This is a genomic window from Glutamicibacter sp. BS14 (assembly GCF_056934375.1).
In genome coordinates this window covers 1,706,637-2,619,047 of record NZ_CM167801.1, presented here as the reverse complement: position 1 = coordinate 2,619,047, position 912,411 = coordinate 1,706,637, and the positions used below count along the sequence as shown (strand labels likewise).

Genomic DNA, 912,411 nt, shown 5'->3' with positions numbered 1-912,411 from the left:
TGGTGCTGGTTCCTTCGTGGTCCCAGGAAACGGTCACAGGGGCGGTGGCGGAATGGGAAGCGATGGGATAGCCCTGTCGATCAGCGTTGCTCAAGCGCATGGCAACCGCGCATGAGCTGTTCTGTTGCGAGGGGCTGGAGTTCCAATTCTACCGGTCCCGGCCAGGCTAGCTGGGCCGGTGCCTGGCGCCCAGCTGTTCGAGGATCCTTATCACTGGAATCGAGCTGTCCGTTTCGGCTGCCAGCTGCCGGGCAATTCGCCGGGCGCCATCGGCCAAGTCCTCATTGGCCAGGACTCCGGTAATCGAGGACGCGAGCCGCTGCGCAGTCAAGTGCTTGTAGGCAATGGGCTCGGCAGCCGCGCCGAGCCGGTGGATGCGCTGGGCCCAGAACGGCTGGTCGGTGAAGACCGGAACCGGAACTGCGGGGACGCCTGCCCGCAGGCCAGCGGCCGTGGTGCCGGCCCCTGCATGGTGCACGACGGCCGCCATCTGCGGAAACAGCCAGTGGTGGGGTACCGCGCCGATGCCCAGGATGCCGGGTTCGTCGATTTCCGGTTCCCCTTGCACGATAGTCCGTCTTCCGGTGCGCCGGGCAACATCCGTGATGAAGTCCGGTTCCAGCGCCTGCGTGCTGCCGAAGCCAATGAAGACTGGCGCCGGCCCCTCGTCGATGAAGTCGAGCAGCCTCTGCGGCGGTGTCCATGCCGGATCGGCTGGCGGCCACCAGTACCCGCAATTGACGATCCCCTCATGCCAATCAGCGGACCGTGGAACGATAACTGAACTGAAGCCGTGGAGAATGGGGCTCCGGTGCTGGCGGCGAAGGCGTTCGGAGGCGGCACGGCTGCGTGCGGGCAATCCCAGGGATTCGCGTACCCGCTTTGCTGGGAGGTCGTAGGGCGCCTTGGAAGCGGCGAAGAGCTGGCCGAGCAGCTTGTTGCCCAGAGGCCCGAAGCTGCGCGATGCACCCAAAGCCATGGGCGAGTACGCTGCACTGGGTTCAATGGGTTGCAGGTGCGCGCCGATCGCGGGGATGCCCATGGCCTCGGCCACGTCGTAGGCATAGGGTGCTACCGCATTGGTCATGATGATATCGGCACCTCGCTCGGCTGCGGCCATCGTTCCGGTAGCTGCCAGTTCGAAATAGTCCCGGAGCTCCCGGAGGTACCGGCGCAGATCCTTGGGGCTGGCCTTAGCGCCCGGAGCTGCCGGCTTGACCAAGGCGCCCATGTCGCCGGGGAGCTCCCGGAATCGGCAGCCTGCGGAAACGGCAAGGTCCTTGTATGCCGGGTTTGCCGCAATGGATACATCGAAACCATGGAGCGCCAGCTTCTGGCCGAGGCCGGCCATCGGCGCGACATCGCCTCGTGTTCCCGGTGCGATCATCAGCAAGCGCATGGTTCCTCCTGTAGAGTTAAATGCGAACAGTGTTCGCGGTTAACTATACAGCCAGAGCACGGCGCGTGACGCGCCCTGCGGGAAAGGACGGGCGATGACCGGCAACCAGCCTCGCACCGGGCCCAGGCCCCGGCACTCCCGGGCCAAGATCGCCCAGGCGGCGATCGCGCTGGCCGATGAAGAAGGCATGGGAGCGGTATCCATCAGAGCCGTAGCTGCAAAGATCGGAGCAGGAGCCGCCTCCCTGTACCGTTACGTTGAGTCCCATGAGGAGCTCACCGGCCTTATGGTTGAGCAGATCAGCGCCGAATATGAACTGGAATCGCTGGCCGGTTCGGCTGCCCAGCAGCTGCTCGGCCTGGCCACCCAGGGCCTGCAGATCATGCGCAGGCATCCCTGGGTGCCCTCGCTGGCCATGGGCAAGGCGTCCATGGGGCCGAACGCCTTGGCCTACCTGGAACGTGGATTAGCGGCCCTGGAAGGCAGCGGGCTGGAGGCAGGGGCCAAGCTGCATTGCCTGGCGATGCTCAACGCCATCACCGCAGCATTCGCGCTCAATGAGCAAAGCCAGCAGCGGCCCGAAGACCCGGCGGCGCTGTTCGCCCAGCTGGAAACAGGCCGCTACCCCCACCTGTCGGCCGCGCTGGGCCAAGCGGCAAGGCCCGTGGACCAGCAAGAGGCCTTCGTGAACGCGATCATGCACTATCTGCGTGGTGCCGGTGTTATTCCCAACTAGCCAGAGGCCATTCTTTGACATCTTCTAGGTGGTGCGGGAGCAATATGGAAACATGAATCCATAGCATCATCGCCTAGAACCAGGAGCTGAAATGCCCGCGCCCAGCGAAGCAAGCATGAAAGAAATCCACGAGCTCATCGCCGTGGACACCACTAGCCGCGACAGCAACCTTGCGCTGATCGGGAATGTCGTGAAGAAGCTGGACGCCTATGGCATCAGCTCCCAGCTGATCCACAACGAAGAGGGCACCAAGGCCAACCTGCTGGCCACCATCCCCGCCGCCGATGGAACCCGCACCGGCGGCATTGTGCTTTCCGGGCACACCGACGTGGTGCCAGTGGACGGGCAGAAATGGAGCAGCGATCCATTCGACGCCCAGGTGCGCGCAGACAAGCTCTATGGCCGCGGCACCTGCGACATGAAGGGCTTCCTCGGGGTGATCCTGGCCAAGCTGGACCAGTTCACCGGCGCAGAACTTGCCGAACCAATCCATCTGGCGCTGTCCTATGACGAAGAAGTCGGCTGCGTCGGCGCGGTGTCGCTGGTGCAGAGAATTGTTGACGAGAAGCTGGCGCCTCGCGGATGCTTCGTGGGGGAGCCATCGAGCATGCGGGCGATCCGCGGCCACAAGTCGATGAACGTTTTCCGCGCCGAATTCAACGGCGTCGCAGCGCACTCCTCGCTGCCTTCCGAGGGGGTCAACGCAATTTCCTATGCGCTGCGCTTCGCGAATTTCGTCGAGGAGGTTTCGGCCGAGCTGCGCAACCATGGCCCGCGCGATGAAGCATTCATCGAACCGACCACCACCATGAACGTGAACAAGTTCGACGGCGGTATCGCGGTGAACACCATTCCCTCGCAGGCGGTGGTGTTCTTCGAGTACCGCTCGCTCGCGGTGGTGGACCGCGAGGCGCTGACCGCGCGCTTGCGCGAAGAAGCGGCCAAGCTGGAAGCCCAGATGCGCGAGCAGAACCCGAGCTGCTCCGTGGAGTTCTCCCAGCAGGCGGGCGCTCCGGGACTGGATACCGCTGCGGAGGAAGGGATTGTGTCCTTCGCGGCCGCCTGCGGCGCCATTGCCACCGATGAAAAGGTCACCTATGGCACGGAGGCCGGGCTGTTCGCCGCGGCCGGCATCCCCACCGTGGTGTGCGGTCCTGGCGATATCGCCCAGGCCCACGCTCCGGACGAATACATCGAGCTGGAGCAGATCGTGGCGTGCGAGAACTTCATCGATTCGCTGATTGCGCAGGTCAGCTCGTGAGCGCAGAGGTGAAGGCGACACCCGAGCAGATCGTCAAAGCCCGCAAGGCGGTCATTTCCAGTTCCATTGGCGCGGCGCTGGAATGGTTCGACATCATTGTCTATGCCACCTTCGCGACCACCATTGCAAAGGTGTTCTATCCAGAATCGGACGGCACGTTCGCGCTGATTCTCACCTTCGCCACCTTCGCGATTTCCTACCTGATACGCCCCCTGGGCGGCATGGTGCTGGGCAGCTACGCCGACCGCAAGGGACGCAAGAACGCGCTGACGCTCACGCTGGGCCTGATGATGCTCGGTACGCTGATCATGGCCGTGGCGCCGCCCTACGAGGTGGCGGGCGTAGCCGGTGCCTTGATCATCCTGCTCTCGCGCATGATCCAGGGCTTCTCTGCCGGTGGCGAGTTCGGCACGGCCACTGCATTCCTGATCGAAACCGCACCGCACAAGAAGGCGTTCTACTCTTCGTGGCAGGTCGCCAGCCAGGGTGCATCCATGCTGCTGGCTTCTGCCTTCGGCTACTTCCTGACCACCGGCCTGAGCCAGGAAGCCCTGGAGAGCTGGGGCTGGCGCGTGCCGTTCTTCGTTGGCCTGCTGATCGGGCCGGTAGGCCTGTATATCCGCGCCAAGCTGGATGAGACCGACGAGTTCGTTTCCGCCGCCAAGGAGAAATCGCCACTGGGCACGCTGTTCACCCAGCACTACGGCCGCCTGCTGGCCGCGGCGGCTACCATTGGCGTGGCCACGATTTCGGTGTACATGATCCTGTACATGCCGACCTTCGCCGTCACGAACCTGAAGATCCCTGCCGACGCGGCCTTCCTGGGCGGCATCTCGGCGGGCATCATCACGTTGTGCGGCGTCCCGCTGGTGGGCCATCTGGCCGACCGCATTGGCCCGGCCCGGGTGATGACCTACGCCGCGGTCGCGGCGTTCGTGCTGGCCTATCCGCTGTTCAAGCTGATGACGTCGAACCCGAGCGTGATCGTGATGGTGATCGTGATCGCGGTTCTCGGCGTGATCATGTCCTTCTACTTCGGTCCGCTGCCGGCGTTGCTCTCCAACCTCTTCCCGGCTGCCATCCGTGGTTCGGGCCTGTCGGTGGCCTACAACGTGGGCGTGACCCTTTTGGGCGGAATTGCCCCGCTGGTACTGACTTGGTTGCTGGACCTGACCGGGTCGCTGGATGCACCGAGCCTGTACTACATGGCAATCGCCGTGATTTCGCTGATCGGCCTTGTGGTCGTGCGAAAGCGCTACGGCCAGCGCTAGTCCAGCCTGGGATTCAGCCAAAGATCGCCGCAAGCTTCCTCGTGGAGCTTGCGGCGATCGCTTTTTCCAGCGGGTGCGCCCTTACAGAGCCACCAGAAGCACAGCCGTCCAGTGGCACAGGAAGGCCATGACGGTGCAGGCATGGAAGAGCTCGTGGAATCCGAAAATGCTCGGCAGCGGATTTGGCCGCTTCGTGGCGTAGAAAACCGCGCCGATCGTGTAGGCCAAGCCGCCAGCGAGAATCAGGATCATCACCGCGGGGTTCGCGGCCCAGAACGCTGGCAACTGCATCAATGCGCCCCACCCGAGCAGGATGTAGAGGCTGACTCCAACCCAGCGGGGTGCCGCGGGCCAGAATGACTTGATGGCAATGCCGGCCAGTGCACCGGCCCAGATGACGGACAGCACGATGATCGCCTGCGGACCGGGCAAGGTCAATGCTGCTACCGGAGTGTAGGTGCCGGCAATGAGCAGGAAGATGTTCGCATGGTCGGCCCGGCGGAAGAGCCCCATGACCTTGTCGGTCCAGTTGCCACGATGGTAAAGCGCCGAGGTGCCAAAGAGCAGGATCGAGCAGAGCGCGAAGACCGCGGTGGTCCATTCCGCCAAGCGTCCGTTGGCCAGTACGACCAGCACCAGGCTCATGATGATAATGCCCGGGGTGGACCAGGCATGGATCAGCCCGCGCCAGCGAGTACGCTCGGTGCCGATGTGCGCGAAGGTTCGCCCGGCTCGGCCTTTGCCTGCAGATGGTAGCGGTGCGGTAGCCATGGGTCTCCTTAACGTCGTGCGCGGGCACTGGGCCCATCATCGAACTATACGATAATCGGCTGTCAGCGTGCTGTGGGGTCATCGCGATTAATCCCGATTAGGATTCGAATATGGCAGATGACCAAGAAATTACCGACCACCTGAAGACTATTGCTCAACTCAATGAGCCCGGAGAAGTGCTGGCCAATGATTCACCGTTCATCTCCGTGCGCAACCCTGACTGGTTCGAAGAAGTGGCCCCGGGCTCGTGGAAGGCGATCGGGGAACGCGACCAGTTGCATCGGCGGTTGATCGACCAGGAACTGCGGGCAGCGGGCGGCGCCCAAGCGCAGCGCCAAGCTGTTGTGCTTGCCGGAGCTCCGGGAGCCGGCAAGAGCAGCCTGCTGCGCGAACTGCTTGGCGGTCATGAAGATGACTATGTGGTGATCGATGCCGATGAATTCAAGGCGAATCTGATGCGCGAAGCGCAAGAAGACGGAACTTACGAAGGATTCTTCAAGCCTCGGGAAGTCAAAGAGCGCGAGCAGCGCGGTGAGCAGTTCTTCCCGATGGACATGGCGAGCCTGGTGCATGAGGAATCTTCCATGCTCAGCGAGAACCTGCGTGCCGCATGCTTCGAGCAAGGGCTGAATGTCGTCATTGACAAGGTCCTTGCGTCCGAGGATTCAGCGCAGAAGCTGGCAGCTCAGCTGCAGGAGGCCGGATACGAGATTCAGATCGTGGAGGCGTACGCGCCGCAAGATGTCTCGGAAGAACGGATCGTTGAACGCTGGGAAAAGCAGCAGGAAGCTTCCCTGGATGGCGACGACAACCTTGGTGCACGCTGGGTTCCCGAAGGATTTACCGATATGGTCTTCGACGCCCCGGGCCAGCGGTCCCGGCCTGCTGCCGTGGCCCAGATGTTCGCACGCAACTGCCCAGCGGTACTGAGCTTCAAGGTATTCCATACCGCACTTGGGGAAGCCTCGGACACGGAGGGGAGCCTTCTGCTTTTCGAATTGCGCAGGGAAGCCGTGGGCTCTGAGCTGCTGCGGGTGAAGTAGCCAAGACAAGAGAAAAACCCGCCGAGCAGCAGTTGGTACTGCTGCTCGGCGGGAATTCAAGATCCGCAGGACAATGGTCCCTCGGGAGGTGCCTTAGGCCCGTCGTTTGGTGATGAAGCCCCAAATGACCAAGACGATCAGGGCGCCGCCGATGGCAAGAAGCCAACTTGAGATCGAGAAGAACTCATCCACGCCCTCACCGAAGATAGCACTTCCGATCCAGCCTCCGAGTAGGGCGCCAACGACGCCGAGAATCAGGGTAGCGATCCAGCCGCCACCTTGCTTGCCGGGCAGAATGGCCTTTGCGATCGCTCCGGCAATCAAGCCCAAAACTATCCATCCAATGAATCCCATGATTCGCTCCAATGGTCAGACTGTGCAGTGGTCGGGTTCGATCCACTTAAAAACCGAGAGTACATGGCATTGAGCTGGGGTTCTACAACGACCTCGAAGAAATTCAGCATTTTCAAAGGCTAGGTTCAAGCCATGCTTGAACCTCGGGCCAATTGATCCGGAAATTCCCCTTCTGGCCACATGTTTTGCAGAATCTTCCCGGTGGACCAGGTGCAACCTGTTGACAGCGTCCGCTGCCGCTCCTACTCTAGTTAAATCATACTTTATGACTTTGGCTACAGCATAAGTCATATATTAGGTTCACGTACGACGGAGTAAATGGATGAGTGAACAGGTCCCGCCCCTTGTTGTAATGGGTGTCTCGGGCAGCGGCAAGACCACCATCGGAAAGATGCTGGCTGATCGGCTGCATCATGAATTCATTGATGGCGACAACCTGCACCCCAAGGCCAACAAGGAAAAAATGGCCGGCGGACAGTCTCTGGATGACGCTGACCGTGAGCCGTGGCTGCAGCTGATCGGCGCCAAACTGGCCGAAAGCAATCGGCACCAAGCGCCGCTGGTTATTGCCTGTTCTGCACTCAAGCGAAGCTACCGGGATCTCATCCTCAGCTTGGAGCCAGCAACGATCTTCATCCACCTCACCGGTGTCCCGACGCTCATACGGGACCGGATGAACGCGCGTTCGCATGAGTACATGCCCACCAGCCTGCTTGACAGCCAGCTGGCCACGCTTGAGGCTCCCGATGCGGACGAGCCGGTGCTCAGCGCCGATATTGCCGATAGCCCCGAGGACATCGTTCGACAGCTGATCGCCAAACTGTCCTAGTGCAGTGCGCCGACAGCAATCCACAGACCACCTATGGCATAAGCCTCCCATTGATCAAGGATGACAATGACAACTGAGCTTGAACTGAACTGGACGTTAAGTACGCCCGGGCTCCTGACGCTAGCGGTCGCGGCGGTAGCGCTGCTGCTGGTGCTGATTATCCGCTTCCGCGTCCACGCGTTCCTCGCACTGGTGCTCACCAGCTTGCTGACCGCGGTCGCTTCCGGCATCCCGGCTGAATCGGTCATCACGACGCTGACCGGCGGCTTCGGATCCACCTTGGCCAGTGTGGCCCTGCTGGTCGGCCTTGGCGCAATGCTCGGACGCATGCTGGAAACCAGTGGCGGCGCCGATGTGATGACCAACTGGCTGATCTCCAAGTTCGGCGAGAAGCGCGCGCCGCTGGCACTGTCAGTTGCCTCGCTGCTCTTCGGCTTCCCGATCTTCTTCGATGCCGGGCTGGTAGTCATGCTGCCGATCATCTTCACCGTGGCCCGCCGCTTGGGCGGCTCGCTGCTGCTCTACGCCATCCCATCGGCCACCGCATTCTCGGTGATGCACGTCTTCGTTCCGCCGCACCCGGGCCCTGTGGCCGCATCCGGCCTGCTGGAAGCCAATGTCGGGCTCGTGCTGGTGCTCGGCCTGGTCGTCGCGATTCCAACCTGGTTCGTTGCCGGCCATCTCTTTGGAAAGTTCGTTGGCAAGAAGTTCAACATCCCGGTACCGAATATCCTGGATGCGGCACTGGGCAACGGTGCAACGAAGGACGAGTTCAAGTCCTCTCCTTCCGTGGGCACGGTGTTCAGCTTGCTGCTGCTCCCGCTGCTGCTGATCTTCATGAACACCGGACTGAATATGCTCGGTTCCGCCGGCATTGTGGAACCGGAAGCCTCCTGGGTGCGCTGGCTTCGCCTGCTGGGTGAAACTCCGGTGGCCCTGCTCATCACCGTGCTGCTGGGCATTTTCCTGCTGGGCTTCCGCAAGGGCAAGGACAAGACCCTTACCGAGACCATCGTGGACTCCGCGCTGGGCCCGGTCTGCTCGATCATCCTGATCACCGGCGCTGGTGGCATGTTCGGCGGAGTGCTGCGTGCCAGCGGCATCGGCAACGCCATTGCCACCTCGCTTGAATCGGTGGGCATGCCGCTGATCGTCGCCGGCTTCCTGATCGCGGCCATCGTCCGGCTGGCTCAGGGCTCGGCAACAGTGGCGCTGACCACTGCGGCGGCCATTGTCCAGCCGGCGGTGCTGGCGGATGCCTCGCTGACCGCATTCCAGGTCGCCGCCATGGTGCTCGCGCTGGCAGCAGGCTCGGTCTTCGCCGGCCACGTCAACGACTCGGGCTTCTGGCTGATCTCGCGCTTCCTGGACATCGATGTGCCAACCACCTTGAAGGTCTGGACCGTTGGCCAGGCGCTGGTATCGGTGGTCGGCTTCGCCTGCGTCATGGTGCTCTACGGCCTGGCGACCGCGCTGGCCTAAAAAGGGGCAGCGAGCAGGACAAAAAATCCGCCGGGGCAGCGATGCATTCGCTGCCCCGGCGGATTCGCTTTTAAGAAGGAAATGCCGGGTTACTGGGCGCTCTTGGCCGGGTCCACGAACAAGCGCGGCGCGCCGTCCCAGAGGCTGCAGATCTCGTTGTGCGTCCGGCGCATGATGCTTTCCATGTTCTTCCGCGCGCTGGCGGAGTCCGAATTGGAGATGGCATCGGCGACCGACTGGTGCCAGAGCAACGCTTCCTCGTGCGGGCGTTCAGGCATCAGGCCCAATTCGGTGCGGCCGCGCAAAATCGCTCCGATCGGGGTGGAGAGGTTCGCGAACATCTCATTGCCGGAGGCGGCCAGCACCACAGCGTGGAATCGGATATCCAGTTCCAGGAAACGTCGCAAATCGCCTTGGCGCCCGTAATGGTTCATCTGCGCCGAGAGCATCATCAGCTCCTTGCGCATCGCTTCGGGGGCGAACTCGGCCGCCAGTTCCGCGGCCATCGGCTCTACGGAAATGCGCAGCTCGGTCAGCGAGCGCAGCTGTGCGCCCTTCTGGTCGCTGGCCAGCCGCCAACGGATGACATGATCGTCGTAGGGGTTCCAGCGCTCCGCTCCCAGCACGCGGATGCCCACGCGCTTAGTGCTGGTGACTAGGCCGCATTGGGCCAGAACGCGGATGGCTTCACGGATCACCGAACGCGAGACCTGGAGCTTCTGCTCGAGGTCGGCGGCGAGGATGATGGAGCCGCGCGGAATTTGCCCGCTGATAATGCGAGAGCCGAGGTGCTCAACCACATGAGCGTGCAGACTAGTTGCCATGGGGTCAGTTTAGCCAATGACTTGCGCCAAATCGGACTATGGCGAGTCGATCCGCGAAATAAATATGCTTTAATTTACGCGATCCTCTGTAAAACACGGGCGTCGCCCTTGTAGGATGGAAAGGTCACGTGGCCGTGAACAGGGATCGTGACTCATCCGGTCTCTGCTTGGCGGTTCAACTCCCCGTAATCGATGGAGACTTATTTTTATGCCTGCACAGATTGGTGTCACAGGTCTGGCCGTCATGGGCGCAAACCTTGCCCGTAACTTCGCTCGCAACGGATACACCGTCGCCCTGCACAACCGCTCGGTCGGCAAGACCGACGCGCTGCTGGAAGCTCATGGCGATGAGGGCGATTTCATTCGCACCGAAAGCCTGGAAGAGCTGGTAGCAAACCTCGAAACCCCGCGCCGCGTGCTGATCATGGTCAAGGCCGGCGGTCCAGTGGACTCGGTCATCGACCAGCTGGTGCCGCTGCTCGAAGAGGGCGACGTGGTCATCGACGCCGGCAACTCGCACTACACCGACACCCGCCGCCGCGAAGCTGCCCTGGCTGAAAAGGGCCTGCACTTCGTGGGCATCGGCGTTTCCGGTGGCGAAGAGGGCGCACTGCTCGGCCCATCGATCATGCCCGGCGGTTCCGCTGAATCCTACAAGTCGCTGGGCCCGATGCTGGAGAAGATCTCCGCCAAGGCCGACGACGGCGCACCGTGCTGCGCTTGGATCTCCACCGACGGTGCAGGCCACTTCGTGAAGATGGTCCACAACGGCATCGAATACGCCGACATGCAGGTCATCGGCGAAGCCTACGATCTGATGCGCAGCGCCGCCGGCATCGAGCCAGCCAAGCAGTCGGAGATCTTCAACGAATGGAACCAGGGCGAACTGTCCAGCTTCCTGATCGAGATCACCGCTGAAGTGCTCGGCCACGTCGATGCCTCCACCGGCAAGCCGCTGGTCGACGTCATCCAGGACTCCGCAGGCCAGAAGGGCACCGGCCGCTGGACCGTGCAGTCCGGCCTGGATATGGGCTCGCCTGTTTCGGCCATCGCCGAGTCGGTCTTCGCCCGTTCCCTTTCCTCGCAGCGCGATATCCGCGCCGTGGGCCAGAAGGTGCTGACCGGCGAAACTGCCGAGGTCACCTTGCCGGAGAACTTCGTCGAGGATGTGCGCCAGGCACTGTTCGCTTCGAAGCTCGTCTCCTACGCGCAGGGCCTCGACATGCTCACTTCGGCTGCCGGCGAATACAACTGGGACCTGAAGCTCGACGAGATCGCTGGCCTGTGGCGTGAAGGCTGCATCATCCGCGCAGCCCTGCTCAAGGACATCACCGCTGCCTACTCGGCAGGCGAGAAGCCTTCGAACCTGCTGTTCGCTCCGGCATTCGCTGAAGCCATCAACAAGGCAGTTCCAGCATGGCGCCGCGTGGTTTCCGTTGCTGTCCAGCTGGGCATCCCTGCACCAGTGTTCTCCTCGTCGCTGGCTTACTACGATGGCCTGCGCCGCGACCGTCTGCCAGCAGCCCTGACCCAGGGCCTGCGCGACTACTTCGGTGCGCACACCTACCGCCGCACCGACAAGGAAGGCACCTTCCACACGCAGTGGAGCGGTGACCGTACCGAAATCGCTGCCGAGGACACCCACTAAGCGGAGTGATTCGACGCTAGCAGCTGCTGGCTGATCCGAAGCCCACCAGTTCAATTCGATTGAACTGGTGGGCTTCTGCCATTTGAGCCCTTCTGCGCGCTGTCCCGCTTCGCTGGAACTGGCAGCCGTGGGGCATGCTCAGCCGAATGCTGGGTGGGACAGAGGCAGGTCCCGGCCAGTGCCATGCGCTCAGGGGAGTACGGATCCCAGCGGTGCGGAAAATCGGCGCAGCAGCCAAAAGCAGTTGGATTTTCTGCGGCAAGCGTGACGATTAATGCCTGCTGCGTGCGAACTGATCTGCCACGCATGCGCCGGTGATTGGCTGCGGCCGTCGAAGCGCAGGAGCCGGACTATTTAATCGGATGAAAAGCAGGGGTTCCCGTATCCAGCACGCGGCAGAAAACTCGCTGAATGCAGAACGAACTGCCGCTGGCAGTAGGCGGCAGGGCACCCGCGCAGCGAGCCGGCAGCCCTCTGCGGTGCAATCACTGAATTGATCCGTGGATCAGTGCCTGGCTAGAAGCAATCCGGGAAAAGGTGCCCCGGGCTTGCGGCATAAGCCCGGAAAGGAATAGGGGCAGCAAACCGGTCCTAGTCATCTAGCAAATTCTCGGCGCATTGCAACAAGCGAACAGCTTCGCTGGGGGAGATGCGCACCAGAGTGAAAGCCGCTACTACCAGACCGGTGATGGTGTCGCTCAGCAGGGCATGGCGTTCAACTGAAAGATCCGGGCGAATGGCACGCAAGCCGCGGCCCATGGCTTCATCAAGTTCTTCCCGGTACGCGGAAATGATGGCGGCGATTTCGTTCTCTGCTGCGATCGGTGCGCTGGCGGTGTTGATCAGCAGGCACCCATGGGCTGCAGGCAGGGACTCTGGCTTCGCGAAAACGGCAGCAAGCCCACGCAGATAGTCTCTCAATGCCTGTGAAGGTACTGGGTCCTGGAGCAGCGGACGCAACCGTGGGCGCACAATTTCGTTCAAGTAGCTGTCTACCACTGCGTCGAACAGGCCGCGCTTGGAGCCGAAGGAGTTGTAGATGCTTGAACGGCTCAGGCCGGTGGCATTTTCAAGTTCGGGAATGGACGTGGCCTCGAAGCCCTTGGACCAGAACGCCGAGCGGGCGTTCTGGATAGCCGTTTCCTTGTCGAATGCAGATGTACGCGCCATCACACCCACCTCCTCTTTTCGTAACGACCATTCCAGTATATATTGAAATGGTCGTTACAGAATAGTTGCCTTCCCAACACCAAGGACAAGCCATGATCATCGCCGCGCAGATCTTCGCAACCGCCGCTGCCCTGCTCCACATCTACATCTTCTCGATGGAGTCCATCACCTGGACCACTGGAAAAACCCGCGCCTTGTTCAAGACCAGCGAGGCTGAAGCAGAAGCAACGCGCGAAATGGCCTTCAATCAGGGGTTCTACAACCTCTTCTTGGCAGTTGCCGCACTTGCCGGGGTGATTGCCCTGGGCATGGGCCACTTGGCTGCGGGTGCCACGTTGGTCTTCGCCGGAGCCGGCTCCATGCTGGCCGCTGCGTTGGTGCTGGCACTGGGAAGCCCGGGCAAAGCCAAGCTGGCCGTCAAGCAGGGGATGTTCCCGCTGCTGTCAGTTGTGCTGCTGGTCCTCGGCCTGGCGCTGGGCAACTAGAACGACACCGAGAGTTTCCAATATCACCGAGAATTGAAAGAACTGGTAACCATGACTGAAGCAACCAGCACGCAGATCCTGCTCGCCTCCCGTCCGTCCGGTTGGCCAACGCAGGAGAACTTCACCGTCCAGACCGTTGAGCTGCCGGAGCTGAAGACCGGTGAAATCCGGGTGCGCAACGAGTTCATTTCCGTGGACCCGTACATGCGCGGACGCATGAATGACACCCGTTCCTACATCCCGCCATTCAAGATTGGCGAGCAGATCCTCGGAGGCGCAATTGGCCGTGTCATCGAGACCGCGGACGAAGCGTTCCCGGCAGGTACCCTGGTCCAGCATCAGCTGGGCTGGTCTGACACCGTGCAGGCTGACTCTGCGAACTTCAAGCAGGCACCTGATCTGCCCGGCGTTTCCTCGTCGCTGCGCCTGCACATCTTGGGAATGACCGGCTTGACCGCCTATGTAGGCCTGAGCGCAGTCGCCAATCTTGCCGAGGGCGAGACCGTCTTCGTCTCCGGCGCTGCAGGTGCCGTGGGCACGGCTGCCGGGCAGATCGCCAAGCTCATGGGTGCCAAGCGCGTCATCGGCTCGGCCGGCAGTGCAGAGAAGGTTGAACTGCTGACCAGCAAGTACGGCTACGATGCCGCCTTCAACTACAAGGATGGCGATGTCCGTGGGCAGCTGGCCGCCGCAGCCCCGGAAGGCATCGATGTCTTCTTCGACAACGTGGGCGGGGACCACCTCGAAGCCGCCCTGGCAGCGTTCAACGATGGCGGTCGTGCTGCCCTGTGCGGCGCTATCGCCAGCTACAACACCACCGAGTCGACTCCTGGCCCGCAGAACATGGCCAACTTGATCACCCGCGGCCTGAAACTTCAGGGATTCACCCTCTCCAGCTACCTTGACCTCGCCCCGGAGTTCGGCGAGCGCATGGGCAAGTGGTTCTCCGAAGGCAAGATCGCCTACGACGAGACGATCGTTGATGGCATCGAGAATACCGTGGATGCCTTCCTTGGCATGATGCGCGGTGCGAACACCGGCAAGATGCTGGTGCGCATCTAGTTCTGCCAACCCGAGGATTGCTCCGGTCCGACCCCCGATTCAAGGGCTAGGATCGGAGCATGAACGGTTATGGTGGTAGCTGGGGCGCGGGGCTGGGGATCCTGCTCTCGCTCGTCCCGCTTTTGACAGTACTCATCGCGGCCGTAGGCGTTGTTCTGGCCTTGCGGACACTGCGGCTGCGCTCGAAACTGGATACCGCCGGGCAATGGTGGCTGCGTGTCCAATACGCCATCGACCGGTGCCTGTCCCAAGACATCACCGAGCGGAACGTCGGTACCTCGATGCTCGACCACCTGCAAGGCGTCGGCGAGCTGCCCGAAGGCTTGGAGGGGGCGCGGCGCAAATCCTGGCTTCGTGGCCATAGGGATAGCTGGGCGGTGCAGCCAGAGGATTTGGCCTTGATCCGTGATGTGCTCAAGGAGCTGGCCATGGACAAATCGCGCCAACTCAGCGCCACGGGAATCCGCGCGACCCCCGATCCTGGCCCCGAATACGGCACACTGATTCGCCAGGCTCAGCTGGTGCTGAAAATCGACGCGAAACTGGGTCGTGGGAGCGACCCGGACATCGTCGGGATTCTGTCCGCTTGCTAGCTACCTGATCATTCTTGCGTCGGTAATTTTCGGAGCAGCCGGGTCGTCCTCGCTCACGCCGTCGAAGGCGAATCCGTTGCGTTCGTAGAATCGGATGGCACGCGGATTCTGGGCCGCCACCCACAGCACGGCCGGCTCATCGCCAAGGACTGCATCCAGCAGCGCCTGCCCTGTTTCGTCGCCATGGAAGTCTTCCAGCACATACAGGTTCTACAGCTGGCGAGAGACGTTCTCCGGTATCCCGTCGGTATTCCCCATGGGTGATGCAGAGAACGCGAATCCGACAAGCTTCCCGTCCTCATTTTCCGCCACCGAAATCCTGAAGAGCGGATTCGGGTCCTCCAGAACCCTGTCCGACATGCGCAGCCGCTGCTCACTGTGGGCAGGGTCGAAGAAACCATCTGGCAGCAGCTGCGTGTAGGTTTCTTTCCAGCATTCGACATGCAACCTGGCAAGCTCCTGCGCGTCGGCAGGCAGCGGTTTCCTGAGCTTCTGTGCCATTCCTATCCCTTGATGTAGTCGGACAGATGAACTCCGGTCAGCGTGCCGGAGACGGCAAGGTCGGCCGGGGTCCCTTCGAAGACAATGCTTCCTCCCTCGTGCCCTGCCCCGGGACCCAAGTCAATGACCCAGTCGCAGTGGGCTACCACCGCCAGATGATGCTCGATGACCACGACGGTATTGCCTTCATCGACCATCTCGTCGAGCAGGCGCAGCAGGTTCTGCACGTCAGCCATGTGCAATCCTGTGGTTGGCTCGTCCAGGATGTAGGTACCGGCGCCCTGGCCCAAATGGATAGCCAGCTTGATTCGCTGCCGTTCGCCGCCAGAAAGCGTGTTCAGCCGCTGTCCCAGTTTCAGGTATCCCAGACCCACCTGGTTCAGGCGTTCGAGCGCGGCCTTCGCCTTGGGTACTTTGAGCTGCTCAAGCGCTTCTTCCATGCTCAAGTCCAGGACTTCGGCAATGTTCAACCCATCCAGGGTGTATTCCAGCACATCAGCGGTGAATCGCTTGCCGCCGCACTGCTCGCAAGGCAAGGCCACTCCGGCCATGGATGCCAAGTCCGTATAGGTGTATCCGACACCGCTGCACCCCGGGCATGCTCCGGCCGAATTGGCGCTGAACAGGGCAGGCTTCACGCCGTTGGCTTTAGCAAACGCCGCACGGATCGGATCCATGATCCCGGTATAGGTGGCCGGGTTCGAACGCCGGGAGCCTCGGATGGCGGTTTGGTCCACCACCGCCACGTCATCACGTTTGGCGATTGTCGAATGGATCAGCGTGGATTTGCCGGAACCGGCGACACCGGTGATTGCGCACATCACGCCGGTAGGGATATCCACGGAAACATTCTTCAGGTTGTGCAGGGAGGCACTGCGCACTTGCATGGACCCCTGTGCCTCGCGCGGGTTCGCATTGAGCGCAGCACGCGTGGTGAAGTGCTTTCCGGTCAGCGTATCGCTGGACAGCAGGCCGTCCACTGGACCGCTGTAGCAAATGGTGCCGCCATGGGTACCAGCGCCCGGGCCCAAGTCGATCACGTGGTCTGCGATGCCGATGACCTCGGGTTTGTGCTCCACCACCAGCACGGTATTGCCCTTGTCCCGAAGGCCAGCCAGCAGCCCGTTCATCCGCTGGATGTCATGGGGATGCAATCCAACGGTGGGCTCGTCGAAGACATACGTGACATCACTGAGTGCTGATCCAAGATGCCGGATCATCTTCACGCGCTGGGCTTCGCCGCCCGAAAGGGTCCCCGCCGGACGGTCGAGGGACAGGTATCCCAACCCCAAATCCACCATGGATTTGAGCACTGCCTTCAAATTGGTGGTCAATGGCGCTGCATCCGGGATCTGGATCTTCTCGAGGATTTCGAGCAGTTCGGAAACCTGCAGTGCAGTCATGTCCGCGATTCCCAAGGAATTGATCTTCGAATCACGAGCGGCCTGGCCGAGCCGTGATCCGGCGCAGGCAGAGCACGGTGCGGTCGTGGAGATGCGTTCGATCCAGGCACGAATATGGGCTTGCTTGATCTCCCTGCCCGAATGGATGTAGTTGGACTTGATGCGCGTGACCAAACCGGAGTAGCTCATGTTGGCCCCATTGAGCTTGACCTTGCCTGCTTCTTCGTAGAGCAAGCGGTCAAGCATGGCACTGGGCATGACCCTGAGCTTCATGTCCAGATCTGCTTGCGTGCCGGCAGTCAGCGTCTGCCACAGCCATGAATCCGGGGCAAAGTTCGGCGCCTTGATGGCCCCCTCGTTCAGCGACTTGTCCCAATCCAGCAGCTCATCAAGGTCGATGCTCGCCTCGGTGCCGAAACCCTCGCAGACAGGGCACGCGCCCTGGCCGAGATTAAACGAGTACGCGCCAGCGCCGCCGGCGCTCGGAGTGGAATAACGCGAAAACAGAACGCGCAAGAGCGAGTAGGCGTCGGTCGCCGTGCCCACGGTAGAACGCGAATTAGCGCCCATGCGTTCCTGGTCGACCACGATGGCCGTGGAGAGATTTTCCAGCACTTCTACATCAGGCCGGGGCATCGAGGGCATGAAGCTCTGGATGAAGGTCGTATACGTTTCATTGATCAGGCGCTGGGACTCTGCAGCAATCGTGCCGAACACCAGGGAGGACTTGCCCGAACCGGAAACACCGGTAAACGCGGTAATGCGCCGTTTTGGAATATCGACGTCAACACCTCGCAAGTTGTTTTCCCGGGCTTGGCGTACTCGAATGGTGTCATGGCTATCGGCAGGGTGCTGGCTCATGCCCCAAGCCTACTGAGAAATGCTCCAACCGACACCTGCCGTAGGATAGCGGACTTGCAAACGCTGCCGATTCCGGTGGAGTATCGAACCCACAAGGAATCAGCGACCCCCTGCGAGAGCGGAGAAATCCATGCCGGACGCACCTAGGAAACTACTCAAGCTCAGTTCGGTGGCGGCGCTGGCCGGGTGCCTTGCGCTCGCCGGTTGCGGCGGCACTGCAGGTGGCACCGCAAGCCAGGAGCCGTCAACTCCTGAAGCCACCCCAACGCAGTCCGCATCGCCAACGGCATCCTCTCCCGGGGATGCCGGGGAGTCGGAGCAATCCGGAACTGTCGGAGGCCAAGAGCTGGGCAAGCTCCCATCGAGCGCTACCGAGTACGCAGATGCCCTGGTCGTCGCTTGGGGCAATGGAAATGAAGCGCAGATGAAACAGCTGGCCACCGATCAGGTGGTCGCCTTGCTCACCGGGCATTCGGCGGCGGGCGGACCGAACTGGTCGCAAACTGGCAGCGATGCCGGAGCCGGTTCGGTCTTCGTGAGCTATGAAAATGCCGATGACGGATCCGTGCTCAACCTGCGCGTGCAAAGCCAGGTGGTTGGCCAGGGCCACGAACAAGGCGTGGTTGAAGCGAACTTCGAATAATCAATGAATCCAAGGTGGGGCGGGACTGCTTAATGGGGCAGATCCGCCCTGCTGCCGTTTAATCGACGAATATTCAGCTCCCGAACCCCCTCCGCACCAGGGATCGAACCTGATTGAGCGTGTTGCGATTTACGGTAGAGATTATTCGGCAGAAGGGCGTATTCTCGTAACACTCAATCCATTCACAGGATTTCGGTGTAACAAAAATTACGTCTATCATGATTGAGGCGTGCGCCACGACACACTTGTGGCCCGTCCAACAGTGCGCTCCGAGCCCGAACCGTTTAAAGGACATTCATGAAGCTGCTGAAATCTATCCCACTGCTTGGCTGGGTGGTCGTCGCCATTCTGCTGGGTATTCTGCTTGGCCCGGTCATGCCGGTCTGGTTGGGAAGCGTATTCCTGACCTACAACTCGATCTTCTCCGGATTCCTTGGCTTCGTCGTGCCTTTGATCATCTTCGGTTTGGTGGCACCCGCTATCGCTGAGCTCGGCAAAGGCGCCGGCAAGTGGTTGGGCATCACCGCAGCCATCGCCTACGCCTCCACCCTGTGCGCGGGCCTGCTCGCATACTTCGTGAGCCGTTGGCTATTCACCAAGTCGCTTTCCGGCGGTGGCGTCGAGGAAGTTGGCGGAGGCGAAGGATCCGGCTTTGAGCCGTACTTCTCCCTGGTCGGCAGCGCAGGCGAATCGGCAACAGAGATCGTGCTGGAACCGCTGATGGGCGTCATGACCGCGCTGGTCCTGGCATTCATGCTGGGCTTGGGCCTGACCGCCTTCCGTTCCACCGTCCTCTTCCGCGGGGCAGTGGAGTTCCGCAACATCATCGAGATGGTTATCCGCCGTGTGGTTGTTCCCGCATTGCCGCTGTTCATCTTCGGCATCTTCCTGGATCTGTCCGCTGCCGGTGACGCCGTCACCGTAGTGCAGAAGTTCCTCTTCGTTGCCGTGGTCTCCTTCGTGCTCACCCTGGTTGTCCTGCTGGTGCAGTACTCCATCGCTGGCGCGATGAACAAGCGCAACCCGCTGGCCGCCCTGTGGGGCATGCGCAATGCCTACTTCACCGCATTGGGTACCTCCTCCTCGGCCGCAACCATTCCAGTGACCTTGGAATCTGCGAAGAAGAACGGTGTTTCCGATGCGGTCGCCGGTTTCGTCATCCCGCTGTGCGCCACCATCCACCTGTCGGGCTCGATGGTCAAGATCACCTGCTTCTCCATCGCCGTGCTCCTGCTGACCGGTGGCGACGTTTCCTTCGGCGCCTACTTCCCGTTCATCCTGATGCTCGGCGTCATGATGGTTGCAGCTCCCGGCGTGCCTGGTGGCGCTATTGCGGCCGCTGCTGGCCTGCTCGCCCAGATGCTGGGCTTCGGCGAGGTCGAAGTCGGCCTGATGTTCGCAGCCTACATTGCCCTGGATAGCTTCGGCACCGCAACCAACGTGACCGGTGACGGCGCGCTGGCCATGATCATGCACAAGCTGACCCGTGGCAAGCTCGGCGCCCAGCCCCAGGATCCTGAGGACGAGGTCGTAGAGCTGGCCGATGGCACCGAAGCTGCGGACCACAAGCTGGCCTAAACGGCTTCCATCACTCGCATAGGCATCGATGCCCGGTACCAGACTCGCAGTGGTACCGGGCATCGATGTTTTGCTTTGCCCGCAAGGATCGGGGCGAAAGCGAAAACCCGCCCAGCAGGCGGACCGTGGCCGGTCCGTGTGCTGGGCGGGTTTGCTTTGCCGCAGTGGCAGCAGCGGTAGTACTAGATCCACATGGCCGGGTCGATGTACTCGGCCGGGTCTACAGCAGGCTTGCGTTCTTCAGGCCTGCGCGGACGGTTCTGTGCGGGGATTCCGGTGACGATCGAGCCTTCCGGAGCATCCTTGACGACCACGGCGTTCGCACCGATGGCGGAATCCGCGCCGATGACGATCGGGCCGAGCACCTTGGCTCCGGCACCGATGACCACGCGGTCACCGATGGTCGGGTGGCGCTTGACCTTGGCCAGTGAACGGCCGCCGAGGGTCACCCCGTGGTACAGCATGACGTCATCGCCGATTTCGGCAGTCTCGCCAATGACGATGCCCATGCCGTGGTCGATGAAGAAGCGGCGCCCAATGGTCGCGCCGGGATGGATCTCGATCCCGGTCAGGGCGCGGTTCGCCTGGGATAGCAAACGCGCTGGCCACTTCAGCGAGGGGTTCTGCCACATCTTGTGGGCCAACCGGTGCAGCCAGATCGCGTGCAGTCCGGAATACACGAAGAAGTTTTCCGGATCGCTTCGCGCTGCCGGATCGTGCTGGCGTGCGTTGGCCAAATCCTCACGCAGGCGGGAGAAAAAACTCATGAATACTACCTTAGGGGTTGCGGTTCGCTCGGGGACAATCCGCAGATGTCACACAGCAAATCGGCGCGAGTTGCACCGATACAGGTCTCTCTATAGACCCAACAGTGGCTCGCGCCGATTTATTCTGCTTCTGCAAATTGACTTAGCCGCGGATGTCGTCGAAGAGCAGGGTGGAGATGTAGCGCTCACCGAAGTCCGGGATGATCGCAACGATCTGCTTGCCGGCGTTCTCTTCACGCGCGGCGATCTGTACCGCACCCCAAACGGCTGCGCCAGCGGAGATGCCGCCGAGGATGCCTTCCTTGACGCCCAGCGCGCGAGCGGTCGATACCGAATCCTCGATGCTGGCATCCAGGACTTCGTCGTACAGCTCGGTGTCGAGCACCTCGGGGATGAAGTTCGCTCCCAGTCCCTGGATCTTGTGCGGGCCGGGCTTTCCGCCGTTGAGGATCGGGGAATCCTTGGGCTCAACGGCCACGATCTTCAGGTTTGGGTTCTTTTCCTTCAGGTAGCGGCCTGCACCGGTGATAGTGCCACCGGTACCGATGCCGGCAACCAGGATATCGATCTTGCCTTCGGTATCGGACCAGATCTCCGGACCGGTGGTCTCTGCGTGGACCTGCGGGTTGGCGGTGTTGGCGAACTGCTGCGCCCAGATAGCGTTCTCGGAAGTCGCAACAATCTCCTTGGCCTTTTCCACAGCCCCGCGCATGCCGTCGGCGCCCGGGGTCAGCACGATCTCGGCGCCGAAAGCGCGCAGCATCACACGGCGCTCGGTGGACATGGTTTCAGGCATGGTCAAGATGACCTTGTAGCCGCGGGCTGCACCGACCATCGCCAGTGCAATGCCGGTGTTGCCCGAAGTGCCCTCAACGATGGTGCCGCCTGGCTTCAATGCACCAGAGGCTTCGGCTGCATCAACGATGGCCACGCCGATGCGGTCCTTGACGGAGTTCGCCGGGTTGTAGAATTCCAGCTTCACAGCGATGTTCCCTGGCAGGCCCTCGCCGACGCGGTTCAGCTTCACCAGCGGGGTGTTGCCGACGACTTCGGTGACGTTGTTGTAGATCTTGCCCATCTTGTATGCAATCCTTACGTGACTCTATGCAGCCGCAGTTAGTTGCGGCGAAATAATTGCCGGAATCTGGCGTAACCGCCGGACACCTATGAGGTTCACAACTAACCCTAGTAGGCCAAAAGCGCGACTAGGCTTCGTTTAGCCATTGAGCGTAATATTTCCTGACTTTCGCGATCTTTGGATCGATAATCACGCGGCAATAGCCGACTTCCTGGTTTTCGGAGTAATAATCCTGATGGATTTGCTCGGCAGGATAGAAATCTTTGGACTCTTCGAGCGTAGTGACGATCGGATTGGGGTATACGCGCGAGAACTTCTCGATGGCGTCCTGGAAGAGATCGCGCTGCCGGTCATCGAGCGGGAACATCGCCGAGCGGTACTGCGTGCCCACATCGTAGCCCTGGCGGTTCAGCGTCGTCGGGTCGTGCACGGTAAAGAACATGTCCAAGATGACTTCGGCCGGAACCACTTGCGGGTCAAAGATCACGGCGACACCTTCGGCATGGCCAGTGGTGCCGCTGCAGACTTCGCGGTAGGCCGGATCCTTGGTGTGGCCACCGATGTATCCGGAAATCACGGCGTGGACGCCACGCGTTCGCTGGTACACGGCATCCAAGCACCAGAAGCAACCGCCGGCTAGTACGAAGGTGCTCAACTTGGTGTCCTGGACTTCCAGGAACGGGCTGAATTGATGAGGGGACTGAAGGCTGGGAATACTCACACAGTTCACAACGTTGCGGCGTTGCATTCTGTTCCATCCCCATACCCACCGCGTAGGGTGGTGGGTATGCAGAGCAAGGCAGATAACTCGCAAGACCTGGGGAAGAGCAGCGATTCCCTGGATGCCTCGACGCTCAAGCCCGTTACCGGAGAAACGCCTGAGCAACCGGTGGAAGACACCTCGGTTCCGCAGACCACCTTGGGTAACGTCCTTGAAGCAGCTGAGGAACTTTGGCCAAAATCATTGGCCGAAGATTGGGATGCCGTTGGCTTGGTGACCGGACGTACCAGCCAGCAGATTTCCAAGATCGTGATGGCTGTTGATCCAACGCTGGAGGTGATCGAGGATGCAATCGAGCGTGGGGCCGATCTGCTGATCACTCACCACCCATTGCTCCTGCGCGGAGTCACCCAGGTTGCCGCCACCAATTTCAAGGGCGAAGCCATTCACCGCCTGATCGAATCCGGAACCGCATTGCTTACGGCGCACACCAATGCCGACAGCGCCATCGGGGGAGTCAACGACGCCCTCGCCGATGCCTTCGGGCTGAAGGACTGCGTGCCGTTGATCGAGTCCAAGGATGGACTGCCAGAAGAAGGCTTGGGGCGGGTGGGCTTCTTGGAGAAGCCGATGAAGCTCGAGGATTTCGCTGAACGCGTTTACACCGTGCTCCCAGCGGTGGCTGGCGGTGTTCGTGTCGCCGGAGACCGTACAGGCATCATCCGGAAGGTCGCCCTTTGCGGCGGTGCCGGCGATTCCCTGTTTGACGCGGTGCGCTCGCACCAGGCCGATGTCTACGTGACTGCTGATCTGCGTCACCACCCGGCAAGCGAAGCACGCGAAGCTGCCAACGGCGGGTTCCCTTACCTGATCGATGTCTCCCACTTCGCTTCGGAATGGGTCTGGCTGTCGGCTGGTGCCCGCGCCCTGGGCAATGTGCTCAACGATCTTGGCCACACCGTGGAGATCGAGGTTTCCCAAGTGAATTCCGATCCATGGGACTTCGTGCTGACTCCGTAGTCAGTGAGTTCCATGCTGCATCATCTGGAAATATGGGTTGAGGATTTGGCAGCCAGTACAGCTTCCCTGGGCTGGCTGCTCACTCGCCTTGGCTATGTGGTGGATTCCCAATGGGCTGATGGCATCAGCTATGCCCGCGATGGATTCTATATAGTCCTGGAATCCGGACCGGATGCCAAAAGGCAGCGGCATGACCGCCTGGCTCCCGGGCTGAACCATTTGGCTTTCCATGCTGGAACCAGGCAGGCGGTGGAAACGTTGGCTGCCCAGGCGCTGGATCACGGGTTCACCCTGATGTTCCCGGAGCTGCACCCGTACGCCGGGGGACCAAAGCACTACGCGGCGTATTTGGAAGATGCTGCCGGATTCGAGATTGAACTAGTCGCAGCGCTTTGACGAAGCCGCATTAGCCATGCCAGCACGCTTCATCGGCAGGGCACCAGCCGCCTTCGGCGACTTGCCCAAGGACGCTAATTCACTGTGGTGAACTGGTGGTCCTCCGGCAGCAGGATGTTCAGCGCCAAGCCCTTCTTGTCTTCGACGAGGGACGCTTCCCACTTGGTCTGGACCAGCTCGAGCAATTCTCCAGGGTTTTCCGGTGCGACCGGTTGCTGGACCAGGAAACCGGCGACCTCGCCACGGGTGTGCTTGGCAAAGTGCGAGACCACCTTCGGGATCCCATTGCGCATCTGGAAGACGTTGACCGCAACGGTGTTGCCATTGGCCGGCTTGTAGGCGGCCGCATAGGTGCTCGATCGCGCGTCAACGATCAGCTGGTCGCCGGCCACCGCATCCAGCACCGGAGCCAGGCGTTTCTTCCACCAGGTGGCCAGCTTGCCCAGCGGCTCGAGCTTGACCGACATGGATAAGCGGTAGGGCGGAATGCGATCGCCGAAACGCACGGCACCCCACAGGGCGGAGACCACGATGATGGATTCATCGGCGCGCCGCTGCGCTGCTTCATCCAGGCTTGCGTAGTCCAGGGCCTCGAAGAGCACGCCCGAGTAGATATCGTGCGCCTTGGCTGCGGGCTCGGTGTGCAGATTGATATTCCGCGCTACTTCCTTGGCCAGCGAGGCTCCGACTCCCAGCAGGTCCATGGCATCTTCGCGTGCTGAGACTTCAGCAAGGGCGTCAAGCACCAGGCGGCGTTCCCCGGAAAGCTCCGGAAAAGACAGGTCCTCGATTTCGAACGGAGAACCTTCGGCGTGGGCGGTCTTGCCTTCGGAAGGCGGCAACAGAATAAGCACGCGTTCCAGCTTATCGGAGTTCATCTGATCTTCTGCCCAGGGCATGTACCCGCAGAGCAGATCTGGCTAGGCTGAACCCACTACCCAGCAGCGCTTCACGCAGAGTAAGGACAGAGCATGCCCCAGCAGAACTCAAGAGCTAGCCAAACTGCCTCCGGGCAGCACTGCGACTTCGATGTGATCGTGATCGGCGCCGGGCCGGCCGGGGAGAACGCCGCCGACTATGCCACCCGGCAGGGCCTGAAGGCGGCCATCGTCGAATCCGAGCTGGTGGGCGGGGAATGCTCGTATTGGGCATGCATGCCTTCCAAGGCCCTGTTGCGCAGCGGCGATGCGCTGCGCGCGGCACGCCGGGTTCCTGGGGCCCGCGAAGCGGTGACTGGTGCGCTGGATCCCGAGGCGGTGCTCGCGCGGAGGGACGCCTTCACCAGCAACTGGGATGATGCCGGGCAGGAACGGTGGCTGCGCTCGGCGGGCATCGAGTTGATCCGCGGCCGGGCGCGGCTTTCCGGGCGCGGCCTGGTGCAGGTGGCGGATCGCGAGTACTCGGCCCGGGCCGTAGTCCTGGCCACCGGATCCACTCCAGTTCTGCCTGGGATCGAGGGATTGGCTGAAGCCAGGCCGTGGGGCACCCGGGAGGCCACTGCGGCCAAGGCGATCCCGCCAAGGCTGGCCATCATCGGTGGCGGAGTTGCCGGGGTGGAGCTGGCATTCGCCTTCGCCTCCCTCGATTCCAAGGTCACCATCCTTGCCCGCGGGTCGCTGCTGGGCCGCGAAGAGCCGTTCGCCGGCGAGCTGGTGGCCCAGTCGCTGGCCGAGGCCGGGGTAGTGGTGCACCAGGACACCACTCCGTTGCAGGTCCACCGCGATGAGCACGGGATAGCCGGCCTCCAGCTGCCCGGAGGATCCCTCGTGGAAGCCGAGGAAGTGCTCGTCTCCACCGGGCGGCGGCCGGACATCGGGAACCTGGGACTCGAAGCACTCGGGGTGGACCCGTCCCGGCGGTTGCAGGTCGATGACACGATGCTCGTGGCGGGCACCGACTGGCTCTACGCCGTGGGAGATGCCAGCGGGCGCAGCCCGCTGACCCACCAGGGCAAGTACCAGGCCCGGGCCGCGGGCGAGGCCATTGCCGCGAGGATCAATGGAACCGGGGTTCTCGATGCGCCCTGGGGCAGGCATGCGGCCACGGCGGACCACCATGCGGTGCCGCGCGTGGTCTTCAGCGATCCGCAGATCGCCGCGGTCGGACTCACCGAACGCCAGGCCCGCGACGCCGGTCTGCAGATTTCGGTTATCGAGCACGATCTGGGTGCGGTGGCCGGGGCGAGCCTGCACGCCGACGGGTATTCCGGGCGGGCCAAGCTGGTGATAGACCAGGCGCGTTCGGTGATCGTCGGCGCCACTTTCGCTGGCCAGGATGCCGCGGAACTGCTGCATGCGGCCACCATTGCGATCGTCGGCGAGGTCAGCCTGGACCGGCTGTGGCATGCGGTCCCCGCCTATCCGACGATCAGCGAAATCTGGTTGCGGTTGCTTGAGGCGCTGCGGTTCGGGTGAACCTGGCTGTGACCGAATCAGCGTTCGGAAGTGGTCTGCAGGCCGCGCCCAACGCATTAGACTGGTAGTGAATGGGATGGCCAGACGGTCGCGTGGCAAGCAATTGCCCCGAGGAACGTCCGGGCTCCGCAGAACAGGGTGGTGGGTAACGCCCACTCGGGGTAACCCGCAGGCTAGTGCCACAGAAAATAGACCGCCAGGTTTTCCTGGTAAGGGTGAAACGGTGGTGTAAGAGACCACCAGCACCCCAAGCGATTGGGGTGGCTAGGTAAACCCCACTCGGAGCAAGGTCAGACAGACTGCGTCATGAGGGCTGTTCGCCCCATGCAGTCGGGTGGACCGCTAGAGGCTGCCGGCAACGGCAGTCGTAGATAGATGACCGTCCCGCTTCGGCGCGACAAAACCCGGCGTATCGGCCATCCCATTCACACTCTTCCTCCCTGCGATTGCGCCGGCATCAGCCTTTAGTGCGCTGGTGAGATGATTCACAGTCCCCGATCCTCAGTTTTTCTGCGCACGGTCTAGAATGGATCATGTACTTACGAGGATGATCCTGTTACCTCGTGCCACCGCAAAAGCAATGGTGCTTCCCACGGTGCCAACCGACTTTATGGATCTGCGAGTCGGCTGAATTGGAAGGATTTTCTGTGACCCAGCAGTCTGTCGTTGCCCAGCAAGAATGGAGCGGGCGCGAAGAGCTCGCCGAGGCCATGATCCCACTGATCGGACGTCTGTACCGCAAGAACAATGTGGTGACCTCCGTCTACGGCCGCAAGCTGATCAACCAGTCCGCCATCGACATCATCAAGGCCCACCGCGTAGTGCGCCGCATCGATGGCGAAGAGCTCGACCTGAACGACACCAAGGCCATCCTGGATGCCATCGAGGCCCTGAACGTCGGTTCGGTAGCAGTTGACCTCGGCCGCGTGAACAAGAAGTTCAAGGAATCCGGTTCCGCTGATTTGAACGCTTTCCTGGCTGATGAATTGGGCGAGAAGGTTGGCCAGGCCGGCGCAACCGACGCTGAACCCCAGGACGTTGTCCTCTACGGCTTCGGCCGCATCGGACGCCTGCTGGCCCGCATCCTGATCGAGCGTGGCGGCTACGGCCTGCGCCTGCGCGCCATCGTGGTCCGCAAGGGCTCGGATGACGACATCGTCAAGCGCGCTTCGCTGCTGCGCCGCGACTCGGTGCACGGCCGCTTCGAAGGCTCGATCACGGTCGACGAGGAAAACAGCACGATCCTCGCCAACGGCACCCTGATCAAGGTCATCTACTCGAATGACCCGACCACCGTCGACTACACCGAACACGGCATCGACAACGCCATCGTGGTGGACAACACCGGCCGCTGGCGCGATGAGGCCGGACTGTCCCAGCACCTGGCCGCCAAGGGCGTTTCCCGCGTGCTGCTGACCGCACCGGGCAAGGGCGATCTGAAGAACATCGTCCACGGCATCAACGATTCGTGGATCACCGCAGAAGACAAGATCGTCACCGCTGCCTCGTGCACCACCAATGCCATCACCCCAGTGCTCAAGGCCCTGAACGACAAGTTCGGTGTCACCCACGGGCACGTCGAGACCGTTCACTCGTTCACCAACGACCAGAACCTGATCGACAACTTCCACAAGGGCGAGCGCCGCGGCCGTTCGGCAGCGCTGAACATGGTGATCACCGAAACCGGTGCCGCCAAGGCAGTGGCCAAGGCCCTGCCGGAGTTCGAAGGCAAGCTGACCGGCAACGCGATCCGTGTACCGACCCCGGATGTCTCCATGGCGATCTTGAACTTGAACCTGGAGAACGGGACCACCAAGGAAGAGCTCAATGCCTACCTGCGTGAAACCTCGCTGACCTCCAGCCTGCACAAGCAGATCGACTACATCGATTCGCCTGAGGTTGTCTCCACCGACTTCGTCGGCTCGCGCCGCGCCGGCATCGTTGACGGCCTGGCCACTATCGTGTCCGGCAAGAACGCTGTCGTCTACGTTTGGTACGACAACGAGTTCGGCTACTCCTGCCAGGTTGTGCGCGTCATCGAATCGATGGCCGGCACCCACCCGGCTGCAGTGCCTGCAGTGAAGGCTGAAGCCGTCACCGCCTAGGACCTCGCTGCTTGCAGCTGAAGGGACCATCCCAACGCATTGCGCGCTGGGATGGTCCCTTTTGCTATTCCATCCGGGTGGCACGAAGCCCTCCAAAGGACCTTCCGGGTCCAGGGGGCCAACGAGAACCAGTACCTGGCCAGCACCTCTCCAGCAAAGTCCAGGCAGGTCTCGACCTTTGCGCGCATCCGGGCGTGGAGGTCCGCTTGAGCCTGCGCCGTCCCTGCGTCAACGGCGGCTGCAGGTGCGCCGCTTCGCGGGCATCTCTGGACCCCCGCACTGCTAGGCTTTAGGCCATCAACCATTGGATCGAGGTTGGTTAATGGACAGTACCCGGACGCTGGCGGCGCGCATGGCGAGCCAGCTGCTACTGGAGCCGGCAGAATCCGTACTGCAGGCCGCAGAACACATGCTCGCGTTCCAGTCCCAGGACTTCGCTGCAGGACGCTACGCGCTGGCTCAGCGCTCCGCAGCGCAAGAATCCCGCCAGCAAGTCGATGCGCTCTTCAGCGAAGGCCGGCTCGTGCGGTCATGGACCATGCGGGGCACGCTGCATATCTGCTTGGCCGAAGATGCGCGCTGGATGACTCGCGCAACACGTGAACGCACCTTGCGCTCCTCGGCCACACGGATGCGGGGACTGCAGATCGGCACCCAGGACATTGACCAGGCAGCTGGCATCATCAGCGCGCATCTGCAGGAGCACGGGCAAGCCAGCCGCTCCGCGCTCTTCAAGGCACTGAACCAGAATGGAATGGAGACCGGCCAGCAGCGAGGACTGGTTATCCTGCAGGTCCTCGTCCTGGACGGGTTGATCTGCCAGGGGCCCATTCCACAAGACGCGAAACTCATCGCGCAGGACTTCGTGCTCGTGGATGAATGGATTGCAAGTCACCGGGAACCAGGAGATCCGTTGGCGCAACTCTTGCGCCGGTACCTGCACTCGCATGGGCCAGCTACCCTTCGCGACGCAGCCTGGTACACGGGACAGACGCTGACCACCATGAGAACCGCCGCAGAAGCACTCGGCGGCTTGCTGTCCAGCGCAGGAAGCGATGAGCGCGGGGAGGGCTACTGGGTCATCGCCGGCAGCCGCGCCCACCGGGAGCTTGAAGCGATGGAGCCCACCGGGCTGCCACTGCGCCTGCTCGGTCCCTTTGACGAGTACTACCTGGGCTACGCGAATCGCACGCTGGTAGCCGACGAGCAGATGGCTGCGCAGATCCTGCCCGGCAAGAACGGCATGTTCCTGCCCTTCTGGCTAGAACAAGGCAGGGCTTCGAAGCTCTGGAACGCAGAAACAGCGCCCACCGGCAAAATCGGTGCGGCGCTGCATCAGCGGTATCTGGACTTCAAGACTGCCCGGTAGGCGGCGGGAGGCCTAGTGGCCGAATGGATCCTCATCGGTACCCGGCAACCAGGTGTTGCCAGGCACGCCCCAACCCAGAGCCTTCTTGGCCTTCTTCCACTTCTTCTCCCAGCGTGGCTGCAACTTGTCCACGTAGAGGTAGCCATCAAGGTGGTCGTACTCGTGCTGCATGATGCGCGCGAACCAGCCGTGCGCTTCGAAAGAGATCGGATTGCCGAACTCGTCGAAACCCTCCACCTTCGCATAGTCGGCACGCTGCAGCGGGTAGTTCAACCCGGGCACGGACAAGCAGCCCTCGGAGTCGTCATCAGCATCTGCGGGAGCCTGCGACACCTTTGAAAGCGTCAGCTTGGGGTTGATCACTACGCCCCGCTCGGGAGCATCGTCCTGGTCCGCGAAGACGTAGGTGAACATGCGCAGGCCCAAACCGATCTGCGGAGCCGCCAGGCCCACGCCATGCGCTTCATCCATGGTGAGGTGCATATCGGCAACGAGCTCGCGCAAGGCGCCATCAAACTCGGTGACCTCCACCGCACGCTTGTGAAGTACAGGTTCTCCGTAAACAGTGATCTGCCGAATAGGCACGTGATCGGTTCCTTTCAAAAGTGCTTAGAGTGCTCGTCCAATAGTTTCACGCATGATCTCGCTTGTGCCACCAAAGATGGTCAGCAAGCGGGAGGCAGTGAAGGACTGGGCAATCGGGTACTCCATGATGTAGCCATAGCCGCCATGCAGCTGCAATGCCTGATCGGAAAGCTTTTTAGCGCTCTCACTAGCCCAAAGCTTGACCTCGGCAGCCTCGGAAGGATCCAGCTCGCCGTCGTTGAATGCCAGGACGGCCCGGTCCACGAAGCTCTGGGTGACATGCGCCTCAGTCTTCAGGTTAGCCAGTTCGAAACGGGTGTTCTGGTACTCGGTCAGCGCCTGGCCAAAGGTCGAGCGGTTCTTCGCATGCTCCAGCGCCTGCTCGAAGGACGCGGTGCAGATCGCCGAGGCAGCCACGGCAATAGCCAGACGGGCCTGGGGAAGCTGCGCCTTGACATAGGACAGGCCCTGTCCAGCCTCGCCAACAAGATCCGCAGACGAGACGCGGACATCGTCGAAGAACAGCTCAGCGGTATCAGAAGCCCGCAGCCCAATCTTGTCGAAGGGGCTGCCGTTGGTGTACCCCTCGGAACGCTCGACCATGAACAGCGAGAATGACTGCTCGCCCGCACGTCCGCTCTCGCCATCGGTGCGCGCAAGCACCAGAGCGGCATCGCCAAACGCAGCATTGCCGATGAAAGTCTTCTGGCCGCTAATCAGCCAGTCATCCCCATCGCGGACCGCCTTGGTGCGCACCGCGCGCAGGTCAGATCCAGCGCCAGGCTCGGTAAACGCGCAGGAGGTAATGGTGGAGCCATCGACCATGCGTGGAAGCCACTTGGCCTTGAGCTCGGCAGAGCCGTAGGAGAGCAGGTACGGCAGCACCAGGTCGTCGTGCAGGTGGAAGGCCAAGGCTACGGACAGATGCCCCGAACGCACGAGCTGCTCATCAAGCACTACACGGAAGCGGTAATCATCGATGCCCATGCCACCGAACTGCTCAGGCACTGCAAGACCCAGCAGGCCGTTTTCACCGGCAGACTGCCACACCTCGCGGGGGATCTGATGATCCTTTTCCCACTGAGCGTATTTACCGGAAATCTCCCGGGCGTTGAATTCCGTAGCCAGTTCACGGAACTGCTCGTGGTCCTCTTCAAAGAGCGCGCGTTTCACAGGGGGAGTACCTTTCGGTGGATGGAACGAAGGCATAAAGCTCACTGGCTTGCCGAAGTACATCATCCATTATGGTCGCTCAGGCCAATGCGTGCCTATTCGCCAGGGCAAACAACGATTCAAGTCACTAGATAACGCAAAAAGTCTCGAAAAACACGGGGGTAGACCCCAAAACACAACGCATTCGAACATAGTTTCGAATCCGTGTTCCTAGCCACCGAAATATGACTTAACACCGCATCCGGGCAGCACTGCGCTCGCCGGCAGGTTCGAACTGCCTGTTCAATCGGTCCTGTCGGCGACGAATCTGCAACCGGCATCCGTGCGTGATGGCGTTGGCTTCACCGGAGACAGTGATACTTCGAATAGGGGCCTAGGGGAGGCAAGTGGCTCGTTATGCAGGGGCGGGCAGTGCCAATAATGCAACCCTGGACTGTCCCGCGGGTTGCGGATCACTCCACGCGAAATCGACCCGGTTGCCGCTTGATGGAATCCGCTTGTTTCGAGACTGCTGGCAGGGTTGCGTGCGATCGCGTCGAGGCGCCCGACCTGTGCCATGGAAGCGATCTTTTCGGCGTCGGCAGGGTGCCTGGGCATCTGGTGGTTCCATGCGGTGGCAATTGCCGGCGGTGAAGGCGGGTTGGCGGCTAGCGGCGCGATGCTGAACGCCGTGTCGGATTCGCTGGCGGGGACTGGTGGCGAGTGCCTCTGGATTCCAGATGTTCGGTCTGGAATCAACGAGGCCCGGTGCCTTGCTGATTGCGCTTCAAGGCGTCGGAAACGAGAAAAGACCTGGTTCGGAATTTCCATTCCGAACCAGGTCTTTCGATCTGGGGTGAGTAACGGGGTTTGAACCCGCGACCTTCTGGACCACAACCAGACGCTCTACCGACTGAGCTATACCCACCATGTCTACTTCGTTACTAGTCAGAAGCTGTAGTGCTCATGATCTCGTACCGGGCAACGAGAAATACTATACACGTATCCAGGCCGGAAATACCAATTCGCATGGAGCCATTTCCGGGATTGTGACGGGATGCTCATTATTCATGGCCGTGGGGCTGTTGCTCGCCGCTGAACTGCCTCATGAGATGGATCCCCGTGCCGTGATCATCCCTTTGCTTGCAGTACCTTAGGGAATGGCTTTGCCGCGGGTCCGGGGCACAGCTGCGCTAGGCATCGACGGTGGAAGCCGATATAGTTCGAGCCACCGTGAAGAATTGATGATGGGGGGAATTCTTGGGCATTGACGATCTTCTGGAAGCCTTGAATGCTGGCCAGAGAATTACCGCCGGTTCGCCGCTGCATGCGCTCATGCATAGCACAAGCCAGGACGCGCTGCGCATTTGCGCGGAGCTGAACGACGGCTACCGCAGCCCAGGGCAAGTGCGGGATTTGCTGCGGCAGCTGACCGGAACGAACGTTGACGACTCGGTGGTGCTATTCCCGCCGTTCAACTCGGAGTTTGGCCGCAATATCGAACTGGGGAAAAACGTCTTCATCAATGCTGGCTGCAAATTCCAGGACCAAGGCGGCATCAGTATCGGGGATGAGTGCTTGATTGGGCACAACGTCGTTGTGGCAACACTTAATCACGATCTTGAACCTGCTCGGCGGGCGGATATGATTCCGGCTCCAGTGATCATTGGGCGCAACGTCTGGATTGGCGCGAACGCGACCATACTTTCCGGTGTCACGATCGGCGAGAACGCAGTTGTCGCTGCCGCCGCGGTCGTAACGAAAGACGTACCTGCCGGCGCTGTTGTGGTTGGCTCGCCAGCCAGGGTGGTGCGCACGGTCTAATTCTGCGGCTCGTCAGCTGAGCGGCGGCGTTGCCAGGCGTGCGGGTAAAGCAAAAGACTCGATCCGGAACTTTCGTTCTGGATCGAGTCTTTGTCTCTGGGGTGAGTAACGGGGTTTGAACCCGCGACCTTCTGGACCACAACCAGACGCTCTACCGACTGAGCTATACCCACCATGTTTGCTTCGTTACTAGTCAGAACGCTTTTGCGAACCAATTCCGTATCTGGCAACGAGAAATACTATACACACAATTCCGCGCTTGGTGCCAATCGGAAGGCCCCTGGGGCACTGTGCAGTGCATCACCAATGCGCCGGGGCCTTCGTTTAGCGGTTAGCCGGCGCTTTGGGTGATCCCGGCGGCGATCTTCCTGGCCTCATCGGAGGTTGGCCCCGGCGCCGGCACCATGATGGCGTCGCGGTAGTAGCGAAGCTCGTTGATCGAATCCTGGATGTCGCCCAGTGCGCGATGGTTGCCGGTCTTGGCTGGAGCGCCGTAGTGCGCCTTCGGGAACCAGCGGCGGCTCAGCTCCTTCAAGGTCGACACGTCGATAATGCGGTAGTGCAGGTGCTCAATGACCTCAGGCATATCGCGTGCCAAGAAGTTCTTGTCGGTGCCCACCGAGTTGCCGCCCAGCAACGCCTTGTTCGGCTCCGGAACGTGCTTCTTGATGTAGTCGACCACCAGGCGCTGGGCTTCCTCCATGGAAATGCCGTTCTCCAGCTCGGGCAGCAGGCCGCTAACCACATGCATATTGCGAACGAAATCATCCATCTGCGCCAGAGCTGCCGGCTCGGGCTTGATGACTACCTGGATGCCCTCGTCGACGATCTCCAGATCGGAGTCGGTAATGAGCACTGCTACTTCGATCAATGCGTCGTTAACCAGATCCAAGCCGGTCATTTCGCAATCGATCCATACAATTTTTTCTGAGTTACTAGCCACGTAACCAATCTACACTTCAAGCAGCGCTGTGGGGGAGCGCACCCTCGTCGCACGGCGGAAGGACAGTGTTTCAACCGGCCTGGACGCGTGCTCGATGCTAAAATCGTCTGAGATTTCCGGCTGTTGAATTGCCTGCTTGCAAGGGCGCGGCACATGCGACGCTGGCTTAATTACTCTCGAACTCATGTCCGTTACAGCCCGAGGTGTCAGTGTGTCAGCCAGCAAGCCAGCAGCAGTGAGCTCCCCGCCCTACGCTGGAGTGAATAGGACCCTTCTCAGCGGCGTCATCGGTTCCTCCCTGATCCTTTTCGGATCCTTCGGTACCGGGTGGCTGGCCAGCGTATCCCCGCTGAACCGCGACCCGTTCTTCATCATGCTGCGCACCGAACCCGCCGGCGTGATCACCTGCGTGATCCTGCTGGCCCTGGGTTGCTGGGTCCTCTTCCGTTCCTGGTGGCGCCTGGGCCAGAAGCTCAAGGGCTGGGGCGAGGGTTCGCTGAAGGTGGTCCGCCGTGCGGTCTGGCTGTGGAGCATCCCGATGTTCGTCACGTTGCCGATCATGAGCCGGGACGTGTTCGCCTACATCGGCCAAGGCCGGCTGGTGGATGCCGGGCAGGATCCTTATGTTGACGGAATATCCTCGCTGAATAACTGGTTCCAGCTCGGTGCCGACACCATGTGGGCGCAGGACGGCACCCCTTACGGCCCGCTCTACCTGAGCATCGAATTCCTCGTGGTCAAGCTGACTGGCCCTTCGACCGACGCGGCGGTCCTGGCCTTCCGCGCCATTGCATTCATCGGCGTGCTGCTCTGCCTGCGCTACGTGCCCAAGCTTGCCGAACTGCACGGTGTCTCCGGGGCCAAAGCCGCCTGGATGACCGTGGCGAACCCGCTGTTCCTGGTGAACTTCGTGGCCAGTGCGCACAACGATGCCCTGATGACCGGCCTGTCGGTCTGGGCTGTCTACCTGGCATGCAAGCGCTACGGCTTCTGGGCCATCGTGGTGCTGGCGGCCTCGGTGGGGGTCAAACCGATTACCCTGGTACTGCTGCCGTTTATCGGCCTGCTCTGGGCAGGGCCTAATGCTGCCTGGCCGCGCCGCATCCTCTACTGGTTCTACACCGGCATGATCTTCCTGGCCCTGATGACCGTGGTTGGGTGGCTCAATGGCTACTGGTTCGGTTGGCTGAAGGTCATGCTCTTCACCGGTACCGGATACTCCATCTTCTCCCCGGTAGGCATTGCGGTCATCGCGCTGAGCGGGCTGGTCTCCGCCATCGGGCTGTCCACCGAGTGGATCCTGCCCGCGGCCAAGCTCTTCGGCCGCCTGGTCGGCGTAGCCATCGCCTTTGTCTTGATCTTCCGAGGAAAGCACTCGCACCTGGTGCAGCGCATGGCCATCGCCTTCGCGGCGATTGTCGTGCTCTCCCCGGTGATCCAGCCGTGGTACCTCCTGTGGCTGCTGCCGTTCTTCGCCGCGACCGGCCTGCGCGATGACTGGCAGATGCTCTGGCTGCACCTGACCACCATCTTCTTCCTGGCCTACCAGGCCGCTGACCAGATCTTCGTTTGGCAGTTCCTGCAGGATTCCCTGGTTCCACGCGTCCAATTGATTTCCTGGGGCATCTCCATCGCCTGCGCCCTGTACCTTGTCTTCTTCGATCCGAAGACCAAGAACATCTGCGCTGATCTGCTCAGCTCGACCAACTGGCTGAAGAAGAGCAAGAAAGCCTAGTGGCAGTGGAGCAGCCGAAGCTGGCACCGCAGCGCGCAAGCCTGCGGTCACTATCATGGCAAGGGTTCACCGCCTCGGCCATGATTACCGTCGCCTCCTGGGGGATCGGCTGGTTCCCGCGCAACCAGCTGTCCCCGCTGGCACGCAGCGGCTTCTTCATAGAATTCCGAACCGAAGTGCCAGGTGTCATCAGCTGCATCGTGCTGATGGCCGTGGGAATTGTCTGGTTGACCCGAACCTGGATCCTGGCCCGGCCATGGGTCCAGGCTGCCGGTGAGATTACCGGGCGGGAACTGGCCCGCGTGCTGGCCATGTGGTCTGCTCCGCTGATGCTCAGCTTCCCGATCCTCAGCCGCGACGTCTACTCCTACCTGGCCCAGGGCCGCATGCTGCACGCCGGCAAATCCCCGTACGCCGAAGGCGTGTCCGCGCTTCCGGGCTGGTTCGATGGCGGATCCGACAGCCTGTGGGCGCAATCGCCCTCGCCCTATGGTCCGTTCTTCCTCGTGCTCGCCCGCATCATCTACTTCGCCTCCAACGGCATTCCCGAAATCGGCGTGGGCCTGCTGCGCGTCATTGCCGTGCTCGGTGTCTGGGGCTGCTATCACTTCACTGCGAAGCTGGCGCAGAAAATGGGGCAGAGCGCGAACTGGGCCAACTGGGCCATCGTGGGCAATCCGCTGTTCCTGCTGACCATGATCGGCGGCGTCCACAACGACGCGCTGATGATCGCCGGTGTCTTCAGCGCCTTCGCCTATGCCTACGACCGCCGTCCCATGGCCGCCACGATGGCGCTGGCCATAGCCGTGTCGGTCAAGCCGATCGTGCTGCTGGCGCTGCCTTTTATCGGCTTGGTCCTGCTGGGCAGGAGCCCGTCGATGCGCGAGAGGTGGAAAATCTGGGCCAAGGTCGCGGCCCTCTCCCTGACCTGGCTGCTTTTGATCGGTGCGGTCACCAACCTCTGGTTCGGCTGGCTGCTTGCCATGTTCACCGCGGGCGATGCGGCGTTCCCGTACGCTCCCGTGGGACTGATCGGCTGGTCCCTGAGCAATCTCGCTGGCATATTCGGCGCCGATATCTCCTTGGTGAATGCCATCGTGGTGGGCGTCTTCCAGGTCATCGCGCTGGCCATTGTGGCGCGCCTGGCGCTGGCCAAGGACACCTCCAGCCCGGTGCGCCTAGCGGCGTGGGCGCTCTCGGCGGTGGTGCTGCTGGCTCCGATTATCCAGCCGTGGTACATCCTGTGGCTGATGGCGCTGTTCGCCATTTCGCACAAGGTGTCCTGGGGATCGGAAAAGCTGATGATCTATGTATCCAGCCTGATCCTGGTGGCGGTTTTCGTCGACCAGCTCTCCATCGAGCAGTGGCACTCGGCCTGGCTGATGAAGACCCTGGCTGGCGTGCTCGTAGCGGGCTTGTTCATCGGCCTCTTCACTGCCGATGCCAGAACCAGGAAAGTGCTGCGCGGGCCGAAAGCATAGCCAAGGTCACATTCTGCAGCCCAGCTTTCTCCCGGAATATTCCGCTTAGATAGAAATATGCAAACAATGTTCTGGCCAGCGGCAATCGCCATTCTCGGCGGCGCCCTCTTCTTGGCGTCCGCCGGCGTTTTCCTGCTGGCCGTGCAATACCGCCGGCATGGACGGTTGTCCTGGCGCCGCACCATTACCACCGCAACCGCAGCGGTCTACGGATTCGGCCTCTTCAGCTACACCATGCTTCCGCTGCCGGCCACGCGCGACGAATTCTGCCGTCCCGGGGTGGCCATCCCGCAACTGGTGCCCGGCCGTTTCGTCGACGACTTCAGGGTGGCCATCGTGGAGCGCGGGCTGAGCGGCTTCGCCACCAGCTTCACGCTGTGGCAGGTGCTGTTCAACATCATCTTGTTCATGCCCCTGGGCATCTTGGCCGTGCGCTGGCTGCGCGGCAACATTTTCACCGGCGTCTTGCTGGGCTTCGCGGCCTCGTTGGCCATCGAGCTGACCCAGTACACCGCTATTTGGGGGTTGTACACCTGCGCCTACCGCGTGGCCGACGTCGATGACCTGATCACTAACACTGCCGGCGCGCTGCTGGGCGCGATGATCGCCTACCTTCCGATGTTCCGCTTCCTGTCCGGTCCGGTGGAAGCGGACGCGGCCAACGCGCCGGCGCGGCCGGTCACCCGCGCCCGCCGCGCACTGGCCAACATCTTCGATGCAGGCTTCACCTCGGCCGTGCTCTTCGTCATCGGCGCTGCACTGGAACTCCTGGAGCGCTTGGGTGCCCCGGAGTTCGGCCAACAGTGGATGAACTTCTGGCTTCCGCTGCTCGTGGTCTTCTGCGTCTTCTGGCTGCCGAGCCTGGCGCCGGGACGGGCTACCCTCGGCCAGCGCTGTGCCTGGCTGATGCTCACCGACGGGCAGGGGCAACCGGCTCCGGCCGGCCGGGCCTTGCTGCGCAGCCTGCTCGGATTTGGCGGGATTAACTTCCTCTTCCAGATTTCCACCAGCATGGTCGACTTCACGCCCTACCCGCTGCTGAACATGCTCGTTGTGATCTATATCGCGATCAGCGCCTTCTACTTCATCTTCGAGGCCAATCACCGGGGGCTGGCCGGAAAAATCAGCGGTACCGGTTTCATCGACCGTCGCGCCCTTTGAGCCAAGGCGCCCCAGCAACGCAAGGCGCACGCTAAAATGGAACGCGGTGGTCTGCGCCTGGGGTGCGGTCCAGCAAACTCGCGTTTGAAGACATACCGATAATTCCCAAAAGTTAGGTCTGCTCAGCAGCATGGAAGATAACAAACCAGAGGTCCCGGCCGAACCGCACCGCGCCGTCCTAGGCACGGCCGTAGGCGCGACGGTCCTCATTGCCATCGGCGCATTCGTGCTCTCGTTCGCTGCATTGACCGACCTGGCCGAACGCTCGGGCATCAGCCCGCGCCTGGCCTGGATCTGGCCAATCATCATCGACGGCATGATCGTGGCCGCCACCGTGGCCATCGTGGCCCTGAACGGCTTCCATCGCAAGGCCATGATCTACCCGTGGTCGCTGCTGTTCTTCGGTGCGATCGTTTCCACCGCGGCGAACTCCACCCACGCAATCCTGACCGTGGACTCGATCGAAAACGGAGTGCCGCCGCTGGTTTCCGCGCTGGTTGCCGCCATGCCGCCAATCGTCTTGCTGGCCATCACCCACCTGACCGTGCACATGTACCAGAAGAAGTCCGAAGCCGCGAAGCTGCGCGCTGAGCTGGAATACAACGAAGAGCAGGAAAACGCCGAGAAGTACGGCGTCGCTTATGATGATGGCTACAACGCTGCGCTGACCGACACCAAGACCGCCGAGGAAGAACGCCTATCGGTCCTGGAACAGGATCACCAGGACGCGCTGGCCCGAGCCCGCGCCGAAGGCATCGCGGCCGGCCGATCGGACTCGAAGGTCACCCCGATCAAGCAGAACGCGCAGCCAGCCAAGGAAACCAAGCCTGCAGCGCAGAAGAAGACCGAGGACAAGGCGCCATTGTTCGACGACATGGCTAAGCGCCTTTCCCGCCCATAAGGGCCGTCGCCGCACCCGGCTGGCGCCAGGGCATGAGCATGAGGACAGCATTTTCAGGAACGCTTTAGCATCCAGGAGGCATCAATGATGGATCCGGCGCAGGGCCAGGCGAACGACGAGTTCTCCGAACAGATTGCGGCCGCCGTTGAGCAGTACAAGTCTGTGACCGGCGAACTCAATACCGTCATGTCGGCCATGAAGGCGAAGATCCGCCGGTTGTTCGCGAATTCCGAGGTGCAACCGCTGTTCATTACCGGCCGGGTGAAATCGCCGCAGTCCTTCGCGGCCAAGGCCTCGCGCCGGCTGCAGGAAAGTTCCGAGACCGCCCCGGTGCTGGAATTCCCCAACCCGCTGCGCGAAATCCACGACATGGTGGGCATCCGCATCATCGTGATGCTGCCCCATGAAATCCAGCAGGTGGCCAGCCTGATCAAGTCGCACCGCGACTCCTTCGACTGCCGCAGCGACCGGGAGAAGGACATCGGCTCGGTGGAGTCCGGCACCTACGGCTACTCCTCGCGCCACCTGCTGCTCAAGACCCGCAGCGAGCCGATCGTGCGCAAATTCCAGGAGGCCTTGGGCAAGCCGGTGGTAGCCAGCGGCAACTTCGTCTTCGAAGTGCAGATCCGCACCGTGCTGCAGCATGCCTGGTCCGAAATGGAGCACGACATCCGCTTCAAGCATCCCGGCGAGGCCGCCTGGAATCCGCAGATCGACCGCCACTTCACCGCCACCGCGGCGATGCTGGAAACCGTGGAGGACTACTTCACGGACATCGACGAGCTGTACCACCGCCTGAACGGCTACCACGACCAGCAGGGCGCCGGATCCGAGCCGTTGACCGGCGAGAAGATCGGCGAAATATGGCAGACGCTGTTGCCGCACGTGGACCGCAAGCGCGATGACGATTGGTCCTGGGCCGCCGAGCTGCTCGGCTCCCACGGCATCGACCAGACCTGGCAGCTGGCGCAGCTGCTGGATGCGAATGTGGTCACCGATGTGCGTGCGGCGCTGGACCACCGGTACTCGCCGGGTCCGGACCGCTTGCTGGACGACGTGCTGCTCTGGCGCTTCGGCAAGGACCACATCGACAAGACCAGCGGCGGGGACCTGCGCCGCGAAGCCTCCTTGCGCCGCCGCCTGATCCAGATGATGGATTACCGATCGCAACCCAGCGACAAGGAATAATTTCGATTCGAAGCCCGGATTTCCACTGCGGTGGAAGTGCGGGCTTCGATTCTTTAGCCAGCTCAACCCCAAACTGTTAGTTTGTGCACGTTCCGCAGGCCACGGCGTGGTTGGCCGGTAGAATAGTCAAGTTGCCCAATTTGTGGGCCGCACAATTCTTGTACCCGCATGAAAGGGCCACACCATATGATTTCCGTAGCCAACCTTGAGCTACGCGTCGGCGCCCGCTTGCTGATGGACGAAGTGAACTTCCGCATCGACAAGGGCGACAAGATCGGACTGGTGGGACGCAACGGTGCCGGCAAGACGACGATGACCAAGGTCCTCGCCGGCGAGACCCAGCCAGCCTCGGGTGAGGTCACCTTCAAGGGCTCCATCGGCTACCTGCCGCAGGACCCCAAGACCCCTGACATGGAGCAGCTGGCGCGCAATCGCATCCTTGGCGCCCGCGGCCTGGACGTGGTGGTCACCAAGCTGGCCCAGAACCGCGAGGACATGGCCAGCGAGGACGCTGCCGTCTCCGCCAAGGCCATGCGCCAGTACGACCGGTTGGAAGCAGAATTCATCGCTGCCGGTGGCTACGCTGCCGAATCCGAAGCGGCCGCCATCTGCGCCAACCTGGATTTGCCGGACCGCATCCTGGACCAGCCGCTGCGCACCCTGTCCGGTGGACAGCGCCGCCGCGTCGAGCTGGCACGCATCCTCTACTCGGACGCCGAGACCCTGCTGCTCGATGAGCCGACCAACCACCTGGACGTCGACTCGATCATGTGGCTGCGCGACTTCATCAAGAACTACCCCGGCGGCGTGCTGATGATCAGCCACGATACCGGCCTGATGGAATCCACCGTGAACAAGGTGCTGAACCTCGACGCGAACCGCGGCGTGGTGGATGTCTACAACATGAACTGGAAGCGCTACAAGATCCAGCGCGAAACCGATGAGCGTGCCCGCAAGCGCGAGCGCGCCAACATCGAGAAGAAGGCTTCGGTCCTGCTGACCCAGGCGAACAAGATGAAGGCCCGCGCCTCCGGCGCCTCGGCGGCGCAGTCCATGCTCAAGCGCGTGGATCGCATGCTTTCCGGGCTGCAGGAGGAGCGTGCCTCCGACAAGGTTGCAGCCCTGCGCTTCCCGGATCCGGCTCCCTGCGGCAAGACCCCGCTCATGGCCGAAGGCCTGTCCAAGGCCTATGGCTCGCTGGAGATCTTCAACGATGTCTCGCTGGCCATCGACCGCGGCTCGAAGGTTGTCATCCTGGGCCTGAACGGTGCCGGCAAGACCACCTTGCTGCGCATGCTCGCCGGTGTCTCCGAACCCGATACCGGAAAGATCATTCCGGGCCACGGCCTGAAGATCGGCTACTTCGCCCAGGAGCATGACACCTTGGATCCGGAAGCCAGCGTGCTGGAGAACATGCGCCGCAACGCGCCTGACCACCTGAACGATGCCGACGTCCGCTCGATCCTCGGCTCGTTCCTGTTCGTCGGAGACGACGTGACCAAGCCGGCCGGCGTGCTCTCCGGCGGCGAGAAGACCCGTCTGGCCCTGGCCACCATCGTGGCTTCCAGCGCCAATGTGCTGCTGCTTGATGAGCCGACCAACAACCTCGACCCTGCCTCGCGCGCCGAGGTGCTGGGCGCGCTGTCCACCTTCCCGGGTGCCGTGGTCATGGTGTCCCACGATGAGGGCGCAGTGATGTCGTTGCAGCCTGAGCGCGTGGTCATCCTGCCTGATGGCGATGAGGACCTCTTCAACGAGGATTACCTGGAATTGGTTTCGCTGACTTAAATCCTGACAACGCGCAATAGCTCTCGTAGGCTTGGCAGATCACCATCTTCAAAGGGAGCTGCCAAGCCATGAGTGTTTTTGGACGCAAATTACCGCGGATCGCAGGCGCTGGGCTGCTGCTTGCCAGCGCGCTGGCCGGCTGCGCCGCACAGGTTTCCGATGAGATCAACGCCCAGTGGACGCTGCTGGACCCTGCCGGGGTGAATGCGTCGAGCACCAGCCTCGACCTCGGGGTCATGCGGCTTGCCTGTTCCTCCGGGTGACCGGCGACGTGACCGCCACCCAGGTGGAGCCGTCCAATGACCAGATCGCCATCGGGATCGTGGTTGAACCGCTGGAAGGCGAAGCGCATGCCTGCCAGGGCAACGAGACCGCGCCCTACACGCTGGAACTGCAGGAGCCGGTGGGGGACCGCACCCTCATCGATGCCTACTGCCTCGAAGGCGAGTGGCACAAGACTCCTGGGTGCAGCGACAGCGGGATCCGCTGGACGCCGCCGGCCAACGGCAGCTGAAAGAAAACTGCATTAAGCAGAGAACCGCGCGGCAACTGGAATATTCCAGCTGCCGCGCGGTTCCCTTGTTTCCCGCAGCTACTTCGGGAGGCCCCCTGGCGTGTGGTCGGCCTGGTCGAGCAGCGCATCCTCGATGGCTTCATCGGTCGGCGTGCCGTCACGGCGGAACTTCTTATCCGGCTTGGCGCGAATCTTGCGCACCTTGTGCAGCGGCTCGTCCAGGCCCAGCGCCTCGGCTTCGGCTTGCTCGGCGGCATCCTCGGCGTTCAGCTTCTTCTGCTGGCGAGCGGCATACCAGAAGCCGATGAAAGCCAGCACGCCAAAGATGTACCACTGGATCTCGTAGGAAAGATGCGGACCTTCATCCATATCCGGAGCGTCCAGCTGCAGTGGCGCAGTGGCCGGGGCCGGATCCTCTTCATACATCAGGCCGTAGGCGCCCTGGGCGATCTCGTAGTCCAGGAGCTTGGCGTAGTCTTCGAGCTGGATCGAAGCCAATTGGCCCTCCGGGGCGCCGCGGTCCAAGCGGATTTCCGATGGTTTCAAGCGCACATCCACAGTGACTTCTCCGGCAGGTGGCGCTGGAACAGCATCCGGGTGGCCGTCTTCCTGGTTGCCGATCGGCAGGTAGCCGCGGTTCACGACGACAGTTCCGCCCTCGTTGGTCCTGAACGGCACCAGCACCTCGTAGCCGGGGCTGCCGGCCTTGATGCGGTTGCGCACGATCATGGTATCCGCGGGCAGATATTGGCCTCTGAGCTGCGCGGTCATCCAGGTCTTGTCCTCGTCCAGGTCCTGGAAATTCTCCAGGGCCTGCGTGCCGGTGACCGGCTCTGCGAAGTAGTTGCGGTTGACCCGTTCGATGCCCTCGAGGACTTCGGCACGGCGGTCGGCTTGCCAATTGCCCAAGCCAATGCAGGCGGCGGCGAAGATCGCCACCAGAATGAGCCAGCCGACCCACCGGGTACTGGCCAGAAAACGATACATCTACTTGCTTTCTCCTTCATTGCCCGGCATCGGCAGCGTTTCCTTGTAGAGCAGGCGTTCCTTCAGATACGTTTCGAGCCAGTCGCGGTGCTCTTCGCAGGCCAGCCAGATTTTGCGCCGGTCCGGGGTGTGGATCTTCGGGTTATTCCACAGCAGCTGGTGGCTGGCGGCGTTGCGGCAGCCCTTTCGCGAGCACTGGATTTCGGCGGCGGCAGGGGAGCCGCCGAGCGAACCTAGCAGATCCACTAGTCCTCCTTGGGAGCAGTTGTTGGCTGTTGCACCGGTTCAGCTTCTTCGGCGAAGCTTCCGTCGATCAATTCTGGTTCCGGTGCCTGCTGCGCGGCCGGCGCGGTTTCGTCCGGTGCGGCGATAGCCTGGGCGCCGGGAGCCTTGTAGAACTCGGCGGGCGGTTCGCGTTTGGTCAGATCCGCACCGCCGTTGGCGATCACCACTGCGATATAGGGAAGGATAATTGCGCCCGCGAGCAAGACCCAGCGCAGCCAGCCATCGAAGAAGAAAGCGAGAACGAAGCAGATCAGGCGCACGGTCATGGAAATCGTGTATTTGCGCACACGTGAATCGCGCTCGGTGGTATGGGACTCGCGCGCTTCGGTAATGCGGTGAACTTCCGGTTGGCTGGAACCGTGATTCGTGGGCTGTGGGGACATGTAAAAGACTTCGCTTCGCAGTACGGGATCTGCTCCCATTGTCTCACCTGCGGCACGAAGAGTGTAATTTCTACGCGCTGTCGAAGCGGTAAAACTGGGTAGTAACTAATAGGATTGTTCACGGAGTAGCTACTTAACTAGGCAAAGTGCGCTTTTCGGCTGGCCCTTGGAGAGATTTACCATGCCAGGACAGCGAGCGCATGAACGGAGAAATACATTGACTACGGAACCAACCACTGGCCGCAGTGTCCTCGTGACCGGCGGCAACCGCGGCATCGGACTTGCTATTGCGCGCGCATTCGAAGCCAACGGCGACAAAGTGGCCATTACCTACCGCAGCGGCGAGGTTCCCGCCGGACTGCTCGGCGTCAAGGCCGATGTCACCGACGGCGAATCGATCGACGCGGCCTTCAAGGAAGTTGAAGCGGCCCACGGTCCGGTAGAAGTCCTCGTCGCCAATGCGGGGGTCACCAAGGACACCCTGCTGCTGCGCATGAGCGAAGACGACTTCACCTCGGTGATCGACACCAACCTCACCGGCGCCTTCCGCGTGATCAAGCGCGCGTCCAAGGGCATGATCCGGCTCAAGCGCGGCCGTGTCGTGCTGATTTCCTCGGTCGTCGGCCTTTACGGCTCGCCAGGGCAGATCAACTACGCGGCGTCCAAGGCCGGCCTGGTGGGCATCGCCCGCTCGCTGACCCGTGAACTGGGCTCACGCGGCATCACCGCCAACGTTGTGGCTCCGGGCTTCATCAACACCGAGATGACCGCTGTGCTGCCAGAGGACACCCAGAAGGAATACCTCTCCAGCATCCCGGCCAACCGCTTTGCTGAGCCTGAAGAGGTTGCCAACGTGGTCCGCTGGATCGCCAGCGACGAAGCAGGCTACATCTCCGGTGCCGTGATCCCGGTTGATGGCGGCCTGGGCATGGGCCACTAGAAGATTTAAGCAAGAAATCCAAAGGAGTACCACCATGAGTGAATTCAAAGGTGCCGTTGTAACCGGTTCCTCGCGCGGCATCGGTGCGGTGACCGCGCAGCTGCTGGCCGAGCAGGGCGTTGGCGTAGTGGTCAACTACCGCGCCAAGGCCCCGCGCGCCAACAAGATTGTTGCCGCTATTGAAGAAAAGGGCGGCAAGGCCGTTGCCGTGGGCGCCGACCTGACCACCGTTGAGGGTCCGCAGGCTCTGGTTGACGCGGCTGTTGAGAACTTCGGCTCGCTGGATGTCGTCGTGCTCAACGCTTCGGGCGGCATGGAAACCTCCATGGGCGAAAACTATGCGCTGCGCCTGAACCGCGACGCGCAGGTGGCCATGCTGGAAGCCGCGCTGCCCCAGCTGAGCGAGGGCGGCCGCGTGGTCTTCGTTACCAGCCACCAGGCGCACTTCATCAACGAAGTAACCACCATGGATGCCTACGACGCTGTGGCCAAGTCCAAGCGCGCCGGCGAAGATGCACTGCGTGAAATGATCCCGAAGCTGGCCGAGAAGAACATCACCTTCGTGGTGGTCTCCGGTGACATGATCGAAGGCACCATCACCGCAACCCTGCTCAACCGCATGGAGCCAGGTGCTATCGACGCCCGCCGCGAAGCTGCCGGCAAGCTGTACTCCGTCGAGGAGTTCGGCGCCGAGGTAGCCAAGATGGTCTTCGCCGACGTCGAGACCGGCCACACCGAGCTGGTTGGCGGCGCAGGCGACTTCCTGGAGCAGTCGGGCAAGTAAGCCCCCGCAGCAGCGCGCATCAGCTGGCGGCAGTTACCCCATGCAGGGGTTCCGACCGCCAGCTTTTCCGTGCCTGGGGCAAAATGCGCAGGGTTAAGCGAAATCGCCGGGCACCTCCGAAAGGGAGGCGCCCGGCGATTTCGCTTGGATCAGTCCTTGGGCTTGTCGCCGCAGACGATCTTGTGCCATGGGCTGTAGGTCCAGCTCTTGGTTTCAGCTGGCAGCTTCTTGGATCCATCGAAGGCTTCCCGGTAGCGGGTGATATCGATGCTGAAGCCCTTCTTGCCACCAGATTCCGAGACGCACTTTTCGGCCGGGTTGTACTTGGTCTCGGGGTTGGTCTGGTTGTACTTGCCCGAGCTCTTCTGCGATACATCCCAGTACTTGGTGGACCACAGGCGGGTATTGACCTTGTCGCCCGAAACCCAGGCCTGGATCATCACGCCGTAGGGGGTGTTGTTCTCCCAGATCATGTCGATCTGGCCTTCCCACAAGGTGGCTTCGCGTCCCGCGGGGTAGCGCTCGAACCAGCGCGAATGCGGCTTGTGGGTGATGTCGTCGTATCCGGCCAGGAAGCCGACGTTGTACATCTGGGTGGAGATCTGCGAGAGTCCGCCGCCTACGGCTTCGGTGCTGAAGCCGCTTTCCACGACCCCGGAGCTGTAGTAGCCGTTGGCCACGGTGATCGGGCCCAAGGCCTGCAGCAGCGAGAAGCGTTCGCCGGGCTTGATGATATCGCCATTGACGCGCGCCGAACCGGCATGCAGGTTCTTGGTGCGTACGGTATCGGAAGCCGGGTAGGGGGTGGAGAAGGTGACGATCGGTTCCTTGATGCCGAGCTTCTTCGCATCTGCGGTGGTGAAGTCGGCTTCCTTCTCGGTCATCTCAACTTCGGCAGTGCGGTTCTTGGCAGCGGTGGCGGCCAGGACCTTGGCGCCCAGGCCCTTGGTCTCCAGCGAGATGCCCTTGGAGGACTTGATGATGGACGGCTTGCCGTCCGTCAAGACGATCTGCGCATCCTTGGCAGTGCTGGAAAGATCGGAATTCTTAGTCGCAGCCTTGTAGAGCTTCTCGTCATCCAATGCGATCGCTGGGGCGCCATCCTTGGGCGCGTACTTTGCCGCCGCGGCAATAGACGCGGCCGAGATGGACGCCTTCTTGTCATCCGATGCCAGGATGACCTCGTCCTTCAGCAGCGCCTTGACGTCCTTGTCGTAGAACGCCTGCAGGGCGTCGGCAGAGATCGCCGGCTTGCTGACTTCGGCAGGAAGGTCGATCGCCGCGCCGGCAATTTCCCATTCCTCGCTGATCAGTGTGGCGGCTTCTTCGGTCTTCAGCGCTACGCCGTCAACGGGCTTGGTCAGCTTCGAGGTGCCATCCTTGAAATCGATGGTTCCTTCGGCGACCTCGGCATTGGCCTTCTTGGCCAGCGCTTCAAGCTGCGCGCCCAGTTTTTCCTGATCTACGTCGACCGCTGGGGTGACGTGGAATTCGCCGGTGAGCCGCTCGTAGAGCTTGGCGGGGTTGATTTCGTAGGAAGTCAGTTCGTTGATGGTTTCATCAACGTTCAGTTCCAGGCCGGCCTTGGCCGGATCCAGGGTGTACTTTTCACCGTTGACGGTGACATCCATTGGCTTTTCAGCCAGGGGGAGTACCTCGCGTTCCAATTCGGCGCGAGCCTGGTCCTTGTTCATGGATCCGATGTTCACGCCCGCAATTGACGCGTTGGCTGGAACCTGGGAACTGACATAGGCGGCTCCGCCGAAATATGCTGCGGCTACGGCTGCAACACAAGAACCGGTAATGATCCAAGGCTTGGCCTTGCTCTTCGGCTTCTTCTTGTCTTGTGCGGAGTGCGTAGGCGTAGTTGAGGAACTGTCCGGGGAGGGGGTCTGCACTGGTCTGGTAGCTCTTTCGAAAGCGATAGGGGCTACGCGCGCGGCTAGGACTTATGCCGCCAGCCGTTAAACGCGTCAATAGAAATACTAACCGCTGGAACAACCGATCAAGTTACCGAAAGCCGCTATCGGCAGAATTGTTATGCAGTTGTTGGATTCCGCTAAGCCAAATCATTGAGTACTAGGTCGGCGATGACGTCCAGGCGCGAGAAGTCCAGGCGCACGTCCGCCTCATCGCGCAGGGCAGGCTTCGCATTGAAAGCCACGCCCAAACCCGCGGCAGCAACCATGGCCAGATCATTGGCGCCATCACCGGCGGCGACGGTTGCCGTCATCGGGATGTGATGTTCCTCGGCCCAGGCGCGCAGCATCGTTTCCTTCATGCCGCGATCGACGATCTGGCCGTGAACGGTTCCGTCAAGAATTCCCTCGGAAATGCCCAAGGTGTTAGCCAGCGCATGGTCCAGGCCCAGATGGGCAGCCAACGGATCCAGGATCTGCTGGAACCCGCCGGAAACTACGCCGACCTTGTGCCCAGCAGCGTGGAACCGCTTGACCAGGGCTTCGGCGCCGTCCGAGAGGACAATGCGCTGGCCTACCTCGGCAAGGACAGTATCTGGCAGATCCTTCAAGGTAGCTACGCGCTGGATCAAGGACTGGGCGAAATCCAGTTCACCGCGCATCGCTGCTTCGGTCACCGCAGCCACTTCTTCTTCCCGTCCAGCGTGAGCGGCGAGCAGTTCGATGACTTCCTGCTTGATCAAGGTGGAATCGACATCCATCAGCAAGAGCAGCTGCGGAGCATCGACGAGTTCGGCCGGTACCACCGCTACGCACATGTCCGCGTATTCCAGTGCGCCGTCGGCGACCTGCGCATCGACGAATGCCGCAGCAGCCTGCTGCAGCTTCGCCTGATCGGCCTGTTCAAGGCGGAACTTGGCGACCAGCCGCTCTTCGCTGGCTTTGATCTGGCTCTCGTCCGCGGCGGGAATGAGCCCGGCGGCGGCCGCTTGCTGCAATACAGCGTTGAAGTCTGTGCGGGAGAAAGCGGGGCGGGATGCGAAAACCAATGATGAAGCCATGCAACCATTTTTCATTGCTTCGGTGTTTACGACCAAACATGACGTGTTGGCGCAAAGCTGCTGACCAGGCCCAGGGGAGCGAACTAGTATTGCCGTTGGACGCAATACAGGTCAATCCGGCGATCTCAGGCCCCGTTCGGCATTTCCAATTAGTGAAACAGGGGCGAAAAGTCTAATCTTGAATACCATGAGCGAAGTGCTAACTTTCAAAGATGTCAGCGTTGTACGCGGGCGAAAAGACCTGCTCAAGGACGTGTCCTGGGAAGTCAAAGAAGGACAGCGGTGGATTGTGATCGGCCCCAATGGCGCCGGCAAGTCGACCTTGATGAACATTGCGGCCACCCGGCTGCACCCAACCCGCGGTACCGCGGATATCCTTGGCGAACGTTTGGGCAAGGTGTCGGTCTTCGATCTGCGTCCGTTGATCGGCCTGAGCTCAGCCCTGGTTGCCAACTCCATTCCAGCCAACGAAACCGCGCTGAACGTAGTACTCACCGCGGCTTACGGCATGACCGGTCGCTGGCGCGAGAAGTACGAGAAGCTCGATGAGCGCCGTGCTTTCCATCTGCTGCACAACTGGGGCATGTCCACCTTCATGAACCAACCTTTCGGCAAGCTTTCCGAAGGCGAGCGCAAGCGCGTGCTGATCGCCCGTGCCTTGATGACCGATCCCGAACTGCTGATCCTCGATGAGCCTGCAGCAGGCTTGGACCTTGCCGGGCGCGAAGACCTGGTTGGCAAGCTGGCGGAACTGGCAGCCGACGAGGATGCCCCGGCGCTGGTTCTGGTGACCCACCACCTTGAAGAGGTGCCAGCGGGATTCACCCACATCTTGATGATGCGCGACGGCGAAGTTGTCGCTGCCGGCGAGATCGAATCCACGCTGAACGAAGCGAACCTGGAAGCAACCTATGGCATGCCGCTGAGCCTGCGCCGTGAAGGTGGACGCTACTCTGCTTTTGCACGCAGCTAACAGCAATAACTAAAGGGGAAAATTCCACGTGATCGAATTTTGGCGCGAAGCCCTGGTCTTCATTGGCGGACTGTGGGCCGGAACTATCAACACCGTCGTCGGTTCGGGCACGTTGGTCACTTTCCCCATTCTCGTGGCGTTGGGCATGGCTCCGGTGAATGCCGTCGTCTCCAACGCCATGGGTCTGGTTGCTGGTGGCTTCTCCGGTGCCTGGGGGTACCGTCGAGAAGCTGCCAGCGTCAAGAAGACGCTGCTCAAACTCGTGCCGGTTTCATTGGTCGGCGGGTTGATCGGTTCCTTGCTCCTCCTGAACCTGCCGGAGTCCGTCTTCGGCATCGTTGCGCCGGTGCTGCTGGTTTGCGCGCTGGTGCTGGTGATCTTCCAGCCCCGTCTTGCCAAGTGGGCGAAGACCCGGCAGGCCGCTTCCGGCGGCACCGACCCGGATGATGCCGATCGCGCCCAGATTCCAATGGTCCTCTACATCCTGGTGTTCATCATCGGTGTCTACGGCGGCTACTTCACCGCCGCGCAGGGAGTCCTGCTGATGGCGGTATTCGGCGTGTTCTTGCAAGCATCCCTGCAGCAGTCCAATGCAATCAAGGTCATCCTCTCCCTGATCGTGAATCTCGTGGCGGCCGCGATGTACCTGATCATTGCGCCGGAACGCATCAATTGGCTCGTCGTCCTGCTTATCGCTGTCGGCTCGCTGATCGGCGGATTTGCCGGCGCCAAGATTGGCCGCAAGCTCTCGCCTGGGCTGCTGCGCCTGGTCATCGTCATCCTGGGCCTGGTCGCCCTGGGCAACATGCTCTACAAGTTGGTGTAGCTTCGTGGCTGAAATTCTCAACCCTGAACGGATCCTGCCGGTCGCGGATCTGGCCGATTCCCGCCTCGACGAGTACCTCCGGCTCTCCGAAGCGAACCTGCGTATGCGCACTGACGTGGAAAACGGGCTCTACATTGCCGAGAGCACCAAAGTGGTGCAGCGTGCGATCAACGCGGGCCACGTGCCGCGCAGCTTCTTGCTCGCCGAAAAGCATCTGGACCAGCTAACCGAGGAGTTCAACCGTTTCCCAGACGCGCCGATTTTCATTGGGGATGATCGGCAGCTCCAGGATCTGGTCGGCTTCCACTTGCACCGCGGCGCCATGGCAGCGATGAATCGTCCCGAACCGCTGGATCTGGACGAAGTGCTTGAAGCCAGTTCGCGCGTCGCCATCTTGGAAGACATCGCCGACCATACTAACCTCGGCGCAATTATCCGTTCGGCTTCAGGGCTCGGCGTTGACGCCGTGCTGCTCACCCCCAAATGCGTGGACCCCTGGTACCGTCGCAGCGCCCGCGTCTCAATGGGGACGGTCTTCGACCTTCCATGGGTACGCATGCTGTCGTGGCCAGAGGACATCCAGATCTTGAAGAAGCATGGCTACGAGATGCTCGCCATGGAACTGACCGAGGACGCGATCCCGCTAAACGAAGTAGAGATCAAGTCTGGCCAGAAGGTCGCCATGATCTTGGGCAACGAAGGCAGGGGAGTTACCGATGAAGCTCTGGCCGCCGTTGACCGGACCGTGATCATCCCTATGTACCGCGAAGTGGATTCCCTGAATGTTGGTGCCGCTAGCGCAATTGCATTCTGGCATTTGTGCTCCGCGCCACGCTAAGAAGGTTTCTGCCGCCGCCGCTTTTGCGATAGGATGGACTGTCTGTGCATTGAGGTCTCTTCATGGAGCCCTGAATGCGGGACACAATTTCCGAGTACGTAGCTACTGGCAAAATCCAGTGGCCATAACCAAAAAGGTGTATAGCTATGAAGGCTGATATCCATCCACAGTACGGCCCAGTTGTCTTCAACGACCTGGCATCCGGCGAGAAGATCCTGACCCGTTCGACCGCTAAGTCGGACAAGACCATCGAATGGGAAGATGGCAACACCTACCCAGTAATCGACGTCGAAATCTCGGCAGCTTCGCACCCGTTCTACACCGGCAAGCAGCGCATCATGGACACCGCTGGTCGTGTCGAGCGCTTCAACGCCCGCTTCAAGGGCTTCGGCGGCAAGAAGTAATACTTCGCCCCTAGCAAGCTTTCGCGGCGTGTTTCCAGTATTTGGAAACACGCCGCTGCTGCTTTAACAGCACACCTGTCCATCAGTGACTGAAAAATGTTTTCACGGAACCGTCTAAGAGGATTCGTTTTTCGCGCCACGATACGCATCGCGGCATCTTGGCAGTTTCCTGGATGCGCCAGTGACTGAAAAATATTGTCAGCAGCGTCCGCCCCAGCGTCTTCCTGCTCAATAGCCGTCGGGGCGGCAGGAGATGACTGAAAAATGCTCTCACTTAACTGACTAGGAGGATTCCTTTTTCGCGCCGCGATGCGCTAGTGGCATTTTGGTAGTCGTCTCGATGCGCCAGTGACTGAAAAATATTGTCAGCAGCGTTCGCCCCAGCGTCGTTCGGCGCAATAGCCGTCGGGGCAGCCGGGGATGACTGAAAAATGTTTTCACGGAACTGTCGTAGAGGTCCCGTTTTTGGCACAGCGGTGCGCATCGGGCATTTTGGCAGTTGCCTGGAGGCGCCATTGACTGAAAAATATTGTCAGGAGCGTTTGCCCAGAGCTTTTCGGTGCTATAGCCGTCGGGGTTTCCAGTGGCGGCTGAATAAGGATTCGCTGACTCGTCGAAGCAGACGTCTTGGCCGCACTGCTCCGAGCAACTGGCTCCATCGCCGTTGCGTGAATGGTGTTATTGGTGGTGTGGAGGTGCTGGTGACTGAAAAAGTCTGTCACCCAAAAACCGGTCAATCGGGATAGCGTCCTCAGCCTGTTTCCTTCTGGCCGTCATCTGGCGGCGATTCAGGACCGGGATCCTCGTCTGGAATGTCGACGCGAGGCTTGAGCCCAAGTACCCTGCGTACTTCTGCCGTGAGTCGAATATGCGGCAAAGGAATGACCTTAGGGCGCTCTGGGCAATGATCATTTACATGATCGAATTGGTCCACACGCTTGACGCTATCCGGAATAACGAGTGCGCTCAGCCCGTGTGGAGTCACCCACATCTTGGATCCGTCAGGACGCGGAACGACTTTCCAACCCAATGCATGCTTGAACATTTGATGCTGCTTGCACAGCAGATGCGTATTGTCCCTGGTCGTATGCCCTCCGTGAGCCCAGCCATTTATATGGTCAATCTCGGAGCGGTCAGCTGGACGGCGACAGCCGGGGAAGCAGCAATGCTCATCGCGGTGCCGTAACAGATCCTTGAGGCTCTGCGAGGGCCGGTAGCGCCTTCGCTCGACATCTATCGCGGCGCCAGTCCATGGGTCGGTCAGCACGCGCTGGAACGAAGGCGCATCCTTTGCCAACACCAATGCGACCCCCAGTGGGATGGGGCCGTAGCCTTCCAGGTCAGCCACGGTCCTTGTAGGATCCGCCAGCATTTCCACCGCGGGAATCGTGATGGATACCCGTGGCTTGAGGGGCGTGCCTTCCCGGTCCGGCCAGCCGTTGAGGATGATGTCTGCAAAGGCGTCCGCTTCTATTTGCTCCCGGGTGCGGGGATCCTGCGGATCGTTATGCTGATCAGCTAGCCATTTCACGGAGTTCTTGATGGAATGAATCACTGCGGCACTGTTGTAGTACTTGAGGGTGGACATGCCATTTTCGTTATCCCATAGCGTGAGCTTGCGATTCTTTTCAGACTTCTTGTGCCTTTGTTCGGCGGCCTCCGGGCACATCCTGTCATGGAACCGGCGTGCGCGTTGGTATATCGCGTCATCAGACGCAGTCTTCGCCATGGGCAACAGCACGCGTTGCATCTGCATGATTTGTTCGGGGAGCAAGTCCTGCGAATACTTCACGATGTCATGCGCTGCCTTGGGCGTGATCTCTCCTGCAGCCAGAGCCGTGAGGGTTTCCTTGCAGGCGTAGCGAAGACCCTTGGCATAGAACATCCGCTTGCCTACCATGCGAGGGGTCTCACGCAGCGCGACAGCCGCTTCTGCGATGAAGTTGGAGTTGATGACCTGGTCACTGCCGCGGTCAACGCCATAGTATTGAGCACTTTTCCGAGCCTCGCGTTCCTCCTCCTCGGTAGTGGTCCCCGCGGTGGCGATCATATCGGCAAATGATTCACTGACTTGTTCTACTGAATCGGCCAGCAGCACAGATGTCATTGCATCGAGGGTGCTCTGGATGCGTTGGATCTTCTTCAGCCGTTCGAGGGCGTCGCCGGGGCCATTGAGCGGGCCCGCGTCGTAGAGCTCATCTGCCAATTGCTTCAGCGGACCATGGAACAGGTGATGCTCGAGATGGTCGCTGAATAACGAATCCTTGTGGGATTCTGTGCGAGTGCCAGATGGGGGCAACGGTAGACGATGTTCATCATCGTCGTCATGGATGAAATCGGGTATAGCCATAGTTAATTATCCTGCTGGCAACAGACAGTTTGGCCCGGAAATCCGCGGAATGTGGAAGTATTCTCGAATATTTATTCGATTGTTATCCGGGGTCGAATGTTGCCACTGCGAACCACCGAATCCGGGGGCGCGTGGATTCGACTAGTGGGCAGCCGGGGATAGAATGAAACCATGAAGCATCATGGTGAATACAAGGTAGTCGGTGGCAAATTAGTCGTTGTAGATCTGGATACTTCCGATGGCGTGATCACCGAAGTGTCATTGAATGGCGACTTCTTCCTGGAACCAGATGATGCACTCGATGACTTGAATGATGCGCTACGCGGTTTGCCAGCGGACGCCAGCCACAGCACCATACGCAATGCGGTAACCGACAATCTGCGTGAAGGCGCAGTGATGTTCGGTTTTGACGAAGACGCCATCGCGCGCGTCGTCCGCCGCGCGCTGGGACACGCCACCAAGTGGGAAGACCACGAGTGGGAAGTCCTGGGCCCGGAGATCATTCCAATCACCGAGCAAGTGGCGCTGGATGAGGTGCTGACCCGGCAAATCGCCAAGGGGACCCGCAAGCCGACCATCCGCTTCTGGGACTGGAGCGAAGGTGCCGTCGTGATCGGCTCCTTCCAGTCGCTGAAGAACGAAGTGGACATGGAGCAAGCCGAAAAGCACGGCATCCAGGTGGTTCGCCGCATTTCCGGAGGCGGCGCGATGTTCATGGAAGCTGGCAACTGCATTACCTACTCGCTCTACGCTCCTGAATCCCTGGTGGACGGCATGAGCTTTGCCGATTCCTACCCGTACCTGGACGCCTGGGTGATGGAAGCGCTGGAAAGCATCGGCCTGGAAGCGTACTACAAGCCGCTGAACGACATCGCGACCCCTGCCGGCAAGATCGGCGGCGCAGCGCAAAAGCGCCTGGCCAACGGTGCGATGCTGCACCACGTCACGATGAGCTACGACATCGACGCGGAGAAGATGACCCAGGTGCTGCGCATTGGCCGGGAGAAGATCTCCGACAAGGGCATCACCTCAGCGGTCAAGCGTGTGGATCCGCTGAAGTCGCAGACAAAGCTGGATCGCATGGAGATCATCAACGTCATGATGGACACCTTCGCCAAGCGCACCGGGGCCAAGCCGGCGCAGCTGGATGCCGAATCCCGTCTGGCGGCGAAGGAATTGGCCGAGGCCAAATTCGCTACCGCGCAGTGGACCGCGCGGGTTCCGTAGCGAGCCAAGATCCAAGGGGCTGTTCTCGATCAAGTTCGAGGCCAGGCCCTTGTTTTGCTTGAGGCCATGGTTGCTGTGGCCCTGCCATCTCCGCTGGGCCGGCCGGGTTCGGCCGCAGGGCAGACCCGCACTGGAACCAGTTGCGCCACCGGCAACGGCCTGCGGCTCTTGGCCGGCCCGCTGCGTGGATGAGCAGCGGGCCGGCTTCGGAGGGCCAGCGCCTAGCGGCTGGTGCGGCTGTAGGCCTGGGCCTTCAGCGAGCGTTCCAGTTCTGCGCGTTCCTCAAGCAGGATGCGCTTGAGGGCGGCCGGTGCGCTCTCATGGCGTTCCAGCCAGCTGGTCGCGGTAGCCAGTGCATGGTTCTGCTCGATGGCGCCCTGGAGATCCTGGTGCCCTGGATACAGCCCCTCGATCACGCGCGTGGCGAATTCCATGCCCATGGTCTCGAAGACCGGCAGGATCGCGGCCCAGTAGCGTTCCTCGAACGGTGCCAGCAGGGCGGAGGAACCCATGGTGAAGCCAAGTGCGGTGGCCGAGAGGGCATCGTTGGACAGCTCTCCGTGTTCATCGCGCGCCATCAGCACGGTGTCGAAAGCGGTGTCCTTGGCCTGCGGGTCCGGGCGCGCCGCCAGCGCGGTGCGAACCGAATTCTGCGCCACGCTGGTGGGGTTGGCCTTGGCCGCTTCGTGCATGGACGCCTCGGCGGCCTCGTCGAGCCGGCCGGAAGCGGCCAGCGCGATGTAGGAACCCCACAGCAGCTGCTCATCGACGGTGACCTGGTAGGCATTGGGCTGCTCGCCCAGGAAGGCGTCGAGCACCTCCGGAGCCACGCCGGCACGGGCCAGGCGAACCAGGGTGCGCGCGGTGGTGGTCTGCTGGTCTCCGCCGGCCTCGAACCGGGTGAGCCACCCGGTGAGGGTTGCGGCGGCCTTCTGGCGCAGCTCCGCGCGCAGCTCGGGGGCAACGTACTTGGAAATCGAGGTGGCCAACTGGTCGGTAAGCACCCCGAAGACGCCCGCGTCGGTGACGGCGTGCGCGTGATCGAGGATCGCCTGCACGTAGCTTTGCGCATCCAAGGTGGCCGAACGCACCGCATCCCACAGCGACGCCCAGCAGGTGGCGCGGGGCAGCGAGTCGCCCAGGCCCGAGAGGTGGCCGAGCAAGGTGGCACGCGAAACCGGGTCGAATTCGATCAGCGCATAGGTCTCATCGCCGTCGTTGGGCAGCAGCAGATCCGGGATCCGGCGTCCGACCAGGAAGTCCAGGGCCGCAGATTCGCCGGAGAGCTCCACGTCCACCGAGTCGGTGCGCACCAGCTGGCTCCCGTCCAGCTGGTAGGCGCCGACCGAAAGCACATGCGGGCGGGCGATCTTCTGCCCGGTGACCGGATCGGTGCCCGACTGGATCAGCGATGCCGCGGTGATGGTGCCGCCGGCATCGGTGGTGTACTCGACGTGCAGCTTCGGCACGCCGCTGGTCTTCAGCCAGGCATCCGCCCACTGGCCCATATCGCGGCCGCTGGCCGCTTCGAGCGCTTCGAGGAAGTCATCCAGCGAGGTATTGCCGTAGGCGTGCTTGCGGAAGTAGGCGCGGGCGGCGTCGCGGAAGGCCTCGGCGCCGACAAAGGCGGCCAGCTGCTTGAGCACGCTGGCGCCCTTGGCATAGGTGATGCCATCGAAATTCTGGTCCGCGGCCAGCAGGTCCGGGATGTCGGCCACGATGGGGTGGGTGGTGGGCATCTGGTCGGCCACGTAGGCCCAGGCCTTGCGGCGCGCCGCGAAGGTGGTCCACGCGGTGGTGAAATCGGTGGCTTCGTCGTTGGCCAGGGTGCCGATGTAGTCGGCGAAGGATTCCTTGAGCCACAGGTCATCCCACCACTTCATGGTGACCAGGTCGCCGAACCACATGTGCGCCATTTCGTGCATCAGGGTGTTGCCGCGCTGCTCGTACTGCCCTTCGGTGGCATGCGAGGTGAAGACGTAGCGTTCGGTGAAGGTAACCAGGCCCGGGTTTTCCATGGCGCCGAGGTTGTACTCCGGCACGAACGCCGAGTCGTACTTGCCCCACGGGTAGGGGTAGTCGAACAGCTGGTGGTAGTAGTCCAGGCCCTGGCTGGTCAGCTTGATGATCTCGTCGCCGTCGAAGTGCCCGGCCAGCGAGGCGCGGCAGGTGGCGGCCATCTCGATGCTCAGCTCTTCGCCGTCCTCCAGCCGCTGGAGGTGCTCGCCGCGCACCACGTGGTACGGTCCGGCCAGCACCGCGGTGATGTAGCTGGAAATCGGGGGAGTCGGGGCGCAGGCCACGGTCTTGGTGCCGTCATCGTGCAGTACCTCATCGACGATCGGCTGGTTGCTGGCCAGATGCCAGGCTGCCGGGCCGGTGAGGGTGAAGCGGTAGCTGGTCTTCAGGTCGGGCTGCTCGAAGCAGGCGAAGACCCGGCGCGCCTCGGAAGGCTCGAACTGGGTGTAGAGGTAGGTTTGCCCATCCTGCGGATCCACGAAGCGGTGCAGCCCCTCGCCGGAGCGCGAGTAGATCGCCCGCCCGGTGATCTTCACGGTGTTCGGCACGTCGGTGCGCAGCTGATCGAGGTAGATGCGTGCATCGAGCACTGCTGATTCCAGGTCGATCGCGGTGCCGTTGACCAGTACCTCGTCCACGGATTCGTGGATGAAGTCGATGAAGGCCGCCGGATCCTTGGAGCTGAAGTTCAGCGTGGTGATCGAGCTGAAGCTGGTGGCTGTGCGATCGGTGGCATTGGAAAGATCGAGCTGGACCTCGGCGAAGTGCCATTCGATATTCCGTGCGCGCCAGGCCGCTTCGTCGCGCCTGAGGTTTTCATTGGGTGCATAGCGTTGAAGTGTGTCCACCACCCCAGCTTAGCTGTGAAAGGAATGCTTTAGGGTTCTTTTTGCTAAACTTCCCGGCTCGCCAGCAGGGCGCGAATGCCGTGGAAGTGCTCGGAGATCAGCTGCCGGGCGGTTTCCACGTCCTTGGCGCGTACCGCGTCGAGGATATCGCGGTGGTCCTGGGCGGTCTTGGCCGGCTGGGTGATTTCCAGATCGGAGTCGATTGCATCGTAGATGGTGCGGTAGACATCCCAGAACACTCCGAGCAGGTTGGTCAGCAGCTGGTTGCCCAGCGGCTCGAAGAGGATGCGGTGGAAGGCCTTGTCCTGCTCGACGAAGGTCTCCTCGCGCGCCGCGTGCTGCTCCATCTGGCTTACGCACTGCTCCAAGGCCTCCAGGTGCTCGTCGGTGACCGCGCGGATGGCCAGGCCGATCAGGCCGGTTTCCAGTGCCTGGCGGACATCGACCAGCTCACTGGCCTCATGACCATGGTGGCGCAGCGACATCTGCCCGCGGAAGGCGAGGGAGTCATGCAGGGCGTTGAGGTTTTCCTGGGCCACGAACATGCCGAAACCGTGGCGGGTGTCGATGATGCCCAGGGCCTGGAGCACCTTGATCGCCTCGCGCAGGGAGTTGCGCCCCACACCCAGCTCGGCCATGAGTTCCTGCTCGGTGGGCAGCGGGTCCCCGGGCAGCAATCCGCGTTCCAGGATCAGCGCGGTGATGTCATTGGTCAGCGCGCGCAGGCGGGCACGGGCATCTGATCGGCGGGCTGGCATCGTGCTCAACGGATCCTGCTTTCCTCGGCGGGCGGAGAAGTTCATGTGACGCAGTTGACCATGCGGCGTGACGTCCACTACAGTCTAGACCATAGATCGGACATCCTACGTCCTACAACACTCACTCATTTTCCTGGAGGTGGCAAGAATGGCTTTGAACGAAGTAGCCAACAAGCCCTTTGCACGACGAGATTTCCTGAAGATCACCGGCATGGTTGGCGCTGCTGCGGCATTCTCGGCCAGCCTGGCCGCCTGCTCCCCAGGAGCCAGCGGCGGCGCGGGCAGCACCGCAGCTGCCGGCACGGGCACCATCGAGGCAGGCATTTCCTACGCCCTGTCCACCGGTTTCGACCCGATGACCTCCTCCGGCGCGACCCCGTTCGCCGCCAACATGCACATCTTCGAAGGCCTGGTGGACCTGCACCCGGCCACCCGTGAACCGTACCTGGCGCTGGCAGCGGCGGAGCCGAAGCAGATTGACGACACCAGCTGGGAAATCACCCTGCGCGACGGGGCCACCTTCCACAACGGGGAAGCGGTCACCATCCAGGACGTCGTCTACTCCTTCGAGCGGGTGCTGGACACCGGCAACGCCTCGTTGTTCGCCCAGTTCATCCCCTTCATCAAGTCGGTGAAGGCCAAGGACGAGAAGACCGTGGCGTTCACGCTGAACTACGCCTTCCCGCTGTTCCCGACCCGCATCTCGGTGGTCAAGATCGTGCCGAAGGCCGTGGCTTCCAAGGACCAGGCCGCCTTCGACGCCGCACCGATCGGCACCGGCCCGTACAAGCTGGTCTCGGCCACCAAGGACGACAAGATCGTCTTCGAGAAGTTCGAGGACTACAACGGCAAGTACCCGGCGACCGCCAGCGGCATGACCTGGTTCCTGCTCTCCGATGCGGCGGCCCGCGTGACCGCCATGGAATCGGGCCGCGTGCAGGCCATCGAGGACGTGCCGTACCTCGATATGGACCGCCTGGCCTCGAAGGCCACGGTGAAGAGCGCCGATTCCTTCGGCCTGCTGTTCCTGATGTTCAACTGCGCCAAGAAGCCATTCGACAACGCCCTGGTCCGCCAGGCATTGCACTACGGCCTGGACACCGAGTCGATCATCAGCACCGCGCTGCTGGGCAACGCCAAGGCGGCCAGCTCCTATGTGCAAGAAAGCCACCCGCAGTACATCAAGGCGGATACGGTCTACGGCTACGACGCGGCGAAGGCCGCGGCGCTGCTGGCCGAAGCCGGCGTGGACAAGCTGGAATTCGAGCTGCTGACCACCGACACCTCGTGGGTCAAGGACATCGCCCCGCTGATCCTCGAATCCTGGAACAAGATCCCGGGCGTGAAGGTCACCATGAAGAACCTGCAGTCCGGCGCGCTGTACACCGACAACGTGGACAGCGGCACCTTCTCGGTGGTGGCCGCCCCGGGCGACCCATCGGTCTTCGGCAACGACCTGGACCTGCTGATGAGCTGGTTCTACCGAGGCGATGTCTGGCCGAAGAACCGCTTCCGCTGGAACGATACACCCGAATACAAGGAGCTGCAGAAGCAGCTGGACGCGGCCATCCAGACCGATGATTCGAACAAGGCCATGGCGGCGTGGGGCAAGGCGATCAACATCGTCGCCGACCAGGCCCCGCTCTACCCGGTGCTGCACCGCCAGCTGCCATCGGCCTGGGACGAAAACGCGCTGGAAGGCTTCGCACCGCTGCCAACCACCGGCATCTCCTTTGTCGGCGTGAACCGCAAGGCCTAGCTGGCCCCGGCCCCGCGCAGCAGGCCGGGAGGCACGGCACCCACGCCGTGCCGCCCGGCCCGCACAGCGCAATGACCTGCACACTTCGATACTCGACGGAGCTACTCCATGGGGAATTTCCTCAACCTGCTCTTACGCCGCCTGGCCGCGCTGCCGGTGATGGTCCTTGGCATCTCCGCCATGGTCTTCATCATCATGAAGCTGGCCCCGGGCGATGAAGCCACCTCCGCGCTGGGCGAGGGCGCCTCCGAGGCCGCCAAAGAGGCCTACCGCGAGGAACGCGGCCTGAACGACGCGCTGGTGGTCCAGTACATCAGCTTCATCGGCCGGTTCATCCGCCTGGACTTCGGCCTGACCACCCCGCCGGCCCAATCGGTCTCCCAGATGATCGCCGGCGCGTTCCCGCTGACCTTGCAGCTGACCTTCCTGGGCGTGGTCATCGCCGTGGTCATCTCGCTGGCCTTCGGCCTGCTCGGTGCGCTGTACCGCGATGGCTGGCCAGACCAGCTGGTCCGCATCTTCTCCATCGCGGCGATCGCCACCCCGTCCTTCTGGCTGGGCATCCTGCTCATCCAGTGGTTCGCCCTGGGTTCCAGCCCGCTGTTCCCCTCCGGGGGAGCTGCCCCCGAAGGATCGGGCCCGGGCACCTGGCTGCTGCATATGGCGCTGCCGGCCCTGGCCCTGGCCATCCCGGTGTCCGCCTCGCTCACCCGCGTGGTGCGCACCTCGATGGTCGAGGAACTGGACCGCGACTACGTGCGCACCGCCATCGGCAACGGCGTGCCGCGCGGCGAAGTGATCTCCAAGAACGTGCTGCGCAACGCCCTGGTCACCCCGGTGACCGTGCTCGGGCTGCGCATCGGCTACCTGCTGGGCGGTGCGGTGGTCATCGAGATGATCTTCTCCCTGCCCGGCATGGGACAGCTGATCATGAACGGCATTACCAACAAGGACACCAACCTGGTCCAGGGCGTCACGCTGACCATCGCGATCACCTTCGTGCTCGTGAACATCATCGTCGACTTGCTCTACCTGCTGATCAACCCACGAATTAGGACGGTGTAGGGATGAGCATCATGGCCCCACGCAACAGCCTCGTGAACCGCCTTTCCGATTCCGGCGCCCGCTTCAAGGCGCTGCCGGCAGGCTCCAAAATCGCCTTGGCCTTCCTGCTGGCCATTGCCGCGGTGGCCCTCTTCGCCCCGCTGATCGCCCCGCACGACCCGCTGGCCACCGGAATCCCGGCGCAGAAGCCGAGCGCCGAGCACTTCTTCGGCACCGACCGGCTGGGCCGCGACATCTACTCGCGCCTGCTCTTCGGCGCCCAAGCCTCGCTGCTGGTCGGCCTGGGGTCGGTGGCGCTGGCACTGGTCATGGGCGGGCTGCTCGGTGCGTTGGCCGCCACCAGCGCCAAATGGGCCAATGAGACGATCATGCGCATCATGGACATGGTGATGGCCTTCCCGGGCATCGCCCTGGCCGCCGCGCTGCTGGCTTCGCTGGGCAACACCTTGCCGGTGATCATCTTGTCCATCGCGATCATCTACACCCCGCAGATCGCCCGGGTGGTCCGTGCCAACGTGCTGGCCCAATGGGGCGAGGACTATGTGCGCGCCGAACGCGTGATCGGCGCCGGGCGCTTCTACATCCTGGGCACCCACGTGCTGCGCAACTGCGCGGCCCCGGTGATGGTCTTCGCCACCGTGATGGTGGCCGACGCCATCATCCTCGAAGCATCCCTTTCCTTCCTCGGCGCAGGCATCCAGGATCCGGCCCCGAGCTGGGGCAACGTGATCTCCTACGGCCGCACCCTGGTGCTCAACGGCGCGTGGTGGGCGACCACCTTCGCCGGCCTGGTGATCCTGCTGACCGTGCTGGCGCTGAACATGCTGGCCGAAGGCATGACCGATGCGCTGGTGAACACCAAGGGCTCGGCCAGGAAGCAGGCGAAGAAGAACGGCGAACCTGCGCTGGCCAAGGCCAAGGCGGCCGCGGACCCGCAGGCCGCCGAGCGGCTGCGCGGGGAACTGGACCTGCTGGCAGCGGCCGAGGCCCAGCGCACCGACCGCCTGGTGCTCGATACCTCCCAGGGCGCGCCGCGCACCATCCTGGAGGTCAAGAACCTGTCCATCCGCTTCCCGGAGCGCTACGGGGACACCCCGATCGTGCAGGATGTCTCCTTCGCGGTGCGCGAGGGCGAAACCATGGCGCTGGTGGGCGAATCCGGCTGCGGCAAGTCCATCACCTCGCTGGCCATCATGGGCCTGCTGCCGGGCAGCGCCCAGCTCTCCGGTTCCATCACCTTCGAGGGCAGGGAACTGCTGCCGGCTACCTCCGATGGCGGCACCCGGGCCGGGGACGACAAGGTCTACAAGGGCCTGCGCGGCGAGCAGATCGCGATGGTCTACCAGGACGCGCTGTCCAGCCTGAACCCCTCGATGCTCGTCGGCGACCAGCTGCGCCAGCTCACCCGCCGCGGCGGGCGCAAGACCCCCGAGGAACTGCTCGCCCTGGTCAAGCTGGACGCCAAGCGCACCCTGCGCTCCTACCCGCATGAGCTCTCCGGCGGCCAGCGCCAGCGCGTGCTGATCGCCATGGCCCTCTCGCGCAGCCCCAAGCTGGTGGTCTGCGACGAGCCGACCACCGCGCTGGATGTCACCGTGCAGAAGCAAGTGGTCGACCTGCTCAACGAGCTGCGCGAGCAGCTGGGCTTCGCGATGGTCTTCGTCTCCCACGACCTGGCACTGGTGGCCTCGCTGGCCCACCGGGTCACCGTGATGTACGCCGGCCAGGTGGTGGAGTCCGGTCCGATCAGCGAGGTGCTCTCGGACCCGCATCACGAATACACCCAGGGCCTGCTCGGCGCGGTGCTCTCCATCGAGTCGAAGGCCGAACGCCTGCACCAGATCCCGGGCACCGTCCCCAGCCCGTACGATTTCGCCGCCGGCGACCGCTTCGCCGAGCGTTCGCAGCGTGCCGGCGCCGACCCGGACCAGCACCTGTCCTTCGTCCCGGTGGGCGCCGGCAGCGAGCACCGCTGGGCCAGCCACCAGGGCAATGGCAGCCACCTTCAAGGAGCCAGCAAATGAGCAACGCGATCATCGAGCTGCAGGATATCCACGTGCACCACAAGATCCGCGGCGGCAAGCTGTTCTCCCCGCGCCTGATCAAGGCCGTCAACGGGGTGGACTTCGCGGTGCGCCGCGGGCAGACCGTGGGCATCGTGGGCGAATCCGGTTGCGGCAAGTCCACCCTGGCCTCGGTGCTGGTGGGACTGCAGGAACCCACCAGCGGGCAGGTGCTGTTCAACGGCAAGCCGGTGGGCAAGCGCAACGCCGCAGGCCGCAAGGAGTTCGGGCGCAGCGTGGGCGTGGTCTGCCAGGACCCGGCCACCGCGCTGAATCCGCGCATGTCGATCATGGACACGCTCACCGACCCGCTGCGCGTGCATGGCATCGGCAGCGATGCTTCGCGCAAGGCCAAGGCGCTGGAACTGCTTGAGGTGGTGGGCCTGCCGGCTTCGGCGGCCTCGGCCCTGCCCAGCCAGGTCTCCGGCGGCCAGCGCCAGCGCGTGGCCATCGCCAGGGCGCTGGCCCTGGAACCTGCGGTGATCGTGGCCGATGAGCCCACCAGCGCGCTGGATGTCTCGGTGCGGGCGCAGGTGCTGAACCTGCTCACCGACCTGAAATCCGAGCTGAACCTGGGCATGGTGTTCATCTCCCACGATATCCAGACCGTGCGCTATGTTTCGGACACCATCTGCGTGATGAACTCCGGGCAAATCGTCGAGCGAGGCGATGCCGCACAGGTATTCGACGTGCCCACCAATGACTACACCCGCACCCTGTTGGGTGCTGCCCCGGCACTGCTGGAGCACTAACCAATCGCCGCAATTGCGGCACCTAGAGAAAGACCGAATCCCCGTGGCTTACACGAACAACCCGAAGTACTCCGGCGTCATCCCGCCGGTCATCACCCCGCGCACCGCCGATGGCGCCATTGACGCCGCCGGCCTGGATGCCGTGGTGGAACACCTGATCGACGGGGGAGTGGCCGGCCTGTTCGTGCTCGGTTCCTCCGGCGAGGTGCCCTACCTGGCCAATGCCGAACGCGACGCGGTACTCGCCCGGATCGTGGCCGCCAACGCCGGCCGCGTGCCGGTGCTGGTCGGTGCCAGCGAGCAGACCACCGCCCGCGTCATCGACGAGGGCCAGCGCCTGATCGCCCTGGGCGCCGACGCGCTGGTGGTCACCACCCCGTTCTATGCCATCTCCAACGGCCCGGAGATCGAAGCGCACTTCACCGCCATCCACGACGCCCTGCAGGTCGACATCTTCGCCTACGACGTGCCGGTGCGCACCCACCACAAGCTGCCGCTGGATGTGGCCATCCGGCTGGCGCAGTCCGGCGCCATCGTGGGCGTGAAGGACTCCTCGGGCGACGACGTGGCCTTCCGCCAGCTGCTGCTGGCCACCCAGGACATCGAGGGCTTTTCGGTGTTCACCGGCCATGAGGTCGTCGTCGACGGGGCACTGCTGGGCGGAGCCCACGGCGTGGTGCCGGGCCTGGGCAACGTGGACCCAGCTGGCTACCGCCGCCTGTTCGAGAAGGCAGTGGCCGGCGACTGGGCCAGCGCCGCAGCCGAGCAGGACCGCCTGGCCCGCGTCTTCGACATCGTCTACACCCCGGATGCTTCCCGGGTGTCGCCAGGGGCTGCGGGCCTGGGCGCCTTCAAGACCGCCCTGGTGGAACTGGGCATCATCGCCAATAACGCCATGAGCGCCCCGATGGCGTCGCTGGATGCCTCCGAGGCCGCCGCGATCCGCGGGATCCTGGCCGAAACCGGCCTGTTGCCGGTGGCCGCCAAGTAGGCCCTGGCCCAGTGCAAGAACAACTAGCAGGCGCCGGCGAGGTGCTCGCCCTGGATCTGGGCGGCACCAAGATCGCCGGCGCCGTAGTGCGCCGCGATGGCACCATCACCGCGCGCAGCCAAGCACCCACACCGGCCCGCGAAGGCGCCGCCGCAATCATCGCGGCCATGGCCGGCGTGGTGCAGCAGCTGCGCGGTGCATGCTCGGCGCAGCCGGCCGGATTGGGTATCGGCGCCGCCGGGGTCATCGACCCGGAAACCGCGAAGGTGGTATCGGCCACCGATACCTTGGCGGGCTGGGCCGGCACCGACATGGCGGCCGAACTGGGACGGCTCACCGGACTGGGAGTCCGCGCGGTCAATGACGTGCACGCCCACGGTTTGGGCGAGGCCCGCTTCGGCGCAGGCCGGGGAACCGGCCAGATGATGCTGTTGGCCATCGGCACCGGAATCGGCGGAGCCTACCTGCACGGCGGCCAGCTGGTCACCGGCTTCCACCACGTGGCCGGGCATATGGGGCACATCGATTCGGCTTACGCCACCGGGCTGGAATGCTCCTGCGGACGCACCGGGCATGTGGAGGCGATCGCCGCCGGGCCGGCGATCCACCGGCACTACCAGCGATTGGCCGGCAACCCGAAGGTGCGCGACACCCAGGCGGTCACCGCGCTGGCCGGAGCCGGCGACGCCTTGGCCTATCGGGCAGTGCATACCGGAGGCCTGGCCGCAGGCGCCGCCGCCGGATCGCTGGCCAACGTGCTGGACCCGCAGAAAATCGTCATTGCCGGCGGGATGGCCGGGGCGGGGAGAATCTGGTGGGAGGGTGTGCGCGAGGGCTTCGCCTCCAGCGCCATCGACCTGGTGCGCGGCACCGCGCTGGAACCTGCCCGTTTGGGAACCGATGCCGCCCTGATCGGGGCGGCCAGCCTATTCTGGCCACAAGACTAAGAGGAGAAAGACATGTTGCTTTCGGCAGCAGCACTTCAAGCCCTGCGCGGACGGCTGATCGTTTCGGCGCAAGCCTATCCGGGGGAGCCGATGCGCCACCCGCAGACCATGGCGCAGGTGGCGGCCTCGGCGGTGATCGGCGGCGCCGGCGCCGTGCGCGTGCAGGGCATCGCGGATATCCAATTCACCCGTTCGGCCGTCGAGGTGCCGGTCATCGGGCTGTTCAAGGACGGCCATGAGGGCGTGTTCATCACCCCCACCATCCACCACGCCTTGGCGGTGGCCAACGCCGGGGCGCACATCGTGGCCCTGGACGGCACCCGCCGCGAACGGCCCGACGGCAAGAGCCTGAAACAAACCATTAACGCGGTCCACGAACGGTCTGCCGCCTTGGTGATGGCCGACTGCGGGTCGCTGGACGACGCGCTGGCTGCCGCGCAGGCCGGGGCCGATCTGATCGGCACCACGCTGGCCGGCTACACCGGGGAACGGGACAAGACCGAGGGACCTGACCTGGAGCTGCTGGAGCAGATCGCAGCAGCGGGCCTGGAGCCGCCATTGATTGCCGAGGGCCGGATCCACACCCCGGCGCAGGCCAAAGCCGCGCTGGATGCCGGCGCGTTCGCCGTGGTGGTGGGCACCGCGATCACCCATCCGGCGAGCATTACCGGATGGTTCGACGCCGCCCTGCGAGGCTAGGCGTTTTCTTCGTGGCTGGTAACTGGCCTACGCTTAAGCGCAGAACCTAATTCCTGCAGAATCGGAGAATCACCCCGTGGACGTCTTTATCAAGGGCCCTTCCAAGCGCGATGTAGCCGGCATGAAAGCGGCCTTCGGCGAGGTGGAAGCCGGAGACGTGATCTCGGTGCTCTACAAGACCGCCCGCTTCGGCAACTTCCTGATCACCGGCGCCGCGCACGCCACGGTGCTCGACGACGTCATGGTCGGCGGGCTGAACGCGGCCGCTGCCAAGAAGAAAGCCAAAGACGCCGACGGCGGCGAAACCATGGCCCGCCAGCCTGATAAGGACGTGCGCGCCTTCCCCGCAGTCTTCGAAGGCGAGTTCGCCCCGGAAGACGTCGAAGTTTCCGAGCTGTCCCACGGCGATTTGGTTGCCGCATCCTTCAGCCAGGAACCCTACGGTGATTTCGTGATTACCGGCGTGGTCACCGAAGCCGAAAATGATCGCGGCTACCTGATGGTCGGTCCGTGGATCCTGCAAACCGCCGACGGGGCGCCGCCGCGGTTGCTGTCGGTTCAGCGCGTGGCGGCCAACGGCACGCACGTGGCCCCGGTGCCTACGCGCCGCGGCCTGGTCGAGGTAGACGGACTGTAGCCAGCAAAGAGTTCAACAGGCCCCGGTGGATGAAATTATTTTTCATTCACCGGGGCCTTCTTTCTACTTCCGGAAAGGAGGCGGGTTCTCACGGTCGTTGCAACACCTTGATCAAACAGGAGTTGCAACGACCGTCAGAACCCGCCTTGTACGACTTGGTCCGGCATTTATCACTCCACGCGTGCACGACTAGGAGAAGGGCAGCACTATCGATGGTGTTTCAGGTCGTATCTGTGGCTCCCATGGTACTGGGGTCAATTTGCCTTGGCGGCGGTATGCCGTCTCAAGCGGGATTCTTATAGACCCAGGCACCGCTAGAACTTACTATGGTAGATAACATCTTCCGGAAGATATAACCGACACAGGTGGGTTGAGATATGAGTACATCTCCCCACCTGCCAAATGTGAAAGTGTACCTTGCGATCAAAACCCATAATTCTGGTGCTCGCGTTTGCCGGATTGTTGCTGTTGTTGGATCTAGCGATGCTGTCTTATCGCGCCATACAGGCTGCCACCCTACAGGAGGCAAACTCACTATATACGAACAGAGCTATCGAGTTGAGCGGTGATCCATCGACAGCAATCGATTACGCTCGGGGCGATGGGTTGGATGTAACCATCTTCCAACCGCTCGCTGACGATGATCATATTCGTGCCGTATTTTCGACAACGGACGTGTCTGGATCTTTACCACTGCACGATATCCGTTGGAATGTATCCGATAGTCGTCCGGGGGCATTAGTAGGGGCCAACCTCCAAGCTGTGGGCGCCGAGATCGTAATACTGGGAAAAGAATATGAAGTTGCTGGTTTATTAGGGGCACGGGACAAGAGCCTGTTAGCCGACGAAATCGTTATTTACGATCCACAGTTGTTTGAGGAGCCAGGTGAGCGTCGATTCGTCGTTGACGGACCAGACGCCGATCGGATTACTGAACGTTTCGAGAATACGCGTGCGATTGAATCAGGTCTCTCCAGGCGAACTAATATTGATTTCATTTCTCCCATCATGAATATGCTTACTGTGGTTTTGCTAATCACTGGGACAGGTATTTTAGGGTATCTAACGCATACCTGGGGTGCAGCGCGTGATTCGGTAGATCGGCTGTGGGGACGCACCCGCGCATTTTTGTTGTCACGACATATTCTCTCGTACACGACAGTCTGGATCGCGGCGGCAATAGTACCGACGCTAATTCTATTTAGTGCGGGTCGAGCTAGCTTATTGTTTCAAGATTTTCTCTACTCGCATGTGCTTCTGACATCTATGTTCATTCTCTCTTTCACGACGTCGTTTGTGGTTAGGAACGGAGGAATGAAATGAACGAGTTCATTTTTGATCTACGTCGAAACTGGCTTGCTATTGCAACAAAAGCTGTTATCGTAGTGCTGTTTTTAACGGGTTTATACAGCACTATCAGTTTCTCAGCGTCAACGCAGAACGCGATTATCAAAAGCTTTAGTGATGGAAACAATCAAGATCTCTACCGTGTGACAGATACTTTTATCGATGCCAATGAGTTCACAGAAATTCGTCAAAGCCCAGAAAAACTAGATCAAATTGGAGAGTTTTACGAGAAACTCAATGAGAGCAAGCTCGTGAACTTATTGTCGTCTTTTAATCAACCTATACCGATTGCTGATTTTAAAGGCAGTGAGTCTTTCGATGCTTGGGCTGGGGGAGACTATGTTAATGGCGGCGTTTACGTCGATCAGCTGACAGGGCGCGAGACACTGGAGGTTCGGTCAATGCAGATGAGTAAGGAAGCGTTTGAATTTTCGCATTTGACGGTCGACGAGGGGCAACTTCCTGATTGGGAGAATATTGACTACAGTTCTGGCCAGATCCCAGTGTTGCTTGGTGCGGACTACAGGGGTATTTACAGTGTCAATGACACACTTGACGGCATGTTCTACATGGAACCGTTCTCACTCAAAGTTGTTGGATTCCTTGAGCCGCACTCTTCGATGTTCTACCAAGACGATATAGACCACTTCCTTGATGACACCATTGTCATCCCGTATCCAAAAACACTACGTGGGATAGCGAAGACGAATCTAGATTTTGGTGGGATATTGTCCTTCGCAATGATCAACAGCGATTTTACTGCGTCGAAAGAAATGTCCAGTAACGATATCCTCAAGCATCTTGACCAGATCGGGCGGGAAACTGGATTCACGAACTATGCACTTATAGGTGTGCCTCAATATTTAACTCAATATTCCCTGATGCGAACAATGCTATTTGATAATGTATGGCTAGTCGCCTTCCTTCAAGTTGCTTTAGGAATAGTTGGCGGACTCGTGTTGTGCGCGCTGAGTTCATTCAATTTCCGTCGTCGGCGTACTGTCCTCAATTTACGGTGGATAATTGGAACTTCTTGTTTGGAGTTGCAGAAGTGGATGGGGATGATTGTGCTCATCGAATGGGCCGCAATCGGACTGTTGTTCCTCACTGTTTATCAAGTTTTACCCAATGAGGGTTCATCAGCCGTCGGCTGGATTATTCTAATTTTTGCCGTTGCTGCTTGTGTTGATATTGCTGCTGCTACCAGGTCGACCAAACTGTACTTTCAAAGAAAGATTGCATAGAGACATGACAAGAATCGAACTTCGAGGCCTATCCAAAGGGTTTCGTGAGGCTAACGGCACACCCCATACACTGTTCCAGAACACGAACTTTGAAGCAGATGAGAACGATGCTTCAATTGCCGTCCTCGGACGCAGTGGTTCGGGAAAAAGTACCTTACTTAAAATTTTGGCCGGTCTTGATACTCATTATATGGGGGAATTTCGCTTTAACGAAGAAATTCTCCAGCATAAGGAATCGAGGATGGCGGCCTTTCGCAAGGCGAATGTCGGCGTAATTACGCAACGCTATGATCTGCTACCTGAGCGGACCGCCTTGCAAAATGTCATGTTGGGACTAGGCGGGAATAAGAACGCCTTCCGCGACCCGGCAGCAGACGCACTCGGTCATGTAGGTCTTAGTAAGTACGAAAATCATAGAGTCGGCAGACTCTCAGGTGGCGAAGCTCAGCGTGTGGCGATTGCCCGCGCAATCGTTAAATCTCCAGCAATTCTAATTGCGGATGAGCCAACCGGGGCGCTCGATGAGCAGACGGAAAATGAAGTGTTGGATCTATTCGACATTCTTCGCGCTCGTGGAAGTTTGCTCGTTATTGCAACCCATAGTGAACGAGTAGCTCAACGTTGCGCCAGGCAGGTAGTTATCACAGGTAAGAAATTAGTTGAAGTCTAGTGTCGATTCTAATCGATAATCCTAGGCTAAAGAACTATTCTGATTAAAAAATTCCTAAAACATCACGGCATTATTCCGATGCATAAAACTAGATTGGTTTATTTGAGATTTCCGTACCTGATTTCTCGCGGTTGAGTCTCTTCTCTGGGCTTATTTCTTGTCAGAGAATTTATCTTCTTGCATCGAAACAAATGCTTTCAGTTCATATTGTGTTATTTTCAAGCTAATTGACGGCTGGAATATTCATATATAACCAGAAATGCAACACTTATGTATCAATCTGAATGCTGCAACGGTGGCGAATGCCTTGCAGGACTTGTCGCTTTGATGATCGCTGGAGCCCTATAGGCACCCCACGGCCCTCGCACAGCCCTACGAAGACCAGGTATGTTGGTTAGCCCTTCGCATTGGACCTAGGCGCGCAGCACCTGGCCGATGATCTCGACGCCCTGGTTGAAGGCTCCAGGGTTCGGGCCGGCAAAGTTCAACCGCAGAAAGCGTCCGGTCGGTTCCGCGGGGAACCAGCTGTCTCCGGCCGAGATGGCCACGCCGCGCATTTCGCAGTCGCGGACCAGCTGCACCAGATTAGTGGCATCCGGCAACCTTGCCCAGAGGTTCAGCCCGCCCAGCGGGACCTGCTCGACATGTGCTTCGGGCAGATGCTGCGCCAGGGCGTCGAGCACCAGATCCCTGCGCGTTGCCAGCTGCTGGCGCACCGAGCGCAAGTGGGTGCGCCACCCGGGCTGGGTGACCACGTCAAGCGCGACGGATTGCAGCGCACCACTGACATACATGGATTGGGCCTGGTTATCGGCCAAGATCCGTTCCCGTGCTGGCCCTCTGGCAATGACGCCGGCAACACGGACCGCCGGGGACACGCTTTTGGTCAGGGAGCGCAGATACACCACATGGCCGCTGTCATCTCTGGCGGCCATCGGTGAAGACTCGGCATTGATCCCCAAATCCTTCGCCCAGTCATCTTCCACCAGGAAAGCGCCACGATTCTTCAGGATTTCCAGCACCCGCTGGGAAACTTCGGGCGACCACTGGGCCCCGGAAGGGTTGGCAAAATTCGGGTGGGCGTAGAAGGCGCGGGCCCCGGTTTGCTCGAAAGCGCGATCCAACTGCCCGGTGTCCGGGCCGTGGGGACCGGCGGGAACGGGGACGAGCTGCACGCCGACTTGCGCGGCCGCGAGGATAGCACCCCAGTAGGTGGGCGATTCGATGAGCATCGGCTTGCCGGCCCCAACCAGTGAGCGGAAGATCGAGCCCAGCCCGCTTTGGCTGCCGGGCAGGACGACGACGTCGCTGGCCGCCGGCGCGCTCAGCCCAGGGGCGGTGATGGCGCCGAGCTCGGATGCGAACCAGCTCTGCAGATCAGGCAGCCCCGCGGCCGGGGTGCGCTGGAGCACCGCATCGCTGCGCGCGACCCGCGAGAAGGCGCTGCGCACCAGTCGTTCTGGCAGCAAGTCTCGATCCGGATAGCCCGACTGCAGGGATATGACGTCATTGGGCGTAGCGCGCTGGGCGGAGGCGAGTTCAGGCAGGGGCCGTTGCACAACGCCCAAGGCCGCGGTTTGCCAGGCATGGTCGTGCGCCCTGGCCACCGGGTGGCTGCGAACGAAGGTGCCGATACCCGGACGCGATTCAATGATGCCCTGGCCGGTGAGGATCCGCAGCGCTTTCTGCACGGTGACCGGGCTGACTTCATAATCCGCCACCAGAGTACGGGTGGAGGGCAGCTGGCTCCCGGCGGGGGCTGTCGCAATCCATTCGCGCAGTACCGCAACCAGGCGCTCACTGCTACTGTTAAACATGAAACTAGATAGTACCGCTACTCTCATTTCGCGGCAACCGCTATCCTCGGGCGTTACCGGGCTGATCTGGGGCTTGCTGGGAGTGCTCGCCTTCTCCTTCACCGTGCCCTTCACCCGCATCGCCGTGGAAAGCGGCCATCTGCAACCGCTGTTCGTCGGCGCCGGGCGATCCGTTATCGCCGCAATGCTGGCTGTTGCCGTGCTATGGAGCACCGGCCAGAAACTTCCGACACGGTCGCAATGGTGGCGTCTGCTGGTCGTCGCCGGGGGAGTCATCGCAGGTTTCCCCCTGCTGACATCCTTTGCGATGACCACGGCTCCGGCCAGCCATGGCGCGGTAGTGATCGCCATCCTGCCTGCAGTGACGGCCGCAGCCGCTGTTCTGCGAACCAGGGAACGACCCAGTGCCAGATTCTGGATCGCGGCTGGTTCTGGGGCATTGGCAGCCTTGGCGTTTGCCGCTTTGCAAGGAGGCGGGCTGGGCAGCTTGCACGGGGCCGACTGGTTGCTCTTCGGGGCGGTGCTCGCTTGCGCTATCGGCTACGCCGAAGGCGGACTGCTCTCGCGGGAGCTCGGTTCATGGCAAACGATCTCATGGGCGCTGGTCCTGGCCTCACCGGTAATGATCACCCTCACGACCGTCTCGGCGCTCCAGCAACCGCCCACGGCAACATTCAGCGAGTGGGCGGCATTCGCCTATCTTGGCGTCGTGAGCATGTTCCTCGGCTTCATTGCGTGGTATCGCGGATTGGCCATCGGCCCGATGGCGCAAGTGAGCCAGGTGCAGCTGGCGCAGCCGGTGATGACGATCTGCTGGGCCGGGATGCTGCTGCACGAACAAATCGGTTGGCCCACCGTGGTTGGCGGCTGCGCGGTCATCGCCTGCGCGCTGCTGGCCGTAAGATCGAGGAACCAGCACATGAGACAGGATGGCGCATCATGAAATCATCAACGAAAACTGGCGCAGTGCCAGTCACCGCTTTGACCGGGCTCAGCGCCTTCCCGCTGACCCCAATGAATGATGACCAACTCGATGAACCTGCATTCATCGGATTGGTGCAGCGACTGGTTGCGGCCGGGGTGGATTCAATTACCGTCCTGGGCTCGACCGGTTCGTACATGTACCTGGACCGCGCGGAGCGCGAACGCGTCATCGGGTTGGCGGTGCAGCATGCAACGGGGATCCCGGTGCTGGCTGGAGTCGGCGCCATGCGCACGGCCCACGTCCTGGCGCATATTGACGACGCCAAGGCCGCCGGTGCGGCCGGCGTTCTGCTCGCCCCGGTGGGCTACCAGCGGCTGGACGATGATGAAGTCTTCGCACTGTTCAGGGCGGCGACCGAACGCAGCGACTTACCGGTCGTTGTCTATGACAACCCTGGGACAACGCATTTCACCTTCAGCAACGGGCTTTATGCGCGCATCGCGCAGTTGCCGGGGATCATTTCCATCAAGATTCCGGGGGTTCCGGCCGATCCGGTGGATGCGCTGGCGCATGTCGCGGCGATTCGGGCGGTGCTTCCCGATCACGTAGGCATCGGGGTATCGGGCGATGCGTTCGGGGCAGCCGGACTCATCGCAGGATGCGACGCGTGGTTTACCGCGGTGGGCGGAACGATCCCGGCCCCGATGCTTGGAATTACGCGTGCGGTGCAGGCCGGAGACCATCAGAAGGCGCTAGCGGTTTCCGAGGATCTGCGGCCGTTGTGGGACCTGATGGCGCAATGCGGCGGCAGCTTGCGCGTCAGTGCCGCCATTGCCGAGCACCTGGGCCTGGCAGCACCCAATTGCCTGCCCTTGCCGGTCCAGGGACTTAACCGGGAGCAGCGGGCAAGGGTGGCGCTGGTGCTCGATGGACTGGGGCAGGCAAGTCTCTAGCTGGGTGGCCAGCGGCCCTGTTCGGCCAGTGCGAGGCTTCGATTTCGATTCATGATCGTGAAGCCGGCAGATTCGAAACTGGCCAAGATGCCGGAAAATAGGCCCTCTCTGCCCTTGTAGGTGATTCCGGTATCGGTGGGGCGGGCATGCTCGACCGCGGCAGCAGGCAACTGCCCTGAAATGATCCGCCCGCGGAATGCGGGGCGGATCACGAGACAAATCAGCACCCAGGCGGATTCCGCCCCGCGGTTCCATTCTTCATCCTTGAAGTACTGGCATTGGCACCACTAGGGATCGCACTGCTGGCCGGATTCCAAGTTCCATGGAGTCTTCTTCGCGGGCTGGTTCCGGGCGCGCGGTGGGCGTACCCTGTGGCTAACCAGCGAACTTGGCCATCTTTGCCTGGCCATCTAGGAGCGAAAGGGTGCCTACCACCATGCCGCGAATCATCCGTTTTGACCATATCGGCGTCACCGTTGCAGACCTTGAGCTGGTGACTGGCTTCTTCATCGGCTTGGGCTTGAGTGTCGAGGGCAGGGTCGACGGGATGGAAGGGGAGTTCCTGGAAACCGTGTGCGGGGTCAAGGGCTCGCGCACGAATGTCGTCATGCTCAAGTCCGCGGATTCGGAGGTCGGCATCGAGCTGGTCAGCTTCGAGAAGCCTGCCCATGAACCGGGCAACCCGCACGCCATGGCCAACGAACTGGGACTGCGCTCGATCGCCTTCGAGGTAGATGACCTCCAGGGGATGGTCGCCGGCCTTGAAACCCGGGGCTATGGACTGATCGGCGGCGTCGGGGAATACGAAGGCGCCTGGAAAATGGCTTATGTGCGGGGCCCCGAAGGGCTGACGGTAGCCCTGGCCCAGCGGCTGGGAAACTAGGCGAAGCAGTCGTTAACCAGCAGGTGCCCGGGCCCGGGGGAAATCCCCCTGGTCCGGGCACCTGCTCGTTGGCTCTAGCGCTTGGCCTTCTGCAAGGACTTCTCGCTGATTGGCGCATTGTCGCTGGCGCGCAGCTTGCGGAAGTACTCCATGGCCTCATCCTGGCGCTCGGCTTCGCCGCCCGAGGAGATATCGGCACGCAGGTGGTCCTGGGTGTAGCCGAAGGCTTCCACCAAGTCCTGGGCATGCGGGCGCAGGCGGGCAAGCAGGCGGTTGATGTAGCCGGACAGGGTGCGGGCACGCTGCATCGAGAGCAGGCCGTTGGCCAGGTACCAGCCCAGGTCATCCTCGATCAGGGTTAGCGCGAAGACATCGCGCAACCAGGTCAGCACCTCCTTGGTGGTCGGATCCCCGGTCTTCTCCAATGCCGCGGTGAATGCTTCCCAGCGCAGCAGCTGGCCGTGGTCGCGTGCCGCGGAGATCAGCAGGTCCTGGTTCTCGTTGAATGCGGCGGCAGCCTTGGCCTTGTTCTTCCCGGCACCGCGCAGGGCGTTGGCCACCTCGGCGACCTTGGCGTTGATGCGGTCGGTGAACAGAGCGCGCTGGTTCTCCGGGTCCTTGAAGAAATTGGCGCTCTTGCGCTCATCGGAGATATCCGCGAACGCCTGGCCGACGCTGCGCAGGCCCGAGCGGTGCAGGGCAGTGGTGCCCACCTGCTTGGCCACGTACAGGGCCATGGCCCCGGTATCGAGCTTGCGGAATTCGGCGGCATAGTCGGTGAGCAGGCGCTTGCCCACCAGCTGCAGCAGCACATTGTTGTCTCCCTCGAAGGTCACGTAGACATCGAGGTCTGCATAGAGCTGGGTGAAGCGGTTCTTGGCGATGAACCCGGCTCCGCCGCAGGCTTCGCGGCATTCCTGCAGGGTGTCCAGCGCGTCCCAGGTGCTCAGCGGCTTGAGCGCCGCGGCGAGGGTTTCCAGATCCTGGCGGTCCGTGTCGCTGTCCTCGCGCCCGGAGAAGACCGCGTCGAACTTCTCCAGCAGCCCATCGTGGGCGAAGGAGGCAGCGTAGGTGCGGGCCAGGCGGGTGATCAACCGGCGCTGGTGGCGCTGGTAGTCCAGCAAGGTGGTTTCCTCGGTGTCCGAGGTGGAGTTGAACTGGCGGCGCTGGTTGCCGTAGGTGATCGCGATCTGCAGGGCGATCTTCGAGGCGTTGGTGGCGGCGCCATCAAGCGATACGCGGCCCTGGACCAGGGTGCCGAGCATGGTGAAGAAGCGGCGTCCCGGGGAGGGAATCGGCGAGGAATAGGTGCCGGTTTCATCCACGTTGCCGTAGCGGTTGAGCAGGTTGGTGCGCGGCACGCGGACGTTGGTGAAGTGCAGACGGCCGTTATCGATGCCGTTCAGCCCGCCCTTGAGCCCGTCGTCCTCTCCGCCGATGCCCTCCAGGAAGTTGCCCTGCTCATCGCGGATCGGCACGTAGAAGCAGTGCACGCCGTGGTTGACGCCCTTGGTGACCAGCTGCGCGAAGACGGTGGCGGCCTTGCCGTGCAGGGCGGCGTTGCCCAGGAATTCCTTCCAGGCGGCCTTGAACGGAGTATGGATGACGAACTCATCGGTGGCTTCGTCGTAGGTAGCGGTGGTGGCAACTGCGGCCACATCGGAGCCGTGGCCGATTTCGGTCATGGCGAAGGCGCCGGGGGTGTCCAGGTTCATCGCCCCGGGCAGCCATGCCTTGTGGTGCTCTTCGGTGCCCAGGTGCAGGATCGCCCCGGCAAACAGGCCCCACTGCACGCCGGCCTTGATCTGCAGCGACGGGTCCGCGGCGACCAGTTCCTCGAAGGCGGCGATGGATCCGCCGTGGTCGTTCTTGCCGCCGAATTCGGTGGGGAAGGCGCGCTGGACGGCTTCCTGCTGCACCAGGATGCCCAGCTGGCCCAGAACGCGTTCGCGGTGCTCATCCATGCCCAGCAGCGGGTCGCGCTGCAGCTGCGGGTCCGCGGCGCGGGCGCGAGAGGCCTTGCGGATTTCGGCATAGGGGCCGAAGAGCTGTTCGGACAGGGCGTTGACGTTGATGCGGTTCTCGCTCATGACGTGTCTTTCTATTCGGTGGTGAGTCGGGTTGGGAGTGCACCTGGGTGCTTCAGTTGGTTTTCGGGGTCCGGGTGGAGGCGATGCCATAGGCCAGCCAATTGGTCAGTTCCGCGGCCAGCGACGGCAATGCCGGCTTGTTGGCGGAATCCGGTTGGCGCAGCCACTGTTCGCCGGCCGCGCGGACCATGCCCAGCGCCGCGCGCGGCCACAACTCCAGGGTCGCGGAAGTGGCGCGCTGGTCATAGAGCTTGAGCAGGCGTTCGCTCATCAAGCTGGATGCCTCTTCGAAGAAGGTGCTCAGGGCGCCAGCGGATTCATCGTCGGCGCAGCGCGGGGCCGATGTCACGAAGAAGTACAGGTTCGGGCTGTTGGCTGCCAGCTCCAGGTAGGAGGAAACCATGGCGTGCAGGGCGCTGATTTCGTCTTCCTTGGCCAGGCCTGCGGCGATGACGCGTTCGCGGAAGTCGTTGATGACCATGGCGCTCAGTGCCTGGCGCAGGCCCTCCTTGTCGCCGAAGTACCGGTAGTACACCGGTTTGGAAGTTTTCGCGTGATTGGCGATGTCTTCCATGGAGACCTGCGGGCCGAGCTTGTGCACGGCCTTGCGCGCCAGCTTGAGCAGTTCTTCGTGGCGCGCGGTGCGATGCGCTTGCCAGCGAGCTGCCCGGCCGTCGGTCTCGCGGTCGATTTCCCCAGTGATCTTGTTCACGTAACTCACAGTATCATGTACTCTTGGTTGCAGTAATACTTGTCACACCAGAATATTTGTAGGAGTTCAACGAACATGAGCCAGCCCTCTGTGCGCAATGCCGTGATCATCGGTGGCAACCGCATTCCCTTCGCCCGTTCCAATACCGCCTACGTCAATGCGTCCAACCAGGACATGTTCACTGCAGCACTCGAGGGCCTGGTCGCCCGCTTCGGCCTGCAGGGACAGCGCATCGGCGCCGTCGCCGGCGGCGCGGTGCTCAAGCATTCCAAGAACTTCAACCTGATCCGCGAATCGGTGCTCGGCTCCTCGCTGGATCACGCCACCCCGGCCTATGACGTGCAGATGGCTTGCGCCACCGGCATGGAAGCCATCGGCTCGCTGGCCAACAAGATCAAGCTGGGCCAGCTCGATTCCGCCATCGGCGGCGGCGTGGACACCACCTCCGACGCGCCGATCGCCGTCTCGGATGCGCTGCGCGGCATCCTGATGGAGCTTTCCCGCGCCCGCAGCACCAAGGCCAAGCTCGCCGCGCTGGCCAAGCTGCGCCCAGGCCATCTGGCCCCCGCAGCCCCCGGCACCGGCGAACCGCGCACCGGCCTGTCCATGGGCGACCACCAGGCAATCACCACCAAGAAGTGGGGCATCACCCGCGAGGCCCAGGATGAACTGGCCCTGGCCAGCCACCAGAACTTGGCGGCCGCCTACGACCGCGGCTTCTTCAATGACCTGGTCACCCCGTTCAACGGCCTGTCCAAGGACAACAACCTGCGCGCCGATTCCACCATGGAAAAGCTGGGCAAGCTCAAGCCCGCCTTCGGCAGGAACCTGGGCGATGCGGCGACCATGACCGCCGGAAACTCCACCCCGCTGACCGACGGCGCCTCGGCCGTGCTGCTGGGCAGCGAAGAGTACGCGCAAGCCAACGACCTGCCGATGCTGGCCAATTTCGTGGACTTCGAAGCGGCAGCAGTGGACTTCGTGCACGGTGCCGAGGGCCTGCTGATGGCTCCGGCCTACGCCACCGCCCGGATGCTGGAGCGCAACAACCTCACCTTGCAGGACTTCGATTTCTACGAGATCCACGAGGCCTTCGCAGGCACCGTGCTCTCGACGCTCAAGGCGTGGGAGGACGAGGAATTCTGCCGCGAGAAGCTGGGGCTGGATGCCCCGCTGGGCGCCATCGACCGGTCGAAGCTGAACGTGAACGGCTCCTCGCTGGCCGCAGGGCACCCCTTCGCCGCCACCGGCGGGCGCATCATCGCCAGTACCGCGAAAATGCTGCATGAAAAGGGCTCGGGTCGCGCGCTGATTTCGGTCTGCGCCGCAGGTGGCCAGGGCGTCGTCGCAATTCTGGAGGCTCGCAGCTAATGGCGGACAAGTACATGGAACTGGTTAATTCCGGGATCACCAAGAAGCTGGCCACCCTGCTGGGCTTGCCGCGTCCTCCGCGCTTGCGCCGCTACAGCCCCGATGCGCCACTGCTGCCCGGCCCGGTGCTGGTGCTCGGTGCCTCGTCCAAGGCCCAGGACCTGAGCGACACCCTGGTCGCCTGGGGGCTGGATGTGCGCCGGCACGACGCCGGCGATGCCAAGCTCGGCGGCCTGGTGCTGCTGCTCGATGAACTCGAGCACCCCACCGAGCTGTCGCCGCTGATGCTGGCGGCCGGCCAGGCGTTGCGCAAGCTGCTGCCAGGTGGCCGCGTGGTGGCCTTCTCCCGTCCCGCCAGCGATGACGATGCGCCGGAGCTTTCCGCCGTGTGCCAGGGCATCGACGGCATCGTGCGCTCGATGGGCCGCGAAATGCGCGGTGGAGCCACCGCCAACGGCATCGTGCTTGCCCAAGGCACCAGCGTTGCCAGCCCTAGTGCGCTGGCCGCGCTGCGCTTCTTCTTCTCCGGGCGCAGCGCCTACGTGGACGGCCAGTTCCTTTCTGTGCGCACCAATGATGGCGTGCTGCCTGCCGACTTCGCCAAGCCGCTGGCCGGCAAGGTCGCGGTGGTGACCGGTGCCGCTCGCGGCATCGGCGCGGCCATCGCCAAGACGCTGTCCCGCGACGGCGCGCAGGTGGTTGTGGTGGATATGCCTGCTGCCGGCGAATCGCTAGCCAAGGTCGCCAACTCCATCGGCGCCACCGCCTTGCAGCTGGATGTCACCGCCCAGGATGCCGCCCAGCAGATCATGGACCATGCGATCGGCCGCCATGGCTCGCTGGATCTGGTGATCCACAATGCCGGTATCACCCGGGACAAGCTGCTGGCCAATATGGATGCCGGCCGCTGGGACTCGGTGATTGCCGTGAACATCGCTTCGCAGCTGCGCATGAATGAGGCCTTCCTGGCAGCCAAGCTGCCCGGTTTGCGCATCGTTTCGCTGGCTTCCACCTCCGGCATTGCCGGGAACCGCGGCCAGACCAACTATGCAGCCTCCAAGGGCGGGGTGATCGGCATGGTGCACGCCAGCGCCAAGCTGTTTGCAGAAAATGGCGGCTCCATCGCCGCTGTGGCTCCGGGGTTCATCGAGACCGAGATGACCGCGAAGATCCCGCTGGGTACCCGCACCGTTGCCCGCATGGTTCTGCCTTCGCTGATGCAAGGCGGTCTGCCGGTAGACGTTGCCGAGGCGATTAGCTTCCTCGGGTCCGATGCCGCAGCCGGGTTGAACGGCCAGGTGCTGCGGGTCTGCGGCCAATCGCTGGTAGGTGCCTAGATGGGTGCGCAGATCGTCACCTCGATTCCCTCGATGGCCTCGGTCTATGCCAAGGCCGTGAAGACCCTGAAGCGGAAGCCGAAGAACCCGGTGCTGCCAGAAACCGTCCTGGTCTTCCAGGGTGCCAAGGCCGATCCGGTGAAACTCGCCGAGTTCCGCCAGGCCGTAGGCGCGCCGATGAACGGCGTGCTGCCCAGCCTCTACTTGCACTCGCTGGCTTTCCCGCTGGCTATGTCCTTGATGGTGCAAGATGATTTCCCCTTGCCGCTGCTGGGCATGATCCACCTGTCCAACCAGGTCGATGTGGTTGCGCCGCTGGCTGAGGATGAGGCTTTTGACATCGAGGTGCACAGCGAGAACCTATCGGCCCATCCCCATGGGGCGACCTCCGACTTGGTGATGCGCCTCGTCGTGGACGGGCAGGACCGGGTGCTGCTGCGCAGCACGTTCTTGGCCAAAGGCGTGCGGCTCGAGGGCCGTACACCGGAGAAGAGCGCGCATCCGGCCTTTGCTGCACCGCAGCGTACCGCGAGCTGGAAACTGGATCAGGGAACGGGACGTCGTTGGGCCGCAGTAGCCGGCGACTACAACCCGATTCACCTGTCCGCGCTCAGCGCCAAGGCGTTGGGCATGCCAGCGGCTATTGCCCACGGCATCTACCTGGCAGCCCGGGCATTGGCGGGGATCGAACCAGCCAACGGAACGTACCACTGGAGCATCGAGTTCAAGTCCCCGGTAGTGCTTCCGGCATCGGTTGACCTGGCCTTCCAGCCGCAAGCCGATGGGTACAAGGTCCACGCGTGGAATGCACGCAAGTCCAAGCCCCACTTCGAGCTGGATCTGGTGCGCAGCTAGGCTCCACCGCTAGTGCCTTGGCCTTCAATGGAATTGCCTTGAAGGCCAAGGCACTATTGCGTTCAACGTACTTGGCGCTCGGACTGGGCGACACGGTAGCTGGCCAGGGTGGCCACGGCCGCGCGTTCCCAGGTGAAGAGGGCCGAATGTTCCAGCGCCCCATGTCCGGCAGCGGTAATCTGTTCAGGATCCCGGGCCAGTTCAAGCAGCTTGGCGGCCCAAAGCTGGGCATCAGGCTCGGTCATGAGCCAACCGGATTCGCCGTCATTGACGGCGTAGGCCAACCCTCCCACCGCATTGGCCAACACCGGCGTGCCACAGGCCTGCGCTTCGGCGGCCACCAATCCGAAAGTCTCGGAGAGCGAGGGCACCGCGACGACATCGGCATTGGCGAAGACGAGCGCCAGCTTCTCGGGGGAGAGCGGATCGAAGAACCGGACGACGTCCTCCAAGCCGTGGTGTTGGACTTGCGCTGGCAGGTCGTAGTCCGTTGCCCCGGACAGCGCACCGAACAGCGATGCGGTAATGCGCAGGGCTGGATCCTCGCGACGCGCGATGCCCATGGCTTCGAGCAGAAGATGGGCTCCCTTCAGCGGTTGCATGCGCCCGGCGTAGACCAGGTGCAGGTCATCGTCTCCCAGAGGCCGGCGCAGCTTGTCCTGATCCGGGTGGAAGATGCGGTGGTTGACGCCCGGCAGGACGATGTCGAGCTTGTTCGAGTCCACGGCGTAGAAGCGCTGCAGCTGTTTCGCCTCGACGGGCGTGTTCGCGATGATGCGCGCGCAGTCGGCGAGCAGCTGCTTCTCTGCTTCCTTTCGCTTCCCAGGCTCGGGGAGACCTGATTCGTGTTCCTTGGCCGCGGCCGAGGTGTGCATCGAGACCAGCAAGGGAGCGGACCAGCGCTGCGCCAGTTGCAGCCCCACCATTCCGGAGAGCCAATAGTGCCCGTGGACGACATCGAACTTCATGCCGTGCAAGTGCGTTGCGATTTCCTCCGCGGCCTCGTCGATGATCGCCGGGAGCTGTTCCTTGGCAAGGTTCCGATGGGCAGCGATCTGCACCTGATGCATCCACACGCCCTCGCTGACCTGGAGCGACTCGGATTCGTTGGCGGTGCGCGTGAGCATGTGGACTTCGTGGCCCAGGGCACCCAGCGCATAGGAAAGGTTCTGGATGTACACGTTCATGCCACCTGCATCGCCGGAGCCCGGCTGCTGCATCGGTGAGGTATGCAGGGAAAGCATGGCTATGCGCATGTTCAGTACTCCAGTAGTGCTGTGCTAGTGACGGAATTTTTCGTTCAAAACTCCGCCTCTGATGCTATCAAGAAGCCAGGTCCAGCATGTTCGCGTTCGCCGACGTCCAGTGATCGACCATCTCCGCTCCGCCGTGGCCATCGGTCTCGCAGATAACCAGTGAGGAAGCTGGCCAGAGCTGGTGAAGTTTCCATGCCGTCATTGACGGTCCGGAAACATCGGCTCGTCCGTGGATCAAAACGGCCGGCAGGTGCCGGATCCCAGCCATATTCTCGATGATCGGCGGCTGGCAGAAACCATCATGGGCCCAGAAATGAGTGGTCAGCCGTGCCATCGAATGCCGGAAGCGGCGGTCATGCCAGCGCGGATCGCGGATTACCTGCTCCGATCCGAGGGAAATGTGGGTATCCTCCCATAGCGCCCATTCGCGGGACGCCGCATCGCGAAGTTCCAGATCGGTGGAGCCGAGCAGTTGCGCGTAGGCCTCGACCAGTCGCAGTTCACCCGCCGCGTAGGCCGGAATGTGGCTGCTGGCGAATCGCGAGAAGCGGTCCCATGCTTCCGGGAAGAGCGCTCCAACAGTTTCGGTGATCCATTGGACTTCTTCACGGCTCGTTGTCGTGACGGCGAAAAGCACCATGCCGACGACGCGTTCGGGATGGGCCTGTGCGTAGGCGAGAGCCAAGGTCGAGCCCCAGGACACGCCATTGATAATCCATTTCTCGATACCCAGCCCGACACGCAGCGTTTCGATATCGGCTATCAGCCGCTGGGTAGTGAATTCTCCGATGTCCGTATCCGCAGCGGCTGCCGAGGGGAGAGAACGTCCGCAACCGCGCTGTTCAAAACCAATGAGGCGAGTACGGGACAGATCCCAGCGGTTCCGGTAGCCGCTCGCGCCGAGTGTTCCTCCTGGTCCACCGTGCAGGTGCAGTGCCGGGATTCCCCCGGGACTGCCGAACTCTTCCCAGTACAGCTGGTGGCCGTCATCAGTTGGCATGAGCCCCTGCTGGGCGGGGACGTTGCCCGGGGAAGAATCAGTCATATAAGCACTTTACGACAGCGCACGTGCAAGCGCGGCGGAGGCATGCGCCGCATCCTCAATCGAGGGCGGGGAGTCGTTCGGATTAAATAAAGAAATCCCCGGTTGACCGAAGTCAACCGGGGATTCTACCTGTGCGCGAAAGGGGACTTGAACCCCTACCCTCTTGCGAGGACTAGCACCTCAAGCTAGCGCGTCTACCTATTCCGCCACCCGCGCAGGTTGTCTGTTGTTCGCGTTGTTATCGCTGGCAACGAAGTAAAACTTTACCACCCCCAGCAGGGGATTTCCAATCGGGAAACTCCTCGCAACTGGAGGGTGAAATCCCCGGAATTCCGCGGGAAAACCGGGATTGAGTAGAGGTTTAAGGCAAAAAATCAGAAAATCAGTGTCGAGCGTCACAGGAATATGATGCGATTTGCCTAGTGAAACGCGGGTTTAGCGGCTCTACTGCGAAGATGGGCCGAGCCTGGCGGACAGCGTTGCCGCATCGAGAACTTCGTTGAAGATCGCGCCACCGGGTTCCAAGCCGCGGCCCGCGGCCAAGTTGGGCAGGAGGACCGGAGAGAAACCCAGGGCGACGGTAAGTTCCGAAACCGTCTGGGCATCCTGCTTGTTATCCGAGGCGACGCCCAAGGCGCGTTGCGCGGATTGCTTGGTTGCCTGATCCGCGTCCATGTCCCAATGGCTGATGTGATTGAGGGCTTTGACCACGCGAGAGCTCTTGAAATGGGTTGCAATGCCTTCGGAGCTGGACAAGCCAGCGTCAAGTGATGTTTCCAGCCAGTCGGGAAGCGGCTCGTCTTCCCAGCGATTGGTCGCATCCACCAGCAAGATGCCAGCCAGGGATGGGACATCAATGTCGTCGAGTTCCTCTTGGGGCACCATGAGCACCACCAAATCGGCATCCTCGGCAATGTCTTCGGCCAGTACGGCGGTGGCATGCGATGCGTACTGTGCCAGGTGGTACTTCATCATCCGTGGCGGCCTGGAACCTGCGATGCGTACGTCGATTCTGGCCGATGCTGCTGCGCGGGCGAGGGCTGTACCGGCTCGTCCCGCTCCGAGGATTCCAATCCGCTTGATGCTCATAACCTCCAGCCTAAACGCGAAAGCCATGGTGGCATGCAATTCATTGCATGCCACCATGGCTTCTGGACCTAGTGAAAGGCCATCAGCTCCAGAGCGGAGCCAGGGACTTGTACAGCTGCTGTACACCCAAGATGATGAACAGTACTGCGGTAATCGCCAACGCGGTGTTGGTATGCCAGCGGTTGGCCCATTCCTTGGGGATGCGCTTGCCATTGAGCAGGCCCAGGAGGGTGACCGCCAGGAATGGCATGAACAGCGCACCGAGGACGCCATAGGCCAGGATCAGGGCAATTGGCTTGTCCAGCAAGAAGAGCACCATTGGCGGGAAGGTCAGCCACAGCACATAGAACTTGAAGTACTTGCCACCGGTCAGCGTATCCGGGTGGTTTGCCGGCTTCTTGCGCATATGGCCCCAGAAGTCGGCGAACATCAGCGAAACGCCATTCCATACGCCGATGATCGACGAGAAGGACGCGGCCCAGAAGCCAATGAGGAAGCCGTTGCCTACGACATCGCCGTATTCGGCTTTCAGCACGTCGCCCAGTTCCAGCAGGCCCTTGTCGCCACCGGAGATGGTCACGCCGGCGGCGCGAACAACTTCCGCGCCAACGATCAGCATGGCCAACACGAAGATGCCGGTCATGACGTAAGCCATGGAGTTGTCGATGCGCATGACCCGCATCCACTTAGGGGTGTACCAGCCTTTCTCGCGCAGCCAGTAGCCGTAAGCGGCCAAGGTGATGGTACCGCCGACGCCGCCAGCCAACGCCAGGGTGTAGACCACGCCGCCTTCCGGGATCATCGGGATCAGGCCCTTGAGCATTTCCGGAATATTTGGCACAGCGATGAAAGCCAAGCCCACCACGGTCACGAACATGATGCCCACCAGTACAGCGGTGATCTTCTCGAAGAAGCTGTACTTTCCGAACCAGACCATCACGAAGCCCAGCAGGCCCATGAGCACTGCCCAGATCTTCAGATCCACTGCCGGCATCAAGGCGGCCAGCGGCAATGCAGCGGAACTCATCGCTGTAGCGCCGTAAACGAAGCCCCAGATGATGATGTAGGGACCGAAGTACCAGGTGGTCCACTTGCCCAGGGTCTTCCAGCCCTCGAAAATGGTTTTGCCAGTTGCCAGGGTGTAGCGGCCGGCGCCTTCAACCAGAACAATCTTCAGGATCACGCCGACAATCACTGCCCAGAGCAGCGCATAGCCGTACTGGCTGCCTGCTACTAGTGTGGCAACCATGTCAGCTGCGCCAACGCCGGTCGCCGCAACGACCAGTCCCGGGCCAATGACTTTCCAGCGCGGCGGGCCGCCACCGTCTAGGTCGGCGCGTTGCGCCTGGATGTTCTCGCTCATTTGATTTTCCTTTTGACACAGTGCGATGCCGCCGCAGAGTCGCATCGGCAGTGACGCGGACCACGGGGGTGTGAGATCGTATTCAATCTTGGTAGTGATCTTTCTTACTGGCAAACTCTCAGTCAAGTACTAACACTTTCTTAGGAATGCAGTGATGTGGAGAACACTGCGTGTTCCGAATTGCTAGAATTGATCAGTTACCCATGGGCGCCGAGCCCGGATCTGAACGTCGAGGATGATGCCGTGCAGCTGTTGATCGCCGAAGACGACCACGCCGTCGCCCGCGCCCTGATCGATGCCGTGAGCGCCGCAGGCCATCAGGCCGAGCATGTCAGCCGCGGTGCTGACGCGCTGTTGAAGCACCACAATGCACAGATGATCCTGCTGGATCTGGGCCTGCCGGATATGGATGGACTGGAAGTCCTGCGCAAACTGCGCCAAATCAGTGAAGTCCCCGTGGTCATCCTCTCGGCGCGCAATGACGAGCGGAGCGTTGTCCGGGGACTGCGCCAGGGCGCCGACGATTTCCTGGTCAAGCCCATCGGGCTGGCGGTCCTTCTGGCCCGCATCGATGCGGTGGCCCGCCGCGCCAAGGTCCAATCCAATGACAATGGCGGTGTGCTCATCGCCGGCGGACTGCGTGTGGACACCGGGAAGCACGAAGCAATTCTGAATGGACGGCACCTCCAGCTGACCGCCAAGGAATTCGAGCTGCTGGCATTGCTGGCCCAGCATGACGGAGCGGTGGTAACCCGGGAGCAGATTCTTGATCGCTTGTGGGGCGACGCGTTCGTGGCGGTGTCGCGCTCCTTGGATGTGCACCTCACCGGTTTGCGCTCCAAGCTTGCTGCGCCCGGGATGATCGTGAACGTTCGCGGAGTCGGCTACCGGCTAGAGACGCCAAGCCCGTGAGGCTGCGCGTACTGGGGATCCTGGGCACGCTGCTGCTTGCAATCGTCGCCATCGTCAGCGCGATGCTGTTGCAGAGCGTCAGCCGTGATGCCACCGCTGAAGTCCAGTTGAACCGGTTATCGGCATTGAACCGCTTTGTCCAGCTTGCCGCCCATGCTGATCTGGCAAATGACATGTCGCTGCTCCAGCTGGAGATGGACACCTATAGCGACCTCTATGGCGAAGGGCTGCTGATCAATCTGGGCCAGCGGCAACTGGTCTCGGGCAGTATCGATCCTGCGGATCCCGAGGTCGCTGGCACCGTGCGCAATTCAGAGCTGAATCTGGGACTGGTCCAGATCCCGCCGATCGATCCTCTCTCGGATGCCACCGCCTTCCTCTCGCAGCCGTTCGGCAATTCTGCTCAAGTGCTCGGCTCTGTCACGATGCAAGTGAACTTGGAAACTGCACGCGCGAAGGTGCTGGAAAAGTCCAGCCTGCTGTGGCTTGTTGTCATTTCCATTGGCGCTGGACTCCTGCTCTTGGCCGACCGCCTGACCTTCTGGGTGCTCCGTCCGGTGCACCGGCTCAATGATGCCGTCAATGACATTGCGCGGCATCAGGCACCAGTTCTCCTCGAAGAGCAAGGCCCACCGGAACTGCGCCGACTATCGCGGTCGCTGGGCAGCATGGCCCGAACTATGGCCGAGAGCCTGAAGCAGCAGCAGGAGCTCATTGCTGAAACATCCCATCAGCTTCGGAACCCCGTTGCCGCCTTGCGGTTGCGCGTGGATCTTTTGAAGATGCGCATGGGCGACCAAGCGGATCCCGTCGGAGTGCACGCGGTGGAAAACGAACTGCATCGGGTGGAAACCCTGCTGGACGGCGTCATGCGCTTGGCCAGCGCCGAGCATCGGCTAGCCGAGCAAAATGCGGGGGAGTCCTTGCCCGAGACAGCCGTGCACGGCCAACAAGTCGACGTCGGGCAGATGCTCGCCGAGGAAGTCGAACGCCAATCCGAGGTTGCCCGGCAACGGGGAAACCAGCTGGTGCTCGATGGCAGCGCCACCTCGGGGCAGACCGCCATGGTGTGGTGCAACGGATTCGATTTGCAGCAGATGCTCGCGGAACTACTGGAAAACGCCTTCAAGTACGCCCCTGGCAGCAAGATCGTCCTGGGCCTGCGGCTCAACCCGGGAACTGCCAGCATCCAAATACAGGATCACGGAGCCGGCATGAACGCTGCTGAACTCGCGAATGCAGGCGAGCGGTTCTGGCGTGCAGAACGTGTGCGGCACAGTCCGGGAACAGGTTTGGGACTGGCTATCGTGGATCGCTTGGCGCGCGCGAATGCCGGTGAGCTCACGCTTGAATCGGCTCCGGGCGAAGGGCTCAAAGCAACGATCAGCCTGCCCCTGCATGGCAGCAAGCCCGAGGTGCCCGATGAATCCTGAGCCCATGCCGTCCCGGCGGAACTTGCTTCGATATCTCCTGGCAGCCCCAGTCGCCGCCGGACTGCCAGCACTGAATTCCTGCAGCTCGTTGCCCACTGCGCATCGATTGGATATCGCCTCCGGTGAAGACGGGGGCATGTACTTCCAATTTGCCTCCTTGCTCTCCAACGCCTTGGTGGACCACGGCGTCGCCGAGCATTCAGCAGCCCTCAATACCCAGGCCAGCGCCCAGAATCTGGCGATGCTCGCAGAAAACAAGGCCGGGCTGGCTCTTGCCCTGGCCGATACGGTGGACCAGTACCGGAAGGACAGCGCTCCACAAGCGCAGCCGCTGGCCCTGGGCCGCGTGTACCAGAACTATTTCCATTGCATCATCCGCACAGCAGCCGGGATTAGCTCGCTGCAGGATCTGGCAGGACGCACCATCGGCACCGGTGCGCCAGGGTCAGGTACGTGGGTGACCGGCCAGCGCATATTGCGGGCAGCGAAGCTGAAGAATCGCGGGATCGCGCCCAAGGAGCTGCAGTACGGGTACGCGGCAGGGCTGGAGGCGCTGGGCAAGGGAAGCATTGACGCGCTATTCCTTTTCGGCGGCCTGCCTGTTGCTTCGCTGAGCCGGCTCGCTTCAACCATGGACTTGGGCCTGCTCGATGTATCAGCGGTGCTGCCGCAGCTGCGCGAGCGGTACCCGGATCTCTACGACGGGGTAGTCATCCCGGAGGGAACCTACCGCGGAATCAAGGCCGTGGAGACGATCGGGGTTGGCAACCTGTTGATGGCGCGCGCGGACATGCCCGAGGAGCTGGCCGGAGCCGTCGTCAAGCTCCTGGTCGCCCACGCTGATCGGCTGGTGCCAGAATCCAGCGCCGGCATCCAGTTCTTGACCCCCGAAACCTTGGTCAGCACCGGAGGCCAGCCCCTGCACCCGGGCGCGAGGAAGGCCTACCAGGAACTTCACGGCTAGAAATTGCGCACGTGCGCACACGACGGTGAGGGCTTTGCCCACTAGTGTGTATTGCAAAGCACTGCTACGAGAGGATCATTGGCGATGTCCACTGCTGGCGACATTCCACTCATGGAAAATGAAGCCGTAGAGATCTGCAGGAAACTGATTCAGATCGACACGACGAACTATGGAGGCAACAAGGGCGCGGGGGAGCTTGACGCCGCCCGCTATGTCGCTGGGCTGCTCGAGGACGTCGGCCTGGAAGCCACGATCTATGAATCCGCTCCCGGGCGGGCCAACGTGGTCACCCGCATCCCGGGGGCCGATCCGTCATTGCCGGCCCTGGTCGTGCACGGCCACCTGGATGTCGTGCCGGCCATCGCCGAAGACTGGAGCGTGGATCCTTTCGGGGCCCAGATCATCGATGGGATGATCTGGGGACGCGGAGCGGTGGACATGAAGAACATGGACGCGATGATTATCGCCGCCATCCGCCACCTGCAACGCGAGAACATCACCCCGCGGCGCGATCTGGTCATCGCCTTCTTCGCCGATGAGGAAGCTGGCGGGGACTATGGTTCCGGCTGGATGGTGCAGAACCATCCCGAACTCTTCGCCGGGGCGGCCGAGGCCATTAGCGAAGTCGGCGGGTTCTCGGTCGAAATCAACGGCCGCCGGGCCTACATGCTGCAGACTGCGGAAAAGGGCATCGCCTGGCTGAAGCTGGAATCCAAGGGCATGGCCGGCCACGGCTCGCAGCTCAACACCGATAATGCGGTCACACATCTGGCAGGAGCCGTCCATCGCATCGGTGAGCATCAATGGCCGCTGTCCTACACCAAAACCACTCGCGCATTGCTTGAGCAGGTGGCCGAGCTGTCCGGACTGGACTTCGATGAAGCCGATCCGGCCCCGCTGCTCTCGGCCATGGGCAATGTCTCGCGCTTCGTCGGGGCTACCTTGCAGAACACCGCGAATCCCTCCGCCCTGGAGGCAGGCTACAAGCACAACGTCATTCCCGGGCAGGCCCAAGCGCTGATCGACTGCCGCACCCTGCCCGAGCAGCACGAAGCCACCTTGGAGACCCTGCGTGAACTGGCCGGGGAACACGTTGAGCTGTCCATGGTGCATGAGCAGGAATCCCTGGAGGTGCCCTTCGCCGGTGCGCTGGTGGATTCCATGATCGCGTCGTTGCTGGCTGAAGACCCGGATGCCGTGGTTCTGCCCTATATGCTTTCTGGCGGAACCGATAACAAATGGCTGGCCAAACTGGGGATCACCGGCTACGGATTCGCGCCGCTGCAACTTCCTGCCGAGCTGGATTTCACCGGAATGTTCCATGGCGTCGACGAACGCGTGCCGGTGGACTCCATCAAGTTCGGCGTGCGGGTGCTGCAAAACCTCTTGCAGGAATACTAGAACCAGCGTTGGCCCAGCCAGCACAACAGAATCCAGGAGCAGAATCCTTGACCATCGAATCCATACTGAGCGACGAGCTGCTTGAGCGTTTCCGGGACCGGGCCGCCGGCTATGACGAGTCGAACTCGTTCGCCATCGAAGACTTCAACGAACTGGTGGAACTGGGCTACCTCAAGGCGCTGGTGCCGGCAGAGCGCGGGGGACTGGGGTGGAACTTCGAGACCCTGGCCCTGGCCCAGCGCCGCCTGGCCACCGCGGCACCCGGCACGGCCCTGGCGATCAACATGCACCAGGTATGGGCGGGCGTCGCGTATTTGCTGCAGGCCCGCGGGGACCGGCGCCTGGATATGGTGGCCGATTGGATTGCCGAGGGCGAAGTGATGGCGTTCGGGATTTCGGAGCCCGGCAACGACGCGGTGCTCTTCGACTCGAAGACCAGGGCGAGAACTGCTGCCGATGGCTCGGTGGAGTTCAATGGCGTGAAGATCTTCACCTCGCTGGCGCCGGCGTTCACCCGATTGGGGGTGTTCGGCAAGGATGAGGAATCCGGGGAACTGGTTCACGGCTTCGTCGCCAGGGGCGAGGGCGTGCATTCCATGAACGACTGGAACACCCTGGGCATGCGGGCCAGCCAGTCGCACACCACGAAGCTGGAAAATGCGGTGGCCCCGCGCGAATGGGTGCATAGCCGGCTGCCGGCCGGTCCTAACCAGGACCCGCTGGTCTTCGGCATCTTCGCATCCTTCCTGACCCTGACCGCAAGCGTCTACGTGGGCATCGCAGATCGTGCGGTGACCCTGGCTCAGGAGGCCCTGGGCCAGCGGGTGCACCAGGACGGGACCCGGTATGCGCAGGATGTGCGTGCCCGCGGGCTCTTGGCCGAAGCGGCGATGCGCCTGCTGGCCCTGGATGCCCTGCAACGCTCGGTGGCCGGTGACCTGGAGGCCAAGGCGGATCACCAGAGCGCGTGGTTCCCCAAGCTGGTGACGCTGCGCACCTTGGCCGGGGGCACTGCACGGGAGAACATCCAGGTTGCCGGACAGCTGCTGGGCGGTGGCGGATATTTCCGGGGATCGGAGTTCGAACGGCTCTACCGCGACGTGCAGGCCAGCTGGTACCACCCGTCCAATGCCGCCTCGGCAGCCAATACGGTGGCCTCGTGGCTGGTAGGCCCGCTCGACAGCTGAGGCAAGGACCCGCGATTGCCGTGAGGGCCAATGGCGGGCATGGTGCCATGTGCCCTGTTGCCGGTTCAGGGAGCCAGGGTGCTGCGAATGCGCATCACCCGGCGGCGCAGCCAGTACTTTTGGGCGCCGCCTTCATAGCGGCAGGTGCGCATAAGCTCCCATTTGCCGTTATCGGCGTGCTCCCGCAGGGCGGCGCGGGCGACATGCTTTGGTTCGCCCGGGAAAGAAGTTATGACCAGGTATTCAAAGCGCTGGTCATCGGGATGATGCAGCGGTGGCTTAATTCTTTCTTCGAGCATCCTGCCCCCTATCTAAAGAACGCCGTGCGTTGTAGCCTCATGCTATGAGTACTGAACCGAGTTTTGCACTGCAAGCATTTATTGCACGCCTGGAGCAGCACCTGGCAATTGTGTCGCAGAGCCGCGGTGCTGGCGAGGCATCCGTCGACGCGGCTTTTGGCGCGCTGGCCGATGCCTTCGAAGACTATGAAGACGCCCTCTACGATCAGTATTCCGAGTTATTGCCCTTCACCATACCCTCGGATGATGCGTGAGTACGACCACGGAGTGAATTTTTCCTATTCCGTGTTTCTGAGTCCGGATAGTCGCAATCGGTGAAGTAATGTCGAGGGGTGAATTGGTTTGAAGCAGCTTTCCTAGGATTGATCCAGGGCCTGACCGAGTTCCTCCCGATCTCGTCCTCAGCCCACTTGCGTATCGTTGGCGAACTCCTGCCCAACGCCCAAGACCCCGGAGCGGCATTTACCGCCATTACCCAGCTGGGTACCGAAACCGCAGTGATCGTCTTCTTCTGGCGTGACATCGTGCGGATCATCGGCGCCTGGTGCAAGGCACTGGCCGGCAAGATCCCGCATTCGGATCCGGACGCCAAGATGGGCTGGCTGATCATTATCGGCTCCCTACCGATCGCGATCCTGGGCCTGCTGCTGGAAGACTACATCGATACGAACTTCCGTTCGCTGTGGATTGTTGCGACCACACTGGTGGTCTTCGGCCTGATCCTGGCCATCGCCGACCACTACGGCAAGCAGCAGCGCACCTTGGACAAGCTGACCGTCAAGCACGGCATCTTCTACGGTTTCGCCCAGGCCATGGCCTTGATTCCGGGCGTCTCGCGTTCGGGCGGCACCATCACCGCGGGTTTGCTCATGGGGTACACCCGTGAAGCCGCAGCCCGCTACTCGTTCCTGCTGGCGATCCCGGCGGTGTTCGCCTCGGGCCTGTACAAGCTGGTCAAGTCCTTCGACGAACCAGGTGTCTACACCCTGGCGCAGACCGGTGTCGCTACCGTCGTGGCCTTCGTCGTCGGCTTCCTGATTGTGGGCTGGTTCCTGAAGTTCGTTTCCACCCATTCCTACCGCTTCTTCGTCTGGTACCGCATCCTGCTGGGCCTGGCGCTGTTCGTCGCTCTGGGATTGGGCTGGATGGCCGCCTGATCCAGGTTTTCCAAGATGTCCGTGGACTGCTTCACGGGCATCTTGCAGTTAACGGGAATAAACCTCGCCTTGCTTCACTTGGAGTTAAAGGAAGAAATACGTCGCATCTGCGAAAGGATGTCCATAAGTGCACGCGTGGAATAACCCTGAGGTACCTCAGGTGGCTGGTTCAGCACCAACACTGGAACTTTTCAATACCGCCACCGGAGCCCGACAGGCCACTGCGCCAGCGGATGAAGCTATTGCGCCGGCCAGCATGTACGTTTGCGGTATCACCCCCTATGACGCCACCCATATGGGCCACGCCGCCACATATGTCACCTTCGACCTGGTGCAGCGCACCTGGCGCGATGCCGGTCGCACCGTGGCCTACACCCAGAACATCACCGACGTGGACGACCCGCTGCTCGAGCGCGCCGCAGCAACCAACGTCGATTGGCGCGAACTGGCCGAGTCGCAGATCCAGCTCTTCCGCGACGACATGGAAGCCCTGAACGTCATTCCGCCGCAGAACTACATCGGCGCGGTGGAATCCATCCACTGGCTGGTCCCGGTCGTCGAGCAGCTGCTCGATGCGGATCTGGCCTACCGTGTGCCGGCTGGTGCCGATGGGGTGGAAGGCGACGTGTACTTCGACACCCTGGCCGCCCAGAACGATGCCTGGAAACTGGGCGCCGTTTCGAACTACGACCGCGAGACCATGCTCGGCTTCTTCGCCGAACGCGGCGGGGATCCGGATCGTGCCGGCAAGCGCGATGCGCTGGACCCGCTGCTGTGGCGTGCCGCCCGCGAGGGCGAGCCGTCATGGGATGGCGGCAAGCTCGGTGCCGGCCGCCCGGGCTGGCACATCGAATGCTCGGTGATTGCCCGCAAGACCCTGCCGGCCCCCTTCACTGTCCAGGGTGGCGGCTCGGACCTGATCTTCCCGCACCACGAATTCTCTGCGGCCCACGCAGCTGCTGGCGATAACGCGGAACTCGCGCAGACCTACGTGCACACCGGCATGGTGGGCCTGGACGGCGAAAAGATGAGCAAGTCCCTGGGCAACCTGGTGCTGGTTTCCAAACTGCGCGAAGCCGGCGTCGAGCCGGTAGCGATCCGCGCCGTACTGCTCTCCCAGCACTACCGCAGCGACTGGTTCTGGACCGAGCAATTGCTGGCCGCAGCCCAGCAGCGGGTGGCTGCCTGGCGCCAGGCCTTGGCCACCACCAGCAACGAGGACGCAGCCAAGGTAGTGGAAAGCATCCGCAAGCACATGGCCGATGACATCGATGCGCCCTCCGCGCTGGAGGCACTCGACCGGTGGGCGGCGCAGCCGGCCGGGTCGAATGGCGACGGCGCCGAAGCGTTGCGCCACGGCATCGACGCGCTGCTGGGGCTCAAGCTCTAGGCAGCACCGCGCCAAGCATCCCGGGGTCCGGCTTCAGATATCGAAGTCGGACCCCGGGCTGTCTTTGCGGTACTTTCCCCGGCGGCGCAGATAGCGCTCGAATTCCCGGGCAATGGACTCGCCGCTGGCCTCGGGAAGCTCGCTGGTGTCCGTTGCCTGCTCCAGCTGTTCAACGTACTTGGCCACATCCGGATCCGCTGCCGCGAGCTCATCGACCCCGTGCTTCCAGGCCAGCGCATCCTCGCGCAGTTTCTGGTCCGGCACGGAGACCGGGATGACTTCCTCCAGCAGCTCGATGATGGCCAGTTGCACCCGCGGGCTGGGGGACTGCGCAACATAGTGGGAGAGCTGAGCCCAAAGCGACAGGCTCGGGATCCCGTACCGTTCGAACTCCACGCCGAGCACCGAGGGGATTCCGGTGGGCCCCTCGTAGGTGGAGGCGCTGATCCTCAAGTGCTCCTGGAACCGCGGATCGTCGCTGGCCAGCGAGGTCGGCACCGGCCGGGTATGCGGCACATCAGCCAGCAAGGCGCCCAGGGCGAGCACGGCATGGGCATTGTGGGATTGGGCCACCTTGATGATCCGCGAGCAGAAGGTCTGCCATTTGAACGTCGGCTCGACACCCAGCACCACCAGCAGGTCGGCGGCCGCCTGGGGCAAATGGATCTTGAAGATCTCGGTGCACGGCCAGTCCACTACGCGCCCGCTCCCGGTGCGCCGGGTCTTGGGCCGGGTGAACTGGTAGTCGTAGAAATCGTCCTCGCCCACGGTGGCCACATGCTCATGGGCGTTGGACTCGAGCAGCAGGCGGACGGCGTCCGTGGCCGCCGAACCGGCGTCGTTCCACCCCTCGAAGGCAGCCAAGACGATGGTGGGGCGAATCTCATGCTGGGTCTTGGCAATATAGCTATTCAGCGTCGGGGCGTGGTATTCCTCGTTCATTGAAGACTCCTTGGCAGCACTCGATGCTCTCGGCGTGGCTCGCCGAAGCGGCTTAGCCCCACTCTTCCATCTAGAATGGACTCATGCCAAGCACCAGTTTTGACTTTGCCGCCGGAACCGAGCCCGCAACCCCGCAAGCTGTCCTGTGGGATATGGACGGTACGCTGATCGACACCGAACCCTATTGGCTGGCTGCCGAAGCTGAGCTGGTGGCTTCCCATGGCGGCTCATGGAGCCATGAACAAGGCCTGGCCCTGGTCGGCAACGCCTTGCCAGATGGCGCCCGGGCCCTGCAGCAGGCCGGGGTCAAGCTGGAGATCCGCGAGATCATCGACTGGCTCTCTGCCCGGGTGGTTGCCGGCATCCGCCGCGAGATCCCTTGGCGGCCAGGAGCCCGCGAATTGCTCGCGGCGTGCAAGCAGGCAGGCATCCCGCAGGCCCTGGTGACCATGTCCGAGCGCAGCATCGTCGATGAACTGATGCTCAGCATCCCCGAAGGCACCTTCCAGGCCAGCGTTACCGGTGAAGAGGTCGCCAACGGCAAGCCGCACCCGGAACCTTATCTGGCTGGACTGCAGCTGCTTGGCCAGTGCACCGGGAAAGAACTGGAAGCAGCCAGGTGCATTGGTTTCGAGGATTCCGTGCCGGGCATCGCCTCGGCGTCCGCGGCCGGGCTGCATGCGGTGCTGGTCCCCAACGCCACCGACCCGGGCGAAGGCAATTGGCGCCGGATCGACAGCTTGGCATCCGTGGACGTACATGAAATGACTCGATGGTTGGTGCAGGTTAGCGCGTGAGCGACACTCAGGAAAAGTCCCCTGGAATCAAGCTGGGGCGTATCGGCGGCGTCCCGGTCTACCTCTCCAGCTCGTGGTTCATCATCACCGCGGTCATCACCTTCAGCGTTGGCATCCAGCTTTCGCGCGGCGGAATCATCCCGCCGCTGAACGCCTACCTGATGGGCCTGGCCTGCGCGGTGGCTATTGCCGTGGCCGTGCTGATCCATGAGGTCGCGCACGCGATGACCGCGCGCGCCTTCAAGTGGCCCGATGCGCACATCGTGTTGACGCTGATGGGCGGGCACACCCAGTTCGGTTCCTTCAAGGCCAAGCCCGGCGCCTCGCTCTGGGTGGCACTCTCCGGACCGCTGTCGAATTTCCTGCTGGCCGGAATCGGCTGGCTGGTGATCGAGAACGCGGCCATGGGCGTGTACCCGAACCTGCTACTGGACTTCTTCGTCTATGCCAACCTGCTGCTCGGCGCCTTCAACGCGCTGCCCGGGCTTCCGCTCGATGGCGGGCGGCTGGTCGAATCGATCGTCTGGAAGGCCACCGGATCCCAGTTCAAGGGCACCATCGCCTCGAGCTGGGTGGGCCGGGCAATCGCCGTGGGCCTGGTCTTCTACTTCGTGATCTATCCTCTGGTACGCGGCGAGCAGCCCCAGATCATCACGGTGGTGGTCGGCATCATGGTGGCGATGTTCATGTGGCAAGCCACCACGCAGCTGATTGCGCACTCCAAGATGATGCTGAACCTGCCCACCGTGATCGCCACCGACTTGATGCGCCCGGCTTCGGCCATGGTTTCGCACGCAACCGTAGCCGACGTGCTCTCCCGCCAGAACGCTCGCGGGGGAGAGATCATCCTAGTCGACCCGAAAGGGATGCCGGTCGGGGTCATCGATGCGCAGGCACTGTCCCGGGTGGGCCCGAACCAGGCGGCCCAGGTTCCGGCCTTGGCCGTGTCCCGTGCCCTGGGCCAGGGCGCGATCGTGGCCGAGGATTCCGATGGCCGCGCACTGATCGACTACCTGGCCAGCGTGGACAGCGCCGAATACGCGGTGATCAGCGCCACCGGGCAGGTGGTGGGCCTGCTGCACCAGCGGCAGATCGTCAACGCCGTCACCGGACGCCGCAAGTAAACTCTATACAGACTGAAAAGCACCAAGAAAAGGATCACATCAGTGAGCGAAGCTAAGAGCCAGGCGCCGCACGGCGCGGCAGCCCGTCGCGGCCCCTTCCGTGTCGGCGACCGCGTGCAGCTGACCGACGAGAAACGCCGGATCAACACCATCACCCTGCAGCACGGTGGAGAGTTCCACACGCACAAGGGCGTGCTGCCGCACGAGGCCATCATCGGCCTGCCCGAAGGCTCGGTCATCGAGAATATCGACGGCTTCCGCTACCAGGCCCTGCGCCCGCTGGCCAAGGATTTCGTGCTCTCCATGCCGCGCGGCGCCACCGTGGTCTACCCGAAGGATGCCGCGCAGATCGTGCAGTTCGGCGACATCTTCCCGGGCGCACGCGTCGTCGAAGCCGGCGTCGGTTCCGGCGCGCTGTCCATCTCGCTGCTGCGCGCGGTCGGCGATGAGGGCTTCCTGCACTCCTTCGAGCGACGCGAGGAATTCGCCGATATCGCCCGCGGCAACATCTCCACCGTCTTCGGTGGCGAGCACCCCTCGTGGCAGATCTCCATCGGCGACTTCCAGGACAGGGTCGTCGAGCTGGAAGCACCGGGCAGCATCGACCGCGTGGTCCTGGACATGCTCAGCCCCTGGGAATGCCTGGATGCGGTAGCTACCGTGCTGGCGCCGGGCGGCGTGTGGACCAACTACGTGTCCTCGGTGACCCAGATGTCCCGCGTGGTCGAGGCAATCCGTGCTTCGGGCCAGTTCACCGAGCCAGAGTGCTTCGAAACCCTGGTGCGCGGCTGGCACGTCGACGGCCTGGCTGTCCGCCCGGATCACCGGATGGTGGCGCACACCGCATTCCTGATCACCTGCCGCCGTCTGGCCGATTCCGCCGATGGCATCCCGAAGGCCAAGCGCATCAAGGAGCACTCGTACTCCGATGAGGACCTGAGCGCATGGACGCGCGATCACGCCGAGGGCGAGTGGACCGCTGAAGCACTGGGCGAGCGCGGCTTGTCTGATAAGAAGCTGCGCCGGGCCGCCCGCGATGCCAACCAGTCCGTGCGCGTGCGTGCCGCTGAAGAAGGCGCCGAAGGCGCTGGCGGCGAAGCCTGAGCTGCAACCATATATTGAGACATTGCGTCTCATTATGTGACATTGGGCCCCGAGTGTTCTGCACTCGGGGCCTTCAGTTCCTAGGATGGAAGCAAGACGGTGCGCCAAGCACCGGAAAAAACCTCATCAGGGCGCACGAACCGCCCCGGTGACGTTGGATGTTGGAGGTTGGAACGTGAACGATAATCGCGAGGCAGAACAATTGGCCGAGCGGCTGCAGATGACCGAACGCCAGGTCAACGTGCTGCGCGACAAGAATCGCAACCTCGACAAGCAACTCGCCGGGATCAGCGGCAATAACAAGCGCCTGGTGGCCCTGCTGGAAACCACCCGCGAGCAGATCATCAACCTGAAGTCGGCGCTGGAAAAGGACGGGGACACTCCCTTCAGCCACGGCACCATCGTGGCCAAGCACCCGCGCAAGCACCCCGAACCCGGGCTCGGCATCGAATCCACCGGCGCCCAGTCCGCAGATGTCATCTACTCCGGGCGCAAGATGCGCGTGGCCGTCAGCCCGCTGATGGATTTCGACAAGCTGGTCATCGGCCAGCAGGTGCTGCTCAATGAAGCACTGGTGATCGTCGCGGCCCTGGGATTCGAGGAGACCGGTGAACTGGTCACGGTCAAGGAACTGCTGGAAAATCACCACGCCGTAGTCATGGCCCGTGCCGATGACCAGCGCGTCGTTGAACTCGCTGGCCCGCTGCGCGAGATGCACCTGCGCGTGGGCGACCAGCTGGCCATCGATTCGCGTTCGGGCATGGCGGTATCCCGCGTCCAGCTCACCGACATGCAGTCCCTGGTGCTCGAGGAAGTCCCGGACATTGCCTACTCGGACATTGGCGGGCTGAACTCGCAGATCGAAGCCATCAAGGACTCGGTGGAGCTGCCCTTCACCCACCCTGAGCTGTACCGCGAACACGGGTTGAGCGCGCCAAAGGGGATCCTGCTCTACGGTCCTCCGGGCTGCGGCAAGACCCTGATCGCCAAGGCGGTGGCGCACTCCCTGGCCCAGCGCGTCGTCGAGCGCAAGGAAGGGGCCAGCAACCGCAGCTACTTCCTGAACATCAAGGGTCCGGAGCTGCTGGACAAGTACGTGGGCGAAACCGAGCGGCACATCCGCCTGATCTTCGCCCGCGCCCGGGAGAAGGCGCTGCATGGAGATCCGGTGGTGGTGTTCTTCGACGAGATGGAAGCGCTGTTCCGTACCCGCGGCACCGGTGTCTCCTCGGATGTGGAAACCACCATCGTGCCGCAGCTGCTGGCCGAAATTGACGGCGTCGAGCGCCTGGATAACGTGATTGTCATCGGCGCGTCCAACCGCGAGGACATGATCGACCCGGCGATCCTGCGTCCGGGACGCCTGGATGTCAAGATCAAGATCCGCCGTCCCGATGCCGAGGGCGCCACAGAAATCTTCAGCAAGTACCTGACGACCGAACTGCCGCTGCATGCCGATGAGCTCGATGCCGATGCCGGGGATGCCGGCGCCACCATAGCGCGCATGATCCGCGGAGCCGTCCAGGCAATGTACTCCACCGAGCGGATCAACGAATTCCTCGAAGTCACCTATGTTACCGGTGCCACCGAAGTGCTCTACTTCAAGGACTTCGCCTCGGGCGCGGTCATCCACAACATCGTGGACCGCGCCAAGAAGCATGCCATCAAGGCGCTGATTACGCAGAACGAACGCGGACTGAAAATGGAGTACCTGCTGCGTGCGGTGCGCGAGGAGTTCGCCGAGCACGAAGACATGCCCAACACCACCAACCCCGATGATTGGGCCCGAATTTCCGGCCGCAAGGGCGAGCGGATCAGCAACATCCGTTCCCTGGTCCAGCAGCAGGCCGGCAAATGAGCGCACGTCGGCTGGTCGGCCTGGAAACCGAATACGGAATTATCCGCCCGAACATGCCCAAGGCCAACGCCACGGTGCTTTCGGCGCAGATCGTTGACGCCTACGCGCAATTGGTCGCCGAGCAGGATTCGGCGGCCAAGGCAGCACGCTGGGACTACAGCGACGAATCCCCGCTGCAAGATGCGCGCGGATTCGCCATGGACCGGGCCCAAGCGCATCCGAGCCAGCTGACCGACCTGGGGCCGGGGCTGGACGACGAGGGCATCTGGACCGCCGAATCCATTGCGCTGGATGGCAACGACGCGCATCTGGGTTCAACGCTCTACCAGGAGAAGGAATCCACGGATGTCGTGATGAACATGGTCCTGGGCAACGGCGCACGCCTGTACGTCGACCACGCCCACCCGGAATACTCCAGCCCCGAATCGATGACCCCGCGTGATGCGGTGCTCTGGGACCAAGCCGGCGATGAAGTGATGCGCCGCGCCGCGGCCGCCGCCCAGCGCCTGGGCAGCGGGGAACTGCTGCTGTACAAGAACAACACCGATAACAAGTCGGTCTCCTACGGCTCGCATGAGAACTACCTGATGCCGCGCGGCATCGAGTTCTCTTCGATTGTCCGCGGGCTCACCCCGTTCTTTGCCAGCAGGCAGATCTTCTGCGGTGCCGGCCGGGTGGGCCAGGGCATGCTCAACGAGCGCGCCGCCTTCCAGGTCTCCCAGCGTGCCGACTTCTTCGAGGCGGAAGTGGGCCTGGAAACCACGATCAACCGCCCGATCATCAACACCCGCGATGAACCGCACGCGAACTGGGACAAGTACCGCCGCCTGCACGTGATCATCGGGGATGCGAACCTCGGGCAGATCTCCACCCTGCTGCGCGTGGGCACTACCAACTTGGTGCTCTCGCTGATCGAAGCGGGGATGGCCCCGCAGCTGGAACTGGTCGAACCGGTCCTGGCCTTGCAGCAAATCAGCCACGACCCCACCCTGAAGGCCAAGGTGCGGTTGCGCGGCGGGGTCCAGCTCACCGCCATTGAAATCCAGCGCCATTACCTGCATGCGGCAGAAAACTACTGCGCGGTACGCGGCATTGATGATCCGGACACCACCGAGATCCTCAGCCGTTGGGCGCAGATCCTGGAGTTGCTCGAGCGCGACCCGATGGACGCGGCAGACCAGATTGACTGGATCGCCAAATACCAGCTGGTCAACGGCTTCGCCCAGCGCCACCAGCTTGAGCTGTCCGATCCACGCGTGGCGATGCTGGACCTGCAATGGGCTGATTTGCGGACCGACAAGGGCTTGTACTACCGCATGGCCGAACGCGGGGCCATCCAGAGGATCTTCAGCCAGCAGGAGATCAACCAAGCCGTGGCCAGCCCGCCGGAAGATACCCGGGCCTACCTGCGCGGCATGACCCTGCAGCGCTATGCGCCCTACGTGGTCGCAGCGAACTGGGATGCGTTGTCCTTCGCCGTCCCCGGGGCGCGCAAGATCAGCCGCTTCCACATGCCCGAACCGCTGGGCGGAACCCGTGCGCAGGTTGGCGAGCTGTTCGACACGCAGCTGGAGATTGCGGAATTTATCGACGAATTGGCCAGGCGTCGCTAATCGGCGCAGAATAGGTATGAGTCTCGGCGCGTAATTCCGGGATTCACGACGACTTAGGAGAAAACGATGACTCAGGAAAGCTTCTCGGCCCGCCGCAGCATCCAGAACCAGCAGGCCGAAACGGAACAGGTCCAGGTGAACACCACCGGCCAGTCCGCCGGCGTGGATGACCTGCTGGACGAGATCGACTCGGTGCTGGAATCCAACGCTGAAGAGTTCGTCCGCGGATTCGTGCAAAAGGGCGGCCAGTAAGCCCCAACGGGCACACAGCTTTGGAAGTCGTGTTCTGGCCAATGTGGCGGAACCGCAGTTGAGGGGAAGTAGCTTCGCGTGGATCGCAGAATCTTTGGTCTGGAAACCGAATTCGGGCTGAATTATGTCCCGTCGGATGGGCGCCGGCTCACCCCGGAGGATGCCGCACGGCACCTGTTCAAGCCGGTAGTCAGCTGGGGGCGCAGTTCGAATGTGTTCCTGGAGAACGGCTCGCGCCTCTACCTGGATGTGGGCTCGCACCCGGAGTACGCCACCGCGGAATGCGACCAGCTCAAGCAGCTGATCGCCCACGACCGCGCAGGGGAGGCGTTCATGCTGGACCTCGTTGACCAGGCAGAGGACCAGCTGGCCGAGGAAGGCCACGAAGGCCGGATCTACATGTTCAAGAACAATGTGGACTCCGCCGGGAACTCCTATGGCTGCCACGAGAACTACCTGATTCCACGCAAAATCGAGTTCAAGCGCCTCGCTGACATGCTCATCCCTTTCCTCGTCACCCGCCAGCTATTGTGCGGTGCCGGGCATCTGATCACCGATGAAGAGCAGACCAAGTACGTCTTCTCCCAGCGCGCCGATCACATGTGGGAGGGGGTCTCCTCGGCCACAACGCGCTCGCGTCCGATCATCAATACCCGCGATGAGCCGCACGCCGATGCCGAGTACCACCGCCGGCTGCATGTCATAGTGGGCGACTCGTCGATGAGCGAAACCACCCAGCTGCTGAAGATCGGCGCCACCGACTTGGTGCTGCGCCTGATCGAATCCGGCGAAATCTACCACGATCTGCGACTGGAAAACCCGATTCGCTCCATCCGCCAGATCTCCCACGATTTCACTGGCCAGACCGTAGTGCGGCTCATGGGCGGCGACGAACCGACCGCACTGCAGATCCAGTGGATCCTCTTCGAATCCGTCAAGGAATTCATCGCCCGCCACGGCGCGCACCACGACCAGGTGGATACCGTCCTGGAATTGTGGGAACGCACGCTGAACGCAGTGGAAAGCCAGGACTTCTCGCTGATCGACCGGGACATCGACTGGGCGATCAAGCACAAGCTGCTCACGGGCTATGCCCAGAAGAACTCCCTGGAGCTCTCGGCGCCACGGATCGCGCAGCTGAACCTGACCTACCATGACATCGACCCGCAGCGCGGCCTGTTCCACCTGCTCAAGCGCCGCGGCCTGGCCAGCGCAGTCGTCTCCGACGCTGAAATCAATCAGGCTGTGAACAACCCGCCAGCCACGACACGCGCGGCACTGCGAAGCAAATTCATTCGCGCCGCCCGCGCCAATGGGCGACGCTATAGCGCCGATTGGGTCCACATGAAGTATGAGGATGGCCCGGGCGGAATTGTGCTGTGCAAGGACCCGTTCGCAACCACCAATTCACAGATTGACGAGCTCATTGAGCTGATGGGCCAGCAGCTTTAGCTAGCTGGAAACAAGTATTTACACAGCAAAAACCTCTAAGCTGGACGCAGATCATTACGGGCCTTGCCCTGTGCAAGCCCGCAATGCATGACCAGCTAGTCCAACCGGAAAGAAGATTCGTGCGAAAAGTTTTGGCAGTATGCGCCACCGCGTCCATCCTTGCCCTGGCGTCCTGCGGTTCGGGTTCGTCATCCCTGAGCGGCATCGACGTCAAGCCAGCAGAAGATAGCAAGACCGCACCTGAGGTCAAATTCGATGCGCCGCTCCTGACCGAAAAGTCAGAAGCAGTCACCGTGGTGGAGGGCGAGGGTTCCGACATCAAGGAAGGCGACACCATCCAGATCCAGTCGGGCCTGTACAAGACCATCGACGGCCTGCTGACCAATGAGAACTTCACTGCTGATCCGGCTCCCATGAAGGTTGACGAGACGCTCAAGGAGCAGATGCCCGAGCTCTACGAAACCCTGCTGAAGTCCCAGATTGGCGACTGGATCGCCTACGCAGCCATCGAAGGCGTTCAGCAGCCGGACGGGTCCATCGCCGAACCGGCCGAAGGCTCGCGTGCCGAACGGCTGATCGTGATCAAGATTGCGGACTCCAAGAGCCCTAGCCAGACGATGGGCAAGGAAGAAGTCCAGCAGCTCAAGGACGACGGCAAGCTCCCCACCGTGAAGACCGGCAAGGGCGATCCGCAGATCACCATCCCCAAGGACACCGAAGCCCCGGCAGGCCTGGCAGTGGACGTCCTTGAAGAAGGCGACGGCCCAGCCGTTGGCCAAACGTCCAAGGTCACTGCCCACTACCACGGCGTGCGCTGGGAAGACGGCAAGAAGTTCGACGGCAACTTCGGCAACGAAGAAGGCTTCGAAGCCGATATGGCCGGCGGAGTCATCCAGGGCTGGCTGCAGGGCTTCCAGGGCCTGAAGGAAGGCAGCAAGGTCTTGCTGACTGTCCCAACGGACTTGGCCTACGGCGAAACAGCTGAAGCCCAGGGGCGTCCTGCAGGACCACTGGTCTTCTACGTAGAATTAGACAAGGTAAGCGAAAGCAAGTAACAGAAAGGCCGTGACTATGTCGTTCGGAGAACGCAACTACGACCGCACCAAGCCTGAGATCGATTTCCCGGGCACCGACGCTCCTGAAGAACTGGTCATCACCGACCTGGTCGAGGGAACCGGCGCCGAGGTCACCCCAGGCACCACCGTTGAAGCGCACTATGTAGGCGTTGCCTGGTCCACCGGCGAAGAGTTCGACTCTTCCTGGGGCCGCGGGCAGACCCTCGACTTCCCAGTGGGTGTCGGAATGGTTATCCAGGGCTGGGACCAGGGCCTGCTGGGCATGAAGGTCGGCGGCCGTCGCCGACTGGATATCCCATCGCACCTGGCCTACGGTGAGCGTGGCGCCCCAGGCGCCATTGCGCCTAACGAAGCACTGATTTTCGTTGTGGATCTGATGGGCACCAAGTAATTCCAAGTGCTGGCAATGGCCTCGATTAAATAATCGGGGCCATTGCTGTCCCAGAAGTCATCCTTATCGGCGAAAGTTGGTTAGTCTAGGCACGTGAGCACAAAGCAATCCCCGGGACCCAGCAAGGCAGAACGCCTGACCAGCCTCATCTATGCGCTGGCAACTAAATCACGGAAGTTCAACGCCGACCGCATTGGATCCTATTTGGTGCCAGGCGGTACCAAGGAGACCCGAGAGAAGGCGCTGGATCGCCTCAAGGACGATATCCGCAATGACTTCGGGTTGCAGCTGGACAAAGAAGTAATCGACGATGTTACGTACTACAGCATCGACACGACCGAGTGGTTCTTGCCGCCGGTGGAATTCAGCTCCGCAGAAGCCGGCCTGGTCGCATTGGCCGCGAGCCTTTGGAAAGACACCAAGCTCCAGTCATTGGGGCTCAATGCCGCGGCCCGAGTCACCGGCCATGATGGCGTGGCCTCGCCGGTCGCTCCGTTGGCCGGCTCATTGGTCCCACGCCTTTCCATGGATGAACCGAACTTCCGCGAATGCGCCCTGGCGGTCTTCAACCGCAACACGCTCAAGTTCGCCTATACGTCCTCTGGCGGCGCACAGAGCGAACGAATTGTTGATGTGTGGGGGATCGGGCAGCGCTACGGCAACTGGTACTTCACCGGCTATGACCACACGCGGAAAGATACCCGTGTCTTCCGCCTCTCGCGGGTTCAGGGCAAGTTCACGAATTACCGGCATGGCGGCGCTAACGCCGACGGGCAGTACCACGCCCGCCCCCAGGATTTCGACATGACCCAGGTCTTGCAGGATTTCGACCTGCAGAATCCGGGACTGGTGGCAACGGTGCGGCTCTTGGGCGATGAAGCAATCCCGCTGCGCGCCCAGGCAGTAAATGGCCGCAGCGATCAGGATGAGCTGCAGATCGGCTATGCGGATCCGCATTCATTTGCCCAGCAGCTGGCAGCTTATGGTCCGGCCGTGAAAGTCCTGGGACCCTCCGAACTGGTGGCCCAGGTGCGCCGGATTCTGCGCGACGCGCGCAGCTCCCAGACTAGCCAGGGCAACCAGGATGCCTACGCAGAGGTGAAGTTCCGTCCGCATCGCGCCACCGGCCGTGGCACCACCACAACTCAGGTCATGCGAAATATCGACATGATCCAGTATGTGCACGCCCATGGTGCCGTAGAAATCGAAGCGCTGGCAGAACGCTACTCCATGAGCGTTGCCAAGGTTCGTGAAGAGCTGGCCATGATCATGATGTGCGGTGTCCCGTACGGCCAGCATGACGAACTGATCAACGTCAATGACGGCGACGTTGAATCCGATACCGTTACGATCTCCAATGCAGCCCTGCTGGCCGAGCCGCAGAAGCTGGCGCCGCTGGAAGCAGTAGCCGTGCTCGGCGGGCTCAACGCCCTGGCAAGCATTCCCGAGTTCGAGCACCAGCAGGTGCTCGACGCGGCACTGGCCAAGGTGAATTCCGCGGTGGCCCGTTTTGACGGCTGGAGCGGGGCGCTGGGCTTCGCACTGTCCAAGGCGCGCGAGAACGATATTCCGCAGCAGCTGATTCAGGCGATTCGTTCCCAAGACGTCGTGCGCATCGATTACTACTCGGCCCGTTCGCGAACTCACCAGGTTCGCGATGTGGAACCGATCCGGCTCATTGAAGACGGAGCGGTGCAGTACCTGCGGGCTTGGTGCCGAAAGCGCCAGAGCCTATTAACTTTCCGGGTGGACCGGATGTTAAGTGTGGAAACTGCCGGTGAACAATTCGAGCTGGCGGCTCGGCATGAAGACCAGCAAGATGTCCAGATCCGGTATGCCTCCAACGACGATGACTTAGAGGTCATGGTCTATGTAGACGCCGAGATCTTACCGGTTATCGAAGCTTTCCATCCTCTTTCCTGGTCCACGGGAAAGGTCGGTACGGGGTATCTGGCCAACGTCCGGTTCTCGGATCACCAGGTAGCTGCGCCGCTCGTGGCTCGCCATAGCGGTAAACTGACTGTGGTCTCTCCTGACGCTACGCGCGAACAGGTAGTGAACTGGTTGGACGAGGCTATCGCAATGTATGAGGATTAATAGATGCTTCCTTGGTGGTTTTGGGTACTTTTGTGGACTGTGCTCGTTTTGGCGACAATACTTGTTGCGGCACTTGCCGGCTTCCGTTTGTTCAAACGGGGAATGGCGGTCGTCGAGGGCCTGGGCGACGCTGCGGATCACATCAGCGCCGGTTTAAGCCAGGAGGGCACCGTCGTGGAGTACGCTGCGAACCCTCGTCGCTACCCGCACGGAACCGATGCCACGCACGCGGATCCGGAGAAGATCAAAAAGCTTCGCGATAAGGGCAAAGCTGAAAGAATCGAGGCGCGTCGAGTTCGCCGCGTCGCACGTCGCGCACAGCGCGGCCAAGCTCAGAACATGCGCGATCTTGGCTTGTTCTGACGTAGACTTTAGATAGAGAGAAGGGAATCCACATGGGTGGCTTACAGGGATGGCATTTGGTCATCATTATCGTGCTTGCACTGCTGCTTTTCGGCGCTCCAAAGCTTCCAGGCTTGGCTCGCTCGATGGGCCAGTCGCTGCGCATTTTCAAGTCCGAGGTTCGCCAGATGAAGGATGATGATCCTAAATCTGAAACCGTTGATGGCACCATCAATGATCCGAACCCCAACGAAAAGAACAACTCGTAGACCTCTTCAGTGGCAACAAATAAAGACAAGAACCCGCGCAGCAAGAAGAAGCGGGCCAAGGACGCAGAAGGTCGGATGGCTCTCAAAGAGCATCTGATTGAAGCACGGAACCGGTTATTCAAGTCGCTCATCGCGCTGACCTTGGGCACGGTAGCCGGTTTCTTCGTATACGACTGGCTGCTTGCCTTGCTGATCGCGCCTGTGAAAGCTGCCGGCGGCTCGGTAGTGTTCACCGCGGTGATGTCACCCTTCGACATCATGATCAAGGTGGCGCTGTTCGTCGGCCTGATCGTTTCCTCGCCGGTGTGGCTCTACCAGCTGTGGGCATTCATCGTGCCGGGACTGAAAAAGAACGAGCGCCGTTTGAGCTACAGCTTCGTAGCAGCCGCGGTTCCGCTGTTCCTTGGCGGCGTGGCGATGGCCTACTTCGTTCTTCCGTTTGCGCTGGAATTCTTCATTAGCCTGTCGCCGGAGAACTCGGATAACCTGCTGAACATTTCCGAGTACCTGCCGTTTATCTTCCGCCTGCTCCTGGCATTCGGCTTGGCCATGCTGGTACCGGTACTGATGGTTGGCCTGAACATGGTTGGCGTCCTGCCAGCCAAGCTCATCTTGAAGAACTGGCGTATCACCGTCTTCCTCATCGCCCTGGTTGCCGCTATGGCAGCACCAGGCGGCGATGCAATCACCATGTTCGCGTTGGCTGGACCGTTGTTCCTCACCTTCGCCGTTGCCACCTTGATCTGCCACTTCAACGACAAGAAGCGCGCAAAGAAGCTGGCGGCACGGGAAGCCGAGAATGAACGCCTAGCAGCTGGTGAAACTTCTGGCATTGAAACCCCTAGCTCGATTGACGAACCTAAATCCCAGCTCTGAACCAGGGCAAGAAAGTGAACGACCACAAGTGACTTCACCCGCGGAACGCTACGCGAATTCCAAGGCACGGCAGGTCGAAAACGGCACTGCACTTCCTGGATTCCGGGCAAGCATCTCCTTCGACCTGGATCCATTCCAGACCGAAGCTTGCCAGAAGGTCGCAGAAGGGCACAGCGTACTGGTCGCTGCGCCCACCGGCGCCGGAAAAACTGTTGTTGGCGAATACGCCATCTACCAGGCTCTAGGCGAGAACCGCAAGGCTTTCTACACCACGCCCATCAAGGCGCTGAGCAACCAGAAGTATTCGGAACTGGTCAACCGCTATGGAGCGCAGAAGGTCGGGTTGCTGACCGGCGACACCTCCATCAATTCCGAAGCGCAGATCGTCGTCATGACCACCGAAGTGCTGCGCAATATGCTGTACGCGGATTCCCAAACCCTCGACGGCTTGGGCTACGTGATCATGGATGAGGTCCACTACCTCGCCGATAAATTCCGTGGTGCCGTATGGGAAGAAGTCATCATCCATCTGCCGTCCAACGTGCAGATCATTTCACTCTCGGCAACCGTGTCCAACGCCGAGGAATTCGGTGGCTGGCTGGATACCGTCCGGGGCCAGACCGACGTCATTGTCTCCGAGCATCGCCCGGTGCCGCTCTTCCAGCACGTCATGGTCGGCCCTAACGTGGTCGACCTGTTTGCCGAAGACGTAGCCTTCGACAAGGTGGCTGAAGACGATTCAAAGGCCTCGGTCAACCCCGAACTGCGAAAACTCGTACGCTCCCACAGCCCTGGCGGCCGAGTGCAGCGCGGCCGAGTGCAGCGCGGCCGGGGTCGCGGCGGCCGCGGCCCCCAGCGCAGTTCAGGCATGGGGCACCGCATCAACCGTCCAGCGGTTATCGGGAAGCTTGACCGGGCTGCTCTGCTGCCAGCTATCTTCTTCATTTTCTCCCGCAAGGGCTGCGATATGGCCGTGCAGCAGTGCGCCATGGCTGACCTGCGCCTGACGACCAATGAAGAAGCCGCCGAGATCGCGCAAGCGCTGGATGAAGTCGCCTACCGGATCCCCAGCGAAGACCTGGACGTTCTGGAATTCTGGTCCTGGCGCGATGGTCTGGTTCGCGGCTTCGCTTCCCACCACGCCGGCCTGCTCCCGATCTTCAAGGAAATCGTTGAAGACCTCTTTGCACGCAACCTGATCAAGGTGGTGTTCGCAACCGAGACCCTGGCACTGGGCGTGAACATGCCAGCACGCTCGGTCGTGCTGGAAAAACTGGTCAAATTCAACGGCGAATCCCACGTGCAGATCTCTTCGGGGGAGTACACCCAGCTCACCGGCCGTGCCGGGCGCCGCGGCATTGACGTCGAAGGCCATTCAATTGTTGTCTGGAACCCCGACCTGGAACCGGAATCCTTGGCAGGACTCGCTTCGAAGCGAACCTATCCGCTGAATTCCTCGTTCCGTCCGACCTACAACATGTCCACCAACTTGCTGGCGCAGTTTGGCCGTGAACAGACTCGTCAAATCCTCGAAACCTCCTTTGCCCAGTACCAGGCGGACCGTTCCGTGGTGGGCATGGCGCGCCAGGTGCGTTCCAAGGAAGAATCCCTGGCCGGCTACGCCAAATCGATGGAATGCCATCTCGGAGATTTCACCGAGTACCTGAAACTCCAACGAAACCTGGCCCAGGTCGAGAAGAACGCTGCGAAGGACCGCCGCCACGAGCGCCGTTCGGCAGCTGAGCAGTCCCTGCAGGCCGTGATCCGCGGCGACGTGGTGGACCTGCCAGGTGGCCGACGCTTCGGCCGCGCCGTGGTCGTCGAGCTTGATAAGGCCATGTACAACCCGCGACACACCGTGCTGACCGAAGAAGCGCAGCTTCGCCGGCTCTCGGTGGAAGACCTCAACGGACCAGTGCAGATTATTTCGCGGATCAAGATTCCCAAGGGGTTCAACGGGCGCACACCGAAGGAGCGCCGGGACCTTGCTTCATCCTTGCGCAACGCGATCTACGAGTCGCGTCCTCCACGCCAGGACGCCCAGAGCTTTGATTTCGAAGGCTCGGATTCCTTCGAGCGTGAAATCAACGCACTGCGCCTGGAGCTCAAGGACCATCCTTGCCACGCCTGCTCGGAGAAGGACCAGCACATGCGCTGGGCCGACAGGTACTGGAAGCTGAAGAAGGACACGGACAAGGCCCGTCGCGCCATCCGCGGGCGAACCAATACCATTGCCACGCAGTTCGACAAGGTCTGCAAAGTGCTCGAGCAGTTCGAATACCTCGTGCCTTCCGAGGGCGGCGAAGATTTCGCGCTGACCGACTCGGGCCGCCGCCTGCGCCGCATCTATGGCGACCGCGATCTGCTCACCAGCCAAATCCTGGAGACCGGCAAGCTCACGCAGCTCAATGCGGAAGAACTCTGCGCGGTTGTCGCCAGCCTGGTCTACCAGGCACGCCGCGACGGGGACCGTGCCGATCCGAAAATGCCAACGGGCAAGATCGATGACATCTGGAATAGCACTATCAGGATTTGGGGCGAGCTATCGGACGCTGAAGAGGCCTTGGGCCTTGACCCGACCGCTCCACCGGAATCCGGTTTGATCTGGCCAATGTACAAGTGGGCCCGCGGTTCGAGCCTGAACAGCGCGCTGCGCGGTACCGATCTGGCACCGGGTGACTTCGTGCGCTGGGCCAAGCAGGTCATCGACACATTGGACCAGTTCGCAAAGAATAGCGACCTTCCGCCATTGCTGGTTCGCAATGCCTACAAGGCAGTAGACCAGATCAAGCGCGGTGTAGTGGCCTACTCGAACGTGCTGGACTAGCCAGCAGGTCCAGCCGAAAAACTTATTAGCCAGTGCACGAGAAAAGGGAGACGCTGATGGCAAAAACACTCTACCGAAACGGGTCCATCTACTCAGCGGCCGATCCATTTGCTACCGCAATGGTGGTGGACGGCGACACCATTTCATGGTTGGGCGGCGAGGACGCAGCCGAGCGCCACGCGTCTGCCGTCGACGAAGTGGTCGACCTCAATGGTGGTTTGATTACCCCGGCGTTCGTCGAATCCCACACGCACCTTGCCGCCTTGGGCCGCACCCTTTCGGGAGCCGATTTGGGTGCAGCAACCTCGGCTTCTTCGCTGCTTTCCCTCGTCGCCGAGCAGGCGCAGAAGTCGACCAAGCTGGTCCTGGCTCAGGGGTGGGACAACTCGAACTGGGCTGACCAGCAGCTGCCCGCGGAAACCGACCTGACCAGTGCCGCGGAAGGCCGCGGCTATTACCTGGCGCGTCGCGATGTGCACAGTGCCCTGGTCAATCGGGAACTGCTGGATCTGCTGGACCTGGGCCACCTCGCCGCTGGCATCATTTCTGGTGCGGATCACGACGCCGTGCGTGAAGCACTCACCAATACGCAGAAGGCCGAACAGGAATACCAGCGCCTGGCACTGGAGCACTACGCCTCGCGTGGTTTCGCCAGCGTTGTGGAGATGGCGGCCCCGCATATTGAGGGCCGAGAGGCGCTGGAGCAGTTGCTGGCCATCGACAACCCTGAACTGCCGCAAGTCCATGCCTACTGGGGCGAACTGGTTAGCGATGCAGACATCGCCCAGGAGCTGGCCGCATCCTTCCCAACGGGAAAGGTGCTGGGCTTGGGTGGCGATCTTCGCGTGGATGGTTCGCTAGGCAGCCACACGGCGTACCTGCGCGAAGACTACAGCGATCAGCCGGGCGAACGCGGCACCCTGTATCTGAAGCGTGACGAAATTGCGGCCCACCTGGTCGCTTGCAGTTCCCGGGAGATCCAGGCCTCGTTCCATGTGATCGGAGACGGCGCCCTGGACGAGGTGTTGGCAGGTTTTGACCTGGCTGCTGAGCAGATTGGGGCAGCTAAGCTGCAGATGTGCCGGCACCGTCTGGAGCATGTCGAGATGGTTGATGAAGACTCGCGGGCCCGTTTGCTGCAGTACGCCATCATGGTTTCGATGCAGCCGGTCTTCGACCAGGCGTGGGGCGGCTCGAACGGCATGTACGCGCAGCGCCTGGGGGAGCGCGCAGCATCGATGAACAACCTCTCCGCTATGCTTTCGGCTGGTGTGCCAATGGTGCTTGGCTCTGATGCTCCGGTAACGGAGGTTGATGGCTGGCAGGTTGTTCGCGCCGGCATGAACATGACGAATGCTGAGGCTCGCATTTCGGCTCGTGCGGCCTTCTTGGCTCAAACCCGATCCACCTACCGCGCCATGGGCGAGATGAACCCGTTCGCCGGGCAGCTCGTGATCGGCGCGCCGGCGACTTTTGCAGTGTGGACTGCCTCTGAACTTGCTGTGCAAACTCCGGACGTCCGAATCAGTTCTTGGAGTACCGATGCACGAGCTGGAACTCCGATGCTTCCGGTCGTTGATGAGGAAATTCCGCAGTGCCTGCGTACAGTACGCGCTGGAATCACGCTTTTCAATACCCTTGAGCCAAGCGAATCGGCTTAAAGCGAAACAGATGCTCAATAAGCAGAATGAATTCGCAAAATTTGCCCTGACTAGTGGTGTCTAGGTAAAGAGTGAAGTCATTTGATGGTTGACAGCCTAGGTGGGGTACCCACTAGGCTGGTCTAAGCGCCTCTTCGAGATGCACATGCATTGCGTTGGAAACTACGCAATTTAAACAACGATCCTCAGTGACCTTAGATAACATTCTCTGTGCCTTTCGGCGTGGAGAATAGGGCCGAAGTCACTGAGGATCGTTCGTTAATGCGGTGTCTCCAGCGCGCTGATTGGCAAATGATGACTATACTTTGAATTTGGATTAACTCTTTTCGACCCGGTGTCCTGCATAAGCCATGCAGTCGACGCCGAGCAGGCAAGAGGCTTTGTGTTATATACCCAGAAAGGTGCCGCCGCGTGCGCGTCATTACAATCATTCCGACTTACAACGAACTGGAGTCGCTCCCGCTGACCGTAGGACGCTTGCGTACCGCAGTTCCTGACTCGGATGTATTGATCGTTGATGATAACTCGCCTGACGGCACCGGAGAACTTGCAGACAAGATGGCTGCTGAGGACTCGAATATCCACGTATTGCACCGTACCGGCAAGGATGGCCTGGGAGCCGCCTACATTGCAGGTTTCGAATGGGCGTTGGCTCGCGACTACGACGTACTGGTAGAGATGGATGCCGATGGCTCGCATATGCCAGAGCAGCTTCCACGCCTTTTGGAAGCCAGTGCCGCGGGCGCAGATCTCGTAATCGGTTCGCGTTGGGTCAAGGGCGGCGAAGTCGTGAACTGGCCAATGCTGCGCAAGATCATCTCGCGCGGCGGCAGCTTCTACTCGCGCACCATGCTGGGCTTGCCTCTGCGCGACATCACCGCAGGCTACCGCGCCTTCAAGCGCGAAACCCTGGAAGCAATCGATTTTGACGCCGTTGAGTCGCGCGGCTACGGCTTCCAGGTGGACATGACCTTCCGCGTGGCCATGCTGCGCAAGACGATCGTTGAAGTTCCCGTGACCTTCGTAGAGCGCGAACTGGGCGCCTCGAAGATGAGCGGCAACATTGTGTTCGAAGCAATGTGGAATGTCACCCGCTGGGGCTTGGGCGCCCGGTGGAAGAAGCTGACTTCCAAGAAGTAATACCCGTGGTTAAGCGAACTGGCGTGCAACGATGGATCGTTGCACGCCAGTTCGTTTAACCAGGAATCATCATCAGGTCTCGGGCAGGCAGTGAAATACAAACCAGCCCACCGCCCCAAAGGCGGACTGTGCAGGATGAAGATAGCTTCTACGAAGCTGCTTAGGCCGGCGGCGCTGGCCGCGCAATTTCATGCAGGCTCTTTGACGCAGTTGAAAATACTGGGCGTGGTCTTTGAGCCCCATAGCAGACAGGCAAAAGAGTGAGGGCTGGGTTTGATAACCATTGGTCATCAAACCCAGCCCTCAACCAAGCCCCTACGGCCATGCTAAGGCAGCATGGAACCGTGCGTGGGGGAGATTAGGCAGTTTCCCCGCGAGCAGCGCGCAGCTGCTGGAGGCGGTCTGCCAGAGTCTTTTCCAGTTCTTCTTCGGAACGGCGCTCAAGAAGCATGTCCCAGTGGGTACGGACAGGCTTTTCATTGCCCGGTTCTTCGGCCTTGGCTTCGCCGTGGACGAGCTTGGCTTCCTTACCGGTCTTGGTGTGCCAGGTTGCTGGAATTTCAGCTTCGGCAGCAAAGACGACGAAGACGGTCTCGCCCTCTTCGGTACGGTATTCCACACGCTGACGGGCAGCCGGCTCCACACCTGCCTCAGATTCCATGCTCTGTGCACCCAGGCGCATGCCTCGTAGGCTGCGATCGCTCATGTTTTCCCTCCGCGATGATTGAAGAATTCGCTACACGTACCAACGTTTGGCACTCGGAAATAATTCCCTCCGACTAGAGGTGAAGATAATTCTTGGTGCCAAAACATCCATTATACGCGTCTGCGGCGAGGTGCATTGTATGCACCTCGCCGCAGACGGCTAATCGGTTCTAAACCAGCTGTTGCTACAGGTTGCTACCTGGGGCCGATGGCGATTCCGGAGTGGCAGGCTTGCTGCCCGATCCGTTGCCGCCCAGCGCTCCGCCGATGCCCTTGAGTGCTTCGGTCAGTTCGCTTGGAATCACCCACAGGGTATTCGAAGTGCCTTCGGCAAGCTTCGGCAGAGTCTGCAGGTACTGGTAGGCGAGCAACTCATGGTCCGGCTTGCCGGCGTGAATTGCATCGAAGACCTTCTGGATGGCCTGGGACTCGCCGTCAGCGCGCAAGATTGCGGCCTGTGCATCGCCCTCGGCTTCGAGGATGGAAGCCTGGCGTGCGCCTTCGGCAGTAAGGATGGAGGACTGCTTGGTGCCCTCAGCGGTCAGGATGGCAGCACGGCGGTCACGCTCGGCGCGCATCTGCTTCTCCATCGAGTCCTGGATGGACAGCGGTGGATCGATAGCCTTCAGCTCGACACGGGAAACACGGATGCCCCACTTGCCGGTTGCCTCGTCAAGGACACCACGCAGCTGGCCGTTGATCTGGTCGCGGCTAGTCAGGGCCTCTTCCAGATTCAGGCCACCGACGACATTACGAAGCGTAGTGGTGGTCAGCTGTTCTACGGCCTGGATGTAGTTAGCGATTTCATACGTCGCGGCACGCGGCTCGGTGATCTGGAAGTAGACCACGGTATCAATCGAAACTACCAAGTTGTCCTCGGTAATAACTGGCTGCGGCGGGAAGGAAACAACTTGTTCACGCAGGTCCAGCAGCGGCAGCAAGCGATCCACAAAGGGGATCAGGATTGTCAGACCGGGATTTAGGGTTCGGTTGTACTTGCCGAGGCGCTCAACGATGCCAGCACGTGCCTGCGGCACGATGCGCACGCTGCGCAGTAGGACGACAATCACGAAGATTGCCAGAACGACAAGCACAATAGTCAAGCCAAAGCCATCTGAATTCATGGTTCGTACTCTCTTTCCTTGTGCAGTAGTGATGAATTTGGGGGCGTCAGGCTAGCTAGCCGTTAGCAGGGTCAGGGGACTTCGCGGTGAGGTATGCAGTTGCCCCGTCGATACGTGAAACCACGGCATAGGTGCCGGGATTCATGGTCGGAACGCTGGATTCAGCACGGGCGGTCCAGATCTCTCCACGGATCTTGGCCGAACCCGACATGCGCGAGGTCGGCTCGAGAATAAGTGCATCCGCACCGATTAATCGCTCGATATTGGTGCGGAAGCCCTCGGGTGATTTCCGTAAATGTTTGACGGCAATAGGTCGAACCAGGAAGATCATCAACAATGAAATGACGCAGAATACAAGGACCTGCAACCACATGGGTCCACTGAGCAGTGCGACCGCTACACCACCAAGGGCACCTACGCCGAGCATGATGAAGTAGAGATCAAGAGAAAGCATCTCGATGATCGCCAGCAGCAAGAACAGTGCCAGCCAGATCACCCAAGCGTTGCTGATGATCCATTCGGCTGTTGTCATGGCATTCACCTAAATTCTGTTAGGACATTGACCAGTCGTAACTGGTCTTTCCTACATTCTGCCGTAGAAGGCAGATAAAAGGTGTAGTCATTTTGGGGTATCTTCTAGCCCTGCGTGACGAATGCGTGTACTCCAAAGGAAGCTGTTACAGGCTGGGAACCCAACGCCAGCGTCTGCTGATGAAGAATTTCAGGGGAGAGGTGGTGCCCGGACGGACCCATGAATGCAAGGTTATAGAGATCGTCCGCATTCAGGTTCATCCGATATGTCAGATTCTTGGATCCGCGATGATTAAGGCCTTCAGCCGCAAATTTTTCCACCAAGGCGGCTTGCTTGCCCTGTCCTACGGTGAGCATGCCCAGCGGGTCGACGACTTCGTTGAGATGATCTGGTTCGCCGGTCACGACAATGCATAATCCACCAGTACGCAGTACACGTTGGAACTCTGCCGGGTTATGCGGTGCGAAGCAGTTGATCACCACATCGCGTGATCGGTCGGCAGTAGGCAATTTGCGCCAGACATCCCAGACCACAGCGAGCGTGCTTGGAACCTTCGCGGCACGACGCATGGCAAAGCGGGAGATGTCCAGAGCCAAAGCATCAAGTTCAGCAGCAGGAGAGTTCTCTAGAATCTTCCCCAGGTAGTAGCCGGTACCTGCGCCCGCATCCAGCACGTCAAGCGAATGTCCGTCGTGATGATCATTGATCAGCTCGGACAGCGCGCGCGCCAGAGGCTCATAATGTCCCTTTGACTGGAAAGCATCGCGGGCTTGGACCATGGCCGAGGTGTCTTCGAGGAGGTTCGTTCCTTTGCCAGTAAGGAAGTTGAAGTAACCCTGTTTGGCAGCATCAAAACGATGCCCGGCTTCGCAACTCAGGGTTCTATCCCGAGATTCCTCGAAGCCAAGGGGTTGCTCGCAGACCGGGCAAGTAACGTTCGTGGTGCCGGAGAACATTAGAATTTCAGAACCTCTTGTGCCGTTGCAACGTCCATGCTTTCATGGCGCCACAGTTCGGATTCGTTAATCAAGGAGCGGGTAAGTGCTTTGTCGATATAGACAGTGCCCGACAGATGATCAGTTTCGTGCTGGACAATGCGGGCCTGCCAACCGGAGAAGCTTCGAGTTATTTCCTGGCCGTCCCGATCTTTATAAGTGGCGGTGATATCGGCGGCCCGGCTCACTACGCCTTGGAATCCTTCGAAAGACAGGCAACCTTCGTAGAAGACTGCCGCGCGCTCTGTTGATGCCGTATATACGGGGTTGAAGATCTCGAAGTACTCCAGCGGCTCACGCTCTCTGTGCGAGGCAGCTTCCTCCGGAATGGGATAGAGATCTTCGAGCACGGCAATCTGCAGGGGGATACCCACCTGAGGAGCGGCGAGTCCTACGCCAGGGGCGTCGTACATGGTCTGGCGCATTGCTTCAAGGAGTTCTTCGAGCAGTTCCTGCGGAAGCTGCTGCTCGTAGGCCACCGCCTGCTGGCGGAGAACGGGATGTCCCAGCTGGACAATAGGCAGTATGAGGTTCTCATCTGCAGTCTCCAGGACTTCTCGAACGATATTCTCGATGTCCTGTGCGGTGTACTCGGTGTTCATCGGCAAGCGCTAGTCCGTTCGTATTCGTTGAGCTGAAGTTGAGCCAGGCGCGAGGTGAGTCGGGCCTTTTCAGTGTCATGCAGCATGTGTCCAAGATTGCCCAGATTGTCTGCGGCGTACAGATGGACTTCCACGTTCTTGTCGTAGAAGATATCGATAAGATTCGCCAGTCGGCGTTCCTCATCCATTGGCATGGTGGCACTAGCTGGGATGCAGGTTACATGCCAGCGCGAATACCGGCTTGCCAAATCCAGATAGTCGGCAGTGTTGCGGCGAGTTCGGCAGATCTGATCGAAGCTGATCCAGATCTCATCCGCATTCACGTGGACTGGCCCGATTTCGTCGTAGCCGATCTGGATCATCGTATCGTGGACCGGCAGTTCTCCTGGTGCTTCGAAGAGATTTAGCGTGCCTCTCCGATACCCGTCCAAGACCTGCTCGGGATCGGCGGCGAGCTGTCGGTAGTCCACCGAATGATCCAGTGAGAATACAGTGAAGTCCCGTTGGATCCGGTCAATAATTGGCTGAACCAGGTGATGGAAAGTGTCATCGTCAAGCAGCTTCTCCGGCCCGTAGTTCGACGTAGTGACCAGCTGGATCTCGTGTTCCGTGCAATGCCGAATGAGCTTGGCCATGAACATCGCGTCGCCAGGTTCGGTGCAATGGAACTCATCGAAGACCAGCAACTGCAGTCCAGCGAGCTCGCGCTCAAGCCCTTGCGAGAAAATCGCGCCCAGCGGCTGGCCCGGGACACGGTTGACCGGGGAATTTACGCGCTGGAAGAACTCGTGGAAATGGAAGCGCGCTGTCGTGGTTTCAGGCAGCACCGAGACCAAGGTATTGATGATGAGGGTTTTGCCTCGACCAGGAGGGCCATAAATGTAGACGCCAGGGTGCTTTGCCGTCATCGTCGTACGCAAAGTACGTCCTAGAAGGTCGATCAGATCACTCTGAACCGGGTCAACTTCGATACCTTGCAGCTTGAGAGCTTCGCGGATCTGAAGAGCGTACTTATTCCCGTGGGGAATGCGTAGCAACGGATTAGCCATATCTAAATTTTGCCACTGAGCGCAGACGCGGCCAATCTTCTGTGATGCAATCGCCACCATTCCAGCTTGCAGGGATGCCTTGCGGTGCCGAGGCGACGTTAAAGTGCCTAGTCAAGAAGCCTTCGATTTATTTCGAAACGGATGATTTAAATAGGGGAGTGCTCCCAAAGATGGCTACGAGCCTGTTTAGTCTTGTGAATTTTGAGCATACCTATCGCTTTATCTTGATCCGTGGCCATAATGGACACACCCACAGAGCTGGGTTGAAGCAGTTGAATCGAAGCAGGGCGGGCGAAATGCGGAGAGGGAGCGCGTGAGATGACCAGCGAATTCATTGTCCCAACGGCTGAAGACGAGATCGTCTCCAGCGATCTTTTGGACATGTCGGCAACGGTACTCAAAACCTTGTCGGATCCGGCAAGGCTCCAGATGCTCTGGGCGCTGTCCATGGACGATCTTTCCCTGTCCGATTTGGCTCAGTTGATCGGCGTTAGTCCAACGGTTGCCGGCCAATTGCTATCCAAGCTGCGAGCAGCCGGTGTATTGCAAACGAGGAAGTCCGGCCGCCATGTCATCTACTCGATGCATGATGAGCGATCGCGCGAGTTCATTCGGCAGACCCTGGACTTCGCGAGGCACCGGCTGGATTTGCAGGATCAGCGTCAACAAGCTGAGCAGTAAGCGGCCTTCGAAATCCGAGGCGTAAATGGACGAATAAGGCTACTTCCAGCGACATTGCGAATAAGCCGATAATCTACATTATGTAAAGTAATGGAAATCCACGACTCCCCACGCAGGGTCTCACTGCAGCCATTTGTGCTGGCTGCCCCGTCTATCGAAGCAGGCTCCTTTCATGCCCATCATTCGAAAGTTCGCGGACGCTTCGGCGGGATCTGTGGATCTCAGGTGGTCCTTCGGCGTATCGACCGACAGGCTTTGGCACGCAATGATTGATCGTCAGGCATTGCCACTCTGGCTGGGAACTCACGTCGCTGGAAGCCTTGGCGTGGGTTCTACTGTGCAGATCGAGCATGCGGAAAACTACATCTGCGAAAGCCGGATTGAACAGGTCGAGCCAGCATCCGCCCTCGTGATGTCCTGGAAGTTTCCGGAAGAATCTGTGTCGGAGGTTAGTTTGACTCTGCAGTCGAGCCTCTTCGGAGCTGAACTTGCGCTGAGCCACTCCAAACTCAGCGTTGGCGTCTCGAATTACTTGGCGGGATGGGAAACGCATCTCATGTATCTGGAGGCCGTCCTGCTTGGGGCTCCGCGCTCGATGGATCAATTCTGGGACGTTTATCAGGAGGTATTCGAGAACTAGGGCGCTTTCCTCTTGCCACTCCCCTCGATGTTATTCCAAACGATGATCGATCCGGCTAGAGTACACCGCGCCGGGTCAATGCCGACCTCAAATCCGCAGCGGAAGCAAAGTGATGTGTGTGTGGATCCCGAGATCGGTCGCCCCGACAAGTTTCCCGGCGGAATCGTCGGTAAAGAGGATCTGGTTTGCACACAGGTGCAGAGCATTGATTACGTGCAGAAATGCTCGTCGGTCTGGCTTCGGATAACCGATTTTTGCTGAATTGAATACTCGGGCGACGTGGGTGGCGATTCCTTGCCGCTTAAGTTCGATGTCAATGGTGTCGCTGCCGTTCGTGAGAATGGCGGTGGTGATACCTGCACGTTGTAGATCGTCGAGTAGCTGCAGCACATCGCGATCTACAACGGGCTCTATGCGACCCCATGCGTTGGCGGCTTCCGTGGATCCAATGCTCTTCCCAATCTCCTTGATCCATGTCAAACGAGATATTTTACCTGTAGTGAGTCCTTCCAGGCGAGCAGGGTCGAAAGCCGCCGCGTTCAAAGTGCCCGATGGCAACCCATATTCCATTTCAACGTCAGCAGTGGCGGCCTCGGGAAAGTTGCGGATCACTCCGTCCAAATCGAAAACTACTGCGTGGATCATGGGGCAATCCTGCCAGATGCAGGCGCATTGGGGCATCTGGGGCCAAGTGCATGCGGTGCCTTTCCTGCAGCGAGGGCCTGCCTAGAAATCTAGCAGGTGCTGCGTCAACCGGGAACTCCATGTTCCAGGGCAGGATGTCGGCGGTATCCCGGGAGCCAGATAGGCTAGTACTTGACCGAGTTCCCGGACTACTCCCCTATCTACCTTCAAGGACAGAAAACACCCTATGTCTCCAAGCGCCCTGTACCGTCTAGTTGCCCGCGCTGAAGCTGTCACATGGACGATGCTGATCATCGCATTGATTTTGAAGTACGTCGTCAAGGTTGGTGATTGGCCTGTATCCATTGCCGGCTTCATCCACGGCTTTGTCTTCCTGACTTATGCAACGATGGCTGTGCTCATTGGCATGAATCAGCGCTGGAGGAAGTCGCTGATCATTGGAGCTGCCGCGACCGCCGTCGTCCCATATCTGACCATTCCTTACGACAAGTGGCTGGAACGCAAGGGAAAGCTGGAAGGTACCTGGCGTACCGAAGCAACCGATCATCCAGATGATCGCAAGTGGACCGACGCGACGATGCGTTGGCTTGTTGCCCGCCCGGCGCTGACCACGGTCCTGCTATTCGTCGTTATTGCCGGTATCTTCTCGGCCATGCTTTTCATTGGCCCTCCAGGTGGCGAGCACTAATCATGGATTCTATGAGGAGCAGGCTGCTTTCGCCTGGGCATCACTGAATGCACTGACTCCTCAATCCAATTTGCCTGGCCCGGTCACTTCCATGTGTTCTTGGCCAGGCAAATTCTGTTTAATCCGGACATAGCAGGGTAAGGCTCGAACTACTTGGTGGTGCGTTGCTTCGGTGCGTAGTGAACCATCACCAACATTCCAATTAGCTCTACCAAGGTCTGGCTAACGACCACGGCAGAAGCTAATTCCAGCTCCGCGGGCAAAGCCAGGGCCAGGGGAAGCACCACCAGAGAATTGCGTGTGACGCCGCTGAAAGTAACTGCCCGCCGCGAGGCGGTGGGCAGCTTGAAGAGTTTCCCCGCGGAGTATCCAAGGACATTCATGATGCAGATAAACAGGGCGAAAACCATAATGGCCAGCCCTAATTGACCCAGGCTTGCGCTCACCGTGAAGATCTGCGAGCCCACCACGCTAAATAGCGTTCCCATCATCAACGGAACCATTAGATAGTCGGCCCAATCCCCGATGGGCTCTGCCCAGGTAAATCGTTTGGCGAGTGCCTGGGTGAGTGCTGCTGCCAGCAGTGGGAGCACGATCAGTCCCAGCAGTGCCCCCAGGAAAGGAGCTGGCACGATCACGTCGATCGCCGAGGGTCCAGCAAATATATAGAGGTATGCCGGCACGAGCAGCATCTGCAAGATCAACAAGAGCGGTGTGGCCGCCAGCAACCGTTGGCTGTCTCCCCCGGCTAAGCCGGTAAAGACGATAACGTAGTCGATGCAGGGCGCTAGCAAGACCAGCAGCACGCCGAAGAGCAGTGCCTGGTCCCCCGCCACTATTCGCGATAGCCCGAAGGCCACGAGCGGCACCACGGCAAAGTTGACCGCGCACAGTGCACCCATGAAGCGAGTGTCCCGGAAGGCCTCCGGAAAACGGGTCAGCGGCATGCCCAGGAAAGTAGCGTAGAGCAGCAATCCAAGGAACGGGTTAACCGAGTTCTCGAGACCCTTGCTTGCGGCAGGCAAGGCCAGGCCGAGAACGCAACCGGCAGTGATCGCGGATAAATAGAGGGCGATCTGGTGCGTTTGCATCCATGCATTGCCAGGCCAGATCTTCATAGGACTAATGCTAGAACAATAGCTGCGGCCACCATGGCCGTGAGCTCATTCGGGCGAGCCTCGACGGCGACCTTCTGTGTCTGAACTGACAACGATCCAGCCAACGCCGAATTACTCACGGACACCGGGGTAAACCTATGATGAGTACATGAAGGATTCTATTCGTAAGTGGCCGCTGTGGATGGCTGTCGACGTTGTTCTCATTGTTCTATTCGCCCTGCTCGGTCGACGTGAACACGAGCATGCCTTGAGCATTGGCGGCATCCTGATGACCGCCCTGCCGTTCTTGGTTGCCTACGTCGTCGTGACCTTGCTGTCCAAGCCTTGGACCACGATCAACAAGCTCTTCCCTGTTGGCGTACTGGTCTGGGTGGTGACCGTAGCAGCGGGCCTTGCGCTTCGCGTTGGCATGGATTCCACTGCGGCACTCCCCTTCATCATCGTCGCGACACTGGTTCTGGGCGCATTCTTGATGGGGCGTCGGCTGGTTACCTCGATGGTGGCTAAGCGGCTAGGTAAATAGCAGGCCGCACCCGTAGGAACCGGCAGCGACGAGACCGCTGGCGAAAGTCCCCAGAATAAACTGTTCGGCGGCGCGATGGTTTTTCAGTTCAGAGAACCGGCCAAGACCCTTGACCGCCAAGACGACGGCAATGCCTTCTGGCCAACCGGCCCAGAGGCTTCCAACGATGGCCGTGCGCTCCAGGAGTCCGATCCACAGCCCGCCTCGAAGCGGTGAAGGGTCGGACTCCTCCTTTTGGAGCTCGAGATCATTCTTCGCAGCAAGCCGGAAAACAAGTTCCGTAAACGGACCGCCGAAACTAATGGCAAAGATGGAACTCAGGACGATCGCGTACACCGGCGAAAGCCCGTTCTGCTCTAACGAAGTTTGAGAAGCAACTGCCAGCAGGGCCGAGAGAATGGCGAACAGGGCAGAGCCCACAACTAGCCAGTCGCGGACACGAGCTCGTTTGCCCATGGCATAGCCAAGGTAGGCAGCTATGCAAGAGACAAACGCCGCCAGGCTCAGACTCCCCCAAGCGATCCAAAGCATTTACTGCTCCTTTAGCATCTTCAGCTGTCGGTTCAGCGATTTGGCAGCTTCATCCATCATTCGGTTCGCCTCAAACCATAGCGCGGCCGACAGACGAGAAGAGACAGCCTGCTGGGTGATTCCTAATTCTTGGGCAATCTGCTGCTGGGTCAGGCCTTCATCGGCCAGAGTGCCAGCTTCCCATGCCGTGGCCCGTCGCTTTGAAACTATGCAGGCAGTCAGCTGGAGCTCGGCTTCCAGGCGGGTGGCTTCATGCGACGGTCCATGAACAGCTAGATGCGCATTGGTGTTCTTTGCCCGCTCAACTGCGACACGAGCATATTCAAAGGCAGGCCCCCGTCCGGCACGGGTTTCTTCGGGCAGTGGCGTTTCAACTTGCCCGAAGCCAATGCCGACACTCCAGTCCCCTGAAGCTGCCATCATCACTGCCAAGCGAATTGCTTCGTTGGCGTTATCCAAGACAGCTTGGACTTCATCGCCGGCGGTTCGCTGGAAGGGGCGAACCACTGGAACGGTAGCATTAGCTTGCTTGACTAGAGCCTCCACCTTGTCTTCGGTGGAACGTGAACGCCGCTGGTCAATGGTCAACACAATCATGGAACAATTGTAAAACTTTGTATCCGAATCTACAAATTAAAATCATTGTACTATGCGAAGCGGGGCGATGCGCCCATGCCTCTCATTCGCTGCTTTTCGACTAGAGTTAATTCCAGATCAGTCGCCTCCTGGCAGGCGACAAGTTAGAACCGAAAGGCACAGTGATGGTCACCGCATTCGTCATGATCCAGACTGCAACGGACAGTATCCCTGAATGCGCTAAGCAGATCTCCGCAATCTCGGGCATCAGCGAAGTCTATTCCGTAGCAGGCGACTGGGACTTGATTGCAATTGCACGAGTCAACAAGCACGAGGACCTCGCCGAAGTCATTGCCAATAAGCTTTCCAAGATTCCAGGCATCCGCGGCACCCAGACCCACATTGCATTCCGCGCATATTCGGAACATGATCTTGAAGCAGCCTTTTCCCTTGGCCTAGGCGACTAAGGACTTTTCAAGAACAAAGCCGGCCTTCGGTTCAGCGATTGTAAAATCGCGAACCAAAGACCGGCTTTGTTGGCATCTGACGGTGCTACGCGCCTACGATCGCCTGGGTCGTTGAGGACCAGGCTTCCAAGGTCGCCTCCGCCGCACCGGAATCGATGGAATGCGCCGCTTTCCCAATCGCCGCCCGCATGCGATCTTCGAAACTGCCTTCAGCAGTATCGCTGTAAGCCACCATTCCGGCAGCCGCGTTCAGGAGGACCGCATCTCGAACGGGTCCGGGAGTCCCGGAGATGACATCTCGTACAACCCCTGCGTTATGTAGTGCATCTCCACCGCGCAGATCATTAAGCGTCGCACGGGCAAATCCCACGTCCTGGGCATCGAACGTGAACTCGGTGACCGTGCCGTTGCGCACTTCCCAGACGCGGTTAGCTGCAGTGGTGGTTAGTTCATCCAGTCCGTCATCCCCGCGGAAGACCAGGCCACGCACGCCACGGCTTGCAAGAACGCCCGCCATGATTGGTGCCATGACCATGTCGGAGCAGCCGATGGCGGATGCGCTGGGCAATGCGGGATTGGTCAAGGGGCCCATGAAGTTGAAAGCGGTTGGTATGCGCAATTGACGGCGTGCTCCGGCAACGTGGCGCATCGAGGGATGGAAGACGTTGGCGAAGCAGAACGCAATCCCAACCTTGTCGTACACCTCTACAAGGCGCTCGATTGGTACCTCCAGGCGGACGCCCAATGCTTCAAGCACGTCGGCGGAACCCGAGGACGAAGAGGATGCGCGGTTGCCGTGTTTAACTATGCTCACGCCGGCGCCAGCGCACACCAGTGTGGCCATCGTTGAGATGTTGACCGTGTTCTGGCGATCGCCACCGGTCCCAACAATGTCCAAAGTTTGTGCATCGATGGTCAAAGGGCGCGCATTGGCGACCATGGAGTCCACCAAGCCGGTCAATTCGGCCACGGTCTCACCCTTGGATCGCAGTGCAACCAGGAACCCGGCAATCTGAACGTCGCTCGCCTCGCCGGACATGATCTCATTCATTGCCCAAGCGGCCTGTTCGCGGCTGAGATCGCCACCGTTGATCAGGGTGGCCAATAGATCTGGCCACGTCGGGAACTTTTCGTTTACAAGGCTCGTTGACACATGGGAAAGCCTATCCAGACACCGGGGCGCTACCCAATTCATGTCGTTAGATGATGTGGCTCAGGTCGCTAAAAATGCCTAGTTTCTGGGGTTAAATACGAAACACTTTCGTTGCATAAATGATTGTTTCGTGAGACTCGCCGGACGAAGCTCTACGAATTGTAGAAAGAGTTTTCTCTGTACTTCCGCATGTTTCCGCGGATGTTGCCAAGATGTGGCGCAACAAACCTCTGCCAACCCGCTTTTGCATTGGTATCTGAGGGGCATTTAGAGACATAATGTCAGTGTGACAACTGCGACTCATGCCCCAAATACGACGGCGCCACATGCGCCGAACCGCCCAAACATGGTGTCGGTGGGAACGATGGTGTGGCTCTCCAGCGAGCTCATGTTCTTCGCCGCCCTCTTCGCCATGTACTTCAGCCTCCGGGCTGCCGCGCCCGAACTATGGGCGACTGAAACTGCCAAGCTCAACGTGCCGTTCGCGCTGGTTAACACCATCATCCTGGTGTCCAGCTCGTTCTCGTGCCAGCTAGGCGTGTTCCGTGCCGAAGAATTCAAGCCTCGCCGTTCCGGTGGGCTTTTCAACTTCAAGGAATGGGGAATGATTGAATGGTTCATTCTTACCTTCATCCTTGGCGCGATCTTCGTTTCGGTTCAGGCCTACGAATACGCTGTCCTCGTTAGCGAGGGCGTGGCATTCGACTCGAACTCCTACGCTTCGGCCTTCTACATTACGACCGGCTTCCACGGCATTCACGTCGCTGGTGGTCTGATTGCATTCTTGCTGATCATTGGTCGTGCGATGCTGGCTAAGAAGTTTGGTCACTTCGAAGCAACCGGCTCCATCGTCGTGTCCTACTACTGGCACTTCGTTGACGTTGTTTGGATCGCCCTGTTCGCGATCATCTACTTCTTGAAGTAGCAACTTAAATTCATTAGTTGCCTCAACAAGAAGTACGGCAACACCACACCAAAGAAACTAAGTGAGGAACCAGCAAGTGAAGGCTCTTTCGAAAAAGCGCCGCCACCCGCTCGCCGCTGTGGCCCTGCTTCTGTTCGGATTGCTGATTACCGGCAGTCTTTACACTGCAGCCGGTAACATCAGCGAAGCGAAGGCAGCTGAGACCACTTCTGCATCGCAGGCCGATGTAGAAGAAGGTCAGAAGCTTTTCGTCGCCAACTGCGCTACTTGCCACGGCATGAATGCCGAAGGCTCTGACTCCGGTCCATCGCTGATCGGCGTTGGCGCGGCTTCTGTTGACTTCCAGGTCGGCACCGGCCGTATGCCGATGCAGATGCAGGGCCCGCAGGCCCAGGTCAAGCCAGTACAGTTCGACGACGAGCAGATCTCCCAGCTGGCAGCGTATGTTGCAAGCCTGGGTGCAGGCCCAGCGATCCCTGATGAGGAATACTTGGATACCACCCAGGGCGACGCCGCCCACGGTGGCACCGTCTTCCGTGTGAACTGCGCAATGTGCCACAACGCGGCTGCTGCCGGTGGCGCGTTGACCCGCGGCAAGTTCGCACCAACCCTGACCGGTGTATCCGAGAAGCACATCTACGAAGCGATGGCTACCGGCCCACAGAACATGCCAGTGTTCAACGACTCGAACATCACCCCAGAAGAGAAGCGTGACGTTATCACCTTCCTGAAGACCATTGAAGCAAATGGTTCCGCTGGCGGTGCAGCCCTGGGCTCCCTGGGTCCAGTTGCTGAAGGCCTGTTCACCTGGACCGCAGGTCTGGGTATCATCATTGCCTTCACCATTTGGTTGACCTCGCGTCCTTCCTAAGGCAAACACGCGGCCTCGGCCGTAACCATCACTACGTACATAAATTCCTAACAGAAGGATGAGAGAGAAACATGGGCGACCATAGTCACGGCAGTCCCGAAAACTCGGGCACCGTTGCTAAGGCTGACGATGTAGCTCAGGATCGATTCCCAGATCCGGGCTTACCACCCCATCGTCCGCGTCTCGCAGACCGCGATCCGCGCGCAGCCAAGCGACATGAGCGTCAAGTAGCGCTCCTATTTACCATCTCCATCATCGGCACGCTCTTCTTCTTCGTGGCCTACTTCGTCCTGGGCCACCTGGGCGAGATGACCTTCGCTGAACTGCGTGTGCAGAACGCTGCACTGGGACTGGGCACCGCTTTCGCGATGCTCGGTATCGGTGTGGGTATTGTTCACTGGGCCAAGACCCTGATGCCGGATCACGAGCTCATGGAAATGCGCCACGAGATCCGCTCGGAAGAAGATCGCCAGGATGCCGTCGAAATCATCGATACCGTGCTCGAAGAGTCCGGCATCAAGCGTCGTCCGCTGATCCGCAATACCCTGATCGGTGCCATCGCCTTGGCGCCAATCCCAGCAATCTTCATGTTCCGCGACCTGGATCGCACCGGTAACACCGCGAACGAGATGATCGATTCCCTGCGCCACACCATGTGGGACAAGGGCATCCGTCTGACCCGCGACCCATCTGGTACCCCGATCAAGGCTTCGGATGTGCAGATCGGTTCCGCATTCCACGTGATCCCAGAAGGCCTCAACGAGACCGAGCACCCGCTGAACGAAAAGGCCAAGGCCGTCGTTCTGCTGATGCGCATGGATCCAGCAGAAATGCAGATCTCCGAGGGACGCGAAACCTGGAACGTCGACGGCATCGTCGCATACTCCAAGATTTGCACCCACGTGGGTTGCCCGATTGCTCTGTACGAGCAGCACACCCACCACTTGCTGTGCCCTTGCCACCAGTCGACCTTCGACCTGACGCAGGAATGCAAGGTCATCTTCGGCCCAGCTGGCCACGCACTGCCACAGCTGCCAATTACCGTGGACTCCGAGGGCTACCTGGTAGCTCAGAGTGACTTCCACGAACCAGTTGGCCCGTCCTACTGGGAGCGTGGTTAATCATGACGACGACTAACGAATACCAGGCATCGACCGCTACCGGTCGCATCGCCAACTTCGTGGATTCCCGCGTCGGCGCTTCGGGCATGGTCAAGGAATTCGGTCGCAAGATCTTCCCGGACCACTGGTCGTTCATGTTCGGCGAAGTGGCAATGTACACCTTCGTACTGCTGCTGCTCTCGGGCACCTTCCTGACCTTCTTCTTCGATCCGTCCATGGCTCACGTCGTCTACGACGGCTCGTACGTACCGATGAAGGGTATCGGCATGTCGACGGCTATGGCCTCGACCATGGATATCTCCTTCGACGTGCGCGGCGGCCTGTTCATGCGACAGGTACACCACTGGTCGGCACTGCTGTTCGTCGCTTCCCTGTCCGTGCACATGCTGCGCGTATTCTTCACCGGCGCATTCCGTCGCCCACGTGAACTGAACTGGGTTGTCGGCGGCGTGCTGCTGATCATGGGTCTTGCTGCCGGCTTCACCGGCTACTCCCTGCCAGATGATCTGCTGTCCGGTAACGGCCTGCGCATTATCGATGGCGTCATGAAGGCACTGCCGATCGTCGGCACCTACCTGTCGATGTTCTTCTTCGGCGGCGAGTTCCCTGGCGATACCGTGATTCCGCGACTGTACTCGTTGCACATCATGATTGTTCCTGCGGTCATCATCTTGCTGATCGTTGTGCACCTGTTCATGGTCGTGACCCACAAGCACACCCAGTACCCTGGCCCAGGCCGCACCAACGACAACGTTGTTGGCTTCCCTGTTGGTCCGGTATACGCAGCCAAGGCCGGTGGATTCTTCTTCATCGTCTTCGGCATCGTGGCATTCATTGCTGGCCTGTTCCAGATCAACCCGGTATGGAACTACGGTCCATATGACCCATCTCCTGTTTCGGCTGGTACCCAGCCGGACTGGTACATCGGTTTCGTCGATGGCGCGCTGCGCTTGATGCCAGGTTACCTGGGCAACTTCAGCTTCGAATGGATCATTCCATTCCCATGGGGCGATAACACCCTGGTGATGTCGGTACTGCTGCCAGCACTGGTTCCTGCAGGCGCACTGTTCGCAGTGATGTTCGCATGGCCGTGGATCGAACGCTGGATCACCAAGGACAACCGCGAGCACCACCTGCTCGACCGTCCACGCAACGCTCCATTCCGAACCGCAGTGGGCGCTGCCGGCGTAGTCTTCTACTGCGTCATGTGGGCTGCTGCTTCCTCGGACTTGATCGCGACCCACTTCCACGTGTCGCTGAACGATGTCACCTACTGGCTGCGTACGCTGTTCTTCCTGGGCCCAATCTTCGCCTTCTGGTTGACTCGCCGTATCTGCCTGTCGCTGCAGCGCAAGGATCGCGAGATCGTCCTGCACGGCCGCGAAGCTGGCATCATCCAGATGTCGCCTGAGGGCGGCTTCTCGGAGAAGCACGAGGAAGTTGACGTCTACAAGCGTTACCTGCTGACCAACTACGTTGATCGCCAGTACATCCCGGCTCAGCCTGACGCAGCAGGACACGTCTCCGGTTCGGAGAAGCGTCGTGCAGCAATCTCGAAGTTCTTCTTCGAAGATCGCGTCGCCCCGGTAACCCCATCGGAGCTGGAAGCTGCTCGTGCAGCCCACGGCCACCATGAGGTTGAGGGTGACACGCAGGACTCGATCGCCAAGTAATAGCGACCTGAGTTAGTCACAAAAGGAGGGACACACCTTGCGGTGTGTCCCTCCTTTCGTTAACCCGGCTTTCCCAGGGGTCCCAGTGAGCCTAGCGCCGGTGAGCGCTCCGAAGACGCATGGTGGACGCCCATCGAAATTCCAGTAGCTTAGAACGCCATCTGGCACTGCCGGGTGCTCAGGGTGGAAAGTCCGTTCCTGCTCCCCTAGCCGCGTATCGAGCTGCGCTCCCCAGTGCGGAGAAGAATTGGCCATCCTGTTTGGCACTTCAGTCAGAAATGCCGTTCGGGGCTGAGTGCTACTGCCGGCCTGCAGTGCAGCCATTCTGGATCGGCTGGAATCGAATGCTGCACGCCAATGCCAGTTGCGACTGGCGCAGCTGCCCGGTGTCGTCCCGGGCCGAACCGGAGCGGAGAGCTGCTCAGTGCATTCGTCTTTCCAGCGAAGGCCCTCCAGACTGGGGACGAGCTCAGTTCCGCAATCACGTTCGCCAAGACTTCGAATGCAGCAGTTCAGACTCCCGTTTTGGCGCTCGGCATGGCCGAGCCGATATCCAGAGCGCTCTTCCAAAGGCTGCTCCCCTGCCAGAAAGAATGCCCGGCAGGCACCATGACCTCCAGTCCTGCTTCAGAATCGTTTGAATTGGATGACGGAATAACTCTGGACGCATCGACCGGATGGCAGAATCACGCTGCAAACAAGACTGTGTGATCTAGGGATATATTGGATCTTCGCTACGGCCTATCGCACCAGTGTGGCTGGTTTCCCACTGGACAGGGCGGTTGGAGTGTCCACTTTTCAACTTCCGTCGACATTCCATGTCCTGCTGCCTTGAAGCGGCTTTGAGCTTGCGCCGCGATCTTCTTCCGTGTGCGGGAAACCTGCTTGCTCCTGCTATAGCTCCAAACCGGCGGACCAGGCTGCGGGAGTGCTTATTCAGTAGTTGATGCCCGGAACCATTTTGAACGGCAGATATGGCATCCTTGGGCATGGTTGACGGGTTTGCCTGGTACTTGCCCGTTGAAATCGAAGCAGCCGGCCGCCTGGCCAGGCCAGGCCTAGAAAGTATCGGTGTAGCGAGGCGTGCGTGTGCCCACTCGCTGCAACGGCACGAAGAGCTTGTAGCGGTCTGAGCGGTAGAGCGAAACCGAGTAGTCGGCTAGCCGATCGCCGATGTAGGCATACCGGGTGATCTGCAGGAGCGGGAAGCCTGGTTCTACGCCCAGGAGCACGGCTTGCCGCTTGCTCGCCGCAGTGCTTTCCACCTGGTCCTCACCCCATTCGAGCAAGATGCCATAGCGCTCGTGCAATGCCTGATAGAGCTTTGACGGCGGCTCGCCATCCACAAAGCCAGGCACGAGATCGGCAGGCATATAGTTCTCGTCCAGGCTCATGGGGGTGCCATCGGCCAGCAGCAGGCGCTTGAACTGGACTACGGCAGTACCCTCCTCCACCATCAGCTGCGAAGCCAAGGTGGCGCTGGCTTTGATCTCCGCGAATTCGAGTACATGGGCATCGGGAACCATGCCGCGGCGCATCATATCTTCGGAGTAGGAATGCAGGCGGACACGAAGGTCCAATTTTTCGGGCACGACGAACGTGCCGATTCCCACTACGCGTTTGAGCACTTGTTCATCCACCAAGGCATCGATGGCTTGGCGGATGGTCTTGCGGGCCACGCCGAAGTGCTCTGCCAGCACGCGTTCGGGCGGAAGCTTGTAGCCGGGTTTGCAGGCCTCGCGCGCATGGGTCTTGAGAATCTCTCGGATTTGCCGGTATTTGCTTTGCCGGCTGGCCGGATCAAGGTGCGCCTGGACATGTGGCTGCGGTGCGTGGCGCATGCTGCTTCTCCTTGATCCAAATATCCTGACGGCCTATCGCCATCGAGGAACCCCTATTAAAAGACTAACGGGACGACAAGCAAAATTGCTTGTCGTCCCGTTAGGGTTACTGCCTAGTGAGCGTGATCGCCACGGCTGTATTCGTAAACCCAGCCGGTCACGCCAACGACGGCCAAACCGGCGCCGATGAAGAAGACCCACCAGCCCACAGCGAGGCCAAGGAAGCCAATCGCTGCAGCCGAAGCCAGGACCAGTGGCCACCAGCTCCATGGGGAGAACATTCCGATATCGCCGGCGTTCTCGTGGATTTCGCCATCCACGCGGTCCTCGGGCCTGTTGCCAACGCGCTTAGCGGTGAATAGCAAGTAGCCACCTACCATCGCGGACAATGCGACCAGCATCAGCAATGCCAGGAATCCGACCCATTCGCTCCAGTTGGTCATGTAACCGTAGACAATCGCTACTGGGGTGAAGAAGAAGACGCCACCCAGGAAAATCCAGGATTCAACTTTCATCGTTACACGTCCTTCTGGTCAGCCGAGCCGAAGATCTTCGCAACCGGAGTTTCGGGGGTTACCCGTCCACTCAGTTCCGGGTGGTGCAGATCCAGTGCCGGACGCTCGGAACGGATGCGAGGGATCGAGTGGAAGTTGTGGCGTGGTGGAGGGCAAGAAGTTGCCCATTCCAGCGATGCGCCGAAGCCCCATGGATCATCTACTTCGACCTTCTTGGCGTTTCGGTGGGTTACCCACACGTTCCAGAAGAATGGAATCATCGACGCACCCAGAATGAATGCGAAGACGGTCGAAACCTGGTTCATGGTGGTGAAGCCATCTTCAGGCATGTAGTCGGCGTAGCGACGTGGCATGCCCATAACGCCCAGCCAGTGCTGGATCAGGAAGGTGCCGTGGAAGCCGATGAACAGCAACCAGAAGTGAATCTTGCCAAGACGCTCGTTGAGCATCTTGCCGGTCCACTTCGGCCACCAGAAGTAGAAGCCAGCGAACATCGCGAACACAACGGTACCGAAGACTACGTAGTGGAAGTGAGCCACAACGAAGTAGGTATCCGATACGTGGAAGTCCAGCGACGGAGCCGACAGGATAATACCGGTCAGACCGCCGAACAGGAAGGTGATCATGAAGCCCATGCTCCAGAGCATTGGGGTTTCGAAGGTGATCGAGCCGCGCCACAGGGTTCCGATCCAGTTGAAGAACTTCACACCGGTTGGAACTGCGATCAGCATGGTCATGAAGCCGAAGAACGGCAGCATTACCGAGCCAGTGACGTACATGTGGTGTGCCCACACGGAAACCGACAGTGCAGCAATCGAGATGGTCGCGAAGACCAGGCCCTTGTAGCCGAAGATCGGCTTGCGGGAGAACACTGGGAAGATCTCGGAGACGATGCCGAAGAACGGCAAAGCAATGATGTAGACCTCAGGGTGCCCGAAGAACCAGAACAGGTGCTGCCATAGTACGGCACCGCCATTCTCTGGGTCGAAGATGTGGGCACCGAAGCGGCGGTCTGCACCCAGTGCGAACAGCGCAGCTGCCAGTGGCGGGAAAGCCATCAGGACCAGCAACGAGGTGATCAAGGTGTTCCACGAGAAGATCGACATGCGCCACATGGTCATGCCAGGTGCACGCAGGCAGATGATCGTGGTGATGAAGTTGACGGCGCCAAGGATGGTACCGAAGCCCGACAGTGCAAGGCCGAAGACCCAGAGGTCTCCGCCGATTCCTGGCGAGAAGGTGGTGTTCGACAGCGGAGCGTAAGCGAACCAACCGAAGCTAGCTGCACCCTGGGGGGTGAGGTAGCCGGACAGAGCGATCAGCGAGCCCAGCGAGAAGAACCAGAAAGCCAATGCATTCAGACGTGGGAAGGCCACATCCGGGGAACCGATCTGCAGGGGCATCATGACGTTGGCGAAACCTGCGAACAGCGGGGTTGCGAACATCAAGAGCATGACAGTGCCGTGCATGGTGAACAGCTGGTTGTACTGTTCCTTGGTCTGCAGGATCTGCATGCCTGGTTCGAACAGCTCTGCACGAATCAGCAGCGCCATAACGCCACCGACACAGAACAGGATGAACGAGCTGATCAGGTACATGTACCCGATCTTCTTGTGGTCGGTCGAAGTAATGTAGTCGACGAACAGACGACCCTTGGACTTCGGCACTACGGCTGGAGCAATCGACTTCACGTCGTCAGTTGCATATTCAAACGTTGTCATGATTACTCTCCTTCCCCGTGCTCTACTACGACGCCGTTAACAACATCTGGCTTACGGTCGTACTCTTCACCAATGTGTCCATCTTCCATCTTTGCCAGCTGAGCCTTGAACTCGGACTCATTGACAACCTCGACGTTGAAGAGCATCTCGGAGTGGTACTCGCCGCAAAGCTCGGCGCACTTTCCGTCGTAGCTGCCTTCAACCTGTGGAGTCAGGTAGATGTAGTTGGTCTTGCCTGGGATCATGTCCAGCTTCTGCAAGAAGGCTGGTACCCAGAAGGAGTGGATGACATCGCGGCTATTCAGCTCAAGGGTTACCGACTTGCCCGCTGGCAGGTACAAGGTTGGCAGTTCTTCGCGAACGCCTTCCGAGCCATCGGTGTTCAGGTGAGCCTGTTCGCCGGCGTAATACTTCTCGGTGCCCTGGTAGCTGTAGTTGAAGTCCCACGACCATTGCTTGGCTCGGACGTCGACTACGACCTCAGAATCAACAGGGGCGTTGATCTGCTTTTCCAGGGTGTTGTTGAAGCTAAAGAAGACTAGAACAAGGACCAAAGGAATGGCCGTGTAGAAGATCTCCAATGGCAGGTTGTAGCTCAGCTGACGCGGGTAACCCGTATCGTTCTTGCGGCGGCGGTAGGCGATGACGCACCAGAGCATCAATCCCCAGGTCAATACGCCGACGACAATAACAGCGATCCACGAGTTAACCCAGAAATCCTGGATTGCCCCGGTGTGGTTGGTGGTGTCGCGCTCCACGTTTGGGAGCCAACCGCGTTTTGCCTCCGCTGTACATCCCGTCAACAGCAATGCGCCAGTGCCGACTAAAGCCAGTACTTTGGCTTTAGCGGACCCGCGACTGCCGGTTCGGTCTTGCGAACTCACAGACGGCCCTTCCTCTTTGTTGGTGCAGAATGTGGTCTTCATAAGTCACCTCGTGGTTTAAACGAGTTGCACGGTGAGGTGGCTCACGAAGGGAAACATAGTTTTACTACTTAATGTAGAGCTTACCCTCTTTGGGGTCAGAATGCCGAAAAACGCCGCTGTGCTAACGAGAAATTTCTTCAACGTTTGAACAGCGGCGTTTGTTCCCTACGGCCTAGTGGAAGGAATCTCCACAGGCGCAGGAACCCGATGCGGCCGGGTTGTCGATGGTGAAGCCCTGCTTCGAGATGGTGTCCTCGAAATCAATGGACGCGCCAGCGAGGTACGGGACGCTCATCTTGTCAACGATGACCTCAACGCCATCGAAGTTGCGTACCGCGTCGCCGTCGAGCATGCGCTCATCGAAGTAAAGCTGGTAGATAAGGCCCGAGCAGCCACCTGGCTGCACGGCGATGCGGAGACGAAGATCATCCCGGCCTTCCTGTTCCAGAAGCGAGCGAACCTTGTCCGCCGCCACGTCGGAAATCTCTACCTCATGGGTTGGCACCTCAGTTGGATCGCCCTTGGTCTGGTCAACAGATGCAGTCATGATTTTCCTCCCATACTGCTCGATGCGGCACCAAGCTCCAGATTTGTTACTGGAACCGGCACCTCTGTTCTTGCTTCTATCCTACGTCGCTACGCTGAAGAATTCTTCCCCTGCGTCTCTCCGTATGACACGGTTCATAGTCCCTTGGCGTTGATCCTCGCCAGCATGAGGGCTTCAGCCTCAATTGCGTGCTGGAAGTCGCCTAGATGCAGCGACTCGTTGGCCGAGTGCGCACGCGAATCGGGATCCTCGACACCGGTCACCAGGATCTGCGCCTTCGGGAAAACTTCCAGCAAATCTGCGATGAATGGAATTGATCCACCCAGGCCCATATTCACTGGTACAACGCCCCAAGCTTGTTCAAGCGCCCAGCGCGCAGTGTCATTTGCCGAAGCGTCCAGGTTCGCCTTGTAGGCGTTGCCTGCTTCGGTGACGACAAATTCAACCTCGGCACCGCGAAGGTCAACGCTTTTGACGTGTGCCTCAAGGGCCTTGAGCGCATCTGCAGGATTCTGCCCTGGGGCCAGGCGCATCGATACCTTGAAACGCGTTGCCGGCAGCAAGGTATTCGACGAGTGGTCGACACTCGGGATATCCATTCCAATCACGCTCAGTGCTGGTTTATTCCACAAGCGGTCGGTGATCTTGCCGGTGCCGGCAAGCTGGAAGGATTCCAGAACGCCGGAGTCCCTGCGGAATTCGGCTTCGTCGAAGTCGACTTCAGCGATGTCGTTGGCAACCAGGCCGGCAACGGCAACAGAACCGTCTTCGTTGTGGAAGCTGGAGATCAACTTGGCGGCGAGAATCGGGCCATCGAGAACTGGTCCGCCAAACATGCCCGAGTGAACTGCATGGTTCAACGAGCGAACGGTGATCTCCGCTGCGCACATGCCGCGCAGCGAGCTGGTCAGTGCTGGGGTTCCAACCGACCAGTTGGACGAGTCGGCAACTACGATCACATCTGCTGCCAACTTGTCCTGATGGGCTTCGAGGAAGTTGCGGAATGATGGGGATCCTGCTTCTTCCTCCCCCTCGAAGAAGTAGGTTACGCCGACGCCGAAATCGCCAATGAGGTCCAGCACGGCGCGCATCGCCGCGATGTGGACCATGATGCCGGCCTTGTCGTCAGCGGCACCGCGGCCGAACAGCCGGTCCCCTACTTTCGTGGCTTCGAATACCGGGGTGTTCCAGTCCGCCTCGTTGCCAGGAGGCTGGACGTCGTGGTGTGCGTACAGGAGCACGGTTGGCTTTCCGGGTGCCGCCTTGCGCTGGGCTACCACGGCAGGCGCGCCCATAGCGCCGTTCTGCGCAGGCTCGCGCAGGATTTCCACGGTCTCCATCCCGGCCGACTTGGCCAATTCGGCCACTGCCGCAGCCGATTTTTCCAGGTTCTGCGGGTCGAAGGATTCCCATGCGATGCTCGGGATCGCGACCAGGGAAGTGAGCTCTTCGAGGATCTTCTCGAAGTTCGTGTCGATGTGGCTTTTTAGCGCGGCAATATCGACGCCGCTTGCAACAGCGTCGAAGGTAGTATTTTCGGTCATGCCTTCAGCCTAGCAATTCCTCGCGTATCGAATGTCACGCCGCTAACTATTTCCGGCTAGAATAGAGGGGTGTTTGGACGTAAGAAGGATGAACCTCAATCCCCCGTAAATGTGGAGTCTGCCCAGCAGGCCCCGGAAACAACCGACGGCCGCAAGACTGGTCCAACGCCCAAGCGCAATGCGCAGCAGGCGAACCGTCAGCGCCCGTTGGTTCCTACCGATCGCAAGGCCGCTAAGGAAGCCCAGCGTCAACAGCGTGTTGAAGCGCAGAATCGTTTGCGCTTAGCCAACGAAACTGGCGATGAACGCTACCTGATGCCACGCGACAAGGGTGAGCAGAAGCGCTACACCCGTAACTTCATTGACTCTCGCTGGATGTTCGGCGAGTTCATGATGTTCATCATCCTGGCCTTCTTGGTTGTCTCGCTGGTGTTCCAGCGCAACCTGCAGATCCAGATGTTTGTGCAGGCAGCCCTCTGGGTTGTTATCGCACTGATCATCATCGAAGCAATTGTGACGACCATCCTCTTGAAGAAGCGCCTGGTCGCCAAGTTCGGCCACATGGAAAAGGGCGTACGCATGTACGCGGCAATGCGTGGAATGCAGTTCCGCAAATTGCGCCTGCCAAAGCCACAGGTCAAGCGCGGCGCAAATATCGACTAGTCGATACCGCTAGACCGCAAAGGGGCAAGCTCGCTGAGCTTGCCCCTTTCTAGTTAATTGCTTGGTTGAATAACAATGTTCAAAATTTGTGGAGCCAACTACAAGGTGATGCAAATTCTGCGATAGGAATATCGTTGCCGCGACGCATTTCTGCCAATCCTGTCCGTGCTCGCAGCATGCGGCCTTGTTGGCTCCGATACAAGGATTCATCCCGGTCGGCAACCGTTATTGCCACCTTCTCCCCTAGCGCGGCTGCCCTTGCCTAGTCTCCTGATCCAAGTTGCGTTCAAAGCTGTTGCAGGCAGGACGTACGCAGAAGATGGGCCCGGTTAACGCGGAATGGCTCCGATTCTTCGAGAATCGGAGCCATTCCGGAGCATTTGGGAAATTCCACTCCAAAGAACTAGAGCATGTGCTCCAGGTCCTTATTGATCGAACGTGCCCAGAACGGACCCTCGTAGAGGAATGCGGTGTAACCCTGTACCAGGTCCGCGCCTGCGTCCAGGCGTTCCTTCACATCCGCGGCATTTTCCACGCCGCCGACGGCGATCAGAGCCATCTCGGCCGGAACAAGTGCACGCAACTGGCGAAGAACTTCAAGCGATCGCTGCTTGAGCGGAGCGCCAGATAGCCCGCCGGCGCCAATCTCTTCAACCTTGGACGCATCGCTGGTCAAGTTCTCGCGACCGATGGTCGTATTGGTGGCAATAATGCCGTCGAGTTCAAGTTCCATGGCCAAGCGTGCAACGTCAGCGACATCCTCATCGCTAAGATCGGGAGCAATCTTGACCAGCAAGGGAATATGGCGGCCGGCAACCTTGTCAGCCAACTGGCCGACTTCCGAAAGCAGCGGACGAAGAGAGTCAACGCTCTGGAGCAGGCGCAGACCCGGGGTGTTGGGGCTCGAAACATTGACGACCAGGTAATCTGCGTGGATCGCCAGCTGGCAGGTGGACGCCAGGTAATCCCCTACCGCGTCTTCCAGCTCTACAACCTTGGTCTTGCCGATATTCACGCCGATGACCGGGCGGGTTCCAGCGTAACCAGTCTTGAGCTCTTGGCGAGAACTGGCGACACGGGCAGCGACAGTTTCGGCGCCTTCGTTGTTGAAGCCCATCCGGTTGACTACCGCGCGGTCCTCAACCAAGCGGAAGAGCCGCGGTTGCGGGTTGCCGGACTGGGCCTGTCCGGTGACGGTTCCGATTTCAACATGGCCGAAACCGATATCGCTCAACGCCAGGATTCCGGTGGCGCCCTTGTCGAAGCCAGCAGCCAATCCGAATGGGGATGGGAAGTCGATGCCCATAACGGTGCGCTTCAGCTTGGGTGCCGGAGCGAAGAACTTGCGAGCTGCCTTAGTGAGCCCTGCGCGTTGCGCAATCTTGATCGCGTTGAATGCAAAATGGTGAGCCTGTTCAGGATCCATCTTGGTGAACACGTGCTTGAAGACCAGTGGGTATATGCGCATGGAACCATTTTCCCGTGAAGAACCCGAAACAGACAACTTGAGATGGGTAGTATTCAAGATATGAAGCACTTCGTTGTTCCAGAAAGCAGCAGTTGGCCAGACTTTATGTCTTCAACTAGGCCGGGGCAATGGGTCGAAGATCCCCTCGGGCCTGATTTTGAGCACCAAACCTTGGATTTCGGCGTCGATGCGGAAGGACCGGCCGTCGCGACCTTGGTCCGCTATTGCCCGGCTGGATTCAGGAATCGGCTCGGACGACGAGCCCAGGGAATTGTTCTGAGCGTGCATGGCTGGAGCGATTATTTTTACAACCGCGAACTGGCAGCTTTCTGGCATCACCATGGATACCACTTCTACGCACTTGATCTACGCAGGCATGGACGCAGTCTGAGAGCCGAACATGCTTTGCCTGGTTATGTCGATGACTTGGCGGACTTCGATGAGGAGCTCAATGCGAGCTTGGAACTGCTGCGTAATGAGCATCCTCAATTACCGGTGGTTGCCCAAGGGCACTCGACGGGCGGCTTGATCCTCAGCTTGTGGCTTGCGCGCCAAGCGCCGGGCATTAAAGCTCTGGTCCTGAATGCTCCATGGCTTGAGTTTCAGGGAACGGCCTTCCTGCGCATTCCTTTTCACGGCCTAATGGAAGCGATCACTCGCACGAATCCGCGCAGGAAGCTCAACGGACCAGAATTCGATCATTACTGGCAATCGCTAAGTACTGATAGCCATGGCCAGTGGGACGTTCATCGGCTATGGCGACCACGGATCGCTTTTCCGAACACCGCGGGATGGCTGAAAACGATATTCGATGGCCATGCCCTAGTTGCGAAGGGGCTGAAACTTCAACAGCCGATCTTCGTCCTCACCTCGGATCGCACCCATATCGGCACGAGCTACTCCCCTGACATGCAGCACTGCGATTCGGTACTCGACGTTCAGCAAACGCGCCTGCGGGCGTTGAAACTAGGCAGTTTCGTTACTTTGTCCGAAATTCCGGGCGCAATGCACGATGTGTTCACCTCCGCTGAGCCCGCCAGATCCGCAGCATATCGAGACCTAAGCCTCTGGTTGCGATTGGTGGGAACAGCGCTGAAAACGTCCTAGGCCTGTGGCTTGTCGATAGCTCCGCCGTAACGGCGATCGCGTTTGGCATATTCTTCTACGGCGGTAAAGAGCGTTCGCCGGTCGACATCCGGCCAAAGCTGGTCGAGGAAGACCATCTCTGCGTATGCCGACTGCCACAGCAGGAAGTTGCTTGTGCGTTGCTCGCCACTGGTTCGGAGGAAAAGATCCACATCAGGCAGTTCCGGAGCATGCAGGTATTTGGCGATAGTCTTTTCGCCAACCGAGCTAGCGCGAAGCCTGCCGGCTGCAACATCCTGGGCAATCGCGCTGACAGCGTCGCCTAGTTCTGCGCGCCCGCCGTAGTTCACGCACATGGTCAGCTGGCAACCCAAGTTGTCTTTGGTGAGTTCTTCGGCTTCCTTGAGTTCATTGATAACCGATTTCCAGAGCTTGGGTTCTCGACCCGACCAGCGTATGCGGACGCCCCATGAGTTCAACGTATCGCGTTGGCGGCGCAGAACATCACGTGAGAAGCCCATCAGGAAGCGCACTTCCTCAGGGCTGCGCTTCCAGTTCTCGGTTGAGAACGCGTAGACAGAGACGTACTTGACGCCCAGCTCCACGGCTCCGGCCACCACATCAAGCAAAGCTGCTTCGCCTGCACGGTGCCCCTCGGTACGAGGCAATCCCCGCTGGTTCGCCCAACGTCCATTGCCATCCATGACGATAGCTACGTGTTCAGGGATGAGTTCCTGCGGAATGGCGGGCATCTGCGGATGATCCGGATGCGCATAAGGAGCAACTGGGCCTCGGCGGCCGGTGATCTTAGGAAGCTTCTTCAATTTCTCTCCACAAGACGTAGGGAATTCACGGCACGCTCAAGGTGCCACTGCAAGTAGTTGGCCACGATATCTGCAGCTTGCTTGCGCGCTCGAGGTCCTGCTTCTGCCACGGTGGACCAGTCCCCTTCCAGCAGCGCCTGCAGATATTCAATGGTGACGGGATGCGGCGATAACGATCCAGAGGGACGGCATTCGGGGCAGACGACGCCGCCAAGCTGGACGTGGAGCGCTTGATGCGGGCCAGGCTTGCCGCAGCGCACGCAGTCGGTAAAGGACGGCGCCCAACCAGCAACCGAGAGGGCCCGCAAGATGTAGGAGTCCAGCACGGCTCCGGAATCGACTCGCTGCTTGGATAACAGGGCGATCGCACCGTGGAAGAGCTGATATTGCTGGAGGGCCGAATCGCTTTCTGTTTCCAGCAGTTTTTCAGCGATCTCCGACATGGCGTTGGCCACCGTGTAGCTCGGGTAATCCATGACCAGCAATTGGCCGTATGGATTTCGAAGCTGTGCCTGCGAGACGATATCGAGATTGCGGCCCATCACCAGAAGCGCGTCGACTTCCATGAACGGTTCCAGCGTGGCGCCCATCCGCGACGACGTCCGGCGTACGCCCTTAGCCACCGCACGGACAATCCCATTGGGTGTCAGCAGGGTGATGATGCGATCGGCTTCTCCCAGCTTGTGGGTACGCAAAACCAAACCACGGGTGTGGTAGCTCTTGGAAGCGAAACCTGATCTGGACACGGACAATATTCTCCCACTTCAACTCCCAAAGTTCTGAATCCAACGATTCCTATGGGTGTCGATTCGTCCCTGGGCGCGGTAGCTGCAGGAGCAACCCGGCATCTACCGGGCCCGAGGAAAAGGGGTTCAAGGTGTCTCTCGACTTGAATTGAGCGGGAACACCGACAGCGACGCAGTTATCAGGCAGGTCAGTAGCGACCACGGCATTCGCTCCTATATTGCACCGGCTACCTACTTGCACGCCACGCAATACCGTGGCACCGGATCCAATCATGCAGTCGCTGCCGATGACGGTTGTAGCTGGACCGGCAGACCCGGCTGCCGCGATAGTGGCCCCCTGGTAAATCAATGTTTCTGGATCCAATTACCGTATTAGGCCCGATAACGACACCAGTGCCGTGATCGATGAGAACGGGACTGCCAATAACAGCAGAGGGATGGATGTCGATTTGCGTCAATGATCGGGCAATGAGCCTGATGATTTTCGACAGACCCCTGGTTGTCTTGCGCTGCCACAGCTGGTGAGTAACCCGATGCATCCAGATCGCGTGCAAGCCCGTTGAAGTAGTTGCCGTGGCCAATAGTCCTTGTGCTGCCGGATCGCCCGCAATGACCGCGCGGATTTCATCCATGAAACGGGGCAAAGCTCTTCCCTTTCCTCGTCGGCGCTTGCTTGCCAGCCGCCCTGGCAGTATATGGAAGGCAAAACGCCACGGCCAGCGTGGTGAGGCTGGCCGTGGCGTTGAGCTGGCAACAAGGTGGTGCCGCAGACCTACTTGCTGTCGCGGATCGCGCGGTTGACGGCCGAAACTACGGCTTTCAGTGCTGCAATGTTGGTATTGGTGTCCAGGCCAATGCCCCACAGGATGCGATCGCCCACGGCGCATTCGACGAATGCGGCTGCGCGGGCGTTGCCGCCTTCGCTCATGGCGTGCTCGGAGTAGTCCAGCACGCGCAGATCCACGCCATCATCGTTGAGCAGCTTGACCAGCGCGGAGACCGGACCGTTGCCCTGGGCGCTGCGCTCATGGGCCACGCCGTCGATGATCAGCTTGGTATCCAGGCGGAAGCTTCCGTCCTCCGCCGAAGCCGCGGTCGCCGAAGCAATCTGGTAGTAGCCCCAGGGGTTCATGCCCGAATCTTCGCTGACCGGCAGGTACTCATCCTGGAAAACGTCCCAGATGCGCTGCGAGGAGATCTCGCCGCCCTCGGTATCGGTCTTGCGCTGGATGACGCCGGAGAACTCGATCTGCGCGCGGCGCGGCAGGTCCAAGTTGTAGTCGTTCTTCAGCAGGTAAGCAACCCCGCCCTTGCCGGACTGCGAGTTCACGCGGATCACGGCCTCGTAGGAACGGCCGATGTCCTTCGGGTCGATCGGCAGGTACGGAACAGCCCAGACCAGGTCGTTGATGTCCTTGCCTTCAGCCGAAGCCTTGGCTTCCATCGCTTCCAGGCCCTTCTTGATCGCGTCCTGGTGCGAACCGGAGAAGGCGGTGAAGACCAGATCTCCGCCGTACGGGCTGCGTTCAGCCACTGGCAGCTGGTTGCAGTACTCGACGGTGCGGCGGATGTGGTCCATGTCCGAGAAATCGATCTGCGGGTCGATGCCCTGGCCGAACATGTTCATGCCCAAGGTCACCAGGTCGACGTTGCCGGTGCGTTCGCCGTTGCCGAACAGGCAGCCTTCGATGCGGTCGGCGCCGGCCAGGTAGCCCAGTTCTGCCGCGGCCACTCCGGTGCCGCGGTCGTTGTGCGGGTGCAGCGAGAGGATGATCGAGTCGCGGTTGGCCAGGTTGCGGTGCATCCACTCGATGGAGTCGGCGTACACGTTCGGGGTAGCCATTTCCACCGTGGCCGGCAGGTTCAGGATCATCTTGTTTTCCGGGGTCGCTTCCAGGACCTCGGCTACGGCCTCGGAAATGCGCTTGGCGAAGGCCAGCTCGGTCCCGGTGTAGGACTCTGGCGAGTACTCGTAGGTGATCTTGGTGCCGGTCAGCTGCTCTTCGTACTTCTTGCACAACCGGGCGCCCTGGACGGCGATGTCCACGATGCCGTCTTCGTCCTGGCGGAAGACGACTTCGCGCTGCAGGATCGAGGTGGAGTTGTACAGGTGGACGATGGCCTGCTTGGCGCCTTCCAGCGCTTCGTAGGTGCGCTCGATCAGGTGCTCGCGGGACTGGGTGAGCACCTGGATGGTCACGTCATCGGGAATGCCGCGCTCGATCAGCTGGCGGACAAAGTCGAAGTCGGTCTGCGAAGCCGACGGGAAGCCGACCTCGATTTCCTTGAAGCCCATTTCGACCAGCAGGTCGAACATCTTGTGCTTGCGCTCCGGGCTCATCGGATCGATCAGCGCCTGGTTGCCATCTCGCAGGTCGACCGCGCACCAGCGCGGGGCCTTGGTGATGTACTTGTCGGGCCAGGTGCGATCGGGCAGATTGACCTCGATCTGATCCTGGAATGGAACATACTTGTGGATTGGCATGTTCGAAGATTTCTGCATGTTCTGCATTTCTGTGGGTCCCCTAGACAAAATTAGTGCTTAGTTTGTGGGGCCAGACAAGAGCTACTCCGCGACGAGGGGTCGGCCTGTAGACCACTAGCGGTCCTTTGGATCCTCGCAGCGGCTAAGTAGTAGTAGAAGCTCGAAATGCACGAAATGAGCATAGCACCGCGCTTTGGAGGCAAGTGAAACTTATGTCACTTGCGTGTCACATAGTGGACGTCCGCCTTGCGCAAGGCGGCGGACAGGATGCCCAAGCAGGCGAACAATGGGGCTCATGGAGCTAAGCACCAGGGAGGTCCATGGATGGAGACGATCAGCATCGGCGCTGGAATCCATGGGCTGCGTACCGGTGCTTCTCCCGCGGAAAGGCTGGCCCGGGAGATCCAGAGTGCGGGCCAAGCAGCCGGTTAACCAGCTCGTCCCCCAAAACCGGTCTGGTCTTGAGGGACGAACAGCGCATTTTCCAGCGCTGAGGTGCGCAGCCTAGAAGCCGAGACGTCCAAGCTGCTTCGGGTCGCGCTGCCAATCCTTGGCAACCTTCACATGCAGGTCCAGGTAGACCTTGGTGCCCAGCAGCTTCTCGATGCCCTGGCGGGCGTTGGTGCCGACCTCGCGCAGGCGCGAACCGCCACGGCCAATGATGATGGCCTTCTGGCTGGAGCGCTCAACGAAGAGCGAGACGTGGATGTCGATCAGCGGATTGCTTTCGCTGCGTCCTTCGCGGGGAACCATCTCTTCGACGACGACGGCCAGCGAGTGCGGCAGTTCGTCGCGCACGCCTTCAAGGGCGGCTTCGCGAATCAGCTCGGAAACCATCTTGGCTTCCGGCTCGTCGGTCAGCTCGCCGTCCGGGTACAGCGGCGGGCCCACTGGCAGGTGCTCTGCCAGCACGTTGGCCACCTCTTCGACCTGGAATTCCTTGACAGCCGAGACCGGAACGATTGCGGCGAAGCCGTTCTCGCCGAAGTTCTGGGTACCCATCTCGGCCACCGCAACCAGCTGCTGCGCGAGCTGTTCGCGGTCCACCAGGTCAGCCTTGGTGACCAGGGCGATGATCGGCTTGCGCTGCAGCTGAGCCAGCTGCGTGGCGATGTAGCGGTCGCCCGGGCCGATCTTCTCATTGGCCGGGATGCAGAAGCCGATCGCGTCCACCTCGGAGAGGGTGTCGGCGACCAGGTCATTCAGGCGCTGGCCGAGCAAGGTGCGCGGACGGTGCAGGCCCGGGGTATCGACCAGGATCAACTGCGCATCCTCGCGGTGCACGATACCGCGGATGGTGTGGCGGGTAGTCTGCGGCTTGGCCGAGGTGATGGCCACCTTCTGGCCCACCAGCGCATTGGTCAGGGTGGACTTGCCGGCATTCGGGCGGCCTACGAAAGAGGTGAAGCCGGAGCGGAAGCCCTCAGGCCATCCGCTGGATGCAAGCAGGTTGTGGTTTTCACTCATGTGAGGAATCCTCGTCGTTCTCAATATGGTCGGATGCATCTGTTTCCAGACGCTCTACATGGATTTTGCCGATACGGTTGCGGCGGCCCGCGAGGGCTACCACGGTCAGGCGCAGGCCGTGCACTTCAGCGGTGGAACCGAGTACCGGCACCGATTCCAAGGCCTTGGAGAGCAGGCCGCCGACGGTGTCGACGTCCTCTTCCTCGATGTGCATGTCGAAGTGGTCGGCAATATCGTCAATGGATGCCGCCGCCACGGCGAAAATCGACCCGTCAGGGTTCTGGATCAATTCGGCCCTCGAACGATCATACTCGTCATCGATTTCGCCAACGATTTCCTCGAGCAGGTCTTCCAGGGTCACCAGGCCCGCGGTGCCGCCGTACTCGTCGATGACGATGGCCAGGTGGATGGATTCCTGCTGCAGTTCCTGCATCAGCTCTGCTGCCGACTTCGATTCGGGAACAAAGCGGACCTTTCGCGCCAATTCGGCCAGGGTCCGGGCCTGCTGCAGACCGTGGATCTCGCGGATCAGGTCCTTGAGGTAGATGATGCCCTGGATATCATCGGTGTCCTCGCCGATCAGCGGGATGCGGGAGAAGCCCGAGGCGATGAACAGGTCCATGGCGCTGTGGAAGGAATGATCCGCATCCAGCACCATCATGTCGGTGCGCGGCACCATCACCGAACGAACGCTGGTCTCCTCCAAGTCGATCACCGAGGAAATCAGTTCGGCCGATTCCTCATCCAGGTCCTCGCCTTCGGAGGCGCGATCCACCAGATCACGCAGTCGTTCCTTGCCCAGGTAGCCGTCGCCATCCACGCCGCCGGGGCTCAGCGCCTTGGCGATGGATGCCAACCACGTGGTGATGGGTCCGAGCACCAGGCGCAGGAAGCGGACCAGGGTGGCGGTGGACTGCACGACGTTCTGGGCGTTGGAACGCCCGTAGCGACGTGGCGACACGCTGACCAGGACGAATCCCAAGGCGGCCATCGCAATAGTGGAGATCATGCCGATCAGCCACACATTCTCGATCCACTGCGAAACGAGCAGGGCTACAGCGACAGCGGAAGCGGTCTCGAACCAGATCCGCCAGAACTTCACTGCCTGGGCGTGGGTTTCTGTTTCATCCAGAATTGCGGACAGCGATTTGGAATTGGACTCGGCGCGCAGGCGTTCAGCAGCGTGCCGGGATAATGCGTAGAAGGCTGAGTCTGCGGCAGTCAGCACGGCCGAGAAGGCCATGAAAACAAGGGCGAGAATCAGCAAAATTATTTCCACGGGGTTATTCCACCGTTTCCTTTGGCGCGGGGCGGCCGGTGTAGCTCTCTAGCAGCTGGCGCTGCAGCGCAAACATCTCTTCCTTTTCTGCTGGCTCCATGTGGTCGAAACCCATGAGGTGCAGCAGGCCGTGGGTGGTCAGCAACAGGATTTCATCGTGGGTGCTGTGGCCCCCGGCCTTGGCCTGCGCTTCGGCGACGGCAGGGCAGATGACGATGTCGCCAAGGATGCCGCTCTCCCCCGGCGCACCGGCAGTTCCTGGGCGCAGCTCATCCATCGGGAAGCTCATCACATCGGTGGGGCCTTCGAGGTCCATCCACTCGACGTGCAGGGCGCTCATGGCATCCTCGTCGATGAAAACGATCGATACTTCGGTTTCCGGATGCAGGAACATTGCCCGCATCACCGATTCTGCCAAGGCGTTGACATCCTTGAGATCGACGTCGTATTCGGTTTCGTTATTTACTTCAATGCTCATTTGCTGCGGCGTCCCCGGTTGTGGTCTTTGCGTCGGGTGTCATCCCAACGGTCGTAAGCAGTAACGATGTCGGCAATCAGACGGTGGCGAACCACATCCGAAGAGTCGAGTCGGCAGATGCTGATGTCGTCGATGCCGTCAAGGACATCGCTGGCCAGGCGCAACCCGGAGGTCGCATTGTTGGGCAGATCCACCTGGGTGACATCCCCCGTCACTACCATCTTGGAACCGAATCCCAGGCGGGTCAGGAACATCTTCATCTGTTCACTGGTGGTGTTCTGCGCTTCATCCAGGATCACGAAGGCGTCATTGAGGGTGCGTCCACGCATATAGGCCAGCGGAGCGACCTCAATGGTTCCGGCTTCGAGCAATTGCGGAATGGTTTCCGGATTGATCATGTCGTGCAAGGCATCGTAGAGCGGGCGCAGGTACGGGTCGATCTTCTCGGTCAACGAGCCCGGCAGGAAGCCCAGCTTCTCCCCTGCCTCAACGGCAGGCCGGGTCAGGATGATGCGGTTGACCTGCTTGTCCTGCAAGGCGGCGACGGCCATGGCCATGGCCAGGAAGGTCTTGCCGGTACCGGCTGGGCCAATGCCGAAAGTAATTGTCGAATCCTCTATGGCGTCGACATAGCTCTTCTGGTTCACGGTCTTGGGGCGGATGGAACGTCCGCGCCCCGAGAGGATCTTCAGGCCCAGGACGTCGGTGGGTGCATCCGGATTGCCGGCGCTGAGCATCTTGATGATCTGCTCGATCGTTTCGGCGCTCATGCGCGAGCCGCGAGTGGCCAGCGAACGGGCTTCTTCGGTGACGCGCTGGGCCTTGCGGACTTGCTGCGGTTCACCTACCAGAGCCAGGGATTGGCCGTTGGGGCGGAAGCTCACCTGCGGGTAGGCGCCGGAGAGAATACGCAAGAGCTCGTCATTGGGACCGAGGGTGGCAATCATGAGCTCAGCTGTATCGAAACTGATGGTGAGCGATGCGGATCCGTTCTCCGCTGTCGCCTTATTCTGTTCAACCTGCATGCAGTGCGCGGCGCCCCTTTGCGAGCTTGGTGGTAATCGTGATTTGTCCTGCTTGCCATTCTATCGAGTCGCAGGCCAATCCGGAGAAAATTCAGGTCTCAGCGTAAGCAGTAGAACCTGAAAGTAGTCTTGAATGATGCTAATCGGGGCAAGTGGCGAACATATAGATTTGGTTACGGATTAGTAAGTTGGGCCATTTTTCTGCAGTTAGCCGCTTCTGATATGGCAAGCTTGAGAGCGGTTCCAATACGGCCAGGAGCCACAACAGCTAAAATCACCACGGATTGGTACGCAGTGCAATCAAGGATCTTGCGGAAGATTCCACGCCGATTCGGCGTTTTGGGAATCACTGCCGCTCTCGTCGTCGCCGCAGGATGCGGTCTGACGAATCGCGAGAGCTCCTATGAGATGCCATCGACCGCCGTGGCTGAATCGCTGAACCTGCCGAACGCCACCGACGCTGGCGAGGATGTCGGCATCGCGGCTAGCCTGCCCATCTACTGGCTGGAAAACACCGATACCGGCGTGTTCCTGTACCGCGAGTACATCGAGGACACCCGCCATCAGGAACCCATCGGCGATGCGATCTGGACGCTGCTCTCAGCCGACCCGATGAAGCCGAAACGCTATACCCATTTGAAGCCCACCGATGAAATCGGGGTTTCAATCAATAATGCGAATGTCATCACCTTGGATCTGCCGGCCAAGGTCTTCAGCGCCAATCTCGACCAGGGCCTGTCGGAGCGCGCCATCCAGCAATTGGTCTTCACCGCTACGGCAGCTGCCGCCAGCGCTGGACTGGTCGTGGGCGAGCTTCCCGCAACGGTCCGCATCCTGGTTGACGGCCAGGCAAATGCCACAGTCTTCGACGGTTTCCGGCTCAAGGATGTCTACGAGCGCGATGCGGCGTTCATTGCACCGATCTGGATCATCGATCCGCAGTTCAACAAGACCTTGGCGGATGGCTCGATCAAGATTAACGGCCGAACCACCCAGTTCGACATCGGCACCTTCTACTCCTTGCAGCGCAAGGACGCCGACGGCAAGCTCACGGTGATGACCGCTCAGAAGCAGGTCAACCCCGGGCAGATCAATGCCGACGGTTCATTCACCCTGACCACCGATCTGCGTGCCGGCTCATACCGCCTGACTTTCTGGGGCGTTGAGACCGAATCGGACCATCTGGTCGGCAAGGTCACCAGCGACTTCCGCGTCGAGTAACGCAGCATCCAGCGCTGCAGCCCCCGCCGGAAGCCCTGGACATGAACCTGGGCGCCCGTTGTCCGGGCCAGCTCCTGAACTGGTGGCGGCTGAGCATTCTTGGCCTGCTGGCAGGATTTCCAGTGCCGTTGCCTTGGACAGCGTCGTGATCCGATCGGCTGCCGGATTCGCGTATCCGGCCCGCAGCGACTTCGCGTTCCCCGTCCCGAGGCCTTTTCTCGGCTCGAACCCGTTGCGCCGGCCGGAGACGAAATTGCTCCGCAGATCCCGGCAGGCACATGCCTGCCGGGATCTGCGGAGCAATTCACCTGCTAACCGGAATTCTGGAACCTAGATTTCGCCGATCAAATGGCGAATCAAGACCAGGGCCGCGGGGCCCGCGGTCGAGGCACGCAGCACATGCTGGCCCAGCAGGGCTGGTTGGGCGCCGGCATCGACGAAGGACCGCAGCTCCGTTTCGGAGATGCCTCCTTCTGGCCCGACGATCATGATGACCTCCTGGCCGGCCCGCGCATCGGCGAGCCACGACTGCACATGCCGGGCCACCGATTCCGCGGCCTGCTCGTGCAGAACCAGAACCAGTGCGCCATTTGCGGTATCGGCCGCGATGGCCTTGGCCAGTTCCTTGGAACCCAGCGGGTCCAGCACCTCCGGCTCATAGGCGCGGCGCGACTGCTTCTGCGCCGAGCGCACCTGGGCGCGCCACTTGGCCATGGCCTTGTCGACCTTGGCCGCGTTCCAGCGCACGATCGAGCGGTCGGCCTGCCAGGGGCGTACCGACAGCACGCCCAGTTCCACGCCGGACTCGACAGCTTGCAGGTCGCGATCCCCCTTGGACAGCGCCTGGACCAGGGTGACCGGGTGATCGCTGACCGCTTCCTCGGCACGGCGCAGGACCTTCACGCTCAGCAGGTCCTTGGCGGTGCCGATGACCTCCACAGTCAGGCGCAGCCCCTTGCCATCCAGCAGGTCCAGGTGCTCGCCCGCGGAGACCCGTTTAACGGTGACCGCGTGGTGCGCTTCGGAGCCATCCAGTTCAAGAATGTCCCCGACCGTTGCGTCCCGGCCCTGCTGGGCGTCGATGACGAAGCTGTGGTTGCTCATGCCTAGCGCTGGTTCAGCTTGTCGCGCAGGCGGGAGAACATGCCGCCGCTGTGCTCCACGCGGCCGGCCGAGAGTTCTTCGCCACGCAGCTTGGCCAGTTGCTCGAGCAGATCGCGCTGGGCAGCGTCGAGCTTGGTCGGCGTCTCCACCTGCAGGTGCACGATGATGTCCCCGCGCTTGCCTCCGCGCAGGCGCGGCACACCGAGGCCCGGCAGGGTGACGGTGTCGCCATCCTGGGCGCCTGGCTCCACATTGATGGACTGGCCGCCGTCGAAGGTTTCCAGCTTCAGCTCGCAACCCAGTGCGGCGGCGGTCATTGGCAGGCTCATCTTGGCGTGCAGGTCGGTGCCGGCGCGCTCGAAGACCTTATGGCGGCGCACGTCGATCTCGACGAACAGGTTGCCGTTAGGCCCGCCGCCCGGGCCGGCTTCGCCCTGTCCGCGCAGCTGGATGCGGGTGCCGGAGTCGACACCTGCAGGAACGTTCAGCGACTTGGACACATGCTCGCGCACCCGGCCTTCGCCGTTGCACTCCAGGCAGGGGTCCGGGATGGTGGTGCCGAAACCGCGGCAGGCCGCACAGGTTTCCACGGTCATCATCTGGCCCAGGAATGAACGCACTGGACGCTGCACCTGGCCTGCGCCATGGCAGATGTCGCAGGTGACCGGGCTGGTGCCTTCGCGCGTGCACGAACCGTTGCACGTCTTGCAGGTGACAGCGGTTTCCATCTCCAGCGGGTAGACCGTGCCCTTGACCGCGTCTTCCAGGTCGATGGTGATGGTGATCAGCGCGTCGCGGCCCGGCTGGGTGCGTGATGCCGGGCCCTGGGCCTGGCCGCCACCGAAGAACTGCTCGAAGATGTCGCCGAAGCCGCCAAAGCCCTGGCCGCCACCGCCGAAGCCCGGGTGGCCGTTGCCGTTCTCATCGCCGGTGGCGTCGTAGTTGGAGCGCTTGGTCTGGTCGGAAAGGACTTCGTAGGCTCGGGTGACCAGCTTGAACTGTTCTGCAGCGTCATCGCTAGGGTTTACATCCGGGTGCAGCTTACGCGCCAACTTGCGGTAGGCACTCTTGATTTCCTGCGGGGTCGCGTCCTTGGCGACGCCTAGGGTCTCGTAATGCGAGCTCACGTTATTCGCCGTGTCCTTTCCTGAGAATCTTGAAATTCGGTAGTGCCGGGCGGTGCCCAGCGAGGCTAGTTAGCCAAAATCTTCGACAGGTACCGTGCCACCGCACGAACCGAGGCCATGGAGGTTGGATAGTTCATCCGGGTGGGGCCCAGGACCCCGAGCTTGTTGCGCACATCGGTGCCGTAGGTGGTGGCGACCACGGCGGCTTCCGACAGCTGCCCGTAGTGGTGCTCGGTGCCGATGGCCACGGCCACGCCGCGCGAATCGGCTTCCAGCTCGGAGAAGAGCTTGAGCAGCACTACCTGCTCCTCGAGCGCCTCGAGCACCGGGGTTATGCTCAGCGGGAAGTCCCCTTCCACGCGGGCGAGGTTCGCGGTGCCTGCCATGATGATGCGTTGCGCGTTGGCCGCCTGGGCCATTTCTTCCAGCGCACCGATCACCTGGTCCACCAGGGGGTCGGCCTGCTGCGTCGAACTGCGCTCGATGCGGGTGAGCCGGCCGGCAAGTTCGGCAAGCTTCACTCCCCCGAAATTGTTGAGCAGCCACAGCTTCAAGTCATCCAGCTCATCATCGCTGTAGGAACGCTGGACCGGCATCATGCGCTGATCCACCGTGCCATTGGAAGCGATCATCACCATCAGCACCTGGGCCGAGCCCAGTCCGACCAGATCGAGGTTCTTCAACGAAGCGGTGTCGTAGTGCGGCACCTGGATCATTGCTACCTGGTTGGTCAACCGCGCCAGGAGGCGAACGGTGCTCTTGAGCATCTCGTCCAGGTCCGTGGAGCTGTCCAGGATCTTGTTGATGGCGTCGCGTTCAGCCCGCGACAGCGGCTTGAGCTCGCCGATCTCATCGACGAAGCGGCGGTATCCCTTTTCGGTGGGGATCCGTCCGGAGGAAGTATGCGGAGCGACTATGAGCCCCTCTTCTTCCAGCATAGCCATGTCATTGCGGATCGTTGCGGCGCTGACACCGAGGTTGTGCCGGTCCAGGAGCGCTTTGGAACCCACTGGCTCACGGGATTGGACGTAGTCCTCCACGATGGCCCGCAGAACGTCTAGGCGTCGCGGCTCTGTCACAACAGCACCTCCTTGGATTCCCTGTGCCCGGCTTTGGCACTCTAACCTGTCAAGTGCCAAGTCTAATACGTTCAGCAGTTGCTAGCATTGGATTTCGAGCGTATTCGATCACAGCGAAAGGCAGTACGTGACTAATTACTCCTGGGGACCACGGGATCTGAGTGCACCGGCACCGAAAAAACTCCGCCAGGTCCCTGTTGAACGTGGCATGATTCTGGAAGATGCCACCTCAGGATGGGTAGGAGAAGTCATCCGTACCGAGAAATCCGGTGGCATGCGCGTGATCGTGCTCGAGGACCGCCACGGCAAGACCCGCTCCCTCCAGGCGGGCTTCGGGTTCTTCCTCGAAGGCGAAGCGGTGCAGATCATTGATCCCGTTGCCAAGGCCGCACCGCCCCAGAAGCTGGTCTCGGCTTCGGGTTCGCGTGCCGTTGCCGGACTGAAGGCCCGGGAAGCCAGGGCAAGCCGCATCTGGGTAGAAGGCAAGCACGACGCTGAGCTGGTTGAAAAAGTTTGGGGCCACGACCTGCGTGTTGAAGGCATCGTCGTTGAACCGCTGCATGGCGTGGACGATCTTGCCGGGGCTATCCGCGACTTCGCCCCCTCCGCGCAGCGCCGCCTGGGAATCCTGGTTGACCACCTGGTTGCCGGAAGCAAGGAATCGCGCATCGTTGCCGAGGCGATGAAGGTCCCCGGTGCAGCGCAAAACGTGCTGATCCTCGGCCACCCGTACGTGGATGTATGGCAGGCGATCAAGCCTGCGACACTGGGCATCAAGGCTTGGCCGGTGATCCCCAAGGGCACCGATTGGAAAACCGGTGTGCTCCGGGCCTTTGGCTGGCCGCACTCCACCGCGGAAGACATCGGCATCGGATGGCAGCGGCTCTTGTCCACGGTGCAGCATTACGGGCAGCTTGAACCGCAGCTCTTGGGCCGGATTGAAGAATTGATCGATTTTCTCACGACCGAAGATTACGGTTTCCTAACGATTGACTAATAGTTGGAGATTAGTCTGCGAATCTCCCCGTGCGCCCAGCCGCGGTCGCTATGATAAGAGGAACCACACTTAGCAAGACAAGGAAAAATAGTGACATCACGCCAGACGAAGCCATCGGAGAATTCCCGCTTCGAAGGTTCCAGGACCTCTGCGCTGCCGCTGACTCCTTCAGAAGATCGCCAGTGGGCAATGATGGCCCACTTCGGTGCCATCTTGGGTTGCGTTCCTTCGGCAATCGTCTTTGCCGTATTCCGGGACCGTGGCCCGTTCACTGCACAGGAATCGAAGGAAGCGTTCAATTTCACGTTCCCGCTGACCATTCTCGCCATCGTATTCAATGTGCTCATGGTCTTGCCGGTGATCGGCTGGCTTTTCGCAGTACTCGCCGTGGCCCTCTGGGTCTTCATGACGGTCTCGGGCGCCCTTGCTGCCATCCAGGCCAACAAGGGACGCCCTTACCGCTACCAATTCAATCTGCGGCTGATGAAGTAGCAGCGGTTTCCCAGTCTTAGAAATCGAGCAGTTCACGCACCACGAGGTCGGCCAGGAGCCGGCCTCGCTGCGTTAACACCAATGTGCCGGCGAACGCGGCCTTGGCATCAATCAGCTCGTCGGCGATCAAGCCGGCGACTTTCTTGCGTCCGGTTTCATCGAGCTCGCTAATCTTCATGCCCGAACCCAGCCGGGTCAACAGCATCGTGCGCTCAAGCTGCACGGCCTCGGCATCCGGGTATTCGCGGCCGTGGCCCGGGGAGATTCCAGCATCGATCCGTTGCTGATACGCGGCTGGATGCTTCACATTCCACCAGCGCAGCCCGCCAACATGGGAATGCGCGCCGGGGCCTGCGCCCCACCAGTCGCCGCCCTGCCAGTAAGCGATGTTGTGCTGGCAGGCATTCGCCGGGGTCTTCGCCCAGTTGCTGACCTCGTACCAGGAGAAACCGGCCGTGGCAAACATGTCGTCGGCCAACTGGTACTTTTCGGCATGGTCGTCATCATCGATGTTCGGTACCTCGCCACGGCGAATCTGGGCCGCCAGCTTGGTGCCTTCCTCGATGATCAGCGCATACGCCGAAATGTGATCAGGTTCGTAGCTCAACGCGGCTTCGATGCTGGTGCGCCAGTCTGCCAGGCTCTCCCCCGGAGTGCCATAAATCAGATCGACACTGACATCCAGGCCGGCCTCGCGCGCCCACGCAACGGCTTGCGGAACGCGCTTCGGATCATGGGTGCGCTCAAGCACCTTGAGCACGTGGGGCACCGCGGACTGCATGCCGAAGGACACGCGGGTGAACCCGCCGTCGGCCAGCTCCTGCAGGCTTTCGCGGGTCACCGAATCCGGGTTGGCCTCCGTGGTGATTTCCGCACCCGGCTTCAGGCCGAAGTCGTCGCGGATCCGGCCGAGCACCGAGACCAGGTCTCCGGCGGACAGCAGCGTGGGAGTTCCGCCGCCGAAGAAGACAGTTTCAATTTCGCGGTGCGGTTGGCCCGAACGGTCCATCACCTCGCGGGCGAAGCTGATTTCCTTGCTGACGGTGGCAGCGTAGGTTGCTTGGCTGGAACCGGAGCCCAGCTCCGTGGCGGTGTACGTGTTGAAATCGCAGTAGCCGCAACGGACGGTGCAGAACGGAATATGCACATAAAAGGACATGGTCCGCCCCTGTGCCTCATGCGCGCATGAGGCAGGGAGCAGACCATCGGCCGGAGCCGGATCGCCGTCAGGCAGTACTGAAGGCATTTACTTCTTTTTCGGCTCGTCGGTGGACAGTGCGGCAATGAAGGCTTCCTGCGGAACCTCCACGCGGCCGACCATCTTCATGCGCTTCTTGCCTTCCTTCTGCTTTTCCAGCAGCTTGCGCTTGCGGCTGATATCGCCGCCGTAGCACTTGGCAAGAACGTCCTTGCGGATTGCGCGGATGTTCTCGCGGGCAATGATGCGCGAACCGATCGCGGCCTGGATTGGAACTTCGAACTGCTGGCGAGGAATCAGCTCACGCAGCTTCGAGGTCATCATGGTCCCGTAATTGTAGGCCTTGTCGCGGTGCGTAATGGCGCTGAAGGCATCCACTTGCTCGCCCTGGAGCAGGATGTCGACCTTGACCAGATCTGCAACCTGCTCGCCGTCGGCCTTCCAGTCCAGCGAAGCATAGCCGCGGGTCTTGGACTTGAGGTGGTCGAAGAAGTCGAACACGATCTCAGCCAGCGGAAGGTGGTAGCGCATTTCGACACGGTCCTCGGAGAGGTAGTCCATGCCGCGCATGGTGCCGCGGCGGGTCTGGCACAGTTCCATGACCGAGCCGATGAATTCGCTGGGCGCCAGGATGGTGGCGGCAACCATTGGCTCGTGGACTTCCAGGATCTTGCCATCCGGGAATTCCGAGGGGTTGGTGACCGTAATCATTTGCTTGTCTTCGCCCATGACCTCGTACACCACGTTCGGCGCCGTGGAAATCAGGTCCAGATTGAATTCGGATTCCAGTCGCTGGCGGGTGATTTCCAGGTGCAGCAGGCCCAGGAAGCCCACGCGGAAGCCGAAGCCCAGGGCCACGGAGGTTTCCGGTTCGTAGGTCAGCGCAGCATCGTTGAGCTGCAGCTTATCCAGCGCATCACGCAGTACCGGGTAGTCGGTGCCGTCCATCGGGTACAGGCCGGAGAAGACCATTGGCTTGGCCTCTTCGTACCCGCCCAGGGACTCGGTGGCCGGCTTGTGGAAGTTGGTGACGGTATCGCCGACCTTGGACTGGCGCACGTCCTTGACACCGGTGATCAGGTAGCCCACTTCGCCAACGCCCAGGCCCTTGGTGGGCTCGGGGTTCGGCGAGGATACGCCGATTTCCAGCAGTTCGTGGGTGGTGCCGGTGGACATCATCTGGATCTTCTCGCGAGGAGACAGATTGCCATCGACAACTCGAACGTAGGTCACCACGCCACGGTAGGTGTCGTATACGGAGTCGAAGATCATTGCGCGAGCCGGAGCCTTGGCATCGCCGACAGGCGGCGGGAGCTGCTTGATGACCTCATCTAGCAGTGCTTCAACGCCTTCACCGGTCTTGCCCGAAACCTTCAGCACGTCTTCTGGCTCGCAACCGATCAGGTTGGCCAGCTCGGCAGCGTACTTTTCCGGCTGCGCGTTGGGCAGGTCGATCTTATTGAGCACAGGGATGATCGTCAGATCGCCCTCGATAGCCAAATAGAGGTTGGCCAGGGTCTGCGCCTCGATGCCCTGGGCGGCGTCAACTAGCAGGATCGCGCCTTCGCAGGCGGCCAGCGAACGCGAGACTTCGTAGGTGAAGTCGACGTGCCCGGGGGTATCGATCATGTTCAGTGCATAGGGGGTGCCATCTTCGGCTCCCCACGGCATGCGCACAGCCTGGGACTTGATGGTGATGCCGCGTTCGCGCTCGATGTCCATGCGGTCGAGGTACTGTGCCTTCATGTCGCGGGCAGCGACAACGCCGGTCAGTTGCAACATCCGGTCGGCCAGGGTCGACTTACCGTGGTCGATATGGGCAATGATGCAGAAGTTACGGATGAGCGACGGATCGGTCGCGGCAGGCACCGGAGCGGTGCGGGCCAATGGAGACACCTAAACAGACCTCACTAGCTGACTAAAAGACATAGTTGGATTAGCTTCCATTCTGTCATGATTTCCGCGTCTTCTTATATTTCGACAGCCTGAAACTGATAGTTTGTCGTCCATGGCACTGAATCCAGAGAAGATATTTAGCATCGTCATGCGCGCGCTGAAGGAAATCAGCAAGGTCCGCGCAAATTCGGCAAGCAAGCGCCCGGCCAGCAACCGCGGGGCCAGCGGGTCCCCGAGCACTGCCGGAAGCCGCTCTCGTGCCAACTCCATGCAGGATTCTCCAGCGGGTGCCGGCTACCCGGGTGATTACCGTGGCAAGATTCACTACGAGTACAACCCGGCGAAGGACGGCAACGCCGATCCGGGCGAAATTGTCTGGACTTGGGTTCCCTATGAAGAGGATTATTCGCAGGGCAAGGATCGCCCGGTGCTGATCGTCGGCCGTGATAGTGGCTGGCTGCTGGGGTTGATGCTCACCAGCAAGGACAAGAACAACTCGGATCACCGCGACCGCAACTACATGGACATCGGTACCGGGGACTGGGACCGCGAGCGGCGTCCGAGCGAGGTCAAGCTCGATCGCATTATCCGAGTCGGCGAGCAAGCCGTCCGCCGCGAAGGCGCCATCCTGGATCGCGAACGCTTCTCAAATGTGGTGAACGCCCTAAACGAACGCGCATAAGCACTCGTTGTCAGGCTCCCTATCTGATAAAGTTAATCTTTGTGTGTTGCGCAGGTTGGGCAACACGCCCCCTTCGGGTCGCCATAGGTGCCCCACACCGCTCAGTCGATGGCCTGAAGGATGAACCCTCTACCGACCGTATAAAACGATAAACGAGAGAGTTTATTAAAGTGGCTAACATCAAGTCCCAGAAGAAGCGTATCCTGACCAACGAGAAGGCACGTCTGCGTAACGTAGCTGTCCGTTCCGAGGTCAAGACCGTGATCCGTAACGTCAACGAGGCAGTAGTCTCCGGTGACAAGGAAAAGGCAACCGAGGCACTGCGCCTGGCTGGCAAGAAGATCGACAAGGCTGTAAGCAAGGGTGTTCTGCACAAGAACAACGCTGCTAACCGCAAGTCGGCTATCGCCAAGAAGGTTAACGCCCTCTAAGCCGAGCTTAGACTTCATCAACTCCCCCGCACTCATCGAGTGCGGGGGTTTTGTTTTGCCCGGAACTGCTCATCGAAGCTTCCAGGCAGACACGCGCTGATGGCTAGCCTTCATTAAAGAGCAGTGGGAGCGCGCAGGAGTGCATCGTGCCCGCCCCCACCTGGAACCTCAGCGACTAGCGTCCCGGAGCCTTGCCTGCAATGAACATGATGGCGTGTTCCAGCGCGTAGCCCGGTGAACGGCTGCCGCCCTTGACCATGCGGTCGGTATTCGCTATTTCTTCGACGCACAGGGCAAGATCGCTGCGTTTCCAGCCGCGAGCCTGCTGCTGCGCCTGCTGAACTTGCCACGGCGCCATCCCCAACTCGGATGCCAATGAAGCTGCGGGTTCATTCACGCCGGCGACCTTGGCGATCTGGCGGACCTTCATCGCCAAGGTGGCCACAATGGGAATCGGGTCGGTTCCAGTACCCAGCGCATGGCGCAAAGTGCGAAGCGCCATCTGGGCGTTGCCGGAAATTGCGGCATCGGCCACCTTGAACGCAGTTGCTTCAACCCGGCCGCCGTAGTACCTGTCGACCGTATCCTGGTCAATGGTTCCCGTGGTGTCGGCAATCAGCTGGGAGCAGCTCGATCCAAGCTCTGCCAGCGAGTTGCCTACCGCCGCTACGAGGGCTTTGACCGCGTCATTGGTAATCCGGCGCTTAGCGGCCTTGAATTCGGACTGGACGAAGTCGATCTTCTCGGAGTCCTTTTTCACCGGTTGGCAATTGACGATCAGGGCACCGGCAGCTTTGATTGCGTCAATCAGCTTCTTGCCGCGCGTACCACCCGAGTAATGCATGATGAGCACATTCTCGGGAGCCTGGTCTTTCAGGTAGGCCAGGGCGTCCTTGAGGAAGTACTCGTTCATGTGGGCCAGTTCGTGGACCTCGACCAGATTGGCGCTGGAAAACAGCGAAGAGCTGGTGGCCATGAGCAGCTCTCCAGGCTCGTACTTTGCCGCGTCAAGACGCGTGTGCTGGATATCGTCCCGCTGGGATGCCTGGGAACGCAGCAATTCGAAGGCGCGCGAAGCGAGGTAATCCTCTGAACCGGTCAACAGGATCAGTGGTTGCGGGCGCAGTTCCCGCCATGAGATACCCGGATTTGCTTGGGCGCGTGCCATCGAACTCCTTAGTGCATCGGTCGATATAACGATCCTACCGAACTGGCGTACCCAGGGCGGTACCCAGAACGCCCTGGCTGGTAAATGTGAGCAGTACGGTACCCGATTGGTCGGTGCGAATCACCGTCGCGCCGACCTGCTGCGCCATCTCCAGGGTTTCGGGGTGCGGATGGCCATAGGAATTATCCTTCCCCGCGGAGACCAGCAGGATCTGCGGACGGATCTGCTCGATGATTTCGGTACCGCCGTTGCGTGCCCCATGGTGCGAGGCTTTCAGGATCGCTGCATGCTCTTGCGGATGCAGGCGCAGCAGGCGATCCATGGCTTCGGTTTCCATGTCCCCGGCTGTGAAGAGATCGATGGTTCCGGCCCCGGTGGAAAAGCTGAACCGGATGACCAGCGACGTATCGTTGGGTTCGGCGTATTTCGCGAAGCGCGCCTCGGGGCCCACGACTTCGAAGCCCACCTCCCCTGCAGCCTGTCGCGTACCGGGCTCCAAGGCGCGTGCACCGGGCCATAGTTCAAGGTCGAACCCGGTCGAGACCAGGCGTTCACCAATCTTTACGTGCGAATTCTCCAGCTCGCCCACGGCCCCGAAATGGTCGCTGTGGGTGTGCGTGATGAAGACCTTGCTCAAGGTGCTGATGCCCAGCCGCTCCAGGCACAGCAACAACCCGCTCTCCGGTGGTCCGGTATCGATCAGCCAGCCCTCTGAATCCCCCAGATTGATGACGAAGGCGTCGCCCTGGCCCACATCGCACATGGCAATGCTCCAATGCGGCGCGATATCTTCCCGGTAGAACAGCGTCGCAGGCAGAACGAGCGCAACGGCGAATACCAGGATCGCTCCCAGCACGCTTAGGGACACCTGCCTGACCCGGAGCCTCTCGGTTTCCCGGCCCAGCACCAGCAGGGTGCAAAGCACCAGGGAGAGCATCACTGCCAAGACGATTCCGGGTAGGCCTTCGGGCCACGGCCGGGCGGCACCGGGGAGCCCGGAAACGAAATGGGCCACCTGGCCAATGGCTTCTGCCGGCAGCCCCGGAACCCAGATCAGCACCGATTCCAGCGCTGGCCACGGCGTGCACAGCAGCAGGCAGGCCATGCCGAGCGCAGTAATCAAGGGCAGCAACGGCGCGACCACGAGGTTCGCGGGCAGCGAGTACAGGCTGAAATCCGAATTCAACGCGATGACCACCGGCAGGCAGGTGAACTGTGCCGCGCAGCAAATGGCCGTCAGCTGCGCGAACCAGGCCGGGAATATGTGGAGAAGAATTTCGGTCAGGGCCGGGGCGAGCATGATGATTCCCAGGGTCGCCAGCATCGACAGGGCGAAGGCCGGTTCGGCACCCAGCGAGCGATCGATAGCCAGCAAGGCGGTTCCGCTCAGGCACAGTATTCCCAGAGAGCCTTGGCCACGACCCAGCAGCACCGAGATGACCGCAATGCTGCCCATCAGGCTGGCGCGCAGGACACTGGGATCCGGCCCGGCAAACCAGGCGAAGAGCCCGACCACGCCAATCATCAAGATCGCGCTGGGTGCCCGTGGCACCGAAAACAGCCGGAGCAGCACCAGCACAATGGCCCCGATCAGGGCAATGTTCGATCCGCTCACCGCGGTCAGGTGGCTCAACCCGCTGGATCTCATCGCCTCGCTCAACGCTTCGTCCTGTCCGGAACGATCGCCATAGAGCATGCCAGGCAGCAGCGCCTGGGCATTGTCCGGCAGGCCGCGCAGGCCCTGGGTGAACCGTTCCTTGAGGTAATCCGCGGCGGTAGGCTCAACCCAGGAGCTCACCTGCGGTTCACTGGCGGCATGCGCCCACCAATCGAAGGCGCCGGCAGCTGCTGCTTCCAAGTCGAGGATGGTCTCGAACTCGCCCGCAGTGGCAGGCACCCCGAAATCAATGGTGAGGAAGACCGGCACCCGGCATGGCACCCATTGGCCGTTGGCCCAGTACCGCTGGATTTCCGCCCGGCCGGCGGCAGCCCCCTGGCCCTGCGCGGTGGCCGGGTCCTCGAAGCGGACCACGGCACGGCGCTGTTGCTCGCCGGCGCCCGGCAGCTGGCACTGGGGGTCGGTGAAGGCCAGGCTGCTGACGGCCACCACCCCCAGGAGCAGGATAATGGGACCGGTAAACCATGGCGCCGCGTAGGCGCGGTCGTGCCGGGGCCGCAATAGCAGGAACAGCAGGATAGCCATCAGCGCGGAAAGTACCCAGAGCAACCAGACTGGGAGGGTGAAGTAGGCGGCGGTCCACGCGCCGCCCAGCAGCCACAGGCCGCGGAAATCGGTGTTCACGGGATCACCAGTTCGCTCAGCTGGCCCAGCAGCGCCGGACCGATGCCCGGTACCGCATCCAGCTCTTCCACGGAGCTGAACGGGCCGTTCTCGGTGCGGAAGTCGATGATCCGGGCTGCCAATGCCGGACCGATCCCCGGAAGCTCCTGCAGGGTCTGGGAATCGGCACTGTTGAGCGAAATCTTCCCGCCCGCCGTCGCGCTCGGTGCCGCGGCTGGTTCCGTGGCCGTCTCGGCGCCCGGAAGGACCACCTGCTGGCCGTCGACCAGCTTGGCCGCCAGGTTCACCATCTGCGCACGTGCGCCCTTGGCCAGCCCGCCGGCGGCGTCCACCGCGTCGGCAATCCGCGAATCCACGGGCAGCTGGTAGACGCCGGGCTTCTTCACCGCGCCGACCACGTGGACCGTGACCTCGGGTGCGGCCGGGCTCGGGGACTGGCGGTCCGCCGGCGCCGTAGCGGACGGGTCGGATACCAGCGGAACTGTTTCAAGCTCCTGGGCGACCGGCGGTGGCGCGAGCAGGATGGAGATCGCAATCCAGGCGAGCACCACGATAACCAGCACCAGCACGGCCACGCGCGAGATCGCGAATCTCAGGCGACCGGGACGTGGCGCGTACTTGCTGAAGAAGTCGTGGCGGCCCATGGGCCACAGTCTGGGCTATGGTGCCGGCGGCCGATCCAGGATGGACGCCGACTGTGGATAGCTGGGGGCGACGCACACGGCGATCACGCCCAGGCCGGTATGCGCGGCCAGCACCGCCGGAAGGGACTCGACCACGACCGGCATGGCGCTGAACGGTGCCAGTTCGGTGGCGATTTCCTCGGCCAGTTCCTCGGCACCGAAATGCATCACCCCCAGCCGCACCTCGCCATTGGCGTCGCGGGCGTCGCGCAGGGCCAGGGCGACCAGCCGTGCGGTGGCGCGCGCGAAGGAGCGGGGCTTTTCCAGGGCGACGATCGAGCCCTCGGCGATCCCGAGGATCGGCTTGAAATTCAGCAAGCTGCCGACCACGGAGGACAGCGCGCTGATCCGGCCGCCGCGGCGCAGCTGCTCAAGGCTCGGCACCGCGAAGTACACGGTGTTGGCGGTGGCCGTGCCGGCGATCTGCTCGAGCATCTCCAGCGGGGCGCCGGCGGCGCGGGCAGCCAGCACATCGGCCACGGCAAATCCCTGGGGCAGGCACACGGTGCGCGAATCGACCACGGTGATTGGTGCGTCAAAGCTGCGGGCCGCCAAGCGGGCCGCCTCCACGGTGCCCGACAGCGCCCCGGACATGTGGATCGAGATGATCGACTCGCAGCCGGCGTCGAGCAGCTGCCGGTAGGCGCGTTCGAACTCGCCTGGCGCCGGGCGCGAGGTTTTCACCGCCTTGCCCATGGCCAGGCCCATCATCAGCGCCTGCAGGTCTTCGCCGTGCACATGGTTGTCCACGATGATCGGGATCGGCACTTCGATGAAGTCCGGATGCGGCCCGAAATGCCCGGGCAGGCAGGACGCCGAATCGGAGACGACCCCGATGCGGGTACGCGAAAGCCCGCGCGGGGCCAGCCACTTGGGCAGCCAGCCCGCGCGCGAGCTTTTCTGGCGTTCAGTCATGAGCCGAGCTTACGGGGCGGGAACCACGTTCACGAGCTTCGGCGCACGCACGATGACCTTCAGCGGCTCCTTGCCATCGAGCATGCGGATCACCGACTCGTGGGCCAGGGCCTGGGCGCGCAGCTGCTCCTCGGTGATGTCCACCGGAACCTCCAGGCGGGCACGGACCTTGCCCTTGATCTGCACGACCGCGGTGATGGTGTCATCGACCAGCAGCGACTCGTCCACTTCAGGCCAGGCGCTGGTGACCACGGAGGGCGCATAGCCCAGCGCTTCCCACATGTCCTCTGCGGTGTACGGGGCGAACATGCTCAGCAGCTGGGCGGTCACCGTGGCGGCCTCGCGCACTGCCGGGTCCGCTGCCCCGGCACCGGAGTCGATGGTCTTGCGGGTCGCGTTGACCAGCTCCATGGTCTTGGCGATGACCACGTTGAACTTGCCCGAATCCAGCAGCGCGGCGGATTCATGCACGGTGCGGTGGGTGACCTGGCGCAGCGCCTTGTCCCCTGCCGCGTAGTCCACGCCGGCCTCGCTGGTGGTGTCCTGGGCGATGCGCCAGGCGCGGGCCAGGAACTTCTGCGAGCCCGATGGGGAGACATCGGCCCAGTCCACGTCGTCCTCCGGCGGGGAGGCGAAGACCATGGTCAGGCGTACCGCGTCGACGCCGAACTTGTCCAGCTGCTCGCCCAAATCCACGCCGTTGCCCAGCGACTTGCTCATCGCCTTGCCGCCGTTCAGGACCTGGCCCTGGTTCAGCAGCGCGGAGAACGGCTCGGTCGCGTCGATCAGGCCCAGGTCGTGGATGACCTTGGTGAAGAAGCGCGAGTACAGCAGGTGCAGGATCGCATGCTCGACCCCGCCGACGTACTGGCCTACCGGCATCCAGTCGCGCACGGCCTTCGGGTCGAAAGGGCCCTGCGTGTACTGCGGGGAGACGAAGCGCAGGAAGTACCAGGAGGAATCCACGAAGGTGTCCATGGTGTCGGTGTCGCGCTTGGCGGCGCCGCCGCACTGCGGGCAGGCCACGTTGACCCATTCCTCGGCGGCGGCCAGCGGGGAGGTGCCCTTCGGGGCCAGCTGCTCGCCGCGCAGGTTATCGGGCAGGCGCACCGGCAGCTGGTCGTCGGGAACCGGGACCTCGCCGCAATCGGCGCAGTGGATGATCGGGATCGGGGTGCCCCAGAAGCGCTGGCGGGACAGCAGCCAGTCGCGCAGGCGGAAGTTGATGGTGTGCTTGCCGGTGCCGGCAGCTTCCACGATCTCAATGGCCTTGGCGATCGCCTCGGTCTTCTCCAAACCGGACAGCTGCCCCGAATTGACCAGCTGGCCTTCGCCCGCGGTGGCGGTGCCGGTTTCGTTCGGGTCTTCCAGACCGGTTTCGACGACCACGCGTACTGGCAGGTCAAAGGCCTTGGCGAAGTCCAGGTCGCGCTGGTCGTGTGCAGGCACGGCCATGATGGCTCCGGTGCCGTAGTCGGCCAGCACGTAGTCCGCCGCCCAGACCGGCACCTTCTCCCCGGAGAGCGGGTTGATCGCGTAGCGGCCGGTGAATACGCCGGTCTTCTCGCGTTCGCTGGACTGGCGCTCGATCTCGGACAGGGCCTTGACCTGCTCCTGGTATTCCTCCAAGGCGGCGCGGTGCTCATCGGTGACCAGTTCGCCAGCCAGCTGCGCGTCGGCGGCGACCACCATGAAGGTAGCACCGTACAAGGTGTCCGGGCGGGTGGTGAAGACCGGGATCTGCAGCGCAGGCTTGTCCTCGTGCGCTTCGATCCCGAAGGTGACCTCGGCCCCTTCGGAACGGCCGATCCAGTTCTTCTGCATCAGCAGCACGCGCTCAGGCCAATGGCCCTTGAGCTGCTCCATGTCCTCAAGCAGGCGGTCAGCGTATTCGGTGATCTTGAAGTACCACTGGTTCAGCGACTTCTTGGTCACCGCAGTGCCGCAACGCTCGCAAGCGCCATTGACGACCTGCTCGTTGGCCAGCACGGTCTGGTCCTTCGGGCACCAGTTCACCGGGTGGTCCTTGCGGTAGGCCAGGCCCTTCTCGTAGAACTTGTTGAACAGCCACTGGGTCCAGCGGTAGTACTCCGGATCCGAGGTGTGCAAGCGGCGATCCCAATCGGCGGAGATCGCGTAGCGCTTGAAGCTGGCGGCCTGGGTATCGATGTTCTTGTAAGTCCACTCGGCAGGGTGGGCATTGCGCTTGATCGCGGCATTCTCTGCGGGCAGGCCGAAGGAGTCCCAGCCGATCGGGTGCATCACGTCATAGCCGCGCAAGCGCCAGTAGCGCGCGACCACATCGCCCATGGCGAAGGCCTCGGCGTGGCCCATGTGCAGATCGCCCGATGGGTAGGGGAACATGTCCAGCACATAGCGGCGTTCGCGGCTGCCATCATCGGCGGGCTTGAACACCTGTAGTTCGTCCCACACCGGAAGCCACTTGGACTCGATGTCCTTGAAGTCGTAGGTCCTGGGTTCGTTCGTCGATGATGTCACGCTGCTCTTCTCACACGCTTTGCGGAAAATTTCCGATAGGAAAAACTTGTTCTTGGTTCCAGACACAACAAAAGCCCCCAAATTTCCACTCGGGGGTACGGCCAACGGGCCGTGCTCAGGCTAGGTTGCGCTTCGGATTCATATCGCGATTCTATCGCATATCCCCTGCCCACGCGCGCATCGATGAAGCGCAAGATTGCACACAGCGGCAAACGCGGCGCCACCGCAGTTATCCACATCCCGCAGCTGCCCGCAGGGGCAGGAGCTTCCAGCGCCCGATCATGGAGCCATGAACGCGCCAGCCCTGATCGCCGCATTGCGCACCGCATGCCAGGCCCCGATGCACCTCGGACCGGCCTTGTCCGGTGCCATGGTGCTGCGCCTTGGCTACCTGTGCCTGGCCCTGTATGCCGCGCTGGGCAAGCTGGTGCGCGATGCGGGCGACCCGCGCCTGGTCCTGGCGCATCTGCAGCTCACCGAAAGGTTCGCCCAGCAAGTCCATTGCGAGCAACACGCCGGCGCACTGCATGCCGAGGCCACCGGCGCCCGGGCGCTGGCACTGGACAGCTACGCGGCCCTGCGTTTGCCCGCGGATGACCCCGACGCCATCACCGACGGGCTCTTTGCCGGGGAACCGGACCTTGCCCCGGGGCGCTGCTGCTACAAGGACACCGCCCAGCTGCTGGCCGCATGGCTGGGCATCAGCTACTTCGAAGCCCAACGGCGCATTGCCGACGCGCACCTGCTCATTGGCCGGCGCACCCCCGATGGCGGCATCTGCGCGCCGCGTTTCAAGCATCTGGCCGAACTCTACGGGCAGGGCGCAGCCAACCGCCGGGCCATCGCTTCCGCCGCGCGGCGCCTTGAACGGCTCGAACCGCAGGACACCATCTTTGACGGCGTGCCCGTGCCGCTGCTGGCGCATGGCACCGATGGCCGCAGCCTGGACCAAGCCGCGGCCCACTCCCTGCGGGAGCTGGGCCCCGCCGCCGCGCAGAAGCAGATCAGCACCTCAATCAGGACCTACAAAGAACTGCACGGCAAGCAGCTGCCTCCCAAGCTCGGCATGTTCATCGGCCCGGTGAAAAACGGCGTGCATTTCTTCTCGCTGCGCACCGATGCCACCGACGCGCAACTGGTTCATTCGGTACTCACGCAGGCCGGCAACCCACGAACCAAGGCCGGCCGGGCCGATCGCGATCCCCAGCAGCAGCGCCCGGCGGGTTCGGGATCCAGCGCCAGCGGCGGCCCGCGAGAGGGCCAGGACTCCCAAGCGGACCAGGAGTCCACGGCAGGCCAGAACGCTGGCAACGGAAGTGGAGCCGCACCCGAGCCGCCGTCGTGGCTGCGCAGCGATCAGCCCATGCCGCCGTGGGCCGAAGAGGAACCAGAAGCTCACGATGGCCAGAACCCGGACGGCGGCCGCACCGCAAAGCAGGCAGAGGCCCAAGGCGAACCGCAAGACGGGGCGCAAGACGAGCCGCACCTGCAGGACTCCCCCGCCGGGCAGCCCGATGTGCATCGTCGCCGGCTCAACGCGTTCATGGCGCTGTTGCGCGCACCATTTGCTGGCGGCGAGCGAAAAGTCGTCATCCCGAAGTTCGTGGTCTACCTGTGGCTCGCGGATCTGCAGAACCTGGCGGACGCGCACGGCATGACCGCAAATGGCATCGACATCCCGCCCGGAGAACTCCGGCAGCTGCTCGCCAGGGCGAACATCATCCCGATGGTCCTTGGAGGCAACAGCCAAGTACTGGATATGGGGCGCAAGATGCGCTACCACAAAGGCCGGATCCGCGAAGCGATCATGGCCCGGGATCGCGGCTGCATCGTGCCCGACTGCACCGCGCCGCCGGATCATGTCGAAACCGACCACTACCAGAAGCCCTGGTCCGAAGGCGGCGAAACCAGTGTCTGGTCCGGGGCGGGAATGTGCACGTCCGATCACCACAAGCGCCATGCCGGACAGCTCGAGGTCATCGATGTCGATGGGCTGCCGCACGTGGTCATGCCTGCACATGTCGATCCGGAGCAAAAGCCCCGCCGCAATACCTATTGGGACGCCCGGCAAGCCGGCGAGTCCCCCGCGCGCCGCAGACCCGCCGCGCAGGAAACCGCGCGTCCAGGCCAGGAAGACACCCCTGAGGCCGCATCGGGCGATTGAGGCGATTGAGCTGCCCCGCGGGTTAAACCGGCAACGCCCGAACCACCCATCCGGGTGATTCGGGCGTTGCCGGTTGCGGCCGGCTCGGAACCGGCCAAGCCACGGTTGCGCTTAGGCCTTGGTATCTTCGTCGACCCAGTCGAAGGTGCGGGTGACAGCCTTTTTCCACAGGCGCAAGCTGCGCTCACGCGTAGCCTCATCCATGGTTGGCTCCCAGCGCTTGTCCTCGGCCCAATTGTCTTCCAGTTCGCCCAGGTCCTTCCAGAAGCCAACGGCCAGGCCAGCAGCGTAGGCTGCACCCAGTGCGGTGGTCTCGGTGACCTTCGGGCGAACCACTGGCACGCCGAGGATGTCAGCCTGGAACTGCATCAGGGCTTCGTTGGCCACCATGCCGCCGTCGACCTTCAGTTCGGTGAGCGGAACCTCTGCGTCGGCGTTGACTGCATCCAGGACTTCGCGAGTCTGGAATGCGGTGGACTCCAGGGCCGCACGGGCGATGTGGTTCTTGTTCGCATAGCGGGTCAAGCCCACGATCGCGCCACGGGCATCCGAGCGCCAATATGGTGCGAACAACCCGGAGAAGGCCGGAACGATGTACACGCCGCCGTTGTCCTCCACCTTGGCTGCCAGTTCCTCGATCTCCGGAGCGGTAGCGATCATGCCGATATTGTCGCGCAGCCACTGGATCAGCGACCCGGCCACGGCAATGGAACCTTCCAAGGCGTACACCGGTGCGTTCTCGCCCAGCTTGTAGGCCATGGTGGTCAGCAGGCCGTTGGTCGAATTCACGATCTCTGTGCCGGTGTTGAAGATCAGGAAGCAACCGGTGCCGTAGGTGTTCTTCGCGGTACCTGCGGTGAAGGCCGCCTGGCCGAAGGTCGCCGCCTGCTGGTCGCCCAGGATGCCTGCAACGGGCACCTCGCGCAGCAGCTGGTTGGTGTGCACGGAGCCGTAGACCTCCGAAGAAGAGCGGATCTGCGGCATCATCGAGCGCGGCACGCCGAAGTCAGCCAGGATCTTCTCGTCCCAGTCCAGGGTCTTGAGGTCCATGAACAGGGTACGTGATGCGTTGGTCACGTCGGTGACGTGCACGCCGCCGTCCACGCCGCCGGTCAGGTTCCACAGCACCCAGCTGTCGGTGGTGCCGAAGAGCAGGTCGCCTGCTTCGGCACGCTCCCGGGCACCTTCGACATTGTCCAGGATCCACTTGATCTTGGTGCCGGAGAAGTAGGTCGCCAGGGGCAGGCCAACGGTCTGCTTGTAGCGTTCCAGGCCGCCATCGGCTGCCAGTTCGTCGACGATGTCCTGGGTACGGGTGTCCTGCCAGACGATCGCGTTGTAGACGGCTTCGCCGGTGTTCTTATCCCACACCACCGCGGTTTCACGCTGGTTGGTGATGCCGACGACCTCGATGTCGTGGCGGGTCAGGTTGGCCTTGGACAGGGCCTGGCCAATCACTTCGCGCACGTTGCTCCAGATTTCGGCTGGATCGTGCTCGACCCATCCGGCAGCCGGGAAGATCTGCTCGTGTTCCTTCTGGCCTACCGAATGCACCTCACCGGCGTGCGTGAAGACAATTGCGCGGGAGCTGGTCGTGCCTTGGTCAATGGCGATGACGAATTTTTCACTCATGATTCACTGCTCTCTTTCTAGAACATTGGCGCGGCGGCAAGTCCGCCAAGGATACCGCCGATGGCTGGACCAGCCAACGGAACCCACGAGTAAGACCAGTCGGAGGAGCCCTTGCCCTTGATCGGCAGGATTGCGTGGGCAATTCGTGGACCGAGGTCGCGGAACGGGTTGATGGCGTAGCCGGTGGCTCCACCCAGGGACAGACCGATGGCAACAACCAGCAGGCCGACAGCCAGAGGGCCAAGCTCGTGAGGAGTGTGCCCCAGTCCGGCGATCACGAACACCAGGACGAAGGTGCCGAAGATTTCCGAGACCAGGTTCCAGCCGTAGGAGCGGATGGCCGGTCCGGTGGCGAAGACGCCCAGCTGCGTGCCCGCGTTCTGCGGATCATCCAGGTGCTTCTTGTAGGACAGCCAGGTGCCCACGGCACCCAGGAAGGCGCCAATGAACTGCGCCGCGAAGTAGAGCAGCGTATTGGCCATGGTCTTGGCGACGCCGGGGGCGTACTCGGCAACGTCCGGGTTGACCAGCAGGCCCAGGGTGACTGCCGGGTTCAGGTGGGCTCCGGAGATCCCAGCTATCCAGACGCCGCAATAGACGCCCAGGCCCCAGCCGAAGCTGATGGCTACCCAGCCCGCGGCGCTGCCGAGAGTGCCTTTCAGGGCGACGTTCGCGCAGACGCCGCCGCCCATCAGCAGGAGAATGAAAGTGCCGGCTAATTCGGCGAGAAACACGTGAGTGGACAACGTTGACCTCTTAGTGGTTTCGAGTGCCAGCGGCGCCTTGCCGCCGGCTTGGATGCAGGTTAGACCAGGGTGACTCCGTGGGCTTCTGCGAGTACCGAGAGCGAATGGTCGATCTCGGCTTGGGTCTGGGACTGGTCCCAACCCATCGGCTCTGCAAGGCAATTAGCTGCCTCGATTACCAAATCCTTCGTGACCAGGCCGCGGAAGGCCAGGTTGGTGCGGCGGATGAAGACATCGATCAACCGGCCCACCTGCTCTTGGTTCGCCATGTAGGCCAACTCCTGGCAGGACAGCTCGTTGGTGTGCTCCAGCATGGTTTCGTTGCCGCCGATGATTTCCAGCAGGGCATCGGCTCCGGTGCCATAGCGCTCGAGCAGCACGCGCAAGCGTTCGCGGCCGGCCTTGGACTCGCGCGCGGCATACCAAGCGGCGAGTTCGCCCTCGTTGGCCGGGAAGTTCTTTCCGCCACCGATGGCTACGCCGGCGGTGGACTTCACTTCACGGGCGCCGAGGAATTCCAGGGCCTTGCCGCCGAGGTTCTCGCTCAGTGCGCGGAAGGTGGTCCACTTGCCGCCGATCAGCGAGAGCATGGTGGTCGCGTCGGTCAGGCGGGTTTCCTTGATCTGGTAATCGCGGGATACGAAGCCTGGCGCGGTGTCGTCATGGCTGGGCAGGGGGCGCACGCCGGAGAACTTGTAGACGATCTGTTCCCTGGTGGCCTTGATGCCCGGGAAGACATGGTGGACCAGCTCGAAGAAGTAGTCGACTTCCTCGTCGGTGCATACCGCTGGCTCGTTCATGTCGTGCTCGAGGTCGGTGGTGCCGACCAGCACGCGGCCGAGCATCGGGTAGATGAGCACGATTCGGCCGTCTTCATGCTCGAAGAAGATTTCGCGGCCTCCGGTAGCGGCGAGCAGTTCCGGGTGATCCAGCACGATGTGCGAACCCTTGGTGCCGCCGGTCCACTTGGTATCGCGGCCCAGGTCCTTGTTGGTCAGATCCACCCACGCGCCGGTGGCGTTGATGATGACATCGGCGTCGAAGTCGAATTCTTCGCCGGAGAGCATATCGCGCAGCTTCGCGGTGCCGCCGTCGACGCCGGCCAGCTCAACGTAGTTGCTGGCGCGGGCCTCGTCGTTGGCGTTCAGGCCTTCACGCAGCACATCCAGGGTCAGCCGCTCGGGGTTGTGCACCGAGGCGTCGAAATAGGTGGCGGTGTACTTGACGTCATCGCGCAGTGCTGGCAGATCCTGGCGGGCAGCCTTGCCGGCCTTGAAGTTATGCCAAGGGGTGTTGCGTCCGCCGATCCCTGCGAACACGTCGTACATGATCAACCCGGCCTTGATCAGCGCCGCCCCGCGTTCGGTTGGCTTGCCCGACTTGTGGGACAGGAAGCGCATCGGTGCGCTGAGGATGCCGGAGAAGGTGGAGAAGATGGGAATGGTGGTCTGCAGCGGCTTCACGTAGTGCGGAGCGATCTCCAGCAGCGAGTTGCGCTCCTGCACCGACTCGTGAACCAGGCGGAACTCGCCGTTCTCCAGATAGCGGATTCCGCCATGGATCATGTGCGAGCTGGCACCCGAAGCGCCCTGGCAGTAATCGCCGCGCTCGATCAGGGCTACATCAATCCCCTGCATGGCCAGGTAGCGGAAGGTCGCTACGCCGTTGATGCCACCGCCAACAACCAGAACCTGCGCCTGCGGACGTTCGCGCAGTTTGGCTAGCTGTTCCCGAATCACGATTTGTGCCCCTTATGTAAATATTGAATGAGTCTGAAGCTAGTCTTGTTACTGAACGGCAAAGCGGTCAAACAAAATGCACAAACGTGCAGAAGTGGTCTGAATCATGATGAAATCCTCGTCCGGGGGCACCTACAAGCGGGCAACGACTGGCACATCTGTGCACAGCACCCCCAAGGCGAAGGATGCGCTGCGCGCCGCCCAGCTGTATTACCTTCAGGATATGAAGATGGAAGTGATCGCCAAGGAGCTGGGCACCTCGCGGTCCACGGTCTCCCGGTTACTCACCCACGCCAAGCGCACCGGCATGGTTTCGATCAGCATCTCCCCCAGCGCCAACATGTCGGCGCTGCTGGGAAACCAGCTCTCCGAGCACTACGGGATCAGCTTCAACGTCGTACCCACCGATGGCAACATGGATGACTCCGAGCTGCTGGCCCGGGTCTCTGCGCACGCGGCCTACCTGCTCGGCGGCATGGTTTCCTCCTCGATGACGGTGGGTGTTGCCTGGGGATCGACCATGCAGTCGGTGTCCACGGCGCTGGGCTCCCACCCGACCCATGACACGAAGATCGTGCAGCTCAATGGAGCGGCTAATCCGGTGACCAGCGGCGTGCGCTATGCCAGCGACATCCTCACGCGTTTCGGCCAAGCCTTCACCGCCCGCACCGAGCAGTTCCCGGTCCCGGCCTTCTTCGACCGGGCCTCCACCCGCGACGCAATGTGGAAGGAAACATCGATCCGCCGGGTACTGCAGGTGCAGAAGGAGATGAGTCTCGCGGTATTCTCCCTGGGCTCGGCCGGCTCCGCCGTGGCTTCGCAGGTCTACCGCGGCGGCTACCTGACCAAGGCGGAAACCCAAGAGCTCAACGAGATCGGCGTGGTCGGCGACGTGGCCACGGTGTTCTTCGACAAGGACGGGAACAGCTCGAACATTTCGCTTAATGCCCGCTCCACCGGCCCGAACCTCGATGCCCTTCGCAAGGTGCCGACCCGTTTCTGCGTGGTCGCCGGCCGCGGCAAGCTCCAGGCCGTGCGCGGTGCGCTCAAAGGCGGGCTGATCACCGATCTGGTGATCGACGAAGGCACCGCCCTGGCGCTGCTGGACGGGTAGGGTTAAAGCCATGGCCCCACGACAGCAGCTAGTGACCACCCATCATTTGAACGGTGCAGAAATCCGGGTCTACACCCACCCGGCCCAGCAGCCCTCCCGCGGGGTGATCTACGCCGTGCATGGTTTCCGCGGAGACCACCACGGGCTGGCGCGCATCGTCTCGCACCTGGAGCACTACACGGTGATCGTTCCCGATCTTCCCGGCTTTGGCACTTCGACCTCGATGGCGGATCTGCCCCATGACGTCGAGGGGTACGCTGCGGTGCTCAATCAGCTGGCCGAAGAGCTGCAGCTGGAATCCTCCGTGCACCTGCTGGGGCATTCCTTCGGCTCGATCGTGGCCGCCAAGCTGGCCACCGTCCGCGGCTTTGCCTCGCTGGTATTGCTCAACCCGATCTCCGAGCCGGCGTTGGAGTCCGACCAGGCGCTGCTGGCCAAGCTCACCAGCGGCTACTACGAGGTGTGCGCCAAGCTTCCGGCCCGCATCGGCGAACCGCTGCTGCGTTCCAAGCTGTTCAGCGATGCCATGAGCCTGGTGATGACCAAGAGCAGGGACCCGGAAATCCGCCGCTACGTGCGCGAGCAGCACCGCGCCTACTTCGGCGGCTTCCACTCGCGGGCCACCTTGGCCCAGTCGTACCGCGCCTCGGTCAGCGCAACGGTCGGGGACTACTCCCCTGCGCTGAGCTTGCCGACGCTGATGGTCGGCGGCCTGCAAGACGAACTGGGCACCGCGCAGACGCAGGAGGCGCTGCGGGCCAGCTTCGCCAACGCCCAACTGGTCATGCTCGAGAACGTCGGGCATCTGATCCACTACGAGAAGGCTCCCGAAACCGCCGCCGCCATCGATGGCTTCCTGCAGCTGCTGGCAACCGGCCAGGCCGAGGATCCCGCGGCGGGCTCCTAGAGCGCGTCGTCCGGGTCGATAGCGATATTCACGACCGGGTCCTTGGCCGCGGACATGCTCGCGCGCAGCTGGCGCAGGGCCATGGTCACCGCCGGCCCGTCGGAGTAGGAGAAGAAGAGCACGTAGCGGTGCTGGGCCGGGGGCCCGTCTATCACCGTCGGGCCGTGGATTTGCACGCACTGCCGGGTCTGCGGATCCAGGTTCGCGACCAGCCGTTCGGCGCCCAGGCCCGAAATCACTGCGCTGCGCACTGCCGGAGGCAACCCCACCTCGCGGCGCTCGGCCAATTCGCGTTCGGCAAAGCTCGCCGGGTCATAGCGCACCAGCGCGGCCCCGGCGGGGCTCGGATTGCCGGTGAGCACCACTACCCCGTCGGCACGCGCCATGGAAGCAGCGGTGAACCAGCGGGAGATGACTTCTTCGGGGTTGCGCAGCGAATCGTGGGTCATCATCTTGTCGGCATCGAGCAGCAGCACCGCGGCGTAGCCGGATTCGGCAAATGGTTCGACCCCTGGCGTAGCGACCACCAGCGCCGGTTTGCCGGGAATCTTGTCCACGGGTTTTGCTCCGGTGGAAGAAATAACGCTGACCTTAGGGAAGGCCAGCCCGAGTTCTTCGGCGGTGCGGTCGGCGCCGATGCTGGCGGCCCGGATCCTCGGTGAGGCGCAGTGCACGCACCGGTAGTCGTGGTACTGCTCGCCGCACCAGCGGCAAGCCACATGCGAGCCTTTGCCGGCGATGTGCAGCGGGCCTTGGCAGGCAGTGCAGCGCGCCGGGGTCCGGCAGTCCTGGCAGGCCAGCGCCGGCATAAACCCGGTGCGCGCCACTTGCACCAGCACCGGGCCGGATTCCAGCGCCCTGGTAGCTTCCCGCCAGGCCAGCGAAGGGATGCGGGCCCGGGCGAGCACCGGGTCGCGCTCGAGCTCGAAATCGTTTGTGGTGGCCACAATGCGGGCGGTTTGCGCACGCAACAGGTCGCGGGGAACCTTCAGTTCGGTGGCCCAGCCGGTCGCCACCAGGCGCTGGGCTTCGACCGAGCGCGATGGCGATGCGATCAGCAGGGAGATGCCTGCTTGCTGGCTGCGCAGCAACGCCACCTCGCGGCTGTGCTGGTAGGGTGCGCGCTGTTCGCGGTGCGATTGGTCCGCGTCCTGCCACACGATCATCAGTTCCAGCCCGGGCACGTGGCATAGCGCCGCCGAACGGGTGCCGATGACGATCTGCACATGCCCTCCGATGGCACGCAGGAAGTTGCGGTAGCGCGGAGTCGGCCCGTCGTCGGCCTGCAGCCGCGCATAGGATTCGGCGCCGAAGTGCTCATCGAGATAGCCACCCAGCAGCCGCAGGTCGCGCGCGTCGGGCACGATCAGCAGCACGCGCTTGCCGCGCTCAAGCACCGGACGGGCCGCATCCATCAAGAACCCTGGCCAGGCACCGTGGAAATTCGGCACCCAGGTGGCAACGGCGCGCAGGGTTTCGCCGCTTCCCCAGGCGTCAAGCGCTTGGGCGCCGTGCTCGTAGCGGGAGAGCTGGTTCGGGGCGTCGGGCAGCAACGGCGCGACGGTGGCCAATTCCTCTTTTTCGACCTTGGCCGCGCGGGCGGGCACCGCAAGACGCACCACATCCCACAGGGTTCCGGCATAGCGGGTCGCGATCTCCTGCGCGGCGGCCACGATTTCCGGGTACAGCGCCACCTGGGTGCTGACCAGCTTGGCCAGCGGCCGCAGTTTCATCTCCGGGGCGTGGTCCTCGAGCACCGCGACGATGAATCCGGAGAGCAGCTGCGGCCCGAAGGGCACCTTCACGCGCACCCCCGCCACGGCATCCTGGGCCATCGAGGGAGGAATCTCGTAATCGAAGAAGCGGTCCAGGTGCGGGACGGAAGAATCAATCAGCACCCGGGCAACCCGCTTGAGGCGGGCCGGCTCGGGTGCTGAGATGAGGGCGTCTTGCTGCACGCTCAGGTCCTAGGCGTTGAACCAGCTGCGCAGGGCCTCGACGCGGTCCAGCTTCTCCCAGGTGAAGTCGTTGTCCTCGCGGCCGAAGTGGCCGTGGGCAGCGGTCTTGCGGTAGATCGGGCGCTTCAAGTCCAGGTCTTCGATGATGCCCAGCGGGCGCAGGTCGAATACCTCGTTGATGGCCTTGGTGATCTTGGCCGGATCAACGGTTTCGGTGCCGAAGGTCTCCACATACAGGCCCACCGGACGGGCCACGCCGATCGCGTAGGCCACCTGGACCTCGGCACGGCGTGCCAGGCCGGCGGCGACCACGTTCTTGGCCACCCAGCGCATCGCGTAGGCAGCCGAGCGGTCGACCTTCGAAGGGTCCTTGCCCGAGAAGGCGCCTCCGCCGTGGCGGGCGAAGCCGCCGTAGGTGTCCACGATGATCTTGCGGCCGGTCAGCCCGGCATCGCCGACCGGGCCGCCGATGATGAACGGGCCCGATGGGTTCAGGATGATCTTGGTGTTCGAGATGTCCAGGCCCGAACGCTCCAGGATCGGGGTCACAACCTCTTCATGCAGGTCGGCCTTCAGGGTCGCCAGCTCGTATTCGGCGGCGTGCTGGCTGGAGACAACCACGGTGTCCACGGAGACCGGCTTGTCGCCGTCGTAGCCAATGGTGACCTGGGTCTTGCCATCCGGGCGCAGCAGCGGCATGCGGCCGTTCTTGCGGACCTGGGTCAGGCGCTCGGACAGGCGGTGCGCCAGGAAAATCGGGGTCGGCATCAGCGAGTCGGTCTCATCCGAGGCGTAGCCGAACATCAGGCCCTGGTCGCCGGCACCCTGCATGTCGCGGGGATCCTTGGCCGTGCCTTCGCGCGACTCCAGCGAGTTGAAGACGCCGTCGTGGATCTCCTGGGACTGCTGGCCGATCGACACGGACACGCCGCAGCGCGCACCGTCGAAGCCGTTGGCCGAGGAGTCGTAGCCGATATCCAGGATGGTCTTGCGGACGATCTCCGGGATCTCCACGTAGCCATTGGTGGTCACCTCGCCGGCAACGTGCACCAGCCCGGTGGTGGTCAGGGTCTCGACGGCGACCTTCGAGTCCGGATCCTGCGCCAGCATGGCGTCGAGGATCGCGTCGGAAATCTGGTCGCAAATCTTGTCCGGGTGGCCCTCGGTCACGGATTCCGAGGTGAAAAGACGAAGTTCAGGGGTTGTTGAAGTCACCGTATAACTCTATCTGGTCTCTGGGACCGGTAAGCAGATCTGGTACGTTTCGTGAACAAGCACCGTATGGCGCCACTCACTTTGTTACAGCTGCATGACTTTTTGTTGCATTCGAAATCTGTTCGATGACCACGCGGGCCACCTCGAGCTTGCTGCCCGAAGCCTGCACCGAGTCGGCGCCATCGGCGAAAAGAACCTGGATGCTATTGGTTTCCTGCCCGAAGGTCAGGGATGCGCCCACCTCGTTGACCACGAGCATTTCGCAGCCCTTGCGGTTCAGCTTGGCCTGGCCGTACTCCAGCACGGTCCCCTGCTCATCGCCGGTCTCGGCGGCAAAACCGACAATGAACGGCGGCAGTTGCGGATTCTGTCCGCGCGCGGCGACCAGCTCGGCGAGGATGTCCGGGTTGCGCACCAGTTCGATGACCGGAGCCGAATGCTCATCGCGCTTCTTGATCTTCGAGTTCTCGATTCTTGCCGGGCGGAAATCGGCGACCGCGGCATTCATGATCAGCACGTCTTGGCCCTCGGCGCAGTCGAAGACCGCCTCGCGCAGCTCCAGTGCGCTGGAGGCGTGCACCAGCCGTACGCCATGCGGCGCGGGCACTTCCAGATGGGTGGCGATCAGCGTGACCTCGGCCCCGGCATCTCGGGCGGCCTGTGCCAGCGCGACACCCTGGCGGCCCGAGGAGCGGTTACCCAGGAAGCGCACCGGGTCCAGCGGTTCACGGGTGCCGCCGGCGGTGATCAGTACCTTGGCTCCGGCCAGCACCGGTTCGGCGAGCAGGTCCTGGATTGCGGCGAAAATTTCATCGGGTTCTGGAAGCCGGCCCGGCCCCGAGTCCTTGCCGGTCAGCCGCCCGGAGGCGGGTTCGATCACCCGCACGCCGCGATCCCGCAGGGTTTGCACATTCGCGGCAGTGGCCGGATGCTGCCACATTTCGGTGTGCATGGCCGGGGCCATCACTACCGGCGCCCGCGTGGCCAGCAGGGTTCCGGTGAGCAGGTCGTCAGCCAATCCCGCAGCGGCCTTGGCTAAGACGTCCGCGGTGGCCGGCACGACCATCACCAGATCGGCCTGCTGGCCCAGGCGCACGTGATTGACCGAATCCACCGCGTCGAACACGTTCGAGGTGACAGGATTTCCGGACAAGGCCTCCCAGGTGGCGTTGCCCACGAAGTTGGCGACGTTCCGGGTGGGGATCACGTCGACGTGGTGCCCGGCTTCGCGCAGCAAGCGCAGCAGGAGTACGGACTTGTAGGCGGCGATACCAGCGGAAACGCCTAGGACAATTCGCTTCACGAAGTACTTCCTCGAGGATTCGGTGCGGCAATGAGGTGGGTGCGGGAGAAAAAGGAGCTTAACGAAAAAGAAGGCGCCCGCTCAGGGGCGCCGACTTTTCGATTAGTCTTCGATGACCTCGGCTGCGGTTACCTTCAGCAGGTTATCGTCCAGCTCGCGCAAGGCGATGGTCAGCGGCTTCTCGTTCAGCTTGGTTTCCACCAGTGGGCCTACGTACTCGAACAGGCCTTCGTTCAGCTGCGCGTAGTAGGCGTTGATCTGGCGTGCACGCTTGGCCGAGTTCAGCACAATGGCGTACTTCGAGTCGTTGGTCTCAAGCAACGAGTCGATCGATGGGTTAATGATTCCCTCTGGGTTGGACACAGGACTCCCTATTTGTCGTTCTTTAGCCCCATGAGGGCTACAAGCTCTTCGGCGGCACGTGCGACATCGTCGTTGACGATGGTCACGTCGAATTCAGATTCCGCTGCAAGTTCTAGTTTAGCGGTTTCTAGGCGGCGCTGCTGTTCCTCGGCCGTTTCAGTGCCGCGTCCCACAAGGCGGCGCACCAATTCCTCCCATGATGGCGGTGCCAAGAAGACGAATTTTGCCTCGGGCATCGACTCCTTGACCTGCCTCGCACCTTGCAGATCGATTTCCAGCAGAACCTTCTTGCCATCTGCCACTGCATCTTCAACCGTCGATCGAATCGTGCCGTAGCTGTTCTGGCCATGGACAACAGCCCATTCCAGCATCTGGCCTTCCTCGACCAGGGATTGGAAACGTTCGGGGCCCACGAAGAAGTAGTGGACTCCATCCTGCTCCCCTGGCCGGGCGTTGCGGGTCGTTGCGGACACCGAAAGCCAGACATCTGGATAGTTATCGCGGATGTAGGTAGAGACGGTGCCCTTGCCTACTGCCGTGGGGCCGGCTAGAACAGTTACCGACGCAGCGGTCATTGACTACACTTTCGTTTTTGGCGGGCTTTGCTTGAAGTGCTCGGTGATTGCGGTGCGCTGCTTGCGTCCCAGTCCGCGCAGACGGCGGGAAGGGGAAATGCCAAGTCGCTCCAGCAAATTTGCCGCGCGTACTTCACCTACGCCCGGTACCGATTCCAGAAGGTCCATGACACGCATGCGTCCCACGGCTTCATCTTCGTATACCAAGTCTAGTACCTCGGTGATGGAAATTTTGCCGGCACTGAACTCGGCCTTGATTTCTGCACGACGAGTGCGTGCGGCGAGTGCCTTGGCGCGGGCGCGGATACGATCTTCGTCAGAGAGTTCTCGCAGTACCATCGTTCAGCCATCCTTCAGTTGTAGTGGACTAAGGCTTATGTTGAGAAACATAGCGAGCTAACGCTGCTTTTGCAAGACTAAACGCGTTGTGGCTACTAGAAACTCTAATAGCCACAACGCGCCTATGTCACTTATTCGAATTTTTTGCTAGCGAGCTGCCAGCAATTCGTCCCTAACCCGCAGGGCTTTTTCCCTGAGAGCGGCCTTACTCGGCCCCTCTTTGAGGATGTCCCTGCTGCTCGTGCCCAGTACCTGGCCGTAGCTTGAGGCGAATGACTTGGCAATATCCGCTGCCGTGGCACCCTGGGCGCCGAGCCCTGGTGTGAGCAGCGGAGCCTTGGAAGCTGCCAGATCGATTCCGAGCTTGGACGGTGCATCCCCGATGGTCGCACCGACAACCAGCCCGACATGTCCTAAATCTCCTGCGTATGCATTATCCGCAGTGACTTGGTCAATAATTGATTTAGCAACCGAGTTTTCCCCGCCTACGTGCTGTACCGATGGCCCCTCGGGGTTGGAAGTCAGTCCGAGAACGAACACTCCCCTGCCGGTTCCAGCAGCCAAATCCAATGCCGGACGCAGCGATTCATAACCCAGGTACGGGCTCAAAGTCACAGCATCTGCAGCCAGCGGAGAAGCATCATCGAGCCATGCGGTCGCATACGCTGCCATGGTCGAACCGATATCCCCGCGCTTGGCGTCGGCCAGCGTGAGCAGTCCAGCGGACTTCGCAGCACTCAAGGTTTCTTCCAACGCGGCAAATCCCTTGGACCCGAAACGCTCGTACAGAGCCACCTGGGGCTTGAGGATTGCCGCCGCACCGGCCATCGCTTCCACGACGGTCAGTGAGAAAGATCGCACGCCCTCGGCCGTATTCTCCAGCCCCCAGGCTTCCAGCAGCACCGGGTGGGGATCGATCCCCACGCACAGCGGGCCGGAAGCCTGCATAGCTGAACGAAGCCGCTGACCGAATGGGATCGGCTCAGGCATTGCGCGCTGCGTTCAGGTTGGCGTCGTGCACCTGCAAGCTGGTGACATCCCACTCGTACTCGCGCAGGGCATCGATCGCCTGGACCGAAGCGTTGAACTCCGCCACGGTGGTGATGACCGGGGTGCCGACAGACGTCGCGGCGGCGCGGATTTCGTAGCCATCGCCACGTGCATCCGAGCCCGACGGGGTGTTCAGGATCAGGCCGATCTGGCCGGCTACGATCAAATCGACAATGGACTCCCCGCCTTCGTGCAGCTTGCCGACCACCTGGGTCGGGATGCCGTTGCGGCGCAGCACTTCCGCGGTGCCGCCGGTGGAGATGATCTCGAAGCCCTGGTCAGCAAGGTGCTTGACCGGCAGGACGATCGAGCGCTTGTCGCGGTTGGTGACCGAGACGAAGACCTTGCCGCCGGTTGGCAGCGGGTTGTTCGCTGCGGCCTGCGACTTGGCGAAAGCGGTGTCGAAGTACTTGTCGATGCCCATGACTTCGCCGGTGGAACGCATTTCTGGGCCGAGCAGCGAGTCGACGACCTTGCCCTCCGGGGTGCGGAAGCGGGCGAACGGCATGACTGCTTCCTTGACGGCGATCGCCGCCGATTCAGGCAGGTGCGCGCCATCGCCGGATGCTGGCAGGTAGCTGCCGCGCATTTCGGCCAGGGTACGGCCCACGCCGATCAATGCGGCGACCTTGGACAGCTGCACGCCGGTAGCCTTCGAGGTGAATGGCACGGTGCGCGATGCACGCGGATTCGCTTCGATCACGTACAGGATGTCGCTGGCCAGGGCGAACTGGATGTTGATCAGGCCACGCACGCCCACGCCTTCGGCGATCGCACGGGTTGCCGCGGCAACGCGGTCGCGCACGTCGGCGCCCAGGGTGATCGGAGGCAGGGTGCAGGCCGAGTCCCCGGAGTGGATGCCGGCTTCCTCGATGTGCTCCATGATGCCGCCGACGTACAGGTCGGTGCCGTCGAACAGGGCGTCGACATCGATCTCGATGGCGTCTTCCAGGAAGCGGTCCACCAGTACCGGGTGGTCCACGGTGATTTCGGTCGCGTTGGTGATGTAGCGCTCGAGGTTGGCCTCGTCGTACACGATCTCCATGCCGCGTCCGCCCAGCACGTAGGAAGGGCGAACCAGTACCGGGTAGCCGATGGAGTCGGCGATGGTCTTGGCATCGGCGAAGGACACCGCGGTGCCGTTCTTCGGCGCTACCAGCCCGGCGTTATCCAGTACCTGCTGGAAGGCGCCGCGGTGCTCGGCCAGGTCGATGGCCTCGGGCGAGGTGCCCAGGATCGGCACGCCGGCAGCCTTCAGCTCGGCGGCGAGCTTCAGCGGAGTCTGGCCGCCAAGCTGGACGAACACGCCCAGCACGCCGCCGGTTTCCTCTTCAGCGTGGATGACCTCCAGGACATCTTCCAAGGTCAGCGGCTCGAAGTAGAGGCGGTCGGAGATGTCGTAATCGGTGGAGACGGTCTCGGGGTTGCAGTTGACCATGACGGTCTCGTAGCCCTCGGCGCGCAGCGCCATCACCGCGTGGACGCAGGAGTAGTCGAACTCGATGCCCTGGCCGATGCGGTTCGGGCCCGAGCCCAGGATGATGACCGACTTCTTCTCGTGGCGCGCCAGCTCGGTCTCTTCGTCGTACGAGGAGTACATGTACGGGGTGAAGGCCTCGAATTCGGCGGCGCAGGTGTCCACGGTCTTGTAGACCGGGCGCACGCCCAGGGCATGGCGGATGCCGCGGATGACCGATTCGGCCTTGCCGGTGAGCTGGGCGAGCTGGACATCGGAGAAGCCGTGGCGCTTGGCTTCGCGCAGCACGTGCTCCGGCAGGTGCTTGTTCGCGGCCACCAGCTGCGCGACCTCGTTGATCAGCTGCAGCTGGTCCAGGTACCAAGGGTCGATCGCAGTGGTCTCGAACAGCTTCTCGAGGGACACGCCGGAGAACAGCAGGCGCTGGACCAGCGACAGGCGCTCGGTCGAACCCTTGACGATCGAGGCCAGCACGGCCTCGTGCTCGGATTCCGGGATCGGCTCGAAGGACAGCTCGGAGCCCTTCTGCTCCAGGGAGCGCAGCGCCTTTTGCAGCGCTTCGGTGAAGTTGCGGCCCAGGGCCATCGCTTCGCCGACCGACTTCATGGTGGTGGTCAGGGTCTTGTCCGCTGCCGGGAACTTCTCGAAGGCGAAGCGCGGGACCTTCACGACCACGTAGTCCAGGGCCGGTTCGAAGGAAGCCGGGGTCTTCTGGGTGATGTCGTTCGGGATCTCATCCAGGGTGTAGCCCACGGCCAGCTTGGTGGCGATCTTCGCGATCGCGAAGCCGGTGGCCTTGGAAGCCAGTGCCGAGGAGCGCGAGACGCGCGGGTTCATCTCGATGACCACGACGCGGCCGGTGTCAGGCTCGATGGCGAACTGGATGTTGCAGCCGCCGGTGTCCACGCCGACTTCGCGGATGACCGCGATCGAGATGTCGCGCAGCTTCTGGTATTCGCGGTCGGTCAGGGTCATGGCCGGGGCGACGGTGATCGAGTCGCCGGTGTGCACGCCGACCGGATCGAAGTTCTCGATGGAGCAAACGACCACGACGTTGTCGTTCTTGTCGCGCATCATCTCCAGCTCGTATTCCTTCCAGCCCAGGATGGACTCCTCAAGGAGCACCTCGGTGGTTGGCGAGTACTGCAGGCCGGCGCCCGCGATGCGGCGCAGGTCCTCCGGGTTGTAGGCCATGCCCGAACCCAAGCCGCCCATGGTGAACGACGGGCGCACGACTACCGGGTAGTTCAGCTCCTCGACGGCGGCAAAGGCCTCGTCCAGGGTGTGCACGATGACCGAGCGGGCCGATTCGGCGCCGCAGCGCTCCACGACGCCCTTGAACTTCTCGCGGTCCTCGCCCAGCTCGATGGCTTCGATGTTCGCGCCGATCAGCTCGACGTCGTACTTCTCCAAGGCACCGGACTTGTCCAGGGCGATGGCGGTGTTCAGCGCGGTCTGGCCGCCCAGGGTCGGCAGGATCGCATCCGGGCGTTCCTTGGCGATGATTTTCTCGACGACCTCGGGGGTGATCGGCTCCACGTAGGTGGCGTCGGCGAATTCCGGGTCGGTCATGATGGTGGCCGGGTTGGAGTTGACCAGGATGACCCGCAGGCCTTCCTCCTTGAGCACACGCAGTGCCTGGGTGCCGGAGTAGTCGAACTCAGCGGCCTGGCCGATGACGATCGGACCCGAACCGATAACGAGAACTGATTTCAGATCGGTGCGCTTAGGCATTACTTGCTGTCCTTTTCTGCGGCGGAATCCAACGCGGTCATGAAGCGGTCAAAGAGGTAGGCGGCATCGTGGGGGCCGGATGCTGCCTCTGGGTGGTACTGCACGGAGAAGGCCGGGATGTCCAGGCAGCTCAGGCCTTCGACCACGTGGTCGTTCAGCGAATAGTGCGAGACTTCGACCTTGCCGAAGCGTTCGACCGGAGCGGTGACGGCGCCCTCGATGGGCGCGTCGACGGCGAAGCCGTGGTTCTGGCTGGTGATTTCCACGCGGCCGGTGGCCTTGTCCATCACCGGCTGGTTGATTCCGCGGTGGCCGAAGCGCAGCTTGTAGGTGTCGAAGCCCAGCGCGCGGCCCAGGATCTGGTTGCCGAAGCAGATGCCGAAGTACGGGATGCCGGCATCGAGCACCGAACGGACTAGTTCCACCTGGGCGGTGGCGGTGGCAGGGTCGCCGGGGCCGTTGGAGAAGAACACGCCGTTAGCGCCGGTGGCCTTGATATCTTCCAGGGTGGCGTTGTACGGCAGCACGTGCACGCGCAGGCCGCGCTCGGCCAGGCGGTGCGGGGTCATCGACTTCATGCCCAGGTCGATCGCGGCCACGGTGTGCTTGGCCTCGCCATCGTAGCCGTGGTCCGCTGGCTCGACGATGTAGGCGGCGTCCACCGAAACCTCGGCGGAGATGTTGCGGCCGGCCATCGACGGCTGCGCCTTGACCAGGGCCACCAGCTCGGCGTCGGTCTTCGCGGCGTCATCGCCGGAGAAGATGCCGGACTTCATCGCGCCGGCGTCGCGCAGGTGGCGGGTCAGCGCGCGGGTGTCCACGCCCTGGATGCCCACGATGCCGTACTCGACCAGATCTGCATCAAGGGTGCGCTCGCTGCGCCAGTTGCTTGGCCGGCGGGCGGCGTCGCGCACCACGTAGCCGGCAGCCCACATGCGGGTGGATTCCGGATCTTGCGAGTTCACGCCGGTGTTGCCGATGTGCGGGAAGGTCTGCACGATGATCTGGTGCGCGTAGGACGGGTCAGTCAGGGTTTCCTGGTAGCCGGTCATGCCGGTGGTGAACACTGCTTCACCCAGGGTGGTGCCCACGGCGCCATAGCTGCGCCCGCGGAAGATGCGGCCATCTTCAAGTACCAACACGGCTGGTAGGTTGCTCAGGGAATTCACTTATTTGTCTCCTGCTCGGCTTACGTCGTTGTGCGACGCCAGCAACTGATAGATCTTTGGGGTGTCCTCGTGGTAGCGGGGACGGAATCCGGTGTCGAAGGTGAAGCCGTCCTTGTTCCAGGTGATGACGATCAGGCCGTTCTTCTCCACGACCTTGCCGATCATCCCGTTGCTGCGCTTCACGTCCTCGTAGTGCTCCCACGGGATGTGCACGTCGCGCGCTCCGGAACGGATCAGGTGCAGCCCTTCGCGTCCCAGTTCCAAGGTGGCGTTGGTGCGCACCCCGAGCTCATGGACCGCGATGCGGGCCAGCCAGTCGTCGAACCGGGTGGTGACCACGTACATGCCTGCGAAATGGTGCTCCACCTCATCGGCGAAGTCCTCGAAGGGCTCGGGAATCGCTGACTGCCGGGCCTTGAGGTTCCGCCAGCCGAAAAGGATCAGGCCCACGCCTGCGACGATCGCGACAATCGTCCAGATCAACGGGGTCAGGGCTCCCTCAGGCATTGGCCGTCCTCGGGGTAGCCAGCTGGCCATCGAGCACGGTGGCATGGCCGTGGAAGAAGGTGGCGCGCACCGATCCTGGCAGCTCCATGCCGGCGAACGGCGAGTTGCGCCCCTTGGTGGCCATGGCGGCCGGGTCGACGATCCAGCGGGCTGCCGGATCGACCAGCACCAGGTTGGCAGGCTCGCCGATGGCGATCGGTCGGCCCTGGTCGGCAACGCGGCCGATCTGCGCGGGCACCTGCGAGGTAATGCGGGCCACGCCCGCCCAGCCCATCAGCCCGGTGTCCACCAGCGTGTGCTGCACGATGGACAGCGCGGTCTCCAGGCCGGTCATGCCCATGGCGGCCGCGCCCCACTCGCAGTCCTTGGCCTCGGAGGGGTGCGGGGCGTGGTCGGTGCCGATCACGTCGATGGTGCCGTCGGCAACGCCCGCGCGCAGCGCCATCACGTCTTCTTCGCGGCGCAGCGGCGGGTTGACCTTGAAGACCGGGTCGTAGGTGCGGACCTTCTCATCGGTGAGCAGCAGGTGGTGCGGGGTGACCTCCGCGGTGACCTGGATGCCGCGGGCCTTGGCCCAGCGGATGATCTCCACCGAGCCGGCCGTGGACACGTGGCACACGTGCAGGCGGGCGCCGACGTGCTCGGCCAAGAGCACATCGCGGGCGATGATCGATTCCTCGGCGACCGCTGGCCAGCCGGGCATGCCCAGGATGGCGGAGACTTCGCCCTCGTTCATCTGGGCGCCTTCGGTCAGGCGCGGTTCCTGGGCGTGCTGGGCGATGACCCCGTCAAAGGCTTTCACGTATTCCAGGGCGCGGCGCATCAGCAGCGGGTCCCAGACGCAGATGCCGTCATCGGAGAACATCTTCACCTGGGCACGGGAGTCGGCCATTGCGCCGATTTCGCTCAGCTGCTTGCCGGCCAACCCGACGGTCACCGCGCCGACCGGGCGGACATCCACCCAGCCTGCCTTGCGGCCCAATTCGTAGACCTGCTCGACGACGCCGGCGGTATCGGCTACCGGGGTGGAGTTGGCCATGGCGTGCACGGCGGTGTAGCCGCCGCGGGCCGCTGCCTGCGAACCGGTTTCCACGGTTTCGGCGTCTTCGCGGCCTGGTTCGCGCAGGTGCGTGTGGGTGTCGACGAGCCCGGGCAGGAGCACGAGATTCCGCGCGTCGATGACCTGGGCATCACCGGCGGCAGCAATGCTGCCCAGCTGGGCGATCTTGCCGTCGGCAATCAGCACGTCGACCGGTTCGCCGCCGAGGATGGAGGCCTGCTGGATCAAGTAGTTCATGGGTTCTTCCTTCAGATCAGGTCGCCGGAGAGGAGCATGTAGAGGCTGGCCATGCGCACGGCCACGCCATTGGTGACCTGGTCGAGCACGGTGGAGCGCGGCGAATCCGCGGCAGCCGAGGAGATTTCCAGGCCGCGGTTCATCGGGCCCGGGTGCATGATCAGGGTTTCGGCGCCCGAGGCGTCCAATTGCGCCAGGCGCGCATCGTCCAGTCCCCAGTAGCGCGAGTATTCGCGGGGGTTCGGGAAGTAGGCGGCGTTCATCCGCTCGCCCTGCACGCGCAGCATCATCAGCGCGTCAACGCCCGAGGCGATCACTGCGTCCAGGTCGTAGCTGATGGCGCAGGGCCAGGAGCCGGCGCCGAAAGGCAGCAGGGTCGGAGGGGCCACCATCGTCACTTCGGCACCGAGGGTGTTCAGCAGCCACAGGTTGGAGCGGGCCACGCGCGAATGCAGGATATCCCCGACGATCGCGACCTTCAGTCCGTCCAGGCCGCGGCCTGCCGGGCTGGTGCCATCGCGCAATGCCACCTGGCGGCGCAGGGTGAATGCGTCCAGCAGCGCCTGGGTGGGATGCTCGTGCGTGCCGTCGCCTGCATTGACGATGGGCAGGCCAATCCAGTCCGTGGCCGCTAGCCGGGCCGGGGCGCCGGAATCCGGGTGGCGGATGACCACTGCGTCGGCGCCAATGGCCAACAGGGTCTGGGCGGTATCCTTCAGGGACTCGCCCTTGGAAACGCTCGAGCCCTTGGCCGAGAAATTGATGACGTCCGCGCTCAATCGCTTGGCGGCGGCCTCGAAGGAAATCCGGGTGCGGGTGGAGTCCTCGAAGAAGAGGTTCACCACGGTGCGACCGCGCAGGGCCGGAAGCTTCTTGATGGCACGGGTCGAGGACTCGCGCATCTCTTCGGCAATATCAAGGATGGCGATGGCTTCTTCGCGGGTCAGGTCCGCGGTGGATAGCAGGTGTTTCACGCGGCGCCCTCGATCACGACTTCGTTTTTCCCATCGATTTCCGCCAGGTGCACGCGCACCTTTTCGCTTTTCGCTGTCGGCAGGTTCTTGCCCACATGATCGGCGCGGATCGGCAGTTCCCGATGCCCGCGGTCAACCAGGACGGCCAGCCGCACGATGCGGGGGCGGCCCCAGTCTGCCAGGGCATCCAGGGCGGCGCGGATGGTGCGTCCGGAGTACAGGACGTCGTCAACCAGGACCACGACCTTGCCTTCGATGCCGCCTGCTGGCAGGCGCGTCGGCGACGGGGTGCGGGTAGTGGAGTGGCGCAGATCATCACGGTACATGGTGATGTCGAGCTGGCCTACCAGGGATGCCGGGTCCAGGTTGCCCGGGGCGGTAGCCGCGATTCGCGCTGCCAGCCGCTGTGCCAGCGGGAAACCCCGGCTGGGAATGCCCAGGAGCACCAGGTCGTCGGTGCCCTTATTGGCCTCGATGATCTCGAAGGCTACGCGAGTGAGTACACGTTCGATGTCGTCGCCGGTTAATACCGTGCGGGCAGCATCTGGCACTGAATTTTCATTCATGCTGTGCACCTCTCCCTTCTCCGCCTCACGGGACGGGATTTAAAGGAATATTGCTAACTCAAATTATCACGAGCGGGAGCTGATTCCCTAGCGGAAACCTATGCATGACACTGAATAGGGCATGGGATCGGTCACAGCGATCGGCCGGCGGCTTCGTGCGTCCGGCAGAACCACGCAGATCCCTGCGCTTGGCCTTGGCCCCGCGCGCAGATGTGTTGCGATCGACACACCCGCGAAGTGGCGTGGGCCCGGGATTCCTCGTGCATGATCGGCCCGCACGCCCGGGCAAGGCATTCGCGCAGCAGATCTGCAGGCCCGCTATGCCGCGCGTACTGCTCGTGCAGGATTTGCGCCGCTCCGTCGAACTCGGATCCCGGCGGACCCGAGTTCCAGCCCGCCGGATCAGCCCGGGAGATCCAGGTACGCCAGACCCGCTCCCTTCACCCGGATGGTGCGGCAGGACAAGCAGTCCGAGCGTGGATGGCAGGACCGAGCGCCTGGACAGCAGCAAAGCATCCAGCCCCCGGCATTCGAGCCCGTGGCCAGCAGGTCGCCGTGCAGGTAGCCCGCTCCGCCTGCTTCGCCGTGATCCTGCCCGGGGCCGAGCCGCGACAGGCAACGGCTTAACGCAAAAAAGCCCGGGCCGGAACCCCATGAAAGGGGTTCCGGCCCGGGCTCGGAATGATGAGGATCGAATTAGTCGACCAGGGTGTCCTTGACGCTCTGGATGCGACCCAAAACGCCATTGACGAACTCCGGCGATTCATCGGTGGACAATTCCCGGACGTTCACCACGGCTTCAGCCACGGCTACTGCATCGGGAACGTCATCGTTGTAAAGCAGCTCCCACACGCCGATGCGCAGTGCGCTGCGGTCAACCGCTGGCATGCGCTCGATGGTCCAGTCCTTGACGTAGCTCTCGAGAACTTCGTCAATGCGGTCCAGGTGTGCGGTAACGCCTTCGATGATCGTCAGCGAGTACTCGTTGAGTACGATATCCGAGTTTTCCCGTCGTGCGATGGCTACGGCCAGCGGATTGACATCGCGGGCTTCGGCTTCGAACAGGAACTCAAGAGCTCGGCGACGGGCTTTGGCGCGGGCTCTCACTAGTTGACACGACCCAGGTAGTCGCCGGTGCGGGTGTCGACCTTGACCTTGGTGTTCTGCTCAACGAACAGCGGAACCTGGATTTCCTTGCCGGTTTCCAGGGTTGCCGGCTTGGTGCCAGCCGACGAGCGGTCGCCCTGCAGGCCTGGCTCGGTGTAGGTGATTTCCAGGATGACCGAAGCTGGCAGTTCCAGGTACAGCGGGCTGCCATCGTACATGGCGATGGTCAGTTCCTGGTTCTCCAGCAGGAAGCCTGCTGCATCGCCAACGGTGGTGCCGGACACGGTGATCTGGTCGTAATCTTCCAGGTTCATGAAGACGTAGTCTTCACCATCCTGGTAGAGGTACTGGTAGTCGCGGCGGTCAACGGTGGCCAGCTCGATCTTGGTGCCAGCGTTGTAGGTCTTGTCCAAGACCTTCCCGGACATGACGTTGCGCATCTTGGTGCGAACGAATGCGCCGCCCTTGCCTGGCTTGACGTGCTGGAAGTCAATGATGGTCCAAAGCTGGCCATCGATCTTGATGACCTGTCCATTCTTGATGTCAGTTGTATCCGCCACGGTTCCTCAATCCTCTATTTTCGCCAGCTAGCGCCGGCATTATCAAAAATCCATCTCCAAGTTTACCCTACGCACCATGCGGTACAAAGGGTTTCACACGGTGGCGCGCATTACTGCGCGGCGCGCTCCTCGGCAATTTGCATGCAGGTGCTTGCGGCGTTGACCAGGTACGCGTCGTCGTCCAGCGCGATGCGCAGATCCAGGGCCTTGCGGAAACGGGTTGCCGCCGCCTTGAAATCGCCCTTCGCGAAGAAGGACAGGCCAGCGTGGTGGTGGATCAGCGGCTCGTATGCGGTGCCGGCGAATTCCTCGGCCAGCTTGCGCAGTCGGTTGATCGCGCGATCGAAGTCGCCCTGCATGCGGGTCAGCTCGGTGTCCAGCACGCGCAGGTGGGCGTTGGTTGGATCCACGAAACGCGATTCAGCGATCAGCTCGCCGGCTTTCACCAGCTCGCCACGCGCCAGCAGCACCATGACCTGGTCGGTAGGGGAACCGACCAGCAGCTGCTGCTCGGCCGCGGCCTCGTCGGCGATGTAGGGCTTCAGCGTTTGGGGGTCGATCAGCACGCCCTCTACGGCGGTGCCGACACCTTCGCGGTTTACCGATGCGACGTCAATGGCGTATGCGGTGTAGTCGACCATGTAGTTACTCCCCGATTTCCTGGTAGGCGGCGAAGAGCAGCGAGTTATCGGGGACTTCGTAGATGCGCGGCTTGCCGATTTCTTCCAGCACGACGAAGCGCAGCTGGCTGCCGCGGGCCTTCTTGTCGCGCTTCATGCCATCGAGCAGTGCAGCCCAGCGGTCATTGCGGTAGGTGGTCGGCAGGCCAAGGGACTTGAGGATCGCGACGTGGCGATCGGCCACCGCGTCGGAGGTGTACCCTACCGAGCGGCCCAATTCGGCGGCGAAGGCCAGCCCGATGGACACGGCGGCACCATGGCGCATCTGGTAGCGTTCGGACAGCTCGATGGCGTGGGCCAGGGTGTGGCCGTAGTTCAGGAATTCGCGGTCGCCGGCTTCCTTCATGTCGCGGGAAACCACGTCGACCTTCACGGCGATGGTGCGCTCGACCAGTTCGCGCAAGCGGTCGCTGGCCGGATCGATGGCATCGGCCGGATCTTCTTCGATCAGTTCCAGGATGCGCTCGTCGGCGATGAATCCGCACTTGACGATCTCGGCCATGCCGGTCACCAGCTCGTTCTTCGGCAAAGTGGCCAGCGCGTCCAGATCGGCGAGCACGCCTGCTGGCGGATGGAATGCGCCAACCAGGTTCTTGCCTTCGGCGGTGTTGATCCCGGTCTTGCCGCCCACGGCAGCGTCGACCATGGCCAGCAGCGAGGTAGGGATATGGATGACCTTCACGCCGCGTAGCCAGGTGGCTGCGACGAAACCTGCGACGTCGGTGACGGCGCCGCCGCCCACGGAGATCACGGCATCGGAACGGGTGAAATCGTTCTTGCCCAGCACTTCCCAGCAGAAGGAGGCGACTTGGATGTGCTTGCCCTCTTCGGCGTCCGGAATCTCTGCGGTCAATGCTTCCAGGCCGGACTTCGCCAGCTCGTCGCGCACGACGTCGCCGGTGGCGCGCAGGGCCCGCGGGTGGATGACCAGGACCTTCTTGACCGCGGGGCCAAGCAGTTCGGGCAAGTGGCCCAGCAGGCCGTTGCCGACCATGACAGGGTATGACTCCCCTGGGGTGCTTCCGGTGACCTTCAGAGTGGTCGGTGCGATAGGCATCAGTCTAGTTCCTCCTGATGGTGGTGATTTTTCCAGCGTACGCGTGCGTTCGGCCAGAAGTTGCATCTCGTGAGGCTAATCACAGCGCTTCCAGCTGCGGCAAAAGCTCGTCGATAATTTGCGGAACGGACTTTCCATCCACCAGAACGTGCACGTCAGCGAGCATTTCGTAGATGGGGCGGCGTTTTTCGTAAACGGAGATCCAGCTGTTGAGGGCTTGGTCACCAGCCAGCAGCGGGCGGTGCCCGTCGCCCTTGATGCGCTCGGCGGCGGCCTGTTCACCCAGCTCCAGGTAGATCACCGTCCCGCGCGAAAGCAGCTGCTGGTTCTCTTCGCGCAGCACTGCGCCTCCCCCGGTGGCGACCACGCCGGTGCGCAGCCGGCACAGCGCCTGGACTTCCAAGTCGCGGAAATGCGCCTCGCCGTGCTCGGCGAAGATCTGCGCGATGGTTCCGTGGTGGGCGACGATGGCCGCGTCCGAATCCGCAAAGCTCGTAGAAAGGGCCGTGGCCAGTGACTTGCCCACGGTGGACTTGCCACTGGCCATCGGACCAATGAGGTAGATCATTGAAGCGCGCTTCCTAGACGCCGGTCGAACCCAGGTTGCCCGGGATGTTCGCCAGGTAGGACTCGATATTGCGCTTGGTTTCGGCCACCGAGTCGCCGCCGAACTTCTCCAGCAGGGACTGGGCGAGCACCAGGGCGACCATTGCTTCTGCCACGACGCCGGCTGCCGGCACCGCACAGACATCCGAACGCTGGTGGTGCGCGGTGGTGTCCTCGCCGGTGGCGGTGTCCACGGTGCGAAGGGCGCGGGGCACGGTGGCGATCGGCTTCATGCCGGCGCGCACGCGCAGCACCTCGCCGATGCTCATGCCGCCCTCGATGCCGCCGGCGCGGTTCGAGTCGCGCTTGATGCTGCCGTCTTCGGCGTGCACGATCTCGTCGTGGGCGGCCGAGCCGCGGCGGGCGGCCGTGGCGAAGCCGTCGCCGACCTCCACGCCCTTGATTGCCTGGATGCCCATCAGGGCCGCGGCCAGGCGCGCGTCCAGGCGACGGTCCCAGTGCACGTAGGAGCCGATGCCCGGAGGCAGGTTGTAGGCCAGGACCTCGACGACGCCGCCCAGGGTCTCCCCTGCCTTGTGCGCGTCATCGACTTCGGCGACCATCGCCTCGCTGGTTTCCTGGTGGAAGCAGCGCAGCGGGTCGTTATCCAGCGCCGCAACGTCGGTGGCCGTGGGAAGCGGCGCATCGGCTGGGGCAGCCACGGAGCCGACGGCGGTGGTGTGCGAAACGAGCTGGATGCCCAAGTCGTTCAGGAAACGGGAAGCCACGGTGCCCAAGGCGACACGGGCCGCGGTCTCGCGGGCGCTGGCGCGCTCCAGGATCGGGCGGGCGTCCTCGAAGCCGTACTTCTGCATGCCGGTGAAATCGGCGTGCCCCGGACGCGGCCGGGTCAGTGGCGCATTGCGCGCCATCGAGGCCAGTTCATCCAGGTCCACCGGATCCGCGTTCATCACGCGTTCCCACTTGGGCCATTCGGTGTTGCCGATTTCAATGGCTACCGGGCCGCCCTGGGTCTTGCCATGGCGGACACCGCCAAGGAAGGTGACCTGGTCCTTTTCAAACTTCATGCGCGCGCCGCGGCCATAGCCGAGGCGTCGGCGCGCCAGTGCCTCTCGCACTGCTTCGCTATCCACCGATACTCCGGCGGGTAGTCCTTCGAGAATTCCAACAAGTGCCGGGCCATGCGATTCGCCCGCGGTCAACCAACGCAACATGTCATCTATTTTGCCATGGCACGAACTGATTACTGGTGTCGGGCCAGACCCAAAGAGTCATACATCGCATTTGTGACGTCCATGCGACGCGATTCCTCCCATGCACCGGCGCTGAAGAGCCGCACTTGTTCCACCGCCTGGTGCACCAGCATATGCAGCCCGCTGATCACGGTTCCCTGCCAGGCCTGGGCCAAGGCCGAAGGCCACGGATCGTAGGCGACATCCAGCAGGATTCCGGTGCCTGCGCCGATCGCCGGCACCCAGTCATCGGCCGCGTGCGGCGGCAGGGTGGAGAAGACCAGCGGAATCTCGTTGAGCGTGGCGGCCAGCTCCTGGCCGATGCCCGAAATCTCGTGGACGGACGTTTCCATCCCGAGCTCGCGGGCCAATTCGACAGCGCGGGTGGCACGGGAGGCTGCGCGCACCACCAGCGTCAGCTGCCGGGCGCCGACTTCTGCGGCGGCCTCGATGGCGGCCAGCGCGGTGTTGCCCGAACCCAGGACCATCGCTTGCGCGCTGCGGGCGAGCCCGAAATCCGCCAGGGCCTGGACCAGGCCGTCGATGTCGGTGTTTTCCCCGTAGAGGGTGCCGTCTTCGCGGACCACCACGGTGTTCAGCGCACCAAGGCGTTGCACGCGGGCGGACAGATCATCCATCTGCGGCACGAACGCATCCTTCAGCGGCATGGTGACCGAGCAGCCCGCCCAGTTTCCTGCGCGCAGCTCGGCCGCGTGCCCGGCAGCATCCCCCGGTTCCAGATCGATCGCGCTGTAGCTGATCGGCACGCCGAGCAGCTGGTAGGCGGCGCGGTGCAGCACCGGCGACTTGGAGTGGCTGATGGGGTGGCCGAGAACGGCTGCCTGCTTCATGGCTTCATGGACTTTCTGCTTGTGGCTGCCCGCACAGCGGCAACAGCGCGACTGGCAAGCACGGGAATCCGCGCTAGCAGACTCCTGGATTCTGGTTGCACCAGGCGCGGAATTCCGCCTGGTTCTGCCGGTGCTCAGCGTAGGTCGAGGCGAACTTGGTTTCACCGGTTTCGATGTTGACCGTCACCCAGTAGTAGTAGCCGTTGCTTTCCGGATGGGCAGCAGCCTCAATCGCAGAATTCGCCGGCGAGCCCAAGGGGGTTGGCGGCAGGCCAGTGTGCACATAAGTGTTGTACTTGTTCGACGCGTCCTGCTTCTCCTGGGCGCTGAACTGCAGTGAGTAGCGGTCCAGCCCGTAGATCACCGAGGAGTCGACCTGCAGCAGCCCGTGGGTTTCGCGGTTGCCCGGGTCCAGGCGGTTCTCGATCGCGCCGGCGACCGTGGCGTAGTCCGGGGTGCGTGCCTCGGCCTGCAGGATCGAGGCGACCTTCAGGGTGCGGTAGCCCTCTTCGAGGTCGGTGATGCCGGCCTGCTCCAGGGAAGCCTTGGTGGCCTTGACCAGTTCGCCCAGGACTTCTTCGGCGTCGGCGTTCAGCGGGAAGCGGTACTCCCCCGGGTGCAGCCAGCCTTCGAGGCTCGGCACCGAGGCAGGCAGGCCGAATTGCTGCGGCTTCTTGGCCAGCTCCTGCAGATCCTTTTCCGCCAGGCCCGAGCCCTTGGCAATCTCCTTGATCGCCGCGTCCAGGCGCATATTGGCCTTCAGCCCGATGTAGAAGACCTTGTCCGGACGCTGGTTCACGAGGATATCTGCCGCGTCGGCCGCTGGCATCTGCTTCTTGAGCAGGTAGGTGCCGGGGTGGATCAGCTTGCTCTGCGCTTCGGAGTCCGCGACGGCGTCGGTGAACAGGCCGTCGCTGGAGACGACATCGAGCTCCTCGAGCTTGCGCGAAATGATCTTCAAGCCCCAGCCATCTTCCACGGTGAATTCCACCGCGGCGCCGCCTGGGCCTGGATAGTCGTCCGGGTTGAACTGCTTGAGCACGGACTTGACGAAGTAGACCGAGCCGGTGACCACCAGTGCGAAGATCAGCACGGTGGCCAGCATGACCAGGTTGCGCTTGCGCTTGGTGCGCTTGCGCCGCTGGGCCTTGCCGGCGGCGGCCTGGGCAACTTGGTCATCGTGGGGATCGCCGCTGAGCACCGCGGCCTGCTGCGCGGCTTCGGGCTCGTGCGAGTAGTGCTGGGCGGCATCTTCGTGCCCGGCAAATGCTGGCGCATCGGAGGCGGCGGCTGCCTGGGCGGGGAGGAACCTGGTGTCGGTTCCTTCCCCGTCCGGGGCTTCGTGGTCTGCGGGCTCCTGCCAGCTGTCCTCGGCCGCCGCCAGCGATGGGCGGTAATGCCCGGTGCCGGTCAGTTCCGGTTCTGAGGGTTGTTCGATCGGCAAGCCAGTGCCGGCGGCAAAGCGTTCGTATAGCGCGCGATGCGTTTCGCGTTGCCGTTCATGGCGGGCTTCTTCTCGCATCAACTCTCATCTCTCGGGTCTTTGTGGTGCCCTAGCGGTTGTGGGCTAGCGCAGCACAATCCGGCTGGCTTGTACGCGCACATTGTTGCGTCGCATTTCCAGCACTTGCTGCAAGATCTCAGTGGCCGCGACCTGGTCGACCACCTTGCGGTGATCTTCCATCTTCTTGCCCGAGGCGTGCAACGAGCGATGCGCGTTCACGGTGCTCAGGCGTTCGTCGACCATGAAAACCTCAAGCTCGATATTAGCGCTTGCAGCTTCCTGGGCCAAGGCAATCGCGTAGTCACGTGCCATTTTAGTGGATTCGGTCGCGTTGCCAGCCAGTGATTTCGGCTCCCCGATGAATACCTCGGTGACGCCGCGATCGGCAATGATGCGCAGAAGCATCCGCAGATCCGAGTTCTTCTTCGCATCCCGGCGCAGAGTCATCACCGGAGTGGCGAGGATTCCGGAGGGATCAGATGCGGCGACGCCGACGCGGGCCAGGCCCACGTCGACCCCGAGAGCGGCATTAGCCATTGGCCAGTGCCGCCTGGATTGCAGCCAGTGCGTCATCGATCTTCGATGCGTCCTGGCCACCGCCCTGTGCCATATCGTCCTTGCCGCCGCCTCCGCCGCCGAGCACACCGGTAGCGGTGCGCACCAGCGCGCCGGCCTTGAAGCCGTTGGCGCGGGCCTCGTCGTTGGTCACAGCCAGCACCAGCGGGCGGCCGTTGGCCACGCCGATCAGCACGATGACTGCGGCTTCGGAACCCAGCTTGGCGCGCAGGTCCAGTGCCATGGTGCGCAGGGCGTCAGCCGAGTCGATCTGCCCGGCGTTGTGGGCCAGCAGTCGGGTGTTGCCGATGGTGGCGACCTTCTGCAGCAGCGCTGCGGACTGGGCCAGCATTGCCTGGCTCTTGAGCTCGGCGATCTGCTTCTCGGCGGCCTTCAGCTTGGCAACGGTGTCGTTGACGCGCTCGGACACCTGGCTGGATGGAACGCGGAACAGGCCCGAGAGCTCGGATACCAGGGCGCGCTCGGCAGCTCCGTGGCGGAAGGCTTCCATGCCGACCAGGGCCTCGACGCGGCGATTGCCCGAACCGACCGAAGCCTCCGAGAGCAAGGTCAGCTGGCCGATGCGCGCGGTGGTGTCCACGTGGGTACCGCCGCACAGCTCGCGCGACCAGTCGCCGTTCATCTCGACCACGCGCACGTCGTTGGAGTACTTCTCCCCGAACAGGCTCATGGCGCCCAGCTTCTTCGCCTCGGACAGCGCCATCTCATTGGTGACGACCTGGTAGTTCGAGGCGATGGCCAGGTTCACTACCTCCTCGACTTCGCTGCGTGCCGCGGCGGAGAGCGCCTCGGCCCAGGAGAAGTCGAAGCGCAGGTAGCCGGCCTTGTTGAAGGAACCGGCCTGGGTGGCCGTTGGGCCAAGCAGCTCGCGCAGCGCGGCGTGCACCAGGTGGGTGGCGGAGTGCGCCTGCTCGCCGGAGCGGCGGCGCACCGCGTCGACCTGGGTGCGAACCAGTGCTTCGGCTGGCAATTCGCCTTCGCGCACGATGACCTTGTGCACGTTCAGGCCCTTGACCGGGGCCTGCACGTCGGTGACTTCCAGCACGAAGCCGTCGCCGGTGATCAGGCCGCTGTCGCCTGCCTGGCCGCCGGACTCGGCATAGAACGGGGTTTCGTTGAGCACCAGGTCGATTTCCTGGCCCTGCTCGGCGAATGGCACAACCTGGCCATCGCGGATGATGCCGCGGATGGAGGATTCGCCTTCGAGGGTGTCATAGCCGGTGAAGTGCACGTTGCCGGCCTCGGCCAGCTGGGTGTACACCGACAGGTCGGCGTGGCCGGCCTTCTTGGCCTTGGCGTCCTTCTGGGCGCGGGTGCGCTGCTCGTTCATCAGTTCGCGGAAACGCGACTCGTCTACGGACAGGCCTGCTTCGGCGGCGATCTCCAAGGTGAGGTCGATCGGGAAGCCGAAGGTGTCGTGCAGGGTGAAGGCGTCATCGCCGGAGAGGTTCTTGCCTTCCTCCTTGGCGTGGCCCAGTGCCTCGTCCAGGCGGGTGGTGCCCGAAGCGATGGTGCGGCGGAAAGCGCGCTCTTCGGCGTAGGCGATGCGGGCAATGCGCTCGAAATCGGCCTCCACCTCGGGGTAGACGCCCTTCATGGCGTCGCGCGATACCGGGAGCAGCTCAGGGAGCACCTCGGTGTCCACGCCCATCAGGCGCATTGCGCGCACGGCGCGGCGGATCAGCCGGCGCAGCACATAGCCGCGACCTTCATTGCCCGGGGTGACCTGGTCGGAGATCAGCATCAGCGAGGAGCGGATGTGGTCCGCGATCATGCGCAGGCGCACGTCGGTGGCGTGGTTCGGGTCGGCTGGATCCTCTGTGGAGGTGTAGGTGACGCCGGCAAGCTCGGCGGCCTTGTCGAGCACCGGACGGACCTGGTCGGTCTCGTACATGTTCTCGACGCCCTGCAGGATCATGGCTAGTCGTTCCAGGCCCAGGCCGGTATCGATGTTGCGCTTGGGCAGTTCGCCGGCCACATCGAAGTCGGTCTTGGAACGTACCGCGGAGAGTCGGTACTGCATGAACACGAGGTTCCAGATTTCCACGTAGCGGGTCTCGTCGACCGCTGGGCCGCCCTCGACACCGTAGGCGGGGCCGCGGTCGTAGTAGATCTCGGAGCATGGACCGCCGGGGCCGGGCTGGCCGGTATTCCAGTAGTTGTCTTCCTTGCCGGTGCCTACAACGCGCTCGGTAGGCATGCCGATCTCTTCTTCCCAGATGCGGCGGGCTTCAAGGTCCTTCTCGTCTCCGTCTTCGTAGACGGTGACCCACAGGCGTTCCTTGTCCAGGCCGTAGCCGCCGTCTTCGACGGAGCTGGTCAGCAGCTCCCAGGCGAAGTGGATGGCTTCGTTCTTGAAGTAGTCGCCGAAGGAGAAGTTGCCGCACATCTGGAAGAAGGTGCCGTGACGCGCGGTCTTGCCCACTTCTTCGATATCGCCGGTGCGGATGCACTTCTGCACGGAGGTCGCACGGGAGTACGGGGGCTCTTCGCGCGCGGTGAGGTAAGGGATGAACGGGACCATGCCGGCCACCGTGAACAACAGCGAAGGGTCGGCCGAGACCAGCGAGGCACTAGGTACCGCCGTATGGCCCTTCGAGACGAAAAAGTCGACCCAACGACGGGCAATTTCCTGCGTTTTCATCGTGTTACGGATGATCCCTTCACTTAGCGGCGTCCACGCCCAAGGCGGAACGTAATTCTTCTTCGCGGGAGCTCATTCCTTGGCGGAAGGCTTCCCAATATTCCGAGACGCGGTCGGTGTACTTGCCGACCTGGCGGTTTAGCGCCGCCCCGGATGAAACTTCAGCGTATTTCTTGGACGCGAGCACGCCAACGCCCACTCCAATCGAAACCCACAAGAGCTTTTTCATTCTAGTCTCCTTGGCGGCCACCAGTTGGCCGTATCCTATTCAGCGCGCCGATACGTGTTCGATCAAACAGCGTTGCTTGCTTAGCGGCTGCGGCGAGCCTTGCCGCTTGGCTTGGTGTTCATCGCGACCTTCACGCCTTCGGTGAACGCGGCAACCTTGATCAGCGGTTTGCCAACGGTGGCTGCTACCAGCGAGGACAGCGCGGACACATTGGCGGTGGTGTCAGAAACGTTGCTGGTGATGGCATCGACCTTCTTGAGCTGGTCGTTGGTGGTCGCCACGGTGTTGGCGACTTCGCCGATCAGCGGAGTGGTGCCGTCGGCCAGGTCCTTGATCGATTTGCGCAGCTCGTCGAACACCTTGCCCAACTTCATGATCGGCACTGCCAGCAGCACAACTAGTACAACAAACGCGCCGGCGGCGATGAGCCCTGCAATATCCGAACCCGACATGTGCTTCCTCTTCTGCTTTGGGTTTTTGGTGCCAGTCCACCTTATCGAAGTCAGAGCCCAGATAGGTAGTTAAGCGACAAGCCCGCAACCGTTTCCGGTTGCGGGCTTGGAACTAGCGCACGGATTTAGCGTGCGTAGTACTCGACCACGAGGTTCTCTTCGCAGGTCACTGGGATTTCGGTGCGCTCTGGGGTGCGCACGAAGGTAGCCTGGAGGGCTTCCAGCTTTACGTCCAGGTAAGCAGGAGCGGCTGGCAGCACCTTCGAGTGCTCACCTGCTGCAGCCATCTGGAATGGAACCATCTTCTCGCTCTTCTCGTGTACGTGGATCAGCTGACCCGGCTGTACCTTGAAGGACGGACGGTCTACACGCTGGCCGTTGACCAGGATGTGGCGGTGAACAACCATCTGGCGGGCCTGCTGGATGGTGCGGGCGAAGCCTGCACGCAGAACCAGGGCATCCAGACGGGACTCGAGCAGAGCCAGCAGGTTACCGCCGGTTTCGCCGCCGAGGCGCTTAGCTTCCTTGAAGGCGCTCAGCATCTGAGCTTCGCGGATGCCGTACTGGGCACGCAAACGCTGCTTTTCGCGCAGACGTACTGCGTAGTCGCTGTCCTGCTTCTTACGGGCGCGGCCGTGCTGGCCTGGACCGTATGGACGGCGCTCCATGTACTTTTCAGCTTTTGGAGTCAATGCAAGGCCGAGCGCACGCGAAAGGCGTACGGTGCGGCGGGCACGGGCGTTAGCCATAATGTGTCCCTTTCGATTAGCGACGGTATCTACTGGCCTCCAGGTGGGAGAGTGTGTGGGCGTCGCGTCCCTGCTTCACTTCAACCCTGCCTCCACGCTCGATGACTCGAATGCGGGACAAGGCTTGCCAGCCAAAGATCAAGTTTACACGAAACGGCAGCAGCTTTCGCTGAGGCTTAGCGCACAATCAGCGCTTGCCCTTGGAGCGCTGCGGATCCTTGCCCCGGATGATTTCACGCAAACGGGACAGGCGGGACCCTATGGTTTTTTCCGCACCGTTATTGGTCGGCGTGTAGTAGTCGGTGCCCACCAGATCATCGGGCAGGTACTGCTGGGTTGCGATGGAGTGCGGAGCATCATGGGCGTAGATGTAGCCCACGCCATGGCCCAGCTGCTTGGCGCCGGGATAGTGCGCGTCACGCAGGTGGTCGGGAACCAGCGAACCCTTGCCTTCGGATACGTCGGCCAGGGCGGCGTTGATCGCATTGTATGAAGCGTTGGACTTCGGGGCCGTAGCCAGATGAACCGTTGCCTGCCCGAGCATGATCCGTGCTTCCGGCATGCCGGTGAGCTGCACCGATTGAGCGGCTGCTACGGCAACGGGAAGTGCGGTGGGATCGGCCATGCCGATATCCTCCGAGGCCGAGATCATCAGGCGGCGGGCAATGAAGCGGGGGTCCTCCCCCGCAGAGAGCATGCGCGCCAGGTAATGCAGGGCCGCGTCCACATCAGAGCCACGAATGGACTTGATGAACGCGGAGATGATGTCGTAGTGCTGGTCGCCATCCTTGTCGTAGCGCTGGACCGCCTGGTCCATGGCCAGCTGCACATGGTCGTCCGTAATCAGCACCGGCGGATCGATGCCGGCGCCCGCGGCGTTCCAAGCCACCGCGCCGGCTGCTTCCAGCACGGTCAGCGAGCGTCGGGCATCGCCCTGGGCCAGGCGGACAATGGCGTCGCGCTGCTCCTCCTTGAGGAGCACCTGGCCGTCGAAACCCCGCTCGTCGGCCACAGCGCGCTCGAGCAAGGTGGACAGGTCGCCGTCGGTCAGCGGACGCAAGGTCAGCAGCAAAGAGCGCGAAAGCAGCGGCGAGATCACCGAGAAGGAGGGATTCTCCGTCGTCGCAGCTACCAGGACGACGACACGGTTTTCCACGCCGGGCAGCAGTGCGTCCTGCTGGGCCTTGTTGAAGCGGTGGATCTCGTCGAGGAAGAGCACGGTGGTAATCCCGCGCAGATCGCGGTCATCCTTGGCCTGTTCGATGACTCGCCGGACATCTTTGACACCGGCGGTGATGGCCGAAAGTTCCACGAATTTACGGTCGGTGGCGCGGGCGATCACGTGCGCGATGGTGGTTTTGCCAATTCCCGGAGGGCCATAGAGGATCACACTGGCAGGTCCAGCCAACCCGGTTTCAGGGTTTTCGGCCAGCTGTCGCAAGGGTGAACCCGGGCCTAGCAGGTGTTGTTGGCCGACGAGCTCATCCAAGGTCTTCGGGCGCATGCGCACCGCCAGTGGCGGACGGGGCCGGTTGACTTGGGGCTCACGCGCATCGCGTGGCTCATCGGACAGGGAATCGAACAAATCGCTCACCCCCTAAGCCTACCGATATTCTGGAAGCCCCACCGTCTTTTGAAAGGTCCGCCATATGCGCGCTGTCGTCCAGGTCGCTTCCACCGCCCATGTTGAGGTTGAAGGGCAGATTACCGGCCAGCTCGACTCCCCCGGTTTGGTGATCCTACTTGGGGTGACCCATGAGGATGATCAGGCGATCGCACGCAAGGTGGCCGAAAAGATCTGGCAGCTGCGGATCATGGAGGATGAAACCTCCGCAGCCGGGGTGAATGCACCACTGCTAGTGATCAGCCAGTTCACCCTGTACGGTTCGGTGCGCAAGGGCCGCCGCCCATCCTGGTCCAATGCGGCGCCCGGTCCTATCAGCGAACCGTTGTACGACTACTTCGTGGAGCACCTGCGCGAATTGGGTGCGAGCGTTCAGACCGGTGTATTTGGCGCGATGATGAATGTCTCGCTAACGAATACCGGACCGTTCACGATGATCGTAGACTCGGCAGACCTCCCCTAGCGGCCGGTGCTCTGTACCAGTTGGGTCAGTTGGTCGAAGCTGGCTCGTTGCTCGGCTAGTTCCACCCGTCCGGTGGCGGAGAGTTCGTAGACCTTTCGCCCCGGGCCACCTTGGCCTTCTTCCCAGCGGGTTTCAACAAAACCCGAGGCCTCGAGTTTGGCCAATGCGGGGTAGAGCGTGGCTCCCTTGATCGGCCCGAAACCGCGTTCCTGCAGGGATTTCGCCAGTGCATAACCGTGGGCCTGGCCAGCCGAGAGTTCGGCGAGTAAGAGCATCGGCAACATGGCGCGTTGCCAGCTACCCGGAAAGCCTTCGGGCTTAGTCATCGTCGCGCTCCTGCAGTGCCCGGGCATTGGCTGCTCGTTCCTTGAGCTTCTCTTGGACGTAGGCCTTGCGGTCAGCCGGACGCAGCTCGTAAACGCTCACCGCGGCAAACACCAGCACTGCGACCCCAAAGAAAATATCCCCGCCATTTCGCGCTGGATCCATCAGGCCAGCGACCGCGCCGACCGCGAATAAAGCGACTACGGTCAAGGTGGCCATGCGGCGTAGAAGCCAACGACGCTTGAGCGCCTTTTCGGTGTTCACTGCCAGCCCAATCACGAATTCATTGGGCGTTCCGAATTCAAGGTTTGGGTCAGCTTTTTCGCCTCGGGTCGCCGCATCATCGAGATGTTCTCGCGCAGTACTCAGCGACTCATTGGCTTCCTTGTGACTCATGCCGTAGCGTCCGCGCAGCAGTCTGGTGGTTTCCGCGAACCACTCGTCGGTGCCGAGAAGGATTTGTTGCCCGCCAGCGGCTTTCTGCGCTTTATAGGCAGGCATCAGATAGAAGCAAGCAACCACCAGCCCTGCGCCAAGAATTGGAGCTAACCAATTTGGCAGGGGCAGCAGATTATTGCTTCCTCCTATCTGCACGATTAGAGCGGCAGCTCCAACCGACACGAGGATACCTACCGGTCCCAGTATCCAGGACAGGCCGAATTTCCCCTTCAATCGGTTAAACCACCACAGGTATCCCGATAGTGCGATCCCTGCCCCGGCAGTTAGAGCAGAAAGCTGCCAGTAGTGCCACGAACTCGAGGTCCACCCATCGCGGAACCCGATCCAGATTCCAAATCCAGTGCACAGCAGGCCAACAAGCATCCCAACAACCGCCAATAGCGCAGTACTTGATTCGACGGGAAGTTCCGCGTCCGCGCGCTGCTCTGGCGTCAATAGACATTGAGCCCGCGTCGCACCATATTCGCCCGAATGGCCAAAGAGTTCCTCGGCCCGCTGCCCGCTATCGCGAACCATGCTCAGGGTGCGGTCCAGTTCGAGCGCCACCTGCGCATTGGTGAGGTCGTTCCACACCATTGAAGCGAAAAAGGTTTTAGCCCATTCCTGGTCCGCTTCTGGGTAACGTTCGATGATATCGTGTGGTTCTTCTGCTGGCACGTATCGCTCCAAAGTGGTCGTGAGAACTGGTTCTGCAAACTAAGTCAAAAACAAACCTAGTATTAAAAATACTCATAGTCCACCAAAAGAGCTAATTCCAGGTTAAAAAGAAGCCGGATGGAACGCATTCAAGCGTTCCATCCGGCGTTACGAAGCTGCGTGAACCTACTTGGCTTCGGCCTTGGCTTCGGTCTCTTCGGCCTTCTTCTTCTCAGGCTTGAAGTCGATGCCGGCTTCCTTGCGCTGCTGCGGGGTGATTGGCGCAGGAGCCGCGGTCAGCGGATCGAAACCGCCACCGGTCTTCGGGAAGGCGATCACGTCGCGGATGGACTCCGAGTTGGTCAGCAGCTGCAGCACGCGGTCCCAACCCAGGGCGATGCCGCCATGCGGTGGGGCGCCGTATTTGAAGCCCTCGAGCAGGAAGCCGAACTGGGTGTCAGCCTGCTCCTGGGTTACGCCCATGAGCTTGAAGACGCGTTCCTGGACGTCGCGCTGGTGGATACGGATCGAACCGCCGCCGATTTCGTTGCCGTTGCAGACAATGTCGTAGGCGTAGGACAGGGCCGATGCAGGATCAGTGTCGAAGGTGTCCATGAACTCCGGCTTGGGGCTGGTGAACGCGTGGTGCACAGCGGTCCAAGCGCCAGCGCCCACGGCCACGTCACCCGAGGCGACAGCGTCGGAGGCAGCTTCGAACATCGGTGCGTCGACGATCCAGACGAAGGCCCAGTCGCCTTCCTTGATCAGGCCGGTGCGGTGGCCGATCTCGACACGGACCGAACCGAGCAGTGCACGGGATTCGTTCTTCTTGCCGGCGGAGAAGAAGATGCAGTCTCCGGCGGCTGCGCCGGTAGCTGCGGCCAGTCCGGCCTTCTCTTCCTCGGACAGGTTCTTGGCCACTGGGCCAGCCAGCTCGCCATCTTCCTTGATCAGCACGTAGGCAAGTCCCTTGGCACCGCGCTGCTTGGCGAATTCCTGCCAGGCATCCAGGGTGCGGCGCGGTTGCGATGCGCCGCCAGGCATGACCACGGCGCCGACGTACTCGGACTGGAAGACCTTGAAGGAGGTGTTCGCGAAGTACTCGGTCATTTCGGTCAGTTCCAGGCCGAAGCGCAGATCCGGCTTGTCCGAACCGTACTTGGCCATGGCCTCCGAGTACGCCATGCGGCGGATCGGGGTCGGGACCTGCACGTCGATCAGGTTCCACAGTTCGGTGACCAACTTTTCGCCGAGCTCGATGATGTCATCTTCCTCGACGAACGATGCTTCGATGTCCAGCTGGGTGAACTCCGGCTGGCGGTCCGCGCGGAAGTCCTCATCGCGGTAGCAGCGGGCGATCTGGTAGTACTTCTCGAAGCCGCCGACCTGCAGCAGCTGCTTGAACAGCTGCGGGGACTGGGGCAAGGCGTACCAGCTGCCCGGGGTCAGTCGGGCCGGCACGACGAAGTCGCGGGCGCCTTCCGGGGTGGAGCGGGTCAGCGTCGGGGTTTCGATCTCGATGTAGCCCTGGTCGTGCAGCAGGTTGCGTGCCACGCGGTTGGCCTCGGAGCGCAGGCGGATGTTGCGGGCCGGGGTCGGGCGGCGCAGGTCCAGGTAGCGGTGGCGCAGGCGCGCTTCCTCGCCGACCTCGACGTGCTCGTCGACCTGGAATGGCAGCGGGGCCGCGGTGTTCAGCACGGTCACGGTCTCAGCGATGACCTCGATCTGCCCGGTAGGCAGATTCGGGTTCTCGTTGCCCTCCGGGCGGCGCTCGACGGTGCCGAGAATCTGCAGCACGAACTCATTGCGCAGCGGATGGAAGTCCTCTTCATCGCGCACGACGACCTGGGCCACGCCCGAAGCATCACGCAAATCCAGGAAGGCGACACCACCGTGGTCGCGGCGACGCGCGACCCAACCGGTGAGTGTGACCTGCTGTCCAATGTGCTCGGCGTTCAAGACGCCCAGCTGATGAGTGCGTAGCACTACGATCCTTTCGGTCGGTTGGGAAAGTTTCTTCCCATGAAGTTTAGTGCACCGTGATTGGTGCGCGGGCGGGCGATGGAGCCCGAGAACTAGCTGACGGCGATCTTCAGGTCCGCTTCGGCCGGCATCCAGGTGGACGGATCCGCGGCGACCTGCTCGCCGGAACGGATGTCCTTGACCTCGTGGGCGCCATCGGCATGGGTGAACCAGACGAACGGAATCCCGCGTCGATCAGCGAATTTGATCTGCTTGCCGAACTTCTCCGCGCTGGCTGCTACCTCGCAGGCGATGCCGCGCTCGCGCAGCTGCGAGGCTACATCCTGCGCTTCGTGCCAGGACTCGTCGTTGGCCAAGGTGACATATACCACCGAAGGCACCGAACGGCTTGCGGACACGGACTCTTCTGCAAGGATGCGCGAGACCAGGCGGGTGACGCCGATGGACAAGCCCACACCCGGGTAGTTCTTCTTGCCCTTGGAAGCCAGCGATTCGTAGCGCCCGCCCGAGCAGATCGAACCCAGGGATTCGTGGCCCACCAGCACGGTTTCGTACACGGTGCCGGTGTAGTAGTCCAGCCCGCGGGCGATGGACAAATCGGCCATGACCTTGCCCGGTGCGCGCTTGGATGCGGCATCGATGACCTGCGAGAGCTCATCCAAGCCGGTATCCAGCAGTTCGTGGCTGACGCCCAGTGCGCGGACCTGCTCCACGAAGGACGTGTCCATGGTGCGGATCTTGGCCAGGGCCAGGGCGGCGGCGGCCTGCTGCGCGGTGGCGCCGACTTCTTCGACCAGGATCTTGGCGACGGCATCATCGCCGATCTTTTCCAGCTTGTCGATGGCGCGCAGGACTGCATCCGGATCTTCCAGGCCCAGGCCGCGGTAGAAGCCCTCGGCCAGCTTGCGGTTATTCACCCGCAGGCGGAAATCACCGATCGGCAGGGCGGAGAGCGCGTCGGCAATGGTCAGCGCCAGCTCCACGTCGTAGCTGAAGGGCAAGGTGCCATCGCCCACGACATCGATGTCGGCCTGGGTGAATTCGCGGAAGCGGCCATCCTGCGGGCGTTCGCCACGCCAGACCTTCTGCATCTGGTAGCGGCGGAAGGGGAAGGCCAGGTGGCCTGCGTTCTCCACCACGTAGCGTGCGAAAGGCACGGTGAGGTCGAAGTGCAGGGCCAACGCGTTGGGATCGTTCTTCTCATCCTCCGCGGCCAGCCGTGACAGTCCGTAGACTTCCTTGTCGATTTCGCCCTTGCGCAGAAGTTGCGCTCGGGTTTCCACCGCACGGGTCTCGATGTTGGCGAATCCATGCAGTTCGAAGACGTGGCGCAAGGTATCGAGCACATGCTGTTCAACTGCCCGTTCGGCGGGAAGCCATTCCGGGAAACCTGATAGTGAGGCCTTGCGTGCCATGAAACTCCTTAGTGCAAATTGGGCTACCTACCCATCTTATAGCCCGAAACCCGAGAAACCTGTGCACGTCGGCTTACTAAGAAGCGGAGGTCACAGGTAGAGTTGGCTAAAGCAAGTGCTCGTAAAGTGAAAGAGTTTCAGCGGTGACCACCAGTCAGCAATCCGACGACAGCCAGAAGACCCCATTGCCACAGGCCCAGAAGCCTGCCGCAAAGCCGGTTGTAGCGCCAAGCGTCGCACATACCACTCCCCTCGACGAAGCGGCAAAGTTCGCCCGTGTGACCGAGGACGGCCACGTCTTCGTGATCATTGACGGCGCCGAATTCCCAGTGGGCCAATACCCCGACGCAACCCAGGACGAAGCCCTGGGCTACTTCGTGCGCAAATACGACGACGCGCTCTCGCAGCTGATGCTCCTGGAGCAGCGCGTCGTTGCCAAGGCCCCGGCCGGCGAGCTCAGCAAGGCTGTGCAGGCGCTCTCGGCCACCGTTGCCGAACGCCATATGGTCGGCGACATCCCGGCGCTGGAAACGCGCCTCGAGAATGCCCGCGTAGCCGTCGAGGCATTGACCAGCGAACAGCGCAAGGCCAACGACGAAGCTCGCGCGGAACAGCTCGCTGCCCGCGAAGCCATCGTCGAACAGGCTGAAGAGCTGGCCGGCAAGCGCCCGGAGCAGATCCAGTGGAAGACCGCTTCGGCGGCGATGAACGAGCTGTTCGACGCCTGGAAGGGTTCGCAGCGTTCCTCGGTGCGCCTGCCACGGTCCACCGAAGATGCGCTGTGGAAGCGATTCCGCTCCGCCCGCACCACCTTCGACCGCCATCGCCGGGCCTACTTCTCGCAGCTGGATTCGACCAACGCGGCCGCCAAGGAAGTGAAGGAAGAGCTGATCGCTCGCGCCGAGGTGCTGCAGGGGTCCACCGACTGGACCGCTACCGCCGCCGAGTACCGCAAGCTCATGGACGAGTGGAAGAAGTCGCGCCGTGCCTCGCGCAAGGACGACGACCAGCTCTGGAGCCGCTTCCGCGCCGCCCAGGATGTCTTCTTCCAGGCCCGCGCCGCGGCCAACGCCAAGATCGATGAAGAGTACTCCCAGAACCTCGTGGTGAAGGAAGCCCTGCTGGAAGAAGCGCGCGCGCTGCTTCCCATCAAGGATCTGGCTGTTGCCAAGAACAAGCTGGATTCGATCCGCACCCGTTGGGAAGCTGCCGGCAAGGTGCCGCGCAACGACCTGCAGCGCATTGAATCGGCCCTGCGCCAGGTCGAGGACGCGGTCAAGGGTGCCGAGGACGAGCAGTGGCGCCGTTCCAACCCGGAGACCAAGGCCCGCTCCAACTCGATGCTCTCGCAGCTGCAGGACACCATCTCCGCCTTGGAAGATGATCTGGCAGCAGCACAGGCCAAGGGCAACGCCAAGCAGATCGCGACAGCCCAGGAAGCCCTGGATGCACGCCGCATGTGGCTGAGCACCTTGGAGAAGTCGGCTGCCGACTTCCAGTAAGTAATCCACAGATCGCTTGCACACCGCCAACGCGGCGGCGCGAACTGGTTCAGTAGCTCTATGGAAACGAGAAATTCCCCAGCTACCGGACCTCGCGCCGCCGCGTTGCGCATTCCCGGGGACCTGTGGATCGCTGGTGAGATGTTCACCCGCAACGAGCTGCACGCCATGGCCCACAACGGCCTGCTGATCGAGGTCCTCGGTGATTATTTTTTGCCCAGCAGCATCCGAGTCAACGCGTCGGTGCGGGCACGGATTGCAGGTTTCGCCTGTGGCCGCGAGCTGGCCCGCGATGCGGTGCTAGCTCGCCAAACTGCAGCCTGGATCCATGGGCTCTTGCCGTCAGTGTCCACATTGTGCATCTACACCAAGAGCTACCATCGGCCGTTCTACCCCGGGCACGGGCTGAGGGCGGAATTCGCCCAAATGCAGGTGCCGGATACGGACATGGTGTTCCGCAGCCGCATCAGGGTGACCACCGCATTGCGCAGCGCCTGCGACTGCGCGAAATACGATCCATTGCCCATTGCCAGCCGCGTTCTGGGCACAGTCGCGGCGCTGGCAGATCCCTACCTGACTTTGGACGCCATCAAACAAGCCCTGGCATCTGAGGTTCCCTCACCCGAGCGCTCCCGAGCCCTGCGCCTGGTCCAGTCCTTCTCCGATACGGCGCAAGCGGCCTAGGTTGCCGCCGCGGGGTGCACCGCGCTATTAGCGGCGGGACCCTGCGGTGGTGCGGTAGACATCGTAGACGCCATCGATGCGGCGTACTTGGTTCAGCACGTGGCTCAGGAACTTGGGATCGCCCATTTCGAAGGAGAAACGGGAGATTGCCACACGGTCCTTGCTTGTCTGCACACTGGCCGAAAGGATGTTCAAGTGGCTTTCGGAGAGTATCCGGGTGACGTCGGAGAGCAGCGACTTGCGGTCCAATGCTTCGACCTGGATCTCCACCAGGAACACGCCATGGTGCTTGGTGGCCCACGTGACATTGACCAGTCGATCCGGCTGCTCGGCGAGCTGCGTCAGATTCAGGCAGTCGGTGCGGTGCACCGAGACTCCGGCGCCACGGGTTACGAAACCCTGGATTTCATCTGGCGGCACCGGGGTGCAGCAACGCGCCAGCTTCACCAGCACATCCCCCAGGCCCTCGACGATCACGCCGGCGTCGTTGCCCGTAGCCGGGCTGGGAGCCGTTGGGCGGACTACCGCTTCCTCATCGACCTGTTCGGCTTCTGGAGGGCCAATCAGGGCCGTTAAATGCTCAATGACGTTCTGTGCACTGGTATGGCCGTCGCCCACGGACTGGTACAGGGCCGAAATGTCCGTGTGGTGCAGTTCGTTGGCTACCGCCGTGAGCAGGTCGTGAGTCATCAATTTCTGCAATGGCAGCTGGTTGCGACGCAGTTCCTTGGTCAGCAGCTCCTTGCCCTTTTCGATGGCCTCCTCGCGGCGTTCCTTGGAGAAGTAACCGCGGATCTTTGCCTTGGCACGAGGCGAGCGGACAAAGTTCTGCCAATCCTGGGATGGGCCAGCGCCTTCGGCCTTCGAGGTGAAGACCTCCACCACATCGCCCTGCTTGAGCTCGGTATGCAGTGGGACGAGCTTGCCATTGACGCGGGAGCCGATGGTGCGGTGGCCGACGTCGGTGTGGATCGAGTAGGCGAAATCCACCGGTGTGGCACCAACCGGCAAAGACATGATGTCGCCCTTGGGGGTGAACACATAGACTTCAGCGGAGCTGATCGTGTAGCGAAGGCCGTCCAGGAACTCTTCGGAGTCGGCGGTATCCGCCTGCCACTCCATCAAGGAACGCAGCCAATCCATATTCTGTTCCGGCGAAAGCATGGAGTTATCGGTCTGCCCATGCTTGTACTGGAAGTGCGCTGCTACACCGTATTCGGCGCGTACGTGCATATCGTGGGTGCGGATCTGGATCTCTACCGGCTTGCCTTCAGGACCCATCACCGTGGTGTGCAGCGACTGGTAGAGGTTCAGCTTCGGGATCGCAATATAGTCCTTGAAGCGGTTAGGCAGTGGATTCCACTCCGCATGCACGACGCCCAGGGCGCCGTAGCAGTCCTTGACGGTATCCACCAGGATGCGCACGCCCATGAGGTCATGGATATCGTCGAAGTCCTTGCCGCGCACGATCATCTTCTGGTAGATCGAGTAGTAGTGCTTGGGCCGGCCGGACACCGAGGCATGGATGGCGACATCGCCGAGATCGCCCGAAAGGGTCTGGCGGATCGAGGAGAGGTACTTTTCACGTTCCGGAGTGCGATCGCCCACCATGCGGACGATCTCCTGGTAGACCTTCGGGTGCAAGGCAGCGAAGGACAGGTCCTCCAGCTCCCACTTGACGGTGTTCATGCCCAGACGGTGTGCCAACGGTGCGAAGATCTCCAGGGTTTCCTTCGCCTTGCGCGAGGAAGATTCCGGGGATACGTAGCGCCAGGTACGGGCATTGTGCAGGCGGTCGGCCAGCTTGATCAGCAGCACGCGGATGTCGCGGGACATGGCCACGACCATTTTGCGCACGGTCTCTGCCGGGGCCGCATCGCCATAGGTGACCTTGTCCAGCTTGGTCACGCCATCGACCAGCATGGCGATTTCCTCGGAGAATTCCTTCTTAACCGACTCCAGAGAGTAATCGGTGTCTTCAACGGTGTCGTGCAGCAAGGCGGCGGCAAGAATCGAGCCGGTCATCCCCATCTCCGCCAGGATCGTGGCGACGGCGACCGGGTGCGTTATGTACGGGTCGCCGCTCTTGCGCTTCTGGCCTTCATGGTACTTTTCGGCGACCTCGTAGGCGTGGACCAGCAGGTCCAGATCCGCCTTCGGATGCTTGGACTTGACCGTGCGCAATAGCGGTTCAAGGGTCGGCGATGTGCTCGGGGTGCTCCCCCGGCCAGCAAAGCGCACCAAACGAGAGATAGAGCGTCGTTTCGAATTGTTCAGGTTAGGCGTATTCGCCATGCCCCGCTCCTTCCCGTTGCCGTTGGATTCTTTCCCGAGCCTGCGTGAAGCCCGACGGAATCCAACGGTAGTTCCGGGCCACCAGATCACTGGTAGCCGGGCACTGAAAAAACACCTTCTTTAGTTCAAACGTTATAGCACGTTCGGGCGGTGACAACTAATTACGCATCTTCCCGCTTAAGCGAATTGGTGCCCCCAGCAAATGCTGGGAGCACCAAATTCAGATCTTCGGATCGGTTTAGGCAGCAGCCATCTTCTTATCGTGCGCTACCACGTCGTCGTCCTTGTGGCGGAGCCAATGGAACATTGGCGCCTGCACGAACAAGGTCGACAGGGCCGAGACGATGATACCGACGAACAGCGCCAAGGACAGGTCCTTGAGCGTACCGGCACCCAGCAGGTAGGAACCGATGAATAGGATCGCGGCCACTGGAAGCACGGCAACGACCGAGGTGTTGATCGAGCGAACCAGGGTCTGGTTCACAGCGAGGTTCACCAGCTGCTCGAAGGTGCGCTTGGACTGCTGGGTGTAGTCCTTGGTGTTTTCGCGGACCTTGTCGAAAACCACCACGGTGTCATACAGCGAGTAGCTCAGAATGGTCAGGAAGCCGATGATCGCGCTGGGCGTGATTTCGAAACCGGACAGCGAGTAGATGCCCGCAGTCACGATCACCACGGTAATCAGTCCGACGATCGCTGCCAGCGACATCTTCCAGGTTCGGAAGTAGGCAGCCATCAGCAAGCCAACCAGGACCACGAAGACTACCAAGCCAACCAGTGCCTGGCGCGAAACGTCTTCACCCCAGGTTGGGCCGATGAAGTTACTGGTAACTTCATCGCTGGAGACGCCGTAGTTCTCGGCGAGCTGGCCGGCGATGGCCAAGGTCTGGTCATCGCTCAAACGCTCAGTCTGCACGCGCATGGTGCCCGGAGCAATGTTAGTGACCGTTGCCTCGGAACCCGAAGCCACCGAGCTAACAGTTTTTTCACCAATCGAGATATCAGTGTTCTGCACATCCGAAACGGTGAATTCAGAACCACCGCGGAAGTCGATGCCCAGGTTGAAGCCGCCCTTGACCACTGGAAGCAGGATCGACAGCATCACCAGAATACCGGCGATCAGGAACCACAACCGGTACTTGGAGGTGAACGGGTAGGAACGCTTGCCGGTGTAGAGCTCGTTGCCCCAAGTGACTAGCTTATTCATTGTTCTCCTCCTGGGCCTTGGCCTGCGTGCTGGCTGGCTGTTCGGCCTGTGCACGGCGACGCTCGGCAATCGTCATGCGCTTGGCGGCCTCAGCCGAGGCCTTCGCATTCTTCTTGCCGCGGTTTGCCACAACGTTTTCATCGAAGCGGCGAACCTTGCCTGCACCTTGGTACAGCGGCTTGACGCCAAGCAACGATGGATCCATGCCCGAGAGCGGGTGGCCGTTGGCGAAGAACTTGGTGCGTGCCAGCAGGACCAAGGTTGGATGGGTCAGTCCGTACACGACCACGAGGTCAACGATTGCGGTCAGGCCCAAGGTGAAGGCGAAGCCTCGCACGTTGCCCACGGCAACGATGTAGAGCACTACTGCAGCCAACACGTTCACGGCCTTGGAGGCCAGAATGGTGCGCTTGGCACGCTTCCAGCCGATATCCACGGCGCTTGCCAATGGCCGGCCTTCGCGCAGCTCATCTCGAACACGCTCGAAGTACACGATGAACGAGTCCGCGATCAGGCCGATCGCCACGATCAAGCCAGCCACGCCCGCCAGCGACAGGCGGTAGTTCATGCCCCAGCCAAGCAGGACCAGGCAGAGGTAGGTCAGCACACCGGCGACGAGCAGCGAAGCGATGGTCACCAAGCCCAGGGCGCGGTACTGGAACAGCGAGTAGACGAATACCAGGACCAGGCCGATAACACCGGCAATGAGGCCCGCGGTCAGCTGGTCAGCACCCAGCGTTGCAGAAACCTGGCGCTCTGACTGGATGTCGAAGCTGATTGGCAGTGCGCCGTACTTCAGCTGCTCGGCCAGCGCCTGCGAGGTGTCCTGGGTGAAGCCACCGGAAATCTGCGGACGGCCATCGGAGATCACCGCATTGGTGGTTGGCGCCGAAATGGTTTCGCCATCAAGCACGATGGAGAACTGGTTCTGCGAACCCTGCAGGGCAATCAGACGCTGCGTGGTATCGGCGAAGATCTTGGTGCCTTCGGCATCGAATTCGATGACGACGACCCATTCGCCGGTGACCGAACCATTGACGCCGCGAGCGAGCTGCGCATATGCGTCCTTGATCTTGTCGCCGGAGATTTCCTGTGGGCCAAGGATGTACTTGACGCCCATGTCCGTATCGCAGGAGATCATTGGCTTGGCCGGGTCCGCAGCGTCCCCGCCACGGTCCTTGAGCTCGGTTTCGCAGTCGTAGCCTTCAAACTCCTGGAAGAGCTCTGCGGTGATCCAGTTGGTGTCCGATGGGTTCTCTGGCTTGCCCTCGGGCTTTGGCAGGTCTTCCTTGGGAGTGCGATCTTCCTCAGGAGTGGCTGCGTAGCTGCCGGTGATCAGCACCGGGCGGAACTCCATGTTGGCCGAGGCCTGGATCAAATCGCGAGTGGTCTGGTCCGGGGTGCCGGGCATCGATACCACAACGTTGCGACCGGACTGGGTGGTGATTTCCGATTCGGTAACACCGGAACCGTCCACACGCTGGCGGATGATCTCCACAGCTTGGTCCAGTTGTTCTTGGTTGATTGCTTCGTCGCCCTGGACCCGAGGGGCCAGGATCATCTCGGTACCGCCTTCGAGGTCGAGGGCGAGCTTCGGTCCCCATCCGGTTTTACCGTTCGCTGCACCGGCTACCAACACGCCGGTTGCGATGATGAAGACGATCAGCAACCATAGCAACGCTTTGCGCGCCTGCTTAACAGGTCTGATTGATGACATCTATTGTGCTTTCTGGTTTGGGTGGCTTAGCCTTCGGGCCACCGCTATGCTGCCCGGGACTTAGGCGTTGCGCTCGTCCTTGCCCTCATCGTTCAGGCGACGCAGGGACTCTTCCGGGGTTTCGGTGGTGCTGGTGGATTCTGCAGCGCCGTCGGCCACGGCCGGGGTTGCTGCATCCTTGTCCAGGAAGGTGGCAATGGCCTGGCGGTGCAGGTTCAGCACTACGCCCGGTGCGACCTCGACCTGGACGCGATCCTCTGCGTCAACGCCGACGACGGTGCCGAAGATACCCGAGTTGGTCATCACCTTGGCGCCTGGCACGGTGTTGTTCTTCAGCTTCTCCTGCTGGGCGGACTGCTTCTTGCGGCCACGGAACATCATGAAGATCAGCACTGCGAACAGCGCGACCATCAGGATCAGCGAAGGGTTGAAGCCGCCACCAGCGGCCTGAGCGATTACGAGGGGATTCACGTATTTACCTGCTAACGAATTGTTGCGATTTGATCTGAAGTTCTGGGATGCTGTTGCGGCTATTTCTGGCGTAATACAGCAAAGACGCCCCACCTCGCCCCGAAACGGGCATAGGTCGGGCGTCTTTAGTCTAATGCGTCACGGTGAACCGGCAGACCATTTACGCGGGCAGTGAAGTAATGCTTGCCTAATCCTCATCGTTTTCATAGCTTTGCGCACTGGCGAAGATGGCATCCTTTGGCATCGCCAAGCCCAAATGCGCCCAGGCTCCGGGCATGGCAATACGACCGCGCGGGGTCCGGCCCATCAGCCCTTCACGCACCAGGTATGGCTCTGCGACAGTTTCGACGGTTTCGGTTTCTTCACCCACGGCGATGGCCAGGGTCGATAGCCCCACCGGTCCCCCGCCGAATTTGGTGCACAAGGCTTCGAGCACACCCCGGTCCAGGCGATCAAGGCCACGTGCATCGACCTCGTACATGTCCAAGGCGGCCTCGGCCGCTTGGGCATCGATCTCTTCGAGCTTATGCACCAGCGCCCAGTCACGCACGCGGCGCAGCAGGCGGTTGGCGATACGGGGCGTACCGCGGGAGCGTCCGGCGATCTCGGTGAACGCGGCCGAAGTGACGCTCAGATCAAGCATCATGGCCGAACGGCGCAAAACCAGTTCAAGCTCCTTGACCGCGTAGAACTCCAGATGGCCAGTGAAGCCGAAGCGGTCACGCAACGGGCCGGGCAATAGTCCGGCGCGCGTGGTTGCGCCAACGAGGGTGAAGGGTGGAAGCTCCAGCGGAATGGCCGTGGCGCCGGCGCCCTTTCCGACGATGATATCTACGCGGAAGTCTTCCATGGCCATGTAGAGCATTTCCTCGGCCGGCCGGGACATGCGGTGGATTTCATCGAGGAACAGCACCTCGCCTTCGGTCAGCGACGAGAGGATCGCGGCCAAGTCACCGGCGTGCTGGATCGCTGGGCCGGAGGAAATGCGCAATGGCGCGTTCATCTCGGCGGCGATAATCATCGACAAGGTGGTCTTGCCCAGGCCCGGCGGGCCAGAAAGCAGAACGTGGTCCGCGGTGCGTTCGCGGATTTTCGCTGCTTCAAGCACCAGCGAGAGCTGCTGGCGCACTCGGGACTGGCCCACGAAGTCGTCGAGGTTCCGCGGGCGCAGGGCCGCTTCGATTACCCGTTCCTCGGGTTCGCTGCCGGCGTTCGTGAGCCCGGTGGAGTCATTCATGATCAGTTGATCCTCTCGCAGACCGCTTAGGCGCGGGTTCCGCTGGACATGCTGCGCAGTGCAGCACGCAAGATTTCTGCGACGTTGCCGGTGGCAACGACATCTGGATCAGCCTTGGACAGCGATTTCAGGGTGCTGGTTGCATCCTTTTCGCTCCAGCCCAGGCCGGTCAGCGCCTCGATCACCTGCGGTTCCCAGACGCTCGCGTTGCCGCCGCCGGAAACCGGAGCCACTGGCGCGCCAGTCGGGATCAGCTTGCCGTTCAGTTCCAGCACGATGCGGCTCGCGCCCTTGGGGCCAATGCCCGATACCTTGGTGAAAGCGGCGGTGTCCTTGGTGTTCGCCGCGATGCGGACTTCCTCCGGAGAGTGCACCGCCAAGATGGCCAAGCCGGTGCGCGGCCCGATGCCCGATACGGAAACCAGGACCTCGAAGACATCGCGTTCCTCAGCGGTGGCGAAGCCGAAGAGGGTCATCGAATCCTCGCGGACCACCATGGAGGTGAATACCGTAGCCTCGCGTCCTGCCTGCAGGGTGGACAGCGTCCCGGGGGTGGCATTGACCAGCATCCCGAAGCCGTTAACGTCAATTACCGCGGTATTCAGGGCTACCGCCTGCACGGTGCCGGTCAATGAGCTGATCATGCCACTCCTTGGGATATATGTTCGATCGAACCCAGTTTATCGAAGATACCTACGAATATCGATCCGCCGCGTTCCCCGGTGGGTCGAGGCCGCTGCCGTGCTGGCCGGCTAGCGGCGCACTGCACGGCGCTTGGCCGACGCCTCAGCGGCAATCCACGCCTGCTGCGCACCGGTCAGCTGCGACGAACCACCGGCATTAGCCGCGGAGGCCGAGGCATTCGAGCCGGTGGCCGCACCGCGCCAACCGTGGGTAATCGCCAAGGCCACCGCATCAGCGGCGTCGGCAGGCTTAGGCGGTTCATCGAGCCGGCAGATCTTGGCAACCATCTTGCCGATCGCCGCCTTGGTGGCCTGTCCCGAACCGGTAACCGCCGCCTTGACCTCGGTCGGCGTGTGCAGGGCCACGGGTATTCCGCGTCGCGCTGCCGCGGTGATGACAACACCGGTGACCTGCGCGGTGCCGATGACCGTGGAGACGTTCGCCGAAGCGAACACGCGTTCCAAGGCGAGCACATCGGGCTGATGCAGATCCAACCATTCGTCGATGGCGTTGGCGATCTTCAAGAGCCGGGCATCGAGCGGAGTGCCCGGAGGGGTGCCGGCGACGGTGACGTCGACCAGCGAAACTTGCCTGTTTGCGGCGACGTCGACCACGGCAAGACCGCAACGGGTCAGGCCGGGATCGACGCCAACAACACGTAAGGCCAAGCCTTACTGCTCTTCGTCCAGCGCGGCGCGAACCTCGTCGGACAGATCAGCGTTGGTGTAGATGCCCTGGACATCATCCAGTTCTTCCAGCGCGTCGTAGAGCTTGAGGAACTTGCGAGCTCCTTCAACGTCCAGGTCGACCTTCATCGATGGAATGAATTCCATTTCGTCGGACTCGTAGGCGATGTCCGCTTCATCCAGCGCAGCGGCCACAGCGCGCAGGTCCGAAGGGTCGCAGACGATGGCGAAGTTCTCGTCCTCGTCCATGATCTCGTCGGCACCGGCGTCCAGCACGACCATCAGCAGGTCGTCTTCGGTCAGCTCGCCCTTGGGCAGGCGGACAACGCCCTGGCGGTTGAACAGGTAGGCGACCGAACCCGGGTCGGCGATGGTGCCGCCGTTGCGGGTGATGCCCACGCGCACCTCGGAGGCTGCACGGTTCTTGTTGTCGGTCAGGCACTCGATCAGCAGGGCCGAGCCCTGCGGGCCGCGTGCTTCATAGATGATCTCGGTGTAGTCGACGACCTCGCCGGTCAGGCCTGCGCCGCGCTTGACGGCGCGGTCGATGTTGTTGATCGGCACGGAGTTCTTCTTGGCCTTGCTGACAGCAAGTTCCAGTGCCGGGTTGCCGGCCATGTCGGCGCCGCCGGCACGGGCGGCAACTTCAATGCCCTTGATGAATTTTGCGAAGGCCTTGGCGCGCTTGGCGTCGATCGCGGCCTTCTTGTGCTTGGTAGTTGCCCATTTGGAGTGGCCTGACATGCTTTAAGCGTCTCCTCGCGTGAGATTGATGAAAAATTGGTGGATAGCGGTGCTGCCGGTGACTTCCGGGTGAAAGCTGGTTGCCAACAATTTTCCCTGGCGTACTGCAACAATTCTACCCTGTTCGTGATCCGTCCCCGCTTGAACGGTGCTGATCACTTGCACGTCCGGGCCAATTTGCACGGCTTCCGGTGCGCGGATGAACACCGCTTCGAGATTTTGCCCGTTGAAGTCCAGCTGGTGCTCGAATGAGTCGATCTGGCGCCCGAACGCGTTGCGCTTGACCGTCATGTCGATGCCGCCGAAGCTTTGCTGTACCGCGCCATCTCGCGAGATTGCAGGGTTCTCGATGCGATCGGCCAGCATGATCATTCCGGCGCAGGAGCCGTAGGCTGGCATGCCTGCTGCGATGCGCTCCTTGATGGGACCAGCTAGCCCGTAGTTGCGGGACAGCCGGTCAATCACCGAGGACTCGCCGCCGGGAATCACCAGCGCGTCAACCTGCTCCAAATCGACGACGGTGCGCACCATGTGCGTGCGCTGCCCGAGCCGTTCCAAAGAGGCCAGATGTTCGCGGAAATCCCCTTGCAGAGCGAGGACGCCTATTTTCGGCATGGTTCTAACCTTCATGGTGTTCAGTGGTTGGCAGCACGAAAAATGCGCCGAAATAACGTTAAACCCAGAGAGGCCGTGGTCCTGTTTTGTTTCCCGGTGTGTCGCGGATTCTTCGACGCCGCCTCCCGGCAAGTGGTGGAACTTGGTAGGTTCAAGGACATGATTGCTGATATTTCTTCCCTCGAACTTGCCGGCGGCGTGAGCATGCCCTCGATCGGTTTGGGCACGTGGCCCATGCGTGGACACGAGGCGGCCGCAGCGGTGCTGTCCGCCCTCGACGTGGGCTACCGCCGCATTGATACAGCGGAGAACTACGAGAATGAGGACGCCGTGGGCAAGGCCCTGGCACAGAGCCGGCTTCATCGCGATGAAATTTTCGTAACCACCAAATTCAACAAGCAATGGCATTCGGCCCAAGGCGTGCGCCAGGCGTTGGAGAACTCCCTGGACCGCTTGGGTCTTGAGTATGTGGATCTGTTCTTGATCCACTGGCCCAGCCCCCAGCAGAACACCTATGTCGAAGCCTTCACTGAGCTGGGCAAACTAGTAGACGAGGGCAAGATCCGGGCTGCGGGAGTCTCGAACTTCAAGCCCTACCAGCTGCAGAACGTCCTGGATTCGGGGCTCGTGCCGGCGCTGAACCAGATCCAGGTTGATCCTGAACGGCAAAGCGTCGATTGGCAAGGTTTCAACACCGAGCATGGCGTTCGGACCGAAGCCTATTCCCCGCTGGGACGCAAGAAATCTGGACTCCTTTCACATCCTGCCCTGGTCCGGATCGCCCAAGCGCATGGGAAGAGCAGCGCGCAGGTGACCCTGCGCTGGCATGTCCAGTCCGGGCGGGCAGCAGCACCGAAATCGGCAGACCAGCGGCGGCAGAGCGAGAACCTGGACATTTTCGACTTCCAGCTCACCCAGGCGGAAATGGCCGCCATCAATGCCATGGATACTGGTGCTGGCCCCTTCACCGATTCGGATGAGTTCGGGCACTGAATTCCCGCAATTCCTGCATGCGGCAGAAACGGAGAACCCGAACATGCTTCACGGCTACCAGCGCCCAGATATCGAAGTGGCGGATTACTTCGACGAGCACGGTGCGATGATCCCCTATGGCCAGCGCTGGGATGAGCAGCCTCCAGCGGAGAGCTATTCGCTGACCTCCCATGTGCAACGCTTTGCCCCGGTGCCGCAGGTAGCCCAGGCGTTGCTGGATTGCCTGCGCGAGCAGTTCGAGGTGCGTTGCTTCGAAGATCCCGGGCTGGCCAGGCACATGCGGATTCAACCGGGCCATGTGGTGCGCTCTGTTCGCGTATTTCCGATGGATTCGCGCTGCGCGCCACTGGGCATGGTCTTCACCACGTTTCCCGCGGTGCACCTGGAGCTCGGCGCGTTGTACCGCGCGACATTTCCGCCGTGCGGCTGCGATGGATGCGACGAAGTTGTCCCAGAAATCCTTGAGGAACTCGAGATCCAGGTGAGTGCCGCCGCGTCCGGAGGATTCGGCGAGTTCCTGGATCGAGGCATGGACCGCCTCGTGCACTGTTTCGACGTTGACGGGACAGGATTCGGCGAGCAGTCCCGCGGCCTCGAAGACATATCGCCGGCACGGCTAGCCAGAGCACGCGCAATTCTTCCCTCAAGCCGCGTGTGGGCACCTTGGCCATTGCGCTAGGTCAGTCCAGCGTCCACTCTCGAAGTCCGTCGTCGAATGCGCCATAGGCATTCACTGTGGCCTCGCTGCGCTTCAAGGAGGCTTTTGCTTCATCTTCCCGTATGCATCCAGCAGCATCGAAGACTTGGCACCAGGCCACAGGTTCATTTGAGAGCTGGTGCGGTACCCACCGCAATTCGCTGACATCCCATTCGCCGGGCGCTCCCTGGGTAAACGTTGCCTTTACGCTGATGCCTTCGCGGTTGAGAATGGTTGGTGTGGCGTGTTTTGCCACGGAATTGCCCAAACCGTAGACGATCCAGGTTCCGTCGTGCTTCTCAATGGGCAATACCGAGTGGGTGTGGTGCATGTAGATGAAATCGAAGACACCGGACTCTGCCAAGGCTCGACCGAGCCTTTTCTGGGACGCTGTCGGTTCGGTGCTGTATTCAGCCCCATCGTGCACGGCAGCCACGACGATGTCCGCTCCCGCCTTGCGCGTTGCCTTGCCCCTGGCGATCAGTTGCTGCGCATCCACCCCGGTATCGACTTGCCAGTCAGCTTCTTCCGGCAAGCCATTGAGCGAATAGGTGCTGGTTACTACACCGAGCTTCACGCCTTCCATGTCCAGGATCGATGGCTTCTCGGATTCTTTTTCACTGCGGTAGGAGCCGGTCGCGAAAAGCCCATTCGCTTCCAGAGCGTCCAGCGTTCGCTCTACTCCGGCCGTCCCGGCATCTACCGTGTGATTGGTGGCGGTGGTGCATCCGTCGTAGCCAATTGCGCCGAGGTCGGCCAGGATTCGATCTGGGACCGTGAACCGCGGATACCCCGAATACGGAGGGATGCCAATCGGTGTTTCCAGATTGCATAGCGCCACATCTGCGTCCTGGACATAGGGTGCCAGGCCCGCAAGCAAGGGGCTGAAATCGTAGTCCCCGCCGTTGCCCGTTTCCGCTCCAGCCGCTTGCTTCGCTTCATCCAATAGCTGCGGATGCAGCAGTACATCGCCGGTAACCATCAGCGATAGCTCTTCGGGCGCCGAAGGTGCGGCCGGGGCATCCGCTATGGCTGAACTCGGAGCCGGTTCCGGCGAGGCAGGAACGCTGGCCTGGACGGAAGGCTGCGGGGTTGCTGGTTCTGCGTGATCGCTTGGGACTGCAGAGCAACCGCCAATCAGCAATGCGGCCAGCAGCGTTGAGCTCAGCGGAAGAAATGCAGGCAGTGCACGTTGGGGCATGCATCGAGCCTAGCTCAGCTGGGCACCTGGGGTGTAAATGCAAGCTAAATCACGTTTTCCATGAAAACCTAGGCCTATGCAAAACCCGCTTCTGACTCCCAGTACCAGGCCCTACCAATGGCCAGCCTTCGACCAGCTCACCGCTGAGCATTACCTGGAGGCAGTCCGGCTCGGCGCAGCCGAACAGCGTGAGGAGCTGCAGCGCATCATCGACGATGCCCAGGCTCCCACTTTTGAGAACACTTTCTTGGCGCTGGAAGCCAGCGGGCAGACCCTGCGCCGTGCGCTCATGACGTATTTCGCGGTGATTTCCGCCCACGGCACCGAAGATCTGCGGGCGATTCAGTCGGAGATTTCTTCGATCTGGACTAGGCAAGAAGATGAGATTTACCTAAACCAAACCTTGTACTTGCGTCTACAAGCTTTGAATTATGAGGGTCTCCAGGGGGAAGATGCCCGTCTAGTGGAGCAAACGCTGAAGAATTTCCAATTGGCCGGCGCAGGCTTGGGCGACGCCGAAAAGGACCAGTTGAAGGCACTGAACGCCAAACTCGCTGAGCTTTCCACGCAGTTCGCTGACCTCGTCCTGGAAAATCAGAATGCCCACGCTGTGCACTTCGACGATGCTGAGGAACTCGCAGGTCTTTCCAGCCAAGCGATCGAGTCCGCTGCGCAAGCCGCCAAGCAAGCAGGCCACGCATCGGGATACTTGCTGACGCTGGTTTCGCCTACCCAGCAACCGGTCCTGGAGTCGCTCGCGTCAAGCCAGTCCCGCCGCAAGGTGTTCAATGCCTCGATCAGCCGTGGCACCGAGGAAAACGCGACCATTCATGTGGCTGCCGAAATGGCACAGCTTCGCGCTGAGCGCGCCGCTCTGCTCGGATTCGCCAACCATGCAGAAACCGTGCTCGCCCAGGCCACTGCACCTTCCACCGCTGCGGTGGAAGAACGGCTGGCCGAGCTAACCAAGGCCGCCACCGCAAATGCCCGCCAGGAAGCCCAGGTGCTGGGCAAGATCGCCGGTGCCGAAATCAACGCGTGGGATTGGAAATACTTCTCCAACCAGGTCTTGCGTGAGGAGTACTCGGTGGATTCCGAGGCACTGCGCAACTACTTCGAATTAGACCGGGTCCTGGTCGATGGCGTCTTCGCGACCGCTACCAAGCTGTTTGGCATTACCTTCAGCGAGCGGTTCGACCTTCCCGCCTACCACCAGGATGTTCGGGTCTTCGAAGTTTTCGACGCCGATGGCAAGCCGCTGGCGCTCTACACCGGCGACTACCTGACCAGGGATACCAAGAAGGGTGGTGCATGGATGACCAGCCTGCGCGATGCCGCTTCGTTCCTGGATGAGCGGCCGATCGTCACGAATACCTTGAACATCACCCCGCCTGCGCCGGGTGATCCGGTTCTGCTGTCCATGGATGAGGCAAATACGCTGTTCCACGAGTTCGGCCATGCGCTGCACGGGATGTTCTCCCGCGGAAAGTACGCTTCGCTTTCTGGCACCTCGGTCCCCCGCGATTTCGTGGAGTTCCCATCGCAGGTCAACGAGATGTGGATGCTCCACGAGGATGTCGTATCCGGTTATGCTATCCACCACCAAAGCGGCGAAGTATTGGACGACGCGCTGATCGAGAAGATCCGCGCGGCTTCACTATGGGGCCAGGGTTTTGCAACCACTGAGTACCTTGCCGCCAGTGTCCTTGATTGGGCCTGGCACACCATCAGCGCCGGGACTGTTATCGAGGATCCACTGCAGTTCGAACAGGACGTGCTTCAGGGCGCCGGCTTCGACTCCGCAATGATTCCGCCTCGCTACCGCACCGGTTATTTCCAGCACATTTTCGCCAATGGATACTCCGCTGGCTACTACTCCTACATCTGGAGTGAGGTGCTCGATGCCGACACTGTGCAGTGGTTCGAGGAAAATGGGGGCTTAATGCGCGAAAATGGTAATCGGTTCCGTGAGGAACTGCTTTCGCGCGGCAATACGCGCGATCCCCTTGAGTCCTACGAATTATTCCGCGGCCGCACCGCATTGGTTGAACCGTTGTTGCGCCGTCGAGGATTGGTGAACGCAGAATAATGACCACTATTGCCTCCGCACAGGAAGCACTAAGCCACTGGCATCAGGCACTTGCAGTCGCCACCGGCGGCAAGATCTTTACCACCCACGGATGCTCATGGGCATGGCAGCCAGTACGCAAGCGGCTGATCCTGCTGTTCCCCGAACAGCCAGAACAGGCGGGCCTGCGTCCGGCGCTAGCCGAAGGCCATCGGCTCGGCGCCCGGCGCGTGGAAGCTTGGGTTAACTCAGGCGCCCACGCGGATGAGCTGAGGGCGACCGGCTTCTCCGATAATGCCCAGGTTTCCTGGCATGCCGGCCCATTGGCCATTCCAATGGATCGTTGGACCGGCAAGATCCGCTTGGGCAATAACGTGCCTGAGGCCACGGGAGCTGATGCGGCCGAGCTGAATGTGACGAACCTTTGGCGCGAGACCAGCACCCAGCTCTCCAGCGGGCATCCGGCATTGCGCCGCGTCGAGCATGCCTTGGCCCGTACCGACGAGGGAGAGATCGTGGGCCGGGGCTTTGCCCAGCAGGGCCTGAACGGCCAGCTCATGGTGCATTCCTTGGCCGTAGGCAAGGAACATCGCCGCCATGGCGTTGGCACTGCCTTGCTCCATGGCCTGTCGCGATCAATGATCAATCCGCTGTCGCCGCCAGACGATGAGGTACCTCAGGAGCTATTGGCAGCAGCGACTCCGTCAAGTGCCGATTTCTTCAGTGCGAACGGCCTGAAGCTGCTGGGACGTGGACGCCATATGGTTCTGCGCTCCTGGAACCAGTAGCCAGCCAGTGATAACGAGAAAGCTCAGCCGGTCACGGGACGTTCCGTGACCGGCTGGGCTTTCTCGAATGGCCTTACCGCGATTTGTTGACTCGATAGACAAGCCGGGCGAAAGGTCCGGCTTGCCGCGCTTCAACCAGTTCGAGGCTCTCGCTGGAAATAGTTCGTGGCAATACGGGCGCACCCGACGATAGCGCGGCCGGGGCGATAGTCAATGCCAAGACATCGAGGGCATCGACATCCAGGAATTGCCCCAGCAGTTCACCGCCGCCAAGTACCCAAACATTCTTCTCCCCTGCGCTGTCGCGAATTACCGGCAAGAACTGCGCAACTGGCCCGTTCAGCAGCTGCACATCAGCCCCTTCTGGAATGGGCAGCTCCCTCGAAGTGAAGACATAGGTCTTGACCCCCGGATAGTATTCATGCCACTTTTGCGGATTTTCCATGAGCTGTTCATTCTCGATCATCCACATATAGGTGTTCGCGCCTTCGACATGCACACCAACGTTTTCAGGCAATAGTTCCGGATCAGGCTCTTGGGACCCCGGAACGTCAAAGAGCCATTGCAGGCTATGGTTCTCGTCGGCCAAGTATCCATTGAGAGTGACCGCGGCATCGAAGATAATCTCGCTCATGGCACATAGTCTGCCACAGGAAAATTGCTCACGGCTCCGGGTGCACTTCGCTACCGGCATGCCTGCTCCAGGGCTGCACCACCAGCAGGTCGCCATCGATGTCCCACCGGCTCCGGTCGAGCAGTAAGTGATCTGGTTGCGCCAAGATACTCGCGATTCCAGGCAGCGAATCTGGTTGGGCGGGGCCGGAGACGGATTGCTGCTCGTAAACGCACCACCTGGAATCAGTTGATTCATGCTGGCTGGGAAGAACACTTGGAGGCAAAGGCTAGATCGCAGTCTCGTGCCGTATCGGGCCCCTGCATCACTACCGGCAGCACAGAAGCAGCGAGGCCGAAGAAATGGACTGATCTGTCCACTTCTTCGGCCTCGTCATCAGCTACTCAGCGCAGTTCCTACCTGCCGCGCTCCGAAAGGCGGTGAGGCACTGGCACGTCGGCGATGTTGATGCCGTGGTGCAAGATTGAGCGGTGTCCAGCCTAGTCTGGAATCCTGATCCACTGGCTACTTTGTATGTGAGCTATGTGCGACGCAAGGATATTTTTCTTGGATACGACTCACTAGTACCCTTGCTCAGATCTCTTTTATGCCCAAAGTACCGACGAGCCTGTCGATGGCAAGCCGATTGTCGACAGGAGCGTCGACGGCTGGCCACTGGGATCCGAGTACTGCGGCGCTGAGGTCGGGTTGATTGAAATTTGTCTGCCATGGCTCTCGTACACGAGAACTTATAGGCGTTCGAGTGTGCACAGGGTGTCCCCGGTCGGTGGTTGAGTCGCTCTTTGCACCCATGCTGGCATCACCAACGACCGCAGCGAGGGTTCACATGGGCCCATTCTGCAATGATTGGACTGCTCCGGTCGAACCTTGGAACGAGTCGACACAGCATCCCGCTCGGAACCGTCAGTCAATTCAACTTAGTTCGCTACCTGCGTCAGAAGGTCCATCAAGCCAGAATACGTAGAGTTCTCCGCTAGGACGCGCTCATAGTCTTTACGGGCCAAGGCCTTCTTCCCATCCGCGGCGTAGCTCATCCCTCGCCCCACCAGCGCCAGATGCCGCAGCTCCGCTGGGCGCGACCTCATACGAAGTGCCTCTTTAAAAGCAGTACGCGCGGCCTCGTAGAAGCCTTGTTCCCGCAGCGCGGTGCCTCGTTGGATCAACAGGTAAGTGGACGGCTCATCATCGTTCGTGAGCCCGTCCGTCATGTTAATGATCTCTTCCCACCGGTCAGTCTCAGCGTAGAGTTCCGCGAGTGACACCGCCGCCACGGTAGTGGGTTCAAGGCCTTCGACGATGCTGATGGCTCGGTCTGCATTGCCTGCGTCCTGTTCCAACTCTGCCAGAATGAGGCCAAGCGTTTGGCGCTCCAACGGCAATGTGACGGTGACGCCCGTCGCAATCGGGACTGTGACCTCGCCGTCGGCCACATAGGAGATGAAGAACTTATCCGTTGCTGGGTCATAGCCTTCAGTCCACAGCCAGTCAAGAATCGCTCGCGATCGCTCGGCATCGCTGGCTGGTAGGCAGACTCGGTATAGTTCAACCATTGCTACCGACGGAGCTGCTTCTGGATGGTCCTTGCCAATTTGCTGGAGCATCGCAGAGTTCGCAGCGCCCTCGACTTGCTTGTACAGCTTCTTCTCCCATGCCGGAGCAAAGAGCCCAGGCTTGGGCTTCTTCGGTTTAGCCAGGGCCTGTGTGGTACGAGCGGCGGCGGTGGTACTGGAGGAGGCCTTGCTGGCACGTGAGCGCCCGCCGGCTTGGACGGTTTTCACATGAGAGATCCCCGTTCCGGGGATTCCGACCGTCCTGGTGACCCGACCAGAACTATTGGCGCTGATCCGAGCGCCTTTCACACCGGCGGAGAGCCCGAGGCTCTTCGTCGAAACGTTCATCCGCACGCCGGGCGCGATCTTGAAAGACTTCCGCATTCTGAAACCCAAGGGTCCCCCATCAACTAGGTCGGAGTTGCTGCCCGTATTGCAATCAGCCACACTGAACTGTAATTGCTCGTAAGTAGCGCGACGGGCAGTGACTTCAATTCGATGGTAATACGCCTAAACAGGCTTACCTCCCTGCTGAGCAGAATATTTCAGGCGGTCTTTTTTGCTCGAGGCTGTTCAATCAAGCTGGGGATAGTGCGGGGCATCATCAAGACCTCGAAGTACATGCCGGTCCTTTGCTCGATCGCGAAAGAGAATTTTGGCGATCTGTCTATGAGCTTCATCCGACAATTCCGCACGTGTCGCTAGGAACTGAGCGATTGACTCTTCAAGACTTCTTTGGATGTTCTTTCGGCGCTTTTTGATTTTCTTCGGGGCCGGGGTCTGGTGCGGACACTAGTCGATGAGCATTTCAACAAACGATTCCAACTACGCCAGGCCTGGAAGAGTAGTTACATCCATTAACATGCGAGGTGTCAAGGCCATCCGCGCCGCGCTCAATCTTGCCCAACGTCATGACCTCTATCGTATGGTTGTGGTCTCCAACTCTGGCCGTGACGGAGCACTTCTCAATCTTAGTCCACGGCACCAGCCCCAAATCGACCTCTAAAAACAAAGACCCACGCCACCAAATTCTCGGTGACGTGGGCCCGAATTGTCTGATACTTCAAGGCTTACCAGCCACGCTCCGAAAGGCGGTGAGGCACTGGCACGTCGGCGACGTTGATGCCGACCATTGCTTCACCCAGACCGCGGGAGATCTTGGCCAGCTCGTCCGGGTTGTCGAAGAAGGTGGTTGCCTTCACGATGGCCTCGGCGCGCTGCACCGGGTTGCCGGACTTGAAGATGCCCGAGCCGACGAACACGCCGTCGGCGCCCAGCTGCATCATCATCGCAGCGTCGGCCGGGGTGGCGATGCCGCCAGCGGTGAACAGCACTACCGGCAGCTTGCCGGTCTGCGCGATTTCCTTGACCAGCTCATACGGTGCCTGCAGCTCCTTAGCGGCCACGTACAGCTCATCTTCCGGCAATGCGGCCAGCTTGGCGATCTCTGCACGGATCTTGCGCATGTGCCCGGTGGCGTTCGAAACATCGCCGGTGCCGGCTTCGCCCTTCGAGCGGATCATTGCGGCACCTTCGTTGATTCGGCGCAATGCCTCACCGAGGTTGGTGGCACCGCAAACGAATGGAACGGTAAAAGGCCACTTATCGATGTGGTTCTCGTAGTCTGCTGGCGAAAGGACCTCGGACTCGTCGATGTAGTCGACGCCGAGGGACTGCAGGATCTGCGCCTCGACAAAGTGGCCGATGCGCGCCTTGGCCATTACCGGGATGGAGACCTCGGCGATGATGCCGTCGATCATGTCCGGGTCGCTCATGCGCGAGACGCCGCCCTGGGCACGGATGTCCGCAGGAACGCGCTCCAGAGCCATGACGGCCACGGCACCTGCATCTTCAGCGATGCGTGCCTGCTCTGGGGTGACTACGTCCATGATGACGCCGCCCTTGAGCATTTCGGCCATGCCGCGCTTGACGCGGTCCGAACCGACGACGGAGTTCTGGTTGTTCGTAGACATGGTGAGGAGGGGTTCCTTTCGACACTGCGGTGACTCGTTTTTGCCCCAGAATTTCGGGGATATAAGCGAGGTGGTACGCCAGTAATCGTAGGATCGCTTTGCTTTATTACCTCGCGTGTTGCGTCATAATTGGCAGATAGTAGATTTATCCACCAGTTACGAGTTAGTGCGTAACATTGGCAATCTCTACTAAACAACTAGTCAGAGTGCTTTTTGCCGGTGAATATTTGGCGTGACGCTATTGCATCCGACACTTGATATTTTGCTGGCTGACCGTAGCCTTCAGGATTAGCTGCTTCAATGCGCGCCACTTCCTCAGACATAAATTGCACCAGCGGAACGTCGCCGTTGATATCTTCGGCTACGGAGCGCAATTGCTGCGCATATGCCAGCAATCGCGGAGTGAAGTGTTTGGTGTAGGAGGGGTCCGGGTCGCTGGCACGCTGATGGACGGATTCAAAATTTTTGGCAAGGTCCTCGATTGCCGGTTTAACTGACTCCATCACCTGCACCAATGCCCGGTCCGCCGCTTGCGAGATCGCAACTAGGCTCAATTGGTAGTGGTGCTCGGTGGCCACAGCCGCCGCGAGCCGTTCCAGCGGATCCAGGGTATCGAGCCAACCGCGCAGGAACCTGTCGCAGTTGGCATCATGCTCGTAGCTCAGGTCTTCGAGCAGCTGATCAATCTTGCCGATTGAGTAGCGGGCTGCACCTTGGATGGCGAAACGCATTTCATGCTCGGATCCACTAATAATCCAGTCGCGGATTTCTTCGATGGTGCCGATTGGTTCAGGGGACCTGGGAAAATTCAACGATGCTCATTTCAGGAAGAAGTTGCTCCAACATGCCGCAACAGTCTATTTGGTCTTGCATTGCAGCAGGCCAACATCGTGGCTTTTGCATTAAATGACGTTGGGCCCGACAGAACATTTTCATGTTCTCTCGGGCCCAAGTACCAGCTATTGCCTAGTTCGGGGTTTCGCTGTCCCACGCTTCGGCAATGGCACTGCGAACCTCGGACAAGGTCTGCGGGATCGCCTTGGTCTGCGCGATGATAGGGAAGAAGTTCCCATCCCCGTTCCAGCGCGGCACGATGTGCTGATGCAGGTGCGCGGCGATGCCTGCTCCCCCGGCTTCGCCCTGGTTCATGCCCAGGTTGAAACCGGCGGGGTTGGAGACCTTGCGCAGCACGCGCATTGACTGCTGCGCCAGCGCTGCCATTTCTGCCGTTTCCTCCACCGTGATATCGGTGTAGTTGGGCACATGGCGGTACGGGCACACGAGCAGGTGGCCCGGGTTGTACGGGAACAGATTCAGGATCACGTAGCAGGTTTTGCCACGGTGCACGATCAGCGCTTCTTCGTCGGTACGCCCAGGACCGGCGCAGAATGGGCAACTGGCCTCATCCTTGACCTGGTCCTGCCCGCCCTTGATATAAGCCATCCGGTAGGGAGTCCACAGGCGCTGGAACGAATCCGGCACTCCGGCGAGTTCAAAGTCGTCGGTGACGGACCGGTCTGCTTGTTCCTGCATGCTTGGTGGACTCCCTATCAGAACTAGTTGTTGTTGTCGCGGCTCTTGATGGCTTCAACGATGCGGGCTACCGCATCGTCGACTGGAACCTGGTTCTCCTGGCTGCCATCGCGGAAGCGGAAGGACACGGCGTTTGCATCGGCATCTTCGCCGCCGGCGATGAGCACGAATGGAACCTTGTCCTTGGACGCGTTGCGGATCTTCTTCGGGAAGCGATCCGTCGAGTCATCCAGTTCCACGCGGACACCCTGCGCCTTGAGCTTGGCAACAACTTCACCGAGGTAGTCGTTGAAAGCCTCGGCCACTGGGATCGCGCGAACCTGTACCGGCGAGAGCCATGCGGGGAAGGCACCTGCATAGTGCTCGGTGAGCACGCCCAGGAAGCGCTCGATGGAACCGAACTTCGCAGCGTGGATCATCACTGGTTCCTGGCGGGAACCGTCGGCAGCCTGGTACTCCAAACCGAAGCGCGCTGGCTGGTTGAAGTCGTACTGCACGGTGCCCATCTGCCAGGTACGGCCGATGGCATCCTTGGCCTGGACCGAGATCTTCGGACCGTAGAATGCGGCTCCGCCTGGGTCGGCAACCAGTTCGACGCCGGATTCGGTGGCGACGCGCTCCAGCACGGCCGTAGCTTCATCCCACTGCTCATCCGAGCCGATGAACTTGTCCGACTCCGGATCACGGGTGGACAGCTCCAGGTAGAAGTCGTCCATGCCGAAGTCGCGCAACAGCGAGAGCATGAAGTTCAGCAGGTGCTCAACCTCGGCCGGTGCCTGCTCCTTGGTGACGTAGGAGTGGCTGTCGTCCTGGGAGAAACCGCGCACGCGGGTCAGGCCGTGGACCACGCCGGACTTCTCGTAGCGGTAGACGTGGCCGAATTCGAATAGGCGCAGCGGCAATTCACGGTATGAACGTCCGCGGCCGCGGAAGATCAGGTTGTGCATCGGGCAGTTCATGGCCTTCAGGCGGTATTCCTGGCCCTGCTTGGTGATGTTGCCATCTTCATCGCGCTCTTCATCGATGTGCAGCGCAGGGAACATGGTGTCCGCGTAGTACGGCAGGTGGCCCGAGGTGTGGAACAGCCCATCCTTGGAGATGTGCGGGGTGCCCACGTACTGGAAGCCTTCTTCGACGTGGCGGTCGCGCACGTAGTCTTCCATCTCGCGCTTGATGATGCCGCCCTTGGGGTGGAACACCGGCAGGCCCGAGCCCAGCTCATCGGGGAACGAGAACAGGTCCAGTTCGGCACCGAGCTTGCGGTGGTCGCGGCGCTCAGCTTCGGCCAGGCGCTCCTGGTAGGCCTTCAGGTCGTCCTTGGTTGGCCATGCGGTGCCGTAGATGCGCTGCAGCTGCTTGTTCTTCTCGCTGCCCAGCCAGTAGGCGGCAGCCGAGCGAGTCAGCGCGTAGGCGTTCTTGATCAGCTTGGTGTTCGGCAGGTGCGGTCCGCGGCACAGGTCCTTCCAGACAGTGTCGCCGGACTTGCGGTCCACGTTGTCGTAGATGGTGGTTTCGCCAGCGGCCACCTCAACGGTGACGCCTTCGCCGGAAGTGTCGGCGGAGTCGGCCTTGGCCAACAGCTCGCACTTGTATGGCTCGTTGGCCATTTCAGCCTTGGCTTCCTCCGGGGAAACTTCGCGGCGGACAAAGAGCTGGTTCTGGTTGATGATCTTCTGCATCATCTTTTCCAGCTGCTTCAAGTCTTCTGGGGTGAATGGGTCCTCGACATCGAAGTCGAAGTAGAAACCGTCGGTGATGTAGGGGCCGATTCCCAGCTTGGAGTCCGGGCGCAGCTGCTGCACAGCCTGGGCCATCACGTGGGCGGTCGAGTGGCGCAGCACCTCCAATCCTTCTGGATCATTGATGGTTACGCGGGTGACAGTGGTTCCGGCTTCCAGTTCGCGGGCCAGGTCGCGCAATACGCCATCGACGTGCATGACAACCACGTCTTTATCGTTGGCAAAATGCTGCAGACCGGTCGTTCCCGCGTCCACCTGTACCTGCTCGCCGTCAATGGTGAGAGTCAGCTGCTCGCTCATGAGATCGGGTTCTACCTTTCAATCTGTGATGGCTTCATAGCTTGTGGCATACCTTGGCCACAGCCAGCCAGAATCCAGTTTAGTTCAGGACCCCACCTCAGCGTGCGTTTACCTCGGGTTTTACGAAGATTGATCGCCCTCTTGTGACTCGTTCAACAGCGAATCTGCGTTGAACAGGCTCATGACATGCCAGATTTCACGATCGCCCGCGGGCTGCGAACTGGTGACTTTGCCGTTTTTCAGATCCTCGCGGAAAGCCGGAATCACTTCTTCCATGCGGCGCATGAGTTCGTCGCATTCATCTTGGGTAAGCATCAGGTTGCTCGTTTGCATCTGCGCTTTAATCTCCCCGGGCTCTTCGCCGCGATAGTGCCTTTCTGCATGCCGAAGCGTCGCTTGCAGGCGGCGTTGCTCGTCATGGACCACTTGGCTGAGGTAGGCATCCATGGCCGTCCCGGTCTGGTCCTCCGGGCGCTCTCCCACTTTGCCGGTCGTATAGCCGCGAGCCGCAGGTTTCCATACGCGGTCACGCCTATCGCGCGCCAGTTCCGGAACTTCAACGATCATGTCGGCTTTGGCCAGCTCACGCAGATGGAAACTGACCTTGTTCGCGGGTACGCCAAGAGCCTGCGCGAGGTCTGCCGCGCGTGCGGTTTCCATTGCCGAAAGCGCGTCAAGGATTTGCCGACGCAAGGGGTTTGCGATGGCCTTGAGCATGGGGGTGGTGAATGTGACCGGTGGCTCATGGTTGCTCATAAGCACAGCATAGCAATCCCACAAATAAAGTTGCGCAAATTCTATTGCGCAACTTTATTTGCGAATCTATAGTTGGTGCCATGACCAGCATCCAGGCCAACGATCCATCAGGCACCACAGCGATTATCACGGAGCCTTTGCCGCCTTTGCGCGTGCAGCGCAACTACCGGATGTGGCTGCTGGCGGACTCAACGGCTTTGCTGTCGGGCAGTATTTACGGGTTCATCTTTCCTTTGATCTTGCTGTCCGCTACGGGGTCCCCGGTTTTGGCCGGAACCCTGGCCGCAGTGGGAATGGCAGCACGGGCGAGCGTAATTTTGGCCGGCGGAGCCATGGCGGATCGTACCGACAAGGCTCGGATGATTCTCATAGGAAGTTTCGCCGGTGCTGCAATCACGGCAGCCATGGCCCTGGGCAGCAGCGTCGGTTCACTGCCGGTTGCCTCCTTATGCCTTGCCCACATCCTTATGGAACTGCGCGGCGGGTACTTTGGGTCGACAACTAATGCCGCCCTAAAGGATCTTGTACACCCCAAACAGCTCGGCCGCGCGATGGCGGCGAATCAAGGCCGCGACTCGGTGCTGATGCTCGGCTCCGCTCCCCTGGGCGGCGTGCTTCTGGGATTAGGCGGTGGCATTGCCCTGCTCATCGTCAGTGTCCTGAATCTGATCGCTGCGGCCAGTGGATTTGCACTGCGTCGTCCATTGCGGGCAGCCAAGCTATCTGGGCAAGATTCCAATGGCACCAGCAATGATTCCGAAGAGGAAGTGGCCCACGGAATTCTGGCAGGCATGCACTGGTGCTTTTCCCGGCCACAGCTGCGCGCTCTGCTGATTTTGATTACGGTCGTCAACATCGGCGTCAACGGGCTGATGACAACGCTGATCTACGGACTTCAACAGCGTTCCGAAGAACCCTGGGTTATCGGGTTAACTTCTACCTTCATGGGCGCTGGAATGCTGCTCGGATCGTTGGTCGCAACGAAGCTCATCGATAAATTCCGCAGTGGTTTACTGACCTGCACCTGTCTCACCATTTTGGGTGTAGCCATGCTGCTCATCGGGTTTAATACGAACCTGCTCTGGATGGGGACCATGCTGATGATCAGCTTCCTCAGCGTTCCAGCTCTCAACGCTGCGGTGGGTGGATACTTCATGGCCTCCATTCCGAAGCAAATGTCTGGGCGCGCTAATTCCCTAATCACCTTTATGGCACTGGCCGCTTTGCCCTTATCTCCGCTGCTTACCGGATTTGGTCTGGAATCGGTCGGCATGGGACCAACGCTGATATTTTTCGGGGCATTCGTTTCCTTAGCAGCAGTCTTGGCCTGGCTCTCACCGCAGGTACGGCGCATACCCCGTCCTGAGCATTGGATGGCGGCATCGCCCGAACTCACCAGCGCATCCGCCCCTCAACAATCCCCCGCCCCAGCGGCCTCCACCGAATAGGAGTATCCAAAGTGAATTCCGATCCCACGTCGCCCAGCGATTTCCGGCTCAAGCGATCAGCCCGGAAGCGAATCTTCAGCAGCGAAAAAAGATACCGCCATGCTTCTGCATTGACGCACCAAGCCGACGATGCAATTGCCCAGGCGAGGTATCAAGCGCTGCGCAACGAGCAATGGATCTATCTATAAGGAGGCAGGAAAAGTCTTGGAAGATCCGCAAACCCATGGCTTTCATTTTCAACCCCTCCTACCCTAGTAATATGAACAAACCGGCCCCACCTGTCATCAGTGCCATTACCCTCGGAGTGCGCGATGTCGGTGCTTCCACGAAGTTCTACACCGAGGGCCTGGGGTTTGAGCTGGTCCAGCCAGCTCACCCGGAAATCGCTTTTGTCCGTGCCGGCTATGGCTTGATGCTCGCCCTCTGGGATGTGAAGCAGATGCCCAGCGAGTACGGCGACGTCGGGCACAGCCAGCTGGCGCCACCGATCTCACTGGGACACAACGTGCACTCTGACGCAGAAGTGGACCGACACTACCGGCGAGCGCTGGATGCGGGAGCGACTTCTGTCACCGAACCGACGGTGCAGCCGTGGGGCGGCAAGAGTGCCTGTGTGGCTGATCCGGATGGCTTCCGCTGGGATTTTGTGCACAACCCGTCATTTGTCGTCGACGCCGATGGGCATGTTTCCTCGGTTTGAGAATTATCAGTTTTCAGTGATCTTCCTTGATGGTTCCCGTTCAGGCCAGGGTTCATAGGTACTAATTTGCCCAGGCTCATCACTAGTGCCTGCAAAGCAGCAGGTCTTCGCTGCGAAATGGTCGATGGCGTCCTTAACGCTGAGGAATGGAATAGCCGGCGCCCCAAAGGGCTCTTCGTACCAAAGTTGGACGCATGCTCCGTTGCGTACTTCGATTTCTGCGTCCATGCCCTTGAAGAGGACTTTGGCTCCACGAATGAGCGCATCTTCGGCCTCCCAGGACGTATCTTCATCGAAGTAGATGAAGTCGTAGTCACGAATTCCTCTTTGCGGATCTTTGCCTTCGAGCACGTTCCAAACTGTTTGGGATAGTGCACCTGCAGTGAGCCACCAATCATCTGCGCTTACGCCCGTTCTCCCCTCACATCAGGTATCTCTCCTATTGGACCCGATGTATCTGTTAGGTAAACCCTGTCAGCGAACTAGCTCATCAGGCCCCTCTCTGGTCCAGGCCTTCAGCTTCCATCCGTTTGGCAAGTTCCCCGACACTTTCGATCTTGCGTGCTCCCTCGCCGAGGTTTGGCCGATAGCTTGGTTGCGGCCGGGTGAGCTCCGCGAGGTAGCCTGCAGCAGGCAGGGTCTCCGGCTGATGCAGGTCCCAGGCGTTCAGCGCTTGGAGGGAGATGCCGCGCGGTCCGGTACGGCGTGTGACCCCGTGGATGAGCAGCATGCGTGTGGAGAAGAGCAAGGGCGCTGTGCGCTGCTGCGTGTCATCGAAGAAGGTGGCGTCGATGCAGCCAGTCCCATCATCCACGGAAATGAAGACCACACGCTTGCCTCCGCGCATGGGAGGAGTCTGAGTGGCCACCCGTACCCCGGCGACCAGAACTTCGGTTCCGTTGCGCAGGTGCAGCAGCTCGGCTGCCTGCGTAATGGGCAGGTGCGCCAGCCGTTGGCGGTACGAGGTGATCAGATGCTCGCTGGCGTCCAGATGCATGAGGTCCAATTCGGTACGTACTACTTCCGCGGGATCCAGTGCTTTGCCGGTCTGGTCGATATATTCGATCTGCCCCAGATCCAGGGCAAGTTGTCCGGGTCCCGGCCGGTATTTGGCCGGAAGGGAGCTGTGCGCCATGGATTGCGTGTGGGCGATCGTGTCGGCACGGGAGGTCCCGGACAATAGGGAATCGAACACTCCGAGCGCTGCAAGGTTCTGGTAGGTGCGTCGCGAGAGTCCTGCGCGGGCGCGGACATCGGCGAGGTGCTCATAGGGCTGGCCTGCGACCAGGCGTTGCACTTCGCGTTCGCTCATCTGGTGGATGTCGCGGAAGGCCAGGCGGATTCCATAGCGCCCAGGGCGCAGCGAGCTGGGTGCGCGGGGCACCACAGGAACCTTCGCTGGAGCGGATTCGAATATTCGTTCGACTCGGTAGTGCCCGGTGGATCGGTTGATATCCAGCGGGAGGATGGGAACGCCCATTCTGCGTGCTTCGGAGACCAGCAGCCGCTTGGGGTACATGCCCGGGTCGTGCTCCCAGATCCCGGCAAGGAAAGCTTCGGGGTGGTGCGCCTTGAGCCAGGCCGAGTGGTAGGTAGGTACGGCAAAGGCAGCCCCGTGGGCCTTGCAGAAGCCGAAGGAGCCGAAGCCGGAGAGCACCTCCCAGACTTGGTCAATGGTTTCCTGGCTATAACCGCGTTTGGCCGCCTCGGCGCGCACATACTTCTCTACGGCTGGTTCCTTCTCCGGGTTGCCCAGCAGGCGCCGGTAGACATCGGCCATGCCCAATCCGCATCCGGTGAGCACATCAAGCATGCGCAGCACCTGTTCATGGAAGACGGTCACCCCGTGGGTTTCGGCGAGCGCCGGAATCAGATCCTCGTGCAGGTATTGGGCAGGGGCGAATCCGTGGCGGTGCTCCAGGTAGGGCTTGACCATATTCGACTGCATGGGACCCGGGCGGAACAGGGAAATATCGATGATCAGGTCGTTGAATTCGCGGGGCGCGAGCTTGCCGATCAGTTCGCGCTGCCCCGGGGATTCGATCTGGAAGCAGCCCAGCGTATGGGTGGAGCGGATCAATTCGAAAGTGGGTTCGTCATCCAGTGGCACCCTGGACAGGTCTATCGCTCCGGTAGCGGAGATATAGCTGTCGTCGGCGTGCCCTCCGGCGCGGGCGGCCGCTTGCTTATCCGGGTGCATGCGGGCGATCTCCTCGAGCGTGTAGGCGATGGCCGATTGCATGCGCACACCGAGCACGTCGAGCTTGATCAAGCCCATCAGGTCCATGTCGTGCTTGTCGAACTGGCTCATCTGCAGTCCGATGCCCGAGGGCTGGACCGGGGTGCGGTCCAGCAGGCTCGCGTCGGAGAGGATCACCCCGCAGGGGTGCATGGAGATATGGCGAGGCAGCCGGTCGAGGCGCTCGGTAGCGTCGATGAGGATATCGAGCTGGGTGTCATCGGTAATGCGTTCTGCCAATGCGGCCAGCTCCGGCTTCTCGGTGAGCGCTTCGCGGAAAGAGGATGCGGAGAAGCGCCAGAGTTGCTTCGCGATCTCATCTACCTGTTCCTGCTCTACCCCGAGGGCGGCTCCTGCATCACGGACCGCGCCGCGCGCACGGTAGGCGTTCTGCATGCTCATCAGGCTGACGCGCTCTTCCCCGAAGCTGGAGAAGATCTCGCGGTAGATCTCGTGGCGGCGTGCGGATTCCACGTCGATGTCGATATCCGGCAGGGTGGTGCGGGTATCGGAGAGGAAGCGTTCGAACACCAGGTCGTGGGCCAGCGGGTTCACCTGGCTGATGCCCAGCAGGTAGTTCACCAGCGAGGAAGCACCGGAGCCGCGGGCTGCCACGCGGATTCCCATGCCGGTGATCAGCTTGACGGTTTCGGCGACGGTCAGGAAATACCCGGCGAAGTCCAGCCGGTCGATCACCCCGAGTTCCAGAGCCAGCTGTCTTTCAATGAGGCTGGGATTGGCGTGCGGCAAGAGCCCAGGCACCGCTGCATGGACTCGCTCGGTGAGTTCTTGCATGGCCGGACGGTGCAGGCCGATGATCTTCGCTTCGGGGATCACCGGCTTCTTCCATCCGAGATCGGCTACCGGGTCTGCCGCCGCCCATTCGGCGAGCGCTTCAGTTTCCCGCAAAAGCTGTTGCGCCCAGCTTTTTTCGGTGGCTTGGCCGATCTCTTTGGCCAGCTGGCGCATCTCTTGCGGGGTTTTCAGCCACCCTTGGCCATTGGGTTGGCAGGAGTCCAGGTTCTTCAGGCTATGCAGGGCGCGCGCTGAGTCCAGGATGTCTGCGGTGACCGCCCCGTCGGGGTCTACGTAGCGTACGGCATTGGTGAGCACGGCCTTGATCCCCCGCTCTTGGGCGTACCGCAGCAAGCGGGCTGCTTCACCGAGGCTGTAGCGCGATCCAGGACTGGACAGGTGCGTGGTGATTTCCACTCGCAGCATCTTTCCCACCCGGTTTTTCCAGTCGCCCATGAGGGTGCGCGCTTGGGTGTATTTTCCCTTGAGGATCGCTCTGGCCACATCGGATTCGCCGCCGAGCAGGATTATCAGGTTGCTGCTTCGGCCTAGTTCCGCAATCTGCCGGGCGCTCAGTCCGGGAACGCCATGAGCCGTGCCGTGCGCGAGGGTAATTGCCCGGCATAATGCCGCGTAGCCAGCTCCTGCGCAGCCTCCGCGGGCCAGCAGGGTGATTCTTCCAAGGGTTTCCCCGGAGGCATCGAGCACCGCGAGGTTGACTCCGAGGATCGGCGCCAGCCCTTCAGCCATGCAGGCCGCCACGTGCTTGACCGCGCCATATAGCCCGTCCCGGTCGGTCAGCGCCAGCATCTGCGCGCCGTGCGCTTTGGCTGCTTGCGCCAGGGCGCGCGGGTGTGACACCCCGTAGTGGGCGCTATAGGAAGAACTGACGTTCAAATGGGTGAAGCTCATTGCAGCCCTTCGAAGATATGTTCCCCTGCCGTCAGCCTAGGCGCTGCGGGCCAGGGAGTCATACACACGCACCAGCCGCCAGCGTTCGGTTTGCGGATCAAAGCTCACGTCGACGCTGTGCACCTGCTGGGGTCCGCGCACCGCAACCAGCTGCAGCAGCCACATCTCATAGTCAGCCATTCCTGCGCCGATTCCACGCGGAATCCGCAGGTTTTCGTCCCACCATTTGCGGCGCTCGAACCAGCGTTGAGGCTCGGCAACCAGGCGATAGTCCTGCCCCTGCCACCTCACGCGCAACGGCATTCCGTTCGCCGCACGGGCAACCTCGATTGACTCGGTGAACATCCCCACGTGTGCACTCCTTACCTAGTAGAACCATTCTATTCGAACACGTATTCGAATGACAGTTACACTAGTCAGGCGCACCGACAGTTTGGGCTAATCACTTTCACGGTTGGAGCAAGGGCAAGCCCGACATCGGAACACTTTCCCAATCGCGTTTGGACCTATATGCACGCATGGACAGCTAAACCAAAGACTGCATCCTGAAACATGCCTTGCCCTCCCCAATTTCAAAGATAGTGCTCTCGATGAACGTCCTAACACTCCTTGGCAGGCGGAGATGGATTCACGGTGGGGTACCCCACGAATAGATCGGGTGGTGGAGCGCTGAAGCGCACCTTCACTACATGTGCTCTAAAGTATGGAAGCGAGAATCTATCCGGCAGAAATCTACAGGTCTGGCATTACGCTTCGCATTCCCGGTAGCCGGTAGCGTCGTTGCTCTTTGCTAAGCTAAGGGCACTACCAGAAGAACCAACGCATGCCTCCCAAGTGCGAAGGAGTGCACGAAGCGATGGTTGAAATAGCCAAGGACAGGCAGCGCATGGGTCCGTCTAAGTTGACCTGACACGATTCGAATAACATGCACGGAAGTGTCGTAACTAACCAGGACTTTTTCGGGCTACACAATGGAGACCGCGGATAGTGGCAAATGAAGCCAAGCTGGATGACCGTCAAACGCATGTGGTTGACGCGCTGCAGAACCGTAACGAAAAATTGGCAGGTTTATATGGCACTGCCTTGGACATTCTCGCCGCGAAAGCGATTCCACCTCGGGAGGCTGCGAGGATTTCGATCATTTGCCACTGCATGCGCGAGCTAATGATCGGGCTCCCTGCAGTCATGTCTGAATTCTCAATCCCGCGTCCTGTTCCCTCCTCGGCGACTCTGCTGAGACAACTCCCAGAGCTATTGGCGGCGCACCCTGACGCTGACCTCGCGCTCGATCAAGATCTTGTGCCCGTTCCCCGAGCGGTTGCGCTGGTTCTTACCTCATTGATGAACACAGCATCGAAAGAGGAAGCACGCAACCGCGCCAACGCAGCGGCGCTGGTGACGGGAGTGCCTCACACCAAGCACCCAGTAATCGAACAGTGGACAAAGGCGTATGAATTCTTTGTGGGCTGGACCCATTTGGACCGTAACCATGACCGGCAGAGGCCACTACCGAATGACGAAACCCTGCTGGCGCACATGCGGGTGGTGGAGGACGTAATCGAAGTGCGGAGTTCCTTGTTTTTCGAGAACCTGCATGCGTTGGAGGACCTCCTCGCTGAGATCAATGCCGTCGACGATGGGGACTCGTAATGCCAAACTTCAAACCACCAACTGACACGCAAGTAAAAGAGGCCTTGCGCCGAATTCTCACGCCTCAACTTCGTCAGGCCTTCTTTGATGGGCTGAAGAATCCTCTGTGGGTGGAGCCTCTGGCTAAAGCGGGGATGTTTGATAACCCGCCGGAGCCAGAGATGACAGACGATGGTCTTATCCGAGATTTTTACTGGCCTGAGATTGATTACTTAAAGCGGGTGGCACCAAAGACACCAAAGACCGTGGTGGATATTCTCGTTAAACTTAATGGCAGCAACAATGCGTGGGTGCATAGAGCTGTATTCTCAATCGGTGCCTCAATCCCGTCCGATGAGGCCGCCAGGCTAAAGCCTCTGATCAAGAATTTAAACGAGAACGGCTTTGGACGACGAAGCGACCCCCGTGAAATCGTCGCGTTAGCCGTAAACCTGCTACGGGGCGGACAACAAAAGGTCGGAAAGTGGACGGCCAATTTGATATTCCGCCCTAGCGCCTCCGAGAATCCGCACAAGCCAAATCTGACGATCAAGGAGCACTGGTACCAAGAAGGTTTACCACGCGTGGTTGATACGTTCGACGACGCCAACGATGGCCTTAAGGCAGTCCTGCCCTGGCTCGAAGAATATGAGCGCCACTCAGGTCGTGTGACCGACACGTACGACTGGACGTTTATGTCGTTCGACTCGATTCGCCATCCTATTGGTCGCCGTTCCGCCGAGCAGTCCCTCATCGATGCGGTTTTCGACTTGGCTACCAAGTCGATGATTTCTGACCCGCGAGTAGCAAAGGCGACTCTGAGCAAGAGCCGCATGGTTCTGACGCGCAAGATCACCCTCTCTGCGGTATCAGAAGCACTCGGAGGAAATAGAGATCGGACCCCAACTGAGAATCACAATCTGCTGGCTATCGCTGCTGAGCTTTTAGCTGATAGCGAGTTTCGCGAAGACTCTTGCAGGATCCAGTTCGGCGAGCTAGCACGGCAAGTCGCAAAGTACTCACCCGCCGCGCTAGAGCCGCTCATAAGTTTCATCGCAACTGGACCGCAAATGGAAATAGACCAGTTACGCGAGCGCCTGCGCCGGGATGAGGAAGACACTCCCGATGAGCTCCAAGAACGTGTCGCAGCAGTGCTGGATACATGGAAACATCAGTGGCTCTCTGCAGTCGGCAGTGACGCGCTGCCTACGGCTCTGAAGCCCATCCTCTTAGAGCTTGACGCACGATTCGGCGCTATTGAGTCGCCGCTTTTACCTGAGGTTCTACATTCGAGTTGGAGCGGACCCAACAGTCCGATGTCCACAGACGAAATGTCTGTTATGAGTTCTGCAGAACTAGCTGCGCATCTCGAGAGTTGGCATGATGTCGGCGATGGTTGGGATCCAGGTCCGTCACACGAGGGCCAAGCCCGGGAGCTTTCGGCTTTTATAGCCACTAGCCCAAAGGCGCTGGAAGGCATCGATGACCTAGTAGACAGGTTACGACCTACATATCTGCGAGCGATTTTGGAGGGTTGGGAAGCTTCTGTAAAGGCAGACATCGATATTGACTGGCATCAGTCAATCAATCTCGTCAAGGGGATCCTCATGCACAGCGACGCCTCTTCATTCCCGGTGGAGGGCGGAAGATGGGATGACGACGTTGACTATCGCGGAGCGAAGAAAGCCGCTGTCGGCCTGCTCGAAGAACTCGTCAAGGAACGAAAAGCCTCATCCATGCCGGCTGAGGAAAGACGGCGTTTTGCCGACCTGCTTATCAATGCCAACGACCAAAGCGCCTGGACCGAGTATGACTCGATCTCACCAGAGCACGGCATGGATCCGCTCACCCTCTCGATCAATTGGCAATGGCCGATTCGAGTACGGGGCCTGCTCAATTTGATGCTCCACGGCCCAAATGCATCTTGGTACGAAGCCGCACGTGAAGCGTTCGAGAGGGAAATAACGCGTCCGGACAGTAAGGGTGCATCGCGAGCTGTCATTGGTGAAAGGCTTGGGCATTTGCTCTCCGTCGTTCCAGATTGGATCAAGCCCCGTCTCGGAGCGCTGATTGGATCAACTGACGGAATTACACGAAATCAGCAAATCGTACTAACGACTGCGATGGCAGTCCATTACTACAGCAGTGCGCTCTACGACTCATTGGCGCCGTCCATGATCGCGGCCATTCGGTCAACACAGCCCCTCGTCACAGGATGGCAAAATAGCCATTCCGACCCGTTGCAACGAATCGGAGAGTGGGTAATAGACGCGATAATCTTCGGTCACAAGACGCTGAGTGATTCGGTTGCAGCAGAGTTTTTTGCAACCGCGGAACCTAAGATCCGCGGAGCTGCTGTCGGGCATATCGCCTGGACGTTCGAAAATGCCGAATCGGTTGATGACGTGATTCGCGATCGGCTTGCTGACCTCTGGGATACGAGAATGAAGCATGTCCGCGAACACCCTGAGGACCACCAAGAATTACTCGAGTTCTATTGGTTTGTTTCAAGCGACAAATTCGATGTCTCCTGGTGGTTGCCTCGTTTAAAGGAAGGACTGGACCTCGCCCCGGAACTCGCCCATGAATCGCACATGATCAGCAAGCAAATCGCAAGCTCCGCCGATGTAGACCCCAGCGGGGCGTTCCAGGTGGTCCGGCGTCTCCTCACGAATCGAGAGGACGCCAGCACGCGGTTCTGGGTTTTAAGCGAAAATGCTGTGCCAATGGTCATCGCGAGAGCGGTTGCTTCAGGTCACGAACATCTAAAGCAAGAGGCGATACTCTTCATGAACGAACTAGGAGAACAGGGAAACCCCGCGCTTGAGAAAGAGGTACAGGCCGTGTTGAACGGCGAGATCACCCAGGATGACGTCAAGGACTAGCGACGACGTGGATTCTCTGGCACCAGTTCGAAGATATCAGTGGCAGCTGGTTAGATCGACATCGGCGCTTTACTACCGCGCTCGACGCCACCAATAAACACCACCGATACTCGCAGCGGGTTCATTTGTCCTAACACAGGTAAGTCTGCGCTCTAACTGCAACAAAGCCACCTGAAGCTCATCGTCGCGAGCGCCCGACCAAGACTTTCTGTGGACAGGTGTTGGGCAGACACAGACCGTATCGTCCGTCTCAACGGTAAGCTGCGTTGGTGCCAAAAGCGGACGAATCACTGCTCGACGATCTGAACGGTAACCCACCCCTTATTGCCGCGGCCGGTACCTTAAAGCTTTGCGAGAAGCAGACCAGAAAAATCGTGAAGAAATGAAAGCAAGGTTGGCATTGGTTGACCTAGCAACGTTCGCGACCAGCCCGCCAGAGGACGATATCCAGTGTCCTCAGCAAGGACAAATGGGCTGCACCCGATTCACTACGAATACTATTCGCAAAATCGACAACAGGCCGGCGGCCCTCGACGTCTAGGTGCATGGCTTCCCACCAAGCCCGCCAATAGTCCTTGTCCCGTATACCAAGTATCCGCATAACCACTTCATCTTGCACTGGAACCAAATTTGGGCGTTTGCGAGCAAGGATCTTGCTTGCGATGGTAGGACCAATTCCCCACTTTTTTCCCTTGAAGTCGGTCCCGTGTCGGACTAATTCCCACAGCTGCTGCAGTGCCGATTGGGCTCCAAAAGTGAATTCGTAATCGCAGTCCTCGTTCTCGATCGTCAGCTCCGTGGGTATCTTCACTAGCAAGGAAGATACCGTAGCGTCTAGCCGGGTGAGCAACTGCCATGCAGCAGAGGCTGGGACATCAACCGAAAGGAATGACACCGAGAGAAGATCCTCTGCGGTCAGACGCATCGGAACTTGCCCTGTACCACCGAGTAATTCGAAGCATCGCCCGGTAAACCGTGGCCTACCCTCGGCGTCCTCCTCTTGATACTCTGCTACATAGCGAATTGCTTCGGAAGTCGGGATACTCCGCAAGATATCCCAAATTCGTTGCCCTAAAACTAAGTTATCCCGCATTGTTTCTCCTCGAACATCATCCGAAATATGAGCAAATCAACTTCCTAGATTCGCCAGACTCACGAATGCCGTAGGCTTCCAGTGAGCTCAGTGGCATGATTCGGGCCTAGAGATTTGTCATGATCATAATCTCTCTAGCGACAGGCGCGATGTGTACGCACCCTAAATCCAACCGTTCAGTATCTGGACGTACTGACTCCTCAGTAGGAATTATGCTGAATCTGAGGCATTCAATTTTGGGCGACTGGCAACCTTCCGGTAATTACGCCAACGGTAAGTATCCTTGGCAGGATCAACACCTTCGAGATCATTTATGAATCAACAGAAACCTTCGACGCAATTTGCCTATTCTTCCTACTGTCCAAACCACGGCTCACCGTCGAACTCAGCGTCCGTGAATCCATTTACTCTCATCTTTACGAGGTTTGGTTCAGGAAGATTATCTGGAACGAATTGTGCATCATCCGGATGGTGATAGACATATTCGCTCGCTGACCCCACCGAACGCTCGTTGAAAAGCTTCTCCATAGATGTAGTGCCCGGTTGCTGCTGATCATACGTCCCTCGAAGGATTGAAGTCCTGATCTCCTGAACGTCTGGGTTCTGTGGCGTTAGACCCTTAAGTAATACTCCCGGATCACACATGAGTAGCCCCAGCTTCCGAGAGATTGGAAACGTGATCCCCCATGCAGTTGCAAACCCCACCCCCTGCCATTGTTCGTGGTCGGGATTGGGAATCAAACTTATCGGAGCATCCGAAGTGATGAGGGAGCGCCGGTCAAACTGCACGAGGGTCCATGGGCGGCATTCCATGTACGATGTTAGCTCTTCGGCAGTTTCTACCATGTGCTCAATATGGGTTTGGTTTGGGAAAACGATTGGTGGGCCTCCCGGCTGCGTGACTGCTTCCCAGATATAATCTTCCTGCTCGGGAGTCGGGTCGAGTCCGAAGTTTTTCTTGATCCAGCTGGCCACGTACCTTCGACCGCCAGCCCCAACCTCGACCCTGATCATCTTCGCGTGAATGTAGTCCATCGTCTTACGAGTGTCCGGACCACGAACACATTGCAAAGCCATGTAGAACGAGAGTGTCTGACGGTCAGCCTCTGAAGGCGGGAACATACCAGTCTCGAAGTTCCTGAGAATGATGGTCGCGTCGTGCTCGATCCGGCTCAGTGCTTTCTCGAACTCGTCGGGTTCTGACAGCCCGTCAATCGTGTAAAAATGCGACTGCGCAGCCACATTTTTCACGGACGAAACGAAAGTCTTTCGGGAATCATCGAAGGGTACGACGCTGATTCGTCCCTTGTCGTTAGCAAACCCCCGAAGATACGCCTGCGGAACGTAGTGATGAAGCTTTGCCGTGTTCCCTTTGCCTGCCATATGAGCAGTATTTCATAGCTGCCTCGGGTTCGTTAGGGGTGGCATTCGGAGCGGTGCGACCTGATCGCCGCTAATTAAGAAGAACCCAAAACGCCTCTCAATTAAACCGTTTGGAACACCGTCGAATTGGCTCTGCGCGAAACTGCCTGCGTCATTGTGTCTCGAATGCTCGATTAGCACCTGAGACACCGATAGCATCGAGAGAGCACTAGCCAATCGTTCCAGGAGCTAAATCCCATGTCCCATAAGGTCAAAGCCGTTATTTCCCGCGTCAAGGACGCACCCGTAGAGGTCGTCGATATCATCGTTCCGGATCCGGGTCCCGGAGAAGTAGTTGTCGATGTGCTCACCACCGGTGTCTGCCACACCGACCTGCACTACAAGCTCGGCGGAATTGGCGACGAGTACCCGTACCTGCTGGGCCACGAGTCCACCGCAGTAGTCAGCCAGATCGGCGAGAACGTCACCAACGTCAAGGTCGGCGACCGCGTGATCCTGAACTGGCGTGCAGTCTGCGGCCAGTGCCGCGCTTGCGCCAAGGGCGAGCCGAAGTACTGCTTCAACACCTTCAATGCCACCCAGAAGATGACCCTGGAAGATGGCACCGAGCTTTCCCCGGCGCTGGGCATCGGGTCCTTCGCCGAAAAGACCCTGGTCCACTCCGGCCAGTGCACCATCGTGGATGAAGAAGCCGACCCGGCCGCAGTAGGCCTGCTCGGTTGCGGTGTCATGGCCGGCATCGGGGCAGCGATCAATACCGGCGAGATCAAGCGCGGCGAGTCCGTCGCAGTGATCGGTTGCGGTGGCGTCGGCGCTGCTGCCATCGCCGGCGCGCAGCTGGCCGGCGCAACCACCATCATCGCGGTGGACGTGAACCCGGACAAGCTGGAAGGCGCCAAGAAGTTCGGCGCCACCCACACCGTGGATTCCTCCAAGGTCGACGCCGTGGAAGCCATCCAGGCGCTGACCGGCGGCTTCGGCGCCGACGTCGTCATCGACGCGGTGGGCCGCCCCGAAACCTACAAGCAGGCCTTCTACGCCCGCGATCTTGCTGGCCGCGTCGTATTGGTAGGCGTGCCAACTCCGGAGATGAAGCTCGAGCTGCCGCTGCTCGATGTCTTCGGCCGCGGCGGCTCGCTGAAGAGCTCGTGGTACGGCGACTGCCTGCCAAGCCACGACTTCCCGATGCTCGTCGAGCAGTACAAGCTCGGCCGCCTGGATCTGGATGCCTTTGTCACCGAACGCATCACGATCGATGAAATCGAAGAAGCGTTCACCAAGATGCATGAAGGCACCGTGCTTCGTTCGGTGGTGGAGCTCTAGTGGCCGCCCGCATCGAGAACGTCGTCACTTCCGGCACCTTCTCCCTGGATGGCGGGACGTGGGATGTCGATAACAACGTCTGGATCGTCGGCGATGATTCCGAGGTGATGGTCATCGACCCGGCACATGATGTTGCCAAGATCCGCGAAGCTGTGGGCGATCGAGAAGTCATGGCCGTGCTGCTTACCCACGGGCACGATGACCACATCCGTGCGGCTGGCGAATTCGCCGACGCCGTGGATGCACCGCTGTTCTTGAACCCGGAAGACCGCATGCTCTGGGAAGCTGTCTACCCCGAGCGCGATGTGGACGCAGAAATCAGCGAAGGCGATTCATTCACCATCGCCGGCACCACGCTGACCGCCCTGCACACCCCGGGGCACTCTCCGGGCTCAACCTGCTTCTACGCTGAAGACCTCGGTGTACTGTTCAGCGGTGACACCCTGTTCAACGGCGGCCCGGGGGCTACCGGTCGCAGCTACTCCAGCTTCGAGACGATCGTCGAGTCGATCCGCACCAAGCTGCTGGTCCTGCCAGCTGAAACCGTGGTCAATACCGGCCACGGCGATGCCACCTCCATCGGTGCAGAAGCGCCGAACCTGGATGAATGGATCAAGCGCGGTCACTAAGCACCACGCATCGAGCGGCAGCAGGCCTTTAGAGCCGGCTGCCGCTCGTGTTTAAAGTTGATGCGCAAAACATCTGGTGATGGCAAGATTAAATACATGCCTTCAGATAAACGCTACAAGTCCGCCACTGCCTTATTCCTGGGCGCAGCAGTATTCATCATCGTCGGCATCGTCGTGCTGTGGTGGGACAGTCAACAAGAAGTAGTTTTCTACTCTGGATCCTATGTACCGCTGGTCGAAGACTCTGAAACCTACTTCGGCCCGGGTCCCGCCGAAGTTCTCGGTTGGGTGCTGGCTTTGCTCGGCGTTGGCGCGCTGGGGGGTTGCCGGCGGCTTATCGCTTCGCCAGCTCGCTCGGTTCAAGGCCTGGTTCCTGATCGCCGGGCTGTTGTTGGCAGCAGGTGGCATCGGAGCACTGCTATGGGACTACAACCAGGTTCGAACCTTCGGCTGGTTCGCCTATGCTCCGCTGAGCGAAGCAGCATTCGTTCCTGACAGCGCAGCCCACGTCATGGGCGAGCTGGGACTTGTGGCAGGAACCCTGCTGGCCAGCAGCTACCTGGGGTTCCGGCTCGGGTCCAAGCCCAGCGGCTCAGCCATCCGCGGCTAAAACAGCGAGTTGCTGTGCGCCGCAATCAGCTCCGGCGAATTATTGCGCACATTGCCAACAGCGGTATCGACCTCATGCATGGTCCATTGGGAAGCCACATCGAAAGCTTCGGCGCGAATCTGCTCGATCAGCCCTTCACCGTCTTCCTCGGCAGGGTTCATCCACCGGCCCATCATCTCCTTGCCCAACGGAATGGGCAGGCGATCATGCAGGCCCGCAAGTTCGCCGAGCACCCCGGGCTCTTCCGCCGAAGGTGAATCCATGGTCATGATCGAGGTGGAAAGAATCCAGGACCCGTCCTGGTCCTTCCACCATTCGTAGAGGCCGGCGAAGAAGATCAGCTTTCCATCCTCGCGATGCACGTAGAAGGGGCGCTTTTTGCTGCCTTCCTTTATCCATTCGTAATACCCTTCCACCGGGACGACGGCACGGCGCTTCTTCACCGCCGAACGGAAGGTCGGCTTGGTGCTGGCCGTCTCGCTGCGCGCATTGAAGGCGCGCACCCCGACCGCCAGCTCCTTGGCCCATCCTGGCACCAGCCCCCACCGTGCTACATGGATCTGGCGGTGCAGCTCATCGTCGATCAGCCGCTCGAGCACAACCGGCACGTCGGTAGTCGGAGCAACGTTCCAGGACTGGCGCAGTTCCAGATTGGCGTCCGCTTCCGCCTCGGCCTCTGCCACCAGATCGCCGATGGCTTTGGCCATCACATATCGTCCGCACATCGCCTACCCCTTAGAACCGGCATCAAGGAAAATCTGCTCCCCAGTCTAGCGAGCGGAGCAAAAGAATCCAGCGAACTTTTTCTACCCCTCCGGGAACAAAGTAAACATCATTGCCGTTACACCATGTATGAGCAACGAATTGAACCTTGACCAGTACGTTCCCGCTGCCGGCGGAGTCACCATGTTCACCACCAGCTGGTGCGGCTACTGCCGCAACCTCAAGCGCCTGATGGACCAGAAGGGTGTCGCATACACCGAGGTGAATATCGAAGAAGTCGAAGGCACCGCAGAGATCGTCGAGGCGTTCAACAACGGCAACCAAACCGTGCCAACCCTGATCTTCCCGGACGGCACCGCAGCCACCAACCCGCGCATTGACGAGGTTGTTGAGCGAGTCGGCGCCTAGATCCGGCCGCGAACCAAAATCGGCACCCGCATCGGGTGCCGATTCTTTTTTAAGCTGTGCTAGATGCCTTGCAGCGTGGCGTGCTCGCTATATTCGTCGAACAGCGCTGAAATAAATGCTTCGGTGGTGACAGCGGCGAGCAGATCATTAGCCGCACCTACCGTCGTGGGATCCATTGGAATGCCCATTGCTTGGTAGACCCCATCGAGGACTTGCCGCAATGGCGCGGAATCCTCGACAACAAAGACCGAAGAGAACAGCCATGCCCCGGAAACCACACGCTGAGCTGTGCCTGCCAGCTTCACTGGATAGTTGCGCGGCGATTTCCCATCAGGGAGGCCATGCACCGAATGATCTCCCGGGCAATACTCCCCCGGGATTGGCCCGACTTGCGCATTCACGCCAAGGCGCTGGAAAGCGTTGGCATACACCCGCGCGAAGACCTCGAAGCGATTCTGCTGGCGCATCACCGCCTCGGCTTCGGGCTCAATATGATCAACGATCAATGTACCCCGGTGATACGCGGCGGCCCGGCCTCCAGCTTTGCGCACCAAAGGAGCAAAGCCTTGCTGCTGCGCTACGTCACGAGCCGCCTCATAGCCCTCTAGCCGCACATCGCGCTGGCCGAAGGCCAGGGTCGGGTCCGGACGATAGAGCCGTAGCAGCGCGCCGCTTTCGCCAGATTGGACGCTGCGCAGCAGTTGCACTCCACGTTCTAGGTCAGCAGCCGGGTCTCCGGTAGGATTTTCGATTTCCACAGATAACGGCGCATCTGACTGGGGGTTCCACAAACTCATAAATCTGAGTCTAATTCAGCAATTCGCTCCAGGCGGAGTAGATGTCACAGCATCCGATTGCCGATGGCCGAGGTTTCTGGGCCATAATAGAAGGCGTGCCAAATTCTTCTACCCCTGTCATCCTGATCGGCGGACCGTCCGGCTCCGGCAAGTCCTATCTCGCGTCGAAATTCGGCCGACCCCACCTGCCGCTGGACGAGTTCTACCGCCAGATCAGCGAAGACGGGAATCCCGTTGATTTCCCCCGTACCGATTACGGCGAAATCGATTGGGACAATTCGGCTACCTGGAATCAGGAAGCCGCACTGCAGGCTATCGATGATTTGCTCCACCACGGTACCACTCTGGTCCCCAACTACTCGATCACGACCTCGAGCTACAACGGGCATCGTGAAATCGCTTGCGCAGACGGGCCGATTGTCGCCGAAGGCATCTTCCTCTACGAAATCCTTGATCCGCTGCGCGCCAAGGGCATTAACGTCCAAGCGTATTACGTCGACGAACCTGCATTGGTAACTGCTCTTCGACGGTTCGTGCGCGATGTAGCACAGCGCCGGAAACCGGTCCTGTTCTTGGTCAAGCGCGGCTATGCACTTTTCCGGGCCCACGGTGCAGACCGGGAAAAGTACCGCCAGCGCCAGTTCACGCTGAAGTCCAAGCCAGAGCTCAAGAAGCTGCTGGCCAAGCTTTCAACCGGCGCATCGAGCTAGCGCGAACGGACCGTCAGGATCTGTTCAGCACGGCCGAAAGGGCCTGCTTCATCGTGCAATACCGTTGAGGTCAGGCCGATGCCGTCTGTGCCGAAGCTCTGCTGGACATCCAGGCCCAGCCACTTGCCCTCGGGCTTGCGGTACATGTGGATCTGCAGATCCACGTTCGGGTAGATCCAGGTTCCTTCACCCGGATCCACGCGCGGCACCACACCGTTTGCCGTGTCGATCATTCCCACCAAGCTGGACAACGCTGTGGCATCTCCTGTGTCGACGAGGTCATAAGGAGTACGCATCCACGCAAAACCTCGACCCGGCCGCAGCTCATCATTGGCGCGCATCTCGATGGATTTGATGTAGCCGCCGGGCCACTGCTCACTGATTTCGCGCACCGCGCAGGCCTCTGGGCCTGGGATTTCCTTGTCTTCAGCCCCTGCAACAGCACTGGTGTCACCCGTAATCACCCGCCACGCGCGCGCAACGATGCTGGTGCGGCCCTTGGCCGTCATTTCGGCCTCGATCAATTCGATCGTCCGGCCGGGACGGACCATTCGCGTTGAGATCTCGAATTCTCCGGCGTGAATAAGGCCATGGATCTCATAGCTGATCCGTGCGATGCGCATGTCTTCACGAGGCTGGAAATTTTCCAAGGCGTAGGCCAAGATTCCAGAGGCGGGACCCATGTGCTGCTCATGGGGATTCCACGCACCTTGGGAATGCCACGACGAGCGATAGCGGCCTTCACCGAGTGCTTCGAAATAGAAATCGCCATCAGCTAGGACCTGTTCAAGCTCCTCGTTGAGCTGGTGCGTCATCGTTGCCCTCCTGGCATCGCAGTGTTCAATACTCTGCCCTCAGGTTATCCAAGAGTAATTGAAATCACTAAACTAGCTGGCTGTGTCGTGCTCATGGGCTCGTTGGCCTGCATTATCCATGATTCCGAGCACCTCGGCAATGCCATTGACCGCCCACAGGGCATGAGGAGTCATTGTGTCGAACTGCGCAGATTGCCCCGCCTTCACGTGATAGGTGCGATCTCCTAGCTTTAGCTGGATTTCTCCGAGGAGCACTGTGAACCATTCCTTGCCCGGATGAATACGCAGCTCGGTGGGAGCAGGCGCCTGCGAAGGGTCGAAACGCATTTTCGACACATTCACCCCGTTAACTGCGTCATCGGTGGACAGCTTCCACATGGTTATCCCGGGCATCGAAATCGGCTCCGGGCGGATAATAATCTCGGCTTCAGAGGTCGATACGAGCTCATCCAAGCTGGTATTCAGTGCCTTGGCTATTGGAACCAGCTGGTCAAGAGCAATACGCCGGCCTCCCGTTTCAATCCTGCTGAGCGTGGAAACGCTCAGGGAAGCCTTGCTCGCCAACGATTCCAACGACCAGCCGAGGTTCTGCCGCAACGTTCTTATGCGCTGGCGGATAACTTGGTCAACTTCGAATTCTTGCGTCATGCGCAAAACGGTACACCCCACAGCGCAAAACGTCGATACCGTGGACACAACATCACAAATAGCAGGGAGAGGAATCATGGAACATTTCGAAGCGATCATTATCGGCGGCGGCAGTGCCGGGCTCGCGGCCGCAGTCGCATTGGGCCGCTCACGGCGCACTGTCCTGGTCATCGACGAGGGAAATCCGCGGAACGCGGCAGCGCAGCATGCCCACAACGTTCTGGGAAACGAAGGCATCAACCCGCTGGACCTCCTGGCCCGCGGACGGCAGGAAGCGATTAGCTATGGCGCGCGGATCATCGAAGGCGAGGTGGAGAACCTCACCGGTTCACTGGACACCGGATTCAACGTCTCAGCTGAAGGGAATACCTTTAGCGCCGAACGAATCGTGCTGGCAACGGGCCTCATTGATGATTTGCCGTCGATTCCGGGGCTGGCCCAAGCATGGGGTGATACCGCGATCCATTGCGCATACTGCCACGGCTGGGAAGTGCGTGACCAGGAGATCCTGGTACTCGGAATCGGCCCCATGAGCACGCACCAAGCAATGATGTTCAGCCAGCTCAGCTCGAAGATCACCTTCGTCAACCACACCCCGGATGCATTGAACGATGAAAATCGCGCGACACTTGCCGCATTGGGAATACCGGTGGTTGAGCAGCCAGTGAAAGCAATCGATTTCGACACCCAGGGGACTCTGGATTCAGTCACGCTGGCAGACGGCCAGAAGATCAGCGCTCAAGCTCTGGTAGTTGCAAGCCGAATGAACGCACAAGCCTCGCTCTATCTCAAGCTCGGCGGACAGCTTGCCGAGCACCCGTTTGGCACCTTCATCCAGGTCAATGAAATGGGTGCCACAGCCCTGCCAGGGGTTTATGCGGCAGGGAATGCCAGCAACCTAGGCGCGATGGTCATGGCAGCAGCCGCAGCCGGAACGATCGCCGGAGCAGCCATAAATGCGGATCTGCTCGGAAATCAGCTAGCTAAGGTCCAGGCGCAAGCGAATCCGTAACTGCTGGCTCTACCCCTTCGGGCACCGGCCCAAACGGGGTAGAGCCAGGGCCGCAGGGTGAGCATGAAAATAGCCCGCATCAATTTTCCGGAAAAATAATATTTACTAAAACACTAGTCAACAGGCAAATAACGAATGTCGATGCAACGATTTGCATTGCCAAAACGCCCAAGTATCACGCATCACGCCCCACGGACCAACGATCAATGGTACGCTTGATTTGTTACCTCAACGGTTGCAGGTGTGAGTCCCCGCCAGTAATTGTTAGCAGTAGGATTTGTAGCACAGCCAACAAATCGTCTGTGCTTTACAAATCGGTTCATCGATCTTCAGATCGAATGAGCTCCTATCGAAACGAATTCTTCATCTTCTCTTCTTCACTGCAGATAAAACATCTCGACGACTCCGTACGTCACTTTTCTGTGGATTCCTTGTTCTACTCCGCTAGCGTGGGGTCATTACCCGTTAGCAGCCTGGAATCCGACGATGTTTAAGCAAGTGCAGCGACCCCCGTTTTGGCCGATACCGGCAAAATCAGTATTCGATTCTCCGTATCGACGGCAGGCGAATCGTTCTCGGCAGCTCTGCGCGAGGTAACCCCTAAATTTTCCGATTCGGAACTTCGGATCGGCAACCAGGCCACATCGTGGCCAATCAATAAATAAGGATATAACACTATGGCCACTGGCACCGTGAAATGGTTCAACGCTGAAAAGGGCTTCGGCTTCATCGCTCCTTCGGATGGATCGGCTGACGTCTTCGCACACTACAGCGCAATCCAGAGCTTCGGTTTCCGTAGCCTCGAAGAGGGCCAGACTGTTGAGTACACCCTGGAAGCTGGTCCAAAGGGCCCACAGGCAACCAACATCCAGGCTCGCTAAGAGACTTTCTTCAAAGGTGTAGTTCCCCGCAAGGTTGGAACTGCACCTTTGTTGCTTTTAACCGGTTCTTAGCTGCAGGCTTCGACCGGAGGTCGTTCGCGAAGGACCCCAACGCCAAGCAATCTACCTGGCAGTTCCGTCTGCTTCGGGGGCAAGCGGAAAGCAGCAGCTATCGGCATCGGTAGCCGGAGTTCAGCTCGGAATTCGACTATCAACTGCACGGGCTAGTAGATTGCGGAAACTCCACTGTGGCGCCACGGCAATGAATCGAAAAGGGAGCTGCATTCGCGACAGGTTAGGAACGGTTGCCGGCGATCCGTTGGAGACCGGACTACTTGCCTGGGTAACTTTGCTGAACCCGATTCTTCGAATTCGCCCACCAGTCCCAGTTCATCGAGCACGTGCAAAGTTGACGGACAGATGGTGCCACCGCGAAAGTCCCTGAGGAACTCACGGTGCTTTTCATGAACCGCTACTGGCACACCGCTGCGAGCAGCATTAAACCGGCGGCCATTCCAGCCGGCCCTCCCCCAACTTTGATTCACTGCCTTCTGCCTGCCATGAATATGCTCTCCTTCATTTGAAATGCCTATTATCGAGTTAGATTTGCACCCTACTCGTGAACAGTTCCAGCGCTATTAGACTTCATATTCACAGCGATCATGAACATCGCGAAAATCAACAGCACCACGGCCAGTCCGCGGAACCCTACAGCTGCCAAAATTGGGCCAGCGGTGAGACCGCCAAGCACACCAGCCAGATTCATGCAGAGGTCCGACGTGCCCTGCAACTTCGGACGTTCGGCAAGGCCAACTGATCCAGTAATCATCGTTGCGCCTGCAACCGTCGACGCCGACCAACCGAGGCCTAGACTAAGCAACGCCAAAGTTGTCACGGTATGGTTCTCTGCATTGCTCCATACCAAGATGCTTGCGGTAACTAGCAACGCCTGCCCGGTAAAGATGACCGTTCGTGGACCTAGCATATCTGTGAGCCAGCCAAAGACTGGTGAGAGCGCATACATCCCCGCAACATGGACCGAAATGGTGATCCCGATGAGCGTGAGGCTTGCCCCTTGATGCTGCATGTGAATTGGAGTCATCGACATCATGGACACCATATAAAGATGAGTCAAGGCGACGGTAAGCACGGCATGCCTGGCAGCAGAAGTGTTTCTTAGGATGCTCCAGCCGCGGCGGCGAAGCTGAACCTCGCTCGCTTGGGCAGCCGCCTGACGCTGTGCGATCTGCAACGGATCGGGACGCAAGCCCAGCCAGTAGACAAGAACCCCTACCAGCTGGGCGCACATCGCAATAAGAAAGCCGCCGGTAAACGGTGGAAGGCTAATGAACTGCGCTAGCTCTTCTCCAGGTTCAAATAAATTCGGGCCGATGACTGCACCCGCAGTTGTTGACCACACAACCAGGGAAAGGTCACGGCCTCGTGTAGCCGTGGTGGACAAGTCGGTGGCGGCGAATCGAGATTGGAGGTTCATTGCCGAACCTGTTCCCAGAACCAGCATTCCAAGCAGCAGCAACGGCCAGTATCTCAGAAAAGCTGCGGCAATGATGACGACAACACCGCTGGCTGCCAGCAATGCGCCGGTCGACAGCGAAATACGCCGGCCGAACTTCTGGGCAAGCAATGCCAAAGGCAACGCCATGATGGCAGCACCTAAAGTATTCATGGTCGCGGCCATGCCAGCCAATGCATCGAGTCCGGAAATGCTTACGATCAGCAGCGACCCCAAAGTCAGGGTTGCGCCACCGCCTAGACCTCCAAGAATTTGTCCCGCAGCGAGGACGGAAATCGACTTGCGTCGAATCCGCTGAATCTGCTGGTCATCCAATGAACGCTGTTCATCCGAAGTGGATTCGATCTGCACATTGACTCCCCCGCATTTATAGCTACCTGTACTGTCTAAGTATCTACTATTTATCTCCGAGCGTTGAGTGCGCCGCTGTGCATGACTATGGACCCACCGAAGCTGGGCTATAGCCGGAGTGGTCGCATCCCCATGAATTTCCAATTCAATGGGCTAGGTAACTCACATTGGTTGCGGATCCGCATCTTTCGACGCTCGAATAATACTGGCGTATCGCTCTGCCGGGTCAGCAGGCAGTCCCACTTTAAGTTCACGGTTCACATCAACAGCGAACACCTCTGCGGCTCCGGATTGGAGTCCATCTCGCGGTCTTCAGACCCCAGTTTGGCTGAGCCGTCGGCGAAGGCGCAAAATTTCGGACCCGTATGTGAGATCGGTCCTTTCGAATAGGGCAACGGCGGCGCATGCTTCTGTGGAAGCATACCGAGATTGCTATTACGCCTACTCAAGTTACTCGTTTTCACGAATCGCTGCCGTAGGCAGCTTACCTTTCGCTGCCTCAAGACCACTGCCTCCAAAGCTCAAAATACGTGCCTTGTCCGGCGCAGTCTCGATCGTTTCCATGACGTGCACCGCGAAGAGCGCCACTTGAGCTTCAAGTGGTTCGAGTTGAGGCCAGATCTCTTCGCCACCAGATTGAACCGCGTGATTGAGCACTTCTTCGAAAGTGCAGTCGAATGCGTATAGCTCTTGGGAGTCGGCATACCGCAAGAATACGTATCCATCTTCAGCAGGAGGCACAATAAAGACCTCGCCAAGCCCCGATAATTGGTGTTTCAATCGCTCCAGTTTGCCTGGCAAGCTAGGCATTTGGACCCCCATTCTTGCTTTGGCAGAGAACCATAATGATGCAGCGATCTGATTATTCGGCCGCCGTGCTGAGGTCTCTCCCTTCTGCTTTTGTGGCCGAAGGAGTTTTTGCCTTAAGAGGCTGGACTCGCGTGGATGCTAGTCAAACCCCGTTGCTCACGATACCTGCGAAATCTCGCCATTTCGCGTTCATCTGCGGTTGCGGGCCAGGTTGCTTCCGCCCAAGCCATAATTCCCCGCGATCTGGCGGTTGTCCTTGTCTCGATGGGGATACTGCGAGAACGAACTCCAGATTTCATAACCGCTGCTCACCGCGCAAACGGGACATTTGTCCACGCACCGGGTTCGCACGTGATAACCATTGGCGTTTCCAACACCACAGGCTCCCCAAGATCTTGCTCGGTCCACCGCTGACGTACCGTTAGCCCAGCCGGATACGTCAACTTCGGAACAGCTTAAATGCCAGCAGGCCCGGACTCTGCATGAGTCCGGGCCTGCTGGCCATCACCAATTAGGCTGAAGATTTTCTAGATTAGAAATCCCAGTCTTCGTCTTCGGTGTTCACTGCCTTGCCGATCACGTACGACGAACCGGAACCGGAGAAGAAGTCGTGGTTCTCATCAGCGTTCGGGCTCAACGCAGCCAAAATCGCTGGCGACACATCGGTCACGGTCGATGGGAACATCGCCTCATAGCCCAGGTTCATCAGCGCCTTGTTGGCGTTGTAGTGCAAGAACTTCTTGACGTCCTCGGACAGGCCTACCGGATCATAGAGATCGTGGGTGTACTGGACTTCATTTTCGTACAGTTCATACATCAGCTCGAAGGTGTAGTCCTTCAGCTCCTGCTTGCGCTCCTCGGTCTCGTTTTCTAGACCCTTCTGGAACTTGTATCCGATGTAGTAACCGTGAACAGCTTCGTCGCGGATGATCAGGCGGATCAGGTCTGCAGTGTTGGTCAGCTTCGCATGCGAGGACCAGTGCATTGGCAGGTAGAAGCCCGAGTAGAACAAGAACGATTCGAGCAGGGTCGAAGCAATCTTGCGCTTCAGTGGATCTTCGCCGTGGTAGTAGCTCTCAATGATCTGAGCCTTCTTCTGCAGGTTCACATTTTCAGTGGACCAGCGGAAGGCTTCGTCGATTTCCTTGGTCGATGCCAAGGTCGAGAAGATCGAGGAGTAGCTCTTTGCGTGTACCGATTCCATGAAGGCAATGTTGGTGTACACGGCTTCTTCGTGTGGGGTGATCGCATCTGGAATCAGCGAAACAGCGCCAACGGTGCCCTGCAAGGTATCAAGCAGGGTCAGACCGGTGAAGACGCGCATGGTCAGCAGCTTCTCGTCTTCGGTCAGGGTTCCCCACGACTGGATGTCGTTGGACAGCGGCACCTTCTCCGGCAGCCAGAAGTTATTGACGAGGCGGTTCCAGACCTCTACGTCCTTGTCGTCCTGGATACGGTTCCAGTTGATTGCCTCAACCTTGTTGGTGAGCTGAATCTTCTCGGTCATTGCCCCTCATCGAAAAGCTAAATCGTATTAAGAACTTTGCTTACAACTCTACCGTTCTTTCGAACGCCGCCTGTACAGCAAGGCCCCAAGTTATTGTCAGATCGCTGACACGATCTGAGGTCGTTTTGATATGCAACAGCTGCCGTTGGACGAAACCATGCGGCAGCTGTTGCGTGATGCCATTGCCCGGCTAACCGGTCAATGGATCAAGGTCTTACAGTGCGCAGGAAACGCAGCCTTCAACCTCGGTGCCTTCCAGCGCAAGCTGGCGAAGGCGGATGTAGTACAGGCTCTTGATGCCCTTGCGCCATGCGTAGATCTGGGCCTTGTTGATGTCACGGGTGGTGACAGTGTCCTTGAAGAACAAGGTCAGCGACAGGCCCTGGTCTACGTGCTGGGTTGCGGCAGCGTAGGTGTCAATGATCTTCTCGTAGCCGATTTCGTAAGCGTCTTCGTAGAAGTCGATGTTCTCGTTGTTCATGTAAGGAGCCGGGTAGTAAACGCGGCCGATCTTACCTTCCTTGCGGATCTCGATCTTCGCTGCGACCGGGTGGATCGAGGAAGTCGAGTTGTTGATGTACGAGATCGAACCGGTGGGAGGAACTGCCTGCAAGTTCTGGTTGTAGATGCCGTGCTCCATGACAGAAGCCTTCAGCGCCTTCCAGTCTTCCTGGGTAGGAATCTGCATGCCGTCGAACAGTTCGCGCACGCGCTCGGTAGCTGGAACCCATTCCTGCTCGGTGTACTTGTCGAAGAATTCACCCGAGGCGTACTTCGAGTTCTCGAAGTTATCGAAGGTCTCGCCGCGCTCCATGGCGATCTTGTTCGATGCAGTCAGTGCATGGAACAGGATCGTGTAGAAGTAGATATTCGTGAAGTCGATGCCTTCTTCGGAGCCGTAGTAGATGTGCTCGCGGGCCAGGAAGCCGTGCAGGTTCATCTGGCCCAGGCCGATGGCGTGCGACTTGCTGTTGCCGTCAGCAATCGAAGGAACCGAGGCGATGTAGGACATGTCCGAGACTGCGCTCAGGGCACGGATGGCGATGTCTACCGAGGTAGCCAGATCCTTGCCGTCCATGGCCTTGGCGATGTTCATCGAACCGAGGTTGCAGGAGATGTCCTTGCCGACGGTCTTGTAGCTCAGGTCGTCAGAGAACTCCGAAGCGGAGGAAACCTGGAGGATTTCCGAGCACAGGTTCGACATGGTGATGCGGCCGGCAATCGGGTTGGCCTTGTTCACGGTGTCTTCGAACATGATGTACGGGTAACCGGACTCGAACTGGATCTCGGCCAGGGTCTGGAAGAACTCGCGGGCGCTGATCTTCGTCTTCTTGATCCGAGCGTCGTCTACCATCTCGTAGTACTTCTCGGTGACGGAGATTTCGCTGAACGGTACGCCATAGACGCGCTCGACGTCGTACGGGCTGAACAGGTACATGTCTTCGTTCTTGCGAGCCAGCTCGAAGGTGACATCCGGAATAACAACACCCAAGGACAGGGTCTTGATACGGATCTTCTCATCAGCGTTTTCGCGCTTGGTGTCCAAGAAGCGGTAGATATCCGGGTGGTGTGCGTTCAGGTAAACGGCACCTGCGCCCTGGCGTGCACCGAGCTGGTTTGCATAGGAGAAGGAATCTTCAAGAAGCTTCATCACCGGGATGACGCCGGAAGACTGGTTCTCGATCTGCTTGATCGGCGCACCGTGCTCACGCAGGTTGGTCAGCGACAGGGCAACGCCACCTCCGCGCTTGGACAGCTGAAGCGACGAGTTGACTGCGCGGGCAATCGATTCCATGTTGTCTTCGATGCGCAGCAGGAAGCAGGAGACGAGTTCGCCACGCTGTGCTTTGCCGGCGTTCAGGAAGGTTGGGGTGGCAGGCTGGAAGCGGCCTTCAATGATTTCATCGACCAGGTGCATGGCCAGCTTTTCATCGCCACGTGCCAGGTGCAGGGCAACCATGCATACGCGGTCTTCGTAGCGTTCCAGGTAGCGCTTGCCATCGAAGGTCTTCAGCGTGTACGAGGTGTAGAACTTGAAGGCGCCCAAGAAGGTTTCGAAACGGAACTTCTTGCCGAAGGCGTGCTTGAACAAATCCCGGATGAAGTTCATCGAGTACTGATCGAGGGTTTCACGCTCGTAGTACTCGTGCTTGACCAGATATTCAAGCTTCTCATCGAGGTCATGGAAGAACACGGTGTTGTTGTTCACGTGGTCCAAGAAGTACTGGCGAGCCGCGTAGCGGTCCACCTCAAACTGGATCTTTCCATCTGGTCCGTAAAGGTTCAGCATGGCGTTGAGGTCGTTGTAGCTCAAGCCCTGGAACTGGGCTGGGAGCTCCTTTGAGCTATTCATCGTTGCTGCCGGTTCTGCGACGCTGGTGTCCAAAAGGTTTCAAGCCCTTCTTTGACGTTGAGAACGTCTTCTGAGGTTCCCATAATTTCGAATGTGTAAAGCACGGGTACGTTGCATTTCTCGGCAATGCGTTTTGCCGCAATGCAGTAGTACTCGCCAAAGTTTGTGTTCCCTGCACCGATCACGCCGCGAAGATTCACGCGGTTCGCTTCATGCCGCAGGAACTTCATGATCTGCGGCATGATCGAGCGCTTGCCACGCTCTCCGCCATAAGTGGGTATGAGCAGCACGTACGGTGCAGTTGAGATCAGCTGCGGTTCGGTCGCATAGACCGGAATCCGTGCGGCATCCATCTCAAGTTTGTCCACGAAACGCTTGGTGTTCTCCGAAACAGATGAAAAATAGATCAGTTTCGAATCGGTGAGTTCCAGCGGTCCCTGGGCCTCAGCATGTTGCCTATCGGCAAGCGCTGCAGGTGACATTGCTTTTCGCCTCCACTACAAGCTAGCGGATGGAATTCTTGATTAGTTGGCTGGAGCCAGCAGCTCGATCTTGTCTGGGCGGAAGCCCGACCAGTGATCGTCATCGGTGATTACGACAGGTGCCTGCATGTAGCCCAAGCCACGAACGTGCTCCAAAGCTGCCGCATCCTGAGAGATGTCTACCTTGTTGTACTCGACACCCTTCTTATCCAGCGCGCGGTACGTAGCGTTGCACTGAACGCAGGAAGGCTTCGTGTAAACCGTGATGGCCATGTCCCTGATCCCCTTTAAAAAGTCTTGGTTTCGGCTAAGATCCCGGATTTTCGGAAAAGTCCTAGCCATCCTCTCGGATGCCTCAAAACCACTGTTTCGAGGTGCTTCTGGTGCGAGCCGCACCGACGGGTTCAATACTACATCTTGTGTTTGGCGGGTCAAGCGGCCACAACATGATGTATTACAAGTATGTCATTCATCCACGGCAACGTCCACAGGAACTGTGGATATTAACCCCCGTTTAAACCGCGATTTCTCGCGGACTCGAGACCTTTGTCCACAGGTTGGCAGAAGTCCGCTGTGGGTTAAAAATTCTTCTTGTGAGATGTTCGTCGGCGTGTTCTGCACCCTCCATGTAGTTCGGGGTACACGGTGTGCACCACTACATGTAGTGTCGCCCCTGGCACCCACAGTTTGGCCGACGCACGACCGGCTGTGGAGAACGCGCAGCAAGGGCAGCTGGCGATTTGCCAGCTGCCCTTGCAACGAAGCTCAGTGGCGACGCAGAAGCGACTTAGTCCGGGTAGGTGCGGGCACCGAAGATTCCCTGGCCTACACGCACGACGGTGGCCCCCTCGGCGATGGCCAGCTCGTAGTCTCCGCTCATGCCCATGGACAGGTGCTGGAAGCTTTCAGGAGCATCCTGCTGCAATTGGTCACGGGTTTCGCGCAGCAACGCAAAGCTGCCACGGATAGATGCTTCGTCCTTGGTATTTGCGGCCATGGTCATCAAGCCCACTGGCGTCAACCGATCCAGCGGCGCCAACCCGCCAAGCAAGTCCGCTGCCCCAGCAGCTTCGATGCCTGATTTGCTTTCCTCGCCGGAGGTATTGACCTGGATGAAGACTTCGAGCGTCCGATCCTCTGCCTCCAAACGGCGTTGCAGGGTCTGTGCCAGCTTCAGCGAGTCCAAGGCATGGAACTCATCAGCGAACTTCGCCACGAACTTCGCCTTGTTGGTCTGCAAGGGACCGATAATCGCATAACGCAGGTGCGGGAAATCCTCGCAGAAGTGCTCGTACTTGCCTTGGGCCTCTTGGACCTTATTTTCCCCCAGCGTGTCCACACCGGCAGCAATGGCCAATGCCAAGCGCTCGAAATCGATGGTTTTGGTGACCGGCAGCAGCCGAACCGAGCCAGCGTCGCGGCCGGCAGCCAGCGCCGCCGCGGCGATCTTCTGGTTGACAGCAGCCAGGTTGCGGGTGAAATCCTCGATGGTGGCCGCGTGGGTAGCGGCAGGTTGCGAAGCCAAAGCGCCAACTTTCTTGATGTCACAAACGTGTTGCTGGTGCCAAGGGCACCAGCAACAAGCATAGGCATAAAAGGACTAGAACAATTGCCGCCAATTGGTTTTAGCCAGATTCAGCAGCTCGTCGCCACGCCCGGAGAGCACGGTGCGTATGGCATACAAGGCAAATCCCTTGGCTTGTTCCAACTTGATTTCCGGTGGCATCGACATCTCCTGGCGGTCGGTCACCACATCCAGCAGCGCAGGACCGTCATGGGCCAGGAATTCTTGCACCGTGGCTTCAAGCTGCGCCGAATCATCTACCCGGTAGCCCTTGAGCCCCGAGGCGGTAGCCACGGCCCCGAAGTCGGGGTTGTGCAGATCGGTGGCGTAGGTGACGAACCCGGCGGCCTTCATTTCCAGTTCCACGAAATTCAGCGAGGAGTTGTTGAACACCACGATCTTGATCGGCAGCTTGTTCTGCGTGGCGGTCAGCAGCTCACCGAGCATCATGGCCAATCCGCCGTCACCGGCGAAGGCGATAACCTGGCGCTGCCGGTCAATTGCCTGGGCGCCCAGGGCATGGCACAGTGCGTTGGCCATGGAACCGTGGTTGAAGGAGCCGAGCACCCGTCGCTTGCCGGTCATGGTCAGGTAGCGGGCTGCCCAAATCACCGGAGATCCCACATCGGCGGTGAAAATCGCATCCTCATCTGCGTGCTGGTCGATCAGCCGGGCCAGATACTGCGGATGGATTGCAGCACCCGGCTTGGAGGGCGTGGCGAGCTCGTCGAGCTTCGTACGGGTCTTGCGGTAATGCTCCACCGCTGTCTCCAGGTGCTTGCGGTGGGTCTGCACCGGCAGCAGCGCATCCAGAGCCGCCGCGGTGTCCTTCACGGTGCCCACCAGCGGGATGTCCACCCGGGTGCGCTTGCCGATCTGCTCGCCGCGGATATCCACCTGGATGATGGTCGCGTCCTGCGGGTAGAACTGCTGGTAGGGGAAGTCGGTGCCCAGCATCAGGAGCACGTCGCATTCGGCAATCGCCTTGGCGCCCGAAGCGAAACCCAGCAGGCCCGTCATGCCCACATCGAAGGGGTTCTCGTACTCGATATGCTCCTTGCCTCGCATCGCATGCACGATCGGCGCCCCGAGCTTGCCAGCCAGCGCGATCACCTCGTCATGAGCTCCTGCCACGCCCGCACCAGCCAGAATGGTGACCTTGCGCGAGCCTTCGAGGATCTCCGCGGTACGCTCCAGCTCGTCTTCATTGGGCAGCACCCGCGGGTTGGTCTTGGTGATTTCCTGGGTGGGCGTGCGTTCCATCTCCGCCAACGCGACATCGCCGGAAATCACCAGTACTGCCACGCCGCGCTTCTCGATGGCCTCGCGCATCGCAATGCGCAGCATGCGCGGCATCTGCTTGGGATCGGAAACCTGTTCGGCATAGACCGAGCAGCCTCGGAAGACTTCCACCGGGTGGGTCTCCTGGAAGTAGTTGGAACCGATCTCCTCGGTAGGGATGTGCGCTGCAATCGCCAGCACCGGCACGCGCGAGCGGTTCGCGTCGTACAGCCCGTTGATCAGGTGCAGGTTCCCCGGACCGCAAGAGCCGACGCATACCGTCAGCTCTCCGGTGATTCCGGCTTCGGCCGCCGCGGCAAAGGCAGCGGCTTCCTCATGGCGGTGGTGGACCCATTCGATCCGCCCGTTCTCCCGCAATGAATCGGTCAAGCCGTTCAGGGAATCCCCCGGAAGGCCGTAAATCCGGCGCACTCCCTGGGTATCGAGCTGTTCAATCAGGTGGTCGGCTACGGTAGGCAAAACATTCCTCCTGCACACAATTTTCCAGTGGGTCTATTCTTCACCCTACTGCGCCAGCCACCTTGTGTCATGGGTTTTTGACGCTGCCGAAGGTTCCTCCCAACACACCGGCAGGTGGCGCACGCAACGAGCGCTGCCTACCGGGCAACGCCGGCTACCCCGCACCGGTCCACCCAGGTCCACCGCGCCTTCTTTCCCGGCGTCCCGGGGCCTGTGGGCGAAGCGCGCCGCGGCGGATCATCGATGGGAGCCAGCCGTGGTATCCAACAGCATGCGCCGGCTCAGCAGCATGGCCAAGGGAGCGGCCGCCGCCAATGCCCAGGCCGCGTAGAGCACCCGCGCAATCACGGTGCTGCCGACGCCGAAAATCAGGAAACCCTGGATGAAGACAAGGCAGAGCAGCGCCATGGGATGCGACGCGGTCCAAGCCAACACGACCCAACCGGCCAGCAGCAGCGGTCCTCCGGAGAAGAGCACCAGGCCCGGTCGCCGATCCGATAGCCGCCCTGCGCTGGTTACGCCGAGGAAGGATCCGAGCCCGAACAGGACCAGCGCGGCCCAAACCCATCCCTCGGCCACGCCGGCGGTGATAGCCGCAACCGGCGCAATGAAGGTGAACGCCGCGAAGGTGCCCCCGTTGACCAGCGCTCCCAGTGCCATGGCCAGGATGAGCGGCCGCGTGGCCAACTGGCTCAGTTCGGCACGCACCGCGTCACCGCCCGGTGGACCGGGGCGTTGCCCGCCATTGGATAGGCTGGAAGCTGCAGCAGAGAACTTCAAGGAGAGACGATGCCCGAACCGCGCCGCATGGCCAATACCACCGAGCTGGCCGCCGGAAAAACCAACGGAGCGATCTGGAAGCTGGAACCCGGGCAGCGCGACCTCGACGCCAACGTGATCTCGCTGGCCCCGTCCGGAGAGATCGGGGAGCACCAGGGCCCGGAGCTGGACGTGGTGCTGCACGTCTTCGCCGGCTCCGGGGTGCTGCATACCGCCAGCGGATCCATCGAGCTGGCCATCGGCGACATCATCTATCTGCCCGCCCGCTCCCAACGGCGCTTCGTGGCCGGCGAAGCGGGCCTGGGCTACTTCTCGGTGCACCAGCGCAAGAAGCGGGCCGGGCTCATGCCCGCCCTGCGTGGCAGCTAGCTCCAGGCCCCGGTCTGGATGAAGCGCTCCAGCTGCGCGGCGTAGGGCTCCAGGTCCAAGCCCTGCTCGGCCACCCACTGCTCGTTGTAGTAGGTGTTCGCGTAGCGCTCGCCGGAGTCGCAGATCAGCGTCACCACCGAGCCCTGCTCGCCGCGTTCGAGCATCTGGGCGATGATCCCGAACGCCGCGTAGAGGTTGGTCCCGGTGGAGCCGCCGGCAAAGTAGCGGGTCTTGGCGCGCAGGAAATGCATGGCTGCCAGCGAGGCGGCATCGGGCACCTGCACCATCTGGTCGATTACCCCTGGCACGAAGCTCGGTTCCACGCTGGGCCGGCCGATCCCCTCGATGCGCGATCCCTGCCCCGTCGCGTAGCCCATGTCCCCGGTGCGCCATCCCCCGTAGAAGGAGGAGCCTTCCGGATCGCCCACGCAGATCCTGGTTTCGTGCCGCTTGTAGCGCGCATAGCGCCCGAAGGTGGCGCTGGTGCCGCCGGTCCCGGCGCCGACCACGATCCAGCTGGGGATCGGGTGGGCTTCGGCGGCCATCTGCGCGTACACCGACTCGGCAATGTTATTGTTCCCGCGCCAATCCGTCGCCCGCTCGGCATAGGTGAACTGGTCCAGGTAGTAGCCGCCGGTTTCGGCCGCCAGCGCGCGGGCCGCCTCATCGACCTGGCCGGCCGCGTCCACCAGGTGGCAGCGCCCGCCGTAGAACTCGATCAGCTCGATCTTCTCGCCGCTGGTGGATTTGGGCACCACCGCGATGAAGTCCAGCCCCAGCATCCGCGCGAAGTAGGCTTCGGAAACGGCCGTGGATCCGCTGGAGGCCTCCACCAGCGTGGTGCCTTCGCCGATCTTCCCGTTGACCAGCCCGTAGAGGATCAGCGAGCGTGCCAGCCGGTGCTTGAGCGAACCGGTGGGGTGCACCGACTCGTCCTTCAAATAGAGCTCGATCCCCCAGTGGGCGGGAAGTTCGAAGCGATGCAGGTGGGTGTCGGCGCTGCGGTTCGCGTCAGCGTCGAGCAGGGAAATGGCACGGCGTACCCAAAGATCTGTCATGGCTCCACTCTAACCGTGGCGAACGGTTTTAACCCTGGCGGCGTGGTACCTTCGGAATCGTGAAAAGAAGGCTGGTTACCGGCGGTTATGCCGCCATCATCCTGCTCGGCTTGGGCTGGGCGGCGTGGGCGGTGCTTTCCGCCGCCGGGCTGGAAACACTCGCCGGCGGGTGGATGGGGCAGGACGCCACCGTCACCTCGGTGCCGCGCATCGGGCAGCTGCCCTGGTTCGGGCTGATGGCCGCAGTGGCGTTCTACGCGATCTGGCAATGCCTGCCGCAAGAACGCACCGGGTTCCATCGCCGGCTGCGCCCCTGGGTGCTCGGCGCGGTGCTGTGCAATGCGCTGTGGGTGGCGTTCTTGGAGCGCGACCGCATCGGCACCTCGCTGGTGTTCGGCCTGCTCCTGCTGGCATTGCTGATCCGCATCGTGGTGATGATCGGCAAGACCCCTGCCCTGCAGCAAGTGGACCGGTGGATTACCCGCGCCAGTTTCGGGCTGTTCACCGGGTGGCTTTCGGTGATCGTGCTGGCCGAAACTGTCGCCTTCGCCGCCCTGTCCGGGGCCGACGCCAGCTCCCTGATGTTCAAGGGCGCCTGCGCCCTGTCGGTGCTGCTCCTGGCGCTGTTCCTCAGCGCGGTGAGCTTCAAGAATCCCATGGGGATCTACCTGAACGCCGGCGCGCTATGGGTGATCGGCTGGATCATCGTGGACCGCTACACCGGCCACGCCACCTCTCCCGGGTTTGCCACGGTGCTTTCGATCGCGGCGATACTGATGCTGCTGTGCCTGCTCAGCGCGCTGCGGACCCGCATTCGCAAGCTGCGCCCGCCCGCAGCCTCCCAGTAAATTCCCAGTTCGCAGTCAGCGCAACGGCGCGGCCTTGAGTGCCCACCCCCGGCTGGCTAGGCTGGGAGCTGAGACCTCAAGGTCCACCAGACTCAAGGTCCATCAGAGAGGAACAACATGTCGAAGACTGCCAAGAGCTTGAAGCAAGTTGAAAAGTCGCTGGCGAAACTCGCCAAGGCTGCCAAGGAAGAGCTGCCGAAGGAAATCCGTGGCGGCTGGAACGAGGCCGTCTCCGGTGTCAACACCGAAGCCATCAGCAAGGCCGGCGCCAACCTGATCGAGAATGTCGGCGGGAATTCCAAGGCCGCCAAGCGTGCCCGCGCCTCGGTGGAGAGCGCTGTGCAGGCCGCGCAGAAGAACCTCGCCGCCCAGGACAAGAAGTCCGGCAATGGCGGCAAGTTCCTGGTCATCTCGCTGATCATCGCCGTCGTGGCCGCGGTCGTGATTTCGCAGAAGAAGAACTAGCTGTCAATACCGAAGGCGTGGCACCTGCATAGGTGCCACGCCTTCGCTGTTTTCCCGGTTCCTTCCGCTCGGCCTACTTCGCCCGGGCCCGTGCGGTCTTGAGGGCCGCCGCGGCGCCGAGCAGCGCGATCACTGCACCCACCGGAATCAGCCAGAAGCTGTTCGCACCGGTATCGGCGAGGTGTTCGCTGGCTTCCGGCTGGGCTGGATCCGCGGCCTGCGGCGCCTGGGACTGGCCAGCTTCCCGGGTCGGATCCGGGACCTGCGAAGGATCGTGCGATTCCCCGCTCGGCTGCGGCGAGGGGTTCCGGGTTGGTTCCGCGGCTAGCTCTTCGCCCTGGTCTTCACCCTGTTCTTCGCCTGGCGCGTCGCTTGGTGCCTGGCCGGCCAGCTCGAAGACCTCTTCCACCGCACCGAGGTTCGCGAAGACGGTCTCGCCGGTGGCCTCATCCACCGCATCGTTATCGGTCACCATGTAGAGGTGGCCATCGGCTACGGCCAGCCCCTCCAGCTTTTCCTGGGTCCATCCGTTGGTTTCCTGCAGGGCAGGCAACGCATCGGCCGCCAGCTTCTTCTCGACCAGCGGCACCTCTCCGGCTACGGCTTGCGGAAGCCGGAACTGGTAGATCGCCTTGTGCTTGGCGTTCGGACCCACCTGGTTATCGCGTTCGATCACCGCATAGGAGCCATCGGGCAGGGCGGTGATTTCCGACAGGCCATTCCATGCACCTTCGGCAGCCGCGTCCAGCCGGTAGCCGTACCAGCTGAATTCCCCGGTGGACGGCAGGTACTTGCCCAGGCGGACGAAGTCCTCGCCGGGCAGTTCGCGCTGCACGGCGAACACTACTTCTTCCTGTTTCCCGGAGCCGGTCGCGGCAATGCCTTCCAGCCCGTGCTTGCCCAGCCCCGCCAGTGCAGGCAGCGCGACTTCTTCTTGCACCGCACCGGCCGCGTCGATGCGCACCAGCAGGTTTTCCGCCCCGGTGGCCCCTTCATGGGCGGCCCAGAAACCGCCCTCCGCGCGGGCGGCAATGCCTTCCAGGTCCAGTTCGGTACTGGCCGAGGTCACCGCCATCGACGATTCCACGGTGGCCGGGGTGCCGGCGCCCAGGGTGTAGATGCGCGGCTGGTACGCGTTGTCGCTGACCGCGAAGAGCTGCGAAGCATCGGCCGGGTTGGCCGACAGGCCGCTGAGCGCACCGAATGGCACCGGATCGGCGGCATCCGAGGACAGCTGCGGGAACTGCGGCGCGGCGGCGCCGAAGGAGTACAGGGACACCGCCGAGCGCACCTGGCCCTCATCGGTTTCCGAGGCGATGGCCAGCAGGTTGCGCCCGGGGATCGGCAAGATCCCTTCCGGGCCGTTGGTGGTCGGCAAGCTTTGCAGATAGCGCGGGCTGGATGGCTCGGACAGGTCGTACACGGCCACGAAGTTCCCGCGTTCGGCCGCGATGAATCCGTAGTCCACGCCGCCGAATTCGGCGATGGCCAGCCCTTCGGGCTCAACGCCCTTCTTCCCTGCGCGCTGCTCCGGGAACAAGCCCTGGGATAGCGCGAGGTGCTCGAAGCTATTGCCCGCATCCCACACCACGTCGCCGGTGGCGGAATCGAAAATCGTGAATCCGCGGCTGCCGCCCTTCCAGTCGCCCTCATTGGCCGTGGCCAGATAGCGGTCCTGGATCCAGCCGATGGCATCGGGCTCGCGCGGCACGCGCTTCAGCTCCCCGCTGGGATCGAGCACGCCGTCCTTTTCGGTGTCGATCCCCGCCAGATCCACGGTCCCGGTGCGGAAGGCGCCGGTAACCCCGCCCGAGGCCAGGTCCACCAGCACCACGCCGTTGTTTTCCTGGAGGGTTGCCGCCAGCTGGTTCTTCTCGTTGATCGTGACGTACTCGGGCTCGGGGTCTTGCGGGGTGTCGAGACCGGCCGCGGCCAGCAGCGGCAGCGCAATCGGTTCGGTGCGGGAACCGGAGGTGAGCGGGACTTCGCGCAGCTTCCAGCCGGCCGGGTCCGCGCCTTGCAGGTCCATGATGGCGATCGATCCGGCCGGGGCTTGCGGCAGCGCGCCTTCGCCAGCGTCCTCGTCGCGTTCATTCTCGATGGCGATGCCCGCGTAGGCACCGTCGGCAGACAGCGCGATGGAATCGGGCTGGCCTGGCAGCGCAAAACTGTGCACCAGCGTGCGGTCGGCAATCCGCACCACATCCACCCGCCCCGAGGGGTCGCTGTAGCTGGCCGAGGTGTTCACCACCACGAACACGTAGTCGCCGTAGGCGGCCACGCTGGTGGGCTCGTCCTCGGCGCTGCCCAGCTGGTGCAGGCCCAGCAGGCCCAGGCCCTTCGGCGCGGCAGGGTTGGAAATGTCCAGAAAGCCGACGCTGCGCGAGAGCGCATCGGAGTAGATCAGCGTGTTGCCGTCCGCCGATACGGTGGAGATTTCTGCGGCGGTCTGGGCCGCGGCGCCCTCGGGATGGTTCTGGTAGACCGGGTAGGTGGCCTCGCGTTCGAAGTACTCCCCCGGGTCCGCGGCGGCGGCTAGCGGCGACAGGCTCGCGGCGATGACGGCGGCGGCCAGGACTCCCGGGGCCTTCTTGGATATGCGGTGCACGTAGTTCTCCCCCATGCTGGTTGCGGATGACTCCCCAAGAGTTCCAGCACCACCTAGCCAGAAAGTGAATGTTCGGCAACTGGAAGCCAACCAGCAGGTGTCGGGCGTTCTCCCGCTCACATTTAGTTGAAATGGCGCAACTAAAAGCGGAGAGTGAAGCTGTACCCCAAGGAGAATCATGGAACTGCAACGCATCACCGTTCTGGGCACTGGCGTGCTCGGCGCACAAATCATCTTCCAAACCGCCTACCACGGCTTGCCCGTCATCGGCTACGACATCAGCGAGCAAGCGCTGGCCGCCGCAAACCAGCGGCTGGATGCCCTGGTTGCGCAGTACGCCCAGTACTTCGGGAACCCGCAGAAGGCCCAATCCGCCCGCGAGTCCATCGAACTGACCAGCGATCTGGCCGACGCGGTGCGGGAGGCCGACCTAGTCATCGAGGCGGTGCCCGAGAATCTGGAGATCAAGGCGCAGACCTACCGGAAGCTGGCCGTGCTGGCCCCCGAACAGGCCATATTCGCCACCAATTCATCGACCCTGCTGCCCTCGGATATCGCCGAGTTCACTGGCCGCCCCGGACAATTCCTCGCCCTGCACTATGCCAACCGCATCTGGTCCAACAACACCGGCGAAGTCATGGGCACACCAGCAACCACCCCCGAAGCCTACGAAGCAGTGGTCGATTTCGCCGAGCGTACCGGGCTGGTCGCGATCCGGGTGCTCAAGGAGCAGCCGGGCTACGTGCTGAACTCGCTGCTGGTCCCCTTCCTGCAGTCCGCCAGCCACCTGCTGGTCAACGGGGTCGCCGATGCGCAGACCATCGACAAGACCTGGAAGCTGGGCACCGGAGCGCCGCATGGTCCGTTCGAGATCTACGACATCGTGGGGCTGAACACCGCCTACAACATTTCCCGTGCAGGCGATGCAACCAGCCAGAAGTTCGCCGAGCTGCTCAAGACCCAGTACATCGATCAGGGCAAGCTCGGCGCAGCGGCCGGCGAAGGGTTCTACAAGTACAACTAGCCGCCGCGGGGCGCGCCACCAGGCAGGGGCGCGCCCTCATCCCAGTCGGCCAGCGGCGGAAGGCTCTTCGGATCCGCTACTTCCAGTCCCACCACGATCCAGTTGTGGTCGAAATCCGTGCCTTCGGGAACATGCAGGGTATCGACCACCGGGACAGGGCCACCTGCCAGTCCCCCGGCCTTCGCCGCACGTTCATGATCCCGGTACTGGATGCGCACCACCCGGGCGGCGACTGCTGCCACGGGCACCCCCGTGCCATCGAAGGTGCCGTGGTCATCGAGCTCGAAGGAAATTTCCCCGCGCCCGTTGCGCACCTGGGCCAGCTGCCAGCGCACGTGATCTCCTACCGAAAACGCTGAATGGCAGCAGGCATGGAGCGCTCCGTAAATTTCTACTGTGATCTGCATGTTCGGCAATCTACCCGATAGGATTGCCAGGTGGCCCATATAGACGTGACAGACATCCAGTATTTCCTTTCCGACGGCACCCAGCTTCTGGGCGGCGCGGCCTTCAAGGTCACCGCCGGCTCCAAGACCGCGCTGATCGGACCCAACGGCACCGGCAAGACAACCCTGTTCAAGATCATCGCAGGAGACCTGAAGGCCGACGAAGGCTCCATCAACCGCACCGGCACCCTGGGCATCATGCGCCAGTTCGTCGGGCAGGTGCGCGACGACTCCACGGTGAAGGACCTGCTGCTGTCCACCGCCGCACCGGCTTTGGCCCAGGCCGCCGCCAAGGTCGCCGAGTACGAGGCCAAAATGCTCACCAGCGAGGACGAGAAAGTCCACATGCGCTACGCCGAGGCGATCATCGAGTGGGGCGACGCCGGCGGCTACGAGCTGGAAACCACCTGGGACAAGGTCTGCATGGCCGCCTTGGGCATCGGGTTCGACAAGGCCGGGGACCGGCTGGCGCGCACCCTGTCCGGCGGCGAGCAGAAGCGCCTGGTCCTCGAAGCGCTCTTCGAAGGCAACGACGAACTGCTGCTGCTCGACGAGCCGGATAACTACCTTGACGTGCCCGGCAAGCGCTGGCTGGAAGAGATCATGTCGCGCTCCAACAAGACCGTGCTGTTCATCAGCCACGACCGCGAGCTGCTGGACAACGCCGCCACCCGCATCGTGACCCTGGAACCGGGCCACGGCGGGGCCACCGCCTGGGTGCACGGCGGCGCGTTCGGCTCCTATGTGGAAGCCCGCAAGGAGCGCAACGAGCGCTTCGAGGAGCTGCGCAAGCGCTGGGACGAGGAGCACGCCAAGCTCAAGGAACTGGTCAACATGTACAAGACCAAGGCCGCGTTCCGTTCCGACATGGCCAACCGCTACCAGGCGGCCACCACCCGGCTGGAGAAGTTCCTGGAGGCCGGCCCGCCGCAGGCGATCCCGCTGGAGCAGAACGTGCAGATGCGGCTGAAGGGCGGGCGCACCGCCAAGCGCGCGGTCGTGGCCGAAAAGCTCGAGCTGACCGGGCTGATGAAGCCCTTCAATACCGAAATCTGGTTCGGCGACCGGGTGGGCGTGCTGGGTTCGAACGGCTCGGGCAAGTCGCACTTCCTGCGCCTGCTGGCCTCCGGCGGATCCGACCCGGAGCGCGAGCACCTGCCGGTCTCCGATGTGGTGATCGCCCCGGTGGCGCATGCCGGCACGGTGAAGCTGGGAGCGCGCATCCGCCCGGGCTACTTCGCCCAGACCCACAGCCGCCCGGACCTGTTTGGCCGCACCCTGCTCGAAATCCTGCACCGCGGCGACGAGCACCGCTCCGGAATGCCGCGCGAGGCAGCGGCCGGAGCGCTGGATGGCTACGGGCTGGCAGCGCAGTCCGAGCAGAAGTTCGAATCGCTCTCCGGAGGCCAGCAGGCGCGCTTCCAGATCCTGCTGCTGCAGCTCTCGGGGGCAACCCTGCTGCTGCTCGATGAGCCCACCGACAACCTGGACCTGCACTCGGGCGAAGCCCTGGAACGGGCCATCGACGCGTTCGAGGGCACGGTGCTGGCGGTGACCCACGACCGCTGGTTCGCCCGCGGCTTCGACCGCTTCCTGGTCTTCGGCTCCGACGGCACCGTCTACGAGTCCGACGAGCCGGTCTGGGACGAGGCCCGGGTGCAGCGCAAGCGCTAATCCCAGGGAACTGCCCGCGGGTATGGGTCCGGCACAATATGATGCCAAGCCCGTGCCTTCAGTTGCGCCTTCTGCGTTCTGCGGCGCGTTTGCACGCGGGACTAATGCTCGGGGTGCAGGTGAGAATGCGGGGCGTCCATCTGGTGCAGCAGCTGATGCACGCCGGGGTGCACCAGCTCCCAGCGGCGGTACTTTCCATCCCGCTGCACCTGAACTACCCCGGCCTTGCGCAACGTGGCCAACGACTGGGTCACGGTGTTTGCGCCCAGCTGCGCGGCATCGGCCAGCTGGGTGACCGAGGACAGCGGCGCGGCGTGCATGGCAATCAGTATTTTCATGCGGGTGGCATCCGCGCACAGGGCGAACACGTCGATCCAGTCCTGCAGCGATTCCTGCACTTCCTCCAGGGCGTTGGCGCCCACCTGGCCGCGCTCGGACTCAGGCATGCCGCCCCCGCGAAATAGTGGTTGGCAAAATCACCACGCAACCCCTCATCTGTGTGATCAAACACCTGTAGTCTGTGAACATCTACCCCACGCACCGCTCGGAAGGACCTCGTTCGTGCACAGCTACGTCCGGCGCGCCGCACTGATGCTCCCCATCCTACTGGCCACCGCAGGCTGCCAGGCCGCCGTCCCCAGCGACGACGTGCTGCTGCTGACCCCTGCGCTGCCCGAAACCCTGAATCCGCTGGCAGGTTTCGACAACAACGGTACGGGCAAGATCAACGAATCGCTGTATACCCTGGACGGGGAAACTGGCAGCCTGCCGAATTTGGTGCCGCTGCTGGCCGAGGGCGAACCGCAGATCAGCGCCGACGGGCTGCGCTGGAGCATTGCGCTGCAGCCCGGCATCAGCTTCAGCGACGGCAGCGGCTTCGACGCCGGGGATGTGGCCGCCAGCTACCGGGCCATCCTGGACCCCGCCAGTGCCTCGCCCATCGCCGGCGTGCTGGAAAACCTCGATACGGTGCGTGCCGTGGACGAGCACACCGTCGAATTCACGCTCAAGGAGCCCCAGGTCTCCTTCAAGACCGCACTGCTGATCGGCATCGCCCCCGAAGAACTGATCGCCGACGGGCCGGTGAGCAATTCCAGCCTGAACCGCACCCCGGTGGGTACCGGCCCCTACACGGTGCAGAAATTCGATTCCGCCCAGCTGGTGCTGGGTGCCAATCCCGACTACCGTTCCGGCGCCCCCGACGTGGCCCGGGTGGTCTACGAGCAGTCAGCCGACGACAACGCCCGCTCGCAGGCACTGGCAGGCGGCGGCTACACCGGCACCGTGCTGCCTCCGCGGCTAGCGGCCAGCTTCGCGGATCGCGACGGGTTCGAGGTGGTCACCGCAACCAGCGCGGACTGGCGCGGCATCTCGCTGCCCGCCGACCACCCGTTCACCGCCGATCCTTCCGTGCGCCTGGCGCTGAACCTGCTGGTGGACCGCCAAGCGCTGATCGACGGGGTGCTGGCGGGCTCCGGGCGCCCTGCCTACACCTTCGTCCCGGCCCAGTACGGCAAGGCCTACAACTCTGACGCCGTGTTCGCCCACGACCCCCAGCGGGCCGAGCAGCTGCTGGAGCAGTCGGGGTGGACGCTGGACGGCTCGATGCGCTCCAAGGACGGCCAGGACGCCGCATTCACGATCATGTACAACCCGGGCGACACGCTGCGACGGGACCTGTCCCTGGCCTTGGCCGCCCAGCTCAAGGAGCACGGCATCACCGCCGAGGTCGTGCCCGCCACCTTCGACGAAGCCGAGCCGCGCATCGGCACGGACGCGCTGATGCTGGGCGGCGGCGACACCCCTTACGATGTGGACACCCAGCTCTACAAGATGCTGCATTCAAGCTACCCGGAGGACGGCGCCTACTACGACAACCCCAGCCGCTACGCGGACGCGGCGATGGACCGGCTGCTGCACATCGGCCGGACCAGCACCGACCCAACGGCCCGCGACCAGGCCTACCGCAAGGTCCAGGAACTTTACGTCAAGCAGCCATCGATGCTGCTGCTGGCCTTCACCGACCACAACTACGTGCAGCGCAGCGACGTCCATGAGACGTGGAACACCGCCGGCACCCTGCTCGAACCCCATGACCACGGCACCGCATGGGGCCCGTGGGTGAAAATCGGCCAGTGGACCGGCAAATGAGCCTGACCGTCCTGCGCCCGCGAGGCGTGCCGCGGCTGCCAAGAGCCGGGCTGCTGGTGCTCCGCCGGATGCTGCTGGCCATCCCGCTGACCGCGGGGCTGACCGCAGTGGTGTTCTTCTTGGCTTCCGTCGCCCCGTTCAATCCGCTGGCTGCCTATCTGGGCAGCCGCTACGAGCACACCGGCGCCGCCGAACGCGCGGCCCTGCGCGCCGAGCTGGGCCTGGACGACTCCTGGTTCGGTGCCTGGCTCGGCTGGCTGGGCTCGGCGGTGCACGGCGAGCTGGGCACCTCGCGCATGCTGGCCCGGCCGGTCACCGAGGTGCTCGCCGAGCGCGTGCCCTATACCCTGCTGCTGATGCTTGCCGGGCTGCTGCTTGCCGTGGTGCTCGCGGTACTGCTGGCCTGTGCCGCTGGTCTGTGCCGCGGCGGGTTGGCCGACCGCGCCACCACCTGGATCGCCCAGCTGGCCCAGGCCATCCCGCCCTTCGTGCTGGCGCTGGTGTTCATCGCTGTGTTCTCGCTGCGGCTCGGGCTTCCCACCGGCGGCGTGGCGCCTCCAGGGCAGGAGCCGACCGCCGGGTCGCTGGCCGTGCATCTGCTGCTGCCGGCCACGGTGATGGCCATCAGCCTGCTGCCCTGGCTGGTGCTGAACCTGCGGGCCTCCATGTTCGATCTGCTGGACTCGGATGCGGTTCTCGCGGCTCGGGGACGCGGCGAGGGAGCCGGACGGATCTTGGTGCTCGAGGTGCTGCCCGGCGCCCTGCTGCCCTTCATCACGGTGATCGGCTCCCGCCTGGGCGAACTGATCACCGGAGCGCTGCTGGTTGAAACGGTGTTCGGCTGGCCCGGGATTGCCTCGGCGGTGATCGATTCCGCGGTGTCCGCGGACTTCGCGCTGCTGGCCGCGGTGACCGCCTGCTCGGCGCTGGCCGTGTTCCTGGGCAATGCCCTGGCCGACGCCGGCTACCTGCTGCTTGATCCGCGGGTGGGCGATGTCTAGCATCATCCGTGATTCCCGCTTGCTGCCGCTGGGCATCATCCTGCTGGCCGTGGTTTATGCGGTGCTCGTTCCGTTCTTCTCCCCCGAGGCGGTGGAGAACATCGACCTGGCCGCGGTGTACCTGCCGCCGGGGGCCGAGCATTTCTTCGGCACCGATCAGCTCGGGCGCGACGTGTGGGTGCGGGCCGCGGCCGCGCTGCGGCTGTCGATGCTGCTCGCCGTCGCATCGGCGCTGTCCTCCACGCTGCTGGGGGTGCTGGCCGGAACCCTGTCCGCCACCGCCGGCGGGCTGGTGGACCGGATCATCACCCGGCTGGTAGACAGCGTCAGCGCGATCCCGCACCTGCTGCTGGGTGTGGTGATCCTGGCGCTGTGGCCCGGGCAGGGGTGGGCGATCATCCTGTCCATCGCGCTGACCCACTGGACCCAGGTGGCGCGTATCGTTAGGGCCAGGCTGTTGGCCGAACGGGAGGCCGGATACGTCAAGCTCAGCCGGGCCTCCGGCGCCCGGCCGCTGGCGCTGTGGTGCACGCACCTGATTCCCGCGGTGCTCCCGCAGGCGGGCATCGCCGTGGTCCTGCAGCTGCCCCATGCCATCTGGCACGAATCCGCGCTGTCCTTCCTAGGCGTGGGGCTGCCGCCACAATCCGCGTCGCTGGGTTTGCTGCTGGAGGACGCCCGCACAGGCATCCTGGTCGGCGCTTGGTGGATGCTGGTGTTCCCGGCCGCGCTGCTGGTGCTGCTCAGCTGGTCCTTTGCCGCCCTGGCGCACCCACAGCCGCAACGCCGCCGCTCCGCGCGGCGCCTCGATTCTCTCGCTCCGCGACGAAAGGGCGGTGCCGCAGAAAAAGCCGATGGGCATCCGCTTCCACGGGGCGCAGGCTTGGTCTTGCGGGGATTGTCGGTATGGAGCAAGGATGATTCCCCAGAACGCTCCGTGCTGCTGGATAACGTCAGCTTCACTGCCGCCGCCGGAGCGGTCAACGTGGTCATGGGTGCCTCGGGCGCAGGAAAGACCATGCTGCTGCGCGCCGCCGCCGGGCTACTGCCTCAATCGCTGGAATCCACCGGCAGCGTCCTCGTGCCGGGAACCGCTGGCGGGCCCTGCCATGCCCCCAAGCTGGGTGAAGATCTGGTTTTCATTCCCGGGTCGGCGGCCACGGCGCTGAACCCGGTGCTCAGCGTGGGCACCGCCTTGCGCCGCGTACGCCGGAGCCACGGCCTGGACAGGTCGCCGGCCGCGCTGGCGGCGGTGTTCAAGGACTTCGAACTGGTTCCCGACCTGCTCCATCGCTACCCGCACGAGCTGTCCGGAGGCCAGGCCCAGCGTGTAGTGCTGGCCCTGGGCTTGGCATCCCCCGCCAGCTGCGTTGTGCTGGACGAGCCCACCAGCGCCCTGGATGCGGATACCGCGGCGGCCATCGCTCGGATCCTGCGCCGCTTGGCGGACACCGGGTGCACCATCGTTATGGTCACCCACGACGCTGAACTGGCCGCAGAACTCGCCGACACGCTGACCGTGGTCAGTGATGGGCAAGTGCTCGCATCCGCTTCCGGCGACGGGCAGGTCATCCCGGAATTGGAGGATAGCACCCCATGAGCCTTGAATTGTCTGCGGTGAGCCACCGCTATGCCAAGAACGTCCCCAGAATCCTGGATCAACTGGACCTGGAGGTCACGTCCGGCTCGGTGATCGGTCTGGTCGGGCCCTCGGGTGCCGGGAAGTCCACCCTGCTGGCCATCGCCTCGCTGATGCTGGCCCCGACAGAGGGCAAGCTGCGCATCGACGGCCAAGCGGTACCTGCCCGAGGGCACGTCCCGGCCGAACTGCGCCAGCGCATCGGCATCCTGCCGCAAAACCCGCGCAGCTTCGCGAACCCCCGGCTCACCCTGGGCGCGATCATGGCCGAGCCGTTAGCCCTGCGCGACGGGCTGGCGTTCCCCCGTCCGGGCCGCTATCGCCGCGAGCTGGAGGAACTGGCCCGGGAGGCGAGCCTTGAACCGGCGCTGCTGGAGCGGAAGCCCGGGCAGGTTTCCGACGGGCAGCTGCAACGAGCCCTGCTGGGCAGGGCGTTGGCCCTGGACCCGGCGCTGCTGGTGTGCGACGAGCCGACGTCAGCCCTGGATCCCGGCACCACTGCGCAGATCTTCACGGTGCTGCGCGAGCGGGCTCGAGCCGGGGCGGCGGTGCTCATCGCCTCCCACGACAATGTCTCGCTGGCCGAGCACTGCGATTCGATCCACCAGCTGTCGGCGCTGCGGCGCCCAGACCAAGGGGCACTACTTGGACTCCCCGCCCAAATGCCAAGCGATGATGTCGAGCGCAGGTAGCGGTGTAATCGGCACGTCGGGCTCCACCAACTGGGGAATTTCCAGCCAGAATTCGTGGTGGCCCTGCAGATCAGCCTGCACCTCTGGCAGCCAAGCCAGAATGAAAACGCGGTCGGAGCGCTTGTTGTCCCCTAGCATCCGTTCCTGATGCAGCCTGCGCACCTGGCGGCCAAAGAGTGGAATCAGCTCGGGATTTTGCGATGCACCACCATGGCCAGTTTATCGGATTGACTTGTGGGGTCCGCGGCTAGTCAAGGACACCAAAATGATCAGCAATAGCGTCAAGCTGCGGTTGGCCTGCGTCGCTCAGCGCTCCGGACAGGCACAGGTACGGCATTTATTGGCGAATTGTGCCGGCGCACCGCCGCCCTGTGACCTCGCCGGGATGCGAAACGGCCGCCGGGATCCCCTGCGGGAGGAACGTCGGCGGCCGTTGGATCAATTCCGGAACAGACTAGTACTTGCGCAGGTTCACCGGCTGCTGTCCGCGCAGCTCGATGCGCAGCTGGTTCACGAGGGCGTGCAGCACCGCATTCGCCGATTCCGTGGAGCCTCCCAAGGTGCGTACCGCAAGACCGGGCACCGGGGCCTGGGAAATGCCCACAGAAATTCCGTCGCGCTGCTGCCCGGCGATCTCGTAGGCCAGTTCGCGCAGGCGAGCGACCATTGCCGCGTCGATGCGCGGGTCGATGGCCAGCAGCATGCCCACGTGGGTGGATTCCTGCAAGTACAGCAGCGAGTCGATGGAATCCTTGCCCGGCTTCACCCACAGGTTATCCAGCGCCCCGAGCCGCCCGTCCAGGTGGACCTCGGTGCGCAGGCGCAGCTGCTCGTAGCTGAACCGGCTGCCGTCCGGGCTCCAGCCCGGGGTGAGGACCTCGCACAGCACCAGCGAGGCATCGGCGGCCATGTGCACCTCGGTGCGCTGGAAGTAGCTGGCGTCCTTATAGGCGATCAGCTGGTCCGGCAGGTATTCGAGCACCGCGCCGGGTTCCAGCCTGATGCGCATGTCCTGCTGCGCCGGGCCCTGCGGGGTGCGGTAGACCTTGGTGGCGGACTGGGTGGTCAGCAGCAGGCTGCTGCCCTCGGCAACACGGATCTCGATGCCGTACTTGTCGGCGCCCAGGTAGCCGCCACCGGGGTTCACGATGGTGTAGCAGACCTGGGCGGTGTCATCGAGGTAATGCGGGCGCAGCACGCGCAGCGCCCCCTGGTGGTATTGCCGCAGCGCGATGTCCTTCCCGGCCCGCGAGCCGACGTGCAGCCGCAGCTCGCCGACCAGGCCATCCGGGAACGGACTGGGCTCCAGCCCGGAGCCCAAGCCCGGGCTCGAAGCGGCCACTACGCCAGGTCCGTCATCAGCACGTCGTGCTTCAGCCACGCGATGACCTTCTCCAGCCCCTCGTCGGTCTTCAGGTTGGTGAAGCAGAAGGGCTTGTCCCCGCGGAACTGCTTGGAATCCGACTCCATCACCGACAAATCCGCGCCCACGTACGGGGCCAGGTCGGTCTTGTTGATGATGAACAGGTCGGACTTGATCATGCCCTGCCCGGCCTTGCGCGGGATCTTCTCGCCCTGGGCCACGTCGATGATGTAGATGGAGAAGTCCACCAGCTCCGGGGAGAACGTGGCCGAGAGGTTGTCCCCGCCGGATTCGACGAAGATCACCTGCAGGTCAGGGTGCTTGGCTTTCAGCTCCTCGATGGCCGCGGCGTTCATCGAGGTGTCCTCGCGGATCGCGGTATGCGGGCAGCCGCCGGTTTCGATGCCGACGATCCGATCCAGCGGCAGCACGCCGTTGGCGGCCAGGATCTTGGCGTCCTCGATGGTGTAGATGTCGTTGGTGATCGCCGCCATGGAGATCTCGTGCTCCAGGGCCCGGGTGATGCGTTCAATCAGCTGGGTCTTGCCGGCACCGACTGGTCCGCCGATGCCAATCTTGATGGGTTCCATGGTATTTCCTCGAATCTGTTGGGGCCGCAGGTGCGCGGCGGGGTCAGGACATGAACATGCGGGCGCGCTGGTGCTCGTGGCGCATCTGGGCGATTTCCAGCCCGGGCGCCGCGGCGCCCAGATCCATCTCCTCCAGGGTGAAGATCGCCGCGACGGCGTCCGCCACCGGTTCGTGCATCGCCCGGATCACCCGCTGGCCGGCGTCCTGGCCCAGCGGGATGGCGCGGATCGCATTCTGCGTCAGGCTGGTCACCGTGGAGAACAAGTAGCTGCCCAGCGCGTCGGCCACCGGGGCGCCGGCCCCGCGGGCACCCAGGGCGAAGGCGATGGCCGGGTGCCCGGCGCACTGCCCGCTGCGCACGCTGCGCGCATAGGCCGCCACGTCCGCGGTGGGGAACGCCGAGTTGGCCACGGCGAGCATCCGCGCGCCCATCTTGGTGGCTGCCTCGCGCAGCTGGCGGGGCAGGGCCGAGGCATGGATCAGCGCGTCGAGCTGCGCGATCCGCTCCTGGTCCGGCGCCTCATAGGCCAGGCGCAGCAGCAGCCCGTCGGTATAGGCCAGGGCCTGGGACAGGAACTGGTGCAGCCACGTCGCGAAGCTGGCCTCGTCGTGCACCTGCCCGGACTCCAGGTAGCTCTCCATGCCGAAGGAGTGGCTGAACGCGCCGGTGGGCAGTGCCGAGTCCGATAGCTGGAGCAGCGTGAGCAGGTGCGGGGCGCTAGTGGGTGTGCTCGGCATGGCGGAAGGGCACGGGCATAACCCGTTCCTGGCGCTGGTAGGGCGCGTCGTGGTGCTTGAGGAAGTCCTCGACGGTGTGGTCGTACTGCACCACCATCACCTCGGCGCAATACTCCGAGTCGGCGCCGAAGAACTGCGCCTGCAGGTGCCGGTTGCCCAGCGAGTGGGCGATCACGCCCATCTCCAGCACCGTGCGCGGGGCGATGACCAGCACGTCGGTGGGCAGCACCGACACGCTGATCACTTCGGTCTCCGAGAGGAACAGGATGTCCCCGTCACGCAGATCCGGGCCCGGGGCCAGGCGCAGGCCCAGCTCCCGCCCGTGGTCGGTCTTCACGCGCTGGATGCGCTTGACCAGCTCGGCGCTGGGCAGCACGACCTTTTCGTGGTGCCGCCCGGCCAGCTGCTCGGGCTGCTCGTGGAGGTTGCCCACGAGTTCGTCGATAATCATCTATCTCCTTGGTGGTTGGCGGGCCGGCTAGAACAGGAAGTAGCGCTGGGCCATGGGCAGCTCGTCCGAGGGCTCGCAGGTGGCCAGTTCCCCGTCGACGAATACCTCGTAGGTCTGCGCATCCACCTGGATATCCGGGGTGGCTCCGTTGTGCTTCAAATCGGACTTCACCAAATCGCGGATGCCGTGGCAGGGGCGGATCACCTTGCGCAGGCGCAGGCGTTCCGGGATGCCCTCTTCGATCGCTGCCTTGGACAGGAAGGTGATCGAGGAGGCGTGGACCGCGCTGCCCAGGGCACCGAAGTTCAGCCGCAGCGTGCGCGGCTGCGGGGTCGGGATCGAGCCGTTGGAATCGCCCATCAGCGACTGGACGATCAGCCCGCCCTTGATCACCATTTCCGGCTTGACGCCGAAGAAGGCCGGATCCCAAAGTACCAGGTCGGCAAATTTGCCTTCCTCGACGCTGCCGATGGAGTCGGCGATGCCGTGGGCGATGGCCGGGTTGATGGTGTACTTGGCGACATAGCGCTTCAGCCGCTGGTTATCGCCGATCTCCGGGTCGCCTTCCAGCTTGCCGCGCTGGCGCTTCATCGCGTCGGCCACCTGCCAGGTGCGCAGCACCACTTCGCCCACGCGGCCCATGGCCTGCGAGTCAGAGGAGGTGATGGAGAAGACCCCCATGTCGTGCAGCACGTCCTCGGCGGCGATGGTCTCCGCGCGGATGCGCGAGTCGGCGAAGGCCACGTCCTCGGGGATGTCCGGGTTCAGGTGGTGGGCCACCATGAGCATGTCCAGGTGCTCGTCCACGGTGTTCGTGGTGAACGGCAGGGTCGGGTTGGTCGACGCCGGCATCACGTTGGGCAGCGCGGCCATGCGGATGATGTCCGGCGCGTGCCCGCCGCCGGCGCCTTCGGTGTGGAAGGTGTGGATCACCCGGCCGGCGATCGCTTCGATGGTGTCCTCCACGAAGCCGCATTCGTTCAGCGTGTCGGCGTGGATGGCCACCTGGATGTCGAATTCGTCGGCGACCTTCAGCGAGTTGTCGATGGACGAGGTGGTCGCACCCCAGTCCTCGTGGATCTTCAGCCCGATCGCGCCGGCGCGGATCTGCTCGGCCAGCGGTGCGCGGTCGCTGGCGTGCCCCTTGCCCAGCAGCCCGATGTTGATCGGCAGGTTCTCCACCGCCTGCAGCATCCTGGCGATGTGCCAGGGGCCCGGGGTGAGGCTGGTTGCCTTGGACGCGTCCGAGGGCCCGGCGCCGCCGCCGATCAGCGTGGTAGTGCCGTTGGCCAAGGCGACTGGCACCTGGTCCGGGGAAACGAAGTGGATGTGCGTGTCGATCGCTCCGGCGGTGAGGATCTTGTGCTCCCCGGCGATCACGTCGGTGGACGCGCCGATGACGATATCCACCCCGTCGGAGATGTCCGGGTTGCCGGCCTTGCCGATCTTGAAGATATGCCCGTCGCGCAGGGCGACATCGGCCTTGTAGATGCCGGTGTAGTCCAGCACCACCACATTGGTGATCACCGTGTCGGGCACATCCTGGTCGCGGGTGACGCGGCCGTTCTGCCCCATGCCGTCGCGGATGACCTTGCCGCCGCCGAAGACCACTTCTTCGCCGTAGGTGGTGTAGTCGTGCTCGATCTCGGCCAGCAGCTCGGTATCCGCCAAGCGGATGGCATCCCCCGTGGTCGGCCCGTACATTTCCGAGTACTGCTTGCGGGTCAGCTCGAAGCCCATGCCTAGTTCTCCTCCTCTTCGTCGGCGGCCGAGGACTTGCCGGCGTTTTCCGCCTCTGCTGCAAGCCGTGCCTCATGCGGCTGCGGCGGGAGATTCTCGTCGACCGGGTCCACGCCGAAGGTGGTGCCCAGCCCGGAGGCCGCATCGCCCTGGTTGGGAAGGTCGATGCTGTAGTCTTCGACGACCTCGGCCTCGCGCTCGGCATCGATGCCTGCGGTGCCGCCGATCGCTTCCGTTTCAACGGCCGGGACCGGCAGGCCCAGCGGCCCGTTGATCCGGTCCTGGAAGCCGTGCACCTCGCGGGCTCCGGAGAATTCGACCAGGTGGACGGTGCGTGCATCGCCCGGCTCGAAGCGCACTGCGGTGCCGGCGGGAATATCGAGCCGGAATCCGCGCGCGGCCACTCGATCGAACTCCAGCTGCGAATTGACTTCGGCGAAATGGTAATGCGAGCCGACCTGCACCGGCCGGTCCCCGCGGTTCACCAGGTTCAGGATGCGGGTTTGCTGCTGTGCATTGCAGGCGATGGGTTCATCGCGCAGGATGTATTCTCCCGGGATCATGATCTGTGCCTTTCTGCGCAGAGGGAACTAGCGAATGGGGTTGTGGACGGTGACCAGCTTGGTCCCGTCGAGGAAGGTCGCTTCGACCTGGACTTGGTCCACCATTTCCGCAATGCCATCCATGACGTCTTCGCGGCGGAGGATCGTGGTCCCGTAGCTCATCAATTCAGCCACGGTCCGTCCGTCGCGGGCCCCTTCGATCAATTCGTAGGTGATGACCGCGACGGCCTCCGGGAAGTTCAGCTTCAGTCCACGCGCCTGTCGTCGGCGTGCCAGATCGGCGGCGACGACGATCATCAGCTTCTCTTGCTCCCTCGGCGTTAAATGCATCGACAATTCCCCGTTCAAGAGTGTTTAAGAGTGTCCACCAAGATCGCTGAATTCCGGCCAGAAAACGCCGTAACAGCTGTGGATATGGCTAGAATAGCAGACCTTCGGAAAAGGTTTTTTCGACCCGGAATCCATCCATAAAACAACCATTGACAAAATTTATCCACCCAAGTCAAAGAAGTTTTCACGGAAAACAACCCGAACCTCTCCAGCGCGTCGAAAAGCCACGACTTTCCATTCCAGCACAATGCAACGTTCCCCGGGGATTTAATTCCGGATTCCCTGCCTGTTTCCAGCCATGGCTCCGGCAGGAAACTGCTCCCGCTCGGTCCTCCAGGGCGACCGGGAGCAGTTTCCATGCACCGGGCCCGATGCGTCATTCCACGAGCTTGCCTGCCTGCGATACCTCGGTGATCAGCGCGGCCACTTCCGCAGGCACTTCGGGGATCGGCTCACGGGTGATGCCCTCAGGCGACCAGATGAGGTTCACCTGCAGCTGCGGATCGGTGTGCGGATAGTCACTGCGGTTATGGCAGCCGCGGGTTTCCCGGCGCTCCAGCGCCGACTCCAAGGTGGCGCGCGCGGCCAGAGCCGAGGACTTCAGGTCGAAGGCGTGGCACAGGTCCTGGTAGCCGGCGATGTCCGGGTGGATGCCCACCCGCGCCATCCGCGCTTCGACCTCTGCCAGTTTCTCCAGCCCCAGCTTCAGCCCCGCCTCCTCGCGCACGACTCCGGCGTGCTGGGTCATGATGTCGCGGATCGCCCGCTGCAGGGACCGGACATTTTCCTGCCCATCGGCGGCCAGCAGCCGGTCCACTTCCCCGCGCGCCTTCTCGATGGCCGCCTGCGAACGCGGCTGGGAAGTGAGCGCACGCGAATACCGGGCAGCTCCCTGCCCGACGATCCGGCCGAAGACCAGCAGCTCGATCAGCGAGTTGCCGCCCAGCCGGTTGGCCCCGTGCAGGCCCGAGGAGGCTTCACCGATCGCGTACAGGCCGGGGACCGCCGTCTCATGGGTGAGCGGGTCCACCTGCACCCCGCCCATGGAATAGTGCGCCGTCGGGGCGATCTCGATCTTCTGCTCGGTAATGTCCAGCATCTGCTCCTCGAGCAGCGTCTGGTAGACCCGGGGCAGCCGTTCCATGATGGTGGCGCGGGGCAGGTGCGAGACATCCAGCCAGACCCCGCCCTTGGCGGTGCCGCGCCCGGCGGCGATCTCGGTGTAGGCGGCCAGGGCGACCCGGTCGCGGGTGGACAATTCCATGCGCTGGGGATCGTAGCGCTCCATGAAGCGTTCGCCCAGGGCGTTGGTCAGGATCCCGCCTTCGCCGCGGGCCGCCTCGGAGACCAGAGTCCCGGCCACCGATTCGGGTTCGATGATGCCCGAGGGGTGGAATTGTACGAGCTCGGCATCGCGCAGCCGGGCACCGGCCTCCACGGCCAGGCGGAAGGCGTCGCCGGTGTTCTCGTCGCGCCGCGAGCTGCTGCGCCGCCAGATGCGGGTGTGGCCGCCGGCGGCCAGGATGACCGCGTCGGCATGGATCAGGTACCCGGTGCCGTCGTTGACGTCGAAGCCGTAGGCGCCGAAGATCCGCCCCTCGGCGACCAGCAGCTCGGTGATATAGACCGAGTCCAGGATCGGGACCTGCAGCTGCTGCGCACGGCGGACCAGGGTGCGCTGGATTTCCAGCCCGGTGTAGTCCCCGGCGAAGGCGGTGCGCCGGAATTTGTGGGCACCGAAGAAGCGCTGGGAGATCCGGCCGTCGGTTTCGCGGGCGAAGTTCATGCCGTAGCGTTCCAGGTCCTCGATGCCGCGGGCCGCGCCTTGGGCGACCACCTGCACGGTGCGCGGATCGGCCAGGTAGTAGCTTTCCTTGATGGTGTCCGCCGCGTGCTGCTGCCAGCTGTCCTCGGCGTCCATCGTGCCCAGTGCGGCGTTGATGCCGCCGGCGGCCAGCGCGGTGTGCGCGTCGTGGCGCGGGCGCTTGCCCACGGCCAGCACGTCGGTGCCCGATTCTGCCAGCTCGATGGCCGCGCGCAAGCCTGAACCACCGGTGCCGATGACCAGTACGGAGGTGGATATCTGCTGTTCGTTTCTCATGGTTTCCAGCATCGCCCCGCGCCCAGAATACGTCCAATGAATTATTGGCATGATGTTGATAGCAGTAGGCTATGCACCATGAACCTAGAGCAATTGCGCGGCTTCACCGCCATCGCCGAAGTGGGGCACTTCACCCGGGCCGCCGAGCAGCTGCACCTGGCCCAGCCATCGCTCAGCCGGCAGATCGCCACGCTGGAACAGGAACTGGGCTCCGAGCTGTTCCACCGGGCCCGCGGCAACATCACGCTTACCGCCGCCGGGCAGGCATTGCTGCCCCGTGCGCGCCGGATGCTGGCCGACGAGGAGTCCATCCGCACCGAAATGGCCGACCTGGCCGGGCTGCATCGCGGGCGGGTGCGCCTGGGCGCCCCGCCTACCCTGTGCGTGTCGCTGGTCGCCGAGGCGCTGTCCATCTTCCGCACCTACTACCCCGGGGTGCAACTGCAGATTTTCGAAGCGGGCTCGCACAAGCTGCTGGAGCAGCTGGACGGCGGCGCACTGGATCTGGCGCTCATCGTGACCTCGGAGCATGCGGTGAACGACAACCATCTGGAGAACCTGCCGCTGCTCGAAGAGGAATTGGTGGTCATCGACGCACTGGAGCACCCGCACCTAGCTGGCCAGGAGCTTGATTTGCGCGCGTTGGCTCCGGTGCCCCAGCTGGCCTTCTCGCACAGCTACGATCTGCGCGCCAGCACCGCCCTGGCCTACAAGAACGCCGGCCTGGTGCCCAATATCGTCGTGGAAGGCGGGGAGATGGACGCGGTGCTGCGCTTCGTGCAGCGCGGGCTCGGAGTCGCCGTGGTTCCGGCGACGGTGGCGCTGGACGCTCCGGGAGTGCGCTCCATTGCCTTGCGCGAACCGCTGGCCCGCACCATCGGGCTGGCGCACCGGCGCGATGTCTCATTGACCCGAGCCGCCGCGGCCATGGCGCAGCTGCTGGCCGAAACCGCGCAGCAGCTGGCCGCCGGCCACGGGCAAATCAACTCCCTAGCTTGATCCCCAGGTGGCTGGCCATCGCCTCGGCGAGCAGGCTCAGCTGCAGCGCACTGATCCGTGCCCCGCGCAACCCGTCGACCCCCTCAACCTGGGCGAAGTCCAGCCCCTGCAGGTCGACCTCGCGCAATTGCGCCCCGGCAGCGGTAATTTGCCCGGCCCGCGAATCGACGAAGCCCAGGCGCTGGATCTGCCCGCCCAGGTCGATCTCCTCGAATTGGCAATTGACGAAGAGCACATCGCGCACCGTTGCACCGCGCAAATTCAGCCAGCCGAATTTGCAGTTCTCGAATACCACGCCATCGAGCTGGGCCTCGGCGAAATCCGCAGACCCGAAGCGGCTGTGGGTCACCCGCACATCGTTGAGGAACGCACCAGCGGCTTGCAGGGCGGGAGCCCCGGATTGGTCCAGTTCGCACTGGATTAGCCGGGCATTGCGCAAGGCCTCGATCTGCACGGAGCTGAAACGGCATTCCTCCAGCCGCGCGCCATCGGCCGCCAGCGGCTCATCGAAATCCCTGAAGTGCAGCAGTTCAACGTAGTCGTCGCCCAGATCCCCACGGTAGCCAGGGGCCAGTTCGGGCAGGGTGAAGCGTCGGATTCTCGGTGCCAATGCGCGTCCTTAAAGTGCTTGCTTCGCAGCCAGGTTCCCGGCCACGTCATCCAGTGCCGCATCCAGGTGCGGCCAGCGGAACTCGTACCCGGTCCCCTGCAGCACCCCGGGCAGCGCCCAGCGGGACTTGAGCAGCATTTCCGGTTCCACGCGCAGCACGAACATGGCCGGCTCCAGCATCCAACGATACGCGGGCAGCCCGAATTTCGCGCCGGTGGCGCGGCGCAGCGAGGCCATCAGCGCCCGGTTGGCAACCGGGTTCGGCGAGCTGAGGTTGACCGGGCCGGTGATTTCGCGGTGGTCGATGATATGCCCGATCGCGCCGATCGCATCATCGACATGGATCCAGCTGAAGCGCTGGTTCCCGCGCGTGCGGTGCCAGCCGCTGCGTTCGGCTCCGCTCGGATCCGGGCCGATGCCGCGGTAGCGCCGATGCGCCGGCCACCAGCTATCATGCTGCGCCCCGCCCAGCCCGAGCCGTGCAACGGCAAGCAGCTTGCGCGTGGCCGGGCCGTCGCCGAGCACGATGGCCATGCGCAGGGCGACCCGGCGCGTGGGCAGCTCGCCGCGGAAGAACTCGCGTTCCCAGTTGCGCGCCACATCCACCGAGAACCCTTCGCCGATCCGGCCGTCCTCGGTGTTCGGCGCGTCCATGCTGTGCCGGTAGATGGTCGCGGTGGACGCGTTCAGCCAAAGCGCCGGCGGATCAGCTGCCTGGGACACTGCCTCGTGCAGCGCGCGGGTCGTGTCCACGCGCGAGGCGAGGATCTCGTTGCGCGCCGCTTCGTGATAGCGGCAGCCGACATTCTTCCCGGCCAGATTGACCAGCAGTTCTGCACCATCGATGAGTGCCGCCAGCGCCGGGCCATCGCCCCACTGCGCATCCGCTGTACGGCCGCGGCCGATGACCGCCACCTGGTATCCAGCCCCGCGCAGCTGCGCGATCAGCCGTTCGCCAATGAACCCGCTGGCTCCTGCCACTACCGCCCGCCGTGCAGCGCTCTGCATCGTTCCCCGCTCAGAAGTCGTTGATCACCAGTTTCTTCATCTTCAGCATATGCTCGAATGCGCCGGGTCGCTCCATCAGCTCGCCCATGTTCGAGGGCACGATCTGCCAGCTCACCCCGAATTTGTCGGTCAGCCAGCCGCAGGCCTCGGCTTCAGGCACCGCGGACAGCGCCTCCCAGACGCGGTCGATCTCCGCCTGGCCATCGCATGGCCATTCCAGCGAGACGCCGGGAGTGAAGGTGAAGTCCTGCGGCACGGCCGAATCCATGGCCGCAACGCAATCCTCGCCGAGCGTGAATTGGGCGTACATCAGCGCTTCAGCGGTAGCGGCTTCGGTCGGCTCCCCGTACGGGAAGGCGCTGTCCAGTTTCGCGCCGAGCACCTGGCTGTAGTACTCGATGGCCTCGACCGCGCGGTTCTGGGCCGCACCGCCGAACATCAGCGCAGGAAAGACCGAGGCGCGCGGCTCAACGGGCTCATCGGACTCCATCAGCTGCCAGGAGACACCGTACTTGTCGTTCACCCAGCCGTAGCGCGCGCTGAACGGGTAGGTGTCCAGCGGCATCAGCGCCGTGCCGCCCTCCAGCAGCGCGGCCCAGGTGGCATCGAGGGACTCGCGCTGGCCGGCGTTGAAGACCACGATGATCGAGATCGCCGGATTGGGCATGAATTCCTGGCCCGCGTTGATCAGCGTGATCTTGGTTCCCCGCACCCACAGCGAAACGGTCAGCGCCTTGCCGGCGAAGGGTTCCTGGAATTCCAGCAGGCCCTCGGTGGGATAGCGCGATTCGACTTCGGTTTTTGCCTCCGGCAGGGCGCGGGCATAGAATTCCCCCGCTTCCTCTGCAGTGCCTTGCATCCATAAATTGACGGTGAGCTTTTGCATGACGGTCCTCCTAGCTGGGCGATGCTCCAAAGCTACCCCGCAGGGCCCTCCAGCAACAGATGGGCCAGCGAACTTTCAGCCCCGATTCATCTGCTCGTCCCGCGTTGTTCGCCCGGTGAACTCGTCCATCGAGCGGTATACGCCGATAACCTTGCCGGCCACGAAATCCCAGGCCGGCCGCGGCAGCACGCCGCGCAGCAGCTGGCCCAGCTTGCTGGTCCACGGCATCAGCACCAGCGGCGTGCCGGCAAGCATCGCCCGCCACGCCCGGTCCACCACGACTTCCGGCTCCAGGATCGGGGTCAGCAGCATCGGCTTGGCGCCCGCGAACATGCCGGTGCTGATATAGGTCGGGCAAATGGTGCTCACGGCGATCTGGTCGTTGCCTTCCAGCTCCAGCCGCAGCGAATCGCTGAAGGACAGGGCCGCAGCCTTGGAGGCCGCGTAGACGCTCATATTCGGGTTGGACACCAGCGCGGCCGCCGAGGCGATGGTCAGCACCCGGCCCTTGCCCCGTCGGCCCAGCTGCGGAAGCAGGGCGTGGGTCAAGTACATCGGGGCGAGCGCGTTCACCTGCATGGCCGCGGTGATCTGCGCGGTGCTGTGCTTCGCGAAGGAGGTGCCGGTGACCACCCCGGCGTTGTTGACCAGCACGTCGATTCCCCCGCCCTCCACCGCCGTGGCGGCGTAGCGCTGGATTTGGCTCTGGTCGGCAAGGTCCACCACATGGGTCTCGACAGTGCCGCCGAGCTGGCGCAGCTCCTCGGCAGCCGCGTCGAGCTTGGCCGCGTCGATGTCCCAGATGACCACCCGTGCCGCGCCCTCGAGGCAAGCCTGCCTGGCGAAAAGCAAACCCATGCCCTGCGCGGCCCCGGTGACAAGGACGTGCAAACCGGCTACCGACTGGAGAGGTGTCTTGCCCATCAGTGAACTCCTTGAGGATCAGTATGGCAACAGCCTAGCCTGTGGCGCGGATTACACTTGGCTCATTTTCATCGAGCGCGCCCAGCAAACACCGCTAGCCTTGGATCATTGGACCGACTCGTCGAAAGGACGACCGTGCGCATTGACCGCCTGGACGCGGATTTGATCGAACTGCTCACCGAATCGCCGATGCTTCCGGTGATGGAGTGCGCCCGGCGCTTGGGTGTTGCCCGCGGCACGATCAGCAGCCGGCTGGCCCGGCTCCACGAGGCCGGCGTCATCCAGGGCATCGTCCCGCGGGTCAAGCCTGCGGGGTTCGGGTACACGCTGGTCGCGTTCTGCCAGGTGGAGATCATCCAGCGCTACGGGCACGATCCGGTCGCGAGCGCATTGGAGGAATCCATCCCGGAAATCCTCGACATGTACACCGTGACCGGCAGTTCGGACTTGCAGCTGCGCGTTGTGGCCCGGACCCCCGAGGACCTGCAGGCGATTTTCAACCGCATCAACAAGGTGCCGGGTGTGGCAAGGACCTCATCCTCCTTCGCCCTGCACGAGCATTTCCAGGGAAGGACACTGCCACTGGTCGCAGCGTGCGCTAGGGCCGAGGCAGAAGTGGAAAACACTGGGCAGATTGACTAGTAAAATGGGTTGATTGGCGGCGATTGCTATGCAGCCTGCATAGAAACAGGGTTTGCGATTGCGCCGGCAGATTCATTCAACCTACAGTCGATGCTTGTGAATCGCGACACGCGAGGATATGAGCAGGGCCACCGCTGACCACGCACCACGGCTTTGTCATACGAACGATTGCCAACCTCGTGCAGCTCTGGCAGTCAGAGAGGAAACTCATGACCCTTCACCAGCGCCCCTCCTTGCAGGAAGTGCCCGCTTACAAGCAGGGCAAGCCCGCAGCCGCTGGAGCCTCCAAGCTCTCATCCAACGAATCCCCGCATAGCCCGCTGCCCTCGGTGCTGTCCAGCATCCAGGAGGGCCTGGCCACGATCCACCGCTACCCGAGCATCGCGGCGCCCGAATTGACCGGCGCCCTCAGCTCGCAGTTCGGCGTCCCGGCGGAGCACATCACCCTGGGCGCGGGCTCGGTCGAGGTCGCGGCCCAGATCATCCATGCGGTTGCCGCCGAGGGCGACGAAGTCATCTACGCGTGGCGCTCCTTCGAGGCGTATCCTTCGCTGGTGCGGATCGCCGGCGCCACCCCGGTCGAGGTGCCCCTGGATGCCGATAGCCGCCACGATCTGCCCGCCATGCTGGCCGCGATCACCGATAAGACCCGATTGGTCTTCATCTGCAACCCGAACAACCCGACCGGCACGGTGGTGGAGGCCCGCGCGCTGGATGAGTTCATCAATGCCGTGCCGCGCAACGTGCTGGTCGTCGTCGACGAAGCCTACGTGCACTTCGACCGCTCGGCCGTGCGGGCCGATGGCATCGAGCTGTTCCGCAAGTACCCGCATGTGGCCGTGCTGCACACCTTCTCCAAGGCCTACGGCCTGGCTGGCCTGCGCGTCGGATACGCCATCAGCCCGCTGGAAGTTGCCGGGAACCTGCGCAAGGTGGCCGTGCCATTTGGCGTCTCCGACTTGGCACAGCGCGCGGCGGTGGCCTCGCTGGCCGCCATCGGCGAGCTGTCGCTGCGCATCGAGGAAGTCGTCACCCAGCGCGAGCGGATGTACGAGGGCCTGGCCGCTGCCGGGTACCCGGTCGTGAAGTCGCAGGCGAACTTCGTCTGGGTGGATGCCGGAGAGGCGACCGAAGAGCTTGAAGCCAAGCTCGCCGCCGGCGGTGTGGTGGTTCGCGCCTTCCCCGGAGACGGGTTGAGGATTTCCTCCGGTACCGCACACGACGTCGATCGCGTGCTCGCGGCCCTGCCCGTCCAGGAGGCCACCGCGTGAGCGCAGTCAAAGCCCCCGAGCAGCTGCATACCGGGCTGACCCGGCGCCAGATCTCCATGATGGGCCTGGGCGGCGCGATCGGCGCTGGCCTGTTCGTCGGCTCCGGCCAGGCCATTTCCATCGCTGGTCCGGCAGTGCTGGTCTCCTACCTGATCGCTGGAACCGTGATCATCGTGATCATGGCCATGCTCGCGGAGATGGTAGCCGCCAATCCGTCCTCCGGCGCGTTCTCCACCTTCGCTGGCCAAGCCATGGGGCGCAGCGCAGGGTCCACCCTGGGCTGGCTCTACTGGATCCAGCTGGTCGTGGTGATCGCGGCCGAGGCAACCGGGGCCGCGGCTATTACTGCCGGCTGGGTTCCGGCCTTCCCGCAGTGGGCATGGGTGCTCGGCTTCGTGGTGGTCCTGACCGGAGCGAATCTGCTCGGCGTAAGGAATTACGGCCGTTTCGAATACTGGTTTGCCGTGATCAAGGTGGCTGCGATCATCGCGTTCCTGGTCTTCGGCGCCTTGGTGCTGACCCGGGTGATCCCGACGCCGGAACCAGTTGGCTTCGCCAATCTGGCCGCCCATGGCGGCTTCGCCCCCGGTGGCATGGCCGGCATCGCCGCCGCAGTCCTGATCGTCATCTTCTCCTTCGGCGGTACCGAGGTGGTGTCCATCGCGGCCGCCGAGTCCAAGGACCCGGCCGGCAACATCAAGCGCGTGGTCAAGTCCGTGATGATGCGTATCCTGTTCTTCTACCTCGGCTCGATCCTGGTCATTGTCGCCCTGGTGCCCTGGAATGATCCGGCGATCGTGGACGGCCCATTTGCGGCTGCACTGGATGTCATGCACATTCCAGGCGTGGGCTTCTTGATGAACGCCGTGGTCGTGGTCGCCTTGCTTTCGGCGATGAACGCGAATATCTACGGTTCCTCGCGCATGCTGTACTCGCTGGGCCAGCGCAAGCTCGCCCCGAGCGCCGTCACCCACGTGACCGGCAAGGGCGTGCCGTCGAAGGCCGTGATCGCCTCCGTGGCCTTCTCCTTCCTGGCCGTGGGCCTGAACTGGATCTGGCCCGAGGCTGTGATGCCGATCTTGCTGAACGTGGTGGGTTCGACCATCATCTTCATCTGGGCGTTCATTGCCGTGACGCAGCTGATCCTGCGTCGCCGCGCGGACCGCGATGGCGGGCATCTGCCGTTGCGGCTGTGGGGTTTCCCGGGCCTGTCGATCGCTACGATCATCGTCCTTGCGGCGATTGTCGCCATCGCGATGACTGATCCCGCGGCGCGCACCCAGCTGCTGCTCACCGGCGGGCTGACCGCCGTGATCTGGGTGATCTCCAAGATCGCGCTGCGCGATAAGCGCGAGGAACCGGCGGACGCCTAGCTCCCGGAAGCCTAGGTCCAGCGATTGCTGGACCTAGGCTTTTCTTTTGGCCATTTCGGTGATCCAGATGGGAGCGAATGGTGAAATGCACCCGGCGGAGGTCGGGTAGTCCGCCAGCACCTGCAAGGTCTCGCCGATGGCCAGGGCACGTCGGCGCAAATGCTCATGCTCGATGCCGATGTGCGCCAGGGTCGTATTCATCGCCCACTGCAGGCGATCCGGTGCGGCGCTCATTCGGGCTTCGATCGTGTCAAGCAGCTGTTCCAGGTCCAGCAGTTCCGGGGCCTTGACTACCTGGTGGGCAGTCAGCTCCCAGCCGGCAGCCAGCTGTACCGGGTCGCTCTGGCTCATGAGCAGCAGGCGGAGCTCCTCGAGCAGCTTGGATTTCTTGACGATGTAGCTCAGGAACCATGCTTGGACCTTGGGAGTGCTGGCGTCTTGGCTCCACACCTGCAGCTGTTCCAAGGTAAAGCTCCGTGGTTTGGCGATCAGCAGCGCGACCAGCCGGGTTGCGGTTTCGCCGGTGGCCCAGAGTTCCTCGGCAAGCTCCTGGTTGCTCTTCAACGACTTGGCCAAGGCGCGGAGCTTGCCTAGATTCACGCCGAAATCATCGCCGTGCTTCTCATTGACCGCGCGGTACTTGGGGTCTTCGAGCTCGGCCAGTGCCTGTTGCACTTGGGCAACTGTGCTCTGGGGTGCCAGTTCCATCTATTTTCCTCTCGCTAGTTAGGCTCAACGGGTTGGCGCAGGATCGTGCGAAGCTTTTCCGGTGCCACCCTACGAGGGTCGCCGAGGTAGATCTCGTGGTGCCTGCCAGTCATGCGCAATCCCTGGCCGGGTATGAATTCGTGGTGCATCGGGGCCAGGATTTCGGCTTCTGCATCGTAGGGGCCAATGTGCAGCGTCTGCACGCATTGGCCTTCAGCAAGCGACTGGAACCGGATGCGCCCAGGGCAAGGCAACGGCTTCTTCGCCTGGGCGGTTTCCAGAGCCGTCGCGTAGTCGTCCTCGTTGATCCACGCCGGGACCATCAGCATCATGGTCCAGCTCCACTGTTCCTTGTCTCTCCGTTCGGTAAAGACCGCCATGTCCTCGGCCCACCACAAGCCTTCCAGCGGCGGGACGACATAGTCCTTGCCCTGCGCCTTGCTCGCGAATTTGAGTTTGTAGGCCACCGGATACAAGGTTTGCAGGGCTTGCTGGTACAAGTTGCTGGTATTCGGGTCACCTGATCCATCGAACATCAGGTAGTGCATCGCTGGCAGCTGCAGGACACGGAACTGCCCGGCCACGGACCGATAGCTGTCCAGCGACTTCTTGAAGTCGATTTTCGCCGTCAATGTCTCCCCTGGAATCTTTCCGCTCAGAACCACTTGCGCCATTTGAATACACCATATAGTGCGACAGCAAATCCCAGCATGAGGCCGGCCGCAATCGGGTAGCCGAAGGTCCAATGCAGTTCTGGCATGTTCTCGAAGTTCATCCCGTAAATCGCTGCAATCAAGGTCGGGGCGAAGAGGATCGCTGCCCAACCGGAAATCTTCTTCATGTCCTCGTTTTGGCGCTGGGCTACGAGGGTGGAATTGACGCTCAAGATCTGCGATAGCGCATCCCGGTATTCCACGGCTTGGGTATGCGCGCGGGTGAGGTGGTCAGTGACATCCTGCAGGTAGGTTTCCAGCTCAGCGGGCACCGGGTACTTCTTGAACCCGTCGTCGAGCGATTGCACGACCTCCAGCAATGACGCGGTCGCATGCTGCATGTCGATCACTTCTTGGCTGAGGCGATAAATGCGTTCGGTGACTGCGGCATCGCCACTGAAGACTTGCCGTTCGATCTGCTCCTTGTCGATCCCCAGGCCGTGGAGCACGGGGGCGTATCCATCAACAATCGCATCAAGTATCCGGTACAGCACTGCTTCGGCGCCCAACCGGAGCAGCTCCGGGTCTTTGAGCAGCACCTGGTCCTTGCGAAGCTTGCCGTTCCTGATTGACTCGACGAATTCCTCGCCGTCTGTACCGTCGATCCACCGGTGGTCCTGGCAGAGCACCGCCACAGCGCCTTTGCGCATCAGGATGTGGAACTCGGACAGCTCGACTTCTTCGGATTCATCGAGGTACAACGCTGAGCGAACTACCAGCAGGAGCACCTCGCCGTAGCGTTCGAGTTTAGGCCGCTGGCGGGCGTGCACGAGGTCTTCGGCCAGCACTGGATGCAGTTCCCACGCCTCGGTGAGATCGTGGATGTCAGCTTCATCTGGTGTGGGATACAAGGACAAAGCAATGCGCTGATCACCAGTCTGGCCGAACGCCAGCGCATCGGCCGCGCTCGTGCCTTCCGGAGCGGATTCCACGTTGCCATCATCAATATAGCGAACAGCCATCGAGGTATGCGACGAATTCTGGGTACCGAAAAATGGTCGGGAATTCGCAGCCCGGCGTTGAACACGTGACATATTGCTCCTGAATGATCTTCGTTCATTCAAGTATCGCAACTCCGGCGAGAATATCGGCGCTGAAACGGTCCTCCGCTTGTCGGCGGCTGAATCTTGCTAGGGGGATCTCAAGGTTCGACGATTTCTACGTCCAGCTCCCCCGCGCGCCACTTCGCTGTCGTTTCATCCGCCAACGCTTCAGCTTCCAATGCCTCTGCGGGAGTCATGAAATACGTATTGATCCGCAATTTCTGTTCCGGATCCAATTCTGGTGAAAGCAATACCATCGGCCTGCTCTCCGGAATCTTCACCGCGTGGAACAACCCGCAATGCCGGGCAGTGTGGTGTATCAGGCAATTCAACCCGGCAGACTTGATATCCGTTCGTCCACCCTTTTCCCACGCGTCCAGATGATCAATTTCGCACCGTTCTACGGGCATGCTGCATCCAGGATAGGAACAGCCCCGGTAGGCGGCTCGGATCGCACGGCGCTGGGACTTCGAATACAGTCGTTGCGTCCGGCCTAAATCGAGGGGCAGGCTCTGGCCATTGAGCACTACCGGATACACTCCGGCATTGCACAGCGCAGTTCTGACTTCACCAGCAGACAAGGACATCCCACTGCTGGTGACCGCGAAGTCTTGTGCTTGCTCTTGCATCTTGTCCCAATTCAGAATGATGCTCACCTGCGGTGCGACCAACCCAGCACGTTGACCCGGCGGGTCACTGGTGCTCGTCCTGTCACTCATCAGCATTGCCATGAATCCAACTAAACGGCGTCGCTCGGGCTTCAAATCCTCCCATGGAGTGACTGCACCATTGGTAGCTGATTCAGTATTACGTTCTTCAGGATCCCCCGGCCGGCAACATTCTTCCTCGTCATCCGAGGTCTCCGAAACTTGTTCGTTGTTGTCTGCCGGCGGACTATCGTCTTCGGTTTCTTCGTCCGCCACCGGATCGTCTTTTGCCCAGTCCGGTTTGGACTCCGCATCGTCCCAACCGGAGTCCTGCTGACCCGTGAATTGAGCCTCGGCGTCTTTCAAGCCGTCCCTGTTCCCGGCCACGGTGGCAGGATTGTCCAGTTGCGCGAAGTAGGCCTCGATATACGCCGCCTGGGAGGGCAACACACGAAGCGTATACTCGATCAGGCCCTGGCGCATGCCCTTCTTGAAGATGCCAATGCGCTCCAGCAGAGCTTTCAGCGGGCGTTTGCCGGCTTTCACCTGAGCCACCAAGTCATTGATGTGCTTACGAGCCGATTTGGGTTCTGAGCGCAGGAAAGCGACTGATTCTGCTTCCAATCGCGCTTTCTCCGCCTGGCCGGTTTCATCGTCGCCGAAATCATTACGTGCCGAATGCAGCTTCAAGGCCGTAGAAGCTACCAATCGCGGGTCCACATTCGGGGCTTCGAATTGCGCGGCTAGCTCCGGGAGCCACGGCTCTACCGGTTGCGCTGCTTGATCGACACCACCTAGCAGGCAGTCGGCTTGGACTAGCCGAGTTCCTGCAGTGCCGCGCGGAATATTCAGCCAGTCGGTCATCATGCCTTTGGCGTCTTTGAAATGGGTGCGCCCGGTAGTGGCATGTCCTTCGGCGGCTTCAAGTTGTTCCAGCGTGGGATCGACACCAGCATCGCTGACCGCTTGGAAGGAGGCCTGATCAAGTTTGTGTGCACCGGTGCGGCGTAGGGCATGAGCTGCGTGGATCTGTGCCCGACTGAGCTTTTGGTTGATTTCCTCGACATACAGCGCGAATATCGCAGCGTGGCCGGCCGGTACGTCGCCGGACAGGATCGAAGTAGCCAAGGCGATTAGCTTGCCCGCCTCGACCAGATTCGATAGTGCTTGTGCCGTCACTGTGCTCATGGGATACAGCATGCCGTGGGCATCGCGGGCACCGGCGGTGGGCAACACGGTTTGTGGAAAACAAAAAATCCTGAAATCTCGGACAAACCGAAATTTCAGGATTTTAATTTGTGGAGGTAAGGGGATTCGAACCCCTGACCTTCTGCATGCCATGCAGACGCGCTACCAACTGCGCCATACCCCCAAAAGGATTGCTGCCCTGATCAGGCAACTCCATAATCATAGATGACTACCTGATCAGGATGCAAATTGAGGGTTACTTCTGGTTTTCAGAAAGTTCCTCAGGCAGCTCGATGACTGGGCAGTCGGCCCACAGGCGTTCGAGCGCGTAGAAGATGCGGTCTTCCTGGTGCTGAACGTGGACGACTACGTCGCCGTAGTCCAGCAGGACCCAGCGTCCCTGGCCGAAGCCTTCACGGCGAATCGGACGCATGCTGTACTCGTCGAGCACCTCAGCGACGATTTCATCGACGATTGCGTTCACCTGAGGTTCTGATCCACCAGAGACAATCAAGAAAGCGTCGGTGACGCCCAAGCGGTCGGCAACGTCCAGCGCGACCATGTTTTCTGCCATCTTCTCGGAAGCCGCGTGCGCGGCAACTTTCACGAGGGCAATTGATTCGGCGTGTGCTCCCATAGAGTGGAGTGTCTCCTTATAGAGGTGTAGATCGAGAACCTAATTGTCCTACGAAAACTAGTTGCCAAGCAACATGATCAAGCCAGCAATCAATGCTGCACCGCCCACGCTGAGGGCGACGATCATCGCGATCAGCATGTTATTGGCGCGGCGGAGGCCGTGCGCCTGCACGTCAAGTGGCTGCAATCCCTGTGCATTGACCGCATCGATGCGTGGCATGTCAACGTCCGGGGCCGGTTGGGCCGTATGGGTTTCAGCCTTCTGATCCGCCGGCGCCTTTGGCGCAGGCTTAGCGGCTGGTTTTGCAACTGGCTTGGCTGCAGGCTTGGCCGGTGCCTTGGCCGCAGGCTTGGCGGGGGCCTTCGCTGCGGGTTTGGGCGCCGGCTTGGCCATAGGCTTCTTGGCTGCTGGTGCCGCTTCGTCCTTCTTGGAGCTGAGCTTGCCGCCGGCGTTGAAGTCCAGCGAAACACTCTGGGTCTTGGGCCCTTGCACGCCGGTTTTGGCGATGCGGTCCTCGACCTCGCGAATGTTGCCCATGGCGCCGGTGAAAGGATCGGAGGCCTTGTCGTCCTTGCCCTGGTTGGCATTCTGGATGCGCAGGCGTTCACGTTCCGCGGCACGGCGGGAAATGATGGCCGCGCGGGCTGCCATTTCACGCTGGTGGGCGAGCACTTCGAGATCGATCTCGGAATCGTCCTCCCCCAGCAGGTTTGGATCGACCGGGGTCTTCGGCGCGTGGGCACGGCGGGCGGCTAGCGCCTGCTCGACGCTCATGACCGTAGTCTCCGGGTCGTCTTCCTTGGGCGCAGGCTTCTTGGCGGCCGGGGCCTTCGGCTCGGCCTTGCCCTGGTCTGCCAGCGCCTGGAGGCGCAGTTGACGGCGGGTCAGCGGCTTAGGTTCCTCCGCGGGGGCGACCGTTGGAATATTAGTGGTCAGCGCGCCGACCTCTTCTTCCAGTCGACGACGCTCGCGCAAGGCCTCGCGGTCACGGGCACGGCGCAACGACGCCCGTTCACCCAGGGACTCTTCGGACTGTGGTGCGCTAGCTGGCTCAGCTGCAGGCTTTGCGCTGGGAGCCTTGGCTGGGGCTCCAGCCGGCTTGGCCGCTTCTGGCTTGGCACCTGCGGTCTTGGCGGCTGGCTTGGCCGGCTGCGGCTTGGCTGGAGCTGGTTTTGCCGGCTCTGGCTTGGGTGCAGGCTTGGCCGGCTGCGGCTTGGCTGGAGCTGGTTTTGCTGGCTCTGCCTTGGGTGCCGGCTTGGCCTTTGGGGTCGCGTCAGATTTCGCTGGCTTCGCCGAATCCTCGGCCTTTTCCGCGCTTTTCGACGCGTGCTCCTTGGCTGCCTGCTCGGCCTTGCTGTTGGCCAGCAAAGCTTCCATCTCAGCACGTCGTTTTTCGCGCAGAGCTCGCCTGCTTGAAACCGGCTGCGAGTTATCGCTCATCCTGATACTTCTCCCGACCGCATAGACAAATACCGTCACCCTTACCTAGAGATTATGCCGTGCTACCCCACCTTATGTGAGGTTACGACTCGGTATACAGCCCATATTTTGCAATGTACTGCACCACACCGTCCGGCACAAGATACCAAACCGGCTTGTCGGCGGCGACACGCTCCCGGCAATCGGTAGAGGAAATTGCCAGTGCCGGAATTTCCAATTGCGAGACATTGTCGCGACCCACATCCGCGATGACATAGCCAGGGCGGCTCACGCCAACGAAGTGGGCGAGGTCGAAGACCTGGTCGATGTCGCGCCAGCTCATGATCTGGCTCATCGCGTCGGCACCGGTAATGAAGAAGAGCTCCGCATCCGGGCGCAAGGCGCGCAGATCGAGCAAGGTGTCACGCGTGTAGGTGGCGCCTTCGCGGTCGACGTCGACCCGGCTTACGGTGAAGCGCGGGTTCGACGCGGTGGCGATCACGGTCATCAGGTAGCGGTGCTCAGCGCTGGTGACCTGGCGATCGGCCTTCTGCCAAGGCTGGCCGGTGGGCACGAAAACGACCTCATCCAGGCCGTACTCGGCGGCTACCTCGCTGGCAGCGACCAAGTGGCCATTGTGGATGGGGTCAAAAGTACCGCCCATCACGCCGAGGCGCAATGGGCGGTCTTGAGGCTTTTGCTCTGCCAAGACTAGTGGCTATGTGGTACGTGAGTCTTGAACTGGCGGTGGGTGTCCTCTGGTTCAGGCTTTGCCTCGTGGCGGTTGCCTACGTTGGTGTAGGAAACGGTAATCAGCAGCAGGACCATCAGTGCTGCGAAGATGCCCCCACCGACGATCACAGCGAAAGTGTGAGGATCCATGCCGGTGGAAGCGGCTTCCGAAGCCAAAATCAGCGCGTTCAAGATAATTCTCCAGTCGTTTTCACGAGTTCGCTAAGCCAGCAACCTGGGCGGCTGGATCAGTAGCTCGAAAAGTAACGGTACGTTTCTTCTACATCGTACCGAAAAGGGCGGTCAGAAACTATTTGCGAATGTGCCCGTCGCCCTGGACGATCCACTTGGTCGTGGTCAGTTCGGCCAGGCCCATCGGGCCGCGAGCGTGCATCTTCTGGGTCGAGATGCCTACTTCTGCGCCCAGGCCCAGCTGCCCGCCGTCGGTGAACCGGGTCGAGGCGTTGACAATCACCGCAGCCGAGTCGATCTCCGCCACGAACTGCTCGGAAGCAGCCAGCGTGGAGGTGATGATCGCCTCGGTATGGCCGGTGGAGTAGGCGCGGATGTGCTCCAGGGCCTGGTCCATGCCATCGACGACCTTCACCGCGATATCCAGGTCCAGGTACTCGTTGCGCCAGTCATCCTCCCCCGCCGGGATGGTCGGCAGCTGCGGAACCAGCGCGGCGGCTCGGTCGTCCGTGTGCAATCTCACGCCGGCTGCGGCTAGGGCCTGCAGCACTGCCGGGGCCACAGCGGCATCCTTGTGGACCAGCAGGGTCTCCACGGTGTTGCAGACGCTGGGGCGGTGGGTTTTCGCGTTGAGCAGGATATCGACGGCCATTTCCTCGTCGGCGCTCGCGTCGAGGAAGATGTGCACATTGCCTTCGCCGGTTTCGATTACCGGGACCTTGGCGGTGGTGACCACGCGCTGGATCAGCTCGCGGCCGCCACGCGGGATGAGCACGTCGATCTTTCCGCGCGCGCCCATCATGGCGTCGGCACCGGCGCGGCCGAATTCGTCGACCGAGATCACGATGTCGCGGGGCAGGGAGACGGACTCCAGCGCGTCGCGGATCACCGCGACCAGCGCCTGGTTGGAGTTCAGCGCCGCCGAACCGCCACGCAGCAGCACCGAGTTGCCGCTCTTGAGCGCCAGGCCGGCGATGTCCACGGTGACGTTCGGACGCGCTTCGTAGATGGTGCCGATGACGCCCAGCGGGACGTTGACCTGGCGCATGCGCAGGCCGTTGGGCAGGGTTTCCCCGCGCACCACGTGACCGACCGGGTCGGGCAGGCCAGCGAGTTCATGCAGCGCAGAAATCAAGCCGTCGATGCGCTTGCCATCGAGCTTCAACCGGTCCAGCAGGGCCTCGGAGGTGCCATTGGCGCGGCCGGCAGCCAGATCCTTTTCGTTGGCGCGCAGGATCATCGCACGGTTCTGGTCGATGCGCGAAGCCATGGCCGCGAGGGCGCGGTCCTTCCAGTCGCGGTTGGCGCGCTTGAGGATCCGTGCGGCGCGGCGTGCACGGTCGGCCAGCTGGTGGACGGAGGTGGTGACGTCGGTGGTCGTTTCTTCGGTGTTTACGGCATCCATACTCATGCTCCTCATTCTAGAAAATGGGTTCGATCAAAGCTAGGTCGTCAACATGCACTACTGATCTGTCGTAACCTTCGCCCAGCTCTTCAACCAGATCCGTGGTGTTGTGTCCGAGCATCTCGGGCAGTTCATGGGAGCTGAAGTTCACCAGCCCGCGAGCAAATGGGGTTCCTTCCGCGTCGCAGATCTCTACGGCGTCGCCAGCCTCGAATTCCCCGCGGACGGCGGTAATGCCGGCTGCCAGCAGCGAGTTGGTTCCCTTTTCGATGGCCTTGACTGCGCCGGCATCCAGGATCAGCTTGCCTTCGATGGAAGCCAGATAGGCCAGCCAGACGTCGCGGGCCGAACGGCGGGAGTTGCGGGCGGCGAACCAGGTGCCTACATCCTGTCCGCGCAGCGCCTTGGCGGCATTGTCGGTGCTGGTCACCAGGGTAGGAATGCCCGCCGAGGAGCTCAGGGTCGCGGCATCGACCTTGGTGATCATGCCGCCGGTGCCGACTCCGGCTGCCCCCGGGGTGCCCAGGTCCACCGCTTCGAGTTCGTCGGGGTGCTCGATGGTAGTGATGCGGCTGCCGCCGTCATCAGGGTGCGCGTCGTAGACCGAGTCCACGTCGGAGAAGAGCAGCAGCGCGTCGGCCTTGACCAGGTGGGCCACCAGCGAGGCGAGGCGGTCGTTGTCGCCGAAGCGGATTTCGCGGGTGGCGACCGCGTCATTTTCGTTCACGATGGGCAGCACGCCCAGGTTCAGCAAGCGAACCAGGGAGCGCAGCGCGTTGGTGTAGGAAGAGCGGCGCATCAGGTCGTCGGCGGTGAGCAGCACCTGGCCTACGCGCTGGTCGTACTCATCGAAAAGCTGGGTGTACTGCGCCAGCAGCAGACCCTGGCCAACGGCCGCCGCGGCCTGCTGGGTGGCAAGGTCCTTGGGACGCTTGGCCAACCCGAGCGGGGCCAGACCGGCGGCAATGGCACCTGAGGATACAAGAATGACCTCGGTACCGTTGTTGACAGTTTCAGCGAGAGTGTCCACCAGGAACTTCAACCGCTCGTGGGATATCCCGCCGCTGACCGTGGTCAGCGAGCTGGATCCAACTTTGACCACTAAGCGCTTGGCTTGAGGCAGTTGGTGGGGCGAGGTAATGGCTGAAATTGTTTTGGTGGCACTTTCACTCATACTTTAATTTTCCTCCTGGGTTGCCTTTGGTTCCGCAGTCTTTCGTCCGTACTTGGAGTCAACCGATTCGGTCCAGACGCCGGCCTTGCGTTCGGCTTCCAGCTCGGCGCGAGCCGATGCCTTGGCCGCCCGGCGCTCTTCGTGCTCGGCACGCTTTTCCTCGCGGGTCTTGCGATCGCCGCGATCCTCGAGGCGGATGTCCTCGCCGCGTCGGCTGCCGCCGAGCAGTTCGGCGCCGGCTGCCATAGTTGGCTCCCAATCGAAGACCACTGCGTTGTCCTCGGCGCCGATGATTACCGCGTCCCCTGGCTTGGCGCCGGCCTTGAACAGCTGGTTTTCGACACCCAGCTTGGCCAGGCGGTCAGCCAGGTAGCCGACAGCTTCATCGTTGCGGAAATCGGTCTGCATAATCCAGCGTTCCGGCTTTTCACCGATAACTCGCCACATTGGCTCAAAGTTCTGCTCCTCGCGGCGGATGGTGAACTCGGCACGCTTGGTGGTACGTGGACGAATCACAGGCACCTCGACTACTGGGGCTTCAACAACCTGTTCAGCGCGTGCCTGCTCTACCAATTCAGCCATAGCGAAGGACAGATCACGCAATCCGTTACGCGAGAGCGCGGAGATCTCGAAGACGCGGTAACCGCGTTTTTCCAACTCAGGGCGCACGAATTCAGCCATGTCGGCACCGTCTGGCATGTCAACCTTATTAAGTGCGATCAGCTTCGGGCGCTCGATCAGCGGCACGATGGTGCCGTCGGTACCGGCGAAGGTGGAGTCGGCTTCGTAGTTGGCCAGCTCTGCTTCGATGATGTCCAGGTCGCTGATTGGGTCGCGGTCCGCTTCCAGCGAGGCGCAGTCCAGCACGTGCACGATGGCGGCACAGCGCTCAACGTGGCGCAGGAACTCGTGGCCCAGCCCCTTGCCTTCGGAGGCTCCAGGGATCAGGCCAGGCACGTCGGCGACAGTGAAGCGGGTTTCGCCTGCTTCGACGACACCCAGGTTAGGCACCAGGGTGGTGAACGGGTAGTCGGCGATCTTCGGGCGTGCCGCGGACACGGCGGCGATCAGCGAGGATTTGCCGGCCGATGGGTAGCCCACCAGCGCGATATCCGCCATGGACTTCAGTTCCAGGACAATATCCTGGCCGGTTCCGGGAATGCCCAGCAACGCGAAGCCCGGGGCCTTGCGCTTGTCCGAGGCGATGGACGCATTGCCCAGGCCGCCCATGCCGCCTATTGCGGCGATGTATTCATCGCCCGGCTTGACCAGGTCGCCGAGGATGTCGCCGTCCTTGGTCTTGATGACGGTGCCGGCAGGTACGCCCAGGACCAGGTCCTCGCCGCTCTTGCCCGGGTGCAGACCGCCCTTGCCCGGCTCGCCGTTGCCGGCCTTGCGGTGCGGCAGGTGGTGGAAGTCCAGCAGCGTGGTGACCTGGGGGTCGACGCGCAGGATGATGTCTCCGCCCTTGCCGCCGTTGCCGCCGTCGGGACCGCCAAGCGGCTTGAATTTCTCACGCTTGATGGACACACAACCGTGGCCACCATTACCTGCGGTGACATGAAGGGTTACGCGATCAACGAATGCAGCCACGGGGCCATCTTCTCCTAGTACGGGGTTGCGAGGGTTACTCGCTTAAAAGTCTAACTATGCACGCAAGGGGCGGACCGAAATCGGCCCACCCCTTGTGTACTAAAAAATTTGCCTGTTGCCTGAATTAGGCAGCAGCCACAATGTTCACCACGCGGCGACCACGACGGGTGCCGAACTCGACTGCGCCAGCAGCCAATGCGAACAGGGTGTCATCCTTGCCACGGCCTACGCCGGCGCCTGGGTGGAAGTGGGTGCCACGCTGGCGAACGATGATTTCGCCTGCCTTGACTTCCTGTCCACCATAGCGCTTTACGCCTAGGTACTGTGCGTTGGAATCGCGACCGTTGCGAGTGGAACTCGCACCTTTCTTATGTGCCATGCCTTTTAGCCTCTTTCGCTACAAAAATGGATTCTACGATTGCCTGAATTAGGCGATCGAGGTGACCTTGACCTTGGTCAGAGCGGCACGGAAGCCCTGGCGCTTCTTGTAACCGGTCTTGTTCTTGTACTTCTGGATTACGATCTTCTCGCCGCGAAGGTTTTCTACAACCTCAGCGGTGACCGTGACCTTAGCCAGATCGGCAGCTGCGGAAGTTACCTTCTCGCCATCTACCAACAGCAAAGCTGGAAGCTCGATGGAGCTGCCTGGGGCAGCCTGAAGACGGTCAACGGTGATGAGGTCTCCAACGGAAACCTTCTCCTGGTGGCCGCCTGCGCGGACAATTGCGTACACCACGTGGGTACTCACTTCTACTCGACGTTTATTGTCTTACCGGCGCAGATATCGACCCGAACACCCACAAAGTGGATGCGATCCCGGGGATCTCATGCGCTTGTGCCTTGACGCCGAGCGGACCAAAAGTCCGTGATCTTGGCGTTTAGCACCGATCAACTAGATTACGCTAGTCCACACCGCTGGAGCAAATACAAACTGCCCCAGCGAGGGAAGCGTGATCAAGTTCATCTATTTCAGTTCGCGTACTGGAACACCCACACCGAGCATTACCGGTTGCCCGGCAGGCTCAGCTGGCTTATCTTTCTGCGAACCGGAGGCATCCATCTGAACTACCGAACCGGTAGCGGCGGATACCTCTGCCACGAGAACCTCTGCAGTCGCATCGCCCTGGACCGAGGTGGCCCGACGACTGCGACGCTTTGGCTTCGTGGAATTCTGTGGGGCTGCCGCGGTGGCGGCAACTGGGACGGAAGCCGCGGGGCTGCTGGACTCAGCAGGCGCGCTGGCAGCAGGCATGGCCAGGCCGGTGAGCACCGGCTGGTCCTGCTGTGCCGCTTCCTGCGGACGCGAAGCACGGCGTGAACGCTTGCGCGGCTGGTCCTCGGACGTCGAGGCGGCAACAGGTTCAGGAGCAGCCTGCTGTTCCTGGTTGGCCTGAGCTTCCTCGTTGCCCGAAGCGTTTTCCTCGGACTGGTTGCGTCCGCGTCCACGGGAGCGTGAACGGCGGCGCGGCTTGCGGCTGCCGTCCTGCTCGTCGCTGGACTCATCCTGGCCCGGCAACGCTGCTTCCAGCGCTTCCAGGGTAACCGAGGCCTCGGTGCCCTGCGCAGACGCCGCGGACTTGGCCACAGGAATCTGTTCGCCCTCGATGCTCACTGCGTTTTCAGCAGCGGCATCCAGGTGCGAAGCGGCGGCAATGCTGGCCAGGGCGTTGCGCGTGGCTTCGTCCTTCTCCCCTGCTGCCGGCTCCTGCTTCTCAACTGGCTTCTGCTCGTCCTTCTCGCCGCCACGACGGCGGCGGGAGTTGCGGCTTGGCTTGTCGTTGAACTTCTTGCTGTGCGCTTCGCCCTGCGAGTTGAAGGTCTTGCGCGATTCAACTGGCTCTTCGTGGGTGATGAAGCCAGCACCTGCACAGTGCTCGCACTCTTCACCGAAGACTTCGAGCAGGCCGGTGCCCATGCGCTTGCGCGTCATCTGGACCAGACCCAGCGAGGTCACTTCAGCAACCTGGTGCTTGGTCCGGTCGCGGCCCAGGCACTCCACCAGGCGGCGCAGCACCAGATCGCGGTTGGATTCCAGGACCATGTCGATGAAGTCGATGACGATGATGCCGCCGATGTCACGCAGGCGCAGCTGGCGGACCACTTCTTCGGCCGCTTCCAGGTTGTTCTTGGTCACGGTCTCTTCGAGGTTGCCGCCCGAACCGGTGAATTTACCGGTGTTCACGTCGATGACGGTCATCGCTTCGGTGCGGTCGATGACCAGCGAACCACCCGAAGGCAGGAAGACCTTGCGGTCCAGCGCCTTGGCGATCTGCTCGTCCACACGGAAGTTGGCGAAGATGTCCTCTTCGGCTTCCCACTTCTCCAGGCGGCCCATCAGATCCGGTGCCACGTACATGACGTAGGCCTCGATGGTGTCCCAGGCGTGGTCACCGGAGACGATCAGCTTGGTGAAGTCCTCGTTGAAGACGTCGCGGACCACCTTGATGGTCAGATCGGGTTCCGAGTACAGCAGTTCCGGAGCCAGGGTCTTGGTGGAGTTGGCCTGCTCTTCGATGCCTTCCCACTGCGCACGCAGCCGGTTGATATCGTTGGTCAGTTCTTCCTCGGAAGCGCCTTCGGCGGCGGTGCGCACGATGACGCCCGCGTTTTCCGGCAGGTGGTCCTTCAGGATCTTCTTCAGGCGCTGGCGTTCGACATCAGGGAGCTTGCGCGAGATGCCGGTCATCGAACCACCTGGCACGTAGACCAGGTAGCGTCCAGGCAGGGAGATCTGGCTGGTCAGCCGGGCGCCCTTGTGGCCTACCGGGTCCTTGGTGACCTGCACCAGGACCGAGTCGCCAGCCTTCAAGGCGTTCTCAATGCGGCGCGGCGCGCCTTCGAGAGCGGCTACGTCCCAGTTCACTTCGCCTGCGTACAGCACGGCGTTGCGGCCGCGGCCGATATCCACGAAAGCAGCTTCCATGGATGGCAGCACATTCTGCACCTTGCCGACGTACACGTTGCCGATCAGCGAATCCTGCTGGGTCTTGGAGACGAAGTGCTCTGCAAGCACTCCATCTTCCAGTACGCCGATCTGGATGCGGTCCTCGCGCTGGCGCACGATCATCTTGCGCTCGACGGATTCGCGGCGGGCCAGGAACTCGGCCTCGGTGATCACCTGGCGGCGGCGACCGGTTTCGCGTGATTCGCGGCGGCGCTGGCGCTTGGCTTCCAATCGGGTGGAACCGCGCACCGAAGCGACCTTGTCGTTGACCGAGCTGTGGCTTTCGATACTGCCACGCGGGGCGCGCACACGGGTAACGGTGTTCGGCGGATCATCCTGCGAGCCGCCCTCAAGTTCCAGATCCACTTCCCCGCGGCGACGGCGGCGGCGGCGGCGCGAAGTCACGTCGTCGGCATCGGCGTCTGCCTCGGGATCTGCGGCAGCTGCGCGGCGAGCAGGTTCCTGCTTCTTCGCAACAGCCTGGGCCAGAACAGCCTGAGCTGTTTCCGGCACGGCGAAAGGATTCAAGATCATGGTGCTGCCGTGTTCGGCCAGCAGCATGCCGGTCTGGTCAACGTCGTTCGCTTCCTCAACCGGTGCAACTTCCTGCTCGGCCGGGGCAGCGATTTCAGCGCTCTGCTCCTGGACGTCTTCCTGCTTGTCCTGGACGTCTTCCTGCTTGGCCGCGGCGACCTCTACGGCCTCGTCATTCGCGGTATTGCGCACTGCCTGCGCCCGGCGTTCGGCCTGGCGGCTGGCCCGCTTGGTGGAATCAGGGGTGGAGATCTGGGTGCGGCGGGTGGCCCGCCAGCGGTATGGGCTTTCCTCGACGCCGGCAGCGGCATTGAGTTCGGCCAAGGTCATGGCGCGACGCAATGGTCGCGCGGGTGTGGTTGAAACACTGGTACGGCGGGCTCGTGTTGAACGGTTGCCCCGCTTATTACCTTGCGTTCCGCCCTTTCGTTGATTTGCTGCGCTCATTTAAATTCGCGTACTCCTACTATGTCCCGCTCGGGCATCCTCCACAGACGGCGCCGTTGCTGAAACTACAATCATCACGTGTCGCTTGGCCTACTTATCTTCCAGTAGTCCGGACACAAAAGCTCGCTATTTTCCGCGGGTTCGACGCTGGTCCAAATTTCTGAACCAGGCGCAAATCCTGCGGATCAACGTGGCCTAAGAAAACCGGCTGCTTTCCTTTGCAGCCCTACGATCCGCGGTATTCCCCCGGGAGGCGCACATATTGGGCACTCAACCGAAGCGATGCATCGCCTGTCGATCTGTTGTTTCAAAAGTCTGTCGTCGGGTTGAAAGCAGACTGTGGATCCGCGAACAACCATTCCCATTCTCTCATATTTCGTTCACGCCTTGTTCATTGCTTCTCACCAGATGCACAGAAATGCTTCCTAGTATGAAAAAGGCCTTGGCGGAATAACCCGCTTTCCTATGAACTTATGGAATAGTCAAAACATGGTTTCATCACAAGAAAATAGCCACGGCTCGGGCGTGTTGCCCTGGTGGGCTAAGGAACGCGGCTTCGGGCTGTTCATCATCGTTACGGGATTGATCTCTTGGCTCGCCGCCGGAATCCTGGTCCTGGAACGCTTGGAGTTGTACAAGAACCCCGACTACATCACCAGTTGCGACGTCAATCCCTGGATCTCCTGTGGCACCGTGATGAAATCCGAGCAGGCAGGAATTTTCGGATTCCCCAATCCCTTCTTCGGGATCGTTTGCTTCGCTGTTGTTATCGCCATCGGCTTCGCCCTGCTGGCCGGCGCAACAAACCTGAAGCGCTGGTTCTGGCTGTGCTTCCAGCTGGGCATCACCGCCGCTATGGGCTTGGTGATCTGGTTCTGGTCCCAGGCCCTGTATGAAATCAACGCCCTGTGCCCTTACTGCATGGTCGTGTGGGCCATGACGATTCCCTTGTTCGTGTTCACGACCGCACGCAATGTGCTTACCGGCGTGATTTCTGCTGGAGTCGGCGTGAAGAAGTTCTTCGCCGAGTGGAGCTGGATCATTACCGCCGTCATCTGGGCGCTCGTTGCCGCATCGGTCGTCCTGCGTTTCCCGCTCGCCTTCTTCGGCTAGAGCCCGGCTTCCATGCCCACCTGCGGGGCCGCTACTTCGGTAGCGGCCCCGCAGTGCTGTTCCTGGCGCTCCCCCACCCCGCCGCCAACCAGGTCGGCCGGCCTTGTGCCGCTGCTTGTTGCACCCCGGCGCGCCACCGGCGCCAAGACATCCCGCTTCGGCCTTCGATCCGCGTCAAAACGGCCATCGGCAAGGCCGGGAAGGGTTCGCCGTCAACGATCTTCCGGATACTGCCCAGCTAGACCCGGTAGATTAGAAGCATGGCAAGTGACATATGGAACACAGAAAATGCCCAGGACTACGGAATCAACCTGCTGATTTCCGAACACCTTCGGCTCCGTGAACTACAAGAGGAAGATCTTGCGTTCCTCACCCAATGGTGGAATAGCCCAGAATTCATGGCCCTGCAGGGCAACCTGGTACTTCCCCACCCGATCACCGAAGCCGCAGAACTCTTCAAATCGCGCAGCGTCAACCGTGGCACTACCGACGGCGTGGGACTTTCCATCACGCTTCCCGATGACACGCTGATCGGGCACACCGCTTTGTACGACTACAACGCGCCGGCCCGTTCGGCCGAATTGATGATCATGATCGGTGGTTCAAATGTGGGCCAAGGCTATGGCACCTTGGCCACCAAGATGATCATCGACTACGGCTTCCGCGAGATGGGCTTGAACCGCATCGGCTTGAACGCCTGGGCGTACAACGAGCGCGCACTGCGCACCTTCAACCGCGCAGGATTCCGCGAAGAGGGCCGAGTGCGCCAGGCTGGATTCCACGATGGGTCGTTCCACGACAAGATCATCATGGGCCTGCTGGCCAAGGAGTACTTCAACGCCAGGTAATCCGCACAGGCAGAGAACGAGACCTCAACAGAGCTGGGGCCGCGCACTGCGCGGCCCCAGCTCTGCTGCGTCAGTTCACTTCTGGACCAGACCCGCATAATCGGTCTGATAGCCCGTTACAGGCTGGTGAGGGATTTCTTCCCAGCGTTCTGGATCTTCTTGCTGGACTTCGCCCGATGCCATTCCGAGCAGCAATTCCTTGAGCGCAAGAACATTTTGGCGAATCAACTTGCCGCGGGACTTCTGCCCGAGGCTTCCGTCACTGCTATTTCCACTGGTTTCAAAGAAGACCACCGGGTTTCGATGCCCGTCGGCATTGAGCCCCCGGTAGTTCAAGCCCAGCATCATTGCAGAGACGACGCCGCAGGAATGCCGGGGAAATCAGCCCGTGGGTGCACGAATCGATGCATTCGGGCACGAAAACGGGTTAGTGGCCAGTGTGAACGCCAAAAAATCAGCATTTCGGTGTTGCCTTGGGACCTTGTCAAGTCGTTAGCCTATTGTTAGAGCTATCAGAACCAGCTACAAGGAGCGACTATGGCTTTTTTCCGTAAGGTCAGGCCCGCCGCGTTGTTGAAAAAGCAACCTCAGGACGACAAGCCGACACCTGCCGAGCACCACCGTGTTCCGGCCAGGGACGCCAAACCAGATTTCACGGTCACCAGCCTGTGGACCGACTTGCTAGGACGCCTAGGCATTCGAAGCGCCCAGCTGCTGGTAGTTGGCGCGCTGGCAACATTCCTCATCATCGGCATGCTCCGCTTGACCATGATCGTGATCCCGACGTTGCTGGCCGTCATCATTTCCTGTGCGTTGTGGCCCCTGGTGGTCAAGCTGCGCAAGTTTGTTTCCCCGATGCTGGCAGCATGGATCGTTTTTCTCGGATCCCTATTGGTCCTCGGAGGCATTGGCACCGGCCTGGTCTTCTCGGTCATCAAGGAATGGCCAAAGCTCGTTGACCAAGCTGTTGAGGGCTTCAACCAGCTCAATGACATGGTTCAGGGCTTCATCGGCACGATGCCTTTCAGCGTCGACCAGAGCCAGATCGATAATGTTGTCGAAACGGTAACCGGCTTCTTGACCAGTTCCCAGTTCGGCACCGGCGCTTTGAACACGCTGAGCGCAGCAGGCAGCTTCGTGACCGGCCTGGTCCTGCTGCTGGTGATCCTGTTCTTCTTCCTGAAGGACGGCGACAAGATCTGGGCCTTTGCCGTGTCGTGGACTCCACGCCACTACCGCAACAAGTGGATTCTTTCCGGCGACCGCGCGCTGCGCACCTTCGGCGGCTACATCCGCGGTACTGCCACCGTGGCCGCGGTGGATGCTTTGGGCATCACCGCGACGCTGCTGATCGTGCAGGTTCCATTGGCCATCCCGCTAGGCGTCATTGTCTTCCTCGGTTCCTTCGTGCCGATGGTAGGTGCCACCGTTGCCGGCATCCTGGCCACGCTGATTGCATTGGTTACCAACGGACCTGTGGTGGCGCTGATCGTGCTGGCTGCGGTGATCCTGGTGAACCAGCTGGAGGGCAACTTCCTGCAGCCGGTCGTCATGGCCAACGCCCTGAGCCTGCATGCACTGGTCGTGCTGATGGCACTGACCGCAGGCACCGTCCTGGCAGGCATCGTTGGCGCCGTCCTGGCGGTGCCACTGGTGGCCGCTTCATGGGCGGTGATCAAGGTATGGACCGGGCGCGACAAATCCGATGCGGTGGCTGAAGCCAGCGAGGACATCAAGTCTGAAGTCGAGATCAGCGAAGAGCAAGCGGCTTTCGACAAACTCGAAGCGAAGGAACAGCACCAGGAATCCCTCAAGGATTCCGAGTAGCTGTTGCGGCTGGGGCGCTCCTGCACGTCAGGGGCGCCCTTCCTTTTGCCACTTAAATGCTCTTGATCGAATTATTTCCAATTAATTCTCAAAGAGTTCATGCCCTCATCCAGCCCCGGCTTCCCGGGGTTTTCGCGCTGGGGACAAGACCGGTGGACCCGATCCCGCGTTGCCGTGGATGTGGTTTGTGTGTTTAATGTGACTGAAGTGATGGAAGTGGAGCGACGCGGGATGCGCAATCGCCTTGAGAAGTTTTGCTGCATGTCTTCGTTTTCCCCAACAGGGAAAACCCGCGCCACGCTTCGCCCGCAATCAATGTGCTAACGCGCACTGAAGACTGGGAGGTATCCACGTGCTGGAATTCAGCAATGACGGAGCAGATAAGTATCTTTCGCACATAGTCGGCCCTATCACCGACCACCACCAGGTGGTCAGGATCGGCGCTGCAGAGCAGCTGCCGCTGGACTCGACCGCACAGGCGCTCGGAAGTTCGGTGCAGCAGGCAGCTAGCCCGCAAGGAGCTATGCTCGCCCAGGACAGTTTGGATGACTGGTTCTAGGACCCGCTTCCAGGCATGAAAAATCCCGGCAGTTTCCAACTGCCGGGATTTTCGCGTTTCGATCTACTTGCCGAACCAGATGCCGATCTCGCGCTCGGCGGACTCGACGGAGTCCGAACCGTGGACCAGGTTCTGCTGGACCTTCAGGCCCCAGTCGCGGCCGAAGTCGCCACGGATGGTGCCTGGAGCCGCGGTGGTCGGGTCGGTGGTGCCAGCCAGCGAACGGAAGCCGGGGATAACGCCCTGGCCTTCAGCCACGATCGCCACCACCGGACCGGAGAGCATGAACTCAACCAGCGGCTCGTAGAATGGCTTGCCTTCGTGCTCTGCATAGTGCTCGGCGAGCAGCTCGCGAGTAGCTTCCAGCTGCTGCAGCTTGGCAATGGTGTAGCCCTTGGCTTCAATGCGGCCAAGGATCTGTCCGGTCAGACCGCGCTTGACGCCATCTGGCTTGACCAGGATCAGGGTACGTTCAGTCATGTGACTACCTCTTCGTATCGTTGATGTACTTCTTAGGTTCTCAGGCTTGCTCGGGGTTCGCTTTTTCCCAGGCTTCTTGGGCGGCGGCGCGGCGCTTGTTCACTGCGTCGATTTCGCCGCCCTTGTTCAGCGCATACCACCAGCACAGGGCGAAGGCCGCTGCGAGGTAGAACATGTCCGGCAGGATGAAGCCGCACAGGAAGAACACTACCTGCAGGATCCAGCCGATGATGTAGCCGATCTTCTTGCCCAGCAGGGCGCAGTTGAAGATGCACAGCAGCGCCACGGCAGCGCCGAGGCTGAGCACGACCACCGGTTCTCCGCCACGCTTGAGCCCGAAGGCCGCGAGGGTGACGAACACCGCCAGCAGCGCCTCGCAGACCAGCACTGTTGATGCGAACATCATTTTCGTGGAGCGCTGCTTCTTCTTCATCCCAGGACGCCACTCGCGCTGGGCACGGGTGAGTTTAGCCATCAGGATTCGCCTCCCTTCAGCAACAGTGAAATCTCGCCCACCAGTGTAATCGAACCGGTCACCAGCACGCCGCCGGACAAGTCGTTGCCTGCCTCGGCGCGGCCCACCGACCATTCGATGGCATCTTCCAGGTCCTCGGTGACGTGGATGTCCTCTTCCGGCCAGCCAGCGTCGATCGCCATGGTGGACAGTTCGCCGGCCGGGATGGCCCGCGGCGAGGACGACTGGGTGATGCAAATGTCCTCAACCATGTCACCGTACTGCTCGCGCATGGTGTAAAGCATTGCTTCGGCGTCCTTCTCCTGCAAGATGCCAACCATCAGCACCAGGCGGGTGAAGCCGAAGGATTCCTTGATCGCCTCTGCGGTGACGCGTATGCCATCCGGGTTGTGGCCGGCATCCACCAGGATGCTCGGTGCCGCGCGGACCAGTTCCAGGCGGCCCGGGCTGGTGGCGGCCGCGAAGCCGTCGCGGACCAGATCGGCATTCAGCTCGCGCTGGCCGCCGCCCAGGAAGGCCTCCACCGCAGCCAAGGCCACGGTGGCGTTCTGCGCCTGGTGGGCACCGAACAATGGCAGGAAGATCTCGTCGTAGCGCGCCGCTTGGCCCTGGATGGACAGCAGCTGCCCACCCACGCCATGCTGGCGTTCCAGGAGCTTGAAGTCCAGGCTGTCGAAAGCTGCCGGCACCTCAAGCTCGCGGGCGCGAGCCAGCAGCACGTCGGCGGCATCCACCGGTTGCACCGAAGAGACCAGGTAGCCGCCGGGCTTGAGGATGCCGACCTTTTCTTCGGCAATCTCGCCCGGGGTATCCCCCAGCAGATCGGTGTGGTCCAAGGAGATCGGGGTGATCACCGAAACGTCGGCATCTGCCACGTTGGTGGCGTCGGTGATGCCGCCCAGGCCGACTTCGAGCACCACGACATCCACCGGAACCTCGGCGAAAACCGCGAAGGCCAGGATGGTGACAGCTTCGAAGTAGGTCAGCTTGTTTTCGCCGCGCTCGACGAGCTCGGTGTCCACGATCTGAAGGAACGGGCTGATTTCATCCCACACGCGCACGAAGGTCCCGTCGTCTACCGGGGCACCGTCAATGGCGATGCGCTCGGTGACCGAGATCAGGTGCGGCGAGGAGTAGCGGCCGGTGCGCAAGTCGTGCGCCATCAAGAGCGACTCAATCATGCGTGCGGTCGAGGTCTTGCCGTTGGTGCCGGTGATGTGGATGACCGGGCAAGCCTTGTTCGGCTCGCCGAGGATCTCCATCGCGCGGAACATCGGATCCATGCGCGGTTCCATCTTGTTTTCCGGCGCACGGGAGAGCAGTTGCGCGTAGACGCGGTCCAATTCGCTCACTAGTTGGCCTCGACTTTGCCAGAATCCAGCTTGGCCACGGTGACCTGCTCGCCATCTACCGAATCATCGGCGACAAGTTCCAGCTGCGCGGTCAGGGTTTCACCTGCCACCAGCTCGCGGTTCGCTTCCAGTGCCGCGATGGCGGCCGTGTTGGCGGTGACCACGGTGTGGATGCGATCCGATACCTGCAGGTCCGCGTCCTTGCGGGCGGACTGGATGGAGCGGATCATGTCGCGTGCGGTGCCCTCGGCAGCCAGTGCCTCGGTGACCTCGGTATCCAGCACCAGGAAGCCGCCGTCGATGACTGCCGCGGCAATTTCGCCTGCTGCATCCACCACGGTGTCCAGGGTGTACTCGCCCTCGGCCAGTTCCAGTCCTCCCGCGGTGACCACCCCGTCGGTGACCGACCAGTCCCCGGACTTGGCGCCCTTGATCGCCTGCTGCACGTTCTTGCCCAGGCGCGGACCGGCCGCACGGGCGTTCACTACCAGCTGCTGGCTGATGCCGTAGCTGGCGGCGTCGACGCCTTCGGCATCGATCAAGGTGACGGCCTTCAGGTTCAGCTCGTCCTTGATGATCGACGCGTAGGTGCCTTCCAGGCGGGCAGCGCCGGTGAGCACAACCTTCAGCTCGGCCAGCGGCAGGCGCACGCGCAGGTTCTTGGCCTTGCGCAGCGAGGAGCCCACGGAGCAGATCTTGCGGGTTGTTTCCATGGTTTCCAGCAACGCGGCGTCGGTTGGGAATTCGCTGGCTTCCGGCCAGTCCTCCAGGTGCACCGAACGTTCGCCGGTCAGCCCGCGGAAGATCTCTTCGCTGGCCAGCGGCAGCAGCGAAGCAGTGACCTTCACCAGGGTTTCCAGCGCGGTGTACAGGGTGTCGAAGGCCTGGGTGTCTTCATCGAAGAAACGCTGGCGGCTACGGCGCACGTACCAGTTGGTCAGGGTGTCCATGTACTGGCGCACGGCCTCGGTAGCATCGGAGACCTCGTAGGAATCCAGTGCCTCGGTGACTTCGCGCACCAGCTGGCCCGTGGCGGCCAGCATGTACTGGTCCAGCGGGTCGGTGGAGTCCATCGAGCGCTTGGCCTCGTAGCCGGCCCCGTTGTTGGCGGAGTTGGTGTAGAGGTTGAAGAAGTGCCAGACGTTCCACAGCGGCAGCAGCACCTGGCGCACGCCATCGCGGATGCCCTGTTCGGTCACGACCAGGTTGCCGCCGCGCAGGATCGGCGAGGCCATCAGGAACCAGCGCATGGCATCGGAGCCGTCGCGGTCCAGGACCTCGGTGACATCCGGGTAGTTACGCAGGGACTTGGACATCTTCTGCCCGTCCGAGCCCAGCACGATGCCGTGGGAGATCACGTTGGTGTAGGCCGGGCGGTCGAAGAGCGCGGTGGAGAGCACGTGCATGGTGTAGAACCAGCCGCGGGTCTGTCCGATGTACTCAACGATGAAGTCCGCCGGGTGGTGGCCGGAATCGAACCATTCCTGGTTGTTGAACGGGTAGTGCACCTGGGCGTACGGCATCGAGCCGGAGTCGAACCAGACATCGAGCACGTCTTCCACGCGCCTGAGGGTGCCGGATTCGGCGCAGCCCTCATGGGCCTTGGTCAGCTCGTCGATGAATGGGCGGTGCAGGTCAGGCTGGCCTTCGTGGTTAACCGGCATCCGGCCGAAGAAGTCCTGCATTTCCTGCAGCGAGCCGAAGACTTCGCGGTGCTCGCATTCGGCACCGCTGCATTCCCACACCGGGATCGGCGAACCCCAGTAGCGGTTGCGCGAGATGGACCAGTCGCGGGCGTTTTCCAGCCACTTGCCGAACTGGCCGTGCTTGACGTTGCCCGGGATCCAGTTGATCTGCTCGTTCAGCTCGACCATGCGGTCCTTGAACTTGGAGACCTCGACGTACCACGAGGAGATCGCGCGGTAGATCAGCGGGGTGCGGCAGCGCCAGCAATGCGGGTAGGAGTGCTCGTAGGAGGCCTGCTTGACCAGCTCGGCCTCGTCCTTGAGCACATTGGTGATGGTCTTGTTGGCGTCGAAGACCTGCACGCCGGCGATCTCGGCCAGCGGGCCGTTGCCGAAGACCGGCAGGAACTTGGCGCCCTCGTCTACCGAGAGGATCACCGGGATGCCGTGCTCTTCGCAGACCTTCTGGTCATCCTCGCCGTAGGCCGGAGCCTGGTGCACGATGCCGGTGCCGTCGGCCACAGTGACGTAGTCGGCGGTGAGAATCTGCCAGGCGTTTTCGGTGCCGTACTTCTCGGTGTCGGTGTACGTGTCCCACAGCGGCTGGTAGCGCACGCCGGCAAGCTGCTCACCGGTGTAGCTGGCGGTGATGGCCGCAGCGGCTTCCTTGGCATCCTTGTAGCCCAGGTCCTTGGCGTAGGAGCCCAGCAGGTCGCGGGCCAGCAGGAATGGCCCGGCGGCGGCCGAAGCCTTCACGCCGGCCTCGCCTGCAGGAACCACGACGTAGTCGATCGCCGGGTGCACGGCCAGTGCGGCGTTGGTTGGCAGGGTCCACGGGGTGGTGGTCCACGCCAGGGCCTGCACGCCGGCAAGTGCCTTGGAGGCTTCGGTTTCACCGGCAAGGATGGTGAAGCCCACGGTGACGGTCTGGTCCTGGCGGTTCTTGTAGACGTCGTCGTCCATGCGCAGCTCGTGGTTGGACAGCGGGGTCTCGTCCTTCCAGCAGTACGGAAGCACGCGGAAGCCCTTGTAGGTCAGATCCTTGTCCGAAAGCTGCTTGAAGGCCCAGATGACCGATTCCATGAACTCGACGTTCAGGGTCTTGTAGTCGTTTTCGAAGTCGACCCAGCGAGCCTGGCGGTTCACGTACTGCTTCCACTCATCGGCATACTTCATCACCGAGGTGCGGCAGGCGTCGTTGAACTTGTCGATGCCCATGGCTTCGATCTGCTTCTTGTCGGTCATGCCCAGCTGCTTCATGGCTTCCAGCTCGGCTGGCAGGCCGTGGGTGTCCCAGCCGAAGCGGCGCTCCACGCGCTTGCCGCGCTGGGTCTGGTAGCGCGCTACCAGGTCCTTGACGTAGCCGGTGAGCAGGTGGCCGTAGTGCGGCAGGCCGTTGGCGAAGGGAGGGCCATCGTAGAAGACGAATTCTTCGCCCTCGCGCTGGTCAATGGAGGCCTGGAAAGTGTCGTCGTTCTTCCAGTATTCGAGGACGCGCTTCTCAAGATCTGGGAATCGCGGTGAAGCCGGGGTCGAACCGGTTGGGTCTGTAGTGACCTTCGGGTAGAAGCTCATCGAATGGGCCGTCCTTCAAGCGTAGGGTCGATAAATCCTTGCCTACGAGGACGGCACGAATGCCGCGGTACCACCCCGCTTATCCCCCGCCGCAATGATGGGGAATCGCTTATCTTCAGCTGTGACGGGCTGGTCCCGTTCGGTTCTACTTGGCGTTCATGATGCTCGCGGTTCTTCCGAAGACTCACCGGTGATAGCCGGATCAAAGTCGCAGTCCTTATATCCTACCGCGTGATGCCCCAGCTGAAAATTCCCGGCAGCCTTCGAAATGCAAGTGAGCGCAGGCTCACAGCTCGGCGAGCGCAGAACACGCATGCCACCCGCAGCGCCATTCAAATATAGTTTCGAACAAGTGTTCGAACTTGTTAACTGCACTGGCCCTTCAACCCGGTATCACCCGAACGATCTGCGATAAAGTCCAGCAAGCGCTCAATCTCATTAGGCTCGACCGGTATCGCCGTTTGCCCGGGCTTCGGAAACGGAAGATTCATCGCACCGACCCTCCCTCCCCGGTTCGCAATAGCTGACGTCATGCATACGCGAGGTGATGAATCACCGGTAGATGGGTATGCAAGCACTGCCGGAGCATTCCAAAGATTTGCATAGGCGTAAATCTGGTACTGGTCTGCCATCGATGCGCTGGTAACGAACTTTTTAGATTTCTTGTACTTGCCGTCGATAAGCAGGACTGAACACCCCGGAGTATCAGCGTAGTCAATGTGGATGTCGACATTTTTCGACACTCCCCCATGAAATAGCACTTTGTTGCCAGGACTCCTATTGACGCGATATTTTCGCGTCGTATCAACGGCTCTGGCCACCAGATCTTCCCAGATCTCGCTAGTTGCAATCTTGAACGTGAAGACCACGCCGTCAGCGTCCTCATGGGTCGGCTCTGCCAGCGACACGTGATCGTTCAATACCGCCAGTGCCAATCGGTACACCGCGAGCAACCCGCGATTGCGCTGGCGAGCCGCATCCCGCAATGGGCGCCGTACGATTTCAGCGACGGATCCAATGGAAACGTCATTCAGTCTCGCGTCAATTTCCAGCGCCAAATCAACAAGCAGGTCATCACCGTTGACCTCTTGAGAGCACTGTTCAACCGCAAGTCGAATCGCTTGCCAGATTTGAGTGTCTCCGTCTAGATCGTCGAATGTACACCATATGGGCAATCTTCGATTTGCCTTGCGTTTAACAAGCTCGTTGATCATCAAACGACCTCGAACGGCTGCCAAGGGTTCGGAGACCGGAATGAACTCCGGCCTGCGCCGTGCGACTTGAGCTTCTGCCAGGAGCAAGAATAACTTCATGAAAGCCTGACGCGCCTGCGGTTCGCGCATCATGACCGAAATTCCAAGAGGTGGGTCATTGACTACTGGCTGCAATTTGTCACGGATCAATTCCCAAAATCCGGCCAAAATACTCGACCGCGTTGGCTCCGGGGCACGCGAGGCCACAGCTGGAGGAACCGAACGCGTCCAAAGCGCGTCTCTGACGCCGTCGTCATCCTCATCAACTTGAACAGGTCGGCACAAGCGACTCAGCGCTTCGGCGCACTGGCCATTCAATCTTAGATAGTCCATTTCATAGAGGACTAGGGTGTCTAAATCTGAGCCTGTGGATTCGCTGTCAAACTTCCAAGCGCGCGGCACGATCTCAGCTGCTTCTGAATCCCGCCATGCTTTCGGCAAGACGTAGATGAAGATTGCGCGGCTATCTGCTTCGTAGGACTCCGTCCTTTTCAAGACGGTGAGCCCAATTCCGTTTCCACGTGTGCTGGCTTGAAACCACTTAGGCTCCTCGTTGGCTAAGCGGCCTTGTACAGTCGGGAGTTCGGTTTCCATGATCAAGATTCGGTACGGTTCGATGGAACTGTTAGGAATCTTCGTCCAAGTCCACGACCGTGCGCATAGAGTCGCATCTGGTTCGGCAGCTGGGCTTCTTCCTCATCGAAGAATGCTTTTACCGTTTCAGCGCTGAGATTGAAAATATGGGCGATCTCGGCCAGTTGCTGCACCAGCGCTTCCGCAATGTCCTTCGCTGTTGCATCGGTAGTGAAAAAATATGAGTGCCCCAGCTGTGCATCCGGGCCCACTTCGTCGTTTAATTTCTGGTTGACACACTCGTGCCACGCAATTACCTTGTCGAGTTCTTGAGACCGATCTTTTCCCAAAGCTATCGCTAAGCGCTGCCCTGCCAGAACTTCTTGAGTCTTCCACCAGAATCGGCGACGCAGCGCTAGGTCTATAGTGCCAACTGAGCGATCAGTTGTATTCATCGTTCCGATAATGTGCAGGTTTGGCGGAACAACCAAGTGCTTACGGTTACCTGGCAAACTTGTCTGCAATTCCACGCTGTTGAGTTTCGGTTGTTCGTGCAGTTCAGAGTCTGTAAGCACCGTGTGGAAGTTCTCGGTCGGCCAACACCAATGCTCAAGGGGATCATGCAGCCCCACACCAGTATCCGCCTGCACAGCCGACCTCTTGCTTGGTTCGATCACCATCAGGAGATCGCCAAGGACACGTGCGGTATTAGCTCGGTTGATTTCATCGAGGAATAGCAAGTAGTTCTGTTCAGGATCCCTGGTCGCCCGTTCGCACATCCGCAAGAATGGCCCAGGTACGACTTCAAATGAATCTGATTTTGGCCGCAATCCCACGACGAAATCTTCGTAGGAAGTCGAAGGATGGAAGACTAGAACGCTCGTCCGGTTGCTGTAGGCGACTTTGAGCGCTTCAAGGGTGTGCGTTTTTCCGCTTCCAGCGACACCTTCGAGAATGACGTTTTTGTAGGTGTCGAGATCGCTAATCAGCTGATCAATATCAGTTCCGGCTGGGATCAGTTCTTCCTCAGATTCGCCTGGTGCAAAAGCAACAACTTTCGCATTTTCCTGCATCCATCGGCTAAATCCTTGTTTGCAAAGTTCAGCATCTTGCGTCGTTCCCTTGAGTGCTTCAACAGGGAACTTGATCCACACGTAGCTATCTGGATCTCTGCTATCCTCCGGACCGGACTTGCGCCTAAGGTTTTCGATCATGGTGCCAGCTGCCAGCAGGTGCGGAAGCGGGTTATGTGCGAGATCCCATTGATCCACCAGCTCACGTGGTGACTTCGAATACGAACCTTCGCCCGGCCAATCAGGATCCAACAGACGCAAGAAGGAACTGATATCTTCGCGAATGACGACAAATTGCTTTAGCGGTTCTCCCGGCACAGCAGTCGCTTCGAACTTGCGCCCCAGAGCTTCCAGGCAGGTGGACGTCACCTTATCCGCCTGAAGTTCGTCGTCATATCCGAAGATGCAAAAGACGGTTGACCGCATCTGGGCACTCAGCGTGCCATCAATCCGTACCTGATTGAATATCTGACGCACCTGTACCTCAGCAGGCTCTTCCAAGAGCCGAACAGTTCCCGTGTTTACAGACATTGGCGCCTCTTCTACCAAGGGATGAATTCAATACTCACATCCGGCTCTACGACTATCGTCATCTTTGCACACTGCGTCGCGTCGCGGAAGACTAATATTTCGCATCAACTGCGGTAGGTTCTAACCCGAATTCTTCAACGAGGACTAAATGATCTTGGCACCTGCGCGATCCGTGGTTTTAGTAGGCTTGCGTCCATGAGCACTCCCGCGCCGTCTTGGGCTGGCCCGCAGAACCAGCCTCGTTATTTCGGCTCCCCCGCAATTTTGCGCTGGGGACAACACCTGGTCACCTTCATCCTGCTCCTCATCGTGCTGTTCAGGGCCTTCGCCAACGGGGAGAACCCCTGGCTCTGTCTGGGCATCTCGATCCTGTTCATCGCGTGGTACTGCGCCGGATTCATTCGCATGGCACGCAGCCACGCGAAAAATATGCCAGCCTGGTGGTTGGCGGTCCTGCTGGGCATCTGGGTGGCCAGCCTCGCAGCTTCCCCCGAATTCATGTGGCTCGCTTTCAGCCTCTGGTTGTTGCTCGGCCACCAGCTCCCCTTAGTGCCCTCGATCCTGTGGTCGGTCGTCGTCTATGCCTTCACCATCCTCGCCCCGTACCTGCACAACTCAACGGTTACACTGGCAGCGGCAGCCGGCCCCTTGGTTGGCGGGCTATTCGCCTGGGGCATCTCCCGCGGATACCTGCAGATGGAACGCGACGCGGAAGCACGTACTTCCCTGGTGGATTCCCTGGTGCGAGCCCAGCAGGAAATGGCAGACCTGCAAGGAGAATTGGCCCGCTCCCAGCATGAGGCTGGCATCGCCACCGAACGCACCCGTCTGGCCCGCGAAATCCACGACACCGTCGCCCAGCAGCTCTCCTCCATCGGATTGCATGCCAAGGCGGCCGAAGCGTCCAGGGATCCCGAAGCTGCCACGGCGGCCCTGAGCCGCATCGATGAGCTTTCCGGGCAGGCTTTGACCGATTTGCGTCGCATCATCGCCGCCCTGGCTCCGGCAGAACTCGATTCCCAGGCGCTCGCCGGAGCCTTGGGCCGCGTCTTGGAGAATTTCAAGGCCGATTCGAAGTTGGAGACCCGATTGGATATCGAACCGGGGCTGCCCACTTTGGATCCGAATGTGCAGATCGCGCTGCTGCGCACCATCCAGTCCGCCCTGTCCAACGTGCTGCGCCATGCCCAGGCCTCCACGGTGGCGCTCAGCCTGGGGTCCAGCGGCGACGAAGTACGTTTGGATATTGTCGATGACGGCATTGGCTTCGTTCCCAATACTGGTCGCGTTCAAACCAGTACGCACACCGGAGGCTTCGGCCTCACCGCAATGAACCAGCGCCTGCGCGAACTCGGCGGCGGTTTGGATGTCGAGAGCTCACCCGGTGAAGGCACCGCCCTGTGCGCCCACCTTCCGCTTCGCTTAGCAAAGGACAACTCATGATCCGGATCCTGCTGGTCGACGATCACCCCATCGTGCGGACCGGCCTGCGCGCGCTGTTCGAGAACTACGACGACATCGTTGTCATTTGCGAGGTTTCCAGCGGCGAGGAAGCGGTGGAATTCGTCAAGGCCAACACCGTCGATGTGGTGCTCTGCGACCTGCGTCTGGGTGCCGGGATGAATGGCGCACAAACCACCGCGGCGATCCGCCAACTGGCCAAACCGCCTTATGTGCTGATCCTGACCACCTTCGACAAGGACTCAGAGCTGCTCGCTTGCATCGAAGCTGGAGCTGCCGGCTACCTGCTCAAGGATGTCAGTGCCCAGACCATCGTCGAATCCATCCGCCAAGCCTCCGCCGGGCACATGGTCCTGGCCCCGGAGATGACCCAGCGCGTTGTCGAGGGCATGCGCCGTCCCAAAATCGAGCTCACCAAGCGCGAAAAGGACGTATTGGTCCAACTGTCTACCGGTGCCGGCAACAAGCAGATCGCCAAGGCCCTGTTCGTCTCGGAGGCGACGGTCAAAACCCACCTGGTCCACATTTTCGACAAGCTCCAAGCAACTACGCGTACCGACGCGATCAACAAGGCCAAAGACCACGGACTGCTGTAGCTGATCAACAGAATCCCGGTGACACGCCGGGGTGCATCTCAACCTTTCGATTGAAGTTTTACTCACCCCTTTCCACGATGGCCTGACCTGCGAAATCTCGTTAACTGGAACTATGAAAGTTCCAGTTATCCCCGGATCGGCGATTCGCTGACCAACCGCCGCGGAGCCCGCATTTGGGCCGCCGGCATCTTTGCAGTAGTTCTCGTTCTCTTTGGTGCGCTGAGCAGCATCCAAGCCCCAACCCGTGCGGCCAGCTCCCTGGTCGAAGCCTCCGAATCGGCACAGGTCGCCGAAATCCTGGATGCCAACACCAGCGATTCCCAGAGCTCGGCTTTGCTGGTGGCCAACCGCACCGATGGCCATGCGTTGAGCAATGCCGACACCGCTGCCCTTGATGAGCAGACCGCGGCGCTAGGCCACGACGCGGAGGTGTCCGCCGGCCGCACCATGGCCAGCGAAGACCAGCAGGCAGCCATGGTTCCGCTCACCTGGGATACGGTCTCCGATACGGCCGACCGCCAGAAGCTGGATGAGGTCCGCAACTGGATCCAGGCCCATCCCATTCAGGGGCTGGCCGTGCAGGTCACTGGTTCTACCGCCTTCGCAGTAGATATCACCAATGCCTTCGCCGGGGCGGACTTCACCCTGCTGGCCGTCACGGTGGGCATCGTGGCAGTCTTGCTGATCCTCACCTACCGTTCGCCGGTACTCTGGCTGATCCCGCTGGTCGTTGTTGCCATCGCCGATCGCAGCGCCTCCCTGGTGGCGAACCTGCTGGGCAACGCCTTCAATCTGCACTTCGACTCCGGCGTGCTCAGCGTGCTGGTCTTCGGCGCCGGCACCAACTACGCTTTGCTGCTGATCTCCCGTTACCGCGATGAACTGCAGAAGAATACTGACCACCGCCAGGCGCTGTCCAAGGCGTGGGCGGCCAGCTTCGAAGCGATCCTGACCTCCAACCTCACCGTAGTGCTGGCCCTGCTGACCTTGGGACTGGCCGTCATGGAAGATACCCGCGGGCTGGGCATCGTCTGCGCCGCTGGCTTGCTGATCGCTGCGTTCTTCGTGCTCTTTGCGCTGCCACCGATCCTGGCCTTCGCCGGGCGCACGGCATTCTGGCCGCTGGTCCCCCGCCCGGGACAGGAAAGCAAGAAGGAAAACTTCTTCGGACGTGCTGCTCGTGCTGTGATGACCCGTCCGGGTCTGAACCTGGCAGCATTGGCGATCTTGCTCATGGTGCTGGCTGGAGCGTTGACCGGCACCCGTATCGGCCTGGACCAGACCCAGCAGTTCCGTACCGCCACCGAGTCTTCCAGTGCCATGCAGACCCTGGCAGCGCACTTCCCCGCAGGTGAAACCCAGCCGATCACCGTGTTGGCGCAGGGAACCGATGTCCAGGTCCTGCGAGATGAATTCTCTGGAGTCGACAACGTCAAGCGTGTTGGCGAATCCTCCCAGCTCGGCACCACGCCATGGCAGCAGTTCTCTGTCATCTCGGCTGTCGATCCCAGCTCGGCCATGGCACAGGACCTGGTAGCGGACCTGCGCGGTGCTGCGGCAACCGGCAGTACCGGGCAGGTGCTCATTGGCGGGCAGAGCGCCGAACAGCTTGATTCGCACCAGATGCACCTGCGCGACCTGTTCGTGATTGCCCCGCTGATCATGGTCATCTGCTTCGTGATGCTCGGCTGGCTGACCCGTTCCTGGCGAACCGCACTTGCCTTGGGTCTGGTGAATTTGCTCAGCGCGGGCGCCGCCGTCGGCTTGGGTTCCCTGGTTTCCTCGGTGGTCTTCGAGGCCAACGCTCTGGATGTCCAGGTGCCGCTGCTGGCCTTCGTCTTCTTGGTCGCCTTGGGCGTGGATTACACCATCTTCTTGACCCAGCGAGTCCGCCAAGACTCGCAGGTGCTGGCGCTGGGCGACGCAGTGGTACTGGCCGCAAGCCGCACCGGTTCGGTGATCACCAGTGCCGGGCTCGTGCTAGCAGGTGTCTTCGCGGCACTGGCAACACTGCCGCTCACGGTATTAGGCCAGCTCGGCCTGATCGTAGGACTCGGCGTCCTGCTGGACACCTTCGTCGTTCGCACCCTGCTGCTCCCGGCGCTGTTCGCAGTCCTGGGCTCAGGCAAGCATCCACTCTTCGGCACAACTTCCTCCGCTGCAGAAGCAACTGCAGAACCAACCGTTCAGAAAGAAAACAAAATCAATGCGTAAGCTCGTGAATTTCTCCTTCGCCTACATGGTCCTCGGTGTAGCTTCCGGTCTTTTCTACCGTGAACTCACCAAGATGAACGGCTTCCCTGAAGGCCAGTGGACCCAGCTCTCCGTAGTCCACACCCACCTGCTGGTGCTGGGCTTCATCATCTTGCTGCTGGTGCTCCTTCTGGAAAAGGCCTTCGGCCTGAGCCAGCACCGCAAGCTCTTCGCGTGGTTCATGGGCACCTACAACGCGGGCGTGATCCTAACCGCGGGCATGCAGCTCACCCACGGCATCATGACCGTACTAGGCGTTGAGTCGTCCAAGATGATCTCGGGCATCGCGGGTCTTGGCCACATGTCGATCACCGCAGGCATGATCTTGCTGTTCATCATGCTGCGCCGCAGTGTCGGCACCCCGAAGCCAACCCAAAAGGTCGAGATGGCCGGCTAGCCCAGCCAAGTACCACAGCGGAACTGACACTCGGTCCAGACGAAGATCGTCTGGGCCGAGTTCGCTCGCGCTTCTGGCACCCACCGCCAGGACCCCAAGATTGGCCACTTGGCTAAGGATAAAATGATCCGCTGCTGCTATAGATTGAACTAACAATCTTTCTCCCAGGAGCGGTCATGAGCGACGAATTCTTTTCCATCGTGGATACCGAAACCACCGGCCTGTTCCCCGGAGGGAACGACCGCATCGCCGAAATTGCGATAGTCACCATGAATCGGCAGGGCACGATTGTCGACTCGTGGGAAACACTGATCAACCCGCAACGCGATCTTGGCAAGCAATCAATCCATGGCATCCAGAGCCGCGACGTGCTCGATGCACCCAGCTTCAAGGATCTGGCAGAAGAACTGCATTGGAGGCTATCGGGCACAGTGCTCGTGGCACACAATCTTTCCTTCGATTCCAGATTCCTTGAGGCTGAATTCCGCAAGTGCGGCCTGCCGGTGCCCGAGACCTTCCTGGCGCAAGGAATGTGCACCATGCGAATGTCCCACCGCTACCTGCAAGGCGCAGGCCGCTCGCTTCAAGACTGCTGCGATTCCTTTGGCATCGAGTTGCAACAGGCTCACAGCGCAGTGGGAGATGCGACGGCCACAGCGACATTGCTTTCGCGCTACATGGAACTGGATCCCGATGAACCAGAATGGGACGGACGACTGCGTTTAGCCTCGACAGGGCGGTGGTTTGATTCAACGCCGCGCTCGCGCGTCGTTCCAGTTAAGCGGTCCCAGTACAGAGCTGAATCTGCCGGGCATTTTCTGGAAAAGCTTGCGACCCGGTTGCCGGAATTTTCGGGCACGGCTACGGAGGAGAACTACTTGGCCGTACTGGATTTAGCTTTGATGGACCGCTACGTATCAGCCCATGAAGAAGCCCAGCTGCTCCAGGCCGCCACTGAAATTGGTTTGGATAAGCACCAAGCGCTGAGATTGCACGAACTGTACTTCCAACAGCTTGTCGCAACGGCTTGGTCCGATGGCGTACTGACCGAAGACGAAATAGCCGATCTGGCGAAAGTCATCGGATTGCTAGGACTTCCGCCGCAGCTAATCGAGGTAGCCAAGGTGGCGCCGGTGGCTTCCGAAGATCACGAACCCATCCGCGAGCCTCAGGGCAATCATCAGATCGATCTCGGCGCCATGGTGGTGCTCACCGGCGATATGACTCGTCCGCGTTCGGAGATTGAAGCTCAGCTTGCGTCCGCAGGGTTCGCCCCTCATCGCGCGATCACCAAGAAAGTAGCCTTGCTGGTGGCCGCGGATCCTGACTCGCTCTCCGGCAAAGCCAAGAAAGCACGCGACTACTGCATCCCTGTTGTCGGCGAAGATTATCTCTGGAACACCCTACTCCGCTGACACCTGCGCCAGGTACAGCAATGGGCGATGTCCCCCAGCAATGATTTGCCGAGGGACATCGCCCATAGTTGCTAGAGCCCGGGGTGAAACTTACAGGCTCTCAACCAATTTTTTTGCCGAAGAGAATTCCATCATCGCTTCGCGCTCTACGACCTTGACGCGGTCGCGAGTGATCTCGCCGAAGCGAGTCGAAACGGTGCCGGCTGCGGCGCCCAGTTCCTTCTCGTGCGCGTCCAAGTTCTTCCAGCCATCCCAGTTGGAGAAGTTCACGCCGCGGCTTTCGAGCAGTTCCGAGATCTTCTGGGAAGAATCCGGCTGCGCCAGCTTAGTGAGGTCTTCAAGCAAGTGGGTAATGGTCTCCAGGGCGTCGCCCTTGGTGTGGCCAATCAGCCCAATCGGGCCACGCTTGATCCAGCCAGTGGCATACAGGCCGGGAACGTGAGCGCCGGACGCGTTCAGCACGCGGCCTTCCATGTTGGGCAAAACGCCCTTGGCCCCGTCGTATTCAATGTCGTCGACTGCCGAACCGAAGTAGCCGACGGCACGGTAGATGGCCTGCAGCGGGTACTCGACGAATTCGCCGGTGCCGCGTGCGCCGCCATTTCCGTCGAGCTCGTTGCGCTCCACCTTCAAGCCGGTGACCTTGCCATCTTCGCCCAATACCTCGACTGGCGACTGCAGGAAGTGCAGGTGCAGGCGGCGCGAGGCGCTTGGAGCTTCTTCACGCTCTTCCTGCTCGATCAGCCAGTTGGTCAGGGTGGAGACCATGGTCTTGGTCTGGTTATTGGTCTTCATGGCTTCATCCGAAGCCTTGTCGAACTCGAAGTCCTCTGGGTACAGGACGATGTCAACGTCCTTGGAGTGCGAGAGTTCGCGCAGTTCCAGCGGGGTGAACTTCACCTGGGCCGGGCCACGGCGGCCGAAGACATGCACGTCGGTGACGGCCGAGTCATTCAGCTGCTCGTAGATGTGCTCAGGGATTTCGGTTTCCAGCAGCTGGTCAGCATGCTTGGAAAGGATGCGGGCCACGTCCAGGGCAACGTTGCCGTTGCCGATGACAGCAACTTCCTTGGCGGACAGGTCCCAATTCTTGTCAACATCTGGGTGTGCGTCATACCAGGACACGAAGTCGGCGCCGCCGAAGGACCCTTCAAGATCGACACCTGGGATGTTCAGGTCAGCGTCCTTCTGGGCGCCGGTGGAGATGATCACTGCGTCGTAACGGGTATGCAGGTCTTCCAGCGAGATGTCGCGGCCCAAGCCGACGTTGCCGTAGAAGTCGATCCAGTCGTTGTCCAGCACCTTGTGCAGGGCGTTGATGATGCCCTTGATACGCGGGTGATCCGGGGAAACTCCGTAACGGATCAGACCGAATGGCGTAGGAAGCTCGTCAAAGAGATCAACGTGCAGCTTCAGTTCGCCCGATGCGACCGGCTGGCTCTTGTTGAGCAGGTCAGCGGCGTAGATGCCGGCCGGACCGGCACCAACGATGGCAACACGCAGCGCCCGGGAATGGAGGTGCTCAGGGACGATAATTTCACTCATCAAACAACTTCTCTTTCTTAGTCAACGAATGAGGCCGGCGCGGTGGCATCGGCATTCTCTAGCGGCAGGAGGTCTACCAGTTGGTCGGAGGCTTCCGGGGCTAGCCGAACGACGTCACCAATAACGATAACGGCCGGATTCGCCACTGCGGCCTTGCGGGCGCGCTTTACTATCCCTTCTAGCGTACCGATAGTTGTGCGCTGCGTCTGTGAGTAACCTCGCTCAACTATCGCAATCGGTGTACTTGACGGTAAACCACGGGTAAGCAATGTCTCAACAATTTGTGGCAAATTCGATACTCCCATCAGCACCGCAAGGGTGTGATCAGAGCGGATCGGCACGTCCGCGAGTTCGCTGTGTCCACTGACTACGGTAAAACCGGCCGCAATTCCCCGGTGCGTGACGGGAATGCCAGCGGCCATGGGCACGGAGACTGCACTGGTAATGCCGGGAATCACACGCGTAGGGATCCCGTATTTCGCGGCGTGGAGCAGTTCCTCGCCGCCGCGTCCAAGTACAAACGGGTCGCCACCTTTGAGGCGAACTACCCGCTTACCTTCTAAAGCGTACTTGACCAGTAATTCATTGGTTTCATCCTGGGTTTTGACGTGGCAGCCTGGTGACTTGCCCACATCGATGACAACCACATCATCGGAAAGTTCTGCCAGCAACGCGGTAGGTCCCAGCTTGTCGGCCAAAACCACTTCCGCGGCAAGCAGGGCCTTATAGCCGGCGATGGTAATCAGCTCGGGATCCCCCGGTCCACCGCCAATCAGGGTGATATGCCCTTTAGCCATAGTTTTCTCCCGTTCGGGTCATTCCTCGATCGCGCAACAGCTTGCGTTCAATCGGAGCGAAAAATAATAATTCGATCAGCACACCCACCAGCAGGATGGTCAAGATCACCAGCATGACCAATGGCAGGTCTGCCAGATCGCGGCCCCGTTGCAGCAGTGAACCGACGCCTAGGGCCAGTGAACCGCCCACGGCAATCAATTCGGCAGCCATCAACGAACGCCAGGCGAAAGCCCAGCCCTGACGCAGTCCGGCTACATACCCTGGCATGGCAGCTGGCAGCTCAATGTGCAGCACATGCTCCCATTTGGAGGCACCGAGCACCTTAGACAAGGACTTGTACTGCGCTGGAATCATGTCGATCCCGGCGAGCAGGCCATTGATGATGGATGGAATCGCGCCGAGCAGCAGAACCGTGTAGATGGTCGCATCGCTCAGGCCAAAAAGAATGATGGCTGCGGGAACCCACGCAATAGAGGGCAATACCTGCATGGCCGATACCAGTGGCCCCACCCCCTTGCGCAACAGCGGCTGATGCGCCAGCAGCAACGCCAGCGGGGTGGAAATAATCACGGCAATCGCAAATCCGCTCACGGCGCGGAACAACGAATTGCCCACGGCCGCAACCAATGATCCATCTGCCAGCAGTTGCGGAAGCTTAGCCGCGACAGCCAGTGGACCGGGAAAAAGGTCTTCGCGCAGTGGGCTTGCCCAGGAAATAATTTGCCACAGGCTCAGAAGCACAACCACAGTGAGCAAGGGGGCAACCCATGAATCGAGCTGGTTGTTCGGGCGTAGCTTGATAACGCGCACGGGTTTGAACCTAGTTCGAGATTCTGTCAGTGAGCTCATGTTTCCGCTGCTCCTTTCTGAGAATCGTGGTTAGTTCATCGGCCAATGCGGCGGCCTCGGCCGGGTTATTGCGGAGTTCGCCGGTGATCCGGCGAGTCTCCAGGATGCGCCCGGGGTGCGAAGAAAGCACCAGAATGCGGCCGGAGAGGCGAATCGCCTCACGCACATTGTGGGTGACGAAGATGATGGTTTTGCCCGTTTGCCTCCACAAGGCCCGCAACTGCTCATGGAGCATGTCACGCGTGATGGCGTCCAGGGCGGCAAATGGCTCATCCATCAACAGAACCTGGCGGTCCTGAGCCAAAGCCCTGGCCAAAGCTACGCGTTGGCGCATGCCGCCAGAAAGTTCATGCGGCTTCTTGCCGCTTGCATGCCCCAGCTGAACGAGGTTGAGCAGTTCCTCGACGCGTTGCTGGCGTTCCGGAGCTGGCTTCCCCGCGAGCTTGAGCGCCAGGTCAACGTTCTCGCTGGCTGTCAGCCACGGCAGGAGGTTGGCATCCTGGAACATGAATGCCGCGCCGTCTTCAGGTACTTCAAGCCAGCCGGAGCTGGGCGGCAGTAACCCAGCAATCATGTTGAGCAAGGACGACTTGCCGCAGCCTGAGGCCCCCAAGACAGCGATAAACTCTCCGTCTTCAATTTCTGCACTGAGGCGATCTATGACCAAGCCAGTGCCTGGATAGCTCAGGGAAACTTCATTCAGCCGTACTCCCATTACTTCTCCTGCTGTTCAAGAAAACGCGTATCCACGAGTCCGTCTGCGTTACCGCCAGACCCCACTCCTACGGCCAATGCGTGGTCCACGAGTGACTGGTAGGTTTCAGGCAGGGGGTCCTCGCTGAAGTGCACCTGCTTCAAGGCTTCAGCGATCACTGATTTGTCAAAGGAACTTCCGTTGGCTTCGACCAAAGCTTTCTGCACAGCCGCCAACTTCTGTTTTCCGTCCGCATGATTGAGCCAATCGATGGCTTGGGTATTTGCATCGACCAGCTTCTGCACGGTTTGCGGATGGCTAGCCATGAATTCCTTGGAGACCACCAGAACCGTTGTCGGGAACTTGCCGTCGGGCCAGAGCTCGGCTTCATTCACCAAGCGGTGTCCCCCGTTCTTCTCGACTAGCAATGAAGCGTAGGGCTCCGGAAGCCAAGCACCGTCAATTTCACCGCGGCCGAAAAGCTGTGCGACGGTTCCATTGGAGCTCGGGGTCACTGTGGCGTCCTGTTTCAAGCCCTGGCCCTTCAGGTAGCTGCGCAAGGCAACATCCTGGGTTCCGCCGAATTGCGGGCTGGCCAGATTGCTGCCGGCCAGTTCCTCGGGCTTAGTGATCTTCTTGTCGACAACCAGGCTGGCTCCGCCGTAGGCGACGCCGGACACCACGTTCAACGACTCGCCATCGCTGGACAGGTAGCTGTTCAACGCCGGGTTTGGCCCCAGATATGCGACGTCGATGGCCCCCGAGTTCAAGGCTTCTACGGCTGCCGGTCCCGCGTTGAATATCTGGCTTTGGACACTGGTACCGTCTTCTTCAAGGTGATCTTGGAGAAGACCTTCGGACTGGGCGATCAAGGCCGGAGCATGGGTGAGGTTGGCGAAATAGCCAATCTTCAGCTCATCTGCCGGTCCGTGATGTGCCGCCTGCGCTGGTACTTCATTTGGTCCCGGAAGAAACGTCGTCGCCACAGCAACTGCGCTCAATGCTCCGACCGCCGCCAGCCCGAGGAAGCGTCCTCGGAAGCCGGTCTTCTGCCCATGAGCCGTCAGCCGGACCCGCCCTTGGTTTCTTGTTGGCTGGCCAACATCAGGCTGCTTCATTATTTTCCTCGATGATCCCCGCCGCAAGGGTGCGCCCCGTAGCTGGATCGATTAGCAGGAAGCTTCCGCCAGTGCGCGAGGTGGCGTACTGCTCGATGGCCAACGCTGCCTGGCTGCGCAAGGTGATCCGGCCCAGGTCGTTGAGCTCCAAGGAGTGGGCGGGCTGCTGCGAATAGTCGGCCACGTTGATGACGTATTCGATGGTTGACAGCTTGGCTGCGGCGACCTTGGTACCGTGCTTGATCAACAGCCGTTGGCCGCTAGTGAGCTTCACTGGGTCCAATACGCAGATGTTCGCCTGGAACTCCCGGTGCGCGGTTGGCAGTTCGCCGGCGACGATGGTGTCGCCGCGGGCAATATCCAAGTCGGTCTCCAGCTCGACAACGATGGCGTCGCCGGCCTGGGCGCGGTGCGCGGTACCAGCAGGGGTGCTGATGGCCTTGATCCGGCTGCTCACCGGCTGGCCGTTGGAGAGCACCTGCACGGACTCCCCCACGGCCAAGCTGCCGTCAACCAGAGTTCCGGCATATCCGCGGTAGTCGCGGTACGCGTCCGGGTCCAGGCCTGGAGCCAAGGCGCCCTGCGGGCGGATCACGTACTGGACATCCAGACGGGCAGTGCCCCCGCCGAGCCGCGGCTCGATGTCCTCTAGCAGCCCGAGCAAGGTCGGGCCGGCATACCAGTGCGCGGAAGCCGAAGGATCGACGATGTTATCTCCCTGAAGCGCGGAGACCGGGATGACGGTGGTTGACTTCAGGCCGAGTTCTCCGGCGAGCGCGAGTACTTCGGCCTCGATCTGGCTGAAGGCCGCTTCGTCCCAGTCGATCAGGTCCATCTTGTTCACGGCGATGACCAGTTGCGGAACCCGCAGCAAGGCGAGCACGCCAAGGTGGCGCCGGGTCTGCTCCAGCACGCCGTGCCTCGCGTCAACCAGCACGATCGCCGCGTCTGCGGTCGACGCGCCGGTGACGGTGTTGCGGGTGTACTGCACGTGTCCGGGGCAATCGGCCAAGATGAAGGACCGCTTGTCGGTGGAGAAGTAGCGGTAGGCCACGTCGATGGTGATGCCCTGCTCGCGTTCGGCGCGCAACCCGTCGGTGACCAGCGCGAGGTCCAGGGTTCCGGCGCTGCCGCCGAAGCCGCGTTCGGCGCTGGTACGGGCCAGGTCATCGAGCGAGTCGGCGAGGATGGCCTTGGCGTCATGGAGCAGGCGGCCCACGAGAGTGGACTTGCCGTCGTCGACCGAACCGGCGGTAGCGATGCGCAATAGTGTGGTGGTCATCTTAGAAGTACCCTTCGGTCTTGCGGTCTTCCATTCCCGCGGCGGAAACACGGTCGTCGGCGCGGGTGGCTCCGCGTTCGGTGATGGTGGCGACGGCCAATTCATCGAGCACCTTCGCCACGGTGTCGGCGGCGGAGAGCACCGCACCGGTGCAGCTGGCGTCGCCCACGGTGCGGTAGCGCACCTGCTTGACGACGACCGGCTCATCGGCGTTGGGCTGACTGACGCTGGTCAGTGCCCGCCACATGCCGTCGCGTTCGAAGACCTGGCGGCAGTGCGCGAAGTAGATCGGCGGCAGCTCGATGTTCTCGCGCTGGATGTAGGCCCAGATATCGCGTTCGGTCCAGTTGGAGATCGGGAAGGCGCGCACATGCCAATCCGGCTCGTGCCGCCCGTTGTACAGGCTCCAGATTTCCGGGCGCTGGTTGCGCGGATCCCAGACGCCGAACTCGTCGCGCAGGGACAGGATGCGCTCCTTGGCGCGGGCCTTGTCCTCATCGCGGCGCGCCCCGCCGAAGACCACGTCGAAGCCGTTGGATTCGATGGTGTCCAGCAGGACCCGGGTCTGCAGGCGGTTGCGGGTGCCGTCGGGCAGCTCGGCCAGCTCTCCGCGGTCGATGTACTCCTGCACGGAGCCGACGACGAGGTTCAGCCCGTACTTTTCCACGACCGCGTCGCGGAAGTTGAGCACCTCGGCGAAGTTGTGGCCGGTATCGATGTGCACGACGGGGATGGGCACGCGGCCCGGGGAGACGGCCTTGGCCAGCAGGTGCAGGACGACTACGGAGTCCTTGCCGCCGGAGAACAGCAGTCCGGGCTTGTCGAATTCGGCGAGCACTTCGCGGATGATGTGGATTGTTTCGGCTTCCAGGGCGTCCAGGACGCTGCGCTGGGTGCCTGCGGGCGCGTTAGCGGTGATGGTCATGATTCGCTCCTTAGACGTGGATTCCGCATTCGGTTTTATTCAGCCCGGCCCAGCGGCCAGCCCGCGGGTCCTCGCCCTCGGCTACCGGCCGGGTGCAAGGCTGGCATCCGATGGACGGGTAGCCGTTGGACAGCAGCAGGTTCACGGGTACTTGGTGCCCGGTGGCGTAGTCGATCAGCTGATCGAAGCTCCAGGGCGCCACGGGATTGAATTTGACCAGTCCGTGCTTCTCGTCGAAAGCGACCAGGGGCGTGTTGATGCGGGTCTCAGCTTCGTCACGGCGTACCCCGGTGAACCACGCGCTATATCCGGACAGGGATCTGGCCAGCGGGTCCATCTTGCGCAGCTGGCAGCAGGCGGCCGGATCCCGGGAGAACAGGTCCTTGCCGAACTTCGCATCCTGTTCGGCCACGGTCAAGGCAGGCAGCACGTCGACGATGTTCACGTCCAGCGTGCGAGCCACTTCGTCGCGGGTTCCGTGGGTTTCGGCAAAGTGGTAACCGGTTTCCAGGAACAGCACATCGACCTTGGGCAGCTGCGCGCAGACCAGGTGCGGCAGCACGGCATCGGCCATCGAGCAGGCCACCGCTACCTCGTCGGCGTCGAGGTGCTCAGCTGCGAAAGCGACGACCTGGTCCGCTGTGGCATCCCCGCCCAGCTCGGCGGCGCCCAGCTTGGCGATGCGCCGCAGTTCAGCCTCGCTGCGGGTACGTACTGGGGTCGGCTTGCTCATTTCAGCTCATCCTCTTCAGCTCGGTGGGCCCAGGCAGCGAAGGATTCCCCTTCGGCAGCCGAGGCCGAGTAGTTCTTCACTACCCGCTCCACGTATTCGGGCAATTCATCAGCCGCGACCTTGAGCCCGCGCACCGTGCGCCCCAGGGCGGCTTCGCCATTTTCGAAACCGGCCAGGGTGCCACCGAGGTGAACCTGGAATCCGGAGACCTGTTCTCCCTGGTCGTTGGTAATCAGCTGGCCCTTGAATCCGAGGTCCGCTGTTTGGATGCGGGCGCAGGAGTTCGGGCAGCCATTGACGTGCAGAGACAGCTGGCGAGGCAGCTTGCCCTCGTGGTCGGCCAGGCGATCCTCGATTTTTGCTACCGCGTCAATCATGGTGTCTTTGGTGTCCACAATGGCCAGCTTGCAGAATTCGATACCGGTGCAGGCAATGGCCGAACGCTTGAACAAGCTGGGGAATGCCTCCAGGCCCAGGGCGCGGGCCGAAGCGACGAAGTCCTGCACCTGCTCTTCGGCGATGTCCAGGGCGATGATCTTCTGGTGCGGGGTGGTGCGCAGCCGGGTGGATCCATGGGCTTCGGCCAAATCGGCAAGGCCGGTCAGCGCGGTACCGGATACGCGGCCAGCCGGAGCGGTCAACCCGATATAGAACTTGCCGTCCTTCTGCTCGTTGACCCCGCTGTGGTCTCCTGCTTCGGTGGGCTGCTCCGGCAACGGGCCGTCGGGCAGCTCGTAGCCCAGGTACTCATCTTGCAGCACCTGGCGCATTTTTTCCGTGCCCCATTCGGCCAGCAGGAACTTCAGGCGTGCGCGGTTGCGCAAGCGGCGGTACCCGTAGTCACGGAAGATGGAAACTACGCCCTCCCAGACATCCGGTGCCTGCTCTTCGGTCACGAAGGCGCCGAGGCGTTCGCCCAGGCGGGGGTTTGCCGACAGCCCGCCGCCAACCCACAGGTCGTATCCGGGGCCGAGCTGCGGGTGGACGGTGCCGATCAAGGCGATGTCGTTGATTTCGTGGACGACATCCTGGCTTGGGTGGCCGGTGATGGCGGTCTTGAATTTGCGCGGGAGGTTCGCGAATTCCGGCTTGCCGATGTAGCGGCGGGAAATTTCGGCGATCACCGGGCTGGGATCGATGATCTCGTCCTTGCTGATGCCTGCCACCGGAGAGCCGAGGATGACACGGGGCACGTCGCCGCAGGCCTCGGTGGTGTGCAGGCCGACGGCTTCCAGCCGCTGCCAGATCTCCGGGACATCGACGACGTCGATCCAGTGCAGCTGGACGTTCTGGCGATCTGTCAGGTCGGCGGTGTCGCGGGCGAAGTCGGTGGAGATCTGGCCGATGACGCGCAGCTGCTCGGTGGTCAGGGCGCCGCCGTCGATGCGCACGCGCAGCATGAAGTAGCGGTCTTCAAGTTCTTCTGGGCTCAGCGTCGCCGTCTTGCCGCCGGGGATCCCCTGGGCACGCTGGGTGTAGAGGCCCCACCAGCGGAAGCGGCCGTGCAGATCCTCGGGTTCAATGGAATCGAAGCCCTGCTTCGAGTAGATTTCCTCAATGCGCTGGCGCACGTTCAGGCCGTTGTCGGCGGCCTTCATCTCTTCGTTGGCATTCAACGGGGCAGGGCCGTCGATTTTCCATTGGCCGTTGGGTTTTGCCGCTCTTGTGGAGCGAACTGGTGTGGTTGTCTGCGTCATGTCCACCAGCGTAGGAACTGCCCCCAGGAGGTCGGCAACCTGCCGGTGTCACATGGCTACGCGTTGCCTAACGAGTTAGGACTTCGTCATCTGGAGACATGAAAAGCTCCTCTTCGAGCGCCTTTTGCAGTCGCACAAGGAAACATTGAGCAATCATTACGTCAGGAAGCAGGGGGCTTGTCACCACGCCTGCCCCCGTGCTAGCCAGCTTCTGCTGGAAGAATCCGTCGGCGAGCAGCGAGCTGAGCACGAGCACTGGACGCGCGGCAGCATTTCCCACGACGTCAGCGATCCGCGGCTGGGCCCCTGCGCAGTAGCCCACCTGCACTTCGCGCTCCAATAGGACAGCGAGCTGCTCGGCGAGATTCTTGACCTGGTTTTGGCCGACTTCCAATCTCGTGCCCGCCGCCGCCAAGACAACGAGCGGGTCGTTGGCCAGGTGCCCTGCGGCGCGTTGCGCCAGGACTTGGGCCAGCTCCGGCAGCGGACCCAATGGCAGGGCGGCGGAGGTTCCCGCGCGCGAGGCGACCGCCTGCGCAATGTCGTGCGTCGTATGAACGCCGTCGGAGACCAGCAGCGGCAAGACCACTGCCGGCTCGCCTTCAGGCAAACCGGCGATAACCGTTTCAAGCCGGGGCTCTTGGACATCCACATAGGCTTCGTGCCAGACAAGCTGCACCGGGAATCGCTCTTCGCTCCGCCGTTCCAGGTCGGCACGCAGATCATGGATTAGTTGCTGCCCGTTGGCGTTGTCCGTGCCGTGGGATGTTGCGACAACATGTATCTTCTGCTGGGTCGCTTGACTCATGAATTGATCCTCACCGATGTTGTTGGGCGCCTATTTGGCGCTGCGCACTAGCTTGTGGTTGGCGGCCTGCGCCTGCGGGCGGATGACAATTTCATCCAGATTCACGTGGGCCGGGGCGCTGACCGCATAGCGGATGACTTCGGCAACGTCTTCACCGGTCAAGGGATTCTCCACACCGGCGTAGACGTTGTCGGCGGCGCTCTGGCTTCCCAGACGACGGAGCGCGAACTCTTCTGTCTGCACCAGGCCGGGCAGGATCTCGATTACCCGCAGCCCGTTCTCGACTTCTTCAAGACGAAGCGCCTGGGTCATGGCACGTTCAGCGGCCTTTGCCGCGTTGTAGCCGCTGCCGCCTTCGTAGCTGGCCAGTGCGGCGGTGGAGGTAACGTTCAAGACGGTGCCTCGCGCCTCGCGAAGCTGGGGCAGCAGTGCACGGGTCAAGCGCATGGTTCCCATGACATTGGCTTGCCACATGAAGTCCCAGTTGTCATCGACCGCGTCGGCCCAGGTTTCGGTTCCACGCGCACCGCCGGCGCAATTGACCAGCGTATCTGCGCCGCCATGCGCGGTGACCGTTTCTACCAGTGCGTCGACATCTGCCTGCACGCTGACATCTGCTGGCACCGCGATCGCACCGCATTCAGCGGCGAGCTTTTCCAAGCGGTCTGCCCGGCGGGCTACTGCGAAGACGGTCCATCCTTGTGCGCGCAACGCACGGACTGTTGCCTGGCCAATTCCGCTGGAAGCTCCGGTAACAACGGCCGAACGGGAAGAAGTCTTATCTGTAATTGTCATACGTCAACTGTAGAACCAGATCATTACCAGTTGGTAAGGCATGAATTTCTCTTACATTTCATGCGGCAAGATTTTCTTCCGGGCCAGGGCCTGGAATCCAGGGCGGCGAGCGTCGGCGGTGCCGCCAGGGCCATGGCCGATGCTGTCCCGCCTGCGCCTACTGCGCGGCGGTAACGTGCAGCTGGCGCGGCTGCCGGAGGAATGCAATCGGAGGGAATATCTTGCGTAAGCGGAGCCATGCAGGAATGCGCCAACGCCAGACGGCGCTGCTATGCCCGGGTGCACCGTGCCGCTGGTGCGGGCGACAAGGCGATTCGGCGTTCGCGGCAGGACGGCTGAGCCAAGGGCCGCCGGTCCGGCACAGGCTTTTGATCCAGCTGGTCCCGGCTGGACAGCGGCGTGGTGCAAGCCATGGGCAACAATGACTGTGCGCCGGGCAAAACATGGAAGAATAGACGTATGGCAGAAGAAAACTTGGGCACAGACACGCCCGCAACGGTTTCCGTTCCTGACAAGCCCGCTTTGGAAGGCTTGGAAGAACGTCTTTCGTCCCGGTGGCGCACCGAGGGCACCTATCACTTCAATGAGGACACGACTCGCGAAGCCGTGTACTCCATCGACACTCCCCCGCCAACCGCTTCGGGTTCGCTGCACGTAGGACACATGTTCTCGTACACGCAGACCGACGTGTTGGCTCGCTACCAGCGCATGATCGGCAAGAACGTGTTCTACCCACTTGGTTGGGATGACAACGGCTTGCCTACCGAGCGCCGCGTGCAGAACTACTTCGGCGTCCGTTGCGACCCGACCAAGCCGTACATCGAGGGCTACCGTCCACCGGAAAAGCCTGCGAAGAACCAGCGCGACTGGGATGTCATCAGCCGCAAGAACTTCATCGAGATCTGTGAAGAGCTGGCGGTCGAAGACGAAAAGGTCTTCGAGCAGCTGTTCACCACCCTGGGCCTTTCGGTGGACTGGCGCATGACCTACCGCACGATCGACGACAATTCGCGTGCAACTTCGCAGCGCGCCTTCCTGGACAACCTGGCAAAGGGCGACGCCTACATGGCTGAAGCTCCAACCCTGTGGGACGTGACCTTCCGTACCGCAGTGGCCCAGGCCGAACTCGAAGACCGGGAAATGCCCGGCGCCTACTACCGTTATGCATTCGACGCTGAAAACGGCGAGCAGGTCTTCATCGAGACCACCCGCCCGGAACTGCTCGCTGCTTGCGCCGCGCTAGTGGCCCACCCGGATGACGAGCGCTACCAGCACTTGTTCGGCAAGACCGTGACCTCGCCGATCTTCGGAGTTCCCGTCACCGTCCACCCGCACCCATTGGCCCAGGCCGACAAGGGTTCTGGCATTGCCATGGTGTGCACGTTTGGCGACTTGACCGACGTGACCTGGTGGCGCGAACTGCAGCTGCCAACCCGTCCGATCATTGGACGCGACGGCCGCATCCTTGCAGACACCCCCGAGTGGATCACCACCGAGGCCGGCAAGGAAGCGTACGCCCAGATTTCGGCAAAGACCGTGTTCTCCGCCAAGGAAACCGTCGTCGAGATGCTTTCCGACGCGGGCCTGCTTGATGGCGAGCCGAAGAAGATTTCCCGTCCGGTGAACTTCTTCGAAAAGGGCGACAAGCCGCTGGAAATCGTGACCTCGCGCCAGTGGTACATCCGCAACGGCGGCCGTGATGAAGAACGCCGCAACCAGATGATCGCACGCGGCCAGGAAATTGATTTCCACCCGTCGTTCATGCGCTCGCGCTACGAAAACTGGGTTTCGGGCCTGAACGGCGACTGGCTCGTTTCCCGCCAGCGCTTCTTCGGCGTACCAGTGCCAGTGTGGTACCAGGTCAACGAGCACGGCGAACCGAACTACGATGCGCCGCTGTTGCCGACCATCGACCAGCTTCCGGTTGACCCGGCAGCAGACGCGCCGACCGGCTACACCGAGGACCAGCGCGGCTCCGCTAACGGCTTCATTGGCGATGCCGATGTCCTGGACACCTGGGCAACCAGCTCGCTGACCCCGCAAATCGCTGGCCGTTGGGGCCGTGACGACGAGTTCTTCTCGAAGGTCTACCCCTTCGACCTGCGCCCGCAGGGCCACGACATCATCCGTACTTGGCTGTTCTCCACCGCGGTTCGCGCAGATTCCCTGCACGGCAACGCTCCGTGGAAGCACGCTGCGATTTCGGGCTGGATCCTGGATCCGGACCGCAAGAAGATGTCCAAGTCCAAGGGCAACGTGGTTGTACCTAACGAAGTCCTGGATAAGTTCGGCGCGGACGCCGTACGCTACTGGGCGGCCAGTGCCAAGCTGGGTGCCGATACCGCGTATGAAATCAACCAGATGAAGATCGGCCGCCGCCTGGCCATCAAGATCCTCAACGCCTCGAAGTTCGTGCTGAACTTGGGCGCGACCGACGCCAACGTCTTGACCGATGACGCTTCGGTAGTCACCAACGGGCTGGATCGTTCGCTGCTCGCTCGCCTGTCGACCGTTATCGAAGACGCCCAGCGCGCTTTCGACAACTACGACTATGCTCGCGCGCTGGATATCACCGAGTCGTTCTTCTGGTCGTTCACCGACGACTACGTCGAATTGGTCAAGGACCGCGCCTACGGCGGCCACGGCGAAGCCGAGCAGGCGTCGGTTCTGGCTACCCTGGCCACCACCCTTGATTCCGTGCTGCGGCTGTTCGCGCCATTCCTGCCATTCGCTACCGAAGAGGTTTGGGGTTGGTGGCGCACCGGGTCGGTGCACCTGACCCAGTGGCCAAGCACCGGGCACTTGTCCGCTGCAGTGGAGGGCTCCGACCCGGCGGTACTGCCACTGGTTGGCGTCGCTCTCTCGGGCATCCGCAAGGCCAAGTCCGATGCGAAGGTCAAGCAGCGTACCGAAGTGCTCTCGGGCGAGATCCACGCTCCAGCGTCTCAGGTTGCGCAGCTCAAGGCAGGATTCGAGGACTTGAAGTCCGCGGCGAACGCCCGTGAGCTGACCCTGGTTGAAGCCGACGGTGAAATGACTGTCACCAACGTTGAATTGGCTCCGGCTGAAGAAACCGAATAGCAGTTGAACCAGAAAAACCGGTTGCCATCCCGTCATCGGGATGGCAACCGGTTTTGCTATTTCTGCCCTTGCTCCTCCCCCGCATCAGGGTCATCCGTCTCGGGTGGAGACTGGACGGTTTTCTCCATGGGCCGAGCCGCGCGTCGACGTTCGCCGGTGAAGTGTTCCAGTTGGTCTTCCGCGCTGGACTCAAGACGATGCTTCTGGACCGAGTCTTCTGACCCGGCAGCTGGCGAATTTCCGTCGGTCATCTTCTCTTCCCATCTACTTGCAGCCAGCAGCTGGATCCCCATCGATGTCCAGCTGCTGGGTTATTAGTGCTTAGTTCTGCGCGCTCTGGTATGCCTGCTGGATCACCGAGCCCCAGTACGGTCCGAACATGGTGTCGCGCACCGAGCTGTAGCCGAAGCTGTTCACAGAGTTCTGGTAGCCGTTAGATCCACTCCCCAGGAACCATGGGCCACCGGACGAGCCGCCGGTCATGTTGCATGGAATGCCTTGGGACTGGGACTGGCCAAACGGATCGTCGCTGGAGTATCCGCTGCACGATTGCAAGGTCTCGCCGTTGAATGGCGAAGCAGCTGGGTAGCCGTAAGCAGTGTAGTACTCTCCGCGCGCCTGGTTGAAGGCGACCCCCGAAGCGCCAACAGCATCAGTCAAGGACGCACCACCGCTGGAGCTGACCACGGCGAAGCCTGTGTCATAGGTGATGTCCCCGCCATTTGACCATTCAGTTGGTGCCACCAGCTCGGTCGCTGCGAAGGAACCGTAGGGTGCTTTGCCGTTTTCATAGGCTGGAACGAAGACCCAACGGGTTGCGAATGAACCGGGTCCTTCATTCAGGCAGTGGCCAGCGGTGGAGACCGTCGACTCGTTGGCGGAGACGACAGCGTTGCCAGAGCACACGTAGTCTGATCCGCCGAGAGTGAAGAACACCTTGCCGATGTGCGAAACCGGTGTTTCCTGGGTAGCGCGAGTCTTGCCACCCTTCGTTTGGGCCTGCTTTCCGGCTGCCGCCTGCGCGCCATGACCGGCGACCTTGGCCGGCTTGCCGGCTTCAACCTTGGCAGCCGAACCCGACTTGCCAGCTACGAGTGAATCTGCGTTCTTTGCGGCTTTCATCCGATCCGCGGTCCAGTAGGATACCGCTGCGTCAGCCTTCTGTTCCGAGATCGTGATTGACTCGACGTCGCCACCAGTGGTCGTCGGCGCTGCCGAGGCCATCGGTGCCACGCCGAGCATCAGCGCGCCTGCAAGAACCGCGGCGCTTGCCAGCTTGTGGCGCCCCTTGCCCTTGGATGAATCCGTAATTAGAGAACGAATCTGCACGATTTAACTCCTTGTCCAGTGGCTTCTTTGCCACTATCGATGGGGGTGCTGTTGCACTCGTGGGAAACAGTCAAACACACACTTCAAGCATTTTCTACAGGAATATTTTCCTCCGCCCGCCGCGTCACCGACCTGCAACGGCCACCAAGTTGTGAAGCGAAATAGTTTTGAAACAGATACTTTCAATCGATTCCCCGGCGCCACGACTCCCCTTCGAATGAGCCCGTGCATTTCTGGTGATTTCAAACCAGCCCCTGAATACCAGTGAGCCGAATCACACGCCCAGAGTCCGGCCTTGCCGCGCGAGACCGGAGAAGCGTGTCTGAATATATGAAATAGAAGCTTCGGTAACAGATACTTTCCCGGCTCCGCGATGTCTGCCCTGTAGGAAAAAATATGCATTAATTAGGCTTTAAAATTGGACTTATTCGACACCCAATAGAGCCGGTTGCCGATGCCGACGGCCTACCTCCACGACTTGCCTTGCAATCCGATGACGCCTGCGCACTCTGCAAAGGCAGCTTGAACTGTCCGCCCGCCGCGCGCCGTTGCCCTGGATTGATGAGTCATCATCCGAGCCTAAGAAACGGAGGTTCGAACGACGCACCAATTGGACTGCGGAACCGTCCCTGGCCAATATGAACCGCGTGCTCCGCGATCCGACGAGAAGGTGAAGCACCGGTGCAACGAATGGCGGATGCACAGAATACTGGTCCGGCCCATGCGGATCGGCGCCTTGATGGCGCACCTTCCTCCGTCGGCGGATAGCCAATCGTCCCGTGGATTAGTGGCATCGGAGGGCGAACACCCGGCCCTCCATGCCAAGCGCCTTCACTGATTAAAAACCAAGGACGCTGCCTCGCAATGAGACAACGTCCTTGGAACAGAAAATTCCCGCTTAGTCGAAAACCGGGCTTTCGGTACGAGTGCGCTTCATTTCGAAGAAGTACGGGAAGGATGCGAGCTGCGCCGCAGCGTCAAACATCTTTCCTGCATCTTCCCCAGTTGGAATACGGGTAATGACCGGACCGAAGAAAGCAACGCCATCAACGGCGACGATTGGCGTGCCTACATCCTGCCCCACCAAGTTGATGCCTGCCTCGTGGCTCGAGCGCAGCACGTCATCGTTGGCATCGGTATTCGCAGCTTCAGCGAGTTCCGCCGGCAATCCCGCCTTCTTCAGCGCCTTGGCGATGACTTCATCACGATCTTCGATCTTCTCGTAATGGAATAGTTCACCCATGGCGGTGTACAAGCTGTCCTTGACTCCCTCGCCGTGTTCCTGGGCAGCACGCGTGACCACCCGCACCGGCCCCCATGAGATGTCCATCTTGGCGCGGTAGTCAGCTGGAAGGTCGCGGCCTTCGTTAAGCATCGAGAGGCTCATGACGTTCCAGTTCACGTCGATGTCGCGGACCTTCTCCACTTCCTTGATCCAGCGGCTCGTCGCCCAAGCGAACGGGCAGATTGGATCGAACCAAAAATCTACTTGCTGACGTTCAGCCATGAACTACCAACTTTCTTCCGAAGAGAATTTTTGAATACGGCTAGGCGGACTTCATATCGCGCTTGGCCACCATCGCGTGAGAGAGCAACGTGGGATCTTCACGGTCAATGACGGTTGCCCGAGTAATGACCACCTCGGCAACATCGTCGCGGCTTGGAAGGTCGAACATTACGCCGCCAAGGGTTTCCTCAAGAATCGACCGCAAACCACGCGCGCCGGTCTCACGCGCAATAGCCTGTTCTGCGATTGCTTCCAGTGCCGACTGGTCGAAGCTCAAAGCTACGCCATCCATCTGGAACATCTTCTGGTACTGCTTGAGAAGTGCGTTCTTTGGTTCGGTCAGTACGCGCACTAGCGCGTCCTTATCCAGATGCTCCACCGTGGTGATCACCGGCAGGCGACCAATGAATTCTGGAATCAGGCCGAACTTGAGCAAGTCTTCCGGCCGAACATCCGAGTAGGAAGCGGTCTCCGACTTCAGCGCTTTCAGCGGAGCACCGAAACCGATGCCTTTCTGCCCTGCCCGCGAAGAAATAATTTCTTCCAGTCCGGCAAAGGCGCCGGCAACGATGAACAGGATATTGGTGGTGTCGAGCTGAATGAAATCCTGGTGAGGGTGCTTGCGGCCACCCTGGGGCGGCACCGCAGCGACAGTGCCTTCAAGGATCTTCAGAAGCGCCTGCTGGACGCCTTCACCGGAAACGTCCCGGGTGATCGAAGGGTTCTCGCTCTTGCGGGAAATCTTGTCGATCTCGTCAATATAGATGATGCCGGTCTCGGCCTTCTTGACGTCATAGTCGGCAGCTTGAAGCAGCTTGAGAAGAATATTTTCCACATCTTCACCCACGTAGCCTGCTTCAGTCAGGCTTGTAGCGTCGGCGACAGCGAAAGGAACATTCAGCTTCTTCGCCAGCGACTGCGCCAGGTACGTCTTACCGCATCCGGTAGGACCAATAAGCATGATGTTGGACTTCGAGACTTCCACATCATCCAGCGGGTCATCGTTAGTCAGCGCCGCAACAGGACCGTGGTCCTGGTTGCCGTGGATACGCTTGTAGTGGTTATAGACAGCGACCGAGAGAGCACGCTTGGCGTTCTCCTGGCCGATGACGTATTCCTGCAACGAGTTGAAGATCTCGCGTGGCTTAGCCAAGGAGAACTCTTCGTGCACCTGCTCTTCGGCGAACTCTTCAGCGATGATTTCGTTGCAGAGTTCGATGCATTCAGTACAAATGTAGACACCATGGCCTGCAATTAGCTTCTTAACCTGCTTCTGGCTCTTCCCGCAGAAAGAGCATTTCAACAGATCCGAGCCTTCACCCATGCGTCCCATCGCACCATTCTCCCGTTTACTTGAGTAGCTGTGGACTTACTCAATTCTAGGCTAGTAGTCCCCCAAATTAGATGAATATGGCGGTTTACCTGTGTTGTGCCGTCTGCCTTTGGACAGACCAGCAACTAGGTAAACCGCCATTCATCATGGATTATTCCAAGTATGCGCTAGCTTCCCAGCTGAGCACGGTTCAGCTTACGAGGAGTCAATACCTCGTCTACGATGCCGTACACCTTGGCTTCGCTAGCAGTCATGAACAAGTCACGCTCCACGTCGCCGCGCACCTTCTCAACGTCCTGGCCGGAGTGGGAGGCAATGGTCTCTTCCAGCCAGCTGCGCATGCGCATAACTTCCTCGGCCTGGATCTGCAGGTCAGTCGCGGTGCCGCGTTCGCCGCCACCCATTGCTGGCTGGTGGATCAATACGCGCGCGTTAGGCAGGGCCAAACGCTTGCCCGGGGTACCAGCTGCGAGCAGTACTGCTGCTGCGGACGCCGCCTGGCCAAGGCACACGGTCTGGACCTCTGGGCGGATGAACTGAATCGTGTCGTAGATTGCAGTCATCGCGGTGAAGGAACCACCTGGCGAATTGATGTACAGGGTAACGTCGCGCTCAGGGTCCATGGATTCCAGGACCAGCAGCTGGGCCATCACGTCATCGGCCGATGCGTCATCAACCTGGGCGCCGAGGAAGATGATGCGATCTTCGAATAGCTTTGCGTATGGGTCCTGGCGCTTGAAGCCGTATGGGGTGCGCTCTTCGAACTGTGGCAGGATGTAGCGGGCCGACGGCATCTGACCGCTAACGGCTTCCGGATTGAAGTTCATGGTTTTCTCCTAGGACAAATCTTTGGGTATCAAGCGATGCGGTGCGACTATTTGTTGTCGTCGCCTACGAAACCGTTGACCGAGCCTGCGTGGGTTGCGATCTGATCGAAGAAGCCGTACTTCAAGCCATCTTCTGCGGTGAACCACTTATCACGCTGGTTGTCGATGAGGATCTGCTCCACGGTCTGACCGGTCTGTTCTGCAGTCAACTCGCTCATGACCTTCTTCATGTGCATGATCAGTTCAGCCTGGATCTTGATATCCGAGGCGGTACCGCCGATGCCGCCCGATGGCTGGTGCATCAGGATGCGGGCGTTCGGCGTAGCGAAACGCTTGCCCGGGGTGCCCGAGGACAGCAGGAACTGGCCCATCGATGCGGCCAGACCGGTTGCTACGGTCACGACGTCATTCGGGATGAAGTTCATGGTGTCGTAGATGGCCATGCCAGCGGTGATCGATCCACCTGGCGAGTTGATGTACAGGTAGATGTCCTTCTCAGGATCCTCTGCCGAGAGCAGCAGCAACTGCGAGCAAATGGCATTCGCATTGTCGTCGCGGACGTCGGAGCCCAGCCAGATGATGCGCTCCTTGAGCAGGCGGTTGTAGATGTAGTCATCACGGCCGGCCGGCTCTGCGGCTGCCATAGTGGGAGTGCGCGAATCATTTGACATGTTCTCTACCTCTTCCAAACGTGTAGATCAGTTTCTGGAATCTCTGTTTCTAATCCCATAGCTACAACTGGTTACTTTGAGATTACTTACTTCAAGCCATTCTTGGGCCGTTTCATGCCCCTGTTTCGCTCACGGCGCATGATGCACGCCCGCAGCGAACAAAAATGGCCATCGGCGGCTTGTTTTGAACAAGCGGCCGATGGCCATCAGAGTTTAGTGAAGACTACTTGGCCTCTTCGGCCTCAACCTCAGCAGCTTCTTCTTCACCGGCTGGCTTGACGAAGGAGGTCAGGTCAACTGCGGCACCGTTGGAATCGGTAACCTTAGCGAACTCGAGAACCTTTGCAAGTGCCTTGCGGCGGCGAACTTCGCCCATGAGCATTGGAACCTGGCCTGCGCCGTCCAGCATCTGTGCAAACTGGTTTGGCTCCATGCCGTACTGGCCTGCGGTCTGAACGATGTAGTCGATCAGCTCGGACTGCTCGACGCCAACTTCTTCAGCATCTGCAACAGCGTCGAGGATGATCTCGTTCTTGAAAGCACGCTCGGTGTTCTCGCGAACCTCTGCGCGGTGCTCTTCGGTGTCGTGGTCTGCTTCAGCGTCTGGTGCGTTGAAGTGCTGCTCGATCTGCTCATCGATAACCGATGCAGGAACAGGAACCTCAACCAGTTCAACCAGCTTGTCCAGAACCAGCTCGCGAGCCTCTACGCCCTGCTCGACAACCTTGCCCTCTGCAGCGTCCTTCGACAGGTTCTCGCGCAGCTCGGCGATGGTGTCGAATTCCGAAGCCAGCTGAGCGAAGTCATCGTTAGCTTCTGGCAGTTCGCGCTGCTTCACAGCGTTGACGACAACCTTGACGGTTGCGGTCTTGCCGGCGTGCTCGCCGCCAGCCAGGGTGGTCTCGAAGGTTGCGTCTTCGCCGGCAGACAGGCCGGTAACAGCCTCGTCCATGCCCTCAAGCATGTTGCCGGAACCGATCTGGTAGGACAGGCCCTGTGCGGAGTCGACTTCTTCGCCTTCTACAGCAGCGGTCAGGTCGATGGTCACGAAGGAGTCTGCAGCTGCTGGAGCTTCAACTTCCTTCAGGGTGCCGAAGCGGCCGCGCAGATCGTCGAGAGCCTTCTCGATGTCCTCGTCAGCAACTTCCTTGGCCTCAACAGAAACTTCGATGCCCTTGTAGTCCGGAAGTTCAACCTTCGGACGTACGTCTACCTCGAGGGTGAAGACCAGCTGGCCTTCGCCTTCCTTTTCGAGGGATGGCAATTCGGTGATGTCTACCTCTGGGCGGGACAGCGGGGTGAGTTCGTTCTCAACCATTGCCTTCTGGTAGTACTCGTTCAGACCTTCGTTGACGGCAGTCTCGATGACATGGCCGCGACCGACGCGCTGGTCGATCATCTTTGCAGGAACTTTGCCCTTGCGGAAGCCTGGGATCTGAATCTGCTGAGCGATGGTCTTGTACGCCTCATCGACGCGGGGCTTCAGTTCCTCGTAAGGAACTTCAACGGTCAGCTTAACCCGGGTCGGGTTGACGTTTTCGACGGCGCTCTTCACAGCGTTGTACTCCTGAGTTGTCTAATATTAGGTCTAATCTGCAAAAAACCCCGCAACATGGTGGCGTTGCGGGGTTGTTCGACAGAGTCGGGGTGACAGGATTCGAACCTGCGACCTCACGCTCCCAAAGCGCGCGCTCTAGCCAAGCTGAGCTACACCCCGATTAGCAGTGAACAGTCTAACCCGAGTTATCCTGTATCCACTAATCGTTTGTGATGCTTACTAGTTACTTTTTACGGTTCTTAGTGATCACAAGATCTAAATTATATTTAGCTCTCAAATTTCACGAGCTGAATCCGAAGATTTTTCACTCGTAAAGTCGGGGTGACAGGATTCGAACCTGCGACCTCACGCTCCCAAAGCGCGCGCTCTAGCCAAGCTGAGCTACACCCCGATTAGCCAGGAAGCCGCATCAAGCGATGCTTTGCTCCAACTAACCGTTTTGCTTGAATACCGAGAATTTTTCAATTTCCGCCACTCACGAGGACTGATCTCTCAGTTCTCAATTCTACGGCTGAATTGCTTCAGCCATAAAGTCGGGGTGACAGGATTCGAACCTGCGACCTCACGCTCCCAAAGCGCGCGCTCTAGCCAAGCTGAGCTACACCCCGGTAAAGTTCAGAAGAAAGCTTGTTTCATCTGGACTAACCGTTTTGCAATCGGTCCGGGAATGTTTTGTTTCCCGTGCTGATCACAAGAAACTAAGTTACACGGGTTCGAACCAAAAGCAAAATCGAGGATTTTGCATGTTGCAGAAAGACATCCGCATGATTTAGCGGTTTTCCTCGTTTCACAAGCCAGAATTTAGCCAAAACTCGCTTTTTCGTGAGTTGAATTACAGGTGGATTTTCGAACGACCGCAACACCAGTGCCGCCGGCCGACTGGAAGACAAGAACCACCCATTCTCCTTTGAAGCATTGACTGGGACCCAGATGCGGCCGATTATTTTTTCCAGGTGTTCAAGCAGCGACTGTTGCTTTGCTCGGCGACCCGGCACATAATCCGTGGCTGCTGGACTGAACCCCGGTCGAAACCAAGCGTCACGCTTGCAAACCTGACGCCATGCCAACAGCTCCCAGGCAGGCGTGAGGAGGGTGCGAGTTTGGCATATTTGAAAGCGGGAAATCGCCAATTCCCGAAGCTGCACCCCGGAACGCGAGGCTCATCGAATCAATTAGCGACGTTCGGCGACGACTCTTCTCCGCCGCTGACGAAGTGAAGGGGCCTGGGAAAAACGCTCCCCGCCGATGCATAAGAATGCGATTTGACGTCCAGGAGCAGAAAAAAATGGAAGCCGCAAACATTATCGGAGCCTCATTTCTGCAGTGACCCGAAATGGCTGCACTACGCAGAGGAGGCCAGGAAAAGAGCGGCCTTCGTCCAGATGCGCGAAAAGGCCCCGCACGGCGAGACCTTTTCATTTGGAGGGGATGACGGGAATCGAACCCGCATCATTAGTTTGGAAGACTAAGGCTTTACCACTAAGCTACATCCCCATTTCGAAGCTTCTGCGCTTCGAACAAGATTCAGTCTAGACCATAAAACTCTTGCTTTGCAAATCGGGGATTCCATGTCTCACTTGGCACCTCTCCCTTATCACTGCCGTACGGTGATGGTTAGCAAAACACGCCGACGAGCCTGAACGAAAAGAACTCCGCTCGTCCCATCGACGAATCTGCAGCTTATGCCTTCACATGTTTGCGCGGAAGCTTCTGGCAACGAGGGCACCAGTACAGCTTGCGAGCCGCGATTTCGGCCAGGGAAATCTGCGCCGAACATTTCCGGCACCCCATTCCCTGCCGCTGATAAACGTAGTACGCGTTATCGGGCCAAACCACGCCCTGTGGGTCGCGGTCTTCGGGCAAGGTAGTGATGATCTTGCCATCGCGAACGCCGTCTTCCATTACCGATACGATGTCCCACCAAAGTGATTTGGCCTTTTGAGCACTAAGTTCATTCGCCGGCAATTCCGGAGCGATTCGATTCCGGAATAGGGCTTCCGCTCGGTAGATATTGCCGACACCAGAAATGAGCGCCTGGTTCATGAGCACGATGCCAATGGCTGTCTTGGTCTTCATCAGGTTCGCCCGGAATTCCTTGAAGCCCGCTTCAAGCCGAATATCTGCGTCCGCTAAATCAGCCTGGCCTTTGGCTGCCCTGAAACGCACTGCGGACCCAATCAATGGATCCGGGCCGAGCTTATCCAGATGAATCTGGACCTGTTCGTATTCCAGAACCTCGCATGCAGTTGGCCCGCGCAAATCAGCCCAGCCGTGTTCGGAAACGATCCGCGCTCTAACTGCTCCTACCGGTGCGGGCGGGCCGGTGTACTTCTCAGCATCCGTACTGGCACTGGCTTCGATTTCACCAACCTTCCGAGGGGCGCCAATCGAGGAAGCACCCGTAAAGTAGCTGTCTCCCCCGAAATTGAACGCGCCATAGAGCCCCAGATGCACTCGCAGATAGAGATCGTTGGAAAAGCGGCAGAAGAGCTGCTTGCCCTTGGCAAAGGCCTGTTCCAGCTGATGGCCGTCGATGCGCGCGGCATCGGAGCTGAAACGGCCCTGCGGAGAAGTAACCAGGACCGTTTGCCCGCCAAAGACATCGTCGAACTGGCGGGCAAGTCGGTGAAGGGAATGACCTTCAGGCACGACTAGTCGATGACCTCGCCGGTCGTTTCATACGTGGCGATCTTGCCGATGCGGCGTACGTGGCGCTCCGCTTCGCTAAATGGTTCAGCGAGGAAGGCCTCGATAAGTTCCGCAGCTTCTTCTACTGAGTGCTGGCGCCCGCCAACGGCTATGACGTTGGCGTTGTTGTGCTCACGGGCCAATTTCGCGGTATCCATGTTCCACGCCAGTGCGGCGCGAATCCCTTCGACCTTGTTGGCAGCAATTTGTTCGCCGTTGCCGGAGCCGCCCAAGACGATACCCAGTGCGTCCACGCCCGCGCGCTGGTCATCAACAACAGCTTGTGCCGCGTTGATGCAGAATGCCGGGTAATCATCCTCCGGGTCATAGGACTTCGGGCCGTGGTTGACCATTTCGTAGCCCTTGGCGGTCAGGTGCTTTACCAGGTAGTCGCTGAGCTCAAGTCCTGCATGGTCAGTAGCGATATGCACGCGCATAGTCGATTGCCTCATTTACTAGGGAGGGTTCTTTTACTTTCCTATCTAGGATAGCGACCGCGGCACGCGCTCCGGCTACTTCTCAGCTGCGCATCACGGAGTATGAACCGAATAAGTCTCCGAGGCGTCCCAAAGCGTGCAATTTCGGGACGCTATTGGAAAATTGAGTAAATTGTTCGGCCCGATGACTTGCGCAATGCCCGGTCAAAGGTGACACAATAGACAGATATTCAATATTCATTTCACAACTTCCACCGGTGGATAGCCATCGCCAAGAATTGGAGAACCCATGCCAGGAATGAACCTCACTCGCGCCGAGGCCAGCGAACGCGCAAATCTGCTCAACGTTGACAGCTATGAGGTAAGCCTGGATCTTACTCGCGGTGAGCGCGTCTTCACTTCCAAGACTACGGTGCGGTTCTCCGCCACCGCCGGCGCTTCGACATTCATTGATGCAGTCACCGACTCGGTACGCTCCATCAATCTCAATGGCGTCGAGCTGGACCCAGCGCAGCATTCAGATGGCATCCGTATCCAGTTGCCGAACCTCGCCGCAGAAAACCTACTCGTGATCGACGCGGACGCGCTGTACATGAACACCGGCGAAGGCCTGCATCGATTCGTAGACCCAGTGGACCAGGAAGTCTACTTGTACACCCAGTTCGAGGTCGCGGACTGCCGGCGCATGTTCGCCGTCTTCGAGCAGCCTGATTTGAAGGCCACCTTCCAGTTCTCGGTCACCGCGCCAAAATACTGGAACGTTGTTTCCAACGCCCCGACTCCTGCGCCAGAGGAAAACGGGAATTCAGCAACTTGGGCCTTTGCCCCAACCCAGCGGATCTCGTGCTACATCACTGCCCTGATCGCAGGCCCCTACCAGGTCGCCCGCGATTCGCTGGTTTCCTCCAGCGGCCGCACCATCGAGCTGGGAGTCTTCGCCCGCGCATCCATGATGCAGTACCTGGACGTCGAGAACATCGTCACCGTGACCCGTCAGGGTTTCGAATTCTACGAGAAGAACTTCGGCACCCCATACCCATTCGAGAAGTACGATCAGTTGTTCGTTCCCGAATTCAACGCAGGCGCCATGGAAAACGCTGGAGCGGTGACCTTCCTCGAGGAATACATCTTCCGTTCCCGTCCAACCGGTGCCATGATTGAGCGCCGCGCGATCACCATCCTGCATGAGCTGGCACACATGTGGTTCGGTGACCTGGTCACCATGAAGTGGTGGAACGATCTGTGGCTCAATGAGTCCTTCGCAGAATTCATGTCCACTCTGGCGGCCGCGCAGAACACCGAGTTCACCAGCGCTTGGACCACCTTCAATACGTTGGAGAAGAACTGGGCCTACCGCCAGGACCAGTTGCCTTCCACCCACCCCATTGTCGCGGAGATCAATGACCTTGAAGACGTAGAGGTCAACTTCGATGGAATCACCTATGCCAAGGGGGCCAGCGTTCTGCGCCAGCTGGTAGCTTTCGTAGGCCAGGAAGAATTCATGGCTGGCGTACGCGAGTACTTCGCCAAGCATGCCTGGAAGAACACCGAGCTGCCAGACCTGCTCAAGGAACTGGAAGCCGCCAGCGGCCGCGATCTCAGCGGCTGGGGCGCATCCTGGCTGGAAACCGCTGGTGTGAACACCCTCAAAGCCGAAATTGAAACCGGCAATGACGGTGCTATTACGTCCTTTGCCATTCGCCAGTCCGCCGTTGCCCAGTTCCCGACTTTGCGCCAGCACCGACTTGCTGTTGGCTTCTACTCGCTCGATGAGGCCGGAACGCTGCAGCGCGTGCACCGCGAAGAACTTGATATCGATGGCGAGCTCACCTTCGTTCCCGCGCTGGCCGGCATGAAGCGCCCGGATTTGGTTCTGCTCAATGACGATGACCTGACCTACGCGAAGATCCGCCTGGATGAAGTTTCCTTGGCGACTGCCACCGAGCATCTGAAGGACTTCCAGGAGTCGCTGCCGCGCACTCTTGTTTGGTCAGCCGCGTGGGACTCTGTACGTGATGCCGAAGCCCCTGCAAGCACCTACGTCCAGTTGCTGCTGAACAATATTGGCCACGAGGTGGATTCCACGGTGATCATGGTGCTGTTGCGCCAGCTGAACACCTCGCTGGATCTTTTTGTTGCTGCAGAACGCAGCGAAGAACTTTCGGTGCAGGCTGCCGACCAGCTGTGGCAGCTGGCTTCCAATGCTGAAGCAGGCTCCGACGCGCAGCTGCAGTTCGTCAAGGCCTTCGCGCACCGCTCGCGCGCCGCCGCCCAGTTGGATCGCGTCAGGAACTTGTTCGACGGCTCGGCAAGCTTGCCAGGCCTGGCCGTTGACACCGATTTGCGCTGGTCCTTCGCAATCGCGCTGAGTGCCGGCGGCTACCTGAGCGATGCTGATCTCGACGCAGTTCTGGCCAGCGACGACACGGCCAAGGGCAAGGCGTCGTGGTACACCGCGCGAGCTTCCCGCCCAACTGCAGAAGCAAAGGCAGAGGCATTCGGGGCGGCAACCGCTGCTACCTTGTCCAACGATCAGCAAAGCGCCGTCATTTCCGGTTTCAACAACGTGCACCAGAACGCGTTGATCTCCGGATACGCCGAGGACTACTTCGGGCTGCTCGTCAACGCGTGGGAATCCTACTCGCATGAGATGGCCAAGCAGATTGTGATCGGCTTCTACCCCAGCTCCAACGTCTCGCAGGAAACTTTGGACCAGACGGATGCATTCCTGGAATCCCTGGGATCCAAGCACGCGGCGATGCGCCGTCTGCTGGTGGAATCGCGTGCCGACGTGGTCCGGGCTCTCGCTGCGCGTCGGGCGGACGCCGAGGCACTAGAAATCTAGGGTCGCTCGGATGGTGGCGGCGGCTTCTGCTCAATGCGGAAGCCGCCGCCACCTTTCGGTTAAAAGTGGGAGAATAGACCTATGGACCTCTCGCAACATGAATATCGGGTAGGGCTCGAATGGACAGGCAATCGTGGAACCGGAACGGAAAGCTACCGCAGCTACGGCCGGGACCATGTATTGCGCGCATCGGGCTTGCCAGATTTGCCGGGCACCGCGGATCCAACATTCCATGGGGATCGCGATCGCTGGAATCCAGAACAACTCCTGCTTGCTGCCCTGAGCCAATGCCACATGCTCTCGTTTCTGCATGTAGCAGTTACCCACGGCGTGAATATCACGGGTTATACGGACGATGCTTCTGGAACACTGCGTCTCAATCGGGATAACAGCGGTGAATTCACCCAAGCCATCTTGCGGCCCGTCGTTTACCTTGCCGATGAATCCCAACGAGAACTTGCCGATTCGCTCCACTCCCAGGCGAACAAGGTTTGCTTCATCGCCCGGTCCGTCAACTTCCCGGTTCTCCACGAGCCGGTATCCCCTAGCTCCTCCTGAGGATTTTTACGAATGACTGAAAACCTGCCACTTGCACATGACCCGAAAAAGGATCCCTTCAGCAATCCCCTGGTTCTAGGCCGATCCAGCCAAGAATTCTTGGATGCCGCCGAAACGCCGATCGACGTTGCCAACTATCCCGGTACCTTCTACGCAGAGGTTGGCGGTCGCGAGATTTTCGCTCAGCTGACCAAGAATTTCTACAGTTCCGTTGCCGAAGACGAGGATTTCCGTCGGATGTATCCAGAGAAGGAGCTTCGGGCTGCCCAAGTTCGCCTCCAGCTGTTCCTGGAACAATACTGGGGTGGTCCGACAACGTTCTCCGAGCATCGTGGCCACCCTCGGCTCCGCATGCGTCATGCAAATTACCCGGTGAACGGCCACTACCGTGATGTCTGGCTGGGCCATATGAACAAGGCTATCGACCAGCTAGAGCTGCCAATGCTGCAGGCCGAAACCCTTCGGGACTACTTCGAGCGTGCGGCTCACTCGTTGCTGAACACTCCGGATGAACACCGGAATCTGCTCTAAGAATTTATGGACTAGAACCGCCACGGGCGAGTTCTAGTCCATATCCTTATTACTGCTTAGCCGAGCAAAGAGGCTTTGCGGACAAGGACATGCCCTCGCTCGTTACTCAGTCGAGTCCAACTGCCATTGCGGAGTACTCGGCTTTGCCCGCCAGGCGCCAGGAAACCCAAGGCATGCATGGCAAATGCGGAGCCCATAGGAATCTTCAAATCTTCTCCTTGCACATCCGCAGCCCAAATTCGCTGCCGTATCTGCACAAGCACAGGCAATCCCGGGTTTTCCGGCAATGCTTGGGCGACGGCGTCGATGCCGTTTTGAGCTGAGGAAGTTAGCATGTCGTTCGCTACGGCTCCTGCATCTTCCCAGCCTGAGACCGGCACGGAGATCCCAGCCCATTTAGGGTTCTCTTCAACCGGTGGGAGCGCGAAGTCGACGGTTGACTCCCCCATGCGAGCAAGGCGATCCTGGATCGATGCCAAGGAATAGCTGGCCTTGAGATCTGCAGGCTGCGCCAAGCGATGAACTCGCATTCCGAGGATGGTATAGCCGCCTTGACCGAGGTCGGAAGGGACCAAAACAGGTACATAGACAGCCAAGGCCATATTTCGAGCGACGAATTGGGCCGCATCATCTTCAATTGTTTTCGCCCGGCTAATAAAGTTCGCTAAGTCGCTTACTGAATTACTGTCGTCGAAAATCACCGCATCACTAGCCATATATTTATCGTCTCACGGAGCGGCAACTACGCGTGGCGACTTTGCTCATGGCGTGATGCTGCTCCGTGAAACGTATAGTTTTCCTATGAGCCCGAATCTCAACTGAAAATATTACTTTCGAGTAGCATTAAATTTGGTTTTGTTCCGCTATCGCATTCCAAGGAGCCCGCACAGTGACCGAAGACCTAGGCACCACCCAGATCCTGCTGGATCTGTTGAATCTGGATGGAGAAGACCAGGCGCGCACGGATGAGGATATCTTCATCGGCCATACCCCTGGGCAGACTCGACCTCGCGTCTTTGGCGGGCAGGTTCTGGCCCAATCGATCATGGCCGCCACGCGTACAGTTGAAGCGACCCGTGCGATCCATTCCCTGCACGGTTACTTCCTGCGTCCGGGAGACCCGAACCAGAACATCACTTTCGGCGTACAGCGCCTGCGCGATGGCCGCTCATTTTCCGCACGTCGAGTGCACGCCTACCAAAATGGCGAACCGATCCTGTCAATGATCACCTCATTCCAGGAACCGGCAAACGGCCTCGAACACCATGATCCAATGCCTGCCGGAATCCCGGATCCCGAGTCGCTTCCGACTACCGCAGATCTCGTGGGGCACCTGGACCATCCAGTGGCAAAGGAATGGGCTTTCGAACGGCCTTTCGACGTCCGGCATGTTTCGGAACCGATCTACCTTCCAGGAAATTCGGCCAAGCTTGCCGATAGTGCGGTTTGGCTGCGCACCACCTCGGCAATGCCCAATGAGCCCGCCCTGCACCGAGCTGCCTTGGCTTACGCGAGCGACTACATGCTACTTGAGCCTGCCCTGCGAGCCCATGGAGTGCCATGGGTACATCGCGGCTTGAGCATCGCCAGCCTCGATCACGCAATGTGGTGGCACCGGGATTTCCGAGTCGATGAATGGCTGCTCTACGTACTTCATTCGCCATCGGCCTCGTCGGCCCGCGGACTTGGTGCGGGAAAGTTCTACAACAAGGCAGGCGAGCTCGTCGCGACCGTCGCCCAGGAAGGCATGATCCGCCTGCCTGAGTTCGCAGAGGGGCACTAGCCCTCAATCGATAGCGCACCGCCCGCGTGGTTCATGCGTCCAGTTCAATATCGCCTGCTGGTACGGCCATACAGGCGAGGATCTGGCCCGGTGCTACGCGGGCGCTCGGCTCCAACGGGTAGGAAATCCTGCCCCTGAGCAGGCTAACGGCGCATTCGCCGCAAGAACCCGAGCGGCAAAGACTAGCCGGTTCAAGCCCTTGCTCTTCCAGCGCATCAAGCAACACTCCATTCTCCGCACTCCAGGTGAAATTCTTTTCGCTCCCACGACAAGAGACTTCTGCGGGCGGATAGTTCTCAAAAAGGCGTTCCAGATCGGTCGCTGGTGATGCGAAGGTTTCGCTGTAAATCTGCGAAGCAGAAATTCCCGCTTGCTCGCACGCCTCGAATACCATCTTGGTGAACTCTTCAGGCCCGCACACCACCACCCTGCTGCAACCGCGTAGTCGTGCTGCGATCGCAGCAGCCGCTGGCCGCCCCTCGGAGGTGTCGATGCGATCCAAGCTGATTGGCGCCTTCAGCCCGGCAGCCATCTGTTCCAGCCGGCAGTACAAGGCACTGGCTCCGCCACGTTCGACATGGATGAACCTCAGATCTTGGCTGCCATTCACCGCTGCAGCATCCCCGAGCAGCCCCAAAGCAGGAGTGATGCCAATTCCAGCGCTGACGATGGCAGTGCTGGAGCCTAGTACATTAGCCGAGGTCAGCACACCGTACGGCCCTGAGACAAGAAGTTGCTCGTCCTCCTGCAGCTGTGCTATTTTCGCTGAAGCTTCACCTTGGATGCGAACGGCGATACTAATGCCCCGGTCGCTCACCGAGGTGATGGTGTAATTTCTCCACAGCGGATCTGGCAAGTGAACCCTTAGATGCATGCCCGGTTCATACTCAGACTTAATCCATCCGTAAGGATCGTGAAGCAGCAGTTCGACTACTCCTGAGCCCAAGTCCTCGTTTCGAAGTATGGTCATGAACCGTGGAGAGATCTTCACTGGAACCAGTTCTTCGGCTTCTGTTGCTTCGTTTTCTATTTCAATTGAGGCGCCAGTCTCCAAGACCCCGGATTCCAGAACGGTTCCATAAATGCCACAGTGAACGTGGCCAAAGTGCGTTGCCAGCAAACGGGGTCCGTTGGTATCGACTTCGGTAGTATCCGGATTTACCGAGGTTGCTGAGCAACGGGCGATTGATTTGGTAATGGCAATACGGGTTTCGCCTATGCGCAGCACTTTGCCAATAAGCCCATATTCCGAGTATGCGGGCAGGCCTTCCACCACAAGGTTGCCTCGATACCGCCGGGGATCCAAGTGCACCCCGGATACTCGCGACAGCTCCGCAACCGTATTGGGGTTAATAATCGAAATGCCCGACAGTCGCGAATCGAACATTCCTTGCGGTGCAGACACCAATCTTCGCGGTTTTGGCCCCTGCGCCGGCAAGTGATTCGACAGATAGGCGCTGGCGGCATCCCTGCCATGATGGCTACTGGCATCAAAGGTCAATGGTGCCGCACCTGTAGATGCTGGCGCGGTCATGGTGATAAGTGGAAAACTGGATTCAACTTGCCACTTTTGCAGGCTCTTGTTGTTCTTGAGAATAGTGAAGCTTAGGCAGCTCTGCCACTGCCCGTCTTGGTGCTCAATTGTGCCGTTTCCGAAGGCGACACAGCGATCGCCCTCTAGCCCGCTTCCCTTTTTGGCTGCGACCGAACTGACTGCTTCGCCTGGTAGCCCTTTAACAGGAAAGCGATATATTTGAGCAATTTTCATGATTACATTCTAGTAAGTGCCGAGTTCAGTACGGGAGTTCCAGGCGGCGCCAATCGAAGGCGCCAGAGGATATCGGAATTTCAAAACAGGTAATGTTCTGCCCCTCCGGCTACATGGACTGCTCCCCGGCATCTGCGGGTGCTTCCAATCGCCGCGCGCCCACACCTTCACGCGCCAATTGGTCTTCCGGATTCAGGAGGCTGCAGGCCTGCATCGACAGGCAGCCGCATCCAATGCATCCCATAAGCCGATCTTCTAATTCCTCGATGGCACGCCGCCTCGCTTCGAGTACTTTCTTCCATTCCTCTGTCGCGCGAAGCCAGTCTCTTTCCTCGGGGATTTTTCCCATCGGCACTGGTGCCAAAGCACGCTTGATGTCGCTGAGTGGGATGCCCAACTTACTGCCGACACTGATCAACGAGATACGACGCAGCAAGTGGCGAGGATAGCGTCGCTGATTCCCCGCTGTCCGCATGGAAACGATCAGCCCAATATCTTCGTAATAATGCAGTGCAGATCTGGCCACACCAGTGCGTTCGCTAACCTGCCCGATGCTTAGCAGCTCACGCCCGGGAAAATTTTTTTCGCAATCCCCAGATTCCGCTGTGTGAAGCATCACCACCCCTTTCCTTGACCTCAAGTTTACTTGAGGTCTTAGGGTGGAAGTATTCAAAGTTGTTGGCAAAAGCTCGGGCTTTTGCATCAGTTACTGGAGTTTTATTCCAACTCCAGGCAAAGGAGCGGCTCAGTGAGCGAATTATCAGATGGATTCCGTACAGCCTTCCGTCACCATCCTGCTGGAGTAGCAGTGATTACTGCAGCGGTCGACGGGGCATTCTACGGTTTAACTATCTCTTCCCTCGCTTCACTTTCCATTGATCCCGTTGCCGTTTCGTTCTCGCTGGCCAAAGAATCCGGCGCTGCCGGCGCTGTGCTAGCAGCACCGAGTTTCTTGATCCATATGCTCGGCGAAGACCAGCACGAGCTGGCAAATAATTTCGCGCGCCCGGGTGCCCCACGATTTACCAGCGATCAACATTTCCGGGTCTTGCCCACCGGCGAGCCACATTTCATCGAGGCTCCCGTTGCTTTCCGCGCCAGTATCCACTCCTCCATCAGCGTTGGAGGCTCCCGCCTGATTGCTGCTGAAGTCCATGCGGTACTCTTCGGGCATGCGCAACAGCAACACCTGCTTTACCAGGATCGCGAGTATCTGAAATTGTCCGGATTGCGTGCCGATTCGACGACGAGCTAATTGAACGATGCCTCCTGCGGCATAAAAATAGCCGCCACAAATGTGGCGGCTATTTTCATGCCCGTGGATTAGTCGCGGGTCAGGCGACGGTGGGTAACACGGTGCGGCTTAGCCGCGTCGGCACCCAATCGTTCAACCTTGTTGCTCTCGTAAGAGTCGAAGTTGCCTTCGAACCAGTACCAGTTCGATGGGTTCTCCTCAGTGCCCTCGTACGACAAGATGTGGGTCGCGACTCGGTCCAGGAACCAACGGTCGTGGGAGACCACTACAGCGCAACCCGGGAACTCAAGCAGCGCGTTTTCCAACGACGACAGGGTTTCAACGTCCAAGTCGTTAGTAGGCTCATCGAGCAGCAACAGGTTGCCACCCTGCTTGAGGGTCAGTGCCAGGTTCAGACGGTTGCGCTCACCACCGGAGAGAACACCTGCCTTCTTCTGCTGGTCTGGGCCCTTGAACCCGAACGCCGAAACGTAGGCACGCGATGGCATCTCAACTTGACCGACGTTGATGTAATCGAGGCCGTCAGAAACGACCTCCCACAACGACTTCTCTGGGTCGATATTTTCGCGATTCTGGTCGACATAGGAAATCTTGACCGTGTCGCCGACCTTCAGGGTGCCACCGTCAAGCTCTTCCATGCCAACGATGGTCTTGAACAGGGTCGACTTGCCGACGCCGTTGGGACCAATGACACCCACGATGCCGTTGCGCGGTAGCGAGAAGGACAGACCATCGATCAATACACGATCGCCGAATCCCTTCTTCAAGTTTTCGGCTTCGATTACCAGCTGGCCCAGGCGCGGGCCTGGCGGAATCTGGATTTCTTCGAAGTCCAGCTTGCGGGTGCGCTCGGCTTCCGCAGCCATTTCCTCGTAGCGCGCCAGACGAGCCTTCGACTTAGTCTGACGGCCCTTGGCGTTCGAACGAACCCACTCGAGTTCTTCTGCCAGACGCTTAGCAAGCTTCTGGTCTTTCTTGCCCTGAACTTCCATGCGCTCGCGCTTCTTCTCCAGGTAAGTGGAGTAGTTGCCCTCGTATGGGTGCAGGCGACCGCGGTCAACTTCACAGATCCATTCGGCGACATGGTCCAGGAAGTAGCGGTCGTGGGTTACGGCCAGCACGGCGCCCGGGTAAGATGCCAGGTGCTGTTCCAGCCACAGTACGGACTCTGCGTCCAAGTGGTTAGTAGGCTCATCGAGCAGCAGCAAGTCCGGCTTCTGCAGGAGAAGCTTGCACAGTGCTACACGTCGACGTTCACCACCGGAGAGGTGGGTAACTTTCTCGTCGCCTGGTGGGCAGCGCAGCGCGTCCATTGCCTGTTCGAGCTGATTGTCAATGTCCCAAGCGTCGGCAGCGTCAATCGCTTCCTGCAGCTTGCCCATTTCTTCCAGGAGCGTGTCGAAGTCGGCACCGTCCTGTGCCATCTCTTCCGAGATTTCGTTGAAGCGAGTGATCTTTTCATAGATCTCGCCAACACCTTCCTGGACGTTGCCCAGGACGGTCTTTTCTTCATTCAGTGGGGGTTCCTGCAGCAGGATGCCTACCGAGTAGCCCGGTGAAAGACGCGCTTCACCGTTGGAGGGAGTATCGATCCCCGCCATGATCTTTAGGATCGTTGACTTACCAGCACCGTTGGGTCCCACGACGCCAATTTTGGCACCGGGGAAGAACGACATGCTGACATTGTCAAGGATGACTTTGTCGCCAACGGCCTTGCGAGCCTTGGTCATCGTGTAAATGAATTCCGCCATGTTCTTAAGGCTAGTCTGTTGCGGGGGTCATTTCCGAATCCACACACCACTATTTTGGGTTGGTGGTGCCCGGATTCACACGAAACCCTCAAACACCACCAGAACACGCGTCTTCAGGCCGCTTCCCCATCCTCGCTTTGCCAGCTCGCTTCAGTGTCGGACGAACGTGACGGGTGCTGCACACGCTCCATTTCGCCGGTATCTGTCCGTACACGGTTGAAGGAACTCGTTCCAAAACGCAGATCGTGACCAATTGAATAAGCCTCGATATCTGCGCTATTCCCTCGCGAGCCATCTGCTCGTTCGAATTCTCGGATCTGCAACTTTCCGAAAATCATTACATGGTCGCCTTGCCCCAGGGATTCCATGGAATTCTCTCCCAGGGCACGGAACGCCGAAACCGCATACCAATTGGTCGGCCCGTCGACCCACTGCCCTGTTTCAAGATCGCGTTTTCGCTCATGCGTCGCTACTCGGAATTTCAAGATAGAAACGCCCTTGGGCGTAATGCTGAGTTGAGGTTCCGTTCCGACAATTCCGCGGATTGTCACAAGATCGCTCATTGGACTGCCTCCTATTGGATACAAATGGCAGAAGCCTTTTCTGCCATTGAATCCGATGATGGCGCACCGCAAGATCCGGTCGGACGCAAAGTCAACGGCCTGTGGATAAATCTTTAGCCCATTGAGGTTTGAATGCGCCTTTCAATAGCATGGCGGCTATGACGATTCCTGGCAAGATCCAGCCGGACCAACCCATGATTGATGCTTTTGTTGCGTCCAAAGGAACTCCCATCACCATAAACAGTGAAACCAATCCCACGCTGGCGTTGAAGGCTCCATGCGCCAAAGCCGCTGGCCATACGGAATCACTGTAGGTACGCAACCAGCCAAGGAAGGCGCCAAATACGGTACACATGCCGCACATAGCCATGACTCCCCACGCGCCCGTAGCCATCGGATAGTTGTAGCCCAGAAGCACCAATGGTGCATGCCAGATCCCCCAGACGACGCCGGATACAAGAATTGATACAAGTTGCCCATAAGGCTGCAGGCGAATCCAAAGCCATCCCCGCCAACCAATCTCCTCTCCTAAAGCAAACAAGGAATTCATGAGGCCAGCGACAACTATCAACCCCGCCTGTCCGAGAAGGTAGATTGTCGGGCCTTCCTGGCCGGAGACAACGCGCAGTACGGTGAAATTCTGCAGATCACCAGGGAAGACCCCTAGCCATGTTCCGATGAAGGGCGCTTGAAGTATGAGCCCGAGCGGAATCACATAGGACAGCACCAGTGCGATGGCAAACTTCCCCGGACGCTTGATTGGCCAGAGCCCAACCTCGGAGGTGAAGCTCGTTAGCCGGCGTTCGACAATGGCAATCACTAGAGCAGCGATGGTCGGGGTAAACATCATTGCCATGGCGATTCCTGGAAGCTTGGCATCATTTATGCCTTCTCCCATCCAAAGCGGCAACGCTACGGCCCAAGCTAAAACCACGCTTAGCACACAGAAGCACACGATGCTCAACACGCTACCGATTCTCAATTTCGGCAACTTAACTACTCCTAATCAGATGATGATCTACATTCGTTTCTCCAGCCTATCGGCCTCAAGTCGTATTTTTGGTGATCAATGAGCTAAACTATTTTCGGTTATGCCTCCGTAGCTCAGCTGGATAGAGCAAGAGCCTTCTAATCTCTAGGTCGCCGGTTCGAATCCGGCCGGGGGTACGAAATAAACCGCCGTTCACTTGGTAATACAAGTGAACGGCGGTTTTCGCATCTATCCAGATCTAGGAATTTGACCAGTGTTAGGCCTCATTTCTAGCTTGAGGCCCTTTCCGGCCGAGCCTGTCAGCCAGCCCTCGTCCTATTTGCCGGCCACTAAATAAGCACCCGCCCAAGAAAGTTCCTTCCAGCGCGTTGTACCCATGCATCCCGCCGCCCCCGAATCCAGAAGCTTCACCGGCCGCATAAAGCCCGTCAAGAACTGTTCCGTCGTATTTGAGGACTCGCCCAGATAGGTCTGTCTGCAGTCCGCCTAATGACTTTCGCGTCAGAATGTGCAGCTTCACAGCTATCAATGGCCCCGCCGCAGGATCGAGTATCCTGTGCGGAGCAACTGCTCGGGTCAAACGGTCTCCGATGTACTTTCGGGCATTGCGGATAGATTGAATTTGGCGATCTTTGCTAAATGGATTTTCAGTTTGCGAATCACGAACCATTAGTTGCTGGTGAAGCCGCATCGGATCAATATGTGCTTCCGGCGCGATTGCATTCATCTTCGTCACGAGCTCCTCGACGGTAGTCGCTGAAACGAAATCCGCACCTTTGTTCAAGAAATCCGTGACCGGCCCCGGAGCACCCTTGCCAAAGAACCGGTCCTTGATAACTCCGGCTTTATCCCGATTAGTCAGATCTGGATTTTGCTCCGACCCTGACAGCGCAAACTCCTTCTCGATAATTCGCTGATTTAGCACGAACCATGAATAGTCGTACTTTCGCGCAGTGGGATCGGTGCGCAGGTATTTCAACGTGCCCAAAGTGTCGTGCCCCGGAAGGCAAGGAGGACGAAGGCGGTTCCCTTCGGCATCGAACCACATCGGGCTTGGACCGGGCAAAATTCTAATTCCATGAGCGGGCCAAATTGGGTTCCAATTCTGGATTCCCTCTGTGTAATGCCACATTCGATCGCGGTTAACAAGACGCGCCCCCACCTCCTGCGAGAGTTCAATGCCGCTGCCGTCAACATAATTCGGAACGCCGGTAATCATGCGCCCCGGCGCGATGCCGAGCCTGTCGGGCCAGAGTTTCCGAACCAGGTCCTGATTTCCGCCTATTCCCCCGGTTGCAATCACCACTGCTTCAGCCGAAAACTCGAACTCCGAAACCACGTTTCTTGACGACTGTTGCCCGCGTGGAGCGTCATCAGGCGACAAGACCTCACCGCGAACGCCGGTAACTGAACCGTCAGTGGTCACCAATCCAGTAACCCTGTGGCGGTTGAGCAACTCGGCATGTCCCGTTTGCAGTCCGTCGAGCACCCTATTCACAAATGGCATCGATACCCCGGTGCCAGTTCCCCAGGCGATGTGAAATCTGGGTACAGAATTCCCATGCCCTTCGGCGCGACCATCGCCGCGCTCTGCCCAGCCCACAACTGGAGTCAGATCTATGCCTTTTTGCTTGATCCAGGACCGTTTTTCAGTAGCTGCGAACTCCACGTAGGCTTTGGCCCAACGTTGCGCCCACAGGTCCTCATCGTCCAACCGGTCAAATTGTGCACTATGCTGCCAATCCGACCAGGCAAGGTCAAAAGAATCACGAACTCCCAAGCGGCGCTGTTCAGGAGTATCAACGAGAAACAGTCCCCCAAAAGACCAGTAAGCCTGGCCGCCGAGATTACCCCTGTTTTCCTGATCCAGGATTCAGACTCTCAGTCCTGCATCAAGTGCCTCGGACGCTGCAACCAGCCCGGCCAATCCAGCACCCACGATGATCACTCCGCATTGTTCGGAACTCAACTTCACGATCCCACCTCTGCACGCAAGAAATTTACGAGTTTTCATCTCGAGCGTACTTCCCGGTGGGCAATGCCACCATACCCGTATTTTCCGCAAAGAAATCTGCTGACTAGCGAGAACTTTCGTTCTTCACCACCGTTTCTCTTCCTGGTCCGGCCGTCGAATCTGTGAATGTCATGATCGTGAGCCGTGCAGCGGCGCATAATCACTCAGAATCCCGACTGAACAGTAACTTATCCCCCTAACTTGAGATAAACTCTAGGAATTGTAGAAATCGAAAGGGACAGTGCCCGATGACCCAACTGGTCGCCCACCTCGCGCGACAGAGAATCACGGAACGCACCAGCATCAATCTAATATTCCTTCTTGCAGGATTATCTTTTGCGACTTGGGCAGGCCGCCTCTCCATTATCGACGCTGTTTTCGATTTCTCTGGCTTGAACCTCGGATCGTTCTTGATTTGCAGCACCATCGGAACTTTGCTCGGAATCTCCCTTATTCCGTCGGTGAGCAAATTCGTTCCAACACGCCGCCTGTTGTGCTGTTTGCCCATCGGATTAGCAGCATGTTTGGTCGTACTGGGCATAGCCATTTCGATAACCGAGGAAGCCACTCTTGCCTACGTAGCCCTGTTCTTTTACGGGCTTACTTTTGGCTGTTTGGACATCATGATGAACGTCAGCGGCGCACAGGTTGAACGTCGTGTCGGCCGCAGCATCATGCCTTCCCTTCATGGGTTCTTCAGCCTGGGAACCCTAATTGGCGCCGGGGTGGCAACAGCAACCATTTCCTTGAATATCTCGAGCCTTTGGCACTTCTCGTTTGTCGCGGTCATCATTCTTCTTCTCGCTTACGTTGCCCATCGAGGTATTACCTGCTGGGAAAACGAAAATTTGGTTCCAATCAACAAGGATGTCCCCCAGAACCGAATTCAATCAACGCACAAAATGGGACTCTTGCTGCTGCTTGGCATAATGGTCGCCGGTTTAAGTTTCAGCGAGGGTGCGGCCAATGATTGGATTGCCGTTACTTCGGTTGACGGGCACGGTTTCAAGCATCAAATTGGCGCGCTCATGTTCACCTTGTTCGTCGCAGCAATGACGCTGGGACGCTTTGTCGGCGGTCGCCTTGTGGACCGCTTCGGCACGAAAAATACACTCCTGATCATGGGAATTATCGGCCTTCTCGGCGTCGGCTTGTTCATCACCGGCACAAGTCCCTCCCTAGTAGGCCTCGGTGCAGCATTGTGGGGCCTCGGTAGCTCGCTCGGCTTCCCCTTGGGCATGAGCATCGCTGCTTCCCGCGGAGAACGCCTGGGTCCAAAAGCGGTGAGCATCGTCAGTGCGTTTGGATATGGAGCAATGCTTGGCGGTCCACCATTTATTGGTTTCGTCGTCGATACCTTGAAGTTGCCTCAGGCCTTATGGATTTGCGCGGTAGTTCTGATTATTTCGTTGTCCTTGACGCCGGCGGTAACCCGCAACCGGAAGCCGTCCGACAAGACGTCCTAGACGGGCAGAACCGCACGCTCCTTGATGTTTCGCATGACTATGGTGCTCGTCAATTTTTCCACGCCCGGTAGATCAACTAGGACCTCGTCGTATACACGCTGGTAATGCGGCAGATCCTTGGCAAAGACTCGCAATAGGAAGTCTGGCTCGCCGAAAAGGCGCTGCGCATCAACTATTAGCTCTTCCCTCTCTACTGCTAATTCAAAATGCTTAAGCTGCGCTCTGTCTTTCAACGTGACGAAAACCAGGGCCTCGAATCCCAGTCCAACCTTCTCCGGGTCAATCACCGCTTGGTAGCCGCTGATGACTCCCCTGCGCTCAAGATCTTTGATCCGGCGATGGCAGGGAGCCACCGATAGCCCAACTTTTGCAGCTACCGCGGTAGCGCTCATCCGTCCGTCATTCTGCAACTCGGCCAAGATCGCACGGTCTAGTTCATCCATGAAATCAGACTACAGCACAAATAATTTGCGCCATTTAACGCCAGAGCAATTTTTTCTTTCCGAAGGGCCGGGTATCCCCAAAGAATCGGCAAGCACATTTCACGATTTTTTCCTTACTGTTATCAGAGCACAGGTTTCTAGATTTGGAGAAGCAATGGATCTCTCGCAGTTCACCGGGTTCCTCTTGGTATCGGTGACGTTGGCGTGCACGCCCGGCGCCGACTGGGCGTACATCATTTCCTCTGCACTGGGCAAAACCAGCTATCGCCCAGCCGTATGGGGATTGCTCTCGGGATACCTGGTTCATACTGCATTGCTGGTGTGCGGAATTGCGGCCCTGGTCGCGAGTTCCCCGTCACTTCTCCTCTGGCTCACGGCAGCCGGATCGGTCTATCTGCTGTGGCTAGGCATTGCGACCCTGCGTTCCTGCAGGAACGCCAGGTTCTTTGATGCCAATGCTCCATCTACCTCCGAAATTGAAGCACTCGATGGCGATTACCCTCGGAGCAATCCCGAACCTACCGATAGCACCGTCGCGCTGTTGGACAAGGTCCGTCATCGATCGCTACGCGGCCAATTCCTCAAGGGCCTGCTCACCAGCGGCACTAACCCCAAGGCACTACTGCTGTATGTGGCCCTCATCCCGCAGTACCTGGATTCATCCCTGGATCTTCCGCTCTCCCTGCAAACCGGCGCTCTTGGGCTTACTCATTTCGCGGTATCGATCCTCGTGTACTTCTCCGTTGCATTGGCTGCCAGGGTGCTGCTTCGCTCCCGGCCCATGGCGGCACGCATCGTAACCATGTGCTCCGGAACCATAATGATCCTCTTGGCCCTGGGCTTGGTCTACGAACAATTCTTCGTTGCATAAGAATTTATTGAACACTGATCAAGACAATTGAACGGTGATCAAGTATGCTCTTAATCGATGGCTCTTCGGTCATCTGTAACGCAAGCATGAATGGCTGTCCGATCATGGAGCCCGCCGTTCAAGCTACGAACCTTGCGCTGGAGCACTCGTGGAACTACCCCCAATTCGATTTGAGAATGTCACTGTCCGCTTTGAAGAGCGCGATGTCCTCAAAGATGTGCGATTGACTCTCAACGAACAGCGCATCGGCATTATCGGGGCAAACGGTGCTGGGAAGAGTACGCTCTCCCGGCTCATCAATGGCCTCGTTTTGCCCACTGAAGGATCCGTGCACGTTGGCGACCTGAACACTCGGAATCATGCAAAGCAGATCCGCCGCGATGTTGGTTTTGTCTTCCAGAATCCAGCAAATCAAATCATCATGCCGCTGGTCTCTGAAGACATTGCGTTCGGACTGAAGAATTTGCAAATTCCCAAAGCAGAGCGCCAATTGCGCGTGCATGAGACACTGGCAGAGCTCAACATCTCGCATCTGGCAGATCGCGAAAGCCACACTCTTTCCGGCGGCGAGCAGCAAATGGTCGCACTCGCTTCCGTCCTTGCCATGCGGCCACGAACCATTGTTTTCGATGAACCCACTACGATGCTGGATCTGCGCAATCGACTCGCGTTCCAACGCGAAATAGCCAAGCTGGCGCAACGTGCAATTGTGGTGACGCACGATTTGGAAATACTTGAAGATTTCGACCGCGTTCTCGTGGTCACCGACGGAGCTATCGCATTCGATGGCCGACCGGAAGAAGCAATCGCCCATTACCGCCAATGGAGCCACGCATGATCGCGGCCAAGAATACTTCGTATCTAGCGCGTGTTAAGCCGGGATGGAAATTCGGAACATTGCTGGTTCTGAGCATCGGGCTTTACTTGATTAGCTCGTGGCAGGTCTTGCTGCCCCTGTTCATTCTCAGTGCGATACTGCTGCTTTCGGCTAGGGTCGACCTCAAGCAACTGCGCATGCCACTGTTCTCATTGGCCATGATTCTCGGCATCGTCTTCATTCTTCTCGCCCTGCAAACCGATTGGGCCAACGCCGTGGTCTCGGTCCTGCGGCTGCTGACCATGTGCCTGATGGCCTACGCCGTCAGCCTCACCACAAGCTTTGACGCGATGCTCGAGCTCTTCCAACAGGTTGCCTCTCCATTACGATTCCTTGGAGCTAATCCAGCGCAAATCGCATTGGGATTGTCCATGACAATACGGTTCATTCCGGAATTGAAAAAGGTATACCTCGAAGTTCGCGAAGCCCAGCATGCTCGGGGTCTGGGCAACAATCCGTTGGCCGTGAGTGTCCCATTAGTTATCAGATCACTAAAAATCGCTGACGAGACAGCCGAAGCGTTAGACGCCCGCGGCTACGATTCAGCACCTTACCGACGCTAAGCGCGTCAGCTACTTCCATCTCGCTCGCACTTCCAAGGAAACACAATGCCAACTCGCACCGACTCAACTTCGCAAACTCGCAATACGGTATACGTCGCAGTCTTTGCCGCCATGATCGCGGCCATGGGGCTCCTTCCCCCTATTACATTGGGGATCATCCCGGTACCCATTACCCTGCAAACCCTGGGTGTCATGCTGGCCGGCGCCTTATTGGGACCTTGGCGAGGTTCATTGGCCTCACTGGTTGTCGTAGTCCTGTCTTTGGCAGGGCTGCCCTTGTTGGCTGGTGGGCGTGGTGGGCTTGGAGTCCTGTTCGGGCCGACCGGCGGATATCTCATTGGATGGATTTTCGGGTCACTCGTTATTGGAGCCCTCTTCAAATACTGGGTTCTGCGCTACGAAAACAAGGTCGCCCGATTCATGTCCGGACTGGCCTCGGCTCTCCTTGGCGGAATCGTCGTCATCTATCTGTTTGGCGTTCCGTGGACCGCTGCTGTTACCGGGCTTGCTCTGGGCACATCCTTGCTGGGGTCTCTCGGATTCCTGCCCGGGGACGTCCTCAAAGCCGTAGTCGCCACCCTGGTGGCCCTGACCGTGCACCGTAGCTACCGCGGGTTGATGAAGTAGCTCGATGGAACTGTGGCAGGCACTGGCAAGGTGGGCCAATCAACGACCGGATCATCTTGCCCTGCTCACGGTTGAAAGCCGGCTGACTTATGCGCAGTTGGCCAGCAGAAGCGGTGCTCTGGCCAAGCGGCTAGAATCCGTTCCAGGCAATCGGATCGCTGTGCACACCAGCGATCCGATTGAGATGGCCATCGCTTTTTATGCGATCGCGCGCAGTGGCAAGACATTGGTGGTGATTGACCCTGCTTGGCCCGGAAATCTGGCCACTTCCATGGCAGCAGTTCTTCTATGCGATTTTGTGCTTGAATCGACGGTTCCGCGGCCTTTGCCCGGCGTCCCAAGATTCGCCTTGCCGCCCGAGCCACCCGAGCCCGGTGAATACATTGTGCCCGCGACCAAGACTCATTGCGCTGAAGTCCTGCTGATCATTTGCACTTCTGGAAGCTCATCGCGTCCCAAGCCTGTGCTCCGGAGTGCTGCATCGTGGGAAGCGTCCCTGAGTGCCGGCGCCACGATTTTGGGCGCTTCGCCAGAGGATTCCACTCTTTGCCCGAGTCCCATTTCCCACGGTCTGGGCCTCTACGCGATGGTCGAGTCCCTGCATACTGGCGGCACCTTCATGGCTTCCGGAAAATGGGATCAAAAGGGCGTTGCGTCTTTGCTGGCGCGCGTCAGCTGCACCCGTATCGTCAGCGTACCGACAATTCTTGGCAAGGTGCTGGCCCTGGATGACCCGGCACTGTTCTCCAGCCTGCGATTGGTCATCAGCGGCGGGGAATCCCTGGACCAGGCGACCGTTCAAGCGCTTCACCAGATGGCTCCGTCGGCGCGCTGCGTTGAATATTTCGGGAGCAGCGAGCACAGCCTCATCGCGTATCGCGAGCGACTGGCCAACCATCCGCGAACTCCCTATTTCGACGGTCAGCTGTTTCCCGGGGTGCAGGCTCACACCCATGAGGCAACGCCGGGTTCAGGCTTTGGCTCGCTCTATATCGATAGCCCGTTCAACGCCAAGGGGTACGACCTTAGCTCGGACTCTGTCATCGCTCGGTGCGGCACAGCAATCGGCATTGGTGATCAGGCGAAGCTCCTGGGTTCAAATCGCATCGTCCTGTCCCGTCGCAACGACGGGATGATGAATCTCAACGGAAACAATATCCACCCGGGCGAAGTGGGCGCAGCGCTTAATGCCGAGGGGCTGGCCAATGCCGTAGTGCGGATCGATGCATCGAGCGCACCAGCCAGGTTGCTGGCCTACACGGTTTCGCCACCCCGCAATCCGTCCGCTCTTCTCACAGGCCTGCAGAAGCATTTGCCCCAGTACAAGATCCCGCACCAAATCATCTACTTGCGATCGTGGCCCGAGACCTTCAGCGGAAAATTGAATGCCTCGGCTTTGGACTTCCAGGATCTGGACATTGAACGGAGCGACTGGCTCAGATGAATGACGCCTTCATTATCAATGCAGCACGCACGCCCATCGTCAGAGCAGGCAAGGAGTATTCCCGCATTACCGCAGACCAACTGCTGGCTCGGGTGATCAACGCGCTAATAGATCGAAGCGGCATCTCCCCTGCGGATGTAGACCACGTATTTGCCGGCAATGCGGCGGGACCGGGCGGAAATATAGCGCGAGTGTCTGCTTTGGCGTCGGTGCTGCCCAAGACCGTCAGCGCGACCAGCATCGATGCCCAATGTGCCAGTGGACTGGACGCAATTGCCGCCGCTGCGCGGATGATACGTTGCGGTGAAGCGCATGTCGTGGTGGCCGGTGGCGTGGAGTCGGTGAGTACCGCGCCATGGCGGGTTGAAAAGCAAACCTCCGTAATCCAGCCTCCGCGCCTCTACTCGCGTGCCCGATTCACTCCAAAGCGAGACCCGGACCCCGAAATGGGCGAAGCTGCGGAGAATATTGCCCAGTCCTACGGCATTGCACAAGAGCGGCAAGATTCTTTCGCATTGCAGAGCCACCAGCGTGCGCTGCGCGCTCAAGCGGCTGGACTCTTTGATCGCGAGCTTGTCACCGTGGATACAAGCAACGGGCAAGTAGCGGCCGACACCTGCCCCAGGCCCGGACTGACACTTCGCAAGCTCGCTGCGCTCAAGCCGGCATTCGTACCCGGTGGCACCGTGACTGCGGGAAACTCCTGCCCGATTAACGATGGTGCAGCTGCGGTAATCTTGGTGAGCGAACAAATGCGCCAGAGACTGAACCCAACCTTCGCAATGCGCTACCTTGCTTCTGCTTCAGGTGCTTGCGATCCCAGCATTCTCGGCATGGCGGCGGTACCGGCGTACCGCAAGCTCATCGGCCTGCTGCCATCCGCTGCTGCTTCCAGCACTCCACTGATCGAGTTCAACGAAGCCTTTGCGGTCCAGGCCCTGGCATGCCTCGATGAGCTAGGGATCACCGAGGTGACGGTGAACCAAGGTGGCGGGGCCTTGGCGTTGGGACACCCCTACGGTGCTAGCGGCGCGATTCTTGCGACTCGGCTGTTCTGGCAGGCCAACCAGGCTCGGATACCTGGGCAAAGGGCGATCGCGCTCATGGCCGCCGCGGGTGGCACCGGAAGCGCGTTTGCTTTCGAGTCAGTACCGCATTGAGCCCTTGGGGCATTGGCCTAGATGTTGAACCCCAAGGCCTGCATCTGATTCCGGCCGTCGACAAGGTTCTTCAGCACTTCATCAATCTGCGCTTCGAGTAGATCGGTCAGCGGGCAGGCAGGCGTCGTCAACGTCAAGTCGATTTCCAGGACTGAATCGCCGTCGAAACACCGTCCGTAAAGCAGGCCCAGGCCAACAATGTTGACTCCCAGCTCGAGGTCATTCACGTCCTTGGGTGCTTCGTCGATTTCTGCGATCGGCCACGTTGCGCTCTCATGTGCACCATTTGCGGCTTCGGACATGCGCTGCTCCCCGATTCTGCCCCGGGTACCCCTTTCCCTTTCGGCTCTTCCACGAGATACCAGAAGGAATGCAGGCCCCTCGGGCGTTAACCAACAGAACCGCTCACCCCCGTAGGGAGCAAGCGGTTCTGCTTGAAACAGCCTAAATTAGATGTTGAAGCCCAGGGCTCGCATCTGATCGCGACCGTCATCGGTGATTCGTTCTGGACCCCAAGGCGGCATCCAGACCCAGTTCAAACGGTGGTCGTCCACAACGCTCTCCAGCGCCTGGCCGACCTGCTCTTCGATAATATCGGTGAGCGGGCAAGCGGCGGTTGTCAGTGTGAGGTCCAGCAAGAGTACGCCGTCTTCTGCGTACTTCAGGCCATACAGCAAACCCAGGTCGACAATATTGACACCCAGTTCAGGGTCAATGACGTCCTTGAGCGCTTCCTCAACGTCTTCCAGAGGAGTCGTAGCGGCTCCCGTGCTCTGTTCGGTCGATTCGCTCATGATTGTAACCTTAGGCCTTGACGTTCAGGTAACGGTCGTAGCCTTCTTCTTCCAGACGGTCAGCCAGTTCCGGGCCGCCCTGTTCTGCAACTCGGCCATCCACGAACACGTGCACGAATTCTGGCTTGATGTAGCGCAGGATGCGGGTGTAGTGGGTGATGAGCAGGGTGCCCATTTCGTTCTCGTCCTGTGCGCGGTTAACGCCCTCGGAGACAACCTTCAGAGCGTCGACGTCCAGGCCGGAGTCGGTCTCGTCCAGCACTGCGAACTTGGGCTTGAACAGTTCCAGCTGCAGGATCTCGACGCGCTTCTTCTCGCCACCGGAGAAGCCTTCGTTGACGTTACGGCCAGCGAAGTCGGCATCGATCTTCAGCTTGCTCATAGCTTCCTTGACGTCCTTGGTCCAAGTACGAAGCTTTGGAGCTTCGCCGTCGATGGCGGTCTTGGCGGTACGCAGGAAGTTGGTCATGGTTACGCCTGGTACCTCTACCGGGTACTGCATAGCCAGGAACAGGCCAGCCTTGGCGCGCTCGTCGACGCTCATCTCCAGGACATCTTCACCATCGAGGGTGATGGAGCCGGAGGTGACGTTGTAGCGCGGGTGGCCAGCGATGGTCGAAGCCAAGGTCGACTTGCCCGAGCCGTTAGGGCCCATGATTGCGTGGGTTTCGCCGGTCTTGATGGTCAGGGTTACACCCTTGAGAATTTCCTTCTCGCCCTGCTCGGTGTCAATCGAGACGTGCAGGTCCTTGATTTCCAGAGTAGACATACGTCGTTCCGTTTCTTTCTAAAAAGCGCTAAGGCTAAAAAGCTGGTGAAGCGAGCACTACCTAGTTCTCGGTAGCAGCCAATTCTTCTTCGATGGTGTCGGTCAGTCGCTCCTGCAGAGCCTCATCGCCGATCTGCTGAACGATTTCGTTCAGGAATCCGCGAACTACCAAGCGGCGTGCGGTCTTTTCATCGATGCCGCGAGCCATCAGGTAGAAGAGGTGCTCATCGTCGAAGCGGCCGGTGGTCGATGCGTGGCCAGCACCATCGATCAGACCGGTTTCGATTTCAAGGTTCGGAACCGAATCAGCGCGGGCGCCATCGGTCAGAACCAGGTTGCGGTTGGCTTCGTAGGAGTCGGTACCAACAGCAGCCTTCTGGATCAGCACATCGCCAACCCACACGGTGTGTGCGTCCTTGCCCTGCAGCGCACCCTTGTACAGCACGTTCGACTTGCAGTTGGCCACAGCGTGGTCAACGAACAAGCGGTGCTCCAGGTGCTGGCCGGCATCTGCGAAGTACAAGCCGTAGAGCTCGATCTCAGCGCGTTCGCCGGTGAAGCGAGCCGACGGGTTCACGCGAACCAGGTCGCCACCGAAGGAAACAACAATGTGCTTGAACGAAGCGCCAGCAGCTACCAGCGCCTGCTGCGAGGAAGCGTGAACGGCGTCATCTTCCCAAGCCTGCAGGGAGATCACGGTCAAGCGGGCGTTGGCCTGGACGTCGAACTCGACGTTCTGTGCCAGCACTGCCGAACCGACGTGGTCCAGCACAACAGTAGCCTCGGAATTTTCCTCGGCAACAACGATGAGGTGCTGAGCCGCCGCTGCCGGCGACTCGCCGGTGATGCGCAGGGTTGCGTTGGCACCTTCGGCGTTCTTCGGGATCGTCACAACGTGGGTCTCGGAAGCGAACTTCCAAGCGTTGGCCGACACGCGGTCATCCGGGGTATGCGCAACACCGTTCAGCGCGTCGCCAGCCGGAACAACCGACAGCTTGGCGATTCCGTTGCCGGCGAGCTCTATCTTCGGAGCCGCGCCGGTGAGGTCATCGCTGTGCAGGCCCTTCAGGCGCTTGAGCGGGGTGAAGCGCCAGTCCTCTTCACGACCGGTCAGCTTGGCGAAGTCATCTACATTGGTGCTGGTCAGTCGACCGGCACGCGATGAATCGGGAACTCCAACTCCGCCGCCGTGGCTGTGCGCCTTGGTGGAGGCACCGGCCAGCGGCGAGCTGTCGTTGTCGTTGATCGGCGAAAGGTCTTCGCCCTCTTCGGTGAAACCAGGAATCGATGGTGCGCCGATGCGCGCCTTCTCTGCTGGGATATGGGTGGTGGTCTCCGACATTCTTAGCCGACCGATCCTTCCATCTGAAGTTCAATAAGGCGGTTCAGTTCCAGCGCGTACTCCATAGGCAGCTCGCGTGCGATTGGCTCAACGAAGCCGCGCACGATCATTGCCATGGCCTCGTCCTCGGCCATGCCGCGGGACATCAGGTAGAACAGCTGCTCTTCGGAAACGCGCGAGACGGTCGCCTCGTGGCCCATGGTTACGTCGTCCTCGCGGACGTCGATGTACGGGTAGGTATCCGAACGCGAGATCTGGTCGACCAGCAACGCGTCGCAGACCACCGAGTTCTTGGTGCCCTTGGCGCCTTCCTGGACCTGGACCAGGCCGCGGTAAGCCGAGCGGCCACCGTTACGAGCCACCGACTTGGCCACAATGGCCGAAGAGGTGTTCGGAGCGATGTGGACCATCTTGGATCCGGTGTCCTGGTGCTGGCCCTCGCCGGCGAAGGCGATGGACAGGGTCTCACCCTTGGCGCGTTCGCCAACGAGGTAAACGGCTGGGTACTTCATGGTGACCTTCGAGCCGATGTTGCCATCGACCCATTCCATGGTGGCGCCTTCTTCGCAGACGGCACGCTTGGTCACCAGGTTGTAGACGTTGTTCGACCAGTTCTGGATCGTGGTGTAGCGAACGCGGGCGTCCTTCTTCACGATGATTTCCACAACGGCAGAGTGCAGCGAATCCGACTGGTAGATCGGTGCGGTGCAACCCTCGATGTAGTGAACGTAGGAGCCCTCATCAGCGATGATCAGGGTGCGTTCGAACTGGCCCATGTTTTCCGTGTTGATGCGGAAGTAAGCCTGCAGCGGGATCTCCACGTGTACGCCCTTCGGGACGTACACGAACGAGCCGCCGGACCACACGGCAGTGTTCAGCGAAGCGAACTTGTTGTCGCCCGCTGGAATGACCGAGCCGAAGTACTCCTGGAAGATCTCCGGGTGTTCCTTCAGTCCAGTGTCGGTGTCAAGGAAGATGACGCCCTGGGCTTCAAGGTCTTCACGCAGCTGGTGGTAAACAACCTCGGACTCGTACTGGGCGGCAACGCCAGACACCAGACGCTGCTTTTCAGCCTCTGGAATACCCAACTTGTCGTAGGTGTTCTTGATGTCTTCTGGAAGTTCTTCCCAGGAGGTCGCCTGCTTCTCGGTGGAACGCACGAAGTACTTGATGTTGTCGAAATCAATACCCGAGAGGTCTGGACCCCAGGTAGGCATTGGCTTGCGATCGAAGTACTTCAGCGCCTTCTGGCGACGCTCCAGCATCCATTCTGGCTCGGACTTCAGGGCGGAAATATTCGCCACTACGTCCTTGTCGACGCCACGGCGCGCATTTGCACCCGCGTCGTTCTTGTCTGACCAGCCGTATTCGTAATTGCCGATTCCGTGGAGTTCGGGGTTCTTCTCCAGAATTTCGGAAATTACACCCGGGTCGGCAGACTCCTGTGCAATCTGATCCGTCATCGCGGCCTCTCCTGCTTCGTGAACTGAATTCGAGTTCTTTTCTCAGCGCGCATTGGCGCCTTTTCACGCCCCACAGGGATGTGGGTCGTGCACACGTGTCCTCCACCGGCCAAGGTCGACAGTCGTCGGACGTCGACGCCTAGCAAGCGGGCGAACATTTCCGTTTCCATGTCGCAAAACACTGGAAACTCTCGTGCCAAGTCTTGTATCGGGCAGTGTCCCTGGCATAGCTGCACGCTATGCATCAGGGCAGTTGCCACTTTGGTATCCACTTTTCGGGTGTATCCCACGAATCCATCTGCACTGAGCAAATTGCCCAGCACCTCGGCTCGTGCTTCCAGCCCTTCAACGCCGACCAGCGCCTTGGCGTATCGGTCTTCCATTGATGCGAAGCGGTTACGCGCAAACTTGCGAATCGCGTCCTCTCCGGCCGCATCGCCGAGCATCTTCAATGCGTCGGAAGCAATCTCCAGGTAATCGTTGCCCAACTTCGTCTGCCCGCGGTGCGAAAGCACGTAGCGACGCGACGGACGTCCAGCACCGGTTTTCTGGTTGGCTACCAGTTTCACCTCTACGAGTCCCGATTTTGAGAGCGCGTCGAGGTGACGGCGGACCGCAGCAGGCGTGAAGCCCAGCTTGCTTCCAAGCTCGGCAGCACTGACCGGCCCGTCCTCGAGTACTGCGTACAGGACGCGGTCGCGCGTACGCTCCTCGGTATCCCCAACTGCGCCAACTGTCGCGGCAGTGGAGCCACTAGCTGATTCTGAATTTGATGAATACACAACACAATCATGCGTAAATTTTTGCTCTAGGTCTAGTAAGGAAGGACTTACTAAGGACATGCTTGCCCGACTAGTGCGTTACTTGAATCGAACCTCTGACACTCCCATTGTCCCGCCCACCTCAACGGAACTCGAGGGTTGGTGACAAAACACTCAGCTCAGCCAGTTCGACATGTCGTAGAATGTTTCAGTGTCTTCTGTAACTCCCAGCCTTGTCATCAACGAGCTGGCTAAAGATTTAGGTCCAGTCCCCGCCTTGGACAATCGCATGTTGCGAGTCCTGGAGTCGGTGTCTCTAAAAGCTTATCCGGGTCAGGTCACCACGCTTTTAGGAGCTAACGGAGCCGGCAAATCCACGACCCTCGCTTGTGCCCAGGGGCTGCTTCAGCCCGAAGGCGGAACCGTCGAACTCCTGGGCCAGAACCCCTTCGGCGACAATCCCGAATTGCGTTCCCGCGTCGGAGTCATGCTCCAAGACGGAGGGTTGCCACCCTCAATGCGACCGGTTCCGCTCTTGAGACACGTCGCTTCCCTCTATCAGAAGCCCATTGATATTGATGCGTTGATCACACGGTTGGATCTCGAATCATTTGGCACCCGCACGATCCGCCGTCTCTCTGGTGGCCAGAAGCAGCGCGTCGCCTTGGCCCTGGCGCTGGCCGGAGATCCGGAAGTGCTCTTCCTCGATGAACCAAGTGCTGGGCTGGATCCGCAGTCCCGCCAGGTAGTCTTCGACCTCATTGCCGAACTTCGCGATGCAGGAAAGGCCATCATCCTCACCACCCACCTCATGGATGACGCGCAACGCCTCAGCGACTACGTCTACATCATCGACAAGGGCTGCACCGTGGCGCAAGGCACTGTGGCCGAGCTGACGGCCCGCGCTGCCGAAGACCAGGACACCCGCCCGGTGTCCTTCTCCGCCCCAGCAGGGCTGCGCCTACCTGAACCACCGGCAGGATTGCACCTGGAGGAGACCGGAGCCGGCCAATACCGGCTCGACGGGGTCAACTCCCCCGAACACTTGAACTGGCTAACCCATTGGTGGCTCCAGGAGGGCATTTTGCCAACCGAGCTCAACTTGCAGTCACGAAGCCTCGAAGACGTTTTCCTTGAAATCGCACAGAAGGAGGGAAGGGCATGAGCCAAACACAGGCACGCTCCAATGCTGTCTCGCCACTGCGCCGAATCCTGAACCAGGGTAAATACGAATCCATCCAGATGCTCAGCAATGGCGAACAGCTCATTCTCGCTGTTGTCATGCCGCTCATTGCGCTCTTCGTGCTCACCCTGACCGATCTGGTCAAGGATGTCGCAGACCGCAGCATTGATGCCGCCGTTCCTGGCGTCTTGGCCTTGTGCGTCATTTCGACGGCTTTCACCGGGCAGGGAATTGGCACCGGATTTGACCGCCGCTATGGCGTGCTGACCATGTTCTCCACTACGCCGCTGGGGAAAACCGGACTGATTTTCGGCAAGGTCATTGCCGTGCTGTCGGTCCTGCTGATCCAGGTCGTCTTAATCTGCTCTGTCTCCTTGTTGTTCCTGGACTGGCATCCGAACCCTTGGGGCATTGCTCCGGCTATACTCTTCCTGCTCTTGGGCGCAGCCGCGTTTACCGCGCTAGGCCTGCTGATTGCCGGCACCGTCCGCCCTGAAGCGACGTTGGCGATCACCAACCTTGCCTGGATCGTGCTGGCCGGTGCCGGCGGTGTCCTCTACCCCTTGAGCATGGCCCCTGATTGGGCCCAGCCAACCCTGAATGCGCTGCCATCGGCAGCGCTGGGCGATGCCATGCGCGATGCCCTGATCCACGGCCAGTTCAGCATTGCTGGCCTTATCTTCTTGATCCTTTGGTCAGCAGTTGGCTCCTTTGCAGCCATCAAGCTGTTCAAATGGAGCTGACCACCACCCAAATTCCGAAAAGGGAGATTTCAATGTCTTCAGCCCAAGCCACCCAGAGCTGGGCCGATAAACTGCCCACGAAGGTCACTCGCCTCGTGCATGGTCTCGCGATCGCATCCCTGATCTCGCAGATTGGCATTATCGTCACCGGTGGAGCCGTACGCTTGACGAATTCGGGCCTCGGCTGCTCCCACTGGCCCAATTGCGTTCCCGGTTCGATGACCCCTGTCCCGGAAATGGGCATCCATGGAATCATCGAGTTCGGCAACCGCCTGCTGACCTTTGTCCTGCTGGTCATCGCTGTCGCGTTCCTGATCTCCATCTGGAAGATGCGCCCTACCCACCGCACCCTGTTCAAGCTGTCCATCGGCTTGCTCGCCGGCATCGCGTTGCAGGCACTCATCGGAGCCATCACCGTGTGGACCGGACTGAACGCTTGGGTCGTTTCGGTGCACTTCCTGATTTCCGGCGCACTGGTCATCATGGCAACATTCCAGGTGAACCGCACCGCCAAGGAACTGAAGAACCGCAAGTGCGATCAGAGCAGCAAGTCGATCCGCCAGCTCTCCTTCGCCGCATGGATCTTCTCCCTGCTCGCAGTGGCATTCGGAACTATCGTGACCGGCACCGGACCGCATGCAGGCGATGCCGATGCCCCGCGCCACTTGTTCGATCCGCTGCTGGTAACCCGCATGCATACTGCTCCGGTGTACTTGCTCGTTGCCGCAACCATCGTGGTGCTGATTCTGGCCTACAAGCAGGGCGGAAACATCCAGCTTCGCATCGCCATCTGGTGGCTTGTCGCGGCAATTGCGGTCCAGGCAGCAATTGGCTACATCCAGCATTTCAATGGGCTGCCAGTCGCCCTGGTACTCTCCCACATGCTCGGCGCGAGCTTGCTGCTTGCCGCCTCCGCAAACGTCTGGGATCGGGCTGCCATCCTTCCGGAATACCAGCGCAACGATTCCTAGAATCCTGAGTAAATGACTGGGGGTTGCCCTGCACTGGATGTGCAGGGCAACCCCCAGTTGCTTAACGCTGTTCCCCGGCCGTTCCACGGCGCGTGAACCACATCAAACCATAAAGTCCAAAGAAGAAATAGACTGTTCCGGGTAGCCAGAATGCCGCAAGCAGCAGCCCTTGATCCACGGTGGAAACCGCAAGAAGGGCGGCACCGTTAGCGCAGGTAGCCCATAGAGCAATCCGGGAATTGGACAAGAACCCGATGCCGCAGGCCAAGCCCAGGGCAAGGTATGCGTACACGGCGACGTTCGGCTCGATACTCGTGAACGATGCGGCTCCCAGAAGCACGACTGGCAATAGCAGTGCAGTGCCACCAATGATGCGGATCAATTTCGAACGCGGTTCTCGATTCACCGATTTGGAAGAACGCCCATTGATTCCGACTAGCATCCATGCTGCGACCATTGACGGGATATAGAAGATTCCACTGCTGGTAATGAATCCGGCAACGAGCGCTGTCATGCACAAGGCCGCCGCGTAGCCGTAGATTCGTGCCGCTTTTCCCTTCATGACCGCGGTGGCCGCTACGCCAAGTCCGAATATTGCGAAGATCAGCAGTTGCAATGCGCCTTGCTCATATATCGAGTCGTAGCTACTGCCCTCACCTTCTGGCACAGAAGCGCCAAAAATCAGGTCACCCAGGGTATCTGCCAGAGTCGTATCGATGATGGAGACAAGGACACCGAGGACCAGTGCCACCGCACCGAGCACCAAGCTATTCCTGCGTAGGATGGCCCGCTCCTGCGGAGCCGCGTACTCGGCCATCAGAGGGGCTGCAACAGTTTCAGGACTGCCTAGCGCGGCGAGGATTTGGTCATCATCCCTGCCTAGGGCTCGGCCATCCTCGATATGCTGCGCCACATCCTCCAGAAGCTCTAAGCCCATATCCCTTGGAGCACCGCGCAGGAGCTTCCCCAATTCCCGCAAATACGCTTCCGCACTGTACTGCTCAGCTGTCGATGCCATGTTGCTCTCCAAGTAGATCGGTGACTTGCATTGAAATTGCTTCCCATACCCCGCGGAACTCGCCAACCATCAGATGCCCGTGCTCGGTAATGGTGTAGTACTTCCGTTTGCGTCCCGACGCGCCTTCTTCCCAGTAGGTTTCTACCAGCCCAGTGGCTTTCATGCGCGCCAGCAACGGATACAGGCTCCCCTCGCCGGCGGTAAGCTTCCGCGCGGTGAGCTCTTCTGCCAGCTCCAACCCGTATTTATCTCCGCTGGCTAACGAAGCCAGCACACAGTACTCAAGGACGCCCTTGCGTATATTCGTGGCGATTTTCTCGCGTTGATCGGACATGCGATAACCATACCTTGCGTAGCAAGACTTGCATAGCAAGATCTAGTCTTATTTCCCTCGATGAGAGTAATTTCTGCCTAAACGCATACTGCGCATGCATTGGCCGATGCGAAGGGCAACTACGCTCGAACGCAGAAAAGCGCCCTTCATGGAATCCATTTTCATTTGGATTCCAGGAAGGGCGCTAACCGACGCTCAGCTGCGGCGTTGAACCTAGCCGAACAGCGGGCTACCCACGAACGGGTCAATGGCCAAGGCCAGGAATACGATCGACAAGTAGGTAATGGAGATATGGAAGACCTTCATGGCCTTGCGGTTGATCTCAGCCGGCTTATGGTCGCTCTGCGCTTCGCGGTAGAGCACGTGCGATTCGTAGACGAACCAGATGCCCGCGCCACCAGCGATTGCGGTGTAAACGATTCCTGCGCTACCCAGTGGGACCAGCAGCATCGAGCAAACGACAGTGGCCCAAGCGTAGAGCACAACCTGTACCGAAACGCGGCGAGCGTTGGCGATCGCGCCCAGCATAGGCACTGAAGCCGCGTTGTAGTCATCCGCATACTTCATGGACAGCGGCCAGTAATGCGGCGGGGTCCAGAGGAAGATCACCAGGAACAGGATGATCGCTGGCCATTCAATTGTGTTGGTCACTGCGGCCCAAGCGATCAGCACAGGCATGCAGCCGGCGATGCCACCCCAGACAATGTTCTGAGCGGTACGGCGCTTGAGGATCAAAGTGTAGAACACGACGTAGAGGAGGATTGCAGCCAGGCCCAAGGCGGTCGTCAGCGGATTGGTGCCAACCCAGAGAACCACCAGGGAGGCTATGGCCAATACCCAAGAGAAGACCAGTGCTTCCCTCGGGGTGAGGTCCCCAGTGACTAAAGGGCGCCCCTTGGTACGCTTCATCAACTTATCCATATCGCGATCGATATAGCAGTTGAATGCACCAGAAGCACCTGCGGCCATAGCTCCACCAACAAGGGTGGAGATCATGAGCCAGACGGAGGGGAAACCCCGTTCGGCAAAGATCATGGTCGGAAGGGTGCTCACTAGCAGCAACTCGATTACGCGAGGCTTCGTCAACGCCACGTAGGCATTGGCCTTGCGCTTCAGAAAATCGCCGGCATTTTCATCAGGCTGACGCGATGCGCGGGGCACTGATGCTGCGGCGACACTTTGAGTCTTCAATTAAACGCACTCAGTTCTTCACGGGTACAAGACAGACACTGTCATTCTACGCTGGATAGAAATTGATTGAAACTCCCCAGGAGAGGATCACAGTTGAAAAATGGTGATTTGGCTCAATTCAAGACGCTACAATCGCCTGCCCGGCGGCTAGCCATGCACCTTTGCGGCTTCACGCTCCCATCGGATTCTGCTCCTCGAACCGATCTTCCGCAGGCAGCCCCCGCCCCAACCAGCGTTTCCCGCGTACCGTTGCAGCACGCCAAAGTCGACAAGCCGGGAGCCTTCGATGGAATAACCCCGCGCGGCGGGAGAACTCATCCAGTTCCAAATGCCCAACAGCATTTCGGCAGATTGCGCGCGGTCCCCGGACCCTGCTCCCAAATGAACAAAGATGGCAACTGATGGCCGCTAGTGGAACAAATCTTGTTCTTTGTAGCGTTGGCTGGTTGCCGTGCACCGGCTGGCAGAAGTGCCCGGCCACCCATATCCCCCGGCTGCCACCTGCGCACGAATGCGCAGAATGCCTGAGCAATTCGCTCACGCCGTGGCATGAATAGCCGTATCAAGTCCACCTTCTGCGCAAACCGAATAATTCTGTGTCATCTTGCTAAATCCAACGCCCCAATACGCCTTTTCGCGATAGAGTTGACTCAGATTGCGCCGTCGCGACCTGCATCCCTCTGAATAAAGCACAGCCGGAGGAAGCAGGAGGCGACGGCGTATTGCGTGTCAGCGGGAGATATCTCCCGTCCAAGCCTGAATGGAAGGAACGCCGCTGTGGCGACTGAATCCTTAGTTGAAGAATTCTCACTGACCGAGTTGGACCGTAAGGCCATCGACACCACCCGTGTCCTGGCAGCCGACGCCGTCGAAAAGGTTGGCAATGGCCACCCCGGTACCGCAATGAGCTTGGCTCCGGCCGCCTACTTGATTTTCCAGAAGCACCTGCGCCACGATCCGAAGGATCCGAACTGGATCGGCCGCGACCGTTTCGTGCTTTCCCCGGGCCACACCTCGCTGACCCTGTACCTGCAGCTGTTCCTCTCGGGCTACGGTCTGGAGATGGAAGACATCGAAGCGCTGCGCACCTGGGGCGCCAAGACCCCGGGCCACCCGGAGTTCGGCCACACCGCCGGCGTTGAGATCACCACCGGTCCGCTGGGCCAGGGCCTGGCTTCCGCCGTTGGTTTCGCCTACTCCCAGCGCCGCATGCGCGGCCTGCTGGATCCAGCTGCCGAGGCAGGGACCAGCCCGTTCGACCACACTGTCTACGTCATCGCTTCCGATGGCGACCTGCAGGAAGGCGTCACCTCCGAGGCCTCCTCGCTGGCCGGCCACCAGGAACTGGGCAACCTCGTTGTGATCTACGATGACAACAAGATCTCCATCGAGAACGACACCGACATCGCCTTCACCGAAGACGTGCTGGGCCGCTACGAGTCCTACGGCTGGCACACCCAGCGCGTGGACTGGACCGTCACCGGAGAATACGTCGAGGACATGGCCGCACTCGATGCTGCTGTGCGCGCCGCGAAGGCCGAGACCTCCCGCCCATCGATCATCAGCCTGCGCACCATCATCGGATGGCCATCGCCGACCAAGCAGAACACCGGCGGCATCCACGGCTCGAAGCTGGGTACCGAGGAAGTTTCCGGCCTGAAGACGATCCTGGGCTTCGACCCCGAGAAGAACTTCCAGATCGAGGACGATGTACTGGCTCACGCCCGCGAGGTCGTAACCCGCGGTGCGCAGCTGCACACCTCGTGGAACGAGACCTTCGAGGCCTGGAAGTGCGCCAATCCGGAAGAAGCCGCCCTGCTTGAGCGCCTGCAGGCTGGCGAATTGCCAGAGGGCTGGACCGAGAAGATCCCGACCTTCGAGCCAGGGTCCACCATGGCTACCCGCGCCGCGTCGGGCAAGGTCATCAACGCGATCGCCGATGAATTGCCAGAACTCTGGGGCGGCTCTGCCGACCTCGCCGGTTCGAACAACACCACCATCGAGACCGCGAAGTCCTTCGCTCCCGAGCGCCGCTCCACCGATTCCTGGTCCGCCAGCCCGTACGGCCGCGTGCTGCACTTCGGCATCCGCGAGCACGCCGCCGCCTCGATCGTGAACGGCATCGTGCTCTCCAGCCCGACCCGTGCATTCTCCGGAACCTTCCTGATCTTCTCGGACTACCAGCGTCCGGCGATCCGCTTGGCCGCGCTGATGGGTGTCCCCTCGATCTTCGTGTGGACCCACGACTCCATCGGCCTGGGCGAAGACGGCCCGACCCACCAGCCAGTGGAGCAGCTCGCTTCGCTGCGCATCATCCCCAACTTCGACGTCGTCCGCCCAGCGGATGCCAACGAAGTCGCCTACGCATGGCGCGGCATCCTCGAGCTGACCGACACCCCTTCGGGCATCGTCCTCTCCCGCCAGAACCTGCCAATCTACGACCGCGCGGCCACCGGCTTCCGCGGCGCCGAAGGCACGCTGAAGGGCGGCTACATCCTCGCCGAGGCTGTGCGCGATGGCGCGGAGACCACCCCGGATGTCATCTTGCTGGCCACCGGCTCCGAGGTCGAGCTGGCTATCGAAGCCCGCGAAGCCCTGGCTGCCAAGAACGTCGCGGCCCGCGTCGTTTCGCTGCCGTCGCTGGAATGGTTCGCCAAGCAGGACGCGGCCTACCGCGAAGAGGTCCTGCCGGCAGCCATCACCGCCCGCGTTTCGGTTGAAGCCGGCGTGGCCCAGGGCTGGCGCGAGCTGGTCGGCGCGCACGGCGAAATCATTTCGCTGGATCACTTCGGCGCTTCCGCCGATTACAAGAAGCTGTACTCCGAGTTCGGCATCACCACCGAGGCTGTTGTAGCCGCTGCCGAAACCTCCATGCAGAACGCTGCCAAGTAAGGAACCGAAGTAAAGATTATGAGCAACCCGAATACCCAGGCCCTGTCCGATGCCGGCGTCTCCATCTGGCTGGACGACCTTTCGCGTGAACGGCTGACCAGCGGCTCGCTGGCCAAGCTGATCGAAGAGAAGAACGTGGTCGGCGTGACAACCAACCCGGCAATCTTCGCGGCATCGCTGTCCAAGGCAGAGGTGTACGGCGAGGCCATCGCCGAGCAGAAGCACCGCTCGGTGGAAGACGCGATCACCGAAATCACCAGCGACGACGTGGCAGCTGCCTGCGACCTGTTCAAGGGCGTCTACGAGTCCTCCCAGGGCTTCGACGGCCGCGTGTCCATCGAGGTCGATCCCCGCCTGGCTCACGAGACCGCACCAACCATCGCCCAGGCCAAGGCCCTGTACGAACGCGTGAACCGCGAGAACGTGCTGATCAAGATCCCGGCAACCGTCGAGGGCCTGGAAGCCATCACCGAAACCATTGCCGCCGGCATTTCGGTGAACGTCACCCTGATCTTCTCGCTGGAACGCTACCGCGAGGTCATCAACGCCTACCTGCTGGGCCTGGAGAAGGCCCACGCTGCCGGCGTGGACCTGTCCAAGATCCACTCGGTCGCTTCCTTCTTCGTTTCCCGCGTGGATTCGGAAATCGACAAGCGCCTGGACGCCATCGGCACCGATGCCGCGGCCGCCGTGCGCGGCCAGGCCGGCGTGGCCAATGCCCGCCTGGCTTACCAGGTCTTCGAAGAGTCCTTCGCTTCGGCACGCTACGAGGTGCTGGCAGCTGCCGGCGCCAACGTCCAGCGTCCGCTGTGGGCTTCGACCGGCGTGAAGGATCCTGCCTACCCATCGACCCTGTACGTGACCGAACTGGTCGCGCCGCAGACCGTGAACACCATGCCGGAGAAGACCCTGGACGCCACCGCGGCTGAAGCCGAGGTGCGCGGCAACGCGATCGCCGGCGGCTACGATGCGGCCAACCGCGTGCTGGACAAGCTCGCTGCACTGGGCATCGACTACAACGAGGTCGTGGACCTGCTCGAGGTCGAAGGCGTTCAGAAATTCGACGTCGCATGGAACGAGCTGCTTGAGGACATGGCTGTGGCATTGAAGGGAGCCAAGTAGATGGAGCTTGGTCTGGTAACCTCCGGCGAGGCCCTGGCCTCCGTCGATGCGTTGCTCCCGAAGCTGATCGAAGCGAAGATCGGCAGCCGCATCGCCGCCCAGGACCCGACCATTTGGGGTCCTGAGGCAGAAGCTGAATCGGCCATCCGCCTCGGTTGGGTCAACCCCTTCGAGGCAGCTGGCAAACTGATCCCGCAGATCCTGGATCTGCGCGATGAGCTGCAAGAAGAGGGCCTGACCCGCATCGTGCTGTGCGGCATGGGCGGCTCCTCGCTGGCTCCTGAGGTCATCACCGCCCATGACGAGGTGGAACTGGTCATCTGCGACACCACCGATCCGTCGATGGTCAAGCAGATCGTGGAAACCGACCTGCAGCGCACCGTCGTGGTGGTTGCTTCCAAGTCGGGTTCCACCGTGGAAACCGATTCGCAGCGCCGTGCGTTCACCGCAGCTTTCCAGGCTGCCGGCATTGATCCGGCGACCCGCTTGGTGCTGGTCACCGATCCGGGCTCGCCCATGGATAATCCTGATGGCGTGCGCGCGGTATTCACTGCGGATCCGAATGTCGGCGGGCGCTACTCGGCGCTGACCGCTTTCGGCCTGGTCCCTTCGGGCCTGGCCGGCGCGGACATCGAAGCCCTGGTTGAAGAATCCGGGCTGATCAACGATGTGCTGGCTCTGGACGACGAGGACAACCTCGCGCTGCACCTGGGTGCCGCCATGGCTACCGCGGGCCGCGACAAGCTGCTGATTGCCTGTGTGGGCGATGCCCTGCCGGGCTTCGGCGATTGGGCCGAGCAGCTGATCGCCGAGTCCACCGGCAAGGAAGGCAAGGGCGTGCTGCCTGTTGCCGCGCATGTGGATGCACCGGAGCTGGCGAACCCGGCTCAGGACGTGCTGCCGCTGTTCGTCTACGACGCGCTGCCTGAGGATTTCGACGAGGACGCCACCGCCGTGCACTTCAGTGCACCGCTGGGCACCGCCTTCATGATCTTCGAGTACGCCACCGCCGTGGCCGGCTACCTGCTGGGCATCAGCCCCTTCGACCAGCCTGATGTCGAGGCCGCGAAGATCGCCGCCCGTTCCATGCTCGATGCTCCGGCGCAGAGCGCACCGGATGCAGTGGACGGACCAGTTGAGCTCTACGGCACCGGGGCCAAGACCTTGGAGGCGGCTGTGGAGCAGCTCGCCGCGCAGCTTCCGGCAGACGGCTACCTCGCCATCCAGGCATACCTGAACCGCAATGCGGACCAGGAGCTTGCCGCGCTGCGCGATCTGCTCGCCAAGAAGACCGGCCGTCCAGTCACCTTCGGCTGGGGTCCGCGCTTCTTGCACTCCACCGGCCAGTACCACAAGGGCGGCCCGGCACAGGGCGTGTTCTTGCAAGTCACCGCGGATCACAAGGAAGACCTTGGGATCCCGGAGCGTCCGTACACCTTCGGCGGCCTGATCACCGCCCAGGCGATCGGCGATGGCGCAGTACTGGCTGACGCCGAACATAACCGCCCAGTGCTGCGCGTGAACCTCACGGACCGCGCCGCCGGAATCGCTGCCCTGCTAGAGGCAGCGAAGTAAGGCACTATGAGCAACCCACTACGCGACGCCCGCGACCGGCGGCTTAACCGCATTGCCGGTCCGGGCGCGCTGGTGTTCTTCGGAATCACCGGCGACCTTGCCCGCAAGAAACTCATGCCAGCGGTCTACGACCTGGCTAACCGCGGACTGCTTCCCCCGAATTTTGCGATTGTCGGCTTCGGCCGCCGCGACTGGACGGCGCAGGACTTCGCCGACCAGGCCCGCGAATGGATCCTCGCCAGCGCCCGCACCCCCTTCAACGAAACCGTGTTCGCCCAGCTGGCCGCCGGCATGCGCTTCATCTCCGGCGCCTTCGACGATGATGGCGCCTACGAGAAGCTGGCCGCGACCCTGGACGAACTGGCCGAATCCCGGTCCACCGGGCGCAACCACGCTTTCTACCTCTCGATCCCGCCGAGCTGGTTCGAGGTTGTCTGCCAGAAGCTCTCCGAGCACAAGCTGGCCAAGGACAAGAACCCGGGCTGGGAACGCGTGGTCATCGAGAAGCCCTTCGGCCACGACCTGCAAAGCGCCCGCGAACTGAACGAGATCGTGGAGTCCGTGTTCCCGCCGGACGCGGTGTTCCGCATCGACCACTATCTGGGCAAGGAAACCGTGCAGAACCTGCTGGCTTTGCGTTTCGGCAACCAGATGTTCGAGCCGCTGTGGAACAACAAGTACGTGGACCACGTGCAGATCACCATGGCCGAGGACATCGGCATTGGCGGCCGCGCCAGCTACTACGACGGTGTGGGCGCGGCCCGCGACGTCATCCAGAACCACCTGCTCCAGCTGCTGGCGCTGACCGCCATGGAGGAACCCATTTCCTTCGACGCGGACCACCTGCGCAGCGAAAAGGAGAAGGTGCTCACCGCCGTCCAGCTGCCCGAGGACCTGGGCGCGGCCAGTGCCCGAGGCCAGTACACCTCTGGCTGGCAGGGCGCCGAGGAGGTCGTCGGCTTCCTCGACGAGGAGGGCTTCAACCCGAAGTCCAAAACCGAGACCTACGCGGCGGTGCGCCTGAACATCAATACCCGCCGCTGGTCCGGGGTGCCGTTCTACCTGCGTGCCGGCAAGCGCCTGGGCCGCCGCGTCACCGAAATCGCGGTGGTCTTCAAGAAGGCGCCGAACCTGCTGTTCACCGACCACAAGGACGACGAATTCGGCCAGAACGCGTTCGTGATCCGCGTGCAGCCCGATGAAGGCGCGACCATCCGCTTCTCCTCCAAGGTGCCCGGCACCCAGATGGAGATCCGCGATGTGACCATGGACTTCGGCTACGGCAACGCCTTCACTGAATCCTCGCCCGAGGCCTACGAGCGGCTGATCCTCGATGTGCTGCTCGGTGAGCCGCCGCTGTTCCCGCGCCATGAGGAAGTCGAGCAGTCCTGGCGCATCCTGGATCCTTTCGAGGAGTTCTGGGCCTCGCAGCCCACCCAGCCCGATCCCTACGCTCCGGGCTCCTGGGGACCCGAAAGCAGCGATGAGCTGATGGCCAAGGATGGAAGGACCTGGAGACGACCATGATGATCGATCTTCCCAACACCACCACCTCCAAGGTGGCCAAGAAGCTGATCTCCTCGCGCCGCACCCACGGCGTGGTAGCGCTCTCCCGCGTGATGACCCTGGTGGTCATCACCCGCGAGGGGTTCGCCGAGAACGCGATCGAGGCGGCCAACTTGGCCAGCCGCGAGCACCCCTGCCGGATCATCGTGGTGGTCCGCGGCAACAAGTCCGAGGCCAACCGGCTGGACGTGCAAATCCGCGTGGGCGGGGACGCCGGCGCCTCCGAGGTGATCGTGATGCGCACCTACGGCCCGGATGTCGTGGCCGACGAGGCGCTGATCTCCGCACTGCTGCTGCCCGATGCGCCGATCGTGGCCTGGTGGCCGCATGGCGTGCCGCAGGATCCGGCCGGCACCGCGCTGGGCAAGCTGGCGCACCGCCGCATCACCGATTCGGCGGAAACCGAAGACCCCACCGCCGCGCTGTTCAGCCGCATCGAGACCTACCAGGCCGGCGACACCGACCTCGCCTGGACGCGGCTGACCCTGTGGCGTGCCCAGCTGGCGAGCATCATCGACCTGATCGGCACCGAGGGGCTCTCGGGCATCACCGTGAAGGGCTCGGATAATTCCCCGTCCACCACCTTGCTGGCCGCCTGGCTGACCCTGTGCCTGGACGTCCCGGTGACCATCGCCGCGGACAAGTCCAATGGCGGGCTCTCCAGCGTCCGGTTGGCACGCGAAGCCGGCGACGTGGAGCTTTCGCGCCCTTCCGGCGCGGTAGCCCACCTTTACCTGCCCGGATCGGCCCCGCAACGCATCTCCCTGCCACGGCGTTCGGTGGCCGAATGCCTGGCCGAAGAGATGCGCCGCCTGGACGCCGATGACGTCTTCGGCGAGGTCATCACCAAGGGCCTGAACCTGACCAACCTGAGGAGCATCAGATCCAGTGATCGCTAGGCAAATACTGATCCATGAGAACCCGGAAGCTACCGCCCACGCCATTGCGGCCCGGCTGATCACCTCGATCGCCGATGCACTGGCCGCCCGCGGAGTTGCCCACGTGGTGGTGACCGGCGGTTCGCTGGGCATCGCCGCCCTGGAAGCCGTCGCGGCCAACCCCGCCAAGGCCTCGGTCAACTGGTCGCAGGTGCACTTCTGGTGGGGCGACGAGCGCTTTGTCGCCACCGATTCAGCAGATCGCAACGTGCTGCAGGCCGCAGCCCTGTTCGACGCGCTGGATGAATTGGGCCTTGACCGCGCCACCGTGCACGCCATGGGCGCCAGCGACAAGTACGAGTCCGCCGAGCAGGCCGCCGCGGCCTACGCCGAGGAACTGGCCGGGGAAGCCGAAGACAGCGCCTTGAACCCCGCGTTCGATGTGCTGATGCTGGGCATGGGCCCGGACTCGCATGTCGCCTCGCTCTTCCCGAACCACACCCGGTCCGACGAGCCAGGAGTCATCGCGGTCCACGACTCCCCCAAGCCGCCTGCGCACCGCGTCACGCTCACCATGGGCACCATCAACACCGCCAAGGAGGTCTGGCTGATCGTGGCCGGTGCCGACAAGGCGCCGGCGCTGGCCAAGGCCCAGCACGAGGTCAACGAGACCGCTGTCCCGGCCTCCGCCGTGCACGGCACCCAAGCGACCCGCTGGATCATCGACCGCGCCGCGGCCACCTTGCTCTAGCCTGCACCGCATCGCCGGTGCCGCGATCCTGCACTCCAGGATCACGGCACCGGCCTTTGCTTTCCCCTCGCCACCTGCCCGAAAGGTTCCCATGCATTCCGCCCCGCTGCCCGATGCCGCGCAGCCATCCCGCAAGGTCACGGTGATCGGCGCCGGCGTCATCGGGCTCTCCACCGCCCATGAGCTGGCTGCCGCCGGCCACCAGGTCACCGTCATCGCCGACCAGCTGCCGCTGCAGACCGTCTCCGCGGTGGCCGCAGCCATCTGGTTCCCGTACCACTCGGAGAACTCCGCAGCCGCCGATCTGCTGCTCGCCCGTTCGCTGGCACGCTTCGAGGAGCTCTCCGGCATCAAGGAAACCGGCATCGACCTGCGCCGCGGCCTGAATCTGGAAGCGTCCCCGGAGGAAGACCGCTCTTGGGCACAGATCGTCGCCAACGCCGCCGAAGCCCCAGCAGAAGACATCCCGCGCATTGCCGCCGCCGGCATGCGTGCCACCGTCCCGGTGATCACTATGCCTCTCTACCTCTCCTGGCTGCATGAACAAGCCTTGGCCAAGGGCGTCAAGTTCATCCAGCGCACCATCGGATCCATCGACGAGGTGCAGGAAGAGGCCGACACCGTCGTATTGGCCACGGGCCTGCGTGGCGGCGAACTCACCGGGGATGACGGCACTGTCTACCCCATCCGAGGCCAGGTGATTCGCCTGGCAAACACCGCAGGGTTGGTCCACTGGCTCTGCTATGACGAGCATCCCCAGGGCGTCACCTACATCATTCCGCGCCGCGATGACATCATTGTTGGCGGTACCGACGTGGCCAACGACTTCAACGCCGAGGTCGACCCGCAGACCGCCACCGACATGCTGCGCCGTGCCATCGGCCTGGTCCCCCAGCTGGCCGGCTGCGAGATCCTGGAGCACAAGGTGGGGCTGCGCCCGGCACGCGAGACGATCCGCTTGGAGCGCGTCGACGGGCACGCTGTGCCTGTCATTGCGGCCTACGGCCACGGCGGGGCTGGGGTCACCCTTTCCTGGGGTACCGCACAGCGGGTCGTGGAATTGCTCGGTACCTAGCAGTACCAGCGGCAAACCGGCAGCCACGCGTTTTCCGCGTGGCTGCCGGTCTGCTTTAACCGGCGGCGGGACTGTGGCAGAACGGACCAGGCGCTCCCGCAGGTCCGCTATCAACTACGGGCCAAGTGACGGGAATCACCATTGACACCCGCTTTTCCGAGCGTATTATTTCATTCGTACTACTCGTCCCACGGTTTCGCGAGACGTTATTTCGACCATTGCGATCTCCATGAATCTTCCCAATGCGCGGTCCGCCGCGCAGCACAGCGTGCTGGCCAAACCCGCACGCGCAGTAGCCGTCGCCTTTGCCGGCGCAATCCTCATTGGCGGATTGCTCCTGTCTTCACCGGCGGCCAACACGCAAGGCACCTTCACATCCTTGGTGGACGGGATCTTCACCGCGACGTCAGCGGTGTGCGTCACTGGCCTGACTGTCTTGGATACGGCAACCCACTACACCCTCTTCGGCAAGATCGTCATCCTGGTCCTGATCCAGGTCGGCGGCCTGGGCCTGATGCTCGTCGCATCGTTGCTGAGCATGCTGGTCATGGGCCGCATCGGCTACCTCACCCGGCTCTCCACGCAGCGCGAAAGCTCCTCCGTTTCGGGCGCCGACGTGCGCACCTCGGCATTGATGATCATCAAGCTGTCACTGGCCATCGAATCCGCAGTGGCCCTCGTCTTGGCCCTCCGCTTCTGGCTGGCCTACGACTACGAACCCGCCAGGGCGATCTGGCATGGCCTGTTCCATGCGGTCTCTTCCTTCAATAACGCGGGATTCGCCCTCTACTCGAATAACCTGATGGATTTCGTCGCGGACCCGTGGCTATGCATCCCCATCAGCATCGCCATCATCCTCGGCGGCTTGGGCTTCCCGGTTCTGGTCCAGCTCAGGCATCACTGGCGGAATTCGCTGAAGTGGACGATGAACACTCGCCTGGTCCTGCTCATGACCGCATTGCTGCTGCTTGGCGGCACCATCTTCATCACCGCCATGGAATGGTCCAATCCGAAGACGCTGGGCGAGCTTGAACCTGCCCAGCGGATCCTGGCTGGATTCTTCCAATCGGTGCAGACACGTACCGCTGGCTTCAATTCCATCGATATCGGCGCGATGCATCCAGCCTCCTGGCTGGGCATGGATGTGCTGATGTTCATCGGCGGAGGGCCTGCCGGCACCGCCGGCGGCATTAAGATCACCACGGCTGCGATCCTGCTGTTCATCATCATGACCGAACTTCGCGGCGAGACCGCCGTCAATGTCCTAGGCAAGCGCCTGTCCCGCTCGGTGCACCGGCAGGCCATCACGGTGGCGCTGATGGGCGTAGCGGCGGTATTCGTCGGCACCATGGGCCTGCTGCTGCTGACCGGCTATTCCCTGGACCGCTGCCTCTTTGAAGCCACCTCCGCATTCGGCACCGTCGGGCTGTCCACCGGCATTACCCCGGATTTGCCGGACCCTGCCAAGGGCATCCTCATTGCATTGATGTACCTGGGCCGCGTCGGGGTCCTCTCGCTGGGCTCCGCGCTGGCCCTGCGCGATCGAAAAGCGCTCTACGAACTCCCCAAGGAAAGGCCTTCAATTGGCTAAGCTACTGAATTTTCGAAATGACGCCAAGGGCCTGTCTAAGGCGGACTCCGTTGCAGTGATCGGGCTCGGGCGATTTGGCGAATCCCTGGCCCTGGAACTGATGAAGTCCGGTACCCATGTCCTGGGCATTGACGTGCACGAGAACATCGTCCAGTCCCTGAATGGGGAATTGACTCAGGTGGTTCGCGCCGACGCCTCAAGCCGGGAAATCCTTGAACAGCTCTCGATCCACGAGTTCGACCGCGTGGTGGTTGCCGTAGGCAGCCACCTGCAGTCATCCATCCTGTGCTGCTCGCTCTTGGTCAGCATGGGGATCCCGCAGATCTGGGCCAAGGCGCAGGACGATCGGCACGGTCTGATCCTGGAGCAGCTCGGAATCCACCACATCGTCTACCCGGAGAAGGATATGGGCAAGCGAGTCGCCCACCTGGTGCGCGGATCCATGATGGACTACCTGGAAGTCGATCCAGGCTATGCCATGGTGAAAATGAGCGCACCAGCCACATTGCACGGTGTGAAACTCAGTGATGCCGGGGTACGCAATAAATACCGGGTGACCATCGCTGCCACGACCAATGCGGCCGGCGAATGGAAGAACACGGACGGAAACACCGTCCTGCAGACCGGAGACAAGATCCTCGTGCTGGGATCGATTGCCGATACCGAGAAGTTCGGGCAACTGGCCTGAGACGCGCAATAGGCGCCTTCCACATGATGTGCAAGGCGCCTATTGACTGCTACGGAAGGGTACTGCCTAGGCTTCGATGCTGAATCGCAGGACCAGAGCGAGGCCGATAATCACGGCACCCCAGATCAGACCAAGAATAATGGTGATGCGGTTCAGGTTGCGCTCGGCTACACCCGAAGATCCCATTGAGCTGGTCATGCCGCCGCCGAACATGTCGGACATACCGCCACCACGGCCCTTGTGCAAAAGGATCAGCAGGGTCAGCAGGACGCTTGTAATGCCCAGCAATACCTGCAAAATGATCTTGATAATATCCAAGTCGACGGTTCCTTAGTTAGATTCAGTCGGTGACGAGATGATGCTCGAACCTGACAATATTAGCAAATTCCTCGGCATCCAGGCTGGCACCGCCAACCAACACGCCATCAACATCGCGTTCGCGCATGATCGATGCGGCATTTGCTGCCTTAACACTACCGCCATAGAGCAGTTGAGTCTTCTCGGCAATCTCTGCACCGAAGCGTTCAGCCAGCGCACCGCGAATTGCGGCGCACATTTCCTGCGCGTCAGCTGGTCCGGCAACTTCGCCCGTACCGATGGCCCAGACTGGTTCGTAGGCGATGACCAGGCTTGCGGCCTGCTCAGCGGTTACGCCTTCCAGCGACTGAGCCAACTGGTCCAGGGTGAATGCCACATGCTCGCCGGCCTTGCGTACTTCCAGGCCTTCGCCGACGCAGAGCATCGGGGTCAGGTCGTGGCGGTAGGCAGCAGCCAGCTTGGCGGCAATCACCTGGTTGGTTTCATTGTGGTACTCGCGACGCTCGGAGTGGCCTACCAAAACGTAGGTGCAGCCGAGCTTCTTGAGGAACTGGCCCGAAATTTCACCAGTGTACGCACCTGAGTCCTGTGCGGACAGATCCTGGGCACCGTAAACGATATCCAGTTTGTCGCCCAGGGTCAGTGTCTGCACGCCGCGGATGTCGGTGAAGGGAGGGAACACTGCGACCTCGGCACGATCGTAATCGTGTTCATGGTCCTTCAGGGTCCACGCCAGCTTCTGCACCAGGGTGATGCCCTGGACGTGGTCCATGTTCATCTTCCAGTTGCCGGCAATCAGCGGCTGGCGCACAAAGGCGCCGTTCTGCGAAATGGTCATTATTAGCCTTCCAATGCGGCAACACCCGGCAGGGTCTTGCCTTCGAGGTACTCCAGCGAAGCGCCGCCACCGGTGGAGATATGGCCGAAGTCATCCTCCGAGAAGCCCAGTGCGCGCACGGCTGCAGCGGAATCGCCGCCGCCTACGACGCTGAACGCTTCCGAGTCCGCCAGAGCCTGCGCGACGGTACGGGTACCTTCGGCGAAAGCAGGGATCTCGAAGACGCCCATCGGGCCATTCCAGAACACGGTATTTGCGCTGGTGATGTAGCTTGCGAACAGTTCAGCGGACTTTGGTCCGATGTCCAGGCCAAGGCCGTTGGAGCCGAAGCTGGCTTCTTCGATCATGTCTGCGGCCAGCACCTCGTGCTCTGCGTCGGCACCGAACTTGCTTGCCACTACGACGTCGCTAGGCACGATGATGTCGCAGCCGAGCTTCTCGGCCCGCTGCAGGTATTCCTGGCAGGTCGCGATCTGGTCTTCTTCAAGCAGCGAGCTGCCAATGGCGAAGCCCTGCGCCTTGAGGAAAGTGAAGGCCATGCCGCCACCGATCAGCAGCTGATCGGCCTTGCCCAGTAGGTTGTCGATGACAGCGAGCTTGTCCGATACCTTGGACCCTCCGAGCACCACAACGTATGGGCGCTTCGGGGCCTCGGTCAGGGTCTTGAGGACCTTGACCTCGGTAGCAACCAGGTCGCCCTGGTAGCTAGGGAGCAGACTGGCGATGTCGTAGACCGAAGCGTGCTTCCGGTGCACAGCACCGAAAGCGTCGTTCACGTAAGCGCCGTTCTGACCGGTCAGCGCAGCCAATTCCTTGGCGAACTCTTCGCGCTGCGCATCATCCTTGGAGGTTTCGCGAGCATCGAAGCGGACGTTCTCCAGAACCAGCACGGAGCCCTCTTCGAGGTTTGCCGCCAACTGGCGAGCGGAGTCGCCCACCACGTCTTCGGCAACAGCTACGTCGAAGTCAGCCAGTTCGTCCAGGCGGTTAGCCGCAGGAGCGATGGAGTACTTGGCATCGACCTGGCCCTTGGGGCGTCCCAAGTGGGCCATTACGATGACCTTTGCGCCAGCTTCAGCCAGCTTGCCGATGACTGGCAGCGACGCGCGGACGCGGCCATCATCGGTCACAGTTGCACCGTCGAGCGGTACGTTCAGGTCACTGCGGACCAGAACGTACCGTCCGCGGACGCCGTTGTCAGCGATCAATTCGTCAATGGTGTGAGAAGACATGTCTCTAGGTTATCGACTAGAGGCTGGATCCCACGAATTCAACGAGGTCAACAAGTCGCGAGGAGTAGCCCCACTCGTTGTCGTACCACGCGACGACCTTCACGCTGTTGCCCATCACGGTGGTCAGACCGGAGTCGAAAACTGCCGAGTGGGGGTTGGTCACGATGTCCGAAGAAACCAGTGGATCGGTGGAGTACTCAAGGTATCCGCTCAATGCACCCTCGGCAGCTGCCTTCTCGAATGCTGCGTTGATTTCTTCCACGGTTGCGGTGCGGGCCAGGTTCACGGTCAGGTCGGTGGCCGAACCGGTTGGAACGGGTACGCGCATAGCGTAACCGTGCAGCTTGCCCTTCAGCTCTGGGAGCACCACGCCGATGGCCTTGGCGGCACCGGTGGAGGTCGGGATGACGTTCAGTGCTGCGGCACGGGCACGGCGTGGGTCGCTGTGCGGCGCGTCCTGCAGGCGCTGGTCTGCGGTGTAAGCGTGGATGGTGGTCATCAGGCCATCAACAATGCCGAATTCTTCGTTCAGCACCTTGGCTACTGGAGCCAGGCAGTTGGTGGTGCATGACGCGTTCGAAATGATGGCGTGGTTTGCAGGATCGTACTTGTCCTGGTTGACGCCCATCACGATGGTGATGTCTTCATTCTTGGCAGGAGCCGAGATGATGACCTTCTTTGCGCCAGCAGCTACGTGCTTCTTGGCGTCTTCTGCGTTGGTGAAGAATCCGGTCGATTCAATGACGACATCGACGTTCAATTCGCCCCATGGAAGGTTGGCTGGCTCGCGCTCAGACAGAACCTTGATACGGCGTTCTCCGACGACGATGGTATCGCCGTCCACGGATACCAGCTCGCCCACTGGGCCGAGCACGGAATCGAACTTCACCAGGTGAGCAAGCGAATCGATTGAACCAAGGTCATTGACGGCGACGATTTCAATGTCTGCCTTATGGGCCAGAACTGCACGCAGGAAGTTGCGTCCGATACGACCGAAACCATTGATTCCAACACGGGTTGTCACGTGACTATCTCCTCTAAATGGGATGATGATGCCACGACCGCACGCGAGCGGAGGTGGCCTTCTTTAAGAGGACACTCCGTTGTGCCGTGCTTGCGGATCCCAACGAATTGCCGGGATCCGCAACACACTTGAAACATACTACGCTACATTAGCGCAGAATGTGAGCTAACTTACCAGATAAGTCTTACTTACCTGGAAGGATCAGCGCTGCTGCGCCGTTGCGGGCAGCTTCGAAACGAGCCTGGACATCTGCCCAGTTCACGATGTTCCAGAATGCCTTGACGTAGTCAGCCTTGACGTTGACGTAGTCCAGGTAGAAGGCGTGCTCCCACATGTCCAGCATCAGCAGCGGGGTGGTTGCCACTGGGATGTTGCCCTGCTGGTCGTACAGCTGCTCGATGACCAGCTGGCCGCCCAGTGCGTCGTAAGCCAGCACTGCCCAGCCCGAGCCCTGCAGGCTCATGGCCGAAGCGGTGAAGTGGCCACGGAAAGCGTCGAACGAACCGAAGAAGTCGTCGATGGCCGCTGCCAGCTCGCCCTCAGGCTTGTCGCCACCCTCTGGGGACAGGTTGTTCCAGAAGATCGAGTGGTTGGTGTGGCCACCCAGGTGGAACGCCAGGTCCTTGGACAGCTTAGGGATATTGCCGAATTCGCCCTTTTCGCGAGCTTCAGCCAACTGCTCCAGTGCCGAGTTTGCGCCAGCAACGTAAGTTGCATGGTGCTTGGAGTGGTGCAGTTCCATGATGCGAGCCGAGATGTTCGGCTCCAGTGCGGCGTAGTCGTACTGCAGTTCTGGCAGTGAATAAACAGCCATGATTCTCCTCAATCTTCTCAATTGGTTGAATCTCCGCGGGAGGGCTCCCGCGGGGACATTTTAATGTTCCAGTTCATCTCCTGGAACGCTGGACTCCGTACCTGGTATTCCCAGATCGCTCGCCTTTTTATCCGCCATAGCCAAAAGGCGGCGGATTCGGCCAGCGATGGCGTCCTTGGTCATTGGCGGTTCGGCCATGCGGCCGAGCTCATCCAAGGAGGCTTGCTTGTGCTCAAGGCGCAGCAGTCCCGCATAGCGCAAGTGCTCGGGAACCTCGTCGCCCAAGATGCCCAGTGCACGCTCAACGCGGGCACCGGCAGCTACCGCTGCCTGGGCACTGCGCCGCAGGTTGGCGTCGTCGAAGTTCGCCAAGCGGTTCGCCGTCGCGCGCACTTCCTTGCGCATGCGCCGTTCTTCCCAGACCATGAGCGCATCGTGAGCGCCCATGCGGGTCAGCAGTTGGGCGATGGCATCGCCATCACGGATCACAACGCGGTCCACACCGCGCACTTCACGCGCCTTGACCGTCAGTCCCAGGCGGCGAGCTGCACCGACCAGCGCCAAAGCGGCTTCTGGCCCAGGGCAGGTGATTTCCAAAGCGGAGCTGCGTCCGGGTTCGGTCAACGATCCGTGGGACAGGAATGCGCCGCGCCATACAGCTTCAGCGTCGGCGGTGGAACCGTTGACGATCACCGAGGGCAGGCCGCGTACCGGCCGGCCGCGCTGGTCAAGCAGGCCAGTTTGGCGTGCAAGCACTTCGCCGTCCTTGGAAACACGCACAATGTAGCGGCTCCCCTTGCGGATGCCCGATCCGGAAACCATGACGATTTCGGCATCGTGGCCGTACAGCTCGCCGATAGCAATCTTCAACCGCCGGGCCGTCGCCGCGAGGTCCACTTCTGCTTCGATGACAATTCGTCCGGAGACGATGTGCAGCCCGCCGCTGAAGCGGAGCATGGTCGAAACCTCGGCCTTGCGGACCGATGGCTTGCGAATCTCTACCCGCGACAGCTCGTCTTTGACGGAAGCCGTCAATGCCATGAATCAAACTCCCTTACTTGGATCTTCCTAAGACCCGATCGCGGTAAACACCTCGTGATAGGCCGCCGCTAGTCGCAACGGGTCGTGCACAGCACGACCGTCAGATACTCCTACTGTACTAAAAAAGACACGCGCACCGAGTTTTTGCGCTGCCAGCTCAAATCGATCCCTGTTAAGAATCTTTGATTCGTCGGCAATAATTGCATCGAATTTGACCTCGGGTGCGTAACGTCCCAGCACCTCCAAGTGCGCCGCGGCGTCCATCCCGGAAGTCTCTGCCGTATCAAAGGCCAGGTTCATGGTCAGCAGCTTCTTGGCCGTGGTCGATGCCAGGGCCTGGCGCATATCCGGCAGCAGCAGATGCGGGAGCACCGAGGTGTACCAGGAACCGGGACCGAGAATCACCCAGTCCGCCAGATCGATGGATTCCAGCGCTTCGGAGCAGGCCGGCGCATCGGACGGTTCCAGGTACACGTGGGTAACCAGGCCGCCGGAACCGGCGCGAGCCAGCTTGGCCTGCCCATCGATTCGGCGACGCACCAAGGTGTCGTTCACCGGGTCGGATTCAAGAACCTCGCCATGGATGGACAGCGGAACCGTGCTCATTGGCAGGACCTGCCCGCGCGCGCCAAGCAGGGCACCTGCCCAACGCAGGCCAGCTACCGGGTTATCGAGCAACTCCCACAGCGCCAGGATCAGCAAATTGCCAACGGCATGGCCGTTCAATGGCTCGTCGGCGTTTTCGGTCGATTCAAAGCGGTACTGCATGACATCGCGCCAGGTACGGCCCCAGTCATTGTCGTCGCACAGCGCAGCCAGCGCCATGCGCAAGTCTCCCGGGGGCAGCACATCGAAGGATCCCCGAAGCCGCCCGGAACTGCCGCCGTCATCGGCCACCGTTACTACGGCGGTGAGGTCGGTAGTCAGACGGCGCAGGGCAGAGAGCGACGAGGACAGCCCGTGTCCCCCGCCCAAGGCCACCACCGATGGGTTGCGGTAATCATCACTTCGAGTCAGTCCCTGGATCGGGATCGGACCTGTAGCAAAGGCCATGGCGGCTACTCACGCCCCAGATCACGGTGGCTGATATTCACCCTGACGTTCGGGAACTGCGCCAGGCGCCGGCCCAGCTCAATGGTGGTTGCTACCGAGCGGTGCTTGCCGCCGGTGCAGCCCACGGCAATAGTCGCGTAGTGCTTATTCTCGCGGCGGTAACCTTCAAAGACCGGTTCCAATGCCTTGAGGTAGTTCTCGATGAACTCGCTCGTGCCTTCCTGGCTCAGCACATAGTCCGACACTTCTTTGTCCTTGCCTGTCTGCGGGCGCAGTTCAGGTACCCAATGGGGGTTGGGGATGAAACGGACATCTGCCACGTAGTTGGCATCAGCGGGCAGGCCGTACTTGAACCCGAAGCTCATCACGTTGATGCGCAGGATGATCGGCCCGGATTCGCTGAACAGTTCGTTGACTGCACGTGCCAGGTCGTGCACCGACATGGTCGTGGAATCCAAGATGATTTCGGCAGCTTCACGCAATTGATCGGTGATCCCGCGTTCGCGCTTGATGCCGTCGACAATGCGGCCGTCATCCTGCAGCGGATGCGGCCGGCGACCCTGCTCGAAGCGGCGGATCAGCACCTCGTCGCTGGCGTCGAGGTAGACCAGGCGGAACTTCACCCCGCTGGCTGTCAGGTTCGCCAAGGCATCGCGGATTTCCGGGAACATTTCCTTGGAGCGCACGTCCATCACGACAGCCATCTTCGGGATGGAGCCCTGCGAACGGCTCATCATCTCCGTCAAGGGTCCAAGCATGGCCGGTGGAAGGTTCTCCACTACGTACCAGCCCTGGTCTTCCAGAGCATGCGCGACTGTGGTGCGACCGGCACCTGACATGCCGGTTACGATCACGAGTTCGGACTCAGGGGGTTTTACTGCTTCATACTCAGCGGTCATATCACAAGGCTAGTCGACAATTTCGCCTGTAGTCATATTCACACCGGTTAATGAAGCGTCTTCTAGGGACTCTTTGATGGAAGTCGCAAGTTTTTCACCGACTCCTGGCACGTCCATCAGCTCCTCGATGCTCGCCGCACGGATCTTCTTCATCGACCCGAAGTGCTTGCGCAGGGCAGCCTGCTTGGACTTGCCCAGCCCCGGGATCGCGTCCAAATCCGAGGCGATCATGGATTTAGCACGCTTGGCGCGGTGGAAGTTGATCGCAAAACGGTGCGCCTCGTCGCGAAGCCGCTGCACCAAATACAGGGCAGCTGAGGCACGCGGCAGGATCACCGGGAACGGATCGTCGGGCAGCCACAGTTCTTCCAAGCGCTTAGCCAGGCCGACCACTGGAATGTCATCGATTCCCAGGTCGTCCATGGCCTTCTGCGCCGCGGCCACCTGGGGCGGTCCGCCGTCAACGATCACCAGAGATGGCGGGTAGGAGAATCGCTTCTTTTCCTGCTCACCGGTTTCTTCATTCATTTCCCCGGTTGCAAAGCTCTTGGGGTCGATCTTCTCCTTCAGATAGCGGCTGAAGCGACGGTAGATCACGTCGTACATGCTGGCGGTATCATCGCGTGCTGCATCACCGGTGATGGAGAACTTTCGATATTCGCTCTTCTTGGGCAATCCATCTTCAAAGACCACCATGGAAGCAACCACGTTGGTGCCTTGGGTATGCGACGCGTCATAGCATTCGATGCGAAGCAGTGCTTGTTCGGCTCCCAGTGCATCCTGCAGTTCCTGCATCGCCAGCGAACGCGTGGTGATATCACCTGCTCGCTTCGATTTGTGCAGGCGCAGCGCTTGTTCGGCGTTCTCCACGACGGTGGATGCCAGTGCCGCCTTGTCGCCGCGTTGGGCGACGCGCAAGGAGACTTTGGAACCGCGCAGCTCAGTGAGCCAGGTCGTGACATCCTCAATGTCTTCGGGCAGAGTCGGAACCAGGATTTCCTTGGGAATCCGGTCCGCGTGATCTGCGTAGACCTGGGTGAGAAGCTGCTCGACGAATTCAGCGCCGGTGGTATCCGCAACCTTTTCGACGACCCAGCCTCGTTGCGAACGGATACGGCCGTCGCGGACATGGAATACCTGCACGGCGGCTTCCAATTCATCGCCATGAATGCCGAAGATATCAGCTTCGGTACGGTCATCAAGGACCACGGCGTTGCGTTCAAAAACTCTGTTCAGTGCCGCAATGTCATCGCGGTAGCGGGCGGCCTTCTCGTATTCGAGTTCTGCCACCGCCTCTTGCATCTTGGCTGTCAGGGCCTTGGTGAACTTAGTAGCCTCACCGCTCATGAAGGTGCATAGGTCATCAGCCAGTTGACGGTGGTCTTCTTCGCTGATGCGCCCCACGCAAGGCGCCGAGCATTTGTCTATGTACCCCAAGAGGCAAGGGCGACCCGATGCTTCGGCACGCTTGAACACGCCCGGCGCACAGCTGCGCACAGGAAAGACCCGCAACAGCGTATCGAGGGTTTCCCGGATGGCCTTGGCCGGATAGAACGGCCCGAAATACTTCACGCCCTTGCGCTTGTCCCCGCGCATGACCAGGGCGCGCGGGTACTTTTCGTTCAAGGTGACAGCAAGGTACGGGTAGGTCTTGTCATCACGGAAAACAATATTGAACCGGGGATTGTATTCCTTGATCCAGGAGTACTCCAGCTGCAGCGCTTCCAATTCGGAACCCACCACGGTCCACTCCACGCTGCCGGCGGTGAATACCATGGCCCGGGTTTTGGGCGTGAGCCGGTCAGGATTGGCGAAGTAGGAGGTCAAGCGGTTGCGCAGGACCTTGGCCTTGCCAACGTAGATGACACGGCCGTGTTCATCGCGGAAACGGTACACGCCCGGTTTCGTGGGAATGTCCGAAGTTCTCGGACGGTAACTTGCCGGATCAGCCATGGTCTATTTCGCGTCCGGTGGCAGTTGGTTGTAGGAATCGACGCGTTCCTGGCCGGAAAGCTCGGCAATCGCATCAACGATCCGGTCCGTGGCCTGGCGGCGCTGCGGCAACGGGTGCTTGCGTCCGAGCTGGTCGAAGTACAGCGGCTCGCCATAGTGGATATGGAATTTGGCAGGACGGAAACCCTTTGAACCAGCAGGCTGCAGCTTCTCCGTGCCGATCAAGCCCACCGGCACCACTGGTACACCGGTGGTCAGCGCCAGCCAGCCCACGCCGGTGCGTCCGCGGTACAACTTGCCATCGCGCGAGCGAGTGCCCTCGGGGTAGATGCCGATGCCCTTGCCGCCTTCGACGATTTCCACCAGGGAATCGAGGGCGGCAACCGAAGCTGCCTGTTCGCCACGCTGCACCGGAATGGATCCCACGGATTCGAAGAAGGTCTTCATCACCTTGCCCTTCAGTCCCGGGGTGGTGAAGTATTCCGCCTTGGCGAAGAACGCCACGTCGCGCGGGGTCAGCGCCTGAATGATCAAGGAGTCGAAGAATGACAGGTGGTTGGAGGCGACAATGAAGCCGCCTTCCTTGGGAACGTTCTCAAGCCCGGTCACTTCCGCACGGCATACACCGTGGATGACGCCCCGAATCGACGAACGGGTCATGGTGTAGATGCTCATCTACTTTGCACCTTCCTGCATGAGGTCATCGTCGAGGTTCAGCGTGTTTGCCAGCTGTGCTCCGAGCAGGAGCTCAGCAAGGTCCCGGGTTGTCGCCACAGTTGCGCCTGCCTGCTGCAGTTCATCATCGTCCTGGGCAAAGCCCCACGCGACGCCGACCGAAGCCACCGAATTCTCGCGGGCGGCATCCCAATCGTAGTAGCGGTCACCCACAACGACGCTGCTCGCCGGGTCCAGCTGCCCGTGCTCCAAAGCTTCAGCGACAATGTGCGTCTTGCTCGAACCCATGCTCCCGTGCTCATCCGCGTTGCCGTGAATCACATCGAGATGCTCATCCAGCCCCTTGCGTGCAATGAGCTGGCGCGCAATGTTGATGGGCTTGGCCGTGGTCACTGCGACGTAGATCCCGGCCGCGCGCAACGCGTCCAGGAGCGCCACAATGCCCGGGTAGATCACGGATTCTGCCATGCCCACCTCGGCATAGCGGGCGCGGTAGGCCGCGATGATGGAGTCGATGTTCTCGTCGGTGACGCCGTCAAGCGTACGCAGCCCGATTTGGAGGGGCGGGCCTACCAGCGCTTCAACTCGTGCTTCGCCCGGATCGGCCAAACCATGGGAGGTGACCGCGTGGCGGATACCCGAAGTTATGGCACCGGCAGGGTCCACGAGGGTCCCATCCAGATCGAAGAGCACACTTGTTACCGACATATTCACCTAGCCATCTTCCCATGAAGCGGACGCGGGTTAGCAATCCATAACTGAAATCGCATATGTCGAACATTCTCCGCCAGGCATTACAGGATCTCGGAGAGGAACTTCCCGGTGTGCGATTCGCTCACCTTGGCCACCTTTTCCGGGGTGCCAGCAGCCAGGATCGTGCCGCCGCCTGAGCCGCCTTCCGGGCCGAGGTCGATGACCCAGTCAGCCGACTTGATGACATCCAGGTTGTGCTCGATGGTCAACACGGTGTTGCCCTTGTCGACCAATCCCTGCAGCACCTTGAGCAGCTTGCGGATATCTTCGAAGTGCAGACCGGTGGTCGGCTCGTCCAGGACGTAGATGGAGCGGCCATTGGAACGCTTCTGCAGTTCCGCAGCCAGCTTCACGCGCTGGGCCTCGCCGCCGGAGAGGGTGGTTGCCGGCTGACCCAGGCGCACGTAGCCCAAACCCACGTCCACCAGCGTGCGCAGGTGGCGGGCGATCGGGGTGAAGGCACTGAAGAACTCGGCGCCTTCGGCAATCGGCATATCCAGCACATCGGCAATGTTCTTGCCCTTGTACAGCACCTGCAGGGTTTCGCGGTTGTAGCGGGCGCCCTGGCAGACCTCGCAGGGCACGTAGACGTCCGGCAGGAAGTTCATCTCGATCTTCAGCGTGCCGTCACCCGAGCAGGATTCGCAGCGTCCGCCCTTGACGTTGAAGGAGAAACGGCCCGGCTGGTAGCCGCGCAGCTTCGCCTCATTGGTCTCCGCAAACAGCTTGCGGATGTGGTCGAACACGCCGGTATAGGTCGCAGGGTTCGAACGCGGGGTCCGGCCGATCGGCGACTGGTCAACGTGGACCACCTTGTCCAGGTGTTCCAGGCCCTGCACGCGGGTGTGGCGGCCGGGCACCTGCTTGGCGCCGTTGAGCTTGTTGGCCAGCACCTTGTACAGGATGTCGTTGACCAGGGTGGACTTGCCCGAGCCGGACACGCCGGTCACCGCGGTCAGCACGCCCAGCGGGAACTCCACCGACACGTTCTGCAGGTTGTTCTCGTTGGCACCGACCACCTTGAGCTTGCGCTCCTTGTCGATCTTGCGGCGCTTGGACGGGATGTCGATCTGCTTGCGGCCCGAAAGGTAGTCTCCGGTCAGCGACTTGGTGTTCTGCTTCAGGCCCTCCAGGGATCCGGAGTGCACCACTTCGCCGCCGTGCTCACCGGCGCCCGGGCCGATGTCCACGATCCAGTCGGCTTCGGCAATGGTGTCTTCGTCGTGCTCCACCACGATCAGGGTGTTGCCCAGCGATCGCAGGTGCAGCAGGGTGTCGATCAGGCGGCGGTTATCGCGCTGGTGCAGGCCGATGGACGGCTCGTCCAGAACGTAGAGCACGCCCACCAGGCCCGAACCGATCTGGGTAGCCAGGCGAATGCGCTGCGCCTCGCCGCCGGACAAGGTGCCAGCAGCGCGTTCCAGGGTCAGGTACTCCAGTCCGACGTCCAGCAAGAACTTCATGCGCGCGTCGATTTCCTTGAGCACCTGCGCGGCGATCTGCGCCTCTCGCGCGGTGAGCACGATCGTGGAGAGGAATTCCGCGACGCTGCGCAGGTCCATGGCGGCAACTTCAGCGATGGAACGCCCGCCCACCAATACCGAGAGCGACGCCGGGTTCAGGCGCGCGCCGCCGCAGGTAGGGCACGGAATCTGGCGCATGTACTGCTCGTAGCGGTCGCGGGCGTGATCCGATTCGGTTTCCTGGTGCTTGCGGTGCACGTAGGAGATGACGCCCTCGAAGCCGGTGGAGTACTTGCGCTCGCGGCCGAAGCGGTTCTTGTACTGCACGACCACCTTGTGGTCCTTGCCGTTCAGGATCGCTTCGCGGGCAGCAGCCGGCAGGTCCTGCCATTGGGTGTCCATGGTGAAGCCCAACTCATGGCCCAGGCCTTCGATCAAGCGGTTCCAGTATTCGGTGGTGGCCTTGCCCAGCGACCATGGGGCGATCGCGCCCTCGGCCAAGGTGACCTCGCCGTCCGGAACGATCAGGTGCTCATCGACTTCCAGCTTGGTGCCGATGCCGGAACAGGCCGAGCAGGCACCGAACGGGTTATTGAAGGAGAAAGTACGCGGCTCGATCTCATCGATGGCCAGCGGATGCTCATTGGGGCAGGCCAGGTTCTCGGAGAACGCGCGCACGCGCTGGGGATCATCCTCGTCCAGGTCCACGAAGTCGGCGAGCACGCGGCCTTCGGCGATGCCCAGGGCCGTTTCGATGGAGTCGGTCAAGCGCTGGCGGGCATCTTCCTTGATGGCCAGGCGGTCGACGACCACCTCAATGGTGTGCTTGACCTGCTTGGCCAGCTTCGGCGGATCGTTCAGCTGGATGGTGGTGCCGTCAACGCGGGCACGGGCGAAGCCCTTGGAAGAGAGCTCCGCGAACAGGTCGACGAATTCACCCTTGCGCGAGCGCACTACCGGGGCGAGGATCTGGAAGCGGGTTTTCTCCGGTAGCTCCATCAGCTGGTCGACGATCTGCTGCGGAGTCTGCTTGGAGATCGGTTCGTGGCAGATCGGGCAATGCGGACGGCCCACGCGTGCCCACAACAGACGCATGTAGTCGTACACTTCGGTAATCGTGCCCACGGTGGAACGCGGGTTGCGGCTGGTCGACTTCTGGTCGATGGACACCGCTGGCGACAGTCCCTCGATGAAATCCACATCGGGCTTGTCCACCTGGCCGAGGAACATGCGGGCGTAGGCAGAGAGCGATTCGACGTAGCGGCGCTGGCCTTCGGCAAAGATGGTGTCGAAGGCCAAGGAGGACTTGCCCGAACCGGAAAGGCCGGTAAAGACAATCATTGCGTCACGCGGGAGATCAATGTCCACGTTTTTCAGGTTGTGCTCGCGTGCACCCTTGACGACCAGGCGAGTCAGATCAGTTCTTTTACTCTGCGATGAAATAGCCACGAGGCCATACTAATCGAAAACTACTTCGAATACGTGTACGAATGGACGCAACTCACAGTTAATTCTCCAAAGCCCCGATCCGGCGCACGGCGAGCGCTATGCGTGCTCGTTCATTCGTCCGAAAAGGCGACCGGTGAACGGGCCACGCTGAGAACAAGGGCGGGACCTCGTCCTCCCATTCGAGGTTGCGGTTGCCCTTGGAACTCCGCGCTCACGGGATGGACTTGGCCGGCTTCCGCGTTCCCCGCTGGTGTGCTGCCTCAACGCCGGCTTATGCCGAACCTCCGGGAAGCCTGCTGTTCCGGACTGGAACCGATGGGCTTTATGGTCGAATACGCTGGCTGCCGGATCACCTAACCGGTCGAGATCCACCGACCTCTGCCAGCCTGCCGCACTTAACGTTGGAGTTCGCCCAACCGGCAGCCTCCATCTGCTAAATCCGCATTAGCAACATCATGACGTAGCGCCAGATCGTTCCGTTTCACGCCCCCTCACCGGTCAATACACCGGACGGGGCATACGGAACGTCCGGCTTTCCTGTGAATCCATGAAACTTCTGCAATTCAAGCCAGCACGTGGTGTGTTCCTGTACGCGACCAGCTTACGAGACAGGTCGGGAATTCCTACCTGCTTATCCTCGAACGGGATAGGTTGTGAGCATGAGTGCAGAAAAAATCAAGGCGACTCTCGTTGATCCTCGATACGTCAGTCAGGAAAATCCAGATCCCATGTATCGGGTAGATTTCTGGGACGAAGACCGTGCCTGCTCCGAGTACCGCATAGAAAACGCAGAGAGCATCGTCGATGTCCTCTCATGGGCAGAAGCAAACCGCCACGGCCGCTATGCCGTGATCTGGGTTGAATACATCTTTGAAGGCGGAATAGGCATGGCTCGGCTTCACGGGTGGGAACCAACCGAGGCGGGCTCGCCTTCTGCCAGTGACCCTTATTTCCGTCAGTAATCAGGCACGGACTGCCGAGTACGGAGAACAAAACGCGCTACATGCCATTAGGATGGCCGCTAAGCATTCCTCTGCTGGGAGCGCGCGTAACGTTATTTAGCGCTGCGATCCGAACGCCAATTGTTAATGACCCTCGCAGGTTTAGCCGGAATTGGGATTGTTTCCGAGTAAACGTACAAGAGATGCTTTTCGCGGAGCACCGAGCTGTTTCTCGGGCTTGGAACCTATTTCTGCGAACAGTCCGAAGGGCCGCCCATTCGCGTGCTCCTCCACCCAACGGAGTGCCTCTGATCTGTCCTGCACTTCAACCAGTACAAAAGCATCTAAGTTCCAGCCATACTCAGGAGGAGGTTGTTCCCAAAAATTGACTCGATAGCAGGGCGAATCATCCGAGTCGCGTGGTTCTGCGTGAACTGTTTCAATGGCTCGCATGGGACCAATGTACAAGCATGCACCAGGACGCTACTGGCAAATCCTGTCGCTCAAGTTACTTTCGACTATCAGTGTCGGAAACAGCGCACCAGCTGAGGTTCCCCTTACGGGCGCTCCGCTAGAGGACCTGTTTACGGCGAAACGTGAGTAAATCAGCACGGGGCTAAGCTAGAAGAACCTACGCTGTAAATCCGCTCGGCCGAAAGTATCATTGCAAACGACTGCCTGTCTTATGGGAACTGGGCTGCTCATCCTCTCGAACAAACCAGCGGCCACCACTCATCTAAGTCACGAGGAAACTAACATGCAAACTATCGAAGCTTCACAACGCTGGGCGAGGACATGGGCCAAGGCATGGCCGCTTAAGGACGCAGACGCAATTGTCGAACTGCAGGCTGAGGACGGTTACCACTGGGCCTCGATGTTTAGGCCATTGCACGGGCCTAGCGCCCTGCGCGCTTATCTGGAGGAATGCTTCGCGGAGGAAACCAAACCGGCAGAGACATGGTTCAGTGAACCACTTGTGGATGGAAGTTCAGCCTCCGTCGAGTACTGGGTCGTCATGTTTATCCAGGACAAACCAATGACGGTTTCGGGGTGCACAGTACTTTCATTCGACGATTCCGGCTTAGTAACAACAGCACGAGACTACTCACACGTCAAAGACGGGTACCACCTGCGACCAGGCTCTCCACTCAGCATCTGAGACCCCGTTCGACGACCTGCCATCGAGGGTGACCCGTTCGGCCCACCCTGCCCCGGTAGCCGTTCCCTATATGCATTAAAAGACGGGTGCTGACCGGATATTACCATTTCCCAGCCATTGGTGGACGACTCGTCAAATAGGGGAATGAAGATGCTACCGTCCGCATTGGGGTGCAACATCTGGTGCCGGCCGGCCAGGCCATGCGCCACCAGGACCAAGACACCGGACAGCATCCCCAACCCGACCAATTAGGAGCAATACTGTGAAAATCGGAGTCATCGGCGCCGGCGGCGTCGGCGCATACTTCGCCGCCGCACTGGCCAAAAGCGGATCCGAAGTACACCTGCTAGCCACCGAACGACACATCGCACCCATCACCGACCACGGGATCACCGTCACCACAGGGGACGGGAGTCCCGGCTTCACTACCCCACTGGCCAGTGTCAGCACCACGGCAGAATCCATCGGCCCGTGCGACGCGGTCATCCTGGCCTGCAAAGCCGGACAAGTCTCCGCAGCCATGAGCGGGGCACACGCCTTGATCGGGCCGAACACCGCTGTCCTGCCGCTGCAAAACGGCGTCACGGCCACCGAACGCATCACCGAAGCGGTCGGCCCGGGCCACGCACTAGGCGGGGTCGCCATGATCATCTCCTACCTCCAGCAACCCGGCACCGTCCATCACGTTGGCGGGCAACCGGCCATCACCCTGGGCGAACTCGACGGAACAACCACGCCCCGTACCACGCAACTAGCCAAGGCCCTGGACGCAGCAGGAGTCGCAACAAAAGTCTCGGCCGACATCATCACCGACATGTGGCGAAAATTCATGCTCATCACCTCCTACGGCGGGGTCGGCGCACTATGCCGCGAACCGGTTGGCCGTACCCGCACCAACCCGCAAACCCGCGCCCTGGTCGAAGACGCCATGCGAGAGGTTGCAACGCTCGCCGGCCATGCCGGGGCGAAGCTGGGCGAAACGGACGTGGCCCGGATGATGGCACAATTCGATGCCTTCGGCCCGGACAGCACCGCCTCCATGCAACGCGATTTGGCCGCAGGACGTTCCTCGGAACTCGAGGAGCAAAACGGCACCGTCGTCCGGCTGGCGCAGCATCACGGAGTCCCGGTCCCCATCCACCACACCATCTACCGTGCCATGATTCTGCTCGACGGAACCGCCTTACACCCCACAGCCTAACGGCCCTCGCCTACTGGGGGCGGCACTGTGGTTTCGCCAGCATTGCCCCGGTCAGGGTTCCCGTTGCGGATGTGAAAGCCCTGTCTTTGCCTTGGTGGAAAATAACCTCATGTCATTGGTTCATTTCCTGAGACCACGGGGCTTAGTATTGGGAACATGAACCTTAACTGCATGTCTTGGTGGTGGCTGTCCTAACAGCCGGTTCAATCATGTCCGCGGGCTGTACAACAGCCCGCGAAGACTTTCTCTCCGCTATCCGCAGTGTTGTGCAGCCTCCCACGCTCAGATAGAGGAATCACCATGAATTCATTTGCAACAACACGACTGCGCTCCACCGAATTAACTCAATCCATCGCCGATGCACCCCAGAACTACCGGGTCCTCACGGGGGAACGACCAACCGGACCACTACATTTAGGGCACTTCTTCGGCAGTATTGTGGAGCGTTTGAGACTCTAACGGTCCGGGGTCGAATCCTTCGTGATCCTGGCCGACTACCAGGTGATCACGGACCGCGATCTAATGCCCCGCGTGCGTGAGTTCGTGCACGGGGCCGTCTTGGACTACCTCGCTGCGGGCATGGACCCGGAGCAGACCACGATTTTCACCCACTCGTCGGTGCCAGCTCTTAACCAATTGATGCTGCCGTTTCTCAGCCTCGTCACCGAGGCTGAACTGCATCGCAACCCCACGGTGAAGGCGGAACTGGCAGCCTCGGGACGCGCCCTCAGTGGGCTGTTGCTCACCTACCCGGTGCATTAGGCAGCGGACATCCTTTTCTGCAAGGGGAACCTAGTCCCCGTGGGAAAGGACAACCTGCCGCATATCGAGATGACCCGGCTGATTGCCCGTCGTTTCAACGAACGTTACGACACGGTTTTCCCGGAACCTGAGGCGCTGATTACCTCAACCCCAGAGGTGTTGGGCCTTGACGGGCGCAAGATGTCCAAGAGCTACGGGAACGCCATTGCGTTGGGCATGTCACCGGATGAGACGGCCCAGGTCATCCGGCGCACCACCACCGATGCGGAACGCAGGATCACCTTCGACCCCCAGTCGCGCCCCGGGGTCTCTGCGCTCCTTTCCACTGCTGCACTGTGCCTGGGCGAGGCCCCAGAGGAGATTGCGGAAAGGATCGGGGATTCAGGAAGTGGTGCGCTGAAGCAGCTAACAACTGAGGCCGTCAACGACTTCCTTGCAGGCTACCGGGAGCGCCGGTCAGAATTAGCCAAGGACCCCGGATACATCAGCGAGATCCGTAAACGGGGCAACGAACGAGCCAACCTTGAGGCAAACCAAACCCTTGATGAAGTGCGTATAGCCATGGGCACAAACTACTAGCACCCATCAGGCACGCGTAGCTGTTTAGCTCGCCACTGCTGGGGTGGTTCATTTCTAGTTCGCGGCGCAGAAGTGAGCCACCCTGGCAACAGGGGTCGTGTCAGTGCGTGGCGGCGAACCATCCCGGTGAGGGTTCCCCTTGCGGGCGCACTGTCTCGTTGTAGAAGGCAACGAACACCCAATGCAGTCACACCGGTGAACGACCGGCTTGCGGGACGGCCAGAGATGCACGCGGGATGCCACCCCGTCGAGCGTGTGAGACCCAGCGACATCTCGGCTCCTAGCCTCGTAGGTTTTGTTGCCCTGCGCCATGGCAATGCGAGTCGTTATCCAGGCGTTCCTTGTTGCGAGTGGAACTTTTTATCCTCACACGTAGGCCAGCCTGAACGACTCCACAGGATCGAGCCAAAAGATTTTCCCTGGACCCAGGGAAGAAATAAGATGCTCGAACTCAGTCACCCACCATATGTCCCCACTGGAAAAATTGTCCGATAATTCAGACACTTCTCTTCCTTGAGGGTCTATCAAACGGAGCTCAAAGGAACCCGGTAACTGCGTCTTTTCGTCGGAATAGAAGTAAATGAGAACTCGCGTTTGCGCCCAAGTGTCGGATAGAGCAATCCCATAGAATTCTCGTCTCCCAGCTTCGAGACTTTGCGTTGTTGGGCCCCACCCTTGGTCTGGAATACCCGCGTCTCGAACTTGTTTGACTATTCGAAGATGCTTCCGGAGTGTCCTTGACTTATACATAACGGCCACTTTACGTGGGACAGTATTCCCGTAAATGGTTAGACATGTTTCCCGGATATGGAAGAGAAATCATCAAGGTCCCTTGAATCCGACACATAGTGAATGTCGAGCACACGTTGGTTGTACCGACATTTTGGTTGCACTTTCACGAGCACACGTGTCGTTACTAGCCACACGGGCATTTCAACTGAATACTAATCTGAACATAAAAGCCTAATATTCAGGTCAGCCGAAAGAAGGATCACCTTGCTAACCGCAGCCGTCATCACCTTGCTCCTGGCCTTGTTATTTCTCGGAATATTCGAATGGGAACGTCGAGACCGCAAACGAACCGGTTCACAGGAAAGCAAGTTCTTTAGAAACTGGGTTCTCTTCGCCTTCTGGGTTTGCTCCTTCTTCTTTGCCGTTTTTGCACTAGGAACCATACAACAATGGATCAAATAAAGCCGTGGCTTGCACTTCGTGGGTGGCAACGAAAACGTGGCACTATCAAGGACCCCTTAACAGCTCTCCACCTGTCCCGTTGAGCGTTCGGTGACTAGAACGCATGCTTGATTTGACCTGATTGTTCCTCTCCGCAGTGCTGAGCGTCCTCGATAGACACCGGTGAAAAGATCTGGAAGAGTCGCGGCATGGAAAACACCTGGCTGCTCGTTGTTCTAGTTCTCGTTAATCTCTTCGCGAGCATAAGCATCATTGGCGCGTTGAATCGGATCAGGAATGCGAGCGAAAAAGCCCTTGTGCTCCTTGAAGAACAACACGCGCGGCAAGGTGCAGGGAAAACATCCCAGTAACGATCCCTGTTACGGGAGCTCCTCTAACAGACCGGCAAACGGGACCGGCAATTCCCAAGCCAGACACCCCACTTACAGGACGCCTCCATACGCCGCATGCGCAACAGGTTGTCTGCTTCCCAGGAGATGCGCCCTTCAAGGACTGTCTGCGATTGCCTATCCGGAGATTGCGTCGGCCTCTGCAACGGCGGATAGGGCCGTATCGGCCACGCTCAACATCACGCTGCTGTCCCGACGATTAAAGAGGTGCGTAGTGATCGTCCAACCGTTGGCATTCCAAATGCAGGGAGGCGTCTCTTCGCCGTCCCACGGGTGCTCTGGTTTTCCGAAGAGTTCGGTGAGCTGGATCCGTAGTTCATGGAATCCGCTTTGAGCACCTGGATCACCGGATTCTTGAGTGCTGTAAAGGTGGAGGGTTAAGCCTAGAAACTGGCCGTTGTACGTGTCCCATGAACCGAGGGGTTGCCCACCGAGGTCGACATCCAGCTCGGTTATCTGGTGGGGCGATTCATCATTCACCAACTCGGACCGGTCCCCAGATGTGAATCCAAGGCGTGCAAAGAGATTTTCGCGTTCTTCGTCGCATCCTGGCCGAGGCTCGTCGACCAATTTTCTGACGAGTTCCACAACAGTGCCAGGAGCGGGAATCAGTTCCAATGAAGGGTCAGTCTGAGACATATTGTGAGCTTACCTCGCAGGTATCGAAACATCACCGTTAGAGGTTTCCCATGCGGACGTTCCGCTAGTGAACAGGCCGACGGTAGGGTTCCTTTGATAGGCAACCATGCCTTCTCAACCCGTCAAATATTGGACAAACTCCGGTCGATCAATGATTTATCGGTGGTAGATTCGAATCATGATCCATTCATAAGGTTTCCCCTCAACTAGTTCAGAAAACCAACGAATGGATTTGTCATGCCCTCTGATGTTCTACAAGCTGACCTTCAGCACTCACATTTCAATCCCACTGATTTTTCAAACGCAGGTATCTGCAATGCGGAATCATCATCCTTAACAGCGCTAGCTGATGCGTATTTTGCAGCATACCCACCTGGCATTGCGGCGGGAACTCTTGCAGAAGCGCAAGCAGAAATGGGAGGAACATTTGCCCACGAGTTTGGGCAGCTCGTCGAGAATGCTTGTTTTGTCGCGTTGCACCAAGATACGCCGATTGGGGCGATTTTTGTTGTCGAAGTATCGATCTGGGATGAAGACTTAGCCGGCCCGTTCATCATCGACCTTTTCGTTGATCCCCAGCACCAGGGGCATGGACTGGGCCGTATCTTGATTACCGCTGCCATGGCTGCATGTAAGAAGAATGGTGCTAACACTTTAAGTCTGCGGATTGGCGAGGGAACGTCTGGTTCTGCGCTGGCTCTATATAAACGGCTTGGGTTCCGCGAATTGCCCTAAGAGAATAGCGGCGGTGTCATGCCTTGCGAAAGCGAGGCCTGGCACCGTCAACGTGCCTCACCCATATTGATTTTCTCACTCTCCCCTAAGCGTTCCTCTTGCGGGCGCTCGTTTAAAGGACAGCCATATGGGACGGTGTGGATGTGCCCCGGATAGCTTTGTGGTCAATGTGCCTATGTGCTCACGAGGTGCAGAATTGGGAACGCTCGGCCCTCACCGTCGGTTTCGGACCGACCTATCTGCGTGAATCCCTTTGCGGCGTAGAAGTTTCGTCCCGATGGATTCTGTTCATTGACGTCGACTCGTACGGATTCACGGCCGGTGACGACCGAATTAAGCAGGGCGCTCCCAATCCCACGACCCTGTGCGAAAGCATCAACAAACAGCATCTCAACAATGTCGTTCTCGATCGCGATGAACCCCATCGGTTGCCCAACTTCTTCGGCTACGCGCAAATCGGACATCTGAGGCAAATATTTTGCTACGTCCGGTTCAATGGAGTCGATATCCGCTGGCGTCAAGAACTCGTGTGTAGCCTCGACTGAGCGGCGCCAAATCGCAAGTAGAGAAGGATAGTCGGTATCAACGGCTGTGCGGATAGAAACCATGGCCTCATTCTAGTACGCGACGGAATCCCGGATCAGTTCAAGTGCCAGCAACGCGTCGCCCGCAAGGTAATCCTGAGCATACTCGGATGGAAATGAGCACCTGGCACAGAGTTTCACGTTTGGACGGCACAGACCGGAGGACAATAGGCAGTACTGCTGACCACCCCGGATAATGTTCCCAGTCGCCAATGCGTTAACTGAACTGCTTGAGTTTCCACTCCGGTCCGTGATTGCTCGGTATGCAGATAAAAGCGCGTCGAAAGACGGAGCTTTTATGAGCTAATAGCGGTTTCGTGCTCAGGACAAAAGTCGCAACGTCATCGATCGTTTCTTCCGTAAATTCCATGACTTCGTCCAAGCCTGCGGGAATCGTTCGAAATCCTATATACCGCCCATCGTAGACGAGTTCCGGTGCTTCACCGCCCAGTACCAGTGTGAAGACACTAAGCCTGGGACCTTGAAGATCTATGTGAATATGGTGCTTACAAACGTAGACTTGAGAGCTAATTTCCTTCGGCAAATTTATTATGACCTTCCCAACCTGATCCTTCAGCTGGGCGAGGTAGTCCAGCACCTTTTGGTCATCTTTCATGAGCCAAAAACTAGCATCATTCGTTTGTGATCCGTTCATGCATCTAAGCCATCCACAATCAGTCCGCGCTCGTGCCCCGCAGCGAGTTCCCCTGGCCGTACCCACCTAGACCAGTTCGAAATATCAAACCGGACGACCACTGCCCGGCCAATACTGATGATCCGAAGCTCATGAATCCTACTTATCTTCTGGCCACTCTCGCCTTTCGAGTGCCGAAACATCCAGACTCCGTCGTAACAGCAATCGATGGAGGAAACGCATGCCAACGCAAAGAGTCCTGCCACTCGCGGATACGGCACCGATCAACAAGTTCTCCGTTGCAGCCCTGACCCTCGTGACCTTTGCCGTGTTGAGCCTGTGGTTCCTTGGCAATTCAGGTCTGGCCATCTTGGCAGTGGGCGCAGGCCACGTCGCGCTAAGCCAGATCGCCCTGCGCGGCGGACGCGGCCGCTGGCTGGCAATCGTTGCGCTCGTGGTTGGATACGCCATTGCCGCCTTGGCGCTCTTCTCGATGTTAACTGCCATCCCGGCAGTGATTCAGCAATACACCGCATAACGCCATCATTTCACGAGCCAGGTTTCCTGATCCTGTGCTGAGGCCTGCCCACCGGTGTCGCCTCATTTCCATGAAGTGGACTACCCCAACGTGTTCCACGGCATTGGGCATGCTTCGCATCGAGCAGATGATCCAGAACATTCTCGCCCACGCGCATGGCATTCCTTTCAATTCAGCATTCCTGGGTTCTAGAGCTCCCACTCGCTTGGGCGACTTAGGGGGTCTGGACCGAGAAGCGGAGCGCACATACTCACAATGCCGAGCGATGCCAGAAGGCGTCCGCGTAGGCGCGGACCGTGCAGGCAGGATCGGCCCGGCGCAGCGCGTTGGCCTAGTTTCCCAGGCTCCAGTCGGCAATCTCCGCAGCTATCGCCAACGGCCACTTTTTGCGGGCCAGCTCCAGCAGGTCCCCGCCGAACGGCCCACAGGTTTGGATTGCGGCGGGTTCGCGGATAGTCCCCGCTCGATGGTGGGTCCGTGCTAGTCAGGTATCGTCTGTTGGAGTTAGGTGCCCCCCAGGTTCCGAGTCCTGCTCCCTTGCCAGCTAATCGCCGTAGGGTTGGTGCCGGAATGAATGCCCCTATCCCGTCTCGCGTTCATCAGGCTCCACCTGCCGCTGGATCCCGGAATCAGTTCCAGAGCCGCCCGGAGCTACCTTGGCAAGGAGCTGAACGCCGCGCGAAGGTACTTTACCGCGGTTGATTCGTCGACCGACCAAAGTTGGGCGATGCGGGCCAGGTCGGCGGCCGCGTCGCTGACTTCCTGCTCAGCACGATTCTCCGCAGCTTGGACCACGGTTCCATGACGGCCGCGGGTGACAACGGCACCCTGCAGCTCAAGTTCCTTGTAGACCTTGGCGACGGTATTCACCGCAAGGTTGAGGGTACTGGAGAATGCGCGAACCGACGGCAACTTGGTGCCCGGAGCAAGTTTGCCCTCGGCGATCGCAGCGAGGATCTGCTCGCGGATCTGCTGATACGGTGCCACGCCCGAGTTCGGTTCGATCTTGATGAATTCCAGTTCGGTCATCCTGCGCTCCATCCTTTGGACTTCGATTGGTATTTACCCGAGCCTATCGCGTTAGCCGGGATCTGCACCGTAGTCTGGTTGCATGAACGAACTATTACTGAACGATGTGACCGTCCGTTGGGTATCTGTATCCGACATGGCAAACAACGTGTACCTGGTGACTAATCGGAAGACCGGCGAGCAGCTGCTGGTGGATGCGGCGGATGACATGCAGGCCATCGAGCGGCTCATCCAGGCAGCCAGTGAAGACGCCAGCGATCCGCGCATTATCGGCATCGCCACGACGCATCAGCACTGGGACCACGTGCGCGCGCTGGCCGACGCCGTGGAGAAGTACCCGGTGCCAACCTACGCCGGTGCAGACGACGTGGCCGGCATCGCTGAAGAATCCGGGGTCAAGATCGACCATGCGCTGAATCACGGCGACCAGCTGAAGCTGGGCGATGTGACCATCGAGGCGATCCACTTGCGCGGGCATACGCCAGGTTCGATCGGCTATGCGCTGGTAGATTCCTCCGGGCAGCCAGTCGTCCTCAGCGGCGACAGCTTGTTCCCCGGAGGCGTGGGCAACACCTGGAAGGATCCGCAGCGGTTCCTATCGCTGCTCACAGACGTCTCCGAACGCATCTTCGGCCGGTTCCCCGACGAAACCAAGGTTCTGCCGGGGCATGGCGATTCGACGACGCTGGGGGCGGAACGCCCGAATTTGGAGCTGTGGCGCGAACGCGGGTGGTAGCCCCTGGCTGCGTTGCCAGCGGCTGACGTGCCGCTGGCACCAGCCTCCTCTGGCAGAGGCTCTTCTTACTTCTGGTGCCTGCAGCCGGATCAGATCCGTATAATCTCCACTGTGAATTCTCCCTCCCCCGCACGAATCGCCATCACCCCTTCACGGCCAGCCATCTTCATTGCGGTCCTCGCGTTGATGGCGATGGCCGCCTATCCGGTGCGTGATGCCTTGTATCTGGGGATTTCAGGAACAGTTGCGCAGTCAGCGCAGCTCTCCGCGGCAGCTGTGTTCTTTTCCGAGACCTTGCTCATGCTGCTGATGGCCGGAGCCTGCACGCTCGCAGTCCACTGCTGGTTCCGTGACCGCGTTGCGTTCTGGCGCCTGGTTCCAGGCGCCATTGGCGCGGTAGCGGCCTATGGCCTGAGCGAACTGGCCAAGATTCTGGTTACCGAAGAACGCCCCTGCCGCGCCCTGGATGCCGTCACCGCGGTGGCCTGCCCGGAGGCAGGCGACTGGTCCTGGCCGTCCAACCATTCGGTCGTCGCCGCGGGCATTGCCGCAGCCTGCACGCTGGCCCTTCCGAAGCTGGCCATGTACGCGATACCTGCCGTCTTGCTCATTGCCCTCTCCCGCGTGGGCGTAGGCGCCCACTTCGTCCACGACGTCTTCTCCGGGGCGGCGCTGGGCACCCTGGTCGTCCTGGTCTGCGTCCATGTGCTGCCGCGACTGGTGCAAAGGCACACCCCGGGAACCGTCCGCTGAAGCAGCGCGCCCCCACGGCTATCCCGTTGCCGGTCCTGGAGCGAGTCAGCCGAGTTTGTGCCCGATCATGAAAATCCTGCGGAACGGGAAGTTCGTCAGGACGGTACCGTCCTGCGAAGCAAATGACGGGTAGTGCGTGGAGACTTCGGCCCGGTAGTCGTTTTCGAACTCCCGATAGTCTTCGTCGCTGAGCGTGTGGCGAATGGGCAGCAGCGCCGTCCCGCGAACCCAGTTCAGGATCGGGTCCTCCCCCGCGAGCAGCTGATGGTAGGTGGTTTCCCAGACATTAGCCTGGAACCCCGCCTCCAGGAAGATCCGCTGGTATTCATCTGGCTCGCCCACCACGTCGTCGTGGCGCAGCACCCCTGCCAGCTTGCCTGACCACTTCGGGCTGTCGGCAATTGCGCGCATCACCGCATGCGACGGAGAGCCGAAGTTGCCCGGGACCTGGATGGCCACGTTCGCACCGGGCTTCAGCTTGTTCAGCCATCGATCAAGCAGCTCGCGGTGCCCCGGAAGCCATTGCAGCATTGCGTTGGAGAATAGCAGGTCCGTGTCGGCATCAGGGTTCCACGCCGTGGCGTCGGCGAGCGCGAAATCAAGGTTGCTTTCGTGCTCGTTCTCGGTGGCTTTGGAGATCATCTCCTTCGAGGAATCAAGGCCCGTGACCTGCGCTTGCGGCCAGCGCTGGGCCAGCAGCCGGGTCATGTTTCCCGGGCCGCACCCCAGGTCGATGATCTTCGACGCATCAACCGCGACCAGCTGCCCCAGCAAATCCTTGTATGGTCGGCCACGGTAATCGGAGAATTCAGTGTATTTCGTCGGATCCCATTTCATATTCCTGAGCCTAAACCCGAGGCGCACGCAACATCCAGCCCCCAGTCACAGTTCTCAACCGATAGGCTAGAGCATCTCTTCTTGACCTTAAATACGAGCAAAAAAATCGAATTACTATCTAGGGCATTCAAGATTCAATAAACTATTGAATCAAATTTAGAGCGTAAACGTTCTAAAGATTCAGATGTATCATCGTTGGATTCCGCAATCAACCTGACCATATTATACCGATGCATCCACGCCACCTTAACCTTTTCATAAAGGTCATGGACGCCCTCAGCGGAAGACTCATCGATTATTGATTTTTTAAGTCGCTCCAATACATAAAGCGCAAATTGAAGGTAGGCATTCCAAGTCACAAAACTGGAAGATAAGTCCCTGTCGCGCTCCGCTGCAGTCAGAAATGCACTCTCGGCTCGTTCGAAGTATACGTGGACGTCAACATCAGCCCGTGCGGCCTTTTCCATGAGGACAGTCCCAAGAGTCGTGTACCTATAAGTATCCGGCAAGAATTCTTTAGCACGCATTGCAAATGACTCAGCTTTGGCCAAAAGTCCCACGTCGACATTTGAAGCCCTCCGGGCTTGAATCGCACGTTGTTCCCAGTAGTGCCCACTCCACTGACCAAAAACGTCGATGAGCCCCGAATACCACTCGTCCAGATCATCGCTATGAAAATAGTTGTCCAAATTCTTATGCTGCATCATTGACCCAACAAGCATCGTCGTTGCATTACGCTCACGATAGCTCGACTGATTAAGCCTGGGCCCGACTCGTCGAATTCCTCGACTTATCGCGGCCAGCGCATTCGGCGTTCCTAATCGTGCCAATACATGGTCCAATGCCATCCAACGATGACGAGTGCGAAGCTGAAGGCCGTCCGTGGTTAACAACGACCCCAAATGCTCATCGTTCTCAACGAGCGCTATCAGGTCATCCGTATCCATACTCACCATGCGGGCGGCATCCACGATAATCAGTTTTCTATCCACATAGGAGGCGTAGGATGCAATCAGTACAATCTCAAGTGTTGCATTAGAAACAATGCCGGTTAGCAGCTCACCTACTCGACGACCAAACCCTGGCGCATTCTCAACCCTCGACATGGCGTCGAATAACTCTTTCCCACGGAAATGCTTATTCTGCGTCGCAGGGGTTTGTCCTTCTAAAATGCCAAGCCGACCATAGCTATCGAGCTTTTTGATGATCTGCGTGGAATCGCTGCCACTCAGCCTACTCCGAATTGCGTGTACACGGTTATAGGCAAGGTAGGCGGGTTCAACACGACCTAGGATACTGGCCACTCGTTTCGTATCCTCAACTGCTATACAGACAATTTTCAAATCAGCGGCCCGCGCGCGAGTTATCAGCTCGTTTACGTCATCGACTATATCCGCTATCCCATCAAACATTAAGGCTACTTCTCTACCATTTCCGGCATAGGAAATAATTGCCTCAATATCAATTCTTTCTTCGCTGCGAAAGTAAAAAACTCGCCATGCGGTCTTGTGCAAATAGTAGGCGATCTGCAATAAGCCGGTCGATCTTCCTGAAAGACGTCTTCCAGAATACGCGATTACGGACGCTGTCCTCAACCTAGTGCCTAGATCACCGCATTTACTTTTAGCGTCAGTAACCCACTCCAGTTCAGCGGGAAGCTCTTGAAGAACATCAGACCACGACGGTTCATCACCACCATAGAAATCATGATCTTTCTGCTTCCCCATCTTTTTGTAACTATTGAGTTCAATGAATTGTTGGCCAACTCTTAGACCAACTTCGAATTCGTTGTCTACTGGTCTTTCCAAATCCAGTTTTGTAAGTTCACTCCACTGCATCACAAAGTCTTCAGCCGTCATCTCAATTGGAATTAGCCCCCAGCGCTCCAAATCATCGCGCATCCCTTCAGAAATCGTACGGGACACGTAGAAGCTTGGCGCGTCATTGGCCGGGTTTCGTCTAGCAATAACCGCTTCGATATCGGGCTCATCCCTCAACCTCGCACCGAGAATTACGAAAGGAGAATTTCCATAAGAATCACGGAAGTTAAGTGGCCACGCGGCCCTAACGACGGCCGAACCTGCATATTCGGACAATGAAAAAACAAGCTCACGAGTTTTTTCGTTGTCAACCAAACCATGAAGATGAATAACGTCGAGATTTTTCGATCTACTATATTCGTCGTCCCAGTTCAACACACGGAGAGTACGTGAACTCGGACCTGCCGCGTCTTTATACGCGGACTCAAAAGAATCATCAATATTTAGCGTCCATACTGAATTCCAGGGGAATCGAGCATAGTATTCCATCCAATACGGCGGAGTAACATTCCAGAATTTACTTTTCAACCACGAATAAACCTTTTCAATACCCGCCTTTTGCACGGCGCGGTCATACACACGCCACAGAAAATCACCTTCTTCCAAAAATACGTCGAACGCTGAAGAGATCTCGTGGCTCAGTTCGACACTGCCCGGTAATTTAGCACCTCTTTCCGAAATAGAGTCACGGCTGGCGCCCGCCCCGAGCAATAGATGATACTCACCATTTAACGCAGCTCTCCGGATAGCCTGCAATCTCGAATCATCAAATTCTGGCAACATTTCCACCTCGTGCTCATAAAAGTTCCGTTCAAGACAAACTTCTATCTTTAAAGTGAGAAAGTCTACTACTTTCTTAAAGTTCTCAAATATTTATTTTTGATTCAACCGTTTCTGTAAGTCCAACGAGGGGGAACAGAAGCACCGTACACACGTTCCAGCCCCCAGTCACAGTTCTCAACCGATAGGCTAGGAACATCATGTTGCTCACCGATTATCTGCCAGCAGACGCCAAGAACGTATCCGACGACGAAATCTACGAGGCTTTCGGCCAATGGGTCGCGACCCGTGGCATCAACCTCTATCCCGCACAGGACGAAGCGTCGATGGCGCTGGCCGGCGGCAACAACGTCATCCTGGCCACCCCCACCGGCTCGGGCAAGTCCATGGTTGCCATCGCAGCCCACTTCTACGCCATGGCCCGAGACCAGATCAGCTTCTACACCGCGCCGATCAAGGCGCTGGTCTCCGAGAAGTTCTTCGACCTGTGCAAGATCTTCGGCGCAGAGAACGTCGGCATGGTCACCGGTGATTCCTCGGTGAACGCCGACGCCCCGATCATCTGCTGCACCGCTGAGATCCTGGCGAACATCGCCCTGCGCGAAGGCTCCAAGGCGGACGTGGGCTGCGTAATCATGGACGAGTTCCACTTCTACGCCGATCCGCAGCGCGGCTGGGCCTGGCAGGTGCCGCTGATCGAACTGCCGCAGGCGCAGTTCCTGCTGATGAGCGCCACCCTGGGCGATGTCACCCGCTTCGAGCAGGAACTCGAAGAGCGCACCGGCACCCCGACGGTGACCGTCGCGCACACCGAGCGCCCAATCCCGCTGCACTTCTACTACTCCATGGAGCCGGTGCAGGAGGCCGTGGAGGAACTGATCAAGACCAAGCAGGTGCCGATCTATATCGTGCACTTCTCCCAGCTCGATGCCATCGACCGCGCCACCGGGCTGATGAGCGTGAATGTGGCCACGCGCGAGGAGAAGGAAAAGATCTCCGAGATGATCGGCGGATTCCGCTTTGCCGCCGGGTTCGGCAAGACGCTGAACCGCCTGGTGCGCCACGGCATCGGCATCCACCACGCCGGCATGCTGCCCAAGTACCGCCGCCTGGTCGAGCAGCTGGCGCAGGCCGGCCTGCTCAAGGTCATCTGCGGCACCGACACCCTGGGGGTGGGCATCAATGTGCCGATCCGCACCGTGGTGATCACCGCGCTGTCCAAGTTCGACGGCACCCGTACGCGCATCGTGAACGCCCGCGAATTCCACCAGATTGCCGGGCGCGCGGGCCGCGCAGGTTTCGATACCGCAGGCACCGTGCTGGTGCAGGCTCCGGAGCATGCGATCGAGAACCACAAGGCCATGGAAAAGGCGCTGAAGAAGCACGGCGAGGGCTCTTCCAAGCTCAAGCAGATCCCGAAGAAGAAGCCGCCGCAGAACTTCGTGACCTGGGGCGAGAAGACCTTCGAGAAGATCGTCGAGGCCGCCCCCGAGACGCTGAAGTCCTCATTCCAGGTCTCGCACTCGATGCTGCTGAACCTGCTGGAGCGCGAGGACAATTCGTTCGAGGCCGCCCAGCGCCTGCTCAGCGAAAACCACGAGACCCCGGCGTCCCAGCGCAAGCTGAAGCTGCGCGCCCTGGGAATCCTGCGCGAACTGATCGCCACCGAGGTGGTCGTGCGCCGCAATGAGCCAGACGAATACGGCAACTACTATGAGCTGACCGTGCACCTGCAGCAGAACTTCGCGCTGAACCAGCCGCTCTCGCCCTTCGCGCTGGCCGCCCTGGACCTGCTGGATCCGGATTCGGCCAGCTATGCGCTGGATGTCGTTTCGGTGATCGAGGCGACCTTGGAAAAGCCGCGCCAGGTGCTCTCCGGCCAGGAGAAGAAGGCCCGCGGCGAGGCCATCGCCGCGATGAAGGCCGAAGGCATGGACTACAACGACCGCATGAACGCACTGGATGAAATCACCTATGCGATGCCGCTGGCCGAGAAGCTGGAAAGCGCCTTCGAGCAGTACCGCTCCGGCGCGCCGTGGCTCTCGGACTTCGAACTGGCGCCGAAGTCGATCGTGCGCGACATGTACGAACGCGCCATGGGCTTCTCCGATTTCGTCCAGTACTACCAGCTGGCCCGCTCCGAGGGCGTGCTGCTGCGCTACCTCACCGATGCCTACAAGGCCCTGCGACAGACCGTTCCCCAGGACGCGCTGCGCGAGGACCTCGAAGACCTGATCGAATGGCTCGGCGAGATGATCCGCCAGATCGACTCCTCGCTGCTGGACGAATGGGAAGAGCTCTCCCGCGGCGAGCTGAGCGAGGCAACCGAAACCGCACCGCCTCCGGCACCGGAAAAGCTGACCAGCAATGTGCGCGCCTTCCGCGTAATGGTCCGCAACGAGATGTTCCGACGCGTGAAGCTGTTCGCCGACGAGCAGGACAAGGCCCTAGGCGAGCTCGACGGGCATAGCGGCTTCGACGCGGACACCTGGGCCGATGCCATGGACGACTACTTCGACGAGCACGAGGACATCGACGACGGTCCCGCCGGACGCGGCTCGAAGCTGTTCATCATCAAGGACATGCCCCAGCGCACCTGGGAGGTGCGCCAGATCTTCGCCGACCCATCCGAGCACCACGACTGGGGCATCACCGCCACCATCTCGCTGGATGACTCGGACGAGGCCGGCGAACCTGTGGTCAAGGTGACTTCGGTGGGCCGCCTGGACTCCTGATGCCCGCCATCAGCTACGCCATCTTGCGGCGCGCCGACGAAGTCCTGCTTCAACTGAGGTCGGGAACCGGCTACATGGACGGGTTCTGGAGCACGGCGGCCGCCGGGCACGTTGAGCCCGGCGAGGCTGCCGTTGCCGCCGCCGTTCGCGAAGCCCGTGAGGAACTGGGCATCCGGATCGCGGCAGACCAGCTCCAGCCGCTGTGCACGGTGCACCGCTACCTGCAAGCGGGCAGCGGCGCCCAATCCCCTGTGGATTTCTTCTTCCTGGCGCGCCAGTGGGACGGTACTCCGCGCCTCATGGAACCGGAGAAAGCCTGCGAGCTTCGCTGGTTCCCGCTCGATGCCCTGCCGCAGAACCTCGTTGCGCAGGAACAGCTGGTACTTTCCCGGTTGGATTCCGGCTTGCCGCCAATTATCTGCATGGGATCCGGCACGGCGCTGGACCAGCCCCGGCATCTGGGCTAGTCCCGCACTCGATGCCCGAGGCATCTTCCCGGAGTCCGGTGGCAATGCCGCGGACAGTGCCGTAGGGTATGGCCATGAACGGGTACAAGCTTCGCCTGCTCGGGGCAGGCCTCCTGCTGCTGGTCCTGGTCGGGCTGCTCAGCGGCTGGTCCGAGCTCTTTGCTTCCGGCGCGTGGCTGGCGACCTTGGTCCAGCTCGGTTCGCTGGTCCTGGGCCTGGCCCTGGTCTACCGCGGGGAAAATGCCACGCCGGCCCGGTTCAGCTAGCCCCTGCAATAGCCAGCTAGGCCAGCCGCGCCTTGAGCCACCCAACGGTGGCGGCCGCCTGCTTCGCGTGATAGCTGCGCAGCGTGGGCAGCCCCGGAACCTCGGGCCTGCGCGCCGCGTCCACATAGTAGGCGGCCAGTCCAGCTAAGACCGCGCTGACCGCGTCCGCGCCCACCGATTCGAAGATCGGGTGGGAGGCGGCAATGGCATCTGCATCCAGCGCCGGGTCGAAGATCCGCGCTTCAACCAGCACCGTCAACGCGTCATACCATGCGGCGCCCCGCGAAGCCCACGGCCAATCCACCAGCAGCACTTCTCCGCCGTCGCCCAGCAGGATGTTGTCCGAGCGCAGATCCGAATGCACCAGCTGGTCTCCGGCCAGCGCCCCGATACCGTCCATGGCCAGCCCATGGAGTTCTTCCAGGTTCTGCGCCACCCAGGGATCAGCTGGAAGCCAGCCGTCCTGCATGATCCGCGCAAAACCGTCTACGTCCTCGCGCAGTTCCTCTTCCAGCGTCGGCAGCAGCTCGATCAGGGAATCGGGGGCCTGATGAGCCAGCTGCGCCAGCGTGTCCAGTACCCGTTCCAGCTGTCCGGCCGGCCAGGGAAGCTGCGGGCTGGCCCCTGGGCCTTCAGCGAAGACCAAGGCCTCCCAGCCTTGCCAGCTGATGCGCCCCAGGAACTGCGGAACCGGCAAGGCCGCCGGGAGCTTGGCCGCTATTGCCGCTTCGCGGGCGTGCAATGCCGTGGCCGGGGCGCTGAGGCCCGGATGCACTGCCTTGGCGAAGACCCGCTGGCCATCGGCGGTGAGCAGCCGATCGGCGCTGCCCGGGGAAAACCCCGAGGCTTGGCTTAGCGCCCGGATCACCCGGGATCCAAGGTGCGATTCGATCCGCGCGCGCAGTTCGCCGGGAAGCTGATCCCAGGTGATGCGCCGGGTGAATTGAAACTGCATGGTTCGGATCATGCCAGATCACCGGCTGCCAGCCACAGCGCGTTGCACTGCGGCGAGCCGGCAGCGGGCCGGGGCCCTCAGGCGACGATCAGCGCGATGCCCACATAGGTAGTGAGCAGCGTCGCGAGCAGCCATTCTGCGGTGGAGCCCGTCTCGGCCAGAATCGGCAATGCCACCCGCCCATTGGACTTCCAGCAGCCGCCAATCAGCGGCAGCCGGCGGAACCAGCGCGGCGAGCCGATCTTGATCGGCCACAGCAGATTGCAGCCGCCGATGGTCAGCATGTCGCCCAGCACGTGCACGATCGCGCCCAGGGAGACTGCCATCAGGAACCAGAGGTTCTGCTCCGGCGCATTCATCCCGACGAAAGTCCCGGCGGCCAAGGCGATAATCCAGCACAGCAGCGGCGGCATGAATTTCATGGTCTTCACCGCGAAGGAAATCAGCAGGATCGCGAACAGCGCCGCGCCCGGGTAGACCGTGCCCAACGCCGCGGTCTGCACATCCCAGCCGTTGGCCAGCCAGGCCAGGAAGATGAAGAAGGCGATGCCGATCAGCGAATGTGTGCCGTTGCGGTGCCCGCCCGAAACCGAACCGACAATCCGCGTGAAAATGCTGGAGAACGGGGGCAGCGAGCGGGCGATCGTGGCCCCATGGTGATCCGCGTCGGGCAGCAGGGCCGCGCCAGCGCAGACGATCGCGCCGGCCAGGGTTTCCCAGCGGTCCATCTGGAAAGTTCCCAGCCCCAGGTTCACCGAACCCACGGTGACGTCAGTTGTAATTGCCAACCATGCGGCTGCGCCGCTCACCGCGTGGTGTCCACCCATCATGCATTCAACCTTAGGTCTGGTCACCGACGTTTTAGCGGTGCGACGGAGGTAAGCTGGAACACATGAGTATTGTGCGTGAAGCTGTTCCGGGCGACTGCCCGCAGATCTTGGCGATGATCCAGGAATTGGCCGACTATGAAAGGGAACCTGATGCGGTGCTCAACACCGCAGCAGACCTCCAATCCCATCTGTTCGGCCCCGATCCCCAGGTCTTCGCCCATGTTGCCGAGGATGAAACCGGGATGCTCAGGGGCATGGCCCTGTGGTATCTGACCTACTCCACTTGGGAAGGCCGGCACGGCATCCATCTGGAGGATCTGTATGTGCGCGAATCCCAGCGCGGTTCAGGCACCGGGACCGCGTTGCTGCGCACGCTGGCGCAGATCTGCGTCGAACGCGGCTACAAGCGCCTGGAATGGTCAGTGCTGGATTGGAACGAGCCGGCCATCAGGTTCTACGACGCCATCGGTTCCAGCTCCATGGACGGCTGGAGCACCCGGCGCCTGGACGGCGAAGCACTGCAACAACTTGGCATGCAAGGAGCGAGCTAATGCGCCACTACCGCGGTATGGATGTCACCGACCATCGCATCGAGGTTCCACTGGATCACGCCGATCCGCAGGGCGAAAAGATCTCGGTCTTCGCCCGCGAGATCAGCACCGGCACGGCCAAGCCCTGGCTGCTGTTCCTGCAGGGCGGTCCAGGGGGCAAATCCCCGCGCCCCGGTTCCTTGTCGGGGTGGTTGGCCGAAGCCACCAAGCACTTCCGCGTGCTGCTGCTGGACCAGCGCGGCACCGGACTGTCCACCCCGGCTAACCGCAAGTCCCTGCCGCTGCGCGGGGACTCGGCCGCCCAGGCCCGCTACCTCTCGCATTTCCGCGCCGACTCGATTGTGCGCGACGCCGAAGCCCTGCGCGAGCACTTGGGCATCGAGCAGTGGAGCACCCTGGGGCAGAGCTACGGCGGGTTCTGCACCCTGACCTATCTCTCGCTCTTCCCGCAGTCGCTCACCCGCTGCCTAGTCACCGGCGGGCTGGCCTCGCTGGATGCCGATGCGAAGACCGTCTACCGCGCCACCTACCAGCGGATGGCAGAACGCAACAGCGAGTACTTCTCCTGGTACCCCGAGGACTTCCAGACCCTGCACAGGATCTACGAGCATGTGCGCACCAATGACGATGAGCTGCTGCCCAACGGCCAGCGCGTCACCGTGCCGCTGGTGCAGATGCTGGGCATGTACCTGGGCGGAAACACCCGGGTGCACCTGCTGCATCACATCTTCGAGGAGGCCTTCAGCCACACCCCGGGCGGCGACCGCCTCTCGGATCACTTCCTCGAAGCGCTCCTGGCCCAGAGCTCTTTCGCCTCGAACCCGCTCTATGCGCTGATGCATGAAACCATCTACGCCCAAGGCGAGCCGACCAATTTCGCGGCCGAACAAGTCCTGCCGGAATTCGCCGACTTCACCCGCCACGCGGCGACCCCGCTGCTGACCGGCGAGATGATCTACAGCTGGCACTTCGCCGAAGATCCTGCCCTGCGCCCCCTGGAGGACGTGGCCCGCATCCTGGCCGAGCACGAAGGCTTCGGCCCGCTCTACGATCTGGACGTCCTGGCCAAGAACACCGTGCCTGTGGCCGCCGCGGTCTACCATGACGACGTCTATGTGGACCGCGAGCTCTCGCTGCGCACCGCCTCGCAGGTGGCCGGGTTGCAGACCTGGGTGACCGATCAATTCCACCATGACGGCATCGGCGACGATGGCCCGGCGATCTTCCGCCGGCTGCTGGCCATGGCCAACGGCGAAGACCCGGACGCCGCGGCCCAGGACAGCTAGCCCGCGCACCGGCTAGGTTAACGCGCCGGGCGCTTGAATCCCCCGGGGATTCAAGCGCCCTGCGCGTTAAGCCTTCGGCTGCTAATGGTCCAGCTTCGCGGCAACCTGGTCATTCAACCGTTGCAGCAGCGGCACAGCCTGCGCCAGAATCCGCCGTTCCTCGGCGCTGAAGGAATCGATGCCGCCGGCCAGCGAGGAAATCGCGCGCTGCCGGTAGGCTTCAATGGCCTCCTTGCCGTCGCCGGTCAGGCTCACCAGGCTGGCGCGGCCGTCCCCAGGGTCCGGTTGGCGCTGGACCAACTGGTCGTTTTCCATGCGGATGACCAGACCGGTCATGGTCGGCTGGGCCACGCGCTGCTCGATGGCCAAGTCGCCCACGCGCTGGGGGCCCAACCGGTCCAGGGTGGAAAGCACCCGCCAAGCGGTCACCGATCGGCCTTGCCCGGCCGCGCGTCCAAGCAGCCGGGACATGGTGCCCGACGCTAGTGCTACGCCGGTGGCAATGCCACTGGCTTCTGTCGATAGGTCGCTCATGGAAAATACCTTAGCAGAACAGCATAGGCACACTATGCGGGTACGGAAAACCCGCCGGGGCCAGTTGGAAGCAACTGATCCCGGCGGGCGATTGTGCGGATTACTTGGCCGCGTCCTGCTCTGCAGCTTCCGCTGCGCCGGCGAGCTCCGCGGCTTCAGCCGAAGCAGCAGCACGCTTGCCCCATGGGCTCCACAGCGACAGCACGGTTGCGATAACGATCGCGCCCAGGATGACCAGCAGCGAAACACCCACGGAAATGTCCAGCCACGCGTAATGCAGCGGCTCGCCGCCGTTGATGAACGGCAGGCTGTTCTCGTGCAGGGCGTGGAAGACCAGCTTCACGCCGATGAAAGCGAGGATGAAGCTCAGTGCGTGCTTCAGGAAGACCAGGCGGTTCATCAGGCCACCGAGCAGGAAGTACAGCTGGCGCAAGCCCATCAGCGCGAAGATGTTCGCGGTGAACACAATGAACGCGGACTTGGTCAGGCCGAAGATCGCCGGGATCGAGTCGAAGGCGAACAGCAGGTCGGTCATGCCGATGGTCACGAAGACCAGCACCATCGGGGTGAACAGCTTCTTGCCGTCGACCACGGTGCGCAGCTTGGCGCCATCGAAGTCCTTGGAAATCGGCAGCTTGGAGGTCAGCTTCTTGACCAGGCCGCTTTCCTCGTCCTCATCCTCGTCCTTGAGCTGGTTCCATGCGGTCCACAGCAAGAAGGCGCCGAAGATGTAGAAGACCCACGACCACTGCTCGATGATCGCGGCGCCGAGCACAATGAAGATTGCGCGCAGGACCAACGCGATGATGATGCCGAACATCAGCACTTCCTGCTGGTACTTACGCGGTACCGAGAAGCGCGCCATGATGATGATGAAGACGAACAGGTTGTCCACCGACAACGCGTATTCGGTGACCCAGCCGGCGTAGAATTCCTGGCCGAGCTGCGGTCCAGCCTGCGTCCAGATCACGGCACCGAAGATCAATGCCAAGGAGATGTAGATGCCGACAAAAATGCCTGCTTCCTTCATGGAAGGAATGTGCGGACGCTTGGTGACGTACAGCAGGTCTGCGATGAGCACCGCGCACAGAACAATCAGCGCGATGATCTCGAATTGAATAGTTAACCCATTAGTGCCCACGGACGAGCGACCTTTCGTTGGAGGGTATGGAAAATCGCCGCAAGTCTCTCCGCCGCCACACCAGAATTCGAAACGCTTAGATAGCTGGCTCAGTGATCGGCTGCTGTGCCCGGCGAAACATCATTGGTTCGCGTGTTGACGTCCACAGCATTGGGATACTCCCCTACGTCCAGTGATCAAGTGTAGCGCACAGGAACTGCACAGGCTTGGCGCATGTCCCAATACTGCGCTGGACAGCAGCAGGGCTACGCGTGCCCGGCAGCCTTCATCTGGCGCAATTCCTTCTTCAACTCGGACACTTCATCGCGGATCCGGGCGGCCAATTCGAACTGCAACTCAGCGGCCGCGGCGTGCATCTGCTCGGTCATTTCCCCGATCTGGGCCAGCAGGTCCTCGGCCGGGGCGGCGGCCAGCCCATCCTTGCGCACCGCGGACGAGGCCTTGGTGCGCTTGGCATTCTTCGCCAACCGGTTGTTGTTCAGCAGTTCCTGGGTGTCGGCATCCTCACGCGCCAGCTGGTCGGTGATGTCAGCGATCTTCTTGCGCAGCGGCGTGGGGTCGATCCCGTGCTCCTTGTTGTGCGCTTCCTGGATTGCCCGTCGGCGATTGGTCTCCTCGATCGCCTGGTCCATCGCATCGGTGATCTTGTCGGCATACATGATCACCTGGCCCGAGACGTTACGCGCGGCACGGCCGATGGTCTGGATCAGGCTGGTGGCCGAACGCAGGAAGCCCTGCTTGTCGGCATCCAGGATCGCGACCAGCGAAACCTCGGGCAAATCCAGGCCCTCGCGCAGCAGGTTAATGCCCACCAGCACGTCGAAGGAACCCATGCGCAGCTCGCGCAGCAGCTCCACGCGGCGGATCGTGTCCACATCGGAGTGCAGGTACTGCACCCGCACCTGGTGCTCGGTGAGGTAGTCTGTCAGGTCCTCGGCCATGCGCTTGGTCAGCGTGGTGACCAGCACGCGCTCATCGCGATCCACACGGGTACGGATCTCATCGAGCAGGTCATCGATCTGGCCCTTGGTGGGCTTGACGATGATCTCGGGGTCGATCAGCCCGGTGGGGCGGATGATCTGCTCCACGAACCCGTCGGACTTGCCCAGCTCGTACTTGCCCGGGGTGGCCGAAAGGTACACGGTCTGCCCGATGCGCTCAAGGAACTCATCCCATTTCAGCGGGCGGTTGTCCATGGCACTTGGCAGGCGGAAGCCGTGTTCCACCAGCGTGCGCTTGCGGGACATGTCGCCCTCGTACATGGCGCCGATCTGCGGCACGGTGACATGCGACTCGTCGATCACCAGCAGGAAGTCATCGGGGAAATAGTCGATCAGGCAGTGCGGGGCGCTGCCGGCATCGCGGCCGTCGATATGGCGCGAGTAGTTCTCGATGCCGTTGCAGAAACCCATCTGCTCCATCATTTCCAGGTCGTAGGTGGTGCGCATGCGCAGCCGCTGGGCCTCGACGAGCTTGTTCTGCGATTCCAGCTCCTTCAGGCGCACCGCCAGCTCGTCCTCGATCCGCTTGATCGCCTTGTGCATCCGCTCGGCACCGGCCACATAGTGGCTGGCCGGGAAGATGTACATCTCGGTCTCCTCGCGGATCACCTCGCCGGTGACCGGGTGCAGGGTGTGGATCGCTTCCACCTCGTCGCCGAAGAACTCGATGCGCACGGCCTGCTCTTCGTACATCGGGATGATCTCCACCGTGTCCCCGCGCACGCGGAAGGTGCCGCGGTGGAAGTCCATGTCGTTGCGGGTGTACTGCATGGCCACGAACTGGCGCAGCATCGCGTCGCGGTTCAGTTCCTCGCCGGTGCGCACGGTGACCATCCCGGCCACGTATTCCTCGGGAGTGCCCAGGCCGTAGATGCACGAGACGGTGGCGACCACAATGGTGTCGCGGCGGGTGAGCAGGGAGTTGGTGGCCGAGTGGCGCAGGCGCTCGACTTCCTCGTTGATCGAGGAGTCCTTCTCGATGAAGGTATCGGTCTGCGGGACGTAGGCCTCGGGCTGGTAGTAGTCGTAGTAGGAGACGAAGTACTCCACCGCGTTATTGGGCATCAGCTCGCGGAACTCGTTGGCCAGCTGGGCGGCCAGGGTCTTGTTCTGCACCAGCACCAGGGTGGGGCGCTGCACCTGCTCCACCAGCCAGGCGGTGGTCGCGGACTTGCCGGTACCGGTGGCACCGAGCAGCACGATGTCCTTCTCGCCGGCGTTGATCCGCTCGGTCAGCTGCTTGATGGCCTGCGGCTGGTCGCCGGCAGGCTGGTACTCGCTGATGACTTCGAAGGGGGCGACCACGCGCTTGATCGGCTGTGCAAGACTCATGCTTCCAGCATATCCACTTGCCCCGACCGTTGGGGCTGCGCCCTAGCCAGCTTTCAGCTTAAACCCGGGGTGCTATTTGCGCATCCCGTAGCGGATCGCATTGCGCTTGACGGTGCGCTGGATGCTGCTGCCGAAGAATCCCACGGTCATGATGGTGGCGGCAATCAGCCCCAGCAAGGCCAGGCAGCCGGAAATGTAGACCACCGGCGAATACGGCCCGGATTCGCTGGCAACGAATTCGGCGCGGCCGCCAAAACCGAGCCACAGCACCAAGGCGACGGCGAAAGCGATCAGGGTGCTCCACTTGCAGATCTTGTACATTCCTACTCCTGTGCTGGCGCCAATTGGCGGTAGAGGGCAGAAACCTGCCCCTCCAGTTCTTCCAAGGTACCGGAATTATCCAGCAGGTAGTCGGCTACGGCCGCCCGCTGGTCATCCGTGGCCTGCGCGGCCATCCGGGCCTCGGCGTCTTCCCGGGTCCAGCCGCGATCCTGGACCATGCGGCGAATGCGTTCGGCGTGCGGGGCGGCCACGACGACCACCGCGTCGAAGCTGTCCAGCTGGCCGGTCTCGACCAGCAGCGGGATGTCCTCGACCACCAGCGAGCCGGCTGGCGCTCCTTGGCGCAACTTCGCCGCTTGCTCCCGCACCAGCGGGTGCACGATCGCGTTGAGCTTGGCCCGCGCCGCCTCGTCGGCGAAGACTATCGCGCCTAATGCGGGACGGTTCAGCGACCCGTCGGCCAGCAAAACGGCTTCGCCAAACGTGTCCTTGATCGCAGCCAGCCCGGGCGTGCCGGGTTCGACCACCTGGCGCGCCAACGCGTCGGCATCGATGACTACGGCTCCCAGGGCGGCCAATTTGGCCGCGACCGCAGATTTTCCGGAGGCCACTCCCCCGGTCAGTCCCACATGCATCATGTTCCCACCCTATAAACTAAGAGGGATGAACACCAACGACTCGGCCGCGACACGGTACACGACCTTGACCAGCGATTGCGTGCACGAGCTGGAAATCAAGCGTTCGCGATTCATCACCTACCTCTACCGGGTCGAAACCGAGGCCGCCGCCCGCGCGCAGATCGCGGCCCTGCGCAAGACCCACTTCGATGCCCGCCACCACTGCAGCGCGTTCATCCTGGGCCCCGATCGCATGGCCCAGCGCTCCAACGACGACGGCGAGCCCTCGGGCACCGCCGGCATCCCGATGCTCGATGCCCTGGCCAAGCGCGAAATCGCCGACGGCAGCGTGCTCTCGGACGTGCTGGCCGTGGTGGTCCGCTACTTCGGCGGGATCAAGCTTGGCGCCGGCGGACTGGTCCGCGCATATTCCGAGGCGGTATCTTCCGGGCTGGACAATGCGCAGCTGCACCTGCGCCAGCGCATGCGGATCTTCACCTTCGCCGCCGCCCACGCCGACGCGGCCCGCTACGAGAACGAGCTGCGCGCCGCCGGCTACCAGGTCGAACCGACCCTCTGGCAGGCCGATGCCGCAATCGTGCAGATCGGCATCCCGGACACGCCCGAAGCCGCCGCGCAGCTGCGCACCGGCATCGCCTCACTCACCTCCGGCGCCGGGGAACTGGCCGCCGCCAACACGCAATGGGTTGATCTGATTTGAACTCCGCCGCCAATCCCGAAGGCACGCCCGCTGCCGCCAGCAGCCTCCAGGCCCTGCTGCCCGCCCTGCGCCGCTGGCCCGATGTCGAAGCCGCCAACCTCTACGCCGCCGACGCCTGCGACCGGCTCATCCTGGACACCTGCGCCGCCGCGGCCGGACCCTCGGACCGCTGGCCGGATGCCATCGCGGTCATCGGCGACCACTACGGCGCGCTGGCCCTGGGCGCACTGGCACTAGGCAGCACGAGCGTGCGCGTGCACACCGATTCGCTCACCGCGCGCCGGGCCATCGAGGCCAACCTCGCCCGGCTCATGCCCGAGCGGGCCGGACACCTCGAATTCTGCACCCTGGAACAGGTTGCCCAGGGCGCCAGTTCGATCCTGCTGGCCCTGCCTCGCGGACTGGACGTGCTGGGCGAACAGGCCGCCGCGGCAGCAGCCGTCGCCGATCCCGGCGCGAAGCTTTTCGCCGGGGGCCGCATCAAGCACATGAGCCGTTCCATGAACGAGGTGCTCGCGGAGCATTTCACCCGCGTCGACGTCTCGCTGGCCCGGCAGAAATCCCGGGTGCTCACCGCCAGCACCCCGCGCGCCGAACAGCCCGCCAGCAGCTTCCCGGCCACTGCCACCCACCAGGTGCGCGGCACCAGCTTCACGCTGCATGCCGGTGCCGGGACCTTCGGTGCCGCCCGGCTGGATCCGGGCACCCGGCTGCTGCTGGAAAACCTTCCGGACCTCTCCGGGCACGCCACGCTGGTCGATCTGGCCTGCGGCAACGGCGCGATCGGCATCTGCGCAGCACTGGAAAACCCGCAGCTGCGCGTGGACGCCTCGGACCATTCGGCCTCCGCGGTCGCCTCCACCCTGGCCGCCGCTCAACGCAACAACCTGGACGGTCGCCTCACTGCCGTGCAGGATGACGCCCTGGGCCGCCTGCCCGACGCCAGCGCCACCCTGGTCACGCTGAACCCGCCCTTCCACATCGGCAACACCGTCACCGCCGACATCGCGTTCAAGCTGATCGACGACGCCGCCCGCGTGCTCGCTCCCGGAGGCACCCTGCTGTGCGTGTTCAACTCGCACCTGCGCTACCGCAGCGAATTGGCCCGCCGCGTTGGCCCCACCGAACAGCTGGCCCGCGACAGGACCTTCACCGTGACTGCATCAACCCGCGCGCACTAGGCTTTTCCACAGGCCGTATTGCCGGCCGGCACGCCGCGCACCGCCTGGCGCATGCTGGGGCCATGAACAGAACTGTCAGCCAGGCGCTAGCCGGGCTTGCCCAAGCGATCAAGGACGCGCCGGCCCTCGCGGTGGACGACGCCCTGGCCGTCGCCGCGTTCATCCCCGTCCTGCACCAGACCCTGCTCTGCGCCGATCCAGCCACCGGCCCCGAGTCCCACTACCTGCACGATCCGCGCTACGCCTTGGCCCTGTCCACCGCGGCTGAAGCTTCGGCCCACCAGGCCCTTCGCACCCAGATCTACGCAGCCCACCTGGTCGATGACACCGCGGCGCACACCCTGGCCCAGGTTGAACTCGCCGCAGCCCGCCAGGGCACCACCGATTTCTCCGTCCCTGCCCAGCGCACCGGAAAGCGGCCCAGCTTCACCGGCCCTGCGGCACTGCTGGCATCCTGGCTGCGCACCGACCATTTCGAGGCCAAGCGCCGCATCCAGTCCGCCAGCCACGTCTTCGCGCAATACGACTACCAACATCAGCGGCACCAGGCACAGTTCCCTTTGCTGGCGCGGCGCTTCGCCGATCTGCGCCAGCCGCCAGCCGAAGTGCTCAGCGCGGCCCGGCGCCTGGGCGCTCTGGAACCCCAACGCGACGAATACGCCGCACCGGCCACCGCCTCGGCGCTCACCGAAGATGGCGAGCTGCTTGAATCCATCGTCAACCAGCAATTGGACGAGCCCGACCCCGGCACCCGCAGGCAATTGGTCAACAGCTTCCTGAAATCCCAGAAGGAACGCTTGGGCAAGAAGCGGCCCGAAGCCCAGGAAGGCCTGTACCGGCGGGGCGAACGCGGCGGCCTGGTCCACTACGACCTCGCCCTGCGCCCTACGCGCGCAGAACTCTTCGAATCGGGCATTTCGCAAAGCGACAATCCCCGCTCCGGTTCCGGCCAAGCCGCACGGGAGGCTTTTGCCCAGTCTCCGGGACAACGTACAGAGCAGGATGCTGCCCCTGGCACTTCCTACCAGGCCGACGCCGGAGGCCATCCGGACTTCTTGACCGATGAGGAAGCTGCCGCCAGCGAAGATCCTGTTTCCCCACCGCTTTCTCCCGCGGCACGCCGCCTCAACGGCCTGATGAATCTGCTGGAGATCAACACGAAGCGGCTCCAGGAGCTGCTGGATGCCGCGCGCAATGGCGGGACCCCCAAGGGCGCCGATGGGAATGATGCAGGCACCGTGGATGTCCCCACCATCACCCCGCAGGTCGTGGTCATGCTGACCTTGGACGAGTTGGAAGGCCGCGCGAGAACCCATGGCATCACCCAGCACGGTTTCAAGCTCGATGCAACTGACCTGCGCCAGACCCTGTCCAGGGCACGCATCATCCCGATGGTGCTCGGCGGCAGGGGCGAGCTGCTTGATATCGGGCGCAGCCAGCGCAAGCATCCGAACTACATGCGTCTGGGTGTTGCGGTGCGCGATCGCGGCTGCATAGTTCCCGGGTGCACCATGGATCCCGAACGCTGCAACATCCACCACATCTGGTTCTGGTCCGAGGGCGGTGTCACTGCGGTCTACTGGAGCGCGATGCTCTGCGACACGCATCATCATGACGTTCATGCCGGGTTGATCAAGGTCATTGCCGACGATGGCGTACCCAAGGTCATCCTGCCCAGCTTCGTCGATCCCACCCAGACCCCGGTGCGCAACAGCTACCACATGGCCAAGGCCGCCTAGTTCGCGGCAATGCGCCGGCGCCATCCGGCTAGATCAAGAAAGGGCGTCCACCGTGCACGCGGACGGCTTGGGCGTTGATCCCCAATGGACGAAGGTCGATCCGGTCGATCTCGCCCCGCTCATTATTCTCGAAAGTATCAGCCGTAACCGAATCACCGGCAGGGGTCAGAACCGCCAGGCGGCGCTTGGTTCTGGCCAGAGGCTCGCGTGCCGATGCCGGGACGTAGTAGGCGCTGGCCTGCTTCCCTCCACCGTAGAGCCATGAAACGCGCACCGCGACCGGGCGTGAGCCCCAGCCGCTGAGCCCTGCAATGACCAAGCGCTGGCCGGTTGCCTCTAGCAGTTTCCCATTCAGGTTCTCCCCATAGACCCAGGGCTGGGAGGCGATGCCCAGGAACTCTTCGGCCGAGCGCTGGTTGACCGCATGCACCCCGTGCACCGGGCACACCTCTGAGCAGAAAATGAATCGCGGATCCTCAAATTTCTGCTTGGATCCGTTCTTGTCGTCGTTGCGGCACAGGCAGGCCCCGGTTTCTTCCGTTTCGATGAGGATCGCGTTGCCATAGGCCCGCAATGACGTTGGACCAATTCGGTGGTCCGCTGGAACTTCGAGTGCGAAAAGTCCCATCGATTTCAAGCGCATCCAGCGCAGCATGCTCAGCAGCAGGCTGATGCCCAGCAGGACGGCCGCGGCGTACACGTCAAGACGGTAGCCTTCATCCAAGTCATGCAGCGAATAAACTTCCGTGCTGACCAGTTCCCAGCCCAGCCGGAGCAGCGGGTAGATCAGTGCTCCTACCGCAAGCTTCCATACCATGGGCGACATTTGCTTGGTGATTCCAAAATCGCTCTCTTGCCCCGGCGCCAAGGCGATGCCTCCTGAGGCTTCACGCTTCCAGGTTCTCAGCAGGCGTCGGAACCGTGCGTCCATGAGACCTACGGACAGTGCGAGCAGCAGGAAATAGCCCAGCGCCAGCATCAGGATCCTTTGCAGGTCCCCGGCAGGAGCCAGCAGGAAATAGATTCCGGCGGCTACGCCCAAGCCCATCCAGGGTGATTGCCGTCCGCCGCCAAAGATCATGGCCAGGACGGTAGCGACCATGGAGAAGGAGAGGATGTCCATGAAGCCCTTGTCCAGGTACGGGGAATGCAGAAGATCCGAACGGACGAAGACCACCAGTGCAACCAGCGGAAGCCAGGTCGCTACGGCAACCCAGAAATTGGGAATAGTGCGCGGTACAGTTTCCCACTCCTCGCGGCTGACCTGGCGCACCGGGATCTGCTGTCCGGCAGTTGCGCCTGCCGCATAGTCTGCCGGCGAATTTCCTGTCGTTGCCATGTGCTACTACCTGCCGTTAGTGAGTCCACCTGATCGGTGCACTTTTAGTCTAACCTCAGCAAGTATTAAGAGCAGTGCTCCTTCGGAGCTATTCCTGCCCGGCGGATGTCAGCAGAAATAATGACGTGCCAGCCATGCCGGCAAGCAAAAAACCAGTTAAACAACGAAGGTCCAACCCTTGCAGGGTTGGACCTTCGTGAATCAGCTAAAGCTAATCACGATCTCTGCACGAGGCAGAAGCCGGAATTAGTTGCCGGTCAGCTTCTCGCGCAGTGCAGCCAGTGCTTCGTCCGAAGCCAGGGTGCCTGCATCGGTGGCTGGTGCCTCCGAGGAGTACGAAGCTGGAGCTGGCTCGGAACCACCGGCAGCAGCAGGCTCTGCTTCTGCGTCGGCAGCGATAGCGGCAACAACCTGCTTCTTGTGTGCTTCCCAACGCTCCTGGGCAGCAGCGTACTGTGCTTCCCATGCAGCGCGCTGGGTGTCGAAGCCCTCGAGCCATTCGTTCGACTCTGGGTCGAAGCCCTCTGGGTACTTGTAGTTGCCGGCCTCGTCGTACTCTGCAGCCATGCCGTAGAGTGCTGGGTCGAACTCGGTGCCCTCTGGGTCAACACCTTCGTTAGCCTGCTTGAGCGACAGCGAGATGCGGCGGCGCTCCAGGTCGATGTCGATGACCTTGACGAACAGTTCGTCGCCAACGGAGACAACCTGCTCAGCCAGTTCAACGTGGCGAACTGCAAGCTCGGAGATGTGAACCAGGCCTTCGATGCCGTCTTCGACGCGTACGAACGCACCGAATGGAACCAGCTTGGTAACCTTGCCCGGTACAACCTGACCCAGTGCGTGGGTGCGGGCGAAGGTCTGCCAAGGATCTTCCTGGGTAGCCTTCAGCGACAGGGAAACGCGCTCGCGGTCCAGATCGACTTCCAGAACCTCTACGGTTACTTCCTGGCCAACCTCGACAACCTCGGATGGGTGGTCGATGTGCTTCCAGGACAGTTCGGAAACGTGTACCAGGCCGTCTACGCCGCCCAGGTCCACGAATGCACCGAAGTTGACGATGGAGGAAACAACGCCCGGACGAACCTGGCCCTTTTCCAGCTTGTTGAGGAAGGTCGAGCGAACCTCGGACTGGGTCTGCTCGAGCCATGCACGGCGGGAAAGCACAACGTTGTTGCGGTTCTTGTCCAGCTCGATGATCTTGGCTTCGATTTCCTGGCCGATGTATGGAGCCAGGTCGCGCACACGGCGCATCTCGACGAGCGATGCTGGCAGGAAGCCACGCAGGCCGATGTCCAGGATGAGGCCACCCTTGACAACCTCGATGACGGTACCGGTAACGACGCCGTCCTCTTCCTTGATCTTTTCGATGTCGCCCCAAGCGCGCTCGTACTGCGCACGCTTCTTGGACAGGATCAGGCGGCCTTCCTTGTCTTCCTTGGTCAGGACCAAGGCTTCGACGCTGTCGCCAACGGTGACAACTTCACCTGGGTCAACGTCATGCTTGATGGAAAGCTCGCGGGAAGGGATGACACCTTCGGTCTTGTAACCGATGTCGAGCAGAACTTCGTCGTGGTCAACCTTGACGACGGTGCCTTCGACGAGGTCACCATCGTTGAAGTACTTGATGGTGGCGTCGACTGCGGCCAAGAAGTCCTCAGCAGATCCAATGTCGTTGATTGCGACGACTGGTGCGCTGTTGTTCTCGTTCGAGGTGATGGTCATGTAGTAGGGACTCCGATGTGGATAGATTTGATCAGTCGAAACCCCGGAAGTCCCGGAATTTCGAAGGGGGTAGAACATGAATGCGGACATGACGAAGCCATGGCACGCTGTTCAAGTCTACGCGCCTAGCACACCGCGGGTCAAAGCGTAACCCGCTAACATCCTCGCCAGCATTTTGTGAACTTCGTCATATCAACCGGATAATGCGACCCGTCCCACTAGAAACCGTGCGGCGTGAAACCCTCGCGAGCCACGCTGAACAAGTGAACCCAGTCCCCCGCAGCTCCCCCGCCGACCAGTTCGGCGCGTCCCGAATCCAGCAATTGGTCCAGCTGCACGGTGCCCAGGTACAGTCCAGCCAGCTCCCGCTCCGAAAGCGCCACGCGCGGCAGCCCGGAGTCGGCCTGCCCGTCCTCAATCCGGCTCACCGTGGCGCGGGAATCGGACACCTCGAAGAGGTAGGTTCCGGAGATCAGCTCCAGCCGGTCGCTCACGCTCAATAGCAGCCGGGCATCGCGCTGGTAGCCGCGCGCTTGGAAGGCGGCAACAACATCGAGCACGCGCAGCCACAGCACATCGTCAATGGAACGCACGTGGTAGTCCCGCACGTTCTCCAGCACCTGGCGCAGTGGATCGGCCACCGGGCCTTGGCCATGCACTTCTTCCACCAGATCATGGTTGCCCAGGTACTCGAAGAGCTTGATGCGCGCGGCGTCGCTGGTGGCCACCAACTTGTGCACCACCAACTTCGCCTTGGGCTCGTCCCAGCCGCCGAACTTGTAGGTGGCGAATCCGCCGAGCTGGCCAGCGTCATCGTAGTAGGCGGCAAAACGCAGGTTCTTCGGCTTTTCCAGGGTCTCCCAGGTGTCCCAGCGGCCCAGGGCAAAGCCATTGTCGAACTCGGTGCTGTCCACGGAGCCGAAGGTCTGCTCGAGCGCGCGCACGGCCAGCGCGGCATAGCCGGGCCCGAAATGCTGCGGATCGGCATCCACCACCCGGCCGGGTACCTGCACGCGCAGCTTCACCCCGTGGGCGCACTTGAGCGTGAATCGGCTTTGGTAGGTAGCTGGCTCGAAGCCGTACCGCCCGTAGATCGTCGCTTCCGACGCGGTCAAAGCCGCAATAGGGAAACCCGCCTGCTGGGCATAGGCCAGGTCGGCGGTGATTTGCCTGGACAGGATGCCGCGGCGCCGATAGCTCGGCGCGACGGTGACCGCGGAGATCTTGTGCGTTGCCACCGGCGCCTCGCCGCCGGCATTGAGCAGCCCGGGGAATGCTCCATAGGTGTGCACCGGGTAGGTTGCATGGCGCGAGTGCGGTTCGGCCTGCTGATCGAACACCAGGGAGAAGCGCATTTTCTGCGCATAAGTCAGGTCCAGGTAGTGCGTCCAATTGGGCTCTTCGGGCAGCTGCTCGTAGAAGCCGATCCCGGTGGCCTGATGGAACAGCTTGATCGATTCGTCGAGTTCCGGACTGCGGATCGCAGCCTGGCAGGTCCGGGTTTCCAGCTGCGGCGGGGTCTCTGGTCTCATCGTGCTCCTTGGCGAGGAAATCGGCTGATCACAGTCTATGCGCCTGTCCGGCCGGCGCAAGGGGTGCATTCACCAGGCAGCGGAGAGCGTGGTGAACCGCAGGCCGGAATCCAGCACCTGCCCCAGCCCGAGCGCCACGCCCTTGGCAGTACCCGAGGCGGGCTGGTTGAAGTGCCCGATGCCGACGTCCCCGGCGGCCAGCTGGCGGACCTGGGCGGCCACGGCTTGCGCGCCAAAGGTCGCCCCGGCGTCCAGGTTGACGGTGAAGTTCATCGGCACCACGCCCAGGTCCCGGCACATTGCCGCGCCGGCTTCGTCCATATGGGCGGTGCCGGAGCGGAAGAATTTCGCGGTGATGCCGAATTGGTCGGCAAGATACCGCTGGTTGCCCATCACCTCGTCGTAGGCCTGGCCGATCGACTCCGTGCCCCCGATGCCGTAGGCTGCCTGCCCGGAAGTGGCCAGCGGGGCGTGGCTGGTTCCGTGGTTGGCGATCTCGAACAGCTCGTCGCTTACCAGCTCGTCCATCAGCCGCGCATTGGCGCGTGCCCAGCGTTCGTTCACGAAGAGGGTCGCGGGCACCTGCATAGCACGCAAGGCGTCCAGCAGGGCCCCATCCACTCCCGAGCCCCGGGGTCCCCCGCAGGCATCGAAGGTCAACGCCGCGGCGGCATTGCCCTTGGGCAGGCCCAGCTCGATGCCCGGGACTTCCAGCCCGAACTGCCCTGCAGGAACATTCTTGAACTTTTCCATGACCTGGCTCCGGCTCGGATACACCGTCTGGAGGCTGGCGGTAGGCCGGGGCGAAGCAGTGGCGGTGGGCGAAGGACTCGCCATTGCCGAGGCCGACGCGGACCCGGCTCGTTCCGCCGGTCCGCCGGTACTGCAACCGGAGACCACCGCGGCGGCCAGCGCCCCCAGCCCCAGGCTTCCGGTTTTCAGCGCCCAACGGCGCGAGTAGTGCTCCAAGTTCGTCTCTTTCCCCAAGCCCATTCGATCCTGCCGAAAGGGGCAGGAACACCCGCGGTGCCCCTGCCCCTTTCGATTGCTGCCCCTAGTGCGCGGCGTCGTGCCAGGTCCGGCCGATGCCCGGCTGGACATCCAGCGGCACCAGCAGAGCTGCGGCCTGTCCCATTTCGCGGGTCACCAGCTCCTGCACTGCTTCCAGCTCCCCCTCGGCGATCTCCAGGATGAGTTCGTCATGGACCTGCAGCAGCATCCGGGACTTGTACTGCCCAGCGCGCAGTCCCTCATCGATGCGCAGCATGGCCACCTTCACCAGGTCGGCGGCCGAACCCTGGATCGGGGCGTTCAACGCGGCACGCTCGGCGATGTCGCGCAGCCGGCGATCCGAGCTGTTCAGCTCCGGCAGGTAGCGGCGGCGTCCGAAAATGGTTTCGGTGTAGCCATCCTTGCGGGCCTGGTCGACGACCGAACGCAGGTAGGTGCGCACGGCACCGAAGCGGTCGAAGTAGTCCTTCATCAGCTTGCGGGCCTCGTCCACGCCGATCTTCAGCTGCTTGGACAGCCCGAAGCTGCTCAGCCCATAGGCCAGGCCGTAGCTCATCGCCTTGACCTTCGAGCGCATCTCCGAGGTGACCTCGTCCGGCTCGACGTTGAACACGCGCGAACCGACATAGCGGTGCAGGTCCTCGCCGTTCTGGTAGGCCTCGATCAGCCCCTCGTCTTCGGAGAGGTGCGCCATGATGCGCATTTCGATCTGCGAGTAGTCCACTGTCAGCAGGCTCTGGTAGCCGGCCCCGACCATGAAGACGTCGCGGATGCGACGGCCCTCTTCCGAACGCACCGGGATGTTCTGCAGGTTCGGGTTCAGGCTGGAGAGGCGCCCGGTCGCGGCCACGGTCTGCGCATAGGTGGTGTGGATCCGGCCATCATCGTGGGTGGCCTTGAGCAGGCCGTCCACGGTCTGGCGCAGCTTGATCGCGTCGCGGTAGGCCATCAGCGCGACCAGGAACGGGTGCCCGGTCTTGACCAGCAGATCCTGCAGCGACTCGGCATCGGTGGTGAAACCGGTCTTGATCTTCTTGGTGCGCGGCAGATCCAGCTCTTCGAACAACACCACCTGCAGCTGCTTCGGGCTGGAGAGGTTGACTTCGTGGCCGATCGCGGCGAACGCGTCGTTGGTGGCCTGGTCCACCTGCTCGGTGAAGTGGGCACGCAGTTCGTTCAGGCGATCCACGTCCACTGCCACGCCGGCGCGTTCCATCTCGAAGAGTACCGGAATCAGCGGCAGCTCCATCTCGGCAGCCAGTTTGTCCGCGTGCTTCTCGGCCAGCTTGGTAGCCAGGTAGGCGGAGAGGTCGTGGATGGCCTGCGCCTGGGCCAACGTTGGCTCGGCAAGATCCGAAGTGAGCCCCAGATCCAGTTCGCCCTTCTTGGCCTGATGCACCGGCACGGCGTACTTCAGGTGGTACTGCACCACGTCCACCAGGTCGTGGCTGCGGCGATCGGGCTGGATCAGGTAGGCGCTGATCAAGGTGTCGTCCTTGACGCTGGCGATCCGCAGCCCGCGCTCGATGAGCAGGTGCATGGCGGCCTTGGCATCGTGGAAGAGCTTCGGCGCGTTCTCATCGGCCAGGAACTGCGCAAGCACGCCTTCGGTGGCTTCATCGAGTTCGGCCAGTTCCAGCCAGAGGGCTTCCGACCCGCGGAAAAGGGCCAGACCCACGGCTTCGCCGTCAACCGCAGCAGGCTGGATTGCGATCGGCGCGCCCTTCCCGGCCCCGATGAATCCGTCCAGTGCGTCGGCATCGGCGCCGAGCACCCGGGAGAATTCGGCAACTTCGGGTGCCGCTTCCTCTTCCTGGGCTGCAAACAGGTCGAACAGGCGCTTGCGCAGGGTGTTGAATTCCAGCGCGTCGAACAGGTTCTCGATCTCTTCGCGGTTCGGGGCTTCGAGTTCCATCTGATCGAGCGTGACCGGGAGTTCCAGGTCGTGCTTGAGCTGGTTCAACCGGCGGTTGCGGGTCACGTTGTCCACGTGCTCGCGCAGCGACTCGCCGACCTTGCCCTTGATGTTCTCCACATTCTCCAGGATGCCAGCCAGGTCCCCGTAGAGGTTGATCCATTTGGCGGCGGTCTTCGGCCCCACGCCTGGCACACCGGGCAAGTTATCCGCGGTTTCGCCGACCAGAGCCGCCAAATCCGAGTAGCGCTCGGGACGCACGAAGTACTTGGCTTCCACCGCTGCGGCATCCATCGGCGGGATATCGCTGATGCCCTTCTTCGGGTACAGCACCAAGGTCTTGTCGGTGATCAGCTGGAAGGCGTCGCGGTCGCCGGACACCACCAGCACGTTGAAACCGGCTTCTTCGCCCTGGGTGGCCAGCGTGGCCAGGATGTCATCGGCCTCGAAGCTCTCCAGGGTGATCGAAGGGATGTTCATCGCCTTCATGACTTCCTGGATCAGATCGATCTGCCCGTAGAACTCTTCGGGCGTCTTATTGCGTCCGCCCTTGTACTCGGTGTACTCCAGCGAGCGGAAAGTCGGGGTGTCCAAGTCGAAGGCCACCGCAACGTGGGTGGGCTTTTGCTGGCGGATCATCGTCAGCAGCATCGATACGAATCCGTGCACGGCATTGGTGTGCTGGCCGGTGCTTGTTGCGAAGTTCTCTGCAGGCAGCGCATAGAACGCGCGGAAGGCCATGGAGTGTCCGTCAATAATCAGCAGTCTCTTGTCCGACGAAGCAGTCGGTTTGGTAGTTTCGCTCACACCTGAAAGCCTAGTTGCCATGAGCGACAATTTCACTTCTCGAACCACGCAATCTTCGGCACATCCGTTTGCCGCGCAGCTGGCCCGCCACGGTATTCCCGAATCCATGTGGCCCTACCTGCTGCACAATGGCGTGGGCGAACTCGTGGAGAAACTGGAAATCATCTTCACCGGGTTCGAACCCCAGCGCGTTGCCGCCACCATGCCGGTGGCGGGCAACACCCAGGTCTACGGCATCCTGCATGGCGGCGCTTCGGCGGCACTTGCCGAAACCCTCGGTTCGATGGCCGCTGCGCTGCACGGTGCCGGCCGGGCCAACCCGGTCGGCGTGGATTTGAACATCACCCACCACAAGGCCGGGCGCACCGGGCTGGTCACCGGGGTATGCACGCCGGTGCATCTGGGCCGCAGCAGCACCTGCCATGAGATCGTGATCAGCAATGAGCAGGGCCAGCGTGTCGCGACCGCTCGCATCACCAATATGCTGCTGCCGGTCGAAAACTGATCCCCGCAGGCGCCGTTCGCGCCAAGCGCGGCGGATCCGGCTTTTCCGGAGCGCTGGCCCTGGCCGGCTGGTCCCCTTGGCCGTTTAGCCGATCGCGTAGCGCGAGAGGAAGATATCCGCGCCGAGCTCGGTGATCCCCAGGGCCGAGAGCTGCGTGCTGATCCCGCGGCCAAAGATATTGGCCCCGTCGCCCAGCACCTCCGGAACGGTGACCAGAAGCAGCTCATCGAGCGCATCGGCTTCGACGAACGCTCCAGCCAGGTCGGCACCGCCAACCACCCACACGTCCCCGGCCCCTGCGCTCTGGGCGATGTCCCGGCTCCAGAAGCCCACCTCGCCGCGGATGAAGGTCAGGTCCGCTCCGGGCAGTGTCGGCAGTTCATGGTGTGTGAAGACCCACACCGGCTTCTCGCCGAACACCCACGGCACGGTTCCCTCGGCAGCATCACGGACGATGTTCTCGTAGGTCTTGCCACCGATCACTACGGCGCCGACGCTCCCGAAGAACTCGTCGAAATGCTTTTTCACTCCCGGCTGCGTGGCATAGGGGATGAACCATTGGACGCTTCCGCTGCGATCGGCGATAAAACCATCGATGGAGGCACCCACGTAGTACTTGAAGCTAGTCATGGCTCCAGTCTAGGGGTGCCTCCATCGAAGGCAATATCAAGTTGTCGAGGGACCCGAAAATCGTGTCGGATCCACCCGCAGCCGCGAGCAGTTCCTAGTGGCTCGAGGAGAAGCCCAGGATCGCTTCGCTCAGCTGCGGCACGATCAGCACCACGCCGAAGAGGACGATCAGGCCGCAAATCGCGAAGCAAGCGTAGGCTCCGGCATTGCTCAGGCTCTGGTTGCGGCCCTCGTCCTTGGCAACTGCCAGCAGGCGGACGCCGAAGGAGTAGGCCGCCACGATCGCCATCGCGGAAAACCAGGTGATGGCGGCGACGATGAGAAAGGCTGTCCAGTCAATCATGAATTATCGGCTTCCTTCTGCGCTGCGGCAGCCTTGGCCAGCTTGGCTTCCGCCTTGGCCTTGGCACGGCGTTCCTTCTTGGTCAGGATGTTCACCGCTGCGCCCGAGTTATCGATGTCGGAAATGTTCGACTCGTGGTCATGCGGCTGCTTGCGCGAGAGGAACCAGATGGTCAGCATGGCGCCGGTGCCGGCGATCGCGACAATCACGATGCCGATGGTGCCCAGGTGGGTGATCGCTGCGGCCACGCCGCCAACGGCCGCGGCTGCTGGCAGGGTGAACAGCCAGCCCAACGCGATGCGTCCTGCGGTGCCCCAGCGGACTTCGCCGCCCTTGCGGCCCATGCCCGAACCGATCACGGAGCCGGAGGCTACCTGGGTGGTGGACAGCGCGAAGCCCAGGTGCGAGGAGGTCAGGATCGCCGAAGCGGTGGACATCTCGGCTGCGAAGCCCTGCGCGGGCTTCACGTCGGTCAGGCCCGAACCCATGGTGGCGATGATGCGCCAGCCGCCGGTGTAGGTACCCAGCGCGATGGCGAAGGCACAGGTGGCAACAACCCAGAACTGCACGCCGGAGTCGGAATCCTGCAGGCCAGAAGCCACCAGGGTCAGGGTGATGATGCCCATGGTCTTCTGCGCATCGTTAGTGCCGTGGGACAGCGCGACCAGCGAGGAAGAGAAGATCTGCCCGTAGCGGAAGCCCCCGCGCTTGGGCGCCGCTCCATTCTCGCGCTTGGTGATCGCGTAGGCCAGCTTGGTGCACAGGTACGCGGAGATGCCGGCGATCACCGGCGCGCACAGGGCCGGAAGCAGCACCTTGGAGAGCAGCACGCTGTAGTTCACCGAGGCGAAGCCTGCACCGACGATCGCGGCGCCTACCAGGCCGCCGAACAATGCGTGGGAGGAGCTCGAAGGCAGTCCCAGCAACCAGGTGAACAGGTTCCAGATCACGGCGCCCATCAGGCCGGCGAAAATCATCGCCGGCCCAATAGCCACGCCCGAGGTCGGGTCTTCGTTGATGATGCCACCTGAAATGGTCTTCGCTACCTCGGTGGAGAGGAATGCGCCAACCAGGTTCAGAATTGCGGCGAGGGCAACTGCCTTCTTAGGGGAAATTGCTCCGGTTGCGATTGGGGTGGCCATCGCATTGGCCGTGTCATGGAAACCATTGGTGAAGTCGAAAAACAACGCCAAGGCAATGACCAGGACGACGATAAGCGTCAAATCCATTGAATACCAGCCTGAGGGGTCGAACGGCAAGGAAAAAGAGAACGGGCCAGAAATAGGATCCTGCGAAAGGCATTGGCGTGCAGGACTTCGTTCTAAGCGCAATTTCCATCTTAGGCGTACGGCGCAGTACGTCAATCCGGAACTTCAACCCCATCCGGGGAAAACTCGGATGAACAACTGGTTACCAGAGGGTTAACTAGCCTCCAAGCGCGGTATCGGCGCATCGCAGGCATAAAAAATGTGCGCCAAACCATAAGTGGCTTGGCGCACAATCCAGTGCTTGGCGGTCCCTACTTGACCTGGTCGACGACCGTCTCGGCAACCTGGCGCATGCTCAGGCGGCGATCCATGGAGGTCTTCTGGATCCAGCGGAACGCTTCCGGCTCGGTCAAGCCCATCTTGGTGATGAGCAGCGACTTGGCGCGATCAACCAGCTTGCGGGTTTCGAACTGCTCGGCCAGGTTGCTGACTTCTTCCTCCAGCGCGCGCAGCTCGTCATTGCGGGAAATCGCGATTTCGATGGCCGGAGTGAGGTCTGCCGGGGTGAACGGCTTGACCACGTAGGCCATGGCACCGGCTTCGCGGGCACGCTCCACCAGTTCCTTCTGGCTGAAGGCGGTCAGCAAGACGACCGGGGCGATGCGTTCCTTGACGATGGCTTCGGCGGCGGTGATGCCATCCATGACCGGCATCTTCACGTCCATGAGCACCAGATCGGGCTTCAATTCGCGCGCCTTCTCCAGGGCGGTCTGGCCGTTGTCGGCTTCGGCGACGACGTCGTACCCTTCGGAACGGAGAATTTCGACGATATCCAAGCGGATCAGGGTTTCATCCTCGGCAACGACCACTCGACGCGGAGTGGATTGCACCTCGGATGGGATGCGGGTGATTTCAGGTAGTTCGCTCATTGGCGCCTTCCTCCATGGTCAGAAATCCTGCCCGCTGAATGGGCAGTATCTAGATGGTTTCAGTTCAGCGAAGCCACGTTGCCTCGGTTTCACATCTAAGCCTACTGGCATGTACTCTTGTTGAGGCGAAGACGCGAGGTTCCTGATTAGGAAATCTGGAAAACCTCTAGTAAAGTAGTCAAAGTGCCAGCCCAAGTGGCGGAATCGGTAGACGCGCCGCACTCAAAATGCGGTATCGAAAGATGTGTGGGTTCGAGTCCCACCTTGGGCACCAGCATGAAGGCCGTTGGATCGGAAATTGTCCGGTTCAACGGCCTTTTTTTGCGCGCGCAACCACAGGGCACGTGCTCGAGTTCACAATCGCGCTTTGCGGGCGCCAAGGCAAAAAATCCGCCCTGCTCCAGAATTCTGGAGCAGGGCGGATTTTCTTGCCTCAGCTAGTGCGCGAAAGAGCGTCTACAGGTTTTTCGGCGTGGAGACGTTTTCCGGTGCCCACGGACCGACCTTCTCGCGAGCAGGCATCGGCTTGCCATTGACCAGCTGGCCGGCATCGGCGAGGTCGCCGACCTTGTGCACGCGCAGCGAGTTGGTGGACCCTGCCTGTCCCGGAGGGGAGCCGGCGGCGATGCACACGATATCGTTGAGCTCCGCCAGGCCTTCGGAGAGCAGCGCCTCGTCCACCTGGGCAGTCATCTTGTCAGTGTGGTCGGCGTAGGCCACCAGGCGTGCCTGCACACCCCACATCAGGGTCATGATGTTGTAGGTCTGCTGCAGCGGGGTGAAAGCCAGGACCGGCTTCTTCGGGCGCAGGCGCGAGAGGCGCCGTGCCGAGTCGCCGGACTGGGTGAAGGCGACGATGTACTTCGCGTCGAGCTGATCGGCGATCTCCACCGCGGCACGGGTGATCGCGCCGCCGCGGGTCTTCGGCTGGGAGCCCAAGCGGGGAATGCGATCCAGGCCGTGCTGCTCGGTCGAGGAGATGATGCGCGACATGGTCTCCACGGTTTCCACCGGGTACGCGCCCACGGAGGTCTCCCCCGAGAGCATGACCGCGTCGGCGCCGTCGAGCACCGCATTGGCGCAGTCCGAAGCCTCGGCGCGGGTCGGGGTCGGCGATTCGATCATCGATTCGAGCACCTGGGTGGCGACGATGACCGGCTTGGCCCAGCGGCGTGCCAGCTCCACGGCACGCTTCTGCACGACCGGAACTTCTTCCAGCGGCAGCTCCACGCCCAAGTCGCCGCGGGCGACCATGATGGCGTCGAAGGCATTGATGATTTCTTCCAGCGCGGCCACGGCCTGCGGCTTCTCGATCTTGGCGATCACCGGCACGCGTCGGCCTTCTTCGTCCATGATCTCGTGCACGCGCTCGATGTCCTCGGCATTGCGCACGAAGGACAGTGCGACCATGTCGATGCCGGCACGCAGTGCCCAGCGCAGGTCGTCCTCGTCCTTTTCGCTCAATGCGGGAACGTTCACCGCGACGCCTGGCAGGTTGATGCCCTTGTTATTGGACACCTCGCCTCCGACGACGACCTCGGAACGCACCGAGGTCTGGTCAACTGCCAGCGCCTTGAGCTTGACCTTGCCGTCGTTGATCAGCAGGAAATCGCCCGGCTGGACATCGGTGGGAAGGCCCTTGAAGGTGGTGGAGCACAGGTTGCGGGTACCTTCGATGTCCTCGATGGTGATGGTGAATTCCTCACCAGCCTCGAGGGTGTACTTGGCGTTGTCCTTGAAGCGGCCAAGGCGGATCTTCGGACCCTGCAGGTCGGCGAAGATGCCAACCGCGCGGCCGATCTCCGCGGCCGCATTGCGCACATTCGCCAGGGATTGTGCGTGCATGGAGTGGTCTCCATGGCTCATGTTCAGGCGGGCTACGTCTACGCCCGCCTTCAGTACCGCTACAGTATTTTCATAACTTGCCAGGGCCGGGCCCCAGGTTGCCACAATCTTTGCGCGTCTCATTCCGTCAGCCAAATGCCTTTCATGTTCACATAGGCAAAATGCGGCCCACCCGGCATCCGGGTGCGCCGCATTCAAGCCTATGTCACTCAAATGATGCTGATGGCCCTATCGGTTGGAGCAACCGGTGCAGGAAGGGTAGTCGAACCCATGAGGAACTTGTCGACCGCGGCCGCGCAAGCGCGTCCTTCGGCGATAGCCCACACGATCAGCGACTGTCCCCGACCGGCGTCTCCGGCGACGAATACCGATTCGGTGTTCGTCATGTAGTAGCCATCTCGGGCGACGTTGCCCCGGTTGTCGAATTCGATACTGACCTGTTCGTCCAATCCGGAAACTTCCGGACCGGTGAACCCGAGGGCAAGCAGAACCAGATCCGCTTTGATTACGCGTTCGGTTCCAGGCTTCGGGAGGCGCTTGCCAGCAACAAATTCTGTCTCTGCAACTGTAACACCGATCACCTTGTTTTGCTCAGTTCCCTCGCCGGAGATGAAGTTCACGGTCGAAGCCAGGTAGGTCCGCTCGCCGCCTTCCTCATGGGAGGTCTGCACCTCGAAAAGCACCGGCATCATCGGCCACGGCTGGTCTTCGCGGCGCTCGGTGCCCGGCTGCTGGCCGATGGCCAGCGTCGTGACGCTCGCCGCGCCCTGGCGCAGGGCGGTGCCGATGCAGTCCGAGCCGGTGTCTCCGCCGCCCAGCACGATCACGTGCTTGCCCGCCGCATCGATGCGCGGGGCATCGAGCTGGCCGGCGACCACGCGGTTGCTCTCGGTGAGGAACTCCATGGCATGGTGCACGCCCTCGAGCTTGTTGCCCGGCACCGGCAGCTCGCGCGGCACCGTGGCACCGGTGGCCACGATGACCGCGTCGTAGTCTCGGCGCAGCTGCTTCCAGGAGATGTCCTTGCCGATCTCGATGCCGGTGCGGAAGATCGTTCCTTCGGCTTCCATCTGGGCCAGGCGCAGGTCGATGACCTGCTTCTCCAGCTTGAAGTCCGGGATGCCGAAGCGCAGCAGGCCGCCGATGGCTTCGTCGCGCTCGTAGACGGCCACGGTGTGCCCGGCACGGGTCAGCTGCTGGGCGGCGGCCAATCCGGCCGGCCCCGAACCGACGATCGCCACGCGGTGCTCGGTGTGGCGGGCAGGCGGCTGCGGCACGAAGTCGCCGGCGTCCATCAGGTGGCCAGCGAGTTCGGCTTCGACCTGCTTGATGGTCACCGCGGGCTGGTTGATGCCCAGCACGCAGGAGGACTCGCACGGGGCCGGGCACAGCTTGCCGGTGAGCTCCGGGAAATTGTTGGTGCTCAGCAGCCGGGCGGCCGCATCATCCATCCGGCCCCTGTAGGCCAGGTCGTTGAACTCCGGGATCAGGTTGCCCAGCGGGCATCCCGAATGGCAGAACGGGACGCCGCAGTCCATGCAACGGCCGGCCTGCTCCTCCAGGATGCCGGACTTCTGGCGCTCGACGACCTCCTTGTAGTCCATCAGGCGCACCGGCACCGGGCGCTTGGGCTGGGTGACACGTTCGGTCACCTTCAGGAATCCACGTGGATCAGCCACGGGTCACCTCCAAAATCTTGTTCCATACCTGCGGCGAATCCGGGTTCTGCCCGTTGGCTACTGCGTCGCTGCGCAGCTGCTGCACGGCGGCGAAGTCGCGCGGGGTGATGCTGGTCAGCCGGCTGCGGGTTCGTTCCCAGTCCAGCAGCAGGCGGGAGGCCAGCGGGGATGCGGTCAATGCGATGTGCTCGGTGAGCAGCTCGTGGATGCGTTCGGCTTCGGCATCGGTAATCGGCGCTACCAGCAGGTCCGACTGCCCGGCAGCCAGCGGGTTCAGCTTGGCTGCATCGAAGTCCAGCACCCAGGCCACGCCGCCGGAGAACCCGGCGCCGAAGTTGCGGCCGGTGGCTCCCAGGATCAGCACCTGTCCCCCGGTCATGTACTCGCAGCCGTGCTCGCCGATGCCTTCGGTGACAATCGTGGCCCCGGAGTTGCGCACCGCGAAGCGTTCGCCGACCATGCCGTTGATGAACAGCTCCCCGCTGGTGGCGCCGTAGCCGACCACGTTGCCGGCGATGACCTGCTCCTCGGGTTTGGACAGGGTGGTGTGCGGCGGGTGGATCGCGATCCGGCCGCCGGACAATCCCTTGCCGACGTAGTCATTCGCGTCGCCCGAGAGCTTGAGAGTAATGCCCTCGGGAAGGAAGGCGCCCAGCGACTGGCCGGCGCGGCCCGAGAGGTTCACCTTGATGGTGTCCCGCTCCAGGGTCTGCAGCCCGAAGGTCTTGGTCACATGGTGGCCCAGCAGCGTGCCGGTGGAGCGGTCGGTATTCACGATCGCCGCGTCGATGCTGACCGGCAGGCGGTCAGCCAGCGCCGGTCCGGCCGCGGCGAGCAGCTGCTGGTCCAGGTGCGTGTCCAGCCCGTGGTCCTGGCCGATGCGGCGGCGGCGCGCCGCCAGTTCGGTATCCGGCACGTGGGTAATCGCATCCAGGGCCAGCCCGGAGACCTTGTCGTGCGCGGCGAACTGGGCGGGATCGGCCTGGAGCAGTTCGACCTTGCCGATCACCTCGTCCAGGGTGCGCGCCCCCAGCGAGGCGAGCAGCTCGCGCACCTCCTGGGCGATGAACTCGAAGAAGTTCACCACGAACTCGGCCTTGCCGGTGAAGCGTTCGCGCAGCGCAGGATTCTGCGTGGCCACGCCCACCGGGCAGGTGTCCAGGTGGCACACGCGCATCATGATGCAGCCCGAGACCACCAGCGGGGCGGTGGCGAAGCCGAATTCCTCGGCACCCAGCAGGGCGCCGATCAGCACGTCGCGCCCGGTTTTCAGCTGGCCATCGACCTGCACGGTGACGCGGTCGCGCAACCCGTTGAGGATCAGCGTCTGCTGCGCTTCGGCCAAGCCGATTTCCCACGGGGTGCCGGCATGCTTCAGCGAATTCATCGGCGAGGCGCCGGTGCCGCCATCGTGCCCGGAAATCAGCACGACGTCGGCCTTGGCCTTGGCCACGCCGGCCGCGACGGTGCCGATGCCGGACTCGGAGACCAGCTTCACGTGCACGCGGGCGGAAGGGTTGGCGCACTTCGCGTCGTGGATCAGCTGGGCCAGGTCCTCGATCGAGTAGATGTCGTGGTGCGGCGGCGGGGAGATCAGCCCGACACCCGGGGTGGAGTGGCGAGTCTTGGCGATCCAGGGGTAGAGCTTGGCGCTCATCAGCTGGCCGCCTTCGCCGGGCTTGGCGCCCTGGGCCATCTTGATCTGGATGTCATCCGCGTTGGCCAGGTACAAGCTGGTCACCCCGAAGCGGCCCGAGGCGATCTGCTTGACCGCGCTGCGGCGCACCGGATCGAGCAGCCGCTCCGGATCCTCGCCGCCTTCGCCGGTGTTGGACTTCGCGCCCAGCTGGTTCATCGCGATGGCCAGGGTTTCGTGGGCCTCGGCCGAAATCGAGCCGTAGCTCATCGCGCCGGTGGCGAAGCGCTTCACGATGGAGCTGACCGGCTCCACCTCGTCGATGGCGATCGGGGTGATCCCCTCGGTCTTGAACTTCAGCAGCCCGCGCAGGGTCTTGAGCTGTGCGGCCTGGTCGTCGACGGCCTTGGTGTACTCCTTGAACACGTCGTAGCGGCGGGTGCGGGTGGAGTGCTGCAGGCGGAAGACGGTTTCCGGGTTGAACAGGTGCGGCGGGCCTTCGCGGCGCCACTGGTACTCTCCCCCGGTTTCCAGTTCCAGCGGCTGGGCGCCGCCGTCGATCTCCGGGTAGGCGCGGGCATGGCGGGCGGCGGCCTCGGCGGCCACCACATCCAGCTCGATGCCCGAGAGCTTGGTGGCGGTGCCGGTGAAGTACTGGTCGACCACGCGCTGGGACAGGCCCACGGCCTCGAAGGTCTGCGCGCCGCAGTAGCTGGAGACCGTGGAGATGCCCATCTTGGACATGATCTTCAGCACTCCCTTGCCCAGCGCCTTGATCAGGTTGCTGCTGGCCTGGTGCCCGTCAACTCCGGGCAGCTCGCCGTTCTCGGCCATCTGCTCGACCGATTCCAGGGCGAGGTAGGGGTTGATGGCGCTGGCGCCGTAGCCGATGAGCAGGGCGATGTGGTGCACTTCGCGGGCGTCGCCGGACTCGATGATCAGCGAAACGCGGGTGCGGTTGGAGCTCTTGAGCAGGTGGTGGTGCACCGCGGAGGTCAGCAGCAGCGACGGGATCGGCGCCCAGGCCGCGGAGGAATCGCGGTCCGAGAGCACGATGTAGCGCACCCCGCGGTTCACCGCGGCGGAAACCTTCTCGCAGATTTCCTGCAGGCGGGCGCGCAGCTCGGATTCGCCGCCGGCCGGGCGGTACAGGCCGCGCACCTTCAGCGAGTACTTGGACCCGGATTCGTCGCGCAGGTGCACGATCTTGGCCAGCTGGTCGTTGGTCAGCACCGGGTAGTCCAGCGCGATCTGGGTTTGCGGGACACGGTCCAGGGACAGCAGGTTGCCGTCGGGGCCGATCGCGGTGCCCATCGAGGTGACCAGCTCTTCGCGGATTGCATCCAGCGGCGGGTTGGTGACCTGGGCGAAGGACTGGGTGAAGTAGTCGAACAGCAGGCGCGCCCGGTCAGCCAGGGCGGCAATCGGGGTGTCGGTGCCCATGGCGGCCAGCGGTTCGGCACCGGTGGCGGCCATGGGAGCGAGCAGCACGCGCAGCTCCTCGGTGGTGTAGCCGAAGGTCAGCTGGCGCAGGGCCACGGAGGCGGAGTTGTGGCGCACGTGCTCCAGGTCCGGGAAGTCGGCCAGCGTCTTCAGGTTCTGCGAAACCCATTCGCGCCATGGCTTGGCGGTGGCCACTTCGGCCTTGATCTCGGCGTCCTCGACAATACGCTGGGCGTCCAGGTCCACGGCGAACATCTTGCCCGGGGCGACACGGCCCTTCTTCACGATGTGCTCTTCGTCGACGTCGATCACGCCGACCTCGCTGGCCAGGACCACCAGGCCGTCGTCGGTGACCCACCAGCGGGCTGGGCGCAGGCCATTGCGGTCCAGCACCGCGCCGGCCATCGCGCCATCGGTGAAGCAGACGGCGGCGGGGCCATCCCACGGCTCGATGAGCATGGACTGGTACTGGTAGAAGGCGCGCAGGTCCGCGTCCATCTGATCGTCGTTTTCCCACGGCTGCGGGATCATCATCATGATGGTCTCGGTCACGTTGCGGCCCGAGAGCATGAGCATTTCGGCGACCTCGTCGAAGGAGGCCGAGTCCGAGGCGCCGGCGGTGCAGATCGGGAACAGTTCTTCGGGCACCTCGCCGAGCAGCTCGGATTCCAGGGTCGACTGGCGGGCGCGCATCCAGTTGCGGTTGCCCTTGACGGTGTTGATCTCGCCGTTGTGCGCGATGGTGCGGAAAGGCTGGGCCAGCGGCCACGACGGGAAGGTGTTGGTGGAGAAGCGCGAGTGCACGATCGCGCAGCGGCTGGTGAAGCGGGCGTCGGACAGGTCCGGGTAGAACGGCTCGAGCTGCGCGGTGGAGACCATGCCCTTGTAGACGATGGACTGCGAGGAGAACGAGGCGAAGTACACGCCCATCTTGTTGTGCGCGCGGCGGCGGATGCGCCAGGCGGCGGCGTCCAGCTCGCGGCGGGTGGCGGCCGGGGCGCCAGCGTGGGCGCCGATGAAGATCTGGGCGATGTACGGCATCACCTTGCGGGCCGAGGCGCCGAGCACGTCGGAATCAACCGGTACCTCGCGCCAGCCGAGCACCGCCAGGTTCTCCTCGGCGGCCATGGTTTCCAGTTCTTCCTGGGCGAAGGCACGTTCGCCGGCGTCGGCCGGGAGGAAGCCCATGCCCACGGCGTAGGAGCCGGCGGCGGGAAGATCGAATGCGGTGACGCTGCGCAGGAAGGCGTCGGGCAGATGCAGCAGGATGCCGGCGCCGTCGCCGGTGCCTTCATCGGCCCCGATGGCGCCGCGGTGCTCAAGCCGGCGCAGGGCGGTCAGCGCGTGGGCGACGATCTCGTGGCTGGCATCGTTCTTCAGGGACGCGATCATCGCCAGGCCGCAGGCATCCTTTTCGGCCGCTGGGTCATACAGACCCTGCGCGCCAGGCAGCGCGGAAAAACGGGTGTAGGGCGAGGGGACCTCCTCGCCAAAACCTGGCGAGGCGTTCATCTGGACTCCGGTCATGCTCATGAGCGTGCCTTTCTTTGGTTCATGCAGGATAGGCGCGCGGCAGCCCCCGGTAAAGGGCTTATTCTTGGCAAGGGCTTCCGGCCGCCTGGATGTTTCATCTAGCTGAAACTTTTCGACAGTGCTAAGCGGGGTCTGCTTGCGCATCGAGGTTTCGGGGACGAACATTTCCCACCTCGTTGTGGTGCTGCACCAGCTGGCCTTTCCAGGGGTCGATCGACCAGCGTGGCGCGTGGATCACACGTTACGCAGGTTTTGTTTCTCGCATGCGCGTGCTTGTGTTTCAGGAATGTTAAAAGCTTCTGCCGCTACCGGCGCGGAAAAAGCAGTTTTTTGCGGGCGGGGATCGCGAAAACCGGTTTTGCCAGCCGGTTTTGATAGCCGCCCAATGTTTCGGGCATGTTGCGCCCGAGGGACGGAAAACTGCCCAGATTTTCCGGACATTTCGCCATATTGGGGCCAGAGCGCGTCATGAAAGCGGATCCGGGCAGCTGCTGGCGCGGCTTAAACCACCGGTGGCCGGCAAGCGTGGATGATTGCCGGCCACCGGAATGGTGCTATGGAATTATTGCTGCCGCTCTGTGGCGTCGTTGCCCGGATCGGGGCTGGTGCCCGGATCGGAGCTGGACTCCGCCGGTGAGTGCGCGGCGGGCTTGGCGCGATCTGCTTCGACCGGCTGCGCCGGGGCCCTGCCTGGCAGGTAGAACGGATCGACCTGCTGCTTGCGCAGCTTGCCCAGGACCACGATCAGCGCGAGGATGCCGGCGATGGCGATGCCGATCGCCAGCCACTGGTGCACGCGCAGGGCCAACGGCCCGATGGCGATGATTTCGGCCGGGTCCAGGCGCAGCGATTCGGTGAAGGTGCGGCCGATGCCGTACCAGATCATGTAGCAGCAGAACAGTGCGCCGCGGCGCAGCTTGAACTTCCGGTCCAGCGCGATCAGCACGAAGGCGCCCAGCACATTCCACAGCGACTCGTACAGGAAGGTCGGGTGGAAGAGCGTGTCCGCGGGCAGCCCGGCCGGGAAGTTGTAGCTGTCCGCATCGATCTCCAGGCCCCACGGCAAGTCGGTCGGCGCGCCGAACAGCTCCTGGTTGAACCAGTTGCCCCAGCGCCCGGCCGCCTGCGCCAGCAGCAGGCCGGGCACGGCCGCGTCGACGAAGGCCGAGAGCCGGATGCCGGCTTTCCGGCAACCGATCCACGCTCCGAGTGCACCGAGCGACACCGCGCCCATGATGCCCAGCCCGCCAAGCCAGATCTGCGGGATCTCGGCCAGGTGGGCGGTTTGCCCGCCGAGTCCGAAGTAGTACATCGGGTCGGTGATCAGCACATGGTAGAGGCGTCCGCCGATGATGCCGAAGGGGATCGTCCAGATGGCGATGTCCCAGAGCATGTCGGAGTTGCCGCCGCGGGCACCGAGGCGCTTGTTGGTCAGCCACAGCGCGATCAGGATGCCCGCGAGGATGCACAGCGCGTAGGCGTGGATGGTCAGCGGGCCGATCGAGATCCTGGCGAATTCCGGCGGCGGCGAAGGGATGGAGGCGGGCAAGGCAAGCGCCAGCTGCGCGGCAAAAGCCATCAGGCCCGTCCGCTCAGTTCGGCGGCCAGGGCGCCCACGGCCGGCACTCCCCCGTCACGCAGGGCGGCGACCAGCGCGGTGCCGACGATCACGCCGTCGGCGTAGGCGCCGATTTCTTCCACGTGCTCGCGGCGCGAGACGCCCAGGCCCACGCAGGCATTCTCGGCGCCGGCGTTGTGGGCGGCGGCGACCACTGCCTGCGCGGCGGAGGAAACCTCGGTACGGGCGCCGGTGACGCCCATCAGCGACACGCAGTAGACGAAGCCGGAGGACGCATCCACGGTGCGCTGCACCCTCGCTTCGGTGGACGAAGGGGCAATGAGGAACACGCGCTCCAGGCCGTGCTTCTCGCTGGCCTGGATCCATTCGGCGGCCTCGTCGGGCACCAGATCCGGGGTGATCAGGCCGGCGCCGCCGGCTTCGGCGAAGCGCCGGGAGAACTCGTCCACGCCCAGGCGCAGCACCGGGTTCCAGTAGGTCATGACCATTACTGCCACGTCGGTGCGTTCGGTGATTCCGCGCACGATGTCGAAGATCTGCGGGACCTTGAAGCCGTTGGCCAGCGCCTGCACGGTCGCTTCCTGGATCACCGAACCGTCCATCACCGGGTCGGAGTACGGGATGCCGATCTCGATGACATCCACGCCGTTCTCGGCCAGCGCCACGGCGGCCTCGATGCTGGTGGCGACGTCGGGGAAGCCGGCAGGCAGGTAGCCGATGAGGGCCGGGCGGCCCTCGGCGCGGGCTGCGGCGATCTTCTGGGCGCTGGTCACGCGGGTCATCTACTTCTCCTCGGATTTCTGCGAGCCGGAGTTCTGCGCAGTGGCCGCGTTGATTTCGGCCTCGGCGTCTTTTTCGTCGATCATGTTGAACCAGGCGGCAGCGGTGCCCACGTCCTTGTCCCCGCGGCCCGAGAGGTTCGCGATGATGATGGTCTCTTCGGGGACCGCGCCTTCGGCGATCTTGCGCGCCGCCAGGCGGATGGTGCCGGCCAGGGCGTGCGCGGACTCGATCGCCGGCAGGATGCCCTCGGTGCGGCACAGCGCCTTGAACGCGTCCATCGCCTCGGTGTCGGTGACCGGCTCGTACTTCACGCGGCCGATGTCGGCCAGGTAGGCGTGCTCCGGGCCGACGCCCGGGTAGTCCAGGCCCGCGGAGATGGAGTGCGATTCGACGGTCTGCCCGTCCTCGTCCTGCATCAGGTAGGACTTCGCGCCGTGCAGCACGCCCGGGCGGCCCAGGGTGATGGTCGCGGCGTGGCGGTCGGTGTCCACGCCGTCGCCGCCGGCCTCGTAGCCGTAGATCTCCACCTCGGGATCGTCGAGGAAGCCGTGGAAGATGCCGATCGCGTTCGATCCGCCGCCGATGCAGGCGGTCACCGCGTCGGGCAGGCGGCCGGCCTGGGCCAGGATCTGCTCGCGGGCCTCGTCACCGATGACCTCGTGGAAGTAGCGGACCATGGCCGGGAACGGTGCGCCGCCGGCGGCGGTGCCCAGCAGGTAGTGGGTGTTATCCACGTTGGCCACCCAGTCGCGCAGCGCCTCGTTGATCGCGTCCTTCAGCGTCTGGGAGCCGACGGTGACCGGGATGACGGTGGCGCCGAGCAGGCGCATGCGCGCGACATTCAGCGCCTGCCGGCGGGTGTCTTCCGCGCCCATGTAGACCACGCATTCCAGGCCCATCAGGGCCGCGGCGGTGGCCGAGGCGACGCCGTGCTGGCCGGCACCGGTCTCGGCGATGATGCGGGTCTTGCCCATGCGCTTGGCCAGCAGCGCCTGGCCGAGCACGTTGTTGATCTTGTGGCTGCCGGTGTGGTTCAAGTCCTCGCGCTTGAGGAAGATCCGCACCCCGCCGCAGTACTGCTCGGAAAAGCGCTTGGCTTCGGTGAGCAGCGAGGGGCGCCCCGAGTAGTTCTTGTTCAGGTCCTTGACCTGGGCGATGAACTCGGGGTCGTTCTTGGCCGCTTCGAAGGTCTCGTTCAGCTCGTCCATGGCGGCCATGAGGGACTCGGGCATCCATCGCCCGCCGTAGGCACCAAAGTACGGGCCGCTTGCGTGCCTTAGCGACTGTGCATCGATCGACTGGCGGTGCTCGGAGTTTTCCGGAGTGCTCATCGATTCCCTCTTTCCTCGTACGGAGCTTGATTCGTGGTAAGTCTCGTGCCCCGCCGGAAACTCCTGCGGGGCACGAAAAGCAGTTCTGGGTCCTTCGCCGCCGTGCGCGGCTAGCGCTGCGGCTTGGCGCCGGTACCGGCCTTGATGAACGCGGCGACCGAAGCGCGCGGATCGGCATGCTTCACCAGCGCTTCGCCCACCAAGACCGCGTCGGCGCCGGCCGCACCGTATTGGACGACCTGTTCGGTGGATTCCACACCGGACTCGGCGACGATCACCGCCTGGGCCGGCAGCAGCGGAGCGAGCTTGCCGAAGGTGGCTGGATCGACGTCCAGCGTCTTCAGGTTGCGCACGTTCACGCCGATGATCCTCGCTCCGGCCTTGCTGGCGCGGGCGATTTCCTCCTCGGTGTGGGTCTCCACCAGGGCGTTCATTCCCAGCTGGTGAGTCAATTCTAGGAAAGATGCCAGCAATTCATCATTCAGCGCCGCAACAATGAGCAACACGAGGTCAGCGCCGTGGGCGCGGGCTTCGTAGATCTGGTACTCGTCGACCGTGAAATCCTTGCGCAGCACCGGAATCTGCACGGCAGCGCGTACCGCGTCGAGATCCTGGAGCGAACCGCCGAAACGGCGGGCTTCGGTGAGCACGGAAATCACCGAGGCGCCACCGGCCTCGTATTCAGCGGCCAGTACGGCAGGCTCCGGGATATCTGCCAGCGCGCCCTTGGACGGGGACTTGCGCTTGACCTCGGAGATGACACGCAGCGTGGTGTCGCGGGCGGCCTGGTCGGCATGGCCACCGAGCGCGGCGAAAGCATCGCGCGCAGGAGCTGCCGCTGCCGCGGCCTGCTTGATCGCTTCCAGGCTGGTGATTGCGCGACGGGCGCCCAGGTCTTCCCGGACGCCCGCGATGATCTCATCAAGAACAGTCAATTTAGTGCGATGCTCCGCTGCGAGCGCCGCCCACGCCGAAACCGGCTGCCTTCAGGATCCAGCCCAGGAGCAGGCCAACCACCATGATGCCGCAACCGACCCAGACGATGGACCAGGCGAAGTAGGCGAAGGCGATGCCGGCCACGATTGAACCGGCAATCATGGTCAGTACGCAGGCCCACGCTGCGATGGAGTTACCGTGGCCAATCTCTTCGGTGTATACCGGATCGAGCTCGGTGTTCTGCGACATGTTCGATGTCTCCTCATGTTGTGATGCTGCGTCCCGGCAGGGCGTTGCTGCCCGGGACGTTGGTCTTCAGGTTCCATTCTGCCACCTGCGCGCGGGAACCTCCTATTCCGGAAGCCTTCGTTTCGCGCCGGTGGTGCGAATCACGATCCGCCCGGGTTATTTCCGGCCAGCAGTCGGGTCTTCGCCGTCCGAGAGCTGCTCCCAGCTGGCGATGTTGCGCGAGGACTGGTCCTTGGGCTCCGCGCTGGACCTTGCCGCCTGCCGATCGTACTTGCTGGCCTTGGCGGGCCAGCGGCCGGCGAAGACGAACACCAGCACGGCCTGCAGCACCATCAGCGCTCCGGCGAACACCGCCACCGCTGGCCACGCGCTGAGCGTGTACTCGCCGACGTTCTGGGCCAATCCGGTAGCTTCGGCCACGGTGGTGGAGGCGACGGCCTGCGGATCGCGCAGCGCCCCGAGGCCGGCGGCAACCACGGTGGCACCGGCGAGCAGGCAGATCGCCGCAATGATGTAGCGGGCGATCTTCCCGGCGATCAGCAGCGCCAGCGAACCGGCCAGCACCACCACGGAGACCGCGGTGACCGAGGCGGCCGCGGTGGCGCCGTCGATGGCGATCTGCGGGATCTGCACGGAGCTGGAGGCCACATCGACGGTGATCCATGTGCGGGTGGCCGACCAGAGGCCGATCAGTGCGCCGGCCATGCCGAAGAGGGCGAGGGTGCGGGCGCTGGTCAATTTCTTCACTTCGTTTCACCTGATTCGGTGTTGATGTTGTGGGCCGCACGCATCGACTGCGCAGCCCAGACGGCGCGCAGCGGGGCGGCTGCCTTGTTCACGGTTTCCAGGGCTTCGTCGGCGAACTTCGAGTCATTGACGATGCCGCCGCCGGCTTGCACATAGGCGCGTTCCCCCTTGAGCAGGGCGGAGCGGATGGCGATGGCCATGTCCATGTCGCCGGCGAAGTCCAGGTAGCCGACCACGCCGCCGTAGATGCCGCGGCGGTACGGTTCGTACTCGTCCAGCAGCTGCAGGGCGCGGGGCTTCGGTGCGCCGGAGAGCGTGCCGGCCGGGAAGGTCGCGGCCAGCACGTCGTAGGCGTCCACGTCGTCGCGGGTCTTGCCCACCACATTGGAGACCAGGTGCATGATGTGGCTGAAGCGCTCGACCTCCATGAACTGGGTGACTTCCACGGTGCCGGCCTTGCAGACCCGCGAGAGGTCGTTGCGCGAAAGGTCAACCAGCATCAGGTGCTCGGCGCGCTCCTTCTCGTCGTTGAGCAGCGACTTCTCGTGCAACTGGTCGTCCTCGTAGTTCGCCCCGCGCGGGCGGGAACCGGCGATCGGGTGGGTGACCACGTGCGAATCGTTGACGGTGACCAGCGCTTCGGGCGAGGAGCCGACGATCTCGAACCGTTCGCCGTGCTCGTTGACGAAGTTGAACAGGTACATGTACGGGCTCGGGTTAGTCGCGCGCAGCACGCGGTAGACATCCAGCGCGTCGGCCTGCGTTTCCAGCTCGAAGCGGCGCGAGACGACGATCTGGAAGACCTCTCCGTCCACGATCGCGGTCTTGGACTTGGCCAGCGCCTTGAGGTACTCGTTCTCATCCCAGGAGTGGGTGACAGCTTCCATCAGGGTTTCGCGCGGCACATCGGTACCGGTGAGCACCGCCGCGGCCGAATCCACCGGCACCGCGAGCTGGTCGAGCATCGCCTGCAGGCGGGTGACGGCACGGTCGTAGGCGTCGTCGACATTCTCGTCGCTGCCATCGAAATTGATCGCGTTGGCGATCAGCGTGACGGTGCCTTCGGCCGCATCATGGGCAGCCATGTCTGCTACCAGGTTCATGCTCAGCTCAGGCAGGTTCAGATCATCGGCCGGCGGGTTGGGCAGCTTCTCCCAGTGGCGCACGCATTCCCAGCCGATGAAGCCGACCATGCCGCCGGTCAAGGGAGGCATGCCGGGAACGGGTTCGGTCTTCAGCGCGCGCACGGTGTCGCGCAAGACATCCACGCCCGCACCGCCGGTAGGCAGGCCAGCTGGCGCATGGCCCTGCCAGTAGGCTTCTGAACCACGGGTGCTCAGCGTTGCCGGGGAGTTCACTCCAATGAAGGAATAGCGGCTCCAGACACCGCCCGGGGCAGCCGATTCCATCAGGAAAGTGCCCGGGCGGCCCTGCGCCAGGGTGCGGTAGAGGCCGATGGGCGTGAGCGAGTCAGCCAGCACGGTGATAGTCACGGGGATGACACGACGGTTCGCGGCCATGGCGCGGAAGGACTCGCGGGACGGGGAAATCTTGCCAAGGGTTTTCATCTGTGTTCTTCTTCTACGTATTCTTCGAGCGCGTGCTGCGATGCGCAGCTGGGCGCGGCATTCCCGGCGCTAGCCAACCGCGTGTGCCGATGCTTCGAAAGTCCTACTCGGGGCGGTGGCCCACGACGGCCGGCAATTCACGATCGGTGAAGCAGGATTCGGTGCCGGTGTGGCAGGCGGCGCCTACCTGGTCGACCTGCACCAGCAGCGCGTCCCCATCGCAATCCAGGGCAACGGACTTCACGAACTGGAAGTGGCCGGAGGTGTCGCCCTTGCGCCAGTACTCCTGGCGGGAACGGGAGTAGAAGGTGACCCGACCAGTGGTCAACGTGCGGTGCAACGCTTCATCGTCCATCCAGCCGAGCATCAGCACTTTCCCGGAGTCGTACTGCTGCGCGATGGCAGCAAACAGGCCATTGGCATCTCGCTTGAGACGCCTGGCAATAGCCGGGTCGAGGCTATGGGATTCAGGGCTCGGATTCGAGCCGTCGTTAGAAGTAGACATCACCATTAGCATACTGGTTTTCCGCGGAATCCAGAGACCTGTGACGTACCGCTCGTCGACGCGCCACGCCGTCTTGGCGACACCACTTTCACCTTGCACAATTAGTCACTTGGAGCGTGCTAGTTTCAGAAGTGATGCACTTAGTTCAGGCTTCCAGACTTGCGTTGGCCGAGACCCTGCTTGCGGCAGGACCTACCGCCGACACCCTTTGCGACGGTTGGCAGACCCGCCATCTCGCCGCTCACCTTGTGTTGCGCGAAAGCTCACTGCTTTCTGCCGGCATGTTCTTCAAACCGCTGTCCAAGAAGCTCGAGGCGAAGCAGAACCAAATGGTGATCGCGGCGCAGACTCCCGAAGGCTATGCCGGGTTGGTCCGCAGCTTCCGATCGGGTCCACCCGCTTTCTCGCCCTTCGCCATCGACAAGGTCAACCAGTCGGCGAACCTCTCCGAGTTCTTCATCCACACCGAAGATGTGCGGCGTGCCCGCGGCCAGTGGGCTCCGCGGGTCCTGGACACCGAGTACACCGAACTGCTCTGGCAGTCGCTGACCCGCATGTCTCGCCTGCTGTTCCGCCATGCGCCAATTGGCATCATCCTGACGCGTCCCGATGGCCAGCGTCATGTCGCCAAGAAGGCTCCGAACGCTGTTTCGATTACCGGCCCGGTCACCGAGCTGATGATGTACTCGTTCGGCCGCATCGACCAGAGCCTGGTCTTGTTCGAAGGCGGGGAAACCGCATTGGAAATCGTCAAGGGCTTCAAGCCAGGGCTATAAAGCTCCCTTGGTTATCCACATTCGTGGGTGTGCCGTCCAAGTTCGCGTCGCACCGGCCTAGGATTTCGAGCAATCGATATCCAACAGGTCTGGAGCTTGGCCATGAACACGCGCAGAGTCCTTGAGCATTACCCCAGTGTCGCTATCGCCATCGTGCCCGCGTTCGTCTTGGTTGCCCTGGTATCAGCACTCTTCGTTTCAGTCGCTCCCGCCGATCCGGCGTCCTCGGCTTCATTGCCGACTTCTTCAAGTACCACGCAGGCACCTCCATCAAGCGAACTGGAGCTTCCGGAGTCGGCAGATATCACGTATGAAAAATCGGATTACGGAGTCCAGGACGCCGGAACGTACTTCTTCGACTTGCTCAATTATGAAATCATCTACCAGGACTCCGCCGATTTCACCCCGATAGTTACCGGAACATGCAAAGCGGAACAGTGCTGGAAGACCTTCCGCGAGCAAGAAGACCTCCGAACAGGTCCGGAATACATGCAAACCGGCGGCTACTACTTCCTGCACACGGACTATATCGTCCGGTTTGACGGTAATTCTGCTTATCTGATGGGCGAGCTGACCTTGTCTGAACGTTCGCTCCTTCGTCCCGATCAGGAAAACATCATTGTCGAAGAACAAAATCTGGGTGAAATCACCATGGGACTTGAATACACCGACAGCGGATGGAAAGTTTCTGCCATCGCGCTTGAGAGTCTCCCGAGTAAGGCACCGCTCAGCTAATTGAACGTGCCTGATTTCAGGCTAGGCGATTCCATGAGTCCTGAAATCAAACGTCGCCAGTCGCATCGTTTCACTCCAGACCGTCATCAAACGTGGTTACAGGTAATTGGGATTCGGGATTTAGCTGCCCTGAGTTTTCCACAGATTCCTCGAAAACTCTCCACTTTCTTGAAACACGGGCATAGGATGGCGCACAACCTGGCATTCCCAATGATCATGGAGAGTTCGAATGGACACTCGGAAAATTGCAGTTGTCGCGTCCGTTGCAGCTGTTGCACTCGCACTATCAGGTTGCAACGCAGGGAACGCTGAAGGGCCAACTGCATCACCGACTGAAGCCTCTAAGTCTTCTTCGGCGCCAGGTTCAACGTCGGCTCCGCCGTCGCCGAGCAATACGGAAAAATATGAACCAGCCACGGCAAAAGGTCCAGCGCAAAACGTCCCTGTTCCGAAAATGCCAGAGGCAGCCAAAGTGAAATCGAAGGAAGGCGCAGCCGAGTTCACCAGATATTACTTCGATCTCATCAATTACACTGCCGAAACAACGAAGACTGGGCCGATCAAGAACGTGACTTCTCGCAGTTGCAAGTTATGCGCCGAAGCGATTATCGACTCTGCTGACGAGAGTGCATCAGTCGGTGAATGGCAAGTCGGAGGCGAATATAAGGCATCAGTAATCGACTCTTACATTTCTGCACCAGGAAGGGCCATCGTCACCGCTAGATTCTCCGCAGAACCGTTCGATACTTACGTAGTGCCTGATTCTGTAGTTGCGGAATATTCAGAAGTAAAGTCTTCTTTATCAACTTTTCAATTGTCCTTTGACACCAAATGGACAGTTGAAGATTTACTCGTCGCAGAAGAGTAATTCTCATGCTTTATCTTCGCCTAGCAATGGCCTCACTCCTGCTCTTTTCTCCACTCAGTTCCGTTTCGCTAACGGAGCAACAATCGAATCTCGTACCTTGCAAAAAGAAAGAATCTCTCGGTCAAAAAGATGTAAATGTAAAGTGGTCATTCTGCCCCAAGAAGGATAGAGACGGAGGCTACCACAGAGAGGATCCGCCAATAACGGAAAAGCAAGAGAAACCGAAATATGATTTCCGTGACTTTGATTCATGCAGCCCTACAAATGATTCCTTCATGGGATGCCGATCGAATCCAGACCTAAAGGTTTGCGACGATGGATCTTATCCGATAATCCGCCAAATCTTGGTCTTGGAAGGGAATGATAAAGGCGGCATCCTGGATTCCTTCCGCGTTTGCCCAGAAGACCCCAAGGACGAAAGAATAGAAAGAATTAAAAAGGAATCAGTCAGCGTCTCGCTCGAACAATTCCGATCATTTCCAATCATCGCTTCGAACATCAGCAGTTCCCCGGCGAAATTTTCGTTGCGAAATGGTCATAGTCATCTTTGGGCAACTAGGGAAGTTCAATCTTTCGACTTGGAGATAGGACAAAGTTCGGTACGAATCAATGCGATACCGATTCAGTGGAACTGGAACTATGGGGATGGGACGACTCGAAATCTAAGTTTCCCTGGCGAACCGATGCCGCACCATACGCTGAGAGATAAAACCCCCACGAGTCACTCGTATGGAGAGACGGGAACTTTCAAGGTCGGGGTGACCACTCTCTACCGCGGAGAATTCAGCGTCGATGGTGGCGCGTGGCAAGCTATACCCGGCCAGGCTGCCGTCGCCAGCGTTCCTATTGAAATTGACGTCTGGCGGACCGAGAAGGAACTGATTGCCAACGATTAGCCGGGTACAGCTAAGGCCCAGCTCCATTTGGTGCTGGGCCTTCGGCTTACGTGCCTAGCGAACTGGGTAGCCAGCTTCGCGGATGGCCTGTTTGACCTTGGCGATCATGTCCTTCGGACCGAAGTGGAAAATCGAGGCGGCCAAAACAGCGTCGGCGCCTGCTTCGATTGCTGGAGGGAAGTCCTCAGGCTTTCCTGCACCACCCGATGCGATCAGCGGGACCGAGACCTCGGCGCGAACTGCACGGATCATTTCCAGATCGAAACCATCCTTGGTGCCATCAGCATCGATCGAGTTCAGCAGGATCTCCCCCACGCCTCGTTCAGCCGCTTCCTTGGCCCAAGCTACGGCGCACATGCCCGTGCCGGTCCGACCACCATGAGTAGTAACCTCGTAGCCCGATGCAATCGTCGGATCATCTGTGCGTCGGGCGTCGAGCGACAGCACGAGTACCTGGGAGCCGAAGCGCTGGGTAATCTCGTTGATGACCTCAGGACGGTTCACCGCCGCGGTATTGATCGAGGCCTTGTCGGCGCCGTTGCGCAGCAGGCGATCGACGTCTTCGGCAGCGCGGACGCCTCCGCCTACGGTCAGCGGGATGAAAACTTCTTCTGCGGTATGGCGAACGACCTCATAAGTAGTTTCACGATCCGCGCTGGATGCGGTGACATCCAAGAAGGTCAACTCGTCGGCACCTGCATCATTGTAGCGACGGGCAAGCTCAACGGGATCGCCAGCATCGCGAAGCCCCGCAAAGTTCACGCCCTTCACAACACGTCCGGCGTCAACGTCGAGGCAAGGAATAACACGAATTGCAACGCTCATCAGCGAATTTTCCTTGTCTACTTAGATGCGGCAGGCGTGGATCTGGCTGACCAAGATGGCGCGGGCGCCAACTTCGTACAGCTCGTCCATGATGTTATTGGTCTGCGACTTCTTGACCATGGCGCGCACGGCCACCCAATCGGAGTTTGCAAGGTCCGACACGGTTGGCGATTCCAGGCCAGGGGTCAGCTCGCAAGCCTGGTCGGCAAGCTCGCGGCGGACGTCGTAGTCGAGCATGACGTACTGGCGGGCAACGAGCACACCGTTCAGGCGGCGGATCAGTACGTCCAAGCCGGATGGCTTGTGGCCGACACGGCCGATCATGACTGCTTCGGAGTTCAGCAGCGGATCGCCGAAGATCTCCATGCCAGCGGCCTTGATGGTATTGCCGGTTTCTACAACGTCAGCGATGGCATCGGCCACGCCCAGCCGGACCGAGGATTCGATGGCACCGTCAAGGCGCACGATCGAAGCCTGGATGCCGGACTTTTCGAGGTAGTGGCGCAGCAGCACGTCATAGCTGGTGGCAATGCGCTTGCCATTGAGCTGCTGTGCATCGTTGAAGGCGCCAACCGGGGCAGCGAAGCGGAAAGCCGATTTCCCGATGCCTAGCGAGAGCTGCTCTTCGACAGCGTCGTCGACATCTGCGTCAAGGTACAGATCGCGACCGGTGATGCCTACGTCCAGGATTCCCCGGCCGACATAGACTGCGATGTCGCGCGGACGCAGGTAGAAGAATTCAACTTGGTTTTCCTCATCGACCAGGACCAGTTCGCGGGAATCGCGGCGCTGGAGGTAGCCGGCTTCCTTGAACATGGTGGAAGCGATTTCGGATAGGGCACCCTTATTGGGTAGGGCTACGCGGAGCATTATTGACTCATTTCGTCATGAATGGCGCTGCGGCGATTAGCCATAAACAAGCGCCAAGGATTAATTCGTTGGCCGTTGTTTCTGCCGCCGTGCGTTGACTGCGCCCTGATCGGCAGTGGATCAGGCCGCAATCGCGCGACGGCTATAGATGCTTGTAAACGTCGGCCAAGGTCATTCCCTTGGCGATCATGAGGACCTGAAGGTGGTACAGCAGCTGGGAGATCTCCTCCGCCGCGGCCTCATCGGTTTCGTACTCCGCAGCCATCCAAACTTCGGCGGCTTCCTCGACGATCTTCTTGCCGATGCCATGGACACCAGAGTCGAGTTCGGTGACGGTACGTGAGCCTTCCGGGCGGGATTGTGCCTTGAGCGATAGTTCGCTGAAGAGCTCGTCAAAAGTTTTCACGGAACTTATCCTAGCTGTTTTCTCTGCAGGGGCTGCATTCTGGTGGCCCTTTGTGACAGGGCCACCCGAATGCTATGGCAGTGCGGCTACCGTCATGACGGCAGCCGAGTAGGCTTCATAGCCTTTGTCCTCGCTGGAGTTTTCCAAGCCAGCGCGGTCAAGGGCCTGCTCTTCGTTATCGCAGGTGAGCACGCCAAAACCGATTGGTGTTTTGGTGTCCACGCTCACATTGGTTAAGCCATTGGTCGCGGCCAAGCAGACGTAGTCAAAGTGCGGGGTACCGCCACGGATGACCACGCCCAGCGCGATGACCGCATCGTAGTCGCCGGCAAGAGTGGAGGCAGCGACCGGCAATTCGAAGGTGCCCGGTACGCGGATCAGGGTGGTGCTCGATTCCAGACCGGCATCCTTGGCGGCGCGCTCGGCGCCGTCAATCAGTCCGTTCATGATCACCTCGTGCCAGCTCGCGGCCACGATGGCCACCTTGAGCTGTGAGAACTTCTCCTGAACGGCCAGGGCCTTCAGCTGTTCGCTGACATCGGCAGGTGCGCCATGCTTGCTCATCTTGATGCTCCTTCTATTCTTCTGGATTCGTGGGGTTCAGGCGCCGTGGTAGGCGTCGGCCTGCTGGTCATCGTCGGCGTCGGGCAGATCCAGGTGGTGGCCGAAGCGCGTCTGCTTGGTGCGCAGGTAGGCCGAGTTCTGCTCACGCGGTGCAATCTGCAGGCCGATCAGCTCTGCTACCTTGATTCCCGCGTCATTCAGCTGTTCCTGCTTGTCCGGGTTGTTGCTCAGCAATCGGATTTCGTCCATGCCCATGGCCTTGAGGATGGCAGCGACGGCGAAGTACTCGCGTGCGTCGGCAGGGAAGCCCAGATGCAGGTTGGCGTCCAGGGTATCCATGCCGCCTTCCTGCAGGGCGTAGGCGCGCAGCTTGTTGGCCAGGCCGATGCCGCGGCCTTCGTGCCCGCGGATGTAGATGACGTGACCGCCTTCGCGGGCGATGGTTTCCATCGAAGCATGCAGCTGTTCGCCGCAGTCGCACCGGTAGGAACCGAAAATGTCCCCGGTGAGGCACTCCGAATGGATGCGCACCAGGTTGCCGGGCTTAGCGCCGTCGGGGCCGGCGTGGCTGAGCACGACGTGCTCGTGGCCTTCTGCGGTAGCAGCGCGGGCGGTGAAGTCCCCGAAGGCGGTGGGCAGCTTGATCGGATCGGTCAGCTCGATCTCGTCGTTGACACGGCGCCAGCGGGCCAGGTCGTCGATGGAGATCAGCGGCAAGTTGTGTTCAGCTGCGAAGACGCGCAGGTCATCCAGGCGCATCATTTCACCGTCGTCCTTGGTGATTTCGCCGATCACCCCAACCGGTTCCAAGCCGGCGGCTTGGCACAGGTCGACCGCCGCTTCGGTGTGCCCGCGACGTTCCAGCACTCCCCCGGCCGCAGCTCGCAGCGGGAAGATATGGCCCGGGCGGGAGAGCTGGGCCGGTTCGGTGGCCGGGTCGGCCAGCAGTCGGCTGGTCAGCGCACGATCGGCAGCGGAAATACCGGTGGTGATCCCTTCGGCGGCGTCGCAGGTGACGGTGAAGGCAGTGCCCTTGGCATCCTGGTTGATGCCGACCATCGGGGCCAGGCGCAGCGCGTCGGCCCGCTTGGCGCCCAAGGGCACGCAAATCACCCCTGAGGTGTAGCGGATGGTGAAGGCCATCAGCTCGGCCGTAGCGTGCTGGGCGGCGAAGATGATGTCGCCCTCGTTTTCCCGGTCCTCGTCGTCGACGACCACTACGGCTCGGCCGGCGGCCAGGGCTGCCAGCGCGGTAGGGATGGAATCCAAAGTCGAGGTGCCCATTACTGCTGGCCTCCGAATTCATTCAGGCGTGCCACGTACTTGGCGAGCACGTCGACCTCGATATTGATCTTCTCGCCCACTTGGCGGGTGCCCATGGTGGTCTCGGCGAGGGTGATCGGGATGATGCCGACCTCGACCCAGTGCCCACCGGAATTCGTTGCCGGGGAGACTGCGGTAATGGTCAGCGAGATGCCGTCCAGCGCAATGGAACCCTTTTCCGCGGTCAGCGGCGCGTAAGCAGCGTCGATTCCAATGCGGAAGGTGGTCCACTGGCCGTGGTCTTCGCGGGCCAGCACCTCGCCGACGGAGTCTACGTGGCCCTGCACCACATGCCCATCGAGCCGGCCTCCGGCGGGGGTGCAGCGTTCGAGGTTGACCTGGTCGCCGGTTTTCAAGGCGCCGATGGTGGTGCGGCGCAGGGTTTCGCCCATGACGTCGACGCTGAGCGTGTCGCCTTCCAGCTCGGTGGCGGTCAGGCAGACCCCGTTGACGGCAAGAGAACCGCCAAGGCCCAGGTTTTCGGTGTGGCCCGGGGCACGCAGGGTCAGTACTGCCAGATCCTTGCCGCTGAAGGTCTCGATGCCTTCTATGACTCCCTGGCCGGTGACAATTCCGGTGAACATGATTACTCCTTGAAAAGTTTGGGGTTGCTGGCGCTTAGGCGCGGGGCAACGGTTCTAGATGCAGGGCAATATCATCGCCCAGCCGGGTCAACGATTCGTTGCTGGCCGAATCCAGCCGGAAACGCTGCGCGTCACTGAGTGTGGTGGTGCTTGGCATGTTGACCGATGAGCTGCCTGCGCCGATCAGCACTGGTGCTTGGTAGCAGTAGATTTCGTCGGCCAGATCTGCTGCGATGAAGGCCGAGGCGACCGTGGCGCCACCTTCAATCAGCAGGTGGGCCAGGCCCAACTCGTTAGCCCGGGCGATGGCCTCTTGCACGTCGTGGCTGCGGATCTGCGACCAATCGCTTCCCTGGGCGAGTGCCAGATCTGCTGGCAAATCGCGTTCGCCCATGACCAGGCGGAAGGGCTGGCGTTCATGCAGCTGCCCCTCGGGAGTGCGGGCGGTCAGCCGCGGATTGTCGATGATCGCCGTGTTCGTGCCGACCAGGATGCCATCCACGCGGGAGCGCAGGGTGTGCGCGTGGTTGCGCGAGGCCTCGGAGGTGATCCATTGGCTCGTGCCATCCGGTGCGTTGATCCGGCCGTCGAGCGACTGGGCAATTTTTACCGTGATGAACGGTCGGACTTCGGCCTTGGCGATGAACCAGCGGTGGTTCAGCTGCTTCGCCGCGGAGAAATCCTCCAGCTTGGTGGCTTGGGTTCCGTGGCTGCGCAGGTAGTCGGCACCTCCGCTGGCGGCGGTGTTATCCGAGACTGCGTAGTACACCTGCCCGATGCCGGCTTCCACGATGGCTCGGGCACAGGGACCTGTGCGACCGGTGTGGTTGCACGGTTCGAGGGTCACTACCATCGTTAGTTCGCGGGCCTTGGCAGGAGGCATCTTGCCCAGGCGCCGCAGTGCGTCGACCTCGGCGTGCGGATGCCCCGCCCCGATATGAAAACCGGTGGCGATGATATTTCCCTCGGCATCCAGGACGCAGGCGCCGACCAGCGGGTTGGCCCCGCGGTGGCCGCGTCCGGCGGTTTCCAGCGCGGTGCGCAATGCGGCGTCGAGCTGCTGGGTCGTAATCATGGTGCTGCTCCCCTTTCAGCGTTGGCGCGAGATGGTTGGATCGAGCATTTCGGTTTCAATCTGGGGTTTCGCGTCGCGCTTGGACTTGGCCCAGACGAAGAAGCCGACCAGGGTGAATGCCCCGTAGAACAGGTACATGAACGCGCTGGCGTAGTAGCCGGCGGAGAACAGCAGCGGCACGCCTACGGCGTCGACGGCGACCCAGATCAGCCAGAATTCGACCCAGCCCTTGGCCATGCCGTACGTGGCGAGCATCGAGCCAACGAAGGTCCACGCATCAGCCCAGACAGGTTCATAGGAGCCGAGGAGGCGGAAGATCGGTGTCACTGCGAGGGTACCGAGGATCAGCACGGCGATCAGGCCCAGGCGAGCCTTGTTGGAAGCCCATTCAGGGGTGACGGCGCTACCGGTGCCGTTCTTGGCCTGCTTCCAGCGGTACCAGCCGAAGACCGAGACGGCGATGAACATGATCTGCCGGCCGGCTTGGCCCCAGAGGTTGGCAGTGTATCCGGTATCGAAAATGCTGCCCAGGAACACCGTCAGCAGCAACAGGTTGCCGACGATTCCGATAGGCCAGGCCCAGACTTTGCGGCGCATGCCGCCCACGGCGCTGGCCAGGCCGAAGATATTGCCTACGACTTCGCGCACCAAAAGTGCCGACGAGCCGATCGCAATTTGTGAGTTGAAAGCTTCAATGAGCCACCGCAGGAAATCCATCATTCCACCCTTCTCGAAGCGGCGGCTCCGGGGGTGTGCATTTGATGGGCCTGTGGCTCTGCTTTAAGAGATAGACCCGGTGCGGGCTATCGGCAGTACCAGTAGGCATATCAAATTCGTGCTTCTCCCATCCAGACTTTAACTGTCGGTACCGGAATTTCACCAGTTCAACCGTTCCCTCAGCTTGTGGCTTTGGTTGCGGGTCGCGGACTATCACCGCCGGTTCGGACTTTCACCGACCCCGGAGCACGTATTCGTGTTTACTGGGTTTATTCTGACACACTTTGTGCGCCGCTAGTGACCGCCCAGCGCAAGATTGCGTAATACATCGATTTCCACCGATGGCTCCTGGGCCGAGTACACCGCGGAACCGGCGACGAAGACATCCGCACCGGCTTCGGCGGCGCGCAGGATCGTGTCGCGTGAAATGCCGCCGTCAACCTGCAGCGCAATCGGCTTGCCGCTGCCGTCAATGGCAGCCCGGGCACGCTTGATCTTGGGAAGGACGAGATCCAGGAACTTCTGGCCGCCGAAACCTGGTTCCACGGTCATCAGCAGAACCATGTCCAGCTCGCCGAGCATGTCCAGGTAGGGTTCGATCGGCGTGGCCGGGCGCAAGGCCATGGCGGCCCTGGACCCGGCGGAACGCAATTCACGAGCCAAGCGGACAGGAGCTGCCGAAGCCTCGGCGTGGAAAGTTACCGAATCCACGCCGAGCTGCGCGTATTCCGGGGCCCAGCGATCCGCGTTCTCAATCATCAGGTGCACATCGATCGGCAGCTTGCTGACCTTGTGCAGCGCATCAACCACGGGCAAGCCCAAGGTCAGATTGGGAACGAAATGGTTGTCCATGACATCCACGTGGACCGCGTCGGCAGTGTGGATGCGGTCCAGCTCGCTAGCGAGGTTCGCAAAATCGGCGGACAGGATCGACGGGTTGATCCGCGCATTACGCATGGATGCTCCTTGGAATACTCGGGCTTGGCTAGGCTTTTTTGGTCAGGATTGCCATGAACATGGCGTCGGTGCCGTGCACGTGCGGCCACAGCTGCACGGTGCTCCCATCGCCCAGTGCATGGCCTGCCGATGGCGCGTCCTGATACATCACCGAGGAAACCGCGGCGCTGGTATCCAGCAGTGCCGCGTTTTCGTGGTGCTTCAAGAAGTCTTCCACAACCAGGCGGGTTTCGGCCTGATGCGGCGAACAGGTGACGAAGCCGATGACGCCGCCGACGCGGACCGCGTTGAAGGCTGCAGCGAGCAGCTCGCCTTGCAACTTGGTCAGTTCCGGAATGTCGCGCGGGGCTTTGCGCCAACGCGATTCCGGGCGGCGGCGCAATGCGCCCAAGCCGGAGCAAGGGGCATCGACCATGATGCGATCGTAGTCCCCTGCATAGTCCAGACCGCCGAAGCTGCGTCCGTCGTCACCGGTGACCATCCAGTAGTCATGCGGCACCGCAGCCAACGAGTTCTCGACCAGGCGAGCGCGGTGCGGTGTTGGCTCGTTGGCAGTCAGGCGGGCGTCGCGCTGCACGGCGATCGCTGCGAGCAGCGCCGCCTTTCCGCCTGGACCTGCGCAAAGATCCAGCCAGTAGCGGTCCTCGCCAGCTTCGGGCAATTCGATAGTAGCCAGGGCGCGGGCCATGACCTGGCTGCCGGCATCCTGGACACGCACGGTGCCTTCCTTGACCCCTGGCACACGCGAGACGTCGCCGTGCTTGTAGGTGGCCGAATCAGCCAGCAAGGTGCCCGGTTCCGCCCCGGATTCCAGGGCGCCGGACAGATCGCCCAGCCCTGGCAGGGACACCAGGTTCACCAGCGGCGCCAGGTTATCCGCTTCCAGCAGGGCTTCAAGTTCGCTGGCGTCGCGGCCATGGGAAATCAGCGCGCCGCGCAAGGCACGGACAATCCAGTCCGGGTGCGAGTGCTCGATGGCCAGCCGCTCGGACTCCGAAGCGGCAGCATTGGCCAGCAGTTCGGTCCATTCGTCGGCTTCCTTGGCCGAAACGCGCCGCAGTACGGCGTTGATCAGGCCGGACGGACCGGCACCGATCTGCGCACGAGCCAGCGACACGGTTTCATCCAGGGCGGCATGCTTTGGCACACGCATGGCCAGCAGCTGGTGGGCGCCCAGGCGCAGGGCATCGAGGATGGCCGGATCCAGCTCGGCCAGCGGACGGTCAACCAGGGTGGTCAGGATCGCGTCGTAGAACCCCTGGCCGCGCAGTGCCCCGTAGGCCAGTTCAGTGGCGAAGCCCGCGTCGCGGCGGTCAAGCTGGTATTCGCGGATCATCTTCGGCAGCACCAGGTTGGCGTAGGCATCCGCGCCGGATACCTCACGCAGGGTCTTGAAAGCTACCAGGCGTGCCGGGTCGGCCGCGCGCTTTCGCTGGCCGGGTGCGGATGCCGAATACTTGCGCGGGCCGGCCTGGCCGCGGTTGCGGGTACGGCCCTGCTCATTGCGGCGATCATTGTCGCGGTATCCGCCGCGTGGTTCCTGTCCGCTCATGCGAAGCTCACTTTCGTTCCCTGGGTGAGCACTCCACGTGCCCAGTCGCTGGCGTTCATCATTTTCTTGCCCGGAGGCTGGATTTCGGTGGGCTGCAGGGCCCAGGTGGCGGTGCCGATGTATACCTTCGGCTGCTTGCCTGGCTCGATGCGCACTTCGCCTGGAGCAAGGTCGGCGATCTCGCGGTGCTCACGCAGTGGACCGAATTTGAAGCGCTTGTCTTCGGCCTTGACCCAGGCGCCCGGGGACGGGGTGGTTCCGTGGGCGCGCCGACGGATTTCCGTGGCGGTCCGGGTGAAGTCCAGCTCCGCATCCACGTCGGTAATCTTCGGTGCGTAGGTGTGCGATCCGGACTGCGGAATGGCAATGGCCTGCCCGGAATCCAGAGCTTGCAAGGTCTGCACCAGCAGGTTCGAGCCGGACCGGCTGAGCCGTTCGAGCATGATGCCTGCGGTGTCCAGTTCACCAATTCTCTCGGTGACCTGTCCGAATACCGGACCTGTGTCCAGTCCGGTTTCCAGCTGGAAGGTGACTGCACCGGTGATGTCATCGCCGTTGATAATGGAATGCTGCACCGGAGCGGCACCCCGCCAGTGCGGCAGCAAGGAGAAGTGCAGGTTGATCCAGCCATAGGTTGGAACTGCCAATGCCGCCTCCGGCACTAGCCCTCCATAGGCGACGATGGCCGCGGCTTCAAGGTCCAAGGCCGCAAGTTCGGCGGTAGTTTCTTCGGTGATCTTGGCAGCCTTAATGATCGGCAGGCCAAGTTCTGCGGCGCGAGCGGCAACCGGCGATGGGGTCAGCACGCGTTTACGTCCCAACGGGGCATCGGGACGGGTGAGCACTGCGGCAATTTCAAAACCGGCCTCGTGCAGGTAATCCAGGGAAGTGACGGCGACCTGTGGTGTGCCGGCGAATAAAATACGCATGAGTTAGAACCCCAATCCTGCGCCAAAGCTGGAGCCCAGGGCTCCGGAACGTTTCTTTACGGTGGCGTTAGCGGTCTGCGAGTAGTTGTTGGCCCGCAAGGTGCGCCACGCCGCTTTCTTTTCTTCTGGTGCCAGCCGGTCCAGGAACAAGATGCCGTCCAGGTGATCGGTTTCGTGCTGGAAGCAGCGGGCGAGCATGTCGGCGCCTTCGAGTTCTACCGGGTTGCCGAACTTATCGAAGCCGGCGGCCCTGGCATAGCGCCGGCGCCGAACTGGTGCTGCAATGCCCGGGATGGACAGGCAGCCCTCCACCTGGTCTTCCTGGTAATCCTCGCTGAGCTCCAGCACCGGATTCACGATATGTCCGCGTTTTTCGCCAATTTGGTAGGTGAAGACGCGCAGGGAAACACCGACCTGCGGTGCGGCAAGTCCTGCACCGGTGACGTTTTCCATCGTCTGGTCCATGTCTTCGACGAGCTTCTGGAGCTCCGGGCCAAAGTCGGTCACCTCCTGCGCTGGGGTGCGTAGAACGGGGTCTCCGATGATCCGAATTCCCAAAATCGCCATAATCCGCTGATACCTTCCCTGCCGTGGACATTGGTATTAGGTTTCGCAATGCCGAAAGCTAACCGTTCCAGTCTACGCGGTGGGCGTGCGACTTTATTGAGCTGGCGGCGTGATTTCGGCCAGTGAGGCACGCGACTGCGCGATCCTGAATGAGGCTTCCCAATTCCGGCGCAAGGCATAGAACTTGGACCAGTAGTCGGGCAAAGCTGGAGGCGGGGCCATGAAGGTGCGCGCCCCGGTCTCGCCCAGGGCTACGGCGAGCAGCATGGCATCGGTCCCGTGCTCCCACTCTTCCCACGTGCCTTGTTCGGCATCGACGACTTGCTCTTCGGCTTTGCATGCGGCCGCGAGCTGCATGATCACCTTGTCGTCAGGACGCTTGACGAAGCCGTCGCGGTCGGTGTTTTTGGTCTTGTAGTCAACGAGACAGGTTCGACCGCCGATCTTGGCGACCAGGTCGATGGTGCCGGCGTAGCCGACGCTGTGATTCCAAACCGTCACCTCGGCGGCAAGGGGCCGGACATCGTAGTCTTCCCACCATTGGTCGAAGTGGCGTGCGAAGCCCAGCTCCTTATTCGCTTCGAGCGCGGCTTGGGCTGAGCCTAGGTCATGTTCCAGATCCAGCGCTTGCAGGGCGCGCTGCTCCGCGTAGTTATGCACCCGGTCCCCGCGCATGGCCGCGGAATCCCGATAAGCTTCGGCCGCACCGGCTGCATCTCGCACGAGTGAGCGCAATTGGCGCGGGTCCCCCACCGCTTGCACCAGCCGATGATCATCGGAAAGCGACTTGGCCGCCATGTACCCGGCCCAGCCGGAGAGGTCGAGCTTGTCCATGCCAATGACTGTGGTGATGGATGGGACAATCGCTTCCCCGCCGACTTTTCGGCTGTACATGCGGCCCAGGTCTGTTTGAATAGCCAGTTTTGGTGACGTCATGCACACGATCATGGCATGCGCTCGGCTTGCTTCGCTCCTAGTCGAGACGGAAAAATCAATTTTCCGCGTAGTTCCGCGGTTTTTAGGCCATGTGAACCAGATCTCAGCGTCTCGATTTGTGGGGATGCGAAAACTCGTATAGAGTCTTTACTCGTTGGAGCGAACGGAAACGTTCACAAAACAACACATTTTGCGGACATAGCTCAGCTGGTAGAGCGCAACCTTGCCAAGGTTGAGGTCGCGAGTTCGAACCTCGTTGTCCGCTCGCAAAAAGATTCACCGACTAGGTAAAACTAGTCACTCTGACTTCGGTCAGTATGGTGGGGTGGCCGAGAGGCGAGGCAGCGGCCTGCAAAGCCGTATACGCGGGTTCGAATCCCGTCCCCACCTCGCAATGAAGATTGCTTGATCTTTTTTGCGCGATTGGCGCAGCGGTAGCGCGCTTCCCTGACACGGAAGAGGTCACTGGTTCGATCCCAGTATCGCGCACGGAATCATGGTTCACCAGACCATGGATCTAATAACTAAATATATGCGGTCATAGCTCAGCTGGTAGAGCGCAACCTTGCCAAGGTTGAGGTCGCGAGTTCGAACCTCGTTGACCGCTCTGTGAATTCATAAGGCAATTTTGAATTCTGTCGAGATTCCTTGCGAATCTTCGGCGCGATTGGCGCAGCGGTAGCGCGCTTCCCTGACACGGAAGAGGTCACTGGTTCGATCCCAGTATCGCGCACGGAATCATGGTTCACCAGACCATGGATCTACTAATTAAATATATGCGGTCATAGCTCAGCTGGTAGAGCGCAACCTTGCCAAGGTTGAGGTCGCGAGTTCGAACCTCGTTGACCGCTCCAAATAATTGAATATAGTTTTGCGGTCATAGCTCAGCTGGTAGAGCGCAACCTTGCCAAGGTTGAGGTCGCGAGTTCGAACCTCGTTGACCGCTCCAAATAAAGATGGGAATCACTTTTCGTGATTCCCATCTTTGCTTTAACCATCGTTCCAGGCGGCCACCACTTCCCTGACTAGTAAATAGCTAACCTGTGTGCAATCTGACAGCCACCAGCAAAACACCTAGGCAACTGGGGAAATGTCCCTAATGCACTTCCATGCGTTGGCCTGAGCCTTTAGGGTGGGTAGTAGTTGTGGAGCTACAGGGGTTCCCACAGACGAATGGAGGTGCAGCATGGCAGGATTTGATGATCTGCGTGGCAAGGCAGAGGAATTCGCCAAGGAGAACCCGGAGCAGGTATCCCAGGGTATCGAACAGGCTGGTGATTTTGTCGATGACAAGACCGGCGGCAAGTTCGCCGAGCAGGTAGACGGTGTCCAGCAGGGCGCTGGCGACTACCTCAATGGCCTTGGCGGAGACGAAGGCGAGAATAACGAGGCCTAATTCCTCGACGCACTCCCCTCGGCTTGCCCGAGCATCCTGGGAAGGTACCGACCGAGGTCGGTACCTTCCCTGCTTTAACGTCATATCAGGGGAATTAATTCATGCCGATTTTCGGCCAACCGGCGCCACCCTGTAGAAAAAGAGTATGACTCGTCACACGCCCCCAGATGGAGCTGGCCTTTTCCATTCCGTGCTTGCGGGATTGATCACCACCATGGTGGGGTTTGTAGCATCCTTCGCCGTCGTACTGGCCGGATTATTCCAGGTCGGAGCTTCTAGCGAACAGGCCGCCTCAGGCTTATTCGTCCTGTCCCTCTGCATAGGCCTGAGCACCATTGCGCTTTCGCTGCGATACCGCCAGCCGATCAGCATTGCATGGTCCACTCCCGGTGCCGCGATGCTCGCCTCACTGGCTCCCGGAGTGTTCGGGTTCAATCAGGCAGTGGGGGCATTCATCGTCAGCGGCGCACTGATCATGTTGACCGGTCTGGTACCGTCCTTGCACCGGCTGCTCACTCGTATTCCGGTCCCAATTGCCCAAGGCATGCTCGCCGGTGTCTTGATCCCGCTGTGCCTGAAACCATTTACAGCCGTGGCCAGCATCCCGTTGCCCGCGTTGGGTATCCTCCTGGTGTTCTTCGTCGGGCTCAGGATCCTTCCGAAATTCGCTGTAGCGCTGAGCATGCTGGCGGCGGTGGGGTTCGGCCTATGGCATATTGGACGCACCGCGACGTGGGATTCACTCGAAGTTCTTCCGCAGCTGCAGTGGGTCGGTCCTGAATTCTCCTGGCAGGCCATTGCCAGCATCAGCGTTCCGTTGTTCGTGGTGACGATGGCATCGCAGAATATTCCGGGCGTGGCCGTGCTCAGCTCCTTCGGGTACACAGCGCCGTGGCGCCCCACCATGCTGGCGACCGGAGTGGGGTCGGCTAGCGGCGCGTTCTTCGGCGGGCATGCCATCAACCTGGCGGCAATCACCGCGGCGCTGGCTGCCGGAGAGCAGGCCGGCCCGGACCCCCGGCTGCGCTGGCGGGCGGCGGCGAGTTCAGGCGTCTTCTACTTGGTCTTCGGTGCCTTGAGCGCGCTGATCGTATCGGTGGCCAGCGCCTCGCCCGAGGGGCTGTTCCAGGCGGCGGCGGGCTTGGCGTTGCTGGCAACACTCGCCAATGCGCTGCTCGGAGCGATGGCCGATTCCTCCTGGCGGTTGAGCGCATTGGCCACGGTCCTGGTCGCTGCCGGCAATCTCACGCTCTTCGGGATCGGCGGTGCCTTCTGGGCCTTGGTGGCAGGGCTCTTAACGCACTTCATCGTCGAGCGCAGGGCTCGACGATGAAGTGGCGGGACCGGTGTTTCCGGCTTAGAGCGCTGGTTCTCCAACTTGGCCTTCACGAGCCAAAGCGGTCAGGCGCGAGACGGCGCGGAAGTACTTTTTCTGGTAGCCGCCGGACATCATTTCCGGGGTGAACAGTTCGCTGAATGGCTTGCCTGAGGCAACGATTGGCACGTCCTTGTCGTACAGGCGGTCAGCAAGAACCACGAAACGCAGGGCGATGGCCTGATCGGTGATGGTATCCACGTTGTGCAGAACCAGCACATCAGTCTCGGAAAGCAACTGGCGGTAACGCGACGGGTGAACCTTCGAAAGGTGAGCCACCAGATCGTCGAAGTTGTCATCGGCCAAGGTCTTGTCCGGGTAGCGATCCAGGGCGAATGCCTCGATGCTCGCATCGTCCAAGGGCTCGGGGGCATCGGGCAGGCCACGGTGGCGGAAGTCTTCGCCTTCGACGCGGTGCACGTCGAACTGCTCTGACAGGGTCTTGATTTCACGCTGGAAATCCACTGCCGCGAAGCGCCCCTCGCCCAGCGCACCAGGCAGGGTGTTGGAGGTTGCAGCCAGCTTCACGCCAGCATCGGACAGCTCGCGCATCAACCGGGACATCAGCACGGTGTCCCCCGGATCATCCAGTTCGAACTCGTCGATGCAGACCAGCGAGTATTGGCTGAGCACTTCAACGGTCTGGCGGAAGGACAGCGCGCCAACCAGGTTGGTGTACTCAACGAAGGTGCCGAAGGCCTTGCGGCCCGGGGCTGCATGCCACAGGGAGGCGAGCAGGTGGGTCTTGCCCACGCCGAAGCCGCCATCGAGGTAGATGCCGTTCTTGGTTTCCTTCTTCTTGCCGAAAAGCTTGGAGAAGAACGAACCGGAGTTGTTCTTGCCCACGGTTTCTGCGAAAGCCTTGAGCTTATTGACGGCTTCGGTCTGCGAAGGCTGGTTAGGATCCGGGCGATAGGTATTGAAGGACACTTCACCAAAGCGGTAGGACGGGTGGAATCCGGCCAGCAGTTCTTCGATTGAAAGATTCGGCTTGGTCTCGCTCAGGTGGGTGATCGTCGCCATTGGCTGTGGGAGTCCTTCAGTTGATTGCTCAGGAAATGGTCGGGAAGCCGTGGCTTTCCCATCGGCCAGTTTACCTTGAACGCGGCGAATCATTGCCGAAAATGTCGTAGAGCACACTGGGTTCGCAATGGATGAGGACTAGGCTAGAAGTAATGCCCGTGCCCGCTGTTTCCAGCGTGGCAAAAACTGACACCCGCAAGGATCGTGATTAGGAATGTCGTTGTCCGTCGAATCCAACGAGAAATATGCTGCCTATGCTCACCCAGAACGACTGGTTTCCACCCAGTGGGTGGCAGACAACCTCGGAGCCGAGAATCTCGTAGTACTGGAATCGGATGAGGACATCTTGCTGTATTCCACTGGCCACGTGCCAGGCGCGCTGAAGATTGACTGGCACACGGAGCTGAATGACGAAGTCACGCGCGACTACGTCGACGGCGAAGGCTTCGCACAGCTTATGGCCGCCAAGGGCATCACCCGCGAGTCGACCGTGGTCATCTACGGGGACAAGTCCAACTGGTGGGCCGCCTACGCGCTGTGGGTCTTCACACTTTTCGGCCACGAAGATGTCCGCCTGATGGACGGCGGCCGCGACAAGTGGATCGCTGAAGGCCGCGAGCTGAGCACCGAGAAGCCGGCCGTGACCGCCACCGAATACCCGGTAATCGAGCGCGTCGACTCCGAGATCCGCGCTTTCCTTCCGGAGGTCCTGAAGCACCTGGGCAACCCGCTGATCGACGTGCGTTCGGCCGAGGAATACACCGGCGAACGTACCCACATGCCGAATTACCCGGAAGAAGGCGCCCTGCGCGGCGGGCACATTCCAACCGCCGCATCGGTGCCATGGGCCAAGGCTGCGGCCGAGGACGGCACCTTCCGCTCGCGCGGAGAATTGGAAGCCATCTACCTCGACGGCGCCGGCCTGAAGCCGGGCGACGATGTGGTGGCCTACTGCCGCATCGGTGAACGTTCGAGCCATACCTGGTTCGTGCTCAAGCACCTGCTGGGCTTCGAAACCGTGCGCAACTACGACGGTTCATGGACCGAGTGGGGCAACGCGGTTGGCGTGCCCATCGTTCGCGGCGAAGCCGCCGGCGAGATGCCTGCACAGCGCGGAGCCCGCGCATGAGCCAGCTCCCCGATGCACTGAACGAAATCGTCGAGGAGTTCACCGAGGTGCCCGAGGCCGACCGCTTGGAACTGCTGCTGGAGTACTCGCGCGAGCTGCCCGAGCTTCCAGCACGCCTGGCTGATCATCCTGAACTATTCGAGCAGGTTGTCGAATGCCAGTCGCCGCTGTTCTTGGCCGTCGAGGTCTCGGCCGAAGCGAATAACCCGGTGGGACTGTTCTTCTCCGCTCCCCCGGAGGCTCCAACCACCCGCGGCTTCGCCTCGGTGCTGGCTGCCGGCCTGGACGGCGCGGAGGCCGCAGCGATTCTCGCCGTTCCCGATGACATGCCCCAGCAGCTGGGTCTGACCCGTGCGCTGTCGCCGTTGCGCATGCGCGGCATGACCGCCATGCTCGGCCGCATTAAGCGCCAGATCTCAGAGCAGCTGCCTGCGTAGGTTTTGCATCGAACGCAGCTAGAAGCCAATAAGCAGTAGTTAAGGATCCCCAAGCACGTGGGCAAGAAGAAGCAGGCCGCCTCCACCCCGGCGACCGCCGCGCTGGATGCGGCAGGTATCAGCTATGTAGCGCACAGCTATGCGCATAGCGACTTGGCCGAAAGCTACGGCGCCGAAGCAGCCGAGCAATTGGGTGCCAGTGGCGACCGGGTCTTCAAGACCCTGATGGTCTCCACCGGGGCCAACGCCGCCCAGGATCTGGCCGTCGCAGTGGTGCCAGTGAATGCGAAGCTGGATCTGAAGGCGATTGGCACCGCGTTGGGCAAGAAGAAGGCGCAGATGGCTGACAAGGCTGCCGCCCAGCGACGCAGCGGCTATGTCCTGGGCGGGATTTCCCCGTTCGGGCAGCGCCAGAAAACCGCTACCGTCATTGACTCCAGTGCGCAGCAGTTCGAGACGGTATTCATTTCTGGCGGGCGCCGCGGTTTCAGCCTGGAGATCGCTCCGCGAGATGCCGCGAAGGCGACCGGAGCCATTTGGGCGCCGATCGCCTCCGGCTAGACAGCGATTGGCCAAAAAAGGGCCCTGCCTGCGGGATCGAGATCTGTTGATCGTTCTCGCGGGCAGGGCCCTTTGCCGCCTTGGGCTATTGGACTTGAGGCAGCGGCATGCGCTTGCTCAAGAAGTCGGTGATCGCCCGGGCAAAACCCTGTGGATCCACATTCGGCTCACGCGTGTGCCCTGCCTTGGCAAAGGTCTTGAGCGTGACCAAATCCGGGCGCAGCGCCGCCAGTTTCAAGCTCGGGCCATTAGGGACGAACTCGTCATCACGGCTGTGCATTATCAGCGTCGGGAATTTCAATTCGTCCGCGCGGTCCACCCAATTCAACCGGCGCAGATTGACCGGGGCCGCTTGGCCGGTGACCCAGCGCCCTGCCTTATTGGACAGCAGCCACTGGCCGAACAGGCCCACCGATTGCGGGATCTTATTGGCCCGGGCCTGGTGCGAAAGCACATCTACCCAATTGATTACCGGGCCGACCAGCATGAGCGAGTCAATATGGTGGGCCAGCTTGCTCCGATCGGCGGCCTGCAGGCTGATGGCACCTCCCATGGACCAGCCCAGCAAGATGATCTGCTTCGCTCCGCGGTCCAGTGCGAATTGGATACCCGATTCCACGTCATGCCATTCGGTATCGCCCAGACCGTAGCGGCCATCCGGGGCGCTCGGAGCCAAACCGTCATTGCGGTAGCTCATCAGCAAGGTCGTAACCCCGAGTTCGCTCAAGGCAGGCAGCGCCCGAATGGTCTCATTACGTCGGGCGCCTCGGCCGTGCACGCCAATCACCCAGACATCTTCGTTCGTGGAGCCACGCACCAGCCAGGCTGGACCGTCGCCGCCATCCAGGGGCACGACTACGTCTTCTGCGTCAAAGCCCAGGTCCGCGGGGTGCTCGTAAATTGCCCCGGATAGGTTGCCGCGGCGTACTCCCTGGAGGGTGCCGTGATAGATCTTCTCGATTTTGCGCGCCACCAGGCGGGATTTGCCCGGAACGGCTTCCGGCGCGGAAAGCCGCAGCGCGCAGGAGTCGAATTCGGTGAGGAAGCTGCACGGACCAGGTTCGCTGGTATCGGCGTCCTTGTTGAAATGCAACCAGAGTTTGCCCTCGGCATCGGTGACGACCTCCCGGATGATGCTGTTGCCGGTGCGGCGTTCTTCCGGGGTCACTACACGTCGGGCGAAGTAACCGGCGAGCGCTGATACGCTGGCGGCCACCAGGGAACCAGCGCCCAGTCCCAGCCCAACCCCAATCAGGGTTGCAGGCACTGCGCTGCGGGGTTGCATGGTATCTACGATGTTCCGAGCCATGTTTTCATCTTTCCATGACCTGGCCCGGGAATCATCTAGCCTGCTCAAGCGTTTTATATTGCATGAATGATGAATCGGTAAACCAATCAGCACAGCCAGCAGACGAAGCAACCGCGCGCAGCGATGTGCAGTGGCAGCAGATCCTCTCTTCCGAGGAATTCCGCGTATTGCGCCAAGCAGGGACCGAGCGTCCATTTACCGGCGAATACTGGGATACCACTACCGAGGGCGTGTACTCCTGCCGAGCCTGCGGTTCGGAACTGTTCGCCAGCACTACGAAGTTCGATGCCGGTTGCGGCTGGCCTTCCTTCTTCGCGCCGTTGGCCGAAGATCGGGTGCGCTATATCAGCGACGAGTCCATGGGCATGAAGCGTGTTGAGGTGCGTTGCGCCAATTGCGATTCGCATATGGGCCACGTTTTCGAGGGTGAAGGTTTCCAAACCCCAACCGATCTGCGTTACTGCATGAACTCTTTGAGCTTGACCCTGCGTCCTGCTCAGGGCTAATGCCTTTGTCGGTGGCAAGGCATGGATCACTTTTAGAGCAAGAGTTGCTTATTCACTGATGACTTAGCATCACCTTTTCTGTTGTTTGAGCGTAGCGTTCAAGGTAAGCACTTGAGCGCTGCCCCAAACATGAAAAGAAGGTGTATGAAATGACTCAGATTTCCTCCAAGCCAGTACCGGCCACCGACGCAGAAGTACTGCAGATCGCAAACTCGGAAGCTTGGCTGACGCTGAAGTCTGCCGCCACCGAGTTCCAGGGCCTCCAGGGACAGGACGGTTCCTTGGCCGACAGCGCATCTGCACCACAGGCTGCCAAGCTCGTTGATTCCATCATCGAGTCGGTGCAGTCCTTGCGCGTGCACTTCGAGCACGACGCAGAGTACCTCGAACAGGTGGTCACGGACCTGCGCCAGTGGGCAGATGCAGGCTTCGGCGTTCCCGACTTCCTCGATTCGCTGATGCAGTTCCAGCCCCAGGCCCAGCGCATTGACGGCCTGCTGCATCTGGTGCTTTTCCCGATGTACACCCAGAACGGTTCAACCAACCGCCACCTCGAAGCCGTGCTGGTGCAGGTCATGTGGCCTGAGTTCATTGCCGATCTGGAGAGCAAGGACTACGCCAACGCCCTGTTCGTGCCGCTGCGCTTCATCGACTTCACCGAAGGCTACAACACCAATTCCGCGGTGCTCTTCCCGGAGTCGGTCGCCATTCGGCAGACTCCGTCATTCACTTGGGGCGCGATCTTCCAGGATCGTGAGGCTGTACGCTTCCGCAAGGTCCTGCAGGAAGCTACACGCATCACCAACCTCGAACTGCCCGATGACGCCGCAGAGCTGCTCAAGGACCAGCACCTGACCGAAGAAACCTTCATCATGTGGGACCTGATTCACGACCGCACCCACATGCGTGGCGATCTGCCATTCGACCCGTTCATGATCAAGCAGCGCATGCCGTTCTTCCTGTACTCGCTCGAAGAACTGCGTTGCGATTTGACCGCGTTCCGCGAATGCATGAAGATCGCCGCCAACCCGGCTTCGGATCAGAAGAGCGCCAAGATGGCCAAGCTGGTGCAATACGCGGTGATCTTCGACCGCATCTTCCGCTTCGCCATCACCGGCTCGCGCGTACGCAACTACGACGGTCTCGGTGGCCAGTTGCTGTTCGCATGGATGCACCAGCACCATGTACTGCACTGGACCGACACCAAGTTGAGCATCGATTGGGATCAGGTACCCGAGGTGGTTGCAGCCTTGGGGGATGCGATCGACGAACTGTATTGGAAGTCCATCGACCGTCCGAAGCTGGCTCACTGGCTTGCTGCCTACGAACTGGTTTCGGCCACCGTCACCCCGAACCCCGCGTCGGTCTGGGCCAAGGGTCCGGATGCCCTGCCGCTGACCGCACCACTACGTGAAATCACCGACCAGGTCATGGACGATGAATTCCCGCTGTCGATGTTCTACGAAGCTCTGAATAAGAAAATGGCCACCGTCATCGAATCGACCAAGGGCATGACCGGGGCAACGAAAATCTAGCCTTTCCTCTAGGCTAGAAAATGTGAGCAAAGAAAGAATCTCCTTGAACGAGACATCCAGACTAGTGCTCCTTGCCGGTGCTACTTCCGCCTCCGGCATTGCCAGCGCCACCGCGCTGGTTGATGCCGGAGCGCGTGTGCTTGCAGTGGGAAGCAACCAAGAGCGCCTCGACGAACGCCTCCCGTTCGTTCATGCCCGCTATGAATGCGATCTGGGCGACTTCGCAGCGGTCAAGCAATTGGCACTGCGGATTCATGAAGAGCACGGCAGCATCGATGCGCTGATCCACCTGGTAGGTGGCTGGCGTGGCGGTAAGTCGATCACCGGCCAAACCGACGAGGACTGGGATTTCTTGCACAGCAGCGTGCTGACCACCCTGCGCAACACCTCCCGCGCCTTCGTCGATGATCTGGTCGCCTCCCCCGCAGGCCGCTTGGCGATAGTCAGTGCCGAGGCAGTGCTGAATCCGACCCCGTCCAATGCCAACTACGGTGCGGTCAAGGCCGCAGCGGAACACTGGGTCAATGCCATCGCCCGCCTGTTCGCCAAGCAGGCAGAAAATGCCGCCGCGGTGAGTTGGGTCGTCAAGGCATTGAGCGACAAGTCTCCCGAAGAAACGCCTTCCGGGCAGACCCCGGTGCAGTTTCTTGCCCAGGCCGCAGTGGCTTTGCTTGGCCAGGATGCCCGCGAGCTCAACGGCACCCGGGTTGCATTGCCCAAGGCCTGATTACTGGTCGGTGCACACCTCTGGGCGCTGCACTGGCATAGCTTTCGACTTCACCCCTTGAACTACTAAGGACCTCCACAGCATGACTTTTACCCACGACGCTTCGATTCGCGGATTCGCTTCGGATAATTATTCTGGCGTGCACCCGCGCATCATGGATGCGATTGCCCGCGCCAACGGCGGCCACCAGATCTCCTACGGTGAGGACCAGTACACCGAGGAACTAGGCAACGTCGCCCGCAATGCCTTTGGCCCGGAAGCCCAGATCTTCCCGGTTTTCAACGGCACCGGCGCCAACGTCATCGCCTTGCAGTCCTTGCTTCCACGCTGGGGCGCTGTCATCTGCGCATCTTCTGCACATATCAACGTGGATGAGAACGGTGCGCCGGAGCGCATCGGCGGCTTCAAGCTGCTGCAGGTTGACACTCCCGACGGCAAACTGACTCCAGAGCTGATCGACCAGGAAGCATGGGGCTGGGGCGACGAGCACCGCGCGCAGCCGCTGGCCGTGTCGATCACCCAGGCCACCGAGCTGGGCACCCTGTACACCCCTGGGGAAATCAAGGCCATCACCGACCACGCGCACAAGCTGGGCATGAAAGTGCATCTGGATGGCTCGCGCCTGTCCAACGCCGCGGCCTCCCTGGGCGTGCCGTTGCGCGCGCTGACCACTGACGTCGGCGTGGACATTGTTTCCCTCGGCGGTACCAAGAACGGCATCCTGCTCGGTGAGGGCATTTTGACCCTGCGCAGCGAACTGGCCCAGGACCTGAAGTACCTGCGCAAGATGAACATGCAGCTGGGTTCGAAAATGCGCTTCATCTCCGCACAGCTGATCGAGCTCTACGGCACCGATCTGTGGCGCGAATTGGCAAGCCACTCCAACGCCATGGCCGCCAAGCTCTCGCAGGCAGTTGAGGAAATTGACGGAGTCCAGCTGGTCTACCCGACTCAGGCCAACGGCGTCTTCGCCCAGCTGCCTACCGAGGTCAGCGACCAGCTGCGCGAGCACTTCCGCTTCTACGACTGGGATCGCGCGGCCGGCCAAGTGCGCTGGATGTGCTCGTTCGACACCACCGAGGAAGATGTTGCAGCGTTCATTGCCAAGCTGCACGAGCTGCTCGGCGCCTACGCCGCCGCTTAGCATGAACCCGCGGTCGGCGCGCCGTACCCATGCTCGGGTACGGCGCGCTTAGACTCAAATTGTGACCAATGATCGCCCTGCTTCCGCCATTCCGAAGGCCTTTGCCACGGCCCTTGAAGAGTTGTCGCATGCCAAGGTGCGCAAGGAACTGAAATTCACCGAAATTCCGGCCCCTGGCAGGCTGGCGCCGTTCGCGCTGGCACTCAGCGGCGACGTGATGGATGTGGTTGCTCCCGGACACGGCCCCCAGGGCCAGGAGATTGGCCGCACCCCGTTCCTCCAACCAGCCGAGCAGCTGGCCACCGGACGCTTCATCCTCCTCTTCGACCCCGCAGGCCAAGAACTGTGGAATGGCCAGTTCCGCATCGTCACCTACATTCGGGCCCGTCTGGATCATGAAATGGGCCAGGATTCCATGCTGGCTTCCGTCGCGTGGTCATGGCTCGAAGAAGCCCTGCGCGATCGCGACGCCGCATACCATTCCGCTGGCGGTACTGCGACTCGGGTAATTTCCGAATCCTTCGGCAATCTCGCCGGGGAACAAGACCATATCGATATCGAGCTGCGTGCTTCCTGGTCCCCGGACTCTGACCATCTGGGAACGCATCTGAGCGCGTGGGCCGATATGGTTTGCACTTTCGCCGGCCTGCCTCCCCTGCCCGAAGGTGTGCAGCAGCTGCCTCATCGCCGCCTGAGCTAGCGATTATCAATGCGATGGAGCCGAATAGTCCTAGAATGGAAGCACCATGCCGAATTCTGACTCTTCCGCTCCCGCATCATCCACCACTGCCAACGAGGCCGCCGCACCCGTTCTGACGCCACTAAGTGCGCCACGCGACGGGATCCCCGAAGTCATCGACACCGCACCTGCCTTGCGCCGTGCAGTGCGGGCGCTGGAAGCCGGCATCGGCGATCTGGCCGTGGATACCGAAAGAGCCAGCGGGTTCCGCTACGGCCAGCGCGCCTTCTTGCTGCAGATTCGCCGAGAAGGTGCGGGTACTTGGCTGATCGACCCTGAAACCCTGGACGATCTGTCCCCGCTGCGCGAGTTCGTCAACGAGCAGCCCTGGATCCTGCATGCGGCCACCCAGGATTTGCCGTGCCTGCACGAATTGGGCATGTCCCCTACCTCGCTGTTCGATACCGAGATGGCTGGCCGTCTTGCGGGATTCCCCCGCGTCTCGCTGGGTACCATGGTGGGCGAATTGCTCGAGCTGCAGTTGGCCAAAGAACATTCGGCAGTGGACTGGTCCACCCGCCCGTTGCCTGAATCATGGCTGAACTACGCCGCACTGGATGTGGAAGTTCTCGAAGAGCTGCGCCAGGCCATCACCGCGGTGCTGGAAGAGCAGGGCAAGCTGGATTTCGCCTTCCAGGAATTCGAGTACGAACGCAATCTGCCTGACCCTTCCCCGGCACAGGTGCCGTGGCGCAAATTGTCCGGCATCCATAAGCTCAAGAGCCGACGCAATCTGGCGGTAGCTCGCGAACTGTGGCTTTCCCGCGAAGCCCTGGCGCAGAGCCGCGACGTTGCCCCGGGTCGGCTCATTCCCGACCGCGCCATCATGGCCGCCGTGGATCAGCGCGCCACCAGCGTTCCAGCGCTCTTGCAGATCCCCGGGTTCCACACGCGCAATGCCAAACGCGATGCCGCACGCTGGGTCGACGCGATCAAGCGCGGCAATAGCACCAGGGACCTGCCCGACCTGCGCGCCCCCAAGCCGGACTTGCCGCACCCCCGCTCATGGGCCGAAAAGAACCCGGCCGCGGCGAACCGGCTGGACGCGGCCAAGCTGGTCGTCAATGAGGTGAGCGAGCACTGGAATATTCCCGGCGAGAATCTCTTGACCCCGAAGTACCTGCGTGAATTGTGCTGGAATGCGCCGGCTCGCATCAGCGAGGCAAGCGTAGCGGACATGCTGGAAAATCTCGGTGCCCGCCAGTGGCAGCGTGGACTTCTTGCGGACAAGCTGGCCATCGCGTTGAAGCAGGCCTAGGCGGTTTCCAAGAAGGATTCACCGCGGGTTCCCGGATTTGCGAGGTGCTGCACTTGCACTTCAAGTTACTACTGAGTAACGTATGGTTCAGGTCACAGTGATGCTGGCCACTGCCCGGTCTTCACGGGCAGCATGAACCAACCCCAAGGAGCCCGACGGTGAGTGCCAACGCTTCGACCGTGCGCAACAATGCGCGCCCTTCGCTCGACGACCGCGATGTCGTCTTCATCGACGGGGTACGCACCCCATTTGGCAAAGCCGGCGAGAAGGGGATCTACCACGGTACCCGCGCCGATGACCTTGCCGTCAAAGCCGTACGCGGCCTGCTGGAACGCAACCCGGAAGTTCCTGCCGAGAAGATCGACGAGATCTCCATTGCCGCAACTACGCAGTCCGGCGATCAGGGCTTGACCTTGGGCCGCACCGTGGGCCTGCTCTCCGGTATCCCCAAGTCCGTTCCGGGCTTCGCCATCGACCGCATGTGCGCCGGAGCGATGACCGCCGTCACCGCGACCGCCGGCGGCATCGCTTTCGGCGCCTACGACGTAGTGGTCGCCGGCGGCGTGGAGCACATGGGCAACCACCCCATGGGCGCCGGAGCGGACCCGAACCCGCGCTTCCTCTCCGAGCGCATCGTCGACCCGCAAGCATTGAACATGGGCAATACCGCGGAGAACCTGCACGACCGCTTCCCTGCGATCACCAAGGAACGCGCCGACCGCTATGCTGTCGCATCGCAGGCCAAGCTGGCCAAGGCCTACGAGAACCAGCAGATCCAGGCCGATCTGATCCCCGTGGCAGCCAAGCGGCCGGGCGAAGGCTGGGCCGTGAACTCGGTTGACGAGCCGCCACGGCCAGGCACCACCATGGAATCGCTGGCCGAACTGCGCACCCCCTTCCGCGCCCACGGACGCGTGACCGCAGGCAACGCAGCAGGCTTGAACGACGGAGCCACCGCCGCCCTGCTGGCCAGCGGCGAGGCAGTGCGCGAACTGGGCCTGGAACCGAAGATGCGCATGGTCTCCTTCGCCTTCGCCGGCGTGGACCCGGACGTGATGGGCTACGGGCCGGTGCCGGCCACCGAAAAGGCCCTGGCCAAGGCCGGCCTTGGCATCAACGACATCGGCCTGTTCGAAATCAACGAGGCTTTCGCCGTGCAAGTGCTGTCCTTCCTCGACTACTACGGAATCGACCAGGACGATGAGCGCGTGAACCGGTACGGCGGTGCCATCGCCGTGGGCCACCCGCTGGCCTCTTCCGGCGTGCGCCTGATGTCCCAGCTGGCCCGCCAGTTCTCCGAAGACCATTCGGTGCGCTATGGCATCACCACCATGTGCATCGGCTTGGGCATGGGCGGCACAGTGATCTGGGAGAACCCAAACCACGCGGACTTCGGCAGCAAGGCATAAGGAAGAGACAATGACTGCAATGAGCAAAGATTTCCAGGCTGTCGCGCAGCTGATGCACGATGAGACCGTCACCCACACCTTCGTGAAGGATGTGGCCTTGCCAAGCGGCAAGACAATGGCACTGCTGACCCTGGATAACGGCCTGGACCACAAGAAGCCGACCACCCTCGGGCCCAATGGCCTGCTGGAACTGCGCGCCGCGCTGGAAGTCCAAGCAGAACGCGCCAAGAATGGCGAGATCGATGCCCTGGCGATCACCGGCAAGCCGTACTTCCTGATTGCCGGTGCCGACCTGTCGGCCGTCACCCGCCTGAGCGCACCGGATCAATCAACCGCCATGGCTTCGCTGGGCCACTACACCTATGAGCTGCTTGCCGATTTGGGCGTTCCGACCTTCGCTTTCATCAACGGCCTGGCGCTCGGCGGCGGCTTGGAAATCGCGCTGGCTTGCAACTACCGCACGGTCAGCACCGCCGCGGGCGCTTTGGGCCTGCCAGAAGGTTTCCTCGGCCTGATTCCGGGTTGGGCCGGCGTATACCGCCTGCCCCGCCTAGTCGGCCCCGAGAACGCGCTGAAGGTCATGATCGAGAACCCGCTGAACAGCAACCGCACCCTCTCCGGTCCGGCAGCTGCCAAGATGGGGGTGGCCGACGCCCTGTTCGAACCAGCTGACTTCATCGAGCACTCCATTGCCTTCGCTGACGGTGTCATCTCCGGAACCACAGAGGTCAAGCGCCCCAATGCGGTCGATCCAACCGATCCCGAGGTTGCTCGCCGCTGGCTGGATGCGGCCGACGCTGCCGAAAAGTTCGTCGATGCGAAGCTGTCCGGCGCGGCCCCGGCACCGTACAAGGTGCTTGAGGTCTTCCGCAAGGGCCTGGCCATCTCGCAGCAGGAATCAGCAGTCCTTGAAGTCGAAGCGCTGACTGGCCTGATGAGCACCCCGCAGTTCCAGAACACCGTGTACGCCTTCCTGGACCTGGTCCAGAAGCGCGGCAAGCGCCCCGCCGGCGCACCGGATCCAAAGCTCGCGCGCCCCGTCACCAAAGTGGGTGTCGTTGGCGCAGGGTTGATGGCTGGCCAGCTGGCCCTGCTGTTCGCCCGCCGCCTGAACGTTCCGGTGGTTATCACCGATCTGGATCAATCGCGCGTGGACAAGGGCCTTGCCTACATCCATGGCGAGATCGACAAGCTGCACGCCAAGGGCCGCATGAGCCAGGATGCGGTCAACCGCACCAAGGCTCTGGTTACCGGATCGGTCACCAAGAAGGCGTTCGCGGATGCCGACTTCGTCATCGAGGCCGTCTTCGAAGAGCTGAATGTGAAGAAGCAAGTTTTCGCAGAGGTTGAAGCCGTGGTCTCCCCCGAGTGCATCCTGGCCACCAACACTTCCTCGCTCTCTGTCACCGAGATGGGCCGCGACTTGTCGCATCCAGAGCGCCTGGTCGGTTTCCACTTCTTCAACCCGGTAGCCGTGATGCCGCTGCTGGAAATTGCTGCTACGGAGTGGACCAACGATTCCTCGCTGTCCACTGCATTCGTGCTGGGCAAGAAGCTGAAGAAGACCACGGTGAAAACCAAGGATTCTGCCGCATTCGTGGTCAACCGCGTACTGCTTCGCCTGATGAGTGAAGTCCAGGCCGCTTTCGACGAGGGCACCGACGCGAAGACAGCTGACTCGGCACTGACCCCCATGGGCCTGCCAATGAGCCCGTTGACCTTGTTGGCGATGGTAGGTCTGCCGGTCGCGCAGCATGTCAACGAGTCGCTGAACGCCGCTTTCGGCGAACGATTTGCCGTCTCGGAGAATCTGCAGAAACTGATCGATGCCAAGATCACTGCCCTCTGGGTCAAGGATGAGGCAGGCAACCAGGTGCTGAATCCCGAGGCTGAAAAGCTGATGGCCTTCGGCGATCAGCACTCGAGCAAGGAACAGATCCTGGCTCGTGTTCAAGATGCTCTGGCCGAGGAAATCGGGCTGCTGCTGGATGAGGGCGTCGTTGCCGAAGCAGCCGACGTCGATCTATGCATGATCACCGGTGCCGGCTGGCCAATGCACCTCGGTGGCATCACCCCGTACCTGGACCAGGTTGGCGCCTCCGAACGTGTCAACGGGAAGAGGTTCAACGGCTAGTACCTTCCGGGCCGTTCTTGGTTCCGGTGCTTCTCCCTGAGTGCTGGACCCATGCGAGATGCCGTGACCGCTTCCCTCATGAGGAAAGCTGGTCCCGGCTTCTTGCTGCCCCGTTAAGATGCAGGAACCCCGTACAGCTGGTAAATGCTGCTGTACGGGGTTCCTGCGCTCCATGGAGCTGGGCTTCGCATGCCCAGTTACTTAGATGATGTCTTCACCATTGCGACGGGCTTCCAGCCATTCCTGGATAAATCCCCTGCTGATGAAGAACAGTACTCCGGCCACTATAACTGGCCATACCAGTACGTACAGGCTCAGGAAAAACGTCGTCATTATTTGCCTCCCAGGCTCTTTGGGTCGTGTCCGGCTTCTGCAGCCCCGGTCTTTGCAGGTACTGCGTCGAAGTCACCGGTGCGTACTGCGATGACATCGAAGTCGAATTCCATCTTGGATCTGAATGACATGAGGTAGCAGACGATGGTACTTACCGAGTAGGCAACCAGCGAGGCGCTCAAGGTCGTGTAGTCGCGCAAGAATCCGAAGACGAATGGTGCGCTGGCCAGCATCGCGACGACCCCAACAATTTTGGCGACGCGCAGACCGAAGAACCCGAAGCTCATCAATGCCAAGACCACGCCAATGCCAATCACCGACAGCAACTCGATCAGCAAGCCGGTGACGCCATTGATAGGGATCAGCTCGAAGCGAACCGGGATGAAGATCGCCAGAGCAACCAGTACTGAAACGGTGAAAGCCTTGTTCGTGACCTTCTTCCAGTAGAAGCTGGCCAAAACCGGGAAGACCAGCGCGCCCCAAAGAGCTCCTACGAAGACCAGCAGGTCCAGGATGTTCAGTTGCATGCTCGCGAAAGCGACTGCCAACGCGGTGGCAACGACCATGGTCGCACGGCCAATGAGAAGCATCTTCTTCGGATCAGCCTTGTCCTTGCCTGCGACGTTCTGTCCGTACACGTCGGCCATCATGATCGAGGACAAAGCTGCCAAGTCCGAGTCAGCAGTTGACGACAGTGCACCAATGATCATGATGAAGAACAGCGCCAGCAGTACACCTGGCAGGTAGCTGGCTGCCATCTCAGGGATGAGGTTGTTCATGTCGCCACCGGATGGCTCGAACCCAATGTACAGGGCGAGCACGCCGAGCATGCCCACGCCAATGACCATCGCGCCGTAGCCGATGGTTGCAGTGATGAAAGTTGGCTTGATCAGGTCCTCGCGTACTGCGAAGAGACGCTGGGCAATGGTCTGGTTGCCAATTGCGTAGGCCAGAACAGCGGCAATGTATGGTGCGCCCTGGCCCAAGAATGCTTCAGAAGAGAAGAAATTGGACTGCTGCGGGGTCAAGTTGCTCGCACCGGTTTCGAATGCGGCCGGGAACCCTGAGGCAAAGAAGATTACTGGGACAATAATTGCTACAGCGCCGAGCATGGCAACGACCTGGACAAAGTCGGTCAATACCGAGGCACGGAATCCGGACCACAGCGTGTAGAGCAGAACGCCGCCGGCAACGGCCAGCACGCCTTGGATGAAGTTGAAGGGCGAAAGCATCGAAATCAATACGCCACCGGCAATGAAGTTGGACATCAAGGAGATGACCGAACCAACGATATTCGACCCGGCGAGCATCAGCTGGCTGGAGCGCCCATGGCGTGCGTGCATGACCTCTGCGAGCGTGTGCGCGCGTGGCGCGACCTTGCGTATCCGCTTGCCGAATGGGTAGATGAACAGAATCATCAACGCACCCCAGAGCCCATAGTGGATCGGGCCGGAGATTCCGTAGGTGTACCCGGACGTGGCCGAGGCATACATCGATGAGGCCCAGATCCAGGTAGCGGTCATGCTTGCAGCGGAAATGCCGAATCCAATTTTATTTCCCGCCGTCATGTAGTCGTCGGCGTTTTCTTTCTTCTTCCCGATTCGGGTGGAAATATAGAAGGTTCCTCCATAGAAGAACACCAATAGCAAGACAACAGTTAGGGCGCTGAACTGCACTATTTCGTTATTCACGCGCCACCTCCCTCTAATAGACAGTGATGAGATTCGCGCCGGGAGCTAAATGCTCAACCGGCGACTTATCCTGCACGTCTTCCTGCGAGATGTCATCGCAAGGGGTAAATTTCAGCTGACGCGCACAAGCCCCTGGGCCCATGAACCACTTCCCAACACTCAAGTTTCGTTCGTTTCTCATTCGTATCGTTCATCCCTAGTCACGGGGAGCACCAGCTCGTGGATTCGCTCCAGAACCTGGCGCTTTTGGCTTCACAACGTGAATCCGGACCCATGGTTTGCCTGCATCGCACTTGCGGCTAGCCATATTGGCGCGCAATGGCGCTTCGGGTCAGTTCAGGCGCGGTACTCGCGTTGGCGAATGCCGCCTGCCTTCCATCGGAGGACTGCTGCCCGGAACTCAACACGCGATTACTGCGTGGAGTAACTCAGTCGGCGATAAAATGCCGCACGGGAAAACAGCGAAAGCTCTCTCCGAAATTAGTAGCTTCAACTAACTACATACAAATATTAGCATGAATGCAAAGATATTCGAATCTTCCGCCGCAAGGCAGCGGGGCAACCCAATCACCGATCGGCCGGCAGGGGGCACGATGTTGAATCAGCCCATCGCCTGTATCAATCACGGGACTACCTTGCAGATGCGTGTAACGGTGCGCACATAAGTGCGGAAAACCGGGGTAAAAAATATCTAGTTCTGGCCGTTCTATTCCCCACTGGGAGACGGGCGGGCATGCCCCAATTACACCACCCGAAATGCCCCACCTGGATTACTAACCTCTCCAAAGTGCGGGATTCAGAGCCATGCCGAGGGAGCACCCGGCGCTATGGATACTCTCGGGACTTCGAAAACACTGCATAAATATTCATAGTATTCGATACCGCCTGGCGAACGCATGCAGACCGCTCCCCCGCCGATCAAACTCACCGCATGCCGCATCCTCCTGACGCGGACGCTTTGCTCTTAGCGCCGGCACAGAGATCTCTGCCAGAATGGGTGCATGACTGACATCGCCCGACCAGCCCGTCGTACGTTCATGTGCGCCTCGGCAGCACTTGGTTCCGCCGCACTGCTCACCGCCTGCGGTGATGGACATTCTGAAGCCGACACCCCCGAGGCATTGCCGATCCCTGAACCAACCGGAGAAGGACAGGCGCTCATGAAGGCCAAGGACCTTGCCATCGGATCGCGTGCACTCGCTCCAGCCAAGGATCCTTCCGGAAAAGAAGTAGGCGTTTTGCTCTTCCGCAAGGATGAGAAGACAGTTTTGGCCTACTCGAACGTCTGCACCCACCAGGGTTGTGCCGTGAGCCCGAAGTCCAGCAAGGAAGATTTCTACTGCGCCTGCCATGGCTCACGATTCGCACCCGCTGACGGTACCGTGGACGAAGGTCCAGCTATCGCGGCTCTGCCACGCTACGCGGCGGCAATTGAAGGTGACGACATCGTCGCCTATATCACCGCCACAGATTAGTTTCCCAGCTCTTTTAAAGCACGAAAGGCTGAACCCGGATGGGTTCAGCCTTTCGTGCTTTCTAATTGGTTCGTTTAGAACAATGCAACCTTCTGCGGGGTCGGGAAGAGCTCATCCATCTGGACCCGTTCCGCAGCGCTCGGAACCCAACGCACCGCTGCAGCGTTGGCTCGAATCTGCTCGGGACGGGTGGCACCGGCAATCACTGAGGCCACCGGCGACTGCGCTGCCAGCCACGAAAACGCCAATTCGATCGGCGTCAGATCCCGTTCGGCGGCAAACGCATCGAATTTATCCAACTGCTCGAAATCGCTGGTTTCCACGAGATGCTGACGAGCGTGAGTCAGGCGACTGCCTTCTGGGGCATGCCCCTTGGAGTATTTCCCGGTCAGCAGGCCGTTTGCCAGCGGGAAGTAGGGCAAGACGCCCAGATCGAATTCACGAGCCGCTGGAAGCACTTCCAGTTCTGCACGGCGGTCAATCAGGTTGTAGTGATTCTGTGCCGAGACGAATCGCTCGGTTCCCAATTCACGGGCCACGTACTCCGCCTGGGCGATTTGCCAGCCGGCCCGGTTGGAATGACCGATGTAGCGAACCTTGCCGCTGGTGACTAGCTCATCCATAGCCCGCAAGGTTTCTTCGATGGGAGTGTTCGCATCTGGGGTATGGAACTGATACAGGTCGATGTAGTCGGTACCGAGCCGCTTGAGTGACGCTTCGACGGCTTTGACGATATAACGGCGCGAACCACGTGCATTGAAGTCCGGACCATTTGCGCCCTGCATATCCATGCCGAATTTGGTGGCCAGCACGATGTCATTGCGTGCTTGCCCTAGCGCTTTGCCCAGACGGATTTCGGAAAGCCCTGGTTCCTTTCCATAGACATCCGCGACATCGAAGAGCGTAATACCCGCATCAAGCGCCGCATGGATAACCGCGTCGGTTCCTTCTTGGGATTCGGTCGCAGTACCTGCGCGGCCAAGATTGTTGCAGCCTAGCCCGACGACGGAAACACTCAGGCCGCTGCGGCCTAGCTGACGGAATTCCATGGACACCTCATCTGTTGGTTTGTTCATCCGCTTCACTGAGCGACGTTATACCCATAGGCTATCCGGTAGGTAGTTGTGCTCAACATTTCACAGCACAATTCACTGCATTGCATATTTATCCATTAGGATGGAAACATGTCTAAAGTTCTTACCAATCTCCCTGTAGGCGAGCGCGTAGGTATCGCGTTCTCCGGTGGCCTCGACACCTCGGTGGCAGTAGCCTGGATGCGCGACAAGGGCGCCATCCCTTACACCTACACTGGCGACCTCGGCCAGTACGACGAGCCAGATATCGACGCTGTACCTGGCCGTGCACTGGAGTACGGTGCAGAGAACTCCCGCCTGGTTGATTGCAAGCCTGCTCTGGTTGAAGAAGGCTTCGCAGCACTCGCCTGCGGCGCTTTCCACATCCGCACTGGCGGCAAGACCTACTTCAACACCACCCCGCTGGGCCGCGCCGTCACCGGCACCCTGCTGGTCCGCGCAATGCGCGAAGATGGCGTGGATGTCTGGGGCGACGGTTCGACCTACAAGGGCAACGACATCGAGCGCTTCTACCGCTACGGCTTGATGGCCAACCCTAAGCTGCGCATCTACAAGCCATGGCTCGACCCCAACTTCGTTGCAGAGCTTGGTGGCCGCCAGGAAATGTCCGAATGGCTGCAGGAGCACGGTTTCCCTTACCGCGATTCGGCCGAAAAGGCCTACTCAACCGATGCCAACATCTGGGGCGCAACCCACGAGGCGAAGACCCTGGAACTGCTGAACAGCTCCATCGAGTCTGTTGAGCCGATCATGGGCGTGAAGTACTGGGACGAGAACGTAGAGATCAAGACCGAAGATGTCTCGGTTTCCTTCGTCGCTGGCCGCCCGGTAGCCATCAATGGCAAGGAGTTCACCGATCCGGTGGCTCTGGTCAACGAAGCTAATATCATCGGCGGACGCCATGGTCTGGGCATGAGCGACCAGATCGAGAACCGCATCATCGAGGCCAAGTCCCGTGGCATCTACGAAGCACCAGCAATGGCGCTGCTGTACATCGCCTACGAACGCCTCGTGAACGCGATCCACAACGAAGACACCGTGGCCAGCTACCACAACGAAGGCCGCCGCTTGGGCCGTCTGATGTACGAAGGCCGCTGGCTGGACCCGCAGGCCCTGATGCTGCGCGAATCGCTGCAGCGCTGGGTCGGCTCGGCCATCACCGGTACCGTCACCATCCGCTTGCGCCGTGGCGACGACTACACGATCGTGAACACCGAGGGCGAGAACCTGAGCTACCACCCGGACAAGCTTTCGATGGAGCGCGTAGGCGACGCCGCTTTCGGCCCAGTGGACCGCATCGGCCAGCTGACCATGCGCAACCTGGATATCGCGGACTCCCGCGGCCGCCTGGAGCAGTACGCCAACATGGGCCTGGTCGGCGGCACCACCGCTGAACTCGTCGGCTCGCTGGAAGCTGGCGGAGCTGATGACATCGTGAACGCAACCCAGGTTGATAGCGATGACCTGGCGACCGACCGCGCTATCGAGTCTGCTGCATTCGACGCAGGCACCGACTAGACGCCAAGGCACAGCTAGAGGATCGGCCAGGTTCTCCCTTCACGGGGAGAACCTGGCCGATCTTTTATTCTGCCCGGAAACCGGTCAGCGCAAAAAAATAGTCCCAGACGTGTGAACGTCCGGGACTAGCCTGGGTTGCAGGCTGTCAGCCCTCGATCAAGGACAGCAGCGGGCTCACCGCGATGGTGAAACCAATCAAGGAAATCAGTCGAAGTACCATGCGGACACGTGCTCCCTGCTTGGTATTCGGTTCTGGCAGGCGGAAGCCCTGTTCAACGATCCACACCAATATGGCAATGACAACTCCGGTCAAGGCAACCTGCGCTGGGGCGAGGCCAGAAAGCAGGGACACCACTCCAATGCCGATGATGACACCGACGCAAGCCTGGAAAACCAGGTGCAACGGCGTGCGGGTTGCTCCCATCCGCGGGACTTTACGCTGGGCACCGGGGGTCTCGTCCCGGTCTTCTTGTGGAATCATTTCTCCTTGTTTCCTGCTCGTTTAAACCTGTGCTTTCGCGGGGCCGCGCGAAGACACCACATCCTTGGACAACAGCAGGCCACTGCCGCCGTTAAAAACCACAGTACCGAACCGTGGAGCCCGGGCTACTTCTTCGAATCCCAGGGCACGATGAAGCGCCAAAGACGCAGTATTCTGCGCGTTGACCACGCACCATGCGGTCGAAGCGCGCTGCGCAATCCATGACAGCCTGGCCTCGGTTAGGCTTCGTGCCACGCCCCGTTGCCGGTATCCGCAGGCAACCTCGATCCCGGCAAGGTAATAGCCAGCTGGCGCCAACGGATCAGCAGGCTCCCACCAATGGGCTCGAGCCCAGCCAAGCAGCTCTCCGGCCGGGTTCTTGACGACTACCTGGCATTCACCAGCGCCCCAATTTCCAGGTTCAGCCTGACGCCCCAAACTCTCCGACAGCCGACGGATGGCCGGGTGGTCCGCTGCCTGCATTGGCTGCGTCGCAACTATGGGGCTTATCATTCGTGATCAGTCGATGGACATCGGCTTTGGTGGCATCGGGTGCGCCATCTTCAGCTTGTTCAATTCCGCATAGGGCGCAACACCGATACTCATCTTGGTGAAGTCCAGCTTGGCTTCGCGGATGCACGTCTTGATCGCAGCGACTGCAAGCTTTGGAGCTGGTGATAGGACTCGGATGTTCAGCTTTCGGTTACCGAAATCGCTGGACTCCACCGTGCCAAGTCCGCGCCATGCCAAGTGGCCGGTCAGCGCTTCCTTGGCCTTCTTGTCCAGGTACTGGTCGCGCTCGGTGCCATTTGCGGATTTCAGCGCGTACTGCACGATAACCCACGACTGATCTTCTTCCTTGATCTCTGCATAGCCTTCGGCAGCACAGGCTTCAGCGAAACCAGCGAACAATTCGTCGGCGCGGTCGGTGTTTACGTTCTGGACTTCATTGGTCTTGGACATATGTCCCACGGTGCCGTGATTGATCACGAACTGACCCAATTCATCGTCCTCGAACTGCTGGAACCATGCTTCGCGGAATTCCAGTTCGTTCTTTTCGTTCATCCGGTAGGTGCGAATGATCGCCATGTGATTACCCCTTGGGTCTACGGTGTGCTTAGTTATCTAAATTTTTGGAGGCTTCGGCAAGCTGTGCGGCTAGGCGCTCAGCCTTGGATTGCCAGGTGGCGCGGTGTTCGGCATTGAACGGTGCATCGTTGTTGATCACGGTGCCGAGCAACAGTCCAGCTTCTCTTCCAATACTACGAACTAGGGAAGCTGGATAGTTCATGCCTATTTCATGTTCGGCGAATTCATCTTCATCATCAAGGAACACGCCTTGGCTACGTGAACGAATCACGTCCAAATCCATGTCAATGGAGTTGACTTCCCAAGCGCCACGCTTCATCCGTCGCCATCCGATGTTGCTGGACAGGTCGATGTAGACATCAAAATCTTCCAGTGCATCCGCATAGAGGGTGGCAATCCACTGGCCCGAGTGTGGAATCAGGCAGAGCGCATTACTCGCTGCCAAGTGTGCGGTGCCCGGACGGGCTACCAGTGCGCCGGCCGGCTGGTGAAGCCAATGTCCGTATTTGTCCTGTCCGAGATAAAATCCGGGCACCACCCAGTGCGGGCTGGAATCATACTTCCAGGCGCGCGCTACCACCAAGGAACCCTCGGCGATAGTTTCTGGGCTACGGGGCAGGTCTACCGGGCAGCCGGACGGTGAGCTCACAGCTTCGGAATCTGACCGGTAGGCAGGTCTTGTCCAGGGAGGGGCCGGGCGAATGGAACCTTGGTTCCCAGAACCTGCGCCAGGGTATCGCGGGCTACCTGCTGTGCAGTCAGTCCAACGCGGTCCAAGACCTCAGCACGAGTTCCGTGCGCCAAGAATTCGGTAGGCAAACCTACTTCGTTCAGAGCCGTATCGACACCCGCTGCACGCATTTCGGTGCGCAAGCGCGAACCCACACCGCCGGCTCGGACGCCATCTTCGATGCAGACCACAATGCGGTGACGGGCTGCCAGTGAAATCACCGAGGTTGGCATTGGTAGAACCCAACGAGGATCCACCACGGTCACCGATACGCCCTGGCTGTTCAGTCGTTCTGCGACATCCAGCGAAAGCTCGCTCATGGCGCCCACGGAAACGATGAGAACATCCGGTGCGGAACGGTCCCCCAAGCGTGCCAGAACATCCACGCCATCTGGCAGGCGGTCCACAGCTTCGATGGGTTCACCCACCGAGCCCTTGGAGAATCGCACGACACTTGGCGCATCATTGATGTCAAGGGCTTCACGCAGTTCCTCCCGCAGGCGGTCGGCATCGCGCGGCGCAGCCAGATGCAGGTTAGGCACGATCTGGGTCAGCGCCATATCCCACATGCCGTGGTGGCTGGCGCCGTCCGGGCCGGTGACTCCAGCGCGGTCCAGCACGATGGTGACACCTGCCTTATGCAGGGCCACGTCCATCAGCAATTGGTCAAAGGCACGGTTGAGGAAGGTCGCGTAGACGCAGACCACCGGGTGCAGTCCGCCAAAGGCAAGGCCGGCGGCAGTAGTCATGGCGTGCTGTTCGGCGATGCCCACGTCAATGACGCGTTCAGGGTGTTCCTGGGACATTTTCTTCAGGCCCACTGGCTGCAGCATGGCACCGGTGATCGCCACAATGTCCTCGCGCTCGTTGGCCACCGCCGCGATCTCTTCGCCGAAGACGCTGGTCCAGCTCTGCGCGCTGGACTTGGAAACCGGCAGACCGGTGATTGGGTCGATAACGCCAACGGCGTGGAACTGGTCAGCTTCATCGGCGCGGGCCGGAGCGTAGCCGTGGCCCTTCTCAGTCAGGGCATGCACGAGCACTGGGCCCGCGTACTGCTTGGCCTGCTGCAGCGCTTCTTCTACTGCGCGCTGGTTGTGGCCATCGATCGGGCCGATGTACTTCAGGCCCAAGTCCTCGAACAGGCCTTGCGGTGCCCACCAGTCCTTGATGCCCTTCTTGGTGGCGTGAAGGGACTTGTAAGTGAAATCGCCTACTGGCCCGGATCCCTTGAGCTTGACCTTGAGCTTGTCCATGGCGTTCTCGTAGGCCGGGTGGGTACGGAACTTGTCCAGCTGCTGGCGCAGTCCCGAAAGCTGGTTGGCCAGGCCGCCGATGGTCGGGGCGTAGGAGCGGCCGTTGTCGTTGACCACGATGACTGCTTTGCGGTCCTTGTCGGCAGCGATGTTGTTGACTGCTTCCCAGGCCATGCCGCCGGTCAAGGCGCCATCGCCCACCAGGGCTACGGCGTAGCGGTCATTGTTATTCATCAGCTTGTTGGCGCGGGAAATTCCATCAACCCACGACAGCGAGGAGGAAGCATGGGAGGACTCAACCACATCGTGTTCTGATTCACCGCGGTCAGGGTAGCCCGACAGGCCTCCTTGCTGGCGCAAGGTCTCGAAATTCTGGCGTCCGGTAACCAACTTGTGCACATACGACTGGTGTCCCGTATCGAAGACGATGGAGTCAGTTGGGGAATCGAAGACACGATGGATGCCCAAGGTCAGCTCGATAACACCGAGATTGGGACCCAAATGGCCGCCAGTACGAGCAACATTGTCGATGAGGAAGCCGCGGATTTCCTCCGCCAAGTCGTCGAGCTGCTCGAGGGTAAGCGCCCGCAGGTCACTTGGTTTCTTGATGGTCTTCAATAAAGACACGTTCATCCCCTTCACAAATTCGCCGACAATAGGCTGGAAAGCCCATGCGAAATACCTAGTTTACCGCGTTCAAGGCTTCTTTCATTATCCGTCAACGTCCGTGCTGGTGCTAATTTCCTAGCAATGACGTTCACTACCCCGAACGCATGTGCCCGTTCGCGTGCGAGCCTAGTTGCGGTCCAGCGTATCGGCCAGCATTTGCAGCCCTTGCGCTTCGAAGGATTCATCTCCAACTTCATAAGACCAGACGGCCGTGCCCAGGCCTTCACGTAGTTGCATCATTTTCCATGATAATTCTTCGCGCGGATCATAGCCGTAGCCCTGAAGGAAGGCTTGTTCCAGCTCCGGATGCCCCACCCACTGCTGTAGTGAGAGTCGCGCGAAGTCGCTGGAAGCTGGACGGAATTCAAAACGTCCAAAATCAATGACTTTCAGTTTTCCTTGGTCTACGAGCCAATTACGAGGCTGCCAGTCTCCGTGCGTTGGGACGACGGCCACGGATTTAGGCTCGTAGCTGGTGAACAGGTCCCTGATCTGCCGGCACCGTGAAGCACCAATGCGGTGCTTGCGTTCAAGCAGCTGAAGGAATTTTGCCGTCAGCCGGGCTTCGTAGCCATGAGCAACACGCTGTTCTTGATCGTGCAGCAACCTGAGCGCGTGTCCCGCCTGTCGATGCGAATCCGGCGCGTATTCATGTTCTGTCCCTACGCACAGTTCTCCGGGTTGGTAGTCCAGCACTGCCAGGCGGTGCACATCGCTTGAAAAACGCAGCCGCGCGGCCAGCCCGGCTTCGGCAAGTACACGCGTGTACCGGCGATGTGCTTCCAGCTCCCGGATGATGTGATGGTTGCTTTCGCCCGCGGTCTTGAGCACGAAGTGCTTTCCGGCTGCATCCAAATGGAGGACTTTAATGTCTGTCAGCCCCCAAGACATGTCCGAAACGACTGTTGCCTCTCCGAGCCAGGAACGCACTTGGTGCACTTGGCCCGCATTCAGCAGATCTTCAAGGGCAGGTGACGTCATCGGAAGTTCCTCTCCGCCAACAGTTTTCTGGAAGTGATTCCCGAGTCTAGCAATTGATCTCCAGGCTCCCTGCGGGCGGCGCTAAGCTGAGCGTATGCCATCTTCCTTCGATCCTCATCACGTCTCAGCGAGTTATTCGAGTCTCGCCAGCGCCTATATCGATCTGTTCGCTTCGCCCGAGCAGGCGGAGCTTGAAGACCGGGAGCTGATTGCGGCGTGGGCGGGGCAGCTGGAGGGGCCGGTCCTGGACGCTGGCTGCGGGCCTGGGCATTGGACACAGTTCATCGCCGATGCCCATCGGCCGGCTACAGGCGTTGACCTCGTTCCGGAGTTTCTGCACTTCGCACGGCGCAACTTCCAGAAGCCCGATTTCCTGCGTGCGGACTTGGCACAGTTGCCGTTCGAAGACCACCATTTTTCCGGGGTGCTCGCCTGGTACTCGGTAATCCATGCTCCTCCAGCCGAGCTTCCGCAGCTGTTGGGCGAGTTTGCCCGGGTGCTCAAGCCACGCGGCAAGCTGCTGCTCGGATTCTTTGCCGGGGATCAGCTAGAAGCCTTTGGCCACCAGGTCGCCCCGGCCTGGTATTGGCCGCCCGGGGAATTGGAGCTGTTGTTGGAAACGTCAGGCTTCAGCGTGCTGGAAGTTGGCACCCGCACCCGGTCCACGGCCCGCACCCATGGTCAGCTGAGTGCGCAAAAGGCTGGTTAAAAACCTGAGACCCAAGGCAATTGCCTTGGGTCTCAGGTTTTCCCGCGATGCGGAACTACTTAGAGATTCGCTTCGACCGGAGCCGAGGTGGATCTGCTAGTTGGCAGCGGCGATCTGGCGCAGTACGTACTGCAGGATGCCACCGTTGCGGTAGTAGTCAGCTTCACCTGGGGTGTCGATGCGCAGAACTGCGTCGAACTCGGTAACCTTGCCGTCTTGTGCGGTTGCGGTAACCTTCAGGGTCTTCGGGGTGGTGCCGTTGTTCAGCTCGGTCACGCCGGAGACAGCGAAGGTCTCGGTTCCGGTCAGACCCAGCGAATCAGCGGATTCGCCCTCTGGGAACTGCAGCGGCAGAACGCCCATGCCGATCAGGTTCGAGCGGTGGATACGCTCGAATGATTCGGTGATGACGGCCTTGACGCCCAGCAATGCGGTGCCCTTGGCAGCCCAGTCACGCGAGGAGCCCGAGCCGTATTCCTTGCCGCCAAGAACGACCAGCGGGGTGCCGGCAGCCTTGTAGTTCTCTGCAGCGTCGTAGACGTAAGCCTGCGGAGCATCAGCCTGGGTGAAGTCGCGGGTGAAGCCACCCTCGACGCCGTCCAGCAGCTGGTTCTTGATGCGGATGTTGGCGAAGGTACCGCGGATCATGACTTCGTGGTTGCCACGGCGCGAGCCGTAGGAGTTGAAGTCCTTGCGATCCACGCCGTTCTCGATCAGGTAGCGGCCAGCCGGGGTTTCCGACTTGAACGAACCTGCAGGCGAGATGTGGTCGGTGGTCACCGAGTCGCCCAGCTTCAGCAGCACGCGTGCGCCGCTGATGTCCTGGACTGGCTGCGGCTCGGCGGTCATGCCGTCGAAGTACGGTGCCTTGCGTGCGTAGGTCGACTTCTCGTCCCATGCGAAGGTCGAACCCTCCGGGGTGTCCAGTGCCTTCCAGCGAGCGTCGCCTTCGAAGACTCCGTCGTAGCCCTTGGCGAACATTTCCTTGTCGATCGACGAGTCAATGATCTCCTGGACCTCGACAGGCGATGGCCAGATGTCCTTCAGGAAGACATCGTTGCCCTCGGCGTCCTGGCCCAGTGCGTCGGTCTCGAAGTCGAAGTCCATGGTGCCAGCCAGTGCGTAGGCGATGACCAGTGGCGGGGAAGCCAGGTAGTTCATCTTCACGTCTGGGTTGATGCGGCCTTCGAAGTTGCGGTTGCCCGAAAGAACTGCGGTAGCTGCGAGGTCGTTGGCGTTGATGGCCTCGGAGATCTCGGCATCCAATGGACCGGAGTTGCCGATGCACGTTGCGCAACCGTAGCCAACAACGAAGAAGCCGAGCTTCTCCAGGTATGGCAGCAGGCCGGACTTCTCGTAGTACTCGGTAACGACCTTCGAGCCTGGCGCGACCGAAGTCTTGACCCATGGCTTGGAGGTCAGGCCCTTGTCAGCTGCGTTGCGAGCCAGTACGGCTGCGGCCAGCATGACCGAAGGGTTGGAGGTGTTCGTGCACGAGGTGATCGAAGCGATCGAAACCAGGCCGTGGTCCAGGGTGAACTGGGTGCCATCTTCCTTGGTGACATCGACGGCTACCGACGGGCGGCCAGCGCCCTGGGTGTCTTCGGCGTTCGATACGTAGTTGTGCAGGTCCTTGCGGAACTGTTCCTTCGAGGAAGACAGCTCGATGCGGTCCTGTGGACGCTTCGGGCCGGCGATCGATGGAACCACGGTCGACAGATCCAGCTCGAGGTATTCCGAGAAACGGATCTCGCGGCTTGGATCGTGCCACATGCCCTGTTCCTTGGCGTAAGCCTCGACCAGTGCCACGTTCTCGTCGCTGCGGCCGGTCAGGCGCAGGTAGTCGAGGGTGACATCGTCGATCGGGAACATCGCGGCAGTGGAGCCGAATTCTGGGGACATGTTGCCGATGGTTGCACGGTTGGCCAGTGGCACTGCTGCCACGCCTTCGCCGTAGAACTCAACGAACTTGCCAACAACGCCGTGCTTGCGCAGCATTTCGGTGATGGTCAGCACCACGTCGGTTGCGGTGGCGCCAGCTGGGATCGAGCCAGCCAGCTTGAAGCCGACAACGCGTGGGATCAGCATGGAGACAGGCTGGCCGAGCATTGCTGCCTCGGCTTCGATGCCGCCAACGCCCCAACCCAGCACGCCCAGGCCGTTGACCATGGTGGTGTGGGAGTCGGTGCCTACGCAGCTATCCGGGTAAGCGCGCAGTACGCCGTTGACCTCGCGGGTCATGACGGTGCGTGCCAGGTACTCGATGTTGACCTGGTGCACGATACCGGTGCCCGGTGGGACGACCTTGAAGTCATCGAATGCAGTCTGGCCCCAGCGCAGGAACTGGTAACGCTCGCCGTTGCGCTGGTACTCGATCTCCATGTTGCGCTCGACAGCGCCTTCGAAACCGAAGGTGTCGATCTGCACGGAGTGGTCGATGACCATTTCGGCTGGTGCCAGCGGGTTAACGCGGGTTGGGTCACCGCCGAGGTCCTTGACGGCCTCGCGCATGGTTGCCAAGTCAACGACACAAGGCACGCCGGTGAAGTCCTGCATCAGCACACGTGCAGGGGTGAACTGGATTTCGGTGTTCGGCTGAGCCGAAGCATCCCACTGACCCAGTGCATTGATGTGCTCGTTGGTTACGTTCGCGCCGTCTTCGGTGCGAAGCAGGTTCTCAAGAAGAACCTTAAGGCTGTAAGGAAGGCTGTCCGAGCCTTCAACCGTATTTAGTCGGTAAATTTCGTATTCGGTTCCATTGACGTCAAGTACGCCCTTGGCACCGAAGCTGTCCACATTGCTCACGTGGGACTCCTCTCGCCAGACACTCATTCTGTTGCACACGCACACTGTAATTCCAGTTAGGAGTTCCTAACTGAGATAGTCAGGCTCCTAGCGTGGCAGAGCTAAAAACAGTCTATCGCCTAAGCTCATAAAAAGACTCCTCGGAATAAATTTTCATCCGAATTCGTGTCTAATCGGACAATTTCAGGTGTTTAACGGCGCACGAAGAGCCCGATGGACTCCATATGGTGGGTATGCGGGTACAAATCGTGAATCTCCATATGCTCTAATTCGTAGCCGCGGCCCATCAAACGCGCGGTATCACGGGCGAAAGCCGCAGGGTCGCAGGACACGTAACAAATCCGGGATGCAGCAATGGAAGCCAGCTCCGCAGCCACCTGCTTATCGATCCCGGTGCGGGGCGGGTCAAGTACCACGGCGTCCAGGGAGGCATCCCCGGCGACCTGCCGTAACACTCGCTCAACACGGCCTCGGATCACCGTGGCCTGCGAATAGGAGCGCAGATTCTTCTTCGCATCGGCATGCGTGCCCGGAGCGCCTTCAATTGAGAAGACCCGGCCCTGGGAGCCAACTGCCTTAGCCAACGGGACGGAGAACAAGCCAGCACCCGCATAGAGGTCGGCGATTTGCTCGCCAGCGGCTGGCTCGGTCAGTTCAACTACGCGCTGGGAAAGCAGGCTGGCCGCCTCTCGATGCACCTGCCAGAAGCCTTCACCGGTAATCCGGAACTTCTCCCCCAGTACCTTTTCGGTCAGGAACGCCGAACCAGCCAAGGTCTGCAAGCTGCCTTTGCCGTCAGCCGCCGCGCCGCCCCGCTGGCTGAAAGCGGCGACATTGACACCCTCCGGGAACTGCTTTGCCACCTTTGCCGCGGCGCCGGTACTTGCTTCAGCCAGCAGGATCAACACGGTCTGGTCATCCTGGCTGGATACCGCAGCCTCGACACGCTCGATTCCGCTGTAGTCCACAGAGTACAAGCCGGTGGCCTCGATAGCCGGATGGGCCAATGGCATCTGCGCGATGCCGGTCAACTGGTTACTGCGGAATGCGCTCATCGCGAGCTTGCCCTGTGCGTCCACCGAATAGGACATCCGGGTACGCCAGCCCAGGCCGTCGGCCGCGCCCTTGACCGCTTGCACCGCAGGGAAGTTGTAGTCCTCCGCCTTCAGGCCGCCTAGACGGGTCATCTGCTCGGCAGCAACCTGCGACTTGAGCTCACGCTGGTGCTCAAGGGTGATGTGGCCGAACTCTGCGCCACCCACCGGGTCACGATGCTTCAGGGCATCAGCGGCATCCCAGAAGTGGGGCACGCGGTGCTCGCTGGCTTCGAGCACCTCGGCGACGTCGGCACGCCAGAATTTGGCCTCCGGCGCACTGTCCGTCAGGCGCACATTCACCAACTCTCCGGGAATGCCGTGGCGCACGAAGATCACGCGGCCCTCATGGCGGGCGACGGTGTGGCCGCCATGGGCAATCTTGCCCAGGCGGACGGTGAGCATTGGTGTTTCAGTCATCGATCTTGTCTTTCATCAGAAGCATTGAATTCAGCGGTGTGCCGAAGATTCTTCGGTCGGCCCGCCGCCCAGGGCATGCGAAGCACTGAGCAAGCGCCATGGAACCGAGGCGATCAAGACGCCCGGTTCATAGTGCAGCCGGTTTTTCACTCGTAAAGCGGTTTGGTTGTGCACCAGCTGTTCCCACCAGTGGCCCACTACGTATTCAGGGATGTACACGACGATCAGTTCCCGCGGGGATTCACGCTTGATGGAACGAATATGCTCAATCAGCGCCCCGGGGATATCGCGGTACGGAGAAGCCAGGGCGGTGATCGGCACCGGAATCTGCAGGCGTTCCCAGTCCCGGAGGGTCTTTTCGGTTTTGCTTCGTTCCACATCCACGATGATTGCTTCGAGCTTCGAGGGACGCGAAGCTCGGGCGAAGGCCAAGGCCCGCAGCACCGGCTTGCGCACGGTGGAGACCAGCACCAGTGCATGCACCCGGGAGGGCAAGGCCGTGGCGGCAACGTCCTCATCCACCGCCAGCTCGTCGTCAACCTTCTGGTAGTGGCGCTGCAGTGAATCCATGATCAGCATCAAGGCCGCAATGCCCAGCACGGCCAACCACGCGCCGTGGACCAAGCGGGTGGCCAAGACGACCACCAGCACCAGTGCCGATAGGACCAGGCCCACCAGGTTCAGCAGGCGCTTGCGCTGCTTGGCCGCACGGATCCTGCGGTCGGCAATGGGAACCAGCACGCGTTTCCAGTGCTTGAGCATGGCCAGCTGGCTGAGCGTAAAGGAAACGAACACGCCCACCACGTACAGCTGGACCAGCAAGGTGACATCGCCTTGGAACAGCAGCACCAGTGCAATCGCGGCAACGCCCAGGGACAATATGCCGTTGGAGAAGCCCAGCCGATCACCGCGGGTACGCAGCTGGCGTGGCAGGAAGCCGTCGGTAGCCAGATGGCTGGCCAGCAGGGGGAAGGAGTTGAAGGCCTGGTTTCCGGCCAGCAGCAGCACGGCAATGGTCAGCACCGAAACAATGACCAGGCCGAAGGTGAAATCGCCGAACACGGCTTGCGCCAGCTGGCCAAGGACCGGGACCTGCACAAACCCTTCAGGGATCGGGGCACCGTCGAGCAAGAATGAGGCCTGCGGGTCGGCGACGACCTTGATGCCGGTGGCACGGGCAAGCATCAGCGTGCCAAGTGTCAGCACCCCGGAGAGCAGGCCCAGCACCAGCAGGATCCGCGCCGCGTTCTTGGCCCGCGGCTTGGCCAGGGTCTGCACGTTCGAGATCGGGACCTCGATACCGGTCAGCGCCGCCGAACCCGTACTGAAAGCACGCAGGATCAGCAATGCACCGACGACACCGTGCAGCCCATTGGCAAACTCTTCTTCCGGCACAATCGTGAAATCCGCGCTCGGGGCAAGCCCGAGGGTACCGGTCAGCGCCATCACCCCGCCGATAGCGACCAGCAGCAGCATGCCGATCACGAAGAGGTAGACCGGAATGGCCAGGGTCCAGCGCCCTTGTCCCCTGCCGCGCAGATTACCGACCACGAGGAATGCGACAAGTCCAGCAGCCACCCAAGCCTTGTACTCGGCCACTGCAGGGAAAATGGCGGCGAGATACAGGGCAGCTGATGAGCTGGACACAGCAACGGTGAGCACGAAGTCGACCAGCAGCGCAGCGGCGACCGCTGTTCCCGGGCGCGCACCCAGGTTCTTCTTCACGATCTCGTAGTCGCCACCGCCAGAGGGGTACTCCATGACCGATTGCCGGTAGGACAGCACCAGCACCACCAGCACGGCAAGGACAGCAAGTCCGACCATCGGCGAAAGCGCGGTGGCCGCGATGCCCGCAATGGCCAGGGTCAGCAAGATTTCGTCTGGCGCGTACGCCAAGGACGACAGGGCGCTGGACGAGAAAATCGGCAACGCGACGTTAGGTGGCAACGGCTTCTTTTTCAGCTGTTCAGTTCTGAAAGGCCGGCCCACCAAGATCCGCTTCAGACCGTCAAATAATGCAGGCACGACACAACGTTATCGCAGGGTGCAAGGCACATGGGTGCTGCACCACCGATAAACTGGGTGCGATCAGCGCTATTGTTGCATTCGGAGCACACAGCTTGTGTGCGCCACTGGACATGCAGCAAGCAGTAGACCCAAGGAGTTCTCGGTGGCACATTTCGTGATCATGGGGTGCGGACGCGTCGGTGTCTCGCTAGCCCACACGCTGGATTCAGCGGGGCATTCCGTGGCAGTCATTGACCAGGACCCGCATGCCTTCCGCCGGCTGAGCAAAGGCTTCTCAGGTTCCACGGTGACCGGCATGGGGTTCGACAAGGACACCCTGGAAGCTGCCAAAATCGATGAGGCCTATGCTTTCGCCGCCGTATCCAGCGGTGATAATTCCAACATTCTCGCCACTCGCGTATCGCGCGAAACCTACAACGTCCCCCATGTCGTGGCCCGCATCTACGATCCAGGGCGCGCCGAGATCTACCAGCGCCTGGGTATCCCCACCGTGGCCGCGGTCCGTTGGAGCACCGATCAGGTGCTGCGCCGGATCCTGCCCGACTATTCGATGCGCGGTGACTTCCGGGAGCCATCGGGGCGCCTGATGCTTTCCGAAGTTGCCCTGCACCGCGACTGGTATGGACGGCTGGTCAAGGAGCTGGAAGCGGCCGCCGGGGTACGAGTGGCCTATCTGACCCGCTTCGGCGAAGGCACCATCCCCGAGAGCCGCACCCGATTGCAGGGCGGCGACCTGGTGCACGTGATGATGCGGCTCGATGAGTCCAAGGACATCGAAAAGATCCTTGCCAGCCCGCCGGCTGCGCAGGCCAACGAATAATCTGAGAGGCACCCCCATGAAGGTCATGATTGCCGGGGCCGGCTCGGTCGGTTCCTCCATTGCCCGCGAACTTGTGATCAACCATCACGAAGTCCTGCTTATCGACCTGCAGCCGGAAATGGCCGAGCGCGCCGACCTGGAAGCGGTGAAGTGGCTGATTGGCGATGCCTGCGAATTAGCTGTCTTGCAGCAGGCACAGCTGGAAGAGTACGACGTGGTCGTTTCGGCAACCGGCGATGACAAGGTGAACCTTGTGGTCTCGTTGCTGGCCAAGAGCGAATTCGGCATCCGGCGCACCGTAGGCCGCGTGAACAATCCGAAGAATGAGTGGATGTTCGATGACGCCTGGGGCGTAGATGTAGCGGTCAGCACCCCGCGGCTGATGACCGCGCTGGTGGAAGAAGCCGTGGAGGTGGGCGACCTGGTGCGGCTGCTGACGCTGAAGACCGGAGAGGTCTACATGGTCGAGTTCACCGTCCCGCACGATTCGGCGTTGATTGGCCGCAGCATCGGGCGCATCTCCTGGCCCGAAGACACCACCATGATGGCAGTGGTTCGCGATAAAACGCCGTTCCCGCCCAGTGCCGATGATGTGATTGAGGGTGGCGATGAAATCTTCTTCATCACCACCCCGCAAGCCGAAGCCTTGTTGCGCCGCACGCTTCGCGACGCCACCCGCTAGACGGCTTGTGCTGGAGGGCTGGTCCCGTTGCTGGCTTCTGCTGCAGGCTTCGAGACCAGCCAGGCGAACCAGAGCCCCGCTGCATACAGCGGCACCCCCATCAAGGCGCGGGCCAAGCCCAAGGCCACGACGTCATCTGCGATGTACATCGGGATCTGCACTGCAAGGCGCAGCGCGAAAACAGCAATGATGATCCAGGTGGCCACCTGGTAGCGGCGCAAGCGCGCGGGTTTCTTGCGCCACTCGGTGCCTTCATTGCGGATGAACCCGAAGAGCAGGCCGATCAGCGGCCAGCGGGCCATCACCGAAATCAGCAATCCCGCCAAGTAGGCGGCCGATACGTAGAACCCTGGAATGTAGTAGTCCTTGGCATTGCCTGAATTGCGTGCGGCGAAGGCGCAGATCAGGATGCCGATCAGCCCGGAGCCGGCCTGGATCAGCGTCGAGCGCTTGGCTAGGCGGATGATCATGAACACCACGCCAAGACTGATCGAAGCGATCAGCCCCCAGCCCAGATTGGAGGTCAGCGCGAAGACCATGATGAACACGAAACCGGGAAGCACCGTTTCCAGGATTCCGCGCACGCCACCGACGGTGGAGAGCAGATCTATCCCGCCGTCGGCATTTTGCGCGATGTTGGCGTTCGAGCCAATCATTTCCGCGAAGCTTGGATGCTTTGCTTCCGGCGTGGATCCATCTTCCGGACGCGATTCGTCGTTGTTCATCATGTTTTCTTCCAGTTAGACGCCAGCATGCTCTCGTTCCCAAGACCTTGAGGGAACGCGCGGATCACCCGCGGGCCTCCGGCACGATTACGTAGCGCGGATTAAAGATCGTCGGAACTTGATCCACGGGAGCGACCATTCCCGAGTATTCCACCTTCACGCCCGGCTTGATTCCCGGAACGGATTTCTGGCCCATGAACGCCAAACGCACATGCGGTACAGTCCCGCGACGAGCAGACACCGCACCGAGCCGGTCGACCACCACCGCGGTCAGCGTGGGTGCGACGTGTGGCGCGGAATAGCTAACCGATTGGATGTAGCCCGTGTGCTCCACCCTGCCCTTGACAGGCAGCTGTTCCAAGCTGTCCAGCCGCTGGTAGCTGAGCTTTTGGCCCGAGGGGCCAAGCAGCGCAGTGACGGGTTTGTCCTTCAGCGACATGCATTAGCCGATCTGGGTGATCTCTGGTCCGCGTTCTGGACGCTTCAGCTCAGAGTTCTGCTCAGGGTTCTGCTCAGTGCCTGCCGGGCGGGCCTGCGCATTGGCCGGAACACTCAGGGGCAAGAGTTCGGCCGGTGGCAGTGGCTTGTCGCCGCGGTTGACCACGACAGTGCGCAGGATCCCGTCAACGATGCCAGCCGCTTCTTCGTCTCCAATGGCAGCGCCGCCAATGACCGCACGCAGGAACCAGCGGTGGCCGTCGATGCCGACAAAGCGCAGGGCGACATGCCCGGCGCGACCATCAGGCAGCTGCTGCGGCACCTTGGCGAGCAGCTCCTGGCCGTAATCGCCGTCGCGGGTGAAAATTTCGCCGTTCTGGGCACTGATATCGCTCTTGATCTTGTCGCTGATGCCAGGCCACAGCGATTCGGACTTCGAGGAAGAGAAAGCCATCAGCTGGATACGCGACTCGGCGATCTCCAGCGACACCGCGATGACACGCTTGTTGGACTCTTCAACGTCCATGCGGACCTTCAAGCCTGCTACTGGCTTGATCAGGATCGAGCCGAAGTCAAGGTATTCCTGCGTATTCTCGACCTCGCTGTAGTCGAACGGGCCGTCCTTCGGCTCGGCCTCGCCCTGGCCTGCCTCAGCAGCTGGTGCGTCGACTGGCTGGTCTTGGGCTTTCTTGCGCTTGAAAATCATGGTGTCCTTAGAAAATCTCGTCTTGCACTCAAGGGTACTTACTTGGAACTGAATCCGCCGGTCGAACCGAACCCGCCAGCGCCGCGAGCACTGCCGTCCAGCGAATCGACTTGGATGAACGCTGCCTGCTCGACTTTCTGGATTACCAGCTGGGCGATTCGGTCGCCTCGGCTGACTTCGAAAGACTCAGACGTGTCGGTATTCAGCAAGGTGACCATGATCTCACCACGGTACCCCGCGTCAACAGTACCCGGTGCATTCACAACGGTAATGCCGTGCTTAGCAGCCAAGCCGCTGCGCGGATGCACGAGACCGACATAGCCATGCGGGATGGCCAGCGCAATGCCTGTTGGAATGAGCGCGCGGGCGCCAGGCTCCAGCACCAGCGACTCGCGAGCATGCAAGTCAGCACCGGCATCTGACGGATGCGCGTAGCTGGGAACCGGCAGTTCGGTGTCAAGCATCTTGATGGCAATGGAAATTGATGGCTCACTCATCGGTGTAGGTCTTCCCCCGGAGTTATGTGAAATAGTCACTCGATAGTTTCTCGTGGCTAACTCTATCGCGCGCGCAGGGCAATCCCCTGCCGCCAGCCCCGAGGTCATGGAACCAGGAAATATTGCCTAAACTTGGAACCATGAGTAATTCCAGCCCCGAGGGTTCGAACGTCCTGTACAGCGAAAAGCTCTGGCCATCGGCCAGTACCTGGATTTGGCCGATCATCATTTCCATCACCGCAGGTATCGCAGTAGCACCGATTAACGGCATCCTTGGATGGGTTGCCGGTGGCGTAGTTTTGATTTCACTGGTCGCGGTGTTCCTGCTGCGCGTGCCAGCCATCGAAGTCACCGATGATCTGGTCACCGTTGGCCGGGCCAGCATTGAACGCAAGTACATCGGCAACGTCGTCGGCTACCGTGGCGACGAAGCTTTCAAGCAGCGTGGACAGAAGCTTCACGGCTTGGCCTACATGCTGTTGCGTGGCTGGATCGACGGTGCCGTGCGCATGGAAGTGACCGACGAGCGAGACACCACGCCGTACTGGCTGACTTCCACCCGCCGCCCCGAAGAGCTGGCTGCCGCACTCTCGGGCGTGATGTACGAATTCACCGAGGAAGGCAAGGCCGAAGCAGCCAAGGAGGAGCAGGCAGAAGACGCTTCAGGCGAATAGCATTCACGGCTCCATAGAATAAAGCGATGGCGTCCTGGACCTTCCGGTCCAGGACGCCATCGCTTTCAGAACTGTTGCGTAAGCTTCCTAGCCTTCGCACTCGCTGCAGAATTTCTGCCCGTTGTCTTCACGGGCCAGCTGCGTGCGGTGACGCACCATGAAGCAAGATGCGCAGGTGAACTCGTCTGCCTGCTCCGGCAGGATCTCGATGCTCGCTTCTTCCTGCGATGCTTCGCCGCCGGGCAAAACATATTCCTCAGCCAAGGGTGTTTCGGCCTCGTCAACCAGGTTGGCCATGGCTGCGGTCTTGCCTGCCTTGAGCTGAGCGATTTCCTTGGCTCGTTCCGCTTCTGACATTGCTACGGGTGCAGCAGATTCATTTGCCATAATCGTTTTTCGCTCTTTCCTGCAGGTCTTCGTCCTAGCCGGCTGCTTCACAAGGTGAAAACTTATACCGGCATAGAAGTATAGCGTTATTCCGGGTCATCCATTCCCGTTCATGCCACGCTATGCCATGGGCGGAAGGTTCAAGGAATTACTGCGTGAGGTTGATGACTAATCTTGCGCCACACCCTGCGCGGTGGTAGGAATTCAGGCTTCGAGGTGGCAGAGTTTTACACAGGAAATAGAGCGTGTGGAGGGTAGGAATGCGTCAGCTGAGACTGGTAGGAATTCATGAAAATGGTTCCAGCCTGCAGGTCAGCAGCGACGACGGGATGAGCTTCGAGCTACCTGTTGACGATGCACTGCGCAGTGCAATGGCCGAAATTGCCCGTTCGCGGGCTCCAAGGAACCGTGAGGAGTCCTCGGTCCATTCGCCGCGCGAAATTCAAGCGCGAGTGCGCGCTGGTGCTTCCGCCTACGATCTGTCTCTTGAGTGGGATATCCCAGTCGAGGACATCGTCAAGTACGAAGGTCCGGTGCTGGCTGAGCGCGAGCACATCGCCGAGCTAGCACGTCGTGTCGAGGTTTCAGGACCACAAACCGATGCCGAATACCGCGAAGTATTCGGCGAAGAGCCTGCGGATCTTGGTTCCATGGTGGTCCACCGCCTGCACCAGCTGCACATCGACGCCGACTCGGCTCGATGGAACGCCTGGAAAGATCCAGAAGGCCAATGGATCGTTACCGTGCAGTTCGATTCCCCGCTGCCGACCGAGAATGTCGAGTCCCTGGGCTCGGATTCCACTGAAGCTTCCTCGAACAGTGCGCGGTGGGCATTCACCCCGGCACGCAAGTCGTTGAAAAATCTGAACCGCTGGGCACAAACCTTGAGCGAACAGGTGGCCCCTGAATACTTTCGCCCGGTCTCTGCGCTGAACCAGCCAGAGCCTGAGCAGGCTCCTGCAGCCAGCACACCGGAACCGGATGAGACCGAAGAACTGGTCACGTTGCTGAACGCTCGTCGTGGGCAGCGCACGAAGGACCAGGATCCGGAGCGCGAGTCACGCTACAACGAGATCATCGAACGCAGCATGAGCAAGTACGACGCCGACGATGAGGACTCGCTGCCGCACCTTCCGCAAGGAATTTCGGCACGCACTTCGCAGCTGGTGGTCGTCACCGATCAGGATGCCGGCGGTGCGAACAGCACTGAGGACAAGCCGTCCGAGCAGAATGCCGAGGAGTCCGCTCCGCGCAAGGCCAAGCGGTCTTCGGTCCCCAGCTGGGATGACATCATGTTCGGCAAGCGCAAGAAGGACACCGATTCCTGACGCGCCGCCGGGCTAGAGCGCATACGGGTGCGGGAGCAGCATTTATTCAATGCTGCTCCCGCACCCGTATGCGCTTGTTCCGTTGAGAACTAGGTGGTGCGGTGCACCAGCAGCGGGATGAAGCGCTCCCCCGCAGTGAGCGATCCGTGCTGCCCTACCATGTCAAACGCCATCGGCGTAACGCGTCGGCCGTCGTAGAAAGCGATAGCTTCCGCTGCCAGAATCATCAGATCACCCAGCCGGGCTGCATGCTCTTCGGTAATGGCGCCGAAGTAGCCCAGTTCAATGGCTTCCTCGCGCGTCATCACCCAGGCTTTGGTGCCGTAGGCCTGCTGCCAGGCCTCGCGTACGCGTAACCGGCTAGCCGCGTCGGTCTGCGTGTCGAAGGTCAATTGGACTCCACGAGGTTCGCCGCTGGTCAGCTCCACGCCTTCGATAAGCTCCGGCTGCTGGCTGTAGTCGATGCGTTGGGATGCGGGGATGTCCACCATTCCATGGTCACCGGTAATCAGCACCGTGGTTTCTTCTGGCAGTTTGGAGACCAGGTTCTTAATGACGTAATCCAACTCTTCGAGCGTGTCCCGCCATTGGCTGGAGTCCACGCCGAATTTGTGTCCGGCCTTGTCCAATTCATTGAAGTACGTGTAGACCAGCGAATTGCGGTTCGACTCGAAAATGGTTCGGGTAGCACGCGCACGGGCCGCAGGCTGGTTCGCCGGCACGAATTTGGGGCCGCGCAACGACGCGCGAGTCAGGGCCGACTTGGCGAACATCGGAATAGACACGGTAGCCACGTGGATGCCGTGCTCGGCGACTTTCTGGAAAACGGTCGGGCGAGTCTGCCACGCTTCGGGGTCCAAGTCCCCTGGCCATCCTCCGAGCTGGTTAACTACACGGCGCTTGGCCGGATCGATGACGTCATAGCCAACCATTCCATGTTCGCCGGGAGCCAGGCCCGTGGCCAGGCTGCTCAGGGACGTCGCGGTGGTGGAAGGGAATCCCGTTCCCAGCTTCTGCCCCTTTTCGAACAGGCCGCGCAGGAAGGGTACATGCCCGAGATGGCTCTTGAGCTGGTTCCAGCCCAGTCCGTCAACCATAATCAGTGCCACACGTTTTGTCGGGGCAAAGCCCAAAGCGTTCTCGTAGCCCGGAACGCCCATTGCAGCGGCTGCCGACGGAAGGATCTCCGACAGCGTAGCTTGGCCGTATTTGGGCGCGTCCGGGATTTTCTGTGCCGGGACAGGCAGGTTGCTGCGTTTCTGTTCCTCGATCATGCTCAGGCGATCGTGGCCAGGCGCAGGCGGACAGCGAATTCCCGTGCCTTGTTCACGGCCTGCTGGCCGTCGGCCTCGGCGCTGACGCGGATGACCAAGTCCTCAGGCTGCGAGGTGCCGTTCAGCCCGTGGTCGGCATCGCACTGCGGATCGGCACAGGCGGCAGGGGCCAGATCAATCCGCTTGGTTCCGTTCCAGGACAGTCCAAAGGTCAATTCCTTGACCGGGTCAGCGGCCGAGTAATGCTGCGGCTGGTGGTAGACGTAACTGGTGGCAACCGAGGCGATGCGGGCCAGGGAAATCATTTCGACGGAGACCTGCGCCATGACGTCCTTGCCGTGGTCGTCAAGCTGCTGGTCATCGACGTGCACAATGAAAAGCACCTTTTCACTCATCACCATAACGGTGATATGGCGGTGCACTTCGGTATGGTCGAAGTGAGTTTCCAGATGTACATAGTGGTCAAGCACTGGTTGGCCCATCATGGCTTCAGCCAGTACATCCTGGACCATCTGCGGATAAAAACCCGCACGGACCAGATCATGCTGAAGCTCAGCGCCAGGAGTGGTCGAATACGTTGGAGAACTCATGCCCCAATTCTACTCAGTCGCCACAGGCAATTCACGTTTCGGCGATTGCACTCAATTACGCAATGCCCGGCGGACGCTATCTGTGCGTTGCTCAGCGTTGCTGATCTGGATGTTCACCGCCAGCACGCTCAACGAATCGGTGGCAACGGTGATCGGCGCGAATTTGGCAACGGTCACTTCAGGATGGTTGTCCTTGAAGAGCGAGACGCGGGTGATGAAGTCCTTCAGGGCATCAAGATCCACCGCCGGCAATCCCTGGTAGCCGAAGAGCCGCACGCTGCTGCGCGGACGGCGGATGAGCTGTTCCAGATCATGGGTGGAGAACGGCGCCACGCCGTGGGCCCAATCATCGAGCAGGTTTACCGGATCGCCGCTGAGCCCGAAGGAAATGACTGGACCAAGCAACGGGTCTTCCACGGCCTTGACCACGCAAGCCTGGCCAGCAGGAGCCATGCTCTGCACTTCCAGGGAGTCCACGCCGTAAACCGCCATCAGCGACTTCATATGCGTGAAGTTCGCTTCCAGGCTCTGCTTGTCCGGGATGCTCAAGCGCACGCCGCCCAAGTCCAGGCGTTGGCGCAGATCAGGGTCGTTGGCTTTCAGTGCCACCGGCCAGCCGAATTCTTCGGCCGCCGCAACAGCTTCTTCTGCGGTGTGCACCACCCGATGGGACAGGAACTTGATCCCGTAGAAGTCCAGCAGCTTCTGCACCTGCGCGTCGTCCAATTCCAGCAGGTTGGTCCCCGAGATGGTCTGCACCAATTCATCAAGGTACTCCGCGGCACCGTCCACGTCGATTCCAGCTGGATCCTTCATCGGCTCGTAGGGAACGTCAACCCACTGCTGGTATCCATAGGCCTTGGCCAGGGCGCCGATGACGGTGGTTGGCGAGGTGTATACCGGAATCCCCTGCTTCAGGCCGCCAGTAATTTTCGTATCCGCCAGGCCCGGAACCAATGCCACCACTGGTTTTGGCTGGCCAATGAACTCCTTGGCGACCTTCAGAACTGCGCTGGTATCCAGCTCCGAGTAGGGCAGGTGCGCCAGCAGAATGGTGTGGATCTGCGGGTCTTCCACCAGTTCCTTGATCCGGGCGCGCAGCACCGGAATGGCCTTGGACTGGCCCATGCTGTAGTCCAGCTCTTCGCTCTGCACGACGGTGTTCAGGTTCCTGTCCTCGGCGACGTCGCACACCACCTCTGCGATGGTCGAGGAGTTGGACAGGATCGCAACGTTCGGGCCCTTCGGCGCAGGGAAGACCGAAAGCAGGGCCGTGACATCCAGCAGCTCTTCTGATGAACGCACGCGAATCACGCCAGACTGGCGAAGAATTGCGTTCATTGCACCTGGTGGCGCTTGGCCTACGCGCACCGAGTGGCCCGGAGGAAGGCGGCGGCCCATCACATCGGATTTAGCCACGATCACAGGCTTGCTGCGGGCCAGGCGCCGGGCGATGCGTGCGAACTTGCGTGGGTTGCCAAAGGATTCCAGGTACAACGCGACAACATGGGTACGCAGGTCGTCCTCAAAGAACTGCATCGCGTCGTTGCCGGATACGTCAGCGCGCAGGCCTGCGGAAATGGCGCTGCTGGGGCCAACACCTTGCTGCAAGGCCACACCCTGGATGATTGTGCCCATGGCGGCCGATTGGGTGAAGAATCCGACGTTTCCGGATGGCGGAACGTGGTGGCTTCCGGTGGCATACAGCTTCACCTGCGGGTCGGTATTCATCAGCCCGGCAGAACCCGGCCCTACCACCCGCATGCCGTTGGCACGAGCCAGCGACACAAGTTCACGCTGGGCACTCAACCCTTCCGGAGTTTCGTAGCCGGTGGTCATGATGACCAGGGATTTGACCCCGTGGGTGGCGCAGTCCCCGATGGCTTCCATGACCCCTTCGCGCGGAATGCACAGGAAGGCGACATCCACCGGTCCCGGGATTTCGGTGATCTTCCCATAGGCCACCATGCCGCCCACTTCCAAGGCCGCATCGTTCACCGCATACACGGCACCGGTGTACCCGGATTCCACAATTTGTTCCAGCACGTCGTGCCCCAGCTTGCCCCAGGTGCGGCTGGCTCCGATGACGGCAACGGACCTAGGCGCCAGAAGAGCAGCAACACTGCTCGCCTCGGCGCGGTGTTCTCGCGCCTCGGTCACTTCGCGGGATTTCTCGGTGGGACTGATGGAAAATTCGAGCATGACTACGCCGTCTTCAAAATGCCGTGCGACCGCGTACCCGGCATCGGAGAAGACGGTGAGCATCTTCCGGTTCTCTGGAAGAACCTCGGCCGAGAACTTCTCGATGTCGTTTTCACGGGCCGCCGCGGCCAGATGCTCCAAGAGGATCGAGCCGATACCAGTGCCCTGGTATTCGTCCGAGACGTTGAAGGCGACTTCCGCCTCCCTCGGGTCATCCAAGCGGTCGTAGCGGCCGACGCCGATGATCCTTGCGCCACGAACCACGGTGAAGGCGACGCGATTCACATGGTCGACATTGGTGAACCGTTCGAGCTCTTTAGGGGTCAGTGACGACTTATACGTAAAATAGCGTAAGTAGACTGACGTCTCAGACTGCTGCTTGTGCATCTCCTGGAGCGCTTGGGCATCCTGCGGAGTAATCGGCCGCAGGTGTGCAGTTGTCCCATCGCGAAGCACAACATCTGCTTCCCAATGCGCCGGATATGCCGCCGAAAGTTTACGATCCACCATAGGCTTAGGATAGTCGGCAGTTCGGCGTTGCGCCCAGATGCAACACGAAGATTCGGCAGTTCCGGCCCTAAGACAGTAGATGAAGGACGAACAGAGTAATGGCTCGTAAGAAGTCTGAAGAGATTCCAGCGGATTTCGTTGAAAATATCGTCGATATAGACGTCACCAATGAAATGGAATCATCCTTCTTGGAGTATGCCTACTCGGTGATCTACTCCCGCGCGCTTCCCGATGCCCGTGATGGGCTGAAGCCAGTTCAGCGCCGCATCCTCTTCCAGATGGCGCAAATGGGCTTGCGCCCGGAGAAGGGCCATGTCAAGTCTGCCCGCGTGGTCGGCGAAGTGATGGGCAAGCTGCACCCCCATGGCGACACCGCGATCTACGACGCCATGGTCCGCCTGGCCCAAGACTTCTCCCTTCGGCTGCCGTTGATCGATGGCCACGGAAACTTCGGATCGCTCGATGACGGCCCGGCAGCCCCGCGTTACACCGAGGCCCGTCTGGCAGCCTCCGCTGTTGCCATGACCGCTAACCTGGATGAAGAGGTCGTGAACTTCGTCCCGAACTACGACAACCAGTTCATGCAGCCCGAAGTGCTGCCGGCAGCATTCCCCAATCTGCTGGTCAATGGCACCACCGGCATTGCCGTGGGCATGGCCACCAACATGGCTCCCCACAATCTGGGCGAAGTTGTCGCTGCTGCGCAACACCTGCTCAAGGAACCTGACGCCACCGTCGAAGAACTCATGAAGTTCATTCCGGGCCCGGATTTGCCCTCGGGCGGCAGCATTACCGGTTTGGACGGCATCAAGGATGCCTACCGCACCGGTCGTGGCTTGTTCCGCACCCGAGCTACCGTGGCCCTGGAGAAGATCTCCGCACGCAAGTCGGGCCTGGTAGTCACCGAACTGCCTTATGGCGTGGGCCCTGAAAAGGTCATCGAGAAGATCAAGGATGGCGTCAACAGCAAGAAGATCTCCGGCATCTCCGATGTTGTCGACCTGACCGACCGGCATCACGGCCTGAAGCTGGTTATCGAGCTGAAGAACGGTTTCAACCCGAACGCTGTCCTGGCCAGCCTGTACAAGTACACCCCGATGGAAGACTCCTTCGGCATCAATAACGTTGCCCTGGTCGACGGCCAGCCACGCACCATGGGGCTGGGCGAACTGCTCACCGTGTATGTGGACCACCGACTGGATGTTGTACGCCGTCGCACCGCGCATCGCCTGGCCAAGCGTGAAGACCGTTTGCATCTGGTGGAGGGCCTGCTGATTGCCATCGTTGATATTGACGATGTCATTGCCATTATCCGTTCCTCCGAGCAGACCGCAGAAGCACGCGAACGCCTGATGACGGTCTTCGACCTGAGCGAGCCGCAGGCCAGCCACATCCTGGAACTGCGGTTGCGCCAGCTGACCAAGTACTCCACGCTGGAGCTGGAGACCGAAGCCGAGCAGCTGCGCAACGAAATCGAGGAACTGCGCGCCATTTTGGAGTCCGATGAGCTGCTGCGCACCCTGGTTTCCGATGAGCTCGGGGAAATGGCCGACACTTTCGGCACCCCGCGCCGGACCAAGCTGCTGAAGTCTGCTCAGCTGGCACCGCTGAAGGGCACCGCGTTGCCTGAAGAAGTCGGGACAGGCAAGAAGGCCAAGTTGGCCATGGAAGTCTCCGACAGCCCGTGCTGGGTATTGCTCTCGGCCACGGGGCAGCTCGCCCGGACTCCTGATCGGGACGTCGTGGACTACTCCGCGGCGCGCATCAAGCACGACGTGCTCACCTCGCAGGTTGCTTCCAGCGCCCGTGGTGAGATCGGAGCGCTGACGAGTGTCGGACGGATTATTCGCATCTCGCTGATCGATGTTCCGGTGCTTCCCGAATCCCATGGCTTCCCGCAGCTGGCCCACGGCGTGCCGATCTCCGAGTTCCTCAAGCTGGGCAAGGGCGAAAGCGCGGTGGCACTGGTTCCGCTGAACCAGGTGATTGCCGTGGGCACCAAGAACGGTGTGGTCAAGCGGGTCACCCCGGACTACCCGCTGAACCGTGACGAGTTCGAGGCGATCACGCTCAAGGACACCGACGTCGTGATTGCCGCGGCGCCGGCCGAGGATGCCGATGAGCTGGTGTTCCTGACCAGGCAGGCTCAGCTGCTGCGTTTCAGCGCTTCGGCGGTGCGTGCCCAGGGCCGCACCGGACAAGGCATGGCCGGCATCAAGCTCGCCGCCGATGACCAGGTGATCTTCTTCGGTGTGGTTCCTGCCGGTGCTGGCGACGCGGTGGTAGCCACGATCGCTGCCGGTTCGCAGACCCTTCCTGGCACCTCGGGCCAGTCGGTGAAGCTCACCGACTTCTCCGAGTTCCCGGCGAAGGGCCGCGCCACCGCGGGCGTGCGCGCTCACCGTTTCGTCAAGGGTGAGGACTACCTGCAGCTGGGCTATGCCGGCCAGGGTCCTGCGCGTGCCAGCTCCACGGCAGGCGTAGTGCGTGCTTTGCCTACCGAATATGGCAAGCGCGATGGTTCGGGCGCGCCTTTGGCCCAGTCAGTGAACATCATTGGCGGAACCATTGCCGGCGGGCACGATGCTTCTGCAGCACCTGCTGCCCAGGACCTCCAGGCAACCGCGCGGCAAGAAGCGTTGATTCCCGAGACAACCAAGGCAAAAGCGGCCCCGGCCATCACGCCGGGCGAAGACGCGCTGCCTTTCGACGACGGTGGAGTAATCCTCTAATCCAGCAGCGCCAGAACTGAACGCGGCGTCGTTTCCACCTCCTATCCGTGGGTGGAAGCGACGCCGCAGTCCTATGCGCTGACCCTGGGCTTATGGCTTCCCAGTTCAATGCGGTGGGTGCACTGCCCGGCAAGCATCTGGTCATGGGTGATCAAGACGACGGTTCGTCCGGCAAGGGCGAGATGCAAGGTGGAAAGCAGGTCCTGGGCTTCATCCACCCCCAGATGGGCAGTCGGTTCATCAAGCAAGATGATCTGGTGGCCGCCCACCATGGCACGGGCCACGGCGAGCTTGCACCGCTGACCGCCGGAGAGCTGGTGCCCGCCGGAACCGATGCGTGCCTCGAGGCCTTCTGGCTGTGTTGCCAACCAGTCCGACAGCCCGACTTGCTCCAGCACTTCTTCCAGCTGCGCATCGCTGCGCAGCTGGCCTTCAGTGACGCCCAGCATCAGGTTCCGGCGAATCGAGGAGTCGAAGAGGTGCGCCTCTTGCGGGCACCAGGCAACCGATGACAGGTCTGCCTGCTCTAGATCCAGCAGGTTCCCGCGGGCATCGATGCCCTTCAACTTGCCCGATTGCGCTGGCAACGCGCCCAGCAACGCGGTGAGCAACGTCGATTTGCCAGAACCCGATGGACCGGTAATGGCCGTCCATTGCCCTGCCGGGATGCGGGCGTTCAGATTCTCCAGAACTGGCGTTCCCTGCTCGTACCCGAGGCTCAGCGCTTGCGCATCGAAGCCGGCGATCCTGCTTTGCTTCACCGGCGGGTTGTGCTGCGCTGCTCGTGCGCCGTGGCTTTGCATGCCGCGTTCTTCCAGCCTCGATGACAGTACCTTCAGCGCCCGCCCCTGCTGCACCGCCAGCAGGGCATTGCCAGCGCTCTCCCCCAAGGCCAGGCCCAGGAGCACGGCCAGTGCCGTAAACGATGCGCTGCTGTGCGATAGCGCGGTGATGGCAATGGCAAGCAATACGCTGGTCAACGTGGCCAGGGCCGTGGCGCTGCCTTGGCCCAGGGCATGCCGGCGAGCGCGCTGCGTATTGCGTGCTTCGGCGTCCTGGAACCGGCCAATGGTCCGTTCCATGGCCTGATTGCTGCGCAGTGCGGACTTGTGCCGCAAGATGCCCAGCACGCTCTGGTTCATCTGCATCCGGTGGCTGAGCTGATGCACGAGGTGTTCGCCTTCAATGCGCTGCACAAGCCAACGCACCGGGAAGACCAGCACCAGCAGCGCACCGAGGGCCAGATATCCGAATTCGGGCTGGATGAAGTACAAGGCCGTTGCTGCTGCAACCCACACTACGATTGCCTGCAGCGGCGGGAACAGCACCCGGGCCAATAGGTCGCGCAGTTCATCGACCTCGGCCAGCAAGAATCGCAGGATGACCGAGGAACGGGTCAGCAAGCCCCACTGTGCGGGGTTGGCCACCATCGCGTTCCACATCTTCTCGCGCAAATCCGAGGCATAGGCCAGCACCGCGTCGTGAATCGCGAGCTGTTCCAGGTAGCGGAAGGCAGCTCGTCCGATTCCCAGGCCTCGGACCATCGCGAAGGCTACGGTCAGGTGCAAGATGGGAGGCTGGTAGCTGGCTTCAACGATCAGCCAACCGCTCAGGGCCGCGAGCGCCACGGCGTATAGCACGCTGACTGTCCCCCAGAGCACGCCCTTGGGGGCAGCTTTGTACCCGGCAAGCAAGTCGCGCATCGGGGTGAACTTGGACTTCACCGGCCGTTGGCCAGTGGCGCCAGGCTGCGTTGCCGCGGTGGCTCGCGACCGGTTGCCTGCGGATTCTTCACGGTGGGCAGGGCCAGCACCATGCGCTATGCTGCCCGCACGTTCGTCCTGCCCGAAGGCGGGGTCGTGGCTGGCGACCAGCATCGCGCAGCGGGCTGGAAGTCCACTCAGCAGTTCGCGTACTTGCTGGGCGTTGCGCTCATCGAGGTGCGCGGTAGGCTCATCGGCCAGCAGCACGGTGCAGTGGTCGTCGCTGTGAACCCGCAGCAACGCGCGCAGCACTTCCAGGCGGCGCAGCTCGCCGGGTGAATATTCACCGATCGGGCGCTCGAGCATGGACTCCATCGATAGCCGGGAGCTGAGCTCTCGGCGCAGTTCAGCCGATGCCGCGGGGGCGTCCTGGTCCAGTTGCCCGTTGCCGGTTGCTGCGTTGAATTGCGGATGCTGGCTAATCACTGCAAGCTGGCCGGCTATGAAGACCCGCCCGGTGGCCAAGGCCGGATCGAAGGTGTTGTCGCTGCTGTGCGCCTCGGCGATCAGCTTGAGCAGCGTGCTCTTGCCCGAACCGCTGGCAGTGGACAATACCAGGCGCTCCCCCGCGCGCAACTGAATATTCACGGCTTGGTGGATTGGATGCATGCCATCGTAGCTGATCCGCAGGTCCGCGACGTCCAGGACGCTATCTGCGTTCCTGGCCGTGCTGGCACGAAGCTGATGGACCGGGGTGGCAGCGGTGATGGCTGTGTACTTCTGGTAGGCAGCCAGCCCGTCATCGGCCGCATGGTAGGCAGAGCCCACTTCGCGCAGTGCCGAGAACAGCTCGGGTGCCAGAATGAGGATTATCAGCCCGGCGGCGAGATCCATATTCCCGCTGACCAGTCTCACGCCGATCATCACCGCGAGTACCGCCACCGAAAGGGTTGCGATCAGTTCCAGCCAGAAGCTGGACATGAATACGGTTTTCAGGTTGGCCATGGTGGCCGCCCGGTATTTGCTGCTGACGGCGGCGATGGCGCTGCCGTGCGCCCGTGCCCGGCCCAAGCCCAGCAGTGCGGGCAAGCCCTGGGCGAGTTCGTAGAGCTGGTGGGCAAGCCGATCCAAGGTGGCTTGGGATTCGTTGAGGGTGTCCTGGGTGTGCATGCCGATCAATGCCATGAACACCGGCACCAGCGGGATCGTCAGGAGCAGCACCACTGCGCTGATCCAGTCCAGCTGCAGAATGTAGAGGCCAAGCAGTAGCGGGACGGCCAGGGCGCCGATGAGCGCAGGAATGAATTTGGTGAAGTAGTCATCGAGCTTCTCAAGGCCATGGCTGGCCAAGGTGGCGGTGACCGGTATGGAATGCTGTTCCGCCGCGGGGACGATGGCCGGTTGCGCGGCTTGCCTGCGCACCAGGTTCAGCCGTAGCCGTTCCTTCGCGCCCAGGCCCATGCGGCGGGCGCCGGCGTTCAATCCCCATGCGCTGAGCGCTCGAAGCGCGGCGCCGGCCAGCGCCAGGATCAGCAGGTGCGATTCATTGGCCCCTCCATCGGCCATGGTGGCGATCCATTGGCCCAGCGCGTAGGCGACGAATACCAGCCCGACGACTTTGAGCGCGGAGAACAGCGCCAAAACCAGGAATTGTCGTGGCGTGATCAGTTCACGCGGCAGGAATCGCGGGGCTGGCATTACTACTTCTTTCCCTCGGAAATGCGGTTACTTGATGATGGAGACGACTCGATGAGTTTCTGGAATGTGCTCTTCGCGCAAGCGCTTGCGGAAGACCCAGTAGCTCCAGGCCTGGTACGCCAGGACCATTGGCACGCCGAAGGCGGCCACGACGCTCATGAGCTTCAGGGTGTAGGCAGTGCTGGACGCGTTAGCCACGGTCAGGTCGAAGGCCGGGTCGATGGTCGATGGCAGCACTACCGGGTAAGCGGCGGTGAAGATCGCTGCGACCCCGGCGAGCAAGGTGGCGCCCAGGGCGATGAAGGAGAGTCCCTCGCGCCCAGCGCGGCCGCTGGCTATCGAAATGGCCAGGCAGACCGCTGCCAGGCCCAACACCGCCCAGGCGATGGTGGAATCGTTGTCCAGCAGCACCAGCAGGACCCACGCAACTAAGGGCAGGATTGCTAGCGGCAGCCAGCGGCCTACGAGCTTTCCTGCTTCATGGCGGACTTTTCCGTCGGTTTTCAACCGCAGGAATGCCAACGCATGGATCCAGCAGAACGCCACCACTGCTGCGCCGCCGAGGACGGCATGCCAGTTCAGCCACGCGAAGGCCCCTCCGATTCGGTCGCCGTTCTCGTTCAAAGGCAGACCCAAGGTGGTCAATGCCAGCATGGCACCGATACCGAAGGCGGCCACCAGCGATCCGATTCCCAAGGCCAGGTCCCAAGCTTTCCGGGTTGCTGCGGTGATCGCCTTGCCTCGGTACTCAATGGCAACGGCACGGAAAATCAACGCCAGCAGGACAAAGGTCAGCGGAATGTAGAGGGCCGAGAACAGCGAGGCGTACCAGTGCGGAAACGCTGCGAAGGTCGCACCGCCGGCGGTCAGCAGCCATACCTCATTGCCATCCCAGACCGGGCCGATGGTATTGAGCAAGAGCCGTTTGCGCTTCTCGGTGGAACGGCCGAGACCGATGAGCATGCCCACCCCGAGGTCAAAGCCTTCGAGGAAGAGATAGCCGCACCAGAGCAGCGCGATCACAATGAACCAAAGTGTTGGAAGCCAATCCATTGATGTTCTCCTTAGTCCGTGCCGCTAGTAGGCGAAGGCCAGTACGTCGTCGTCATCGTTGTCCGGGTCCGAGGGGCCGTCCGCTGGTGAATGATCTGACGGTTCAAGCTCCGGCATTGCCGATGCCACGCCGCCACGAATGTAGCGGCTGAGCAGCACCAGTTCCACGACCAGCAGCACACCGTAGATTGTCGTGAGCGCGATCAGCGAGAAGAGCAGTTCTCCTGCGCTCACTGTCGGAGAGACCGATGCTGCGGTGTACATGAACACCTGGTCCACGCCACCCATCTGCGGGTTGGGGACTACAGTGAATGGCTGCCGGCCCATTTCGGTGAAAATCCAGCCAGTGGCGTTTGCGCCGAAGGGTGCGGCAATGCCTAGCAGGGCAAGGCGCGAGAGCCATTTGTTTTCTGGGACGGTGCCCTTGCGAGTGATCCATAGCGCAACGCCAGCAGCCAATGCCGAGAGCCCGCCGAGGGTGATCATCAAGCGGAAGCCCCAGTAGGTCACTTCCATCACTGGCAAGTAGTTGATTTCCTGGCCTGCGTACTTGCCGAAGGATTCATCGTTCGGATAGTACTTGCCGTATTTTTCCTGGTATTCCGGAATCAGCGTGTTCACGCCCTTGATTTCGGTGGTGAAATCCCCATTGGCCAGATACGAGAGAATGCCCGGGATTTCGAAGACCGCTACGACGTTGTCGCAGTTGGTTGAACCCTTGGCGGTGATATCTCCCAAGGACAGCACCGAGAAGCCTGTTCCATCGTGGCAAGCTGCCTCCGCAGCAGCCATTTTCATCGGCTGCTGCTCGAACATGAGCTTTGCTTGTTCGTGCCCGCTCAGTGCCACACCGAGGAACGCGACCATTGCTACCGCGGCGCCGATGCGCAGGGACTTGATCCAGACTTGGTAGTCCACCTTGTCACGGCTTTTACCGCGGCTGGGATCTTCGCCCACGACAACATATCCGTTGGCATCCACCGAGTCGATGCCTTCTTTGCGTCGGCGGTAGAGATGGAACCATGAGATGCCCAGCAGGAAGCCGCCGGCAACGGCGAAGGCACCGAAAATAGTGTGCGGGAACGTCACTAGCGCCGTGTTGTTGGTGAACACCGCCCATGCGTCGGTCATCACGGCTCGGCCGTCAACTATTTTCGTTCCAACCGGGTGCTGCATCCATGAGTTCGCAACAAGGATGAAGTAGGCGGAAAAGATCGTTGCCAGGGATGCGCACCAGATGGTTGCCAGGTGCACGCGTTTGGGAAGCTTCTTCCAGCCGAAGATCCAGAGCCCCAGGAATGTAGATTCTACGAAAAAGGCCAGCAGTGCTTCCATGGCCAACGGCGCTCCGAATACGTCCCCTACATAGCGGCTGTATTCGCTCCAAGCCATGCCGAACTGGAACTCTTGGACAATGCCCGTGGCGATGCCCATGATGAAGTTGATCAGGAAAAGCTTGCCCCAGAATTTTGTCATTCGCAGCCAGTGCTCGTTGCCGGTGCGATGCCACATGGTTTGCAGCGTGGCCACGGTCAGGCCTAGTCCAATGGTCAGGGGCACCATCAGGAAGTGGTAGACCGTCGTAATGCCGAATTGCCAGCGGGCAATCTCTAGAGCATCCATGGATTCCTCAACTATCGTGGGATCGAAGTTCAATCACTTTTCTACGTTCCGTAGAAAAGTTCTCCAAGGCCACCATAGACGATTTCGACAGCGTGTAGAAATCGAGACGATAAGCAATTTCAGAAACTGGAAACTTCGCCAGTGCGCACGTGGGCGCAAATACTAAGCCTATTGACAGGGTTGTGTCTACGGTTCTTAAAAAACCCAAGTCAACAAGTTTCACCCGCGACATTCTCGCACCTCATTGCGAAACGGGTAAAGCATGTACTCACCCCTCTCTTTTACATGCCGTAGAAATATTGTGGAAAGATGGCTACAATTAAGAACCCAAGCAGTGTGCTTGCACTCCATGAGTCAAGCAACCGCGTCAAAACTAATGCAAGTGAGGTACGACCTAGTGGCCAGCCTTGGCGATCTGGAACGCTCCGTCATGGATCTTCTGTGGGATTCTGCAGAACCACTCACCGCGAATGACCTTCGTGATGATTTGGCGGCGCTTGGCACCGACGCGAAAGAACTCGCAGTCACTACGGTGCTGACTGTGCTAGCCCGTCTCGAAAAGAAGGGTTTGGTAGAGCGCGAGCGCACTACCCGCCCTCACCGGTACGCAGCTTCATCCTCCCGTGAGGATCACACCGTTGGACTGCTCAACGACGCCCTGGGCACCGCCCAGGACCGTGAAGCAGTCCTGGCACGATTCATCGGAGGCATCTCCCCCGACGAGGCAGCATCCCTGCGTGCTATCTTGGACTCAGTAAAGTCCGCATAATTTAGAAGAACTTCGGGGACTGAGTGCTTCTCACCTCATATTTCCTAGCGGCGTTGGCTATCGCATTGGCGTGGCCGACGCCGTTGGCTTTATCCAAGGCTAAATGGACCGCCCGCTCACCAGTGCAAGCGGTACTCCTTTGGCAAGCCATCGCATTAGGCGGTGGACTTTCCATGATCGGCTCGATGCTTGTCTGGGGCTTGGCCCCATTGGGCGATGACCTCATCTCCGCGCTTCATGGCGGCTGGCTCCTGATAATGGGAGATCCCAGTGTGCCCGACCCCGGCGAAGTGCACCTGTTCGCCTTGAGCGCAGCACTGCTCTTCGGATTTCACCTGGTATTAACCCTCATACGAGCGGCTTGGCGCATCTCTCGCCAACGAGCCAAGCACCGGCATCTGCTGCGCCTCTTGAGCAACCCGTCCCAGACGCGGCCAAATACCCTAGTGATTGATCACGACATGCCTGTTGCATATTGCGTGCCGGGGATTTCGCAATCGGTGACCGTGCTATCGCGCGGATTGCTCACCCAGCTCTCTGCCGAAGAGCAACAGGCGGTTATTGCCCATGAACGCTCCCATTTGGATCAACGGCATGATCTGCTGATCCTGGCATTCACGGCGTGGCACGAAGCATTGCCTTGGCTACCGACTTCACGCCTTGCCCTCGACGCAGTGCGCCAACTGATAGAAATGCTCGCCGACGACAAAGCACTGGAAAAGGTCAATAGGCACACTTTGCTCAAAGCCATTGTCACTGTCGCCACCGCCGCAGCAATGGATGATTCGTCGTCAAAGAATCATTCGTCCAGTGCCGGCCTAGTTGGCATGCCAGATGGTGAAGTCTCCTCCCGCCGGCTGCAACGCTTGCTCTCCCCGCAGGATCCGCTGGGCCGCCCGCAGCGCGCACTAGTGCTCCTGAGCACCATCATGTTGCTGATCTGCCCGACAGTCCTGCTCATCGCACCGCGGTTGCTGGACTGGTAGCACTCTCTTGGCGCAAACAGCGAAGTCCCTGGACCCCGTTAGGGCCAGGGACTTCGCCGTTTGCATTGCTCTAGACGTCGATACGATCTCGTTCAAGATCGTCGGCGCCGTCGATAATGAACTTCTTGCGAGGCGCTACGTCGGAGCCCATCAGCAGATCAAAGACCTCCTCGGCTGCCTGCGCATGCTCGATGCCGACACGGCGCAGCATACGATGACGCAGGTCCATGGTGGTTTCAGCCAGCTGGTCCGCGTCCATTTCGCCTAGGCCCTTATAGCGCTGGATCGGCTCCTTGTAGCGTCGGCCTTCCTTCTCCAAGTTGGCCAGCAGCTTGGTCATTTCCGCCTCAGAGTAGGTGTAGATAACCTCATTCTGCTTCGACCCCGGATTGATCACCTCAATGCGGTGCAGCGGCGGAACCGCTGCATAGACGCGACCGTGCTCGATCATGGGACGCATGTAGCGATAGAACAACGTCAACAGCAATGTCCGAATGTGCGCACCGTCAACATCAGCATCAGTCATCAAGATGATCTTGCCGTATCGGGCTTGCTCAATGTCGAAGCTGCGCCCCGAACCGGCCCCAATCACCTGGATCATCGCTGCGCACTCCGCGTTCGAGAGCATGTCCGAAATCGAGGCTTTTTGCACGTTGAGGATCTTGCCTCGAATTGGCAGCAGCGCCTGGTACTCGCTGGAGCGCGCGAGACGGGCAGTGCCCAATGCGCTGTCGCCCTCGACGATGAACAGTTCAGACTTTCCAACTTCCTTGCTGCGGCAATCGAGCAGTTTGGTTGGCAGCGAAGAAGACTCCAAAGCGGTCTTGCGACGCTGGGTTTCCTTGTGCATACGTGCCGACACGCGAGATTTCATCTCGTTGACGACCTTCTCCAGCAGCGTGGACGCTTCAGCCTTCTCGTTGCGCTTATTGGATCCCAGTCGGTCGTTGAGTGCCTTCTCCAGCACCTTGGAAACAATCTGGCGCACCTGCGGTGTACCCAAAATTTCCTTGGTCTGCCCTTCGAACTGCGGCTCTGCCAGTCGGACGGTCAGCACGGCAGTCATGCCCGCCAGCACGTCGTCCTTCTCCAGCTTGTCCTTCTGGCCGAACTTGAGCTTCCGCGCATTGGCCTCCACGTTCTTGCGGAAGGACTTGAGCATGGCCTGTTCGAAGCCGGCAGTATGCGTACCGCCCTTGGGGGTCGCAATGATATTCACGAAGCTGCGCAGCGAGGTTTCGTAGCCGATTCCCCAACGCACCGCGACGTCAACTTCGCAGACACGCTGCACATCTTCAATATGGCTGCGACCACTGCCATCGATGACCGGAACCTTTTCATGGAACGATCCGCTGCCATGGAAACGCCAGATGTCCGTGACCGGCGAGTCGCTGCTCAGATAGTCGACGAACTCGCTGATGCCGCCATCATGCTGGAACACTTCCTCATGAGGCCCGTCCGCACCCGGGGTATCCGGTAATCCACGTTCATCGCGCAGGGTGATGCGCAACCCAGGAACCAAGAAGGAGGTCTGGCGCGCTCGATCCTGCAAATCCTTATAGGAGAACTTCGCATCCGGGGTGAAGATATGGTTATCCGCCCAGTAGCGAATGCGCGTTCCAGTCACGCCCCGCTTGGCTTTGCCGATAACGCCCGGAGCCGTCGCCGTCTCATGAGCCTTGAAAGAAGCGTCCGCTTTCTTGCGGCCCTTATCGGTAAATTTGCCTGGCTCTCCACGACGGAACTGCAGGCCGTAGGTCTTGCCGCCGCGGTCAACTTCGACGTCCAAACGGGCCGACAAGGCGTTGACGACCGAGGCGCCCACGCCGTGCAGACCGCCCGAAGCACTGTAGGAGCCACCACCGAACTTGCCGCCAGCGTGCAGCTTGGTGAAGACAACTTCCAAACCGCTCAAGCCTGTCTTGGGTTCAACATCGACAGGAATGCCGCGGCCGTCATCCTGGACTTCAACGGAGCCGTCAGAGTGCAAGATGACGTCAATTGCCTGGCCGAAACCGCCCAGCGCTTCGTCAACTGAGTTATCGATGATCTCCCAGAGGCAATGCATCAAGCCACGGGAGTCGGTGGAGCCGATGTACATGCCTGGGCGCTTACGAACCGCTTCCAGGCCTTCCAAGACCGAAAGGTGCCGGGCGCTGTAATTGTCGGATGAAGCCACTGAGCTGTTGTCTCCTACTTGCATGAGAAAGTACGTCTTATTCCATATTCTAATCGTTAATGTGTTCGAATACCCGCTATTTTCCGGTGCTGCCCAGCACGCCGGTCTCCTATGACCTTATCCACATGCGCTACGCGGTGAGCGAAAGAACAGGCAAATCGGGATAAAGTCGGAGCCCAAGCTGGTTGTATAGAGTAACCATCAACTTTAGGAGGCTGGCAATGACTACTACGACCGCTAGTCGTGAACTGAACGCCCTCGACCGGTGCGACCGCTGCGGCGCACAGGCCTACGTGCGAGCCGTGCTGGCTTCGACAGGCGGTGAGTTGCTCTTCTGCGCTCACCATGCCCGCGATGTAGAACCGAAACTGCGTCCGCAGACTTCGGTCTGGCAGGATGAGTCCTCGCGACTCTATGAAAAGCCCAAGGTGGACGCCAACGACTAAACTCGTTGCCAGCCACTAATTCGAGAAGGTGACCCAATTCTGGGTCACCTTCTTCTTGCATTAACGGCAAATAAAAATGTGGCCAGCAGTTCAATGAATGAACTACTGGCCACATCCTCAGATTCTTAGTCTAGGTAATCGCGCAGTACCTGGGAACGCGATGGGTGACGAAGCTTGGACATCGTCTTGGACTCGATCTGGCGAATGCGTTCACGAGTCACACCGTAGACCTTGCCGATTTCATCCAAGGTCTTAGGCTGGCCATCGGTCAGGCCGAAGCGCATGGCCACCACGCCTGCTTCACGCTCTGAGAGCGTGTCGAGCACCGAGTGGAGCTGCTCCTGCAACAAGGTGAACGAAACTGCATCGGCTGGGACTACTGCTTCCGAGTCTTCAATGAGGTCACCGAATTCGGAGTCGCCGTCTTCACCCAATGGGGTGTGCAAGGAAATTGGTTCGCGACCATACTTCTGGACTTCGACAACCTTTTCAGGGGTCATGTCCAATTCCTTGGCCAGCTCTTCTGGGGTTGGTTCGCGGCCCAGGTCCTGGAGCATCTGGCGCTGGACACGTGCCAGCTTGTTGATGACTTCAACCATGTGCACTGGAATACGAATGGTACGTGCCTGGTCAGCCATGGCACGGGTAATTGCCTGGCGGATCCACCAGGTGGCGTAGGTCGAGAACTTGAAGCCCTTGGTGTAGTCGAATTTCTCCACTGCACGGATCAGGCCAAGGTTGCCTTCCTGGATCAGGTCCAGGAACAGCATGCCGCGGCCGGTGTAGCGCTTGGCCAGCGAAACTACGAGGCGAAGGTTGGCTTCCAGCAAGTGGTTCTTGGCGATCTTGCCGTCGTGGATGATCTGCTCATAGTCCCAGCGCAAGCGCTGGTCCATCGAGCCGTCGTCCTTTTCCAACTTGTCAGTTGCGAACAGGCCCGCTTCGATGCGCAGAGCCAAGTCAACTTCCTGCTCAGCGTTCAGCAGCGCGACCTTGCCGATCTGCTTCAGGTAATCCTTGACTGGGTCAGCGGTCGCTCCAGCGACCATGACCTGCTGCTGTGGAGCATCATCGTCACCGGTTGAAAGGGTGAAGCCCTTCGAATCATCGTCAGACTTCGAGTCCTTCGAATCGGTGCCTTGCTCAACATCGTCATCGGCGTCAGCCGACGCTCCGGTTGATTCGTCTTGCACTGCAGTTTCAGCAGCGACCTTTTTAGTCCGAGGCTTGGCCTTGGTAGCGCGCTTCTTCGCTGCAGGGGCGGCTGCCTCGACCTCGGCCGCTTCAACCTCGGCCTCAGTTGCTTTGCGATTAGCGTTCGTCTCAGAAGATGACACGAATAACCTTTCTAACGATGCGTTCCGGATGCACCTGCCGGTAACACCACTATGACCCTGTCAAGTCCGATGGCGTTTAATCATTGACTAAACACCGAGGGCTGGCACATTGATATCAACGCATCAAGCCCGCCTAATGTTCCCGAAATCCGGAGATTTCAAGACATAGGCAATTCGAACCTAACCGGGTCTGTTGTCCCATTATCCATGAATTGCCACCAGGACACCACTTGAGACACTCCGGCTGTTGCTGCTCAACTGAAACTAGCACGCCATGCCCGCAATTGGTCGGTCGCCCATTCTGGCATGATTCCATGGGACATCAGCTTTTGCAGCAGCCTGGCCAGCTCGTAATTCGGGTTTTCCTCGACCGCTCGCCCCAACAGGCACAACGCCATGGATCCCCTGCCTCGCGCCCACTCGATCCACGCAAGAATGCACAGCAGGGCCTGCCGCGCGTTGCCTTCAGCAACGCCGAGCAGGTCTCTGGCGACCAGCCACAACCGGTCAATCCTCTGCCAGTCCGGAGCATGCCAACCACGTCCCAGCAAATAGTTGGTCAACGGCGCGGCGGCAGCTTCGCGATCCCCGCGCATCACGCCGAACAGCACATCCAGTGATGCTTCAAGTCCTTGACCAGCCAGGTACGGAAGAAGGTCACGCACGATTTTCACTTCCAAGGAACCCAGTAGCAATGCGGCATGCTCATGCTCATCGTGAATCCAGGCCCGGGCTTCTGGCTCAGCTAGGTCCATGGTCTGCAGCCACGCTTCCAAGCAGTTGACGACGTTGTGCTGCTGATTCGAGATGATCTTCAGGATCTCAGCAGCCTGCGGCCATTGCGGGATTCCGCTACCGTCCCATGGAATATCCAACGGAGCCGACCCGGCGAAGACCAACGACAAATGCGTTTCGTTCGTTTCCACCGGGCGCACGGGCGTCGGCTCTGCGTAATCATCGGTCGCGTAGTTCCAGACCACACGATCCTGCCGGCACCAGCTGTGACGCAGCAAGACCTTTTTGCTTGTCAGCCCCTGCTCTAGCTGCGCGACCAGATCCGCGTAGGGAATACCGGAGCCGGCCGACGTTCCTTCGGGCGCATAGACCACCAGAACCACCCCTTGGATATGGGGCATTCGTTCTAGCAGACTCAGCAGCTGCGCGGTCCACGTCCCAAGCTCTGCAGCCGTGTTTTCCTCGGGCAGATCAACTCGCAAGGTCGCTTCCAGATGGTCCTCGTCTATCAGCATCAGCACGGCCGAATTCTGAGGATAGAAACCTAGGGCATGGGGCACATACGCCAAGATGTCCTCGCAACTGGACAGCGAGAGAGGGTGGCGTTCCGGTGTAGTTGTCATGGCTCCACGGTGCAACGCTGCGCTTGGCGCATGAGGTCAGAGGCTGCGAGCTGTGGAGAACCTTTCGGATCGCCCCGGTGCGGGCTTACTGCTCGGCGAGGAAGCGGCGTGCCTTGCGGCGTTCAACGACCATGAACACCATACCGAGCAATGCCATGGCGAACTGGACTGACAGGGCCACGCGGAAGGCCTGAAGATTGTAGAGCTCGCCCACCGAGCCGTTGGCCTTATACAGCATGTCCATGATGAATCCGATGACGTAGATCGTGACAAAGGCACCTATGAACCCGCCGGTGTTCACCAGGCCGGTGGCCGTTCCCAGCACCTGCGGCGGGTTGAACGTTCGGGCGAAGTCGAAGCCGATTACGGAGGCCGGGCCACCGGCGGCAATGGCGATCATCAATAGCACCAGAATCCATAGCGGGGCCTGCCCTGGCCAGAATAGGACGACTGCCCACATCACCAGGATTGAGCCGACAATGCCCAGGGCAAAGTTGGAACGCTGGCTGGCATGGCGCGAGGTCAGGGCGCCGAGGATCGGTCCCACCACGATGGAAACGACAACGAACACCGCCATCAAGCCCGATGCCAGCGCACCGTCTATGCCTTGGCCTTCGACAAGGAAAGGATAGCCCCAGGTCATCATGAAGGTGTTGATCATGAATGCCGTGGAGAAGTGGGTCCAGAACCCCAAACGGGTTCCTGGCTGTTTCCAGGCCCGGGCGATCCGCGAGCCGGTCTCCTGCTCCCCCTGGCCGGACCCTTCCCAGGTCCTGCCATTGCGCACGAAAGCGATCGTGGTGATGAAGGTGGCAAAAGCGAAACCGGACATGACCGAGAACGCCGCGGACCAGCCGACGCCCAGCAAGATCATATGGAAAGGAAAGAGGCTGATGAGCTGGCCGAGCTGGCCGAAGGTACCGGTGAGCTGGGTCAGCACCGGGATTCGCGAGCCGGAGAACCATAGGGGCAACAGCTTGAGCACCGATACGAAGACCATCGCATCGCCCATGCCAACCATGACGCGCCCGGCCAACCCCATGGGGACGTTGACTGAAATCGCAAGGAACGCTTGACCTGCGGCCATCAGCAGGGCGCCGCAGGTAATCAGGATGCGCGGACCGAATTTATCCAGCAGCAGCCCTACGGGCACCTGCGCGCCGGCATAGACAACCAGCTGCACGACGGAGAAGGTCGCCAAAATCTGCGCGCTGGCATCAAATCGTTCGGTGGCTTGGATGCCAGCGACGCCGAAGCTGGTGCGCTGCGAAATTGCAGAAATGTAGGCAAGAATTGCGAAGCCGAAGACAACCCACGACTTTGGTGAATTCAGATGGGCCTGGCTCACTGGTCGTGATCACCTGGCAACGGTTCGATGTGACCGTTTTTCAACCAATCTTCAGTGCTCTCAATGGCCGCAAGGAAATGCTCGGCGCTGGCGCCCAATTCCTCGGCATCCGCCATCTGCTCGTCTTCATCCAGCAACAGCGAGCGCGGTTCATGCTCTTTGGCATGCGCATCGAACCGTTCTTCGAATCCGTCGACCATTTGGCGAACATCGCTATTGGTTTCAAGCTGTTCGGCTAGCTGCTGGTCGACCAGTCGACCTGCCTCACGCAGCTTGTCCGTTGGCAAAGCCAGCTTCAGTGCCGCTCCTACGTATTCCAGCGTCGCAACGGCAACGGCCGGGTACTCGGATTCGGCGAGGTAGTGCGGGGTGTGCAGGGAGTATCCCACGACATCACGGCCAGCTTCGCTCAGGCGAATTTCGAGCAGCGAGGCCAGACCTGCTGGCGATTCCACCGTAGGGCTCCACGTCGAGATGTTCTCGATCAGATCCTTGCGGTTTCCATGTGCGGTAACGCCTACCGGGCGGGTATGCGGCACCGGCATCGGCAACGATGCGGTCCCCACAACCAGCGATACGTTGAAGGCTTCAATGAAGGAATGCAGTTCCGCGATCACGCGTTCCCACTTCAAGTCGGGTTCTACACCGGTGAGGAACCAGAACTTGCGGTCCATCTCATCGGTCATCAGGTAGATCTCCATGCGTGGAGCCTGGTATCCAGCGAAGTGGTCACCCAGGAAAGAGACCCGCGGGCGCTGGGAGGTGTAGGCGATCAGCTCATCGGCGTCGAAAGTGGCGAAGAGCTCCGAGTCGAGGCGTCCGAAAAGCTCGTTGGAGACCTGCGAATGGTTATGCCCGGCATCGCTGATGCTCTTCAGCGAGACGAACATGCCAAGACCTTGAAGGCGCGAGTCATCCAAGTCGTCTGCGACCAGCGTCATCAACGATTCCTTGGACATTTTCTCCTCATTCAGGGTCGGCATCCGGCAAAGCGGGAGCGGCAACCATCGGCTGGGACTGCACTTCAAGTACAGATCAATGGTCCATCTTATCGCTACTTGGCTTTCGCTCGCTGTGAAGTAACGCACGATGACGCGGAACCTCGGATAACCTTGGGGTAGGAGACGCACAGCCCGCCGGCATGACCTGTTCCGGAAAACCACAGGGGCTGTCGCGACCTTAGACCCTACAAAGGCATAGAAGGAATGATTTTGTGATCAACTCCAGTGATCTCACTTTGAGCGCCATTGGCGCCGACATCAAGCGCAAGAGCGCTGACACCCTCATCCTGGGTGTACTCAAGAACGGCGAAAAGGTGTCCATCGCGGCATCCCCATTCACCGCCGAAACCACCACTTCCCTGGAGCAGTCGCTTTCAGCTTTGGGCGTTGCCGGGAAGGCCGACGAAATCACCGCGCTGCCAGGCGTAGACGGTGCCAAGACCAAGACCTTGCAGTTCATCGGCCTGGGCGTTGACGAGCTAGCTGATCTGACCGAGGAGAAGCTGCGCCGTGCCGCCGGTTCGGCTGCCCGCCAGCTGAGCAACGCCAAGAGCGCCATTTTCGCCCTGCCTGCTGACAGCGTGGAGCGCGTGGCCGCCATCGCAGAAGGCATCGCGCTGGGCAGCTACCGCTACGAGAACCACCGTTCGAAGAAGAGCGAGAAGCCGGTACTGGCCGAAGCCCAGATCGTCACCTCGGTAGCGACGTCCAAGGACCTGCCAGCAGTACTCAAGCGCGCTGCCATCCTGGGCCGCGCAGTACGCGGCACCCGCGATCTGATCAACGCCCCAGCCAACGTGCTGTACCCGGAGTCCTTCGCCGCAGCAGTGAAGGACCACTCCAAGTCCCTGCCGCTGAAGGTCACCATTTTCGACGAGAAGCGCCTTGCCAAGGACGGCTTCGGCGGCCTGATCGGTGTTGGCGGCGGTTCGGTTCGCCAGCCGCGCATGGTCAAGATCGAATACGCGCCGTCGAAGGCCGCCAAGCACATCGCCTTGATCGGCAAGGGCATTACCTTCGACACCGGTGGCACCTCGCTGAAGCCTGCTGCCGGCATGCACGCCATGAAGTCCGACATGTCCGGTGCCGCCGCGGTTTTCCAGACCGTTGCCGCAGTCGCCGAGCTTGGCCTGAATGTCAAGGTCACTGCCTGGCTGTGCCTGGCAGAAAACATGCCTGGCGGCGCCTCGACCCGTCCGGGCGATGTGCTGACCATGTTCGGCGGCAAGACCGTTGAAGTGCTCAATACCGACGCCGAAGGCCGCTTGGTCATGGCCGATGGCCTGGCAGCTGCCAGCTTGGAGAAGCCGGATGTCATGATCGACATCGCTACGCTGACCGGCGCCCAGATGCTGGCCCTGGGCCTGCGCACCGCAGGTGTCATGGGCGACAAGCAGGTCGCCAGCGACTTGGTTGCCGTCTCGGACAAGGTGGGCGAATTGGCTTGGGCCATGCCGCTTCCGGAGGAGCTGCGCCCGTCCATCGAGTCGCAGGTTGCCGATCTGGCGAACATCGGTGAGCGCATGGGCGGCATGATGACTGCCGCCGTGTTCCTCGAAGAGTTTGTCGGTGAAGTGGACGGCAAGAAGATCCCTTGGGCCCACATCGACTTCGCTGGTCCTGCGTTCAACGAAGGCAGCGCCTGGGGCTACACTCCGAAGAACGGCACCGGCTCCCAGGTACGCACCCTGGTTGCCTACGCAGAGCAGCTCGCTGCAGCAAACTAGCCGCAGCAACGCAGGACTAATGGCAGTTCCTGTGTCCTGGAACTCATCCCGGTATCGCCAGAACTATCTGCACGATGCCGGGATGAGTTTAAAAATAAGAGACATACCTGACTTTTAATGCCCCGAAGGTGACTGCAACCATTGGACGGTACTAAGGTAAGTTTTGAAACATCACCGTGGATTAATGGTGCGCGCCCGCATGTGTCACGCTCCAGGAAGTCCACACCCGATCCCCTGGTCGGCCTAAGCCGGCCTCACTAAGCGAATACGAGGGAGCGTTCACGTGGCCGATTCGGCAGCAACGCAAGAATTTGATGTCCTCATCCTCGGCGGCGGATCCGCTGGATACTCGGCAGCATTGCGCGCCATCCAGCTGGGCTACACCGTTGGATTGATCGAGAAGGAAAAGCTGGGCGGCACCTGCCTGCACACCGGCTGCATCCCAACCAAGGCTTACCTGCACGCAGCAGAGCTGGCCGAGAACGCTCGCGAGGGTGCCAAGTTCGGCATCAACTCCTCGCTGGAGTCGATCGACCTGGCTGGCGTGCGCAAGTACAAGGAAGACATTGTTGCTGGAAAGCACAAGGGTCTCCAGGGCTTGCTGAAGATGAAGAAGGTCAACGTTATCACCGGTAACGGCCGACTGGTCTCCCAGGATTCCATCGATGTTGATGGCACCGTCTACAAGGGCAAGTACATCATCCTGGCTACCGGCTCCACCTCCAAGACCATGGGTCTGGAAATCGGCGGCCGCGTACTGACCAGCACCGAAGCACTGAACATGGAAGACCTGCCAAAGAGCGCCATCGTGCTCGGCGGCGGCGTCATCGGTGTCGAGTTCGCTTCCGTATGGAAGTCTTTCGGCGTCGACGTCACCATCGTCGAGGGCCTGCCTTCGCTGGTTCCGAACGAGGACCCAGCCATCATCAAGAACCTGGAGCGCGCTTTCAAGAAGCGCGGCATCAAGTTCAACACCGGCGTCTTCTTCGAGAAGGTCGAGCAGGATGCTAACGGTGCCAAGGTCTCCCTGGCTGACGGCAAGGTCCTGGAAGCAGAGATCGTTCTGGTTGCAGTGGGTCGCGGTCCGGTAACCGAGGGCCTCGGCTTCGAAGAGCAGGGCATCACCATTGACCGCGGCTTCGTGATCACCGATGAGCGCCTGCACACCGGCGTTGGCAACATCTACGCAATCGGCGACATCGTTCCAGGCGTACAGCTTGCACACCGCGGTTACCAGCATGGCCGCTTCGTAGCCGAGGAAATCCACGGCATGAAGCCAACCATCGTCGAGGACATCAACATCCCGAAGGTGACTTTCTGCGAGCCAGAGATCGCTTCCGTGGGCTACTCCGAGCCGAAGGCCAAGGAGAAGTTCGGTGCCGACCAGATTGAAACCACCGAGTACAACTTGGCTGGCAATGGCAAGTCCTCGATCCTGGGCACCAGCGGCATCATCAAGATGGTTCGCGTCAAGAACGGCCCAATCGTTGGCGTTCACGGCATCGGCGGCCGCATTGGCGAGCAGATCGGTGAAGCCCAGCTGATCGTGAACTGGGAAGCTTACCCAGAGGACGTATCGCAGCTGATCCACGCACACCCAACCCAGAACGAGTCCCTGGGCGAAGCCGCAATGGCTTTGGCCGGCGCCCCGCTGCACGGTTAATCACGCTTTGGTCATGCAGGCAGCGCGTTAGTTCAACGCGCTGCCTGTATGCACTAGGCTCGGAGGCAACGCCTCCCACCACTTTTCAAGCTTTATAAAACAAGGAGATACGGGACGATGTCTGAAACCGTAAACCTACCCGCACTGGGTGAAAGCGTTACCGAAGGTACGGTAACCCGCTGGCTGAAGCAGGTCGGCGACCGTGTAGAGGTAGACGAGCCGTTGGTGGAAGTTTCCACCGACAAGGTTGACACTGAAGTTCCTTCGCCGGTTGCCGGCATCATCGAGGAAATCTTCGTAGCCGAAGACGAGGACGCTGAAGTTGGCGCCCCACTGGTTCGCATTGGCGATGGCTCCGGCGCTGGCGAAGCTGCACCAGCAGCTCCGGCCGCTGAAGAAGCACCTGCCGAACCAGCCGCTGAAGAAGCACCAGCAGCACCTGCAGCCGAAGAAGCTCCAGCAGCTGCACCAGCCGCCGGCGCTGCTTCAGGCACCGAAGTGACCCTTCCAGCTCTGGGCGAGTCGGTTACCGAAGGTACCGTCACCCGCTGGCTGAAGGAAGTTGGCGAGGAAGTCTCCGTCGACGAGCCACTGCTTGAGGTTTCCACCGACAAGGTTGACACCGAAGTTCCTTCCCCCGTTGCAGGTACCCTGCTGGAAATTCGCGTTCCAGAAGATGAGACCGCTGAAGTTGGCGCTGTTCTGGCTGTTATCGGTGCAGCTGGCGCTGCTCCAGCTGCCGCCCCAGCCAAGGAAGAAGCACCAGCTGCTGCTCCGGCTCCTGCAAAGGAAGAGGCTCCGGCCGCTCCGGCTCCCGCTAAGGAAGAGGCACCTGCCGCTCCGGCCGCTCCCGCTCCTGCAAAGGAAGAGGCACCGGCTGCTGAGGCAACCAATGAGTCCGGCTACGTCACCCCACTGGTCCGCCGCTTGGCTAACCAGCACAGCATCGACATTGCTTCGGTGAAGGGTACCGGCGTTGGCGGTCGCATCCGCAAGCAGGATGTCTTGGACGCTGTTGCCGCCCAGGAAGCTGCTGCACCAGCTGCCGCCCCTGCTGCCGCCCCTGCTCCTGCCGCCGCGAAGCCAGCTGCTCCTGCAGTTGAGGTTTCCTCGCTGCGCGGCACCGAGGAGAAGGCTCCACGTATCCGCCAGGTCATCGCTCGCCGCATGCGCGAATCCCTGGACGTATCGACTCAGCTGACCCAGGTCCACGAGATCGATATGACCCGCATCGTGAAGCTGCGTGCTTCGGCAAAGGCCAACTTCAAGGCCACCAACGGCGTGAACCTCACTTACTTGCCATTCATCGCCAAGGCTGTTGCCGAGGGCCTGAAGGCACACCCTAAGTTGAACGCCGAGTACAACGAAGAGACCCAGAAGATCACCTACCACAATGCCGAGCACTTGGCATTCGCAGTCGACACCGACAAGGGCCTGCTGGTTCCTGTTGTATCGAACGCTGGCGATCTGAACCTGGCTGGCATGGCTTCGCGTATCGCTGATGTTGCTGCACGCACCCGCAGCAACAAGATCGGTCCGGATGAGCTCTCCGGTGGCACCTTCTCGATCACCAACATCGGTTCGGTTGGCGCACTGTTCGACACCCCGATCATCAACCAGCCACAGGTAGCCATCCTGGGCACCGGTGCGATCGTGAAGCGTCCAATGGTCGTTACCGACGCAGAGGGCAACGATTCGATTGCCATCCGCCACATGATGTACCTGTGCCTGACCTACGATCACCGTCTGGTAGACGGTGCCGATGCAGGCCGCTTCCTGCAGACCGTCAAGGCTCGCCTTGAAGGCGGCGCTTTCGAAGGCGAACTGGGACTGTAAAGATCCAGCTTTCGCTTTCGCAGCCTAGGTAGATAATCGCCCCTGTCGTTGGTTCGACAGGGGCGATTCTGCGTTTTCTACGATCAGTCGAAAATAGATTAGGCTAGTATCATGACTATTCTTCTTTCAATCCTGATTTTCGTGCATATCTTGGGTGCAGCAGCTATCTTCGGCGGCTGGCTTGCTAATTTCAAGACTCCAACCGTCTCCGTATGGCAGTGGTATGGCGCTATCGTTCAGGTCGTAACGGGTCTGGCCATGGTCGGTATTCTCGAGGCTGGCGCCGGTTCGCCAAACCACATGAAGATTGGAATCAAGTCGCTGATTGCAATCATTATCTTGGTGGCAGCGTTCCTTGGCCGGAAGAAGATGAAGAACGGCGAGGAAGTTCCTACGGGGATCGCTCACGCCGTGGGTGGCATGGCCTTGATCAACATCGCCATCGCGGTACTCTGGAACTAATCAGCATTAGCATTGACGGCGGGAGCCGCAACCATCAGCTTAGAGCAAGCTGTGGTTGCACCTCCCGCCGTTTCGCTTTTAACGGCGCAATACCTTGCCAATTTTCCAGCGCTCGTCTTCCAGCACTAGTTCCACTTCGATGCGTTGCGGCTGCGCGGTCTGGACGGCGTGAACCGTGGCTCCGCGGGCATCCACGTAGCGGTATTCCTCTTGGGTAGAAGTGGCAGCAAGAATGACAGAGTCCCCCTGCCCACGCGCCGATACCGTGACGTCCGTGAGTCTCGTGCGCAATCCCGCAAATTCCAAACCCATTTTCCGAAGCTGATCGATTGTTTCGAGATCTCGTTGCAGCTGCTCCGCTCCTGAAGTGTAGAGCCCCTTGAGCTTCTCCCCCGCCAGCTGCCCCATCGCTTCATCGCGCTCTCTTGAAAGCGCGAGGAATGCAGAGATCACGGTGTCCCGATTCAAGGCACAAGCTGGAACGTGCGCCCCGTCTTCAATTCTGCAGCTTTGCTCTGCTGACGGTACTGCCGTAGCCGCAGTCGTTTCGGTGGCCACAGCCGCACGGAAATGATTGACGCCCACGAGGCTCCCGATAATAACCAAGGAGCCCAGTGCTGCGGCACCGGCCAATTTCACGGCCCCGGGGGTCCGGCGCAATCGATGGCTATGCCAGGAGTCATCGCGGCTGGGGCTTCGCTGCCTGCTTGCGGTATCGGCCTGGCGCTTGAAGCGCTTGTGCGCAGCATTCTGTTCCGCGGATGGATGGATGGTCTCCATCAGATGAGTAGCTTCTGGAGCTACATGCCCTTCCCAGCTGATGGGCTCTGCCGGACAGCTTGCGAACAACGTTCGAGCAAACTGATCTGCGGTCGGTCGTGCTTGCGGATCTGGATTCAGCGAATCGATCAACAGTTCATGAATGATCGAAGGGATTCCGGGGGCTGCCACCGGGGCAATATTCCATAGCCAGCCCCTCGCCCAATTGTGTCGACAGGGTTCCGTAGAAATCAACGACATATTTCCTTGACTGCTTTACCTGCTCTTGGCGAAGCGAAGTGATGTTTTCCATAGTCAGGCTAAGTTTTAGCGTGAGGTACAACTGGTCGCTTTCCCTCCGGATCAGCCAAACTTTACACGGTGACTTGGAACTTAGCGGCCTTACCGTGACATGCCCGGGGCTTGTCGGCCACGCTAGAACATTCGTAGAATCATCCATGACTCCGTTGTAACCCAGAATCGTAAATTGCAAGCTGGATATCCACAGATGGGTTCGACGGCTCTGAATTAGCGACCGATCGTTCAAGAGCGTAGGCTAGCCGTCATGGCGATCGAATTCGAACGAGTCGGACTAGGCTCAAAATTTGTGCCCTACATGGAAGCTTGGGATTACCAAATCCAACTGCATGATGCGGTAGCCGCGGACACGCAAACCCCAAAAGTCCTGTTCCTGGAGCACGAAGCGGTTTACACCGCAGGCAAGCGAACTGAACCTGAAGATCTCCCGATGGACGGGACCCCCGTGGTGGATGTGGATCGCGGTGGAAAGTTGACCTGGCATGGCCCGGGACAGCTCATTGGCTACCCCATCGTCAAGCTACGCAAGATCAGCGCAATCCGACTTTACGTGGAGACCTTGGAAGAAGCCCTGATTAACGTGGTCAGCGAGCTAGGCATTCCGACGGCCCAGATCAAGGGCCGCTCCGGGGTCTGGGTACCGGGCAAAGATGGCGCTCAGGACCGCAAAATCGCAGCCATTGGAATCCGCATCAACCACGGTGTCACCATGCACGGTTTCGCATTGAACTGCTCTAACGCGCTTTCCGCCTACGAACAGATCATCCCCTGCGGCATCTCCGATGCAGGTGTCACCACCATTTCCGAAGAACTCGGCCGTACCGTCACCCCCGAAGACGTCGTTGACCGCGTACAAACCGAAATAGAGCGTCTGCTCACCCCTCAAGTCGTCTAGACAGTCACGCCCTCACCAAAGAAAGAGCTGTTTAATGAGCGTCGAACCAGAAGGCCGCCGTATGCTGCGCGTAGAAAAGCGCAACGCTGCCGTACCTGTGGAGCGTAAGCCAGAATGGATCAAGGCCAAGTTGAGCATTGGCCCTGAATACGTTGGCCTGAAAAATCTCGTACAGAGCGAAGGCTTGCATACGGTCTGCGAAGAAGCAGGCTGCCCGAACATCTTCGAGTGCTGGGAAGACCGCGAGGCTTCCTTCCTGATCGGCGGTTCAGAGTGCACCCGCCGTTGCGACTTCTGCCAGATCGCCACCGGCAAGCCCTTGGCAATTGACCGCTCAGAGCCATTCAAGGTCGCCATGAGCGTGAAGAAGATGGATCTGCGCTACGCCACCGTAACCGGCGTCGCCCGTGATGACCTCGAAGACGAGGGCACCTGGCTGTATGCCGAGACTGTGCGGCAGATCCACAAGATGAATCCAAGCACCGGCGTAGAGCTGCTGATCCCCGATTTCAGCGGCAAGCCGGAGAACCTGGATACCATCTGCGATTCGGAGCCAGAAGTCTACGCCCACAACGTAGAGACTGTGCCTCGCCTGTTCAAGCGCATCCGCCCGGCTTTCCGTTACGAGCGTTCCATGGATGTGATCACCCATGGCCGCAAGCGTGGCTTGATCACCAAGTCCAACCTGATTCTGGGTATGGGCGAAACTCGAGAAGAAATTTCCGAGGCCATGCGTGATCTCCATGAGGCAGGCTGCGATCTGCTGACTTTGACCCAGTACCTGCGCCCAACCGACCTGCATCTGCCAGTCGACCGCTGGGTCACCCCGCAGGAGTTCCTGGAGCTTCAGCAAGAAGCCGAAGAACTCGGCTTTGCCGGAGTCATGGCTGGGCCGCTGGTCCGTTCTTCCTACCGCGCTGGCCGCCTGTGGGCCGGCGCCATGCGCAAGAAGGGCCGCGAAATCCCAGAGGCATTGGCACATATCGAGTCCTCGGGCAACACGCGCCAGGAAGCAGCTTCGCTGATCAAGTAGCTCGGTCCAGTGGACCCCACGGCTAAGGCCCCGGAACTCCTGATGGAATCCATCGAGGGTTCCGGGGCTTTCCCACTGCCCGTCCATGGGCAATTCAGCTGAAAATGCCGTGTTCGATCCGGCTCGGCTTAGAACTATCAACTTCATCGCGTAGAATTAAGGCACTATGGCCAAAAACTCCGACAACGACGCAGCCGCGCCTAAGCGTGGCTTGTTTTCGCGTAAACCAAAAGCTGAGAAGAAGAACAAAGAACCGGGCCGCCTGAAGCAAATTGGCCAGGTCTTCCAGATGACTCGCCGCAATGACCCGATGGTCGTGTGGTGGATGGCATTGGCAGCCTTGGCCGTCATTGCTGTCTGCTTGGTCATCGGCTTCTTGATCAAAAACTGGATCACGATGTTGATCATCGCAATCCCGCTGGCGCTCCTTGCTGCAATGTTCGTGATGTCCCGCCGCGCAGAGAAAGCTGCGTTCTCGCAGCTTGAGGGCCGCCCCGGCGCTGCCGGCGCCGCCATGAGTGTGCTGCGTCGCGGCTGGATCCTGAAGCAGGAACCAGTTGCCTACAACCGCCACCAGGATCTGGTGTTCCTCGGTATCGGTCGCCCGGGCATCGTCCTGGTCACTGAGGGACCAAAGAGCCGGGTTCGTGAGCTTGCCTCTTCCGAGCGCAAGCGCATCGCCCGCGTTCTGCCGAACGTTCCCGTGCACATCATCAACGCTGGTTCCGAAGAAGGCCAGACTCCGTTGGCTGAAGTCGGCAAGGCAATGAAGAAGCTTCCAAAGTCGATTACGAAGCTGGAAGTCAGCGCAATCGACAAGCGCTTGAGCACGTTGACCGCGAATCGTCTGCCTATCCCCAAGGGCGTAGACCCGAACCGCGTCCGTCCAAACCGCCGCGCTACGCGCGGACGCTAAAGACAACTACTAAAGAAGCCGCAACTGGAATTTCTAGTTGCGGCTTCTTTCTTGCTGTCCGGATCTATTGCTAGGAGATATTCACCAGGATGGTCTTGGGCAAACGATCATGCAGTCCACGCTGGTCCTTGTCGGTGACGAAGGCCGGAATAGCCAGGCAAAGCAGCAAGGAACGAATCAGGCCTTGGAACGGCTTGATTGCGGTTCCATCCAGCGACTGCACCTGCATTCCAAAGGTACGGTGCCCGATCGTGTGCCCGGTGAACCCGACACCGATGATCTGCCCGGCGCAGAACAGGCTCAATGTTGCCAGATCGTGGCTGTCAAACAGCCACCAGCTCAGCAGCATCGAGAGCCCCCAGTCCAAGAGCAGTGCACCGACCCGTCGCGGGAATCTGGCAATGGAGCCGGGGCCCTTCTCGGGGCGCCCCATATCCTGCCCGGGCCATTGTTGCGTATTATGCTGCGGCGGCCCTTCAAGCCACGAGCTGAAGTCTTTTCTTTCCACCAATACAGTCTATCCAGCGATTCTGTGCGCCAGTTAGAACGCGATAACCAGGTAGCAAGTATCCAAGTCAGATTGTTACAGCAGGCAATCAGCGCAGATCAGCGCGATACGACACGCCCGGATTCTCCGCTTGTAACAGGTTGGAAACAATAGAGACACCATTCAGAAATGGATTATAGGTAAGCTTGATACGTAAGCAAGAGGACCAGCCGGATCATTCCGGCTACCGGTTCCGTTTACCAAACCTTATATCTCACCAGGGAGTCACCTGCACATGTTTACCAGTCCAGAAGAAGTCTTGGCATATATTGCCGAAGAGGACATCAAGTTCGTCGATATCCGTTTCACCGACCTACCAGGTGTACAGCAGCACTTCAACGTGCCTGCCAAGTCCGTGGATGCCGACTTCTTCGTCAACGGCCAGCTCTTCGATGGTTCTTCCATCCGCGGCTTCGCCGGCATCTCTGATTCCGACATGCAGCTGATCCCGGACGTCACCACCGGCTTCATCGATCCCTTCCGCCTGGAAAAGACCCTGGCCTTCAACTTCTCGATCATCAACCCACGCACCGGTGAGCCGTACCACCGCGACCCACGTGGCGTTGCGGAACGTGCCGAGGCATACCTGGAATCGACCGGTATCGCTGACACCGCGTTCTTCGCCCCAGAAGCAGAATTCTTCATCTTCGAAGACGTTCGCTACGAATCCAAGCCACAGGGCGCGTTCTACTCGATCGATTCCGACGAGGCACCTTGGAACACCGGCCGCAAGGAAGAAGGCGGCAACCAGGGTTACAAGACCCCGTACAAGGGCGGCTACTTCCCAGTTGCACCGACTGACAAGCAGGCTGACCTGCGCGACGCGATCTGCGTCGAGCTGGACAAGGCTGGCCTTGAGGTTGAACGCAGCCACCACGAGGTGGGCGCTGCCGGCCAGGCAGAAATCAACTACAAGTTCAACACCATGGTTCACTCCGCTGATGAACTGATGCTCTTCAAGTACATCGTGAAGAACGTCGCTGACGCGTGGGGCAAGTCCGCAACCTTCATGCCAAAGCCAGTCTTCGGCGACAACGGCTCGGGCATGCACGTGCACCAGTCGCTGTGGGCCAACGGCGAACCGCTGTTCTACGATGAAAAGGGCTACGCTGGCCTGTCCGATACCGCACGCTGGTACATCGGCGGCCTGCTGAAGCACGCAGACGCCGTGCTCGCGTTCACCAACCCAACCGTGAACTCCTACCGCCGCCTGGTCAAGGGCTACGAAGCTCCAGTGAACATGGTTTACTCGCAGGGCAACCGCTCTGCCGGTATCCGTATCCCGATCACCGGTTCGAACCCTAAGGCGAAGCGCATCGAGTTCCGCGCTCCGGATGCTTCCTCGAACCCATACCTGGCGTTCGCAGCCCAGCTGATGGCTGGCCTGGACGGCATCAAGAACCGCATTGAACCTGCAGAGCCAATCGACAAGGACCTCTACGAGCTTCCTGCCGAAGAGGCCAAGGAAATCCAGCGCGCACCTGAAAGCCTCGAAGAGGCGCTCAAGGCCCTGGAAGCTGATCACGAGTTCCTGCTCGAAGGCGGCGTCTTCACCGAGGACCTGATCCAGACTTGGGTCGAGTACAAGCGTGAAAACGAAATCAAGCCATTGAGCCTGCGCCCGAACCCATACGAGTTCGAGCTCTACTACGGTTGCTAATCAGCTGACGGGGCATCGCCCCGTGTAGTTTGCAGAGGAGTCTGCACAAAGCGCAAGAACTATGTTCTGGCACTTGTGCGGACTCCTCTGTTTAAGCATCAGTGCGGGCCCGCACATGGGCGGCCATCGCGCTCAGGGCAAGTGCCGCCCCGATAACAAGTACTAGTATTCCTGCTTGTCGCTCTTTGCTTCCCAAAGCTCAAATGCCCTGAGCGCACCGGAATCTTCAACCTTGGTAAACGGAATTTTCCGCTCGCTCATGGGAAGCTCAAGCTCCTTGTAAATGAAATCATCATCGAAGCCGATCTTCGCGGCTTCGTCGCGCGTATTCGCGTAGTAGACATGCTCGAAGCGGGACCAATAGATGGCACCCAGGCACATGGGACATGGCTCGCAGCTGGTGTAGAGCTCGCATTGCGACAGATCGAAGGTTCCCAGTGCTTGTCCCGCTGCGCGGATGGCATTGATTTCGGCGTGCGCCGTTGGATCCTGGCTACCCACCACCGAGTTGTAGCCAGCGGAAACGACTTTTCCGTCAAGGACTACCACCGCGCCAAATGGTCCGCTGTCATTGGATTCCAGGGCCAGCAAGGACTGATCAATGGCAGCCTGCAGCATCTTTGGGTCCAGCATTTTCGAAGCTCCCCTGCACTCATTATTCGCGTAGAGATTACAATCCCCACCCTAGTCCCCCGCATCCTGTTCCGGCGGGAAGCGCAGGAAATTGCCGGTTGCGGACTAAGGTTTCAGCGCACGAAGGTAACGCTGACGTGTCACCCACTGCGCCAGGAGCAGCGCCTTGAAGACTCGACGCCAAGCAGGCACATCAGAAGGTGCCGTGACCGACCTGATCAGCAGGAAAACTTGCTCGTCCGCGCGTTCAAGAATGAAAGCTTCCACACCCTGAACCGGATGCCCCGGCAGCGTCCGGTAGGAAAACCCTACCCAATCACTTTCCGCAACGACGTCAACGACCTCCACAGGTTCATGGATGCGCAACGGTCCGACACCGATGGTGATCAAGGGTTGCTGGCCCACGGCGACCGGCAACTGCGGCTGAAGCCTGAACCCGCTGCGTGTCTTGACTTCCCAACGGAGCAAGGCAGCGCACGCAACGTTCCACAGGGCTACTCCCCTACCTAGCAGCACGCGGCGTTGCCACGGCCTGGATGAAGCAGCCAGCGGGCTCCAGGTACGTTCCAGCAGCGTTTCAACGGCCACCGCGGTTCCTAGTTCTCAAAGCCGTAGAACAGCAGTTCAAAGATGCCACGCGCGTGCCGGGTTGCACGCAAGTAGTCCTCTTCGAGTTCCACGCCAAAGTGCGGCTCATAGCCGCACCACCGAGCCACGGCTTCCATATCGCGCGCCGAACTCGGCAAGACATCGCTGGAACGTCCGGACGTGATGATTTCAGCACTGCGAATCTGCGTAGCCAGCCGCCAAGCAATCGCCAGCAGTTCGCTATCGTCTTGCGCAATGAGCTCCAACTTCGCCAGCTCTTCCAACGCCCGGAGCGTCGAGGTGGTGCGCAGGGATTCGTGCTTCCAGGCGTATTGCAACTGGTAGAACTGCACCAGCCATTCAATGTCCGAGAGCGAGCCTCGTCCCAGTTTCAGGTGGCGGTTGGGGTCGGCACCTCGTGGGAGCCGTTCGGACTCAACGCGGGCCTTGATCTTGCGGATATCCCGGATCTCCGACTCGTCCAGTCCCTTGCCGTAGCGCACCGGCCTAATCAATTCCATGAAATCTTCAGCCAACTGGTCATCGCCGGCAAACGGGCGTGCACGCTGCAACGCCTGGCGTTCCCAGATTTCCACCCATCGCTGGTAATAGGTGGCGTAGGCGTCCAGAGAACGGACCAGCATTCCCTGGCGGCCCTCGGGGCGCAGATCCGAGTCCACTTTCAATTTCACTTCAGCTGGAATGGCTGGTTTCAACGGTTTGGCGGTCCACGACACCAGGTCGGTAACTACCCGAAGCGCTTGTTCTTGAGCAGCTTGGGCCGTGGCGCCAGGAACCGGGCGCTGCACGAACAGGACGTCCGCATCAGAGCCGTAGCCGATTTCCCGACCGCCTTGGCGGCCCATGGCAATGACCGAAACGACAGCATGTTCCCCGTGCTTGGCCTGGTCAGCAGCCAAGAGGACCTTCAGCACCCCGTCAACCATGGCGGCGTCGATGTTAGAGAGTGCTACGCCAACTTCGTCAACGGTCAGCAGGCCGGCGCCGTCGGCAAGCGCGACACGCAAGAACTCGCGGCGGCGCACCATGCGGATCATGCGGATGGCAGCTTCTGGCTGCTTCGTGCGATGGATGATCGAGGTGTTCTGCTGCAGCAGGTTCTCGAATGTCTGCGGCGTCAAGGACGCGTCGGAGCCCAGCCAAGCGGCCGCCGCCGGCTCATTGGCCAGCAGGTCGGTCAGGAAGCGCGTATTGGAGAGCAAGTGGCTCAGCCGTTCGGCGGCAGCGTTGGTATCGCGCAGCATGCCGAGGAACCAATGGGACTTGCCCAGCGCTTCGCTGAGCCGGCGGAAGCCCAGCAATCCAGCATCCGGGTCCACCCCGCGGGCAAACCAGTCCAGGAGTACCGGCAGCAATTGCCGTTGCAATGACGCACTGCGCGAGACCCCACCGGTCAGGGCTTCAATGTGCCGCATCGCCGCCTTCGGGTCGAGATAGCCCAGGGCGCGCAGGCGGGCTTGCGCCGATTCGGCGGTGAGCTTGACATCATCGGCCGAGAGGTTGGAACTACTGACCAGGAGCGGACGGTAGAAAATACGCTCGTGCAGCGAACGCACCATGCGCTTGGTTTCATTCCAGCGGCGCATCAGCTTCTCCGGGCTGCTGAGCTGCAGGTCTCCGGCACCACGGATCGATCGTGCAAGCACGCGCTGGGCGCTTTCTGCCCGGGGCATCAAGTGGGTACGGCGCAATTGGCTGAGCTGTATCCGGTGCTCCAGCAAGCGCAGGAAACGGTATGAGTCATCGAAATTCGTCGCATCATCACGGCCGATGTAGCCGATATCGCTCATCGCTTGGATGGCCAGGGTGGTGGTTGGCACCTGGATGGCGGGGTCGACTCGACCATGGACGAGTTGGAGCAGCTGGACGGTGAATTCGACATCGCGCAGTCCACCGGGGCCCAGCTTGATTTGCCACGCAACATCTTGCTTGTCGATGTTGTCGCTGACGCGTCGGCGCATGGCCTGGACGGATTCAACGAAGCCCTCACGCTCGGAACTGGACCAAACCATTGGCGAAACCATCCGCTCATAAGAGCGTCCCAGTTCCTTGTCGCCGGCAATCGCGCGGGCCTTGAGCAGGGCTTGGAATTCCCATGAATGAGCCCACCGGCGGTAATACGCTTCATGGGATGAGAGCGTACGGGTCAAGGCCCCGTCCTTGCCCTCGGGGCGAAGATTCGCATCCACTTCCCAGAGCATCGGCTCAGGGCCAGGGACCATCAGTGCACGTGCCGTGTTCCCGCAGATCACCGTCGCGATCGCGGCGGCCAGGTCGTCATCGATTCCCGGCGTGGAATCGTGGGCGTAAATGACATCGACGTCCGAAATATAGTTCAGTTCACGTGCACCGCACTTGCCCATGCCAATGATGGTGATCTTAACCCGATCAACGTCGCCAGCATCATATTGTTCGGCGGCTTCGGCCCGGGCAATGGCCAATGCCCCCTCCAACGCGGCACCAGCCATGTCGGCCAGTTCGGCGGCGACCAGGGGCAGAATGCGCTGCGGCTGGGTGGAACCCAAGTCCCGGTGGGCCAGCGAGAGCAAGGCCTTGCGGTAGGCGGTGCGCAAGCGCTGTCGCGCTTCAGCACCGGTATGGGAAGAGACCCAGTGCCCGCCGTCTGATTGCTTGGCCTCGATCGATGCCAGCAAGTCCTCGACCAGCTGTTCCGCGGGCACGGGGACGAATTCACCGGGTGGGGCGTGGCGGACGATCTCCAGCGCCTCGGGACAACGCATGAGGAACTCCCCGAGCGCAGAAGAGCTGCCCAGAAGCCTGACGAGCCCTTGGCAGCTATCGGGCTCCAGGAAGATATCGATGACTTCCGGGTGCCGATCTACCAACCGCAGGGCCAGCAGCAGTGCCTGGTCCGGATCTGGCGCATGCGCCATCTTGCTCACGATCAGGCTGGGATCAATCCGGGACAGTTCCTCGGCCTGAAGGAATTTCTTGGCCCTTTCGATGTCGCTGAAGCCAGCGTTGAGCAATGCTCGCGAGGGTACTTCCGGCATGGTGTCTCGTGTTCTCCCGCATTTCGCCGCGCAGCTTCACGCGGCGAAGTCTCTAGAGGATTCCCAAATACTTGTTCAGTTCGTAGGGGGTAATGACCTGACGGTACTCTTCCCATTCGGTGCGCTTGTTCGACAGGAACGAGTTGAATACCTGCTCGCCGAGGATCTCGGCCATCAGTTCCGACTCTTCCATGGCGCGCAATGCGTCGTGCAGGCTGCCAGGCAGCGGAACGTGGCCCGAGGCGCGGCGTTCTGCCGTGGACAGGCTCCAGACATCATCCTCGGTTGGCTCTTCCAGCTCGTAGCCTTCGCGGATGCCCTTCAGCCCAGCGCCCAGCAATACTGCGTAGGCCAGGTACGGATTGGCTGCCGAGTCGATACCGCGGTATTCCACGCGGGCGGACTGTCCCTTGCCTGGCTTGTACAGCGGCACGCGGACCAGTGCCGAGCGGTTGTTGTGCCCCCACGAACGGTGGCTCGGCGCCTCGCCTCCACCCCACAACCGCTTGTACGAGTTCACGTACTGGTTGGTGATGGCGGTCATTTCCGGCGCATGGTGCAAGATGCCGGCGATGAAGGACCGGGCCACATCGGAGAGCTGGTATTCGCGGCCAGCTTCGAAGAACGCGTTAGCGTCACCTTCGAACAAGGAGAAGTGGGTATGCATGCCGCTGCCCGGATGGTCGGCAAATGGCTTGGGCATGAAGGTTGCGTGGATGCCTTTCTGCATCGCCATCTCCTTGATGACGGTACGGAAGGTCATGATGTTATCGGCGGTCTGCAAGGCATCTGCGTAGCGCAGATCGATTTCGTTCTGGCCTGGACCTGTTTCGTGGTGGGAGAACTCCACCGAAATGCCCAGCGCTTCCAGCGTGGTCACGGAAGCACGGCGGAAGTCCTGCCCCACGCCATCTGGCACGTGGTCGAAGTAGCCACCGTTGTCGATCGGCTGGGGACGGCCATTGGCATCCAGTTGATCGTTCTCCAGCAAATAGAATTCGATCTCCGGGTGGGTGTAGCAAGTGAAACCCATATTCGATGCTTCGGCCAGCTGGCGCTTGAGCACCTGGCGCGGATCTGCATTGGACGGCTGGCCCTCAGGGGTCAGGATGTCGCAGAACATGCGGGAGGTCGGTTCGACTTCGCCGCGCCACGGCAGGATCTGGAAGGTGGCAGGATCTGGCTGAAGCAACATGTCAGACTCGGAGATCCGGGACAGTCCATCAATGGAGGAACCATCGAATCCCAGACCTTCTTCGAAAGCATCTTCAACTTCAGCAGGAGCCAACGCCACCGACTTGAGCGAACCAACGACGTCAGTAAACCACATTCGCACAAATCGAACGTCGCGTTCTTCAATGGTGCGCAGTACAAATTCCTGCTGACGATCCATTTTCCACCACCTTTGGGATTCTGATATCCGGCGCTGATCACAACCGGTAAGAAAATTGACCTGTGGCAACACTATATCGGTTCAGAACCGTCCCAACGATCAGCATCGCCCTGTCCAAGTGCGATAAAGTCGATTCATGCCACAACCATACCTAGGGAACCCTGAAAAAGGCCCGTCCCGTATCCGACTTCATCATTTGCAGCAGGCCAAGGACAATGGCGAAAAATTCGCGATGTTAACTGCTTATGACGTAATGATGGCAGAGATTTTCGATTCGGCCGGGATCGAGATGCTGCTGGTTGGCGACTCCGCTGCCAATACCGTACTCGGCTACGAGTCCACGCTGCCGATTACCCTCGACGAAATGATCATGTTCACCAAAGCTGTCGCCAACGGGGCCAAACGCGCCATGGTCGTTGCCGACCTCCCGTTTGGCAGCTACGAGCAGTCCCCTGCCCAGGCCGTTGCCACTGCGGTGCGCCTGATGAAGGAGGGCCATGCCCACGCGGTCAAGATGGAGGGCACCGCGCAATACGCCGAGCATGTCCGCGCCATGGTCCTTGCCGGAGTTCCCGTTATCGGGCACATCGGATTCACTCCGCAGTCCGAGCATGCATTGGGCGGGTACCGTGTGCAGGGCCGTGGCGACGCAGTAGAGCAGATGAAGCACGACGCTGTGCAATTGCAGGATGCAGGCGCCTTCTGCATCCTGATGGAAATGGTGCCAAGCCCGGTCGCTGCCAAAATCGATGCCGCGCTGAAGGTGCCGACCATCGGCATCGGCGCTGGCAATTCCACCACCGGACAGGTCCTGGTTTGGCAGGACATGCTGGGTCTTGGCGGGGGCCGCACCCCGCGCTTCGTGAAGAAGTACGCTGATCTGCGTGAGGTTGTCGGCAACGCGGTGCGCGAGTACCACCAGGACGTGGTTTCCGGCACCTTCCCCTCGGCAGAGTACGAGTTCAAGGAATAGAAGCCGGCTCACGCCATATCGCAAAGCGGTGCGCTGCCTCGATGTCATCCATCGTGGCAGCGCACCGCTTTGCCATTCGCCGCACCGGCCTGGCTCGGTGCCCTTGACTTCTACTCGTCGTCTTCCTCTGCGTCGTCCCACGCCTCATTGCGTGCCTGGACCTTCGCCATTGCCGCTTCGGCTTCAGCAACCGTGTCATATGGGCCAAGCAACTGCGACCAATCAGACTGCGGGCCATTCTCCACGGTCTTGGTCGAGACGTTGTACCAGTACTGCCCCTCGCCCGGGGTGCCAACTGAGCTCATGGAAAACTCCTCTATTCTCGATTCTTGCTGCTTCTTCCACGGTATCCCAACCGGCGGAAAATAGGTGCAACACCACCTGTTCTATCGGCTATCTCCTAGCGAAGCGGCAGATACGTGAAGCTAGAATAAAAGCATGGCTATTGCTTCAACTGCACCCCTTGGAAATCTCACCGCCGGCACGGTCTCCCCGGAACTTCCGGTACCGAAACACATTGAACGCCCCGAATACGTTGGCAAGAAGGAACCTGCCAGCAACACGGCTTCGGAAATCAAAAGCCCAGAAGTCATCGAACGCATTCGCATAGCTTCAAGGATTGCCGCTCAGGCACTGCAGGAAGTTGGCAAGGCTTGCCAGCCGGGAGCCACCACCGACCAGCTCGATCGGCTTGGCCACGAATTCCTCATGGATCACAACGCCTACCCGTCAACCTTGGGCTACCGCGGATTCCCCAAGTCGCTGTGCTCCTCGTTGAACGAGGTCATCTGCCACGGCATCCCGGACACCACCGTGTTGCAAGATGGCGACATCATCAATATCGATATCACCGCCTTCATCGGTGGCGTTCACGGAGATAACAACGCCACCTTCCTGGTCGGTGACGTGGATGAAGAATCGCGCCTGCTGGTCGAGCGCACCGAAAACTCGCTGAAGCGCGCCATCAAGGCCGTGATGCCAGGGCGTGAGATCAATGTGATCGGCCGAAGCATTGAAACCTACGCCAAGCGGTTCGGCTACGGCGTGGTCCGCGACTTCACCGGCCACGGCGTCGGCGAGGCCTTCCATTCCGGCTTGATCATCCCGCATTACGATGCGGCGCCGGCCTACAACACTCCCATCGAGCCGGGCATGGTTTTCACCATCGAGCCGATGCTCACCTTGGGCACCGTCGAATGGGACATGTGGGAAGACGACTGGACCGTGACCACCAAGGACAAGAAGCGCACCGCGCAGTTCGAGCACACCCTGCTGGTCACCGACGATGGCGCGGAAATTCTCACCCTGCCATAGCCGCTGCGACGCCTACGCCAAACGCCAGTGCCCGCGACCTCGAAAGGTCTGGGGCACTGGCGTTTGCTCTATGCGAAAACTGCTAGTCGGCCGAGAGCGGACGCTGGTTTCCCTGCGGAACCTTGCCACGGCGATCGCGCAGCCGGGCAATGGCGGTCTCGAAATCAGTCAGCGACTGGAAGTTGTGGTAGACACTGGCAAAGCGCAGGTAAGCGACCTCGTCGAGGCGCGACAATGGCTCCAAGATGGCCAAGCCCACCTGGTGGGCCGGGATTTCAGCAGCCCCGGAGGTCCGGACTGCCTCTTCGACTTCCTGGGCCAGGACGGCAAGGTCGTGATCGGTGACCGGGCGGCCCTGGCAGGCCTTGCGAACACCGTTAATGACCTTGTTGCGCGAGAACGGTTCTACGGCACCGGACTGCTTGAGCACGTTGAGGCTGGCAGTTTCGGTGGTGGTGAAACGGCGCGAACAAGCCGTGCACTGGCGTCGGCGGCGGATCGAGACGCCGTCGTCGGCAACTCGACTATCGACCACTCGGGAATCCGCATTGCGGCAATACGGGCAGTTCACGGCACCTCCATCTGTAGCCTAAGAAGCATTCTCGGTTCACCCATGGTGGCAAGAATCAACTCATGTCACCTAACAGTTTAGCGTCTATTGCGCGTTTCGCACCGCGACCGCGTCTCCATGGGCTGGCAGGTCCTCGGCATTGGCAAGATTAATCACGTGAGCGGCCACTTCGCCCAGCGCGGCCTTGTCGTAGTTGATCACCTGGATGGCTTTCAAGAAGGTATTCACGTTCAGCCCCGAGGCGTGCAGCGCGGTGCCACTGGTCGGCAGCACGTGGTTGGATCCTGCGCAGTAGTCGCCCAGCGAAACCGGGGCATAGGCGCCGACAAACACGGCGCCAGCAGCGGTGATGCGGGCCGCGGTGGATTCCGCCTCGGCCACCATGATTTCCAGGTGCTCGGCGGCGTAGGCGTTGCACACCTCGATCCCCTGCTCCAGGTCCTTGACCAAGATGACGGCCGATTGGGATCCTGACAGTGCCTCTGTCACACGGGCGGAGTGCTTGGTGGCGGCAACCTGCACCATGAGTTCCTTGCGCACGCCAGCAGCTAGTTCAGGTGAATCGGTAATCAGCACGGCCGCGGCGTTGGCATCGTGTTCTGCCTGCGAAATCATATCGGCAGCGACGAAGCCCGGGTTAGCTCCCTTGTCGGCAAGAATCGCGATTTCCGTAGGACCAGCTTCAGCGTCAATGCCTACCACGCCCTTGACCAAGCGCTTGGCGGTTGCCACGAACACGTTGCCTGGACCGGAGATCACGTCAACCGGTTCGATCCCGCCACGCTCATCGTTCGGCATGTCCACCCCGTAGGCGAACGCGGCAACAGCCTGGGCACCGCCCATGGCGTGCACCTCGTCGATGCCCAGCAGCTTGGCGGCAGCCAAGATGGTGGGGTGCGGCAGTCCGGCGAATTCCTTCTGCGGCGGGCTGGCCAGGGCTAGCGAGCTGACGCCGGCTGCCTGGGCAGGTACGGCGTTCATGATGACCGAGGACGGGTAGACGGCCAGGCCACCTGGCACGTACAGGCCGACGCGGCGCACCGGGACCCAGCGCTGGGTGACAGTTGCCCCGGTAGCGTAGCGGACTTCGGCGTCGTCCGGGCGCTGGGCCTTGGCGAATACGCGGGCGCGGTCAATGGATTCTTCCAGCGCCAGGCGGACCTGCGGGTCCAGTTCTTCCAGGGCGCGGTCCAGCTCATGCTGCGGCACACGGGTATGCTCCAGCTCAACGTGGTCAAAGCGCTGGGCCAGGTCCTTGAGTGTTTCCATGCCATGGGCGCGGACATCATCGATGATCTGCTGCACGGTTTCGGCTGCGGTCTGGGAGTTCATCTCCGGGCGCGGCAGCTTGGCTTTCAGCTGTGCGTAGCCCAGGGATTCGTTGCGCCAATCAAGGGTGGCGAGTGCTGAGAATTCGGTTTCTGGAATAGTGCTCACCTACCTAGTTTAACGCCGATGACCGGGGAAGGTTCATTAGTTACCTTCCCCGGTCATCCAAGCCGTGATCCGTTTCCCTATACGTCCAGGCAGTGCGGGCCCAGCAGCACCTTCAAATCGCCGAACAGGGCAGGATTGGGGTTCACCCTGAAGTTCATGCCCAGGCGCAGCAGCGAGGTGCCGCGGCTGCCGGTGAGCTTCACCCGCACCTCGGTGTTGCCGCTGTGGGTGCGCAGCACATCGCCCAGCTTCTGCACCAGGGTCTCGGTGGCCTTGTGTGTCGGAATGCCGATGACTACCGGTCCCCCGTTGGCATCCTCGGAAATTTCCGGGATCATCATTTCCTGCGCGTTCAGGGTGATGGAGCCGTCATCGCGGCGCTGCACGCGCCCCTTGATGACCACGATCAGGTCATCGGCCAGGATCTCGGCGATCGGCTGGTAGGCCTGGCCGAAGAACATGACCTCCATCGAACCGGAGAGGTCTTCGATCTCGCAGCGCGCATACGGGTTGCCGCTCTTCTTGGCGATGCGCCGCTGCAGACCGGAAATCATGCCGGCGATGGAAATGATGTGGCCATCCTGCGGGCCGTCATCCGAGAGCACGTGCGTGACCGGCATGTCAGCGTACTGGTCCAGGGCCGAGCCCAGTCCCTGCAGCGGGTGGTCGGAAACGTACAGGCCGAGCATGTCGCGCTCGTAGGCCAGTTTTTCCTTTTTGTCCCAATCGGGCATGTCGGGGATCGCCACGTGCATCGACTCCGAGGACTCATCCGCGCCCAGGGCGCTGAACAGGTCGAACTGGTTGGCCGCCTCGTTGCGCTTGACCTGGATCACCGAATCCACGGCTTCTTCGTGGATGGCCACCAGCGCCCGGCGTGGATGCTTCATGGAGTCGAAGGCACCGGCCTTGATCAGCGATTCAATGGTTCGCTTGTTGCAGACCACGGCCGGGACCTTGCCCAGGAAATCGTTGAAGTCGTTGTAGTTGCCCTTCTCCGTGCGGGCCTCGACCATGCCGGCCACCGCATTGGTGCCGACGTTGCGGATGGCGCCCATGCCGAAGCGGATATCCTTGCCCACTGGGGTGAAGTTCAACGCCGATTCGTTGACATCCGGCGGCAGCACGGTGATGCCGATGTGGCGGCATTCGTTCAGGTACAGTGCCAGCTTGTCCTTGTCATCGCCCACCGAGGTCAGCAGCGCGGCCATGTATTCGGCCGGGTAGTGCGCCTTGAGGTAGGCGGTCCAGTAGGAGACCACGCCGTACGCGGCCGAGTGGGCCTTGTTGAACGCGTAGTCGGAGAATGGCAGCAAGATGTCCCACAGGGTCTGCACGGCGGCGTCCGAGTAGCCGTTGTCGTTCATGCCCTGCTTGAAGCCGGCGAACTGCTTATCCAGTTCCGACTTCTTCTTCTTGCCCATGGCACGGCGCAAGATATCGGCCTGGCCCAGCGAGTAGCCGGCCAGCTTCTGCGCAATAGCCATAACCTGCTCCTGATACACGATCAGGCCGTAGGTGCCGCCGAGGATCTCTGCCAGCGGTTCAGCGAGCTCCGGGTGGATTGGGGTGACTTCCTGCAACCCGGTCTTGCGCAGGGCGTAGTTGGTGTGGGAGTTGGCGCCCATCGGGCCCGGACGGTACAGCGCGATCACTGCGGAGATGTCTTCGAAGTTATCGGGGCGCATCATCTTCAGCAGCGAGCGCATGGGACCGCCATCGAGCTGGAACACGCCCAGGGTGTCGCCGCGGGCCAGCAGGTTGTAGGCCTCGGGGTCCTCGATACTCAGGGTCTCGAGGTCGATTTTGGTGCCGGTGTTGTACTCGATGTTCTCCAGGGCATCGGAAATGATGGTGAGGTTGCGCAACCCCAGGAAGTCCATCTTGATCAGCCCCAGGCCTTCACAGGTCGGGTAGTCGAACTGGGTAATGACCTGTCCATCCTGGATGCGCCGCATGATGGGGATGACGTCGATGATCGGGTCCGAGCTCATGATCACGCCGGCGGCGTGCACGCCCCACTGGCGCTTCAGGCCTTCCAGGCCCTTGGCCGTCTCGAAGACGCGGGCCGCCTCCGGGTCATTGGCCACCAGGTTGCGGAAGTCCCCCGCCTCCGAATAGCGCTTGGATTGCGGGTTCTCGATGTCGTTCAGCGGGATGTCCTTGGCCATCACCGCCGGCGGCAGCGCCTTGGTCAGGGTCTCGCCCATGCTGAACGGGTAGCCGAGCACGCGCGATGAGTCCTTCAGCGCCTGCTTGGTCTTGATTGAACCGTAGGTCACGATCATCGATACGCGCTCATCACCGTACTTCTCGGTCACGTACTTGATGACCTCGGAACGGCGGCGATCATCGAAGTCGACATCGAAGTCGGGCATGGAAACACGTTCCGGGTTCAGGAAACGCTCGAAGATCAGGCCGTGCACCAGCGGATCGAGGTCCGTGATCCGCATGGCGTAGGCGACCATGGAGCCTGCACCCGAACCACGCCCCGGGCCAACACGGATGCCGTGGTCCTTGGACCAGTTGATGAAGTCGGCCACGACCAGGAAGTATCCCGGGAAGCCCATCTTGATGATGACGTCCAGCTCGTAGTCTGCCTGCTTGCGCGAAGCTTCTGGGATGCCGTTCGGGTAGCGGTAGTGCAGTCCCTTGTCGACTTCCTTGATCAGCCAGCTGGTTTCGTCCTCCCCCGGCGGGCAAGGGAATTTCGGCATGTAGTTGGCGTTCGTGTCGAAGGAGACCTCGACCCGGTCGGCGATCGCCAGGGTGTTGTCGCAGGCTTCAGGAAATTCCTTGAACAAATCGCGCATTTCGCGCGCCGATTTCAGGTAGTAGCCGGTGCCGGAAAAAGCGAAGCGGCTGCCGCCCTGGTCATAGGTGGGCTCGTCGAGCGTGGAGCCGGAGTTGATGGCCAGCAGCGCCTCGTGGGCCTTGGCATCGGATTCATGGGTGTAGTGCAGGTCGTTGGTAGCCACCAGCGGAATGCCCAGTTCCTTGGCCAGGCGCAGCAGGTCCTTGGTGATGCGGCGTTCGATCTCCAGACCGTGGTCCATGATCTCGCAGAAGTAGTTTTCCTTGCCGAATAAATCCTGCAGTTCAGCCGCGGCCGCCTTCGCCGCATCGTACTGGCCCAGGCGAAGCTTGGTCTGGACTTCACCCGAAGGGCAGCCGGTCGTGGCAATGAGGCCTTCGTGGTGCTCGTTGAGCAGCTCGCGGTCCCAGCGCGGGTATTTGCCGAACACGGAGTCCAGCGAGGCGCGGGACGAACCCTTGAAAAGGTTGTCCATGCCCTTGTTGTTGTACGAGAGCAGGGTCATGTGGTTGTACAGGCCGCCACCGGAAACGTCATCGCCCTTTTGCGATTCGTCGGTACGCCATTTCACGCGGGTCTTGTCGTCGCGCGCGGTGCCCGGGGTGACATAGGCTTCTACGCCGATGATCGGCTTAACGCCAGCTCCGGTGGCTTGGCGCCAGAAATCGAAGGCACCGAACAGGTAGCCATGGTCGGTAATCGCCATGGCTTCCATGCCCTGCCGGTTAGCTTCGGCGAAGAGTTCGCCTAGGCGCGCCGCACCGTCCAGCATGGAGTATTCGGTGTGGGTATGAAGATGGACAAATCCGTCACGTGTAGCACTCACCCAACCAGTCTAGCGATCAAACCCGGACTTGGGCCCACCCCGGCGCGGTGCTGTGGCTAGCACGACACAAGGTGCTGCCGGCCAGTGGCCAACAGCACCTTGGAACTCAGTATCCGCCTTCGCGCAGCAGCTCGACGGCGCCTGCCAGATCCGCAGGATATTCGCTTTCGTATTCCATCCACTGGCCGGAGACCGGATGGGAGAATCCAAGACGTTTTGCATGCAGCCACTGCCGGGTCAGGCCCAGAGCGGCACCCAGCTTGGGATCCGCTCCGTAGGTCTGGTCTCCGGCACAAGGGTGCCCGAAGGCTGAGAAGTGGACGCGGATCTGGTGGGTGCGCCCGGTTTCCAGTTGCACCTCGACCAGCGAGGCGCGGCCGAAGGCCTCGATCACCTTGTAGTGGGTGACCGAGTCCCGCCCGCCATCCAGGACAGCGAACTTCCAGTCGTGGCCCGGGTGGCGCCCGATCGGCGCCTCGATGGTGCCTTCCAGCGGGTCAGGCAGGCCCTGCACCACCGCATGGTAGATCTTCTTGGGGGTGCGTTCCTTGAAGGCGCGCTTCAGTTCGGTGTAGGCGCGTTCGGTTTTCGCCACGACCATCAGGCCGCTGGTGCCCACGTCCAAGCGGTGCACTATGCCTTGGCGTTCGGCGGCACCGGAAGTGGTGATGTTGTAGCCCTCGGCCATGAGTGCGCCGACAACTGTCGGGCCCACCCACCCCGGGGATGGATGGGCTGCGACACCCACGGGCTTGTCGATGACCACATAGTCATCGTCGTCCGCGATAATCTTCAGCTCTTCCACTTTCTCAACCTTAATTTCTAATGGGTCTGCCTGCGGCGGGATGGTGACTACCAGCTGGTCCCCCGCCTTGATCTTCAGAGATTTGGCAATGGTTCGTCCGTTGACCTGGATCTGCGAATCCTTGCAAAGGCTCGAAGCCAAGGTGCGCGGGATCTGCAGGGACCGGGAGATATAGGCGTCAAGGCGTGCGCCGGCATCGGCTGGGTCAACCAGCAGTTCGTGAATGGTGGTTTCGTTCGAGATCATGCGTTTGGTTCTGCTTCCTCCTTGTTGGACTTGTCTTTCTTTGGAGGATCGCCAATGCTGCCATCGAGGTTGCGCCCGCGGATGAGCATGTACGCCACCGCGATCATGGAACAGACGATGAAGGAGTCGGCGACGTTGAAGATAGCGAAGTGGGTGACGGAAAACATGTCTACCACATGGCCGAATCCGAAGCCCGGTTCACGGAACAGCCGGTCCACGACATTGCCCAGGACACCGCCGAGCAGGCAGCCCAGGGCTATGGCCCAGCTTCTGGACAGCACCTTGCGGAAAAACAGGTAAATGACGTAGACCGCGACTGCCGATTGCAGGATCGCGAAGACTATGGTGAAGTCTTCGCCGATGGAGAAGGCGGCACCAGGGTTCAGGATGTAGTGGATGTTGAAGAATCCGGGAATCACTTCAATCGATTGGCCAAGCCGCATGTTCTGTTCAACGGCAATTTTGACGGTTTGGTCCAGTACCAGCGCGATCAGAGCGATCACGAGGCCAAGGCCAACGTATTTCTTCGCCTTCGCGCCCGCGTTTCCGGATTGAACTGCGTCCACAGTGGTACCCATTATTTCCTCTTAAACGTCAACGGTGGTGATCGGAATGTATCCGTTCACCACCGTTGATCTTACTTGATAGCTAGATCAAGTTATGAACTGTCAGCGACTAGCTGGTCTTGCCTGCCGCACCAGCATCGATCGAACCCTGGGACTCAAGGTCACGCAGCTGTCCTTCGATGTAGGTCTTCAGGCGAGCACGGTAATCGCGTTCGAAGCCACGCAACTGCTCGAGCTTGCGCTCCAGAACCGACTTCTGCTGCTCCAAGGCCGACAAGGTCTTGCGGCTCTTCTCTTCAGCGGTGGTGACCAAGGTGTTAGCTTCGGTCTTCGCTTCGGAGATGATCTTGTCGCGCTGCTCGACACCGGCAGCGACGTACTCGTCGTGCAGACGCTGAGCCATGGACAGCACGTTGGCTGCCGACTCTGCGGATTCGGAGCGAGGAGTTGCAGCTGGCGCTGCTGCTGCGGCCGGAGCTGCAGGTGCCTTCTCAGCGGCAGCTGGCTTAGCTTCTGCCTTCTTTTCCTCAGCTGGCTTGGCAGCTGGGGTTTCTGCCTTCGCTGGCTCTGCAGGCTTAGCTTCTGCCTTCTTCTCTTCAGCTGGCTTAGCAGCTGGAGCAGCAGGAGTAACTGGAGCGGCCGAAACAGGTGCAGGAACAGCCTGCTCCTTCGATACCGAACCCGCATCTTCGCCAAGTTCGGCAAGGCGGCTGCGCAGAGCCTCGTTCTCACCGGTTAGGCGACGCAGCTCCACAACGATTTCGTCGAGGAAGTCATCTACCTCGTCTTGGTCGTAGCCTTCACGGAACTTGGTCGGCTGAAACCGCTTATTGACTACGTCTTCTGGCGTCAGAGCCATTGGGTCACCTCAATACTGGGATCATTTCCGCACGACCATTGTCTTGCCTTGCGAAACACTTACCGTTTTTGTCAGTGTCGCGACCGGTGAAGTCGGAGCACCATTTCCTAAAGGATATAACGATTTGGACAATTATTACGAAATCGAGCTTACGCGCGAGTCTCTTATTCTTTGAATCTACAGCTTTTGACTGCTCAGGACAATCCCCGTGAAGCACGGAAATGCCCTAATCAGATCCCTGTCCTGAGACCCAGGTTGGCTACCACCGCTTTAAGAATGATTACGACGATGAACAACACAAGAAAGGACAGGTCAAGACGAATTCCGCCGAGATCCAGGGGTTTGATCTTCCGGCGCAACCAGCGCAGCGGAGGATCGGTAATCGACACGATTGCACTTGCGACAATCAATGCGATGCCTTTGGGTCGCCAGTGGCGAGCAAAGCTTTCCGTTACATCCAACACAATTCTCATTAAGAGCAGAATCTGGAGGATGGCTAAGGCGAGATAGATGATCCCGAACACCATTTTGTGCTTGTGCTCCTGGTGTCTTAGCTCTGATTAAAGAAGGTTGCTTGCGCTTCGGACTGCTTGCGATCTTCACCGAGGACCTCAACGGTCGCTGGTGAGAGCAAGAAGACCTTGTTCGTGACTCGCTCAATGGAGCCGTGCAGGGCGAAAACAAGACCGGCCGAGAAGTCGACGAGGCGCTTGGCATCGGTTTCACCCATGTCGGTGACATTCATAATCACCGGGATGCCGTCACGGAAGTTCTCACCGATGATCTTGGCATCGTTATAAGAACGAGGGTGGACGGTAGTAATCTGACGCAATTCGGAATCCTCATCCCGTACTGAAGGGGCACGCTTAATAGGGGTGACCGGAGCACGGTATTCCGTCTCTGGTTCTCTAGCTTGTGTTTGCGGCGCAGCCTGCCTTGCAACAGGCTGTGGGCGTGGGGCTTCGGCAGGTCGCTTTGGAGCTGTGTCCTCAACTACCCGAACCTGGGTTTTGGGCTCAGCGTGTTGTGTCTGGGTCTCTTCCTGCTCGACGGCGTCCGCCAAGCCGAGATATACCATTGCCTTACGCAGTCCGTCAGCCACGATGTTTCTCCTCGTTTATCCCATGCATGCAACCCCATTGCACGCTTCCGCTACTTCGACGCTACCGCACAAAATAATGCAGGCATCGTTCATTCGATCAATTCTTGGCGGTGTGTCGCGCACGCCTACGCGGCGGTCCAGATGAGTCCGGCAAGTCGTCCTGCACGGCTTGAACGCCGGTAGGAATAGTAGCTTTCGTCTTCCAAGGTGCAGACACCGGATTGCCGCACGTCCACCCCGAGGCCGCGCAGTTCTTGTTCGGCTGAGGCCGGAAGGTCCAGCCCATGGGTCCCCCAGCGAGTCGTGGTGCGAATCCCGGTGCGCAACTCTTCGGATTCCTGGGCCATGCTTTCTGGAACTTCATAGCATCGGCCGCAGATCGAAGGGCCGATCACGGCTTCCACTGTGTCGGCACCATGAGCCTTCAGGCCCTCGACCGTTTTTGCCAGGATCCCGTCGAGCAGCCCGCGCCGGCCGGCGTGGGTTGCGGCACTCAGGGTTTGCCCATCGCGCGTGTTTCTTCCGACAAAGAGCACCGGAAGGCAGTCGGCGACCATCACTGCCAGGGGCTGGGTGCCAGTTGGGTCCAGCAATCCATCGCAGGTTGGCGCTGCCGGCTCTAGCCACGAGGTGCGCCGCACCGGCGTGACCTCATATACATCGGCGGAGTGCACCTGGTTCATGAAGTTAAGCGAGAAGCGTCGAACCCCGATCAAGTCCTCCAATTTGGCTCGATTCTCCGCCACAAGGCGGGGATCGTCATTCACGTGCAGGGCGAGGTTTCCCTCAGCCTGCGATGTGAATGCCAGTTGGATGCTCGGATCGAGGTTCGACGCGAAATGTAGCACTGCTCAGCTTCTTGCTGTTTTTACTTCAGGAAGTCCGGGACATCCAGGTCGTCGTTCGAACCATTCAGGTCCGAGTCGACAACATCTGGAAGGTCCTGGAAGGAGCTAGCCTGCTCTGCGGCAGCTGGCTTCTCATGAGCAACCTGGGCTGGCTTCGCAGCTTCGGTTGCAGCAGGTGCTGGTGTTTCTGGAATGCTCGCTGGCACTTGCTCAGCCGGGCGCGCGGAGACAGCTGGCTTTGCTGCGACCGGTGCCATTGGCTTGCTGGTGACATCTGGCTCGTCGAAGCCGGCTGCAATCACGGTGACACGTGCTTCGTCGCCCAAGGCGTCGTCAATGACGGCACCGAAGATGATGTTGGCTTCCGGGTGGGCAACTTCCTGCACGAGGCGTGCAGCTTCGTTGATTTCGAACAAGCCGAGGTCGGAGCCGCCCTGGATGGAGAGCAGGACGCCGTGGGCGCCATCGATAGAAGCTTCGAGCAGTGGCGAGGCAATAGCCAGCTCCGCTGCCTTCACTGCACGGTCTTCGCCCCGCGCCGAACCGATGCCCATCAATGCCGAGCCTGCGCCCTGCATAACGGACTTCACGTCGGCGAAGTCGAGGTTGATCAGGCCCGAGGTAGTGATCAGGTCGGTAATGCCCTGCACGCCGGAGAGCAGAACCTGGTCTGCCTGGCGGAATGCATCGAGCACCGATACGTTGCGATCCGAGATCGACAGCAGTCGATCGTTCGGGATCACAATGAGGGTATCCACTTCGTCGCGCAGGGCTTCGATGCCCGACTCGGCGGAGTTAGCGCGGCGGCGACCCTCGAAGGTGAATGGACGGGTGACCACGCCGATGGTCAGCGCGCCAAGCGAGCGGGCAATGCGGGCCACGACCGGCGCGCCGCCGGTACCAGTACCGCCGCCTTCGCCAGCGGTCACGAAGACCATGTCCGCGCCGCGCAGGACGTCTTCGATTTCTTCTACATGATCTTCCGCTGCCTGGCGTCCCACATCAGGGTTGGCGCCAGCGCCCAGGCCACGAGTCAGTTCGCGTCCTACGTCGAGTTTGACGTCGGCATCACTCATAAGCAGAGCCTGGGCATCGGTGTTAATGGCGATGAACTCTACGCCCTTGAGACCGACTTCGATCATTCGATTGACTGCGTTTACACCGCCACCGCCGATTCCGACGACTTTAATGACCGCGAGGTAATTCTGTGGAGCTGCCACGTCCCGCTTCCCTTGTTAGATGTGCTACATATTTCACGACTCCAGCTAAAGACCTTCACCTTTAGCCTTAAGGTTAAGATTCTGTCAAGCTGTCGTTATTAGAAACGCTATGAGTCGTGTGGTCTTTCTGCAACGACCGCCTAGGCGTGTCGCTTATTCAAAACTATCTTTCCAGAATTTCTTGGCTTATTGGTCTTCCCGCGCCCAGAGCACCGCGACTTAATAGACCACGGGATTTTCTGGGTTGGTGACGTCGATGGTCGTCTTGGCCGCGTGCTTTTTCTCAAGCTCTTTCAAGAAGATCGTCGCCACTTCATTTTTCAGGGCCGCTTTCTTGGCGTCTCCCCAAATCAAAGTGCGGTTCTTCGGCAACGCCAGTTCGGCGAACCCTGCCTTGGACAAGGATGCCGTTGAGACTTCCTTGAGCACTTTCTTGTCAACGGTGCTCAAGATTCCGGTCAGCAGCTTGAACTGCTCCGGATCAGCAGTGACGTCGGTGGCCTTGATCTTGGGCAACTGGTCCTTGTCATTCTTGCCGACGGTGCGAAGCTTCTTGCCGGTCTCGGAGACCAGGTACTGCTTCTTGCCCTCCAGCAAGATGGCCACCGGCACAGCTTCGATTACCTCAACGACCAAGGTGTTGGGCATCTGGGCCTTGACCACGATTTCGTCGATGGCCGGCTGCTCGCCGATCAGCTCCTGGACCCTCGATTCAGAGATCCGCGGCAGCGGAACGCCCTTCAATGGTTCCAGGGACTTCCCCAGCTTCTCGGAATTGACCAGCTTGGTGCCGGTTACTTCGATCTTCTTGGCAGCGATCACCGGTGAGAAGCTCAAGATCAAAACCGCAGCGAGGCTGAGCACGACGATGCATGCCGTGAGAATAATCAGGATCTTGCGCCGTTTTTTCTCCGGGCTCTCCGGAAGTTCTACGACTTTTGCTGCTTCACCCATGGATCACCTTGGTAGACGGAAGTGGACCAACTGCGATGGCCTCGGACTCGGGACGGAATTCGTCAGCTCAGCGACTTGACGATGTCTGGGCCTAGCGCTGTGACATCGCCGGCGCCAATGGTCATGATGACATCGCCCGGCTCGGACTGCTCAACCACGTGCGCTACAGCGGCTGCCGGCGAAAGTACCTGGGCAGGAACCTCGATGCGCGATGCGATCAGTTCGCTGTCCACGCCATCGATAGGTTCTTCACGTGCCGGGTAGATATCCAGCACGGCCACCGAATCGGCCAGGGACAAGGCCTGGGCGAATTGGCGGAAGAACTCTTGGGTACGGCTGAACAGGTGCGGCTGGAAGACAATGTGCAGCCGGCCGTTGCCGGCCACCGTACGGCCGGCGGTCAGCGCTGCCTGCACCTCGGTCGGGTGGTGCGCGTAGTCGTCGTAGACACGGACCTCTGCGGCTTCACCCTTGAATTCGAATCGGCGAGCTGCCCCGGAGAAACTGGAGAGCGCCTGCAGCGCTTCGTCAACGTCCACACCTGCATCAATGCCGACAGACAATGCGGCGGCAGCATTAAGCAGGTTGTGCTGGCCGGGCACTGCCAGATCCAGGATGCGGCTTTGTCCGCTGCCCCATTCGATGGTTGCGGTGAAGCGGCCGTCTTCGGTGGCGCGGGCATCGGAAAGGCGGCGGTCGGCGTGATCGCTGAAGCCGTAGGTCTGCACGCGGATTTCCGGACGCTCTGCGCGCATCTTGTGCGCCAGATCGTTGGAACCCTCATCATCTGCACAGCAGATCAGCAAGCCGTCTGCCGGCAATAGCCTGGCGAAGTCCACGAAGGCCTGGTGCACTGCTTCAGCGGTACCGTAGTGATCCAGGTGGTCGGCTTCGACGTTGGTCACGATGATGGCATCCGGCCGGTAGTTGAGGAAGGAAGCGTCGGATTCGTCCGCTTCGGCCACGAAGTAGGATCCGGCCCCGAGCTCGGCGTTGGTGCCCAGGCTTGGAATATTCGCTCCCACGGCGAAGCTCGGACGCGCGCCAATGGTCTTGAGCATATGGGCGGTCAGCGAAGTGGTGGTGGTCTTGCCGTGAGTACCGGCGATGGCCACGATCTTCTCGTGGCCGCGCATGGTAGCTTCCAGGCCTTCGGAGCGGTGCAAGATTCGCAGTCCGCGGCGCAGGGCTTCGTCATATTCCGGGTTTCCGGCCTTGATGATCGAGGAGATCACCACGGTGTCGGCGTCGCCGAGGTTCGCTGGGTCGTAGCCTACGTGGATTCGCGCGCCGCGCTCACGCAAGCCATCGAGCACCGGGAGATCCTTGGCATCGGTGCCGGAGACAGCCAGGCCGTAGTCGAGCAGCAGCCGTGCAACCGCTGATACGCCAACCCCGCCTACACCCATCAGGTGTACCTTGCCCAGATCGGCGTTCAGTTCGTCGGCTCGCAGTGCCATGGTTCTAGCCTTCCTGACCCGCACGGCGGCGGGTTGAAACTTCATCAATAATCCGTCGCGCCATGATCTGCGCGGCGTCGCGCTGCCCCAATGAGGCAGCGGCTTGAGACATCTTTTCAATTTTATGCTGATCGGTCAGCAGATTGATGACATTTTCGCTGATATAGGACTTTGTGAACTCCGCGTCGGAAACCAGGACGGCTCCCCCGGCAGCGACCAGTTCACGGGCGTTGAGCTTTTGCTCGCCGTTGCCGATGGGCAGCGGAACCAGTACCGAGGCCGTGCCAGCTACGGCCAGTTCGCAGACGGTGCCCGCGCCGGAGCGGCAGATCATCAAATCCGCGACGGCGTAGGCGTAGTCCATGCGGTCCACGTATTCGGTCTGGCTGTAGCCTTCATGGGACAGCAGATTGCCCGAGGCGTCCAGAATCTGCTTTCCGCGTCCGGTGATGTGGATAGTGTGGATGCCAGCTGCGTTCAGCTCGTCCAGGGACTGCTCGATGGCGGTATTGATGCTCTGCGCTCCGGAGGATCCACCGGTGACCAGAAGTACCGGCTTCTGCCCGGTGATACCGAAGTACCCGCGTGCTTCGCCTCGCAGCGCGGCTTTGTCCATGGTGGCAACGTTGGAGCGCATCGGCATGCCCACCTGCATCTCACCGGGCAGCCCGGTGTTGGCGAAAGTGGTTCCGACGAATGCCGCGTTCTTTGCCCCGAGCTTGTTTGCCATGCCGGCAACGGAGTTGGCCTCATGCACGAAGATCGGCAGCTTCAGCTGCTTCGCGGCAAGATATGCCGGGGTGCAGACATAACCGCCGACGCCCAGGACGGCCTCGGCCTTGGTAGTGCGCAGAACGTTCTTCGCGTTGTTAATGGCCTTGATGAAACGGAAAGGGAACTTGAGCAGATCCATGTTGATGCTGCGTGGCATCGGGGCCTTGGGGATGAGTTCGAGCGGGTAGCCGGCTTCCGGCACCAGCTTGGTTTCCAGGCCACCGGGAGAACCCAGTGCTGTGACCATTGCTTCGGGATGCTCGGCCTTCACGGCATCAGCTATGGCCAGCATGGGCGAGATATGGCCGGCAGTTCCGCCGCCGGCGACGACTAGACGAAGTGCTTCGCTCATCTGTTGCTGTACTCCTTCGTCCTGCCAATGGGCAGGATCAACGTCCACCGCAGATTCAGCGATGGGCCTCTGCTTCTGATAGCGGCCGCTTGCGGCGCACTATTTGGTTTTCTTGCTCTTTGCCGGTTTCTTTTCCAGAGTTGCTTCGAATTCAAGTTTTTGCGCCCGGGCCGAGGAGAGGACATAGCCCATTGCCAGCATGATGGCGAGCATCGCCGAGCCGCCGGAGGAAATGAACGGCAGCGGAACACCGATCACGGGAAGTACGCCGGTGACGGTACCCAGATTCACGAAGGTCTGGCCGATGACCCAGGACATCAGGCAACCCATGAGCACCTTGGTGTACAAGTCCTTGGCGCGTGCTGCAATGCGATACATCGCCAAGGCCAGCAGCATGAACATGACCAGGACGAACAGCACGCCGATCAGGCCGAACTCTTCACCCAGGATGGAGAAGATGAAGTCGTTCTGCGCCTCAGGCACATAGGACCACTTCATGCGGGACTGGCCTGCGCCCACACCGAACCAGCCGCCGGAGGCGAAGGCGTGAAGGCCCATGCTGGCCTGGTAGCAAAGGTCGCTGCTCGGGCCGCAATCGGTATCAAGCCAAGCGACGATGCGCTGGCGGCGGTTGGAGGAAGCGAAGATCGCCACGGACAGGCCCAGGACACCGACCACCGAAAACGCCGCCAGCCACTTCATCCGGATGCCGCCCAAGAACATCGCCGAGGCAATGATCATCAACAAGACCAGCGCTGTACCTACGTCCTTGCCGACCACGATGAGGCCAACAATGAAGACCCCCACCGGGGCAACCACTGGGACGACCAAATGCTTGATGTCGTGCAGCAGATGCTGCTTCTTTTCCAGCATGAACGCGGCAAAAACAGACAACGCCAGTTTGGCGAACTCGCTGGGCTGCAGGCCGAAGCCGCCGATGCGGATCCAGTTTCGGTTGCCGAGCACCGTATGGCCCAATGGCGTGAACGCCACGAGGAACAACAGGACCACTGCCGCAATAACGGAAGGCCAGGCCAGCCGCTTCAGCGTTTCCGGCTTGATCCGCTGCATGACCAGCATGCAGAGAATACCCAAGGCGGCAAAGCCACCCTGGGACAGCGCCACGGTGAAACCGTCCCTGCCCTTCGCGATCGCTTCAACCGACGCCGATGACTGGACCATGACCACACCGAAAACGGCCAGCACGATGGAGCCCACGAGCACCAGCCAGTAGTCCGTGGAGGCCATGCGGCCGCTGGAGTTCTCGACGGTTCCGAGCATCCTGCCGAATCTCGCGTACCAAGGGAGTTCGGCTTTGGAACCTGCTGGCTTCTTGTTCATTTTCATCGCCATCGGTGCCTCCTGCCTCGGTGTCGTTTATTCGGTCAGCTTTCGATTACTGGTCTTCGCCAGTTTTATCCATCAGATCACTGACGGCAGCGATAAATGCGTTGCCACGCTGGGCGTAGGAACTGAATTGGTCCATCGAGGCCGCGGCGGGAGCCATGAGCACGGTATCCCCTGCTTCGGCTACTTCGGCAGCCTTGGAGACCGCACGCGTCATGACCTGGGCGCCGCTTGGAACCGAACCGTCACCGCCCTGCGCTGCCCCAGTGATGTCGATGACTTCAACCTCTGGCGCGTGGGCAGCGAGTGCTTGGCGCAAACCGGCGGTGTCGGTGCCGATGAGCAAGACCTTGGCCAGGCGCTGCGCGTGCTTGGCGATCAAGTCGCCGTATTCCACGCCCTTGGACAAGCCACCGGCAATCCAGACCACACGGGTGAATGCAGCCAACGAAGCATCGGCCGCATGCGGATTAGTGGCCTTGGAATCATTGATCCACAGGATGTCGTTCTTGCGGGCGACGGCCTGGATCCGGTGATCGCCGGAGTCGAAGTTCGCCAAACCCGCAGCGACAGCTTCTGCATTCACTCCGTACGCGCGGGTCAGCGCCGCCGCGGCAGCCGCGTTCGCGGCGGTGTGGCGCGGAACAATCTCGCCGATGTCCTTCAGGGCGATCAGTTCCACGGCACTGGTCTTGCGCTCTTCGATGAAGGCGCGGTCCACCAGCAGGCCTTCGACAACACCCACCATCGATACTGCTGGGGTATCGGTGGTGAAGCCGATAGCACGGCAGCCTTCGATGACTTCAGCGTTTTCCACCATGGTGATGGTGCGCTCATCGGCGGCGTTGAAGATCGCTGCTACCTGGGTGCGTTCGTAGATCTTGGCCTTGGCGGCCTTGTAGTTGTCGAAGCCGCCATGCCAGTCCACGTGGTCTTCGGCCAGGTTCAAGACCACCGAGGCAAGCGGAGAAATGCTATGCGTGTAGTGCAGCTGGAAGCTGGAGAGCTCGACGGCGAATACGTCATAGTCCACCGGTTCGCGTACGGCATCCAGGATCGGGGTGCCGACGTTGCCGACGGCGATGGCCTTCAGCCCATCGGCGCGCAGGATCGCCTCGGTCATGCCCACAGTGGTGGTCTTGCCGTTGGTGCCGGTAATCGCCAGCCACTGTGGTGCTGTGTGGCCGGCACGGTTCTGCACGCGCCAAGCCAGCTCGATATCGCTCCAGATCTCGATGCCCTCGGACTCGGCCTCTGCGATGACCGGATTACGGGGATTCCAGCCTGGGGAAACCATGACCAGCTGGGCCAGCTTGCCATCGACCAACGGCAGGGCTTGTACGTTCCCGTCGCCCAGCAGCACCTCATGGGCCCCGACGATCTTCAGCGTCTCGGCACGTTGCTGGTTCAGCTGGTCATCGCGGCCGTCGATGACGGTGACGATGGCACCCAGCTCGATGAGGGTGTCGGCCGCAGAGAATCCGGAGAGTCCCAGTCCGGCGACGACTACGCGCAGGCCTTTCCAATCAGCATCCCAGCTGGTTAGCGAGTCAAGAGATTTGCCAGCGTCTACGCTCACAGTGCGACAACCCATTCAGAGTAGAAGAGACCCAGGCCCGCGGCCACGAACAGGCCGGCAAGGATCCAGAATCGGATAACAACGTTTTCTTCGGACCAGCCCGAAAGCTCGAAGTGGTGCTGCAGCGGCGCCATCTTGAACACGCGCTTGCCGCCCGAGAGCTTGAAGTAGCCCACCTGGATGATCACCGACAGGGAGATGATCACGAACAGGCCGGCAATTACCACCAGCAGCAGCTGGGTGCGCGAGAGGATCGCGAAGGCAGCCACGGCGCCGCCGATGGCCAGCGATCCGGTGTCGCCCATGAAGATCTTCGCCGGCTTGGCGTTGAACCAGAGGAAGGCGATCAGCGCACCGGAGAGGGTGGCCCCCAGCAGGGCCAGGTCCTGCGGGTCGCGTACCGAGTAGCAGACGTCCAGCGAGTCCATGTTGCTGCAGGCCTGGTTCTGCTGCCAGATGCCCATCAGGGTGTAGGCGCCGAAGACCATGATCGAGGCACCGGTAGCCAGTCCGTCCAGGCCATCGGTCAAGTTCACGCCGTTGGTAGCACCGGTAACGATGAAGTTCGCCCAGAGCACGAACAGGATCATGCCCAGCATCGGGCCTGCGAAGGCCAGGTCGATGTTGGTGTCGCGCAGGAAGGAGATCGCGGTAGAGCCCGGAGTCAGGCCCTGGTCATTGGGGAACTGCAAGGCCAGCACGGCGAAGCTGATGCCGAAGAATGCCTGCAGGACAATCTTCTGCCAGGCGCGCAAGCCCAATGAGCGCTTCTTGAAGATCTTGATGAAGTCATCGAGGAAGCCGACCAGTCCCATGCCGCCGAAGAGCATCAGGACCAGCATTCCGCTGGCGGTAATTCCCGAAGAAGTGCGTCCCATGAGCGAAAGGATGCCATGGGTGGCGAAGTACGCCACGAACACGGCCAGGACGAAGACCACTCCGCCCATGGTCGGGGTGCCGGACTTGATGGCGTGCGAGTTCGGCCCGTCGTCGCGCACGACCTGCCCGTATTGCTTCTTGGTGAGCAGGCGGATGTACAGCGGCATGGCCACCATGGTCAGCACGAGGGCAATGCCGGCCCCCAGAATCAATGCGATCATGCGTTGTCGCCTTCCTTCGCGAATGCTGCAATGTCGTCGCCGAGGAAGCGTAGACCGGCCCCGTTAGAGGACTTGAACAAGGCGATGTCGCCTGGCTGAAGCTGCTCTTGCAGCAGCGCGCGAGCCTCATCTACGTCTTCAACGTAGAAGGCCTCGTCGCCCCAGCTGCCTTCGAGCACAGCGGAGTTGTAGGCGGGCTTTGCGCCACGGCCTACCACTACAAGTTTCTTGATGTTCATGCGAACTGCCATGCGGCCCAGCAGGTCGTGCTGGTGGATGCTGTCATCGCCCAGTTCCAGCATTTCGCCCAGGACTGCCCAAGTGCGTCGGCCCGGTGCGCCGTCGGCGCCCAGGCCCAATTCGGCCAGGGTCACCAGCGCAGCGCGCATTGATTCAGGGTTCGCGTTGTACGCGTCGTTGATGATGCTCACGCCGTCAGCGCGCTCGATGCGCTCCATGCGCCAGCGGCTGCCGGCAGCGCGGCCTTCCAGGCCTGCGGCGATCAATTCCGGGGCGATATCCAGGGCCAGTGCAGCGTTGGCCGCGGCGAGGATATTCGAGACGTGATGGCGTCCCAGGAGGCCCGAGGTGATGCGCTTGCTGTAGCCGCCAGGGAATTCAAGAGTGAGTTCTGGCTGCCCGTGGGAATTCACAACAACGTCGGTGGCCCAGACCCCAGCGTTTTCCGGCTTGTTCTTTCCGGTGCCGAAGAAGCGCACGGCTCCCCCGGAACGCAAGTCCATGCGTGCCACGCGGGGGTCTTCAGCATTCAAGATGGCCGTGCCATCGGCTGGCAGGGCTTCAACGAGTTCGCCCTTGGCCTTCTCGATGTTCTCCACCCCGCCGAATTCGCCGGCATGGGCGGTACCGACGCACAACACGACACCGACCTGCGGGTGCACCATATCTGTCAGGTACGTCAGGTGGCCAATGCCGGTGGCCCCCATCTCGATGACAAAGTACTTGGTCTCTTCGGTGGCGCTGAATACCGTCAGCGGGACGCCGACTTCGCCATTGTACGAGCCGATTGGCGACACGGTCGGCGCCACTTGCGACAGAATACCGGCGAGCAGGTCCTTGGTGGTGGTCTTGCCGGCCGAACCGGTGATTCCCACGACCTTGGCGTCGTTCTTTTCCTTGAGAAGCGCAACGATGTGCGCGGCAATTTTGCCCATTGCTTCTACCGCGTCTTCAATGATGATCGCCGGGTGTTCCCTGCGGTCTTCATCGTGGGTAATGCGTTCAGCTAGGGCCAGCACTGCGCCGGCGGCGCGTGCACGGTCGATAAAGGCGTGCCCGTCGGAGAGTTCTCCGGGCTTGGCGACGAATAAGGCACCCGGGACGACTTCGCGCGAGTCAGTGGTCACGGAAGTGATCACCGTGTCGGAGGCGGCTGTAGCAGTCGCTTTTCCGCCGGTGATTTCCAGCAGGTCGGTCAGAGACAGTTCAATCATGGCAATAAGGACTTTACACTTGAGCGGTGGCGATAGTGGACTTGTACGTTCTAGGAATTGGTCACAAATCCATGAAGATTCAGTGCTTTCGCTAGTTCCACTCGATCATCCAGTTCCACGTCAATTCCCGCGACGTCTTGGCTGACTTCATGTCCCCGCCCGGCCACGAGAATCGCGTCGTTGGCTTCGGCCAAACTCACAGCGAACTCTACGGCTTTGGCGCGTGGCGCGACGTTGTGAAGCTGCACCTGCGGACGCTCGGAATCGAGAACTTGCTGTGCTCCGGCGGCAACCTGGGCGCGGATCGGAGCCGGGTCTTCGCTGTGCGGGTCGTCGTCGGTCACAATGACGATATCCGCGTGGCGGGCTGCCACCGCTCCCATATCCGGGCGCTTGGTCTTATCGCGCTCTCCGGTGGCGCCGAAGACGACGATCCGGCGTCCCTGCTCCCCCGGACGGATGGAATCCAAAGCCTTTGCCAGTGCATCCGAATTATGGGCGAAATCGACTACGGCTACCGGAGATTCGGCTACGACCTGCATCCGCCCTGGAACGGCGACCGACAGCGGATCCTTGGAGTCCAAGGCCTGCTGCAGGGCTTCGAGGTCCGCACCGCCGGCCAGCACCATCAAGGCCGCCAGTGCTCCGTTGGCGACGTTGAACATGCCTGGAAGCAGGGTCCGGGTCCGCAGCTGGCGTCCATCCCGGTGCACCAGGGTGAAACTGTGGCCCAATCCGCAGTGCGCCAGTTCGGCAACCCTCCAGTGCGCCGAAGGGTGTTCGCCGTCGAGGCTCAGGGTCTCGGTAGGCACCAGGGCGCGCTCGGCCAGGCGCTGGCCGTATTCATCGTCTACCATGACCACTGCGCGCTCGGAGCGTTCCGCGGTGAATAGTTCGGCCTTGGTTTCGAAGTACTCGTCCATCGTGCCGTGCAGGTCCAAGTGGTCCTGGGTCAGGTTGGTGTAACCGGAAACGGCAAAGCGCAGGGCATCAACGCGGCCATAGCTCAGCGAGTGGCTGGATACCTCCATGGCCACCGACGTGACTTCCTGCTGCGCCATGCGCGAGAGCACGCCGTGCAGCTGGGTGGACTCCGGGGTGGTCAGCACGCTGGGGATGATCTGCCCGCGGGCGGACATCTCAATCGTGCCGATCAGGCCGGTTTCTTCACCCAGCGCATCCAGGATCGCGCGGATCATGAAGGTTGTGGTGGTCTTGCCGTTGGTGCCGGTGACAGCGAACAGCTTCGGGCTGCGCTGGTCGGTTCCGTAGACGCTCTGCGCGATCACGGCTGCGGATTTGCGTACATCTGCAACGACGGCCACCGGGATCGAGAGGTCATCGCTGAGGAATTCGAGTCCTGCAGTATCGGTGATCAGTGCGACAGCACCGTTGCCGATGGCGGTTTCCACGAATTCGGCACCGTGGCGCTTGGCGCCGGAAATACCCAGGAAGACGTCACCGCTCTGTACGATCTGCGGGTTGAGGCTGACGCCGAGGATTTGCGGAGCGGCATTGAGCAGCGCTCCAGTTCGCACCGCGCCAGCTGTGCCGCAGAGCTGGTCGAAGCCAAGACCGGCGATGCTCTCTGGGCGTAGGTACCGTTCTAGCTCACGCGGAGTGTCGGGGTTCTGGACTACCAAGATTTCTTCTGATCCTCACCTACAAAGACGTCATACGCCTCTGACTTTGTCGTGCTCGGTGGCACATTGAATGTGTTGAGAGTATGGCTCATAACATCGGTAAACGTGTCAGCTACCGAGAAGTCTTTCCAGTTGCCCTTTGGCCTGTACATGGTTGCCACGACGACGAACTGCGGATCTTCCAAGGGAGCGACACCTGCAAAGGAATAAGTATATCCGTCATAGCCCTTGGCGCTTGCCGCCTGGCCTGTACCGGTCTTGCCGCCCACGCGGTACCCGGGAATGCGCTCCTTGTAGCCGGTACCGTCGTCAACGACCGATTCCATGAGCTTGAGCATTTCGTCAGCGGTGCTTTTCTTGACCACGCGCTTCTTTTCCGGTGCGGGGATCTTGGTGATGGTACCGTCTTCGTTGCGGTAGCCCTCAATCAGGCTTGGCGAAAGGCGAACGCCGCCGTTGGCCAAGGACTGGAAAATTGAAGCGGTGTGCAGCACGGTCTGCGAATAGCCCTGGCCGAACATGGTGGTGTACTGCTGGCGGCGGTCCCAATTATCGGGATGCGCCAATTGGCCAGCGCTAGCGCCATTCAAGCCGACGCGGATGGGCGAACCCAATCCGAAGGCACGCATGTAGTCGTAACGGGTCTGCTTGCTCATGGTATTTCCGACCATCACGGTGCCGGTGTTGTAGGAACGGGCGAAGATGCCCGAGACCGTCATGTCGTACGTTGGGTGTTCCAACGAGTCATTGATGGTTTCCTTGGTGAACGTCTTCTTATTCGGCACACGCATCTCGGTCAGCGGATCCACTCCGCCCTGGTCGATGGCCGCCGCGAAGATCGCGGCCTTGCCGGTGGAACCTGGCTCGAAAGCACGGGTGATGGAGGTGGAGCGGCGGAACTCCGGCTTGGTAGCGCCTGGATCATTCGGGTCCAATTCAGCGGAGTCGCCGATGGCGAGGATCTTGCCGGTATCCGCTTTCATGACGACCACGGAAACCCACTCAGCGTTGAACTGAGCTTGCTTCTTTTCTGCTGCACGCTGGGCAACGTAGTTGATGTCGGAGTCGATGGTCAGGATGACGTCCTGGCCATCGACTGCAGGGGTTTCTTCGACCTCGGTGACGGGAATGCGCACGCCATCGGCGCTGATCTCGAACTTGCGGCTGCCGGCCGTGCCGGCCAGGTGTTCCTCCTGGCTCAGTTCCAGGCCTTCGGCTCCCACCACGGCTGTTTGGTCTTCGGAGTTGCGCACGAACCCCAGCAGTGGTCCTGCAATTACGCCTTGCGGGTACTGGCGTTCGCTGCGCAGCAATGAGGCAAGTCGCGGAATACCGATTTCGAGGACTTCGTTGCGTACTTCCGGGGTCACGCTCTTGGCGAGCATGACGTACCCTTTGGGCTTGGCATCGCCCTGCGGGCGAACCTTCGTGGCAAGTTCCTCACGGTCCTGGTCAAGGGTATCGGCTAGTTCGTCAATGGCTTGGTCCCACGTGATGCGTTCCTGGCCATTGGTTCCATCCCGCTTCGCACGGCGAATGTTCTCACCCTGCTCGCGCTGGTCGATGACCAGATCATAGCGGTCTACTGAGACGGCGAGGGTGGTGCCATTGCGGTCTTCGATGGATCCTCGATTTGGCGCAATGTTTTCAACGCGTTCGCGGTTTTCCTGTGCAGCGTTGGCAATGGTTGCCGAGTTGATGCCCTGGACCCAGACCAGCCGGCCCAGGATCACCAGCAGCAAAACCACGGAGAGGAGCAGCACAAAGCGCATTCGCTTTTTCGCAGTGTCGATTGCCGTCGAGCTCACAAAAGAACCTAACTTTCCCTCAGCGTGGTTTTCCAGCAGCGTAGGCCACCTGTATCTAGCTTAGAAAGGGCTAACTACTCTGCTGGGGATTTGATGCTTGGTGCAGGGATCGTGCCCCCGTTAAGCTCAGCGTCATTGAACACTGGGCGGCCATCACTGGCAACTTCACGTTCAGCTTTCTCCGGCTTCACCTCTGGTTCCTTGGAACCTTCAGTGGCACCGGACTCCTTCTGTGAATCTGCTGAGGCTTTACCCACAGTGGTCTTCGGCGTGTTTGATGCGTTGGCTTCAGTTTTGCTTTCACCCTTGCGGATGCTGTCGCCCGGCAGCGGAATAGTTCCGTATTCCTGCTTGCTGTTCTTTGCCTTGACCGCCTTCTCAGCGTCTTGGGCAACCTTGCCCTCAGACAGGCTGATCAGCCCTGGAGCACCTGGCGAAACCAAACCGAGGTCCTTTGCCTTGGCGGCCAGTGCCTGTGGCGCCGCCAACGACTGGGCCTCCTTCAGCAGTGCCTGATTCTCTTGGGAAAGCGCACGCTCTTGCGAACGCAAGTTCACGATGTCGTACTGCCGCTGAGCTACAGAAGTATTGAGCAGCACCAGCGTAACAATCACGCTGAATGCCAAGACAACGAGCACCGCAGACATGGTGAACATGGAGCGCTTGCTGGTTTCGTTCATCTTAGGAACCAACGAAAGAGTTACGCGCTGACGCGAATCGCCTTTAGGCAGGTTGCTAGCTGGGACGGGCTCGGGTCGCATTGCACGCGCAGTATTACCGTCGACAACAGGCTGGTTGTTCACGGCTGCGGTCTTCTGCACGCGGCGCTGGGCTCGTTGGCTCATGCTAGCTCCTCTTCAACACTCGTTCCACAGCTCGCAAGCGGGCTGAGGCTGCACGTGAATTTTCTGCTATTTCGTGGTCGCTTGGCTTCTCGGTGCCCTTGGTGAGCACCTTGTATTCAGCTTTGTGTTCGTCCAGCTCCACCGGGAATCCCGGAGGGGCCGACGAGGTAGATCCATGGACGAAGTGCCGCTTGGTGATTTTGTCTTCCAAGGAGTGGTAACTCATCACGACGACTCTTCCGCCGACGTTCAAAGCTCCCATTGCCGCCGGGATCGCACGTTCCAAGACGTCAAGTTCCTCATTCACTGCAATACGCAATGCTTGGAAGGTCCTCTTGGCCGGGTGTCCATGGTTTCGAGCAGCCGCCGCGGGCACAACGCTGCGGATCACTTCAACTAGTTCAGCAGTGGTAGTGATGCGGCTCTTGGCGCGTGCCTCGACGATTGCCGTCGAGATGCGTCCAGCAAACTTCTCTTCGCCCCACTGTCGAATAATTCGAAGCAGTTCGTCGCGTTCCAAGTCGTTGACCAGGTCCTCGGCAGTTGGGCCAACAGAGGTGTCCATGCGCATATCCAGCGGTGCATCATACGAATAGGCGAAACCCCGTTCACGCTCATCGAGCTGCAGCGAGGAAACGCCAAGGTCGAACAGAACGCCGTCGACCCCCGGGAACCCAAGATCTTCCACGACATCCGCAATTTCGTCATACACCGCGTGCACGAGGTCGATGCGGTCCTGGAACGGGGCGAGTCGTGCACCGGCAAGTTCGTGAGCCTGCTCGTCACGGTCTAGACCGATCAGGTGCAAGTTGTCGAACCGCTTGAGGATGGCTTCGGAGTGCCCACCCATCCCGAGGGTGCAGTCAACCACAATTGCCCGACGGCCTTCAGCATTGGCTCGCTCAATACCTGGAGCTAGCAAATTAACGCATCGGTCCAGAAGTACTGGAACGTGGCGTTCGGATGCTGGTCGCTGGGAATCCTGATTTGGCACTGCGCCCCCTTTCGCTTTCGATCTGCTGTTGAGATCAGATCCCCCTCCAACCAAGTGGCGATCCAACCTTCTGGCTCCGGGGAAGTGAAGCCAGACGATTTTCTACCCCAAGGTGGCTGGAGATCTCATCTCAACAAACGTGGTGTTTTGTCGGTGTAGGGCACAAAGCCCTAATCTTCGTCAGTATCGGAGAACACGTCTTCTTGTTCATCCAAGTACTGCTGCCATGCGGTCGAATCCCAGATTTCAATACGGTTGCCCGCACCGATAACTGTGACCTCCCGATCAAGGCCTCCATAAGTGCGCAGCACTTGCGGAATCGTTACGCGCCCCTGCTTATCTGGAACTTCATCCGAGGCCCCTGAGAGGAACACACGCGCATAGTCGCGTGCTCGCCGGGAGGTCAAGGATGCCTGCGCCAGCTGCTCGTGCTGCTTCTCAAATTCCCGCTGGCTGAAAACGTATATGCAACGCTCTTGGCCGCGAGTGAGAACCAGCCCATAGGACAGCTCATCTCGATATTTAGCTGGAAGAATCAACCGACCTTTTTCATCAAGACGCGGTGTGTAAGTTCCAAGGAACATGCACACCACCTTTCCCGTGAAGTGGCCAGAAGCCCCATTCTTCTCTACTTGCCTCCACTTTACTCCACAACCCTCCACTGTCAATGCAATTTCAGTGGTTTCGCGAGGGTCTGGACTTAAAAAACACCTGAATCTAGCGGATGCTCAGCCTATGTTCAGGTGGAGGGATGGGAATCGTCCAGCTGCATGATCCAGTATTTTTCAGAGATTCCACACGCAAATCCGCGGAATATTGCTATTTTTAGGCGCGGTGGTGGGAAGTGGAGGAACCTGGGGAGGGAAGTGGGGGCCTGCCTGACCGGCGAGGTGGACGTGAACCTTGGAATCTGCAGAGAATTCAAGATCACTTGCAAAGTCGCGCGGCCTTCAGATAGGCGCACCGAATATCCAGGACATCCAACTTCCCGAATTGAATGAAACCCATGCGCCCCGGCATGAGGTGCACGGTGACCGTAGGGATGTGAGAAGCGGGGCTTAAACAGAAAAGAGGTGCAACCCTAGGGGTCACACCTCAATATCAATGCAGATCAGCTATCGGACTGATCACGCTTTCGCTGGTTCCATTTTTCTTCCAGGCCGGAAAGGAACTGCGAATTGTTCTTGGCTGCAGATTTTGATCCCGTTCCGTTGGACGGACCAATTTTTCCAGTAGCCGATTTAGTCAGGGCAAGCAGTACACCCGCGAACATCACCGCAAAGCCGAGAACGCCTACGATGATGATGTGCTGCGAGATTCCAAAGATGAGTCCCGCTAGGCCGACGATTACCAGCAAGATACCCAGAGCAATATTGCGGGTCGACAAACGTCCCGTGCCCGATGGGCCTTTCATGCTCGAAGCGAAGCGACGGTCTTCATGCAGCTGCTTTTCCAACTGCTCCAACAAACGCTGCTCGTGTTCCGATAGCGGCATCGTCTTCTCCTTCCAAAGGCAATCTCGACGGTCGTCCACCGTCTTCAAGTTCAACGTCGGGTCGAAGGGAAAAGTTCCCTGGATTCGATCGAACTTAATTCAAGGATAGTCTCTTTTGCACCCGCCCTGCTAGTTGATCTTCCCCACTGTCCAGATATCCATACGTTCTACACAGAATGTGTTTATTCCTTGGGGCGCAGAAAACGTGCTGGGGTCACGATGGACTGCGGGAATCTCTGTCCGATCTGGTCAGCGATGCGTTCCGCTTCTCGGGCTTTCTCTTCGCGGGGGTCCAAGCTAAATTGCAGACCCAACTCGTAATCTTGCAACCGTTCAGCTTTCACCCCGATCAGCCGGACCGGTTGCGGCATAGGGGTCAATTTTCGCAGAAGGGCCAGCGCGGACTCGCTAATTTTCGTTGAAGAATCTGTCGCAGCTGCGAGCGCCTTCGAACGCGTAATTCCAGAAAAGTCCTTGTACTTGATCTTGAGCCCAACACCGTTGGCTGATTTGCCGTGCTGCCGCAGCCGTTGACCGACCTTATGGCTCAGCCGCAAAAGTTCGCCCTCAAGCACCTGGGGATCGGTGATATCCACCGCAAAGGTATGTTCCGATGAAATGCTCTTCTCATCCCGGCTAACCTCCACCGGACGGTTATCGATCCCCCGCGAGAGCAAATAAAGGGCGCGGCCGTGTTCCCCCAACCGGCTAATCAATCTTGCTTCTGGCTCGCCAGCGAGTTGCCCCACGGTCTCAATCCCCAAGGAGTGAAGCTGACTAGCGGTTCGTTTTCCCACGCCCCACATTTTCGACACGGGTAATTCGTGCAGGAATTCTTCGGTTCGCTCGGGCGCAACTACCGCCATGCCGTCAGGCTTGGCGTACGTCGAAGCGAGTTTCGCAACGAATTTATTCCTTGCAATGCCCACGCTGGCCGGCAGTCCCATTTCTTTGCGTATATATTCGCGGATCTGCTGAGCGATCTGCACTGGCCCGCCAAGCATGCGCATGCTTCCAGTAACGTCTAGGAACGCTTCGTCGACACTGACTTGCTCAACCAGAGGCGTCAATGTGCGGAAGTACGCCATGATCTGGGCCGAGGCTTGCGTGTACTTGTGATGGCTCGGCTCGATCACGGTAGCTTGCGGTAGCAGCGGGATGGCTTGGCTCATCGGCATGGCCGAATGGATCCCGCGAGCTCGGCAGTCATAAGACGCAGAGAGCACCACGCTCCGGCCTGAACGGTGGCCTACAATAACTGGCTTGCCTACTAGGTCAGGGCGGTCCCGCAGTTCCACTGAAACAAAGAAGGCGTCCATATCGACATGGAGGATTGCACGATCCACCATTTCAATTCCTCTCCCCTCGTTCGGCTGCACCACCAGCTTACTCGAATGTATATTCGGATTCCGTTCCCACCCCGCGTACTTTGGGTGCCTTCTTCGCCGGGCGGGAATCACCGGTAGAGTTGTTGCTAACCACTAGTTGTTTACCCGTAGAAATGATTTTGCATGTCGATGCCTGATTCTGTGCCGGACCTCAACACTGAAGCCCAGAGCTTGAGCCGTACCTACACTTCTGACGTTGCTCAGTTATTGGAAGAATTCCTGGCTGCGAAAAGCGTTGAAGTTGGTCAGATTACTAGCAGCGCCGTCGAAATCGTCAATGCGATCACGTCACTGACCCGTGGCGGCAAGCGGCTTCGCGCCCTGTTCGCTTTCTGGGGTTACCTCGGTGCAGGTGGTCGGCCCGATGAACGCGACATCGTCCAACTCGGGGTGGCCTTGGAACTCTTCCAAGGAGCCGCGCTGATTCATGACGACATCATCGACAATTCCGATACACGACGCGGTCAGCCGAGCGTTCACAAGCGCTTCGAGGCCCAGCACCGAGAACTTGGGCTTGCGGGGAGCGCAACGAGCTACGGCATGGCCAGCGCAATCCTTACCGGCGACCTATGCCTGTCGTTGAGCGAGGAAGTCTTCTCAGGTATTGCTTCCCTCAACGCTCGGGCGCGTACCATCTTCAATCAGATGCGCACCCAGGTGATGGCAGGGCAGTATCTTGATGTTCTAGAAGAGTCTGCGGGCCCCGCCTACGATCCGAAGGAAGCGGTCAAGCGAGCTCGCACTATCGTGCGCTTCAAGTCAGCCAAATACTCCACTGAAAACCCATTCTTGCTTGGCGGCGCGTTGGCCGGCGCCAGCGAGGCTCTTATGGAGCGCTACTCCGCATTCGCGCTTCCGCTGGGTGAGGCATTCCAGCTACGTGACGATGTTCTGGGCGTGTTTGGCGATCCAGCAGTCACAGGGAAGCCGACCGGCGGCGATTTGCAAGAAGGCAAGCGCACGGAATTGATTGCCCACGCCCTCTTGCTATCAACTTCTGACGAACAGGACTTCATTCAGAGTCGCCTCGGCGCAGTGGATCTCAGCGAAGAAGAAGTGTTGAGACTAAGCGGTATTCTGCGCGATAGCGGCGCCCTGGCGGCCACCGAGCAGAGCATTAGTGAGTTGACCACCCAATCAGATCTCGCCCTGAACGCATTGCACGTCACGCCCCTCGCCTTAGCGGGAATGCAGCAGCTCAGTGATGCAGTGACAAAGAGAAGTAAATAGCGATTCGTTACTAAGACATAACGAAAGGTCTCAACCATCCATGCGATATGGAATACGGTTGAGACCTTTTGTTATTACTGAGGCTAGTTCGTCCGGGCCATTACCAGCCCATGGCCTGCGCCCGCCGACGGATTTCAGTTTTACGTCCGGTGCGCAGAGCATTCATTGGAGTGCCGGGCAGCGATTCATCCTCGGTGAACAGCCAAATAACCGATTCCTCATCGGAGAAGCCGGCATCCAAGAGTACCGAAAGAGTGCCCTTCAGGCTTTCCACCACTACTCCGTCTTGGAGAAAATCTGCAGGGATCGAACGGACATTGCGAGCGCCAATTCTCAACGAAACAATGGCACGCTCATCCAGCAGTCGGTGCACGCGGCGAATATCTACATCTAATTCTTCAGCCACATCGGGCAGGGTCAGCCACTGGCCGACGAGATCTACGGTTTCCTTCACCCCTTAAGGTTCCCACAAATTCCTGATCCGCGCAGAAATTTGGATGAAACTCACCTCAGCAGTTCCCATGAGTCACAGGAGTAGTGTAAATTTTCTTGTATCACTTTGATAACAATTGCATCACAGTCAACATGGGGTACCACTTCCCCTCTGTTACCTGCGGAGCAAAGCCCGTTATTTTCACCGTATAAATGAGGATTGACTCCATGCCCCACGAATCCAAACATGCTTCCAAGCATGCGTTAGGCGTTGTAGCAGGCGCGGCCATTCCCGCTGCGGTCATTGGCAGCCTCGCCTTAGCTCCCGCAGCGCAGGCAGCACCGATGACTGTTCCCAACACCTCAGGAAGCTTTGCCAAGTCGGTAACTCCGGAGACCATCAAGGTCGCTGAAGACCAGATCAAGGCCCACCTGATCGCTTCGCGAGTATCTACGCTGGGATTACCAGCTAAACGAGATGTTTCCGAAATCAAGATCCCGGCAGGTGCGTCCCTATGGAGCATCGCTCGGGAATATGACACAACCGTGTCAGAGCTGAAGAAGCTCAATAATCTTAAGAATGATTCAATCGTCGCCGGCAAGACACTCAAGGTCTCCGGTCATGCTTCGAAAAACAGCCCCAAGGGCAAGTCTTCGAGCTCGTCATCTTCAAGTACCGCCACTTACACCGTCAAGAACGGTGACACCCTCAGCGGCATTGCGAGCAAGCACGACATGAGCTTGTCTGATCTGTTGAAGAAGAATGACATCTCTGCAAGCAAGGTAATCTTCCCCGGCAATAAGCTGAAGGTCAAGGGTTCGGCGTCGAGCTCCAGCAATACGACGCAGACGAAGAAAACTTCTTCTTCGTCGGGTTCTTCAACCTACACTGTGAAGAACGGTGACACCCTCGGAAGCATCGCCATCAAGCACAATATGAGCTTGTCTTCGCTCCTTAGCAAGAACGATATCTCGGCCAGCAAGGTGATCTTCCCTGGCGACAAGATCAAGGTCAAGGGTTCTTCGTCCTCTGGCTCTTCGTCGAAGTCCTCCCAGAAGAAGTCCTCCTCCTCCGGTTCTTCAAGCTACACCGTCAAGTCCGGTGACACGCTCAGCGGCATTGCGGCCAAGCACGGCATGAGCTTGTCCGATCTGTTGAAGACCAATGACATCTCTGCCAGCAAGCCGATCTTCCCAGGCAGCAAGATCAAGGTCTCGGGTGGCACGTCGTCTTCGAGCTCCTCGCCGAAGAGCACTGCTGCGCCCAAGGCCAAGGCCAAGACGTCGACCTACTCCGTGAAGTCCGGCGATACTCTCAGTGGCATCGCGACCAGCCACGACATGAAGCTGGCCACCTTGCTGGATTTGAACCCCGAGTACAGCTCGAGCACGCCATTGAAGATCGGCGCCAAGCTGAAGGTTTCGGGCTCCTCGGTTGCACCGTCGGGTCAGGTCAAGAAGCAGAAGATCGGCAATAGCTTCGCTGGTCGTACCTACGCAGATCACGTTGTGCGAGATGCTAACTCGAACAAGGACTACCTTGACTCGATCAGTGTCCCGAGCCGCGGCGAGATGCAGGACCTGATCCGTTCCACTGCAAAGAGCATGGGCGTTGACCCGGCTCTGGCGTTGGCTCACGCGTACCAGGAGTCTGGCTTCAACATGCGTGCGGTCTCCCCTGCTAACGCCGTTGGCGCCATGCAGGTACTGCCAAGCACCGGTGACTGGATCGCATCGGTCATTGGCCAGGACCTGAACGTCCTGAACCCACGGGATAACGTTGTCGCTGGTGTCGCAGTAATTGCCTACAATTTGGACAACACCGACAACCTGGACAACGCAATCGCATCGTACTACCAGGGCCTGGCCGGTGTTCGTAACAACGGCATGTACGAAGACACCAAGCATTATGTAGCCAGCATCAAGGCTCACATGAAGAATTACCGCTAAATAGCCAAAAGGAGAGGCGCTTCCAACACGGTGTGTTGGAAGTGCCTCTTTTTTTGTTGCAGCTGATCAGGCTGCTCCTAGCCTGTACGGTGGTCAAGATCCAATGGCATGTCGATTACCACCTTGGTCCCGCCCTTCTCGCTCTGTACCCAACGGATTTCACCCGATAGTTCGCTGGTAACCAGAGTGCGGACAATTTGCAGCCCAAGTCCCTCGCGGCGTGGCTCTTCTGGCAACCCGTGGCCGTCATCTTCAATGACAACCCGTAGCCAATCCTTGCTATCGGCACCCTTGTAGCGTTCGGCAACCAGCGCGACTTCACCGTTGCGATGCGCTAGTCCATGTTCCACGGCATTAGTCACCAGCTCATTGATCACCAGTGACAACGGTGTCGCCAAATCAGCGTCAAGCATGCCGAATTCGCCTTCACGACGCGTGGATACCCTTTGCTCCGGAGAAGCGATTTCCACGATCAGACGGAACTGGCGATCCATCAGATCATCAAATTTGACGGTTTCGTTCAGGCCCTTGGACAGGAAGTCGTGGACCGAAGCGATAGTGGAGACTCGTCGCATTGCCTGCTCCAGGCCCTGCTTGCCGTCCTCTGAGCTCATCCTGCGCGATTGCATGCGCAACAGCGCCGCGACAGTCTGCAAGTTGTTCTTCACGCGATGATGGATTTCACGGATCGTAGCGTCCTTGGTGACCAGTTCTTTTTCGCGACGGCGCAGTTCGGACACATCGCGGCACAGCACCAGTGCGCCCCAGCGCTTTGATTCGTTGCGCAGCGGAATGGCACGCAGGGAGAGGGTGACTCCGCGATGTTCCACCTCGGTACGCCATGGCATCTTGCCCTGGAGCACCAGCGGAAGAGTTTCGTCGACTACACGACGGTCGCTGACCAGTGCCATCGTCAGATCAGCCAGTGGCTGGCCCTGGAGGACATCAGCTGCGCCTAATCGGCGGAAAGCTGAAACAGCGTTCGGGCTGGCGAATTCGACGGCTCCATCAACGTTGAGCCGGATGAAACCATCACCGACGCGCGGCGCGCCACGGCGGGAGCCGGTAGGGCTGGCGAAGTCCGGCCACAGCCCTTGGGTACCCATCTGCAACAGGTCATCAGCGCTTTGCCGGTAGACCAATTCCAGATTGCTGGGTGTGCGGGACTGGTTCGGATCGAAGTGGGAAGTGATGACCGCAACCGGTTGGTTCTGGCGCACTAGCGGAATCGCCTGCACCGTGGTCAACCCCATGATGATATCTTTGCCGGCTTGTTCGGCCGAGCGTTGCACTTGCTTGGTTTCCCAAGCGCGGTCCACCATGATGCGCAGATCCTTGCGGATCCGTTCTCCCACGAAGTCGCTATGGAAGGCGGTATGCGAGGTGGAAGGGCGCACGTGTGCCAAAGCCGTATAGGAACCGTCCCCGGTGGGGAACCAGAGCACCAGGTCTGCGAATGCTAGATCCGAGACCAGTTGCCAGTCCCCCACCAGGAGGTGGAGCCAATCCTCATCACCGGGCGCTAGTGCAGCACGTTGACGTAATTCTTCGGTGATGAGGGCCATTGGCGGTATTTACCTTCGGACGATGGAACGCAAGAGGCGAAGTGCCACGGAAAGTGAAGCCATGTCGTCTCGTTCCAGGCTGTTCACTTCCGCGAACATAGTCTTCGCACGATCAAGGTTAGCCGCGTTTGCCTCTTCCCATGCAGCAACACGCTCTGCCGGGTCAGCAATATCGCCGTGGGCATCCAGGATGTTGCCGGTCAGGTCGATGATCGTGGTGTACAGGTCATCGCGCATTGCGGCACGAGCCAGCGCCTGCCAACGATCCGAGCGAGGAAGGTTGGTGATGCGATTCAGCAGGCTGTCCACATCGAACAAGTCGTAGAGCACGTAGTATGTTTCTGCAACCTTGACCGGAGCGGTCCCGGTGCGGTGCACATATTCTGCCACGTCCAGCAGCGCGTAGGATTCGAACTGAGTCGCCCACATGCTGGCACGACGCTCCGGGATCCCCTGGTCCATGGCCTCTTCACGCCACTCCTGGAATCTCTGGAGGTCAGTGCCCCGAACCAAGGTTGGCAGGGCCTCACGCAGTTCGGTAACCGTCGCTTCGTAGCGTTTGACCGCTTCGGTGACCAGCAGTTCCTGATCGACGCGGTTGATGAACCAGCGGGTGGCACGGTCCAGCAGGCGGCGCATGTCGTGGTGCTGGCGGCCCCAGTGTTCCAGATCGGTTCCGGCAGGCTGTGCATTGATCGCATCGAACTGGCGGTCGAATCCGTAGATCTCACGCAGCGCGCAGAAGACCTTGGCAATCTGGACTTCGCTGGCACTGGTTTCTTCCATGGCACGGAAGACGTAGGTGATGCCGCCCATGTTCACGATGTCGTTGGCGATCACGGTCGCGATGATTTCTCGGCGCAACGGATGGCTTTCGAGCTGATCCCCGAAACGCTCTACCAACTTGGTTGGGAAGTAGCGGCGCAGGGTCCGGGTGAAGTACGGATCATCGGCGAGATCGGATTCGGTCAGCGCGTTCGCCAGCTGGATCTTCGCGTATGCGGCCAGCACCGAGAGCTCTGGGGTGGTCATCGCCTCGCCAGCGGCGCGGCGCTCTTCCAGCTGATCCGCGTTTGGCAAGAACTCCAAGCCACGGTTCAAGTCAGCATGGGCTTCCAGCCACTGCATCAGGCGCTCGTACGCTGGTGTCCAGGTCAGTGCCGCATGCTTCTCATTGAGCAACAACACGTTCTGTTCGAAGTTGGTCGTCAGCACCAGATCACCGATGTTATCGGTCATCGAGAGCAGGAACTCCGTGCGTTCAGCCTCGGTGAGATTGCCCGCCTTGATCTGGCGGTCCACGAAGATCTTGATGTTCACTTCGCGGTCAGAAGTGTCCACGCCAGCAGAGTTGTCAATGGCATCGGTGTTCAGCAGGACGCCCTTGCGGGCTGCCTCAATACGGCCCAGCTGGGTCATGCCCAAGTTGCCGCCTTCGCCAACAACTTTCACGCGCAGATCTGCGCCGTCGACGCGGATGGCGTCGTTGGCTCGGTCGCCGACCTGGCCGTGGGTTTCAGCCGCTGACTTCACGTAGGTACCAATACCGCCGTTGTAGAGCAGGTCCACTGGCGCTGAGAGGATGGCCTTGAGCAGTTCGTTAGGGCTCAGCTTGGTGGTGCCGGCGTCCAATCCCAGGACCTCGCGGACCTCGGCGCTAACCGGCACGGACTTGAGGCTGCGCGAGTACACGCCGCCTCCGGCCGAGAGCAGCTCCTTGTTGTAGTCTGCCCAGCTGGAGCGTGGCAGATCATACAGGCGCTGGCGCTCGTCAAAGGCGACCTGGGGATTCGGGTTCGGATCCAGGAAGATATCACGGTGGTCGAAGGCCGCCACCAGCTTCACGGTGGGGGTACGGCGCAAACCGTTGCCGAACACGTCTCCGGACATATCGCCCACGCCGACGGCGGTGAATTCGTCCTTCTGGGTGTCGATGCCCAACTCGAAGAAGTGGCGCTTCACCGATTCCCAGGCGCCGCGTGCGGTGATGCCCATGCCCTTGTGGTCGTAGCCCACCGAGCCGCCCGAAGCAAAGGCATCGCCCAGCCAGTGGCCCTTGTCGGCCGAGATCGAGTTGGCGATATCGGAGAAGCTCGCGGTGCCCTTGTCGGCAGCGACCACCAGGTAGGAATCATCGCCATCGCGACGAACCACGTTGGCAGGGGCTTCGATGTGCTCACCGTTTTCGTCGGTAACCATGTTGTCGGTCAGCTCCAGCAGGGTGCGGATGAAGACCTTGTACGCGCCCTTGCCTTCTTCCATCCATGCACCGCGGTCGAGAGCTGGATTGGGAAGCTGCTTGGCGTAGAAACCGCCCTTGGCACCAGTTGGCACGATGACGGAGTTCTTGACCATCTGGGCCTTGACCAGACCTAGCACTTCCGTACGGAAATCTTCTCGGCGATCGGACCAGCGCAGGCCACCGCGGGCCACGGCGCCGAAGCGGAAGTGGGTACCCTCAACACGCGGCGAGTAGACCCACAGTTCGTGCTTCGGACGCGGGAATGGCGCGAAATCGATCTCTTCCGGGGCCAGCTTGAATGCCAGTGCCTTGTGGGTGGTGAAGTAGTTGGTGCGTTTGGTCGCTTCGATCACCTTCACGAAACGGCGCAGCAAGGTGTCGGCATCCAACGTTGGCACGGATTCCAGCGCTTCGGCGACCTTTGCGTGCGCCTTCTGCCGAGCAGCTTCCGAAGCCACGGAGCTCAGCTGCGGGTCGAAGGTGGCCTGGAACAGCTCCACAATGGCGTGGGTGACTGACGGGTTGCCAACCAGGGTGCTGGCGATGAAGCCAGTGGAGTTCGGAACCCCGAGCTGCAGCAGGTAGTGGGCGTAGGCACGAAGCATCGAGACTTCCTCCCACGTGAGTCCCTCGTGCAGCACCAGTGCGTTAAGGCTGTCGGATTCGGCGAGGTTGCGGACCACTGCGCAGTAGGCCTCAGCCAGCTTGGCTTCCACGGCCTGGAAGTTGATCTCCTCATCGATCTTCAGGCCCATGTCGTAGATGTAGCGTTCGCCGATTCCTTCTGGATTCAGCTCGTAGGGGCGTTCATCGACGACTTCCAGACCCAGATGCTGCAGAACTGGCAGTATGCGCGAGAGCAGCAGCGGCTTGGTCACATAGATCTTCATGCGCTTGGAAACAGCAGAATCCTCATCCTGCTTCTCGTCATCGTAGAAGGAGACAACCGGGCCATCGACTTCTGGACTGCTCAACTCGGTGAGCAGGTCAATATCCTTCAGCGCATCTTCGATTTCGAACTGCACCTTGTAGGAAGCCGGGAAAGCTTCGGCCCAAGCATTGGACAGCGTGTTGGCATCGCCCAGTTCCAGGCGCGCGCGGGCGGTGTCAACGATGGCGTCAGACCAGGAGCGCACGGCCTTGGCAATACGATCCTCCAGTGCCTTGCGGTCAACCACGGGGGCCAGTCCGTGGCGTTGCAGGCGCAGCCGGTAGAACAAGCGAACGAGCGCGCCGGCACCCAGCTGCGCTTCATATTCAACGGATTCTGCGTTGAAGCTGCGCTGCAGCTCCTGCTCCACCCGCAGGCGCACTGCGGTGGAGAAACGATCACGTGGCAGGAACACCATGGCAGTGACGAAGCGGCCGTAGTCGTCCTTGCGAAGGAAGACCGAGGTGCGGCGGCGTTCCTGCAGGCGCAGGATACCGAGGGCAATCTTGGTCAACTCGTCGACAGAGATCTGGAACATCTCATCGCGTGGGTAGCTTTCCAGAATGGTGGTGATGTCCTTGCCCGAGTGGGAATCAGGCGCGAAGCCGGTGCGCTTCAGCACCGCTTCAACCTTTTCGCGTACCAGCGGGACGGTCTTCACGCTCGAGGTGTAAACACTGGAGGAGAAGAGGCCGATGAAACGGCGTTCGCCGTTGACTTCGCCATTGGCATCGAAGCTCTTGACTCCGACATAGTCCAGGTACACGCCACGGTGAACGGTGGAACGGGAGTTCGCCTTGGTCACGATCAGCGCACGCTTGTCGCGAGCGGTGATGCGGCCGCGCTTGGTCAGGTGCTGTGGACCTTGGTCCGCCAGATCGCGCATCAGTCCCAAGCCGCTGCCTGGGCGGGCGACCAGGACGTCTTCGCCGTTGATGGTTTCCAGCGAGTAGTCGCGGTAGCCCAGGAACGTGAACTTTCCGTCAGCTAACCAGTCCAGCAGCTCCGATGCCTGCTGCACCTCGGCGATTTCCTCAGCCTTCGGAGTCTGCGGAAGGCTCTGCGCAATATCCTTGGCCCGGTCCAGCATGGCCGGCCAGTCCTTCACTGCAACACGCACATCTGCCAGAACGCTATAGAGGCGCTCAACAAATTCCTTGGCCTGCTCATCGCTGAGCTCGCGAGCGAGCTCGACTGAAATCCACGATTCGATGCGGGTTTCTGCACCGGCCGAAATCAGGGTGCTCAAATCCGAGAGCGCAGCGGTGTCACCGCTGGCAACATGCTGCAGACCAGCATGGCTGATCTTTGAAATTTCGCCGGTCTCGGTCTTGCGGGAGACAACGAACGTCGGATGCACTACCAGCTGAATTGGTGAATTCAGCTGCACTAGTGCGGCAGTTACCGAATCAACAAGGAATGGCATGTCATCGGTGACGATGTGGACCACTGAAATTCCGTTGTTGCGGGTAATGGCGACATTAGCGTTTTCAGCATCACGCTGATACCCGATTTCCAGATGTGCTGCCACGCGAGCTTCGAGTTCGTCTGGCCGGTAGGCCGCCACGTCTTCGGTCGCAATTTGGCCATAGTACTCGCTCACCAATTTCGAGGTGAGTGTCTCATCCATGAATGATTCTGACATGCTGGATTCCGACGAGTTCAAAAGAACGCCTCCAAGAACAAAGTTCGATCAACCCGCGCCTTTGCGGATCTCTAGTTTTACCCACATTACTCGGTTTTCACCTCTGGGGTTCAAGCTTCGGAGTGAAATCGACGACTATTCCATTTCTTGGGTGAATCCGTGGAATTTATGCCGGCCAAAGACCGTATTTCCATACGCAATAGGCACCGAGGTGCGATTTCGAGCAATGGGCTTCCTCCCAGCACTGCCGCGTTGCACGCGGCGCTGTCCTCGGGCAGATACCCTGCGATTTGGTGCGTCGGCCCAAACCGGTCCCACGCTTCAATCAACCTGCGCTTCGGGCTGCGCCCGGTACTGCTGGCTCCCACGCGGTTGAAGACGATTTTCGGATTCAGCCCGGGCAGTGCATCCTCCAATTCGTCGATGGCGCGAAGTGCACGCGGAATTCCCAAGCTGTCGGCACGCACGATCATGAAAAGCTCATCGGAGCACTGGAGCATCTCGACGGTGACAGCGTTTCGCTGTGGTGCTTGGGTATCGAAACTGAGCTGTTCGTCCAATTCAATGTACGGAGCCAAATCCAATACGACCAGGTCGTAGTGAACTTTGAGCAGCATGGCCGCTCGCCGCAGCGCCGAGGCCCGGACCTCGGGCCACCGGCTAGCACGCGGGATTCCGGTCGCCACGCGCATGGTCGCCTCCCCGACCTGGACCAAGGAACATGCAGCGTTGAGTCGGGCAACATCCATCGAGCCGGCGTCGATGGCACGGCACAACTGCGCGATGGATGCCGATTCGTCCATGAGCCCCAATTGAATGGCGATGCTGGCGGCGTAGGTATCTGCGTCCAGAAGCACCACGGTTTTTCCTGCTGCCGCCGTTTCCACCGCATAATTCAGCGCGACGGTACTGCGCCCGGGAGATCCAGGGGCGCTCCAGAAGCTGACGATTCTTCCGTTCCGGCCCGTAGAGTCGTCCTCCGGTTCGGGAACCGCGAGCGTTCCGTCGGTTCCAGAATGATTCAATGACTGAACTACGCCCCTGATGCGTCCTTCCAGCTCGGCCATGCCGGAATCCGCAGGCAGATGAAGGACATCAGGCAATGGCTTCCAGTCTTCGGGCCGGGCAAAGAACAGGACAACCGCTGTCTGGCGCATCAGCAACGCATCAAGTTGTTCCATGGGCGGCACCAGCTGGGCGTCGGCAACGATCAGCACATCAGCCATTCCGGTATCGCAAGCGGCAATGGCTTCGGCTATGCCGGAGCAGACGCGGGTGACCATCAGTTCCCCGCGGTACCCTTCGATTTGCCGGACGATTTTCTCCTGGTCGCCGAGCACTACGACCGAAATACTCATTGTTCGGTCCCGGCCGGGTTGTAGACGACGATAATTCTCGATTCGTTTGCCAGCGCTTGAAGCAGCGGTTCAAGCTGATTCGGTTCCACCAGCAGTTCCAGGTTGGTGCCTTGGGTTCCCACCAGTCCCCCGCCGCTTTCAACGCGTGCGGCGACTTCGACCATGGAGGAGAGCTTTTCCGGGACTCCGTAGGTGCTGCCGCTGGTTTCGCGTTTGGCAATCCATACGTCAACAAAGCTACCGGGGGTAATCGACGAAGAAAGGTCTGCCGGAAGATCGACATTGACCGGCCTGCGCGATCCCACTTCACTGTGCATTATCGAGGTGACTGGAATCAGCTGCCCTTCGCTGATAAAGGTGTTCGCTCGGGCGTCCTGGCCGAGCTGCGCATCTGTGTGCAGGTAGTTCTCGAGAGTTTCGCCAAGCTGGACTTCTTGAGTTTTCATGTTCTCGCTGGTCAGCTTTTCTCCGAGGGTGATATTGGTGCTGGCGACATACACCGTGGACGTCTGATGCAATTCGCCGACCAGGTACACGGTTCCCGCGACCGAAGCGACTACGAGCACCGCGCCGAGAGCCAGGCGTGGGTCCTTCCAACTAGGCCGTCGCACACGCGAGGCCGAGGTTGTCCGCGCGTCCTGGGCGATCTGTTCTGTGATCAAGGCTTTGACCTTCCGCCAGCATAGGTGCTTATGGATGGTGAGCCTACGACAACTTGGTCCTGCTGGAAAGACCTTGCGTGCACTTGTGGATCACGAAAGAGTGATCGCTTCGACCCATCCGATAGCATCCAGTGGAATCAGCAGTTGCGTTGAGGCCTGCTGGGCTCTGGCGAATTCATCGCGAGGATGCACCAGAATAATCAAAAAATCCTTGGCTACCTGAGTCAGAGTTCCTTCAGCCATGGAGCTGCCCGCACGGCCAAAAACATGGCATCGTGCGCGGTCCCGGAGCAATCCCCGCAGAACCGAGGAAAACTTCACCGAGCGGCCCGGCGCCCGCCGTTCCACCGCAGGTGCGCGCCTCGGCGGAAGGGCAAAGGATTCAATCGCTCCACTGCGGATCACCCATTGGGCCTGCTCTGTTTCCAGGCAGATGTAATCGGTCGCGCAAGGGCCGAGCTTCGCGCGGAGTTCGCTTCCCCCGGCCAGCCGGAGGCTCAATTCGTGTCCGTAGAACCGCATCAGAGTAGGCAGCAGTTCGGCAGTTGCCCGTTCAACCCTGATGTTTTCGGCAATTTCTTCACGCAGCTGCGCCCGGCTCTGTTCTGCTAGCTGAGCCTCCAAGTCGTCGAAGAGTGAATCCCACCGCATGCGCCCACTGTACGAGAATAAACATTTTTGCGTAACCCTATTCACAAAACGATCTCTAAGTGTCACTATGAACATCAAACAACATCAAATGACATCAAAATTCATTCAAGGAAGTGATTCGGGTGTCTCGCCAACGGCAAATATTCGTGCTGCTGCTCTTTTCGGCAGCGTCATTGGTCATTATCTATGTGGGAATCCAGTGGATATCTGATTACTTCCGGTCCCCAGTCGATGGGCTCGCCACAGCGGACCACATAAGGCTTCTCGTCAGCCTTTCGTTCCTGGCGTTACTTACGCTGTACTTGCTGCGCGTGGCCTTGGCCCAGATGATCCGCTGGGCGTTCACCCACCGCAAGCCGAAGCTAGCGCGGTTCTTCGAACGAATCGCCCCCGCACTGAGCAGAAGAATTCTAGGCTCAATGCTTGGAACCTCGATTGCCCTCTCTTCAGTCGCTGCAGCCTACGCGGGTGAACCACTGGCAGTTTCCCTGGCACAGGTCCCGGCGGAAAACGCCAGCCAAGAACTAGCCAGCTATGCAGGCCCGCAGCAAAACTCCGTACCGAGCCCGCAATGGTTCCCCGAATCCATGAGCGTTCCCCTGAGCCCACTGGTATCCCCCGGGGCCAGGAATCCAGGCCAACGTTCGGTGCAACGCACAGAAGTTGTCGTCGCTGAAGGGCAGAATCTGTGGACCATAGCGGCAGAACATCTAGGTGCCCAGGCCACCGTGGAAGAAATTTCTGCCTATTGGCCAAAGATCTATCAACGCAACAAGAAGTCCATCGGCACCGACCCGGACCTGCTGCGAGTTGGAACGGTACTTGAACTACCGCCAGCCGGCTAAGCGCATTCAAGAACTTCCCCACGCCCAACTAGGAGTCATCATGAGCACCATCGCCATCAGCCCCCGTAGCGCCAACACCGGCTACTATCAACCGGACATCTACGCAGCCAACCTCCCAGACCCGAACCCGGCTGGCGCCACCTCGGCCGCCGAGCCTTGCCAGGCTCCGGCTCACCTGCGTCGGGCAATGGACAATATCTTCCATCGCTCTGCTGTCTACCGCAGCGAGCACCGGGCCATCGTTGAGATTTCGCATGCAGTAGCCCGCGCGGTCTTCGAAATCGTGGCTGGGTACCGCACCGTGAATCAGCTGGCATTCGTGATGGAGCCCTCTTGCATTGCCAAGCTCCGGCGCCGGGCCCTCCTGGAGACCCAGTGCTACACGCTCGAGCCGCTGCCGGGCACGGCACACGGGCAGATCATCTCATTGCACCTGGACCGGTGCATATCAGGTTCTTGGGAATGCACCGTCATCTTGGGCTTTAAATACCGCGTCCGTGCCGTGGCTCTGAAACCAGACCAACACTTAAACCCTGTAGTGCTAGGATTTGGTTATGGACATGATCGCGTACACCCGTATTTCCCTTGATGCTTCCGGCGAGAAGCTTGGAGTTCAACGTCAGGAAGCCGAGATTCGGGAATGGGCCGCAAGCAACGGGCACAACATTCTAGAGGTCTTCCAAGACAACGACATTAGTGCAACAAGCGGAAAAACTCGCCCTGCCTTTAATAAGGTACTGAAACACGAATGCCCGAACCTTGTTGTGTGGCACCTTGACCGCTTGGTTCGCATGACAAGTGACCTTGAGAAAATTCTCAACACCGAGAAGAACGTCTATCAGGTTACAGCCGGAGACTTGGATCTCAAGACCTCCACAGGCCGAGCACTTGCCCGAACTATCGTTGCTTGGGCAACAGCCGAGGTAGAGCGTAAAGCCGAACGTCAACGTGCAAAGAACAAGCAATCCGCTGAAGCCGGTAAGCATTATTGGAACAAAGGAAACCGACCTTTCGGCCATGAGCTAGACGGCTCCCTTAATAAAGAGGAATCAGACGGCCTGAAGCACGTCATCAATCGCATCATGCAAGGTGCCTCCATTGCCGACGCTTGCCGAGATCTGAACAGCAAAGGCCTAACCCCGGTCAAGGGCGGGAACCGTACCGCCGAATGGACCATCTCAAGCCTTGGCGCAATTCTCCGGAACAAACGAATCTGCGCTATCCGTGTATATAAGAGGGAAGATAAGGAAAACCCCGGCCAGTTCATTGTTGATGAATACCCCGCAAGTTGGGCACCAATCATCGACGTTGCGACGTTCGAGGCCTTACAACTCAAGCTCAAGACCAAGACGCGCACGCGCAAAGGCTTGAAGCGGGAGAATCTTCTATCTTCCGTTGCCCAATGCGGAACATGCTTGGATGCAGGGAAGCCTTCTAGAACCGTTGGTCAATCGCAATACACCTCTAGCGAGGGAACTATCGCCACTTACCGTTGCAGTACGGAGAAGCACAATACCAAGCGTGCTGACTACGCGGATGACTACGTGAGGGATGAAACCCTCATGGCATTGTCCATGCCCGAAGTTCTCGGAACTCTGGGGGTGGAGACGGATAAGTTGGACCAGCTACGCCAAGACCTATATAAGGAGTCAAAGGATTGGGAAGAGTGGCAAGCCGAAGCCGCCGCCGAAGGTTTCCGACCGAGTGAATACCGGGAACCCCGCCGTAGGCATGAACAGCGGGAAGCCGAACTTCTCCGTCAGATCGAGTCTGCCGAGCAATCATCGATCTTTGGCGAGGATTTCAGCTGGTTGTCTGTGATCACGAAATCCGATGAAGACCGGGCCGAGATGTGGAATTTGATTCCTTTGGAGAAGCGTCGATTGTTCGTGAAGATCATCTGGGATTCGATAACCATCTACCCTTCGCCACGCGGCAAGGTCGGGTTCGACCCGGAGACCATAGTTCTCGCACCGCACCCGGAAATTGCCGGACACCTTACTGAGGAGAACAAGCTCCGACATCTTGAGGCGCAGTTGCTTGAGCAGATTTTCGTAACTGAACCTTCATCCAAACCTTGACAAACCGAATATCACCTTCGAAGAGGCTCCTTTGTGGGCCTCTTCTTACATTTATCCGCTTGGACTACCTGTGGATAGACATACGGGCTACCTCTACACCTATCACATACAGTGACCCCCTAACCTATTTCTGACTAGGACTTTTTATAGATAATAGAACTCAGGTTAGTTCACGTTTGACTGGTCCGAATGGTTGTGGATAAGCTATTCCGGCACCGCCCAACCGGGCACAACCAACCGAAAGGAAATTCAAATGACCGAATCCGCAACCCACCCACAGAACTTCGTCAACGGAATCTGGGATGGTGACTTCCGAAGCGAAGCCCACGTTGCCGCAATGTCTGTTCTTCAGGAGAAATTCGAGGCACTGGTTGACAGCCTGAGCACCCTTGAACAACTTGCCCTAGTAGACGCTAGCAAGTCCGAATCTTTCAAGACCGAGGAATCGTACTCCGAGCCTGTCTTCAGCTCCACAGCTCATGCCATGGCTCAGGGCCTAGTGGACTTCTACAACTCCCGCGCTGGAGCCGGGGAATAAATTCGAAGACCCCGATGTTATACATGGGGTAAAACGCAAAAAAGTTTTTGAAACGGTCTTGCAAGACACTCCGAACGAGAGTACAATGCACACCCTTCAAAACCTGTGGTACAATAGTAGTACGAACAAAAACCGATGCGCTGTCTTGAAGCTACTTCCCTTGCTAATTGAAACTCACGCTTCAGGCGATATTTCCCGGTAGTTCGCTTTTCTCCTCAAACCTTGGTGGTTCTTGGTTTGGACTGTTTCATTCTCCTTATCTTGTGAGGCCGTTCGGTTTCACTGTCTCTTTGCGGACGGCCTCACTACGGATGACAGATACAACAAGTAACACTCGTTTGAGGAACACGGCCCTTAATTGGGCCTTTTCAAATCATTAGTTAAGACCCCGAGGGTCTACACGTCTATTTAAGGACTTTTCATGAAGTACGAAACAGTACAAACCCGCCAACCCCGCTCAGAGCTGTCTACCGCCAAATACCGAAAGGCTATGGCCGAGAAGCGTATTGAGAAGTGGGAAACCAAGATTGCCGCAGACCGCAAACTCATTGCCGAGATGAAGGAAGTCATCCTAACGAACGGAGAAGCCGCCTAGTGTCCATCCTCTTCTACATTGCCGGAGCACTTTTGCTCCCAACGGCACTCAGAATCGCACGTATCCGCCACATGAAAAAGCTCATTCGTAGAGCCAACGAGAAATAATTCAGTCCACCTGTAGCGCAAAACCCCGGAAGGGGCATTCCACGGATGAACGACATAACGACGAACACAACTTACGGCTTGCCCAACCGGGGCAGACCGAAAAAGAAAATTGGAGAAACAAAATGGCTAAGACCACCCTGACAGACCACCACTACGGCACCACCGAACCAGACGTCCACTTCCTAGTTGAGACCAAGGAAGACGCGAAAGCGATCTCAGAACTAGGCTTCAGTGCTCACGTCTACAGCATCGAAGGAGCACCGCTCACCGGATGGACCCCGGCCAAAGGTCTTGCAGAGAAAGAATTGAACGAGCTGGGCAGTAGCCTTCGCAAGAAGACGATTGTCCTTCTCATGGCACGATACATCCAAGCCAGCGAGAAGGTGCAGAAGCTTTGCACCGCGCTGAAGGAGTTTGCGCCCAACATCAACGCAACGTTCACCGCGCCGCAGACCGAGCCGGGGGCATCGATCAAGGACACCATCGAGCACTTCGGAACAGACCTGATGCCATCGATTATGGGCATCGGTCACCTCATGATTACCGATCAGGCAGAACAGGCCGAAACCTTCGAGGACTCCGGCGACGAGGATGACGAAGCAACCATGCTCTTCAACATGGTTCAAAGTAGCTTCACGCTGGCACGTACCCGCGACAACGCAACGTTGTTCCTTCTCCCGAACTCTACCGCCAAGCTAACCAGCCGCGCATACGAAATCGGCTCGACCGAGCTTCGTCACTGGATGACCCGCACTTACTACGAGCGCACCAAGAAGGTTGTCCCGTCTAAGGATGTCCGAGATGTTGCAGAAACCCTAGCCGGTCTTGCTTCAGCTTCCCCGCACATCCTCACCATCTCGAACCGAACCTTCCAAGATCTTTCCGGAAAGATCTGGATCGACCTTGGCACCGAGAATGGCAACGTCGCGGTCATCGAAGACGGCTCGTGGACTATCGAGAACTCTCTTCCGTACAACTTGGGACATGCCTTCCTCCGCAACGAAGCAACCTTGCCGATCAACAATCCGCAGGAGGTCAAGCTCAAGGATGCCCGAGCAACACTTGATACCCACCTTCTGCCGTACATCAACGCACAGAATGAGGATTGGCCTCTGGTGGTGGCTTGGATGATCAACCACCTGATCCCGAAACATGACAGCCCTATCCTAATGCTCTTGGCTACGCAGGGTTCCGGAAAGTCAACGGCAACCAAGGCGGTCAAGTTCGCTGTTGAAGGTGGTCTGGAGCTTGGAGAGGTCGGAGGCTTCAAGGACAACGAAGATGATGTGATGGTTGCCATGTCCAAGGCACGCGTCACGATGTATGACAACGTGTCCAAGATTTCGGAAGACCTGTCAGACCTTCTTTGCAAAGTGGTCTACGGCACCACACACGAAAAGCGAAAGCTACGCACGGACTCAGACGTTGTGACATTGAAAGTGAATTCCAGCCTGATCCTCAACGGCATCGAAACCGGACAGCTCCGAGGAGACTTGAAGAGCCGTATGGTTACCGTGAATCTGAATGCCGGAGTCTTGAAGCAGATGACCGGAGCCAGCCTGAAAACCGACATCGTGAAGGCACACCCGGCAATCTACGGCGCTCTCCTGACCTTGATTGCCAATGTCCTACCGTTACTTGAACAGGCTCCCGTATGGCCGTCTGATGGCCCAACGGGAATGCGTATGCAGGATTACGCCCGAGTGCTTTGGGCCTTGGATCAGCTCTGGAACACCAACGGTATTGCTCGATACATCTCCACACTCAATCAGGCCACAGAAGAGTTGCTCGATGATCCACTTCTGTTGACAGCTACCGCGCTGGTTCGCCGCTATGGAACCTACGTATCCGAGGATGGAGCCTACGAAGGCATCATTGGAGCCAAGGAACTGTTGAACGCGTACAACGGTTTGAGCGTAGGTAGCCGTCTCCAGTTTGGTGCTACCGAGCGCGAAACCATCAATCCCCAGAAGCTTGGCGGGATGTTGACTCGTGCCCAAGGCGAATGGACACGTCTCGGAGTGACCATCCGCAAGGAAGACCGCATCACTCTACGTGGAATCCAGCAGGTCACTTACTGGATTCGGGTGTCAAATCCTGAGCTTCAGAACCAAGCGGCATCGGTGAACGTCGAGAATTTCTAATCTGATGCAGACCTCTCACACACTTTCCGGGCAGATTCGGAGGGTGTGCGAGGAGGTCTGCAAGAACTTCGAAATTTCTTGGAGGTCTCGAAAACCCCGAGATTCCGGGCTTTTTCTACCCTTCTTCTACTTCTTACTACTTACTTATATTATTATTTGCACACTTCACACTCTTATTAGCTGTAACCCCTATAGGGAAACAAAAAAATCCAAAAAAAAAATAATCCCTATAGAGAGATGGGCACCCCCGGTGTGCAGTGTGAGTGTGCAACACCGCAGAATCAGAGACTTAACGACGAAACGACGCTCCTACCAATGACTATCGCTGAGGAGCGAATATGAACAAGCTAGAAACACGAACCATCAACGGAATCCAGATCACTCCGGTCTACTACAGGATTTGGCACGGAGAATATTCAACCGGGGAATGGTCTGAGGTTGTCTTCAGACACTTCACGGATGCTAAGGTCCGTGGGTTGGAGACCAACCGAGACAAGATCAACACTCTTGCTCCGATCCCGTGGGAAACTACCGAGGAAGATCTTGCCGAGTTCGAAGCCCGGAAAGAACTGAGTAGCTCGTATGACCGAGCAATTATTAGTCGCCGCTCTAAGCTGGCAGAGATGTACTACACCGGATAACGCGAAGAAGACCACCCCGGAAGAGGTGATCTTCTTTGCATTACGGCAAGCGTTCAGTTACGAAATGAAAATCGACCAAGGATCACGGGTTTCGATACCTACAACGCCTTCACGGTCAAAACTGATAGTTGAAAATGAGCTACCGTCTTCAGCACCCCAGCCAATAGCTTCTTCAACGTCGGAACGTTTCAAGACCTGTCCAAAAGTGCTTATGAGAATCTTAGGTTTGGGGTCATGACGAAGGAACGCTTTTCGGAGTTCGGCATTCACAGATTCGTCCCGGAAGCTGTATCCCACGATTAGCCAATGCTTCGAGTTCAGCAAGCCTTGAGCCATGGCCTCATAGGCTAGTTTGAACGGTTGCTCCAGAACACGTCTGGGCTTCTCACGGGAATTGGCAAGTACAACCACCGGCATCATATGTTTTGATCCGTCATCCATATCAGTCAGGATGTTGTGTCGCCTAAGAGACTCGATAGGGAATTTCACGACAGCACCTGTATTGGTGTTTTGCCAGTACGCAAACGAACCGTGTGGATGGATCAACCGGATTCGCCTATCTGGCGGGAAGCTGAGGTCTTCTCTCAGCTCATACCCTCTAGCCCGCTCAATAACTACGTGCTCTCCGAGCTCATCATCCGTGAAAGTAATTTGCGCTGGCTTCCGAGGGTCGGCCATATCGCAGAAGGAAAAGTCCAACATTCTCAACGTCGCTAAGACCAAGTAGTCATAGTTGAGATTGGAGAAGGTGATTGACCCTGTGAATTCTTGGTAGAAGGCCCGGAAGAATGGATGTAGATGGCTAGTGGAATCCCAGTTTGTGGGTGAAGAATCAAGAATAATCTTCAGGACTATCCCTGTACCCATCCTCAGAAGCTGACGCGTGAATTGCTGAACGTCTTCTAGGGATTGTTGGAGGTCGGTGCCACCATTGGATGCTAGTCCTGCTAACTCTGTGAGGTCTTCGAGCAATGCCGCCTGACTTTCGAAAGCTCCTACGAGTTGCTCGAAGTCGTTTACGTCAAATGTCCCGTTGTCTTCAATGCGGGTTGCAACCTTGGCTAACGCACGAAGAACATCATTTCCATTGGGTGCAATCTCGGTAAGCTTCTCCAAAAGTCGCTCAGTAATCTTCCCCAAGACCAGTTCCGGTGAGAATGCGACACTAAGCCCATTCCCCGCAATGACAGCGAGATTCTTTTTGTTCCCCGCGTTGTTCTCAACCATAAGGCGCTTCCTTTCCCTCAACCTCCAACAACTCTATGCCTTGGCACGGAACGTTCTATCCATCTAATCAAAAATACGTCTTGGAGCACGCGCGAAAGTGTTTTCACATGAAACGGTTATCAGTAAGCTCTGACTTGGTACAAGACATTCATGGAGACATATTTCCAAGAATCAATTGCGTGTTATCAACACCCCTGTCCACACCTCTCAATTTGTTGCACGGGGAACCTTCTCAGTTAACGCAGACGGCCTCAAACCGTCCGGATACCCCCAAGTATTAACCGGATGATTTGAGGCCGTTAAATGGACTTGTAGAGCTTAAGGGGTTTCGAGATCTGCTTTCTTGAGGAATTCCTCCGACAGCTCTTTTAGTTCAGCTTCGAATTCACCTTTGGAACCGGTCAAGATGCCTTGAGCGTAGACGGTGTGTTCGTCAACATCGAACTTACATTTAATAACTTCACGCCGATCCTCGTTATAGTGCTCCTCGCACAAACCTTCGTCAAAGATTGCCGGGTAATTCCAAATCTCGAATGCAACAACACCGTCAATCAAGGTGTCATCATCCCAATCCCGGTCGTAGCAAAGCCCCGGAGTCTCAGGAAGCTTGAAGCCGTCCTTGACATAGAGGAAATGGCCGAAGTAATCCCGATCATTGACAACCACTTCCTTCGAAGTGGCACCTTCACAGAAACCGGTCTGAGAAGCGTCTTCCGCTGTAATGACCTTGTAGTCACCGATGGACTCCGGAACCTTCGAGTTCAGTTCCGAGCCGGATTCCGTGAGACCGGAACAGCCGGTTAGCAAGAGCGCTCCGGCAAGCGGTATGGCTAGTGGCAAATATTTCATGTCAAACCTTTCTTGAAGTGTCAGCAGAGCGTATCTGGAAACGCGTATCAACGGAGGTTTGAGTCTGGATATTACTGGTCAGGCTGAACATGCCACGCACCCACCCTCAAAACATGGGGTATAATAGATGATAGGAAAACACAAGTCAAGCTTTCAAGAAAATAAGTCTTGAACAAAGGAGAGAAAATGAAGATCATGAACCCGACCCCCAAAGCCTTTAGGGCTCCCCAATACGAAGGCTGGTGGAATAACGAAATCACCCACCACACCTACGAGTTCGGCTGGTGGGAGGATGACATCACGCGATTCATTGACCAGTGGCTTGAGGAGTTGGGCTACCTTGGATTGCCTCCGCTACCGGGAACGGAGCTGGATGCACGCGACAAGCACATCAAGTGGTGCTTGGAGAAGAAGGACCAACACCGCGCATTCATGTTCAAGGTTCTCGGAAGACCGAACAGCGAAGAGGAAGCCGAGAAAGCGGTTAAGGCTCACACATACTACACCGAGGGAATTGATTGCTAGCGAGATACAGCAACTAACGGCCACACATTAAGGCCTGAGAGCCTTTCAGGGTCCTACGGGACCAACTACCAACAAAACTAAAACTAAGCCGTCTAACGGCATTTAAACGCTTCTTGAAAGGAAGACCAAATAATGAAGAACCTAACCGCATCCATCCCAGTCAACAAGGACATCGTTGAGGATTTAGTAGCTAAGTCAGACCTCGCAGGATACGACATCAAAGTAAGCCTTGGAGAAGTCCCGACTGTCGGTGGAGTACGTCTCTTCCAGCCTGAAATTATATGGGTCAATTTCGAAATCCCAGCCGACAAGATTGAAGACGTGTCCAACATCGAAGGTGAGACTTCAACCATCATTGATGCCCTACGACAGGCCGCGCAGAAGTACCTAGCCGAGAACGCCAACTAACTATCGCCAACTAACTTCCTAGAAAGGGAACACAATGCAGAAAAACCTATCCAACGAACTCCTAGCTGAGAAGTTCATCATCAAGACCATAACCCGTGCCGAGAATAACAATTCAACTAGAGACGCTGAAATCAGCTTGGATTTTATTGGTATCGATACCGAGACTAATCCAATGCTAGTTTTCGGCCCGAAGGGTGAAACAATCACCGTTTGGCAAACCACCTATTCCGTGAAGGCTAAGGATGTCGGAAAACTCGTAGAGAAATACGCGGGAACGATTGAACGACACCCAGACCTTGACCAGTTGGACTTAAACCTACTCCGAGAACTCAGCACCATCTACAAGAGCATTACTGAAGGTGAATCTAAACCCGAACCCGAACCGGAAACCTACGCCGCAATCGTGGCTGAGTTGGAGAAGCTTAACGAGACCATTAGCGGACTTTACTAACAGCAACTAATACAGCCAACCACTCAGGGAGGCCGTGGACCAAGGCTCACGGCTTCCTTCAAGAGCTACTGGCTCTGGCTGAAGTCCGAGGAGACCTCCGAGTAAAGTTATACCTAATCACTCACTCTTCCCGAAGGACTCATTTTGTTCCCTTTCACGGTTGGTCAAAACGCGTTGGCCGCTATTGATTATATGTCGCCCGACCCCGGAAGTGATGGGGGTGGGTCTGGTGGAATCGGTGGTATAAGTTGGCTTGTTATAGCTGGAATGGTTATCGCCATATGGTGGGTCATAAAGGTTGAGAACAAAGCGTCCAAGGAAAAAGAAGACGAATTTAACCGCATGATGCAAGAGGAAAAGGGAGAGCGAGCTGAAAAAGCCCGACTCGCAAAAGAAGCCCTTGCCGCCGAGGAACAAGCCAAGGAAGCCAGCACCGAACCGTTCCGAAGCTCTGAAGACCATGAAATCTACCTCAGGCTAGTTCGGCTCGAAGAACTCAAGCATGAAGGGCTGATTACCGAAGAGGAATACCGAACTAAGCGACTGTCAATTATGGACCGCCTATAGCTTCGACTCATTCATAGGCAGAGGAAGCGCTGGCCACATTCAGATATAGAAGACAAAACTAAATATCACCCCGATAAGAGGGACCGGTCTAATGGCCGGTCTCTTTTCTATTTAAGAAGGAGAACGCGATCCAATACTCCGGCGGGAAATCCCGGATATCCAAAGACCTAAGCGAGGTCATGCTCAGCCTCACCGAGAACCGGGGACGTTACATTGAGCCATTCATCGGCGGTGCCGCAGTTAGCGAGAAGATGGGCCGACACTTCAAGGAAGCACACTACAGCGATTTACACGCTGGGCTTATAGGGATGTGGGATGCCGTGGTCAACGATGACTGGGAACCACCGTCGGACCTAACCGAGGAAGACTACTACCGACTCAAGGAAAGTGGCTCAAGCCCACTACGAACCTTTGCCGCCTTTGCTTGCAGTTTCGGCGGGAAGGAGTGGGGTGGATTCGCACGTTCGCAGAAGACCGACTATGCCGCCACAGGTAGACGCTCAGTCCTTAGGGGCCGAGCCATGGCCGGTCAGGAACTCACCACATACACCCACGCATCCTATGAAGCCCTAGCGGTTAGGCCGGGTGACGTTATCTATTGCGATCCACCCTACGAATCAACGACCGGGTACAAGACCGGGGCCTTCGATAGCCCTAGGTTCTGGGCCGTAGCCCAGACATGGGCAGAAGCCGGGGCCGATGTATTCGTAAGCGAGTACAACGCACCCGAAGGTTGGGAAGTGGTGTGGCAGAAGGAGCAAACCATCTCACTGAACGGTGGTACCGAACGCAACAAGAAGAGCATTGAAAGGCTCTACAGATACGACAACTAACACAAGCAAGGAGGCTTCATGGCAACCATGGAGTACGACACATACGGGAACGGTAAACGCACGGACAAGCGCGAGAACTCAGCCGCATGGAAGAAGCTACGCGCACAGGTCATCCGAGAGGAAACCATTTGTTGGCTATGCAACGAAGAGGTTGACAAGACGATCAAATGGCCCGAAAAGGCTTGTGCAGTAGTTGACCACATCATTCCTTTTGTCATCGGTGGAACCGATACACGCGACAACGTTGCTTTGGCCCACAATTCATGCAACCTCGCTAAGGGTTCGAAGGACGCTGACACTGTGCGAAAAGATACTTTTACTTTCGATTGGTGAGCATTCAGCGCACTCATTCTGAAATCTTTGAACAATATGTTCGCTAACTCAAATCAGACCCACGGGGGTTACCCCTCCCCTGACCCCCAGTCCGTGCCCGTGCGATTGGGATATTTATCCCCACTTTGAAATTGGGCTTCCATAATACGAAATTAATCTAACCTGACTTGACCCTTAGGAGGTCGCATGAACAACTTAAAAAGCGTCTCTGACGTGGTAAAAGACGGTAACTACCTCAACTCGCTCATTGCCATGAGAGACAAGCTAGCCGCAGATATGGACTCATCCCAGACTCCCCCGGCTATCCGCGCACAAGTGGCGAAACAGTTACAGGCAATCCTTGTGGCTATCGAAGAAGTACCCGACCCCAGTAAGAACAAGGGCACCGTACTGGATGACCTTCTCAACGGGGATGATGCCTAATGCTAACGGCAACTAAAACCCTCATGGGAAGTCAGACTCCGACCTTCCAGCACCAAGCCAAAAGGGCTGTGAACTTCAGGGATTCGGACAAGATTGAAAGATTCATGCAGGCCTATGGACAATCCGTCCAGCTTGATCCGTGGCAACGAGAACTCCTCTACCAAATGTTGGCTAGGGATAAGAACGGCCTTCTAGCCCACAAGACATGCGGTATTTCAGTTCCGAGGCAGAACGGTAAGGGCGTAATCATCGAGGCCCGTGTTTTATACGGAGCGATTGTCCTAAAAGAGGACATGATTGTTACTTCCCACCACATGCAGACAACGAAATCCACGTTTGCCCGTATTTGCTCTTACCTCGAAGATCCGAAAAATGCTGAGCTTGCCGACCAAGTGAAGCTCATTCGAAAGGCTAATGGTCAGGAAGCTATCGAGTTCAAGAACGGCGCTACCGTCTTCTTCCTAGCTCGAACCAAGTCTTCAGGCCGTGGTAAGACCGCCTCCGTACTTATCTACGATGAGGCCCAGGAACTCTCCAAGGATGCTAACTCCGCACTCCTCCCGACTATTTCAAGCCGCAAAGACTCTCAGGTAGTCATGCTTGGAACACCTGACACAGGAACATCCGATTCCGAAGTTTTCACCAAGATTCGGGACACGGCCCGTAAGAAGAAATCAGCTTCCCTCTTCTATGCCGAATGGTCAGCCGATATCGAGGATGACCCGGAAGACCCAGCAACTTGGGCCAAGACCAATCCGGCACTCGGGAGACGCTTGAGCATCGAGAATGTTGCCGGTGAGTGTGACGTTTTCGACGAGCGCCGATTCATGATTGAGCGCTTGGGCGTATGGTTCTCCAACGTCGGCCAGACCGTTATCGACATGGCCAAGTGGGCAACCCTAGTAGCCGAAGACCTCAAAGCCCAAGACCTGACGGACTTGGTTCTGGGACTTGATATGAACCCAACTCGAAGCACCACCACGATTTCGATTGCAGGTAAGAAGCCTGACGGAAATTATCACGTTGAGTTCGTAGATTCTCGTGCAGACGGTACTGGATGGATTGTTCCGCGCTTGAAGGAACTCGTTTCCAAGGCACCTATTCGAACCCTAGTCATTGACAGTCATCCGAGCGCGGCTTCAACAATGCTCGAAGAATTCTCACGGATTAGAGGGTTGAAGGTCAAGGCCACAAGCTTTGCGGACATCCTTTCCGCATGTGGTCAGTTCTATGACGCGGTTGAACAAGGAAAACTGTCTCACCGCTCGCAGCCGACCCTGAACCGAGCCGTGGCCGCAGGTCGCAAACGCGCCAAGGGTGAAGGTTGGCTCTGGAGCCGTGCCACCACTAACTCGGACATCACTCCGCTTGTAAGCGCCACTCTCGCTCTGTGGGGGTGCCAATCATCCAAGGTCCGTAAGAAGAAGACCACCTCCACAGCAGACGGAAGCCCACGAATGGGCCGCGCTATTCGCCTGAGATAAGGCAACTAACACCTATAACTTTAAGGAATAAATATGTCATTGACAGCATTACAAGGCGTTCTCCCAGAGGCGTACTACACAGAAATCAAAGCACTCCACGACAGGATCATTGCTCACCGATCAACGAGCGCCGAGAAGCAAGAATACTATGACGGAGAGAACCGAATCCATGATCTAGGTGTCGCTGTCCCACCGACCATGCGAAATCTAGACATCAGTCTCGATTGGTGTTCAAAAGCCGTTGACTCGGTTTCGAGCCGACTAATGCTGGAGGGCTTTGTTGCCCCAGAGACGGATCTCAACGAATTTGGACTTCAGCAGATTCTCAACGAGAACAACTTTCTTGTTGAATCATCTTCCATGTTCACGAGTGCTCTCCTACACGGGGTTTCATTCCTCATGGTCTACCAAGGCAACGAAGTATTTGGCGAACCCAAAACCATCATCCGTCCCGTAGCCGCCACACACGCTACAGGCCGTTGGAGCGCTAACTCACGAAAGCTATCCAGCGCACTTGTCATCCTTGACGAGGAGAACGGTTCTCCAACTCGCCTCTTCTTCGCCAACTCCGCAGTCATCGTCAACCTGTCTTATGTTGATCGAGTATGGCAAGTACAGATTGATAGGAACCCACTTGGGAAGACTCCAGTCTTCCCGGTTCGCTACAACCCTTCATTGGCTCAACCATTCGGGCGTTCGAGGATCACGAAGGCTATGTTGAGCCTCACCCAACAGGCACTTCGAACCATGCTCCGTCTCGAAGTTTCTTCCGAGTTCTTCTCTAGCCCACAGCGTTACTTACTGGGTGCTGAACCTGAAATGTTCATGGACGAAAACGGCGAAATGGTAAATGAATGGTCACTCATGATGGGCCGAGTTATGAATATGCCTTCCCGCGAGGAAGATGGTGAGAACGTCGAAGTGGGTCAGTTCTCAGCCGCTTCACCGGAACCACACCTTGCCACGCTTCGACAGCTAACCAACAACTTCGCAGGGGCTTCAAACCTTCCCGCTTCCGCTCTTGGGTACACATCACAGGCTAATCCGAATTCCGCGGAATCGGTCAAGGCGCAGTTGGAAGAACTTTTGGTCATCTGCCGTGATTCCCAGCGCACTTTCGATGACGGACTACAAGATGCAATTGTCACAGCGCTAGAACTCCACAATGACCAAGGCCTCCCTGAAGATGTCCGTTCTATCACTACACTCTGGACCGACCCTTCCACGCCAAGCCTTTCGAGCCAAGCGGACGCAATGTCCAAGATCATCTCCTCCGGGGTACTCGAAAGCCCATACGACGTTGTTCTGGAACGTACCGGATTCTCAGCCGCCGATATTGTCCGCATCAAGTCGGACAGAGCCAAGGCACAGGCACCATCGAAGCTGGTTGAAGTTCTCCAGAGCCGTACATCTCCAACAGCGGAGAAGGACACTACAGCACAGGATGAAGCCGCAGTTCTTCGCGCTAGGGCTGACTCACTCGGATTACTCCGTAGAGCCGGTGTCACCGCTGAAAGTGCCGCCGAAATCGTTGGTCTAAGCGGAGTCGAATTCATTCCGGGCAACCCTGTCACCATCCGTAGCGAGGAGGCCTAGCCATGGCCGTCCTAGAGTTAGCGGTTGACCGACGATTCCAATCCATGATTGTTGCGGAAGCCCTTAGAGATCTCGGAGACCTCTGGTCAATGATTCCTAACCCGGATGACGGTCGAACGGTGCGACAGGTTTTAGAAGAGTATCTTCCGACACTAATCCAGACCTACGGTGAGCCGTTAGCTGTTCAAGCCGCTACCCGATTCGAGGAAATCCGAGCCATGGCAGGGGTCTCCGGGAGATTCACTTCCCGCCTTGCCAACGGTCCGGAAACCGAGCGAATCAACGCACATGCTCGAAGGCTGATTGAACCGATTTTCCGAGGAGCAGATTCAAACCCGGATGAAGCCTTCCGCAATCTGGAGGGTTTGACCTCACGCTTGGTTCTCGAACAGTCCCGACGAACTACAACGGAGAATACCTTCGCCAAGGGTTCTAAGACCAAGGGTTTCGTCAGAGTTCCTTCCACTGGCAAGGACAACTGTAGTTTCTGTCTCATGCTCTCTTCTAAGACCTTCACCACCAAGGAGAATGCACGAGCCGGAACCAAGTTCCATAACAAGTGCTTTTGCAAGGTCACACCGCTGTTCGAGGGTTTGGAAATCGACGGATACGACCAAAATACACAGTATGCGAAGTATCTAGAGATTCAGGATTCGTTTTAAAAAATCGCTGGCCACATACATATATGAGAGGTTCTTTTCATCTGGTTGCTCTCATATCTCCTTAGCTGGAACCCGGTCAACAGTCAGTCTGACCGGGTTCCCCCAAAAACTTTTTAGACTCCCGGCCTCCATGCCGGGTTATGGGGTTCCTATACCCCTTCACCGTGAACGCGGTGGTGTTTCTTCCTTTCTACGCCGCGTTCACCATTAACTTTCAAGACCGCCTTGTTGAGCTACGCTCCGAGGCTTCGAGCGGTCCCGGTCCTTTTCTCTCTTTCTGCCGGGACCGCTCCTCCTTTTAACTTCCACCCTTTCGAGGTGGGTCCAAGCCTGAACAGGCATTCACTACTAGACGAAGGCGAAAAGCTATGTCATCAAATGAAACCCCAACCGCTGAGACCACCTCAGAGGAGACGGAAAACATCGAAACCCAGACCGTTGAGCCAACGATTGAAGACCTTAAGAAGGAACTTGAGGAATGGAAATCCCACTCACGCACTTGGGAAACCCGAGCCAAGGAAAATAAATCCGCCGCTGACCGCATCAAGGAAATCGAAGACGCAAACAAGTCCGAGCTTGAGAAAGCTCAGGACCGTCTTGCCGAACTTGAGGCCGAGCTGAACAGCTCCAAGGAACAGGCCCTCCGCTCAAACATTATTGCCGAATTCTCCCTTGATCCGGAGGACGCGGAAGTTCTTCTCACGGCAACCGACGAAGACGGCCTACGAACACAGGCCGCACGTCTAGCCGCTAAGAGCGCACCCAAAGCCCCTAAGGTCACCGCAAATACGTCGGACCTTGAAGGTCATTCAGAACCTAACTCGCGTGATGCCTTCGCGCGAAAACTATTCACTTTCTAACGGCAACTAACAGTCGTAATAATCTACAGGAGTATAAATGTCCCAGTCATTCAAGGACAATGATTTTCTAGTCCCTACCGAGATTTCCAACGCAATCCTTCTAAAGGGCTTCGAGGAATCCGTAATCGGTAAGCTAGCCACCCGCAAGCCAATCAAGCTAGGTGTTGAAAAACTACCTATCTACGGCGGCGGAATTGAACTAGATGTCGTTGGAGAAACCGATGAATCCGGTACTTCAGACATCTCACTAGGCCACAAGGAAATTTCGCCAATTGAGGTCTCCACGATCGTTCCGGTCAGCCGAGATTTTGCACGCCGCAACCCTTCAGGCGTATTCGAACTGATTGAGGAAGATCTACGCAACGCAGTTGCACGAGCATATGACTCAATCTTCCTAGCAGGTAAGACCGTTCGCGGTAATGCCGTTCTAGGTCAGACCAACATCAACCAGACCACCAATCAGATTGAGGTTGTGGGTGGTGACTACAACACCGCTATTCGCGCCGCAATCAAGGCCGTTGGCGGAGCCGACTATGACGTGACCGGTATGGGTTACGATTCCAAGCTTGCAATCGACCTAGCAGAAGTCGTGAATCAAGTTCAGGTAGGTCTTCCGAACCTAGCCGCTGGTTCCCTAACTATTGCAGGTTACCCAGCCCACGCTTCACGCAACATCGGTAAGGCTGGTCTTGACCTTGTAGTTGGTGACTTCAACCTACTACACGCAGGTTACGCAGAAAACCTAGAGGTTAGCGTTTCCGATCAGGCAACCATCTCTTACAAGGGTGAACAGTACAACCTTTGGCAACGTCGTATGGTAGGTCTACAGGTTACCGCCAAGATTGGTGGTGTCGTTATCGACCCTAACGGCTTCGCAGTCGTAAAGACCCCGGTAACTCCGTAATGATGAAGACCCTAACAGCCCCTAATGGTGGTCTAGTGAGGGTTTCAGACGAACTTGTTGATTCTTTCATCAAGTCAGGTTTCGCGGTACAGGAGCCGGCGGTTATTGAATCGCCGGCCCCTAAAGCCACGGCTAAGAAACCTTCCACACGCACCAAGAAGGCCCCCGCCAAGAAGGAGGCCTAATGATTCTCGAAATCAACATTGACGATGTTCTGGCACTCGATGAATCCGGAACCTTATCCGAAGCCAAGGCCACAATCCTTATCGGGGATGCCATGGCTAGAGCCGGTGCCATAGTCCCGGAACTTTACGGTGAACTAACCGAACCACAGGTTAAAGCCGCGTCCGCAATTCTTCGTAGGGTTATCCTCCGCAGTGCCCAGACAGGTTCCGGAGCCGTTGTCCAACAGTCGGTATCTACCGGAGCTTATTCCGAGTCGCAGACCATCGACAACAAGTCAACAGACCGTGGCCTCTTCATGAAGCACGAAATCGAAGAGTTGAAAAACCTATTCCCAAAGGCTAACTCCCGTAAGGGCAAGGCCTTCTATCTCGAACCGTTCTAAGGAGGTCCGATGCTACTTGATCGATTCCGATTCACAGCAACCCTCATCTCAGGCGGTGGTAAGGATAGCCGAGGTAATAACGCTCCGGAAACCGAAACACCTCTTCACGGATGCCTTATAGCACTCAACCCAAAATCCGAGTTGGACAATCTATCGGACGTTTCAGAGACCCGCGCCACACTCTATTTCAACCATGATGCCAAGGTCTTAAAGACCGACCGAATCAGAATTCCGGAAGGTACTCCCCTTCCAAACACCACTTGGGCCGTTGACGGTGACGTTATCTACTGGCCGTTGGTGACCCAAGTAAACCTGAGGAAGGAGTAGTCCACATGTCAAAGAAGATTGAACTTCATATCGACTCCAAGGCATTGAGCACCTTCCTCAATGGTTCAAAGATCCAGCAAGCAAGTGTCAAGAAAGCCCAGCAGGGTTTGGCCGTGGCAAAAGCTACAGCTCCTAAGGGTACCGGACGCTTCGCAAGAGGTTTCTCAGTGGAACCGGCAACCGTTCAAGGTGGTCGCAAGAATGAAAAACGCGCAGGTGCCGTCATCGTGAATAAGACCCCTTACGCGGCCTACGTTCACAAGTCCAAACAGGAAAACTTCTTCAAGTTACTTCGACAGAGGATGGACGGTAAATAATGCATACCTTAGACGCTCTAGACGAACTACTGACTCCCGTAGCTACAACCGTTTTCCACCTAGGAGACGATATAGCCGAGGAAGGGTCAGAGATTCATATCTACCAACTCCCCGGAATGCCTACAGGCCGCTCGTGGGAATCAATTGACCGAATCAAAGTGGATATCTACGCCACCGGCTATGACTACGTACGAAATCTTTCGAACCAAGCTTCAGAAATCCTTACGGGTTGTAAGCAAACCTCATTCGGCAACATCGACGCGATAGAAGTCGAGGTTCCGATGTCCCACGAACCGTTCGATCACGACAAAATCAACAAGTTCACCGGAACCTATCTCATTACCTATAGACACTAAGGAACCCCATGTCTTTTTCAGAAATCAAGTCACAGAATGACTCAAGCAACATCTTCAAGGGTCTCGAAGCAATCGTTGCCCTAGCACCATACACAGCCGCACCAATTGACGGCATCGTTGATCCGACCACCAAAGAAATCAAGGATCTGCCTGTAGGTTACGAACCTGTAGGTATGATCACCGAAGACGGCGTTACTTTCTCAGGCGATAGCTCCGAGGAAGAGGTACGTGCCCTAGGTTACGTTTCCGCAGTTCGCAAGGACACCACCGAGGCTAGCCGTGAAGTATCCTTCTCAGCTCTCGAAGTTCTCCGTAAGTCCCTACTCCACATCGTTCACGGTGTGGATGAAGCGGCCATTACCACTAACTCAGCAACTGGTGAAACCAAGCTTTCCGTACCGGAGCTACCACAGCACAAGCATTACCGCCTATTGGTAATTGCCAAGGACTCCACTACTGATACCTATCAGGCACGCTTCTTCCCTAAGGTGAAGCTAGCCTCCGTACCGGAAACCGTTTGGTCAGCCGCTGACGCAGAAACCTTCGAACTAACCTTCAACGCTGAAACCGATTCAGCGCTAGGTACTTCAATGGATGTCTACACCGTTGAGAAGATCGCCTAGTTACGACAACTAACACTAGTATTCCCTAGATTTGGTGGGCCTGTTTCGTCGGGTAACAGGTCCACCACTCCCCTAACCCGACCAAGGAAATCATGCAGAAATTCGTACTCCGAAAAGGTGACCACACCGTACGCACTGTCTCCCCTACCGAGAAAGTGACGCTCATTGCCCGTGGTTACTCCCTAGTTCAGCCCGAGGCCGTCAAGGCCACGGAAACCCCAGCACCTAAAGCAAAGACCAAGGCTCCAGAAGCCGACGCAAAGTAAAAGACCAAAACCTCTAAAAGATAGGAACCCGACATGGCTAAGAAAGCCCCAGCATCATTCAACCTACTTGACCACCTTGAGAAGGAAACCAAGGTCAAGCCGTTTACCGCTGTCATCGACGCAGACGGAACCGAAATCACTTTCCCGAACCCAATGGGGATGAGGTGGCAGGAAAGCCAGCGTTTCATGAACGTCATGACCGCTGATAATGCCTCCGTTGGTGAGGTCTTCTCCGAGTGGCTTTCCGAAGAGGATTACGCCGCTCTTGAGAATGCCGATGTGACCATGAGTCAGATGATGACCCTAGCTCAGGCTGTCTCGGAACACTACGCCGCTTCATTCGGTACACCGGGGGAATAACGAGACTCCTACACCTCCTCGAAAAATTCAGCCCTCAACTCAGGTCTGACTTACAAGAGGTGTATGGAGTCGATCTAGCAGACCTCTTCCGTAAAAAGCGTTGGGTACATCTCCTAGCGCTCATCGATGGACTTCCCCAACATTCCCGTTTCATGGCCGCAATCCTCAATGACAAGGAAGAGGCCGAGAAAATCGTCAACCATCCGGACTTCGATCCAACGGCTAAGCCAACCCCTCCACCTCTCGCAGGTTATAGCCAGCTCAACTATCAACTGGCGAACATCGAGGACGGAATCAACGCAATGATTGCAACCACAGTCAACGCCAACGGCGGTAAGAGCCGACAAATAAAACCGGCATTGAGACCTGTCACAGCCATTGAGGAAGCCAAGAAGGAACGCTCCCAACGCAATCTCCAGAAGATGAAGAAGATGTTCTTCAAGAACACCGAATAACACCCAAAGGCCCAGCCTCTCCACGCGGAAGGGCTGGGTCTTTTTCTTTTAACCACACTCACAAACACTTAAGGAGTGTAAATGTCAGCTCTAAATATGGGCTTCGCACAGTTGAACGTAATTCCTGTGATGACCGGGTTCAACTCTGAAATCAAGAAACAACTAGGTAATACCTTTCCGGGCCTAGGAAAACAATCCGGAGCCGATTTTGGTAAGGGTGTGGCTTCCGGTTTTGCCGGTGAGAAGAAGTCCATTGAATCCGAGGTCAAGGCTCTAGAGAAGAATCTCGCATCCGCACAGGACAAGCTAAAAGCCGCCAAGGAAGCCAACTCCAGAGCTTCCGAGAAGGAAACCGACGCTCTCAAGAAGCTGGAAATTGCCGAACTCAAGCTCAACGAGACCCGCGAATCCGGAAAAGCCAAGGCTAGTGCGCTCGCAACAGCTGAAGAGAATGTCCGTCAGAAGCAACTCGCTCTGAAGAAGGCTCAGGAAGACTCCGCTCGAAGCGCCTCCACATTGGAGAACAGCACCGAGGATCTTGCAACAGCGAACGACAAGCTTAAGGTTGCCGCAGACAAAGCCAACAAGGAACTCGCTGATACTTCATCAAGCGACAAAGCCAAGAAGGGTCTGAAGTCCGTCAAGGACCAAGCCGCAGACACCCAAGGTGGATTAGGCAAACTCGGAAAGTTCATGTCCGGTGCCTTTGCCGGAGCTATCGCCGCCGTATCTTTCGGAGCCGTCATCGGTCAGATGAAGGAAGCTATCCAGCTAGCCGGTGATTACCAACAGTCGGTTGGTGCGATTGACTCCATCTTCAAGGATCAAGCCGGGAAGATGCATTCGAAAGCCGATTCAGCCGCTGTCGATGTGGGCCTTAACAAGAATGAGTTCAATGAACTCGGTTCCGTGCTTGGTGCTCAGCTCAAGAATGCTGGAACACCGATGGATGAGCTATCGGATAAGACTTCGAACCTCATTACTCTCGGTGCTGACCTTTCATCCATGTTCGGTGGCACTACCAAGGAAGCTATCGAAGCGGTATCCAGTGCCCTCAAGGGTGAAATGGACCCAATCGAGAAGTACGGTATTACCCTTAGTGCCGCCGCGCTTGAAGCCGAGGCCCTATCCAAGGGTCTTATCAAGCCAATCGTGGATGCCGACCTAGTTGCCGACGCTACAACCAAGATGCAGGTTGCCCAGAAGAAGCACAACGAGACCGTTGCCAAGTACGGCAAAGACTCGATGGAAGCGGCCAAATCCCAAGTCGCCTTGAACTCTGCCGAACGTGCTTTCGACAAGGCAACAGCCGGTAAGATTCCGAAGCTCGAAGGTGAAGCCAAGGCCCTGGCCGTTCAATCAGCTCTCTACGCACAATCCGCGGATGCCCAAGGCAACTTTGGCAAGGAATCGGAAACCCTACAGGGACAGCAACAGAGGCTCAACGCTGAAGTAGCCAATATGAAGATTGCCGCTGGAACGGCTTTCCTCCCGGCTATGACCAAGATTGTCGAGGTCATCCGAGCCACGGTCATCCCGGCCCTTCAAAACATGGGTCAGTGGATAAGCGATAACCAAGCTTGGCTCAAGCCTCTAGCCGTGACCATAGCGGCAACAGCCGGAGCGTTCCTAGCCTTCAAGGGTATTGCCGCAATGATTCTCGGAATCCATACAGCGGTAGGGCTTTTCAAAGACGGTTTCAAGGCGCTGAACATTGTCATGAAGGCTAACGTCTTCGTATTGATTGCTTCCGCTATCGCCGCTTTGGTGGTCGGATTCATCTACCTATGGAAGACGAATGAGGGTTTCCGAAACTTCTTCATCGGTATGTGGACCGCTATCTCAGGGTTCTTCGTAGGCATCTGGAACAACGGCATCAAACCAGTCTTCGCCGCTATCGGAAACTTCATCACCAACACGCTTGTTCCAATTTTCCAGTGGTTCTATTCGAACGTTATCCTCCCTGTCTTCAACGCAATCAAGGTTGTCATAGCCGTAGTCATTACGGCAGTGATGCTCTACATCAAGATGTGGATTGCAATTTGGAAGAATGTCTTGGCTCCCGCGATTCTCTTCGTCTGGAACAAGGTGTTGAAGCCGACGTTCCAAGCACTCGGAACATTCTTCAAGTGGGTCTGGGAAACCCTCCTACGTCCCGCTTTCAATGCGCTGAAGCTTGCCTTCCAAGTGGTCGGAAATGCTATCAAGTGGGTTTGGAATACTCTCCTGAAGCCGGTTTTCAACGCGGTCGGAACATTCATGCGCGACACCGTAGCACCGATGTTCCAGCGTGCTGTAGACAAGATCAAATCCGTTTGGTCATCCATCAAGGGTGCCTTCAAGGGTGTCTGGGATTGGGTCTCCGAAAAGGTCTTCACTCCGGTCAAGACGCTCATCACGGAAACCATTCCTAATGCTTTCAAGAGCGGTGTGGATTCCATCAAGGGGTTCTGGCAAAAACTGGGAAACATCGCACGCACACCCATTAACTTCGTCATCGAGACGGTCTATGGAGGATTGCGTAATACCTTCAACAAGGTAGCTGACACTCTCGGACTTCCGGAGAATTTCCGACTTCCCAAGGTCGATAAGATCAAGGAATTCGCTACAGGCGGTTACACCGGACCGGGTACTAAGTACCAAGAAGCCGGAACCGTCCACGCTGGAGAGTACGTCATCCGTAAGGAAGCGACTTCCCGTCTACGCCGCACAATCGGTATGGATGGTCTAGACCACCTCAACCAGTACGGAACCTTCCCCGGCTTTGCCAAGGGTGGATTCGTACGTCCGGTTAACGGTGGACGCTACACCGGTCGCTTTGGTGATTCTCGTGGACGCTACCCCCATGCGGGACTCGACATTGCAATCGGTGAAAACACCAGTGTTCACGCACCTCTAGACGGTACCGTTCGAGTAGCCGGTTGGAATGCAGTAGCAGGGCGTTCCGGTCTCCGGTAACACCGGACGTTCTACAGGTCCACACGTCCACTCGGAAGTTTGGGTCAACGGGAAGCCGGTCAACCCATTCGACTACATCAACTCCGGAATCATGCCTACAGGCGGTTCCGGTGGTGGAGGTTGGAACCCTCTTCAAGGTCTCTTCGATCTGAAGGACAAGTTCGTTGGACAGTTCACCGAGAAGTTCGGTTCCGGCAACATGCTTAGTCAAATTGCCTCCGGTGCTCTCGGAAAACTCGTGAACGGTCCTATCGACTGGATCAAGGGTAAAGCGGAAGCTATGGGTGATTTTGCTCAGGATTCATTCTCGAACGTAAAAGACTTCTTCAACGGTAAGGATTCCGAGGTTCAAGCACAGGTTCGCAACGTAGCCAATGGTTACGGTTGGGGTTCAGGCCGTCTCTGGGACTCGCTCTCCAAGATCATCAACAAGGAATCCTCATGGAATCCGAATGCCGCTAATCCAAGCTCTTCAGCTCGTGGCCTCTTCCAGAAGATGACCTCCATTCACGGTGCCCTCGAAAGTACCCCGGAGGGTCAAGCCAAGTGGGGTCTGAACTACATCCGCGAACGCTACGGCGATCCGGAGAAGGCTTGGAAGTTCCATAAGAGCCACGGTTATTACGCCAAGGGCGGTCTCGTAGAAAAACCTACACTCTACGATAGCGGAGGTGTTCTTGCACCGGGCCAGATGCAGATGGTTTCCAACCTCACCAAGAAGCCGGAAGCGATCTACACGAATCAGCAGAACCGAGACCTACAAACTCTCGCTTCATACGCTCAACGTAATCTCACCACACCATCCGGTGACACCTACAACATCTCGGTTCCGAAGCCAGCCGCTACAGCGGAAGACATCGTTGGAGCTGTAAATCATCAAGTTCGTATCAACCGCCGAGGAGGGCGTTAAATGTTTCTAAAAATTGGCAACGTCCAACTTGGAGGTCCAACCGGATCTCTCATCATCGAGGACTTCCAGTTCGGAGCTACCGAGCTTCGTACCAACTATGTTGACCGTCCCAATGGTGAGGGTCAGTTGGTTGGTAAGGACTGGCTTGGTGGTTCAACCATCTCCATCGACATAGTGACGAACAAGAGCAACCTCACTCAAGCTATGGCCGAGGCAAACAAGCTGGAACGTGAATGGAAGAAGGCATCAACTCGCCTTACCTCCAACGTCCCGGTAGCACTTAGTTACTCGATGGACGGTGTGAAGTGGTTCAGGGTCTACGGAAGGCCGGGAGCATTCACCGGACTCACTCCGGATGTCCTAGCGCGTCTCGGTGTTGGTCGCATTACAGCAGACTTCACCGTTACGGACCCCAACCACTACTCCGGGTCCGAGAACTCAACCACTCTGACCTATGTCCCTGAGAAGCGAGGAGGCTTGGTAGCACCGCTAGTAAGCCCTCTCACCTCCTCAGGTTCATCCGGGGAATCCGCTCGATTCATCACGAATGACGGAGACCGCCCGAGTCCGATGGTTGCTAGGTTCTATGGACCGATTAGCCAACCCCGCCTGAGGAATTCCAAGGGCCAGGAGTTCGGTCTTCGCACCTCCATTGCCCAAGGTGACTGGATTGAGATTGATGCACGACTCGGAACAGTCAAGAAGAGGAACGGTTCTTCGGTTCCGGGATTACTCCCCACGAGAACCCGACTGTCAACCTTGACCCTTCCAGCCGGTCAGTCAGAGTGGTTCTTCTCCGGAAGCGATTCAACGGCATTATCCAAGGTTGAGGTCCGTTGGTCAGACGCTTATACAGGCCTACAAGCCTAATACTGGCCACATCTACTAGTAGAGGGTGAGTATTCCACCGCTCTAGGACAGCCTCCCGGCTTACACCTTTCACCGGGAGGCTGTCTTCTCCATTTGAAAGGTCCCTATACCCAAGCTTTAGCCGCACAAGACGCGGTAGACAACACACGTAAGGAAGTCCATTAAATGGCAGTAAACAACGTCCCGTGGTTCGTATCTCAAGAAGGTGTTGAGCACGATTCCGCTGTAGCCCGTTCCGTGGCCTATCTAGCAACCCAAGGCAAGTCAGGTATTGCAAATCCCGGAGATATGAAAGTCTCAGCAATGCCCACACCTACCGGAAAAGTTCGCGTCGCAAGAGGAGTGGCCGCAATCCCTTCACGCTACACCGGAGCACACGGTCAGTCCTATGTCGGGGTTATTGACTCCCAGACGGAAGTCACCATCAATGCCACTTCTTCTACAGGTGGTCGCAACGACCTAGTTGTTCTCCGTATTCAGGACACCGCCTTCGAAGGTTCCGCACCGGTAAACGTAAACAACTTCTCCTATTGCCGCCTAGAGGTTGTACAGGGAGTCCCGGCCTCCACGAATTCGGTCAAGGATCTCAACCTCGCATACCCCGCGATTGCCCTCGCACTGATCAAACTCCCGGCTAGTACCGGCACTATCACGAACGCAATGGTCAATGACCTGAGGAACCTAGCGAATCCTAGAACTCAGGATGTCTGGTACCCAATGCCTACCGTGACAGCCGGATCGGAGACCCTCACCGCCACGTCGGAAGTCGGAGAATATTTCATCAACGCCGCAACGCAGACAATACAGGTCCCGGATTGGGCTGTAAGGATGCAAATTCGTTGTGAATGGTTAGGCGTACGCTATGCCGCAGGAAATGCCCACGGTTCTTCGTGGCTTGAATGGGGTCCATACAAGGCACCCTCCGAACGTCAATACGCTACACAGAAGTTCCAATGGGATACTCCCGCCGCTACCAATGTCTCTCGTGCTAACTGGATTGCTGTTGATGATGTCTATATCCCAGCCGCAATGCGCGGAACTTCCCAACTCTTCGTGCCGAAAGCACGCCGAGCTGGTGGAGTAGCCAACTCAGTTTCATTGGACGGCATGTCCGGTATGAGTCTTCAGGTCCGCTTCCTTGAGACCCGTGACGATGATCTTCTAGACGGATAATAACTGGCCACATTCATAAGTAGAGGCCCGTAAAAACCCCGGCTCGTTTGAGCTGGGGTTTTTCATTTAACTTTCAGAAAGGAACCCCAATGAGCGAATGGAGATACCTACTTCAAAGCGTCCCAGACAAGGAATTCATCGACCTAGACGTTCCACTAACCAACGTCACCATCACAGACGCTATCAACGCACCCGGCGACATCTCCGGTACTTTGCCGGTCGAATATTCGGCTCTCCAAAAGCCCAACGGAGAACTCGCAATCCGTGAATACGGAACTATGCTCCACGTTGAGCGAGACGGAGAAATCATCTCCTCCGGAATCATCGACACCATTGAAATTCAGAATGAAACTCTCAGCATCTCCGCTGGCGGTTTCTCGGTCTACCCATCGGAGCAACCGTACCTAGGCAAGAAGAAAACCTACATCTCGACGGACCCGGCAAAGGTCATTCGTGATTGCTGGTCCTACCTATTGTCTTTCCCGGACTCACTCCCGGATGTATCCATTGACTCCATCACGACGGATGTCAGGGTAGGTAAGCCGGAAGGCCGAAACCTCACCAACGCTAAGACCAAGCTAACCGCCGAGAAGAGGAAGCTTGAACAGCTTGAGAAGGATGTCCAGACCTCCAACGCTCAAGTAGCCGTCGCCAAGAAGGCAGTCTTCACCGCCGCAAAGCGTAAGTCCGTTGGTGAAATCCTCGAACAGAGTGCCAAGCCTTCCGGGAAGAAAGCGGCCAAAAACAACCTCTTCCGTGACACCGATGATTCAAAGATCTTCTATCACAACGGAACGGCTTGGGTTGAAATCACCACCAACACCGCCGCAATCCTGACCGCGATAACTAACTACCGCTTGAAGAAGACGGCATACGATGCCGCAGTCCAAAAGGTCAAGAACCAGAAGACCGTAATCAAGACCATCGAAGACCAAATCCGTGACCTATCCGAGGAAGAAGCCGAACCGCTGATCCTCGATTGGTCCGAAACCGATGACCTCCAGAAAGTGATTGGAGACATGGTTGAGCAATCCGGTATCGAATACCGCGAACGTTCTTCATGGAGTGGGGATGACATCCACTACCGCCTTCAAATGGGTAACCCTATCGGAGCACGACGTACCAACATCTACTTCGAAATCGGCCAGAACGTCTCCGTAGTCCCAAGCGTCAAGTTCACAGAATACGCTTCCGGGGTTTTGGTGCTGGGGGCCGGTGAAGGTGAGAAGCGAGTCCGTAAGGAAAAGCACTCGAACACCGGAGGTCTTCGCAAAGTCGTAGTAGAGGCCGCTCCTCAAGCAACCTCTACGGCCAAAGCCGATTCCGAGGCAAAACGCTTCCTCAAAGAGGCACAGGCCCAACGCACCATCGACCAAATCACGGTCATCAATCATCCACTCGCAGAGTTCGGGACCTTCTCTCCCGGCGACGAAATTCGAGTTACCGGAGATGCCGGTTGGGCCGACCTAGATACATGGGTCCGAATTTTGCGAATCAGTTACTCACCCGATACAGACACCGCCGAATTGGAGGTACAAGTTGTCTAATCCAAACTCACCTGAAGCACGTAAATTGGCTAAGGAACTATCCGACCTGAGGAAGCTCCAGAGAGCTTCCCACATTGCGCCGAGACTCCCCTACTCATCCGTTCCCGAAGGTAACCTAGTTGTCACCGACTCCGAGGGCAACGTTGTCGATGTCGTTGGGCCGAAAGGTAATACGGAATCCGGAGACCAACTAGTTCTTCCGGGCAGGGAACCAAGCAAACCGTCAGCACCGCTCGTTTCCGCTTATCTCGGAACAATCACCGCAACTTGGGATGGTAGCTACGTCGAAGAATACGTAGCTCCGGACCTTCTCCAGATCGAAGTCCACTCTTCGACAGACGATGATTTCGAGTCCAGCGCAGGAACCCTTGTCGGAACCATCACCGGCCAACGCGGAGGCTCAGTCACGCTTGCCGTTGAATACGGAACCCACTACGTACGCTTCGTTGCCGTATCCACCTCAGGTTCCCGCTCCCTTGAATCAGACATTGCTTCCGTAGAGGTAACACCTCTCGTGGAAACAATCGAGATGACCGAAGTCCTTGACGACATCGACCAGAGATTTGGCGGTGTAATCACCGAGGCTCAACAACTCAACGACAAGCTAGCCCAAGCCGAGCAAACAATAACCACTACGCGGGAAGACTTGGACAACCTTGAGACTGTCCGTCTCCCAGCCGTTGAGGCAAACATCGAAGCCGCTCACCAAGAAATCACAACCACTGGGAATGAACTCCGTGGTCGATTGTCTGGAGCGGAGACCGATCTTGCCGGACATGAAACACGTCTCGGAACAGCCGAGCAACGAGTTAATGACGCATTCATCGAGATTGGTGAAGTTGACCAAGCGACACAAGCCAACGCTACCGCCGCTTCTAATGCGCAGACCAAGGCCGACCAAGCCGCCCAAGATGCCCTCACCGCTACCGGAATCGCTAACGGAAAGGGTAAGGCTCTTATCCAGAGCACGGTTCCCGCAGTTGTAGACAGGAACGCGGTAACTCTATGGATTGATACCACCTCAGGAGCCAACACCCCTAAGCGTTGGAACGGCACCGCTTGGGTAGCGGTCACAGATAAAGCCGCTACCGATGCCGCTACCGCCGCCGCTAGTGCTCAGTCCAAGGCACAGGAAGCCCTAGATAAAGCCGGTTCAGCTCTGACCAATGCAGATAACGCATTGACTATGGCCGGTACCAAGTCCAAGGTCTTCTACTCCACTTCCGCTCCTTCAGGTACCGGAACGAACGTCAATGACCTTTGGCGTCGAATCGATGCTTCCAAGAATGTCATCGGTGAATGGTATTGGTCTGGTTCCGCTTGGCAGTCTTCCCAAATCACCACATCGGCAATCGCTAACCTCGATGTAGGTAAGTTGACCGTTGGGACCGGAGTCATTTCCGACTTGGTAGCCCAGCACATTGCCGGACAGACAGCGGCCTTCCAAACCGTGGACGTGAAGAACCTCTTCGCAACCACCGGAACGATGTCCGAGGCCGTAATCAACAAGCTCTGGACGGATGTCATCCGCTCAAGGAAGATCACCACAGACCAACTTCTGGTTGGCCAAGGCGAGAACCTACTCCCTTGGGATATGGTGTCAACCCTAGATTCGTCTAGAAGCAATATCACTGGCTACGGTAATCCAAAAAACCCAACACTCCAGAAAGGTGCTGGAGTCGCGGACGGTGACCATATGTTTATGGACGCTGATTGGGTTAATCCGGGGTCTAATACTCTTACATGGCAATTCAGTAACGGAAGTGTTGGCGGTGGATTTAGCAGTAGATGGACGGTTGAGCCTGAAGAAGAGTTAGTGTTCTCTACCTACATCAAGGCTGGTGGGAGTTACGCCGGTAGTATGCCGGGTGTGCGTGTAGCGATTTATTGGTATAATGCCGCAGGTTCAAACGTCTCCACCATCACATCTTCGGCTACACCCCTAACTTGGTCTTGGCAGAAGATTTCAATTGATGGGAAGGCTCCGGCAACCGCTGTATATGCTCTTGTCTACATTCGCCAAGACCAGCCCGGCGGAGTTCGCGTAGACCTCCCTTCCCTCTACAGGAAGAAGGGTGCCTCCCTCATTGTTGACGGCGCTATCGAAGCTAAGCACATCACCGCTTCCGAGAGCCTATCCGCCAAGGTTGGTCAGTTCCTCAAGCTGGATGTCAAGGATCTGGTTACGACTGGTACGGCGAAAATCAACGAAGCGGTGATTACCAAGCTTTGGTCTGACGTTGTTATGTCCAAGAAGATTACAGCCGACATGGTAGTAATCGGTGGTACGAACAACCTCATACCGAATGCGAACTTCTTGACAGACCTTGACGGTTGGGGCAACTCATCCGGGAACCCCCAAAGAGTTGTGGGAGCTACATTCCCTTACATGAGCGTAACCAGTACCGGTAACGTCCGTTCATCCGTCTTCGAGGTCAATGGAGGTGGTAGGTTCCGCTTCAAGGTCAAGGCACAGGCCGCCGCAACAGGATCTAGATTCTTTGTTCAGATCAATAACAACGGTACGGGAAACCCTTACGCTATCTCCGGACAGACCCTCACAACCGGTTGGGTGGACTACACAGGCGAAATTGATATGCCTAGTGACGCAACGACCGCCTATATCAATATCTATGTGAACCACTCCAGCGGAACCACTACCACACAGAGGTATGCGAATCTTTCGTTGATCCAGATGTCTTCCGGAGAACTCGTTGTTGATGGTGCTATCACGGCCACCAAGATTGCCACGAACGCGGTTGAGTCAGACAAGATCAAGGCCAACGCGATTACGGCTGACAAGATTGAGGCTGGAGCTATCAAGGCTCAGCACATCTCCGCTAAGGAGATTACAGCGGACAAGCTCCGTATCGGCCAAGGCTCCAACGTATTCCCTGACCCGCTCATGCAGGATGTTACAGGTTGGAACGCAGGACCACAGCTCACCACTTATACAGGCGGCTACGGTTCTTCGAACCGAGTACGCGTTACGGCGGGTACTGGCCAGACGGGTAGCTATTATGGTAACGGGGCAGACGATGTTCGACGTTTCCCGGTAGTTCCGGGGCGCTCATACGTGGTTTCCGTTTGGGTTAGACCAACCGTAAACATATCGGCAAACAGTGTCATTGCGGTCTTCAACCGACTTGTGAAGGACACTGGATCAGGCTTCGTGTTCACGTCCCCTTCGGCTGTCTACAACTCGCTTACGACAACCGGAGTTTCAACCATCCCGGCCAACACATGGGTCAAGATGGAAGGCAAGGTTTCGGTCCCTGCCGACGCTACTAATACGTTCCTCATTCCGGGCTTGTATCTTCAAGCAGGGTTCCCTACGGGTTCTTCTTGTGACTTCTCCAACCTCAACATCTCGGAAGCTGTCACCGGAGAGTTGATTGTAGAAGGTTCCATCACAACGGACAAGCTCAAAGCTGATGCTATCGATGGTATGACCATTACTGGTGCGAATATCATTGGTTCGAGGTATCAGTTCAACGGTGCCGGTGCCGGTAGTAACTACAACTTCATCATCGATAACGACACATTGGGTGCTTACGCCGCATGGGAAGTTCCAAACCAGATCATTGCCGCAACAATTCGTGCGTTCGATAATGACCCTTGGTCTGACTACACTACGCCAACGTTGACAATCCGTCCTCCATCCATTCCGGGATACACAGCACGAAACGCAATCAAGCTTTCCGCTGGTATCGATGGTGCTACAGGTGGGTTGCTGGATGTCACAAGTAACCTTTGGATTAGAGGTGAGTTTAGAGGTCGCGCACAAGGTGGCAACACCTACGTTGCTATCCAAATCAATGATTTCGAAACTGGATACACCGCTACCACCTCACCATCGATCAAGTCTATGGGTCTGTATAACCGTACGTACACATCGTCATCCAACGTGTACATCACATCGAACGGTTATATGGGTCGCGCGACCTCGCTGAGAGAGGCCAAGCTATCTATTGAGGACATCCCTCAGGAGCAGATTGATGCACTTCTGGGTGTCAACCCTCGCTGGTGGTTTGATCGCAGTGATTCAGAGCGTTTGGCTGAATATCTAACGGCACTAGAGACAAATGATGATCTAGATGATCCGAACAACAAAATGGATGATGTCCCAACTGACCTAACCCGTACTCCGGGTCTGGTCGCTGAAGAAGTTGAGGAAGCCGGGGCTACAGCCTTCGTCTATTACGACAGGGACGAGTTTGGAAACAAGAAGCTGTCCGGTGTGAACTACGACCGAATTGGTCCGGCGCTCATTCCGCTTGTCAGGGAACAGCGTGACAAGATCCGAGACCTTGAAGCAAGACTCGAAGCGTTAGAAGCTCGATTCCAGTAACAGCAACTAACACAACCAAATAATTATCCGAAAGGAACCCTTCCGCATGGAGGGGTTCCTTTCCTTAACCCTAAGGACACTAAATGACTTATTACCTAGCACCATCACTCGTGAAGCTTCGCGCTCAGCTCAACGAGAAGTACCCAAAGAGGGATAAATCCTCAGACGGTTGGATTGGCGACGCATCACACAGCGCACGCAAATCTGACCACAACCCGGATTACGCAGATGGAGGCGTTGTCCGTGCAATCGATGTGGACATCGACGGAATCAACGTCAACGAACTGTTGAACGCCGCAATCAAGGACTCACGAGTTTCCTACGTGATCTATAACCGCCGCATTTGGGGTGGAAGCCGCTGGCGAAAGTACGAAGGCTCCAACGCCCACACCAAGCACGTTCACATCTCTATCGAGCACACCAAGGCCGCAGAGAAGAACCACGCTTGGAATCTCGGAGGCGTAGCGTCCAAACCTTCAACCCCTTCCAAGCCGAAGCCGAAGGTTGCCGACCAGTCAGCCAAGAATAAGCCGAACGGCTCAACCACTTTCCCAACTGATTACGCGGACCTAGCCGTTGACGGTGATTTCGGTTCGCTCACGGTTGGTGCCCTACAGATCCTCCTACACGCAATCGGCAAACGCCAGAACAAGCAATGGGACGGCAAAATCGGCGTACGCGGTTGGAAGGATGTTCAGGACTGGCTTGAAGATCTCGGTTACTACCCTGCCGATAAGTACGTCATCGACGGTAAGCCGGGTCCAGCCACCATCAAGGCCCTACAGAGCTTCCTAGCCAAGAAGGGCCACCTAGACACCAAGAAGTGGCTCATTGACGGGAAGTTGCAGAAGGAGACCATCAAGGCCCTTCAGCGCTACCTCAACAGTCAGAACGGTAAGTAGAAGATGACGAACGTTCCCAACCCATACGTTGTGGAGCCGCCACTTTCAGCGGTTCTACACCGAGTGAGCCTCTTCGCTCGCTACGCAGTGTTAGCAATCATGGGACTAATACTCTTCTTCTACTTCAGCGGTGCCCTTCCATGGATTGGACTTGGAATCCTCTCACTCGGAACAACCTCAGCCGTTTCCGTGATGATTTCCCAGTACCGCATCGAATGGGTTTCACTACTCCCCCTTACCGGACTATGTGCCACCACGGCAATCCTCCTGATCGGGATCTCAACCGGCGTTGTCATCATGCTTCTGATTGTGGCCTCACTATCCATGATTGAACGCTATTTCCACCTATCCCACGTTGCCCGAAAGCTCCGTAAATTACCTAAGAACTGAGGCCCACTTTGGAAGCTATCATCATCGCAATCATCGTGGGCCTATTCGGTTCCGGCGGTTATGTCACTTGGTACAAAGCCAGAAACGACTACAAGGACAAAGCCCGAAACTCGGAGCTAGACGCTGACTCCCGCTTCTTCACTCGCTATGACAAGGAAATCCTTGAACTGAACACCGAGATTGACGAGCTGGAGAACTACACCAACCGTCTTGTCAACGAATTGATCAAGAACGGACTCTCCGTACCGCCCAAGCAGATACCTAAGGACTAAAGATGCAGAAAATCAAGAGCTTCCTAGCCGAACCCAGAAACCGCAACTACATCTACGGCGTAGCAAGAGCAGTCATCGCGCTTCTCGTAGTCTCAGGCTTCCTAGTACCGGGCTTGGATGAAACCATCATGGTTCTGATTGGTGCCTTACTCGGTCTAGGAACCAACGAGCTAGCCAAGCACAACGTGAACGCTGAAGAGCAGGTAGACGAAGAAGGCTTAGGAGCCTAGCCCCAGACCCCGGATAACGAGTTTTAGATACACGTGTTATCCGGGGTATGGTCTTTACATGAAACCGTTGAAAGTTTACGAACGTGAGATTGCCAAACGGCTAGCGTCGGCCAAACCCCGTGAAGATAACTCCGAGGTTGCCGACTTGATAATTCAGGCACGCCTTGAACACTTCAACAGGCCGAACGGCGATCCGGATTACATGGGTAAAAGCTACAGGTACCGGACATGGTTCGGTGACATTCTCGATTCCCTGAACCTATCCCACGACGATCGCCAGAAACTAGCCTCACGCATGAGGTATTCAACGGGTAATGCGCTACGAAGAATTCTTACCGCAGAACAGCTCAAGGAGGCCGGTCTATCTACAACTTCACCGAGAGACCGGTCCGAGCAGACCTACCAAAAGATCTCCGCACCCTACCGCCTCCGGAACACCAAGCCGGAACCATCCGTCAAGGATTCCAAGGAGGAGCTGGAACGCTGGTTCGAAGACATCCGAAACACGCTACATCTACTTCCCGAAGATGAAACGAAACAGTTCCTCCAAGAGGTTCTTACCGACCTAGATTCCGACAAACGGAAGTACGGTACGGATTAGCTCTAACCGAAGACCCCTAGATTTCCCTGAAATCTAGGGGTTTTTGCGTGCCTGACGAGATGGTATCTTACAAGGGTGAAAGATTCGAATGATATAATGGATGTAATGAAAAGTCAATACTATTTGAAAAGGAATTTGTGAACTTGCTCAACACCCTCGATATCGAAGAAGAAAAGGCCCTTATTGCCCGAGCTAAAGCCGGAGACAACGAAGCCGCCCAAACACTCCTCACGGCATACCGACCAGCAATTAGAGCCGCTTCCTCTAGGAACGCTATCTACCTTGACGCGAACGAACGTGATTCAGCCTGTAAGGGCGCGTTCGTCGAAGCTCTCCATACCTTCGACCCGGCACGACATCACCGTTTGTCATCAGTCATAAAGAATAAGCTACTTCCAGAGCTTTCCTATGAGAAGTCCACCACCGAAGCTCTAACGGTCCCGGATCGGACAATACGTCGCTACAACCACATCATGTCCAAGGCAGGGGGTAACATCTTTAAAGCCTTTGAGCTTGCTCCGAAGAATGATATGGTCGCGTCCACCTTCCTACAGGTACACAACGTTCTAAGGGGTTCCGTACGGTTGGACGAATTCACCACGGAAGCCCTAGAAGGCCTCGAAGCCTCCCCTATTAACAAAGGCCCACAGGAAGTCCCGGAGGTCGTCAGGGAGCAGATTAAGGCCGTCTTCAGGGAACTTGGCGACGAATCGGACCTGACTCCTTCCGAAGTCCAAGTACTGTCCACTCATTACGGCCTAGCCGGTAACAACAACTCGGAGAAGAAGAGCTTTGCTGAAACCGCTTACGAGCTGGACATGCCCATCAAGGAAGTCAAGCTCCACCACATCAGTGCAATTCGAAAAGCTAAAACCCGACTCACAAACAGCAACTAACACCAGTAAGGCAAATGTGAACCCGCCAAACCAAAGACTATGACTTCTTCTCCTATGCTTAGAGCATGGATTGGCAGATATTTTGGACGGTACTAGGTGGGGCTTTTGGCGGTGCCTTGATTGGCTCGCTAGCGACGATTCTTGTTACGCGGATGAATCACAATCACCAACACAGGCAATGGCTCCGTGAGGAAAAGCTAATCGCATACGTCGATTTCATCCGGACGGTGCAAACGCTTTTCAATAAGACAACCTTTGAGAACAAGACCGTAGAAGACGCTCAGAAGATGGTGGACAACATTAGCAATACGCTTGCCCGTATTGACTTACTCGCACCCGCTAGCGTGACGGACAAATCCTCTGAAGTGCGATCAAACTTGACAGACAATGATGGTTCCGAGAAATCAAAACTCTACAAAAAGTCCCTGACAGAGTTGAAAAAAGCCATGAGGGATGACATCCACAAATCGAAGAGTCAAAAAGATAAGTAGAAGCCATGAAACCCTCCTAGATTAGATTCTAGGAGGGTTTCTTCATGTCAGACAGCAATTTTCAGAACAGGGTTTACGACATGCTCCGCAAATTGAGCCCTGGCACGGACGGTGGCAGGTGACCGATGTGGAGCTAATCTAGCTGCGCTTGGCCTTCTTGTTCTTCTTCTTGCTCGACGTTGCCTGGGCGCGAGTGGTGCTGGCTTCGCCATCTTCATCCGGGCCGGTGAACTGCAGGTTCTTCGGCTTCGCCGATTCGTCAACCACTGGCGCGGCAGCTGCTTCAGCTCCGGTGGGGATCTCCAAGTTGAAGAGGGTTCCGATGCTTTCCTCGCGGATGCCTTCCATCATGGTCTGGAACATGGTGTAGCCTTCACGCTGATATTCCACCAGCGGGTCGCGCTGGGCCATGGCACGCAGTCCGATTCCTTCCTTGAGGTAATCCATCTCGTACAGGTGCTCCTGCCACTTGCGACCGATGGTCGAGAGCACTACACGGCGCTCCAGATCGCGCATGGTGGAAGAACCAACAAGCTTTTCCCGCTCTTCGTACTGGTACTGGGCATCCGAGAGGATTTCGCGTTCCAGGAACTGCGCGGAGAGGTGCCCCACTCCGCCGGCCTCTTCGAGAACTTCATCGATGGTGATGCCGATCGGGTACAGCTGCTTGAGGTTGGTCCACAACGACTTGAGCTCCCAATCGTCCGGGTCGCCGACCTGGGTCGCTTCCAGGACCATTGCCTTGACGACATCTTCCAGGAAGTGGCCGACCTTTTCTTCGAGGTCGTCGCCTTCCAGGATGGAACGGCGGTCAGCGTAGATCGCTTCACGCTGGCGGTTCATCACGTCATCGTATTTCAGCACATTCTTGCGCTGCTCGGCGTTGACGCCTTCCACCTGTGCCTGGGCGGACTCAATGGCGCGCGAAACCATCTTGGATTCCAGCGCCACGTCATCTGGCATCGACGGGTTGTTCATGATGCGCTCGGCCATCCCGGAGTTGAACCGGCGCATCAGGTCATCGGTCATCGACAGGTAGAAACGCGATTCGCCCGGGTCGCCCTGGCGGCCGGAGCGACCACGCAGCTGGTTATCGATGCGGCGTGATTCGTGCCGTTCGGTGCCCAGCACGTACAGGCCGCCGAGCGCCGCAACTTCCTTCGATTCGTTGGCGACGGTTTCCTTCGCCTTGTCAAAGACTTCGTCCCAGACCGTGTTGTACTCTTCCGGGTTGTTCTCCGCATCCAGGCCACGGCGCTCCATCTCGGCCACGGCCAGGAACTCAGCGTTGCCGCCGAGCATGATGTCGGTACCGCGGCCGGCCATGTTGGTAGAAACGGTCACCGCGTTCTTGCGGCCGGCCATCGCGACCACGGCAGCTTCGCGAGCGTGCTGCTTGGCGTTGAGCACCTCGTGGCGGATGCCCTTCTTGGAGAGCAGCCGGGAGAGGTATTCGCTCTTTTCCACGCTGGTGGTGCCCACCAGGATCGGCTGTCCCGTCGCATGGCGCTCGGCAATGTCCTCAACCACAGCATTGAACTTGGCGACTTCATTCTTGTAGATGTAGTCCGACTGGTCCATGCGGATTGCTGGCTTATTGGTGGGAATCTCCACCACGCCCAGCTTGTAGGTACCCATGAATTCCGCGGCCTCGGTCTGCGCCGTACCGGTCATGCCCGAGATCTTGGCGTACATGCGGAAGTAGTTCTGCAAGGTCACGGTGGCCAGAGTCTGGTTCTCGGCCTTGATCTCAACGTTTTCCTTGGCCTCGATGGCCTGGTGCATGCCCTCGGAGTAGCGGCGGCCAGCCAGTGCACGGCCGGTATGCTCGTCAACGATCATGACTTCGCCGTTGACAACGACGTAGTCCTTGTCCTTCTTGAACAGTTCCTTGGCCTTAATGGCGCTGTTCAGGAAGCCGATCAGCGGGGTGTTGTTCGCTTCGTAGAGGTTATCGATGCCCAGGTAGTCCTCGACCTTTTCGATGCCCGACTCCAGCACGCCGATGGTGCGCTTCTTTTCGTCGACCTCGTAATCGTCTTCACGCTTCAGTCGCGAGACGATCTTGGAGAATTCGGTGTACCAGCGGTTCACATCTCCCGAAGCCTGTCCGGAAATGATCAGCGGGGTACGCGCCTCATCGATCAGGATCGAGTCGACCTCATCGACGATGACGAAGTTGTGTCCGCGCTGGACCAGCTCGTCCTTGCTCCACGCCATGTTGTCGCGCAGGTAGTCGAATCCGAACTCGTTGTTCGTGCCGTAGGTGATATCGGCTTCATACTGCTTGCGCCGCTCGGCAGGCTTCTGGCTGGAGAGAATGCAGCCGCAGGTCAGACCGAGGAAGCGGAAGACGCGACCCATCAGATCCGACTGGTACTGGGCGAGGAAGTCGTTGGTTGTCACCACGTGCACGCCGTCACCGGTCAACGCGTTCAGGTAAGCCGGTGCGGTAGCGACCAGGGTCTTGCCTTCACCGGTACGCATTTCAGCGATGTTTCCCAGATGCAGGGCAGCACCGCCCATGAGCTGGACATCGAAGTGGCGCATGCCAAGGACCCGGTCCGAGGCTTCGCGGACCACCGCAAAAGCTTCTGGGAGCAAGTCATCCAACGTCTCACCGTTAGCCAAACGTTCGCGGAACTTGTCGGTTTCACCCTTGAGCTCTTCGTCCGAAAGTTCGCGAATTTCGACTTCCAACGTATTGATCGTGTCGGCGTACTTACGAAGAGTCTTCAGAATCTTCTTGTCGCCGGTACGCAAAATACGTTCTAGCAATGATGCCACGTGGTAGCTCCCAATATCTCAAGCACAGTAATTTCTGGCGTCTTCAGTCTACGTGAGGAAAACAGCACATCTGGCTATTTCAATCCCATTTGCGCTGTTCTTATAGCGAACAGCGATTTGATCAACAGGCCCTTCACAGCCCGATTTCCACTCGTTCAAGTTCCAGCCAGCGCGCCATGCGATCCAGCTCGGCTCGCAATCCAGCCTCGACACTGGCGTCGACACCCTGCTCGTAATGCACCTGCTTTGCGTGCAGCACCGACCTGGCCCGGTCAGCTTTCAGATCCACTCGGCCCACGAACTCTTCGCCGAAAAGCATCGGGAAAACGTAGTAGCCGTAGCGGCGCTGATTTTCCGGCACGTAGATTTCGATGCGGTATTCGAACCCGAAGAACTTCTCCAGCCGGCGGCGATTGAAAACCATCGAATCAAAAGGTGACAGCAAACGCAGGTCAGGATCGATCCTGCGCGGAATCTCGGTGCCGGCCTGCAAATAGCAAGGCTCGGCAATGCCGGCAACCTGTACTTCTTCGATGAGACCAGCACGTGCCTGCTGGGCGAGCTCTTCTTTCGCCGCGCGCACCGGAAGACGGAAATACTCTGCGACGCAGTGAGCGGTGGCGATGCCAAGGGCATCCATGGCCCGGACAACCAGCCGGGCGAGGGCCTCGTGCCGCTGCGCCGCATCGAGTTCCTGTTGCGTGCCCACCACATCCGCGGCTAGTGCGTAACGGCGTTCAAACTGGGAGTTGCGTCCCAGCGTCAAGATCTTGGCTTGGGCGAAAAGGGACTCGGTGACGAACTTGGTGTCATTCCAATTCCACCCCCAATGCTTTTTCTCCCCGACCGGGGCGACGTCCAAAGCCTGGCTGATTTGCCGGGCGCTGGAGCCTGGATTATTGGACAGGTATTCAAGGACGCGATCCGAGAGGTCATGCTGTTCGGCGGAGAACCCATCTGATTTATCGATCCAGGTTCGGCGCTGCCATACCCGCAGGTCTTGAATGAGTTCGGAGCTGACCACCGAGGCCTCATGGGCCCAATATTCGGTGATAGGGCTGAGCGGTTTGGCCAGAAGCTGGTCCAGCACCTTGGTGTCATAGGCGCCGAGCCGGGCGAACATCGGCATGTAATGGGCCCTGCGAACGACGTTCACCGAGTCAATCTGCAATTGCGCGATACTGCCGATAGCGCTGACGATTCTCCGCGCGGTGACGGGTTGTTCTTTCCTGCCCTTGGACAGGCCTTGGGCGGCCAACGCGATTCTTCGTGCCTGCTTGAGGCTGAGAATGCGTTGGCCGCCCACGCTAGTTGTGGTTCCGATGACTAGCCTTCTGTTGCCAAGGCTTTGTCACGGTAGCCGCGAGTTTCCCTGGTGGCTTCTTCATTGGAGTTCAGTGATGGATCCAAGGAGATGACACCGTACTGGTACTGGGTGCGGCCATAGACCACGGCGTGCTCGCCGGTGGCTTCATCGATGAAAAGGTAGAACGGATGGCCGACCAGTTCCATGCGGTCCACTGCGTCATCAACGCTCATCACTTCTGCAGGGAAGGACTTGCGGCGGATGACCACTGGCGAGTACTCGGCGTTGGCCTCGACTTCGGCAGCTTCCGCGGCTTTCTGGGCTTCGATGGTTTCTTCAACCAACGACTTGCCGCTCGATGCGGTAGGCAGGCCGCCAGTTGCCTGGTGGACAGCCAGCGGGGTGTGGTTGCCGCGATGCACCTTGCGCTTGTCGCGGGCCTTGCGCAGGCGTTCAAGCAGTTTTGCGAACGCGATGTCGAAAGCCGCGAACTTGTCAGCGCCGCGAGCCTCGGCTCGAATTGCTGGGCCACGGCCAACAACGGTCAATTCAACGGACAGTGCAGTGCTCTGATCACGAGCGTGTGCTTCTTTGAGGACCTTGACGTCGATGCGCTGTATTTTGGTGGCCAGCTGGTCAACCTTGGTGATTTTCTCGTCAACATACTCACGGAAACGATCCGAAATGGTGATGTTGCGTCCGCTGTAGTTCAGCTCCATGGTGTCCTCCAATAGGGAGTCGGGTGACACAACAGTCCGAAAGTTCCATCCTTTCGGACTGAAGATGGGCTTTTAGCTGCATCTGTGATGCATCCCATACTTCACCTTATGCCACCGTGGCCAAGATTCAAGTATCCGGGCTCACAATTTCCGATCGCGGTAAGCGTAATTACTGTTCAGGTGCATTATTTGGCGGTCTCGTCAAAGCCAGTACCACCGCGCTGGTGACGTCATATCCTGCCTCATGGCAGGCCATGGCCGCGTGCCGCAACGTCGAACCGGTGGTTAGGACGTCGTCGACCAGGATGACCGGCTGGCCATTAGCGCTGGCACGCTCGGCAACGAAATGGGTTCGGCCGCCGCGCCGGTCTGAACCGCTCTTGGTTTTCTGCGCCCCGCCCAAGGCGGAACCGAGGCGGTAGTGCAGCAGCGTGCGGCACTCTAGATCTGCCGACAGCAGCCCGCGAGCGAAGCCGTGGTCGAGCATCGTCTTCACCGGAGAGTAGCCACGCTGCGCTGTTGCCTTGAGCGAACTGGGCACCGGCACCACCAGGGTAGGAAGATTCGCGCGCTGCGGGATGCATCCGGCGTTCAGCGCGGCAGCAAGATAAGGGGCGAAGAGCGAGACGAGGAAGTAGCGCTGCTTGTTCTTGAATGCCAGCAAAGCCCGAGCCAGCTCCTTGCCGTAAGCGCCGCAGGAACTAACGGCAAGCTGCTGGCCGAGCGCGGGAAGCTCGACATAGAGATGATGCGTGTCCGGCAGGGGCGGCAGGCTCAGTTGGCGTTGGATTTCACTGCGGCATTCGGGGCAAAGCCGAAAATCTGCCCGGGCGCAGACCGCGCAACAGGCCGGAAGCAGGAAGTTCGCGATTTCCCTGGTGCCGAATCCCAGCCAGCGCATGGGCCTGCTGCGGGACAGCTCATCGAAGTACCGCAGCCACTCTTCGGGAATTTCCATACGGCCAGACTGGCCGATGAACCGCGTCGATCGGTCTGGTCGCCAACGAGCTGTGGAGCAAGGTCCTGCTTAGCCGGGATAGGCGACGTCCTGGGCAAAATCCTCAAGCTCGTGCCAGGAATTGCCCACGCGGGTATACAGCTTCTCGTTGGTCTCGGCATACACTTCGCGGCGGCTGCCGACACCGGTAGCGATGCCGACCATGCCCAACAGCAGCTGCAGGTGCTCGCTGCCGCCTTCGAAGGTGATCTGGGCCGCTTCAACAGCTTGGTCATCACCGAGCTCGGCAACAATAATGGATCTGTCCGAATCCCATAGCGCGGTATTCACCGGAACTTCTGGATAGATCTTCATTGGCGAATCCGTGAGTCCGCGGGGCACACCTTCAGCATCGCGGATCACGCCGGCGACGTAAACCGACGTGGTCTTGCCGATGGTTGCCACGATCAGCGCCCGCGCGCCGTCGCGGGAAATCCGCAAGGAATCGATCTGGGCATCTTCCAGCCAGGCCACATCGATTGGACGGGCTTCACCCTTCATTTCGGTGTCGGCAGGGACCGCCCTGATCGGGGTAGCTGCCCCGTTATCCGCGGTCCAGGTCCAGCCGGCCAGATCCATGGACGGCTGGATGAGCTCCTCGCCCTCCAGCGAAAGGCGCAGGCTGCCCTTGTCGTCAATCCCCCACAGCTGGGTGCGGCGGCCGTTGAGGAAGGCATAGCGATTGCCGACCGGAGACATGGCCGGGTCCCGTGGGTTGTATCCGGAAATATCCGGGACGCCGCCCACCGGAATGATCGAGAGTCCCTTGACGTAGACCAAGTACTGGTCCGAAATGCCGATCAGCGTATCCTGCGTGCTGGGGTTGGACGTAGCCGGCTCGAAGTTAGTGTCTTCGGTCGAAAGGTTGACTTCGTTTTCCTCCCGCAGCAGCTTTACCGAGTCCACCGGAGCTAGGCTGGTCAGCGTGGCTTCCATCTGCTGCTTCATCAGCAAGATGCTCCGGTCGGTAGCATCTGCGAAGGTATTGGAGTTCAAATCGATGGTCGCTTCGCCATCGCGCACCGGCACCGCTGAACGCACCAGTCCGCTGGCCGTCGAGAAAGCGGAGACGACAGCATTTTGCAGGTACGGGGCTGGTCCTGCCAACAAGGCTTCCACCATCGACGTGGTGGTGCCCGAACCCGAGGTGAACCACCGTATGTCGGGAACCAAATAGGCGAAGCTCGCATCGTAGAAGTACAGGGTCTGCGCGGCAAAGATCTTGGTGAACGTCGAGGCTTCGAGCATCGTGCCGTCCGGGGCTTTGGTAATGCGCCATTCGTCGTCTACCTTGGCGACTTCGATATCCACTGCACGGGTCGAGTGATCCGGGTAGTCGGTGCGCACGCCATGCGCGTCGACTTCACCGGTGATTTCGAGCTGGATGGTGTACTTGTTCGCATCGGCCCCGTTGACCACATTGAAGGCATCGTAGATCAGCGTCTGCGTATCACCGCGCCAGGTGTTGCTCAGCTGCGCGTCCATGAATTCGCGGGAGACAGCATAATCTTCGGATACCGAACGCCCAGCCTCGACGAACCCCTCGACGATGGCCCTGGCATCAGCACCTGCTGCCGGTCCATCGGCCGCATAGCTGTAGCTTTCAGCCCCGCTAGTGTCGGTTCCGGCTTCAATCTGCTGGACGGTGGAAGTTCTAGGAATCGAGGCGCAGCCAGAGATCGCAAGCGCAGCAGCAAGGATGATCGCGAGGCTGGAAAAGAATTTCTTCCGCATCAGCTCTCCCCTTCCTTCTTCTGCTCGTTGCTGCCGAGGTTCGGATTGGTGACATCGTCATCTGGCGAATCCGCATCCAAATCCGGATCAAGAACCAGCGGCGTGTATCCGATCTTTGGCACTTCACCGGTCAGCGGGAAGCTGTCTCCCAAAATCACCGTAGCCAGGCTTTCAGGAACTGGCGGTTCCAGTGGAAGCGGCGACGAAGCGATCTCCAGGTCCTCGCTGCGTGGCAAGGTCAGGCGGAAGACCGAGCCGACCCCCGGCTTGCCCCACGCTTCCAATCGGCCATCGTGCAACCTGGTGTCCTCCATCGAGATCGACAAGCCCAGGCCGGAACCTCCGGTGGTCCGTGCACGGGCCGGATCAGCGCGCCAGAATCGGTCGAAGACGTGGTTGCACGCCTCTTCGGACATGCCGATGCCGTAGTCGCGCACGGTGATCGCCACCGCGCTCTGGTTGGCGCCGATGGTGATATCGATTGGCTTGCTTTCACCGTGCTCCACCGCGTTGAGCACCAGATTGCGGATCACACGCTCGACGCGGCGCGGATCCACTTCTGCGACGCAACCGTCGCTGGGCGCGTTCAGGCGGATGAGCGAACCGTATTCATCAGCCACCGGGGTGGCGGTATCGATAACCTTGCGGGCTATGACGTTCAAGTCCGTTGACTCACGGTCAAGCACCGCGACGCCGGCATCGAAGCGGGACACTTCCAGCAGGTCATTGAGCAGGTGCTGGAAACGCTCGATCTGGTTGTACATCAGTTCGGCGGACCGCGCGGTAAGCGGATCGAAGTCCTCGCGGGCATCGTGGATCACTTCGGCAGCCATGCGCACGGTGGTCAGCGGGGTGCGCAATTCGTGCGAGACATCGGAAACGAAGCGTTGCTGCATGGCCGAGAGATTATTCAATGCGGTGATCTGCTCTTGCAATGAATGGGCCATGTGGTTGAAGGCCGTCCCCAATCGGGCCACCTCGTCCTTGCCGGCGACCTTCATTCGGCGGTCGAGGTCACCGGAAGCAATCCTCTCCGAAACATACGCGGCATCGGCCACCGGGCGGACCACGGTACGGGCGACCGACCACGCAACGAAGCCAACCACTGCCAGCAGAATCAGCCCGGTGAAAGCCATCGCACGATTGATGAATTCGAGGGTATCCTGCACGCTGGACAGGTCGTAGACCAGATACAGTCCGTACTCGCGTCCAGGCGGAATCAGTACCTTGGTGCCGACAATGAGACCGGGCTTGGTTGCGGTATCGGCACCCAGCTCGATGGAACGCCAATAGATGCCTTGCTCCCCTGCAACCCGCTCCGCGAGATCGCCAGGGATCACGCGGGTGGTCAGGGAACCGGAAGCCATTGGCCCAACATAAAGGCTTTGGTCACCGGCAATGGGCATCAGCACGAAATCGCGGACTACGGTTGCGCCATCGCCTTCCAGGGAAGCCAAGGTCGAATTCACCAGGGCCTGGGTGGAGGCGCGATCGGTGGTGGAAGCCGATTCGAGAATGGAGCGGGCCTGGACCAGGCCGCGTTCCGATTCCTTGGATATCTGGTTCACGCGCTCTTCGAAAAGCGTGGAGGCGATCTGGTTGGAAAGGAAGGCGCCGGCGGCAACCAAAGCCAGCGCAGTGAAAAGCAGCGTCGAAATGACGGTGCGGAACAGCAGGTGGCGTTGCCAACGCAGCTTGGCGGTGTGCCAGGGACGCTTGATCCACTGCTCGATTTTGCTCCACCGGGCGGGTTTGGACTGCGACTGGGCATGCACATCGACCGGAACCAACTCTGCACCGGTCGACGTGTGCGAACTCAACTTGCCGAACCAGCCTTGTATCCGACACCGCGAACGGTCTCGATAATCTGCGGCTTCTCCGGGTCAATTTCAATCTTCGAGCGCAGGCGCTGCACGTGCACGTTGACCAAGCGGGTATCTGCAGCGTGCCGGTAGCCCCAGACGGCTTCCAGCAGCTGCTCGCGGCTGAAGACCTGCCATGGCTTGCGGGCCATGGTGACCAGGAGGTCGAATTCCAGCGGGGTCAGCGACACGACATCGGTTCCGCGGGTCACTCGGTGCCCGGCCACGTCGATGGTCACTTCGCCAACTTGCAAAGTCTCCGCGGCGTGGGTTTCGCTTGGACGCAAACGGGCTCGCACGCGGGCCACCAGCTCGGCTGGTTTGAAAGGCTTGGGCACGTAGTCATCGGCACCGGATTCCAGCCCGCGGACAACGTCGGCAGTGTCCGACTTGGCGGTGAGCATCACGACGGGAACGTCGGATTCCGCGCGGATCTGCTTGCATACCTCGATGCCGTCAATGCCAGGCAGCATCAGGTCAAGGAGCACCAGGTCGGGGTTCGCTTCACGGAATGCTTCCAGAGCACCGGAACCGTCGTAGCAGAATGAGGCATCGAAGCCGTCATTTTGCAGGACAATGCCAATCATTTCCGACAACGCTTCGTCATCGTCAACGACTAAAATCCGTGCCTTCATCCCATGTCCCCCTGAAACCGTAGGTTTGAGGTTTCAGCCAACTGGCCAAACCGGGTAGATCCGCTACCCCACTATTCCTAAGATACATGATCAACCGCCCTTTTCGGGCTGTGACCGGCAGGAATCAGGCAGTTAGCTACGCATCGACGCGTGTCTGCTCCAACGCTTGGGCATAACTGGCCAGCCGTCGCAGGTTCTCGATGGCCTGCGCCGAGCTGCTGCGCGAGAAGTCTCCACGCGGCATCAGGGTTAGTGCACCTAGCTGCCCCAAGCCCAAGCCCAGCTGACGCCAAGGACGAAGAATGGAGTTCACCCCTTCTACAACACCTGGTGCCCGGGTTCCGGGGGCGAGCACCTGCAAGAAGACGCGGCCCCCGCCTTCGACAAGTCCCGCTACCCGCTCCCACTTGCGGTGCGTCAAGCCTCCAGGGTCGATGACCAGCGCGCCGGCACCGGCTTGGTGCAGCAGATCCACCCGTTCAATCCAGTGTTCATCCTGGGTAGGCAGATTCAGCAGCGAGGTGACCCGTTGGCCTTCGGCCTCGCCAGCGAGCACCTTGAAGAACTGCGCATAGGCGCTTCGCACTTCGGCGCGTGGGATCGAGCGCAGGGTCCGGTATCCGCTGGCGGTACTGATTGTGCCGTCGAGCGCGTCGCCCAGCAGCGGCTCATCAATCTGGATAGTGAAGTCCGCCAGCGAGGTAATGCGGGCCAGTCGGTCCAGATGCTCGCGTGCTCCGTGGGCGTAGGACTCGATGATGTCGCGGCGCGCCCCATGATCGCTGATCACCCGCTCCCCGTTCGACAGGTACAGGCTGGCGGCCAAGGTCCACGGACCGAGCAAGGTGAGCTTGAGGCGCTGGGCAGGTTTCGCTTCCGCGCCGAGTACATCAGCTAGCAGATTCTCGTCACTGCGCAGGATGCTGCGGGCACGACGGGCATCGATACCGTCCTTGGCACCGATCCTCCAGCCGTGCGGCTGCAGATCGAAGCCGAGGTCTGCCAGCAAGGTGGCGCTGCGCCCTACCGCATCGGCGCCGACGCCACGATCCGGCAGCTGCGGGAAGACCGCGAGGTTGGGTTCTCCCAATTCCCCGCGCACCACTTCGTGGATGGCCGACGGGTCGCTGCCCGGGAACTGGCAGAAAGCGGTGGCGTGAACATCGCGGCGTTCAGCGGCCTCGTGTTCCTGCTCAGTCATTGTTGTGCGAGTCAGAAATGTTCTGGTGGTGGCGGATGACTTCAGAGATCACGAAATTCAGGAATTTTTCGGCGAATTCTGGATCAAGATGCGCTTCGTGGGCCAGGGCGCGCAGGCGCTCGATCTGCGCCTTCTCGCGGCTAGGGTCGCTCGGCGGCAACTGGTGCTCGGCCTTCAGGACCCCTACGCGCTGGGTCGCCTTGAAGCGTTCAGCCAACAGGAAAACCAGCTGCGCATCGAAGTTGTCGATGCTGCCGCGGATGGCGTACAGCTCTTCGAGGACTTCATTCTGGACCTCGCCCTGCAACGAGCTGGCGTGCGGGTCGAATGACTGGGTGGTCTCAGTGTTCTTCGGCTCGTTCATGATCACCAGTTTACGGGTTCGCATGACGGATTACCCACAAGGTGACATGCCCCGGACACGGTGCCTGACCGTGCCCGGGGCATGCCCGTTGTTCCTTGATTGCCAGCTGCTCAGGAGGCGTTCAGCTGTTCAATCAGTTTGCGTCGCTGCGCCTGTTCGCGCGGGTCCGGAACCGGAAGCGAGGCGATCAGGCGCTGGGTGTATTCATGCTGCGGGTTGGCCAGGACCTTGGAGCCCAAGCCTTCTTCCAGCAAGGTGCCCCGGAACAGGACGCCCACCCAGGTAGCCAGCTGGTCCACCACTGCCAGATCATGCGAGACGAACAGGGCTGCGAAGCACAGTTCGGTCTGCAATTCGCGGAACAGCTCCAGCACCTTGGCCTGCACCGAAACGTCCAGTGCGCTGGTTGGCTCATCGGCAATCAGCAGCTTCGGCTCCAAGGCCAGTGCGCGGGCCAGCGACGCGCGCTGGCGCTGGCCGCCGGAGAGTTCGTGCGGGTAGCGGTTGGCAAAACCGGCTGGAAGCTGCACGGCCTCAAGCAGTTCGGCCACCTTGTTGCGGGTCTGCAGCGGGTTCAGATCACGGTGCACGGCCAGTGGCTCGGCCACGCATTCGCCTACGGTCAAGTGCGGATTGAAGCTTGCCGCTGGATCCTGGAACACGAAGCCGATCTGCTCACGCAGCGGCTTGAAGGTGCGTTCCTTGAAGTGGGCCATCTCGTAGCCCAGCACCTTCAGCGAGCCACCGGTGATGCGGTTCAATCCCGCGATGCTGCGTCCGATGGTGGTTTTCCCCGAACCGGACTCGCCCACCAGTCCGTAGACCTCGCCGGCGTGGATCTTCAGATCCACCTCATCGACCGCGGTGAAGCCCGGGGCCCCGAGGCGTCCCGGGAAATGCACCTTCAGGCCCTTGGCTTCCACCAGCAATTCAGCATCCTGGTTCGGACGTTCGACTAGTCCCTCCGAGGCGCTTTCGCGCCCCAGGTGCGGCACGGCAGCCAGCAGGGACTTGGTGTAGTCCTCTTGCGGTGCTTCGAAGAGCTGGATCGATGGTGCTTGCTCAACGATCTGCCCCTGGTTCATCACGATCACGCGGTCGGCGATATCGGCCACCACCCCCATATTGTGGGTGATGATGACGATGGCGGTACCCAGCTGATCACGCAGGTCGCGCAGCAGCTGGAGAATTTCAGCCTGCACCGTGACATCCAATGCGGTGGTTGGCTCATCTGCCACAATCAGTTCCGGCTTCAGGGCCAGCGCCGCGGCGATGACCACGCGCTGCTTCTGGCCACCGGAGAACTGGTGCGGGTAGTAGTCCACGCGCTGCTCTGGATCCGGGATGCCGACCTGGCGCATTGCCTCGATGGCGCGCGTCCTGGCCTCCTTCTTGGAAATCCTGTTGTGCGCGCGGATGCCCTCCATGATCTGCCACCCCACGGTGTACACCGGGTTCAGTGCCGTGGATGGTTCCTGGAAGACCATGGCCACATCCCGGCCGCGAGCCGCGCGCAGCTCGCGGCCGCGCAGGGTGAGCATGTTCTTGCCTTTGAGGTAGACCCCGCCGTGCGAGGCACCGTTCTCGGCCAGGATGCCCAGAGCAGTGCGTGCCGTGACGGACTTGCCGGATCCGGATTCGCCCACGATGGCCAGGATCTCGCCGGCCCTGACTTGCAAATCAACGCCGCGCACTGCCGGCACTGCGCCGGCGTCCGTGACGAAATCAATGTTCAGGTCTTCGATGCGCAAGACAGCGGGTGTGCCGACGTTGGCCTCGGAGTCGAGGAGAGGACTGTTGGTCATTTGTTTGCTCCTACCTGTCCGGACTGGGTGATGCGCTTGGCCTTCTTGCGGCTGAAGCGGCGCAGGCGCGGGTCATTGAGGTCATTCATGGACTCGCCAACCAGGGTCAAGCCCATCACGGTGAGCACGATGGCCAAGCCCGGGAACAGGCCGGTCCACCAGATTCCGCTAGTGGCATCTGACATCGCTCGGTTCAGGTCGTAGCCCCATTCCGAAGCACTGGTCGGTTCGATGCCGAAGCCCAGGAAGCCCAGGCCCGCCAGGGTCAGCAATGCCTCGGTGGCATTCAGCGTGAAGATCAGCGGCAAGGTGCGGGTGGCGTTGCGCAGCAGGTGCGCGAACATCACTCGCCATGGGCTGGCGCCGATCACCTGTGCGGATTCTACGAAGGGTTCCGCCTTCAGCCGCAGTACTTCGGCGCGGACCACGCGGAAGTACTGCGGGATGAATACCACGGTGATGGAGATGGCCGCTGCCATCACGCCGCCGAAGAGCGAAGACTGGCCCTGGGAAATCACGATGGACATCACGATGGCCAGCAGCAGGGATGGGAACGCGTAGATCGCATCGGCCAACACCACGGCGATGCGGTCGAACCAGCCGCCGAGGTAGCCGGAGATCAAGCCCAGCAATACGCCCAGGAACAGGGACATGACCACGGCCGCCAGGATCACCCAGATGGCCGTCTGCGCACCGAAGAGGGTCCGCGAGAACACGTCATAGCCGGTGGCGGTGGTGCCCCAGATGAATTTGCTGTCCGGAGCCGCCTGGCGCGGGAAGTCCCCGGATGCATCCGAGGACTGCGCGAAATCGAAAGGCGCAATCAGCGGCGCGAACAAGGCGGTAACGATGAACAGGCCGGAGAGCGCCAGACCGGCAACCAGCATGCCCCGCTGCAGGCCCGAGGACATGCGCAGGTGGGAGATGACCGGGAGCCGGTCCAGCCAGGACTTGTTCGAAGCCGGCAAGGTAGCTGTACTCATGATTAGTACCTGACTCTCGGGTCGATCAAGGCGGCCAGCACGTCAACGATGAAGTTGGTGACGGCGACGATAATGGCCAGCAGCACCACGATGCCCTGCACAGCCACGAAGTCGCGGGCGGTGAGGTATTCGGCGAGCTTGAAGCCCAATCCCGACCATTCGAAGGTGGTCTCGGTCAGCACTGCTCCACCGAGCAGCATGGCAATCTGCAGGCCCATGACAGTGATAATCGGAATCAGCGCCGGACGGTAGGCGTGCTTGGTGGTGAGGCGGAATTCGCTGACACCGCGCGAACGGCCGGCTTCCACGTATTCGCGGCCCAGCGTGCCAATTGCGTTGGTGCGCACCAGGCGCAGGAACACGCCGCCGGTGAGCAGGCCCAGTGCCAGGGCTGGCAGGATCGCATGCTCGGTGACATTCCAGAAGGCAGCGCTATTGCCGCTGCGCAGCGCATCGAGCCAGTAGATGCCCGATGGGCTCTGCAGGCCGGTCAGTTCAAGCTCGGTCTGCCAGTCGGCACGGCCGCTGATCGGCAGCCAGCCTAGCCATACGCCGAAGACCAGCTTGAGCAGCAAGCCGGCGAAGAACACCGGGGTGGCGTAGGAGAGGATTGCAAGGATGCGCAACACGGCATCCGGGTAGCGGTCGCGGAACTTCGCGGCAACCAGGCCCAGCGGGATGCCGACCAGCAGTGCGACGAGGACCGCGTTGATGGCCAGTTCCAAAGTTGCTGCGCCGTAGGTGGCCAGCACCTCGGTGACCGCCCGGTTATCGCTCATGGTGCGGCCCAGGTCGCCGGTGAAGATCTGGCCCAGGTACTCGAAGTACTGGATCAGGATCGGCCGGTCGTATCCGGCTTCATGGATGCGCTGGGCCAGCTGGTCCGGGGTGAGCCGTCCGCCCAAGGCTGCGGTGATCGGGTCTCCGGTCACGCGCATCAGGAAGAACACCACTGTGATGAGGATGAAGACAGTGGGAATGATCAGCAAGAATCGGGTAATCAAGTAACGGAGGAATCCTCCGCCTTTTTGCTTTGCTGGTTTGGGTGTTGCTAGCGGGCTTGCTTCTTGGCCCGGTGGCGACGTGATAGTCATCGTCTGTCCTTATGGTTCAGGATGCGTGGCAATGCGCCGCCTTGAGCGGTCAATGACGGCGCATGCCAAGGGGATCCACCGCGCGCGCCAAGGGTTGGCGCGTGGCAGATCCCCTCAGGTTTGGTGTCTGCGAGGCGAGAGCCGAATTACTTGCTCAGCACACCGAGACGGAACTTGAACGATGCGTCCAAGGTCTTGTCAACGTCCTTGACGTCCTTGCCTGCAATGGCCACCTGGGCACCCTGCAGCAGTGGAAGCGTGGACAAGTCCTCAGCCACCATCGTCTGCAGTTCTTCGATGGCCTTGGTGCGCTCCGCAGCGTCGACCATTCCTCGCTGATCGGAGATCAGCTTGTCAACCTCGGGGTTGTCGTAGTTGTTCGAAAGGAAGTTCTCCTTGGCAAAGAACGGCGACAGGTAGTTGTCGGCATCCGAGTAGTCCGGGAACCAGCCCAGCTGGTAGGCCGGGTAATCCGTGACGCGCTGCTTCTGGTAGGTCACCCATTCGGTGGACTTCAAATCCACTTCGAACAGGCCATCGGCCTCCAGCTGCTTTTCAACCAGTGCGTATTCGTCACCGGAGTTCGGGCCATAGTGATCCGGGTTGTACTGCAGCGCGAGCTTGACCGGGGTCTTCACTCCGGCATCTTCCAGAACCTTCTTGGCCTTGGCTGCATCCGGCTTGCCGTCGGTGCCGTACATGTCCTTCAGCGGCTCGGTGGCGCCGGTGAAGCCTTGCGGCACGTACGAGTAAGCCGGGGTGTAGGTGTCCTTATAGACGTTCTTCGCGATGGCTTCGCGGTCCACAAGGTGCGCCGCTGCCTGGCGTACGGCCAGTGACTTCGCTTCATCAGCATCATCGGTCTTGGCACCGTATGGCATGGAATCGAAGTTGAAGACGATGTAGCGCAGCTCGCCACCCGGTCCCTTGTGGACCGCCAGATTCTCATCCTTGCCCAAGTCTTCGATGTCGGTTGGGGTCAGCGAACGCCATGCGACGTCGATCTTGCCTTCTTGGACTTCGAGCTTCAGGTTATTGGCGTCCGCGTAGTACTTGATCGCTGCCTTGTCGTTGGCTGCAGGGCCCAGAACGCCCTGGTAGGACTCGTTAGCGCTGAAGGAGATCAGGTTGTTCTTGTTGTACGAATCAATAACGTATTGGCCTCCGAAGGCCTTGGCCTCAACGATCTTCTGGTCGTCCATGACTGCGTCTGCGGGGAAGACTTCGTCATCGACGATCGGGCCGACCGGGGAAGTCAGCACCTGCGGGAAGGTCTGGTCATTGCCGACCTTCAGCTTGAAGACTACGGTAGTGGCGTCAGGCGCCTCGATGGACTCAACGTTGCCCAGCAGCGAGGATGGGCCGTTAGGGTCCGCGATCTTCAGCTGGCGGTCGAAGGTGAACTTGACGTCCTTGGAATCAAGGTCGTGGTCATTGGCCCACTTCAAGCCCGGCTTCAGCTTGACCGTGTATTCAGTCGGGGTGGTGAACTCTGCGGACTCGGCAAGGCTCATCGATGGGTCCGGGCTGCCCGGCTCGGAGTTGAGCAGGAATGGGTAGATCTGGTTCATGACCATGAACGAACCGTTGTCGTAAGATCCAGCAGGGTCCAGGGAGGTCACTTTGTCGGTGGTGCCCAGGGTGATTGGAGCGCTGGCATCGCCGCTGCCGCCCTCTTCATTGCCACTGTCTGCAGCTTGGGTGCAGCCGGTCAGAGCCAGGGCAGAGATACCCACAACGGCTGCTGCGAGTCGCAGCCCGTTCTTCTTGCGAGTCATGAGTCATCCTTCGTCTAGGTACATGCATGGGCTGTGATGATTAACACATGCTTCACATAGCCTAAGTGATGCAGGGCACAAAATACGAATGGAACCGGCGGAAATTGGCAAAAACGTGGTCTCGACGCCCACTTTTTGTGCTTCAGCCCATAGCCTTTCTAACTCAATGGTGAGATGGGTTGGGATTCCTTCCGGCTCGTTGGCCAGGTGGCATAAGCTAGATGTCAATGATGACTCGTAGAGACGCGGCAATCGCGTTGGATATCCCAGTAGAAATGGCCAAGCGCCACGGCATTCCTTCCAAAATGAGCGAAGCAGAATTCCGTGAGCTGAACACCAATCCACCAGCTTGGTTGGAGCAGTCGCGCGCCAACCGCACCGGCAAACGCCCCGTGTGGATTCATCTGGTCTGCGAAGTCTGCGGCTTCAGCGAATACGAACGCCCCAAGAAGTGGTGGCCTGCCTTCGATTTCGTTCACTGCCACACCCACTCCCCGGCGCAGCTTCCAAAGCTGGAAAAGGGCAAGACCCGGGTGGAGTACCAAGATATTTCCGCTCATATGTTCGGCATTGTCGATGAAGGCTAAAAGCTGAATACAACACAATGGCGAAGGGTGCCGGACCGATATTGGTCCGGCACCCTTCGCTGTCGCGCAAGCTCGTGCTCTTCACTCGGTTCATCCCCCTGGGCGTCCTTTCCGCCACGGGAATGCATGCAGCGGGCAACCGGACAGAGTCCAGCATCATCCAGTGCAGGTTCCATGCACCGGCCGTCGGCTGGATCTTGCGAAGGCCTTGAGTACTGCTGCCCGAGCCCCTCGGGCATCTAGCTCGTGGAGGCCTTCCGGATTGGTACGAATTGGTTCTGCCGACTGGAATGATCCGTTGTTCTGGACGATGCGCCCCTATCCGCCCAGCTACCGCTGGTGAGCATTCTCGAGAACATCGCAGCGAGCGCATTGGAAGCCAGGGCATCCGGTGGCGCAACAGGGTCGGCAGCCCAATTCAATAGCGAAACCTAGAGGGTCGAACCAATGCAGTGAGCCAGCAAGCCCCAAGCGGCCCTTGAAGACAGGCCGAATCCCACACACCACCGGTAATCGCCGGCAATGCCGGGCGAATACGTGCCGGACGCCCACGGCCGAAGCGGATGGCCGCCGAGCTCCGTTGCAACCAGCCGTTCGTCTAACTTGAATCACGACGCGAAGAAACCCTTGGTCCAGTTCATTATCTTGAACTGGACCAAGGGTTTCTTTGGATGGCTAATTAATTGACCATGCTGGAGTCCCATTCGCTGGAACGAGCAGAATCGATGGTCGCTTGGCCCAGCACGCGGCTGTCCTGGTAGACGACCATGGTCTGGCCCGGCGCGACTCCACGCATGCCTTCGGGAAGGTTGACAACCAACTCGTCGCGGCCTTCTTCCGAGCGCTCCATGTGGGCTACCGCGGCGACCGGATCGCCGTGCGCGCGCACCTGCACCATGCAGTCGAACTTGTCTCCGCTGAAAACTTCAGCGATCGGCAGGCCAGCCCAGGAAATGCGGATGCCGCGCAGCTGGTCCACAGCCAGCAGGGCCTCTGGACCGACGATGACCTTGTTGTCCTTCGGACGGATTTCCAAGACGAAGCGCGGTTTGCCGTCGGCGGCCGGACGACCCAGTCGAAGACCCTTGCGCTGGCCAACCGTGAAGGCTTGGGCGCCTTCGTGCTCACCGAGCTGGTTGCCCTCGTGGTCAACGATCTCGCCTGGTTTCATCTCGATGCGTTCAGCCAGCCAACCGCGGGTATCGCCATCGGGAATGAAGCAGATGTCATAGCTATCTGGCTTGTTCGCCACGGTCAGTCCGCGCGCTGCGGCTTCGGCGCGAACTTCCGCCTTGGAGGGAGTCTCGGCTAGCGGGAACATGCAGTGTTCCAGCTGTTCGTGGGTCAGCACGCCCAAAACGTAGGACTGGTCCTTGGCCCAGTCTGCGGCTCGGTGCAGCTCCGGGTTGCCCTCGGAATCGCGCAGCACCTTGGCGTAGTGCCCGGTGCATACCGCGTCGAAGCCCAGGGCCAATGCCTTTTCCAGCAAGGCAGCGAACTTGATCTTCTCATTGCATCGCATGCAGGGATTCGGGGTGCGGCCAGCTTCGTATTCATCCACGAAGTCCTGCACCACGTCTTCTGCGAAGCGGTCCGAGAAGTCCCAGACGTAGTATGGGATGCCCAGCTTGTCGCAGGCACGCCATGCATCATTGGAGTCTTCCAAGGTGCAGCAACCGCGCGAACCGGTGCGAAGGGTCCCCGGCATGCGAGACAGGGCCAGGTGCACGCCGACCACATCATGGCCGGCTTCAACTGCGCGGGCCGCGGCTACCGCCGAGTCCACGCCTCCGGACATCGCTGCTAGTACTTTCATCGTGTAAAACCTGTTCCTGCCGTGTGGATGCTGCTTTCATCGGCTGCCATGCCAGCCTTCTTTGCCTGAGCATACGCTTGGGGCAAAGCCTCTAATAATGCGTCAACGTCGGCGCGTGTGGATGTATGCCCCAATGTGAAGCGTTGCACACTGCGCGAGGTGCGCGCATCGCGTCCCATAGCCAGCAAAACATGCGAAGGCTGCGGAACACCAGCGGTGCACGCCGAACCGGTGGATGATGCGATGCCAACCATGTCCAAGCCGAATAGCAAGGAGTCCCCCTCGCATTCCGGGAAGGTGAAGTGCAGATTGCCCGGGAGGCGCTGGCCCTCATTGCCCTGATCCCGTGGTCCGTTCAGCACCGCTTCCGGAATCAAGCCGGTGATCTTCTCAATCGCATATTCACGCAGTTCGCTCAGCCGCGCAGCTTCCTGCCGCAATCCAGAACGCACCGCGGTAGCCGCGGCGGCAAAGCCGGCCGCGTGGGCAGCATTCAAAGTCCCCGATCGCAGCTTGCGTTCGTGTCCACCGCCGTGCTGGACCGGGGTGAGCACAATATCGCGGCGAACCAGTAGCCCGCCGATGCCTACCGGGCCACCGATCTTATGCGCGCTAATCGCCATGGTGGCCAGATTCGAGGAGCCGAAGTCGACCGCGAGCGCACCAAAGGCCTGCACCGCATCCGAATGCACCGGGACCCCGTACTTGCCAGCTAGGGCAGCAAATTCACGGATCGGCTGAACGGTGCCGACTTCATTGTTGGCCCACATCAAGGTGGCCAAAGCGATCTGCTCGTGCTGCTCTTCAAATAGCTTTTCGGCCGCCTGCAGATCAACGACACCGTCTTCATCCACGGCGAGCCACAGCAAGGTGGCATTCTCATGGTCCTGCAGCCAGGTAGCCGTATCCAGGACCGCGTGGTGCTCAATGCCGGTGAGCACGATGGCACGCGCCTGCTCATTGGCCGCCACGCGGTTCCAGAACAGTCCCTTCAGCGCCAAGTTATCCGATTCAGTCCCACCAGATGTGAAGATCAATTCGCTGGAGTGCGCCCCGGCGGCCATGGCGATAGCTTGGCGGGCATCATCCACCGCACGGTTGGCGCGACGTCCGGCCCCATGCAAAGAAGACGGGTTTCCGGTGCGGGAATACTGTTCGGTGATGGCAGCCAGAGCTGCTGGATTCAGATCGGTGGTTGCCGCGTGATCCAGGTATACGGCGGAAGTTTTCATAACACTTCAATGGTACGGGGTGGGGCGCCCTAGTTTGAATGGCCGATCCGTGTGAATTGGCCAACCTCAATGGCCTCCAGCGCCGGATTGTTCAAGACCGCCTCAATCAATGAAGCAGGACCACCCAGGATGGTGCAATCATCAAACGGTTCTGTCGACAGCATCCAGGAATGGTCCGCCGCAAACGCCAGCGCCGGGCGCTGGCGTTGGGCGCCGTCGGCAGTTCTGGCCCATTCGGGCTGCGCCAGGAACTCCGCGTCCGCTTCGAACAGGTGGTAGTTCCGGTATCCGCCACCCAGGTCGAACGGTTCTGCCTGGATGATCTCGGGACCAAAGGCAGGTTTCTGCGCCTCGGCGAGCGCCAACTCGTACACCCGCTGGTTCTCGTCATCGCTCAATGCAGGATCCGGCTCGCGCTCAATCTGTATGCGTTCCCCGCCCGCGATAAATGCGTAACCGGCCCACAAGCCCACCACGAACTTCTGGTCTTTGGCAGAAACCCGGACCATTTCGGCGGCTAGTGCTTGCCATTGCGATTCCGGGAGCTGGTCCAGCGGCAGGTCGGTATCTACCCAGGCGTCTTCGGTCGCAGGATTGCCTTGCGCGTCCAGTCCGGCCACGGTTTCAAAAAGATCCGCGGCGGTGATGATGTGCTTGCGGCTCTGTGCCACCGTCTCCCAGCGCACCAACTGGTCATCTTCATCCAGTGCTGGGTGAAGGATGCGGACGTAGCGTTCGTAGCCATGCGGGATCTGGGCTACTACCGTGCTGGGGTCGGCTGATGCACAAGCTGCGGCGATCCATTGCCCGTGGGCTGCGGAGAGGTGTGAAAACTGCATGGTCCAAGCCTAGCGAGAGCAGCGGGCGGATTCCTCCTCCGAACCGTGGTCGGTGGTATGAATAGAGGAACAACTGATGACGTGTCGATTCCAGCTAAGGGAGCCTTCCTGCATGTTCAAGCCTGATTTCTTGGTTCCAGTCCATGATTTCTCCCAGCGCTCCCTGGATTTCTCACAGCGGATCGCGGTGATGGCAGTGATCAACCGCACTCCGGATTCTTTCTACGATGCCGGGTCGACCTTTGGCTTGGATGATGCTGTGGCCGCTGCCATGCGTGCGGTCGAGGCAGGTGCTGACTGGGTGGATATCGGCGGAGTCCCCTTCTCTCCGGGCCCGGAGCTCCCGTGGCAGGAGGAAGCAGAGCGAATTGTGCCGGTTATCCATCAAGTGCGTAGCCGCAGTTCGGTGATTATTTCTGCAGACACTTTCCATCCACAGGTGGCGCAGGCTGCCATTGATGCCGGCGCTGATGTCATCAATGACACCACAGGCTTTTCCTATCCCGGTTTGGCCCGGGTGGTAGCCAAGAACAACGTGCATGTGGTGATCACCCATTCGCTAGCCAAGCCCCGCACCGTTTACCCGCGCCCTAGCTACGACGATGTGGTGGCCGAGATCCGCCAGTATCTGCTGGAGAAAATCCAGATTGCGTTGGACGCTGGTGTTTCTCCGGCAAAGATCATTGTTGATCCAGGGCACGACCTGAACAAGAACACCCGCCACACTCTGGATTTGACCGCTGGGTTCCAGGCCTTTGCCGATTTGGGCTATCCGGCCTTGGCAGCGGTCTCGAACAAGGACTTCATCGGTGAAACCTTGAACTTGCCGAAGGCTGAGCGCATGGTTGGTTCTATGGTGGCAGCAACGATCTGTGCCATGAACGGTGCCCGCATATTGCGGATGCACAATATTCCTGAATCGGTGCAGACAGTACGCCTGCTCGAAGCAGCACAAGGGTGGCGGGAGCCTGCCTACCAGATACACAACATGGGGGATGTCAATCCTCCTGCTCACCCAGAACCCGAAGTCAGCAAGTAAGGATTTTCCCAGATGCGTGCCCTGCTTCCCCAACCAGCAGATCAGGTTGATGACCAGTTCCTGCTTGAGCGCTATTCCAGCGAGCATCGCCCATTCGTGCGTTTCAACTTCGTCAGCAGCATCGACGGAAGTGCCCAGGTTGATGGGCTCTCCAAAGCATTGGGCTCTCCTGGCGATCAGAGGGTTTTCGCACTCTTGCGCCGGCTTGCCGACGTGATCATGGTGGGTGCTGGAACGGTTCGTGCCGAGGGCTACGAAGGCCAGCTCCTGTCCGCGGAGGACATGGCGTGGCGTATCGAACATGGCCTGCCGCCACAGCCCGTGCTGGCGCTCATCTCACGAGGATTGCATCTGGAGCCAACGGCCCCGGTGTTTGCCCAATCCCCGGTTCCGGTTCTGCTTTTCACCAGCGTTCAGGTCACCGACGAACAGCGTCGGTCCTTTGGACCCAATGCCACTCTCGTGCAGGTTTCCGAAACCGAGGGCGGGTGTGATCCGACCGAAATCATCGCATATCTGCATTCCAAGGGATACGGCTTCATCCACGCTGAAGGCGGTCCTCACGTTTTTGGGCAGTTCGCCTCGGCTGGCGCGGTGGATTCGGTTTGCATCAGCTACTCTCCTGTCCTTGTGGCAGGTGATGGCATGAGAATAGCGGTTCACGATCGTCAGGGGTTCCACGCCTTCGAGCTGCATTCCTTGTTTGAAGAGGACAGCATGCTCTTCTGCGACTATCGACTTAGGAAATCAGCTGGATCCCCGCGGGAATAACAGCTAGCTCAAAGGACCCGGCCCCCATGCATTCCCCGTCAGCATAGCTGTCCCGGGATGTCTCGATGCGGGCCCGCGTGAGGTTTGCGCTGACCTTCCATGGATGCGGCGCTCCGGTGAGGATCCTTGCCAGATACGGAAGGACCCGCAGAATATTTGGTCCGCGTACGATAGCCAATTCCGCGGTACCGTCGGTGAAATCAGCATGCGGGAAGAGCTTGATGCCGCCACCAAGGGACTTGATATTCGCGACGCTGGCGGCCAGGACGCTTCCGCTGAATCGCAGCCCGTCGGCCCTCACCCCACTGGGGCATCCGCGCAGCTGGGGAAGGCACAGGATCAAACCGGCGATATACCGCAGTGCTCCCAGCTGCCGCGGCAACGCGTTGGCTTTCGCGTTGACGGTGGCTTCAAATCCCCAGGACACGGCACCCAGTGCATAGCGCGGTGTTCTGCCGGCCTGGTCAAACCGCAGCTCCAGCACGTCAATGGGCATAGTTGCTCCCGGCTGCTTGCAAAACGCAATCACCTTGGCCAAGGATTCTTCTGCATTCGCGTCCCCTGTCATGCGCCAGAAGTCGTTGCCGCTGCCTGCGGGGATGACACCGATGGGAATCGAAGTTCCCGCAACGTGCTGGATGCAGTGGTGGATCAGCCCATCACCGCCAATGATGACGATCGCCCGCGAAGCTCTGAGCTGGTCCCCCACCAGTTCCACGCTCGTCCTTGAAGTATCAACTAGCCCATGTTCCAGCCCGAGCTTGCCAAGCGCGTGGGCAAGCTGCTGGGCAAGGCGCATCCCCCGGCCTCGGCCTGAGGCGGGGTGGAAGATGATGCGGATTTCTGCGGTGCGACCAAACGAGCTCATGACCATAGAGATTACCCAGCAACTTGACGCTTCTACAAAGAATTTGCTGGGTTGGATTCGCTAAACTGGGGAACACTGGCCATCCGGTCTTTTTCACCGAGAGGATTCCTCCGTTCAATGAGTACACCAAGCCCATACGAAATTCTTGGTGTCGCGCCTACTGCGAGCATGGAAGATATCAAGGTCGCTTACCGAAGGGCCGCTCGCGCGACCCATCCCGATCTCGGTGGCAGCGAAGAAAAGTTCAAAGAAGTACAGCGCGCTTTCCAGCAGCTCAGCGAGATGGCGTCTCCGCTGGGTTATGAGCAGACCTTCCAGTCTCCGGGCAACGCTCCACGCGCCGGGTTCAGCGCCCGTCCTTTTGACGAGCGCCTGCGCAAGAGCCCTCAGCAGCCCAAGGCGCAGTTGCCCACCGAATATGTTCCACCGTTCTCGGATACGTCTCCTACATTGCTGGACAGAAAAGTCTGTGAGCAGCGCGTTCATGGAGAACCCCGAAAACGCGGTCTGTTCTCCAACCGTGCACGGCTGATCCGCGAGGCGCAGACCATCAACCTGCTTTCCAAGAACGTCCTGAATATCTTGCCAGCTGCCCGTTTGGTCAACGGCCTGCGTTCGCCCGCGTCGGGGCACTACGATCATGTGCTGATTGCCGGTTACCGCATGGCGGTGATCAATACGATGACTCTGCCCGATGGCTACTATTCATTTGATGGCAATGTCTTGCGCCACGGCAATAAGCTGACGCAGCCTCCGCAGTTCTCCATCTCCGGTTTGCAACGGCAATTCATGCAGATGAACGTAGTTGCGTTCACCTTGGTGCTTTCTGCCAACGGCAATCACCACGAACCGGTCATTGAGTACCGGCGCAATGCCGATCCAACACTTGCATCGACTCCGAATGTGCTCAATGCAGCGGGATTGATTCGCGAGTTGAAACTCTTCTTGGGCTCTGGCCCATCGCCGAATGTCGTCGATCGCCTAGCCCTGGCGCAGTTACGTGAAGCGATGTACTAAGGTCAATGGCCTATTTCTTGTTGGTGAGAGCTTAAACTGGTTGAGTGTTTCGTATCGTTTTCAATGCCCCAGAGATCCCGGGTAATTCCGGCAACGCTATCCGACTAGCCGCCATCACCGGCGCAGAACTGCATTTGGTCAAGCCATTAGGCTTCAACTTCGAGGATGCCAACCTGCGTCGCGCAGGATTGGACTACCACGACCTGGCTTACGTCACGGTGCATGAAAATCTTGACGCAGCCTTTGAAGCACTGGGAGAAGGCCGGGTCTTTGCCTTCACATCCGAAGGAACTACTGTCTATTCGGATATCAGCTACGAGGCCAGCGACATCCTGCTCTTCGGCCGTGAATCGGTTGGCTTGAGCGCAGAAGACAAGAAGCATCCGCGCATCAACGACCTGGTCCGCTTGCCGATGCTTCCAGGCCGCCGATCGATGAATCTGGCCAATACCGCTTCGGTGGTAGCCTTCGAAGCTTGGCGCCAGCACGGCTTCGCTGGCGCATAAAGTACCAGCCAGCCCGCGCCACGCATACAGCTTTACCTAATCTTTATAAAGTAGGCTCGAGTCTGTACCCGCAGTTTTCGGGTATTGAACTGTGCCGACTACATTTCGGGAGAATCCAAGACAATGAACGGTAGCCATTCTCAGCACCGCGACGAGCCCCAGGACGAGAACCTGGGTCTAGATCTGGTGAGCCAAGTGGCCAGCAGTTCACGTGCAGCCAAGAAAAAGCCTAAGCGCTGGATCTTCGCTGTCACGGGACTTGCCATCATCGTTGTCCTAGCGGTGGTCATTTTCTCCCTGCTCAATGGAGGCACCAAGGCGTCCAAAGCATCCAAGGCCGATGATGCAGTCACCGAGACCGTCGAATTGAAGAGCGGAGGCCAAGCGGTGCTCAGCTCGTCGAAGTCCGAAAGCGCTGTGGGTGTCGAGCTCTCCGAGCTGCCTGCCCTGGACGGTTCGGAACAGTACGTTGCATGGGCCGTGCATGAGTCCGGCAGCGTCTCCGTGATCGTTTCCAGCACCGGTGAAGATGCCGCGGCTGGGCTGTCTCCAGCTGAAGACGTGATTGCCCTCCACATCACCATTGAGGGATCCAAGATCCCTGACGCTCCATCTGAAGATGCTGAAGCATCGGTCGACCTGCCACTGGCTCAAGACAAGGCAACGGAAGACGAGAGCTAGCAGCTCACCTCTGGCCAGCCAAAAAGTTCGGGGCGAAGATCAATTCTTGATCTTCGCCCCGAACTTTTTCCGGTCTGCTTTGCCTGGATACTCAGAACCCGGCTATCGTGTCGCGGGCGTTCACGGCAACTGCGTGGAATGCTTCGGCAAGCTTGCCCTTTCCCAGCTGGCCACGCTCGGCGTTTTCCTCGCACTGCTGCAAAACGTAGTTTTCCATGGCGGCAACATCCGGGTGCTGGGTGAAGTGCGAACGCAAGGCGTCCATCTTCTTCTCGAAGAATTCGGTGATGTCCACATAGGCGTTCTCGCGTTCCTGCGGAGCCCCGCACAACCAGAGCCAAGGCACCTTGTAGGCTTCCAGTCCTTCGCCATGCAGCAGCTCCGGGTAGGAGAACGGATTCTCCACCGCCGGGTAGATCGCACGGGTGACCGCTTCACCGCAGGCCAGATGGTCTGGGTGCGAGGCCTGTATCCGATCCCACTTGCGCTCCGGGTGCATTGCAATCACGATGGTTGGCTTCACCTGGCGCATCAGCCGGACCACCTTGCGCATGACATCGTGGTTGGCTTCCAGGAAGCCATCGCGTTCGCCAAGGAAGTGGACCGTTTTCACACCCACCTTGGCGGCGGCCTGTTTCTGCTCTTCGTGGCGCAGCTTAGCCGTTTCCTCAGGATCCCGGTCATCAAAACCGCCGGCGTCGCCGTCAGTCATGATGCAATACTGAACCTCTGCCCCCGCCGCGGTCAGGGCCGCTACCGTCCCGGCTGCCCCAAAGTCCAGATCATCGGGATGGGCGCCGAAGGCCAGGACCCGTTGGGCGCCTGCACCAATGAATTGCGCTGTATCGATCATGCCTTGCGACGTCGAATCTCTTCGGCGGCCTGCGGCAGGACCTTGGCCAGGTCACCAACGATACCCAGGTCTGCGATCTCGAACACCGGGGCGTCGACATCCTTGTTGATCGCGATGATGAACTTGCTGGTCTGCATTCCGGCCTTCTGCTGTATCGCTCCCGAGATGCCGGCAGAGATGTACAGCTGCGGTGCGACGGTGGCACCGGTCTGGCCGATCTGCGCATCGTGCGAGATCCAGCCGGCATCGGTAGCTGCACGAGAAGCGCCCACGGCAGCTCCCAGGGCATCGGCAAGGTCTTCAACCGGGCCAAAGTCTCCGTTGACACCACGACCACCAGCAACCACGACGCGCGCTTCGGTCAGGGCAGGTCGATCACTTGCGCCTTTCGCCTCCGCCGCAGCAATCCGGACCTTGGCATCGTTGGAGTTCTCCAAAGCCAATTCCTCAACTGCCAAGGCGGTGCTGGAGGCCGCTGGCGCGTCTTCGATGCTGTTCGGCTTCAAGGTGGCAAACAGGGTGCCGTTGGTTGCCCTGGCCTGAACGCTGTAGCTTCCTGCCAGTTCATCCTTGGTAGCTACAAGATCCCCGCTGATGCCAATGACGTCGGTGATAATCGCACCGTTGCGGCGCACAGCCAAACGGGCACCGAGCTCACGGCTGAAATTGTCATTAGCAAGCAAGACCAATTTGGCGGCAGTAGCCTGCACGGCTGCGTCAAGCACGGAAATTTCGTGCTGGCCGAAAACTGGGGCATCGCCGGAAGCGGTGAATAGCTTCACCACGCCATAGGAAGCGAGAACCTGCTGGGCTTCGTCGCTGACTTGGTTGGCAACGGCCACGGCCGGGTTCTCGAAACCAGAGACCAGGGTCAGCAGTTCGCGCTGGCCTTTGGAGGGAGCCGCGGAAAGCTCAGTGAAAAATACTAGTGCTGAAGGCATGTTCAATATTCCTTAGATCAGCTTCTGTTCGGCCAAGAAATCAACCAAGGCGATACCTGCCTGGCCGCTGTCGTTGATGACCGTTCCGGCTTGGCGCGCAGGGCGGGCTTCAGCTGCGATAACTTCGGTGTTCGAGCCGAGGGCGCCGACCGCGGCTGCATCCAGGCCGATAGCGGCCAGGTCCAGCTCGGTGACAGTCTTCTTCTTGGCAGCCATGATTGCCTTGAAATTCGGGTAGCGCGGCTCGTTGGCCTGGTCGGTGACCGAGAGCACTGCCGGCAGGTTCGCCTTCAGGGTCAAAGTGCGGTCCAGGTGATCGCGCTTAATGGCCAGTTCACGCTGTGCGGCATCGAACTCAACGGCCAGCGCGTGAGTCAGCTGCGCAAAGCCCAGCCGTTCTGCGAGCTGGGCTGGAACAACCGAGGTTTCAGCGTCGGTCGAGGACATCCCGGTAATAACCAGGTCCACGTTGCCGGCATGCTCAACCAGCGCCGCAAGCGCTTTCGACGTGGCGATGGTGTCGGAACCGGCCAAGGCGTCATCGTTCAGATGCAGCCCTGAGCTGGCACCCATCTGCAGGGCCTTCTTGACGGAGTTGCCCGATCCCTTGCCGCCCATGGTCGCGGCGATGACTTCATGCCCGGCGGCGAATCCGCCGTTGGCTTCCACGATGGAAACAGCAGCTTCCACGGCGTATTCGTCAAGTTCGGAGAGTACTGATTCTGCACGGTCAAGGCGCAGCGTTCCCGAATCGATATGACGGTCAAATTGAACATCTGGGACGTGTTTGACCAGGACCACTATTTTCAGTGGAGTGGTGCTTTCCTCGCTCATTCGCGCCTTCCTACGAGCTTCGATGCCCGCACCGGTGCGGGGCACCGGGGCAGGCTAATTCCTTCAGTGTCTATCGTATCGACACAATGCAGTTCACTGGGTGTTTATCGCTCTCAGATCAACAAGTGACGCGGGCTAGTCGATCACCAGCCCGCGTTACTTGTTTCACAGCGTCATCATGACGATTTGTTTAGTTATTTGACAGCGCTCCGACAGTTGCTGTTGCGGTCTGTTCCTTGCCATTGCGAAGGTAGCTGATTTCCACTTCTCCCCCGGCTGGAATCTCGCGGATGGCCGCGGTCACGGTCTGCGAGTCCTGGACTGCACGGCCGTTGACGCCGGTGATCACGTCACCGGACTTCAGACCGGCCTTATCAGCTGCCGAGTCAGGGCTAATTTCAACAACGCGGGCACCCACCGAGAACGCCGAAGCGTTCTGCTGGTTCGATCCAGCTGCGCCCTGCGGGGTCACCGTGGCTCCGAGCAGACCGTGGGTAGCCACGCCGTTATCGATCAGTTCCTGGGCAACACGCTTTGCGTAGTCGATAGGGATCGCGAAGCCAACGCCAATCGATCCGCCTTCTTCACTGTTGCCTGCCGAGGCAATAGCAACGTTGACACCAATGATTTCACCATTGGCGTTGACCAATGCGCCGCCGGAATTGCCGTGGTTGATCGCCGCGTCAGTCTGGATGACGTTTACGTAGATCGAACCGCTTGAACGCTGCTGCTCTTGTTCCTGTCCCGGGAATTGGAAGTTGAATTGGTTGCCATCCCCGCCCTCGCTCTGGTCGCTTTCCTTCGGAACGGCCGAAGAAGCGATGGAGATGGTGCGGTTCAAGGTGGAAATGATGCCGTCGGTGACGGTGCCGCTTAGACCCAGCGGTGCGCCGATGGCGACAGCGGTATCCCCGACATTCAGCTCGGCCGAGGAACCCACGGCGGCAGGCACCAGGCCGTCGGCCGGGATATTGATGACTGCCAGGTCCGATAGAGGATCTGTGCCTACCACGGTGGCACTATGCACCGAACCGTCGTTCATCTGGACCGAAATTTTGGGATTGGCAACTTCGCCACCCAGGGTAACCACGTGGGTGTTGGTCAGAATATTGCCCTTGTCGTCCATGACGATGCCCGATCCGGAACCGCCAGAACCGTTGCCGGAAACCTCGATGGTCACCACGCTTGGGCTTGCCTTGGCGGCAGCGGCGGTGACTTCGGTGACCTTGTCCGGGTTGTTGATCACCACGCCCTCACGCGGCGAACTGCTCACCGAGGAAGACCCCGCGTCGTCATTCATCAGGTAGGTCGTGCCAGCGGCAGTGACGCCACCTACCAAGGCCGCGGCAATCATTCCGGCGATGAGCGTGCTGCCAGAGAAGGACTTCTTGTCCTTGGAAGGCTTCTCGGGCGGGATCGGGTAATTCGCAGGCTCGTTGGACGGAGGGCCGTAAGGGGAACCGTAGGGAGAGCCGTTCTGGACTTGCTGGGCGTCGGAATGCTGTCCGTGGGAGTGGGCCGCGTTCTGCGTTCTGTCAACGGACGGCGCGGGGTAAACGCTGGTTGGATTCTCGCTGGCGCTTGGAGCCTGATTCACTCGCGGGTAGCGCACCGTAGGTTCGGCCGAAGCAATTGGGTCGTTATTGGTGTCGTTAATTGGCTCTGCTGAATCGCCCGCATCGTTCCCACGTGGCTCATTCGGTGTCTGGCTCATGGCTTGCCTCTTTCGAACTGTCGAATCTCTTGAGTTCTATTATCCAACTCTGGTCTGTGGCATCGAATTGTGGTGTCTGAGCACCGGCTGTGAGTTAACTATTCTGCCAGCTGAATGTCGTAGACGTTGTTCATTAGGGCAAATAGAATCAATCATAAGTGTGAACCCAATCTCGGGGATCACCAGATCGGGATTCTCCCGATTTTAGATTGACTGATGCATTTCAGGTGGGGAACAAGACATGCGTATGAAAGCTCGACGGCTGATTGCTGGAGCAATATTGGCAACGGTAGCCTCTTTCGGCTTATCGGCACCTGCGATGGCTGAATCGCCTGTAACGATTCCACCTGGCGACTTCGTCGTCGATTCTTCAGGCGTGCTCGGCTCCGACGAAACGCGTTTGGAATCCGAAATTAAGGAACTTCGCAGCAATACCGGACTAAACCTGTTTGCGATATTCGTCGACGAGTTCTCCAACCCAGACCAGGCAGATCAATGGGCCGCCGAAGTTGCCAACCAAAAGGGTTTGGGCAGCGCTGACTCCATCCTGGTGGTGGCAACCGAGACCCGCCAAGCATATTTTGCTGGCGCCGAAGGCGGTCCGATTGCCAAAGCCGATACTGAAATCTACAGCAGCCAAATCAGCCCGGCACTCAGTGAGAAAAACTGGGCCGGTGCAGTCGAGGGGGCCATCGCTGGCATGCGCAGCGTTGAAGGTGGAGGCAGCCCAGATGGTTCATCCTCTGGCGGTGGTTTCCTAACCGTCGTACTGGCCATTGGTGCCGTTGCTGTGGTTGGGTTCCTTTTCCTTTCACGGCGCAGCAAGAAGAAGACCGCGCAACTCGGCCAGAGCCAAGGCCAACACCCAGGACAGTACGGCGCCCCTGCTCCGCAGCAGCAACTGGTCCCCCTGGACAAGCTCCGTTTGCAGGCAGACCAATTGCTGGTGGCTGCAGATGACTCGATCCGTTCTTCGCAGCAAGAATTGGGCTTCGCCGAAGCACAATACGGCAAGCAGGCTGTCCAGGTCTATGTGGAGGATATTGAACAAGCCAAGAACCACCTGACTGAATCTTTCCGCCTGCAGCAGCAGTTGGATGACGATATCCCCGATACCGAGCAAGATCAGCGTTCATGGTTGAATGAAATCATCGACCGTTGCAAGAAGGTCAACAGTTCCCTGCAGGCCCATGCTGACGAGTTCAAGCAATTGCGCCAGCTGGAGCAGAATGCCGAGGATCGCATTACTGAGGTATCGGCGAACCAGGAACCGCTCAACCAGAGGCTGTCGGCCCGCGTGGCAGACTTGGAACGCCTTGCCGGCCAATATGACGCCAGCGCAGTATCGCAGATCAAGGACAACGCCGACCAGGCCGCCGAGCGCCTGACCTTTGCTTCTTCCGCCTTGAAGCAGGCATCAGAGAAACTGGCCACTGACCGATCCAATGCCGCGATCTTGATCCAGAATGCGGAAGAAGCCCACGACCAGGCCGATGTGCTGCTCAAGGCCATCAACAAGGCTGGCGAAGCCTTGGGGCAGGCCCAGCAAGACTTGAAGTCCGCAATCGCGCTGGCCGAACGCGACCTGGCTCAAGCGAACGCCTTCGTTGGCAACGGAGCAAATCCCCGCCTTTCCAGCGCCGCGGCCGGTGTCGAAAGCACTCTGGCGAATACCAAGCAAGCACTGAGCAGCGGCAAATACAACCCGCTGGCTTTGATCACCCAGCTCGATGAGTCCGTTCGCCCGCTTTCAGAAGCTCTTTCAAGTACGCGTAACCAGGCTCAGCAGGAACAATCAGCCCGTGCACAACTGGATTCGTTGCTGCACACCGCAGCGTCGCGCATCAGCGGTACCGACGATTACATCCGTGCCCGTCGCGGCGGCGTCCGCTCTTCAGCTCGAACCCGCCTTGCTGAGGCGCAGCGCACCTTCGATGAGGCGCGCTCGCTTTCTGGCAGCGATCCGCTGCGTGCTGTAGGTTCCGCACAGCGTGCCATTCAGCTAGCTGACCAAGCTGCGCAGATGGCCGAAAGCGACGTCAGCGGATTCGACGGCTTCGGCGACTCGCGCGGTTACGGGAACTACGGCCGTGGCCGCGGGGGCGGGATGTTTGATGGCATCGGTGGCGCGATGCTCGGAGGCATCCTGATCAATACCATCCTCGGCGGCGGAGGCCATGGCGGTCATTCCGATGGCGGCGACGGTGGAGGTTTCTTTGGCGGGGGCGGTTTCGGTGGCTTCGGCGGCGGCGGAGGCGGCTTTGGAGGAGGTGACTTCGGAGGCGGAGGAGGCGGCAACTTCTAGCTTGCCGGACCAGTTTCACCAGAAGGTTTCAAGTTCATAGTGTTTTCTTGACGGACAGAAAGGTCCAACCATGATCAAGCAGTCAATCTTCGGACGCATTTCCCAGTTGGCCAAGGCCAATATCAATGCAATGCTCGACTCAGCTGAAGATCCCCAGAAAATGATGGATCAGATGGTGCGCGACTACAACGACAATATTGCTGAAGCAGAGCAGGCGATTGCCCAGACCATCGGCAACTTGCGCATGCTGGAAGACGACTTCCGCGAAGACGAGCAGGCAGCTTCCGAGTGGGGCAACAAGGCTCTGGCAGCATCCAACAAGGCAGAAGAGTTCCGTGTTGCAGGCAATGCCGATGATGCCTCGAAGTTCGACAACTTGGCTAAGGTCGCCATCCAGCGCCAGATGCAGGCCGAGTCCGAGATGAAGACCGCCGAGCCGACGATCGCTTCGCAACGCGAGATCGTGGACAAGCTCAAAAGCGGCTTGAACATGATGAAGGAAAAGCGTACCGAACTGGCAAGCAAGCGCGACGAGCTGGTCGCCCGTTCCAAGTCGGCACACGCTCAAAACCAGGTCAATGAAGCCATCAAGTCCGTGAACATCATGGATCCGTCCAGCGAAATTGGTCGCTTCGAAGAAAAGGTTCGTCGCGAAGAAGCCCGCGTTCGCGGTGCTGCAGAATTGCAGGCATCAAGCCTGGACTCCCAGTTCGAGTCTCTGGAAGATCTGGGTGAGCAGACCGAGGTGGAAGCCCGTCTGGCCGCTCTGAAGGCCAAACAAACCGATGCTTTGGAGAGCTAAACTTTCTGCTCTCTGAACTGTGTCAATTGGCTGGCAGTGCGAAAGCATTGCCAGCCAACTTCTTTAATGCTTAAACCAAAAGCGGAGACCCTTCCGGATCTCCGCTTCCACTTTCGTGGCGGGGAGAGGATTTGAACCTCTGACCTCCGGGTTATGAGCCCGGCGAGCTACCGAACTGCTCCACCCCGCGTCGGTAAATACAACATTACCAATCAGTGAATGACTTGGCCAATCCTGGGATAGTGCATTGCGTCACCAAGAGACCCCTGGCTCATGAAGCGGGGAAATCGCCCCACTCCCCACGGCATCTCCACAGGGTCAAGCGAAAGCTTTTCAGGACCATCCGGCGGGCTCGAAACAAAATCAACGCCATGGGTCCGCTGCCTGTCCGCCTCGGCCCAGTGAATGCGGACATATTAGTTGCTCCCCCATCGGGAAGTCGATCATGTGCCTACTGGCGCTTGGCCACGCTCACCCGTTGGCGCCGTCCTGAGAAATCCAATTAAACCAAAAACGGAGACCCTTCCGGATCTCCGTTTCCACTTTCGTGGCGGGGAGAGGATTTGAACCTCTGACCTCCGGGTTATGAGCCCGGCGAGCTACCGAACTGCTCCACCCCGCGTCGGTAAATACAACATTACCAATCAGTGAATGACTTGGCCAATCCTGGGATAGTGCATTGCATCACCAGGACACCCCCGGCTCGCGAAGCGGGGGCAACCGCCCAACTCTGCACAGGCTCTCCCCCGGATGAAGGGAAAGCTTTTCAGACCCATCCGGCGAGCTTGAATAAAAATAAAGGGCTATAGGCAATAAAGTGTGTCTGAAAACCTGATCCTGCCCCGGACAGCCGGGGCAGGATCAAGGTTCACATGGGTATTGAATCCATAAGTGTGAAGCTTACTGGACAATCCCATACTTGTATTATCTGTCATTCCCGACTGAAGAAAAACGGAACCACCTCCAAAGGAACCCAGCGCTGGCGCTGCATCACCTACAATGCCAGCACCGTTTTCAAACGCGAAGACACCACCGCCCGCAACCAACTCACCGGCTTCGTCACCTGGCTGATGAGCAAACATTCCCAAGCCGAATTCGGCGGCGGAACCGGCCGCACCTTCCGGCATCAGACCGCTTGGTGCTGGAACGTGCACCCCTACCTGCATCACACCGGCGAAGTCTTCGACGAGATCCAAGTCGACGGCATCTATCTGCGCCAAGGCTGGTGCCTGCTGATCGCCATCGCTCACGGACGTGTCATCGGATGGCAGTGGTGCGACCGCGAAAAAGCCGAGGCCTGGACCGTGTTGCTGCAGCATTTCCCCGGACCGAAAGTCGTGGTGACCGACGGCGGATCAGGCCTGATGAAAGCGCTCAAAGAGTTCTGGCCGAACGTGAAAATTCAACGCTGCTTGGTGCATATCCAGCGCAACGTGCGCACCTACCTGACCCTGAATCCGCGTTTGCCTGCAGGGAAGTCATTACGTCGATTGAGCCTGAAACTCACGAAAATCCGGACGCAGGAAGCCGCAGCAGAATGGATTGCCGCCTTCGCTGCGTGGCATGCCGAAAACCACGAGCTGATCAATGAACGCACCTACGCTGCTGACTGGTCCGGTGCCTGGCCGCGGGGCCTGCGACGCAACCGCAAGTGGTGGTACACCCACGATCGGCTACGCAGCGCCTACGAGTCCATGAATAACGCCCTGCGACGCGGGCACCTGTTCACCTACCTGGATACAGATCTGAACGGCTTGGGGATCAACGCGACGACGAACATGATTGAAGGTGCGGTGAACTCCGGCATCCGGGCCATGATTTTCTATCACCGAGGGATGCCCATTGAGCATCGCCGGCGGGCGTGCGAGTGGTTCTGCTGGACGCATGCGGATGACGGGAACCACCCGGCCTTGCGGACACTGTTGCGCCCGGAGCATTACACTCCCGAAGCGAAGAAGAAGGCGCAGCACATAGTTGATGAAGCACCAATCGGCCCGGAGCTTTATGGCACTGGCGCCAGCACTGAGGATGGGCAATTCATTCGCAGTGAGTGGATGAGGAATATCTACTAGAGCAGGGTTTTAAGGTTGTCTGGCCCGGGAACACGCCCGGGTCAGACACACTTTATTGCCTATAGCCCAAAATAAACGCCACGGTCGCCCATTGGCGCAGGCCTGAGAAGTCCGGTTAAACCAAAAACGGAGACCCTTCCGGATCTCCGTTTCCACTTTCGTGGCGGGGAGAGGATTTGAACCTCTGACCTCCGGGTTATGAGCCCGGCGAGCTACCGAACTGCTCCACCCCGCGTCGGTAAATACAACATTACCAACTGGTGAACTCAATAGCGAATCGAAAAGAGTGTCCTTAATCGCACTACGCCTAAATGTCCGACCTGATCCGAATTATCCTTTGGTTATATCCAGATGCCTCGGCCCGGCGTTACCCGGGTTTCAAAGACCCCAGGGGTCTTCCGCCGCATGATTGCACACTCCGGCGGGTAGCCCGTCGCCACAAGGTGCCTGAGAGTCTGCTGCGATCACCCTAGCCCGCTCAGGGGAAGATTCTCGGGCCTTCCAGCGCCCGGGGCCCTGCGGTAGGCCTGGAACTGCGTCAGCCTTCGGCCCCAACTTACACATATGCCGGCGACCGCCCCCTTCCCGTACATGGGTTGACGGCAGTTCCCGCATCAATTCACGGGTACTGATCCGGCAACGGGCAACTTGCAGATTAACGCAAAATGGAGATCCGTTAGGATCTCCATTTTGCCATTCGTGGCGGGGGCAAGATTTGAACTTGCGACCTCCGGGTTATGAGCCCGGCGAGCTACCGAACTGCTCCACCCCGCGATGACTAGACAATTCTTGCATCATCGCGGAGTGAAAGCAAATCGGTCAGCTGATGCTAGTGCTTAGCCTTCAGCACCGTCCTGGGGTGCTGGCGATTGGGCTGCGTCCTGATTTTGTCCGTCGTCCAGTTTCACATCCCCGTCAACCTCGGTGCCGTTGATGGCCGCATCTGCGTCCATCGCGCGGGTCAAGGCATCCTCCAACTGCTTCTGCGATTCGCCGTAGGCTCCGAAGTCACTCTTGGCCAGCGCTTCCTGGCCATTCTTGATGGCTTCATTCGCATCAGCCAGAGCTTCGGAGAGCTTCTGGGTATCAGTCTTGGTTGGTTCCTTCTCGCCCTTTGGATCATCCTCTGGCGTAACGCCTTCGGTCTCACCAGTCACTGCACCGGACTCACCGCCGAAGACCTCATCCAGTGCTTCAGCCAAGGTATCGGCGAAGCCAACCTTGTCGCCGAAGGAAACCAGGACCTTACGCAAGGTCGGGTAGCTGGTCTGTCCCGAGGACTGAACGTAGACCGGCTGAACGTAGAGGATACCGCCGCCAACTGGCAGCGACAGCAGGTTGCCGTTCTTGACCTCCGAAGCACCCTGACGCAGCAGGTTCAATTCAGTGGTCACGCGTGTGTTGGTATCGAAGTTCTGCTGTGCTTGGCCTGGGCCAGGAACCGCAGTATCTCGTGGCAGCTCGAGCAGGCGCAGCTTGCCGTAGTCTTCGGCCTTCGCCCCAGGTTCGGAGCCGGCATCGGCGTTGGCCGAAAGGAAGCCGAAGAGCACGTTGCGCTGCTGGCCGTTGGCCGCGGCAGCAGGGATAAACGTCGAGGTCAGCGAGAACGACGCTTCATCCTGGGTCGGCATCTTCAAGGACATGAAGTATGGCGGCTGCTTCACGCCAGCGGCGGATGAGGTCGGATCATCCGGCACAGCCCACGCGTCGTTGGACTCGTAGAACGCGTCCGGGTTGTCCACGTGGTAGGTGGTTAGCACTTCGCGCTGCACCTTGAACATGTCCTCAGGGTAACGTACGTGCTCCATCAACTCAGCCGACATGTCATCCAACGGGTTCAATGCCGTAGGGAAGACCTTCTGCCAGGACTGCAGGATCGGGTCTTCGGTGTCCCAGGCGTAAAGCTTGACCGTTCCGTCATAGGCGTCGACGGTGGCCTTCACCGAGTTGCGCAGGTAGTTCACGCGGCCGGTCAAAGACAGGTCCTGCGCATTAGTCAGCGAGTCGGTCACTGCCGAGTCCAATTGCTGCTGCTGCGAATACGGGAAGTCGTTGGAGGTGGTGTAGCCATCGATGATCCACTGCACGCGGCCATCAATGATGGCAGGGTACGCCTGGGAATCCAGCGTCAGGTACGGAGCAACCTTGCTCACGCGATCGCGAGGATCACGATCGTAGAGGATCTGCGATTCGCTATTGACGTTCTGTGAGAGCAAGAGGTCAGTGGAGGCGAACTTCAGTGCGTAGACCAAGCGGTTGAACATGTTGCCAACGTTCGGACCGCCATCGCCCTGGAAGGTATAGCGGGTGTCTTGGTTCTCGCCACCGGTACCTGGACGGTCAAGTTCCTGGTCGGTCCATCCCTCATCCGGCCCGCCGACAATGGAGTAGGACGGAGAATTCTCACCGAAGTAGATCCGCGGCTCGTAATCCTCGTCGGTAATCAAATCACCGGAGGTCGGGATGCCACCGAGCATGAAGTCCGGACGACCACCGGCAGCCACGCGGTTACCGTAGGCAGCCACCAGGCCGTAGCCATGGGTGTAGTTGATGTGCTGGTTCACCCACGTGTCGGTTGGGTCCACGTTCACTTCACGGGCGGCAATAACGGTATCTTCCACCTTGCCGTCGATCTCGTAACGGTCGACGTTAAGGGTCTCGGCGAAGGTGTAGTAGCCGCGGAACTGCTGCAGCTGCGCGAAAGCAGCCGAAACCAGGTTTGGATCCAGCAGGCGGATATTCGCGGTGGTTGAGGTTTCCTCGGCCAGCGCATTCTTCTCAGTCGAGATCTTCGCATCGTAGTCAGTAACTTCGACATCGTCGAGACCGAAAGCCAAGCGCGTCATTTCGATGTTGCGCTCAATATAGTCGCTCTCCAACGCCCTTTGGGAAGGGACCACCTTGTACTGCTGGATCAGGAACGGGTAGACGCCGCTGGCAACGATCATCGTTGCTACCAGCATGGCGGTGCCGATCAATGGCAAACGCCAGCGACCGTTGATTGCCGCAATCACGAAGGTGATGGCGATAAGGACTGCCACAATGGCCAGAATCATCTGTGCAGGGATGACAGCGTGGACATCCTTGTACAGTGCACCGGCGACACGGCCGGACTGGTCGGTGAGGGTCTCGTACTGGCCGATCCAGAAGTTCACAGCCTGGAAGATCAAGAAGACTCCGACAACAACTGCGGTGTGCACCCGAGCGGCCTTGCCAACGGTTATGCCGCCACGCTCTTCAACGCGGATTCCGCCGTAGAGGTAGTGGGTCAGCAGACCAGCCACGCCGCTGAGCAGCACGACCGAGATCAGGAAGCCGTTGACCAGTGCGATGAATGGAAGGGAGAAAACGAAGAAGCCCAGATCCATGTTGAACTGGGGGTCAGTGCTACCGAAACCGACCTGGTTGAAGAACAGCAAGATGGTCTGCCACTGTCCGGCCACGGCAACGGCAGCGAAAATGCCGATCACCAATGGAATGCCAACCATCAGGAATCGGCGGACTGGTTCCAGCTGGGCCTGGTAGCGCGACATGGAATCAGGTCGGGTCGAGTTTGGCGCATAGACAGGGCGGTGCTTGTAGGCACTGCGCATCGAGAACCACATTGGAACCGCCATCAGCACCAAAGCGATCAGGAAGATCACTAATTTGGAGATCCGCTCAGTCCAGTAGACCTCGGAGAAACCCAGCTGGTTGAACCAGAGGATATCAGCGTAGAAATTCGACAAGAAAACGAAGACTGCGACGAGAATGACCACCGCGAAGATGGTCAGGGTCAGCGGCGAGGCTTTCTTGCCCGAAGGGTTGGAAGGTCGTTGTGGTTCTTGGGGCCGCGGCGGACCCCCGAACGGACTATCCGATCCGAAAGACACTATCTATTCCTTACTTTGGGTTCTTCCCGTTGTTCCCAACAAGAGAACTCGTGTACCTAATTCTTGTACGGGCGTTGTGTACGAGACTGGTTTCCTTGCATCACATTCTTCCCTTGATGCCCGGCTAAATCTATTCGCATGTCGTGAAAGTCGCCGGGTCTTCACCTGCGGCGATCTTCTCCAATGCCTGGCGAGCTTCTGACAGGGTTGCAACCTTGATGACATCCAGTCCGGCAGGAATACGCCCTATGGCTTCAGCGCAGTTGTCGGCTGGGGCCAAGAAGACGGTTGCTCCGGCATTCTTCGCCGCCACCATCTTCTGGGCGATTCCACCGATTGGACCGACCTTGCCATCGGCTGAAATCTCACCGGTACCTGCGATGTGGTGGTCTCCCGCCAATGAGCCTTCCGTCAGGCGGTCAATGATCGCCAAGGCAAACATCATGCCGGCGCTGGGACCGCCAACATTTTCCAACCCGAAGCTCACATCGATAGGGAACTCGTATTCGTTGCCCAGGAAGACACCCAACTGGCGTTCGCCATTCTCGGCTTCCTTGGTGTTCACAGTGACATCTACGTCGCTGTAGACGCCATGCTTATCCGGTCTGCCAACGGTCAAGATTGCTGGTTCTGCACCGCGGGAATTCAGTTCTTCCTTCAGCTGTTCCAGCGAAGTGATCTGCTCTCCTTCGAATTTCAGAAGGCGATCCTTGGGCTCAAGCACTTTTTCATTCGTGCCGGTGGAGAACTCAGCGACCGTAAGCCACTCGGTAAAGCCCTGATCCAGCTCGGCCAAAGCCGCTGCCACAGCCAAGTCCTGCGATGAAGTCATCATGAAATCATTTTGTTCATTCTTCTCTTCCGAAGAGACACCACGAGAAATGATGGTTTCTTCAGGAACTAGATCCTTGGCCGAATTGACCAATGCTTCAAGTACGACAGGTATGGTGATTCGGTTCTGCCCGCCACCCTGGACGTAAATGGTCAACAGATCCAAGACGCTCTCCGAAGGGTATGACTGGGCTCCCTTGATGGAGACCACATCGTGCCCGTTGTCCTCGCCAAGAGTGTTAAACACTGGGCCAGGCGACCGGATCATGAAATTCGTCGGGAGAAACATCATGACGCCGATCAGGAGGAGCGCAACGACGCCGGAGCTGGTGCGTTTCATGGTTTTGGAACCTCGCGGAGTGCGGCTGGAATCGCCTGGCTCCAAAGTCGAGTCTTGTGGTTCCTGTACGTGCACTGATCCTGCTCCCGCCAACTGTCAAAAAATACGCGGATCCGTCCTTGCAGACATCCCCACCCTTAGCCTACTGAAGCCCTGGGTTTAAAAGCATCAGCATCAAGGCGTATTCGATGTGCCGAAAGCGAACTGAAGCCCAGATTCATGGGAACTATCAGCTACTCGCGGTAGTTTTAAAGGCATGGCACAGAACCCCCCGAATAACCGCCCTAACGGCGATGACGACGAAAACAATCCGCAGGACCCATTTTCTGCAATGTTTGGTCAGCTCTTCGGTGGCGGATTCGACCCGAATGACCTCCCGCCGCAGCTTCGTGATGCCCTTGGTGCTCAAGGCGATCCGGCTGCGATGCAGAAAATGATGCAGCAGGCCCAGGCCATGATGTCCGCGATGATGAGCAATAACGCGTCTTCCGGTCCGGTGAACTGGAAGCTTGCATCCGACACCGCTTTGCAGGCATATGCCAGCGATGATCCGGCGGTATCGGACGCGCGCAACAACGCCATCAGCGATGCGTCAAACCTTTCTGAACTGTGGCTGAACAACGCTACGGTGTTCGAGTCGAACGGCCGCTCGACCGAGGCATGGACTCGTAAACGATGGTATGACAAGACCCTGGCCACCTGGAAGCAGGTCACCGAGCCTGTTGCCGAGTCGGTAGCTAACGCAATCACCACCGCGATGAAGGATCAGATCCCCGAAGAGATGAAGGGCATGCTCGGCAATTCCGATGGCATGTTCCGCAATCTCGGAGCCAGCATGTTCGGCATGCAGCTGGGCACTGCACTGGGCGGCTTGGCAACCGATGTGCTTGGCGGCACCGATATCGGCCTGCCTTTGGCAGGAACCACTCCAGGCATTATCGCGGCCAACGTCAGCAAGTTCGGCGATGGCCTTGAAATCCCAGAGCAGGAAGTCCTGCTGTATGTGATTCTGCGGGAGAACGCACACGCACGATTGTTCAACCGGGTCCCTTGGCTAAGCTCCAAGTTGATTGGTGCCGTGGAATCCTATGCTCGGGGCATCCATATCGACATGTCGCGCATTGAAGAAGCAGTACGCGGTATCGATCCGTCCAACCCTGAAGCGCTGCAGTCGATGCTGGGTGAAGGATTGTTCACCCCGCAGCGCACCCCCGCTCAGGAGAAGGCTCTAGAAAACCTAGAACTGACGTTGGCATTGATCGAGGGCTGGGTTGATCATGTGGTCTCCTTGGCCGCCCAGAACCTTCCATTTGCTGGTCACCTGCGCGAGACGATGCGTCGCCGCCGAGCTTCGGGTGGCCCAGCTGAGACTGCCTTCGCATCTCTGGTTGGCCTTGAATTGCGCCCACGCAAGCTGCGCGAAGCGGCTGCCCTGTGGGAGCACTTGTACGACGAACGTGGAATCGAGGGCCGTGATGCCGTATGGGATCACCCAGATCTGATGCCTACCGCGGAAGACCTCACCGATCCCAAGGGCTTCACGCATCGCCGTGAAGTTGCCGCGACCGAGTTCGACGACTTTGACGCAGCACTGGGTAAGCTTCTGGACGGCGGCTTCGACAACGCTGAACCCGAAGCCGAAGGCGATGACGGTTCAGGGAATCCAGAGGATCCGAAGAACTGATTAGATCGAAACCTCGAAGGAGGGATGTGCACGAGTGCACATCCCTCCTTCGTGCATTGAGCTACTGTTCCTCGTCATGGCCGAAACCCGAAAGTTCATCCTGGGCCCGGCCCAATTCCTTGGCGTGAGCGTTGTAGCCTGCGTGGAATGCCTCCAAGAAAATATCCGCCTGCGCTCGGCGTTCGAACCGGTTCAGCAAAGCCTGGAACCTAGGTCCGTGGCCGGCCCGCGGGACCACCAGATGCGCAAGCTCGTGGACTAGAACATAGTCCTGCACCCAGCTGGGCATATGCTGCAACGTGACCGATAAGCGGATGCTGCGCTGCCGATATGAAGCCGAACCCCAACGCTTATTTTGGTTGGCTACCCAACGCACGGATTGCGGCGCGGCTTCGCCGGCGAAGTACTGCTGGTCAAGAGATGCCGCTCGGCGCTCCAGCGCATCATCGGTATGACCCGCGGTACGCGCTTGGCGTCCCTTGCGATACTTCGAGATCATCTCATCAACGAAAGCGCGTTCCGTTTTTTCGTCCAGCGCTGCAGGGACTTGGATAATCAGCCGGTTATCGCGCCACTGGGAGGAAATGGTCTTCTTGCGCTTGGCCGAGCGGAGAACCCGCACTGGAATCTCATCCGGCGCGACGAAGTCGACGGTGTTTGGAAAAGCTGGCATTGCATTGCGCCTCTTTCCTCATCTATGGCAGCGGCCGGGGACCTTCCTGTCCGCTCACTACGTGATCTCTAAGCTACGTCCTAGCCTGAACAGCTTCGGACCAATTCGCCAACTTGTGGAGAACCCTATGCGCGGCGCTCGTCAACGACCGCAAGCACCGCCTCGCCATATCGTTCAAGCTTGCTACGTCCCACCCCGGGAATCTTCGACAATCCCTGGATTGAATCCGGCTGGTGCTCCGCGATGGACATGAGGGTTGCATCGGTGAATATGACGAATGCCGGGACCGCGTTGGATTGGGCAACCTCCGATCGCCATTCACGCAAAGTCTCAAACAACGCTTCATCATAGGCAGCAGGGCACGAGGCGCAACGTTTGAGCTTTCGCTCTTTTGCACTGGTCAAGAAGGATCCACAGGTCATGCAAACTGCGGGCGTGATTTTCTGTTCGCGTTTGCGGTAGGTGGTCTGCTGCCTGCTGCTGGCTTGGCGTACCGATTTAATTCCATCGAGGAATCGTGATGGGTATCGGTGCGCGCGTCCGCCCGGGGTCCTTGCCAGCGACCAGGACAGGTACAGGTGCTTCCGTGCGCGGGTAATACCCACGTACAGCAGCCGCCGTTCTTCATCGAAGCCCGCTTGGTCCTTGGCATAGGAGATCGGGACCAGGCCTTCGTTCAATCCAACCAGGAATACAGCATCCCATTCCAGCCCCTTGGCTGCGTGGAATGATGCCAAGGTGACGCCATCCAGAGTTGGCGCGTGCTGGATCGCTGCGCGGTCTTCCAATTCCTTGACCACATCGTGCAATGTGGCATCAATGTCTTGTTCTTTTTTAAGCGCAACGACTTCGTCGGCCAGGCGAACCAGTGCCGACATCGATTCCCAACGCTGGCGCACCGCACCAGTGCCGCCGCTTGGGGCATTCGCCGAGTAGCCGTGCGAGGAGAGCACATCGCGCACCATCTGCGCAACCGGAGTATCTGCGGCGACGCTCAAGCCGGCCCGCAAGGCCAGCATCCCTTCCTTGACTTCGCGACGGGAGAAGAACCGCTCGGCACCACGCATTACGTAGGGGATGGAATACGCCGTCAGTGCTTGCTCAAAAGCCTGGGACTGCCCGTTAGTGCGGTACAAGATGGCAATCTCGGAGATGTCCTGGCCGTTTTTGAGCAGCTGCTTGATGCGCTGGGCGACTTCCTCGGCTTCATTTTCGTCATCCGTCGCTTCAAAGAATTCAGGGGCCGGACCGTGATCGCGTTGCGCGATGAGTTCCAGTGGTTCGGGCCAGGTCACGTTACGGTCAGGGACTTGGGATTCAATGCGCCGATTAGCAAGCACCTTATTCGCCAGGTTCACGACTTCAGGAGTGGAGCGGTAATCGCGTACCAGCTTCACGACCTTTGCTTCCGGAAACCGTGTGCCGAAGTTCAGCAAGAAGTCTGGGCGTGCACCGGTGAAAGAATAGATGGTCTGGGAGGCATCGCCCACCACGCACAGTTCGTTGCGCTGGCCAAGCCAGAGATCCAGGAGCCGTTGCTGCAACGGCGAAACGTCCTGGTACTCGTCGACGACGAAGTGGCGGTACTGCTGGCGTACACTGGCTGCGACTTTTTCATTGTCTTCAAGAATTGCAATGGTCAGCAGCAGTACGTCTTCAAAGTCGATAACTCCGCGGTCATCTTTGAGCTCTTCGTAGGTTTGGAAGATGCGGGCCATGCTCACTGCTTCGAGACCGTTGGGCAGTTCTCGGGAAGACGCAATCTTGGCGTAGCTTTCCGGGGTATGCATGGAGACCTTGGCCCATTCGATTTCCGCAGCCAGATCACGGACCATGGCGCGGTCGCTGGAAATGCGCAGGCGACGCGCCGCCTCCGCAATGAGCGGGGCCTTGTGTTCTACCAAGTTCGGCAGGGTACCGCCAACGGCCTGCGGCCAGAAGTACTGCAGCTGGCGCAAGGCAGCTGCGTGGAAGGTACGCGTCTGCACGCCGGGTGCGCCGAGCTGACGCAAGCGGGTACGCATCTCCGCAGCTGCACGCGTGGTGAAAGTCAGCGCGAGAACACTGGTCGGGTTGTAGATGCCAGTATGCACGCCGTGGGCGATCCGGTGGGTAATTGCTCTGGTCTTGCCGGTTCCTGCGCCCGCCAGAATACACAGTGGACCGCTGAGGGTTTCAGCTGCTTGCCGCTGTTCAGCATCCAGTCCCGCCAGCAAATTGTCTGCTGGCGGATTGTCGTATTCGGTCACTTGCTCAGGGCCTCCGGAAGGGGTTCGCCGTACCAGGTACGGATCAATGCGTGGGCTATCGAGACTCCGCGCGGTATATCTATTGTTCCTGATTCCAGAGCTTCACGCAGTTCGGCTCGTGTGAACCAGCGAAGGTCCATGATTTCTGCACCATCCGGAACCAGCTCTTCGCTCAAGGCTTCAGCAGCGAAACCGAGCATCAGCGATCGCGGCATTGGCCAGGGCTGGGAACCGCGGTAGGCGACCTCTCCAATACGCACACCGGATTCTTCAAAGATCTCGCGGCGCACAGCAGACTCTAGGGACTCCCCTGCTTCGACGAATCCTGCAAGCACCGAGTACATCCGGTGCTTGAAGGTGGCGTTGTATCCGAGCAGCAATCGATCTTGGCTGTCGATCACCGAGGCAATGATTGCCGGGTCGGTACGTGGAAAAAGCTCGTGGTCATTGTTCACGCAACGCTGGCCCCACCCGAAGGTGGCAGCCCTAACGGGTGAACCGCAGCGTGGGCAGAATTTCTCTGAACGGATCCAATTGGCGATCGCCTGCGCTTCAACGAAGAGTTCTGCATGCAGTTCATTGAGCAGGTTGAAGCCTTCACGTAGCGTCGTCCAGCGCTCGATGCCGCTGGAGGCATAGTCCTCGGCATCAACGAGAGCCAGAACGTATTCCGTGCCTGATGCACGCCCCAGGTACACCTGGCGCTCGGAGTCTTTTGCGAGGTAGTCCGTGCCGTTGAGAAAGAAGAGATCAGAGCCGATAGTTGCCGCGCCACCACCACTGATCAGCAGCACCTTGGTGCTGCGCTGCTTAAATAGGCCAGGCAAAAGCATCGGGTCTTGCTTTTCGGTCAGTGGGCGCTCAATCAGAGACTGTCCGAAGTGAAGTCCGGTAAGTGGGGTTCGATAAGTTTCTGCCAGAGCCATACCTCTAACCTAATGCACATAGCGCTCCAGAATCTTGATGCTTGCTCAATGTGGATAGCTGTTGATCAATGAGATTCGTCGCAACTCTGAATGTTGCCGGTGAATCCCGCCATATTCCGTGCGTCATTCAACGATAGAAAAGGGAATCTCGCATACGGTGGAACTTGTGAAACGCACTGCCATGGAACTCGCCGCAATTGCCACCGCCGCCGTCCCCGGATTGACTCCGGTAGGCTTCGCGGCGCTGTCCGACGATGCAGAAGATTTTGACTCAGCATTGATCGTCGACGCACTCAAGCATCGCTGGCGCGTTCGTTCACCTCGGCATGACGAGGCAAGCATGCGTCTGGAAGCAGAGCTTTCGGCCTTGCGCGCTTTCTCCGCCAAGGTCCGCGCTTCACTGCCGTTTTCCTTGCCTGCCGTAGCCGGCACCGTGCGCCAGGGCCCACTGCGCACCTTTGTCTACAAGGATATGCCCGGACACGTTCCGACCCTCGATGAATTGGTTGATGTCGGCAGCAACCTGGCCAAGTCGCTGGGCCAATGCATGGCTGCCATCCACCAGATCCCAGATGAAGCTGTTGAAGTGGCAGGCCTGCCGACCTACACTGCCGACGAGATTCGACAGCGCAAACTCAACGAACTGGATACGGCCGCGGCTACGGGCAAGGTGCCAAGCGGTTTACTGCGCCGTTGGGAACACGCCATGGAGGACGTGGCGCTGTGGCGTTTCAACGCTGCCGTAGTTCACGGCGACTTCGATGAAGAGCAGCTGCAGATTTCCCATTCCAGCATCACTGCAGTCAAGGGCTGGACAGATTTGCACGTCGGTGATCCCGCTGATGACTTCGCTTGGCTTTCGGCCATAGAAGACCAGAGCTTCAGCGAGCGCGTTTTCACCGCCTATGTCGAAGCCCGCGGCAAGGCTGCGGATCCGCACATCATGCGTCGCGCCGCGCTGGCCGCCGAATTCGCGCTGGCGCAGTGGCTGGTGAAGTCTTTGGATTCCAAGGACTACGAGCGCATCGCCGAGGCCGAAGAGATGCTACGCGAATTGGACCAGAACATCGCGGAGTACGGTGGCCAGCCATTGTCGGTCGTGGAAGCTCCGCGCCCTTTGGCTCCCCAGCCAGAAGCACCGGCCCAGAAGGCTCCGGAAAAGCCGGCCGCCGTCGCCGCGCCAAGCATTAACACCGACAAGGTCACTCCCCTGGCAGCGGAATCGCCGAACTCCGCAACACCCCGAAGCACAGCGTCCAATGTCCAGGCCGCGCCAGAGGAGTCTGGTGACCAGCCAAAATCTGATGCTGTTCAGGCTGATGCCAAGAACAGTTCGCCTGCGAAGGATGAACCCGCCTCCAAGGCCGCCGAACACGATAGTGATGCAGCGGAGGCCGAGTCAGCTGCCGCACGGCCAATGAGCACGGCTGAGCCTGCTGAAAAGAACAACAAGCCTGTTGAGGACGCCGAGAAGTAAAGACTTCCCAGCGTCCTGAGCGGCTAGCCTTCGAGCTGTTCAAACGCGCTGCTGATCATCTGTTCCAGTTCTTGCTCATCGGAGAGATACTCCGCGTGGATCGTAATGCCCGCCGCCACATAGTAGAAGGCGGCCTTGATCTCCTCTAGCGGGATTCCGTGCAGGCGTGACCAGCCCAGACGATACACCGCGAGCTGGACCAGCTTGCTCTTCAGATCCTTGCCGCTAGGAACTCGACCGGTTTTCCAGTCCAGCATCAGCCACGTACCGTCGTCCATCCGGAAGACGGCATCAATGCGGCCACGCACAGCCACCGGACCCACACGGGTCTCCAATGGAACCTCGACATAGGCCGGCTGCAGCTTGGACCATTCGCTGCATAGGAACGCTTCCTTCATGGATTCAAGGTCCAGCGCCTCATCAAGATAGCCATCTGCCGGATCCTGCAGGTCTCCCAGATCAAGCATTGACGTCTTCTCGTAGAACTCTTCAATCCAGGCATGGAACGCGGTACCGCGCCGTGCAGCGAGCCCCGGTCGACGCGGCACCGGGCGTCGAAGGTTTTCCAGTACCCCAACCGGGTCCTCGGCCAGCTCGACAAACAATGAAGCACGCACATGCTCTGGTGCCTCGATGCTGCGCTCACGGCCAGCCAAGAACTCGCGCTGGCCTAGAAGTTTCTCGGCTTCTTCAGCCCACTGCCTCCCGAAGCTGGTCAGCGGCTCATGATCTGTTGGAACGGATTCGAGATCCTTCGCCACTTCCGCAATGACATTGCGCCGTGAATACGGGTATGGAGTCTTTTGCACTCCCCCCGTGACGACGGGGCCTTCCAATGGATCGTACGGCCACAGCGCTTCAAGGGGCGTCAAAGTGCTCGGGTTTTGTTCCGGCGCTTCTTCGTCCTTCACCCAGACCCCGATCTCCGCCTGGGGTTCCTCGCCTTCGGCCAGCGGAAGCAAACAGGTGAAGAATTCTGATGGCTCGGTTGGCTTGGTACGGGTGCTCGTCCAGACGCTGCTACTGCAAATCAGCAATGACTTGGCGCGGGTCACCGCAACATAGGCCAGGCGACGCTCTTCGGCAATGTGGTGGTCCTCTACCTGGTCCTTGAAGACCGATTCGGCTTCCAGCAGTTCCTTCAAGGCCGGCTGTTCGGTGTCCCATTGGGGCAGGTCGCGGGCGTCGCCACGGATTTCCCAGGGCAGCGCTTTGTCACCGCTGGTCCACCGGTCGGATTTGGAACCCGGGAACACCCCGTCGTTCAAGGTCATCACCGCCACGATGTCCCATTCCAATCCCTTGGACGCGTGAACCGTCAGCAATTGGACTGCCGCGGGGTCAGCATCTTCGCTTGGCAGCGGTAGTCCCTTTTCCTTTTCGGCGGCCTGTTCCAGCCACATCAAGAAGCCGGACAGTTCAACGCGTGGCGCATTGCGGCAGTATTCGCGTACCACATCGGCGAAGGCATCGAGGTTGGCTCGCGCCTTGTCTCGAGATATCCACGGACGGGCAGCCACCTCGATGTCCAGGTTCATGGCGCGTTCGGTCTCGCGAATCAGCGTTTCAAGGTCGTCATTGGCCAGCAGCCGCAGGCCGGCGAGTTCATCGCGCAGGGCCGCCAAGCGCTCGTAGCCCGCTGCGCTAATGGTCCTGCCGTCATTGCTGGTCCACCCTTCCCTGGGCAGGAAGTCCAGTGCTTCGACGAGGCTGGCCGCATCATTGAGTTCGGCGCGGGCCGCCTCGGTCACTGCTTCTTCGGGGCTCTGCGCCTCTTCGCTTTCTGCCGGGTCTGGCTGCAGCCCGCGGGCTCGCCGCCGTTCCAGCTGGCGGGACCAATCGGCGAAGGCCATCAGGTCTGCGGCACCCAGCCGCCAGCGCGCTCCAGCCAATAAGCGCATGAGCTTGTCGGAGCGCAGCGGGTCAACCAGCACGTGCAGGTACGAGACCAGGTCGGTGAGCTCAGGGGTGCTCAGCAATCCGGATAGTCCCACGAGCTGGTATTTGATGCCCCGCTCAGCGAGCACCTCGCCCATGATGCTCAACTGGGTACGATTTCGCGAGAGCACCGCACTGGTCTTCGGCTCGGAAGATGCCCTATTCTCGGCAACAATCATGTCGGCTATGGCGTCTGCCTCGTCGCGAACCGTTGCGCAACGGTTGAGCACCACACGACCTGGCTTGGCATGCGCCGAGGAATCCAAGGGCTTGACCGAGACCGGGCCTTGATGCTGCGGCCCGCCGGCAGTGATGCTATTCGCTGCCGCGAGCACGTTGACGGTATTGCGCCATGCGATGGTCAGGTGCTTCACGTGGGCGACGTCCCGGCCTGTGTCCCGAACAATCGGGAAGACTTCTGGGAATCGGAACAGCTGACCGGCACTAGCCCCGCGGAATCCGTAGATGGATTGGTTAGGGTCACCCACCGCGGTGACCGGATGGCCTTCGCCATAGAGTTGAGAGAAGAGCACCATCTGCGCGTGCGAGGTGTCCTGGAATTCATCCAGCAGCACCACCTTGTGGCTAGCCCGTTCGGCGAGCGCAGCTGCCGGCACCTCCTGGGCGATACGCGCTGCGTGGGCCACCAAGTCGCCGTAGTCCATCACCCCGAGGCGCTTCTTTTCCCGGGCGTACTCTTCAGCCAACTCAGCGATGGTGGCACGTGAAGCCAGCTTGTCGATGAGCTTGAGGGCTGCTTGGGTAGTTTTCTTGGGCTTCTCTGCGTCCATCGGCAAGGTGCGCAGGCGTGCCACCAGGTCATCAATCCACTGATGGGCCTCAGGTGCGGTGACCAAGTGCTCGGATGCTTCCGAACTGAAGGAAACGATGGCATCAATCAGTGTGCTGGTGGCACTGTTCAGGTGCTCGTAGTTGCCGGTGTATCTTTCCAGCACCGAGTGGGCCACCTGCCATGATTGGGCCGCGCCCAACAAGGCACTGTCTTCTTCAAGGCCAAGCCGCAGCCCATGGTCTTGGACCAGGGTGTTGGCGTAGGAGTGGTAGGTGGATACCGCAGGGTCAAGGAAGTCCCGGGTTTCTTCTGGGCTGAGCAGACCGGTGGCCACAAGCTGCGCGATCTTGGCACGGATACGCACGGAAAGCTCTCCCGCTGCCTTGCGGGTAAAGGTCACCCCGAGAATCTCTTCCGGCCGGACCAGCTGGTTGGCTACCAGCCAGACGACTTTATCCGCCATGGTTTTGGTCTTGCCCGAGCCGGCGCCGGCGATGACCAGCATCGGTTCCAATGGCGCAGCGACTATCTCAGCCTGCTGCGCGGTGGGCGGAAACTGCTCGCCCAGGGCTGCGGAGAGTTCTTCTGGAGTGAATCTGATATTGCTCATGGTTCGGTGACCTGTCGTCCTTGGGCGCACAAAGGGCAGATTTCAGGCAGCGTGCAGTTGCCGAGGATCCCTGCGGCTCCCGAAACGTGCCGGGTGATGAATTCACTGTTTCCCATCAGCGAGGCAGCTTCGAAGATGAGCGCGCGGGCCCAGTCCCCTTCACCAATTGATGGTTGTTCACGGACCGAGGCGCCCTTGGTGCTGGTACCGACGTAGACCAAGGATGCGCCGGCTGGCTCATCCGGGAGTCCTGCAGTTTCCTCGTGATCTTGCAACGCGCCGAGCTGGATTGCGGTTTGGTAGACGCCTAGCTGCGGGTGTTCCAAGGTTGCGTCCTTGGATGGCGCAGTGGAACCGGTTTTCAGGTCAACGACCCTCACCTTGCCGTTGGCGTCAGCTTCGACGCGGTCGATAATTCCGCGAAGCTGGATATGCGTGCCGTCAGGGGCCGGGACCTCGATCTGGAACGGCATCTCGCGAGCCACCAGTTCGCGTCCTTCTTGGCGCATGGTGACGCAGTAGGCGGCGAACTTCTTGAGCATGCTATTGGCACGGTCGAAGTCCCTTTGACCTTCCCAGTTCTCCAGTTTTTCCAGCTCTGGCCAGCGTTGCTCCAGGATCTGCTGGTATTCGCTTCCGCTTGCATCGGGATGCTCTTCGGCGATGGAGTGGATCAGCGTACCCAAGGAGGCCGCGAAATCGCGGGCAGCGGTTCCACCAGCGCTTTGCACAAACCAGTTCAGCGGCGATTTCACCAGGGTTTCCACCTTCGACGGTGACACCCGCCGAGGCTGGTCTTCCGGGATAACCGGTTCATGGGTAGTCAGTTCGCGCAACCCCCACCAGGAACTTGGATGCGCTCCTCGCACCGGGCGCTCTGCCTGAGCCAGGCGTCCAAGCACGTGGGTGGCGTCCTGGTACAGGTTAGCTGCTTCCACATCGTCCGGCGCTGGCGCTGCCCCAAGGCCGGCGGCCCTGGCTCTCTCGGCGGTGCTGCGCAGCTCTGCCACCAAGGTTGGAAGCGAACGGATGCGCGGAACCGCGGTTGGTTCCCTGCCTTCTGGCCCCGGTGGCTCGACCAGATCCAGGAAAGAGGAAGGCTGGCTGTCTTCGTTATCGACCGCCGTGCAAATCAGCTGGTCTCCAGCACGGGAGACGGCATTGCTGAAGCTGCGCAATTCGTCGTTGCGGATTTGGCGTACCAGATGCGTTGGCGTTCGGGTGGCCAGGAATTCAATGCCATGCTCCGCGGCGTCGGCGAGCGCATTGGAACCGAGCAGCTCGCCACGGAGCCGGAGGTTGGGCCAGGAGCCTTCTTGCAGCCCGGGGATAAAGACCACTGGCCATTGCTTTCCGGCAGCGGCAGCGGTAGTGAGAACCGTGACGGTTTGCCCACCGGCAGCACGGGTTGCCAAGGAGTCCATGGGCAATTCCTGCTGCAAGATGTGCTCGATGAACTGCTGGACGCTGGCGCCGGGAAGCTGATCCACAAAACGTTCTGCGGCTTGGAAAAGCGACAGGACAGCATCCAGGTCATGATCTGCGCGGCGGGCGGCAGTGCCGGTGCCCAGGGCCTCTTCGCGCCAGGCCTTTGCCCGGCCCGAGGCCTCCCACATCACCCAGAGCGCTGTTTCCGGTGTAGCGGTTCCGCTGGCCAGTTCGTCTTGCAGCGCGGAGTACATCTTCAGCAGCCGGTTCAATCCGTAACCCGGCTTGCCCAATTTCTCGGCCATTGCCGGTTCACGCAGGCAGGATTCAAGCAACTCCTGGCTGGAGCGGCGTCCGCCGGCTGCGGCTTCCTGCTGGCGCAAGAGCTGGCGGATCCGGCGGATTTCCAAGGCAGTGCTCATCCCATAACGCGACAGCAGCAGGTTCTGCATCAGGAGCGGGTCATCGGTGACAGAATCGCTGAACGCCAAATTCAACAGGTCAAGCAGCGGACGGACCGCACCTTCATCCTTCAATGGAATTTCGGCCGGCGGCACCTGCACGCCGATTCCCTGGCCTTCAAGAAAACGGCTGAAGGAGCGCACCTGTGAACCGTTGCGCACCACAATCGCAATTTCAGCGAGGCTGCGGTTCTCGTAGAGGTTCAGATGCACTATCCGCTGGGCAATGAAACGTTCTTCCAAGGTGGAATTCTCGAATACCAGTGCCTGGCATAGTTCGTGTTCCGGCACGTTCAACGGCTCAATAGCTCGTCCGCGCAAGCCTGCAGCCAGCGGCACGCGGCTGACGATCCGTTTCCATGCCTCGGTGATCTGTCCAGACATTCGATAGCCGTGGGTCAGTTCGAGGCAGGTCGCTTCGCCAGCACTCGCGTAATTCTGTGCGAAACGATGCAATTCATCGGTGCGGGCACCGCGGAATCCCTGAACTACGCTGTCGGGTGCAGCGAAAGCGACCATGGCGCGGTCCTTGCCGAGCAGAGCCAGGAGGCGGTGCTGCGACAGGGTGGCTTCTTGCAGGTCATCCACGAGGATCAGGGCCAACCGGTCCTGTTCTGCGTGCAGGAACGCTTCATTGTCTTCCAGAATTTGTGCCGCCCGGGTAATCAGCCCTGCCGGGTCGAAGGCTTCGGCGCTGCCCAAGTCCAGCAGGTCGCGGTATTCCTGGTAGAACAGCGCAGCAGCGTGCCATTCGGGGCGGTTGGCTTGCTGGCCGAGGTCAGCGATGTCTGCAGGTTCCAATCCCAGCTCTGAAACACGGTCGAAGAACTCGCGGATTTCCTTGCGGAAGCCGCGAGTCCCTACTGCCAGCGCCAGTTCGCTTGGCCACTGCGGTCCTTCGGTGAGGCCTTCGGCATGGCCTTCCAGCAGGTGGCCGATGAGGGTGTCCTGTTCCGGACCGGAGAGCAAGCGGGGAATGCGTTCGAGCTGGGGCAAGAGTCCTTCAACGCGGGCACGGCGGATCAAGTCAAAGGCATAAGCCGACCAGGTGCGAACCACCGGTTCGGTGAAAGTCCGTTCTGCTCGGCGGCTGAGCTCATCACGGATCGAGGCAGCGGTCAGTCGAGTTGGCCCGATGATCAAGAGGGCCTGCGGATCGAGCCCGGCGTCAAGGTGCGCCACCGCGGTGTCGATGAGCAGATGGGTCTTGCCGGTACCCGGAGCCCCAGTGACCAGGACCGGGCTTTCCACCGAATGCAAGTGGCCAAGGACCGAGGTGGCTTCTTCGCGGGGCTGGCTTCGGGTCTCTTCCATACTCATAGTTGATCATCCATCTCGGACATTTTGGGGTTGCCCAGCGCCGTACGCAGCGCGTCAATTTTTTCCCACGCCCAGTCGTTGGGGTTCCAGCGGTATCTATTCATGTTCACGTGACGGCCAGGTGCTGCCAGTTCTTCTGCGATCCAGTGCCGTTCTGCTGCTTCGGCAAGCGCATCGGCCATGGAACCGTTGGAGCGGATAATCCGCCACCATGGTGTCCCTTCCGGCGCGCTTGCCATCGCCTTGCCCGTTTGGCGTGCTCCCCCGCTTCCGAGAAGTTCTGCCACGTCCTTGTAGCTGAGCACCGCCCCTGCCGGGACGAGTGCTGCGAGGCGATGCACCGCCTCTGAATAGTCCAGGGGCTTTTCGGCTGCGTCAGATGTCATAGCCCTATTCTGCCAATTAGCTTGCAGGACTCCACAACACGCAATTCGCAGGGCCGTCCTGTCCCGCCTTGGCTGTAGCGTTATATCCATGACTGAATGGCACAAGGGCCTGGCAATTGGCTTTGATTTGGAAACCACTGGTGTTGATACCAATACTGCACGCATCGTTACGGCATCGGTTGTCTTGCTGGATGCCGATGGCAAAGTGGTGAACAACCGCGAGTGGCTGGTAAACCCCGGGGTCGAGATTCCAGAGGCCGCGGCCGCAGTTCACGGAATCTCCACCGAGAAAGCCCGCGCCGACGGTGCCCCGGCGAAACAGTCCGTTCAGGAGATCTTGAATTTGCTGAAGTTCGCCTCGGAGCAAGCGCCAATCGTTGCTTTTAATGCTTCGTACGATTTCTCAGTGCTCTACAGCGAAGCCGTTCGCTACGACCTTGAGCCGTTTTTCCCGGGCAATGTGATCGATCCGTTCATCATCGACAAGCAGGTTGACAAGTTCCGCAAGGGGAAGCGCACCCTTGCGGCGGCTTGCGAGTTCTACGGTGTAGTCCTCGAAAATGCGCACACCTCGTTGGCCGATGCAGTTGCCTGCGTCGAGGTCGCTCGCCAGCTGGGCGAACGCTATCCGCAGTTGCAAGTAGATCCGATGGTGCTGCACGGCTGGCAGATCGGTTGGGCGAAAGAACAGGCAGAAAGTTTCCAGAAATACTTGCGCAAGACGAAGCCTGAAGCTGTTGTCGACGGCGCTTGGCCTATCACCGAGTCGTAAAGATTGAAATAATCAGCTTCTTGTGCCCCGTTTCACATGGGGTCAACAGGCCTCGCGACCACCATGCGGAAGCCAATCGTTCATTTTCTGTCACAAATCAACAAATTATATTCGAAGGCTCCCCCATTAAGGCCTCATACTAAGAATCTTGACTGTAATTTCCCCTTGATTCGGGCGATTTTGTTCGATGATGATTCAATGGAGGGTACTCTCTACACCCTTTGAGAATCTGAAGGAACACGCCTAGTGATCACAGTCAGTGACCTGCGCAAGGTCTACCAGCAAGACGGCAAGGATGTTGTTGCCCTTGATGGTGTCAGCCTTGAAGTCCCTACCGGGAAAATTCATGGCATCGTCGGACATTCCGGAGCGGGTAAATCCACTCTCGTCCGTTGCTTGACCTTGCTCGACCAGCCCACATCCGGAACCGTTGCCGTTAACGGCAAGGAGCTGACCAACGTCAGCACCGACGAGTTACGGAATGCGCGACGTCGAATTGGCATGGTTTTCCAGCACGCGAACCTCTTCGACTCGCGCACCACCGAGCAGAATGTGGCATACCCGCTGGAGCTTGGTGGCATGCCCAAAGCCGAAATTGATGCCAAGGTCGCTGAACTCCTGGAGCTCGTGGGCCTGACCAGGTTCGCCAAAGGGTACCCATCCCAGCTTTCCGGTGGCCAGCGCCAGCGCGTTGGTATCGCCCGGGCGCTGGCCACCGATCCGGATGTCCTGCTCTGTGATGAGCCGACCAGTGCCTTGGATCCGAAGACCACCGATGAAATCCTCGATTTGGTCAAGAAGCTGCGCGATCGGTTGAACATCACCGTGCTGATCATTACCCACGAAATGCACGTCGTGAAGCAAGCCTGCGATTCCGTTTCGCTGCTGGAAGGCGGCAAGATCGTGGAGCACGGCAATATCGAACAGGTCATCACCAACGCCGAAGGCACTTTGGCTTCCACGTTGCTCCCGCTTCCGGGCGACGCACCACGCATCGAGGGCGAAGGACCGATCCTGGACCTGCTCTACACCGGCGGCCAGGCGACCCAGCCTGTCATCTCTTCCATTGCCCGCTTGTTCAATACCGATGTCAATGTCTTGGCTGGTTCGGTCGAGCAGCTTGGCAACCAGCAGTACGCGCACTTGCGCCTGCAGCTGGCTCCCGACGCGGATCTGGATGCAATCGTGAACCACCTGAAGTCCACCGGCATCGCCGTAACCGTGAAGGGAGCCAAGTAAGCAATGGATTTCTTCACCCCCACCGTACTCAAGGCCGTAGGCCAAGCGACCGTCGAAACCCTGCAGATGGTCTTGATCTCAGGTGTGATCACCGTGATCATCGGACTGCTGCTGGGTATCTTGCTGCATGTCACTGGCAAAGGCGGACTGGCGCCGGTCCGCTGGCTAAACGCGATTCTCTCCACGGTGATCGTGAACATCACCCGTTCCGTCCCGTTCGCCATCTTAATGGTCGCCCTGATTCCGTTCGCCGCGATGCTCATCGGCACCGCGCTGGGCCCGATCGCTGCCTCGGTCTCTTTGACCATCGGCACGGTCCCATTTTTCGCCCGCCTGGTGGAAACCGCCTTGCGCGATGTTTCCGCTGGCAAGGTCGATGCCGCGCTGGTGATGGGTTCCACCAAGCTGCAAACCATTCGCAAGGTCCTGGTGCCTGAAGCCATGCCCGGCATCATTTCGGCCGTCACCACCACTCTGGTGACCTTGATCGGCTACTCCGCGATGGCTGGCTTGGTAGGCGGTGGCGGTTTGGGTCGTCTGGCCTACAACTACGGCTACGTCCGCTACAACATGCCCATCATGCTTGCGACCATCGTGATTATCGTGATCATGGTCCAGCTGGTGCAGGTCATCGGTGATGCGATCGCCCGCAAGGTCGATCACCGCTAGTCAAAACTTCCGCCGGTCTATCCGGCGGAGCCGTGGAACCGCTGAGGACACGGCAAATCCACTCGCATCGTGCCTCACGGCTCTACCTAAGGAAAAACAAGTTATGCGCAAGAAACTCGCACTCGCCATCACCGGTGTTGCCACCGCATTCGCCCTGACTGCTTGCGGCAGCAGCGAACCAACTGCTGATGCTGCAGCGACCCTGGATCCGGCAAACCCTACGGTTATCAAGGTAGGCGCCAGCCCGGTCCCACAGGCAGACATCCTGAACTTCATCGATGAGAACTTGGCGAAGGAAGCCGGCATCGACTTGGAAGTCATGGAGATCGATGACTACGTCACCCCGAACACCGGACTTGCCGACGGCTCGCTGGATGCCAACTACTTCCAGACCGAGGCCTACCTGGCTACCGAGATGAAGGAAAAGGGCTACGAGTTCGCGCACGGCGCTGGCGTTCATGTGGAGCCAATGACCGTCTTCTCGAAGAAGTTCAAGGACGCCAAGGACGTCGCAGAAGGCACCAAGGTACTGCTGAACAACGACCCGGTGAATCAGATCCGCGGCATGCGCGTCCTGGAAGAAGCAGGGCTGCTGCAGAACCTCAGCGATGATGATTCCCTGCTGACCGTCAACGGCAACGCGGACAAGAACCCGCTGAACCTCGAAATCACTGACGCCAACGCCGAGCAGGTCGTCCAGTACTACAAGTCCGATGATTCCATCGGCTTGGCGGTCATCAACGGCAACTACATCGTCCAGGCCAAGCTGGACAAAGCAGAGATGCTTGCCCAGGAGTCGGGCGCGAACAACCCCAACGCCAACTTCCTGACCTGGCGCGACGGCGAAGAGACCCCGGCTGTTGCGAAGCTTGAAGAGCTGTTGCACTCCGATGAGGTCCGCGATTACATCGAGAAGACCTGGACCGACGGCAGCGTTATCGCCGCTTTCTAATCCGGTTTCCAGCCACGGGGCATTCCCGAACGCTTGAACCTTGACTGCCCGAGTTCCGTATACGGAACTCGGGCAGTTCCGTTTCCCACCGTCTTTCCAGGCTTAAATGAGCCAGGGCCAGGCAAGCACCTCACGGTGCCTGCCTGGCCCTGGCTGTTGCCCTCGGGAGCCTGCAATTAGGCCGTGGCGGCCGCAGCGGCCCGGGCAGCTGCTGGGAGGGCCGCGAAGATCTTCTCCATTGCGGCATCATCATGGGCCGCCGAGACGAACCATGCTTCGAAGACGCTTGGCGGCAGGTACACCCCGGAGTCCAGCATCGAGTGGAAGAACGGTGCATAGCGGAAGGCTTCCTGCCCCTGCGCGTCAGCGTAGTTGCGCACTCCCCTTTCGGAGGTGCCGAATGCTACCGAGAACAAGGTACCGGCGCGCTGGATCGAGTGGTCCAGGCCAGCAGCATTGAAGGATTCGGTGATGGCACCCTGCAGCGCCTCGGACTGCTTGGCCAGGTGCGCGTAGACGTCCTCGGTCGCGTGGGTCAGCTGGGCGATGCCGGCAGCCATCGCTACCGGGTTGCCCGACAGCGTGCCTGCCTGGTAGACCGGACCCAATGGTGCCAGGTAGTCCATGACCTCAGCGCGTCCGCCCAGGGCCGCGGTGGGCAAACCGCCGCCGATGACCTTGCCGAAGGTGTAGAGGTCTGCGTTCCAGCCCTCTTCCTTGCCGGTCAGGCCCCAGTAGCCCGATGAGGAAGCGCGGAAGCCGGTGAGGACCTCGTCGAGGATCAGCAGCGCGCCGTGCTTGGCGGTAGTTTCCTTCAGGAACTTGTTGAATCCGTCCTCTGGAACTACGACACCCATGTTGCACGGAGCAGATTCGGTAATCACCGCAGCGATATTCGCACCGTGCTCGGCGAAGGCCGCCTCGATGGCGGCGCGGTCGTTATAGGGCAGCACCAAGGTCTCTGCTGCCGTGGCAGCGGTCACGCCGGCGGAACCTGGCAAGGCCAGGGTGGCAACACCCGAGCCGGCGTCGGCCAGCAGTCCATCGAGGTGGCCGTGGTAGCAGCCGGAGAACTTGATGACAAGGTCACGGCCGGTGTAGCCGCGGGCCAGGCGGACGGCGGTCATGGTGGCTTCGGTGCCGGTGGAGACCATGCGCACGCGTTCCACCCCGCCCATGCGGGACTTGATCAGCGCGCCGAGCTTGGCCTCATCCGGAGTGGATGCGCCGAAGGACAAACCGCGGTCCACGGCCGCGTGCACGGCAGCCTGGATCTCCGGGTGGGCGTGGCCCAGCAGTGCCGGACCCCATGAGCACACCAGGTCGACATACTCCTTGCCGTCGGCGTCGGTCAGGTATGCGCCCTTGGCACCGACCATGAATGGAGGAACACCGCCGACCGAACCGAAGGCGCGCACCGGGGAGTTCACGCCACCTGGCATGACTTCGCGGGCTTCGGCGAAAAGCTTTTCAGAGTTCGACATGTTATTACTTGCCTTCCTTGAGCCAGCCGGCAACTTCGGCTGCATAGTAGGTGAGGATCTGCTGGGCACCGGAGCGCTTGATCGACAGCAGCGATTCAAGCACGGACGCCTTGCGGTCAATCCAGCCGTTGGCGGCGGCGGCCTCGATCATCGAGTACTCGCCGGAAATCTGGTAGGCGGAGACTGGAACTGGGGAAATATCGGCAATATCGCGCACGATATCCAGGTAGCTCATGGCCGGCTTGACCATGATCATGTCCGCGCCTTCGGCAATATCCAGTTCAGCTTCCAGCACCGCTTCGCTGCGGTTGGCCGAATCCATCTGGTAGGTGCGGCGGTCCCCCACCAGCTGGGAGTCCACTGCCTCGCGGAACGGGCCGTAGAAGGCGCTGGCGTACTTGGCGCTGTAGGCGAGGATGGAGACATCCTGGCGCCCGGCAGCATCCAGTGCCTGGCGGATGACGCCGATCTGGCCGTCCATCATGCCCGACGGGCCCAGCATGTGGGCGCCGGCCTCGGCCTGGGCCACTGCCATCTGGCCGTAGATTTCCAAGGTGGCATCGTTATCCACGTTGCCCTGGGCATCGAGCACGCCGCAATGGCCGTGCGAGGTGAATTCATCCAGGCAGACATCGGACATGACTACCAGTTCATCGCCTACCTCGGCGCGCACCGCGGCAATGCCGCGGTTCAAGATGCCCTGCGGGTCCAGACCGGCCGAGCCGTTCTCGTCGCGTACTTCCGGGATGCCAAAGAGCATGATGCCACCCAGCCCCAGCTCGGCCGCGTACGCCGCGGCAGCCTTCAGCGAGTCCATGGTGTGCTGGTAGACCCCCGGCATGGAGGTGATCTCGTTGGGTTCGACCAGTCCCTCGCGCACGAAGGCAGGCAAGATCAGTTGGCGTGCCGAAAGCTCATTTTCTGCCACCAGGCGGCGGATGGCAGGATTCTGCCGCAACCGGCGCGGGCGATGCTGAGGGAAACCCATGGCTCCTCTTTCTCCAGTTCTCATAACTTCTTATTCCGTTGTGCACACTTCCGGTCCCGGAGTTACCGGTGCCGGAGCAAATCTTGGGCCGCACGGGCCAGGCCCTGCGGGGTGGGAGCGGAGGCCACGGCATGCACCGGCAGCCCGGCACGCTCCATAGCCCGGGCCGTTGGATGGCCAATCGCGATGGTCTGCAGCTTCCCGGGCAGCTGCGTCCCTGCCAGCTGCACGAAGCGGCGGACCACGCTGGGCGCCGAGAAGACCACCAAATCCTGTTCTTCCAGTCTGTCACCGATCCGGTTCGCCGGTAGGACGTTGAGTCCGGCTGCCGCTTCCGGCTCAGAGACCGGGGTGCCGGGCGCCGGGGCATCCACGGTTTCATAGGCAATGAATTCGTTGACCTGCACCGGGTATTTGCCCAGCCCATCAGCCAGCGTGGAGCTGGCCAGATCGCCGTGCGGATAGCAGATCCTGGCACCCGGCTCAGGGATCCATGCCGCAAGCATGCCGGCAGCCGATTGCTCTTCAGCTTCGAAGTCCACGCTGCGGCCCAAGTGCCGCTTGATGGCCTCGGTGGTCTTCTCTCCAACCGAGGCCAGACGCAGCTGCTCCGGCAGGAGCGCTCCAGCCAGCACCTGCTGCACCACCTTGACGGTATTCACCGAGGTGAAGACCAGCCAGGAGTAGTCTCCGGCGACCAGATCGCTGGCCATGCGCTGCAATGCGCTGCGGTCGGCGGGCCAAACAGTTTCGATCAGCTGGGCGCACCACGAGGTGATGCCCAGCCGATCGAATTCCTGCACGGTGGCCGCGGCACGTGCCGGGTTGCGCAGGATCAGTACTTGATAAGCCATGGTCCGGAACTAGGCCAGCCCGGCAACTACGGCAGCGCCATCAGCGATCATCGACTGCGCCAGCGAACGGCCCAGCTGCTGTGCTGCATCCGCCGTGCTGCAGGAGATCCGCGCACTGCGGCGCATGGTCTGCGAGCCATCGGGGTTGCAGGCGACCGCATCGAGGACCAGCTCATCGCCCTCGATATGGGCCAAGGCGCCAATCGGGGCAGCACAGCCGGCTTCCAATTCGGAGAGCAGCGCACGTTCGGCCTCCACCTGCATGCGGGTAGCGGCATCATCGAACTGCGCCAGAGCCGCATCCAATGCGCCGTGGCCGGTGCCCGCGGTACGGGTTTCCAGCGCCAAGGCGCCCTGGCCCGGGGCGGGCAGCATGATGGAGGGATCCAGGTACTCGGTGATGTGCTTGTCCAAGCCCAGGCGGCGCATCCCGGCAGCTGCCAGGATCACCGCGTCCAGGTCACCCTGGGTGCCGCGGCCCACGCTGCCATCATCCAGCGTCTTCCCGACACCCTTGACCCGGCCCAAGCGGGTGGGGACGTTGCCGCGGATATCGACAATCTCGAAGTCGCTGCGGTAGGCCAGCAGCTGGGCTGCACGGCGCGGCGAACCGGTACCGATCTTCGCACCCTGGGGCAGCTGGTCCAAGCCCAGCGAGTCGCGCGAGCACAGGGCATCGCGGACATCCTCGCGCGGCGGGATCGAGGCCAGGACCAGGCCCTCGGGCTGCGCAGTGGGCAGGTCCTTGAGCGAGTGCACGGCCAGGTCGCAGCCGGAATCGAGCAGGTGCTGGCGCAGCGCGGCGGCGAAGACGCCGGTGCCTCCGAGGGTGGCCAGCGAGCCGGTCACCACATCGCCTTCGGTCTTGACCAGCACGGTCTGCGCGGCCAACCCGGAAATCCCGGCCAGCTTCTGCGCGGCCCATCCGGTCTGGGTGGTCGCCAGCGCGCTGCCGCGCGTTCCTACGCGAAATGCTTCGGTCATGGCTGGGGTACACCAACTTCTGAATCGACTGCGCCGATGGTCGGGCGCAAGGTTCCGTCCAGGGCGCGCTTCTCGCAGCAGCCCGGACGGCAGACATCAAACCATGGGCCGCATTCGAGAACCGAGGTGCGGCCGGCGCGCAGGGCCTTGCCATCGGGGCCGGCCAGGCGTTCTTCGACCAAGTCCACCAGTCCGGAGATGAACGCCTGGTGGGTGCCCGGGGTGGCGACGCGGTCAAAGGCCAGGCCCAGTTGGGCGCAGCTGTCCTTGGCTTCGGTATCCAGATCCCACATGACTTCCATGTGGTCCGAGATGAAGCCGATGGGCACGACCACGACGCCGGCGACACCGGCTGCGGCATCCTCTTCCAGCGCGTCGTTGATATCCGGTTCCAGCCATGGCACATGCGGTGCCCCGGAGCGGGACTGGTAGACCAGGCTGTGGTCCAGGCCCTTGGCCTCCTCCACCTGGGACAGGATGTAGTTGGCCACCGCCTGGTGCTGGCTGGTGTAGAGATTCCCGTAGCCTGCGGCCCGGATACCTTCGGGTCCTGCGGCCTCGGCGTCGGCCATCGGAATGGAGTGTGTGACGAAGACGATCTTGATCGCCCCGTCTTCCTTGCCCGCTTCGGCCAGCTGCGCACGCACATTGGCCAGCGAGGAACGCAAGGACTGCGCAAAGGGCGTCACGAAGGCAGGAGTGTCGAAGAACTGGCGCAGCTTGTCCACTTCCACCACACCGTCCAGCCCGGTGTTGACTAGGCCCATGCCCGCATCCTCGCGGTACTGGCGGCAGGCCGAGTAGCCGGAGTAGGCGCCGGTGCCCATAAGCAGCACCTTGCGGTGGCCGTCGGCAGCCAGCTGCTTGAGGGTGTCGTCGATAAACGGGTGCCAGTTGCGGTTGCCCCAGTAGATGGGCAGGTCGATGCCGCGGGTAGCCAGCTCTGCCTCCAGCGCGGCCTTCAGTGCACGGTTCTGCGCGTTGATTGGCGAGACGCCGCCGTTCTTGCGGTAGTGCACCGCAACTTCTTCCAGGCGCTCGTCAGGGATGCCGCGGCCCTCGGTGACCTTGCGCAGGAACGGGATGACATCATCCTGCCCTTCCGGTCCGCCGAAGGATGCCAGCAAGATGGCATCGTAGGACTTGGGAATCATCTGGCCGTTGCGGTCATATCCCTCGCGGGGGTCAAAGGCCTGGCTCACTTCAGTACCTCTAGCGCTTCAGCTGCCGAGATGCGGCGGCCGGTGTAGAACGGAGTCTCCTCACGCACATGGTGGCGGGCTTCGGTGTAGCGCAGGTGGCGCATCATGTCGACGAGATCGATCATGTCGTCGGCTTCGAGGCAGATCTGCCATTCGTAGTCGCCGAAGGAGAAGGCCGCTACGGTGTTGGCCAGCACGTTCGGGAATTCGCGGCCCAGGATGCCGTGGTCGCGCAGCATCTTGCCGCGGGCCGCCGGATCCAGGGTGTACCACTCGGTGGAGCGGACGAATGGGTAAACGGTCATCCATTCCTTCGGATCCAGGCCGCGCGCGAACGCTGGCGAGTGGTCCTTGGCGAATTCCGCTTCACGGTGCACGGCCATGGTGGAGTAAACGATTTCGGTGCCGGCCAGCAGGGCCGAACGGCGGATCTTGCGCATCGATGCCTGCAGCAGCTGGGCCGATGGCCCGTGCACCCAGAACATCACGTCAGCGTCCTCGCGCATGGCCGAAACGTCGTAGATGCCGCGCACGGTGGCGCCTTCGGCGGCCAGCTCGGCGACCAGCGCATCGAATTCAGCGGCAGCAGCCTCGGAACGCTCGACAATTTCCGAACGCTTGAAAATGGTCCAGAGAGTGTAGAAGAACGTCGGGTTTTCTCCTGCATTTTCGCGTTCACGAATTACTGGGGAATTATGCTCCGGTGCGTTGCTCACTTGATATTCTCCTTGATCTGGTTTCGGACAAAAGTCCAGGATAGTTGGCCCGGGTGCGGTTAGCGGGCGCTGATCGCGACGGCACTGCGGGCTTGGGCGATAACTCGCGCCAGTCCGGTGCCGGCAATCCATGCGCCAACCACATCGAGCCCTTCGAAGCCCGACAGGCTGCGCTGCAGTTGCGCGCGGCGCGCGGTAGCGGCCTGGCCCTGCAGCGGAACCATGTCGCTGAAGCGTGAAACGGTGCTGCCCAAGACATCATCAAGATGCAATTGAACACCGAGAATCTTTGAAGCATCTTTGATTGCCTGGTCGATGAGAGCTGAATCATCTCCGGATTCGACAAGTTGCTCATGTTCGCCGATTCGTCCAAAGGACAGGCGCAGTATGTGGGTGCCAGGGCCGGCCTCTGCGGCGAGCCAGGGCCACTTGGCCGTGGAATGGGTCAGCGCCTTGGCCGTCAGCGGGGCGTTCCTGGAGACCAGCACACCCGATCCGCGCGGGGCATCATCGAGTTCCGGCTTATCGACCACCAAGATCGCCAAGGCAATGGCATTGGCACCGCTTTCGCCGGCGATCCGCTCTTCTGGTGCCAGCAGGGGGTTCAGCAGGTCCAGTGCCGGCTCGGCCGGCGTCGCGAGAACTACCCGGTCAGCGAGCAGTTCATGGCCCAAGGTCGTGACTGCATACGGAGTTGGCGACTGCGCATCGTGGCGCAAGGAGGTCACCGGCGAATTGCGCACCAGCGCAACGCCAGCCTGCTCCAGCTGGGACACCAGGGCTTCGACCATGGTGTACATGCCGCCGTTGAGGCCAGCCACACGGGAACCAGCCGGAGCCGAAGCCTGCAGCCGGGTGACGGCGCGGGCCAGCGAACCGGTCTCCTGCATGGCTTGGCGCAGTCCAGGCGCGGCGGCGTCAATGGAAATCTTGGCAGGGTCGGTGGAATAGACGCCGTTGATGACCGGGGCCACCAGCTGGTCCAGTACCGCCTGTCCCATGCGGGAACGGACCACTTCAGCGATGGTCAGGTTCTCCGTGGCCCACTTCTTGTTCATTGGCGTGATCAGATCCGCTGCGGCACGCACGGTGGCCGGTCGGCCAATGATGCCGCGCACCTCGTCGGTGCGCACATTGCCCGGGATGCCCAGCATTGCGGTGGCAGGCATCTGGTGAGCATGAATTTCCTGCTCTTCCCCCTGGATGAGCCAGGCCCGCTCTCCGGAGGTCCTGGCGATCTGCCCGCCTAGATCCAGCTCGTCGAGGTAGGAGGAAACAATGCCGCCACGCAGGGCGAAGGATTCCGCGCCAGCATCAATCTCCATGCCGGCAACTTCGGTGGTGCGCACGCAGCCACCGAAGTTCGCGGTTGCTTCCAGCACGGTCACTTCGTGTCCGGTCTGGCGAAGTTCACGGGCAGCGACCAGGCCGGCGATGCCGCCACCGATCACCACCGCATGCGGGGCCAATGGCTTCTGGGCCTGATCGGCCGATTCGCTCTTCGCTAGGCGTGCTTCGCTGGCGCTGCGCACCTTTTCCAGCAGGCGCAAGGCATGCGCTGCGGCATCGTTGGCAATATCGCGTCGCGGTTTGGACGCCCCGGTGGCTTCAGCTGAATCCCCTGCGCGCAGATTGCGCTGTTCCTTGCTCACGTGCCTAGCACCTTCTACCTTCACAATATGCCGATGCCCTGTTCCCTGCCCATGGCCTCGGGGGCCAGTTGGAACACAGCGTTAAACCTAGCTTAGACCTGTTGAATTACAGCGAGTGAATGAGCTCCACCACACGGGTCAACACGGTTGGGTCGGTGGTTGGCGGAACGCCATGGCCCAGGTTCACCACATGTCCGCGGGCCTTCTTGCCTGCTGCAACCACTTCGCGCACGTGCGCCTCGAGAACTTCCCACGGGGCATCGAGCAACGCCGGGTCGATGTTGCCCTGGACCGAAACGTCCTGGCCCAAGCGTTCAATCGCGGTTTCCAGCGGGATGCGGTAATCCACGCCCACGGTATCCACGCCAGCATCGCGCATGGCGGTGAGCAGTTCGCCGGTGCCGGTGCCGAAGTGGATCAACGGCACGCCCAGGTCGCGGACGTAGTCCAGGGACTTCACCGAGTACGGGGCGACGTGCTTCTGGTAGTCCGGAAGCGAGAGCGAACCAGCCCAGGAGTCGAAGAGCTGCGCGGCCGAGGCGCCGGCTTCAACCTGCGCCCGCAGGAACTTGCCCGAGGCGTCGGCAGCCCAGGTCATCAGTCCGTCCCAGACGTCCGGGTCGGTGTGCATCATGGTGCGCGGTCCCAGGTGGTCTCGGCTTGGCTTGCCCTCGACCATGTAGGCGGCCACGGTGAATGGCGCACCGGCGAAACCGATCAGCGGGGTCTTGCCCAGCTCGGCCACGGTCAAGCGCACGGCTTCGCGGATGGGTTCCAGCGACTCGTCCGTCAGCTCCGGAAGGGCAGCTACCTGCTCCCTGGTGCGAATCGGGGTGTCCAGCACCGGGCCAACGCCTGGCACGATGTCCACGCCAATGCCTGCAAGGCGCAGCGGGATGACGATGTCCGAGAAGAAGATGCCGGCGTCCACCTTGTGGCGGCGCACCGGCTGCAAGGTGATCTCGCTGGCCATGGCAGGGTCAAGGCAGGAGTCGAGCATGCTCACTCCTTCACGCAGCTTCAGGTATTCAGGCAGCGAGCGGCCAGCCTGGCGCATGAACCACACCGGGTGATGCGACGGCTTCTTGCCGGTCAAAGCGTGGATCAAAGCGGAATCTTGGGTACGTCCATCAATCAACGGATGGTTCTGCGACAGGGTCATGCCCCAATTCTGCCAACTCTTCAGATTAAAAGCCCATTTACTGCGTTCGCCCGCAGGGGAAGGTGAGCAAACTAACCCCTTGGAACCATGCGGATTTAGGCACACCTGCGTTGTCTGCCGGTATTTTCCGGCCTATTCTGGGGTCACTGTGGTTTTCTTATCTCTTGTCGCATCGCATTCCCAGCTCGATCTGGAGACCGTCGCACAAATCAGTGCTTCGGCCGACGGGCTGGCAGCTGCCTCCGTTAACGGTTCGGCGGCTATCAATGGCGCCGTCGTGCTGGCCACCTGCAACCGCTTCGAAGTCTACGCAGACGTGGACCACGTGGAGGACGCAGCAGAACATCTGGTCAACGAGCTGGCAGCAAGCACCGACCTCTCCCCCGAATTCCTGGCCCGCCGCCTCACCACGCTGGAAGGCGACCCGGTAGTTGAGCACCTCTTCTCCGTAGGCGCCGGACTGGACTCGGCCGTTGTCGGCGAACGCGAAATCGCTGGCCAGGTGCGTCGAGCACTGACCCAGGCGCAGCAAGAGAAGACCACAACCAGCAACCTCACCCGCCTGTTCCAGAACGCCACCCGCGCGGCCAAGGATGTCGGTTCGAATACAGACCTTGGCACCCAGGGCAAGTCCGTGGTTTCGGTGGCCCTCGATCTGGCCGAAGAACTGGCCACTGAAGACCGCGACTGGTCCGAGCAGGATGTTGTGCTCTTTGGCACCGGTTCCTACGCTGGCGCCACCATGGCGTTGCTCAAGGAACGCGGCGTCCAGCGCATTTCGGTTTACTCCCATTCCGGGCGCGCCGCAGATTTCACCGCGAAGCGCGGCGGCTTCCCGCTCAGCGACGAATTGCTGCCGCAGGCCCTGCGCGAAGCTGACATCATCGTCGGCTGCTCCGGCGGCGGTCACCAGTTGGCCCGTGCAGAGCTTGAAGCGCTGCGCGTGAAGAAGCACCCGCTGATCGCCATCGACATGGCGCTCACCCACGACTTCGATCCGACCATGGTCGAACTGCCCGATGTTGAACTGATTACCTTGGAATCGGTGCGCATGGCCGCCCCGACCGAGCAGGCCACGGCCGTTCACGCGGCTAGCCGCATCGTCAAGAACGCCACCGCAGAATTTGCCGCCGCTCAGCGTGAACGCGAGGCCGACTTCGCGATTGTCGCGCTGCGCCAGCACACCAAAGCCGTTCTGGATGCCGAGATCGCGAAGGTCCGTGCCCAGCACGGCTGCAGCGCCGCAGCCGAGGAAGTCGAGCTGGCCATGCGCCGCATGGTGCGCCAGCTTTTGCATGTGCCTACCGTGCGTGCCCGCGAACTGGCAGGCGAAGGCCGCACCGGCGAATACGTCTCGGCCCTGGAAACCCTCTACGGCTTGGAGCTCTCGCAGCCGGAGCCCGGGAAATCGGAGACTACGCAGGCCCTGGGCAACTGTCCAGCCGCCCCGGAAGCCAAATCAGCGTAGAAAACCTGATTTCCCCCAGCATATTTCCACTTTCCGCACAGAAGCATGGAATACTACTTCCAAGTAGATTATCCACCCGAGAATTCCTTTGATGACTTGGGAGCTGATCACTCTGCAGCTGGAAAGGCCCCATTCGACATGACGGAACTCGAAAATATCAAAGGCACCCGCCCGCAACGGATGCCCCGTGAAGCGCGTCGTCGCCAGCTGCTGCAGGCAGCGCACCAGGTTTTCGTGGCCCATGGGTACCATGGTGCGTCCATGGACGAAATCGCTGAAGTCGCCCTGGTTTCCAAACCGGTGCTCTACCAGCATTTCCCCGGCAAACGCGAACTCTACCTCGCCTTGCTGGATTCGCACCTGGCCGACTTCAGCCGTCAGCTGGATGAAGCGATCCGCTCCACCAGCGACAATCGCGAGCGCGTCTTCGCCACCATCAACACCTACTACAGCTACATCAAGGGCGAATCCCAGGCGTACCGCCTGATCTTCGAATCCGATGTGCTCTCGGACCCGCTGATCGCCCATCGCATCGAGCAGTTCAACAGTTCGCTGGCTTCCTCCATCGCCCGCGTCGTGGTCGAAGATACCGACATGAGCGAGGAGGAAGGCCTGCTGGCAGGCCGTGCCCTGGCAGGCCTCTCCCAGGTTTCGGCGCGTTACTGGGCCACCAGCAGCTCCTCGGTGGACCAGAATGCCGCCGTGGATCTCATCTCCCGTTTAGCTTGGCGCGGAATTTCGCAGTTCCCGAAAGAAAACTAGCTAAATTAGTGTTCAGAGGCCCCATACGGGACACCTATTTCGTTCGAGAGGATCTGCGACAATCATGGAAATCCGCATTGGCATTCAGAATGTAGCCCGCGAAGTTGTACTTGAATCCGAGCTCAGCAACGCCGAAGTCAATGAGCTGGTCTCGAAGGCGATCGCCGACGGCACCGTTCTGGCACTGAAGGATCCAAAGGGCCGCGAGGTCCTGGTGCCTGCTGCTGGCATCGCTTACGTTGAGGTTGGCCCGGAAGAAGTCCGCCGCGTCGGCTTCGCACAGTAGAGCTTGTTGCGCGCCGAGGCATCGCCTTGGCAGCTGGTGGCCGGTTTCGCTTAGAAGCGAAACCGGCTATTTCTTCGCCCAAATGGTGATTTGACTCACCGAGTCATGGTATTGCTAAGGGGTGACTGAACGAAGAATCCGCAGCCCCCGCCCGGTTCCCGCCAACTCGCTGGCCCAGCTACTGCTCGGCCTTGAAGCAGAGTTCGAGGTACCGGCACCCTTCGACGAGCAAACCCTGAAAGCCGCGGAACTGGCGGTAGCCCAGGTCCAGCACCCCGAAGAAGACGCCACCGGCATCCCGTTCTTCACCATTGACCCGCTCGGCGCCACCGATCTCGACCAGGCGATGTTCCTTGAACGAAACGGCCAGGGCTATACCGTGCACTATGCGATCGCGGACGTTCCCGCGTTCGTGACCTTGGGCAGCCAGCTGGACCAGGTGGCCCGCCAACGCGGTCAGACCTATTACCTGCCGCACCGCAAGATCACCTTGCACCCGCCCCTGATTTCCGAAGACCAGGGCTCGCTGCTGCCAGACCAGGACCGGCCGGCCTTCCACTGGAAAATTTCCCTGGATGCCGATGGCGCCCTGGGCGAGGTCCAGCTGAACCGCGCGCGCATCCGTTCCCGCGCCCAGCTCGACTACGCCTCCGCCCAGGCCCGGCTGGATTCGGGGGAACCCGATGAGCAGCTGGAATTGCTCGCCGAAATCGGTGCTGCGCGCCTGCTGCAGGAGCAACTGCGCGGCGGCGCCTCATTGAACCTGCCGGACCAGGAAATTGAAGAAGCAGGCGACGGCTACAAGCTGGTCAGCCGCACCCCGCTGCCCCTGGAAGGGCACAACGCGCAGATTTCCCTGCTCACCGGCATAGCCGCAGCCCGCATCATGCTCGAGGCCGGTGTGGGCATCCTGCGCACCATGCCCGCACCGGATGAAGCGGACCAGCAGGAATTCCGCACCCAGACCCAGTTGCTGGGCACGCCGTGGGACGCAACGCAAAGCTATGGGCAGTACCTGCATGCATTGGATGTCAGCGACCCGAAGCAACTGGTGATCATGCATCGTGCCGCTGCGCTGTTCCGCGGTGCGGACTATCGGGTCATAGCCGGGCAGCCCGAAGAGGAACTGATCCAAGCGGCACTGGCGGCACCCTACGCGCACACCACCGCGCCGCTGCGCCGGCTCGTGGACCGCTTCGTGCTGCTCACCTGCCACCTGCTTTCCACCGGCCAACCGATCCCCGAGCAGCTCGCCTCGGCCCTGGAAGAGCTGCCCGGGCTGATGCGTACCAGCAGCATTGCCGCCAACCGGGTGAACAATGCTGCCGTCGACCTGCTCGAAGCCTATGTGCTCAAAACACGTGTCGGGGGAGAATTCCAAGCCATCGTGCTGAAGTCAGCCGAGCAAAAGGAAGATGGAAAGATTCGTCCCGGAGTGCTGCAGCTGGCCGATGAACCGGTCACCGGAGAGTTTTCCGGTTCCGCCCAGCCGGGCGCCTTGGTGCGCGTAAAGCTGGTCCAAGCTGATCCCGTGGCCCGCAAGATCAGCTTCGAAATCGTGGCCTGAGACTCCTAAACCCGGGTTTCCGGGCAAAACCGGCTATGCTTGGCCTATTAGTAAATAGGATGCCCGATCGCAATGGGCTGATAGATGAAACAGTTTTATGGCGTCTTCCCAGCGGCCGCCATCCCGCAGGTGCTTGACCAAGCCACCTAACGTGAAAGTAGCGATCGGCTCCGCTGGATTCGTGCGGTATCCGCATGCTCCTGGCTTGTTGCAAGCCGGAATGGAGCAGGGACCGTGCCCACATGAAACGAGAACAAAGACATCGTGACTGACACGACGCTTTCGGCCCCAGTGGCCGAACCACAAGACAATGAGCCAACCATCGCAGAGCCGATCAAGCAGAGCTTTGCCGATTTGAAGGTTCGCGAAGACATCGTTGCTTCGCTTTCGGAAGCCGGGATCGAGTACCCGTTCCCCATCCAGGCCCTGACCCTGCCAGTTGCCCTGGGCGGCAACGACATCATCGGCCAGGCCAAGACCGGCACCGGCAAGACCCTGGGCTTTGGCATCCCTGCCCTGCAGCGCGTGATCCGCGAAGGCGACAAGGGCTACGGGGATCTTGAATTCCCCGGTGCCCCGCAGGCACTGATCGTGGCCCCGACCCGCGAGCTGGCCATCCAGGTCGGCGCCGACCTGGCCCAGGCATCGAAGCACTCGAACATCTCGATCACCACCATCTACGGCGGCCGTCCCTACGAAGAGCAGATCAATGCCCTGAAGGCCGGCACCGACGTGATTGTCGGCACCCCGGGCCGCTTGATCGACCTGAACCGCCAGCGCGTGCTGAACCTCAAGCAGGTTCGCACCGTGGTACTGGACGAGGCCGACGAGATGCTGGACCTGGGCTTCCTGCCCGATGTCGAGCGCATTCTGGCCGCCTTGCCGCCGGTACGCCAGGCGATGCTGTTCTCGGCCACCATGCCCGGCGCCGTGATCACCATGGCCCGCCGCTACATGACCCGTCCCACCCACATCCGCGCCCAGGATCCCGGTGATGATGACTCGCTGACCAAGCGCAACATCCGCCAGCTGGTCTACCGCGCGCACAACATGGACAAGGACGAGATGGTGGCCCGCCTGCTGCAGGCAGAAGGCCGCGGCAAAACCATCATCTTCACCCAGACCAAGCGCTCGGCTGCCAAGCTGTCCGATGAGCTGGTGGACCGCGGCTTCAACGCCGGTTCGCTGCACGGCGATCTGGGCCAGGGCGCCCGCGAGCAGGCCTTGAAGGCCTTCCGCGCCGGCAAGGTCGACATCCTGGTAGCTACCGATGTCGCGGCCCGCGGCATCGACGTGGATGACGTCACCCACGTGGTCAACCTGCAGTGCCCGGATGATGAGAACACCTATCTGCACCGCGTAGGCCGTACCGGTCGTGCCGGCAACACCGGTATTGCGGTCACCTTCGTGGATTGGGATTCGGTGCCCCGCTGGTCGCTGATCAACAAGGCGCTGGGCCTGAACGTTCCCGAGCCGGTAGAGACCTACTCGTCCTCGCCGCATTTCTTCGCCGACTTGGGAATCCCCAAGGGCACCAAGGGCCGCTTGCAGCGTGCCAAGAAGACCGCGGCAGCTGAGGGCGATGGCTCGCCACGCCGCGAGGATTCGGCGCGCACCCCGCGCCGCCGCAGCAATTCGCGTACCCGCACCCGCACCGTGAACGGCGAGCAGACCCAGCAGCGCGGTGCGCAGGACTCCGGCGCCGAACAGGAGGGCGCACGCCACGGCCACTCCAAGGGCAAACAGGACCGTCCGGCACGCGAAAACGAGCGCCACCGCGAAACCCATGCTTCCGGCGGGGAGCAGGAGGCGACCGAGGGCGCATCCGCTGCCCGCCGACGCCGTCCGCGCCGTCGCACCCGCAGCACCGAAGCAGGCGGCCAGGACTAATCCCCAGTCCAACCGGTCAGCCAACTTTTCCGAAAGGAACCCACACCAGCGGTGCTCGCTCTACCCGAAGAACCAGCTTTGCCCGACGCTGGAACGCAGGATGCCCCGGCGTCCGTCGTTCCAGCCTCGGGTAATACCGTGTATCACGGTGATAACCTCTCCATCCTTGGCACCCTGCCCGATCAAAGCTTCACCTTGATCTATGTGGACCCGCCGTTCAACACCGGGCGCAAGCAGACCCGTGCCCAGCGCACCATGGTTCGCGCTGCCGAAGGCGAAGGCGACCGCACCGGATTCAAGGGACGCGAGTACAACACCGAGCTGGGGATCGCCCGTTCGTATCACGATACCTTCGACGACTACCTCAGCTTCATCGAGCCGCGGCTACGCGAGGCCCACCGCCTGCTGGCCGAGGACGGCACGCTCTATGTGCACCTCGATTACCGCGAGGTGCACTACGTGAAGGTGCTGCTCGATGGGATTTTCGGCCGGGACTGCTTCCTGAACGAACTGATCTGGGCCTACGACTATGGTGCCCGCGCCAAGAGCCGCTGGCCGGCCAAGCACGACACCATCCTGGTCTACGTGAAGGATCCGAAGAAGTACCACTTCGATTCGGCCGAGGTGGACCGCGAGCCGTATATGGCTCCCGGCCTGGTCACCCCGGAGAAGCGCGCCCTGGGCAAGTTGCCGACCGATGTCTGGTGGCACACCATCGTCTCGCCGACCGGCAAGGAAAAGACCGGCTACCCGACGCAGAAGCCCGAAGGCGTGCTGCGCCGGATTGTGGCCGCGTCGTCGCGCCCCGGCGATTGGGTGCTGGACTTCTTTGCCGGCTCAGGCACCACCGGTGCGGTGTCCGCGAAGCTGGGACGCCAGTATGTGCTGATTGACCAGAACCCCGAGGCCATCGAGGTGATGAAGGCTCGTTTGCCTGGAAGCACCAGCTATATCGAGGCCTGAGTTCCGTTCCCCTGGGCAATAATCCTATGCAGCATTTCCGGCTCGGTGAGATTCTCGCCGAGCCGGTTCAGCTTTCCGGTGCCGTGGTAGTCGGAGGATCCGGTGACAATCAGATCGCGATCTGCGGCCAGCTGGAGCAACCAGGCCTTTCCCTCGGCGGTATTGTCCCGGTGGTGCACTTCGACCCCCGCTAGCCCGGCATCGATCATCTCGTAGAAGGTGGAATCGGGAACTACCCGTCCGCGTGCAGAGGCCTTGGGATGCGCGAACACCGGAACGCCACCGGCTTCCCGCACCAATTGCACCGCAGTGGCAGGATTCACCGCTGGATGCGAAACGTAGTAGCGCGAACGCGAGGAGAGGATGTTGGCGAACGCTTCATTGCGGTTATCCACCACCCCCGCGGTCACCAGCGCATCGGCAATATGCGGGCGGCCCACGGTTGAACCCGGCAGGCAATGCTCCCCCACCAGATCCCAGCTGATCGGATAGTCCTCGGCCAGCAGGTCGACAATGCGGCGGGCACGAACGATCCGCGAGTTCAGCGCAATATCCAGCTCATCGAGCAGCGGCTGGTAGGTGGGGTCATGCAGGTAGCTGAGCAGATGCACGCTGATGCCGTGGGTATCCTGGCAGGTGATCTCCATGCCCGGTATGAATCCCAGTCCCAGCTTCCCGGCTTGCGCCGCGGCTTCGGCCCAACCGGTGGTCTGGTCATGATCTGTCAACGCCACGACATCCAGGCCCGCAACCGAAGCGGCGCGCATGAGCTCGGCCGGAGTTTCAGTTCCGTCGGACACATTGGAGTGGGTGTGCAGGTCGATTCGCATATGCCTAGGTTATCCCCTGCGCTGATTCTTTGCTGGGATACAGCTGATGGTGACACACTTGGAACATGACCAATCAAGATTCATCTGCACCAAGCACTGATCAGCCGTTGGAAGACCGCGTGAACAACCGTTCCCAGCGTCCAACGTCCAAGGCATTCCAGGACTTCATGGCCTCCTCGTGGGCGCAAGACACTTCTGATCTGCCAGAACAAGATGCCGCTGCCAGCTACGCAGCCGCTCGCCGTGCCAAGCTCTCGGAGAATTTCCCCGGTGAGCGCATCGTCATTCCGGCAGGCCCGCTCAAGGTCCGCTCCAACGATACGGACTACCGTTTCCGCCCGCATTCGGCGTTCGCCCACCTGACCGGCCTGGGCGTCGACCACGAGCCCGACGCCGTACTGGTCATGGAACCGACCGATGACGGCGTGGGCGAGCACGGCTCCAACCACGTTTCCACCCTGCATTTCGCGCCGATGGCCGGCCGCGACACCACCGATTTCTATTTGAATTCGCGTTCCGGCGAATTCTGGGTGGGCCCGCGCCCAACCCTGTCCTCGCTGTCGGCGCGCACCGGGATGCCCACCGATTCGTTGGAACAGCTGGAAATCGCGATCACCAAGAATTCCGGCCCGCAGGCCCTGGGCGGCATCCGCATCCGTCTGGTGCGCGAGGTGGATCTGAACATCGAGGCGCTGGTGGATACCTCGCGCATCAACACCGGCCAGGACCTGGAAGCCAGCGATGCCCTGGATACCGAGCTGGCCGAGTTCGTTTCCGAGCTTCGCCTGGTCAAGGACGCGTACGAAATCGCCGAACTGCGCAAGTCGGTTGCCGCGACCATCAACGGCTTCGAAGACGTGGTGCGCAACCTGGACAAGGCCGTCGCGCACGAACGCGGCGAACGCGTTGTCGAAGGCGCGTTCTTCGCCCGCGCCCGGCTTGAAGGCAACGAGCTGGGCTACGACACCATCGCCGCCTCGGGCAACAACGCCACCATCTTGCACTGGATCCGCAACACCGGAACCGTCAAGCAGGGCGAGGTGCTGCTGCTGGATGCAGGTGTCGAGGCCGAATCCCTGTACACCGCAGACATCACCCGCTCGCTGCCGGTGTCCGGCAAGTACACCGAGGTGCAGCGCAAGGTCTACCAGGCCGTGCTGGATGCCGCCGATGCCGCCTTCGCTGCGGCCAAGCCGGGCCTGAAGTTCCGCGACCTGCATCTGGTGGCTACCCGCGTTTTGGCTGAGCGGCTCTCCGAGTGGGGCATCTTGCCGGTATCTGTGGAAGAAGCCATGGATCCAGAGGGGCAGCATCACCGCCGCTGGATGCCGCATGGCACCAGCCACCATCTCGGTCTGGACGTGCACGACTGCGCCCAGGCACGCGCCGAGCTGTACCTGGATGCCGAGCTGGAGGAGGGCATGGTCTTCACCATCGAGCCCGGACTCTACTTCAAGGACGAGGATCTGGCGATCCCCGAGGAGTACCGCGGCCTGGGCGTGCGCATCGAGGATGACATCCTGGTCACCGCCGATGGCGCCGAGAACTTGAGCGTTGCCCTGCCACGCAAGCCTGAGGAAGTTGAAGCGTGGATGGCTAAATTGCGCGGCTAATTCGTCCTGCAGCGTTAACCAGCGAAAGGCATGGGCGCAGTTACCGAGGTAACTGCGCCCATGCCTTTCTTTGGCCTAGCTGGTCCCTATGCTTCAGGATCCTTGCGAGGCGCTGGTTCCTGGACCGGGGCCTGAGGCTGCTGCGAAGTATCCACTCGCGGCTCTACCTGCGACAGGTCCTGCGTGTCCTTGGCCTCGGCGGCCGGTGCTTGCGCTTCGTCCTTGGCTGGCTGCTCGACCGGCGCAACTGGCGCAGCTGGCTTGGCTTCGTTGACGCGCACGCCATAGCGGGGACGCCCATCGGGCAGGTCGGGGAACTGCGAGCTGCGCTCTTCCTCGGAGGCCGGCTGCGCAGGCGTGGCCGGTACTGCGGCGGCTGCCTGGGCCGACGGTGCGGCAGCTGCGGCAGGCTGCTGCTGCGGGGCTTGGGCAACTGGTTGCGCAGGTGCCTGCTGCGGACGCATGGGCAGCTTGGAGGCCAGGATGCGGGCCGACTGCGCATGCTCGAAATCCACCACCACGTCAAAGCTGGTGGCCACGAACTGGCTGGAGGACGCGAAATCGCGCTTGCCGCGACGCGTCGAATAGCTGATCACGCCGGCGATCATCCAAATAGCCATGCCCAGGCCGATGGCGGAGAGAATCTGGTACAGCCCGTTGCCGCCACCGCCGAAGAGGGTCAGGAGCAGGCCGACAAACAGGCCCATCATGCCGCCCTGGGCCGCGCCAGCCAGCGCCACGCGCGGGTAGGAAAGTTTCGCGGTGACTCGCTCCACGGTGCGTACGTCATTGCCGACGATGCTTACCGCGGCGACCGGGAAATCATTATCGGCCAGGTAATCCACGAGCTTCTGCGCGTCGAGATAGCTGGTGTAACGTCCAAGCAGTTCTCCGCGCGGCAGGCCGCTGGTGCTAATCGAATTTACTCCATGAGGCGAGGTCATAACTATATTGTGCACAGGTTTACTGTGAGCCTGCCTAGTTGTGAAGCAACTATCGCTGAGGGTGAAAGAAACAGCACTGGCCCTGTGGCTTTGCACACCGGGAACGGGGCTGAAACGCGATAGTCTAGGAGGGTGAGCGCACAAGTGTCTAAAATCTTCGTCGCCCGGCTGCTCGGGCTTGATGTCTTTGACCCCTTGGGCGACCGCTTAGGCCGCTTGCGCGATGTCGTGGTGGTCTCCCGCGGCCCCAAGAAACCCGCCGCCTGCGTGGGCTTGGTCGTCGAGGTCCCCGGCAAACGGCGGGTGTTCGTTCCGATGACCCGCATCCAGTCTATGGAAGCCAACCAGGTGATCTGCAACGGCCTGGTGAACATGCGCCGCTTCCAGCAGCGCGGCCAGGAAATTCTGGTTGTCGCCGAAATGTTCGACCGCACCATCACCTTCGTTGATGGTTCCGGTCGCGGTGTCATCGAGGACATCGGTTTGGCGCAGACCCGTCGCGGGGACTGGGAAATCAACGAATACTATGTCCAGCGTGGAGAACCGACGGCCAATTTGCTGGGACTGCGTTCGCGCCGCCGCAACAAGGTGCTGGTCTCCTGGGACGAGGTCAGCCACGGTTCGAAGAATGAACCGCAGTCCGCTGACACCTTCGTGGCCGCCCACGATGAGATGAAGCCTGCCGACTTTGCTGACGCCCTGCATGAAATGAATGAGAAGCGCCGCCTGGAAATCGCGGCCCATCTGCAAGATGAGCGCCTGGCCGACGTGCTCCAGGAACTTCCGGACCGCGAGCAGGTGGAGATCCTTTCCGCCCTGGGCCTGGAACGTGCCGCGGACGTGCTTGAGGAAATGGACCCGGATGACGCGGCCGACCTTCTGGCTGAAGTCAGCGAAGAGACCAAGCACCAGCTGCTGGATCTGATGAACGAGGAAGAGGCCAAGGATGTCCGCCGCTTGCTCGCCTACCCGGAAGGTACCGCCGGGTCGATCATGACCCCGGTTCCGGTGATTCTCACCCCTGAATCCACGGTCGCTGAAGCCCTGGCTTCGGTGCGCCTGGAGGAATTGAGCCCGGCGCTTGCTTCGACCGTATATGTGGTGCGCCCGCCGCTGGAGACGCCCACGGGACGCTACCTGGGCCAAGTCCACATCCAGGCGCTGCTGCGTGCCGCTCCCCCGGAGCCGCTGGGCGATATCCTTGATACGGAGCTGGAGCCCATGTCGGATCTGGCCAATATCACCGAAGTGGTTCGCCATTTGGCCACCTACAACCTCACCAGCGTAGGCGTGACCAACAAGGAAGGCCGGCTTGTAGGGGCCATCACCGTGGATGACGTGCTGGACCACATCCTCCCGGATGACTGGCGTTCCCAAGACTAGCCAACGCCCCACCCACCCATCAGCAGCAAAGGAGTTCCAGCTATGGCTGAGCAGCGCAAGAGTAACGGCCTGGATACCCCGCTTGCAGCACGACAACGCTTCTGGCCCCGGTTCTCCCCGAACCCCGACCTCTTTGGTTCGGCCACGGAGAAGTTCGCCCGCTTCATGGGCACCCCGACCTTCCTGCTGTACATGACGGTGTTCTGCGCCTTCTGGCTGATCTGGAACTCGGTCGCCCCGATCAATTGGCGTTTTGACGATGCCACCATCGGCTTCACCGCGCTGACCTTGATGCTCTCCTTGCAGGCCTCCTACGCGGCTCCGCTGCTCCTGCTGGCGCAGAACCGCCAGGATGACCGCGACCGCGTCTCGCTGACCGAGGACCGCGCCCGTGCTGAACGCAATCTGTACGACACCGAGTACCTGACCCGCGAGCTGGCTTCCCTGCGCTTGGCACTGCGCGATGTTGCCACCCGCGACTACGTGCGTTCCGAACTGCGCAATGTGCTTGAAGAGCTGCTGGAAACCTCTGATGGCGAAGAGCTGCACCTGCGCGCGAAGAAAAAGGGCGGCAATAAGAATTCACACCCGCAAACCGGGATGATCGAAACCGTCAAGCCCCAGCAGGGCCAGCACCGGAAGAGCAAATAAGCATTGAGCACCACGCCAGAACTCCTAGCCGCCCTCGCAAAGGTCAACGACCCGGAGCTTCGCCGGCCGATCACCGAATTGGGCATGGTGGAATCAGCTGTCCTGGCCGATGGCACCGCCAAGGTCAAGATCTTGCTGACCATCGCCGGTTGCCCGATGCGCTCCACCATCGAGGAAGAGGCCACCGCGGCCCTGCTGACCGTAGCAGCGGTGCAGCGCGTTGAGGTGAGCCTGGGCGTCATGGATCCGCAGCAGCGCGCGGAGCTGCGCGAGTCACTGGCCAGCCGCCGCACCCCGTTCTCCGATCCTGCTTCCCTGACCCGGGTGATCGCTGTGGCCAGCGGCAAGGGCGGCGTGGGCAAGTCGTCGATTACCGCGAATCTGGCCTGCCAGCTAGCCTCCCAGGGCTTGAAGGTCGGCCTGATCGACGCCGATGTCCATGGTTTCTCCATTCCCTCGCTGATGGGTATTTCGCAGAACCCCACCCGGGTTGATGACATGATCCTGCCGCCGGTGGCGCACGGAGTGAAGGTCATTTCCATTGGCATGTTCCTGGATTCCAACCAGCCGGTGATCTGGCGCGGCCCGATGCTGCACCGGGCCCTGGAGCAGTTCCTCTCGGATGTCTACTTCGGGGACCTGGACTACTTGTTGCTGGACCTGCCGCCAGGCACCGGGGACATGGCCATCTCCGTGTCCCAGCTGCTGCCCAATAGCGAGCTGCTGGTGGTCACGACTCCGCAGTCCACGGCTACCGAGGTTGCCGAACGCGCCGGCACCATCGCCTTGCAGACCCATCAGAAGGTGATCGGGGTGGTTGAGAACATGAGCTTCCTGCAGCTGCCCGACGGGTCGCGCATGGAGGTCTTCGGTTCCGGTGGCGGTGCCAAGCTCAGCGAATCGCTGAGCCAGCAGCTGGGCTACCCTGTTGGGATGCTGGCCCAGATTCCGCTGGAAGAGTCCGTACGCGTGGGTTCGGATCAGGGCCAGCCGGTAGTGCTCAGCACCCCGGGGGCACCGGCCGCGGCAGCGATGCGTGAATTGGCCGGGAAATTGGAACAGCGACCGCGCGGGCTTGCCGGGCGATCGCTGCCGATGTCTTTCTGAGGACTTCTGGGCCTAGGTGGCTTCTGAGTCGAAGGGGGCCGATTCGTTGGCGCCCAGCTGCAGCTGCTGCGCGGTAGCCGAAGGGACCGCGGTGCGCACCGGTGCTGGGGCCACGGTCTTGGCTGGAGAACCCTTTGCGGCATTCACGGCGTCGTCGAATTCATCGACAAGCGCCTCCTTGATGATTCGACGTGGATCATACTGGCGCGGGTCCAGCTTCTTCCAGTCGATGTCGGCAACCTCGTCGCCTACTTCCTCGCGCAGCTGCTCCTTGGCGCCATTGGCCATGCGCCGCACTTCCTTGACCAGGTTCGCTAGCTTTTTGGCGTACTCAGGAAGCTTTTCGGGGCCCAGAATAACGACCGCCAGCACGGCGAGAACGATAAACTCGCCACCATTAATACCAAAAAGATCCACGTAAGAAGATTACCTTGTTCCAGTGCCACTAACGAAGTCACCGCGCCACGCCAACGGTGAACACGCGATGAACGGGGTTAGCTGGCGGCGCGCAAGCCTCGCGGGATGCGCGGCAACGACATGGTCTTTGCAGGGCGGTTGGCTGGATTGCGGTGAGCGAGCGCATCACGAAGCATGGCGCGGCCACGGTGGATGCGAGAACGCACGGTCCCGAGCTTGACATCCAGGATGCGTGAGACTTCCTCGTAGGAGAAGCCTTCCATATCGCACAGGACAATAGCGGCACGGAACTCCGGCGACAACGCACGCAGGGCTTCTTGCACGTCGACATCCAAGTTGTTGAATTCGAAATAGCGTTCCGGGGTTACCGCGGTACCGGGCATCCGGTCTTCGGATCCCTCGGCGAAACGGTCGAAGCGGATCTTGCTCTTGCGCCGAGCCTGGTCCAGGAACAGGTTGGTGGTAATGCGGTGCAGCCACCCGCCCATGGTTCCGGGGGTGTAATTTTCCAAGGCTTTGAATGCGCGAACGAATGCCTCCTGCGAGAGGTCCTCGGCATCTTGACGGTTACCAGTCAAACGGTAGGACAAACGGAAGACCCGTTGCCCATGTTCTTGGACCATCTGATCCCATGTCGGAGTCGTGGTTTCGGCAGTCACCGTAGAAGAAACTGTTTCACTTCGTGCATTGTTCACACTCCAAGTATGAAATGGGAAGCTGAGCTGAAGCTAAGAATACCCTGCGCGAGAACCTCCAAGTTCAACAACTTCAGGTAACGACGTAGGTACGATGGGAACTGGCCCCGCCAATTCAACCCTTGAGGACCTCCGCCGATGCCATCGATGAATCCAGAACTCTTCGCGAGCTGGACCTATACCCAGAACCACGTCAACGAACCAGAGCATGTCGCCCCGGTTCGCGAACGTGCGGAAGACCTGGGCGTGCGTTGCATCGATCAGGCCGGCCGCTCGATGCTGCAGATGCTCTGCACCCTGCGCCAGCCGCGCAATATCGTGGAGATCGGATCCGGTGTGGGTGTCGCATCGCTGGCGATGCTCGAGGTCATGGGCAACGCCATGACGTTGACCGCGATTGAATCGGATCTGGAGCACGCCAACGCGATGCGCCAGGGCCTGCGCGATTCAGGCATCCCGACGGCCCGCGCCCGCATTATCAACGAGCGCGCAGAGAACGTGCTCTCGCGCTTGGCCGACCACGCCTACGACCTGGTACTCATCGACGCCGGCGCTGAGCTGCTGCTCGAGTACGTGGCCGAGGCCAAGCGGCTGGTCGGAACCGGCGGAGTGATCATAGTGAACAACGCCTACGACGAGCACCGCCTAGCCAAGCCCGCGGTTCGCCGCCCCTCCACCGTCACGACCCGAGATGCGCTGCGCATGCTGCGCGAGGACCCGCGCTTGCAGACCCACCTGTTCCCTACCGAGCAGGGCCTGTTTGTGGCCACTGTCCTTCCCGCCAAGGCCGCGACCCGCCTCTAGCGGCTGATTTCGGGAAAAACAAAGGACCGACATTTCTGTCGGTCCTCGATTGCCGCACCAGCAACCCGTGCGGCCAAAGCTAGAACTTGGGCAAGCTTACTCAGTTACCTTGAGCAGGCACTCACGCAATTCGGTTGCCTCGTCGTTGTTCAACTCGACTACCAGTCGTCCGCCTCCGTCGATTGGCAGGCGCAAGATAAGGCTGCGGCCTTCCTTAGCGACTTCCATTGGTCCATCACCGGTGCGTGGCTTCATAGCAGCCATTAAGCTGTTCCCTTCGTCTGTGGCTAACGCATGCACTGGCGCTTGCCGTGCATACAACCGAATGCCTAGTCCATCCTCAGCAAGGATTCCCTGCTGAGTTGGGACACTTATCTTTTATTATTACTAATTTTCGCCCGTGTCGCTAATCACACGCCGTGACTCAAGGTCACGAACCGTATTCTCCAGCTCGGTAATTTCTGCCGCGAGGACATCGAGCACCTCATCCACCTGGTCGCAGCGGTAACCGCGCAAGCCCAAGGAGAAGCGAACTTTCTCCACATCTTCAGCGCGCGGATTCTTGGCCAGCAGCACCGGCGGCAACGAAGCCTGGTGCTCTACCAATCCCGTGATGGGCTCCCCAGTGGATTCGAAGTGGCGACCTGCCGGTACATTCTTCCGCTGGCTGGACAGCAGCAGCGCAACAGCACCCACCAGCAATACTGCGATGGCAACAAGGAGGAACGGCATCGCCTACTGCCCCTTCGCCAGGTCGCCGACCTTCAGGTTTTCTTTATGCGCACGCAGCACCAGATCCACCGCTTCATCAGGATCATCGGTGATAGTGAACAAGTCCAGATCACCGGGCGAAATGGTGCCTTCAGCAACGAGCGTCTTGGTCATCCAGTCCACCAGGCCGCCCCAGTATTCGGTGCCCACAAGCACAATCGGGAAGCTGGTGATCTTCTTGGTCTGGACCAAGGTCAATGCTTCGAACAGTTCGTCCAGGGTGCCAAAACCCCCGGGGAGCACGATGAAGCCCTGCGAGTACTTCACGAACATCGTCTTGCGCACGAAGAAGTAGCGGAAGTTCAGGCCCTTGTTGACCCAGGCATTCAGTCCGGTTTCAAAAGGCAGCTCAATGCCCAGGCCTACGGAAACGCCGTCCTTGTCAGCAGCTCCCTTGTTGGCCGCTTCCATGGCGCCGGGGCCGCCACCGGTGATGGTAGTGATGCCTTCCTCGGCCAAGCGGCTGCCGACACGCTGGGCCATCGCATAGTACGGGCTGCCTGGATCCGTGCGCGCGGAACCGAAAACCGCGATGGCAGGACCGGTGCCGGCCATATTTCCAAAGCCGGAGACGAATTCCGATTGGATTCGCAACACGCGCCACACGTCGCTATGCGTGACATCGACCTGCGGGCTTTCCAGAAGATGGTGGTCAAGCTGATCTTCCGGTTGCTTTCCTGGCCAGCTCGCTTCGATGTGGCGCTTTTGCCCGACCCGGGCATTTTCTTCACTCTTACGCTGATGAACCATAGCTTCACTCTATCGGTTACTCCTGCGCATCTTCGGATGTGACCTACCGCGGATTGGAGAACAGTTTGATAACAACTAGGTGTGACATGGTCGACGGGTCGCGTAGTCGCCGTCACATCAAGTAATGTCTACAACATGAAAAGCGATCATCAGGCTCAAGCTTCTTCTGAAGGCCCTATCGTCCAGCTGACTGGAGTCAATAAGCACTACGGTGCGCTGCATGTGCTCAACGGCATCAATCTCGAAGTGACCAAGGGCGAGGTCGTTGTGATCCTCGGCCCGTCGGGCTCGGGCAAGTCCACGCTGTGCCGCGCCATCAACCGACTGGAAACCATCGACGAAGGCACCATCAAGATTGATGGCAAGACCCTTCCCGAAGAGGGCAAGGCACTGGCCAATCTCCGGGCCGATGTCGGCATGGTCTTCCAGTCCTTCAACCTCTTTGCCCACAAGTCGATCTTGGAGAACGTGACCCTCGGTCCGATGAAGGTCAAGGGCATGAAGAAGGATGAGGCCAAGAAATTGGCGATGCAGCTGCTGGAGCGTGTGGGCGTGGCCAATCAGGCCGGCAAACTGCCCGCACAGCTTTCTGGCGGCCAGCAGCAGCGTGTGGCGATCGCCCGCGCACTGGCCATGAAGCCGAAGGTGATGCTTTTCGACGAGCCAACCAGTGCCCTGGACCCGGAAATGATCAACGAGGTCCTGGACACCATGGTGGGTCTTGCCAAGGAAGGCATGACCATGCTCGTGGTCACCCACGAGATGGGCTTCGCCCGCAAGGCGGCGGACCGCGTGATCTTCATGGCCGACGGCCAGATCGTCGAGCAGGCCACTCCTGAGGAATTCTTCACCAATCCCAAATCCGACCGTGCCAAGGATTTCCTTGGCAAGTTGATCACCAACCACTAATTTCATCATCACGCATCCAATAGGAGGAACAATGCGCAAGACTCGTTTCGGCACTGTAGCCGCAATGGCCGCCGTCGCAGCCCTGGCCCTGACTTCATGTGGCGGCTCCGGCGACAGCGAAGCCGACGGCGACAAGATCCGCATCGGCATCAAGTACGACCAGCCGGGACTCGGCTTCAAGGACGGCGATAACTACACCGGTTTCGACGTTGACGTCGCCAAGTACGTAGCCAGCGAACTGGGCTACACCGAGGACAAGATCGAATTCATTTCGGCACCGTCGGCCAACCGCGAGACCATGCTGCAGAACAACCAGGTTGACATGATCTTCGCAACCTACTCGATCACCGATGAGCGCAACAAGGTTGTCGACTTCGCTGGTCCATACTTTGTCGCCGGCCAGGACCTGCTGGTTCCATCCGACTCGGATATCGCCGGCCCAGAAGACCTCGATGGCAAGAACCTGTGCTCGGTCACCGGTTCCACCTCGGCCCAGAAGGTCAAGGACAACTACGCCCAGAACACCAACCTGCAGGAACTTCCGGGCTATGCAGAGTGCACCACCCAGATGAGTGGCGGCACCATTGACGCGGTTACCACCGATGACATCATCCTTGCCGGCCTGGCTGCGCAGCCTGCCTACAAGGGCAAGTTCAAGGTTGTCGGCGCGCCATTCACCGAAGAGAACTACGGCGTGGGCCTGCCTGATGGCACCGACAAGTGCGGCGACATCAATGCGGCAATCACCAAGATGATCGAGTCCGGCGAGTGGCAGAAGGCCCTGGACAAGAACACCGAAGGCACCGGTTACAAGCCGAACGCTGAAACCAACCCGCCAACCCTTTCGGATTCCTGCGCCTAGCAGCATCTGATGCGATGGGGGCCAAACGCAGCGTGTTTGGCCCCCATCTGCAATCTGCGTTTCCCAGGTACCAGCTAATGCAGGTACCGGACCCATAGCCGCTTGGCCGGTTTTCCGGCCATCGAGACAGAGGCTTGCAGTGGAGAATTACTTATCCATATTCACTGAGTACGACATTCCCGGAGCTTTCTGGGTCAATATCCAACTAACTTTCTGGGCTGCCATTGGCGCCCTCGTGCTGGGCACCATCTTGGCCTTGCTGCGCATCTCCCCCGTGGGGAGCTTCCAGGCCCTGGGCACCAGCTACGTTAACCTGATTCGCAATACCCCGCTGACCATCATCATCCTGTTCTGCGTGCTGGCCCTCTACGGCCAGCTCGGATTCGTGCTCAGCAGCGATTTCCAGGGAAACTTCTTCCGCCTCGCCGTCCTTGGCCTTGCGGTTTACCACGCGGCGTTCGTGTGCGAAGCGATCCGCTCGGGCGTGAACACGGTTCCCCTGGGACAGGCAGAAGCTGCTCGTGCCATCGGCCTGAGCTTCTTGCCCGCAGCGCGCTTGGTGATTCTGCCGCAGGCCTTCCGCGGCGCGATTGTCCCCTTGGGCAACACCTTGATCGCCTTGATCAAGAACTCCACCGTCGCAGCGGTCGGTTCGGTTGCCACGGAATCCTCCTCGGTCATGAAGACCATGATTGAGTTCCGCGCAGATATCGTGATCCCGATCTTCTTGACCTTCGCAGTGGGCTTCGTGATCATCGTCATTCCGGTGGGCCTGTTGACTACTTGGGCTTCTAAGAAACTGGCGGTGGCACGATGAGCGCGTCGATTCTTTTTGATACTCCCGGGCCAAAGGCCCGCCGCCGCATCTTGGCGGTAAACATAGTCGGCGCCTTGATTGCCTTGGGCATCGTGGCGTGGATCGTCCTCGGCCTGGCCGCCAAGGACCAGATGCAGCCTTCGCAATGGGATGACTTCATCGAAGGCAGCACCTGGAAGAACTACCTGCTTCCGGGCTTGTGGAACACCACCAAGGCAGCAGTCCTGGGCATCATCGGCTCGGTGATCTTCGGCCTGATCTTCGGTGTCGGCCGCTTGGCGCAGAATAAGCTGATCAACGGAATCTCCACCGTGATTGTCGAATTCTTCCGCGCGGTACCAGTGCTGCTGATGATCGTGTTCTTCAACGTCTTCTTCTCCCGTTCCCTGCAGCTGTCAGGTGATACGGCGATGTGGGCCGTGGTCGCGGCGCTGATCTTCTACAACGGCTCGGTCGTTGCGGAGCTGGTCCGTTCCGGCGTTCACAATCTGCCCAAGGGACAGCGCGAGGCAGGCATAGCGATCGGCCTGACCCGTGGCATGTCGCTGCGCCACATCGAGATTCCGCAGGCGCTGGTCGCCATGCTGCCGGCGTTGATCGGCCAGTTCGTTGTGATCTTGAAGGACTCGGCTTTGGGCTACATCATCAGCTTCAACGAGTTGCTGTTCTTCGCCCGCACCTACTCCTCGCCTAACGGCAACGTCCTGCAGGCGCTGATTGTGGCGGCAGCCATCTTCATCATCATCAACTTCACCTTGAGCAAGATTGCCGTGATTGTCTCGCGCCGGCTGAGCAGCCGGGTGAAGAAGGAGAAGAATGCCCCGGCCGGCCCGGCCGCAGCCATAGTCGGCGCCCCAGCCGGCCTCGACGTGCCAGCGCCACAGGATCCTTCCGATCCCAAGGCCTAGCAGCTGAAACAAAAAAATCTCCGTACCGCATGATTCGCGCGGTACGGAGATTTTTTGTCTCTTCAAAGGCTGATCATCCCAGCCTCGCTAGCCCAACCAAGTACGCAGGGTCTGCAGGCAATCGCGGATGGCCTGCTGCGGCACATGCTCATCATCGCTGTGCGCCAGCAGCGCATCGCCCGGGCCGAAGTTCACGGCAGAGATGCCCAGGGCGGAGAAGCGGGAAACATCGGTCCATCCGTACTTCGGCTTCGGTTCCTGGCCCAGTACCTTGATCAGGTCTGCGGCGATCTCCTGGTCCAAACCGGGTTTGGCGCCATCAGCGCCATCGGTGCGTTCAATGTCGAAGCCGTCGAAAAGCTCAAGGACCACGGCTTCAGCTTGGGCCAGTGTCTTGTCCGGAGCGAAGCGGTAGTTCACTTCCACCTCGCAGTAATCGGGAATCACGTTGCCGGCAATGCCGCCGGCAACACGGACCGCGTTCATGCCTTCACGGTAGTCCAAGCCCTCAACGGTGATGGTCCGGGGCTGGTAGGCAGCCAAGCGCTGCAGGATCTCCCCCGCATCGTGGATCGCGTTATGCCCCATCCATGCACGTCCCGAGTGGGCTGCCTTGCCGCGGGTGCGGATGACGAAGCGGCTGGTTCCGTTGCAGCCGCCTTCGACGGTGCCGTCGGTCGGTTCCAGCAGGATCGCGAAGTCGGCCTCCAAGAGTTCCGGGCTGTTCTTGGCCAGGCGGCCCAGACCGGATTTGGCTGCTTCTACTTCCTCGTGGTCGTAGAAGACGTAGGTGATATCGTATTTGGCCTCGGTCAGTTCTGCAGCCAGCGCAAGCTGCACGGCGACCCCGCCTTTCATGTCCGTGGCACCACGGCCATAGAGCACCCCGTCGATGACTTCTGCGGGCACGGTGCCCTTGGCGCCCTCGGTGCGCGGCAAAGGCACGGTATCGAGGTGCCCGGCCAGCACGACGCGGCGTTCGCGGCCGAAGTTGGTGCGCGCTACGATGGCGTCCTGGTCCCGGTGCACATCAAGGTGCGCCTGCTTCCGCAGCGCCTGGTGCACCTTGTCGGCCAGCTCTTGCTCGTTGCCGGAAACGGATTCAATGTTCATGATCTGCTCGGTAAGCAGGGCAACGTCTTGCTGCAGGTCCAATTCGTTCACGGCTGGCTACGTCCTGAGTCTCTAGCTTCACTTTTTTGTCATTTATCAACGTTACCCCGGGCAACAAAGATACGATCAGTGTATGACTTCAGAATCTGTGACATCCAGCGAATCATCTGTCCGTTTAGCCTCAGCCCATGGCCTGGCAACGGTCGCATCCGATGGAACGATCCTTGATGTTTGGTACCCGGCTCCAGTCTTGGGCGAACTCGCCAAGGCTGAAGGGCTCTCCGGTGAACTCGCTGCCGCCGCGCAGGACGATGCAGCCCGCGGCACCACCCAGAAGGTCGTTTCACTGACCATTAATCTTGATGTAGCACCAGCTGACACCGCCGATGTGTGGCTGCGCCTGCACCTGCTCTCGCACCGTCTGGTCCAGCCGAACAGCATCAACCTCGACGGCATCTTCGGCCACCTCGCCAATGTCGTGTGGACCAACTTCGGGCCTTGCCAGGTAGAGGGCTTCGAGGTGACGCGCTTGAAGCTGCGCGCCCGTGGAGCGGTCACCGTGTACGGCGTGGACAAGTTCCCGCGCATGGTCGACTACGTGGTCCCAGCCGGCGTACGCATTGCCGACGCTGGCCGCGTGCGCCTCGGCGCACACCTGGCCGAAGGCACCACCGTCATGCATGAAGGATTCGTCAATTTCAACGCCGGCACCTTGGGCACTTCGATGGTGGAAGGCCGCGTGTCCGCTTCGGTCGTTGTCGGCGATGGTTCGGATGTCGGTGGCGGCGCCTCGATCATGGGCACCCTCTCCGGTGGCGGCAAGGAGCGCATTGTCATTGGCGAACGCGTACTGCTGGGCGCCAACGCCGGTGTAGGCATTTCCATCGGTGACGACTCGGTAGTGGAAGCTGGCCTGTACGTGACTGCCGGCACCCGAGTGGTTCTGGGCGAGAAGCAGGTCAAGGCGCTGGAGCTTTCCGGCGTGCCGAACCTGCTCTTCCGCCGCAATTCGATCACCGGCGCCGTTGAGGCATTGCCGCGCGCCGGCCAGACCGTAGAGCTGAACAGCGCACTGCACGCCAACTAGTTCTTGCCCTGCAATCCAACTGGCAGATCACGGAAGTGATCTGCCAGTTTTTTATTGCTCGGCTATCCGCCGGGGAAGATGATGGCCACCATCGGCTGGATGAAGCCGTGGAAGGCCTTGGAGTCGCGTAGCAGCGACGTACTGGCAACGATGGTAGCCGTGCCGGTCAGCCATGCCCTGGGCTCGTCCAGGGGCACGTCAATGAGCTGGATTTCCTGGCGGGTGGATTGCATGCCGTGCTCCACCCCGTGGTCGATGAGGATTCTTTCCAGCTCATCCATGCGGTGCGGCACGTACTTGCCACTGTTTTCTGCAAAGTCCTGGGCATGCTGCTGGGCAAAAACCGTGGCCTGGCCGTAGTGCGCGCGGGCCAGCCGGGCCAGGGCCGGGTAGCCGTCGTCTTGAAGCCGTTCAATCAGTGCATCGCTGGCCGCCGGCTCCTTGGCCGGCGCTATTGCGGTCAGCGAATCCCACCAGGAGCTCCATTCCTGCTTGAGCTGTCCATGCGAGTCGTCGATCTTGTTGCGGTTCTTGATATTGGAAGCCAGCCGGCTATTGGGTCCGGCCTCCGCGGGGTGGACGCCTGACAGTTCGCGCAGGTACAACGCCATCAGCATATTCTGATTGGTATTTATGGCTAGCGACCAATTATTTCCACGACGTTGGTACATGCATACCACCTGACTCTTCGGCACACTTGTCGTTCCCTCTGCCTCATAGGATACTCCCGAAGTACCGCTTAAAACAGGGAAGGACCTGTCGCCCCACTTGTGTGGGAAGACAGGTCCTGCCGCCGGGATCCGGAAACTCGCCCTAGGCCTGGTAGCCGGGATAGTCGCGAGCGGTTTCACCCATGTACAGCTGGCGTGGGCGGCCGATCTTCAGCTCTGGGTCCTTGATCATTTCGCGCCACTGTGCGATCCAGCCTGGCAGACGGCCGATGGCGAACAGCACGGTGAACATCTTTTCCGGGAAGCCCATGGCGGTGTAGATCAAGCCGGTGTAGAAGTCCACGTTCGGGTAGAGCTTGCGCGAGATGAAGTACTCATCATTCAGCGCAGTTTCTTCCAGCTTCATCGCGATCTCAAGCAGCTCGTTCTTGCCCTGCTTTGCCAGCAGGTCGTGAGCGGTCTTCTTGATGATCTTGGCGCGTGGATCGTAGTTCTTGTACACACGGTGGCCGAAGCCCATCAGGCGTACGCCGTCTTCCTTGTTCTTGACCTTCTGCATGAAGTCTTCTGGGGAGATGCCGGAGGACTGGATCTCGCGCAGCATCTTCAGCACGGCTTCGTTGGCGCCGCCATGGGCTGGGCCGGACAGTGCATGGATACCTGCAGAAACCGAAGCGAACATGTTGGCTTCGGAGGAACCGACCAGGCGCACGGTGGAGGTGGAGCAGTTCTGCTCGTGGTCAGCGTGCAGGATCAGCAGCAAGTCGAGGGCCTTGACCACATCCGGATCCGCAAGGTAAGGCTCGGCAGCGGTGCCGAAGCACAGGCGCAGGAAGTTCTCGACCATGTTCATCGAGTTGTCCGGGTACAGCAATGCCTGGCCGATGGACTTCTTGTGCGCGTACGCAGCCAATACCGGCAGCTTTGCCAGCAGGCGCAGGGTCGAACGCTCAACCTGTGCGTCATCCTTCGGATCCAGCGAATCCTGGTACCAGGTCGACAGGGCCGAAACAGCCGAGGACAATACCGGCATCGGGTGCGCGTCGCGCGGGAAGCCGCCGAAGAAGCCCTTGAGCTCTTCGTGCAGCAGGGTATGGCGGCGCAGCGAATTGTCGAACTCGGCCAGCTGATCAGCAGTCGGCAGTTCGCCGTAGATCAGCAGGTAGGTTACCTCGATGAAGCTGGACTTCTCGGCCAGCTGCTCGATTGGGTAACCGCGGTAGCGCAGGATGCCCGCGTCGCCGTCGATGTAGGTAATCGCGGACTTGGTAGCCGCGGTGTTCATGAAGCCGGGATCGTAGGTCACGTTCCCGGTAGTCTTCAAAAGTGGGGCTACGCCAAATCCGTCATTGCCCTCTGCTGCCTGAATTACTGGCAGCTCGAGGTTGGATTCTCCAAAGTGTAGCTGTGCAGATGTGGTATCTGTCATTGCATCTCCTAACCGGAAAGCGTGTAGTTCCGAAAGGTCAGTCGTCACCGTAGAACATACCGCGATTTGACCCATTCAAGCTAATTAGGGTGTCATCTTCACCGGTTGGCGGAAGAATTCAACCGTTCAACGGCAGCCGCGATCCGCTCATCGGAGGCGGTCAAGGCCACGCGTACATGGCGTTCCCCCGCGGTGCCGTAGAAGACGCCAGGACCGGCAACGATGCCCAGTTCCGCCAGCGCCCCGATGGTTTCGAAGCTTGGCCGCCCAGCGGTGCACCACAGGTACAGTCCTGCCACCGAATCATCGATGGCCAAGCCGAAGTTCTCCAGCGCTGGCCGCAGCATGGCCCGGCGTGCCCGGTACAGCTCGCGCTGCGCCGCAACATGCTCGTCGTCATTCAATGCCACCACCATGGCGTGCTGGATTGGACCGGGCACGATCATGCCCGCATGCTTTCGACTGTTGACCAGAGTTGGCATCAGGTTCGGGGCGCCGGCAACGAAAGCGGCGCGGTATCCGGCGAGGTTCGACTGCTTGGACAGCGAGTACAGGGCGAACAGGTCATCGAGGTTTCCTCCGTTGACCGCCGGGTCCAGGATGCTTGGCACCTGGCCCTCGTATTCATCCCATCCCAGTTCGGCGTAGCACTCATCGGAGGCCACTACGGCACCCATCTCACGCGCCTGGGCCACGATGCTTGCCAGCTCGGCGGTAGCACGGACCTTGCCGGTCGGGTTGCCTGGCGAGTTGACCCAGATGAGCTTCACGCGTTCACGCTGCTCAGCAGTCAAATCCGAAAGGTCGTCGGTGGCGATGGGGGTCGCGCCAACCAGCTGGGCGCCGATGTCATAGGTGGGGTAGGCGATCTCTGGACGTACCACGATGTCGCCGGCACCCAGGCCCAGGAACAGCGGCAGCCATGCCACCATTTCCTTGGAACCGACCGTTGGCATGACATCATCGGTGCTCAAACCGGTGACATTGCGGCGACGGGCGAACCAGTCGACGATGGCCTCGCGAACTTCAATGGTGCCGTGCGTGGTCGGGTATCCGTGCGAGTTCGCCGCCTCGGCCAGCGCCTGCTGGATCAGTTGCGGCGTGCCATCGATCGGCGTGCCGATCGACAGGTCCACGACTCCCCCCGGATGCGTGGATGCTTGCTCGCGGTATGGGGCAAGCTGGTTCCAGGGGTAATCGGGGAGCTCAAGCATAAAAGTGAAAACCTAGCCTTGGTTCTGTGGTGGCAAGGCGCTGATCAGTGGGTGGTCAGTGCCGGTGTTACCAATTTTAGCGGCGCCGCCCGGGGATCCAAGTTCATCGAAAAAGTCGACGTTTGCCTTGTAATAGTCGGCCCATTCATCCGGCACGTCATCTTCGTAGTAGATGGCTTCAACGGGGCAGACAGGTTCGCAGGCGCCGCAGTCAACGCATTCATCCGGGTGAATGTAGAGCGAGCGCTCACCTTCATAGATACAATCTACCGGGCACTCTTCGACGCACGCCTTGTCTTTAACGTCGACGCACGGCTGAGCGATGATGTAAGTCACGAGGGCCGAGACCTTTCCTTGCACTGGGTGGTTTCAACAGGAGCTAGTGGTCTTCCTCAGATGCTCTTTGAATCCTTTACCAGCTCAAACTACAGTCTAGTCCTGATACCCATGCATCGGACCGCCCATTGGCTCGCTGTGACGTAATCGACCATTCACATTTCAGCTTCCCGGGGTCCAGATGAATTCTTCTTACGAAAAGATGACGTTTCCAAATGCTTAATTTCAGTGATGTGACGCCCGGTGAACGGCTTGTTGTCCGCTACCGCTTGGCCGACGGCCGGGCCGGTGAGCATTTTTCCGATGCACTGGGCGAGTTGCAGGAAGTGACGGAGGAATCGGTGAGCATCCAAACCCGGGCTGAACTGGTATGCATCCCCCGCGCGGCGATCACTCACGCCAAGCGGGTACCGCCGGCTCCGGCGCGCCGCAGGCCCCGTGCCCCTCGCGCCGAGTAGCAGCCTGCAAGCCGCGCAATTTTCCTGCTTCCATGGGTTGCTGCCGCGGGCACACCCATACCGCTTGGGACGACATGTGATTTGAAACTGCCAATCACTCAGCGCTTTTCGCGTATGCTGTTTCCATGCCCTCCGATAAACTTGTCCAATCGCGAGCACGAGCCCTCAGCTCCCCGCTGAGGCTTCGCATCTTGCGCTTGTGCCTGCATGAGTCACGAACGAACAAGGAAATTGCGGACATTCTCGATTTGAATCCCGCCACCTCCTTGCATCACGTGCGAACCCTGGTCAGCAACGGTTACCTCGCGGCAGAAGAATCGCGCCGAGGCAACCGTGGCGCCAAAGAAGTGCCCTACCGCAGCACCAAGCAGTCCTGGGGCACGCGCATTCCCGACGCGGCCCCCATGCTGGTGGACACCTTCCTGCAGGAAATCGAGGGACTTGATCCCCAGGAGATACAGGTAATCCGCTTGGGCCTGAAGCTCAATGAAGAAAGCCAGAAGGATCTCATGAGCCGGCTGCGCGCTGTGATCGAGGACTACGCGATGCGAGATCCGGATCCAGATGGCGTTGCCACCTCGTTGTTCTTGGCCCACCACCTGGATATCACCGGCAATGCGCGCAAAGACCAGTAGCCTGCTTTTCGCCTAATTAAACACAGAAGGAGCTCTTCCCGTTGGGAAGAGCTCCTTCTGTTTTCAGTTCTGGCGTTGTTGCTTGCGCAGCACTCGCAAGGAGCACAGCAGGGCAATCACCGATGGAATAACCATTCCATACATCCACAAGGCCGAGGCCAGCGTTGGCCCGGGCAGGTACTTGTAGTACTCCATGCCCAAGATCAGCTGGTCATCGCCCACATAGGAAATCAGGCCAACGGTCACATAGCAACCGATGAACCCCAGCGCACCGGCCCACAGCTTCGATGAAGAAACCGCAGCCCAGTACACCAGAACCCCGAGCAGGAGCCAGGCCAGACCCACACCCCAAACCAGCGGGATGTCGTTTCCGACATAGCTGATGGAGGCGTGGATTGCGGTCCCGAATAATCCTGCTGCCACGGCGGCAACAACACCGCGCCAGAGCGCGGAGAAGTTGCTGCCGAGGGATTTGCGCTTATTAGGAGCGAGCGCGTGCACGGGTAGCCTTGGCACGGTCGTTGGCGTTCAGCAGAACCTTGCGGATGCGGATGGCTTCCGGGGTAACCTCAACGCACTCGTCTTCGCGAGCGAATTCGAGCGACTCTTCCAAGGTCAAGTTACGTGGTGGGGTCAGGTTCTCGAACGAGTCCGAGGAAGCAGCACGCATGTTGGTGAGCTTCTTTTCCTTGGTGATGTTCACGTCCATGTCGTCGGCGCGGGAGTTCTCGCCGACGATCATGCCCTCGTAAACCTCTTCGGTTGGCTTCACGAAGAAGTTCATGCGCTCCTGCAGGTTGATCATCGCGAATGGAGTCACAACGCCTGAACGGTCGGCAACGATCGAACCGTTGATGCGGTATTCGATTGGGCCTGCCCATGGCTCGTAGCCTTCAGCCAGCGAAGCAGCAATGCCGGCGCCGCGGGTTTCGGTCATGAAGCGGGTACGGAAGCCGATCAGGCCACGTGCTGGAACCATGAATTCCATGCGAACCCAGCCGGTGCCGTGGTTAGCCATGTCGGTCATGCGGCCCTTGCGCGATGCCATCAGCTGGGTGATAGCACCCAGGTACTCTTCAGGTACGTCGATGGTCATGCGTTCCATTGGCTCGTGAACCTTGCCGTCAACCATCTTGGTAACAACCTGTGGCTTGCCAACGGTCAGCTCGAAGCCTTCACGGCGCATCTGCTCAACGAGGATGGCCAGTGCCAATTCGCCACGGCCCTGGACTTCCCAAGCATCTGGACGCTCGGTAGGCAGGATGTTCAGCGAAACGTTGCCGATCAGTTCCTTGTCCAGGCGATCCTTGACCTGTCGTGCGGTGACCTTGGCGCCCTTGACCTTGCCAGCCAGTGGCGAGGTGTTGATACCGATGGTCATCGAGATCGCAGGTGGATCAACGGTGATCAGTGGCAGCGGCTTAGGGTTCTCAAGGTCGGTGAGGGTCTCGCCGATCATGATGTCTTCGATACCGGCAACTGCAACGATCTCGCCTGGACCAGCTTCGTCAGCTGGAACGCGGGTCAGGCCCTGGGTGGCCAGCAGTTCGGTGATCTTGACCTGCTTCATGGTGCCATCCTGGCGGGCCCAGTTAACCTGCTGGCCCTTGCGCAAGGTGCCGTTGATCATGCGCAGCAGCGCCAGGCGGCCAAGGAATGGCGAAGCGTCAAGGTTGGTGACGTGGGCCTGCAGGACTTCACCTTCGGTGTAGGTCGGTGCAGGAACGTGCTTGATGATGGTCTCGAACAGTGGCTCAAGATCTTCGTTGTCCGGCAGGGTGCCATCGCCAGGCTGGTTCATCGAAGCGTAGCCGGCCTTGCCCGAGGCGAAGACGACAGGAACGTTCAAGATTGCGTCCAGATCCAGATCCGGAGCTTCGTCAGCCAAGTCCGAAGCCAAGCCCAGCAGCAGGTCCATGGAGTCGGAGATGACGCCATCGATGCGGGAGTCGGGACGGTCGGTCTTGTTGACCACGATGATCACTGGCAGGTTGGCGCTCAATGCCTTGCGCAGCACGAAGCGGGTCTGCGGGAGCGGGCCCTCGGATGCGTCAACGAGCAGAACCACGCCGTCAACCATGGACAGGCCGCGTTCCACCTCGCCACCGAAGTCGGCGTGGCCTGGGGTGTCAATGACGTTGATGGTCATCTTCTTGCCCTCGGCTGCTGGGCCGTTGTAGAACACGGTGGTGTTCTTAGCAAGAATGGTGATGCCCTTCTCGCGTTCCAGCTCACCTGAGTCCATCACGCGATCTTCGGTTTCACCATGGCTGTCGAATGCGCCAGTCTGCTGGAGCATGGCGTTGACGAGGGTGGTCTTGCCGTGGTCAACGTGCGCAACGATGGCTACATTGCGAAGTTCATCGCGAGTAATGGTGTTTGCTGACATGCGTGAAGGCTCACTTCCGCTCGAAAATTTGGGTCTGTGGAGTCGGGGCCAAAGTCGACCCAACAATCCAGTTTACGCGCTCGAGACTCATAGTCTGTTGATCTGTGTCAGAACATACAGGAATTTCATGTATCTGTCGCAAAGAATTCAGCGGATTAACCGCGTTGGCATCCAAAAACGCAGCTTGCTAGGCCCAAAGTTGACTTCAATTTCCGGGAGTTCAGCGTCTAGCAAGCCGCCGCATTTTTCTATGGTGGATTTTGAACCGATGTTATCGGAATCACAGGTAACCAGCGCATGTTCAATTCCTGATTCGCGAAGTTCCTGCAACCCGAATTTGCACAGTTCCTGTGCCACACCACGGCGACGATACTCGGGAACTACACCATAGCCGATATGTCCGCCGACCTGAAAAAGGCTCTCGTTGATTTCATATCTGACGGAAACCCGGCCCACCAGGTCCCCCTCGTCAAAGGCGGCGAACAGCGCCGAGCGAACCCAGCCTTCTGGAATGTGCTCGCCTCGGCGCCCTGCCTTCATCCGGTAGATATAGTCCTCCCAGTCCTCGGCTGCAGACCAAGTCGGCAAGAACTCGAAGTCTTCGCGAAGCATCAAGTGGTGGGCGTCGATTGCCTGCTGTTCGTCCTGGCTTTCCAATTCACGGATCTCCAGCGTCTTTCCCAACGTCATAGCGCCAGTATGCCAGAGCGCCTCCACTTCCCACCGGTGAATTGCGCGCCAAAGATGCGCCTGAGCCCTAGTAGGCCACCTGCTGGCCCCGCACTTGCCTGGCCCATTCCACGGTTCCGCCGCTGAGGCTGTAGACGGCAATGCCTGCATCCCGACCGGACATGGTGATCCGCGCTGCCTGCTGCGAACGGGCACCGGTTTTGCACACGAATACGACCGCCGAAGCGCTGTGCGCGAGCTTTCCCAGTCCCCGTTCTTTGAGCTGCGCGAGCGGAAGGTGCTGGCTGTGCGGGATCGCTATGATGTCGCGTTCCCAGGATTCGCGCACATCCACCAGCAATACCGGTTCTTCCGTTTCCAGCTCCGCTAGCTGCTGAACCGTGAGCTCCGGGACATGCCCTTCGGCAGCGCAGGAAACCGGCTGGTACTCCCCCAGCCCGGTCACCGGCTCACGTTGCGGATCCCTGGCGAATTCGAGGGTCCGCACAGTGGCTTCCAGCGCATCATAGAGCCAGAGCTTGCCGCTCAGGGTGGTCCCGATTCCGGTAATGAGCTTCAGGGCTTCGGCGCACATCACCGAACCGATAACGCCGCACAGTGCGCCGAAGACTCCTCCTTCGGCGCAGCTGGGCACGGAGTCCGCGTCGGGGATTTCCGGAAAAAGATCACGCAGCATCGGGCCGGTGCGCGGATCGAAGACGGACACCTGCCCGGAGAACTGGAAGAGGGTTCCCCACACCAGCGGGGTGCCGGTGATTTCCGCGGCATCATTGGACAGGTACCGCGTGGCAAAGTTGTCGCTGCCGTCGATGACCAAGTCATATTCACTGAAAAGTGCCACGGCGTTGGATTCATCCAGCTTTTCATCCACGGTGATGATCTGGACGTTCCGGTTCTGCTCGTGGGCCATCCGCCGCACCGAATCCACTTTCAAGCGCCCTGCATCCTGTTGCCGGTGCATGGTTTGTCGTTGCAGATTGGACAGCTCGACGGTGTCATCGTCGATGACCCCGAGGGTGCCGATTCCCGCAGCGACCAGGTAGCTGGCAATGGGACTGCCCAGGCCCCCGGCTCCGATAACCAGCACCTTGGCGTTGGCGATGCGGCGTTGCCCTTCTTCTCCCACCCCGGGCAGGGACAAGTGCCGGGAGTAGCGCGCCAGCTCTTCCGGTTCCAGCTCCGCGCCGGGTGCGACCAGGGCTTCCCGGCTCACGAGAAGTCACCGACCAGGGTTTGCATCATGCCTTCGGCCGGCGATGAGGCCAGTGCGGTATCGCGGCGCGGGATCCGGCCAGCGAGCCGCGCGGCGCGCCCGGCACGCACAGCATCCTTCATGGCCCTGGCCATGAGCGGCGCGTTGTGCGCCCGGGTCACCGCACTGGCCAGCAGCACCGCGTCGCAGCCGAGCTCCATGGCCAGGGCCGCATCCGAGGCGGTGCCCACCCCGGCGTCAAGGATCACCGGTACCTGCGCGCGGGAGGCGATGGTGGAAATATTGTGCGGATTCAGGATCCCCAGGCCCGAGCCGATCGGCGCTCCGGCCGGCATGATTGCCGCAACCCCGGCGTCTTGCAGGCGTTGGGCAAGTGCCGGATCATCATTGGTGTAGGCGAAGACCTGGAACCCGTCGGCCACTAGTTGCTCGGTGGCCGCATGCAGTTCCAGCGGGTCCGGCAGCAGCGTGTGCTCATCGGCAATTACTTCGAGCTTGATCCAATTGGTTTCCAGAGCTTCACGGGCCAGGTGCGCGGTGAGGATCGCATCGCGGGCGGTGAAGCATCCAGCAGTGTTGGGCAGCGCAATCACGTTGTTGCGCTGCAGCAGTTCATACACGTTGCCTGCGCCGGCCGCCGAAAAGTGGCGGATGGCCACGGTGGTCAGTTCCGTTCCGGAGGCCCGCAGGGCGCTTTCCAGGGTGGTCAGCGAACTCGCTCCCCCGGTGCCGAGGATCAAGCGCGAGGACAAGGTGCGTCCGGCGATTTGGAATGGGTCGCTGTGGATGTCCAGCTCGGTGATGTTGCGCGTTTCCATGCCTAGCCTCCCTGGGCCGCGGTAACGAGTTCAATGCTGTGCCCTTCGGCCAGCAGGTAGCTATTCCAGGCGCTGCGTGGAACGACAGCGCCATTGACGGCGGCGGCAACTCCGAGCTTGCTGCCGTCAGCGGCCACCGAGTTGGCGTCCAGTTCCTTGCCGATTTGCGTGCTGATGAATTCGCGAAGGGTGGTTCCTTCGTCCAGGTTCAGTTGCCGTGAATTGAAATTGATGCCGATGCTTGTCATGGTTGCTGCTCCGTTCGGTGAGCGGTCTAGGTTGCGTTGGCAAAGCGGTGGGGATCCACAGCCTGGTGCAAGGGGTGGGATTGGTGGCCGTGGGCGAGATCCGCAGTGAGCGTTGCGCCCAGCGGAGCCAGCAGCACGCCGTGCCGGGAGTACCCGGTGCAGAGCAGCAGCCCTGGATCAAGGCGTCCAAGCAGCGGCCGGTCATCTGGCGTGGCGGGACGTGCCCGGGCCGTTGCCTCGTTCAGCGTGCAGTCGCTGATGCCGGGGACCAGCTTTCTCGCGTTGTCCAGCAGCAGGTGCATCGCGCCAATGTTCACCGCTTGTTGCCGGTCTTCACGGACGCTGGCGCCAAGGACGAGGCTGCCGTCCCTTCTCGGCACCAGATACACCTGTTCCCGGTGCACGATGCCGCGGATGGTGCGGGTGATGAGCGGCGGGCCTGCTGGTCCCTGGATCCGGAGGATGTCCCCGTAGACCGGGCGCAGCGGAAGTTCGTTCAAGCCATCGAGGGTGCCAAGACCGGTGGCCACGATGGTCTGCTCCGCTTCGAGGATTCGGCCCGATGCGGTCCGCACAGCGGTGGTCCGCTTCCCGTCGGTCACCAGTGCCTGCGCCCGTTCCTCGACCAGGTGCGGACGCAGATGCTCCAACAGGATCTTGACGATGGATCGAGGGTCGACCTGGTGGTCATCTTGGCACAGGACCGCGCCGGCAATATTGGCGGCCAAGGCTGGTTCGAGCTTGCGGGCTTGGCTGGGCAGCAGCTTTTGCGCTGACAGGCCGAGGGATATCTGCAGTTCGGCCAGCTCGTGCAGGGCTTCGCGGTCCGCAGGCTCTGCGGCGACAACGAGCGTGGAGTTCTGCAAGTAGTCCGGGCGTTGCCCGGTGGCCGATTCGATGCGCTCGATGAACTGCGGATAGGCGGCATTCGAGGCGGCAAGCAGCTGGTGCAGCGGGCCATTGCCCCAGACCGTTTCAGCTGCCGGGGCCAGCATTCCTGCTGCCGCGTAGCTTGCACCTTGGCCGGGTGCCGGATCGATGAGGGTGACGGTGTGTGCGCGTGATTCCAGCTCGAACGCGACGGCCAGGCCGATTATCCCGGCGCCAACAATGTTGACATGCACAAGGGCACGCTTCCTTCCTACGGCGGCATGACCCGCATCAGGTGTAGCGGTCGGCTCGGTGCCCTCTCAGCCTGGTCGATTCAGGCTCCCGCGGATTACAGCGATTATAAGCATGATGCAGCTCATAAAGTCGAACTTCATTGAACGCAGTTCCGTCATCTTCTGTGATGTACTTGCTGACATGGCATTCCATGACTTCCCTATCGTGCTTCCCCAAGGTTCTGCGCTATCCAGCACCATCATCTCGTTGGAGCAAGAACTCTTGGAATCCAGCCAACGCCATAGCCAGGAGCAATTGCAGCGGCGCTTGCATCCTCGGTTCGCCGAGGTGGGAGCCAGCGGGCGAGTCTATGATCGCGAGGCCATCATTGCCCAGCTGGCCCGGGAGCCGGCACGGGATGCCGGGGCGTTGAAAGTCGAAAGCCCGGTGGCTCTCCAGCTTTCAGACCAGCTGGTGCTGCTGCGCTGGAAGCTGCTCGCCGGTTCCCCCAGCGAACGCAGTTCACTGTGGATCCATGAGCAGGGCCGCTGGCAGCTGCTCTTCCACCAGGGCACGGCCGCCGCTCATCCGCAGCCATCCGCAGGACCGGAGGAAGCCGTGCATGCCGACGGTGAATTCTCGGTGCGCCGGCTGCGCCTTTCGGATGCCGAAGCGGTCTACGAGGCATTTTCCTCGAACCCCGACATGTTGCGCCAAGGCGACGCCGATTCCCCGCAAAAGGCTGAGTCGTATGTGCGCGCACTGCTGGAGGCCGGGGAACGCCAGCAGGCGTTGGCCGTCGCATATCGGGATCGGCTGGTGGGACTGGTGTGCGGTACGGTAGACCCGGCCAATCGGAACGCGTGGATTTGGTATTGGATGAACCAGAATTACCGGGGCCGGTCGCTGGCCACCCGCGCCGTGGCAACCTTAGTGGATTACCTGTTCGACGAGCTGGGACTGTACCGCTTGGAGCTGGGCTTGCGGGCAAATAATCCCGGGTCGAAGCATGTGGCAGAAAGCAACGCCTTCCTGCACGAAGGTGTCGAACGGGGCAAATTCCTGGTTGCCGGAGAACGCATCGATGTGCACACCTACGCACGGTTGCGTACCGATGGCGGCTCTGCGGTCATGCCCTTGCCGTGGGGCACGCAGCAGTAGCTTGGCGGGCATCAAAAAAGTCGCGGAATCCGGTCTTGGATTCCGCGACTTCTTATCTGTCCCTCAGGTTTTGTGATGCGTGGTTAGATGCCTGGGCTCGATGCCGGTGGCGTCGAGTCCGGGCCATTGGTGGTCTGTTGGGCCTCCATCTTTTTCAGCGTGCGGGCCGCAGCATCACGACCGCCGAGGCCAAAGGCCAGAGCCGCTGCCAATGCTGCGCCAATGACGATTGCGCCGAAGGCCATGTTGATGATCGAATCGGCGATACCCATGTACTTCAGGCCCATCGCCACGAACAGCGCAATTGCCGTGTAGCGGATGATCTTCGAAGCAGTAGTGTCACCCAAGAAGCGGCCAATGACGTTGGCGATGACGAAACCTGCGGCGATAATTGCTGCGCCGAAGAGGATCTTGCCGCCCAAGGCCAGGATCTCATTGAGGATATTGGTGATCGCTGGGAAGTTCAGCATCTGGGCCGCCATCACACCGAAGAACAGCACGATAGCAATCTTGACGATGCCAGCGATGATTCCCGAAGCGCTCTTGCCCTCGGGAACTACGCCCCACTGGGCAACAACAGTGTCGGTACCCACGCCGTGGAGGGAGGATTCAAGTAGCTGCCCGACGAACTTGGCAATCAGGATACCCACGGCCAAGAGCACCAAGGCCATGACGACCTGCGGGATTGCGGTGAAGACCAGCTGCAGCATCTGCTGAGCAGGTACCGAAATTGCCGCGATGCCCAGAACCTGTAGGGCTGATATTGCGACGACTAGCAGGATCAAGGCGAAGACGATGTTGGCAATGATGTCAACGATCTTCGCTTGGGATTCGCGAGACTGAACTTCATCTACTGGTTCGTTGCCTGGGGTGACCTTGCGGACCAGTCCGCTAAAATCGACAGTTCCCAAACCGGTCCTCAGCAGCTGGCGAACAATATTCGCGATGACGTAGCCAATGAAGAAGATGAAGCCCGCACCGATGAGGTTGGGGATGAAGGCCATGACGCCGCCGAGCATGCCCTGCACCGGCGATAGCACTTCGGATAGAGCGAAGACTTGCAGGATTGCCACGAGGCCGAAGAGCCAGACAATCAACCCCGCGACCTTGCCCAGGGATTGGCCTATTTGTTCTCCGTCATTGCCCTGCCTTTGCAGGAACTTCACCCTGTTCACCAGTTTGGCGGCAGCCCAACGAACTATGCGTGCAACTAGCCACGTAATGATGAGGATGATTAGCGCGATGCCAACCTTTTGTAGCATCGACGCCCAGTCGATATTGCCTAAAACGTTCTCAGACTGCATTGCTGCTCCTTCAACGTAGGGACAATCCGACCCTACGATGAAGGTTCTCCGCTGACTAGGGCAAAGACCCATGCTCCCAGCTTGAATCATTGGACTTTCACACTCGAATTGCGAAAAGCTGACTATATCCCGATGGATTCAACGAATTCCGAACAATAAGGCCCTACCGACAACCGATCCACGCAATATTAGAAAGTTCGCGGCTGCGTCCAAACCCGTGAATTGCCATGGAAGCTATTGCGGATTCAGCCATTGATCTTTATCAATCCGGCAATTACCGGAAGTCCCGCTACCTAGTTGATGACTTCGCTCCGCACGGAAGCACCCAGTTCAACGGTGCGGGAGACGGTGCAGTATTTGTCATGCGAAAGCTTGACGATGCGCTCCACCATGCTGGCTGCCTTGCGGCCTTCCTCGGTGTCGGGGAACTTCAAATCGAAACCAAGATGAATGTCCTCCATCCGGCTCGCCGAGTTCTCAGAGACCTTGTAGCCGCCCGCTTTGACTTCGAATTTCTCAGGCTCGCTTCTCCTGGTGGTCGCCACATCAACATCAATTGCGGAACACCCTGCGATGGCAGCAAGCAGCAACTCCACCGGGGTTAGCAACCCTTCGCCCTGGCCGAATTCTAGGCTGGCTCCCGATTCGAGGCTGGTGGCCTTGTACTTGCGTGCCTCGACGCGTTCGATGCTGACTTCACGGATCTCACGGCTATTTTCACTCATGAAACTATCGTGCCACGATCCAGGCTGAAGACTACACGTGGCGCAATACGACTCGTTGCGGCGACGATGCAGTTTCCCCGGGCACAGGCACGAATCCGCAGTCGCCAAAGAACGCAATGGCAGGCTGGCGCTGGCAATCGAGATGAACGCTGATCCCGGGAATGCTGGCGATGATTTCATCCAGCAGTATGCGGCCCACACCCTTCTGGCGATCAGTGTGCCTCACCCAGAGCAGTTCGATGCGTGTACTGCTCCATGCCGCAAAGCCAACAATGCGTCGACCATGCTGGGCAATCCTGACTGAGACCGATTGGCTATAGACAGCTTCCAGGGCGACGGCCACCGCATCAATATCAGCAGCCGAGAGGAAGTCTCCCCGGCGTTCCACCGAACTGCGCCAAATGTCGAGCAGGTCAGGCACTTCATCCACGCTCGACAGCTCGCGCAGCAGGAGAGTCTCTTCCATGCCATATTCCTTCATGCTCAAGCGAATCCGTACTTGCTGATTCGAAATGTAGCCGGGTGCCAGCGATTCCTCAAGTTTTCATGGATCGTTGCGGCACACCAGCATGCGGTTTTTCCCCGGCTTAAGCCGGCTCGTTCATGCGGCCCGTGCGGTGGGCCCAGTCCCGCAATTCGGCCGCGGCCTGCTCGGGCTGCTCAAGGTGCACGTTATGCCCTGCAGAATCAAGCACGCGGATCCTCATCGAGGGGTACCGGCGCGATAGCTGCTCGGGATCCCGGTATCCGGTGATGTGGTCTTGTTTCCCGCACAGGATGGTTACCGGAATATCCAGCTGGCGTTTACGCTCCACGGGCAGAGGATCCAGGAAGTAGCGCTTGGATAGCTTGGCCATAGAGCGCAAGTTCGCGCAGTCCAGCCCGGGCAGCACCCACTGCGCGAAGCTCTGCCACGCCTGCTGCGATTGCACCACGGCAATATCGGAGAATTGCTGTGCTTGGCGGGGATCTATCCGGGCCAACAGCCCGGGATCCTCTACGACTACCTGCGCTTCGGGCACAGTGCGCCGCGAGGCATCGGGAAAGACCACTGGGGCCAGGAGGAATAGTCCTTGGGTCTGGCCGGGAAACCTGTCGGCCATCTCCTGGCAGAGCAAGGCGCCAAGAGAGTTGCCCAGCAGTGCGAACGGCCCCTCTCCCGCGGTTTGCCTGATCAGTTCCTCCAACCAGTTTGCAAGTTCTGGCAGTCCCCCGGGGTTCCCTAGCGGTGGACAGGTTCCGAAGCCGGGCAAGTCGACGTAGTGCAAGTCGAAGATCTGCGCGTTGGCCAGCTCTGCTTCCAGCGGCTTGAGGATACGGTGGTCTACCCCGTTGCCATGCACCATGAACAACGGGATCCTGCTCTTTGGCGCTACTCGCATTTCACCGTGCTCTTCTCCTGTGCCTCGCGCTGGCTCGCAGCGTAGCTGATCATCCATTGGCCAGCTACGTAGGTGAGCATAATCCAGAATCCCATTCCGGGGACATCGATATCCGCAAATGAGCGCAGTGCGATCAAGGAATCGGAGAGGAAGAATATTGCGCCGCCGAAGCCTGCGATCGGACCCAGCCCGGTACTGAGGATGGCCATCATCATCAATGCCAAGCCATAGATGATCACCGGGGCGAGCAGCACTCCCGCACCGGGTAAGCAGAGGACCAGCAGCAGGGCAAATGCGGCAAGATAAGGAAGCGGCATCCACCAATGGCGCAGTATCGAAGATTTCCAGTATCTTGCCAGAGCGGCGATGTAGAAGAACTGCGCAACCAGGAATGCGCTAACCATGGCCAGGAATGCAGAATCGCCGTCCATGAACCGGGGCAAGGTGTCACCGACCCAGGAGAAGAAAAGGGCTATGAGCACCAGCCGGATCAGTGTGCCACGCGGCGAGGTGGTGAGGGCGAGAACCGTTCCTGCCAACAGCGGCATCAGCAGGATCTGCGTGGCGTCCGCCAGCAACCCCGAAGGCCAGAACAGTTGTGCCAGCAAATGGGTGGCAGTTGCGAGCAGGAGCGCCAGAGCCGCGATCCCGCGGCGTGACTGCCCCGGGATCACCGCAACGGTGTGCTCATTGCCTAGGTGTGGTTGCACTTTCTTCCTTGGGTAGTGCCGATAATTGCGTTTAGCGGCCTCGGGGCGTTGCCGGATCCGTCACCGGTTGGAAGCCGACGGGGCCAGGACGCAGAATTCATTGCCCGAGCGGTCCTGGAATACCCGCCATGGCAGCGTACCCCACGGACGGTCCAGTTCCTTGCCGCCCAATGCGCAGATGATTCCCAACGCGTCCTCCATGCTCTCGGCCTGTTCGAGACGCAGGTCCAGATGGATCGCATTCTTCCCCGCAGTCTTGGGTGAAGCTTCCCGGACAAGGACCAGCCGCGGGCCCGCGCCTGATGGATGAGCCAGAACCACTGGAGACCGCGCAACGATGTCCCATCCCAGCAGCTGCTTCCAGAATTCTGCATCTCCGGCCGGGTCAACGCAGGCCAGTTGCAGGGCTTCAAGCACCAAGCCGCTTGCGTCCTGGTCGTGGGCACGGAGCAGAAATTCGTTGCCTGCGGCATCGAGCCTGGACTCCATGGCATCCCGGTGCCGATCGCCAAGGCGTTCGCTGAAATGGGTGCCGGATCCGAGGATCAGGTGCACGCGCTGTTGAGCACGGTCCGGGTTCCGGACAGCGGGGAAGCACAAATCCAGGTATCGCGGTCCGGCCAGCTGCAGTCGGGTTTCATAGCCGTCGGCGTTATCGGTCAGCATCTGGCACTTGAGCAGGACCTCCCAGAATTCCCCTTGCTGTTTCGGGCTTTCGGCATCGAAGACGATATTTTCCCAGTACATGCTTCCAGCTTACCGCTGGGGTGATTCCGGTCACTTCGCGCATTCGTTGAACCGGCCAATAATATCCACATATGGAAATTGATTATCGTTGACTTAGGCAATGGAAACAAGAATTCTTTTCGCAGGATTTCCATAAGAATTAGTTGCAATGCTAATTTCTAACACCATGATGACATGCTTGAATTTGAGCAAGTTGTTTATCTTAGTGCCATTAATTCCAATTCCAAGATTCTCCTGGCGGAAATTGGAGCATTTTCCGCCGGTATTATGTTGCCATGAGCAACACGGATTTTCCCCACCTGATGTCAGAAGGCCGGATCGGGCCTATGAGCACCGCCAACCGCATTGTCCTTCCCGCTATGGACATGAACGTTTCCGAAGGCGGTGAAATAGAGCAGTCGGAAATCGACCACTATGTCGCGCGTGCCGCCGGCGGAGCCGGACTTGTCATCACCGGCGCATGCGCTATCGCCTTCCCTTACGGAGCGGCCTCGATGAAAGAACCGGGACTGTCAGAGGACAAATACATCCCGGGCATCAAGGCACTGGCCGACGCCATCCACGCTGCAGGCTCCAAGCTGTGCATCCAGTCCACCCACCATGGCAAGGTAGCGCGCGTAGACACCGCCAACGGACGTCCAGTCATGGCGCCGAACAAGCCGGACTACAGCTACTCCATGAGCGCGCTGGCCGACTGCACCCCCGAGGAACTCGCGAAGATGGGTGCTGCCACCAAGGGCAAGCAAGCCAGCTACCACGAGATGGCCCAAGAGGACATCGACTGGCTGATCGCCGCATGGGCCGACGCGGCAGAACGCGTAGCCAAGGGCGGAGCAGACGCCATCGAGATCCACGCGGCGCACGGATACATCCTTGGCGTCTTCTTGAACCAGCGCGATAATCTGCGCACCGACCAGTACGGCGGCTCGCTGGAGAACCGTGCCCGCCTGGCCTGCCAGGTCATCGCCGCCGTCAAGGAACGTGTGGGAGATTCCTTGGCGATCCTGGTGCGCGTAGCCGGAGAGGAATACGGCCAGGAAGGCGCGTTGAACCTTGCCGAATCCATCGAGGCGTCCAAGATGTTCGAAGCCGCAGGCGCTGACGGCATCCACGTGACCGGTTGGGGACGCAACCCCTTCGACAACTTCACCGACGGGCCGCTGCCGAACAAGGTCGGGGCCTACCTGGAGAATGCCGCAGAGATCAAGAAGCATGTTTCCATTCCGGTGATCGCCGTGGGCCGCATGCTCCCGGACATTTCCGAGAAGGCGATCGCCCAGAACAAGGTGGACTTCGCTGCCATGGGACGCCAGCTGCTGGCCGACCCGGAGCTTCCCAACAAGCTGCGCGACGGAAAGCTTGACCAGGTGCGCCCATGCATCAATTGCTACCTGTGCGTGGCGGAGAACTTCTTCGATGACACCCCGTTCTGCGCAGTGAACCCGGCACTGGGTAACGAGAAGCTGCTGCCGTTGAAGCCGGCAAGCGCCTCGAAGCATGTGGTTGTCGTTGGCGCGGGCCCTGCGGGCATGGAGAGCGCACGCGTGCTCACCGAGCGCGGGCACCGGGTGACCATCGTCGACAAGGCCGACCGCTTGGGCGGAACCATGTGGTTCTCCACCATGACCACCCCGGATAACGAGCGCCTGCTGCGCTGGTTGAAATCCGAGCTCAAGCGCCTGCGGGTTGCGGTGAAGCTCAATACCCCAGCCACCGCGGAAACCATCCGCGGGCTGAACCCCGACCACGTCATTGTCGCTACCGGCGCCGTGCGCCCGAAGCCGGACATGCCAGGCGGCGACCTGCCCAACGTGCAGACCGGCGACACCCTGCGCGCCATGATGCTGGGTACCGCTACAGCCGAGGAAGCCGGACTGGTGCTGAGCACCATGGGCAAGCTCGGACGGCTCTCGGGCTTGACCAAGTCCCCGGAATTCGTCCGCCAGTTCACCAAGTTCTGGCTGCCGATGGGCAAGGACGTTGTAGTCATCGGCGGCTCGCTGGTGGGACTGGAACTGGCCGAGTTCCTGGCCGAGCGCGGCCGCAACGTCACTCTGGTCCATGAGAGCCGGCAGCTGGGCTTGCCGCTGGCCATGCCGCGCCGCTGGACCGCCGTCAAGGAGAATCTCGCGCATGGCGTCAAGATCCACCGCAATGTCTCGGTCACCCGCATCACCGAGAAGACCGTGGAATGGACCGAAGGCGAAGAGCAGTTCAGCGCCCCGGCCGACATGGTCATCTACGCCGATGGCACCACCAGTGCCGCGCCGGTAGCCGATCAGCTGCGCGGTGCCGGATTCAGCGTCGATGTCATCGGCGATGCCAGTGCGGTCAACTACATCCACGGTGCCGTGTATTCTGCGTGGAAGGCCACCGCCAACCTGTAGTCCGATGCAACTTGCACGCCCATAGGCAGCGGGCCAGCAGCATCCGGCGGATGCTACTGGCCCGCTGCCTGTCGCGAATTCTTGTCCCATGGCAGGCCCAGTGATTGAATGGGGCAATGGGCCTTAGAATGCTTACCCCCGCCGCGGCGCAGGTTGCCGACCTCGTCGATGAGCTCGCCAGCTGGCAACGCGATGGCCTGCCCCTGCAGCTGCATCCCGGGGATGTGGGCTGGTACGCAATGCGGGGTCTGGAAATCACTGCGCAAAGCCTGCGGGTCTGGGCGGATCGCGAATCGATTTATGCCATTGGCCTGCTCGATGGCCCGGATCTCATGCGAATGGCCCTGCATCCGGACTACGTCGGCATCCAGCCGCTGGCCGAGCAGATCCACACCGACCTCCTCTCGCCGCAACAGCGGATCTTCCCTTCCTCATCCGCCAGCATCGAAGCCCGCGGCGCGACGGCCTTGGGCCAGGTCCTGCAGGCCAACGGGTGGGTTCCGGGCGAAGCATGGACTCCCTTGCGCCGTTCGCTGGACACTCCGGTGCATCTGCCGGAGCTTACCTTTCGGCGGGTCGATTCCGCCCAAGCCAGCCAATGGATGGAAGTCCACCTCAATGCCTTTCGCGGCGCCGATTTCTCAGCAGAAGACTTGGCGCGTGCGGTGCAGCGCTGGCATACCATGGCCAGTACTCCCATCTATGCCCAGGGGCAATGCCTGACCGCCTATGACAGCGACATGAACCCGCTGGCTGTCGCAGCGGTCTGGTCTGCTGGTCCCGGACGGCCAGGGCTGCTGGAGCCCATCGCGGTGCATCCGGCATCCCGCGGCCAGGGGTACGGCACGGCGATCAGCCTGGCGGCCGCTGCAGAACTGCGATCCATGGGAGCATCCAGCGCCTTGGTATGCACTGCCAGCGACAACACTGCCGCCGTTGCCACCTATCTCGCCGCCGAATTCATTGCCGATAACGAATCCTGCGACTGGCATCGCGGGAAGAACGAGGAATCATGAAAGTCTCCGAGCTCCTGTCAGACTTGGCCCAGCGGACAATTGACGCGGCACGCGCGCTTCCGCAGCTGGGCAATGAACAGCTCAACGCGCACCCGGGCAACCACCCCAACTCCATTGCATGGCTTCTCTGGCATTCAGGGCGCGAAGCAGATATCCAGCTCTCGGCGCTGAGCGGTCAGCCTGAACTCTGGGAGCAGTTCCGGGACCGCTTCAATTTGGGCGAGCTCGGCGATTCGATGGGCTTCGGGCACAGCGCCGAGCAGGCTCGCTCGATCATCGTCAACGACCAGCAGCTGCTCCTGGACTATTTGGAGGCGTGCTTTTCCGCGCTCGGCGGCTACGCCTCAAGACTGCGCGAGGACGAACTCGACGAAATCATTGATCGAAGCTGGGACCCGGCGGTTACCCGTGGGGTGCGCTTGGTATCGATCATTGACGACGCCTCGGTCCATGTCGGGCAGGCTGCCTATGCCGCTGGCGCCTTGGGCTAGGCTGCAGGCAGGCTTTTGGCCCTCTTGGCGATCCACCAGAAGATCACCAGCTGGAGCACCAGTACGATAGCCGAGATGCCGGCATCGCCCCATCCCATCGAATACCCAGCCTGCAAGGTCCCGATTCCACTGGCTACTGGGTAGAACAGCGGCCACAACACCGCGAGGTTGCGCATCATGGCAAAGGCAATCGCGAACAAGATCGCGAAAACACCGAATCCTGCTGCAGCTGCCACCGGAACCGAACCGAGGTGCTGAACCATGAAGCCGAGGCCAGTCAGCGCAATAGCTGGCAACCATCCGAAAGCGCGTTCCCACCGCAGATACAACCATCCAAAGACAAAGAACGGTTCCCACAAGACCAAGAAGTTCGCCGCCAGATGGCTTGCGATATCGGCGCCACTGGCGTTGGCCAAGGTGACCAGCTGGTAGGCGGACCCGGCACCCAGCACCAGGGAAATAGCGAGGGATGCCAGCAGGAGTTTTCTCGTGATCCCCACCCCTGCAAGAGTCTCTCGGCGCCGGTGCAGCACCGTCCAGAGAGGGACAAAGGTTCCGAAGACCAAAATGCCGAGCCAGAGAAAAAGGCTATCAATCGCGGTCCCCGCGTAGTAGCACAGGGAAAACGCCAGCAACGTGGCCAAGGCAATGAGCGTATCGGCTTCAGGTCGCCACGCGAATGCACTCCGACGGTGATCCATGGCTGTTTCAGATCGAGCAGAAAAAGCATTCATGTTGACGTGCCTCGGTGCCGTGGGTGGTTTAGCTGGCTCCGTCCGAGAATAGCAGTTCCTCAACCGTCCGATCATAAAAAGCATGAACAGATACGGAATTGAAACAAAATACTACTTGCAAATATTGCAACTAGTTGCAAAGATTGAGGCATGAGCCAAGATTCCAGTTCATCCACCCCGCTATCGCCCGGCAAGGCGCAGCAACTGCTGGGCTCGGTCCCCCACCGCCCCCGCCGAGAACTCAAGGCCGTCGATCATGCGATAGCGATCTTGGTCGTTGCCGCATCATTGGCGGCAGGACTGCTGGCGCTGTCCGGATACGGATGGATCGCCGTAGCGCCAGCAATCATTGCCTTATTGTCAGCGAATCACTGGTTCGCTGCGCGGCAGCGCCGCATCAATGAACCGCGTTATCCCGGTGCCCGCACGATCCTGGCCATTTTTGCCACCTGGTTGCTCCTGCCTATTTGGCGAAGCATCGTCCATCATGAAACCGCACCTTGGCCTGAAGCGCTGCTGCTGGGAGGCTTCGCACCGATGCTGTGGCTTGGCTACTATCTCTTCCTGTTAATTCGGCGCTGAGCTCCATGAATTACCAAGAACTTGATCCCTTGCTTCTGGCGCCCAAAAGATTCGTTACGCTGGCGCATCTGAGCCAAGTAGAACAGGCGGATTTCGCTGGACTCCAAGCAGCCACGGGGCTGTCCACCGCCGACCTTTCAAAGATCCTCAAGGATCTGGAAAATCGTGAACTAATCCACCTGTCAAAGGAACGCAAAGACCGCTACGGCATCACCCTCGTGTGCCTGTCGGAGAGTGGCCAGCGCACCTTCAAGAAACTGATGAAAACTCTCAACCGTATTGCGGGAGAATAGTGCGGGGCACCTGATGCCTTCACGCTTCAAGGAAAGAACTCATGAAACTCGTTATTATCGGTGGCAACAGCGGAACCGGCGCTGCGCTGGCTAAACTCGCTCGCCAGGCATCCCATGAAGTTACCGTCGTCTCGCGAAGCGGTTCCCGCACCGCGCATGGGCAAATAAAACAGCTCAACGGCGATGCCTCTGATCCTGAATTCGCGGTGCAGGCGATTGCCGGCGCCGACGCCGTAGCTATCACCGTGGGTGGCAGCAAGGGAAGGAAAAATGCCCGCACCAGCGTGACACGCAGTGTTATCCACGCGATGCAGGCGAACGGTCCCCAGCGCCTGCTGATCCAGTCTTCCCTGGGCGCCGGAAACTCCGGTTCGCAACTTCCCGGCGTCATCGGTCTCATCTCCAAAATGCTATTGGCCAAGCCTTTGGCCGACCACACCGAGCAGGAAAAGCTAGTGGAAGATTCTGGCTTGGATTGGAGCATTGTGCGCCCCACCGGATTGGGCAGCAAGCCTGCCCTCGGCAAGTGGACCGCACTGCAAGTTGGTGAACCAGGCCGGCTGGGTGGAAGCATCACGCGTGATGATCTTGCCGCGTTCATGCTCGAAACACTTCAAAGCAACCAGAGCATCAGCAAGGCCTACGGCATCAGCAACTAATTCGGCTGCGGAAAGCCAGGGGCCCTTGACACCCGTTTGGTGCGGGCCAGTCCCGGCAATGCCGGAGCCTGCCGCCAAGGCTAAATACCCTGACGGCAGATTTTCCAACTATTCACAGAACACAAATGTCCTGAGAGGTGCCGGGCTGTGCCCGGGTTGCCGTTCCTCGATGCAACCAGCGTGCGGCCGTCGCCCGCCTGGCGCGCACTGCCTGATCCGGGGAAGGCCTAGAGCCAAGCTCCGAGCTGCTTGCCGGACATCTCCGCCAACCACATTTGCCACAGCGGTCCGAAGCTCACGCGACGAACCCCTAGCTCACGCAAGGCTGCGAGGTCACCGGCCGGGTGCGCGTTGACTGGGTGGGCCGTCACGTTCACCGGAATGCTGACTGCTTGCACGACCTGAGCAACCTGATCGGCATTGGCCAGGGCCACCGGATACACGCTACGCGCACCAGCCTGCTCCATCAGCTTGATGCGCTCGATTGCCTCGCCCAGCGGGTCTGCGAACTTATCGGCCAGCTTCACTGCATCGGTGCGTCCGTTGATCACGAATTCGATGCCTGCTGCATCTGCTGCTTGGCGGACGCCGTTAATGTAGTCCGCATGCTCATGGCGTTCACGGACACGGCCGCCTTCACGGTGGAGAACATCTTCGATATTCACGCCGACAGCGCCCGCTGCCGCAACGCGTTCGAAGAGTTCCTTCGGATCCAGGCCGTAGCCGGATTCAACGTCAGCGCTGACCGGCACATCGACACTGCTGGTGATTCGCTGAACCGCGGCCAGATAGTCTGCGAAGTCCATCTTCTCGCCATCTTCACTGCCCAAGGCATCGGCGACGGGGTGGCTTCCGACAGTCAGCGAGGCGAAGCCAGCGGATGCCGCGATGTTGGCGCTGAAGGCATCCCACACGGTTGGCATGACCAGCAGTTCACCTGAGGCGTGCTGCTTGGCGAGGTTCTGGGCGAGAGCTGAAATTTCAGTCAAGGATATCTCCTAGAGTCGTGACGGAATCCACCCAGTCTACGGCTCGGAGTCCACGATGGAAACAACTGGAAGATGAACTCCCAGGATTCGGCATGAGCGCTGGAACCAGGCATCATTTCAATCCTATTGCTACTTGCCAGGTAGCGGTTTAACCATGGTCAAGCAGGGCGTCCCAGCTCCCCAGAGGCTAGTTTCCTCCAGGGGAAGGAAGCCCTGCTTTTCATAGAATCGCCGAGTTTTCGCGTAGCCGGCATCCGGGTGCGAAGGACCCAGGGTCTTGACCTGCAAGAGCTGCACTCCGCCGGCGAGCGCCTCGGCTTCAATGGCTGCGCACAAAGCCGAACCGATTCCACCGCCGTGGTATCCACGGTCGACCACCATCAGATGGATCTCAACGGAGTGGTGGTAGTGCCGTTCTGCCAAGAGCACACCGAGCACTGCGCCTTGGGCATTGCGAACGGTCCAGGTTTCCTTGGTCCGCGCGGACTGGATGTACTCTGCGTTTGATTCAGGTTGGCCAAACCATTCAGGAACGGTGGCAAGCAACCGCGCAACGTCGTCTGGCACGGGATGGTCCCTGGTTGCTGCAAAGCTGGATTGTTCCACGATGGCTCCTGACCGGATAGTACTTGCGCTAGCTAGATGGGGTCATGATTTCCAGACGATTCCCGAAACCGTCGCGGGCATGGAACCGCAGATATCCTTCAAAGGTTTCGCGCTCTGCCCAAGACAGTTCATAGCCCATGGAATCGATACGGCCAGCGAGGGTTTCCCACTCCTCTACCGAGTCGCAGACCATTCCAGGATGCGCTTTCTTGGCTGGAATGAATGGATCGTCTATGCCCAGATGGATTTCCGCCACAACGGCATCTGCGTTGAAAGCGCGGAACCAGCAACCTCCCCTGCCGGCAAGGGAAGGCGGCTTGGGGACTTCGCCTAGGCCCAGGGCTTCACCGTAGAACCGGCGGGCTTCAGCTTCCTGGCCGCGTGGCATCGGCAACTGAACGTGATGGAGTCTCATCTGGGCCTTCCTCGTCACTGTTGCTGCCAATATACCTGCAAGGAGACTGCCCAGGGCTAGGTTCGGCCAATATTGAAGATCAGGGTTTCAGCCCGTGCGGCGTCACTGTCTGGATCTTCAACCCGGCGTCCTTCCAGCTTGAATCCGGTCTTTTCAAGGACTCGGATGGAAGCTGCGTTTCTCGCATCGCAGGTTGCACTGATCCGTTCCAAACCAAGATCCTCGAATCCCCGACGGAGCAGGAGTCCAGCGGTTTCGGCGGCGTATCCGTTTCCCCAGTATTCTCGATTCAGGGTGTAGCCGATCTCCCCTGCCTTGGCTTTCCGGTCGGTGACCCACACCGACGCTGAACCGATGAGAACATCACCGAGCATGACCGCCTGCAGGACCCTATGCGGTTGCTCGAGCAGTGCATCGGCGAGAAATTCCCGGGTGTCGGCCAGTTGGTTGGGTCCCCATGTCGAGTACTGGCACACCACTGGGTCAGCGGCAAAGGCATGGATTGCAGGCAAGTCCTGCGGTTGAAAATCAGCCAAGCGTATTCCGTGCCCAGCGGTACTCCTGCCGCTGGCTGCCTGAGCATCGCGCATTATTTCTCCTTTGCAGGGTAACGCCAGTCTATGTGTTGGGGCGAACCCTATCGGGCTGGCGGGGTTCAAGTCCAAGCATGTTGCGCAGCTGTTAAGCGGTGTTGAGATTCGTTGCGTTTTTTGGAATCGTGGCACCCACATGCCCTGAACTTGGTATGTCCTCAACCGGAAGGAGAGCCTCGTGCTCGCACTGACCGACCAAGCAGCATCGATCGTGACCGCGATCGTCACCAACCAGGCCGAGGAAGAAACCGCTGGTCTGCGCATCATGCAGGCAGACAGCACCCACCCGGAAGATGCCGCTTTCGGCCTGCAGATTGTCCCCGCTCCCGAAAGCACCGACGGCGTCGTGGCTTCCGAAGGCAGCCCAGTCTACGTGGATGAAGCGATTGCCGACGCTTTGGAGGGCAAAGTACTCGACGCGGCGGTGGATGAGCAGGGTGGCGTAAGCTTCCAGCTCCTTGAGCAGGGCTAATTCTGCACCCTGCCCTTTAGCTTTGGCTGCGGGGGTCGTCCTTCGGGACGGCCCCCGCAGTTCGTTAACAATCTCACTGCACCGGTACGCTGGACGGATCATATTTGCAGGCCAGATGCCCCGCACCCTTGTATATTGCGACGCAGTGCGTCATCGTTCAACTAAGGGAAAGGGGAAAGCAGTGGAAACGCGCGCGGTACGCAAACATGAGTGGGCGACGATTCCGAACGCCATCACGATTATTCGCTTTCTCCTGGTGGTTCCCATCGTCGGCTATTTGCTGGCCGATACCGAACCGGCACTGACAGCGGTTCTGCTTCTTGCCTTCGGCCTGAGCGACTGGGTTGACGGGTTTATTGCCCGCAAGTTCAATCAGGTTTCGCATCTGGGCGTCCTGCTGGATCCCATAGCTGATCGTTTGGGCATCGTGGCTATCGCGATCGCCCTGGTGGCCAATGGGGCGATCCCCTTATGGGTTGGCCTGGCCATTTTCATCACCGACCTGATCCTGCTGTGCACCTATTTCTTCTTGCGCCTGGGCTCCCCGCCGGCTTCCACGTGGCTGGGAAAGATCCGCACCGCCATCATGATGCTGGGGCTGGCCTGCGTGGCGTGTGGCAGGATCCCCGATTTTTCGGTGCTGGCAACCCCGGGCGTAGCCATTTTGACTGCCGGTACGGTGCTGCATTTATTTGTCGGCTTCGGCTATCTGCGCATCATGCGCGCTTCTGCCAAAGAGCAACGGACTACGGCCAGCTAGTCGCGGTTTTCCTGCTGCATTGCTCCGGCAAGGAGCGTCAGTTCGGGAATTCGCGGCTTCCACAAGGCTGCCCGGCAGGCAATCAGTTCCCTGAGCTGTGTTGAGGCCAGCTCATCAAGTGCCCGGATATAGTCGGGAACAATTTCGCGTGGCAGCCGCAACCCCATGGTCAGGTGCGGCGTCCACCGCGGTCCCCGCCCATCGGGATTCAGCGCGCTGATTTCCCGGGCTGCCATTTCCAAGGCATCCGTGGTTTCCAGCAGCCACGCAACCGTCTGCTTGCGCTTCGTGCCAAAGACAATAGTGCCCACCCGTTGGAAGCTCGCGGGGATGAGCGCAGGCAGTAATTCTGCCGCCCGCTGCGTCACGACCTCGCTCATGCTGGGCGAAAAGGTAATGGTGATATGCGGAGTCTGGTGTTGGGTGGGGAAGCCGCGCATCTCCAACTGGGCAAAGACCTCCTGCACTTGCTGCTCCTGCCCTGCTGGAAGGTGCAGCAAAATGTTGTCCGGGGACCTACTCATCAAGGTTCTCCTTCCTCATGCTGGTGATCGGGCGCGACCACGTGCGCGCCCATGACTGCTTGTCCCCCACCGCGTAGGTGCTGATTTCTCCGGTCGGCGCATAACCAAGGCTCTTCCAGAACGGTTCAACTTCAGCAGCATTTGCATCGACTGTCGAAATCCGGCAGGCGGTGATCAACGGATGATCCTGGATCACATCGAGCACCGCTTCATGGATCTGCTTCCCCAGGCCCCGTCCGTGCCTGGCACCATCGACCATGAGCAATCCGATGTAGACCGTATCTGGTCTGGGCCAGCCGACGATCAGATCCGCGAATCCGGCCAGTTCTTCGCCTTCCCATAGGCCAAGATCAATTTTCTGCTCGGATTGCGCCTTCGGTGGCAGGGCGCTCAATGCCTGAACTGCGGCGTCGGATGCGGGGCCGGCGCCGGTGACACGTTGGGAATATCCCGGGTTGCTTTCCATCAGCCGTTGCAGGCACGCTGAATGCTTGATGGAAAGCAGGGTAACCGGCAACTTGGAAGGTTGCCTATCCATGAGCAGTTTCCCCGTCCACTCCCCTGATCGCTTCAGCTTCGAAGATCATCAGTGGTTGCTCTCCGTTGAAGCGGTTCTTCTGCCAGTCACCCCAAATTGCGCGAATATTGAACCCTGCGGCAACTAGATCTGCACTGATCTGCTCGGCGCTGCGGAAAGCCAGGTCCAGCTTTTCGACCAGTACTTCCTGCGAGTGCTCAATCTTGGCATAGGACGTCAAGCGCACGAGTCCCACGCTGGTTTCTTCCGCATCGCACCATTCGGTCAGCGGACCGAATTGCGTGTCCCGGGTTACTGCTTCTTCGTCATTCCATGTCTCCCAGGCGCGAGTCGATGGGTTCCTGCTTTCAAAGGCCAGCACGGCCCCGGTCGCCGCGGCAGCGCGTAGTTGTTCTAGGGTTTGCGCCCACTGCGGATCCGGGATGTGCTGGGCTACGTTGCCGGTCATCACCATCAGGTCAAAGGGTCCGCCGTCGATTGCCGAAGCGTCGCCGTCAATCCATGTGACTTGCTCAGCGTTGGGCCGTTGTCTGGCGTAGTCCATCATTACCGGTGAGGGGTCAACTCCAACGACAGTTCTTTGCGCAATGGCAAGCGTAATCGTCAAAAGGCCGGTGCCGGAGCCGAGATCCAGAATCCGGTTCGCTTTGGTTCCAGCCGCTAAGGCACGGTAATAGTCATGATCCGGTCCGTCGGGATTATCCGTATCGTAGAGCGCAATGAGTCGTGGATCGTAGTCAGCGAAGCTCACTTGGGCCTATTCCGTTCTCAGAGTTTTCCGTCAAGGTACAGCATGCTCCATCAATTCTTGCATTGCCTAGGTACAGCCCGCCCATTGGCAGCTACTTCCATCAGGCGTGTTCAATTCGCCGGATACCACGCCGAGTACTCGCGCCAACACCGAGGGCACCACGCTCCTGCTTTGACCTTCCAGGACTCCAGCCTTGGCAAAACGCGGAACCGAATTGCCTGACTTCCATGCCCTGTCTCCACCTGGCAGTCCCCGGAATCGCGCCACGAGTTGACCGCGGCCTTGGGCACCGCAGGTCCAGCGGAGGCCGGATGAGTCCCGGCATCGACTGCAGGCTTCCCGAAGCAAAAACGATCAGACGGTCTTGTGCCCGTGACTCGGCAACGTTTAGCAGGTCCGGGTTGGGGTCGCTGAACCTGGACTGGGCGCTATTCCGGTCGCAGGCAATTTCCCGGCTCGCTTCGCCCGCGCATCCATTTTTCGTTCCGCATCATATTCCCCAGCCAAACCCTACTTGTCGGGAGCGGCTCCGGCGCAAGTGGCATTTTCCCAAGCCAAGCGTGGCAATTGTGACCTAGACAACCATTGCTGAATTGGGCATTGTTGGTTCAGCAGACGTTTCCTGTCAAAAACTTCCTGGAGGAGCCCATGCCCGAGGCCTACATCATCGATGCGCTGCGTACACCTGTCGGACGCCGGGGAAAGTCTCTGGCGCAGACGCATCCGCTGGATCTCGCCGCCGCGCCGCTGGCCGAACTGGTGAACCGCAACAACATTGATTCCGAGCAATACGACGAGATCATCCTCGGCTGCATCGACCAGCTGGGACCCCAGGCCATGGACATCGCCCGCAACGCATGGTTGGCCGCCGGCCTTTCCGAACACGTCCCCGGGACAACGGTAGAACGCCAGTGCGGCTCCGGGCAGCAGGCGATCTCCTACGCGGCCCAAGCAGTCATGAGCGGAAGCAGCGACCTCGTGGTTGCCGGTGGCGTCCAGTCCATGTCGAGCATTCCCCTGTCCTATTCCAACTCCGCTGCCAAGGACTTCGGCTTCCCCGATCCCTACACCGGCTCCACGCTGTGGGCGTCCCGCTACGGCGAGCAGGAAATCTCGCAGTTCCGCGGCGCAGAGATGATGGCAGAACGCTGGAGCCTCACCCGCACCCAGTTGGAGGATTTCGCTGTGGCCTCCCATCAGCGGGCATTGAACGCCCAGGCGCAAGGATACTTCGACCGCGAGATCCTTGCTTTGGATTCCCTGGCTGCAGATGAGGGGCCACGCCCCGTGGACCGCGCCAAGATGCAGTCGCTGGCACCGATTGCCGAAGGCGGCGCGCATACGGCAGCCACCGCATCGCAGATGTCTGACGGTGCCGCGATGCTGCTCATTGCCTCCGAAGCCGCGGTCAAACGCTATGGGCTCAAGCCCCGTGCCCGCATCCACCACATCTCGGCCCGAGGCGATGACCCGGTCATGATGCTATCGGCCCCGATCCGCGCCACCAAGCATGCCCTGGCACGCGCCGGGATGGGCATCGAAGACATGGACCGCATTGAAATCAACGAGGCCTTCGCCGCGGTAGTGCTTGCCTGGCAGCAGGAAACCGGCGCCGACATGTCCAAGGTCAACGTCAATGGCGGCGCCATCGCCCTGGGCCACCCCATCGGTGCCACCGGCGCACGGCTGATGACCTCCTTGCTCCATGAGCTGGAACGCAGCGATACCCGCTTCGGCCTGCAGACCATGTGCGAGGGCGGCGGCCAAGCCAACGTCACCATCATCGAACGCCTCTAGCTACCCGCACCCGCCGCAAAGGAAACTACCATGTGTGCATTGCGCGCCACTTCGGCGATGAATTCCGATGACCAGAACACCATTGGCGCGCTGCTGCGCCGCTCGGTGGCCCGCTGCCCCGCGGACAATGCCCTGGCCTTCGGGGAACGGAACTGGACCTACAGCCAGCTGGCCGACGGGGTGAATCGGGTGACTGCCCGGTTGCGGCAGGCAGGCCTGCCGGACGGTTCGCGCGTTGCTGCCTATGCAGCGAACAGCGACGCCTATGCCATCTTGTTCCTCGCCTGCGCCAGTGCCGGGCTGGTCCACGTGCCGGTGAACTTCGCGCTCAGGGGCGACGAGTTGCGCTACCTGCTGCACGATTCCGGGGCCGCACTGGTCATCGCCGATGAGTCCCGCCTCGAACTGGTCCAGGAACTGCGTGATGCCGGCGGCCTGCAGGCAGTCAAGGATGTTTGGCCGCTGCTGCCCGGAACCGGAACCAGCGTGCTGGAAACGGCGATGGATGAAAGCGTGGAGGCTACGCCGCCTGGAGCTGCGGTGGCCGGCACGGATCTGGCCCAGCTGCTCTATACCTCCGGAACCACCTCGGCACCCAAGGGCGCAATGATGACCCATTCGGCGCTGGTGGCCCAGTACGTCTCAGCCATTATTGCTTTGGATCTGGAGGGCACGGACCGGCCGCTGATCGCGATGCCGCTCTACCACTCGGCGGCCATGCATGTGTTCCTGCTTCCCTATCTGTCATTGGGTGCCAGCATCCGCTTGCTCGCCAAACCCGATATCGGCGAAATTCTGGACCGTGTGGAAGCCGAACGTATCGGCTCGCTGTTCTTGGCCCCCACCGTCTGGGTGCCTCTGAGCAATCACCCGGATCTGGACACCCGCGATCTGGGCTCGTTGGCCAAGGCGCAGTACGGTGCCTCGATCATGCCGGTGACCGTGCTGGCCCGCTTGCGCGACCGCTATCCGCAGATCGGGTTCTACAACTGCTTTGGCCAGTCCGAGCTCGGCCCGTTGTGCACGGTGCTGCGCCCCGAGGAGCACGATGCACGCCCCGCGTCCTGCGGCCGCCCGGTGTTCTTCATCGAGGCGCGCGTGATGACCGCCGAGGGGAAGCTCGCCGGTGCCGGTGAGCCCGGCGAGATCCAATACCGTTCTGCACAGGTCATGAGCGGCTACTGGAACAAGCCGGCGGAAACCGAGCAGGCATTTGCCGACGGCTGGTTCCGCTCCGGCGACCAAGTGGTCATGGACCAGGGCGGCTACATCCAGGTGGTGGATCGCATCAAGGACGTCATCAATACCGGCGGGGTGCTGGTGGCCCCGCGCGAAGTGGAGGACTGCATCTACGAATTGCCCGAAGTTGCGGAAGTCGCGGTGGTGGGCATCGATGATGAACGCTGGATCGAGGCGGTGACCGCGGTCATTGTGCTCAAGGCCGGCGCCACGCTCACCGCCGAAGAGGTGCGCGAGCACGTCAAGTCCAAGCTGGCGCACTACAAGGTTCCCAAGCGGGTGGACTTTGCCGCACAGCTGCCCCGCAACCAATCGGGCAAATTGCTCAAGCGCCAGCTGCGTGCCGAACGCAACAAGACTTCGGGCGGCACCCATTGACCCGGGACCCATGGGCACCCTACGACCTGGCCTCGGCTTTGGACATCGATTATCTATCCGCTTTCGATGCTGCCACCGACGAGGATCGCAAGCATTGGGCCCGCGCCCGGCACTACGGAGTAGAGATCCTGCCCAGCATCAACCAGCATTGGGAGAACGCGCATTATCCGCTGGATCTGGTTCGCCGCATGGGCGAACTCGATTTGTTCACCGACGGTCTTCGGATTCCAGGCCACGCCCACTTCTCCCCGCTGGCCGCGGGCCTAGTGGCCATGGAGCTTTCGCGCGCAGACGGTTCGATGGCCGCGGCCGCCGCGGTGCAGGGCGGCCTGGTGCTGCGCAGCCTGAAATTCTTCGGCAGCCCCGAACAGCAGGAGAAGTATCTGGAACCCGTGGCCTCCGGTGAGCTGCTCGGTGGTTTCGCCCTCAGCGAGCCGCATCATGGCTCGGACTCTGTTGGCCTGGATTCCAGTGCCCGGCGCGATGGGGATCACTGGATCATCAATGGACACAAGAAATGGATCGGCAATGGAGCCGCCGGCGGCATCACCATTGTGTGGGCACGCGACGTCGCCGACTCCCGGGTCAAGGGGTTCATTCTCGACCAGCAGGCCCCTGGCTACGAGGCTTCCCCGGTGCGCGGCAAGGGCGTGCTTCGCGCGATCGAACAGGCAGAGATCCGGCTCACGGACGTTCGCGTTCCAGAATCCGCCAGGCTCACCGGGGCCGGCGCATTCAAGGATGTCTCGCGGGCACTGGTTGAAACCCGGGTGAATGTTGGCTGGTCGGCGCTAGGCCATGCCCAGTTCGTCTTCGAAGCGGCCCTGCAGTACGCCAAGCAGCGCACGCAGTTCGGCAAACCCCTGGGCGCGCACCAGATGGTGCAGGAACGATTGGCGCAGATGCTCGCCGAAATCACCAATATGCAGTTGCAGTGCGTGGCCGTGGCCGGTGCCCAGGCTGCCGGCAGGTTGAAAGACACGCAAGCTTCGCTGCTGAAGTACCACAACACCCGGGCTGCCCGCCGGGTGGCAGCCACCGCCCGCGACCTGCTCGGCGGCAATGGAATCTTGCTGGAAAATCACGTGATTCGCCATTTCGGCGATATCGAGGCATTGCATACCTATGAGGGAACCGAGTCTGTGCAGGCATTGATCCTCGGCAGGGACCTGACCGGATTCAGTGCCTTCGGCTAGTTTCGCGGAGTACGATAACAACGAATTACCGAATCCACGGGGCCACCGCCCGAAGGGATGCCCTTGCCATACCTTGTTGATTTCAAAGATGTATCCACCCAGGGTCTTGAGACTTCGCCTGTTGCTGACGCGCTGGCAGGCTTGCGCGCCAACGAAGCGCGCTATCTGAAGAACAAGTTCAACCACGACTTTGCCGTGGAGCAAGCAGACGACGCTAGGGAAGCCATAGCTTGGGTGCACACGATTCTGGCGCAGGAACGCGACTTGCACATCGCATCGAAGCCATTGCAGGCAGCTGTGTTCGAGGCGGATGGCGCCAAGCGCGCCTATGTCTTCTACGAGTCCGGCTTATCCATCAATGTTCTCTACGGCCTGGGTCCCGGCGAGAAGCGCGCCGTGGGCTTCAAGCTTTCCGATGGCATGGCTGTGCCCAGCGAGCTGGAAGGGAAATTCAAGTTCGCCCGCCAGAAGTCCAAGCTTGCAGGGACCATCCGCGGCTCGTACTTCGTGATCAAGAACGAATACTGACATTTCGCCCATTCCGCCGCTGCCCTCAGTCACGTGCCGGCCATGAGGTCATTTAATGCTCTGGCTTCAATCGCCGCGCTTTCCTGGTTCCTTCGCGTTATCCGGCAGCTGCGCGTAGGCATCCTTGGCAGCTTCGAGAAGGAAATCGGCAGGCCACAGTTCTTGCAGTTCTGCAGGGAACGCAATGTCCTTGATTGCCGCACCGTTCCCATGAGCCGAACCCAGGGTCGTGGCGAGCAGCTCGAAGCAGTGCATTTGCCGAACGACGAATTCCCGGTCGACGGGCTCTCCATGGCCTGGAACAATCACGTCTCCCGGCTGGATGCGCGCTAGCAGGGATTGGAGCACCACAGGCCACTTCATCGGATAGGCGCCCGAGCCGAACATCGGTGGACCAGACTGCTCGATGATGTCGCCAAGGAACCATGCCTTGGCATCAGGAATATGGATCGCAAGGTCGGTGTCGGTATGCCCAGCACCCAGCGGGATCAGTTCAACTTCCCGTCCGCCTAGATTTGCCGTGCAGGGTTCGGCCAGCAAGTGGCTAGGCGGCGTCAGCGTTACACCGCCCCAATTCGTTTCAGGCTCGATTTCCGGCGAGCGCTGCACCATTTCAAGCCAGGGCTTCTCGAACTGCTCGAAGTGCGCGGGGATCCGGTGATGGCCGTAAATCGGGATTCCCCGCTGGGCAAAGAGCTGGTTGCCGAAGGTGTGGTCATAATGCGCGTGGGTGTTGATCACGGCAACGATCGGCAGTCCGAATTGCGTTGTGGCTTCGTCAAGGATTTCTTGTGCTTCGGGTGCATTGTTGCGGGTATCGATGATCGTCACCCCATGCCCGCCGAGCACCGCGCCCACGGTAATATCCAACGGATCATATCTGCGCTGGAATACTCCCTCGGCAACGTGCTTCCAGGGTCCTTCAGCCATCTTTTCCCCTCGTGCCAGCCTTGCTCGGGCTATAGCCCCGCCTTCAGCAGCTGCTTCCAGCGCTGCGGCATGGGTGCCTCGACCACCAGTTCCTGGCCATCGGGCTTGGGAATCACCAGCTTAGTCGCATGCAGGAACAGCCCGCGACCCCCAAGCTGTTCGACGCGGCGGTTGAACTTCGCGAAGCCATACCGGTCATCTCCGGCAATCGGATGGCCTTCGCTTTGCAGGTGGACCCGGATCTGGTGCTTGCGTCCGGTCATCAGCTGCACATCCAGAATGGTGGCTCGCTGGCCTACGCGCTGCTTCACGGTGACATGGGTTTCGGCTCGCTGCCCGTTCGGATCAACTACGACCTTGTCGGCACGGCGCAGCAGCGGCGAGTGGATCGATTCGGTCTTTTCGCTCCAATGCCCTGCAACGAGCGCAAGGTAATGGCGTTCTATCTCCTCTTCGCTCTCCCGAAGCATCTCATGCAGGTAGCGCAGCATGCTCGGGGTCTTCGCCAACACCAGCAGCCCGGAAGTATCGCGATCCAGCCGGTGGCTCAATTCCAGGTCCGGCAGCTCGGGGCGCAACTGGCGGAAAGCTTCGATAACCCCCGCAGGAACATCGGTTCCCCGGTGCACGGCGACGCCTGCAGGCTTGTCAATCACCAGGACGTCCTGGTCTTCGTGCAGGACGCAGTTGCGTAGCCGCTTGAGCAAGGGTGCCGGGACATCGAAGGCTGGTGCCACGTCCTGTTCTGCATATAGCGCCGGCAGCGTGATCTGGTCGTTTACGGCTAGCCGGTAGCCCTCCTGGACTTTCTTGCCGTTGACACGCAGTTGCCCTTTGCGCATCAGCCGGAAAAGCTGCCCGGCGGGCACCGTCTCGAGCTGGACCCGGAGGAACTTCTCGATCCGACGGCCAGCATGCTCGCCGTCGACAAGGATGGTGCGTGTCTTGGAATCAGACCGCTGCTCTGACGCTAGCTGCTGGAGGACTCCAGACAAGAATTATCACTCCGTTTATAAGGCCACATCCAGTGGTGGATCATGGCGTCGCCGCTTTCGACGAGTCATTTGCAAGGGACTTCCGGGAGCTGCCGCCCCCGAATTGGCCAACTTTCATGGTACCCCGATACCGTGAGCCGGTACGAGCAAAGGCGCTGTTATGAGGACTGAACTCACACCTCGACCGGCGCTCATCGAGCCATAGCGTTCGCTCGGCGAACCAATGATCAGCCCTGGCCCTCGCGTTGCAGCAAGGGTGCAACGGGTGAAGGTACCGCACCTCCAGAACCTGCCGGGCTCTTCGAAGCCCCGGACCTGTTTTCAGCCCAGGAGTCGCTTGCCACCATCTCCATGACTAGGCTGGGTTCATGGCCACAGTAATCCTTGTGCGGCACGGACGCACTACCGCCAACGCCACCGGCGTACTGGCCGGACGCACCCCCTCAGTATTCCTCGACCAAACCGGCGAAGAACAGGCGATTCGTACCGCCGAACGCCTAGCAGCGCTCCCCTTGGCTGGCGTTGTCTCAAGCCCGCTGGAACGCTGTGTGCAGACGGCGGAGTTCGCCATGCAACGGCAAAGCCCAGCGGCGCAATTGCTGATTGAACCCGAACTCTCGGAATGCGACTACGGCCAGTGGCAAGGCCGCACGCTGCAGGACTTGGCCACCGAAGACCTATGGAAAGCAGTGCAGTCAGCTCCGTCCTCGGTGACCTTCCCGGATGGCGAATCCATGGCCGGAATGCAATCCCGGGCAGTAGCAGCCATCAGGCGCCATGACGCGGCCATCGAGGCCGAGCACGGTGCCGGAGCGGTATGGGCGGCCTTCAGCCATGGCGATATCATCAAGTCGGTACTGGCTGACGCGCTGGGAATGCATTTGGATCTGTTCCAGCGACTGAATGTGGGCCCGGCTTCCGCATCAATTGTGCACTACGGGACCGGTGCGCCTCGCGTGTATTCCATCAACACCGACGCCGGAGACCTCTCCTGGCTAGCCCCAGGAATCAAGACAACCGATGCCCCAGTCGGCGGCGGAGCAGGACACTAAGGAGAGCGAAATGACGGCAACAGTCAACGAATTCAATTGGCCAGACCGCATTGTCATTGGCACCATCGGCGAGCCCGGGTCCCGCACCTTCTACCTCCAGGCAAGAGCCGGCAAGGAACTGTCCAGCATCGCCTTGGAAAAACAGCAAGCCGCGGTGGTTGCCGAGATGATTGACGAGATTCTCGATCAGCTCTCCACCGTCAAGGGCAACCCCTTCAGCGTTCCCGAACATACTCCGGTGGAACTGGTTGACAACGATCCGCTGGAAGAAGTCAACGAGTCCTTCCGGGTGGGTTCCATGAATCTCGGATGGGATGCCACCGTAGCGCAGGTAGTTCTGGAAGCCTTCTCCTTGAACGAAGAAGATGAAGCCGACTTTGATCCAGATGGACCGGGCGCGCTGCTGCGCGTGCGCATGCCCGTAGGCACTGCACGCGCTTTCGCCATGCGCACCCATGAGATCGTGGCTGCTGGGCGGCCTATGTGCGCCAACTGCGGTTATCCGATTGATCCGGATTGGCATACTTGCAAAGATGAGAATGGCGAATGAGCTCGCCCGATCTGCTGACCGCGCAGCTGGAACTCACCGGCCGCATCACCACCGCCTCCAATGCAACTTTCCTGGGCAGCATCGGCGAGAACAGCGTGGTCTACAAGCCCATTGCTGGCGAGAAACCCCTCTGGGATTTTCCCCATGGCACCCTCGCATACCGCGAAGTTGCCGCCTTCCTCGTATCTGAAGCCCTGGGCTGGAACCTCGTCCCGCGCACTTGGCTGCGCGAAGGGCAGTTTGGCGAAGGCATGGTGCAGCTATGGCAAGAAGTTGATCGAGGACAGCGCCCAGTAGACATCGTAGCCGCGGACATGGTGCCAGCTGGCGGTTGGAAGACCATTCTGCATGGGCAGGATGAATCGGGGCAGCAGATGACGTTGATCCACGAGGATACACCTGTGCTGCGGCGCATGGCGGTCTTCGATGCACTGGTCAACAACGCAGACCGCAAGGGCGACCACATTCTAGCCATGCCAGGTAGCCACCGCTACGGAGTCGATCATGGGCTCTGCTTCAACGCAGAGCACAAGCTGCGCACCGTGCTTTGGGGTTGGGTTGGCCAACCGCTGGGTGAAGAAGAACTGGCCGGCCTCCGGACGGTCAGCGATGCCCTGGACGCAGAACTTGGCCAAGAACTGTCCCAGCTGCTAGCCGATGAAGAAATCGCGGCGCTCGCCGAGCGCTGCGCTACCCTGCGCAGCGAAGGGCACTTCCCTGCTCATAGGGGGCAGATGCCCGCCGTGCCCTGGCCGCTCTTCTAGAACTCCGATTCCTATTGACCCCAGGACGGCAGGCAAGCCATCCTTGGATTCTGATAGCAAAGGCAGGTCGCGCATGGGAACGGTTGAAGCCAACGGTGTTGAGCTCGGTGCCGAATCCTTCGGCAGCAAAAGTGATCCATTGGTTCTCCTCATCGGCGGAACCACTATGCTTGCTTGGCCAGATACCCTGTGCCAGGCTCTGGCCGCTGGCGGGCGCCATGTGGTTCGCTACGACCTGCGGGATTGCGGTGAATCAACGGCCGGGAACCCGATGAAACCCGATTACAACCTGCGCGATCTGGCCTCGGATGCCGCAGCGCTGGCCAGATTACTGGATAACCGTCCAGCGCATGTAGCCGGTATCGGAGTCAGCGGCATGATCGCGCAGATTGCGGCGCTGGATCATCCCAAATCATTTGGCGCCCTGACGCTGATAGGCACACGACCAGTAGCTCCCGGTCCGGTAGACAAAGATTTGCCAGATCATGACCAGGCAACCATGGGCAAGCTGTTTTCCCGCCCTATGCCGGATTGGGCAGACCGCGCGGCCGTTGCCCAATTCTCCGCCGAGGGTTCGCAAATTCTAGGCAATGATCCAGAAGTTGCCATGGACTTGGCCTCCCGCATCTGGGACCGTACGGCCAGCGCAGAGCCCGAAGCCCATCTGGCAAACCAGATCGGGATCGTCTTTTCCAAGCTGGACTGCACTCCGCGCTGGCGCGAGCGGCTGTCCGAGCTCGATATCCCCACCTTGGTGGTTCACGGTGCAAAGGATCCGTTTTCCCCGTCGGCAACGGTATAGTGCTAGCCGAAGAAATCCCGAACGCTTCCTTGCTCGTCCTTGAAAACGCTTCAACTGCCATTCCGTCTTCGGCGATCTCCGAGGTAGCTTCTTCGATGCTGCTGCTCTAGGAACGTAGCGATGCAATTCCTAGTCACAGGGCAATATAGGCTGTCCCCATGGATAACCGACCTAAGCGAGTCCCAGGCGGAGAACTTCGACCTGCTGAACTAGAGCTGCTGGCCTTGCTCTGCAGCGGCACAGATGCTGAATCAGCAAAGGCTCGACAGCAACTGAAGTTTGCGCGTTGGGGCGGCTACCAGTTCAAAGAATGCGAGTGCTTCTCGATTTCCTTCACAAGCAAACTCGATTGCCAAAGCGTCCGGCATGGTGGTGGCCCATTCTCCACTGTTCTCGTTTCAAAAGATGGCAAGGAGCTGGGGCATCTGGATCTCTGGGTTGTTGCCGGATACCTGCATTCAGTCGATTACATGCCGTTTGAAGACGATCCCGGGCACCTGCCAACGGCGGAGAATTACACGTTGGAATTCAGCGAACGGAACTAGGCTTCAGCACTTGCGGGCAGCTGTTCTCCACTGTCCCGAGGCATGCGTCTTTACTTGCCTGCGGGTCATTTCAACCAGCCTGGTTGCTGCCGATCAGGGCGCCATCACTGGTGGCGATTAGACGCGGAAGGCCGCAAGGATGCCAGTCGTGGAGCACACCGTGGTTCTCGTGCGCTGGCCGCGTGGCATCCTCCGGCTACTACTTCTATGCGCGGCGTGGGATTAGGTCTAGTATTCGAGGCACCTATTCATGCCTTCGAGAGGTTTCTCCATGTCATTTCAAGCCTATCTGGACACCATAGAAATGAAGACCGGGCTCACTGCTCGCCAGCTGATCGAGATCGCCCGTGAGAAAGGCCTTGGCCAAGAAGGGGTCAAAGCAGCAGAGATCCTGGCATGGCTCAAGGAGGACTACCAGCTGGGCCGGGGCCACGGCATGGCGATGGTCCATGTCATTCAAAAGGGACCGAATATCTCCAGCAAGCACGTTGGATCCGGAGGCAAGCACAATGACGAATCAGATGTTCTGTGGCTCGACGGCATCGCAACTAAGCCTTCCAACTGAACCAGCCGAAAGGCAGGGGCTATAGTTCCGGCTCGGAGTACTCGGTTCCAGTGTCTTGCCGTTGGTCGCGTACCGCAGTGATAGCGGATGTAGCAAGAGCAATTGCTATCGCGATCCAGAAGCTGCCAAGAGCCTCGGCGAGCGACCGGCCGGAAATCATGCAATAGCACGCAAGGAACAAGGCCAGCCCCAAAATCGAGATGCCAAGGTACACCGAGACTCGTAGCCAGGCTACCTTGGGAAGTTTCCTCATTCGATCTGCCTCCACTTCCCTAGCGCTCGATCCTTTTTCTTCCAACGGTATGTTGAGCTGTGGGGATATACAACATCGACCGTGAAAAATAGCCCGGGCTATCGCCAAGCCCGGTCATATCCTGCGTAGGATATCGCTTGGGCGTCACCACGCCCGCCCGCGAAGGTCGACTTCCCCTTGTGGCCAGGAAGCAAGCTGGGACTCGATGGGCAAAATGAGCAGGGGTTGGCCCGCCGGGTCGTAAATTGCTTGTCCTCCACGGCTAATCGAACGCTCGGCAGCGGAAATCCGAGTCCATCCGCACGAGCTGTAGAAAGCGGCCACCTCCTCGCGACAACCGAGATAGCCGAACGCAATACCGCCGGCATCAACCATCGATGAAGCCACGAGATTCATCAGGATCCCTCCTAGGCCGCGGCCCCGCGCGCGCTCGGAAACCAACACTCCACCCACACCTGCAACGACAAGGTCGCGGCCTCCCACACCGATCGTGCGTCGCGCCCACCCGACATGGCCGACAACCTCGCCTTTGCACCGGGCCATGATGTGGAAATCATGCGGGGCATAGCCATATGGCAGATCCGGATCCCAGATGCCGGCATCCCGCAGGTACTCGGCATCGAACAGTCTGCGAAGCTCCGCGGCATCTTGCTCTGCCAGTTCTGCGTGCGCAACAATCTCCAGCGCAGTTTCAAGTATCGTGGCTTCGCTCGAATCGTCTGCTCGCGTCAACGACAGGCCTCCTTTTGGATTCCGGTAACTGCTTCAAGTATCAGGGGTATGCGTGGGATATGGATTACTGTCTCCTGCCATATTTCCCTTGCCAGTATCCCGCACCTTCCGAGCTTCCGGGATGGCTGAGTCCAACGAAAAAGAGCCGGACCCGCACCAACGTGCGGATCCTGCCCTCTGTCTGGCGCAGCTCATCCAGTAATCAGCGTGGAACGCGACTATGCATTATCCCTGGACTCCACGAGGTTCCGGCACAGGCCAGCCTCTGCTCTCGCGACCTGCAATCAGACGAGCGGCGCGACCAGCGGCACCCGCACGAGCGAGTTCGCAGGCATCCGATCAGGCGTGATCACTTCAGCCAGTCGCCGAGTCCGTACTGGCCGGGGACGCCGAGGTTCTCGCGCAACGTGGAGCCCACGTAGTCCTCGGGATAGAGGCCGCGTTCGCGCAGGATCGGCACGACCTCGTCGACGAACGCGTCAACGCCGTCCTCATAGACATCGGGCGACAGCCAGAAGCCGTCGGCAGCACCGGCCTCGAACCATTCCTGCAGGTGATCGGCGTGCACCGTTCCCGGCCCCACGGTCACGGGATGGTAGTCGATCACGCCGTGCGCGAGGATGTCGCGCGGCGACCACCCCTCGCGCGCCACCTTGAGCGCGATCCCGGAGCGCGGGTCCTGCGGCGAGGCGTGAGCGCTGGCCAGCTGTTCGGGCGTGAGCGGCTTGTCGATGCGCTCGGACAGGATCGGCACACCGATCATCGCGCTGAGGTGCGGCAGGCGCGCCTCCATGACCTCGCCTGACATCGACAGGCGCCGGTCGAGCCCTTCGCGCACCGTTGGGGACACTGTGGTCATGATGCCGACGATGAACTTCACGTCGTCGGGGTTGCGGCCAGCTTCCTCGGCGGCCCGGCGCAGCGCCCTGCGCGCAGCGCGAGCCTCGTCGATCGTCCACACCTCCGTGATGAAGCCGCTCGCATAGCGCCCCGCCAGCTCGAGCAGATGCGGGCTCGGTCCTCCCGAGGTGAAGACGACGGGCTGCCCTTGCTCCGACGGCGGCAACGCGAGCGGCCCACGGGATGCGACGTACTCGCCGCTGAGGTTGATCGGCTGCAGCTTCGCGGGGTCGATGAAGCGGCCCGATTCCTGGTCCTTGATCCAGGCATCCATCTCCCAGCTGCCCCAGAGCGACTGCACGATCTGGATCGATTCATGGGCGCGCTGGTATCGCTCGGCCCGGTCCGCGACGGGCTTGCCGTAGTTCGACGCGACGAGCTGGTCGCTCGTCGTGACGGCGTTCCAACCGGCGCGGCCACGGCTCATGATGTCCAGCGTCTTGAACTGCCGGGCCGTGTTGAACGGTTCCTGGAACGTTGTGGACCCCGTGAGCACGAAACCGATGTTGTTCGTCGCTTGCGAGATCGCGGCCGCCTCCATGAGCGGATCCATGATGTTGCTGACGGTCGAATGCTCCAGGCTGCCCCGCACGGCCGGGAAGTCGGGCGTGAATACGAACGAGAAGCCACCGCGCTCGGCGGCTTGGGCGTAGCGAATGTTCGCCTCGACCTTCGAGTAGTTTCCAGGGTCGACGTGCGGTGCCCGCCAGGCACCGGGCAGGGTGCCGTAGCCGTCAGTCAGCGCCAAGCCGAGAATCATCTTGCGTTGTTCCTTGTCCATGGAACCATCATCGAACATTGACATCCATGTAAAGGTCAAATTACCTTGCCTGCAGGCCCGCGGACTCTGGCACCATGGCCGATTGCGCGCAGCCTGCGGGCGGATTCGATGAGGGCTGCCGTGGCCGGGAGGCAGTTCCGACCCGTATCCTTGACATGGATGTGAAGGAGAACGGGAATGCGGATCGGCGAGCTGGCCAATCGAACTGGGGTGCCCACGCGCATGCTCCGGTACTACGAGGAGCAGGGACTCATCACGCCGCTGCGGCTGGAGAACGGGTACCGCGACTACGACGAGTATCTCGTGGAGCGCGTGCTGAAGATCCGCAGGCTGCTCGACTCAGGGGTCCCCACCCGGATCATCCGCGACATGCTGCCGTGCCTGAACGACATTGGCAGCACGATCGTTGCCGATCCCGATCCTGAACTGCGCGCGATGCTCGTCGATCAGCGCGACAAGCTGGCCGAGCGCATCGTCCTGCTCCAGCAGAACCGCGACGCGCTGACGCGATACATCGACGCGATGGATCACGCCTGACTTCCGCACGCACAAGGTGCCGGAGAATCCCGTCCTCTGCGGGGCCTGATCGGCAGGGCAGCTCCTTGCGCGCCGCGGGCAGTGGCCGCAGGGAGCTCAGGCCGATACTTGAGTGCCCATGAACTCAACAGGTCCCTAATCGCGCTTCGGGGCTCCACCCAAGTAAGAGCTCTAGAGCGCACGGCGGAGTCCGACCGGAATGCCTCGCGGATCCGGCTCCCAGACAGTCGGTTAGATCGCCGTAACGCGGGGCCTGGTGCCTTAGCCTGCTTGCGGCGTTGCCCCATAAGGGAAATGGCCCATGCACCTTGAACGGCATCGCTAATGTGGAGGAGCTTTCCTTCCGGCGCCACTTCGTGATGAATCAAGGGCACGATGCAAAAAATCGCCCCCGGCTCCAAGAGAAACCGAGGGCGATTGAGACATGAGAATTACACGTTGAAGCGGAACTCCACCGAGTTCTGGCACGAAGTAACCTTAGAGATCGCCATCGATACCGATGCTGCCAAGTCGCGCGCCAAAGCCAGCACAGAGAACGTGGGCATCGCTCAGCTTCATCCACCAGCACGTCCAGCTGACCGGTTGCCCGCCGTCAGATGCATCGTTCTCACCGCACTTCCACCTAACTTGAACGTCCGAGTCCACCAGCTCAAGTTGAAAGAAGTGCCGTTCGTGCACCTCAGGCTTCGCAGGCCACATGTCGTACGACTCGACGCCCAGCGAGCGAACGATCCTGGCTGCGAGGCCGGTCTCTTCCCCCACCTCGCGCACGACGGCATGCGCAGGCGACTCGCCCTCGGCGATTGACCCAGCGGGCACCTGCACACCAGTGACTTCCACCGGGTAATCGTCGTGTGTGAACACGAGCAGGTTTCCGTCGTGGACGACGTACCCGACTGCCTTTTTGACCGAACGTCTACTCATGCTCACGATGGTACAGCTTGTTGTACGGCAGACCACACCGTGCGTTTGAATCCCCTAGATTTGGGGCAGCCTTTGTTCTCGACTTCCGATTTACCCGACGATACGCGTTGGACTCTGAGATCAGACCAGCGAGAGTGGGATCACTTCATTCGCCTGCTAGGCAAAGCACTGTCGGAGAATCTCAGACATTCGGCTTTCGATGCAGCGGGCGTTCCAGGGAAAAACGACACGAGCCAGCATCCATTCGGGACTATTGGACGTCTTCAAGAACTCATGACCATGAATCATGTGACTCCGGAACAAACGGAGCGGGCTGTCACGCCTCGCAAGTTGGTGAGGTCGGCTCGCCAGAAACCGGCGCACGCGCTACGCAAGAACGTGACTGACCGCACTCTAGTTCGGAAGTAGGCGGATCTGCTCCGATTCGTAAATGAAGTTCTGGTCAACATACGACAGTGGCTATCGAGTCAACCCAAGAATAAGGACTGGGAAGAAAACTGGCCGGACGCTAACGACTACTTCCTCTGACGCCTTCAGCCAGCGATCAACGCCGATCTTTGGCACAGACATGGCGCAAAGGGCAGTTTGACACATTTATTTTGTGTCAAACTGCCCTCAAAAAGCGCGGGATTGCGCGCAACTACACGTTGAAGCGGAACTCAACCACGTCGCCGTCCTTACCAACCTCTCAGTACCCGGCGAATCCCCGAAGCGTCGACCCTCTCCTGGCCCAGCGAACACCAAACTCGCCGAGCAATTAGGCAACCCAGGTTGACATCCGGCCACTTAGCAACATAGGTTGACGACATGGAGTCTCCGCGGATCGCAGCAGTAGCAGCCGATACCAGCGACCCGAAAGCAGGATTGCGGGCCGTAGCGTCCTTGCGCGTGCTCGCTGACACCTTGGAACTCCGGCAGGTCGAGGCCGCGTTGCGTTCGGGCATGAGTTGGCAGGAGATCGCCGACGCGCTCGGAGTGACGCGACAAGCTGCCCACAAGAAGCACTCCAAAAGAATTGACCCCGCGATCTCGACACCCAGGAGGAACAAATGAACAAACTCGTCCGCGCCGCTCAGACCAGCCAATCGCTTTCCCTGGCCGCCATGGAGGAAGCATCCCGGCTCGGGCTCCGCGAAGCCGACATCGACCACCTGTTCCTCGCATTGGTCATCAACGACCAGTCTGCCGGCTGCGCACTGCGCGAGCTGGGTATCGACATTGACAGCGCCCGTCTCGCCGTCGAGGACCAACGTGATGCACAGCTGACTTCACTCGGCATCGAGGCGTCGTTCCCCGAGGCCGGGCGCATCGTGTTCCATGAGACGGATGGGTACGAGTGGACTCGTCGCGCTCGGGACCTCATCGCGAAATCCAGCAGCAAAGGCAAGTCGGGCGACGCTGCCGCCGTTCTCCGGGAACTCGTCGCAGAGCCCAGCGGCCTGATCACGGATATCCTCGGCCGCCTTGGCACGACATCCGATGCGCTCATCGAACGCCTCGATCGGGCCGTCTCGCCCTCTATGAAGTCCATGCCCCTCGCAGCGAAAGTGAAGGGACGGACCACGGGAACGATTGAGACTTTCGTATCCGCACCACTGGACGAAGTGTGGGCGTACCTCACAGATCCCGCACGTATCCCCGACTGGGAACCGAGCATCGGCACCCTCGACCAGACCGCTCAAGAAGCGATGCCGGGTACGGTCTGGGAGGGCACGGCACCCGCAATCTATCCAGACGGCAAACCTGTGAAGATCAAGCCTCAGTTTCGTCGACGCAGTGTTGAGCTCATCGCAATTCACCAACCGGACAGGATCGCATGGAGCTTTGGCTATCCCGACGTCGCGCAGGGTAATTCGATTCTGACTGAATTCACCTTGGCGAACGCGACCGGTGGCACACAGCTGCGGATCAGCAGGTCCTGGTCGCGACGCCAAGGGTGGCGAGGACTTGTCGCATGGCCGCTGCGTCCAGTCCAGAAGTTCCTGGTGTGGATCACCCTGTTCCAGACCGGCAGCGCGATCAGCCGAACATTTCGCTAGTCCCAGGCACGGCGACTCGCCTGCTGGTCGCACATAGATCAAGTGCCCGGATCTCCACAGGGAGATCCGGGCACTCGAAGCGGGACACTGAAGCGGAACGCGACTACACGTTGAAGCGGAACTCCACGACGTCGCCGTCCTTCATGATGTATTCCTTGCCTTCGATGCGGGCCTTGCCCGCAGACTTGGCATTAGCCACCGAACCAGCGGCAACGAGGTCTTCGAAGCCGATGACCTCGGCCTTGATGAAGCCGCGCTGGAAGTCGGTGTGGATGACACCGGCTGCCTCAGGCGCGGTGGCGCCCTTGGCGATGGTCCATGCGCGGGTTTCCTTCGGGCCAGCGGTCAGGTAGGTCTGCAGGCCCAGGGTGTCGAAGCCGACGCGGGCCAGCTTGCCCAGGCCGGACTCGACGATGCCGGCATCTTCCATCATTTCGGCCGCTTCGTCTTCTTCCAGTTCAGCCAGTTCGGATTCGAACTGGGCATCCAGGAAGATCGCCTCGGCAGGGGCAACCAGCTCGGAGAGCTTGGCCTGCATCTCGGTATCGGCCAGGCCAGCCTCATCGGTGTTGAACACGTAGATGAATGGCTTGGTGGTCATCAGCTGCATCGGCGCGAGCTCTTCAAGGTCCACGCCCTTGGTCTTCGCGGCGGCGAACAAGGTGATGCCTTCTTCGAGCACCTTCTGCGCGTTGAGCACTGCGTCCAGGAACGACTTCTCGATCTTCTTGGTGCGCAGTTCCTTTTCCAGGCGAGGCAGCTGGTTCTCGATGGTCTGCAGGTCCGCGAGGATCAGCTCGGTAGCGATGGTCTCGATATCCGAGGCCGGGTCCACCTTGCCGTTCACATGGATCACGTCGTCATTCACGAATGCGCGGGTGACCTGGCAGATCGCATCAGCTTCGCGGATGGTCGCCAGGAACTTATTGCCCAGGCCTTCGCCTTCCGAAGCGCCCTTGACGATGCCGGCGATATCCACGAAGGAGACGGTCGCAGGCAGGATGCGCTCGGAATTGAAGATTCCGGCGAGCACCTTCAGCCGCGAGTCAGGCAACGGCACGACACCCACATTGGGTTCGATGGTTGCGAACGGGTAGTTGGCTGCCAGCACCTGGGCACGGGTCAGCGCGTTGAACATGGTGGACTTGCCGACGTTTGGCAGTCCGACGATTCCGATAGTAAGAGCCACGGGAGGAAATTCTACCTTTTACTAGTGATGAGCGCGCAATGGTGTACTGGCGCTTGAATTCTTATGGAGAAATCAGGCCTGCGGGCGGGCGTGTCCGCCCAGGGCACGTTCCTCGTCCCCGGCTTCCTTGAGCTTTCCGCGGATTTCCTTGGGCAGCGAGAAGATGATGTCTTCCTGCGCGGTGGTGACCTCGGAAACGTCGGTGAAGCCGTACTCTGCCAGCAGCGCCACGACTTCGCGGACCAGCACCTCTGGCACCGAGGCACCGGAGGTCACGCCGACGGTGGAGACGCCCTCGAACCAGGCCTCGTCCACTTCGTTGGCGAAGTCCACGCGGTAGGAAGCCTTTGCCCCGTGGTCCAGTGCCACCTCGACCAGGCGCACCGAGTTCGAGGAGTTCGCCGAACCGACCACGATCACCAGATCCGACTGCGGCGCAATGTTCTTGATCGCGGCCTGGCGGTTGGTGGTTGCGTAGCAGATGTCATCGCTGGGTGGATCCTGCAGGTTCGGGAAGCGCTCGCGCAGCCGGCGCACGGTTTCCATGGTCTCGTCCACGCTCAGGGTGGTCTGCGAGAGCCAGATCAGCTTGTCCGGGTTCTTCACCTGGACGGTGTCGGCTTCCTCGGGGTTGTTCACGATGGTGGTGACCTCCGGGGCTTCGCCGTAGGTGCCCTCGACCTCTTCATGGCCTTCGTGGCCGATCAGCAGGATCTCGTAGTCGTTCTTGGCGAAGCGCACGGCTTCGCGGTGCACCTTGGTGACCAGCGGGCAGGTGGCATCGATGGTCTGCAGGTTGCGGTCCGCCGCGGACTGCACCACGGCCGGGGAGACGCCGTGGGCGGAGAAGACCACCAGGGCGCCCTCGGGCACTTCCTCGTTCTCCTCGACGAAAATCGCGCCGCGGGATTCCAGCTCGGAGACCACGTGCAGGTTGTGCACGATCTGCTTGCGCACGTACACCGGCGGGCCGTAGTGCTCCAGCGCCTTTTCAACGGCAACCACTGCCCGGTCCACGCCTGCGCAGTAGCCGCGAGGAGCGGCCAGCAGGACCTTGCGCTCGGTGACCGTTGGGGAGGCAGCTGCAATCTCGGCCGGGGTGCGGCGCACCCGCGGGATCCGAGGCATTGACAGCGAGACCGTAGTGGAAGTGGAAGTAGCCATACCTCTAGTCTACGAAGTGCATGCAAGTTAGCCCATGCTCATATGATGCGCGCCACCCTCCGGGGACTGTGAGATCTGCCTCCGAAGGGTGCATGCCGGTTCAGCAGGGCAGCGAACTGGGCAGCAGCACCGGGGTGCGCACCACCGCGCCGGTGCCATCGGACCCGCGGTAGGCCCGGCACACGCCCACCGAGCGGGCGCCGAGGTTCGCCTTGATCTGGCGCAGCGCATCGGGCGAGAAGCCATACCACTGCATGTGCATCAGCACGGTGTCCCCGGGCACCGCGGCCGAGGCCCGCGAGATGGTGATCGACTTGGATTTCACGTCCCAGTCGCGGGTGTCGCGGGACCAGGTCCAGATGGCCATCCCGCGGCTGTCGTAGCCGCAACGCACCGAAGCGTCGATGGCTCCGAAAGGCGGGCGCCCGAAATTCGTGTGCACTCCGGAGCCGCCCAGTTGCGCACCGGCCTGCTGGCAGGACAGCGGGCGCAGATCCGGGTGGCTGATCGAATGGTTGATCACCCATTGGCCCTTGGCCCGGGCCAGCGCGGCCAGGTCCACGCCGTAGCGCGACTTGAACGAGCCGAGGCAATCGCCGGTGGGAGCGATCACCAGGCCGATGTTGCTGCTGGCGGCGTAATCCATCACCGAGGTGAAGGCGCTCAGCGTGCGCGGGCAGTCATCGAAGGTGAGCACCACCCTCGATGTCCGGTTGGGACCGGTGGACTGCGGTGCGGAGGGCGGCTTCGGATAGGTGGTCACGTAGCTGCCGCTGACCCAGCCGGTGTACCCTCCGTAACTGGCCTTGTACCATCCGTTGGAGGCGCGGGCGTACGCGGGCACCGTCTTCCCTTTCGGGATACTCAGCAGGACCCGGTAGCTGGTGGATGTGCCGGTGCGCAGATTCAGGTCATCGAGCGTGCGCACCGAAGCGGCGACCACGTAGTAGCCGCTGACGTACCCGGTGTACCCGTTGTAGCTGACCTTGTACCAGCCGTTGGAGGCACGCCCGGATACCGGAACCGAGGTCCCCGTGGGTATCTGCACCAGGATCCGGTAACTGGTCGAGGCGCCGGTGCGCATATTCAGATCCGCCGTGGTGCGCACCCGGACCGGCAAGTCGATGGATATGGCACTGGCAACGTGCACCGTTGCGGCCGGCACTGCCGCAGCCGCCAGCGCGGGCATCGAGGCCGCGGCGGAGAGCGGAATGGAACCGGCCAGCAAGCTGAGCGCTGCCACCCAAGTCCACCCCGAACGCGCAATATTCTTATTCCCCAATGCCCCACGCATGGCCCTGCATCCTTCTCGAGTGCTTCCCCAATGCTCAATAGTGTCCACCCGCACATTGCCCCTCGCAATGCCCGCAGGCAGGCTTGTCCCAATTGTTGGAAAACCCCGTTTCCCCGGGTCTTGCGGGGCCAATCGGGTATGAAAATCGCCCATTGCGATACCTGCGCTCCACCTACCGCGGCCTAGCCCCAGCCCCCCGGGGATCCGGCCAGCCGTCGGTGCCATGCGGTAGTCTCACAGATGCACCAGAGATTCGACTTTCCAAGGAGCGGCACCGATGGATCCCCAAGCCCCCGCCAGTTTGCCGGCGACCGCCGGGCAGACCACCGCGGACAATCCTTGGCCGCTGCGGCTGCTCTCGGAGAAGCTGAAAATCCATATCGAGAACTCTCCGGTGGTTTGGGTTGAAGGCCAGTTGCTGGAAGCCAATGTGCGCAACGGCCACGCCTACCTCACCCTGCGCGATGTCGATGCGGACTTCTCTTTCTCGGTGACCATTTGGGCCTCGACGATGCGCAAGCTGGATGCCACCCCGCAGGTGGGCTCCCGCGTGGTGGCCCAGGTGAAACCGAGCTTCTACGCCAAGACCGGCCGGCTTTCCTTGAATGCCACGGACCTGCGCCCAGTTGGCTTGGGCGAGCTGCTGGTGCGCCTGGAACGATTGCGCCAGGCGCTGGGAGCAGAAGGCCTCTTCTCCCCTGAGCACAAGCGCCCGCTGCCGGTTCTTCCCCACCGCATCGGCCTGATTACCGGGCGTGATTCGGATGCGGAGAAGGACGTGCTGCGCAATGCCAGCCTGCGCTGGCCATCCGTGCAATTCAAGGTCATCAATACCGCCGTGCAGGGAATGGATGCCGCCAACCAGGTCATCGCAGCCCTGCAGCAGCTGGATGCGGACCCGGACATCGATGTCATCGTCATCGCCCGTGGCGGCGGGGCCCTGGAAGACCTCTTGCCCTTCTCCAATGAGGATCTGGTGCGTGCGGTCTTCGCCGCCCAGACGCCGGTGGTTTCGGCCATCGGCCACGAAGCGGACCGCCCGATCCTGGACGATGTGGCCGATCTTCGCGCGTCGACCCCCACCGATGCAGCCAAGCGCATTGTCCCGGATCTGCAAGAAGAATTCGCCGGCTTGGAAATCGCCCGCAATCGCTTGGACCGTTCCATCAACAATCTTCTCCAGCGCGAAGCCCAGCTGCTGGCCTCGGTGCGCGAACGCCCGGTGCTGGCCAACCCGCAGGTGATGGTCACCTCCCGTGCCGAAGACCTGGAGCGCTGGAAGCAGCGCTCGACGGATCTGCTGCGCCACCGCGTGATGCGCGCCAACGACGAGATCAACCATCTGAAGAACCAGATGCGTGCCCTGTCTCCGCAGCAGACCCTGGACCGCGGCTATTCGGTCACCCAGCTGGAGGACGGAAGCATCGTGCGCGAGGCAGCCCAGGCGCCAGCAGACAGCAAGGTGCTCATCCGGGTGGCTTCCGGGCAGCTGGTTGCACGAACCCTTGAATCCCTCCCTGCCGGCGACAACGCAAGCTAATCACCACGAATACCAATTTGGAGTAATCATGACTGCACAAATCCCTGACGACATTGCCAAGCTTTCCTACGAGCAGGCTCGCGAAGAACTGCTGGCCGTGGTCAACCAGCTCGAGACCGGCGGAGTTGCGCTGGAAGCCTCGCTGGCATTGTGGGAGCGTGGCGAAGCACTGGCAGCCCACTGCGAGAACTGGCTCAACGGTGTCTCTCAGCGTCTGGAGCAGGCTCGCGCCAAGCACGAGCAGGCCGCCGGCGAATAGCCTGTCCTCACCCGGACCTACTTCGCGGCCGCCAGCCGGGCCTTCTCCTGCTCCACATCGAAGGTGGCAACGGGCCAGTCCGGAGCGACACGCTCCAGGGTAGCCAGCAGCAGCTCAGCGACGCACAAGCGGGCCTTCCACTTCTGGTCAGCGGGAACGATATGCCATGGTGCGCCCTGGTTATCGGTGCGGTTAATCGCCACCTCGTAGGCGGACTGGAAGTCATCCCACAGCAGGCGATCATCGACATCGCCCGGCGAATACTTCCAATGCTTGTCGGCACGCTCCAGGCGTGCCGAGAGGCGCTCGAATTGTTCTTCTCGGCTGATATGCAGCATCACCTTGATCGGGTGGATGCCCTGCTCGATCAGCTGCTTCTCGAAGTCGACTATTTTCCCGTAGCGGGACTCGACCGCATCCGGGGTGGCGAAGCCCTTCACTTTGGCGACCAGAACGTCTTCATAGTGGGAACGGTCAAAGACTCCCACTAGTCCCCCGGCGGGCAATTGCCTGGTGATGCGCCAGAGGAAGTCATGGGCTGCTTCTTCCTCGGTTGGCGCCTTGAAGGCATGGTGCTTGACGCCCTGCGGATCCAGCATGCCAAGGACGTGGCGAACAGTCCCTCCCTTGCCGGACGTATCCATTCCCTGCAAAATGAGCAGGACTGCTGGGCCTTGTCCGCCAGCTACCGAGGCGGCGAAGAGCCTCTCTTGCAGATCCGAGAGCAGTTCAGCCAGCTGCACCATGCGCTTCTCGGCGGCCTTCTTATCCTGCGGGGCGTCCCCGGGCCACCAATCAGCATCCTTGGTTGCGCGCTCTGAAAGCTTCACGCCCGGTTCTGCACGTAGTGCTTCTAACAGGTTGGCAGGGTAGGCGCTCATCATTAAGTCCTCACGCGTGTGTCGAAGTGATGCGATTCGTTGTTGCCAGCCTACTGCCACTGCAGGCGCCGTGAGAAGCGGTATTCGTCAACGGCGAAGCACCCATCACGGCTCGATGCTCAGGATCGCTGAGCCCCGCGAAAACGCAATTCTTCGGCTGCAGGACACCAAATTCTCCGATCGCAGTCGCTGGCAGGCGATACCCCTGAAGTTCCCGGGACCGCATTCCCCGGTGGCCGCGTTAACGCACAACCGGCCCAGAATCACGTGGGTGATTCTGGGCCGGTTGCGCATCCGGGCAGCCTATGCGCGAGCGCGCCAGTCCTCCAGGAACTGTCCGATGCGTCCAACCGCATCAGTCAGGTCGCGCACGTTGGGCAAGGTGACCAAACGGAAGTGGTCCGGACGGATCCAGTTGAAGGCGGTGCCCTGGGAGATCAGGATCTTCTGCGCCTTGAGCAGTTCAAGGGCGAAGGTCTCATCATTGTGGATCGGGTAGACCTCGGGATCCAGCTTCGGGAACATGTAGAGCGCGCCCTTGGCCTTCTGGACGCTCACGCCAGGAATCGCGCTGAGCAGGTTGTAGGCCGCATCGCGCTGTTCAAGCAGCCGTCCGCCAGGCAGGATCAAGTCATTGATCGACTGGTACCCGCCCAAGGCGGTCTGGATTGCGTGCTGCGCCGGCACATTGGCGCACAGGCGCATGTTGGTCAGCAGGTTGATGCCCTCGATGTAGTCGCCGGCCTGGTGCTTGGGACCGGAAATGGCCATCCACCCAGCACGGAAGCCGCACACGCGGTAGGCCTTGGACAGGCCGGAGAAGGTCAGTATCAGCACGTCATCTGCCAACGAAGCGGTGTTGATATGCACGGCGTCTTCGTAGAGGATCTTTTCGTAGATCTCGTCCGAGAACACAATCAGGTTGTGCTTGCGCGCCAGCTCGAGGATTCCCTCCAGGGTTTCCTTGGGGTACACCGCACCGGTCGGGTTATTGGGGTTGATGATCACGATGCCCTTGGTGCGATCGGTGATCTTCGCTTCCATGTCCTGAAGATCAGGAAGCCAGCCCTCTTCCTCGGTATTCATGTAATGCACCGGGGTGCCGCCAGCCAGCGAAACCGAAGCGGTCCACAGCGGGTAGTCAGGGGCGGGAATCAGGATCTCGTCGCCGTTATTCAGCAGCGCATTCAACGAGAGGGTAATCAGCTCGGAGACACCGTTGCCCAGGTAGACGTCATCCACGCCAATGGTCTGGATGCCACGGGTCTGGTAGTACTGCGAGACGGCGGTACGTGCCGAGAGAATGCCGCGGGAGTCCGAGTATCCTTGGGCGTTAGGCAGGTTGCGAATCATGTCAACGAGCACCGCGTCGGGCGCCTCGAAGCCGAACGGCGCGGGATTGCCGATGTTCAGCTTCAGGATGCGATGTCCTTCGGACTCCATGCGCGTGGCGTGCTCAAGCAGCGGGCCGCGGATGTCGTAGAGGACGTTGTGCAGTTTCGTTGATTGTTTGAATTCTGCCATGGTTACACTTTCTCACGTCAGGTGCGATCGACACACCTTGTTACTCGACCGCTATGGTCAGCGGTCGAAATCCTGGGAGAGCTGGCTGGGGCCTACTCTTCGATGATCCATTCCCAACGGGTGGCCGTTTGCTCTGGGCTCAGTCCGTCGGCCTGGCTGACCATCCGGTTCAGGTCCACGAGGGACTGCTGCGAGAATTCGCCGGTGACCTTGTCCAGTTCTGCCCGGGCCTTGTCATCCACGTCGCCGTTGGCCAGCACCATGTACTGCTCGGCGTTGAAGAAGGCGGCGCTTCCCGGAATACTGTAGAAGCCTTCATCTGACATGACGGCATCTCCCGACCCGAGCGCCACTGCGCTGTCCACCGAGGCACGCAGCTTGCTGGCCAGTTTCGCCGGCTCCTCAGCCACGACCTTCGGCTTCCCGCAGCCAGCGTCCTCCAATGATGCCTTCAAGGATGCGGCGTTGGCTTCATCGCTAATGATCGTCAGATCTGTGCAAGCCGCAATCAGGGTTTCCACCGAATCGACCTTGTGCAAGGTTGCCTGGGCCTGGCTCATGACCAAGACCTTTCCCGCATCAGCTGGGCTGAGTTCCAAGGCAGAGAGCTCCCCCTCAGCGTCATTGATGGCGCTGCGCAGGTTCTTGGATTCCTCGACGCTCAGCAATTGATCTTCACCAGTGATGGCCGCCGGGTCAGCAACCAGGGGCAGCGCCTTGGCCGCTTGGTCCACCGCCAAATCGGCTTTTCCGTCGACCACCTGCTGGTAAGGATCAGCACTGGGCTTGTTCAACGACACCTTATAGCCTTCGGCTTTCAGCGCATTGGCATAGACATGGACCAAGGCCTGGTCTGCAGGTTGAGAACCGGCAGCAATCTGCAAGGTGATGGCCTTGCTTGGCTCGGCCGTCGGCGTTGCCTCTTCGGTGCAAGCAGACAGGGTTAGCAGCAGGGTTGCGCTGAGTGCGCCAACGGTGATGGTATTTCGCAAGTTCATGTCCCTATTGATTCTAGGGCAGGCCAGCGGCGATCCGCCGCTACTTGCCGGGTGCGGTCAGTCGCAAGATGCTCTCAACGCGTTCAATGCAGTTCAGCTTGGCGATCTCCTCGCGGGTAAACCAGGCGGCCTGGCTGGTAGAACCGTTGACTTCATGGCGCAGTTCTCCACCGGTCAGTTTGGCCCGATAGGTGACCGCCACCGTTTGCATGGCATGGCCTTCGCCCGAGTAGCGCTTGGAACCGGGAATAACTCCCGTGCTGACATCCAGGAGCCCCAGCTCGCCCACCGCGTAGCCGGTCTCTTCATAGACTTCACGGCGCGCGCCTTCTTCTATAGGCTCCCCCAAGTCGATGCCGCCGCCGGGAAGGGACCAGCGCGGGGTGAAGCGTGGATCGCGATGACGCATATCCCAGAGCGTAAGCAGTACCTTTCCTTCGTGTTCCACCAAGCAATAGGCCGCCAGCCTGGTATCAAAGGATTCACCGGTGTGCTCAGAACGACGTGTCATATCCCCAATATATCCGTTTGTTCACCGATTATTTACTCGTACGCGGACGGCATACACCGATTTTTCTGCCAAAGATCCCACTGATATCTCGCGAATATGATGAAATATTCTTATGGCCCAGCAATCAGAGCTTTCATCAAACGTCGATCTGGACGAAATCGATCGAATCATCATCGACGAATTGGTCGCTAATGCACGTATCTCCAATGCGACCCTCGCACAGCGTGCGGGCATCGCTCCATCCACCGCACTGTTGCGCACCCGTTCGCTGGTCGAGCGCGGCATCCTCACCGGCTACCACGCCGAGGTATCGCTGGGCGCTGTAGGCCGTACCGTGCAGGCACTGATCTCGGTCAAGCTGCGCGCCCACGACCGCGAGAAGATTGACGCTTTCGTGGCACGCATCCCGCAGCTGCCCGAGGTGCTGTCCATGTTCCATGTTTCCGGCGGCACCGATTACCTGCTGCATATCGCGGTCGGTTCCACCGATGCACTGCGTGACTGGGTGCTGGACAACCTCGCCACCGACGAGTCGGTGGGCCATACCGAAACCACCTTGGTCTTCGCGCACCACCGCGGCAACCGCGGCCCGCTGCCATTCGATGACATGATCAGCTAGCAGCGCTTAAGCGACTTGTGGCCTGGACCTCGCGAGGTCCGGGCCACAAGTCTTTGTGCTTGGAATGCTTATGCGCGGCGGCGCTGCATGACCGCGTCCAGGTTCAGGCGAGGCTTGGTACCCGCGGCAGCCACGGGTGCGGCTTCCGGTGCGGGGGATGGCGCTGCAACGGTTTCCTTGGCAGCTGGTGCGCTCTCGGTACGCTTGGCAACTACCGAAGCGACCGCTGCGCGCTCTTCGGCCGAAACTTCGGTGGCCAGGCGCTTTGCATCTTCCGATGCCTTCAGGCTGATCTGTTTGCTCGGACGCAGCGGTTCTTCCACCGGCAGTGCTGCCTTGTGGGTCCGCTTGGCACCCTGTTCAGCTGCCAGCTCCGCGGTCTTGGCGATGCGCTCGCTGGCTTCCACGTAAGTTGGCTTGGGCACGTGCGTTGGTTCCCAAGTACCTGGCTGCTTTACGCCGCCATAGCCGTGAGCAACTCGCAGCGCTTCGGCGCGCAGCTCTTCAGCGGTAATCGCTGGAGCGCGGCGGGACGAACCCGGGCGAGCGTCGAAGACCTCGTCATCCTCATGCTTGCGCGAGATGACCTGGTTAGCCGCGTCGTCAAAAGCGGGAGTCCGCAGCGCCTGCTGCCGGGTGGCTTCGAGGTGCTCGAGCAGCTTGCGGTTGCGGTCGCGGACAGCCAGCCCGCGCAGGGTGGCGAAGGATGCTACAGCAATCAGCGCGAACAGGCCTACGGTGCCGAAGGTCAGAGCAGTGAAAGGAGCCAGAATGAGACCGAAGACGGTCGCGAGGACTGCCAAGGCACCGACGAGCGCGACGGACAACCGGCCATAGCGCACACGAATCTTGAGTTTGGTCGCAGCACTTTCCTGCGAAGCGCTCTGTGACGTGCCAGCCATGTGGGTCCTCCATCACCGATTGAGTCGGTCAAATCCTCGTGGAACTAAATATGGTTCCTTCGAATCAACACTATGCAACCTTGGGTGCGCGCTCATGCACATCCCTTGGCGTGTCTGCATGTTTTCAATGCAGTTCTCTCATATCAGAGCTCGATTGAACGAAATAGCACGAAATCCGCCTCAGTATTCGTAGATGCGTTCGAGCAGCGTCGTTTCCACCTCTTCACGGGTCAACGCAAAGGTGCGGTGATCCCGCCACTGCCCATCGATGTGCAGATAGCCTTTGCGCAGCCCTTCATCGCGGAACCCGAGCTTGTCCACCACCCGCAGGCTGGCCGAATTCTCCGGACGGATGTTGATTTCCAGGCGGTGCAGCTGCAGTTGCTCGAAGCAATGGTCTATGACCAAGGCGCAGGCTTCGGGCATCAGGCCGAAGCCGGCATGGTTGCGATCCAGCCAGTAGCCGATGGACGCTGTGCGCGCGGCACCATATTGCACCGACGCCACGGAAACCTGCCCGATTAATGGCGGGCGCCCCTTGTGCAGCTGGGGAAGAGCCAAGGCCCAGGTGAATCCGCTGCCGTCAACTGCTGATTCATCCTTGGCCCTGAGCATCTCGCGAAAAGTCATGGCTTCTGGCGGGCCCAAGGGACTGGTGGGATCCCATGGCTTGAGCCATTTGGAATTGGCGTAGCGCAGATTGATCCACTCGGCTTCGTCACTGGCAGTCAGTTGGCGCAACAACAGCCGTTCCGAGGCCAGATCCGGAACCAGGCGCTTTGCTCGACGAGAGAAGAACATGTGCACATCGTATTACTTCGTCATGCTTGCAGCTGGCAACAGCGCTAGCAGGCAGCGTTTCGTTTCTTGCACGTAAGCTGTAGGCATGAATCCCACCGCTGATCTGAATTCTGGCGCCGGCAAGAAGGCCGCGCGTGCCGCTGTGCGCACTTGGCGCAGGGCACTTGATCCGAGCAAGCGTGAGCAGTTCGGACTGGATCTGGCGCACACGGTGATTGGCTATCTGAGCCAGAGCACCGGTGTCGTCCAGAAGGTCGCGGCCTATTGCTCGGGTCCGGATGAACCGTCCACCGAGGCGCTCTTGGATGCTTTGGCCAAGGAAGGCATTGAAGTCTACCTGCCGGTGTGCGAACCGGAGTACGCGCTCTCGTGGGTTGAGTACTCCCCCGGCATGGAATTCCAGCCAAGTACCTTGGCCCCGGTGATGGAGCCGGTGGGCAAGCGGATGGGCACAGAGCTCTTTGACGAGATCAATACGCTGATCATGCCTGCGCTGTCCATCGATTCGAACGGGCTGCGTTTAGGCCAAGGCGGTGGCTACTACGATCGCTTCCTGCCCTTGATCGACGATGCGCCGGTCCGTGTGGCGGCCGTGGTTTATGAGCACGAGTATGTTCCGGCCGGTTCCTTCCAGATCGATGAGCATGACCAACCCGTGGACTTGGTGTTCACTCCGCAGCAGGTGCATCAGATCATCTGATTTACACACAGCTCGCGGGCAGCTCGCAGTGTGCCGCTGGACCTGAAGGTTGCATGGGGTTATGAGCTTCTTCTCCAGACCGCATGCTGCCTCCCGGCCCCCGGTGATTCCCAAGCCGAAGATCCGTCCCGTGCGCAACCGCAATGAGTTGTTGCGCCGCTACCGGAAGCCTTTGGCCATCGCCTGCGCGCTGCTGGCCTTGGCGGGCGTGCTCAATGTGTTTTCCTCCGGGCAATTAGCGCAGCGCGAGGTCGTGGTGGCGCTGAGCGACATTCCTGCCGGGTCCCGCATATCCGCCAACCAGCTGACGGTGCAAACGGTGCGGCTTGCCCCGGAAGATGCCGAAGTCTTTGAAAGCATCGATGCCATCTCGGGGCAACGGGCAGCCGTGGCACTGACTGCCGGAACGGTGCTGCGCAACTATTCCTTGGTGGGGCCACAACTTTTGACCGGTTCGCCGGAAGGCACCGTGGCCGTTCCCTTGCGCTTGAGCGATCCTGCCACCGTGACGCTGCTCCATCCAGGGCAACTGGTGGATATCGTATTGACCACCGGAGATGGCTTTGAAAAGGACATCAGCTCGCAGACCATCGCCAAGGCGGTGCCGGTGCTCTGGGTTCCGGATAATGCCAGCAGCTCCGAATTCGGCATGCTCAGCGGCGCGGCTCCGACCGGTGAAGGAATTGTGGTGGTCGCGGCTGCCAGCAGCCTCTCGGATGATCTGGCCGGGGCAGTATCGCGCGGCAAGGTTTCAGCCGTCTTGGTGAATTAGGAGATCAGCCCCAGTGCGGCGGCTTCTCGCGCTTCATCATTTCAGCCAGGTCTTCCTTGGCGTCGCCCCAGTTTCTCGGGTCCTGGTCTTTGGCCAGCAACTCGGACAGCGGATCGGCGGCCGGCTGTTTGGCGCGGGACGCCGTCGCCGCAGCAGAAGTCTCGGCGGGCTGGTGGCCGGCTAACGCCCGGTTCACGGAGTCTGAATGCGGCACTGGCGCGTAGCTGCCAGTGAGTTCAACGCGAGCAGTCAGATGCTGCGGGGGTGCGACAACGCGCGGCCGCTTGCGGCGGCCGCGCGTTGGTTCTTGCTCAGAAGTCATTACTTCTTTGGCTCCGGATCCTCGTTCTTGCTGGTAGCCGGGACAGGGGCTGGAGTCAGCGGCTTATCCGCGCTGTCCTTTGCAGGTGCTTGGGCAGCTTCAGCTTTGGCACCGCTTTCAGCAGCTGGCGCTTCCTGCTTGGTCTCGGCCTTTGGTTCCAGTCGTGCCTTGGCCGACTTGAGCAGATTGGACTTTTCCTTCGGCGTTTCCGCCTCGGTGGTGACTTCACGGGCAGACACCGGCCGAGCGGCGGCCACACCGGTACGGGTCGAAGCCTGGGCTGGGGCCGCAGGCTTTTTCAACCCCAGTGCATGGGCCAGGCGATCGGTGACAGCCCCCGGATCGGTGAAGACGTCAATGGTCCACAGCGGAACATAGCGCCAGCCGTGCTTCTCGAAGAATTCCGGGCGCAGTCGGCTGCGTTCACGCACGGTCAGTCCGGCATAGTGCTCGGTGCCGTCGTAGACCACAGCCAATGGGCGGATGCCGCTGTGCGCAGAGTCGTAGGCGTGAGCCGACAGGTCCAGCACACCGCGGTAGTCCTCGGAAACGATGGCACCGCTTTCGCGCAGGCGGCGGGCCAGATCGGAGACCAATGGATCGAAGCGCGGATTGCGCATCGAGCTGACTCCGGAATCCCCTGCCTGCACGCGTCCGAACAGTTCGAAGAACTGTCGGGCACCACGGTAGACGCGGCTCAGGTCCACGTCTTCGGGCAACAGGCTGGACACCAAGGTCATGCGGGTCCGCGATCGGGTCATGGCGGCGACGAACAGCTGTTCGCCGCCCTCGCGGGACAGTGCACCGAATTCGTGCAGGGTCTTGCCGTGCGGAGTACGTCCGTAGCCCCAGGCGAAGATGACCGAGTCCCGGCGCAGGCCGATCAGCCGGTCCATGGTGGTCACCACGAATGGTTCGCGCTTGGAGCGCAGGTGCTCCATCGCGTACTTGTGGTTTGGCAGCTGGACACGGATCGCTTCGGCGATGGCCGAGGCATGGCTGCGGTTCGAGGCAATGACTGCCAGCGATTCGCCCCCGTGGTTCTTGAAGTGGCCGAAGACCAGATCCACCACGCGCGCCACTTCTGCTGCGGTGGTCTGCACACCGTCTTCGCTGCTGGACAGTGAGCCGGTGGCATCTGGCACGTATTCGCCGCGCAGCAGCGAGGAGTCGCCGGTGAGGTTCACCGCCATTGGCAGGCGCGAGAGCGCCGAATCGTAGTAGGTGGCGGACAGCTGTTCCACCAGGCCTTCGTCAATGCCGCGGTACACGGTGGACAGCGAACCGGTCACCAGGACCTTGTTCAGGGCTTCCAGCGCGGAACGGTCCACGCTCTGCTCGCGAACTCGTGCGGTCGGGTCTACGGAGACCTCGAAGCGCTTCGGACCGCCCAGCATTTCATCGCCAATGGCAATGACCTGGCCGGAGCGGCGGATCGCATCCAGGACTTCACGCAGGGTGAGGTAGTTGGCTTCCAGCAGGATGACCGCATCGAACTTCGTGTCCTCCGGCAGGGCGCTGCCCAGCAGCAGCGGAGCCGAGACGATGACCGGGGTCAGCGAATTGGCCAGCGGTGCTCCAAGATCCAGCAGCCCGGCAATGCTCGGGGTTCCGCCCTTGAGCATCTCGCGCAGCGCGCGGGAACCGGCTCGGTGGTCAGCCAGCGCTGCCTTCCAGTTGCGAGTCAGCGCCCAGCGGATGCGCTGCGGGCCGGCAGCGATGTGCGCGCCGTCAGCCAGTCGGTAGTCAGCCTCGATCTTCTCCAGCTTGGAGCCGTCATTCATGGCCAGGAAGTCGTCACCGGAGATCATGGCATCCAGCACGGACTGCCACCAGGCAAGCTCCAATTCGCTGTCTACCTGGTCGGCGTCGATCTCGCGTTCGGCGAAGTCATCGAGCAGGTCGCCCAGCCCGGCTTCAGCCAGCTGCTCGGAGATCAACGTGCGCTCGGGCAGCTCGCCCAGGTCCTCGCGGCGCTCGACCAGCGCTGCAATCACCGAGAGCAGCTCCTTGATGGGCATTTCGCGCAGGCGCGAGCCCAGGGAGGACGGCAGCATTTCGGCCAGCTTGTCGATGCGGGCACCGGCGTCGTGGTATCCGGCTTCAACATCCAGCAGGCCGCCTGGGACCTGCGGGTTGCGCTGGCTGGTGGCAATGGCTCGCCAGGCATCGCGCTGGACCGCCACCGCCTGCAGAGCGGACTGCAGGTCAGCTACGTGCATGCCCGGGCGGACGTATTCCTTGGCAATCTTGCGCAGCCGGGAACGGACAATGGAGCCCATCTCCACGCCGTGCTCGCGGCGCCATGCGCTGGTTGCGGTAGCGGCGATCAAATCATCGATGTCGCCCTCGAAGATGTCGGCCTCGAACTTGTCCAGCGATCCGCGGACGGCGACCAGCAACTGCAGCTGGTCTCCCCACTTGTCGTAGCTTTCTTCCAGGCGGATCTGCGAACGCTCGGCGATCTGCAGCATGTGCTCATGCAGGATGGGCAGGTCGCGGCCCAGCCCGCTGGCCAGGTTCAAGGCCTTTTCGGTGGCTTCGGTGTTGCGCAGCGGTGCACCATGCCATGGGCTGGTGGTGTGCATCTTGGAGAAGGCGCCAAGCTGCGCTGCGCGCTTGAGCTGTGCGGCAACATGTCCGCGCTGGCCCATGGAATCCAGCACCGAACGCTTCAGGCGCACGGTGGTGGATGGCGCTGGTTCCAGTGCGGAGAGACGTGCCAGTTCCTGCATTGCCTGGTATGGCGAGCAACCCCAACGGCTGCGCACCGAGTGCAGCGACTTCACGTGCTCGTGCAGTGCGTGGCGGGATTCGCGCAGGCGCTTGAACATGGAGCCCAGCTGCGGCTCGGCAGCGCGTTCGTTGCGCAGAATTGCCTTGGTCATCATCGCGCGCAGCGCTTCTGGATCCTCGTTGGGTTCCAGCAGCATGCTGCCTGCATCCAGGTGCTCGTTGAAGCGGGTCACGAATTCTTCGGCGGCAGAACGCTGTTCCGCAACCACCAGTACTCGCTTGCCCTGGGCGGCCAGCAGCGCGGCTGCGTTCAGCGCGGTCTGGGTAGCACCGGTACCGGCAGCGGCGTTGATGGCCACCGATTCACCGGCAGCGATGTAGTCAAGCATCTTGGACTGGGACTCATCCGCGTCCAGCAAGAACAGTTCATCTTCCGGATCACGGTCATCAGAAGACTTGGCAATGGTGGTGGTTCCGGTGTGGACCTTGCGGGCAGAAGATCCTTCGGAGGCAAGGCTCTGCTTACGCGAGCGCGCGGTTTCCTTGAGAATGTTCTTCACGCGGCTCAGGCGGGAGCCGGCAGCTTCATGGCCCTTGGCATCGGCGGCCTGCGCTTCAGGCTGCTCTTCGTCCTGCTTCTTTTCAGCGGCAGACTCGTCCTTGGCTTCTTCAGGCTTTGAGCCCTCGGTTTTGGAAGCGCCCGGCTTGGAAGCGACCAGGTTGGCCAGCGCTTCGGAGGTCTTGCTGCTTTGGCTGTTCCCAGCCTGCTTTTCCGCGGAGTCGTGACGAATTAGCGCCTCGATGACCGGGTGGGACCCATTGAGCTTGGCCGGGTCAGCTGGGTCCATCAGCTCGGAGAAGGTGGAGAGCAGCAGGCGGTGGCCCACCACTACGCCGGGAACCTCGGACATCTGGTGGCGCAGGGCATCCATTCCGCGGACCGGGTCGAAACGGGCGATGGAGTACGCTTCGGCGTCCACCGCGGCGACATCGACCTTGGCGTTGTGGTCGGCTTCGAATTGGCGCACGAAGGCCGGGGATACGGTGGCGCGGCCGACCAGCTGCAGGTCGTAGTCGTCAGCATCAACGTGCTTGGTCAGTGTGATGCGGCCGAGCATGATGGGAGCCGAGACAGGCTCGCTCTTGCCATCGTGGACCGCGCGCCAGTTGGCGACACCGGCGGCCAGGTAGCCGACGTCGATGCCGCGTTCTTCCCACAGTTCATTGATCTTGGCCGAGAGCGCACGGGCAGTGCGGCGCGCGGTAGCGTACTGGTCCGCATCGTGCAGCAGCGTGGACAGGCGGGTACGCCGTCCGGCAAGGAACTGGGCCAATCCCGATGGATTGGCATGGGTTATGTCGATGCTATTGGAGGTCGACGGAGCAAATCGCAGGGTGGTATCCGCCCCGGCACTCTGTCCCAGGGATTTCACCCAGGCAGCTACACGCTCGGCGGCAGCATTCTGTCCACTAGTCACGACAGTCATTCCCTTCACTGAACCGACCACATTCGGGCGCACCACAGGTGCAGATACGCCTCTTTCTAACGTAGTGCACGCACCGTGCAGAACCGGTGCGCGAAACACGTTTTAACTGCGGGAAGCGGAACCGGCGTACCGGATCCGCTTCCCATTCACCCGCCAAAGCGCAGTGAATTAGCAGTCTTGGGGATTTACTCCCACTCGATGGTTCCAGGTGGCTTGGAAGTAACGTCCAGCACCACGCGGTTCACCCCATCTACCTCGTTGGTGATGCGGTTGGAGATCTTCGAGAGCAGATCGTATGGCAGGTGCGACCAGTCAGCGGTCATGGCATCCTCGGAGGAAACCGGACGCAGCACGATTGGGTGGCCGTAGGTGCGGTGATCGCCCTGTACGCCTACCGAGCGTACGTCAGCGAGCAGCACTACTGGCATCTGCCAAACTTCGTCATCCAGTCCTGCAGCAGTCAGCTCGGCGCGAGCGATCGCGTCAGCCTTGCGCAGGATGGACAGGCGCTCTTCGTTGACGGCACCGATGATGCGGATGCCCAGGCCTGGGCCAGGGAATGGCTGGCGGCCAACGATTTCCTCAGGCAAGCCGAGCTCGCGGCCCACTGCACGGACCTCGTCCTTGAACAGGGTGCGCAGTGGTTCAACCAGCTCGAAGTCCAGGTCCTCTGGCAAGCCGCCCACGTTGTGGTGGCTCTTGATGTTCGAGGTGCCTTCGCCACCGCCGGATTCGACGATGTCCGGGTACAAGGTGCCCTGGACCAGGAACTTCACTGGCTCGCCCTCGGAAGCGGCCTCGGCGATGATCGCCGCTTCCGCTGCTTCGAAGGCGCGAATGAATTCGCGGCCAATGATCTTGCGCTTGGTCTCCGGGTCGGTGACACCGTCCAAAGCAGTCAGGAAGCGCTCGCGCTCGTCGGCAATGTACAGCTTGGCGCCGGTGGAAGCTACGAAGTCCTTCTCAACCTGCTCGGCTTCGCCTTCGCGCAGCAGGCCGTGGTTGACGAACACGCAGGTGAGCTGGTCGCCAATGGCGCGCTGCACCAGGGCAGCTGCAACAGCGGAGTCCACGCCGCCGGACAGGCCGCAGATGGCCTTGCCGGTGCCGACCTGGGCGCGGATGCGCTCGATCTGCTCGTCAGCGATGTTGTCAGCGGTCCAGTCGCCCTTCAGGCCAGCACCGTTGTACAGGAAATTCTCCAGGACATCCTGGCCGAACTCGCAGTGCTTCACCTCTGGGTGCCACTGCACGCCGTACAGTCGCTTTGCTTCATTTGCGAAAGCGGCAACCGGAGCACCAGCGGTGGTGGCCAGCACTTCGAAGCCTTCTGGGGCCTTGGAGACGGAGTCGCCGTGGCTCATCCAGACGGTAGGGGCCTGAGCGGCGCCTGCCAGGATGGAGCGGGCATCGCCCTCAAAGTTGGTTGCGGTGCGGCCGTACTCGCGCAGGCCGGTTTCGGCCACGGTACCGCCCAAGGCGTTAGCCATGGCCTGGAAGCCGTAGCAGATGCCCAAGACCGGCACGCCGGCTTCAAACAGGTCAGCCCCGACGGAAGGGGCGCCATCGGCGTAAACGCTGGAAGGACCACCGGAGAGGATGATCGCTGCAGGGTTCTTGGCCAGGATGGCTTCGGTGGACAGGGTGTGCGGAACGATCTCCGAGTACACACGGGCCTCACGTACGCGGCGAGCGATAAGCTGCGCGTATTGGGCCCCGTAGTCGACGACCAGAACCGGCTTATGTTCTGGATTGAGGGGAGCAGTAGTCACCGTTACAGTCTACGCGGTTCACTGCGCGCGAAACAGCCAAGGTGATGTCATCAGCGTCACCTAGTGGATTTTTGGCAAAGGCAAAGGGCAGATCTGTTCATTTTCGATGAACGGATCTGCCCTTTGGCAATGAATGCGGCCACGTGTCAGTAGCGCTTGGCGGCCTTTGGATGCGCGGCCAGCTCGCGGTCTACTTCTGCGTGCACCTTGGCTTCGGTCCAGAAGGAAAGGAACGGAACGACGCCGCCGAGCGCGATCGTAATGAAGCGCATGAATGGCCAGCGCATCAAGGTCCACAGGCGGAAGTCGGCAAAGAGGTACACCACGTATAGCCAGCCGTGGGCGATCAGGATGCCCAGCGAGAGGTTCAGTCCCCCGGCCACCTCGGCGCGGTTGTACATGCCGACGGCGTTGGAGGTGCCATCTACCAAGGTGCCACCCACGAAGAGTTCCAGGGACCAGAAGTACTTGAAAATCATTTCCAGCACGAGCAGCAGCAGCATCACGCCGGTGATGTAGGCGAAGACCTTGTAGAAGGTTGCGGCTGCACGGATCTGCTTAGGGGTGCCGCCGAATTTCCGGGGCTTCGGTGCCGGGGTGGTGCTGGACATCGTTAGTGATTCCTTCCGATTTCGGTAAGAAGTGCGGTGTGCGTGAAATGCTATTCGTTGCTGTTTCCAGCTTGGGTGGCGTTGCCGCCCTTGATATGTGTTTCGGCAGCGAGCTCAGCAATCTCGTCAAGATCCCGCTGGTAATCATCGCGCACCATGCGGTACCAGAGGAAGATGGCGAACCCTGCGAAGAGGACCCATTCCAAGCCGTAGAAAACGTTCAGCCAGTTGATCTGCGCTTCCTGGGGCTGCGGACCGACGTCGACAATTTCCAGGCCCGGCTGCGCTACGGTCTCGCCCTTGGCAGTGGTGATTTCGTGGGCCGTGACGAATCCTTCAAAGAGGACCGAATCCCAGATGTTCGCCAGCTGTGCCGAGGCGAGAGTTGGCAGCGTTGCGCTGCGCAGGTCTTCGCGGAATTCCGGGCCTTCGCTAGGCAGCAGGCGCCCGGTGATCTCCAGTTCGCCTTCAGGTGCCGGAGCTGGCTTGGTTGCTTCAGGCTGCCAGCCGCGTACCACCGCAATACCGGCGTCCTGGGCCGCGCCCTCGACCTTGAATTGGGTGATGACCCAGACACCGCGCTGATCGCCATTAAGCCGAGGCGCAATCAGCTGATCGGTGCCGGGGACGAATTCGCCCTCCATGGTGACGATCTGGTCTGCCTTGATGCCCAGCAGCTCCTTACCGACTTCCTGATGCTCGATCAGCGCGACCGGCTTCTCGGTCTTGTCGATCTTGACCGGCGGCTCGGTTTCGGAGGCGCCGAACTGCCATCCGGACAAGAGAACGAATCCGGTGGCGAGAGCTAGCGCGGCAAAGAGGGCGCCGATCCATTTGGGCTTCAGAGCGGTTTTAAGCACACTCTAACGGTACTTCTATTTGGCGTAGAACTCGAAATGCGATGGCGTGAGATTAGCCCTGTTGCCTTATTTTCCGCTGGTGGAACCAACTTGCTTATTCATTCGTTGAGACCAAGCGCTTAAACGACACTGGCCCCACCCTTCGAAAGAAGAGCAGGGCCAGATCAGGATCCGCTAGAAGCGATCGGATTCGTACGGGGACAGCACGACGTCGACGCGCTGGAATTCCTTGAGGGTCGAGTAGCCGGTGGTGGCCATCGAGCGGCGCAGTGCGCCAACCAGGTTCGAGGTGCCGTTGGTCTCGTGCGATGGGCCGTGCAGGACCTTCTCCAGCGAGCCGACGGTGCCGACCTTGGCGCGGTCGCCACGTGGGCTGGCCTCGTGAACTGCTTCCATGCCCCAGTGGTAGCCGGCGCCTGGTGCTTCATCGGCACGGGCCAGTGCGGTACCGAGCATCACTGCGTCGGCGCCCATGGCGATGGCCTTGACGATGTCGCCGGAGTTCCCCATGCCGCCATCGGCGATGACGTGGACATAGCGTCCGCCGGACTCTTCGATGTAGTCGCGGCGTGCGGCTGCAACGTCGGCGATGGCAGTAGCCATCGGTGCGTGGATGCCCAGGGTGCGGCGGGTGGTGGAGGACGCGCCGCCACCGAAGCCAACGAGCACGCCGGCTGCACCGGTGCGCATCAGGTGCATGGCCGGGGTGTATCCTGCTGCGCCGCCCACGATCACTGGGACATCGAGTTCGTAGATGAACTGCTTGAGGTTCAGCGGTTCGGTGGTCTTCGAGACGTGCTCAGCCGAAACGGTGGTGCCGCGGATGACGAAGATGTCCACGCCGGCAGCGACAACGGTCTTGTAGTGCTCCTGGGTGCGCTGCGGGGTCAACGAGCCTGCAACGACAACGCCGGAGTCGCGGATCTCGGAGATGCGCGAGGTGATCAGCTCAGGCTGGATGGGAGCCGAGTACAGTTCCTGCAGCTTTGCGGTGATCTTCGGGTCGTTGCGGGTTGCCGCCTCGGACTTCAGGCTGGCAATTTCAGCCAGCACTGCTTCCGGGTCCTCGTAGCGGGTCCACAGGCCTTCGAGGTTCAGCACGCCCAGGCCGCCGAGCTTGCCCAAGGCGATTGCAGTAGACGGGGAGGTCACCGAATCCATTGGTGCGCCCAGGATAGGGGTGTCGAACTGGAAGGCGTCGATCTGCCAGGACACCGATACGTCCTTCGGATCACGGGTACGGCGATTCGGTACGATCGCTACGTCGTCCAGGGAATATGCCTTAGTTGCCCGCTTGCCGCGGCCGATCTCAATCTCGTTACTCACCTAACTAGGTTATCAAGATTCCCGGATAATCCCGCTTTTGATAGCGCATTGGCTTTAGGCGATGTTTCTGCGCTGGCTCTGGTGCATGGGGCCGCAAGTGGCACACCGGGACAACAATGCCCTGCCATCCGGTGAGTAAGATCACCGGATGGCAGGGCCTATGTTGAGCTAGGTTTACCTGGCTGCCTTGGATGCAAGCTTCTTGGCGGTCACGGCCAAGGAGGTGGCGGCTTGCTCTTCATAATCGGCAATGCGCTCAATCGCGTCAGCCAATACGGCGAAGTGCTCAGCACGCTTGGCGAACTCGGTCTCTGGATCAATCAGGTCCGCGAACGCATCCCACTGGGTGGTGAGCTGCTGGTAAGCATCTACGTGAGCTGCCAGCGCCGCCAAGCCTGGAAGTTCCGCCGCTTCCGAAAGGAACTCCGCGTACAGGCCGCGCAACGCGCCCTCGCCGCTGAAACGCGTGTCGGAGAAGAAACCTGCGAGCTGGTCCAAGCCGTTGGCCAGCGCTTGCTGGCTTGCGAAGATCTGGGACCAACCGGTCTTGGACTCGTTATCGCGCAGTCGCGTGGCCAAGGTGCGCATGCCGGTAATGCCGAAGTTCTTGGCAAAGTGCACTGGAACCCCGGAAAGCTCGCTGGTGCCCAGCAGGCGAGCGGTGGTTTCCCCAATCGCCTCGACAGCATTGGCGGCCAGGGTCTCGGCCTTCGGCGAGCGCGAGGACGGGATCCATGCCTGCCAGTGCTTTTCCTTCTTGCGCATCGCACGGGCGATGGCCAGTTCCTTGGGGCTAATAAGGTTCAGCGCACCTGAACCGTCATCTACCATCAGGTCTTTCTTGTGCTCGCCAACGACGACGAGATCCAGGGTCTCGGCCTCATCAACCGTGTTGCCGTCAATCCATGGCAGCGCGCTGATTGCCACGCGAACCACCACGGTGCGGCCTGCGTCCAGGGCAGCGTCCATGTATTCGACAGCGCGTTCGGCTGAGCCGGTGGTACGTTCGGTCACCGTAGCACCGCAACGAGCCAGCAGGTTCTGTGTATAGGGTTCCGGGTTGTGGCGGGTCACCAAGGTTACTGCAGTCTCTTCGCCGCCTTCATGGGTAAAAGCCATGAAGCCGATACCGCCGGCAAGGCCAGCGAGCAATGCCTGGCTCAGCGGTTCGCCGGTGTGCTTGTTGGTGACGCCAGCTTGGACTAGGACTCGGTGCCAGAGCGCAGCATCGTACTGGATGACATCTTTTGGCGCTGGGTACTCAGGCAGTTCGTCAGCTGGCGAAGCAGCCGGAGCGTTCTTGCCTTTCTGCTCCTGCGCCTTGGCCTTTTCGCGTGCTTCCTTGGCGTAGTCGCGTGCGGCGGCAGCGCGAGCGGCCCGAGGGCTTTCAGGCTTGCCGGCCAAGATGTTCTTGCGCGCGGTGGTGTAGCTCTCCCCCGTGCGTTCCATACGCTGTCGGGTTTGCTTCTTCAGGTTGGCTGGCTGGCCCATGTACTGATTGTCCTTCCGTCACCGGCGCATTGGCGCGAGGTTTCCCGCACGCGCAGGGAAGCGCCGCCATCGAACAAGTCTACGTGTCCGCGGCGAGCGAGTCCCGCGATGTTCTAGTGGGATTGGATACGCCACGGCGCGCGCCAATGCGCGGCGTCAAACTGGGACTAGGACAAAACAAGGCTCCATCTATGCCTGCATGGGGCAGGACAGATGGAGCCTCGAGTCTGTTTGATTTTGTGCTGCTATTCAGGCCGAAGGCATTTGGCGCCTAGAAACCGACTTTGTCGCGCCCCTTGAGCTCCAGCATCTCCCGGGCTTCCTCGGGAGTCGCGACCTCGAAATTCAGTGCTTCCAGTATGGTCCGGATACGGGTCACTTGCTCGGCATTGGAAGCGGCGAGCTGCCCCGGTCCGATCCACAAGGAATCTTCCAGCCCAACACGTACATGCGATCCCATGGCCGCTCCAATGGTAGCTAACGGCATCTGGTTCTTGCCTGCACCGAGGATGGACCATTCGTAGTTCTCTCCCAGCAGGCGGTCAGCCGTGCGGCGCATATGCATCAAGTCTTCCGGATGCGCCCCGATGCCGCCGAGCAGACCGAAAACCGACTGCACGAAAAGCGGGCCACGGGCCAGGTCGCGCTGGTGGAAATGACTCAGGTTATTTAGGTGGGAAATGTCGTAGCATTCGAATTCGAACCGGGTGTCATTGGCGTTACCGATTTCCAGGATCCTCTGGATATCGGCAAAGGTGTTCTTGAAGACCAGATCCCGTGAATTTTCCAGGCCTTCTCGTTCCCAATCGTGTTCGAACTCCGTGAACCGGTCCAGCATGGGATACAGTCCGAAGTTCATTGATCCCATATTGAGCGAAGCGAGTTCAGGTTCGAAGGTTGCCACCGGAAGCATGCGTTCTTCGACGGTCATATGCGGGGAGCCACCGGTGGTGATGTTGACGATGGCGTCGGTGCCGTTCTTGAGCTTCTCCAAGATCGGTTCGAAATGCTTGGGATCCTGAGATGGGCGGCCGTCCTTGGGATCACGCGCGTGCATGTGGACTATGGCCGCGCCAGCCTTGGCGGCGCCAAGCGCAGCTTCGGCAATCTCATCGGCGCTCACCGGCAGGTGCGGCGACATGCTGGGGGTATGGATAGCGCCGGTGACAGCGCTAGTAATGATGACTTTTCGCTTGTTTTTCAAAATACGCCTTCCTAGTACAGTTTCTCGGTGTTGCCATCGACTGCCATGGCCTGGCCGTTGATCCGAAGTGCCATCGGGCTGGCCAGGAACACCGCCATATTGGCGATGTCCTCGGCCTCGACCAGCTTGTTGAGCGATGACTGCGCGTGGTACAGATCGGAGACTTCGTCCACCGGACGCTGGAGCATTCGCGCCTTCGCCTCGATGACGGATTGGATGCGCGGGCCATTGACTGCCCCCGGGCAGATGGCATTGACCCTGATTCCTTCACCGCCGAGCTCGATGGCAAGCGTCTTGGTCAGCCCGATCACTGCCCATTTCGATGCCGAGTACGGACTGCGACCTGCCATGCCCAGACGGCCAGCGGCCGAGGACAAGTTGATGATGGATCCGCGGGTGGACTGGCGCAGCAACGGGAGCAAGTGCTTGATGCAGAAGAATTGTCCGTGGACATTAATATCGAAAGTCGTCATCCAATCTTCGGATTCAAGAGTCTCGATAGGCCCGGTAGGACCGGCGATTCCGGCATTGTTCACCAGGACGTCCAGTCCCCCTAGAGACTGCTGGATCTGATCGGGCAATCCACGTACCTGATCTTCATCCGACACGTCGCTCACGGAGGCGGCAAAACCCGCCGACGCGGCGGCACGCACTGCTTCAGGATTGATATCCGTAACGAAGACTTGTGCGCCATGGTTCCTGAACTCTTGAGCGATCGCCAGGCCGATGCCCGCAGCTCCAGCCGTGACGAGAACCCGGAGTCCGTCAAAGTCCATTTTCATGTTATGGGTATTCATTAGAGTTCGTTGCTCCTTAGTTAGATGCCTAGTGGCCGGACACAGCGGCTTTAGCGGGATCCTCGGTGCCTTGCTTGAGCTTGAGAGTGAGCAGTGCGCCAACGGCGCAGATCGCGACAATGAACCAGAGGCCCGACATCTTGCTTCCAGTAGCTTCTTCCATCAGCCCCATGATGTAGGGACCAAGGAATCCGCCGAACAGCCCGACGGTGTTCACGAAAGCAATGCCGCCAGCCAGAGTCGCACCGGAAAGGCGGGTTGCCGGGTAGGTGAACAGGATCGGCTGCAACGCGAAGAAGTTGAACGCGGCTAGCGAGAAGCCGATCAGTCCGAGCACCGGTCCGCCAAGCGCACCGAGGGTGAACCCGGCAACGATGCCGGTCATGGTTGCGCTGGCAACGATCCGCGATCGCGAGCCATTGGTGGCAAGCTTGGGGATCAGCAAGGCGCCTGCGGCAGAGAAGACCCACGGTATCGAGGTGAGCAAGCCGATCTGGATGGTGGATAGCTCCCCGTATGTACCGATGATCGAAGGCAAGAAGAAGCTCAATGCGTAGACTGCGATCTGGTGGGAGAAGTAGATCGCAACGACCAACAGGATCTGCTTGTCCTTGAGAACATGGAGAAGCTTGGAATTTCCAGCAGCCTTCGCGCCGGCGATTTCCTCAGCCGCGATTCGCGCTTCCAAGTCCTCGGCCTCGGCCTGGGTGAGGAATTTAGCTTCGGTGGGCTTGTTGGGCAGGAGTTTCCAAACTGCGATAGCCAAGAAGCACGCTGGCAACCCCTCGATGATGAACATCCACTGCCATCCGTGCAACCCGCCAACGCCGTCCATAGTCAGCAGCAGGCCGCTCAGTGGCGCCCCGATGACGTTCGCCAGGGCTACGCCGAGCAAGAAGAGTCCGTTGGCCCGGGCGCGGTCTTTGACGACAAACCACTGGGTGATGAAGTAGATGACTCCCGGGAATAGGCCCGCCTCAGCGATGCCCAGCAGCATGCGCAGGATATAGAAGGACCACTCCCCCTGGACCAGTGCCATGCAGGCAGACAGGATTCCCCAAGTGATCATGATCCTCATGATCCAGAACCGTGCGCCGACCTTGTGCATGATCAGGTTTGAGGGAATCTCCGAAAGCGCGTAGGTCAAGAAGAACAGCCCGGCACCCACGCCGTACGCTGTAGCCGAGATTCCCAGATCGATTTCCAACCGGTCTTTGGCCATGCCGATATTCGTGCGATCAATGAAAGCCATGACATAGGCTGCGATCAGCAGCGGCATGATGCGCCGGAAAATCAGCTTGTTGAGCATTTCCGGTGAGCGCATCCGACGTGTCGCGTTGGTAGTTTGCACGGTCAGTTCCTTCCGCATGCAGGCATGACGAGTAGAGGGCACCAGGCCCTTGGCTTTGAGAATGTCTAGTGGTGAGCTAGAGGGCAGGCATTCGCCCTGTAGCAGGGCACCCGCAAGTCCTACCGATATGGAGGCTGTGCTCGCAGATCGTGTGCTTGTAGGTGTTCCGCGGCTCGACGATCTGTTCCAGGAGTAGCTCGAAGGACCTTTCCGCCATGTCTTTCACCGGCTGGACAATTGTTGTCAGCCCGATGATTTTCGAGCGGCTGTGCCTGAGTCCGTCACAGCCGACGATCGCGACATCCTGTGGAATGCGCAGGCCCAGCGACAGCGCATGCTCCATGACACCAATGGCAATTTCATCCGATCCGCAGACCACAGCCCGTGGCGGATGCGCCGAGCTGAACAATCTTTTGGCGGCCAGCTGCCCGCCTTCCGAACTGAGCTTGGTACTGATCAGGCGTTCTCCCGCAACCCGGACACCCCTTTGTTGGGCAACCCGGACAAAAGCCTGTTCGCGCAACAAAGACGCAGTAGAGGAACGCGGCCCGATGACAGTGGCCACCTCCGAATAGCCGTGATCCAGAACGTGGGACATGAGTTCCCCCGCAGCCGCGTCGTCATCGATCCCGACGAAATCACCAGGCAGATGCTCGGAATTGCGCGACAGGCAGACATAGGGAATTCGTTTCTGGCGAAAGGTCCTCAGAGAACGCGAATCTTCCTTGATTGCAGCGGCGATAATGACGCCATCAACATTCCGGGCAGCCAGGGTACGAGCAACTTGATCCAGCGCCTCGGGGTCGTCCCCCGTTGTTGCGACAAAGACATCGAACCCGGCCGCGGCGGTGGCATTGATGATGTGCTGTGCCCAGATCGTATACATCTGGTTCACGATGTTCGGCAGCACTAGGCCGACCACGCGGGTCAGAAGCGGGTCCTGCTGCTGCCCATGGTTGGCGGGACGGTAGCCAAGTTCGTTCGCCACCTTCAGCACATGGCGCCGGGTCTCAGGCGAGGCACCGGGTCGACCGTTCATGATGTAGCTGACCGTTGCAGAAGAGACCCCTGCAGCTCGGGCAACAGCAGCAGCAGAGACACGCGCTGGCCGAAGCGATAAATGCGACTGCGTGGTCAACGCGCACCTCCATTGGTGAAATCGGATAAGAACCTGCGAATGCTTGTGATCACCATTACATGGCATGGAAATACGTTAAGCAACATTAAGCTTTAAAAGCTAAATCACCTGAATCACCTTATTCATGCACCTGAAGCACCGGGTGCAACCGGAGATAGGACGCCTAGCCACTTACGATTGCTTAATGCCGAACCGCACTAGTAGCGTCCTCGAAAGGATGTGACGGTAGTCATATTCTTCTCCAGCAAATTGATCGGCCTACTCTTGGAGGTGCACGATGCTCACAACCGCAATGAAGCCTGTGACTCGTCTTGTCGAACGATGGATGCCATCAGCAATGGTATTCGCCGTCCTGCTGACGTTGATCGTGATGCTCATGGCATTGACGATGACCGATTCGTCTCCGATCGCCGTGGTAAACGCTTGGGGCGAAGGATTGACAGGGCTACTGGCCTTCATCACGCAGATGTGCCTGGCCCTGCTCTTCGGGCATGCACTGGCCCATACCCGCCAGGTCCAGGGGGTGCTGTCGAAAGTATCAAGCATTCCAAAGAACGCGGTGCAGGCCTACGCCTGGGTCACCCTGCTGACCTGCTTGGTGTCCTGGGCCCAGTGGAGCCTGGGACTAATCGTCGGAGCGATTCTGGCCAAGAGTATCGCCACCAGCTGCCGCGAACGCGGCATCAAAGTCCACTTCCCTTTGTTGGTCGCTGCCGCCTACACCGGCTTCATTCCCTACCATATGGGATATTCAGGGGCAGCCCCGCTGACTTCGGCCACTCCTGGCAGCTTCATCGAGGAATTCCTGGGTGCTCCGGTCCCGGTCACGGAAACGGTCTTCAGCTGGTGGAATATGACTGGCCTGCTCATCATGATTCCCGCGCTGGTCATCGGCATGGTGATGTCCCGGCCTAAGACCGACGAGGAGATCCTGGAGATCCCGCTCAGCAACCCGGATTCCCAGACGGAGGCCCGTCAAGCTGGGAAACCGGGAAGCCCGGCAGATTGGATTGAATCCAAGCGCTACGTCACGACCGGACTGGGACTACTGCTCAGCGTCTTCATCGTCGGGCACTTCATGCGCCTGGGCTTCGTTTTGACCTTCGACATCGTGAACTGGTCGATGCTCGCGATCATCCTCTTGCTGGTTGACTCCCCTGTAGCGTTGGCCGGGCTGATCAAGAACGCTTCGACAGTCACCGGCGAAGTGCTGCTGCAGTATCCGCTGTACGCCGGCATCCTGGGGATCGTGACGACGACGGGACTGATCACCGTGCTCAGCGATGCGTTCATCTCGATGTCCAACGCGAACTCATTGCCGATTGTCGCCTTCCTCGCCGCCGGCTTGGTAAACATCTTCGTGCCCAGTGGTGGCGGCCAATTCGCCATTCAGGGACCGATTTTCATCGAAGCGGCCAACGCCTTGGGCACGGATCCCGCCTTGATCATCATGGCAATCGGTTACGGCGACACCTGGACCAACATGATCCAGCCGTTCTTCGCATTGCCGATCTTGGCGATCGCGGGGCTCGGAGTGAGATCCATCTTGAAGTACACCTTTGTTTCATTGGTCATCAGCGGTGCGGTATTCCTCTTCATCTTGCTGTTGCCCACCTACATTTTCTAACGAGCACGCAAACAAGGAATTCCCATGAGTCTTGAACAGTTTTCACTGGCCAACCGTCACGTTTTGGTGACCGGAGCTGGCCGCGGCATCGGGCAGGCTATGGCACTGGCAGCCGTCAAAGCCGGCGCACGTGTCAGCGCAGTGTCCCGCACGGAGTCCCAGCTGGAGCAAACACGGCAGCTTGCCGGACTCGATGGGCAACGCCTGCACACCTATACCTGGGATGTAGCGCAAACCGGCAAAGCCAATGAACTTGTAGACCTTGCCGAAGGCAACGGTCCGGTTGATTCCGTGATCCATGCTGCGGGTGTGCAGCTGCGCAAGCAGGCCATCGATTTGGATCCTGAGGAATGGCGATGGGTACAGAAGGTCAATGCCGAAGCCCCTCTGTTCCTCAGCACCGAGATCGCGCGGCGGGAGATCTCCCGCGGCAGCGCGGTCGGAAGCCACGTCTTCCTCTGCTCCCTGGCAAGCACCATTGGGCTGCCCAATGTCGCACCATACGTCATGTCGAAGTCAGCCGTACTCGGAGCTGTCCGCGCGCTGTCCCGGGAATGGTCGCAACAAGGCATCCGCGTGAACGGCATTGCTCCCGGATACGTCCAAACGCAGCTCACTTCAGATCTCCTGGCCAAACCGGCAGACAGAGAACGAATTCTCTCACGGATCCCGATGAATAGGCTGGGGCACACTGATGACTTTGCCGGACCGGTGGTTTTCTTGCTTTCGGAAGCATCCCGGTACATCACTGGACAGATGCTCAACGTCGACGGTGGCTGGCTGGCCTCCTGAATCAGCTAGCAGAGATGCGAAAAACCCCATCACCTCTGGCAATGCGCCAGTGGTGATGGGGTTTTCCGCATCAGATGAGCCTTAGCGCGAACGGTAGTTCGGTGCCTCAACGGTCATCATGATGTCGTGCGGGTGCGATTCCTTCAGGCCTGCTGCGGTGATGCGGACGAACTTGCCGCGTGCCTTCAGCTCGGGAACGGTGCGTCCGCCAACGTAGAACATGGTCTGGCGCAGGCCGCCCACGAGCTGGTGGGTGACAGCCGACAGCGGGCCGCGGTAAGGGACCTGGCCTTCGATGCCTTCAGGGATCAGCTTCTCGTTCGATGGCGCGTCAGCCTGGAAGTAGCGGTCCTTGGAGTACGAGGTGTTCTTGCCACGGGTTTCCATTGCGCCCAGCGAGCCCATGCCGCGGTAGGCCTTGAACTGCTTGCCGCCCATGAAGACCAGATCGCCTGGGGACTCAGCGGTACCTGCCAGCAGGGAGCCGAGCATGACCGAGTCGGCGCCGGCCACCAGGGCCTTGCCGATATCGCCCGAGTGCTGCAGGCCGCCGTCAGCGATCAATGGAACGCCAGCTGGAATAGCTGCCTTGGCTGCTTCGTAGATAGCGGTAACCTGGGGAACGCCCACGCCGGCAACGATGCGGGTGGTGCAGATGGAGCCCGGGCCAACGCCGACCTTGATGGCGTCAGCGCCAGCATCGATCAGTGCCTTGGCACCGTCATAGGTGGCTGCCTGGCCGCCGATGATGTCCACGTGCGCAGCCGCTGGATCCTTCTTCAGGCGTGCAATCATCTCCAGCACGCCCTGCGAGTGGCCATTGGCGGTGTCGACAACCAGTGCGTCAACGCCGGCGTCGATCAGGGTCATGGCACGCTCGTAGCCTTCGCCGAAGAATCCAACAGCAGCTGCAACACGCAGACGGCCTTCGTCGTCCTTGGTCGCCAGAGGATACTGCTCGGCCTTGTCGAAGTCCTTGACGGTGATCAAGCCGGTGAGCTTGCCGTCGTTATCGATGAGTGGAAGCTTCTCGATGCGGTTCTTGGACAGGAGCTCGATTACCTTCTCTGGAGCTACACCGTCATGAGCGGTCACCAGCGGCATGCCGGTCATCACTTCGTAGACCTTGGTGGTCATGTAGCGTTCGCGAGGAACAAAGCGGGTGTCGCGGTTGGTGATGATGCCCAACAGCTTGCGGTTCTCATCTACCACTGGCAGACCGGAGACGCGGTACTGAGCGCACAGCTCATCCCATTCAGCCAAGGTGGCACCCGGGTGCACGGTGACTGGGTCGGTGATCATGCCCGACTCGCTGCGCTTAACCTGGTCAACCTGCTTGGCCTGGGACTCAATGGAAAGGTTGCGGTGGATCACGCCGATACCGCCCTGGCGTGCCAGCGCGATTGCCATGGGTGCTTCGGTCACCGTGTCCATTGCAGCGGAGCTGATGGGCACCTGGATGTTGATGCGCTTGGTGAAGCGGGTGGTGGTGTCCGCCTCCGAAGGAATCACATCCGTCGGGCCAGGCAACAGCAGAACGTCGTCGTAGGTGAGTCCTTCAAAGGCAAAGGGGTTGAACTCAGTCACGGGGGAACCTTTCGGGGCGACAGCGGAGGTTGATTAAATGGTAGAGCTCTTTTGGCGTTCCGGTTATTCCTTCGTGGCGCACTGTGTTCAACCTCATGCCCCATCCCGCATCAGGGGTGACTTATTCCCAGTTTGTTGCTTCCTTGAAAGAAGAAGCGAACTGGCGCTTGGCACTGAGCACGAAGGTCTTGGACAGGTGCGAATCATCCAGGTACGTCAAGACGTTGCCAATGACAGCTTTGCAGACCCCCTCGGGGCAGAGCAACCCCGTCATGTCCAGGGAAACAACCTGGTCGCCATAATCATTGGAATCCAGGAATTGCTCCACTGGATTCACGCTGTTCAATGCGTAGCCGGCCGAACCATCGCAGTTGGCAGGGAGTCCCTTGTTCGAATCCACGCATTCCGGAATGGAGTAGGTATAGCGCGGGGTATCGCGCATCGCGATGACCCGGCTTCCGGCATCGAGCAGCGGCTGGATCATCTCGGCGTAGTTGTCCACCAGGATCTCCTGCTCCCCCGGGCTGCGAAGCATGTCATCAGGGTCCGCTACGGTCTTGCTGGCCGTGGTCAGCACCATCTGCGGAGCCAGGTCCGCTACATATTCCTGCGCCGCGTCCTGGAAGCCGGAGCAGGCTTCTTCCCCGCGGTCCGCATCGGAGCCGTAGCGGCAACCCGGTTCGTACACCAGGATCCAGCTGCCGCCAGCTTCCTCGATCATTGCCGAAGCCGCCGCGGACCAGTGCTGCATGTGCGAATCGCCCAGCAGTACCAGGTCCGGCGCTCCCCCGTCGAAAGTGCCGCCCTGCTCGCAGAAGTGGATGCGCTCGTCATCTGGAGCGTTCGCCCCTTCGCAGACATCGCCGGGAGTCTGCCATTCGCTATCCAGTTCGGTCGCCAGCGGCAGGGTCAAAGCCGCAGGTGACGGATCCCAGTCATCTTCGGCGTTGGCCCCGGGGTTGTCGGTGGCGGTCTGCGCCGCGGCCATGGCCCTGCGGTGCTCGACGTTGTTCTCCCAGGCCATCACCGGAAGGCTGGCTACGCCAAGCCCCACAGCGACCACGGCAAACTGGGCAATGAGCTTGAACCCGGTTTGCGGAATCAGGCGCGAGAAGCTGGCACTGGCTTGCCAGGCGATGGCCGGTTTCTCGACGAACTTGGTGGTGGCCCATGAAGCGAGGATCGAGGCAAGAATCAAGACACTGCCGGCAGCGAAGGAGGCCTTCTCGTTCCCGGAGACCTCAAGGTAGAAGACCAGCAACGGCCAGTGCCACAGGTACATGCCGTAGGACAGGTCGCCCAGCTTTACCAGCGGGGGCAAGGAAAGCAGGCCCGACGGGTTGGCCCAGCTGCGCGGTGCCGGAGCCGAGATCACCAAGGCGGCGGCGACCGTGGGCACCAAAGCCATGAAGCCCGGGAACTGCCCCTGCACATCCAGTACGGCGCCACTGCCTATGACGGTGGCCAGGCCGGCCCAGCCTCCGATGCGGCGGATCTTCTCGGGCAGGCTGGAGAGCCACGGCAATGCCAAGGCGAGCAGCGAACCGAGGGCGAATTCCCATAGGCGCGCGCCCGTGTGGAAGTAGGCCACCTGCTGGTTGGTGGCGGTGATGTGAATGGAATACGCGAGCGAGCCGAGGAAGATGGCTCCGAAGGCGCCGCCTGCTACGGCGGCGAAGCTGTGCCGGGAGAAGAGCTTCTTCCAGAGCAGTGCGCTGCCGGCAAGAACCAGCGGCCAGATGATGAAGATCTGTCCCTGGACAGACAGGGACCAGAAGTGCTGCAGCGGCGAGGCGGCGGCTGTGTTGAAGGCGTAGTAGTCCACCTGGTGATCCGAGAGGTACCAGTTCTGCCAGTAGAACAGCGCGGCATTGGACTGGTCGATCAGCTCCAGCCAGCGCGTACTAGGCAGGATGATCCATGCCGCGATGACCACGCCAATGATGACTACCGCCGCTTGCGGTATCAGGCGCGAGAATCGATGCAGCCAGCCGTCGAGCAGAGGCGGGCGCTGCCCGCGGGCGATGCGCCGTGCGGTGGAAGAAGTGAGGAAGAAGGCGGAGAGCATCAAGAAGATGTCCACACCGCCGGAGACCCGGGAGAACCAGATGTGATAGCACATCACCAGCAGGACTGCGAGGGCGCGAAGTCCCTGCAAATCAACTCGGAAACCGGCACGCTGGGTGCTTGTCCGAGACTGATCCAACGTATGGCTCACTGGCTGCGCTTTCTTCGGGGACAGGTAATTGTCCTCGGCGTTTTCTACTTGATTCACGTCAGACAACCAACCATCTTATCAATTCGCCATGGCCACACCGTGCGAGTTGACGCTGCTGCCGCTGTAAAGCAGCGTATATAGATTGACCGTATTGGCCTGACCTGCTCAGGATTAGCTGTCGAAATTCGAGAACTGGCGCAAAGTTCCACGGCGGTTTGCCGCCCAGCCATCGTCGGCACGGCGGCAAATTGTTGCTTGGCCAGGTGAGCGAAGTCAATCCGCGCATTCTGAAACAACAGCTTTCTTGATTAGACTCATGAATAACTCTGATCAGTTCTAGCCGAGGGGCTCCCGGGTGACGTCTTCAACTCCTATGCCAGGACGACGCGAACGCAACAAGCAGGCGAAGCTTGAACGGATCATCTCCGCGGCCAGCGAACTCTTCGCGGCACACGGTGTCGATGAGGTCACCACGCAGCAGATCGCCGACGCGGCGGATATCGGAACCGGAACCCTTTTCCTCTACGCCAAGTCCAAATCCGAGCTGCTGCTCATGGTGCAGAACCACCGCTACGAACGCTCCTTGGAGCAAGGCCTCGAGGCCTCTAAATCAGCAAAGACCGCGCTGGAGGCAACCATGGCCCTTTTGGTACCGATCATCGACTGCAATCGGAAGCATGTCGACAACGGGCGCTTTTATCTGCGCGAAATGGTTTTTGGCGATTCGGCGGAACCGCATCATGCCGAAGCCCTGCGCATAGCGGCGTTGACCGAACAGGCGATTGCCGAGCTCCTGGGCACGCATAGGAATCTGGAGGCGCCGGAGGCAGCCACGATTGCGCGGGCCATCACTTCCATCCAGTTCCTGGCGATGGCTACTGCTGCGGACCCGGCACTGGCCACAGCTGAAGTCGCCCGGGGCATCCGCGCTCAGATTGCTGCAATCCTCCCCCACTGACGAGCAAAGCGCGCCCACCGCCCAGGCGAACGCGCTCGCTTTACTTCTGCTGCATGGTGATGACGGTCTTGCCGCGCCGGCCACCAGCCTCCATCGATTCAAGGGCCTCTGCAGTTTGCGCAAAACCGAAGACCTGGCCCACCACGGGCGTCAGGACCCCGGAGTCCACCAGTTCGGCAATGCCTCGCAGCTGCTGGCCGCTGGGCTTCATGAAGAGGAACTCGTACCCGACACCCAGCTTCTTGGCCTTCTTGAGAACTGACCGGCTTAGCGCGCGGACCGCCAAGCCCATCACCGGATTCAGCCCTGCTTCCTTGGCGAATGCCGGAGTCGGCGGACCCGAGATGCCGATGACCTTCCCTCCAGGGCGCAGAACTCCCAGCGACTTGGCAAGCGTTTCGCCGCCCAGGCTGTCAAGCACCAGGTCATAGCCCGAGATACTTACCTGGAAATCCTCGGTCTTGTAGTCGATGACTTCATCGGCTCCGAGATCCTGCAAGAATTCGGCGTTCGTCGCCGACGCTGTTGTCGCGACGTAAGCGCCCAGGTGCTTGGCCAGCTGGATGGCGATGGTTCCGACGCCGCCAGCGCCAGCGTGGATGAGTACTCGCTGCCCCGGCTGCAGATTTCCCCGCTCAACTAGTACCTGCCACGCAGTCAGTGCAACCAGGGGCAGCGAGGCCGCTTGCACCAGGTCGATGGAGACAGGTGCCTTCGCAATATCCATTTCATTCACGGCCATGCGCTGGGCGAAAGCTCCGATCCGATGATCTCGAGGGCGGGCAAAAATCTGGTCCCCTACCGTAAAGCCGCGGACTCCTGAGCCGAGCCCGATCACGGTCCCTGCGACGTCGTGGCCGAGAACCAGCGGCATCTTGTAGGGCAGGATTGCCTTGAATTCGCCTGCGCGGATCTTCTCGTCAAGCTGGTTGACGCCAGCGGCCGCAATCTCGATGAGTACCTCCCGCTCCCCCAACTCAGGTTCAGCGACCTCGGCCTGCACCAGGGCACCCTTGTAGTTTTCGAGAACGAACGCGTGCATGGAAGATCTCCTGTACGGATATGAAATGGGCATCAATCTTTGACTGAGTTCAATTATGAGCGCACTCATTTATCGTGTCAATGAGCTGGGTCACCCCGGGTGGATCGTTTTCTGAGAACAAAAAGCCGCCGCTGGATCCAGGAGATAAATCCTGGATCCAACGGCGGCTTTCGCTCACGAAGCAATGCTTCGGTGACGGGCTAAACCCTAGTGGCCGTGCGCCTCTTCAGCTTCTTCAGCCTTCTCTGCCACCAAGGTCTCGGTGGTCAGAACCAAGGCCGCGATCGATGCTGCGTTGCGCAGTGCCGAGCGGGTTACCTTGACTGGGTCGATGACGCCTGCGTGCAGCAGGTTCTCGTAGACACCGGTCTTGGCGTTGAAGCCTTCGTTGGCTGGGGACTCCGCCACCTTGGAAGCAACTACCGCACCGTCGAAGCCGGCGTTGGTAGCGATCCAGAAGAGCGGCTGCACCAGCGCGCGGCGGACAATCGCAACGCCTGCTGCTACGTCGCCTTCGGTGGCTGCGATGCGGGCATCGGTATCCAGCGAAGCCAGCGCGTCGACCAGGGCGGTACCGCCGCCGGCAACGATGCCCTCTTCCAGGGCAGCACGGGTGGAGGACACAGCATCCTCGATGCGGTGCTTGCGTTCCTTCAGCTCGACCTCGGTGGAAGCGCCCACCTTGATCACGCCGATGCCGCCGGACAGCTTGGCCAGGCGCTCGGACAGCTTCTCGCGGTCCCACTCCGAATCGGTGCGGTTCAGCTCAGCCTTCAGCTGGGCTACGCGCTCTGCGACATCTTCCTCGGTGCCAGCGCCATCAACGATGGTGGTGGAATCCTTGGTGATGGTCACGCGGCGTGCCGAGCCGAGTACCTCTGTGCCAACCTGGTCCAGGGACAGGCCCAGTTCCGGGGAGACAACCTGGGCACCGGTGAGGATAGCCAGATCCTGCATCATTGCCTTGCGGCGGTCGCCGAAGCCTGGAGCCTTGACGGCTACCACGTTCAGCAGGCCTCGCAGCTTGTTGACCACCAGAGTGGAAAGGGCTTCGCCCTCGACATCCTCGGCGATGATCAGCAGCGGCTTCTTCGCTTCCAGGACCTTTTCCAGCAGTGGCAGGAATTCTGCCACGGTGGAGATCTTGGCTGGGTTGATCAGGATCAGTGCGTCTTCCAGGACAACTTCCTGGCGCTCCTGGTCGGTGATGAACTGTGGCGAGAGGTAGCCCTTGTCGAACTGCATGCCTTCGGTCAGGACCAGCTCGGTAGCGGTAGTCGAGGACTCCTCGATGGTGATCACGCCATCGGTGCCCACGGTCTTGAAGGCCTTGGCCAGCAATTCGCCGATTTCATCCGACTGCGCGGAGATCGCGGCTACGTTAGCAACCTTGTCCTCTACGGCAACGGCGTTAGCGGCCAATGCGTCCGAAACGATCTCCACAGCCAGTTCAATGCCCTTGCGGACATCGCCCGGAGCGGCGCCTGCGGCGACGTTCTTCAGGCCTTCCTTGACCAGGGCCTGAGCGAGCACGGTGGCGGTGGTGGTGCCGTCGCCTGCTACGTCATTGGTCTTGGTGGCTACTTCCTTGGCCAGCTGCGCGCCAAGGTTCTCGTATGGATCTTCCAGATCGATCTCACGCGCAATGGTGACACCGTCATTGGTGATGGTCGGGGCGCCCCAGGTCTTGGCAAGCACCACATTGCGGCCGAGTGGGCCGAGGGTGACCTTCACCGTGTTTGCGAGCTTATCAATGCCCGCTTCGAGGGCGCGTCGCGCTTCCTCGTTGAATGCTAGCTGCTTAGCCATGCATTTTCTCCTGAAACTTTAGAGAGGTTGGCGTTACTTTACGACGACTGCCAGTACGTCGCGAGCCGAGAGCACCAGGTACTCTTCGTTGCCGACCTTGACCTCGGTTCCGCCGTACTTCGAGTACAGGACTACGTCGCCTTCTGAAACGTCCAGGGGAATGCGGTTGCCGTTGTCATCGATGCGGCCTGGGCCTACGGCGACTACGGCGCCTTCCTGTGGCTTTTCCTTAGCGGAGTCTGGGATGACCAGGCCCGAAGCGGTGGTGGTTACGGCTTCGACCTGCTTGATGACAATGCGGTCTTCGAGCGGCTTGATGGAGACAGACATGGTCTCTCCTTTTCGTGTATGAACCAATGGTTGTAGGGGTGCGCCCTATGGCATTGGACCAACCGTCGTCGCGGTGCCAGTTGGTGGTATCCAGTCAGGCGGTGTGTAACGCTGCAAGCTGCAGATGCAACTTCCATCGTGACACCCACACATGACTTTAGGACGAGCTTTAGCACTCGGTCAAGGCGAGTGCTAATCATTGCCCTACTTCTTCACACCGGTTCGCGCAGAGCGCACAGCCGCAGACTCTTCGATATCCTCCGGAGCGTCCAGATCCATCTCGGTGAGCTTGACCATCTTGGACTTGGTCACCATGCGGTGCACCAGCCACAGTCCGAGGAACAGCGGCAGCCCGATATAGGCCGAGAGCACTTCCAGCCCGTGGCCGGCCAGCACCGCTTGGTAGTTCTGACCGACGATCACGGCAATCAGCATCAGGAAGGCCACGATGGGTCCTAGCGGGAAGAGCGGGGCCAAGTAGGGCAGGTCCTTCACGCTGTAGCCCTGGGCGAGATAACCGCGGCGGAAGCGGTAGTGGGATACGGCAATACCCACCCAGACGATGAACCCGCACAGCCCCGAGACATTCAGCAGCCAGGTATAGGCCGCACCCTGGCCCACCAGGGCGGTGAGGAACCCGAAGAGGCCTACCGCAGCGGTGGCCAGCAGAGCCATGATCGGCACGCCGCGGGAGTTGGTGCGCCCGAAGATCTTCGGAGCCTTGCCATCGTGGGCCATGGAGTAGAGCATGCGGGTTGAGGCGTAGAGCCCCGAGTTGCCAGCCGAGAGGATGGCGGTGAGAATGACCGCGTTCATGGCAGCAGCAGCAAAAGCGATGCCGGCCCGCTCGAAGACCAGGGTGAAGGGCGAGGAAGCCACGTCGGCTTCGCCGCTGGCCAGCAGGCTCGGGTCGGTGAGCGGAATCAGGCAGCCGATGATGAAGATGGCACCGATGTAGAAGAGCATGATGCGCCAGAACACCCGGCGGATGGCCTTGGGCACTTCGCGGCGCGGATCCTTGGCTTCGCCTGCGGCGACACCCACCAGCTCGGTGCCCTGGAAGGAGAATCCGGCAATCATGAAGACCGAGACGATGGACAGCCAGCCGCCATGGAAGACATCCTTGCCTTCGCGCCAGTTGGCCAGCGGATCGGTGTGCGCGCCGAGCACCCCGAAGATCATCAGCACGCCGGCGGCCAGGAAGGCGATGACGGTGACCACCTTGATCATGGCCAGCCAGAACTCGCCTTCGCCGAAGGCCTTGGCGGACAAAGCATTCAAGGCGGTCAAGGCCACCAGGAAAGAGCCGGCCCAGACCCAACCGGGGACATCAGGCAACCAGAAGCTCATCACGATGCCAGCGGCCACCAGTTCCGCTGCAACAGTGATGGCCCAGTTGAACCAGTAGTTCCAGCCGATGGCGAAGCCGAAGGAGGGGGAAACGAAGCGGGTAGCGAAGGTCTGGAAGGATCCGGCCACCGGGATCTTCGCGGTCATCTCGCCCAGGGACTGCATGAGCAGGTACACCATGAGACCCACCGCGGCGTAGGCCAGCAGCGCGCCGCCGGGACCCGCCTGGGCAATAGTGCCGCCGGAGGCCACGAACAGCCCGGTGCCGATGGAACCGCCAATGGCGATCATCTGCAGGTGGCGGCTGCTCATGCCGCGCTTAAGCTGGTTCTGCACCAGGGGTGCGGGATCCACGGCCTTTGGACCGGTTGTCGACGTCACTGTCGTTCGCTGCATAGGTTTCATCACAGGTGCCATACAACACCAGTTCCACAGGGGAATGCGACGTGGATCACTTCATGTCTTGCGGAGGACATGCAGCCGCTTGCAGCAAGCGGGGCAACTTGGTCCAGCGAACCGCTTCCTAGTGGCGGAGAACTGTAAAACAGCGATAGGGCTACTCGTTAGCCAGACGATCCAATTAGCAACAAGCATTACTCTCTCTAACCAAATCAATGCCCATGAGATAGCGATACTTAGTCTTTTGGTTTCAGGGCTTCACATCTCCCGGCTTCGAACTGCTCTTGGCGCAACTGCTGGGCGCCCGGATCCCGGAGCTTGGCGGAGCCCGCTTGGCGATTCTGTGAATTCTGAATGTGACGCGTTTTTGTCACATAGATCACTGGCCCTGCGGGCTGGGCACACCGAGAGGGCCAGTCTGTTCCAAGACGCATCAACGATAGTCTTGGATCATGGCCCAGGCTTCAAATGACTCAACGCTCAATGAACAATTCGCCGCCCTGCTTTCGGAAGACGGCTGGAAGCTGCTTTCCACCATCGACCCGTCCATGGTGGCCACCAAGGATGCTGCTTGGTCGCTGAATGAGAAGCTGCGCAAGGAAGGCCACGACGCCCAGGTGGTTCGCGCCGTCATGGCGCAGGCCGAGCTGCGTTTCCGGGCGAGGGTGAAATTCGGCCCCTTTGCAGACTCGTTGATCTTGACCCCGGCCGGACTGGAGCAGGCCACGCGCCTGACCATCGCCGGGCTGCATGCCCGCCGCTACACCAATGCCGGTTCCACCCACGTCGCAGACCTCGGATGCGGCATCGGCACCGACTCCATTGCGCTGGCCAGCGCTGGCCTGCAGGTCACCGCAGTAGAGATGGATGAAACCACCGCGGCAGCCACAACCTTGAACCTGATGCCCTTCGACAATGCCACCGTGATCCACGGCAGCGCCGAGGACACCGATCTGACCGGGATTGACGGCGTCTGGCTGGATCCAGCCCGGCGTACCGACGTGAAGGGAAGCACCCGCCGACTCTTCGACCCCGAGGCGTTTTCCCCGCCCCTGTCTTTCGTGGAGAAGCTGGTGGACTCCGGGCTGGACGTCGGAGTGAAACTCGGTCCGGGCCTGCCCCATGAAGCGATTCCGGTGAACGCCGAGGCTGTCTGGATTTCGGACCACGGCTCGGTCATCGAGGCCTGCCTCTGGTTCGGCAAGCTCAAGCGCAAGGACATCGCCCGTGCCGCGCTGGTCATCGACAAGGACGGCGCCCACGAGTTGGCCAGTGCAGCAGCCGCGGCAAATGACCAGCCGGCCCCGGTAGGCGAACTGGAAGCGCACATCTACGAACCCGATGGCGCAGTGATCCGTTCCCACCTGATCTCGACCTTGCTGGAGCGCACTGGCGGCCACCTGCTCGATGAGCACATCGCCTACTTCACCCATGACCAGCAGATTTCCACGCCGTTTGCCCGCGGCTACAAAGTCATGGCAGTGCATGACTACAACGTGAAGAAGCTGCGCAGCTGGGTGAAATCCAACGGCATCGGCACATTGGATATCAAGAAGCGCGGAGTCGACGTCACGCCCGAAGAATTGCGCCGCATTTTGCTGGCAGGCTCCCCCAAGAGCGCCAAGAACAAGGCAACGCTGATCCTGGCTCGCCTCGGCGACAAACGCGTAGCTTTCGAGGTCATCCCGCACTAGTCTGGGGTGACGCAGGTCCCACCGGAGCATTGTCCCGGCAGGAGCGGCGCAATACATACAATGAGTATGGAGAAACATCGAGGAATCGGTGGACGCTCCATCCACTTTGTTCGGCTCCGGAGCATTCCGTCCGAGACGTCATCAATAGGAGCGCCGTGCAGAAAATCGAGTTCGCCCACTCTTCCCAATCCACTATCGGTGTCGAATGGGAAATCGCCTTGGTCAATCGCGAAAGTGCGGACTTGTGCTCGGTTGCCGAGAGTATCCTTGACCAGCTCAAGGATGAGGCCGGTCTTGACCGCGAAGATGAGCATCCGACAGTGAAGCCGGAATTGTTGATGAATACCGTGGAGGTGGTCACCGGTGTCCATACCAACGTGGCAGACGCGGCTGAGGAACTGCGCACCAACGTGCGCATGCTCAACGAGGTCGCCGGAAACCACGGCGTGGACCTGTATTCCGCGGGCTCCCATCCTTTTGCCGCGCCGACCTTGCAGCCGGTGACGGACAAGGACCGCTATGCCAAGCTGATTGACCGCACCCAGTGGTGGGGCCGCCAGATGGTGATCTACGGCGTGCACGTGCACGTGGGCTTGGACGATCGCGAAAAAGCGCTTCCAATCACTGACGGTTTGATCAACTACCAGCCGCATTTCCAAGCACTCAGCGCCTCCTCCCCGTACTGGGGCGGGGAAGACACCGGCTACGCTTCGCAGCGTTCGCTGATGTTCCAGCAACTGCCAGCTGCCGGGATCCCCTTCCACTTCGATTCATGGTCCGAATACGAATCCCACGTTGCAGACATGCTGCATACCGGGGTTATTGATGATGTCTCCGAGATCCGCTGGGATGTGCGTCCGGTACCTCGTTTGGGCACCGTGGAAATGCGCATCTGCGATGGCGTGAGCTCTCTGGATGACATTGCCGCTTTTACCGCACTGACCCAGTGCCTGGTGCACGACATGTCGCTATCCATCGAAGCCGGCTACAAGATTCCTGTTATGCCGGCCTGGTTCCGAGTGGAGAACAAGTGGCGCGCCGCCCGCTACGGGCTGGATGCCATCATCATCCTCAACGCCCAAGGCGACGAGATGCTGGTGACTGACCACCTGCGCTCAGAGGTCAAGCGCCTGGCACCGATTGCCGAGCAGCTGGGATGCGCCGAGGAACTGCAGGGCATAATCCGTTTGATCGAACGCGGGGCGGAATACCAGTTGCAGCGCAATACCTTTGCGGCTTCGGGCGGGGACTTCAAGGCAGTGGTGCAGGAAAACGTCCGGCGCATGAAGGCTGTCTAGTCCGGGCAGCGCCCTCGAAGTCAGGAATTAAGGCATCCAGCTCATGCAGTAATCAAGATTCTTGATAACAGTTCGAGCTGCTGCCTCGGGATCGCCTGCTTCGATTGCGTCTACCAGTGATTCGTGGCCCTCGTGCAGGCAGCCATCGAATCCGTCGGCAAGCCTCTGGACCATCTTGGTTCCGTGGAAAACATCCCCGAAGCTCTCATAGATCTCATGCATCAGCGGAACACCGGAAGCCCGCGCTACTTCCAGATGGAATTTCCAGTCGGCTTTCGCCCACGCAGGATAATCCCGGTTTCCCCATGCTTCGCTTCGCTGGCCCAGCAAAGCGCGCAGCTGTTCGACTACTTTTGCATCAGCGGCTTTGGCAGCGAGCCGGGCCGACTGGGTATCCAGGGCGAATCGCACCTGGAGCACGTCCTGGTCGGAGTGGTCGCGGTACACCCGTTGGGCGGTGCCGCTGATCTCGCTGGTCGCGCGCACATAGGTGCCATCTCCACGGCGGACCTCGAAGATCCCCGTGCTGGCCAGCGCCTTGATGGCTTCGCGCAAGGTCCCGCGGGAGACGCCCATTTCCGCCATCAGCTCGGGTTCAGCCGGAATGCGGTCCCCCACCTTCCAGCGGCCCTTCGCTACGGCGCTCTGCAGCTTCGCCACAACCTCTTCGGACAAGGGCGGACGCAATGGGGTCTTGCTCATGGCCGCTCCGCTTCAGCCGAGCCGTCCACTTCGATCAACGGATGCGAATCGGCTTCGGTACGCAGGCCGCCCAGCTTGTAGCAGAACAGAAGCTGCACCACAGCGAAGGCGAGGATGATCACCAAGCCAACCGTCCAAGATCCCAATGCGCCCTGCATGAGCCCCAGGGCGAAGGGTCCAATGGCTGCAATCAGGTAGCCGACAGATTGGGCCACCGTGGACATTGCTGTCGTTTCTTCTGCGCTGCCGCCACTGCGGCTGAGCATGAGCATCACCAGCGGGAACACCCCGAAGCCCAGGCCAATGAAGACCGAGCTGATCAAGGACAGTTCTACCGGCAAGAGCAGCAGAGCGATAAAACCGAGTACCGAGCAGCTGGTAGTCAGCACGAAGGCACTGCGCAGCAGGGCCGGCTTCGAAGCCATCCAGAGCATGATCATGACTGCCGGGATGCTGACTCCCTGCACGATGCCCAGCATCAAGCCGGCATCAACTGGCTCCAGCCCGCGCGAAATGAGGATATGCGGCAACCAGCTGACCACGGTATAGACCAGCAGCGACTGGATGCCGAAAACAGTGGTGAACAGCAAGCCCTTGCGCGTGGCCAGTAGCGGCCATGGAGAAACATGCGTGCCCTTCTGAACAGCGGAACGCTTCCCGGAGATGGACAGCGGCACAAAGACCAGCAAAGCCAGGCCGGCGGGAATCGCCCACAAAGCCAATGCCGTCGTCGGCGAACCCGCCTTCACCGCCAGCGGGACGCTGATTGCGGAGGCCAGCGTCGCGCCGATGGACATGGTGGTCGTGTAGGCCGCGGTCATCGACGCGGCGCGGTTCCCGTGGTGCTCTCGAATAAATGAGGGCATGGCCACATTGCAGATGGCCAAGCCGCACATGCCTACCACGGTGCCGGCCAGCAAGGCCCAAGTTGAATCGACAATGCGCAAGGCCAGCCCAGCGGTGAGCAGCAGCAAGGACAGGGCGATGCCCAGTTCCAGTCCGGTCCTGCCGATCACCAAGCTCGTTGCCGCGCCAGCCACGGCAAAGCACAAAACTGGGATCGTCGGCAGCAGCGAAGCGATGAACGTGCCGTACCCCATCATCTCCTGCAGGTCATGGAAGAGCGGAGATGCCGAGGCAATACCCATGCGCAGGTTCAGCCCGACGAGGATCACCGCCGCAACTGCCAGTGCGCTTGCCCGCCAGGGATGCTTGGCGGCTTTGCTGGCAGGAGGCGGGGCCGCGGATTCTGATGCGTTGTCGATCACGTTTAAACATTAGACGTTTGATGTTTCACGCGGCGAATCCTGTGATCCAGCGCACCAGAACCTCGCGGCGTGCCCGCTTCTGTCCGCCAAGTACTGCTGCTCGGGGCCGAACTCCGGCTACGTCGTGCACTTGGCAAGCACCGCAGGATGGCCCGCGACCCGATTTACCCCAAGCCACCCTCGGGCTTCCTGGATCCTGGCAGCAGCCAGCCTCCTATGCGAAGCCCAGCTCGCGCGCCGTGAGATTCTTGTATGACGCTTTCCCGCCGGAGACAAAGAGCTTGATCCCGGCATCAGTGGACAGCGGGAACACGCGATGAGAGTGGACGAGCCGCCCGTCGCCGAAGAACACCTCGACGCTAGAGCGATCCACCAGGATGCGCACGTCGAGTTTCCCGCTCGGTACCTCCAATGGGCTCTTGGATTCGCCCTTATCCCCCGGATGGAAGCCCGGCTTGCGATTCACATAGGCGAACCCGCCGGCCAAATAGAGCCCGGTTGCCACATGGCGCGTTCCGGATACGGCCCGGCACAGCTCGAAACCGATGTTTTCCGGCGGGTTGGCCGGGTCCCACTGCAATTCGCACTGCAGCACATAAGCACTGCTGGAGAACGGGAGAATCTTCTCCCCCGAAACCACAGGGCTGCCGAACTTGGTGGTTGCACGGGCTAGCCTGTCCAGCTGCGCCACCGGAACAGAAGCGAGGTAATTGCCATTCGGTCCGGCAACCATCCGCACCTCGCGCACAATCATGTCGTCTCCGTTGTAGCCATCGGTGGCCATGCTCGGAGCATTATGCGGATAATCCCAGAAGTTGTTCCAGCCAATGGCGCGGCGCATTCCGGGATTTTCGCTGCCATCGGCGTGGTGGTCCGGATAGGTCACCGCGCCGTAGAAGTCGAAGCCCCAATCCAGCCATTGCGGCTCGGCTTGCGAAGCAGTGAAGGCCTTTCCGTCGAAGTCGCCAATCCAGTAGGCGTAGGTAGCGGGCAAATCGCGGGGCTTGCCGTTAGCGCTGGTTCCCAGCACCCAATGCCTGGAGCCATCCGAAGCCTGGATCTGGAAGAGATCCGGGCATTCAAGAATGCCCAGAGTGGTGCGCACGAATTCGCTGGTTCTCGTCCACTGCTTCAGATCCGCCGAAGCATAGATTCCGATGCGGTCTCCCTCGGCATTGAGCAGGACCCACTGAGAGCTCTGCTCATGCCAGATCACCTTCGGGTCGCGGAAGGCATCGGTGCCCGGGTTGGCCAGAACCGGTTCGGTCCCTCCGGGTTTGAAGCTGCGTCCCTTGTCGGTGGAGTACCAGAGGTACTGGGCCTGCACGCCATTGGGGGCTTGGGTGACCAAAGCAATCAACGTGCCCTTCCCGTATCCTGCGGTGTTTTGCTGGTCGATGACAATTGATCCGGACCAGCAGTCCCCGTTGGGGCTCTCATGCTTGCTGATAGCTACGCCGCGGTCAGTGAAATTGACGTGGTCAGTGGTACTCGCCATGCGCCAGCTGGTCCCAATGCCGCCGAGAATGTAGTCCTCGTTGTAGAGGTAGTAGTACAGGTATTCGCCATCAAGATACACCGGACGCTGCGGGTCGTTCTTCCAATTGTCGGGGACGCTGAAGTGGTAGCTGGGACGGTAGCTCATGGCCGGGGAAACGCCCTTCTTGGTCTTGGAGCTGCCTGCGGGAGCGGCATGGGCTGCATCTGGGCCAACCCCGGCCAGCCCCAAAGCGGTGGCTGCAGCCAGGGTTTTGACAACATTTCTCCGGGAGGCGCTGCCGTAGGCGGCATTCATATCCAGATTCAATTCATTTCGCTTTCGCCGGCCAGCACCCAGTGCTGGCGTGATTCATCGATCATGTGCTTTTTCAGGGTGGTGCTGGCCGACCAGCGGTGGATCTGTTCACGCAGGGCCGCGCGCTTCGACGCATCCTGGCTGCTGTCGCGGTCCGGGTCGGGTACCGCGCCCACCAGCAGCCGGGTGTATGGATGCCGGGGATTGTCCAGCAGCTGCACGGACTCGCCCGACTCGACTATTCGCCCCTCGTTAAGTACCGCGATCCGGTCCGAGAGATAGCGGGCGGATGCCAAGTCGTGGGTGACATAGAGGATGCAGATCCCATGCTCATCGCGCAGCTTGTGCAGCAGATTCAGCACGCCGATCCGCACCGAGACATCCAGCATGGAGGTCGGCTCATCGGCCAGGATGACTTTCGGCTTGGCTGCCAGCACGCGGGCGATTGCAATGCGCTGGCGCTGTCCGCCGGAGAGCTCGTGCGGGAATGAGGACAACACATCCGGGCTCAGCCCGACGGTGGACACCAGCTTGGCCATTTCTGCGCGCTTGGACTTGATGCTTGGTTGGTGCAGCGCCAAGGCGCGTTCCAGGATGTGCTCCACTCGGAAGGCCGGGTTCAACGAACCGAAAGGGTCTTGGAACACCATTTGCACTTCGCTGCGGTAGTTCCGGGCCGCTGATCCCTTGAGCCCGGATATGTCCTTTCCATTGACCAGCATTTCCCCGGAATCCGGTGCCTCAAGCAATGCCAAGCAGCGGGCCAACGTCGATTTACCGGAACCTGATTCGCCCACCAGCGCCACGATTTCACCGCGGTGCAGATCCAGGTCGATACCCCTCAGGGCCGGAACCTTCGTGCGACGGAACAGTGCGGTGCTGGTGAAAGATTTGCTCAGCGAACGGATACGCACCACTGGCACCATAGAGGCGTGCTTGGCAGCTGTCGAGGTCATGGCAGTTCTCCTTGAATGAGGACCGGGGCTTGGGTCGGGGCGACCCAATGGCCTTCGCCTACCTGCCTAAGGTCCTTGATGTTGGTGAATCTGGTGCCTTCGGCCAAGCCGGTGAGCTTGACTTTCGGTCCGTGCAGGGGCGGGAACGCCCCGAGCAGCGCCTGCGTATAGGGGTGCTTCGAACCATGGCGCAACGACGGCGCCGGTGCCAGCTCCACGATGCGCCCTCCGTACATGATGCCAATGCGATCGGAGAGCTCAAGCATCAGCGACATGTCATGGGTGATGAACAGGATGGCGAATCCGAGTTCGCTTTGCAGTTCCCTGATCTGCTCCAGGATTTCTTGCTGAACCACTACGTCCAGCGCCGTGGTGGGCTCATCCAGGATCAGCAACCGCGGGTTCAGCGCACAGGCCATGGCAATGACAATGCGCTGGCGCTGTCCGCCTGAAAGCTGGTGCGGATAGGCCCGCAATCGCGCCGGATCGATGCGCACCATGGTGAGCAGCTCTTCGGCGCGCTGCACCGCGGCAGCACGGGTGCCGCCACGGTGCGTGCGGATCACGTCGACAAACTGCTCGCCAATTCGGGTGACCGGGTTCAATGAGTTCATCGCCGACTGGAATACCATGGCGACGTTGTTCCAGCGCCAGGCGCGCAGTTCCGCTTCGTCCATGCCCAGCACATCTTGGCCTTCAAAGAGGATCTTGCCGTGGGTGATCCGCGCAGGATCTTTCAGCAAGCGCATGATCGAGTTGGCAATGGTGGACTTGCCGCAGCCGGACTCCCCCGCCAAACCGAAGATTTCACCGGAGTGGATGGCGAAGCTGACCCGGTCAGCGCCGCGCACAGCTCTCTCGTCGCTGACGTACTCGACGGTCAGGTCCTGGACTTCCAATACCGGGACGCTCATTTTTCTTCCTTTCGCACCACGGTAGTCGCCGCGGTGCTTTTCGTTGCATGCTTCGGGCGGCGCAGGCGCGGATTGGTGATTTCATCCACCGCGTAGTTGCACAGGGCCAAGGCGAAGGCGACCAAGGCGATGGCCAGGCCCGATGGCACGAAAATCCACCATTGGCCCAGCATCAGCGATCCGTCGCTGGTCGCCCAGAACAGGTTGGTACCCCAGGAGATGGTGTTCACGTCGCCCAAGCCCAGGAATTCAAGCCCAGCCTGTGCGCCGATGGAGCCGATGATGCAGCCAAGCAGCGTGGTCATGACGACCGAGGCCATATTGGGGAGCATTTCGCGGACCATGATGCGCAGCGGGCGCTCGCCCGATACCAAAGCCGCGGCAACATAGTCTTTTCCGCGGATGGACATGGCCTGGGAACGCATGACGCGTGCGCTGCCTGCCCATCCGGTAATCATCAGCACCACGATCACCGTGCCAAGACCAGGCGGCATGAATGCCGCCAGGATCACCAGCAACGGCAGGCCGGGCACCAGCAGGAAGACGTTGGTAACCAGGGAGAGCACCTCGTCCAGGCCGCGGCCGAAGTAGGCCCCGCTCAACCCGACCAGCACGCCGACAATGGTGGAGAGGATGCCGGCGGCGAAGCCGACGAAGAGCGACGAGCGGGCACCCCACAGGGTCAGCCCCAAAACGTCTTGGCCCTTGCTGGTGGTACCCAGCCAATGCTCCATGCTTGGTGCGCTGGCACCGGCCGAGGTAATCCGCGACGGATCCCCGGGGAAGAGCGCCGGGGCAAGCAAGGCCAGGATGATAAAGGCAAGCAGGATGCTGAGCCCAGCCACGGCCTTGCCGTTGCGGAGCAAAGTCCGCAGCAACCGGGTAGCACTGACTCTGGCACGCGCGGAGCCGCTTTCCTCCGCTGGTTGCGAGGCAGCCAGAGTCTGTGGATCTGTAGCATTCTGGGTCATGGCGATCAGCCTTTCCGCACGCGAGGGTCGAGTCGGACGTAGACAAGGTCTACGAGGAAGTTGGCTATCAGCACCGCGGCAGTAATGGTCAGGAACATGCCCTGCATCAGCGGGTAGTCAAGGCCTTGGACAGCGCCGAGCAGCTGGTAGCCGACGCCTGGGTAGGCGAATACCACTTCGGTCAGCAGTGCGCCGCCGACGATGAAGCCGATGCTCATGCCCATGCTGGTGACCGATGGCAGCATCGCGTTGCGTGCCGCGTAGTTCAGCATGATGCGGTGCGGTCGCAGCCCCTTGGCCTCGGCCATCAAAATATAGTCTTCGGAGTTGGTGGCAATCATGGTGTTGCGCATGCCCAGCATCCAGCCGCCCAGGGAAACCAGCACGATGGTCAGCGCGGGCAGGACCAGGTGCGCTGCAACGTCCAGGATGAATTCGAGATTGAATCCGGGAACCAGGCCTACGGAGAAGGCATGGCGCATCGGGGCGACGCCCATGTTGATGCCGAAGATGTACAAGGCCCCCATGGCTAGCCAGAAATACGGGAAAGAACCGATGAACACCAGCAGCGGTGGAGCAACCGAGTCCAAGAAGCCGCCACGGCGCCAGGCGGCAAGGATGCCCAGGAGGTTTCCGAGGATCACGGCGAAAATCAATGAAGTCAGTCCCAGCAGCAAGGTCCACGGCAGCTGCGAGGCGATGACCTCGGAGACTGGAGTGGGGAAACGGGAAATCGACATCCCAAAGTCGCCGGTCAAGACACGGCTAAGATAGCCAAAGTATTCGGGGATGATGGGGCCGCCGTCCACTCCCATCAGGGTTCGAAGTGCTTCGACTTGTTGTGGCTCAAGCCGTTGCTGCGAGCGGGACAGCATGCGGGTGACGGGATCGCCTGGCATCAGCCGCGGTAGAAGGAAATTCAGGGTGATTGACGCCCAGAAGGCTAGGAGATAAAAGCCCAAGCGCCGTAGGAGGAAACTCATGTTGTGTGTCCTTGGCTAAGGATCGCAACGCAGCGGGCGGACGGTATCCGCCCGCTGCGAAGGGAAAATGTTGCTAGTTCGCTGGTTCCAGGCTGGTGAGCACCAGAACGGTGGTCGGGGCCCGGTTGCTCAACGTGGCATACGGGTTATCTTCGGTTGGCCAACCCACGAAGTTCTCAGTGGTGTAGGCACCCCATTCCGGGCCGGCGAATAGCGGTACTACCGGTGCCAGTTCGCTGTAGCGAGCCTGCAGGTCGTTAACGATCTGCTTCTGTTCTCCCTCATCGCCGGCAGCCACGAACTTGTTCAACAGCTCATCTGCTTTTTTATCGCTGAACCGGTGGTAGTTGTCAAAGGTCTGCTTGCCCACGGGCTTGACGTTCTGGCTGCCCATGAGGTTGAGGTAGTACTGGTAAGGAGTCGGAGCGTTAGCGGTCCAAACGATTCCGGTGTCGAATTCACCGGTTTCGTAGCTTGCGGTCACCGCGGCCCAATCCGGCGAATCAACAGTGGCCTTGATGCCCACGTCCTGGAGGTTTTGGGCGATGATATTCGCTACCGAAAGCCAATCCGAGGAGGTTGAACCCACGGAGATATCGAAGGTGAATGGCTTGCCAGCGGCGGTGGTGCGCTGCCCCTGTGCATTCTCCTTGAAGCCTGCTTCATCAAGAAGCTTCTTTGCGCCTTCCACATCCCGCGTGGTCCAGTCGCACTGTTCGACGACCGCAGTGTCGCGCCACTTGTCATAGTTGCCGGACAGTCCGGTGCAGTCCGCTGGTTTGGCGTAGTCGGACATGCCGACCTTGACAACCTGTTCGCGGTCTACGGCCATGCTCAACGCCTTGCGTACGCGAACATCCGAGAATTCTTTCTTGGTAGTGTTCAGCTGCCAGTTGATTTCGGCGCCAGTGGTCGGGAACCAGAAATGACGGTGCTCCGGATCCTTGTCCACGTAGGTCGATTGGATATCCGGCATGTAGGTTTGCGTCCAGTCAACATCGCCGGAGATGGCGGCGAGGTTGGCTCCGTCGTTGCCGGCGAAAGCGAGCATGCGGATGCCGCCGATATTCTGCTTCTCGGGTTGCCAATAGTATGGGTTCTTGCCCAATTCGAAGGACTGCGCCTGGAAATTGGCTACTTCGGTGTATGGTCCGGTGCCTACCGGTTTCGGGTTCTCTTCATTTCCGGGCTTGTCGAACTTGGACCAGATGTGGGCCGGGACAATCACCTGCTGGCCCAGTTCGTAGAGGGCCGGGGTGAATGCCTGCTTGAAGTGGAACTCGATGGTCGAGTCATCGAGAGTCTTGATGGACTTCAGGTAGTCATAGCCGCCGAGCAGTTCCTTTTGCAGTTCAACTGAGAGCTTGACGTCCTTGGACGTCAGCGGGGTGCCATCGGAGAATCTAACGCCCGGACGCAGATTGAAGGCCAGCGACTTTCCGTCTTTGCCTGCACTCCACTCCGTGGCCAGCCAAGGCACGGTGTCGCCGCCTGCCGGGTTGTAGACCAGCATGGATTCGTAAATGGACTGCCCGGTCATTGGCGCAGCATTGGGCGAGAAGGGGTTGAAGTTTTTTGAGAAGGTTCCCATGTCCTCGCGCGGAATGGTCAGGAACGCGGCGTTGGCTGATCCGTCGCCCCCTTCAGTTCCGCCTGGATTCGATGCGACGCATCCGCTCAAGGCGAGGGTGCCGGCCACAGCGGTCGCGGCCACGGCAAGGTGCGCGCGACGTAAGTATTTGATTATCATTGAAGTTCCTCATCCATTCATGTGATGTGTAGCGGAGGGGAAGTTCATCTGCGGCCGTGCATGGCCACAGACGAACGAATGCGTGGGGGGCAGCCGATGGTAATTTGGCGATTCTCGATCGGCGAGCCCTCTACCATTTGATTCAATAGGGACACCCCCGCCATGCCCAGTTCTTCGAAGGGCAAGGCAATGGTTGTCAGCTTTGGCCGCATATGCGGTGCCAGAATTTCCTGATCATCGAATCCGACGATTGAAATGTCTTTTCCCACCTGCAATCCGCGTTCCTTGATTGCGTCATAGGCGCCCATGGCGATCCGGTCATTTCCGCAAAAAATTGCGGTAGGCGGATCCAGTTGGCTTAGCAGCGTTTGCGTACCGTGGTACCCGCTGTCGGCAGTTCCATCACCAGGCACGATCCGGGAATCATCGAATTCAATTCCGTGATCGCGCAGGGCCTGCTTCATACCGGCTTGGCGTCCGATTTGCGCAGGAATTCCTGTTTTGAGAGTGATGTGCCCGATGCTGGTGTGCCCGGCCTTGGCCAGGATTTCAGCGGCAGCGTATCCGCCGCCGAATTCATCCGGAACAATTGATGGCAATTGGCCTCCGGCGTCGAAGCAGTTGACCAGTACGCAGGGAACTGATTTTGCATTTTCCGGCACCGTGATTTGGCGGTGCCAGGAAGTCGCGATGATCAATCCGCCAACCTGCTGTTCAAGCAGCTTCTCAACGGCGAGGTTGTCCATGCCTGGATCATCGTCGCTGGGTGCGATAAGGAGGAAGTTGCCGTCTTTCCATGCTGCCTGCTGCGCTCCCTTGATCACGTCAGTGGCAAAGGGCGAGGTGGCAATTTCGGTCACCAGCCCGAACCAGGAGCTGCGTTTGCTGGCCAAGGTTCGTGCGGCTGCGTTGGGGCGGTAGCCCAGTTCGCGCGCCGTTTGGTTGATTCGTTCTCTTGTGGTTTCGGGGATGCTTGATTCCATCCGGCCGTTGAGTACGAATGAGACGGTTGTTCGGCTCACCCCGGCTGCTTTGGCAACGTCGGCCATGGTCACTGACTGCTGAGACATGCCCCTCCTCCCCTTCGAGATCAGTGCGTTTCGCGTCGTGCCAACGGTTTGCTAACACGATTCAGTAACGCGCGTTACTACGCTGTGAAATAAGGTAACCTACATCACTTACGGCTGTCAAGGAAGAAGTTTTGCGGCAGTGAAAATCATTGACAGGATCGATTCCTGACCGTCAAGGCCATGGATCCAAGACATGGGAATCCCTTGCTTCATTCAGCTGAGTAGGGCAAATGGGGCACGATGCCACAGGGCAGAGGCGTAATCAGCACCCCGAAGCATGGCAGCCATTCCCCGAAATGGCACTGGTAGACACAAAGGAAATCGTGGAAATCAGGTTCGCGGAACCGGCCGGCTCGGTTGCGCCCGCGAGTCAGCGGGATTTCATGGACTCGCGCTCGATGAGCGGCATGTCGATCTGATGCTCCCCGGGCTCCAGCTTTCCATCGAGCAGAAGCTCAACGGCCAGAGCACCCATCCCCTCATATGGAAGTCGAATAGAGGTCAATTGCGGGCGAAGGTAGCTGGCAATGATCTCGTCATCGAAAGACAGCACGGACAGGTCCGTTCCTGGCTTCAGGCCATTTTCGGCGAGCGCTTGGAAGACACCCATGGCCACGCGGTCATTGGCGCAAATGATGGCGTCAGGGTTGTACCCGTCGGCTAGCATCCGGATTGTTGCTTCATATCCGTCGGTGGGGTTCCAGTCGTCGAGCCCCCAGTGGCCCAGTACTTCGAGGTTTGATTCCGCCAAGGCTCTGCGCAGGGAGCCGAAGCGGCGAGAGATACTTGGATAGGTTCGCGGATCCTTTTCGGCGTTTTCAAGTTCACCGATGACCGCAACACTCTTCGCCCCGGATTCGATAACCCTCTGCACGGCTTTAGCCCCCGAATCCATCTCATTGGGAAGCACTGCGACGCAAGGGCTGTCGTCAATGCCGTTGACCAGCACGGTGGGCAATCCAGTTTTCGGGATCTTCAAATCACGTTGGCGAGAATCCATGAACCCAAGAATCAGCCCGTCAACGTCCCGGTGGGTCATCTGCGTTATTGCTTCAGCCATTTGTTCTGGCTTGCCGAAGGTCTCAGCAATGAGCACCGTATGGTCTCGCTCTTCCGCTGCGCGCAGGATGCCGGTGATCATTTCGGAAGCAAAACGAGTCACGGTAACTTGATCAGAGATGAACCCCAGGGTGCGCGTCTTCCCGCTTCGCAAGGATTGGGCTGCCGCATTTGGCCGGTAACCCAGTTTCTTGGCGGCCGCGCGCACTCGTTCCGTGGCTTCGGCGGACAGTCGCGTGCCCGGCTTATTGTTCAGGATCATGCTGACGGCAGCCTTGGACATCCCCGAAGCTTCTGAAACGTCAGCAATTGTTATCCGCTTGGCTTTAGGCGATTCCACATTTCCCTCTTGAGACAGTTCGAATGCAATTATTCGACCCTAGCCTATTGCAGTGATTCGGCCACGCTGTTAGAGTCTTGTGCTAAATCCATTTAGCCAACTCATATCGAAGGATGGCAGCGTTGCCCGAAACTCAACAGGTCGCGGTGAAGCGACCACAGCTACATTTCACTGCGAAGAAAAACTGGATCAATGACCCCAATGGATTGTTCTTTGACGGAAAGCAATACCACCTGTACTTCCAGCACAATCCTCACGGCGTAGGCCACGGATTCATGTCTTGGGGCCACGCGGTCAGCACCGATCTGGTGAACTGGGAAGAACTTCCTATCGCGATTCTGCACGGCGACATGGCTGATATCTTCTCCGGCTCCATCGTGGTGGACCACGAAAATACCAGCGGCTTCGGCGACGGCACGGTTGCGCCGGTCGTTGCCATCTACACCGCGGCAGCCAAGGATGAGACCAACCAGTCCCAAGCCATCGCCTACTCGCTGGATGGTGGAATCACTTTCACCAAATACGGGCAGAATCCAGTTCTGGATCGAGGGTCCAAGGACTTCCGCGACCCAAAGGTCATCCGATACGAATCCGAGCAGGGTTCCTTCTGGGTCATGGTTGCTGTTGAAGCCATTGATCGCCGAGTGATGATCTACCGTTCTGAGAACCTCAAGGACTGGACCGAGCTCTCCAGCTTCGGACCCCAGGCTGCTGTTGCCGGAATCTGGGAATGCCCAGATCTATTCCAGCTACCAGTTGCCGGCACAGACCAGCTGAAGTGGGTTCTAATTGTTTCGCTGAACCCAGGCGGCGTGGCCGGCGGCTCAGGTACCCAGTACTTCATTGGTGAATTCAACGGCACCACCTTCACTCCTGATGAGACTCAGGAAACTTGGGATAGCTTCGGATACGAATCCTTGAAGCAGGGCGACTGGCTGGACTGGGGACGCGACTTCTATGCAGGTGTCAGCTTCCACGGCTTGCCACTAGACGAGCAAACTCTCATTGCCTGGATGAGCAACTGGGACTACGCCCGCGAGCTCCCCCACGACGGATGGCGCGGATCCATGAGCGCCGCACGCCGGCTGGATTTGGTGAAAGACTCCAACGGCAAGTTGGACATTCGCCAGCGCATTCTCGGATTGCCAAAAGCCGACGTTGCATCAAGCAAGGCCAACGCTGGCGAAAATCGTATTGAGCTGGGCTCCCCCGCTCTGGTTGAACTGACGTTTGCTACCAGCCCAACCGAACCAGCAGTCCTTTCCTTATTCCGCGCCGATGACACTCTTATCAGCGAACTCACCGTTGAATCCGCATTGATTCAGCACCGCCGCGAAGCAGGCAAGGTAGACCACGAGCTCTACGCCTCCAACCAGCGCATGCCTCTGCCCGCTGGTTCGGATGAACTAGATGTGAAAGTTCTCGTGGATCACGGATCTATCGAAATCCTAGCTGCTGGTGGTCGACGTTCCCTTACGGATCAGCTCACCGGTGAGGCAGCGCTGGCCTACGCGACCTTGCGCGTCGCAACTGGTGCGAATGCGTCTTTCAAAGTTCAAGAACTCTCTGATAACGCACTGGAGCCCAAGGCATGAGCCGCATTAGCGTAATGGGCGAATCCCTCGTCGACGTTGTTGAAGAAACTGCGCATCCTGGCGGATCACCGCTGAATGTCGCCGTCGGGCTTGCCCGGCTGGGACATGATGTTCAGTTCTATACGGAATTCGGTCAGGATTCCTACGGCATTCAAATTGCGGAGCACCTGGATCAGGCGGGAGTGCATGTTGCCGCCGGCTCAGTAACTGGGCATCCCACGTCCGTAGCCCAGGTAGTGATGGATGAGCACTTCAATGCTCGTTACACCTTCGACATCCACCAGCAGATTCCTGCTGTCCCCGCTGATGATTCCAGCGAATTGCTGCACACCGGTTCCATCGCTGCTTGGATTGAACCCTCGGGTCAAATCATTGTCGATGCTTTCAAGAATGCATCAGACGATTCACTTCGAAGCTATGACCCTAACCTCCGTCCGGATCTTGTCGAGGACAGGGACTCGGCTTTGCAACGCATTGAGCTGCTGATGGGCCTGAGCCACATCGTGAAGCTCAGCGACGTTGATGGTCAGTGGCTATACCCAGGCCTAGAGCCATGGGAGGTTCTGAAGCACGTAGCCAGCCTCGGCCCAGCCTTGGCGGTGATGACTCAGGGCGGCGATGGTTGCGTGGCGCTTTCCTCGGGACGGCAATTTGATGTCGCTGCCTCTCCCACCAATCTTGTGGACACCATAGGTGCCGGGGACGCCTTCATGTCCGGGCTGCTCTTTGGAGTGCTGGCTAATCCAGAATTCGCTCAAGCTCTTCGTCACGGCGCAACGGCTAAGTCTCAAGATGTTGAAGAGGCACTTCGTCAGGCCTTAACCTCAGCTGCACTGACAGTGGCACAAGCCGGAGCCAATCCCCCGTGGATTAAAGACTTCTCCCTCGCAATCGCTCAGTAACTACGCTTCGCAGCGTTCACGAAAGAATCCAGGACAAAGATGGCTGGCATTACGACTACTTACAAGAATCCTATTTACCTCCAGAGTTCCTTCTCGATGCTCCTGTTCTTCGCATCGTGGGGCATCTGGTGGTCCTTCTTCCAGATCTGGCTCACCAGCGAATCAGCAGGTCTAGGGCTCACCGGGGCACAGGTCGGCACGCTCTACTCGGTAAACTCGCTGGCAACGCTGATCCTGATGTTTGCCTACGGGACCATTCAGGATCGGCTTGGCGACAGAAAGCATCTGGCCACCATTCTTGCCTCGGTGACCGCCCTGATCGGGCCATTCTGCACGTGGGTCTACCAGCCACTATTGCAGTCCCAGTTCATGGCCGGCGTGCTCATTGGCGCCATTGTCTTGTCAACTGGTTTCCTAGCCGGAGTTGGGCTATTTGAAGCCTTGACCGAACGCTACAGTCGCCGTTTCAACTTTGAATACGGGCAGGCCCGCATGTGGGGGTCCTTTGGCTACGCTCTGGTCGCATTGGCGGCCGGCTTCCTGTTCACTATCAACCCCATGCTGAACTTCTGGATCGGGTCCGTTCTGGGCCTGGCCCATCTCCTGCTGCTGGTGCTGGGCCGTACCAATAGACAGCCAGTGATCGCCGCCGGTTCCGGCAGGAAAATTCTTTCCCCCGCAACTACACCGACAATTCGTGAAATGTTCAGGCTATTCCGGCTGCCGAGTCTCTGGCTGATCATCTTGTTCGTCATGCTATCTTGGACGTTCTACACCGTCTTCGACCAGCAGATGTTCCCCGAGTTCTACACCGGCCTATTTGAATCACCCGAGACCGGACAGCGGGTATACGGAATCTTGAACTCAGTTCAGGTGTTCGTTGAAGCGGCCATGCTTGGCATCATCCCCCTGGTCATGCGCCGGATAGGCATTCGTTCAGCATTGCTACTGGGAGTGGCCATCATGTTTGTCCGCATCATCGGCTGCGCTCTGGTTGACGATCCGGTGCTGGTCTCGGCAATCAAGATGTTGCATGCCATTGAGACACCGCTATTCATCTTGCCGATCTTCCGTTACTTCACGCTGCACTTCAATCCGGCACTGTCGGCAACCCTATACATGGTTGGGTTCCAAGTATCGGCACAGATTGGCAACGTCATTCTGTCCACTCCCCTCGGTGCGCTCCATGACCGTATGGGCTACCAGCAGACCTTCATCGTGATTTCTCTAGTTGTGCTATTAGCTGGGATCTACGGATTCTTCGCTCTCAAAAAAGATGATCAGCAGGTAGATGGTGACCCGTTCATGCGTCATTCAAAAGCTGCCATGAACTCATAGCTGACTATTAGGCGAAGCGGGGTGGGATGTTGTCGAATTCGACGACATCCCACCCCGCTCTCGTTTGAGTAAGGAATGTCAAAAATGCGCAACTTCTGCATTGGGTTTATTTATGTTGCACACCTATTGTCGATGACTTAATTTCATCATTTCGTCACTCTGGATTCCTACGATCTAAACATTGTCGCCACGATAATTACACGGCGAATCACAGAATCATTTTGAAAGGTCTCCATGAAAACATCGTCTTCTGTTCCACGTCGCGGGATATTGGTTGCCGGCACCGCAGCCGCTATCACCGGACTCTTCGCCGCCAACAGCGCCACTGCATCCCCAGCACCGGCTGAGAATCCGGGAACGGCTCCCAGGCCAAAACTGAAATTCGCGGCAGATGGCAAGTTCAAGATCGTTCAGTTCAATGACACCCAGGATGGACCGCGCACCGATCGTCGCACCATTGAGCTGATGGAGAAGGTTCTGGATGCCGAGAAGCCCGGCTTCGCCCTGATCAACGGCGATGTAATCAATGGCTCCTCTCAAACAGTTACCGAAGTCAAGCAGGCTATCAACAACGTCGTGCAGCCGATGGAGTCCCGCGGTATCCCTTGGGCACTTACCTTCGGCAATCACGATGAAGATTCAATGCCCAATGGCACAGGCATGGACGAGGCAAAGATCCTGAACTTCATTCGAGGCTATGAGTTCAATGCCAACTCGAAGAATGACAAGATTGTTGGCGAATCGAATTCCCAGTTGCTGATCGCTTCCTCGAAGACCGCCAAACCTGTCTTTGGCATCTGGCTGCTTGATTCGAACCGCTACGCTCCAAAGACTGTTGGCGGCCAGGACTTCGAGGGCCTCATGTCCTACGACTGGATCCGTCCCGAGCAGATCGCTTGGTATCGCGAGGCTTCCATAGCCACCGAAAACCGCTACGGCAAGGTTCAGTCGCTAATGTTCTTCCACATACCACTGTGGGAGCACAACCACATGTGGTACGGCGCCCAGTTCACCTCGAACGACGCTGACCACGAGAAGGCCATCAAGAAGCACTCTATCGTCGGAGTGAAGAACGAGGGCGTCTACACCGGCGCATTCAATTCCGGCATGTTCGCCGCGCTGCAGGAACGCGGAGATGTCCGGGGCGTGTACTGCGGCCACGACCACATCAACACCTACATGGGTGACTACTACGGCATCGAGCTCGGCTACGGTCCAGGTACCGGTTTCGGCACCTACGGCCTCGGTGGGACCGAGAACCATCACCTACGCGGCGCCCGGGTCTTCGAACTCGACGAGAACAAGAACAGCGTTTACGCCGGAACCCGCACCGTGTTCGCCAAGGATCTGGGTATCGACATGGGTACTCAGGGACAACCGATCGAAGGGCCACTGCCGCTTCCATAGCCAAGACAAGTTCTGAGCAAGACGAAACCGACCGACGAATGAGCGATTTCGTCTTGCCCAGACTTTTTTTACCGCAGCGAAACTGGTAACGGCAAATTATCGAACAGCTGGAAACCATGGCCGGCGTATTTGTAAAGCGTTCCAGACCTTCTACGAAGACGCCTCCATCCACGAGGAATCCAACCCGGCATCATCTTCGACATGATCATGAAACCGGACTCGATGGGGAGCTACAGCGACAAGGACGTGGACCAGGTCGCCACGAAGTGGGTAGCCCAACACAACCACAAGGGCTCGGACTCACACCTGCAACCTCCCATCGACGTATTCCACGACCGCCGCAGGAATGCCACGCAGGATAACAACACTCTGGAACCGGAACAACCAGTCGAATTCCGCAAAACCGCGGGCGCCTTCAACAAGTCCTACGACTTCTTCTCGCAGGTCATCGACTACGGCAGCACCCGAATCGAGAAATTCGCGATCTACCTGAAGCTACTGGCCAAGGCACTGCAGACCACAGCCGCCGGCAACAGCTTGGACCTTTCCGATGCGGCGCTCACCCACTATGCCCTGAGGTGCAAGAAGCACAGGACCTGGAGCTAGTGGGTGGGCAAGGCAAGGGAATCGAGAGGTGACTGCAGCCGATTCGGGCGTTGTGCGGGAGACGACCCTACGCACTTTCGACGGACAGATTAAGCAGATCAACGAGCTATTCGAAGACACCGGAATCAGCGACGACGACCAAATCAATGCCGTCGAATCGATCATGCGCACGCCGAACCACACGAGCAGTTACAACGTGAAGCGATTGCAAATGGACCGATAGATTTCAGTTCATCGCCAAGTCTTCCCGAGACTATTGACAAGATCACCTACACCTCGGGAGAAGGACGCAAAAGGCAATCAATGCCTAGCTAGAGGTGGATGCCCCGGACGAGATAGTTCATTTTCTTCTTGCGACTGGTTTGCAAGATCGGGCTAGGAAGCCTTCGCAACGTGATGCTATGACGAATCATTACCCTGAGACACATAGACGTACATAGGTGCAAGAGGTCTTGCTGTTCGCTTTTCCACTCAGTGGCTCATGACCCCGTTAGGAGTTTTGTTTAGTCTTGGACCGACAGATCTTGACTACGAATGCCGATTAGGATGGACAACCCTAGAAATTAGTTTGGGGTCCACCGCCTGTACGTGGTGGCCCCAAACTGAGGTTGCTCAGGTGTCTAGCTTCGAGAATTCAAAACGATGTTCGTTACCGGCTGCGAAGAGTCGGTTGCGAATTCCAGCCCAGACGGAGAAACGCCATCAGCAACCAGCTGCGCGCCGAGAGCTGCAACCATTCCGCCGTTGTCCGTGCACAAGCTAAACGGAGGAACCACCAAGGCTATGCCCGCAGAAGCACATCGGGCCGCCAGAAGTTCACGCAGTCGAGTATTCGCCGCCACTCCCCCGCCCAGAAGCAGAGTCTTCAGTCCCTGTTCCTGCATCGCCCGGACTGCCTTCGACGTGATCACGTCTACGACAGCTTCCTGGAATGAAGCGGCAATGTCAGCAACTGGGATCTCTCCGCCGTTGGCCTCGAAGTGCTCGACGCAACGGGCTACAGCAGTCTTCAGTCCTGAGAACGAGAAGTTGTTGCGGTGCTTGCCAGGATTCTCGGCACTGCCCACGAACTTCGGCAGCGACAAGCCGCGAGGGAATCGGAATGCCTTTCGGTCTCCATCCTTAGCCGCCTTGTCGATAGCCGGACCACCTGGATACCCGAGACCCAGCAAACGAGCAGTCTTGTCATAGGCTTCACCGGCTGCATCATCAATCGTGGAGCCCAACAGCTGCACGTCGTTAGTCAGCGAAGTGACCTTCAAGATTTCGGTGTGCCCCCCTGAGACCAGCAGTGCCCCGAAAGTTGGCGGCAATACGGTTCCTTCGAGAACGCCAACACCTACGTGAGCAACCAAGTGGTTGATCCCGTACAACGGCTTCCCTGTAGCCAACGCCAGAGCCTTGGCTGCCGAAACTCCAACCATTAGAGCACCGGCCAGGCCTGGACCGCTGGTCACGGCAATGGCGTCAATGTCATCAAGAGTCAGTTCCGCGGTGTCCAGAGCTGACTGCAGGGTGGGCACAAAGGCTTCCAAATGAGCTCGCGCAGCGATCTCGGGAATCACTCCTCCAAAGCGTACGTGCTCATCCATGGAACTGGAGACAGCGTTAGCAAGCAGCCTATTGCCGCGCACGATGCCCACGCCGGTTTCATCGCAGGAAGACTCGATGCCCAGTACTACGGGTTCTGTGTTGCTCATGCGTTGCGTTCTTCCTCTTGTCCTTGCTGGACATCCAGCGGCAGTCTCATAATAAGCGCGTCTACCCCGCCCTTGTAGTAGCCCTTGCGACGGTGAATGGTAGTGAATCCCATGGATTCATACAGACCAATGGCACCGGGGTTATCAAAGCGAACTTCGAGCATCACATCCAATGCATTCTTCTCGCCTGCGGTCTGGATGAGCAATGCCAAAAGCTTGCGTCCCAAGCCTCGCCCTTGGTAGTCCGGGTGCATGGCAATAGTTTGCACATCGGCAATCGGCAAGACCACGCACAGGCCGGCATAGCCGATAACTCGACCAGAGTCTTCATAGACCCAGTAGGTGCGGGTGTCGCGCTGCGCTAGCTCGGATTCGAAACCAGCCAGTGGCCATGCATCCTCGGGAAACAGCTGCTGTTCCAGCTCGTGGACGGCCAGCAGATCCTCGGCAACCATGGGACGCAGGATGACCTGGTTCGCCTCGTTCATCACTTAGCCTGCTTCATGAACGCCGGAACCTGTGCATCGGATTCACGCAGGTACTGCGGCGAAGTGTCAGACAGATCCTTGCCCGCAGCCAGATCGCTTATGCCTCGGCGGACGAGGTAGCCAGCGTTTGCAATCCATTCAAAGGACTCAGGCATGGGCTTGGCCCCGGCTTCTTCCAATTGCTCGGCATAGATTCCGGCGCCAATGCCGTAGACCGGGAATGCAGGAAGGGCTGAAGCAGCTGAAACATGCGGGCCATCAACCATGGCTCCGTCCTGGTCGTAGCGAGCCCAGTACACTTCTTTGCGGCGCGCATCGGAAGCCACAATGAACTGTGCCGGAGCCTCGCCTGCATCCAGCACCTGTTCGGCGAGCGCATGCAAGGACATCACACCATGCACGGGTACCTGCCATACGAAGCCGAAGGTACGCGCGGCAACCAAGCCAACGCGCAGGCCGGTGAACGGGCCCGGCCCTACGCCAACGATAATGCCAGCAAGGTCTTGGCCTTTCTGTCCATGAGCGTCCAAGAGTTCCTTGACGTATGCCGACAGGGTTTCGGTCTGGTCGTTCCCCTTGGATGAAACCCGCTGGTCGACAACTAAACCGGTGGCATTGTCAACCAGTGCCACCGATGCGTTGGCGGAGGTGTCGATAGCTAAGTAGTTAGGCATGCTTCTCTTCCGTGTGCTGCGCAGTTACTGCAGACAGCAAAGTGTCTTTCAACTGGGCAAAGGTGTCCTCGTCCCAGCGCGGGCCGATCCCCTTCAGGCTAAACAACCGCGGCTCGTCCAGCTCTTCCTCCGATTCTTCCCACGGGTTGGCACTCGGTGCGGCCAGGGCTTCGCGGTCCAGCTGGATTTCCAGACGCGAGTCCGTGAGATGTTCCACCTTGCCCAGCCCCCACTCCACAACGGTGACTGAATCAGCCAGCGTTGATTCGAGATCCAGGGTGTCCACGTCGTCGTGGCCCTTCAAGCGGTAGGCATCCACGTGGATCAGTCCGGGGCCATCGCCTAGCGCCGGGTGCTGGCGGGCCAAAACGAATGTAGGCGAGATGATTCCCTCGCGTACATTCAGTCCCACGCCCAGTGACTGAGTCAGGGTCGTCTTACCAGCGCCCAAGGCCCCGGTAAGAATCACCAAGTCTCCGGCTTTGAGCTGGGCACCAAGAGCTTCCCCCAGCGCTTCGGTAACAGTGAGGTCATCTAGTTGGCAGGAGAATTCCCGCACCGGGTTACTCACCGGCTTCACCCCAGCTGCCTTCGATGTAGTAGCGGGGCACGCGCGGAGAAATGCGGGTTACCACTTCGTAGTTGATGGTGTTCGCCGCATAGGCCCAAGTGTTCACCGACTGCCCGCCTTTACCGAAGATAATCGCCTCGGCGCCGAGGAAGTCCTCAGGCTTGATGTCCGCGCCCAGATCAATGACGCACTGGTCCATGGCGATGCGTCCGCGTACCGGGTAGGTGCGTCCGTTAACTGTTACCGGCGCACCTGTTGCGATGCGCGGCAAACCGTCTGCATAGCCCATGGGGATCAGCCCGAGGTAGGTCTCCGCTTCAGTCTTGTAATTCAGGCCGTAGGACACGCCCTGCCCCGGATGGACCTTCTTGACGTTAGCCACGCGGGTCTTCACTGTCATGGCTGGACGCAGGCCGAAACTTTCTGGCGAGTCGGTTTCAAAGGGGCTCAGGCCATACAAGCCCAACCCCAAGCGCACCATGTCGTGGTGCGAATCAGGTCGCGAAAGGATACCCGGCGTATTGGCGATATGGCGCACTTCAAGATCGAAGCCGGCTGCTTCTACCAGTTCTATGGCCTTGTTGAAGATTTCCAGCTGCTCGTCCGTTTCGGGCCGCTCTGGCTCATCTGCGACCGCGAGGTGGGAGAAGATGCCAACTACGCGCAGCAGTCCTTCTTCTTGGAAGTCGCTGGCGCGGTTCAACAGATCAGGCAGGGCATCCATAGTTGAGCCATTGCGGCCAAGTCCTGTGTCCACCTTGATGTGGATACGTGCCGGTGTCTGCACGGCACGTGCTGCGGCGGCAACGTATTCCAGCTCCCAGCCTGAGACTCCCAGATCAAGACCGGCATCAATGGCGGCCTCGAATGGGGTGTCCTCGGTGTGCAGCCAGGCCATCATGGGAGCATCGATGCCCGCTTCACGCAGGGCGAGAGCTTCCGTGGCATGGGCACACCCGATCCAGCGGGCGCCGCCCTCCAAGGCGGCCTTGGCTACGGGGATAGCTCCATGGCCGTAGGCGTCTGCTTTGACGACGGCCATAACTGCAGCTGGGGCTACAACATCAGAAATCTGCTTGACGTTGTTGCGGATGGCCGACAAGTCAATGACTGCACGACGTTCAAATCCGATAGCCTGTGCACCGCTGGTGCTCTTTGTCAGGTTGCTTTCTTCAAGCGCTTCAGAGTTCACCTATTCATCTTCGCACTTTTCGGTTCCGCTTGCCTTGTTCACCCGTGCGCAGTTCGGCACATAGTGCGAGTTAAAGTCGGAAGGGGCGGACCCAAGCAACTGTGTTGCTGGGTCCGCCCCTTTGAGACGGATGTTTGTCAGGGCTTAGCGCAGAGTCTTCAGCTCGTCGCGGATCTGGGCGAGCAGCTCCAGCTGTGGATCTACTTCTTCCTCTGGCTCTTCTGCACCGGCAGCACGGCGTGCAGCCAGTCGCTCGTTGAGCTTGGTCATTGGCAGAACCAGCGCGAAGTAGACAGCTGCAGCAATCAGCAGGAAGTTGACCAGTGCAGTCAGGAAGACACCGAACTTGATGTCAACGCCGTCAATGGTTAGCAACAAGAAGCTGTCGAAGTTTGGAGATCCAACCAGGGCGGCGATCAATGGCATCAGCACATTATCGACCAAGGCGGTGACTACAGCGCCGAAGGCAGCGCCGATAACAACAGCAACGGCCAGATCGACAACGTTGCCCTTCATAATAAAATCGCGGAAACCTTTTAGCATGGTTAGAGCATACACAGGAAAATCACAGCACGACTACGAATTTGGGCTCCGATCTGTAATAGTTCGGCAAACTCGCAGAAATCGTTTGCTTAAATATCAGCTGAAGAAGCCTAGATTTTCCTCAATAGCATCCTGCGCACCGAGTGATCCGCCGCCTTGCGCAGTACTAATTGCGCCCGCCCACGCGTAGGCAAGACGTTTTCCCTGAGGTTCGGCTCGTTAATGCGCTTCCAGATACCGTGAGCAGTTTCCCGTGCCTCGACATCAGTGAGCTGGGCATAGCGGTGGAAGTAGCTGGCAGGGTCGGAGAAGGCACCGGAGCGCAGACGCATGAACCGCTTGATGTACCACTCTTCGATATCCGCGGTACGCGCATCCACGTAGACGGAGAAGTCGAAGAAGTCGCTCAGGGCCAGGCCCACGGTCCCATCGGAACGGGTTCGAGCAGGCTGCAATACGTTCAGTCCCTCGACAATCAATACCTGCGGTGAGCGGATTACGTTGCGCTCCCCCGGGATGATGTCGTAGGTCAGGTGCGAGTAGACCGGAGCGCTTACTTCTGGGGCACCGGACTTTACCGCCGAGACAAAGCGCAGCAGCGCCCGCCGGTCATAGGATTCGGGGAACCCCTTGCGGTGCATGATCCCGCGGCGCTCGAGCTCGGCATTCGGGTACAAGAAGCCATCAGTGGTTATGAGCTGGACATCAGGCGTATGCGGCCAGCGGCGCAGCATTTCCTGCAGTACACGGGCAGTTGTGGACTTCCCCACGGCAACCGAGCCGGCGACGCCGATGACAAAAGGCGTGCGGCTGGTCTGCTCGCCCAAGAAGGTAGTGGTTGCCTGATGCGTCGCGCCGGCACCCTCGACATAAAGCGACAGCAGGCGGCTCAGTGGCAGGTAGACGTCCCGGACCTCTTGCAAGTCCAGCTGGTCGCCGAGGCCGCGTAGCCGCTCAATGTCCGAGTAGTTCAGCGGCTGTTCCATTTGATTGGACAGGCGCGCCCATGTCTCGCGCTCCAGTTCAACGAAAGGCGAGATAGGCGTTTCAAGTGTTCCGTGTGGTTCCACGAGGGTAAATTCTGCCAAGAATATGCTCCACATCCCAATTAACAACATCAACAAGGCAATTGGATTAGTCAAAAAACGGCCGACTGGTGATCTAAGACATAGGTAATTTTGAGTGCTCCGACACGATTATTCCCATCGATGGGCATTGAACCGGTAGGATTTTTCCCATGTGCGGAATTGTTGGATATGCAGGAACCTCGAGCCAGGTCGCCGATCATGGCGCCCTCGACGTTCTAATTGAAGGTTTGCGTCGGTTGGAATACCGCGGCTACGACTCGGCTGGTGTCGCTGTTGTTGCCGATGGCGCCATTCATTCTCGTAAGAAGGCCGGCAAGCTGGTCAATCTGGAAAATGAAATTGCCGAGTCCCCATTGCCTAAGTCGATGACCGGCATTGGGCATACCCGTTGGGCAACCCACGGTGGTCCGAGCGATCAGAACGCTCACCCACACCTGGCCGATGGTGGCAAGCTTGCCATGATCCACAACGGAATTATTGAAAACTTCGCCGGCATCAAGGCCGGCTTGGCAGCCGAGAGCGTTGAATTCCTCTCGGATACCGATACCGAGGTTGCCGCAGCTCTGCTGGGCAAGCTCTACAGCTCCGAGGCCGAAGGCGATTTGACCCGCGCCATGCAGCTTGCTGTTCAGCAGCTCGAAGGTGCTTTCACCCTCTTGGCAGTTCACCAGGACCACCCAGGTGTTGTCGTTGCGGCTCGCCGCAACTCCCCTCTGGTTCTCGGTCTGGGCGATGGCGAAAACTTCCTGGGTTCGGATGTCTCCGGCTTCATCGACTTCACCCGTCGTGCCGTAGAACTGGGCCAGGACCAGATCGTAACCATCACCCCGGATAACCATTCCATCACCGACTTCGACGGCAACCCGGCCGAAGGCAAGGAATTCACCGTTGACTGGGATGCAGCCAGCGCTGAAAAGGGCGGCTTCCCATCCTTCATGGAGAAGGAAATCTTCGACCAGCCTGCAGCTGTTGCCGACACCCTGCTGGGCCGCTCGGACGCTGATGGCCGACTGACCCTGGACGAACTGCGTATCGCTCCAGAGGAACTGGCCGAAATCTCCAAGATTGTTGTTCTTGCTTGCGGCACCTCGGCATATGCCGGCTCCGTGGCCAAGTACGCTATCGAGTCCTGGTGCCGTATCCCGGTAGAAGTTGAGCTCTCCCACGAGTTCCGCTACCGCGAGCCAATCGTGGACGAAAAGACCCTGATCGTTTCGATCTCCCAGTCCGGCGAAACCATGGACACCTTGATGGCTGTGCGTTACGCCAAGGAGCAGGGCGCCAAGACCATGTCGATCTGCAACACCAACGGATCGACCATCCCACGCGAATCGGATGCGGTGCTGTACACCCACGCTGGTCCGGAAATTGCTGTGGCTTCCACCAAGGCATTCCTGGCACAGATCACCGCAACCTACCTGCTGGGCCTGTATCTGGCGCAGCTGCGCGGCAACCTGTTCCAGGGCCAGATCAAGGACATCCTTGCCGACCTGGGCAAGATCCCTTCCAAGATCCAGGACGTCTTGGACCGCGCGGAAGAGATCAAGGATCTGGCACGCAACATGTCAGATGCCAACTCCGTGCTGTTCCTGGGCCGCCACGTAGGCTACCCGGTAGCAATGGAAGGCGCCTTGAAGCTCAAGGAAATCGCCTACATCCATGCTGAAGGCTTCGCCGCTGGCGAGCTGAAGCACGGCCCTATCGCCCTGATCGACGATGGCCAGCCAGTGTTCGTCGTAGTTCCTTCCCCTCGTGGTCGCGACTCGCTGCACTCCAAGGTTGTCTCCAATATCCAGGAAGTGCGCGCCCGTGGCGCTAAGACCCTGGTTATTGCCGAAGATGGCGATGCTGCGGTCAAGGACTTCTCCGAGTGGGTCTTCTACGTGCCAGAAACCCCAACCCTGCTGATGCCTCTGCTGGCCACCGTGCCACTGCAGATCTTCGCTTGCGAACTGGCATCCGCCAAGGGCTTCGATGTCGACCAGCCACGCAACTTGGCCAAGTCGGTGACCGTGGAGTAATCCACCGAGCACCAGAATTGCGGGCATTCCCTTTCCGGGAATGCCCGCAATTTTTATGCCCTGCAAGCACTGGATAAACTGATAGGCATGATTGCAGGAATTGGAGTGGACATCGTTGATGTGCCGCGTTTTGGCCGCCAGCTCGAGAAGACTCCACGCTTGCGTGAACGGCTCTTCACCGAAGAAGAGCGGGGCCTGCCCCTGCGATCCCTGGCGGCCCGCTTCGCGGCCAAGGAAGCCATCGCCAAGGCGCTGGGAGCTCCTGCGGGCATGAACTGGCAGGACTGCACTATCCGCAAAGATGAAGCCGGTGATCCCCAGGTTCACAACACTGGTTCAGTGGCCGCTGCCAGCGAGCTGCGTGGCATCAAATCATGGCATCTGACCATGTCCCACGATGGAGATATGGCTATCGCAATGGTGGTTGCAGAACGCTAGGCACCAACGCCACGACGAAAGAATAACGACACGCATCTCATTAAATAGGGCATCGCACAGGTGCCTTGAGTATTGTTTGTCTTATGATTCCTGTCTACAGTGTTGCGCAAATTCGTGCGGTTGAAGCCCAGGAGAACTCCAAGCGGGGCGAGACCAGCTTAATGAAGCAAGCAGCCGCCCATTTGGCTTCAACGGCAGTCGCCATGCTGACCGAGAATTCCAGCGCCGATCCGGCTTTCGTGGTGGCGCTTATCGGCCCGGGCAACAACGGTGGAGATGGCTTGTATGCACTGGCAGAGCTCCAACTGCAGAAGATTTCCACTCTGGCTCTGCAGTGCCACGAACAGATCCATGCCGAAGGTGCTGCAGCATATCAAGCTGCCGGCGGTACCGTGCTGGACCTCTCCGACGGTCAAGGCGAATTAGCTAATGCCTCGCTCATTATTGACGCCATCTACGGCCTTGGATACCGTGCCGGCTCTGATTTGCCGAAGCTTCCTGCTGGCGCACGGGTGCTGGCCTGCGATATTCCTTCAGGCCTGGATCCTGAAACGGGCGTTGCGCAGGACTCTGTTCTTCGCGCAGAACGCACGGTAACTTTCGGTGCCATGAAATCCGGTCTTCTGTCTGTAGACGGACCGCTGGTTACCGGTGACATTACCGTGGCAGATCTCGAATTCGACTTTTCTTCCGTCCAAGCTGGAACGCAGCTTGTGGACGAGGTGGCCACTCGCGAGCTGCTGGACCAGCACCGCTCTTGGCGGGATGCCGGACGGCACAAGTACCAGCGTGGAGTCCTGGGACTCATCGCCGGTTCCGGCCTTTATCCCGGAGCTGCTCAGCTGACCGCCAAGGCCGCTGTAGCCTGCGGCGTCGGATTGCTTCGCACCCACGTGCCAGAATCCATTCAGCCGCTCATGGCCGTCGCCGTGCCGGAGTCCGTGCCACTGGATGATGAGCAGATCAAGGAAGCGCTGTCTTCCTCCCGCCGTCAGATTCACGGCAAGGGCGCCAAGATCAAGGCTTGGGCCATTGGCCCGGGCTTGGATGGACGCACTCCCCCGACTGGCGCCATCGCTGATGTCTTTGCCAGCCCGCAGCCGGCCGTCATTGACGCGTCCGGATTGGAAGTCGTTCCTGCCGGCCCAAGCGAGCAGCCTCGCGTGCTGACGCCTCATGCCAAGGAACTGCGCATGCTGCTCAGCCGCGCTGGAGTGAAGATCACTCCCGATGAGATTTCCCAGGACCCGATTCGCTGGACCCGGTGGGCCGCCCTGGCATACAACGCCGTGGTCCTGCTCAAGGGACCAACCAGCTACATTGTGGCCCCCAATGGCGACAGCCTGATGGTGAGCCACTCGGCACCAGAATTGGCCACTGCAGGCAGCGGCGATGTCCTGACCGGCATCCTGGGCTACATGCTCTCCGACAGCTCGCTCACGGGCACCGAAGGCCTGCGAACCGTGCCTAACCGCCGCATGATGGAACTGACCGCGTGTGCCGCTTACATTCATGGCCACCTGGGCCGGGTGACCGCTTCAGAGGGAACTGTCAATGCTTCGCGCCTGATCGAGAACCTGCCTAAGGTCATGAAGCAGTTCGGCTTCTAGGCTCTGGGTCCCTCTAGAGGCCGCCAGAAACTTTGAGAACGCTGCCGGTGGTGTAGGCGGCTTCGCTAGACAATAGCCAAGCCACCGCACCGGCTACTTCTGTCGGCTTGCCTGCGCGTCCCATCGGGATCGTCTCGGCGATTTGCGCAGGGCGCTGTGGATCCTTATGGAATTCAGTCCAAAGCGTTCCCGGGCTAACCGCATTCACTCGGATGCCGTCCTGAGCCAGTTCCTTGGACAGTCCCACTGTCAAGGCTTCTACTCCGGCCTTGGCTGCAGCGTAATGCACGTACGTGAAGGGGCTTCCGGATTCAGCCGCCACCGATGAAATGTTCACGATTGCACCACCGCCATGTGACCGGAGCAGGGGCAGCGCATATTTAATGCAGGTAATTGGGCCCAGAAGGTTCACGTTCAGATCCGCGGCGATATCGGTCAACTCGTTGTCTGCCAGATTTCCGATGGCCGTCGCTGATCCCGCGTTGTTTACCAGTCCTTCAAGTTCCCCAATGTCCTTCACTCGGGCGAAGAACCTTGCCACTGATTCTTCATTGGCGCAGTCGATCTGCAGGACATGGCAAATCGCGCCGAGCTCACGGACTTTATCTGCCACTGCCTGCGCCGATTTCTCATCCTGCCTGTAGCCGATGATCAAGTTGCGGTCGGTGGCTAGACGCAGCGCAATCGCGGCTCCTAACCCACGACCACCGCCGGTGACCACAGTGTATGCCATGCGGCTCCCCCTCTCTTGCAGTTGCGGTCGCGTACCGCAGCTAGCTTCAGGAAGCCTGTACCGGAATCGAGGTAGTTGCCGGAGCCATGTTGCCCAGCTCGAAGTATTCACCCGGACCGGTAACAGTCCAGCCCTGATTCCGCCATTCAGGGCGGTCCAGGACGTTGCGCCCGTCAATCAGCTGCTTGTTGGCCACTAGATCCGCCAGATCCGACGGATTCAGTTCGCGGAATTCATTCCATTCGGTCAGCACCAAGGTCAGGTCCGCATCCTTCGCCGCTTCCTTGAAGGAATCAACGTAGTTCAAGCGCGGGAAACGGCCGGCAGCGTTGGCGTTGCCTTCTGGGTCGTAGACCGAGACTTCAGCGCCCTCGTTGTACAGGCGGACGGCGATATCCAGTGCTGGCGAGTCCCGCACATCATCGCTGTTCGGCTTGAAAGTCACGCCGAGTACGCAGACATGCTTGCCTGCCAGCTCATTGCCCAGCATGTGCGAGGCCAGCGAGACCACGCGGTCACGGCGTCGCAAATTGATCTGGTCGACTTCAGCCAAGAAGCCCATGGTCTGGCTCAGGCCAAGTTCGCTGACGCGTGCTTGGAGGGCTCGAATGTCCTTGGGCAGGCAACCGCCACCGAAGCCCACTCCAGCGTTCAGGAAACGGCGTCCAATGCGCTTATCGTGGCCAATGGCGTCGGCAAGGACCTTAATGTCGCCGCCTACGGTTTCAGTCACCTCCGCAAAGGCGTTGATGAAAGAAATCTTGGTAGCCAGGAAGGCGTTGGCTGCAACCTTGACCAGTTCTGCAGTCTCCAGGTCCGTGGCGATCTCCGGAGTATCCAAGGCAAGGATCGGTGCATAGACTTTGCGCAGCAGTTCCAGTCCGTGTTCATGCTCCAGGCCGTAGACCAGGCGATCGGGGCGCAGGGTATCCTGGACGGCGAAGCCTTCTCGAAGGAACTCCGGATTCCATGCCAGCGCGATGCTGCTTCCGTTCTTGGCGTCTTGGGCAATTTTCTCGCTCAGCCGGCGTGCGGTGCCTACCGGCACGGTGGACTTCCCGACAATCAGCGCTTCGCCGGTGATGTGCTCCAGCAGCGAATCCACAGCACCGTCTACGTAGGACATGTCTGCGGATTGCGAGTCGGCGCGCTGCGGGGTGCCCACGGTGATGAAGTGGATATCCGCGCCGGCAGCGACTTCTGCGTAGCTGTCGGTGAAGCGCAGGCGTCCGGAGGCCACATGCTTGCGCAGCAGTTCTGGCAGGCCTGGCTCGTGGAAGGGCAGAACGCCAGCGGCCAGTGCTTCCAGCTTGGCTTTGTCTACGTCCAGTCCAATGACTTCATAGCCCAGTTCAGCCATGCAGGCGGCATGGGTTGCACCGAGGTAGCCGGTGCCGATCACGCTGATGCGTAAAGTCACGAAAGTCCTTCTCTCCGAGAACGCGAACCGATATCAGTTTCTATTAGTTAGCATGCCACACCCCCGCAGCGTGTTCCGGCGTGGAACGCGCTGCGGGGGTGTGAGTTTTCTTGATATTTACGTGTTGGTTGCTGGGAAGCTACTGGGCCTAGAGGGCCAGATGCTCCTTGACCGATCCTGCCAGAGCTTCGGCTTCGGCCTGGGCCTGCTCGTGGGTAGCTGCCTCGACCATGACGCGAACTACTGGCTCGGTCCCCGATGGACGCAGCAGCACACGGCCGGTGGTGCCCAAGCGTGCCTCAGCAGCGGCAATTGCCCGCTGCAGCGGTTCGCATTCTGGAACGCTGGCCTTGTCTACGCCGCGTACGTTGATCAGCACCTGTGGCAGGACGGTCAGCACGGCAGCAAGTTCCTTCAGGGTCTTGCCGGTAGCCTTCACGCGGGCCGCGATCATCAGGCCGGTCAGCACGCCGTCGCCGGTGGTGGCGTGCTTGGAGAAGATCACGTGGCCGGATTGCTCGCCACCCAGGGAGTAATCGCCTTCGCGCATGCCTTCGAGCACGTAGCGGTCACCCACGCCGGTCTGCTTAACAGTGATGCCTGCTGCTTCCATGGCCAGGGTCAGGCCGAGGTTGCTCATCACGGTGGCAACCAGGGTGTTGTCCTTGAGTTCGCCGCGGTCCTTCATGTCCAGTGCCATGACGGCCATGATCTGGTCACCGTCGACGACGGTGCCTTCATGGTCTACTGCGAGACAGCGGTCAGCGTCGCCGTCGTGCGCGATGCCCAGGTCCGCGCCGTGCTCCAGCACAGCGGCCTGCAGCTTCTCCAGGTGGGTGGAGCCGTAGCCGTCATTGATGTTGATGCCGTCTGGATCTGCGCCAATCACGACGATCTCTGCGCCGGCAGCCTTGAACACCTCTGGGGAGCAGCCCGAAGCAGCGCCGTGGGCGCAGTCCAGAACTACCTTCATGCCATCCAGCCGGTTGGGCAGGGCCTGCAGCAGGTGCATGATGTAGCGGTCCTCAGCGTCGGCGAAACGCGAGACTCGACCTACCTCACCGCCGGTTGGACGTGGCTTTGGCATCTTCAAGCAGGCTTCGATGGCATCTTCCAGCGCATCGTCCAGCTTTTTGCCGCCACGGGCCAAGAACTTAATACCGTTATCCGGAGCCGCGTTGTGCGAAGCGGAGATCATGACACCGAAATCGGCGTTCAGGTCCCCTACCAGGAATGCCGCCGCAGGAGTCGGCAGCGTGCCGGCATCCATGACGTCTACGCCGGAGGCGGCCAGGCCGGCCTCAATTGCGGCAGACAGGAAGTCACCACTGATGCGCGGGTCCTTGGCAACCACAGCGACCGGCTTGTAGCCGTCCTCTGGCTGGCTCAAGCCCAGCACCACCGATGCCGCCTGCGCCAGTTCCAGCGCGAGCTCGGGAGTTAACAGTTCGTTTGCTTTTCCTCGGACCCCATCGGTCCCAAATAACCTTGCCATCGCCTTCAATCATATGCCCTCTGCATTGATTTATACGGCTTAAAGTCCCGCATTGGCAGTGAGATGAGAAAAGATTAATGGGATCTTGCAGTCTTCGGCGTTAAAAGTCCAAAGGCCCCGGCGTCCTTTGCAGGATGCCAGGGCCTTTGGAAAGACCTTGAAGCAAGGTTTAGCGCTTCGAGAACTGCGAAGCCTTACGTGCCTTCTTCAGACCAGCCTTCTTGCGCTCGATGACGCGTGCGTCACGAGTCAAGTAGCCAGCCTTCTTCAGGGTAGCGCGGTTTGCATCGCGATCGATCTCGTTCAGCGAGCGAGCGATACCCAAACGCAGTGCACCGGCCTGGCCGGAAATGCCGCCACCGTTGATACGAGCGATAACGTCGTAAGCACCCTCAAGACCAAGGATCTTGAAAGGCTCGTTGACGTCCTGCTGGTGCAGCTTGTTAGGGAAGAAGTTCTCCAGGGTGCGACCGTTAACGGTCCACTTGCCGGTGCCTGGTACCAGGCGAACGCGGGCGATAGCCTGCTTGCGACGGCCAACTGCTGCACCTGGAACGGTCAGCGGAGCGCGCTCGGTTTCGGCAACTACAGCCGAAGCAGAGGTCTCGGTGGTGTAAGTCGAAGGGGTCTCGCCTTCGAATTCAGTGGTTTCTTCAGCGTTCTGAGCCACGATAATCTCCTATTAAGTATTTCTTCTCGGGGCCAGGACTACTGAGCGACCTGGGTGATTTCCAGTGCCTTTGGCGACTGAGCAGCGTGTGGGTGCTCGGCGCCGCGGTAGACCTTCAGCTTCGACAGCTGGGCATCGGAAAGCTTGTTCTTAGGCAGCATGCCCTTGATGGCCTTCTCAACAGCCAGTACTGGGTTCTTTTCCAGCAAGTCTGCGTAGTTGATGCTCTTCAGGCCACCTGGGAAACCGGAGTGGCGGTAAGCGCGCTTGTTCAGCAGCTTCTTACCGGTCAGTGCAACCTTGTCTGCATTGATGATGATGACATGGTCGCCCATGTCCATGTGTGCAGCATAGGTTGGCTTGTGCTTGCCGCGCAGCAGGGTTGCGGCCTGGACGGCGAGACGGCCGAGTACTACGTCGGTGGCGTCAATGACAAACCACTGACGAGTCTGGTCAGCCGGCTTTGGGGTGTACGTACGCACAGTAATTGCCTTACGTTGATTCGTTTCTGGTCAAACAGTCGCTTGGCTGAAGGCGGTGAGATCCCCCAGTGACAGGCACTGTCGTGTTGTTCTTGTGTTTAGACCAGTACGCCAGGTGAGGACTGATGATAACCGGCCGTCCATATATTGTTCGCACACCCAGCAGACCAGCGACTATGCAACTAAGCCGTCACGCTTGGGCGTGTAGTGTCGAACGTGGACATACACAACTCATAAAAGTTTAGCGGATTAAAGTGTTTCCGGCCAAAAAAGCATGTACGTCGTGAGCAACAACACCCTTAAGATCCCGGGGATTATCGGTTAATCAGCTTTCCATGCAGGCTTCGTCAACTTCGGCTTCGGTTCGCCGTGCGCGGGTCAGAAGTGCTCGTTCTGCCAGTTCTTCAGCCTCTGGGTAGTAGACCTCTTCGAGGACCAGAGCCCGCGGGTGCGAAAGCTTGGTCTTGGAGTCGCGGACCATCTGTTCCAGCCGCTGGGCCAGGAACCCCGGTTGCTCACGCCCATCCCCCACCATCATCGCGGCACCGATTAGCGCACGGACCATGTTGTGGCAGAAGGCATCGGCCTTCAAATGGGCCAGCACCAAGCCGTCGGCTCCGCGGGTGAAGGTGAATTCCTGCAGGGTACGAATGGTCGTGGCATGCGGACGGGGCTTGCAGTAGGTCAAGAAGTCGTGGCGGCCCAGCACGCTTTGCGCCTCGCGATTCATCGCCTCGACATCCAGCTCTTCACGGTGCCACGTGGTCAGGTGGCGGGTCAGTGGATCCCAGCGCTGCTGCCCATCGGCAATCCGGTAGGAGTAGCGGCGGGCCAGCGCAGAGAAGCGGGCATCGAAGCCTTCTGGTGCGCGTTCGGCTTCATGCACCCAAACGGCACCATCTTGACGGCCAAGGATGCCGTTGATGCGGCGTACGAGCGCAGGACCGGGAGCCAAGGGCGCCTTGCGTGGCAGTCCCGCGTATTCTTCCTCGGTCAAATCGAAGTGCACCACCTGGTGGCGGGCATGCACACCTGCATCGGTGCGTCCGGCAACAACCACGCGCACGCGGCGCCGGATCATCATTTCCAGGGCCTCTTCAACCAGCTGCTGCACGCCCAAGACATTGGGCTGGCGAGCCCAACCGCTATAGGCGGCACCGTCGTATCCGAGCACCATGCGCATGCGGATCCATGCTGGTGCTGCAGTGGCCCCCAATGCGGTGGTGCCCATTGGATCGATGCTTTCTGGCTGAGTACTCATGTATTCAATTATGCGTAAGCAGACGCGCAACCGTCGAATCAAGTGCCCGCCTTCACGCCGTTATCCACAGGCGCCAAAACGAGAGCTGCTGCCGGGAGTAGCCTATGTGCATTCCACGGACCTGCCGCGCAGGCGGCTGGTTCACTAGCAACGTTCTAAGGACTCGCCATGTTCAGGAATGCAGTTAGCTTTATCGCGATATCAGTTGCTGTCCCGCTCTGCTTAAGCGGCTGCAGTTCGGGACAGCTGAGCACAAAGCAATCATGCGCCCTCATTAATGAACTGGCCGTAGAACATTCCATCGAGGAAAAGTGGGCCCTGGCATATATGGGAATTCTTGCGCAGAATTCACAACCTGCGATTGAGGCTATGGAAACAGCCATCGGCATCCACCGGGAAGTCTCCGAGCAAACTGGCAATAGGCACTTGCGCACTGCATTGCGGTCCGAAATCGAAAACTACCAAGACTTCATTGACCTCATTGCCAATCGCTACTTTGACGATCCAACGCTCGCGTCAGACGTTGAGGCAACCGAGGGCGGACTGCAAGATCAATACACCGACTATGTGCGTGAAACGTGCCCAGCTTCCGCTTCTGAACCTGATCCGTCCGCTTCTTAGGAACCCGCTGCTTGCCGATCCGCTCATGTCATACACTGCCTGCAATAACTCCTGATTATAGAATAAACAGGTACTTATCGGTGCCTCACGTGCTGGGCCATCGGATCATCATCGTCTAAGGATCTCCATGTTGAAAAAGTTCGCGGCATCTTCCGCTGCGCTCACCCTTGCATCTGTCATGCTCACTGGTTGCAGTGCAGGCAAAATGTCCACCGAGGAAACCTGCGTTTACATCAACGACCAGGTGGCTGAACGCGAACTGCAGAAGAAGGCGGAGGACTCCAGCGCTGAGCTCTTGGCTGGCGATACATCGGCTTATGCCGAGATCATGAACGAGTTTGATTCCATCCTGGGCGAAGCCGCTGAGAACACGAAGGACAACAAGCTTGCCACGTCCTTGAATGCGGCATCGGAGCAGACCAAGAAAATGGCTGGCCTGATGGCTGAGGGCAACAGCAGCAACATGATGGAAATTTCGCAGAAGATCGCCGAACTGGATACGACTGAAGCTTCCGAGGCTACCGAATACCTGAATACGGCTTGCCCGGACATGGATTCGTTCAGCTAGGCAATTCCAAGATGCGGATGCCCCTGCCCTCCAACTGACGGGCAAAATCACCCGCGTCTTCACGCAAACAGGCATAAAAAAGATTCCCGTTGGTTCCTTGCGGATCCAACGGGAATCTTTTTCGGCTTTGCAGGCAGAGAGCATTAGCTCGAAGGGGCTTAGGCCTCTTCGGTCTCAGCAGCCTTCTCGGCAGCCTTGGTGGCTTCCTTGACGACAGCCTGCTTTGGCGAAACTGGCTCCATCACGAGCTCGATAACAGCCATAGGAGCGTTGTCGCCCTTGCGGTTACCGATCTTGGTGATGCGGGTGTAGCCACCCTCGCGGTTTGCCATTGCTGGTGCGATGTTCTCGAACAGTTCGTGAACGATCGACTTGTTGGTGCGCGAACGCGAAGCGATGACGGCCTGGACGCGGCGACGCGAAGCCAGGTCTCCGCGCTTAGCGAAGGTGATCAGGCGCTCTGCGTGTGGACGCAGACGCTTGGCACGGGTCAGGGTGGTGGTGATCTTCTTGTTCTCGAAGAGCTGTGCCGACATGTTAGCGAAAATCAATCGCTCATGTGCTGCACTGCCGCCGAGACGCGGACCCTTGGTAGGGGTAGGCATTGTGGTTCTCCTAGATGAATAACCCGTACTGGACGAATATTTCGTTCAGTCGGATGAAGTAGTGTGTCGCTAGACGCGGGTCTTACAGACCTTCGTCGTATTCGTCGCCATCGTCGATGGCGCTACGAGCGGCCAGATCGAAGCCTGGAGGGGAATCCTTCAGGGCCAGACCCAGTTCAACCAGCTTGGCCTTGACTTCGTCAATGGACTTCGCACCGAAGTTGCGGATGTCCATCAAGTCGGCCTCGGAGCGGGTTACGAGTTCACCCACAGAGTGGATGCCCTCACGCTTCAAGCAGTTGTACGAACGAACGGTGAGTTCCAGATCCTCGATCGGCAGCGCCATGTCAGCAGCCATAGCTGCATCGGTTGGCGATGGACCGATTTCGATACCTTCAGCCTGAGTGTTCAGTTCGCGGAACAAACCGAACAGCTCAACCAGGGTGGTACCTGCGGATGCAACTGCATCGCGCGGGGTGATCGATTCCTTGGTCTCCACGTCAACGATCAAACGATCGAAGTCGGTGCGCTGCTCGACACGGGTTGCTTCCACGCGGAAGGTCACCTTCAACACTGGGGAGTAGATCGAATCAACTGGGATTCGACCGATCTCGCCATCAATGTTCTTGTTCTGAGCGGCAGACACATAGCCACGGCCGCGCTCAATGGTCAGTTCCATGTCGAACTTGCCATTGGCGTTGAGGGTGGCGATGTGCAGATCAGGGTTGTGGAACTCCACACCTGCTGGAGGGGTGATGTCCGCTGCAGTAACGATGCCCGGGCCCTGCTTGCGCAGGTAGGCAACGACTGGCTCGTCGTGCTCGGAAGATACCGACAGGTTCTTGATGTTCAAGACCAGTTCGGTGACATCTTCCTTGACACCGGCTACGGTGGTGAACTCGTGCAGTACACCGTCAATTCGAACACTGGTGACAGAAGCACCAGGAATCGAAGAGAGCAGAGTACGGCGGAGCGAGTTACCAAGGGTGTAGCCAAAGCCTGGCTCCAGTGGTTCGATAACGAACCGGGAGCGGTTTTCGGCAACTACTTCTTCGGTCAGGGTTGGGCGCTGCGTAATGAGCACTTACATTTCCTTTCAGCGAGCGTCCGCTATATGACGCCTCACGGGGGTGGAAACGACGGTAGCCTGAGGTGGCCGTTCGTCTTTTTGCAGGCTAATAAGTCCAAGATAGTCACCGGAGCACCCACGAGTGAATGCTTCGGTGACTTCTTAGGCTAAGCCTAGCGAATCAATTAGACGCGGCGACGCTTCGATGGGCGGCAACCGTTGTGAGCGCTTGGGGAAACATCCTGGATGGATCCAACCTCAAGGCCAGCAGCCTGCAGCGAACGGATCGCGGTTTCGCGTCCCGAGCCTGGGCCCTTGACGAAAACGTCAACCTTGCGCATGCCGTGCTCTTGAGCGCGCTTTGCAGCGGACTCAGCAGCCATCTGGGCAGCGTATGGGGTCGACTTGCGCGAACCCTTCATGCCTACCTCGCCGGCCGAAGCCCACGAGATAACAGCGCCAGTCGGATCGGTGATCGATACGATGGTGTTGTTGAAGGTGCTCTTGATATGCGCCTGTCCCTGCGCAATATTCTTTTTGTCCTTGCGACGCGGCTTACGTACCGCTCCACGAGTCTTTGGGGGCATTTCTTCTCCTACGAAAAAAGTATTTGAACTAGATCGCTAAGATTTAGCGAGTCTTCTTCTTACCTGCGACGGTACGCTTCGGGCCCTTACGGGTACGTGCGTTGGTCTTGGTGCGCTGACCGCGGACCGGCAGGCCCTTACGGTGACGAATACCTTCGTAGGATCCGATCTCAACCTTGCGGCGAATGTCAGCCTGAACCTCACGGCGCAGGTCACCTTCAACCTTGTAGGTGCCTTCGACGAAGTCGCGCAGCTGCACGAGCTGGTCATCGGTGAGATCCTTGACGCGAGTGTCCGGGCTGATGCCGGTCGCTGCGATGGTCTCTTCTGCACGGGTCTTGCCCACGCCGTAGATGTAAGTCAGCGCGATAATTACGCGCTTCTCGCGTGGAATGTCCACGCCTGCTAAACGAGCCAAGTGGCTACCTTTCAACGAACGGAGGTCTGGAGCAGTACCTTCCGTGATTGCTCACGGCCCCGGCCTCCGAATCCGGGGGTACACCAGGACTTTCGTCCTAGCTGATACTGCCTAATTGACTACGCGTGGGAATCCCGTAAAAACGGAATTAGCCCTGACGCTGCTTGTGGCGTGGGTTCTCGCAGATCACCATGACCACGCCGTTACGACGGATCACCTTGCACTTGTCGCAGATCGGCTTCACGCTAGGGTTAACCTTCAAGGCTTTGTCCTTTTGCGGTTGCAGTTAAATGTGGAGCAGTAAAAAGCTTTGTCCAAGAACATCCTTCAGCGGCCGTAGCACAAGATTGCGCTTCGCACGCTGGGAAAGTCTTGGATTCTGCAGATTTACTTGTAGCGGTAAACGATGCGACCTCGGTTGAGGTCGTATGGGCTCATTTCAACCTGCACTCGGTCCTCTGGGAGGATTCGAATGTAGTGCTGACGCATCTTACCCGAGATAGTGGCGAGCACTACGTGTCCATTCGGCAGCTCCACGCGGAACATCGCGTTCGGCAGTGCTTCCGAGACGGTGCCCTCTACCTGGATGACGCCTTCCTTCTTGCCCATTTTCCCCGCTAACTTTTTTTGTTGGCAATTTCCACCAACAAGTAATTGGTTCTGGTCCTTGATCCCTGTACCGAAAACCCGAGGGTTTTAGGCGCAATTAAATCAGGAACCAACAAACAACGATACGGCATTAGTCCACACAGTGCCAATCGTTCATTGACATTTAAAATGTTAGATCCAGCACGCCACAGCCATGTGGCGTACTGGATCCGATGATTTCCAGGCTGGTGCTAGCCCTGGATCGGCGATGGGGTGACGCCGAATGGGGCCAGCCCGGCCGCTCCCCCATCGTGCGCGGTCAATACCCAGATGCCGCCCATGTGGAATGCCACGGTGTGCTCCCACTGCGAGGCGTTGGACTTGTCGTTGGTGACAACAGTCCAGTCGTCTTCCAGCACGGAGGTTTCGATACCACCGCGAACCAGCATTGGCTCGATGGCCAAGCACATGCCCGGCTTGATGCGCGGGCCTCGGTGCCCGGAGTTGTAGTTCAGCACATCCGGTGCCATGTGCATCTGCGAACCGATGCCATGGCCGCAGTAATCCTCGAGGATGCCCAGCTCGTCGCCTGGCTGGCTGGTGACGAAGTCATCGATGGCCTGGCCGATCTGGCCGATGAAGCGTGCGTTGGCCGCCGCGGCGATGCCGGCCCACATGGCCTGCTCGGTGATGTCGCTCAGGCGCTGGTCAGCTGGGTCGATGTTCTCGCCCACCAGCACGGTGCGTGCCGAGTCGGAGTGCCAGCCGTCGATGATGGCGCCGCCATCGATCTTCAGCACGTCGCCGTCCTTCAGCTCGTAGTCCGATGGGAAGCCGTGGACTACCTCGTGATTGACCGAAGCGCAGATGTTCGCTGGGAAGCCATGGTAGCCAAGGAAGTTGCTGGTCGCGTTGTGGCGTTCGAGCACCTTGCCAAAGGCCTGGTTGATCTCTTCGGTCCGCACCCCGGGCCGAGCCATCGCAACGGCTTCGTCCAGCGCTTCAGCCAGCACCAATCCGGCCTGGCGCATCTTCAGGATCTCGGAGTTGGATTTGTACTCGATTTTCGGCTGTCCTAAAGCCAATGTGATTCCCCTGCCTCAAAGTGTGATGTCCTTGCCGCGTGCCGCTGCCGGCAACCGCAAGGTCCATCAATGCAAAAAGTGCGCAGGGACCGGGCTGCAACATCCATTGTTGCTGCACGGTCCCTGCGCGTTGTAGCGCTTGTGTCTAGGCGTTGACGTTCAACGCTGCAAGAACACGCTCGGTGACTTCGTCGATAGCGCCCAGGCCGTCGACCTTGCGCACGATGCCGCGTTCCTCGTAGCGCTCCACAACGACGCGAGTCTCGTCGTTGTACAGGCCCAGGCGGTGGCGGATGACCTCTTCGGTGTCATCGGCGCGGCCTTCGATCTGCGCACGCTTCAGCAGACGGGCTACCAGCTCGTCGTCATCAGCGGTCAGCTGCAGCACTGCGTCCAGGGCAATGCCCTTGTTGGCCAGCATCGCATCCAGCGCGTCCACCTGCGCACTGGTGCGCGGGTAGCCATCGAGCAGGAAGCCCTTGGCGACATCGTCCTGGTTCAGGCGGTCTTCAACCATGTTGTTGGTGACCGAATCAGGTACAAAGTCTCCGTTGTCAATGTACTTGCTGGCTTCGAGACCCAGCGGGGTGCCGCCCTTGACGTTGGCACGGAAGATGTCGCCGGTCGAGATGGCGACAATGTCCAAGCGCTCGGAGATCTTTACGGCCTGGGTGCCTTTGCCGGCACCGGGTGGTCCAATAATAAGCAGTCGACTCATCGCAGAAGCCCTTCATAGTTCCGTTGCTGCATTTGAGCATTGATTTGCTTGACGGTTTCCAAACCCACACCAACCATAATCAGGATCGATGTACCGCCAAATGGGAAGCTTTGGTCAGCGTTGAACAGCACGAAGGCAATCAGCGGGATCAACGCAACGAACGCAAGGTACAACGCGCCCGGGAAGGTAATACGGGAAATCACGTACTGCAGGTAATCGGCGGTCGGACGACCAGCACGAATGCCCGGAATGAATCCGCCGTACTTCTTCATGTTGTCGGCGACCTCTTCAGGGTTGAAGGTAATCGCAACATAGAAGTAGGTGAAGCCGATGATCATCAAGGTGTACACCAGCATGTACCACGGCGATGAAGTCGCCGAGTGCTCCTGCAGCCACATCGCCCACTGGGGCAAGGTGCCATCATCGTTCTGGTTGAACTGAACGATCATCTGCGGCAAAGCCAGGATGGAGCTGGCGAAGATCACTGGGATCACGTTCGCCATATTCAGCTTCAAAGGAATATAGGTGGAGGTGCCGCCCACGGTGCGGCGTCCCACGGTGCGCTTGGCGTACTGCACCGGAACACGTCGCTGGGACTGCTCGACGAAGACCACCAGAGCAACAATCAACAAGCCCACCAGCAGCACGCCAATGAAGGTCATGATGCCCTGCGCCTGGAAGATGGCGCCCATCGAGGATGGGAAACCCGAAGCGATGGAGATGAAGATCAGGATGGACATGCCGTTGCCGATGCCGCGCTCGGTGATCAACTCGCCCATCCACATGATCAGGCCGGTGCCTGCGGTAAGGGTGATGATCATCAGCAGGATGACAATCAACGAGTCATCCGGGACCAGCGGAAGGGTACAGCTTGGGAACAGGCTGCCGGTACGGGCCAGGGTGACCAAGGTGGTTCCCTGAAGCAGTGCCAAGGCGATGGTCAGGTAACGCGTGTACTGCGTCATCTTGGCCTGGCCGGCCTGGCCTTCCTTGTGCAGGGCCTCGAAGTGCGGGATCACCACACGCAGCAACTGGACGATAATTGCCGCAGTAATGTACGGCATGATTCCCATTGCGAAAACCGAGACCTGCAACAGGGCGCCGCCGCTGAACAGGTTCACGAATGAATAAAGTCCACCGGTGGTTTCACCCATTGCCAGACACTGCTGAACGTTGCTGTAATCAATGCCCGGAGCGGGAATGAATACACCGACACGATAGATCGCAATGATCCCAAGCGTGAACAGCAACTTGTTGCGCAGATCAGGCGTCCGAAAAACTCGGGCTATGGCGCTGAACAAGCGTCCTCCTGAAGTAAGTGCTTGAGCCTGAGGAAGAGATTCTTCCCAGACCTAACGATTCTAGCGGTCTGTTAGGCAATCCTGCCAAATGCGCCACACGAAATGCACACAAATGTTTGCAGGAATGATCCTAAACCGACTAATCAGCCAAGCAATTATAAGAAATCTTAGAATGTTTCGCCGAGAGAAAAAGAAAGTCCCGGTTCACGTTGATTGCTCAACGCGAACCGGGACCATTCAAAGGCTTGACCCTGTATTAGAGGGTGTTTGCCGAGCCGCCAGCAGCAGCGATCTTCTCGGAAGCGGAAGTCGAGAAGGCGTTAACCTTCACGTCAACCTTAACCGTGATGTCGCCGGTGCCCAGCACCTTGACAGGCTGGTTCTTGCGAACGGCGCCCTTGGCAACCAGTGCCTCGACGGTGACTTCGCCACCTTCTGGGAACAGTTCCGAGATCTTGTCCAGGTTTACAACCTGGAACTCGACGCGGAATGGGTTCTTGAAGCCGCGCAGCTTTGGCAGACGCATGTGCAGCGGAAGCTGACCACCTGCGAAGCCTGCCTTCACCTGGTAACGAGCCTTGGTACCCTTGGTACCGCGACCTGCGGTCTTACCCTTGGAGCCCTCACCGCGACCCACGCGGGTCTTAGCGGTCTTGGCACCCTCAGCTGGGCGCAGGTGGTGAACCTTAAGTGCTTTTTCTTCAGCCATCTCTACTTCGCCTCCTCGACCTTCAGCAGGTGTGGGACCTTGTTGACCATGCCAACAGTCACAGGATCGGCGGTGCGAACAACGGTGTGACCGATGCGCTTCAGACCCAGCGAGCGAACAACGTCGCGCTGGCTCTGGTTTCCACCAATGATGGACTTGACCTGGGTGATTGCCAGCTTGGCATCGCTTGGAACAATGTTCTTAGCCATTGATTAAGCACCTGCCTTCTGGGCCTGGATGTGACGCAGCATTGCTGCTGGTGCAACCTCGTCCAGCGGAAGACCGCGGCGAGCTGCAACAGCTTCAGGCTCTTCCAGAGCCTTCAGTGCAGCAATGGTGCCCTGAACGATGTTGATCTGGTTCTGCGAACCCATCGACTTCGACAGGATGTCGTGGATGCCTGCGCATTCCAACACGGCGCGCACTGGGCCACCGGCGATAACACCGGTACCAGGAGCTGCTGGACGGAGCAAGACAACGCCAGCGGCGGCCTCACCCTTGACCAGGTGTGGAATGGTGGTGCCAACGCGTGGAACGCGGAAGAAGGACTTCTTGGCCTCTTCTACGCCCTTTGCGATAGCAGCAGGAACTTCCTTGGCCTTACCGTAGCCAACGCCGACCATACCGTTGCCGTCGCCAACGACCACAAGTGCGGTGAAGCTGAAGCGACGACCACCCTTGACGACCTTGGAGACGCGGTTGATAGCTACAACGCGCTCAAGGAACTTGTCCTTGTCTTCGTTGCGGCTATCCTTCTGGTCACGACCACGACCGCGGCCTTCGCCACGTCCACGGCCTTCACCACGACCGCGGCCTTCGCCGCGACGGGATCCTGCGTTCTCGGTAGCGGGAGCCGATGCAGTCTCGACTGCTTCAGTAGCTTCAGACACCTGAGTTTCCTTCTTGTTAGTTGCTTCGCTCACAGTGCCAGCCCACCTTCACGTGCGCCGTCAGCAACAGCAGCCACGCGACCGTGGTACTTGTTGCCACCGCGGTCGAAGACAACTGCTTCGATGCCAGCAGCCTTGGCGCGCTCTGCAACGAGCTCACCAATGCGCTTGGACTTTGCGGTCTTGTCGGCATCGCTTGCGCGAAGATCTGCTTCCATGGTCGATGCGCTGGCCAGGGTGATACCCTGCGAGTCGTCTACGATCTGTACGAAGATGTGACGAGCCGAGCGGTTGACAACCAGGCGTGGACGAACGGAGGTACCAACGATGTGCTTGCGCAAACGCTGATGACGACGACCGCGCTGAGCGGACTTGCTCTTGCCCTTGATTCCGATAGCCATGATTACTTACCAGCCTTTCCGACCTTGCGGCGGATGATCTCGCCAGCGTAGCGAATGCCCTTGCCCTTGTAAGGCTCGGTCTTGCGCAGCTTGCGGATGTTAGCGGCAACTTCACCGACGTGCTGCTTGTCGATACCGGCAACGGTGATCTTGTTGTTGCCCTCGACCGAGAAGGTGATGCCCTCAACGGCAGCAACCTTCACTGGGTGCGAGTAGCCCAGAGCAAGCTCCAGCTCGGCACCCTTAGCCTGTACGCGGTAACCGGTACCGTGGATTTCGAGCTTCTTCTCGTAACCATCGGTTACACCAGTGATCATGTTGCTGATCAAGGTACGGGTCAGACCGTGCAGCGAACGAGCCTCGCGGGAGTCGTTCGGGCGGCTGACGGTAACAGTGTTCTCGTCCTTGGCAACGGTGATTGGAGCCTTAACGGTGATCGAAAGTTCACCCTTAGGACCCTTGACGGCGACCAGCTGGCCGTCGACGTTCAACTCAACGTTGGCAGGTACGGAAATCGGAAGACGTCCAATACGTGACATTGTATGTTTCCCCTTTCCCGTTACCAGACGTAGGCGAGGACTTCCCCACCCACGCCCTTCTTTGCAGCCTGACGGTCAGTAAGCAGACCGGAGGAGGTGGACAGGATAGCGATACCAAGACCACCGAGCACGTGAGGCAGGTTGGTGGACTTTGCGTAAACGCGAAGACCTGGCTTGGAGATACGGCGTACGCCAGCGATCGAACGCTCGCGCGATGGGCCGTACTTCAAAGTGATAGTCAGAGTCTTGCCGACTTCTGCTGCTACTTCCTCGAACGAGGCGATGTAGCCCTGTTCCTTGAGGATGTTAGCAATGCGCACTTTCAGCTTGCTCGACGGCATCGACACAGTGTCGTGGTAAGCCGAGTTGGCGTTGCGCAGACGAGTCAGCATATCTGCGACTGGATCTGTCATAGACATGTGGGCTTCAGCCCTTCCTCGTTACGGTTTCCTTAGCGGACCTGTAACGTAGTGAGATTAGTTGTTGGTCTTGAATGGGAAGCCCAGAGCCTTAAGCAAGGCACGGCCTTCGTCATCAGTCTTGGCGGTGGTAACGACAGTGATGTCCATACCACGTACGCGGTCAACCTTGTCCACATCGATTTCATGGAACATCGACTGTTCGGTCAGACCGAAAGTGTAGTTGCCATTGCCATCGAACTGGCGGTCGCTCAAGCCGCGGAAGTCGCGGATACGAGGCAGTGCCAGGGTGATCAGGCGGTCGACGAATTCCCACATGCGATCGTTACGCAGGGTGGTGTGGGTACCGATTGGCATGCCTTCGCGCAGCTTGAACTGTGCGATCGACTTGCGGGCCTTGGTAACCACTGGCTTCTGACCGGTAATTGCGGTCAGGTCGCGTACGGCGCCTTCAATGAGCTTCGAGTCCTTGGCTGCTTCGCCAACACCCATGTTCACGACAACCTTGGTCAGGGATGGTACCTGCATTGGGTTGGCGTAGTTGAACTGCTCCTGCAGGGCAGGGCGGATGTCAGCTGCGTACTTAGCCTTCAGACGTGGCTGGATCTTGGTGGCTGCTTCAGTCATTACAGATCCTTTCCGGAAGCCTTGGCGTAACGAACGCGTACAGTCTTGGACACGCCGTTCTTTTCTACGGTTTCCTCGCGGAAGCCGACGCGGGTTGGCTTCTTGGTCTCTGGGTCAACCACTGCAACGTTGGAAACGTGCACTGGAGCCTCGACAACCTCGATGCCGCCGGTGGTCGAACCGGATTCGGTCTGACCTGCCTTGGTGTGCTTGGTGACGCGGTTAACGCCTTCGACCAGCACGCGGTTGGACTCGGTAATGACCTTCAGGACCTTGCCCTGCAAGCCACGTTCCTTGCCAGCGATGACCTGAACCAGGTCACCCTTCTTGATCTTTGCGCCCATGGTTACAGCACCTCCGGAGCCAGCGAAACGATCTTCATGAACTTCTTGTCACGAAGCTCGCGGCCCACTGGGCCGAAAATACGAGTACCACGAGGATCGGCAGCGTCACCCTTGAGGATAACTGCAGCGTTCTCGTCGAACTTGATGTAGGAACCGTCTGCACGACGGATTTCCTTCTTGGTGCGAACGACGACTGCCTTTACGACGTCGCCCTTCTTTACGTTGCCGCCAGGAATTGCATCCTTGACGGTAGCGACAATGGTGTCGCCAATGCTTGCGTAGCGACGCTTCGAGCCACCAAGAACACGAATGGTAAGGATTTCCTTAGCACCAGTGTTATCGGCAACCTTAAGTCGCGACTCCTGCTGAATCACTTCTTACTCCTGTCGTCTCGCTGGTTCTCATGAATGAGCCTTGCGGAACGGATATGGTCTCCACGATACGTATCGCTTACCCCCACTGGCGCGGGCGCACCGAATGCTGATCCCAAATGCCGGCAGGGCCGAGGCGTAAAATATCGAGGCTGCACTTGCGCGGCCAAACGGATTTGGACCGCACTGCATTATGTCGAAGGTGGATAGTCCCCGGGCATGATGCGCACAGATTCTTAAGTCTAGCCTAGAGTGGCGCGAATCCGAAATGGTGTGGTAAGAGAAAAGCGAGCGTCGTTCGTCACACCAAGGACACCGCAGATTCGCTGAATTTCGGGGTTTTGGTACTGCCATCCAGCTGGGCAACTGGTCGCTTGCGGTGGCATCAGAGTGTCATTCGAGGTAGCCCATGCGCCACAGAAGATAAAAAGCGGCTGAATCGCCAAAAGTGAAATTATTTTTCGGTCAGCCCTGGGCAGCTCCAGCATCCGGCCGTCACCGGCAGGAATCATTGCTCAGCGACGGAATTCGACCGTGGCGCTCACCGCAAGATGATCCGAGCCGTCGATGATGTGAGAAGAAGAGCCCGTGATGGACAGGCCCTTCGCCACGATATGGTCAATGCCGATCAATAGCGGGAAGCTCCGGCTGGCTGGCCAGGTCGCGCGGGGCCAGATTCCATCAGCCTGCGCATACCCGTCCCCCAGGGCACGGAATCCTGGATGGGAGCGAACTGAGTTGAAGTCGCCAGCAAGGATAACGGGATGATCACGCTGCTGATTCGACCAGTCGATGACTGCTTCCAAGCCCTGGCTCCATCGTTGCGCAACGCCAACCGGCGGATAGACATGGATGCCGGCCACCCGCACGATCCCACCGGGTGCCTGCACATCGGCAACCGGCAAGGAGTACCAACCGGTGTCCGCTGAATCCAGATCGGTGGAGCGTTCCTGCAATGGGTACTTTGAGAAAATCACGGTATCCCGTTCTCCCCCGGCGGGTGCCTCTTGGCTCCGATAGCCAAATCCATCCAGCGCGTCCAGCCCTGCGAGTTGCTGGTGCATTGGTTCGCTGGTTTCAACAAGGACGAGAATCTGCGGATCCGTGTCCCTGATCAGTTCAGCGAGCTGCGCCGGATTCGCTCCTGCCTTCAGGGCATTGAACGATAGGAGAACCAGCTCGGAGCTGCCGTTTCCGGTCTGGCCAGCGGGAGAGCTCCATTGCACGTTGGGCAGTGTACCGCAGAGCAGGAACACCAGCACGAACCCGCTGATGAGCCATTGCTTGCGCAGTAGCCCGATAACCAGAACCACTGCCGGGAAGAGCAACAGATATGGCTGGAATGCCTGAAGCTTGGGAATCAATCCTGCACCGGGGAAACCCAGATACGGGAGTATGCCAATAGCTAGGGAAGCAACAAGAAGCGTACCCATAGGCCATCCCAGGGAAGGTTTTCGGGCACGCGTCATCGTCATCATCATCCGAGCCTATTCGAAGCAGATGACAATTCCGGCAAGGACACTTCCGCCTAGGTACGATAGCGGCTCGATGCGATTGCGACTGCCCTTGGCTTCTTCATCACTGCTGCGAGGCCCACTGCGCGACGCGCTGGGCGCTCTCTTCCAGCGACAGGTCTTCCACCCTGGACATGATGGACCAGCGCACACCGAAGGGATCCAGAATCGAAGCGAAGCGGTCACCCGAGACGAAGTTGCCCAGTGGTTCTCGGATACTGGAACCGGCAGCCTCGGCCCTGGCCACCACCTCATCTGCGTTTTCGCAGTAGAAACCCAAGGAATAGCAGGCATTCGGCGCAGCTGGCGGGCTGACTAGTCCGTAGGCCGGCGAAGGTTCCCCGATCTGCAAACGGCCATTGCCGAATGCAATTTCTGCATGCACGACAACGCCTCCCATTTCGGTGGAATCTACCACTGTCGCACCGAATACTTCTTCATAGAACCCCAGCGCTGCCCTTGCGTTGGGCACAGCCAAGAATGGCGTCAGACTGGTGAATCCATGAGGGACACCGGCAGTTGTATGCATTCCCGTCACACCTTGCGTGACTTCATCTTGATTTTCCATGTCCCTAGGCTAGTCTGTGTGGCACGCTGGTTCTTGTAGATATGCGACAACCTGCACGGGTGGTAGAGGCCATGGAATCAGCACCGGATCCGCGAGGCGTTCTCTATCCTGCCCGGCTACCGGCAATCGAGCGATTCTCCCCCGGTCCAGGACTGCAGGAATTGGTCTCCTGGTTTTGGCTGGTGGATTGGAACATCGCGCCCGGACGTACCTCACGGCAAGAACTCCTGCCCTTTCCGCAAATGAATCTGGTCATTGAGCCAGAAGGCATTACGCTATCCGGCCCGGCCAGCGGCGCTTCGCACCGCGACCTGGCCGGGAGCAGTTGGGCAGTCTCCGCCTTGTTGCGCCCAGCGGCTGCGCAGGCTCTCAATGTGTCCCCCGCAGAGTTGCTGGACCAGGAAATCCAGTTCAGCGCACCTGGGCTGCTGGCCTCGATAACAAGGATGAAGACTCAACCCGGCCACGGGAACTCCGGTTCGGCCTGTGCCGAGCTCTTCGATTCGTGGCTCACCGCTCACCTTCCAGCAGCCACAAGTTCTGGCCTCCAAGCTAATAAGCTGCTCGACACCGTCGCAGCGGAGCGCGGAATCGTAAGGGTCTCCCAACTGGCCCATCGCTTGTCGCTCAGTACACGCAGTCTGCAACGGATTTCGGAAAGGTATTTGGGACTGGCTCCGCTGGCGGTGATTCGGCGGTACCGTTTGCAAGAGGCAGCTCATCGGCTGCGCGCGGACACTGCAGTTTCTATCGCTGGCATCGCAGCGGAAATGGGGTATGCGGATCAAGCCCATCTAGCGGCAGACTTCCGCAAAGTCTTGGGCTACTCCCCTGATACCTATCGAAAGGGCCGGAGCTAGTCTGGCAGTACCGTCGCCACGGCACTGATTTCAACCAGCGCACCTGGCACACCGAGCTTCGCAACGAAGGCTGCAGACACCAGGGGTGGTTCAGTGGCTGCCAACTGTTCACCTAAGGCTCCATAGACGCTGTTGACGTCGGTTCCTTCCACCAGCAGCACGTTCCACTGCACTACATCCTGGAATCCCGCGCTGGCCGCCGCCAGTGCGAGCTTGGCGTTTCCCAGTGCCTTGGTCGCCTGCGTTGCGGCATCCCCGGCTCCGATCAGCTGCCCTGTGCCGTCTACGGCGTTCTGCCCGCCAACATAGATAGTCGTGGCACCCGGCGGGACGATGGCTACGTGGCTGAAAGCTGGGGAGTTGACAAGGCCAGCGGGACGCAGTTTCCTGATCTGTTCCATAGTCCAGTGTGGCATTTTATTCACTGCTTTTTAAGACAGAAATGCCCCGAACTCTTCTTGCGAAGTGTTCGGGGCATTCTTCAATCACGAGATCCGTGAAATCGAAGCGAAAGCTTACTTAGCCTTCTCCACGATCTCAACGAGACGCCAGCGCTTGTCAGCAGACAGCGGGCGGGTCTCAGCGATGACAACCAAGTCGCCGATGCCGGCGTCGTTGTTCTCGTCGTGAGCCTTCACGTTCTTGTTGCGACGCATGACCTTGCCGTAAAGGGCGTGCTTAACACGGTCCTCAACGTCTACGACGATGGTCTTCTGCATCTTGTCAGATACCACGTAACCACGGAGGGTCTTGCGGTCGTTACGCTCGGTAGCGTTATCCACACCGTTCTCCTTCTCGCTCATTACTTGGAATCCTTCTTGGTTTCTTCAACCGGAACAACGACATCCTGACGAATGCCCAGCTCGCGCTCGCGCAGCACAGTGTAAATGCGTGCAATATCGCGCTTGATGGTCTTCAGGTTCCCGTGGGAATCCAGCTGGCCGGTAGCCGACTGGAAACGCAGGTTGAACAGTTCTGCCTTGGCCTTCTTCAATTCCTCGTTCAAACGAGCGGTATCGAAGCCGTCCAGGGACTCAATGCTAAGGTCTTTCGAGCCGATAGACATCCCTATTCACCACCTTCACGACGCACGATGCGTGCCTTCATTGGCAGCTTGTGGATTGCAAGACGCAATGCCTCTTTAGCTACCTCTTCACTGACGCCACCGAGTTCAAACATGACTCGTCCTGGCTTTACGTTGGCGACCCACCACTCCGGCGAACCCTTACCGGAACCCATGCGGGTTTCGGCAGGCTTCTTGGTAAGCGGACGGTCTGGGTAGATGTTGATCCAGACCTTACCGCCACGCTTGATGTAACGGGTCATGGCGATACGAGCGGCTTCGATCTGACGGTTAGTCACGTAAGCCGGGGTCAACGCCTGGATGCCGTACTCACCGAAAGCAACGGTGGTACCGCCCTTGGCAGCACCCGAACGCTTTGGGTGGTGCTGCTTGCGGAACTTCACACGACGTGGGATAAGCATTTAAGCCTGTCCTCCTTCCGCAGCCGGAGCTGCAGCGCCCTTGCGATCGTTACGACGACGGCGTTCGCCGCCACGTGGACGGTCGTTGCCGCCACCGCGGCCGCCACGAGCTGGAGCAGCAGCTTGCTGTGCAGCCAGTTCCTTGGCGGTTACGTCACCCTTGTAGATCCAGACCTTCACGCCGATACGGCCGAAGGTGGTCTTGGCTTCGAACTTGCCGAAGTCGATGTTCGCGCGCAGGGTGTGCAGTGGCACACGGCCTTCGCGGTAGAACTCCTTGCGGGACATTTCTGCGCCGCCAAGTCGACCGGAGCACTGAACGCGGATGCCCTTGGCACCAGCGCGCATTGCCGACTGCATTGCCTTCTTCATCGCACGGCGGAAAGCCACGCGTGAAGCAAGCTGCTCGGCGATGCCCTGGGCGACCAGCATGGCCTCCATGTCAGGGTTCTTGACCTCGAGGATGTTCAGCTGAACCTGCTTCTTGGTGAGCTTTTCCAGCTCGCCACGAATACGGTCAGCTTCTGCGCCGCGACGACCAATGACGATACCTGGACGTGCAGTGTGGATATCCACACGTACGCGGTCACGGGTACGCTCGATCTCGACGCGGGCGATGCCAGCGCGATCCATGCCGTTAGACAGCAGGGCGCGGATCTGGACATCTTCCTTCACGTAGTCAGCGTAACGCTGGCCTGGCTTGCTGGAATCAGCGAACCAGTGGGAAACGTGATCGGTGGTGATGCCGAGACGGAAACCGTTCGGGTTAATCTTCTGTCCCATTTAGTTCTCCCCACCCTTCTGCGTGGTTGAAACAACCACAGTCACGTGGCTGGTGCGCTTCTTGATCTGGAATGCGCGACCCTGTGCACGCGGCTGGAACCGCTTCATGGTCGGACCTTCGTCAACAAACGCTTCGCTGATAAACAGCTCGTCCTCATTGAATGCTTCACCTGCGCGGTCCGCGGCGGCACGGGCGTTAGCCACTGCCGATGCGACAACCTTGTATACCGGCTCCGAAGCTGCCTGTGGGGCAAACTTCAAGATGGCCAGTGCTTCGTTGGTCTGCAGACCACGAACAAGGTTGACGACGCGCCGGGCCTTCATAGGCGTTACGCGGATGTGACGCGCAATTGCCTTGGCTTCCATTGCTATCCTTCTCTCGTCTATCGAAGAAGTGCTAAGCGATACTAGTACCCTTGCGGGGCCTAGCGGCGCTTGCCCTTCTTGTCGTCCTTCACGTGGCCACGGAACGTACGGGTGGGGGCAAACTCTCCGAGCTTGTGTCCAACCATCGATTCGGTTACGAACACAGGAATGTGCTTGCGACCGTCGTGTACGGCGATGGTGTGTCCCAGCATGTCCGGGATGATCATCGAACGGCGGGACCACGTCTTGATGACGTTCTTGGTGCCCTTATCGTTTTCAGCAACGACCTTTAGGAACAGGTGCTGATCGACGAAGGGGCCTTTCTTCAGGCTGCGTGGCATGTTTCCAGGCTCCTATCGCTTGTTCTTGCCGGTCTTGCGGCGACGCACAATGAGCTTGTCGCTTTCCTTGTTTGGACGACGGGTGCGTCCCTCACGCTTACCGTTAGGGTTGACCGGGTGACGACCACCGGAGGTCTTGCCCTCACCGCCACCATGTGGGTGGTCAACTGGGTTCATGACAACACCGCGAACGGTTGGGCGTACGCCCTTCCAGCGCATACGGCCGGCCTTGCCCCAGTTGATGTTGATCTGCTCAGCGTTGCCAACTTCGCCGATGGTTGCGCGGCAGCGCACATCAACGTTGCGGATTTCACCCGAAGGCAAACGCAGCTGGGCGTAGCGGCCCTCACGGGCTACCAGCTGGATCGATGCACCAGCGGAACGAGCCATCTTAGCGCCGCCGCCTGGGCGAAGCTCAACAGCGTGAATCACGGTACCAACCGGGATGTTACGCAGTGGCAGGTTGTTGCCTGGCTTGATGTCGGCGCTTGCGCCGGCCTCAATTGGGTCACCCTGCTTGAGGTTGTTCGGTGCGATGATGTAGCGCTTGGTGCCGTCCACGTAGTGGAGCAGTGCGATACGAGCGGTACGGTTCGGGTCGTACTCGATGTGAGCGACCTTTGCCGGAACGCCGTCCTTGTCGTGACGACGGAAGTCGATAACACGGTAGGCGCGCTTGTGTCCGCCACCCTTGTGACGGGTGGTGATCTTACCGGTGTTGTTACGGCCGCCTGACTTGGTCAGGGGACGAACCAACGACTTTTCCGGAGTCGATCGGGTGATTTCTGCGAAGTCGGCTACCGACGAGCCGCGAAGGCCCGGGGTAGTCGGCTTGTACTTACGAATTCCCATTATTAATATTCCTCGTTAAAGTGGTCTCCGCTTAGGAAAGCGGACCGCCGAAGATGTCAATCGAGCCGTCCTTCAAGGTGATGATGGCGCGCTTGGTGCTCTTGCGCGATCCCCACCCGAAGCGGGTGCGCTTGCGCTTACCAGCTCGGTTGATGGTGTTTACGGAGTCAACCTTGACGTTGAAGATCGCTTCAACGGCGTACTTGATTTCCGACTTGTTGGAGCTTGGTGCCACCTCGAAGGTGTACTGACCTTGATCGATCAGACCGTAGCTCTTTTCCGATACGACAGGTGCGATGACCACGTCGTGTGGAGCCTTTGAGAACGCGCTCACTTGGCTTCCTCCTTCTGGACCAGGGCATCGAAGGCAGCCTTGGTGAAGACTACGTCATCCGAAACCAGAACATCGTAGGTGTTCAGCTGGTCGACGTACAGAACGTGCACATTGACGAGGTTGCGAACCGAAAGGGCTGCAACATCGTTGGCGCGATCGATGACGACAAGCAGGTTCTTGCGCTCGGTGAGCGAACGCAAGGTAGCCAGAGCATCCTTGGTCGAAGGCGTTTCGCCAGCAACCAAGTTCTCAATCACGTGAACGCGATCGAAGCGTGCGCGATCAGACAGGGCGCCGCGCAGTGCAGCAGCCTTCATCTTCTTCGGGGTACGCTGCGAGTAATCACGTGGGGTTGGACCGTGGACAATGCCACCGCCGGTCATGTGCGGAGCACGGATCGAACCCTGACGGGCGCGGCCGGTACCCTTCTGCTTGAACGGCTTGCGACCTGCACCCGAAACCTCGGAGCGGTCCTTGGTCTTGTGGGTACCCTGGCGGGCAGCAGCAAGCTGTGCAACGACAACCTGGTGCAGCAGCGGGACGTTGGTCTGTACGTCGAAGATCTCTGCAGGCAGTTCGACGTTAAGTGCCTTAGTCATTTACTTATGCTCCCTTCACGGCGTTGCGTACGAGAACGACGCGGCCGCGGGCGCCTGGAACGGCACCCTTGATCAGCAGGAGGTTCTTCTCAGCGTCGATAGCGTGAATGGTCAGGTTCTGAGTGGTAACACGCTCAGCACCCATGCGACCAGCCATCTTCTGTCCACGGAAAACGCGACCTGGGGTCGATGCGCCGCCGATGGAACCTGGCTTACGGTGGTTCTTGTGAGCACCGTGCGATGCGCCAACACCGTGGAAGTTGTGACGCTTCATAACGCCGGCGAAGCCCTTACCCTTCGAGGTGCCTACGACGTCGACCTTCTGGCCGGCTTCGAAGACCTCTACGGAAAGTTCCTGGCCTGCGGTGTACTCGGCAGCGTCTGCAGTGCGCAGTTCTACCAAGTGGCGACGTGGGGTGACGCCAGCAGCCTCGAAGTGACCAGCCAGTGGCTTGGTGACCTTGCGAGGATCGATCTGGCCGTAGCCGATCTGAACTGCGGTGTAGCCATCGCGCTCTTCGTTGATGAGCTTGGTGACAACGTTGCTATCAGCCTGCACGACGGTGACAGGGATCAGGTTGTTGTTCGAATCCCAAACCTGGGTCATGCCGAGCTTCGTGCCCAGCAGGCCCTTGAAATTACGGGTTGCGGTCATAGTTTTCTCGCCACCTCCCCTTAAAGCTTGATTTCGATGTTGACATCCGCTGGCAGGTCGAGACGCATCAGCGAATCAACAGCCTTCGGGGTCGGATCGACGATGTCGATCAGACGCTTGTGCGTGCGCATTTCGAAGTGCTCACGGCTGTCCTTGTACTTGTGTGGCGAACGGATAACGCAGTACACGTTCTTCTCCGTTGGCAGCGGCACTGGGCCGACTACGGTTGCGCCTGCGCGCGTGACCGTCTCAACGATCTTCCGGGCCGAAACGTCAATGACCTCGTGGTCATACGACTTCAGCCGGATGCGGATTTTCTGTCCCGCCATGGCGTCATGCCTCTTTCTGTTAGCACTATCTAAAGTTTCTGTGCCTATATACGGGTCCTTGCAGACCGGCACGCCTTGCTCTGCGGCTGAATCCGGATCAGATCCGGGTTCCTCACCCGCAGGAGGCTCCGACCCCCGCGCTCGGGCGTGTCGTGAAATTTTCAGTCACAACACTCCCACAAAGTTTTCACTTTATCGAAGGGCCTTATAGTTTGAAGCAGTCGTATCGATCCCGAACCCCAGGCATTATCCTGCGTGAGAGTCGATCCCGGTCGTTCAAACCAGACCGGTTACCCCATAAATGGGGACCGGGTTGCATTGAAGCAACTTATCTAGTCTGACAGGTCGGCAACGATCGCGCAAATCTTTTATGCCTATCCGCGCCCGTGATCTTGACCTCACACCTGGCGCGGCCCGTCCTGCCCGGACGGCTCCTGCCCCGCGGGGATCGGTGGATCAACAGGGTTTTGCGGCCTCACCGGCAGCGAATTCTGCTTGTCGACCTTCACCAGCTTGAAGACCGCGGCCGCAATCAGCCCCAAGCCAATGACCACCAGCCAGAGGAATGCCAAATCGCGCAGGAACCACAAGACGGACAAGGTGATAGCCGCCGCACCCCACCAAATGAACAGCCGCTCCCCCAGCTTCAAGCCCCAGGCCACCAATCCACCGAAGAAGACCAGGCCGATCGCCTGCGCAACACCATTGGATTGGACCAGTGCGGCGAGCAAGGCCAGGCTGCCGGCCACCGAGGCGGCCAGCAGGTATGTCCTCTCCAATCGCGCGTTGGCCCTGATATTGCGCCACGCGACCAGCACTACTGCAACAATGCAGGCGTAGGCCGCCAGGTTGCTGGCCCGCGGTGTGCCAAGGATCTGGGCATAGCTGCCCAGCGCCAGCAGCGCTCCCACGAGGATGAAGCCGTCCACCGCGTAGGGCACCAGCCGCCGCGGAAGTTCAAAGAGCCGCACCAGCACCGCAACGCCGAAGACCAGCAGCGCTCCGCCGGCCACCTGCCAAATCGCACCGCCATCCAGATGGGCGATGCCACCGGCCAGCAACAGGGCCAGGAGCATTGCCGCGAAGTACAAGCGCGAGGCGCTGCCGGGCGGATCGGCATGGAGGTAGCCGAATTCCGGATAGCCGGGAATTGGGTCCTTCATTCGCCCGTGGAAGATTGCGAGCAGGTACAGCGCGAGGCCCGCGCCAACCAGCGCCCATGCGGCATCCATCGGTGCTAGCACCACTGCCCCACCGGCTTGCCGCACCTCGAAGACTGCACGCAGGATAGCGACGCACAGCATGATGGCGGCTCCGGCCGCGTACCAGGCGCTCTTTCGCGTGTGCACCAGCAGGATGAAGCCGAGGGCCAGCAGCAGGTGCGCACCCACTGCCCACCACGACCCCGCCTGCCACGCGGCGGCCCACGCCGCCGGAAGGAAGATGGCCAGGCCCAGGGCTATCGAGTACGACTTGTTGGCGCGCAACCGCCATTCAAGCACGAGTGCCGCCAGGCTCAGGGCCAGCAGCATGGCGCAAGCAACCTGGGAACTCCACCACGTAGAGCGGACCCATCCGGTCGCATCTTCCATGGCCAGTGCCGGAATGCTGATCAGCAGGATCAGTGCCAGGATCGGGGCAAATAGATAGAGCTGTCGCTTGGCCACCGTCAAGCTGGTCTCGGCCTTGAACGCGGCCAGCCCGTGCAGCCCGAAAAATAAGCAGGCCAAGAGGATCGTTCCCCGATCCATGCCGCCCGCGAACTGCCCGTAGGCCAGCGTCGCCAGTGGAATGCCAGCCAGCAGTCCCACTGCCATCCAGCGCAATTCCCGGCGCAGTGCTTTGCCGTCGCGGATGCTAGCCAGCAAGCGGAGCAGCTGCGGGACGGCTATCGAAACCAGCAGCAGGCAGAACCGGCCGTGGATGTCGAATTCCATGCTGTAGGCAATCCACCACACCATGGAACTGAAGAGCACTTGGGCCAACGCTGCATAGAGGATCTTCCACCGCGCATTGGTGCTGCGGCGCAAGCTCCAGATGAAATAGCCCAAGGTTGCCGCCCCGATGAGGATTGCCAGCGGCCAGATCTCCTTGCCGAAGCTGAGCGCATAAAGCCCGATCAGCAGGCAGGCCGCAATGACATTGATCGGCTGTTCCAGCTCGGGGCGCTGTGCAGGAATATCGCGAAGCCGCCAACCCGAGGCAATGACCAGGCCAACTGCGAGCACAAGGCCAGTGATGAACCACGCCAGGCCGCCGATACCCAGGAACACCACGGTGCTTTCGCTGGCGTAGGAATAGTCGTCAGCGGTTGTCAGCAGGCGCAGGCTGAAGAGCAGCACCACGCCAAGCAAAGCCGAAGCGCCCACCAGTCCCAGCCGGTGCCCCTGCGCCATGCCGGAATCCAGCACGGCACGGCTCGCCAGATTCGCCGCCCACAAGATGAACAGCACGAAGAGCACCGCAATCAACGGGGATGAGCCGTCAGGATTTCCATAGTCCCCAGCCGTGAGCTCATCAAGCGCAGCACCAAGCACGCCTGCGCCAACCAGGGTAACGACCCAGCGCGCATGGAGCGTCATTTCCCTGCGCAGGTTCCGGGCGTTGCGCTGAGCCAGCGAAAGCCCGAGCAGGGCCAGGGCGAATACCACCAGCGGGCGCCAACTGTGGTTCTGCATATCTACCAGCGCCACCAGGGGAAGAACCGCGATGACTCCAACTTCCAGCTTGGCGCTGCGCAGCAAGCCGGGAATGCCCAGCGCCATGAAGATCGGAACCGCGATGTAGCTGAGCACGAAGGCCTCGAAGCCCTGCGCGTAGAGAAACGCGCCGATCACCGAAGCCACCGCTAAGCACCACAGCACCGCACGTTCACTTTGCAGGTGCCTGCGCGCCAATCCCAGCCTCTGCTGGTAGCCGGTGGAGCAGAGCAATACCGCTACGGCTTGGAGCCCGAAGGCGAAGGCGAGCACCAGCCAGCTGCTCGTTGCGGAGAAACCGAGGTAGTTGCAGCCGGCCACGAGCATCGCCATGAAAGCAGCGCGGGCAGCGTAGGAGCGCAGCAGCCGCAGGTTGGGCAACAGCCTGACGCTGAGCAGCGACTGGGCGGTGAGCAACGCGAAAATCCAGAACAAATCCCGGCTGGCGAGCATCTCCAAGAGGATCACCGACAACGCAAAGACAAACGCAGGCAGCAGCTGCGCGGTGCCGTGCAGGGCCCGGAAGAAGATTGAGTGGCGGATCCTTTCGCTGCGTACCGCCAAGAGCATCAGCGCAATAGAGAGCACCAGCAGGATCAGCATGTAGTACAGGACGCCACGCTGCATCGCGGCCGCGCCGGCCATGGCGGTGCTGACCAGAATCAGCACGGCAACCCACGCCAGAACACGGGACTTGAACGTCAGTGTTGCGTAGCCTACGGCTAATGTGCCGATGGCTGAGAAAACCAGCCAGGTCGCCGGGCCGGATATGTTCACCGTGCTGTAGGTAGCGATGGCGCACAGCGGCAACAAAGCCAGCCCGGTGCCGGCAAAGGCGGCTCCTGCCGGACGCAAGGACGGTTTCACTGCGAAGGTGACCAGGCCTCCGCCGTAGAAAGCGGCAGACAGCAGGAATAAGGCGATGAGCTTTGACAGTGGCGGAAGCGCGAAGCTCAGGAAGAGTGCGCCGGCGGCAACGATCATCAGGGCCGCGACGTACAGCGTGATGTTGATGTTGCGCAGTTCGCGCTCGCGTTTGGTGAGCACCTTGATTGGCTTAACCGGTGCAGCAGGCTGGAGGGTGGCCGTGGGGAGCGGCGCGCGGTACGCGGGGGCAGCACCGGCCGCCGCTGGCTGGAGGTATGGCTGGCTGGAAGGTGCCATCGATGCGGCCGGCGCTGCATCTTTGCGGCTTGCAGGCTGCGCTTCGAGCGGATGTGCGGGGACCCCCGGCGCTTGGGCAGCAGCCGGTGCCGCGGCACCCGGCGGCCCGGGTTGCCCCAGATACTTCACTGCCTCGTCGTAGCCTTGCTGCCACGCTTCGCCCAGCGCATCAAGCTGCTGCTGGCTTTGCGATTTATCCCGACTCCCCTGGCGCCGGCCGAGGCCGAAAGCCAACAGAACCAAGATGATAGAAACGATGATCCAGCCCATCATTGATGCCACTCCCCCACTTAGCGAATTGTCGCGCCCTCCAATTAGACCACCTTCTAGATATATTCACTAGCTGGGGCTCGTATTTAACGAAAAAATCCCCCAGCACAAAAGTGCTGGGGGATTCTTTTCAGTTCACTAGGGAACTACCTCATCAAGTAGAGACTACTTGGTGATGGTGGTTACCTTGCCCGAACCAACGGTGCGGCCGCCTTCGCGAATTGCGAAGCCGAGGCCCTCTTCCATGGCGATTGGCTGGATCAGCTCAACCGACATTTCGGTGTTGTCGCCAGGCATAACCATTTCGGTGCCCTCTGGGAGGGTGATAACGCCGGTTACGTCGGTGGTGCGGAAGTAGAACTGCGGACGGTAGTTCGAGTAGAACGGGTTGTGACGTCCGCCTTCGTCCTTCGACAGGATGTAGACGTTAGCTTCGAAGTTGGTGTGTGGGGTGATCGAGCCTGGGGCTACGATAACCTGGCCACGCTCAACATCGTCGCGCTTCAGACCGCGAAGCAGCAGACCACAGTTCTCGCCAGCCCATGCTTCGTCGAGCTGCTTGTGGAACATCTCGATACCGGTAACGGTAGTCTTCTGGATTGGGCGGATGCCAACAATCTCAACTTCCGAGTTGATAGCCAGGGTGCCACGCTCGGCGCGACCGGTAACAACGGTACCGCGGCCGGTGATGGTGAAGACGTCTTCAATTGGCATCAGGAATGGCTTGTCGCGGTCGCGAACTGGGTCTGGAATGAAGCTGTCAGCTGCATCCATCAGTTCCTCGATAGCTGCAACCCACTTTGCGTCGCCTTCCAGAGCCTTCAGGCCCGAAACGCGGATCACTGGAGCGTCATCGCCATCGAAGCCCTGCGAGGACAGAAGTTCGCGAACTTCCATCTCCACGAGCTCGAGCAGCTCTTCGTCATCAACCATGTCCGACTTGTTCAGTGCAACCATCAGGGTTGGAACACCAACCTGGCGGGCCAGCAGAACGTGCTCGCGGGTCTGAGCCATCGGGCCATCGGTAGCGGCAACAACGAGGATTGCGCCGTCCATCTGAGCAGCACCGGTGATCATGTTCTTGACATAGTCAGCGTGACCTGGAGCGTCTACGTGTGCGTAGTGGCGCTTCTCGGTCTGGTACTCGATGTGCGAGATGTTGATGGTAATACCGCGCTGGCGCTCTTCCGGTGCCGAGTCGATGTTAGCGAAGTCGCGCTGTTCGTTCAGGTCTGGGTACTTGTCAGCCAGAACCTTGGAGATTGCCGCGGTCAGAGTGGTCTTACCGTGGTCAACGTGACCGATGGTACCAATGTTGACGTGCGGCTTGTTGCGCTCGAACTTTGCCTTTGCCACAAGTTCCTCCTAGAAACATTTACAGAAGACATTCTTCGTCTGCGCGGTTCGCAAACGAACTAGAAATAGTCTACTGGGGGCTTGGATAATTTAGGAAATTCCGGTCCTCTGCGGGGCCTGCATTGTGATGCAAATCCCTCGTTGGCCGTTTGCGGTGCCGGCTCCGTTTTTCAACGGAACCGGCCCGCGATCGGCCACTTCCCCGCTAAGGGGGTCACGGCCAGGTTTTTATACCGAGACGATTACTCGCCGCGGGACTTCTGGATGATCTCGTCGGCAACTGCCTTCGGGACCTCAGAGTAGCTGTCGAAGGTCATCGAGTAAACTGCGCGACCCTGGGTCTTCGAACGCAGGTCACCAATGTAACCGAACATTTCCGACAGTGGCACACCAGCGCGGATGACCTTGACGCCAGCAGCGTCGGACATCTCGCTGATCGAACCACGACGGGAGTTCAGGTCGCCGATAACGTCGCCCATGTACTCTTCCGGGGTACGGACTTCAACAGCCATCAGCGGTTCAAGCAAAACAGGGTTAGCGCGGCGTGCGCCTTCCTTGAATACCTGCGAACCAGCGATCTTGAAGGCCATTTCCGAGGAGTCGACATCGTGGTAAGCACCATCGATGAGGGTAGCCTTGACACCGACCAGTGGGTAGCCTGCGAGGATACCGTACTGCATTGCGTCCTGGATACCAGCGTCAACGGATGGGATGTACTCACGAGGAACACGACCACCGGTCACGGCGTTCTTGAACTCGTAGGTGACGCCGTCAACAACTTCCAGAGGCTCGAACGAGACCTGGACCTTTGCGAACTGACCCGAACCACCGGTCTGCTTCTTGTGGGTGAAGTCAACCTTCTCCACAGCCTTCTTGATGGTTTCGCGGTATGCAACCTGTGGCTTGCCAACGTTTGCTTCCACACGGAATTCGCGCTTCATGCGGTCAACCAGAATGTCCAGGTGAAGCTCACCCATACCGCCAATGACGGTCTGGCCGGTGTCTTCGTTCAGGGACACGGTGAAGGTTGGATCTTCCGCCGACAGCTTCTGGATAGCAGTCGACAGCTTTTCCTGGTCACCCTTGGTCTTTGGTTCGATGGCCACAGAGATCACTGGATCCGGGAAGCTCATCGATTCGAGAACGATTGGGTGGGCTGGATCACATAGGGTGTCACCGGTGGTGGTGGCCTTCAGGCCGATCACAGCGTAGATGTGACCTGCGTGGATCTCGTCTACCGGATTCTCCTTGTTGGAGTGCATCTGGAAGAGCTTGCCTACGCGTTCCTTCTTGCCCTTGGTGGAGTTCAGCAGCTGTGCGCCGGACTCTGCCTTGCCGGAGTAAACGCGGATGAAGTTCAACTGGCCGAAGAACGGGTGAGCGGCGATCTTGAACGCAAGTGCCGAGAACGGTGCGTCCTCCGAAGGCTCGCGGGTCAGCTCAACTTCTTCGTCCTTCGGATCGTGACCGATGGTGGCGCCAACGTCCAGTGGGTTCGGCAGGAAGTCGATGACTGCATCCAGCATTGGCTGAACGCCGCGGTTCTTGAAGGCCGAACCACAGAATACTGGGTAAGCTTCCGAGTTCACGGTCAGCTTGCGGATGCCAGCCTTGAGTTCCTCAACGGAGATTTCTTCACCTTCGAGGTACTTCTCCATGAGCTCTTCGGATGCCTCAGCGACATCTTCAACCAGCTTGGCGCGGTACTCTTCAGCACGCTCAACCAAGTCGGCAGGGATTTCGCGGGTTTCGTAAGCAGCGCCCATGGTGACGTCACCCTTGGAGTCGCCTTCCCAAACGAATGCCTTCATGGACAGCAGGTCAACGACACCGGTGAACTCGGACTCGGAGCCGATTGGCAGCTGCATAACCAGCGGCTTGGCACCAAGGCGCTGGATGATGGTATCTACGGTGAAGTAGAAGTCAGCGCCCAGCTTGTCCATCTTGTTGACGAAGCAGATACGTGGAACGTCGTACTTGTCAGCCTGGCGCCAAACGGTCTCGGACTGAGGCTCAACGCCTTCCTTGCCATCGAAGACGGCAACGGCGCCATCGAGCACGCGCAGCGAGCGCTCCACCTCAACGGTGAAGTCAACGTGGCCCGGGGTGTCGATGATGTTGATCTGGTTCTTGTTCCAGAAGCAGGTAACAGCAGCGGAGGTAATGGTGATACCGCGCTCTTTTTCCTGTTCCATCCAGTCGGTGGTCGAAGCACCGTCGTGGGTTTCACCGAGCTTGTGGTTCACACCCGTGTAGAAAAGGATGCGCTCAGTAGTAGTGGTCTTACCGGCATCGATGTGAGCCATGATGCCGATATTGCGGACCTTGTTAAGGTCAGTAAGCACGTCCTGTGCCACGTTGTCTCCCTATAAGGTGAGGCCGGAATTGCTGGGCATCGGTTGATGCCCAGCTTTTCCGAGCGGTTCTTACCAGCGGTAGTGTGCGAAGGCCTTGTTGGACTCGGCCATCTTGTGAGTGTCTTCGCGACGCTTCACAGCGGCACCCAGACCGTTCGATGCGTCCAGGATCTCGTTCATCAAACGCTCGATCATGGTCTTCTCGCGGCGAGCCTTCGAGTAGCCAACCAGCCAGCGCAGAGCCAGTGCGGTTGCACGGCCTGGCTTGACCTCAACAGGAACCTGGTAGGTAGCGCCACCGACGCGGCGGGAACGAACCTCGAGGGCTGGACGGATGTTGTCCATAGCCTTCTTGAGGGTCGAAACAGCGTCGGCGCCGGACTTTGCTGCGGCACCTTCGAGTGCACCGTAAACAATGCGCTCTGCAGTGGACTTCTTGCCGTCTACGAGAACCTTGTTGATCAGCTGGGTGACCAATGGGGATTCGAAGACTGGATCAGAAACTAGTGGGCGCTTTGGCGCCGGACCCTTACGAGGCATTACTTACCATCCTTCTTTGCACCGTAGCGGGAACGAGCCTGCTTACGATCCTTCACACCCTGGGTATCCAGAGCACCACGAACAATCTTGTAGCGAACACCTGGAAGGTCCTTTACACGACCACCGCGAACGAGCACGATGGAGTGTTCCTGCAGATTGTGTCCGACACCTGGAATGTAAGCGGTCACTTCGACGCCACCGGCAAGGCGCACACGTGCGACCTTACGCAGAGCCGAGTTTGGCTTCTTCGGGGTGGTGGTGTACACACGGGTGCACACGCCACGGCGCATTGGGTTGCCCTTAAGGGCAGGGGCCTTGGTCTTGACGACCTTAGGCGAGCGGCCCTTGCGGACCAGCTGCTGAATAGTAGGCACTTTCGTGTCCTTCCATTGTCTAAGTTCTTCGGCAACACGACGAAAACGCCTAAGCCTAGAAAAGTTTTAGCGCTTCGCAATGTAGCTAGCTGCTTGCTTTACCGCGCACTCAGAATCAAAAGTCCCTAGGCGTGCGAAAGTGTGGCATTCGTTGCGCAACCTACCCGCAACCCGGACGGAGTCCATTTTGCCACACATAAAACAATTGATCTCAGTCTAGCATTAATCCACCGAGCCACCATGTACAGTAAGCTATCTCACCGACCAGGCCACTCTTGGCCCCCGCCGCCATCGAGACGGTTTGGGTAGTGACTACGCTATCGACCCCAGCTGAACGCCACGGGACCGCCAGATGAAAACCACCTGAATCCGCGGATGTCCGCTGCCGGCTTGCCAGCGGATCCGCATCAAGGCGAATACTAGTTCCTAAATCTCCCAGTGGATTCATCGACTACTATTTTCACCCCGTGTTGCGCGCAGGCCCCGGAACGCAGACCACTGGGAACTGTGGCGGTTAAACGCCCAATGCCTGCCCGCACAGTGTGCGGGCAGGCATTGGGTCAAACTACCTTACGGTGACAGTGCTTCCGGTTTAGCGGAAGTCCGAGCCGTGGTCGTAGTCGTCCATCGAGATGGCACGGAATTCAGGCGACAGCCCGCCTTCCAGCGCATCGTCGTACAGGCCCGAAGAGAAGGCCGAGGTGCCGGTGAACAAAGTTGCCTTTGCTTCATCGGTTGGCTCGACGTTGACCTGGGTGTAGCGATCCAGACCGGTACCGGCCGGGATCAGCTTACCGATGATCACGTTTTCCTTCAGACCGCGCAGTGGATCTTCCTTGCCTTCCATCGCAGCCTGGGTCAGGACGCGAGTGGTTTCCTGGAAGGAAGCAGCCGACAGCCACGAATCGGTGGCCAGCGATGCCTTGGTGATGCCCATCAGCTCGTCACGGCCGGCAGCTGGACGCTGGCCTTCCGAAACGGCCTTGCGGTTCGCAGCGGTGAAGCGCGAACGATCGGCCAACTCGCCTGGCAGCAAGTCGGTCTCGCCGGACTCGATGACGGTGACGCGGCGCAGCATCTGGCGGACGATGACTTCCACGTGCTTATCGTGGATGCCTACACCCTGGGACTGGTACACATCCTGGACCTCGCGGACCAGGAACTTCTGTGCCTCACGTGGGCCGAGGACTCGAAGAACCTGCTTCGGATCCAAGGTACCGCTGGTGAGCTGGGTACCGGCAACGATGCTTTCGCCCTCTTCAACCAACAGGCGAGCACGGCGCAGAACCGGGTAGGCCTGCTTCTCGTCGCCGTTGTCTGGAGTAACTACAACACGCAGCTGCTTCTCGTCGTCTTCGATCGACACGCGACCGGCAACCTCGGACATCGGAGCCACACCCTTAGGGGTACGGGCTTCGAACAGTTCCTGGATACGAGGCAGACCCTGGGTGATATCGTCAGCCGACGCTACACCACCGGTGTGGAAGGTACGCATGGTCAGCTGGGTACCAGGCTCGCCGATGGACTGCGCGGCGATAATGCCAACAGCCTCGCCGATGTCCACGGTCTTGCCGCTGGCCAGCGAACGGCCGTAGCACAGAGCACAGGTTCCAACAGCCGAGTCGCAGGTCAGCACGGAGCGAACGCGGATTTCATCCACGCCTGCAGCGTACAGCTCGTCGATCAGCACGTCGCCGACATCCGAACCGGCGGTAGCCAGCACGGTGCCTTCAGCGTTCTTGACGTCGGTAGCCAGCGTACGGGTGTACGCCGAGTTCTCCACGGTCTCGTGCTTGACGCGGATGCCGGCAGAGTTATCTGCAATGGCAACGGTCAAGCCGCGCTTGGTGCCGCAGTCCTCTTCGCGAACGATAACATCCTGCGAAACGTCCACCAGACGACGGGTCAGGTAACCCGAGTTAGCGGTCTTCAGCGCGGTATCCGCCAGGCCCTTACGGGCACCGTGGGTCGCGATGAAGTACTCCAGAACCGACAGGCCTTCACGGTAGGAAGACTTGATCGGGCGAGGAATAATTTCACCCTTAGGGTTGGACACCAGACCACGGATACCCGCGATCTGACGCAATTGCAGGTAGTTACCACGAGCCTTGGAAGTCACCATTCGGTTAATGGTGTTCAGCTCTTCCATGCCGTTCTTCATTGCCTCGGCAACCTCGTCGGTAGCCTTGGTCCAGATGTCGATCAGGTCCTGGCGGCGCTCGGTATCTGCAATCAGGCCCTTGTCGTAGGAAGCCTGGACCTTGGCGGCCTTTACCTCGTAAGGAGCCAAGATGGCTGCCTTATCCATGTTCGAGGTAATGTCCGAGATCGCCACGGTGACACCCGAGCGGGTCGACCAGTAGAAACCGGCGTCCTTCAGGTTATCCAGGGTAGCTGCGGCAATGATCTTCGGGTAGCGCTCTGCCAGATCGTTGACGATCTCCGAGAGCGCATCCTTGCCCGCTACGGTGGCTACCCATGGGTAGTCCGCAGGCAGGGTGTCGTTGAACAGCACCTGGCCAAGCGAGGTATCCAGCAATGCCGGGGTACCTGGCTCCCAGCCCTCAGGGGCTGGCTGGTCTGCGGAAGGAACGAAGTTCCCCACGCGGACCTTGATCGGTGCGTTCAGGTGCAGTTCGCCCAGATCCTTGGCCATGATGGCCTCGGATACGGTAGCGAACACGCGGCCGGCGCCCTTTTCGGTTGCACGCTTGGTGGTCAAGTGGTGCAATCCGATGATCATATCCTGCGAAGGCTGTGCCACTGGGCGGCCATCGGAAGGCTTCAAGATGTTGTGCGAGGACAGCATCAAGATACGGGCTTCAGCCTGTGCTTCTGGGCTCAGCGGCAGGTGAACTGCCATCTGGTCACCGTCGAAGTCAGCGTTGAACGCGCCGCAAACCAATGGGTGCAGCTGCAGGGCCTTGCCTTCGATCAGCTGTGGTTCGAAGGCCTGGATACCCAAGCGGTGCAGGGTAGGTGCACGGTTGAGCAGTACCGGGTGCTCGGTGATGATCTCTTCGAGAACATCCCAAACCTGCGGGCGGTAACGCTCGACCATGCGCTTAGCCGACTTGATGTTCTGTGCGTGGTTGAGGTCAACCAGGCGCTTCATCACGAAAGGCTTGAACAGCTCCAGGGCCATCTGCTTTGGCAGACCGCACTGGTGCAGCTTCAGCTGCGGGCCGACAACGATGACCGAACGGCCCGAGTAGTCAACGCGCTTGCCCAGCAGGTTCTGGCGGAAACGACCCTGCTTGCCCTTGAGCATGTCGCTCAGGGACTTCAGCGGGCGGTTGCCTGGCCCGGTCACCGGACGGCCACGACGGCCGTTATCGAACAGCGAGTCAACAGCTTCCTGCATCATGCGCTTTTCGTTGTTCACGATGATCTCTGGCGCACCGAGATCAAGCAGGCGCTTGAGGCGGTTGTTGCGGTTGATCACGCGGCGGTACAGGTCGTTCAGATCCGAGGTAGCGAAACGGCCACCGTCGAGCTGGACCATCGGGCGCAGTTCTGGCGGGATCACCGGAACGGCGTCAAGGACCATGCCCTTAGGCGAGTTGCCGTTGACAAGGAACGCGTTGACGACCTTCAGGCGCTTGAGCGCACGAGCCTTCTTCTGGCCCTTGCCGTTTTCGATGATGGTCTTCAGCTCTTCAGCTTCAGCCGCCAGATCGAAGTTCTCAAGGCGCTTCTGGATAGCTTCTGCACCCATGGAGCCTTCGAAGAACAGTCCGTACTTCTCACGCATGGTGCGGTACAGGCCTTCGTCGCCTTCGAGGTCGGCGACCTTCAGGTTCTTGAAGCGCTCCCAGACCGCACGCAGGCGCTCGGCTTCGGCCTTGGCGCGCTTGTCGATCTGCAGAACAGTCTTCTCGGCCAAGGTGCGGGCCTTGTTCAGCTCGGCATTCTTGGCGCCGTCAGCTTCCATGCGCTCCAGCTCGGCTTCCAGGTCGGCTGCAACAGCCTTCTTGTCAGCTTCCGAGTTGTTCGCAAGGTTGCGCAGTTCCAGGTCGTGCTGGGCCTGCAGGTTAGGCATTTCGGCGTGGCGGCGTGCTTCGTCGACACCGGTGATCATGTAGGCAGCGAAGTAGATGACCTTTTCGAGGTCCTTCGGAGCCAGATCGAGCAGGTAGCCCAAGCGCGATGGAACGCCCTTGAAGTACCAGATGTGGGTCACAGGAGCTGCCAGCTCGATGTGGCCCATGCGCTCACGGCGTACGTTCGCGCGGGTCACCTCGACGCCGCAACGCTCGCAGATGATGCCCTTGAAGCGCACGCGCTTGTACTTACCGCAGTAGCATTCCCAGTCGCGGGAAGGGCCGAAGATCTTTTCGCAGAAAAGACCGTCCTTCTCCGGCTTCAGGGTGCGGTAGTTAATGGTTTCCGGCTTCTTGACCTCGCCGTAGCTCCATCCACGGATTTCATCCGCGGTGGCAAGGTTGATTCGCATGAGGCCGAATGAGGAATCGCTGGACATATGGTCCTTTTCTCTCTTCTGTGGTGTCTGAAGTCGATACGAATGAGGGTGGGAATTTGCCGCCGCTGCCTGCAGGTCCTGCAGGCAGGGCGCCAGATTACACTTCCTCTACGGAGTTCGGCTCCGACCGTGAAAGGTCGATGCCCAGCTCTTCAGCGGCGCGGAACGATTCCTCGTCCGACTCACGCATTTCGATAGTGTTGCCGTCGGTACCGAGTACCTCGACGTTCAAGCACAGCGACTGCATTTCCTTGATGAGCACCTTGAACGATTCTGGAACACCAGGCTCTGGAACGTTCTCGCCCTTGACGATAGCTTCGTAGACCTTCACGCGGCCGTGGATATCATCCGACTTGATGGTCAGGATTTCCTGCAGTGTGTAAGCGGCACCGTATGCTTCCAGTGCCCAAACTTCCATCTCGCCGAAGCGCTGGCCACCGAACTGGGCCTTACCGCCCAGTGGCTGCTGGGTGATCATGGAGTATGGACCGGTGGAACGGGCGTGGATCTTGTCGTCCACCAGGTGGTGGAGCTTCAAGATGTACATGTAGCCCACGGAAACCGGATCCGGCAGCGGGTCGCCGGAGCGGCCGTCGAACAGCTTCGCCTTGCCGGAGTTGCCAATCAGGCGCACACCGTCACGGGTCTTGCTGGTCGAATCCAGGATGCCGCGGATTTCCTCTTCGGAAGCGCCATCGAAGACCGGGGTTGCCACGGTGGTGGAACCGGACTCGCGTGGCAGGTTCGGCAGATCGCGGACCCATTCAGGCTCGCCTTCGATCTTCCAGCCCTGCTTGGCAGCCCAACCCAGGTGGATTTCCATAACCTGGCCGACGTTCATACGACCTGGCACACCTAGCGGGTTCAGGATGACATCCAGCGGGGTGCCGTCTTCCAGGAATGGCATGTCTTCCAGCGGCATGATGCGCGAGATGACACCCTTGTTACCGTGGCGACCTGCGAGCTTGTCGCCGATCGAGATCTTGCGCTTCTGGGCAACGTAGACGCGGACCAGCTGGTTGACACCAGGGGAAAGGTCATCGTCGTTGTCGCGGTCGAAGATGCGAACACCAATGACGGTGCCGGACTCGCCGTGCGGAACCTTCAGCGAGGTGTCGCGCACTTCGCGCGACTTCTCACCGAAGATGGCACGCAGCAGGCGCTCTTCCGGGGTCAGTTCGGTCTCGCCCTTAGGGGTGACACGGCCTACCAGCACGTCGCCGGCCTCGACCTCGGCACCGATGTAGACGATGCCGCGGTCATCGAGCTGGGAGAGGATGTCTTCCGAGACATTCGGGATGTCGCGGGTGATTTCCTCGGCACCGAGCTTGGTGTCGCGGGCATCGACTTCGTGCTCTTCGATGTGAATCGAGGTGAGTACGTCGTCGAAGATCATGCGCTGGGAGAGGATGATCGCATCCTCGTAGTTGTAGCCTTCCCAGGACATGAATGCCACGAGCAGGTTCTTGCCCAGCGACAGCTCGCCGGAGTCGGTCGAAGGACCGTCAGCGATGATCGACTGGTATTCCAGGCGGTCGCCTTCGGACACGCGAACGCGCTGGTTGTAGGCGTTGCCCTGGTTCGAGCGGGCGAACTTCATGATCGGGTACATCGACTCGGTGCCGTCATCGTTCATGACGACAACCAGGTCAGCAGATACCTCGGTGACCACGCCTGGCTTGGCGGCGACAACGGAGTCGCCGGCGTCAACCGCGGCGAACTTCTCCATGCCGGTACCCACCAGCGGACGCTCGGACTTCAGCAGCGGCACAGCCTGGCGCTGCATGTTGGCGCCCATCAGTGCGCGGTTGGCATCGTCGTGCTCGAGGAATGGAATCAGCGCGGTTGCCACCGAAACCATCTGGCGCGGCGAAACGTCCATGAAGGTCACTTCAGCGGAATCGACGATGACAGGCTCGCCGCCACCGCCCTTTTCGCGAACCAGAACGGTCTCTTCAACGAAGCGGCCGTTCTCATCCAGAGGCGCGTTGGCCTGTGCGATGTAGTGCTGCAGCTCGTCATCGGCGGTCAGGTAGTCGACCTCGTTGGACACGACGCCATTGGCGACGCGGCGGTACGGGGTTTCGATGAAGCCGAAGGAGTTGATGCGTCCGTAGGTAGCCAACGAACCGATCAGGCCGATGTTCGGGCCTTCCGGGGTTTCAATTGGGCACATGCGTCCGTAGTGGGACGGGTGGACGTCTCGTACTTCCATGCCTGCGCGGTCACGGGACAGGCCGCCCGGGCCCAGAGCCGACAAGCGGCGCTTGTGGGTCAGGCCGGCCAGCGGGTTGTTCTGGTCCATGAACTGCGAAAGCTGCGAGGTTCCGAAGAACTCCTTGATGGCAGCCACAACAGGGCGGATGTTGATCAGGGTCTGCGGGGTGATCGCCTCGACGTCCTGGGTGGTCATGCGCTCGCGCACAACACGCTCCATGCGGGACAGGCCGGTGCGGACCTGGTTCTCGATCAGTTCGCCCACGGCGCGGATGCGGCGGTTGCCGAAGTGGTCGATGTCGTCGACGTTGACAGGAACGTCAACGATCTCGCCCTTGCGGGTGCCCTGAACAGTCTTCTCGCCTGCGTGCAGCGCAACGAGGTAGCGGATCATCGCTACCAGGTCGTCCAGCGAGAGCACCGAAGCGTTCTCGGCGTTGACCGGAGTCTCCACGCCCAGCTTGCGGTTGATCTTGTAGCGGCCAACCTTTGCCAGGTCGTAGCGCTTAGGCTCGAAGTACATGTTCTTCAGCAGTGCCTGGGCGGCCTCAACCGTAGGAGGCTCGCCTGGACGCAGCTTGCGGTAGATGTCCAGCAAGGCTTCGTTCTGATCCTTGATGCTGTCCTTTTCCAAGGTTGCGCGCATCGAATCGTACTGGCCGAACTCGGACAGGATCTGCTCTTCGCTCCAGCCAAGGGCCTTGAGCAAGACGGTGACCGACTGCTTGCGCTTGCGATCAAGGCGTACGCCGATCTGGTCGCGCTTGTCGATTTCCAGCTCGAACCATGCACCACGCGATGGGATGATACGTGCCGAGAAGATCGTCTTGTCACTGGTCTTGTCCGGCGTGGACTCGAAGTACGCACCTGGGGAGCGAACCAGCTGGGACACAACGACACGCTCGGTGCCGTTGATGATGAAGGTGCCCTTTTCGCTCATCAGCGGGAAATCGCCCATGAACACGGTCTGCTGCTTGATTTCGCCGGTTTCATTATTCATGAATTCGGCCTTGACATACAGCGGTGCCGCGTAGGTGGCGTCGCGGTCCTTGCACTCTGCGATCGAGTACTTAGGATCAGCGAACTCCGGATCCGAGAAGCTCAAGGACATGGTGTCCTGGAAGTCCTCGATTGGGGAGATTTCCTCGAAGATTTCTGCCAGGCCCGAGGTGTTGGGCACGCTGAAGTCACCAGCGGCTTCTGCCTTGGCCAGGCGCTCTACCCAGTTCTGGTTGCCGACGAGGCGGTCAAAGCTCTCGGTCTGCAATGCCAGCAGGTTAGGCACTTCAAGGGGTTCGTGAATCTTTGCAAAAGAAAGTCGGCCAGCGTATGCAGCATCGCGAGCCGAACTAGCGGTTTGGTTGTTAGGGTTGCTCGAGGCGACCAAGATGGATCCTTCCAAAGACCGTCAGGTTTCCGAACGCTTACCGTGCTAAGGTTCCTGCCATAGGACAGTTCCTCTTTTTTCGTCCGCACGAACCCACCGCTATATGAAGGCCGCGCGCGCAAACAGCAAGGCGCAAATTTCTACTCTACCGGAGGAAAATCCGGTTGTCGATACTCGGTGCAGAAATTCGTGCTATAGTTTTCGCCCCCACTTTCGCGCGGGCTGCCACTCAGGTTTCCAAGCACCGCGCCAGCGCGCAACCCGGTCGTACCGCGCACCGAAAAGTGCATGCATTTTCCCAACTGATACCCTTGTTTTCGCGGATTCTTGCGAATTGCCAAAGGTCTTGGCCCGCTGAACGCAGTCTCCGGATTCCGGGCATCAGGCAACGTTATGCTTTCTGTCACATTCTCCTCAGCAGGCATCAGAAACCCCAATTTTTCTCCGCTTCAGCCGCATGGCGAACGTTCTTGGAGATTTTTTTCCGGGTATCGGGGAGGCTTGAAGCTACACGCTCCCCCAGCAGATATAAGCCTTTGCGACCTCGTGTGTCCGGTGGCTTCTTCTTTCGCCACTAGCTATGATCGAGCAAACATCCACGGTTAGGAGACGAAGTGAATAAGCTGCAGTCAGATGAAGCACTGACCCGAGTTACCCTGGACGCCTCGCGCCGGAACATCCCAATCGAGATTGTGCCGCGCGACAAGGTCCGCTCGCTGGAAGAGGCTGCGGACGCCTTGGGAATCTCGGCCTCGGCCTTGCTCAAGACGCTGGTTATCAAACGCACAGACGGCACCTTTGTCTTCGCGCTGATCCCCGGCGGGCGGAAACTGGACTGGGCGAAGCTGCGCGGAGTCATGGGCGTCAATAAGCTCTCCCTGCCATCTTCAGATATCGCTTGGGATGTCACGCACTACGAGAGCGGAACCATTACGCCTTTTGGCTCGCACACGGTACTGCCTGTCTACATCGATGCCAGCGTCTTCGAAGAGCCCGTATCGGAACAGATAGGACTGGGCAGCGGGGACCGAGCCCATGGACTGCTGGTTCGCGCCAAGGATTTGGTTAGCGGATTTGATGCCACGATTGCTGATATTTCGACTCCGGAATAACCAGCCCTGGCTTAGCCAATGCCTTCTTGGCCCAGGCCTGCGACTCGGTCAATCCCTTGATCGTCGCGTTGCGCAGCGGCAGACCAAGCGGCTGCTCGACGAAGCGTGCCACCAGGTAGGCAATTCCTAGCATCAGCACCAGCAAACCGGCCAGCAGCACGTACTTGTTCACGAAACCGTGCAGCTGGTTGATTAGCCACCAACCCCACAACTGGTGCACGAGGTACAGCGGGTAAGTCAATGAACCGGCCACAGCCAGCCATTTGCCCTGGACGTTCTTGAGCGGAGTCAGGGTGCACACCGCCAGCAGAGCTACGCACAGGACGGTCAGCAGCTGGAAATGCCAGGCCGGGATATCCATCCCGGAGAGCAAGTCCGCGTCACTGCGCCCCTTGATGCCGGTGAAAAATGCGGCGATGGCAGTATTGCCTGCGACCATGGACCACCGCAGAATGCTGTGGCCGCTTTGATAGATCAAGAAGAGCACCATGCCGGCTGCGAACAGGGCCGCATACTGCCCGGCAATCCATTCCTGCAGCTTGTCCAAGCTTGTGAAATGCAGATACAGGCCCAGAGCGGGCCAAATGGCAGAGAGCAAGAGGATGTGCTTGTTCTTCACGAAGCCCATGGACAAGAGCGCTGCGAGCAACACGTAGAAACGCAACTCGACCCAAAGTGTCCAATAGACACCGTCCATATCGGTGACGCCGAATCCAGCCTGCATCATGCTCAGGTTGGGCAGAATATCACTGGCCGAGCGTCCCTCGTTGCCGGAAGGCCAGATCCCAAGCGAGAGTACTGTTGCTGCGAGTACCGCGAGCCAGTAGGCCGGGTAGAGGCGGCCCACACGCGAGCCGATGAAACCAATGACGTTCTTTCCCTGGAGGGACATCAGGATAACGAAGCCCGAGATGAGGAAGAATAGCTGTACACCCAGCTGTCCGTAACGGGTGAATTCGGAGAGTACTGGCCAGAACTCTGCGGCCTGCCTCCCCCAGTGATCATGTCCCCATGCGGTGTAGTGGTACAGGACGACAATTAGCGCAGCTGTAATCCTCAATGCGTCTAGGAGCCCTAGCCGCGGTGCTGGTTTCTGGTTCTGGGTAGCTACGGTTTTTGACACATTTTCACTGTAAACAATGAACTTGAATAAACGCTGTTAATAGAAACGTTATAAAACAATTGCTATGGACTTCCCAGCTTAACGACCAAAGGCCCACAGACTTTCGTCTGTGGACCTTTGGCAATAAGTTGCGAGTGACCGCTGTACTTACTTAACGGTGACGGTAGCGCCGGCAGCTTCCAGAGCTTCCTTAGCCTTCTCGGCAGCGTCCTTTGCAACACCCTCAAGCAGAGCCTTTGGAGCAGCGTCAACGAGCTCCTTAGCTTCCTTCAGGCCCAGGGAAGTCAGTGCGCGAACTTCCTTGATAACTGCGATCTTCTTGTCGCCGGCCGACTCGAGGACTACGTCGAATTCGGTCTGCTCTTCAGCAGCAGCTTCGCCGCCTGCAGCTGGACCAGCAACTGCAACAGCAGCAGCGGTTACGTCGAAGGTCTCTTCGAATTCCTTAACGAACTCGGACAGTTCGATGATGGTCATTTCCTTGAATGCGGAAAGCAGCTCTTCGTTGCTGAGCTTCGCCATGGTGGGCGTCCTTTCGGTTTTTGGCCTTGAGGGCCGATGAATTTGGGTTTACGTTGCGAGAGAACTCGAAAGCTTAGGCTTCTGCCGGAGCTTCCTCGGCAGCTTCGCCACCGTTCTCGTCGAGCTTTGCACGCAGAGCTTCGACAGCGCGGGCAGCAGCGGAAGCTGGAGCCAGCAGCACTGCCGCAACGCGGGCGAGCTGAGTTTCGCGGGATTCCAGCGCAGCCAAAGCAGCGATGCCGCTCTGGTCCAGTGCCTTACCTTCGAACCAACCGGTCTTGATGACCAGCTTTTCGTTAGTCTTGGCGAATTCCGTGAGGCTCTTAGCGGCAGCAACTGCATCGCCCTTAATGAAGGCGATTGCGGTTGGACCAGAAAGCTGTTCATCGAAAGCATCGATGCCAGCGTTCTTCGCTGCGATTGCGGTCAAGGTGTTCTTTACGACTGCGTACTTGGTCTCCTGACCAAGCGAGCGGCGCAGATCCTTGAGCTGTGCAACGGTAAGCCCACGGTATTCGGTCAAGACAGCCGCCGACGAATCATTGAATTCCGCGGTGATTTCTTCAATCGCTGCAGTCTTGCTTGGGGTTGCCATAACACTCCTTCCGGGGATTTGTTCGGTACCGTTTCAAAACCGGCGAGGCCATAAAAATAGCCCCGCGCAGGAGCACAGGGCGTTTCAACTTATTCAAAGTCAAAAAATCTATGTAACCTGCGTTGGTCATCCTTGCGGATCTTTAGGAGCAGTTGGAAACCAAATGCTCGACCGACGGTCTTCGGTATTTCTAGTTTATAGGAGCACTCCAGCCCACAGCAAATCGAAGCCGGAGCCAATCTCATGATCCTGGTCACTAGGGGAATTAAATTAGAATGGCGGGACTCATTTACCAACGCTTGGGGAACGCTAGTAGTAAGTCCCGCCGATACAAAAGTTTTGGGGAAACTTTCGTATCTCATCCGCGTAGGGCCTTGGGGGATCCATACGCGGATGACCGAGATACTCGGTAGTCAAAGCTTATCATCGGCTACAGGCTGGTACGAAACATGAATACGCTTTCCAGCAGCCGTGGCCATCGCGCAGATTCCTCGCTTAAAAAGGAAGGGAGCATGCCGATTATCGGCATGCTCCCTCAAGCTAGTTAGCTACTAGACTTAGGCCTCAACGCGGGTTACGTTCGCGTCAACAGGAATACCTGGACCGAAGGTGGTAGCGATGGTTGCCTTCGAGATGTAGCGACCCTTCGAAGCCGAAGGCTTCAGGCGCATAACCTCTTCCAGAGCTGCTGCGTAGTTCTCGGTCAGCTGCTTTGCGTCGAACGAAACCTTGCCAATGATGAAGTGCAGGTTCGAGTGCTTGTCGACGCGGAAGTCGATCTTGCCGCCCTTGATGTCGGTTACAGCCTTGGCCACATCCATGGTCACGGTGCCGGTCTTAGGGTTTGGCATCAGGTTACGAGGACCCAGTACCTTACCCAAGCGGCCAACCTTGCCCATCAGGTCAGGGGTTGCAACTGCTGCGTCGAAGTCGGTCCAGCCGCCCTGGATCTTTTCGATCAGGTCGTCCGAGCCAACGAAGTCGGCGCCAGCTTCGCGAGCTGCTTCTGCCTTGTCACCGTTAGCGAAAACAACCACGCGGGCGGTCTTGCCGGTGCCGTGTGGAAGGTTTACGGTACCGCGAACCATCTGGTCAGCCTTACGTGGGTCAACACCCAGGCGGAAAGCAACCTCAACGGTCGAGTTGGTCTTATCGCCTGCGGTCTCCTTAGCCAGGGCAATTGCCTCGGCTGGAGCGTAGACGTTGTTGTCGGCATCGATCTTAGCCGCGGCGGCTACGTATGCTTTGCTGCGCTTTGCCATCTGCGTTTTCTCCTTATGCAGTCGTGGTCATATGGACCGCGCGGGGTCCTGCCACGGGCGAATCGATCGGATGACCGTTTCGCCTTAGATTGAATTCTTGAGTGCTATCCAGCGTGTGAACAGCGGAAGGCGGGATTAGCCTTCTACGGTCACGCCCATGGAGCGGGCGGTGCCGGCGATGATCTTGGCTGCAGCAGCCAGGTCATTTGCGTTCAGGTCAGCCATCTTGGTGGTGGCGATTTCCTCAACCTGAGCCTGGGTCAGGTTAGCAACCTTGTCGGTGTGCGGAACACCCGAACCCTTTGCAATGCCAGCTGCCTTCTTGATCAGCTCAGCTGCAGGAGGAGTCTTGGTGATGAAAGTGAACGAACGGTCTTCGTATACGGTGATCTCAACTGGAACAACGTTACCGCGCTGCGACTCGGTCGCTGCGTTGTAAGCCTTGCAGAATTCCATGATGTTGACGCCGTGCTGACCAAGGGCTGGACCGATTGGAGGAGCTGGGTTAGCAGCACCTGCCTGGATCTGCAGCTTGATGAGTCCGGTGACCTTTTTCTTTGGGGCCATGTCGGGTCCTTCTTACTCTTGCGTTTCCCGTGGCACAGGAGCGTGGCACGGGGATCTGGCTATCGTGGCGCGACAGCCAAGCGTACCCTCGCATCGATAAGCGACCGATGCGGGGCACGAAGACTTAATACTACTGGATCTTGGTGACCTGGTTGAAGTTCAGGGTCACTGGGGTTTCACGTTCGAAGATCGAAACCAGTACGACCAGCTGTGCGGCATCCAGCTTGATCTCCGAGATGGTTGCGGGCATCGTTTCGAACGGTCCGTCATTGACGATAACCGATTCGCCGACTTCGAAGTCCACGGTGACCTCAGTAATTGGAGCACGGCCTGGCTTGGACGCCGATGGCTGCTCTACTGGATCAACGATGGTGTGCTCAAGCATGGAGAACACTTCGTCAAGGCTCAGTGGGTTTGGATCGTGGGCGTTGCCAACGAATCCAGTGACACCTGGAGTGTGTCGAACAACACCCCACGACGCGTCAGTCAGCTCCATGCGGACCAGGACATAGCCCGGGATGCGCACGCGGCGAACGATCTTGCGCTGAGTGTTCTTGACCTCGACGACCTCTTCCATTGGAACCTGGATATCGAAGATGAACTCATCCATGTCCTGGGTCTGGATACGGGTCTCAAGATTGACCTTCACGCGGTTTTCGTAACCAGCGTAGGTGTGAATGACAAACCAGTCACCTGGAAGACGACGGAGCTTAGCGCGGAATTCTTCCTTGAGCTTGGCTACGTTGTCTTCGCCCTCGGCTTCTTCAGCTTCGTTGTCTTCGCCTTCAGCTTCTTCAGCTGCGCCTTCGATTACCTGAGCGTCTTCAGCGTCCTGTGCTGGTGCTTCGGTTGGGTCGACGTCAGCTTCTACAGCTGGCTCAACCTGATCGCCGGCGGCTTCAACGAACTCGTTTTCGACCTCGTCATTAATCTGCGGTTCGAGTTCCTTGTCGGACACTGCAGCTCCTGCTTTCTTTGACTGAATGACACTAAATTGCCTCGGGGTAATCATACCTCCGAGGCAACAAAATTACTGTTCGACCTTGTTGGTGAACAGGAGGATCGAACCCTGCCCAAAGACGAAGTCCAGGGCCGTCACGATCAGCATCACCACGACCACGAAACCGACAACAACCAGGAAATAATTCACTAGTTCACTGCGGGTCGGGGTGACTACCTTCTTAAGTTCTGCGATTACCTGGCGGAAAAACAAGAAGATCCGGGCAAAGAAACCCAACTTCTGTCCACCCTTACCGGAGCTGAGAGCAGATTCGGTCATGTTCTTCCTCGTTTCAAAAATTTGGCCAGTTGAAACAATCACGGTGTGCCATAGTCTATTCGACTGCAACACACCGTGATGAGATAATTCGCTAAGCGATAAATCGCTATTGCGCAGGGCAGACAGGACTCGAACCTGCAACCTGCGGTTTTGGAGACCGCTGCGCTACCAATTGCGCCACTACCCTTCGGAGCTTTTTACCGCTCCCACCTAGAACATCTTAGCGGATAAAACATTCAGCTTCGTCCGTTGCGATGTCTCGGCAACGAGAAATAACTTTACGCAACGAAATCGGAAATGTCGAACTGACAACCTCCGGTGTGGCGCAGAACGCATTCCCGCGCCCCGTTGCGCACCTTATTATGTCATTTTCAAAATTGTGATGCTGAAGTGCAAGGTTGCGAACTAAACTGAGGTGTAACAGCTGTCCCCATAGACTTCAGGACGAATCCCCAATGTCTCGCATTTCTCGCCGCATCGGCGCAATTTCCGAATCCGCGACTCTCGCAGTAGATGCCAAGGCGAAGGCTCTTAAAGCAGCAGGTCGACCAGTAATCGGTTTCGGTGCCGGTGAACCCGACTTCCCAACCCCTGGCTACATTGTCGAAGCAGCAGTCAAGGCGGCCCAGGATCCAAAGAACCACCGCTACTCCCCTGCAGCCGGCCTTCCCGAGCTGCGCGAAGCAATCGCCGCCAAAACCATGCGCGATTCGGGCTACGAGCTCAAGGCCAACCAGGTTCTGGTCACCAATGGCGGCAAGCAGGCGGTGTACAACACCTTCGCAACCCTGCTTGATCCAGGTGACGAGGTCATCGTTCCGGCTCCGTACTGGACCACCTATCCCGAAGCCATCCAGCTCGCCGGAGGCAAGGCCGTATCGGTCTTTGCCGGCCCGGAGCAGGGCTACAAGGTTACCGTCGAACAGCTCGAATCCGTACTGACCGAACGCACCAAGGTGCTGCTGTTCGTTTCTCCTTCGAACCCCACCGGTGCCGTATACACCCCGGAGCAGGTCCGCGAGATCGGCCAGTGGGCTGCTTCCAAGGGGCTGTGGGTTGTTACCGATGAGATCTACGAGCACTTGACCTACGGCGATGCAACTTTCAGCTCCATCGCGACCTTGGTCCCAGAGCTCGAAGACCGAGTTGTCATCCTCAACGGCGTGGCAAAGACCTACGCAATGACCGGCTGGCGCGTGGGTTGGATGGCAGGTCCGCTGGATGTCATCAAGGCCGCCACCAACCTGCAGTCCCACGCCACCTCGAACGTTTCCAACGTATCGCAGCGAGCCGCCCTGGCTGCTGTTGCCGGACCGCTGGATGCCGTGAACGACATGAAGGTTGCCTTCAACCGTCGCCGCTTGGCCATCGTCGAATCACTGAACGCGATTGACGGCCTGCACTGCCCTACTCCGGAAGGCGCGTTCTACGCGTATTCGGATGTTCGAGGCCTGCTGGGTCGCGAAATCCGCGGCGTAGTGAACAACACCAGTGCAGAACTTGCTGCTTTCATCCTGGAACAGGCAGAAGTTGCCGTCGTTCCAGGTGAAGCATTCGGCCCTTCCGGCTATATCCGCATGTCATATGCACTGGGTGATGCTGACCTCGAAGAAGGCGTCGCACGGATGGCCAAGCTGCTGGGCGAAGCCAAGTAGAAAAACAGCGCCGCCAAAGAAGCCGGGCAGTCCATGATGGACTGCCCGGCTTCTGTGCTTTTGCCGCAGTGCCGTTTAGAGGATCTTGCGGTCCACAGCCCAACGGGTAAGTTCGTGGCGGTTGGATAGCTGGAGCTTGCGCAGCACATTGGACACATGCGATTCCACGGTCTTTACCGAGATGAACAGTTCCTTGGCTACTTCCTTATAGCTATATCCCCGGGCAATCAAACGCATGACTTGCAATTCGCGGTCAGAGAGCAAATCCAGCTCCTCATCGATTTCTGCCACCGGACCGCTGCTGCCAAAGGCGTCCAGGACGAACCCGGCCAAGCGTGGCGAGAACACGGCATCTCCCCCGGCCACGCGACGTACTGCATCGGAAATTTCGGCCCCGGAAATGCTCTTGGTGACATACCCGCGAGCACCGGAACGGATGACCGTCACTACGTCCTGTGCTGCGTCGGAAACGCTCAATGCCAGGAAACGCGTGGATCCCAGCAGCCCGGTGCACCCCTTGAGCACTTCGGCCCCGCCCCCGCCGCGGCCACCGGGCAGGTGC

Annotated in this window: 844 protein-coding genes, 22 tRNA genes, 1 other RNA gene, 6 pseudogenes and 2 riboswitches (2 of these 875 running past the window's edge); of the genes and pseudogenes, 346 read left to right on the top strand and 527 right to left on the bottom strand. The window is 60.3% G+C overall.

What is annotated here, in order from left to right:
- Both AC1Z36_RS12440 and AC1Z36_RS12435 read right to left on the bottom strand, forming a co-directional pair.
- Positions 1-100: the 5' end (the start) of a methyltransferase gene (locus AC1Z36_RS12440; RefSeq protein WP_105657756.1), read on the bottom strand. It extends 1,127 nt beyond the left edge of the window; only the first 100 of its 1,227 coding nucleotides appear in the window; its start codon is at positions 98-100; the stop codon falls past the left edge of the window.
- Positions 101-166: 66 nt separating this feature from the next.
- Positions 167-1,399, bottom strand: coding sequence for a glycosyltransferase (locus AC1Z36_RS12435; protein WP_105657757.1), 1,233 nt, complete (start codon positions 1,397-1,399; stop codon positions 167-169).
- A 94-nt stretch (positions 1,400-1,493) separates the two neighbouring features.
- Between AC1Z36_RS12435 and AC1Z36_RS12430 the strand changes: the two genes are divergently transcribed.
- The 3 genes from AC1Z36_RS12430 (at position 1,494) to AC1Z36_RS12420 (ending at position 4,667) form a co-directional block, all read left to right on the top strand.
- Positions 1,494-2,135: a TetR/AcrR family transcriptional regulator gene (locus AC1Z36_RS12430; RefSeq protein WP_133833425.1), complete on the top strand. Its 642-nt coding sequence runs from the start codon at positions 1,494-1,496 to the stop codon at positions 2,133-2,135.
- Positions 2,136-2,226: 91 nt separating this feature from the next.
- A complete protein-coding gene (gene argE, locus AC1Z36_RS12425) occupies positions 2,227-3,396 on the top strand; it encodes an acetylornithine deacetylase (protein ID WP_332595173.1) in 1,170 nt (389 codons plus the stop codon).
- Positions 3,393-4,667, top strand: a complete 1,275-nt coding sequence (locus AC1Z36_RS12420) for an MFS transporter (RefSeq protein WP_105657759.1) — start codon at positions 3,393-3,395, stop codon at positions 4,665-4,667. The genes argE and AC1Z36_RS12420 overlap by 4 nt, the downstream gene beginning before the upstream one ends.
- Before the next feature lie 81 nt (positions 4,668-4,748).
- On the opposite strand, the gene trhA is transcribed toward AC1Z36_RS12420, so the two are convergent.
- On the bottom strand, positions 4,749-5,438 hold the full coding sequence (gene trhA / locus AC1Z36_RS12415) for a PAQR family membrane homeostasis protein TrhA (RefSeq protein WP_181148856.1): 690 nt from the start codon (positions 5,436-5,438) through the stop codon (positions 4,749-4,751).
- Positions 5,439-5,548: 110 nt separating this feature from the next.
- Here trhA and AC1Z36_RS12410 point away from each other — a divergent pair, with 110 nt between their 5' ends.
- Positions 5,549-6,481, top strand: a complete 933-nt coding sequence (locus AC1Z36_RS12410) for a zeta toxin family protein (protein WP_105657760.1) — start codon at positions 5,549-5,551, stop codon at positions 6,479-6,481.
- A 93-nt stretch (positions 6,482-6,574) separates the two neighbouring features.
- Here the strand turns inward: AC1Z36_RS12410 and AC1Z36_RS12405 are convergent, their stop codons facing one another.
- Positions 6,575-6,835 carry a GlsB/YeaQ/YmgE family stress response membrane protein gene (locus AC1Z36_RS12405; RefSeq protein WP_105657761.1) on the bottom strand — a complete coding sequence of 87 codons (261 nt, stop codon included), beginning with the start codon at positions 6,833-6,835 and terminating at the stop codon, positions 6,575-6,577.
- 322 nt (positions 6,836-7,157) lie between these two features.
- Here AC1Z36_RS12405 and AC1Z36_RS12400 point away from each other — a divergent pair, with 322 nt between their 5' ends.
- The gene (locus AC1Z36_RS12400) at positions 7,158-7,664 is read left to right on the top strand and encodes a gluconokinase (RefSeq protein WP_105657762.1); all 507 of its coding nucleotides are present in this window, start codon (positions 7,158-7,160) and stop codon (positions 7,662-7,664) included.
- Between the two features lie 66 nt (positions 7,665-7,730).
- On the top strand, positions 7,731-9,146 hold the full coding sequence (locus AC1Z36_RS12395; protein ID WP_105657763.1) for a GntP family permease: 1,416 nt from the start codon (positions 7,731-7,733) through the stop codon (positions 9,144-9,146).
- Positions 9,147-9,235: 89 nt separating this feature from the next.
- Here the strand turns inward: AC1Z36_RS12395 and AC1Z36_RS12390 are convergent, their stop codons facing one another.
- Positions 9,236-9,970, bottom strand: a complete 735-nt coding sequence (locus tag AC1Z36_RS12390; RefSeq protein ID WP_105657764.1) for a FadR/GntR family transcriptional regulator — start codon at positions 9,968-9,970, stop codon at positions 9,236-9,238.
- Between the two features lie 208 nt (positions 9,971-10,178).
- Between AC1Z36_RS12390 and gndA the strand changes: the two genes are divergently transcribed.
- Positions 10,179-11,618: an NADP-dependent phosphogluconate dehydrogenase gene (gene gndA, locus AC1Z36_RS12385; protein ID WP_105657765.1), complete on the top strand. Its 1,440-nt coding sequence runs from the start codon at positions 10,179-10,181 to the stop codon at positions 11,616-11,618.
- Between the two features lie 591 nt (positions 11,619-12,209).
- Here gndA and AC1Z36_RS12380 read toward each other — a convergent pair.
- Positions 12,210-12,788 carry a TetR/AcrR family transcriptional regulator gene (locus AC1Z36_RS12380; RefSeq protein WP_483561292.1) on the bottom strand — a complete coding sequence of 193 codons (579 nt, stop codon included), beginning with the start codon at positions 12,786-12,788 and terminating at the stop codon, positions 12,210-12,212.
- A 92-nt stretch (positions 12,789-12,880) separates the two neighbouring features.
- Between AC1Z36_RS12380 and AC1Z36_RS12375 the strand changes: the two genes are divergently transcribed.
- Genes AC1Z36_RS12375 through AC1Z36_RS12365 form a run of 3 tightly spaced genes read left to right on the top strand, consistent with a single transcriptional unit; the run spans position 12,881 to position 14,928 of the window.
- Complete coding sequence (locus tag AC1Z36_RS12375; RefSeq protein WP_105657767.1) at positions 12,881-13,273, top strand: DUF1304 domain-containing protein; 393 nt, start codon at positions 12,881-12,883, stop codon at positions 13,271-13,273.
- A 51-nt stretch (positions 13,274-13,324) separates the two neighbouring features.
- Positions 13,325-14,335 (top strand): NADP-dependent oxidoreductase, encoded by a 1,011-nt coding sequence (locus AC1Z36_RS12370; protein ID WP_105657768.1) that lies wholly within the window; start codon positions 13,325-13,327, stop codon positions 14,333-14,335.
- Between the two features lie 59 nt (positions 14,336-14,394).
- Complete coding sequence (locus AC1Z36_RS12365) at positions 14,395-14,928, top strand: hypothetical protein (protein ID WP_105657769.1); 534 nt, start codon at positions 14,395-14,397, stop codon at positions 14,926-14,928.
- Here the strand turns inward: AC1Z36_RS12365 and AC1Z36_RS12360 are convergent, their stop codons facing one another.
- Genes AC1Z36_RS12360 through AC1Z36_RS12350 form a run of 3 tightly spaced genes read right to left on the bottom strand, consistent with a single transcriptional unit; the run spans position 14,929 to position 17,693 of the window.
- The gene (locus AC1Z36_RS12360) at positions 14,929-15,129 is read right to left on the bottom strand and encodes a GNAT family N-acetyltransferase (RefSeq protein WP_286134223.1); all 201 of its coding nucleotides are present in this window, start codon (positions 15,127-15,129) and stop codon (positions 14,929-14,931) included. It lies immediately after the preceding gene.
- A 9-nt stretch (positions 15,130-15,138) separates the two neighbouring features.
- Positions 15,139-15,429 (bottom strand): GNAT family N-acetyltransferase, encoded by a 291-nt coding sequence (locus AC1Z36_RS12355; protein WP_286134224.1) that lies wholly within the window; start codon positions 15,427-15,429, stop codon positions 15,139-15,141.
- A 2-nt stretch (positions 15,430-15,431) separates the two neighbouring features.
- Positions 15,432-17,693: an ATP-binding cassette domain-containing protein gene (locus tag AC1Z36_RS12350; RefSeq protein ID WP_483561291.1), complete on the bottom strand. Its 2,262-nt coding sequence runs from the start codon at positions 17,691-17,693 to the stop codon at positions 15,432-15,434.
- Positions 17,694-17,823: 130 nt separating this feature from the next.
- On the opposite strand from AC1Z36_RS12350, the gene AC1Z36_RS12345 reads away from it, so the two are divergent.
- Complete coding sequence (locus AC1Z36_RS12345; RefSeq protein WP_483561290.1) at positions 17,824-18,336, top strand: hypothetical protein; 513 nt, start codon at positions 17,824-17,826, stop codon at positions 18,334-18,336.
- Between the two features lie 297 nt (positions 18,337-18,633).
- Positions 18,634-19,914 (top strand): dicarboxylate/amino acid:cation symporter, encoded by a 1,281-nt coding sequence (locus tag AC1Z36_RS12340; RefSeq protein ID WP_105661226.1) that lies wholly within the window; start codon positions 18,634-18,636, stop codon positions 19,912-19,914.
- A gap of 182 nt (positions 19,915-20,096) precedes the next feature.
- On the opposite strand, the gene epsC is transcribed toward AC1Z36_RS12340, so the two are convergent.
- The 3 genes from epsC to msrA form a co-directional block, all read right to left on the bottom strand.
- Positions 20,097-20,681: a serine O-acetyltransferase EpsC gene (gene epsC / locus AC1Z36_RS12335; protein WP_105657773.1), complete on the bottom strand. Its 585-nt coding sequence runs from the start codon at positions 20,679-20,681 to the stop codon at positions 20,097-20,099.
- Between the two features lie 142 nt (positions 20,682-20,823).
- Entirely contained in the window at positions 20,824-21,759 is a 936-nt protein-coding gene (gene cysK / locus AC1Z36_RS12330; protein ID WP_332489254.1) for a cysteine synthase A, read from the bottom strand.
- Between the two features lie 127 nt (positions 21,760-21,886).
- A complete protein-coding gene (gene msrA / locus AC1Z36_RS12325; RefSeq protein ID WP_483561289.1) occupies positions 21,887-22,414 on the bottom strand; it encodes a peptide-methionine (S)-S-oxide reductase MsrA in 528 nt (175 codons plus the stop codon).
- A 132-nt stretch (positions 22,415-22,546) separates the two neighbouring features.
- On the opposite strand from msrA, the gene AC1Z36_RS12320 reads away from it, so the two are divergent.
- Together AC1Z36_RS12320 and AC1Z36_RS12315 are read left to right on the top strand one after the other, a co-directional pair.
- The gene (locus AC1Z36_RS12320; RefSeq protein WP_105657775.1) at positions 22,547-23,500 is read left to right on the top strand and encodes a Nif3-like dinuclear metal center hexameric protein; all 954 of its coding nucleotides are present in this window, start codon (positions 22,547-22,549) and stop codon (positions 23,498-23,500) included.
- Between the two features lie 12 nt (positions 23,501-23,512).
- The gene (locus AC1Z36_RS12315) at positions 23,513-23,896 is read left to right on the top strand and encodes a VOC family protein (RefSeq protein ID WP_483561966.1); all 384 of its coding nucleotides are present in this window, start codon (positions 23,513-23,515) and stop codon (positions 23,894-23,896) included.
- Positions 23,897-23,970: 74 nt separating this feature from the next.
- On the opposite strand, the gene AC1Z36_RS12310 is transcribed toward AC1Z36_RS12315, so the two are convergent.
- The gene (locus tag AC1Z36_RS12310; protein ID WP_483561965.1) at positions 23,971-24,750 is read right to left on the bottom strand and encodes a YaaA family protein; all 780 of its coding nucleotides are present in this window, start codon (positions 24,748-24,750) and stop codon (positions 23,971-23,973) included.
- 117 nt (positions 24,751-24,867) lie between these two features.
- Between AC1Z36_RS12310 and AC1Z36_RS12305 the strand changes: the two genes are divergently transcribed.
- From AC1Z36_RS12305 to AC1Z36_RS12290, 4 genes are all read left to right on the top strand, one after another.
- Complete coding sequence (locus AC1Z36_RS12305) at positions 24,868-26,310, top strand: dihydrolipoyl dehydrogenase family protein (protein WP_105661232.1); 1,443 nt, start codon at positions 24,868-24,870, stop codon at positions 26,308-26,310.
- A 72-nt stretch (positions 26,311-26,382) separates the two neighbouring features.
- Positions 26,383-26,738: RNase P RNA component class A (rnpB, locus tag AC1Z36_RS12300), an RNA gene on the top strand.
- 219 nt (positions 26,739-26,957) lie between these two features.
- A complete protein-coding gene (locus AC1Z36_RS12295) occupies positions 26,958-28,415 on the top strand; it encodes a glyceraldehyde-3-phosphate dehydrogenase (protein WP_105657779.1) in 1,458 nt (485 codons plus the stop codon).
- A 322-nt stretch (positions 28,416-28,737) separates the two neighbouring features.
- Positions 28,738-29,784 carry a winged helix DNA-binding domain-containing protein gene (locus AC1Z36_RS12290; protein ID WP_388021954.1) on the top strand — a complete coding sequence of 349 codons (1,047 nt, stop codon included), beginning with the start codon at positions 28,738-28,740 and terminating at the stop codon, positions 29,782-29,784.
- 12 nt (positions 29,785-29,796) lie between these two features.
- On the opposite strand, the gene def (AC1Z36_RS12285) is transcribed toward AC1Z36_RS12290, so the two are convergent.
- The 3 genes from def (AC1Z36_RS12285) to AC1Z36_RS12275 all read right to left on the bottom strand — a co-directional run bounded on the left by def (AC1Z36_RS12285) (position 29,797) and on the right by AC1Z36_RS12275 (position 32,449).
- Complete coding sequence (gene def / locus AC1Z36_RS12285; RefSeq protein ID WP_105657783.1) at positions 29,797-30,369, bottom strand: peptide deformylase; 573 nt, start codon at positions 30,367-30,369, stop codon at positions 29,797-29,799.
- 24 nt (positions 30,370-30,393) lie between these two features.
- The gene (locus tag AC1Z36_RS12280; RefSeq protein ID WP_181148860.1) at positions 30,394-31,542 is read right to left on the bottom strand and encodes an acyl-CoA dehydrogenase family protein; all 1,149 of its coding nucleotides are present in this window, start codon (positions 31,540-31,542) and stop codon (positions 30,394-30,396) included.
- An 831-nt stretch (positions 31,543-32,373) separates the two neighbouring features.
- Positions 32,374-32,449, bottom strand: a tRNA-His gene (locus tag AC1Z36_RS12275).
- A gap of 332 nt (positions 32,450-32,781) precedes the next feature.
- On the opposite strand from AC1Z36_RS12275, the gene AC1Z36_RS12270 reads away from it, so the two are divergent.
- Positions 32,782-33,345, top strand: coding sequence for a DapH/DapD/GlmU-related protein (locus AC1Z36_RS12270; protein WP_105657784.1), 564 nt, complete (start codon positions 32,782-32,784; stop codon positions 33,343-33,345).
- Positions 33,346-33,442: 97 nt separating this feature from the next.
- Here AC1Z36_RS12270 and AC1Z36_RS12265 read toward each other — a convergent pair.
- Positions 33,443-33,518 (bottom strand) — tRNA-His (locus tag AC1Z36_RS12265).
- A gap of 158 nt (positions 33,519-33,676) precedes the next feature.
- Positions 33,677-34,288 carry an oligoribonuclease gene (gene orn, locus AC1Z36_RS12260; protein WP_105661234.1) on the bottom strand — a complete coding sequence of 204 codons (612 nt, stop codon included), beginning with the start codon at positions 34,286-34,288 and terminating at the stop codon, positions 33,677-33,679.
- A 184-nt stretch (positions 34,289-34,472) separates the two neighbouring features.
- On the opposite strand from orn, the gene mptB (AC1Z36_RS12255) reads away from it, so the two are divergent.
- The 8 genes from mptB (AC1Z36_RS12255) (at position 34,473) to AC1Z36_RS12220 (ending at position 43,056) form a co-directional block, all read left to right on the top strand.
- A complete protein-coding gene (gene mptB, locus AC1Z36_RS12255; protein WP_402741325.1) occupies positions 34,473-36,023 on the top strand; it encodes a polyprenol phosphomannose-dependent alpha 1,6 mannosyltransferase MptB in 1,551 nt (516 codons plus the stop codon).
- 5 nt (positions 36,024-36,028) lie between these two features.
- Entirely contained in the window at positions 36,029-37,504 is a 1,476-nt protein-coding gene (mptB, locus tag AC1Z36_RS12250; RefSeq protein WP_146112887.1) for a polyprenol phosphomannose-dependent alpha 1,6 mannosyltransferase MptB, read from the top strand.
- Between the two features lie 57 nt (positions 37,505-37,561).
- Positions 37,562-38,665, top strand: coding sequence for a VanZ family protein (locus AC1Z36_RS12245; RefSeq protein WP_105661237.1), 1,104 nt, complete (start codon positions 37,562-37,564; stop codon positions 38,663-38,665).
- 130 nt (positions 38,666-38,795) lie between these two features.
- On the top strand, positions 38,796-39,566 hold the full coding sequence (locus AC1Z36_RS12240; RefSeq protein ID WP_105657789.1) for a DUF2637 domain-containing protein: 771 nt from the start codon (positions 38,796-38,798) through the stop codon (positions 39,564-39,566).
- An 84-nt stretch (positions 39,567-39,650) separates the two neighbouring features.
- Positions 39,651-40,754, top strand: a complete 1,104-nt coding sequence (locus AC1Z36_RS12235) for a GTP pyrophosphokinase (RefSeq protein WP_105657790.1) — start codon at positions 39,651-39,653, stop codon at positions 40,752-40,754.
- 186 nt (positions 40,755-40,940) lie between these two features.
- On the top strand, positions 40,941-42,542 hold the full coding sequence (locus tag AC1Z36_RS12230) for an ABC-F family ATP-binding cassette domain-containing protein (RefSeq protein ID WP_105657791.1): 1,602 nt from the start codon (positions 40,941-40,943) through the stop codon (positions 42,540-42,542).
- Between the two features lie 68 nt (positions 42,543-42,610).
- The gene (locus AC1Z36_RS12225) at positions 42,611-42,805 is read left to right on the top strand and encodes a hypothetical protein (RefSeq protein ID WP_402734861.1); all 195 of its coding nucleotides are present in this window, start codon (positions 42,611-42,613) and stop codon (positions 42,803-42,805) included.
- Positions 42,806-42,813: 8 nt separating this feature from the next.
- On the top strand, positions 42,814-43,056 hold the full coding sequence (locus AC1Z36_RS12220; RefSeq protein WP_402734860.1) for a hypothetical protein: 243 nt from the start codon (positions 42,814-42,816) through the stop codon (positions 43,054-43,056).
- A gap of 78 nt (positions 43,057-43,134) precedes the next feature.
- Here AC1Z36_RS12220 and AC1Z36_RS12215 read toward each other — a convergent pair whose 3' ends face one another.
- The 3 genes from AC1Z36_RS12215 to AC1Z36_RS12205 are packed head-to-tail and all read right to left on the bottom strand — an operon-like array spanning position 43,135 to position 44,711.
- Entirely contained in the window at positions 43,135-44,043 is a 909-nt protein-coding gene (locus AC1Z36_RS12215) for an SURF1 family cytochrome oxidase biogenesis protein (RefSeq protein ID WP_332498810.1), read from the bottom strand.
- Positions 44,044-44,289: an acetone carboxylase gene (locus AC1Z36_RS12210; protein WP_105657794.1), complete on the bottom strand. Its 246-nt coding sequence runs from the start codon at positions 44,287-44,289 to the stop codon at positions 44,044-44,046.
- A complete protein-coding gene (locus AC1Z36_RS12205; RefSeq protein WP_332727427.1) occupies positions 44,289-44,711 on the bottom strand; it encodes a DUF3099 domain-containing protein in 423 nt (140 codons plus the stop codon). The genes AC1Z36_RS12210 and AC1Z36_RS12205 overlap by 1 nt, the downstream gene beginning before the upstream one ends.
- 217 nt (positions 44,712-44,928) lie before the next feature.
- Between AC1Z36_RS12205 and fabG the strand changes: the two genes are divergently transcribed.
- Both fabG and AC1Z36_RS12195 read left to right on the top strand, forming a co-directional pair.
- On the top strand, positions 44,929-45,651 hold the full coding sequence (gene fabG / locus AC1Z36_RS12200) for a beta-ketoacyl-ACP reductase (protein ID WP_105657795.1): 723 nt from the start codon (positions 44,929-44,931) through the stop codon (positions 45,649-45,651).
- A gap of 34 nt (positions 45,652-45,685) precedes the next feature.
- Complete coding sequence (locus tag AC1Z36_RS12195; protein WP_105661240.1) at positions 45,686-46,435, top strand: SDR family oxidoreductase; 750 nt, start codon at positions 45,686-45,688, stop codon at positions 46,433-46,435.
- Between the two features lie 149 nt (positions 46,436-46,584).
- Here the strand turns inward: AC1Z36_RS12195 and AC1Z36_RS12190 are convergent, their stop codons facing one another.
- Together AC1Z36_RS12190 and serB are read right to left on the bottom strand one after the other, a co-directional pair.
- On the bottom strand, positions 46,585-48,333 hold the full coding sequence (locus AC1Z36_RS12190) for a VanW family protein (protein ID WP_483561288.1): 1,749 nt from the start codon (positions 48,331-48,333) through the stop codon (positions 46,585-46,587).
- Between the two features lie 161 nt (positions 48,334-48,494).
- Positions 48,495-49,415, bottom strand: coding sequence for a phosphoserine phosphatase SerB (gene serB / locus AC1Z36_RS12185; RefSeq protein ID WP_105657798.1), 921 nt, complete (start codon positions 49,413-49,415; stop codon positions 48,495-48,497).
- Between the two features lie 187 nt (positions 49,416-49,602).
- On the opposite strand from serB, the gene AC1Z36_RS12180 reads away from it, so the two are divergent.
- The 4 genes from AC1Z36_RS12180 (at position 49,603) to AC1Z36_RS12165 (ending at position 52,456) form a co-directional block, all read left to right on the top strand.
- A complete protein-coding gene (locus AC1Z36_RS12180; RefSeq protein ID WP_105657799.1) occupies positions 49,603-50,388 on the top strand; it encodes an ABC transporter ATP-binding protein in 786 nt (261 codons plus the stop codon).
- A 28-nt stretch (positions 50,389-50,416) separates the two neighbouring features.
- On the top strand, positions 50,417-51,214 hold the full coding sequence (locus AC1Z36_RS12175) for a sulfite exporter TauE/SafE family protein (RefSeq protein ID WP_133833401.1): 798 nt from the start codon (positions 50,417-50,419) through the stop codon (positions 51,212-51,214).
- Between the two features lie 4 nt (positions 51,215-51,218).
- On the top strand, positions 51,219-52,052 hold the full coding sequence (locus tag AC1Z36_RS12170) for a TrmH family RNA methyltransferase (RefSeq protein WP_483561287.1): 834 nt from the start codon (positions 51,219-51,221) through the stop codon (positions 52,050-52,052).
- A gap of 146 nt (positions 52,053-52,198) precedes the next feature.
- Positions 52,199-52,456, top strand: a complete 258-nt coding sequence (locus AC1Z36_RS12165; protein WP_013348950.1) for a type B 50S ribosomal protein L31 — start codon at positions 52,199-52,201, stop codon at positions 52,454-52,456.
- 751 nt (positions 52,457-53,207) lie between these two features.
- Here AC1Z36_RS12165 and AC1Z36_RS12160 read toward each other — a convergent pair.
- On the bottom strand, positions 53,208-54,806 hold the full coding sequence (locus AC1Z36_RS12160; RefSeq protein WP_483561286.1) for an HNH endonuclease: 1,599 nt from the start codon (positions 54,804-54,806) through the stop codon (positions 53,208-53,210).
- A gap of 171 nt (positions 54,807-54,977) precedes the next feature.
- On the opposite strand from AC1Z36_RS12160, the gene lplAB reads away from it, so the two are divergent.
- Positions 54,978-56,033 carry a lipoate-protein ligase LplAB gene (gene lplAB / locus AC1Z36_RS12155; RefSeq protein ID WP_400342360.1) on the top strand — a complete coding sequence of 352 codons (1,056 nt, stop codon included), beginning with the start codon at positions 54,978-54,980 and terminating at the stop codon, positions 56,031-56,033.
- 66 nt (positions 56,034-56,099) lie between these two features.
- On the top strand, positions 56,100-56,225 hold the full coding sequence (locus tag AC1Z36_RS12150) for a hypothetical protein (protein ID WP_286172100.1): 126 nt from the start codon (positions 56,100-56,102) through the stop codon (positions 56,223-56,225).
- Positions 56,226-56,254: 29 nt separating this feature from the next.
- Here the strand turns inward: AC1Z36_RS12150 and pepN (AC1Z36_RS12145) are convergent, their stop codons facing one another.
- On the bottom strand, positions 56,255-58,900 hold the full coding sequence (gene pepN, locus AC1Z36_RS12145) for an aminopeptidase N (protein WP_483561285.1): 2,646 nt from the start codon (positions 58,898-58,900) through the stop codon (positions 56,255-56,257).
- Positions 58,901-58,944: 44 nt separating this feature from the next.
- On the bottom strand, positions 58,945-59,703 hold the full coding sequence (locus tag AC1Z36_RS12140) for a FadR/GntR family transcriptional regulator (protein WP_286172099.1): 759 nt from the start codon (positions 59,701-59,703) through the stop codon (positions 58,945-58,947).
- 103 nt (positions 59,704-59,806) lie between these two features.
- Between AC1Z36_RS12140 and AC1Z36_RS12135 the strand changes: the two genes are divergently transcribed.
- The 11 genes from AC1Z36_RS12135 to AC1Z36_RS12085 all read left to right on the top strand — a co-directional run bounded on the left by AC1Z36_RS12135 (position 59,807) and on the right by AC1Z36_RS12085 (position 71,832).
- The gene (locus AC1Z36_RS12135; protein WP_332595114.1) at positions 59,807-61,417 is read left to right on the top strand and encodes an ABC transporter substrate-binding protein; all 1,611 of its coding nucleotides are present in this window, start codon (positions 59,807-59,809) and stop codon (positions 61,415-61,417) included.
- A 108-nt stretch (positions 61,418-61,525) separates the two neighbouring features.
- Positions 61,526-62,482: an ABC transporter permease gene (locus tag AC1Z36_RS12130; RefSeq protein WP_483561284.1), complete on the top strand. Its 957-nt coding sequence runs from the start codon at positions 61,526-61,528 to the stop codon at positions 62,480-62,482.
- Between the two features lie 11 nt (positions 62,483-62,493).
- A complete protein-coding gene (locus AC1Z36_RS12125) occupies positions 62,494-64,506 on the top strand; it encodes a dipeptide/oligopeptide/nickel ABC transporter permease/ATP-binding protein (RefSeq protein ID WP_483561283.1) in 2,013 nt (670 codons plus the stop codon).
- Positions 64,503-65,297 carry an ABC transporter ATP-binding protein gene (locus AC1Z36_RS12120; protein ID WP_483561282.1) on the top strand — a complete coding sequence of 265 codons (795 nt, stop codon included), beginning with the start codon at positions 64,503-64,505 and terminating at the stop codon, positions 65,295-65,297. Before AC1Z36_RS12125 ends, AC1Z36_RS12120 begins: the two co-directional genes overlap by 4 nt.
- 43 nt (positions 65,298-65,340) lie before the next feature.
- Complete coding sequence (locus AC1Z36_RS12115; RefSeq protein ID WP_483561281.1) at positions 65,341-66,288, top strand: dihydrodipicolinate synthase family protein; 948 nt, start codon at positions 65,341-65,343, stop codon at positions 66,286-66,288.
- Positions 66,289-66,299: 11 nt separating this feature from the next.
- Positions 66,300-67,235 carry an ROK family protein gene (locus AC1Z36_RS12110; RefSeq protein ID WP_286172096.1) on the top strand — a complete coding sequence of 312 codons (936 nt, stop codon included), beginning with the start codon at positions 66,300-66,302 and terminating at the stop codon, positions 67,233-67,235.
- A 12-nt stretch (positions 67,236-67,247) separates the two neighbouring features.
- A complete protein-coding gene (locus AC1Z36_RS12105) occupies positions 67,248-67,934 on the top strand; it encodes an N-acetylmannosamine-6-phosphate 2-epimerase (protein WP_483561280.1) in 687 nt (228 codons plus the stop codon).
- A gap of 76 nt (positions 67,935-68,010) precedes the next feature.
- Complete coding sequence (locus tag AC1Z36_RS12100; RefSeq protein ID WP_105661251.1) at positions 68,011-68,571, top strand: hypothetical protein; 561 nt, start codon at positions 68,011-68,013, stop codon at positions 68,569-68,571.
- A gap of 441 nt (positions 68,572-69,012) precedes the next feature.
- Positions 69,013-69,894 carry a hypothetical protein gene (locus AC1Z36_RS12095; protein ID WP_402741319.1) on the top strand — a complete coding sequence of 294 codons (882 nt, stop codon included), beginning with the start codon at positions 69,013-69,015 and terminating at the stop codon, positions 69,892-69,894.
- Positions 69,891-71,162: a hypothetical protein gene (locus AC1Z36_RS12090; protein ID WP_402741318.1), complete on the top strand. Its 1,272-nt coding sequence runs from the start codon at positions 69,891-69,893 to the stop codon at positions 71,160-71,162. The genes AC1Z36_RS12095 and AC1Z36_RS12090 overlap by 4 nt, the downstream gene beginning before the upstream one ends.
- Before the next feature lie 4 nt (positions 71,163-71,166).
- Complete coding sequence (locus AC1Z36_RS12085; RefSeq protein ID WP_402741317.1) at positions 71,167-71,832, top strand: ABC transporter ATP-binding protein; 666 nt, start codon at positions 71,167-71,169, stop codon at positions 71,830-71,832.
- Between the two features lie 413 nt (positions 71,833-72,245).
- On the opposite strand, the gene AC1Z36_RS12080 is transcribed toward AC1Z36_RS12085, so the two are convergent.
- Entirely contained in the window at positions 72,246-73,649 is a 1,404-nt protein-coding gene (locus tag AC1Z36_RS12080) for an aminotransferase-like domain-containing protein (RefSeq protein ID WP_133833392.1), read from the bottom strand.
- Between AC1Z36_RS12080 and AC1Z36_RS12075 the strand changes: the two genes are divergently transcribed.
- Both AC1Z36_RS12075 and AC1Z36_RS12070 read left to right on the top strand, forming a co-directional pair.
- Complete coding sequence (locus tag AC1Z36_RS12075) at positions 73,648-74,592, top strand: DMT family transporter (RefSeq protein WP_133833391.1); 945 nt, start codon at positions 73,648-73,650, stop codon at positions 74,590-74,592. The two genes, AC1Z36_RS12080 and AC1Z36_RS12075, sit on opposite strands and share 2 nt — an antisense overlap.
- The gene (locus tag AC1Z36_RS12070; protein ID WP_105661257.1) at positions 74,589-75,527 is read left to right on the top strand and encodes a dihydrodipicolinate synthase family protein; all 939 of its coding nucleotides are present in this window, start codon (positions 74,589-74,591) and stop codon (positions 75,525-75,527) included. The genes AC1Z36_RS12075 and AC1Z36_RS12070 overlap by 4 nt, the downstream gene beginning before the upstream one ends.
- On the opposite strand, the gene AC1Z36_RS12065 is transcribed toward AC1Z36_RS12070, so the two are convergent.
- Complete coding sequence (locus AC1Z36_RS12065) at positions 75,524-75,739, bottom strand: hypothetical protein (protein ID WP_105661258.1); 216 nt, start codon at positions 75,737-75,739, stop codon at positions 75,524-75,526. The genes AC1Z36_RS12070 and AC1Z36_RS12065 overlap by 4 nt on opposite strands.
- 212 nt (positions 75,740-75,951) lie before the next feature.
- Between AC1Z36_RS12065 and AC1Z36_RS12060 the strand changes: the two genes are divergently transcribed.
- Positions 75,952-76,410, top strand: coding sequence for a VOC family protein (locus AC1Z36_RS12060; protein ID WP_483561279.1), 459 nt, complete (start codon positions 75,952-75,954; stop codon positions 76,408-76,410).
- A 74-nt stretch (positions 76,411-76,484) separates the two neighbouring features.
- Here AC1Z36_RS12060 and AC1Z36_RS12055 read toward each other — a convergent pair whose 3' ends face one another.
- Together AC1Z36_RS12055 and AC1Z36_RS12050 are read right to left on the bottom strand one after the other, a co-directional pair.
- Positions 76,485-78,500 (bottom strand): acyl-CoA dehydrogenase family protein, encoded by a 2,016-nt coding sequence (locus AC1Z36_RS12055; protein WP_402741316.1) that lies wholly within the window; start codon positions 78,498-78,500, stop codon positions 76,485-76,487.
- Positions 78,501-78,552: 52 nt separating this feature from the next.
- On the bottom strand, positions 78,553-79,212 hold the full coding sequence (locus tag AC1Z36_RS12050; protein ID WP_105661260.1) for a TetR/AcrR family transcriptional regulator: 660 nt from the start codon (positions 79,210-79,212) through the stop codon (positions 78,553-78,555).
- Positions 79,213-79,287: 75 nt separating this feature from the next.
- Between AC1Z36_RS12050 and AC1Z36_RS12045 the strand changes: the two genes are divergently transcribed.
- The 3 genes from AC1Z36_RS12045 to AC1Z36_RS12035 are packed head-to-tail and all read left to right on the top strand — an operon-like array spanning position 79,288 to position 82,775.
- The gene (locus AC1Z36_RS12045; RefSeq protein WP_402741315.1) at positions 79,288-80,583 is read left to right on the top strand and encodes an acetyl-CoA C-acetyltransferase; all 1,296 of its coding nucleotides are present in this window, start codon (positions 79,288-79,290) and stop codon (positions 80,581-80,583) included.
- Positions 80,583-81,920, top strand: coding sequence for a 3-oxoacyl-ACP reductase (locus AC1Z36_RS12040; RefSeq protein WP_105661262.1), 1,338 nt, complete (start codon positions 80,583-80,585; stop codon positions 81,918-81,920). Before AC1Z36_RS12045 ends, AC1Z36_RS12040 begins: the two co-directional genes overlap by 1 nt.
- A complete protein-coding gene (locus AC1Z36_RS12035) occupies positions 81,921-82,775 on the top strand; it encodes a MaoC family dehydratase (RefSeq protein ID WP_105661263.1) in 855 nt (284 codons plus the stop codon).
- Positions 82,776-82,837: 62 nt separating this feature from the next.
- On the opposite strand, the gene AC1Z36_RS12030 is transcribed toward AC1Z36_RS12035, so the two are convergent.
- The 5 genes from AC1Z36_RS12030 to AC1Z36_RS12010 all read right to left on the bottom strand — a co-directional run bounded on the left by AC1Z36_RS12030 (position 82,838) and on the right by AC1Z36_RS12010 (position 87,528).
- Positions 82,838-84,031: a glycosyltransferase gene (locus AC1Z36_RS12030; RefSeq protein WP_105661264.1), complete on the bottom strand. Its 1,194-nt coding sequence runs from the start codon at positions 84,029-84,031 to the stop codon at positions 82,838-82,840.
- 67 nt (positions 84,032-84,098) lie between these two features.
- A complete protein-coding gene (locus AC1Z36_RS12025) occupies positions 84,099-85,076 on the bottom strand; it encodes an alpha/beta fold hydrolase (RefSeq protein ID WP_105661265.1) in 978 nt (325 codons plus the stop codon).
- 132 nt (positions 85,077-85,208) lie between these two features.
- Positions 85,209-85,292, bottom strand: a tRNA-Leu gene (locus AC1Z36_RS12020).
- A gap of 228 nt (positions 85,293-85,520) precedes the next feature.
- Positions 85,521-86,165 carry an NADPH-dependent F420 reductase gene (locus AC1Z36_RS12015; protein ID WP_105661562.1) on the bottom strand — a complete coding sequence of 215 codons (645 nt, stop codon included), beginning with the start codon at positions 86,163-86,165 and terminating at the stop codon, positions 85,521-85,523.
- An 82-nt stretch (positions 86,166-86,247) separates the two neighbouring features.
- Positions 86,248-87,528 (bottom strand): Nramp family divalent metal transporter, encoded by a 1,281-nt coding sequence (locus AC1Z36_RS12010; RefSeq protein ID WP_105661266.1) that lies wholly within the window; start codon positions 87,526-87,528, stop codon positions 86,248-86,250.
- Positions 87,529-87,771: 243 nt separating this feature from the next.
- Here AC1Z36_RS12010 and AC1Z36_RS12005 point away from each other — a divergent pair, with 243 nt between their 5' ends.
- From AC1Z36_RS12005 to AC1Z36_RS11985, 5 genes are all read left to right on the top strand, one after another.
- Positions 87,772-88,440 carry a response regulator transcription factor gene (locus tag AC1Z36_RS12005; RefSeq protein WP_105661563.1) on the top strand — a complete coding sequence of 223 codons (669 nt, stop codon included), beginning with the start codon at positions 87,772-87,774 and terminating at the stop codon, positions 88,438-88,440.
- Positions 88,437-89,873 (top strand): sensor histidine kinase, encoded by a 1,437-nt coding sequence (locus AC1Z36_RS12000; RefSeq protein WP_402696185.1) that lies wholly within the window; start codon positions 88,437-88,439, stop codon positions 89,871-89,873. Before AC1Z36_RS12005 ends, AC1Z36_RS12000 begins: the two co-directional genes overlap by 4 nt.
- A gap of 4 nt (positions 89,874-89,877) precedes the next feature.
- Positions 89,878-90,837 (top strand): TAXI family TRAP transporter solute-binding subunit, encoded by a 960-nt coding sequence (locus AC1Z36_RS11995; RefSeq protein ID WP_219844343.1) that lies wholly within the window; start codon positions 89,878-89,880, stop codon positions 90,835-90,837.
- Positions 90,838-90,948: 111 nt separating this feature from the next.
- Positions 90,949-92,238, top strand: a complete 1,290-nt coding sequence (locus AC1Z36_RS11990) for a M20/M25/M40 family metallo-hydrolase (protein ID WP_286134232.1) — start codon at positions 90,949-90,951, stop codon at positions 92,236-92,238.
- 47 nt (positions 92,239-92,285) lie between these two features.
- Positions 92,286-93,425, top strand: coding sequence for an acyl-CoA dehydrogenase family protein (locus tag AC1Z36_RS11985; protein WP_105657868.1), 1,140 nt, complete (start codon positions 92,286-92,288; stop codon positions 93,423-93,425).
- Between the two features lie 65 nt (positions 93,426-93,490).
- On the opposite strand, the gene AC1Z36_RS11980 is transcribed toward AC1Z36_RS11985, so the two are convergent.
- Positions 93,491-93,724, bottom strand: a complete 234-nt coding sequence (locus AC1Z36_RS11980; RefSeq protein WP_105657828.1) for a DUF5703 family protein — start codon at positions 93,722-93,724, stop codon at positions 93,491-93,493.
- A 44-nt stretch (positions 93,725-93,768) separates the two neighbouring features.
- On the opposite strand from AC1Z36_RS11980, the gene AC1Z36_RS11975 reads away from it, so the two are divergent.
- The 3 genes from AC1Z36_RS11975 (at position 93,769) to mshC (ending at position 96,271) form a co-directional block, all read left to right on the top strand.
- Positions 93,769-93,978 (top strand): hypothetical protein, encoded by a 210-nt coding sequence (locus AC1Z36_RS11975; protein WP_105657829.1) that lies wholly within the window; start codon positions 93,769-93,771, stop codon positions 93,976-93,978.
- A gap of 78 nt (positions 93,979-94,056) precedes the next feature.
- The gene (locus AC1Z36_RS11970) at positions 94,057-94,881 is read left to right on the top strand and encodes an undecaprenyl-diphosphate phosphatase (protein WP_105657830.1); all 825 of its coding nucleotides are present in this window, start codon (positions 94,057-94,059) and stop codon (positions 94,879-94,881) included.
- A 127-nt stretch (positions 94,882-95,008) separates the two neighbouring features.
- Complete coding sequence (gene mshC / locus AC1Z36_RS11965) at positions 95,009-96,271, top strand: cysteine--1-D-myo-inosityl 2-amino-2-deoxy-alpha-D-glucopyranoside ligase (RefSeq protein WP_105657831.1); 1,263 nt, start codon at positions 95,009-95,011, stop codon at positions 96,269-96,271.
- A 33-nt stretch (positions 96,272-96,304) separates the two neighbouring features.
- Here the strand turns inward: mshC and AC1Z36_RS11960 are convergent, their stop codons facing one another.
- Positions 96,305-97,213 (bottom strand): PAC2 family protein, encoded by a 909-nt coding sequence (locus AC1Z36_RS11960; protein ID WP_105657832.1) that lies wholly within the window; start codon positions 97,211-97,213, stop codon positions 96,305-96,307.
- A gap of 83 nt (positions 97,214-97,296) precedes the next feature.
- Between AC1Z36_RS11960 and AC1Z36_RS11955 the strand changes: the two genes are divergently transcribed.
- The 16 genes from AC1Z36_RS11955 to AC1Z36_RS11880 all read left to right on the top strand — a co-directional run bounded on the left by AC1Z36_RS11955 (position 97,297) and on the right by AC1Z36_RS11880 (position 116,092).
- On the top strand, positions 97,297-98,010 hold the full coding sequence (locus AC1Z36_RS11955) for an HAD family hydrolase (protein ID WP_105657833.1): 714 nt from the start codon (positions 97,297-97,299) through the stop codon (positions 98,008-98,010).
- Positions 98,007-99,134: a site-2 protease family protein gene (locus AC1Z36_RS11950; protein WP_105657834.1), complete on the top strand. Its 1,128-nt coding sequence runs from the start codon at positions 98,007-98,009 to the stop codon at positions 99,132-99,134. The genes AC1Z36_RS11955 and AC1Z36_RS11950 overlap by 4 nt, the downstream gene beginning before the upstream one ends.
- 42 nt (positions 99,135-99,176) lie before the next feature.
- Entirely contained in the window at positions 99,177-100,238 is a 1,062-nt protein-coding gene (locus tag AC1Z36_RS11945) for a tRNA (adenine-N1)-methyltransferase (protein WP_105657835.1), read from the top strand.
- Positions 100,239-100,458: 220 nt separating this feature from the next.
- Positions 100,459-102,096 (top strand): proteasome ATPase, encoded by a 1,638-nt coding sequence (gene arc / locus AC1Z36_RS11940; RefSeq protein WP_166650701.1) that lies wholly within the window; start codon positions 100,459-100,461, stop codon positions 102,094-102,096.
- On the top strand, positions 102,093-103,709 hold the full coding sequence (dop, locus tag AC1Z36_RS11935) for a depupylase/deamidase Dop (protein ID WP_483561278.1): 1,617 nt from the start codon (positions 102,093-102,095) through the stop codon (positions 103,707-103,709). The genes arc and dop overlap by 4 nt, the downstream gene beginning before the upstream one ends.
- 66 nt (positions 103,710-103,775) lie before the next feature.
- On the top strand, positions 103,776-103,961 hold the full coding sequence (locus AC1Z36_RS11930; protein WP_133833376.1) for a ubiquitin-like protein Pup: 186 nt from the start codon (positions 103,776-103,778) through the stop codon (positions 103,959-103,961).
- Between the two features lie 78 nt (positions 103,962-104,039).
- Positions 104,040-105,413 carry a Pup--protein ligase gene (gene pafA / locus AC1Z36_RS11925; RefSeq protein WP_105657839.1) on the top strand — a complete coding sequence of 458 codons (1,374 nt, stop codon included), beginning with the start codon at positions 104,040-104,042 and terminating at the stop codon, positions 105,411-105,413.
- 119 nt (positions 105,414-105,532) lie between these two features.
- On the top strand, positions 105,533-106,468 hold the full coding sequence (locus AC1Z36_RS11920; RefSeq protein WP_332486254.1) for an FKBP-type peptidyl-prolyl cis-trans isomerase: 936 nt from the start codon (positions 105,533-105,535) through the stop codon (positions 106,466-106,468).
- A 16-nt stretch (positions 106,469-106,484) separates the two neighbouring features.
- Positions 106,485-106,880, top strand: coding sequence for an FKBP-type peptidyl-prolyl cis-trans isomerase (locus AC1Z36_RS11915; RefSeq protein ID WP_013348985.1), 396 nt, complete (start codon positions 106,485-106,487; stop codon positions 106,878-106,880).
- Positions 106,881-106,973: 93 nt separating this feature from the next.
- Complete coding sequence (locus AC1Z36_RS11910) at positions 106,974-108,977, top strand: helix-turn-helix transcriptional regulator (RefSeq protein WP_483561277.1); 2,004 nt, start codon at positions 106,974-106,976, stop codon at positions 108,975-108,977.
- A 102-nt stretch (positions 108,978-109,079) separates the two neighbouring features.
- The gene (locus AC1Z36_RS11905; protein ID WP_133833372.1) at positions 109,080-109,340 is read left to right on the top strand and encodes a hypothetical protein; all 261 of its coding nucleotides are present in this window, start codon (positions 109,080-109,082) and stop codon (positions 109,338-109,340) included.
- Positions 109,341-109,372: 32 nt separating this feature from the next.
- Entirely contained in the window at positions 109,373-109,588 is a 216-nt protein-coding gene (gene tatA / locus AC1Z36_RS11900) for a Sec-independent protein translocase subunit TatA (protein WP_105657843.1), read from the top strand.
- A 9-nt stretch (positions 109,589-109,597) separates the two neighbouring features.
- Positions 109,598-110,464, top strand: a complete 867-nt coding sequence (gene tatC, locus AC1Z36_RS11895; RefSeq protein WP_105657844.1) for a twin-arginine translocase subunit TatC — start codon at positions 109,598-109,600, stop codon at positions 110,462-110,464.
- Positions 110,465-110,492: 28 nt separating this feature from the next.
- The gene (locus AC1Z36_RS11890; RefSeq protein ID WP_483561276.1) at positions 110,493-113,291 is read left to right on the top strand and encodes a DEAD/DEAH box helicase; all 2,799 of its coding nucleotides are present in this window, start codon (positions 110,493-110,495) and stop codon (positions 113,289-113,291) included.
- A 56-nt stretch (positions 113,292-113,347) separates the two neighbouring features.
- The gene (locus AC1Z36_RS11885; protein ID WP_483561275.1) at positions 113,348-114,952 is read left to right on the top strand and encodes an amidohydrolase; all 1,605 of its coding nucleotides are present in this window, start codon (positions 113,348-113,350) and stop codon (positions 114,950-114,952) included.
- Between the two features lie 411 nt (positions 114,953-115,363).
- On the top strand, positions 115,364-116,092 hold the full coding sequence (locus AC1Z36_RS11880) for a polyprenol monophosphomannose synthase (RefSeq protein ID WP_105657847.1): 729 nt from the start codon (positions 115,364-115,366) through the stop codon (positions 116,090-116,092).
- Between the two features lie 358 nt (positions 116,093-116,450).
- Here the strand turns inward: AC1Z36_RS11880 and AC1Z36_RS11875 are convergent, their stop codons facing one another.
- From AC1Z36_RS11875 to zapE (AC1Z36_RS11850), 6 genes are all read right to left on the bottom strand, one after another.
- Positions 116,451-116,798: an RNA polymerase-binding protein RbpA gene (locus tag AC1Z36_RS11875; protein WP_105657848.1), complete on the bottom strand. Its 348-nt coding sequence runs from the start codon at positions 116,796-116,798 to the stop codon at positions 116,451-116,453.
- A gap of 184 nt (positions 116,799-116,982) precedes the next feature.
- Entirely contained in the window at positions 116,983-117,921 is a 939-nt protein-coding gene (locus AC1Z36_RS11870; RefSeq protein WP_105657849.1) for an SPFH domain-containing protein, read from the bottom strand.
- Positions 117,922-117,976: 55 nt separating this feature from the next.
- Positions 117,977-118,453: an NfeD family protein gene (locus AC1Z36_RS11865; RefSeq protein ID WP_105657869.1), complete on the bottom strand. Its 477-nt coding sequence runs from the start codon at positions 118,451-118,453 to the stop codon at positions 117,977-117,979.
- Between the two features lie 104 nt (positions 118,454-118,557).
- The gene (locus tag AC1Z36_RS11860; RefSeq protein ID WP_483561274.1) at positions 118,558-119,409 is read right to left on the bottom strand and encodes a putative RNA methyltransferase; all 852 of its coding nucleotides are present in this window, start codon (positions 119,407-119,409) and stop codon (positions 118,558-118,560) included.
- Positions 119,409-120,050 carry a peptide deformylase gene (gene def, locus AC1Z36_RS11855; protein ID WP_105657851.1) on the bottom strand — a complete coding sequence of 214 codons (642 nt, stop codon included), beginning with the start codon at positions 120,048-120,050 and terminating at the stop codon, positions 119,409-119,411. Before def (AC1Z36_RS11855) ends, AC1Z36_RS11860 begins: the two co-directional genes overlap by 1 nt.
- A complete protein-coding gene (zapE, locus tag AC1Z36_RS11850; RefSeq protein WP_181148991.1) occupies positions 120,047-121,099 on the bottom strand; it encodes an AFG1/ZapE family ATPase in 1,053 nt (350 codons plus the stop codon). The genes def (AC1Z36_RS11855) and zapE (AC1Z36_RS11850) overlap by 4 nt, the downstream gene beginning before the upstream one ends.
- A 318-nt stretch (positions 121,100-121,417) precedes the next feature.
- Here zapE (AC1Z36_RS11850) and AC1Z36_RS11845 point away from each other — a divergent pair, with 318 nt between their 5' ends.
- Both AC1Z36_RS11845 and AC1Z36_RS11840 read left to right on the top strand, forming a co-directional pair.
- Complete coding sequence (locus AC1Z36_RS11845; RefSeq protein WP_105659237.1) at positions 121,418-121,780, top strand: ArsR/SmtB family transcription factor; 363 nt, start codon at positions 121,418-121,420, stop codon at positions 121,778-121,780.
- Positions 121,781-121,952: 172 nt separating this feature from the next.
- A complete protein-coding gene (locus AC1Z36_RS11840; RefSeq protein ID WP_105661270.1) occupies positions 121,953-122,420 on the top strand; it encodes an SRPBCC domain-containing protein in 468 nt (155 codons plus the stop codon).
- An 87-nt stretch (positions 122,421-122,507) separates the two neighbouring features.
- On the opposite strand, the gene AC1Z36_RS11835 is transcribed toward AC1Z36_RS11840, so the two are convergent.
- Complete coding sequence (locus AC1Z36_RS11835) at positions 122,508-123,065, bottom strand: HAD-IA family hydrolase (protein ID WP_483561273.1); 558 nt, start codon at positions 123,063-123,065, stop codon at positions 122,508-122,510.
- Positions 123,066-123,291: 226 nt separating this feature from the next.
- Here AC1Z36_RS11835 and AC1Z36_RS11830 point away from each other — a divergent pair, with 226 nt between their 5' ends.
- Positions 123,292-123,753 carry a DUF3817 domain-containing protein gene (locus AC1Z36_RS11830; protein WP_105661272.1) on the top strand — a complete coding sequence of 154 codons (462 nt, stop codon included), beginning with the start codon at positions 123,292-123,294 and terminating at the stop codon, positions 123,751-123,753.
- A 149-nt stretch (positions 123,754-123,902) separates the two neighbouring features.
- On the opposite strand, the gene AC1Z36_RS11825 is transcribed toward AC1Z36_RS11830, so the two are convergent.
- Positions 123,903-124,871: an arsenic resistance protein gene (locus tag AC1Z36_RS11825; RefSeq protein WP_105661273.1), complete on the bottom strand. Its 969-nt coding sequence runs from the start codon at positions 124,869-124,871 to the stop codon at positions 123,903-123,905.
- A gap of 148 nt (positions 124,872-125,019) precedes the next feature.
- Between AC1Z36_RS11825 and AC1Z36_RS11820 the strand changes: the two genes are divergently transcribed.
- Entirely contained in the window at positions 125,020-125,394 is a 375-nt protein-coding gene (locus tag AC1Z36_RS11820; protein ID WP_105658356.1) for a DUF3054 domain-containing protein, read from the top strand.
- On the opposite strand, the gene AC1Z36_RS11815 is transcribed toward AC1Z36_RS11820, so the two are convergent.
- Positions 125,383-125,925, bottom strand: coding sequence for a hypothetical protein (locus tag AC1Z36_RS11815; protein ID WP_402696173.1), 543 nt, complete (start codon positions 125,923-125,925; stop codon positions 125,383-125,385). The two genes, AC1Z36_RS11820 and AC1Z36_RS11815, sit on opposite strands and share 12 nt — an antisense overlap.
- A complete protein-coding gene (locus AC1Z36_RS11810; protein ID WP_105661274.1) occupies positions 125,926-126,522 on the bottom strand; it encodes a sigma factor-like helix-turn-helix DNA-binding protein in 597 nt (198 codons plus the stop codon).
- A gap of 164 nt (positions 126,523-126,686) precedes the next feature.
- On the opposite strand from AC1Z36_RS11810, the gene AC1Z36_RS11805 reads away from it, so the two are divergent.
- A complete protein-coding gene (locus tag AC1Z36_RS11805; RefSeq protein WP_105658354.1) occupies positions 126,687-126,968 on the top strand; it encodes an Lrp/AsnC family transcriptional regulator in 282 nt (93 codons plus the stop codon).
- Positions 126,969-127,053: 85 nt separating this feature from the next.
- Here the strand turns inward: AC1Z36_RS11805 and trpD are convergent, their stop codons facing one another.
- Complete coding sequence (gene trpD / locus AC1Z36_RS11800) at positions 127,054-128,121, bottom strand: anthranilate phosphoribosyltransferase (protein WP_105661275.1); 1,068 nt, start codon at positions 128,119-128,121, stop codon at positions 127,054-127,056.
- A 286-nt stretch (positions 128,122-128,407) separates the two neighbouring features.
- On the opposite strand from trpD, the gene ctaE reads away from it, so the two are divergent.
- The 4 genes from ctaE to qcrB all read left to right on the top strand — a co-directional run bounded on the left by ctaE (position 128,408) and on the right by qcrB (position 132,711).
- Positions 128,408-129,046, top strand: coding sequence for an aa3-type cytochrome oxidase subunit III (gene ctaE / locus AC1Z36_RS11795; RefSeq protein WP_105658353.1), 639 nt, complete (start codon positions 128,408-128,410; stop codon positions 129,044-129,046).
- A 76-nt stretch (positions 129,047-129,122) separates the two neighbouring features.
- A complete protein-coding gene (gene qcrC, locus AC1Z36_RS11790; protein WP_105658352.1) occupies positions 129,123-129,917 on the top strand; it encodes a cytochrome bc1 complex diheme cytochrome c subunit in 795 nt (264 codons plus the stop codon).
- 71 nt (positions 129,918-129,988) lie between these two features.
- Positions 129,989-131,038 (top strand): cytochrome bc1 complex Rieske iron-sulfur subunit, encoded by a 1,050-nt coding sequence (gene qcrA, locus AC1Z36_RS11785; protein WP_105658351.1) that lies wholly within the window; start codon positions 129,989-129,991, stop codon positions 131,036-131,038.
- A gap of 2 nt (positions 131,039-131,040) precedes the next feature.
- A complete protein-coding gene (qcrB, locus tag AC1Z36_RS11780) occupies positions 131,041-132,711 on the top strand; it encodes a cytochrome bc1 complex cytochrome b subunit (RefSeq protein ID WP_483561272.1) in 1,671 nt (556 codons plus the stop codon).
- Between the two features lie 1,058 nt (positions 132,712-133,769).
- On the opposite strand, the gene AC1Z36_RS11775 is transcribed toward qcrB, so the two are convergent.
- The 6 genes from AC1Z36_RS11775 to AC1Z36_RS11750 all read right to left on the bottom strand — a co-directional run bounded on the left by AC1Z36_RS11775 (position 133,770) and on the right by AC1Z36_RS11750 (position 139,805).
- A complete protein-coding gene (locus AC1Z36_RS11775) occupies positions 133,770-134,552 on the bottom strand; it encodes a GntR family transcriptional regulator (RefSeq protein ID WP_105658348.1) in 783 nt (260 codons plus the stop codon).
- 113 nt (positions 134,553-134,665) lie between these two features.
- Positions 134,666-135,067 (bottom strand): cytochrome c oxidase subunit 4, encoded by a 402-nt coding sequence (locus tag AC1Z36_RS11770; protein ID WP_105658347.1) that lies wholly within the window; start codon positions 135,065-135,067, stop codon positions 134,666-134,668.
- A gap of 2 nt (positions 135,068-135,069) precedes the next feature.
- Complete coding sequence (gene ctaD, locus AC1Z36_RS11765; protein WP_483561271.1) at positions 135,070-136,788, bottom strand: aa3-type cytochrome oxidase subunit I; 1,719 nt, start codon at positions 136,786-136,788, stop codon at positions 135,070-135,072.
- A gap of 2 nt (positions 136,789-136,790) precedes the next feature.
- Positions 136,791-137,672 (bottom strand): aa3-type cytochrome oxidase subunit II, encoded by an 882-nt coding sequence (ctaC, locus tag AC1Z36_RS11760; RefSeq protein WP_105658345.1) that lies wholly within the window; start codon positions 137,670-137,672, stop codon positions 136,791-136,793.
- Positions 137,673-137,886: 214 nt separating this feature from the next.
- Positions 137,887-138,261, bottom strand: coding sequence for a HesB/IscA family protein (locus AC1Z36_RS11755; RefSeq protein WP_105658344.1), 375 nt, complete (start codon positions 138,259-138,261; stop codon positions 137,887-137,889).
- 134 nt (positions 138,262-138,395) lie between these two features.
- The gene (locus tag AC1Z36_RS11750; RefSeq protein ID WP_105661277.1) at positions 138,396-139,805 is read right to left on the bottom strand and encodes a dipeptidase; all 1,410 of its coding nucleotides are present in this window, start codon (positions 139,803-139,805) and stop codon (positions 138,396-138,398) included.
- 69 nt (positions 139,806-139,874) lie between these two features.
- Here AC1Z36_RS11750 and AC1Z36_RS11745 point away from each other — a divergent pair, with 69 nt between their 5' ends.
- Positions 139,875-140,468, top strand: coding sequence for a DUF3043 domain-containing protein (locus AC1Z36_RS11745; protein WP_105658342.1), 594 nt, complete (start codon positions 139,875-139,877; stop codon positions 140,466-140,468).
- A gap of 403 nt (positions 140,469-140,871) precedes the next feature.
- Here the strand turns inward: AC1Z36_RS11745 and AC1Z36_RS11740 are convergent, their stop codons facing one another.
- Complete coding sequence (locus AC1Z36_RS11740) at positions 140,872-141,936, bottom strand: quinone-dependent dihydroorotate dehydrogenase (RefSeq protein WP_483561270.1); 1,065 nt, start codon at positions 141,934-141,936, stop codon at positions 140,872-140,874.
- Positions 141,937-141,996: 60 nt separating this feature from the next.
- On the opposite strand from AC1Z36_RS11740, the gene AC1Z36_RS11735 reads away from it, so the two are divergent.
- A complete protein-coding gene (locus tag AC1Z36_RS11735; RefSeq protein ID WP_181148993.1) occupies positions 141,997-143,043 on the top strand; it encodes an alpha/beta hydrolase in 1,047 nt (348 codons plus the stop codon).
- On the opposite strand, the gene AC1Z36_RS11730 is transcribed toward AC1Z36_RS11735, so the two are convergent.
- The 8 genes from AC1Z36_RS11730 to AC1Z36_RS11695 all read right to left on the bottom strand — a co-directional run bounded on the left by AC1Z36_RS11730 (position 143,040) and on the right by AC1Z36_RS11695 (position 151,326).
- The gene (locus tag AC1Z36_RS11730; protein WP_133833358.1) at positions 143,040-143,846 is read right to left on the bottom strand and encodes an isoprenyl transferase; all 807 of its coding nucleotides are present in this window, start codon (positions 143,844-143,846) and stop codon (positions 143,040-143,042) included. The two genes, AC1Z36_RS11735 and AC1Z36_RS11730, sit on opposite strands and share 4 nt — an antisense overlap.
- Positions 143,843-144,592, bottom strand: coding sequence for a DNA repair protein RecO (gene recO / locus AC1Z36_RS11725; protein WP_105661281.1), 750 nt, complete (start codon positions 144,590-144,592; stop codon positions 143,843-143,845). The genes AC1Z36_RS11730 and recO overlap by 4 nt, the downstream gene beginning before the upstream one ends.
- A 49-nt stretch (positions 144,593-144,641) precedes the next feature.
- Positions 144,642-144,941 (bottom strand): DapH/DapD/GlmU-related protein, encoded by a 300-nt coding sequence (locus AC1Z36_RS11720; protein WP_483561964.1) that lies wholly within the window; start codon positions 144,939-144,941, stop codon positions 144,642-144,644.
- A 423-nt stretch (positions 144,942-145,364) separates the two neighbouring features.
- Entirely contained in the window at positions 145,365-147,104 is a 1,740-nt protein-coding gene (gene leuA, locus AC1Z36_RS11715) for a 2-isopropylmalate synthase (RefSeq protein ID WP_105658338.1), read from the bottom strand.
- A gap of 477 nt (positions 147,105-147,581) precedes the next feature.
- Positions 147,582-148,544: a GTPase Era gene (era, locus tag AC1Z36_RS11710; protein WP_105658337.1), complete on the bottom strand. Its 963-nt coding sequence runs from the start codon at positions 148,542-148,544 to the stop codon at positions 147,582-147,584.
- On the bottom strand, positions 148,537-149,823 hold the full coding sequence (locus AC1Z36_RS11705) for a hemolysin family protein (protein ID WP_483561269.1): 1,287 nt from the start codon (positions 149,821-149,823) through the stop codon (positions 148,537-148,539). Before AC1Z36_RS11705 ends, era begins: the two co-directional genes overlap by 8 nt.
- Before the next feature lie 4 nt (positions 149,824-149,827).
- On the bottom strand, positions 149,828-150,301 hold the full coding sequence (ybeY, locus tag AC1Z36_RS11700) for an rRNA maturation RNase YbeY (protein ID WP_105658335.1): 474 nt from the start codon (positions 150,299-150,301) through the stop codon (positions 149,828-149,830).
- Entirely contained in the window at positions 150,298-151,326 is a 1,029-nt protein-coding gene (locus AC1Z36_RS11695; protein WP_483561268.1) for a PhoH family protein, read from the bottom strand. Before AC1Z36_RS11695 ends, ybeY begins: the two co-directional genes overlap by 4 nt.
- A 309-nt stretch (positions 151,327-151,635) precedes the next feature.
- Here AC1Z36_RS11695 and AC1Z36_RS11690 point away from each other — a divergent pair, with 309 nt between their 5' ends.
- Complete coding sequence (locus AC1Z36_RS11690; RefSeq protein ID WP_332728102.1) at positions 151,636-152,547, top strand: GerMN domain-containing protein; 912 nt, start codon at positions 151,636-151,638, stop codon at positions 152,545-152,547.
- Positions 152,548-152,877: 330 nt separating this feature from the next.
- Here the strand turns inward: AC1Z36_RS11690 and AC1Z36_RS11685 are convergent, their stop codons facing one another.
- From AC1Z36_RS11685 to hrcA, 3 genes are all read right to left on the bottom strand, one after another.
- Positions 152,878-153,651, bottom strand: a complete 774-nt coding sequence (locus AC1Z36_RS11685; protein WP_483561267.1) for a 16S rRNA (uracil(1498)-N(3))-methyltransferase — start codon at positions 153,649-153,651, stop codon at positions 152,878-152,880.
- A gap of 2 nt (positions 153,652-153,653) precedes the next feature.
- The gene (gene dnaJ, locus AC1Z36_RS11680; protein ID WP_105658331.1) at positions 153,654-154,778 is read right to left on the bottom strand and encodes a molecular chaperone DnaJ; all 1,125 of its coding nucleotides are present in this window, start codon (positions 154,776-154,778) and stop codon (positions 153,654-153,656) included.
- 65 nt (positions 154,779-154,843) lie between these two features.
- Positions 154,844-155,857, bottom strand: a complete 1,014-nt coding sequence (gene hrcA, locus AC1Z36_RS11675) for a heat-inducible transcriptional repressor HrcA (RefSeq protein WP_105658330.1) — start codon at positions 155,855-155,857, stop codon at positions 154,844-154,846.
- A 127-nt stretch (positions 155,858-155,984) separates the two neighbouring features.
- Here hrcA and AC1Z36_RS11670 point away from each other — a divergent pair, with 127 nt between their 5' ends.
- Together AC1Z36_RS11670 and AC1Z36_RS11665 are read left to right on the top strand one after the other, a co-directional pair.
- Positions 155,985-156,854, top strand: a complete 870-nt coding sequence (locus AC1Z36_RS11670) for a DUF3097 domain-containing protein (protein ID WP_483561266.1) — start codon at positions 155,985-155,987, stop codon at positions 156,852-156,854.
- A gap of 90 nt (positions 156,855-156,944) precedes the next feature.
- Positions 156,945-157,346 carry a DUF4870 domain-containing protein gene (locus AC1Z36_RS11665; RefSeq protein WP_105658328.1) on the top strand — a complete coding sequence of 134 codons (402 nt, stop codon included), beginning with the start codon at positions 156,945-156,947 and terminating at the stop codon, positions 157,344-157,346.
- Positions 157,347-157,362: 16 nt separating this feature from the next.
- Here the strand turns inward: AC1Z36_RS11665 and hemW are convergent, their stop codons facing one another.
- Both hemW and lepA read right to left on the bottom strand, forming a co-directional pair.
- Positions 157,363-158,592, bottom strand: a complete 1,230-nt coding sequence (gene hemW / locus AC1Z36_RS11660; protein WP_483561265.1) for a radical SAM family heme chaperone HemW — start codon at positions 158,590-158,592, stop codon at positions 157,363-157,365.
- Entirely contained in the window at positions 158,593-160,440 is a 1,848-nt protein-coding gene (gene lepA / locus AC1Z36_RS11655; protein WP_105658326.1) for a translation elongation factor 4, read from the bottom strand. It lies immediately after the preceding gene.
- A gap of 112 nt (positions 160,441-160,552) precedes the next feature.
- On the opposite strand from lepA, the gene AC1Z36_RS11650 reads away from it, so the two are divergent.
- A complete protein-coding gene (locus AC1Z36_RS11650; protein ID WP_105658325.1) occupies positions 160,553-161,122 on the top strand; it encodes a type II toxin-antitoxin system PemK/MazF family toxin in 570 nt (189 codons plus the stop codon).
- Between the two features lie 170 nt (positions 161,123-161,292).
- Positions 161,293-161,553 (top strand): 30S ribosomal protein S20, encoded by a 261-nt coding sequence (gene rpsT / locus AC1Z36_RS11645; RefSeq protein WP_105658324.1) that lies wholly within the window; start codon positions 161,293-161,295, stop codon positions 161,551-161,553.
- 175 nt (positions 161,554-161,728) lie between these two features.
- Here rpsT and holA read toward each other — a convergent pair whose 3' ends face one another.
- The 5 genes from holA to leuS are packed head-to-tail and all read right to left on the bottom strand — an operon-like array spanning position 161,729 to position 169,120.
- Complete coding sequence (gene holA / locus AC1Z36_RS11640; RefSeq protein WP_105658323.1) at positions 161,729-162,721, bottom strand: DNA polymerase III subunit delta; 993 nt, start codon at positions 162,719-162,721, stop codon at positions 161,729-161,731.
- A 34-nt stretch (positions 162,722-162,755) separates the two neighbouring features.
- Positions 162,756-165,023, bottom strand: a complete 2,268-nt coding sequence (locus AC1Z36_RS11635; RefSeq protein ID WP_483561264.1) for a ComEC/Rec2 family competence protein — start codon at positions 165,021-165,023, stop codon at positions 162,756-162,758.
- Positions 165,020-165,667 (bottom strand): ComEA family DNA-binding protein, encoded by a 648-nt coding sequence (locus AC1Z36_RS11630; RefSeq protein WP_402734820.1) that lies wholly within the window; start codon positions 165,665-165,667, stop codon positions 165,020-165,022. Before AC1Z36_RS11630 ends, AC1Z36_RS11635 begins: the two co-directional genes overlap by 4 nt.
- Positions 165,668-165,682: 15 nt before the next feature.
- Positions 165,683-166,621 (bottom strand): DegV family protein, encoded by a 939-nt coding sequence (locus tag AC1Z36_RS11625; RefSeq protein ID WP_402734819.1) that lies wholly within the window; start codon positions 166,619-166,621, stop codon positions 165,683-165,685.
- 9 nt (positions 166,622-166,630) lie between these two features.
- Positions 166,631-169,120: a leucine--tRNA ligase gene (gene leuS / locus AC1Z36_RS11620; RefSeq protein ID WP_332498623.1), complete on the bottom strand. Its 2,490-nt coding sequence runs from the start codon at positions 169,118-169,120 to the stop codon at positions 166,631-166,633.
- Positions 169,121-169,409: 289 nt separating this feature from the next.
- Here leuS and AC1Z36_RS11615 point away from each other — a divergent pair, with 289 nt between their 5' ends.
- Positions 169,410-171,284, top strand: a complete 1,875-nt coding sequence (locus AC1Z36_RS11615) for an HNH endonuclease (RefSeq protein ID WP_105658319.1) — start codon at positions 169,410-169,412, stop codon at positions 171,282-171,284.
- Between the two features lie 111 nt (positions 171,285-171,395).
- Here AC1Z36_RS11615 and glpK read toward each other — a convergent pair whose 3' ends face one another.
- From glpK to AC1Z36_RS11600, 3 genes are read right to left on the bottom strand one after another with little or no spacing between them, the layout of a single operon-like run.
- Complete coding sequence (gene glpK / locus AC1Z36_RS11610; protein ID WP_105658318.1) at positions 171,396-172,916, bottom strand: glycerol kinase GlpK; 1,521 nt, start codon at positions 172,914-172,916, stop codon at positions 171,396-171,398.
- A 17-nt stretch (positions 172,917-172,933) separates the two neighbouring features.
- Positions 172,934-173,662 (bottom strand): MIP/aquaporin family protein, encoded by a 729-nt coding sequence (locus AC1Z36_RS11605; protein WP_105658317.1) that lies wholly within the window; start codon positions 173,660-173,662, stop codon positions 172,934-172,936.
- 59 nt (positions 173,663-173,721) lie between these two features.
- Entirely contained in the window at positions 173,722-175,401 is a 1,680-nt protein-coding gene (locus tag AC1Z36_RS11600) for a glycerol-3-phosphate dehydrogenase/oxidase (RefSeq protein WP_105658316.1), read from the bottom strand.
- A gap of 106 nt (positions 175,402-175,507) precedes the next feature.
- Here AC1Z36_RS11600 and AC1Z36_RS11595 point away from each other — a divergent pair, with 106 nt between their 5' ends.
- Complete coding sequence (locus AC1Z36_RS11595; protein WP_105658315.1) at positions 175,508-176,515, top strand: sugar-binding transcriptional regulator; 1,008 nt, start codon at positions 175,508-175,510, stop codon at positions 176,513-176,515.
- A 10-nt stretch (positions 176,516-176,525) separates the two neighbouring features.
- A complete protein-coding gene (locus AC1Z36_RS11590; RefSeq protein WP_105658314.1) occupies positions 176,526-177,422 on the top strand; it encodes an alpha/beta fold hydrolase in 897 nt (298 codons plus the stop codon).
- Here the strand turns inward: AC1Z36_RS11590 and AC1Z36_RS11585 are convergent.
- The 13 genes from AC1Z36_RS11585 to pyrR form a co-directional block, all read right to left on the bottom strand.
- The gene (locus tag AC1Z36_RS11585; protein WP_105658313.1) at positions 177,419-179,380 is read right to left on the bottom strand and encodes a primosomal protein N' family DNA-binding protein; all 1,962 of its coding nucleotides are present in this window, start codon (positions 179,378-179,380) and stop codon (positions 177,419-177,421) included. The two genes, AC1Z36_RS11590 and AC1Z36_RS11585, sit on opposite strands and share 4 nt — an antisense overlap.
- Positions 179,381-179,389: 9 nt before the next feature.
- A complete protein-coding gene (metK, locus tag AC1Z36_RS11580) occupies positions 179,390-180,595 on the bottom strand; it encodes a methionine adenosyltransferase (protein ID WP_105658312.1) in 1,206 nt (401 codons plus the stop codon).
- Positions 180,596-180,671: 76 nt separating this feature from the next.
- Complete coding sequence (gene coaBC / locus AC1Z36_RS11575) at positions 180,672-181,898, bottom strand: bifunctional phosphopantothenoylcysteine decarboxylase/phosphopantothenate--cysteine ligase CoaBC (RefSeq protein WP_105658311.1); 1,227 nt, start codon at positions 181,896-181,898, stop codon at positions 180,672-180,674.
- Positions 181,899-182,000: 102 nt separating this feature from the next.
- On the bottom strand, positions 182,001-182,261 hold the full coding sequence (rpoZ, locus tag AC1Z36_RS11570) for a DNA-directed RNA polymerase subunit omega (RefSeq protein WP_286134300.1): 261 nt from the start codon (positions 182,259-182,261) through the stop codon (positions 182,001-182,003).
- Between the two features lie 8 nt (positions 182,262-182,269).
- Positions 182,270-182,836, bottom strand: coding sequence for a guanylate kinase (gene gmk / locus AC1Z36_RS11565; RefSeq protein WP_105658309.1), 567 nt, complete (start codon positions 182,834-182,836; stop codon positions 182,270-182,272).
- 3 nt (positions 182,837-182,839) lie between these two features.
- Positions 182,840-183,175, bottom strand: a complete 336-nt coding sequence (gene mihF, locus AC1Z36_RS11560; RefSeq protein WP_013349055.1) for an integration host factor, actinobacterial type — start codon at positions 183,173-183,175, stop codon at positions 182,840-182,842.
- A gap of 147 nt (positions 183,176-183,322) precedes the next feature.
- A complete protein-coding gene (pyrF, locus tag AC1Z36_RS11555; RefSeq protein WP_105658308.1) occupies positions 183,323-184,165 on the bottom strand; it encodes an orotidine-5'-phosphate decarboxylase in 843 nt (280 codons plus the stop codon).
- Positions 184,158-187,436 carry a carbamoyl-phosphate synthase large subunit gene (gene carB, locus AC1Z36_RS11550; RefSeq protein ID WP_105661291.1) on the bottom strand — a complete coding sequence of 1,093 codons (3,279 nt, stop codon included), beginning with the start codon at positions 187,434-187,436 and terminating at the stop codon, positions 184,158-184,160. The genes pyrF and carB overlap by 8 nt, the downstream gene beginning before the upstream one ends.
- Positions 187,436-188,605 carry a glutamine-hydrolyzing carbamoyl-phosphate synthase small subunit gene (gene carA / locus AC1Z36_RS11545; RefSeq protein WP_105658306.1) on the bottom strand — a complete coding sequence of 390 codons (1,170 nt, stop codon included), beginning with the start codon at positions 188,603-188,605 and terminating at the stop codon, positions 187,436-187,438. Before carA ends, carB begins: the two co-directional genes overlap by 1 nt.
- Positions 188,606-189,112, bottom strand: coding sequence for a PH-like domain-containing protein (locus AC1Z36_RS11540; protein WP_105658305.1), 507 nt, complete (start codon positions 189,110-189,112; stop codon positions 188,606-188,608). It lies immediately after the preceding gene.
- Entirely contained in the window at positions 189,105-190,409 is a 1,305-nt protein-coding gene (locus tag AC1Z36_RS11535) for a dihydroorotase (RefSeq protein WP_105661292.1), read from the bottom strand. The genes AC1Z36_RS11540 and AC1Z36_RS11535 overlap by 8 nt, the downstream gene beginning before the upstream one ends.
- 11 nt (positions 190,410-190,420) lie before the next feature.
- Complete coding sequence (locus AC1Z36_RS11530) at positions 190,421-191,383, bottom strand: aspartate carbamoyltransferase catalytic subunit (protein WP_105658303.1); 963 nt, start codon at positions 191,381-191,383, stop codon at positions 190,421-190,423.
- Positions 191,380-191,949: a bifunctional pyr operon transcriptional regulator/uracil phosphoribosyltransferase PyrR gene (pyrR, locus tag AC1Z36_RS11525; protein ID WP_105658359.1), complete on the bottom strand. Its 570-nt coding sequence runs from the start codon at positions 191,947-191,949 to the stop codon at positions 191,380-191,382. Before pyrR ends, AC1Z36_RS11530 begins: the two co-directional genes overlap by 4 nt.
- Before the next feature lie 480 nt (positions 191,950-192,429).
- Here pyrR and AC1Z36_RS11520 point away from each other — a divergent pair, with 480 nt between their 5' ends.
- Positions 192,430-192,576, top strand: a complete 147-nt coding sequence (locus tag AC1Z36_RS11520) for a hypothetical protein (protein WP_181148996.1) — start codon at positions 192,430-192,432, stop codon at positions 192,574-192,576.
- A gap of 69 nt (positions 192,577-192,645) precedes the next feature.
- Here the strand turns inward: AC1Z36_RS11520 and nusB are convergent, their stop codons facing one another.
- The 14 genes from nusB to AC1Z36_RS11450 form a co-directional block, all read right to left on the bottom strand.
- The gene (gene nusB / locus AC1Z36_RS11515; protein ID WP_105658302.1) at positions 192,646-193,056 is read right to left on the bottom strand and encodes a transcription antitermination factor NusB; all 411 of its coding nucleotides are present in this window, start codon (positions 193,054-193,056) and stop codon (positions 192,646-192,648) included.
- Positions 193,056-193,616 carry an elongation factor P gene (gene efp, locus AC1Z36_RS11510; RefSeq protein WP_013349066.1) on the bottom strand — a complete coding sequence of 187 codons (561 nt, stop codon included), beginning with the start codon at positions 193,614-193,616 and terminating at the stop codon, positions 193,056-193,058. The genes nusB and efp overlap by 1 nt, the downstream gene beginning before the upstream one ends.
- A gap of 110 nt (positions 193,617-193,726) precedes the next feature.
- On the bottom strand, positions 193,727-194,257 hold the full coding sequence (locus AC1Z36_RS11505) for a tetratricopeptide repeat protein (protein WP_105658301.1): 531 nt from the start codon (positions 194,255-194,257) through the stop codon (positions 193,727-193,729).
- Positions 194,258-194,261: 4 nt separating this feature from the next.
- Positions 194,262-195,353: a 3-dehydroquinate synthase gene (gene aroB, locus AC1Z36_RS11500; protein WP_483561263.1), complete on the bottom strand. Its 1,092-nt coding sequence runs from the start codon at positions 195,351-195,353 to the stop codon at positions 194,262-194,264.
- A 79-nt stretch (positions 195,354-195,432) separates the two neighbouring features.
- Entirely contained in the window at positions 195,433-195,921 is a 489-nt protein-coding gene (locus tag AC1Z36_RS11495) for a shikimate kinase (RefSeq protein WP_105661294.1), read from the bottom strand.
- Between the two features lie 13 nt (positions 195,922-195,934).
- Positions 195,935-197,134: a chorismate synthase gene (gene aroC, locus AC1Z36_RS11490; protein ID WP_105661295.1), complete on the bottom strand. Its 1,200-nt coding sequence runs from the start codon at positions 197,132-197,134 to the stop codon at positions 195,935-195,937.
- A gap of 29 nt (positions 197,135-197,163) precedes the next feature.
- Positions 197,164-198,003: a shikimate dehydrogenase family protein gene (locus tag AC1Z36_RS11485; RefSeq protein ID WP_105661296.1), complete on the bottom strand. Its 840-nt coding sequence runs from the start codon at positions 198,001-198,003 to the stop codon at positions 197,164-197,166.
- A gap of 73 nt (positions 198,004-198,076) precedes the next feature.
- A complete protein-coding gene (mltG, locus tag AC1Z36_RS11480) occupies positions 198,077-199,525 on the bottom strand; it encodes an endolytic transglycosylase MltG (protein ID WP_105661297.1) in 1,449 nt (482 codons plus the stop codon).
- A gap of 45 nt (positions 199,526-199,570) precedes the next feature.
- Positions 199,571-200,044 carry a Holliday junction resolvase RuvX gene (gene ruvX / locus AC1Z36_RS11475; protein ID WP_219844133.1) on the bottom strand — a complete coding sequence of 158 codons (474 nt, stop codon included), beginning with the start codon at positions 200,042-200,044 and terminating at the stop codon, positions 199,571-199,573.
- Positions 200,037-202,727: an alanine--tRNA ligase gene (gene alaS / locus AC1Z36_RS11470; protein ID WP_105661298.1), complete on the bottom strand. Its 2,691-nt coding sequence runs from the start codon at positions 202,725-202,727 to the stop codon at positions 200,037-200,039. The genes ruvX and alaS overlap by 8 nt, the downstream gene beginning before the upstream one ends.
- A gap of 19 nt (positions 202,728-202,746) precedes the next feature.
- Positions 202,747-202,956, bottom strand: a complete 210-nt coding sequence (locus tag AC1Z36_RS11465; protein ID WP_105661299.1) for a hypothetical protein — start codon at positions 202,954-202,956, stop codon at positions 202,747-202,749.
- An 80-nt stretch (positions 202,957-203,036) separates the two neighbouring features.
- Positions 203,037-203,408 (bottom strand): DUF948 domain-containing protein, encoded by a 372-nt coding sequence (locus tag AC1Z36_RS11460; protein WP_105658292.1) that lies wholly within the window; start codon positions 203,406-203,408, stop codon positions 203,037-203,039.
- A 125-nt stretch (positions 203,409-203,533) separates the two neighbouring features.
- Complete coding sequence (rpsD, locus tag AC1Z36_RS11455) at positions 203,534-204,160, bottom strand: 30S ribosomal protein S4 (protein WP_105658291.1); 627 nt, start codon at positions 204,158-204,160, stop codon at positions 203,534-203,536.
- A 184-nt stretch (positions 204,161-204,344) separates the two neighbouring features.
- Positions 204,345-205,751 carry a replication-associated recombination protein A gene (locus AC1Z36_RS11450; protein WP_105661360.1) on the bottom strand — a complete coding sequence of 469 codons (1,407 nt, stop codon included), beginning with the start codon at positions 205,749-205,751 and terminating at the stop codon, positions 204,345-204,347.
- A 55-nt stretch (positions 205,752-205,806) separates the two neighbouring features.
- Here AC1Z36_RS11450 and dtd point away from each other — a divergent pair, with 55 nt between their 5' ends.
- A complete protein-coding gene (gene dtd / locus AC1Z36_RS11445; protein ID WP_105658289.1) occupies positions 205,807-206,244 on the top strand; it encodes a D-aminoacyl-tRNA deacylase in 438 nt (145 codons plus the stop codon).
- Here the strand turns inward: dtd and AC1Z36_RS11440 are convergent.
- From AC1Z36_RS11440 to hisS, 4 genes are all read right to left on the bottom strand, one after another.
- Positions 206,241-206,570 carry a PadR family transcriptional regulator gene (locus AC1Z36_RS11440; protein ID WP_105661361.1) on the bottom strand — a complete coding sequence of 110 codons (330 nt, stop codon included), beginning with the start codon at positions 206,568-206,570 and terminating at the stop codon, positions 206,241-206,243. The two genes, dtd and AC1Z36_RS11440, sit on opposite strands and share 4 nt — an antisense overlap.
- Positions 206,563-207,684: a hypothetical protein gene (locus AC1Z36_RS11435; RefSeq protein ID WP_146112899.1), complete on the bottom strand. Its 1,122-nt coding sequence runs from the start codon at positions 207,682-207,684 to the stop codon at positions 206,563-206,565. Before AC1Z36_RS11435 ends, AC1Z36_RS11440 begins: the two co-directional genes overlap by 8 nt.
- A 165-nt stretch (positions 207,685-207,849) precedes the next feature.
- The gene (aspS, locus tag AC1Z36_RS11430) at positions 207,850-209,649 is read right to left on the bottom strand and encodes an aspartate--tRNA ligase (RefSeq protein ID WP_105661363.1); all 1,800 of its coding nucleotides are present in this window, start codon (positions 209,647-209,649) and stop codon (positions 207,850-207,852) included.
- An 89-nt stretch (positions 209,650-209,738) separates the two neighbouring features.
- Entirely contained in the window at positions 209,739-211,061 is a 1,323-nt protein-coding gene (hisS, locus tag AC1Z36_RS11425; protein ID WP_483561262.1) for a histidine--tRNA ligase, read from the bottom strand.
- A gap of 143 nt (positions 211,062-211,204) precedes the next feature.
- On the opposite strand from hisS, the gene AC1Z36_RS11420 reads away from it, so the two are divergent.
- Positions 211,205-212,563: a DUF349 domain-containing protein gene (locus AC1Z36_RS11420; RefSeq protein WP_133833327.1), complete on the top strand. Its 1,359-nt coding sequence runs from the start codon at positions 211,205-211,207 to the stop codon at positions 212,561-212,563.
- A gap of 60 nt (positions 212,564-212,623) precedes the next feature.
- Positions 212,624-213,247, top strand: a complete 624-nt coding sequence (locus AC1Z36_RS11415) for a hypothetical protein (RefSeq protein WP_146112900.1) — start codon at positions 212,624-212,626, stop codon at positions 213,245-213,247.
- Between the two features lie 27 nt (positions 213,248-213,274).
- Here AC1Z36_RS11415 and AC1Z36_RS11410 read toward each other — a convergent pair whose 3' ends face one another.
- From AC1Z36_RS11410 to pdxT, 9 genes are all read right to left on the bottom strand, one after another.
- Entirely contained in the window at positions 213,275-215,542 is a 2,268-nt protein-coding gene (locus AC1Z36_RS11410) for a RelA/SpoT family protein (protein WP_105661367.1), read from the bottom strand.
- A gap of 238 nt (positions 215,543-215,780) precedes the next feature.
- Positions 215,781-216,749 (bottom strand): protein translocase subunit SecF, encoded by a 969-nt coding sequence (gene secF, locus AC1Z36_RS11405; protein ID WP_105658281.1) that lies wholly within the window; start codon positions 216,747-216,749, stop codon positions 215,781-215,783.
- Positions 216,742-218,466, bottom strand: a complete 1,725-nt coding sequence (gene secD, locus AC1Z36_RS11400) for a protein translocase subunit SecD (protein WP_105661368.1) — start codon at positions 218,464-218,466, stop codon at positions 216,742-216,744. The genes secF and secD overlap by 8 nt, the downstream gene beginning before the upstream one ends.
- Positions 218,467-218,526: 60 nt before the next feature.
- Positions 218,527-218,937 (bottom strand): preprotein translocase subunit YajC, encoded by a 411-nt coding sequence (gene yajC, locus AC1Z36_RS11395; protein WP_105661369.1) that lies wholly within the window; start codon positions 218,935-218,937, stop codon positions 218,527-218,529.
- A gap of 187 nt (positions 218,938-219,124) precedes the next feature.
- Entirely contained in the window at positions 219,125-220,174 is a 1,050-nt protein-coding gene (gene ruvB, locus AC1Z36_RS11390) for a Holliday junction branch migration DNA helicase RuvB (RefSeq protein ID WP_105661370.1), read from the bottom strand.
- 26 nt (positions 220,175-220,200) lie between these two features.
- Complete coding sequence (ruvA, locus tag AC1Z36_RS11385; protein WP_105661371.1) at positions 220,201-220,818, bottom strand: Holliday junction branch migration protein RuvA; 618 nt, start codon at positions 220,816-220,818, stop codon at positions 220,201-220,203.
- A gap of 108 nt (positions 220,819-220,926) precedes the next feature.
- Positions 220,927-221,526, bottom strand: coding sequence for a crossover junction endodeoxyribonuclease RuvC (gene ruvC, locus AC1Z36_RS11380; RefSeq protein WP_105658276.1), 600 nt, complete (start codon positions 221,524-221,526; stop codon positions 220,927-220,929).
- Between the two features lie 3 nt (positions 221,527-221,529).
- On the bottom strand, positions 221,530-222,288 hold the full coding sequence (locus AC1Z36_RS11375) for a YebC/PmpR family DNA-binding transcriptional regulator (RefSeq protein ID WP_105658275.1): 759 nt from the start codon (positions 222,286-222,288) through the stop codon (positions 221,530-221,532).
- A 3-nt stretch (positions 222,289-222,291) separates the two neighbouring features.
- A complete protein-coding gene (gene pdxT, locus AC1Z36_RS11370; RefSeq protein WP_105661372.1) occupies positions 222,292-222,903 on the bottom strand; it encodes a pyridoxal 5'-phosphate synthase glutaminase subunit PdxT in 612 nt (203 codons plus the stop codon).
- Between the two features lie 159 nt (positions 222,904-223,062).
- Between pdxT and AC1Z36_RS11365 the strand changes: the two genes are divergently transcribed.
- Both AC1Z36_RS11365 and AC1Z36_RS11360 read left to right on the top strand, forming a co-directional pair.
- Complete coding sequence (locus AC1Z36_RS11365) at positions 223,063-223,896, top strand: aldo/keto reductase (RefSeq protein ID WP_105661373.1); 834 nt, start codon at positions 223,063-223,065, stop codon at positions 223,894-223,896.
- A complete protein-coding gene (locus AC1Z36_RS11360; protein WP_483561261.1) occupies positions 223,880-224,575 on the top strand; it encodes a DUF6226 family protein in 696 nt (231 codons plus the stop codon). Before AC1Z36_RS11365 ends, AC1Z36_RS11360 begins: the two co-directional genes overlap by 17 nt.
- A gap of 1 nt (position 224,576) precedes the next feature.
- Here the strand turns inward: AC1Z36_RS11360 and AC1Z36_RS11355 are convergent, their stop codons facing one another.
- Entirely contained in the window at positions 224,577-225,794 is a 1,218-nt protein-coding gene (locus tag AC1Z36_RS11355; protein ID WP_105661375.1) for a CapA family protein, read from the bottom strand.
- A 76-nt stretch (positions 225,795-225,870) separates the two neighbouring features.
- On the opposite strand from AC1Z36_RS11355, the gene AC1Z36_RS11350 reads away from it, so the two are divergent.
- Positions 225,871-227,883: a M3 family metallopeptidase gene (locus tag AC1Z36_RS11350; protein ID WP_483561260.1), complete on the top strand. Its 2,013-nt coding sequence runs from the start codon at positions 225,871-225,873 to the stop codon at positions 227,881-227,883.
- Positions 227,883-228,650 (top strand): GNAT family N-acetyltransferase, encoded by a 768-nt coding sequence (locus AC1Z36_RS11345; protein WP_105661377.1) that lies wholly within the window; start codon positions 227,883-227,885, stop codon positions 228,648-228,650. The genes AC1Z36_RS11350 and AC1Z36_RS11345 overlap by 1 nt, the downstream gene beginning before the upstream one ends.
- Positions 228,651-228,723: 73 nt before the next feature.
- Here the strand turns inward: AC1Z36_RS11345 and AC1Z36_RS11340 are convergent, their stop codons facing one another.
- Positions 228,724-229,284 carry a dihydrofolate reductase family protein gene (locus AC1Z36_RS11340; protein ID WP_133833317.1) on the bottom strand — a complete coding sequence of 187 codons (561 nt, stop codon included), beginning with the start codon at positions 229,282-229,284 and terminating at the stop codon, positions 228,724-228,726.
- On the opposite strand from AC1Z36_RS11340, the gene AC1Z36_RS11335 reads away from it, so the two are divergent.
- A complete protein-coding gene (locus AC1Z36_RS11335) occupies positions 229,283-229,411 on the top strand; it encodes a hypothetical protein (RefSeq protein ID WP_286172092.1) in 129 nt (42 codons plus the stop codon). The genes AC1Z36_RS11340 and AC1Z36_RS11335 overlap by 2 nt on opposite strands.
- A 790-nt stretch (positions 229,412-230,201) precedes the next feature.
- Here AC1Z36_RS11335 and AC1Z36_RS11330 read toward each other — a convergent pair.
- The 7 genes and pseudogenes from AC1Z36_RS11330 to AC1Z36_RS11300 form a co-directional block, all read right to left on the bottom strand.
- The gene (locus tag AC1Z36_RS11330) at positions 230,202-231,062 is read right to left on the bottom strand and encodes a tetratricopeptide repeat protein (RefSeq protein WP_286172090.1); all 861 of its coding nucleotides are present in this window, start codon (positions 231,060-231,062) and stop codon (positions 230,202-230,204) included.
- Positions 231,063-231,077: 15 nt separating this feature from the next.
- Positions 231,078-231,218: pseudogene (locus AC1Z36_RS11325) on the bottom strand (DUF4236 domain-containing protein); the annotation flags it as partial.
- Between the two features lie 686 nt (positions 231,219-231,904).
- On the bottom strand, positions 231,905-232,807 hold the full coding sequence (gene pdxS / locus AC1Z36_RS11320) for a pyridoxal 5'-phosphate synthase lyase subunit PdxS (protein ID WP_105658267.1): 903 nt from the start codon (positions 232,805-232,807) through the stop codon (positions 231,905-231,907).
- Positions 232,808-233,004: 197 nt separating this feature from the next.
- Entirely contained in the window at positions 233,005-233,619 is a 615-nt protein-coding gene (locus AC1Z36_RS11315) for a hypothetical protein (RefSeq protein WP_483561259.1), read from the bottom strand.
- Between the two features lie 154 nt (positions 233,620-233,773).
- Positions 233,774-234,340 carry an HIT family protein gene (locus AC1Z36_RS11310; RefSeq protein WP_105661379.1) on the bottom strand — a complete coding sequence of 189 codons (567 nt, stop codon included), beginning with the start codon at positions 234,338-234,340 and terminating at the stop codon, positions 233,774-233,776.
- A 23-nt stretch (positions 234,341-234,363) separates the two neighbouring features.
- Positions 234,364-236,379 (bottom strand): threonine--tRNA ligase, encoded by a 2,016-nt coding sequence (gene thrS / locus AC1Z36_RS11305; protein WP_105658264.1) that lies wholly within the window; start codon positions 236,377-236,379, stop codon positions 234,364-234,366.
- Between the two features lie 120 nt (positions 236,380-236,499).
- Positions 236,500-237,135 carry a winged helix-turn-helix domain-containing protein gene (locus tag AC1Z36_RS11300; protein WP_105658263.1) on the bottom strand — a complete coding sequence of 212 codons (636 nt, stop codon included), beginning with the start codon at positions 237,133-237,135 and terminating at the stop codon, positions 236,500-236,502.
- Positions 237,136-237,215: 80 nt separating this feature from the next.
- On the opposite strand from AC1Z36_RS11300, the gene AC1Z36_RS11295 reads away from it, so the two are divergent.
- A complete protein-coding gene (locus AC1Z36_RS11295; RefSeq protein WP_133833313.1) occupies positions 237,216-238,583 on the top strand; it encodes an MFS transporter in 1,368 nt (455 codons plus the stop codon).
- Positions 238,584-238,842: 259 nt separating this feature from the next.
- The gene (locus tag AC1Z36_RS11290) at positions 238,843-239,283 is read left to right on the top strand and encodes a VOC family protein (protein ID WP_105658261.1); all 441 of its coding nucleotides are present in this window, start codon (positions 238,843-238,845) and stop codon (positions 239,281-239,283) included.
- Positions 239,284-239,289: 6 nt separating this feature from the next.
- Here the strand turns inward: AC1Z36_RS11290 and AC1Z36_RS11285 are convergent.
- From AC1Z36_RS11285 to AC1Z36_RS11275, 3 genes and pseudogenes are all read right to left on the bottom strand, one after another.
- A pseudogene (locus AC1Z36_RS11285) lies at positions 239,290-239,670 on the bottom strand (nucleotidyltransferase family protein); the annotation flags it as partial.
- Positions 239,671-239,773: 103 nt separating this feature from the next.
- The gene (locus AC1Z36_RS11280) at positions 239,774-243,229 is read right to left on the bottom strand and encodes a DNA polymerase III subunit alpha (protein WP_105661381.1); all 3,456 of its coding nucleotides are present in this window, start codon (positions 243,227-243,229) and stop codon (positions 239,774-239,776) included.
- Between the two features lie 36 nt (positions 243,230-243,265).
- The gene (locus AC1Z36_RS11275) at positions 243,266-243,574 is read right to left on the bottom strand and encodes a hypothetical protein (RefSeq protein WP_286134558.1); all 309 of its coding nucleotides are present in this window, start codon (positions 243,572-243,574) and stop codon (positions 243,266-243,268) included.
- A 642-nt stretch (positions 243,575-244,216) separates the two neighbouring features.
- Between AC1Z36_RS11275 and AC1Z36_RS11270 the strand changes: the two genes are divergently transcribed.
- Together AC1Z36_RS11270 and AC1Z36_RS11265 are read left to right on the top strand one after the other, a co-directional pair.
- On the top strand, positions 244,217-244,879 hold the full coding sequence (locus AC1Z36_RS11270; RefSeq protein ID WP_105661383.1) for a hypothetical protein: 663 nt from the start codon (positions 244,217-244,219) through the stop codon (positions 244,877-244,879).
- Positions 244,879-247,743 carry a hypothetical protein gene (locus AC1Z36_RS11265; RefSeq protein WP_105661384.1) on the top strand — a complete coding sequence of 955 codons (2,865 nt, stop codon included), beginning with the start codon at positions 244,879-244,881 and terminating at the stop codon, positions 247,741-247,743. Before AC1Z36_RS11270 ends, AC1Z36_RS11265 begins: the two co-directional genes overlap by 1 nt.
- A gap of 409 nt (positions 247,744-248,152) precedes the next feature.
- On the opposite strand, the gene AC1Z36_RS11260 is transcribed toward AC1Z36_RS11265, so the two are convergent.
- Both AC1Z36_RS11260 and AC1Z36_RS11255 read right to left on the bottom strand, forming a co-directional pair.
- Positions 248,153-248,836 (bottom strand): DUF6308 family protein, encoded by a 684-nt coding sequence (locus AC1Z36_RS11260; protein ID WP_105661385.1) that lies wholly within the window; start codon positions 248,834-248,836, stop codon positions 248,153-248,155.
- Between the two features lie 354 nt (positions 248,837-249,190).
- Entirely contained in the window at positions 249,191-250,219 is a 1,029-nt protein-coding gene (locus AC1Z36_RS11255; RefSeq protein WP_105661386.1) for a DUF4238 domain-containing protein, read from the bottom strand.
- A 237-nt stretch (positions 250,220-250,456) separates the two neighbouring features.
- Between AC1Z36_RS11255 and AC1Z36_RS11250 the strand changes: the two genes are divergently transcribed.
- The 3 genes from AC1Z36_RS11250 to AC1Z36_RS11240 all read left to right on the top strand — a co-directional run bounded on the left by AC1Z36_RS11250 (position 250,457) and on the right by AC1Z36_RS11240 (position 252,781).
- A complete protein-coding gene (locus AC1Z36_RS11250; RefSeq protein WP_105661387.1) occupies positions 250,457-251,542 on the top strand; it encodes an S-(hydroxymethyl)mycothiol dehydrogenase in 1,086 nt (361 codons plus the stop codon).
- Positions 251,542-252,171 (top strand): MBL fold metallo-hydrolase, encoded by a 630-nt coding sequence (locus AC1Z36_RS11245; RefSeq protein ID WP_105658255.1) that lies wholly within the window; start codon positions 251,542-251,544, stop codon positions 252,169-252,171. Before AC1Z36_RS11250 ends, AC1Z36_RS11245 begins: the two co-directional genes overlap by 1 nt.
- A 223-nt stretch (positions 252,172-252,394) precedes the next feature.
- Positions 252,395-252,781, top strand: a complete 387-nt coding sequence (locus AC1Z36_RS11240) for a hypothetical protein (protein WP_483561258.1) — start codon at positions 252,395-252,397, stop codon at positions 252,779-252,781.
- On the opposite strand, the gene AC1Z36_RS11235 is transcribed toward AC1Z36_RS11240, so the two are convergent.
- Complete coding sequence (locus AC1Z36_RS11235; protein WP_105661389.1) at positions 252,778-253,506, bottom strand: SOS response-associated peptidase; 729 nt, start codon at positions 253,504-253,506, stop codon at positions 252,778-252,780. The two genes, AC1Z36_RS11240 and AC1Z36_RS11235, sit on opposite strands and share 4 nt — an antisense overlap.
- 127 nt (positions 253,507-253,633) lie before the next feature.
- Between AC1Z36_RS11235 and AC1Z36_RS11230 the strand changes: the two genes are divergently transcribed.
- Positions 253,634-253,912: a glutaredoxin domain-containing protein gene (locus AC1Z36_RS11230; RefSeq protein ID WP_105661390.1), complete on the top strand. Its 279-nt coding sequence runs from the start codon at positions 253,634-253,636 to the stop codon at positions 253,910-253,912.
- Between the two features lie 59 nt (positions 253,913-253,971).
- On the opposite strand, the gene AC1Z36_RS11225 is transcribed toward AC1Z36_RS11230, so the two are convergent.
- On the bottom strand, positions 253,972-254,709 hold the full coding sequence (locus AC1Z36_RS11225; protein ID WP_483561257.1) for a lipoate--protein ligase family protein: 738 nt from the start codon (positions 254,707-254,709) through the stop codon (positions 253,972-253,974).
- Between the two features lie 95 nt (positions 254,710-254,804).
- On the opposite strand from AC1Z36_RS11225, the gene AC1Z36_RS11220 reads away from it, so the two are divergent.
- Complete coding sequence (locus tag AC1Z36_RS11220; protein WP_105661392.1) at positions 254,805-255,419, top strand: uridine kinase family protein; 615 nt, start codon at positions 254,805-254,807, stop codon at positions 255,417-255,419.
- On the opposite strand, the gene AC1Z36_RS11215 is transcribed toward AC1Z36_RS11220, so the two are convergent.
- Positions 255,416-256,234, bottom strand: a complete 819-nt coding sequence (locus AC1Z36_RS11215) for a thioesterase family protein (protein ID WP_483561256.1) — start codon at positions 256,232-256,234, stop codon at positions 255,416-255,418. The genes AC1Z36_RS11220 and AC1Z36_RS11215 overlap by 4 nt on opposite strands.
- 72 nt (positions 256,235-256,306) lie before the next feature.
- A complete protein-coding gene (locus tag AC1Z36_RS11210; protein WP_105661566.1) occupies positions 256,307-256,882 on the bottom strand; it encodes a helix-turn-helix domain-containing protein in 576 nt (191 codons plus the stop codon).
- Positions 256,883-256,958: 76 nt separating this feature from the next.
- Here AC1Z36_RS11210 and AC1Z36_RS11205 point away from each other — a divergent pair, with 76 nt between their 5' ends.
- Positions 256,959-257,894 (top strand): NAD(P)/FAD-dependent oxidoreductase, encoded by a 936-nt coding sequence (locus tag AC1Z36_RS11205; RefSeq protein ID WP_483561255.1) that lies wholly within the window; start codon positions 256,959-256,961, stop codon positions 257,892-257,894.
- A 677-nt stretch (positions 257,895-258,571) separates the two neighbouring features.
- Positions 258,572-258,775: a cold-shock protein gene (locus tag AC1Z36_RS11200; protein ID WP_013349123.1), complete on the top strand. Its 204-nt coding sequence runs from the start codon at positions 258,572-258,574 to the stop codon at positions 258,773-258,775.
- A 613-nt stretch (positions 258,776-259,388) separates the two neighbouring features.
- Here AC1Z36_RS11200 and AC1Z36_RS11195 read toward each other — a convergent pair.
- From AC1Z36_RS11195 to AC1Z36_RS11155, 9 genes and pseudogenes are all read right to left on the bottom strand, one after another.
- Positions 259,389-260,660, bottom strand: coding sequence for an MFS transporter (locus AC1Z36_RS11195; protein ID WP_105661395.1), 1,272 nt, complete (start codon positions 260,658-260,660; stop codon positions 259,389-259,391).
- 450 nt (positions 260,661-261,110) lie between these two features.
- Positions 261,111-261,470: a hypothetical protein gene (locus tag AC1Z36_RS11190; protein ID WP_146112901.1), complete on the bottom strand. Its 360-nt coding sequence runs from the start codon at positions 261,468-261,470 to the stop codon at positions 261,111-261,113.
- A gap of 532 nt (positions 261,471-262,002) precedes the next feature.
- Positions 262,003-262,977 (bottom strand): class 1b ribonucleoside-diphosphate reductase subunit beta, encoded by a 975-nt coding sequence (gene nrdF, locus AC1Z36_RS11185; RefSeq protein ID WP_105658533.1) that lies wholly within the window; start codon positions 262,975-262,977, stop codon positions 262,003-262,005.
- A gap of 214 nt (positions 262,978-263,191) precedes the next feature.
- Positions 263,192-265,330 carry a class 1b ribonucleoside-diphosphate reductase subunit alpha gene (gene nrdE, locus AC1Z36_RS11180; RefSeq protein WP_105661397.1) on the bottom strand — a complete coding sequence of 713 codons (2,139 nt, stop codon included), beginning with the start codon at positions 265,328-265,330 and terminating at the stop codon, positions 263,192-263,194.
- Positions 265,327-265,812: a class Ib ribonucleoside-diphosphate reductase assembly flavoprotein NrdI gene (gene nrdI, locus AC1Z36_RS11175; RefSeq protein WP_483561254.1), complete on the bottom strand. Its 486-nt coding sequence runs from the start codon at positions 265,810-265,812 to the stop codon at positions 265,327-265,329. Before nrdI ends, nrdE begins: the two co-directional genes overlap by 4 nt.
- 42 nt (positions 265,813-265,854) lie before the next feature.
- On the bottom strand, positions 265,855-266,085 hold the full coding sequence (gene nrdH / locus AC1Z36_RS11170; RefSeq protein ID WP_013349130.1) for a glutaredoxin-like protein NrdH: 231 nt from the start codon (positions 266,083-266,085) through the stop codon (positions 265,855-265,857).
- Positions 266,086-266,599: 514 nt separating this feature from the next.
- Positions 266,600-267,337 carry a YggS family pyridoxal phosphate-dependent enzyme gene (locus AC1Z36_RS11165; protein WP_105661399.1) on the bottom strand — a complete coding sequence of 246 codons (738 nt, stop codon included), beginning with the start codon at positions 267,335-267,337 and terminating at the stop codon, positions 266,600-266,602.
- A gap of 75 nt (positions 267,338-267,412) precedes the next feature.
- The gene (poxB, locus tag AC1Z36_RS11160; RefSeq protein ID WP_105658529.1) at positions 267,413-269,137 is read right to left on the bottom strand and encodes a ubiquinone-dependent pyruvate dehydrogenase; all 1,725 of its coding nucleotides are present in this window, start codon (positions 269,135-269,137) and stop codon (positions 267,413-267,415) included.
- 321 nt (positions 269,138-269,458) lie between these two features.
- Positions 269,459-269,842: pseudogene (locus tag AC1Z36_RS11155) on the bottom strand (Cmx/CmrA family chloramphenicol efflux MFS transporter); the annotation flags it as partial.
- 84 nt (positions 269,843-269,926) lie between these two features.
- Between AC1Z36_RS11155 and AC1Z36_RS11150 the strand changes: the two are divergent.
- Positions 269,927-270,286, top strand: a complete 360-nt coding sequence (locus AC1Z36_RS11150; RefSeq protein ID WP_105658528.1) for a cupin domain-containing protein — start codon at positions 269,927-269,929, stop codon at positions 270,284-270,286.
- Here the strand turns inward: AC1Z36_RS11150 and AC1Z36_RS11145 are convergent.
- Positions 270,283-271,344, bottom strand: coding sequence for a PLP-dependent cysteine synthase family protein (locus AC1Z36_RS11145; RefSeq protein WP_332488758.1), 1,062 nt, complete (start codon positions 271,342-271,344; stop codon positions 270,283-270,285). The genes AC1Z36_RS11150 and AC1Z36_RS11145 overlap by 4 nt on opposite strands.
- Before the next feature lie 59 nt (positions 271,345-271,403).
- Here AC1Z36_RS11145 and AC1Z36_RS11140 point away from each other — a divergent pair, with 59 nt between their 5' ends.
- Both AC1Z36_RS11140 and AC1Z36_RS11135 read left to right on the top strand, forming a co-directional pair.
- A complete protein-coding gene (locus tag AC1Z36_RS11140) occupies positions 271,404-272,192 on the top strand; it encodes a hypothetical protein (RefSeq protein WP_105661401.1) in 789 nt (262 codons plus the stop codon).
- A gap of 117 nt (positions 272,193-272,309) precedes the next feature.
- On the top strand, positions 272,310-272,657 hold the full coding sequence (locus AC1Z36_RS11135; RefSeq protein WP_105658525.1) for a hypothetical protein: 348 nt from the start codon (positions 272,310-272,312) through the stop codon (positions 272,655-272,657).
- Between the two features lie 73 nt (positions 272,658-272,730).
- Here AC1Z36_RS11135 and AC1Z36_RS11130 read toward each other — a convergent pair whose 3' ends face one another.
- Complete coding sequence (locus tag AC1Z36_RS11130; protein ID WP_483561253.1) at positions 272,731-275,265, bottom strand: esterase-like activity of phytase family protein; 2,535 nt, start codon at positions 275,263-275,265, stop codon at positions 272,731-272,733.
- Between the two features lie 178 nt (positions 275,266-275,443).
- On the opposite strand from AC1Z36_RS11130, the gene AC1Z36_RS11125 reads away from it, so the two are divergent.
- A complete protein-coding gene (locus AC1Z36_RS11125) occupies positions 275,444-276,289 on the top strand; it encodes a 3-hydroxyacyl-CoA dehydrogenase (RefSeq protein ID WP_219844345.1) in 846 nt (281 codons plus the stop codon).
- Here the strand turns inward: AC1Z36_RS11125 and AC1Z36_RS11120 are convergent.
- The gene (locus AC1Z36_RS11120) at positions 276,286-276,696 is read right to left on the bottom strand and encodes a hypothetical protein (RefSeq protein WP_332488767.1); all 411 of its coding nucleotides are present in this window, start codon (positions 276,694-276,696) and stop codon (positions 276,286-276,288) included. The genes AC1Z36_RS11125 and AC1Z36_RS11120 overlap by 4 nt on opposite strands.
- Before the next feature lie 30 nt (positions 276,697-276,726).
- Here AC1Z36_RS11120 and AC1Z36_RS11115 point away from each other — a divergent pair, with 30 nt between their 5' ends.
- Complete coding sequence (locus tag AC1Z36_RS11115) at positions 276,727-278,409, top strand: ABC-F family ATP-binding cassette domain-containing protein (protein ID WP_105661405.1); 1,683 nt, start codon at positions 276,727-276,729, stop codon at positions 278,407-278,409.
- A 101-nt stretch (positions 278,410-278,510) separates the two neighbouring features.
- Here AC1Z36_RS11115 and AC1Z36_RS11110 read toward each other — a convergent pair whose 3' ends face one another.
- The gene (locus AC1Z36_RS11110) at positions 278,511-278,855 is read right to left on the bottom strand and encodes an ArsR/SmtB family transcription factor (protein ID WP_105658520.1); all 345 of its coding nucleotides are present in this window, start codon (positions 278,853-278,855) and stop codon (positions 278,511-278,513) included.
- A gap of 115 nt (positions 278,856-278,970) precedes the next feature.
- On the opposite strand from AC1Z36_RS11110, the gene AC1Z36_RS11105 reads away from it, so the two are divergent.
- Genes AC1Z36_RS11105 through AC1Z36_RS11090 form a run of 4 tightly spaced genes read left to right on the top strand, consistent with a single transcriptional unit; the run spans position 278,971 to position 283,892 of the window.
- A complete protein-coding gene (locus tag AC1Z36_RS11105) occupies positions 278,971-280,560 on the top strand; it encodes an ABC transporter substrate-binding protein (RefSeq protein WP_332488771.1) in 1,590 nt (529 codons plus the stop codon).
- Positions 280,557-281,561, top strand: coding sequence for an ABC transporter permease (locus AC1Z36_RS11100; RefSeq protein WP_105661406.1), 1,005 nt, complete (start codon positions 280,557-280,559; stop codon positions 281,559-281,561). The genes AC1Z36_RS11105 and AC1Z36_RS11100 overlap by 4 nt, the downstream gene beginning before the upstream one ends.
- On the top strand, positions 281,554-283,161 hold the full coding sequence (locus AC1Z36_RS11095; RefSeq protein WP_181149004.1) for an ABC transporter permease subunit: 1,608 nt from the start codon (positions 281,554-281,556) through the stop codon (positions 283,159-283,161). Before AC1Z36_RS11100 ends, AC1Z36_RS11095 begins: the two co-directional genes overlap by 8 nt.
- Positions 283,158-283,892 (top strand): ABC transporter ATP-binding protein, encoded by a 735-nt coding sequence (locus AC1Z36_RS11090; protein ID WP_105661408.1) that lies wholly within the window; start codon positions 283,158-283,160, stop codon positions 283,890-283,892. Before AC1Z36_RS11095 ends, AC1Z36_RS11090 begins: the two co-directional genes overlap by 4 nt.
- Here AC1Z36_RS11090 and AC1Z36_RS11085 read toward each other — a convergent pair.
- The 9 genes from AC1Z36_RS11085 to AC1Z36_RS11045 all read right to left on the bottom strand — a co-directional run bounded on the left by AC1Z36_RS11085 (position 283,842) and on the right by AC1Z36_RS11045 (position 291,769).
- Positions 283,842-284,030 carry a hypothetical protein gene (locus AC1Z36_RS11085; RefSeq protein ID WP_105658516.1) on the bottom strand — a complete coding sequence of 63 codons (189 nt, stop codon included), beginning with the start codon at positions 284,028-284,030 and terminating at the stop codon, positions 283,842-283,844. The two genes, AC1Z36_RS11090 and AC1Z36_RS11085, sit on opposite strands and share 51 nt — an antisense overlap.
- Positions 284,031-284,346: 316 nt before the next feature.
- The gene (locus AC1Z36_RS11080) at positions 284,347-285,273 is read right to left on the bottom strand and encodes an urease accessory protein UreD (RefSeq protein ID WP_286134328.1); all 927 of its coding nucleotides are present in this window, start codon (positions 285,271-285,273) and stop codon (positions 284,347-284,349) included.
- Positions 285,234-285,845, bottom strand: a complete 612-nt coding sequence (ureG, locus tag AC1Z36_RS11075) for an urease accessory protein UreG (protein WP_105658515.1) — start codon at positions 285,843-285,845, stop codon at positions 285,234-285,236. Before ureG ends, AC1Z36_RS11080 begins: the two co-directional genes overlap by 40 nt.
- A gap of 43 nt (positions 285,846-285,888) precedes the next feature.
- A complete protein-coding gene (locus AC1Z36_RS11070; RefSeq protein ID WP_105658514.1) occupies positions 285,889-286,584 on the bottom strand; it encodes an urease accessory protein UreF in 696 nt (231 codons plus the stop codon).
- Positions 286,565-287,035 (bottom strand): urease accessory protein UreE, encoded by a 471-nt coding sequence (gene ureE / locus AC1Z36_RS11065; protein WP_105661409.1) that lies wholly within the window; start codon positions 287,033-287,035, stop codon positions 286,565-286,567. Before ureE ends, AC1Z36_RS11070 begins: the two co-directional genes overlap by 20 nt.
- 27 nt (positions 287,036-287,062) lie before the next feature.
- On the bottom strand, positions 287,063-288,775 hold the full coding sequence (gene ureC, locus AC1Z36_RS11060; RefSeq protein WP_105661410.1) for an urease subunit alpha: 1,713 nt from the start codon (positions 288,773-288,775) through the stop codon (positions 287,063-287,065).
- Positions 288,776-288,777: 2 nt separating this feature from the next.
- Positions 288,778-289,338, bottom strand: a complete 561-nt coding sequence (locus AC1Z36_RS11055) for an urease subunit beta (protein WP_105661411.1) — start codon at positions 289,336-289,338, stop codon at positions 288,778-288,780.
- 27 nt (positions 289,339-289,365) lie between these two features.
- On the bottom strand, positions 289,366-289,668 hold the full coding sequence (locus AC1Z36_RS11050) for an urease subunit gamma (protein WP_105658537.1): 303 nt from the start codon (positions 289,666-289,668) through the stop codon (positions 289,366-289,368).
- Between the two features lie 376 nt (positions 289,669-290,044).
- Positions 290,045-291,769: an FAD-dependent oxidoreductase gene (locus AC1Z36_RS11045; protein ID WP_105658536.1), complete on the bottom strand. Its 1,725-nt coding sequence runs from the start codon at positions 291,767-291,769 to the stop codon at positions 290,045-290,047.
- Between the two features lie 78 nt (positions 291,770-291,847).
- Here AC1Z36_RS11045 and AC1Z36_RS11040 point away from each other — a divergent pair, with 78 nt between their 5' ends.
- Complete coding sequence (locus AC1Z36_RS11040; RefSeq protein ID WP_105661412.1) at positions 291,848-292,768, top strand: LysR family transcriptional regulator; 921 nt, start codon at positions 291,848-291,850, stop codon at positions 292,766-292,768.
- Here the strand turns inward: AC1Z36_RS11040 and AC1Z36_RS11035 are convergent.
- The 4 genes from AC1Z36_RS11035 to AC1Z36_RS11020 all read right to left on the bottom strand — a co-directional run bounded on the left by AC1Z36_RS11035 (position 292,752) and on the right by AC1Z36_RS11020 (position 296,196).
- On the bottom strand, positions 292,752-293,378 hold the full coding sequence (locus AC1Z36_RS11035) for a pentapeptide repeat-containing protein (RefSeq protein WP_105661413.1): 627 nt from the start codon (positions 293,376-293,378) through the stop codon (positions 292,752-292,754). The two genes, AC1Z36_RS11040 and AC1Z36_RS11035, sit on opposite strands and share 17 nt — an antisense overlap.
- A gap of 9 nt (positions 293,379-293,387) precedes the next feature.
- Positions 293,388-294,386, bottom strand: coding sequence for an epimerase (locus tag AC1Z36_RS11030; RefSeq protein WP_105661414.1), 999 nt, complete (start codon positions 294,384-294,386; stop codon positions 293,388-293,390).
- A 10-nt stretch (positions 294,387-294,396) separates the two neighbouring features.
- The gene (locus AC1Z36_RS11025; protein ID WP_105661415.1) at positions 294,397-295,272 is read right to left on the bottom strand and encodes a VOC family protein; all 876 of its coding nucleotides are present in this window, start codon (positions 295,270-295,272) and stop codon (positions 294,397-294,399) included.
- Positions 295,273-295,347: 75 nt separating this feature from the next.
- Positions 295,348-296,196, bottom strand: a complete 849-nt coding sequence (locus AC1Z36_RS11020; protein ID WP_105661416.1) for an SDR family NAD(P)-dependent oxidoreductase — start codon at positions 296,194-296,196, stop codon at positions 295,348-295,350.
- A 135-nt stretch (positions 296,197-296,331) separates the two neighbouring features.
- On the opposite strand from AC1Z36_RS11020, the gene AC1Z36_RS11015 reads away from it, so the two are divergent.
- The 3 genes from AC1Z36_RS11015 (at position 296,332) to AC1Z36_RS11005 (ending at position 299,482) form a co-directional block, all read left to right on the top strand.
- Positions 296,332-296,838 carry an Lrp/AsnC family transcriptional regulator gene (locus AC1Z36_RS11015; protein ID WP_133833499.1) on the top strand — a complete coding sequence of 169 codons (507 nt, stop codon included), beginning with the start codon at positions 296,332-296,334 and terminating at the stop codon, positions 296,836-296,838.
- Between the two features lie 209 nt (positions 296,839-297,047).
- Positions 297,048-298,109 (top strand): histidinol-phosphate transaminase, encoded by a 1,062-nt coding sequence (gene hisC, locus AC1Z36_RS11010; protein WP_105661417.1) that lies wholly within the window; start codon positions 297,048-297,050, stop codon positions 298,107-298,109.
- Complete coding sequence (locus AC1Z36_RS11005; RefSeq protein WP_105658504.1) at positions 298,106-299,482, top strand: amino acid permease; 1,377 nt, start codon at positions 298,106-298,108, stop codon at positions 299,480-299,482. Before hisC ends, AC1Z36_RS11005 begins: the two co-directional genes overlap by 4 nt.
- Positions 299,483-299,515: 33 nt before the next feature.
- Here the strand turns inward: AC1Z36_RS11005 and AC1Z36_RS11000 are convergent, their stop codons facing one another.
- From AC1Z36_RS11000 to AC1Z36_RS10930, 15 genes are all read right to left on the bottom strand, one after another.
- Positions 299,516-300,190, bottom strand: a complete 675-nt coding sequence (locus AC1Z36_RS11000; RefSeq protein ID WP_105661418.1) for a DNA alkylation repair protein — start codon at positions 300,188-300,190, stop codon at positions 299,516-299,518.
- A gap of 14 nt (positions 300,191-300,204) precedes the next feature.
- Positions 300,205-300,864 carry a GyrI-like domain-containing protein gene (locus tag AC1Z36_RS10995; protein WP_105661419.1) on the bottom strand — a complete coding sequence of 220 codons (660 nt, stop codon included), beginning with the start codon at positions 300,862-300,864 and terminating at the stop codon, positions 300,205-300,207.
- Entirely contained in the window at positions 300,846-301,865 is a 1,020-nt protein-coding gene (locus tag AC1Z36_RS10990) for a magnesium and cobalt transport protein CorA (protein ID WP_353616140.1), read from the bottom strand. Before AC1Z36_RS10990 ends, AC1Z36_RS10995 begins: the two co-directional genes overlap by 19 nt.
- 179 nt (positions 301,866-302,044) lie before the next feature.
- Positions 302,045-303,781 carry an HNH endonuclease signature motif containing protein gene (locus tag AC1Z36_RS10985; protein ID WP_483561252.1) on the bottom strand — a complete coding sequence of 579 codons (1,737 nt, stop codon included), beginning with the start codon at positions 303,779-303,781 and terminating at the stop codon, positions 302,045-302,047.
- Between the two features lie 111 nt (positions 303,782-303,892).
- Positions 303,893-303,965, bottom strand: a tRNA-Ala gene (locus AC1Z36_RS10980).
- Positions 303,966-304,037: 72 nt separating this feature from the next.
- Positions 304,038-304,418 (bottom strand): ribosome silencing factor, encoded by a 381-nt coding sequence (gene rsfS, locus AC1Z36_RS10975; RefSeq protein ID WP_105658500.1) that lies wholly within the window; start codon positions 304,416-304,418, stop codon positions 304,038-304,040.
- Between the two features lie 57 nt (positions 304,419-304,475).
- Positions 304,476-305,858, bottom strand: coding sequence for a hypothetical protein (locus tag AC1Z36_RS10970; RefSeq protein WP_146112903.1), 1,383 nt, complete (start codon positions 305,856-305,858; stop codon positions 304,476-304,478).
- An 82-nt stretch (positions 305,859-305,940) separates the two neighbouring features.
- Positions 305,941-306,546 (bottom strand): nicotinate-nucleotide adenylyltransferase, encoded by a 606-nt coding sequence (gene nadD, locus AC1Z36_RS10965; RefSeq protein WP_105658499.1) that lies wholly within the window; start codon positions 306,544-306,546, stop codon positions 305,941-305,943.
- Positions 306,547-306,548: 2 nt separating this feature from the next.
- Positions 306,549-306,761: a hypothetical protein gene (locus AC1Z36_RS10960; protein ID WP_105658498.1), complete on the bottom strand. Its 213-nt coding sequence runs from the start codon at positions 306,759-306,761 to the stop codon at positions 306,549-306,551.
- A 118-nt stretch (positions 306,762-306,879) separates the two neighbouring features.
- Positions 306,880-308,166 carry a glutamate-5-semialdehyde dehydrogenase gene (locus tag AC1Z36_RS10955; RefSeq protein ID WP_402734982.1) on the bottom strand — a complete coding sequence of 429 codons (1,287 nt, stop codon included), beginning with the start codon at positions 308,164-308,166 and terminating at the stop codon, positions 306,880-306,882.
- A 16-nt stretch (positions 308,167-308,182) separates the two neighbouring features.
- The gene (gene proB, locus AC1Z36_RS10950) at positions 308,183-309,340 is read right to left on the bottom strand and encodes a glutamate 5-kinase (protein ID WP_105658496.1); all 1,158 of its coding nucleotides are present in this window, start codon (positions 309,338-309,340) and stop codon (positions 308,183-308,185) included.
- A gap of 3 nt (positions 309,341-309,343) precedes the next feature.
- Positions 309,344-310,933 (bottom strand): GTPase ObgE, encoded by a 1,590-nt coding sequence (obgE, locus tag AC1Z36_RS10945; protein ID WP_105658495.1) that lies wholly within the window; start codon positions 310,931-310,933, stop codon positions 309,344-309,346.
- 124 nt (positions 310,934-311,057) lie between these two features.
- A complete protein-coding gene (rpmA, locus tag AC1Z36_RS10940; RefSeq protein ID WP_013349162.1) occupies positions 311,058-311,312 on the bottom strand; it encodes a 50S ribosomal protein L27 in 255 nt (84 codons plus the stop codon).
- A 48-nt stretch (positions 311,313-311,360) separates the two neighbouring features.
- Positions 311,361-311,669, bottom strand: coding sequence for a 50S ribosomal protein L21 (gene rplU, locus AC1Z36_RS10935; protein WP_013349163.1), 309 nt, complete (start codon positions 311,667-311,669; stop codon positions 311,361-311,363).
- A 228-nt stretch (positions 311,670-311,897) separates the two neighbouring features.
- On the bottom strand, positions 311,898-314,741 hold the full coding sequence (locus tag AC1Z36_RS10930; RefSeq protein WP_105661423.1) for an Rne/Rng family ribonuclease: 2,844 nt from the start codon (positions 314,739-314,741) through the stop codon (positions 311,898-311,900).
- A 606-nt stretch (positions 314,742-315,347) separates the two neighbouring features.
- Between AC1Z36_RS10930 and AC1Z36_RS10925 the strand changes: the two genes are divergently transcribed.
- A complete protein-coding gene (locus AC1Z36_RS10925; protein ID WP_105661424.1) occupies positions 315,348-315,971 on the top strand; it encodes a vitamin K epoxide reductase family protein in 624 nt (207 codons plus the stop codon).
- A gap of 260 nt (positions 315,972-316,231) precedes the next feature.
- The gene (locus tag AC1Z36_RS10920) at positions 316,232-316,819 is read left to right on the top strand and encodes a GNAT family N-acetyltransferase (RefSeq protein WP_105658492.1); all 588 of its coding nucleotides are present in this window, start codon (positions 316,232-316,234) and stop codon (positions 316,817-316,819) included.
- Positions 316,820-316,894: 75 nt separating this feature from the next.
- On the opposite strand, the gene AC1Z36_RS10915 is transcribed toward AC1Z36_RS10920, so the two are convergent.
- Positions 316,895-317,167, bottom strand: coding sequence for a hypothetical protein (locus AC1Z36_RS10915; protein WP_286134567.1), 273 nt, complete (start codon positions 317,165-317,167; stop codon positions 316,895-316,897).
- 189 nt (positions 317,168-317,356) lie between these two features.
- Between AC1Z36_RS10915 and AC1Z36_RS10910 the strand changes: the two genes are divergently transcribed.
- Both AC1Z36_RS10910 and AC1Z36_RS10905 read left to right on the top strand, forming a co-directional pair.
- The gene (locus tag AC1Z36_RS10910) at positions 317,357-318,646 is read left to right on the top strand and encodes an AI-2E family transporter (RefSeq protein WP_105658490.1); all 1,290 of its coding nucleotides are present in this window, start codon (positions 317,357-317,359) and stop codon (positions 318,644-318,646) included.
- Positions 318,647-318,998: 352 nt separating this feature from the next.
- Entirely contained in the window at positions 318,999-319,205 is a 207-nt protein-coding gene (locus tag AC1Z36_RS10905; protein WP_105661425.1) for a hypothetical protein, read from the top strand.
- A gap of 63 nt (positions 319,206-319,268) precedes the next feature.
- On the opposite strand, the gene ndk is transcribed toward AC1Z36_RS10905, so the two are convergent.
- The 6 genes from ndk to AC1Z36_RS10875 all read right to left on the bottom strand — a co-directional run bounded on the left by ndk (position 319,269) and on the right by AC1Z36_RS10875 (position 328,202).
- The gene (gene ndk, locus AC1Z36_RS10900) at positions 319,269-319,685 is read right to left on the bottom strand and encodes a nucleoside-diphosphate kinase (protein WP_105658488.1); all 417 of its coding nucleotides are present in this window, start codon (positions 319,683-319,685) and stop codon (positions 319,269-319,271) included.
- 40 nt (positions 319,686-319,725) lie between these two features.
- Positions 319,726-320,160 carry a DUF4233 domain-containing protein gene (locus tag AC1Z36_RS10895; protein WP_105658487.1) on the bottom strand — a complete coding sequence of 145 codons (435 nt, stop codon included), beginning with the start codon at positions 320,158-320,160 and terminating at the stop codon, positions 319,726-319,728.
- Positions 320,160-321,455, bottom strand: a complete 1,296-nt coding sequence (locus AC1Z36_RS10890) for a bifunctional folylpolyglutamate synthase/dihydrofolate synthase (RefSeq protein ID WP_388022955.1) — start codon at positions 321,453-321,455, stop codon at positions 320,160-320,162. Before AC1Z36_RS10890 ends, AC1Z36_RS10895 begins: the two co-directional genes overlap by 1 nt.
- A 56-nt stretch (positions 321,456-321,511) precedes the next feature.
- A complete protein-coding gene (gene ileS / locus AC1Z36_RS10885) occupies positions 321,512-324,772 on the bottom strand; it encodes an isoleucine--tRNA ligase (protein WP_483561251.1) in 3,261 nt (1,086 codons plus the stop codon).
- A gap of 365 nt (positions 324,773-325,137) precedes the next feature.
- Entirely contained in the window at positions 325,138-326,619 is a 1,482-nt protein-coding gene (locus AC1Z36_RS10880) for a 5-methylcytosine restriction system specificity protein McrC (RefSeq protein WP_483561250.1), read from the bottom strand.
- A gap of 2 nt (positions 326,620-326,621) precedes the next feature.
- Positions 326,622-328,202, bottom strand: coding sequence for an McrB family protein (locus tag AC1Z36_RS10875; RefSeq protein WP_105661429.1), 1,581 nt, complete (start codon positions 328,200-328,202; stop codon positions 326,622-326,624).
- Between the two features lie 195 nt (positions 328,203-328,397).
- On the opposite strand from AC1Z36_RS10875, the gene AC1Z36_RS10870 reads away from it, so the two are divergent.
- The 5 genes from AC1Z36_RS10870 to AC1Z36_RS10850 all read left to right on the top strand — a co-directional run bounded on the left by AC1Z36_RS10870 (position 328,398) and on the right by AC1Z36_RS10850 (position 334,324).
- Positions 328,398-329,645: a sensor histidine kinase gene (locus AC1Z36_RS10870; protein ID WP_105661430.1), complete on the top strand. Its 1,248-nt coding sequence runs from the start codon at positions 328,398-328,400 to the stop codon at positions 329,643-329,645.
- A complete protein-coding gene (locus AC1Z36_RS10865) occupies positions 329,642-330,259 on the top strand; it encodes a response regulator (RefSeq protein WP_105661431.1) in 618 nt (205 codons plus the stop codon). The genes AC1Z36_RS10870 and AC1Z36_RS10865 overlap by 4 nt, the downstream gene beginning before the upstream one ends.
- A gap of 87 nt (positions 330,260-330,346) precedes the next feature.
- Positions 330,347-332,473, top strand: coding sequence for an MMPL family transporter (locus AC1Z36_RS10860; RefSeq protein WP_483561963.1), 2,127 nt, complete (start codon positions 330,347-330,349; stop codon positions 332,471-332,473).
- Entirely contained in the window at positions 332,466-332,909 is a 444-nt protein-coding gene (locus tag AC1Z36_RS10855; RefSeq protein ID WP_181149005.1) for a DUF2871 domain-containing protein, read from the top strand. Before AC1Z36_RS10860 ends, AC1Z36_RS10855 begins: the two co-directional genes overlap by 8 nt.
- A 176-nt stretch (positions 332,910-333,085) precedes the next feature.
- Positions 333,086-334,324, top strand: a complete 1,239-nt coding sequence (locus tag AC1Z36_RS10850; protein ID WP_105661433.1) for an exonuclease domain-containing protein — start codon at positions 333,086-333,088, stop codon at positions 334,322-334,324.
- A gap of 90 nt (positions 334,325-334,414) precedes the next feature.
- Here the strand turns inward: AC1Z36_RS10850 and AC1Z36_RS10845 are convergent, their stop codons facing one another.
- The 11 genes from AC1Z36_RS10845 to AC1Z36_RS10795 all read right to left on the bottom strand — a co-directional run bounded on the left by AC1Z36_RS10845 (position 334,415) and on the right by AC1Z36_RS10795 (position 345,568).
- A complete protein-coding gene (locus AC1Z36_RS10845) occupies positions 334,415-335,869 on the bottom strand; it encodes an FAD-dependent oxidoreductase (protein WP_105661434.1) in 1,455 nt (484 codons plus the stop codon).
- Positions 335,870-335,886: 17 nt separating this feature from the next.
- Positions 335,887-336,666, bottom strand: coding sequence for a uroporphyrinogen-III C-methyltransferase (gene cobA / locus AC1Z36_RS10840; RefSeq protein WP_105661435.1), 780 nt, complete (start codon positions 336,664-336,666; stop codon positions 335,887-335,889).
- Entirely contained in the window at positions 336,659-337,516 is an 858-nt protein-coding gene (locus AC1Z36_RS10835; protein WP_105661436.1) for an ABC transporter permease, read from the bottom strand. Before AC1Z36_RS10835 ends, cobA begins: the two co-directional genes overlap by 8 nt.
- A complete protein-coding gene (locus AC1Z36_RS10830) occupies positions 337,488-338,231 on the bottom strand; it encodes an ABC transporter ATP-binding protein (protein WP_105661437.1) in 744 nt (247 codons plus the stop codon). Before AC1Z36_RS10830 ends, AC1Z36_RS10835 begins: the two co-directional genes overlap by 29 nt.
- The gene (locus AC1Z36_RS10825) at positions 338,231-339,328 is read right to left on the bottom strand and encodes an ABC transporter substrate-binding protein (RefSeq protein ID WP_483561249.1); all 1,098 of its coding nucleotides are present in this window, start codon (positions 339,326-339,328) and stop codon (positions 338,231-338,233) included. The genes AC1Z36_RS10830 and AC1Z36_RS10825 overlap by 1 nt, the downstream gene beginning before the upstream one ends.
- Positions 339,315-340,610, bottom strand: a complete 1,296-nt coding sequence (locus AC1Z36_RS10820) for a sulfate adenylyltransferase subunit 1 (protein WP_105661439.1) — start codon at positions 340,608-340,610, stop codon at positions 339,315-339,317. Before AC1Z36_RS10820 ends, AC1Z36_RS10825 begins: the two co-directional genes overlap by 14 nt.
- 1 nt (position 340,611) lies before the next feature.
- Positions 340,612-341,535: a sulfate adenylyltransferase subunit CysD gene (cysD, locus tag AC1Z36_RS10815; RefSeq protein ID WP_483561248.1), complete on the bottom strand. Its 924-nt coding sequence runs from the start codon at positions 341,533-341,535 to the stop codon at positions 340,612-340,614.
- 10 nt (positions 341,536-341,545) lie between these two features.
- A complete protein-coding gene (locus AC1Z36_RS10810; RefSeq protein WP_105661441.1) occupies positions 341,546-342,268 on the bottom strand; it encodes a phosphoadenylyl-sulfate reductase in 723 nt (240 codons plus the stop codon).
- On the bottom strand, positions 342,265-343,965 hold the full coding sequence (locus AC1Z36_RS10805) for a nitrite/sulfite reductase (RefSeq protein ID WP_105661442.1): 1,701 nt from the start codon (positions 343,963-343,965) through the stop codon (positions 342,265-342,267). The genes AC1Z36_RS10810 and AC1Z36_RS10805 overlap by 4 nt, the downstream gene beginning before the upstream one ends.
- Positions 343,966-344,032: 67 nt before the next feature.
- Positions 344,033-344,773, bottom strand: coding sequence for a sirohydrochlorin chelatase (locus AC1Z36_RS10800; protein ID WP_105658469.1), 741 nt, complete (start codon positions 344,771-344,773; stop codon positions 344,033-344,035).
- Between the two features lie 30 nt (positions 344,774-344,803).
- Positions 344,804-345,568 (bottom strand): SDR family oxidoreductase, encoded by a 765-nt coding sequence (locus tag AC1Z36_RS10795; RefSeq protein WP_105658468.1) that lies wholly within the window; start codon positions 345,566-345,568, stop codon positions 344,804-344,806.
- Positions 345,569-346,027: 459 nt separating this feature from the next.
- Here AC1Z36_RS10795 and valS point away from each other — a divergent pair, with 459 nt between their 5' ends.
- A complete protein-coding gene (valS, locus tag AC1Z36_RS10790; protein ID WP_105658467.1) occupies positions 346,028-348,649 on the top strand; it encodes a valine--tRNA ligase in 2,622 nt (873 codons plus the stop codon).
- Positions 348,650-348,705: 56 nt separating this feature from the next.
- Here the strand turns inward: valS and AC1Z36_RS10785 are convergent, their stop codons facing one another.
- The 13 genes from AC1Z36_RS10785 to AC1Z36_RS10725 all read right to left on the bottom strand — a co-directional run bounded on the left by AC1Z36_RS10785 (position 348,706) and on the right by AC1Z36_RS10725 (position 358,999).
- Entirely contained in the window at positions 348,706-348,900 is a 195-nt protein-coding gene (locus tag AC1Z36_RS10785) for a hypothetical protein (protein ID WP_146112904.1), read from the bottom strand.
- A 70-nt stretch (positions 348,901-348,970) separates the two neighbouring features.
- On the bottom strand, positions 348,971-349,978 hold the full coding sequence (locus AC1Z36_RS10780; protein WP_105658466.1) for a trypsin-like serine peptidase: 1,008 nt from the start codon (positions 349,976-349,978) through the stop codon (positions 348,971-348,973).
- 898 nt (positions 349,979-350,876) lie between these two features.
- Entirely contained in the window at positions 350,877-351,485 is a 609-nt protein-coding gene (locus AC1Z36_RS10775) for a mycothiol-dependent nitroreductase Rv2466c family protein (protein ID WP_105658465.1), read from the bottom strand.
- Positions 351,486-351,525: 40 nt separating this feature from the next.
- Positions 351,526-352,818, bottom strand: coding sequence for an ATP-dependent Clp protease ATP-binding subunit ClpX (gene clpX, locus AC1Z36_RS10770; protein ID WP_105658464.1), 1,293 nt, complete (start codon positions 352,816-352,818; stop codon positions 351,526-351,528).
- A 167-nt stretch (positions 352,819-352,985) separates the two neighbouring features.
- A complete protein-coding gene (locus AC1Z36_RS10765; protein ID WP_105658463.1) occupies positions 352,986-353,645 on the bottom strand; it encodes an ATP-dependent Clp protease proteolytic subunit in 660 nt (219 codons plus the stop codon).
- A 47-nt stretch (positions 353,646-353,692) separates the two neighbouring features.
- Positions 353,693-354,316: an ATP-dependent Clp protease proteolytic subunit gene (locus AC1Z36_RS10760; protein ID WP_286134321.1), complete on the bottom strand. Its 624-nt coding sequence runs from the start codon at positions 354,314-354,316 to the stop codon at positions 353,693-353,695.
- A gap of 223 nt (positions 354,317-354,539) precedes the next feature.
- Complete coding sequence (gene tig / locus AC1Z36_RS10755; RefSeq protein ID WP_105658461.1) at positions 354,540-355,871, bottom strand: trigger factor; 1,332 nt, start codon at positions 355,869-355,871, stop codon at positions 354,540-354,542.
- An 87-nt stretch (positions 355,872-355,958) separates the two neighbouring features.
- Positions 355,959-356,033, bottom strand: a tRNA-Pro gene (locus AC1Z36_RS10750).
- Positions 356,034-356,190: 157 nt separating this feature from the next.
- Positions 356,191-356,265 (bottom strand) — tRNA-Pro (locus AC1Z36_RS10745).
- Positions 356,266-356,407: 142 nt separating this feature from the next.
- Positions 356,408-356,482 (bottom strand) — tRNA-Pro (locus AC1Z36_RS10740).
- 812 nt (positions 356,483-357,294) lie between these two features.
- Positions 357,295-357,368: transfer RNA gene (locus AC1Z36_RS10735), tRNA-Gly, on the bottom strand.
- A 186-nt stretch (positions 357,369-357,554) separates the two neighbouring features.
- On the bottom strand, positions 357,555-358,523 hold the full coding sequence (locus AC1Z36_RS10730; protein WP_483561247.1) for an Fpg/Nei family DNA glycosylase: 969 nt from the start codon (positions 358,521-358,523) through the stop codon (positions 357,555-357,557).
- Positions 358,524-358,525: 2 nt separating this feature from the next.
- Complete coding sequence (locus AC1Z36_RS10725) at positions 358,526-358,999, bottom strand: ribose-5-phosphate isomerase (RefSeq protein WP_105659202.1); 474 nt, start codon at positions 358,997-358,999, stop codon at positions 358,526-358,528.
- Between the two features lie 289 nt (positions 359,000-359,288).
- Here AC1Z36_RS10725 and pepN (AC1Z36_RS10720) point away from each other — a divergent pair, with 289 nt between their 5' ends.
- From pepN (AC1Z36_RS10720) to AC1Z36_RS10710, 3 genes are all read left to right on the top strand, one after another.
- Positions 359,289-361,844 (top strand): aminopeptidase N, encoded by a 2,556-nt coding sequence (gene pepN / locus AC1Z36_RS10720; protein ID WP_105659201.1) that lies wholly within the window; start codon positions 359,289-359,291, stop codon positions 361,842-361,844.
- 81 nt (positions 361,845-361,925) lie between these two features.
- On the top strand, positions 361,926-362,402 hold the full coding sequence (locus AC1Z36_RS10715; RefSeq protein ID WP_105659200.1) for an OsmC family protein: 477 nt from the start codon (positions 361,926-361,928) through the stop codon (positions 362,400-362,402).
- 12 nt (positions 362,403-362,414) lie between these two features.
- On the top strand, positions 362,415-362,933 hold the full coding sequence (locus AC1Z36_RS10710; protein WP_105659199.1) for a globin: 519 nt from the start codon (positions 362,415-362,417) through the stop codon (positions 362,931-362,933).
- 56 nt (positions 362,934-362,989) lie between these two features.
- On the opposite strand, the gene AC1Z36_RS10705 is transcribed toward AC1Z36_RS10710, so the two are convergent.
- The gene (locus AC1Z36_RS10705) at positions 362,990-363,649 is read right to left on the bottom strand and encodes a DUF8185 domain-containing protein (RefSeq protein WP_105659198.1); all 660 of its coding nucleotides are present in this window, start codon (positions 363,647-363,649) and stop codon (positions 362,990-362,992) included.
- Positions 363,650-363,822: 173 nt separating this feature from the next.
- Here AC1Z36_RS10705 and AC1Z36_RS10700 point away from each other — a divergent pair, with 173 nt between their 5' ends.
- The gene (locus tag AC1Z36_RS10700) at positions 363,823-364,716 is read left to right on the top strand and encodes an acyl-CoA thioesterase (RefSeq protein ID WP_105659197.1); all 894 of its coding nucleotides are present in this window, start codon (positions 363,823-363,825) and stop codon (positions 364,714-364,716) included.
- Positions 364,717-364,747: 31 nt separating this feature from the next.
- Here AC1Z36_RS10700 and AC1Z36_RS10695 read toward each other — a convergent pair whose 3' ends face one another.
- Positions 364,748-366,484: an MOSC domain-containing protein gene (locus AC1Z36_RS10695; RefSeq protein ID WP_105659196.1), complete on the bottom strand. Its 1,737-nt coding sequence runs from the start codon at positions 366,482-366,484 to the stop codon at positions 364,748-364,750.
- A gap of 109 nt (positions 366,485-366,593) precedes the next feature.
- On the bottom strand, positions 366,594-367,100 hold the full coding sequence (gene soxR, locus AC1Z36_RS10690; protein WP_105659195.1) for a redox-sensitive transcriptional activator SoxR: 507 nt from the start codon (positions 367,098-367,100) through the stop codon (positions 366,594-366,596).
- A gap of 132 nt (positions 367,101-367,232) precedes the next feature.
- Between soxR and AC1Z36_RS10685 the strand changes: the two genes are divergently transcribed.
- The gene (locus AC1Z36_RS10685) at positions 367,233-367,739 is read left to right on the top strand and encodes a flavin reductase family protein (protein ID WP_181149006.1); all 507 of its coding nucleotides are present in this window, start codon (positions 367,233-367,235) and stop codon (positions 367,737-367,739) included.
- A gap of 68 nt (positions 367,740-367,807) precedes the next feature.
- Here AC1Z36_RS10685 and ettA read toward each other — a convergent pair whose 3' ends face one another.
- The 3 genes from ettA to AC1Z36_RS10670 form a co-directional block, all read right to left on the bottom strand.
- Positions 367,808-369,490: an energy-dependent translational throttle protein EttA gene (ettA, locus tag AC1Z36_RS10680; RefSeq protein ID WP_105661447.1), complete on the bottom strand. Its 1,683-nt coding sequence runs from the start codon at positions 369,488-369,490 to the stop codon at positions 367,808-367,810.
- A 113-nt stretch (positions 369,491-369,603) separates the two neighbouring features.
- Positions 369,604-370,053: a single-stranded DNA-binding protein gene (locus AC1Z36_RS10675; protein WP_105659229.1), complete on the bottom strand. Its 450-nt coding sequence runs from the start codon at positions 370,051-370,053 to the stop codon at positions 369,604-369,606.
- A 91-nt stretch (positions 370,054-370,144) separates the two neighbouring features.
- Positions 370,145-371,020, bottom strand: a complete 876-nt coding sequence (locus tag AC1Z36_RS10670) for a CPBP family intramembrane glutamic endopeptidase (RefSeq protein ID WP_133834188.1) — start codon at positions 371,018-371,020, stop codon at positions 370,145-370,147.
- A 126-nt stretch (positions 371,021-371,146) separates the two neighbouring features.
- Between AC1Z36_RS10670 and AC1Z36_RS10665 the strand changes: the two genes are divergently transcribed.
- A tRNA-Arg gene (locus AC1Z36_RS10665) sits at positions 371,147-371,220 on the top strand.
- Between the two features lie 80 nt (positions 371,221-371,300).
- Here AC1Z36_RS10665 and AC1Z36_RS10660 read toward each other — a convergent pair.
- Positions 371,301-373,058, bottom strand: a pseudogene (locus AC1Z36_RS10660) (FAD-binding dehydrogenase).
- Between the two features lie 248 nt (positions 373,059-373,306).
- Here AC1Z36_RS10660 and AC1Z36_RS10655 point away from each other — a divergent pair.
- Positions 373,307-374,524 (top strand): MFS transporter, encoded by a 1,218-nt coding sequence (locus AC1Z36_RS10655; RefSeq protein ID WP_105659215.1) that lies wholly within the window; start codon positions 373,307-373,309, stop codon positions 374,522-374,524.
- On the opposite strand, the gene AC1Z36_RS10650 is transcribed toward AC1Z36_RS10655, so the two are convergent.
- Positions 374,521-374,967, bottom strand: a complete 447-nt coding sequence (locus AC1Z36_RS10650) for an Lrp/AsnC family transcriptional regulator (protein ID WP_105659214.1) — start codon at positions 374,965-374,967, stop codon at positions 374,521-374,523. The genes AC1Z36_RS10655 and AC1Z36_RS10650 overlap by 4 nt on opposite strands.
- A 154-nt stretch (positions 374,968-375,121) precedes the next feature.
- On the opposite strand from AC1Z36_RS10650, the gene AC1Z36_RS10645 reads away from it, so the two are divergent.
- The 6 genes from AC1Z36_RS10645 (at position 375,122) to AC1Z36_RS10620 (ending at position 380,509) form a co-directional block, all read left to right on the top strand.
- On the top strand, positions 375,122-375,838 hold the full coding sequence (locus tag AC1Z36_RS10645; RefSeq protein WP_105661450.1) for a LysE family translocator: 717 nt from the start codon (positions 375,122-375,124) through the stop codon (positions 375,836-375,838).
- Positions 375,839-375,986: 148 nt separating this feature from the next.
- Positions 375,987-376,676, top strand: coding sequence for an energy-coupling factor ABC transporter ATP-binding protein (locus tag AC1Z36_RS10640; RefSeq protein WP_105656637.1), 690 nt, complete (start codon positions 375,987-375,989; stop codon positions 376,674-376,676).
- Positions 376,673-377,278, top strand: a complete 606-nt coding sequence (locus AC1Z36_RS10635) for an energy-coupling factor transporter transmembrane component T family protein (protein WP_166650789.1) — start codon at positions 376,673-376,675, stop codon at positions 377,276-377,278. The genes AC1Z36_RS10640 and AC1Z36_RS10635 overlap by 4 nt, the downstream gene beginning before the upstream one ends.
- A gap of 45 nt (positions 377,279-377,323) precedes the next feature.
- Positions 377,324-377,905: a biotin transporter BioY gene (locus tag AC1Z36_RS10630; RefSeq protein ID WP_105656639.1), complete on the top strand. Its 582-nt coding sequence runs from the start codon at positions 377,324-377,326 to the stop codon at positions 377,903-377,905.
- A 4-nt stretch (positions 377,906-377,909) separates the two neighbouring features.
- The gene (locus AC1Z36_RS10625; RefSeq protein ID WP_105656640.1) at positions 377,910-379,349 is read left to right on the top strand and encodes a class I adenylate-forming enzyme family protein; all 1,440 of its coding nucleotides are present in this window, start codon (positions 377,910-377,912) and stop codon (positions 379,347-379,349) included.
- Positions 379,346-380,509: a thiolase family protein gene (locus tag AC1Z36_RS10620; protein WP_105656641.1), complete on the top strand. Its 1,164-nt coding sequence runs from the start codon at positions 379,346-379,348 to the stop codon at positions 380,507-380,509. The genes AC1Z36_RS10625 and AC1Z36_RS10620 overlap by 4 nt, the downstream gene beginning before the upstream one ends.
- 17 nt (positions 380,510-380,526) lie before the next feature.
- On the opposite strand, the gene AC1Z36_RS10615 is transcribed toward AC1Z36_RS10620, so the two are convergent.
- The 6 genes from AC1Z36_RS10615 to AC1Z36_RS10590 form a co-directional block, all read right to left on the bottom strand.
- The gene (locus AC1Z36_RS10615; RefSeq protein WP_105656642.1) at positions 380,527-380,811 is read right to left on the bottom strand and encodes a metal-sulfur cluster assembly factor; all 285 of its coding nucleotides are present in this window, start codon (positions 380,809-380,811) and stop codon (positions 380,527-380,529) included.
- Positions 380,812-380,958: 147 nt separating this feature from the next.
- Positions 380,959-381,303: a metal-sulfur cluster assembly factor gene (locus tag AC1Z36_RS10610; RefSeq protein WP_105656643.1), complete on the bottom strand. Its 345-nt coding sequence runs from the start codon at positions 381,301-381,303 to the stop codon at positions 380,959-380,961.
- Positions 381,304-381,313: 10 nt separating this feature from the next.
- The gene (gene sufC, locus AC1Z36_RS10605) at positions 381,314-382,072 is read right to left on the bottom strand and encodes a Fe-S cluster assembly ATPase SufC (protein ID WP_105656644.1); all 759 of its coding nucleotides are present in this window, start codon (positions 382,070-382,072) and stop codon (positions 381,314-381,316) included.
- Positions 382,073-382,133: 61 nt separating this feature from the next.
- The gene (gene sufD / locus AC1Z36_RS10600; RefSeq protein WP_105656645.1) at positions 382,134-383,414 is read right to left on the bottom strand and encodes a Fe-S cluster assembly protein SufD; all 1,281 of its coding nucleotides are present in this window, start codon (positions 383,412-383,414) and stop codon (positions 382,134-382,136) included.
- 2 nt (positions 383,415-383,416) lie between these two features.
- Complete coding sequence (gene sufB, locus AC1Z36_RS10595; RefSeq protein WP_133834195.1) at positions 383,417-384,877, bottom strand: Fe-S cluster assembly protein SufB; 1,461 nt, start codon at positions 384,875-384,877, stop codon at positions 383,417-383,419.
- Positions 384,874-385,719: a helix-turn-helix transcriptional regulator gene (locus tag AC1Z36_RS10590; RefSeq protein WP_286134094.1), complete on the bottom strand. Its 846-nt coding sequence runs from the start codon at positions 385,717-385,719 to the stop codon at positions 384,874-384,876. The genes sufB and AC1Z36_RS10590 overlap by 4 nt, the downstream gene beginning before the upstream one ends.
- A gap of 130 nt (positions 385,720-385,849) precedes the next feature.
- On the opposite strand from AC1Z36_RS10590, the gene AC1Z36_RS10585 reads away from it, so the two are divergent.
- Genes AC1Z36_RS10585 through AC1Z36_RS10575 form a run of 3 tightly spaced genes read left to right on the top strand, consistent with a single transcriptional unit; the run spans position 385,850 to position 388,535 of the window.
- Positions 385,850-386,803, top strand: a complete 954-nt coding sequence (locus AC1Z36_RS10585) for an ABC transporter ATP-binding protein (RefSeq protein ID WP_133834196.1) — start codon at positions 385,850-385,852, stop codon at positions 386,801-386,803.
- The gene (locus tag AC1Z36_RS10580; protein ID WP_332486804.1) at positions 386,800-387,564 is read left to right on the top strand and encodes an ABC transporter permease; all 765 of its coding nucleotides are present in this window, start codon (positions 386,800-386,802) and stop codon (positions 387,562-387,564) included. Before AC1Z36_RS10585 ends, AC1Z36_RS10580 begins: the two co-directional genes overlap by 4 nt.
- Positions 387,565-387,596: 32 nt before the next feature.
- The gene (locus AC1Z36_RS10575) at positions 387,597-388,535 is read left to right on the top strand and encodes a COX15/CtaA family protein (protein ID WP_332503464.1); all 939 of its coding nucleotides are present in this window, start codon (positions 387,597-387,599) and stop codon (positions 388,533-388,535) included.
- A 61-nt stretch (positions 388,536-388,596) separates the two neighbouring features.
- Here AC1Z36_RS10575 and AC1Z36_RS10570 read toward each other — a convergent pair whose 3' ends face one another.
- The 3 genes from AC1Z36_RS10570 to AC1Z36_RS10560 form a co-directional block, all read right to left on the bottom strand.
- Positions 388,597-389,553, bottom strand: a complete 957-nt coding sequence (locus AC1Z36_RS10570; RefSeq protein WP_402734791.1) for a DUF1700 domain-containing protein — start codon at positions 389,551-389,553, stop codon at positions 388,597-388,599.
- A complete protein-coding gene (locus tag AC1Z36_RS10565; RefSeq protein ID WP_105656651.1) occupies positions 389,537-389,887 on the bottom strand; it encodes a PadR family transcriptional regulator in 351 nt (116 codons plus the stop codon). Before AC1Z36_RS10565 ends, AC1Z36_RS10570 begins: the two co-directional genes overlap by 17 nt.
- Before the next feature lie 213 nt (positions 389,888-390,100).
- The gene (locus AC1Z36_RS10560) at positions 390,101-391,048 is read right to left on the bottom strand and encodes a heme o synthase (RefSeq protein WP_105656652.1); all 948 of its coding nucleotides are present in this window, start codon (positions 391,046-391,048) and stop codon (positions 390,101-390,103) included.
- An 807-nt stretch (positions 391,049-391,855) separates the two neighbouring features.
- Between AC1Z36_RS10560 and tkt the strand changes: the two genes are divergently transcribed.
- From tkt to AC1Z36_RS10515, 9 genes are all read left to right on the top strand, one after another.
- The gene (gene tkt, locus AC1Z36_RS10555) at positions 391,856-393,970 is read left to right on the top strand and encodes a transketolase (protein WP_332486799.1); all 2,115 of its coding nucleotides are present in this window, start codon (positions 391,856-391,858) and stop codon (positions 393,968-393,970) included.
- An 18-nt stretch (positions 393,971-393,988) separates the two neighbouring features.
- On the top strand, positions 393,989-395,092 hold the full coding sequence (gene tal, locus AC1Z36_RS10550; RefSeq protein ID WP_105656655.1) for a transaldolase: 1,104 nt from the start codon (positions 393,989-393,991) through the stop codon (positions 395,090-395,092).
- Complete coding sequence (locus AC1Z36_RS10545) at positions 395,093-396,667, top strand: glucose-6-phosphate isomerase (protein WP_133834202.1); 1,575 nt, start codon at positions 395,093-395,095, stop codon at positions 396,665-396,667.
- A 6-nt stretch (positions 396,668-396,673) separates the two neighbouring features.
- Positions 396,674-398,194, top strand: coding sequence for a glucose-6-phosphate dehydrogenase (gene zwf, locus AC1Z36_RS10540; protein ID WP_105656657.1), 1,521 nt, complete (start codon positions 396,674-396,676; stop codon positions 398,192-398,194).
- Complete coding sequence (locus tag AC1Z36_RS10535) at positions 398,191-399,132, top strand: glucose-6-phosphate dehydrogenase assembly protein OpcA (protein WP_105656658.1); 942 nt, start codon at positions 398,191-398,193, stop codon at positions 399,130-399,132. The genes zwf and AC1Z36_RS10535 overlap by 4 nt, the downstream gene beginning before the upstream one ends.
- On the top strand, positions 399,122-399,862 hold the full coding sequence (gene pgl, locus AC1Z36_RS10530) for a 6-phosphogluconolactonase (RefSeq protein WP_133834203.1): 741 nt from the start codon (positions 399,122-399,124) through the stop codon (positions 399,860-399,862). Before AC1Z36_RS10535 ends, pgl begins: the two co-directional genes overlap by 11 nt.
- Before the next feature lie 91 nt (positions 399,863-399,953).
- Positions 399,954-400,937: an FAD-dependent oxidoreductase gene (locus AC1Z36_RS10525; RefSeq protein WP_402734789.1), complete on the top strand. Its 984-nt coding sequence runs from the start codon at positions 399,954-399,956 to the stop codon at positions 400,935-400,937.
- Positions 400,938-401,166: 229 nt separating this feature from the next.
- Positions 401,167-402,528, top strand: a complete 1,362-nt coding sequence (locus AC1Z36_RS10520) for a TrkH family potassium uptake protein (RefSeq protein WP_483561246.1) — start codon at positions 401,167-401,169, stop codon at positions 402,526-402,528.
- The gene (locus AC1Z36_RS10515) at positions 402,521-403,216 is read left to right on the top strand and encodes a potassium channel family protein (protein WP_181148794.1); all 696 of its coding nucleotides are present in this window, start codon (positions 402,521-402,523) and stop codon (positions 403,214-403,216) included. Before AC1Z36_RS10520 ends, AC1Z36_RS10515 begins: the two co-directional genes overlap by 8 nt.
- A 66-nt stretch (positions 403,217-403,282) precedes the next feature.
- Here AC1Z36_RS10515 and secG read toward each other — a convergent pair whose 3' ends face one another.
- The 12 genes from secG to uvrA all read right to left on the bottom strand — a co-directional run bounded on the left by secG (position 403,283) and on the right by uvrA (position 416,728).
- Positions 403,283-403,534 (bottom strand): preprotein translocase subunit SecG, encoded by a 252-nt coding sequence (gene secG, locus AC1Z36_RS10510; protein WP_105656662.1) that lies wholly within the window; start codon positions 403,532-403,534, stop codon positions 403,283-403,285.
- Between the two features lie 22 nt (positions 403,535-403,556).
- Complete coding sequence (gene tpiA / locus AC1Z36_RS10505; protein ID WP_105656663.1) at positions 403,557-404,372, bottom strand: triose-phosphate isomerase; 816 nt, start codon at positions 404,370-404,372, stop codon at positions 403,557-403,559.
- A gap of 2 nt (positions 404,373-404,374) precedes the next feature.
- Positions 404,375-405,604 (bottom strand): phosphoglycerate kinase, encoded by a 1,230-nt coding sequence (locus AC1Z36_RS10500; RefSeq protein ID WP_133834207.1) that lies wholly within the window; start codon positions 405,602-405,604, stop codon positions 404,375-404,377.
- Between the two features lie 16 nt (positions 405,605-405,620).
- Positions 405,621-406,628, bottom strand: coding sequence for a type I glyceraldehyde-3-phosphate dehydrogenase (gene gap, locus AC1Z36_RS10495; protein ID WP_332498357.1), 1,008 nt, complete (start codon positions 406,626-406,628; stop codon positions 405,621-405,623).
- A 184-nt stretch (positions 406,629-406,812) separates the two neighbouring features.
- Positions 406,813-407,442 (bottom strand): superoxide dismutase, encoded by a 630-nt coding sequence (locus AC1Z36_RS10490; protein ID WP_105656666.1) that lies wholly within the window; start codon positions 407,440-407,442, stop codon positions 406,813-406,815.
- Between the two features lie 60 nt (positions 407,443-407,502).
- Positions 407,503-408,483 carry a DNA-binding protein WhiA gene (gene whiA, locus AC1Z36_RS10485; RefSeq protein ID WP_105656667.1) on the bottom strand — a complete coding sequence of 327 codons (981 nt, stop codon included), beginning with the start codon at positions 408,481-408,483 and terminating at the stop codon, positions 407,503-407,505.
- Positions 408,484-408,510: 27 nt separating this feature from the next.
- On the bottom strand, positions 408,511-409,536 hold the full coding sequence (locus AC1Z36_RS10480) for a gluconeogenesis factor YvcK family protein (protein ID WP_105656668.1): 1,026 nt from the start codon (positions 409,534-409,536) through the stop codon (positions 408,511-408,513).
- Between the two features lie 5 nt (positions 409,537-409,541).
- The gene (gene rapZ, locus AC1Z36_RS10475) at positions 409,542-410,435 is read right to left on the bottom strand and encodes an RNase adapter RapZ (protein ID WP_105656669.1); all 894 of its coding nucleotides are present in this window, start codon (positions 410,433-410,435) and stop codon (positions 409,542-409,544) included.
- 9 nt (positions 410,436-410,444) lie between these two features.
- Entirely contained in the window at positions 410,445-412,388 is a 1,944-nt protein-coding gene (uvrC, locus tag AC1Z36_RS10470; protein ID WP_332486786.1) for an excinuclease ABC subunit UvrC, read from the bottom strand.
- Positions 412,389-412,391: 3 nt separating this feature from the next.
- The gene (locus AC1Z36_RS10465; RefSeq protein ID WP_105656671.1) at positions 412,392-413,063 is read right to left on the bottom strand and encodes a lysophospholipid acyltransferase family protein; all 672 of its coding nucleotides are present in this window, start codon (positions 413,061-413,063) and stop codon (positions 412,392-412,394) included.
- Positions 413,064-413,771, bottom strand: a complete 708-nt coding sequence (locus AC1Z36_RS10460; RefSeq protein ID WP_483561245.1) for an HAD hydrolase-like protein — start codon at positions 413,769-413,771, stop codon at positions 413,064-413,066. It lies immediately after the preceding gene.
- Between the two features lie 86 nt (positions 413,772-413,857).
- Complete coding sequence (gene uvrA, locus AC1Z36_RS10455; protein ID WP_483561244.1) at positions 413,858-416,728, bottom strand: excinuclease ABC subunit UvrA; 2,871 nt, start codon at positions 416,726-416,728, stop codon at positions 413,858-413,860.
- 659 nt (positions 416,729-417,387) lie between these two features.
- Between uvrA and AC1Z36_RS10450 the strand changes: the two genes are divergently transcribed.
- The 5 genes and pseudogenes from AC1Z36_RS10450 (at position 417,388) to AC1Z36_RS10430 (ending at position 422,914) form a co-directional block, all read left to right on the top strand.
- Entirely contained in the window at positions 417,388-417,690 is a 303-nt protein-coding gene (locus AC1Z36_RS10450; protein ID WP_402696060.1) for a hypothetical protein, read from the top strand.
- 664 nt (positions 417,691-418,354) lie between these two features.
- Positions 418,355-418,828, top strand: a complete 474-nt coding sequence (locus tag AC1Z36_RS10445; protein WP_402696320.1) for a nuclear transport factor 2 family protein — start codon at positions 418,355-418,357, stop codon at positions 418,826-418,828.
- A 262-nt stretch (positions 418,829-419,090) separates the two neighbouring features.
- Complete coding sequence (locus AC1Z36_RS10440; RefSeq protein ID WP_402696058.1) at positions 419,091-420,029, top strand: ketopantoate reductase family protein; 939 nt, start codon at positions 419,091-419,093, stop codon at positions 420,027-420,029.
- Between the two features lie 300 nt (positions 420,030-420,329).
- Positions 420,330-421,370, top strand: a pseudogene (gene trpS / locus AC1Z36_RS10435) (tryptophan--tRNA ligase).
- A gap of 1,382 nt (positions 421,371-422,752) precedes the next feature.
- On the top strand, positions 422,753-422,914 hold the full coding sequence (locus AC1Z36_RS10430; RefSeq protein WP_402696056.1) for a hypothetical protein: 162 nt from the start codon (positions 422,753-422,755) through the stop codon (positions 422,912-422,914).
- 156 nt (positions 422,915-423,070) lie between these two features.
- Here AC1Z36_RS10430 and AC1Z36_RS10425 read toward each other — a convergent pair whose 3' ends face one another.
- Entirely contained in the window at positions 423,071-423,592 is a 522-nt protein-coding gene (locus AC1Z36_RS10425; protein WP_402696054.1) for a hypothetical protein, read from the bottom strand.
- 237 nt (positions 423,593-423,829) lie between these two features.
- On the opposite strand from AC1Z36_RS10425, the gene AC1Z36_RS10420 reads away from it, so the two are divergent.
- On the top strand, positions 423,830-424,327 hold the full coding sequence (locus AC1Z36_RS10420; protein WP_448940143.1) for a GNAT family N-acetyltransferase: 498 nt from the start codon (positions 423,830-423,832) through the stop codon (positions 424,325-424,327).
- 173 nt (positions 424,328-424,500) lie between these two features.
- On the opposite strand, the gene AC1Z36_RS10415 is transcribed toward AC1Z36_RS10420, so the two are convergent.
- Together AC1Z36_RS10415 and AC1Z36_RS10410 are read right to left on the bottom strand one after the other, a co-directional pair.
- The gene (locus AC1Z36_RS10415; RefSeq protein WP_402696050.1) at positions 424,501-424,935 is read right to left on the bottom strand and encodes a GNAT family N-acetyltransferase; all 435 of its coding nucleotides are present in this window, start codon (positions 424,933-424,935) and stop codon (positions 424,501-424,503) included.
- 193 nt (positions 424,936-425,128) lie between these two features.
- On the bottom strand, positions 425,129-425,527 hold the full coding sequence (locus AC1Z36_RS10410) for a hypothetical protein (protein ID WP_402696048.1): 399 nt from the start codon (positions 425,525-425,527) through the stop codon (positions 425,129-425,131).
- Between the two features lie 259 nt (positions 425,528-425,786).
- Here AC1Z36_RS10410 and AC1Z36_RS10405 point away from each other — a divergent pair, with 259 nt between their 5' ends.
- Complete coding sequence (locus AC1Z36_RS10405) at positions 425,787-426,083, top strand: hypothetical protein (RefSeq protein ID WP_402696046.1); 297 nt, start codon at positions 425,787-425,789, stop codon at positions 426,081-426,083.
- A gap of 651 nt (positions 426,084-426,734) precedes the next feature.
- Here the strand turns inward: AC1Z36_RS10405 and AC1Z36_RS10400 are convergent.
- Positions 426,735-427,112, bottom strand: coding sequence for a GntR family transcriptional regulator (locus AC1Z36_RS10400; protein WP_402696044.1), 378 nt, complete (start codon positions 427,110-427,112; stop codon positions 426,735-426,737).
- An 82-nt stretch (positions 427,113-427,194) separates the two neighbouring features.
- On the opposite strand from AC1Z36_RS10400, the gene AC1Z36_RS10395 reads away from it, so the two are divergent.
- Together AC1Z36_RS10395 and AC1Z36_RS10390 are read left to right on the top strand one after the other, a co-directional pair.
- On the top strand, positions 427,195-427,848 hold the full coding sequence (locus AC1Z36_RS10395) for an MBL fold metallo-hydrolase (RefSeq protein ID WP_402696043.1): 654 nt from the start codon (positions 427,195-427,197) through the stop codon (positions 427,846-427,848).
- A 111-nt stretch (positions 427,849-427,959) separates the two neighbouring features.
- Complete coding sequence (locus AC1Z36_RS10390) at positions 427,960-428,601, top strand: phosphatase PAP2 family protein (RefSeq protein ID WP_402696041.1); 642 nt, start codon at positions 427,960-427,962, stop codon at positions 428,599-428,601.
- A 45-nt stretch (positions 428,602-428,646) separates the two neighbouring features.
- Here AC1Z36_RS10390 and AC1Z36_RS10385 read toward each other — a convergent pair whose 3' ends face one another.
- On the bottom strand, positions 428,647-429,438 hold the full coding sequence (locus tag AC1Z36_RS10385) for a trans-aconitate 2-methyltransferase (protein WP_448940140.1): 792 nt from the start codon (positions 429,436-429,438) through the stop codon (positions 428,647-428,649).
- Between the two features lie 134 nt (positions 429,439-429,572).
- A complete protein-coding gene (locus tag AC1Z36_RS10380; protein WP_448940422.1) occupies positions 429,573-432,041 on the bottom strand; it encodes a P-loop NTPase in 2,469 nt (822 codons plus the stop codon).
- A 197-nt stretch (positions 432,042-432,238) separates the two neighbouring features.
- Here AC1Z36_RS10380 and AC1Z36_RS10375 point away from each other — a divergent pair, with 197 nt between their 5' ends.
- The 3 genes from AC1Z36_RS10375 to AC1Z36_RS10365 all read left to right on the top strand — a co-directional run bounded on the left by AC1Z36_RS10375 (position 432,239) and on the right by AC1Z36_RS10365 (position 435,506).
- Positions 432,239-434,773 (top strand): DEAD/DEAH box helicase, encoded by a 2,535-nt coding sequence (locus AC1Z36_RS10375; RefSeq protein WP_105656681.1) that lies wholly within the window; start codon positions 432,239-432,241, stop codon positions 434,771-434,773.
- Positions 434,773-435,240 (top strand): NUDIX domain-containing protein, encoded by a 468-nt coding sequence (locus AC1Z36_RS10370; protein ID WP_332486769.1) that lies wholly within the window; start codon positions 434,773-434,775, stop codon positions 435,238-435,240. The genes AC1Z36_RS10375 and AC1Z36_RS10370 overlap by 1 nt, the downstream gene beginning before the upstream one ends.
- 74 nt (positions 435,241-435,314) lie before the next feature.
- Positions 435,315-435,506, top strand: a complete 192-nt coding sequence (locus AC1Z36_RS10365; RefSeq protein WP_332498565.1) for a hypothetical protein — start codon at positions 435,315-435,317, stop codon at positions 435,504-435,506.
- Positions 435,507-435,522: 16 nt separating this feature from the next.
- Here AC1Z36_RS10365 and AC1Z36_RS10360 read toward each other — a convergent pair whose 3' ends face one another.
- Together AC1Z36_RS10360 and AC1Z36_RS10355 are read right to left on the bottom strand one after the other, a co-directional pair.
- Positions 435,523-436,461 (bottom strand): phosphotransferase, encoded by a 939-nt coding sequence (locus AC1Z36_RS10360; protein WP_448938432.1) that lies wholly within the window; start codon positions 436,459-436,461, stop codon positions 435,523-435,525.
- 77 nt (positions 436,462-436,538) lie between these two features.
- Entirely contained in the window at positions 436,539-437,291 is a 753-nt protein-coding gene (locus AC1Z36_RS10355; protein ID WP_483561243.1) for a metal-dependent hydrolase, read from the bottom strand.
- 62 nt (positions 437,292-437,353) lie between these two features.
- Between AC1Z36_RS10355 and AC1Z36_RS10350 the strand changes: the two genes are divergently transcribed.
- Positions 437,354-437,842, top strand: coding sequence for an N-acetyltransferase family protein (locus AC1Z36_RS10350; protein WP_483561242.1), 489 nt, complete (start codon positions 437,354-437,356; stop codon positions 437,840-437,842).
- The gene (locus AC1Z36_RS10345; protein ID WP_105656687.1) at positions 437,842-439,128 is read left to right on the top strand and encodes an alpha/beta fold hydrolase; all 1,287 of its coding nucleotides are present in this window, start codon (positions 437,842-437,844) and stop codon (positions 439,126-439,128) included. Before AC1Z36_RS10350 ends, AC1Z36_RS10345 begins: the two co-directional genes overlap by 1 nt.
- Positions 439,129-439,209: 81 nt before the next feature.
- Here AC1Z36_RS10345 and AC1Z36_RS10340 read toward each other — a convergent pair whose 3' ends face one another.
- From AC1Z36_RS10340 to coaE, 5 genes are all read right to left on the bottom strand, one after another.
- The gene (locus tag AC1Z36_RS10340) at positions 439,210-439,662 is read right to left on the bottom strand and encodes a MarR family winged helix-turn-helix transcriptional regulator (protein ID WP_105656688.1); all 453 of its coding nucleotides are present in this window, start codon (positions 439,660-439,662) and stop codon (positions 439,210-439,212) included.
- Positions 439,663-439,762: 100 nt separating this feature from the next.
- Complete coding sequence (locus AC1Z36_RS10335) at positions 439,763-440,803, bottom strand: TerC family protein (RefSeq protein ID WP_105656689.1); 1,041 nt, start codon at positions 440,801-440,803, stop codon at positions 439,763-439,765.
- Between the two features lie 245 nt (positions 440,804-441,048).
- The gene (uvrB, locus tag AC1Z36_RS10330; protein ID WP_105656690.1) at positions 441,049-443,136 is read right to left on the bottom strand and encodes an excinuclease ABC subunit UvrB; all 2,088 of its coding nucleotides are present in this window, start codon (positions 443,134-443,136) and stop codon (positions 441,049-441,051) included.
- Between the two features lie 72 nt (positions 443,137-443,208).
- Positions 443,209-443,457, bottom strand: coding sequence for a hypothetical protein (locus AC1Z36_RS10325; RefSeq protein WP_105656691.1), 249 nt, complete (start codon positions 443,455-443,457; stop codon positions 443,209-443,211).
- Between the two features lie 2 nt (positions 443,458-443,459).
- Positions 443,460-444,056, bottom strand: a complete 597-nt coding sequence (coaE, locus tag AC1Z36_RS10320; RefSeq protein ID WP_105656692.1) for a dephospho-CoA kinase — start codon at positions 444,054-444,056, stop codon at positions 443,460-443,462.
- Between the two features lie 25 nt (positions 444,057-444,081).
- On the opposite strand from coaE, the gene AC1Z36_RS10315 reads away from it, so the two are divergent.
- The 3 genes from AC1Z36_RS10315 to AC1Z36_RS10305 all read left to right on the top strand — a co-directional run bounded on the left by AC1Z36_RS10315 (position 444,082) and on the right by AC1Z36_RS10305 (position 447,676).
- The gene (locus AC1Z36_RS10315) at positions 444,082-444,756 is read left to right on the top strand and encodes an IMPACT family protein (protein WP_105656693.1); all 675 of its coding nucleotides are present in this window, start codon (positions 444,082-444,084) and stop codon (positions 444,754-444,756) included.
- Positions 444,753-445,937 (top strand): class I SAM-dependent methyltransferase, encoded by a 1,185-nt coding sequence (locus AC1Z36_RS10310; RefSeq protein ID WP_332486755.1) that lies wholly within the window; start codon positions 444,753-444,755, stop codon positions 445,935-445,937. The genes AC1Z36_RS10315 and AC1Z36_RS10310 overlap by 4 nt, the downstream gene beginning before the upstream one ends.
- A 62-nt stretch (positions 445,938-445,999) precedes the next feature.
- Positions 446,000-447,676, top strand: coding sequence for an HNH endonuclease signature motif containing protein (locus tag AC1Z36_RS10305; RefSeq protein WP_332486753.1), 1,677 nt, complete (start codon positions 446,000-446,002; stop codon positions 447,674-447,676).
- Between the two features lie 28 nt (positions 447,677-447,704).
- Here the strand turns inward: AC1Z36_RS10305 and AC1Z36_RS10300 are convergent, their stop codons facing one another.
- The 4 genes from AC1Z36_RS10300 to AC1Z36_RS10285 form a co-directional block, all read right to left on the bottom strand.
- The gene (locus tag AC1Z36_RS10300) at positions 447,705-449,015 is read right to left on the bottom strand and encodes a hypothetical protein (protein WP_105656695.1); all 1,311 of its coding nucleotides are present in this window, start codon (positions 449,013-449,015) and stop codon (positions 447,705-447,707) included.
- A gap of 246 nt (positions 449,016-449,261) precedes the next feature.
- On the bottom strand, positions 449,262-450,737 hold the full coding sequence (gene rpsA, locus AC1Z36_RS10295; protein ID WP_013349277.1) for a 30S ribosomal protein S1: 1,476 nt from the start codon (positions 450,735-450,737) through the stop codon (positions 449,262-449,264).
- Between the two features lie 218 nt (positions 450,738-450,955).
- Positions 450,956-452,269, bottom strand: coding sequence for a GNAT family N-acetyltransferase (locus tag AC1Z36_RS10290; RefSeq protein ID WP_166650792.1), 1,314 nt, complete (start codon positions 452,267-452,269; stop codon positions 450,956-450,958).
- Positions 452,270-452,338: 69 nt separating this feature from the next.
- Entirely contained in the window at positions 452,339-453,022 is a 684-nt protein-coding gene (locus AC1Z36_RS10285; protein ID WP_388022341.1) for a polysaccharide deacetylase family protein, read from the bottom strand.
- Here AC1Z36_RS10285 and AC1Z36_RS10280 point away from each other — a divergent pair.
- The gene (locus tag AC1Z36_RS10280) at positions 453,009-453,230 is read left to right on the top strand and encodes a hypothetical protein (protein ID WP_286134100.1); all 222 of its coding nucleotides are present in this window, start codon (positions 453,009-453,011) and stop codon (positions 453,228-453,230) included. The genes AC1Z36_RS10285 and AC1Z36_RS10280 overlap by 14 nt on opposite strands.
- Before the next feature lie 93 nt (positions 453,231-453,323).
- Here AC1Z36_RS10280 and polA read toward each other — a convergent pair whose 3' ends face one another.
- Entirely contained in the window at positions 453,324-455,936 is a 2,613-nt protein-coding gene (gene polA / locus AC1Z36_RS10275; RefSeq protein ID WP_483561962.1) for a DNA polymerase I, read from the bottom strand.
- A gap of 85 nt (positions 455,937-456,021) precedes the next feature.
- Between polA and AC1Z36_RS10270 the strand changes: the two genes are divergently transcribed.
- A complete protein-coding gene (locus AC1Z36_RS10270; RefSeq protein WP_105656699.1) occupies positions 456,022-456,507 on the top strand; it encodes a hotdog fold thioesterase in 486 nt (161 codons plus the stop codon).
- Between the two features lie 84 nt (positions 456,508-456,591).
- On the opposite strand, the gene AC1Z36_RS10265 is transcribed toward AC1Z36_RS10270, so the two are convergent.
- The 4 genes from AC1Z36_RS10265 to AC1Z36_RS10250 all read right to left on the bottom strand — a co-directional run bounded on the left by AC1Z36_RS10265 (position 456,592) and on the right by AC1Z36_RS10250 (position 459,617).
- Positions 456,592-457,137, bottom strand: a complete 546-nt coding sequence (locus AC1Z36_RS10265; RefSeq protein ID WP_105656700.1) for a dihydrofolate reductase family protein — start codon at positions 457,135-457,137, stop codon at positions 456,592-456,594.
- Positions 457,138-457,231: 94 nt separating this feature from the next.
- Positions 457,232-457,480, bottom strand: coding sequence for a hypothetical protein (locus AC1Z36_RS10260; protein ID WP_105656701.1), 249 nt, complete (start codon positions 457,478-457,480; stop codon positions 457,232-457,234).
- Positions 457,477-458,709 carry an inorganic phosphate transporter gene (locus tag AC1Z36_RS10255; protein WP_105656702.1) on the bottom strand — a complete coding sequence of 411 codons (1,233 nt, stop codon included), beginning with the start codon at positions 458,707-458,709 and terminating at the stop codon, positions 457,477-457,479. Before AC1Z36_RS10255 ends, AC1Z36_RS10260 begins: the two co-directional genes overlap by 4 nt.
- A 290-nt stretch (positions 458,710-458,999) precedes the next feature.
- Entirely contained in the window at positions 459,000-459,617 is a 618-nt protein-coding gene (locus tag AC1Z36_RS10250; protein ID WP_105656703.1) for an ANTAR domain-containing response regulator, read from the bottom strand.
- Positions 459,618-459,806: 189 nt separating this feature from the next.
- On the opposite strand from AC1Z36_RS10250, the gene AC1Z36_RS10245 reads away from it, so the two are divergent.
- Positions 459,807-459,891 (top strand) — tRNA-Leu (locus AC1Z36_RS10245).
- Positions 459,892-460,073: 182 nt separating this feature from the next.
- Here the strand turns inward: AC1Z36_RS10245 and pyk are convergent.
- From pyk to hisI, 12 genes are all read right to left on the bottom strand, one after another.
- Positions 460,074-461,585 carry a pyruvate kinase gene (pyk, locus tag AC1Z36_RS10240; protein WP_105656704.1) on the bottom strand — a complete coding sequence of 504 codons (1,512 nt, stop codon included), beginning with the start codon at positions 461,583-461,585 and terminating at the stop codon, positions 460,074-460,076.
- A gap of 86 nt (positions 461,586-461,671) precedes the next feature.
- Positions 461,672-463,141 carry a glutamate synthase subunit beta gene (locus AC1Z36_RS10235; protein WP_105656705.1) on the bottom strand — a complete coding sequence of 490 codons (1,470 nt, stop codon included), beginning with the start codon at positions 463,139-463,141 and terminating at the stop codon, positions 461,672-461,674.
- A complete protein-coding gene (gene gltB, locus AC1Z36_RS10230) occupies positions 463,134-467,753 on the bottom strand; it encodes a glutamate synthase large subunit (protein ID WP_483561241.1) in 4,620 nt (1,539 codons plus the stop codon). Before gltB ends, AC1Z36_RS10235 begins: the two co-directional genes overlap by 8 nt.
- 305 nt (positions 467,754-468,058) lie before the next feature.
- The gene (locus tag AC1Z36_RS10225; protein WP_181149008.1) at positions 468,059-468,223 is read right to left on the bottom strand and encodes a hypothetical protein; all 165 of its coding nucleotides are present in this window, start codon (positions 468,221-468,223) and stop codon (positions 468,059-468,061) included.
- 92 nt (positions 468,224-468,315) lie between these two features.
- Entirely contained in the window at positions 468,316-469,332 is a 1,017-nt protein-coding gene (gene lgt / locus AC1Z36_RS10220) for a prolipoprotein diacylglyceryl transferase (RefSeq protein WP_286134569.1), read from the bottom strand.
- On the bottom strand, positions 469,332-470,114 hold the full coding sequence (gene trpA, locus AC1Z36_RS10215) for a tryptophan synthase subunit alpha (RefSeq protein ID WP_105656706.1): 783 nt from the start codon (positions 470,112-470,114) through the stop codon (positions 469,332-469,334). Before trpA ends, lgt begins: the two co-directional genes overlap by 1 nt.
- A complete protein-coding gene (gene trpB / locus AC1Z36_RS10210) occupies positions 470,115-471,446 on the bottom strand; it encodes a tryptophan synthase subunit beta (protein ID WP_105656707.1) in 1,332 nt (443 codons plus the stop codon). It lies immediately after the preceding gene.
- A 110-nt stretch (positions 471,447-471,556) separates the two neighbouring features.
- Positions 471,557-472,381, bottom strand: a complete 825-nt coding sequence (trpC, locus tag AC1Z36_RS10205) for an indole-3-glycerol phosphate synthase TrpC (protein ID WP_105661458.1) — start codon at positions 472,379-472,381, stop codon at positions 471,557-471,559.
- 1 nt (position 472,382) lies between these two features.
- Positions 472,383-472,631, bottom strand: coding sequence for an HGxxPAAW family protein (locus tag AC1Z36_RS10200; protein WP_105656709.1), 249 nt, complete (start codon positions 472,629-472,631; stop codon positions 472,383-472,385).
- A gap of 156 nt (positions 472,632-472,787) precedes the next feature.
- Positions 472,788-473,378: a Trp biosynthesis-associated membrane protein gene (locus tag AC1Z36_RS10195; protein ID WP_105656710.1), complete on the bottom strand. Its 591-nt coding sequence runs from the start codon at positions 473,376-473,378 to the stop codon at positions 472,788-472,790.
- Complete coding sequence (locus tag AC1Z36_RS10190) at positions 473,375-474,946, bottom strand: anthranilate synthase component I (RefSeq protein ID WP_402741183.1); 1,572 nt, start codon at positions 474,944-474,946, stop codon at positions 473,375-473,377. The genes AC1Z36_RS10195 and AC1Z36_RS10190 overlap by 4 nt, the downstream gene beginning before the upstream one ends.
- 103 nt (positions 474,947-475,049) lie before the next feature.
- Positions 475,050-475,451, bottom strand: a complete 402-nt coding sequence (hisI, locus tag AC1Z36_RS10185; RefSeq protein WP_105656852.1) for a phosphoribosyl-AMP cyclohydrolase — start codon at positions 475,449-475,451, stop codon at positions 475,050-475,052.
- A 134-nt stretch (positions 475,452-475,585) separates the two neighbouring features.
- On the opposite strand from hisI, the gene AC1Z36_RS10180 reads away from it, so the two are divergent.
- The 4 genes from AC1Z36_RS10180 (at position 475,586) to AC1Z36_RS10165 (ending at position 478,726) form a co-directional block, all read left to right on the top strand.
- A complete protein-coding gene (locus tag AC1Z36_RS10180) occupies positions 475,586-476,227 on the top strand; it encodes a TIGR03085 family metal-binding protein (protein WP_286134102.1) in 642 nt (213 codons plus the stop codon).
- A gap of 102 nt (positions 476,228-476,329) precedes the next feature.
- Entirely contained in the window at positions 476,330-476,962 is a 633-nt protein-coding gene (locus tag AC1Z36_RS10175) for a hypothetical protein (protein ID WP_105661460.1), read from the top strand.
- Between the two features lie 229 nt (positions 476,963-477,191).
- Positions 477,192-477,830, top strand: coding sequence for a DUF6318 family protein (locus AC1Z36_RS10170; RefSeq protein WP_146112905.1), 639 nt, complete (start codon positions 477,192-477,194; stop codon positions 477,828-477,830).
- A gap of 5 nt (positions 477,831-477,835) precedes the next feature.
- On the top strand, positions 477,836-478,726 hold the full coding sequence (locus AC1Z36_RS10165) for a PKD domain-containing protein (RefSeq protein ID WP_146112906.1): 891 nt from the start codon (positions 477,836-477,838) through the stop codon (positions 478,724-478,726).
- 54 nt (positions 478,727-478,780) lie between these two features.
- Here the strand turns inward: AC1Z36_RS10165 and hisF are convergent, their stop codons facing one another.
- From hisF to AC1Z36_RS10100, 13 genes are all read right to left on the bottom strand, one after another.
- A complete protein-coding gene (hisF, locus tag AC1Z36_RS10160) occupies positions 478,781-479,551 on the bottom strand; it encodes an imidazole glycerol phosphate synthase subunit HisF (RefSeq protein ID WP_105656715.1) in 771 nt (256 codons plus the stop codon).
- A gap of 21 nt (positions 479,552-479,572) precedes the next feature.
- Positions 479,573-480,421, bottom strand: a complete 849-nt coding sequence (hisG, locus tag AC1Z36_RS10155) for an ATP phosphoribosyltransferase (RefSeq protein ID WP_105656716.1) — start codon at positions 480,419-480,421, stop codon at positions 479,573-479,575.
- 142 nt (positions 480,422-480,563) lie between these two features.
- Positions 480,564-480,827 (bottom strand): phosphoribosyl-ATP diphosphatase, encoded by a 264-nt coding sequence (locus AC1Z36_RS10150; RefSeq protein ID WP_038991810.1) that lies wholly within the window; start codon positions 480,825-480,827, stop codon positions 480,564-480,566.
- 72 nt (positions 480,828-480,899) lie between these two features.
- Positions 480,900-481,391: a 6,7-dimethyl-8-ribityllumazine synthase gene (gene ribH / locus AC1Z36_RS10145; protein WP_105656717.1), complete on the bottom strand. Its 492-nt coding sequence runs from the start codon at positions 481,389-481,391 to the stop codon at positions 480,900-480,902.
- Positions 481,392-481,427: 36 nt separating this feature from the next.
- On the bottom strand, positions 481,428-482,675 hold the full coding sequence (gene ribB, locus AC1Z36_RS10140) for a 3,4-dihydroxy-2-butanone-4-phosphate synthase (protein WP_105656718.1): 1,248 nt from the start codon (positions 482,673-482,675) through the stop codon (positions 481,428-481,430).
- Entirely contained in the window at positions 482,675-483,298 is a 624-nt protein-coding gene (locus tag AC1Z36_RS10135; protein WP_105661461.1) for a riboflavin synthase, read from the bottom strand. Before AC1Z36_RS10135 ends, ribB begins: the two co-directional genes overlap by 1 nt.
- A 34-nt stretch (positions 483,299-483,332) precedes the next feature.
- Positions 483,333-484,373 carry a bifunctional diaminohydroxyphosphoribosylaminopyrimidine deaminase/5-amino-6-(5-phosphoribosylamino)uracil reductase RibD gene (gene ribD / locus AC1Z36_RS10130; protein ID WP_483561240.1) on the bottom strand — a complete coding sequence of 347 codons (1,041 nt, stop codon included), beginning with the start codon at positions 484,371-484,373 and terminating at the stop codon, positions 483,333-483,335.
- Positions 484,374-484,388: 15 nt separating this feature from the next.
- Complete coding sequence (gene pnuC / locus AC1Z36_RS10125; protein WP_105661574.1) at positions 484,389-485,090, bottom strand: nicotinamide riboside transporter PnuC; 702 nt, start codon at positions 485,088-485,090, stop codon at positions 484,389-484,391.
- Positions 485,091-485,205: 115 nt separating this feature from the next.
- A riboswitch (FMN riboswitch) is annotated at positions 485,206-485,343 on the bottom strand.
- A 41-nt stretch (positions 485,344-485,384) separates the two neighbouring features.
- Positions 485,385-486,047 (bottom strand): ribulose-phosphate 3-epimerase, encoded by a 663-nt coding sequence (gene rpe / locus AC1Z36_RS10120; protein WP_105661463.1) that lies wholly within the window; start codon positions 486,045-486,047, stop codon positions 485,385-485,387.
- Between the two features lie 28 nt (positions 486,048-486,075).
- Positions 486,076-487,599 carry an RsmB/NOP family class I SAM-dependent RNA methyltransferase gene (locus AC1Z36_RS10115; RefSeq protein ID WP_105656722.1) on the bottom strand — a complete coding sequence of 508 codons (1,524 nt, stop codon included), beginning with the start codon at positions 487,597-487,599 and terminating at the stop codon, positions 486,076-486,078.
- Entirely contained in the window at positions 487,596-488,528 is a 933-nt protein-coding gene (gene fmt / locus AC1Z36_RS10110) for a methionyl-tRNA formyltransferase (protein WP_105656723.1), read from the bottom strand. Before fmt ends, AC1Z36_RS10115 begins: the two co-directional genes overlap by 4 nt.
- Positions 488,529-488,531: 3 nt before the next feature.
- Complete coding sequence (def, locus tag AC1Z36_RS10105; RefSeq protein WP_105656724.1) at positions 488,532-489,095, bottom strand: peptide deformylase; 564 nt, start codon at positions 489,093-489,095, stop codon at positions 488,532-488,534.
- A gap of 93 nt (positions 489,096-489,188) precedes the next feature.
- The gene (locus tag AC1Z36_RS10100) at positions 489,189-490,031 is read right to left on the bottom strand and encodes a PD-(D/E)XK nuclease family protein (RefSeq protein WP_286134103.1); all 843 of its coding nucleotides are present in this window, start codon (positions 490,029-490,031) and stop codon (positions 489,189-489,191) included.
- 192 nt (positions 490,032-490,223) lie between these two features.
- Here AC1Z36_RS10100 and AC1Z36_RS10095 point away from each other — a divergent pair.
- The 9 genes from AC1Z36_RS10095 (at position 490,224) to AC1Z36_RS10055 (ending at position 492,760) form a co-directional block, all read left to right on the top strand.
- Positions 490,224-490,296: transfer RNA gene (locus AC1Z36_RS10095), tRNA-Gly, on the top strand.
- A gap of 54 nt (positions 490,297-490,350) precedes the next feature.
- Positions 490,351-490,421 (top strand) — tRNA-Cys (locus AC1Z36_RS10090).
- 27 nt (positions 490,422-490,448) lie between these two features.
- Positions 490,449-490,520 (top strand) — tRNA-Val (locus tag AC1Z36_RS10085).
- Positions 490,521-490,565: 45 nt separating this feature from the next.
- Positions 490,566-490,638 (top strand) — tRNA-Gly (locus AC1Z36_RS10080).
- 54 nt (positions 490,639-490,692) lie between these two features.
- Positions 490,693-490,764: transfer RNA gene (locus AC1Z36_RS10075), tRNA-Val, on the top strand.
- Between the two features lie 45 nt (positions 490,765-490,809).
- Positions 490,810-490,885: transfer RNA gene (locus tag AC1Z36_RS10070), tRNA-Gly, on the top strand.
- Positions 490,886-490,904: 19 nt separating this feature from the next.
- Positions 490,905-490,980 (top strand) — tRNA-Gly (locus tag AC1Z36_RS10065).
- A gap of 237 nt (positions 490,981-491,217) precedes the next feature.
- Entirely contained in the window at positions 491,218-491,427 is a 210-nt protein-coding gene (locus AC1Z36_RS10060; protein WP_105656725.1) for an antitoxin, read from the top strand.
- 145 nt (positions 491,428-491,572) lie between these two features.
- Entirely contained in the window at positions 491,573-492,760 is a 1,188-nt protein-coding gene (locus tag AC1Z36_RS10055) for a benzoate/H(+) symporter BenE family transporter (protein ID WP_105661465.1), read from the top strand.
- 24 nt (positions 492,761-492,784) lie between these two features.
- Here the strand turns inward: AC1Z36_RS10055 and zapE (AC1Z36_RS10050) are convergent, their stop codons facing one another.
- Positions 492,785-493,825, bottom strand: a complete 1,041-nt coding sequence (zapE, locus tag AC1Z36_RS10050) for a cell division protein ZapE (RefSeq protein ID WP_105661466.1) — start codon at positions 493,823-493,825, stop codon at positions 492,785-492,787.
- Between the two features lie 214 nt (positions 493,826-494,039).
- Here zapE (AC1Z36_RS10050) and AC1Z36_RS10045 point away from each other — a divergent pair, with 214 nt between their 5' ends.
- Genes AC1Z36_RS10045 through ybaK form a run of 3 tightly spaced genes read left to right on the top strand, consistent with a single transcriptional unit; the run spans position 494,040 to position 495,952 of the window.
- The gene (locus AC1Z36_RS10045; protein WP_105656728.1) at positions 494,040-494,954 is read left to right on the top strand and encodes a sulfurtransferase; all 915 of its coding nucleotides are present in this window, start codon (positions 494,040-494,042) and stop codon (positions 494,952-494,954) included.
- A complete protein-coding gene (locus tag AC1Z36_RS10040; protein ID WP_105656729.1) occupies positions 494,951-495,391 on the top strand; it encodes a SufE family protein in 441 nt (146 codons plus the stop codon). The genes AC1Z36_RS10045 and AC1Z36_RS10040 overlap by 4 nt, the downstream gene beginning before the upstream one ends.
- Positions 495,392-495,448: 57 nt before the next feature.
- On the top strand, positions 495,449-495,952 hold the full coding sequence (gene ybaK / locus AC1Z36_RS10035) for a Cys-tRNA(Pro) deacylase (RefSeq protein ID WP_105656730.1): 504 nt from the start codon (positions 495,449-495,451) through the stop codon (positions 495,950-495,952).
- 85 nt (positions 495,953-496,037) lie between these two features.
- Here ybaK and AC1Z36_RS10030 read toward each other — a convergent pair whose 3' ends face one another.
- A complete protein-coding gene (locus AC1Z36_RS10030) occupies positions 496,038-497,261 on the bottom strand; it encodes an alpha/beta hydrolase family protein (protein ID WP_105656731.1) in 1,224 nt (407 codons plus the stop codon).
- 62 nt (positions 497,262-497,323) lie between these two features.
- Between AC1Z36_RS10030 and msrB the strand changes: the two genes are divergently transcribed.
- From msrB to AC1Z36_RS09990, 8 genes are all read left to right on the top strand, one after another.
- Positions 497,324-497,767 carry a peptide-methionine (R)-S-oxide reductase MsrB gene (gene msrB / locus AC1Z36_RS10025; protein ID WP_105656732.1) on the top strand — a complete coding sequence of 148 codons (444 nt, stop codon included), beginning with the start codon at positions 497,324-497,326 and terminating at the stop codon, positions 497,765-497,767.
- Between the two features lie 149 nt (positions 497,768-497,916).
- Positions 497,917-499,302 carry a DUF6421 family protein gene (locus AC1Z36_RS10020; RefSeq protein WP_105656733.1) on the top strand — a complete coding sequence of 462 codons (1,386 nt, stop codon included), beginning with the start codon at positions 497,917-497,919 and terminating at the stop codon, positions 499,300-499,302.
- Between the two features lie 22 nt (positions 499,303-499,324).
- A complete protein-coding gene (locus AC1Z36_RS10015) occupies positions 499,325-500,029 on the top strand; it encodes an SDR family oxidoreductase (RefSeq protein WP_286134570.1) in 705 nt (234 codons plus the stop codon).
- 82 nt (positions 500,030-500,111) lie between these two features.
- Positions 500,112-501,173, top strand: coding sequence for a threonine aldolase family protein (locus AC1Z36_RS10010; protein WP_105656735.1), 1,062 nt, complete (start codon positions 500,112-500,114; stop codon positions 501,171-501,173).
- Between the two features lie 61 nt (positions 501,174-501,234).
- The gene (locus AC1Z36_RS10005; RefSeq protein ID WP_105656736.1) at positions 501,235-501,873 is read left to right on the top strand and encodes a DUF3000 domain-containing protein; all 639 of its coding nucleotides are present in this window, start codon (positions 501,235-501,237) and stop codon (positions 501,871-501,873) included.
- Between the two features lie 46 nt (positions 501,874-501,919).
- Positions 501,920-503,170, top strand: coding sequence for an HRDC domain-containing protein (locus AC1Z36_RS10000; protein WP_105656737.1), 1,251 nt, complete (start codon positions 501,920-501,922; stop codon positions 503,168-503,170).
- Positions 503,171-503,328: 158 nt separating this feature from the next.
- On the top strand, positions 503,329-504,579 hold the full coding sequence (locus AC1Z36_RS09995; protein ID WP_181148799.1) for a thiolase family protein: 1,251 nt from the start codon (positions 503,329-503,331) through the stop codon (positions 504,577-504,579).
- A gap of 10 nt (positions 504,580-504,589) precedes the next feature.
- Positions 504,590-506,713, top strand: a complete 2,124-nt coding sequence (locus AC1Z36_RS09990) for a 3-hydroxyacyl-CoA dehydrogenase NAD-binding domain-containing protein (RefSeq protein WP_105656738.1) — start codon at positions 504,590-504,592, stop codon at positions 506,711-506,713.
- A gap of 201 nt (positions 506,714-506,914) precedes the next feature.
- Here the strand turns inward: AC1Z36_RS09990 and AC1Z36_RS09985 are convergent, their stop codons facing one another.
- Together AC1Z36_RS09985 and AC1Z36_RS09980 are read right to left on the bottom strand one after the other, a co-directional pair.
- Positions 506,915-507,046 (bottom strand): putative transporter small subunit, encoded by a 132-nt coding sequence (locus AC1Z36_RS09985; RefSeq protein ID WP_219844114.1) that lies wholly within the window; start codon positions 507,044-507,046, stop codon positions 506,915-506,917.
- Entirely contained in the window at positions 507,046-508,737 is a 1,692-nt protein-coding gene (locus AC1Z36_RS09980; protein WP_105656739.1) for a sodium:solute symporter family protein, read from the bottom strand. Before AC1Z36_RS09980 ends, AC1Z36_RS09985 begins: the two co-directional genes overlap by 1 nt.
- A gap of 1,001 nt (positions 508,738-509,738) precedes the next feature.
- On the opposite strand from AC1Z36_RS09980, the gene AC1Z36_RS09975 reads away from it, so the two are divergent.
- Complete coding sequence (locus AC1Z36_RS09975) at positions 509,739-510,212, top strand: Rieske (2Fe-2S) protein (RefSeq protein ID WP_483561239.1); 474 nt, start codon at positions 509,739-509,741, stop codon at positions 510,210-510,212.
- 74 nt (positions 510,213-510,286) lie between these two features.
- Here the strand turns inward: AC1Z36_RS09975 and AC1Z36_RS09970 are convergent, their stop codons facing one another.
- Entirely contained in the window at positions 510,287-511,261 is a 975-nt protein-coding gene (locus AC1Z36_RS09970) for an aldo/keto reductase (RefSeq protein WP_105656741.1), read from the bottom strand.
- A 135-nt stretch (positions 511,262-511,396) separates the two neighbouring features.
- On the opposite strand from AC1Z36_RS09970, the gene argG reads away from it, so the two are divergent.
- Complete coding sequence (argG, locus tag AC1Z36_RS09965; protein ID WP_105661468.1) at positions 511,397-512,824, top strand: argininosuccinate synthase; 1,428 nt, start codon at positions 511,397-511,399, stop codon at positions 512,822-512,824.
- 145 nt (positions 512,825-512,969) lie between these two features.
- Here the strand turns inward: argG and AC1Z36_RS09960 are convergent, their stop codons facing one another.
- The 6 genes from AC1Z36_RS09960 to AC1Z36_RS09935 form a co-directional block, all read right to left on the bottom strand.
- Positions 512,970-513,305, bottom strand: a complete 336-nt coding sequence (locus tag AC1Z36_RS09960) for a hypothetical protein (RefSeq protein WP_105656743.1) — start codon at positions 513,303-513,305, stop codon at positions 512,970-512,972.
- Positions 513,306-513,326: 21 nt separating this feature from the next.
- Entirely contained in the window at positions 513,327-513,818 is a 492-nt protein-coding gene (locus AC1Z36_RS09955; RefSeq protein WP_105656744.1) for a GNAT family N-acetyltransferase, read from the bottom strand.
- Between the two features lie 6 nt (positions 513,819-513,824).
- A complete protein-coding gene (locus AC1Z36_RS09950) occupies positions 513,825-514,394 on the bottom strand; it encodes a hypothetical protein (RefSeq protein WP_105656745.1) in 570 nt (189 codons plus the stop codon).
- 28 nt (positions 514,395-514,422) lie between these two features.
- Entirely contained in the window at positions 514,423-515,043 is a 621-nt protein-coding gene (locus AC1Z36_RS09945) for a DUF402 domain-containing protein (protein WP_105656746.1), read from the bottom strand.
- Positions 515,040-517,007, bottom strand: coding sequence for a 1-deoxy-D-xylulose-5-phosphate synthase (gene dxs / locus AC1Z36_RS09940; protein WP_105656856.1), 1,968 nt, complete (start codon positions 517,005-517,007; stop codon positions 515,040-515,042). Before dxs ends, AC1Z36_RS09945 begins: the two co-directional genes overlap by 4 nt.
- A gap of 168 nt (positions 517,008-517,175) precedes the next feature.
- Positions 517,176-518,030: a phosphotransferase gene (locus AC1Z36_RS09935; protein WP_105656747.1), complete on the bottom strand. Its 855-nt coding sequence runs from the start codon at positions 518,028-518,030 to the stop codon at positions 517,176-517,178.
- Between the two features lie 94 nt (positions 518,031-518,124).
- Between AC1Z36_RS09935 and AC1Z36_RS09930 the strand changes: the two genes are divergently transcribed.
- Positions 518,125-518,739: a class I SAM-dependent methyltransferase gene (locus tag AC1Z36_RS09930; RefSeq protein WP_105656748.1), complete on the top strand. Its 615-nt coding sequence runs from the start codon at positions 518,125-518,127 to the stop codon at positions 518,737-518,739.
- A 96-nt stretch (positions 518,740-518,835) separates the two neighbouring features.
- On the opposite strand, the gene acnA is transcribed toward AC1Z36_RS09930, so the two are convergent.
- From acnA to AC1Z36_RS09915, 3 genes are all read right to left on the bottom strand, one after another.
- On the bottom strand, positions 518,836-521,571 hold the full coding sequence (acnA, locus tag AC1Z36_RS09925) for an aconitate hydratase AcnA (RefSeq protein ID WP_181148800.1): 2,736 nt from the start codon (positions 521,569-521,571) through the stop codon (positions 518,836-518,838).
- A 164-nt stretch (positions 521,572-521,735) separates the two neighbouring features.
- Positions 521,736-523,058, bottom strand: a complete 1,323-nt coding sequence (locus tag AC1Z36_RS09920) for a class I SAM-dependent RNA methyltransferase (protein WP_105661469.1) — start codon at positions 523,056-523,058, stop codon at positions 521,736-521,738.
- Positions 523,059-523,088: 30 nt separating this feature from the next.
- On the bottom strand, positions 523,089-525,083 hold the full coding sequence (locus tag AC1Z36_RS09915) for an APC family permease (protein WP_181148801.1): 1,995 nt from the start codon (positions 525,081-525,083) through the stop codon (positions 523,089-523,091).
- 145 nt (positions 525,084-525,228) lie between these two features.
- Between AC1Z36_RS09915 and AC1Z36_RS09910 the strand changes: the two genes are divergently transcribed.
- Both AC1Z36_RS09910 and AC1Z36_RS09905 read left to right on the top strand, forming a co-directional pair.
- Positions 525,229-525,906 (top strand): potassium channel family protein, encoded by a 678-nt coding sequence (locus AC1Z36_RS09910; protein ID WP_105656751.1) that lies wholly within the window; start codon positions 525,229-525,231, stop codon positions 525,904-525,906.
- A gap of 16 nt (positions 525,907-525,922) precedes the next feature.
- Complete coding sequence (locus AC1Z36_RS09905) at positions 525,923-526,588, top strand: potassium channel family protein (RefSeq protein WP_105656752.1); 666 nt, start codon at positions 525,923-525,925, stop codon at positions 526,586-526,588.
- On the opposite strand, the gene AC1Z36_RS09900 is transcribed toward AC1Z36_RS09905, so the two are convergent.
- From AC1Z36_RS09900 to dut, 4 genes are all read right to left on the bottom strand, one after another.
- A complete protein-coding gene (locus AC1Z36_RS09900; RefSeq protein WP_286134105.1) occupies positions 526,585-527,316 on the bottom strand; it encodes a DUF3159 domain-containing protein in 732 nt (243 codons plus the stop codon). The genes AC1Z36_RS09905 and AC1Z36_RS09900 overlap by 4 nt on opposite strands.
- Positions 527,317-527,377: 61 nt before the next feature.
- Positions 527,378-527,752, bottom strand: coding sequence for a hypothetical protein (locus tag AC1Z36_RS09895; protein ID WP_105656753.1), 375 nt, complete (start codon positions 527,750-527,752; stop codon positions 527,378-527,380).
- 3 nt (positions 527,753-527,755) lie between these two features.
- Positions 527,756-528,457: a DUF3710 domain-containing protein gene (locus AC1Z36_RS09890; protein ID WP_105656754.1), complete on the bottom strand. Its 702-nt coding sequence runs from the start codon at positions 528,455-528,457 to the stop codon at positions 527,756-527,758.
- A gap of 38 nt (positions 528,458-528,495) precedes the next feature.
- Complete coding sequence (gene dut / locus AC1Z36_RS09885) at positions 528,496-528,954, bottom strand: dUTP diphosphatase (protein WP_105656755.1); 459 nt, start codon at positions 528,952-528,954, stop codon at positions 528,496-528,498.
- Positions 528,955-529,094: 140 nt separating this feature from the next.
- Here dut and AC1Z36_RS09880 point away from each other — a divergent pair, with 140 nt between their 5' ends.
- Positions 529,095-529,628, top strand: a complete 534-nt coding sequence (locus tag AC1Z36_RS09880) for a DUF3093 domain-containing protein (protein WP_105656756.1) — start codon at positions 529,095-529,097, stop codon at positions 529,626-529,628.
- Between the two features lie 87 nt (positions 529,629-529,715).
- Here AC1Z36_RS09880 and AC1Z36_RS09875 read toward each other — a convergent pair whose 3' ends face one another.
- Positions 529,716-530,015, bottom strand: coding sequence for a DUF4193 family protein (locus AC1Z36_RS09875; RefSeq protein WP_105656757.1), 300 nt, complete (start codon positions 530,013-530,015; stop codon positions 529,716-529,718).
- 260 nt (positions 530,016-530,275) lie between these two features.
- On the opposite strand from AC1Z36_RS09875, the gene sepH reads away from it, so the two are divergent.
- Entirely contained in the window at positions 530,276-531,343 is a 1,068-nt protein-coding gene (gene sepH, locus AC1Z36_RS09870; RefSeq protein ID WP_105656758.1) for a septation protein SepH, read from the top strand.
- Positions 531,344-531,432: 89 nt separating this feature from the next.
- On the opposite strand, the gene AC1Z36_RS09865 is transcribed toward sepH, so the two are convergent.
- The 3 genes from AC1Z36_RS09865 to AC1Z36_RS09855 are packed head-to-tail and all read right to left on the bottom strand — an operon-like array spanning position 531,433 to position 535,919.
- Positions 531,433-532,617 carry an alkaline phosphatase family protein gene (locus tag AC1Z36_RS09865; RefSeq protein WP_105656759.1) on the bottom strand — a complete coding sequence of 395 codons (1,185 nt, stop codon included), beginning with the start codon at positions 532,615-532,617 and terminating at the stop codon, positions 531,433-531,435.
- Between the two features lie 2 nt (positions 532,618-532,619).
- Positions 532,620-533,207 carry a DUF5998 family protein gene (locus AC1Z36_RS09860; RefSeq protein ID WP_105656760.1) on the bottom strand — a complete coding sequence of 196 codons (588 nt, stop codon included), beginning with the start codon at positions 533,205-533,207 and terminating at the stop codon, positions 532,620-532,622.
- A 51-nt stretch (positions 533,208-533,258) separates the two neighbouring features.
- The gene (locus AC1Z36_RS09855; RefSeq protein ID WP_105656761.1) at positions 533,259-535,919 is read right to left on the bottom strand and encodes a bifunctional acetate--CoA ligase family protein/GNAT family N-acetyltransferase; all 2,661 of its coding nucleotides are present in this window, start codon (positions 535,917-535,919) and stop codon (positions 533,259-533,261) included.
- 98 nt (positions 535,920-536,017) lie between these two features.
- Here AC1Z36_RS09855 and AC1Z36_RS09850 point away from each other — a divergent pair, with 98 nt between their 5' ends.
- Positions 536,018-538,651 (top strand): DNA gyrase/topoisomerase IV subunit A, encoded by a 2,634-nt coding sequence (locus AC1Z36_RS09850; protein WP_105656762.1) that lies wholly within the window; start codon positions 536,018-536,020, stop codon positions 538,649-538,651.
- A 71-nt stretch (positions 538,652-538,722) separates the two neighbouring features.
- Here AC1Z36_RS09850 and cydC read toward each other — a convergent pair whose 3' ends face one another.
- Genes cydC through AC1Z36_RS09835 form a run of 3 tightly spaced genes read right to left on the bottom strand, consistent with a single transcriptional unit; the run spans position 538,723 to position 544,728 of the window.
- Positions 538,723-542,052: a thiol reductant ABC exporter subunit CydC gene (gene cydC, locus AC1Z36_RS09845; protein ID WP_483561238.1), complete on the bottom strand. Its 3,330-nt coding sequence runs from the start codon at positions 542,050-542,052 to the stop codon at positions 538,723-538,725.
- Positions 542,053-542,079: 27 nt separating this feature from the next.
- The gene (cydB, locus tag AC1Z36_RS09840) at positions 542,080-543,105 is read right to left on the bottom strand and encodes a cytochrome d ubiquinol oxidase subunit II (RefSeq protein ID WP_483561237.1); all 1,026 of its coding nucleotides are present in this window, start codon (positions 543,103-543,105) and stop codon (positions 542,080-542,082) included.
- 24 nt (positions 543,106-543,129) lie between these two features.
- Positions 543,130-544,728, bottom strand: coding sequence for a cytochrome ubiquinol oxidase subunit I (locus tag AC1Z36_RS09835; protein WP_105656765.1), 1,599 nt, complete (start codon positions 544,726-544,728; stop codon positions 543,130-543,132).
- Positions 544,729-545,125: 397 nt separating this feature from the next.
- Here AC1Z36_RS09835 and AC1Z36_RS09830 point away from each other — a divergent pair, with 397 nt between their 5' ends.
- Complete coding sequence (locus AC1Z36_RS09830; RefSeq protein WP_066144398.1) at positions 545,126-545,497, top strand: BlaI/MecI/CopY family transcriptional regulator; 372 nt, start codon at positions 545,126-545,128, stop codon at positions 545,495-545,497.
- A gap of 23 nt (positions 545,498-545,520) precedes the next feature.
- Complete coding sequence (locus AC1Z36_RS09825; RefSeq protein WP_105656766.1) at positions 545,521-546,483, top strand: M56 family metallopeptidase; 963 nt, start codon at positions 545,521-545,523, stop codon at positions 546,481-546,483.
- A 70-nt stretch (positions 546,484-546,553) separates the two neighbouring features.
- On the opposite strand, the gene AC1Z36_RS09820 is transcribed toward AC1Z36_RS09825, so the two are convergent.
- Entirely contained in the window at positions 546,554-548,662 is a 2,109-nt protein-coding gene (locus tag AC1Z36_RS09820) for a DNA gyrase/topoisomerase IV subunit B (RefSeq protein ID WP_105656859.1), read from the bottom strand.
- A 221-nt stretch (positions 548,663-548,883) separates the two neighbouring features.
- Here AC1Z36_RS09820 and AC1Z36_RS09815 point away from each other — a divergent pair, with 221 nt between their 5' ends.
- On the top strand, positions 548,884-549,108 hold the full coding sequence (locus tag AC1Z36_RS09815; RefSeq protein ID WP_105656767.1) for a DUF7455 domain-containing protein: 225 nt from the start codon (positions 548,884-548,886) through the stop codon (positions 549,106-549,108).
- Positions 549,109-549,233: 125 nt separating this feature from the next.
- Here AC1Z36_RS09815 and AC1Z36_RS09810 read toward each other — a convergent pair whose 3' ends face one another.
- The 4 genes from AC1Z36_RS09810 to AC1Z36_RS09795 all read right to left on the bottom strand — a co-directional run bounded on the left by AC1Z36_RS09810 (position 549,234) and on the right by AC1Z36_RS09795 (position 554,110).
- On the bottom strand, positions 549,234-550,445 hold the full coding sequence (locus AC1Z36_RS09810; protein ID WP_105656768.1) for an RNA polymerase sigma factor: 1,212 nt from the start codon (positions 550,443-550,445) through the stop codon (positions 549,234-549,236).
- 254 nt (positions 550,446-550,699) lie between these two features.
- Positions 550,700-551,803 (bottom strand): DUF4192 family protein, encoded by a 1,104-nt coding sequence (locus AC1Z36_RS09805; RefSeq protein ID WP_105656769.1) that lies wholly within the window; start codon positions 551,801-551,803, stop codon positions 550,700-550,702.
- A gap of 85 nt (positions 551,804-551,888) precedes the next feature.
- Positions 551,889-553,151, bottom strand: coding sequence for an MFS transporter (locus AC1Z36_RS09800; RefSeq protein ID WP_105656770.1), 1,263 nt, complete (start codon positions 553,149-553,151; stop codon positions 551,889-551,891).
- The gene (locus AC1Z36_RS09795; RefSeq protein WP_105656771.1) at positions 553,148-554,110 is read right to left on the bottom strand and encodes a proteasome assembly chaperone family protein; all 963 of its coding nucleotides are present in this window, start codon (positions 554,108-554,110) and stop codon (positions 553,148-553,150) included. Before AC1Z36_RS09795 ends, AC1Z36_RS09800 begins: the two co-directional genes overlap by 4 nt.
- 254 nt (positions 554,111-554,364) lie before the next feature.
- Between AC1Z36_RS09795 and AC1Z36_RS09790 the strand changes: the two genes are divergently transcribed.
- The 4 genes from AC1Z36_RS09790 (at position 554,365) to AC1Z36_RS09775 (ending at position 559,840) form a co-directional block, all read left to right on the top strand.
- On the top strand, positions 554,365-555,879 hold the full coding sequence (locus tag AC1Z36_RS09790; RefSeq protein ID WP_105656772.1) for a leucyl aminopeptidase: 1,515 nt from the start codon (positions 554,365-554,367) through the stop codon (positions 555,877-555,879).
- A gap of 283 nt (positions 555,880-556,162) precedes the next feature.
- A complete protein-coding gene (lpdA, locus tag AC1Z36_RS09785; RefSeq protein ID WP_105656773.1) occupies positions 556,163-557,542 on the top strand; it encodes a dihydrolipoyl dehydrogenase in 1,380 nt (459 codons plus the stop codon).
- Between the two features lie 117 nt (positions 557,543-557,659).
- The gene (gene sucB / locus AC1Z36_RS09780) at positions 557,660-559,378 is read left to right on the top strand and encodes a 2-oxoglutarate dehydrogenase, E2 component, dihydrolipoamide succinyltransferase (RefSeq protein ID WP_105656774.1); all 1,719 of its coding nucleotides are present in this window, start codon (positions 557,660-557,662) and stop codon (positions 559,376-559,378) included.
- Positions 559,379-559,489: 111 nt separating this feature from the next.
- Positions 559,490-559,840 (top strand): hypothetical protein, encoded by a 351-nt coding sequence (locus tag AC1Z36_RS09775; RefSeq protein ID WP_483561236.1) that lies wholly within the window; start codon positions 559,490-559,492, stop codon positions 559,838-559,840.
- Positions 559,841-559,918: 78 nt separating this feature from the next.
- Here the strand turns inward: AC1Z36_RS09775 and AC1Z36_RS09770 are convergent, their stop codons facing one another.
- Complete coding sequence (locus AC1Z36_RS09770; protein WP_483561235.1) at positions 559,919-560,860, bottom strand: hypothetical protein; 942 nt, start codon at positions 560,858-560,860, stop codon at positions 559,919-559,921.
- Between the two features lie 277 nt (positions 560,861-561,137).
- On the opposite strand from AC1Z36_RS09770, the gene lipB reads away from it, so the two are divergent.
- From lipB to AC1Z36_RS09755, 3 genes are all read left to right on the top strand, one after another.
- On the top strand, positions 561,138-561,812 hold the full coding sequence (gene lipB, locus AC1Z36_RS09765) for a lipoyl(octanoyl) transferase LipB (RefSeq protein WP_286134117.1): 675 nt from the start codon (positions 561,138-561,140) through the stop codon (positions 561,810-561,812).
- A gap of 34 nt (positions 561,813-561,846) precedes the next feature.
- Entirely contained in the window at positions 561,847-562,845 is a 999-nt protein-coding gene (gene lipA, locus AC1Z36_RS09760) for a lipoyl synthase (protein ID WP_105656778.1), read from the top strand.
- Positions 562,846-563,011: 166 nt separating this feature from the next.
- The gene (locus AC1Z36_RS09755; protein WP_105656779.1) at positions 563,012-563,761 is read left to right on the top strand and encodes a DUF4191 domain-containing protein; all 750 of its coding nucleotides are present in this window, start codon (positions 563,012-563,014) and stop codon (positions 563,759-563,761) included.
- Positions 563,762-563,831: 70 nt separating this feature from the next.
- On the opposite strand, the gene AC1Z36_RS09750 is transcribed toward AC1Z36_RS09755, so the two are convergent.
- Positions 563,832-564,269 (bottom strand): RDD family protein, encoded by a 438-nt coding sequence (locus AC1Z36_RS09750; protein ID WP_105656860.1) that lies wholly within the window; start codon positions 564,267-564,269, stop codon positions 563,832-563,834.
- A gap of 274 nt (positions 564,270-564,543) precedes the next feature.
- On the opposite strand from AC1Z36_RS09750, the gene glnA (AC1Z36_RS09745) reads away from it, so the two are divergent.
- Positions 564,544-565,968 carry a type I glutamate--ammonia ligase gene (gene glnA / locus AC1Z36_RS09745; protein WP_105656780.1) on the top strand — a complete coding sequence of 475 codons (1,425 nt, stop codon included), beginning with the start codon at positions 564,544-564,546 and terminating at the stop codon, positions 565,966-565,968.
- Between the two features lie 162 nt (positions 565,969-566,130).
- On the opposite strand, the gene AC1Z36_RS09740 is transcribed toward glnA (AC1Z36_RS09745), so the two are convergent.
- The 4 genes from AC1Z36_RS09740 to glnA (AC1Z36_RS09725) all read right to left on the bottom strand — a co-directional run bounded on the left by AC1Z36_RS09740 (position 566,131) and on the right by glnA (AC1Z36_RS09725) (position 571,617).
- A complete protein-coding gene (locus AC1Z36_RS09740) occupies positions 566,131-566,601 on the bottom strand; it encodes a nucleoside deaminase (protein WP_105656781.1) in 471 nt (156 codons plus the stop codon).
- 105 nt (positions 566,602-566,706) lie between these two features.
- The gene (locus AC1Z36_RS09735; protein WP_105661476.1) at positions 566,707-567,189 is read right to left on the bottom strand and encodes a DUF1990 domain-containing protein; all 483 of its coding nucleotides are present in this window, start codon (positions 567,187-567,189) and stop codon (positions 566,707-566,709) included.
- Positions 567,190-567,197: 8 nt separating this feature from the next.
- The gene (locus tag AC1Z36_RS09730) at positions 567,198-570,224 is read right to left on the bottom strand and encodes a bifunctional [glutamine synthetase] adenylyltransferase/[glutamine synthetase]-adenylyl-L-tyrosine phosphorylase (RefSeq protein ID WP_483561234.1); all 3,027 of its coding nucleotides are present in this window, start codon (positions 570,222-570,224) and stop codon (positions 567,198-567,200) included.
- Between the two features lie 52 nt (positions 570,225-570,276).
- Positions 570,277-571,617 carry a type I glutamate--ammonia ligase gene (gene glnA, locus AC1Z36_RS09725; protein ID WP_105656784.1) on the bottom strand — a complete coding sequence of 447 codons (1,341 nt, stop codon included), beginning with the start codon at positions 571,615-571,617 and terminating at the stop codon, positions 570,277-570,279.
- Between the two features lie 136 nt (positions 571,618-571,753).
- Here glnA (AC1Z36_RS09725) and panB point away from each other — a divergent pair, with 136 nt between their 5' ends.
- Positions 571,754-572,590 (top strand): 3-methyl-2-oxobutanoate hydroxymethyltransferase, encoded by an 837-nt coding sequence (gene panB / locus AC1Z36_RS09720; protein WP_133834276.1) that lies wholly within the window; start codon positions 571,754-571,756, stop codon positions 572,588-572,590.
- Positions 572,591-572,700: 110 nt separating this feature from the next.
- Here the strand turns inward: panB and AC1Z36_RS09715 are convergent, their stop codons facing one another.
- Complete coding sequence (locus AC1Z36_RS09715; protein WP_105656786.1) at positions 572,701-572,895, bottom strand: hypothetical protein; 195 nt, start codon at positions 572,893-572,895, stop codon at positions 572,701-572,703.
- Between the two features lie 133 nt (positions 572,896-573,028).
- On the opposite strand from AC1Z36_RS09715, the gene map (AC1Z36_RS09710) reads away from it, so the two are divergent.
- Positions 573,029-573,904, top strand: a complete 876-nt coding sequence (map, locus tag AC1Z36_RS09710; RefSeq protein WP_105656787.1) for a type I methionyl aminopeptidase — start codon at positions 573,029-573,031, stop codon at positions 573,902-573,904.
- An 82-nt stretch (positions 573,905-573,986) separates the two neighbouring features.
- On the opposite strand, the gene nrdR is transcribed toward map (AC1Z36_RS09710), so the two are convergent.
- The 24 genes from nrdR to dinB form a co-directional block, all read right to left on the bottom strand.
- Positions 573,987-574,475: a transcriptional regulator NrdR gene (gene nrdR, locus AC1Z36_RS09705; protein ID WP_105656788.1), complete on the bottom strand. Its 489-nt coding sequence runs from the start codon at positions 574,473-574,475 to the stop codon at positions 573,987-573,989.
- An 84-nt stretch (positions 574,476-574,559) separates the two neighbouring features.
- Positions 574,560-575,912 (bottom strand): histidinol dehydrogenase, encoded by a 1,353-nt coding sequence (gene hisD / locus AC1Z36_RS09700; RefSeq protein ID WP_105656789.1) that lies wholly within the window; start codon positions 575,910-575,912, stop codon positions 574,560-574,562.
- A gap of 77 nt (positions 575,913-575,989) precedes the next feature.
- The gene (gene dnaE, locus AC1Z36_RS09695; protein ID WP_105656790.1) at positions 575,990-579,553 is read right to left on the bottom strand and encodes a DNA polymerase III subunit alpha; all 3,564 of its coding nucleotides are present in this window, start codon (positions 579,551-579,553) and stop codon (positions 575,990-575,992) included.
- A gap of 106 nt (positions 579,554-579,659) precedes the next feature.
- Positions 579,660-580,604 carry an RluA family pseudouridine synthase gene (locus tag AC1Z36_RS09690; RefSeq protein WP_105661480.1) on the bottom strand — a complete coding sequence of 315 codons (945 nt, stop codon included), beginning with the start codon at positions 580,602-580,604 and terminating at the stop codon, positions 579,660-579,662.
- Positions 580,601-581,182: a signal peptidase II gene (gene lspA / locus AC1Z36_RS09685; protein ID WP_105661481.1), complete on the bottom strand. Its 582-nt coding sequence runs from the start codon at positions 581,180-581,182 to the stop codon at positions 580,601-580,603. The genes AC1Z36_RS09690 and lspA overlap by 4 nt, the downstream gene beginning before the upstream one ends.
- Before the next feature lie 97 nt (positions 581,183-581,279).
- On the bottom strand, positions 581,280-582,029 hold the full coding sequence (locus AC1Z36_RS09680) for a DivIVA domain-containing protein (RefSeq protein WP_105656793.1): 750 nt from the start codon (positions 582,027-582,029) through the stop codon (positions 581,280-581,282).
- 230 nt (positions 582,030-582,259) lie between these two features.
- On the bottom strand, positions 582,260-582,556 hold the full coding sequence (locus AC1Z36_RS09675) for a YggT family protein (protein WP_105656794.1): 297 nt from the start codon (positions 582,554-582,556) through the stop codon (positions 582,260-582,262).
- Between the two features lie 23 nt (positions 582,557-582,579).
- Positions 582,580-583,131, bottom strand: coding sequence for a cell division protein SepF (locus tag AC1Z36_RS09670; protein ID WP_105656795.1), 552 nt, complete (start codon positions 583,129-583,131; stop codon positions 582,580-582,582).
- 125 nt (positions 583,132-583,256) lie between these two features.
- Positions 583,257-583,979, bottom strand: coding sequence for a purine nucleoside phosphorylase YfiH/LACC1 family protein (locus AC1Z36_RS09665; protein WP_105661482.1), 723 nt, complete (start codon positions 583,977-583,979; stop codon positions 583,257-583,259).
- Positions 583,980-583,999: 20 nt separating this feature from the next.
- Positions 584,000-585,199, bottom strand: coding sequence for a cell division protein FtsZ (gene ftsZ, locus AC1Z36_RS09660; RefSeq protein ID WP_105656797.1), 1,200 nt, complete (start codon positions 585,197-585,199; stop codon positions 584,000-584,002).
- 219 nt (positions 585,200-585,418) lie between these two features.
- Entirely contained in the window at positions 585,419-586,153 is a 735-nt protein-coding gene (locus AC1Z36_RS09655) for a cell division protein FtsQ/DivIB (RefSeq protein WP_105656798.1), read from the bottom strand.
- 62 nt (positions 586,154-586,215) lie between these two features.
- On the bottom strand, positions 586,216-587,613 hold the full coding sequence (gene murC, locus AC1Z36_RS09650; RefSeq protein ID WP_105661483.1) for a UDP-N-acetylmuramate--L-alanine ligase: 1,398 nt from the start codon (positions 587,611-587,613) through the stop codon (positions 586,216-586,218).
- Positions 587,614-587,617: 4 nt separating this feature from the next.
- Complete coding sequence (gene murG / locus AC1Z36_RS09645) at positions 587,618-588,739, bottom strand: undecaprenyldiphospho-muramoylpentapeptide beta-N-acetylglucosaminyltransferase (protein ID WP_332594671.1); 1,122 nt, start codon at positions 588,737-588,739, stop codon at positions 587,618-587,620.
- A 99-nt stretch (positions 588,740-588,838) separates the two neighbouring features.
- The gene (gene ftsW / locus AC1Z36_RS09640; RefSeq protein WP_402734768.1) at positions 588,839-590,092 is read right to left on the bottom strand and encodes a putative lipid II flippase FtsW; all 1,254 of its coding nucleotides are present in this window, start codon (positions 590,090-590,092) and stop codon (positions 588,839-588,841) included.
- Between the two features lie 43 nt (positions 590,093-590,135).
- Complete coding sequence (murD, locus tag AC1Z36_RS09635) at positions 590,136-591,680, bottom strand: UDP-N-acetylmuramoyl-L-alanine--D-glutamate ligase (protein WP_105661486.1); 1,545 nt, start codon at positions 591,678-591,680, stop codon at positions 590,136-590,138.
- Positions 591,662-592,765 (bottom strand): phospho-N-acetylmuramoyl-pentapeptide-transferase, encoded by a 1,104-nt coding sequence (mraY, locus tag AC1Z36_RS09630; protein ID WP_105656803.1) that lies wholly within the window; start codon positions 592,763-592,765, stop codon positions 591,662-591,664. The genes murD and mraY overlap by 19 nt, the downstream gene beginning before the upstream one ends.
- Complete coding sequence (locus AC1Z36_RS09625) at positions 592,762-594,219, bottom strand: UDP-N-acetylmuramoyl-tripeptide--D-alanyl-D-alanine ligase (RefSeq protein WP_105661487.1); 1,458 nt, start codon at positions 594,217-594,219, stop codon at positions 592,762-592,764. Before AC1Z36_RS09625 ends, mraY begins: the two co-directional genes overlap by 4 nt.
- Before the next feature lie 50 nt (positions 594,220-594,269).
- Positions 594,270-595,862 carry a UDP-N-acetylmuramoyl-L-alanyl-D-glutamate--2,6-diaminopimelate ligase gene (locus tag AC1Z36_RS09620; protein WP_483561233.1) on the bottom strand — a complete coding sequence of 531 codons (1,593 nt, stop codon included), beginning with the start codon at positions 595,860-595,862 and terminating at the stop codon, positions 594,270-594,272.
- Positions 595,856-597,670, bottom strand: coding sequence for a peptidoglycan D,D-transpeptidase FtsI family protein (locus AC1Z36_RS09615; protein ID WP_286134108.1), 1,815 nt, complete (start codon positions 597,668-597,670; stop codon positions 595,856-595,858). Before AC1Z36_RS09615 ends, AC1Z36_RS09620 begins: the two co-directional genes overlap by 7 nt.
- Before the next feature lie 74 nt (positions 597,671-597,744).
- Positions 597,745-598,515 carry a cell division protein FtsL gene (ftsL, locus tag AC1Z36_RS09610; protein WP_105656806.1) on the bottom strand — a complete coding sequence of 257 codons (771 nt, stop codon included), beginning with the start codon at positions 598,513-598,515 and terminating at the stop codon, positions 597,745-597,747.
- 1 nt (position 598,516) lies between these two features.
- Positions 598,517-599,509 (bottom strand): 16S rRNA (cytosine(1402)-N(4))-methyltransferase RsmH, encoded by a 993-nt coding sequence (rsmH, locus tag AC1Z36_RS09605; RefSeq protein ID WP_181148802.1) that lies wholly within the window; start codon positions 599,507-599,509, stop codon positions 598,517-598,519.
- A gap of 170 nt (positions 599,510-599,679) precedes the next feature.
- Positions 599,680-600,093, bottom strand: a complete 414-nt coding sequence (mraZ, locus tag AC1Z36_RS09600; RefSeq protein WP_038990697.1) for a division/cell wall cluster transcriptional repressor MraZ — start codon at positions 600,091-600,093, stop codon at positions 599,680-599,682.
- Between the two features lie 527 nt (positions 600,094-600,620).
- Positions 600,621-601,004 carry a DUF3040 domain-containing protein gene (locus tag AC1Z36_RS09595; protein ID WP_105656808.1) on the bottom strand — a complete coding sequence of 128 codons (384 nt, stop codon included), beginning with the start codon at positions 601,002-601,004 and terminating at the stop codon, positions 600,621-600,623.
- Between the two features lie 182 nt (positions 601,005-601,186).
- The gene (gene dinB / locus AC1Z36_RS09590; protein WP_133834285.1) at positions 601,187-602,353 is read right to left on the bottom strand and encodes a DNA polymerase IV; all 1,167 of its coding nucleotides are present in this window, start codon (positions 602,351-602,353) and stop codon (positions 601,187-601,189) included.
- Between the two features lie 162 nt (positions 602,354-602,515).
- Between dinB and AC1Z36_RS09585 the strand changes: the two genes are divergently transcribed.
- Positions 602,516-603,622: a polyprenyl synthetase family protein gene (locus AC1Z36_RS09585; RefSeq protein WP_105656810.1), complete on the top strand. Its 1,107-nt coding sequence runs from the start codon at positions 602,516-602,518 to the stop codon at positions 603,620-603,622.
- 100 nt (positions 603,623-603,722) lie between these two features.
- Here the strand turns inward: AC1Z36_RS09585 and AC1Z36_RS09580 are convergent, their stop codons facing one another.
- Positions 603,723-604,076, bottom strand: coding sequence for an Rv2175c family DNA-binding protein (locus AC1Z36_RS09580; protein WP_105656811.1), 354 nt, complete (start codon positions 604,074-604,076; stop codon positions 603,723-603,725).
- Between the two features lie 206 nt (positions 604,077-604,282).
- Here AC1Z36_RS09580 and AC1Z36_RS09575 point away from each other — a divergent pair, with 206 nt between their 5' ends.
- Positions 604,283-606,004 (top strand): lytic transglycosylase domain-containing protein, encoded by a 1,722-nt coding sequence (locus tag AC1Z36_RS09575; RefSeq protein WP_166650794.1) that lies wholly within the window; start codon positions 604,283-604,285, stop codon positions 606,002-606,004.
- Positions 606,005-606,081: 77 nt separating this feature from the next.
- Here the strand turns inward: AC1Z36_RS09575 and AC1Z36_RS09570 are convergent, their stop codons facing one another.
- The 5 genes from AC1Z36_RS09570 to AC1Z36_RS09550 form a co-directional block, all read right to left on the bottom strand.
- Entirely contained in the window at positions 606,082-607,569 is a 1,488-nt protein-coding gene (locus tag AC1Z36_RS09570; RefSeq protein WP_105656813.1) for a sensor histidine kinase, read from the bottom strand.
- A gap of 9 nt (positions 607,570-607,578) precedes the next feature.
- On the bottom strand, positions 607,579-612,372 hold the full coding sequence (locus AC1Z36_RS09565; RefSeq protein WP_105656862.1) for an NAD-glutamate dehydrogenase: 4,794 nt from the start codon (positions 612,370-612,372) through the stop codon (positions 607,579-607,581).
- A gap of 125 nt (positions 612,373-612,497) precedes the next feature.
- Positions 612,498-613,745 carry a CpaE/TadZ family protein gene (locus AC1Z36_RS09560; RefSeq protein WP_483561232.1) on the bottom strand — a complete coding sequence of 416 codons (1,248 nt, stop codon included), beginning with the start codon at positions 613,743-613,745 and terminating at the stop codon, positions 612,498-612,500.
- Entirely contained in the window at positions 613,742-614,407 is a 666-nt protein-coding gene (locus AC1Z36_RS09555; protein WP_166650796.1) for a flagella basal body P-ring formation protein FlgA, read from the bottom strand. The genes AC1Z36_RS09560 and AC1Z36_RS09555 overlap by 4 nt, the downstream gene beginning before the upstream one ends.
- 90 nt (positions 614,408-614,497) lie before the next feature.
- Positions 614,498-615,133 (bottom strand): hypothetical protein, encoded by a 636-nt coding sequence (locus AC1Z36_RS09550; protein ID WP_402734767.1) that lies wholly within the window; start codon positions 615,131-615,133, stop codon positions 614,498-614,500.
- Positions 615,134-615,180: 47 nt separating this feature from the next.
- On the opposite strand from AC1Z36_RS09550, the gene AC1Z36_RS09545 reads away from it, so the two are divergent.
- From AC1Z36_RS09545 to AC1Z36_RS09515, 7 genes are all read left to right on the top strand, one after another.
- Positions 615,181-615,903, top strand: a complete 723-nt coding sequence (locus AC1Z36_RS09545) for a hypothetical protein (protein ID WP_146112239.1) — start codon at positions 615,181-615,183, stop codon at positions 615,901-615,903.
- Between the two features lie 40 nt (positions 615,904-615,943).
- Positions 615,944-616,492, top strand: coding sequence for an Rv3235 family protein (locus tag AC1Z36_RS09540; protein ID WP_483561231.1), 549 nt, complete (start codon positions 615,944-615,946; stop codon positions 616,490-616,492).
- Positions 616,458-617,984, top strand: a complete 1,527-nt coding sequence (locus AC1Z36_RS09535) for a recombinase family protein (RefSeq protein WP_483561230.1) — start codon at positions 616,458-616,460, stop codon at positions 617,982-617,984. The genes AC1Z36_RS09540 and AC1Z36_RS09535 overlap by 35 nt, the downstream gene beginning before the upstream one ends.
- A 253-nt stretch (positions 617,985-618,237) precedes the next feature.
- Positions 618,238-618,522, top strand: a complete 285-nt coding sequence (locus tag AC1Z36_RS09530; protein WP_483561229.1) for a hypothetical protein — start codon at positions 618,238-618,240, stop codon at positions 618,520-618,522.
- 421 nt (positions 618,523-618,943) lie between these two features.
- On the top strand, positions 618,944-619,117 hold the full coding sequence (locus tag AC1Z36_RS09525) for a hypothetical protein (RefSeq protein ID WP_483561228.1): 174 nt from the start codon (positions 618,944-618,946) through the stop codon (positions 619,115-619,117).
- 229 nt (positions 619,118-619,346) lie between these two features.
- Complete coding sequence (locus AC1Z36_RS09520; RefSeq protein ID WP_483561227.1) at positions 619,347-621,368, top strand: hypothetical protein; 2,022 nt, start codon at positions 619,347-619,349, stop codon at positions 621,366-621,368.
- A gap of 338 nt (positions 621,369-621,706) precedes the next feature.
- Positions 621,707-622,009 (top strand): hypothetical protein, encoded by a 303-nt coding sequence (locus AC1Z36_RS09515; RefSeq protein WP_483561226.1) that lies wholly within the window; start codon positions 621,707-621,709, stop codon positions 622,007-622,009.
- A 57-nt stretch (positions 622,010-622,066) separates the two neighbouring features.
- On the opposite strand, the gene AC1Z36_RS09510 is transcribed toward AC1Z36_RS09515, so the two are convergent.
- Positions 622,067-623,236, bottom strand: coding sequence for an SIR2 family protein (locus tag AC1Z36_RS09510; protein ID WP_483561225.1), 1,170 nt, complete (start codon positions 623,234-623,236; stop codon positions 622,067-622,069).
- Between the two features lie 318 nt (positions 623,237-623,554).
- A complete protein-coding gene (locus tag AC1Z36_RS09505) occupies positions 623,555-624,085 on the bottom strand; it encodes a hypothetical protein (protein WP_483561224.1) in 531 nt (176 codons plus the stop codon).
- 186 nt (positions 624,086-624,271) lie between these two features.
- On the opposite strand from AC1Z36_RS09505, the gene AC1Z36_RS09500 reads away from it, so the two are divergent.
- The 30 genes from AC1Z36_RS09500 to AC1Z36_RS09355 all read left to right on the top strand — a co-directional run bounded on the left by AC1Z36_RS09500 (position 624,272) and on the right by AC1Z36_RS09355 (position 651,994).
- Entirely contained in the window at positions 624,272-624,610 is a 339-nt protein-coding gene (locus AC1Z36_RS09500) for a hypothetical protein (RefSeq protein ID WP_483561223.1), read from the top strand.
- A gap of 132 nt (positions 624,611-624,742) precedes the next feature.
- Positions 624,743-625,018, top strand: coding sequence for a hypothetical protein (locus AC1Z36_RS09495; protein WP_483561222.1), 276 nt, complete (start codon positions 624,743-624,745; stop codon positions 625,016-625,018).
- Positions 625,019-625,052: 34 nt separating this feature from the next.
- Positions 625,053-625,469: a hypothetical protein gene (locus AC1Z36_RS09490; protein WP_483561221.1), complete on the top strand. Its 417-nt coding sequence runs from the start codon at positions 625,053-625,055 to the stop codon at positions 625,467-625,469.
- Positions 625,470-625,613: 144 nt separating this feature from the next.
- Positions 625,614-626,036, top strand: coding sequence for a hypothetical protein (locus AC1Z36_RS09485; RefSeq protein ID WP_483561220.1), 423 nt, complete (start codon positions 625,614-625,616; stop codon positions 626,034-626,036).
- A 128-nt stretch (positions 626,037-626,164) separates the two neighbouring features.
- Positions 626,165-626,869, top strand: a complete 705-nt coding sequence (locus tag AC1Z36_RS09480) for a DNA adenine methylase (protein WP_483561960.1) — start codon at positions 626,165-626,167, stop codon at positions 626,867-626,869.
- 18 nt (positions 626,870-626,887) lie between these two features.
- Complete coding sequence (locus AC1Z36_RS09475) at positions 626,888-627,202, top strand: HNH endonuclease (protein WP_483561219.1); 315 nt, start codon at positions 626,888-626,890, stop codon at positions 627,200-627,202.
- 186 nt (positions 627,203-627,388) lie between these two features.
- Positions 627,389-627,625: a hypothetical protein gene (locus AC1Z36_RS09470; protein WP_483561218.1), complete on the top strand. Its 237-nt coding sequence runs from the start codon at positions 627,389-627,391 to the stop codon at positions 627,623-627,625.
- 23 nt (positions 627,626-627,648) lie between these two features.
- Entirely contained in the window at positions 627,649-629,109 is a 1,461-nt protein-coding gene (locus AC1Z36_RS09465) for a terminase large subunit domain-containing protein (RefSeq protein WP_483561217.1), read from the top strand.
- A 33-nt stretch (positions 629,110-629,142) separates the two neighbouring features.
- Positions 629,143-630,705 (top strand): phage portal protein, encoded by a 1,563-nt coding sequence (locus AC1Z36_RS09460; protein WP_483561216.1) that lies wholly within the window; start codon positions 629,143-629,145, stop codon positions 630,703-630,705.
- Between the two features lie 2 nt (positions 630,706-630,707).
- Entirely contained in the window at positions 630,708-631,367 is a 660-nt protein-coding gene (locus AC1Z36_RS09455) for a VG15 protein (RefSeq protein WP_483561215.1), read from the top strand.
- 368 nt (positions 631,368-631,735) lie between these two features.
- Positions 631,736-632,227 carry a hypothetical protein gene (locus AC1Z36_RS09450; protein ID WP_483561214.1) on the top strand — a complete coding sequence of 164 codons (492 nt, stop codon included), beginning with the start codon at positions 631,736-631,738 and terminating at the stop codon, positions 632,225-632,227.
- Between the two features lie 37 nt (positions 632,228-632,264).
- The gene (locus tag AC1Z36_RS09445; RefSeq protein ID WP_483561213.1) at positions 632,265-633,131 is read left to right on the top strand and encodes a phage major capsid protein; all 867 of its coding nucleotides are present in this window, start codon (positions 632,265-632,267) and stop codon (positions 633,129-633,131) included.
- A complete protein-coding gene (locus AC1Z36_RS09440; RefSeq protein ID WP_483561212.1) occupies positions 633,131-633,316 on the top strand; it encodes a DUF7302 family protein in 186 nt (61 codons plus the stop codon). The genes AC1Z36_RS09445 and AC1Z36_RS09440 overlap by 1 nt, the downstream gene beginning before the upstream one ends.
- Positions 633,316-633,699, top strand: coding sequence for a hypothetical protein (locus tag AC1Z36_RS09435; RefSeq protein ID WP_483561211.1), 384 nt, complete (start codon positions 633,316-633,318; stop codon positions 633,697-633,699). Before AC1Z36_RS09440 ends, AC1Z36_RS09435 begins: the two co-directional genes overlap by 1 nt.
- 332 nt (positions 633,700-634,031) lie before the next feature.
- Positions 634,032-634,343, top strand: coding sequence for a hypothetical protein (locus tag AC1Z36_RS09430; RefSeq protein WP_483561210.1), 312 nt, complete (start codon positions 634,032-634,034; stop codon positions 634,341-634,343).
- Positions 634,344-634,707: 364 nt separating this feature from the next.
- Positions 634,708-635,322 carry a hypothetical protein gene (locus AC1Z36_RS09425; RefSeq protein ID WP_483561209.1) on the top strand — a complete coding sequence of 205 codons (615 nt, stop codon included), beginning with the start codon at positions 634,708-634,710 and terminating at the stop codon, positions 635,320-635,322.
- Between the two features lie 299 nt (positions 635,323-635,621).
- A complete protein-coding gene (locus AC1Z36_RS09420; protein WP_483561208.1) occupies positions 635,622-635,948 on the top strand; it encodes a hypothetical protein in 327 nt (108 codons plus the stop codon).
- Positions 635,949-636,100: 152 nt separating this feature from the next.
- The gene (locus AC1Z36_RS09415) at positions 636,101-636,403 is read left to right on the top strand and encodes a hypothetical protein (protein ID WP_483561207.1); all 303 of its coding nucleotides are present in this window, start codon (positions 636,101-636,103) and stop codon (positions 636,401-636,403) included.
- Positions 636,404-636,484: 81 nt separating this feature from the next.
- Positions 636,485-639,361, top strand: a complete 2,877-nt coding sequence (locus AC1Z36_RS09410) for a hypothetical protein (RefSeq protein WP_483561206.1) — start codon at positions 636,485-636,487, stop codon at positions 639,359-639,361.
- A 91-nt stretch (positions 639,362-639,452) separates the two neighbouring features.
- Positions 639,453-640,271 carry an aggregation-promoting factor C-terminal-like domain-containing protein gene (locus AC1Z36_RS09405; RefSeq protein ID WP_483561205.1) on the top strand — a complete coding sequence of 273 codons (819 nt, stop codon included), beginning with the start codon at positions 639,453-639,455 and terminating at the stop codon, positions 640,269-640,271.
- The gene (locus AC1Z36_RS09400; protein WP_483561204.1) at positions 640,272-641,141 is read left to right on the top strand and encodes a phage tail family protein; all 870 of its coding nucleotides are present in this window, start codon (positions 640,272-640,274) and stop codon (positions 641,139-641,141) included.
- A 165-nt stretch (positions 641,142-641,306) separates the two neighbouring features.
- Positions 641,307-642,314: a hypothetical protein gene (locus AC1Z36_RS09395; RefSeq protein WP_483561203.1), complete on the top strand. Its 1,008-nt coding sequence runs from the start codon at positions 641,307-641,309 to the stop codon at positions 642,312-642,314.
- An 89-nt stretch (positions 642,315-642,403) separates the two neighbouring features.
- Positions 642,404-643,861 (top strand): hypothetical protein, encoded by a 1,458-nt coding sequence (locus tag AC1Z36_RS09390; RefSeq protein WP_483561202.1) that lies wholly within the window; start codon positions 642,404-642,406, stop codon positions 643,859-643,861.
- Complete coding sequence (locus tag AC1Z36_RS09385) at positions 643,854-648,212, top strand: hypothetical protein (protein WP_483561201.1); 4,359 nt, start codon at positions 643,854-643,856, stop codon at positions 648,210-648,212. Before AC1Z36_RS09390 ends, AC1Z36_RS09385 begins: the two co-directional genes overlap by 8 nt.
- Before the next feature lie 83 nt (positions 648,213-648,295).
- Entirely contained in the window at positions 648,296-649,114 is an 819-nt protein-coding gene (locus AC1Z36_RS09380; RefSeq protein WP_483561200.1) for a peptidoglycan-binding domain-containing protein, read from the top strand.
- A gap of 398 nt (positions 649,115-649,512) precedes the next feature.
- Positions 649,513-649,776 carry a hypothetical protein gene (locus AC1Z36_RS09375; protein ID WP_483561199.1) on the top strand — a complete coding sequence of 88 codons (264 nt, stop codon included), beginning with the start codon at positions 649,513-649,515 and terminating at the stop codon, positions 649,774-649,776.
- Between the two features lie 2 nt (positions 649,777-649,778).
- Positions 649,779-650,006 carry a hypothetical protein gene (locus tag AC1Z36_RS09370; RefSeq protein WP_483561198.1) on the top strand — a complete coding sequence of 76 codons (228 nt, stop codon included), beginning with the start codon at positions 649,779-649,781 and terminating at the stop codon, positions 650,004-650,006.
- Positions 650,007-650,064: 58 nt separating this feature from the next.
- Positions 650,065-650,607 (top strand): hypothetical protein, encoded by a 543-nt coding sequence (locus AC1Z36_RS09365; RefSeq protein WP_483561197.1) that lies wholly within the window; start codon positions 650,065-650,067, stop codon positions 650,605-650,607.
- A gap of 143 nt (positions 650,608-650,750) precedes the next feature.
- The gene (locus AC1Z36_RS09360) at positions 650,751-651,503 is read left to right on the top strand and encodes a helix-turn-helix domain-containing protein (RefSeq protein WP_483561196.1); all 753 of its coding nucleotides are present in this window, start codon (positions 650,751-650,753) and stop codon (positions 651,501-651,503) included.
- 65 nt (positions 651,504-651,568) lie between these two features.
- Positions 651,569-651,994: a hypothetical protein gene (locus AC1Z36_RS09355; RefSeq protein WP_483561195.1), complete on the top strand. Its 426-nt coding sequence runs from the start codon at positions 651,569-651,571 to the stop codon at positions 651,992-651,994.
- Positions 651,995-652,132: 138 nt separating this feature from the next.
- Here AC1Z36_RS09355 and secA read toward each other — a convergent pair whose 3' ends face one another.
- The 13 genes from secA to AC1Z36_RS09290 form a co-directional block, all read right to left on the bottom strand.
- Positions 652,133-654,781: a preprotein translocase subunit SecA gene (gene secA, locus AC1Z36_RS09350; RefSeq protein WP_105661490.1), complete on the bottom strand. Its 2,649-nt coding sequence runs from the start codon at positions 654,779-654,781 to the stop codon at positions 652,133-652,135.
- 133 nt (positions 654,782-654,914) lie between these two features.
- Complete coding sequence (locus tag AC1Z36_RS09345) at positions 654,915-656,087, bottom strand: winged helix-turn-helix domain-containing protein (RefSeq protein WP_402734766.1); 1,173 nt, start codon at positions 656,085-656,087, stop codon at positions 654,915-654,917.
- 20 nt (positions 656,088-656,107) lie between these two features.
- Positions 656,108-656,806: a ribosome hibernation-promoting factor, HPF/YfiA family gene (gene hpf / locus AC1Z36_RS09340; protein ID WP_105656863.1), complete on the bottom strand. Its 699-nt coding sequence runs from the start codon at positions 656,804-656,806 to the stop codon at positions 656,108-656,110.
- 169 nt (positions 656,807-656,975) lie between these two features.
- The gene (locus AC1Z36_RS09335; protein ID WP_105661492.1) at positions 656,976-657,764 is read right to left on the bottom strand and encodes a ComF family protein; all 789 of its coding nucleotides are present in this window, start codon (positions 657,762-657,764) and stop codon (positions 656,976-656,978) included.
- A gap of 69 nt (positions 657,765-657,833) precedes the next feature.
- Complete coding sequence (locus AC1Z36_RS09330; protein WP_105656822.1) at positions 657,834-659,537, bottom strand: LpqB family beta-propeller domain-containing protein; 1,704 nt, start codon at positions 659,535-659,537, stop codon at positions 657,834-657,836.
- Positions 659,537-661,357, bottom strand: a complete 1,821-nt coding sequence (gene mtrB, locus AC1Z36_RS09325) for an MtrAB system histidine kinase MtrB (RefSeq protein WP_105656823.1) — start codon at positions 661,355-661,357, stop codon at positions 659,537-659,539. The genes AC1Z36_RS09330 and mtrB overlap by 1 nt, the downstream gene beginning before the upstream one ends.
- On the bottom strand, positions 661,354-662,034 hold the full coding sequence (mtrA, locus tag AC1Z36_RS09320; protein WP_105656824.1) for an MtrAB system response regulator MtrA: 681 nt from the start codon (positions 662,032-662,034) through the stop codon (positions 661,354-661,356). The genes mtrB and mtrA overlap by 4 nt, the downstream gene beginning before the upstream one ends.
- A gap of 136 nt (positions 662,035-662,170) precedes the next feature.
- Positions 662,171-663,235 carry a uroporphyrinogen decarboxylase/cobalamine-independent methonine synthase family protein gene (locus tag AC1Z36_RS09315; RefSeq protein WP_105656825.1) on the bottom strand — a complete coding sequence of 355 codons (1,065 nt, stop codon included), beginning with the start codon at positions 663,233-663,235 and terminating at the stop codon, positions 662,171-662,173.
- Positions 663,228-663,599, bottom strand: a complete 372-nt coding sequence (locus AC1Z36_RS09310; RefSeq protein ID WP_105656864.1) for a chorismate mutase — start codon at positions 663,597-663,599, stop codon at positions 663,228-663,230. The genes AC1Z36_RS09315 and AC1Z36_RS09310 overlap by 8 nt, the downstream gene beginning before the upstream one ends.
- A gap of 110 nt (positions 663,600-663,709) precedes the next feature.
- Positions 663,710-665,404 carry a dipeptide ABC transporter ATP-binding protein gene (locus AC1Z36_RS09305; RefSeq protein ID WP_483561194.1) on the bottom strand — a complete coding sequence of 565 codons (1,695 nt, stop codon included), beginning with the start codon at positions 665,402-665,404 and terminating at the stop codon, positions 663,710-663,712.
- Positions 665,401-666,387 carry an ABC transporter permease gene (locus tag AC1Z36_RS09300; RefSeq protein ID WP_483561193.1) on the bottom strand — a complete coding sequence of 329 codons (987 nt, stop codon included), beginning with the start codon at positions 666,385-666,387 and terminating at the stop codon, positions 665,401-665,403. Before AC1Z36_RS09300 ends, AC1Z36_RS09305 begins: the two co-directional genes overlap by 4 nt.
- 2 nt (positions 666,388-666,389) lie before the next feature.
- Positions 666,390-667,481 carry an ABC transporter permease gene (locus AC1Z36_RS09295; protein ID WP_105656828.1) on the bottom strand — a complete coding sequence of 364 codons (1,092 nt, stop codon included), beginning with the start codon at positions 667,479-667,481 and terminating at the stop codon, positions 666,390-666,392.
- 146 nt (positions 667,482-667,627) lie between these two features.
- Positions 667,628-669,259, bottom strand: coding sequence for an ABC transporter substrate-binding protein (locus AC1Z36_RS09290; protein WP_133834292.1), 1,632 nt, complete (start codon positions 669,257-669,259; stop codon positions 667,628-667,630).
- A 227-nt stretch (positions 669,260-669,486) separates the two neighbouring features.
- On the opposite strand from AC1Z36_RS09290, the gene AC1Z36_RS09285 reads away from it, so the two are divergent.
- Complete coding sequence (locus AC1Z36_RS09285) at positions 669,487-669,846, top strand: hypothetical protein (RefSeq protein ID WP_105656830.1); 360 nt, start codon at positions 669,487-669,489, stop codon at positions 669,844-669,846.
- A 679-nt stretch (positions 669,847-670,525) separates the two neighbouring features.
- On the opposite strand, the gene mnmA is transcribed toward AC1Z36_RS09285, so the two are convergent.
- From mnmA to AC1Z36_RS09270, 3 genes are read right to left on the bottom strand one after another with little or no spacing between them, the layout of a single operon-like run.
- Positions 670,526-671,662 carry a tRNA 2-thiouridine(34) synthase MnmA gene (gene mnmA, locus AC1Z36_RS09280; RefSeq protein ID WP_105656831.1) on the bottom strand — a complete coding sequence of 379 codons (1,137 nt, stop codon included), beginning with the start codon at positions 671,660-671,662 and terminating at the stop codon, positions 670,526-670,528.
- Positions 671,659-672,894, bottom strand: coding sequence for a cysteine desulfurase family protein (locus tag AC1Z36_RS09275; RefSeq protein WP_105656832.1), 1,236 nt, complete (start codon positions 672,892-672,894; stop codon positions 671,659-671,661). Before AC1Z36_RS09275 ends, mnmA begins: the two co-directional genes overlap by 4 nt.
- Before the next feature lie 29 nt (positions 672,895-672,923).
- Positions 672,924-673,733, bottom strand: coding sequence for a hypothetical protein (locus AC1Z36_RS09270; protein ID WP_105656833.1), 810 nt, complete (start codon positions 673,731-673,733; stop codon positions 672,924-672,926).
- Between the two features lie 112 nt (positions 673,734-673,845).
- Between AC1Z36_RS09270 and folP the strand changes: the two genes are divergently transcribed.
- Both folP and AC1Z36_RS09260 read left to right on the top strand, forming a co-directional pair.
- Positions 673,846-674,772, top strand: coding sequence for a dihydropteroate synthase (gene folP / locus AC1Z36_RS09265; protein ID WP_105656834.1), 927 nt, complete (start codon positions 673,846-673,848; stop codon positions 674,770-674,772).
- 12 nt (positions 674,773-674,784) lie between these two features.
- Positions 674,785-675,543: a pyrimidine reductase family protein gene (locus AC1Z36_RS09260; RefSeq protein WP_105661497.1), complete on the top strand. Its 759-nt coding sequence runs from the start codon at positions 674,785-674,787 to the stop codon at positions 675,541-675,543.
- Here AC1Z36_RS09260 and AC1Z36_RS09255 read toward each other — a convergent pair.
- Positions 675,512-676,411, bottom strand: coding sequence for a diacylglycerol/lipid kinase family protein (locus AC1Z36_RS09255; protein WP_166650798.1), 900 nt, complete (start codon positions 676,409-676,411; stop codon positions 675,512-675,514). The genes AC1Z36_RS09260 and AC1Z36_RS09255 overlap by 32 nt on opposite strands.
- A 117-nt stretch (positions 676,412-676,528) precedes the next feature.
- On the opposite strand from AC1Z36_RS09255, the gene AC1Z36_RS09250 reads away from it, so the two are divergent.
- From AC1Z36_RS09250 to AC1Z36_RS09240, 3 genes are all read left to right on the top strand, one after another.
- Positions 676,529-677,428, top strand: coding sequence for a J domain-containing protein (locus AC1Z36_RS09250; protein WP_105656837.1), 900 nt, complete (start codon positions 676,529-676,531; stop codon positions 677,426-677,428).
- Positions 677,429-677,472: 44 nt separating this feature from the next.
- A complete protein-coding gene (locus tag AC1Z36_RS09245) occupies positions 677,473-677,934 on the top strand; it encodes a tRNA (cytidine(34)-2'-O)-methyltransferase (protein ID WP_105656838.1) in 462 nt (153 codons plus the stop codon).
- Between the two features lie 123 nt (positions 677,935-678,057).
- The gene (locus AC1Z36_RS09240) at positions 678,058-678,615 is read left to right on the top strand and encodes an anti-sigma factor domain-containing protein (protein WP_105656839.1); all 558 of its coding nucleotides are present in this window, start codon (positions 678,058-678,060) and stop codon (positions 678,613-678,615) included.
- 91 nt (positions 678,616-678,706) lie between these two features.
- Here AC1Z36_RS09240 and AC1Z36_RS09235 read toward each other — a convergent pair whose 3' ends face one another.
- The 4 genes from AC1Z36_RS09235 to AC1Z36_RS09220 form a co-directional block, all read right to left on the bottom strand.
- Entirely contained in the window at positions 678,707-679,468 is a 762-nt protein-coding gene (locus AC1Z36_RS09235) for a PIG-L deacetylase family protein (protein WP_105661499.1), read from the bottom strand.
- Positions 679,465-680,409, bottom strand: coding sequence for an electron transfer flavoprotein subunit alpha/FixB family protein (locus AC1Z36_RS09230; RefSeq protein WP_105661500.1), 945 nt, complete (start codon positions 680,407-680,409; stop codon positions 679,465-679,467). The genes AC1Z36_RS09235 and AC1Z36_RS09230 overlap by 4 nt, the downstream gene beginning before the upstream one ends.
- Before the next feature lie 12 nt (positions 680,410-680,421).
- A complete protein-coding gene (locus AC1Z36_RS09225) occupies positions 680,422-681,243 on the bottom strand; it encodes an electron transfer flavoprotein subunit beta/FixA family protein (RefSeq protein ID WP_181149011.1) in 822 nt (273 codons plus the stop codon).
- A 190-nt stretch (positions 681,244-681,433) separates the two neighbouring features.
- Positions 681,434-682,957 (bottom strand): S1C family serine protease, encoded by a 1,524-nt coding sequence (locus AC1Z36_RS09220; RefSeq protein WP_402734763.1) that lies wholly within the window; start codon positions 682,955-682,957, stop codon positions 681,434-681,436.
- A gap of 319 nt (positions 682,958-683,276) precedes the next feature.
- Between AC1Z36_RS09220 and AC1Z36_RS09215 the strand changes: the two genes are divergently transcribed.
- Together AC1Z36_RS09215 and AC1Z36_RS09210 are read left to right on the top strand one after the other, a co-directional pair.
- Positions 683,277-685,262, top strand: coding sequence for a TPM domain-containing protein (locus tag AC1Z36_RS09215; protein WP_181148806.1), 1,986 nt, complete (start codon positions 683,277-683,279; stop codon positions 685,260-685,262).
- A 70-nt stretch (positions 685,263-685,332) separates the two neighbouring features.
- Positions 685,333-686,064: a PspA/IM30 family protein gene (locus AC1Z36_RS09210; protein WP_105656844.1), complete on the top strand. Its 732-nt coding sequence runs from the start codon at positions 685,333-685,335 to the stop codon at positions 686,062-686,064.
- Positions 686,065-686,180: 116 nt separating this feature from the next.
- Here AC1Z36_RS09210 and AC1Z36_RS09205 read toward each other — a convergent pair.
- Positions 686,181-686,254: transfer RNA gene (locus AC1Z36_RS09205), tRNA-Met, on the bottom strand.
- Between the two features lie 358 nt (positions 686,255-686,612).
- Positions 686,613-686,686, bottom strand: a tRNA-Met gene (locus tag AC1Z36_RS09200).
- 250 nt (positions 686,687-686,936) lie between these two features.
- Here AC1Z36_RS09200 and AC1Z36_RS09195 point away from each other — a divergent pair.
- Positions 686,937-688,136 carry an IS1249 family transposase gene (locus tag AC1Z36_RS09195; RefSeq protein WP_483561192.1) on the top strand — a complete coding sequence of 400 codons (1,200 nt, stop codon included), beginning with the start codon at positions 686,937-686,939 and terminating at the stop codon, positions 688,134-688,136.
- Between the two features lie 161 nt (positions 688,137-688,297).
- On the opposite strand, the gene AC1Z36_RS09190 is transcribed toward AC1Z36_RS09195, so the two are convergent.
- The 4 genes from AC1Z36_RS09190 to AC1Z36_RS09175 form a co-directional block, all read right to left on the bottom strand.
- Positions 688,298-688,371, bottom strand: a tRNA-Met gene (locus AC1Z36_RS09190).
- Positions 688,372-688,836: 465 nt separating this feature from the next.
- Positions 688,837-688,910, bottom strand: a tRNA-Met gene (locus AC1Z36_RS09185).
- A gap of 62 nt (positions 688,911-688,972) precedes the next feature.
- Positions 688,973-692,008 (bottom strand): UPF0182 family membrane protein, encoded by a 3,036-nt coding sequence (locus AC1Z36_RS09180; RefSeq protein WP_105657496.1) that lies wholly within the window; start codon positions 692,006-692,008, stop codon positions 688,973-688,975.
- A gap of 130 nt (positions 692,009-692,138) precedes the next feature.
- Positions 692,139-693,086 (bottom strand): YlbL family protein, encoded by a 948-nt coding sequence (locus tag AC1Z36_RS09175; protein WP_181149012.1) that lies wholly within the window; start codon positions 693,084-693,086, stop codon positions 692,139-692,141.
- Between the two features lie 349 nt (positions 693,087-693,435).
- On the opposite strand from AC1Z36_RS09175, the gene AC1Z36_RS09170 reads away from it, so the two are divergent.
- Positions 693,436-694,863, top strand: a complete 1,428-nt coding sequence (locus tag AC1Z36_RS09170; protein WP_105661504.1) for a zinc-dependent metalloprotease — start codon at positions 693,436-693,438, stop codon at positions 694,861-694,863.
- A 61-nt stretch (positions 694,864-694,924) separates the two neighbouring features.
- Here AC1Z36_RS09170 and AC1Z36_RS09165 read toward each other — a convergent pair whose 3' ends face one another.
- From AC1Z36_RS09165 to nudC, 3 genes are all read right to left on the bottom strand, one after another.
- The gene (locus AC1Z36_RS09165; protein WP_105661505.1) at positions 694,925-695,536 is read right to left on the bottom strand and encodes a M48 family metallopeptidase; all 612 of its coding nucleotides are present in this window, start codon (positions 695,534-695,536) and stop codon (positions 694,925-694,927) included.
- A gap of 125 nt (positions 695,537-695,661) precedes the next feature.
- Complete coding sequence (locus tag AC1Z36_RS09160; RefSeq protein ID WP_105661506.1) at positions 695,662-697,785, bottom strand: ATP-dependent DNA helicase UvrD2; 2,124 nt, start codon at positions 697,783-697,785, stop codon at positions 695,662-695,664.
- Positions 697,782-698,618 carry an NAD(+) diphosphatase gene (nudC, locus tag AC1Z36_RS09155; RefSeq protein ID WP_286134575.1) on the bottom strand — a complete coding sequence of 279 codons (837 nt, stop codon included), beginning with the start codon at positions 698,616-698,618 and terminating at the stop codon, positions 697,782-697,784. The genes AC1Z36_RS09160 and nudC overlap by 4 nt, the downstream gene beginning before the upstream one ends.
- Positions 698,619-698,877: 259 nt before the next feature.
- Here nudC and AC1Z36_RS09150 point away from each other — a divergent pair, with 259 nt between their 5' ends.
- The gene (locus tag AC1Z36_RS09150; protein ID WP_105657502.1) at positions 698,878-700,188 is read left to right on the top strand and encodes a phosphotransferase; all 1,311 of its coding nucleotides are present in this window, start codon (positions 698,878-698,880) and stop codon (positions 700,186-700,188) included.
- Between the two features lie 23 nt (positions 700,189-700,211).
- On the opposite strand, the gene AC1Z36_RS09145 is transcribed toward AC1Z36_RS09150, so the two are convergent.
- The 3 genes from AC1Z36_RS09145 to AC1Z36_RS09135 are packed head-to-tail and all read right to left on the bottom strand — an operon-like array spanning position 700,212 to position 707,124.
- Complete coding sequence (locus AC1Z36_RS09145; protein WP_105661508.1) at positions 700,212-703,529, bottom strand: ATP-dependent helicase; 3,318 nt, start codon at positions 703,527-703,529, stop codon at positions 700,212-700,214.
- Positions 703,526-706,738 (bottom strand): ATP-dependent helicase, encoded by a 3,213-nt coding sequence (locus tag AC1Z36_RS09140; protein ID WP_133833705.1) that lies wholly within the window; start codon positions 706,736-706,738, stop codon positions 703,526-703,528. Before AC1Z36_RS09140 ends, AC1Z36_RS09145 begins: the two co-directional genes overlap by 4 nt.
- Entirely contained in the window at positions 706,735-707,124 is a 390-nt protein-coding gene (locus AC1Z36_RS09135; RefSeq protein WP_166650728.1) for an MGMT family protein, read from the bottom strand. The genes AC1Z36_RS09140 and AC1Z36_RS09135 overlap by 4 nt, the downstream gene beginning before the upstream one ends.
- 88 nt (positions 707,125-707,212) lie before the next feature.
- On the opposite strand from AC1Z36_RS09135, the gene AC1Z36_RS09130 reads away from it, so the two are divergent.
- From AC1Z36_RS09130 to AC1Z36_RS09115, 4 genes are all read left to right on the top strand, one after another.
- Complete coding sequence (locus AC1Z36_RS09130; protein ID WP_105657505.1) at positions 707,213-707,896, top strand: 3'-5' exonuclease; 684 nt, start codon at positions 707,213-707,215, stop codon at positions 707,894-707,896.
- Positions 707,897-708,142: 246 nt separating this feature from the next.
- Positions 708,143-709,135, top strand: a complete 993-nt coding sequence (locus AC1Z36_RS09125; RefSeq protein ID WP_105657506.1) for a methionine ABC transporter ATP-binding protein — start codon at positions 708,143-708,145, stop codon at positions 709,133-709,135.
- 3 nt (positions 709,136-709,138) lie between these two features.
- Complete coding sequence (locus AC1Z36_RS09120) at positions 709,139-709,804, top strand: methionine ABC transporter permease (RefSeq protein WP_105657507.1); 666 nt, start codon at positions 709,139-709,141, stop codon at positions 709,802-709,804.
- Between the two features lie 103 nt (positions 709,805-709,907).
- Entirely contained in the window at positions 709,908-710,756 is an 849-nt protein-coding gene (locus AC1Z36_RS09115; protein WP_105657508.1) for a MetQ/NlpA family ABC transporter substrate-binding protein, read from the top strand.
- Positions 710,757-710,932: 176 nt separating this feature from the next.
- Here the strand turns inward: AC1Z36_RS09115 and hemL are convergent, their stop codons facing one another.
- From hemL to hemE, 8 genes are all read right to left on the bottom strand, one after another.
- Complete coding sequence (gene hemL / locus AC1Z36_RS09110; RefSeq protein ID WP_400288341.1) at positions 710,933-712,240, bottom strand: glutamate-1-semialdehyde 2,1-aminomutase; 1,308 nt, start codon at positions 712,238-712,240, stop codon at positions 710,933-710,935.
- A 4-nt stretch (positions 712,241-712,244) separates the two neighbouring features.
- Entirely contained in the window at positions 712,245-713,228 is a 984-nt protein-coding gene (gene hemB, locus AC1Z36_RS09105; protein WP_105657510.1) for a porphobilinogen synthase, read from the bottom strand.
- 62 nt (positions 713,229-713,290) lie between these two features.
- Positions 713,291-714,082 (bottom strand): uroporphyrinogen-III synthase, encoded by a 792-nt coding sequence (locus AC1Z36_RS09100; protein ID WP_105657511.1) that lies wholly within the window; start codon positions 714,080-714,082, stop codon positions 713,291-713,293.
- Positions 714,083-714,091: 9 nt separating this feature from the next.
- A complete protein-coding gene (gene hemC / locus AC1Z36_RS09095) occupies positions 714,092-715,066 on the bottom strand; it encodes a hydroxymethylbilane synthase (protein WP_105657512.1) in 975 nt (324 codons plus the stop codon).
- Positions 715,063-716,268 carry a ferrochelatase gene (locus AC1Z36_RS09090; protein ID WP_105657513.1) on the bottom strand — a complete coding sequence of 402 codons (1,206 nt, stop codon included), beginning with the start codon at positions 716,266-716,268 and terminating at the stop codon, positions 715,063-715,065. The genes hemC and AC1Z36_RS09090 overlap by 4 nt, the downstream gene beginning before the upstream one ends.
- On the bottom strand, positions 716,265-716,951 hold the full coding sequence (gene hemQ, locus AC1Z36_RS09085; protein ID WP_105657676.1) for a hydrogen peroxide-dependent heme synthase: 687 nt from the start codon (positions 716,949-716,951) through the stop codon (positions 716,265-716,267). The genes AC1Z36_RS09090 and hemQ overlap by 4 nt, the downstream gene beginning before the upstream one ends.
- A 92-nt stretch (positions 716,952-717,043) precedes the next feature.
- Complete coding sequence (hemG, locus tag AC1Z36_RS09080; RefSeq protein WP_483561191.1) at positions 717,044-718,636, bottom strand: protoporphyrinogen oxidase; 1,593 nt, start codon at positions 718,634-718,636, stop codon at positions 717,044-717,046.
- Between the two features lie 106 nt (positions 718,637-718,742).
- Positions 718,743-719,798: a uroporphyrinogen decarboxylase gene (gene hemE, locus AC1Z36_RS09075; protein WP_332594821.1), complete on the bottom strand. Its 1,056-nt coding sequence runs from the start codon at positions 719,796-719,798 to the stop codon at positions 718,743-718,745.
- A 148-nt stretch (positions 719,799-719,946) separates the two neighbouring features.
- On the opposite strand from hemE, the gene AC1Z36_RS09070 reads away from it, so the two are divergent.
- The 6 genes from AC1Z36_RS09070 (at position 719,947) to AC1Z36_RS09045 (ending at position 726,734) form a co-directional block, all read left to right on the top strand.
- The gene (locus tag AC1Z36_RS09070; RefSeq protein WP_402741132.1) at positions 719,947-721,266 is read left to right on the top strand and encodes a glutamyl-tRNA reductase; all 1,320 of its coding nucleotides are present in this window, start codon (positions 719,947-719,949) and stop codon (positions 721,264-721,266) included.
- Positions 721,267-721,404: 138 nt separating this feature from the next.
- Positions 721,405-722,028, top strand: a complete 624-nt coding sequence (locus tag AC1Z36_RS09065) for a TetR/AcrR family transcriptional regulator (protein ID WP_105657677.1) — start codon at positions 721,405-721,407, stop codon at positions 722,026-722,028.
- Positions 722,029-722,092: 64 nt separating this feature from the next.
- Positions 722,093-722,314, top strand: coding sequence for a DUF3107 domain-containing protein (locus AC1Z36_RS09060; RefSeq protein WP_105657517.1), 222 nt, complete (start codon positions 722,093-722,095; stop codon positions 722,312-722,314).
- Between the two features lie 121 nt (positions 722,315-722,435).
- A complete protein-coding gene (locus tag AC1Z36_RS09055) occupies positions 722,436-723,881 on the top strand; it encodes an RNB domain-containing ribonuclease (protein WP_105661511.1) in 1,446 nt (481 codons plus the stop codon).
- 264 nt (positions 723,882-724,145) lie between these two features.
- Entirely contained in the window at positions 724,146-725,771 is a 1,626-nt protein-coding gene (locus AC1Z36_RS09050) for a DEAD/DEAH box helicase (protein ID WP_105657519.1), read from the top strand.
- 78 nt (positions 725,772-725,849) lie between these two features.
- Entirely contained in the window at positions 725,850-726,734 is an 885-nt protein-coding gene (locus AC1Z36_RS09045; RefSeq protein WP_105657678.1) for a DNA-methyltransferase, read from the top strand.
- Here the strand turns inward: AC1Z36_RS09045 and AC1Z36_RS09040 are convergent.
- The gene (locus AC1Z36_RS09040; RefSeq protein ID WP_105661512.1) at positions 726,719-727,564 is read right to left on the bottom strand and encodes a PHP domain-containing protein; all 846 of its coding nucleotides are present in this window, start codon (positions 727,562-727,564) and stop codon (positions 726,719-726,721) included. The genes AC1Z36_RS09045 and AC1Z36_RS09040 overlap by 16 nt on opposite strands.
- Before the next feature lie 65 nt (positions 727,565-727,629).
- On the opposite strand from AC1Z36_RS09040, the gene AC1Z36_RS09035 reads away from it, so the two are divergent.
- A complete protein-coding gene (locus AC1Z36_RS09035) occupies positions 727,630-729,177 on the top strand; it encodes an aminopeptidase P family protein (RefSeq protein ID WP_105661513.1) in 1,548 nt (515 codons plus the stop codon).
- Between the two features lie 86 nt (positions 729,178-729,263).
- Here AC1Z36_RS09035 and AC1Z36_RS09030 read toward each other — a convergent pair whose 3' ends face one another.
- The gene (locus AC1Z36_RS09030) at positions 729,264-730,121 is read right to left on the bottom strand and encodes a YflT domain-containing protein (RefSeq protein ID WP_181148842.1); all 858 of its coding nucleotides are present in this window, start codon (positions 730,119-730,121) and stop codon (positions 729,264-729,266) included.
- Positions 730,122-730,253: 132 nt separating this feature from the next.
- Here AC1Z36_RS09030 and AC1Z36_RS09025 point away from each other — a divergent pair, with 132 nt between their 5' ends.
- Genes AC1Z36_RS09025 through AC1Z36_RS09015 form a run of 3 tightly spaced genes read left to right on the top strand, consistent with a single transcriptional unit; the run spans position 730,254 to position 733,262 of the window.
- Positions 730,254-731,504, top strand: a complete 1,251-nt coding sequence (locus AC1Z36_RS09025) for a magnesium transporter MgtE N-terminal domain-containing protein (RefSeq protein ID WP_105657522.1) — start codon at positions 730,254-730,256, stop codon at positions 731,502-731,504.
- Positions 731,505-731,546: 42 nt separating this feature from the next.
- Positions 731,547-732,155, top strand: coding sequence for a DUF1003 domain-containing protein (locus AC1Z36_RS09020; RefSeq protein ID WP_105657523.1), 609 nt, complete (start codon positions 731,547-731,549; stop codon positions 732,153-732,155).
- Between the two features lie 3 nt (positions 732,156-732,158).
- Positions 732,159-733,262 carry an Mrp/NBP35 family ATP-binding protein gene (locus AC1Z36_RS09015; RefSeq protein WP_105661514.1) on the top strand — a complete coding sequence of 368 codons (1,104 nt, stop codon included), beginning with the start codon at positions 732,159-732,161 and terminating at the stop codon, positions 733,260-733,262.
- 12 nt (positions 733,263-733,274) lie between these two features.
- Here the strand turns inward: AC1Z36_RS09015 and AC1Z36_RS09010 are convergent, their stop codons facing one another.
- Both AC1Z36_RS09010 and sigE read right to left on the bottom strand, forming a co-directional pair.
- Positions 733,275-733,679, bottom strand: a complete 405-nt coding sequence (locus AC1Z36_RS09010; RefSeq protein ID WP_105661515.1) for a sec-independent translocase — start codon at positions 733,677-733,679, stop codon at positions 733,275-733,277.
- Positions 733,680-733,756: 77 nt separating this feature from the next.
- Entirely contained in the window at positions 733,757-734,374 is a 618-nt protein-coding gene (gene sigE / locus AC1Z36_RS09005) for an RNA polymerase sigma factor SigE (protein ID WP_105657526.1), read from the bottom strand.
- Between the two features lie 138 nt (positions 734,375-734,512).
- On the opposite strand from sigE, the gene AC1Z36_RS09000 reads away from it, so the two are divergent.
- Complete coding sequence (locus tag AC1Z36_RS09000; RefSeq protein ID WP_105657527.1) at positions 734,513-735,178, top strand: O-methyltransferase; 666 nt, start codon at positions 734,513-734,515, stop codon at positions 735,176-735,178.
- 96 nt (positions 735,179-735,274) lie between these two features.
- Here AC1Z36_RS09000 and AC1Z36_RS08995 read toward each other — a convergent pair whose 3' ends face one another.
- The 3 genes from AC1Z36_RS08995 to AC1Z36_RS08985 form a co-directional block, all read right to left on the bottom strand.
- A complete protein-coding gene (locus AC1Z36_RS08995; protein ID WP_013349509.1) occupies positions 735,275-735,442 on the bottom strand; it encodes a DUF3117 domain-containing protein in 168 nt (55 codons plus the stop codon).
- Between the two features lie 123 nt (positions 735,443-735,565).
- Positions 735,566-735,910, bottom strand: a complete 345-nt coding sequence (locus tag AC1Z36_RS08990; RefSeq protein ID WP_105657528.1) for a DivIVA domain-containing protein — start codon at positions 735,908-735,910, stop codon at positions 735,566-735,568.
- Positions 735,911-735,913: 3 nt separating this feature from the next.
- Positions 735,914-736,699 (bottom strand): LOG family protein, encoded by a 786-nt coding sequence (locus tag AC1Z36_RS08985; RefSeq protein ID WP_105661516.1) that lies wholly within the window; start codon positions 736,697-736,699, stop codon positions 735,914-735,916.
- A gap of 177 nt (positions 736,700-736,876) precedes the next feature.
- Here AC1Z36_RS08985 and AC1Z36_RS08980 point away from each other — a divergent pair, with 177 nt between their 5' ends.
- The 4 genes from AC1Z36_RS08980 (at position 736,877) to AC1Z36_RS08965 (ending at position 740,195) form a co-directional block, all read left to right on the top strand.
- On the top strand, positions 736,877-737,608 hold the full coding sequence (locus tag AC1Z36_RS08980; protein WP_181148852.1) for an amino acid ABC transporter ATP-binding protein: 732 nt from the start codon (positions 736,877-736,879) through the stop codon (positions 737,606-737,608).
- A 31-nt stretch (positions 737,609-737,639) separates the two neighbouring features.
- Positions 737,640-738,470, top strand: coding sequence for a glutamate ABC transporter substrate-binding protein (locus AC1Z36_RS08975; protein ID WP_105657531.1), 831 nt, complete (start codon positions 737,640-737,642; stop codon positions 738,468-738,470).
- 139 nt (positions 738,471-738,609) lie between these two features.
- On the top strand, positions 738,610-739,287 hold the full coding sequence (locus tag AC1Z36_RS08970; protein WP_105657532.1) for an amino acid ABC transporter permease: 678 nt from the start codon (positions 738,610-738,612) through the stop codon (positions 739,285-739,287).
- Positions 739,284-740,195, top strand: coding sequence for an amino acid ABC transporter permease (locus AC1Z36_RS08965; RefSeq protein ID WP_105661517.1), 912 nt, complete (start codon positions 739,284-739,286; stop codon positions 740,193-740,195). Before AC1Z36_RS08970 ends, AC1Z36_RS08965 begins: the two co-directional genes overlap by 4 nt.
- 87 nt (positions 740,196-740,282) lie before the next feature.
- Here AC1Z36_RS08965 and dapE read toward each other — a convergent pair whose 3' ends face one another.
- Entirely contained in the window at positions 740,283-741,359 is a 1,077-nt protein-coding gene (gene dapE / locus AC1Z36_RS08960) for a succinyl-diaminopimelate desuccinylase (protein WP_105661518.1), read from the bottom strand.
- 82 nt (positions 741,360-741,441) lie between these two features.
- Between dapE and dapD the strand changes: the two genes are divergently transcribed.
- The gene (dapD, locus tag AC1Z36_RS08955) at positions 741,442-742,395 is read left to right on the top strand and encodes a 2,3,4,5-tetrahydropyridine-2,6-dicarboxylate N-succinyltransferase (RefSeq protein ID WP_105657535.1); all 954 of its coding nucleotides are present in this window, start codon (positions 741,442-741,444) and stop codon (positions 742,393-742,395) included.
- A gap of 62 nt (positions 742,396-742,457) precedes the next feature.
- Here the strand turns inward: dapD and AC1Z36_RS08950 are convergent, their stop codons facing one another.
- The 4 genes from AC1Z36_RS08950 to fdxA form a co-directional block, all read right to left on the bottom strand.
- Entirely contained in the window at positions 742,458-743,006 is a 549-nt protein-coding gene (locus AC1Z36_RS08950) for a hypothetical protein (protein ID WP_483561951.1), read from the bottom strand.
- A 202-nt stretch (positions 743,007-743,208) separates the two neighbouring features.
- Positions 743,209-744,495, bottom strand: coding sequence for a citrate synthase (locus tag AC1Z36_RS08945; protein ID WP_105657537.1), 1,287 nt, complete (start codon positions 744,493-744,495; stop codon positions 743,209-743,211).
- 98 nt (positions 744,496-744,593) lie between these two features.
- The gene (gene dapC, locus AC1Z36_RS08940) at positions 744,594-745,709 is read right to left on the bottom strand and encodes a succinyldiaminopimelate transaminase (protein ID WP_105661519.1); all 1,116 of its coding nucleotides are present in this window, start codon (positions 745,707-745,709) and stop codon (positions 744,594-744,596) included.
- 12 nt (positions 745,710-745,721) lie between these two features.
- On the bottom strand, positions 745,722-746,045 hold the full coding sequence (fdxA, locus tag AC1Z36_RS08935) for a ferredoxin (protein WP_013349521.1): 324 nt from the start codon (positions 746,043-746,045) through the stop codon (positions 745,722-745,724).
- Between the two features lie 215 nt (positions 746,046-746,260).
- Between fdxA and AC1Z36_RS08930 the strand changes: the two genes are divergently transcribed.
- Positions 746,261-746,503: a putative acetyltransferase gene (locus AC1Z36_RS08930; RefSeq protein ID WP_105661520.1), complete on the top strand. Its 243-nt coding sequence runs from the start codon at positions 746,261-746,263 to the stop codon at positions 746,501-746,503.
- Between the two features lie 125 nt (positions 746,504-746,628).
- Positions 746,629-747,138, top strand: a complete 510-nt coding sequence (locus AC1Z36_RS08925) for a helix-turn-helix domain-containing protein (RefSeq protein WP_105657540.1) — start codon at positions 746,629-746,631, stop codon at positions 747,136-747,138.
- Between the two features lie 63 nt (positions 747,139-747,201).
- Here AC1Z36_RS08925 and AC1Z36_RS08920 read toward each other — a convergent pair whose 3' ends face one another.
- The 7 genes from AC1Z36_RS08920 to thiO form a co-directional block, all read right to left on the bottom strand.
- On the bottom strand, positions 747,202-747,639 hold the full coding sequence (locus tag AC1Z36_RS08920) for a hypothetical protein (RefSeq protein ID WP_105657541.1): 438 nt from the start codon (positions 747,637-747,639) through the stop codon (positions 747,202-747,204).
- Complete coding sequence (gene typA, locus AC1Z36_RS08915; RefSeq protein ID WP_105657542.1) at positions 747,620-749,527, bottom strand: translational GTPase TypA; 1,908 nt, start codon at positions 749,525-749,527, stop codon at positions 747,620-747,622. The genes AC1Z36_RS08920 and typA overlap by 20 nt, the downstream gene beginning before the upstream one ends.
- 147 nt (positions 749,528-749,674) lie before the next feature.
- A complete protein-coding gene (locus tag AC1Z36_RS08910) occupies positions 749,675-750,217 on the bottom strand; it encodes a GNAT family N-acetyltransferase (RefSeq protein ID WP_181148843.1) in 543 nt (180 codons plus the stop codon).
- Between the two features lie 67 nt (positions 750,218-750,284).
- Positions 750,285-751,430 carry a molybdopterin-synthase adenylyltransferase MoeB gene (gene moeB / locus AC1Z36_RS08905; RefSeq protein ID WP_105661521.1) on the bottom strand — a complete coding sequence of 382 codons (1,146 nt, stop codon included), beginning with the start codon at positions 751,428-751,430 and terminating at the stop codon, positions 750,285-750,287.
- Positions 751,427-752,248 (bottom strand): thiazole synthase, encoded by an 822-nt coding sequence (locus tag AC1Z36_RS08900; protein WP_105661522.1) that lies wholly within the window; start codon positions 752,246-752,248, stop codon positions 751,427-751,429. Before AC1Z36_RS08900 ends, moeB begins: the two co-directional genes overlap by 4 nt.
- 2 nt (positions 752,249-752,250) lie before the next feature.
- Positions 752,251-752,496: a sulfur carrier protein ThiS gene (thiS, locus tag AC1Z36_RS08895; RefSeq protein ID WP_105657546.1), complete on the bottom strand. Its 246-nt coding sequence runs from the start codon at positions 752,494-752,496 to the stop codon at positions 752,251-752,253.
- A 26-nt stretch (positions 752,497-752,522) separates the two neighbouring features.
- A complete protein-coding gene (gene thiO / locus AC1Z36_RS08890) occupies positions 752,523-753,620 on the bottom strand; it encodes a glycine oxidase ThiO (protein ID WP_105661579.1) in 1,098 nt (365 codons plus the stop codon).
- Positions 753,618-753,722: riboswitch (TPP riboswitch) on the bottom strand. It overlaps the preceding gene by 3 nt.
- Before the next feature lie 79 nt (positions 753,723-753,801).
- On the opposite strand from thiO, the gene AC1Z36_RS08885 reads away from it, so the two are divergent.
- The gene (locus AC1Z36_RS08885) at positions 753,802-754,761 is read left to right on the top strand and encodes a GNAT family N-acetyltransferase (protein WP_181149014.1); all 960 of its coding nucleotides are present in this window, start codon (positions 753,802-753,804) and stop codon (positions 754,759-754,761) included.
- 83 nt (positions 754,762-754,844) lie between these two features.
- On the opposite strand, the gene AC1Z36_RS08880 is transcribed toward AC1Z36_RS08885, so the two are convergent.
- The 6 genes from AC1Z36_RS08880 to AC1Z36_RS08855 form a co-directional block, all read right to left on the bottom strand.
- Positions 754,845-756,065: a mechanosensitive ion channel gene (locus AC1Z36_RS08880; RefSeq protein WP_483561947.1), complete on the bottom strand. Its 1,221-nt coding sequence runs from the start codon at positions 756,063-756,065 to the stop codon at positions 754,845-754,847.
- A 293-nt stretch (positions 756,066-756,358) separates the two neighbouring features.
- The gene (locus tag AC1Z36_RS08875; RefSeq protein ID WP_105661525.1) at positions 756,359-756,790 is read right to left on the bottom strand and encodes an OsmC family protein; all 432 of its coding nucleotides are present in this window, start codon (positions 756,788-756,790) and stop codon (positions 756,359-756,361) included.
- Positions 756,791-756,821: 31 nt separating this feature from the next.
- Positions 756,822-757,256, bottom strand: a complete 435-nt coding sequence (locus tag AC1Z36_RS08870; protein ID WP_181149015.1) for a GNAT family N-acetyltransferase — start codon at positions 757,254-757,256, stop codon at positions 756,822-756,824.
- 121 nt (positions 757,257-757,377) lie between these two features.
- Positions 757,378-758,172: an alpha/beta fold hydrolase gene (locus AC1Z36_RS08865; protein ID WP_181149016.1), complete on the bottom strand. Its 795-nt coding sequence runs from the start codon at positions 758,170-758,172 to the stop codon at positions 757,378-757,380.
- Complete coding sequence (locus AC1Z36_RS08860) at positions 758,163-758,882, bottom strand: lysoplasmalogenase (RefSeq protein ID WP_219844348.1); 720 nt, start codon at positions 758,880-758,882, stop codon at positions 758,163-758,165. Before AC1Z36_RS08860 ends, AC1Z36_RS08865 begins: the two co-directional genes overlap by 10 nt.
- Positions 758,883-758,942: 60 nt before the next feature.
- Complete coding sequence (locus AC1Z36_RS08855; protein WP_105661528.1) at positions 758,943-759,629, bottom strand: VOC family protein; 687 nt, start codon at positions 759,627-759,629, stop codon at positions 758,943-758,945.
- A 275-nt stretch (positions 759,630-759,904) separates the two neighbouring features.
- Between AC1Z36_RS08855 and AC1Z36_RS08850 the strand changes: the two genes are divergently transcribed.
- The 3 genes from AC1Z36_RS08850 to AC1Z36_RS08840 all read left to right on the top strand — a co-directional run bounded on the left by AC1Z36_RS08850 (position 759,905) and on the right by AC1Z36_RS08840 (position 763,523).
- A complete protein-coding gene (locus AC1Z36_RS08850; protein WP_483561945.1) occupies positions 759,905-762,016 on the top strand; it encodes an oxidoreductase in 2,112 nt (703 codons plus the stop codon).
- A gap of 116 nt (positions 762,017-762,132) precedes the next feature.
- Positions 762,133-763,032: a GNAT family N-acetyltransferase gene (locus AC1Z36_RS08845; protein ID WP_105657553.1), complete on the top strand. Its 900-nt coding sequence runs from the start codon at positions 762,133-762,135 to the stop codon at positions 763,030-763,032.
- Positions 763,029-763,523 carry a DinB family protein gene (locus AC1Z36_RS08840; protein WP_105661530.1) on the top strand — a complete coding sequence of 165 codons (495 nt, stop codon included), beginning with the start codon at positions 763,029-763,031 and terminating at the stop codon, positions 763,521-763,523. Before AC1Z36_RS08845 ends, AC1Z36_RS08840 begins: the two co-directional genes overlap by 4 nt.
- Here the strand turns inward: AC1Z36_RS08840 and AC1Z36_RS08835 are convergent.
- Positions 763,520-764,224, bottom strand: coding sequence for a hypothetical protein (locus AC1Z36_RS08835; RefSeq protein WP_105657555.1), 705 nt, complete (start codon positions 764,222-764,224; stop codon positions 763,520-763,522). The two genes, AC1Z36_RS08840 and AC1Z36_RS08835, sit on opposite strands and share 4 nt — an antisense overlap.
- A gap of 183 nt (positions 764,225-764,407) precedes the next feature.
- Between AC1Z36_RS08835 and AC1Z36_RS08830 the strand changes: the two genes are divergently transcribed.
- Genes AC1Z36_RS08830 through AC1Z36_RS08820 form a run of 3 tightly spaced genes read left to right on the top strand, consistent with a single transcriptional unit; the run spans position 764,408 to position 765,791 of the window.
- Positions 764,408-764,839 (top strand): hypothetical protein, encoded by a 432-nt coding sequence (locus AC1Z36_RS08830; RefSeq protein WP_105661531.1) that lies wholly within the window; start codon positions 764,408-764,410, stop codon positions 764,837-764,839.
- Positions 764,840-764,844: 5 nt separating this feature from the next.
- Positions 764,845-765,132 (top strand): transcriptional regulator, encoded by a 288-nt coding sequence (locus tag AC1Z36_RS08825; RefSeq protein WP_105657557.1) that lies wholly within the window; start codon positions 764,845-764,847, stop codon positions 765,130-765,132.
- A gap of 41 nt (positions 765,133-765,173) precedes the next feature.
- Positions 765,174-765,791 (top strand): NAD(P)-dependent oxidoreductase, encoded by a 618-nt coding sequence (locus AC1Z36_RS08820; RefSeq protein WP_483561944.1) that lies wholly within the window; start codon positions 765,174-765,176, stop codon positions 765,789-765,791.
- Between the two features lie 227 nt (positions 765,792-766,018).
- On the opposite strand, the gene AC1Z36_RS08815 is transcribed toward AC1Z36_RS08820, so the two are convergent.
- The 4 genes from AC1Z36_RS08815 to AC1Z36_RS08800 all read right to left on the bottom strand — a co-directional run bounded on the left by AC1Z36_RS08815 (position 766,019) and on the right by AC1Z36_RS08800 (position 768,337).
- Entirely contained in the window at positions 766,019-766,780 is a 762-nt protein-coding gene (locus tag AC1Z36_RS08815) for an isocitrate lyase/PEP mutase family protein (RefSeq protein WP_105657559.1), read from the bottom strand.
- Positions 766,781-766,909: 129 nt separating this feature from the next.
- Complete coding sequence (locus AC1Z36_RS08810; protein WP_332489190.1) at positions 766,910-767,347, bottom strand: GNAT family N-acetyltransferase; 438 nt, start codon at positions 767,345-767,347, stop codon at positions 766,910-766,912.
- 67 nt (positions 767,348-767,414) lie between these two features.
- Positions 767,415-767,801: a VOC family protein gene (locus AC1Z36_RS08805; RefSeq protein WP_105657561.1), complete on the bottom strand. Its 387-nt coding sequence runs from the start codon at positions 767,799-767,801 to the stop codon at positions 767,415-767,417.
- A 56-nt stretch (positions 767,802-767,857) separates the two neighbouring features.
- Positions 767,858-768,337, bottom strand: coding sequence for a GNAT family N-acetyltransferase (locus AC1Z36_RS08800; RefSeq protein ID WP_286134189.1), 480 nt, complete (start codon positions 768,335-768,337; stop codon positions 767,858-767,860).
- A 235-nt stretch (positions 768,338-768,572) separates the two neighbouring features.
- Here AC1Z36_RS08800 and AC1Z36_RS08795 point away from each other — a divergent pair, with 235 nt between their 5' ends.
- Positions 768,573-768,866 (top strand): Fe-S cluster assembly protein HesB, encoded by a 294-nt coding sequence (locus tag AC1Z36_RS08795; protein WP_105657563.1) that lies wholly within the window; start codon positions 768,573-768,575, stop codon positions 768,864-768,866.
- A 181-nt stretch (positions 768,867-769,047) separates the two neighbouring features.
- Positions 769,048-769,626 (top strand): CDP-alcohol phosphatidyltransferase family protein, encoded by a 579-nt coding sequence (locus AC1Z36_RS08790; RefSeq protein WP_181148846.1) that lies wholly within the window; start codon positions 769,048-769,050, stop codon positions 769,624-769,626.
- Here AC1Z36_RS08790 and AC1Z36_RS08785 read toward each other — a convergent pair.
- Genes AC1Z36_RS08785 through AC1Z36_RS08775 form a run of 3 tightly spaced genes read right to left on the bottom strand, consistent with a single transcriptional unit; the run spans position 769,623 to position 771,439 of the window.
- On the bottom strand, positions 769,623-770,150 hold the full coding sequence (locus AC1Z36_RS08785; protein ID WP_105657565.1) for a 2'-5' RNA ligase: 528 nt from the start codon (positions 770,148-770,150) through the stop codon (positions 769,623-769,625). The two genes, AC1Z36_RS08790 and AC1Z36_RS08785, sit on opposite strands and share 4 nt — an antisense overlap.
- Positions 770,143-770,688 carry a GNAT family N-acetyltransferase gene (locus AC1Z36_RS08780; protein ID WP_105657566.1) on the bottom strand — a complete coding sequence of 182 codons (546 nt, stop codon included), beginning with the start codon at positions 770,686-770,688 and terminating at the stop codon, positions 770,143-770,145. The genes AC1Z36_RS08785 and AC1Z36_RS08780 overlap by 8 nt, the downstream gene beginning before the upstream one ends.
- Positions 770,681-771,439: a class I SAM-dependent methyltransferase gene (locus AC1Z36_RS08775; protein WP_105657567.1), complete on the bottom strand. Its 759-nt coding sequence runs from the start codon at positions 771,437-771,439 to the stop codon at positions 770,681-770,683. The genes AC1Z36_RS08780 and AC1Z36_RS08775 overlap by 8 nt, the downstream gene beginning before the upstream one ends.
- Before the next feature lie 648 nt (positions 771,440-772,087).
- On the opposite strand from AC1Z36_RS08775, the gene AC1Z36_RS08770 reads away from it, so the two are divergent.
- The 4 genes from AC1Z36_RS08770 (at position 772,088) to AC1Z36_RS08755 (ending at position 776,577) form a co-directional block, all read left to right on the top strand.
- Complete coding sequence (locus tag AC1Z36_RS08770) at positions 772,088-773,236, top strand: acetyl-CoA C-acetyltransferase (protein ID WP_105657568.1); 1,149 nt, start codon at positions 772,088-772,090, stop codon at positions 773,234-773,236.
- Positions 773,237-773,266: 30 nt separating this feature from the next.
- The gene (locus AC1Z36_RS08765) at positions 773,267-774,853 is read left to right on the top strand and encodes a fatty acyl-CoA synthetase (protein WP_219844123.1); all 1,587 of its coding nucleotides are present in this window, start codon (positions 773,267-773,269) and stop codon (positions 774,851-774,853) included.
- Positions 774,850-776,049 (top strand): acyl-CoA dehydrogenase family protein, encoded by a 1,200-nt coding sequence (locus tag AC1Z36_RS08760; RefSeq protein WP_105657569.1) that lies wholly within the window; start codon positions 774,850-774,852, stop codon positions 776,047-776,049. Before AC1Z36_RS08765 ends, AC1Z36_RS08760 begins: the two co-directional genes overlap by 4 nt.
- Positions 776,050-776,112: 63 nt before the next feature.
- Positions 776,113-776,577 (top strand): phage tail protein, encoded by a 465-nt coding sequence (locus AC1Z36_RS08755; protein ID WP_105661581.1) that lies wholly within the window; start codon positions 776,113-776,115, stop codon positions 776,575-776,577.
- Positions 776,578-776,643: 66 nt separating this feature from the next.
- Here AC1Z36_RS08755 and AC1Z36_RS08750 read toward each other — a convergent pair whose 3' ends face one another.
- Both AC1Z36_RS08750 and AC1Z36_RS08745 read right to left on the bottom strand, forming a co-directional pair.
- A complete protein-coding gene (locus AC1Z36_RS08750) occupies positions 776,644-777,507 on the bottom strand; it encodes an MBL fold metallo-hydrolase (protein ID WP_105657570.1) in 864 nt (287 codons plus the stop codon).
- Between the two features lie 29 nt (positions 777,508-777,536).
- The gene (locus AC1Z36_RS08745) at positions 777,537-778,502 is read right to left on the bottom strand and encodes an RluA family pseudouridine synthase (RefSeq protein ID WP_105657571.1); all 966 of its coding nucleotides are present in this window, start codon (positions 778,500-778,502) and stop codon (positions 777,537-777,539) included.
- A gap of 368 nt (positions 778,503-778,870) precedes the next feature.
- On the opposite strand from AC1Z36_RS08745, the gene AC1Z36_RS08740 reads away from it, so the two are divergent.
- From AC1Z36_RS08740 to AC1Z36_RS08715, 6 genes are all read left to right on the top strand, one after another.
- Positions 778,871-779,554 (top strand): MSMEG_4193 family putative phosphomutase, encoded by a 684-nt coding sequence (locus AC1Z36_RS08740; RefSeq protein ID WP_105657572.1) that lies wholly within the window; start codon positions 778,871-778,873, stop codon positions 779,552-779,554.
- Between the two features lie 10 nt (positions 779,555-779,564).
- Positions 779,565-780,104: a DUF3090 domain-containing protein gene (locus AC1Z36_RS08735; protein ID WP_105657573.1), complete on the top strand. Its 540-nt coding sequence runs from the start codon at positions 779,565-779,567 to the stop codon at positions 780,102-780,104.
- On the top strand, positions 780,101-780,868 hold the full coding sequence (locus AC1Z36_RS08730) for an SCO1664 family protein (protein ID WP_105657574.1): 768 nt from the start codon (positions 780,101-780,103) through the stop codon (positions 780,866-780,868). Before AC1Z36_RS08735 ends, AC1Z36_RS08730 begins: the two co-directional genes overlap by 4 nt.
- 73 nt (positions 780,869-780,941) lie before the next feature.
- Positions 780,942-781,670, top strand: a complete 729-nt coding sequence (locus AC1Z36_RS08725; RefSeq protein ID WP_286134191.1) for an alpha/beta fold hydrolase — start codon at positions 780,942-780,944, stop codon at positions 781,668-781,670.
- Between the two features lie 158 nt (positions 781,671-781,828).
- Entirely contained in the window at positions 781,829-782,215 is a 387-nt protein-coding gene (locus AC1Z36_RS08720) for a hypothetical protein (protein ID WP_133833660.1), read from the top strand.
- 271 nt (positions 782,216-782,486) lie between these two features.
- A complete protein-coding gene (locus AC1Z36_RS08715; protein ID WP_105657576.1) occupies positions 782,487-782,780 on the top strand; it encodes a DUF4287 domain-containing protein in 294 nt (97 codons plus the stop codon).
- Between the two features lie 397 nt (positions 782,781-783,177).
- On the opposite strand, the gene AC1Z36_RS08710 is transcribed toward AC1Z36_RS08715, so the two are convergent.
- The gene (locus tag AC1Z36_RS08710; RefSeq protein WP_105657578.1) at positions 783,178-783,765 is read right to left on the bottom strand and encodes a GNAT family N-acetyltransferase; all 588 of its coding nucleotides are present in this window, start codon (positions 783,763-783,765) and stop codon (positions 783,178-783,180) included.
- Positions 783,766-784,114: 349 nt separating this feature from the next.
- On the bottom strand, positions 784,115-785,446 hold the full coding sequence (locus AC1Z36_RS08705; RefSeq protein ID WP_105657682.1) for an NtaA/DmoA family FMN-dependent monooxygenase: 1,332 nt from the start codon (positions 785,444-785,446) through the stop codon (positions 784,115-784,117).
- A gap of 177 nt (positions 785,447-785,623) precedes the next feature.
- On the opposite strand from AC1Z36_RS08705, the gene AC1Z36_RS08700 reads away from it, so the two are divergent.
- A complete protein-coding gene (locus AC1Z36_RS08700; RefSeq protein ID WP_105657579.1) occupies positions 785,624-785,983 on the top strand; it encodes a MerR family transcriptional regulator in 360 nt (119 codons plus the stop codon).
- A 477-nt stretch (positions 785,984-786,460) separates the two neighbouring features.
- Here the strand turns inward: AC1Z36_RS08700 and AC1Z36_RS08695 are convergent, their stop codons facing one another.
- Complete coding sequence (locus tag AC1Z36_RS08695; RefSeq protein WP_105657580.1) at positions 786,461-786,907, bottom strand: NUDIX domain-containing protein; 447 nt, start codon at positions 786,905-786,907, stop codon at positions 786,461-786,463.
- An 807-nt stretch (positions 786,908-787,714) separates the two neighbouring features.
- Between AC1Z36_RS08695 and AC1Z36_RS08690 the strand changes: the two genes are divergently transcribed.
- Positions 787,715-787,960, top strand: coding sequence for a hypothetical protein (locus AC1Z36_RS08690; RefSeq protein WP_105657581.1), 246 nt, complete (start codon positions 787,715-787,717; stop codon positions 787,958-787,960).
- The gene (locus AC1Z36_RS08685; protein ID WP_105657582.1) at positions 787,957-788,946 is read left to right on the top strand and encodes an SRPBCC domain-containing protein; all 990 of its coding nucleotides are present in this window, start codon (positions 787,957-787,959) and stop codon (positions 788,944-788,946) included. Before AC1Z36_RS08690 ends, AC1Z36_RS08685 begins: the two co-directional genes overlap by 4 nt.
- A gap of 103 nt (positions 788,947-789,049) precedes the next feature.
- Here AC1Z36_RS08685 and ychF read toward each other — a convergent pair whose 3' ends face one another.
- From ychF to AC1Z36_RS08670, 3 genes are all read right to left on the bottom strand, one after another.
- On the bottom strand, positions 789,050-790,135 hold the full coding sequence (gene ychF, locus AC1Z36_RS08680) for a redox-regulated ATPase YchF (RefSeq protein ID WP_105657583.1): 1,086 nt from the start codon (positions 790,133-790,135) through the stop codon (positions 789,050-789,052).
- A 72-nt stretch (positions 790,136-790,207) separates the two neighbouring features.
- Complete coding sequence (locus AC1Z36_RS08675; protein ID WP_105657584.1) at positions 790,208-791,299, bottom strand: 4-hydroxy-3-methylbut-2-enyl diphosphate reductase; 1,092 nt, start codon at positions 791,297-791,299, stop codon at positions 790,208-790,210.
- A gap of 100 nt (positions 791,300-791,399) precedes the next feature.
- Complete coding sequence (locus tag AC1Z36_RS08670; RefSeq protein ID WP_166650720.1) at positions 791,400-792,593, bottom strand: SH3 domain-containing protein; 1,194 nt, start codon at positions 792,591-792,593, stop codon at positions 791,400-791,402.
- Positions 792,594-792,870: 277 nt separating this feature from the next.
- Between AC1Z36_RS08670 and xseA the strand changes: the two genes are divergently transcribed.
- A complete protein-coding gene (gene xseA / locus AC1Z36_RS08665) occupies positions 792,871-794,133 on the top strand; it encodes an exodeoxyribonuclease VII large subunit (protein ID WP_105657586.1) in 1,263 nt (420 codons plus the stop codon).
- Between the two features lie 28 nt (positions 794,134-794,161).
- On the top strand, positions 794,162-794,392 hold the full coding sequence (locus AC1Z36_RS08660; protein ID WP_105657587.1) for an exodeoxyribonuclease VII small subunit: 231 nt from the start codon (positions 794,162-794,164) through the stop codon (positions 794,390-794,392).
- Positions 794,393-794,409: 17 nt separating this feature from the next.
- Here the strand turns inward: AC1Z36_RS08660 and AC1Z36_RS08655 are convergent, their stop codons facing one another.
- The 4 genes from AC1Z36_RS08655 to AC1Z36_RS08640 form a co-directional block, all read right to left on the bottom strand.
- Positions 794,410-795,273 (bottom strand): PPK2 family polyphosphate kinase, encoded by an 864-nt coding sequence (locus AC1Z36_RS08655; RefSeq protein WP_105657588.1) that lies wholly within the window; start codon positions 795,271-795,273, stop codon positions 794,410-794,412.
- 303 nt (positions 795,274-795,576) lie between these two features.
- Entirely contained in the window at positions 795,577-796,797 is a 1,221-nt protein-coding gene (locus AC1Z36_RS08650; RefSeq protein WP_105657589.1) for a pyridoxal phosphate-dependent aminotransferase, read from the bottom strand.
- Between the two features lie 92 nt (positions 796,798-796,889).
- Positions 796,890-797,795 carry a glycine betaine ABC transporter substrate-binding protein gene (locus AC1Z36_RS08645; protein ID WP_483561941.1) on the bottom strand — a complete coding sequence of 302 codons (906 nt, stop codon included), beginning with the start codon at positions 797,793-797,795 and terminating at the stop codon, positions 796,890-796,892.
- 40 nt (positions 797,796-797,835) lie between these two features.
- On the bottom strand, positions 797,836-798,306 hold the full coding sequence (locus AC1Z36_RS08640) for an NUDIX hydrolase (protein ID WP_105657591.1): 471 nt from the start codon (positions 798,304-798,306) through the stop codon (positions 797,836-797,838).
- A gap of 112 nt (positions 798,307-798,418) precedes the next feature.
- Between AC1Z36_RS08640 and AC1Z36_RS08635 the strand changes: the two genes are divergently transcribed.
- On the top strand, positions 798,419-798,925 hold the full coding sequence (locus AC1Z36_RS08635; protein WP_105657592.1) for an Lrp/AsnC family transcriptional regulator: 507 nt from the start codon (positions 798,419-798,421) through the stop codon (positions 798,923-798,925).
- A gap of 68 nt (positions 798,926-798,993) precedes the next feature.
- Here AC1Z36_RS08635 and AC1Z36_RS08630 read toward each other — a convergent pair whose 3' ends face one another.
- Positions 798,994-799,827 (bottom strand): hypothetical protein, encoded by an 834-nt coding sequence (locus AC1Z36_RS08630; protein ID WP_105657593.1) that lies wholly within the window; start codon positions 799,825-799,827, stop codon positions 798,994-798,996.
- A gap of 180 nt (positions 799,828-800,007) precedes the next feature.
- A complete protein-coding gene (locus AC1Z36_RS08625) occupies positions 800,008-800,628 on the bottom strand; it encodes a GNAT family N-acetyltransferase (protein WP_105657594.1) in 621 nt (206 codons plus the stop codon).
- An 85-nt stretch (positions 800,629-800,713) separates the two neighbouring features.
- On the opposite strand from AC1Z36_RS08625, the gene AC1Z36_RS08620 reads away from it, so the two are divergent.
- Together AC1Z36_RS08620 and AC1Z36_RS08615 are read left to right on the top strand one after the other, a co-directional pair.
- Positions 800,714-801,328 (top strand): 5-formyltetrahydrofolate cyclo-ligase, encoded by a 615-nt coding sequence (locus AC1Z36_RS08620; RefSeq protein WP_105657595.1) that lies wholly within the window; start codon positions 800,714-800,716, stop codon positions 801,326-801,328.
- 61 nt (positions 801,329-801,389) lie between these two features.
- Positions 801,390-802,100, top strand: a complete 711-nt coding sequence (locus AC1Z36_RS08615; protein ID WP_105657596.1) for an RcpC/CpaB family pilus assembly protein — start codon at positions 801,390-801,392, stop codon at positions 802,098-802,100.
- A gap of 4 nt (positions 802,101-802,104) precedes the next feature.
- On the opposite strand, the gene AC1Z36_RS08610 is transcribed toward AC1Z36_RS08615, so the two are convergent.
- The 11 genes from AC1Z36_RS08610 to AC1Z36_RS08560 all read right to left on the bottom strand — a co-directional run bounded on the left by AC1Z36_RS08610 (position 802,105) and on the right by AC1Z36_RS08560 (position 817,195).
- Complete coding sequence (locus tag AC1Z36_RS08610; protein WP_105657597.1) at positions 802,105-802,422, bottom strand: hypothetical protein; 318 nt, start codon at positions 802,420-802,422, stop codon at positions 802,105-802,107.
- Positions 802,422-806,645 (bottom strand): DUF4011 domain-containing protein, encoded by a 4,224-nt coding sequence (locus AC1Z36_RS08605; protein WP_286134193.1) that lies wholly within the window; start codon positions 806,643-806,645, stop codon positions 802,422-802,424. The genes AC1Z36_RS08610 and AC1Z36_RS08605 overlap by 1 nt, the downstream gene beginning before the upstream one ends.
- Positions 806,646-806,830: 185 nt before the next feature.
- Positions 806,831-808,417 (bottom strand): glutamine-hydrolyzing GMP synthase, encoded by a 1,587-nt coding sequence (guaA, locus tag AC1Z36_RS08600; protein ID WP_105657599.1) that lies wholly within the window; start codon positions 808,415-808,417, stop codon positions 806,831-806,833.
- Positions 808,418-808,563: 146 nt separating this feature from the next.
- Positions 808,564-809,028: a DUF3817 domain-containing protein gene (locus AC1Z36_RS08595; protein ID WP_105657600.1), complete on the bottom strand. Its 465-nt coding sequence runs from the start codon at positions 809,026-809,028 to the stop codon at positions 808,564-808,566.
- Positions 809,029-809,078: 50 nt separating this feature from the next.
- Complete coding sequence (locus AC1Z36_RS08590; RefSeq protein ID WP_105657601.1) at positions 809,079-809,888, bottom strand: SURF1 family cytochrome oxidase biogenesis protein; 810 nt, start codon at positions 809,886-809,888, stop codon at positions 809,079-809,081.
- A 174-nt stretch (positions 809,889-810,062) separates the two neighbouring features.
- Entirely contained in the window at positions 810,063-811,214 is a 1,152-nt protein-coding gene (locus tag AC1Z36_RS08585; protein ID WP_105657602.1) for a GuaB3 family IMP dehydrogenase-related protein, read from the bottom strand.
- Between the two features lie 174 nt (positions 811,215-811,388).
- Complete coding sequence (locus AC1Z36_RS08580) at positions 811,389-812,705, bottom strand: BtrH N-terminal domain-containing protein (protein ID WP_105657603.1); 1,317 nt, start codon at positions 812,703-812,705, stop codon at positions 811,389-811,391.
- Between the two features lie 271 nt (positions 812,706-812,976).
- The gene (gene kce / locus AC1Z36_RS08575; RefSeq protein ID WP_181148847.1) at positions 812,977-813,909 is read right to left on the bottom strand and encodes a 3,5-dioxohexanoate:acetyl-CoA acetone transferase; all 933 of its coding nucleotides are present in this window, start codon (positions 813,907-813,909) and stop codon (positions 812,977-812,979) included.
- Positions 813,910-813,920: 11 nt separating this feature from the next.
- On the bottom strand, positions 813,921-814,706 hold the full coding sequence (locus AC1Z36_RS08570) for an SDR family oxidoreductase (RefSeq protein ID WP_286134194.1): 786 nt from the start codon (positions 814,704-814,706) through the stop codon (positions 813,921-813,923).
- 28 nt (positions 814,707-814,734) lie between these two features.
- On the bottom strand, positions 814,735-816,057 hold the full coding sequence (locus AC1Z36_RS08565) for an MFS transporter (protein WP_286134195.1): 1,323 nt from the start codon (positions 816,055-816,057) through the stop codon (positions 814,735-814,737).
- 76 nt (positions 816,058-816,133) lie between these two features.
- Positions 816,134-817,195 carry a LacI family DNA-binding transcriptional regulator gene (locus tag AC1Z36_RS08560; protein ID WP_286134196.1) on the bottom strand — a complete coding sequence of 354 codons (1,062 nt, stop codon included), beginning with the start codon at positions 817,193-817,195 and terminating at the stop codon, positions 816,134-816,136.
- Positions 817,196-817,472: 277 nt separating this feature from the next.
- On the opposite strand from AC1Z36_RS08560, the gene AC1Z36_RS08555 reads away from it, so the two are divergent.
- Positions 817,473-818,822: a short-chain fatty acid transporter gene (locus AC1Z36_RS08555; protein WP_483561939.1), complete on the top strand. Its 1,350-nt coding sequence runs from the start codon at positions 817,473-817,475 to the stop codon at positions 818,820-818,822.
- A 24-nt stretch (positions 818,823-818,846) separates the two neighbouring features.
- A complete protein-coding gene (locus tag AC1Z36_RS08550) occupies positions 818,847-819,614 on the top strand; it encodes an SDR family NAD(P)-dependent oxidoreductase (RefSeq protein WP_105657607.1) in 768 nt (255 codons plus the stop codon).
- An 81-nt stretch (positions 819,615-819,695) separates the two neighbouring features.
- On the opposite strand, the gene guaB is transcribed toward AC1Z36_RS08550, so the two are convergent.
- Together guaB and AC1Z36_RS08540 are read right to left on the bottom strand one after the other, a co-directional pair.
- The gene (guaB, locus tag AC1Z36_RS08545; protein WP_105657608.1) at positions 819,696-821,201 is read right to left on the bottom strand and encodes an IMP dehydrogenase; all 1,506 of its coding nucleotides are present in this window, start codon (positions 821,199-821,201) and stop codon (positions 819,696-819,698) included.
- A 121-nt stretch (positions 821,202-821,322) separates the two neighbouring features.
- Entirely contained in the window at positions 821,323-823,476 is a 2,154-nt protein-coding gene (locus AC1Z36_RS08540; RefSeq protein ID WP_146112273.1) for an acyltransferase family protein, read from the bottom strand.
- A gap of 316 nt (positions 823,477-823,792) precedes the next feature.
- Between AC1Z36_RS08540 and AC1Z36_RS08535 the strand changes: the two genes are divergently transcribed.
- Complete coding sequence (locus AC1Z36_RS08535) at positions 823,793-824,377, top strand: TetR/AcrR family transcriptional regulator (protein ID WP_483561938.1); 585 nt, start codon at positions 823,793-823,795, stop codon at positions 824,375-824,377.
- Between the two features lie 40 nt (positions 824,378-824,417).
- Here AC1Z36_RS08535 and AC1Z36_RS08530 read toward each other — a convergent pair whose 3' ends face one another.
- The 4 genes from AC1Z36_RS08530 to AC1Z36_RS08515 form a co-directional block, all read right to left on the bottom strand.
- Positions 824,418-825,419 carry an NADP-dependent oxidoreductase gene (locus AC1Z36_RS08530; protein ID WP_105657611.1) on the bottom strand — a complete coding sequence of 334 codons (1,002 nt, stop codon included), beginning with the start codon at positions 825,417-825,419 and terminating at the stop codon, positions 824,418-824,420.
- Between the two features lie 207 nt (positions 825,420-825,626).
- Entirely contained in the window at positions 825,627-827,228 is a 1,602-nt protein-coding gene (gene groL / locus AC1Z36_RS08525; protein WP_105657612.1) for a chaperonin GroEL, read from the bottom strand.
- 33 nt (positions 827,229-827,261) lie between these two features.
- Entirely contained in the window at positions 827,262-827,558 is a 297-nt protein-coding gene (gene groES, locus AC1Z36_RS08520) for a co-chaperone GroES (protein WP_105657613.1), read from the bottom strand.
- Positions 827,559-827,762: 204 nt separating this feature from the next.
- On the bottom strand, positions 827,763-829,304 hold the full coding sequence (locus tag AC1Z36_RS08515; RefSeq protein ID WP_483561937.1) for an amino acid permease: 1,542 nt from the start codon (positions 829,302-829,304) through the stop codon (positions 827,763-827,765).
- 455 nt (positions 829,305-829,759) lie between these two features.
- Here AC1Z36_RS08515 and AC1Z36_RS08510 point away from each other — a divergent pair, with 455 nt between their 5' ends.
- Together AC1Z36_RS08510 and AC1Z36_RS08505 are read left to right on the top strand one after the other, a co-directional pair.
- A complete protein-coding gene (locus AC1Z36_RS08510) occupies positions 829,760-831,001 on the top strand; it encodes a THUMP-like domain-containing protein (RefSeq protein ID WP_105657615.1) in 1,242 nt (413 codons plus the stop codon).
- 155 nt (positions 831,002-831,156) lie between these two features.
- Positions 831,157-832,299 (top strand): glutamate--cysteine ligase, encoded by a 1,143-nt coding sequence (locus AC1Z36_RS08505; protein ID WP_105657616.1) that lies wholly within the window; start codon positions 831,157-831,159, stop codon positions 832,297-832,299.
- A gap of 27 nt (positions 832,300-832,326) precedes the next feature.
- Here the strand turns inward: AC1Z36_RS08505 and AC1Z36_RS08500 are convergent, their stop codons facing one another.
- The 10 genes from AC1Z36_RS08500 to AC1Z36_RS08455 form a co-directional block, all read right to left on the bottom strand.
- A complete protein-coding gene (locus tag AC1Z36_RS08500) occupies positions 832,327-833,001 on the bottom strand; it encodes a FadR/GntR family transcriptional regulator (protein WP_105657617.1) in 675 nt (224 codons plus the stop codon).
- Entirely contained in the window at positions 832,998-834,269 is a 1,272-nt protein-coding gene (locus tag AC1Z36_RS08495; protein ID WP_105657618.1) for an MFS transporter, read from the bottom strand. The genes AC1Z36_RS08500 and AC1Z36_RS08495 overlap by 4 nt, the downstream gene beginning before the upstream one ends.
- Before the next feature lie 214 nt (positions 834,270-834,483).
- Entirely contained in the window at positions 834,484-836,064 is a 1,581-nt protein-coding gene (locus AC1Z36_RS08490; RefSeq protein ID WP_181148848.1) for a glycoside hydrolase family 32 protein, read from the bottom strand.
- Between the two features lie 8 nt (positions 836,065-836,072).
- On the bottom strand, positions 836,073-837,020 hold the full coding sequence (locus AC1Z36_RS08485) for an ABC transporter ATP-binding protein (protein WP_105657619.1): 948 nt from the start codon (positions 837,018-837,020) through the stop codon (positions 836,073-836,075).
- On the bottom strand, positions 837,017-837,934 hold the full coding sequence (locus tag AC1Z36_RS08480) for an ABC transporter ATP-binding protein (RefSeq protein ID WP_483561936.1): 918 nt from the start codon (positions 837,932-837,934) through the stop codon (positions 837,017-837,019). Before AC1Z36_RS08480 ends, AC1Z36_RS08485 begins: the two co-directional genes overlap by 4 nt.
- Positions 837,931-838,905, bottom strand: coding sequence for an ABC transporter permease (locus AC1Z36_RS08475; protein WP_105657621.1), 975 nt, complete (start codon positions 838,903-838,905; stop codon positions 837,931-837,933). Before AC1Z36_RS08475 ends, AC1Z36_RS08480 begins: the two co-directional genes overlap by 4 nt.
- Before the next feature lie 5 nt (positions 838,906-838,910).
- On the bottom strand, positions 838,911-839,888 hold the full coding sequence (locus AC1Z36_RS08470) for an ABC transporter permease (protein WP_105657622.1): 978 nt from the start codon (positions 839,886-839,888) through the stop codon (positions 838,911-838,913).
- A 73-nt stretch (positions 839,889-839,961) separates the two neighbouring features.
- On the bottom strand, positions 839,962-841,638 hold the full coding sequence (locus tag AC1Z36_RS08465) for an ABC transporter substrate-binding protein (RefSeq protein WP_105657623.1): 1,677 nt from the start codon (positions 841,636-841,638) through the stop codon (positions 839,962-839,964).
- A 44-nt stretch (positions 841,639-841,682) separates the two neighbouring features.
- On the bottom strand, positions 841,683-842,708 hold the full coding sequence (locus AC1Z36_RS08460) for a LacI family DNA-binding transcriptional regulator (RefSeq protein ID WP_105657624.1): 1,026 nt from the start codon (positions 842,706-842,708) through the stop codon (positions 841,683-841,685).
- Positions 842,709-843,078: 370 nt separating this feature from the next.
- The gene (locus tag AC1Z36_RS08455) at positions 843,079-844,107 is read right to left on the bottom strand and encodes a LacI family DNA-binding transcriptional regulator (RefSeq protein WP_483561934.1); all 1,029 of its coding nucleotides are present in this window, start codon (positions 844,105-844,107) and stop codon (positions 843,079-843,081) included.
- Positions 844,108-844,229: 122 nt separating this feature from the next.
- On the opposite strand from AC1Z36_RS08455, the gene AC1Z36_RS08450 reads away from it, so the two are divergent.
- The 6 genes from AC1Z36_RS08450 (at position 844,230) to AC1Z36_RS08425 (ending at position 850,178) form a co-directional block, all read left to right on the top strand.
- Positions 844,230-845,702, top strand: coding sequence for a glycoside hydrolase family 32 protein (locus AC1Z36_RS08450; protein ID WP_286134200.1), 1,473 nt, complete (start codon positions 844,230-844,232; stop codon positions 845,700-845,702).
- Positions 845,699-846,604, top strand: coding sequence for a carbohydrate kinase family protein (locus AC1Z36_RS08445; RefSeq protein WP_105657627.1), 906 nt, complete (start codon positions 845,699-845,701; stop codon positions 846,602-846,604). Before AC1Z36_RS08450 ends, AC1Z36_RS08445 begins: the two co-directional genes overlap by 4 nt.
- A gap of 39 nt (positions 846,605-846,643) precedes the next feature.
- Positions 846,644-847,942: an MFS transporter gene (locus AC1Z36_RS08440; RefSeq protein WP_105657628.1), complete on the top strand. Its 1,299-nt coding sequence runs from the start codon at positions 846,644-846,646 to the stop codon at positions 847,940-847,942.
- A 234-nt stretch (positions 847,943-848,176) separates the two neighbouring features.
- The gene (locus AC1Z36_RS08435) at positions 848,177-849,349 is read left to right on the top strand and encodes a metallophosphoesterase family protein (protein ID WP_105657629.1); all 1,173 of its coding nucleotides are present in this window, start codon (positions 848,177-848,179) and stop codon (positions 849,347-849,349) included.
- Positions 849,350-849,550: 201 nt separating this feature from the next.
- On the top strand, positions 849,551-849,955 hold the full coding sequence (locus AC1Z36_RS08430; RefSeq protein WP_105657630.1) for a hypothetical protein: 405 nt from the start codon (positions 849,551-849,553) through the stop codon (positions 849,953-849,955).
- Positions 849,956-849,983: 28 nt separating this feature from the next.
- Positions 849,984-850,178 carry a hypothetical protein gene (locus AC1Z36_RS08425; protein ID WP_105657631.1) on the top strand — a complete coding sequence of 65 codons (195 nt, stop codon included), beginning with the start codon at positions 849,984-849,986 and terminating at the stop codon, positions 850,176-850,178.
- A 397-nt stretch (positions 850,179-850,575) separates the two neighbouring features.
- On the opposite strand, the gene tsaD is transcribed toward AC1Z36_RS08425, so the two are convergent.
- From tsaD to coaA, 7 genes are all read right to left on the bottom strand, one after another.
- Positions 850,576-851,655, bottom strand: a complete 1,080-nt coding sequence (gene tsaD / locus AC1Z36_RS08420; RefSeq protein ID WP_105661537.1) for a tRNA (adenosine(37)-N6)-threonylcarbamoyltransferase complex transferase subunit TsaD — start codon at positions 851,653-851,655, stop codon at positions 850,576-850,578.
- Positions 851,652-852,143 (bottom strand): ribosomal protein S18-alanine N-acetyltransferase, encoded by a 492-nt coding sequence (gene rimI, locus AC1Z36_RS08415; protein WP_105657632.1) that lies wholly within the window; start codon positions 852,141-852,143, stop codon positions 851,652-851,654. The genes tsaD and rimI overlap by 4 nt, the downstream gene beginning before the upstream one ends.
- Complete coding sequence (gene tsaB / locus AC1Z36_RS08410) at positions 852,143-852,817, bottom strand: tRNA (adenosine(37)-N6)-threonylcarbamoyltransferase complex dimerization subunit type 1 TsaB (protein ID WP_105657633.1); 675 nt, start codon at positions 852,815-852,817, stop codon at positions 852,143-852,145. Before tsaB ends, rimI begins: the two co-directional genes overlap by 1 nt.
- The gene (gene tsaE, locus AC1Z36_RS08405) at positions 852,810-853,388 is read right to left on the bottom strand and encodes a tRNA (adenosine(37)-N6)-threonylcarbamoyltransferase complex ATPase subunit type 1 TsaE (RefSeq protein WP_105657687.1); all 579 of its coding nucleotides are present in this window, start codon (positions 853,386-853,388) and stop codon (positions 852,810-852,812) included. Before tsaE ends, tsaB begins: the two co-directional genes overlap by 8 nt.
- Positions 853,381-854,580 carry an alanine racemase gene (gene alr / locus AC1Z36_RS08400; protein ID WP_105657634.1) on the bottom strand — a complete coding sequence of 400 codons (1,200 nt, stop codon included), beginning with the start codon at positions 854,578-854,580 and terminating at the stop codon, positions 853,381-853,383. The genes tsaE and alr overlap by 8 nt, the downstream gene beginning before the upstream one ends.
- 144 nt (positions 854,581-854,724) lie before the next feature.
- Positions 854,725-855,123 carry a large conductance mechanosensitive channel protein MscL gene (mscL, locus tag AC1Z36_RS08395; RefSeq protein WP_105657635.1) on the bottom strand — a complete coding sequence of 133 codons (399 nt, stop codon included), beginning with the start codon at positions 855,121-855,123 and terminating at the stop codon, positions 854,725-854,727.
- A 110-nt stretch (positions 855,124-855,233) separates the two neighbouring features.
- Positions 855,234-856,193 carry a type I pantothenate kinase gene (gene coaA, locus AC1Z36_RS08390; RefSeq protein WP_105657688.1) on the bottom strand — a complete coding sequence of 320 codons (960 nt, stop codon included), beginning with the start codon at positions 856,191-856,193 and terminating at the stop codon, positions 855,234-855,236.
- Positions 856,194-856,360: 167 nt separating this feature from the next.
- On the opposite strand from coaA, the gene glmS reads away from it, so the two are divergent.
- The 3 genes from glmS to AC1Z36_RS08375 all read left to right on the top strand — a co-directional run bounded on the left by glmS (position 856,361) and on the right by AC1Z36_RS08375 (position 860,280).
- A complete protein-coding gene (gene glmS / locus AC1Z36_RS08385) occupies positions 856,361-858,232 on the top strand; it encodes a glutamine--fructose-6-phosphate transaminase (isomerizing) (protein WP_105657636.1) in 1,872 nt (623 codons plus the stop codon).
- 87 nt (positions 858,233-858,319) lie between these two features.
- Entirely contained in the window at positions 858,320-858,670 is a 351-nt protein-coding gene (locus tag AC1Z36_RS08380) for a holo-ACP synthase (RefSeq protein ID WP_105657637.1), read from the top strand.
- A 161-nt stretch (positions 858,671-858,831) separates the two neighbouring features.
- Positions 858,832-860,280, top strand: coding sequence for an NAD(P)H-hydrate dehydratase (locus AC1Z36_RS08375; protein ID WP_166650718.1), 1,449 nt, complete (start codon positions 858,832-858,834; stop codon positions 860,278-860,280).
- A gap of 13 nt (positions 860,281-860,293) precedes the next feature.
- Here AC1Z36_RS08375 and AC1Z36_RS08370 read toward each other — a convergent pair whose 3' ends face one another.
- From AC1Z36_RS08370 to truA, 6 genes are all read right to left on the bottom strand, one after another.
- Positions 860,294-861,001, bottom strand: coding sequence for an SDR family NAD(P)-dependent oxidoreductase (locus AC1Z36_RS08370; protein ID WP_483561933.1), 708 nt, complete (start codon positions 860,999-861,001; stop codon positions 860,294-860,296).
- 58 nt (positions 861,002-861,059) lie between these two features.
- Positions 861,060-862,433 carry a UDP-glucose dehydrogenase family protein gene (locus tag AC1Z36_RS08365; protein WP_105657640.1) on the bottom strand — a complete coding sequence of 458 codons (1,374 nt, stop codon included), beginning with the start codon at positions 862,431-862,433 and terminating at the stop codon, positions 861,060-861,062.
- Between the two features lie 148 nt (positions 862,434-862,581).
- Positions 862,582-863,928, bottom strand: a complete 1,347-nt coding sequence (gene glmM, locus AC1Z36_RS08360; RefSeq protein WP_105657641.1) for a phosphoglucosamine mutase — start codon at positions 863,926-863,928, stop codon at positions 862,582-862,584.
- Between the two features lie 169 nt (positions 863,929-864,097).
- Positions 864,098-864,598, bottom strand: a complete 501-nt coding sequence (rpsI, locus tag AC1Z36_RS08355) for a 30S ribosomal protein S9 (RefSeq protein WP_060702200.1) — start codon at positions 864,596-864,598, stop codon at positions 864,098-864,100.
- 38 nt (positions 864,599-864,636) lie between these two features.
- A complete protein-coding gene (rplM, locus tag AC1Z36_RS08350) occupies positions 864,637-865,080 on the bottom strand; it encodes a 50S ribosomal protein L13 (protein WP_105657642.1) in 444 nt (147 codons plus the stop codon).
- 325 nt (positions 865,081-865,405) lie between these two features.
- Entirely contained in the window at positions 865,406-866,341 is a 936-nt protein-coding gene (truA, locus tag AC1Z36_RS08345) for a tRNA pseudouridine(38-40) synthase TruA (RefSeq protein ID WP_286134203.1), read from the bottom strand.
- A gap of 168 nt (positions 866,342-866,509) precedes the next feature.
- Between truA and AC1Z36_RS08340 the strand changes: the two genes are divergently transcribed.
- Both AC1Z36_RS08340 and AC1Z36_RS08335 read left to right on the top strand, forming a co-directional pair.
- The gene (locus tag AC1Z36_RS08340) at positions 866,510-866,962 is read left to right on the top strand and encodes a hypothetical protein (RefSeq protein WP_146112909.1); all 453 of its coding nucleotides are present in this window, start codon (positions 866,510-866,512) and stop codon (positions 866,960-866,962) included.
- Positions 866,963-867,089: 127 nt separating this feature from the next.
- The gene (locus tag AC1Z36_RS08335) at positions 867,090-867,530 is read left to right on the top strand and encodes a hypothetical protein (RefSeq protein WP_105657645.1); all 441 of its coding nucleotides are present in this window, start codon (positions 867,090-867,092) and stop codon (positions 867,528-867,530) included.
- A 164-nt stretch (positions 867,531-867,694) separates the two neighbouring features.
- On the opposite strand, the pseudogene rplQ reads toward AC1Z36_RS08335, so the two are convergent.
- From rplQ to AC1Z36_RS08235, 20 genes and pseudogenes are all read right to left on the bottom strand, one after another.
- Positions 867,695-868,135 (bottom strand): annotated as a pseudogene (gene rplQ / locus AC1Z36_RS08330) (50S ribosomal protein L17); the annotation flags it as partial.
- An 82-nt stretch (positions 868,136-868,217) separates the two neighbouring features.
- The gene (locus AC1Z36_RS08325; RefSeq protein ID WP_105657647.1) at positions 868,218-869,219 is read right to left on the bottom strand and encodes a DNA-directed RNA polymerase subunit alpha; all 1,002 of its coding nucleotides are present in this window, start codon (positions 869,217-869,219) and stop codon (positions 868,218-868,220) included.
- A gap of 170 nt (positions 869,220-869,389) precedes the next feature.
- Positions 869,390-869,791 (bottom strand): 30S ribosomal protein S11, encoded by a 402-nt coding sequence (gene rpsK, locus AC1Z36_RS08320; protein WP_038992179.1) that lies wholly within the window; start codon positions 869,789-869,791, stop codon positions 869,390-869,392.
- Between the two features lie 43 nt (positions 869,792-869,834).
- Positions 869,835-870,209, bottom strand: a complete 375-nt coding sequence (gene rpsM, locus AC1Z36_RS08315) for a 30S ribosomal protein S13 (RefSeq protein ID WP_105657648.1) — start codon at positions 870,207-870,209, stop codon at positions 869,835-869,837.
- Between the two features lie 148 nt (positions 870,210-870,357).
- A complete protein-coding gene (gene rpmJ / locus AC1Z36_RS08310) occupies positions 870,358-870,471 on the bottom strand; it encodes a 50S ribosomal protein L36 (RefSeq protein ID WP_013349661.1) in 114 nt (37 codons plus the stop codon).
- A gap of 125 nt (positions 870,472-870,596) precedes the next feature.
- Positions 870,597-870,818, bottom strand: coding sequence for a translation initiation factor IF-1 (gene infA, locus AC1Z36_RS08305; RefSeq protein ID WP_013349662.1), 222 nt, complete (start codon positions 870,816-870,818; stop codon positions 870,597-870,599).
- A 230-nt stretch (positions 870,819-871,048) separates the two neighbouring features.
- A complete protein-coding gene (map, locus tag AC1Z36_RS08300; protein ID WP_105657649.1) occupies positions 871,049-871,882 on the bottom strand; it encodes a type I methionyl aminopeptidase in 834 nt (277 codons plus the stop codon).
- 145 nt (positions 871,883-872,027) lie between these two features.
- The gene (locus tag AC1Z36_RS08295; protein ID WP_105657650.1) at positions 872,028-872,600 is read right to left on the bottom strand and encodes an adenylate kinase; all 573 of its coding nucleotides are present in this window, start codon (positions 872,598-872,600) and stop codon (positions 872,028-872,030) included.
- Positions 872,597-873,901 (bottom strand): preprotein translocase subunit SecY, encoded by a 1,305-nt coding sequence (gene secY / locus AC1Z36_RS08290; RefSeq protein ID WP_105657651.1) that lies wholly within the window; start codon positions 873,899-873,901, stop codon positions 872,597-872,599. Before secY ends, AC1Z36_RS08295 begins: the two co-directional genes overlap by 4 nt.
- 256 nt (positions 873,902-874,157) lie before the next feature.
- Positions 874,158-874,610 (bottom strand): 50S ribosomal protein L15, encoded by a 453-nt coding sequence (gene rplO / locus AC1Z36_RS08285; RefSeq protein WP_105657652.1) that lies wholly within the window; start codon positions 874,608-874,610, stop codon positions 874,158-874,160.
- A 2-nt stretch (positions 874,611-874,612) separates the two neighbouring features.
- Positions 874,613-874,819, bottom strand: coding sequence for a 50S ribosomal protein L30 (gene rpmD / locus AC1Z36_RS08280; RefSeq protein ID WP_073705901.1), 207 nt, complete (start codon positions 874,817-874,819; stop codon positions 874,613-874,615).
- A 3-nt stretch (positions 874,820-874,822) separates the two neighbouring features.
- The gene (rpsE, locus tag AC1Z36_RS08275) at positions 874,823-875,500 is read right to left on the bottom strand and encodes a 30S ribosomal protein S5 (RefSeq protein ID WP_181148849.1); all 678 of its coding nucleotides are present in this window, start codon (positions 875,498-875,500) and stop codon (positions 874,823-874,825) included.
- A gap of 29 nt (positions 875,501-875,529) precedes the next feature.
- Positions 875,530-875,901 carry a 50S ribosomal protein L18 gene (rplR, locus tag AC1Z36_RS08270; protein WP_105657654.1) on the bottom strand — a complete coding sequence of 124 codons (372 nt, stop codon included), beginning with the start codon at positions 875,899-875,901 and terminating at the stop codon, positions 875,530-875,532.
- Between the two features lie 2 nt (positions 875,902-875,903).
- Positions 875,904-876,440 carry a 50S ribosomal protein L6 gene (gene rplF, locus AC1Z36_RS08265; RefSeq protein WP_105657655.1) on the bottom strand — a complete coding sequence of 179 codons (537 nt, stop codon included), beginning with the start codon at positions 876,438-876,440 and terminating at the stop codon, positions 875,904-875,906.
- Positions 876,441-876,460: 20 nt separating this feature from the next.
- Positions 876,461-876,859: a 30S ribosomal protein S8 gene (gene rpsH, locus AC1Z36_RS08260; RefSeq protein WP_013349671.1), complete on the bottom strand. Its 399-nt coding sequence runs from the start codon at positions 876,857-876,859 to the stop codon at positions 876,461-876,463.
- A 57-nt stretch (positions 876,860-876,916) separates the two neighbouring features.
- Complete coding sequence (rplE, locus tag AC1Z36_RS08255; protein WP_038992189.1) at positions 876,917-877,486, bottom strand: 50S ribosomal protein L5; 570 nt, start codon at positions 877,484-877,486, stop codon at positions 876,917-876,919.
- Complete coding sequence (gene rplX, locus AC1Z36_RS08250; RefSeq protein WP_013349673.1) at positions 877,486-877,830, bottom strand: 50S ribosomal protein L24; 345 nt, start codon at positions 877,828-877,830, stop codon at positions 877,486-877,488. The genes rplE and rplX overlap by 1 nt, the downstream gene beginning before the upstream one ends.
- A gap of 2 nt (positions 877,831-877,832) precedes the next feature.
- Positions 877,833-878,204: a 50S ribosomal protein L14 gene (rplN, locus tag AC1Z36_RS08245; protein WP_013349674.1), complete on the bottom strand. Its 372-nt coding sequence runs from the start codon at positions 878,202-878,204 to the stop codon at positions 877,833-877,835.
- 512 nt (positions 878,205-878,716) lie between these two features.
- Positions 878,717-879,634 (bottom strand): endonuclease/exonuclease/phosphatase family protein, encoded by a 918-nt coding sequence (locus AC1Z36_RS08240; protein ID WP_181148850.1) that lies wholly within the window; start codon positions 879,632-879,634, stop codon positions 878,717-878,719.
- Between the two features lie 145 nt (positions 879,635-879,779).
- Complete coding sequence (locus AC1Z36_RS08235; protein WP_105657657.1) at positions 879,780-880,283, bottom strand: VOC family protein; 504 nt, start codon at positions 880,281-880,283, stop codon at positions 879,780-879,782.
- Positions 880,284-880,354: 71 nt separating this feature from the next.
- On the opposite strand from AC1Z36_RS08235, the gene AC1Z36_RS08230 reads away from it, so the two are divergent.
- On the top strand, positions 880,355-881,143 hold the full coding sequence (locus AC1Z36_RS08230; protein WP_105657658.1) for a helix-turn-helix domain-containing protein: 789 nt from the start codon (positions 880,355-880,357) through the stop codon (positions 881,141-881,143).
- Here the strand turns inward: AC1Z36_RS08230 and AC1Z36_RS08225 are convergent.
- From AC1Z36_RS08225 to rpoB, 19 genes are all read right to left on the bottom strand, one after another.
- Complete coding sequence (locus tag AC1Z36_RS08225) at positions 881,140-881,559, bottom strand: RidA family protein (RefSeq protein WP_402741110.1); 420 nt, start codon at positions 881,557-881,559, stop codon at positions 881,140-881,142. The genes AC1Z36_RS08230 and AC1Z36_RS08225 overlap by 4 nt on opposite strands.
- Positions 881,560-881,658: 99 nt before the next feature.
- Positions 881,659-881,946, bottom strand: coding sequence for a 30S ribosomal protein S17 (gene rpsQ, locus AC1Z36_RS08220; RefSeq protein ID WP_105657660.1), 288 nt, complete (start codon positions 881,944-881,946; stop codon positions 881,659-881,661).
- Entirely contained in the window at positions 881,946-882,209 is a 264-nt protein-coding gene (rpmC, locus tag AC1Z36_RS08215) for a 50S ribosomal protein L29 (protein ID WP_105657661.1), read from the bottom strand. Before rpmC ends, rpsQ begins: the two co-directional genes overlap by 1 nt.
- Positions 882,210-882,211: 2 nt before the next feature.
- Positions 882,212-882,628, bottom strand: coding sequence for a 50S ribosomal protein L16 (gene rplP / locus AC1Z36_RS08210; protein WP_105657662.1), 417 nt, complete (start codon positions 882,626-882,628; stop codon positions 882,212-882,214).
- Positions 882,629-883,411 (bottom strand): 30S ribosomal protein S3, encoded by a 783-nt coding sequence (gene rpsC, locus AC1Z36_RS08205; protein ID WP_013349682.1) that lies wholly within the window; start codon positions 883,409-883,411, stop codon positions 882,629-882,631.
- On the bottom strand, positions 883,412-883,777 hold the full coding sequence (rplV, locus tag AC1Z36_RS08200; protein WP_013349683.1) for a 50S ribosomal protein L22: 366 nt from the start codon (positions 883,775-883,777) through the stop codon (positions 883,412-883,414).
- 59 nt (positions 883,778-883,836) lie between these two features.
- A complete protein-coding gene (gene rpsS, locus AC1Z36_RS08195) occupies positions 883,837-884,118 on the bottom strand; it encodes a 30S ribosomal protein S19 (RefSeq protein WP_013349684.1) in 282 nt (93 codons plus the stop codon).
- A 12-nt stretch (positions 884,119-884,130) separates the two neighbouring features.
- Positions 884,131-884,970, bottom strand: a complete 840-nt coding sequence (rplB, locus tag AC1Z36_RS08190; protein ID WP_105657663.1) for a 50S ribosomal protein L2 — start codon at positions 884,968-884,970, stop codon at positions 884,131-884,133.
- A gap of 31 nt (positions 884,971-885,001) precedes the next feature.
- Entirely contained in the window at positions 885,002-885,304 is a 303-nt protein-coding gene (gene rplW, locus AC1Z36_RS08185; protein ID WP_013349686.1) for a 50S ribosomal protein L23, read from the bottom strand.
- On the bottom strand, positions 885,301-885,903 hold the full coding sequence (gene rplD / locus AC1Z36_RS08180; protein WP_105657664.1) for a 50S ribosomal protein L4: 603 nt from the start codon (positions 885,901-885,903) through the stop codon (positions 885,301-885,303). Before rplD ends, rplW begins: the two co-directional genes overlap by 4 nt.
- 4 nt (positions 885,904-885,907) lie before the next feature.
- Positions 885,908-886,558, bottom strand: coding sequence for a 50S ribosomal protein L3 (gene rplC / locus AC1Z36_RS08175; protein WP_013349688.1), 651 nt, complete (start codon positions 886,556-886,558; stop codon positions 885,908-885,910).
- A 20-nt stretch (positions 886,559-886,578) separates the two neighbouring features.
- Positions 886,579-886,887: a 30S ribosomal protein S10 gene (gene rpsJ, locus AC1Z36_RS08170; RefSeq protein WP_013349689.1), complete on the bottom strand. Its 309-nt coding sequence runs from the start codon at positions 886,885-886,887 to the stop codon at positions 886,579-886,581.
- A 398-nt stretch (positions 886,888-887,285) separates the two neighbouring features.
- Entirely contained in the window at positions 887,286-891,032 is a 3,747-nt protein-coding gene (locus AC1Z36_RS08165) for a hypothetical protein (RefSeq protein WP_146112910.1), read from the bottom strand.
- A gap of 153 nt (positions 891,033-891,185) precedes the next feature.
- Complete coding sequence (gene tuf, locus AC1Z36_RS08160; protein ID WP_105657666.1) at positions 891,186-892,376, bottom strand: elongation factor Tu; 1,191 nt, start codon at positions 892,374-892,376, stop codon at positions 891,186-891,188.
- Between the two features lie 242 nt (positions 892,377-892,618).
- Entirely contained in the window at positions 892,619-894,733 is a 2,115-nt protein-coding gene (gene fusA / locus AC1Z36_RS08155) for an elongation factor G (RefSeq protein ID WP_105657667.1), read from the bottom strand.
- Positions 894,734-894,802: 69 nt separating this feature from the next.
- Positions 894,803-895,273: a 30S ribosomal protein S7 gene (gene rpsG / locus AC1Z36_RS08150; RefSeq protein WP_096256908.1), complete on the bottom strand. Its 471-nt coding sequence runs from the start codon at positions 895,271-895,273 to the stop codon at positions 894,803-894,805.
- Positions 895,273-895,647 (bottom strand): 30S ribosomal protein S12, encoded by a 375-nt coding sequence (gene rpsL / locus AC1Z36_RS08145; protein ID WP_013349694.1) that lies wholly within the window; start codon positions 895,645-895,647, stop codon positions 895,273-895,275. The genes rpsG and rpsL overlap by 1 nt, the downstream gene beginning before the upstream one ends.
- Before the next feature lie 592 nt (positions 895,648-896,239).
- Entirely contained in the window at positions 896,240-900,130 is a 3,891-nt protein-coding gene (locus tag AC1Z36_RS08140; protein ID WP_483561929.1) for a DNA-directed RNA polymerase subunit beta', read from the bottom strand.
- Between the two features lie 97 nt (positions 900,131-900,227).
- Positions 900,228-903,734: a DNA-directed RNA polymerase subunit beta gene (gene rpoB, locus AC1Z36_RS08135; protein ID WP_105657689.1), complete on the bottom strand. Its 3,507-nt coding sequence runs from the start codon at positions 903,732-903,734 to the stop codon at positions 900,228-900,230.
- Positions 903,735-904,348: 614 nt separating this feature from the next.
- On the opposite strand from rpoB, the gene AC1Z36_RS08130 reads away from it, so the two are divergent.
- Positions 904,349-904,846 carry an aminoacyl-tRNA deacylase gene (locus AC1Z36_RS08130; protein ID WP_105657669.1) on the top strand — a complete coding sequence of 166 codons (498 nt, stop codon included), beginning with the start codon at positions 904,349-904,351 and terminating at the stop codon, positions 904,844-904,846.
- Here AC1Z36_RS08130 and AC1Z36_RS08125 read toward each other — a convergent pair.
- The 8 genes from AC1Z36_RS08125 to AC1Z36_RS08090 form a co-directional block, all read right to left on the bottom strand.
- Positions 904,800-905,969 carry an acyltransferase family protein gene (locus AC1Z36_RS08125; protein WP_105657670.1) on the bottom strand — a complete coding sequence of 390 codons (1,170 nt, stop codon included), beginning with the start codon at positions 905,967-905,969 and terminating at the stop codon, positions 904,800-904,802. The two genes, AC1Z36_RS08130 and AC1Z36_RS08125, sit on opposite strands and share 47 nt — an antisense overlap.
- Before the next feature lie 147 nt (positions 905,970-906,116).
- Positions 906,117-906,491: a 50S ribosomal protein L7/L12 gene (gene rplL / locus AC1Z36_RS08120; protein ID WP_105657671.1), complete on the bottom strand. Its 375-nt coding sequence runs from the start codon at positions 906,489-906,491 to the stop codon at positions 906,117-906,119.
- Between the two features lie 73 nt (positions 906,492-906,564).
- Positions 906,565-907,086, bottom strand: coding sequence for a 50S ribosomal protein L10 (gene rplJ / locus AC1Z36_RS08115; protein ID WP_105657672.1), 522 nt, complete (start codon positions 907,084-907,086; stop codon positions 906,565-906,567).
- A gap of 557 nt (positions 907,087-907,643) precedes the next feature.
- Positions 907,644-908,348 carry a 50S ribosomal protein L1 gene (gene rplA / locus AC1Z36_RS08110; RefSeq protein ID WP_105661540.1) on the bottom strand — a complete coding sequence of 235 codons (705 nt, stop codon included), beginning with the start codon at positions 908,346-908,348 and terminating at the stop codon, positions 907,644-907,646.
- Positions 908,349-908,483: 135 nt separating this feature from the next.
- Positions 908,484-908,915 (bottom strand): 50S ribosomal protein L11, encoded by a 432-nt coding sequence (gene rplK / locus AC1Z36_RS08105; RefSeq protein ID WP_105657674.1) that lies wholly within the window; start codon positions 908,913-908,915, stop codon positions 908,484-908,486.
- 130 nt (positions 908,916-909,045) lie between these two features.
- Positions 909,046-909,873 (bottom strand): transcription termination/antitermination protein NusG, encoded by an 828-nt coding sequence (gene nusG / locus AC1Z36_RS08100; protein WP_181148851.1) that lies wholly within the window; start codon positions 909,871-909,873, stop codon positions 909,046-909,048.
- Between the two features lie 72 nt (positions 909,874-909,945).
- Positions 909,946-910,194 carry a preprotein translocase subunit SecE gene (secE, locus tag AC1Z36_RS08095; RefSeq protein ID WP_038992215.1) on the bottom strand — a complete coding sequence of 83 codons (249 nt, stop codon included), beginning with the start codon at positions 910,192-910,194 and terminating at the stop codon, positions 909,946-909,948.
- A 114-nt stretch (positions 910,195-910,308) separates the two neighbouring features.
- Positions 910,309-910,381 (bottom strand) — tRNA-Trp (locus AC1Z36_RS08090).
- 268 nt (positions 910,382-910,649) lie between these two features.
- Between AC1Z36_RS08090 and AC1Z36_RS08085 the strand changes: the two genes are divergently transcribed.
- Positions 910,650-911,849 carry a pyridoxal phosphate-dependent aminotransferase gene (locus AC1Z36_RS08085; protein ID WP_105661541.1) on the top strand — a complete coding sequence of 400 codons (1,200 nt, stop codon included), beginning with the start codon at positions 910,650-910,652 and terminating at the stop codon, positions 911,847-911,849.
- A gap of 75 nt (positions 911,850-911,924) precedes the next feature.
- Here AC1Z36_RS08085 and AC1Z36_RS08080 read toward each other — a convergent pair whose 3' ends face one another.
- Positions 911,925-912,411 carry the 3' portion of a LuxR C-terminal-related transcriptional regulator gene (locus AC1Z36_RS08080; RefSeq protein ID WP_105656867.1) on the bottom strand. The gene runs 182 nt beyond the window's last position, so the window shows 487 of its 669 coding nt (coding positions 183-669); the start codon falls outside the window, past its right edge; it ends in the stop codon at positions 911,925-911,927.

Excerpts from the sequence above, each read along its gene's own strand:
- AC1Z36_RS12435 (WP_105657757.1), bottom strand. The coding sequence starts at position 1,399 with ATGCGCTTGCTGATGATCGCACCGGGAACACGAGGCGATGTCGCGCCG.
- AC1Z36_RS12430 (WP_133833425.1), top strand. The coding sequence starts at position 1,494 with ATGACCGGCAACCAGCCTCGCACCGGGCCCAGGCCCCGGCACTCCCGG.
- argE (WP_332595173.1), top strand. The coding sequence starts at position 2,227 with ATGCCCGCGCCCAGCGAAGCAAGCATGAAAGAAATCCACGAGCTCATC.
- trhA (WP_181148856.1), bottom strand. The coding sequence starts at position 5,438 with ATGGCTACCGCACCGCTACCATCTGCAGGCAAAGGCCGAGCCGGGCGA.
- AC1Z36_RS12410 (WP_105657760.1), top strand. The coding sequence starts at position 5,549 with ATGGCAGATGACCAAGAAATTACCGACCACCTGAAGACTATTGCTCAA.
- AC1Z36_RS12405 (WP_105657761.1), bottom strand. The coding sequence starts at position 6,835 with ATGGGATTCATTGGATGGATAGTTTTGGGCTTGATTGCCGGAGCGATC.
- AC1Z36_RS12400 (WP_105657762.1), top strand. The coding sequence starts at position 7,158 with ATGAGTGAACAGGTCCCGCCCCTTGTTGTAATGGGTGTCTCGGGCAGC.
- AC1Z36_RS12395 (WP_105657763.1), top strand. The coding sequence starts at position 7,731 with ATGACAACTGAGCTTGAACTGAACTGGACGTTAAGTACGCCCGGGCTC.
- AC1Z36_RS12390 (WP_105657764.1), bottom strand. The coding sequence starts at position 9,970 with ATGGCAACTAGTCTGCACGCTCATGTGGTTGAGCACCTCGGCTCTCGC.
- gndA (WP_105657765.1), top strand. The coding sequence starts at position 10,179 with ATGCCTGCACAGATTGGTGTCACAGGTCTGGCCGTCATGGGCGCAAAC.
- AC1Z36_RS12380 (WP_483561292.1), bottom strand. The coding sequence starts at position 12,788 with ATGGCGCGTACATCTGCATTCGACAAGGAAACGGCTATCCAGAACGCC.
- AC1Z36_RS12375 (WP_105657767.1), top strand. The coding sequence starts at position 12,881 with ATGATCATCGCCGCGCAGATCTTCGCAACCGCCGCTGCCCTGCTCCAC.
- AC1Z36_RS12370 (WP_105657768.1), top strand. The coding sequence starts at position 13,325 with ATGACTGAAGCAACCAGCACGCAGATCCTGCTCGCCTCCCGTCCGTCC.
- AC1Z36_RS12365 (WP_105657769.1), top strand. The coding sequence starts at position 14,395 with ATGAACGGTTATGGTGGTAGCTGGGGCGCGGGGCTGGGGATCCTGCTC.
- AC1Z36_RS12355 (WP_286134224.1), bottom strand. The coding sequence starts at position 15,429 with ATGGCACAGAAGCTCAGGAAACCGCTGCCTGCCGACGCGCAGGAGCTT.
- AC1Z36_RS12350 (WP_483561291.1), bottom strand. The coding sequence starts at position 17,693 with ATGAGCCAGCACCCTGCCGATAGCCATGACACCATTCGAGTACGCCAA.
- AC1Z36_RS12345 (WP_483561290.1), top strand. The coding sequence starts at position 17,824 with ATGCCGGACGCACCTAGGAAACTACTCAAGCTCAGTTCGGTGGCGGCG.
- AC1Z36_RS12340 (WP_105661226.1), top strand. The coding sequence starts at position 18,634 with ATGAAGCTGCTGAAATCTATCCCACTGCTTGGCTGGGTGGTCGTCGCC.
- epsC (WP_105657773.1), bottom strand. The coding sequence starts at position 20,681 with ATGAGTTTTTTCTCCCGCCTGCGTGAGGATTTGGCCAACGCACGCCAG.
- cysK (WP_332489254.1), bottom strand. The coding sequence starts at position 21,759 with ATGGGCAAGATCTACAACAACGTCACCGAAGTCGTCGGCAACACCCCG.
- AC1Z36_RS12320 (WP_105657775.1), top strand. The coding sequence starts at position 22,547 with ATGCAGAGCAAGGCAGATAACTCGCAAGACCTGGGGAAGAGCAGCGAT.
- AC1Z36_RS12315 (WP_483561966.1), top strand. The coding sequence starts at position 23,513 with ATGCTGCATCATCTGGAAATATGGGTTGAGGATTTGGCAGCCAGTACA.
- AC1Z36_RS12305 (WP_105661232.1), top strand. The coding sequence starts at position 24,868 with ATGCCCCAGCAGAACTCAAGAGCTAGCCAAACTGCCTCCGGGCAGCAC.
- AC1Z36_RS12290 (WP_388021954.1), top strand. The coding sequence starts at position 28,738 with ATGGACAGTACCCGGACGCTGGCGGCGCGCATGGCGAGCCAGCTGCTA.
- mptB (WP_402741325.1), top strand. The coding sequence starts at position 34,473 with ATGTCCGTTACAGCCCGAGGTGTCAGTGTGTCAGCCAGCAAGCCAGCA.
- AC1Z36_RS12245 (WP_105661237.1), top strand. The coding sequence starts at position 37,562 with ATGCAAACAATGTTCTGGCCAGCGGCAATCGCCATTCTCGGCGGCGCC.
- AC1Z36_RS12240 (WP_105657789.1), top strand. The coding sequence starts at position 38,796 with ATGGAAGATAACAAACCAGAGGTCCCGGCCGAACCGCACCGCGCCGTC.
- AC1Z36_RS12235 (WP_105657790.1), top strand. The coding sequence starts at position 39,651 with ATGATGGATCCGGCGCAGGGCCAGGCGAACGACGAGTTCTCCGAACAG.
- AC1Z36_RS12230 (WP_105657791.1), top strand. The coding sequence starts at position 40,941 with ATGATTTCCGTAGCCAACCTTGAGCTACGCGTCGGCGCCCGCTTGCTG.
- AC1Z36_RS12225 (WP_402734861.1), top strand. The coding sequence starts at position 42,611 with ATGAGTGTTTTTGGACGCAAATTACCGCGGATCGCAGGCGCTGGGCTG.
- AC1Z36_RS12215 (WP_332498810.1), bottom strand. The coding sequence starts at position 44,043 with ATGTATCGTTTTCTGGCCAGTACCCGGTGGGTCGGCTGGCTCATTCTG.
- AC1Z36_RS12205 (WP_332727427.1), bottom strand. The coding sequence starts at position 44,711 with ATGTCCCCACAGCCCACGAATCACGGTTCCAGCCAACCGGAAGTTCAC.
- AC1Z36_RS12195 (WP_105661240.1), top strand. The coding sequence starts at position 45,686 with ATGAGTGAATTCAAAGGTGCCGTTGTAACCGGTTCCTCGCGCGGCATC.
- serB (WP_105657798.1), bottom strand. The coding sequence starts at position 49,415 with ATGGCTTCATCATTGGTTTTCGCATCCCGCCCCGCTTTCTCCCGCACA.
- AC1Z36_RS12180 (WP_105657799.1), top strand. The coding sequence starts at position 49,603 with ATGAGCGAAGTGCTAACTTTCAAAGATGTCAGCGTTGTACGCGGGCGA.
- AC1Z36_RS12165 (WP_013348950.1), top strand. The coding sequence starts at position 52,199 with ATGAAGGCTGATATCCATCCACAGTACGGCCCAGTTGTCTTCAACGAC.
- AC1Z36_RS12160 (WP_483561286.1), bottom strand. The coding sequence starts at position 54,806 with ATGGCTATACCCGATTTCATCCATGACGACGATGATGAACATCGTCTA.
- lplAB (WP_400342360.1), top strand. The coding sequence starts at position 54,978 with ATGAAGCATCATGGTGAATACAAGGTAGTCGGTGGCAAATTAGTCGTT.
- AC1Z36_RS12150 (WP_286172100.1), top strand. The coding sequence starts at position 56,100 with ATGGTTGCTGTGGCCCTGCCATCTCCGCTGGGCCGGCCGGGTTCGGCC.
- AC1Z36_RS12140 (WP_286172099.1), bottom strand. The coding sequence starts at position 59,703 with ATGAACTTCTCCGCCCGCCGAGGAAAGCAGGATCCGTTGAGCACGATG.
- AC1Z36_RS12135 (WP_332595114.1), top strand. The coding sequence starts at position 59,807 with ATGGCTTTGAACGAAGTAGCCAACAAGCCCTTTGCACGACGAGATTTC.
- AC1Z36_RS12130 (WP_483561284.1), top strand. The coding sequence starts at position 61,526 with ATGGGGAATTTCCTCAACCTGCTCTTACGCCGCCTGGCCGCGCTGCCG.
- AC1Z36_RS12125 (WP_483561283.1), top strand. The coding sequence starts at position 62,494 with ATGGCCCCACGCAACAGCCTCGTGAACCGCCTTTCCGATTCCGGCGCC.
- AC1Z36_RS12120 (WP_483561282.1), top strand. The coding sequence starts at position 64,503 with ATGAGCAACGCGATCATCGAGCTGCAGGATATCCACGTGCACCACAAG.
- AC1Z36_RS12105 (WP_483561280.1), top strand. The coding sequence starts at position 67,248 with ATGTTGCTTTCGGCAGCAGCACTTCAAGCCCTGCGCGGACGGCTGATC.
- AC1Z36_RS12090 (WP_402741318.1), top strand. The coding sequence starts at position 69,891 with ATGAACGAGTTCATTTTTGATCTACGTCGAAACTGGCTTGCTATTGCA.
- AC1Z36_RS12085 (WP_402741317.1), top strand. The coding sequence starts at position 71,167 with ATGACAAGAATCGAACTTCGAGGCCTATCCAAAGGGTTTCGTGAGGCT.
- AC1Z36_RS12075 (WP_133833391.1), top strand. The coding sequence starts at position 73,648 with ATGAAACTAGATAGTACCGCTACTCTCATTTCGCGGCAACCGCTATCC.
- AC1Z36_RS12080 (WP_133833392.1), bottom strand. The coding sequence starts at position 73,649 with ATGTTTAACAGTAGCAGTGAGCGCCTGGTTGCGGTACTGCGCGAATGG.
- AC1Z36_RS12070 (WP_105661257.1), top strand. The coding sequence starts at position 74,589 with ATGAAATCATCAACGAAAACTGGCGCAGTGCCAGTCACCGCTTTGACC.
- AC1Z36_RS12055 (WP_402741316.1), bottom strand. The coding sequence starts at position 78,500 with ATGAGCGAGAACCGCATCAACGTCAACGCCCTGTCCGAACAGCTCTTC.
- AC1Z36_RS12045 (WP_402741315.1), top strand. The coding sequence starts at position 79,288 with ATGAGCCAGCCCTCTGTGCGCAATGCCGTGATCATCGGTGGCAACCGC.
- AC1Z36_RS12040 (WP_105661262.1), top strand. The coding sequence starts at position 80,583 with ATGGCGGACAAGTACATGGAACTGGTTAATTCCGGGATCACCAAGAAG.
- AC1Z36_RS12035 (WP_105661263.1), top strand. The coding sequence starts at position 81,921 with ATGGGTGCGCAGATCGTCACCTCGATTCCCTCGATGGCCTCGGTCTAT.
- AC1Z36_RS12030 (WP_105661264.1), bottom strand. The coding sequence starts at position 84,031 with ATGCGCATAGCCATGCTTTCCCTGCATACCTCACCGATGCAGCAGCCG.
- AC1Z36_RS12025 (WP_105661265.1), bottom strand. The coding sequence starts at position 85,076 with ATGACTGATTCTTCCCCGGGCAACGTCCCCGCCCAGCAGGGGCTCATG.
- AC1Z36_RS12015 (WP_105661562.1), bottom strand. The coding sequence starts at position 86,165 with ATGAGCATCAAGCGGATTGGAATCCTCGGAGCGGGACGAGCCGGTACA.
- AC1Z36_RS12010 (WP_105661266.1), bottom strand. The coding sequence starts at position 87,528 with ATGAGCGAGAACATCCAGGCGCAACGCGCCGACCTAGACGGTGGCGGC.
- AC1Z36_RS11995 (WP_219844343.1), top strand. The coding sequence starts at position 89,878 with ATGCCGTCCCGGCGGAACTTGCTTCGATATCTCCTGGCAGCCCCAGTC.
- AC1Z36_RS11990 (WP_286134232.1), top strand. The coding sequence starts at position 90,949 with ATGGAAAATGAAGCCGTAGAGATCTGCAGGAAACTGATTCAGATCGAC.
- AC1Z36_RS11980 (WP_105657828.1), bottom strand. The coding sequence starts at position 93,724 with ATGCTCGAAGAAAGAATTAAGCCACCGCTGCATCATCCCGATGACCAG.
- AC1Z36_RS11975 (WP_105657829.1), top strand. The coding sequence starts at position 93,769 with ATGAGTACTGAACCGAGTTTTGCACTGCAAGCATTTATTGCACGCCTG.
- AC1Z36_RS11960 (WP_105657832.1), bottom strand. The coding sequence starts at position 97,213 with ATGAACGAGGAATACCACGCCCCGACGCTGAATAGCTATATTGCCAAG.
- AC1Z36_RS11955 (WP_105657833.1), top strand. The coding sequence starts at position 97,297 with ATGCCAAGCACCAGTTTTGACTTTGCCGCCGGAACCGAGCCCGCAACC.
- arc (WP_166650701.1), top strand. The coding sequence starts at position 100,459 with ATGACCGAACGCCAGGTCAACGTGCTGCGCGACAAGAATCGCAACCTC.
- dop (WP_483561278.1), top strand. The coding sequence starts at position 102,093 with ATGAGCGCACGTCGGCTGGTCGGCCTGGAAACCGAATACGGAATTATC.
- AC1Z36_RS11930 (WP_133833376.1), top strand. The coding sequence starts at position 103,776 with ATGACTCAGGAAAGCTTCTCGGCCCGCCGCAGCATCCAGAACCAGCAG.
- AC1Z36_RS11915 (WP_013348985.1), top strand. The coding sequence starts at position 106,485 with ATGTCGTTCGGAGAACGCAACTACGACCGCACCAAGCCTGAGATCGAT.
- AC1Z36_RS11905 (WP_133833372.1), top strand. The coding sequence starts at position 109,080 with ATGGCGGTCGTCGAGGGCCTGGGCGACGCTGCGGATCACATCAGCGCC.
- tatA (WP_105657843.1), top strand. The coding sequence starts at position 109,373 with ATGGGTGGCTTACAGGGATGGCATTTGGTCATCATTATCGTGCTTGCA.
- AC1Z36_RS11885 (WP_483561275.1), top strand. The coding sequence starts at position 113,348 with ATGGCAAAAACACTCTACCGAAACGGGTCCATCTACTCAGCGGCCGAT.
- AC1Z36_RS11875 (WP_105657848.1), bottom strand. The coding sequence starts at position 116,798 with ATGAGCGATCGCAGCCTACGAGGCATGCGCCTGGGTGCACAGAGCATG.
- AC1Z36_RS11870 (WP_105657849.1), bottom strand. The coding sequence starts at position 117,921 with ATGAATTCAGATGGCTTTGGCTTGACTATTGTGCTTGTCGTTCTGGCA.
- AC1Z36_RS11865 (WP_105657869.1), bottom strand. The coding sequence starts at position 118,453 with ATGACAACAGCCGAATGGATCATCAGCAACGCTTGGGTGATCTGGCTG.
- AC1Z36_RS11860 (WP_483561274.1), bottom strand. The coding sequence starts at position 119,409 with ATGTTCTCCGGCACCACGAACGTTACTTGCCCGGTCTGCGAGCAACCC.
- def (WP_105657851.1), bottom strand. The coding sequence starts at position 120,050 with ATGAACACCGAGTACACCGCACAGGACATCGAGAATATCGTTCGAGAA.
- zapE (WP_181148991.1), bottom strand. The coding sequence starts at position 121,099 with ATGGCTAATCCGTTGCTACGCATTCCCCACGGGAATAAGTACGCTCTT.
- AC1Z36_RS11845 (WP_105659237.1), top strand. The coding sequence starts at position 121,418 with ATGACCAGCGAATTCATTGTCCCAACGGCTGAAGACGAGATCGTCTCC.
- AC1Z36_RS11840 (WP_105661270.1), top strand. The coding sequence starts at position 121,953 with ATGCCCATCATTCGAAAGTTCGCGGACGCTTCGGCGGGATCTGTGGAT.
- AC1Z36_RS11835 (WP_483561273.1), bottom strand. The coding sequence starts at position 123,065 with ATGATCCACGCAGTAGTTTTCGATTTGGACGGAGTGATCCGCAACTTT.
- AC1Z36_RS11830 (WP_105661272.1), top strand. The coding sequence starts at position 123,292 with ATGTCTCCAAGCGCCCTGTACCGTCTAGTTGCCCGCGCTGAAGCTGTC.
- AC1Z36_RS11825 (WP_105661273.1), bottom strand. The coding sequence starts at position 124,871 with ATGAAGATCTGGCCTGGCAATGCATGGATGCAAACGCACCAGATCGCC.
- AC1Z36_RS11820 (WP_105658356.1), top strand. The coding sequence starts at position 125,020 with ATGAAGGATTCTATTCGTAAGTGGCCGCTGTGGATGGCTGTCGACGTT.
- AC1Z36_RS11815 (WP_402696173.1), bottom strand. The coding sequence starts at position 125,925 with ATGCTTTGGATCGCTTGGGGGAGTCTGAGCCTGGCGGCGTTTGTCTCT.
- AC1Z36_RS11810 (WP_105661274.1), bottom strand. The coding sequence starts at position 126,522 with ATGATTGTGTTGACCATTGACCAGCGGCGTTCACGTTCCACCGAAGAC.
- AC1Z36_RS11805 (WP_105658354.1), top strand. The coding sequence starts at position 126,687 with ATGGTCACCGCATTCGTCATGATCCAGACTGCAACGGACAGTATCCCT.
- qcrA (WP_105658351.1), top strand. The coding sequence starts at position 129,989 with ATGGGCGACCATAGTCACGGCAGTCCCGAAAACTCGGGCACCGTTGCT.
- qcrB (WP_483561272.1), top strand. The coding sequence starts at position 131,041 with ATGACGACGACTAACGAATACCAGGCATCGACCGCTACCGGTCGCATC.
- AC1Z36_RS11775 (WP_105658348.1), bottom strand. The coding sequence starts at position 134,552 with ATGCGCCACGCACCGCAGCCACATGTCCAGGCGCACCTTGATCCGGCC.
- AC1Z36_RS11770 (WP_105658347.1), bottom strand. The coding sequence starts at position 135,067 with ATGAAAGTTGAATCCTGGATTTTCCTGGGTGGCGTCTTCTTCTTCACC.
- ctaD (WP_483561271.1), bottom strand. The coding sequence starts at position 136,788 with ATGACAACGTTTGAATATGCAACTGACGACGTGAAGTCGATTGCTCCA.
- AC1Z36_RS11755 (WP_105658344.1), bottom strand. The coding sequence starts at position 138,261 with ATGACTGCATCTGTTGACCAGACCAAGGGCGATCCAACTGAGGTGCCA.
- AC1Z36_RS11750 (WP_105661277.1), bottom strand. The coding sequence starts at position 139,805 with ATGACCGAAAATACTACCTTCGACGCTGTTGCAAGCGGCGTCGATATT.
- AC1Z36_RS11740 (WP_483561270.1), bottom strand. The coding sequence starts at position 141,936 with ATGCGCATATACCCACTGGTCTTCAAGCACGTGTTCACCAAGATGGAT.
- AC1Z36_RS11735 (WP_181148993.1), top strand. The coding sequence starts at position 141,997 with ATGAAGCACTTCGTTGTTCCAGAAAGCAGCAGTTGGCCAGACTTTATG.
- leuA (WP_105658338.1), bottom strand. The coding sequence starts at position 147,104 with ATGCAGAACATGCAGAAATCTTCGAACATGCCAATCCACAAGTATGTT.
- era (WP_105658337.1), bottom strand. The coding sequence starts at position 148,544 with ATGAGTGAAAACCACAACCTGCTTGCATCCAGCGGATGGCCTGAGGGC.
- ybeY (WP_105658335.1), bottom strand. The coding sequence starts at position 150,301 with ATGAGCATTGAAGTAAATAACGAAACCGAATACGACGTCGATCTCAAG.
- AC1Z36_RS11695 (WP_483561268.1), bottom strand. The coding sequence starts at position 151,326 with ATGCAGGTTGAACAGAATAAGGCGACAGCGGAGAACGGATCCGCATCG.
- AC1Z36_RS11685 (WP_483561267.1), bottom strand. The coding sequence starts at position 153,651 with ATGAGCAACCACAGCTTCGTCATCGACGCCCAGCAGGGCCGGGACGCA.
- hemW (WP_483561265.1), bottom strand. The coding sequence starts at position 158,592 with ATGCCTTCAGTACTGCCTGACGGCGATCCGGCTCCGGCCGATGGTCTG.
- AC1Z36_RS11650 (WP_105658325.1), top strand. The coding sequence starts at position 160,553 with ATGGCACTGAATCCAGAGAAGATATTTAGCATCGTCATGCGCGCGCTG.
- holA (WP_105658323.1), bottom strand. The coding sequence starts at position 162,721 with ATGGCACGCGCCCAAGCAAATCCGGGTATCTCATGGCGGGAACTGCGC.
- AC1Z36_RS11630 (WP_402734820.1), bottom strand. The coding sequence starts at position 165,667 with ATGGGCCGCCACGACTTCTTCAGCAAGTACGCGCCACGTCCCGGTCGC.
- AC1Z36_RS11625 (WP_402734819.1), bottom strand. The coding sequence starts at position 166,621 with ATGACTGAACGCCAGAAAAGCTCGCGCGCGGGCTGGCTGCCCAAGTGG.
- AC1Z36_RS11615 (WP_105658319.1), top strand. The coding sequence starts at position 169,410 with ATGAACGCGCCAGCCCTGATCGCCGCATTGCGCACCGCATGCCAGGCC.
- glpK (WP_105658318.1), bottom strand. The coding sequence starts at position 172,916 with ATGAGTGAAAAATTCGTCATCGCCATTGACCAAGGCACGACCAGCTCC.
- AC1Z36_RS11595 (WP_105658315.1), top strand. The coding sequence starts at position 175,508 with ATGATGAAATCCTCGTCCGGGGGCACCTACAAGCGGGCAACGACTGGC.
- AC1Z36_RS11590 (WP_105658314.1), top strand. The coding sequence starts at position 176,526 with ATGGCCCCACGACAGCAGCTAGTGACCACCCATCATTTGAACGGTGCA.
- gmk (WP_105658309.1), bottom strand. The coding sequence starts at position 182,836 with ATGACCGCTGCGTCGGTAACTGTTCTAGCCGGCCCCACGGCAGTAGGC.
- mihF (WP_013349055.1), bottom strand. The coding sequence starts at position 183,175 with ATGGTACTGCGAGAACTCTCTGACGAAGATCGTATCCGCGCCCGCGCC.
- pyrF (WP_105658308.1), bottom strand. The coding sequence starts at position 184,165 with ATGCCTGAGCCGATCCCATTCGGTCAGCGGCTTCGTTCAGCTATGCAG.
- carB (WP_105661291.1), bottom strand. The coding sequence starts at position 187,436 with ATGCCTAAGCGCACCGATCTGAAATCAGTTCTCGTTATCGGTTCGGGT.
- AC1Z36_RS11540 (WP_105658305.1), bottom strand. The coding sequence starts at position 189,112 with ATGCCTGAGGGAGCCCTGACCCCGTTGATCTGGACGATTGTCGCGATC.
- AC1Z36_RS11535 (WP_105661292.1), bottom strand. The coding sequence starts at position 190,409 with ATGAACTACTTGATCCAGCAGGCCTCCATCCTCGGCGGCGAACCGGTC.
- pyrR (WP_105658359.1), bottom strand. The coding sequence starts at position 191,949 with ATGAATGAAAATTCAGTGCCAGATGCTGCCCGCACGGTATTAACCGGC.
- AC1Z36_RS11520 (WP_181148996.1), top strand. The coding sequence starts at position 192,430 with ATGGCAGGACCGAGCGCCTGGACAGCAGCAAAGCATCCAGCCCCCGGC.
- AC1Z36_RS11505 (WP_105658301.1), bottom strand. The coding sequence starts at position 194,257 with ATGGTCGACTACACCGCATACGCCATTGACGTCGCATCGGTAAACCGC.
- aroB (WP_483561263.1), bottom strand. The coding sequence starts at position 195,353 with ATGCCTATCGCACCGACCACTCTGAAGGTCACCGGAAGCACCCCAGGG.
- AC1Z36_RS11495 (WP_105661294.1), bottom strand. The coding sequence starts at position 195,921 with ATGATCTACCTCATTGGTCCGATGGCCAGTGGCAAGTCCACCGTGGGC.
- aroC (WP_105661295.1), bottom strand. The coding sequence starts at position 197,134 with ATGTTGCGTTGGTTGACCGCGGGCGAATCGCATGGCCCGGCACTTGTT.
- AC1Z36_RS11485 (WP_105661296.1), bottom strand. The coding sequence starts at position 198,003 with ATGAAGCAGGCAGCCGTTCTCGGCCACCCCATCAGCCACTCCAAGTCG.
- mltG (WP_105661297.1), bottom strand. The coding sequence starts at position 199,525 with ATGCGAGAAGAAGCCCGCCATGAACGGCAACGCGAAACGCATCGCGCG.
- ruvX (WP_219844133.1), bottom strand. The coding sequence starts at position 200,044 with ATGGCTAATGCCGCTCTCGGGGTCGACGTGGGCCTGGCCCGCGTCGGC.
- alaS (WP_105661298.1), bottom strand. The coding sequence starts at position 202,727 with ATGAAAACGCAGGAAATTGCCCGTCGTTGGGTCGACTTTTTCGTCTCG.
- AC1Z36_RS11465 (WP_105661299.1), bottom strand. The coding sequence starts at position 202,956 with ATGAAAAAGCTCTTGTGGGTTTCGATTGGAGTGGGCGTTGGCGTGCTC.
- AC1Z36_RS11460 (WP_105658292.1), bottom strand. The coding sequence starts at position 203,408 with ATGTCGGGTTCGGATATTGCAGGGCTCATCGCCGCCGGCGCGTTTGTT.
- dtd (WP_105658289.1), top strand. The coding sequence starts at position 205,807 with ATGCGCGCTGTCGTCCAGGTCGCTTCCACCGCCCATGTTGAGGTTGAA.
- AC1Z36_RS11440 (WP_105661361.1), bottom strand. The coding sequence starts at position 206,570 with ATGACTAAGCCCGAAGGCTTTCCGGGTAGCTGGCAACGCGCCATGTTG.
- hisS (WP_483561262.1), bottom strand. The coding sequence starts at position 211,061 with ATGGCACGCAAGGCCTCACTATCAGGTTTCCCGGAATGGCTTCCCGCC.
- AC1Z36_RS11415 (WP_146112900.1), top strand. The coding sequence starts at position 212,624 with ATGGAAACGAGAAATTCCCCAGCTACCGGACCTCGCGCCGCCGCGTTG.
- AC1Z36_RS11410 (WP_105661367.1), bottom strand. The coding sequence starts at position 215,542 with ATGGCGAATACGCCTAACCTGAACAATTCGAAACGACGCTCTATCTCT.
- secF (WP_105658281.1), bottom strand. The coding sequence starts at position 216,749 with ATGAATAAGCTAGTCACTTGGGGCAACGAGCTCTACACCGGCAAGCGT.
- secD (WP_105661368.1), bottom strand. The coding sequence starts at position 218,466 with ATGTCATCAATCAGACCTGTTAAGCAGGCGCGCAAAGCGTTGCTATGG.
- ruvB (WP_105661370.1), bottom strand. The coding sequence starts at position 220,174 with ATGAATGACTCCACCGGGCTCACGAACGCCGGCAGCGAACCCGAGGAA.
- ruvA (WP_105661371.1), bottom strand. The coding sequence starts at position 220,818 with ATGATCAGCTCATTGACCGGCACCGTGCAGGCGGTAGCCCTGAATACC.
- AC1Z36_RS11375 (WP_105658275.1), bottom strand. The coding sequence starts at position 222,288 with ATGTCAGGCCACTCCAAATGGGCAACTACCAAGCACAAGAAGGCCGCG.
- pdxT (WP_105661372.1), bottom strand. The coding sequence starts at position 222,903 with ATGCCGAAAATAGGCGTCCTCGCTCTGCAAGGGGATTTCCGCGAACAT.
- AC1Z36_RS11365 (WP_105661373.1), top strand. The coding sequence starts at position 223,063 with ATGATTGCTGATATTTCTTCCCTCGAACTTGCCGGCGGCGTGAGCATG.
- AC1Z36_RS11360 (WP_483561261.1), top strand. The coding sequence starts at position 223,880 with ATGAGTTCGGGCACTGAATTCCCGCAATTCCTGCATGCGGCAGAAACG.
- AC1Z36_RS11355 (WP_105661375.1), bottom strand. The coding sequence starts at position 225,794 with ATGCCCCAACGTGCACTGCCTGCATTTCTTCCGCTGAGCTCAACGCTG.
- AC1Z36_RS11350 (WP_483561260.1), top strand. The coding sequence starts at position 225,871 with ATGCAAAACCCGCTTCTGACTCCCAGTACCAGGCCCTACCAATGGCCA.
- AC1Z36_RS11345 (WP_105661377.1), top strand. The coding sequence starts at position 227,883 with ATGACCACTATTGCCTCCGCACAGGAAGCACTAAGCCACTGGCATCAG.
- AC1Z36_RS11335 (WP_286172092.1), top strand. The coding sequence starts at position 229,283 with ATGGCACATAGTCTGCCACAGGAAAATTGCTCACGGCTCCGGGTGCAC.
- AC1Z36_RS11340 (WP_133833317.1), bottom strand. The coding sequence starts at position 229,284 with ATGAGCGAGATTATCTTCGATGCCGCGGTCACTCTCAATGGATACTTG.
- pdxS (WP_105658267.1), bottom strand. The coding sequence starts at position 232,807 with ATGTCTACGAACAACCAGAACTCCGTCGTCGGTTCGGACCGCGTCAAG.
- AC1Z36_RS11310 (WP_105661379.1), bottom strand. The coding sequence starts at position 234,340 with ATGCAGGAACAAGCAGACCGGTCCGTCACCGACGACTTTGAACTCGCC.
- thrS (WP_105658264.1), bottom strand. The coding sequence starts at position 236,379 with ATGAGCGAGCAGCTGACTCTCACCATTGACGGCGAGCAGGTACAGGTG.
- AC1Z36_RS11300 (WP_105658263.1), bottom strand. The coding sequence starts at position 237,135 with ATGAGCAACCATGAGCCACCGGTCACATTCACCACCCCCATGCTCAAG.
- AC1Z36_RS11295 (WP_133833313.1), top strand. The coding sequence starts at position 237,216 with ATGACCAGCATCCAGGCCAACGATCCATCAGGCACCACAGCGATTATC.
- AC1Z36_RS11290 (WP_105658261.1), top strand. The coding sequence starts at position 238,843 with ATGAACAAACCGGCCCCACCTGTCATCAGTGCCATTACCCTCGGAGTG.
- AC1Z36_RS11280 (WP_105661381.1), bottom strand. The coding sequence starts at position 243,229 with ATGAGCTTCACCCATTTGAACGTCAGTTCTTCCTATAGCGCCCACTAC.
- AC1Z36_RS11275 (WP_286134558.1), bottom strand. The coding sequence starts at position 243,574 with ATGTTCACCGAGTCAATCGAGGTTGCCCGTGCGGCGAACGGAATGCCG.
- AC1Z36_RS11265 (WP_105661384.1), top strand. The coding sequence starts at position 244,879 with ATGCCAAACTTCAAACCACCAACTGACACGCAAGTAAAAGAGGCCTTG.
- AC1Z36_RS11260 (WP_105661385.1), bottom strand. The coding sequence starts at position 248,836 with ATGCGGGATAACTTAGTTTTAGGGCAACGAATTTGGGATATCTTGCGG.
- AC1Z36_RS11255 (WP_105661386.1), bottom strand. The coding sequence starts at position 250,219 with ATGGCAGGCAAAGGGAACACGGCAAAGCTTCATCACTACGTTCCGCAG.
- AC1Z36_RS11250 (WP_105661387.1), top strand. The coding sequence starts at position 250,457 with ATGTCCCATAAGGTCAAAGCCGTTATTTCCCGCGTCAAGGACGCACCC.
- AC1Z36_RS11240 (WP_483561258.1), top strand. The coding sequence starts at position 252,395 with ATGTACCGCTGGTCGAAGACTCTGAAACCTACTTCGGCCCGGGTCCCG.
- AC1Z36_RS11235 (WP_105661389.1), bottom strand. The coding sequence starts at position 253,506 with ATGTGCGGACGATATGTGATGGCCAAAGCCATCGGCGATCTGGTGGCA.
- AC1Z36_RS11230 (WP_105661390.1), top strand. The coding sequence starts at position 253,634 with ATGAGCAACGAATTGAACCTTGACCAGTACGTTCCCGCTGCCGGCGGA.
- AC1Z36_RS11225 (WP_483561257.1), bottom strand. The coding sequence starts at position 254,709 with ATGAGTTTGTGGAACCCCCAGTCAGATGCGCCGTTATCTGTGGAAATC.
- AC1Z36_RS11215 (WP_483561256.1), bottom strand. The coding sequence starts at position 256,234 with ATGACGCACCAGCTCAACGAGGAGCTTGAACAGGTCCTAGCTGATGGC.
- AC1Z36_RS11210 (WP_105661566.1), bottom strand. The coding sequence starts at position 256,882 with ATGACGCAAGAATTCGAAGTTGACCAAGTTATCCGCCAGCGCATAAGA.
- AC1Z36_RS11205 (WP_483561255.1), top strand. The coding sequence starts at position 256,959 with ATGGAACATTTCGAAGCGATCATTATCGGCGGCGGCAGTGCCGGGCTC.
- AC1Z36_RS11200 (WP_013349123.1), top strand. The coding sequence starts at position 258,572 with ATGGCCACTGGCACCGTGAAATGGTTCAACGCTGAAAAGGGCTTCGGC.
- AC1Z36_RS11190 (WP_146112901.1), bottom strand. The coding sequence starts at position 261,470 with ATGCCTAGCTTGCCAGGCAAACTGGAGCGATTGAAACACCAATTATCG.
- nrdF (WP_105658533.1), bottom strand. The coding sequence starts at position 262,977 with ATGACCGAGAAGATTCAGCTCACCAACAAGGTTGAGGCAATCAACTGG.
- nrdE (WP_105661397.1), bottom strand. The coding sequence starts at position 265,330 with ATGAATAGCTCAAAGGAGCTCCCAGCCCAGTTCCAGGGCTTGAGCTAC.
- nrdI (WP_483561254.1), bottom strand. The coding sequence starts at position 265,812 with ATGTCACCTGCAGCGCTTGCCGATAGGCAACATGCTGAGGCCCAGGGA.
- nrdH (WP_013349130.1), bottom strand. The coding sequence starts at position 266,085 with ATGGCCATCACGGTTTACACGAAGCCTTCCTGCGTTCAGTGCAACGCT.
- AC1Z36_RS11150 (WP_105658528.1), top strand. The coding sequence starts at position 269,927 with ATGCCCGAACCGCGCCGCATGGCCAATACCACCGAGCTGGCCGCCGGA.
- AC1Z36_RS11145 (WP_332488758.1), bottom strand. The coding sequence starts at position 271,344 with ATGACAGATCTTTGGGTACGCCGTGCCATTTCCCTGCTCGACGCTGAC.
- AC1Z36_RS11135 (WP_105658525.1), top strand. The coding sequence starts at position 272,310 with ATGTCGAAGACTGCCAAGAGCTTGAAGCAAGTTGAAAAGTCGCTGGCG.
- AC1Z36_RS11125 (WP_219844345.1), top strand. The coding sequence starts at position 275,444 with ATGGAACTGCAACGCATCACCGTTCTGGGCACTGGCGTGCTCGGCGCA.
- AC1Z36_RS11120 (WP_332488767.1), bottom strand. The coding sequence starts at position 276,696 with ATGCAGATCACAGTAGAAATTTACGGAGCGCTCCATGCCTGCTGCCAT.
- AC1Z36_RS11110 (WP_105658520.1), bottom strand. The coding sequence starts at position 278,855 with ATGCCTGAGTCCGAGCGCGGCCAGGTGGGCGCCAACGCCCTGGAGGAA.
- AC1Z36_RS11100 (WP_105661406.1), top strand. The coding sequence starts at position 280,557 with ATGAGCCTGACCGTCCTGCGCCCGCGAGGCGTGCCGCGGCTGCCAAGA.
- AC1Z36_RS11095 (WP_181149004.1), top strand. The coding sequence starts at position 281,554 with ATGTCTAGCATCATCCGTGATTCCCGCTTGCTGCCGCTGGGCATCATC.
- AC1Z36_RS11090 (WP_105661408.1), top strand. The coding sequence starts at position 283,158 with ATGAGCCTTGAATTGTCTGCGGTGAGCCACCGCTATGCCAAGAACGTC.
- AC1Z36_RS11085 (WP_105658516.1), bottom strand. The coding sequence starts at position 284,030 with ATGCTAGGGGACAACAAGCGCTCCGACCGCGTTTTCATTCTGGCTTGG.
- ureG (WP_105658515.1), bottom strand. The coding sequence starts at position 285,845 with ATGGAACCCATCAAGATTGGCATCGGCGGACCAGTCGGTGCCGGCAAG.
- AC1Z36_RS11070 (WP_105658514.1), bottom strand. The coding sequence starts at position 286,584 with ATGCCGAGCACACCCACTAGCGCCCCGCACCTGCTCACGCTGCTCCAG.
- ureE (WP_105661409.1), bottom strand. The coding sequence starts at position 287,035 with ATGATTATCGACGAACTCGTGGGCAACCTCCACGAGCAGCCCGAGCAG.
- ureC (WP_105661410.1), bottom strand. The coding sequence starts at position 288,775 with ATGGGCTTCGAGCTGACCCGCAAGCAGTACTCGGAAATGTACGGGCCG.
- AC1Z36_RS11055 (WP_105661411.1), bottom strand. The coding sequence starts at position 289,338 with ATGATCCCGGGAGAATACATCCTGCGCGATGAACCCATCGCCTGCAAT.
- AC1Z36_RS11050 (WP_105658537.1), bottom strand. The coding sequence starts at position 289,668 with ATGCATTTAACGCCGAGGGAGCAAGAGAAGCTGATGATCGTCGTCGCC.
- AC1Z36_RS11045 (WP_105658536.1), bottom strand. The coding sequence starts at position 291,769 with ATGAGAAACGAACAGCAGATATCCACCTCCGTACTGGTCATCGGCACC.
- AC1Z36_RS11040 (WP_105661412.1), top strand. The coding sequence starts at position 291,848 with ATGAACCTAGAGCAATTGCGCGGCTTCACCGCCATCGCCGAAGTGGGG.
- AC1Z36_RS11030 (WP_105661414.1), bottom strand. The coding sequence starts at position 294,386 with ATGCAGAGCGCTGCACGGCGGGCGGTAGTGGCAGGAGCCAGCGGGTTC.
- AC1Z36_RS11025 (WP_105661415.1), bottom strand. The coding sequence starts at position 295,272 with ATGCAAAAGCTCACCGTCAATTTATGGATGCAAGGCACTGCAGAGGAA.
- AC1Z36_RS11020 (WP_105661416.1), bottom strand. The coding sequence starts at position 296,196 with ATGGGCAAGACACCTCTCCAGTCGGTAGCCGGTTTGCACGTCCTTGTC.
- hisC (WP_105661417.1), top strand. The coding sequence starts at position 297,048 with ATGACCCTTCACCAGCGCCCCTCCTTGCAGGAAGTGCCCGCTTACAAG.
- AC1Z36_RS11000 (WP_105661418.1), bottom strand. The coding sequence starts at position 300,190 with ATGGAACTGGCACCCCAGAGCACAGTTGCCCAAGTGCAACAGGCACTG.
- AC1Z36_RS10995 (WP_105661419.1), bottom strand. The coding sequence starts at position 300,864 with ATGGCGCAAGTGGTTCTGAGCGGAAAGATTCCAGGGGAGACATTGACG.
- AC1Z36_RS10990 (WP_353616140.1), bottom strand. The coding sequence starts at position 301,865 with ATGGCTGTTCGCTATATTGATGATGGCAACGTGGAATCCGCTCCGGAA.
- AC1Z36_RS10985 (WP_483561252.1), bottom strand. The coding sequence starts at position 303,781 with ATGAGCACAGTGACGGCACAAGCACTATCGAATCTGGTCGAGGCGGGC.
- rsfS (WP_105658500.1), bottom strand. The coding sequence starts at position 304,418 with ATGGGAGCACACGCCGAATCAATTGCCCTCGTGAAAGTTGCCGCGCAC.
- AC1Z36_RS10970 (WP_146112903.1), bottom strand. The coding sequence starts at position 305,858 with ATGAGCGATAACTCGCAGCCGGTTTCAAGCAGGCGAGCTCTGCGCGAA.
- AC1Z36_RS10955 (WP_402734982.1), bottom strand. The coding sequence starts at position 308,166 with ATGGATGCCGTAAACACCGAAGAAACGACCACCGACGTCACCACCTCC.
- proB (WP_105658496.1), bottom strand. The coding sequence starts at position 309,340 with ATGAGTGAAAGTGCCACCAAAACAATTTCAGCCATTACCTCGCCCCAC.
- rpmA (WP_013349162.1), bottom strand. The coding sequence starts at position 311,312 with ATGGCACATAAGAAAGGTGCGAGTTCCACTCGCAACGGTCGCGATTCC.
- AC1Z36_RS10930 (WP_105661423.1), bottom strand. The coding sequence starts at position 314,741 with ATGACCTTGGCCGAACTCAATGCCGCTGCCGGCGTCGAGGAAAGCCCA.
- AC1Z36_RS10925 (WP_105661424.1), top strand. The coding sequence starts at position 315,348 with ATGGTTTCATCACAAGAAAATAGCCACGGCTCGGGCGTGTTGCCCTGG.
- AC1Z36_RS10920 (WP_105658492.1), top strand. The coding sequence starts at position 316,232 with ATGGCAAGTGACATATGGAACACAGAAAATGCCCAGGACTACGGAATC.
- AC1Z36_RS10915 (WP_286134567.1), bottom strand. The coding sequence starts at position 317,167 with ATGATGCTGGGCTTGAACTACCGGGGGCTCAATGCCGACGGGCATCGA.
- AC1Z36_RS10910 (WP_105658490.1), top strand. The coding sequence starts at position 317,357 with ATGGCTTTTTTCCGTAAGGTCAGGCCCGCCGCGTTGTTGAAAAAGCAA.
- ndk (WP_105658488.1), bottom strand. The coding sequence starts at position 319,685 with ATGACTGAACGTACCCTGATCCTGGTCAAGCCAGATGGCGTCAAGCGC.
- AC1Z36_RS10895 (WP_105658487.1), bottom strand. The coding sequence starts at position 320,160 with ATGGCTAAACTCACCCGTGCCCAGCGCGAGTGGCGTCCTGGGATGAAG.
- AC1Z36_RS10890 (WP_388022955.1), bottom strand. The coding sequence starts at position 321,455 with ATGGAACCGCGCATGGATCCGATGTTCCGCGCGATGGAGATCCTCGGC.
- ileS (WP_483561251.1), bottom strand. The coding sequence starts at position 324,772 with ATGAGCTTCTACCCGAAGGTCACTACAGACCCAACCGGTTCGACCCCG.
- AC1Z36_RS10880 (WP_483561250.1), bottom strand. The coding sequence starts at position 326,619 with ATGGAAACCGAACTCCCGACTGTACAAGGCCGCTTAGCCAACGAGGAG.
- AC1Z36_RS10875 (WP_105661429.1), bottom strand. The coding sequence starts at position 328,202 with ATGTCTGTAAACACGGGAACTGTTCGGCTCTTGGAAGAGCCTGCTGAG.
- AC1Z36_RS10870 (WP_105661430.1), top strand. The coding sequence starts at position 328,398 with ATGAGCACTCCCGCGCCGTCTTGGGCTGGCCCGCAGAACCAGCCTCGT.
- AC1Z36_RS10865 (WP_105661431.1), top strand. The coding sequence starts at position 329,642 with ATGATCCGGATCCTGCTGGTCGACGATCACCCCATCGTGCGGACCGGC.
- AC1Z36_RS10855 (WP_181149005.1), top strand. The coding sequence starts at position 332,466 with ATGCGTAAGCTCGTGAATTTCTCCTTCGCCTACATGGTCCTCGGTGTA.
- AC1Z36_RS10850 (WP_105661433.1), top strand. The coding sequence starts at position 333,086 with ATGAGCGACGAATTCTTTTCCATCGTGGATACCGAAACCACCGGCCTG.
- AC1Z36_RS10845 (WP_105661434.1), bottom strand. The coding sequence starts at position 335,869 with ATGAGTGAAATTATCGTCCCTGAGCACCTCCATTCCCGGGCGCTGCGT.
- cobA (WP_105661435.1), bottom strand. The coding sequence starts at position 336,666 with ATGGCTAAAGGGCATATCACCCTGATTGGCGGTGGACCGGGGGATCCC.
- AC1Z36_RS10835 (WP_105661436.1), bottom strand. The coding sequence starts at position 337,516 with ATGAGCTCACTGACAGAATCTCGAACTAGGTTCAAACCCGTGCGCGTT.
- AC1Z36_RS10830 (WP_105661437.1), bottom strand. The coding sequence starts at position 338,231 with ATGGGAGTACGGCTGAATGAAGTTTCCCTGAGCTATCCAGGCACTGGC.
- AC1Z36_RS10825 (WP_483561249.1), bottom strand. The coding sequence starts at position 339,328 with ATGAAGCAGCCTGATGTTGGCCAGCCAACAAGAAACCAAGGGCGGGTC.
- AC1Z36_RS10820 (WP_105661439.1), bottom strand. The coding sequence starts at position 340,610 with ATGACCACCACACTATTGCGCATCGCTACCGCCGGTTCGGTCGACGAC.
- cysD (WP_483561248.1), bottom strand. The coding sequence starts at position 341,535 with ATGACCATCACCGCTAACGCGCCCGCAGGCACCCAGCGCAGCGTCCTG.
- AC1Z36_RS10810 (WP_105661441.1), bottom strand. The coding sequence starts at position 342,268 with ATGAGCAAGCCGACCCCAGTACGTACCCGCAGCGAGGCTGAACTGCGG.
- AC1Z36_RS10805 (WP_105661442.1), bottom strand. The coding sequence starts at position 343,965 with ATGACGCAGACAACCACACCAGTTCGCTCCACAAGAGCGGCAAAACCC.
- AC1Z36_RS10800 (WP_105658469.1), bottom strand. The coding sequence starts at position 344,773 with ATGAGTCAAGCGACCCAGCAGAAGATACATGTTGTCGCAACATCCCAC.
- AC1Z36_RS10795 (WP_105658468.1), bottom strand. The coding sequence starts at position 345,568 with ATGACAATTACAGATAAGACTTCTTCCCGTTCGGCCGTTGTTACCGGA.
- valS (WP_105658467.1), top strand. The coding sequence starts at position 346,028 with ATGGCAGAAGAAAACTTGGGCACAGACACGCCCGCAACGGTTTCCGTT.
- AC1Z36_RS10785 (WP_146112904.1), bottom strand. The coding sequence starts at position 348,900 with ATGACCGACGGAAATTCGCCAGCTGCCGGGTCAGAAGACTCGGTCCAG.
- AC1Z36_RS10775 (WP_105658465.1), bottom strand. The coding sequence starts at position 351,485 with ATGGCTGAACGTCAGCAAGTAGATTTTTGGTTCGATCCAATCTGCCCG.
- clpX (WP_105658464.1), bottom strand. The coding sequence starts at position 352,818 with ATGGGACGCATGGGTGAAGGCTCGGATCTGTTGAAATGCTCTTTCTGC.
- AC1Z36_RS10765 (WP_105658463.1), bottom strand. The coding sequence starts at position 353,645 with ATGAACTTCAATCCGGAAGCCGTTAGCGGTCAGATGCCGTCGGCCCGC.
- AC1Z36_RS10760 (WP_286134321.1), bottom strand. The coding sequence starts at position 354,316 with ATGTCAAATGATTCGCGCACTCCCACTATGGCAGCCGCAGAGCCGGCC.
- AC1Z36_RS10725 (WP_105659202.1), bottom strand. The coding sequence starts at position 358,999 with ATGCGCGTGCATATCGCTACTGACCATGCAGGACTTGAGCTCAGCGAC.
- pepN (WP_105659201.1), top strand. The coding sequence starts at position 359,289 with ATGCCAGGAATGAACCTCACTCGCGCCGAGGCCAGCGAACGCGCAAAT.
- AC1Z36_RS10715 (WP_105659200.1), top strand. The coding sequence starts at position 361,926 with ATGGACCTCTCGCAACATGAATATCGGGTAGGGCTCGAATGGACAGGC.
- AC1Z36_RS10710 (WP_105659199.1), top strand. The coding sequence starts at position 362,415 with ATGACTGAAAACCTGCCACTTGCACATGACCCGAAAAAGGATCCCTTC.
- AC1Z36_RS10705 (WP_105659198.1), bottom strand. The coding sequence starts at position 363,649 with ATGGCTAGTGATGCGGTGATTTTCGACGACAGTAATTCAGTAAGCGAC.
- AC1Z36_RS10695 (WP_105659196.1), bottom strand. The coding sequence starts at position 366,484 with ATGAAAATTGCTCAAATATATCGCTTTCCTGTTAAAGGGCTACCAGGC.
- soxR (WP_105659195.1), bottom strand. The coding sequence starts at position 367,100 with ATGCTTCACACAGCGGAATCTGGGGATTGCGAAAAAAATTTTCCCGGG.
- ettA (WP_105661447.1), bottom strand. The coding sequence starts at position 369,490 with ATGGCGGAATTCATTTACACGATGACCAAGGCTCGCAAGGCCGTTGGC.
- AC1Z36_RS10675 (WP_105659229.1), bottom strand. The coding sequence starts at position 370,053 with ATGAGCGATCTTGTGACAATCCGCGGAATTGTCGGAACGGAACCTCAA.
- AC1Z36_RS10655 (WP_105659215.1), top strand. The coding sequence starts at position 373,307 with ATGACCCAACTGGTCGCCCACCTCGCGCGACAGAGAATCACGGAACGC.
- AC1Z36_RS10650 (WP_105659214.1), bottom strand. The coding sequence starts at position 374,967 with ATGGATGAACTAGACCGTGCGATCTTGGCCGAGTTGCAGAATGACGGA.
- AC1Z36_RS10645 (WP_105661450.1), top strand. The coding sequence starts at position 375,122 with ATGGATCTCTCGCAGTTCACCGGGTTCCTCTTGGTATCGGTGACGTTG.
- AC1Z36_RS10635 (WP_166650789.1), top strand. The coding sequence starts at position 376,673 with ATGATCGCGGCCAAGAATACTTCGTATCTAGCGCGTGTTAAGCCGGGA.
- AC1Z36_RS10630 (WP_105656639.1), top strand. The coding sequence starts at position 377,324 with ATGCCAACTCGCACCGACTCAACTTCGCAAACTCGCAATACGGTATAC.
- AC1Z36_RS10625 (WP_105656640.1), top strand. The coding sequence starts at position 377,910 with ATGGAACTGTGGCAGGCACTGGCAAGGTGGGCCAATCAACGACCGGAT.
- AC1Z36_RS10620 (WP_105656641.1), top strand. The coding sequence starts at position 379,346 with ATGAATGACGCCTTCATTATCAATGCAGCACGCACGCCCATCGTCAGA.
- AC1Z36_RS10615 (WP_105656642.1), bottom strand. The coding sequence starts at position 380,811 with ATGTCCGAAGCCGCAAATGGTGCACATGAGAGCGCAACGTGGCCGATC.
- AC1Z36_RS10610 (WP_105656643.1), bottom strand. The coding sequence starts at position 381,303 with ATGAGCGAATCGACCGAACAGAGCACGGGAGCCGCTACGACTCCTCTG.
- sufC (WP_105656644.1), bottom strand. The coding sequence starts at position 382,072 with ATGTCTACTCTGGAAATCAAGGACCTGCACGTCTCGATTGACACCGAG.
- sufD (WP_105656645.1), bottom strand. The coding sequence starts at position 383,414 with ATGTCGGAGACCACCACCCATATCCCAGCAGAGAAGGCGCGCATCGGC.
- sufB (WP_133834195.1), bottom strand. The coding sequence starts at position 384,877 with ATGACGGATCAGATTGCACAGGAGTCTGCCGACCCGGGTGTAATTTCC.
- AC1Z36_RS10590 (WP_286134094.1), bottom strand. The coding sequence starts at position 385,719 with ATGTCCTTAGTAAGTCCTTCCTTACTAGACCTAGAGCAAAAATTTACG.
- AC1Z36_RS10580 (WP_332486804.1), top strand. The coding sequence starts at position 386,800 with ATGAGCCAAACACAGGCACGCTCCAATGCTGTCTCGCCACTGCGCCGA.
- AC1Z36_RS10575 (WP_332503464.1), top strand. The coding sequence starts at position 387,597 with ATGTCTTCAGCCCAAGCCACCCAGAGCTGGGCCGATAAACTGCCCACG.
- AC1Z36_RS10570 (WP_402734791.1), bottom strand. The coding sequence starts at position 389,553 with ATGGCATCGACAGCTGAGCAGTACAGTGCGGAAGCGTATTTGCGGGAA.
- AC1Z36_RS10565 (WP_105656651.1), bottom strand. The coding sequence starts at position 389,887 with ATGTCCGATCAACGCGAGAAAATCGCCACGAATATACGCAAGGGCGTC.
- tal (WP_105656655.1), top strand. The coding sequence starts at position 393,989 with ATGAGCAACCCGAATACCCAGGCCCTGTCCGATGCCGGCGTCTCCATC.
- AC1Z36_RS10545 (WP_133834202.1), top strand. The coding sequence starts at position 395,093 with ATGGAGCTTGGTCTGGTAACCTCCGGCGAGGCCCTGGCCTCCGTCGAT.
- zwf (WP_105656657.1), top strand. The coding sequence starts at position 396,674 with ATGAGCAACCCACTACGCGACGCCCGCGACCGGCGGCTTAACCGCATT.
- AC1Z36_RS10535 (WP_105656658.1), top strand. The coding sequence starts at position 398,191 with ATGATGATCGATCTTCCCAACACCACCACCTCCAAGGTGGCCAAGAAG.
- AC1Z36_RS10525 (WP_402734789.1), top strand. The coding sequence starts at position 399,954 with ATGCATTCCGCCCCGCTGCCCGATGCCGCGCAGCCATCCCGCAAGGTC.
- AC1Z36_RS10520 (WP_483561246.1), top strand. The coding sequence starts at position 401,167 with ATGAATCTTCCCAATGCGCGGTCCGCCGCGCAGCACAGCGTGCTGGCC.
- tpiA (WP_105656663.1), bottom strand. The coding sequence starts at position 404,372 with ATGACCATTTCGCAGAACGGCGCCTTTGTGCGCCAGCCGCTGATTGCC.
- AC1Z36_RS10500 (WP_133834207.1), bottom strand. The coding sequence starts at position 405,604 with ATGTCTTCTCACACCATTGACGAATTGATCGCTGACAACGGCGTCCGC.
- AC1Z36_RS10490 (WP_105656666.1), bottom strand. The coding sequence starts at position 407,442 with ATGGCTGTTTATTCACTGCCAGAACTGCAGTACGACTACGCCGCACTG.
- whiA (WP_105656667.1), bottom strand. The coding sequence starts at position 408,483 with ATGGCATTGACGGCTTCCGTCAAAGACGAGCTGTCGCGGGTAGAGATT.
- AC1Z36_RS10480 (WP_105656668.1), bottom strand. The coding sequence starts at position 409,536 with ATGGCCTTTGCTACAGGTCCGATCCCGATCCAGGGACTGACTCGAAGT.
- rapZ (WP_105656669.1), bottom strand. The coding sequence starts at position 410,435 with ATGACCGCTGAGTATGAAGCAGTAAAACCCCCTGAGTCCGAACTCGTG.
- uvrC (WP_332486786.1), bottom strand. The coding sequence starts at position 412,388 with ATGGCTGATCCGGCAAGTTACCGTCCGAGAACTTCGGACATTCCCACG.
- AC1Z36_RS10465 (WP_105656671.1), bottom strand. The coding sequence starts at position 413,063 with ATGAGCATCTACACCATGACCCGTTCGTCGATTCGGGGCGTCATCCAC.
- AC1Z36_RS10460 (WP_483561245.1), bottom strand. The coding sequence starts at position 413,771 with ATGTCGGTAACAAGTGTGCTCTTCGATCTGGATGGGACCCTCGTGGAC.
- AC1Z36_RS10450 (WP_402696060.1), top strand. The coding sequence starts at position 417,388 with ATGAGTGCAGAAAAAATCAAGGCGACTCTCGTTGATCCTCGATACGTC.
- AC1Z36_RS10445 (WP_402696320.1), top strand. The coding sequence starts at position 418,355 with ATGGGAACTGGGCTGCTCATCCTCTCGAACAAACCAGCGGCCACCACT.
- AC1Z36_RS10430 (WP_402696056.1), top strand. The coding sequence starts at position 422,753 with ATGGAAAACACCTGGCTGCTCGTTGTTCTAGTTCTCGTTAATCTCTTC.
- AC1Z36_RS10425 (WP_402696054.1), bottom strand. The coding sequence starts at position 423,592 with ATGTCTCAGACTGACCCTTCATTGGAACTGATTCCCGCTCCTGGCACT.
- AC1Z36_RS10420 (WP_448940143.1), top strand. The coding sequence starts at position 423,830 with ATGCCCTCTGATGTTCTACAAGCTGACCTTCAGCACTCACATTTCAAT.
- AC1Z36_RS10415 (WP_402696050.1), bottom strand. The coding sequence starts at position 424,935 with ATGGTTTCTATCCGCACAGCCGTTGATACCGACTATCCTTCTCTACTT.
- AC1Z36_RS10410 (WP_402696048.1), bottom strand. The coding sequence starts at position 425,527 with ATGAAAGATGACCAAAAGGTGCTGGACTACCTCGCCCAGCTGAAGGAT.
- AC1Z36_RS10405 (WP_402696046.1), top strand. The coding sequence starts at position 425,787 with ATGCCAACGCAAAGAGTCCTGCCACTCGCGGATACGGCACCGATCAAC.
- AC1Z36_RS10400 (WP_402696044.1), bottom strand. The coding sequence starts at position 427,112 with ATGACCGAACTGGAATTCATCAAGATCGAACCGAACTCGGGCGTGGCA.
- AC1Z36_RS10395 (WP_402696043.1), top strand. The coding sequence starts at position 427,195 with ATGAACGAACTATTACTGAACGATGTGACCGTCCGTTGGGTATCTGTA.
- AC1Z36_RS10385 (WP_448940140.1), bottom strand. The coding sequence starts at position 429,438 with ATGAAATGGGATCCGACGAAATACACTGAATTCTCCGATTACCGTGGC.
- AC1Z36_RS10380 (WP_448940422.1), bottom strand. The coding sequence starts at position 432,041 with ATGTTGCCAGAATTTGATGATTCGAGATTGCAGGCTATCCGGAGAGCT.
- AC1Z36_RS10375 (WP_105656681.1), top strand. The coding sequence starts at position 432,239 with ATGTTGCTCACCGATTATCTGCCAGCAGACGCCAAGAACGTATCCGAC.
- AC1Z36_RS10370 (WP_332486769.1), top strand. The coding sequence starts at position 434,773 with ATGCCCGCCATCAGCTACGCCATCTTGCGGCGCGCCGACGAAGTCCTG.
- AC1Z36_RS10365 (WP_332498565.1), top strand. The coding sequence starts at position 435,315 with ATGAACGGGTACAAGCTTCGCCTGCTCGGGGCAGGCCTCCTGCTGCTG.
- AC1Z36_RS10360 (WP_448938432.1), bottom strand. The coding sequence starts at position 436,461 with ATGCAGTTTCAATTCACCCGGCGCATCACCTGGGATCAGCTTCCCGGC.
- AC1Z36_RS10355 (WP_483561243.1), bottom strand. The coding sequence starts at position 437,291 with ATGATGGGTGGACACCACGCGGTGAGCGGCGCAGCCGCATGGTTGGCA.
- AC1Z36_RS10350 (WP_483561242.1), top strand. The coding sequence starts at position 437,354 with ATGAGTATTGTGCGTGAAGCTGTTCCGGGCGACTGCCCGCAGATCTTG.
- AC1Z36_RS10345 (WP_105656687.1), top strand. The coding sequence starts at position 437,842 with ATGCGCCACTACCGCGGTATGGATGTCACCGACCATCGCATCGAGGTT.
- AC1Z36_RS10340 (WP_105656688.1), bottom strand. The coding sequence starts at position 439,662 with ATGAGCGACCTATCGACAGAAGCCAGTGGCATTGCCACCGGCGTAGCA.
- uvrB (WP_105656690.1), bottom strand. The coding sequence starts at position 443,136 with ATGAGTCTTGCACAGCCGATCAAGCGCGTGGTCGCCCCCTTCGAAGTC.
- AC1Z36_RS10325 (WP_105656691.1), bottom strand. The coding sequence starts at position 443,457 with ATGTACAAGATCTGCAAGTGGAGCACCCTGATCGCTTTCGCCGTCGCC.
- coaE (WP_105656692.1), bottom strand. The coding sequence starts at position 444,056 with ATGATGCATGTGGGACTGACCGGGGGAGTGGCCTCCGGAAAATCTGCG.
- AC1Z36_RS10315 (WP_105656693.1), top strand. The coding sequence starts at position 444,082 with ATGAACACCAACGACTCGGCCGCGACACGGTACACGACCTTGACCAGC.
- AC1Z36_RS10305 (WP_332486753.1), top strand. The coding sequence starts at position 446,000 with ATGAACAGAACTGTCAGCCAGGCGCTAGCCGGGCTTGCCCAAGCGATC.
- AC1Z36_RS10300 (WP_105656695.1), bottom strand. The coding sequence starts at position 449,015 with ATGGCAACGACAGGAAATTCGCCGGCAGACTATGCGGCAGGCGCAACT.
- rpsA (WP_013349277.1), bottom strand. The coding sequence starts at position 450,737 with ATGACCATCACCTCGAACGAGAACAACAGCGCACCAGTCGTCGCAATC.
- AC1Z36_RS10290 (WP_166650792.1), bottom strand. The coding sequence starts at position 452,269 with ATGAGACCAGAGACCCCGCCGCAGCTGGAAACCCGGACCTGCCAGGCT.
- AC1Z36_RS10285 (WP_388022341.1), bottom strand. The coding sequence starts at position 453,022 with ATGGAAAAGTTCAAGAATGTTCCTGCAGGGCAGTTCGGGCTGGAAGTC.
- polA (WP_483561962.1), bottom strand. The coding sequence starts at position 455,936 with ATGGCCTTCCGCGCGTTCTATGCGCTGCCTGCAGAGAACTTCGCAACA.
- AC1Z36_RS10270 (WP_105656699.1), top strand. The coding sequence starts at position 456,022 with ATGAGCGACAATTTCACTTCTCGAACCACGCAATCTTCGGCACATCCG.
- AC1Z36_RS10265 (WP_105656700.1), bottom strand. The coding sequence starts at position 457,137 with ATGACTAGCTTCAAGTACTACGTGGGTGCCTCCATCGATGGTTTTATC.
- AC1Z36_RS10260 (WP_105656701.1), bottom strand. The coding sequence starts at position 457,480 with ATGATTGACTGGACAGCCTTTCTCATCGTCGCCGCCATCACCTGGTTT.
- AC1Z36_RS10255 (WP_105656702.1), bottom strand. The coding sequence starts at position 458,709 with ATGGATTTGACGCTTATCGTCGTCCTGGTCATTGCCTTGGCGTTGTTT.
- AC1Z36_RS10250 (WP_105656703.1), bottom strand. The coding sequence starts at position 459,617 with ATGAGCGAACTACCTGAAATCACCCGCATCCCATCCGAGGTGCAATCC.
- pyk (WP_105656704.1), bottom strand. The coding sequence starts at position 461,585 with ATGAGACGCGCAAAGATTGTGGCAACCTGGGGCCCGGCCCTGGCAAGT.
- gltB (WP_483561241.1), bottom strand. The coding sequence starts at position 467,753 with ATGAGCATGACCGGAGTCCAGATGAACGCCTCGCCAGGTTTTGGCGAG.
- AC1Z36_RS10225 (WP_181149008.1), bottom strand. The coding sequence starts at position 468,223 with ATGACGCGCTCTGGCCCCAATATGGCGAAATGTCCGGAAAATCTGGGC.
- lgt (WP_286134569.1), bottom strand. The coding sequence starts at position 469,332 with ATGGCTTTTGCCGCGCAGCTGGCGCTTGCCTTGCCCGCCTCCATCCCT.
- trpA (WP_105656706.1), bottom strand. The coding sequence starts at position 470,114 with ATGACCCGCGTGACCAGCGCCCAGAAGATCGCCGCAGCCCGCGCCGAG.
- trpB (WP_105656707.1), bottom strand. The coding sequence starts at position 471,446 with ATGAGCACTCCGGAAAACTCCGAGCACCGCCAGTCGATCGATGCACAG.
- AC1Z36_RS10200 (WP_105656709.1), bottom strand. The coding sequence starts at position 472,631 with ATGTCGCAGAACACCGAGCTCGATCCGGTATACACCGAAGAGATTGGC.
- AC1Z36_RS10190 (WP_402741183.1), bottom strand. The coding sequence starts at position 474,946 with ATGAAAACCCTTGGCAAGATTTCCCCGTCCCGCGAGTCCTTCCGCGCC.
- hisI (WP_105656852.1), bottom strand. The coding sequence starts at position 475,451 with ATGTCTACTTCTAACGACGGCTCGAATCCGAGCCCTGAATCCCATAGC.
- AC1Z36_RS10180 (WP_286134102.1), top strand. The coding sequence starts at position 475,586 with ATGCACTTAGTTCAGGCTTCCAGACTTGCGTTGGCCGAGACCCTGCTT.
- AC1Z36_RS10175 (WP_105661460.1), top strand. The coding sequence starts at position 476,330 with ATGAACACGCGCAGAGTCCTTGAGCATTACCCCAGTGTCGCTATCGCC.
- AC1Z36_RS10170 (WP_146112905.1), top strand. The coding sequence starts at position 477,192 with ATGGACACTCGGAAAATTGCAGTTGTCGCGTCCGTTGCAGCTGTTGCA.
- AC1Z36_RS10165 (WP_146112906.1), top strand. The coding sequence starts at position 477,836 with ATGCTTTATCTTCGCCTAGCAATGGCCTCACTCCTGCTCTTTTCTCCA.
- hisF (WP_105656715.1), bottom strand. The coding sequence starts at position 479,551 with ATGAGCGTTGCAATTCGTGTTATTCCTTGCCTCGACGTTGACGCCGGA.
- hisG (WP_105656716.1), bottom strand. The coding sequence starts at position 480,421 with ATGCTCCGCGTAGCCCTACCCAATAAGGGTGCCCTATCCGAAATCGCT.
- ribH (WP_105656717.1), bottom strand. The coding sequence starts at position 481,391 with ATGAGCAAGCATGGCGCACCTGCCGATGTCAGCGAACAGCTGAAGGCC.
- ribB (WP_105656718.1), bottom strand. The coding sequence starts at position 482,675 with ATGGGCACCTCGACTTTGGATTCCATCCCTACCGCGCTGGCAGCCCTG.
- AC1Z36_RS10135 (WP_105661461.1), bottom strand. The coding sequence starts at position 483,298 with ATGTTCACCGGAATTGTCACCGGCCAGGGAGTCATAGAAGGCATCGAG.
- ribD (WP_483561240.1), bottom strand. The coding sequence starts at position 484,373 with ATGATTACGACCCAGCAGCTCGACGCCGCATTGCGCACCGCGCTGGAA.
- pnuC (WP_105661574.1), bottom strand. The coding sequence starts at position 485,090 with ATGGATTTCCTGCGGTGGCTCATTGAAGCTTTCAACTCACAAATTGCG.
- rpe (WP_105661463.1), bottom strand. The coding sequence starts at position 486,047 with ATGCGTAATGCGCGGATCAACCCGTCGATCCTGTCCGCCGATTTTGCG.
- AC1Z36_RS10115 (WP_105656722.1), bottom strand. The coding sequence starts at position 487,599 with ATGAGCGGACAGGAACCACGCGGCGGATACCGCGACAATGATCGCCGC.
- fmt (WP_105656723.1), bottom strand. The coding sequence starts at position 488,528 with ATGCGTATTTTATTCGCCGGCACACCACAGGTCGCCGTCACTTCCCTG.
- def (WP_105656724.1), bottom strand. The coding sequence starts at position 489,095 with ATGGCGATTTTGGGAATTCGGATCATCGGAGACCCCGTTCTACGCACC.
- AC1Z36_RS10100 (WP_286134103.1), bottom strand. The coding sequence starts at position 490,031 with ATGACGTCACCAAAACTGGCTATTCAAACAGACCTGGGCCGCATGTAC.
- AC1Z36_RS10060 (WP_105656725.1), top strand. The coding sequence starts at position 491,218 with ATGGCAGGATTTGATGATCTGCGTGGCAAGGCAGAGGAATTCGCCAAG.
- AC1Z36_RS10055 (WP_105661465.1), top strand. The coding sequence starts at position 491,573 with ATGACTCGTCACACGCCCCCAGATGGAGCTGGCCTTTTCCATTCCGTG.
- zapE (WP_105661466.1), bottom strand. The coding sequence starts at position 493,825 with ATGGCGACGATCACCCACCTGAGCGAGACCAAGCCGAATCTTTCAATC.
- AC1Z36_RS10045 (WP_105656728.1), top strand. The coding sequence starts at position 494,040 with ATGTCGTTGTCCGTCGAATCCAACGAGAAATATGCTGCCTATGCTCAC.
- AC1Z36_RS10040 (WP_105656729.1), top strand. The coding sequence starts at position 494,951 with ATGAGCCAGCTCCCCGATGCACTGAACGAAATCGTCGAGGAGTTCACC.
- AC1Z36_RS10030 (WP_105656731.1), bottom strand. The coding sequence starts at position 497,261 with ATGGCTCGGAACATCGTAGATACCATGCAACCCCGCAGCGCAGTGCCT.
- msrB (WP_105656732.1), top strand. The coding sequence starts at position 497,324 with ATGAATGATGAATCGGTAAACCAATCAGCACAGCCAGCAGACGAAGCA.
- AC1Z36_RS10020 (WP_105656733.1), top strand. The coding sequence starts at position 497,917 with ATGACTCAGATTTCCTCCAAGCCAGTACCGGCCACCGACGCAGAAGTA.
- AC1Z36_RS10010 (WP_105656735.1), top strand. The coding sequence starts at position 500,112 with ATGACTTTTACCCACGACGCTTCGATTCGCGGATTCGCTTCGGATAAT.
- AC1Z36_RS10000 (WP_105656737.1), top strand. The coding sequence starts at position 501,920 with ATGCCGAATTCTGACTCTTCCGCTCCCGCATCATCCACCACTGCCAAC.
- AC1Z36_RS09990 (WP_105656738.1), top strand. The coding sequence starts at position 504,590 with ATGACTGCAATGAGCAAAGATTTCCAGGCTGTCGCGCAGCTGATGCAC.
- AC1Z36_RS09985 (WP_219844114.1), bottom strand. The coding sequence starts at position 507,046 with ATGACGACGTTTTTCCTGAGCCTGTACGTACTGGTATGGCCAGTTATA.
- AC1Z36_RS09975 (WP_483561239.1), top strand. The coding sequence starts at position 509,739 with ATGACTGACATCGCCCGACCAGCCCGTCGTACGTTCATGTGCGCCTCG.
- AC1Z36_RS09970 (WP_105656741.1), bottom strand. The coding sequence starts at position 511,261 with ATGGAATTCCGTCAGCTAGGCCGCAGCGGCCTGAGTGTTTCCGTCGTC.
- argG (WP_105661468.1), top strand. The coding sequence starts at position 511,397 with ATGTCTAAAGTTCTTACCAATCTCCCTGTAGGCGAGCGCGTAGGTATC.
- AC1Z36_RS09960 (WP_105656743.1), bottom strand. The coding sequence starts at position 513,305 with ATGATTCCACAAGAAGACCGGGACGAGACCCCCGGTGCCCAGCGTAAA.
- AC1Z36_RS09955 (WP_105656744.1), bottom strand. The coding sequence starts at position 513,818 with ATGATAAGCCCCATAGTTGCGACGCAGCCAATGCAGGCAGCGGACCAC.
- AC1Z36_RS09950 (WP_105656745.1), bottom strand. The coding sequence starts at position 514,394 with ATGGCGATCATTCGCACCTACCGGATGAACGAAAAGAACGAACTGGAA.
- AC1Z36_RS09935 (WP_105656747.1), bottom strand. The coding sequence starts at position 518,030 with ATGACGTCACCTGCCCTTGAAGATCTGCTGAATGCGGGCCAAGTGCAC.
- AC1Z36_RS09930 (WP_105656748.1), top strand. The coding sequence starts at position 518,125 with ATGCCATCTTCCTTCGATCCTCATCACGTCTCAGCGAGTTATTCGAGT.
- acnA (WP_181148800.1), bottom strand. The coding sequence starts at position 521,571 with ATGAGTGTCTGGCGAGAGGAGTCCCACGTGAGCAATGTGGACAGCTTC.
- AC1Z36_RS09920 (WP_105661469.1), bottom strand. The coding sequence starts at position 523,058 with ATGACTGAAACACCAATGCTCACCGTCCGCCTGGGCAAGATTGCCCAT.
- AC1Z36_RS09905 (WP_105656752.1), top strand. The coding sequence starts at position 525,923 with ATGAAGGTCATGATTGCCGGGGCCGGCTCGGTCGGTTCCTCCATTGCC.
- AC1Z36_RS09900 (WP_286134105.1), bottom strand. The coding sequence starts at position 527,316 with ATGATGAACAACGACGAATCGCGTCCGGAAGATGGATCCACGCCGGAA.
- AC1Z36_RS09895 (WP_105656753.1), bottom strand. The coding sequence starts at position 527,752 with ATGTCGCTGAAGGACAAACCCGTCACTGCGCTGCTTGGCCCCTCGGGC.
- AC1Z36_RS09890 (WP_105656754.1), bottom strand. The coding sequence starts at position 528,457 with ATGATTTTCAAGCGCAAGAAAGCCCAAGACCAGCCAGTCGACGCACCA.
- dut (WP_105656755.1), bottom strand. The coding sequence starts at position 528,954 with ATGAGTGAGCCATCAATTTCCATTGCCATCAAGATGCTTGACACCGAA.
- AC1Z36_RS09880 (WP_105656756.1), top strand. The coding sequence starts at position 529,095 with ATGAGTAATTCCAGCCCCGAGGGTTCGAACGTCCTGTACAGCGAAAAG.
- AC1Z36_RS09875 (WP_105656757.1), bottom strand. The coding sequence starts at position 530,015 with ATGGCAAATGAATCTGCTGCACCCGTAGCAATGTCAGAAGCGGAACGA.
- sepH (WP_105656758.1), top strand. The coding sequence starts at position 530,276 with ATGCGTCAGCTGAGACTGGTAGGAATTCATGAAAATGGTTCCAGCCTG.
- AC1Z36_RS09865 (WP_105656759.1), bottom strand. The coding sequence starts at position 532,617 with ATGATCGAGGAACAGAAACGCAGCAACCTGCCTGTCCCGGCACAGAAA.
- AC1Z36_RS09860 (WP_105656760.1), bottom strand. The coding sequence starts at position 533,207 with ATGAGTTCTCCAACGTATTCGACCACTCCTGGCGCTGAGCTTCAGCAT.
- AC1Z36_RS09855 (WP_105656761.1), bottom strand. The coding sequence starts at position 535,919 with ATGGTGGATCGTAAACTTTCGGCGGCATATCCGGCGCATTGGGAAGCA.
- AC1Z36_RS09850 (WP_105656762.1), top strand. The coding sequence starts at position 536,018 with ATGGCTCGTAAGAAGTCTGAAGAGATTCCAGCGGATTTCGTTGAAAAT.
- cydC (WP_483561238.1), bottom strand. The coding sequence starts at position 542,052 with ATGCCAGCCCCGCGATTCCTGCCGCGTGAACTGATCACGCCACGACAA.
- cydB (WP_483561237.1), bottom strand. The coding sequence starts at position 543,105 with ATGGATTGGCTTCCAACACTTTGGTTCATTGTGATCGCGCTGCTCTGG.
- AC1Z36_RS09835 (WP_105656765.1), bottom strand. The coding sequence starts at position 544,728 with ATGGATGCTCTAGAGATTGCCCGCTGGCAATTCGGCATTACGACGGTC.
- AC1Z36_RS09815 (WP_105656767.1), top strand. The coding sequence starts at position 548,884 with ATGACTACTACGACCGCTAGTCGTGAACTGAACGCCCTCGACCGGTGC.
- AC1Z36_RS09805 (WP_105656769.1), bottom strand. The coding sequence starts at position 551,803 with ATGACAACTACACCGGAACGCCACCCTCTCTCGCTGTCCAGTTGCGAG.
- AC1Z36_RS09795 (WP_105656771.1), bottom strand. The coding sequence starts at position 554,110 with ATGTCCAAGGAATCGTTGATGACGCTGGTCGCAGACGACTTGGATGAC.
- sucB (WP_105656774.1), top strand. The coding sequence starts at position 557,660 with ATGTCTGAAACCGTAAACCTACCCGCACTGGGTGAAAGCGTTACCGAA.
- AC1Z36_RS09775 (WP_483561236.1), top strand. The coding sequence starts at position 559,490 with ATGACTATTCTTCTTTCAATCCTGATTTTCGTGCATATCTTGGGTGCA.
- AC1Z36_RS09770 (WP_483561235.1), bottom strand. The coding sequence starts at position 560,860 with ATGTCGTTGATTTCTACGGAACCCTGTCGACACAATTGGGCGAGGGGC.
- lipA (WP_105656778.1), top strand. The coding sequence starts at position 561,847 with ATGAGCGTCGAACCAGAAGGCCGCCGTATGCTGCGCGTAGAAAAGCGC.
- AC1Z36_RS09755 (WP_105656779.1), top strand. The coding sequence starts at position 563,012 with ATGGCCAAAAACTCCGACAACGACGCAGCCGCGCCTAAGCGTGGCTTG.
- glnA (WP_105656780.1), top strand. The coding sequence starts at position 564,544 with ATGTTTACCAGTCCAGAAGAAGTCTTGGCATATATTGCCGAAGAGGAC.
- AC1Z36_RS09740 (WP_105656781.1), bottom strand. The coding sequence starts at position 566,601 with ATGCTGGACCCAAAGATGCTGCAGGCTGCCATTGATCAGTCCTTGCTG.
- AC1Z36_RS09730 (WP_483561234.1), bottom strand. The coding sequence starts at position 570,224 with ATGCCGGAAGTACCCTCGCGAGCATTGCTCAACGCTGGCTTCAGCGAC.
- glnA (WP_105656784.1), bottom strand. The coding sequence starts at position 571,617 with ATGGATCGTCAGCAGGAATTTGTACTGCGCACCATTGAAGAACGCGAC.
- panB (WP_133834276.1), top strand. The coding sequence starts at position 571,754 with ATGCCACAACCATACCTAGGGAACCCTGAAAAAGGCCCGTCCCGTATC.
- AC1Z36_RS09715 (WP_105656786.1), bottom strand. The coding sequence starts at position 572,895 with ATGAGCTCAGTTGGCACCCCGGGCGAGGGGCAGTACTGGTACAACGTC.
- map (WP_105656787.1), top strand. The coding sequence starts at position 573,029 with ATGGCTATTGCTTCAACTGCACCCCTTGGAAATCTCACCGCCGGCACG.
- AC1Z36_RS09690 (WP_105661480.1), bottom strand. The coding sequence starts at position 580,604 with ATGATCTCGAACGAAACCACCATTCACGAACTGCTGGTTGACCCAGCC.
- lspA (WP_105661481.1), bottom strand. The coding sequence starts at position 581,182 with ATGGGTACCACTGTGGACGCAGTTCAATCCGGAAACGCGGGCGCGAAG.
- AC1Z36_RS09680 (WP_105656793.1), bottom strand. The coding sequence starts at position 582,029 with ATGGCTCTGACGCCAGAAGACGTAGTCAATAAGCGGTTTCAGCCGACC.
- AC1Z36_RS09675 (WP_105656794.1), bottom strand. The coding sequence starts at position 582,556 with ATGGTGTTCGGGATCATCTATCTCGCCTTAGCCATCCTCCAGATTCTG.
- AC1Z36_RS09655 (WP_105656798.1), bottom strand. The coding sequence starts at position 586,153 with ATGGGTGAAGCAGCAAAAGTCGTAGAACTTCCGGAGAGCCCGGAGAAA.
- murC (WP_105661483.1), bottom strand. The coding sequence starts at position 587,613 with ATGGCACTGCGAGCCGACGAACTGAACGCCGATCTGGGCAAGGTACAC.
- murG (WP_332594671.1), bottom strand. The coding sequence starts at position 588,739 with ATGAGCGAAGCACTTCGTCTAGTCGTCGCCGGCGGCGGAACTGCCGGC.
- ftsW (WP_402734768.1), bottom strand. The coding sequence starts at position 590,092 with ATGGCGATGAAAATGAACAAGAAGCCAGCAGGTTCCAAAGCCGAACTC.
- murD (WP_105661486.1), bottom strand. The coding sequence starts at position 591,680 with ATGGGTTGTCGCACTGTGAGCGTAGACGCTGGCAAATCTCTTGACTCG.
- mraY (WP_105656803.1), bottom strand. The coding sequence starts at position 592,765 with ATGATCGCATTGATTCTGGGGGCCGGCATTGCCCTCGTGCTGACCATG.
- AC1Z36_RS09625 (WP_105661487.1), bottom strand. The coding sequence starts at position 594,219 with ATGATTGAACTGTCTCTGACCGACCTGCTGGAAATCACCGGCGGAAAA.
- ftsL (WP_105656806.1), bottom strand. The coding sequence starts at position 598,515 with ATGAGCCAACGAGCCCAGCGCCGCGTGCAGAAGACCGCAGCCGTGAAC.
- mraZ (WP_038990697.1), bottom strand. The coding sequence starts at position 600,093 with ATGTTCCTTGGAACTTACACACCGCGTCTTGATGAAAAAGGTCGGTTG.
- AC1Z36_RS09595 (WP_105656808.1), bottom strand. The coding sequence starts at position 601,004 with ATGCCGCTATCGGAACACGAGCAGCGTTTGTTGGAGCAGTTGGAAAAG.
- dinB (WP_133834285.1), bottom strand. The coding sequence starts at position 602,353 with ATGGTGGATCGTGCAATCCTCCATGTCGATATGGACGCCTTCTTTGTT.
- AC1Z36_RS09585 (WP_105656810.1), top strand. The coding sequence starts at position 602,516 with ATGTCGATGCCTGATTCTGTGCCGGACCTCAACACTGAAGCCCAGAGC.
- AC1Z36_RS09575 (WP_166650794.1), top strand. The coding sequence starts at position 604,283 with ATGCCCCACGAATCCAAACATGCTTCCAAGCATGCGTTAGGCGTTGTA.
- AC1Z36_RS09570 (WP_105656813.1), bottom strand. The coding sequence starts at position 607,569 with ATGGCCCTCATCACCGAAGAATTACGTCAACGTGCTGCACTAGCGCCC.
- AC1Z36_RS09565 (WP_105656862.1), bottom strand. The coding sequence starts at position 612,372 with ATGGATGAGACACTCACCTCGAAATTGGTGAGCGAGTACTATGGCCAA.
- AC1Z36_RS09560 (WP_483561232.1), bottom strand. The coding sequence starts at position 613,745 with ATGAGTATTTCGGTCGTAGTGCTCGGCGACCAGGAGAAAATCGTCCGG.
- AC1Z36_RS09550 (WP_402734767.1), bottom strand. The coding sequence starts at position 615,133 with ATGTTCATAGTGACACTTAGAGATCGTTTTGTGAATAGGGTTACGCAA.
- AC1Z36_RS09540 (WP_483561231.1), top strand. The coding sequence starts at position 615,944 with ATGAGCACCATCGCCATCAGCCCCCGTAGCGCCAACACCGGCTACTAT.
- AC1Z36_RS09535 (WP_483561230.1), top strand. The coding sequence starts at position 616,458 with ATGGACATGATCGCGTACACCCGTATTTCCCTTGATGCTTCCGGCGAG.
- AC1Z36_RS09530 (WP_483561229.1), top strand. The coding sequence starts at position 618,238 with ATGACCGAATCCGCAACCCACCCACAGAACTTCGTCAACGGAATCTGG.
- AC1Z36_RS09525 (WP_483561228.1), top strand. The coding sequence starts at position 618,944 with ATGAAGTACGAAACAGTACAAACCCGCCAACCCCGCTCAGAGCTGTCT.
- AC1Z36_RS09520 (WP_483561227.1), top strand. The coding sequence starts at position 619,347 with ATGGCTAAGACCACCCTGACAGACCACCACTACGGCACCACCGAACCA.
- AC1Z36_RS09515 (WP_483561226.1), top strand. The coding sequence starts at position 621,707 with ATGAACAAGCTAGAAACACGAACCATCAACGGAATCCAGATCACTCCG.
- AC1Z36_RS09510 (WP_483561225.1), bottom strand. The coding sequence starts at position 623,236 with ATGGTTGAGAACAACGCGGGGAACAAAAAGAATCTCGCTGTCATTGCG.
- AC1Z36_RS09505 (WP_483561224.1), bottom strand. The coding sequence starts at position 624,085 with ATGAAATATTTGCCACTAGCCATACCGCTTGCCGGAGCGCTCTTGCTA.
- AC1Z36_RS09500 (WP_483561223.1), top strand. The coding sequence starts at position 624,272 with ATGAAGATCATGAACCCGACCCCCAAAGCCTTTAGGGCTCCCCAATAC.
- AC1Z36_RS09495 (WP_483561222.1), top strand. The coding sequence starts at position 624,743 with ATGAAGAACCTAACCGCATCCATCCCAGTCAACAAGGACATCGTTGAG.
- AC1Z36_RS09490 (WP_483561221.1), top strand. The coding sequence starts at position 625,053 with ATGCAGAAAAACCTATCCAACGAACTCCTAGCTGAGAAGTTCATCATC.
- AC1Z36_RS09475 (WP_483561219.1), top strand. The coding sequence starts at position 626,888 with ATGGCAACCATGGAGTACGACACATACGGGAACGGTAAACGCACGGAC.
- AC1Z36_RS09470 (WP_483561218.1), top strand. The coding sequence starts at position 627,389 with ATGAACAACTTAAAAAGCGTCTCTGACGTGGTAAAAGACGGTAACTAC.
- AC1Z36_RS09465 (WP_483561217.1), top strand. The coding sequence starts at position 627,649 with ATGGGAAGTCAGACTCCGACCTTCCAGCACCAAGCCAAAAGGGCTGTG.
- AC1Z36_RS09460 (WP_483561216.1), top strand. The coding sequence starts at position 629,143 with ATGTCATTGACAGCATTACAAGGCGTTCTCCCAGAGGCGTACTACACA.
- AC1Z36_RS09455 (WP_483561215.1), top strand. The coding sequence starts at position 630,708 with ATGGCCGTCCTAGAGTTAGCGGTTGACCGACGATTCCAATCCATGATT.
- AC1Z36_RS09450 (WP_483561214.1), top strand. The coding sequence starts at position 631,736 with ATGTCATCAAATGAAACCCCAACCGCTGAGACCACCTCAGAGGAGACG.
- AC1Z36_RS09445 (WP_483561213.1), top strand. The coding sequence starts at position 632,265 with ATGTCCCAGTCATTCAAGGACAATGATTTTCTAGTCCCTACCGAGATT.
- AC1Z36_RS09440 (WP_483561212.1), top strand. The coding sequence starts at position 633,131 with ATGATGAAGACCCTAACAGCCCCTAATGGTGGTCTAGTGAGGGTTTCA.
- AC1Z36_RS09435 (WP_483561211.1), top strand. The coding sequence starts at position 633,316 with ATGATTCTCGAAATCAACATTGACGATGTTCTGGCACTCGATGAATCC.
- AC1Z36_RS09430 (WP_483561210.1), top strand. The coding sequence starts at position 634,032 with ATGTCAAAGAAGATTGAACTTCATATCGACTCCAAGGCATTGAGCACC.
- AC1Z36_RS09425 (WP_483561209.1), top strand. The coding sequence starts at position 634,708 with ATGTCTTTTTCAGAAATCAAGTCACAGAATGACTCAAGCAACATCTTC.
- AC1Z36_RS09420 (WP_483561208.1), top strand. The coding sequence starts at position 635,622 with ATGGCTAAGAAAGCCCCAGCATCATTCAACCTACTTGACCACCTTGAG.
- AC1Z36_RS09415 (WP_483561207.1), top strand. The coding sequence starts at position 636,101 with ATGGCCGCAATCCTCAATGACAAGGAAGAGGCCGAGAAAATCGTCAAC.
- AC1Z36_RS09410 (WP_483561206.1), top strand. The coding sequence starts at position 636,485 with ATGTCAGCTCTAAATATGGGCTTCGCACAGTTGAACGTAATTCCTGTG.
- AC1Z36_RS09405 (WP_483561205.1), top strand. The coding sequence starts at position 639,453 with ATGCCTACAGGCGGTTCCGGTGGTGGAGGTTGGAACCCTCTTCAAGGT.
- AC1Z36_RS09400 (WP_483561204.1), top strand. The coding sequence starts at position 640,272 with ATGTTTCTAAAAATTGGCAACGTCCAACTTGGAGGTCCAACCGGATCT.
- AC1Z36_RS09395 (WP_483561203.1), top strand. The coding sequence starts at position 641,307 with ATGGCAGTAAACAACGTCCCGTGGTTCGTATCTCAAGAAGGTGTTGAG.
- AC1Z36_RS09390 (WP_483561202.1), top strand. The coding sequence starts at position 642,404 with ATGAGCGAATGGAGATACCTACTTCAAAGCGTCCCAGACAAGGAATTC.
- AC1Z36_RS09380 (WP_483561200.1), top strand. The coding sequence starts at position 648,296 with ATGACTTATTACCTAGCACCATCACTCGTGAAGCTTCGCGCTCAGCTC.
- AC1Z36_RS09370 (WP_483561198.1), top strand. The coding sequence starts at position 649,779 with ATGCAGAAAATCAAGAGCTTCCTAGCCGAACCCAGAAACCGCAACTAC.
- AC1Z36_RS09365 (WP_483561197.1), top strand. The coding sequence starts at position 650,065 with ATGAAACCGTTGAAAGTTTACGAACGTGAGATTGCCAAACGGCTAGCG.
- AC1Z36_RS09355 (WP_483561195.1), top strand. The coding sequence starts at position 651,569 with ATGGATTGGCAGATATTTTGGACGGTACTAGGTGGGGCTTTTGGCGGT.
- hpf (WP_105656863.1), bottom strand. The coding sequence starts at position 656,806 with ATGGAGCTGAACTACAGCGGACGCAACATCACCATTTCGGATCGTTTC.
- AC1Z36_RS09335 (WP_105661492.1), bottom strand. The coding sequence starts at position 657,764 with ATGGAAATTCCCGAAGAGTGGCTGCGGTACTTCGATGAGCTGTCCCGC.
- AC1Z36_RS09330 (WP_105656822.1), bottom strand. The coding sequence starts at position 659,537 with ATGCGGAAGAAATTCTTTTCCAGCCTCGCGATCATCCTTGCTGCTGCG.
- mtrA (WP_105656824.1), bottom strand. The coding sequence starts at position 662,034 with ATGAAGGCACGGATTTTAGTCGTTGACGATGACGAAGCGTTGTCGGAA.
- AC1Z36_RS09315 (WP_105656825.1), bottom strand. The coding sequence starts at position 663,235 with ATGACTGAGCAGGAACACGAGGCCGCTGAACGCCGCGATGTTCACGCC.
- AC1Z36_RS09310 (WP_105656864.1), bottom strand. The coding sequence starts at position 663,599 with ATGAACGAGCCGAAGAACACTGAGACCACCCAGTCATTCGACCCGCAC.
- AC1Z36_RS09305 (WP_483561194.1), bottom strand. The coding sequence starts at position 665,404 with ATGACCAACAGTCCTCTCCTCGACTCCGAGGCCAACGTCGGCACACCC.
- AC1Z36_RS09300 (WP_483561193.1), bottom strand. The coding sequence starts at position 666,387 with ATGAGTACAGCTACCTTGCCGGCTTCGAACAAGTCCTGGCTGGACCGG.
- AC1Z36_RS09295 (WP_105656828.1), bottom strand. The coding sequence starts at position 667,481 with ATGACTATCACGTCGCCACCGGGCCAAGAAGCAAGCCCGCTAGCAACA.
- AC1Z36_RS09290 (WP_133834292.1), bottom strand. The coding sequence starts at position 669,259 with ATGACTCGCAAGAAGAACGGGCTGCGACTCGCAGCAGCCGTTGTGGGT.
- AC1Z36_RS09285 (WP_105656830.1), top strand. The coding sequence starts at position 669,487 with ATGATGACTCGTAGAGACGCGGCAATCGCGTTGGATATCCCAGTAGAA.
- mnmA (WP_105656831.1), bottom strand. The coding sequence starts at position 671,662 with ATGAAAGTACTAGCAGCGATGTCCGGAGGCGTGGACTCGGCGGTAGCC.
- AC1Z36_RS09275 (WP_105656832.1), bottom strand. The coding sequence starts at position 672,894 with ATGAAAACTTCCGCCGTATACCTGGATCACGCGGCAACCACCGATCTG.
- AC1Z36_RS09270 (WP_105656833.1), bottom strand. The coding sequence starts at position 673,733 with ATGCAGTTTTCACACCTCTCCGCAGCCCACGGGCAATGGATCGCCGCA.
- folP (WP_105656834.1), top strand. The coding sequence starts at position 673,846 with ATGTTCAAGCCTGATTTCTTGGTTCCAGTCCATGATTTCTCCCAGCGC.
- AC1Z36_RS09260 (WP_105661497.1), top strand. The coding sequence starts at position 674,785 with ATGCGTGCCCTGCTTCCCCAACCAGCAGATCAGGTTGATGACCAGTTC.
- AC1Z36_RS09255 (WP_166650798.1), bottom strand. The coding sequence starts at position 676,411 with ATGAGCTCGTTTGGTCGCACCGCAGAAATCCGCATCATCTTCCACCCC.
- AC1Z36_RS09250 (WP_105656837.1), top strand. The coding sequence starts at position 676,529 with ATGAGTACACCAAGCCCATACGAAATTCTTGGTGTCGCGCCTACTGCG.
- AC1Z36_RS09240 (WP_105656839.1), top strand. The coding sequence starts at position 678,058 with ATGAACGGTAGCCATTCTCAGCACCGCGACGAGCCCCAGGACGAGAAC.
- AC1Z36_RS09235 (WP_105661499.1), bottom strand. The coding sequence starts at position 679,468 with ATGATCGATACAGCGCAATTCATTGGTGCAGGCGCCCAACGGGTCCTG.
- AC1Z36_RS09230 (WP_105661500.1), bottom strand. The coding sequence starts at position 680,409 with ATGCCTTCAGCACTAGTATTTTTCACTGAGCTTTCCGCGGCTCCCTCC.
- AC1Z36_RS09225 (WP_181149011.1), bottom strand. The coding sequence starts at position 681,243 with ATGAGCGAGGAAAGCACCACTCCACTGAAAATAGTGGTCCTGGTCAAA.
- AC1Z36_RS09220 (WP_402734763.1), bottom strand. The coding sequence starts at position 682,957 with ATGAGCCAGACACCGAATGAGCCACGTGGGAACGATGCGGGCGATTCA.
- AC1Z36_RS09215 (WP_181148806.1), top strand. The coding sequence starts at position 683,277 with ATGGCTGAATCGCCTGTAACGATTCCACCTGGCGACTTCGTCGTCGAT.
- AC1Z36_RS09210 (WP_105656844.1), top strand. The coding sequence starts at position 685,333 with ATGATCAAGCAGTCAATCTTCGGACGCATTTCCCAGTTGGCCAAGGCC.
- AC1Z36_RS09195 (WP_483561192.1), top strand. The coding sequence starts at position 686,937 with ATGGGTATTGAATCCATAAGTGTGAAGCTTACTGGACAATCCCATACT.
- AC1Z36_RS09170 (WP_105661504.1), top strand. The coding sequence starts at position 693,436 with ATGGCACAGAACCCCCCGAATAACCGCCCTAACGGCGATGACGACGAA.
- AC1Z36_RS09165 (WP_105661505.1), bottom strand. The coding sequence starts at position 695,536 with ATGCCAGCTTTTCCAAACACCGTCGACTTCGTCGCGCCGGATGAGATT.
- nudC (WP_286134575.1), bottom strand. The coding sequence starts at position 698,618 with ATGCTTTTGCCTGGCCTATTTAAGCAGCGCAGCACCAAGGTGCTGCTG.
- AC1Z36_RS09145 (WP_105661508.1), bottom strand. The coding sequence starts at position 703,529 with ATGAGCAATATCAGATTCACTCCAGAAGAACTCTCCGCAGCCCTGGGC.
- AC1Z36_RS09140 (WP_133833705.1), bottom strand. The coding sequence starts at position 706,738 with ATGAGTATGGAAGAGACCCGAAGCCAGCCCCGCGAAGAAGCCACCTCG.
- AC1Z36_RS09135 (WP_166650728.1), bottom strand. The coding sequence starts at position 707,124 with ATGACATCTGACGCAGCCGAAAAGCCCCTGGACTATTCAGAGGCGGTG.
- AC1Z36_RS09130 (WP_105657505.1), top strand. The coding sequence starts at position 707,213 with ATGACTGAATGGCACAAGGGCCTGGCAATTGGCTTTGATTTGGAAACC.
- AC1Z36_RS09120 (WP_105657507.1), top strand. The coding sequence starts at position 709,139 with ATGGATTTCTTCACCCCCACCGTACTCAAGGCCGTAGGCCAAGCGACC.
- AC1Z36_RS09115 (WP_105657508.1), top strand. The coding sequence starts at position 709,908 with ATGCGCAAGAAACTCGCACTCGCCATCACCGGTGTTGCCACCGCATTC.
- hemL (WP_400288341.1), bottom strand. The coding sequence starts at position 712,240 with ATGTCGAACTCTGAAAAGCTTTTCGCCGAAGCCCGCGAAGTCATGCCA.
- hemB (WP_105657510.1), bottom strand. The coding sequence starts at position 713,228 with ATGGGTTTCCCTCAGCATCGCCCGCGCCGGTTGCGGCAGAATCCTGCC.
- AC1Z36_RS09100 (WP_105657511.1), bottom strand. The coding sequence starts at position 714,082 with ATGGCTTATCAAGTACTGATCCTGCGCAACCCGGCACGTGCCGCGGCC.
- hemC (WP_105657512.1), bottom strand. The coding sequence starts at position 715,066 with ATGACCGAAGCATTTCGCGTAGGAACGCGCGGCAGCGCGCTGGCGACC.
- hemE (WP_332594821.1), bottom strand. The coding sequence starts at position 719,798 with ATGACCCTGTCGCAGAACCATCCGTTGATTGATGGACGTACCCAAGAT.
- AC1Z36_RS09065 (WP_105657677.1), top strand. The coding sequence starts at position 721,405 with ATGACGGAACTCGAAAATATCAAAGGCACCCGCCCGCAACGGATGCCC.
- AC1Z36_RS09060 (WP_105657517.1), top strand. The coding sequence starts at position 722,093 with ATGGAAATCCGCATTGGCATTCAGAATGTAGCCCGCGAAGTTGTACTT.
- AC1Z36_RS09040 (WP_105661512.1), bottom strand. The coding sequence starts at position 727,564 with ATGCGAATCGACCTGCACACCCACTCCAATGTGTCCGACGGAACTGAA.
- AC1Z36_RS09035 (WP_105661513.1), top strand. The coding sequence starts at position 727,630 with ATGACCAATCAAGATTCATCTGCACCAAGCACTGATCAGCCGTTGGAA.
- AC1Z36_RS09030 (WP_181148842.1), bottom strand. The coding sequence starts at position 730,121 with ATGACCTCGCCTCATGGAGTAAATTCGATTAGCACCAGCGGCCTGCCG.
- AC1Z36_RS09020 (WP_105657523.1), top strand. The coding sequence starts at position 731,547 with ATGGCTGAGCAGCGCAAGAGTAACGGCCTGGATACCCCGCTTGCAGCA.
- AC1Z36_RS09000 (WP_105657527.1), top strand. The coding sequence starts at position 734,513 with ATGCCATCGATGAATCCAGAACTCTTCGCGAGCTGGACCTATACCCAG.
- AC1Z36_RS08995 (WP_013349509.1), bottom strand. The coding sequence starts at position 735,442 with ATGGCTGCTATGAAGCCACGCACCGGTGATGGACCAATGGAAGTCGCT.
- AC1Z36_RS08990 (WP_105657528.1), bottom strand. The coding sequence starts at position 735,910 with ATGCCGTTCCTCCTTGTTGCCATCGCAGTATTGCTGGTGGGTGCTGTT.
- AC1Z36_RS08985 (WP_105661516.1), bottom strand. The coding sequence starts at position 736,699 with ATGGTTCATCAGCGTAAGAGTGAAGAAAATGCCCGGGTCGGGCAAAAG.
- AC1Z36_RS08975 (WP_105657531.1), top strand. The coding sequence starts at position 737,640 with ATGCGCAAGACTCGTTTCGGCACTGTAGCCGCAATGGCCGCCGTCGCA.
- AC1Z36_RS08965 (WP_105661517.1), top strand. The coding sequence starts at position 739,284 with ATGAGCGCGTCGATTCTTTTTGATACTCCCGGGCCAAAGGCCCGCCGC.
- dapD (WP_105657535.1), top strand. The coding sequence starts at position 741,442 with ATGACTTCAGAATCTGTGACATCCAGCGAATCATCTGTCCGTTTAGCC.
- AC1Z36_RS08950 (WP_483561951.1), bottom strand. The coding sequence starts at position 743,006 with ATGGCGTTGTACCTGCGCGAACTGTCAGGCGTCCACCCCGCGGAGGCC.
- AC1Z36_RS08945 (WP_105657537.1), bottom strand. The coding sequence starts at position 744,495 with ATGACAGATACCACATCTGCACAGCTACACTTTGGAGAATCCAACCTC.
- dapC (WP_105661519.1), bottom strand. The coding sequence starts at position 745,709 with ATGCTTGAGCTCCCCGATTACCCCTGGAACCAGCTTGCCCCATACCGC.
- AC1Z36_RS08930 (WP_105661520.1), top strand. The coding sequence starts at position 746,261 with ATGCTTAATTTCAGTGATGTGACGCCCGGTGAACGGCTTGTTGTCCGC.
- AC1Z36_RS08925 (WP_105657540.1), top strand. The coding sequence starts at position 746,629 with ATGCCCTCCGATAAACTTGTCCAATCGCGAGCACGAGCCCTCAGCTCC.
- typA (WP_105657542.1), bottom strand. The coding sequence starts at position 749,527 with ATGTCAGCAAACACCATTACTCGCGATGAACTTCGCAATGTAGCCATC.
- AC1Z36_RS08910 (WP_181148843.1), bottom strand. The coding sequence starts at position 750,217 with ATGACGTTGGGAAAGACGCTGGAGATCCGTGAATTGGAAAGCCAGGAC.
- AC1Z36_RS08900 (WP_105661522.1), bottom strand. The coding sequence starts at position 752,248 with ATGGAAACGCGCAACATCACCGAGCTGGACATCCACAGCGACCCATTC.
- thiS (WP_105657546.1), bottom strand. The coding sequence starts at position 752,496 with ATGACAAGCATCGGCATCAATTTCAATTCACGGCAACTGAACCTGGAC.
- AC1Z36_RS08885 (WP_181149014.1), top strand. The coding sequence starts at position 753,802 with ATGGCATTCCATGACTTCCCTATCGTGCTTCCCCAAGGTTCTGCGCTA.
- AC1Z36_RS08880 (WP_483561947.1), bottom strand. The coding sequence starts at position 756,065 with ATGCAGTCTGAGAACGTTTTAGGCAATATCGACTGGGCGTCGATGCTA.
- AC1Z36_RS08875 (WP_105661525.1), bottom strand. The coding sequence starts at position 756,790 with ATGAGTGAAAATAGCCGTGAGATCCGTGAAGTCAGCATCGAACGCGTC.
- AC1Z36_RS08870 (WP_181149015.1), bottom strand. The coding sequence starts at position 757,256 with ATGGAAGAGACTCTCCTGCTGCGCGAGCTGTCGAGCGTGGATGAAGTG.
- AC1Z36_RS08865 (WP_181149016.1), bottom strand. The coding sequence starts at position 758,172 with ATGCGAGTAGCGCCAAAGAGCAGGATCCCGTTGTTCATGGTGCATGGC.
- AC1Z36_RS08855 (WP_105661528.1), bottom strand. The coding sequence starts at position 759,629 with ATGTACTGGGAAAATATCGTCTTCGATGCCGAAAGCCCGAAACAGCAA.
- AC1Z36_RS08850 (WP_483561945.1), top strand. The coding sequence starts at position 759,905 with ATGAGCAACACGGATTTTCCCCACCTGATGTCAGAAGGCCGGATCGGG.
- AC1Z36_RS08845 (WP_105657553.1), top strand. The coding sequence starts at position 762,133 with ATGGGCCTTAGAATGCTTACCCCCGCCGCGGCGCAGGTTGCCGACCTC.
- AC1Z36_RS08840 (WP_105661530.1), top strand. The coding sequence starts at position 763,029 with ATGAAAGTCTCCGAGCTCCTGTCAGACTTGGCCCAGCGGACAATTGAC.
- AC1Z36_RS08835 (WP_105657555.1), bottom strand. The coding sequence starts at position 764,224 with ATGGATCACCGTCGGAGTGCATTCGCGTGGCGACCTGAAGCCGATACG.
- AC1Z36_RS08830 (WP_105661531.1), top strand. The coding sequence starts at position 764,408 with ATGAGCCAAGATTCCAGTTCATCCACCCCGCTATCGCCCGGCAAGGCG.
- AC1Z36_RS08825 (WP_105657557.1), top strand. The coding sequence starts at position 764,845 with ATGAATTACCAAGAACTTGATCCCTTGCTTCTGGCGCCCAAAAGATTC.
- AC1Z36_RS08820 (WP_483561944.1), top strand. The coding sequence starts at position 765,174 with ATGAAACTCGTTATTATCGGTGGCAACAGCGGAACCGGCGCTGCGCTG.
- AC1Z36_RS08805 (WP_105657561.1), bottom strand. The coding sequence starts at position 767,801 with ATGAGACTCCATCACGTTCAGTTGCCGATGCCACGCGGCCAGGAAGCT.
- AC1Z36_RS08785 (WP_105657565.1), bottom strand. The coding sequence starts at position 770,150 with ATGAGTAGGTCCCCGGACAACATTTTGCTGCACCTTCCAGCAGGGCAG.
- AC1Z36_RS08780 (WP_105657566.1), bottom strand. The coding sequence starts at position 770,688 with ATGGATAGGCAACCTTCCAAGTTGCCGGTTACCCTGCTTTCCATCAAG.
- AC1Z36_RS08770 (WP_105657568.1), top strand. The coding sequence starts at position 772,088 with ATGCCCGAGGCCTACATCATCGATGCGCTGCGTACACCTGTCGGACGC.
- AC1Z36_RS08765 (WP_219844123.1), top strand. The coding sequence starts at position 773,267 with ATGTGTGCATTGCGCGCCACTTCGGCGATGAATTCCGATGACCAGAAC.
- AC1Z36_RS08750 (WP_105657570.1), bottom strand. The coding sequence starts at position 777,507 with ATGGCTGAAGGACCCTGGAAGCACGTTGCCGAGGGAGTATTCCAGCGC.
- AC1Z36_RS08740 (WP_105657572.1), top strand. The coding sequence starts at position 778,871 with ATGGCCACAGTAATCCTTGTGCGGCACGGACGCACTACCGCCAACGCC.
- AC1Z36_RS08735 (WP_105657573.1), top strand. The coding sequence starts at position 779,565 with ATGACGGCAACAGTCAACGAATTCAATTGGCCAGACCGCATTGTCATT.
- AC1Z36_RS08730 (WP_105657574.1), top strand. The coding sequence starts at position 780,101 with ATGAGCTCGCCCGATCTGCTGACCGCGCAGCTGGAACTCACCGGCCGC.
- AC1Z36_RS08725 (WP_286134191.1), top strand. The coding sequence starts at position 780,942 with ATGGGAACGGTTGAAGCCAACGGTGTTGAGCTCGGTGCCGAATCCTTC.
- AC1Z36_RS08720 (WP_133833660.1), top strand. The coding sequence starts at position 781,829 with ATGGATAACCGACCTAAGCGAGTCCCAGGCGGAGAACTTCGACCTGCT.
- AC1Z36_RS08715 (WP_105657576.1), top strand. The coding sequence starts at position 782,487 with ATGTCATTTCAAGCCTATCTGGACACCATAGAAATGAAGACCGGGCTC.
- AC1Z36_RS08705 (WP_105657682.1), bottom strand. The coding sequence starts at position 785,446 with ATGGACAAGGAACAACGCAAGATGATTCTCGGCTTGGCGCTGACTGAC.
- AC1Z36_RS08700 (WP_105657579.1), top strand. The coding sequence starts at position 785,624 with ATGCGGATCGGCGAGCTGGCCAATCGAACTGGGGTGCCCACGCGCATG.
- AC1Z36_RS08695 (WP_105657580.1), bottom strand. The coding sequence starts at position 786,907 with ATGAGTAGACGTTCGGTCAAAAAGGCAGTCGGGTACGTCGTCCACGAC.
- AC1Z36_RS08690 (WP_105657581.1), top strand. The coding sequence starts at position 787,715 with ATGGAGTCTCCGCGGATCGCAGCAGTAGCAGCCGATACCAGCGACCCG.
- AC1Z36_RS08685 (WP_105657582.1), top strand. The coding sequence starts at position 787,957 with ATGAACAAACTCGTCCGCGCCGCTCAGACCAGCCAATCGCTTTCCCTG.
- AC1Z36_RS08675 (WP_105657584.1), bottom strand. The coding sequence starts at position 791,299 with ATGGCTACTTCCACTTCCACTACGGTCTCGCTGTCAATGCCTCGGATC.
- AC1Z36_RS08670 (WP_166650720.1), bottom strand. The coding sequence starts at position 792,593 with ATGCGTGGGGCATTGGGGAATAAGAATATTGCGCGTTCGGGGTGGACT.
- xseA (WP_105657586.1), top strand. The coding sequence starts at position 792,871 with ATGGATCCCCAAGCCCCCGCCAGTTTGCCGGCGACCGCCGGGCAGACC.
- AC1Z36_RS08660 (WP_105657587.1), top strand. The coding sequence starts at position 794,162 with ATGACTGCACAAATCCCTGACGACATTGCCAAGCTTTCCTACGAGCAG.
- AC1Z36_RS08655 (WP_105657588.1), bottom strand. The coding sequence starts at position 795,273 with ATGAGCGCCTACCCTGCCAACCTGTTAGAAGCACTACGTGCAGAACCG.
- AC1Z36_RS08650 (WP_105657589.1), bottom strand. The coding sequence starts at position 796,797 with ATGGCAGAATTCAAACAATCAACGAAACTGCACAACGTCCTCTACGAC.
- AC1Z36_RS08645 (WP_483561941.1), bottom strand. The coding sequence starts at position 797,795 with ATGAACTTGCGAAATACCATCACCGTTGGCGCACTCAGCGCAACCCTG.
- AC1Z36_RS08640 (WP_105657591.1), bottom strand. The coding sequence starts at position 798,306 with ATGACACGTCGTTCTGAGCACACCGGTGAATCCTTTGATACCAGGCTG.
- AC1Z36_RS08635 (WP_105657592.1), top strand. The coding sequence starts at position 798,419 with ATGGCCCAGCAATCAGAGCTTTCATCAAACGTCGATCTGGACGAAATC.
- AC1Z36_RS08630 (WP_105657593.1), bottom strand. The coding sequence starts at position 799,827 with ATGGCTGGCACGTCACAGAGCGCTTCGCAGGAAAGTGCTGCGACCAAA.
- AC1Z36_RS08625 (WP_105657594.1), bottom strand. The coding sequence starts at position 800,628 with ATGTTCTTCTCTCGTCGAGCAAAGCGCCTGGTTCCGGATCTGGCCTCG.
- AC1Z36_RS08620 (WP_105657595.1), top strand. The coding sequence starts at position 800,714 with ATGAATCCCACCGCTGATCTGAATTCTGGCGCCGGCAAGAAGGCCGCG.
- AC1Z36_RS08615 (WP_105657596.1), top strand. The coding sequence starts at position 801,390 with ATGAGCTTCTTCTCCAGACCGCATGCTGCCTCCCGGCCCCCGGTGATT.
- AC1Z36_RS08610 (WP_105657597.1), bottom strand. The coding sequence starts at position 802,422 with ATGACTTCTGAGCAAGAACCAACGCGCGGCCGCCGCAAGCGGCCGCGC.
- AC1Z36_RS08605 (WP_286134193.1), bottom strand. The coding sequence starts at position 806,645 with ATGACTGTCGTGACTAGTGGACAGAATGCTGCCGCCGAGCGTGTAGCT.
- AC1Z36_RS08595 (WP_105657600.1), bottom strand. The coding sequence starts at position 809,028 with ATGTCCAGCACCACCCCGGCACCGAAGCCCCGGAAATTCGGCGGCACC.
- AC1Z36_RS08580 (WP_105657603.1), bottom strand. The coding sequence starts at position 812,705 with ATGGGCCAGCCAGCCAACCTGAAGAAGCAAACCCGACAGCGTATGGAA.
- AC1Z36_RS08570 (WP_286134194.1), bottom strand. The coding sequence starts at position 814,706 with ATGAATACCCATAACATGAAAATGGACTTTGACGGACTCCGGGTTCTC.
- AC1Z36_RS08555 (WP_483561939.1), top strand. The coding sequence starts at position 817,473 with ATGCTCACAACCGCAATGAAGCCTGTGACTCGTCTTGTCGAACGATGG.
- AC1Z36_RS08550 (WP_105657607.1), top strand. The coding sequence starts at position 818,847 with ATGAGTCTTGAACAGTTTTCACTGGCCAACCGTCACGTTTTGGTGACC.
- AC1Z36_RS08535 (WP_483561938.1), top strand. The coding sequence starts at position 823,793 with ATGCCAGGACGACGCGAACGCAACAAGCAGGCGAAGCTTGAACGGATC.
- AC1Z36_RS08530 (WP_105657611.1), bottom strand. The coding sequence starts at position 825,419 with ATGCACGCGTTCGTTCTCGAAAACTACAAGGGTGCCCTGGTGCAGGCC.
- groL (WP_105657612.1), bottom strand. The coding sequence starts at position 827,228 with ATGGCTAAGCAGCTAGCATTCAACGAGGAAGCGCGACGCGCCCTCGAA.
- groES (WP_105657613.1), bottom strand. The coding sequence starts at position 827,558 with ATGTCTGTCTCCATCAAGCCGCTCGAAGACCGCATTGTCATCAAGCAG.
- AC1Z36_RS08515 (WP_483561937.1), bottom strand. The coding sequence starts at position 829,304 with ATGCAGCGAACGACAGTGACGTCGACAACCGGTCCAAAGGCCGTGGAT.
- AC1Z36_RS08510 (WP_105657615.1), top strand. The coding sequence starts at position 829,760 with ATGGCCCAGGCTTCAAATGACTCAACGCTCAATGAACAATTCGCCGCC.
- AC1Z36_RS08500 (WP_105657617.1), bottom strand. The coding sequence starts at position 833,001 with ATGAGCAAGACCCCATTGCGTCCGCCCTTGTCCGAAGAGGTTGTGGCG.
- AC1Z36_RS08490 (WP_181148848.1), bottom strand. The coding sequence starts at position 836,064 with ATGAATGCCGCCTACGGCAGCGCCTCCCGGAGAAATGTTGTCAAAACC.
- AC1Z36_RS08485 (WP_105657619.1), bottom strand. The coding sequence starts at position 837,020 with ATGACCTCGACAGCTGCCAAGCACGCCTCTATGGTGCCAGTGGTGCGT.
- AC1Z36_RS08480 (WP_483561936.1), bottom strand. The coding sequence starts at position 837,934 with ATGAGCGTCCCGGTATTGGAAGTCCAGGACCTGACCGTCGAGTACGTC.
- AC1Z36_RS08475 (WP_105657621.1), bottom strand. The coding sequence starts at position 838,905 with ATGACCCAGAATGCTACAGATCCACAGACTCTGGCTGCCTCGCAACCA.
- AC1Z36_RS08470 (WP_105657622.1), bottom strand. The coding sequence starts at position 839,888 with ATGAGTTTCCTCCTACGGCGCTTGGGCTTTTATCTCCTAGCCTTCTGG.
- AC1Z36_RS08465 (WP_105657623.1), bottom strand. The coding sequence starts at position 841,638 with ATGATAATCAAATACTTACGTCGCGCGCACCTTGCCGTGGCCGCGACC.
- AC1Z36_RS08460 (WP_105657624.1), bottom strand. The coding sequence starts at position 842,708 with ATGTCTCAGCAGTCAGTGACCATGGCCGACGTTGCCAAAGCAGCCGGG.
- AC1Z36_RS08445 (WP_105657627.1), top strand. The coding sequence starts at position 845,699 with ATGAGCCGCATTAGCGTAATGGGCGAATCCCTCGTCGACGTTGTTGAA.
- AC1Z36_RS08440 (WP_105657628.1), top strand. The coding sequence starts at position 846,644 with ATGGCTGGCATTACGACTACTTACAAGAATCCTATTTACCTCCAGAGT.
- AC1Z36_RS08435 (WP_105657629.1), top strand. The coding sequence starts at position 848,177 with ATGAAAACATCGTCTTCTGTTCCACGTCGCGGGATATTGGTTGCCGGC.
- AC1Z36_RS08430 (WP_105657630.1), top strand. The coding sequence starts at position 849,551 with ATGATCATGAAACCGGACTCGATGGGGAGCTACAGCGACAAGGACGTG.
- tsaD (WP_105661537.1), bottom strand. The coding sequence starts at position 851,655 with ATGAGCAACACAGAACCCGTAGTACTGGGCATCGAGTCTTCCTGCGAT.
- rimI (WP_105657632.1), bottom strand. The coding sequence starts at position 852,143 with ATGAACGAGGCGAACCAGGTCATCCTGCGTCCCATGGTTGCCGAGGAT.
- tsaB (WP_105657633.1), bottom strand. The coding sequence starts at position 852,817 with ATGCCTAACTACTTAGCTATCGACACCTCCGCCAACGCATCGGTGGCA.
- mscL (WP_105657635.1), bottom strand. The coding sequence starts at position 855,123 with ATGCTAAAAGGTTTCCGCGATTTTATTATGAAGGGCAACGTTGTCGAT.
- glmS (WP_105657636.1), top strand. The coding sequence starts at position 856,361 with ATGTGCGGAATTGTTGGATATGCAGGAACCTCGAGCCAGGTCGCCGAT.
- AC1Z36_RS08380 (WP_105657637.1), top strand. The coding sequence starts at position 858,320 with ATGATTGCAGGAATTGGAGTGGACATCGTTGATGTGCCGCGTTTTGGC.
- AC1Z36_RS08375 (WP_166650718.1), top strand. The coding sequence starts at position 858,832 with ATGAAGCAAGCAGCCGCCCATTTGGCTTCAACGGCAGTCGCCATGCTG.
- glmM (WP_105657641.1), bottom strand. The coding sequence starts at position 863,928 with ATGGCAAGGTTATTTGGGACCGATGGGGTCCGAGGAAAAGCAAACGAA.
- truA (WP_286134203.1), bottom strand. The coding sequence starts at position 866,341 with ATGAGTACTCAGCCAGAAAGCATCGATCCAATGGGCACCACCGCATTG.
- AC1Z36_RS08340 (WP_146112909.1), top strand. The coding sequence starts at position 866,510 with ATGTTCAGGAATGCAGTTAGCTTTATCGCGATATCAGTTGCTGTCCCG.
- AC1Z36_RS08335 (WP_105657645.1), top strand. The coding sequence starts at position 867,090 with ATGTTGAAAAAGTTCGCGGCATCTTCCGCTGCGCTCACCCTTGCATCT.
- rpsK (WP_038992179.1), bottom strand. The coding sequence starts at position 869,791 with ATGCCCCCAAAGACTCGTGGAGCGGTACGTAAGCCGCGTCGCAAGGAC.
- infA (WP_013349662.1), bottom strand. The coding sequence starts at position 870,818 with ATGGGCAAGAAGGAAGGCGTCATCCAGGTAGAGGGCACCGTCTCGGAA.
- AC1Z36_RS08295 (WP_105657650.1), bottom strand. The coding sequence starts at position 872,600 with ATGAGTCGACTGCTTATTATTGGACCACCCGGTGCCGGCAAAGGCACC.
- rplO (WP_105657652.1), bottom strand. The coding sequence starts at position 874,610 with ATGGCTGAAGAAAAAGCACTTAAGGTTCACCACCTGCGCCCAGCTGAG.
- rpmD (WP_073705901.1), bottom strand. The coding sequence starts at position 874,819 with ATGGCTAAGAACATTGTTCCAAGCGATGCCAAGCTGGCAATCACCCAG.
- rplR (WP_105657654.1), bottom strand. The coding sequence starts at position 875,901 with ATGGCTATCGGAATCAAGGGCAAGAGCAAGTCCGCTCAGCGCGGTCGT.
- rplF (WP_105657655.1), bottom strand. The coding sequence starts at position 876,440 with ATGTCACGTATTGGACGTCTTCCGATTTCCGTACCTGCCAACGTTGAG.
- rpsH (WP_013349671.1), bottom strand. The coding sequence starts at position 876,859 with ATGTCTATGACAGATCCAGTCGCAGATATGCTGACTCGTCTGCGCAAC.
- rplE (WP_038992189.1), bottom strand. The coding sequence starts at position 877,486 with ATGACTGAAGCAGCCACCAAGATCCAGCCACGTCTGAAGGCTAAGTAC.
- rplX (WP_013349673.1), bottom strand. The coding sequence starts at position 877,830 with ATGGGCGCAAAGATCAAGAAGGGTGACCTGGTTCAGGTCATCGCTGGC.
- AC1Z36_RS08240 (WP_181148850.1), bottom strand. The coding sequence starts at position 879,634 with ATGGGTACGCTTCTTGTTGCTTCCCTAGCTATTGGCATACTCCCGTAT.
- AC1Z36_RS08235 (WP_105657657.1), bottom strand. The coding sequence starts at position 880,283 with ATGGAAAATCAAGATGAAGTCACGCAAGGTGTGACGGGAATGCATACA.
- AC1Z36_RS08230 (WP_105657658.1), top strand. The coding sequence starts at position 880,355 with ATGGAATCAGCACCGGATCCGCGAGGCGTTCTCTATCCTGCCCGGCTA.
- AC1Z36_RS08225 (WP_402741110.1), bottom strand. The coding sequence starts at position 881,559 with ATGCCACACTGGACTATGGAACAGATCAGGAAACTGCGTCCCGCTGGC.
- rpsQ (WP_105657660.1), bottom strand. The coding sequence starts at position 881,946 with ATGAGCGAGAAGGAGAACGGTGTGGATAACGCTACCGAGCGTAACGAC.
- rpmC (WP_105657661.1), bottom strand. The coding sequence starts at position 882,209 with ATGTCTATCGGCTCGAAAGACCTTAGCATTGAGTCCCTGGACGGCTTC.
- rplP (WP_105657662.1), bottom strand. The coding sequence starts at position 882,628 with ATGCTTATCCCACGTCGTGTGAAGTTCCGCAAGCAGCACCACCCAAAG.
- rpsC (WP_013349682.1), bottom strand. The coding sequence starts at position 883,411 with ATGGGACAGAAGATTAACCCGAACGGTTTCCGTCTCGGCATCACCACC.
- rplV (WP_013349683.1), bottom strand. The coding sequence starts at position 883,777 with ATGGAAGCCAAGGCAATTGCGCGTCACATCCGCGTAACGCCTATGAAG.
- rpsS (WP_013349684.1), bottom strand. The coding sequence starts at position 884,118 with ATGCCACGCAGCCTGAAGAAAGGCCCCTTCGTCGATCAGCACCTGTTC.
- rplB (WP_105657663.1), bottom strand. The coding sequence starts at position 884,970 with ATGGGAATTCGTAAGTACAAGCCGACTACCCCGGGCCTTCGCGGCTCG.
- rplD (WP_105657664.1), bottom strand. The coding sequence starts at position 885,903 with ATGACTAAGGCACTTAACGTCGAACTGCCTGCAGAGATCTTCGACGTA.
- rplC (WP_013349688.1), bottom strand. The coding sequence starts at position 886,558 with ATGACCGCAACCCGTAATTTCAAGGGCCTGCTGGGCACGAAGCTCGGC.
- rpsJ (WP_013349689.1), bottom strand. The coding sequence starts at position 886,887 with ATGGCGGGACAGAAAATCCGCATCCGGCTGAAGTCGTATGACCACGAG.
- rpsG (WP_096256908.1), bottom strand. The coding sequence starts at position 895,273 with ATGCCTCGTAAGGGTCCGGCGCCAAAGCGCCCACTAGTTTCTGATCCA.
- AC1Z36_RS08140 (WP_483561929.1), bottom strand. The coding sequence starts at position 900,130 with ATGTCCAGCGATTCCTCATTCGGCCTCATGCGAATCAACCTTGCCACC.
- rplL (WP_105657671.1), bottom strand. The coding sequence starts at position 906,491 with ATGGCGAAGCTCAGCAACGAAGAGCTGCTTTCCGCATTCAAGGAAATG.
- rplJ (WP_105657672.1), bottom strand. The coding sequence starts at position 907,086 with ATGGCAACCCCAAGCAAGACTGCAGCGATTGAAGAAATCACCGCGGAA.
- rplA (WP_105661540.1), bottom strand. The coding sequence starts at position 908,348 with ATGGCAAAGCGCAGCAAAGCATACGTAGCCGCCGCGGCTAAGATCGAT.
- rplK (WP_105657674.1), bottom strand. The coding sequence starts at position 908,915 with ATGGCCCCAAAGAAAAAGGTCACCGGACTCATCAAGCTGCAGATCCAG.
- secE (WP_038992215.1), bottom strand. The coding sequence starts at position 910,194 with ATGACCGAATCTGCTCTCAGCTCCGGTAAGGGTGGACAGAAGTTGGGT.
- AC1Z36_RS08085 (WP_105661541.1), top strand. The coding sequence starts at position 910,650 with ATGTCTCGCATTTCTCGCCGCATCGGCGCAATTTCCGAATCCGCGACT.